The organism is Verrucosispora sp. WMMD573 (assembly GCF_027497175.1).
Taxonomy (GTDB): Bacteria; Actinomycetota; Actinomycetes; order Mycobacteriales; family Micromonosporaceae; genus Micromonospora.
The window spans coordinates 2929023-3851768 of sequence record NZ_CP114901.1 but is presented as its reverse complement, the minus strand read 5'-3'; the positions used below and the strand labels follow the sequence as shown (position 1 = coordinate 3851768).

Below are 922746 nucleotides of genomic sequence, written 5' to 3'. Positions count from 1 at the left end.
CAACCTCTGGCCAGCCCGCCTGATCGGTGGGCCGGCTTCATGTGGGCCCGGGGCGGGCCCTGCCTTCGCCGAGCCGGTCCGCCCCGGTGCTCCTCAGCCATAAGGAGCCCTTGAATGCTGCCTCCTCAGCGACCAGACCGCCAACCCCGCCTGACCAGGGCGGGCACACTCATCGTCATCTCCAGCATCATCACCGCCGGGCCGGCCGGCGCGTTCGCCGCCACCGGCCGGTTCACCGCCGCGGCGGTAGCCGCCGTCATCACCGGGGTGGTGGCGCTGCCGGGCGCCGTGGCGCTGGTCCGGCTTGCCCGCCACCACCAGCACAGGTGGGGCAGCGAGTACGAGCGGTTGTGGGCCAGTCTCGCTGCGGCCGCCGACCGGGAGAACAGTCTGCGGCGGGAACTCGCCGCGGCGTTGACCGATCCGCTCACCGGCCTGCCCACCCGGGCGGTCGTCGAGAGGGCCCTCGCTACCGCCGCCGAACACCGCGCCCCTGTGGCGGTCGCGGTGGCCGACGCCGACGGTTTGCACCAGGTCAACGACGGCGGTGGGCATGCGGCGGGTGACCGGTACCTCACCGCGATCGCGGATCGGCTCACCACCGCGGCCACCGCTGTGCGGGCCGACGCCGTCGTGGCTCGTGCCGGCGGCGACGAGTTCGTGGTCGTGGCCCCGCACACCGACCCGGCCGTGCTGGCTGACGCGATCCGTGCCGCCTTCACTGCACCGGACGCTGACGAGCCGGCGCCGCGGGCCAGTGTCGGCGTGGCCGCAAGCGACGGCGGCAGTCCCCGCTACGCCCTCGCCCAGGCCGACGCTGCCATGTACACCGCGAAGCGGGCCGGCAACCAGTCCCTGGTGTACGAGCCGGACCGCGACGGGATACCGCGGGCCGACGGCACCCGGGCGCACGTCCGTCGCCGTGACCTCAAGCCCCGCCGCGACATCGTTGTCACCGACAGGCCGGTTCCGCCGGTCCGAATCTTGTGCTCGGGCGCGGACGCGGCAGCGATCGTCAACGCCCTTCGAACCGCCTACGAGAGGTGGGCAGCCATCGCCGGACCTACACCGACGGGCAGCGGTGCGGCAGACGCAGCGGACCAGACGATCGATGTCGCGCCCACGGCGGAGGAGGTCGATCGGATCCGGGTGGTGGGGCAGTCGGAGATGGCCAGGTACGCGACACTCGCCGACGCGATCGCCGCAGCCCTCGACATGCCGGGAGGCGAGTCGTGACCCGGCTACGACCGCTACCGCCTGCCCTGGTGGTCGTCGGACTGCGCGGGGCGGTCGACCTGCGGCAGGACGACGTCGTCCGACTGCCTGGTGAGGTCGGCGTCGTCCTCGCAGCGTCCGGACGGGACGACCGGTGACCGGCCGCTCGCAGCGGCTGAGCGCGTTGGCCGCTGCCAGCAGCAGGATGTGCACCTACACCGCCTACGGCTGGTGGCTGCTGGCCGGCGGTCGGGCCGGCCGTGGCCTGCACCCGGATGACCTGACGCCGGTCCAGCGGCTGGTGTGCGTGGCCGTGCACCATCACGCGGACTGCGTGACCGCGACGGGCGGCACCTACTCGGGCTGCGAGCCGGACGACCTGGTCGGCGTGAACAGCATGTCGGCCGGGTCGGTGAAGTCGGCCCTGCACCGGTTGGTCCGGCTGCGCTGGTTGGACCGCGACACCAGCAGCGGGACGTTCCAGGTCAGCACCGCGGCGCATGCGTTCACGCGCAGCGGCTGGCTTGATGATCCCGCCCTGGCCGGCGAACCCCTGATCGACGTCCTCGCTGACCCACCTGACTGACCCGGGCCGACAGCCGCTGGCGAGGCACCTGAGATTTGGCCGACGACGACCACACCAGCACGGGCGAATGCGGCGACGCCGCTGACCGCCCCGGTACCTGTGGCCGGCGTCACCGGCAGTGCCCGAGCCCCCGGGCCGAACGTCGCCGCAGTCCACACGCCGCGCCGGGCGTGATCGCCTGGTCGGTTCACGACTCCCCTCTGCGCGCCGTTGGGCGCGAACCCCATTCCACGTCCCGGTGCCCGCCGGGCTTATCAGAAAAGGAATCGTCATGACCGACGCCCTGACCTCCGAACGCCCCGATTCCCCGACCGTCGTCGCCACGCAGCCGTCGCCGCGTCCGCTGGCCGCCTTCGCCGGCTCTCCCGGTCAGGCGGTCACCATCCTGGACGCCGGCGCCAGCTACGACGCCGTGGTGCTGTCCCCGGCCCCGGGGACGAGCATGGTCCGTGTCCTGGTCGACGGGCAGGTCCGTAGCCTGCGCGCGGACATCTCCGCGGTACCGGTCACGGAGCCGGCCACCGCGTTGGCGTTGACCCGGCAGGCCGTGGCGTGGGCGGTGGCGGAACAGGACAGTGCCGTCGAACGCGCCCGCAGCCTGGTCGAGCAACGCGACGAGGATCGGCGACGCGAGGCGAGCCAGCTTGCCGAGATCCGGTCTTACGCCATCGACCAGTACCGCGAGGCGGACATCACCCGCGACGGCCTCGACAGCCTCCTGTCCCGGTTCGACTTGAGTCCCTACCAGCCGCGCCACCGGGTCCGGTTCACCATCAGCGGCAGCTTCGACGTGATTCCCGAGGTGGACCGCGACACCGAGGACACGGAGTCCGACGTCCGCAGCTACCTGCGGATCGACACCGATCGGGTCGACAACGTCGAGGACGACACTGTGACGATCGACGTCACGGCCGACGTGGAGGATATCGGCGACTGAGGCCCGCATCGCGGCGGCCCCCTACGCGCAGTGACCACCCCGGACAACCTCCTGGTTCCAACGTCCGCGCGCACGGGCCCGCGCCGCCAGCGGCGGCCGTATCTGCACACGACTTGTCCTGGCCGATGCCCGGCCACCCCTTTGCGCGCCGGGCATGGCCAGACGGCCATGCCCGGCGACTGCCCTGACAGGAGTCTCCATGGCTTGCGAAATCTTCCGATACATCGTGGTCGCCGAGGACGGCACGAGCCACGAACACCACACCCGACTGCGCCACAGCAACGTCGCATCGCTGCTGCGCCGCACGGTCGGCGGGTGGCTGACGCCGATCCCGATCGGTGTCCCGGACCTCTACGCGTGGGGCGACGAGGACGGCTACCCGAAAGCCCTGCGCCCGAACCCTGTCGCCCGCCTGCTCGTGGCGCGCCTGGGCGGTGGTGACCTGCCGCTGGTCGGACCTGTCGTCGTCACCGGTCGCCGAGGCGCCACGGCCGTCAGTCTCACCACCACCCAGACCGACGCGGTGCTCACCGCGCTCACCTGCTGTCGCTGACCTGCCCGTCGGCGGCACACCGTCGACGGCCTCGGGAAGGAGAACCCACCGTGGTCACACCTGACAAGCTGACTCTCACCACCCGCGACGATCGTGTCGCCGCAGTGCCCTACCTCGTCGGTTTCACCCCGACCGACAGCCTGGTCGTGGTGGTCCTGGACGGCAGGCAGGTCCGCTTCGCCGCCCGCCTCGACCTCCCTCGCCTGTCCGACCTTGCGGGCCTGGCGGTGCCGGCGGCGCAGAACGCCGCGATGATCGCCCGGCACGGGTCGGCGGCGTTCCTCGTCGGCTACGGACCGGCCGCCCGGGTCGCACCCGCCGCCACGCTGCTCACCACCGCGCTGACCACCGCCGGCGTCGACGTCCTCGAAGCCTTGCGGGTCGGCGACGGCCGTTACTGGTGCCTGTGCGGTGACAGCGGCTGCGCCGACGGTGTGGCCTACGACCCGGCCGCGAGCAGGATTGCGGCGGAAGCGGTCTACCGCGGTCTCGCGCCCCTGCCCGACCGGGGCGCGCTGGAACGCCTCATCACGCCGGTATCGGGGCCGGAGCGCGTCCGGATGCGCACTGCGACATACACCGCGCTGTCTCGGATGGCCGTCATGTTGGCCGAGGGCGCCGTCTCGACCGCCAGCGGCGGGCAGCCGGTGGCACCGGAGCATGTGGTGCGCGCCGGGATCGCGGCGGTGCAGCGGGCGTACGAGTCCGTTGCCCGCGGCGAGACCCTGTCCGACGACGAGGTGGGGTGGCTGACCGCCGTCCTCATGGTCCCCGAGGTCCGCGATCACGCGTGGGTCAGCTGCGACGGCAGCGACGTGCAGCGGCGGCTGTGGATCGATGTGACCCGACGGGCGATGCCCGCTACCAGCGCCGCACCGGCCTGCCTGCTCGCCATCACGGCCTACCTGGCCGGTGACGGCGCCATGGCGAACATCGCCGTGCACTGTGCCCTGTACGCCGACCCGGACTACCACCTGGCGCACCTGCTCGGCCACGCGCTGCAGGCCGGTGTGTCGCCGCAGCAGTGGCGGGCCGCCACCACCGGCACCGCCGAGTAGTTCGTCGCTGCGGTGCCCGACCTGGGCGCCGCCGGCATCCCTGCGAGCAGGCGCTCGCACACCGTTCGAGGTGAGGGCAGCCGGTGGCAACCGCCGGCTGCCCTCGATACCTCCCCAACCCTGGGGATTGGAGGTGTGGGCACCGTGTCCACCCTGGCGCAGATCACCGTCCTTTTGGCGGCGATCGTGATCACCGCATCGATCACCTACCACCTGACCCGGCTGCGCGCCGCGGCCCGTTACCGGGCGGCCGTCGCCGCTGCCCTGCACACCGCTCACCACGACGACCTGACCGGCCTCGCCAACCGGGCGGGTTTGCACGCCGCTCTGGCCGTCGCCGGACGACCCGTCGCGGTGATCCTGGTCAACCTGGACGGCACCCGGACGTTCGTGGCCCGCTTCGGCGACCGCGCGTTCGACCAGCTGCTCGTCCTGACCGCCGGTCGCCTCCGCCACGCCGCGCAGGCCGCCGGCGGACAGGTGTTCCGTCTGCGCCGCGACGAGTTCGTGGCAGTCATCGACGATCGCGCCGACGCCGCTGGTCTTGCCGCGCGGCTGGTCGCTGCCGTCGCCGAACCGACCGGCATCCATCTCACCGGGCCGCCCGTCGCGGTCACCGTCACCGCCTGCGCCGGCGTCGCGTCCGTCACGCCGCACCAGGAGGTCGCGCGGCGGCTGGCGCTCGTGCACGTCGACCGCGCCCTGCGCGCGGCTAAACAGACCGGTCGCGGGCACACGACGGTGTTCCACCCCGCCACCATGCCCGGTGCCATCGACGGCGGGCCGGTCCGGTGAGGACCCGCCGGCCGGTCGGCTGTCGCCGTCGGGCGCCTGGCGCTGCGGTTGTCGGCGGGGACGTGTACGGGCTGATCGACTGGGACGACGCGCCGATCCTGATCGTCGGCAGCAGCGTTGAGGCGGTGAAGCGGGAAGCGATCCGGCTCTTCATCCGCACCCTCGCCGACACGGGCAGCCTCGTCGAGGACGCCCCGGACTTCACCGACCGGTATCCGCTGCCCGATCCCGACGGCCCGATCGAGGCCATCGACGACTGGCTGACCCAGCTGCGCCGGGCAACGGCCATCCCCTGGTTCGCCGTCCTCGACGACGAGGTCGTCATCGCTCAATAACCGCCCACCACGGCAGCCTCACCGCTGCCACCGGCAGGTGCCCGGCCACCGCCACCACCCGCGGGCATCCGCCCCGTGCTGCGGCGCCGGCAGCCTGACGGTCCACGCCGACCACGTGGCGACCCACCAGGGGCTGGTCACCGCCAGCCCAGGAACCCATCCCGCTTTGACCCCTTCCGGGGATCGTGCCGGCCGTGTGCCGCAAACCCCGGGGGCCACCCGGGGTGGGCGCGCGGCCCGGCGCGATGCCTGGACTCCGCACGAAAGGACACGGAGCCCCATGATCGAGCCATCCACGCAGATCCAGGCCCTGCTCGCCGCCGTCTCTCTACGGCCGGCCGCCGGCGAGGGAATGCGGGCGATAATGCAACGCCAGTCCGAGTTCCCCAGCCAGACGCAGGCGCAGCTCACCGGGATCGCCCTGGACCCCTACGGCCGCGAGTTCGCCGACCAGTTCCTGGACACCTACTGGTCCGACGACCAGCGCCACCACGACATCGTCAGCGCCGGCAGCACCGACCGTGAGGTCATCATCGGCAGCGGATTCCACGCCGCCACCTACGCCGCGGTCCGCGTCCTCGCCGGCTATCCGAGGCCGCTGGTGCTGGAACGCCACCAGCGCGTCGGTGGCACGTTCGCGCTGACCGCACGGCCGACGTTCTGGCTCAACTCCCGCAACCGCGCCGGAGGCGCGGGACCCGCCGGCGACCAGGGGGCGAGCCTGAACTACCTGCCGGGCGCACCGATCCAGGCAGCAGACCTGTCCATGATCGAGTATCAGCCGAACACGGACATGGCGTTCGTGATCCGCCTGGCGCTGGCCCAGTTCGCCGACGTGGTGACCAACGCCACCGTCTCGTCCGTCAGCGCCGCCGGCACCGCAGCCAGCATCGAGATCGACGGCAAGGGCCCGATTCTGGCGGGCCGGGTCATCGACGCCCGCGGCGTGGGCGACCCGATCCCCGACGGCGCCAACGGCACCACCGTGCTCACCTTCCGGCAGTTCATGCAGCGGATGGCCGGCATGTGGCCGCTGCGTGGACTGCGGCGCGTCGCGGTCGTCGGCGGCGGTGACTCCGCCAAGTGCGCCGTCGAGTCGTGCCTGGGCCTCGCCCCGCAACCGTTCATGGCCGCCGCCGCCCTCGACCAGGTCGACCGCATCGACTGGTACGCCGAGGACCTGCCGACGACCTGCGAGCAGTGGCAGACCGACATCCGCGGCCGCTATCAGGCCACCGGCCGCTACCTACGGGCGGACCGCCGCGGCGTCCAACGACTCACCGTGATCAAACGCCGGGTGCGTCCCATCGCGCTACCCGACGCCGCACTGATCGGCGGGCGCACCTACGACCTCGTCATCGTCTGCACCGGCAACCGCGAGACACCCATCGACGGACTCGACCTCGCCTCCTTCGACCAGTACACGGCCGCCGACGGCACCGTCGTTGCCCGGACCCACTACACGCTGCCCGCGTTCCGGGTCGGCCCACACGCCAAGCTTCCCTTCACCGCCACCGAACGCGCCGACGGCGTCGCGGACATCACCCCCAACGCGGTCTCGATGTTCCGCACCGCACCCAAGACCGCCGCGCTGGCCGCGACTCTTCCCGCACCGACCCGGAGCTGACGCGCACCTCCGTCCGCGCTCCCGTAACACCCGGGGCCGCAGTCCCACCTCGTGCCTACGGGCCGGCTGGGGCTGCGGCCCCAGCCTGTCCGCCGCCACGTGGCGGAGACAGGAGGGCCACCATGGCCATGACAGCCGAGCAACGCGACGCGTTCCTCGAACGGACCCAAGCCGAGTTCGACGCCCGGCTGGCGCGCCTCGCCGCCGACCCCACCGAGTGGGTCACCTTCATCGAGGAAGCGGCCGTCTTCGGCGCCCGCTACAGCCTGCACAACCAGTTCCTGCTCTCGCTCCAGGCCGCGGAACGGAATGTCGAGCCCCGCTACTTCCTGCCCTACGGCAACAGGAAAGGCACCTCAGGCTGGCAGGCCCTCAACCGGCACGTCCGCGCAGGCGAGACCGGGTTCCTCATCTGGGCGCCGGTCACCCGCCGCCCCACCGAGGAGCAGGCCCGCGAGTGGGAGGCCGCCGGCCGCACAGTCCGTCGCGACCCGGACGGGCGCCCCGCGATCCAGGTCGTCGGATTCCGTCCCACCAGCACCTTCGACATCAGCCAGACCGACGGTGAACCCTTTGAGGTGCCCACCGTGCGGCGCCGCCGCCAGGTGAAGGCCGCCGGCGGGACGACCGCGCAGCTGCTCACCGGCGATGACCCCACCGGCGCCTACGACGACGTCGTCGGACTGATCAGACAGGCCGGCTACGACTTCGCCCTCGTGCCTGCGGGCAGCGCCCACCTGGGCCGCGCGAACGGCGTCACCGTCAAGGGGACCGGTGTGCAGGTGGTGCGGGTGCGCGCCGACGTCAGCGGCGCGCAGCGCATCAAAACCAGCCTGCACGAGTTGGCCCACATCCGGTGCGGGCACCTCGACGACCTCGACCGGCAGGAACTGCTGCACCGCGGCCGACGCGAAACCGAAGCCGAGAGCGTCGCCCACCTGGTGTGCCGGGCGCTCGGCCTCGACACCCAGGCCTACTCCGACGCCTATGTGCTCGGCTGGGCCGACGGCGACCTCGCCCTGATCCGTGACTGCGCACAGACCGTGCTGCGGGTGGCCAAGACGATCCTGCGCGACCTCACCCCCGACGACGCTGACCTCACCGAGGCCGCCCAACCCGGGCTCGCAGTCGAGGCGCAGCCCGTCTGACCGGCCACCGCCGACGGCTTCCTCATCCACCCCGTCGACATCCCATCCCGCGCCGGCCCGGCCGGCAACCGGCACACGGTTCGCATGCCGGCAGATCGTGCACACACCCCACACTCGTTAGGAGCAAAGACATGCTGTCCCCGCAGATCACCCTCGCACTGCCCCAAGTCATCACCGGGATCGAGGAAAAAGCCGAGCATCTCGGCTGGGACGCCCCACCGGTCCTTCTCGCCCTGTTCCACCGCCACCTGGTCACGGGCTCCCCACTGCACCTGATCGAGGTGGAGCCCTCACCGTTCGCCCTCGACCTGCAGCCCGGCTCGAACTCCGGCCTCACCGGCGTGTTGAACCTGCTCGCCGGCTTCATCTGCATCCCCGAGAACGCACCCGAGCTGAACGACTGGCTCGACGCCACGCACCGCACGTTCGTCGGATACGCGCTGGTGTTCGAAGGCTTCCAATACACGCCGTACGCCGACTACACCTACGGCGACATCAACACCGTGCCGGCGATGGCCGACGCCGAGGTACGCCTCGTCGTCGCCATCGACACCAACGGCCGCCGCTACGAGACCAGACGCATCCGGGGCGAAGGCCCCCAGCCGATCACGGTCCACGACGCGCTCACGCCGAACCGCCTGGCCGGCGCCATCCCCGACGTGCTGAGCCGGCTCGTCACCGCAACCCACCACCTGTGACTGGCAGCACCCGTCGAGGGCCGATCGCCGATTTTCATCTGGCGCCCCCCGCCTCGGGTGGCGTGTCGCATGTCCGCCAGGAACTGCTCATGTCTGAGACCGCCGACCTGCGCGGCGGCCGGCAGCACGGCCTTCAACGAGCTGGTGCTCTGGGACGTGGACCATCTCGACGGACGGGTCCCGATCCGGAATCGGCTTCCCGCCCTGCGCGGCGCAGTCGCGGTACCGCTGATCGCCCTGGAGCAGCCGTCCCCAGCTGACCGACCCGGCCCCGCCAGAGTGCCCTGCCGGCTGCCACACCCTCCCGCGAGATCACCCGGCACCGCCCACCCGGCTGCTGCCGGCCGACGGCGGCGGCAGGCGTCCGCCATGCCGATCCGCGCCCTCTGTCACCTGCCCTCGGCAGACACACCAAGTCCGGAAAGGACTATTCATGACTTACCGCTTTTCATTCTCGAGCACGCCGTTGAGGGTCAGGCCGACGCGTCCGCTTTGAGGTCGAGGCGTTGCAGGCCAGATCGACCGCTGGATTCGTACCGCCGGACAGGCGGGGCGGGTCCGCTGAACGGCTACGATCGCGTCCGGGCAGCGGAGACGGTGATGTGTGCCATATTCTGAGTTCTCCCTCGTCCCCCCGGGAGGATCCGCGGTGGATCAAACTCTCATCTTCATCGCCGTGATCACGGCCGCCGCCACCGCGCTGGTCGCGGTAGTCGCCGTGATCACGCTGCGTCGGCGCCTCACCTCCTTCAAGAGCGGAAAGCTCCAGGTCGGAGCCCAGCCGCGGGAAATGGAGGCGAACACGGTCAAGGTGACCGACGGTTCGCAGATCGACCTGCTCAAGGGCACCTCGACCAGCGCGAAGACGGTCACCGTAGACGGTCAAAGCGTCTACCGCACCCGGGACGCAAACGAGCAGCCCTTACTGCGGCCGGCACCGAAGGGGGACGGCTCGGTCGGCGCATGATCGGGAGGATGGGGTTTCGCGTCCACGTCGACCGCGAGAAGGAGCTCGCGCACGTCAACGAGCAGGTCAGCGCGCCTACCCTGGCCAGCCGGGTCAGCCTGGTCTGCGGCGAGAAGCAGATCGGCAAGTCGGAGCTACTCCTCGAGGCGTTCCTTCGTCATCAGGACGGGCACCCGGTGGCTCTGCTGGATCTTGCGCGGGCCAACGAGGCGTATAACGTGCTCGACCGCCTGTCGACGCAGCTAAGCCCGTGGGTGGAGTTCCGCCGGTACAACAAGGCGCGTGACGCGTTCTCCACCGCCGGCCCCTCGTTCACGGCGGGTGACATTGAAGTGCGCGAACACAGCGAGCTGACCCTCGTGGTCGACGGCACCGCTGACCGACAGCGCGGAGTCGGCAAGCTGACCAGGGCATTCACGGACGACCTGCGGAAGTCGGGACGGCTGCGACCGCTGATGCTCTTCGACCACCACGACCGGGCGGTGCCGGGCGTCCTGAATTGGTTCGATGAGGACTTCCTCGACCCGCTGATCACGGTTGCGGACGTGGCCACGTTCGTGGCGGCCGAGCAGCCTCCGTGGGTGGACCAGGTCCGGCATTCCTGGATGCTTCGTCGGCCGGCCGTGCTCGAACTCGGCCGCTTCACCGCTGGTGACGTCGCCTCCTGGGCGGCGGAGCTTGGCATCATGATCAGTGACGAAACAGCCGGGTACGCCGCAGTGACCGCCGACGGCATGCCTGGCCGGATCGGCACCAACCTCGCCATCTACCTCGCGAGCCGCCAGGGGCGGCCGTGACAGCGCCGGACGAGCGACTGGCCGCGCTGATCGAGGCGATGGCGCCACGCGAGCGGCTGGCCTGGGGCCGGATCGCGGCGGTCGACTGGTTCGACCTCTCGCTGCTTCACGAGATCCTAGACGAGGAGGAAGTACCCGCGCTGCCATCCCCGCTGCTGGAGCGCCTGTACGACAACGGCGACAGTGCGGATCCGGCCGCGAACGCCGTGGGCGGTACGGCCCACCGTTTCCGGTTACGCGCCGGGCTGCGCGCGCCGATCCTCGCGGCGCAGGAAATCGACGTCGCCTGGCTTGTCGCACACACGGCCGACCTGGCGGCGAGCTTCTTCGCCGGGCGAGGCCGCGAGCGCCGTGGCGGCGAGACCCTTGTCGAGGAGATCGGCTACCTCGCGCTCGCCACGCCGGACGAGGCACGAGAGCGGCTTGCCGAGGTGACGTTCGCCGGGCTCCGGTCGGGCCAGCTCGGCGACGCGTCGGCCGCCGCCGCCGTGGTGGCCCGTCGGCTGGGTGCCGGGCTGCCGTTCGAGGCCCGCTGGGGCCGGGCGCGCGAGTCGCTGGCAGCGATCGCAGACGTCGTCGTGCTCACCGCCCACCTTCACGCCGCCCGAACGGGAGGTCAGGCGGCACTGGGTTTCGCCCGGCTGCTAACGGTGGCGCTCGCCCGGTGCGGGCCGGCCGCGACGGCCGCCGAAGCCCGGTTTCTGCGGGCCGCGCGGGCCATGTCGGACACGCAACTGGCCACCGTGGAGGCACCGGGGGCGGTCGATGGGATTGACGACTGGCGGCTGGCGCTCGCGCTGGTTGGAAGTCGGCGGGCCGTCGCCAAGCAGTCCCACGAGATCACCTTCGTGTCGGACACACTGGTCCGCTACCGACAAACCAGCACCGTGCACACCGGCGGGGAGCGCGAGCAGCACGCGGTGCTGCCGGTGCCGATCGGTGTCGTGCCCCGGCCGCTGGAGGCGCTGATCGACGGCGTCGCGCCGCGCGATCGGGCGGGCCGGATGCTGGCCACGCTCACCGCTGCGCGCTCGCATCGGCTGCTCGCGGCATCGGCGGTCATCACCAGCGCGTTCCCGCCGCCGGGGAGTTTCGCACGGGGGTCCGGCGGGGTCGCAGCGGCGTACGGCCGGTTGATCCGCCTGGAGGGCGAGGTGCTGCACTGGCTCGATGACCGCGACGCGCCCGCAGACCCGGCGTCGATGGGAGCCCTGCCGCCGGAACACCGGGAGGCGCTCGCTGCGGTCCTGACCGGCCTGCGCGCTGCGCGGCCGGTGATCGCCCTGCTCGAACCGCGGGACCCGGCCACCCAGGTCGTCCACTACGAGATCGACATGCCGTCGGCCCCGCCGCAGACGTCGCGCCTCTCCGGGCGGGTGATCACGCAGGCGCTGGTGTCCGGCTTCGCCCAGGCCGACCAGTACGTCACGGTGACCGTCCCGAAGGGCCTGATCCCGCTCGGCGCCGGCCCGGACGTGATGGAGCCGCAGACGGTCTCGCCGGGAAGGGGCACGGTTGTGCAGCACTTTCGCCTGGGTCCGCGACCGCACGGCACCGTACTGACAGGTCTGCACTTCAGCTACGGGATCGGGCCGGTGGAGCGGCTCAAGACGGTGACCGCCGGTGGGCTTGCGCTGCTCGCCGCGCTGCTGCTGCTCTTCCTGACTCCGTTCGCGGCCGAGGAGATGAGCTACTCGCTGCTGTCGTTCAGCCTGGCGGCGGCCGGTCTCGGCGGGCTCGTGGACGCGGCGCTGCGGCTGCGCTGGCGGGGGCCGGAGCCGCAGACGGGTCAACAGGTGTTGCGCCGGCCGTGGCGGGGGACGGTGATCGGCGTGCTCGTGGCCGGGACCTTCACCGTGGCCGGGCTGGTGCTCACCGCCTTCACCGGGGAGTCTGGGATCGCGACCGTCGATCTGTTCCGGGTCGCCGTCGGCATGGCCGGCTTCGCGGTAGCGGTGGAGTTCCTCCAACTGCTCCGCGACGCGTTAGCGAGCAGATCGTGGGTCACGGTGGGCCGTTTGGGCCAGAACGTATCCGCCGGTGGTCCCAGCCGGGCTGTGGCGGCAGCCGCGCCGTTACTCGAGCGGCTCGCCCCGCGGCGCAACCAACCGGAACCGCTGGCGGCGCTAGCCGCACAGATGCGTGATCACTGGTACCGGCGGGCCGCCGAGGTGCTGCTGCCGGTCCCGGTGCCGCTCACGATGAGCGTGAGGAGAGCGGGCGACATCGCGGTGGACGCCTTCGCCGACGCCTTCCTCGCCGGCGGCCGGCCGCGATGGGTGGTCATCGGCCCGCCGGGCAGCGGCAAGACCGGCGCGGTCATCCGCGTGGCAAGCGCACTGCTTTCCGACAGGTCCGACAAGAGCGAGCGCCGGACCGTGCCGGTGGAGATCGAAGCCGCCGGCTGGCGGCCGGGCCGCCGCCCGTTCGAGGAGTGGGCGGCAGCCCAGCTCAGGCGCCCGGACCTGCTGCCGCTGATCAGGGACGGACGGATCACCCTGGTCCTGGACGGCCTCGACGAGCTGCCGTCCGCCGCCCGGTCGGCCGTTCTGCGGGCTGTCGACACCATCGGACCGGACGCCAGGGTGATCATGACGTGTCGGTCGGCCGAGTTCCGCGGGGACACGTCGCCGGCCGCGCTGATTCATTCGTCGGCCACGGTCGCCGAGCTCACCCCGCTTCCCCCGGCCGACTCGGCGGCAGTGCTCGCCGCCGTCGCGCCCGCCGAGCACGACGCGATCGCCGCCCTGGTCCGCAATGATGAGCAGCGTGTACGGCCGCTGTTCGGCTCCCCGGAGATGCTGCGGCTGGCCGGTGTGGCGCTGGCCCACCCCGGTACGCCGATCGGCCCGGGAAACGTCGAGGAGGCGCTCACCCGGGCCGCACTCCGCAGCGCCTACGAGCAAGTCGATCGGCCACTGCGCTGGCTGTCCTTCCTAGGCGCGCTGGCCGGCGCCACCCACAGCGCGCAGATCGAATGGTTCCACCTCTTCCACGCGCTAGGCCGGCCGGTCCGACGACTGATTGCGGCGCTGGTCGCCGCGCTCGTCGTCGCCGGTGCGACCGCCGCCGGAGCCGCCCTGCTCGGTGCTGTACCGGCCCGCTCCCGCCTCCTGCCGGTCGCAGCGCTGTTGCTCATCCTGGCCGGTGTGCTCGCGTTGCTGCGCGCGACGCCTCCGTCTGCTCCCGGCCGCCGCTTTGTGCGGCTCGCCGCTCGCGACTTCAACGCCTACCGGATGATCACCACAGCCGGCGTCGCGCTGCTCTGCGTCGGAAGCGCGACAAGCCTGGCAGGCCTCCCCGGCGACGCGATCGCTAAGGCGATCATGGCCGTGACGATCGGCTACAGCGTGTGTGTTCCGCTCGTCGCCGTGTTCCTCCGCCTCGAGTTCAACGGGCGGCCGCCGGTCTCCGGCCGCCGGGCGCTCCTCCGCCTGCAAGGCGAATCTCTGCTGGCGATCGGCCTGCCCGTCCTCCTGTCGGCGACTCTGACACTCCTATTCGTGGACGAGTGGGAGATCGCGACTGCGACGGTCGCGGTGGTCACCATCGTGGGCGTCGCACTGCCGGGCCTCCTCGGCGTCGTCGGCTGGTACCGCCTGAGCGGGTTTGCGGTGGCCGCCCGCGGCCTGCTCCCCTGGCGGATGATGGCCTTCCTGGAGGGCGCCGCCGACCGGGGCGTGCTGCGGCGATCCGGAGCCGCCTACGGTTTCCGCCAGCAGGTCTTCGAGGAAGCGCTCATCCCCAACACCGGTCCCGCTCGGGACCGCGTCCGGATGACCCTGGCGGCGTCCATCGTCGGCAAGTTCTTCAAAGCCAATGAGGGTACGGATTTCGACGACTACGCGGTGTGCCGGCAGACCGGCCTGCTGCCCAGCAAGACCTTCCCGGCGCTCGAGGATTTCGTCGCTGCGGGCTGGCTGGAGACCAGGTGGAAGCCGGCAGAGCGTCGCGGTGATCCGCCCGTGCTGCTTTATCGATACTCGGACAGCCGCAACAACGGTCTGCCCGGTGCCCTGGCTGAGTTCTCACTGCTGCACCCGGAAGCGACGGCGACCGCGACCCGGAGGCTCGTTCTGAGGGTCAGCCGATGACCGACGCCGCCGCCGGCACGATCCTAGGGATCGTCAACGTTGTCATCTTCGTCATCGGCGCCACCGCCGTGATCATGATCATCATTGGTGGCGTCCGGTACGTCGTCTCAGGCGGCGATTCAGGAGCGATCAGCAGTGCCAAGAACACGATCCTGTATGCGGTAGTGGGCATCGTGGTAGCGATCATGGCGTACGCCCTGATCAACTTTGTCCTGGCCTCGTTCACCGCCGACGAGACTCAACCGCAGGAGAAGAGTGACACCACGGCCTTCTGGTCGGGTCTCGGCATCAGCGTCGCGCTTTCCCTCAGCCTCGCCGCCTTGCGCCGCACGTCCCGCGTCTATCGCGGCATCGTCTACGGCACGGTCTGGCTCGCGGCCCGCTTTCACCCGGCCGGAAACCGAAGGGAGTTCCAGGACCGGATCCGCGGCACGATCCTCCAGGCCGGCCCGTGGGAACGCTGGATCTACCTCCAGGACATCATCCTGCACGGCCCCGCCCTCGGCCTGCGCAGGCGGGCCACCACCATCCCGCCAAAGATGGACTACCGCCCATGAGCTGGTGGCTACTATCCGCCGTTCTGCTGACCGCGCCGTTCGCCCTAGCGGCCCTAACCGGCGCTCCCTACCTGCCCACTCTAGCTAGCCACCACCGTCCAGTGCTGGCCTTGGCCGCCCTGGAGCCCGGCCAGACCCTTGTAGACCTTGGCTCCGGCGACGGCCGCCTGCTACGCGCCGCCGCCGCACGAGGCGTGCGCTGTATCGGCTACGAGATCAATCCGCTGCTGTGGCTGGTCTCTCGACTGGTCACATGGCGCCACCGCCACCTGGTCACCGTGCATCTTGGCAGCTACTGGAGCGCCCGCCTTCCACCAGCCGATGTCATCTACATCTTCCCAATCGCCCGCATGATGTCACGCTTGGACGCCAAGCTACGTGCCGAGACGACAACCCCGACCACGGTCGTCTCACTAGCCTTCGAGCTGCCCCGGACCCCTATCGCCCGTGTCGGCCCAGTCACGTCCTACAGTTACTAGTGAGCCTTTTCCCAAACCTAATCTTGCAGCTCAGCCCGGGTCGCCAGGGGTCGGTAATCGATGAGGCAAGGCTACAGGTAGGACAGCAGATCGACCAGAATGCGATGCCCCGACCGGGGACCTTGCCATGCTGTCCTACCCGGCCACGATCCCGTTGTTCAGCCGAACTCTGAACCACCTCGCCGACTGCATCCGCAGCCACCGCCGGCAGAGCAACATCCGATGAAGACGGCTAAACCCGGGCCGCCAGGCACTGCTCGCCCTGGCCCACCTGCGTAACGGCGACACCTACACCCGACTGGCCGCCGGCCTCCAGGTTGGAATCGCCACCGCCTGGCACTACGTCCAGGAAACAATCGCCCTGCTCAGCACCGCCACCACCGCCACCGGCGCACACATGATCCGTATCCACGCCACGACGACCACCGACGCACCCGCCGGTCACCCTGACCGGACTGGTCGGTGACAGCGCTACCCGCGACCGGATCCGGACGGCCGTGGCCAACGCCGGATCCCGGTCGCCGACCCAGCCGGTCACGCTCACCGTGTTCCCACCCCACTGCCGGCACCCATCACTGGTGTCGACGCGGCGCTCGCGGTCGCGCTGCTGGTCGTCGCCGGGCAGGCACCCGCGTCCGTGCCCACCGACAGGGTGTTCGTGGGTGAGCTGGGCCTGGACGGCAGACTCCGCACACCGCGGTCCCTCGCCGACCGGCTGACCGTCGCCAGCGGGGCGGGGTTCGCTCGGGCGCTGGTACCCGCGGACGGCCGCCAGCTGGCCGCGTCGGTGCCGGACGTCACCGTCTGGGGGTGCGCACCACCTGCGCGAACTGGTCGACGTGCTGCGCGTCGCCGCCGACGACGCCGCGGTGTGGCCGACGCCCGGGGTGCCGGTCGGGGACCTGGCGGACCTGCCGGCCGCGTATCCGGACGGGGTGGCGGCTGTTGGAGGTCGCTGCCGCCGGGGGCACCGGCTGGCGCTGGTCGGCCCGGCCACGACCACGCTGCTCGCGCAGCGGCTGCCCGGTGCGCGCCGACCGCCCCCTGCCGACCTGGTGCGCCGTGCGGTCGCCGTCGTTGGCTGCCGCGGCGCCACCGCCTATGGCCAGCACGTCGCGGTAGTACTCGGCCACGGGCTCGCCGAGCAGGGCTGGACCGTTCTCAACGCCGGCGTCTACGGCATCGACGCCGCCGCGCTGCGCGGCGCCTCACGAGCCGACCCCACGCCGCCGTCGCGATGCCCGCCTGCGGGCTCGACCGGCTGCACCCCACCGGCAACCGGCCGCTGTTCGACCGGCTCGACCTGATCAGCGTCTGGCCGCCGAGCAGCGACCCCAGCCGCACCCGAACCCTGCTCAACCAGACCTGGCTGGCCGCCCTCACCTGCGGCGCGGTCCTCGTCGAAGCGGCCCCCGGTAGGGGCCACGGCATCCTCGCGCGGGCGCTGGCCCTGGGCCGACCGGCCATGGCCGTGCCGGGTCCGGTCACCTCCGGGCTGTCCGCCGGCTGCCACCAGGCGCTGCGCGAGGAGCCCCGCATCCGCCTGGTGTGCGACGCCGCTGATGTCGTCGCGCACCTCACCCCACCCACCGGCCACCTCGGACGGGGCCGGGATCTTGCCACGACGTGGAAGCCGGGGTGGGTGGTGCTGCCTGGGGTCGGTGGCCCGTACCCGGCGCTCGTGGCCGACCTGCTTAGCCCGCAGGGCTGGCCGATCGCCCGGTTCACCGCCGACACGGTCGCCCGGATCGCGGCCGACTGCGACGCGCTCGCGGCGTGGGTCGGCGAGGCTGCCGGCACCACCCGCATCCGCCTGGTCGACGGCACCGTCCGCCAGACCGAGCGGGCCGGCACGCCGGCGGAGTCGACCAGCACCATCACGGCCGACGCCGATGGCTACTACCTCCTCGACGGCTGGAGCTGGCAGGTCACCGACCCGCCGCCGGCGTGAGCAGTCGACCTGAGCCGCGATCTGCCTGATGTGCCCGGGAGCGGCTGCGCCACATCCCCGGGCACCCCGTCAGGTGCGCGCCGGAATCAATACCTCACGCCCACGCCACACCCCCGACGTCAACCTGAAAGGAGCACGGTGGACCAGCCATCTCAGGACTGGCAGGCACTCCTCGACCTCACCACGGCGTGGGGCGAGGCCAGCCGCCGCAATGACACGTCTTTACCCAGCGACGACGACCTGTGGGCGTACGCCCGCCGCCACCGCCTCGGGCTGCCCGCGCCCGTCGATGACCTGCTCGTCGACGACCTGCGGGACGCCTTCAACGCCGGCCGGCTGCCCCACCTGATCGACCTGGACGCCCTCGTCGCCCACCTGGCCGAGCAGGGCCGTCCGGCTCTGGTCGCGCACAGCGGCGGCAACACCGCCACCCTCTACACCGGCAGCCGCTACACCGACCGTCTCGGCGACACCCGCTGGTCAGTGACCGCCGGGCCGGGCTGGTTCGACGCACCCGGTCGCCGCCGGCCCGTCGCGGACACCAGCGAGTTCACCATCGGTCCCGACGACCAGGACAGGTGGTGGTGCGTCCGGGTACCCGAACACACCACCACCGCGGAAATCTCCGCGCTGGTCATCGCCACCATCGACGAGGTCGAGGCGCGGCGTGCCCGGCTGTCCGCCGCCGCGTCGGCCGCCGCCGGCGCCATGGTCAGGGCAGTCGCCGCACGATATCCGGAACTCGGCACCGCCATGCCGGACCCCGGTCGCGACCTCGTCCGCGACGTCGGCGACCTCATCGCGGACTGGCTGCACGCCCGGCTGCCCACCCTGAGGGCCGCCCCGCCCACCATCACCGACCGGCCGCGCGGTCAGGAAGGGATGAGATCGTGACGCGGCCCGTTTGTGGCACCTGCGCCACACCCGGCGGTGTGCGGGACGGTCGGCCGTGGTGCGACACCTGCCGCATCTGGCTTGTCCTGCACGAGCCGACCTGCCAGTGGGTCAGCTACGCCGACCATGCGTCACGGGACCGTGCCACCGAGACGGCACGGCGCGTCGCCGCGTCCGCCCGGCAGGTCACCGACAACCTGCCCCGGGTCCACCGGATGCTGCCCGAGGGCTGGACGGCCAGACCTCACCAGGCATTTGACGGCGTTCCGTGCGCGATCGCTATCGACGCGCCCGGCGGAGTCATCGACGCGACAACCTACCTGCACCCACCCATCGACACCTGCGGCTGGCACGTGAGCGTGCACAACCGGGTCACCGGGGTCGGCTTTCCCTCCTACACCGACGGTGGTGCCCGCGCGGCATCGTTCGACACCGTCGAGGCCGCCGCCACCGCCGGGATCAGGCTACTTCGCGGCGAGATCCACGATCTGGCCTCACGCCGGCCCCGCTGACCGGCAAACCTGCACACAGTCCAGACAGAGGTACCGGCGTACCACGGTGTCCGTGACCACAAACCCCCGTCGGCCCGATGCCTCCTCGATGACGCATCGCTGAATGTCGTCACTGCGGTCGGGTCACCACGCCGGGCCGGACGGCGGATTCCTCCACGCCAGGCCCGCCACATGAAGCCCCCGGGCCTCCCGGTGACGCGGCCACCGCTGCGCCTGCTCGACCACGCAGTCGACTACGCGGAAGACGGCAGTTCCCGTGGAGCCGACCGTTACGACCCGTCTGACTGCACCGGCCGACGGACGAATCCCGGCGGTTCACTCACCGGCACCCGCCTCGTCCGTCTGCGCTGCGCGAGGACCTACGGGGCTTACCCCCGGATCTTGGACACGGGGTTATGCGGCGGGGGCCAGCATAGCGGGCGTCGTTCGGATGCGGTTCTCGTAGGTGATCGGGGATTGTTGTCCGAGCCCCGAGTGGCGGCGGACGGTGTTGTAGCGGTGCAGCCATCGGAACGAGGCCAGGCGTGCTTCGCGTTCGTCGGTGAACGCTCGGCGGCCTTGCAGGGTCTCGCGTTTGAAGGTCGCGTTGAAGGCTTCGGCGAGGGCGTTGTCGGCGGAGCTGCCGATCTTGCTCATCGACTGCCGAACGCCGGCGGTGGTGCAGGCGGCAGCGAAGGCATTGGACGTGTATTGAGCTCCGTGGTCGGTGTGCATGATCGCCCCGTGGAGGCTGCCGCGGGTCCGTTGCGTGGCGTGCAGGGCGTCGATGACCAGATCAGTGCGCATGTGATCGGCGATCGCCCAGCCCGCCAAGCGTCGTGAGTGCAGGTCGATAACCGTTGCCAGATAAAGGAATCCGCGTTCACCGACCGGTAGGTAGGTGATGTCGCCGACGTAGCGCTGGTTCACCGCCTCGGCGGTGAAGTCCCGGCCGATCAGGTCCGGTGCCTTCTGCGCGGCGGGGTCGGCGATGGTGGTCTGCACCCGCCGGCGCAGCCGCAGGCCCTGGATCCGGTAGCGGCGCATCACCCGGGCCACTTTCTTGTGGTTGACCCGCTCGCCCCGGTCGTGGAGCTCGGCGGTGACCCGTGGCGCGCCGTAGGTGCCGTCATGACGGGCGTGCACAAGGCGGATCCGGGCGGCCAGAGCCGCGTCCGCAGCGTCACGAGCAGTTCGCGACCCGGCGGTGGCCTTCCAGTAGTAGAAGCTGGACCGGGCGATGTTCAGGATCTGACACAACCGCTTCACGCCGTAGCGTGCCTGGTGGTCGGCGACGAACTGGAAGCGGTTCACCAGCGCGTCTCCCCGGCGAAATACCGGGCCGCCTTCCGCAGAATGTCCCGCTCCTCCTCCAACTCGCGGACCCGGCGCCGCAACTCGGCGTTCTCTTGCTCGACCGAGGCGGCCTCGCCGCCGGCCACGGCCGGCCGTGGCGTACGCGCACCGCCGCCACGACGCTCGTCGTCGAGCCGCACCCAGCTGCGCAGGGTCTCCCGGTTCACACCCAGGTCATCAGCGATCGAGGCGATAGTCGCGCCCGGCCTGGACCGATACAACGCGACCGCCTCGGCCTTGAACTCGGGCGGATAGTGCTTATTCACCATGATCTTTCAGGACTCCTGACTCCCAGGACCATCACGATCCCAGGTTCAAGTGTCCAAGATCAGGGGGCAAGGCCCGCCGCGGGTCCGTTGCGTGGCGTGCAGGGCGTCGATGACCAGATCAGTGCGCATGTGATCGGCGATCGCCCAGCCCGCCAAGCGTCGTGAGTGCAGGTCGATAACCGTTGCCAGATAAAGGAATCCGCGTTCACCGACCGGTAGGTAGGTGATGTCGCCGACGTAGCGCTGGTTCACCGCCTCGGCGGTGAAGTCCCGGCCGATCAGGTCCGGTGCCTTCTGCGCGGCGGGGTCGGCGATGGTGGTCTGCACCCGCCGGCGCAGCCGCAGGCCCTGGATCCGGTAGCGGCGCATCACCCGGGCCACTTTCTTGTGGTTGACCCGCTCGCCCCGGTCGTGGAGCTCGGCGGTGACCCGTGGCGCGCCGTAGGTGCCGTCATGACGGGCGTGCACAAGGCGGATCCGGGCGGCCAGAGCCGCGTCCGCAGCGTCACGAGCAGTTCGCGACCCGGCGGTGGCCTTCCAGTAGTAGAAGCTGGACCGGGCGATGTTCAGGATCTGACACAACCGCTTCACGCCGTAGCGTGCCTGGTGGTCGGCGACGAACTGGAAGCGGTTCACCAGCGCGTCTCCCCGGCGAAATACCGGGCCGCCTTCCGCAGAATGTCCCGCTCCTCCTCCAACTCGCGGACCCGGCGCCGCAACTCGGCGTTCTCTTGCTCGACCGAGGCGGCCTCGCCGCCGGCCACGGCCGGCCGTGGCGTACGCGCACCGCCGCCACGACGCTCGTCGTCGAGCCGCACCCAGCTGCGCAGGGTCTCCCGGTTCACACCCAGGTCATCAGCGATCGAGGCGATAGTCGCGCCCGGCCTGGACCGATACAACGCGACCGCCTCGGCCTTGAACTCGGGCGGATAGTGCTTATTCACCATGATCTTTCAGGACTCCTGACTCCCAGGACCATCACGATCCCAGGTTCAAGTGTCCAAGATCAGGGGGCAAGGCCCATAGTGCCGACTCGGCCAGCGCACGCTGTCGCCCAGCAGCCCCGCATAGCTGCCCGCGAGGTTGGGTTTCCCTTCCGCCGCGCAAAGGGCAGCTCAGCCGTGCGAACCATGTCAGGCAGGGATATGTCGTTAAGGTACGGAACGAGTGTCGGGAACATCCCGACGCCGAGCTCCTGCTCGATGGTACGGAATTCGATACGTTCCACGAGCCCAAGGCTAGAATCCTGCGCCCTGACGTGGTCGGGTGCCCCCGTGTCATTGCTGCCCCGGGTCGTCGCTAGCACGGCGGGCAGGGCACGGTTCCGCAGCGGATCGCACGCACATGCCGCGGACATTGCGCTACATCGAGCGTGGGACGTGAGGCCGCGGCCGGAGGCTTGGGTAGGCGGTGCATCATCGTTACCGCACGAAGGTGAAGATCCGGCCGCTCGCAGGTGGGCTCTCGGGTTGCCCGTGGAACAGGTGCACGCCGACCGAGAACAGCGCGTCCGGTGGCGCGTCGAAGGCCCGCTCGGTGAAGCCCACCTCGGCGAACCAGCGCCGGACTGCCGGGGTCAGGTCGGGATCCCGACGTGTCCGGGTCCAGACCACAGTGGCTCCCGGCGCGCACAGCCTCGGCAGCAAGGCGATCGTTGCTCGGACGTCCTGGTCGCTGATGTTGCCCAGTACACCGACGAGAAGAACCAGGTCGGCCGGGACAGCGGTGCGATACGCGGCGAAGTCACCGGCATCGGCACACATGACGGTGATTCCGTCGAGGCCGGCTGTGGCGGTGCGCTCCCGTGCGGCTGCGACGTTGCGCGGATCCTTCTCGATCAACGTCGCATGCACCCGGTAGGCATCCAGACGCCGGGCCACGACACCGACAAGGTCATCGCCCTGGCCCGCGCAAACGCTGACGACCCGCAACCAGGACTCCGGCCGTTCGTCCAGCCAGTCTCCGATGTGGCGCTGCACGAGCCGCAGTCTCCGTGACAACGCTGAGGTGTCGTCGGCGTACGACGTATGCCACTCGTGCCAGTCCGTCATCTCGGCCACCCGCCGATGCTGCCATGCCGGATCAGAACCAGGCCGCTCCCGTCCGCTGCACCGCACAGAGGCACGCCACAAGAAGCACTATCCTCGGCGATGACCTCCTGAACGCATCGGTACACGGACGTAGCCGATGAGAGCGCACTCGATCTTTCGTCTCTTCGCGGCATCGTGACCCTGGAACGTTGCGCGCTGCCGGGGCCAGGAGCGGCGCGGGTGGCACGGCAAGCGACCATGAGAGGGTGACCGACGCCGCATCGCCTACTGTGATCGACCTCATCGATGGTTACATGCATCGAGTGCTGAAGGGCAGAGAAGACCCCGTGGGGGTCGTCGAGGAGCTGAAGGCTGCGCTGGTCGAGCTGCTCCCCAGGGACGACGTGGGGAATGCCAGCGGATTGTACAGCATCTACGCGGACTTGTCGGACATCGTCGACGGCTACCCGTTCGACTACGCCGATGGCACCGAGATGATCGCCCAACGGGAGATTCGCGACGCTGCCTGGGACTGGTTGAGCATTCCGCGCAATGCCGACGGGATGAAGAACTACGTCGACCGCTGGGCTGCGAGAGTCGCAGCCTTACCGACGACCGACGGAGGACGACGATTCCGCGGCACCTCTGGTCGGCTGGAAGGCGAATAGCACCTGGCAACTGCGACCCCGGTCCGGTCTCGCCGCGCGGCCGGAATCGCATCCGCTTATGCCGCGATCCGGACTGTCTTGCCCCGCTTAGCCGGGGCCTTCATACGTCGGATCTGCCGCGAGGCGCTCACCATCGGAGGTGGCGTAGGCAACGTGGAGCGTGCCCCTGGTGTGGTGCCAGGTGCAGTGGTGAATCGGATTGCTTCGGTGTCGTCGTGCCTGCCAGGATGCCCGCCATGTCGATCGCCGAGACCTCTGCTGAGGATGCCCTGGTCGCGTTGCACACGTCGTTGGATGAGCGGCGTCGGCCGGAGGAGGTCGCGCATCTGGTGTTGCGGGTGGTGGGCGGCCAGTTGGGGCTTCGGGACCGGATGGCGTTGGGGCGGGCGGCTCGTGCGGCGTCGCGGTGGAACGGGTGGAGTTCGATGTCGGCGGACTTCGCGCGGCCGGTGGGAGGTGCCCGTCAGATCGACGCCGCGGCGCGGCTGTTCGAGCTGCCGCGAGACGGCATCGACCCGGACGATCCCGTTTCGCTGCTGGATTTCTCGGTCCGCTTGAGCGAATCGTTGGGTGCCGTCGATCCGGCTCGGCTGGATTTTCTGCGTGATCGGTTGAACCGGGAGGGCCGGGCCGCGGCCGGGATCGAGTTGTCGAAGCGGCAGTACAACCGGCGGTTCCGGGTGACGCAGCGGCTGTCGGCGAAGGCCGACAGGTTGGCGGTCGAGCAGACCAAGCGGCATTTGACGATGGTCGCGCGGGCGGGGTTCGCGGGGAGCATCGAGCGGGATGCGTTTCTGGCTGACCGGTGGGCGGGGTGCTTCGTGGCGTATCTGACCGCCAAGCGTAAGTTGCGGCGGGAGTTCACGCTGTCAGGGCGGGACAACCCGTACGACGGCATTGCCGACCTGCTGTTCAAGCACTGCGCCGCCAACCCGGCGACGGACTGGTGGATGATCGCCCAGGCCCATCCGACGCCGGCGGTGCTCGCCCGGCTGACCGACGCGCAGCGTGGTGAGCTGCTGGGCCGGTGGTGGGCGACGATGTGCCAGGTCGCGTCTTTGCTCAAGCGGGTGTGGGTGGCCAGCGAGTTCGATCGGGCCACCATGATCGTGAGGCGGGGTAACGACTCGTCGACGTGGAACCTGTTGTGCGGCGCGTACAACGCCGCGCGGGCGGCGTGGATCGCGACGCTGGACGCCTCCGGCAGCCTTGGGCTGCTGGAGGCCTCCTGCCCAGGCAAGGCGATGATGCTGATCGCGGCGGACCTGGCGGCGTGGCACCGGTCGACCGGCGGCGGCCTGCACCCCGACGTGGGCGTGTGGGCTCGGCTGCCGCTGCCGTGGGACGTACTCGACGGCACCACCGCCTGCACCCGTACGGATGTGGAGACGGCATGCGCCGATGGTGGCGTCGACCCGGTCACGTCGGGTTGGGCAGGGCCCAAGCCACTGTCAGCCGTCGGGGTGTTCCGGCCTACGCCCGAGTTGGTGCATGGGGTGTCGATCGTCGACCCGCTGTGGGCGTCGATGCTGCGTGCCGGCGGGGCGTTCTCCGGCAAGACGATCAAGGGTGGCTTGGAGCAGTCGCTGATCCCGGGTGACGTCGTGGTCAGCGAGCTGCCGGAACGGGCTGGACACGTCGAGCCGTGATCGGGCAGCATGATCGCGCCCGTCGTAGCTCAGTGGAAGAGCGCCCGGCTCTGGCCCGGGTGGACGCTGGTTCGAGCCCAGTCGGCGAGGCCTGTGGAGATCCGTTGTAGCTCAGAGGTAGAGCACCCGGCTAGGGACCGGGAGGACGCCGGTTCGAGCCCGGTCAACGGATCTCCCTGCCTTACCATCTCAGGCGCTGGAGAGAAGCGTGGAAAATGCACGTCAACGGCGAGCCGAGGCGGCGGGCCCCTCGGCGAGCAACCGGTGGAGCTCCACCTGAGCGCACTACGCCTCTTCCTGACCGACGACCTGGACCTGTGTCGATGCATACTGCCAGGCCTCATCCTGGACACAGACGTACCCCAGCCAGATGCGGGACCACGTTGCTCAGGCCGGGCAGACCGCTCGCACCTCAAACGACGACTACCTCCGGCATCGACTGGAGATCCAGGTCGTGCCCGAGCCATGACCTGGACCGGAGGACGAGACGATGACGGTTGACTGGAGCCGGCTCGGGCACGCATACGGCCGGGCGACCGACACCCCGGGGCACCTGGTCGCGCTGGAGTTCGGTGATGCCGAGGCCCGGGAGGCCGCGCTGGATCACCTTGACATGGCGGTGCTGCATCAGGGTTTCCCGGAGACCGCGACCGCGCCGGCAGTTCGGGCCGTGACCGCGCTGCTCGCCGAGAAGCGAGCCCACCCGGACACCGTCGAATCGCTTCTAGAGTTCCTCGGCGACGCGGCTATGAGCGTGACCCACCTCGCCGACGATCGCTACTTCGCCAAGATACTGCCGGACCTCGCCGATGCCGTGGCGCAGGCGTACCCGGTAGTGCTTCCGCTGCTCGCGGCGTCCCCGCCAGATCGGGCGCTGTTCCGCGCGGAGAATCTCGTGGCGATCGCGCGGTTGCAGTCCCTGGCGGACCGGCAGGAGGAACTGGCGGCGCTCGTTCTCGAGTGGTCGGAACGCGGCGCCGGGCCGCAGGCAGAGTGGATGCACTGCCTCGGCCAACTCGGCGTTGACCTCCGCGACCGGCTCTCCGACCCGAACCCAGCGGTCCGGCTCCGGGCCGCGCTGGCTCACGAGGACGACTTACACGCCCGTGAGCTGATCCTGGCCGCGCTGGCTGAGCCACCACCTGCGGGGGTTCACCAGTTCGCTCTCGTCGGCGCGGCGATCCGCGTGGCCGCTGACTTCGACGAGATCGCCACGGCTGCCTGCCAGGCGGCCAGTCGGGACAGTTGGGCCGGCTTCGACGACAGCTGGGGCGCGTTGGTGCGGTTCGCGTTCCCCAAGCCGTACGCGACGCACCGGCCCCTTACTGAACCGCAACGCGCGCTGGTTCGGGCGCTGGTAACAAACGATCAGCTCTGGGACCCGACGAACGGGAGCTGCCAGCTCGTCTTCAAGCAGGCCGGATTACCGCCCAGCCGGAGTGCGGGCCGCCGGCTCACTGAATGAGCGCATTTCAAGATCAGACGTCCGCTGCTGACGCGAATCGCTCGCCACGTAGCGTCTCGTTCAGCTCGGAGGGCGACCGGACGCGCGGTCGTAGCCAGTGAGCGCGGGTGCCGCCACGAGTGCTCGTACTTGTGCCGGGCGATGGGGTTGGTGGCTGCTAGCGTTCGGCGCCATGTGGACCGAGGAGATGGTGGCGGGGCGGCCGGCTTGGCGGCACGTCGCGTCCGGCGTGGTGTTTCGAAAGGTGCCGGGTGGGACCTTCCGGATGGGTCTGTCCGAGGCGGAGCTGGCGGCGGTACGCGTCATCGAGCGCGGTGGCGGAGTCGAGGACACTGTTGAGCCGTTCTTCGCCGGCGCCGGTGACGCCCAGCCGGTGCGTGAGGTGCGGGTCGAGTCGTTCCTGATCGCTCGGCATCCGTTGACGGTCGCGCAGGTTCGGCACTGGTTGCCGGAGTACGAGGTCGACTACGCCGACGTGGAGTCCGGCACGGCCCGGCTTGAGGATGACCTGGATGACCTGCTCGATGCGCTGCCGTTCCGCCTGCCCAGCGAGGCGGAGTGGGAGTACGCAGCCCGCGCCGGCACCACCACCCTGACCTTCCGCGGCGACGGGAAACCCGGCGAGGACCAGCTGCTCGACGACTTCGGTGATGAGCAGCGGACAGCCGCCACCGAGAACGCGTTCGGGCTGGCCGCGATGGGCTCGGCGAACGAGATCTGCGCCGACGTGTGGATTCCCGGGTTCGCGGGCGCCCCGGCGGATGCCCGCCCACGCACCGGTGACGGTCCCAGAGCGGTACGCGGCGGTGCCGCCGACGTCTACCCGTGGCAGGGCTGCGACGAATGGCTGCTGCTGCTCGCCGCCACCCGGTACGAGCACACCCAATTCACCGCGGTCCGCCCGGTCGCACCACTGCCACCCGGCCGTTAGCCCCAGCCGCCGGACAGGACAGATGCGCCACGACGCGCGCGGATCAGCGCTCGCTACGAACGTCGTGCGTGCTGGGTCCTCCGGCTCACGGCTCTGCCGATGAGAGTCCGCAAGGGACCGAGGGTCTGCGAGCCGGATTGTCAGTTCAAGACGTGTCGGAGACTGACGGTGGTAGTCCGTAGATGCCACCTTCAGTCACGGTGGCGTCGTCGATTGCGCTCGGGTCGGTGCTCCAGCGACCGGCCATCGCCATCACATCGGACTCGGACGGCGTCGTTTCGTACCAGGCAGTCCACTCATCGTCCGACCAGCGTTCCCACCCGGGCTCCATACCGCGCAGGCCGACGCCCAATTCAATCTCGTCGGCGGTCGGAGTACCGACGAACAGCGGCACCTCGCCGCGCTCGCCATTGAAGCAGTAGCCGCGCAACAGTTCACCATGCCGAGCCCGGGCCCAGGCGTGATAGTCCGGGACCCGTTCGTTGGCGAAGAACTGGACCTCGCCCAGATGTCGGCTTAGCTGCCGGAGCCAGCCGGGAAAGGGCGGCTCAGTTGCGTCGAACCCTGTCGGCAAGTGCAGTCGGCCGTGGGCGAGGGTCCCGCCTGGCACCGGCGTGGCCACGTACACGCCACGCTGGTAGGCCCGGTCGGTGCCGGTGGCCCAGTCGAGGATTTGCCGGTCTTGGAGCTCAAGCGCGTCGGCGACTTCTGAAGGGGTGAGCCACCCCCGCTTTCATGGAGCTTCTTGATCATGGTCTGATGGCCGTGGGGAGGAAGTCGTCGTGGCAGCACCGAAGAAGTACCCCGATGAGCTACGTCAGCGCGCTGTGCGCTTGTACCGCGAGTCGGACCCGAAGCCGGTGATCCGGCGCCTGGCCGAGCAACTGGGCGTGCATCACGAGGCGTTGCGAAACTGGATCCGCCAAGCCGAGGCTGACACGGGTGAGCGTCACGACCGGCCCACCAGCGAGATGGCCGAGGAGAATCGCCGGCTGCGCAAGGAAGTCGCTGAGTTGCGGCGGGCGAACGAGATCCTGAAGGCCGCGAGCGCGTATTTCGCGGCGGAGCTCGACCCGACCCGGCGACGGTCATGAGGTTCATCGGTGAACACCGTGACCAGTTCGCGGTCGCGCTCCTGCTACGGGTCCTGGGCATCGGCGCCTCGACCTACTACGCGTGGGTCAAGCAGGTCGAGCAGCCCTGCGACCGGGACGTGGTCGACCTGGGGCTGATCTCCAACATCCACGAGATCTGGGAGACCTCCGGGCGCACCTACGGCGCGGACCGAGTCCACCGGCAGCTACGCCGCGACGGCATCCGCGTCGGCCGTAAGCGGGTCGAGCGGTTGATGGCCGAGCAGGGATGGCAGGGTGCGTTCCTGCGCCGGGGCTGGCGCGGCGGCTCCACGAAGCAGGACCCACGGCACACGCCGGCGCCGGATCTGGTCGGGCGGCAGTTCACTGCCGACGGGCCGAACCGGCTATGGGTCGCCGACGCCACCCGCGTCCCCTGCGGTGAGGGCGTGTTCTGGCTCGCCGCGGTCCGGGACGCGTTCTCCCGCCGGATCGTGGGGTGGAAGACCTCCGACCGCTGCGACACCGACCTGATCCTCGCCGCCCTCGAATACGGCATCTGGTCGCGCGACGTCCGTGACGGCCAACTGATCCACCACTCGGACAGGGGATCGAACTACACGTCGTTCCGCTTCGCGGAACGCTTGCAGGACAACGGGATCCTGCCCTCGATGGGCTCCGTCGGCGACTCGTACGACAACGCGCTGATGGAGAACTTCTGGTCGACGCTGAAGATCGAACTCGTCTACCGCACGAGCTGGCGGACCCGCGACGAGGCCGAGAACGCGATCTTCGCCTACATCGACGGCTGGTACAACACCCGCCGCATCCAACGCGAGCTGGGCTACCTCAGCCCGAACGAGTACGAGACCGCCTGGCACAGCCGCCAGACGCCACCAGCCGAGCCAACTATCGCCACCCCTGCGCCAGCCGGCAGCAGGTAACCACCGCTCCATCAAAGCGGGGGAAACTCAGGGTCCGGTTCCGGACAGCCAGCCACGACGTCTTGTAACTGAATCCGGCCACGCTGCCCATGATTGCAGGAGCCTGTTTGGCAGCAACCCAGAGGCATCCGGATCTGCTGCCGTCGGGCGTTCAGTGGGGAAACGCGCGGGGGACGCGGGCGCTGAGAAGTTCGTCGCGGAACGTTTGGATGCGCGTGATGACCTGTCGCCTGCCGACGGTGTTCTCGATGCGGTCAAGGTACAGGCATCGGGCGGCGAGTTTGTCGAGGCTGACGGTAAAGTAGATCGCCATCAGCGGGTTGACGAACAGGTCGCCGCCGTCGGTGCGCCGGGTGAAGCGGACATCGCCGAACGCGCCGCTGGTGGCGGCGGCGATCTGCCCTTGGACGATGCTGGGCCGGTCAGGCGTGGCGGCCTGGGCGTCGGCGACAGCATCGCGGTACAGCGTCGCCTCCCGGCTCGATCCGGGGATGGACAGGGCACCGAGGTAGCCGCCGTCACGGTCGAGTGCGGCGAGGTTCTCCAGCACCTGAACGTGGTTGACGCCGTCGTAGGCGTCGATACCGAAGCCGAGACTGGTCACCAGCTTGACCGGCACGTCCAGCGCGGCCACCGCGGCCAGACTGGTGATGTCCTCCACCGGGGTGCCGAGATCGCCCTCGTCGCCGCGCAGCAGGACATCGGTGCCGCCGTCGACCAGCACCACCGCATCGATGTTGAGGTGTTCGACCAGGTGCCGGTACGCCGCCCGCAACGGCTGGACACCGAGCGGCGCAAAGGCGTACACGGTCGACGGCAGTTCCTGAGCCGCCAGCCACCGGGCGAGCGTCCGTTCGGGGAAGTACCAGTCCGGGCTGGTGGTGTCCGGCTGCACTGCCGCGACGTGCTCCGCTATCCACGCGTCACGGTCGATCAACTCGAGCTGGGAGAACGACAGGTTGGCCAGGTGCACCTGCGCGCCGCGGTGCCACAGGGCAAACGCCAAGGGCAGGCCGGCGTACACGTCGAACCCACCGCCCGCTCCGGCGATGAGGATGCTCCGCGCCGGAGCCAGGGCGGCAAACAGCGGCGGAACGTCCAGCGAGAACGCACTCGGGTCGGCCGGCAGCACGGCAGGGTTCGTCACCGCTCAATGATCAGCCACGCCCGTACTGTGCAAGCCACGTGGCCCACCGACGGGCAACAGCGACCGGGTGCATGCACATGCCGCCATCCGCGTTCGGCGATCAGGGTGGTCGCTGCGGGCAGCTGGGTCGGGCGGAGCGGGCTCCCCGAGCGGTCCCCTTTGGATCTTATGGTGGTTGGTCATCTTCGTTTGCCGTGGACGGTTGTCGGCGCTTGGGTCAGCAGCCGGGGGTCATCGTGTTTGGGATGATCTCGGCATGTCGCAGAGGTGGTCGACGCTTCGGGAGATCGAGGAAGCGCTGGTGCGATGTGAGCAGGGTCTGGGTTGGGAGAGGCCGGTGCTGCATGGCGTCGGCTTCATTCCTCGCGTCATCGAGCACGGCCTGGACGCGACGATCGCCTCCGTCGCCATGGAGCGGGAGATCGGGTTCGTGCGGGTCAACGCGCGTGAGGACGTGCTAGCGGCTGCAGTGCTGGCCACGGTCACGGGGTGGCGTGGTGGCAGCGGCTCGGTGCGGCTGGGGCAGGCGCAGCTTGCGGAGGCGATCGGGATGTTGGCGCCGGCCGAGGCCTGCCGGGAGGTCGAGCATCCGAACCTGCGGATCTGGCGTGAGATCCAGGGCTGGGAGTGGGACGACGATCCGCTGATCGTGGTCTTCGACGCCGACCCGGATGCACCGAGCGACGATCCCTATGTGATCGCCTTGCGGGAGGTGGTCCTGTCGGGCCGGCAGTCGGTGCCCTCCGGCGAGGTCCGAGTGTGGCCCCCACCAGGCGCTGACGGGCATCGTCTGCAGAAGGTCTGGGAGACCCGTTGGCCGCGGGTCGCACCCATCAGCCATCACCTCAAGCGGCTGGATGACCACTGGGTGCGATTCCATAGCCTGCCTGATTCAAAGCGCTACGCCGACAGCGAGTCCGAATACGGCACCATCCTGCGCCGGCACAACACCGTTCTCGATGAACTTCGCGGCGACACCACCGGCCTGCTCGTGATCACGCTGGAAGTAGCGTTCACGCCAGTCCCCCGACGTCGAACGCCGATCCTGCACGATCTGCTACCGGACGGTGAATGCTGGTCGGTGCTGTCCTGGCCAGACCTCGATCCCGAACTTGCCTTCGCCCACACCTACGTCAACCGCGTCGCCTGGAAGCCTGGTCGCCTCGATCGACTGCTTCGTGAAGTCGCTGACGACCGGATCGCTGATGTGATCATCGCGCCGCCTGATCTGGCCTGGCTCTACGCGCCCTACGACGGTGGCGCGGACGTACTGCTGGCGAACACCGCGCAACGCGACGTCCTACGTGACCGTCATCGCCAATGGCTGTCAAGCCACCCCGCCGGACTCTGACCCCCACCAGCCGCTCGGCCACCCATCGGACGTACTGTCATGTCGCGGAAGCGCTCGTCGCTGGAGGCGACGGTGTACGTCGGCCGCTGGTAACCAGCGTCCATGACCACGTGGTTGATCAGCCCATCCAGCAAGAGCCAGTCGATCAGGTGTCCCGTGACGCCTCAGACGAGCCGGGCCGGGGTACCAGGACGACCACCGCGGTTTCGGATGATCGCCGCGCAGCGTAGCCATCGAGGTTCTTGTCGATCTCACGCCAGCGGGCCCACAGCCGCGACCGTTCGTCGCCGGTCGCCGCATGTCCACGTACCGGCCGCGGCCCGTCGACCAGGTCAACGGTCGAGTCCGGGTGCGCCTGCAGATTGAGCCACCAGGCCGGCTCGGGCTCCCCCCACCCGTTCATGGCCAGCGAGACCAGATTCCCGTCGTCCTCGAAGTACCCGAGGATCACACTGCGCTGCTGGCCGGTGCGACGCCCGACGGTGGTCAGGCGCAGCATCCCGTACCGGTTGCCGCGCGGACGCGACAATCCGACCCGGCCGCCGAAACGCCGGAACACACCCCGATGAGCCGACCAGAACAGCCGAATGAACCAACGGGGCGGCAACCACGGCTTCTTCGCAGGGCCCAGCTCCGACTCGGTCACTCGCCCATCGTATTGGCCGCTGTCACGCACGAACGGCAGCCAGCGGCAGGCCGGTAGCGCCGAACCGTCTGCCGAAGGCCGGTCTGCCCGCCCGATGAAGTCAATCGTCCCGCTCAAGTAGCCGCGATCCGAGCCCATCGACTCAAGCCGATTCGATAGCCGACCAGCGTGAGCTGCGGAGGGATGCCGCTGCGTCCGCAGTCGCCGACGGAGCCGAAGTGGCGGACATCCCGGCCCGTTACGTGTGGCGTCCCTGGCTCTGCACTGAAACGCGTACACCGACACCATCTGTGGGTGCTGCGCAACGTGCCGGAGGCCGGCGAGCTACGTCGAACGTTTGTCCGTTCGTGGTGATGTGGGGTGCAGCAGGCGGCGGGCCAGTCGGTGGGTTTCGTCGGATGGTTCTTCGTCGATTGTCTGGAGCGCCTGGGTGAGGGCGGTGAGTCGGTTTCGCACGGCTGCGGTGTTGCCGGTCTGGCTGTGGGCGGTCATCGCGAGGCGGGAGATCTCCTCGTTGATGGGGTCGATGGTGCATGCCGTGTCGAGGAGGTCGCGGGCGCGGTCGGGATCTGTGTCGGCGACCAGGACGGCGAGGCGGGCGTGGATGTTGACGCCGACTTGTCGGCAGGTGTGTTGCGGGCCGTCGGACCATTCGAAGTCGTGGTGGAGCAGGCCGCCCCAGTTGCTGACGGCTTCTTCGAGCGCTTCCCGCTGGGCTTGTCGGTCGGTGGTGCGTGCGGCGCGGCTGGTGGCGTCGAGGACTCGCCACCAGTCGATGTCGAGGAGGTTGGGGTCGAGGTAGTAGCGGCCGCCGGGGTTGACCACCGGTTTGAAGGCGCGGGTGTTGTCGCCTGGGTTGAGTCCGGCGGCGGTGGTGAGCCGGTTGCGAAGGTTGGCGACGTTGGTGGAGAGGCGGTCGCGGGCGCGGCGGGGTGTGGCGTCGGGGGTCATGGCGACTTCGATGTCGGCGATGTCGGCGCCGTCGCGGTGGACCGCGAGGTAGGTGAGCAGTTCGTAGCTGGCCCGTCGGACGCCCGTTACCGGGGTTCCGTCGGCGCCGATGATCGCGGGGCTGCCGAGGATCCGGACGCGGACCTTCGGCTGGGTACGGTCCACCGCGGGTGTTGGCGGCTCCGGGCTGGCGGTTGGCGGCTGGGGGGGCAACGTCCGCCTGGCTGGTGTCGGTGTCAGCGGTGACGGGCGCTGCGAGGTCGGTGGCGGCTCCGGGTTCCGTCGCAGGGGCGGTCTGCTCGTGTTGCGGATTCGACGAAGGTGGTGGGTTGGCGGGGTCGCCGGTGTGTGCCTCTTCAAGGACGGTGAGCAGTTGCAGGGTGGTGTCGCTGTCCAGGACGGCCAGTTTGGGTCCGGGTCGGGTGTCCTCGTGTGTGGTGGTGCCGTCCGGGGCGACGGTGAGGGTGGTGCCGCCGGGCCAGTCGCCGGCGATGAGGGCAGTGATGCCGAGAGGGTGGCCGAGGTGCAGGGCGGTGGAGAGCCGGGCTCGGATCGCGGTGTCCGGCACATCGGTGATCAGGATGATCGGCGGGAGCGGTTCGTGGTGCGGGTCGGCTTTGTGGAGGTCGTCGAGGTTGGTGACGTCGGCGTCGGTGACGGCGCGGGTGCGGTGGATGATCTGGGCTTCGATGTGGGCGAGAGCGTGGTCCAGGCCGGCGGCGACGTGGAGTCGGGGGATGACGCCGACGAGGTTGGTGATGACGTTGCCGCCGAGCAGGTCGGCCAGCACGGTGGCGGGGATGACGATGTGGCCGCGGGCGTCGGGGTCGTCGGGGCCGCCGGAGGACAGCGTGGCGACGAGCATCGCGCGGATCGCGTCGGGTCCGCCTGGTCCGGTGAGCCCGAGCCCGCCGGCGGGATGCTCTGGCAGGCCGGCGAGTTGCGGGCCGGACGGGCCGGACGGGGTTGGTGTCGGTGGTGTGCCTTCGGCGATGTCGCGGACGGTGGGCTGCGGTGCGGGTGGGGTGAACAGGTCGGGTGCCTGCTCGCGGGCCACTCGGCGCAGCCGGCTGATGACGGCGGGCAGCGGTTGCAGGGTCGGATCGTTGGCCGGGTCGAGATGGGTGATGGGGTTGTAGCGGCTGCGGCGTCGCAGCCAGACCACGGATGCTGCGGCGGCCAGCGCCGCTGCCAGTCCGATGGGTGCCCAACCTCCGGGAACGCTGACCCCGGGGCTGTCGTCGCTCGGCCGGTCCTCGGACGTTGGGGATGCGGCCGGTGTGGTGCTTCTCGGGGCAAGTGTGGTCGTCGGGGAGGTCGCAGCGGCAGACGGCGTGGTGGCCGGGGGATGTTCGACCACGGAGTCGGGGTCGGGGGTGGCCGGCGTCGATGGCGCTGCCGTGGACTGCGGGGCGGGTAGCGCCGTGTCTGGTGCGGCGGTGGAGGCGGGTGGTGGGGTCGCTGACGGTGTCTGGTTCGGCGTGCGTGGCTGGGTGGGCGCTGGCGGGGTTCGCGGTTGCGCGGTGGCCGGTGGTGTGGCGTCGTCGGGTAGGTGCAGCGTCCAGCCGGGGTAGATGAGGTTGGGGTTGGTGAGCGTGCCACCGACATCGCGGAAGTGGGTGCCTCGGTTGAGGGCGAAGATTTCGGGCCACCTGTTGGGGTCGCCGAGCCACTCTTTGGCGATCTTTGAGAGGCTGTCTCCGCGCTCCACCACGCAGGTGTAGGTCTGCCCGGACGCTGCTCTGTCCCGGCGGCTGTCCGTCAGCCGCGTCGCCGCCGGTGCTCCGCTCGCCGCGCGGACAGCGCTGGCGGAGATGGATGTGCCGCGTCGAGCGGTGATCTCCTGACCACCAGTGTTGTCACCGGCGCCGTGGCCGGTGTTCGCTGGTGATGTCCCGCCCGCGCTGAGGCGGTCCGAGGCGGACAGGTCAGCGTCGGACCGCAGGGCGAGGGAGTCCTCACCTGGCGGGCTGTCGGGCGACGTGTCGGTCGTGGCGGTGGTGTGCGCGGCGGCGGGTAGCGCGGTGGAGGTGACGGCGGTGGCGCCGAGTAGCGCGGCCGCGAGGCCCTGCATCGGTCCCGGCATGCGCAGCGCGATCCGCCATCGCAGCCGAGCCGCGACGGCCGTGTGTACGCGGCGGGCGATGGCGGTGGCGAGCATGGCCCAGAGCAGCCAGGCGCTGGTCTGCAGCAGTGTGGTGAGGAACCCGGTGGTCAGGGGCTGGTGCAGCCACGCCCGCAGCTGGCGGTCAGATGGCATCGTGGGCGTCGGCCAGCCTGCCAGATACAGCAGCACGAGTGGCGCCGCCGCGAGCACGACCGCGGCGACCCCCGCTGTCGAGACCGGTGGTTTCACTCTTCCCTCCTCCCCTGCGTCGTTCATCCGTGGCGACCGATGCGGTCGTGACACCGAACGTAGGAGAAAGGCGGGCGGTTGAGGCCGGGTGCGGGTCTAACAGCACCTAACACCGTCTAACACAACCTTACAGTGCGCCGCGAGGCGCTGTTGTTCGAGTGGAGGTGAAACACCACCACCGTCTATCTGTCGCAGCAGGTGGGCGTAGCTGAGGGCAGCCTGATCCGGGTGGTGCCGGGGAGGGTGGAAGCGGCCCTGACAAAGCCGGGATGCGTCAGTACTGCCAGATGGCGTGGGTCCGGCAAGCGAGACGGAGAGGAGTACGCGAGGAACCGGCGTTAATAAGCCCCTCAATGTGTAACCGGCTCGAACCTGGTGGATATGGGCCGGGTGCGGTGCTTTCCCGATGTGTTGTGAGGCAGCGGGGATCTCCCGAGCGGTGTGATGGTTCGCGAGGCCACGGGGAAGGTCTGCGGCGTACCTGTGGCGATGCCGCAGGGGCATAGTCGGGCTCCTACTTCGACGAACGAACAGCAGTGAACGCGGGAACCACCTGGTCACGGTTCCCGGGTCGGCCGGCGGCCAGCCGGTCGGGTCGGGATAGGCGCACCGACCGCTGAACGGGCCGGGTGGGGCGGAGCCGTCGTAGTACTCCGGGCCGGAGAGAGTCCGGCACATGGGGAAGGACGGCAGCGGATTCGAGAAGGGATGGATGCTGTAATGCCGGAAGACGCGACGCCGAACGGCGACGCTCCGTCGGTGCGGCCGTTGGGTCCGCATGGGCGGGTATCGGAGATGCAGGCCAAGCTTCATCGTTGGGCGGCGGCCGAGCCTGGCCGCCGGTTTGATGACCTGTTCAACCTCGTGCACCACCCGGCGACGCTGTTGTTGGCGTTTGATCGGGTGGCGGGCAATCTGGGAGCGCGTACCGCTGGCGTGGACGGCCTGACGGTCGCCGACGTGGAGCAGTACATCGGCGTCCCCGGGTTTCTGGACGACCTACGTGCCCAGGTGAAGGCGGGCACGTTCCGGCCGCTGCCGGTGCGGGAGCGAAGGATCCCGAAGCCGGGCGGGTCGGGTAAGGTCCGCAAGCTCGGTATTCCGACTGTCGCGGACCGGGTCGTTCAGGCGGCGTTGAAGCTGGTGCTGGAACCGATATTCGAGGCCGACTTCGCGCCGGTCTCGTACGGGTTCCGGCCCAAGCGGCGGGCCCAGGACGCGATCGCTGAGATCCACCAGTACGGGAGCAAAGGCTACCGGTGGGTGCTGGACGCGGACATCGAAGCGTGTTTCGACTCGATCGACCACGTGGTGCTGATGGACCGCATCCGGCACAGGATCAAGGACAAGCGGGTTCTGGCGCTGGTGAAGGCGTTCCTGAAGGCCGGAGTTCTGACCGAACTCGGCGAGCGGGAAGCCACGCACTCCGGCACGCCGCAGGGTGGCATCCTGTCCCCGCTGTTGGCCAACATCGCGCTGTCGGCGCTCGATGAGCACCTGATGGCACCGTGGAAGCCAGGCGGGCCGATGTCCACCGGCACACGCCGGCACTACCGGCGCGGCAAGGGGTTGCCGACGTGGCGGCTGGTCCGCTACGCCGACGACTTCGTGGTCCTCGTGCACGGCACCGAGGACCACGTCCACGCGCTGCGCGAGGACGTCGCGACCATGCTGGCACCACTCGGACTGCGGCTGTCCGCAGCCAAAACCCAGGTGGTGCACATGAGCGACGGGTTCGACTTCCTGGGGTTCCACAGCCAGTGGCGCCGCAAGCGAGGCACGAACAAGTGGTACGTGTACACCTTCATCGCCAAACGACCGATCCGGTCGCTGAAGACGAAGATCCGTGCACTGACCCGCAGGACATCACAGCAGGACCTCGGATACGTGCTGACCAGGATCAACCAGGTCATGCACGGCTGGGCCAACTATTTCCGCCATGCCGTGGCGAAGCACACCTTCAACATGCTGGACACGTTCACGTTCTGGCGCGTGGTCAGCATGATAACCACACGGCGCAGGTGGAGGTGGAAGGAATTCCGCCGCCGCCACATCACCCCAGAGGGGCACTGGCAGCAGCCGACCGCCAGCGGGATCGAACTCCAGCGGATAGCCGCGATCCACGTGACGCGCTACCGCTACCGAGGAACCAAGATCCCTAACCCGTGGACCGCAACCATCAACACCTAACGACAGAACCCGTGGAGAGCCCGTTGCGTGGAGACACGCACGGCGGGTTCGGCGAGCGGCCTGGAGAAACGGGCCAGCGGCAACGCTGGAACCGCGCTCCAGGCCGACTCAACACCGCAGGTCAGACCCGGTGCTGCCCATATGGGCCTCGCCGCTGAGGGGCGGTCGCGGTTGCTGACAACGGGCCCGATCACCGTGATGCGGCGACCACGCCGGCAGCCGCCCCACCTGCTTTCACCGCGCCCGGTCGGTCGGATGAGGCCCGGCCAGGTGCCATTCGGGACGGTATTGCGGTGCGGGACCGAGCTGGCGGTCAGGTGCCGCCGCGTATGAGCGTGCCGTCGGCAGTGAGACCGGCGGTGGCGAGTCGCCGCGTGTACCGGTCGGTCAGCTCGGCGGCGGCAGCGTGCTCGCCCAGGTCGGTGAGGATGCGCGCGGCCTGCTGGTGGAGGTCGGCGTTGTACGGGTCGACGCGGATGCCGTCCTGTAGGTAGGCCAGTGCCTGGCGGGGGTGGGATGCGGCGGCGGCGAGGGCGGCGTAGGCGTCGAGGACGTGGCGGCGGGTGGATTCGCGGTGCGGGTCGAGCCATGCCCAGGTGTGTCCGGCGGCGAGGTCGCCGGTGTAGGCGTCGACGACGGCCTGCCAGGCGGTGGAGGGGTCGGTGAGGGTGGCGGCGGCGCGGTCGACCGCACGGTGGAAGTGCCACAGGTCGACGTCGACGTGGTCGGGGTGCAGGCGGTAGCGGTCGCCCGTGCGGTCGATGATGGGCAGGCCGGTGGTGCGCGCGGCGGTGCGGAGTTCGCTGAGGGTGGTGTAGAGGCGTCCGGTGAGCCGCTGGCCGGGTAGTCCGGGCCAGAGGGCTTCGGCCATGAGATGGCTGTCGACCCCGTCGGGGTGCACGGCGAGGAAGACCAGGGCCTGCCGGGCGGCGGTGCGCCGCACCGTCAGGGCCGTGCCGTCAACGAGCAGTGCCGGTTCACCCAGGACTCGCACCAGCATCCGCTTGTCGGGGTGGATGGTGTCGTGGTGTGGGGCTGCGGGGCGCGGCACCCGCACCCGTACCTGCGGCTGGGATTGTGTGGGCGTGTCGGGTGTCGGTGGGTGCAGGTGGCCGGTGACGGTGAGCAGGTCCGTGGTGGCGACGGCGTCGAGCACACATACCCGCGGGCCGGCGGTTGTCGTGTCGGAGGCGTGGGTGTGGCCGCCTGCCTCGACGTGCCACGTCGTCACGTGCGGCCATGCCGCCAGCACGACCGCCGTCGCGCCGCTGGTGGTGAGGCTGCTCGGGGGCGGTTCGTCGAGGATCAGCACCCGCCGGCCACCTTCGGCGCCGTCTGGAAGGGCTGGCGTGACGTCGGCCGGCAGGGTCGTGGCGTGTGCGGCGGTGTCCACGATCCGCAGCCCTGCCGCGGGCCGCAGGTGTGGGGCGGCTGGTCCGAGCAGCATGTCCACGGCGCGGCGGGTGATCACCAGCTCCACCGTGTTCTGCCGCATGGCGGCGAGGAGTGCGGTGATCAGCAGTCCGCGGGCGGCGTCGAGCGCTCCGGGGCCGGTCAGCCCGACTTCGGTGGGAAAGAATCCGATCGGTGGTAGCCCTGCGGCCGGGGCGGGCGCCGGTGATGAGGGTCGGCTGCCGGTGGCGGCCTGGATGACGGCGACGGTCGCCGGGAGCGTCGCCAGGTCCTCCGCGTCCTCGGTGTGGCGGTGTGGTCGGGTGGGGCGGTAGGCGCGGCGGCGGCGCAGCCACACCAGCCCGGCCGCGGCGCTCACCTGCTCGGCGACGTCGCGGGGCAGCCACCCGCCGCGCACGGCGACCCCGTCGGCGGTGTCGCCCTGTTCGACGGTGTCGTGGCCGGTGCCAGTGGTGGTGGTTGTCCCCTGGTGGCTGGCCTCGGGGGTGGGGGTGGTCGGGTTGGCGATGGTCAGGGCGGCGGCGCCGGCCATGCCGGTGGCGGTGGCCTGCCACGGGGTGGGCAGCGGGAGGCGGCGTAGCCACCGCACGCCGGCCCACACACGGGTCGCGGTCGCGGCGGTCACGAGGTAGGCGACGAAGGCCCACAGCAGCCAGGCCAGCACCACCAGCAGCAGAATCAGGTTCTGTTCGGTGAGCGGGTCGCGGACCCACTGCCACAGCGCCACCCGCGGCGTGTCGACCGACGGCCAACCCACCATCCGGACCAGCAGGATCGGCGGACCCACCAGCAGGACGGCGGTCAGCAGCAGCGACGCGACGTGCCTCGGCCACCGCATCTCTCCTCACCCCCTACCGGCGTGCGCGTCACGAACGTGGTGTGCCAGGTGGGACAAGGTTGCGGCGGGGCTGGGTGGGTGCTGTGTAGAGGATGCGGGTCCACAGGCGAGCCAGCCACCACACGGTGACCGCGACGACATAAAGGCCGGCCACCGTTCCGGTGTTGTACCTGCCGACCAGGGTGGCGGTGAGGATCGCGAACGGGACACCCATCACCAGCCGCAACCACCACCCGGACACCAACGCGGTGATCACCCCGACACCGATCAGCAGCCCACCGAGACGACTCCCGAGCCCCAGCCACACCTCCATGCCGGGTGCATAGGTCGCGGGCAGCGACCACTGAACCAGCATCATCCCCACCGTGGCCGTCAACGTCGACGAGACGGGAAACGCGAGGAACTCCGACCAGCCGCCGCGCGGGGTACGCCACTGGCGGAACGCGATCAGCGCCAGCACCATCGCGACCAGCAGGATCGGCGCGACCGGGACCAAAGTCCAGCGCAGGAACGCCCCCAGTTCGGTGCCGATGTACTGGGACCCCACCACCGCGTACATGCCGACGACGGCCACACCGAGCCACGCCGAGGTGAGGATGCCGGTGGCGACCTGCGCGGCCGGGGACAGCGGCACCCCACTGTCGGTACGCGTCGCCAGCGTCGAACCGAGGACGGTGCCGGCGGCCAGGCAGGCGATCACGGCGAACACCGACGCCATCGCCACCTCACCCCAGTTCAGGAACGCCCACGGCCTCACCAGCCCCGAGTGCCATTCCGCGGTGAGCAGCGCGTGAGACACCAGCGCCAGCGACGCGAACCCGGGCACCGCGATCGCGACCGCCCGCCACAACGTCGGCAGCGGCTCTCCCACCACCGGCGTGCTCTGGTCGGTGGCCAGGCCGCCGGCGTCGGCCGCGCCACGGGCCGCCGCGAGCAGCGGATCCGGCACCAACATCGGCCGCAGCCCGGTCTCGGCCGCCATGACATCGGCCACCAGCGGCATCTGCGCCGTACCGCCCACACACCACAGCCCGGCGACAGTGGCCGGGTCCACCTCAGCGGCGTCGACCGCCTCCCGCACCAGCCCCGCCGCCCGCATCAGTGCCGGACGGGCGGCCTGCTCCACCACCAGATGATTCAGCACCACCGCCGATCCCGACGGCACGGGCACCGTCACCGCCGGATGCCCCGCCAGGGCGTGCTTCGCGCTGCGGAGGCTCGCCGTCAGCGCCCACCCGTCCCCCGCCGGCATCCCGCCGGGAGCCACCGCGGCCGTCAACGCCGCGTCGATGGCATCACCACCGGCGTCGCTGTCGGCGAGGGTGGACAGGACCTCGAAACCCACCGGGCTACGCCGCAGCACACTCACCTCAGCGCCGCCGCCCAGGTCACACACCACCACCACCGACCCCACCGGCAGCTGCACACCCCCGGCGAGCACGTGCGAGGCGACCGCCACCGGCGCCTCCACCAACCGCGGCTGCGGCAGACCCGCACGGTGAGCGGCGTGGCGTAGCCACGTGCGTCGCCGCGGGCCCCAGCCCGCCGGCACTACCAGCCGCACGTCCTCCACCGGCCCGTCGGCTACCGCCCGGACCTCATCCATGACCCGCCGCAGGGTTGCCGCCACCAGGTCCGAGGGTGCGACCTGTACGTCGGCCACGCTTACCTGCTCGTCGGCGGGGCGTCGGGGATGGGGAATAAAGCGCTGCGGATCGGCGGCGGCTGCCTGCCAGGCCCGTTGTCCCGTCACCACCGACCCATCGCGAGCGACGAGCACGGCGCTGGGTAACGCCGGCTCGCCGTCGAACAGCAGCGGTGACCAGGATCCGTCCGGCCAGGCTAGGACCGCGGTCGTCGTGGCGCTTCCACAATCGATCGCCAGCCGCGCCTGCCCCGCTCGCATACCCGACAGTCAAGCATGAGGATCACATTCACGTCATGCCTCAACTACAGCGAGCAGCTAAGCGGGAAGCCGGATCCGAGTGACCGCGGAGTGGTGAGGCACCGTACCGACCCACGCCTCCTGGTATGGCGAAAGCCGAGCTGGGCGTAGCAACCGACCGGTGTTGGAACTTGGCGTGCAGGTCCACGCGTAGTGAGGGTTGTGCGCCGCCGCTACCAAGATCGGCATATTAGGCGGTGCCTGCAGGTAGCTGGGTCTGCTCTTAACGCCGTTCATCCGCGAACTGTCCTGACTCCGATGGATGAGCCGGGACGCAAGGGCGATCGCGTGACAGTAGTGAGGGCGATGGACCAGGGTCGCGGGTAAGTCCCTGCGTATGCAGGCGGCAGGGCCTCTGCCTCCGGCTGCCGTCATTCGGGCCAGAGGTGCACCCGGAACCGCTCAATCCCGTCCAGCCGTCGCCATGCGGCGTGTGTCGTTGCGGCGTCGGCGTACAGGGTGCGGGTCTCCACCTCGCGCGCCGCCGCCTGGACCTCCTCCCGACCCTGATGCTCCACCATCACCCGGTACGTCCCTGGCGTCACCGATATCTCGCACACGATTTCCTCGTTGGCGTCGACACCGATGCGGCCGCTGACCACCGTGAGCCGCAACGGCCCCTCGTTGGGGTGCAGCGCCAACCGCACCCACGGACGGGTGAGCTGATGCCCACACCGGATGTGTAACACGGTCCCGGCGGTGGCGACCTTCTTTCCGCCCCGGCTGCCCGGGATCCGTGCCGCCTGGAACGCCGCGCGTTCGTCGGCGCGGGTGTCCACGCCGACGTCCCGTATCACGACCAAGCCGTTGCCCGTCGCCACTATGGCCTCTGCCGCCGTGCTCATCGTCGAGCCTTTCTCCTGAGCAGCGGTGGTGCCCCCGTGGGGGCACCACCGCGGCTGTTCACCTGCTGATTGCGACGAAGAACGCGTCTCCGTCGATAATGCGCTGCGGCTGGTAGAAGCCGATGTTCAGGTAACGCTGTCCGGACTCCTGATTGTCTATCTCGCTGATCAGGCGGGCTGAGCCGTGCCAGGTCTTCCAACCGTCCGGATTGCCGTCCGCTCCGCCGCTGCCGGTGTATGCGCCCTCCCGGGTCGAGGCCATCGGGTACTCGTCGCAATTGAGGTTCGGGGTGGCCGAACCCTCACCCCAGACATCTCTGCAGACCCTGCCGGCCCACTCGCGGTTGGTTGCCTGCAGTTGGCTGTCGACCAGGCGGTGTAGCGGCCGTTGATTGGCGCCGGCCTCCGGACGGTACTCACCAGGTGGGCTTTTGCCGAGGAAGGAGGGCCAGGTTCGCACCGGGTGGTGCAGTGCGTCGTCGATGTGCTGGATCGACTCCTCCACCCTGGACTCTCCGTTGTCGGCTCGCGCGATTGCCGCCAGGTCGTAGGTGGGAATGACGTCGGAGAAGACCGCTCCATGGTGTCTGCCGACGACGGCGCCAGCGGAGTCGAATCGGATGTCGGCCGTGGTCATGCCGTTCTCGATCCACGGATCGATCTGCGGGTTGACGGGCGTGATCGCCATGTTGAGCCGGACCAGCGCCTGCGCCCGGTAGTCGTTACCGATCCCGGTGTTGTTCGGCGAGGTCATGGTTACCCACATGTTGGGTATCGCCGCCCACTGACCGAGCGGCTGGCTGACCTCGGCGCCGGACGGGTTGCAGGTAATCAAGCTTCCGCAGCCGGTGAGGCTGACCCGCATCGGAGTGGTTTCCCGTTCGGCGCCCCCGAGCGCCTTCCAGTCGTCGAAGCTGAGGTAGAAATCGACCTGGCGGGTGCCGTTCTGTGCGATGCCGACCAGCGTGTAGTCGAATTCGACGCTGGCGATCGACGTGCTGCAGCCCCTACAGCGCAGCTCGACCTTGCGATGGCCGATGTGGCACCGATTGAAGCGGTCCATCATCCAGCCCTGCTGGGTCGATGCCTGTGCGGCGTGCTGGCTGCGGCAGATCCGCTTCACATCGTCCTGCGGCAGGGCGGCGGGCAGAGCGGTACTGGTCTGCGGCGGCGTGTTGTCCGGCGTGGGTGTGCTGCCGGAGGATTCCGTCACCAGCCAGCCAGTCGGTTCGGGCCGCGGGACGGCCGCTGTGGCGGGGGTGGCCGTGGCGAATACGCCGACCGCGGCGACCACCAGAGAGGCGAGTCTCCTCACGAAAGCTCCTTTCGGGGGCAGGGGCTGCCGAGACATGCGTAGAGCAGGCGTCCGTCCGCGGTGTCATAGACCATCGTGTAGCCCTGGTAGGTGAGGTCCGACCGCTTGCCCAAGCCGTTGACGGTGGCATCACCGGTGACAACGTGAACGTTCGTCCCGACCGGGGCGCCGTCGAGCGCGATGCCGCTTCGGCCGATCTCGTCGCTGGTTAGGGTCGCGACGCGGCTGCCGAGGGATTCCGTCCGCAGATCGCGTCCGGCCAACTTCTGGGCCTCGGCCGGCGTGACTGGCTTACGACGCTCGCTGGAGGTGGCGGCGCGGCCGGGTAACGCATTGCACTGCTTGCGGGCGGCGACGCACGCGGCCAAGCCGGGGACGGTCTCCAGGCAGCGGGCGGGGTCGTCGCCCAGACAATCGGCAAGCGCTCTCTGGTCGACACCGTTGTGCACGCCCGTGCTGGCCGTGTCCGGCGTTGGTGCCACAGCCGCCAGAGTGCCGGCCGCAGGCTTGCCGAGCGTCACACGGTCGACTTCGCCGGTACTACGCGCTGTTGTCGAGGAGGTGAAGCAGTAGGGGGGCGTGTTCGCCTCGCCCATCTCAAGCGAGAACGGGTCTGGTAGACCGCAGATGTTGCTTGAGAAGCCGGAAACCTGCCCCAGCGTCGGCCGGTGCCACACGTCGTTACCGTCCAGCAGTTGCAGCCGGTTTTCGAACGGAGTGGCCAGCGAGGCATATTCGGCATGGCGGGTGAGCAGGCCGTACTCGAGGTCACGGGTCCGGTTACCGGACGCGAACCGCGTCGTTCCAACATGGTTGAAGTCGTAGAACAGGTCCCACTCGCCCGCGTCGTTGCCGAGGCTCATCCAGGTGTGCATCGAACCATCGGCCAAGGTGGAGTCCGGTCTCTGGATGGCGTGGAACTCCTCTACCACGTACTCGTCTTCGATCCCCACCTCGAGCCAGTAGGCGGTGTGCGTGCTGGTGTCCGTCTCTGAGGAGTAGCTTCCGCGCCAGCCCATCTCGGCGTAGTCGTACCCAGGATTACCGTTACTGTTGTCCAACGGATCCCAGTTGACCTGGTTGGACATCTCGTTGTATCCGGGGCCCGACTCCGGATCGAACGGTGGTCCATCGAACGAGATCGGCTGCTGACGGAAGTTCAGCATGACACCACGCACCGGTTGCTCATCGTGGACGCAGAGCCCGATAAGAGGCCGGGAGTTGCAGTCGAACCCGCCGGTGCGGATTCTCCAGAATTGAGTGGTGAAGTACGAAGAGCAGGCCCACATGGTGGCCGGCTGCCCGTCCGCGCTGGTGAACAGGTCGAGGCAGCGACCGTCGGCCTTGTTGCGCAGGTCGAATCCGGCCGGCGACCAGGTTTGGGCGCTTCCGTTCGTCCATCGTTGGTTGTTGCCGTTGCCGCATGCGGCGAGTATCACGTCTGCCCCGTCTTGGGCCGCTGCTGGCTGCAGGCAGAGCCCGGAGGAGAGGTGTTTGATCCGGTAGGTCGGCGGATTGCCCGCTGCGACGAGCTCGAACGTCCACCGTTGGGACTTCACCGCCGCCGGCAGCCCGCTCCTGAACGTGCGGACCTTGACCTGGGTGCCGGCGGTGTCCGCATCGGTGGCCAGTACCTGCAGGTCGCCGTCTTCGGCTTGTCCGATAGCGACCGGGTCCGGCGCCGGCGCCGCCGCAGGTGCCGGCGCGCCCAACGCCAGAACCACGCCACTGCCGGCGACGACCGCGGCAAGGACGGCCGCGCATCGGGATCGAATTCTCTTCACCCATGCTCCTCTCGTGCGGACGAGGGCATGGCGAAGCGAGCAGCTCAAGGCGTCGCCGTCGAACGCTGCCCCCGTAGCCGCGTCGACGATGTGCACGATCAGGCTACGAAACGGATTAGTTGATTTCTATGGTTGACTTTCAGCGCGAACCTGGATATTTCACAGGTATGGATCTGATGCGGCGCGGCTGGCCGATCATCGTCACGGCGATGCTCGTGTTCGGTGCGAGCCTGCTGCCGTGGTTCCGCACCAGATGGGCGGACGGCGACGGCTGGGCCACCAACTCGGCGACCGCATGGGCGTCGTCCACCTGGTGGGCCGTTGCGGTGACCGCCTGCCTGCTCGCCGCCGCAGCCGGGCTGCTCGGCCTCCACCTGGCATCGGGGGCCATGCTGCGCTGGGGTGCCGCGGGCCTCGCCACGACCGCCGTCGCGGTCACCGCCGTGACATGGCTGCGCATTCCTCCGCTGACCGAGGGCACCGGCATGGCCTGGTCCGCCGCCGGCGCCGAGTCCCCCGGCGTCGGCGACATTGTCCGCGACGGCCTGGTGCTGGTCCGGATCGACGGGCTCACCCATGAGGTCGGCTGGGGCGTTCACGCCGGACTCGCAGCCATGGTGATGCTCACCGCCGTGCTAATCATCAAGGCCGTGCGACCCGGACGCCCCCGGTCCGACGCGAGACGCCTGGAAGTGATGCACCGCTCGCCCTGAAACGCGCCGCGCAAACCGTGCCCGCTGTAGCGAGCGCGTCAGCCGGAAAATCGGCGCCGACCGGCGCGCGGCGATCGACATCGGCAGCAGCTACAACGGCGGAAAGGCCGATGTGAGCATAGGGCCTGCGGGGTCGGAGGAACTGCGGCCATGTCTGCTGCAGGAGCTGGTCCTGTGCGACGCCGAGATGCACCACCGGTGGGCGGGCCTCATCGCCGTGGCGTCGCAACTCACCCGGCTGGCTTCCGTCGTCGACTCCGATTGATGATGCCGGCAAGGCCGGGCCGTGAGCAGTCCCCGGAGGCATCTATGCCCTCCTGTGGAACCGCCAGCAAACCGAGTGCGCGGGCCATTGGGCGGCGGCGCATCGGAGTCACCTTGCTCCTCGATTACGCAGCTGTCGCCCGGTGGTGCAGGTCGGTTGGTCGCCGCTTCCCCCGATCGGCGGCCAACCGACCTCCGGCATGTGCTGACCGGGGACGAGGTTCGGCCTGACGTGACGGCCCCACCCCGATGATCCAGGCGAATTACCGGCCGGCGCGCTCACTGCCACGAACGCTGGGCTACGTGCGGCTCGTACGAATCTGTACCTCCCAAGCCGTTCTGTAAGCCGCGGCAGGGAGAGGAAGAGCAGGTCGTTCGATGTGACGACCCCTCGCGGATAGGAAGAGTGACAGCACATGGATGTCGGCACGGTGAGCAGCGAAGGCCTCCGGAACACGATGGTCGACCACCTGGTCGCTGATCATGAGGCGAAAGGGCTGGTGATGCGGCCCGAGGTGGAGGCGGCGCTGCGGACGGTGCCTCGCGAGTTGTTCACGCCGGGCGTGGCGGTCGAGGAGGCGTACCGCGGCGACAGCGCGGTGGTCACGAAGCGGCGCGGTGAGGAGACGGTCAGTTCGGTGTCGGCGCCGTGGTTGATCGCGGAGATGCTGGGTCAGGCGGTCGATGCTCTCGATGGTCAGCGCGTCCAGCCGGTCGATTACCGCAACCTCGGTGCCGAGGAACTCGGCAGCGTCTACGAATCCCTGCTCGAACTCGACCCACGCGTCAACCTCGACGACCGGGCATTTCACCTGCTCAACGTCAAGGGCAACGACCGCAAAACCACGGGCTCCTACTACACACCCCCGAGTCTGGTATCGGCACTACTCGACACCACGCTCGACCCTCTGCTCCAAGAGACCGTCGCCGATGCGACTAGTCCGACGGACGCCGAGACACGCCTGCTCGCCCTGACCGTCTGCGACCCCGCCTGTGGATCCGGCCACTTCTTAGTCGCAGCAGCACGGCGGATTGCCCGCCGCCTCGCCCAGGTACGGTCCGGCGACGACGAACCCACGCCGGCGCAGATCCAGCACGCCCTCCGCGACGTCATCGGTCACTGTATCTATGGCGTCGATCTCAACGACCTAGCCGCTGAGCTGGCGAAGGTGTCGCTGTGGATGGAGGCGCTGGAGCCGGGCAAGCCTCTCGGCTTCCTCGACGCCCGCATCCGCGTCGGCAACTCCCTCCTCGGTGCCACCCCGGCGCTGCTTCGCGGGCCGCTGCCCGACGAAGCGTTCAAAGAGCTGACAGGCGACGACAAAAAGACGGCCGCCGCAGTCCGCAAGCGCAACAAAGCTCAGGTTATCCGCCACGACGGATACGCCCAGGACCTGCTGTTCATCGGGGGTCCGGACCCGTCCAATGCCGAACTGGCTGCGCAGCGCGCCGCGCTGCTCGAACTCCCCGACGACGTGAACCTGGTCCGCGACCAGGCAAGCCGCTGGCAGAGCCACGAGCAGTCAGCGAAGTACCGGGCACGCCGGGTACACGCCGACACCTGGTGTGCCGCATTCGTGTGGCCTATGCCGCCCACCGGGACCAACACGACACCCGAACCGCCCACTAATGCAATCATGCGAGCCATCGCCGGCGACCCGCTCAGCCCCACATACGCCCGCTTCACCGACTACGCAGAGCAAGTAGCTGCTCAGTATCGCTTCTTCCACTGGCATGTCGAGTTCCCTGAGGTCTTTCACGTCGACCAAGACACCGTAGAAGGCACCCCTCAGGGTTGGAGCGGTGGCTTCTCCTGTGTGCTCGGCAACCCGCCCTGGGAACGGGTCAAACTCCAGGAGAAGGAGTTCTTTGCCGCCCGGCACCCCGAGATCGCGACAGCCGCCAACGCGGCTACTCGCAAGCGGATGATCGCTGCATTGGACGATTCAGCAAGCGCCGCCGACCGAGCCCTCCACCGGGAATGGATGGACGCGCTCCGGGTGTCCGACGGCATCAGCGCATTAATTCGCGAGTCTGGGCGGTACCCGTTAACCGCCACCGGCGACATCAACACCTACGCCATCTTCGCCGAGGCAGCCCGCTCGATCATGGGAACAGTCGGGCGGCTTGGAATTGTCGTCCCAACTGGCATTGCCACCGACTCGACCACCCAGCGGTTCTTCAGAGACCTCGTCGAACGCCAGAACCTCGTGGCACTGCACGACTTCGAGAATGAAGACAAGGTCTTCCCGAACGTTCACAACCAGTACCGGTTTGCCCTCCTCGCCCTGTCGGGACGACGGTCACCCCGAGCTTCCATGGCGTTTCGGGTGCGCCAAGCGGCTCAGATTCTGGACCGTGCCTACTCGATCACGCCCGAGGAAATCCTGCTCCTCAACCCGAACACTGGCACTTGCCCTGTCTTCGTCTCCCGGCGCGATGCAGAGATAACTATCGGAATTTACCACCGCATGCCGGTTCTCTGGCGCAGCGGTGACATCGACGACAATCCGTGGGGCCTGTCGTTCATGGCCATGCTGCACATGGCCAACGACTCGGGACACTTCATTATCGGGGAGAAGGCCGATGCGGACGGCTGGTCGCGTCGGGGGAACTTCTACCGCCGCGGCGGCGAGCGGCTACTGCCGCTGTACGAAGCAAAGATGGCGCACCACTTCGACCACCGCTTCTCAACATACGAGGGCGCGACCCAGGAACAACTCAACAAGGGAACGCTGCCGCGGCTCGATGACCGCGCCCACGCTGACCCGACGCACGGGCCGCTTCCAAGATACTGGGTGCCCGAAGGTCTCGTTGAGGACAAGCTCGCCGGAGATGAGGACCGAGGCAAGGCGGATTGGCCGAATGACTGGCTCCTCGGCTGGCGTGACATTGCCCGGGGAGTGGATGAGAGGACGTTGATTACCACAGCGATACCGCGGGTTGGCGTAGGTGATAAGTACCTGCTCGCCCTTCCGCAGCAGCAGCCTGCAGCAGCGCTGCAAGCAAACCTCAGCGCCTTCGTCCTCGACTACACGGCCAGGCAGAAAGCATCCGGGGCGTCGTTCAAGTACTTCCTTATGAAGCAGCTCCCGGTGTTACCGCCCGGGACGTACGCAACCGAAGCGCCTTGGCAGGCGGGTACCGATCTGGGGTCGTGGGTCACCGCGCGTGTCCTGGAGCTGAGCTACACGACGTACGATCTCGGAGGCTTCGCCCGCGACCACGGCGACGACGGGCCGCCGTTCGTCTGGGATCGACCCCGTCGCGCGCTGCTCCGCGCCGAGTTGGATGCCGCCTACTTCCACCTCTACGGCGTGTGCCGGGAGGATGTCGACTACATCATGGACACCTTTAAGGTTGTCCGAGAACGCGACGAAAAGGCACACGGCGAGTACCGCACCAAGGGGCTGATCCTAGACACGTATGACGCCATGCAGCACGCGATCGACAGCGGCAAGCCGTATGAGACGGTCTTGAATCCACCGCCTGGTCAAGGCCTGCGGCATCCGGCACGAGAAGAGGCGAGCGCATGAGCGACGACGTCATCATCCCGTCACGTCACGATGAGCTGGTCCGCCAGGTAGGCCGGGACCTCATTGATCAGGGTCTGCGTCAGGGACGGTCGCTGTTCACGCCCGACCGGTCGGTGTGGAATCTGGATGTCGCCCAGGACCTGCACCGCTGGTACAACGAGCAGCCTGATCTGGGCAAAGACCCGTTCATGGTGAAGCTCCAGCGTCAGCTCGCCTCGGCGTCGGATGAGGCAATCCAGTTGGCGGCAGAGCTGCTGACGCTGCAGGGACTACCGCTGCTGAACCTGACGCCAGAGAAGCTGCGCGAGCGGGTGCTGACGGTGCTGAGCTGGATGCGGCAGCCCGTCGCGGTGCCCGAGCGTGTGTTGGCGGCTTTTACGCAGGGCACATGGAACGGCGGAACCGGCGCCCACACCATGCTGTGGAAATGGCTGGTGGACGCCGTCGAGTTGGTGTGCAACTGGTGGGTGCTGCCGGCGGAGCAGCGAGAGCAGGCGTTCACCGGCCCTTGGGCCTGGCAGGCTGCTATCTACCAGCACAAGATCATGCCGTCGCTACGGGAGGAGTTGCTGTACCTCGCCTACCCAACGCACTTCCTGCCGATCCTGAACATGGCGCACAAGAAGGCGATCCGGGCCGCGTTTGCTGAGCCGGACACGGCGCTCACCGGCGACCTCAACCGCGACCTATTCGAGATCACCGTCCATCTCCAGCGCGAGGCAGGGCAGGCGGTGGACTATTACCAGCCGCCGTTCATCGCACAGTGGCGCAAGCAGGCCGACCGGCCGCCTGGTGAGCGCCGCGCCTGGCTCGTACGACCCCGCCAAGGCGGGCACGAACTTGCCACCCGCTGGACGGGCGAGTCGTTCGTCTCTTTGGCAGCGTCCCACTTCGGCGACGTGCCGCCCGGGGCCTCAAAGTCCGAGGTTCGGGCCACAGTCGATTCCGGCTACCAGCACCTCGACTATGCCCAGCGGGTGGCGCTGGCCAACGAGTACCACGCGTTCCTGTCCCAGATGGATAGCGACGACATCGTGGTGACGCTTGTCGATGACCACCTGTACCTGGGCGTCATCGACGGGGACCCGGAGTACCACGCGGCCGACAGCGGTGCGCGACTGCGTCGTCCAGCCGGCTGGCTGGCGACTCCCCCACTGCCGGTCGAGACGCTGCCGGCACCGATACCGGCCGAACTGGATCAGCAAGGCACGGTCGTCGACCTGACCGGCGCGCTGGAGGTGCTGTCAGCACTTGTGGACGCCAGCGCGGAGTCGTCCGATACGGTTGAGCCGTCCGAGCGGATCCCACCGCCTGCACGCGTCGTTCCGAAGCTGCCGAACGCGACCGAGGATCTTGCGACCAGGCTGTACATCGCCCGGCCGTGGCTACAAGACCTCATCGAGCTGTGGCAGGACCGTTCGCAGATCATCTTGTACGGACCGCCGGGAACAGGAAAGACGTACCTCGCCCGAGCGCTCGCCGCGCATGTCGCCGAGCGAGATGCCGTACGGTTGGTGCAATTCCATCCGTCGTACGCCTACGAGGACTTCTTCGAGGGCTTCCGGCCCGTCGAAGGGGCCGATGGCGGGTCGGTCGCCTTCGCCAAGACGCCTGGGCCGCTGCGTGAGATCGCGGTTGAGGCACGCGACAATCCCGAGCGGCCGTACGTACTGATCGTGGATGAGATCAACCGGGCCAACCTAGCCAAGGTGTTCGGTGAGCTTTACTTCCTGCTGGAGTACCGCGACGCCACCATTCGGTTGCAGTACTCACCATCCGAGGCGTTCAACCTGCGGGGCTTACCCCCGGATCTTGGACACGGGGTTATGCGGCGGGGGCCAGCATAGCGGGCGTCGTTCGGATGCGGTTCTCGTAGGTGATCGGGGATTGTTGTCCGAGCCCCGAGTGGCGGCGGACGGTGTTGTAGCGGTGCAGCCATCGGAACGAGGCCAGGCGTGCTTCGCGTTCGTCGGTGAACGCTCGGCGGCCTTGCAGGGTCTCGCGTTTGAAGGTCGCGTTGAAGGCTTCGGCGAGGGCGTTGTCGGCGGAGCTGCCGATCTTGCTCATCGACTGCCGAACGCCGGCGGTGGTGCAGGCGGCAGCGAAGGCATTGGACGTGTATTGAGCTCCGTGGTCGGTGTGCATGATCGCCCCGTGGAGGCTGCCGCGGGTCCGTTGCGTGGCGTGCAGGGCGTCGATGACCAGATCAGTGCGCATGTGATCGGCGATCGCCCAGCCCGCCAAGCGTCGTGAGTGCAGGTCGATAACCGTTGCCAGATAAAGGAATCCGCGTTCACCGACCGGTAGGTAGGTGATGTCGCCGACGTAGCGCTGGTTCACCGCCTCGGCGGTGAAGTCCCGGCCGATCAGGTCCGGTGCCTTCTGCGCGGCGGGGTCGGCGATGGTGGTCTGCACCCGCCGGCGCAGCCGCAGGCCCTGGATCCGGTAGCGGCGCATCACCCGGGCCACTTTCTTGTGGTTGACCCGCTCGCCCCGGTCGTGGAGCTCGGCGGTGACCCGTGGCGCGCCGTAGGTGCCGTCATGACGGGCGTGCACAAGGCGGATCCGGGCGGCCAGAGCCGCGTCCGCAGCGTCACGAGCAGTTCGCGACCCGGCGGTGGCCTTCCAGTAGTAGAAGCTGGACCGGGCGATGTTCAGGATCTGACACAACCGCTTCACGCCGTAGCGTGCCTGGTGGTCGGCGACGAACTGGAAGCGGTTCACCAGCGCGTCTCCCCGGCGAAATACCGGGCCGCCTTCCGCAGAATGTCCCGCTCCTCCTCCAACTCGCGGACCCGGCGCCGCAACTCGGCGTTCTCTTGCTCGACCGAGGCGGCCTCGCCGCCGGCCACGGCCGGCCGTGGCGTACGCGCACCGCCGCCACGACGCTCGTCGTCGAGCCGCACCCAGCTGCGCAGGGTCTCCCGGTTCACACCCAGGTCATCAGCGATCGAGGCGATAGTCGCGCCCGGCCTGGACCGATACAACGCGACCGCCTCGGCCTTGAACTCGGGCGGATAGTGCTTATTCACCATGATCTTTCAGGACTCCTGACTCCCAGGACCATCACGATCCCAGGTTCAAGTGTCCAAGATCAGGGGGCAAGGCCCTGCCCCCGAACGTCTTCATCATCGGCACGATGAACACCGCCGACAGGTCGATCGCTTTGGTCGACGCGGCCATCCGACGCAGGTTTGCATTCGTCGAGCTACATCCCAACGACCCGCCGGTGCGCGACGTGCTCAGCAAGTGGCTCAAGGCCAACAACAAACCCGGCGATGAACGCGCATCGCTGCTTGCCGCCTTGAACGAGTCGATCGGGGAGGAGGACCATGACTTCAAGATTGGCCCGTCCTACCTGATGAAGCCAAACCTCGACACGGAGGCAGGGCTTGAGCGGGTGTGGCGCTATGACCTACTGCCGCTGCTGCAAGAGCATTACTATGGCCGGCTTACCAGGACACAGATCCGCAACCGCTTCGGACTCGCCGCCGTCCGGTCCCGGATCGGCCCCTGGCCACCCGACGTCCCAGCAGCCGAGCCACCGACTCTGTCGCAGCCGTGACCGTGTCCGCGTCGATCAGCCTCGCCGAACTAGACCGCGTCGGTGTCCGGCACCAAATGGACGACCATCAGGCGACCGCACTGAGCGCGACGGGCCTCGTCAGCCTTCGGCCCGAAAGCGACGGATGGTGGCACGTCCTGCCCTCCGGCAAGGTCGGCGCGGTGCGGACAGCCGGACTCGACGTCCAGGTCCGGCCCAAGGTTGGCATCGCCAGGCTGCTCTTCTTCCTCGGCTACGCGCTGGACCCAGGGTTCCGGCCAGAAGACGTCACCGCGAAGCCGGAGCCCGACCTGTGGGCCGCCCTGGCGGAGTCACTGATCCGGCAGGTCGAACGTGCACTCGCGCCGGGAATCCTGCAAGGCTATGTCGTGACCGATGAGGCACTGCCGCTGGTCCGGGGCCGGATCAGGTTCGCAGACCAACTCTCCCGTCGCCCCGCTATGCCACTGCCGATCGAGGTCCGCTTCGACGAGTATGCCGCGGACATTGCTGAAAATCGGATTCTGCGCACTGCACTTCGACGCATGCTCGCGGTGCCGCGGCTGCCCGCCGAAGCACGGTCGCGACTGACTCATCTGGACGGCCGCCTCGACGGGGTTCGGGTACTGCCACACGGCGCCCCGCAGCCGACCTACAGACCCAGCCGTCTCAACGCCCGGTACCTCCCGGCGCTCAGGCTCGCCGAACTGGTCCTCCGCAATCAGTCCGCCGAACCGGGACCCGGCGACGTCACGATGGCCGCGTTCGTCGTCAACATGGCAAAGGTCTTCGAGGACTTCGTCACCACGGCGCTGCGCGAATCCCTAGTGGAATATCCGGGCCACACCGACAGTCAGTATGGCGCGCACCTCGATACCGAGCTCACCATTCCCATCCGACCCGACATCGTTCACATCGCCGGTGACCGGCCCGTCGCAGTCTTCGATGCCAAGTACAAGCTGGAAGGAATTGCCTCTGGCTATCCGAACGCCGACGCCTACCAAATGCTCGCCTACTGCACGGCACTGCGCCTGCGCACCGGCTGGCTGGTGTACGCCCAAGGGGCGTCGCCGCCCGGCCCTCGGCGCGTCCGCAACACCGAGATCGACATCGTGCACTATCCCCTCGACTTGTCCGCGCCGCCACGCGATCTCCTCATCGAGATCAACCTTTTGGCTCAGCAGGCCATGCATGTGGCCAACTAATGAAGGCTCCCGGCGAGCGAGCAGCCCGGGCTGAGACCTGCATCTCGGCTGGCGTAGCTGCACCTGGCCGGCGGCACAGTTAGCGCAGGTTGTATCTGCCGCGGACGCGGGGTACCACGTGCTAACGGTGGCGACGCATGTGGCCCCAAGGTCGTCTGTGAAGAGCGCTCGCAGCCCGTGGGCCAGCTTGCACAAGCAATGGCCATATCTCGCTCCCGGCAGGACGGGGCAGCCGGGTTCCCCAGGCTCCGCAATCGTGCCCGATCGGTGACGTACCAGCCGCCATAATCCGGCGTGTGACGATCGCCGACGCCCGCCTGCTCGGGCTGATCCCCACGTACCCCACCTCCGACGTGTGCTGCCTGGAGGCACCGAAGAAGGCGCTGCTACGGCACAGCATTACTGCGGCCCGGCACCGGGAGTTACTGCGGGCGCAGGGCGGCGGGTGCGGAATCTGCGGCGGCCCGGCATGGCGCTACCCGGTCGGACTGGTGCCCCTGCCGGTCGACCATGACCACTTGTGCTGCCCGGGACGAGATTCGTGCGGTCGGTGCGTACGGGGACTCCTGTGCGCCGGCTGTAACGGAAACCTCGGTTTGGTCGAGCTGCATGGCAATGCGATGCTCTCGCCGAGACGGTGGATCGAAGCTGCCCGCACCTACCTGACACAGGCCGGAATCGATCCCTGGGAGGCGAACAGGTTCGCCGCCGGTGGGCGCATCCATCGCGATCGGCGGATCAGGGATGAGGTGGACTGCCGCTGCTACCACTGCACCGGCGACCCTCAGGGCGCGGGCGGATGGATCGCAGCGGCGATCGCCGTCGGTGAGCCCGTGTGGGACGAGATCATTCGACGGACCGCGCAGCAGCGGACAAAGGCCAACGAGCTCGCGTTGAACGTTACCGACAACGAGCTGTGAGCCACGGATCGGCCCCGAAGCCAGCATCGCCCCGACCCGGAGCTAAGGGTCGGAACGATGCGGTCCCCGGGGCATCTCAATCCGTCTGGTGCCGGCGCCACAACGGCGTAAGCATTGTGAGCCCTCTCCCGGGTGGGGAAAGGGCTCACGATCGCGGGTCGCGTCAGACCCGCTGGGTGATCGTCGTCCCCGGGTGCCGGGCCGCAGCGGCTGCCGTCACGAATCGGCCGGTGCTGGCGCTGCGGTTGACGATGCGGGTGTTGCTTGTCCCGCGTCCGACGCGTTCGGTTGTGGTGGTCCGCGGCGACCGCACCGCCGTGCTGCTGCGGACGAACCGACCTGTCCTGGCGCTGCGGGCCACGGTGCGGGAGCCGCCTCGAGCCATGATGATCATCTCCTCTGGTAGTGCAGTCTCGGTTGGACCGCTCCTGCCAGAGGCATATGTGCTGGTCGGCCGGTTACCCGCCACTCTTTCGGCCGGTTTTCCGGCCGCGATTGCTGTGGGGGGGTACGCGAGGCCGCTCCAGCCGCCCGGGCGACGATGGCGCGGGCGGTCGCGGTGGAAGTGCGGGCGCGCATGGCACGGGCGTCGGCGGTGCCGAGCGAGGAGCGCTCGATCTTGGCGTGGATCGTGGACTCTGACGACTTCCCGGTCGCCGCGGAGGGTCGCGGGCCGTGGTCCGGGGTGGGCTGCGGCATGGGCGTTCATGCCCCCCTTCGGGTATGGGCGGGTTGTGGGGCGGTCAGGCGGGTGCGGTAGTAGGACAAGGCTTTCTGTACGGCATTCTCGGTGAGGCCGAGCAGGCTGGCGACGTCCGCCTGGGTGTAGCGGCAAGGATGAGCGTCAGCATGGTGCGGGTGCGGGGCGGGGCGCCGGTCAGCAGGACGTCCACCTCCTGGCGGAGCACGGCGAGTTGGGCCGGGTCGACGGGCGGGCCGCCGCTGGCGGGGTGGTCAAAGAGGGTGAGCTCGTCGACGAGCAGATCGTGATGGACCTCGTTGTTCAGCCAGGCGCGGTAGATGTTCGGGAAGCGGATCAGGCACTGGCCGATGAAGAACGTCTTGAGCGAGGCGCCGCGGGCCGGGTTCCACCGGCCGGGGATCAGCACGGTGTCGCGAAAGGATCGCAGCGCCTTGGCAACGGTCTCGTTGGCGAGTTCCTCGGCGACGTCAGGGCGGCTGAGTGCCCCGAGCGGCGGCTCGGGCAGGCCGGTTCCGCGCTCGCGGCACTTGCCGAAGATGGTGCCTTGACGGATCCAAGCGACCATGACGGCGTACCCGTATCGGGCCAGCTCGGTGGCGAACAGGTCGTAGTCCCGGCCGGTGAAGTTGTACCGACGCAGCCAGGCGACCAATTCGGCGTCCTCGGCCAGACGCTCACGTCGGCGAAGAGCGCGGGCGGTTTCGTCGAGGTCATGGTCCTCGCGGGTACCAGCGAAGTCGGCAAGCCAGGAAGCGGGGACAGCGATGTTGCGCCGGGTCGGTTCCCGTTGTAGTCCCGATCCCGCCACATCGTCCGTCGGCTCGTCGGCTTCCGGGTGCATGGCGCCTTTCTCGGTGCGGTGCGTCCGCTCAAGGACTCACCGGACGTCCTCCCCTTTGTGCGGCCGCTCCGATTACCCGCCACTCTTTCTCCAAGATTTTTTCAAGGGGGTAACCGCAGGTCATGGGCGAGTCATTATCGGCGTGACCTTGTCGATCAGGCCGGCGATGACCAGCTGGGCGCGCGGCGAGACGTCGTAGGCGCTCAGCGCGCTGAGCACGACGTCCCGCTCGAGCAGCCCGGCAGCGGCCATGTCGGCCAGCACCCGCTGGGCTCCGTCGCGGCCGTACCCGCGGGCATAACCGTTGTTGCCGTAGCGCACCAGCTCGTCCAGGTACTCGCGCACCCGCAGGTCCAGCAGGGTGGTCTCGCCGGTGTCAAGGTCGAGCGCGCCGATGGCACCGGCCCAGCCGGCCAATCGCCATGGACTCGGATGCTCTACCACCACCAGGGCGTTGCCGTGCGCCAGCCGCGTCGCCACCGCCAGCGCCTCCGGCGTGGGCACGTGCGCGATCACCGCCCCGGGGCACACGTCGACGCGCGGAGATCGCGGCGAGGCGTGCCGGCCCTTCAGGTACGGCTCGAATAGCACTTCGCCGTGGTACTCGCCCTTGCGGTCTGTGACCAGGACGGCGGACAGCCGGCGCTGCGCAGCCTGGCCCTCCGCCCAGCGCATCGCCACGGCAGCAGCGGTGACGAACTCCCGGACCGGCTGAAACGGCACCCACGCGGCGGTGAAGTCAGAGATCACAGCCGCCACGGTAGGCCCACCGTATGACACTTTCTCGGATCGAGCGCCCCCCTTGCTGATCGATGCATGGTGAGGTGGGTTGCGGTGTCAACGGCCGGGTGCCGCCTCGGTCGCATCGCCACTGAAACACCCATCCAGGCTGGCGTCGCGATTGGCGCGAAGCCGATTAGGCGGGGTGGGTCTGGACGTAGCAACCAGCCCCACCCCGCGGTCGGTTCGAGCTCAGGCCAGTAGAGCCGCAGCGACCTCCTGCAGACTCGCCCGGACATACGTAGTGGTGGTGCCAGCGTCACTGCCGCTGTCGGAGTGCCCGGCGTAGGCGCGCGCCACGGCATAGCCGAAGTTCCGCTCGACCCACGTCAGTGTCGTGTGCCGCAGCCAGTGGGTGCTGATCTGCTGCACGTAGACCCAGGGCAGATGCTCACCGATGCGCACCCACAGATGGTCGTAGCGCCGGTAGGTGATCGGCTGCCCGTTGCGGTAACGCAGCAGCTGGTCAGTTTCCGTCGCCTGGCGTTCCTCGGCATGCTGCTGCAGATGCCTCATCAGCGTCGGTGGGACCGGTTGCCACCGCACCGTGTCACCCTTCTCCCGCAGCAGGATGAGGCACTGGTCCGGGTCCAGGTCAACCGGCCGCAGGGCCAGCGCGCCGCCCCGGCGGCACGCCGTCTCGGTGTGCAGCCGCAGCAGCAGGCTGTCCAGCGCCGGGTCGTCGCCCGTGCTGGCAGCGACGGCGTTGATCTCCGCCAACCTGCTGTCGGCCACCGCTCGTCTGGTGCTGGGTAGCCGCCGCGGCTTGGCCACCTTGAGGGCGGGGTTGTCCGCCGCAGCGATGTACCCGTCGGCCACGGCCCGCTTGTACAGGCACCGCAGCGCAGCGATCAGATGCTCCGCCGCACTTCGCCCACCCCGGGCGTTGCGCCGGGCCACCACGTGCGTCTTGACGTACTCCGCCAACCGTTCGATCTCCGACGGCGTCGGCTCGTCAATGCGCCGCGCGCCCCACTGCTCGACCACGCGCTTCCAGTACGAGCCGTACGCCCGTCGCGTGCCCGTGGTGACGGCAGCCGCCACGACCGGCACGTACTCGGCGAACGTCGGTGCCGGCGGACGGTCCGACGACGCTGCTACCAGGTCCGCCGGGGAGATGCCCATCCGCGACAGCAGCAGCCGGGCGGCCTCCAGTTCGGCTTTGCTCGCCGTGGCCGCGCTCATGCCGGATCACCACCCAGCACCGCGCGCTCGGCCTGGGCGACCATCTCGTCCAAGGCGATCGGCGGGTACACCACGAGCAGGTTCGCGGCGCGGTCCGCGGTCAGTAGGACGTGCTGGCCGGCTGCGAGGCCGCACCAGTGCCGTACCGCGGCCGGCAGCAACAGGTGCCCTTGGCCGGTGACAGTGAAGGCTCCCTGCCGATCTCGGCGCACGACGATGACGTTTCCACCTTGACGGATGTCCAGGCGGACACCGGGTTCCCAGCCCATTGCTCCGATGATCGACCGATCACGGATCCGGCCACTGCTGTCCACCGAAGCCAGGCGATACATCCTCGCCTCGGTGCGCTGCCGCGGGAGCGCAGGCATCGGTAACGGTGCCCGACGCAGCGGGCCACCAGAGCTGGTCCGAGCAGAGCGCCCCTCGTCTGAAAGCAGGACCGGAGGGACGACGGAAGTCACCAAAGGCTCAGCCACATCGACCACCACCGTCGGCCGGCGCGAGGCCGGCGGAGGTGATCGGGAAGATCAGATTCGCGTGGTCAATGAGGCTTGACCACCAGTACGTCAGGTACGGCACAGGTGCCGCAACTTTGTGTCCGAGGGGGGCCTTGAACACCGGCTGGCCGGGCGATCGCGCCGATCATTGTCGGTGGCCACCTTCCAGCACTCGGACATGTCCGTCTGACGCACGCCGGCATGGCGCTATCGGTCGCGGTCTTCCAGGTTGAGGCGGTGCCGGTCAGCGAATGCGCGGGCGCGTACCTCGTTGTTGAACGCGGTGTCGATCTCGTCGTCCCGTTCGTCGTCGGTCACGTCGTCCTGCGGGTCGGCGGGCTGCTCGGCGTATTCGTGGTAGACGAGCCAGCAGCCGCGTATTCCGTCGAGAAGGTCTTCGAGCATGTCGCGGGCGGGACGACGTGGGTCCAGAGTGGTCAACCGGATCGTGGTGAACTCGGCGTGCGCCTCGGGGTCGTCCGCCGCGTACCGTTCCACGTTCTCGTCCGCTTCCTCGATTTTGTCCCGTAGGTCATCGATGTCAGGTGCTTTGCCCTCGGCCACCGCCATGGCGCCTCGGATCATGCTGGTCACCACATGCGTGGGCGACAGACCGATCTCCATCAGTTCCAGCACCGCGGTCGGCGTCGCGTGCGGTAGTGCCTCGATGTCGTCGGCTTCCATCACGATTTCGGTTACCGGGGCGCCGGACAGCTCCGAGGTCACCTCGGCGGCGGCCTGCAGCCAGTGCGCGGCCGCCACGCACGCCGAAGTCGGATCGAGGTGGAGAAACAGTTCGCCGGCGCCGAGCGGGTTGTCGGTCAGGATCTGGTTGGCGGCGGCGACCTGGACCGGCGAGGCGTCCTGCCGGGTGAGTTGCACGGCCTGGATCGAACGTCCCGACAGATCACCGAGTTCGGCGCCTTCCACCGCGGCGATCTCGGCCTGCACGTCGGTGATGACGGCTGCGGTGAGGTCGGTGTCCGCGGCGGCGTGCAGGCAACGGCCCACCCGGTGGGCGTACTCCTCGACCGGGTCGTACGCGACGGCCAGCATGCCATCGTCGTCAGGCAGGTTCGGCGTGCTGATGTACGCCGTCACCGACGCGAACTGGTTGCGGGTCCGCTCTCGTCGCCACCCCTCACTGTTGAGCTCCAGGCTGTCCGCGGCGCTCGCCGGATGCGTGTAGCAGCGCCACAGCGCTTCGGACAGCCGTGACAACTCGGCTGCCAGGGCCATCCGCTGCCTCGACGTCGCGCTCGCCGGCAGCGTCGCGACCGGAGTCGCGACAGCCCCGTAGCCGGTTTCCCAGGTCGCCATCAACTCGCTCCGGCTCTCGTCGACCGCGTACCGCGTCATCGCCGCCCCCTCGTCGAAAGCTCGCCGCAGCCTACCGGTGACGGCGCGGTCATCCACGGCCTCGCGTGGGGGACCGCGCCTGCCGGCCCCGCCTATACGCGCTCGCCGATACCCAGTCGCGCCTGTGTCTCCTGTGCCCGTTCGGCTGCGGCGCTGGCGCCGTAGTGGCGGGGCATGTCCTCTGAGGTCCATCCGAGCAGGAGCATCAGGTCGCCGGTGTCGCCGCCGGCGCGTTTCCACTCGTGGGCGAAGCTGTGCCGCCACCGGTGGGCGTGCACGTCCGCCACGCCGGCGGCGGTGCCCAACCGTTTGAGCAGGATCTTGATGCCGTTCGGAGTCAACGCTGCGGTGCCTCGTTCGGCCAGCCACAGGTTCGGCAGGGCAGCGCCCTTGTGCTTGTCCCGGGCCCGCAGATACCGCGACAGCGCCCGGGCCGTCTTCGGCCCGAACCGCACCCGCCGATCCTTCGCGCCCTTGCCGTGGAAACGCACCGACTCCGTAGTCAGGTCCACGTCAGCGACCAGAAGATTGCCGACCTCCGACAGACGTGCGCCAGTGTTGCAGTACACCCGGATCAACGCCTCGTCACGCAGGTTCGCGAAACCCTTGCCCTTGCAGGCGTCGAGAAGCTTGCTGGTGTCCTCGTCCCGCATGACCGGGATCAGCTTGCGGGGTGTCTTCGGCTGCCGCACCCGCTGCATCGGCGACCGGTCGATAGCCTCCTCGTCGAGGAGCAGCCACTTGAAAAACTGCTGCAGTCCCTTGTGCTTGTTTACCGCCGTCGACGCGGACCTGGTCTCGATCATCCAACCCTGGAACGCCTCCACATGCGCCCGCGTCACCGCACACGGATCCTCGGCCGCATCGGCGGCGTCCGGATCCGGCGACTGCTCTGTCAGGTAGCGGCCAAGCTGCGCGGCGGCGAGGAGGTAGTTGTAGCGGGTGGTCTCCGGATAGTTCCCGGCCCGCAGCGACCGGTCCCAGTCGCGGAGGAACCCGGCCCAGGTCCGGGAGAGCCCGACGGTGAGTTTCTGAAGATCCAGTAGTGGCATGACAACCTGCCCGAGTCAAGGAGTCCAACAGCGGCGTGCTAGACCAGGCATCCATGCCGAGCAATGAAAAGAGGGCTCCCGCAAGTCTCTGACCTGCGGAAACCCTCTCGCTGTCGGGACGGCCGGATTCGAACCGACGACCCCTTGACCCCCAGTCAAGTGCGCTACCAAGCTGCGCCACGTCCCGATTGCCACCGCCGGGATCTCCCCGCGACAGCCGGTACAGCTTAGCGCAGGCTCCGCTTCGCTCGCACCGACCCCTCCTGGCACCCCGGTACCGCTGGATCCGCATCAGAGCTGGCTGTCGTGGTGCGATGACGCACCAAACCACCGCCAGGGCGTCCTAGGAAACTGGTCAACTTGGGCAGGTGGCCCGCGGCGGCGAGCTGAGGGTCAGCCGTGGGCCTTGCCGCGACCGCCGGGGCCGAGCTTCTTGCGGGGGCGTACCGAAATCTCGATCGGGCTGCCCTCGAAGCCGAACTCCTCGCGCAGCTTGCGCTCGACGAAGCGCTGGTAGCCTGCGTCCAGCGGACCGGTGGTGAAGAGCACGAAGCGCGGCGGGGCCACCCCCGCCTGGGTGGCGAACAGGATCCGTGGTGCCCGACCGCCCCGCACCGGGTGCGGGGTGGCCTGGACCAGGGCGGTCAGCCACGCGTTGAGCTGCGCGGTGGGGATCCGGGTCTCCCAGCTGTCCAGCGCCCGGTGCAGAGCCGCGGCGAGCTTGTCGACCGCCCGGCCGGTCTTCGCCGACAGGTTCAGCCGAATCGCCCACGGGATGCGGCGCAGCTCCCGCTCGATTTCCTTGTCCAGGTAGTACCGGCGGTCGGCATCGACCAGGTCCCACTTGTTGAAGGCGATCACCAGCGCCCGGCCGGACTCGGTGACCATGGACAGGATCCGCTGGTCCTGCTCGCTGATCGGCTCGCTGGAGTCGAGCAGCACCACCGCCACCTCGGCCGCCTCGATGGCGGAGGCGGTGCGCAGGCTGGCGTAGTACTCGGTGCCGCTGGCCCGGCCGACCCGCTTGCGCAGCCCGGCCGTGTCCACCAGGTGCCAGGTGTCGCCGCCGATGGTGACCAGGCTGTCCACCGGGTCGACGGTGGTGCCGGCGACCGCGTCGACCACCGCCCGTTCCTCGCCGGAGAAGCGGTTCAGCAGGCTGGACTTGCCGACGTTCGGCCGTCCCACCAGCGCCACCCGACGCGGGCCACGGGGGCGGTACTCGGCCACCTTCGGCGCCTCCGGCATCGCCGCCAGGATGGCGTCGAGCAGGTCACCGGAACCCCGTCCGTGCAGTGCCGACACCGGGTGCGGTTCACCGAGGCCGAGTGACCACAACGAGGTGGCCTCCAGCTCGATGCTGGCGTTGTCGGCCTTGTTGGCCACCAGAATCACCGGCTTGGCGCTGCGACGCAGCATCTTCACCGCCGCCTCGTCGACGTCGGTGGAGCCCACCGTCGCGTCGACCACGAAGACCACCACGTCGGCGGTCAGCACGGCGGTCTCGGCCTGCGCGGCGATCGCCGCGGCGCGATCCTTCGCGTCCGGTTCCCAACCGCCGGTGTCCACCACGGTGAACGCCCGCCCGGACCACTGCGCGTCGTAGGGGACCCGGTCGCGGGTGACTCCCGGCACGTCCTCGACGACCGCCTGGCGGCGGCCGATGATGCGGTTCACCAGCGTGGACTTGCCCACGTTGGGGCGGCCGACCACGGCCACCACCGGCTGCGGACCGGTCTGCTCCTCGGTGTCCAGGTCCGGCTCGCGCAGCTCGATCCAACCGTCGTCGCTCACGCCACTGACCGATCGGTAAGTAGTGCCCGCAGCCGCGCCACGACCTCGTCGATGCCCAGCTCGGTGGTGTCCAGGACCACCGCGTCCGGCGCCTGGGCCAGCGGATCGGCCTTGCGGGTCGAGTCCAGCTGGTCGCGTCGGGCCAGGTCGGCGGCGGTGGCCGCGACGTCGGAGGCGTTCTCGGCGCTGCGCCGCGCGGCACGCGCCGCCGCCGACGCGGTCAGGTACACCTTCAGGTCGGCGTCGGGGGCCACCACGGAACCGATGTCCCGACCCTCGACCACGATCCGGCCCGCCTTGGTGATCATGTCGCGTTGACGGGCCACCAGCAGCGCCCGGACCGCCGGCACGGCAGCCACCGCTGAGACGGCGGCGGTCACCTCGGGGCCCCGGATGTCGGTCTCGACGTTCACCCCGTCGACCGTCACGCCGTACCCCGCGGGGTCGGTGCCGATGCGCAGATCGGCCTCGCCGGCGACCTTCGCCACCGCCTGCGCGTCGGTCAGGTCGACACCGGAGCGCAGCACCGCCCAGGTGATCGCCCGGTACATCGCACCCGTGTCGAGGTAACGCCCGTCGAGGCTCGTGGCAAGCCGTCGGGAGACGGTGGACTTACCCGAACCGGACGGCCCGTCCACAGCGACCACGCAGCGCCCGGCCGGCACGTTTTCCTCCACCGTCGTCCTCCTCAGCCCGTACCTCACGATCCGTCGGCGACGACCGCGAGCGGTTGACCACACAAGTCCAATAATGCCCGGCGTCGTGCAGCGCCACCGGCCGGGCCGTCAGGCAGCCTACCCGCAGCCGTACCCGCGGCCGCCGCCTCAGTCACCCACGGCCTTGAACAGGGCGGCGACCTCCGCGTTGGTCAGCCTCCGGGTCCGCCCGGCACGCAGGTCGCCGAGCCGGATCGGCCCGATGGAGGTACGCACCAGCCGGCTCACCGGGTGGCCGACCTCCGCGAGCAGGCGGCGTACGATGTGTTTGCGGCCTTCGTGCAAGGTCAGCTCGACCTGGGCGGTACGTCCCAGACTGTCGACCACCCGGAAGGCGTCGACCGTCACCGGGCCGTCCTCCAACTCGATCCCGGCCGCCAACCGCTTGCCGAGGTTGCGAGGGATCGGGCCGGAGACCTCGCACAGGTAGGTCTTCGGCACCCCGTAGGAGGGGTGCATGAGCCGGTGCGCCAAGTTGCCGTCGTTGGTGAGCAGCAGCAGGCCCTCGCTGTCCGCGTCGAGCCGCCCGACATGGTAGACGCGCTGCTCGACCCGGTTGCCGAGAAAGTCGGCGAGCGCGGTACGTCCCTTTTCGTCCGCCATGGTGGAAACCACTCCGCGCGGCTTGTTCATCGCCAGATACACCAGCCGGGTGTCGGCCGCCAGCCGCTCGCCGTCGACGTGGATGACAGCTGTGGTCGGGTCGACCTTGTCGCCGAGCTGCGCCACCCGCCCGTCGACGGTCACCCGCCGCCGGAAGATCAGATCCTCGCAGGCCCGCCGGGAGCCGACACCGGCGGCGGCGAGCACCTTCTGGAGGCGTTCCGGGCCGGTGTAGACGGGGGCGTCGGGGCGGGGGGTGCGGTCATCGCGCGGCATCGGCAAGCTCTTCTACGTCGTCGGGGAGGAAGGGGGCCAGGGGCGGCAGGTCGTCGAGGCTGTTCAGGCCGAGCTTCTCCAGGAACAGGGTGCTCGTCCGGTACAGGTAGGCCCCGCTGTCGGACTCGGTGCCGCACTCCTCGACCAGGCCGCGAGAGACCAGGGTACGGATCACCCCGTCGCAGTTGACACCGCGGATGGCCGAGATGCGCGACCGGGTCACCGGCTGCTTGTACGCCACCACGGCCAGGGTCTCCAGCGCGGCCTGGGTCAGCCGGACCGACTGCCCGTCGAGGATGAACCGCTCGACGTAGGTGGCATATTCCGGTCGGGTGTACAGCCGCCACCCGCCCGCTGCCCGGCGCAGCTCGAATCCGTGGCCGGCGGCGGTGAAGCTGGCGGCGATCTCGTCCAGCATCGGGCCGATCCGCTCGGCGGGCTGCTCCAGCACCTGGGCGAGGACCAGTTCGCTCACCGGTTCGTCGACCACCAGCAGGATCGCCTCCAGGGCGCCGCGCAACTCCGCGTCGTCGAGTTCCGCGGCCGGTTCCAGCACCGGCCGGACCCGCGTCACAGACCGCTTCCGCCCCAGTTCCGGAACCCCCTCCCCCGTCCTCCCATCACCCCCGCCCCCTCCCCCAGCGCGCCCTTCGACCAATTCGATCTTGGACGGGAGCGGCCCCTGGAGGGGCACCTGCGCACCAAGATCCGCGGCCTCCCCCACCGCAACCGAGGCGGCGGTGGTGGGGGCAGCGGCGGGATCGGCGGGCGAGGCCGGAGGAGTGGACGGGGCGGGATCAGTGGGCGAGGCCGGAGGAGTGGACGGGGCGGGATCAGTGGACGGGGCGGAGTCCTCTGGTGGGGCGGGAGCCGGGCGCTGCCACGGTGGAATCCAGGCGGCGGCCTGTTCGGCCAGGGAGTCCGGCCGCTCTTCGTTGCTCATCCAGCACGCTCCTCGGTCGTTTCCATCGCCTCAGCCTCGTCGGCACCAACACCAGCACCAGCTTCGCCGAACCCAGCACCGGCAGCGCCGACACCAGGACCGCGAGTATCGGCGTCACCGGTGCTCGCAGCGCCACCAGCACCGTCCGCCGCCGGCCCGCCATCCGGCGGCGGCCCAGAAGGCGACTCCGGCCCGGACGGCAGCTCCATGGACGGCCCGGACGGCAGCTCCGTGGACGGCCCGGACGGCAGCTCCGTGGACGGCCCGGACGGCAGCTCCGTGGACGGCCCGGACGGCAGCTCCGTGGACGGCCCGGACGGCAGCTCCGTGGACGGCCCGGACGGCGGCTCGGTGGACGTCTCGGGTGGTGTGCCGGCGTACTCGTCGATAGCCAGTGCCGGGCCACCGTCGGCGGGACCCGTCCAGCGCACGGTCAACTCCTCCAGCGCCTGCTCCTGGACGAAGGCCACCACCCCCTGCCGGTACAACTCCAGCAGGGCGAGGAACCGGGCGACCACCTCCAGGGTGGCCTCGCAGTCGGCGCAGAGCAGCGAGAAGCTGGCGGTGCCGGCCCGCCGTAGCCGTTCGGCGATGATGCCAGCGTGTTCCCGGACGCTGACCCGGACCATGTGCACGTGGGCGACGGACACCTCGGGCACCGGCTTCGGGGTCATCGCCCGCACCGCCAGCTTGAGCAGTCGTGGCGGACCGATCCCCAGCACCAGGTCGGGCAGCGCGTCGGCGTAGCGGGCTTCGAGGGTGACGGCCCGTGGGTAGCGCCGGCCGCCGACCTCCTCCAGTGCGGCGATGTGCGCCGCCGCCTCCTTGTACGCCTTGTACTGCAACAGCCGGGCGAAGAGCAGGTCCCGCGCCTCCAGCAGGGCCAGATCCTCCGGGTCCTCGACCTCGGCGGCGGGCAGCAACCGAGCGGCCTTCAGGTCGAGCAGGGTCGCGGCGACCAGGAGGAACTCGCTCGCCTCGTCCAGGTCCCAGTCGTCGCCCATGGCCCGGATGTAGGCGATGAACTCGTCGGTCACCTGGTGCAGTGCGACCTCGGTGACGTCGAGTTTGTGCTTGCCGATGAGTTGCAGCAGCAGGTCGAACGGGCCGGTGAAGTTGGCCAGCCGTACGGTGAACCCGGCACCCTCCGCCGGCTCAGTTGGCGCCGCAGCCTCCGTCGGCGCCGCTGGGTCGGCAACGACCGTCGGCTCCCCGTCGCTGTTCGAGACGGTTGGGTCAGCCACCACCGGCGGCGGGTCAGCCGCAGCGGTGGGGTCGAGGGGCGGGGCGCTCACGCCGACGACGGTAGTCCACGGTCGGGACACCTCGGTTCAGCGCCTCCTACCGCTCGGCCTGCGCGGCGATCACCTCGCGGGCCAGCTGACGGTAGTTGCGGGCCCCCGAGGAGGCCGGGTCGAGCGTGGTGATGGGTGAGCCGGCGACGGTGGACTCGGGGAACTTCACGGTCTTGGTGATCACCGTTTGGTAGACCTTGTCGCCGAACGCCTCGACCACCCGTTGCAGCACCTGCCGACAGTGCGTGGTGCGGCTGTCGTACATGGTGGCGAGGATGCCCTCGAGTTCCAGGTCGAAGTTGAGCCGCTCACGTACCTTGTCGATGGTGTCCAGCAGCAGCGCCACGCCACGCAGGCTGAAGAACTCGCACTCCAGCGGGATCAGCACGCCGTGCGAGACGGTCAACGCGTTGATCGCCAGCAGACCGAGTGACGGCTGGCAGTCGATCAGGATGTAGTCGTACTCCTTGCGGATGCTCTTGAGCACCCGGGCCAGAGCCATCTCGCGGGCGACCTCGTTGACCAGCTGGATCTCGGCGGCGGAGAGATCGATGTTGGCCGGCAGCAGGTGCAGCCCGGCCACGTCGGTCTTGATGAGCACGTCGTCGGCGGTGACGTCGTCCTGCATGAGCAGGTTGTAGACCGACAGGTCCAGGTTGTGCGGGTTGACGCCCAGCCCGACGGAGAGGGCGCCCTGCGGGTCGAAGTCGACAAGCAGCACCTTGCGGCCGTACTCGGCCAGCGCGGCGCCGAGGTTGATGGTGGTGGTGGTCTTGCCGACCCCGCCCTTCTGGTTGGCCATCGCGATGATGCGGGCCGGCCCGTGCCGATCGGTGGGCATGGGCTCCGGGATCGGCTTGCGCATGGTGTAGGCGGCCGGGTCCGCCGGGCCCAGATCCGAGCCGAGGGCGTTCTGCTGCTCGCGGAGCTCCGACGTCCAGGTCTCGGCACGGTCACCGTTGCCAGCCATGTCCTCGTTGCCCCCTCCCGACGACCGTGCGGCGTCGGAGCCGCCCGACGTCCTTCGCGGTGCCGCTGCGCACCCCGGTCCACTCGCCGCGAGGGCCGCGCCATGCCGACTGTACGCCACCGGCGAGCAGGGCGTTCGGCACCCGCTCGGCGTGTCGGCCGGCGGCACCGGCCGCCGGCAGGTCAGGCCGTCAGCACGCGACCGGCGCCGACGGGATCGGGTCGGCGACCGCACCATCGATCACCGGTCGCGCAGGTACGCAGAGCAGCGCCGACGGTCAGTTCAGCGCTCGGGGATGTGCGGTGGCGTAGACCTCGCGCAACCTGTCGACGGTGACAAGTGTGTAGACCTGGGTGGTGGTGACCGAGGCGTGGCCGAGCAGTTCCTGCACCACCCGCACGTCGGCCCCGCCGTCGAGCAGGTGGGTGGCGTACGAGTGGCGCAACGTGTGCGGCGACACGGCCCCGGGGCCCTCGACGCTGAGCCCGGCCCGCTGCGCGGCGCGGCGCAGGATGGTCCAGGCGCCCTGCCGGGTCAGCGGGCCACCCCGGGCGTTGAGGAAGATGGCCGGGGTACCCCGGCCGGCGGCGGCCAGCCCTGGCCGAGCGCGCACCAGGTAGGCGCCGAGCGCCCGCAGCGCGTACCCGCCGATCGGCACCAGTCGGGTCCGCCCGCCCTTGCCCCGCAGCACCGTCACCCCGTCGTCGAGATCCACGTCGTCCACGGCGACGCCGACGGCCTCGGAGATCCGCGCTCCGGTGCCGTACAGGAACTCCAGCAGCGCCCGGTCGCGCAGCGCCAACGGCGCGGCGTCCCCCGCCGCGTCGACCGGGCCGGCAGTCTCCAGCAGGGCGACCACGTCGTCGACCGGCAGTGCCCGGGGCAGCCGTCGGGGGGCGGCCGGGGGGCGCACGTCGCGACTCGGGTCGGCGCCGGCCAGGCCCTCGCGTAACGCGAACCGGTGCAGTCCGCGTACCGCGCTGGCGGCGCGGGCCGCCGAGGAGACCGCGAGCGGCGGGTGCCCGTCGGCGCCGGAGCGCAGCCGGGCCAGGTGGCGTTCGATCTCCCCGGTGGAGACGACCGACAGGTCGGTCACCCCGGCGGTGGTCAGCGACCCGAGGTAACGGTCCAGGTCGCGACGGTACGAAGCGAGCGTGTTCGCGGCCAGTCCACGTTCGACGGTGAGGTGGTCCAGGTAGCCGCGGACGGCACGGCGCAGGGCCGGCGCGGGCTGCTCGTCCCCGCCGGCCTCGCCGTCGGTCAGCCGGTCGGTCAGGCCAGCACCCCGGTCAGCGGCAGGGTGGGCAGGCCGTGCGCCTCGGCGACGGGACCGTAGACGACCTGCCCGTCGTGGGTGTTCAGGCCCAGCGCCAGCGCCGGGTCGTGGCGTGCGGCCTCCCGCCAGCCGTGGTTGGCCAGTTCGAGGGCGTACGGGAGGGTGACGTTGGTCAGCGCGTAGGTGCTGGTGTTCGGCACCGCGCCGGGCATGTTCGCCACGCAGTAGAAGATCGAGTCGTGTACCCGGTAGACCGGGTCCGCGTGGGTGGTCGGCCGGGAGTCCTCGAAGCAGCCGCCCTGGTCGATGGCGATGTCGACGAGCACGCTGCCCGGCTTCATCCGGGAGACCAACTCGTTGGAGATCAGTTTCGGCGCCTTCGCGCCGGGCACCAGCACCGCGCCGATGACCAGGTCCGCGTCCAGCACCGCCCGCTCGATCTCGTACGCGTTGGAGGCGACGGTCTGCAGGTGGCCCCGGTAGATGGCGTCGGCCTGGCGCAACCGGCCGACGTTCTTGTCCAGCAGCAGCACCTCCGACTGCAGGCCCAGGGCGATCGCGGCCGCGTTCATGCCGGAGACACCGGCGCCGATGACCACGGTCTTGGCCGCGTACACACCGGAGACGCCGCCGGGCAGCACCCCCCGGCCACCACCGGTACGCATCAGGTAGAAGGCGCCGACCTGTGGGGCGAGCCGTCCGGCCACCTCGGACATCGGGGCGAGCAGCGGCAGCGACCGGTCCGGCAGTTCGACGGTCTCGTAGGCGATGCCGGTCACCTTCCGGTCGAGCAGTGCCTGGGTGCAGTCCCGGGAGGCGGCCAGGTGCAGGTAGGTGAAGAGCACCTGCCCCTCGCGCATCCGGTGGTACTCCTCGGCGACCGGTTCCTTGACCTTCAGCACCAGGTCGGCGGCGCCCCAGACCTCGTCGGCGCTGTCCAGGATCTTGGCGCCGGCGGCGGCGAACTCCTCGTCGGTGATGCTCGACCCGAGCCCGGCGCCCGCCTCGACGAAGACCTGGTGACCACCGCGGGTGAACTCGTTGACGCCCGCGGGCGTGATCGCCACCCGGTACTCGTGGTTCTTGACCTCGCGTGGGATGCCGACCTTCACGATGCTGACACCTCTCTTCGGGGCACGTTCACCCCGACTGCGCGGCGCCGCGGCGGCCCCATTGCCGCCCCGGTCAACCGGTCCCGCCGGCGGCAGTCTAGGCGTGACCGCGCGTCAGCGGAGCCCGCACTGTGACACCTGCTGGCCGTGGCCGTTGACGATGTGTCAGGTGTGAATACCCAGGCCGGCGGTGGACGTCACATCAGCCGTCAGGACAGTCTTCGGCACCATCGTCCCACCTGGTGCACACCGGTGCGGACAGCGCGTTAGTGGATCACTATTGTGTCGCCCCATGACCACTCCTCCAATGCAGCCCGGGTACCCCCAGGGCGTTTCTGACAAGAGCAAGGTCGTCGCGGGCGTCCTGCAGATCGTGCTGGGCGGCTTCGGCGTCGGCCGGTTCTACATGGGCGACACCAAGACGGGCGTCATTCAGCTGATCGTCACCCTCGTGACCTGCGGCATCGGCAGCATCTGGGGCCTCGTCGACGGCATCCTGATCCTGGTGAACGGCGGTGTCGACGCCCAGGGCCGGCCGCTGCGCGACTGACCCACGAGACCACGCGGGGGGTCGGGCGGTGCACACCGCCCGACCCCCCGCGTCGTGTGCCACGAAGTCCGCGCCGGGAGCGGACCCGCGCGGCGCGGGCTGCGTCGCGTACCCGGTCAGCTCGGAAGCGGGGCATCCGCCCGGCGCAACCCCGACCAGCCGGCGTCGCGGGCCCGGGCGGCGGCGAGCAGCCCGGCCACGCACGGGCCGTTGCTGATCTCCCCCGCCAGCACCATGCCGACCGCCTCGTCCAGGTCGATCCGGACGATCTGCAGGTCGGCCTCCTCGTCGTGGCGGTCGTGTCGCTGCTCCACGGGCACCTCGCCGAGATCCCGGGCCAGGAAGACCCGGACCAACTCGTCGGTGAACCCGGGCGAGCTGTGCACGTCGACCAGCACGTCGAGCCGGCCGGCGGTGAGATCGACCTCCTCGGCCAGCTCCCGCGTCGCCGTCACGGCCGGGTCCTCACCGGAGACGTCGGTCAACCCGGCCGGCAACTCCCACAACCGCCGGCCCACCGGCTGACGGTACTGCCGGATCAACACCACCTGACCCGCGTCGTCAAGCGCCACCACCGCCACCGCGCCGACGTGTCGGACGAGGTCACGCGCCGCCGTGCCACCGCCGGGCATGGTGACCTCCTCGGTGACCACCTCGAAGATCCGGCCGCGGTAGCGCAGCTCCCGCGAGCGCACCTCGTAGCGGTGCTCGACGGCGCTCATCGGCCCACCACCGGGTCACCCGCGCCGGCCTCGGCCCTCATCGCCCCTTCGATTCCCGCGGACATTCCGCTCACGAGGCCGAGGTCGCCTTCGTGGCGGCGCCGTTGCGGGTGGCCCGCCCGGCGGTGGCCCCGTCCAGATCGACCGGGAGCTGGTCGGCGTGCGAGTACGTCACCGCGGCGTGGACGAAGGCGGCGAACAGCGGGTGTGGCCGGGTGGGGCGGCTCTTGAGTTCCGGATGCGCCTGGGTGGCCACGAAGAACGGGTGCAGATCGCGGTCCAGCTCGACGAACTCGACCAGCCGACCGTCCGGCGAGGTACCCGAGATGCGCAGTCCGGCCTTGGCGAGCTGGTCGCGGTAGGCGTTGTTCACCTCGTACCGGTGCCGATGCCGCTCGCTGACCTGGGTGCTGCCGTACGCCTCGGCGACGATCGACCCCTCGGTGAGCGTCGCCGGGTACGCGCCCAGCCGCATGGTGCCGCCCAGGTCGCCCTTGCCGGCGACGATGTCCTGCTGATCGGCCATGGTGGCGATGACCGGGTGCACCGCCTCGGCGTCGAACTCCAGCGAGTTGGCACCGTCCAGGCCGGCCAGGTGCCGGGCCACCTCGATGGTCATGCACTGCAGGCCCAGGCAGAGGCCGAGCAGCGGAATGCCGTTCTCCCGGGCGTACCGGGCGGTGCCGATCTTGCCCTCGATGCCCCGGACGCCGAACCCGCCGGGGATGACGATGCCGTCGACCCCGGCCAGGGCCGCCGCCGCACCGGTCGGAGTGACGCAGTCGTCGCTGGGCACCCACCGCAGCTGCACCCGGGCCCGGTGGCCGAAGCCGGCCGCCCGGATCGCCTCGCTGACCGACAGGTACGCGTCGGGCAGGTCGACGTACTTGCCGACCAACGCGACGGTGATGGTGTGCCGGGGCTGGTGCACCCGCTCCAGCAGGTCGTCCCAGCCCTCCCAGTCCACGTCCCGGAAGGAGAGGTTGAGCCGGCGCACCACGTACGCGTCGAGCCCTTCCCGGTGCAGCACCTTCGGGATGTCGTAGATGCTGGGCGCGTCCGGCGCGGCGATCACCGCCTCGGCGTCGACGTCGCAGTAGAGGGAGAGTTTGTGCTGGAGCTTCTCCGGGATGTCCCGGTCGGAACGGCACACGATGGCGTCGGGCTGGATACCGATGCTGCGTAGCTGGGCCACCGAGTGCTGGGTGGGCTTCGTCTTCAGCTCCCCGGAGGGGGCGAGGTAGGGCACCAGCGAGACGTGCAGATAGAAGCAGTTGTCGCGGCCGAGGTCGTGGCGTACCTGTCGGATCGCCTCCAGGAACGGCAGCGACTCGATGTCACCGACCGTGCCGCCGACCTCGGTGATCACCACGTCCGGGGTACGGCCGTCGTCGTCCGGGTCGGCCATGGCCAGAATCCGGGACTTGATCTCGTTGGTGATGTGCGGGATCACCTGGACCGTGTCGCCCAGGTACTCACCACGCCGCTCCTTGGCGATCACCTCGGAGTAGATCTGGCCGGTGGTGACGTTGGCCTTGCCGGACAGCGACCGGTCCAGGAAACGCTCGTAGTGGCCGACGTCGAGGTCCGTCTCGGCGCCGTCCTCGGTCACGAAGACCTCACCGTGCTGGAACGGGTTCATCGTGCCCGGGTCGACGTTGAGGTACGGGTCGAGCTTCTGCATCACCACGCGAAGCCCCCGCGCGGTCAGCAGGTTGCCGAGACTGGAGGCGGTGAGCCCCTTACCCAGCGAGGAGGCGACGCCTCCGGTGACGAATATGTGCCTGGTCGTCCGTGCTGAAGGGGCCAAGGCCTGCTCCCGTGTCGTCCGTCGCGGTCGTGCAGACCGCCGAGCCGATCAGCGAAGTGATCACGCGATCCACGGGATTCCACGGTAACACCTCCCCAACGGCCGGCCGGTGCCGCACCCGGTACGGCCACCGGGTCACCCGGTCGCGACCTCGGCCGACGAGAGTGCACCCGGCCCACCGCCGGCCGGGCGGTCCACCCACGGCCGGGTCCGGTCCGCCGAGTGGTCGAGCACCCGCAGCGCCGACAACGCCGCCAACGGCACCACCACGGCTGCCGCGGCCCCGGCCACGTCCAACGCCGCAGCGCTCAGCAGCCCGCCGATCACCGCCGCCACCGCGGTGCCCGCCATCGCCGCCCGGATCGCCGGGTAGATGCCGAACAGCCGCATGAGCCCACCCCAGGGTTGCAGCAGCGCGAACCAGACCAGCAACGCGCCGGCCAGCGCCAACACCGTCAGCGGACTGTTGACAAGCGTGTCGAAGCTGGCGGCACTGGACCGCTGCACGGTCAGCCCGCCGGTACCGTCGCCGAGCGCGGCCAGGAACCGGCCGAGACTGCCCCGCTCGGCCGGGGCCCGACCCAGATCCACCACCGCGAACCCGACCGTCACGGCCAACCCGGCCATCGCCGCCCAGGCGAGCCGGGTCAGCGTCAGCCAGCCACCCGCGCTGATCGCCGCCGCCACGCTCACTCCCGCGGTCAGGGCGATCGCGCCGATCGAGTCGGCACCCAGGTACGCGCTGCCGACAATCACCACGGCGGCCCCGCCCACGATCACCATGACGGTCGGGCGCCAGCCACGGCGTACCCGCTGGGCGAGCCAGCCGGCGCTGAGCAGGGCGGCGGCAGCGAAGACGCCGAGGCCGACGGTGCCGAGGCCGGCATAGCGGCCACCCTCCAGCGCGGAGTAACCCACCACGCCGTTGAGCTGCAACCGGGCACCGGTGACGACGTCCAGGCCGACGGCCAACATGGTCAGCCCGGCCACCGCGCCGAGCGGTCCCAGGGTGGTGCGGTAGCCGGGTGCCAGCCGAACCAGCAGCGTCGCGGCAGCCAGCAACACGGCGGTCAGCCCGGCGAACGAGGCCGCCGGATGCGCGAAACGCCACCACGGCGCGGCCTCGGCGACCAGCGCCGCCGGTATCGCGAGCGCGGCGGCGACCAGCAGCACCTCCACCGTCGCCACCACCGGACGCGGCACCGGTTTCGGTCCGTACGGCCCGGCGTGTCGGCGGGCCCGGCGCAGCAGCGGCAGCACCGCCACCGCGAGCGCCACCTGGACGACGGCCAGCAGGGTGAAGAATCCGCCGGCCACCTTCCGCTGCGCGGCGGCCTCCCGGTCCGCGTCCGCCGGCTCGGCGATCGCGGCGGACAGGTCGGCCGGCCGGCCGTCGACCGACTCGGCCGGCCGACCGAGGAACGGCCGATCCGGCATCGGGCGTCCCAGGGCGGCCAGCGCGGTCGGGGCCAGGTCGATCAGCTGCAGATAGCCGCGGCGATCCGTGCTGGGCGAGGTCAGCCAGCCCTCCTCCCAGCCGGGCCCGTGGGCGACGGCAACGTGCAGCCGGGACGGCAACTGAGTGTCGGAGACCCCGGCGACGATCACCAGCGATCGCGGCGGCCGGCCGTCGAGCACCCGGGCCAGTTGTGCGTCAGCGGCCCGAGCCGCCGCCGCCCGCACCGCCGGGTCGTCGCCCTCCACCGTGCCGAGATCGACGATGCTGAGCACGCATGAGCCGAGCAGCCCGGCGGGATCCGCCGGCAGCGTCGGCGCGTACCGGTCCACCCGGCCGAACGGTCGGGCGGCGGCCACCGCCGCGCCCGGTCCGACCGCCACCGAACAGCGCACCGACTCCGACAGCGCACCGGGTACCGTGCCCCACGGCAGCCGCTCCTGGTTGTGCAGGGCGACGCTCTCCTGATCCGGCAGGTTCGCGCCGATGCCGTCCGGCTGCTCCACCGTCACCTCGACGGGCGAACACTGCCCGTCCCCGCCGCGGCTGCCGGGCCAGGCGGCGAAGCTGCCCGCGCCGAGAGTCAACCAGCCGTCCACGGGGCAGGTGGGCCGGTGTGCGGAACGCACCGACAGCGACCCGATCGAGCCTTCGCGGGCCAGCCGCCACAGCGTCGGCGTACGCTCCGCGTCCACGTCGTCCCAGCGCAGACCGGCCACACCGACGAGGACCACGTAGTCGGCGCTCTGCCGGGCCGGCGGACTCTGCGGGCGGGCGGCCAACGCGGTGACCCCGAGCGCCACCACCACCAGGGTGAGCAGGATCGGAGCGATACGACGCAGCATCACCGGCGTCCCGTCGACGGTGCGTCGGCGTCCGGCGTTGCCGGCCCGGCCCGCCCGGGTGCCAACTCGGCGTAGAGCGCGAGCAGTTGGGTGCGGGTCTGTGCCTCCGTCGGCCAGGTCAGCGCCCGCGCCGCGCCGCGCCCGGCCAGCTCGGCGCGGCCGGCCTCGTCGTCGAGCAGACCACGCACCGCCGCGTCGACCGCGTCCACGTCACCCGGCGACACCAGCACCGCCGCGTCACCGACCAGCTCCGGCAGCCCACCCACCGCGGTCGCCACCAGCGGCACGCCGGCGCGCAGCGCCTCCTGCGCGAACAGCTGACGGGCCTCCCAGTCGCTGGTGACCACCGCCAGGTCGGCGCCGGTGAGCAGGTCGGCCACATCGGTGCGGTGCCCCAGCAGGGTGACCGGTGCGCGGGCGGCGCTGATCCGGGCGGCCAGCGGCAGGTAGGCCGGTCCGCTGCCGGCGATCACGACAACCGGCGGCGGGGTCCGCTCCCGCCATCGGGCGGCGGCGTCCACCAGCACGTCGTACCGCTTCTGCGGATGCAACCGGCCCACCGACAGGATCAACGGCTGGTCGGCCGCGACCGCGAACTCGGCCCGCACCGCGGCCCGGCGACGACGCGGCGCGGGCAGCTCAGGAGCGGCGACCGGGGCTAGCCGGGCATCCCCCGCACCCAACGCGACGGCCCGCGCCACCAGGTCGCCCGAGGCCCCGAGAGTCACCCGGGCACCGCGCGCCACGATCCGCTCCACCAGCCGGGACAGGGCACCGCGTATCCCGCCGGCCAGCACGGCGTTGTGCCAGGTGACCACGAGCGGGGCCGCCGGCCGGGCCAGCACCGCCACCAGCCCGGCGCGCAGCCCGTGCGCGTGCACCACGCTCACCTGCTCGGCGGCGAGCAGTCGGCGCAGCACCCCGACCGCGCGGGCGTCGGCCGGCGTGGGGCTCGCCGGGATCTCCACCGGCCGGAACCGGGCGCCGGCGGCCACGAAGTCGAACTGGTCCTGGGTCGCCGCCGGCCCGCAGACCAACACAGGCTGCCCGGCCGCAGCCAGCCCCCGCGCCACCGACCGGACATGCTGACCCACCCCGCCGGTGCTGGAAGCCAACAGCAACACCACCGTGCCCGGCTGGCCCGCCACAGCCGCCGACCCATTCGTCGCACTCACCGGACTAACTCTCCGTCCGCGACTGCGGGGCTCGCAAGCTCACTCCTCGCGCTCACCGGACCGACTCCGTTCGCGACTGCGGGGCTCACAAGCTCACTCCTCGCGCTCACCGGGACGCCTCCTCCTTCCGGTCACCTGGCCGGGTCCGGCGCAGGCGTCGACCCAGGCCGGTCAGCAGTGGCCGCAGGTCCTGCCGGTCGACCAGCCACACCACGGCGAGGAACACGACAGCGACCAGGACTCCGGACAGCATGCCCTGCATCAGCGCCGTCCACCGCGCCGGGGGGTCGTCCCCCGCGCCCAGCAGCCGCAGCATCGCCACCGCCGCGACGGCGGCCGTACCACCGGCCAGCAGACCGGAAGCGCCGGCCCGCCCGGCGCCGGCCAACGCCTCCCGCCCGGCCGACCGGGCGACGGCGACCAGCAGCAGCGCGCCGAGCAGCAGCATTCCCGCCGAGTTGGCCAACGCCACCGCCAGCACCCGGTCGGCCACCGGGAGCAACGCCGACAGCGGAAGCAACACCAGCGGCACCGCCAGCCAACCGGCGGTGATGGTGGCGGTTGCCGCCCGCGTCGCGCCCCGGGCGTACAACGCGCGGGACAGCACCGCGAACAGCCCGTACCCGAGCAGCCCGGGCGCGTAACCGGCGATCGCGGCGGCGGTCGCGTCGCTGTCGAGCGGGAAGAACCTGCCGATCGGGCCGGCCGCGCCGACCAGGACCGCGGCGCCGAGGAAGCTGCACAGCAGCACCCCGCGCAGGGTCGCCGACAGCACCTTCCGGTAGGTGTGCTCATCCGTGCCGGCCGCCGTGGCCAGAGTCGGGTACGCGGCGGTGGCCAGCGGCACCGCCAGCACCGCCCAGGGCAGCAGGTAGAACGTCTGTGCCAGGTTGAACACCTGGAACGCCTCGGTCCGGCCGCTGGAGAGGCGATAGAGGATCACCGCCAGCGCGATCTGTTGAGCGGTGACGGTCACCACGCCAGCCACCGCCAGCCCGCGTACCCGGGCCCGGGCATCGGCCGGGAAGGCGTACCCGGGGCGCAGCGTCAGCCGCAGCCGACGCAGCGGGATCAGCAGTGACAGCGACAGCACCACCACACCGAGGGTGGTGCCGACCGACAGGATCAACTCACCGCCGCGGCCGGCCTGCGCCACGCTGGCTCCCGTACCAGCCGCCCCGGCGAAGACCAGGTAGACGACGACCACCGTGAGGCTGGACAGCAGCGGGGCGATCACCGGCCAGGCGAACCGCCGGTGCGCCTGGAGCACGCCGGTGAGCACGATGCCGATGCCGTACAGCGGCAGCTGTGGCGCGAAAACCCGCAGCATCCGGGCGCCGGCCGCCAGTTCCTCAGGTGATCGACCGTCGCCGAGGGTGGTGATGATCGGCCCAGCGCCCAGAGCCACCAGCACCGCCAGCGGCACGAGCAGCGTCACGGTCCAGGTCAGCAGGGCGCCGGTGGTGGCCGCGACCGCCCGCCGGTCACCCGCCGCGACCGCTCCGGCGAGCAGCGGTACGACCAGGCTGGCCAACGCCCCACCCGCGACGATCTCGAAGATGATGTTCGGAATGGTGTTGGCCAGGACGTACATCGCGCCCAGGTCGCTGTCCTGCACCACCCAGGTGAACACGGCGGTACGCCCGAACCCGGCCAGCCTGCTGACCACGGTGAGTACGGCGATGAGGGCCGCCGCTCCGGCCACCCGGCCGGCGCCGGCGAGGGGGGCCGGTCTGGTCACGTCAGTCGGCGCGTCGGCCCAGCGCATCGAGTTCACGCAGCCCCGGCGTGCTCGCGATGACCTTCGTGAAGCTCACCTTCTCGCTGGCGGCGGTGAGCCCGGCGAGGACGGCGAGCAGTCCGGCCCGGCCGACCGGGCCGGTACGGGCGGCCAGCGCCACCCCGAGCACCGCGCCGAGGGCGTTCGCGCCGCTGTCACCGAGCATCACGTCCTCGGCCAGGTCGGCGGGGAGCAGCCCGGCGGCGGCGCCGGCCGCGCCTGCGGCGATCCCACCGTGCCGGCCGCCGCTCAACGGCGCCCCGAGCAGCAGGCCCGACTTCAGTGCCCGTCCGGGACGCAGGTCGAGCAGGTTGACCAGGTTCGCCGTGCCGGCCACCACGCCCGCCCCGAGCAGCACGTCGACGCCCCGTCCCCAGCTGCCCTGCCGGTGCCGCCGACGATGCCCGGCCACGCCCGGGTCGGCGGCGAGCAGGACGGCCGCGCCCAGACCGGCCGTACCCACCCCAACGATCTTGACAAGGCCGGCGGTGACGCGGCCCTGTCGCAACGCGGCCAGATGCCCGGCGAAACCCTTTGCCGCCTTCTGCTCCGGTCGGGCACCGACAACGTCGTCGTAGAGGCCCACGGCACCGGCGCCGAGCCCGGCCACCAGGGTCGCCGCGCCGGCCGGCACGCTCGCCGCCCCGCAGGCCGCGGCGCTTGAGGCCCCCAACGCGAGGGCGGGGCCGGCGGCCAGGGTCACGGTGCGTCCCCGGAAGTTGGTCCGTTCCAGGGCCGGCGCGGGCGGTGCGGTACGGATCTCGCGCAGCGCGTACCGGGCGGCGACCGCGCCGATCCCAGCCACCAGGAGTCGACCGAAGACCGTCACGTTGCCGTCCCGCTCACTCACGCCATCCCCTCCCGCCGGCTGGCGGAGATCGTCGGAACCGGGTGGATGCCCCCGTCAGGCCACTGGACCCTTGTCAACCCGCGCCGCTCGGCACTCAGGCGCCTCCGCCGACCCTGCGACGGGTCGGATCGTGCGGCGAGGGTGCGCAGGGTTCACTGGGGCAGTTTAGGCACCAGCGATGCGGCGCTGTCACCGACGCCGAAGTGACCGGCCTTACGCTCGGCGAGCTGCTGCACCAGCGCCAGGGTGGTGACCAGTTGCCCCTGGACCGTGTTGGCGTTGTCGATGGTCGAGATGGTCTGGGCGAGCACCGCGTCGCCCCGGACGAAGGCCACCAGGTTGCCGCCGGCCGATCCGTTACCGGCCACCACGATGCCCCCGGTCCGGTCGAACTGCTCGGCGATCTTGACGACGGACTCGTCCTTCTTGGCGGAGTCCTTGTCCACGTACGGCTGCCCGCTGACCACCACGACCGCCTCGGCCGGCGCGGTGATCCGGTCCGAGGTGGTCAGGTAGTTAGCGTTGCCGTACGCGGCCAGCACCGCCCGCCGGTCGGCCTCGGTGACCGGCTCGGAACCGGCGGGCTGGTCCAGCAGTACGGTCGCCAGCAGGGCGCTGGAGGTCTCGACGCCGTGGCCGTTGCCGGGCAGCCCGGCGGTCGGCGCGTTGGTGGGTCGAGCCGCGGTGACCGCCAGTTCGAGCAGGTCGTTGTTGTTCTCCGGGTTGATGAACTTGTCCTGCACGTCGACCCGCCCGGTGACGTCGGCACCGGCCAGCTGAAGCATGTTGAGCACACCCTCGGTGTGATCACGGCCGGTGGGCAGGCTGAGCACCAGCACCCGCTTGCCGCTGAGCGTGCCCGGTAGCCACGCCTGCGCCATCTCGGCGGCGAAGTCCTCCTCCAGCTCCAGTTCCCGCTGCATGTTCTGGACCGCCTGGCGCATCTGCTGGTTGTCCTTGCGCAACTCGTTGACGGTCTCCCGGAGCGAGTCCGCCACCGGACCGTTGAGCGCGGCGGTACCGACCACCAGGCCGATCGCCAGGGCGAGGAAGACCGCGGTCAGGGACACCACGTGGTACCGGAAGTTGATCACGCTTGCAGCCTCTTGGTCGGTGGGGAGCTAGAAGAGCTGGCCGAGTTGGAACACGAAATTGTCCCACCACTCGGAGACCACGCCCAGGTACGCCTTACCGACGGTGGAGACGGCCACCGCCGAGGCCATGGCGGCGAGTGCCGAGAGGACCAGCAGCAACAGGGAGGACCCGGAGATGCTCTGCCGGTACAGCCGGCTGACGCCCTTGGCGTCGACCAGCTTGCCACCGACCTTGAGCCGGGTGAGGAACGTCGACGCCATGCCGCCGCGCCCCTTGTCGAGGAACTCGACGAGCGTGGCGTGGGTGCCCACCGCGACGATCAGCGAGGCGCCCTTCTCGTCGGCCAGCAGCATGGCGAGATCCTCGCTGGTGGCGGCGGCGGGGAAGGTCACCGCCGGTACCCCCAGGCCGTTGACGCGCGGCAGCCCCGGCGCCCGCCCGTCCGGGTAGGCGTGCACGATCACCTCGGCGCCGCAGCGCAGCACGTCGTCGGTGACCGAATCCATGTCGCCGATGATCATATCTGGCGTGTAGCCCGCCTCGACCAGGGCGTCGGCACCCCCGTCGACACCGATCAGCACCGGCTTGAACTCCCGGATGTACGGGCGCAGCACGTCCAGGTCGGCCTTGTAGTCGTAGCCCCGGACCACGATCAGACAGTGCCGGCCCTGCACCTCGGTGGCGATCTCGGGCACGCCGACGCCGTCGAGCAGGAGGTCCCGTTCCTGCTTGAGGTAGTCCATGGTGTTGGCGGCGAACGCCTCCAACTGCACCGACAGGCCCTCCCGGGCGTCGGTCATCGCCTTGGCCACACTCTCGGCGTCCTGGAGACTGCCGTGCGCCACCGGATCGTCGTTCAGGTAGACGGTGTTGCCCTCGATGCGCACCGTGTCGCCCTCACGGATCCGCTCGAAGATGCCCTCGCCGAGGTCGTCGAGCAGCGGAATACCCGCCGAGATCAGCACCTCCGGCCCGAGGTTGGGGTAGCGGCCGGAGACCGACGGCTTGGCGTTGAGCACCGCGCCGACACCGACCGCGACAAGCGAGTCGGCGGCGACCCGGTCCAGGTCGACATGGTCGATGACCGCGATGTCGCCGGGGCGGAGCCGGCCGACCAGCCGCTTCGTGCGGCGGTCGAGGCGCGCGGTGCCGAGGATCTGTCCCGGTTCCGCGTTCCGGGCCCGGCGCAACGTGGGTAGACGCATCGTGACCATCCTGGCATGTGAGGCAGGCGAATCTGTCGCGACATGCCTGAGCAGGGCCGCCTACCCAGGGAAGCACACATGGGCGAAGGCCGGTGTGCCTCCGCTCACAATCGCGGTCTCAGGACCGCCGTTCCCTGGCCGCTACGGCCAGGAGTTCCTCGGCGTGAGCGATACCCAGATCCGAATCCGGCAAACCCGCAAGCATCCGGGCGAGTTCCCGGGCCCGCTCGGTGTCCTCCACCACCCGCACCCCGCTGGTGGTGACCGCTCCCCCGGTGTCCTTGGCCACCACCAGGTGCCGGTCGGCGAAGGCGGCGACCTGGGGCAGGTGGGTCACCACCAGGACCTGGTGACTGCGGGCCAGCCGGGCCAGCCGCCGGCCGATCTCCACCGCCGCCTGACCGCCCACCCCCGCGTCGACCTCGTCGAAGACCAGCGTCGGCGGGCCGCCGGAGCCGGCGAAGACCACCTCGATGGCGAGCATCACCCGGGACAGCTCACCGCCGGAGGCACCCCGTTGCAGCGGCAGCGACGGTGCGCCGGGGTGCGCCAACAGCCGCAACTCGACCTCGTCGCCGCCGTCCGGGCCGACCCCGACGTCGACCCCGTTGACCGGCAAGGTCGGCTCGGCCCGCCCGGCGGCCCGGGGCAGCACCGCCACCTCGATCCGGGCGTGTGGCATCGCCAGCCCGGCCAGCTCCACGGTGACCTGCTCGGCGAAGCGTGCCGCCGCTTCCTGCCGGGACGCCGACAGCCGGCCGGCCAGCTCGGCCACCTCGCCGGCCAGCCGGGACGCCTCCCGATCCAGCTCGTCGAGCAGTTCGTCGGAGTTGTCCAGCTCGGACAGTCTGGTCCGGGCCCGCTCCGCCCAGGCGATCACACCGTCGACGTCGTCGGCGTACTTGCGGGTCAACGCGCGCAACGCGGCCCGCCGCTCGTAGAGCGCCTGCAACCGAGCCGGGTCGGCGTCCAGGCCGGCGAGGTATGTGGACAGTTCCACCGAGACGTCGGCGACCAGCGTGGCCGCCTCCTCCAGGCGGCCGGCCAGCTCACCGAGCGCCGGGTCGGTGCCGGCCTGCGTCTCCAGCGTGCGCCGGGCGGTGCCCAGCAGCGTCGAGGCATCAGGGGTGTCGTCGGTGGCCTCCAAGCCGCCGGCCACGCACTGATGGGCCAGCTGGGCTGCGGTACGCAGACCCTCCGCGTGCTCCAGTCGTTGCGCCTCCGCCTTCAGCTCGTCGTCCTCGCCCGGCTGCGGATCGACCCGGGTGATCTCGTCGAGGCCCAGCCGCAGCAGGTCTGTCTCCTGGTGTCGTTCCCGCGCGTTGCGTCGCCGGTCGGCCAGGTCGTCGACCACCCGACGCCACCGGGTGAACGCGTCCCGCGTCGCGTCCAGCAGCTTCTCGTGCTCGGGGCCGGCGAACCGGTCCAACGCGGCCCGCTGCTCCGCCGGGCGCAGCAACCGCAGCTGGTCGGACTGGCCGTGCACGGCGACCACCTGCTCGCCGACCTCGCCGAGCATCGACACCGGCATGCCGCGGCCACCCAGATGGGCCCGGGACCGCCCCTCCACCGTGACCGTACGGCTCAGCAGCACGCCGCCGTCCTCGTCGGGCTCACCTCCGGCGTCGGTGATCCGGGCGTGCACCGTCTCCGCCACCCGACCACCGAGCCGCAGCCGGCCCTCGACCACGGCGCGGCCGGGTTCGGCGCGCACCCGGCCGGCGTCGGCCCGGCCACCGAAGAGCAGGCCGAGCCCCGTCACCACCATCGTCTTACCGGCACCGGTCTCGCCGGTGATGACGTTCATGCCGCCGGTCAGCGGCAGCGTCGTGTCCTCGATGACGCCCAGTCCGGTGATGCGTAGCTCCTCCAGCACAGCAACCGACAGTAGACGCGTGGCCCGACACTTGACCAGCCGGCGCGGGCCCCGACGCGCCCCGTCCGGCGTCGTCGTACAGTTCAGCCTCATGTTGGAGGTGATCGGCCTGACCTCGGCGGAAGAGGAGCTCTACCGCTGTCTGGTGCAGCTCACCCGGGCGCGGGTCGAGCAGTTGGCCGAGCGGCTGCACCGCCCCCGGACGGACGTCCTCGCCCACCTCGACGCCCTGCGCGCCAAGGGTCTGGTACAGCCGGTCGGCCCGGAACCGGACGCCCCGCTGCGCCCGCTCGCGCCGGATGTCCCGCTCGGCGGGGTGCTGCTGCGCCAGCAGGAGGCGCTCGAGACGGCCCGCGCCTCGGTCACCCAACTCGCCGAGGAGTACCGGACCGCGATGCGGCGGCACGACGCCGAACACCTGGTGGAGGTGATCACCGGAGCGCGGGTGCTCCGCGAGCGCCTGCGCGACCTGCAGAACGCCGCCCGGGTCGAGGTGCTCTGGTTCTGCCGGGCCAACCCGCTGGCAATGCCCGGCCAGGACAACGTCGAGGAGTTCCACGCACTTGCCCGGGGGGTGCGCTACCGGGCCATCTACGAACGCGAGATGCTCCTCGAACCAGGCGCGTTGCAGGACGTCGAGCAGGGCGTACGCGCCGGTGAGCAGGCCCGGGTCCTGGACCGGCTGCCGGTGCGCCTAGCCATCGTGGACGCCCGGACGGCGGTCTGTCCGCTGGTGCCGGACCGCAGCAGCGGCGAGCCGAGCGCCGCGGTGATCGGCCGCAGTCAGCTGCTCGACGCGCTGTTGTCCCTCTTCGAGAGCCACTGGCGGAACGCCACGCCGCTGCGCTCCACCGTGCCACCGGCCGCGACCGCCGAGCCGGACGCCGAGACCTACCGGCCGGACGCCGACGAGGCGCGACTGCTGTCGCTGTTCGTGGCCGGCGTACCGGACAAGTCCATCGCCTCGCAGCTCGGCGTCAGCCGGCGGACCGTGCAGCGCCGGCTTGCCGACCTGATGGCCGTTGCCGGCGTGGACACCCGACCGGGACTGGCCTTCCAGGTCGCCCGCCGAGGCTGGATCTGAACCGGACGGCCGAGGCGGGCGGCCCGCAGGCGGCCCGCCTCGGCCACGTCAGCGCAGCCCGTACGCGTCGATCACGGTCTGGTCGACGGTGTTTCCCGCCCGGTCGTTGGCATGCACCCGCAGCGACACGGTGCCCCGGCCGGCTGGCACCAAGGCGGTGTAGCGGGTGCCGTGCGCCCGCACCGTCGCCTCGCGCCAGTTCCGCCCGCCGTCGAACGACACCTCGACCCGCAGGTTGGTGCCGGTCGGCGCGGCTACCCCGGCCGGCTGGCGCAGACTCAGCCCGAGCTTGTGCGCCCGCTTGCCGGGCACCACACCGTGCAGGTCGGCGGGAACCTGGTAGTCGACCTGGAGCAGGGGCAACGGGGTAGCCTTGCCGCCGATCGGACGGGCCGAGGTGAACTGCCAGGCTGTCTCGGTGCGGGTGGCGTAGCGCCACGTGGCGGAGGCACGTCGGGTGGACACGTCCAGCCGGTAGCGGGCCGAACCGGCGGTGGTGGGCACCGGCGCCCAGCCCGCGGAGAGGTCCGCGATCTGCCGCCCGTCCCTGCTGAGGCGGGCCTCGACGGTCACCGGTTCCTCGCCGGAGCCGGCCCCGCCGACGTGACCGTCGGCATCGACGAACTCGGCCACCCGCAGGTCCAGGGTGTCGCCGGTCCGTCGGGGCGCCGGGCCGGCGGTGCCGGCCGGTACGGCTGGGCGGACCACCGGGGCGTGCCAGCTCTCGGTCACCCGGTCGTTGGCGGCGTACCGCCGGGGCTCCTGGGTCAGGCCCTCCTCCAGCGGCCCCCAGCCGAACATCATCTTGTGCAGCACCCGCTGCTGCCACCAGTTGTCCCCGGCGCTGACGAACTCCTTGCGGGTGGTGCCGTTGCGGACCATGCGCTGGTCGTCGTTCCAGGAGTACTCCTGCCACGGACGCCAGCCGAACCGCTGCTCGGTGGCCCAGTCCGCGCCGGTGCCGTGGTAGCTCGCGGTCACCTCGGCGGTGTTCTTCGCCGTCACGGTGTGCACGACCCGCGCCGGCACCCGCCCCTTCGACACCTGCCACACGTCGTAGAGGTACGGGCTGACCACGGTCAACGTGAGGTCAAGCCTCGCCCGGCCCGTGCGGGCCGCCGCGATCAGCCGCTGCCCGTCGTCCCAGGCCACGACCAGCGACGGAATCGGCAGCCGGTCTCCATCCGGGCGCCACACCGTCCAGGCGCTGAAGTCCGCCGGACGGACGATCAGCACCGCGGCGGCGCCGGCGGCAGCGGCAGCGGCGACCTGTTCCTCCTCCGAGCGGTCCGGATCGGCGTCGAGCAGCACGGCAGCATTCCGCGCCCCGGTCAACTCACCGGGCGCGCCGGTGCCGGCCCAGACCAGCGGCAGCTTCCGCCGGCCGCTCGGGGCCGGCGACGTACCCAGCAGGTTGATGTCCACCGGACCGGAGACACCGCTGATCTTCGCGTCCACCATCGGCGCGACGAGCTGCCAGCGGGAGGCGAACTCGAACTGTCCGGTCCGCACCGGCCGGGTCGGCGTGACGTTCACCTGCTGCACGGTGCTGAACGCCATCACGCCGTGCGCGATCTGCCGGCCGTTGCCCAGCACCCGGTGTACGTAGTAGCTGAGCACCGCCCGCTGTTCGGCCGGTTTCGGCGTCTCGATCCGCACCGGGGTGCCCTCGCGCGCGTCCAGTACCACGGTCAGGTCCCGGTCGACCTTGAGTTCCGGCTCGATGAGAGAGGTCAGTTGCTCGTCCAGGGGCGCGCCGTGCTCGACCAGCGCGGTCAGCAGGTAGGTGCCCTCCTCGACCTGGAGGGTGCCCTCGCCCGGCCAGAAACCCCAGAAGTCCGACTCGGGTTGTTCGCCGAAGAGCGTCAGTCCCGGTGCGACGGTCGGCTCACCCTCCCTGTCCAGCACCTTGATCGTGACGTTGCGGATCGGGCGGGTGAGGGTGAAGGCGACCGGCGTACGCACGGTGACGCCGTCCGCGCCGGTCGCCACCAGCCAGCCACCGTGCGGCCCCGGGGCCAGCTTCGTCGGGTCGGCCCGCAACGACACCGGCACGCTGCCGCCCGCCGGCACGGTGACCTGACCGGCCGCGACCACGACACCGTCGGTCTCCGGCACGCCGGTGTCCGTGTTGCGCAGGTCCAGGGTGAGTCGCAGGGTCTGCGAGGTCGTCGTGCCGTTGGTGTACGTCACGTGCCGCTCGACCGTGCCACCACCGTCGGCCACCCGGCCGAAGTCGGCGGTGGCCGAGCCGTACACCCGCTGGCTGAGTGCCCGGGACACGTCGACCCGGCCACCGCCCTGTTCGAAAACGGTCAACTGGGGATTCGCCTTCGTGGTGCTGACCAGTGCGTCCTTGAGCCTCTCGGCGGTCCAGTCGGGGTGCTCCTGAGCGAGGATCGCCGCCGCGCCCGCCACGTGCGGAGTGGCCATCGAGGTGCCGGAGGCGGTCGTGTATGCCTCGCCCACCGGCGTACCCATGCTGGAGCCGGTCGACCGGGCCGCGACGATACCGACGCCCGGCGCGGTGATCTCCGGCTTCAGGCCGTTGTCGCCGAGGCGGGGCCCGCGGCTGGAGAACGCCGCCAGATTGTCCTCGCGGTCCACCGCCCCGACGGTGAGCGCCGAGGTGGCCGCGCCCGGCGAGCCGACGGTACGCGCTGCGCCGGAGTTGCCGGCGGCGACCACGAAGAGCGCTCCGGTCTGCGCGGTCAGATCGTTGAGCGCCTGACTCGTCGGATCGGTGCCGTCGGTCGGACCGCCGCCGAGGCTCATGTTGACCACTTTCGCGCCGGCATGGGCGGCCCACTCCATCGCCGCGATGATGTCCGACTCGTAGCCGGCGCCGTTGTCGTCGAGGACCTTGCCGACCAGTAGCCGCGCGCCGGGGGCGACGCCCTTACGCAGACCACCCGACGCGGCTCCGCTGCCAGCGACGGTCGCGGCGACATGCGTGCCGTGGCCGTGGCCGTCGCGTGCGCTGCCGCTGCCGGAGAAGTCCCGCGCCTCGGCGATCCGACCGACCAGGTCCGGGTGAGTCGCATCGACGCCGGTGTCGAGCACGGCCACGGTGACACCGCTGCCGTCGCGGCCGGCCGCCCAGGCGGCGGGTGCGCCGATCTGCGGCACGCTGTGCTCCAGCGCTGGACGGACCCGTCCGTCCAGCCAGATGCTGGCAATGCCGGCACCCAGTCGTGGGGCGGTGACGACGGTGGACCGACGGAGAGTCGACGTGCCGGCCAGCTGCGTCCACAGGCCACCGACATCACTCTTGCCGACCCGGATGGCGGCGCCGTTGATGCTTGCCAACGGACGGGCCTCGGTGGCGGCGGCGAGCGGGCGGACGCGGCCAGCCGCCGGCTCCTGGTAACGCACGATCAGCGGCAGGACGCCCTGGGCTGCGTCGCCGTAGCCGTCCTCGGCCAGTTCCTGCACGTCGAACAGGTCGGCATCGAGCACGCCACTGGCGACGTACGGCAGGACGTCGCTGGGTAGCACCCGCAGCCCGCCGTCGACCTTCAAGGTCTGGAAGGTGACCTGTTCCCGGCCGGGGGCGGGGCGGACGGTGGCGGCGACCCGGCCGGGCGCCGCCGGGGCGAGGTCGACCTGGTCACCGGTGATCAGGGTGATGCGGGCGGGTCCGGTACCGGGGGCTGTCGGCCCCGGTGCCGGACCGCTGGGTGGTGCGGGCGGGTCGGCGGACACGGGGGTGGCGAGTCCGATGGCCAACGCGCCGGCCGCGCCGGCGATCAGCCAGCGTGAGGGCCTGTGCATGCGATGCGCTCCTCTGCTCCGGGGGCCGATCCATCGAAGATCGACCGCTCGGAGTCTGCGACGCGAGCCACCGCACGGTCACTACTCTGGGTCCGCCGCACCGGCGACATGTCGCCAGGTGGACACCGGACGGACAGCCGACCGGCGGGTAGGTGTCCGGCCGGTTACCGCCGACGCATCAGGAGGCAGGTTGGTCAGCGGCGGTTGCCTCGCCAGCCATGCACCGGGAGGTCGAACTTGGCCACCAGGCGCGCGGTGAACGATCGGTCGCGCAGCCGTACGATCCGCACCGGCAGGGTGCCCCGCCGCACGGTGACCCGGGCGCCCGGCGGCAGGTCGTAGACCCGCCGCCCGTCGCAGCAGAGCACGGCCAGGGTGGTGAACGGGTCGACGGTGATCGTCATGGTGGAGGTGGGGGCCGTCACCAGCGGTCGGCTGAACAACGCGTGCGCGCTGATCGGCACCAGCAGCAACGCCTCCACCTCGGGCCAGACCACCGGTCCGCCACCGGAGAAGGCGTACGCCGTGGAACCGGTGGGCGTGGCACAGACCACGCCGTCGCAGCCGTACCGGGACAGCGGCCGCCCGTCGACGTCGACGAGAAGTTCCAGCATCTGGGCCCGCTCGCCCTTCTCGACGCTTATCTCGTTGAGTGCCCACGACTCGATGGTCGGCCCACCGTCGAACTCCGCCATCACATCGAGGGTGAGCCGCTCGTCGACGCTGTAGTTGCGGCTGACCACGTCACGGACCGCCACGTCCAGATCGTCGATCTCCGCCTCGGCGAGAAAGCCGACCTTGCCGAGGTTGATGCCGAGCAGCGGCACCTTCGCCGGCCGGGCCAGCTCCGCGGCGCGCAGGAACGTGCCATCCCCACCGAGCGCGAAAACGATCTCTGCGCCCTCGGCCGCCTCCGGCCCGGTCACCGGCACCACGCCCGGCAGGTCGAGATCCTCGGCCTCCTCGGCCACCACCCGCACCTCGAACCCGGCGGCAATCAGGTCCGCGGCCACCGTACGGGCATGCTCGGTGCTGCGTCGGCGGCCGGTGTGCGTCACCAACAGGGCCGTGCGGGTCACCGCGACGACCCCCCGGAAACACCGCGCTGATGGTTCGCTCGCCGAGACCGGCTCACGCCCCGGTACCTGACGGTTCGCTCGCTCACGCCGCCGCCCCGCTCCGCTCACCGGCGGCCTGAGCCGCCACGCTGCTGTGCCAGACGGTTCGCTCGCTCCGCTCGCTCACGTGGCCACCTCCTCCGTCACCTCGTCCGGTCCGTCGCCGGACTTCACCCGGCCGCCTGGCCCGGCCGCCACCACGGCCCGCACCCGCTCCGGGTCGGCCGGCGGCGCGTCCCGGCGTAACCATACGAAGAACTCGACGTTGCCGCTCGGCCCCGGCAACGGGCTGGCCGCGATATCCGCCAGCCCCAACCGCAGCGTCGCGGCTGCCGTGGCGACGTCCAGCACCGCCTGTGCCCGAAGTTCCGGATCGCGCACCACCCCACCGGCACCGACCCGCTCCCGACCCACCTCGAACTGCGGTTTCACCATCAGCGCCAGGTCACCGTCGGCCCGGGTGCAGGCTGCCAGGGCGGGCAGCACCAACCGCAGCGAGATGAACGACAGGTCGGCGACGGTCAGGTCAACCGGGCCGCCGATCGTCTCCGGGACCAGCGTCCTGACATTCGTGCGTTCGAAGACCCGTACCCGCGGATCGTTGCGCAGCGGCCAGGCCAGTTGGCCGTAGCCGACGTCCACCGCGACCACCTCGGCGGCGTCGGCGCGCAGCAGCACGTCGGTGAAGCCGCCGGTGGACGCGCCGGCGTCCAGACAGCGTCGACCATGCACCACCAGCCCGGCAGGGGCGAACGCGGCGAGCGCGCCGGCCAGCTTGTGCCCGCCCCGGGAAACGTACTCGGAGGTCGGGTCGGCGCCGCTGACCAGCAACGGATCGGCGGGGTCGACCATCGCGGCGGCCTTGCGGGCCGGCACCCCACGCAGCTGCACGCGGCCAGCCTCCACCAACGCGACCGCCTGCTCGCGGGAGCGGGCCAGGCCGCGACGGACGAGTTCGGCGTCCAACCGGTTACGCCGTGCCATGGATGGACGCGCCTCCTCAGGCCTGGTCGATGGTGGCCAGCGTCTCCCGCAGCGTCTGGTACGCGGCCTCGTACTGGGCGATCTGGTCGGCGGGTCCGAGCGTGGCGGCGTTCGCGATCGCCTGCATCGCGGCCTCCACCGCCGGATGACCGTCGTCCTGCCCGTCCTCACCGGTCCAGCGCTGCGGCGGCGGACCCGGGCGTGGACCCGGCGGCGGACCGGGCCGCGGCGCGGTCACTCGGCACCGTCCGGACGCGGCGGTGCGGCCTTGGCCGGTCGCGACACCGGTTCACCATCGGCGGTACGCACCACCGTTCCGGATGCCTTCTTGGCCACGGTCTTCTTCGCGACCGCCTTCTTGGCCACCGCTTTCTTAGCGACGGCTTTCCTAGCGACCGCCTTCTTCGCGACCGCCTTCGTCGGTGGGGCCGCGGCGGCGGTCGACGGCGTGCCGACGGAGGGGGTCTCGACGGACTCGGGGGCCACCACCGGGCCCGGCGCGGCACCGCTGGTGGGCGTAGCGGAAGCGGCTCGGAGCTGGCGTTCCAACTCACGCACCCGGCGGTCCAGTTCGGCGACCTCCTCGGCGGTGGCCAGGCCAACCGCGCCGAGCGCCCGCTCGACCTCGAACCGCACCAGCTTGGTCAGGGCCTCACGGTTGGCCGCGCCGGTCGACCGTAGCTCCTCGGCGAGGGTCTGTAGCTGGGCGGCCGTCGCGCCGGTCGATCCCATCGCCCGGCGCACCGCGTCCTGTGCTTTCTTCCGGGGCGCCTCCGTCAGGCCCATGGCCAGTTCGAGGTAGGCGCGCCACGCGTCCTGCATGCCTGAGTCCTTTCGCCCGGCGGCTGTGCAGGTGTCACGCTACCGGGCCGTTGGAACTGTCCCGTGCGGTACGGTGCCGGGAGACGACGTGGTGTGCGAGGAGGCGATTGGTGGCCACGGTGGACGAGTGTCGGCAGGCGTTGCAGGATCTGGCCGCCCGGCTTGAGCGCAACGCGGAGACCGTTCGCGATCGCGTGGACCTGGATCGCACCCTGGCCTGCCGGATCACTGATCTGGAGACCGCCTTTCACGGTCGGCTCACCGGCGGCAGGCTGGTGGAGCTCGCCGACGGTGACGATCCGAAGGCGAAGATCGCGATGAGCACCACAAGTGACGACCTGCTGGCCCTGGTACGCGGCGATCTCGACGTCACTCGCGCGGTCGCCAACCGCCGCGTGTCAATCAAGGCGAACCCGTTTGACCTGATGAAGCTGCGCAAGCTGCTCTGACCGGGTCAGGACGCCAAACGGAGCTGCTCCAGCGCCTGCACCGCCTGCGGGGACGCCGGCCGGACCGGGCCGGACGGATGACTGTGCCAGGCCGCCGCGCACAGCGCCGCGAGGGCGTCCAGCGCACGCCCCGACCCGGACAGCTGCCAGTCGCCGGCACCGGTGGTCACCTGCCAGCCGCCCTGGTCGGTGTCTGACGCCGGCACCCGCACCACGCCGTCGGGGTCGAAGAGGCCGGTCAGATCCCAGGAGACGTACGTCGGCCGGCGCGCTGCGGGCGCGGCGAGCAGCTCGGCGGCGTCGCTGACACCGGTGAGGACCAGCAGGCTGTCCAGACCGGCCCGGTTGGCCCCCTCGATGTCGGTGTCCAGCCGGTCACCGACGACCACCGTACGACCGTTGTCCGCCCGCCGGGCGGCGGTGGCGAACAGCTCCGGTGCCGGCTTACCGACAATCTCGTCCGGGTCCCGGCCGAGCGCGGTGGCCAACGCGGCCACCAGTGCGCCGTTGCCCGGCAACGGCCCGCGCCCGCTGGGCAGCGTACGGTCGGTGTTCGTGGCCACCCAGGTCGCGCCGGCCCGTACCGCCACCGCCGCCTCGGCCAGATCTGCCCAGCCCACCTGCGGGCCGTACCCCTGGATGACCGCGATCGGGCCTTCGTCGGCCGTGGAAACCGGTTTGAGGCCGGCCTCGCTGATCTCGGCCCGGAGCGCCTCGGCACCCACCACGAGCACCGGCGCGCCGGCCGGCAGCCGCTCGCCCAGCAGCTGGGCGGCGGCGGCGGCGCTGGTGAGCACCTCCTCCGGTCGCGCCGGCACACCCATCCCGGTGAGCAGGTCGGCCACGTCGGCGGCGCGGCGCGAGGCGTTGTTCGTCGCGTACGCGACGGCTCGGCCCTCACCGTGCAGTCGGGCGACCGTCTCGACCGCGCCGGGGATCGGCTGGTCGATCAGGTAGACCACCCCGTCCAGGTCGAAGACGACCAGGGCGTAACCGTCCACCAGCCGGCCCGCGCTCATCGCTGCCGTGCCTCCGGTTCCTCGATCCCGTCCGACTCGCGACGGTCAGCAGAAGGTTCAGCGGCCTCCGCGGTGGTCTCGGGGACGGCCGCGCCCGCTACCCCGTCGCCATCCGCGTTCCGCTCGTCGTCAGCGTGCGGCGGGTCGGCCACCAGGTCCTGGGCGGCCGTGGAGTCCGCGACGACCGCCGCCTCGGCCTCCGGCTCGTCGGACGCCAGGTCGTCCGCGGCCGGGTCATGCTGGTCGCTGTCCACGGTGCTGGCCGACGAGCCGGCGTCCGGCTGGGCCGGCACCGCGCCAGGGGCACCCGGACCAGCGGCCAGTTCCTCGGCCACCTCGTCCTCGTCGTCACCCTCGATGACCACGCCGTCGAGTTCGAGCAGCCGCTCAGCCGCGTCGGTCTCGGCCTCGGTGTCCACCTCCGCCGCGCGGGAGAACCACTCCCGCGCCTCGGCCCGCCGCCCCACGGCCAGCAGCGCGTCGGCGTACGCGTAGCGCAGTCGGGCCGTCCACGGCTGGACGGCGTCGGTGGTCAGCTCGGGTACCTGGAGCATCGCCACGGCCGCGTCCCGCTGCCCGAGGTCGCCCCGCGCACCGGCGGCCACGATCAGCAGTTCGATCGCCACGGCCGGGTCCAGCTTCTCCTGGTCGGCCCCCCGGAACAGGTCGATGGCCCGTTCGGGGCGGCCCAGTGCCCGCTCGCTGTCCGCGATCACCGCCAGGTGGCTCTGCGCGCCACTCATCCGGTGGTACGTCCGCAGCTCGGCGATAGCCGACTGCCACTCCCCTGCGTGGTACGCGGCCAGGCCGACAGCCTCTCGGACCGCGGAGATCCGCGATGCGAGCCGGCGGGCGGCCAATGCGTGCGCAAGCGCCTCGGCCGGATCCTCGTCGATCAGCTGCCCGGTCGCTACGAGATGCCGGGCAACGGTCTCCGCGACCGGCTTCGCCAGCGACAGCAGTTCGGCGCGCACGTCCTTGTCCAGGTCGGTCGCGACGATCTCGTCAGGAAGCGCCGGCGCCTGCGTGCGCCCGTCCTCTGTCGAGCCGGGCCCGGCGCGGTCCTCACCCCGCCCGAAGCGACGATCACCATCCCGGTCGTCCCGGAATCCGCCGCCACGGCGCTCGCCGCCACGCTCATCCGCTCCACGACGGAACCCGCTCTCCCGGCGCTCACCGAAGCCGCCCGCTCCGCGCGCGCTGTCCCGATCTCGGAACCCGCCCTCACGGCGGTCACCACCTCGGAACCCGCCCTCACGGCGATCGCCGCCACGGAAGCCGCCCTCACGGCGGTCACCGCCACGGAAGCCGCCCTCACGGCGGTCACCGCCACGGAACCCGCCCTCACGGCGATCGCCGCCGGAGCTGTCGCGGTCGCGGCGGTCGCGGAACCCGCCGTCCCGACGCTCGCCACCACGGAAGCCGCCGTCCCGACGCTCACCGCCACGGAACCCGCCCTCACGGCGATCACCGTCCCGGAAGCCGTCGCCACGTTCATCGTTGCGGCGCTCACCTCGGTAGCCGCTGTCCCGCCGTGCCTCGTCGCGGTGACCGCCCCGCTCGCCCTCGTGCCTACGGAAGCCACCCTCACGACGGTCACCGCCGGAGCCGTCGCGGTCGCGGCGGTCGCGGAACCCGCCGTCCCGACGCTCGCCGGCCCGGAACCCGCCCTCACGACGCTCGCCACCACGGAAGCCGCCGCCACGATGCTCTCCGTCGCGGAAGCCCCCCTCGCGGCGATCACCGCCACGGAAGCCACTGTCCCGACGCTCACCGCCACGGAACCCGCCCTCGCGGCGATCACCGTCCCGGAAGCCGCCGCCACGTTCATCGTTGCGGCGCTCACCTCGGTAGCCGCTGTCCCGCCGTGCCTCGTCGCGGTGACCGCCCCGCTCGCCCTCGTGCCTACGGAAGCCACCCTCACGACGGTCACCGCCGGAGGAACCCCCATTGCGAAAGCCGCCCTCGCGGCGGCCACCGCTTTGGAAGCCGCCCTCACGACGGTCGCCGCTCCGGAACCCGCTCTCCCGACGGTCACCACCGCGGAAACCACCGCCGCGACCGTCGTCGCTCCGGAAGCCGCCCTCACGACGGTCAGCGCCACCGTCGCGGCGGTCGTTGCCGCGGAAGCCGCCATCCCGGCGCTCAGCGTCGCGGAACCCGCCCTCACGGCGGTCCCCACGGAAGCCGCCAGACGCCCTGTCGCCGCCCCGGAAGCCAGCCGAGCGCTCGCCACCGTCGCGGCGGAAGCCGCCCTCGCGGCGGTCCCCACGGAAGCCGCCAGCGTCACGGTCCCGGTCGCCGGAGCCGTCGCGACCGCCGAAACCACGGTCGCTGCGCTCGCCCCGGAATCCACCGCCCGAGCGGCCGCCGTCGCGGAAGCCGCCCTCGCGGCGGTCACCGTCCCGTCGGAAGCCGCCGGACCTGGGTCGATCGCCGCCGTACCCGCCGCCCTCGCGAGAGCCGCGCTCCTCCCCCCGATCCTGGCGCGACGGACGGTCGCTGCGGCGGGATCCGCCGTCGCGATCCGTCGGCCGACCCTCGTAACCCCGGGGGCGGTCCCCGCCCTGAGGTGCTGAACTCACAGGTACATCCTTCCTGAGTACGCCGTATCAACGACGCAACGCAGTCGAGGGCCGACCCGATTCCGGGCGGCCCTCGACTGTGACGTGTGTCCGGCGGTGTCCTACTCTCCCACACCCTCCCGGGTGCAGTACCATCGGCGCTGGAGGGCTTAGCTTCCGGGTTCGGAATGAGACCGGGCGTTTCCCCTCCGCCATGACCGCCGTAACCTTATCAACATGTCAAACAACACCAACACCAACAGTGTTTTCCTTGTTGGGGTGTTGTTTGTTTGTTGTGAGTTACACAGTGGACGCGTAGCAACTTTGATAGTCAAGTCCTCGGCCTATTAGTACCGGTCAACTGAACCCGTTACCGGGCTTACATTTCCGGCCTATCAACCCAGTCGTCTAGCTGGGGGCCTTACCCCACCAAAGGTGGATGGGATACCTCATCTTGAAGCAGGCTTCCCGCTTAGATGCTTTCAGCGGTTATCCCTTCCGAACGTAGCTAACCAGCCGTGCCCCTGGCGGGACAACTGGCACACCAGAGGTTCGTCCGTCCCGGTCCTCTCGTACTAGGGACAGCCCTTCTCAAGTATCCTACGCGCACGGCGGATAGGGACCGAACTGTCTCACGACGTTCTAAACCCAGCTCGCGTACCGCTTTAATGGGCGAACAGCCCAACCCTTGGGACCTGCTACAGCCCCAGGATGCGACGAGCCGACATCGAGGTGCCAAACCATCCCGTCGATATGGACTCTTGGGGAAGATCAGCCTGTTATCCCCGGGGTACCTTTTATCCGTTGAGCGACACCGCTTCCACACGCAAGTGCCGGATCACTAGTCCCGACTTTCGTCCCTGCTCGACCCGTCAGTCTCACAGTCAAGCTCCCTTGTGCACTTGCACTCAACACCTGATTGCCAACCAGGCTGAGGGAACCTTTGGGCGCCTCCGTTACCCTTTAGGAGGCAACCGCCCCAGTTAAACTACCCACCAGACACTGTCCCTGAACCGGATAACGGTCCGAAGTTAGATACCCGAATCAACCAGAGTGGTATTTCAAGATTGCCTCCACCCATACTGGCGTATGAGCTTCACCGGCTCCCACCTATCCTACACAAGCCGACTCAAATACCAATGTCAAGCTATAGTAAAGGTCCCGGGGTCTTTCCGTCCTGCCGCGCGTAACGAGCATCTTTACTCGTACTGCAATTTCGCCGGGCCTGTGGTTGAGACAGTGGGGAAGTCGTTACGCCATTCGTGCAGGTCGGAACTTACCCGACAAGGAATTTCGCTACCTTAGGATGGTTATAGTTACCACCGCCGTTTACTGGCGCTTAAGTTCTCCGCTTCGCCCCAAAAGAGCTAACAGGTCCCCTTAACGTTCCAGCACCGGGCAGGCGTCAGTCCATATACATCGAATTACTTCTTCGCATGGACCTGTGTTTTTAGTAAACAGTCGCTTCCCCCTGCTCTCTGCGGCCATACAACGCTCCACCCGCGCGGGGCTTCACGTCTCCGGCCCCCCTTCTCCCTAAGTTACGGGGGCAATTTGCCGAGTTCCTTAACCACAGTTCGCCCGATCGCCTCGGTATTCTCTACCTGACCACCTGTGTCGGTTTGGGGTACGGGCCGCTCGAAACTCGCTAGAGGCTTTTCTCGGCAGCATAGGATCACTGACTTCACCTGAATCGGCTCGGCATCACGTCTCAGCCCTGTGCGCCACGGATTTGCCTATGGCACGGCCTACACGCTTACCCCGGCACAACCACCGGCCGGGCTCAGCTACCTTCCTGCGTCACCCCATCGCTTGACTACTACCCGCCAGGTTCCCACGCTCACCAACCTCGACCCGAAGGTCTCGGCTAGCTCGGATGGTTAGCACAACGAGGTTCATCAGGGACGCTCCTTCGCGGGTACGGGAATATCAACCCGTTGTCCATCGACTACGCCTCTCGGCCTCGCCTTAGGTCCCGACTCACCCAGGGCGGATTAACCTGGCCCTGGAACCCTTGGTCATCCGGCGGAAGGGTTTCTCACCCTTCTTTCGCTACTCATGCCTGCATTCTCACTCGTGCCGCGTCCACAACTAGGTCACCCCGCTGCTTCACCCCCGGCACGACGCTCCCCTACCCACCCACACACCTGCACGAAACCCCAAAGGACCTCGCGAAGTCATTGTGTGAATGCCACAGCTTCGGCGGTGTGCTTGAGCCCCGCTACATTGTCGGCGCGGAACCACTTGACCAGTGAGCTATTACGCACTCTTTAAAGGGTGGCTGCTTCTAAGCCAACCTCCTGGTTGTCTATGCGACCCCACATCCTTTTCCACTTAGCACACGCTTAGGGGCCTTAGCTGGTGATCTGGGCTGTTTCCCTCTCGACTACGAAGCTTATCCCCCGCAGTCTCACTGCCGCGCTCTCACTTACCGGCATTCGGAGTTTGGCTGATTTCGGTAAGCTTGTAGGCCCCCTAGACCATCCAGTGCTCTACCTCCGGCAAGAAACACACGACGCTGCACCTAAATGCATTTCGGGGAGAACCAGCTATCACGGAGTTTGATTGGCCTTTCACCCCTAACCACAGGTCATCCCCCAACTTTTCAACGTTGGTGGGTTCGGCCCTCCACACGGTCTTACCCGCGCTTCAGCCTGCCCATGGCTAGATCACTCCGCTTCGGGTCTAGAACATGCGACTCAAACGCCCTCTTCAGACTCGCTTTCGCTACGGCTCCCCCACACGGGTTAACCTCGCCACATGCCACTAACTCGCAGGCTCATTCTTCAAAAGGCACGCCGTCACCCCGCAAGGCTCCGACGGATTGTAGGCGAACGGTTTCAGGTACTATTTCACTCCCCTCCCGGGGTACTTTTCACCATTCCCTCACGGTACTCGTCCGCTATCGGTCACCAGGAAGTATTTAGGCTTACCAGGTGGTCCTGGCAGATTCACGGCAGATTTCAGGAGTCCGCCGCTACTCGGGAACACCCACAGAAGACCAGCTGCTTTCACCTACCGGACTATCACCGTCTACGGTCAGCCTTTCCAGACCATTCAGCTAACAACTGGCTTTATCACTCCTCACACGAGTGTCAGCTCGTGTAGCAGGGTCCCACAACCCCGACCACGCAACCCCTGACAGGTATCACACGCAACCGGTTTAGCCTCAATCCGCTTTCGCTCGCCACTACTCACGGAATCACTATTGTTTTCTCTTCCTACGGGTACTGAGATGTTTCACTTCCCCGCGTTCCCTCCACACACCCTATGAGTTCAGGTGCAGGTGACACCACATGACTGATGCCGGGTTACCCCATTCGGACACCCTGGGATCACAGCTCGGTTGACAGCTCCCCCAGGCCTATCGCGGCCTCCCACGTCCTTCATCGGCTCCTGGTGCCAAGGCATCCACCGTTCGCCCTTGACAACTTGACCACAAAGATGCTCGCGTCCACTGTGCAATTCTCAACAAACAACCAACCCACAACCCACCGTCTCCCACCAGCCCGGCAACCACCGGCGGTATGAGAAACCAAGCCATGCCTGGCGCCTCGACAAGCTCCCGCTCGCCTCAAGGCTCTGAAACAACAACCACACAGGTTGTTCCTTCAGGACCCAACAGGGTGCTTTACATCCCTCCCCAGCCGCACCACAGCAACCGTTCCCACCAACCCGAAAGCCGGCTGTACTAAGCGCCCTGACCGTTGCCGAGGAAAAACTCACCAGTGTCTCCGCCAATCGAGCACCCCGACCCGACATCCGCAGGCCGCGGGCTCCATACCACCTTTCGGTGGATGGTGCTCCTTAGAAAGGAGGTGATCCAGCCGCACCTTCCGGTACGGCTACCTTGTTACGACTTCGTCCCAATCGCCAGCCCCACCTTCGACGGCTCCCTCCACAAGGGTTGGGCCACCGGCTTCGGGTGTTGCCGACTTTCGTGACGTGACGGGCGGTGTGTACAAGGCCCGGGAACGTATTCACCGCAGCGTTGCTGATCTGCGATTACTAGCGACTCCGACTTCACGGGGTCGAGTTGCAGACCCCGATCCGAACTGAGACCGGCTTTTTGGGATTCGCTCCACCTCACGGTATCGCAGCCCATTGTACCGGCCATTGTAGCATGCGTGAAGCCCTGGACATAAGGGGCATGATGACTTGACGTCATCCCCACCTTCCTCCGAGTTGACCCCGGCAGTCTCCCATGAGTCCCCAACCGAATTGCTGGCAACATGGGACGAGGGTTGCGCTCGTTGCGGGACTTAACCCAACATCTCACGACACGAGCTGACGACAGCCATGCACCACCTGTCACCGGCCCCGAAGGACCCCACATCTCTGCGAGATTTCCGGCGATGTCAAACCCAGGTAAGGTTCTTCGCGTTGCATCGAATTAATCCGCATGCTCCGCCGCTTGTGCGGGCCCCCGTCAATTCCTTTGAGTTTTAGCCTTGCGGCCGTACTCCCCAGGCGGGGCGCTTAATGCGTTAGCTGCGGCACAGAGAACCGGAGAGGCCCCCCACACCTAGCGCCCAACGTTTACAGCGTGGACTACCAGGGTATCTAATCCTGTTCGCTCCCCACGCTTTCGCTCCTCAGCGTCAGTATCGGCCCAGAGACCCGCCTTCGCCACCGGTGTTCCTCCTGATATCTGCGCATTTCACCGCTACACCAGGAATTCCAGTCTCCCCTACCGAACTCTAGCCTGCCCGTATCGACTGCAGGCCCGCAGTTGAGCCACGGGTTTTCACAGTCGACGCGACAAGCCGCCTACGAGCTCTTTACGCCCAATAAATCCGGACAACGCTCGCGCCCTACGTCTTACCGCGGCTGCTGGCACGTAGTTGGCCGGCGCTTCTTCTGCAGGTACCGTCACTCACGCTTCGTCCCTGCTGAAAGAGGTTTACAACCCGAAGGCCGTCATCCCTCACGCGGCGTCGCTGCATCAGGCTTCCGCCCATTGTGCAATATTCCCCACTGCTGCCTCCCGTAGGAGTCTGGGCCGTGTCTCAGTCCCAGTGTGGCCGGTCGCCCTCTCAGGCCGGCTACCCGTCGTCGCCTTGGTAGGCCATCACCCCACCAACAAGCTGATAGGCCGCGAGCCCATCCCAAGCCGAAAAACTTTCCACCCACAAACATGCGCCCGCAAGTGAATATCCGGTATTAGCCCCGGTTTCCCGGGGTTATCCCAAAGCCTAGGGCAGGTTGCTCACGTGTTACTCACCCGTTCGCCGCTCGAGTACCCCGAAGGGCCTTTCCGCTCGACTTGCATGTGTTAAGCACGCCGCCAGCGTTCGTCCTGAGCCAGGATCAAACTCTCCAACAAAAACCTGTCGAAAAATCCATCCCAGCAACAAAAAATGTTGCCAAAGGAATCCAAACCAACCAGAAAAACCTGGCCAGCCCGGGAAAAAAACAAACTTGGCACTGGCTTATCAAGCACCCTGTTGAGTTCTCAAAGAACAACCACACACCATCAAACAACCCCACAAAAGGGGCCACCATCCGGGGCACCACACCCGCCACAACCGCGCCGGGCACTTTTACTACGTTACCCGGCGGTTTCTGCCGTGTCAAACCGGCTTGCGCCGCTCTGTCACGCTTCTACCCATTCTCCGGGCACCACGATCGCACCGGCCTGCGCCGGTCCTGTCGTGGTTGTGGCAGGCCAGCCGCTGCGGTGTACCGCGAGCGCGCCTGGAGCCCTACCGGTCGTCAACCATACCCGGTCGGTTTCGCCCCGCCAAATCCGCCTCCCGACGAATCTGGGGCACCGCCCGGTTCGGCGACAGGTGACCGTTCACCACCCGCACCGAAGGTCTGCCTACGCTCCGGCCTGGGGCTTTCGCCCTGTTACGTCCGTTCCGCGTTGGCAGAGAGAAAGTTACGCGCCCGGCGGATTGATCGTCAAATCCGCCGGGCGCGTCCCGCGTCACACCTGTCCGCCGGCGATCAGGCGCCGACCTCCACCCCGGCGAAGGAACGCTTTCCCCGGCGCAGCACCAGATATCTGCCGTGCAGCAGATCGGCCGGCGAGACCACGGCGTCCGCCGCGACGACACGGACATTGTTGACGTAGGCGCCGCCCTCCGCGATCACCCGTCGGGCCTCCTTCATGCTCGGCACCAGGCCGGCCGCCTTCAACAGGGCGGCCACCTCCGGGAGTTCGTCGAGGCGTACCAGCCCGGCCTCGGTGAGCGCGGCGCGCAGCGTCACCGCGGACAGGTCGTCCAACGATCCCCGGCCGAACAGGGCCTGACTGGCGGCAACCACCTGGGCCATCTCCCGCTCGCCGTGCACCAGGGTGGTCAGCTCCTCGGCGAGAGCGCGCTGAGCGGCCCGCCCCGCCGGCCGCTCCGCCGTCTCCTTCTCCAACTCCTCCAGTTCCTCCCGGCTGCGGAAGCTGAAGTAGCGCAGGTAACGGCCCACGTCCCGGTCATCGACGTTGATCCAGAACTGGTAGAAGGCGTACGGGCTGGTCATCTCGGCATCGAGCCAGATCGCGCCGCCCTCGGTCTTGCCGAACTTCGAGCCGTCCGACTTGGTCACCAGCGGGGTGGTGAACGCCTGGACCGGCCCGAGCCCGCGCCGCCGCACGTAGTCGACTCCGGCGGTGATGTTGCCCCACTGGTCCGAGCCACCGAACTGGAGCTGGCAGCCGTGCCGCCGGTGCAGCTCGAAGAAGTCGTTGGCCTGTAGCAACTGGTAGCTGAACTCGGTGAAGCTGATCCCGCTCTCCAGCCGGGCGCGGACCACCTCACGGGCCAGCATCCGGTTGACCGGGAAGTGCTTGCCCACGTCGCGCAGGAACTCCACCACCGACATCTCGCCGGTCCAGTCCAGGTTGTTGACCAGGCGGGCGGCATGGTCTCCGGTGTACGACACGAAGGGCGCGAGCTGGTCACGGATCCGCTGCACCCAGGTCGCCACGACCTCCGGCGGGTTGAGAGTCCGTTCCGCGCTCTCCTTCGGATCACCGATCTGGCCGGTGGCGCCCCCGACCAGCAGCAGTGGCCGGTGCCCGGCGAGCTGGAGGCGACGGGCGGTGGTGACCTGCATCAGGTGGCCGACGTGCAGGCTTGGCGCGGTCGGGTCGAAACCCACGTAGAAGGCGGATCCCGGGCCGTCGAGCAGCGCGCGCAGCTCGTCCGGGTCGGTGGAGTCCTGGAGCAGACCCCGCCAGCGCAGGTCATCGGTCAGGGAGTCCCGCCGGGGCGGCGGGAGGGTGCTGTCGGTCACGGTCACCGATTGTCCCCCATCAGCCCGGTCCGGCCCTACCGGGTTCCGGCGACAGGCACCGGCACTAGGCTGGCGATTCCAAGATCGTGGAGGTGACCGTGGACGTGTCGACGATGTCGGGTGGTTTCTTCGCCCTGCTCGGGCTGGAGTTGGACGAGATCAGCGGGGACCGGGTCACGATCCGCTGGCGGGTCCGCCCCGAGCTGCACCAGCCGTACGGCATCCTGCACGGCGGCGTCCACTGCTCGGTGGTGGAGACGGCGGCGAGCCTGGGTGCCGGTGTCTGGCTGGGTGAGCGCGGGCGGGTGGTCGGGGTGTCCAACCAGACCGACTTCCTGCGGGCCGTGGCCGAGGGCGAGTTGGTCGCGGTCGGCACCCCGGTGCACCGGGGACGGAGCCAGCAACTGTGGCAGGTGGAGATCACGGACGCGGACGGGCGGCTGGTCGCCCGTGGTCAGGTCCGCCTCCAGAACCTCTACCCGGCCGAGAACTGACAGGAGCCGCGACTGACCAGGGTGGTCGGCTCAGAGCGCTCGCCGAGCGGGTAGCACGCCCTCGACAGGAAACCGCGCGCAGCCCCGGCCGCCGCTCATCGTCGCCGCGATGCCTGAGCAGCACTGAAGGCGGTTTCGGGTAGATGGCGGCTTTGGTGGCGTTATCGTCGCGTCGATGACCGAGCCCGCATCGCCGACGTGAGGAAGCTCCTCGCCGCCACGCTCGGCATCCTGTCCGCGGTCGGCGGCTTCGTCGACATCGGCGACCTGGTCGCCGCCGGCCAGGCCGGGGCCCGCTTCGGCATGGCGCACACCTGGGTGCTGCTGCTCGGGGTCGTCGCCATCTGCGCGTACGCGGAAATGGCCGGACGGATCGCGGCGGTGACCGGCCGGGCCGTGTTCGACCTGGTCCGGGAGCGGCTCGGCGCACGGATGGCACTGCTCAACCTGGTGGCGTCGTACCTGGTCACGGTGATCACCCTGGCTGCCGAACTGGGCGGGGTGGCGCTGGCGTTGCGGCTGGCCACCGGCGTGCCGTACCTGCTCTGGGTGCCCGTCGCCGGGATCGCGGTCTGGCTGGTGCTGTGGCGGATGCGGTTCCCGGTGATGGAACGGGTCTTCGGGCTGGCCGGGCTCGCGTTGGTGGTGTTCGCCGTCGCCCTGTTCTGGCTGCCGACCGACTGGGCGGCGCTCGGTCGCAGCGCCGTGGCACCCGACGACTCCGGTCAGGGGTGGGGGGCGTACTGGTTCGTCGCGGTGGCGCTGTTCGCCTCGACGGTCAGCCCGTACGAGGTCTTCTTCTTCTCCTCCGGCGGGGTCGAGGAACGGTGGAGCGCGGACGACCTGGCCGATGCCCGCTTCAGCGTGTTGGTCGGCTTTCCGGTCGGCGGCTTCCTCGCCCTGTCGCTGATCGCGACGGCGGCGGTGGTGCTACGCCCCGCCGGCCTGTCGGTGGACAGCCTCGACCAGGTCGCGCACCCGGTGGTGCTGGCCTTCGGCGCGGCCGGCCTGGCGGTGGCGGCACTGGCGTTCTTCGCGGTCACCTTCGGCGCCGCGTTGGAGACCGGCCTGTCCGCCGCGTACGCCGCCGCCCAGTATTTCGGCTGGCAGTGGGGCAAGCGGGTGAGCCCGCGCGAGGCGGCTCGCTTCCACACGGTGTTGCTGGTCAGCGTGCTGCTCGGGGTGCTCCTGCTGCTCACCACGGTCGACCCGGTGTCGCTCACCGAGTACATGCTGATCATCAGCGCGGTGGCGTTGCCGCTGATCTACCTGCCGATCCTGGTGGTCGCCAACGACCACACCTACCTGGGTGGCCGGGTCAACGGCCGGGCACTCAACCTGCTGGGCGCGGTGCTGCTGCTGGTCATCCTCGCCGCCTCGATCGTCGCCGTACCACTGGCGATCGGTACGAGGATGGGCCAGTGAGGATCCAGATCAGCCAGGAACTGCTCGACCGGCAACTGGTCGATCGCGACGGGAGGCTCATCGGCAAGGTCGACGACGTGGAGTTCGCGCTGGACGGGGACGGGGTGCCGTACCTACGGTCGCTGCTCAGTGGGCCGGGCGCGCTCGGGCAGCGGGTCGGCGGCCGGCTGGGCCGGATGCTGGTGCTGACCGCCGAGCGGTTCGTCACGGACCGGCCGATGGCGCCACTGCGCATCCCGTACGCGCTTGTCGAACGGGTGGACAGTGCGGTGTGGCTGCGGGTACGGGCCGACGAGCTGCCCACCTCGCCGGTGGAGGAGTGGTTGCGCCGGCACGTGATCGATCGGATACCCGGGGCGCACCGTGCGAGCGGGTGAGCTGTTGGGTCGGACCGCGTACGACCTTCAGGGCCGCCGGCTGGGTCGGGTGGTGGATCTCGTGCTGCGCGGCCCCGCGGACGGCCCGCTGCGGTTGACCGACCTGGTCGTCACCCGACACTGGTACGGCCGGCTGAGTGGGCGGCTGATCGGTCCGCAGCGGCACCCGTCGGGCCCCTGGGCGATTCGGGCGCTGGCCCGGCTGCTCGGTCGAAGCACCCGGCAGGTGCCGATGGATCGGGTGCGGTTGGATCCGCCACTGCCCGGCCCGCGCGGCCCAGGCCGGGCAGCCGGCAGCTGACTCGCAGCGCGAACGACGACCGTCGCGGGCGGGCCGGCGCACCCGCGCTCTCAGCGCCGGGTGCCGTCCAGAACCGAAGAGCCGTCGGTCGGCGTGCCCGACGGCTCGTCCGGCTGCGCCTCGGGCACGTCGGGGACGGCAGGTGCGGCCGCCTCGGCCGCGCCGGAAGCCTCGGACACCGCTGTCCCGAGGGCTTCCGGGTCCCCGGGTGCCGCTGTCACCCGGCGCAGCCGGACACCGGAGACCGCCCGGTCGTCGGCGAGCGTCACCTCCAGCCGCCAGGCATCGACGGTGAGATGCTCCCCGGCGCGGGGGATCCGGCCGAGACCGGCCAGAAGCAGCCCGGCCACGGTGGTGTAGGCACCGTCCGGACGCCCGGGCAGCTCCACACCGATGTCGGGCAGATCGTGCACGGGAAACGTGCCCGGCAGCAGCAGTGCCCCGTCGTCGTCGGTGCGTACCGCACCGACGTCCCGGTCGGTCTCGTCGTAGATCTCCCCGACGATCTCCTCGAGGATGTCCTCCAGGGTGACGATGCCCTCGACGGCACCGCGTTCGTCGACGACCAGGGCCATGTGCTGGCGTTCGGCCTTGAACCGGCGCAGCGCGTCGACCACCAGCACCGAGTCCGGCAGCAGCAGCGGCGGGCGAGTGTACTCGTCGACCGGCTGGTCGTCAGCGACGCCGACCAGGTCCCGCAGGTGGATGACGCCCACCGAATCGTCCAGGCCGCCGTGGCGGACCACCGGCGCGCGGGAGTGCCCGGAGGCGGCCAGCACCAGCCGGGCGGCCTCCGCCGTGGTGCCGCTGTCCAGGCAGAACACCTGCAACCTCGGCACCAGCACCGCCCGCAGCCGCCGCTCGGCGATCTCCACGGCACCGGCGATGATGGTCTGCTGCTCCTTGGTGAAGCCGTGGTGACCGGCCACGATGTCCCGCAGCTCGTCCGGGCTGATCTCGTCCCGCTCGGGCTTCGGATCCAGCCCGAACAGCCGTACCACCAGGTCGCTCGTGGCACCGAGCACCCAGACGACCGGCCGGGTGAGACCGGCGAGCAGATCCAGCGGGCGGGCGACGAGCAGCGCCCACCGCTCCGGGACCTGCATGGCGATCCGTTTCGGGGCCAGCTCACCGAAGACCAGGGTGACGAAGGTCAGCACCAACGTGACCAGCACCACGGACAACGGGCCGGCGGCCCGGCCGAAGACACCCTCCAGCAGCGGAACCAGCGGCTGGGCCAGCGACACCGCGGCGGCGGCCGAGGCGAGGAACCCGGCCAGCGTGATGCCGATCTGGATGGTGGCCAGGAATCGGTTGGGGTCGCGGGCCAGCCGGGCCAGTACCCGGCCCGTGCGCCCGGTGCGTTCCAGCCGTTGGAGCTGGCTGTCCCGCAGCGACACCAGCGCCAGCTCGCTGCCGGCGAAGATCGCGTTCACCACGATCAGGACTGCGACCAGGGCCAGCTGGCTCCAGTAGCTCTGCACGCCCGGTTCTCCCTCGCTGGACCGCGCCGGGTGGCGCCGCCGGTGGCGGCCCCGCCGGCGTAGCGGAGCCTATGCCCACTCACTCCGGCGGTGAATCATCACCAGGTGGAGCCGGGGCGCGCTCAGCCCTGCGGCAGCGCCGGTGCCGGCAGATCCAGCACGTACGACTCCCCCGCGCGGCGGAACCCGAGACGGTGGTAGTACGGGGCGACCATGCCCGGTGGGCTCAGCACCTGGCGGAACCCGCGGTCGGTGAACAGGCTGCTGCGCCGGTAGACGAACTCGCCGGGGGTGAAGTCACGAAACGGCGGGGTGACGTAGTCCAGGTCGACCTGGGCCACCCCGTCGCCGACGTCGCGCACCAGCACCACCCCGACGACCTCGTCGGCGCGTACGACGAGGAAGGCCGAGCGGCCGGCCAGCCGGTCCGGGTGGAAGCCCGGGTTGAACCGGGCGATGTCGGCGGCGTGCACCCGCAGCGTGTGGGCCAGGAACGCGTCGTCGGCCCCCACCTCGACGACCTGGTAGGTCTGCTCGTCGTGTCGGGTGCTGAGCAGTCGCCGCAGGTACCAGATGTTGATGACGGCCAACACCACGTTCAGCCCGACCATGGGCCAGACCCGGATCGTGGCGTTGTAGCCGATCAGGACAACACAGCCGACCAGGTTGAGGGCGCGCAGCCGCAGGATGCGCGTCTGTAGCAGCGACCAGACCAGCAGCGCGGAGCCGGCCCAGCCGACCAGTTCCAGCCAGTTCACCCCGCGAGGGTAGTCGCCGCCCTGGTCAGCCCCGGTGCCCGGGGGCGGATCACGCCGGATCGGCACCCGGTCACGCGGGCAGTTCCAGCACGTGCTCGTCGATCTCGTGGCCGCGGCCCGGGGCGTACGCCCGGTCGGTGCCGCGCACCACGAACCCGCAGCGACGCAGCACCGTCAGCGACGCGACGTTGTCGGTGGCCGTCCGCGCGAACAGCGGCCGGCGGGTGACCTCCCGCAGCAGCGCGGCCAGGGCGCGGGTGGCGTACCCGCGGCCCCAGTGCGCCCGGTCGATCCAGTAGCTGACCTCGAACGCGTCGTCGACCGGGAAGGCCAGCACGTGACCGACCACCGTGTCGTCGACGGTCACCGTGCGGGCCAGGTTCTCCGGACCGGTGAGAATGCGGACCCAGTGCGCGGCGAACGCCCGCCGGTCCGTCGGATCCTCGGCGCCGAAGGCGGCCATCCGGCTGGCCTCCGGGTCGAGCTGGTGGACGAAGAACTCCACCAGGTCGTCCTCGCGTACCGGGCGCAGCCGCAGGTCGTCGGTCACCGGCCGACCATACGCGGCCCGGTTGAGGACCAGCGACCTGTTCGGATCGGCTTTCGGCCCTGCCCCCACCAGCGGCGGCGTTGCTACCAACGAGGCAGAGGCATCGACGGCGGAGTGGAGGCCGGGTCATGACCAGGTACGTGTACGACGTCATCAAGGGCGGCTTGACCATGAATCCGGTCGGCTGGGTCAGCTTCCTCGCCGTACGCACTCCGCACCCCCGGGCGGTACGCCACGTCGAGCACTTTCGGTGATGTTGCCGCCTTCGGACGGCCGGAGGCAGCAACATCACGGATGTTGCCCGGATCAGGAGCGACGTCGGCCGGGACGTGGGTGCCCGGCCCGAGGGGCGAGCAGCGTGCCGGCGTCGCCGCGTGGGATGGGCCGGCAGGGCCGTTGGTCCCGGGGAGCGCGGGCGGATCGCCCCTGCCGGGCGGTGCCGGCCTCGGCGAGGCTGACGTCTGAAGGGCGTGCCGTCGGGGTACGTCCGGCGCAGAGGGCGGAGCGGGCGGTGGCCGGACAGGTCCAGGTCGCGGCCGGGGACGTACGCAGGCAGAGCATCGTCGCGGCGGCACCCGACATCCGCCGGTTCCTGCGCTACGCCCTCTCCGGCGGGGTGGCCGAGATTACGGTGATGCTGCTCGGGCCGCTGTTCGGCCTGCCCGTGCCGCTGCTGCCGGCCCAGATCCTCTGGATCAACCTGCTCACCCACGGGGTGCCCGGGGTGGCCCTGGGCGCCGAACCGGCCGAACCCGGCACCCTGCGCCGGGTGCCACGCTCACCGCAGGAGTCGGTGCTCGGCGCGGGCCTGGGTAGGCAGATCCTGGTCGGCGGGGCGCTGATCGCGGCGGTGACCCTGGGCGCGGGTGTGCTCGCCGCCCACTGGAACCGGCCGTGGCAGTCGGTGATCTTCGTCGTGCTCGGCCTGGCCCAGCTCGGCGTGGCCCTGGCGGTCCGTGCGCCACGACCGGCCGGACAACGGCGGGGCAACCTGGCGTTGCCGCTCGCGGTCGCCGCCTCCGCGCTGCTCCAGGTGGCCGGAGTGCTGCTGCCGCCGCTGCGGGAGCTGCTCGGCACCGAGGTGCTCGGCGTCACCGACCTGCTGGCCTGTGGCGCGGTGAGCGTCCTACCCGCCCTGGTGCTGCGGCTGACCCGACGCCGCCCCGGTGCCGCGGCCGACCCGGAGTACGTCGGGAGTCGATCTGCCCACCCTGACGCCGTCAGGTGAGCGAGGCTGACAGCGGAGTCGAGGAGGAGATGTGATGGCCAGCAACACCGGCGCCCCCGTCGTGGTGGGTGTGGACGGTTCCGAGATCGGCCTGCACGCGGTGCGCGCCGCCGCGCGGGAGGCGGCGTACCGGCACCGCCCGCTGCGGATCGTGCACGCGTTCATCTGGCCGCTGATGGGAGTGCCGTTGGGTCCCGCGCCGAGCGGGCCGGCCGACGGCGGCCTGCGCAACCAGGCCGACAGGTATCTTGCCGACGCCGTCGCCGAGGCCGGCAAGGCGGCCCCGGAGGTGGCGGTGACCGGCGAGGTGGTCGACGGAGCGGCGAGCACCGTCCTGCTCGCCGAGGCCCGGGACGCGGCGTTGGTAGTCCTCGGCAACCGGGGGCTGGGCGGCTTCGCCGGGCTGCTGCTCGGCTCGGTGGCCGTGCAGGTCAGCGCCCACGCGGACGGCCCGGTGCTGGTGGTTCGCGGCGAATCGCGGGCGGACGGGCCGGTGGTGGTCGGCGTCGACGGTTCGGAGTTGTCCCGGGAGGCCGTCCGGTTCGCCTTCGAGGAGGCGGCGTGGCGCGGCAGCGAACTGGTCGCGGTGCACGCCTGGCTCTATCCGACCCCGGCCGGCCCCGGTGACATCCTGCCGCTGGTCTACGACCTGGACGCCTTCCGGGACGAGGAGGAGCGCGTCCTCGCCGAGGCGGTGGCCGGCTGGTCCGAGCGCTATCCGGAGGTGCCGGTGCGGCGACGGCTGGTGCGCGGTTCCCCGGGTCGGGCGCTGGTGGAGGAGTCCCGCACCGCCCAGCTGGTGGTGGTGGGCGCGCGGGGGCGCGGGGCGCTGGGCGGGCTGCTGCTCGGCTCGGTCAGCCACGCCGTGCTGCACCACGCCCACTCCCCGCTGGCGGTCGTCCGGAAGCTGCGTACGGTCGAGGGGACCTGACCGGTGGTGTGTCGACGCGTCCCGGCGGCGGGACGCGTCGACAATGAACCCTGACCGACCTGTGGAGTGACGATGAACCGACCTGTCGTGGTGGGGGTGGACGGATCGCCGCCGAGCCTGGTGGCCGCGGAGCACGCGGCGGAGGCGGCGGTGTGGCGGTCCCGCCCGTTGCACCTGGTGCACGGCTACCTGCACCCGCTCGGCTACGGCGTGCCGATCAACCCGTACGAGGTGGGCGTGCCGGCAGCGTCGGAGGACGGCCGCAAGATGCTCGAACAGACCGCCGCTGAACTGGTCGACCGGTGGCCGGGGCTGACGGTCGACGTGCGTCAGGTGGCCGGCGGGCCGGGTGCGACGCTGGTCGAGGAGTCCCGGCGGGCGGAGTTGGTGGTGGTGGGCAGCCGGGGCCTGGGCGGCTTCGCCGGGCTGCTGCTCGGCTCGGTCGGCACCCAGGTCGCGGCGCACGGGCACTGCCCGGTGCTGGTGATCCGTCCGCCCGACCGTCCGATCCCCACCGAGGGCCCGGTGCTGGTCGGTGTGGACGGTTCGGAGTCGGCCGAGCTCGCCGTCGGTTACGGCGCCGAGGAGGCCGGCCGGCGCGGCGGGACGCTGGTGCTGATGCACGTCGCCGACGAAGGCGACGACGAGGGGAAGGCGGCGGACCTGCTCGCCACCGCCGGTGCGGCGGCGCGCGGCAGTCACCCGGGGCTGACCGTGCAGGAACGGGTGCTCGTCGCGCCCAAGCCCGACCAGGCGCTGATCGAGGCGACCGGTGACGCGGCGCTCGTGGTGGCCGGTTCGCGCGGTCGGGGCGGCTTCGCCGGGCTGCTGCTCGGCTCGGTAAGCCAGACGCTTGTGCACCACGCCCGCTGCCCGGTGCTCATCGCCCACCCGCACGAGCCGGAGCAGTGACCATCCGTCGGCCGGGCCGCCAACGAATGGCGGCCCGGCCGGCGGAGATCAGCTGTCGCGGCCGTGAAGCAGCTCGTCGAAGCTGGTGGTCAGGGCGAACGGGTCGGCAGGGCCGCTGGACGGCGCGCTGCGCCGTACCAGCTCGGCCAGTTCCCGACCCGCGCGCTCGATCCGGGCGCGCAACGCGCCGTCGACGGTGCCGCCGGACCAGTCCTCCGGTGCGGCGAAGACCGCGGTCGGCGCCACCACCGCCCGCAGGTAGGTGAACATCGGACGGAGCGCGTGCTCCAGCGCCAGGGAGTGCCGTGCGGTGCCGCCGGTTGCGCCGATCAGCACCGCACGGCCGCCGAGCGCGTCGGCGTCCACCAGGTCGAAGAAGGCCTTGAACAGCCCGTTGTACGAGGCGTTGAAGATCGGGCTGACGGCGATCAGCCCGTCGGCGCCGGTGACCTCGTCCATCACCTGCCGCAGCTGCTCCGACGGAAAGCCGGTGAGCAGGTGGTTGACGATGTCGTGGGCGTGTTCGCGCAGCTCGACCGGGCGCAGCTGGACCTGCTCCCCGTGCCGGACCAACTCGTCGCGGGTCGCCGCGGCGAGTTGGTCGGCGAGCAGCCGGGTCGACGAGGGCTGGCTGAGACCGGCCGAGACCACGGCGAGGGTACGCACGGTCATCGGGCGGCCTCCGGCGCCCGGCCGGTGACGTCGTCGACGGCGTGGACGGTGCTGTCGCTGCCTCCTCCGGCGGCGGCCAGCAGCGAGGCGTGGGTCGGTGCCAGCGGCACGTGCGCCGGCCGCAGCGACTCGAACTCCTTGCGCAGCACCGGCACGACCTCCTCGCCGAGCAGATCGAGCTGCTCCAGGACCGTCTTCAACGGCAGCCCGGCGTGGTCGACGAGGAACAACTGCCGCTGGTAGTCACCCACGTAGTCGCGGAAGCTGAGCGTACGGTCGATGACCTGCTGCGGGCTGCCCACGGTCAGCGGGGTCTGCGCGGTGAACTCCTCCAGCGAGGGGCCGTGGCCGTAGACCGGGGCGTTGTCGAAGTAGGGGCGGAACTCACGCACCGCGTCCTGGGAGTTGCGCCGCATGAACACCTGGCCACCGAGACCCACGATCGCCTGGTCGGCGGAGCCGTGACCGTAGTGCTCGAAGCGCTGCCGGTACAGGCCGACCATCCGCCGGGTGTGCTCGGCGGGCCAGAAGATGTGGTTGGCGAAGAACCCGTCGCCGTAGTAGGCGGCCTGCTCGGCGATCTCCGGGCTGCGGATGGAGCCGTGCCACACGAACGGGGGCACGCCGTCGAGCGGGCGCGGCGTCGAGGTGAACGACTGCAACGGGGTGCGGAACCTGCCCTTCCAGTCGACCACGTCCTCGCGCCACAACCGGCGCAGCAGGTCGTAGTTCTCGATGGCGAGCGGGATGCCGTTGCGGATGTCCTGCCCGAACCAGGGGTAGACCGGCCCGGTGTTGCCCCGCCCCATCATCAGGTCGACCCGGCCGTCGGCGAGGTGTTGCAGCATCGCGTAGTCCTCGGCGATCTTCACCGGGTCGTTGGTGGTGATCAACGTGGTCGCGGTGGACAGCAGCAGCCGCTCGGTGCGGGCGGCGATCCAACCCAGCATGGTGGTGGGCGACGAGGGCACGAACGGCGGGTTGTGGTGCTCGCCGGTGGCGAAGACGTCGAGGCCGACCTCCTCGGCCTTCAGCGCGATGGTGGTCATCGCCTTGATCCGTTCGGCTTCGGTGGGCTCCCGGCCGTTGGTCGGGTCGACCGTGACGTCGCCGACGGTGAAGACTCCGAACTGCATGACCGCTCCCTCGTGTCGTCCGACCGGGCGGTGATGCCCGATGCCCCCGACAACATATTTGACGAGTCAACTATTCCGCGAGTCCGTCTCGCGCCAGTGTTCCCCCGTCACGCCCCCTCATCCCCGGTCCGCACCGGCCGGTCGGTCGGCTGGTCGGACGTGCGGCTGATCGGGCGGGCGGCTGATCGGGCGCTGCTGGACCGGCGCACGTCGCGAACCAGGTCAGGCACGGCGTCGTGGCACGTGCCGGCGGTACGGACTGATGGTCGGATCGCCGGTGATCCAGAAGCGCCAGGGCCTGTCGTGCGCGGCGGCCACGCCGACCCGCGGGCCCGCGGAGACAGCCGACGGCGCGACCGGGCGGGTCGGCGGCGTCAGCAGCAGCGGCCCGGTCCCGTCGAGCAGGCAGGTGCCGTTCGCCGCCGCGTCGACGCCAAGCGCGACCACCAGCCGGGCCGGCCCCCGCGCGAGATCCCGGTCGGCCACCTCGCCGCGCCGCTTGCGGGCCAGGTCCACGCCGTCGACCACCTCGCCGGCACGCAGCAGCACCGCCGCCGCCTCCCCCTCGGCGCCGCAGACGATGTTGAGGCACCAGTGCATCCCGAAGACGAAGTACGTGTAGGCGTGCCCCGCAGCGCCGAACATGACCTGCGTCCGTGGGGTCGGACCACGATGGGCGTGCGAGGCGGGATCCGCGCCGGTGCCGGCGTACGCCTCGACCTCGGTGAGCCGGACCCGGACCCCGTTGGCCGACACCTCCCAGCCCAGCAGGTTCCGCGCCGTCTGGGCGACGTCGGCGGCCGGGGCACTGAGCCAGGAATGTTCCACGCCCCCAGGTAACCCGGCCCGGGTCCGGCCGGCAACCAGACACCCCTCTTTTGCCCGCACAGCGGCCACCCGTTAGGCGATGGCTATACGCAGAGTCACCTAGTGGGGTCGTCAGGGTTGCCGAGGCACGCCTTCGAACCCCCTTAGCCCAGCGTGCCAGCTTCGTGACTTTTCGCTGTTCAAGCAGGTGAAAGTCGTGATCATTGATCTCTGGGAACTTTGTGGACGCTGTGCCATAAACATCAGGGCCATCACCACGGATAGTGATTGACGGGACTGTTGAACAAGGAGAGAGATGATCGAGACACTGTCGGGGCCGCTCTCCGATCTTGGAGCGACGGCTCTGGTGCTGAGCATCGCCGCCACGGCCGCCGGACTGGTACGCGCCTACGTGGCACACCGTACCCGGCTGCACCAGGAACGCGAGACATCGACACGCACCGCAGCCCGGCTGGCCGGGCTGGTCGAGCTGGCGGCCGAACGCGAGGTGGTCCGAATCGTGGAGCGTGATCGCGACGGGCATCGCGAGGTGGAACTGGGCGGCCGCGTGATGCCGGGTGCCGACGCCAGGGAAGCCGCGTGACCGGGGTCGAGGGCACCGCCGCCCTGACCCCGGAGCCGGCGGACCGGGAGGCCATGCGCAAGGCGGAGGCCGCGCGCCGTAAGGCCGAGGATGATCAGCAGTTCGCCGCCTTCTATGAGGCTTCGTACCACCAGGCAGAGCGCGCCCTCAGCGCGAGGTGTCGCGACCGCGGACTGGTCGAGGACGCGCTCAACGAGGCCTACCATGTCGGTCGGATCAAGTGGTCCATGCTCCGTGAGCACGTCAAACCGGCCGCCTGGGTGATCAAGACCGCCCGGTTCAAAATCATGAAGGCGGAGCAGCGCCAGCGGCGGGAGAACGCGGTCGCGCCGGAGGAGTTACCACCGTCGGCGCCGCACCCGGACGTCGCCGACGTGTGGGAGGCGCAGGAGACACTGCGTACCTGGTTGCGTCAGCTGCCACCTCGACACGCCGAGGTGTTCCAGATGGACCACGACGGTTTCTCCATCCAGGATATCGCCCGCATCCTCGGGCTGACCGAGAGCAGCGTCCGTTGCTACAAGGCCGCCGCGAAGAAGCGGCTGCGTGAACTGGCCGAGGAGGCTGGCTACACGGACTCGGAAGGTCCCCGGCGCAAGGGAGACAGCCGTGGATCTCGATGACATCCTGGCGCTGGCCCGAACCCGCCGGACCAGTCCGCTGGAACTCGCCCGCGCCCGCCGCTTCGCGCGGGCCGTCCAGAGCCAGTACGACCAATCATGCGCCGAGGGGCACGACATCTTCGTCGACACCGATCTCGTCGACCCACTGGCCACGGGGGTCGACGAGGCGACCCGGGTCGCCCGCGCCGCCCAGTTGGCCAAGCTGGGCACCATCATCTGGACGGCCGGCGACAAAGCCGACGGCCTCGGGCGTCTCACCTGGTCCGATGAGATGGCGATGATCTTTGGACATGCGCCGGGCACGCTGCGCCTCACTCCCGAAACGCTCGGCGAACTCGTGCATCCCGACGACCTACGTAGGGTGCGCCGAGTGGTCCGGACGGTATGGCGGCAGAAGCGTCCCGACGAGGTCACCTTCCGGGTGACGCAGCCGGGCGGCAGCGTCCGCCACGTGCACTGCCACGTCGAGATAGTCGAAACCGCAGGCCAGCCTTCGGGCATGATCGCCACCGGCGAGGACGTCACCGCCCTCGAAGTCGCCCGGCAGGAGCGACAAAGGCGGACCATCCGCAGTCAGATGCTCTCGGCCGACCTCTCCGCACAGGACATCCTGACCGGACTGCCGACCCGCGGCTACCTGACCGACGAGGTGGATCGCGCCCGTCGCACCACCGCTGGCGCGCTCATCATCGTGGCGACCGAACCCGCCACGCGTATTCCTGATGCACTCAGCGACGAGGACCGCGACGAGTTGACCGCATCCGTCGCTCAGTTGCTGCGCGCGATTGTCGGCGACCAGGTCACCTGCGGGGTGGTAGGTCCGGGCCGGTGGGGCGTCCTGCTGAGCCCGGTCGACGAGCACTCCGCCGCCGCCGAAGCATTGGCCACCCGGATCGTCGAGGAGTTCCGACGCCATCTGTTCGGCATCCGGCAGCGCACGTCGCGGCTCAACACCTGGGCGGGCGTGGTGCACTTCCACGGCGGCGTCCAGGCCAGTGGATCAGAGTTACTCATCGACGGCGAGCACGCGGCCCATGACGCGCGTGCCCAGGGCGCCCCGGTCACCGTGCTCGACCAGCCCGTGCCGGACCGGGATCGTAGCGAACGATGCCGTGCCCGGGTACGCCGCGCGGTCTCCGCCAACCGGTTCGCTCTCTTCGCTCAGCCCATCGTCGACCTCCGCCTCAACCAGGTCACCCGACATGAGATTCTGCTGCGGGTGCCCAGCGAGACCGGCGAACTCGTCGCTCCATGGCCCTTCCTCGACATGGCCGAGCGGGTCGGCGAGATCCTCGCGGTTGACAAGTGGGTCATCGACCACGCCTTGGAACTGATCGGTCGGGGCAGCCAGACCTCCCATTACCAGGTCAACATCTCTGGCAAGTCGCTGGCCGACCCCGGCCTGCTCAGCTACGTGACCGAGGCGATCCACCGGCACAGGGTCAGGCCGGAGTGCCTGACCTTCGAGATCACCGAAACCGCACTCATCGAGAACCGCAACGAAGCCCTGGACTTCGCCTGCGGAATCAGGGAGATCGGCTGTGGCCTGGCCCTCGACGACTTCGGCACGGGGTACGCCACCCTCTCCCATCTGAAGTACCTCCCGGTCGATCTCGTCAAGATCGACGGGATGTTCGTGGCCGACCTCCGTCGGTCACCGGCGAACCAGGCCATCGTCTCGGGCATGGTCAACCTGGGGCACGCCTTGGGGATTCAGGTTGCCGCCGAACATGTGCAGGACGACGAGACCATCGAGCTGCTCAGGAACTGCGGTGTCGACTTCGCGCAGGGCTACCAGACCGGCAGACCTGAACCGATAGCCGTCTGTCCGGAGGAGCAGGTACGAAGTATCGAATTCGTGTTTCGAGTCCCATCGCAGTACACCGCGCTCGGTTAGGAGGTCGGCCAGCAGCACCCAGTGGTCCGCAGCGAGCCCCACGTGGGACGCACCGAGGAGCAGTGCTTCAACATTTCGTTGACAACGTTTCGTTGAAGTGCTGCGATAGGGTATGCCCACCGAGAGCCGTACCGGCACCGAGACCAGCCACCGCGCCTACGCCGCTCTGCACCGGTTGACCGAGCGTCATGCCGCCACCGAGAGGCAGCGGCGACGGCACGCCAACCCGTACGCCGCCGACCCGTACGAGGCGATCGCCGTACTTCTGGCGCTGGCCGCCGGGGCAGCCGAGCCGGTGCCCGGCGAGGAGCCGGTCGATCAGGAGGATCTGCTCGCCGCACTCGCCCTCTTCCCGCACCTGCGGGCGGAGATCGACACCATGGAGTCAGGACTGTTCAACCTGGCCCGCAGCCGTGGCCTCACCTGGCAGGCGATCGGCCACGGCCTCGGCCTCGGCAGCGCCCAGGCCGCCCGCCAACGCCACGACCGCCTCTCCACCCGCACCTCCCCCGCTACCTGACCGCCCATCCGAGCAGCAGTTTCGGGGAAACCTGTCGCCTCAGCGAGACTGAAGGCGACAGTTTCCCCGAAACTGCACGAGAAATCGCGAAGGGGTGCGGGTCAGCGCGGTACTACCGATTCGGCGGACCAATCGCGCCAGGTGGTGAGCTGGTCGGCGGCGGTGGCTAGTTGGTCGGCTACCGGGCCCGGGCCGGTGGAGCCGGGGGTGATCCGGGCGGCGAGGGCGGAACGGACCGAGAGCACGTCACGCACGCTCGGGTCGAGGTGCTCGCTGACGGTGGCCAGGTCGGCGTCCGAAACCTCGTCGAGGGCGCAGTCCCGGGCCGCGCAGAGCGCCACCAGCTTGCCGGTGATCTCGTGCGCGTCGCGGAACGGCACGCCCCTGCGGACCAGCCAGTCAGCCACCTCGGTGGCCAGGGAGAAGCCCACCGGCGCGGCGGCGACCAGGCGGTCGACGCGTACCGTCATCGTGGAGATCATCCCGGCGAGCGCCGGCAGCAGCAGTTCCAGGGTGTCGACCGCGTCGAAGGCCGGCTCCTTGTCCTCCTGCATGTCCCGGTCGTACGTCATCGGCAGGCCCTTGAGCATGGTCAGCACCGCGACGAGCCCGCCGACCAGCCGGCCGGACTTGCCCCGGGCCAGCTCGGCGATGTCCGCGTTCTTCTTCTGCGGCATGATCGACGAGCCGGTGGCGAAGGCGTCGTCCAACTCGACCCAGCCGAACTCCTGCGACGTCCAGAGCACCACCTCCTCACCGAGCCGGGACAGGTGCACGCCGATCATCGCGGTGACGAAGAGGAACTCGGCGACGAAATCCCGGTCGGCGACCGCGTCCATCGAGTTGGCGAAGGACGTCCGGAACCCCAGCTCCTTCGAGACCGCCACCGGGTCCAGCGGCAGCCCGGAACCGGCCAGCGCCCCCGCGCCGAGCGGGCTGACCGCGGCCCGGTGGTCCCAGTCGCGCAACCGCTCCAGATCCCGCAGCAGCGGCTGCACGTGAGCGAGCAGCCAGTGGCCGAAGGTGACCGGCTGGGCGTGTTGCAGGTGCGTCATGCCGGGTGCGGCGGTGTCCACGTGCCGCCCGGCCTGCTCGACCAGCGCCTCGGCCAGCTCCACCAGCCGCCCGGCCACGCCCCGGGCGTGGTCGCGCAGGTAGAGCCGCAGGTCGGTGGCGACCTGGTCGTTACGGGACCGGCCGGCGCGCAGCTTGCCGCCGAGACTGCCGAGCCGTTCCAGCAGCCCACGCTCCAGGGCGGTGTGCACGTCCTCGTCGTCGACGGTGGGGCGGAACGCGCCCGACGCGCAGGCGGCCTCCAGGTCATCGAGGGCGGCCAGGATGCGGCCCAGCTCCTCCGGGTCGAGCAGGCCGGCGCCGGCCAGCACCCGGGCGTGCGCCCGGGAACCGGCGATGTCGTACGGGGCCAGCCGCCAGTCGAACTGCACGCTCACCGACAGGCGGGCCAGGGCCTCCGACGGGCCGCCGGCGAAGCGCCCTCCCCACAGGCTCGTCCGGTTGGCCGCTGCGCTGTTCTCGGTCAGGCTCTTGTCATCCACCCGGTCAATTGTGGTCCCCACGATCAGCAGCCTCCCCACCGGGCACCCACGTCCGACGCAACCTCACTCATGGCGTACCGCTTTCTTCGGCGCTGTCGTCCCGGCGGGCCCAGCCGGCGAGCCGTTCACCGAGCGCCGCGCCACCATCGGCGGCACGTGCCACGACGAAGATGGTGTCGTCGCCGGCGATGGTGCCGACGACCTCCGACAGGCCCGCCCGATCCAACGCGCTGGCCAGGTAGTGGGCGGCCCCCGGCGGAGTACGCAGGACCGCGATGTTGCCGCTGGAGTCGACCTCGTTGAGCAGCTCACGCAGCAGCCGCACCAGACGGGCCGGTGCCGCCTCGGCGTCGCGTAGCGGACGATGGCCGTCCTCGGGGATGACGTAGACGGCTCGGCCGTCACCGCCCCGGGCGGTGACCGCGCCGAGTTCCTTCAGGTCCCGCGAGAGGGTGGCCTGCGTGACCTGCACGCCCTCGTCGCCGAGCAGCTCGGCCAGCTCGGTCTGCGACCGGATCGGCTTGTCGCGGATCAGCTCGACGATCCGGGCGTGCCGAGCGCCTCGGGTCAGTGGTGCGGTCATGTCGGCTCCCCTTGGAGAAGGAAGGTCAGCAGCGCCTTCTGGGCGTGCAGCCGATTCTCCGCCTGGTCGAATACCGCGCTGCGGGGGCCGTCGAGCACCTCGTCGGTGATTTCCTCGCCGCGATGCGCCGGCAGGCAGTGCAGCACGACGGCCTCCGGCGCGGCGTGCCCGAGCAACGCCTTGTTGACCTGGTACGGCAGGAACGGGGTGTTGCGGTCCAACCCGTCACCCTCCTGCCCCATCGACGTCCAGGTGTCGGTGGCCACCACGTCGGCGTCGCGCACGGCGGCGACCGGGTCGGTGATCACCCGGACCGAACCGCCGGTGCCGGCGGCGATCGCCTCGGCACGGGCCACCACGTCCGCGTCCGGATGGAAGCCGGCCGGGCCGGCGACCCGCACGTGCATCCCGGCGGTCGCGCCGGCCAGCAGGTACGAGTGGGACATGTTGTTGGCCGCGTCCCCGACGTAGGTCAGCGTCCGCCCCTGGGTGCCGCCACACCACTCACGGATGGTGAGCAGGTCCGCGAGCAACTGGCACGGGTGGAAGCCGTCGGTCAGCGCGTTGACCACCGGCACGGTGGCGCCGGCGGCCACCTCCGCGATCCGCTCGTCGCCGTAGGTGCGCAACACGATCGCGGCCACGTAGCGGGACAGCACCCGGCCGGCGTCGGCGAGCGACTCACCCCGGCCGAAATGGGTGACCTGGGTGTCCACCACCAGGGGGTGACCACCGAGTTCGGCGATGCCGACGTCGAAGGAGATCCGGGTACGCAGGCTCTGCTTGTCGAAGAGCACCGCCACCGAGCGGGGCCCGGCCAACGGCGCGAACGCGAAGCGGTCGGCCTTCATCCGGCCGGCCAGGTCGAGCACTGCGGACTGCTCGGCCGGAGACAGGTCGTCGTCGCGCAGGAAGTGCCGGATCATGCGGAAGCCTCCGTCGGCATCACCGGGTCGGTCGGGATCTCGGTGCGAGAGCGTCCCGCCGCGGACGTTTCCGGAACAGGATCCGCAGCGGTCGGGATCGTGCGGCGGGACGGCGCCTCCGGAGCAACACGATCCGGGGCGTTCGTGGCCGCGTTCAGGGCGGCCGGCAACGCCGCCAGGAAGGCGTCGGCCTGGGCGGCGGTGAGGATCAACGGCGGGGCCAGGCGGATCACGCCCGGCTGGATCGGGTTGACCAGGAAGCCAGCCTCGCGCAGCGCCCCGGCGAGGGCGGCGGACACCGGGGCGGTGAGGGTGAGGCCGAGCAGCAGCCCCGCACCGCGTACCCCGTCCACCAGCGGATGGCCGAGTGCCTCGATCCCCCGACGCAACCGCTCACCGACCCGCTTCACGTGGTCGAGCAGCCCTTCGCTGGCGATGGTGGAGACCACCGCCAGGGCGGCGGCACAACTGACCGGGTTGCCGCCGAAGGTGCTGCCGTGCGAACCAGGGCCGAGCAGGTCGGCCGCCGGGCCGAAGGCCAGGGTCGCGCCGATGGGCAGCCCGCCACCGAGCCCCTTGGCCAGGGTCACCACGTCCGGTTCGACGCCGTCGGCCTGGTGGGCGAACCAGTGCCCGGTCCGGCCGATGCCCGTCTGCACCTCGTCGAGCACCAGCAGGGCACCGTGCCGGGCGGTGATCCGCCGGGCCTCGGCAAGATAACCGGCGGGCGGGACCACCACTCCGTTCTCGCCCTGGATCGGTTCCAGGATCACCATGGCCGTGGCGTCGGTCACCGCCGCGGCCAGGGCGGCGGCATCACCGTACGGCACGTGGGTGACCTCGCCCGGCAGCGGACGGAACGGGTCGGCCTTGGCCGGTTGACCGGTCAACGCGAGGGCGCCCATGGTGCGGCCGTGGAAGCCGCCGACGGTGGCCACCACGTGAGAACGGCCCGTGCAGCGGGACAGCTTGAACGCCGCCTCGTTGGCCTCGGCTCCGGAATTGGCGAAGAACACCCGCCCCGGCCGGCCGGCCAGCGCCAGCAGCAACTCGGCCAGGGCCACCGGCGGCTCGGAAACGTACAGATTGGAGACGTGGCCGAGCGTCGCCACCTGCTTCGACACGGCCGCCACCACCGCCGGGTGGGCGTGGCCGAGAACATTTACCGCGATGCCGCCGAGCAGGTCGACGTACTCTCGTCCGGCCTCGTCGACCACGACGGCGCCGGAGCCCGCCACCAGCGCCATCGGCGGCGTGCCGTAGTTGTCCATCATCGTCTGCCGCCAGCGGCTGACCAGAGCACTCATGAGGGAATCACCATCGTTCCGAACCCTTCCGAGGTGAACACTTCCAGCAGGGTGGAATGGGCGACCCGACCGTCCACGACGTGGGCGGCGGGCACTCCCCCGTTGACGGCCCGCAGGCACGCCTCCATCTTCGGCACCATGCCCGACTCCAGCGACGGCAGCAGCTTCGCCAACTCGTCGGTGCTGATCTCGCTGACCAGGCTGGACTTGTCGGGCCAGTCGGCGTACAGGCCGGGCACGTCGGTGAGCACCACCAGCTTGCGCGCCCGCAGGGCGACCGCGAGCGCGGCGGCGGCGGTGTCCGCGTTCAGGTTGTGCAACACCCCGTCCGCGTCCGGCGCCACCGTGGAGATCACCGGAATCCGGCCGGCGGCGATCAGGTCGTCCACCGCCGAGACATCCACCGACTCGACGTCACCGACCTGGCCGACGTCGACCGGCTGCCCGTCGACGTACGCGGGCCGCCGCACCGCCGTGAACAGTCCGGCGTCCTCGCCGGAGAGACCCACCGCGAACGGCCCGTACGCGTTGATCAACCCGACCAGTTCCCGGCCCACCTGGCCGACCAGCACCATCCGGACCACGTCCATCGCCTCCGGGGTGGTCACCCGCAGGCCACCCCGGAACTCGCTGTCGATGCCCAACCGACCGAGCATGGCCGAGATCTGCGGTCCGCCGCCGTGCACCACCACCGGCTTGAGCCCGACATACCGCAGGAACACCATGTCGGCGGCGAAGGCCCGCTGCAACTCCGGGTCGACCATGGCGTTGCCGCCGTACTTGATCACGACCGTGGCACCGGAGAAGCGGGCCAGCCACGGCAGCGCCTCGATCAGCGTGGCGGCCTTCGCCTGGGCACGGGTCAGGTCAGAACTCAGCGTCACCGGGACACCTTCCGTTCGCGACTGCGGGACTCCGCTGCGCTGCATTCCTCGCGCTCACGTTGAGTAGGCCGAGTTCTCGTGCACGTAGGCGTGCGACAGATCGTTGGTCCACACCGTCGCCTCGGCCGTACCGGCGTGCAGGTCGATCCGGATGGTTACGTCCCGGCCGGAGAGGTCGACCTTCGAGCGGTCCTCGGCCGCCGCGCCACCCCGGCAGATCCAGATACCGTTGATCGCCACGTCCAGGGCGTCCGGGTCGAACGCGGCGGTGGTGGTACCGACGGCGGCGAGGATCCGACCCCAGTTCGGGTCGTTGCCGAACAGCGCGGTCTTCACCAGGTTGTTGCGGGCCACCGCCCGGCCCACCTCCACCGCGTCGTCCTCGTCCGCAGCGCCGACGACCTCGATGGCGACCTGCTTGGTGGCACCCTCCGCGTCGGCGAGCAGCTGCTGGGCCAGATCGTGACAGGCTGCGGTGACCGCCGAGGCCAACTCCGTCTCGCTCGGCGCTACACCCGAGGCACCGCTGGCCAGCAGCAGCACCGTGTCGTTTGTGGACATGCAGCCATCGGAGTCGACCCGGTCGAAGGTGACCCGGGTGGCCGCCCGCAGCGCGGCGTCGAGCGCCTGCGACCCGGCCACCGCGTCGGTGGTGAGGACGCAGAGCATGGTGGCCATCGCCGGGGCCAGCATGCCAGCCCCCTTGGCCATGCCACCGACGGTCCAGCCGGCACCGGAGACGACTGTGGTCTTGGGTCGGGTGTCCGTCGTCATGATCGCTTCAGCGGCGGTGCCGCCGTTGTCACCCAGGCTCCCGACCGCGGCGGCGACCCCGGGCAGGAGCCGGTCCATGGGCAGCCGCTCGCCGATCAGGCCGGTGGAGCAGACCGCCACCTCGCCCGCGCCGATCTGATGCCCGGCGGCCTCGGCCAACGCGGCAGCGGTGTGCTCGGCGGTGGCGTGGGTGTCCTGGAAGCCGGCCGGGCCGGTGCAGGCGTTCGCGCCACCGGAGTTGAGCACCACCGCCCGCACCATGCCACCCCGGACGACCTGCTGGGTCCAGAGCACCGGCGCGGCCTTGACCCGGTTGGTGGTGAAGACACCGGCGGCACCGGCGTCGGGGCCGTCGTTCACCACCAGCGCCACATCCGGCTCGCCGCTGGTCTTCAGGCCGGCGGGCACCCCGGCCGCCCGGAAACCCTGGGGTGTGGTCACGGTCATGGTGCGGTCCCCCAGACGGACAGGCCCGTGGTTTCGGGCAGATCGAACATCAGATTGGCGTTCTGCACCGCCTGACCGGCGGCACCCTTGCCGAGGTTGTCCAGCGCGGCGACCACGATAAGCCGACCGGAGTCGGCATCGACGGTGGCCTGCAGATGACAGGAGTTGCCGCCGAGCGTGGCGGCGGTGTGCGGCCACCGCCCCTCGGGCAGCAGATGCACGAACGGCTCGTCCGCGTACGCCTGTGCCAGCACCGCGCGCGGCTCGGCCTCGCCGGTCGGCAACGCGGTGACCGTGGCCAGGATGCCGCGCGGCATCGGTGCCAGCACCGGCGTGAACGACAGCCCGGTCGCCCCGGTGGCCTGCTTGATCTCGGGTACGTGCTGGTGCGCGCCCACCTTGTAGGGCGACAGGTCGCCCATCACCTCACTGGCCAGCAGGTGCGCCTTGGCGGCCCGGCCCGCGCCCGAGGTGCCCGACGCGGCGACGACCACCACGTCGTCGGGCCGGGCCGCGCCGGCGGTGATCAGCGGAGCCAGCGCCAGGGTGATCGTCGCCGCGTAGCAGCCGGTGCTGGCCACCCGTTCCGCGGCGGCGATCCGCTCGCGCTGGCCGGGCAGCTCGGGCAGGCCGTAGGTCCACGCACCCGCGTGCGGGCCGCCGTAGTAACGGGCCCAGGCGTCGGCGTCCACCAGCCGGTGGTCGGCGCCGAGATCGACGATCCGGACTCCGGCGGGCAGTTGCGCCGCGAGGGCGGCGGACTCACCGTGCGGCAGGGCGAGGAAGACGAGGTCTGCCTCGGCCAGCACCTCCGGCGCGGTCGCACCGAGGATCACGTCCAGCCCGGTCAGCTGCGGATGGACGGCGTCGAGCCGTTGCCCGGCCTGACTGTGTGCGGTCGCCGCGACCAGGTCGAACTCGGGGTGTCCGGCGACCAGGCGGAGCAGCTCGCCACCGGCGTACCCACTTGCTCCGGCGACCACAGCCCGAATCCCCATACCTACCTCCGCATGACTATGCAGTGAGAATAGCCCCGAAGGGAAGTTACTGCAAGGTCATACAGCTGTGCGCATGGTGATGTAATGCAGGGTGCGGTGGCCCTCCGGTGCCGAAGAGGGCCACCGCACGATCAGTTGGCCCGCCCCGACAGCCCGTGCTGACGTTCGTACGTCCGCACCGCGGCGTCCCACGCCTGCGTGTACTCGGACGGCCCGAGACCAAGATCACCATGGCCCTTCACCGCCTCCCGCAGCAGACTCACCAAATCCGGGACGGTGTCACGGCGCTCCACCACGTACCGCTGGAAGACCTCGGCGAACTGCTCTCCGGCCAGCCGCGCCGCATGCCCGGTCACCGGGTCGTCCTCCAGGCTCTGCAACACCGCAGCCCACCGGCGGGTCAAATCGTCGGCCTGCCAGGCGCGGATCTTCTGTAGTTCGTGGTGGCACTCGAGCTCGATCCGCTCCTCCCAGTACGGGCGCAGCCGCTCCCGGACCCGCTCGTCGGGGCTGACCCGCAGATGAACGCCGAACTGCGGCAGGTTCGCGTCCTGCGGCCAACGTTGGTGCATCAGGAGGTTGTTCAGCGCCCGCTCCAGGTCGTGCGCGCGGTGTGGCTCGTGCTCGCGGGCGAGGTCGACCGCCCGCTCCCGAACGATCCCACCCGCCCACGGCAGCAATCGTTCGGCGCGCAGGCGCAGCTCCTCGAATCCCATGTTCGACGCGGTCCAGAGGTAGACGGCGTGCAGGCGGAAGTCGAAAGCGTCGCCCTTGGCCGGCACCAGGAGGGCCTGCGGTACGTCCTGCCGAAAGCTCACCCGAACGGGTACAAGCGGCAGCGGAGCCGGGGACGGCGGAAAGATGGAGTGCCACCATCGGCGATCAGTCTGCCTCGGCACCGAGTGGCGGACGTGCGGGTTTCCGGCGGGTTGAGTGCTCATCGGCTGTCCTCATCGATAAGTTGTCCGACATCGGCAAGCAGGGCGTTCCGGGGCATCACCGGACGCCACACATGCCGTAGCTGGTGGTGGAGTCGCCTACGCAACGGAATCCGTTCCGCCACCACGAGTCGCAGCAGCGCCAGGACGTGTCCAGCGACCTCCGGATGGCCGTCCGCCCGGTTGAGCCAGAAGCCGAGGGTCCGCCAGGACCGGTACGCCGTTTCCGGCAGGCTCAGCGCGGTCGCCCACAGCGTCGCCAGGTCATCGTCGGTGACAACTCCCGTACGGGCGAGGTCCAGCAGTTCCGGCCAGTGTTCCCGCGGCGGTCGCGCCCACCGTTCGGCCAGCACCCGCAGCGTGCGGGCTGCGTGCAGCGGTACCTCACGGTCGGGCGACCGGGTCCACTCGACCAGATCGGGCACCAGGGCGGCCGCGTGGCCGCTCTGGTACACCTCGACCAGGCCCCGGACCACCGAATTGTTCCAGCGCTGCATGCGCGCCGACGCGACCTGCCGTAGCTGCACCAGCGCCGCGTCCGGCCAGAGACGAGCCAGCCCGAGTTCGTGGGCTCGCGCCACGGTGTCCCGCAGATGGCTGGCCGACCCGGCTGCCCAGCGATCCAGCTCGGCCCTGACCCGCTGTCTCAGATGCGGTTGCATGGCCATCGCCACCAGCACGATCGCGGCCGCCTGGCGAACTCCGGCCCGCCGCTCCCGGGCCAGATCCCGTACCGTGTCCAGGGCCGCCTGCACGTCCCTGCTCGCCGTCCAACCGACCGCCCCGGCGGCTGCCTGCCGTACGGCCGGCTGTTCGGCCCGGACCAGATCCGCGAGCCAGTCGAGTAACACCCGAGGTGGGTACCAGTCCGTCCAGGCCACGTCGAGCACGGCGGAGCGCAGTTGTTCGCTGCCCACAGCAAACTGGAGAAGGGGAGCACCCACGGCCCACCCGTCGGCCGGTGCCATCACCGCCGCCCGCAGCGTCGGACCGAGCAGTTGGTCCAGGGTCGTTCCGCGCAGGCGCAGCGGAACCGTCGTCGGTGGCATCGGCGCGTCGGCCGACACCAGCCGATCGGCGTACCCGAGCCCGTCAGCAGACACGAGCCGGTCGGCGGCGAGTCGGATCTCCGAGGCGGACAGGCCGACCAGGACCGAACAGGAGAGCCGAAACGCCCGTACCTGTTCCCGGGACCAACCTACCGAGGCACCGGCACCGTCCTCCGCGTCCAGAATGCGCCCGGCACGCTCGCGCAGCTGCCAGGGCAGCAACTCCGCCAGACGATCGGTCAGCGCTGCGGCGCGTGGCGCTGACCGGGCGATCGCCCGCACCACCGCGACGACCTCGCGCGGCCGAGGTTCCCCACCCAGGTAAGTCGCCAATAAGGGATGCCGGACGCACTCCTCGTCGACGTACCGATCGACGCACCCGCCGTCACAGCCGTCCGCACAGAAGCCAACGCAGGGCACGGCCAACTCACGTCGCAGCCGAGTGCGAAACACCTCCTCCGCGGGCGGCGGTCGATGCTCAACGACATGACCGCTGAGATCTTGGATCCGTCGCGAGAAGTCGCCGACCAGAAGGAGGGTCACCCCGTGAGCCTCGGCGCGCGCCGACAGGGCGACGAGGGTGTACCCGTCCACCGAGCACACCGTCTCGTCGTTGAGCCGCAGCAGATAACCGCATCCGCTGCGGGGACCGGAGTTCGTGCCGAGCAGGTCGGCGAGTTGCTCGACGCCGAGCACACCTACCCGGCCGAAGCCGTGCCGACGGGCCGAGGCGACCAGCGCGGAGGTGAAGCGGCCGCTGCCGAGCGGACCGGACAGGCACACCAGGTGGCGCTGCTTCAACTGCCGGTCCAGTTGCTGATCGCTCGCGGTGGGCGCATACCCGATGACGACCTCCCGTACGGTCGACTCGCTCAGCGTCTCCGCCCAGACGCGACCGCCCGCGACGGCTGCGGCGGCGGTCACGTTGACCATGCCGATGGCGAGCGCGCCGTGACCCGTCGCGTTCTGACCCTGCACCTGCATGTCGCCAACATCGATGCGCCCGCTGCCGCCGAACAGGCCGGCGAGACGCCGCAGCACGTCGGCGGAGTCCAGCGGCTCCTCAGCCCCGTCGGTGTCCTCGACGTCCTCCGGCTCTCGCTCCGCGGATGGCGGGTCCGCAGCGGTCGAGCCGCTGTCCGGCCCGGGTCCGGGATGGCTCTCCGCCGGCAGGTCACCAGGTGGCTCCGGCCCGGCAACGGCCGGCACGGCTTCGGAAGCGGACCACGCCGAGTCCGGACGACGGTCGCTCACCGGTCCGTACCTCCACCGAGAATCGCATCTCGGCCGATCGAGCCGATCGCCGTGGCACCCGGGCCGACGGCGTTCTGCCCCTCGACGGTGATGTCGCCGGTTCGGATCCCGCCCGGAGCGGAGATGACGTCATCCCGGTCCGCGCGCGCACGGCGAGCAGAGACATTCGACGGCTTCTCGACCAGTGGGGTTGACTCCGGTGATCCGTCCGTCCAGGACGTCAGATCCTCGTCGACGACGCAGAACCACGCCGGTTCCTGAAATCCCTTGCTCGCGTGAACCACGTCGATCCGGCGGAACCGTTCCGGGCGGAGTTCCTCGGGATACTCGGTGACAACGTCACGGTAGATGTCTGCGGACACCACCAGCGCGATACCGGCCTCGGGGAAGGCGGCCAGCGCCTGGCGGACGGGCTCGGCATCGCACAACCTGCTGACCAGCACGACCGCTTGCCCGGGAAATCCGTTGGCACCGTCGACGTGCACCATGCCTTGGTGCACGGCGACCCGCAACCGAATGCGAGCCGCCGGCACCCGGCTGGCGTTGTACCGCCGCAGCAGCCGATTCAACTCCGGCACGAACCGGCCGATCACCCTCGCCTCGGGTATGTCGTGCGGCAGGATCGCCAGTTCACCGTCACCGGACTGCTGTGTCGTCCAGCCCACCCGGTCCATGCCCACATCGCCGGCTGCCTCCCGGAGCAGGCGGTGAAAGTCGTGCTGAGCCTCGTACTGCTGAAGATTGGTACGCCGGCTGTAGCGCTCCATGTCCACGCAGACCAGCAGGCGCCGCTCTGGATGTCGCATGTGGTCGGTCCTCCTCATCGTGGCCCGTCAGAGCCGGGCACCAGGTGACATCCAAGACGCGACGAAGCTCGGAGATCCCGTAGAAAGACGGCATCGCGGCGTTTGTCGACCACCCGTCATCCCCTCCTGTACGGGTGTCTCCCCGGGTGTATACGGATGGAGTTGATCCATGTGGATCCTGCCGATCGACCTGATCCTGGAGTCGGGGCTACCGGGATGGCCGGCGCTCGGGCTGCTGGTCGCCTACCTGCTCGCGGTGGCGCTGTTCCGCCGGGCATCGCGCACCGCGAGAGACCGGTTACGCTTCGACCGCTGTCGTTGGTGGAGAAAAGTGGGAGCGTTGATGCGGCGAGAACCGCCTCAGACCACACAGTGGCCCTACGGAACATTCCTGCAACGGCTCGGTCCCACAGTCCGCACGGCGTTGTTGGAACTCGGCGTCCGCCGTCAGGTGCCGGCCGGTCAGATCCTGATTCACGAGGGACGTCAGGAGTCACACCTGGTTCTGATCGAGCAGGGGCTGACCAAAGTCACCGCCGCGCTGCCCGACGGCCGAACCGCGCTGCTGTCGCTGCGGGTGGGGGGTGACCTCGTCGGCGAGATGTCCGCGCTGAACGAACAGCCCCGGTCGGCGACGGTCACCGCCTGCGGACCCGCCCGCTACAGCGTGATCCCGTGCGACCGCTTCCGGGCCTTCCTACGCGGGAACCCCGACGCGGCGCTCGAACTCGCGGCCATGGTCTCGGACCGGCTGCGCTGGTCGAACCGGCGACGGATCGACTTCACCTCGTACCCGGTCAAGATCAGGGTGGCCCGTGTCGTGGCGGAGCTGTCCCGCACCCACGGTCAGCGGGCCCCCGACGGCGTCGTCATCAATGTCCGCCTCACCCAACCGGAGCTCGCCACGATCTGCGGCGCCTCCGAGACCTCGATCCAGAAGAGCCTGCGTGATCTGCGGACCGAGGGCCTCATCGACACCGACTACCGCCGGATCACCGTCCTCGACCTGCCGCGGCTGCGGGCTCTGGGGCAGCTCGACGCCGACGAGGGGTAGCCGGCTGTCGTTCCGTCCGCCACCTGACGACAAGGACAGGTCCGACAGCTGCCCGGGTCAGAGGCGGCCCTCGGCGACCGCATGGGTCACCCAGGGGATGACCTCGTCGAGCATCTCGTCCAGAGAAGTGGTGGCCGTGAAACCGAGCACCTCGCGTGCTTTCGTGGTGTCCGGTACGCGCTTTTGTACGTCGTACTGGAAGGGCTCGTCGCTGACGTATCGGAACGGCACCTCAGGTCCCTTGATCTTGCGCCAGATCAGCTCGGCCAGCTCCCGGACCGTGGTCGACTCCGCGGTGGAGAGATTGAAGTCCTCGTTGCGCGCCGCCGGCTGCTCGATGGCCAGCGCGATCCCCCGGGCCAGGTCACCGCCGTAGGTGTAGTGCCGCACCTGGTCACCCTCGCCGAGGATGTGCAGCGGATCCTGCCCCTTGACGATCTTCTGCACCAGATCGGGCACCACGTGCGACATGGCCAGCTTCACGTTGCCGGAGAGCACCTCGGCCTGGCCCAGCGCCCGCCCCTCCCCCACGCCGACGCAGTTGAACGGCCGCACGATCGTGTAGGGCAACTGGTACTGGTCCCAGGCCGCCCGGGCGTAGTACTCCACGGCCAGCTTCTGGAAACCGTACGAGGACAGCGGCGGCGGGATCCGCCGCTCGTCGCCCTCACGGCTGGGCCAGTGGCCGGTCGACTCGAACACCATCGAGGAAGAGAGGTAGGTGACCTTCGACAGGCGACCGGCGCGGTGTGCGTTGAGCGCCGCGTCGCAGGTCGCTGCCATGATCCGCTCGTTGGTGGCGAGCAGGTCGTAGGCGTACGCGTGGAAGTAGGAGATGCCACCGATCATGGCGGCGCCGGCGACCAGGTGGTCGCAGCCGTCGAGCAGCCCGGTCAGCAGGTCGGTGTCGCGGGCGTCTCCCTCGACGAACCGGAACTTGGGATGCCCCTCGTGGCTCTGGGCGACCGGGCCGTACTTCGAGAAGTTGTCGACGCCCACCACCTCGTGCCCACGGTCGAGCAGTTCCGCGACGAGATAGCCACCGATGAAGCCGGCCGAACCAGTTACCAGGACCTTCGCCACGTACGCTCCTATGCCGTCTTCTCGTACTCGGTGCCCCGCCGGGTCGGCACGGCCGCCGTCCGCACCCGGGCGGTCAACTTCTCCCGGCTCAACCGTCGACCGTAGGCGAACAGGTACCAGCGCAGGTAGCCGGGGAGGAAGCGGCCAAGGTCGAAGTGGGACTCGCCGAGCGGACGGTCCAGCCAGATGGTCGGTATCTCGGCGACCGGCAGGCGCAGCCGGGTGGCCTTCGCGGTCAGTTCCAGCCCGATCTCGAAGCCGGTCCGCGACTCGATGCCGACCTCGCGGACGAACGCCGTGTCGTACGCCTTGAAGCTGTTGGTGGCGTCCCGGGTGCCCGCCCGCGCGAGGGTGTAGAGGCTGCGGCCGGCCCAGCGGGACATCATCCGCTTCAGCCTCGGCCCGCCGACCTGCTGGCCACCCGGCATGTACCGGGAGGCCGCCGCGACCACCACACCCCGGTCCACCAATCGGGCCAGTTCGTCGATCTGGCGGGGATCGTCGCACCCGTCGGCCATCGTCACCACCGCGACCGGCGCGAGGGCCGCGTCGATGCCGAACCGGATCGCGTTCGCCGGGCCGCGACCGTAGGTGTTGAGCACCGCCCGGACCCTCGGGTCGGTACGCGCGATCCGCTCGACGTAGGGCACCGTGGTGTCCTCGGGCATGTCGTGCACGATCAGCACCTCGGCGGGCAGCATCAACTCGCGCAGCATCCGCTCCAGGCAGCGGATGATCGCGTCGCCCTCGTTGTAGACCGGCACGATCACGGACACCCGGGGGTTCATCACACCCGCACCCCCTGCCCGGTCAGACCCCACATGTCGATCACCGGTTTGTCGGTGTCCAGGCGGGCGTACTGCTCATGCGGCGCGGCGATGACCAGCAGGTCGGCCCGGCGCAACACCTCGTCGAGGTCGACGAAACGCTCGTCGGCCACGTACGGGTCGGTGCACAACGTTTCCCGCGTCTTCAACGCCAGGATCTTGCGTAGCTTGTACGCCAGGCTCTCTCGGGGGTCGTCGCTGCCGCCCTTGAAGGCCATGCCGAGGATGCCCACCGTCGAGCCGGCCAGGTCGAACCGGTCCTCCAGGCGGGACACCAGGTACAGCGGCAGCCCTTCGTTGATCAGCATCGCGGAGTGGCCGAGGACGAAGTTGTTCCGGTTGAACGCGGCCAGTTGCATGGTGTCCTTGAACAGGCACGGCCCGGCGGCGAAACCGGGCATCGGCAGATCGGCGGCGCGCGGGTAGTCGTACGCCACCGCATGCCGGATCCGGGCGAAGTCCAGCCCGAAGTCGTTGGCCATCATCCAGAACTGGTTCGCGGTGGCGAACTTGATGTACCGCCAGGTGTTGGTGAACAGCTTCGCCAGCTCGGCCTCCTCGGGTTCGAGCGGGACGATCTGGTCGGTCAGGTGCCGGAACAGCTTCTCCGCCCGGGCCAGCGCCTCCGGCGTCCGCGCGGCGACAATCTGCGGCAGCGCGAACAACTCGGTCATCGCCCGGCCCTCGGCGATCCGCTCCGGGCAGAAGGCGACGTCCGCGCGCAGGCCCTTGCCGGCCAGCAGCTTCTCGGTCAGCGCGGTGACCCCGGGGTAGACGGTGCTGCGCAGCACGATCAGCTGACCGTCGCGCAGGTGCTCGGCGCAGCGTTCCAGCGCGCGGGGCACGGCACCGAGATCCGGGTTGAGGTGCTCGTCGACAGGCGTGCCGACCACGACGACCAGATGCTCCGAGGTCCCGACGGCGGCGGGATCGGTGGTGGCGCGCAGCCGCCCGGCGGCCACCGCCTCGGCCAGCGGAGCTGCCGCGCCGGGCTCGGCGAAGGGCAGGGTGGCGGCGTTGACGCCCGCGACGGCCTCGGCGTTGATGTCGTACAGCACGACGGACAGCCCACGGGCGGCGAAGGCGATGCCCAGTGGCAGGCCCACCCGGCCACAACCACCGACGATGCAGACGTCGACCGAGGCGGGCGGATCATCGGACATGAGGGGGCTCCCGTGGGGGTGGCGGGGTGATGCGGGTGATGGCACTGGGAATCCAAGCAGGCTAACCGCTCAGAGGTGACTCGCGGGTAACCAAACAGCCATCGGTGTTGACCTTTCGGTCGATCCCACACCGATCGCCTCGCCGCCGTCACCGATCGCACACCGCCCCCACTCCGGGAGTCAGCAAGGGCCCCTTCTCCGCACGAGACGTGGAGAAGGGGCCCCTCTGTCTACCTGTCAGGCACCGCGGAGGGTGGCGCCGAAGCGTTCGGCGGCGCGGGCGACGGCGGCGTCGCGGGCGACCACCGCCTCCTCGACGGTCAGGGTGCGGTCCGGCGCCCGGAAGGTGAGCTTGTAGGCCAGCGACTTGCGGCCGGCGCCGAGCTGCTCCGAGGCGTACACGTCGAACAGGCTCACCGACTCCAGCAGCTCGCCGGCACCCTCGACGAGCGCCTGGCGCACCTGCGCCGCCGGCACCGACTCGGACACCACCAGCGCCACGTCGATCAGGGCCGGCGGGAACGTCGACACCGTCGGCGCGCCGATCGGCGGGGCCGACGGCAGGGCGTCCAGGTCCAGTTCCATGGCGCAGGTCCGCCTCGGCAACTCCAGCGTCGCCACGACCTGCGGGTGCAGCTCACCGGCGTGACCGACCACCGTCCCGTCGACCAGCAGCGCCGCGCAGCGGCCCGGGTGCCAGGGGGCGTACTCGGCGGACCGCACCTCGACCTGCCCCTCGGGTACCCCGGCGGCGGCCAGCACCGCGCGACCCGCCTCGACGGCGTCCGCCCAGCCTGCCGCCCGCCCGCCGCCCCACCAGCCGGCCGGCTCGATGTCGCCGGTCAGCACGACGGCGGCGTGCCGGGGCTGACGCGGCACCACCGCGTCGGCGGCGGCGAACTCCGCGTCGGTCGGACGCCGGTCGACGCCCATCGCCGGCGGGCTGCCGGCGTCCGGCCGAGGGTGGAAGACCGTGCCGATCTCGTAGAGGGACAGGTCCCGCAGGCCCCGGCCGAGGTTGCGCCGGACGATACCGAGCAGCGGGCCGAGCAGCGTGGTGCGCAGCAGCGGCTCCTCCTCCGACAGCGGGTTGGCCAGCCGCACCGCGCGACGGCGCGGGTCGTCGGTGGGCAGGCCGAGCTGGTCGGCCAGCTCGGTGGCGACGAACGGGTGCGCCAGGACCTCGACGTAGCCACGCTCGGCCAGGGAGCGGGACACCGCGCGGTGGCGCCGCTGCTGCCGGGTCAGACCCCGGCCCGGCGGCGCGGTCGGCAACACCGACGGCACCTTGTCGTACCCGTCGAGGCGGACCACCTCCTCGACCAGGTCCGCCGGGTCGGTCAGGTCGGGTCGCCAGGTGGGCGGGGTGACGCTGAGCATCTCGCCGCCACCGGCGGCCACCGCCACCTCGCCCGGGTCCTCGGCCAGCCGGTCGGTGCCGCGCGACACGGTGCAGCCGACCTGCTCCAGCAGGGCGACCACCCGGGCCGGCGGGTAGTCCACACCGACCCGTCGGGTGGGCAGGTCGGCCGGCAGGGTGACCGGGGTACGCGGCCGGACGTGGTTGATGTCCAGCACCTCCTCGCTGGCGGTGCCGCCCGCGTACGAGGTGAGCAGCCCGACCGCCCGGTCCAGGGCGACCAGCGGCAGCGCCGGATCCACCCCCCGCTCCCAGCGCTTCGCCGCCTCGCTGAACAGGTTGTGCCGGCGGGCTGTGCGGCCGACCATCGCCGGGTCCCAGTGCGCGGCCTCGAAGAGCACGTTGACGGTGCCCGGCAGCACCTCGCTGGTCTCGCCGCCCATCACGGCGGCGAGCGAGATCGGCATGCCGTCGCCCTCGGCGGCGAGCGGGTTCGGCAAGCCGGCGTCACAGATGACCATGTCCTCGGGGGCGAGCGCGCGGGTCACCCCGTCGAGCGTGGTCAGTTTCTCCCCCGGTACCGCCCGACGCACCACCAGCGGGCCGGCGATCCGGTCGGCGTCGAAGGCGTGCATCGGCTGGCCGAGTTCGAGCATCACGTAGTTGGTGATGTCGACCGGCAACGAGATGCTGCGGATGCCGGCGATGGTCAGCCGCTGCCGCATCCAGTCCGGGGTCTGCGCCGCCGGGTCGACGCCGCGCACCATCCGGGCCGCGAACCGGTCGCAGCCGACCGGGTCGCGCACCTCGACCGGGTACGCCGGCTCGGCCGTGCCGGGGGTCGCGGGCATCCGGCCCCGGTCGGAGTAGTCGAGGCCGAGAGCGTGCGCCAGTTCGCGGGCGAGCCCGCGCAGTGACATCTGGTAGCCCCGGTCCGGGGTGATCTCCACCTCGACGATGATGTCGTTGAGACCGATCACCGGCCGGGCGTCGTCGCCGGGTTCGGCAACGACGTGTTCGGGCAGCACCACAATGCCGTCGTGGTCGTCACCCAGGCCCAGTTCCCGGGCCGAGCAGATCATGCCGTTGGAGTTGCGCCCGTACGTCCGGCGGGCGCCGACGGCGAAGTCACCCGGCAGGACTCCGCCGGGCAGGATGACCACGACCCGGTCGCCCGGGGCGAAGTTGCGGGCACCGCAGACGATCTCCTGCGGCTCGCCGGTGCCGTTGGCGTTGCCCACGTTCACCAGGCAGAACCGGATCGGCTTCTTGAAGCCGGTCAGCTCCTCGATCTCCAGGACCTCACCGACCACCAGTGGCCCGGTGACCGTGCCGGCCAGGTCCACGATGGACTCGACCTCGATGCCGAGGTCCACCAGGGCCCGCTCCAGCTCGTCAACAGGCAGGTCGGGAACGTCGACGTACTCCCGCAGCCAACTGAGAGAAACTCGCATGATGTGTAACCACCGTCTCCGTAACTCGCGCCCGCACTAAGCCCCGTGGCCGAACGCCCGGGTGAACCGGACGTCGCCCTCGACCAGGTCCCGCATGTCGCCCACCCCGTGCCGGAACATCACGGTCCGGTCGATGCCCATGCCGAAGGCGAAGCCGGAGTAGACCTCCGGGTCGATGCCGCAGGCCCGCAGCACCCGCGGGTTGACCATGCCGCAGCCACCCCATTCGACCCACTGTGGGCCCTTGCGGTGTTCCGGGAACCACACGTCGAACTCGGCCGACGGCTCCGTGAACGGGAAGTAGTGCGGCCGGAACCGGGTCTTCGCACCCGCGCCGAACATCGCCCGGGCGAAGTGGTCGAGCGTGCCGCGCAGGTGCGCCATCGTGATGCCCTTGTCCACCACCAGGCCCTCGACCTGGTAGAAGACCGGGGAATGGGTGGCGTCCAGCTCGTCGGTGCGGTAGACCCGGCCGGGGACGACCACGTAGATCGGCGGATTGTGGGTCAGCATGGTGCGCGCCTGCACCGGCGAGGTGTGGGTACGCAGCACCAGACCGGAACCCTCAGGTGCGATGTGGAAGGTGTCCATCAGCCCACGCGCGGGGTGGTCGGCGGGGATGTTCAACGCGTCGAAGTTGGTCCACTCCAGCTCGACCTCGGGGCCCTCGGCCACCTCGTAACCCATCCCGATGAACAGGTCGCTGATCTGCTCCATCAGCAGGGTGATCGGGTGCCGTGAGCCACGCGGGTGCCGGTCGTACGGCAGCGTCACGTCGACTCGTTCGGCGACCAGGACCCGCTCGGCCTGCTCGCGCTCCAGCACCTCGGCCCGGGCGGCATACGCCTGCTCGATGGTGCGGCGGGCCTCGTTCACCCGTTTGCCGGCGTCGGCCTTGGCGGCCGGCGGCAGCGCGCCGATCTCGCGGCGGGCCAGCGAGACCGGGGACCGGTCGCCCAGGTGCGCCGGGCGCACCGCGGCCAGCGCGTCGGGATCACCGGCGGCGGCGAACGCCTTCTCGGCCTCGGTGACGGCCTCGGCCAGTGCGGCCGGATCGAGCAGGGCGACCTGCTTCGGGTCGTACGGATCGTTGCGGTAGGTCATGGCGTACGGGCACTCCCTCACGACGGCGCCGGCCCTCGCGGGCGGCGGCTAGGCGAGTCTACGGACGCGCGGCTGTGCCGCAGCCCGCCGGTGGGAGTCGCGTGGAGAGCAGGTCAGGCCCGCCGCCCGCCGACACCGGCGGGCTGGCTAAACGAACGCCGTGGTGCGTTCACCATCGGGGCCGCATCTCCTCCGTCGTGTGCGCGTGACCTCGGTCAGCGCTGTGCTCTGGCTGAAGCGTACAGGCAGACGGCCGCCGCCGCAGCCAGGTTGAGGCTCTCGGCCCGCCCGTGCAGTGGCACCCGGACCCGCGCGTCGGCGGCCTCGGCCAGTTCGACCGGCAGGCCGTGCGCCTCGGAGCCGAACAGCCAGGCGGTCGGTACGCCCAGCCGGCCGGCATCGACCAACTCGTCCAGGTCGTCTTCGCCGTGGCCGGTGGCCGCGAGCACGGTGAGCCCGGCGGCCCGGGCGGCGGTGAGCGTCGCGACCGGGTCGCGTTCCCGGACCACGTCGACGTGGAACAGGCTGCCCGCGGACGACCTGACGCACTTGCCGTTGTACGGGTCGACGGCGTCACCCGCGAAGATCACTACGGTGGCGCCGGCCGCGTCGGCGGTACGCAGCACCGTGCCGGCGTTGCCCGGGTCACGGATGCCGGCGAGCACGGCCACCAGTCGGGGGCTGCGGGACAGCGCGACGGCCAGGGACATGTCGAGGTGCCGGCAGACGGCGACCAGCCCCTGCGGGGCGACGGTCTCGGCGAGTGCGGCCAGCGCCTCGTCGGTCACCTCGGAGACGGGTACGTCGTCGCTGGCGGCGCTCGCCGCGAGGTCGGCGTACCGGTCGAGGGCGGCCGGGGTGCCGAACAGCTCCAGCACGGTGCGGGGTCGGCTCAGCGCCTCCCGGACCGCCTGCGGTCCCTCGGCGAGGAACCGGCCAGCGGCGTCGCGGTCACGGCGACGCTGAAGCCGGCGCGCGGCCACCACCCGGGGCGTACGCGGTGTGAAGGGCATGGTCTGGACCACACGCGCGAGGCGTCCCCCGTTGCCGAGGGACGCCTCGCTGCGCTGGGTGGGACTCAGGCGGCCTGGGCGGGCGCGCCGCCGGTGCCCTCGGCCTGCACGGCGGCCCGGGCCAGCTCGACGATCGCCGCGAACGCGGCGGCGTCGTTGACCGCCAGGTCGGCCAGGATCTTGCGGTCGACCTCGATGCCGGCCAGGCGCAGGCCCTGAATCAGCCGGTTGTAGGTCATCCCGTTGGCGCGGGCACCCGCGTTGATCCGCTGGATCCACAGCTGCCGGAAGTCGCCCTTGCGGTCGCGACGGTCCCGGTAGGCGTACTGCATCGAGTGCAGCACCTGCTCCTTGGCCTTGCGGTACAGCCGGGAGCGCTGACCGCGGTATCCGCTCGCGGTCTCCAGCAGGGTACGGCGCTTCTTCTGGGCGTTAACAGCCCGCTTGACGCGTGCCATCTCAACTCCTTCTTGGATTCAGGTGGCGCGCGTCAGCGGCCGAGCAGCTTCTTGATGCGCTTGACGTCAGCCTTGGCCACCTCGACCACGCCCGTCAGTCGGCGGGTGCGGGTGGAGGGCTTCTTCTCCAGGTTGTGGCGCAGACCGGCCTGCTGCTTCGTGATCTTGCCTTTGCCGGTCACGCGGACCCGCTTGCCCATCCCCGTGTGGCTCTTCATCTTCGGCATGTGGAACGTCTTCTCCCCTGTTACTGACCGCTGGTGTCAGCGGTCGTGCCGGTCTCACCGGCTGCTGCGCTCTCACTGGTCACCGCAGATTCGGCGGCCGCGGCGGGCTCCTCCGCGGTCCGCTCCCGAGGCCCACCGCGGGACGCCGTGGCGGCGACCGCGCTGGCCTTCACGGCCCGGTGCGGAGCGAGAACCATGATCATGTTTCGGCCGTCCTGCTTCGGAGCGGACTCCACGTATCCCAGTTCCGTGATCTCGGACTCAAGCCGACGCAGGAGCCGGTAGCCCAGCTCCGGGCGGCTCTGCTCGCGACCGCGGAACATGATCGTCACCTTGACCTTGTCGCCGGCCTTGAGGAACCGCACCACGTGACCCTTCTTGGTCTCGTAGTCGTGCGGATCGATCTTCGGCCGGAGCTTCATCTCCTTGATGACGGTCTGCTGCTGGTTACGCCGCGCTTCGCGCGCCTTCAGTGCGCTCTCGTACTTGAACTTGCCGAAGTCCATGAGCTTGCACACCGGCGGGCGCGCCATCGGCGCAACCTCGACCAGGTCCAGATCGACGTCCGCGGCCAGCTGAAGGGCGCGCTCCAGCGGGACGATGCCCACCTGCTCACCCTCGGGGCCGACCAGTCGGACCTCACGTGCCCGGATCTGCTCGTTCACGCGTGGTTCGACGCTGATGGGGCCTCCTCGAGTCGGATCTTCATGCGTGGCCGACCCGGCGGCTCCCGGTGGGAGCCGGCCCGGAAAGTAGAAGGCCCCGGCGTATGCCAGGGCCTGCTCGACCGGTCGGCACGATCACAGGATCGCGCATCCGGTGCCGGGACGGGCCCGGAACCGGTGACCGGACCCGGACGCCAGAGACGGCGACTCGGGTGGGAGCAGGCGCTCCGCTTTCATGGCCGCCCGCCGGAGCGGACAGCCTGGTCGACTCGACAACACTACACCCTCGGTAACGGCGACCTCAAACCGGGCGCTGGCCCGCCGCCCGCGCGGCGAGCGCAACCAGATGCGCCTTGTGCAGCCGGCGCAGCGCGCGCACCCCGTCGACGGCGAGCTGCTTGTCGGCGGCCTGGAGGGCGACCACCGGCAGCAGGTCGTCGTCGTACAGCTCCAGGGCCGCCCACGGGGCGCCCCGGTCGAACCGGATCCCCCGGACGACCTCCCACGGCAGCTCGTAGGAGCCGATGATGTTGCGGACCCGCACCCCCCGCACGTCCGCCTCGACCCGAGGTCGGGTGAACAGCAGGGTGCCCAGGGCGAACAGGATCCCGAGCCCGATCATGGCGAACTGGTCACCGCGCTGGAAGGTGCCGTACCCGTTACCGGTGGGCCCGGTCAGCGTGGTGGCGACCAGCGCGAAGACCACGACCAGCAGGACGGCCGACACCCCACAGACCAGTCGGATCCGTCGCGGCCGCAGCCGGATCAGCTCGACGCCGGCCGCCTGCTCACGCTCGCCCGTGCCGGCGCTGGGCTGCGTCGCGTCCCGCCGCTCACTCATGGCCCAAGTCTGCCATCCGGTTCCGGCCGGCCGTCCGCCGCCACACTGACGTGGACCTCACGGGCCATCGGGGCAGCGGCTCACAACCGGCAGGCGTGGATGTTGGTGACCAGGATCGCGCGGGCGCCCAGTTCGTAGAGCTCGTCCATGATCCGGTGCACGTCGTCGCGGAGCACCATGGCCTGCACCGCCACCCAGCCCTCCCGGTGCAACGGTGAGACCGTCGGCGACTCGATGCCCGGGGTGAGCGAGCTGGCCCGATCCAGCAGCCCGGCCGGCACGTCGTAGGCGAGCATCACGTAGCGGCGGGCCACCAGCACCCCGTGCAGCCGGCGCAGCATCTGCTCGGCCTGCGGGTGCGAGGCCGCGCCGGTGCGGCGTACCAGCACCGCCGAGGATTGCAGCAGCGGCTCACCGAAGACCACCAGACCGGCCTGGCGCAGCGTGGCCCCGGTCTCGACCACGTCGGCGACCACGTCGGCGACGCCCAGCCGGATAGCGTTCTCCACAGCGCCGTCGAGGCGGATCACGTCCGCCTTGACGCCCAGCTCGGCGAGGTGCCGCTCGACCAGCCCCGGGTACGCGGTGGCGATCCGGTGCCCACCCAGCTCCCGTACGTCGTCGACGTCGTCCGGTCGGGCGGCGAACCGGAAGGTGGCCCGGCCGAAGTTCAGGTCGACGACCTCCTCGGCCGGCGCGCCGGAGTCGATCAGCAGGTCCCGGCCGGTGATGCCGACGTCCAGGTCACCGGAGCCGACGTAGGTGGCGATGTCCTTCGGCCGCAGGTAGAAGAACTCGATGTCGTTGGCCTGGTCGCGGCAGACCAGGTCCTTGGTGTCGGTGCGCTGGCGGTAGCCCGCCTCACGCAGCATCTGGGCGGCGGAATCGGCCAGGGCGCCCTTGTTGGGTACGGCGACACGCAGCATGACGGAGTGCTCCTTCGATCGGTTTCGGTTCGACGGTGGGGGCACTCACAGATGTCGGTAGACGTCCTTCAGGTCCAGACCGCTGGCGAGCATCAGCACCTGGACCTGGTAGAGCAGCTGGGAGATCTCCTCGGCGGTGCGCTCGGGCCCCTCGTGCTCGGCGGCCATCCACGACTCGGCCGCCTCCTCGACGACCTTCTTGCCGATGAAGTGCACGCCCTTCTCCAGTGCGGCGACCGTGCCCGAGCCGGGGGTGCCGGCCGCGGCCTTGGCCTGCAACTCCGCGAACAACTCCTCGAACGTCTTCACGGAGACGGATTCTCGCAGTCGCCGAGGGTCGACCCGAGCACCGGGTCGGTGATGACCGGTGGACGGGACCGGCACACCGACCGGGGCGGTGGGACAACCCTTCGATCCCCGCCTATGTTGGTCGTACGCTGTCCGCCATGGTCACCACCCCGCGTACCCTCGCCTTCGCCTCCGCGGCGGCCGTCCTGCTCGCGGCCAGCGCCTGCACCCCGCAGGCCCAGCCCGCGCCCATGCCGACCGTGTCGATGGCGTGCGCCAAGGAAACCCTGCCCACCCAGACGCCGGGCGCGCTCACCATCGCCACCGGTGAGCCGGCCGACGAGCCGTGGTTCGTCGACGACCAGCCGGCGAACGGCAAGGGTTTCGAGTCCGCCGTCGGCTACGCGGTGGCGGAGCAGCTCGGCTACGCCCGCGACGACGTCACCTGGACCCGGGTCGCGTCCGACGCCGCTGTCGCCCCCGGGCCGAAGACCTTCGACTTCGGCATCGACAGGTACTCGATGACCGAGGAGCACCGGCAGGCGGTCGACTTCTCCGCGCCGTACTACCTGGTCCGGCAGGCGGTCGTCACGCTGAAATCCTCCAAGATCGTCGACCGGAGGGCGCTGGCCGAGCTGCGGGACGCCCGGCTCGGCGCCCGGACCGACACGGCCAGCTACCAGGCCATCACCGATCTGGTGCGGCCGACGTCCGAGCCGAGGGCCTACAAGTCAGACGACGAGGCCACGGAGGCGTTGCGCGGCGGGCGGATAGACGGTCTGGTGGTGGATCTGCCCACCGCGTTCGACCTCGCCGGTGGGAAGATCGACGACGCGGTGATCGTCGGGCAGCTTCCCCAGGTGGGCAGCCCGGAGGCGTTCGGACTGCTGCTGGCGAAGGACTCGCCGCTGGCCGGCTGCGTCAGTGCGGCGGTCGGGCAGCTCGCCTCCGAGGGCGTCCTCAAGCAGTTGGAGGAGCGGTGGCTCACCCAGGACGCGGAAGCACCCGAACTCACCTGAGCACCGGCCCGCGCCGACCCAGCGGGCGTGCGACAGGAAGCCGGTTTTCCGACTGTTCGGAAGAGGACTGGTCGGTGCTGGTCGCCGACGGGTGGCCCCATCCTGAGGCGACACCCCTCGTCGCCCGGGAGCGCCCCCATGATCTGGATCATCGAGAGCAAGAGCAAGCTCAGCCGCGAGTTCGCGGCCGACGTCGAGCGCCTCCGGGCGAACAAGGCGGTGACACAGCACGTCGCCCGGGCCGTGCTCAACAGCACGATCGCCGAGATGCAGACCCCGCTGAAGCCGCCGCTCGATCCCGGCGAGCCGGTCCTGGTCCTCGCCCACTCCGGCTACGACATGGATCCCCGGTCCGGCCAGGAGGCACCGTGGATCGGCGGGCGGTGGCTGGACCAGTTCGCCCAGGACCTGGCCGCCAAGTTCACCCCCGCCGGGATCAGCGGCCACAGCCTGTGGTTCCTCGTCTGCCACACCGGACACGACGTCATTGCGCTGGGCCACCACCTGGTCGCCGCCGGGGTGGACAACGTGACGATCTACCTGCCGAAGGACTTCATGTACGTCAGCAAGGCCGGCATCCCGCACGTGCTGCTCAGCGAGGCCGACCTGGACGACGTGAACCGGGACGTCGCCCGATGCGACAGCGACTACTGGAGCATCCAGGGTTCGCAGGGCACCGGCAGCTACTGGGCCGGCTGCACGATCAGCGGCCAGACCGTCACCCCGCTGTCCGCGGCGGCGGTCGAACAGGCCGTCCAGGCACAGTTCGACCCGGACGAGGAGGAGAGCTGAGGCGCCACAACCGTCAGGTGCCGAAGCCGACGGGGTAGTTGCCGGCAGCGGTGCTGTGGCGGATGGCGAGGGCGGCGTCGAGGGCGGCCACCGTCGACGACCAGCCCTTGTCCTCAGCGGAGTCGGGCAGGCCGGCGCGGTCGCGGGCCTGCTCGATGGTGTCCACGGTGAGCACGCCGTGGGCAACCGGCTTACCCTCGTCAAGGGCGACCCGGGTCAGGCCGTCGGTGACCGAACGGCAGACGTAGTCGAAGTGGGCGGTGGCACCGCGTACCACCACGCCGAGGGCGACCACCACGTCACAGCGCCGCGCCAGCGCCTGCGCCACCACCGGTAGTTCCACCGAGCCGGCCACCCGGGCCACCACCGCCCGGGCACCGCACGCCTGCGCGGCGGCCACCGCCCGGTCGAGCATGTGGTCGGTCAGGTCACCGTGCCAGCGCGCGGCGACCACACCGACGGTCATTCCGGCCGCGTCCACCGGAGCCGAACCCGGCTCCCCGAAACCCGCCATCTCTCCTAAGCTCCGATCTCTGTGCCCGGCACCGTACGCCCCATCGGCGCCTCGGCCACCTCGTCAAGCTGGTCAATCAGGTGACCCATCCGGTCCCGCTTGGTCCGCAGGTAACGTACGTTCTCCGGGTGCGGACGCACCGGCAGCCCCTCACGGCCGGTGATGGTCAGGCCGTAGCCCTCCAGCCCCGCCCGCTTGGCCGGGTTGTTGGTCAACAGCCGCATCGAGCGGACCCCGAGGTCGTAGAGGATCTGCGCGCCGGTGCCGTAGTCCCGCGCGTCGGCCGGCAGGCCGAGGTCGAGGTTGGCGTCCACCGTGTCGCGGCCCTGGTCCTGCAACTGGTACGCCTGAAGCTTGTGCAGCAGCCCGATGCCGCGTCCCTCGTGACCGCGTACGTAGAGGACCACGCCCCGCCCCTCGCGGGCCACCCGGTCCAGGGCGGCGTTGAGCTGCGGCCCGCAGTCGCAGCGCACCGACGAGAAGACGTCGCCGGTCAGGCACTCCGAGTGGACCCGGACCAGCACGTCACGGCCGTCGCCGATCTCGCCCATCACCAACGCCACGTGCTCGGCCGAGTCGTACTCGCTGCGGTAGCCCAGCGCCCGGAACACCCCGTGCTCGGTGGGCATCCGCGCGTCCGCGACCAACTCGACCTGCTTCTCGGTACGCCGTCGGTACGCGATCAGATCCGCGATGGTGACCAGGGTCAGCGAGTGCTCGGCGCAGAACTTCTCCAGGTCCGGCAGCCGCATCATGGTGCCGTCGTCGTTGACCAGCTCGCAGAGCACCCCGGCCGGACGCAGCCCGGCCAGCCGGGTCAGGTCCACGGCCGCCTCGGTGTGCCCGGGACGTCGCAGCACGCCACCCTTGCGGGCCCGCAGCGGCACCACGTGCCCCGGACGGGCCAGGTCCGTCGATCCGGTGGCCGGGTCGGCGAGCAGCCGGATGGTGTGCGCCCGGTCGGCCGCCGAGATGCCGGTGGTGATCCCTTCCCGGGCGTCGACGGTCACCGTGTACGCGGTCTGCCGCCGGTCCTGGTTGGTGTGGTGCATGGGCGGCAGGTCGAGCCGATCGCACTCGCTCTCGGTGAGCGGCACGCAGATGAAGCCCGAGGTGTGCCGCACCGTGAAGGCCAGCAGTTCCGGGGTGGCCAGCTCGGCCGCGAAGATCAGGTCGCCCTCGTTCTCCCGGTCGGCGTCGTCGACCACCACGACCGGACGGCCGGCGGCGATCTCGACCAGGGCCTGCTCGATGTCGGCGAAGGTCATGCCGACACCTCCGCCCCGTCGGCCACGCGGCCGGCCAGCAGCCGCTCGACGTACTTGGCCAGCACATCCATCTCCAGGTTCACCGGGTCGCCCACGGACCGGGTGCCGAGCGTGGTCGCCGACAGGGTGGTGGGGATCAGGCCAACGGCGAACCAGTCGTCGCCCACCTCGGCGACGGTCAGCGAAACCCCGTCGACGGTGACCGAGCCCTTCTCCACCACGTACCGGGACAGCGCGGCGGGCAACCGGAACCGGACCGTCTCCCAGCGCGCCGCCGGCTCGCGGGAGAGCACCTCGCCCACGCCGTCGACGTGCCCCTGCACCAGGTGACCGCCGAGGCGGCTGCCCAGCGCGGCGGCCCGTTCCAGGTTGACCCGGTCGCCGGCACGCAGCCCGCCCAGCGCCGAACGACGCAGCGTCTCGCCCATCACGTCGGCGGTGAACACCCCGCCGTCGACGTCGACGACGGTCAGGCAGACCCCGTTTACCGCGATCGAGTCGCCGTGCCGTGCGTCGGAGGTGACCAGTGGGCCACGAACCGCTACCAGGGACGAGTCCTCCGCCGTCGGGGTAACCCCGACGACCTCGCCCAGTTCCTCGACGATGCCGGTGAACATGCCTAGCCCTCCCTCTTCCGGGGCAGCGCGGTGATCCGCAGGTCGGGACCGACCTGCGTAACGTCGGTGAGTTCCAGGTCGATGGCCTCGGCGATGGTGGTCACACCCGCGTCGACAAGCGCGGCCGGTCCGGCCCCGAGCAGCCGGGGCGCGAGGTAGCCGACCACCCGGTCGACCAGGCCGGCGGCGAGGAACGCCCCGGCGAGCCGGGGCCCGCCCTCCAGCAGCACGGCCCGTATCCCACGGGTGTGCAGGGCGGCGAGCAGCGCCGGCAGGTCGACGCCGCCGTCCGGGCCGGCGCCCACCTCCTGCGCGGTGGCCACCCAGGTCCGGGCGGCGCCGTCGCGGACCCGGGCGTCATCCGGGGTACGCCCGGCGGAGTCGACCACCACGCGCAGCGGCTGCCGGATGGCCAGGCTGCCGTCGCGCAGGTTGCGCACGGTGAGGCGGGGATCGTCGGCGAGGACCGTGCCGACGCCGACGAGCACCGCGTCGACGGTGGCGCGCAGCGCGTGCACGTCCATCCGGGCGGCCTCGGAGGTGATCCACATGCTGGTGCCGTCGGCCGCCGCGGAGCGGCCGTCCAGCGTCGCCGCGTACTTCCAGATCACGTACGGCCAGCCCCGACGCATTGCCGTCAACCAGGCCACGTTGCCGCTTTCCGCCTCGGCCTCGCGTACTCCCAGGTCGACGCGGACCCCGGCGGCCCGCAAGGTGGCGGCGCCGCCGGTGGCGACCGGGTTGGGGTCCGGCACGGCGATGACGACCCGGGCCACCCCCGCCTGGACCAGCGCGGTGCTACAGGGGCTGGTGCGGCCGACGTGGTCGCAGGGTTCAAGGGTGACCACCGCCGTGCCACCCTTGGCCCGCTTGCCGGCCTGGGCCAGCGCGACGATCTCGGCGTGCGGTCCCCCGGCGTAGGCGTGGAAGCCCTCGCCGACCACCTCGCCGTCGGCGTCGAGCAACACGCAGCCGACGACCGGATTGGGACTGGTGGTGCCGAGCCCGCGCGCCGCGAGTTCGATCGCGCGACGCATCGCCTCGTCCACGGAGACGCTTGCCATCGCCTGCCGTTGCCCTCTCGCTCGTACGCGCGGGCAGGGAGTTCGGCCAGGTGGCCACGGGCAGGCGGAGTCCGGGTACGGCACAGCCGCCCCGGCCGGGACGCGCGCACGCCGGAGCCCGGCGAGCCACACGGCCCTTCCGTCCCGCGCGCTGTCTCCCATCCGGACTGTCTGGGCGCGGACGAACCGCCCCCAACCGTCGGCCCCGGATTCTCACCAGGTCCACCGGGCGGATGAACCGCTCCCGGGTCGCGGGCTTACCACGGTCGGACCGTGGATCACCGCCGGTTCGGAATTACACCGAGTCCCGCCAGCGCGTGGTGGGTACTGAGCAAAGTCTTACACGTCCGGCGGGGCGCCGGGCCACCCGGGCGAGCTACTTCACATGACGGTGACCGGGGTCGGCGACGCCGCGACGGCGATCCACCGCCACGTACGAGCCGGGTTGGCTCTTGGCCACGGTCTTCATCTCGGAGGCGACGGTCATCGCCGCCAGCGGGTTGGTGATCCGCTTTTCGGCGTCGGAGATGGCGACGCCGATGGAGAGGGTGACCAGCGCCGCCCGGCGGATGTTGCCCCGTCGGTCCTTCAACTCCACGTAGCCGCGTTCCCGGTCGGTGGGATCGTAGAGGGCGTCCGCGGCCTTCTCGAAGTCCGACGACACCCGCAGGGTGAGTGGCCGTACCTGCTCGGGCGTGCACACGAAGACGAAGTCGTCGCCGCCGACATGGCCGAGGAAGGCCGGCGGCAGGGCCACCGCGACGACCGCCCGGTGCAGGCTGCGGGCGAGCGCGGAGATGAAGCCGTCGCCCCGGACGAACCCGTACCGGTCGTTGACACTCTTGAATCGGTCGATGTCGATGTAGCCGACAGCATAGTCCGCGCCCCCGCGGACGCGGTCGGCGATCTCCCGGCGGATCCGGTTGTTGCCCGGCAGGCCGGTCAGCGGGGACACCTCCCGGAACTCCTTGTTGCGCCGCAGCGTCGAGCTGACCCGGGCGACCAGCTCGGCATTGTCGAAGGGCTTGACCAGATAGTCGTCCGCGCCCGCGTTGAGCCCGTGGACCTTGTCCTGGGTCATCCCCTTGGCGGTCAGCATGATCACCGGCAGGGCGGCGGTCATCGGGTCGGCGCGCAGCCGCCGGGTCAGTTCCAGCCCGTCCACCCGCGGCATCATCAGGTCGACCACGGCCAGGTCGGGCCGCTGGCGCTCGATCAGCTCCAACGCCTCCTGGCCGTCGGCGGCGAGGATCACGTCGAAGCCCTGGATGCGCAGGTTGAACTCGACGAAGCGGGCGATGTCCTCGTCGTCGTCGACGACGAGGATCACGTCCCTGCGATCGTCGTCGGGGGCGTCCACGTCAGGCCCCGGCCGCCGCGCCCTCGGCCAGCGCGCGCAGCCGGCGTACCGCCTCGGCCGGGTCGTCGGCGCCGTAGACGGCGGTGCCGGCCACGAAGGCGTCGGCGCCCGCCGCGGCCGCCTGCTCGATGGTGTCGGCGGCGATGCCGCCGTCGACCTCGATGCGCAGCTCCAGGTGGCCGGCGTCGACGTGGCGACGCGCGGTGCGCACCTTGTCCAACAGCTGCGGGAGGAAGCGCTGCCCGCCGAACCCGGCCTTGATGGTCATGACCAGCAGCGTGTCGAAGCTGGGCAGCAGGTCGAGGTACGGCTCGATCGGGGTGTCCCGGTCGATCGCCAGCCCCGCTTTGGCGCCGGCCGCCCGCAGGTCCCGGGCCAACGCCACCGGGTCGTCGCAGGCCTCGGCGTGGAAGGTGACGTTGTACGCCCCCGCGTCGGCGTAGCCGGGCGCCCAACGCCGCGGGTCGGTGATCATCAGGTGTACGTCGAAGGGCAGCTTGGTGGCGGCCCGCAGGCTCTGCACCACGGGCAGCCCGATTGTCAGGTTCGGTACGAAGTGGTTGTCCATCACGTCGACGTGCAACCAGTCCGCGGCGTCCTCAACGGCACGGACCTCCTCGGCGAGACGGGAGAAATCGGCGGCGAGGATGCTGGGCGCGACGATCGGCGGCGGTACGGTCACAGGGCCAGTGTACGAACGCGGCCAGCGGCGACGGCAGCGTGCCATCAACCGGGACACCCCGTGACCCGGAGGTGACCAATGGTGCAGAATGACCCCCTTCGAACCGATGAAACGGAATGAAGCTCAGCTTCCACTGGCCAGACGACCGATTCGCGGCAACACTCCATCGGGGACGGTGACGTATCGTGCAGGCCGGTGGGCGCGGGAACCGGCAGCCGGGCGGCAGTTCCCGGAAAGGGCGGACGATGCGACGGTGGCTCGCGGCACTGGCGCTGGCCAGTGTGGCTGCGATGGTGCTCAGCGGCTGCGTGCGGCCGGGCGGTACCGACGGCGATCTCACCGACGACTGGCAGACACTGCGGGCACCGACCATGTTCGTGCCGGCCACCGACGCCTGCCTGCCCCGGGTCAACCCGGTGGTCCAGGCGAGCACGTACGAGACCGTGGACTGCGCTCGCAACCACCTCGCCGAGACGGTCCACGTGGGCACCTTCACCGACGCCGCCGCTGAGGGCGAACGCCCGGAACCGGGGTCGGCGGCGCTGCGCACCGCCCGCGCGGAGTGCGACCAGCGGGCTCGCCTGGTGCTCGGTGGTGACTGGCACACCGCCCGGTTGACACTCAACATCTCGCTGCCGTCTGCGCCGGCCTGGCGCGGCGGCGCCCGCTGGTACCGCTGCGATTTGAGCGAGACCGACAGCATCGACAACACCCGGCCGGTCAACCGCACCGGCAGCCTGCGCGGCGCGCTGATCGGCGACTCACCGCTGGTGCACCGTTGCTTCGACCCGAAGCTCATCGGCGACAGCCTCAACTACATGGCCCCGGTGCTGTGCACCGAGCCGCACGGCGCCGAGTTCGTCGGCGTCTACGTCGAGCAGGACATGAGCTGGGAGCAGTTCGTCGGCGCGGCCGGCCAGGCCCACAAACGGTGCATGGAGCTGATCGCCGCCTTCGCGGACGTGCCCAACAACGCCGACCTGCCCTACCGCGCCGGTTCCATCTTCTACCCGCCCTCGCAGCGGGAGTGGGAGGAGGGCGACCGGGGGGTGCGGTGCATCCTGTGGAGCGACGACCGCAAGCTCACCGGCTCGATGCGCGGCGTCGGCCCACAGGGACTGCCTGTCACCTGAGCACGGTGCGCAAACGACTTGCCCGGTCGCTGAGCCCGGTGCCGTATGCTGCCGCTTCGACAGCGGGGACCGGGAGGACGACAGGGATGCGACGATGGCTGACCGGAGTCGCCCTGGCGACCGTGGTGGCGCTGGCGGCGACCGGCTGCACCAGGCCGGCCGGCACCGATGGTGATCTGGTCGACGACTGGGTGTCGATGGCCGCGCCGGCGGTCTTCACGCCCGGCTCCGGCACCTGCCACGGTCAACCGCAGGAGGTCGGCTACCTCAGCGCGTACGCACCGGTGGACTGCGCGCAGCCGCACCGGGCCGAGACCCTGCACGTCGGGGCACTCACCGAGGCGACCGGGGCTCGTCCACCGGCGGTCGGCAGCAAGGGGATGCGCACCGCATTCGGCGAGTGCGACCGCGAGGCCCGCGAGACGTTGGGCGGCGACTGGCGCGGCGCCCGGATCGGGCTCACCGTCGTCCTACCCTCGCCGCAGGCGTGGACCGGCGGCGCCCGGTGGTTCCGCTGCGACGTCCACGAGCTGCGCGGGCTCGACACCCCGATACCCGTGCGCCGCACGGCCAGCCTGGCCGGTGCGCTGGACGGATCGTCCCCGCTGCGGCACGGCTGCTTCAACGCCCGCACCGAGGGCGACGAGGTGACCGAGATGGTCGCCGTCGAGTGCACCGCGAAGCACCGGGCGGAGTTCGTGGGTCTGTGGCAGGCGCCGGAGATCAGTTGGTCGGAGTTCCTGGAGAACCCGACGCAGAGCCACCGTGGTTGCCGCAGCGCCATCGCCCGCTACGCGAAGGTGCCGGACGACGGCAACCTCCAGTACCGGGTCGGCACCATCTTCTACCACCCGTCGGAAGGCGAGTGGCGCAGCGGCAACCGGTCGGTGCAGTGCTTCCTCTGGATCAGCGACCGCACCCTCACCCGCTCGATGAAGGGCGCCGGCACCCGGGCCCTGCCGATCACCTGAGCCCCCGGCGACAGCCCTTCGCCCCCGGCGAAACCCCCGGCCCTGGCGACAGCCCCCATCCCTGGCGACAGCCCCTCGGCCCTGGCGACAGCCCCCGGCCCTGGCGACAGAGCTTGACCCTGGCACAGCCTCAGCCCCTCGGCGTCAGCGACAGCCCACCCCCGGCGCATCACCCCACCCCGCACGCCGGCCCACCCCGCGCATCACCCCACCCCGCACACCGGTAGCTGGAAACGTCACCGCGGCGGGTGCCGCGCGCAATCTTGGACATTTTCCGTTAGGCGCTAACGGAAAATGTCCAAGATCTCGGCGGAGAGTTGAGATTTCGGGGTGTGGGAGGCGGTCGATCGGCGGTGGTGGGTCTTGCGGCTCGCGTCGGTCACGGCGGAGCGCCCGCTCCTGGGTGGGAACGGGCGCTTGTGGACAGGTCGGGTCAGGAACCCGTGACGAACCGGGCGACGAACGCCTGCCAGGCCGCCGGAGCGAAGACCAACGCCGGACCGGTCCGGTCCTTCGAGTCGCGGACACCGACGACGCCGGGAAGATTGTCGGCGACCTCGACACAGTCGCCGCCATTCGAGCTGCTGCGGGTGCTGGTGCGCCACACGGCGCCGGTCAGGTCAGCCATGATCGTGCCTCAAGAAAGTCGATGGTCTGGCGGCGCGGCAGCGCCACCGAGCGCAGCGTATCCCAAGTGGACCAGAGCGCGGCGGTGTCGTTGGTCAGCCGGCCGGCGGCCTGGTCGTCCAGATATGCGACGTCGCCGTCCTCCGTCGTGGCGATGACGAACGGCCCCGCCTGCCCGGGGTACAGGCCGGCGTCGAGCGGCAGCACGTGCAGCAGGATGTTGGGCCGCTGCGCCAGCCGCACCAGGTGATCCAGCTGCGGGTGCATGATGTCCGCTGCGCCGCGACGAAGAGCGAACTCGTCGATGACCGCGACGAAGAGCGGCGGTTTGCGCCGTTCCAGGACCGACGACTGCCGGCGCATCCGGGTCTCGACGTAGCCGGCCACCTCGTCCGGGGCGAGAAGGCCGCTGCTGAGCACCGCTGTGGCGTACTCGGGGGTCTGCAACAGGCCCGGGATGACCGCGACTTGAAAGGACCGCAGCGCGGTGGCCTGGAGTTCCGTCTCCACCCACGGCCGGAGCCAGGACGGCTCGCGCCGCTTCAAAACATCCGGCCAGATGTCCTCGATGTCCCGCCCGAGTGCCGCAGCCGCCACCGCACGATGCCGGGGATGCGGCACCCGCCCCGGGGCAACCCACCGCGCGACCGTCTTGGGATCCACGCCGACCTGTTCGGCGAGACTCTCGGCGGTCTCCCCCGCGTCCACCATGGCTGCTCGCAACGCCTGATTCATGCCGCCTCCCGCATGACGTCCTTGACGTCTGTAGAACCTATGCCTACGCCCTGTAGTCGTCCACATTCACCACGCGATGGTTTCCGGGGCGGCGCGTGCGGGCCTTGGGACGGCGATCCCGCTCGCCGGGTCGCCGGGGGTCGCCCCTGGGCGAGCAAACCGGGGCGACCCCCTCCAACCACGACGGAGGAGGCACAGCCATGAGTGAACGAATCGGCGGGCGCGGAACCCATGTCCGCGCAGAAGCCGGCGCGTGACCGGTGACCGCGCGGGAGGGCGGCACACCCCGGGTCCGCCCCGGCGTGTATCTGCTGACCCGGGAGGCATCCCCGCAGTTCCACACGCCGATCCTGGTCCGGGTGATCCGGCACCTGAAGCGCACGACGTACGACGGGTGGGCCTGGGTCGACGTCTACCAGCTCGATCGGCACGGGGACGCGACGCAGCGGCGGGCGCTGTTCCTGCGACCTGCGGCGATGCGGCCGGTGAACGTCCCGCCCGTCCCGTACGCCGAGCGTCGCTCCCGGCCCCGCTCCGGCGTCGCGAGCGTGACCGGATGAACGGCCGGATCGAGGCACACATCCCGTCCCGCCCGACGTGGCGGTGCGGGCCTGCGGGATCGCCTGGCCCTGTTCTCCGGCGAAGCTGAATCTGCTCGCCACGTACCGGGAGGACAAGCCGGCGCTCATGGTGCACCTGGTGGAGTTGCGCGAAGAGGCCGCCGAGCAGTTCGCCGGGCTAGCGCCCGGTGAACAGCTCCCGGATCTGCACCGGCGGTTCACGGACTGGGTGCCCGTCCGGTCCGCCGAATAGCCACCCGCTCCGCCGAATGATCAACCGCCCCGGTCGCTGCGGCTCTTCCCCCGACCGCCGCGCCCGGCGAGTCCGGGCGGCCGGTCCGCAGCACGCCACAAGCGGACCCTGGCTGCGGGCGGTCCGCAGCACGCCACGCGCGGATCCCGACGGCGGGCGGTCCGCAGCACGCCACGCGCGGATCCCGACGGCGGGCGGTCCGCAGACCGGGCACGCCACGCCGGATCCCCGGCGCTACCCGGTCCGGATCAGGTGCGGCGGAGCAGGGCGAGGAACATGGCGTCGGTGCCGTGCCGGTGCGGCCACAACTGCACCGTCGGTCCGTCGCCCAGCCCCGGCATGCCGGCCGGCAGCACCGTACGGGCATCCACGAAGTCGACCGGCACCCCGCTGCGGCGGGCCGCCTCGGTCACCGTCACGTGCGTCTCCACGGTGTGCGGCGAACAGGTCACGTAGGCCACCACCCCGCCCGGGCGGACCGCCCGCAACCCGGCGGCGAGCAACTCGCGCTGCAACCGGGTCAGGGCGGACAGGTCGGACGGCTGACGCCGCCAGCGCGACTCGGGGCGGCGGCGCAACGAGCCGAGCCCGGTGCACGGTGCGTCGACGAGCACCCGGTCGAAGTGTTCCTCCGGCAGTTTCGGCTCGGTGCCCACCAGCCGACCGTCGGTGTTCAGCACGGTGACCGGCAGCCCTCGGGTGGCACCGGCGACCAGCCGGGCGCGATGCTCGGCCACCTCCACGGCGGTCAGCCGCGCGTCCCGCTGTGCGGCGAGGGCCCCGAGCAGGCCCGACTTGCCGCCCGGCCCGGCGCACAGGTCGAGCCACCGGCCGTCCGGCCCGTCCACCGGCGCCAGCGCCAGCGCGTCCGCCACCAGTTGGGAACCTTCGTCCTGGACGTGCGCCCGGCCGTCGGCCACCGCCGCCAGCTCCCCCGGCGCGCCACCGGCGAGGTAGACCGCGTACGGCGAAAAGGCGCCGGGCGCGCCGCCCACCTCGTCGGCGAGGTCGACCGGGTCGACCAGGCCGGGCCGGGCGCACAGGTGCACCGGCGGTCGCTCGTTGTCCTCGATCAGCAAACGGGTCGTCTCGCCGAGGTCGCCACCGAGCGCCTCGCTGAACGCCCGCACGATCCACTGTGGATGGCTGTAGGCCAGCGCGAGGTGTCCGATCGGGTCACTCTCGGCCGGGGGTGCCAGGCGGGTCACCCACTCGTCGGCGTCGCGGGTGGCGACCTCGCGCAGCACGGCGTTGGCGAAGCCGGTGGCGCCCTGGCCGACCGCCCGGACCAGGTCGACGGTGGAGGAGACCGCCGCGTGCGCCGGCACCCGGGTGTGCAGCAGTTGGTATGTGCCGATACGCAGCGCGTCGCGGACCGGCGGATCGATCCGCTGCACGTCCCGCCCGGCCGCGTCGGTCAGGATCGCGTCGAGGGTGCCCAGATGGCGCAGGGTGCCGTAGGTCAGCTCGGTGGTGAAGGCGGCGTCCCGGCCGACCAGGCCCGCGTCGGTCAGGATCGCCGGCAGCACCAGATTGGCGTACGCGTCGTCGCGGTGCACCGCCGCGACCGCCTCGTACGCCGCATAGCGCGCCCGGTCGACGACTGGCCGGCTGGGACGGAATCCACGTCGCTCCGCGCCGCCACGAGCGGCGGTCTCCCTCACGCGAACTCCTCCCCGGCGACGACCCGGGCACCGCGCGCCCAGTCGGTCGCCGGCATGGCCCGCTTGCCGGCCGCGCGTACCTCGCCGAGACGGACCGGGACGGTGGCGGTGCCGGCCAGCACCCGCGCCTTCTCCACGAACAGCTCACCGGGTTTGAGGTCGGGCGCATCCGGTGCCGGGGTGACCGGGCCGAGCTTCACCCGCTCGTCCCGGAAGGTCGTCCACGGGCCGGGGGCCGGGGTGCAGGCGCGGATGCGCCGGTCCACCGCGAAGGCCGGGTCGCCCCAGCGCACCCGGGCGTCCTCGACGGTCAGCTTCGGGGCCAGCGATACGCCGTCGGCAGGCTGCGGCTCGGCCCTGGCGGTGCCGTCCTCCAGCGCGTCCAGCACCGCCACCAGCAGCCCGGCGCCGCTGTGCGCCAAGCGTTCCAGCAGGTCACCGGAGGTGTCCCCGGGTCGGATCTCGTCGGTGAGCGTGCCGTAGACCGGACCGGTGTCGAGCCCCTGCTCCAGTTGGAAGACGCTGGCCCCGGTCAGCTCGTCGCCGTGCAGGACGGCGTGCTGCACGGGTGCGGCACCCCGCCACGCGGGCAGCAGCGAGAAGTGCAGGTTCACCCAGCCGTGCCGGGGTATCTCCAGCGCGACCGGCGGCACCAGCGCGCCGTAGGCGACCACCGGCGCGCAGTCCGGCGCCAACTCGCGCAGCCGGTCCAGGAACTCCGGCTCCCGGGGACGCGCCGGGGTCAGCACCTCGACACCGTGCTCGTCGGCCCAGGCGCCGACCGGGGAACGGACCAGCCCTCGGCCGCGCCCGGCGGGCGCGTCCGGGCGGGTCACCACGGCGATCAGCTCGTGCCGGGACTCGGCCACAGCGGCCAGGGCCGGCACAGCGACGGCCGGCGTACCGGCGAAAATCACCCGCACCCGGTCACCGCCCCAGACCGAAGGGGCTGCCGGCGGCGTGCGGACTCAGCTTGACGGTGGGCGGGGCGGCGACGTCGTACCAGTCGGCCTGGCGGATCGCCTTCATCGCCTCCTTGCGGCCGGCCGGGTCCAGCCGGTCGAGGAAGAGCACCCCGTCGAGGTGGTCGGTCTCGTGCTGCACGCAGCGGGCCATCAGCCCGGTGCCGACGATCTGCATCGGGTCGCCGTAACCGTTGAAGCCCTTGGCGATCACGTTCTGCCGGCGCTTGGTGTCGAAGTAGAGTCCGGGGATGGACAGGCACCCCTCCGGGCCGTCCTGCTCTTCCTCGTCGGGAAACTCCAGGACCGGGTTCACCAGATGGCCGAGCACGTCGTCGACGTCGAAGGTGAACACCCGCAGGCCCACACCAAGTTGCGGCGCGGCGAGACCGGCGCCGCCCTGCTCACGCATGGTGTCGGTCAGGTCCTCGACGAGCTTGCGCAACTCGACGTCGAAGTCGACCACCGGATCGGCCGGCGTGCGCAGCACCGGATCCCCGAACAGACGGATGGGCTGGACGGTCACGCGGGTTGGCTCCTTCACGGCGGGACGGTAGTGCCGTACCAGTCTACGGACTGCCGATGGCCGTGCCGGCCGGCGCACCACCAACCGTCGCCGGCAGCGGTTCACCCACGGTGACCGGCAGGTGATCGTACCCGCGCAGGGTCAGCCGGATCCGACGTCGGGGCTGGCCGGCCGGTGTCAGCCCGGGCAGCCGGCGCAGCAGCGTCGGGAAGGCGACCTGGGCCTCCAGGCGAGCCAGCCCCGCGCCCAGGCAGTAGTGCGGCCCGGCGCCGAAGGAGAGCGGGTTCGGCTGCGCGCGCCATGGGTCGAACCGCTCCGGCTGCGGGTACCGCCGGGGGTCGCGGTTGGCCGCGCCGAGCAGCAGCAGGAGCCAGCCGCCGGCGGGCACCTCGACGCCGTCGAGGCGGACGGATTCGCCGCTGGTGCGGGTGGTCAGCTGCACCGGTGAGTCGAAGCGGAGCAGCTCGTCGACGTACGCCGGGGCATGCTGCGGGTGTTGACGCAGCACGTCGGCGGCCCGGGGGTGGGCCAGCAGCACGGCCAGCCCGTTGCCGAGCAGGTTGGTGGTGGTCTCGAAGCCCGCGACGAGCAGGATCACCAGGTTCGCCAGCAGTTCCTCGCCGGTGAGCCGCTCACCGGCGTCGTGGGCCTGCACCAGGGCGGTGGTCAGGTCGTCGGCGGGGTGCCGGCGGCGGTCGGCCACCAGGTCGGTGAAGTAGTCCCGCAGTTCGGTGGCGCCGGCGTCGGCCACGGCCAACTCCGCCGGGGTGATCTCGGGCTCCAGGACCCCGGTCAGGTCGGCCGTCCAGCGCCGGAACAGCGGGCGGTCGGCGGCGGGCACACCGAGCAGTTCGCAGATCACCCCGACCGGAAGCGGGTAGGCGAAATCGGTCATGAAGTCCACCGGGCTGCCGCCCTGCCCGGCTGAAGCCATCGCGTCGATCAGCTCGTCGGCCTGCGCCGCGACCACCTCACGCATGGCGGCGATCCGCCGCGGGGTGAAGGCTCCGGCGGCGAGCCGGCGCATCCGGCTGTGGTCAGGCGGGTTGGTCCGCAGCATCGACCGGGCGATCGAGGACACGGCCGGGCTGTCCCGCCAGTTCGGCAGGAGGCCGTCCCGCAGATGCTCGTCGAGCACCCGGACCCGGGCATCGCGCAGGAGTTCGTCGGCCTCGGCGTAGCCGGTGACCACGAACACGCCCGGTTCGGCCTGCACGATCGGCCCATGGGCGCGGAGCCGCTCGTACGCCGGGTACGGGTCGACCCGCCCCTCGGGCGACATCAGCCATGCGAGCGCCTCGGCGGGTTCCATCCGGCCTCCTCGGTGTGTCCCGGAGGCTCCATCATGCCGGGCCGATGCCATCGCGGCCGGCACCCGACACGGCTCAGCCGGCGGTAGGCGGCGGTCCGACGGGTTCAGCCCGGCGGTGAGGGGCTCAGCCGGCGGGGCTCTCGCCGGCCAGCACCGCGTCGCCGGCGAGCAGGGCGTGCTCGGGCAGCGGCAGGTGGATCTCGTGGGCGGCCTCCCAGTCGTGGATCAGGCTGGGGCGGACCTGCGCGGCGAAGTAGTCCATCGCGCTCACCCCGCCGACCACCGGCTCCTCGACCTCGGCGACCAGCCGGCCCGGCACCAGCCGGAATCCGTTGCGTAGTGCGGCGCTGAGTCGGCGGTGCCCGTTGACCACGAAGAAGTACTCGCCGGTGTACCCGATCTCCAGTGGCTCCAGGCCGGCCTCACCGGCTGCGGCGATCTCGCCGGTGAAGGTCGAGTCCCACGTGCCGCGCAATCCGGTGACGTCCTCGGTCGGGTAGACCCGGCCGGGGTCGAGCAGCAGCAGCGGCGGGGCACCGCGCAGCACCTCCGGCGCGAGTCGTCCCTCGTACGCGTCCACGATGCGCTCGATCACCTCGCCGGCGGGTGCCCGGGTGGTGTCGCAGATCAGGTCGTAGTTGCGCAGCCGGGCCTTGTCCACCCCGTACCTGACCAGGAACCGGCCACGCTCGCTCTCGCTGCGTTCCCGGAGCTTGGCCTTCGCCTCGTCCAGCGAGGTGTAGCTCTCGGCCGGCCCGGAGGGGCGCAGCAGGACGCGGCGGGCGGCCTCCCCCGGCTCGGTGATCATGTGCACCTTGAGTGCGTCGGTGAAGAAGTGCCAGGCCAGCCGGGAGTCCATGACCAGACTCTCACCGGAGGCGGCGATGTCGCGCTGGAGCTGGTCGACATAGCCGTCGACGGCCTGGTCCAGCTCGGCGTGCAGGTTCAGCTGGAGCGCGGTCATCTGCCGCTCCTGCGCCATCTGCCGGTAGAGGTCACCGACGCTGACCCGGCGCAGGCCCAGCCGCTTGGCGATCTCGACCGAGACCGTGCTCTTGCCGCTGCCCAGGTCACCGTTGAAGACGATCGACTGACGAACGGTCACGACTTGTCCACCCCTGATCACCGGCCGGTTGAGATCATCGATTTCCCGCGCCGGGCGGACGCGGTTCCGCCGTCGTCGCGCTGCCCTCGGACACCTCCAGCTCGACCTGGAGTCGCCGTACGCACCGGCATGACGGGCGATGCTACCACCTCGCGCGGGTCCGACTTCGGGACGCGACCGTGAGCGGGCGAGTCAATACTCACAGCGATGATCAGGTAACATATCGCATCGATTGGGACACCGGTCGGTACGCACCGTCACCGCCTCCGGTCAGAACAGCGCGAGCGGGTCGACCTGCACGCGTACCGGCTCGGTCGCCTTGCGGGCGCTGCGCACCCCGGCCGCCTCATGCAGCGCGCCGGCCATGTCGCCGGCCCGGCCCCTGGGCACCCGCACCAGCATCCGCTCCCGCTCGCCGTCGGCCGGGACCGGGCCGAGCACCTCGGCTCCCTCAGGCAGCCGTGCCTGCGCCAACAGGTCGGCGACCGCGACCGGCAGGCCCGTCACGCTGGCCATCCGCATCGCCGGCGGAAAGCCCAGCTCCCGCCGCTCGGCCAGCTCCCGGGCCGCGAACCAGCCGGCGTCCCAGCGCAGCAGCGCCTGCACCGGCGCGAGTGCGCCGTCGGCGACCACCACCACCCGACCCCCGTGGGCGGCCGGCCGGGCCAGCGCCGCGGCACCTGTCCAGCGGCGCAACGCCTCCTCCCCGGCCCGCAGGTCGGCGCGGGTGAGCAACGCCCAGGTGTCCAGCAGCAGCACCGCGCCGTAGCCGCCGGTCGCCACCGGCTCGGCCCCCGGGGTCGCGATCACCAGGCCAGCGCCGCCGGGGACGTCGGCCAGTACCTCCTCCCGGCCCGAGGTGCGCACCGGCACCCCCGGGAAGGCCCGACCCAGTTCCTCGGCTGTCCGCCGGGCACCGGTCACCGAGGCCCGCAGTCGCCGCCCGCCGCACTGCGGACAGGCGTACGCGGCGGCGATCCGGGCGCACCAGCGGCAGGCCGGCGACCCCCCGGCCGACGGCAACGCGAGCGGGCCGGCGCAGTGCGGGCAGCGGGCCGGGGTACGGCAGTCGGCGCAGGCAACCGAGGGCAGGTAGCCGCGTCGGGGCACCTGGACCAGGACCGGAGCGTCCGCGCGGAGTGCCTCCCGGGCGGCGGTCCAGGCCAGGCTGGGCAGCCGGGCGGTCGCCGCGCCGGGATCGCGGGCCAGCTGCGGGTCGTCGCCGGTCGGCACGATCGCGGGGGTACGTGCCCGCAGCACCGCCCGGTCGGCGACCACCTCGCGGGCCCAGCCGGTCTCCACCAGCAACTGCCCCTCGGCGGTCCGGGCGTAGCCGCCGACCAGCGCGCCTGCCTCCGCCAACTGGGCCCGGGTCAGCAGCACCTCCCGGGCGTGCGGGTAGGGGGCGCGCGGCTCGGCGTGCAGATCGTCGCCGTCGTCCCAGATGGCCACCAGCCCCAGCCGGTCCACCGGAGCGAACATGGCCGCTCGGGTGCCGATCACCACCGGGACGTGGCCACGGCGGGCGGTCAGGAACGCGCGGTAGCGCCGCGCCGGACCGAGTGCGGCCGACAGGCAGACGTGCCGGCCCGCGCCGAGCCGCGCGGTCAGCGCGGCATCGAGCCGATCCAGGTCCCGCCCGTCGGCCACCACCACCAGCGCGCCCCGGCCGGCAGCCACCGTGGCGGCGACGGCGGTGGCATAGCGGCCCGCCCAGTCCTCCCCCGGCAGCGCCGACCACACGGCCCGGGGCGAGCGCCCGTCGGCCAGTGCCCGCAGCAGCGCCGGTCCGGCCGGGTAGTCGCGCCAATCCTCCGGCTCCGGCGGAGCAGCCGGGTCGGTCTCCGCCGGGTCGGTCGGATCGGCGGGCGTGGCCTGGGTGAGCGCCTCCTTCTCCACCCGGGCGTGCCGCGGTGGCACCGCCAGCCGCAGCACGTCGGCCAGGCTGCCGGCGTACCGGTCGGCGACGACCCGGGCCAGTCGGGCCACCTCCGGGGCGAGCACCGGCACCGGGGAGACGACCTTGTCGAGGTACGCGAGCCGGGGGTGCTCGGATCGTTCGGTCCGCTCCAGCAGCCAGCCGTCGACCAGTTGGCCGGCGAAGCGCACCTTCACCCGCACACCCGGCACGGCGTCGGCGGAGAGGGCCTGCGGAACCAGGTAGTCGAAGGGCCGGTCCAGGTGGGCCAGGGGCACATCGACGCAGACACGGGCGACCGGCGACCCGTCAGCGGGCCGCCGGTCGTCACGCCGGGTGGTTGTCAGGCTCCCGCGGCCGACTTGAGGTCGGCGGCGCGGTCGGTGGACTCCCAGGTCAGGTCGGGCAGCTCGCGGCCGAAGTGGCCGTAGGCGGCGGTCTGGGCGTAGATCGGCCGCAACAGGTGCAGATCTCGGATGATGGCGGCGGGACGCAGGTCGAAGATCTCGGAGACCGCCTTCTCGATCGAGGCCACCGGCACCGTCTCGGTGCCGAACGTCTCGATGAACAGACTCACCGGATGCGCCTTGCCGATCGCGTACGCCACCTGCGCCTCGCACCGCTCCGCGAGGCCGGCGGCCACCACGTTCTTGGCCACCCAGCGCATCGCGTACGCGGCCGAACGGTCGACCTTCGACGGGTCCTTGCCGGAGAAGGCCCCACCACCGTGGCGGGCGTAGCCGCCGTAGGTGTCCACGATGATCTTTCGCCCGGTCAGGCCCGCGTCGCCCATCGGGCCACCGATCTCGAACCGGCCGGTCGGGTTGACCAGCAGCCGGTAGCCCTCGGTGTCAAGCTCCAGACTCTCCAGTTCCGGAGCGATCACGTGGTCACGCACGTCCGGGGTGAGCAGCGACTCCAGGGAGATGTCCGCGGCGTGCTGGCTGGACACCACCACCGTGTTCAGGCGTACCGGACGCAGACCGTCGTACTCGATGGTGACCTGGGTCTTGCCGTCCGGGCGCAGGTAGGGCACCGTGCCGTCCTTGCGTACCGCGGCGAGCCGGCGGGCCAGTCGGTGCGCGAGCGCGATCGGCAGCGGCATCAGCTCGGGCGTCTCCGAGCAGGCGAAGCCGAACATCATGCCCTGGTCGCCGGCACCCTGCGCGTCCAACGCGCTCTCCGACGTCCCGGTACGCAACTCGAACGCGTTGTCCACGCCCTGCGCGATGTCCGGCGACTGGGCGCCGATCGAGACACTGACCCCACATGACGCCCCGTCGAACCCCTTCTTCGACGAGTCGTAACCGATGCCCAGGATCGTCTCGCGCACGATCGTCGGGATGTCGGCGTACGCCTTGGTCGTCACCTCACCGGCGACGTGCACCTGCCCGGTGGTGATCAGCGTCTCCACGGCCACGCGGCTGTGCGGATCCTGCGTCAACAGGGCATCGAGGATGCCGTCACTGATCTGGTCGGCGATCTTGTCCGGGTGGCCTTCCGTGACCGATTCGGACGTGAAGAGGCGGCGTGTCACGGTACTCCTCAGTTCTTGGACGTCGTTCCGCGGCAGTGTAGTCACCAACCGTCGACGGCATCGTCCACGGTCGTCTTGCGTCCAGCCGTCAGGAGAAGTCACCCGGCCAGCCGGGCGACCACCAGGTCCCACACCCCGTCGGCGAGATCCTCCTTGGACCGCTCGGGTATCCGGGTGACCGAGCCGTCCACGCTGATGACCGTGGCCGCGTTGGTCTCGGCGCCGAAGACCTTGTCCGGCCCGACCTCGTTGATGACGATGAGGTCGGCCCGCTTACGGGCCAGCTTGGCCCGTCCGTTGGCCTCGGCGTCGCCGGTCTCGGCGGCGAACACCACCAGCACCTGCTCCGGCCGACGACGTTGACCCAGCTCGGCGGCGATGTCCGGGTTGGTCACGAGTTCGATGATGGGCGCGGTGCCGTCGTCCGACTTCTTGATTTTGCCAGGCGCGTACGTCGCGGGTCGGAAATCGGCCGGAGCCGCCGCCATCACCACCACGTCGGCGTCCACCGCCGCCTTCAGCGTGGCCTCCCGCAGCTCCCCGGTGGTGCCCACCCGGATCAGGTCCGCACCGGCCGGGTCGGACAGTGTGACGTTGGCCGCGATCAGTGTGACCCGGGCGCCACGGGCGAGGGCGGCCCGGGCGAACGCGTAGCCCTGCTTGCCGGAGGACCGGTTACCCAGGAAGCGCACCGGGTCGAGCGGTTCCCGGGTGCCGCCGGCGGTGACCACCACCCGGCGGCCGGCCAGGTCGGCCGGCGCGTCGGCGCCGCGGGTCAGGATGCGGCGGGCCACCGCGAAGATCTCCGTCGGCTCCGGCAACCGGCCCCTGCCGGTGTCGACACCGGTCAGTCGTCCCACCGCCGGCTCCACGACCCGGACGCCCCGGGCCCGCAGCGTAGCGACGTTGGCGACGGTGGCCGGGTGCTCCCACATCTCGGTGTGCATGGCCGGCGCCAGCAGCACCGGGCAACGAGCGGTCAGCAGGGTGTTGCTGAGTAGATCGTCGGCGAGGCCGTGGGCGGCGCGGGCCAGCAGGTCGGCGGTGGCGGGAGCGACCACCACCAGATCGGCCTGCTGGCCGAGGCGCACGTGCGGCACCTCGTGCACGTCGGACCAGACGTCCTCGGCGACCGGCTGCCCGGAGAGCGCCGCCCAGGTCGGTGCGCCGACGAAACGCAACGCGGCTGCCGTCGGCACCACCCGCACCTGGTGGCCCGACTCGGTGAACAGGCGCAGCAACTCACACGCCTTGTAGGCGGCGATCCCGCCGCCGACGCCGAGGATGATCCGGGCGCTCATCGACGCGCGGGGGATTACGGCTGGTCGGTCGGCTCAGCGGTGAGCAGGCCGGCGTTGATCTCGCGCATCGCGATGGAGAGCGGCTTCTCCTGAGGAGTGGTCTCGACCAGCGGGCCGACGTACTCCAGCAGGCCCTCACCGAGCTGGCTGTAGTAGGCGTTGACCTGTCGGGCGCGCTTGGCCGCGAAGATGACCAGCGCGTACTTCGACGTCGTCTTCTCCAGGAGCTCGTCGATCGGCGGGTTGGTGATGCCTTCGGGGTTGGCGATGGATCCCACGGATAAACCTCTGCGTCTTTCGCACGGACCGCGCGTGAGCGCGGCGCCGGCGCTCAACCGCGCGGACGCGGCCGGGCCGGAGCCAGGAATGAAGAACCGATGAATCCTACCAGTTCGTCCACGACCCGCTCGATGCGGTCGTGCGACACGCTGAGGTCGAAGGCCGTCACCACCGGCGGTCCCGGCAGCCGACCGGGCGGATGGAGCAGGACGAGTCGTGCCCCCGGCCAGCCCGCCCGGACCAGCAGCGCCCCGTCGAGGTCCAGCGCGAGCAGCACCGGCTGGCCGGCGGCGAGCCGACGGCGCAGCGGGGCGGCCTCCGTGCCGCGCCGGTGAGCGCCGAACCGGCTCCACTCCAGCAGTTCGCCGGCGGCGAGCCGGCGGTCGAACTCCTCCGAGCTGACGAAGTGTCGGTGGACGCCGTCCAGTTCGTTGCCCCGGCGAGGCCGGGTGGTGACCGCGACCGGCGTCCACACTGACGGAGAACGCGCCCGGATCAGCTCGACGACACTCTCCCTGCCGGCACCGGATGGGCCAGCCAGGACAGTGAGCCGAGCCGCCGGGCGCGCCTCGTCATCCAAGCTCACTGCTTGTTTCTACCCGCAGTCGTGCTCAGTTGGCGGCGAACTCCCCAAGCAGGGCCTTGCGCTGCTGCTCGCCGAGGCCACGCAGGCGGCGGCTGTCGGCGATCTTCAGCTTCTCCATGATTTGAGTAGCCCGGATCTTGCCGATGCCCGGCATCGCCTGCAGCACGGCCGACACCTTGAGCTTGCCGACGACATCGTCGGACTCGGCCCGCTCAAGAACGGCTCCGAGGGTGGTCTTGCCCTGCTTGAGCTGCTCCTTCAGCTCGGCACGGGCTTTGCGGATCTCCGCAGCCTTCTCCAGCGCGGCTGCGCGCTGCTCGGGGGTCAGTGACGGGAGCGGCACCAGTTCTCCTCAGGTCCCTATCGCGACGGGCGGGACGCACCGCCGCATCTGTGAAACGTGGTGTCGCTGTGAACCAAGGGGTTCCCAGCGCGGGGAAAACTAGCGGTCAACGGAGCTTTCGGCAACGTGGGCGCGCAATGATCACCACAAAGTGACCGAGCAGTCAGTCAGTCAGGACATCGCCAGGACCGCCCGGCACTCGGCCACGGCGCGGTCCGCGGCGGCCCGCAGCGCCTCCGGATCGGGCCCGGCGCTCAGCACCTCACGGGAGTACGCGGGCAGCACGGCGGGCAGCGCGGAGCCGAAGACGATCCGCAGATCCGCAGCCGTGGCACCCTGCGCCCCAAGCCCGGGGGCGAGCAGCGGGCCGTTCACCGCCGACAGGTCGCAGCCCGTCTCCCCGACCGTCGCGCCGATCACGGCACCGATGCTTCCGATCGGCTGCATACCGACGTTGAGCTGGGAAATCTCGTCGAGAACCGTTTGCGCGACGCTGCGCCCGTCGGCGTTGCTGGCACGCTGCACCGAGGCGCCCTCGGGGTTCGAGGTGAGCGCCAGGACGAACACGCCACCGCCGTGCTCGGCGGCCAGCTCGAACATCGGGGCCAGCGAGCCGACCCCCAGGAAGGGGCTCGCGGTCACCGCATCGACATACATGGGGCTGGATGGATCAAGGTATGCCGACGCGTACGCGCGGACCGTCGAGCCGATGTCGCCGCGCTTGGCGTCGAGGAGAACGAGCGAGCCGAGATTTCGTAACTGTCGGATAGTTGACTCAAGGACCGCCACCCCTTGAGACCCGAATCGCTCGAAGAACGCTGACTGGGGCTTGACCACCGCAACTCGGTCACCGAGCGCGTCCACGACGGTCCGGGCGAAGCGATCGAGGCCGGCCACATCGTCGTCAAGGCCCCACCGGGCCAACAACGCCGGGTGCGGGTCGATCCCTACGCAGAGCGGTCCGCGCTTGTCCATGGCCCGGTGCAACCGGACGCCGAAACTCTCCATGTCGCCAGTGCCTTCCTCTCGTCCTGGCCGGGTTTTACCCGGCCGCGCCTACTCAGCAGGCCCGGACCGGGGTACCGCCGGGCTACTCCACTTCGCGCCGCCTGCCGGATCCGCCTACTCAAATCCAGCCGAGCATCGAGACTCGCCTACTCAGCCCGCCGCGACGGCTGCCGAGATACCCGTCACCACCACCGCCAGGTCGGCGTCCGTGGTGACGTACGGCGGCATCGTGTAGACCAGATCCCGGAACGGTCGCAGCCACACCCCCTGGGCCACGGCGGCGGCCGTGGCCGCGCCGAGATCCACCTCGTGGTCCAGCTGGACCACGCCGATTGCGCCGAGCACCCGCACGTCCGCCACACCCGGCGCGTCGCGCAGCGGCGCCAGCCCCGACCGCAGCCCCCGTTCCAGCCGCGCCACCTGCCCGGCCCAGTCACCGGCCCGCAGCAGGCCCAGCGACGCGCTGGCGACCGCGCAGGCGAGCGGATTGCCCATGAAGGTCGGGCCGTGCGCGAGCACACCACCGGCCCGGATGCCCCGCGCGACCTCCGCCGTGCACAGCGCCGCGGCCAGGGTGAGGTAGCCGCCGGTGAGCGCCTTGCCGACGCAGAGCACATCCGGGGTGACCCCGGCGTGCTCGGCGGCGAACATCGTCCCGGTACGGCCGAAACCGGTGGCGATCTCGTCGAAGATCAGCAGCACCCCGTGCGCCCGGGTCACCTCGCGCAGCACCCGCAGATAGTGCGGGTGGTGGAAACGCATCCCGCCGGCACCCTGCACCACCGGCTCCACGATCACCGCGGCCAGTTCGTGGGCGTGCCGCTCCACCGCGTCGACAAGCGCCGCCTCGTACGCCGGATCAGGCGGGCTGTCGAAGCCGCCGGGCGGTACCGGCGCGAAGACCTGCCGCGGCAGCACGTCCCCCCAGAGGTGGTGCATGCCGCCCTCCGGGTCGCAGACGCTCATCGGATGGAACGTGTCGCCGTGGTATCCGCCCCGCCAGGTGCCCAGCCGGTGCCGCTGGGGCCGGCCGGTGGCCCGCTGGTACTGCAGACACATCTTCACCGCGACCTCGACACTCACCGAACCGGAGTCGGCCAGGAACACGTGCTCCAGCCCGTCGGGCGTCACCTCGACCAGGGTGCGGGCCAGCTCCACGGCGGGCGCGTGGGTCAGTCCGCCGAACATGACGTGACTCATCCGGCCCACCTGGTCGACCACTGCCGCGTCCAGCACCGGATGCCGGTAGCCATGGATCGCCGCCCACCAGGAGGACATCCCGTCCACCAGCTCACGGCCGTCGGCCAGCCGCAGCCGCACCCCGTCGGCGCTTTCCACCAGGTACGGCGCCACCGCCGGCGGCAGTGCGGCGTACGGATGCCACACGTGCGCCGCGTCGGCGGCGAGAACCTCCTCCGGGGTCATCGGTCCTCCTTGCGCCCCCTTTGCTCTGCTTCACCGGACGCACAGCTTCCGCGCCGAACCTTATGCGTGGGGTGAAGCAGAGCAAAGGAAGGTGGTGAGCGGGTGATTCTTCGTCAGACTCCGGTCGTGGTCGGGCGCGCGGCGCCGGCAGCCGCGCGGGCGACGGCCCGGGGCAGCGCCGGGCCACGGTAGATGAACCCGGTGTAGAGCTGCACCAGGCTGGCGCCGACGTCGAACATCCGGGCCGCGTCGTCGGGATCCACGATGCCGCCCACCCCGATGACCGGCAGTCGCCCGCCCGTCTCGGCGTGCACGAAGGCGACCACCTGCCGCGCCCGGTCGGCCAGCGGACGGCCGGACAGCCCACCGGCCTCGCCGGAGCGTCCCCGGTCGGCCGGGGCCAACCCGTCGCGTCCGAGGGTCGTGTTCGTCGCGATCACTCCGGCGGCGCCATGGGCCAGGCACACCTCCAGCAACTCGGCGATGGCCGGCTCGCTGAGGTCGGGGGCGATCTTCACCAGCACCGGCTTCTCCCCCACCAGTGCCGCCAACAGCGCGTCCAGGTGCTCCCGGTCCTGCAAGGCGCGCAGCCCGGGGGTGTTCGGTGACGAGACATTGACCGCGAAGTAGTCGCCGTGCTCGCGCAACGCGCGGTACGACTCGCGGTAGTCCGCCACCGCGTCCTCCAGCGCCGTCACCTTCGACTTGCCCAACGAGATGCCCAGCGGCACGTCGAGCGGTCGCGGCTGCGCCGCCAGCCGGTCCGCCAGCGCCTGCGCCCCGGCGTTGTTGAAGCCCATCCGGTTGATCACAGCCTCGCTGTCGACCAGCCGGAACAGCCGGGGCCGGGGATTGCCCGGCTGGGGGCGCGCCGTCACCGTGCCGACCTCGACGAAGCCGAAGCCCAGTGCCGGCCACGCCGGCAGCGCCACCCCGTCCTTGTCCATCCCGGCGGCCAGGCCAACCGGGTTGGGAAATCGCACCCCGAACACCGTGCGCGGCGCGGACACGGCGTACCGGGCCCGCAACGCCGCCAGCGCCACAGGTGTCCGGGACAACTCGGCCAACCGCCGCAGGGTGAACTCGTGCGCCGCCTCCGCGTCCCCGCCCCCGACCCGGAACAACCCCCGCCGAACCGTCCGCTCGAAGATCACGCCACCCCTCCCCCACCACACGGCACGGCCCCGAAGCCCCGCACCACCTTGTTGATCATGAGGTTGGCGGCGATGTCGATCTTTTGTACTGCCGCCAACCTCATGATCGACGCGAGCCTGGCGGGTGGGGTGGGGTGGATGGGGGTCACTGGGCGGACCGGAGGGTGGCGTGGAGGGCCTGGAGGGGGCGTACCTGCATGTCGCCCCGGATCCTCGCCTCGATGCCCATGACGGCGGCGGCGGCGCCGGGGACGGTGGTGACGCAGGGGATGTCGGCGGTGACCGCGGCGCTGCGGATCTCGTAACCGTCCGAGCGGGCGCTGGCACCGGAACCCTGCGGCGTGTTGATCACGAGTGCGACGTGGCCACCGAGGATCAGCGCCACCGCGTCGTCCTCGGAACCGGCCTCGTAGTGCTTCGGCACCTGCTCGCAGGCGATGCCGTGCCGGCGCAACACCTCGGCGGTACCGCTGGTCGCCACGATGTCGAAGCCGAGATCGGCCAGCCGCTTGATCGGGAAGATCATGCCGCGCTTGTCCCGGTTGGCCACCGAGACGAAGATCCTGCCCTCGGTCGGCAGCGACCCGTACGCCGCCGACTGCGACTTGGCGAAGGCGTGCCCGAAGGCGGTGTCGATCCCCATCACCTCGCCTGTCGACTTCATCTCCGGGCCGAGCAGCGAGTCCACCCCCTTGCCGGCCGGGGTACGGAACCGCTTGAACGGCAGCACCGCCTCCTTCACCGCGATCGGGGCGTCCGGCGGCAGCGAACCACCATCCCCGGTCGTCGGCAACATGCCCTCGGCGCGCAGCTCGGCCAGGGTCGCGCCGAGCGCGATCCGGGCCGCCGCCTTCGCCAGCGGCACCGCCGTGGCCTTCGAGACGAACGGCACGGTACGCGAGGCGCGCGGGTTGGCCTCCAGCACGTACAGCGCGTCGTCCTTCAGCGCGTACTGCACGTTGAGCAGTCCGCGTACGCCGATGCCCCGGGCGATCGCCTCGGTGTACCGGCGAACCTGGGCCAGGTGCGAACTGGCCAGGGTGATCGGCGGCAGGGCGCAGGAGGAGTCGCCGGAGTGGATGCCCGCCTCCTCGATGTGCTCCATGATCCCGCCGAGGTAGACCTCCCCCTCGGCGTCGCAGAGCGCGTCCACGTCGATCTCGATGGCGTCGTCGAGGAACCGGTCGACAAGCACCGGGTGGTCCGGCGAGATGTCGGTGGCCCGGCCGATGTAGTCGCGCAGCGTGGCGTCGTCGTAGACGATCTCCATGCCCCGCCCGCCGAGCACGTACGACGGCCGGACCAGCACCGGGTAGCCGATCTCGTCGGCGATCTCCTTCGCCTCCTCGTACGAGGTGGCGGTGCCGTGGTCCGGCGCGCGCAGGCCGGCCCGGGCCAGCAGCGACCCGAAGGCGCCCCGCTCCTCCGCCAGGTGGATCGACTCCGGGGAGGTACCCACCACCGGCACCCCGGCGTCCTTGAGCCGCTGGGCCAGCCCGAGCGGGGTCTGTCCACCCAACTGCACGATCACGCCGACCACGCCCGGCCCGCCGACCGCCCGGCCGGAGGAGTCCTCCGCGTGCCAGACCTCCAGCACGTCCTCGAAGGTCAGCGGCTCGAAGTACAGCCGGTCGGCGGTGTCGTAGTCGGTGGAGACCGTCTCCGGGTTGCAATTGACCATGACCGTCTCGTAGCCGGTGCCGTCGGAGCCGGTCGCAGCGGCCGGGCCGGACGACGCGCTGCGCAGCGCCTGCACCGCGTGCACGCACGAGTAGTCGAACTCGATGCCCTGCCCGATCCGGTTCGGTCCGGAGCCCAGGATCAGCACCTTCGGCCGCGCCGATCCGGCCACCTCCGTCTCCTCGTCGTAGGAGGAGTAGTGGTACGGAGTCGTGGCCTCGAACTCGGCGGCGCAGGTGTCCACCGTCTTGTAGACCGGCCGGATGCCGAGGCGGTGCCGCAGCGTCCGGATGCCGTCCTCGGCGGCCAGTTCGGGACGCAGCGCGGCCAGTTGCCGGTCGGACAGCCCGGCCCGCTTCGCCCGCCGCAGCAGTACCGCGTCCAGCACCGGCGCCGCCATGATCTCCGCACGCAACTCGACAAGGGCCGCGATCTGGTCCAGGAACCATGGGTCGATGCCACCGGAAGCCGCGCTGACCTCGGCGATCGAGGCACCGAGCCGCAACGCCCGTTCCACCGTGTAGAGCCGCCCGTCGTGCGGCATGCCCAGCGCGGCGAGGGTGTTCTCCTTCGTCGCACCCTGCGGATCCGGCACGCTCCAGAAGCCGGCGGCCTTGGTTTCCATCGAGCGCATCGCCTTGTTCAGCGCCTCGGTGAAGTTGCGCCCGAGGCTCATCGCCTCGCCGACCGACTTCATCGTGGTGGTCAGCTCCGGGTCCGCGCCGGGGAACTTCTCGAACGCGAACCGGGGGATCTTCACCACCACGTAGTCCAGCGTCGGCTCGAACGCGGCCGGCGTCTTGCGGGTGATGTCGTTCGGGATCTCGTCAAGGGTGTAGCCGATGGCCAGCTTCGCGGCGATCTTCGCGATCGGGAAGCCGGTCGCCTTCGACGCCAGCGCCGACGAGCGGGACACCCGGGGGTTCATCTCGATGACGACGATGCGACCGTCGGCCGGGTTCACCGCGAACTGGATGTTGCAGCCCCCGGTGTCCACGCCGACCTCACGCAGCACCGCGATGCCCAGGTCCCGCAGGTGCTGGTACTCCCGGTCGGTGAGCGTCATGGCCGGCGCCACGGTGACGCTGTCGCCGGTGTGCACGCCCATCGGGTCGAGGTTCTCGATCGAGCAGACCACCACCACGTTGTCGTGACGGTCCCGCATCAGTTCGAGTTCGTACTCCTTCCAGCCGAGCACGCTCTCCTCGATGAGCACCTCGTGCACCGGGCTGGCGGCCAGCCCGGCACCCGCGATGCGTTCCAGGTCGGCGTCGGTGTGCGCCATGCCCGAACCGAGACCGCCCATGGTGAACGACGGCCGAATCACCACCGGTAGGCCCAGCTCGGCCACCGTCTCGCGGACCTCGTCCATCGAGTGGCAGACCCGCGAACGCGGCACCAGCGCCGACGGGTCGGCCACGCCGAGGCGTACGCCGGCCTTCGCCACGATTTCCTTGAACAGCTGCCGGTCCTCGCCGCGCCGGATCGCGTCGATGTTCGCGCCGATCAGCTCGACGCCGTACTTCTCCAGCACCCCGGCCTCGTGCAACGCCACGGCGGTGTTCAGCGCGGTCTGCCCGCCCAGCGTGGGCAGCACCGCGTCCGGACGCTCCTTGGCGATGACCAGCTCGACGAACTCCGGGGTGATCGGCTCGACGTAGGTGGCGTCGGCGAACTCCGGGTCGGTCATGATGGTGGCCGGGTTGGAGTTGACCAGGCTGACCCGGATCCCCTCGGCGCGCAGCACCCGGCACGCCTGAGTCCCCGAGTAGTCGAACTCGCAGGCCTGGCCGATGACGATCGGTCCCGACCCGATCACCAGGATGTGCTTGAGATCGGTCCGCTTAGGCATTGGTACGCCCCCCACTGAGAGCCCGGCCGTCGATCAGCTCGGCGAAGCGGTCGAAGAGATAATCCGCGTCGTGCGGGCCGGCCGCCGCCTCCGGGTGGTACTGAACGGTGAAGGCGGGCACGTCGCGCGCCCGCAGCCCCTCGACCACGTTGTCGTTGAGACAGAGGTGCGACACCTGGACGCCGCCGAACTCGGTCTCGATCACCTGGTCCGGCACCACCGCGCCCGGCCGTGCCCCGGGCACCTCCACCGCGAAGCCGTGGTTGTGACTGGTCACCTCGACCTTGCCGGTCACCCGGTCGAGCACCGGCTGGTTGATCCCCCGGTGACCGTAGCCGAGCTTGTAGGTGCCGAAGCCGAGCGCCCGGCCGAGGATCTGGCTGCCGAAGCAGATGCCGAACAGCGGCACCTCGCGGCGCATCACCTCGCGGGCCAGCGCGACCGGTGCGTCGGCGGTCGCCGGGTCACCGGGGCCCGGTGAGAAGAAGACCGCGTCGGCGCCGGTGGCCAGCAGGTCCTCGATTGTCGAGTGGGCCGGCAGCACGTGGGTGGTCACGCCCCGCGCGGCGAGCCGGCGCGGCACGTTGCGCTTGATGCCCAGGTCCAGCGCGGCCACCGTGAACCGGTGCTCGCCCTCGGCGTCGATCACGTACGGCGTCGCGGTGGTCACCTCGGCGGAGAGATCCGCGCCGAGCATCTGCGGCGACTGGCGAACCCGTTCGAGCAGCGCCCGGGGGTCGTCCTCGACACTGGAGACGCCCACCCGCATCGCGCCACGTTCGCGCAGGTGGCGGGTCAGTGCCCGGGTGTCCACGCCGCTGATGCCGACCACGCCCTCGGTGGCCAGCCGGTCCTCCAGCCCGCCGGTGGCCCGCCAGTTGGAGCTGACCCGGGCCGGGTCACGCACCACGTAACCGGCCACCCAGATCCGGCGTGACTCGTCGTCGAGGGTGTTGACGCCGGTGTTGCCGATGTGTGGAGCGGTCTGCACCACCACCTGGCGGTGGTACGACGGGTCGGTGAGCGTCTCCTGGTAACCGGTCATCCCGGTGTTGAAGACCGCCTCGCCGAAGGTCTCGCCGACGCTGCCGTACGCCTCGCCGTGGAACGTGCGCCCGTCCTCCAGGACCAGGATCGCCGATCTGCGCTTCACCGGGCCTGCCTTTCGTTCGCGACTGCGGGACTCCGCTCCGCTGCATTCCTCGCACTCACCGAAGAGCCTTTCCGTCCAGGACCGTCGCCTCGCCACGCAGGAAGGTCGCCACGATGCGACCCGGCAGCGTCATCCGGGCGTACGGGGTGTTGCGGCTACGGCTGGCCTGCTCCGCCGGCTCGATTACCCGACGGGCCGCCGGGTCGACAAGGGTGAGGGTGGCCGGCGCGCCGGGAGCCGGATCATGACCGTGTTCGGTGAGCCCGGCGATCCGGGCCGGCGTACGGGACATCCGCTCGGCGATCAGGTCCCACTGCGGACCCAGCACGTCGAGCGCGATGGACAGCGCCGTCTCCAGCCCGAGCATGCCCGGCCGGGCGTACGCCCACTCGCACTCCTTGTCCTCCACGGCGTGCGGGGCGTGGTCGGTGGCGATGATGTCGATCACTCCGTCGACCAGCGCGGCCCGCAGCGCGGCGATGTCGGTGGCGGTACGCAGCGGCGGGTTGACCTTGAACACGGGGTCGTAGGTCTCGGCACGTGTGTCGGTGAGCAGCAGGTGGTGCGGGGTCACCTCGGCGGTGACGCGTACTCCCCGGGCCTTGGCGTGGCGCAGCACCTCGACGCTGCCGGCGGTGGAGACGTGGCAGATGTGCAGCCGGCTGCCGACGTGCTCCGCGAGCAGCACGTCCCGGGCGATGATCGCCTCCTCGGCGACCGCCGGCCACCCGGTCAGGCCCAACCGGGTGGAGACCTCACCCTCGTGCATCTGCGCGCCCTCGGTGAGCCGGGGCTCCTCGGCGTGCTGGGCGATGATGCCGTCGAACGCCTTCACGTACTCCAGCGCACGGCGCATCAGCCGGGGATCGGCGACGCAGTGCCCGTCGTCGGAGAAGATCCGCACCCGGGCCGCCGACTCGGCCATCGCGCCGAGTTCGGCCAACCGCTCGCCGGCCAGGCCGACGGTGACCGCGCCGATCGGCTGCACGTCGACCAGCCCGGCCTCGCGGCCGAGCCGCCACACCTGTTCCACCACTCCCGCGGTGTCGGCCACCGGCGAGGTGTTCGCCATCGCGCAGACCGCGGTGTAGCCGCCGAGCGCCGCCGCCCGGGAACCGGTCTCGACCGTCTCGGCGTCCTCCCGGCCGGGCTCGCGCAGGTGGGTGTGCAGGTCGACCAGGCCGGGCAGGGCGACCAGCCCGTCGGCGTCGAGCACCGTGGCCTCCGGCGCGGAGAGCCCCGCGCCGGTCTCGGCGACGACGCCGTCGCGGATCAGCAGGTCGGTCGGTGCGCCGCCGAGGACGCTGACATTCCTGATCAGGTACGAGTTCACCGGTTGTTCCCCCCGAGCAGCAGGTAGAGGACGGCCATCCGGACGGAGACACCGTTGGCGACCTGTTCGACGATGGTGGAGCGGGGCGAGTCCGCGACCTCCGGCGTGATCTCCATGCCCCGGTTCATCGGGCCGGGATGCATGACGATGGCGTGCTCCGGCAGCCGACTCATCCGCGGACCGTCCAGGCCGTAGCGGCGGGCGTACTCGCGGGCGGACGGGAAGTAGGAGTCGTTCATCCGCTCCCGCTGCACCCGCAGCATCATCACCACGTCCGACGACGGCAGCACCGCGTCGAGGTCGTAGCAGACGTCGGTGCCCGGGGCGAGAGCGGCGGCGATGTCGACCGGGATGAGCGTGGGTGGCCCGACCAGGGTCACCTTGGCGCCGAGGGTGGACAGCAGCAGCACGTTCGAGCGGGCCACCCGGGAGTGCAGCACGTCACCGACCACGGCCACCGACAGACCGGCCAGGCGACCCAGGCGGGACCGCATCGTGTACGCGTCGAGCAGCGCCTGGGTGGGATGCTCGTGGGTGCCGTCGCCGGCGTTGACCACCGAACCGTCGACCCAGTCGGCGAGGCGGTGCGGGGCACCCGAGGCGGGGTGCCGAACCACCACCGCGTCGGCCCCCATCGCCTGCAGGGTCAGCGCGGTGTCCTTCAGGCTCTCGCCCTTGGTGACGCTGGAGCCCTTCGCCGAAAAGTTGATCACGTCGGCGCTGAGCCGCTTCGCCGCCGCCTCGAACGAGATCCGGGTGCGGGTCGAATCCTCGTAGAAGAGGTTCACCACGGTCCGGCCCCGCAGGGCGGGCAGCTTCTTGACCTCACGACCGGCTACCGCGGCCATCTCGGCGGCAGTGTCCAGGATTTGGGTGGCGGTGTCGGAGTCAAGGTCGGCACCGGAGAGTAGGTGCCTGATCATCGGGCCTCCTCGCCGTAGAGCCGGACCTCGTCCGTGCCGTCGGTCTCGACCAGCGTCACCTTGACACTCTCGGCCAGGGCGGTCGGGATGTTCTTGCCGACGTAGTCGGCGCGGATCGGTAGCTGCCGGTGCCCCCGGTCGACCAGCACGGCAAGTTGCACCGAGGCGGGCCGCCCGAGGTCACCGAGCGCGTCGAGGGCCGCTCGGACCGTCCGCCCGGAGAAAAGGACGTCGTCGACGAGGACCACCCGCTTGCCGTCGATGCCACCGGCCGGCAGCTGGGTGGGCCCGACTGCCCGGGTGGCGTTCCGGCGCAGGTCGTCGCGGTAGAGAGTGATGTCGAGCACGCCGACCGGCACGGAAATTCCCTCGAAGGCGCTGATCCGGGCGGCGAGGCGGCTGGCGAGGGGGGCACCCCGGGTGGGAATGCCGAGCAGCACGGTGTCGGCCGCGCCCTGGGTCTTCTCGAGGATCTGGTGAGCGATGCGGTCGACCACGCGTTGCAGGTCGGCGCTGGTCAAAATCACCTTCACCGAGGGTTGTCGCGGCGGCGACGACGGGGCAGCCGATGGGTAGGCCACGGCGGACCTCCTTCCCCGCCTCACGGGACGGGTCGTTAAAGGACGTCGGATCCTCCCGGCCGGCCGGGAGCGGCCGGCGCAGGGGCTTCGGCAACGTTACCAGTGGTCGTCGCCGCCTCGACGCGCGGGCACCAGCTACGACGGCGTCACCCGTCGCCGTTGGCTGACTGGCCAGTCAGCCAGGCGAAACGGGACAACTCACCCGGGGTACACAACGGGAAGATCGCGACCACTTGACCAGGTGTACGAATCCCCGTACCGTCACGCTCCGTAGCGAATCGCTGGGAGAACCCGAGCAGCACTGGGAGTGTCCGAATGCCCTCTGAATACGCCAAGTCTCTGGGCGCCCGCCTGCGCTCCATCCGCCAGCAGCAGGGGCTGTCCCTGCAGGGGGTGGAGGAGAAGTCGAACGGGCGATGGAAGGCGGTTGTGGTCGGCTCGTACGAGCGCGGCGACCGGGCCGTCACGGTGTCCCGTCTGGCCGAGCTGGCTGAGTTCTACCGCGTGCCGGTCTCGGAGTTGCTGCCCGACGGCAGTGGGGTACGACACGAACCCACCAGCAAGATCGTCCTGGACCTGGAGCGCCTCTACGACGAGGCCAGTGAGGATCTCGCCTACGTGGCCCGGTACGCGCGTGCCATCCAGCAGCAGCGCGGCGACTACAACGGCCGGGTGCTGTCGATCCGCGCCGACGACCTGCGCGCCCTCGCGATCGTCTACGACGCCTCGCCGTCCGGCCTGATCGAGCGGCTGACCGAGCACGGCGTACTGGTCGCCGACCCCCGGGCATTCTTCGCCTCCTGAGATTCGACCACGCGAAAGGGCCCGTGCCGGACGGCACGGGCCCTTTCGTCGTTTCCGTCGCTGGTGCGCGACGCCCAACGGCGGCGTCCGCCCACCTCAGCGGGTGGCGTACTCGGCGATCCGGCCGAGCAGACCGTTGAGGAAGCGGGGCGAGTCGTCGGTCGACATCTGCCGGGCCAGCTCCACCGCCTCGCTGATCGCCACCGCGTCGTCGATCTCGTCGAGATACAACAGCTCGTAGACCGCGATCCGGGCCAGGTTGCGGTCGACCACGGGCATCCGGTCCAATGTCCAGCCCTCGGCGTAGCTGGAGATCAGCTCGTCGATCCGGTCCAGGTGCCCGGCCACCCCCTCGACCAGGCCGACCGCGTACCCCAGGTGCTCGGGGCGCGGCTTCTCGATCCGCTCGACATAGCCGGCCAGCACCTCGACCGGCGGACGATCACGCAGGTCGGCCTCGAAGAGCACGTCCAACGCCCGCTTGCGCGCCTTACGACGCGCCGGCATCTGCTGCTTCGGACCCTCGGACATCAGGCGCGGCCGAGGTAACGGCCGTCGCGGGTGTCGACCTTGATCTTCTCGCCGGTGGTGACGAAGAGCGGCACCTGGACGGTCGCACCCGTCTCCACCGTCGCCGGCTTGTTGCCACCGGTGGACCGGTCGCCCTGCAGGCCCGGCTCCGTGTAGGTGACCTCCAGCACGACCGAGGTCGGCAGCTCGATGTAGAGCGGCACGCCCTCGTGGGTCGCCACGATCGCCTCGGCCTCGGGGAGCAGGTAGTTGGCTGCCTCGCCGACCGTCCCACCCATCACCGTGATCTGGTCGAACGTCTCCATGTCCATGAAGACGTAGTCCTCGCCGTCGGCGTAGAGATACTGCATAGTGCGCTTGTCGACGGTCGCGGTCTCCACCTTGGTGCCCGCGTTGAAGGTCTTGTCGACCACCTTGCCGGAGAGCACGTTCTTCAGCGTGGTACGCACAAACGCACCACCCTTACCGGGCTTGACGTGCTGGAACTCGACGACGGCCCAGAGCTCTCCGTCGAGGTTGAGTACCAGGCCGTTCTTCAGGTCGTTGGTGGTGGCCATTTCCTGCCTTGATCATCATTTGGCGGACAGACCTGGCAAGTCTACTAGCCGCCTCGCGACCCGCCGACCGCCGTCGGCCGCCCGCCAAGTCCGCCGCCGGTCGACAGGTCCAGCCCGGCTCAGCGCGACGCGACTCAGCGCGATCCAACGCGACTCAGCAAGACACCGTGCGCCCCCGACTCCGCCCATCCGACACTGCCAGTAACACTCCAGCCCCGCCCCCACCTACCAACTCACTCCCTTTGCTCTGCTTCAACCCACGCATCAGTCACGATCTGTTGCGAAAACGCCGTGCATCGTCATCCAACCTCGTCGCAAAGGTGCTGGTGAGCCGCTAGTGCGTGGGTTGAAGCAGAGCAAAGGATGGGGAGGGAGGTTGGGCGGGGGCGGCGGCTGCTCACTGAGGGTAAACGGCACCGAACGTAGTCGCGGCGGTGAATGAAGGTGCGGCTGACCGTCAACCGACGGTGACCGGAGAACTGAGGCCGAGCGGTCTGGGCGTCAGGCGGCTCGGGGGTCAGGCGGTCTGGTCGCGGCGGTTGGCCAGGTGGTGCAGGGCGAGGCGGTAGCCGTCGACGCCGAGCCCGCAGATCACGCCGGTCGCCACCGCCGAGACCACCGAGTGGTGCCGGAACTCCTCCCGCGCGTGGATGTTGGAGATGTGCACCTCCACCAGCGGCCCACGCAGCATCGCGCAGGCGTCCCGCACCGCGATCGAGTAGTGCGACCAGGCCGCCGGGTTGAGCACCACGGCGGCGCCCTCGTCGGCGGCAGTGTGCAGCCAGCCGAGCAACTCGTGCTCGGCGTCGGTCTGCCGCACGACGACGTCCAGGCCCAGGTCCCGCCCGCTGGTCTCGCAGAGTTTCACCAGGTCGGCGTAGCTGGTCACCCCGTAGACGTCGACCTGGCGGGCGCCCAGCCGGCCAAGGTTCGGCCCGTTGAACACGTACACCCGCCTGGTCATCGGGCCGTCGTCCGCTCGCGACTGCGGGGCTCGCAAACCCGGCTCACTCCTCGCACTCACCGGGACACCGCGGCGAAGGCGGTGCGCAGCAGGTCGTCGTCCGGGCCGTCGAGGATCGCCGGGCGGGCCAACCCGTCGAGCACCACGAAGCGCAGCCGGCTGCCCCGGGCCTTCTTGTCGACCCGCATGGTGGCCAGCAGGCGAGGCCACGCGTCGGCGTGGTAACCGGTCGGCAGGTCGAGCGCCGTCAGCACCGCACGGTGCCGCGACGCGGTGGGCGCGTCCAACCGGCCGGCGAGGCGGGCCAGTTCGGCGGCGTACACGAGGCCGACCGACACCGCGTGACCGTGCCGCCAGCGGTAACTCTCGACCTTCTCGATCGCGTGGGCCAGCGTGTGCCCATAGTTGAGCACCTCTCGTACGCCCGACTCGCGTAGGTCTCCCGCGACCACGTCGGCCTTGACCCGGATGGCCCTTTCGATCAACTCCCGGGTGACCGGCCCGGCGGGATCGGTCGCGGCGGCCGGGTCGTCCTCGATCAGGTCGAGGATGACCGGATCGGCGATGAACCCGCACTTGACCACCTCGGCCAGGCCGGCGGCCAGGTCCGCTGGCGGAAGGCTGTCCAGCGTGGCCAGGTCGGCCAGCACGCCGACAGGGGGGTGGAAGGCACCCACGAGATTCTTGCCGGCGACGGTGTTGATCCCGGTCTTGCCACCGACCGCGGCATCGACCATGCCGAGCAACGAGGTGGCCACCGGCACCCACCGCACTCCGCGCAGCCAACACGCCGCCACGAACCCGGCCAGGTCGGTGACCGCGCCGCCACCGATGCCGACCACCGCGTCGGTACGGGTGAAGCCCGCCTGACCGAGCCGATCCCAGCACTGCGCCGCCACATCGACGTGCTTGCTGGCCTCGGCGTCGGGCACCTCGATCGGCAGGGGCGTCACACCGGCCGCCGCCAGGCCGACAGCGACCGCGTCGGCCAACTCCTTCAGGGGCGGCGCATACAGCACCGCCGCCCGAGCAGCATCGGGCAGCAGGCCAGGCAGCGCGTCGAGCAGGTCGCGGCCGACCAGCACGTCGTACGGCCGTTCGCCACCGACCGGGATCCGGGTCACCTCGTCCATCGCCGGGAGCCTAGCCCACCCATCCCCGTCGCGACCCGCGCCGCCACCGGGGTGCCCGAGGGGTGGAACAACGTTTAGCGCGCCGGGTAACGGGCACGGGCAGCCGGGGGTCACGGGCGAGAGGGAGTCGACATGGACGGGCGGACGATCGACGGTGCGGACATCCGGCTGCCCGCCACCATCCTCGGCTTCGGCCTCGGCGGCTTCGTCGACGGCATCCTGCTGCACCAGGTCTTCCAGTGGCACCACATGCTCAGCAGCACCGGCAGCGACAACATCGGGGTACGCGAGTACCCGGTGGACACCGTCGCGGGGCTGGAGATGAACACCGTCTGGGACGGCCTGTTCCACGTGGTGGCCTGGGTGTCCGTCCTCACCGGGCTCGCGATGCTGTACTCGCGGGTGACCCGCTCCCGGGGCCGGCTGTGGCGCTCGCCCATGCTGTGGGGCTGGGCGTTGATCGGATGGGGCCTGTTCAACCTGATCGAAGGCGTCATCGACCACCACATCCTCGGCATCCACCACGTCCGCGCCGGTGAGCACCAGCTCTGGTGGGATCTCGGCTTCCTCGCGTTGGGCGTGGTGCTGATCGTTGTCGGCTGGCTCGTACAACGCCGCGCCACCATCGCGGACGCCGGTGCCGGCGAGCGGCGGACGCCGGCCCCGGGCCGACAAGGGTGAGTCCCCCGCTGGTGGTCAGTCCGGTCCTGATCTCGACGCACGGGGCCGAGCACGCCACCACCGTCGGTCCGGCACTTCTCGTACCGCTGCTGGCCGGCTGGCTCTACCTGGCCGCCGCACTGCGGCAACGGGCCCGGGACCGGGCCGGCTGGAGCCACTGGCGTACGGCCGCCTTCGCCATCGGGTGCGCCCTGCTCGCCATCGCCCTGTTGTTGCCGGCGGACGACTTCGCCGGGCACATGTGGCAGCACCTCCTGCTCGGCATGCTGGCGCCGCTGGGGCTGGTGCTCGGCGCACCCGGCATCCTGGCCCTGCGCTGCCTCGACCGGCGAGCCGGCCGGACGGCACTGCGGGTGCTGGGCCGGCCGTTGCTGCAACCGCTGACCCACCCGGTCACCGGGCTGCTGCTCACCGCCGGCGGGCTGTGGTTGCTCTACCTCACCCCGCTGTACCGGGCCACCCTCGACAGCGCGGCCCTGCACCACCTGGTCAACCTGCACTTCCTGCTCAGCGGGCTGCTGTTCACCTGGTCCATCGCCGGCCCGGAACCCTATCCGCACCGGGCCCCCGTACCGGTCCGGCTGGTGGTGCTCGGCGCGGCCGTGGTCGCCCACGCCAGCCTCGCCCAACTGATGTACGCGGGCCTGCTTGTCGACGTGCCAGCAACGCCCGAGCAGCTACGCGCCGGCGCGACGGTGATGTACTACGGCGGCGACCTCGCCGAGATCCTGCTCGCCCTTGGCCTGCTGACCACCTGGCGTCCGCAGCCGCAGCCACGCCGCGTGCCCTTCCTTAAACGCCGGCCAGGGAAGACTTCCCTCTCCGGCGGTGACCGGACGCCCTACCGCACCGCCTGAGCAGGGTGACGAATTGCCTGCCCCGACCCGTTTGCGGCCGCAGTGGTGCTGCGGAGCGACAGGCAACCCTGGTCTGCGTGAGGCTCGACTACTGTAACGGTTGAAGCAGCGCGGAAACCTCGACCCGCACGATGACCAATATCAGCTCTTCCTCGGCCGGCAACGCCACCCCGACCCATTTGGTTACAGCGTGTCTAGACAAGCATCATGGAGCCGTGTGTAGCAATCTCACTTAGGAAGGAGCTTGTCAATGAGTTCTCAACAGCCGGCCGGTCTTCCGCAGCACATCGGTCTGTCAATCGAGCTGGTTGAAGGATCGCGGACGGAGCTCGTACTCAAAGTCGGCACCAGCCGTCTTCAGTGCGTCCTAGTGCCGGACGACCCGGAGTTCTTTACCGGCAGCCGGTACCATGGGCCCGCCCACACCCTCGACCGTTGGATCTGTGAACTCGAAAGGCTGCCGGCCGAGGATCGCGTCATGCTCCCATTCAACTTCTCCGATCAGTGCACCGGCTGGCTGCGAGTCACGGCTATAGGTGAGGGCCTTGTAGAAGTGCAGGCAGGATGGAGCAATCTCGGCGAGTACGAATTTGATCCCAAGGAATTTCCTCTCGTGGCGCGCGACCTACCCGATTTCGCGCCCGTGCGGAATGCGCTTGTGAAACGGCCGCTAGCCGACATAGTAGCGGCAGTAACGGCATCCCGCGATAATTTTATCAATTAACATAATCCGAGCAACCTCCTGCATTAACGGCGACACGCCTCATGTATGCGGGACATGAAGCCCGAAAATCGCCACGCCGCAGCCGACTTCGAAGGCACTTGTGGATGGGTTGCAGCCCGGTCGATTTTACGGCCACTTACGAGGGAAAGCTGTGATCACCTCGTTTCCGTGCTCGACAACAATTTGGATGAAATCTTCTTCCGGGTTGTACCCGACGCGGCGCCCCATCGGGATAACGTACGTGGTTCGAGCGCCCTGTTCGAGCACAGAGACAGCCAGCCCTTTCCGCTGCCATGCCTCATCTACTGTCTCAAGCAGCCCTTTACTCCCCGTGTCGAAAACACCATGGTTCGGCTTCAATCGATCTTCATAAGCGTGGGCCAGGACGTGCAGAATGCGGTGACCAAACTTGTCATCGTTTGGACCGTAGTCGAGCCCAGCAGGTGAGCGGAACCAACCCCCGCCGAGGTCGGTCAGGCCGAAGCAGTCAGCGTTGTGCGCTAGGGCTGTTCCCCTGGCAGTAAGGACATTCCAAACCGGGTTTCCCGCTTTTGGGCCGGTCTCGGGAAGGACGACGGACACCGACTGGCCGAGACGAAGCTGACCGATCAGCGTGTCGCTGGCGTCAGTCCGTAAAGCCGCGCCTCCGGCAACCAAACTGTGCCTACGGACGCAGGAGTTGAAGACCAACTGCACCCGAGCGAAGTCGGCTACGGCTAGTTGATGCCTGGCCGCATTCGCCGCGCGGCTGATGTTGTGGAGCTGCTTGGCGGTCTGGAAGCCGGCGTGGACGATCTTCGCCAGCCCGGCGAAGATCAATGTTTCCAAGGCCACCTGGCCGAGCTTCAGCAGCGCGTCGGCCAGGGACTGGTCACCGTTGATGAGCTTGTAGACGTTGAGGCCGGCCTCGCCGATGGTCAGCAGGCTGCCGGCCACCACACCGCACACGATCGTCGCAATGCACCCGATTGCGACGGCTGCCGCGACCGGGATCAGGATGGCTGTGACACCTTTGAGGATCTCGGTGAGCATGATCAGCGTCTGGTTGCCGAGGAAGTCAGGAGCCAGAACCGTGGCGATGCAGTTCTTGTAATGCTGGCTGCCGTCGGGGTAGACGCTGCAGTATGCGGCGTTGGTGTAGGCCCGCTTGGCCAACTCGGCGGGGTCGGCTATGACGTTGGCGACGCAGTTGCGGGCGAAGTCACCCTCGGTGCCGCCCACCAGCCGTTCAAGGTCCGCCGTCGCTGACTTTGCGTACTCGGTCTGGCACTTGGCCACTTCCAGACCGACGGCCAACTCGTACTCGTGGTAGGCCTGGTTGGCGGCGGCGACCGCCTCCTCCGCACTCTCGCCGGCCGCGACAGCCGAGTCGTAGGCGCGTTTGGCCGACGCCTGTGCCTCCTTGGCGGAGTGCAAGGCGCGTTCGTGGGATAGGACAGCCCAGGATGCAGACCGGATCGCGCTGCGCGCCGAGACGGATGCGCGGGTGGCTGCTTCCTTGGCTGTTTTGACCGAAGCGGCGGCCCTCTCCGCCGACGCGTTGGCCTGGTTGGCGTACTGTGCGGCCTTCGCCGCGAAATTGGCCGCGTCCTGTGCCGCCTTGGCCGCCTGGCTGGCATAGTTAGCCGCCGCCGCCGCGTCGTTGCGGGCCTGAGCCGCTACCTTCTGCGCCTCCATCGCGTTCTGCACTGCGGTCTGGGCGGTTCCGTTGATCCGCTCCACCAGGCTCGCCACGACCGCCAGATGTGCGGCGGCGTCCTGGTCCCGCTCGGCTGCGGCGTGCCGGCCCTCCTCAAGGAACTGGACGATTCCCGGCGGAGGTCCGTCCAACGCGATCTGCGCAGCGGCCTTGACCTCCGGACCGCTGTCCGCGCTGGCCATGATTGCGTTGACCCGCACTCGCTGCCCGATCACCGCGGCGGTGTACTGCCCGACGGCGAGGAACTCCCGCAGCTTCTGCCCGTCCCCCGAGTCCAGCGCCTCCTGCGCCTTCTGAGCCAGATGACTGTCCCCGGAGGTCTTCGCTCCGGCCAGGATCTGGTTGACCCTGACACGATCCTGTATGTAGCGGCCGGGGTAGTTCTGTGTCCGCAGAAATTCCGAAACCGCGGCGTCAGTGCTGTTCAGCGCCGCCAGCGCGGCGTCGCGCAGCGCGATGTTGTCGGTGACCGCCAAGTTTCCGACCGCGACCCGGTCATCCTGGCCAGCAGCTTCGGCGATTCCCGAGCGTACGAACTCCAAGACCTGTACATCGCTGCCGCCCAGCGCAGCCATCGCCGCCTGCCGGGTCCACACCCCAGACGCGAGTGAGAGGTTCAACGCGACCTTGCGGGCCTTGCCCAACGCAGCCACAGGGTCAGTCGCCGGGTTCAGCACCTCGGCGATGAGCTGATTGGTCTCCGCATCGCGCTGCTCGGTCTGCAGCGCGTCCCACCTGGCCGCCAGCTGCGCCTGCTCGTACTGTGCGTTGGCCTGCCGAGCCGCCTCGACACCCTGGTCCTTTACCACTGCGAGACGCTCCGCGTCCGCCGCCCGGGCCGCGTCGTACACCTCGATCGCCTGACCGGCCGTCTCCACGGCCGCCTGCGCCGCGACGGTCGCCGCGTTGGCGGCCTCACTCGACCGCCTCGCCGCCTGCGCCGCGTCACCGGCGTGGTTCGCCGCATCGATCGCGGCGGCCGCTGCCTGCTCAGCCCGCTCGGCCGCCCGATTGGCCGCATCTCGTGCGGCGAACGCGGCCTTGGCCGCCGCCTGAAGGTAGGTCTGCGCGGCGTTCGCCGCGCGGAGCGCCCGATCCGCGTCCGCCCGCGCCTGCCTGGCCGCTGCCACCGCCGCCGAGGCGTTAGCGCCCGCCTCGTTGGCGTACCGGGTCGCATCATCGTTTGCGTCCGCGGCAAGTTTTGCCTGGTTCGCTGCCGATACGGCCGCGTCGATGGCTTCCAGGCCGGCCTGGATCGCCTGCCCGGCCAGATGAGCGGTGGTGGCGAAGTCACGCGACAGCTTCGCGTTGTCCCGAGCCTCCTGAGCGGTCACCCGCGCCGCGTCCGCCTTGGACGCGTCTGTTGCCGCCTGCGCCGCCGCGTTGTATGCCTTGGCCGCAGCCCGCTCCGCCTGCGACGCTGCCGACGCCGCACGCTGGGCCGCCGCGGCGGCCGCCCGCGCCGCCCGGTTTGCCGACGCTGCCGCCTGTACTGCCACCTTCGCGGCGGCCGCCGCCTTCTGCGCCGCGACGGCGGCGCGCTTCGCCTGCGCCGCCGCCTCTGCCGTGTCGTGCCGCGCCGCTGCCGTCGCAGCAGCGGCCTTGTCCGCCGCCACCCGAGCCGCCGCAGCGGCCTCCTTCGCCCGGGCCGCCTCGTTCTTGGCCCGCTGGGTTTCCTGCTCCGCCAGTTCCCCCTGCGCCTGCGCCTGCGCGTACAGCGCGGTCAGGGTCTCGGCCTCCTGATCCCGGGCGGCCGCGACGGCCCACCCATGGTCCAGGAACGACTCGAGTGCCTCAGGCGTCCCCGCGTCGAGGGCCCGCTGTCCAGCCGCCTTCACCTGCGGTCCACCGGTGGCCATCGCCTGGTTGACCCGCACCCGCTGATCGATCAGCCATCGTGACTGCCATCCCGCGTCGAGGAATTCACGCCACACCGCTGGATCCGACGAATCCAACGCCTGCTGCGCAGCCGCCTTGACCTGATCCCCACCAGCCGCCATCAACTGGTTGACCTGCACCCGGGTATCGGTGCTCGCCGCCTGCTGCCACCCGGCGTTCAAGAAGGCCGACAGGGCGTTTACGTCTCCGGCGTCGAACGCGTCCAGCGCCTGCTGAGCCGCCGCCCTCACGGCAGGTCCGGCCTCGGCAATCACCGCTACGACCGCGTCGCGCTCGTCCAGTCGCTGCGCCTGCGCCCAGCCCTCGTTCAGGAACGCCCGGACCTGATCATCCGGACCGAGCAGGGCTGATTCGGCCGCAGCCCGCACCTTCACACCGCCATTGAGCCAGGCCTGCACCACCGGTGCCCGATCGGCTGGCAGGGGCGGGGGATCGTCCGCCCGCGCCGGTTTGCCCGGCAGCAGACCAACCAACAGGGCCAACACCATCAGCCCGGTCATCGGGCCCCGCCATAAGAGGTCCCGTTGCCGACGGATTCCAGGCACGCGCGAGTAGACACCGGACTGCACGATCACTCCTTAGCCCCGTATGAGAGGTGTTCCGGCAGGAGCACAATGCCCCGCAAAAGCCCTAGGGTTTAATGGTCAATTGGAGGAGGGTGGTGGGCTCTCTGTCTTCACCCTCACCGATGCCGAACTGGATGCTGCCGGACGGGTCGAGATCCTTGGTGGTCACAACGCCGTCATCGGTGGTCACCGTCGCGGTGCCGTTGTGCCCAGCTCCCTGTCGCCGCCCGTCGCCGCGGACCTCATAGACCGCTGGCACGCGGAGATCCAGGCGCCCGACCGGTCCTAGCACATCGAAACAGATCCGACCGATGCCACCCTGGCCGATCTCGTCCGTCGTCCAGACTTCGAGCAGCCCGATGTCACCGGTCGGCGGCATGGCGCAGTTGGCAAGCACGATGTGCCCATCACCGGAAATCAGTTCGATGTTCTGCTCAGCGAGGATGGTCCCCGCTCCAGGGTAGGAAAAGTCTTCCACGATCGAGCCGCCATTGTTCTCGGTCGGGACGTCCGTACCGGCTGCCACCGCAATTCCGACGAGCGCTGCTGCCACACCGAAGCTAACTGCGCCGACCCGTGGCCCAAACCTGATGGGGACGGCCCAGTCGTGGCCGCCGTAGTAGCGGGTGGGGTGCAACAGCAGCGCTCCCGTCGGGTCCTTACTCAGAAGGCTGTGCCTAATGTCGCCGGCGGGCCGGATCGCGGTCAGTTCGATGTGGTTCGCCCAGTTCGTGCCGGCACCGGTGTCGACGCCGGCGTCGAACGTGGTGCCAGCGGCGTTACCGGCATAGATCAACAACCTGCCCGTGGCGGTCTGCACGGTCAACAGATCGTCGTACTCGTCACCGTTGAACCGCCCCAACGTCACCTGCTGACAACAACCCCAACCAGAACCGATCTGCACCGACGCATTGAACTGACCACCAGCGGACCGACCCGACCACATCAACAACCGCTGAGTCGAACTCTCCACCGCGATCAGATCGTCGTACCCGTCCCGATTGACCCGACCGATCGCCAGATCACGCATACCGGTCCACCCAGAACCAATCTGCACCCGCGCACCGAACCCACCACCGGCCGCAGCACCCGGAAACAGCCACAACCTCCCGGTAGCCGACTCCACAACCGCCACGTCGTCATAGCCATCCCGGTCAATCCGACCCACCACCAGATCCCGATAGCCACCCCACCCCGAGGCAACCTGGATCCGGGCGCCCCAGCCGTGTCCGGTAGTTCCGGGATACAGCCAGGCGATGCCGTTGGCGTCGACCCCGAGGATGTCGGTGTGAGCGTCGCGGGTGAACTCGCCCGTCACCAGGTTGCTGAGTTCGTACGGCCTGGGTGACCAGACCCTGCCGTCCGGCATCACCCGAGGCGCCCATCCGCCGTTGTCGAGCCGAGTGTGCAACCACGTCTGACCGGTTGGCGCATCGACCGCAATCAGGCTGTCCCGCCCGCTGATCGGGTCGCGCCCAGCGGCCAAGTAGGAGTAGCTGTTCCACGTCGCGCCAGTGCCGGTGTCGACGCCGGCGTCGAACGTGGTGCCAGCGGCGTTACCGGCATAGATCAACAACCTGCCCGTGGCGGTCTGCACGGTCAACAGATCGTCGTACTCGTCACCGTTGAACCGCCCCAACGTCACCTGCTGACAACAACCCCAACCAGAACCGATCTGCACCGACGCATTGAACTGACCACCAGCGGACCGACCCGACCACATCAACAACCGCTGAGTCGAACTTTCCACCGCGATCAGATCGTCGTACCCGTCCCGATTGACCCGACCGATCGCCAGATCACGCATATCGGTCCACCCAGAACCAATCTGCACCCGCGCACCGAACCCACCACCGGCCGCAGCACCCGGAAACAGCCACAACCTCCCGGTAGCCGACTCCACAACCGCCACGTCGTCATAGCCATCCCGGTCAATCCGACCCACCACCAGATCCCGATAGCCACCCCACCCCGAGGCAACCTGGATCCGCGCACCCCACACTCGGGGGATCCCCGTCCCCGGGTAGAGCCAGAGTTGACCGGCGCTGTCCGCGGCGAGCAGATCCGGGACACCGTCGCGATTGAACTCGCCCACCACCGGTTCCCGCAGGTCGTGTGGTTGAAGGGTGACGTTGCCGCGGATCCACTCGCCGAGGTCGTCGGCTCGTGTTTCGATCGCGCCGTCCCGGGTTTCGGTCTCGCCGAGACATCCCTTCTGCCACGACACGTCGTTGATCCCCACCAACTCAAACCGCCCCTGCACCTCCCGGAAGGCCGGGCCACCGGCGTCTCCCTTGCACAGGGAGACACCCGGCGAGGTCCCGGTGACCGTGAACGATGTGCCGCTCACGGCACCCACCGCAACGGTGTCCGTGTGCATTCGATCCGGAACCCACTCGGTAGCGGTCCGACCGAAACCCGCCACCCGCAGCACCTCGCCCGCCACCGGCGCTGCGCCGACCGCGATCGGCGTGATGTCCTTGACCGGCCCGGACAGTTCCCCCAACGCGAGGTTTCGGTCCGGGTGCGGCACCACCGATACGACGGCCAGTCGGTGCCCCGTGACCCGCGTGAGGTCCACCCGTCCGAACACCACTGTCGCCGGCTCCGCCGAAACGCCCGCTACGACGCCTGCTCCCCCGTCGCTGAAGCACGCCTTCCCCGTGGCAATCCACCTAGCATCGACCAACACCGCTGTACAACTGCGCGTCTCGCCGAAGTAGACCTTCCCGACGAACGGGTACCGGGAATCCGTCACCGCCTCTGCTCCCGCGATCGCGAAAGCAGGCCCACCGGCCGACAGTCCCACCGCAACCACAGCCATCACCACAGCACCGGTCCAAGCACCCACACGTCTGCGCACGAACATCCCCCGTAACTCAGGCGAGTCGCTTCGCGACCCACCGCGATCATGCAGAGCACGCAAGATATCGATACGAGGAAGGATTTCGATAGACGTCAAGTGGACAGCAGGTGTCCTGCCACCGGCCAGGAGGGGTTTTCGGCGGGCATCCGCGCGCACCACCCGCGGCTGCGGCACGACCTGGGGCCGCACCTCCGACACCCAGAAGCATCCTGATGTTCACCGACGGTGGGGCGTGACGCTTCCTCCGCGCCATTCGACCGCAGTCTCCTGGGACGGTTTGGACGGAATCCATAAGGGAGTGTGCCATCACTACCAATTGGATGGTGCCGGGCACCATCGAAACCGATGGCCCATCAGGGCAGGGCGACAATCCGAGACCAGCGAGGTCACCGGCTCCGCATTCGACAGCTGGCGGGAAGGGTCGGTTACGACTCCTTGCAGTGACGTTCCCCGCCCTGGTGGTGGCGGCGCTGGGGCTGTGGCGGCTGACCCGTCCGGCGCTGTGGGCGGACGAGTTGGCCACCTGGGGTGCGGTGCGGCTGTCCTGGTCCCAACTGTGGCAGCTCTCAGGTTCGGTGGACGCCGTTCTCACGCCGTACTACGTCCTGATGAAGGTCTACACCGACGTGGTTGGCACCTCCACCGTCGCATTGCGTCTGCCATCGGTCGTGGCGATCACGGTCGCGACCCTGGTGGTCACCGCGTTGGGCCATCGGCTCGGTGGTGCCCGGCTCGGCCTGGTCGCCGGGTTGGTCTTCGCAGTACTCCCGGTCACCTCCCGGTACGCTCAGGAGGCCCGCGGATACTCGTTCGTGATCCTCGGGGCCGCCGTCGCGCTGCTGTATCTGACCCGTCTTGTCGACCGGCCGGGCCGTGGCGATCTCGTCGGCTACGCCACCGCCGTCGGAATCACCGGACTGATCCACCCCCTCAACGGTCTGCTCATGCTCGCCGGGCACGCCGCAGCGATCGCCTGGTGGCAGCTGCGGTACGGCGGTTCCTCCTGGCGGGTCACCCGACGGTGGGCGGTGGCGGCCGCAGTAGGTGTCCTGCCCGCAGCGACCCTGTCGGTGTGGGGCTCGGGGCAGACCGCCCAGGTGTCCTGGATCGGCCTCATCACCCTGCGCTCCCTGCCGATCATCCCCGAACGGATCTTCCTCTCCGCCGCCATCGGCGGACTCGTCCTGACCCTCGCCGTCCTCGGCGTCCGCCGCACCCCGCAACGGGTGGTCGTCGCTGCTGCGGCCTTCGTACCGATGGGCGTCCTCTTCGTCGCCGGCACTCAGTTGCCTGTCTGGGCCGCCCGCTACGTCCTCGTCGTCCTGCCGGCGATGGCGGTGCTCGCCGCGGCCGCTCTCATTCGGTTCGGACGCGCCCACGCCGCCGCAGCCATCGGCCTGGCCGCCATCCTCGCCTACCCCGGCCACGTCACCGTACGCGGCGAGGCTGGGCACAGTCAGGCTTCCCTACGCATCGCGCCGATCATCAGTCCGCGCTACCAGTCCGGCGACGTCGCTGTCTTTCCTGACACCCACTACAGCATTCCGTGGTCGCCACGAGACATCTACGAGCGATACCTGCCGGAGCCCCGTCCGCACGATGTACTGCGGACCGCCCCGCAACGCAGCAACGGCCGGTTCCTCGCCGCCGAGTGTCCCGACGCCACCTGCCTCGGCGTTCCGCCTCGGATCTGGGTCATCCGCGCCGACAACTCTCTCGACCCGCTCAAGGACATGGCCGCCGGCAAACGCGAAAAGATCGAGGCTGATTACCGCGTCGTGCAGCGATGGCAGCATCCGCTGCTCGGAATCACGCTGATGACCAGGAAGGAGAGCTGACTCTGGCGGGGAAAGGTCAGCGCCCGGGAGTCGTGCGCCGCGGCCTAGCCGGGCTTGCCCAGCAGGGCGACGATCTCGGCGACGATCTCCTCGGGGGTGCGGCCGTCGGTGACCACCGTGTCGGTGGCGACCTCGGCGTACAGCGGTCGGCGCTGGTCCATCAGGTGTTTGAGGGTGGCCCGGGGGTTGATCGACAGCAGCGGCCGCCCGACGCCGAGACCCACCCGCTTCACCGCGTCCGGCAGCTCGACGGAGAGGTGCACCACTCGGTGACCGACCAGGGCGGCCCGGTTCTCCTCGGCAAGCACCGCGCCGCCGCCGAGGGCGAGCACGCCGGTGCAGGAGGCCAGCGCCGCGGCCAGGGCCGCCCGTTCGAGGGTACGGAAGTGCGCCTCCCCCTCGTCGAGGAAGATCTCCGGGATCGGCTTGCCCGCCAGGCGCTCGATGTCGGCGTCGGTGTCGCGGAACTCGACGCCGAGTGCTTCCGCCAGGCCCTGCCCGACGGTGGTCTTGCCCGAGCCGGGCGCCCCGACCAGCACACAGACCGGCCGGACCAGACCGGTCACCGGATCACCAGCGCGTCGAGGTAGGCGGACAGGTTGCGGCGCATCTCGGCGACCGAGTCACCGCCGAACTTCTCCACCACCGCCTCCGCCAGCACCAGCGCCACCATCGCCTCGGCGACCACGGCGGCGGCCGGCACCGCGCAGACGTCGGAACGCTGGTTGATGGCGGTGGCCGGCTCCCCGGTGGTGACGTCCACCGTGGCCAGGGCCCGGTTCAGCGAGGAGATCGGCTTCATCGCCGCCTTCACCCGCAGCGGCTCACCTGTGGTGATGCCGCCCTCCAGGCCGCCGGCCCGGTCGGTGACCCGGCGTACGCCGGTGGCGGTGGGCATGATCTCGTCGTGCGCCTCGGAGCCCCGGGACCGGGCCTGCTGCCAGCCGTCGCCGATCTCCACACCCTTGATCGCCTGGATCGACATCAACGCGGTGGCCAGCCGGGCGTCGAGCTTGCGGTCCCACTGCACATGGCTGCCCAGACCGGGCGGTACTCCGTACGCCAGCACCTCGACCACGCCACCGAGGGTGTCGGCGGCCTTCTTCGCGGCGTCGACCTCGGCGACCATCCGGGCGCTGGCCTCCGGGTCGAGGCAGCGCAGCGGGTCGGCGTCGATGCGCTCGGCGTCCTCCGGCCGTGGCCGCAGCCCCGGTTTGACGGCGACCGGGCCGAGCTCGACCACGTGCGAGACGATCTCGATGCCCACGGCCTGCTTGACCAGCGCCTTGGCCACCGTGCCGACGGCGACCCGGGCAGCGGTCTCCCGCGCGCTGGCCCGCTCCAGGATCGGCCGGGCGTCGGTGTGGCCGTACTTCTGCATGCCGGCCAGGTCGGCGTGGCCGGGCCGGGGACGGGTCAGCGGCGCGTTGCGGGCCTGCCGGGCCAACTCGTCGGGGTCGACCGGGTCGGCGGCCATCACGGTGCGCCACTTGGGCCACTCGGAGTTGCCGACCCGGACGGCGACCGGGCTGCCCAGGGTCACGCCGTGCCGCAGGCCACCGATGATCTCGATCTCGTCCTGCTCGAACGCCATCCGGGCACCCCGGCCGTAGCCGAGCCGGCGGCGGGCCAGCTCGCCGGCGATCTCGGTGGTGGTCACCTCGACACCGGCCGGCACCCCCTCCAGCAACGCGACGAGAGCGGGTCCATGCGATTCCCCTGCGGTCAACCAGCGCAACACAGCCATGAGTCTGTCACGCCCGGTGTCCGCCGCCCCGCGCCGCCCGCCGCGTCCCGCCCTGCGGACGCGCCGCCCGCGCCCCGGCGCGAGCCAGCGCGACCCGGCGTGGGCGGCGGAGGCACGGTGGGCGGTCAGATGCCCCGACCGCGTCGGTGCAGGGTGCGCAGCACCGTGTCGGCGCGGACCACCCGCCCGGCGACGGCCAGCGCCAGGTAGGCCCGGGGTTCGCGCGGGTTGCGCCGGATCGTCCGCCGGGCCCAGCGCACCGCGCCCCGGGAGTCTCCCGACGCGGCGCGGGCGAAGGCGATCTGCCCGGTGACCCGGGCCTGCCCGGCCGGTTGGCTGGCGAACTCGGGATAGCGGTCCAGCAGCCACTGCAACGCCTCGGAGATGGTGTCCCATCGCTGGGCGAAGTACGACCGCTTGTGCCAGCGCACCACCACGTACGGGGTGCGCAGGTTGACAAGTGGTGCGCTGCGGGCGGCCCGGAGCAGGAACTCGTAGTCCTCGGCGTAGCTGCCCGGGATCTCCTCGTCGACCAGCCCGAAGCCGTCCCGTAACGCCGCCGCCCGGATGACGAAGGTCGACGGGTGCAGCTCGGTCATCCGGTCCCGCAGCAACTCGGCCAGGCTGATCGAGTCCCGGTCCAGCACCCGCTCGACGGTGTGCCCGTCGTAGCTGACCCGGATGCCGCAGCTGACGAACTCGGCGCCGGGCACCGCGTTCAGGGCGTCGACCTGGGCGCGCAGCTTGCCGGGCAGCCACTCGTCGTCGTCGTCGCAGAAGGCGACCAGCTCACCGGTGGCGGCCACGGTGCCGGTGTTACGGGCGCCGGCCAGGCCCGGCGTGCGCGCGTTGGTGATCACCCGCACCGGCCGGTCCGGTGCGGACAGGTCCGCCAGGGTCGGGTCCGGTTCGGACTGGTCGTAGACGACGACCACCTCGACCGGCCCCGGGTAGTCCTGGGCGACGATGGCGCGTACCGCGGCCCGCAGCAGCTCCGGCCGGTCGCGGGTGGGCACCACGGCGCTCACGCTCGGGTACGGGGTCACGGCTTCCGCCTTCCGTTCGGGCCGGGTCCACCCCACGGCCGCCACCAGGGTCGGTGGTGCCGCTGCGCGGCGGCGGCCACCAGGTCCTCGACGATCACTCCCACCCGCCGCACCGCGGCCCGCCGCCCGTCGGCGGCACCGGCGTCCACGGCGACGGTGAACCGGTCCCGGTCGGCGAGACCGGTGGCCAGCGTGTCCAGCAGCTCCTGCCGGGACTCGCAGAGCGCCACCAGGCCGGCCGCGCCGAGCCGGCGGGCGAACAACAGCTGGTGGTCGTCGACGTGCTCGCCACGGGTCGGGTCGCGGGGCACCACGATCGGCAGGTGTCCGTGCCGGCGGGCCTCCAGGATGGTGGCCGGCCCACCGTGGCAGACGACCAGGTCGACCTGGGCCATCGCCGCCTGCAACTCGGCGTGGCCGAGGAACGGCACCGCGTCGCGCAGGTCATCCGCCCGGGTGTGGCCGTGCTGCACGGTCAACCGAACCTCACCGGCAACCTCGTCGTGCCATTCGCGCAGCCAGTCGACCAGCCGGTCGAACGGATGTTTGTCGGTGCCGACGGCCACCAGCACCTGCGGCCGGCCGTCGGTGCGCGGCTCGCGCGGCTCCGGCACGCGTACCGTCGGTTCCTCGGGGACCGGGCGGGGCCGTACCGGCGTGGCCCGGTGCCCGTCGCCGGGCGCGTCGCCGCTCACAGCAGCGTTCCCACGACGGTGGCCTCCGGGTACTGGCGGCGCTGCTCCTCCCACTGCACGAGCATCGCCGACAGGAACGGGCGGCACAGCCGGGCGGTAAGCGTCGGTGTGTCGATCCGGTCGTAGACCTCGATGTAGACGGTCGGGATGCGGCGCAGCCGGGCGAACACGACGAACGGCACCGCCACACCCGCGCCGGTGGTGACCACCGCGGCGACCCGCCGCCGACGCAGCACCTGGCCGGCCAGCCACGCGTTGCGCAGCAGGTTGCCCAGGTGGCGGGTGGTGGGATGGTACGCCGGAACGACGTCCTCCCCGGCCAGCAGCGACAGCGCCTCCGGCGTGTCGAAGGTGACCCAGCACCGTCGCCAGGTTTCGTACCAGGGCCGCAGGGCGAGCAACTGCGCCAGGTGCCCTCCGCTCGACCCGACCAGCAGCAGCACCGGCTGCTGGTCGGCTCCATTGTTGGTGTTGTCCACGTGACTCCCCACAAGTCCGCTTGACGTGTCGGTCAGCTGTGTCGGTCCTGAATGGTGTCCAGCAGGGCGGGATGCAGCGCCGGGTTCCAGCCGGCGCCGGCGTCGGCCAGCCGCCAGGTGCGCAGCCACATCTCCACCAGGTAGGCATCGGCAACCAGCCGCTGCCGGGCCCGGTCCAACCCCAGCGCGTCGCCGTGCCGGTTGAGCCAGGTGTCGACCTGCCGGGCCGCCTCGGCGGCCGGTTCGCCGCGCGCCACGAGCGCGCGTTGGAACGCGTCGTGGGCCAGGTCGAAGCCGACGGGTACCTCCGGTCCGCTGTGCTCCCAGTCCCAGGCGATGAGTTTCCCCTCGTGCCGGCCGAGGTTCCACGGCACCCAGTCGCCGTGCCAGTGGCCGAACTCGACGGCGACGTCACCGTGCCGGCGGGCCAGGTCGGCGACGGCGGCCGGCGCACGGTCGCCGACGGTTTCGGCGGCGCGCCGCGCCTGCGCGGTCAGCCGGGCCAGGAACGGTGAGCCGGCCAGGGGCCGGGCCGCCGCCGGTGGGCCACCCCGCCGGGCCACCGCGAGCAGCGCCGCCAGGTCGGGCGGCGTGTCGACCGGCACCCCACGGATACGCGCCGGCAGCGGCTCGACCACCGCCACCGTCTGCCCGGCCCAGGCGAACTCGGTGAGCAGGCGGGTGGTGCCGGGGTGTCCGGCCGTCCCGGCCAGCCCGGCGACCTCCCGTAGCGCTGCGGCCTCGGCGGTGACCAGCGCCCGCGTCGCGTCGTTCCAGCCGATCTTCGCGTACCCGCGCGGCTCGCCCCGGCCGTCGAACAGTTGCAGCGTCGGCTTGTGGTTCGGATCCGGTGGACGCACCCCGCAGGCCGCGTGTACCGGCGCGCCGAGTTCGGCACCGACCCGCGCGGCGAGCAGCACCTCCGCCGGGTCGAGGCCGACCGGCAGCGCCACGGTCAGCGTCGGAAAGGGAGCCCGGTCCACCGCGCCGGCCCGCGCCGCCACGCCGAGCACCGCCCGCGCCGCCCGCAGCTTCGCCGGGCGCAGGGCGTTGTACGACAGCAGCGCCGCCGCCGCGACCCGGGGTGAGCCCATCGGCAGCAGGAAGCGGGCCCGCGCCACCGAGGGCACCACCGCGTACCGGGCCACGACGGTGTGCCCGGCCGGCGGCTCGGCGTCCACGGTCACCGCGACCCGGGCGTCGGAGAAGACCGCCCGGGTGACCCAGCCCAGCCCGTCGTCCCGGCTGCGGGGATCGCCCGTGATGGTGGCCGAGGCGGTCACGCGACCCGGTCCGGCCAGTCGAGCCGCAACCCCAGCCGCTGCCGCAACGCCTCGTTGTGCGGGCGGTAGTACGCGGTCAGCTCGGCGCGCAGCGCCGGCTCCAGGGGCGCGGACCGCCGGTCGTTGTAGACCTTGAAGTTGGGCAGGTCGAACGGCGGGAGGCCGAGGAAGTCCAGGGTGCGCTGGTAGGTCGCCCGGGCGTCGGCGTACAGCTCCTCGCTGGGCAGGAAGAGGATCTGGCTGCGGTCGAAGCGCTCCAGCCACGGTTGCAGGTGCTCCAGGTACCGGCCCCGTGCCCGGTAGGTGTACCAGTCGTAGGGCTCGCTGAAGTGGTTGGGTTCGGCGATCAGCCGTTCCCGCTCCCCTGCCGTGCGCTGCGCCTCGGCGGCCAGTGCGGCGGCGAAGTCGAGCGGCTCCACGCCGTTGGTCCGCCGCTCCTTCCAGTGCGAGTAGGCCCGTTCCACCGGGTCGCGGAGCAGCACGATCAGCCGCACCGAGGGCATCAGCGCGGACACCCGCTCGGCGGCCAGCGGGTGGAACATGTACAGCGGGGCGGCCTCACCGACGCGGACCGGGCCGCCGTGGCGGTGCTCCAGTGTCTCCCGCTGCCGCAACGTCGGGAAATGCGAGCGGTACCACGCCTCGCCGCGGTTCCAGTGCTCCTCGAAGTAGTGCGCGGACTTCGTGTTCCAGGCGGGAAAGAGCCGGGGCACCAGCGGATGCTGGATCAGGTAGTTCCACAGCGAGGTGGTGCCGCCGCGCTTGGTGCCGATGATGAGGAAGTCCGGCAACGGCCGGCGGTCGCTGGTGCGTACCCCGTAGTCGACGAGGCTTTCCCGTACCCGGTTCGTCACCTGGGTCGGCACCAACTGCTTCACCCGGTCGCGAATGGACGACACGACGAACTCACCTGCCCTTCGATGTCCGTGGCGGGTCGCCGGCCGGCGACCCGCCACGGATCTGCACCATGGTCACCCGGATGCCGCGTCGCACCCGGGGCAACGTCAACAAGCCGACGCAGACGGTGGCGAGTGTGACCACCGCGAGCACCAGTCCGGCGATGCCCCTGCCGGCCACCGCCAGCCCGGCCACCGCCGCCAGCCCGACCCCGGCCACGGTGACCGCCGCCGCGGCCAGCATCCGGGCGTCCACCAGAGGTTGGCGCACCACCAGCCGGGCGAAGGTGGCCGCGCAGAGGTTCTCGGTCACGATGCCGGCGGCCCAGGCGATCGCCGCGCCGGTCGCCCCGTGGGCGGGGATCAGCGCCAGCCCGCCGCCGACGGTGACCAGCAGCCCGGCCAGCGCCGCGGCCAGGTGCAGGCCGCTGCGCCCGCCCATCAGCAGCAGGCTCTGCACGTTGCCGACCCCGGTGTTGACGAGCATCGCCACGGCGAGCACCGTCATCGCGGCGGCGCCGGCGGTGAACTCGGGGCCGAACAGCGCCAGGAACGCCGGCGCGAAGGCGGCGAGCAGCAGGTACACCGGCCAGGAGAGCACCAGCCCCCAGCCGGTCAACTGCCGGTGCACGGCAGCGGCGGCGGCCCGCTCCCCCCGGCCCAGCAGCCGGGACAGTTGCGGGGCGACGGCCACCCGCAGCCCCTGCATCGCAAGTTGGCCGGCGAGGACGTAGCGGCCGACGGCACCGAAGACACCGGCGTCGGCCGGGCCGGCCAGGGCCGAGGTGAGCAGCACGCCGATCCACATGCTGCCCGCGTCGATCGCCGCCGAGGCGGCGCGGGGCAGCGCGAACCGCCAGAACGTGGACCAGTCACCGGGTTGCGGACGCAGCCGGGCGCCCGCGCCGATCCCGAGCGGCCCGGCCACCAGGATCAGGCACACCAGCAGCGCCACGGCGGCCGGCACCAGCCACCCGCTCATCCCCGCCAGCAGCCCGCCACCGGCGAGCACTGCCGCGCCGACCAGCAGCGGACGGGCGATCGGCAGCAGCAGGAACTGCACCGAGACGTAGGACCGCATCGGGCGTACGCAGCGCACGACGGCCAGCAGCAGGTTCATCGCGACCACCACGGGTACCGCCGCGAAGGTCACCACCAGCAACGGCCCGCCCGCCGGGCCCAGCAGCCGGCCGGCGAGCGGCCCGGCGACAACCGCACCACCCGCCGCGACCAGCACGGCGAACAGCAACGGTGGGGTCAGGGCGACCGGCAGCACCCGGGCGCCGTCGCCGGCCCGCCGCCGGGGCAGCGCCCAGATCAGACCGGTCTCCGCGCCGAGGGTGCAGATCGCGGCGGCGACGGTCACCACGCCGATCGCGGCGAAGAACGCGCCCGCTCCGGTGGTGCCGTAGCCACGGGTGATGACGACCGCGAGCAGGAAGCCGAACAGCCCGCTGGTCGCCGCGCCGAGCAGCCCGGCCACGCCGCTGCGGGTGCTGCGCCGGGTCTCGGCCGCGCCGTCCACCGGCGCCGCGAGGGTGCTCGGCGTACCCCCGGGGCCGTCTCCCGTCGGTGGGCTGGTGGTCGCCGTCATGCCCGCACCACCGCCGTCCGCCGCGGCATCCCGCCCGGCGGGATGCGGCGTTCGCGTTCGCAGAGCGCGAGCGCGAAGGCCACCGCGAAGAAGGCCACCGCGAGGTTCTGGTTGGCCATCCCGTAGAAGGGGACCTGCACCAGGCAGATCACCGGGACGACGGAGAGCCACTGACCAGCCGCCGAGGTGGCCCGGGCGCAGATCAGCGCGGCGACGACGAACCAGGCCAGGAAGCACAGCAGGGCCGGTACGCCGTGGCTGAACAACACCATCCACAGCTGCCCCTGGGTGCCGATCGGCGCGTCGGCGGTCACGGTGTCCACCTCCATCGGCGCTCCGTAGCCCAGCCAGGGCGAGTCACCCACCCGGCGCAGCACCTCGCTGTAGAGCGACAGCCGGTCGGTGTTGGTGTCACTGGACTCGACCCGATTACCGATCAGCTCGGCCACCGGGATGAACAGGCTGGCGATGCCACCGAGCACCACCATGCCGCCGATGGAGGCGGCCACCCGGGTGTTGCCGCGCAGCGCCGCTCGCACCCCGAGCACGGCCAGGCCCACACCGAGGCTGAGGAACATCGCCCGGTTGAGCGTGAGGAACGCCGGGACCAGCGACACCGGCAGCGACGCCAGCAACGCCCAGCGCAGCAGGCCGCGCCGACGCAGCATGGTGTACGCGACCACGCACGGCAACGTCATCGCGTACGCGCTGCCGTAGTTGTTGGTGTACGCGTACGGGGCCGCCGGCCGGTAGATCGGGTTGAGTGACCTGGCGCTGTATTCCGCGGTGGTCAGGTGGACCATGTCGCTGATGAACGGCACCCCGGACACACCCGACGGCAGCAGCGTCTCGACCGGGGTGGTCAGTTCCAGCCGTGGCACCAGCACGCCGAGCCAGCCCAGCGCGACCAGCCCGAACCAGAACGCGCACAGCGGCACCAGCACGGCGGCCTGGTCGGGGCGCTCCCGGACGACGGTGTAGACGTAGACCGCGACGACCAGCGCGGTGAGGTAGAACGCCAGGCGCAGCACGAAGGTCGGCAGCGAAGTTGGGGACGCCAGCCGGGTCGCGCTGACCATCACGAGGGCCAGGAACAGCAGCCAGATCCCCGCGCCGGGCGGCAGCGGCACCCGGCCCCGGGTGGCCAGCAGGGTGAACAGCAGGGCACCCAGCACCGGCCAGCCGAGGTAGAAGGCGCCTACCACCCACCAGAGCGGGACCAGCCCGAACATCACCGCCAACGGCCACAGCGGCAGGCGGGGCGGCACAACCGGCGGAGGTCGGGTGGCGGCGCCGGCCGGTAGGGGCGGCTCGGTGGTCGCCGGGGCGTGGGTGACCGGCACGCCTCAGCTCCGCCCGCTGCGACACAGCACGAACCCGAGCGGGTTGACCCCGGCCGCCCGCAGCCGCTCGGCGAGCCGCCGCAGGTCGGCCTGGCGGGTGCGGTCCCGTTCGACGACGACCACGGCAGTGCCCTGCCGGGCCACCGCAACGCCCCGCTCGTCGGCCTCGGCGGGCGGGGCGTTGTAGAGCACGAGACGCTTGTCGGCGCCCTGCCGCCAGGTGCCGAACCGCACGCTGCCGGCACCCACCGCCACCTGCTCGTCGCCGCTCGCCCGTCCGTTGTCGGTACGGCTGGTGGTCTTGGCGACCCGGGGCAGGGTGAGGGTGGCCTCCGGGTCGGTCGAGGGACGGGCGCCGATCGGATGTGGGGAGGGACGCCGGGCGATGACCTCGGTGGGACCGTCATCGGTGTCCGTGGGGGCGGTGCGGGGCTTGGGCACGGCGGGCCGGGCCGGGTCGATGGCCGCCGGCAACCGGCCCCGGTCGGTGAGCACCGTGGCCCGCAGCCGGTCGATCCGGCCGCTGTCGTCGGCCACGAACACCTCCCGCCCGGCCACGGCGAGGGCGACCGCGAGCCCGGCGGTGATCGCGGTGGCGTCCTCCCGGGCGGTCACCACGGCGACCCGGGCGGGCTCGCGTACCCGTTCGGCGACGGCCATCGCCACGTAGCGGATGTCGGCGTCGACGGCCCGGCCGCGTAGCCGGGCGCGGCGGACGGTGCCCAGCAGCGGCAGGCCGGTGCTGTCCCGCGCATCGGCCACGCTGCGGATACGCCGGTCGGCCGACTCCCACAGGAAGGCGAGTACCAGACCGATCACGGCCCCACCGAGCAGCCCACCGGCGAGCAGCATCGACGAGCTGCCGGCGGTGGTGGCCAACGCCTGCTCGGCGCTGCGGGTGACCCAGCCCGGATTCACGTCGACCGCGGCGATCTCCGTACGGGCGGAGCTGAGCTGGGTGAGCTGGTTGTTGATGCCGCCGAGTTCGGCCACGGCGGCTTCGGCGGCGGCGGTGTCCCGGGCGTTGTTGATCCGGCGCTGCACGGCGTTGCGCTGGGCGACGATCTTCTCGATGCTCTCGTCGTACGAGCGCAACATCTCCTCGCGCTGCGTCTCGTACATTCCGCGCCGGATGTCCAGGTAGCTCTGCGCGGCCAGGTTGGCACCCGCCACCGCTCGTTCGGCGTCGCCGGCCTGGTAGATGAAGCGCAGGATCTGGCCACCGGCCGGCACCTCGACCTCAAGAGCGTCGCGTACCGTGCGCTGGTCGGAGTCGAAGGTCGCGGCCAGCTTGCCGACGACCTCGGTGCCGGTGGCGATCCCGCTCTCCACGTTCATGTTCACCGCCCGGTCGGCGGCGGCGCCGCTGGGCGTGAAGGCGTCGGTGACCACCGGCCGGACCGCCACCACCGCGCTCGCCGTCACCGAGGCCGGCGCCACCAGCACGTAGCCGACCGCGGCGAGCAGTCCACAGAGGGCCACCGCCGCTACCAACCGGATCCGGTGCAGCGGCACCCGCACCACGTCTGTGATGGTGACGCTGCGGGACGTCGAGGCGGTGGCTGGGCCGTCTCCGGTCCAGGCGCTGGGCGCGGCATCAGTCATTGAACTTCTTCGCTATCTGTTGTGGATTGCCGATCACCACGACCCCGGGCGGGACGTCGGCGCGGACCACCGTCGCGGCGCCCACGACGCTGTCCCGGCCGATCCGCACCCCCTTCATCACCAGCGCGTGCGCGCCGATCCAGACGTTGTCCTCGACGGTGATCGGCGCCCGGGTGGCCGCCGTGGGCGGGTCGTGACGGCGATCGGGGGCCAGGTTGTGGAAGTCGTTGTCGAGCAGTTCGCAGTCCGACAGCAGGCACCGGTCGCCGATGGTCACCGACGTCCAGGTGCCGATCCAGGTCGCGTTGAGCAGACAGTCGGCACCGACGCGTACCTCACCGGGGCCGGCGAAGCGGACCAGCTTGTTCACGCGGGTGTGCGCACCGATGCTGACCCGTACGCCGCGACGCAGCCGGATCCGGCCACGGATCTCCACCCCCGCGCCCAGTCGCAGGCGCGGGTAGCGCAGCCGGTACCAGCCACGCTTGACCGCGAAGACGGTACGCACGACGAGTCCACGACGGATGCCGGACAACGAGCCTCCCCACCTTTCTCGGGTCGGCGGCGGGTTTCCCCGCGCCGACCCGAGGTGAACAAACTACCGAGGATTCGTTACGAACGGTGAACGCTAGGGCACCGAAAAGAACATCGACGCGGTTGACCAGGTCAGCTCCGGCGTCGCCGCCGCGATGAGCGTCGACGCGGTGCCGTCGACCGCGGCGGTGGGCGCCAGGGTCGGGTCGAACGGCACGCTGCGCAGTGACCCGTTGGTCGACCCGTGGACGATCTTTCCGTCCACCCAGGCCATGCCGCGCACCCCGGACCAGGTCACGCCCGTGGTGGGCAGGACGAACTCGGTGGCGCCCAGGTAGTTGCCGTCGATCTCGAAGTAGCGGTAGTAGAGGTTGTTGGCACCGCTGCGGGTGTAGTACAGCCGACCGTCGAGGTAGAACGCACCCGTCAGCAGGGCCGGGTTGTACCAGTCGTTGTAGCCGGACGCCTCCCACGACCCACCGATCGTGTTGCCATTGAACAGCGACACGTCGATCCGGCTGCCGGTCGGTGTCCCTGCGACCACGTGGGACCAGTAGATCCGGTCGTCGACCAGCCAGGTCGCGCCCGCGTCGGTGTAGTTCGGCTGGCTGACCGGGGTGGCGTTGGCGGCGTCGAGGGTGGTGCCGTCGAACGGCACCTTCGCCACCTCACCGGGACCGACGTTCAGGTGCAGGTGGCCACTGCTGCCCGTGGGCGGGTTCTTCGGGATGATCGTGCGCCCACCGCTGATCGGGAACACGCCGAGCCGGCCGTGGTACTCGTTGCCCATGCCGTCCGAGTTGTGTCCGAAGTAGAGCCCGGCGGCGCCCCGCCACAGCACCGGCACCGACGACCCCCACGAGCTGGCGCCGGAGGGCAGGTCGGAGCCACCGCTGCGGCGCGGGTTCCAGTTCACCGGCATGCCGGTGGCCGGGGTGACCGCGGCGATGCCCAGCCGGTCGATGGCGCCGTTGCCGGCCCGGTCGCTGGCGTTCGGGTTGTTCAGCCACCGGAAGTGCCCGCCGAGGTAGATGATGTTGTCGGCCACCTCGACCGAGGTGATGGTGTCGTTACCGGTGAAGTTCACCCAGGTGGCGACCTGGCTGGGCCCCCGGTGGGCGGTCTCGAATCGGACCAGGGCGTCGCAGTAGGCGCTCGGCCAGCCCGACCCGCCGTTGGTGCCGACGACGAACCAGGTGCCGTCGCCGCCGAAGCGAACGTCCTGCACGTAGTGCACGAACGTCGTCGGGTTGGCGCACGGCGCGACGAACCGCTCCGAGCTCCAGTCGATGACGCTCGGCGTGCCCGTCAGGTCGACCAGCGCGATCTGATTACGCGGCAGGTCGTTGACGTAGAGGAAGTTGCCGCCGACGACGAGCGTGCCGCCGTCCGGGGATACGTCGATGGTCCAGGCGTACATGCTGGTGCCGTGCCGGCCGACGCTGGTGTTGATGTCGAAGGTCGGATCGATCTCTCCAGTCGTCGCGTCCAGCCGGCCGAGCCCGGAGTGCGCGGTGCCGTTGAGCCAGTTGAAGGCCCCGGCCACGTAGAGCCAGTTGCCGTGCAGCACCAGGTCACGCACGGTGCCGCCGTCGGATCGCCCGGCCCAGCTATCGATGATCATCCCGGTCGACGGTTCGAGCGCCACCAGGTTCTTGCGGGACACGCCGTTGACGTTCTTGAAGGCCCCACCGACGATCAGCGTGCCGCCCGGGCCGGCGATGAGCGAGTTGACCGCGCCGTCGAGCACCGGCAGGAAGGCCGTCGAGATCGTCCCGGTGGTGCGGTCGTACGCGAAGAGATAGCTGCGGGCGATCCAGGCCGAAGTTGCCGTCTGGCGGATCTGCGTGAAACTGCCGCCCACGTAGACCGTGTTGCCGATCTCGGCGAAGGCGCGAGCCTCACCGTTGCGGGCGTGCGGGGTCTGGTCGGCCGGATCGGTCGAGACCAGGGTGGCCGGCTCGGGTACCGGCACCACGGCCGCGGCCGCCACGGCGGGCACGGTCAGTACGGCGGCGACGGCCACCAGAGCGACGGCCGCAGCCCGGAATCGAAGCCGACGGGGGAAACGCCACGACAAGGAGTATCTGGGCACGCTACGCCTCCAGAGTGGACGAGAATGCACGTAGCGTGCCCGCTCCACGCTGGAGGGCGGCATCCGCCGATTGGGCGGACGGTGGATCAGGAAACGGACAACCTCGGCGACGGTCGGATTTCCGACAATCGCTGCGGCGGCCCGCTTCCGCGGCTCAACTCACCTCGACTCAGCGGCTCCCTCCCGTCGGCTGCCGCAGGTAGCTGTCCCGCCCGGCGGTGGTGAACCCGGCCACCGCCGCCGCGTTCTGATTCATCATCATGTTGCAGGTGCTGGTGGTCTTCGTCATGCCCGCCGAGTTGAAGTAGACCGCCGCCTTGATCTTCGGATGGGCCTTCAGTGCCGCCGGGAACTCCTCGAACCAGCGCCGCTTGGCGTTCGGATCGGCGGCGTTCATGTTGGTGCCGAACTCGGCAAGCATCCGGGGCTTGCCCGCGCCGATGCCGTTCTGGTCGAGCCACCGGTAGAAGGAGCCGATGGTGGTGCTGGGGCTCTTCCAGACCGTGCTGCCGTTGCAGACATGGAAGTTGTACGGGTCCCAGGCCACCCAGTCGACGTAGCGGTCACCGGGATAGAGCCCGGCGTACCGGTCGTAGTGACCGGACCAGCCCATCATCGTCCACACCCAGACGGCGTTGTCGGCCTTGGCGTCGGCGAACCGGTCGTGCACGTACCGCCAGGCCCGGACGAAGTCCGCGTCGCTACCCTTGGCCGGCTCGTCCTCCGGCTCGTGGTCGAACCCGATGAAGACCGGCTGGCCGATGGCCCGGATCCGCCCGGCGACCGCGTCGATCGTCGCGTCGTACCGTCCGCTGTAGACGTCCTTCCAGGTCAGCACCGTACCCGAGGAGAAGACCCGGCTCTCCCAGGCGAAGAACATGAGCCGGCCTTCGCGCATCTGCTGCTGCTGGAACTCGTCGGGGAAGGCGCCGTTGCTACCGGTGTTCGAGAAGTCGTGGTAGCGGTGGACGATGTCGAACTTCCGCCCGACCTGCTTCTCCACGTCGCTGACGGCCTTGCCGTGATCCCATCCGGCGGCGGCGTTCGTCGGCGAGTACATCCCCCACCAGGCACCGCAGCCGGGCACCAGCTTCGCCGAGACCGTTCCGCACTTGCCCGGCTCGGATGGCGGGGGCGTGGTGGTGGGGCTGGGTCGGGCGGGCGACGGGCCCACGCTGGGTGAGGCGGTCGGTGAGGCCGGGGGACGGCTGGCGGTGGCCGACGGCGTCGGCACGACGCTGGGTGAGGCCGATGGCGGCCGGATACCCACCCCGTCATAGCTGATCGCCAGGCGCGGGCGCAGATCCGGGTTGCTGTTCTCGCCCGAGGCCCAGTAGATGCGGGTGTCCAACCCGGTCTGCGCCAGCGACAGGGTCCAGATGCCGTTACCGTTGACCAGGCCCGAGACGTCCCACTCGTTGAAACCCTTGGCGACGCCGGCGACCGTGTCCAGCGCCGCGCCCAGCGGCGTCGGCATCGGACGCGCCGCCCGGGCGTCGAGTCGGGACTCGTGCGCGGTCACCGTCGCCTGGAGCTTCTGCCAGGCGTGTACCCGCAGCGTGGCCCGTACGTTGACCGCGTTCGCCGGCAGCTTCGCGACCAGGAAGGTGAGCACCGCCTCACGGGAGCCACGAGGGTTGCCGTCGCAGGGCGCGGGGCACGTCGCGAGCGTCGTCTTGACGCTGTTGTCACCGTCCTGCGGCACCGCCGTGGCAGTGGTGTCGGCCACCACCGCGATCGACAGGCCGTCATCGGCGAGCAGCGGCACCATGGTCGCGCCGATCCCCACCACCACAGTGGTGCCGATGACGCCGAGCATCACGGCCTTACGCCGGCCGCCACGGCGCGGGATCATGCGGTGCAGTCCGCGACTGGTCACGGATACTCCTCGTGTCTTCGACGATAACGCTGAGCAGCGTATCCGCGTACACAACGGAGCGTGCGAATGACGGCAGGACCTAAGCGCGTCTTAAAACTCGCCTAAGACACCCCTACGCCTCCCCACGCCTCCCCACCCCGCCCTCACCCCCACCCCGCCCCCGCCACCCTCTTCACCCGCTTCATAGCCTGGCCCCGCCGCCAACCCCCTAGCCACCCCGACCACCACGATTAAGCAGCGCAGAACATGAGATCTTGGACATCTTCCGTTCCTCGTTAACGGAAAATGTCCAAGATCTCGGCGGATCGCCCCGCCCAGAGCGGCGAGTGGGCGAGAACGAGGGGCAGACGGTGCCAGCGGGCGGACCGCGGGGACGGCGGGGCAGGCGGACCGCGGGGCGGTGCCGGCGGGCGAGCGGCGACCGGTGGCCGGCGAGCGGGCGGCGGCTCGCGGGCGGCGGCTCGCGGGCGGCGGCTCGCGGGCGGCGAGGGTCTCGGCCCGCCTCGCCGCGTTGGGTACCGTCACCTTGAGCGAGGCCGGAATGGAGCCGCCGGGCGGCGGGAGATCAGGTACCCGACCGGGCGGCGGGAGATCAGGTACCCGACCGGGCGGCGGGAGATCAGGTACCCGACCGGGCGGCGGGAGATCAGGTACCGGACCGGGCGGCGGTGAGGGCGGCGGCCATTGCCGGGCGGGGGGCGGGTGTGTTGGTGAACTGCTCGAACTGGCCGATCGCCTGGGCAAGCAGCAGGTCGAGGCCGGAGACGATCCGGCAGCCGGCAGCTTCGGCGGCGGCGGCCAGCGGGGTCGGCCACGGGTCGTAGATTGCATCGAAGACGACCGTGCCGGCTCGCCAGGGCACCCGGCCGGCCAGCTCGTCGGCGGCCCCCTGCGGCACGGTAGAGATCAGCACATCGACTTCGGCCAGCCCCGACGCCTCGGACCACGCCCCGACCGGCCATGGTGCGCCGATCATCGTCACGCCGAGCGCCGCCGCGACCGGTTCCAGTTCGGCAACCGCCGCCGGACGGCGGGCGATCACGGTGACTGCTGCCGCGTGCAGCCGGGCCGCCGCCGCGAGGGCCGCCCGGGCGGTGCCGCCCGCGCCGAGCACGGTGACGGTGGCACCCGGGCGTACGCCCGCCTCGGTCAGCACCTCGACCATGCCGCTGACGTCGGTGTTGTCGGCGTACCAGGAGCCGTCGGTTCGGCGTACCAACGTGTTGGCCGCACCCACGGCGGCGGCGACCGGCGACACCTCGGCGGCCACCGCGAGCGCCGCCTCCTTGCCCGGCATGGTCACCGACAACCCGGCCCACTCCGGGCCCAGGCCGGCGACCAGGGCCGGCAGCTCGGCCGCCGCACACTCGATCCGGGTGTACGACCACCCGGTCAACCCGGCGGCGGCGTACCCGGCATTGTGGATCACCGGGGAGAGCGAATGAGCGATCGGCTTGCCCAGCACCGCCGCCCGGTGCGCCGCTGTCCCGTGCACCGACTCCTCGATCGCCGCCGCACGTCCTGACGCCGCACGCTCCAACGCCGCCGGCTCTGACGCCGCACGCCCCGACGCCGCACGCCCTGACGCCGCGTTCCCTGGCTCAGCCACCATCGCTCCTCAGCAGCACGCGCACCTGTCGCCTAACATCCAACAATGTCTGACAGCAGTCTGCGGCACCGCAAGGGCGAGATCACCCTCACCGTCCGAGGCGTCGACCGGCAGCCGCTCGCCGACCGGGCGGTGACTGTCGCGCAGGACCGACACTCCTTCGCCTTCGGGAACATCGGTTTCGACTTCGTCAAACTGGTGGGCGGCCCCGGCCCGACGGAGACCACAGACGTCGAGAGCTTCGGCGGGACCGATCACCTGGATCTGGGCCGGCTGGGTGAGCTGTGGCTGACCCTGTTCAACACCGCAACCCTGCCGTTCTACTGGGGTCGCTACGAGCCACGGCGCGGCGCGCCCGACACCGAACGTCTCACCGCCACGGCACGGTGGCTGGCCGAACGGGGCGTCACCGTCAAGGGTCATCCGCTGGTCTGGCACACCGTGCAGCCGTCGTGGCTGCTCGATCTGGACCTCGATGAGGTGGAAGGGCTGCTGCGGGCCCGCGTCCGTGACCTGGCCGGTGGATTCGCCGGCCTGATCGACACCTGGGACGCGATAAACGAGGCGGTGATCATGCCCGTCTTCGACAACGGCGACAACGCGATCACCCCGCTGGCCCGGGCACGCGGACGCATTCACCTGGTGCGGTTGGCGTTCGAGGAGGCCCGGGCGGTCAACCCGGCGGCCACCCTGGTGCTCAACGACTTCGACCTCAGCTCGGCGTACGAATGCCTCATCGAGGGAGTCCTCGAAGCCGGCGTCCGCATCGACGCGATCGGCTTGCAGACCCACATGCACCAGGGCTACCGGGGCGAGGAGTACATGCAACAGATGCTCGACCGGTTCGCCCGGTACGGGCTGCCGCTGCACCTGACCGAGACCACCCTGGTCTCCGGGCACCTGATGCCGCCCGAGATCGAGGACCTGAACGACTACCAGATCCCGCACTGGCCCAGCACGCCCGACGGCGAGGCGCGGCAGGCCGAGGAGATCGTCCGGCACTACCGTTCGCTGCTCGCCCACCCGGCGGTCCAGTCGATCAACTACTGGGGGCTCACCGACCGGGGTGCCTGGCTCGGCGCGCCCGCCGGACTGGTCCGCGCCGACGGCAGCCCGAAGCCGGCGTACGACGCCCTGGCAGCGCTCATCAAGGGCGAGTGGTGGCTGTCACCGACGGACCTGCGCACCGGAGCGGACGGCACCGTCACCGTTGAGGGCTTCCTCGGCGACTACACCGTCTCCGTCGGCGACCGCACGGCGCGCTTCACCATCGACGCCATCGAGTCCACGACCACCCTCGACCTGGCCTGAACCGCCGGATCCCGGATGATGACCGGGTCTCTAGCCCGTCACGGGGTCGCGGCAGCGATCAGATGATGCCGGCCTCCCGCGCCTTGGCCTCGTTCTTCAGGTGATCCTCGTAGGTCTCCGCGAAGGCGGAGTTGCCCTCCTTGTCGACGGCCACGAAGAACAGCCAGTCGCCGACCGGCGGATCCATCGCCCCCTCCAGGGCTTCCTTGCCGGGATTGTTGATCGGCGTGGGGATCATGCCCCGCAGCTTGCGGTTGTACGGATTATCCGGGTTGTCCAGGTCGCTCTGGGTCATCTGGCCGGACGTCTTCGTCTTCTGCCCGGTCAACTCCAGGTAGTAGTTGACGGTGACGTCCATCTCCAGGCAGCCACAGTCGAAGTTGCCCCGGTACACCCGGTTGTAGGCGACCCGGGCGACCTTGCCGAGGTCCTTCTTGGTGCCCGCCTCGGCCTGGGCCAGCGACGCCACGATCAGCGCCTCGTACGGGCTGATCCCGCCGCGCTCCTCCTGCACCCGGTCGGCGAACTCCATCTCACCGGTGACGGTGAGGAAGTGGTCGACCATCTGGCCGAGGATGGCCTCGGCGGTGGCGTCCGGCGGGATCTCGTAGGTGTCCGGAAAGAGGAAGCCCTCGATCGACTTCTTCGGCTTCTTGCCGTCCTCCCGCTTGAACCACCAGTCCGGCACGCCGAGCTTCTCCGGGTCCTTCGCGGCGGTCTCGAACTCCTTCACCGGAATTTCGGTGTGGTCGCTGAGCAGCTTGAAGATGCTCTTCGCGGTCCGCCCCTCGGGGATGGTGAGCCCGTTGACCACCCGGTTCTTCGGGTCGAGCATCGCGGCCAGGGCCAGCTCACCGCTCATCTGCTTGCGCAGCGTGTACGTCCCCGGTTGGACGTTGCGGCTGCGGGAGTTCTCGTCGGCCGCCTCGATGAACGCCTCGGTGCTCTTGATCACACCGGCGTCGTACAGCGCCACGGCCATGTCGGCGAGGAACGCGCCCTGCGGGATCTGGACGGTCACCTCCTCGGTGCCGCCTCCGTCGTAGTCAGGAGTGACGAAGTAGCTCTGGACCCGATCGAAGCCGTAGAAGGCGCCTCCGCCGATGCCACCGAGCAGCAGCACGGCCAGCAGCAGGGCCAGGACGGTCTTGCCCCGCCCGCCACCGGATCGGCCGCCCTTACGGCGGCCCCGGCGGTGCTTGCCCTTCTCCCCCCGCTCCTGCTCGTCGAACCCGAGGTCCAGCTCGTCCATCATTGCGTCCGCCTCCGCTGCGCATCCAGCCAGCTCTGCAGAATTTCCACCGCGGCGGCCTGGTCGACCACCGCCCGTTGTCTCTTCCCCCGGACACCGCGCTCGGCAAGCCTACGGCTCGCCAGGACCGTGGACATCCTCTCGTCGGTGAGCGTCACCGGGACAGGATTTATCACATCGGCCAGTTGTCGAGCGTACGCCTTCACGTGTTCCGCTGCCGGGCCATGTTTGCCGGCCAGATTGACCGGAAGGCCCACCACCACCTCGACGGCCTGGTGCTCGGCGACCAGCGCGGCGAGTTCGGCGACGTCCGACGGCACCGCATCTGACCTGGGGTTCTGCTCCCGCGCGAGGGTGACCAGCGGGGTGGCCAGAACGCCGTGTGGATCGGACCGGGAGACCCCGATCCGGACCTGCCCGACGTCCACTCCGAGCCGTACCCCACGGGGTGAGTCGCTCACGCCGCGTCACCTGCCCCGACAGAGGCGTCAGGGCGGGCCGAGCCGACCCACCCTGACGCGCTGCGCTGACGACTCACGCGTCGGCGAGCGCCCGCTCGACCGTGAGCAGCAGTCGGGGCACCTCCGACTCGGGCAGCCCGCCGCCCTGGGCCAGCTCGGGGCTACCGCCGCCACGACCCGAGAACGCCGCCTTGACCAGCTCGTTCGCGGCGATGCCCCGGCTGCGGGCGGCCGGGTTCACCGCCACCACCAGCGACGCCTTGCCGTTGGCTCGGGCGGCCACCGCGACCACCCCGGGCCGGGACGCGTCGATCCGGCCCCGGATCTCCTGGGCGAGGGTGCGCACGTCGTTGCCGGCCGCCCCCTCGGGCGCCTCGGTGCCCACGTAGGCGACCCCGGACACATCCTTGGCCTGGGCGGCGAGCGCCGCCGCGCCGCCGAGCACCAGCTGCGCGCGCAGCTTCTCCAACTCCTTCTCCGCGTCGCGCAGCTGGGTGACCGTCTGCTCGACCCGGTCGGCGACCTGCTCGGAGGGGACGCGGTACAGCTCGGCGAGGCGGGACACCAGCAGGTGTTCGCGGGCCAGGAAGTTGAACGCGTCCATCCCGACCAGCGCCTCGACCCGACGTACGCCGGAACCGATCGACGACTCGGAAAGAATCTTGACCAGACCGAGCTGACCGGAGCGGGCCACGTGGGTGCCGCCGCAGAGTTCGCGGGCGTAGTCACCGACCTCGACCACCCGGACGTGCTCGCCGTACTTCTCGCCGAAGAGCGCCATGGCACCGATGCGCCGCGCCTCCTCCAGCGAGGTGACGAACGCGTGCACCTCCAGGTCGGCCAGTAGCACCTCGTTGACCTGCTGCTCCACGTCACGCAGCACGCTGGGTGCCACGCCGGTGGCGGTGTTGAAGTCGAAGCGCAGCCGACCGGGGGCGTTCAGCGAGCCGGCCTGGGTGGCGGACTCGCCGAGGAAGTTACGCATCGTCTGGTGCACCAGGTGGGTGGCGGTGTGCGACCGGGAGATCGCCCGCCGCCGACTGGTGTCGATCTCGGCGTAGCCGGTCTCCCCCGCGCGCACCTCGCCCCGCAGCACCCGGGCCCGGTGCACGATCAGCCCCGGCACCGGCTGCTGCACGTCGAGGACCTCGACTTGGCCGCCGCCCACCGTGATCATGCCGAGGTCGGGCTGCTGACCACCGCCCTCGGCGTAGAACGGGGTGGTGTCGAGCACCAGCTCGATGGTGTCGCCCTCGACGGCCGCCGCGCGCGGACCCTCGGTGCCGAGCACCGCGCGGACCGTCGACTCGCGGGACACCTCGGTGTAACCGGTGAAGGTCACCGGGCCGCCCGCGTCGAGCACCGAGCGGTACGCCGACAGGTCGGTGTGCCCGGTCTTGCGCGCCTGCGCGTCGGCCTTGGCGCGGGCCCGCTGGTCGGCCATGAGCCGACGGAAGCCCTCCTGGTCGACGGTGAGCCCCTGCTCGGCGGCGATCTCCAGGGTCAGGTCGATCGGGAAGCCGTAGGTGTCGTGCAGCTGGAACGCCTTGTCTCCGGAGAGCGCCGGCCGCCCCGCCGACCTCGTCTCGGTGATCGCGGTGTCGAGGATCGTCGTGCCGGCCCGCAACGTGGCCAGGAACGCATCCTCCTCGGCGTACGCGTATGCCGAGATCCGGTCGAAGTCCGCCGCCAGCTCCGGGTACGACGGGGCCATGCAGTCCCGGGCCACCGGCAGCAGCTCCGGCAGCGCCCGCTCCTGCCAGCCGAGCAGCCGCACCGACCGGATCGCCCGCCGCATGATCCGCCGCAGCACGTACCCACGCCCCTCGTTGGACGGGGTCACCCCGTCACCGATGAGCATCAGCGCGGTACGCACGTGGTCGGCGATCACCCGCAGCCGCACGTCGTCCGGGTGTGACTGGTTGGCGGCGTGGCCCGAGTGCGCGCCGTACCGCTTGCCGGTCAGCTCGGCCGCGCGGTCCAGGATCGGGCGGACCTCGTCGATCTCGTAGAGGTTGTCGACGCCCTGCAGGATCGACGCCATCCGCTCCAGGCCCATGCCGGTGTCGATGTTCTTCGCCGGCAGCTCACCCAGGATCGGGAAGTTCTCCTTGTCGGTGCCCGGACCCCGCTCGAACTGCATGAACACGAGGTTCCAGAACTCCAGGTACCGGTCCTCGTCGACCTCCGGGCCGCCCTCGGCGCCGTAGGCCGGCCCCCGGTCGTAGTACAGCTCGGAGCACGGGCCGCACGGCCCGGGGATGCCCATTGACCAGAAGTTGTCCTTCTTACCCCGGCGCACGATGCGCTCGTCGGGCACCCCGGTACGACGCCAGATGTCGTACGCCTCGTCGTCGTCGAGGTAGACCGTCGCCCAGATCCGCTCCGGATCCAGCCCGAACCCACCGGCCTCGACCGACTTCGTGGCCAGCTCCCAGGCGAGCGGGATCGCCCCTTCCTTGAAGTAGTCGCCGAAGGAGAAGTTCCCGTTCATCTGGAAGAACGTCCCGTGCCGGCTGGTCTTGCCGACCTCGTCGATGTCCGGCGTACGGATGCACTTCTGGACACTTACCGCGCGCCGGTACGGCGGCGTCTGCTGGCCCAGGAAGTAGGGGACGAACTGCACCATGCCGGCGTTGACGAACAGCAGGTTCGGGTCGCTGATGGCGGGCAGCGGAGCGGACGGCACCACGGTGTGACCGTTCGCCTCGAAGTGGGCGAGATACCGCCGCTTGATCTCCGCCGTCTTCATCGCTGGTGTTCCTCCGGAAAGATCTCTCGGTCGCCGACCCGCGGGTCCTCCCGCAGCTCGGCGAACTGGTCGTCGAACGCCTCGCCCTGGGCGAACGCCTCGTGGATCTCGTGCTCCCGCTCGGCCATCCCGGCGCGTACGTCCGCCACGAAGCTACGCAGTTCCTCGACCAGTCCGCCAGCGGATTGCGACAGGTTGTCGGCGATGCCGGCCGGGGTGTACGCGTGCGCGGCGCGGGTCGCCTTGCGCACCACCACGACACCGACGGCCAGGCCGATACCCAGCCAGAACAGGCGCCTCATGCTCGTACCTCCGGGTGCCCTCGGGGTCAGCGGTTCCCGCGCCGGGCGGCGCGCCGCTGAGCCTTGATGGTGTCCCGCACCTCGCGCTCGGTCTCGGCGTGCCGGCGCGCGGCGGCGGCCTTGCGTACGCCGTACCCGAACGCGGCGACCTTGACCAGCGGGTTGGCCGCGGCGGCGGAGACCACGGTGACCAGGTTGGCGACGTTGGCGCTGATGTTCTGCGCGTGACCGGTCATGGTGTCGACCTTGGCCAACTGGAGGTTGACCCCGTCGAGCGAGGTCTGCACCTGCTCCAACGTCACGTTGACGTTGCGTACCGTGGTGTTGACGTCACCGAGCAGGGGACCCGTCCGGTCGTTGAGGTCGTTGATCATGCGGGTGGTGGCGTCCACGGTGTGCCGCAACCGCAGGATGGGCAGCGTCAGGATCAGCACCAGCATCGCGAACGCGATCGCCGCGATCAGCGCCGCGACCTCCAAAAAGCCCACGCCAGTCCTCCTCAAACTGTGCCGTCGGGGCGCAGCGCCCCGACCCGCACGACCGTCTCGCCCACGTCAACGTCGAGTGCCCGGCCGACGGCCGGTCACCACCAGCACCTGACCCTACCGTCCGTGATGACGATCGGCTCAGGACGGTGGTGACGGCGTCAGGTCGCTCAACGGGTCGTCGGTAAGTGTCGGGAAGGGATCCTCACCGGTCAGCGAGGGATCGGTGCTCGGCTGTGGCCGCGTCCGCTCGTCGTCGATCGCGTTGCGCACCTTCACCGACACCAACGATCCGGGGCACTCCTGCGCCGCGGTGGACGGGTCGGGAACCGGCACCACCGCGGGCTCGCCGTCCACCGGTGGCGGCACGCAGGTCCGTTCCCGTACCCATAGGTCGAGGGTGAGCTCGTCCCGCCGCCAGCAGGTGTAGCTGCCCTTCTCCTCCTGCTCCGGGCAGTAGTTGGGCGTCCACCGCTGCCAGCCGTCGCGAGTCAGCGCGGCCTCGTACGCCTGGGCCGTCTCGTCCGGCGACCGGTCGGAGGTGGCGGTGCGTTCCCGCAACCGACAGTCGAGCAGGCACCACTGGCTGCCGCTGACGTCGTCGACCGGTTCGACCGAGGCCCAGGACGGCACCTCCAGTTCGTCCAGCGAGGCGAAGACCGGATCCCGGTTCATCGTCTGCACCCCGAAGAACGCGGGGAGCACACCGAGCAGCAGGACGCTGGCCAGCACCAGCACGGCGGCGCGCAGCCGCGGGGAACCTGGCGCCTGGCGGCGCGACTCACCACCCTCGCCGGTCTGGTCGCCCTCGGGCCGGTCGACGTCGGCGGCCGGCGGCACCTCGGCACGTCGGGCCATCGGCTTCCCGGGATGCCCGGTCGGATCGGCCGGCGCCACGGCAGCCGCGGCGCGGGCCACCGCCGGAGCCGCACCGCCGCGCCCGGGGGGCACCGGCGGCACCCCGGAGGGTTCGGGACGCGCTGGATGGCGGTGCGGTGGCGTGGCCCGGCCAGCCAGCCGGTCGTCCGGTCGCGCCGACGCGCCGGCGCGAGCCGCGACCGGCGAACCGATCGGACCGGCGCCGACACCCCGGACAGGGTCAGCGCCGGCGGAGCCGGCATCGGGCCGGACCGCGCCACGGGCGGGGCCTGACGGCGGGTCGCCCGGGCGACCGGCCGGGCCGTCAGGCCGGGCCGCGCCACGCGCCGGGCCCGCGGGCGGACCCTCGGGGCGGGCCGCACCACGCGGCGGAACCCCAGGCGCACCACCGGGCCGCCCCACACCAGGCGGCGGACCCACGGGCGGACCATCCGGACGGGCCGCACCACGCGGCGGAACCCCAGGCGCACCACCGGGCCGCCCCACACCAGGCGGCGGACCCACGGGCGGACCCTCGGGGCGGGCCGCACCACGTGGCGGAGCCCCAGGCGGGCCCTCAGGACGCCCCGCACCGCGGGGCGGGCCGTCGGGCCGGGCTGCCGGGCCGTTGGCACCGATCCGGGGCAGGGTGCCGGCCCGACCGGTTGACCCAGGTCCATCCGGGGCAGGACCGGCCGGCGGAGTGGGGCGGCCCGGTCCAGCCGGTGGCCCGTCGTGGCGGCGGGCGGGCCCGGCACCCGGGCGTTCCGGTCCCGGCTCGACGCCGCGTCCATCGGCCGGTGCGGCACCCGCGTTCGGCCGACCGGGCGGGCCGACATCTGTGCCACGCCGGTCGCCGACCATCGGCGTACCGCCGGAGGGCGTACCGATCACGCGGCCGGACGGTGCGCCGGCTCGCTTGCTGATCGTGGGCAACGCCGGGTCGGTGTGGTGCGGTCGTCCGGCCTGCCGGAGCCAGTCAGACGGCCGCTCCGGTCGGCCGGCTCGGCCCTCGACCGGCCGCACACCGCCGGCGGGAGTTTCGGTAGCGGCGCCCGCCACCGCGTGCCGTCCGGACGGCTCCTCGGCCGCCGCGCGCCGGCCCCGGGTCGGTGTGTCCTCCGCGTCGGCCGCGCGGCGGGTGCGCTGTGGCTCGGCCGGCCCATCGGCAGGGCGGCGGCCGAACGGCGGCTGCGATTCGGGTGCCGTCCGGCGCCCCGACGCCACGTCGCCGGTTCCCTCGGGGCCGACCGCGCCGGGTGCGGTCCGGCGGTCCCGGTCGGTGCCGGTCGGTGCGCCCGACTCCCCGCCACGGACGGGTGTGGGCTGGGCAAGCCCAGCGGCCGGATGGCCGGACGGAGCACCGGGGACCGGTGGCGCATTGCCCGACAGCGGCACCACCGGCCGTTCCTCTTCCGGCTCGGCGGCCCGCCGACGGCCGGCTCGCCGACCGCCGGCCGGTGCACCACCCGGCCGGCCGGCGGCGGGTGCCATGCCGGGTGCAGCCGAGCCGGGGGTGGTGTCCGGCGATGCCGGGACGGGTTCGGCCGAGGGCAGGCGGCGCGGACCGGCGGGCGCGGCGTTCGGCCGGCCGCCGGGCACGGGCCGCTGTCCGGGCGGACCCGACACGGGGCCTGCGGACGGACCCGGCACTGAGCCGGTGGGCGCACCCGACACCGGTCCGGACGGCCAGCCCGGGACGGTCGGTGCGCCGGAGACCGGGCCTGCCTCCGGAACCGGCCTGGGACCGTCACCCGGAACCGGCTCACCAGGATGTGGCCGCCGGGTGGGCGGGCCGGCGGCTGCGGGCTGCTGCGGCCAACCGGCCGGCGGGGTGTTCGGTGCGTTGGGCTCGTGACGGGCGGCGAACGGCGGGGGACCCGGCAGCCGCCCGCCGGGCGGGCGGGCCGGCGGACGGGCAGCCGGATTACCCGGCCAGGGGCCGTCGACGGGACGCGCTCGCGGGGGTTCGGCCGGGCCTCGGCCAGGTGGCGGCGCTGCCGGACCGTCCGGTCCCGGGTGGTTGACCGGCGCGGGACCGGGCCGCACGGGTGGCTGCTGACCGGGTCGCTCCGGACCGCTGCGTCCCGCGGCGGGAGGCTCGACGGCGACACCATCGGGGCCCAGCTCGGCACGCTGCTGCTTGGCCGAACGCAGGTCGTCGATCCAGCCGAAATCCTCGCCGCCGCCCGACTCCTCCGGTGCGGCGGCCTCGGATCTACCCCGACCCCAGCGACGATTCTTGCCGCGCCGCGCGTCCGGGCTGTCGTCCGGTCGGTCCGACGATTTCACTGTTGACCCCTCCCGTCGGCGCTCGCGCCGACCTCTTCGGCCACCTGGGCTGTCGTGGCCGTACGACCGTCGTCATCGTCCCCCCCGGACGACGTCGGCCGGGCCGGCCGACCGCCCCTTGCCGGCTCGTCCGTGCGGGCAGGGGTGGACAGCCCGCGGACGATCCGGCGCAGCAACGGCAGCCGGCCGGCCACCGATCGCTCCGCGCCGTGCTGACTCGGCCGGTAGTAGTCGGTGCCGACCAGGTCGTCGGGCGCGTACTGCTGGGTGACCACGCCCCGCTGGTCGTCGTGTGGGTAGCGGTAGCCGATGCCGTGCCCGAGGCCCCGGGCACCGGAGTAGTGGGCGTCGCGCAGCCCTCGGGGCACCGGACCGCCCCGGCCGGAGCGCACGTCGGCCATCGCCGCCCCGATGGCGGTGGTCGCCGAGTTCGACTTGGGTGCGGTGGCCAGGTGGATGACGGCCTGGGCGAGATTGAGCTGCGCCTCGGGCAGGCCGACGTACTCCACGGCGTGGGCCGCGGCGGTCGCCACACCGAGTGCCGCCGGGTCGGCCATGCCGACGTCCTCGCTGGCGAAGATGACCAGCCGCCGCGCGATGAATCTGGCGTCCTCCCCGGCGACCAGCATCCGGGCCAGCCAGTGCAGTGCCGCATCCACGTCAGAACCGCGCATGCTCTTGATGAAAGCGCTGGTCACGTCGTAGTGGGCGTCCCCCGCCCGGTCGTAGCGGACGGCCGCGGTGTCCACCGCGCGTTCGGCGGTGGCCAGGTCGATCTGGTCGTTGCCCAGCGCGGTCGTCGAGGCGGCCGCCGCCTCAAGTGCCGTGAGCGCCTTACGGACGTCCCCACCGGCCAACCGGACCAGGTGTTCCTCCGCCTCGGCTGCGAGGGTGAGCGCGCCGCCCAGCCCGCGCCCGTCGACGAGCGCACGGTGCAACAGCCCGCGTACCGCGTCGTCGTCGAGGGGTCGGAGGGTGAGCAGCACGCACCGCGAGAGCAACGGGGAGATGACCGAGAAGTACGGGTTTTCGGTGGTGGCCGCCAGCAGCGTGACCGTCCGGTCCTCCACCGCGGCGAGCAGCGAGTCCTGCTGGGTCTTGCTGAACCGGTGCACCTCGTCGATGAAGAGCACCGTCGGCGGGCCGCCCGAGCGCCGCTGTCGCCGAGCCGTGTCGATCACGGCACGCACGTCCTTGACCCCGGCGGTCAGCGCGGACATGGCGACGAACCGCCGGTCCGTGGCGGCGGCGACCAGGTGGGCGATCGTGGTCTTGCCGCTGCCCGGCGGCCCCCAGAGGATCACCGACATCGGCGCGTTGCCGGCGACCAGCTGCCGCAGCGGCGCACCGGGGGCGAGCAGGTGTTCCTGGCCGACCAGCTCGTCCAGACTGGCCGGGCGCATCCGGACCGGCAGCGGCGCGTCCGGCCCGGCCGGGTTGAAGCCGCCGACGCCACCGGAACCCGCCTGCGTACCGGGTGCGGCGGCGGGTTCACCGAGGGTGAAGAGGGCGTCGGACTCCATCACGAGAACAGTACCGGGCTCGGCCGACAACGCCGGAATCGCGCCGCCGGCCGAGCCCGGGGTGGTCGTTTCCGGTCAGCCGCGCCCCGGACGGCGACCGCGGTACCAGCGACCACCGCCGCCACCCGGGCCCCGGCCGACGCCGGCCAGGTATAGCGAGAGCAGCAGCAGACCGATCAGCACCAGGGTGTTCCAGTTGAACAGGTCCGGCGCGCCGAGTTTGGTGTCCAGCAGGTCAAGCAACAGGGCGAAGCCGAAGACGACGGCCGCGGCGATGGCGAGCATGACGTTCCTCCGGTGGGGGGGTTCCAGTAGGTCGGCGCGGGATGTACCCGATCGGTCGGCTCGCCAATCTCCACGGTGGATCACGCGGCGCCTACCCACCCGCCGCTTACGCTGACGAGATGATCAACGCCGACGAGGCCCTTGATGGGCGGGACGCCATCCTGGCCGCGACGGGCCACCATCCCTTCGTGCGGCACTCGCTGCCGATCCACGAACCGGCGCAGGGCTGGCGACGCGCCGGGACCGTGTGCTGGCTGCTCACCGTCGAGCAGGGGCCGGTCGGTGGTGTGATCGGCGCGTCAGACACGGCGATCGACCTGGTCAGCACGCTGGCCAGGGAAGGCAGGCTAGGTGCCGGACGGTGGCTGCACCTGCCCCGTACGGATCCGGTGCCGCTCGGCCCGGCCGTGGCCGGGTACGAGGACTGGAATTTTCTCTGGACGACAGATACGCCGCCGGCCCAGCCCGGCGAGGAGCGGATGGAACGACTGACCGAGGCGGACCACCCAACCCTGACGGCGCTGATCGACGAGGCGTTCCCGACCAGCACCGCCCGCCCCGGCAGTCCACAGGTGCGCGACTGGTACGGCATCCGCGACGGTGACCGGCTGGTCGCCTGCGGCGCCGACCGGACCCGGGGCGAGGTCGGTTTCCTCGCCGGACTGGCGGTGGCGCCGTGGCACCGGGGGCGCGGTCTCGGTGCGGCGATCACCGCCGGGATGACCCGGGTCCTGCTGGACCGGTACGGCATGGTGGCGCTGGGCGTCTACCCGAGCAACGTGACGGCGATCCGGCTCTACCGGCGACTCGGCTACGCCGACACGTTGCCGCTCACCTCGGTCCGCTTCGTCTGATCGTCGGTGGGACCGCCGACGATCCTGCCGGCTGGGCCGGCGGCCGGGTCGGCGGCCGGGTCGGCGGCCGGGTCGGCGGCCGGGTCGGCGGCCGGGTCGGCGGCCCGCCTCGGCTGGCCGGTACCCCGGCCCGCCCGCCAGGCGGGCAGGTAGAGCGGTGCGGCGACCGCCAGAGCGACCGCACCGACGAGCATCGCGGTGCTCACCCCGGCCCGGTCACCGATGAAGCCGAGCAGCACTGCGCCGACGGCGGCAGCCGGCATGGCCATCATGGAGTTCACCGAGATCACGCTGGTCCGGTACGGGCCGTCGACCTGCCGATGCAGGAGTCCCATGTGCAGCGGGTTCGACGCGCCGTGCACGGCATAGCAAGCGACGAAGGCGACCAGCACCCCGACCGGGCCGGCGAGCAGCCCCATGCCGACGACCGTGATCCCCTGCACGACCCGTAGCAGGGCGGCACCGGGCGCGGCACCGAGCCAGCGGAGGAGCAGTGGGGTGGCAGCGGCACCGCCGGCCGAGGCGAGCCACGCCGCCGTACTGGCCGGGCCGAGCAGCGCGGCAGCCCGGTCGGTGTCTCCCACCACCTCGGCCAGGCGGACCGGCAACAGGTTCTCGAAAGTGACCATGCCGAAGCCCCAGAACAGCTCGACCGTCACCAACGCGAGCAGCACCCGGGAGCGACGCAGCAGACCGAACGCCTCACCGACCATGCGCGGCGCCTCGCGTAGCGACGATCGTAAGGCATCCGTGCCGACTGCCGGGCGCTGCTCCACCAGCAGTGCCAGCAGACCCGTCAGGGCGATCGCCTGCAACAGGAGCGCCACCACGACCGGCGTGGTGAGGGCGCTGACCGGCCCCACCGGGCCGAGAGCCACCAGGCCGCCGCTGAGCAGCGCGCCAGCGGCCATGCACAGGCCGAGGACCATGCCGGCCTGGCCCAGACCCTTCTCGTACGCGGCTTCGGGGTCGACGGCGAGGGTGGAGTCGACGTACCAGGATTCGAGGGGGCCGCTGTCCAGGGCGCGGAACACGCCCTGCATCGCCCAGACGGTGGCCAGCAGGGCCAACGAGTCGGCGACCACCAGGAGGGCCAGCGAGGCTAGTCCGACCACGTTCGCCACCACCAGCACCGGCTTGCGGCCCAGCGCGTCGGCAAAGCCACCGGTCGGCAGCTCCAGGGCGAGGACCACCACCCCCTGCGCGGCGGCGGCCAGACCGATCTGGGTCAGGCTCAGGCCGCGCTCCTGCATCAGCAGGATCACCACCGGGATGAGCAGGCCGGTCGGTAGCCAACGCAGGCCGTGCAGAACCAGGAAACGGCGGCGGATCTGGGTGACGGTGAGGGTGCTCCTCATCGGGCGTCCCGCACCAGGGGAAAGCCGGCGACGAAGAGGATGACCTGCGCTGCGTCGGGCCCGGCCGGTGCGTCACGGTACCGCTTGATCACCGCCGACAACTCGTCGTTGAGGGCGCGCAGCTGGGCGGGCGAGAGGGTGAGCAGTGCGTCGCTGAAGTCGACGGCCTGACGCCACTCGCGCGGCCGGTCGTGCTGCACACCCACCCAGCGCTGGGCGAACTCGGCCACGAACTGAAAATGCCTGCGCTGCACCCAGTCCGCCGCGTCCCGGGCCTGCGGGTCGTCCTCGAAGTCGGTGGGCTGCCACGAGCTGATGTCGTGGGCGGCGCGCCAGTAACGCCGCCGCCCGACGCCCTCGGCCGGCTCCTCGACGACCAACCCGACCTCGGCCAGGTGACGCAGGTGGTAGCTGGTCGCGCCGGTGTTGGTGTCGAGTTCGGCGGCCAGGTCGGTCGCGGTCGCCGGTCCACCGATACGCAGGGCGCCGAGCAGCTGGACGCGCAGCGGGTGGGCGAGTGCCCGGATCTGCCGTGCGTCGACGTGCACGACGCTCGGTTCGATGTTTGTGGACGCATCCTCCATGAATGCACACTAGCTGTGCACACTTGCTATGCACAAGTGTTGTGCATAGCAAGTGTGCAGTAGCCGCACCGGCCGTGCGCGACTCTTCAGCAGGTGAGCAACTCCGAGACGCCGCGCAGCCGGGTGCGGAGCAGGCCGGCGGCGCGGGAGGAGTCGAGGCGTACCTCGGTGGGGCGCACCACGCCGGCGGCGGCGCCGGTGGTGGTCTTCAGGCCGGCCGGGTCGATGCCCTCCCGGCGGGCCACCAGCAGGCCCAGCTCCGCCCGGCTGACCGCGTCCGGGCCCGCCACGTTCAACGGTCCGGCGACATCGGAGTCCACCAGTTCGAGCGCGGCGGCGGCGAGGTCGCCGACATCGATCGGGCAGCGCAGCTCGTCGGTGAACAGGGTCGCCCGACCGGCCAGCGCATCCCGGCAGAGCTGGAGCTGCTTGCTGCCCTCGCCGAGGATCAGCGAGGTACGCACCAGCACGGCACCCGGGTCGATCGCACGCACCGCCGTCTCCGCAGCCGCCTTCGCCGCACCGTACGGAAAGATCGGCGTGGGCGGATCGTCGTCGGCGTACGCCTCGGGTCGCCCGGCGTGCAGAGCGTCGCTGGAGATGTGCACCAACCGGGCGCCCACCCGCGCGGCGGCATCCGCCACGTGCGCCGCCCCGTCGGCGGTGACCGCCCAGTCGCCGTACCGGTAGGGGGTGGCGACCACGGCGTCCGGGCGTACCGCCGCGAGCAGGTCGACCACCGCGGCCCGGTCGGTCACGTCCAGCCGACGCACCTCGACCCCTGGCACCCCGACCACACCGGAGTGGCACGTCCCCACCACCACCCACCCGGTCCGCACCGCGAGCCGACAAACCTCCCGCCCCAGAAACCCACTCCCACCCACCACCAGCACCCGCACCGTCGCCTCCCTCACCCGCCACCCACACCGTTGATCATGAACTTGTTGTCACGCCACGCCGGTCCACGGGACAACAACTTCATGATCGACGAGGAGGCGGGCTGGCCGCGCAGGGGCCGGGAGGGTGAGGCGGGGTGGGTCAGGTGGGGTCGGCTACGGGGGCGGCGGGGCCGGCGGTGCCGGCGTGGGAGGGCGGCTGCTGGGGCTTGGGCTTGGCGTCGATGCCGGCCTCGGTGCGCTGCTGGGCGGTGATCGGGGTGGGTGCGCCGGTGAGGGGGTCGAAGCCGCCCCGGGTCTTCGGGAAGGCGATCACCTCGCGGATCGAGTCGGCCCCGGCGAGCAGCATGCAGACCCGGTCCCAGCCGAACGCGATGCCGCCGTGCGGGGGCGGGCCGTAGCTGAACGCCTCCAGCAGGAAGCCGAACTTGTCCTGGGCCTCCTCGGGGCTGATGCCGAGCAGGTCGAACACCCGCTGCTGCACGTCACGGCGGTGGATACGGATCGAACCGCCGCCGATCTCGTTGCCGTTGCAGACAATGTCGTACGCGTACGCCAAGGCCCGGTCCGGCGCCTCCTCGAACCGGTCCATCCACTCCGCGTTGGGCGAGGTGAACGGGTGGTGCACCGCCGTCCAGCCTCCCGCCGCGCCGTTCTCGTCCGACGTCCGTTCGAACATCGGCGCGTCGACCACCCAGCAGAACGCCCAGGCGCTCTCGTCGACCAGGCCGGCCCGCCGCGCGATCTCGATCCGGGCCGCGCCGAGCAGCTCCTGCGCCTCGCGGGTCTCCCCGCTGGCGGCGAAGAAGATCGCGTCGCCCGGCTTGGCGCCGACCGCGTCGGCCAGCCCGTTCAGGTGCTCGGCCGACAGGTTCTTCGCCACCGGGCCGCGTGCCTCGCCGGTCTCGGCGTCGAGCACCACGTACGCCAGGCCCTTGGCACCGCGCGCCTTGGCCCAGTCCTGCCAGCCGTCCAGCTCCTTGCGGGTCTGGGCCGCGCCGCCGGGCATGACCACCGCGCCCACGTAGCCGCCCGCGTCGATCGCGCCGGCGAACACCCGGAAGGTGGTGCCGCGCAGGTAGTCGGTCAGCTCGGTCAGCTCGACGCCGTAGCGCAGGTCCGGCTTGTCCGAGCCGTACCGGGCCATCGCGTCGTGCCAGGTGATCCGTGGGATCGGCCGGGGGATCTCGTGGTCGGCCAGCTCCGCCCAGAGCGCGGCGACGATCGCCTCACCCAGGTCGATCACGTCGTCCTCGGTGACGAAGGACATCTCGATGTCCAACTGGGTGAACTCCGGCTGCCGGTCGGCCCGGAAGTCCTCGTCGCGGTAGCAGCGGGCGATCTGGTAGTAACGCTCCATCCCGCCGACCATCAGCAACTGCTTGAACAGCTGCGGCGACTGCGGCAGCGCGTACCAGCTGCCCGGCTGCAGACGCACCGGCACCAGGAAGTCGCGGGCGCCCTCCGGCGTGGACCGGGTCAGCGTCGGCGTCTCGATCTCCAGGAAGTCCCGCTCGTGCAGCACCGTACGGGCCAGCTGGTTGGCGCGGGACCGCAGCCGCATGGCGCGCGCCGGGACGCCGCGACGCAGGTCGAGGTAGCGATACTTGAGCCGGACGTCGTCCCCGGCCACCACCTGGTCGTCCACCGGCAGCGGCAGCGGCGCGGCCTCGGAGAGCACCTCCAGCTCGGCCGCCGTCACCTCGATCTCGCCGGTGGGCAACTCCGGGTTCTCGTTACCCTCGGGCCGCCGGGTGACCTCGCCGACTACCTTGACGCAGTACTCGTTGCGCAGCGCGTGCGCGTCCTCCTCCCGGAGGACCACCTGCACCACGCCCGAGCCGTCGCGCAGGTCGACGAAGATGACACCGCCGTGGTCTCGCCGGCGGGCCACCCACCCGGCGAGCGTCACCGTGGTGCCGGCGTCCGTCGCGCGCAGGCTGCCGGCGTCATGGGTACGGATCACGACGTGCGTCTCCCTCGTCTTGCCCTACGTCTACTCCCCGGCATTCTGTCAGCACCCGCCCGTCGGCGTTCCCCGGGTGCGCGGACCAGGGCGCTGTCGACACCTGCGGTGACGGCCGCACACTCCGTCAGCGCGTCCGGCGCACCGACACGACCCTCGGGTCCACGGAGTAGTGGCGTGCCACGTCGTCGGCGTCGCCCGCGGTGGCACCGGGATCGAACAGCACCTCCAGGCACGAGCTGTGCGGCCCGTCGAACCCGAAGCCGGCGATGACGTGATCGGGGTCGAGGCGGCGGCTGTCGCGCGTCAACTGGTCGACGGATGCTTCCGGCCGCACGCACACCATCACCTCGTGCTTCCCCCCACTCCAGGCCAGGGCGGGAGCCGATGCGCCGATGGTGAGCAGGAGCGCCGCCCCCACGCCGATCACGGTGCCCCGACCGAGCGCCGACCGGCTCGCCGGCCGGGCCCCGAGGGCCGACCGGCTCGACGGCAGGGCCACCGCGGCGATAGCGGCCAGGACGTACGCCCACAGCGCCCGCTTGTCCGCCGTGTCGTACAGGGCCAGCGCGACGACGCCGGCGCCGATGGTCTGGGTGACCAGGGCAACCATCCGGAATTCCGGCAGATCGACAACCGCCGCGGGTATCGCGGCGAGCACACCGAGCACCAGTAGGAGCCCGACGAACCAGGAGGCGCTCCACTCACGACGCGCGTCCACGGCGAGCAGCACCCAGGCCAGCACCTGCCCGCCCAGGAAGATCGGCGCGCGCAACTGCGCCAGGAGTCGTACGACCATTGGTCGACCGTAGTTGAAGGAGCGTGATCCGGGACAGCGGTGCGGGCCGCCGGAGGAGGAATCCGGCGGCCCGCTGGCGGAGGAAATTCTCCAGGTGGGCAGGTCAGAAGACGCTGACGCCGTAGCGGCTCAGCGCCTCGGTGACCGGCTGGAAGTAGGTGGTGCCGCCGGTGGAGCAGTTGCCGCTGCCGCCGGAGGTCAGGCCGAGCGCCGTGCTGCCGCTGAACAGCGAGCCGCCGCTGTCACCGGGCTGAGCGCAGATGTTGGTGCGGATCAGGCCGGAGACCGAGCCCTCGGCGTAGTTGACCGTGGCGTTGAGCGCGGTCACCGAGCCGCTGCGCAGGCCGGTGGTGCTGCCGGAGCGCTGCGCCGACTGACCGACGTACGCGTTACCGGCACCGGTGATGTCCCGGTAGCTGCCGTTGTAGAGGTAGACGTTGCCGGCCGCGTTGCCCGAGTTGTTGTGCCGGACGATGCCGTAGTCGTTGCCCGGGAAGCTGGTGCCCGCGCGGGTGCCCAGCAGCGAGGTCTGACCCGAGTTGCTGTACCAGCTCGACGAGATGTTGGTGCAGTGCCCGGCGGTCAGGAAGTAGTACGTGCTGCCGCTGCGCACGTTGAAGCCGAGCGAGCAACGCCCGCCCCCGCCGGCGTAGATCGCCTGACCGCCGGAGATGAGGGTGCTCAGCGGAGCGGCCTCGGCCTCGATACGCACCACACCGTTGGTGCGCGCGGCGGCGGCCTTCACCTGCTCCAGCTTGGCCCCGGTGACGGTGGGGTCGACGGAGATGACGACCTGGTTGGTGACCGGGTCGGTCCACCAGGCGGTGCCGGGAACCTTGGCGAAGCGCTCCAGCACGGCGGTGGCGCGGTTCAGCTCCGCGGCGCCGCGCTTGACGACCTTGGGGGTGCCGCCGGCGGCGGCCACCTGGCGGGCGGCGACGACGTCGGTGACGGCGACGACCATCTTGCCGCTGGCGTCGGCGTAGGTGCCGGCGGCGCGGTCACCGAGTCGGTCGGCGAGCGCGGTCGCGGCGTCGGGCGAGACGCTCCCGGGTGCCGCCTGGGCGGGGGTGCCGGCCAACACACCGGCGACCAGAGTTCCGGCCGCGGCGATGGTGACGACACGGCGGAGCATTGACCTCGTGGGTCGCATGTAACAGCCTCCCGATATGGGGGATGAGGCCCTGTCACGTCGACAGGGACGGGGGCAGCTCGACCACCTGGGGAAATGGCCAAGCGAGGGAAAGTATTCACATATTTAAGATCGTAAGCAAGACCCCGCCATGCCCGAATTCACCCACCGGCAATCCGTAACAGGGAGGACACATACGAACACCGGGGTGTCACACGGCCAGTACGGCCTCTGTGTGACACCCCGGACCGGGAAAGCGATCTCAGCGGTTACGGCAGCACCGGACTCAGCTCACCAGCGGCTTGAGATCCTCGCGAGGCGGCGTCCACTCCCCCGGCGCGGCGGTCACCTGCGTGCCGGAGCGGATGTCCTTGACCTCGTCGGGGTTGCCGGCCGTACCCGGGAACCAGACGTACGGGATGCCACGCCGCTCGGCGTACCGGATCTGCTTGCCGAACTTCGCCGCGCTCGGCGACACCTCGGCCGGGATTCCCCGGGACCGCAGCGCCCCGGCGACGGAGTCGCTGGTCGCCCGCAGTTCCTCGTTGGTCACCGCGACCAGCACGCAGGTGGGCACCGCCCGCGACACGGACAGTGCGCCCGCGCCGAAGAGCAGCCCGAGCAGGCGGGTCACGCCGATCGAGATGCCCACCCCGGGGAAGCGGGCGTTGCCCGCGCTGGCCAGGTTGTCGTACCGACCGCCGGAGCAGATCGAGCCGAACCGCTCGTACCCGATCAGCTGCGTCTCGTAGACGGTGCCGGTGTAGTAGTCCAGACCCCGGGCGATGCGCAGGTCCGCCACGCAGAGACCCGGCGCGTGCGCGGCGGCGGTCTCCACCACCCGGACCAGCTCCTCGACCCCCTCGTCGAGCAGCGGGTGGCTCACCCCGAGCGCGCGCACCGCATCGGCGAACGAGGCGTCCGGCGCGTTGATCTCGGCCAGCGCGAGGCATGCCTTGGCCTGCGCCTCGCTCGCCCCCGCCGTGTCGGCCAACAGCTGCGCCACTCCGGCCGACCCGATCTTGTCGAGCTTGTCGACGGCGCGCAGCGCCGCCTCCGGGTCGGTCAGGCCGATGCCCCGGTAGAAGCCCTCACAGATCTTGCGGTTGTTGACCTGGATGCGGATCGGCGGGATCGGCAACGACCGCAGCGCGTCGCCGACGACCAGCGGCATCTCCGCCTCGTGGTGCACCGCGAGGGTGTCCCGGTCGACGATGTCGATGTCGGCCTGGAGGAACTCCCGGTAACGCCCCTCCTGCGGACGCTCACCGCGCCACACCTTCTGGATCTGGTAGCGGCGGAACGGGAAGTTCAGCTTGCCGGCGTTCTCCAGCACGTACCTGGCGAACGGCACGGTCAGGTCGAAGTGCAGGCCGAGGCTGTCGTCACCGGTCGGGCCCTCCGGGTCGCCGTGCAGCCGCCGGATCACGTAGACCTCCTTTCCGGTATCCCCCTTGCGCAGCAGCTGGTCCAGCGGCTCGACGGCGCGGGTCTCCAGCGGAGCGAAACCGTACAGCTCGAAGGTCGACCGGATCCGGTCCAGGACGAATTGCTCGATCATTCGCTGTGGCGGCGTCCACTCCGGGAACCCGGAGATGGGCGTGGGCTTGCTCATGACGTACTCCCTCGGCAGCCGCGCGCTGCGCGGCAGAGTCTGCTGGCGATCCCGCGCGATCCGCGCGGTGAGGTCTCGACGCGACCGTTACAGGCCGCGGGTGGGTGCCGCCGGTCGCGCGCCGCCCAGCTCCGCCACCTCGGCGAGGTACGGATTGGTGGCGCGTTCGCGGCCGATGGTGGTCGCGGGGCCGTGGCCGGGCAGGACGACTGTGTCGTCGGCCAACGGGAGGATCTTGTCCCGCAGGCTGGTGATCATCGTCGGCATGCTGCCGCCCGGCAGGTCGGTGCGGCCGATCGAGCCGGCGAAGAGCACGTCACCGGAGAGGCAGAGCTGCTCCGCCTCCCAGGGCGAGCCGGCGCCGGGCAGCCGGAAGAGCACCGACCCGCCGGTATGGCCGGGCGCATGGTCGACGGTGATCTCCAGCCCGGCGAGGGCGAGCGTCGTGCCGTCGGCCAACTCGGCCACGTCCTCGGGCTCGGCGTACGGCAGGCGCCCACCGAAGAGCTGCGTCAGATCCATCGACAGCGCCTTCGTCGGATCCGCCAGCAGCTCCCGGTCGTCCGGATGCACGTACGCGGTGATACCGCGCGCCCCGCAGACCGGCGCCACGGAGAAGGTGTGGTCGAGGTGGCCGTGGGTGAGCAGCACCGCGGCCGGGTGCAGACGATGCTCGGCGAGCAGCGCGTCGAGCCGGTCGATCACCCCGATGCCGGGGTCGACCACCACGCACTGTTCCCCCGGCGCGGTGGCGACCACGTAGCAGTTGGTGCCGAAGGCGTCCGCGGGAAAGCCGGCCACGAGCACGTCCGCTCCCCTTTCCGTCGAGTCGTCTCCTCCGGCAGCCTACCGGCGTCGCCGGCCGCGCGGCCCCACCCGCCGGCCCCCGGGGTGCGGCACTGACGGATCCCGATGTAGAAGGGCACCGACCTCGTACACCACTTTCCCAGCCGGTACCCGTACACTCTGGCGGGCGTGTGGCGTGGCACACCTGCCGCCCGACAGGTACACGACCACCGGGTGACGACCAGGGTAGAGGAAAGGGGAGCACGGGTGGCTTCCAGCAGGGACCGGCAGCGCAAACTGGCGCGGGCCAAGCTCGACCGGCAACTGGCCCGCCGGGCCGCCGCCGCCAGGCGTCGCCGACGCATCCAGGCCGGTGTCGGCACCGCCCTGATCCTCGTGCTGGTCGTCGCCGGCTCGGCGTGGGCCCTCGGCGCGTTCGACAGTGAGCCGACCGAGGACACCGCGACCGACGAGGTCTGCCTCTGGACCCCGCAGAACACCGACGGCAACGCCAATCTCAAGGATGTCGGCGAGCCCCCGACCACCGGGCTGCCGGTCACCGGCACCCGGCCGATGACGATCACCACCAACCAGGGTGCGCCGATCTCCGTCGAGCTGGACCTCGCCAGCGCCCCGTGCGCCGCCGCCAGCATCGCCCATCTGGCCAGCCAGTCGTTCTACGACAACACCAAGTGCCACGAGATCACCACCGACGGCGCGGTGCGCTGCGGCGATCCCAGCGGCACTGGTCTGGGCGGCCCGGCGTACTCGTTCTACGACGAGAACGTGCCGACCGCCCCGGAGGCGTCGCCGGAGCCGAGCCCGTCCCCGGACGAACCACCGACGTACCCCAAGGGCACGGTCGCGCTGATCTCGAACCCGCCCGGGGCCAACGGCAGCCAGTTCCTGATCTTCTTCGAGGATTTCACCACCGCCGAGCCGAAGTTCCCGATCATCGGCCGGGTCACCGGGGGCCTCGACGTAGTCGAGAAGATCGGTGCCCTGCCGACGGTGGACAATGGGGCCGGGGAGAAGGTCAAGCCGGAGAATGACGACGTGGTCATCCAGAGTCTGACCGTCGGTGAACCCGTGCTGGACCCGGCGTCATCCGCCGACCCGGCGCCCTCGGGCACGCCGGGTCCCGAGTCCTCCGGCACACCGAGTCCGGCGGCACCTGAGGCCAGCGCCAGCGCCGGCTGACCACGGCAACCGGGCCCCACCCCACCGCAGCGGCATCCACATACAGTCCAGGAGGATCGAGGCGTGACGTCCACCAGAGAGCGGCAGCGCGCGGCGGCCCGCGCCCGGCTCGAGAAGGAGATGGCCGAGCGGGCCGCTCGGGCCCGTAAGCGCCGCCAGACGCAGGCGGTCGTCGGGGCCGGCGTGGTCCTGCTGCTGGTGGTCGCCGGCACGGCCTGGCTCGCCAGCAACGTGCTCGGCGACGACAGCGGCACCGACAACGCGGCCCAGGACGCGAACACGGTGCAGTGTGACTGGGTCGAGCTGCCCGACGGCGAGCGCACCCCGCAGGTCAAGGACGTCGGGCTGCCGGACACCCAGCAGAGCAAGGCTGGTGTCCAGACCATGACGATCACCACGAACCTCGGCCCGATCACCGCCCGGGTCGACAGGTCCGCGGTGCCGTGCACGGCGGGCAGCTTCACCCACCTGGCCGAGCAGAACTTCTTCGACAACACCAAGTGCCACCGGCTGGTGACCGAGGGCATCAAGGTGCTCCAGTGCGGCGACCCGAGCGCCACCGGCGAGGGCTGGCGGGAGACCGACGGCACCGGCGGCCCGAGCTACCGCATGGCGGAGGAGAACCTGCCGGCCGACAAGCGACCGCCGTACCCGGAGGGCGTCATCGCGATGGCCAACTCGGGCCAGCCGTCCAGCAGCGGCAGCCAGTTCTTCATCGTGTACGGCGACTCGCCGCTGGACCCGAACTACACAGTTCTCGGCACCATCACCGGCGGGATGGACATCGTCAAGGACGTCGCGGCGGCCGGTGACGACGGTGCGTTCGCCCAGCAGGCCGGCGGCGGCCACCCCAAGAAGGAGGTCATCATCACCGACCTCACCATGACCGACGCCTGACCCGAACCACCCGTCACCCCCAACGGGCGCTCCCCCGTCCCCACCCCCACCCCCCCACTCGGTTGATCATGAAGTTGTTGCCCGTGACACGCCGGGGAGGTGACAACAACTTCATGATCAACGCGAGGGTGCGGAAGGGGCCGGGGGTGTTGGAGCCGGGTGGGGGTGGGGTGGGTTAGGCGCCGGAGGTTACGCGGTAGGCGTCGAAGACGCCGTCGACCTTGCGTACGGCGGCGAGGAGGTGGCCGAGGTGTTTGGGGTCGGCCATCTCGAAGCTGAACCGGCTCACCGCCACCCGGTCGCGGGTGGTGGTGACGGTGGCGGAGAGGATGTTGACCCGCTCCTCGGAGAGCACCCGGGTGACGTCCGCCAGCAGCTTGTGCCGGTCGAGCGCCTCCACCTGGATCGCCACCAGGAACGTCGAGGCGGAGGTGAGTTTCCAGTTCACCTCGACCACCCGCTCGCCCTGGGCGCGTAGGTCCTCCGCGTTGGCGCAGTCGTCGCGGTGCACGCTCACCCCGCCGGAACGGGTCACGAAGCCGAAGACCGAGTCCGGCGGGACCGGGGTGCAGCAGCGGGCCAGCTTGATCCACACGTCGCTGACCCCGCGTACGACCACACCCGGGTCGTGGCTGGAGGCGCGGCTGCGCGGCGGGCGGGTGGCCACGGCGGTCTCGGCGATGTCCTCCGCCGCGCCCTCCTCGCCGCCGTAGGAGGCCATCAGCTTCTGCACCACCGACTGGGCGGAGACCTGGCTGTCGCCGACCGCGGCGTACAGCGACGCCACGTCGGCCAGGTGCAGGTCCCGGGCGATGGCCATCAGGTTGTCGGAGGTGAGCATCCGCTGCAACGGCATGCCCTGCTTGCGCATCGCCTTGACGATCGCGTCCTTGCCCTCCTCGATTGCCTCCTCGCGGCGCTCCTTGTTGAAGTACTGCCGGATCTTCGTCCGCGCCCGGGGGCTCTTCACGAAACCGAGCCAGTCCTGCGTGGGACCGGCCGTGTCGGACTTCGACGTGAAGATCTCGATCACGTCGCCGTTGGACAGCGTCGACTCCAGCGGCACCAGCTTGCCGTTGACCCGCGCCCCGATGCACTTGTGCCCCACCTCGGTGTGCACCGCGTACGCGAAGTCCACAGGCGTCGACCCCGTCGGCAACGGGATCACGTCACCCTTCGGGGTGAAGACGTACACCTCCTGGCTGGACAGGTCGAACCGCAACGCGTCCAGGAACTCGCTCGGGTCCGCGGCCTCCCGCTGCCAGTCCAGCAGCTGCCGCAGCCAGGTCATCTCGTCGATGTGCGCCGGCGGGCCGACGATCTGGGTGCCCTTGTGCTCCTTGTACTTCCAGTGGGCCGCGATGCCGAACTCCGCCGTACGGTGCATCGCGTACGTGCGGATCTGCATCTCCACCGGCTTACCGGTCGGCCCGATCACCGTGGTGTGCAGCGACTGGTACATGTTGAACTTCGGCATGGCGATGTAGTCCTTGAACCGGCCCGGCACCGGCTGCCAGTTCGCGTGGATCACCCCCAGCGCCGCGTAGCAGTCCCGCACCGTGTCGACCAGGATCCGCACACCCACCAGATCGTAGATGTCGTTGAAGTCGCGCCCCCGCACGATCATCTTCTGGTAGATCGAGTAGAGGTGCTTCGGCCGGCCGGTGGTCTCCGCCTTGATCTTGGCGGCCTTCAGGTCGGTCTGCACCTTCTGCGTCACCTGCCGCAGCAACGCCTCCCGCTGCGGCTGGTGCTCCCCGATCAGCCGGTTGATCTCCTCGAACCGCTTCGGGAACAACGTCCCGAACGCCAGATCCTCCAGCTCCCACTTGATCGTGTTCATACCGAGCCGGTGGGCCAGCGGGGCGAGGATCTCCAGCGTCTCCTTCGCCTTCTGCTCCTGCTTCGGGCGCGGCAGGAAGGTGAGCGTCCGCATGTTGTGCAGCCGGTCGGCCAGCTTGATCACCAGTACCCGCGGGTCCTTGGCCATGGCGACGACCATCTTGCGGATCGTCTCGGCCTTCGCCGCGTCACCGAGCTTGACCTTGTCGAGCTTGGTGACCCCGTCGACCAGCAGGGCGACCTCACCACCGAAGTCGGACCGCATCTGGTCGAGGGTGTACTCGGTGTCCTCGATGGTGTCGTGCAGCAGCGCCGCGACCAGGGTGGTGGTGTCCATGCCCAGGTTCGCCAGGATGGTCGCGACCGCGAGCGGGTGGGTGATGTAGGGGTCGCCGGACTTGCGGTACTGCCCGGAGTGCCAACGCGCCGCCGTGTCGAAGGCCCGCTGCAACAGCCGCGCGTCGGCCTTGGGGTGATTCTCCCGATGCGACGCGATAAGCGGCTCCAGCACCTCGCTGACCTGCGAGGACTGCCATGGGGCGTTGAACCGGGCGAGCCGTGCCCGGACCCGCCGCCCGGTGGGCGCATGGGACAGGGCGAAACCACCGGCCGCCGAGGATTCGCCGGCACCGTCCCCGGCGCCGACGGACGGACCGCCGGCGGCCGGACGAGCCGGGCCACCGGTCTGCTGTGCCGCGGACCCGCCACCCGGCGGCGGTGCGGCGCCGTTGCGGTCGGTCAGCGTGCCCTCCGCGTCACCTGTCGGGTGCACCGTGCCCTCCACCGGAGGAACGACCTCGTGGGACACCGGCCTCCTCACCGCTCGCCGGGACGACACCGACCGTGCGCCGGCCGGTCTGGTCTAGCGCCGCACAGGCGGGTAACCGCCCAGTCAGCAATGGGCAATGCTACCCCCACCCGGGGTGCCGTGCCGCTCCGCCGGACGGACCTTGCCGGGTCCGCCGACGTCTCAAACGGTCAACAGGGCATGCACGGGACGCGGGGCCAGTCGGTCGCGCCCACCGAGGAACGACAACTCCAGCAGCACGGTGAAACCCGCCACCGTGCCACCCGCCCGCTCGACCAGGTCGAGCGTGGCCGCCGCCGTGCCGCCGGTGGCGAGCACGTCGTCGACCACCAGCACGCGGTGTCCGGCGGTGAAGGCGTCCTGGTGTACCTCGAGGGTGGCCTCGCCGTACTCCAGTTCGTAGGAGGCGGCGTACGCCGGCCGGGGCAACTTGCCGGCCTTACGCACCGGCACCACCCCGACTCCGGTGGCGTACGCGATCGCGGCGGCGACCACGAACCCCCGCGCCTCGATGCCGACCACGGCGTCGAAGGACTCCCGCCCGTGGTAGGTGACGATCCCGTCGATCACGTCCCGGAAGGCGTCACCGTCGGCGAACAACGGCATCAGGTCCTTGAACATGACGCCGGGCTTGGGGAAGTCGGGCACGTCGAGCACCCGGCTGGCCACCAGCCGGGCTATCTCCGGCCCGCTGTCCCCGCGTACCCCGGTGCTGTGGGTCTCCGTCACGGCAGTTCCAGTTCCCTTCCACACGACGGCGGCGTCCCGCACGCTGCTCGCACAGCATGCAGGACGCCGCCGGTACCTGTTTCTACCGGGTCGTCCCGGGCGTCCTCAGCGCCGCTTTCCGCCGCCCGGACGGTTGCCGCCACCGGGACGCCCGCCCCGGGCACCGCCGGATCGCTTGCCCGTCGGCCGGGCGCCAACCTTCGGCGCGGCGGCACCGGCGAGCGCGCCGGCCTCCGCGGTGACCGGCTCCTCGTCCCGCTCGACCGGGCGGGGCGTGCCACCCGTCTTGGCGGGGGTCTCGCCCCGGCTGACCGTGGACCGCCGGGCGAGCACCCGCTTGTTGTGCGCCTGGATCCGTGGGTCGCGGTTCTTCAGCACCACCAGCAGCGGGGTGGCCAGCGTGATCGAGGTGAGGAAGGCCATCGCCATACCGACGAAGAGCACCAGGCCGAGGTCCTTCAGGGTGCCCGCGCCGAGCAGGCCGGCACCGATGAACAGGATGCCGCCGACCGGGAGCAGGGCGACCACCGAGGTGTTGATCGACCGCATCAGGCTCTGGTTGACGGCCAGGTTGGCCGCCTCGCCGTACGTCTGGTTGTTGTTCGCGGTGATGCCTCTGGTGTTCTCCTGCACCTTGTCGAAGACCACCACCACGTCGTACAGGGCGAAGCCCAGAATGGTGAGGAATCCGATGATCGTCGACGGGGTGACCTCGAACCCGACGATCGAGTAGAGCCCGGCGGTGAGGACCAGGTTCATCACCAGGGCGAAGATCGCCCCGACGGCCATCTGCCACTCGAACCGCAGGACCAGGTAGACCGTCACCAGGGCCAGGAAGATAACCAGACCGAGCAGGGCCCGGTTGGTCACCTGGCTGCCCCACGCCTCGCTGACCCGGTTGCTGGCGATCTCCGCCGGGTCGATGTTGAACACCTGACCCAACTCGACCCGGACCGCCTCGGCCTGCTCGGCGTCGAGCTCGGTGGTACGCAGCTCGTAGAACTCGCCGCCGCCCCCGCCGACCTCCTGGGTGGTGACCACCCGGCCACCCTCGCCGGCGGTGGTCAGCACCTCACCCGCCCGGTCCTCCACCTGCTCCAGGGTGCCGACGCTGGTCGGCACCTGGAACGAGTTGCCGCCGGCGAACTCGATGCCCAGGCTGAAGCCCCGGAAGATGACGCTGCCGAGCGCGATCACCACCAGCACGGCGGCGACGGTGAACCACATCTTGCGCCGGCCGACGATATTGAGGCCGGCCTCACCTCGGTAGAGGCGGGCTGCCAGACCAGTCTCAGCCATCTCAGGCCTCCTTGACACGCTGGTTGCGGGACGACGGGGCCGGCTCCGACCGGGCCGGCAGTGCCCTGCCCAGGCCGCTGACCCGTGGGGACAGGAACGCCTTGGTACGGGCGAACATCGTCATGATCGGATGCCGGAAGAGGAAGACCACCAGCAGGTCCAGCACCGTGGCCAGGCCCAGGGCGAAGGCGAAGCCCTTCACCGTGCCGACCGAGACGATGTAGAGCACCAGCGCCGACATGATCGTGATCGCGTTGGCGGAGATGATCGTCCGGCGGGCCCGGACCCACGCCCGGGGTACCGCGCTGCGCGGGCTGCGCCCCTCCCGGATCTCGTCCTTGAGGCGTTCGAAGTAGATGACGAACGAGTCCGCCGCCACACCTAGCGAGACGATGATGCCGGCGATGCCGGCGAGGGTGAGCGTGAAGCCGATCTGCCGACCGAGCACCACCAGCGCGCCGAAGAGCAGCAGCGCCGACAGGATCAGGCTCAGGAAGATCACCGAGCCGAGCAGGCGGTAGTAGAAGAACGAGTAGATGATGACCAGCAGCATGCCGATGCCGGCCGCGAGCAGACCGGCCCGCAGGTGGCTGGCGCCCAGGGTGGCGGTGACGTTCTGCTGCTCCTGCGCCTCGAAGGTGACCGGCAGGGCGCCGTAGCTGAGGTAGCCGGCCAGCTCGCTGGCCTCGGCGTTGCTGAAGTTGCCGGTGATCTGCGAGTTGCCGGTCAGCACGCCCTGGATCTGCGGTGAAGAGATGATCTTGTTGTCCAGCACCACGGCGACCCGGCACTTGCCCTCGTCACCGAGCGCGGACGCGTCACATGCCTGGCCCTCGTTGTTGAACGCCTCGCGGGTCAGCGCGGTCCACTTGTCCTGGCCCGAGCCGGTGAAGTTCAGGCTGACCACCCACTGGCTGGTCTGGTCGCGCACCGCGTTGGCGTCGGAGACGTCGGTGCCGAGCACCTTCGCCACGTCGAGCAGGTTCTTGGCGTACCCGCCCTCGCAGGCGACGACCTGCTGCTCCGGGTCGGAGATGGACGCCGGGGGCCGGTCGTCGAGCTGGGCGCAGCCGATCGTCGGCACGTTGAACTGCATCTGCGCCGGCAGCACCGCGACCTCACGGCCACTCAGCTCGCCGAAGGGCTTGAGCTTGTCGGCCAGCGACGGATCGGCGCTCAGGTCGGCCGGCGCCTGCAACCCGCTCGCGGCGGCCCACGCCTCAGCGCCGACCTTCTGCTCGACGGCCTGGCGCTGCTCCTCGATGCTCTGCGGCACCTCTTCGTCCGCCGTCGGCGACGGGGTGGGCGTCGGGGTCGCCGACGGGGTCGGGGTCGGAGCGCCACCCCCCTGACCGCCAGCGTCGGGCGAGGAGGAGGCTTCGGCGTCCGGGGTGGGGCTCGCGGTGCCCGACGGGGTGGCCTCGGGGCTCGCGGACCCGGACGGGGTCGCCGAAGGACTCTCGCTCGGTGCCGGCGACGGGATCGAGCCGCTGCCGTCGGCGATCTTCAGCACCTTCCGGAACCGCAGCTCGGCGGCGCTACCGACCTCGTTGAGCTCGCGGTTCTCGCCGGGCAGGGAGACGACGATGTTGCGGTCGCCCTCGGTGACCACCTCGGCCTCGGCCACGCCGTACGCGTTGACCCGACTCTCGATGATCTGGCGGGCCCGCTCCAGGTTCTCCGCCGTCGGGGCTCGGCCGTCGAGGGTGTTGGTGGCTTCCAGCGTGAGCCGCGTGCCGCCGACCAGGTCAAGACCGAGGCGGGGTTCGAGCCGGTCCTTCCAGCCACCGCTGGCACCGCCCGAGAAGAACACCAAAAGATAGAGGACGACGAAGATGGCCCCGAGCACGGCCAACTGCCGTCCCGGGCGCATCTGTCCCTGAGGTGGTGCCACGGCTGTCCTGTCTCCCTGTGGTCACGCCGCCGCGGGCGCGGCGGCGGGTCGGCCGGTCCCTCGGCCGACGGTCTGCCTTCCGACGGCGCTCAGGCGGGCACCGCCGCCTCCGGGGGTCGACGCGGACGCGTGGACCGGGTACGAGTCGGCGCGCCGGCGCCCGGCGTCGGCCTTCTATCCAATTGTCTCAATGCGCAATTCGAGGATGGCACCCACCCGGGGACGCGCGTGGGCACCTCCCGCCCGATCCGCCGGGAGACCGGCGACCCGGATGGGATTCGGCGTCAGTCCTTGACGGAGTCGGACTCCTCGACGGGCGACTCGACCGGGCGCTCCGCCGGGGTGACCACCCGGGCGATCGCCGGCCGGGCGTAGCGGGTCTGCACTCCGGGAGCGACCTCCAGCAGGACGCTGTCGTCCTCGACACCGGTGACCGTGCCGTAGAGCCCGCCGATGGTGACCACCTCGTCGCCCACGGAGAGGTTGGACTGCATCGATTCGGCCTCGCGGCGGCGCTTCTGCTGCGGACGGATCATCATGAAGTACATGACGCCGAAGAGCAGAGCGATCATGAGGATCGGCGTGAAGCCTCCCGCTCCGCCGCCATCTGCTGCGTAGTGCACGGTTGTCGACCTTCCGATTGGCCGCCGGACCGGCGCGTCGGCGCCGCAACGGAGGCGGATTTTCACGTCCTGTACAGACCGCGGCGAGTCTAGTCGCTCTGTCTGGGAACGCCGAATGCGGCAGAGATCACGAACAGATCACGGCTCGCCGACGTCCAGCGAGAACAGATCGGGCGCGGGAGGAGCTTCTGCGGCAAATGTACCATTCGGCGGCGTACGGCCCAGATGGTGCCAGGCGGCCTCGGTGGCCACCCGGCCCCGGGGCGTACGCGCCAGCAGGCCGGCCCGCACCAGGAACGGCTCGCAGACCTCCTCGACGGTGTCCGGCTGCTCCCCCACCGCCACGGCCAGGGTAGACAGGCCGACCGGGCCACCCCGGAACGAGTCCACCAGCGCGGTCAGCACCGCCCGGTCGAGCCGGTCCAGCCCGAGGGCGTCCACGTCGTACACGGTCAGGGCCGCCCGGGCGGTCGCGACGGTGACCACACCGTCGGCGCGGACCTCGGCGAAGTCCCGCACCCGGCGCAGCAGCCGGTTGGCGATCCGGGGCGTACCCCGGGACCGGCCGGCGATCTCCGCCGCCCCGTCCTCGGTGATCGGCACCCCGAGGATGCGCGCCGAGCGGTGCAGCAGCGTCTCCAGGTCGGCCGGCGAGTAGAAGTCCAGGTGCGCCACGAAGCCGAACCGGTCCCGCATCGGGCCGGTGAGCAGACCGGACCGGGTGGTCGCGCCGACAAGCGTGAACGGCTCCACGTCGAGCGGGATGGCGGTGGCCCCCGGCCCCTTGCCCACCACCACGTCGACCCGGAAGTCCTCCATCGCGCTGTAGAGCAGCTCCTCCGCCGGCCGGGCGATCCGGTGGATCTCGTCGATGAAGAGCACGTCCCCCTCGGCCAGACTGGTCAGGATCGCCGCCAGGTCACCGGAGCGTTCGATCGCCGGCCCGCTGGTCACCCGGATGCCGGTGCCCAGCTCGGCGGCCACGATGTTGGCGAGGCTGGTCTTGCCCAGGCCCGGCGGGCCCGAGAGCAGGATGTGGTCGGGCGGCGAGCCGCGCCGCATGGCGCCCTGAAGCAGCAGGTCGAGCTGGTCGCGAACCCGGTCCTGGGCGATGAACTCGGCGAGGCGCTTCGGTCGGACGCTGACCTCCGCGTCCAGCTCCGCATCGTTGACGTACGCCGAGACCAGGTTCTCGCTGCTCATCGGGTCCGACCCAGCAGCCGGATGGCCTGCTTCAACAGCACCGGCACCGGCGGGGTGGGACCGTCGACGCTCTCGGCGACGGCGGCGACCGCCTGGTCGGCCTGGCCGGCCGTCCAACCGAGCCCGATCAGCGCCTGGCGGACCTGATCCGGCCAGCTGCCGCCGGTCACCCCGGCCGCGCCGTCGGCACCCACCGGCACCGGGCCGATCCGGTCACGCAGCTCCAGCACCAGTCGTTCGGCGCCCTTCTTGCCGATGCCCGGCACCCGGGTCAGCGCCGCCGTGTCGGCGTTGGCGATGGCCTTGCGTACCGCGTCGGGGGTGTGCACCGCGAGCACTGCCTGGGCCAGCCGCGGGCCGACCCCGCTGGCGGTCTGCAACAGCTCGAACAGCGCCTTGGCGTCGTCGTCGGCGAAGCCGTAGAGGGTGAGCGAGTCCTCCCGGACGACCAGGCTGGTGGCCAGCCGGGCCGGCTGGCCGACCCGCAGGTCGGCGAGCGTGCCGGGAGCGCACTGCACGGCCAGTCCGACCCCGCCGACCTCGATCACCGCCTGGTCCGGGGCGACGGCGGTCACCACGCCGCGCAAACTGGCGATCATCTCGCTCCTCCTCGTCTGACCCGGTCCGCCGCGGCGGCCAGTTTCGAGCGGGTGCCGCCGCGCCACACGTGGCAGATGGCCAGCGCGAGGGCGTCCGCGGCATCCGCCGGCCGGGGTGGCTCGGGCAGCCGCAGCAGCCGGGTGACCATCGCGGTCATCTGGGCCTTGTCCGCCTGGCCGGAACCGGTCACCGCCGCCTTCACCTCGCTCGGGGTGTACGTCTGCACCGGCAGCCCGGCGCGCGCCCCGGCCAGCACCGCGATCCCGCTGGCCTGGGCGGTGCCCATCACCGTACGCACGTTGTGCTGGCTGAACACCCGCTCGACGGCCACGCTGTCCGGTCGGTGCTCGGCGACCAACTCGGTAAGCGAACGGTCCAGGTGCAGCAGGCGGGTGGACAGCTCGTCGGCCGGGTCGGTGTAGACGACGTAGTAGGCGATGAGCGTGCAGGGTCGTCCGGGCACCCCCTCGACCACGCCGACGCCGCACCGGGTCAGCCCCGGATCGACGCCGAGCACCCGCACGCCGTCTCCCTCCCACCGTCAGCCCAGTACGTGTGTTCGACACCCTACCGATGCGGCCGACCCGGCGCGCCGCCGGACACGCCCGCCACCGCGTGCCGCCGGACACGCCGTCGCGGCGGGGCGGTCACGACGTGCCGCGCGGGAACGCGCTTGCCGTGGCGGGTCCGACCGGGATGTAGCGGACGACCACACAGTGCGGCGGGAGTATGTGCCGCCATCCCATGTGCGCCCGACCACACAGCTCGTAACTTCATGCGCCATGACGGCAGAACCCGTGGCGGTCCCCCACGTCGTGAACGTCGACCTGGCCGGTCGTACCGCCCTCGTGACGGGCGGGGGCGGCGGCATCGGCCGGGCCTGCGCCCTGCGGCTGGCCGCGGCCGGCGCCACGGTCGTGGTGGTGGACCGCAACGTCGAGGCGGCCAAGCAGGTGGCCGCCGAGGCCGGCGGCCGGGCCGAGGGGGTGGACCTCGCCGATCCGGCGGCGGTGGACGCGCTGGACGCCGACGTCGACATCGTGGTCAACAACGCCGGGCTGCAGCACGTCGCGCCGCTCCAGGACTTTCCCGTCGAGCGGTTCGAGTACATCCAGCGGGTGATGGTGGAGGCGCCGTTCCTGCTGATCCGGCGGGCGCTGCCGCACATGTACGCCCGGGGTTGGGGTCGGATCGTGAACATCTCCTCGGTGCACGGGCTGCGCGCCTCGCCGTACAAGGCGGCCTACGTCTCCGCCAAACACGCCCTGGAAGGGCTGTCGAAGGTGGTGGCGCTGGAGGGCGCGGCGCACGGGGTGACCGCCAACTGCATCAACCCGGCGTACGTACGGACCGCGCTGGTGGAGAGCCAGATCGCCGACCAGTCGACCGCCCACGGCATCCCCGAGTCCGAGGTCATCGAGAAGATCATGTTGGCCCGGGCGGCGGTCAAGCGGCTGATCGAGCCGGAGGAGGTGGCGGAACTGCTGGCGTACCTCTGCTCGCCGCCGGCGGGCTTCCTCACCGGCGCCTCGATCGCGCTCGACGGGGGTTGGACGGCGAACTGACGCCGGCCACCCGCAGAATGTCCGTCATGTCGTCGCCGGTGGAGTTCCTGGAACTGCTCGCCCGGGAGGCGGCCGCGGTCGAGTTCGAGGGACCGCTGGTCGCCGCCCGCTCGGCCGGACTGCCCGCCGAGCGCCTCGCCGAGTTGGAACAGGCCAAGACGGTGGCGCTGCGCGTGCGGGCGCTGCTGGAGCGCCGCCGCCGCCGGGAGAGCGAGCTGTCCGGCCTGTACGACACGGTGAGCGACCTGGCGGGGCTACGCGACCTGGACGAGGTGCTGCGGGCGATCGTGCACCGGGCCCGGCACCTGCTCGGCGCGGACGTCGCCTACATGACGCTCGACGACGCCGAGCGCGGCGACACCTACATGCGGGTGACCGACGGCTCGGTCTCCGCCCGGTTCCAGCGGCTGCGACTGCCCATGGGCGCCGGGCTCGGCGGCCTGGTGGCCCAGTCCGGCGCCCCGTACGTGACCGCGAACTACCCGGAGGACGAGCGGTTCCACCACACCCGCGAGATCGACGCCGGGGTGGGTGAGGAAGGGCTGGTGGCCATCCTCGGGGTGCCGCTGCGACTCGGCTCGACAAGCATCGGCGTGCTCTACGCGGCCAACCGCTCGGCCCGGCCGTTCGCCCGCGAGGAGGTGGCGCTGCTGCTCTCCCTGGCGGCCCACGCCGCGGTGGCGATCGACACCGCGCGGCTGTTGGCCGAGACCCGTTCGGCGTTGGAGGAACTGTCCTCGGCGAACACCACCATCCGGGCGCACAGCAGCTCCGTGGAGCGGGCCGCGGCGGCGCACGACCGGATGACCGCGCTGGTGTTGCGCGGCGGCGGGGTGGAGGACGTGGCCGCAGCGGTCACCGACGTGCTCGGCGGCGCGCTGCTGGCGCTGGACGCCGAGGGGCGGCGGCTGGCCCAGGTCGGTGAGATCGACGAGCCGGACCGCGCGGAGATCGTGGAGGCGGTCGCGGCGTCGCGGACCGAGGGACGCAGCGTACGCCGCGGCACGCTGTGGTACGCCGCCGTGGTGGCCGGCGCGGAGAACCTGGGCGTGCTGGTGCTACGTCCCGAGGGTGAACCGGCCGACGCCGACCAGCGGATCCTGGAGCGGGCGGCGCTGGTGACCGCCCTGCTGCTGCTGTTCCGGCGGACCGTCGCCGAGGCGGAGGGACGGGTCCGGGGCGAGTTGCTCGACGACCTGATCGCCCGGCCGCTGCGCGACACCGACGCGCTGCGCAGCCGGGCGCGTCGGCTGGGCGTGGATCTCGACGCGCCGCACGTGCTGGTGGCCGTCGGCGACGACGCCATCGCGGCGACCGGCTCCGCCCGGCAGCGGGTGCTCTCCTGGGCCACCACGTACGCCTCGACCCGGGGCGGGCTGGCCGCGGCGCGCGACGGCCGGGTGGCGCTGATGCTGCCCGGTCAGGACGCCGGGAGCAGCGCCCGGGCGGTGGCCCGGGACCTGTCCCGGATCACCGGTCGACCGGTGACCGCGGGCGCGAGCGGCCCGTCGACCGGCCCGGCGTCGCTGGCCGCCGCGTTCCGGGAGGCGGACCGCTGCCTGACCGCGCTGGGCGCGCTGGGCCGGGCCGGGCAGGGGGCGAGCAGCGCCGAGCTGGGTTTCGTCGGGTTGCTGCTGGGTGCCGTCGACGACAGCGGCGAGGCCGACGTGAGCCGGTTCCTCACCGCGACCATCGGGCCGGTGATCGAGTACGACGCCCGACGCGGCACCGCGTTGGTGCGGACCCTGGAGGCGTACTTCGGGGTGGGCGGCAGCCTGGCCCGGGCCGCCGAGCAGCTGCACGTGCACGTCAACACGGTGACCCAGCGCCTGGAGCGGGTCGGGCAGCTGCTCGGCGCCGACTGGCAACGGCCGGATCGGGCCCTGGAGGTGCAGTTGGCCCTGCGCCTGCACCGGTTGCGTACGCCGGCCGGCTGAGTTGCCGTCGGACACCGTGCGCCGTGCGATGTGTCGGCAGCGCGGGTCAGCGAGTGCGGATACCGGCCAGGACGGCGTCCACGACCCGCTCCGGCAGGTTCGCCTCGTCGAGGTCCGGATTCCAGTTCAGCACCCGCTGGATGAGCATCGGCCCGGTGAGCATCGCCATCGTCACCTCGATGTCGATGTCTGCGCGCAGCTTCCCCTCGCGGACGCCGCGGCGCAACACCTCCCGCATCGCCGCCCGGCGGGGCTCCACGATGCTCTGGTAGAACGCGTACCGCTCGGGACTGCGTTTCATCTCCGGCACCAGACAGGGCATGATCTGCGCCGCGCGCGGATCGACGTTGTGGCCGATCGCGGTCACCAGCGTGATCAGGTCTTCGCGGACGGACCCCCCGGACGGCTGCGGCGGATCGCCCTTGAGCCGACGCAGGGCGTCGCGCAGCAGCGCGTCCTTGCCCGGCCAGCGGCGGTAGATGGTGGCCTTGCCCACCCCGGCCCGCGCGGCGATCGCCTCGACCGAGATCGTCTCGATGGTGCTGCCCTCGGCGAGCAGATCCAGGGTGGCCTCGATGATCGCCTCGTCCGCGCGGACGCTGCGTGGCCGCCCGGGTGGTCGTGCGGCGTCCGCCGTGCTGGTCATCCCCTCATTGTCCCTGCCCGGATGCGGCGGCGGCCAACCCGGGTTCGCCGATCGTCGCCGGCCCGCCGGTGGTGGCCCGGCCGGACATGAAGCGCAGGGCCACCAGGATGCCGGCCGCGGCGACCAGCGCGGCCAGCGCGGCCGAGAGATGCATGGCCGAGACGAAGGAGTCGTTGGCCGCCGCGATCAGTTGCGGGCCCGCCGGACCGAGCTGCCCGGCTGCCGCGTACGCGCCGGCGAGGGACTCACTGGCCGCTTCGTCGGCTGCCGGTGGCAGATCCACCAGGGCCGGTTCGATCCCGTTGCGGTAGCCGGCGGCCAGCACCGAGCCGATCACCGCGACGCCGAGCGCGGCGGCCACCTGCCGGATGGTGTTGCTGATCGCGGAGCCCACGCCGGCCTTCTCCCGGGGTAGCGCCGACATGATCGACTCGGTCGCCGGCGGCATGATGTTGGCCATCCCGACGCCCTGTAGGAAGAAGGCGACAAGCACCAGCCAGATGGGCGTGGCGGCGTCGACGAAGGCGAACGCGCCCAACGCCACCGAGGTCAACACCAGCCCCACCACCGACACCGCCCGGCTGCCGTACCGGCGGACCATGGTGGCGCTGCGCGGGGCGAAGACGAGTTGGGCAACCGCGAAGGGCAGGAAGAGCAGGCCGGTCTCGAGCGGGCTGTAGCCGCGCACCAGTTGCAGGTAGAACGAGCTGAAGAACATCACACCCATCGCGGCGAAGAAGACCAGCCCGATCATCGCCACCGGGGCGGCGAACCGGGGCACCCGGAACAGTCGGACGTCCAGCGCCGGGTGGCTGCTGCGTCGCTCGTGCCGGACGAACCAGGCCAGCACCGCGACGCCGCCGAGGATCGAGGCCCAGACCACGGGTCGACCGAAGCCGTGCTCGCCGCCGTCGATGATGCCGTAGGTGAGGGCGACCAGACCGATCACGGAGAGCAGCACACCGACCGCGTCGACGCGGCCCGGTTCGGGGTCGCGCGACTCGGGCACCAGCAACGCGACCAGGGCGACGCCGAGCGCCACCACCGGCACGTTGATCAGGAAGACCGAACCCCACCAGTAGTGCTCCAGCAACAACCCGCCGAGGACCGGCCCGATGGCCACCGCCAGACCTACCGCGCCGGCCCAGATGCCGATGGCGCGTCCTCGTTCCCGGGGGTCGAAGACATTGGAGATGATCGACAACGTCGCCGGCATGATCGCTGCGCCGCCGAGCCCCATCAGTGCCCGGGCCGCGATCAACTGACCGGGAGTCTGCGCGTACGCCGACAGCAGCGACGCCAGCCCGAAGAGCACGAGCCCGATCAGCAGCATCCTGCGGCGGCCGGCCCGGTCCCCCAATACGCCGAAGGTGAACAGCAACCCGGCGAAGACCAGGGTGTAGGAGTTGATCGACCACTCCAGCTCGCCCTGGCTCGCCCCGAGCCCGTGCACCGGGTCGGCGAGGGTGCGTAGCGCGACGTTGAGGATGGTGTTGTCGAGGACGACCACGAGCAGGCTGATCACCAGCACCCCGAGGATCGCCCACCTCCTCGGATGTCCGGTGTTCTCGTTCGGCTGCATCTCCGCCCCCGGTTTCGCTTCGGTCCGTCCGCGTCGACTCCTGAGCGTAGGGCATTTACGATACGGCACGGGTCCGTATCGGTATGACCCGCGTCACCATCGCGACGGACGACGGAACGCGTGCCGGCCCCGCCGCCAGCACCATGCCGGCCCCTCCGGGAGCACCGTGCCGGCTGCTGCCTAGAGCACCCGGAGGGCGGCAGGGAGAGAGTCGATACGCGTCGCGGGTGGGGTGAGCGGCTCGATCCAGCCTGGCCCGGCCCCGTACACCCGGACGGCCGGGAAATCCCGGGCGAAGCGGCCGATGCGGTACGACCGGCCGGTCACCGGCGACTGCGCCCAGACCGCGACGCTGTGCGGCCGGGCCCGGTGGACGGCGCTGGCCAACGCCGTCCAGGGCAGCGCCGGCCCGACCAGCAGGCAGCCCCGGCCGCGTTCCCGCAACGCGGCGGCCAGCGCGTGCAGTCCGAGACTGTGTTCCTCCTGTTCCGCCCCGGCCAGCAACACGCCGTCGGTGGGCGGGCCGACGCACGGGTCGCGGCGGAACACGTCCAGACCGACCCGGACGCCTTCGGACAGGGCGTGCCCGACGGCGATCCCGGCGGCGGTCCGCCCGCTCAGCGCGGCGAGCACCGGCACGCAGACGTCGTCCCACAGCCGCACCACTCCCCACTCCTCGGCCATCTCGACGACAAGCGCGGCGACCCGGTTGCCGTCGAGTTCCTCGGCGGCGGCCGTCAGGCGCTTGCGCGCGATCTGCACAACCTCGGCCGGAATCGGTATCTCAGACACCAGACTTCCTCCCAGTGGACAGGTCTCCACCGGGGATTCGTCGGGACGCCCCGCCACGGATGCGCCCGCGACGGCCCGGAGCCGACAGCTACGAGAGCTTCGGAAACAGCGCCGCCCGCCCTCACCGGTCAGGTGATGAGGGCGGGCGGCGAGCGCCGGCCGCACACCGGCGAGCCATCCGGTGCGGCGTTGGACGGCGCGGTCAGGAGGTGAGCGCGTCGAGGGCCAGATCGACGTCCTCGGTGGTGGAGTAGAGGTGGAACGAGGCCCGTACCCGACCGGCCCGAACCGCCGCGCGTATCCCGGCGCGCGCCAACCTCTCCTGCGCGCCGGGCACCTCGACGGTGACGATCGCGCTGTGCCCGGTTGGCTGCCCCAGACCGGTGAGGAACCGGTTGGCCAGCGCCACGTCGTACGCCCGCACCTGCTCGACGCCGATCTCCAGCAGCAGCTCCAGTGCCGGGGCGGCACCCACCCAGCTGAACCAGGCCGGCGAGAGGTCGAACCGGCGGGCGTCGTCGGCCAACCGCAGCGGCGGCCCGTAGTAGGAGGCGTGCGGATCGCGACCCGCGTACCAACCGGCGGCGTCGGGTCGCAGCCGGTCCCGCAGCTCGGGCGCCAGGTAGGCGAACGCGGTGCCCCGGGGCGCCATCAGCCACTTGTATCCGCCGGTCACCACGACGTCCGCGCGGGCCGCGTCGAACGGCAGCCACCCGCACGCCTGGGTGGCGTCCACCGCGACGAGCGCGCCGTGGGCCCGGGCCGCGGCGACGATCTCGTCGTACGCGGCGATCGTGCCGTCGGCGGACTGCACCAGGCTGAACGCCACCAGGTCGGTGTCGGCGTCGATGGAGGCGGCCAGCTCGTCCAGCGGGACGGTGCGCACCTCGACGCCCCGCTCGGCCTGGACGAGCCAGGGAAACAGGTTGGAGGTGAACTCGACCTCGGGCGCCAGCACCCGGGCACCGGCGGGTAGCGCGGCGGCGACCGGCGCCAGCAGCTGGGAGACGGTGGCACCGACCGCCACGTCGACCACCGGTACCGCGACCAGCTGAGCGAACGCCGCCCGGGACCGGTCGGTCGCCGCGCCCCAGTCCTCCCACGCGCCCGACCCCACCCGCCAGGCGGCCAGCGCGTCCTGCAACGCGTCCCAGGCCGGGTCGGGCGGCAACCCGTAGCTGGCGGTGTTCAGCCAACCCGGCTGCGGTTGCCACAGCTTCTGCGCCTGCTCCAGATCCACACCCCGACGCTAGTGGCCCGGTCGGCCACCCCTAAGCGCCAATCCCACCCCCGTGGCCCCCACCCGGAGGTCAGGTGACGTTGGCGGGGCCTAGGACGCTTTTGAGGTCGGCCATCAGGGCGGTGGTGGCGGCCACCCGGACCGGGCTCAGGCGCAGGGTGGTGGTGCGGGTGCCGTTGAGGAGTTTGACGTGCACCTCGGCGTCACCGGGGTGCAGCACCAGGGTCTCCTTGAGGCGTTCCACCAGCGGCGGGGTGCAGCGGGTCACCGGGATGGTGAGGGTGACCGGCTTGTTCGCCGTACTGGTGCTGATGTCCGGCAGGGACATGTCCATCGCCATGATGCGCGGGGTGTCGTCGCGCCGGTCGACCCGCCCCTTGACCACCACGATCGCGTCCTCGGCGATGTACTGCCCGATCACCTCATAGGTGTTCGGGAAGAAGAGCGTCTCCACGCCACCGGCCAGGTCCTCCAGGGTGGCCGAGGCCCACGCCCGCCCCTGCTTGGTGACCCGCCGCTGCACGCCGGAGAGGATGCCGGCGAGGGTGACCACCGCGCCGTCGGGCACGGTGCCCTCCTCCGACAGTGCCGCGATGGTGGTGTCGGCCGCCGCGCCGAGGATGTGTTCCAACCCGAACAGGGGATGGTCGGAGACGTACAGGCCGAGCATCTCGCGCTCGAAGGCGAGCTTGTCGCGCTTGTCCCACTCCCCCTCGGCGATGACCGGCATGACCGTGGTGTTCGTCGCCACCTCGGCGTCGCCGAAGCCCGCGCCGAACAGGTCGTACTGCCCGACGGCCTCCTTGCGCTTGACGTCGGCGTACGCGTCGATGGCGTCGGCGTGCACGGCGAGCAGGCCCTTGCGGGGGTGCTTCAGCGAGTCGAACGCCCCCGCCTTGATCAGGGATTCGATCGTCTTCTTGTTGCAGACCACCGCGTCCACCTTGGACAGGAAGTCGTAGAAGTCGGCATACTCGCCCTTCTCCTCGCGGCAGCGCATGATCGCGGCGACCACGTTCGCGCCGACGTTGCGGATCGCGCCGAGGCCGAAGCGGATCTCCCGGCCGACCGGGGTGAACGGGCCCGCCGAGGTGTTCACGTCCGGCGGCAGCACCTGGATGCCCATCCGCCGGCACTCCGACAGGTACATGGCCATTTTGTCCTTGTCGTCACCGACGGAGGTCAGCAGCGCCGCCATGTACTCGGCCGGGTAGTTGGCCTTCAGGTAGCCGGTCCAGTACGACACCAGCCCGTAGCCGGCGGTGTGCGCCTTGTTGAAGGCGTAGTCGGCGAACGGGACGAGGATGTCCCACAGGGTCTTGATGGCCTCGTCGGAGTAGCCGTTGCTCTTCATCCCGTCCCGGAACGGGATGAACTCCTTGTCGAGGACCTCCTTCTTCTTCTTGCCCATCGCCCGGCGCAGCAGGTCGGCCTTGCCGAGGCTGTACCCGGCGAGCACCTGGGCGGCCCGCTGCACCTGCTCCTGGTAGACGATCAGACCGTAGGTCGGGCCGAGGATCTCCTCCAGCGGCTCGGCCAGCTCCGGATGGATCGGGGTGATCTCCTGGAGACCGTTCTTGCGCAACGCGTAGTTCGTGTGCGAGTTGGCGCCCATCGGGCCGGGCCGATACAGCGCCAGGACGGCGGAGATGTCCTCGAAGTTGTCCGGCTTCATCAGCCGCAGCAGCGACCGCATCGGCCCGCCGTCGAGCTGGAACACCCCGAGGGTGTCGCCCCGGGCCAGCAGCTCGTACGTCGGTTTGTCGTCCAGCGGCAGCTTGAGCAGGTCGACGTTGCGTCCGTGGTTGAGCTCGATGTTCTTCAGCGCGTCGTCGATGATGGTGAGGTTGCGCAGGCCGAGGAAGTCCATCTTCAACAACCCGAGCGACTCGCACGTCGGGTAGTCGAACTGGGTGATGATCGCCCCGTCGGCGTCGCGGCGCATCAGCGGGATGTGCTCGATGATCGGCTCGGCGGACATGATCACACCGGCCGCGTGCACCCCGGTCTGCCGGATCAGCCCCTCGATGCCCTTGGCGGTGTCGATCACCTTGCGGACGTCGGGGTCGGACTCGTACAGGCCACGGATCTCGCCGGCCTCGGCGTACCTCGGGTGCTTCGGGTCGAAGATGCCGGTCAGCGGGATGTCCTTGCCCATCACCGCCGGTGGCATCGCCTTGGTGATCCGGTCGCCGACCGCGTACGGGTAGCCGAGCACCCGGGCCGAGTCCTTGATCGCGGCCTTCGCCTTGATGGTGCCGAAGGTGGCGATCTGCGCGACCTTGTCCTCACCCCACTTGTCGGTGACGTACTTGATCACCTCACCGCGCCGACGCTCGTCGAAGTCGATGTCGACATCCGGCATCGAGACCCGCTCGGGGTTGAGGAACCGCTCGAAGATCAGCCCGTGCGGGATCGGGTCCAGGTCGGTGATGCCCAGGGCGTACGCGACCAGGGAACCGGCGGCGGAGCCACGCCCCGGACCGACGGCGATGCCCTGCGCCTTGGCCCACTGGATGAAGTCGGCCACCACGAGGAAGTACGACGGGAAGCCCATCTGGATGATGACGCCCAACTCGTACTCGGCCTGCACGACGTGCCCCTGCGGGATGCCCTCCGGGTACCGGCGGGCCAGGCCGGCGAAGGTCTCCTTGCGGAACCAGGACTCCTCGGTCTCTCCCTCGGGCACCGGGAAGCGCGGCATCAGGTTGTGGAACTCGAACATCCCGGTCGGGTCGACCCGCTCCGCCACCAGCAGCGTGTTGCGGCAACCCTCCAACCAGGGGTCGGAGTGGTCCACCCCGCGCATCTCGTCGGCCGACTTGATGTAGTAGCCGCTGCCGCCGAACTTGAACCGGTTCGGGTCGGCCACGTTGCTGCCGGTCTGTACGCAGAGCAGCACGTCGTGCGCCTCGGACTGCGCCTCGTGGGTGTAGTGCGAGTCGTTGGTGACCACCGGCGGAATGTTCAGCTTGCGGCCGATCTCCAACAGCCCGTCGCGGACCCGCTTCTCGATGTCCAGACCGTGGTCCATCAGTTCCAGGAAGTAGTTCTCCCTGCCGAAGATCTCCTGGTACTTCGCGGCGGCTTCGAGGGCCTGCGCGTCGTGGCCGAGCCGCAGCCGGGTCTGCACCTCGCCGGACGGGCAGCCGGTGGTGGCCATCAGTCCGTCGGCGTACTCGGCCAGCAGTTCGGCGTCCATCCGGGGCCACTTCACGAAATAGCCCTCGGTGTAGGAGCGCGAGGTCAGCGCGAACAGGTTGTGCAGGCCGGTCTTGTTCCGCGCCCAGATCGTCTTGTGGGTGTAGCCACCGCTACCGGAGACGTCGTCGCTCTTCTGCTCCGGCCGGCCCCACCGCACCCGAGACTTGTGGAACCGTGACTCCGGCGCCACGTATGCCTCGATGCCCAGAATCGGGGTCACCCCGGCGGCCATCGCCTGCTTGTAGAAGTCGTTCGCGCCGTGCATGTTGCCGTGGTCGGTCATCGCCACCGCCGGCATCCCCTGCCGCTTGACCTCGGCGAACAGGTCCTTGAGCCGGGCCGCCCCGTCGAGCATCGAGTACTCCGTGTGCACGTGCAGATGCGCGAACGAATCGCCCATGCGGAGGCCCCCCGGGTCAGCTGATCGAGTCGGTCGGCGCTAACCCTAACCCCGCCGTCGCCGGCCGCTCCAGCGCGCCGCGCGCGGCACTCGGCGACCCGTGCAAGCGACGCGAAGCGCTGCAGGCGACACGATATCGTTACGCCAGCCATCGTTGTGCAATGGACAATAGTGTGTGCCACACAGTATGGTGTGACGCATGGTCAGCGACGACGTGCTACGGACCCACCTACAGGAGCTACGTCGAGGCACCGTGGTGGTGGCCAGTCTGGTCGCGCTGCGCCGACCCGACTACGGCTACGCGCTGCTGCAACGACTCACCGGGCACGGCTTCCCGGTCGACGCGAACACCCTCTATCCCCTGCTGCGGCGGCTGGAGGAGCAGGGGCTCCTGAGCAGCGAGTGGAACACCGAGGAGAGCCGACCCCGCAAGTTCTACCGCACCAGCGACTCCGGCGAGCAGGTGCTGCAACGCCTGCTCGCCGACCTCGCCGCCGTACAGACCTCCCTCACCAGCCTGATCGAAGGAGCCCCCCGATGACCTCCCTGACCGACCGCTACCTGGCCGCCACCCTGCGCTCGGTGCCGACCGGGCGGCGCGAGGAGATCGCCACCGAACTGCGCGCCTCCATCGACGACATGATCGACGGCCGGACCGCCGACGGGGTCGACGCCGCCACCGCGGAACGCGCCGTCCTCACCGAGCTGGGCAACCCCGCGCAACTGGCCGCCCGATACACCGACCGGCGACTTCAACTCATCGGCCCCGAGTACTACCTGGCCTGGCAACGGCTGCTGATCGTGCTGCTCAGCACCATTCCCGCCATCGTCGGGGTGCTGATCGGCGTGCTCCAGGCCACCGTCGCCGACAATCCGGCCGGTGCGATCGGCGAGGGCGTCGTCGGGGCGTTCAACGTCGCCGTGCAGATCGCCTTCTGGGTCACCCTGGTCTTCGCGGTGCTGGAACGCCTCGGCACCCCGCTGAACCTGCCCGAGTGGAGCGTCGACCAGCTGCCCGAGCACCCCACCGAACGGGACGTCACGCTCACCGACGTGTGCGCCTCGATCGTCTTCCTGGGCCTGTTCATCGCCTTCCTGCCGTGGCAGCACTTCCAGTCCGTGGTGGGGCCCGACGGCGAGCGCCTGCCGATCCTCGATCCGGCGCTGTGGACGTTCTGGCTGCCGCTGCTGATGGTCGTTCTGCTCGCCAGCATCGCGCTGGAGATCGCCAAGTACCGCGCCCGCCGGTGGACCTGGCCGCTGGTCGTCGGCAACGCCGTGCTGGGCCTGGCGTTCGCGGTGCCGGCGATCTGGCTGCTGCTCGAAGACCGGCTGCTCAACCCGGAGTTCGTCGACCGCTTCGCCTGGCTCCGCGACGGCGGCCTCGACACGGTCGCCCGGATCAGCGTCGTGGTGATCGTCGCGATCACTCTGTGGGACATTGCCGACAGTGCGGTCAAGGCACGTCGATCCGCACGCTGAGCAGGAGCGGGCCTGGACCGGCGAACGTACGATGATCAGTGGAAGTACCGACTAACACCGAGGGAGCGGCCGTGGAACTGATCATCGGACTGGTGTGCCTGGTGTTGATCGTCGTGGCGGTGCTCGGCTTCGGTGTGTCGATCTACAACGGGCTGGTCCGGGCCCGCAACGCGTACCGCAACGCCTTCGCCCAGATCGACGTGCAACTCGTCCGGCGACACGACCTGATCCCCAACCTGGTCGAGACCGCGAAGGGCTACCTCAAGCACGAACGGGAAACCCTCGAAGCGGTGATCAACGCTCGCAACGCCGCCGTCAACGCGCAGGCCACCGCCGCCGCGGCCCCCGGCGACCCGGCCGCGATGCAGCAGCTCAGCGGCGCGGAGAATGCCCTCACCGCCACCCTGGGGCGGCTGTTCGCGCTCTCCGAGGCGTACCCGGACCTCAAGGCCAACCAGAACATGATGCAACTGTCGGAGGAGCTGACCTCGACGGAGAACCGGGTCGCCTTCGCCCGACAGGCGTACAACGACGCGGTGATGGCCTACAACAACAAGCGCGAGGTGTTCCCCTCCAGCATGGTGGCGGGGATGTTCTCGTTCGGACCGGCGGAGCTGTTCCAGCCGGACGACCCGCAGCAGCGCCAGGCGCCGCAGGTCTCGTTCTGATCGGGCCCCGATGAACTTCTTCGAGCGACAGCGCCAGGTGCGTCGGCTGTCGACCCGGCTGGTGCTGCTGTTCGTGCTGGCCGTGGTCGGGATCGTGGTGGTGGTGAACATCGCGGCGTTGCTCGCCTTCAACGCCACCGCCGCCGATCCCGCCCAGCTCGCCGGGTTCATCGCCATGGTCTCCGTCGCCACCCTCGCCGCGATCGGGCTGGCCGCCCTGGTCCGTACGCTCGCGCTGCGCGGCGGCGGCGGGAAGGTGGCCCGCGAGCTGGGTGGGGTGCCGGTGCCGGCGAACACCACCGATCCGGAGCTGCGTCGGCTGCGCAACGTCGTGGAGGAGATGGCGCTGGCCTCCGGCGTACCCGTCCCCGAGGTCTATGTGTTGCCGGAGGAGACGGCGATCAACGCCTTCGCCGCCGGATGGACCCCGTCCGACGCGGCCGTCGCCGTCACCCGGGGCGCGTTGCAGCGACTGAACCGCGACGAACTCCAGGGGGTGATCGCCCACGAGTTCAGTCACGTCGTCAACGGCGACATGCGGCTCAACATCCGGCTGATGGGTCTGCTGTTCGGCATCCTCTTCCTGACCGTGATCGGCCGCGGGCTGGCCCGCGCCGGGGTCATCGGCGGCGGCCGGTCCCGCAGCAACAACGGCGGCGGCAGCGCCGCCCCGCTGGCGCTGGTGGGCCTGGCCCTGCTGGTGGCCGGCTACGTCGGCGTGCTCGCCGGGCGGCTCATCCAGGCGTCGGTCTCTCGACAGCGGGAGTACCTGGCCGACGCCTCGGCCGTGCAGTACACCCGCCAGACCCAGGGCATCGCCGGAGCGCTGAAGAAGATCGGGGGGCTGAGCGACGGATCCGAACTGAAGTCGCCGAAGCGCGACGAGGTGGGGCACATGCTCTTCGGCGAGGCCGCCCGGACGTCCTGGTTCGCCACCCATCCCCCGCTGGTCGACCGGATCAAGGCCCTGGAGCCGTCGTTCGACCCGGGCGAACTGCGACAGTTGTCGCGGCAGTGGGCGGCGGCACCGCCCTCGGGCCGCCAGGAGGACGTCGCCATGGGTCTGGCGCCGGGGCAGACGCCACCGGCTCAGCCCGAGCCACCAGTACGCGGCGAGCGGGTACGCGTCGCACCGGACGAGGTGCTGGCCCGGGTCGCCACCCCTACCGCGACCGCCTACGCCCACGCTGCGGCGATCCTCGATCGGATCCCGGATCCGTTGCTCGACCGGGCCCGCGATCGGCAGGCGGCCGTACCGCTGCTGCTCGGCCTGCTGCTCAGCGCCGAGCCGGCGGCCCGGCAGCACCAGTACGCCGCAGTGGCCCAGCGGCACGGCCAGGAACTGGCCGACGACGCCCTGCGCGCGGCGGACGACCTGGTCGAGCTCCCCGCCGAGCTGCGACTGCCGCTGGCCGAACTGGCCTTCCCGGCGCTACGCGATCGGCCCGGCCCCGAGGTGGAGTCGCTGCTGGCGGCCGTGTTCACGTTGATCCAGGCCGACGGCGCGATAAACGTGACCGAGTACTGCCTGTCCCGGCTGCTGCTCGCCGAGTTGGCGGAGTCGCTGCGGCCGGACTCCCGGTGGCGTACCGACCGGCGCAAACTCACCGACGCGCGGTCTGCCGCAGCCACCCTGCTGGCCATCCTCGCGCAGGTCGGACACCCGGACCGACCCGAAGCGGAACGGGCCTTCCAGGCCGGCGTCGCCGCGCTGCTGCCCGGCGCCGCCCTGCCATACGCGCCGCCGGAGAACGGCGTGCTCGCCCTGGAGACCGCCTGGCCGGTGCTCGACGCGTTACGCCCGGCCGACAAGGAACGGCTGGTGGCAGCCACCGTCGCGGTGATCAGCCACGACGGGATGATGACCGTACCCGAGATCGAGTTGCTGCGGACGATCTGCGGTCTGCTGCACTGTCCGCTGCCACCCATGGCCGGCCACGTCACCGGCTGACCGCCCGGCTTCCCGCCGCCCGGCGTCCCTGGCCCGGCGCGACCCGGCCCGGCGCGACCCGGCCCGGCGCGACCCGACGGTGCTCCGCCCACATATGGGCCCACAGCGAGTCCAGAGACAGAGAGTCACTATTACCGTGCGTCACAACACCGGGTCATACCTGCACTCCACTACGCACGCTTTGCTCTGCTTCAACCCACGCACTGGCCCTTGAGCTGGCATGCCGTGTCAGCCCTGGGCCGCAAAGGCCACCTACGCTGATACTTTCCGTGAGCATTGCGTCGGTTGAAGCAGAGCAAAGGGAGTGCAGGTGTATTGGTGAGGGGAGGCCGGGCGACACTCTGCGTGAGGATCGGTGAGCGGATGGGCAGTCTGTCCCAGTCGACGGGGCGGCGGGCGGCGCGGGGGTGGCATGCTGCCGAGGGTGAGCACCGAGACCGCCGACCGGTGGCGGCAGCCTGCCGAGACCAGCGACGAGTGGCGACGGGTGGAGACCACCGACGAGTGGCGACGGGCGGGGCCGACGCCGGAGCAACGACGGCTGGACCTGTACGCCGGTCTGGCCGCGACGGCCCTCGCCCTGCTCAGCCTGACGTTGGCCCGCAGCACCGGGGCATTCCTGCTGGGGCCACCGCCGTCCGGTGTCGAACAGCTCTTCTGGACCGTCGCGGTGCCGCTGCCGTTGATCTGGCGACGTCGCTTCCCCGCCGCCGCCACGCTGGCCGTGTCGGCCGCGTTCATCGGTTCGCAGGTGCGGGCCGTCCCCGAGTGGCAGCTCTCCTCCTGGGCGCTGTTCATCGCCATCTACACGCTGGGCGCTTGGGGCCGGAACCGTCGATTGTCCCGCCGACTACGGATCGGCGTGATCATCGCGATGTTCACCTGGATGGGGATCGCCTTGTCGATCAACTATCGGACGCTGACCGCAGAGTCCTTCGCCGATGCGGTCGGCCCGGTGCCGCCGGTGCTCGCCGCGATCGTCACCGGCATCCTGGTCAACGCGCTGTACTTCGGGTTCGCGTACTTCTTCGGCGAGACCGCCTGGGTGGCCGCTCGTCGCGAGCACCAGGTGGCCGAGCAGGCGGAACGGCTGCGCCGGTCACAGGCCGAGGTACGCGAGCACGCGGTGGTCGGCGAGCGGGTACGCATCGCCCGTGAGCTGCACGACGTGGTCGCCCACCACGTGTCGGTCATGGGGGTGCAGGCGGCGGCCTGCCGCCGGGTCTTCGACAAGGATCCGCCGAAGGCCCGTGCCGCTCTCGCCGCCATCGAGGAGACCGCCCGTCGAGCGGTCGACGAGTTGCGCCGGATGCTCGGCGTGCTGCGGGCCCGCGACGGTGACGCGGAAGACGCCCGGCAGCCGGCTGGAATCGACCGGATTGCCACGCTGGTGGACCGGGCCGGCGAGGCCGGGCTGCGCGCCACCCTGGGGGTGTACGGCGATCCGCAGCCATTGCCGGAATCGGTCTCCCAGGCCGCGTTCCGGGTGGTGCAGGAAGCGGTGACGAACGTGTTGAAGCACGCCACCGGGGCGAGTCTGCTCGATGTCCGGATCCGCTATCTGTCGCAGGAGATGGAGGTCGAGGTCAGCGACGACGGCCGGGCCAGCCACTCGATGAACGCCGACGGGCTGGGACTGATCGGGATGCGGGAACGGGTCGCGACCCACGGCGGAGAGTTGGAGGTGGGTCCGCGAACCGGAGGTGGTTGGCGGGTGCGGGTCCGCTTCCCGCTGCCGACAGGGAGTTCGACATGAAACCCATCCGGGTACTCCTCGCCGACGACCACCACCTGGTGCGTACGGGCTTCCGGGTGATCCTGGAGATCGAGGACGACATCGAGGTGGTTGGCGAGGCCGCAGACGGGGAGCGGGCCGTCGGTATGACCCGGGCGCTGCGTCCGGACGTGGTGTTGATGGACGTGGAGATGCCCGGGGTGGACGGGTTGGAGGCCACCCGGCGGATCAGCGCCGACGACGAGCCGGGCGGGCCGGCCGTGCTGATGCTGACCACGTTCGACCGCGACGACTATCTCTTCGCCGCGCTGCGCGCCGGGGCCAGCGGCTTCCTGCTCAAGAACGGCACACCGGAGGCCCTGGTCGACGCCATCCGGGTGGTGGCCCGCGGCGACGGCCTGCTCGCGCCGGAACTGACCCGGCGGGTGATCGCCACCTTCGCCCGCCCGGGCAGCCAACCCGGTGATGAGGTGGCATCGGCGGCGGCGTTGGACAGCCTGACACCCCGGGAACGGGAGGTCCTGGTGCTCCTCGCCGGAGGTGCCAGCAACGCCGAGATCGCCGCCGGCCTGCACCTGGGCGAGGCGACGGTGAAGTCTCACGTCAGCCGGGTGTTGGCCAAGCTGGGTCTGCGCGACCGGGTGCAGGCGGTGGTCTTCGCCTACGAACACGGGGTGGTCCGGCCCGGCGGGTGAGCGACCTCCGCCGTGAGACGGAGTCGTGATCTCCGACGACGGGCGGACGGCAGCCGGCCACCGACCACCTACCGTTACGCCATGACCAGCGTGCTCCGTCTCGACGGCGTCGACCGCAGCTTCGGCGACCGTCAGGTACTCAAGGACGTCTCATTCGACGTTGTCGCCGGCCGGATGACCGGTTTCGTCGGCGGCAACGGCGCCGGCAAGACCACCACCATGCGGATCATCCTCGGGGTGCTCGCGGCCGACGCCGGCCAGGTGACATGGCGGGGCGAACCGCTGAGCCGGGACGCGCGGCGACGCTTCGGGTACATGCCGGAGGAACGCGGCCTGTACCCGAAGATGAGCGTCCGGGAGCAGGTCACCTACCTGGGGCAGCTGCACGGGCTGACCGCCGAGGCCGCCCGCCGGGCCACCGACAGGCTGTTGGAGCGGGTGGGGCTCGCCGAACGGGGCGACGACCTGCTGGAGACGCTGTCCCTGGGCAACCAGCAGCGGGCGCAGATCGCCGCCGCGCTGGTACACGATCCCGAGGTGCTGGTGCTCGACGAACCCTTCTCCGGCCTCGACCCGCTGGCCGTGGACACGGTCGTCGGCGTCCTGCGGGAGCGGGCCGCCGCCGGTGCCCCGGTGCTCTTCTCCAGCCACCAACTGGACGTGGTCGAACGACTCTGCGACGACCTGGTGATCATCGCGGACGGCTCGATCCGCGCCGCCGGCAGCCGAGAGCAGCTGCGCTCGGCGTACACCACGCCCCGGTTCGAGCTGGTGGTGGAGACCGACGCCGGCTGGTTGCGCGACCACCCTGGGGTGAGCCTGGTGGACCTCGACGGTGCGCGCGCCGTGTTCGACCTGGCCGCCGGCGCCGACGAACAGCCGGTGCTGCGCGCCGCACTGGAGCGCGGCCCGGTCCGCGCGTTCCGCCCGGTCACCCCCTCCCTCGCCGAGATCTTCCGAGAGGTCGCCAAGTGAACGTCATGCAGGCCACCCGCCTCGTCGCCGCCCGGGAGATCCGGGTCAAGCTACGCGACCGTACCTTCCTGATCAGCACCGCCGTCTTCCTGCTGATCGCGGCGGCGGCGACGATCCTGCCACCGCTGCTGTCCGGCGGGCCGTCCACCGTGGCGGTGACCGAGGCGGCGGCCGGCCCGTTGCGGGAGGCGGGGCTGGAGGTGCTCGCCGTACCCGACGACGCCGCCGCCGAGCAGGCGGTCCGCGACGGCGACGCGGACGCCGCGGTGGTCGCCGGCCCGGCCGTGCTCGCCATGGACGACGCCCCCAGCGACGTGGTCTCCGCGCTGAGCACCGAACCTCCGGTCCGCCTGCTGAACCCGGACGCGGTGGACCCGGTGGTGGCCTTCCTGGTGCCGTTCGCCTTCGCCTTCATCTTCTTCATCACCTCGCAGACCTTCGGGGTGCAGATCGCGCAGAGCATCATCGAGGAGAAGCAGACCCGGATCGTGGAAATCCTCGTCGCCGCGGTGCCGGTCCGCGCCCTGCTGGCCGGAAAGATGCTCGCCGGTACGATCCTGGCGCTCGGACAGATCGCCCTGGTGGCCGTGGTCGCGGTGGCCGGCATGGCGTTCGGCGACAACGGTGGGCTGCTGTCGCTGCTCGGGCCGGCGATCGGCTGGTTCGTGCCGTTCTTCCTGCTCGGCTTCGTGCTGATCGCGTCGATGTGGGCGGCGGCCGGCGCGCTGGTCAACCGGCTGGAGGACATCGGTGGTGTGTCGATGCCGGTACAGCTCGCGGTGATGCTGCCGTTCTTCGCGGTGATCTTCCTCAACGACAACGTCACCGCCATGCGGGTGCTGTCCTACCTGCCGTTCTCCGCGCCGACGGCAATGCCGGTGCGGTTGTTCACCGGCGACGCCGCCGGGTGGGAACTGGTCGTCTCGCTGGTCCTGCTCCTGGTCGCGGCGGCCGGGTTCCTGCTCGCCGGAGCCCGCGTCTACGAGGGCTCGCTGCTTCGCACCAACGGCCGCACCTCGATCCGCACCGCCTGGCGCGAACGCGAAACCCTGGGCTGAGCGCCGCTGCCCCCGCGCGGCGCTCAGACAGCAGTTTCCCCGAACTTGCCGCCTCAGCGCCGCGCGATGCAGCAGTTTCCCCGAACTTGCTGCCTGAGCGGCGCGCGAATGCCGCAGTTTCCCTGCAGGTGTTTGGCGGAGCGCCCCTCCACCGGCCGCTGGGCGAACATCTCCACATCCGTGACGACATCCGGCCGGCGTCCGCCGCCCACCAGAGGTCCAACTCGTGGTCGACGTGCGACATGGCCCTGCTGCCGGCCGGCAGGGAGAACAACAGGTTCGGCAGCAGCGAGGCGGCGGTCAGGTAGCCCATCTCGGCGGGTCCGGCGCCGAAAGCGAGCACCGCCAGCAGCGGCACGGCGAGCATGGTGATCTGGTCGCCGAAGAGCGACACGGTCTGCGCGGACCAGTAACGTCGGAAGGCTGCCTGCCGCAGCAGCCGTGGGACGCGCGGCCGGCGCGGCGGCGCCGAGTCGGCCAGGGCGAGAGATTCGGTCACGATTCGTCCCCGCTCGCCGTCTCCTGCGGAGGTACGGCGCCGCGTGGTAGCGCCATCTGGACGAACGTCACCGGGCGGGCGCCGGGCGGGCGCTTCGCCGGGTCGGCGATCCGTTCGTCGTACCCGGCCAGCAGCGCGTCGATCTGTTCCGTGACCTCGCGCAGCTCAGCGGCGGTGACGTGCAGCAACGCGTCGCCGAAGCCGGCGGCGGCCCGCCACTCGGCGGGCTCGTCGGCGCGGATGGCGAGGTAGTCCTGCGCCCGTTGCAGGTAGATGCCGACCATCACGCTGTTGATCTGGTCCGTGGCCTCCCGCATGGCCGGATCGTCGGAGTCGTCGTCCCAGGAGGTGTACTGCGTGGTGGCCCGCCAGGGCCGTTCCCGGGCGTCCGCCCCGGGGACCCGCTCGGCGAACCCATACTTGGCGAGTTGCCGCAGGTGGAATGAGCAGTTCGGCACGTTGTCGTCGAGCCGAGCCGCCGCTTGGGTCGCGGTCATCGGCCCTTCGCCACGCAGCAGCCCGATCAGACGCATCCGCAGCGGGTGGGCGTACGCCCGCAGGGCACGCGGGTCTCTAGCAACTGCATGGCGGTCCGACCGTCAGTTCCAAGGACGAAGAAGGCACCGACCGACGGCCGGCGCCTTCTTCGTCAACTATGGTTCAGCCGACGGCGGCCATGATCTCGTCGCTGACATCGAAGTTGGCGTAGACGTTCTGCACGTCGTCGCAGTCCTCCAGGACGTCGATCAGCTTGAAGACCTTGCGCGCGCCCTCCTCGTCCAGCGGCACGTTGACGCTGGGGATCAGGGAGGACTCGGCCGACTCGTACTCGATGCCGGCGTCCTGCAACGCGGTTCGCACGGCGAGCAGGTCACCCGGCTCGGAGATCACCTCGAACGCCTCGTCGAGGTCGTTGACCTCCTCGGCGCCCGCGTCGAGGACGGCCAGCATCACGTCGTCCTCGCTGGTGCCGGCCTTGGGCACGATCACCACGCCCTTGCGGGAGAACATGTACGACACCGACCCGGCGTCGGCGAACGAGCCGCCGTTGCGGGTCAGCGCGGTGCGTACCTCGGTGGCGGCGCGGTTGCGGTTGTCGGTCAGGCACTCGATCAGCAGCGCGACACCGTTCGGGCCGTACCCCTCGTACATGATCGTCTGGTAGTCGGCGCCGCCGGCCTCCAGGCCGGAGCCGCGCTTGACGGCCCGGTCGATGTTGTCGTTGGGGACCGAGTTCTTCTTGGCCTTCTGGATCGCGTCGTAGAGCGTCGGGTTGCCGGCCGGATCTCCGCCACCGGTACGCGCCGCGACCTCCACGTTCTTGATCAGCTTGGCGAACATCTTGCCGCGCTTGGCGTCGATGACCGCCTTCTTGTGCTTGGTCGTCGCCCACTTTGAGTGGCCGGACATCTGTTACCTCCGTTGCTACCCGCCGTCTGCATCGACCGCACCGAGCGCCCCGCTCCGCACCGGCGCACACGGTGGTGCCGGTCAGCTCTGGTGGAAGCAGTGGCGGCCAGATGGCCCTGCCGAATCTCGACAATCCTACCGACGTGCGGCGGGTGGTCGTCACCCGCCGCACGTCAGCCGTCGGTCCGCTCTCCCCCGGGCGGCACAAAGCGGACGAAGTCACTCCCCCATGCCGTACGACCCCAGCACGGTGAACTCGGTCGTGCTGCGCTGCTCGCAGCGTTCCTCAAGCCGCGCCCGGAAGCGGCCGAACGACTCCAGCGACGGCAGTGGTCCGGGCAGGTCCGGGCCCATGACGACGTCGACGAAACTGAGCCCGTCTTCGAGCCGCAGAGTCAGATAGCGGAACCCGGGCGCATGCAGCCGGGCCAGGTCCCGGTGCACCACGTCGAGCAGGGCCAGATGCTCGTCGAGACAGTCCGGGCGGACCCGATACGTGATCAGAAGCGTTTCCATGGTCAGCTCACCGGCCGACAGCCGGGACCACGTCCCGACCGGCAGTCCGGACCGCAGCGAGGAGTTCGGTGAACATGGCCGTGATCATCGCCGCCCTGTCTTCGCCGGGCGCGATCCGACCTTCGGCGGTCGGATCGGACCGATCCTGACCGGACCAGTCGAAGTCCGTGAACAATCCCAGCTCGACATGGCTCGGTAGGACGGCCATGCCCACCTCGGCGAGAATCGGCCGCAGGTGCTCGGCCGCCCGCCCGCCACCGCGTGCGCCGTAGGTCAGCACACCGGCCGGCTTGCCGCGCCACTCGGCGTTCAGAAAGTCGATGGCGTTCTTGAGCACTGCCGGGACCGAGCTGTTGTACTCCGGGGTGACGAAGACGAACGCGTCGTAGGCCGCCACCACCGTCGACCAGCGGCGAGTGTGCTCGTGACGGTAGTCGCCGAACCTCGCCGGGACCGGTTCGTCGAGTATCGGCAGTCGCTGCTCGGCGAGATCCACCAGTTCGACGGTCACCTCACCTGCTCGCGCCGCCGGATGCTCGGCCGTCCTCTCGGCCACCCATCCCGCCACCGCCGGGCCACGTCGCTGCGGGCGACTGCTGCCGACGATCAGGCCCACCTTGATCAGTCCGGGCTGTCCTGTTCTGTTCATGAGCCGATCCCACCGCCGTCAGGAGCAGGCGGGGAGACCGGCGGAAGGGTAGCCCTGGCGGGGACATGCTCCCGGGCCACGGGCGCGGCAGACTGGACGCGTGATGGACGGCGAGTTGGGCGCGTTCCTCCGCAGCCGCCGCGAGGCCCTGCGGCCCGAGCAGGTGGGGCTGCCCACCAACGGCAGACGACGTACGCCGGGCCTGCGGCGTGCGGAGTTGGCCACGTTGGCCCAGGTAAGCGTGGAGTACCTGACCCGGCTCGAACAGGGTCGGGACACCCGCCCGTCGCCGGGCATCCTCGCCGCGCTGGCCGAGGCGCTGCGCCTCGACGACGCCGACCGGCGGCACCTTCAGCAACTCGCGTCGGTCGACCACCGTCGGCAACTGTGCGCGGGTGGGCGGCCGACCGTGTCGCGTACCGTCCGCCCACAGGTCCGGACGCTGCTGGACGCGCTGAGGGACCGGCCGGCGTACCTCATCAACCGGATCGGCGACGTGCTGGCCTGGAACGAGCCGTTCGACCGGTTGGCCCGGCCGCTGGGGCTGCTCGATGACGAGCGCCCCAACCTCGTATGGTTCGTTTTCGCCGACGAACGCGCCCCGGAGCATTTCCCCGACTGGGCCGATCTCGCCGACCAGCAGGTCGCCGACCTGCACCGCTTGCGTGGGGGCGACCCCGCCGCCGACGCCTTCGCCGAACGGCTCGACCGGACGGTCGGGGAGCCGTTCCGGTCCCGGTGGCAGCGCCGGCCGGTCGCCGTGCAGCCGAGCGGGGTGCGCTGGCTGCGGCATCCGGAGGTGGGGCCGCTGCGGCTGTCGTACGAGACGCTGGACCTCGCCGACGACCAGCAGCGGCTGGTGGTGCAGCAGCCCACCGACGCGGCCAGCGCCGCCGCGCTGGACCGCCTCCTGGGCCGCCGCCCCGGTGGCCTCCGCTCGGTAGCCGGCTGACGCCCAGTCCTGTCGGCGACGCGGCCGCCCCACCGACAGGGCAAGATCCGCGCAGTTTCGGGGATGTTGCTGCCTCCAAGGGCTTGGAGGCAGCAACATCCCCGAAACTGCTGGCGCACGCCACGCGGGCGGCGCGGGCACGGCGCGGCGCAGGCACGGCGCGGCGCGGGCACGGCGCGGCACGGGCACAGCGCGGCACGGGCACAGCGCGGCACGGGCGCGGCGCGAGACGGCGCGGGGGGCGGAGCAGGATCAGCGGGCGGCGTGGACCAGGTCGACGAAGTAGGCGTGCAGGCGGGGATCGCCGGTGAGTTCCGGGTGGAACGAGGTGGCCAGCAGGTTGTGCTGGCGTACGGCGACGATCCGGCCGGCGGCCGGTCCGTCGGACACCGTGCCGAGCACCTCCACGCCATCGCCGACCCGCTCGACCCAGGGCGCGCGGATGAAGACCGCGTGCAACGGCCCGCCCGGGACTCCGGTGATCTCCACCGGCGCTTCGAAGGAGTCGACCTGCCGGCCGAAGGCGTTGCGGCGGACGGTCATCGCGATGCCGTCGAAGCCGCGCTGGTCCGGCCGGCCGTCGAGAACCTCGCTGGCCAACATGATCATCCCGGCGCAGGAGCCGTAGACCGGCATGCCGGCGGCGATCCGCTTGTCGATCGGGTCGCGCAGCTCGAAGATGTCGACCAGCTTGCTGATCGTGGTGGACTCCCCGCCCGGGATGACCAGTCCGTCGACCGCGTCCAGTTCCGCCGCTCGGCGTACCGGACGGGCCTGCGCGCCCGCCGCGGTCAGCGCCGTGACGTGCTCGCGGACGTCGCCCTGAAGGGCGAGCACACCGATCACGGGTGCCGTCACGTCACCAGCCGCGTTCGGCGAGGCGGTGCGGCTGCGGGATGTCGTCGACGTTGATGCCGACCATCGCCTCGCCGAGGCCCCGGGAAACCTTGGCCAGCACGTCCGGGTCGTCGTGGAAGGTGGTCGCCTTCACGATGGCGGCGGCCCGCTGGGCCGGGTTGCCGGACTTGAAGATGCCGGAGCCGACGAAGACCCCCTCGGCGCCGAGCTGCATCATCATCGCCGCGTCGGCCGGGGTGGCGATACCACCGGCGGTGAAGAGCACCACCGGCAGCTTGCCGGTCTCGGCGATCTCCTTGACCAGCTCGTACGGTGCCTGCAACTCCTTCGCCGCGACGAACAGCTCGTCGGCCGGCAGGGACGTCAGGCGGCGGATCTCCTGGCGGATCTTCCGCATGTGGGTGGTGGCGTTGGAGACGTCACCGGTGCCGGCCTCGCCCTTGGAGCGGATCATGGCGGCGCCCTCGGTGATCCGACGCAGCGCCTCGCCCAGGTTCGTCGCGCCGCAGACGAACGGCACGGTGAACGCCCACTTGTCGATGTGGTTGGCGTAGTCGGCCGGGGTGAGCACCTCGGACTCGTCGACGTAGTCGACCCCGAGGGACTGGAGGATCTGCGCCTCGACGAAGTGGCCGATGCGGGCCTTGGCCATCACCGGGATGGAGACCGCGTTGATGATGCCGTCGATCATGTCGGGGTCGCTCATCCGGGACACCCCGCCCTGGGCGCGGATGTCCGCGGGTACCCGTTCGAGGGCCATCACCGCGACCGCGCCGGCGTCCTCGGCGATCTTGGCCTGCTCGGGGGTGACCACATCCATGATCACACCACCCTTGAGCATCTCGGCCATGCCGCGCTTCACACGGGCGGTGCCGACGACCGGGGTGGCGGTGTTCGGGGAAGTCGTCTCGGACACGTCGTCGCTCCTCAGGCGCCTCGGGAGGTGGCAGCGCAGATGCTACGCCCGGGCCAACGCCACTCCGACAGCCAATCAGCCCCGTGGTGGCCTGCTCTGTGTCCGCCGTCACCCCGGAGCAACCGGCGGCTCGGCCGAGCGGTTCAGCGGCTGGGCACGTCGGCGGCGGGCAGGGTGAGGGTCGGGTCGTCGATGTCGAAGTAGCGCGGCCAGGTGTGCCGGCGTCCCATCCGCAACAGCCGCACCAGCGGCCGGCTGCGCGCCGCACGGGCGTCCCGGACCAGGTCGGTGTGCACCTGGCGGGCCAGGGCGAGCCGTCGGCTGGCGGCGATGACCGCCTCACAGTCGGCGTCGGTGGGATCGAGCTGCACCGACCGCAGCTGCCGGGTCAGGTCGTTCTCGGCCGCCTCCCGCTCCTCCGGCTGGGCGTCGAGGGCGATGCGCGCCGCCGCGTACAACTCGACGCCGTAGCGGCGCTCGGCCAGCACCGCCGCGGCGGCGGCCCGGCGCAGCAGGTGGGCGTCGAGGGCGCGGGCGGCGAGCTGGGCGCGGTCCTGGAGCCGCTCGACCCGGCCGGCGGTCCAGATCAGGTATACCGCGACCAGGGCGACGACCACCGTCGCGCCCACCACCCACCACATGCCCGGCATCGTAGTGCTGCTCCCGTTCCTCCCGATCAGGTCAACCCCACCCACTCCTGGTCGATCACCCGCCCGTCGGTGGCCTCGATCGCCGCTGCGTATACCTCCAGAACCCGGCGGGCAACCACGGGCCAGTCGAAATTCGCCACCACCTGATCACCGCAGGCGGTCAACTCGGCCCGCTGAGCCGGGTCGTCAAGCAACTGCGAAAGCGTCGCACGCAGGGTCGCCGCGTCGCCGGTCGGGAACAGCCGGCCGGCCCGGCCGCCGTCGAGCACCCGGCGGAAGGCGTCCAGGTCGCTGGCGACGACGGTGGTGCCGGCCGCGAGCGCCTCGGTGAGGATCATGCCGAACGACTCGCCGCCGGTGTTCGGCGCGACGTAGAGGTGCACGCTGCGCAGCATCCGCGCCTTCTCCTCCTCGGAGACCAGGCCGAGGAAGGTGACCCGGTCCCGCAGGTCCGACGGAAAGCGGGCGAACAGGTCGTCCGGGTCACCGGGGCCGGCGACCAGCAGGCGCAGGCCGGGACGCTGCCGGGCCAGCTCGACGAAGGCGTCGCGCAGGATCGGGAACCCCTTGCGGGACTCGGTGAAGCGGCCGAGGAAGCCGAGCGTGCCGCCGGTGCCCGGCGCGCACTCACCCGGCCAGCCGGGCAGCGGCTCGACCCCGGCGAACTTGACCACCGCCACCCCGTTGGGAATCTCCACCGCCCCGCCGTCCAGGTGCTCGACCTGCACCTTGCGGGCCAGGGCGCTGACCGCGATCCGCGCGGTGATCCGCTCCAGGACGATCTGGAGCACGCCCTGGGCGGCGGCGAGCATCCGGGAGCGGGTCATCGCGGTGTGGAAGGTGGCCACCACCGGCCCCCGGGCGGAGAGCACGGCGAGCATGGACAGGCTCAGCGCGAGCGGCTCGTGCACGTGCAGCACGTCGAAGTCGCCCCGGGTGATCCAGCGGCGTACCCGGGCGGTGGAGACCGGACCGAACGCGATCCGGGCCACCGAGCCGTTGTACGGCAGCGGCACCGACCTGCCGGCCGACACCACGTACGGCGGCAGCGCCGAATCCTCGTCCGCCGGGGCGAGGACGCTCACCTCGTGCCCGAGCCCGATCAGCGCCTCCGCCAGGTCCATGACATGGTTCTGCACCCCGCCGGGTACGTCGAAGGAGTACGGGCAGACGATGCCGATCCGCATTGCGCCCGTCCCCTCAGTCCAGCCACATCCGTTGCAGCATGTGCCAGTCTTCCGGATGCCGGGCGATGCCCGCCGCGAGACCGTCGGCGATCAGCTGGGTCAGCGACCGGACCCGCACGTCGAGGGTGCCCGCCTCGGGCCCCGGCACCGCCAGCGGGCCCACCAGCGAGGCGCACGCCGCATCCGGTTCGTACCACATCGAGGCCACGTACAGCGGCGCGCCGGTGCGCAGCGCGAGCAGCGCCGGGCCGGCCGGCATCCGGGTCCGGCCGCCAAAGAAGTTGACCTCCACGCCACGGGTGGAGAGGTCGCGGTCGGCCAGCAGGGGTACCACCGCCCCGGCGGCCAGCCGGTCGGTGAGCACGTCGATCGCCGGCCGGGCGCCGCCGTTGGTGGGCAGGATCTCCATGCCCAGGCCCTGCCGGAAGGCGACGAAGCGCTCGAAGACACCCTCCGGCTTCAGCCGCTCGGCGACGGTGGACAGCGGCCAGCCGTTGGCGGCCACCCAGGCGCCGGCCGTGTCCCAGTTCCCGGCGTGTGGCAGCGCCACCACCGCGCCGCGCCCGGCGGCCACGTCCGCGGCGAGCACGTCGGCGCGGTCCAGTCGGAACCCGGCGAGGAGCTGCTCGCGGCTCAGCGCGGGCAGCCGGAACGCCTCCATCCAGTAGCGGGCGTACGAGCGCAGGCCCCGGCGGGCCAGGTCGTCGAGCTCGGCCTCGGGCAGTTCCGGACCGACCACACGGCGGAGGTTGGCGCGTAGCCGGGTGGCGCCCGGCCCACGGCGGCGGTGGGCGCTGTCGGCCACGGCGTCGAATGCGGCGGCGGCGACCGGCCGGGGCAGCACGCGGACCAGCCGCCAGGCGGCGGCGAATCCCAACTCGGTGAGGTTCACCGGATGCTCCGCCCGGCTGTGCCGCTCACCCGTGGCCGCCCGGCACGTCGACCTGCTGGGCCTGCCGGTACACGTGTCGCATCCGCTGACCGACGGTGAACAGGGACACCGCCGCGAGCAGCCAGAGCGCGATCGGCAGCGCCACCGTCAGGCCGAACCCGGCGAGCAGGCCGCCGACACCGACGATCAGCAGTCGCTCCGTACGCTCGGCGATGCCCACGTTGCAGGTCATCCCGAGCCCTTCGGCGCGGGCCTTGACGTACGACACGAGGCCGCCCGCGGCCAGGCAGATCAACGCGGCGGCCACGCCCGCCTGGTTGCCCTCGGTGGCCAGGTAGAAGGCGACCGCGCCGAACACCGCGCTGTCGGCCACCCGGTCCATGCTGGAGTCGAGGAACGCGCCGAACCGGGTCGACCCGCCGCTCATCCGGGCCATCGTCCCGTCGAGCAGGTCGGTGAGCGCGAAGACCGTCACGATCAGCGCACCGGCGACCAGATGGCCGCGGGCACCGAAGCCGAGCGCGCCGACGAGCACGCCCAGGGTGCCCGCGACGGTGACCGCGTTGGGAGTTACGCCCGCGCGCAGCAGGCTACGGGCGATCGGCTCGACGACGCGGGTCATCCCCGCGCGGGCCGACACTTGGAAGATCTTCGCCATGGCGGTCCCACGATAACGGTCGGCGTTCGACCGGCGACACCGCCCGTCTGACCAGCCACGCTCAGCTGGCGCGGCGGCCCGGTCGGAGAGGGTTGTGTCGGGTCGTCATCGGGTGTGAGATCGAGCCAGAAGGGTGACCCAGCTCACCCCGCCGCCTGTTGACTGCCCGGTTCCCAGCGAATCACCGGAGGATATCGCCGCAGCACCCCGCCCGGGCCGCATCCCCGTCGCGTGCGGCGGTCGCCACCCACCACCACCGGCTGAGGGAGGTGCGCCCGATGGCGCAGAGGAGTCAGGACAAGGGGGCCGCCGGCGTACCGGCGGTGACCGATCCCGCCAGGATCCGCAACGTGGTGCTCGTCGGGCACTCCGGGGCGGGCAAGACGACGCTCGTCGAAGCGCTGCTCGCGGCTACCGGAACGATCGCCCGGGCCGGCTCGGTCACCGACGGCACCACCGTCTGCGATCACGATCCGGCCGCCGTACGCCAGCAGCGTTCGGTCGCGCTGGCCTGCGCGCCGCTGGAACACGACGGGATCAAGGTCAACCTGCTGGACACGCCGGGCTATGCCGACTTCGTCGGTGAGCTGCGCGCCGGGCTGCGGGCCGCCGACGCCGCGCTGTTCGTGGTCTCCGCCGTCGACGGGATGGACGCGGCCACCGCGGCGCTGTGGGAGGAGTGCGCGGCGGTGGACATGCCCCGGGCGGTCGCGGTGGCCCGGCTGGACCATCCCCGCGCCGACTTCGACGAGGCGGTGGCGTTGTGCCAGCGGGTCTTCGGCGACAACGTGCTCCCGCTCTACCTGCCGATGCTCGGTGACGACGGCGAATCCACGGTCGGCCTGCTGGGGTTGATCACGCGGCGGGTCTTCGACTACACGGGCGGGCTGCCGGCGCAGGTGCGCGAGCCCGACCCGGAGCACCTGCCGGCCATCGTCGAGTCCCGCAACGAGCTGATCGAGGGGATCATCGCGGAGAGCGAGGACGAGACCCTGATGGACCGGTACCTCGAAGGTGAGGAGATCGACGCCGGCATCCTGGTGGAGGACTTGGAGAAGGCCGTCGCGCGGGGCCACTTCTATCCGGTGGTACCGGTCTGCGCGGCGACCGGGGTCGGCCTGGACGCGTTGCTGGAGGTGCTCACCGCCGGTTTTCCCGCCCCGCCGGAGCACGCACTGCCCGCGGTCACCGGGGTGGACGGCTCCCCACGGCCGCCGCTGGCCTGCGACCCGGACGGCCCGCTGGTGGCCGAGGTGGTGCGGACCACCATCGACCGGCATGTCGGGCGGGTCTGCGTGGTCCGGGTCTTCTCCGGCACGCTGCGCCCCGAGCAGACCGTGCACGTGTCCGGGCACGGTCTGGCCGAGCGCGGGCACCCCGACCACGATGCCGACGAACGGATCGCCCATCTCTACAGCCCGCTCGGCGCCGCCCTGCGGGAGGTCGGCGTGGCGGTGGCCGGTGACATCTGCGCGATCACCAAGTCCGGCAGCGCGGAGACCGGCGACACCATCTCCGCCAAGGAGAGCCCGCTGCTGATCGCGCCGTGGGAGATGCCGGAGCCGTTGCTGCCGGTGGCGATCGTGGCGAAGTCCCGGTCCGACGAGGACGCCCTGGCCCGTAACCTCGGCCGGCTGGTGGCCGGCGACCCGACGATGCGGCTGGAGCGCAACCCGGAGACCCACCAACTGGTGCTGTGGTGCATGGGCGAGGCGCATGCCGACGTGGTCCTCGACCGGCTGCGCGCGGGCGGGGTGGAGCTGGACACCGAGCCGGTGCGGGTGGCGCTGCGGGAGACGCTGACCGTGCCGGCCCGGGGGCACGGCCGGCACGTCAAGCAGTCCGGCGGCCATGGTCAGTACGCCGTCTGCGACATCGAGGTGGAGCCGCTGCCGCGCGGTGGCGGCTTCGAGTTCGTCGACCGGGTGGTCGGCGGCGCGGTGCCGCACAACTACATCCCCTCGGTGGAGAAGGGGGTACGCGCCCAGCTGGAACGCGGCCTGGTCGCCGGCCACCCGGTGATGGATCTGCGGGTCACCCTGGTCGACGGCAAGGCGCACAGCGTGGACTCCTCCGACGCGGCGTTCCAGACCGCCGGGGCGCTGGCCCTGCGCGACGCCGCCGACCGGGGGCAGCCGGCGCTGCTGGAGCCGGTCGACGAGGTGACGGTACGGGTGCCCGACGTCAACGTGGGCGCGGTGATGGGCGACCTGTCCGGGCGGCGCGGCCGGGTGCTCGGCACCGAACCGGACCCGGCGTCGGAGGGCCGCACCCTGGTACGCGCCGAGGTGCCCGCCACGGAACTACTGCGTTACGCCGTGGAGCTGCGGGCGATGACCTCGGGCGCCGGCACCTTCCGACGTCACTTCGTCCGCTACGACGCGATGCCCGCCCACCTGGCCGACCAGCTGCGCAAGGAGCACGGCTGACCCGGACGGTGTCCGGTCGAGCCCGAGGCGGCCCCTGGTCAGGGGCGGGCGGTGGGCAGCATAGGGCTGGGCCAGTAGGGGCGATCCGCCTCCCGTAGCGCGGCGGACCGCACGGCGGCGAGTCGCCGTTCCACCTCGGCGAAGTGGTCGGGGGCGAGCGGGCCGAGAGCGAGCGCGGCGGCGTTCTCCTCGACCTGGGCGACGGTGCGGCAGCCGGGAATCGGGACGGCCCGATCGCTGCGCGCCCAGATCCAGCCCAGTGCCCCCTGGGCCAGGGTGCGTCCGTCGGCGGTCAACGCCGCCCGGACCGAGTGCACCCGGCGCAGCCACTCCGGCGCCGGCCGCCCGCCCCGGAACCACTCCAGCCAACCCGAGGTCATCCCCCGCACGTCGTCGCGGGGCAGCACCGACTCGGGGCGGTACTTGCCGGTGAGCAGGCCCATGCCGAGCGGACCACGGTTGACGCTGGCCAGGTCGTACTTCTCGCAGACGGCGAGCAGGTCGGGTGCGTCACGCAACACCGACAGGCTGTGCTGCACGGCGGCGGCGTGCGGGGCATCGTGCCCGAAGGCCGCCGCCCGGTCGGCCCGGTCGGTGCTCCAGCCGTACGCGCGGACCAGGCCATCGGCCACCAGCTCCTCCAACGCGCCGATCAGCTCGTGCGCCTGGGGCACCGGCAGGTCGGCCAGGTGCAGCTGGTAGAGGTCGATCCGGTCGGTCCCGAGGCGCCGCAGCGACTCCCGCACCGCCCGCCGCAGGTGTGCCGGTGAGGCGTCGGGACCGATGGCCTGCCGGGTCCGCTCGTCGAACGTGTATCCCCACTTGGTGGCGATAACCGCCGTGTCACGGCGTCCGGCCAGGGCCCGCCCGAGGACCCGTTCGCCGTGTCCCGCGCCGTAGCTGTCGGCGGTGTCGAAGAGGGTCACCCCGAGGTCGAGGGCGCGGCGGACCGCCCGCACGGACTCCTCGTCGTCGACGGCGCCCCAGCCCAGCGGCATACGCCCCTCGGCCCACGGGCCGGCGATCGCCCAGCAGCCCATACCCAGGGCGCTGACCTCGATGCCGCTGCGGCCCAGCGTCCGCGTCGACTCCACCACCGGCGCATCGTGCCATTTTCCGGACAGACGTTGACGAAGTTCCAGCACGATCATCCGTACGGGTCCCGGTGTGCGCGCGGATCACCCGACTGGCGGCGAATCCGCGGTGATCCCGTCCGCGCCGCGACGCGGGACTGCGGGAGCGACGTCAGGGCGGGGTGGGTGCCTGGGGTCAGGAGGGCCAGGCGCGGGCGAGCAGGTCGCGGGTGTCGCCCAGCAGCTGCGGCAGGACCTTGGTACGCCCGATCACCGGCATGAAGTTGGCGTCACCACCCCACCGCGGTACCACGTGCTGGTGCAGGTGGGCGGCGATGCCGGCGCCGGCCACCCCACCCTGGTTCATGCCCAGGTTGAAACCGTGGGCACTGCTCACCTTGCGGATCACCCGCATCGCGGTCTGGGTGTACGAGGCCAACTCGGCGGTCTCCGGCCCGTCCAGGTCGGTGTAGTCGGCCACGTGCCGGTACGGGCAGACCAGCAGGTGCCCCGGGTTGTACGGGTACAGGTTGAGCACCACGAATACGTGGCCCCCGCGCGCCACGACCAGGCTCTCCTCCGGCGGCCGGGCCGGAGCCAGGCAGAACGGGCACCCGGAGGGTCGCTCGTAGCCACCCTCGGGTCGGTCCTCGCCGGAGATGTACGTCATCCGGTGGGGCGTCCAGAGCCGGTCCAGCCCGTCGGCCATGTCCCTGTCGGTGTGCTCCTCCGCCCCAGTCACACCGGCGATCCTACGGCCCTGCCCGACCGTCACATCTCGGCGGAGGGGCCGGTGTTGGTCCGGGAGGTGACCACGTCGAGGACGTGGGTGACCGCCTCGGCCAGCGGAACCCCGTTGCGCTGGGACCCGTCCCGGTAGCGGAACGAGACGGTGCCGGCGGCCACGTCGTCGTCGCCGGCGATCACCATGAAGGGGATCTTCTGCTGCTGCGCGGTGCGGATCTTCTTCTGCATCCGCTCGTCACCGGCGTCGACCTGGGCGCGGATGCCCTCGGCACGCAACGCGGCGACGAAGCCGTGCAGGTGGTCGGCGTGGTCGGCGCGGATCGGGATACCGACCACCTGCACCGGGGCCAGCCAGGCCGGGAACGCCCCCGCGTAGTGCTCGGTGAGCACGCCGAAGAACCGTTCGATCGAACCGAAGAGCGCTCGGTGGATCATGACGGGCCGCTGCCGGGTGCCGTCGGCGGCCTGGTACTCCAGGCCGAACCGCTCCGGCTGGTTGAAGTCGACCTGGATGGTGGACATCTGCCAGGTCCGGCCGATGGCGTCCTTGGCCTGCACGGAGATCTTGGGGCCGTAGAAGGCGGCGCCGCCCGGATCCGGCACCAGGTCCAGGCCGGAGGTCTCGGCGGCGGTGCGCAGTGCCTCGGTGGCCTCGGCCCAGTCGTGGTCCGAGCCGATGAACTTCGGCGAGTCGTCGCGGGTGGACAGCTCCAGGTAGAAGTCGTCCAGGCCGTAGTCGCGCAGCAGGTCCAGCACGAACGACAGCAGGGTGGTCAGCTCGCCGGGCATCTGCTCCCGGGTGCAGTAGATGTGCGAGTCGTCCTGGGTCAGGCCCCGCACCCGGGTCAGGCCGTGCACCACACCCGACTTCTCGTACCGGTAGACGGTGCCGAACTCGAACAGCCGCAGCGGCAGTTCGCGGTAGGACCGTCCGCGCGAACGGAAGATCAGGTTGTGCATCGGGCAGTTCATCGCCTTGAGGTAGTACTCCGCTCCCTCCAACTGCATGGGCGGGAACATCGTGTCGGCGTAGTACGGCAGGTGGCCCGAGGTCTCGAAGAGCTGCGCCTTGGTGATGTGCGGACTGTTGACGAACTCGTACCCGGCCTCCTCGTGCCGCCGACGCGAGTAGTCCTCCAGTTCCCGGCGGATGATGCCGCCCTTGGGGTGGAAGACCGCGAGGCCCGAACCGATCTCGTCGGGGAAGCTGAACAGGTCCAGGTCCGCGCCGAGCTTGCGGTGGTCGCGCCGGGCGGCCTCCTCCAGCAGCTTCAGGTACGCCTTCAGCCCGTCGCGGGTCGGCCAGGCGGTGCCGTACACCCGCTGCAACTGCGGGTTCTTCTCCGACCCACGCCAGTACGCGGCGGCCGAACGCATCAGCTTGAACGCCCCGATCAGCCGGGTGTTGGGCAGGTGCGGCCCCCGGCACAGGTCCGACCAGCAGACCTTGTCCTCGTCGGCGGCGAGGTTGTCGTAGATGGTCAGCTCGCCCCCACCGACCTCCATCACCTCGGAGGAGTCCAGCCCTTCGCCCTTGACGTCGATCAGCTCCAGCTTGAAGGGCTCGGCCGCCAGCTCGGTCTTCGCCTCGTCCAGGCTGTCGAAGCGGCGACGTCGGAACCGCTGCCCCGACTTGATGATCTCCTGCATCCGCTTTTCGAGCTTGGCCAGGTCATCGGGCTGGAACGGCTTGTCCACCGCGAAGTCGTAGTAGAAGCCGTTGTCGATCGGCGGGCCGATGCCGAGCTTCGCCTGGGGGTAGATGTCCTGCACGGCCTGGGCCAGCACATGGGCCGTGGAGTGGCGCAGCACGTTCAGCCCGTCCGGGGAGTCGAGCGCGACCGGCTCGACGGCCGTCTCCTCGGCCGGTCGCCAGTCCAGGTCGCGCAGCACGCCGTGCGGGTCGCGGACCACCACGATCGCCCGGGGGCCGTTGGTGGGCAGCCCGGCCGCGGCCACCGCGTCGGCCGCCGTGGTCCCGGCGGCGACGACGACGGGGTCGGCCACGGCGGGGGTACGGGGTGCGGACACGGATGACTCCTCGCAGCAGACGTGACGGATGGTGCCGATGCCGGCGCACTGATGCTATCGGGCGCCCCGGGCGTCGCCGTCGTCGACACCGACAGCACACGATTGCCGCGACCGTTGAACCTTTCCGGCCCGGGATCCGAACTACCAGGTGTGGCCGGAGCCGGTTCCGGCCACGTGGACACGGATGGGAACCCAGATGGCGATGACGCACGGCGGCAGCCGTCGACGCCGGGGCGTGCTGGTGGCCGCCCTGGCCACGGCCGTGGTGCTGCTCTGGCCCGCCACGGCGTGGGCCGACGGGGTGACGTTCACCCCGGCCGAGGCTCAGCAGGGCAACGCGGTGAAGCTCGAATTCGTGGTGCCCGACGAACGGCCCGGCGTCCGGACCGAACGGGTCGAGATCAAGATCCCTGAGAATCCGCCGATCGCCGAGGTGTACCCGCTGTCGGTCGAGGGCTGGGCTCCGACGATCACCACCCGGAAGCTGGACCGGCCGGTGTCCGGCCTGCACGGCCCGGCCACCGACGTGGTGACCGCCTCGCTGATCTGGTCGCGGGCGAAGGGCCAGGCGGGCGAGGGTCCGGCTCGGCTGGTGTTCTCGATGGCCCCGCTGCCGCAGACCGAACGGCTGGCCTTCGAGCTGGTGCAGACGTACGCCGACGGCCTCCAGGTGCACTGGGGCAGCGGCCCCGGCCAACGGCCGTTGGCGGCGCTGACGTTGCTGCCGGGTGACCCGGCCTACCCGGGCGCCCACGCTGGGCACGGTGCGGCCCCCGGCGGCGCGGCGCCTGCCGAGGCTCCGCCGGCCACCGCCGGTTCCGACGGTGGCCCGAACGCCAACAGCCTGCTCGCCGCCGGGCTGGTCGCCGGCCTCGGCGGCGGCGCGGTGGTGGGTTGGCTGATCAGCCGCCGACGTCGCGCGACGACCGAGGAGATCGACCGCTCGGTGCTCGACGAGGAGCGGCCCGGCGAGCAGCCGGCAGCCAGCGCCGAGGCGGACGACTCCGGTGCGGCCGGGACACCCACGGGTGCCGGTGCCGAGGTGGTCGAGGCGGGCGCCCGGCGGTGAGCGACGGGCACGGCGGGGCGGGTGAACGTCATGGTCGCACCAGCTTGGCGGGTACCCGGGTGGGCCGCAATGACGCGGCGCTTGCCGCTCCGAGTACCGTGCTTGGGTGGCCACCGTCCTCCTGGTCGAAGACGATCATGTCGTACGCGGCGCGATGCTCCGTTCCCTCACCGACCGGGGCCACGCCGTACACGCGGTGGGCACCGCCCTGGACGCGCTGCGTCGGGTCGCCGCCGAGACACCGGACCTGGTGGTGCTCGACCTCGGCCTGCCGGATCTGGACGGCTCGGACGCGTTGCGGATGCTCCGGGGGATCACCGACGTGCCGATCATCATCGCCACCGCCCGCGACGACGAGCAGTCCGTGGTCAAGCTGCTTCGGGCCGGCGCGGACGACTACATGATCAAACCGTTCACCGGCGCCCACCTGGACGCCCGGATCACCACCGTGTTGCGCCGCGCGGGCCGGGCCAGCCGCTCCGCCCAGCCGGCGGTGCACAGCGTCGGTGGGCTGAAGGTGGACGTCGGTGAGCGCAGCGCTCACCTCGACGGTGCGGCGCTGGCGCTGACCCGCAAGGAATTCGACCTGTTGGCGTATCTCGCCGCCCGCCCTGGCCGGGTAGTGTCCCGGCGGGAGCTCTTGGAGGAGGTATGGCGGCAGCCATCGGTCGGCGAGGATCAGACCATCGACGTTCACCTGTACTGGCTACGGCGCAAAATGGGCGAGTCCGCGGCGAAGCCGCGCTACCTGCGCACCGTGCGGGGGGTGGGCTTCCGGCTGGTGGCGCCGGACTGAGAAGGGCGCTGGCCCTGTTGACGGCCGGTGTGGGCACGTTGCTGGCGCTGGCCTTCCTGGTACCGCTCGGGCTGACCCTGGGTGGGCAGGCGCGCGAGGAAGCGATCGCCGACGCGGCCCGGCGCAGCGCGCTGGTGACCGGGGCCCTGGCGATCAGCACCGATACGCAGGTCGTCTCGCGGGCGATCGAGGCCAGCGGCGGCGACCCGGCCACCCGCCCGGTCGTCCACGGGCTGGACGTGGACTCCTCCACCGGACGGGCCGACGCGGCGCACCTGGCGCAGGCCCGGGAGCAGGGCCGTTCGCTGGTCGTCGACGTCGACGGCGGAGTGCTGCGGCTGGATCCGGTGGTGCTGGGTGAGCGGACCGCCGTGGTGGAGGTCTTCGTCCCGGACGCCGCGCTCGACGCCGGTGGCGGCCGGTGGTTGCTGCTGGCCGGGGTGGCCGTCGCGCTGGTGGGTGCCGCGATGCTGGTGGTGGACCGGCTCGCCGCCCGGGCGGCCGACGCGAGCCGGGCCCTGGTCAAGGCGGCGCTCGCCATCGGCGACGGCGACCTGGGGGTACGCGTCGAGCCGCACGGCCCCCGCGAGCTGGTCCAGGCCGGCCACGCGTTCAACCGGATGGCCGAACGGTTGGTGGCGGCGCGCACCGAGGAGCGGGAACTGGTGGCGGACCTGTCCCACCGGCTGCGCACCCCGCTGACCGTGCTGCGGCTGGACGCCGAGGCGCTGGAGTCCGACGACACGAGTGTCGGCTCGTTCAGTCAGGCCGAGCTGGACTACCGCCGCGGCATCCGACGGATCCGGCAGGCGATCGTCACCCTGGAGGGTGAGATCGACGTACTGATCAAGACCACCCGTAAGGCCGTGGCGACCGAAGCCGCGCCCCCGGCGATGTGCGACGTGAGCGAGGTGGTCCGGGACCGGATGGTGTTCTGGGCCGCCCTCGCCGGTGACCAGAATCGTCCGCACCGGGTCTCCGGCGCCCAGTTGCGGATTCCCGCGCCGGTGCCCCGGGCCGAGCTGGCCGCCGCCCTGGACGCCGTGATCGGCAACGTGTTCCGCTACACCCCGCAGGGCACCGCGTTCGAGGTGGCGGTGTCGCGCCGCGACGGGTACGTGGCCATCCGGATCGACGACGCCGGCCCCGGTATCGCCAACCCGGACCGGGCCCTGCGACGCGGCGCCAGCGACCAGGGCTCCACCGGGTTGGGGCTGGACATCGCCAAGCGGGTGGCCTTGCAGGCCAACGGCTCGGTCAGCATCGACCGGGCCCACCTGGGCGGGGCGAGCGTGGTGATGCTGCTGTCCGACCCGGAGGCGGCGCCGCGCCAGGTCAGCCGGTTCGGCCTGGTGGGCCGGATGGCTCGGGAGGGCCGGGAACAGAACGCCCGTGGCCGCCGCTGGCCCCGGCAGCGCCCGACGGACGGCTGAGGCCGGGCGGTCCGGAACGCGGCCGGTCGCTTCGGGTTGTGCGACGGCACAAGTCTTTCTTAGATCCGAATTAACCCCGTTCCGGCCCGACCGGTCCGGCTGACAGGATCGCTGCGAACCCAGCAGTTCCATCGGCCTATCGCTCCCAGCGCATTCGGCCGGTGGAGCCGTGCGCGCGGCGGGAGAAACGGTCCCCCCACACCTCCTCCCGCCGCGCGCCACCTGGCCGGGTGACCCGAGGGCGACGGCGTCAGCCGCGCCGGTCGGCGAGGTAGGTGTCGATCTCCGCGAGGATCCGCTGCTTGCCGGTCTCGTCGAGGAACGACGCGGTCACCGCGCCACGGGCCAGTGCGGCCACCCCGTCCGGGCCTATGTCGAGCAGCCGGGCCGCGACCGCGTACTCGTCGTCGAGGGTGGTGCCGAACATCGGTGGGTCGTCGGAGTTGATGGTCACCAGCACTCCCGCGTCGACCAGCCGACGCAGCGGGTGCTCGTCGATGTCGGCCACGGCCCGGGTACGCACGTTCGACGTCGGGCAGACCTCCAGCGCGATCTGCCGCTCGGCCAGGTACGCGAGCAGTCCCGGATCCTGCGCGGCGGAGATGCCGTGGCCGATCCGTTCGGCGCCCAGCTCGTGCAGCGCGTCCCAGATCGTCTGCGGGCCGGTGGTCTCCCCGGCGTGCGGCACCGACCGCAGCCCGGCCGCGCGGGCCCGGTCGAAGTAGGGTTTGAACTGTGGCCTCGGCACGCCGATCTCCGGGCCGCCGAGGCCGAAGCTGATCAGCCCGTCGGGGCGCTCGTCGAGCGCGATCCGCAGGGTCTCCTCGGCGGCCGGCAGGCCCGCCTCACCGGGAATGTCGAAGCACCACCGCAGCTCGATGCCGAAGTCGGCGGCGGCCCGCTTGCGGGCGTCCTCGATCGCCTCGCAAAAGGCCGGCGCCGCGATGCCGCGCCGCACGTGGGAGTAGGGCGTCACGGTCAGCTCCGCGTAGCGGACCTGCTGGCGGGCCAGCTCCCGGGCCACCTCGTGGGTGAGGATCCAGACGTCGTCCGGGTCCCGGATCAGGTCCACCACGCTGAGGTACAACTCGACGAAGTGGGCGAAGTCGCGGAAGACGAAGTAGTCGGCCAGCAGCTGCGGGTCCGCCGGGACGGGGCTGCGTCCCTCGTGCCGGGCGGCCAACTCGGCCACGATGCGGGGCGAGGCGGAGCCGACGTGGTGCACGTGCAGCTCCACCTTGGGCAGTCCGGCGATGAAGGTACGCAGATCGGTCACGAGTTCTCCTGGGCGGTACCGGTACGGGCGACGAGGAAGATCCGTCGGAACGGGAAGTACACCTGGCCGTGCCGCACCGGGTACGCCTCGGCGAGGCGTACCGCCAGCGCGGCCCGGAAGGCGGACCAGCCGGCGACGTCCAGCGCCGCCCGGACCGGGCGCAGGGCGGTGCCCTCCAGCCAGGTCAGCACGGGGTGGTCCAGGTCGGGACCGGCCGCCAGCAGGTGCACGTAGGTAGTCTCCCAGGCGTCGACGGTGCAGCCGGCGGCGACCAGCGCCCCGGCGTAGTCGACCGGGTCGGCGACCGGCGTCTCCCGCAGCAGCGGGGTCAACGCCGCCCGCCACGGTGGGCGATTGGCGACCTCGCGCAGCGCCCGGTGCGAGGGCGCGTCGAAGTTTCCCGGCACCTGCGCCGCCAGCCAGGCGCCGGCCGGCAGCTCGTTGGCCCACCGGACGAGCAGGTTCCGGTGGCCGGGGACCCACTGGAGCACCGCGTTGCTGACCACCACGTCGGTGTCCGGTCCGGGGCGCCAGTCGCGGACGTCAGCCACCTGGAAGCCGACCGGGACGTCGAGCGCGGTGGCCCGCGCGATCATCTCCGGCGAGGAGTCCAGGCCGACGACCCGGCTGCCCGGCCAGCGGGCGGTGAGCACCGCGGTGAGGTGGCCGGGGCCGCAGCCGAGGTCGACCACCTGCCGGGGGCGGTCGGCGCCCACCCGGGCCAACAGGTCGTGGAAGGGTCGGGCTCGTTCGTCGCCGTAGCGCAGGTACGCCGTCGGATCCCACATGGCCGCCCCACCTCACAAACCGTACGTCCGTCTTTTTTACCGTACGGCCCGCTCCCCGCGGGGGCAAGCCGGGTCACTAGGCTCACCGTATGGAGCAACGCACGTTCCCCCGAATGGATCGCCAGGTCGGCGTGGTCGGGCTCGGCGCCTGGCAGCTCGGCGCCGACTGGGGCACGGTGACCGAGGACGACGCCATGGCGGTGCTGACCGCCGCGGTCGACGCCGGGGTCACCTTCCTGGACACCGCCGACGTCTACGGCGACGGGCGCAGTGAACAGCTGATCGGACGCTTCCTGGCGGCACGGTCCGACGCCGGGCTGACCGTGGCGACCAAGATGGGCCGGCGGGTGGCGCAGACACCCGAGGCGTACACCCTGGACAACTTCCGCCGGTGGACCGACCGGTCCCGGACCAACCTCGGCGTGGACACGTTGGACCTGGTGCAGCTGCACTGCCCACCGACGGCCGTCTTCGCCGCCGACGAGGTCTTCGACGCGCTCGACACCCTGGTGGCCGAGAAGCGGATCGCCGCGTACGGCGTCAGCGTGGAGACCTGCGACGAGGCGCTCACCGCGATCGCCCGGCCCGGGGTGGCCAGCGTGCAGATCATCCTCAACGCGCTGCGCCACAAGCCGCTCGAACGCGTGCTGCCGGCCGCCTCGGCCGCCGGGGTCGGCATCATCGCCCGTGTCCCGCTGGCCAGTGGCCTGCTCTCCGGCCGGTACGACGAGCACACCACCTTCGCCGCCGACGACCACCGCAACTACAACCGGCACGGCGAGGCGTTCGATGTCGGCGAGACGTTCTCCGGGGTGGACTTCACCACCGGCCTGGCCGCCGTGCGACGGATCGCGCCGCTGGTGGGCGAGGCGCGCACGATGGCCCAGTTCGCGCTGCGCTGGGTGCTCGACCAGCCGGGTGTCACCGTGGTCATCCCCGGCGCCCGCGACGCCACGCAGGCCCGCGGCAACGCCGCCGTGGCCGGCCAGCCGGCACTGTCCACCGAGGAACTGGCCGAGGTGGCGGCGGTCTACGACGACCTGATCCGCCCCGAGGTGCACCACAGATGGTGAGCGGCGCGCCCGGCGGCGGCCCGTCCGGTTTGCCCGGCGGCGGACAGTCAGGGGGCGGGCCACAGCGGAGGGAGAGCACGATGAACGGCTGGCTCCGACTCACGCTCGGCCTGCTGGCCGTGGTCGTCGGTGCGGTGTGGACGGTGCAGGGCCTCGGTTACGTCGAGGGCAGCGTGATGACCGGTCAGCGGATCTGGGCGGTACTCGGTCCGTTGCTGATCCTGGTCGGGTTGGCCCTGCTCTGGCTGGGCGTACGCGTCCGCAACCGTCGCTGAGACCAGCGCACCAATGAGATGCGGAAAGCCCCGCGTCCGGTCGGGACGCGGGGCTTCGCACTGATTCGGGGACTGCCTCGCCACTGGCCGGCGGTCGCCGACCGGTGCCTCAGAGGGGGCGGACCTGCTCGGCCTGCGGACCCTTCTGGCCCTGGGCGATTTCGAACTCCACCCGCTGGTTCTCCTCCAGCGTGCGGTAGCCGCTGGTCTGGATGGCCGAGAAGTGGACGAACACGTCAGCCCCCCCGCCGTCGACGGTGATGAAGCCGAAGCCCTTGTCAGCGTTGAACCACTTCACGGTTCCCTGCGCCATGTGTATCTCCTTCTAAAACTGGCGGCCGAGCACACCGTGCGGCCGGTTGGCCGTTTTCGAGCAGCGGTGTCTGAGGCGGCCCCCAATGAAGGAGACTTCTCTCAACCCACGCCATCTCTCAACAGCGTGGAACAGCTTAACCACGTACGCAAAAACTTCGCACAGCCGAACCGACGAAATTCTCCGACATGTGACCTGACGGATGCGTGAGATCCGTCGGGTGGAGGCGATGGGATAAGGCGAAAGGCCCCCTCACCGGCAACTGGTGAGAGGGCCTTGACACGTGGACCTTCAGTCCGGCCAGCTACCGGTGATCCGGCGGACGCCGACCGCACCGCCCCGGTCGACGGCGGCCCGGACGACCGAGAAAATGGCTCCCTGCAAGGCAGCCGCCGCGAGGATCTCCCCCCAGCGGCGGTCCTCGTCGGTCGGGTTGGGCGCCTCACCGTCACCCGCGGTCATCTTCCACACCTGGCGGAAGACCGCGCCCGCGATCGCACCGGCGGCGAAGCCCATCAGCACGCCGACCGGCTTGTAGGCGGCCTTGCCGATTCCCTTGCTCACGCACGCCTCCCTCTAATGATCATCAACACCACGGCGGCGGCGACCGCACCGGCCGCGAGCGCGATGAACGGAGCGGGCCCCTGCCGACCCGGTCCCTGCTGATGGTGGAGACCGGCCTGGGCACGCACCCGGGCCACGGTCACCGCAGCCTGCTCGCGCACCCGCTCACGTGCCTGGTCCGCCGAGGACTTCAGCCGCTTCTTCACGTCGGCCTTGGCGGCCAGCGCCTCCATCGTCTCGCCCAACTCGACGCGGGTGCGCCGGATCTCCTCCCGCAGAGCCTCCGTGTCACCCGTACCGTTGCCTGTCATGCCCGTCCCCTGTCCTTCACCGCAGCGCTGACCACGTCGACGTCGGCCCGCAGGCTGCGCACGGCCGCCTCGGGCACCGGCGGGACCGCGCGACTGACGCGGCGCTTGCCGATCAGCGCGAGCACTCCGGCGACCAGGAACAGGGCCACGGCCACGATCAGGGCGGCCGCCCACGCCGGCAGCACCAGAGCCAGCAGGAGGATCGCGGCGGTCACCAGCGCCCCCAGACCGAAGAAGGCGAGGGCGCCGCCACCGGCGAACAGGCCGGCGCCGATGCCCGCCTGTTTGCCCTTCTCGGTCAGCTCGGCACGGGCCAGCGCGAGTTCGTCCCGGACCAGGCGCGAGACCTGCTCGGTCGCCCGCTGAACCAGTTCGGCGGTGGACGGCTCCGTCCCGTTGTGGGACATACGCCCGTTGTGGGACGTACGGGCGTTCGCCACGTCAGCCATGCTGTCCCCCTCTCGTCATCACCGCGCTGTATGCCCGGAGTCGCCGCTCGTCAATCCTGTTCCCGAAAAAGGGGGCAGAAGCGTCGGGCAGCACGTCCCCGCCGGACGCCGCGCCAAACCTCCACATCCGAGTGGATAACGAGGTGGTCAGCGGCGAGGTTCGGCGGTCTCCCGAGGTTCGGCGGTCTCGTCCGGGCCGACGAAGGCCTCGTTGCGGGCGTGGCCGTCGTCGCTGCCACCGAAGAGCCGGGCGTCGTCGGGCATCTCGGCCTCGGACCGACGCCGCGTCGAATGGCGCGGCTGGATCCACTGCCACGCCAGGTCGCTGCCGCCGTCGCCGACCTCGGTACGTAGGCGGGGCATCGCGGTGGGACGGTGATCGCGCACCCACGCCACCAGATTTTCCCGCACGAGACAGCGCAGGTCCCACAGCGCGCCCGCGTTGGCGGCACTCACCAGCGCGCGAACCTTGATCATCCCGCCGGTCGCGTCGGTGACCTGGAGGACACACACCCGGCCGTCCCACAGCTCGGTGCTCTCGACCAGCCGGCGTAGCTCCTCCCGCATGGCCTGCACCGGGATCGACCAGTCGACCTCGAACTCGGCGGTGCCCAGCACCTTCGCCTCGGTACGGGTCCAGTTCTGGAACGGCTTGCTGGTGAAGTAGGAGGTGGGCAGGATCAGCCGCCGGTCGTCCCAGATCTGCACCACCACGTAGCTGAGGGTCAACTCCTCGATCCGACCCCACTCCCCCTCGATCACCACCACGTCGTCGAGGCGTACCGCGTCGCTGAAGGCGAGTTGCAGGCCGGCGAAAACGTTGCCCAGCAGGCTCTGCGCGGCCAGGGCGGCGACGACACCGACCACACCGGCGCTGGTCAGTACGCCGGCACCGATCCCCCGCACGGAGGGGAAGGTCATCAGCATCACGCCGAGGGTGATGACGACGATCACCACGATGGTCACCCGACGCAGCATCACCACCTGGGTGCGTACCCGCCGGGCGTGCCGGTTGTCCGGCACGTCCACCCGGAACCGGGCGAGCGCGGTGTCCTCCACCACCACCAGCAGCGAGGCGACCAGCCAGGCCGCGGTGGCGATGACGGCGAGCACCAGCGAGTGCAGCAGTGCCTGACGCCAGCCGGTGCCGATCGCGTATCCGGTGCTGAACCGGACGGCGAACTGCACGGCGAGCACGGTGGCGGCGACCTGGAACGAGCGGTGCGCGTGCTGGGTCAACTCGGTCAGCAGCAGCGATTTGCGGCCCCAGCGACGGGTGAGGCGGTGCACCACCTCAACCACGGCAAGAGCGATCGCCGCCGCGGCGAGCGCGGCGACGACGGTCACGAGGTAGCTGTGCACGTGTTGCTTCTCCTTCCGGCCCGACGGCGATCCCCGGTGGTGGTGTCCGGTGTGCGGGCAATCAAGATCCGGCAAAGGGGCAATGGTGCCCTGGATCGCCGGCCCCGGCCACCGCGGGGGTGGCCGGGGAGGAGAAGGTCATACCTTGCGGTAGCGGGACTGGAGGAAGCAGTAGACGCCGAAGGCGGCGATGCCCAGCGCGATGAGGGTCAGCAGAATAGTGCCGAACGCCTGGTCACGCAGGGTCCGCAGCGCGGCGTCCAGACCACGGGCCTTCTCCGGGTCGTAGTTCACCGCGGCCAGTATGACCAGCAGGCCGGTGACGGCGAAGGCGACACCCCGGGAGGCGTAGCCGGCCATGCCGAGCCGACGGGCGAGCTGCCGGGTCTTGGCACTCATCTCGCCGGTCTTCAGCCGCTTCATGAACTTCTTCTTGAGGCCGTAGATCGTCATGCCGACACCGATGCCCGCGAGCACCAGACCGGCGAGACCGACCAGCCAGCGACCCCCGGTGGACTCCATCAGCCGGGCCGACAGGTCCTGCTGCTGGGAGGCGCTGTCGGAGTTGGCGTCGGAGACGACCTTCCAGGCGGTCCAGGCCAGCCAGAGGTAGATCAGGGTGCGGGCGGCGGAGATGATCCGTTCCTTGAGCCGGTCGTTGCCCCGCTCGGTGCGGTGCCCGACGGCCGCCTCCAGCGCCTGCCAGATCGCCATCGCGAGCATGCCCACGGCGATGGCGATGACCAGGAACTGACCCATGGGTTGCGCGGCGAGGGTACGCAGCGCGCCGGACTGGTCGCCGTCGTCGGACGAGTTGCCGAACGCGATCTGCAGCGCCAGCCAGCCGAACAGCAGGTGCACGATCCCGTAGCCGATGAAACCGGCCCGGGCGAGGAGTTCCAGCCACCGGCTGTCGGCCGTACGGGCGGCGGTGGCTTCGGCGTTCCGGGTAAGAGGCATGGCGCCTCAATCTCCGAACGCGAAGATTTCCAAACGTGCTGGCCGCCGCCCGGATGCCCGTCAGCCGCCGTTACGCGCGATGCGGACCTTCACCTCGCTGTCGGTGACGCTGTCCAAGGTCACCGCGAGGCCACCGACGTCGGCCGCCTGCTGGCCGACCGTGAGGGAGAGTTGCTCGCCGCCCACCTCGATGGTGACCACGTCGTCCTGCGCCTCGACCAGACGGGCCTCGACGCCGAGGATGTTGGCCTGGGCGTCCACGCCCCGGTCGAAGGTCACCGTGCAGGCGTCCAGACCGCAGTCGGTGCTGGCCCCCTCGGAGCTGCAACCGGCCAGCAGGGCCGCGCCGAGCGCGAGACCGGCCAGCAGGCCGGCGAGTCGGGTGGGGGTGCCACGGCGAGAGGTGAGCGGGGGCTTGCCGGCGGGGGATCGGTTCGTCACGCCGTCAAGCGTACGAGACACCGGCGAACCGACCGGCCGGGCCGACCGGCGGTGGACAATGCAGGAGTGAGCATGCTGGTCGAGGACAATCCCGCCAAACACCGCTACGAGATCCTGGTCGACGACGCGTTGGCCGGGTTCACCGCATACCTGCCCCGTGACCAGGTGTTGATCTTCACGCACACCGAGGTGGACTCGGCCTTCCAGAACATGGGCGTCGGTTCGGCGCTGATGCGTGGCACCCTCGATCAGGTCCGCGCGCAGGGGCAGCGGGTGGTGCCCCGTTGCCCGTTCATGGCCGCCTTCATCGAACGCCACCGGGAGTACGCCGACCTGGTCACCAGCCCGGAGTGACCACGCCCCCGGCGAGCAACTCGGCCGCGGCCCGACCGGCGGCCCGGGTGGCGCCGTGGGTGGCGACGTGCACCGCGCCGGTGACCAGCGCGGGCACCCCGAGTTCGACGACCACCGCGTCGGGGCGGACGGCCAGCGCCCGGTCGACCGCGTCCCGCATCCAGGCGTGCCGGTGCAGGTCGCGGACCACCAGCACGAGCGGCCGGCCGGTGGCCTCGGCGGCCAGGTCGGCCGGCACCGAGTTCTCGACGTACCGGACGCTGGTGGTGCCCGACACGAGAGCGGCCAGCGGCGCGGCCACCCCCCAGGGGGTCTCCGACCCGATCGCGATGTTGTGCGGCGGCTGGAACTCGACCACGTGCGGCGGGGCGGTCAGCGGCAACGAGGTGGCCGCGGCCTTGCCCGTGGTGATCCGGACCGCCAGCCGGGCCGCCGCCAGCCCGACCGTCGAGCCGGCCGGCGCGGCTGGCGTCGCGGAACGGGCGGCACGCGCCGCCACCGTCCAGGCGGCGAGTTGGCCGACCCGCTTGGCCGCCTCGGCCAGCCGCTCCTCGGGCAGCTCACCGGCGACCACCGCGCCGACGATGGCGTCGCGCAGGTGCCGGGCCGCCGCCTCGTCGGCGTGCTCGCCGCCCACGCAGATCGCGTCCGCTCCGGCGGCCAGGGCACGCACCGCGGCACCGGCGAAACCGTAGCGGTCGGCCACCGCGCCCATCTCCACCGCGTCGGTCACCACCACCCCGTCGAAACCCATCTCCTCGCGCAGCAGGCCACCCAGGATGCGGCTACTCAGGGTGGCCGGCAGGTCGGGATCCAGGGTGGGCACCAGCAGGTGCCCGGTCATCACCGCCTGGACGCCCGCCGCCACGGCGGCCCGGAACGGGGCCAGTTCGACGGCGTGCAGCCGGGCCCGGTCGGCGTCGATGCGGGGCAGGTCGTGGTGGGAGTCCACCCGGGTGTCACCGTGACCGGGAAAATGCTTCGCGCAGGCGGCGACGCCACCGGCCTGCAGGCCGCGTACCCAGGCGGTGGTGTGCCGGGCGACCAGCGACGGCTCCGCGCCGAACGAGCGGACACCGATCACCGGGTTGTCCGGGTTGGAATTGACGTCGACGTCCGGCGCGTAGTTGAGGGTGATCCCGGCGGCGGCGAGTTCCACGCCGAGGTCGCGGGCCACCTGCTCGGTCAACGCCGGATCGTCCACCGCGCCGAGCGCCAGGTTGCCCGGGCGGGAGCTGCCCCGGCCGGACTCGATGCGGGTGACGTCACCCGCCTCCTCGTCGATGGCGACGATCACGTCCGGCCGCTCCGCGCGCAGCGCCGCGGTCAGCTCGGCGACCTGCGCGGGATCCACGACGTTACGGCTGAACAGCACCACCGAGCCGAGCCCCTCGCCGAGCCAGCGGCAGATCCAGGCGGGTGGGACGGTGCCGACGAAACCGGGTTGCAGGACCGCAGCCGCCAGGGCCGCCAGGTTTGCGTTGCGCTCGACCCGCTCGCTCATGCCGGCACTCCGCTTCGCTGCGTGCCGCCATGAGGCACCGCCGCCCCGAGTTGATGATTCGCTCGCTGCCGCTCGCTCATTCGGCGCTGTACCCCCGCGTGTTCCGCCGTGGACTCCCGCCGGCCGGCGGTGCAGACATGGTCACACCGCGCCACTCAATAGTCAATAAACCTTACAGTTGCCTTGGGAGCGCTGCCCCGCAACAGTGCGGGTATGGACCCCGTGCTACTGGCCGACGCGACAAGCCCGGCCGACGTCCCCGGCGTACGCCTGCTCGGTCTGGTGGTCGGCGGTCTGCTGCTGCTCCTCGCCATCCGGGCGATGTTCCGCCGCTGACGCCCGCCGCCCCACGCTTATCGACTCGGGTTTCGGCGCGGATGCGCCCGGGTACCTGCGGCCTTCGATGAAGCTGACCACGCACTCGATGTCGTTGCGCCGCGCCGCGCGCAGCCTGTTCGGTTGGACCGCCCTGCGTCCCAACCAGTTGGCCGCGATGCGGGCCGTGATGCGCCGCCGCGACGCCCTGGTGGTGTTGCCCACCGGCGCCGGCAAGTCGGCGATCTACCAGATCCCGGCCAGCCTGATCCCCGGTCCGACCGTGGTGATCTCACCGCTGCTGGCGCTCCAGCAGGACCAGATCGCCGCGCTCAACGAACGCCAGCGCGCGGAACTGCGGGCGGTGCGGATCAGCTCGGACGAGACCGCCGCCCAGCAGGCCGAGGCGATCGCCGAGATCCGCGACGGGCGGGCCGAGTTCCTCTTCATCACCCCGGAGCAGTTGGCCAACCCCGACCGGCTGGCCGAGGTCCGGGACCTCAAGCCGGCGCTGGTGGCGATCGACGAGGCGCACTGCATCTCGGCCTGGGGCCACGACTTCCGCCCGGACTACCTGGCCCTCGGGCAGCTCATCGAGGGCATCGGCCGGCCACCGGTTGTCGCGCTGACCGCCACCGCCTCCCCGCCGGTACGCGACGACATCGTCAGCCGGCTGCGGCTGCGCAAGCCCGAGATCGTGGTGTCCGGGCTGGACCGGCCCAACCTCTTCTTCGAGGTGGCGCACTGCCCCACCGAGGACTACCGGTGGCGGCGACTGATCGCCCTGCTGCGCGACGACAAGCGACCCGGCATCATCTACGTGCCCACCCGCCGGGCCGCCGAGGAACTTGCCGACCGACTGACCGGCGCGGGCTTTCCGGCGCAGTACTACCACGGCGGGATGCCGGCCAGCGCCCGCGCCCGACTGCACGAGGCGTTCCTCGCCGATCAGGTGCCGATCATGGTGGCGACCTCGGCGTTCGGCATGGGCATCGACAAGCCCAACATCGCCTGGGTGGTGCACATGGCGCTGCCCGACTCGCCGGACAGCTACTTCCAGGAGATCGGCCGGGCCGGTCGCGACGGCCAGCCGGCCCGGGTGCTGCTGCTCTGGCAGGCCGAGGACGTCGGGCTGCAACGCTACTTCAGCGGTGGGCTGCCCGACGCCACCGAGCTGCGCGATCTGGCCGCGTTGCTGCGCCGCGAACCGACGACCCGCAAGGAGCTGCGCGAGGTGACCGGGCTCGGCCCGCGCAAGCTCGGGCAGTACCTCGCCCTGTTGGAACAGGTCGGCGCCGCCCAGCAGGTCACGGGACAACGCGTCGGCGCACCCCGTTACGCTCCCACTCCGGTCGACGCGGCGGCGGCTGCGGTGGCCGAGGCGGAACGGCAGCAGAGCCTGACCCGGTCGCGTACCGACATGATGCGCGCCTTCGCCGAGACCAGCGCCTGCCGGGGTCAGACGTTGCTGGCCTACTTCGGCGAGCAGATGAGCGAGATCTGCGGGCACTGCGACAACTGCCACGCCGGCACCAGCGTGCCCGACGACGGTTCGGTGGGACCGTTCCCGGTACACAGCCAGGTGCGGCACGCCGAGTGGGGTTCCGGCCTGGTGCTCAGCTACGAGGAGGATCGGATGACGGTCCTGTTCGACGAGGTCGGGTACAAGACGTTGTCGGTCAGCGTGGTGTCCGAACAGGGTCTGCTGACCCTGGACTAACCTGAGCCGGCCACTGCCGGTGGCCCGGTCTGCCGGGCCCGGGCGGGTCGGGCGGGTCGGGCGAAGGACCAGACCGACCGCCACTGGCGGTGCGGCTGACGAGAACGTGAACGACGAGCGGGAGGGGCGGGTCGTGATCGAAGAACCGGCGTACACCGGGTTCGGTTTCTCCGACGAGGAGTGGGGGCTGCTGGTCGGCCTGCCACAGTCGGTGCTCACCGCGGCGAGCGCCGCCGAGTCCGACGGCACCAAGGCGACGATGGCCGAGGGGGCCGCCGGCCTGGACACCATCTCCGGCGGGCGGGAGTCGGCCAGTCCGCTGGTGGCCGCCGTGGCGGGCGAGATCGTCAGCCGGGTCGGCGACCCGGAGGCCGGCGAGGAGCTGCCGGTCATCGAGCCCGCGGACCCGCGCGGCTACGCCGAGGACGTACTGGGCCGGGCCAAGGAGGCGTCGGCGCTGCTGGCGGCCAAGGTGGACGAGGGCGAGGCGGGCGCGTACCGGCACTGGCTGGTGGAGATCGCCGAGCAGGTCGTCGGCGCGGCCAGCACCGGCGGCGTACTCGGCCTGGGCGGCACCGAGGTCAGCCCGTCCGAGCGCCGCTTCCGCGACCGCCTGGCCCAGGTCCTCAACGACTGATACCCCACCCCCACCCACCCTCACCCCCGTTGATCATGAGGTTAGCGGCAGTTTTTGAGATCAACACTGCCGCTAACCTCATGATCGACTAACTAAAGGTGGGTGGGTGGGTGGGTGGAGTTAGGCGATTCGGCGGGGGAAGAGTAGGGCGGAGAGGAGCATGGCGAGGGCTAGCAGGCCGAGGCACCAGGCGGCGGCCCGGGTCGGTGCGGTGCCGACCGGGGTGTCCAGCAGGAGGCCGCGCAGCGACTCGATGACCGGGGTGACCGGTTGGTGCTCGGCGAAGCCACGTAGCCAGCTCGGCATGGTCTCGACCGGTACGAAGGCACTGCTCGGGTACGGCAGGAACATCACCAGGAAGGTGTAGCCGTTGGCCGCCTCCGGGGTCCGGGCCAGCAGGCCGAACGCCGCCGAGAGCCAGGAGACCGCCAGCAGGAACAGCAGCAGCACCCCGGCGGCGGCCAACCAGCGCAGCGGCGCGACGGCCGGCCGGAACCCGATTGCCACGGCCACCCCCAGCACCAGCACCGTGGAGACCGCGTTGCGGGCCACGCTCGCCACCACGTGCCCGGCGAGGATCGAGGTGGCGCCCACGTCCATCGTGCGGAGCCGTTCGATCATGCCGTTGGTCAGGTCGGTGGTGACGCTGACCGCCGTGCCGGCCGCCCCGAAGCCGGCACAGAGCAGCAGCACCCCGGGCACCACGTAGGTCACGTACGCCGAACCGGTCTCGATCGCCCCGCCGAAGAGGTAGACGAAGAGCAGCATCAGGATCACCGGCAGCAGTAGCGAGGTGAGCAGCGCGTCGATGTTGCGCCGGGACAGCCGGACGCAGCGGCCGATCATCACGGCGGCGTGCGTCGGCCGGACGGTCAACTCAGACACCGGCCACCTCCCGCTCGGTGCCGGCCGGACGGCCGGTGAGGGTGAAGAAGACGTCATCGAGGGTCGCCTCCCGGACGGTGAACCGGACCACCCCGTGCCGGTCCGGATCGACCTCGTCGAGCAGGCCACGTACCTGCGGTGCGGTGCCGTCGGTGGCCACGGACAACGCCAGCCGGGCCGACTCACGATGGGTGACCCGGTCACCCAACCGCCGTGCCGCCTCGGCGAGACCGGCGGCGTCGCGCCAGGTCAGCTCCAACCGCTGGGCACCGAACCGGCGTTTGAGGTCGATCGCCGTACCCTCGGCGGCGAGCCTGCCGTCGTGCAGCACCATGATCCGGTCAGCGAGCCGGTCGGCCTCCTCCAGGTACTGCGTGGTGAGCAGCACCGTCACCCCGGCGCCGGCCAACTCGCCGATCACCTCCCACAGCCCTTGCCGGCTGCGCGGGTCGAGGCCGGTGGTGGGCTCGTCCAGGAAGATCACCGAGGGGGCACCGACCAGGCTGGCCGCCAGATCGAGGCGGCGCCGCATCCCGCCGGAGTAGGTCACCACCCGTCGCCCGGCGGCGTCGGCCAGGTCGAAGCGATCCAGCAGCGCCGCGGCGCGGGCGCGGGCCGCCGGTGCCCGCATCCCGGCGAGGCGGGCCAGCATGGTCAGGTTCTCCACGCCGGTCTGCCCGTCGTCGAGCGCCGCGTGCTGGCCGGCGAGGCTGATCGCCCGGCGTACCCGCCGCCGCCTACGCACCACGTCGTGGCCGACCACCCGGGCGGTACCCGAATCCGGCCGGGTCAGCGTCGCCAGGATCCGCACCGTGGTGGTCTTGCCGGCCCCGTTCTGACCCAGCAGGGCGTGCACTCCACCCGTGGGCACCCGCAGGGTCAGCCCGTCGAGCACCACGTGCTTTCCGAAGGACTTGCGCAGCTCGACCAGCTCGACCGCTGGCGGTCCATGCACCATGACCATCCTCCCTAATCTGCGTACGTCATACGCTCTTATGCGTAGACCATACGCAGAAGATATGCTGGCGGTCAACGCCGGCCTGGGAGGTGGAGTGGGCGAAGACGTCGAGCTGCCCGAGAACGTCGCGCTCGCCTGGGGGCTGCGCGACCGCCCGAGCCGTGGCCCGAAGCGCAGCCTCAGCCTGGAGCAGGTGGTCGCCGCCGGCATCCAGATCGCCCAGGCCGAAGGGCTGGCGGCGGTGTCGATGAGCCGGGTGGCCAACGAACTCGGCGTGGCGACGATGTCGCTGTACCGGTACGTGCCGACCAAGCACGACCTGCTCGACCTCATGGTGGACACCGCGTACGGCCCGCCGCCACGTGCGCGCGGGGTCGACGAGGGCTGGCGACCGGCACTGTCCCGATGGGGTGAGGGGAACGTCGCCGCGTTGCGCCGACAGCCCTGGATTCGGCACGTGCCGATCAGCGGCCCGCCGATCAACCCGAACCAGGTGCGCTGGCTGGAGTACGGGCTAGCCGCGCTACGCGGCACCGGGCTGCGCGCCTCCGAGCGGATCTCCACGATCATGCTGGTCGGTGGGTACGCCCGCAGCTGGGCCACGCTCACCGCCGACATCGCCGAGGCCGCCGCCCGGACCGGTCGGACACCGGAAGAGGTGGGCCTGCGTTACTGGCAGCACCTCGCCGTGCTCACCGCGCCCGGCCCCTACCCGGCAATCCACGAGCTGTTGACCGAGGGCGATGCATACGACGACGACGTCGACCTCGAATGGCGGTTCGGGCTGGGCCGGATCCTCGACGGCGTGGCGGCCATGATCGAAAGCCGGTCCGCCGGCCCGTCCCACGATGCTGATCCGGCGCACGCTGCTGATCCGGCCCGCACTGCCGGCCCGTCGGATGGCGGCGGTCCACCCCACGCTGGCTGAGGCCCTCGGTCAGGCCCGCGCCAGCAGGGTCAGCACCGCCCGTTCGGCCTGCTCGGCAGAGACAGCCTCGGTCACCGGAACCACCACACCGTCGTGAAAAAGATCCACCACCCTCGGATCCACGTACGAGGCGCGCGCCACCGTCGGTGTGTTGCCGAGCAGCTCCGCCACCTGTCGCATCACCGCTGCCACCGCCCGGCGGCGAGCGGTGACCGACCGGGCGGAGGTCACCGCGGCCAGTTCCGTCGCCGCCCGTACCGTCGCGTGCCAGGTGCGGAAATCCTTCGCGGTCATCTCGCCGCCGCTGGCCTCGCGGAGGTAGTCGTTGACCTCGTCGGCCCGTACGTCCCGCCACTGCCGGCCGTCCCAGTAACCGAACAACCGGTCGGCCGTCCGCCGCCGTCGGCGCAGGTCGGTCAGTACCCGGCACAACTGGGGGTCGGAGATCAGCCGGGCCTGCTCGATGCCGCCCTTGGCCGGGAACTCGAACAGCACACAACCCCGGCGGAGCCGGGCGTGCTCGGGGCGCAGGGTCGCCACCCCGAACGTCGGGTCGTCGCCCGCCGCGTACTGGTCGCTGCCGACCCGGAAGGTGCCCATGTCGAGCAGCCGGGTCACCGTCGCCAGCACCCGCTCGCGGCGCAGCCCCCGTACCGCCAGGTCGTGACCGACCCGCTCGCGCAGCAGCGGCAGCCGGCCGGCGACCTCCAACACGTGGTCGAACTTCGCCTCGTCCTGCCGCTGTCGCCACAGCGGGTGGTAGAGGTACTGCTTGCGGCCGGCCGCGTCGACGCCGATGGCCTGGATGTGCCCGTTCGGATACGGCGAGATCCACACGTCCCGCCAGGCCGGCGGGATGACCAGAGCACGCAACCTGGTCAACTCGTCGGGGTCGCGTACCGGCTCGCCGCGCGGGTCCAGGAACGACCAGCCGCTGCCCCGCCGGCGTCGCCGGTACCCTGGCCGGCCCGGATCGCTACGCCGCAACCGCACGGTCCACCCGCACCGTCCACTCCACCTCGTCGACGGCGGCCAGCACCTCGTCCACAGCGAGGGCGACCATCGTGGGATGGTCACCTACCCCGTCCCACGCCGGCCATGCCCGTGCGCCGGCCCAGAGCGCCCGGTGCCGTCGGCGCTCGGGCGGCGGACCCCAACGAGCCGGCGAAACCGGGCCGAACAGCACCACCGACGGGGTGCGGTAGCCGGTGGCCAGATGCGCCACCCCGGTGTCCCCGCTGACCACCAGGCGCGCCCCGGCGATCAGGGCGGCGAGTTGGGCCAGGTCCGTCCGGCCGGCCAGCACCGCAGCGGCCGGCAGCCCGGCCTGGTGGGCGATGCGCGTGACACCGGCCCGCTCCGAGGCGCTGCCGGTCAACACCACCCGGTGCCCCCGTCCGGCCAGCTCCCGGGCCAGGGTCGCGTACCGGTCGGCCGGCCAGCGCTTGGCCGGCTCCTTCGAGCCGGGATGCAGCACGGTGACACCGCCGGCAGCCCGGTTCGGCTCCGGCCGGCGCAGGTCCAGGTCGGCCGGGTCGGCCGGAACCCCGTACCCCCGCAGCAGCCGGCACCAGCGCCGCACCTCGTGCTCGTCGTCGTCCCACTCCGGCCCGTCGGCGTGCGACGCCTCGGCGTTGGCGAAGGCTAGCAGCCGGCCAGGGCGGACGGCGGCCAACAGCCGGTGCGACAATGGGCCCCGGCCGTGCAGGTTGACCGCCACCTCCACCCGCGCGGCGGGCCGGTCCAGCCGGTTCAGGCCGTCGGTGGGCAGCAGCCGGTCCACCCCGCCGACCAGCTCGACCAGCGGCCCCAGCCAGGCCGGCGCGGCGAGCACCAGTTGCTGGTCCGGGTATGCCGCCCGCAACGCCCGCAACGCCGGGACCGCCGTGGCGAGGTCACCGACGCCGAGGGCCCGCAGCGCCAGGATCACGGGTACGACGCCTCCTGATCGGCGCAGACCACCATCTCGCGGATCGCGCAGCCGGCCGGCTGGGACAGGGCGAACATGATCGCGGCGGCGGTGTCGGCCGGGTCGTTGAGGATGGCGTCCGCGCCCGGGCGGTACTGCGGGTCGCGTTCGTCGAAGAAGGCCGTCCGCATCCCGCCCGGGATGAGCAGCGTGACACCGACCGTGCCGGCCAGTTCGGCGGCGAGCGCCCGGGTGAAGCCGACCACCCCGAACTTCGCCGCGCAGTACGCCGTCGCGTCGCTGACCGCCTTGATGCCGAGGGTGGAGGCCACCGTCACGACGGTGCCCCGCGACGCCGTCAGGAACGGCAGCGCGGCCCGGATCACCGCAGCCGTCGCCAGCAGGTCGACGGCGACGATCCGGTCCCAGGTCTCGCCGGGCACGTCGGCGAGCCGACCGGGTACGTCGATGCCGGCGGCGGTGACCACGGCGTCCAGGCCGCCCACGCGTTGGGCCAACTCGCGGGTGGCCGCCTCGGCACTGCGGGTGTCGGCCAGGTCGCACTCCACCCAGGGCACCCCGTTCACCGGTGCCTGCCGGTCCAGCACCAGCGGCCGACCACCGGCGGCGGCCACCGCCGCCACCACGGCCGCGCCCAGTCCGCTGGCGCCGCCGGTGACCAGCACCGTGCGCCCGGTGGCCGGCGCGCTCACCGGACAACCTCCGCCCGGGTGGCTGTCGCGGCGATGATCTCGGTGGTGGAGCGCCCGTCCAGGTAGGGCACCACCACCGTGTTACCGCCCCACCGACGCAGGATCTCCGCCTCCGGCAGGCCGTCGCCGTCACCGCCACCGCCGTAGTCCCCGCCCTTGACCCAGACATCTGGGCGTAGCCAGGACAGCGCCGCCTCCGGAGTCGGCTCGTCGAAGATCATTACCGCGTCGACACAACTCAGGGCGGCCAACAGGCGACTTCGGTCGTCCTGGCGCATCACCGGCCGGTCCGGCCCCTTGAGGCCGGTGACGCTGGCGTCGGAGTTGAGGCACACGATCAGGCAGTCGCCGAGCTGCCGGGCGGCCTGCAACGTCGCCACGTGGCCGGCGTGCAGCAGGTCGAAGCAGCCCCCGGTGGCGACGACCGTGCCGCCGGCGGCGCGGACCCGGGCGACCACGGCGGCGGACGCGGCCACCCCGACCCGGTCACCGGCGACTGCGGCGTGCACCGCCTGCGGGGCACGCCGCACCGGCGTCGGCAACGCCGTCGCCACCCCACCGTCCGCCACGTACGCCGAGGCCTCCGCCACCGCCTCCTGCACCGCCTCCGAGACCAGCGCGCCACGAGCCAGGGCGAGGCTGGCGGCCACGGCGAACCGATCGCCCGCGCCGCAGGTGTCCCCCTCGGCGGCCACCGGAGCCGGCACCATCAGCGGGGTCGACCCGGTGTGGCTGACCAACGCGCCGTCGGCGCCGAGGGTCACCGCGACCGCCCCGGCGCGCCACCGCTGCCGCAGCCGCTGCGCCCCCTCGGCGGCGGTGGCCAGCCGGGTGCCGCCGACCGGCGCCTCCGTCAGCTCCCGCACCTCCGCCTCGTTCGGGGTGACCAGGTTCGCCCCGGGTACCGCGGCGGGCCCACGCGGGTGCGGATCCCACACCAGCGGGGCACGGATCGAGGCCAGGGCCTCCCGTAGCGCCGGCTGCCGCGCCACCGCGCGGCCGTAGTCGCTGACCAGCACCACCGAAGCCCGGTCCAGGAGACGCAGCACCGCCTCGCCCGGCTCACCCAGCTCCCCCACCCCACCGCCCCGGTCATGACGCAGCAACACCCGCCCGCCGGACCGCAACCGGATCTTCTCCGGGGTCGCGCCGGCCAGCCGCAGCGGATACACCTGCACCCCGGCGGCGGCGAGCAGCACGCTCAGCCGGGCCCCACCGGCATCGTCGGCGAGCGCGGTCACCAGCACCACCTCGGCACCCTGCGCGGCGGCGAAGACGGCGGAGAGCCCGGCACCGCCGGGCCGGTCCACGTGCGCGATCTCGTCGAGCACGGGCACCGGCGAGTCCGGACAGAGCCGGTTGACCACACCCTCGACGTCCCGGTCGAGCAGGGTGTCGCCGACCACCACCACGGGTCCCGTCACGCTTGCCTCCTCACGCCTGCACCGGCCGGACGGCACCGCCGTCCAGCACCACCTCGACACCCGCCCGCACCGGACCGGCCGCTGGCGCCGCCGGTGTCAGCTGACCCGCCATCGCCTGCTCGACGTACTCACAGAGCAGGTGGCTGGAGACCAGGTGCAGCTCCTGGACCACCTGGCTGTCCGGCGAGTCCACAGCGAGCACCTCGTGACACGCCTCGGCGAGCGGGTTCGGCGCCGGCCCGGTGAACGCCCAGCAGCGCAGGCCCGCCTCCCGACCGGCCCGGGCGGCGGTGAGCAGGTTGCCGCTGCCGCCGCTGGTGGACAGCAACAGCAGCACGTCGTCGGGTCGGCCGTGGGCGCGGACCTGCCGGGCGAACACCTCCTCGTAGCCGTAGTCGTTGCCGATCGCGGTCAGCGCCGACGTCTCGGCGTGCAGCGCGATGGCGGACAGCGGCTGACGGTCGTCACGGAGCTTGCCGACCAGTTCGGCGGTCAGGTGTTGTGCCTCGGCGGCGCTGCCACCGTTGCCGGCGACGAGCAGCCGGCCGCCGTCGGTAAGCCGCCGGGCGAGCACCGCGCCCCACCGGGCGAGCAGCGGCTCGCAGCGCCGGAACGGCGGCAGGGCCGCGGTCAGGTGCGCCAGGTGCGCGTCGAGCAGACTCATCAGGCCACCACCCGGGTCGGTCGGTGCACCGCGGCCACCTCGTCGTAGACCTCGGCGAGGCGCTGCGCGGTGACCGCCCACGAGTAGTGCCGGCGGGCCCGGGCCCGCGCCGCGCCCGCATAGGCGAACCGGCGGATCCGGTCGTCGAGCAGCGCCCGCAGCGCCTCCCCGAGCGCGCGCGGGTCGCGCGCCGGCACCAGGTCCCCGGTGACGCCGTCGACCACCGTGTCTCGCAGGCCACCGACGGAGGTGGCCACCACCGGCACCCCGCACGCCATCGCCTCCAGCGGGGTCAGCCCGAACGGCTCGTACCAGGGCGCGGCGACCAGGATGTCCGCCGAGCGGTACCAGCGGCCCATCTCCTCCCGGGGCACCGCACCGACCAGGCGGACCCGGTCGGCGACGCCACAACTGCCGGCGAGGGCCCGCAACCGCCGGGCGTACGGGTCAGTTTCCAGCAGGCCGGCCGGTGGACCGCCGACCACCACGCACTCGGCCTCGGGCACGTGCGCCATCGCCCGTACCACCGTCTGGAAGCCCTTGCGCTCCACCAACCGACCCACGGTGAGGATCCGGGCCCGCCCGGGCTCCCGCTCGGTGGCCGGCCCCAGCGGGGCGAAGGTGGCGAGGTTGACACCGGACGGGATCACCGTCATCGCCGTGCGTGGCACCCCCATCCGGACCAGCTCACCGACCTCGTCGCGGCACTGGGCGATCACCCGGTCGACCGAACAGCCCAGCTGGCGTTCGTAGCCGATCCGCCGGGCCGGGCTGGTGTCCTGCACACCCTGGTAGCGACGCTTCACCGTGCCGAGCGCGTGGTACGTCTGCACCACCGGCACCCCGGTCTGCCGGCCGGCCTCCAGCGCGGCCAGCCCACTCATCCAGAAGTGTGCATGGATCACCTCGGGGGTCCAGTCCCCGCCCCGCCAGCGGTCGATCAGCCACGCGCCGAACGGGCGCATGTGCGGCAGCAGGGCGTCCTTCGCCACCGGCTCGGCCGGCCCGGCCGGCACGTGCACCACGTCGTAGCCGTCCGGGCTGCGTACGGTCACCGGTAGGTCGACCGCGTCGCGGCGGGTGTAGACCCGCACGTCGTGCCCGGCGGCGGCGAGCGCGGCGGAGAGTTCCGCGACGTGCGTGTTCTGGCCACCGGCATCCTCGCCGCCCAGGATGGCGAGCGGGCTGGCGTGCTCCGAGATCATCGCTATCCGCATACTTCCTCCTCCAGCAGCCGGTCCCAGTCGGTGAGGAAACGGTCGAGCCCGTAACGTTCACGAGCGGCGGCGCGGGCCTCGGCGCCGGCCTCGCGCGCCCGCTGCGGTTCGGCGACGAAGCGGGCGGCGGCCGTCAGCAGGGCCTCGACCCGGGTGGAGAGGGCGTTGCCGCCCGGTGGCACCGCCATCACCGCCTCGGTGGTGGCCAGCGCCACCACCGGCATGCCCATCGTCATCGCCTCGATCAGGCTCAGCCCCAGCGACGTCCACCGGCACAGGTGCAGGTACGCCCGGCGGCGCGCCAACTCGGCGTGCATCCGGTGCTGCGGCACGTCGTCGTGGCTGGTCAACCGGTCGGCCGGCAGACCGAGGTGCTCGGCCAGCCCGGCGACCTTCATGCCGAAGACGTCCAGCGGGGCGATCTCGGCGAACCGGGGCAGCAGGTCGGTGCCGGTGACCCGCCACCGGCGCACCGGTTCGTTGATCACGACGGCCAGCCGGTCGAGTTCGCCGGTCCAGGCCGTCGTGGGCGCCACGATGCCGTGGTCGACGACAGTGGTGCGGGTGGTGCCGGTGTCCCAGAACAGCTCGTTGAAGGCGGTCACGTGGGCGACGAGCAGGTCGTCCCGGTCGGCCATCGGGTGACGGCTGTTGGGGACCTGGCCGTCCTTCGGCGTGTTGTGCTCCACGTAGACGGCCGGCAGGTCCCGGCCGGGCCGGCGGCCGAGCCACTGCTCGGCCAGCTCGATCTCCTCCGGACGTTGCAGGATCACCAGGTCGACGTCCGCGGTGCGCAGTTGCTCCGGGCTCACCTCCGCGGCGCTCTCCGGCCAGGTGTACGTCCGGGCGCGGCCCAGCCCGTACGGTCCCCGGTCCGGGGTGGCCGGGATCAGGTAGCGGTGCTTGCCGTGCACGAACGAGGTGGTCCAGGAACCGTGCACGTGCCAGAGCAGGATGTTCATCGGCCGCCCCCACCGCCGACGGTGGCCACCTCGGGTGCCGCCCGGGGTCCGGCCGGACCGGTGGCCACCCGGTCCGGCGTTACGCCGAGCAGCCGCAGCGCGTCGAGCACGGCGTCCGGCTCTATGTCGCTGAGGCAGGGATGTCCGGGTACCGGACACCGGGCGGCCCGGGTGTCGCGACAGGCGGCGGTGGCGTCGCCGAGGCGTACCGTCGGCACCCGCCACGGCCCCCACTGTCCGAAGGGGACTGTTGGGGCGAAGAGGCTGACCACCGGCACGCCGTACGCGGCGGCCAGGTGCGCCGGCCCGGTGTTGCCGACCACCACCGCGCCGGCCCCGGCCACGATCCCGGCCAGCTCGGCCAACCCGGTGCGGCCACCGAGGTCCCGGCCGTGCCGGCCGGCGACCCGCGCGGTCAGCTCCCGCTCTGCTGGACCGCCGGTCACCACCACCCGGTACCCGGCGGCGCTCAGTTCGTCGGCGATCCGTTCGGCCAGCTCGGGCGGGCAGCCCCGGGCCGGCGCCGCCGAGCCGGGATGCAGCACCACGTAACCCGGGTCGCCGGCCTCGGGTCGCGGCGGAACCGGCCGCAGCCGCAGGCGCGGTTCGTCGTCCTCACCGAGCGGGTAACCGGCGGCGGCGGCCAGGGAGAGGGCCCGCTCCGCCTCCGGCACGCCGACCGGCACCCGGTGCCGCACGTCCAGCAGGCTGCCCGGGTAGTCGTCGCTGATCGCCGCGATCCGGGTCACCCCTGCCATCCGCAGCAGCAGCGCCAAGGGCAACGGCGACTGGTGAAACGAGGTGAAGATGACCGCCTCGTCGGCGGCCACCGCCGCCAGCCGGCCGACCAGAGTGGCCATCTCCTGCGGGTCCACCGGCGCGGGGGCCGGGTCGATCCAGGGCAACCGGTGCTCGATCACCTCGTCGACGCCGGGCAGCAGGTCGGCGGCGGCCCGCCCACGGGGCCCGCAGAGCAGCACCACCCGCTCGGCTCCGGTGGCGACCGCCCGGATGCCCGGTCCGGTCACCAGCACGTCCCCCGCCGAGTCCGACCGCACCACCAGCACCGTGCGACCGCCACCTCGGCGTCCCACGCCGGCTCGCCGGACGCCCGTGGCGCCGGACCGGTGCTCCGTACCCGACATCGGCTCCACCGGGTTCAGTGCCGCCTGGCGTCGAAGGATCTCCGTGACGGCCGTGGCCAGGTCCGCGGCCACCCACGGGGCCGCCGCCACCTCCTCGGCGCGGGTCACCGGCGTCGGAACCAGCACGCCGGCCGCACCGGCGGCCAGGGCCGCCGTGACGTCGCGGCCGATGTCACCGATCAGGGCGCAGCGGGCAGGTACGGTGCCGAGCGCCCGGGCTGCCGCGTGCACCAGGCCCGGCCTCGGCTTGCGACACGCGCAGCCGTCCCCGTCGTCATGGGGACACACCTGCCAGGAGTCGAACGGGCCGAGCAGCGCCTCGATCCGGCGGTGCACGAGGTGCAACTGCCGTTCGGTGAACAGCCCCCGGGCCAGCCCGGACTGGTTGGTCACCACCGCGAGCTTCAGTCCGGCCGCCCGCAGCCGGTCCAAGGCCGCGCGGGCACCCGGCATCGGGCGCACCTTGTCCGGATCCGAGTTGTACGGCACGTCCTCGACCAGGGTGCCGTCGCGGTCGAGCAGGACCGCGTCGAACAGGGCCGGGCGGGACATGGTCCGGCCGGCTCCGGCCAGCAACCCTGCTGACCTGCGGTGATCCGGCTCCCCATGGTCCTGTCGCACGGGCGGCGGGTTCCCGCCGCCCCGATGAGTAAACGTCACCCGCGACGCGGCCGAGGACACCGCGCGCCGACGGCACCCGCACGGCCGCCCGCGGTTGGCCTTACCCGCGGTCACCGAGAAGCTAACCCGGCCACCTCGTCAGCCGAGGCCACGCGTCGGGTACCGAGGGCGGTCGCGTCGTCCCGCCGGGCTGAAGGAACCGGACTGATCGCGGGGCACGGCGTCGGGGAGCCATTTCACCCCGGAAGGGACAAGTGGCTACGCTCACGGGTGACCCTGTCCGCAGACCGAGGATGTCCCCCATGATCGAACCCGTCCAGTTGCCCTCGCCGTGGCGGGACGTGCGCCTGACCGTCGTGGTCCCGACCTACAACGAGGCCGGCAACCTGCCGGTGCTGGTCGAGCGTCTCCTCGCGCTGCCACTGCCCGGCCTGAAGGTGCTGGTCGCCGACGACAACTCCCCCGACGGCACGGGCGAGGTCGCGGACAAGCTCGCCATAGAGCATCCGGAACGCGTGCAGGTCGTGCACCGGCCGGGCAAGGAGGGTCTGGGCCGGGCGTACGTGGACGGGATCAGCCGGGCCCTCGACGGCGGCGCCGAGTACGTGGCCCAGATGGACGCCGACCTGTCTCACCCGCCGGAGGCGCTGCCGGGCATGCTCGGCGCGCTGCTGTCCACTCAGGCCGGCGTGGTCATCGGGTCACGCTACGTGCCCGGCGGAGAGCTGGACGAGAACTGGCCGCTGTACCGGCGGGCGCTCAGTGGCTGGGCGAACCTGTACGTGCACACGCTGCTGCGGGTACGGATCCGCGACCTCACCGCCGGTTTCAAGATCTGGCGGGCCGACGCGCTGCGCGACATCGGGCTGGAGCGGGTGCAGTCCAACGGCTACAGCTTCCAGGTGGAGATGCACTACCTGGCCACCAAGCTGGGGCACACCATCCTGGAGGTGCCGATCCGGTTCGAGGAGCGGCGTGACGGCGCCTCGAAGATGACCACCGCCACCAAGATCGAAAGCGCTCTGATGCCGTTCAAGCTCCGTACCCGGCACCGCAACATCGAGCCCTGACCGCTCGGCGCGGCGCTCAGGCGTAGACGGCCCGGTGCGCGGTGGCGATCGCCCGTTGATACACCCCACCGGTGAGCGCCCGGTCGCGAGCCAGGGCGGCTCGGGCTGCGTTCGCGCCGGGTGCGCCGTGCACCCCGCCGCCCGGGTGTGCCGACGCGCTGGCCAGGAAGAGCCGGTCCACCGGAGTGTCGGCGCGACCGAGCCCGGGCACCGGCCGCAGGAACAGCTGCTGGTAAGGGGCGGCGGTGCCGCCGCCCAGCGCGCCGCCGACCAGACTGGGGTTGGCCTCCTCCAGCTCGGCCGGGCCGGCCACGTGCCGGCCCACCACCAGGCTGCGGAACCCGGGGGCGGCGGCCTCCAGCACCGTCTCCATCCGCTCGACGTGCGCGATGACGTCGTCGGCCCGCCAGTGCCGACGAAACGGCAGGTGCGTGTACGACCAGAGCGACTCGGTGCCCGTCGGCGAGTGACTCGGGTCCGCCACCGACATCTGCCCCACCAGCAGGAACGGATCCGGTGGCAGCTCGCCCAGGGCCAGCCGGGCGGCGTAGCCGGTCAGCCCGTTGAGATCCGCGCCCAGGTGCACCGTGCCGACGGTGGACAGGCGACGGTTCGTCCAGGGCATCGGGGCGGACAGCGCCCAGTCCACCTTCAGCGTGGACCCGTCCCAACGGAAGTGTTCCAGGTCGGCCACCAGGCGCGGGGGCAGCACGGTGGGGCCGACCAGATCCAGGTACAGCGCGGGCGCGGGCACGTCGGCGAGCACCGCCCGACGGGCCCGCCAGTTGGTGCCGCCGACGGTGCGGACGCCCACCGCCCGACCTCGGGCGACCAGGACCCGGTCCACCCGGGCACCGTAGGCAATCCGGCCGCCCCGCTCGGTCAACCGGGCCACCAACGCGTCGGTGATCTTCTGCGCGCCGCCGGCCGGGACCGGCCAGCCGACCTGCTGGCCGAGCATGACGAGCAGCCAGCCGTAGACACCGGAGCCGGCCTCCTCGGTGGACAGGTCGGTGTGCAGGGCGCAACCCGCCAGCAACGCCGGCCCGCCGGCACCGGCGAACAGTTCCGCACCGAGCCGGCTCGCCGGCAACACCAGCCGCCGGGCCAGCCGCAGCGCACCGCCGACCCGCAGCCGGCGTAGCAGGCCGACGCCGCCGCGTACCGGCGGAAACGGAGTGGTGATCAGCTCCAGCATCGGCTCGGCGACCTGCTGCCACTGCTCGTACGCGGTCAACCAGCGCGCACCGTCGCCGGGAGCGAAGGTCTCCAGCGATGCCGCCGTGACGGCCGGATCCCGGTTGAGCACGGCAGCCCGGTCATCGGGAAACAGGTGGGCCAGCACGTCAGGGGCGTGCCGCCAGGCGAGCCCGTACCGGGTCAGGTCGAGCCCGCGCAGCACCGGCGAGGCGTAACCGATCGGGTAGAACGAGCTGAAGAGGTCGCTGAGGTAGCCGGGCGCGGTCACCTCGGCCGAGCGCACCGCCCCGCCGGGTGCCCCGGTGGCTTCCAGCACCAACACGTCCCAACCCGCGTCGGCCAGCAGGTTGGCGGCGACCAGGCCATTGTGTCCGGCACCGACGACGACTGCGTCGGCCCGCTCGGCACCGAGAGAGCCTGGCGACATCATCCGTGGACGCTACCCCGGGTCGTTGCGGCGAAACGTTTGCCACGTCCGACCCCGGGCATGCAGCGCGCCATGTACACGGTCACGCAGCTCATCGGTGGGGTCTGGGGTGCCGGCGGGGAGGCCGGCGAGTTGACGGTGCACGATCCGGCTGACGGCGGCCCGGTGACCAGCGCCCCGATCGCCACGACCGACGAGGTCGACAAGGCGGTGGCGGCGGCGCGCGGAGTGGCGTCCGAGTGGGCGGCGACGGCCCCGGCGGAGCGGGCCGCGGCACTGCACCGGATCGCCGACGCGGTCGCCGAGGCCGCCGACGACCTGGCGCAGGCGACCACTGCGGAAATGGGCAAGCCGCTCGCCGACGCCCGGGGCGGCGTCGAGGCGGGCATCGCCACCCTGCGGCAGTACGCCGAACTCGCGCCGGCCCGGGGCGGCCGTACCCTGCACGGCGACCCCGCCGCGCTCGACTTCATGACGCCGCAGCCGCGTGGTGTGGTGGCGGTCATCACGCCGTGGAACGACCCGGTCGCCGTGTCGTGCGGGTTGCTCGGCGCGGCCCTGGTCACCGGCAACGTGGTGCTGCACAAACCCAGCGAGCGCACTCCCGCGACCGGGTGGTTGCTGGCCCGCGCCTTCGACGCCGCCCTGCCGGCCGGGGTGCTGTCGCTGCTCAGCGGCGGTCCGACGACCGGCGCGGCGTTGGCCGCCGCCGAGGTGGACATGGTGGCCCAGGTCGGGTCCAGCGCCACCGGCCGGGCGGTTGCCGAGGCCGCGGCCGGCACCGGCGCCAAGGTGCTGTTGGAGAACGGTGGCAGCGACCCGCTGATCGTCGACGCCGATGTCGACCCGAGCTGGGCCGCCGGCGAGGCCGCCCTGGGCGCCTTCGCCAACGCGGGGCAGATCTGCGTCGCGGTGGAGCGGATCTACGCCCACCGCGACATCGCCGAGGATTTCGTGGCCGCGCTGGTAGAGCGGGCCGCCGCGCTGCGCGCCGGACCGGGACGGGACCCGGACACCCAGCTCGGCCCACTTGTCGACCGGCGCCATCGCGATCAGGTCCACGGGCAGGTGATCGCGGCGGTGGCCGACGGCGCGCGGCTGCGCATCGGCGGCACCCTGCCGGAGGGGCCGGGCGCCTTCTACCCGGCCACGGTGGTCGACCGCTGCCGGCACGACATGGCGTTGATCCGGGAGGAGACGTTCGGCCCGGTCGCCGCCGTGGTGGTGGTCGACTCGTACTCCGAGGCGCTGCGGTGCGCGGCCGACTCGCCGTACGGGCTGGCGGCGACCGTGCTGACCGGGTCGATGAGCCACGCCCAGCGGGCCTGGCGGGAGCTGCCGGTGGGGACCGTGAAGGTCAACGCGGTCTTCGGCGGCGCGCCGGCCGGTGCCGCGCACCCGCGCCGGGGCAGTGGCCAGGGCTTCGGCTACGGCCCGGAGCTGCTCGACGAGTTCACCGCCACCAAGGCGGTACACATCCAGGCGCCCGGCGGCGGCCACTGGTGATCCGGCGCGCCGGACCGGACGTGCCGCCGGGCCCGGTCCGACGCGTACGCCGGCCGGGCCGCCGACCAACGAGGGGCTCGACCCCTCGCGCACCTGGCGGGTCGAGCAACGTCGGCTCAGCCGCCGCGGGCCTTGCGGGTCTGGCGGTCGTTGGCCTTCTGAATGGCCTTGACCAGTTCCGGCTTGGTCATGCTCGACCGTCCCGACACGTCCAGTTCGCGGGCCACCCGCAGGAGATGTTCCTTGGCGGCGTTCGCGTCCACTCCACCGGCGGTCGGTGCCCGCCGCGCCGGCCCACCGCCGGCGGCCTGCTGGTCGCTGGGCCCCTTGCGGCCCTTCGGTTCCCAGTGGTCGCCGACCTTCTCGAACTCGTGTTTCACCGCGGCGAACGCGGTGCGGTGCGCCCGTTCGCCCTCGCCGTAGGTCTCGACCGCAGAGTCGTGTGTCTTCTCCCAGGTGCGCTGGGCCTTCTCCGGGGAGCGCCGCAGCGTGCTGGGCAGTACTTCGCGCCCGGGCATCTCGATCCTCCTCCGTGTGCGAGCTATTCGGATTGGCGTACCCGGGCGACGTCCCGGCAAACGCCGGCGGCGTTTGTGGCGAGAGCGGGTCGGGTACCGGCGGAACCAGCTATGGTGCCCACAGTGCCCAGGGAGCGGTCATGACGACGACGAACCCCGACGCCCCGTCGACCGATCCGCCGGTGCCACGCCTACCGGGGATCCGCCAGCTGCGCTGGCAGACCTGGCGTGGCGTGCTGGTCCGGGCCGGGCGCAACTACCTGCGGGACAACTGCACGGACTGGGCCGCCGCGCTCACCTACTACGGGGTGCTGGCGCTGTTCCCCTCGACTGTCGTGGTGGTGGCCCTGGTCGGGCTGGTGTCCGACGGTGAACGCACCGTCGACACGGTGCTCGATCTGGCCCGCGACGTGGGCGCCGGCTCGGTGGTGGCGAACGAGAGCTTCGTCGGCGTGGTCCGCGAGGTGTTGGACCAGAACAGCTCCGCCGGGGTGTTGCTCAGCTTCGGTCTGCTCGGTGCGCTCTGGTCGGCCTCGAACTTCATCGCCTCGTTCACCCGGGCCTCGAACGCGATCTACGGCGTCGTCGAGGGACGGCCGGTGTGGAAGTTGCGCCCGTTGCAGATCGGACTGGCCGCCCTTTCGCTGGTGTTGCTCGCCACCGTGGCCGCCGGTCTGATCGTCAGCGGCCCGGTCGCCGACGCGATCGGTGACCTGGTGGGGGCGGGCGGCGCGGCCCGCACCGCGTGGGCGGTGGCCAAGTGGCCGGCGCTGGCGCTGATCGCGATGCTGTTGATGTCCCTGCTGTTCTGGGTCGCGCCGAACGTGCGTCAGCCGCGTTTCCGCTGGCTCACCCTGGGCGGGGCGGTGGCGCTGACCACCTGGGCGCTCGGCTCCTTCGGCTTCGGGTTGTACGTGGCGAACTTCGACTCGTACGACACGACGTACGGCAGCCTCGGGGCGGTGATCGCGTTCCTGGTCTGGCTCTACCTGTCCAACTCCGCGCTGATGCTCGGCGTCCAGATCAACGCCGAGCTCCAGCGGGGGCGGCGGCTGCAGTCCGGCCGGGAGGACGCCGAGGAGCCGATCCTGCCACCACGGTCGCCGGCCGGTGGTGACCGCTGAGCGGTTTACCACCCGTGCCGTCGGGTAGCGCAGAAGACATGGATCGCGGCAGCAGCAAGCACTCACCGAGGGTCGACGAGCAGATGAGCCAGGAGGTCAGCGGCCTCGTGCAGGGGCCGGGGACCGGCGGATCGCGGGTCGACGAGTTCCGCGTCCCGGAGCCCGCGGGAGAGGACCAGCCGGAGCCGACCACGGCGCCGGCCGGCGACCTGCGCAGCGGCGCTCCCCAGGGCATGACCTCCGAGGACGTCGAGGCCCGCAGCCGGTTGGGGCGGTTCATCACGATGAACGCCCTGCCCGGTGACCGGGCCGCACTGCTCGCCAACGCCCGTGCAAACGAGGCCCCCGACGACGTACTGGCCGCGCTGGAGCGGCTGCCCGAGGACACCCGGTACCAGACGGTGTCCGAGGTGTGGGCGGCGCTCGGCCACACCAACGAGACGACGCGCTGGTAGGTGGACCGACCGGTCCGCAAGCCTCACCAAGTGCAGGGAAGGATGCTGATGAGCGGCGTAACGGAGCATGTCGACGTGGCCGTCCCGGTGCGGACGGCGTACGACCAGTGGACCCAGTTCGAGGAGTTTCCACAGTTCATGGAGGGCGTGCAGGAGATTCGCCAGGTCTCGGACACGATGACCCACTGGACCGTGGAGATCGCCGGGGTGAAGCGGGAGTTCGACGCCGAGATCACCGAGCAGTTGCCCGACGAGCGGGTGGCGTGGCGCTCGACCGGCGGCACCCAGCACTCCGGGGTGGTCACCTTCCACCGGCTGGACGAGAACAGCAGCCGGGTCACCCTCCAGTTGGAGTTCGACCCGCACGGCGTCATCGAACAAGCCGGCGACAAGCTCGGCGTGGTCGACCGCCGGGCCAAGGGTGACCTGCAGCGGTTCAAGACGTTCATCGAGCGGCGTGGCCAGGAGACCGGCGCGTGGCGCGGTCAGGTCGACCGTCCGCAGCCGTGATTCCGCGCTGAAACCGTCGACGGCCGCCGGGTACTTCCGGCGGCCGTCGACGCATGCACCGGATGCCTCCCGCCTGCCTAACGATCACGCCGGACCGGACGCGCCGTTTGCGACGACCGGGCGGGGGTACCGCGATGGCATGACCGACGACAGGGCGTGGCGCAATGAGGAACGACTTCCGCTGGAGGAACTGGACCGGGCCGTCGCCCGGTCCACGCTCGACGGGCAGGCCGACGACGTGACCGGTAACGACGCCGGGGAGGAAGCCGCCTTCGGGCACGGCCCCGAGGCGGCCGACCGGGGCGGCGAGGTGCCCGGCACGGGACGCGAGCCCACCGACCCGGACCGCGCCTACCGCCCCTCCACCACCGGGCGCACCGGCCCGGACACTCTCTGACGCCGTCGCCGGATCTCGCACCGCGACCCGGGAGGCACCCGGATCGCTACATTCACGACCGGACGCGAGCGTGGGCAGCGGAAACACCTCAGCCGAACGGGCGGTGAATTCGGACAGCTCAGCCAGAATCGGCCGTTCGGCTGACGGCAACGGCCGCGTCGCGCGCAAGACTTTCGGAATGCATCAGGGCTCCGGCTTCCTCTCCACGCGTCAGCGCCGCCTGGCATGGCTCGGTTTTCTCCTCGCCGCAGTGCAGGCACCCGTCTCCGCCAGGCTGGTCGACGACAGCTCGTGGCTGTTCAGCCTCTGTGTCGCGCTGATGGTGGCGACCGTGATCATCGCCGACGACGCCGCGCGGCGCCGTCCGGCGGACGCGTCCTCCGCCGAGTAGGGGTCACCCGAGGTCACCCGCCGGGTGGGACAGCCCGCGTCGGCCGGGCCGAGGTTCATGGTCCACCGGCCGGGCGCGCCTCGTGGCCCGGACGCCCGGGTGTCCGGCGGCGCTCCTTCATCTCCGCCTCGTAGAGGTGCCGTCGGCCGCCGACCAGCTGGTCGCGGGCCGACCGGTCCAGGTCGCGGAACACCGCGTGGTAGCCGTCGTCGAAGTCCTCGACGATCTGGAACGTCCACCTACCGGCGATGACGTTGCGGCCCACCAGTTCGTCGGCGATCCGGTCGGCGATGCCCGGGTGCCCGGCGTCGCGGAACATCCGCACCGCCTCGTCGAGCATCAGATCGGCGTGCCCGATGAGCTGGTGCAGCGAGTAGAGATGGCCACGGGCGCGTTCCACGCACTCCAGCGCCTCGCTGAGCTTGCCGAGGGCGGCCACCGTGTCATCGCTCACTCCGGCCGGACGCCGGTGCTGCTCGTCGGGTCCGTCGGTGGTGTCCATCCGTGCCTCCTGGTGCCGGTCGTGCCGTGGCGTCCGCTTCCCCGCCGTCCGCCGCGCCCGACTCGATCCCCCCGGACACCTGCCGGACACCGCCGTGGGCACCCGGACCGTCCGAGCGGCCGAGGTCGCGGCGTCGCGGGTTGGCTACATTCGTTCCCCATGCGCGTGCCGTCGAACCGGGTCGTCTCCCCCACCGCCGTCGACTGGGCCCGGTCCAGTCTGGTCACGCTCGCCAACGCTGTGGGGCTGGACGGGCTCGCCGCCGCCTCCACCTTGCCGGGGCTGCTCGCCGCCGTCGACCAGCACGCCGCCTCGGTGCGTGACAGCCTGCGTGGGGACCGACGGCCGTTGACCGCGGCGGCCCTCGCCGGCTACGCCGACGGCGTACGGGTCGCCGCCGAGGAGTACGGCTGGCAACCGGCCGATGCCCCGATCGACTGGGCGGAGGCGGACTGGGTGACGCTGCGCCTGCTCGCGGTCTGCGCGCTGACGGCCGCGTTGGACACGCCGGCCCCGCAGCCGCCACCGCTGTGAGACGGGACGGGTGCCCACCTTGCGGCGGACACCCGTCCCAGCGCGACCGGTAACGCGACCGAATTACCGTCACGGACGGAACTGCTGGGTCTCGTCGCCGGCGTTGCCGGACTGGTAGGTGCCCCGTCCCCCAGCCATCGAGGACTCCGAACCCCGGGCGGCCGGCTGGGCGGCACCGGGCCGGTCGGCCATCTGCCGCTGCATGTCACTGCGACCGGCCTCGGCACCCTGCCGCTGATCCCGGATCGCCCGCGACTCCTCGGCCGCTCGGGTGAGCCAGCCTTCCCAGCGGTTCTGCATCGGTCGCACCAAACCGCCACCGACGCCGACGATCAGGATGCCGGCCACCGTGGCGAGCACCGCGATCAGCACGGGCTGGGTGACGGTGGTGGCGATACCCACCTGGTTGAGCGCCGCGATGACACCCAGGGCGAGGATGAAGATCGCCGTCACGTCGGCCAGGAAGCGGCCGTACGACAGCCCGCCGAGCGCCCCGGTGACGAGATCCCGCACCGCGTTGGCGATCGCGGCGGCCACCACCACGATGACGATCGCGACGAACGCCCGGGGCAGCCACGCCACCACGCCCGCGATCAGATCGCTGATCGCGTTCGGCCCCCAGACGCCGAAGGCGAACTGAAGGGTGAACAGCAGCACCGCGTAGTACGCGAGCCTCGCCAGGATGTCACTGGCGTCGTACCGCGTCCGCTCCAACGCACGCTTGATACCGCCCCGTTCGACCCACCGGTCGAACCCCACCCGTTCCAGGACCGTATCCACGATCTTGAGCACGGCTCTGGCGATGAGCCATCCGACCACGAGAATCGCGATGAACGCGATGGCCCGGGGCACGAACAGCAGCACCGACCTCCACATGTCGGCCGCGGCGTCACCGATGTCAACCTGCCTGGCCGCGAGGGTTTCCGGCATGACGTCCCTCCTGTCGCATGGATTGCCCCGCGCGCTTACCCCATCCCCCGGCCAGCACGCCGCTCCGATCACCCCCTTTTTCTGGACACACCCCACCGGAGTGGCTCTGACCTGCTCTGATGTCCTGGTCCGGCGCGCCCGGCCGATGATCGGGAACGCGGTTCGAGCGGGCGGACTAGGCTGCGTTCATGCCAGGAACGGTCGGGCGAGTACCCACGCCATCAGGCCCGCTGCCGGGCACGCCGGCGCCGGGCGCCACGACCGTCGCCGGCCACCCCCGCTGGGGTGCCACGGCGCTCGGCCCGTACGAGTCGTGGGATCCCGCCGTCCGGGCGACCGTCGAGGTGGTGCTCGCCTCTCCGGCCCCGATGGCCCTGCACCTCGGCGCGGAGTTGCTGCTGCTGTACAACGACGCGTACGCCGGCCTGATCGGCGACCGGCACCCGGACGCCATCGGCCGTCCTCCCGCCGAGGTCTTCGCCGAGGTCTGGCACCGCCCCGGCGTCGGTGACATCGTCGAGCAGACCTATCGCACCGGTGTGCCCGTCCTGGACCGGGAGATTCCGCTCCCGCTGCATGCCGCCGTCACCCTCGACCAACCCGTCTACACCCGCGCCTGCTCGCCGGTGCGGGACAGCCACGGCCACGTCGTCGGCGTGCTGTCCGTGGTGGCCGAGACCAGTCCGGCCACCCGCCAGTTGCAGGGCCTCAGCGAATTCGCCGCGACGCTCGCCGGCACGCTCACCCTGGACGACGTGGCCCGGGTCGCGTTGCGCTACGCGATCACCTCGTTCGACGCCGACCGGGTCTCCTTCGCGGTGGACGACGGGGGCGGCGGCACCGGGTGGCGAATGGTGCGGCGGGTCCGGGGCGAGTTGGTGGACGAGGCGGACGAACGCCTCCCTCCGCTGTGGCGGCGCGGCCCGGCCGGCTGGTCGGCGCCGGCGGTGGTGAGTGCCCGCACCGGCCAGGCCAGCTTCATCGACGACGGCCAGCCCCTGCACGAGATCGCGGCGGACCGGCACGACCAGAAGATCCGAGCCCTGGCCGCAGTACCGCTGCGGGCGTCCGTGGTGCGGGGAGCGCTGACCGTCGGTTACCGCTCGGCGCATCCGTGGTCGGCGGCGGAGCGGGCACTGCTGGCGGCCACGGCCGAGCTGGTCGGGCAGGCCACCGAGCGGGCACGCCGCTTCGAGACCCAGCACGGCACCGCCCAACTGCTGCAACGCAGCATGCTGCCGGAGAATCTGCCGGTCCTGCCCCGCCTGCGGATCGCCGCGCGGTACGACCCGGGGGTCGACGGCAACGCCGCGGGCGGGGACTTCTACGACGCGTTCGTGCTGCCCACCGGCGACCTGGGGGTGGTCCTCGGCGACGTCGCGGGCCACGACGTGCAGGCCGCCGCTCGGATGGGCCAGGTACGCGCCGCGCTACGTGCGCTGGCGCTCAACGACCCCCGCCCGGATCAGGTGCTCGCCGGGCTCGATCGGCTGGTGGGCAGCCTCGGTGCCGAGGCCGGCACGTACGAGTTGTTCGTCACCGTGGCGTTCGGCGTCATCGACATTGGCCGGGAGGAACTGACCCTGGCCAGCGCCGGCCATCCGGCACCGCTGGTGCGTCGCTGTGGGCCGGCGGGTGAGCCGAGGGCCGAGTACGTCGATGTGCCCTCCGGTGCCCCGTTGGGGATCGGCTACCGGGCGGCGACGCGTACCATCGCGTTCTCGCCCGGCGACACGCTGCTGCTGTTCAGCGACGGTGTGGTGGAACGACGCCGGCACGGGTTGTCGGAGGGCCTGGAACGCCTGGCGGAGTCGGTGGCCGGAGCGCCCAGCGGCGACCCGAGGTCGTTGTGCGCGGTGGCCTCCGCCGCCGTGCCGGGCGCGACCGAGGACGACGTGGCGGTGCTCGCCGTCGAGTACGCGGTGCGGCCGAGCCGGTCGGCCCGGATGGAGGTGCCCGCCGAGCCGACCGCGCCGAGCCGGGTACGGCACTGGATGACCGCCCAGCTCAGCGAGTGGGAGGTCGCGGAGTCGGTGATCGGTGCGGCGGTGCTGTGCGCCAGCGAGCTGACCACCAACGCGTTGCTGCACGCCGGCACGGCGGCCCGGGTGGAGGTCGATCTCAGCCCGGAGCGCCTGCTCGTGTCGGTGGCCGACTCAGGTTCCCGGGGCACGGTGACCCGGGCGCGCACGGAGACGCTGAGCAGCCGGGGACGCGGGTTGGGTCTGATCGAGGAGCTGAGCGACGCCTGGGGGACCGACCCCACCGTCCGCGGCTCGACTGTCTGGTTCGAGATCCTGCTCCCACCCGCCTGAGCACCCGGCCGACGATCCAGGCCACTCGGGGTACGGCTGGCACCGGCGCCGCAAATCTTCCCGGATTACCGCGACCTCGGCCGGGGCACGTTGTGCGCCATCTGTCCGCGTGCTGCGGACGTGGCGAGAGGCGGTCCGGTGGAGACGGTAGACGTTGCGTTCGCGGTGCTCGGTGTGGCGGCCCTGCTCGCCGGCATCCTGCCTCGGCTGTTGGAGCGGCGACCGCTGTCCATGCCGCTGGCCTTCCTCGGCCTCGGGATGCTGGTCTACACGCTGCCCACCGACCTGCCCGTGCCCGATCCCCTGACGCATCGGGACATCGCCACCCATCTCACCGAGATCTGCGTGATCGTCGCGTTGATGGGTGCCGGCCTGAAGATCGATCGCCCGTTGAGTTGGGCGCGATGGTCGTCGACGTGGCGGCTGCTCGCCGTGGCCATGCCGCTGTGCATCGCCGCCGTCGCCCTGCTCGGGTGGTGGTGGGCGGGCCTGGTGCCGGCCAGCGCGCTGCTGCTCGCCGCGTCGCTCGCGCCGACCGACCCGGTCCTCGCCAGTGACGTCCAGGTCGGCGAGCCCAACGCTGATGAGGATGCCGAGGACGAGGTTCGTTTCGCGCTCACCTCGGAAGCGGGGCTGAACGACGGTCTGGCGTTCCCGTTCGTGTACGCGGCGGTCGCGATCGCGGGCACCGGCCTCGCGCCGGGTGACTGGCTGGCCCGCTGGATCACCGTCGACCTGCTCTACAAGATCGGCGCCGGGCTGGTCGGTGGACTCCTGATCGGTTGGCTGCTCGGCAAGCTCTTCTTCCGGGCGCCCAGCGAGCTACGGCTGGCCCGGCACGCGGAGGGATTCCTGGCACTGGCCGCCACCTTCCTGGCGTACGGCCTGGTCGAGGTGGCCGGCGGGTACGGCTTCCTGGCGGTCTTCGTGGCTGCCCGCGCGATCCGGGCGGCGGAGCGCAACCACAAGTACCACGCGGTGCTGCACGACTTCGCCGAGCAGGTGGAACGGCTGCTCACGGTGCTGATGCTGCTGCTGCTGGGCGGCGCGGTGATCAGCGGGCTGCTGGCCGCGTTGACCTGGCCCGCCGCACTTGTCGGTCTGGCCCTGGTGTTCGTGGTCCGACCGCTTGCCGGTTGGCTGGCGCTGCGCGGCGCTCCCGGAAGACCCGCGGAACACCTGGTGATCGCGGCCTTCGGCATTCGCGGCATCGGCTCGTTCTACTACCTGGCATACGCCACCACGAAGGCGGACTTCCCGCAGGCGGAACTCGTCTGGGCCACCGTCGCCCTGGTGGTGATCGTCTCCGTGGTGGTACACGGCGTCGCGGCGACCCCGGTCATGCGGTTGCTGGACGCGTCCGGCAATCGCACCAGGACGAAGACCTCAGCGGCGCCCTCGGAACCCGTCGCCGCCTGAGCCACCCACCGGCGGCGGGCGGCCGCCGGTGGGGTCAGGCCAGCCGGCGGGCCAGGGCCCGACCGAGGTCTCGGCCGGAGCGCCAGGCGGTCTGCACCCGGGGTGCCCCGAACACGTCTCCGGCCAGCCCGATGCCGTCGTCGTCGAGGTGGAAGCCGGTGTCCGGGTCACCACCTTCGGCCGGCCTGGCGTACGTCCAACGGTGGACGTGCACATGATCTGCCCGGTCCGGCAGGGCGAGCAGGTCCCGTACGGCCGCCTCGATCTCCGGCGCGGCTGCGGTGGGTTGGGCCAGGTGCCCGGCCGCGAACCCTTCGGTGGTGTGTGCGACCAGAACCGCCGCACCGTCGCCGCGCCGGTCGCCGTCGTCGCAGACCAGCCCGAGCAGTGGATGGTCGTTGACGAACGCGCCCCGGAAGTCGGTCCACCGTCGGGTCGGAAACCGCAGCATCGCCGCCAGGGCCGGCGACCAACGCTGCCGTGCCACGGCCTCGGTGGCCGCGGCGAGTCCCGGGTCCAGCAGCCATGCGGCCTGCGGACCGGGCATCGCCAGCACCACCGCCGCGCACTCCTCGCCGTCCACCGTCGGTCCCGGCCCGACACCGAGCACCAGCCGGTCGACCACCACGGGCAGGTCCCGGGCGAGATGTTCCACAAGCGAGCGCAGCCCTCGCGGCGCCGCCCACCGCATCGGCCCGCGGACCTCGCGGCGGCCCCCACCGTCGTACGCGACGAAGGTGTCGGTCCACTCGCGGGCCAGGCCGGCCATCTGCCAGCTCTGCACCACCTCGGCGAACTCGGGATCACTCACGGTGAAGTAGGCCGCACCGAGGTCGGCGGGCCGGCCGTCAAAGCGCCGGCTGGCCATCCGACCGCCAGCCACCCGACCCCGTTCCCGGATTTGGACCGGCACGCCGGCCTCGCGTAGTTCCCGAGCGCAGGCCACGCCAGCGATCCCGGCACCGATCACCATCACGCCCGACCGTTCACCATGCACCCCATGATCGTAGGGCCGGCCTGGGCGACGACCCGGCGTCGCCCGAGCGGCAGCCCATCGGAATTGTTCCGGAAACTCTTCACAAGCCGGCAATCGGCCCGTACTTTGTCGGACATGTGGGAGCGCTTCCACGCACTTTCTTCGATGGGTACGAGGAGCAGACCATGAGAACCCGAAGCACATTCGCTCTGGTCGGCGTCGTGGCCACGGCACTGACCGTGGCCGGCAGCGTCGGCGTGGGCGCGCTGCGCCCCGCGCCCGCCGCGGCCGCCGACTCCGCCTTCTACGTCGACCCGCAGACCAGCGCCGCGCGCTGGGTGGCGGCCAACCCGAACGACTCGAAGGCCGCCGTGATCCGGGACCGGATCGCGAGCGTCCCCCAGCCCCGCTGGTACACCACCACCAACACCTCGACCGTCCGCGCCGAGGTGGACTCCTTCGTCGGCGCGGCAGCCGCCGCCGGCAAGATCCCGATCCTGGTGGTCTACAACATCCCCAACCGTGACTGCAGCAACCACAGCGCGGGCGGCGCCCCGAACCACTCGGCCTACCGACAGTGGGTGGACCAGGTCGCCGCAGGTCTCGGTGGGCGTCCGGCCAGCATCATCCTGGAGCCCGACGTGCTCCCCATCATGACCAGCTGCATGAACGAGAGCCAGCAGGCCGAGGTGCGGGCCTCGATGGCGTACGCCGGCAAGGCGCTCAAGCGGGGTTCGTCGGCGGCGAAGGTCTACTACGACATCGGCCACGGTGGCTGGCTCTCCGCCGGAGAGGCGGCCGCCCGGCTGAACGCCGCGGACATCGCCAACAGCGCCGACGGCATCTCGGTGAACGTGTCGAACTACCGCCGCACCGCCGACGAGGTCTCGTACGCCAAGCAGATCATCGCGGCCACCGGCAACTCCCGGCTGAAGGCGGTCATCGACACCAGCCGCAACGGCAACGGCCCCGCCGGCTCCGAGTGGTGTGACCCGCCGGGACGGGCGATCGGCACCCCGAGCACCACCGCCACGGGTGACTCGGCCATCGACGCCTTCCTCTGGGTGAAGCTGCCGGGCGAGGCGGACGGCTGCATCGCGGCGGCGGGGCAGTTCGTGCCGCAGCGGGCGTACGACCTGGCCATCGCGGCCGGTCCGGCGCCCACCACCGCCCCGCCGACCACCACCCCGCCCACCACGACCCCGCCCACCACGACTCCGCCGACCACCACCCCGCCGACGACCACCCCGCCCACCACCACCCCGCCCACCACCAACCCACCCGGCGGTGGCTGCTCGGTGACGTTCACCCCGAACACGTGGACCGGTGGCTTCACCGCCGAGATCCGGGTGACCAACCGCGGCGCGGCACTGAACGGCTGGAACCTCACCTTCAACGTCGCCTCCGGGGTACGGCTGAGCAACGGCTGGAACGGTGAATGGAGCCAGTCCGGCAACCAGATCACGGTCCGCAACGCCCCCTGGAACGGCAGCCTGCCCAGCGGCGGCACGCTCAGCGTCGGCCTCCAGGGCACCTACACCGGCAGCAGCCTGGCCGCGCCAAGCGGCTACGCGCTGAACGGCACCGCCTGCGCCTGATCGCCCGTCCCGTGGGCCCTCGGCCAACCGCCCCCGTACCGGGCGGTGCCGGGGGCCCACCCCTGTCTCCCCGCGACGCTTGCGCGGGTCGTGCCGCTGCGTCCGGGCAGGTGTCCCAGGGCTCGACCGCGGACTTCGACACAGGGTCCATCCGGCGGCCACCGGGGTGTTACCGCTGCGCCGACGCGGGAAGGCGACAGGTGACGAAGGAGGAGACCCATGACCACACAGTCGAACCCCTCGGCCTGGCAGCCGGGTGTGACCGGCGGCGGCACCCTCCCGTCGGGCCCGGGCGGCCGCCCCGCCGCTCCAAGTGGCGACGGCCACGGACCACCGACCGGGCCACCGACCGTGACGATCGGCGCGTTTCCGGACTATCCAGCCGCTCAGCGGGTGGTCGACCACCTCGCCGACAATCGGTTCCCGGTGGAACGAACCGCCATCGTCGGCACCGACCTGGCCCTGGTGGAGACCGTGCTGGGCCGGATAACCACCGCCCGCGCGGCGCTTGTCGGTGCCGGCACGGGGGCGTGGTTCGGTCTGTTCATCGGCCTGCTGTTCGGCATCTTCACCGTCGGGAACTGGGTGGCGGTGATCCTCGCCGGCCTGGTCATCGGCGCGATCTGGGGTGCCGTCTTCGGCGCCGTGGCACATGCGATGACGGGCGGGCAGCGTGACTTCACCTCCGCCAGTTCCCTACGGGCCAGCCAGTACGCGGTCACCGTGGAGGCCGACGTGGCCGACCAGGCCCGGCAACTGCTCGGCCGGCTGAACCTGGGTGGACGCGCGCCGCAGACGGCGGGCTGACGCCGCCCGTACCCACCGACCGGGCGTCCCGCCGTGGGTGGGCCGCCCGGTCAGTCGGTGGCGAGGCGGGCGTGCAGGTGCTCGTCGTAGCGGCGACCGTCGCCGTAGCGGTGCGACTGCCGCAGCGTGCCCTCGGCCACAAAACCGGCCCGCTCGGCGACTCGGCAGGACGCGGGATTGGCCACCGCGTGACACAACTCGATCCGCTCCAGCCCGAGGTCGGCGAAAGCCCAGCCGGTGAGCCGCACGACCGCCGCCGTGGCGACCCCGCGACCACGGGCGGCGGCGACGGTCCAGTAACCGATCGAGGCGTCGCCGCCGTGGATGCGGTGCAGCGACACCGAACCGAGCAGAATCTCCGGGTCGACCGGGTCGGCCGCCGCCAACGACACGTGGCCACCGCCGGACCAGTCGGCCCGCCACCGTAACCAGCGCAGCGCGGCGTCCAGGTCGAGCGGGTCGCCCTGCGGGTTCCACTGCGCGATCGCCGGATCACGCCAGGCGTCCAGAACGGCGGGTGCGTCCGCATCCCGCCAGGGACGCAGCAGCAGGCCGGGAGCGGTCAGTTCCACGGCGGCAGAGTCTCACACCAGCCGCGGCGAACGCGCACCGGATATCCGTCGAGGGCCCGGCCAGCACACTCCTTCAAAGCTTTACTATCCTCTCCGATCTCTCCCGCCCGTCCCTATTCACGATCACAGCGACCTGTTGTTCAAATTTTGAATAAGTGCTACCTTGGCGGCGTGACCGAGAGCCTGGACCGCGATCGCCTGGCAGCCTGGCGGACCTACATCGAGGCCAGCCAGCGGTTGTTCACCCGGCTGGAGGACGATCTGCGCACCGCCAGCGACCTCAGCTTCGCCGACTACCACGTGTTGGTGCTGCTCTCCGAGGTGCCCGGGCAACGACTGCGGATGGGTGAGCTGGCCGACCGCCTGGTCTTCTCACCCAGCCGGCTGACCTACCAGGTCTCCTCCATGCAACGGCGGGGCCTGGTCGCCCGACAACCCTGCCCGCAGGACGGGCGGGGCAGCGAGGCGGTGCTGACCGCTGCCGGGCTGCTGGCGCTGCGGGAGGCCGCCCCGCACCACCTGCACTCCGTGCGTACCCAACTGATGGACGACCTCGACGACGCCGAGGTCGCCTTCCTGACCAGGATTTTCGGCCGGCTCGGCCGACGGCTGCGAGGGGCCGCCGGCGACGCCACCCTCGTCACCGCCCCCGGCGACAACTGAAGGAGCCCCGATGCCCGCCATCACCGTCGACAACGTCCTCGTCCTGCCCCGGCTGCCCCGGCTCGACGAGTCCACCGCGTTCCGGCCGGTCCGCCGGCTCACCACCGCACCCAGCGGTTTCGAGGGTGAGGGTTTCCCGGTGCGCAAGGCCTTCGCCGGGGTGCCGATGAGCGAGCTGGATCCGTTCATCATGCTCGACCAGATGGGCGAGGTGGACTACGCGCCCGGCGAGCCGAAGGGCACCTCCTGGCACCCGCACCGGGGCTTCGAGACCGTCACCTACATCATCGACGGCATCTTCGACCACCAGGACAGCCACGGCGGCGGCGGCACGATCACCAACGGCGACACCCAATGGATGACCGCCGGCAGTGGCCTGCTGCACATCGAGGCCCCACCGGAGCACCTGGTGGTCAGCGGTGGGCTGTTCCACGGCACCCAGCTGTGGGTCAACCTGCCGAGCGCGGCCAAGATGAACCCACCGAAGTACCAGGACATCCGGGGCAATCAGGCCGCGCTGCTCAGCACCCCCGACGGCGGGGCGCTGATCCGGGTGATCGCCGGAGAGATCGCCGGCCACCGGGGGCCCGGCTCCACGTACACCCCGATCACCGTCACCCACGTGACGATCGAGCCGGGGGCGCAGGTGGACCTGCCCTGGCGGCCGGACTTCAACGCGCTCGTGTACGTGCTCGGCGGGCGCGGCACGGTGGGCGCCAACGGCCGCGGCGTACGCACCGGGCAGTTGGCCGTGCACGGGCCGGGCGACGCGTTGCGGTTCAAGGCGAACGCGCGCCAGGACAGCCGCAACCAGACCCTGGACCTCTACATCATGGGCGGCCAGCCCATCCGGGAACCGGTGGCGCACTACGGGCCGTTCGTGATGAACACCCGCGACGAGCTGATCCAGGCGTTCGAGGACTTCCAGGCCGGGCGGCTCGGAGTGGTGCCGGCGGAACGGCTGCCGCACACCGAGGGTCAGGGCGAGCGGCCCTGATCGACCACTGGACGCAGGGCGGCTCCGGTGACCGGGGCCGCCCACCCGGCTCAGGAGACGGCGAAGATGCCGGCCAGACCGAGCAGGACCATCACCAGTACGGTCAACAGCGCCCCCCGCTCACCCTCCACCGCCTGCTCGCGGTGCTCGGTCGCGGAGTTCGTCGGCTCGCCGGACATACTTCGGCTCCTCGCTGCTCGGGGTGCGGGTCGGTCGCCAACAGCCAGCAGCCCACCAGCGTGCGAGCCCGACCACGGGTTCGTATGGTGAGGACGTGAACGACCTCTCTGAGGGCGGGAGCGTGCCGCTACAGGACTGGTTCCTCACCGCACCGGAACGCGCCAACCCGGTCTCTGAGTTACCCGTCTGGACCAGTGGAAACCTCGCCGAGCCGCTGATTCACGGTGCCGCGTACTTCGACCGGCTGGTCACCGAGGTCGAAGGGCTGGGCGCCGGTGACCACCTCTTCTTCGCCGACTGGCGGGGCGACCCGGACGAGCGCCTCCGTCCGGACGGGCCGACCATCTCCCAGCTGTTCGCCCGCGCCGCCCAGCGCGGTGTGGTGGTCAAGGGGCTGATCTGGCGTTCGCATCTCGACGTGCTCTCCTACAGCCACCAGGAGAACCGCAACCTCAGCGAGGCGATCTCGGCCGCTGGCGGCGAGGTGCTACTCGACCAGCGGGTCCGGCGAGGTGGATCACACCATCAGAAGCTGGTGGTGCTGCGCCGGCCGGCCGCCCCCGATCAGGACATCGCCTTCGTCGGCGGCATCGACCTGTGCCACAGCCGTCGCGACGACGACGCGCACCACGGTGACCCGCAGCCGGTACGGATGGCCGCCGCGTACGGTGACCATCCGCCATGGCACGACGTGCAGCTCGCGCTGCGCGGCCCGGTGGTGGGCGCGCTGGACACCACGTTCCGCGAGCGGTGGACCGACCCGATGCCGCTGGATTCGGAGAATCCCCTGGCCTACCTGCGCGACCGGCTCCGCGGCGCGGATCTCACCGCCGGGCCGCTGCCGGAGCAGCCACCCGACCCGCCGATCTGCGGGCCACATCACGTCCAGGTGTTACGCACCTACCCGGCGGTCCGTCCTCGGTACGCGTTCGCCCCGGACGGCGAACGCACGGTGGCCCGGGGCTACACCAAGGCCGTACGCCGCGCCCGTCGGCTGATCTACCTGGAGGACCAGTACCTGTGGTCCGCCGAGGTCGCCGAACTTTTCGCCGGAGCGCTGCGCGACAATCCGGAACTGCATCTGGTCGCCGTGGTGCCCCGCCACCCCGACGTGGACGGGCGGCTGGCCCTACCGCCGAACACGGTCGGTCGGGAGCAGGCCCTGGCCCTGTGCGAGCAGGCCGCGGCGGGACGGGTGCACGTCTTCGACGTGGAGAACCACGCCGGCACCCCGGTCTACGTGCATGCCAAGGTCTGCGTGGTCGACGACGTGTGGGCCTGCGTCGGCAGCGACAACTTCAACCGGCGGTCCTGGACCCACGACAGCGAACTGTCCTGCGCGGTGCTGGACGACACTGCGGACGAGCGCCACCCGCACGATCCGGCCGGCCAGGGTGACGGGGCCCGGCGCTTCGCCCGGGACCTTCGGTTACGCCTGCTCCGCGAGCATCTGGACCGCGATCCGGCCGGCGACGACGACGCGGACCTGATCGACCCGGACGACGCGGTCGCCGCGATCACCGCCGCCGCCGAGGCGTTGCAACGCTGGTACGACGGCGGTCAGGTGGGCCCGCGCCCACCCGGCCGGCTACGACCGCACCGGGCCAAACGCCTGCCCTGGTGGACCCGGGCCTGGGCGCTGCCCGCGTACCGCCTGGTCTACGACCCCGACGGCAGACCGCTGCGGGCCCGCCGGTCCGGCACCTGGTAGCTCGGCTCCAACTCGCCGAGCACCGTTAGCCCACCGGGGTAGGCGAACGAGGAGCGCGGTGAGTAGTAGCCCCAGGCGATGGTGAGCGGGTTTTCCGGGCGCAACGCGTACACCGGGTGGTCCGGATCGAGGAACTCGACCGATTCGATCTCGAACGAGGTGGACGGTTCGGCGATCACCGGGTAGATGCTGCTGATCAGTTGACCGTGCAACTCGGTCAGGTAGCGGTGGTGGCCGTTGTGCATGGCGTGCCCGGTGTCGCCGACGCGCACCTGGGCCCGGATCACCGGCACGCCCTCGATGTCCGTCCCGGTGACGATCGTGCCGCCCTGCTCGGTGATGCTGGTGCGGCCGGGCACGGCCGGGGCGCCCCGGGCCAGGGCGTAGCCGCGTACCCGCTCGCTGGAGGTGACGTAGTGGGTCCACCAGCCACCCGGGGTCACCCCGTCCGGGGCGTCGACACCGACCAGCGTGACGCCGAGGTAGGTCAGGGAGTAGGCGCCGAAGCCGGAGGTCTGGCTCTCGTCGTCCACCACGTACTGGTTCATGAAGACCTCGCGGTCCGGGTGGGGCCGCAACCCCGGAGGGAGCAGCGCCGCCACCGCGTCCGGGTCCGCCGGCAGCCAGCTGAAGTACAGCGTCCGGCTGTTCACGACGAGGTGGGGAACGGCAGGATCGAGCACGGCACCTCCGGATCAGGGATGTACCCCGCGACGCTAAGCCCGGTCCCGTTCACGGGACAACGACGGATTGGTGACACTCCGCTTGCCACCTGCGGCGGTCATCGTCCGTTCGGCGCCCAGACCACCCCATCCGGATCGGTGTCGGTGGACGTAAAGGCTTTCGCTACTGGTCCGATCGGACGTCGACACGACGCACCCGCGAGCGATCTGACGGCTGGCGGCGACCCGACCTGCACCTTTTGCGGCCTTCATGCCCAGAAATAACCTAAGTACATCGTCCTTTCGGCTAGATTTCCAGGAGACGATCGGGCTAAGGTGACTCCCGAACGTACTAACAGAACCAACCAAAGCGTCACGTCTATATCCGCGGACGAGGTGCAGGGAGGACCACCATGACCGCGTCAACGATCACCGAGTCGGCGACCACTCCGGCAGCCCCGGCCCCCAAGCTCGACCCGCGGGCGCTCACCGACAGCGCCGCCGAGCTGCTGAACGCCATGGCGGCGCTGCCGGCCGGGCATCCCTCCCGGGCCGCGCTGCGCGACCGGGCGATCGAGGCCTGGCTGCCGCTCGCCAACCACCTCGCCCACCGCTACAGCGGTCGCGGCGAGCCCACCGACGATCTGGCGCAGACCGCCGCCGTCGGCCTCATCAAGGCCATCGACAAGTTCGACCCGTCCCGCGGGGTCGACTTCGCCGGGTACGCGATCCCCACCATCATCGGCGAGCTGAAGCGGCACTTCCGCGACCGGACGTGGGACATCCGGGTTCCTCGCCGGCTGCAGGAGCTGCGGCTGGCCATCTCCGACGCCAACAGCTCCCTGCTGCAGTCCCTGGGCCGCTCCCCGACCGTGGCCGACATCGCCGCTCACCTCAAGCTCACCGAGGAAGAGGTGCTGGAGGGCCTGGAGGGCGCCCGCGCGTACAACGCCGTGTCGCTGTCCACCCCGACCGGTGACGGCGACCGCGCGACCGAACTGGGCGACATGCTCGGCGGTGAGGACAGCGAGTTCGAGCTGGCGGAGCTGCGGGTGGCACTGGGCCCGGCGCTGGCCACGCTGGACGAGCGCGAGCAGAAGATCCTGACGCTGCGGTTCTACGGCAACCTGACGCAGTCGCAGATCGCCGAGCAGATCGGCGTGTCGCAGATGCACGTGTCGCGGCTGCTGGCCCGGGCCCTGACGAAGCTGCGGGGTCAGCTCGACGGCACGTACTAGCAGGGGGTGACGATGGTGGCCGGGTCCGTCGGACCCGGCCACCATCGTCTTCGTGCCTCAGCCGGCAACCGGCTCCCGCCACATCGGCCAGAACGGCGTGCCGTCGGGCAGCCGGAACGGCTCGGCGACCCGGTAGCCGTGCCGCGCGTACAGGTCGCGGCTGGTCTCGCTGCTCGCCTCCAGGTAGCCCGGCATCTTGTTGGCGTCCAGCCAGGCGTGATGGTGGCGCAGCAGCGCGCTGCCGACGCCCTGGCCCTGGCGGTCCGGACGCACGGCCAGCAGCGCCAGGTGGTGATGATCGTCGTGCGGATGGTTGGCCGCGAACAGCTCGTCCAGATGCACGAAGTTCGGCGTCCACTCCCCGCACGCCGCGGCCAGTCGGGCGTCGTAGTCCTCCGGCGGCGGCAGCGCTTCACCGACCGACGGCAGCCAGACCGCGACCCCGGCCCGGTCCTCGGTGCCGAACACCAGGCCGTGCCGCAGTGCGTGGCTGACAATGATCTCGAAGTTCCCGGCCAGCACCGACTCCCGCTTGGCCTCGTCCGGCACCAGCCAGCGAGGCTGGTCCAGCACCATGAATGCCTCGGCGATCCGCGCGGCGACCCACCGGGCGTCGTCCTCGCCGAGCCGGCCGATCTGCGGCGCGATCACCGCCGCGCCTCCGCCGTGGGCGTCGGTTCGGCCACCGGCGCGGAGGTCACCACGGCCGCCGCGCTCTCCGCGCCCAGGCCGATCCGGGCGTACGTGTCGGGACGTCGCCGCCGCAGCGACAGGCCCCACAATCCGCCCAGCAGCGCCGCCACCGGATAGGCCAGCGGGATCGCCCAGCGCAGCGGCGAGTCCGGCTCGACCCCGAGCAGGTTGGCGAAGTTCTGCACCGCCAGCACGATGATCGCGATCAGCGCGAGCACGGCGATGCCCGGCGCGACCAACCGCCGCCAGAGCGTCTCCTGCACCTCGCTGCGGGCGAAGTAGGCGATGATCGCGACCGCGGTGGTGGCGATCAGCAGCAGCACGCCGAAGCCACCGCTGGTGCCCAGCCAGAAGAACAGTTGCAGAACCGGGTCCCAGCCGTTGGCCGCGTACAGGATGATCACCAGCAGGCCGAGCGCGCTCTGCGCGAGCGAGGCGGCCCGGGGAGCGCCGGTGATCGGTGAGGTACGGCCGAACATCGCGGGCAGCACCCGCTCCCGGCCCAGCGCGAAGGTGTAGCGCGCGGTGGTGTTGTGGAACGAGATCATGGCCGCCAGCACCGAGGTCAGGAAGAGCGCCTGCCCGATGGTCAGGACCGTGTCACCCAGGTGCGCACCGGCCAGGTTGAAGATCAGCTCGACGCTCTGGGTACCCGCTTCCTCGACGATCCGGTCCGGCCCGACCGCCACCGTCATGCTCCACGAGGAGAGCGCGTAGACCACCGCGATAATCGCCACGGACAGGTAGGTGGCCATCGGCACCGTACGCTTCGGGTCCTTGCTCTCCTCGCTGAAGACCACCGCCGCCTCGAAGCCGACGAATCCGAGGATCGCCAGCACCAGCACCGCGCCGAGCCCCGGCACGAAGAAGTTCTCCGGCGAGAACGCGGCGAAGCTCACGTCGCCGCCGGCCGGGTTGCCCAACTGGCCGAGGTCGAACACCACGATGATGGCGATCTCGGCGCAGAGCAGCGCCGCCAGCACCATGCCGTTGATGTCCACCCGGAGAAGGCCGAGCATCGCCACCAGCGCCCACGCCACCAACGCCACGATCCACCACTGCGGGGTGATCCCGAACAGCCGGTCCAGCACCGGTGCCGCCGCCGCGCCGATGGTTCCGTAGAGCCCGACCTGGAGAGCGTTGTAGGCGATGAGCGCCACCCAGGCCGTACCCACCCCGGCCGGGCGTCCCAGCCCACGCGCCACGTACGCGTAGAAGGCCCCGGCGTTGGCCATCCGACGGGCCATCGCCACGTAGCCGACGGAGAACACGGCGAGCACCACGGCCACCGCCAGGAAGGCCAGCGGAATGCCGAGCACGCCGATGACGCCGTAGCCGGTGGTGACCACGCCGGCGACCACGGTCAGCGGTGCCGCCGCGGAGAGGACGAAGAAGATGACTGAGGGGACGCCGAGCCGGCCACGGGCCAGCGCCTCGGAGACGTTGCTCGGTCGTTCGGTTGTCGCTGTCGAGGACATGAACTGCTCCGGTCTGGGGAAGGGGTGTACCGGGTCAGGGAGCGCCGCGCAGCACCGCAGCACCGACGGCGGCTTCGGTGTGCGCCACGAGTTCCTTCAGCGGGTCCGGCAGGGCTGGGATGATCAGGTTGAGTCGGTGGTGTGCGCGCGGACCGGCGCTCCACAGCACCTCCCGGGTCAGTCCCGCGGCGGCGACCAACCCGAGCAGCGTCGCGTCGGGCACGCTCGGCGGCTCGGCGCGTTCCAGCAGCGCACGCAGCCTGGTTGCCGGCCAGGCCACCACGTTGAGGTCGATCGGCTGATAGGTGACGGTGGTCCGCAACAGTCGCCGGCTCTCCTGCCGGCGTAGTACGCCGGCCCGGGACAGTCGCTCGCCCACCGAGGTCACCGAGGTCTGCGCGAGAAAGCTGAGCCAGGTACGCACCGACTGGTGCTGGGCCTCACCGATCAACTGATCCAGCACGGTGTGCGCCAACGCGTCGGCCGGTGGCCGACGGTCGATCACGCCGACCTGGCCGGCGACGACCGTGATGTGTCCATAGAGGATCAGCTCGCCGAGAAGCCCCCCGGCCAGCCCGAGGCCGGTGGCCGCCGGGTGCAGCTTCGCCTTGCCGCGGGTGTCGTTGTGCGCGATCAGAAAGAACTCGTCGGCGGTGAGCACACGTCCTCCCGAGCCGGCCGTCCACAGTGATCGCTAACCGGGAAAGGATGCACCGAGCGCAACTGCAACGCAACTCCCGTTTTGGCCAGTTGCACTCCGTGGTGAAACGACCTGCGCCTTTTCCCGTGACAGACTCGGAGGGTGACCGCGAGCCCCACTGTTCGACGCCGCCGTATCGCCCGGGAACTACGCCAGTTGCGGGAACGCGCCGGAATGACCTTGGATGTCGCCGCCCGACAGTTGGACATGTCCAAGAGCAACCTGTCCCGCATCGAGAACGCGCAGATCGGCATCAAGCCGCGCGATGTCCGGGCCGCGCTCGCGCTGTACCAGGTCACCGGCAACGATGCCGAGGCGCTCATCGAGATCGCTCGGGGCGCACAGCAACGCGGCTGGTGGCAGCACTACAGCGACGTACTCCCGGAATGGTTCGAGTTCTACGTGGGACTGGAGGCCGAGGCCGCCACCCTGCGCACGTACGAGGCCGAAGCGGTGCCCGGCCTGTTGCAGACCGAGGCGTACGCCCGCGAGGTGTACCGGTTGACCGCCGGCGAGGACGATCTGGACCGCAAGGTGGCCGCCCGGCTACGCCGGCAGGACGTGCTGCGCGGCGACGAACCGGTGGAGCTGTCGGTGGTGCTGAACGAGGCGGCACTGCTACGCCCTGTCAGCGATCGCACCGTCATGGCGGGCCAGACGAGCCACCTGGAAACCCTGGCCCAATTACCTAACGTAACTATCCAGGTACTTCCATTCGACGCCGGGGGACATCCGGCCATGAACTCGCCGTACGTGATCCTCACGTTCGCCGACGCGGCCGACGCGGCCGTTGTCTACCTGGAGAATCTCTCCATGGGCCTGGCACTGGAGGAGGCCGCGCAGGTGCGCTCGTATAGCCTTGTGCACGAGAGGCTGTGCAGTCTGGCACTCGATCCAGCGGCGTCCCTGATCCGCCTGAAGGAAGCTTCTCGTTACTTTACGTGACCGCTGCATCGCGGTCACTCTCGGTATCGACGAAGGGATCGCGATGACCGCGCTCGACCTATCCCGGGCGGAGTGGCGCACCAGTACGCGCAGTGTGGGCAACGGCAACTGCGTCGAGGTGGCCACCATCGACGGTGGGGTCGCGGTTCGGGACAGTAAGGACCGCCACGGCTCCGTGCTGACCTTCTCGCCATCGGCGTGGAACGCCTTCGTCATCAGCGTCCACACCCGCTGACCCACCAACGCCCCGGGTCGGGTCGCGGCCAGAACAGCCCAGCCATCACCATCTGTAACCTATACACGATGCATGGCAGCTAACTCTCCGCAATCGGGCCGCTCCCCCACCCACATCCCTCCCTCCGCCCTTTGCTCTGCTTCAACCCACGCAACCCCCCACCGGCCTGCCACATTGTCCGGGCCTGGCGGACCGCCGGACGGCGATGACCGTTGCGGAAAGTAACCGTTGCGTGGGTTGAAGCAGAGCAAAGGGGCAGAGGACCCTATGCGGGCCCGGAGAAGCGGCTACGAGATGTGACGGGCATGCCCAGGTCGACGGGACCCCGCCGCCCAGCGACGCAACCAACGCGGGACGGGACGACGTGGGGCCCGAGTCGGGCAGGGGCGGAGGTACGGCGAGGGCAGGGGCCCAGGCGGTGCGAGACTGGGCCGTGCTCTCCGACGTGCCTATCGACCTGCCGGTGCGGGCGGTGCTGCCGGCGCTGGTGGCGGCGCTGGGCTCGGCGGGCAGCGCGATCCTGGTCGCCCCGCCGGGCACCGGTAAGACCAGCCTCGCCCCGCTCGCCGTGGCCGACGCGGTGGACGGGCGGGTGATCGTCGCTCAGCCTCGCCGGGTGGCCGCCCGGGCTGCGGCGCGCCGGATGGCGGCGCTGCTCGGGGAACCGGTCGGCGGTCGGGTCGGCTACGCGGTTCGGGGTGAACGGCGGGCCGGACCGCGTACCCGGATCGAGGTGGTCACGACCGGGCTGCTGGTACGCCGGATGCATCACGACCCCGAGTTGGCCGGCGTCGATGCGGTGCTGCTCGACGAGATTCACGAACGTCAACTCGACGCGGATCTGGCGCTCGCCTTCAGCGTCGAGTCCCGGGCGACCCTGCGGCCAGAGCTGTGGCTGTTGGCCATGTCGGCGACTCCGGAGGCGGACCGCTTCGCCGCCCTGCTCGGCGGCACCGTGCCGGCGCAGGTGGTTCGGGCCTCGTCGGCGCTGCATCCGGTGACCCGCGTCTGGGCGCCACCACCCCGGCCCGTGGTGCCACCCGGTGCGGGCCCGGTGGACCGGGCACTGCTCGATCACGTCGCGGCCACCGTCCGACGGGCTCTCGTCGAACAGGACGGCGACCTGCTGGTCTTCCTGCCCGGCGTGGGCGAGATCGCCGCCGTCGCCGGCCGTCTTGTCGAAGTGCAGGACAGCGTCGACGTGCTACGCCTGCACGGCCGTCAGAGCGGCGCCGAGCAGGACGCGGCACTGCGGCCGGGAAGCCGGCGGCGGGTGGTGCTGGCCACGGCGGTGGCCGAGAGCAGTTTGACCGTGCCAGGCGTACGGACGGTGGTGGACGCGGGCCTGTCCCGGGTGTCGCGGCTGGACCTGAACCGCGGGTTGGGTGCCCTGGTCACCGTGCCGGTGTCCCGCGCGGCGGCGACCCAACGGGCTGGCCGGGCCGGTCGGGAGGCACCCGGCCAGGTCTACCGGTGCTGGTCGTTCGGGGCGCACGAGCGGTTGCCTGCGCAACCGGAACCGGAGATCGCCACCGCCGACCTGACCGGGTTCGCCCTCGAACTCGCCGCCTGGGGCGCCCCGGGTGGGACCGGGCTCGCGCTACCCGATGCGCCGCCGGCTGCGGCCATGACGGTGGCGGGCGAGACCCTGACCGCCCTCGGTGCGATCGACGCGAACGGGCGGATCACCGAGCGGGGCCGGGCCGTGGTCGCCGTCGGAGCACATCCGCGACTGGCCCGGGCGCTGCTCGACGGGGCCGACCGGGTCGGTGCCGAGCGTGCCGCACAGGTGGTGGCGCTGCTCGCCGAGTCGACCGTGGCGGGTTCCGGCGACGATCTCGGTGCCGCCTGGCGCCGGTTGCGCGCCGGCACCGACCCGGCCGCCACCGCCCGCTGGCGCTCGGAGGTTCGCCGGCTGCGCACCGCCCTGCTGTCCGCCGAGGCAGCCCAGGCGGGCGACGGCCAGACCGGCGACGGCCAGTCGAGCGGTGGGACGCACGACGGCCGAGCCGGCGATGGCGAGGCCCGCGACAGCCGAGCGGGCGAGCGGACGGCGTGGTTGCCCGACGAGCTTGCCGCCGGGTTGCTGGTCGGATTGGCGTACCCGGAACGGTTGGCCCGGGTGCGGCGGCCGGGGGGTTCGGCGTACCTGATGAGTGGCGGGACCGCGGCGGAGCTCGCGCCCGGGTCGGGGCTGGCGGGCGTCGACTGGTTGGCCGTCGCGGTGGCCGACCGCGCCCCCGGGGCACCGGCCGCCCGGATCCGGCTCGCCGCCGTCCTCGACGAGGCGACCGCCCGCGAGGCAGCCGGTTCGCTGCTGCGCGCAACGCGGGAGATCGGCTGGTCGGGTGGGGACGTGGTGGCCAGGGAGGTGCTCCGGCTGGGTGCCATCGAGCTGGTCGACCGTCCGCTGGCTCGCCCCGACCGGCAGGCGGTGGCCGACGCGCTGCTGACCGGACTGCGCGAGACCGGGCTCGACGTGCTGACCTGGACGCCGGCGGCCAGGGCGCTGCGCGAGCGGCTGGCGTTCTGCCGGTACGCGCTCGGCGACGACTGGCCCGATGTCTCCGACGAGGCGTTGCTTGCCGGCGCGCCGCACTGGCTCGGGCCGGAGCTGGCCGGCGCCCGACGCCGGGCCGACCTGACCCGCATCGACGTGACCGGTGCGCTACGCCGGCTGCTGCCCTGGCCGCTGGCCGGGCGGCTGGACGAGCTGGCACCGGAGCGGATCGCGGTGCCCAGCGGTTCCCGGATCCGGGTCGACTACGCCGACCCGGCCGCGCCAGTGCTCGCGGTCCGGCTCCAGGAGACCTTCGGCTGGCCCGAGGCGCCCCGAGTCGGTGGCGGTCGGGTGCCGGTGCTGCTGCACCTGCTCTCCCCCGCGGGCCGACCGGTGGCGGTCACCGCCGACCTTGCCTCGTTCTGGCGTTCCGGCTACCGCCAGGTCCGTGCCGAGCTGCGCGGACGCTATCCGCGCCACCCCTGGCCGGAGGATCCGACCACCGCCACGCCGACCCGACGGGCCGGGCGGCGTTCCTGAGGGCTCACGGCTCGTCGACCACGTCGGCGATGACGACGGTGATGTTGTCCGGGCCACCGGCCTGCAACGCCAGGTCGATGAGTTGGCGCGCGCAGGCGTCCCGCTCCGGCTGGCCGACCAGCACCTCGGCCAGAGTCTCGGTGCGTACGACGTTGGACAGTCCGTCGCTGCACAGCAGCCAGCGGTCACCGGCGCGGGGCACCATCGTCGCGTACGTCGGGGATACCTCGTCGCCCTGCAACGCCTGGGTCACCACGGCCCGGCGGGGATGGCTGCCGGCCTGGTCCGGCGTGATCAGCCCCTGGTCGACGAGCATCTGCACGAAGGTGTCGTCCCGGGTGATCTGCTTCAGTACACCGTCGCGGAACAGGTAGGCCCGGGAGTCACCCACGTGGGCCAGCGCCAGGCAGCTGCCGGTACGCGCGAACAGCAGCGCGGTAAGCGTGGTGCCCATGCCCTGCCGCTGGGGATCCTCGGCGACCGCCTGACGGATCCGTTCGGTGGCCAGCTGGATGCCGTTCTGCAACGCGGCGACCAGCACGTCCTCCGGCGTCTCCAGATCGAGCGGTGCGACGGCTCCGATGGCGATGGCGCTGGCCAGGTCACCGGCGGCCATGCCGCCCATGCCGTCGGCGACGGCGACCAGCCAGGTGCCGGAGTGCAACGCGTCCTGGTTTCCGCTGCGGATCAGCCCACGGTCGCTCGTCCCGGCGGAACGCAGCTTCAGGGTCATGGCACGCAGCCTGCCAGGAGTAGGGCTCGGTTGTCTCTAGGAGATCAGGACCGCTCGGCGTGGCGCGGCAAATCTCACTCAGGGTGAACATGAATTCTCATCGGATGCGATCGATTGACATGTCCTGCGCGTCCTGGAAACATGCCCGATACCTGGGAGCGCTCCCAGCCTAAACCACTCACCACGCCCATTCCGTCCCGCTCGTCGGAAGGACTCCCCCGTGACGCCATCCCGACGTCGTCGTCTCGCGGTGCTCGCCGCGGCGACCGCCGTGGCGCTGGTCGGCGTTAGCGCCGGCACCGCGTTCGCAGATCCACCCGCCGACGCACCCGAGCAGATCCGCAACGGTGACTTCAGCGAGGGCTCGTCACCCTGGTTCTCGTACGGCACCAACACGCTCGGCGTCGTCGATGGCGAGCTCTGCGCCACCGTGGCCGGCGGCCTGGCCAACCCCTGGGACGCCGGCATCGGTCACGACGCGCTCCCGTTGATCGCCGGCGCCGAGTACACCCTCGGCTTCGACGTCACCTCCACCCCCGGTGGCCCGGTGGCCGCGGTGCTGCAACTCGGCAGCGAGCCCTACACCGGCTACTACTCGGTCACCGCCGCCGCGACCCCGACCCAGCAGCGGGTCGAGCGCACCTTCGTCGCCCCGAACGACGACAGCCGCGCCCAGCTGATCTTCCAGATCGGCGGCAGTGCCGAGCCGCGGACCGTCTGCCTGGACAACGTCTCGCTGCGCGGCGGCAACCCGCCCGAGCCGTACGTGCCGGACACCGGCCCCCGGGTCCGGGTCAACCAGGTCGGTTACCTGCCCGGCGGGCCGAAGAACGCCACAGTGGTCACCGAGGCCACCGAGGCGCTGCCCTGGGAGCTGCACTCCGCCTCCGGAGCCGTGCTGGCCAGCGGCACCACCACCCCCCGCGGGGTCGACGAGGCGTCGGCACAGAACGTGCACTCGCTGGACTTCTCGTCGTACCGCACCCCGGGACAGGGGCTGACGCTGGCCGTGGACGGCGAGGTCAGCCACCCGTTCGACATCTCCGGCACGCTCTACGACCAGTTGCGGTCGGACGCCCTGCAGTTCTTCTACATCCAGCGCAGCGGCATCGCCATCGACGGTGACCTGGTCGGCGAGGAGTACGCCCGCCCCGCCGGTCACCTCGACGTCGCGCCGAACCAGGGCGACACCAACGTGCCCTGTGTCGCCAACTCCTGCGACTACCGACTCGACGTACGCGGCGGCTGGTACGACGCGGGCGACCACGGCAAGTACGTGGTCAACGGCGGTATCGCCACCTACCAGTTGCTGAGTGCCTTCGAGCGGACCAAGAACGCCGCCACGGCCGGTTTCGGCGCCGACCTCGGCGACGGGACGCTGCGGCTGCCTGAGCGGGACAACGGGGTGCCGGACATCCTCGACGAGGCCCGCTGGGAGCTGGAGTTCCTGATGCGGATGCAGGTGCCGGCCGGCAAGCCGCTGGCCGGGATGGCCCACCACAAGATCCACGACCGGAACTGGACCGGCCTGCCGATGCAGCCCGAGGACGACCCGGAGCCGCGTGAGCTGCACCCGCCGTCCACCGCCGCCACCCTGAACCTGGCCGCCACGGCCGCCCAGTGCGCCCGGCTGTTCGCCCCGTACGACAAGGCGTTCGCGCAGCGCTGCGGCAGCGCGGCGAAGACCGCCTACGCGGCGGCCAAGGCCAACCCGGCCCGGTACGCCCCGTCCACCGGCAACGGTGGTGGCCCGTACGACGACACCAACGTCACCGACGAGTTCTACTGGGCCGCCGCCGAGCTGTACCTGACCACCGGCGAGACCACCTACCTGACCGATCTGACCGCCTCGCCGCACCACACCGGCGACGTCTTCGACGCCCGGGGCTTCGGCTGGCAGAGCGTGGCGGCGCTGGGCCGCCTCGACCTGGCCACCGTGCCGAACGGCCTGCCGGCCGCCGAGCGGACCCGGATCCGCGAGTCGGTCGTCGCCGCCGCCGACAGCTACCTCGCCGAGATCCGCCGACAGGCGTACGGGCTGCCCATGCCCGGCGACCCGAACAGCTACTTCTGGGGCGGCAACGGCGCCATCATCAACAACGCGGTCGTGCTGGCCACCGCGTTCGACCTGACCGGGGCGGCGAAGTACCGCGACGGCGCGGTGCAGACGATGGACTACATCCTCGGCCGCAACGCGCTGAACATCTCGTACGTGACCGGGTGGGGCGAGCACGCGGCGGAGAACCAGCACAGCCGGATCTTCGGCTTCCAGCTCGACCCGAGCATGCCGAAGCCGCCGGCCGGTTCGATCGCCGGTGGTCCGAACGCCGCGCTCCAGGACCCGTTCGTGGAGCAGCTGCTCGAAGGCTGCGCACCGATGTTCTGCTACGTCGACGACATCGCCTCGTACTCCACAAACGAGGTGGCGATCAACTGGAACTCGGCGCTGGCCTGGATCTCCTCGTTCCTGGCCGACCAGGGCGATTCCGCTGCGGTGCCGGCGCCCACCTGCACGGTGTCGTACACCAACTACGGCTCGTGGCAGGGCGGCACCGGCTTCACCGCCCAGGTGAACATCCGCAACACCGGTACCGCCGCGGTGAACGGCTGGACCGCCCGGTTCGCCTTCACCGGCGACGCCAAGGTGCGCGATGCGTGGATGGCCAAGGTGACGCAGTCCGGGGCAACGGTGACCGCGAAGAGCGAGTCGTACAACTCGCGGATCAACCCGGGCGCCTCGGTGATGTTCGGTTTCAACGCCACCACCGGCGGCGGCGCGAACCCCTCGCCCAACCTGGTCACGGTCAACGGCGCGCCCTGCACCGTGTCCTGATCCCCGGGTGGGGTGCCGTCGGCGACCGGCACCCCACCCGGCCCCCGTCCCGCAGAGGTGATCAAAAAGTTCTGGTCCGGATCCGTCAGGGATCCGGACCAGAACTTCTTGGTCGTCGGGGCTAAACGGTGCGGTCGGGGCCGTGCGGCAGGATTGGACGCGTGGCTGACGGGGTGGTGCTGCGCAGGGGTGGTCCGGCGGACGCGGGGGCGGTGCTGCGGCTGCTCGACGACGCGACCGCCTGGCTGGTGGCGCGGGGCCGGAGCGGGCAGTGGGGCACCGGGCCCGCCTCGACGGATCCCCGTCGCATCGCCCAGGCCGACGCGTGGGCCACCGGCGGCGGACTGTGGCTGGCCCAGGCGCAGGATCGCCCGGTCGGCGCGCTGGTGGTGGGTGCGGCCACCGAATACGTGCCGGCGGCGACCGAGCCGGAGCTGTACGTCAACCTGCTGGTCACCGACCGGGCGTACGCCGGGCGGGGCATCGGTGCGCTGCTGCTGGCGCACGCCGCCGACCTGGCCCGGGAACGCGGGGTCGGGCTACTGCGGGTGGACTGCTACGCGGGCGACGACGGCGCGTTGGTGCGCTGGTACGAACGCCAGGGCTTCACCCCCACCGACCCCTTCACCGTGCCCCGCCCCAACCATCCCCCCTGGCCCGGCCAGGTCCTCACCCGTCCCCTCCACCCCACCCGCCCCCACCCTCACCCACCCCTGCGTTGATCATGAGGTTAGCGGCGCTTTGAAGATCGACAAGTGCCGCTAACCTCATGATCAACCCGAGGTGGGTGGGGGGTGGGTGGGTTGGGGGGTCAGGGGCGGAGTTTGGGGAGGATCTGGTCGCCGAAGGTGTCCAGGAAGGGGCGTTGGTCCTGGCCGACGTGGTGCAGGGCGATCTGGTCGAAGCCGAGGTCGACGTACTCCTCCAGCCAGGCTACGTGCCGGCCCAGGTCGGCGGAGATGTTGACCACCTCGGCGAGCCGGGCCATCGGCACATCGGCGGAGACCACGTCGAAGTGTTCCGGGGTGGTCAGGTCCCAGCAGACCGGCGGCGCGAACACGTTGCTGCGCCACTGGTCGTAGGCGATCGCCTCCGCTTCGGCCTGGGCGGGTGCCCAGCTCAGGTGCACCTGGAGGTGCACCGGTCCACGACCGCCGGCCTCCCGGTAGGCGTCGATCATGCGGCGCAGGTGGTCGGTCGGCGCGTTGACCGTGATCAGGCCGTCCGCCCACTCGGCGCACCAGCGGGCGGTGGCGACGCTGACGGCGGCGCCGACCAGCGCCGGTGGTTGCTCCGGGCGGCTCCACAGCTTCGCCCGGTCGATCCGGACCAGGCCGTCGTGGCTGACCTCCTCGCCGGCCAGCAGGGCGCGGATGACGTCCACGCACTCGCGCAGCCGTGCGTTACGGACGTCCTTGCGCGGCCACGCGTCGCCGGTGATGTGCTCGTTGGCGGCCTCCCCGGAGCCCAGGGCCGCCCAGAACCGGCCCGGGTACATGGCCGCGAGCGTGCCGATCGCCTGCGCGATGATCGCCGGGTGGTAACGCTGCCCGGGCGCGTTGACCACCCCGAACGACAGACCGGTGGCCTGCAACGCCGACCCGAGCCAGGACCAGGCAAATCCGGAGTGGCCCTGCCGCTCGCTCCAGGGCGCGAAGTGGTCCGAGCACATGGCGGCGTCGAAACCGACCTGCTCGGCGTGGACCACCGCCGCCAGCAGCTCGCGCGGGTGGATCTGCTCGTGGGAAGCGTGAAACGCGATCGCCGTCATGCCGCGCTTCACTACCCACCCGAAGGCAGGAGTAAGCAGCGGCTACTCGGCGTGGGCACCGGCGCCGGCGGTGGCGGCGCCCTCCCCCATCCAGACCGTCTTGACGTTGCAGAACTCGTGCATGCCCTGGGCGGAGAGTTCCCGGCCGTAGCCGGAGTTCTTCACCCCGCCGAAGGGCAGCTCGGGGTAGGACGTCGTCATCCCGTTGATGAAGACGGCCCCGGCCTCCAGGTCGGTGGCGAACCGCTGTTGCTCCTGCGGGTCGCGGGTCCAGGCGTTCGAGCCGAGCCCGAAGCTGGTGCCGTTGGCCAGCTCGATCGCCTCGTCGTACGACGCGGCCCGGTACAACCCGGCGACCGGCCCGAACACCTCCTCCGCCCACATCCGCATGCCCGGGTTCAGATCCGTCACCACCGTCGGCGGGTAGAACCAGCCCTCCCCGCTCGGCTTCTCCCCGCCGCAGAGCACCGTGGCTCCCTTGTCGACCGCGTCCCGTACCTGCGCGTCGATCTCGTCGCGCCCCCGCTCGGAGGCCAGCGGGCCGACGTCGGTGTCGCCGTCCATCGGATCACCCACCCGCAGCGCCGACATGCGATGGGCGAACGCCTCGGCGAAGGCGTCGTAGACGTCGGTGTGCACGATGAAGCGCTTGGCCGCGATGCAGGACTGACCGTTGTTCTGGCAGCGGGCGGTGGTGGCGACCTGCGCGGCCAGGTCCACGTCGGCGGAGGGCATCACCACGAAGGGGTCGCTGCCACCCAGCTCCAGCACCGTCTTCTTCAGTTCCCGACCGGCGATCTGCGCGATCGACCGGCCGGCCACCTCACTGCCGGTCAGCGTGGCGGCGCGTACCCGGGGGTCGCTCAGGATCCGGTCCACCGCCTCGGAGCCGACCAGCAGCGTGGTGAACGCGCCCTCCGGGAAGCCGGCCCGCCGGAACAGGTCCTCCAGCAGCAACGCGGTCTGCGGCACGTTGGAGGCGTGCTTGAGCAGGCCGGTGTTGCCGGCCATCAGGGCCGGCGCGGCGAAACGCATCACCTGCCAAAGGGGAAAATTCCACGGCATAACGGCCAGCACCGGGCCGATGGGCTGGTAGCGGATGAAGGCCCGGGTCGCCGAGACCGCTTCGGCGTCGACGGGCTCGTCGGCGAGGAACTCGGCCGCCCGGGTGGCGTAGAAGCGGCAGGCGGTGGCGCACTTGATGACCTCGGCCTTGGCGGCGGCGAGCGTCTTGCCCATCTCGGTGGTCATCAGCCGGGCGATCTCGTCCCGCTCCGCCTCCAGCAGGTCGGCCGCCGCGGTCAGCCACCGCCCGCGCTGCTCGATCGTGGTGCCGCGCAACTGCCGGTACGCCAGGTCGGTCCGCTCGATCGCGCCGTCGATCTGTTCGTCGGACATCGCCTCGTACGTCTTGAGCACCTGGCCGTTTACCGGATTGGTGGTGGCGATGGTCATCAGTGCTTCTCCCGTCACTCGAACAGCGAGTGCCGCGCGCCGGGCTCCTCCCGGCGGCGGGCGGCGCGACGACGTTGAATGATGATCAGGTCGACCACGGCAACCACCGCGAAGACGGCGCAGACGACACCCAACCAGACCACGTCGGCACGGAACGCCAACACCGCGAAAACGGTCAAGGTGACGAGCCCGAAGCTGGCCAGCGCCAGCCGCAGGTTCAGTGCGCTGTACGCGTGACCGACCGTGCCACGGGCTCGCCGGGGCTGTGATCTCGTCATCACCTCCACCTACCCCGCCCCGCCAGAGCTAACCGTCGTTCGGGACGGCCCGTGCCGGCCGATCAGGAACCCCAGGCGCCACGGGCCGCCGCATCGGCGGCGTATGCGGCGAAGCTCGTCGGATCGTGGCCGGTCACCTCCCGGACCGTCCCGGTCGGCTGGCCGTCGCCCAGGGCGCGCAGGGCCCCGAAGGCGGCGATCTCGCCCGCCACCTGCTCGGCCGGCACACCGAGCGCGAGCATCATCGCCCGATAGTCGTCGGCCGTACCGAGATGACGTACCGGGCGGCCGACCTTCTCGGTGAGGATCTCCGCGGCCTCGCCGAAGGAGAGCGCGTCCGGGCCGGTGATCTCGTACGTCCGGCCGGCGTGCCCGGCACCGGTGAGGGCGGCGACCGCGACGCCCCCGATGTCGTCGGCGTCGACGAAGCACTGACGGGCGTCGCCAACCGGCATGGCGATCTCTCCGGCGAGCACGGACTCCCGGAAGAAGCCCTCGTCGAAATTCTGGTCGAACCAGTCGGGGCGAAGGATCGTCCACTGCGCCCCGCAGGCACGCACCGTCTCCTCCGCGGCCATCAGTCGCTCGTCACCCATCGCCTCGATCGCCCGGCTGGAGAGCAGCACCACGCGGCTCACCCCGTGCTCCACCGCCAGCCGGACGAAGTCGGATTCGACCGGCCGGTCGTGCGGAGCCATCAGATACATCGCGCTGACCCCGGCAAGGACTGGCCGCCAGGAATTCCGATCGGCCCAGTCGAAGCGCGCCTCTCCCGAGCGGGACGCGGATCGGAACGGGTGCCCGGCGTCCCGCAACCGGCGGACCACCCGCCGACCGGTCGTGCCGGTGCCGCCGAGCACGAGAATCATGTCCTGGTTCGTCATGCGCCCAGTCGAGCAGCCGCGTGTGACAAGGTCGGCCGGCCAGCAAGGTCATCGGGCGCCACGGAGCCGGGCGCCACGGACTTGCCGTGCGTTGCGTTACACCGGCCCCGCGTGACCCGGCCGATCGGGACATCGGCGGGGAACATGGACCCATGACCGTGAGCCATGCCGAGCCGGTGACCGTCGCCGTCGCCCGACACGCCGACCCCGCCCGTACCGACGAGATGGTGGCGTGGATGCGGGCCGGCACGGCGCTGGCCGAGGCGTTCCCGGGTTTTCTGGGTGCGGGCTGGGTACGCCGCGCCCCCGGATCGGGCGACTGGCACATGCTGTACCGGTTCGCCGACCCGGACACCCTGCGCCGTTGGGAGGAATCGCCGCAGCGACACTGGTGGCTGACGTCGGCGCAGGGCATCGTCGAGCACACCCACGTCGAGCGGCGGACCGGCATCGAGGGCTGGTTCGACCCCCCGCGCGCGGCGGCCGTCGAGCCGCTCGACGCGGAACCGACGGTGCCGCCGTCGCCTCCGCGCTGGAAGCAGGCGGTGACCATCTGGCTGGCGTTCTTCCCGCTCAGCCTGACCGCCACCCTGCTGACCGGCCAGTTGCTGCCCGGGCTGCCGACCGCGGCGCGGGTACTGGTCATGACGCTCACCCTGACCCCGCTGATGACCTACCTGGTGCTGCCCCGGATCACCAGGGCGCTGCACTGGTGGCTGCACGGTCAGCGGGCGCCCTGGCGTGGCGACCGACGGGCACTCCGGCACCGGTAGCGGCTGGCCGTCATAGCACGCCGGCCCGGGGTACGACAGGGCACTGCCGCATCCCCGACAGCAACGCGCGCCCCACCCGGCCCGTACGCGTAGAGTCACCGTGCTGTCGCGCTGTGCTGTGAGGCTGGGGAAGTCATGCCTGGACGCTGGACCACCGCCGCCGTCTGCCTGCTCGCGCTCGTCGCGTTGGCCTGCGAGGCGGGCGGGGACGCGGCGCCGCGACCGTCGGGTGGCACGGCCCAGCCCGGCTCCCCCCGGGTCGTCGCCGCCCTCGGTGACTCGATCACCACGGGCTTCGGCTCCTGTCTGGTCCTCACCTCGTGCCAGCGCAACTCCTGGTCGACCGGGGACGGACTGCGGGTCGACAGCCACTACCGTCGACTGCTCGACCGTAACCGGGGCCTGCGCGGCAAGGCGCACAACCACGCCCGGGCGGGAGCCCGTGCCGCGGCGTTGGCCGGCCAGGCGGAGGCGGCGGTACGCGACCGCGCCGACTACGTCACGGTGCTGGTCGGCGCCAACGACGCCTGCCGGGCCACGATCGACGCGATGACCCCGGTGGCCGACTTCCGAACCGAGATCGACCGAGGGCTGCGGGTGCTACGCGAGGGGCGACCGAAGGCCCGCGTCCTGGTCGTCAGCATCCCGAACCTGTACCGGCTCTGGGAGGTTGGCCACGACGAACCCCGGGCGGCACGCGCCTGGCGGCGGGGCGTATGCCCGGCACTGTTGGCCGAGGCGACGTCGACCGCACCGGCGGATCGCAGCCGCCGCGCGGCGTTCCGGGAACGGATCAGCGCGTACAACGGTCAACTGAGGGCGGCCTGCCGGGCCTACGGCTCGCGATGCCGCTATGACGGCGGGGCCGCGCACCGGGTCCGCTTCGACCTGGACCTGGTCAACCCGCTGGACTACTTCCACCCCAATACCGCCGGCCAGTCCCGCCTCGCCGAGGTGACCTGGCGCTCCTCCGGCTACGCCGACTGACCGTCGGTCTCCTCGGAACGACGTGGCAACGGGATCCGCGACTCGCCGTGCTGACGGTAGAGCGCGCGGGAACGCTCGGCCAGCTTCTTGGTGGCCGACGAGTTCGCCCAGGTGCCGAGGATGATCGCCGCTCCGGGGACCACCTTGGCGAAGAGCCGCTTCGCCGCGCGCACCCCGGCCATCTGGGCGAGCCGGACGCCGAGGTGCAGCACCACCCGGCCGAGCGGCGCCTGCCCGCCACCGCCGAAGAGCGCACCCGCCCGTTCCCGCCCGGCCGCCACTCCCAGCGCCACCCGGGCGCTCGCGGCAACCTTGTGCACCTTCTGCAGGACCAGCAGGTCGGTGGCGCGGTCCGGATGCGTCGGGTCAACGCCGTACGCGGCGGCGACGTGCAGGACCATGCGGGACTGGGTCCAGGCCAGCACGCCGACGTCGACCACCGCACCGGGCAGTCCGGCCGCGCCGGAGACGGCCCCGGATAGCCGGGCCTGGTTGACGAACCGACGTACCGCCTGCTCCGCCAGGGCCTCGGCGCCGATGCCGGGCTGCGCGGCCCGGATCCGCTGCACCCACTGTGCGGCCTCCGGACCGAGCCGGCGCACCGCCTCCAGCGCGAGGTGCTCCGGAGCGTACTGCGGATCCTGGCGCATCCGGTCCCACAGGGTGGCCGGCGGCGCCTCGACGACCCGGCTGCCCGGGGTCGGCGGAACCGGGGTGACGGGTTGGCCCTCGGCGGGCACGGGATCGCTCATCACCTCTCCTTTCGGTGGCGACCATCCATGTGTACCCCGCCGGGGCAACGGCGTACCGTCGGCCGATCGCACGGCGAGGCCGGGCCGGCCGGACCGGCACGGCAGGAATGCACGAGGATGGCAGGTACGTTCTGGCGATCGGGGCACCGTGAATCCGGTGGCCCCGTTACGCACATGCAGGGAGGCCGCACCGGTGCTCGACCCACACGAGCTCTACGAACTCAACGACGATCTGCCCGACCTCGGTCAACCGGTCCTGATCCAGGCGCTCACCGGTTTCGTCGACGCCGGTAACGCGAGCCGGCTCGCCCGCGAACAGCTGCTCACATCACTGGAGTCCCGCCCGATCGCCCGGTTCGACCTGGATCAGCTCTTCGACTACCGCTCCCGCCGACCGGTGATGACCTTCGTCGAGGATCACTGGGAGAGCTACGACGACCCGGAGCTGGAGCTGCACCTGCTCCACGACGACGACGAGACCCCCTTCCTGCTGCTCACCGGCCCGGAGCCCGACCTTCAGTGGGAACGGTTCACCGCCGCCGTCGCCGGGCTCGCCGCCCGACTGGACGTCCGGCTCACCGTCGGGCTCAACGCGATCCCGATGGCGGTGCCGCACACCCGACCGACCGGCGTGACCGCGCACGCCACCCGGCGCGACCTGATCTCCGGCTACGAACCGTGGCTGCAACGGGTGCAGGTCCCCGGCAGCGTCGGCCACCTGCTGGAGTTCCGCCTCGGTGAGGCGGGCCGCGACGCGCTGGGCTTCGCCGCGCACGTGCCGCACTACGTGGCGCAGGCCGAGTATCCGGCCGCCGCCGAGGTGCTGCTGGCGTCGGTGTCCCGCAGCACCGGGCTGCTGCTGCCCCGGGACGGGCTGCGCTCGGCCGCCGAGGTGGTGCGGGTGGAGATCGACCGGCAGGTCGCGCAGAGCGACGAGGCCACCAGCCTGGTCCAGGCGCTTGAGGAGCAGTACGACGCGTACGCCCGGGGCCGGGGTGAGAAGAACCTGCTCGCCACGGAGAACGGTCCGCTGCCCACGGCCGAGGAACTCGGCGCCGAGTTGGAGCGTTTCCTCGCCGAGCAGACCCGCCCGAACAACGACAGCCCGGGAAGCTGAGCGGGGGCCTTCGGGCTGACCAGGGCGGCGCCGACGACCTCGGCGCGTGTCGGCCGGCGGTGGCCGAGCGGGCCCAGCGGGAATGGGGCAGGCTGGCATCATGCGCCTGGCGACGTGGAACGTGAACTCGGTGAAGGCCCGGCTGCCCCGGCTGCTCGACTGGTTGGCGGGCACCCGCCCGGACGTGGTCTGCCTTCAGGAGACCAAGTGCCCGGACGGCGCCTTCCCGGCGACCGAGGTGGGTGAGCTGGGGTACACGGTGGCCAGTCACAGCGACGGCCGGTGGAACGGGGTCGCCGTCCTGTCCCGGGTCGGTCTGGCCGATGTCACCGTCGGGTTCGCCGGCGAGCCCGGCTTCCCCGACCCGGAGGCCCGCGCGATCTCGGCCACCTGCGGCGGGCTGCGGGTCTGGTCGGTGTACGTGCCGAACGGCCGCACGCCCGACGACCCGCACTACGCGTACAAGTTGGCCTGGTTGGCGGCGCTGCGGGACGCGTTGGACACCGAGCTGACCAGCCCCGCGCCGCTGGCCGTGTGCGGCGACTTCAACGTGGCTCCCACCGACGACGACGTGTGGGATGCGGCGCTGTTCGTCAACTCCACCCACGTCACGCCGCCCGAGCGGGCCGCTCTGGCGGCGCTGCGCGATCTCGGCCTCACCGACGTGGTGCCCACCCCGATGAAGGGACCGCACCCGTTCACCTACTGGGACTACCGGGCGGGCATGTTCCACCAGAACAAAGGCATGCGCATCGACCTGGTGTACGCCTCGGCCCCGCTGGCCCGCGCGGTCCGGTCGGCGTACGTGGACCGGGAGGCCCGCAAGGGCAAGGGTCCTTCAGACCACGCCCCCATAGTCGTCGACGCCGACCTGACCCCCACCGTCGAGCCCCTCTGAGCACCGCGCCGCGCCTGACCACGCCTCACCCCGCCCTCAAGATCCGTGCAACTTCAGCGATGTTGCGGCCTCAATGCCTCGCGAGGCAGCACTATCAGGGAAGTTGTAGGGATCATGAACACCTACCGGGGCAGTGTTGGTTCGTCTGGGCCCGGTTAGGGTGGGGGTATGGCAGTTGTGAAGATCAACGCGATCGACGTTCCGCCCGGTGGCGGCGAGGAGTTGGAAAAGCGGTTCGCCGCCCGGGCCCGCGCGGTGGAGAACTCCCCCGGTTTCCTCGGCTTCGAACTGCTGCGTCCGGTGGCCGGCGACAACCGCTACTTCGTCTACACCCGTTGGGAGACCGAGCAGGCGTACCAGGACTGGGCCGCCGGCCCCGCCCGAGCCGCCCACGCCACCCCGCCCGGAGCCGAGCGGCGGCCACCCGTCGCCTCCGGTGCCACCCTCCTGGAGTTCGAGGTCGTCCAGCAGGTCCCCTGACCGACGGCCCTTCGTAGTCGCCGGACCTCAGCGGTAGCGGCGGGTACGTCAGGATGGGCGGGTGGTGGTGAGGGTGGCGAAGGCTATGACGTTGTCGGCATAGCCGGTGCCACCGCCGAGCCACTCGCCGCCGCAGGTGATGAGCCGCAGGCCGGGCGGGCCGTCGTGGCCGTAGACCCGGTCGGCCGGCAATTGTTCCTTCGGGAAGTGCTCCACCGAGTTCACCGTGAACACGGCCACCGAGTCGTCCTCCCGGGCCACCTCGACGGTGTCACCCACCTTCAGCTTGCCCAGGTGGTAGAAGACCGACGGGCCGCTCTTGGTGTCAACGTGCCCGACGATGACCGCCGGCCCCGGGTCTCCGGGCACCGGCCCACGGTCGTACCACCCGGTTTCCTCGTGCCGGCTGAGTGGCGGCACGGCTATCGAGCCGTCCGGTGCGTCGCCGACCGGCTTCACCGGCGCCGAGACGTCGATCGACGGAATGGACAGGCTCACCGGCCGCGCGGCGGTACGCCCAGCGGACACCGTCGATGCTCCGCCGGAGCCTCCCTCTCCCCCGGTGGCCGTCCAGTCGAGCGGTCCCCCGACGGTGTGCCCGAGCCCGGCGCCGGTGGCGAACACGCCGGCCAGCACGAGCACCACCGCCAGCGGCAGCGACCACGGGCTGCGCCCAGAGCGCGTCGTGCGGGCGGATCCGCCGGCGCTGCGGGGTGCCCGACGCCGATCGGTGAACGGTGCTGCGGCGCGAGCCCGCCGAGAGCCGAGGTCCGCAGCCCGGTCACCGTGAGACGGTGGCGGGCCGGCCGCGGGTACGAACAGGTCGGGGCGGTGGGTGGGGCGGGGCGAACTACCGGCGGGGCGGGGTGTGCGGGCGGCGGTCACTACGGGCTCACCGTCGACTGCCGCGACGGCGGGTCGCGGTGACCCAGAGGACCATCCCGGTGACGGTCAGCGCCAGACCGCCGGGGAGCAGCAGACTGGCGGTGATATTGCCGGCACCACCGCCGAAGCCGGTCGCCGGCCCTCGGCTGGGCTTCATCTGGCGTACGACCTGGATCATGGTGGAGGCGGTCTCGCCGCCCCGGCACTCCAGCTTGACCCGGTAGTTGCCGGGGAGGACCCGCTCCTTGACCATCGCGGTCCCGGTCAGCAGCCCGCGCTGCGGCTGCACGGCGACCCGGCCGAACGCGTCCGAGACGACGATGGCCCCCACCGAGTTGTCGTGGCAGCTGGCCCGGAGCCCGACCAGATGGCCCGGTTCCACCATGCTCGGCGAAACCTCCACGAACACGGTCGGGCCAGGCTGCGGCGCGCCCTCAGGCGGACCAGGCTGCCCACCGCCGGGTTGCCCGACGACGACCGGCACGACGGCGGCCCGAGCGGGTGACGCCGTCAGCAGCGGGGTGACCAGGACGATCGCGAGCAGCGCAGCGACGGCCACGAGGGCACGCAGCGGAGCGGCGGACAGCGCCCGACGAGTGCGTCTCGCTGCTGACACGATGCCCCCTCCCGGTGCGCCGGAGCGGTCGCCGGGCACTGCCGGACACCCGGTCCTGCCTTTCACCGATGATGGTCTCACCACCGGGCGTACATCACATCCGGTCCTGCGCGGTGCTCGCGTAGGCTCGGTTGGTGGTGACCTCCACCGACCCGACTCCCGCCGTCGCCGCGCCGCACCTGGCGCGGGCGATCCGTACCTACCACCCGCGTCGCGGCCGGATGAGCGGCCGGCAGGTGACGGCGTTGGAGCAACTCTGGCCGCGGTACGGGCTGCGCGTCGCCGACGCCGACCCGTTCGACCCCGTCGGCCTGTTCGGCCGTCGGGCTCCACTGGTGGTCGAGATCGGTTCCGGCATGGGCGACGCGACCGCCGAGATGGCCGCCGCCGACCCGGATCGAGATTATCTGGCGGTCGAGGTGCACACCCCGGGAATCGCCAACCTGCTGGACCTGATCCACCTTCGTGACCTGGGCAATGTCCGGATCGTCGACGGCGACGCGATGGAGTTGCTCGATCTGCTGCCGCCCGCCTCGCTGGACGCGGTGCACGTCTTCTTTCCGGACCCGTGGCCGAAGTCCCGCCACCACAAACGGCGGCTGATCCAGCCGACGCACGTGGCGCGGTTGCGTTCCCGGCTGGCGGTAGGCGGCACGCTGCACTGCGCCACCGACTGGGCGGAGTACGCCGAGGCGATGCGGGCGACGCTGGACGCCGACCCGGGCCTGGTCAACGCCTACGACGGGTACGCTCCCCGGCCCGCGTACCGGCCGGTGACCCGGTTCGAGCGGCGGGCGCTGCGCGCCGGCCGCCCGGTCGCCGACCTGATCTACCGCCGCCGCTGAGCCGACCCACCGTCCCGGGCTGGACCACCCGCCGGAGCCCGGTTGGCGTCACGGCGCGTGATCCAGGCACCATGGACCGGCCATGACACTCACCGCCGCGCTGCCGAAGACCGCCGACCCCGACACCCTCTACGACGCGTTCGCCAGTTGGGCGTCCGAGCGCGGCCTGGACCTCTACCCCCACCAGGAGGAGGCGGTCATCGAGATCGTCTCCGGGGCCAACGTGATCATGAATACGCCGACCGGCTCGGGCAAGAGCCTGGTCGCCATCGCCGCGCACTTCGCCGCCCTGGCCGACGACCGGACGACCTTCTACACCGCGCCGATCAAGGCGCTGGTGTCGGAGAAGTTCTTCGCGCTGTGTGAGGTCTTCGGTGCCGAGAACGTCGGCATGCTCACCGGCGACGCCAGCGTCAACGCCGACGCCCCGATCATCTGCTGCACCGCGGAGATCCTGGCCAACCTGGCGCTGCGCGAGGGCAGCCGGGCCGACGTCGGTCAGGTGGTCATGGACGAGTTCCACTTCTACGCCGAGCCGGACCGGGGCTGGGCCTGGCAGGTGCCGCTGATCGAGCTGCCGCAGGCCCAGTTCGTGCTGATGTCGGCCACGCTTGGCGACACCACCCGGTTCGTCGACGACCTGACCCGGCGTACCGGCCGGGCGACCGCCGTCGTCCGCTCGGCCCAGCGGCCGGTCCCGCTGCTCTTCTCGTACGCGATGACGCCGCTGCACGAGACCCTGGAAGAGCTGCTGGAGACGAAGCAGGCCCCGGTGTACGTGGTGCACTTCACCCAGGCCGCCGCCCTGGAACGCGCCCAGGCGCTGATGAGCGTCAACGTCTGCACCCGGGCCGAGAAGGACATGATCGCGGCGGCGATCGGCGGGTTCCGGTTCACCTCCGGCTTCGGCAAGACCTTGTCCCGGCTGGTCCGGCACGGCATCGGCGTACACCACGCGGGCATGCTGCCCAAGTACCGCCGGCTGGTGGAGACCCTCGCCCAGGCCGGGCTACTCAAGGTCATCTGTGGTACGGACACCCTCGGCGTCGGGATCAACGTGCCGATCCGCACGGTGCTGTTCACCGGCCTTTCCAAGTACGACGGGGTGCGCACCCGGCTGCTCAAGGCCCGCGAGTTCCACCAGATCGCCGGCCGGGCCGGCCGGGCCGGCTTCGACACCATCGGCCGGGTCGTGGTGCAGGCGCCCGAACACGTCATCGAGAACGAGAAGGCCCTCGCCAAGGCCGGCGACGACCCGAAGAAGCGACGCAAGGTGGTACGCAAGAAGCCCCCGGAGGGCTCCATCGGCTGGGGAAAGCCCACCTTCGACCGTCTGGTGGAGGCCGAACCGGAACCGCTCACCTCCAGCTTCCAGGTCAGCCACTCGATGCTGCTCAACGTCATCGGCCGCCCCGGCGACGCGTTCGTGGCCATGCGGCACCTGCTCACCGACAACCACGAGGACGCCGCAGCCCAGCGCCGGCACATCCGCCGAGCCATCGCCATCTACCGCGCGCTGCGGGCCGGCGGCGTGGTCGAGGAACTGCCCGAGCCGGACGAGACCGGGCGGCGGGTCCGGCTCACCGTCGACCTGCAACTCGACTTCGCGCTCAACCAGCCGTTGTCCCCGCTCGCGCTGGCCACCATCGAGCTGCTCGACAGCGAGTCGCCGTCGTACGCCCTGGACGTGTTGTCGGTGATCGAGTCGATCCTCGACGACCCGCGTCAGGTGCTCTCCGCGCAGCAGTTCAAGGCCCGCGGCGAGGCGGTCGCCGCGATGAAGGCCGACGGCATCGAGTACGAGGCCCGGCTCGAACTGCTCGACGAGGTGACCTGGCCCAAGCCCCTCGCGGAGCTGCTGGAGAACGCCTACGAGATGTACCGGCGGGGCCACCCCTGGGTGGCCGACCACCAGCTCTCCCCCAAGTCCGTGGTGCGGGACATGTACGAGCGGGCGATGACCTTCACCGAGTACGTGCAGTTCTACGGCCTGTCCCGCTCGGAGGGGCTGGTGCTGCGCTACCTCGCCGACGCGTACAAGACGCTGCGGCAGACGGTGCCCGAGGAGGCCAAGACCGAGGAACTGGTCGACCTGATCGAGTGGCTGGGTGAGCTGGTCCGCCAGGTCGACTCCAGCCTCATCGACGAGTGGGAGCGGCTGCGCAACCCGACCGACCTGCCCGAGGTCGCCGCCGCCCTGGACGACCGGCCGGCGCCGGTCACCCGCAACCCGCGGGCGTTCCGGGTGCTGGTGCGCAACGCCCTGTTCCGGCGGGTCGAGCTGGCCGCGCTGCGGCAGTGGGACGCGCTGGGCGAGCTGGACGCCGACTCCGGTTGGCCCGCCGACGCCTGGGCCGACGCGTTGGAGCCCTACTTCGAGTCGTACGACGGGATCGGGACCGGTCCGGACGCCCGCGGCCCGGCGCTGCTGATGATCGAACAGGGTCGGGAGCGCTGGACCGTACGGCAGATACTGGACGACCCGGAGGGCGACCACGACTGGGGCATCAGCGCCGAGATCGACCTCGCCGCCTCCGACGAGGCAGGCGCCGCCGTCGTCCGGATCACCGACGTCGGCCAGCTCTGAAATTTCCTACGAGGGGCCGTCCGGGATGCCCGGGCGGCCCCTTTCGTGCCCTGGGCGATGTCAGGGTCGTCGATTAGAATGTATGTACTAATCGAGTTCCTGACCTGGGAGGATGCTCGTGACCGCGCCCATCTCCGCCCCCCTCACGCCGTACGCCACCCTCCTCGGTTTCACCCGGTACGTCGACCGCACCGGCCCGACCAAGGCCAGCTTCGTCGGTGGCCTGCGCCGACAGCGGGCGAGCCGCTCCGGGTTCAACCCGCACGGCCAGTTCGTCAAGGCCCTCAAGGCCGACATCGCCTTCCACACCGGCGGCACCCACCTGGCGCAGGTGGTCGACGTGGTCAAGCCCCGGTGGCGTCCGCTCTACCAGTCGCTCGTGCCCGGCGCGACGGCGTGGCTGCACTCGCTCGGCGAGCCCGCCGGGGTCGACCTGGCCCAGACCCGCGACGCCCTGGCCATGCTCGGCGACCTCCCCATCAAGATCAACCCCCATTTCGGCATCCGGTACGCCGACGGCCGTGCCGAGGCGGTGCGCCTGCACTTCGACGAGGCCCCGCCCAGCGAGGAGGCGACGCTGGCGGCACTGCACCTGACCGCCCGTCACATGGACGCCGTGCTCCCGCACGCCGAGCCGGTCCTGGTCGACGTACGCCGGGGCAGCACCCTCCGGATGCCCGACAACGCCAGGCCCGACGAGATCGAACGCTGGCTGGCCGGCGAGGCAGCGGCCTTCCGCGCCATCTGGTCCGCCGCCGCCTGACCCCGCCCCCGCCCCCGCCCCGCCACGTCCCGCACACCACGTCGCGTCACGTCGCGTCGCGTCGCGTCGCGTCGCGTCGCGTCGCGTCGCGTCGCGTCAAGATCCGAGCAACTTCGGGGAAGGTGTCGCCTCCAGACTCGCTGAGGCGACACCTTCCCCGAAGTTGCTCAACCAGTGCCTCGTGTGGCGGCGCGGCGGGTTATCCACAGGGGTGTCGGGGCGGGCTCACACTCGTCCATCGTGGACGACATGCCAACTTCCGCTCGGCGTCCACCGCAACTGCGTGGGCGCGTCTTCCGTGGTTCCCGTGTTGTGGCCCGTGGGCTGTTGACTCGGGGCGAGCTGCGCAGCAGCGCATGGCGCCCGGTCTTCCGGGACGTGTACGCCGACGTACAACTCACCCTCTCGCACCGCACCCGTTGCCTAGCTGCGGCGCGCTGGGTTCTACCACCCGGCGCGGTGATCGCCGGTCGGAGCGCCGCTGCACTGTTCAATGCCGGGTTCATCGGGGATGCCGAACCGCTCGACATCCTCGTGCCGACCGGGCTCCGGTTTGGGCCGGTCGCCGGTCTCGCTGTGCACACCGGCGAGGTCACCGAGATCGACGTGCTGGCGCACGCTGGTATGCCGGTCACCACGCCGCTGCGTACCTGCTGGGATCTGGCTCAATGGCTGAGCGTCGAGGAGGCCGTGGTCGTGGTGGACCGGCTACTCGGCCAGCGACTCGTACGCGTTGATCAGCTGCGGGAAGTGGTGGACCGTCGTCGCGGTACCCGAGGCTGGAGACGCATGCTTCGGGTGGCGCAGCTGGCCGACCCGGGCGCGGAGTCGGCCCAGGAATCGCGGCTGCGGGTGCGGATCGTGCTGGCCGGTCTTCCCCGGCCCGTCACCCAGTTCGTGGTGGAGCGCGACGGCAGGTTCGTCGCCCGGGTCGACCTCGCCTGGCCGGAACTCAAGATCGCGGTCGAGTACGACGGACTCTGGCACGACGACCCGCAGCAACTTCATCGCGACCGGCGACGCCTCAACCGCCTGCTCGGCGAGGACTGGATCGTCCTGCACGTGACCGCCCAACGGCTCCGCGAGGACTTCGACGGCTTCCTCGCCGAACTCCGCCAAGCCCTCCGTACCCGCACGCGCTAACCCCGCCCACAGACACCCCCGCCGCAAGGCCACCACCCACAAGTCGCCGCGCACAGAGTCGCCGCGCAGTCGCCGCCAGAGTCGCCGTGCAGTTTCGGGGAAGATGCTGCCTCCGCCCGCGGCGAGGCAACATCTTCCCCGAAACTGCACGGCTCGTGAATCACGGCTGGGAGCGGGGCGGGCTAATGGGGGGTGGTGGGGGTCAGGTTGGTGACGGGCACGACCTTCGGGTCGTCAGGGTTGCCGACGATGACGCGTAAGGCGGGATAGCGGTCGGCCAGGACCTGGCGGCAGGCGTCGCAGGGGGTGACCAGGGCTCGGCCCCGGTCACCGACGGTGACGATGGTGTCCAGCTCTGCCACGCCCTGCGTGGCGGCGGTGCCGAGCGCTACCGTCTCGGGGCAGGCCCCTCCCGTCGCGTGCACCACGTTAACTGCGGAAATCACCCGACCATCGGCGGTACGGGCCGCCGTAGCGAGGGTGTGGGTGGCACTGCGGCAACGCAGCTTCGCGACCGCACTGGCGGCCTGCACCAGCGCCCGATCGGTGTCACGCATCATCATCGACGTCCCCGTGTCCCGCTCCCAGCCCGGCGCCCAACGATAGACCTCCCCGTCGGCGGTGGCACCACGCCACCGCCCCACCCTGGTACGCCCTGTGCGACATGTCGGGAAGGTCTACGTCGTCGGTGAGGTGTACGTCCCCCTGCCGCTCTGCTTCAACCCACGCATCAGTTACCCGCCGCACCCGTTGCGCCGGGTGAAGCAGAGCAAGGCCGGGCAGAGCAAGGCCGGGCAGAGCAAGGCCGGGTGACGAAGAGCAAGGCCGGGTGGAGCAAGGCCGGGTGACGAAGAGCAAGGGCAGGAAGAGCACGGCCGGCAAGAGCACCTCAGAGCAAGGGAGGTGCCAAGGCCAGCCGACCCGAGCACGGGCGGGTAACCGGCACGCCCGGCACCAGCGGGTAACCGCCACGCCCGGCACCACCGGGTAACCGCCACGCCGGGCACCAGCGGGTAACCGGCGCACCGAGCACCAGTGGGTAACCGGCGCACCGAGCACCAGTGGGTAACCGGGAGGCGGACCGGCGGTCGGCTGCCTATTCTTGGCCACGACATGCAGAATCCAGCCTCACCCGCCGCGACCGAATCCGTCCGCGAGTTGCAGCGTCGCCTCTCTCCGCTGATGTTCCGCGACCAGCGTCACCTGCGCCGTCGGCTCGACGGGCTGCGGAAGCTACGCGACCCGCAGCGACGCGAGTCGGTGCTGGCGGAGATCGTCGCGGAGACGGCTGCGGCGGAGGAGCGGCTGGAGCGGCGGAAAGCGGCGGTCCCGAAGATCGTCTACCCGGCCAGTCTGCCGGTGAGCGAGCGTAAGGACGACATCGCCGCGGCGATCCGCGATCACCAGGTGGTGATCGTGGCGGGCGAGACCGGCTCGGGCAAGACCACTCAGCTGCCGAAGATCTGCCTGGAGCTGGGGCGCGGCATCGGCGGCCTGATCGGGCACACGCAGCCCCGGCGGCTGGCCGCGCGTACGGTGGCCGACCGGATCGCCGAGGAGTTGGGGACCGAACTCGGTGACGTGGTCGGCTACAAGGTGCGCTTCACCGATCAGGTGGGCGAGAACAGCCTGGTCAAGTTGATGACCGACGGCATCCTGCTGGCCGAGTTACAGACCGACCGAACGCTGCGCCAGTACGACACGTTGATCATCGACGAGGCGCACGAGCGCAGCCTCAACATCGACTTCATTCTCGGGTACCTCCGGCAGCTCCTGCCCCGCCGTCCCGACCTCAAGGTGATCATCACCTCGGCGACCATCGAGACCGACCGCTTCGCCCGGCACTTCGCCGGACCACCGACCGCCGAGCATCCCGACGGCGAGCCGGCGCCGGTGGTGGAGGTCTCCGGGCGAACCTATCCGGTCGAGGTGCGCTACCGGCCGCTTGTCGAGGTCGCCGAAGGCGACGAGGAGGAAGCCGACGAGGAGAACGTCCGGGACCAGATCCAGGCGATCGGTGACGCGGTAGAGGAGCTGGCTGCCGAGGGGCCGGGCGACATCCTGGTCTTCCTCAGCGGTGAGCGGGAGATCCGGGACACCGCCGAGGCGCTGGGCAAGCTGGTGCAGAACAAGCGGTCGCTGCTCGGCACCGAGATCCTGCCGCTGTACGCCCGACTCAGCGTCGCCGAGCAGCACCGGGTCTTCGCCCCGCACGGCGGGCGGCGGGTGGTACTGGCCACGAACGTCGCGGAGACCTCGTTGACGGTGCCCGGCATCAAGTACGTGGTGGATCCCGGCACCGCCCGGATCTCCCGCTACTCGCAGCGGCTGAAGGTGCAGCGGCTGCCGATCGAGCCGATCTCGCAGGCCAGCGCCAACCAGCGCAAGGGCCGCTGCGGGCGTACCTCGGACGGCATCTGCGTCCGGCTCTACGACGAGCAGGACTTCGACTCCCGTCCCGAGTTCACCGACCCGGAGATCCTGCGGACCAACCTGGCCTCGGTCATCCTCCAGATGACCGCCATCGGTCTGGGCGACATCGCCGCGTTCCCGTTCATCGACCCCCCGGACCGGCGCAACATCACCGACGGCGTGAACCTGCTGCACGAACTTGGCGCGCTCGATCCGGCCGAGGCAGAGCCGACGAAGCGGCTCACCACCCTCGGCCGACGGTTGGCCCAGTTGCCGGTCGACCCCCGGCTGGCCCGGATGGTCCTGGAGGGCGAACGCAACGGTTGCGCCACCGAGGTGATGGTGATCGCCGCGGCGCTGTCGATCCAGGATCCGCGCGAGCGGCCGGCGGACAAGCAGGCGCAGGCCGACCAGGCACACGCCCGGTTCGCCGACGCCGAATCCGACTTCGTCGCGTACCTCAACCTCTGGCGGTACCTGCGGGAGCAGCAGCGGGCGCTCTCCTCAAGCGCGTTCCGCCGGATGTGCCGGGCCGAGTACCTCAACTACCTGCGGGTCCGGGAGTGGCAGGACATCGTCAGCCAGTTGCGGCAGGTGCTGCGTACCCCTGAGGACAGGAGCCGGGGGCGGGGCCGGCGGGGCGGCGCGGACGCCGCGCCCGACGGCGGCGGGCGGCGGCAGGTCGGCGCGGATCTGCCGGAGGAGATCGACACACCGAAGGTGCACCAGTCGCTGTTGCCGGGCCTGCTGTCGCACATCGGCCTCAAGGACGCGCAGAAGCACGAGTACCTGGGCGCGCGCGGGGCGAAGTTCGCCCTGTTCCCGGGCTCGGCACTGTTCCGCAAGCCGCCCCGCTGGGTGATGGCCGCCGAGTTGGTGGAGACCTCCCGGCTGTGGGGGCGGGTGAACGGGCGGATCGAGCCGGAGTGGGTCGAGCCGCTCGCCCAGCACCTGGTCAGGCGCAGCTACAGCGAGCCGCACTGGGAGAAGAAGCAGGCGGCGGTGATGGCGTACGAGAAGGTCACTCTTTTCGGCGTCCCGCTGGTCACCTCCCGCAAGGTGAATTTCGGTCGGATCGACCCGACGCTGAGCCGGGAACTGTTCATCCGGCACGCGCTGGTCGAGGGCGACTGGTCCACCCACCACCAGTTCTGGCGGGACAACCAGCGGCTGCTGACCGAGATCGAGGAGTTGGAGAACCGGGCTCGGCGGCGCGACATCCTGGTCGACGATGAGACGATCTTCCAGTTCTACGACGAGCGGATCCCGGCCGAGGTGGTCTCCGGGCGGCACTTCGACAGCTGGTGGAAGAAGACCCGCCGGGAGCGGCCCGAACTGCTCACCTTCACCCGGGAGCTGCTGGTCAACGCGGGCCGGGGCGGGCTGGACGAGGCCGACTACCCCGACGAGTGGCGGGCCGACGGGGTGGCGCTGCCGCTGACCTACACGTTCGACCCGGGTACGGCGGCCGACGGCGTGACGGTGGACATCCCGCTTCCGTTGCTCAACCAGGTGCCCGCCGAGAGCTTCGACTGGCAGGTGCCGGGGCTGCGTGAGGAGTTGGTCGTCGCGCTGATCCGGTCGCTGCCGAAGCCGGTACGACGAAACTTCGTGCCGGTCCCCGACTACGCCCGCGCCGCGCTCGCCGCGATCACCCCCGGCGAGGAGCCGCTGCTGGACGCGTTGACCCGGCAGTTGCGGCGAATGACCGGGGTCACCGTGCCCCGGGACGCCTGGGATCTGAGCAAGCTGCCGCCGCACCTGCGGGTCACCTTCCGGGTGCTCGGTGACGACGACAAACCGGTCGCCGAGGGCAAGGACCTGCCGGCCCTGCAACGTCAGCTCAAGGCGGAGGTACGGCAGGTGGTGGCCGCCGCCGCGCCGGAGGTGGCCCGCACGGGGCTGACCGGCTGGGAGATCGGCACGCTGCCACGCACCATCGAGCAGGTACGGGCCGGGTACGCGGTGACCGCCTACCCGGCGCTGGTGGACGAGGGCGCCACGGTCGGGGTGAAGGTGTTCGACTCACCCGGCGAGCAGGAGGCCGCGCACTGGGCCGGCACCCGTCGGCTGCTGCGGCTGACCGTGCCGTCGCCGGCGAAGTTCCTCCAGGGGCGGCTGAGCAACGAGGCGAAGCTGGCGTTGTCCCGCAACCCGCACGGCGGGGTGCAGGCGTTGATCGAGGACGCGGCCGGCGCGGCGATCGACAAGCTGATCGCCGACGCGGGCGGGCCGGTCTGGGACGAGGCGGGTTTCGCCGCGCTGCGCGAGAAGGTCCGGGCTGAGCTGGTCGACACGGTGGTGGCGGTGATGGACCGGGTCCGGGCGGTGCTCGCCACCGCGTACGCGGTGCAGCAGCGCCTCGGCGCGACGAGGAACCTGGCCGTGGTGGCCGCCCTGGCCGACGTCCGCAACCAGCTCACCGGTCTCGTGCACGCCGGCTTCATCACCGAGGCCGGCTACGCCCGGCTGCCCGACCTGCTGCGCTACCTGACCGCGATCGAGCGTCGGCTGGACCGGCTGCCGGGCAACCCGGCGCGGGACAAACAGCAGCAGGACCGCGTCGCGGTGGTGCAGCGCGAGTACGACGAGTTCCTGGCCGCCCTGCCCCCGGCCCGACGCTCCTCGGAGCAGGTACGCCAGATCCGCTGGATGATCGAAGAATTGCGGGTCAGCATCTTCGCCCAGGCCCTAGGCACCCCCCACCCCGTCTCCGAACAACGCATCTACCGCGCCATGGACGACGCCGAAACCCCCCAGCCTCGTTGATCATGAGGTTAGCGGCACTTTTGAGATCAAAAACTGCCGCCAACCTCATGATCGACAAGAGCTAGGGCAGGGGTTCGACGCCGGGGGGGAGTTGGGCGGTGGCGGTGGCGGTGTGGATGTAGTCGAGGAGGATGCGGCGTAGTTCGCGGCCGGCGTGGGTGGGCACCGCGTCGCGGCGGCGGGCCACGGCGATGGTGCGGCGTACGCCCGGAGGAGCGAGCCGGGTGACGCGGACGCCGGTCCGGCGGGCCACCACCATGCCGGGGACCACGGCGATACCCAGCCCGGCCTCGACGAAGCTGAGCACCGCGTCCATCTCCCCGCCGTCCACCGACAGGGTCGGTTCGAAGCCGGCGTCCCGGCACGCCTGGAGGGTGGCGTCGCGCAGGTCGTACCCTTCGCGGAACATCACCATCGGCTGGTCGCGCAGGTCGGTGATGCGCAGGTCGGCACCGGGTGTGGCGGTGGGCACCGGGTCGACCGAGGCGACCACCAGGCTCTCGGTGAGGATCGGGTCGGCCCGCAGGCCGGGATCGGTGCCCTGGGCGGGCATGATGATCAGCGCGAGGTCGAGATCACCCCGGAGCAGGTCACGGACGAGATCCTGCGAGCCGCCCTCCTCCATCCGCAGGTCGACGGTCGGGTGGGCGTCACGGAACCGGCGGAGCACCGGCGGGGCGAGGGAGGTGGCGAGGCTGGGGGTGGCGCCGAGGCGTACCCGACCACGCCGCAGGCCGGCCAGCTCCTGCACCTCCCGGGTGGCGGTCTCGACGTCGGCCAGGATCCGCTTGGCCAACGGCAGCAGCACCTCCCCCGCCGCGGTCAGGGTTATGTTGCCCCTTACCCGCTCAAACAGGGGTGCGCCGAGGGTGTCCTCCAACGCGTGAATTTGCTTACTCAATGAGGGCTGGGTGATGCCGACGATGTCGGCCGCCTGGGTGAAATGTCGTACTTCAGCCACCGCGACGAAGTACTTCAGCTGATGGAGCTGCATCTACATAGCTTATGGCTATCAAGACTGCGGTGTCGATGCATTGGACGACTGATCGAAGTCCTCCTAGCGTCGGTCGAGTGGTAGTCACGACGAGAACCCGGTCGCCCATCCGCTCCAATGTCGGCCTCAAGGCCGTCATGGCGGTGACGGGCATCCTGCTGGTGCTGTTCCTCATCGCCCACATGCTGGGCAACCTGAAGATCTTCTCGGGCGCGTCCTCGTTCGACCACTACGCGCACTGGTTGCGCGAGATCGGCGTCCCGCTGCTGCCCAGCGCCGGGTTCCTGTGGATCCAACGGGTCGGCCTGCTGGCGGCGGTGCTGCTGCACATCTGGGCCGCCACGGTGCTGGCGTTGCGCGCCCGCGCCGCCCGCCCGGTGCGCTACGCCCACCGCAAGAAGGTCCGGGGCAGCTACGCCGCCCGGACCATGCGCTGGGGCGGCGTGATCATCCTGCTCTTCGTGATCTACCACATCCTCGACCTGACCACCGGCACGCTGAACCCGGTCGGCGACCCGTCCCGGCCGTACGCGAACGTGGTCGCCGACTTCGCCCCGGAGCGCTGGTACGTCACCGCCTTCTACACGCTGGCGATCGTCGCGCTCGGTTTCCACCTGCGGCACGGCGTGTTCAGCGCGCTGCGCAGCCTGGGCCAGCAGACCCCGCGCGGCGAACAGCGGGCCCGGGCGGTGGCGCTGGTCTTCGCCGTCGCGCTCTGCGCCGGCTACCTCGTGGTCCCGTTCGCCGTACTCACCGGATTGGTGTCCTGACCATGGATCTGTTCACCGAGGGCGACCCGATCGCCGACACCAGGGCTCCCGATGGGCCGATCGAGACCCGCTGGGAACGTCGCCGCTTCGAGGCGAAGCTGGTAAACCCGGCCAACCGCCGCAAGATGACCGTGATCGTGGTCGGCACCGGCCTGGCCGGTGGCTCCGCCGCAGCCACGCTGGCCGAGCAGGGCTACCGGGTCAAGTCCTACTGCTACCAGGACAGTCCCCGCCGGGCGCACTCGATCGCCGCGCAGGGCGGCATCAACGCCGCCAAGAACTACCGCAACGACGGCGACTCGGTGCACCGGCTCTTCTACGACACCGTCAAGGGCGGTGACTTCCGCTCCCGGGAGTCGAACGTGCACCGGCTGGCCGAGGTCTCGGTCAACATCATCGACCAGTGCGTCGCCCAGGGGGTGCCGTTCGCCCGCGAGTACGGCGGCCTGCTCGACACCCGGTCGTTCGGTGGCGCGCAGGTGCAGCGCACCTTCTACGCCCGGGGTCAGACGGGCCAGCAGTTGCTGCTCGGCGCGTACCAGGCGTTGGAGCGGCAGATCGGCCTGGGCAACGTGGAGATGAACGCCCGGCACGAGATGCTGGAGCTGATCGTCGTCGAGGGCAAGGCCCGGGGCATCGTGGTCCGGGACATGGTGACCGGCGAGATCACCACGGAGTTCGCCGACGCCGTGGTGCTCGCCTCCGGCGGCTACGGCAACGTCTTCTACCTCTCCACAAACGCCAAGGGCTGCAACGTCACCGCCACCTGGCGGGCGCACCGCAAGGGCGCGTACTTCGCCAACCCCTGCTACACCCAGATCCACCCGACCTGTATCCCGGTCTCCGGCGACCACCAGTCGAAGCTGACCCTGATGAGCGAGTCGCTGCGCAACGACGGCCGGGTGTGGGTGCCGAAGGCCAAGGGCGACGACCGCGACCCCCGCGACATCGGAGAGGACGAGCGGGACTACTACCTGGAACGCATCTACCCGTCGTTCGGCAACCTGGTGCCCCGGGACATTGCCTCCCGGGCCGCGAAGAACGTCTGCGACGAGGGCCGGGGTGTCGGCCCGACGAAGCTCGGGGTCTACCTCGACTTCGCCGACGCCATCGACCGGCTGGGTCGCAAGGCCATCGAGGCCAAGTACGGCAACCTCTTCGAGATGTACGAGCGGATCACCGGCGAGGACCCGTACGCGGTTCCGATGCGGATCTACCCCGCCGTGCACTACACGATGGGTGGCCTCTGGGTCGACTACGACCTCCAGTCGACCATCCCGGGCCTGTTCGTCATCGGTGAGGCGAACTTCTCCGACCACGGCGCGAACCGGCTCGGCGCATCGGCGCTGATGCAGGGCCTGGCCGACGGATACTTCGTGCTGCCCAACACGATCGCCAACTACCTCGCCGCCGGCTCGTTCGACAAGGTCGACGCGACCCACCCGGCGGCCGTCGAGGCCCGTCGCGACGTCGAGGACCGCATCCAGCGACTGCTCGCGATAGACGGTGACCGGACGGTGGACTCGTTCCACCGCGAGCTGGGCCAGATCATGTGGGAGCACTGCGGCATGGAGCGCTCCGAGGCCGGGCTACGCAAGGCGATCGACGAGATCCGCGCCCTGCGGGACCAGTTCTGGCAGCGGGTCCGGGTGCCGGGCAACGGTGAGGGCTTGAACCAGTCGCTGGAGAAGGCCGGCCGGGTCGCCGACTTCTTCGAGCTGGCCGAGCTGATGTGCATCGACGCCCTGCACCGGGAGGAGTCCTGCGGCGGCCACTTCCGCGCCGAGCACCAGACCCCCGAGGGCGAGGCCCAGCGCGACGACGAGCGGTTCGCGTACGTCGCGGCCTGGGAGTTCACCGCCACGGGTGAGCCCTCGGTGCTGCACAAGGAAAACCTGAACTTCGAATACGTCCACCCCACGCAGCGGAGCTACAAGTGAACCTGACCCTGCGCATCTGGCGTCAGTCCGGCCCCCAGGACAAGGGTCGGATGGTGAAGTACCAGGTCGACGACGTCTCCCCGGACATGTCGTTCCTGGAGATGCTCGACGTACTCAACGAGCGGCTCATCCTCGCCGGTGAGGAGCCGGTCGCCTTCGACCACGACTGCCGTGAGGGCATCTGCGGCATGTGCGGTCTCATGATCAATGGGGACGCGCACGGCCCGCAGCGCGGCACCACCGCCTGCCAGCTGCACATGCGGCAGTTCTCCGACGGCGACACCATCGACATCGAGCCGTGGCGGGCGCGGGCCTTCCCGGTCATCAAGGACCTGGTGGTGAACCGGAACGCCTTCGACACGATCATCGCCGCCGGCGGGTACGTCACCGCGCCCACCGGCAGCGCACCGGAGGCGCACTCCGTACCGGTGGCCAAGGCCGACGCCGACGCCGCCTTCGAGTCGGCCGCCTGCATCGGCTGCGGCGCCTGCGTGGCGGCCTGCCCCAACGGCTCCGGCATGCTCTTCACGGCCGCCAAGGTCACCCAGCTCTCGCTACTTCCCCAGGGCCAGCCGGAGCGGTACACCCGGGTGATCGGCATGGTCGACGCGCACGACGAGGCCGGCTTCGGCGGCTGCACCAACGCCGGCGAATGCACAGTGGTCTGCCCCAAGGGCATCCCACTCACCACCATCGGCCGCCTCAACCGCGACTACCTGGCCGCCACCACCCGCCACGCCGACACCCCCGGCACCTGACCACCCCGACCAGATCTCCTCCGTTGATCATGAGGTTGGCGGCAGGTTGAAGATCAACGACTGCCGCCAACCTCATGATCAACCTTGCGGGAGGTGGGGGTAGGTCCGGTTGAAGGGCGTTGTTGCGGGTAGCAGGTCAGCTACGGGACGGCGGCGACGTAGGGGGCGACATGCGGGCACTGACCTGGCACGGCAAGCGGGACGTACGGGTCGAGGAGACGCCCGACCCGAGGATCGAGGATCCGACCGACGCCATCGTGCGGATCACCTCGACCGCCATCTGCGGCTCGGACCTGCACCTCTACGAAGTCCTGGGGCCGTACCTCAAGCCGGGTGACATCCTCGGTCACGAGCCGATGGGCATCGTCGAGGAGGTCGGACCCGGGGTGACCCGGCTCAAGCCCGGCGACCGGGTGGTGGTGCCGTTCAACATCTCCTGCGGATCCTGCTGGATGTGCCAGCGGCAGCTCTACGCCCAGTGCGAGACCACCCAGGTCACCGCCGAGGGCAAGGGCGCGGCGCTGTTCGGCTACACCTCCCTCTACGGTGCGGTGCCCGGCGGGCAGGCCCAGTTTCTCCGCGTCCCGTTCGCCGAGTTCGGCCCGATCAAGGTGCCGGACGAGGGTCCGGACGAGCGTTGGCTCTACCTCTCCGACATCCTGCCGACCGCCTGGCAGGCGGTGAAGTACGCCGACACTCCACCCGGCGGCACCCTGGCGGTCTTCGGCCTGGGCCCGGTGGGCCAGTTCTGCGCCCGGATCGGCCGTCACCTCGGCGCGGACCGGGTGATCGGCCTCGACGTGGTGCCGGAGCGGCTGGAGATGGCCCGTCGGCACGGTGTGGAGGTGCTGGACATCTCCCAACTCGACGACGTGCCCGGCACATTGATCGACCTGGTGGACGGACGTGGGCCGGACGCCGTGATCGACGCGGTCGGGATGGAGTCACACGGCGCGCCGCTGGGCAAGCTCGGCCAGGCCGCCGCCGGGCTGCTGCCGGACAAGCTCGCCCAGCCGATGATCGACAAGATCGGGATCGACCGGCTGGTCGCGCTCAAGGCCGCGCTCAAGGCCGTCCGACGCGGCGGCACCGTCTCCATCTCCGGGGTGTACGGCGGCGAGGTCGACCCGTTGCCGCTGATGGAGATGTTCGACCGGGGCATCCAGGTGCGGATGGGTCAGTGCCACGTGCGGCGCTGGACTGACGAGATCATCCCGCTGCTCACCGACGACGACCCGCTCGGTGTGACCGACCTGCGTACCCACCGGCTGCCGTTGGAGCAGGCGCCGCAGGCGTACGAGATGTTCCAGAAGAAGCAGGACGGCTGCGTGAAGGTCGTCCTCGCCCCGTGAGCCCATCGATGGGATCACCTACGTCGATCCTTCGGCCTAGGGTGTGTGGCGGACACACCAGGGGACCGATGGGAGAGACGAGTGACCATCCGGATGGACCGCAGGACCGCGCTCGGCCTGGGCACCGTGGCGACGGCCGGCACCCTGTTCGGCACCGCGGTGCCTGCCGCCGCTGACCCCGCCGGGGAGGCGACCACGGAAGTCAGGCCGCGCGACCTGGAACGGCTCGCCGCCCGGATCGGCACCGTCTTCCAACGGGAGAGCACCCGGGCCGGCGGCAACTGGCAGGCGTACGTCAGTCTGGCCGGCCCGGACGGGCCGTTGGTCGCGGTGAACGAGTCCGCGGACCTGCGGATCGAGGCGTACAGCGTCAACAAGATCGCCGTGGCGGTCGCGGTGCTGGACAAGGTCGACCGGGGCCTGCTCACCCTCGACCACCAGGTCGAGGTGACCGAGGCGATCGTGGTGACCGGCGGGGACGGCATCTTCAGCCTGGACGGCGCCTACCCCAGCCTGGTCACCGTCGGCCACGTCCTGGCGAACCTGCTGACCGTCTCCGACGACACCGCGGTACGGCTCTGCGGGCTGGTCTGCCCGGCCGCCGAGGTCAACCAGATCCTGGTCGCCAAGGGCTTCCCGAACACCCAGGTGCAGCCGGTCGCCAACCCGAACCGCTTCTTCCTGGGCACCAGCACCCCACGGGAGACCCACGACCTGCTGCGGGCGCTGGTCGCCGGCACCCTGCTCTCCCCCGCCTCGACCGACCGAGTGCTGCGCCTGCTGCGCTCGCCGGTGGCCTTCACCGACGGGGTACGCCGGGAGATGTCCTCCGCCGAACGGGCCCGCGTCGCCACCAAGGCCGGCTGGTTCGTCGACGCCCGACACGAAGCGGGAGTGATCTTCGACACTGCCGGTGCGCCACTTGTGACCTACGCCCTCTTCGCCGACGGGCAGACCGGCGCGGACGACTTCGGCGCCACCCACCCCGCCGTGCAGGCACGGGCCCGGTGGGGTCGACGGGTCATGGACCTCACCGCCGGTTTCGGCGGCGCCGGCACCACCCACCGCAGGCACCCGTACCGCCCCAGCAACGGCGGCTGAACCCGGCCGGTGACGGCTACCGTGGACCTCGGGATCAACCGAGGGGGAACCATGCGGGCGCCGAACAAGCCGAGCGGACGGACGACCGGTCGGCGGATCACCGGGTCGGTGGCGGGCCTGGCCGCGTTGGCCGGGCTCGCCGGAGCGGCCTGGGCCGCGCGGAACGTGCCGGCCGCGATCGGCGGCCGGCTGGCCGGCGCTCGCGCCGAACGGGCGGCCCGGTCGCCGCAGTTCCGCGACGGCACCTTCCACAACCGGACGGACACCCGCACCATGGTGCCCGTCAACGACCGCAACCTGTTCCGGGAACTGCTCTTCGGCAAGCAGAAGCGTCGGCCCGGCGCACCCGTACCGCTGCTGCGGCCGGCCACCGAGACCGGCATCGACCCGGCGCGCGAGCTGAACATCGTCTGGTACGGCCACGCCTCCGCCCTGATCGAGATCGAGGGTCGACGGGTGCTGCTGGACCCGGTGTGGAGCGACAGGTGCTCCCCCTCCACCGCGGTCGGCCCACGCCGGCTGCACAAACCCCCGGTACGCCTCGACGAACTGCCCCGGATCGACGCGATCCTGATCTCGCACGACCACTACGACCACCTCGACATGGGCACGGTGCGGGAACTGACCGCCCGGCAGTCTGCGCCGTTCCTGGTGCCGCTCGGCGTCGGCGCCCACCTCGACCGGTGGGGCGTACCGGCGGAGCGGATCATCGAGCTGGACTGGTCGCAGACCCGCCGGGTGGCCGGGCTGGAGATCACCTGCACCGCCGCCCAGCACTTCTCCGGCCGGGGCCTACGCCGCAACGGCACGCTGTGGAGCTCCTGGGTGGTGGCCGGCCAGCAGCGCCGCGTCTACTACACCGGCGACTCCGGCTACTTCGGCGGGTACGCCGAGATCGGTGCCGCGTACGGGCCGTTCGACGTGACGCTGATGCAGATCGGCGCGTACGACCGGGCCTGGCCCGGCATCCACATGTTCCCGGAGGAGGCGGTCGCCGCCCACCTGGACCTGCGCGGTGGGCTGTTCCTGCCGGTGCACTGGGCCACGTTCAACCTCGCCCTGCACGACTGGTCCGAGCCGGTGGACCGGCTCTGGGCCGAGGCGAAGGCCCGCGACGTGCGGCTGGCCGTGCCGCGCCCCGGCGAGCGGGTGGTGGTCGACGACCCGCCGCCGGTCGACGGCTGGTGGCAGGCCATCGCCTGACCCGCCGCTGCCCCGGCGGACCCGAGCCGGTCGCCTCAGAGGACGAAGGCGTCGGTCCAGAGGGCACCGGAACGGCCGGAGAGCGCGTCCAGCATCGCCACCGCCTGACCGTCGGTGAGCTGGGCGACGAAGTCCACGATGGCCCGCCCGCGCGCCTTTCCGAGCCGGTCCGGCGTACGCGGATGCAATTCCGCCTCGGCCAGCTCCACCAGGTCGTGCAGCCGTCGGGGCAGCCGGGACTCCTCCTCCGGATCCAGCAGCCACTCCCGCAACGCCTCGACCAGGGTGTCGAGCAGCCGGGCCTGACCGCGCTGGTGCAGCGCCAGGTCGGGACGGGCCAGCACGAACCGGTGGTGGACGAACTTGAGCACCTGCACCTCGTGCCACTGGGCCGGGGCCAGCAGCACGTGCCCGGAGCGGACGGCGGGCTGCTCGCCCACGGTGATCGCGTCCACGAGACGGGTGGTCCACCGGGCGGAGAAACGGGCCACGTACTGTTCCGCCTCGATCGAGCCGTCGAACGGCAACGCGAGCAGCCCCTCGACCAACTCCTCCCGGACGTGTTCGACGGCGGCGGCGAACGCCTCGTCGTCGGCGATCCAGGCGTCCTTGTGGTGCAGCTGGCGACGCAGCCGCTCGATCGACGAGCCGGGCCGGCGGGCCGAGGTGGCCAGCGCCGAATCGGTGATCGCCCGCAGCTGGCCGACCTCGCGCTGCCAGGCCATCAGCTCGGCGGCCACCGCGCCCTGCTGGAGCACGCCGACCCGGTAGAAGTCCTCCACGTCGTGGATGGCGTACGCGATGTCGTCGGCGGTGTCCATCACCGACGCCTCGACGGTCTGCTGCCAGTCGGCGATCCGGCCGGCGAACGGTGCCCGGGCCTGCCGCAGGTCGTCCAGCTCCGTGCGGTACGCCCCGAACTTCAGCGAGCCGCTGTCCGGGTCGTCCGGCGGCGGCGTCGCGCCGCGCGGCGGCGGATCCATCGTCCGGGGGTGCGGGTCGGGATGGTCCAGCCGGGTCCACGGGTACTTCAGCATCGCCGCACGCACCGCGGCGGTCAGGTCCAGGCCGGTGGTCGCCGCGCCCCGGATCTCGGTCGAGGTGACGATCCGGTACGACTGGGCGTTGCCCTCGAACCCGTCGGTCAGGCCCAACCGGTGCCGGGCCAGCCGGTCCAGCACCCGCTCCCCCAGGTGCCCGAAGGGCGGGTGCCCGAGATCGTGGGCGAGCGCGGCGGCCTCCACCACGTCCGGATCGCAGCCGCCCAGCTTCTCCACCAGGTCACGTTGGTGGCCCTCGGCGGTGAGCCGCTCGGCGATCGCCCGGGCCACCTGGGCGACCTTCAGGCTGTGGGTGAGCCGGTTGTGCACCAGCAGCCCGGACCCGCCCGGGCTGACCACCTGGGTGACGCCGCCGAGCCGGGTGAAGAACGGCGAGCCGACGATGCGGTCCCGGTCGGCCCGGAACGGGCTGGTCGCGAGGTCGCCGAGGGCCCGCGCGCTGCCGCCGAAGAGTCGGCGCGCCCGGGGGTCCACAGGTGGTTCCATGATCGCCACGGTAGCCCGGCAGAATGCACCACGGAACCCACACCCGAAGGCGGAGCGACATCGTGACCCTCTCTGTTCATCAGCGGATCGCCGAGGAACTCGGCGTCGCCGAGCGCCAGGTACGCGCGGCCGTGGAGCTGCTCGACGGTGGTGCCACCGTGCCGTTCATCGCGCGGTACCGGAAGGAGGCCACCGGCCTGCTCGACGACACCCAGCTGCGCACCCTGGAGGAGCGCCTGCGGTATCTGCGCGAGTTGGACGAGCGGCGTGCGGCGGTGCTGGAGTCCATCCGCGCCCAGGGCAAGCTCGACGAGGCCCTGGAAGCGCAGATCATGGCGGCCGACTCGAAGTCCCGCCTGGAGGACATCTACCTGCCGTACAAGCCGAAGCGGCGGACCCGGGCACAGATCGCCCGCGAGGCCGGGCTGGAGCCCCTCGCCGACACACTGCTCGGCGACCCGAGGCAGGATCCGCGCGCGACCGCCGCGACCTTCGTCGACGCCGACAAGGGCGTGGCCGACGCCGCCGCCGCGCTGGACGGGGCGCGGGCCATCCTGATCGAGCGGTTCGCCGAGGACGCCGACCTGATCGGCACGCTGCGCGAGCAGATGTGGTCGCGGGGCCGGCTGGTGTCCCGGGTACGCGAGGGACAGGAGAGCGCCGGAGCCAAGTTCGCCGACTACTTCGACTTCGCCGAGCCGTACCCGAAGCTGCCCTCGCACCGCATCCTGGCCATGTTCCGGGGCGAGAAGGAGGGCGTGCTCGACCTGACCATGGACCCGGAGGCCGAAGGCGACGTCGACGCGGTGGTGACCGGGCCGACCCGGTACGAGGCCGCCATCGCCGGCCGGTTCGGGGTGAGCGACCAGGGGCGGCCCGCCGACCGCTGGCTCATCGACACGGTCCGCTGGGCCTGGCGTACCCGGATCCTCATCCACCTCGGCGCGGACCTGCGGATGCGACTCTGGCAGGCGGCCGAGGAGGAGGCCGTCCGGGTCTTCGCCACCAACCTGCGGGACCTGCTGCTGGCCGCGCCGGCCGGCGCCCGGCCCACGATGGGGCTGGACCCGGGCCTGCGTACCGGAGTGAAGGTGGCAGTGGTGGACGCCACCGGCAAGGTGGTCGCCACCGACACGATCTACCCGCACGAGCCGCGCCGGCAATGGGACGCCTCGCTGCACACGCTGGCCACGCTGGCCGCCGCACACGGGGTCGAGCTGATCGCCATCGGCAACGGCACCGCCAGCCGGGAGACCGACAAGCTGGCCGGTGACCTGATCAAGCGGCACCCGGAGCTGAAGCTGACCAAGGTGGTGGTCTCCGAGGCCGGCGCGTCGGTCTACTCGGCGTCCGCGTACGCCGCGCAGGAGCTGCCCGGGCTGGACGTGTCGCTGCGCGGCGCGGTCTCCATCGCCCGCCGCCTCCAGGACCCGCTCGCCGAGCTGGTGAAGATCGACCCGCGCTCCATCGGCGTCGGGCAGTACCAGCACGACCTGTCCGAGGTGAAGCTCTCCCGGTCGCTGGACGCCGTGGTGGAGGACTGCGTCAACGGCGTCGGCGTGGACGTCAACACCGCCTCCGCGCCGCTGCTGACCCGGGTCTCCGGCATCGGTGCCGGGCTGGCCGAGAACATCGTGCTGCACCGCGACGCCAACGGCCCGTTCCGCACCCGCACCGAACTGAAGAAGGTGGCCCGGCTCGGCCCGAAGGCGTTCGAGCAGTGCGCCGGCTTCCTGCGCATCCCCGGCGGCGACGACCCGCTGGACTCCTCAAGCGTGCACCCCGAGGCGTACCCGGTGGTACGCCGGATCCTGGCTTCGACCGGCCAGGATCTGCGCTCGGTCATCGGCAAGTCGTCGATCCTGCGGGGGCTGCGCGCGACCGACTTCGTCGACGACACGTTCGGCCTGCCCACCGTCACCGACATCCTCGCCGAGCTGGAGAAGCCGGGCCGCGACCCCCGACCCGAGTTCAAGACGGCGACCTTCGTCGAGGGTGTCGAGAAGATCAGTGACCTGACGCCGGGGATGGTGCTTGAGGGCGTGGTCACCAACGTGGCGGCGTTCGGCGCGTTCGTGGACGTCGGGGTGCACCAGGACGGACTGGTGCACGTCTCGGCGATGTCCCGCACCTTCGTCAAGGACCCGCGCGACGTGGTCAAGTCCGGCGACGTGGTGAAGGTCAAGGTGCTGGACGTCGACGTGCCGCGCAAGCGGATCTCCCTCACCCTGCGCCTGGAGGACGAAGCGGAGCCCGGCGCCGGACGTGGTGGCGGCCGGAACGGCGCAGCCGGGCCGGACCGCGGTGGGCAAGGCGCTCGGGGTGGTCAGGGCCCCGGTAGGCCGGCCGGCCAGAGCCGCAACGGCCAAGGCAGGCAGGGCGGGCAGGGCCGCGACGGCCAGGGCGGTCAGCGTGACGGGCAGGGTGTTCAGCGTGGCCAGCGCCGTGACGGGCAGGGCGGTCAGCGTGGCCAGGCCCGCGAGGGGCAGGGCCGAGGCGGGCAGAGTGGCCAAGGGCGCGGCGGACAGGTACGCCAGGGTCAGGGCGGTGCCTCCGCGCCAGCCGACGGCGCGATGGCCGACGCGCTACGCCGCGCCGGCCTGCTCTGACACCCAGCTCAAGACCCAAACAATCTCAGGGACGTCGCTGTCTCGGCGCGGATTGAGACAGCAAAATCCCCGAAACTGCTGCCTCTGCGCGGATTGAGACAGCAACATCCCCGGAACTGCTGCCTCTGCGCGGAACGCGGATTGAGACAGCAACATCGCCGAAGTTGCTGGCCATGCCGGGGGTGGCGGGGGGGGGAGCAGGTCAGCGGGGTGAGGGTTGGGGCGGGGCGGGGGTGGGCGTACCGTCGGGTCGTGGGGAGCGACGGCGGCGCGGAGTGGCGGGAGACGCGGCAGCAGGCGGTGCTGGCGCACGCGGCGGCCGCGCAGCGACGCCGTGAGGCCGAGCAGGCGGAGGCGGCGGCGCTGGTCAGCGCGTTCGTCGCCGAGGCGCGGCGGCGCGACCTGGCCACCACCCGACTTGTCGCCCGGTCGCATGATGGCCGGGCCCGCTACCGGACCGGCCTGCACGGCTGGTACATCGACCGGGCGCGCAGCCGGGCGGTCGATGTGGAGGGTCGTTTTCACCTGCTGACCGTGCCGCGCTCGCTGCGGGCCAGGCTTCTCGGTGCCGATCCGCAGCCCGACCCGGCCCCGCTGATCGTCGGTGAGGGTGCCCGGGACGGCGAGTCGCTACCGCTGCGGATCATGTTGCAGCGGCGGCTCGACGCGGGCAACACAGACCTCTGACCAGGGGCTACGCGACACACCCGGGGTGACGCGGCACGCCGGGACGCGTGTCCTTTGCGTGTCCTCGCGGGTTGACGTGTCGGAATCCGTGTCGACTGTCGCCATTTTCCGATGTCGGGAGCGATCAGTCTGATACAACCCGTTTATCCGCTTTAGCCCGGTTGATGTACGGAGGTCAGAACGGTGTCCGTATCCTCGGTGACCGCGCCGCCGCGCCCGCCCCGGCCAGCGCGGCCGGACGACCCGGTCAAGCGGCTGTTCGACGTGGTCGTCGCGACCGTGCTACTGCTACTCACCGCGCCAATGATGGCCGTGGTCGCGGTGGCGGTCGCCGTGCGGCTGGGCCGACCGGTGCTGTTCCGGCAGTGCCGCATCGGCCGGGACGACCGACCGTTCGAGTTGATCAAATTCCGCACCATGCGGGCACCGGACTCGGCCCGGGGGCTACTGACCGACGCCGACCGGCTCACCCCGCTCGGGCGCTGGCTGCGGGCCACCAGTCTGGACGAACTGCCGACACTCTGGTGCGTGCTGAAGGGTGACATGAGCATCGTCGGTCCCCGACCGCTGCTGCCGGAGTACCTGAGCAGGTACTCGCCCACCCAGGCGCGACGGCACGAGGTACGCCCGGGCATCACCGGGCTGGCCCAGGTACGGGGGCGCAACAGCCTCGACTGGGACGCCAAGTTCTCGCTCGACGTGGAGTACGTGACCAGCCGCAGTCTCCGCCTCGACCTGTCGATCCTGGCCGCCACCGTCGGCACAGTGCTGCGTCAGGACGGCATCTCGGCCGAGGGCAACGCCACCATGCCCGAGTTCCTCGGGAGCCGACGATGACCGACACCATTCACCTGTCCTCGCCGGACATCGGCCCGCTGGAGGAGTCGTACCTGATCGCGGCGCTACGCTCCGGCTGGGTGGCGCCGGCCGGTCCGGATCTCGACGCCTTCGAGCGAGAGGTCGCCGCCCGGGTGGGCACCCGGGGCGCGGTGGCGGTGAGTTCGGGCACCGCCGCACTGCACCTGGCGCTGTTGGGGCTGGGCGTCGGCCCGGGGGATGTGGTGCTGGTACCGACGCTGACGTTCGTCGCCACCGCCAACGCGGTCCGCTACACCGGGGCCCGACCGGTCTTCGTCGACTGCGATCCACGCACCGGCAACATCGATGTCGCCCTCGTCGCTGAACTGCTACAGGACCTGCGCAGGCGTGGGGAGCGAATCGGTGCGGTGGTCCCGGTCGACCTGTTCGGCAGTTGCGCCGACTACACCGCGCTGCTGCCGATCTGCGCCGCCGCCGACGTCGCGGTGATCGAGGACGCCGCGGAGGCGCTCGGTGCCACGCATCTCGGCCGGCCGGCCGGTTCCTTCGGCCGAGTCGGGGCCCTCTCCTTCAACGGGAACAAGATCATGACCACCTCGGGTGGTGGCATGCTCGTCGGTGACGACCTGGCACTGCTCGACCGGGCGCGGTACCTGTCCACTCAGGCACGCGAGCCCGTCCCGCATTACGAGCACCGGGAGACCGGTTACAACTACCGGCTGAGCAACCTGCTCGCGGCGTTGGGCCGGGCACAGCTGATTCGGCTGGACGGGATGATCGATCGGCGACGGCGGCTGCGCGATCGATACGCCAAACTCTTCGCCCCGGTAGCGGGGGTAGACCTGGTCGGTGCCGAGGATGTCGGCTCGAACTGCTGGCTCACCAGCATCCGGGTCGACCCGCACCGCTCCGGCTGGGCCGCGGCGGACCTGGCCGCCCACCTGTCCACCCGGAACATCGAGACCCGCCCGGTGTGGAAGCCGATGCACCTACAACCGGCGTACGCCGATGCGGAGAAACGGCTCACCGGTGCCGCCGAGCGCCTCTACGCCGAGGGTCTGACCCTGCCCAGTGGGAGCGTCCTCACCGAAGCGCAGATCACCGCCGCCCTCTCGGCGATCGACGAATTCCTGGCCGTGCGAACGGGGGTCCCGGCGACGTGACTCTCCCCCTGGTCATCGTCGGCTGCGGAGGACACGGTCGGGATGTCCTGAGCATCGTCCGCGCCGTGAACGCCGCCGCCCTGCTGCCTCGCTGGCAGGTGCTGGGCTTCGTCGACGACCGCCCGAGCGAGGTGAACCTCAAGCGGGTGCAGCGACTCGACGTGCCGTACCTCGGCGGTCTGTCCTGGTTCGCCGAGGCACCCGTCGACACCCATCACGTCATCGGCATCGGTGACCCCCAGGTCCGCCGGGCGGTCGCCGAACGGGTCGATCGGTACGGGACGCCGGCGGCCAGTCTCGTACACCCCGACGCCACGCTCGGCCCGGACCTGCGGCACGGACCCGGGCTGGTCGCCTTTGCCGGGGTACGGATCACCACGAACGTCACCCTCGGGCGGCACGTGCTCCTCAATCAGAACTGCGTCGTCGGGCACGACTGCGAGCTGGCCGATCACGTCTCGGTGAACCCGCTGGCCGTGATAGGCGGCGAGAGCCAGCTGGCGGAGGGCGTCCTCGTCGGGACCACCGCCGCCATCCTGCAGGGGTTGCGGGTGGGACGGGACAGCACTGTCGGCGCGGGCGCCTGCGTGGTGCGTGATGTGCCGGCCGGTGTCGTGGTCAAGGGCGTACCGGCCCGCTGAGCCGCCGGTTCGCCAGATCCGACGGTCCGGCCGGTCAAGATTAATCATCAATGACTCAAAAGCCCACGAAACGCCCATCTGGCATGTAACAAGGACAAGAGCGCATTGCTCCTTCCCGCTCGCCCCGGGCGGAAGTGGTCGACAGCACAGGAGCCGCAGATGCGGGACACACAGACCAGCCGGCACCCTGGCCCGACGGCACGCCGGAGCAGGATCCGGTGGCGCACCCTGGCGTTCCTCGCCACCGACGCCACGGCCTGGGTGGGCGGGTTCGTCGCCGCCGCCTGGACCCGTTACGAGTTCGCCCTCACCACCACCCAGCTGACCCGCGCCGCCGGCTGTGGACTGATCGCCGCCGGGCTGCACGTGGCGGTGGCCGGGGCGCGCCGGGTGCGCTCGGGACGCCACCCGCTCGGCAGCCTCCAGGAGGTTCGCGGGCTGGCCGGAACCGCACTCACCACCGTCGCGATCGTCCTGCTCGGCTTACTGCCGGCGCCGGAACGGCCGGTGCCGGGGAGCACTCCGCTGGTCGGCGGCGCGCTCGCCCTGCTGTTCATGCTCGCCGTCCGGTTCGTCTACCGCCACCGACGTGACCTGGCCCTGCGTCCGGACGTCCGATCGTCGGCCCCGGTGCTGCTGTTCGGGATGGGCGATGCCGGCCAGGGACTGCTCCACGCGCTGCTCACCGACCCACGTGGCCGCTACCGGCCCGTCGGGGCTCTCGACGACGACCCGGACAAGCGCAACCTCTGCGTCGACGGCATCCGGGTGCTCGGTGGTCGCGGTGACGTCGCCGAGGCGGTACGCCGCACCGGTGCGACCACCGTGATCTTCTCGGTCGCCAACGCCGATGCCGCCCTCATCCGGCAGATCCGGGAGGCCACCCTGAACACCGGCGCGGCGTTCAAGGTGATCCCGCCGGTACGCGATCTGGTCGATCACCGGATCACCGTGACCGACGTACGCGACGTACGGATCAGCGACCTGCTCGGCCGCCGGCAGATGGTCGCCGAGATGGCGGTCCGGACCAACGGCCTCACCGGCCGACGGATCCTGGTCACCGGCGCCGGCGGCTCTATCGGCTCGGAACTGTGTCGACAGGTGATGAAGGCCGACCCGGGCGAGCTGATGATGCTCGACCGCGACGAGTCGGCGCTGCACGCCCTCCAGATGTCGCTCAACGGTCGAGCGATGCTGGACGGACCCGAGCTGATCCTGGCCGACCTGCGCGACGACGAGGCGATCCGGCGGATCATCCGCGACCGCCGTCCGGAGATCATTTTCCACGCCGCCGCGCTCAAGCATCTCACCCTGCTCGAACGACACCCGGGCGAGGCGGTGAAGACCAACGTGTGGGGCACCCTGTCGGTGCTCGACGCCTGCCAGGACGTGGCGAAGTTCGTGAACATCTCCACCGACAAGGCCGCCGACCCGATCAGCGTTCTCGGCTACTCCAAGCGGATCACCGAGCGGCTCACCGCGCACGCCGCCTCCCGCTTCCCCGGCACCTTCCTCAGCGTCCGCTTCGGCAACGTGCTGAGCAGCCGCGGGTCCGTGGTCACCGCCTTCCAGCGGCAGATCGAGGCGGGTAACCCGCTCACTGTCACCCACCCCGAGGTGACGCGGTACCTGATGACCATGCAGGAGGCGGTGCACCTGCTGCTTCAGGCCGCCGAGATCGGCCGCGACGGTGAGGCACTGGTCCTCGACATGGGCGAGCCGGTCCGGATCGCCGACCTGGCCCGGCAGATGGCCGAGCAGGCCGGCAGCGACGTGCCGATCGTCTACACCGGCCTGCGTCCGGGCGAGAAGCTGCACGAGGACCTGCTCGGCATCGGTGAGACCGATGCCCGACCGTTGCACACGCTTGTGTCACACGTCGCGGTTCCTCCACTCGATCCGCTGGAGGTGAGCGGCCTCGACCCGTTCGACGAGCCGGAGAAGGTCATCGCCGAACTAGCCCGCCTCTGTGCCCAACCTGCCGGTCGCGTCAACGACACGGTCCTGGGCGGCCTGCCGCTGCCCCGGTAGTACTCGCGTACCGACCAGGGGCTGGTGACCGGATCGGTCACCAGCCCCTGGTGGCATCGCTCAGCGGCGGATGCCCGCCCAGTCGTGGTGCCGCCGCACGGTGGACAGGATGAAGTTCACCACGGCGCGGGACGTCCCGGTGACCTGGTAGTCGGCCGGACAGGGGACGCCAGCCACCGCCACCTGCTCGACCGCGACCCGGACAGCCTCGACGATTCCGTCACGGTCGAGACCCGTCATGATGATGCCCCCGGCGTCGAGCGCCTCCGGCCGCTCCATGGCGTCGCGCAGGGTCACCGCGGGGAAGCCGAGGATCGCGGCCTCCTCGCTGATCGTGCCGCTGTCGGACAGGACGCACCGGGCCTGGGTCTGCAGGCGTACGTAGTCGAAGAAGCCAAACGGCTCGTGGAAGGCGATGCCGTCAAGGTCCGTCCCGTCGTCGGTCAGTGACTCCAGCCGTTTGCGGGTACGTGGATGGGTGGAGACCAACACGGGCAGGCCCCACTCGGCGCGGACGGCCCGCAGGCAGTCGAGCAGCCGCCGCAGTCGGGCGGGATCGTCCACGTTCTCCTCCCGGTGGGCACTCACCACGAAGTAGCCCCCGGGTTGCAGCTCCAACTGGTGCAGAACTGGCGACGCCTCGATCTCGGTCCGGTAGTGATCGAGCACCTCCCGCATCGGCGATCCGGTGTGCAGGATCCGTCGGGGGTGGAGTCCTTCGGCGAGCAGGTTGCGGCGAGCGTGCTCGCTGTAGACCAGATTGAAGTCGGCGACGTGATCGACCAGACGACGGTTGGTCTCCTCCGGCACGTTGAGGTCGAAGCATCGGTTGCCCGCCTCCATGTGGTAGACCGGCACCCGCATCCGCCGCGCCATCACCGAGGCGATGGCGCTGTTGGTGTCGCCGAGCACCAGCAGCGCGTCCGGTCGTAGCTCACGGATCGTCTCCTCGACGCCGACGAGGACGCCGCCGAGCACCCGCCCGAGCGAGGACGTGTCCACCCGGAGGAAGCGGTCGGGCTCCCGAATCTTCATCTCGGCGAAGAAGACGTCGGACAACGAATGGTCCCAATTTTGTCCGGTGTGGATGAGTACATGGTCGACCGTACGATCCAATCGCTCGATGATCCGGGACAACCGGATGATCTCTGGTCGCGTTCCCACCACGGTCATGACCCGTGTCATCGCCTCACCCTTCGCTGAGCCGACCCCTCGAACGGACCGGCAACGGACCCAATTTCAACGAGCCACAGAAAGACAGGTGATGCACCAAAAAGCGCGAACGACTGTCACATAAGCACATTGCCCAACCGCCCTTTCGAATTACCACCCTCACACAACCGATGAGTTGTATTGTCTGATTCGACGCGAATCTTCAGCTCCCCCGGGGGCCACAAACGACGGAGGAAGCGTGAACTCCTCACTTTCGGGCCGCCATTTCCTCATCACCGGCGGCACCGGCTCCTTCGGGCAGACGATGGTCTCCCGGCTGCTCGACGCCGGCGCGGCCGGCGTGCGCGTACTCAGCCGCGACGAGTCCAAGCAGGACGTCATGCGGCACCGGCTGCGCGACGACCGGGTGCGCTACATCGTGGGGGACGTTCGGGATCTCGACAGCGTCCACAAAGCGGCGCGGGGAGTGGACTTCGTCTTCCACGCCGCGGCTCTCAAGCAGGTGCCGTCCTGCGAGTTCTTCCCGCTGGAGGCGGTCCGGACCAACGTGCTCGGCAGCGCCAACGTCGTCGACGCATGCGAGCGCAACGGCGTCGAGACACTTGTGCTGCTCAGTACCGACAAGGCCGTCTACCCGGTGAACGCCATGGGCATGACCAAGGCGCTGATGGAGAAGGTCGCCCAGGCACACGCGCGGATCAACCCGTTGGCAGAAACCCGGGTCTGCTGCGTCCGCTACGGCAACGTGATGTATTCGCGAGGCTCGGTCATCCCGCTGTTCATCGAGCAGATTCGCAACGGTGTGGCGCCGACGGTGACCGAACCGAGCATGACCCGGTTCCTCATGTCGCTGGGCCAGTCCGTCGAGCTGGTCGAGCATGCGTTTCGGCAGGGACAGCCCGGCGACATATTCATCCGCAAGGCCGGTGCCTGCACCATCGCCGATCTCGCCATCGCGCTGTGCAATCTGTTCGGTGTGCCGGCAAAGTTCGAAGTACTCGGCATCCGGCACGGCGAGAAGCTGTACGAAACCCTGGCCAGCCGCGAGGACCTGGCCCGAGCGCAGGACCTCGGCGACTTCCTGCGGGTGCCGATCGACAGCCGAGACCTGAACTACGCCCTGTACTTCGACGAAGGCGACACCCGCCAGGAGCACATCGCGGACTACCACTCGCACAACGCTCGGCGACTGGACGTCCCCGAGATCATGTCACTGCTGCTGACCCTGCCGGAGATCCGAGCGCAGTTGGACGCGGTCGGCCAACCGACCGAGATGCACAGCAGGTGACCAGGTCCGACGCTGTCGACCCGGTCTCCACACGGGTCGCGCTGGTCAGCCAGTTCTTCCCACCGGAGCCGGTGCACCTTCCGCTGGGTCTCACTCGCTGCCTACAGCGGCAGGGCTTTGAGGTCGACGTGCTGACGGGGGTGCCCAACTATCCGACCGGCATCGTTCATCCGGGCTACTCACACCGTCGACCGGTCGTCGATGAGGTAGCCGGTCTCCGGGTGCTGCGGACCCCGTTGCATCCGAGCCACGACCGGTCCGCCGCCGGTCGCGCCCTCAACTACCTGACCTGGGCGACGTCATCGACGCTGCTTGGCTCCTCGCTGCTGCGTACTGCGGATGTGGCGCTCGTCTACTCGTCACCGGCCACGGCGGCTGCCGCGGCCCTGGCAGCCCGGCTTCGGTGGGGACTGCCGTACGTGCTGATGGTGATGGACCTCTGGCCCGACTCGGTCTTCGCCACTGGTTTCCTCACCCGCGGCCTGGCTCGCCGGGCCGCCGAGACGGCGTTGAGCCGATTCACCGATCTCACCTATCGCTGGGCCGAGCACGTCACGGTCCCCTGCCCCGGGCTGCGGGACACCCTCGTCGCGCGGGGTGTGCCCACGGAAAAGGTGTCCGTCGTCTACAACTGGACCGACGAAAAGCTCATGCAGCCGACCGAGCCCGACCCGCACCTGCGCACCAGTCTGGGCCTGTCACCCGACGACTTCGTGGTGCTGTACGGCGGGAACCACGGCCCGGCGCAGGATCTCGGTGTCGCGATCACGGCCATGGCCCGACTCCGGGACCTCACCGACGTACACCTGGTGCTGGTCGGGGACGGGGTCAGCAAGCCGGCCCTGCGTACGACGGCTGCGGAACTCGGCCTCCGCACGGTCCACTTCGTCGACCCGGTCGCGACAGAGCGCATGGCCGCCGTCATGGCCGCCGCCGACATCCAGCTCGTCTGCCTCGCCGACGAGCCGCTGTTCCAGATCACCATGCCGAGCAAGGTGCAGACCATCCTCGCCTGCGGCCAGCCGGTTCTGTCCTGCGCGCCCGGTGAGGTAGCCCGAGCGACACACGAGGCCGGCGCCGGATTCACCACTGCCCCGGGCGATCCGGAAGGGTTGGCCCAGACCATCCGGCTGGCCCACGCCACCCCCCGCGCTCAGCTACGGGCGATGGGGCGAGCCGGTCTCGACCATTACCGACTTCTCATGAGCGAGGCGGCCAACGCCCAGGTCCTCGCCGAACTGCTGGCTGCCGCGGCTGCGAAGGGCGGCCGCAGGCCCAACCGCCGAAGGGTACCCGCGTGAACGACACTCATCGTCGCCACCTTCCCGATATCGCGGCGCAAGACAGGCTGGCGCCGCAGAACGAACCGGAGATTTCCAGGTCATCAAGCTCGACGCTGCCCTTCCGGGTGCTTCTTGTCTGCGAGTACTTCGAACCAGGATTCCGGGCCGGTGGGCCGATACGGTCGATCGCGAACATGATCGACTCCTCCTCCGACGCCGTCGACGTACTCGTGGTGACCCGTGACCGCGACCTCGGCTCGGCCGAACCGTATCCGGGACTTTCGGGTCGCATCGTCCGCCGTCGCAACGCTCAGGTCTGCTACGTCGACTCGCGTCGTCTCCGGCACTGGTGGTTGCTTGTCAAGACACTGACCCGCCGCAGGTTCGACCTCCTTTACGTGAACAGTTTCTGGGCGCCCTCGTCGCTTCTCTCGGTCCTTGGCGTACGTACGGGGTTGATCCGGGCTCGAAGAATCCTCGTCGCACCGCGCGGCGAACTGGCCGCGAGCGCGCTGGACTGCAAGTCGACCAAGAAGAGCCTCTTTCTGCCGTTGTGGCGTCCCTTCCTTCGCCGACGTGACGTGCTGTGGCACGCGACGTGCGAGGCCGAGGCCGAAGCCGTCCGACGGATTTTTAGGGAGGCGCACGTCCACGTCAGCCGAACCAAGGTCGCCCTGCCCCCGGAGCCGCTGCCGCCGACGCTGAATGATGGCCCGCTGAGGCTGGTCTTCATCAGCCGAATCCACCCGATCAAGGGTCTCGACATCGCGCTGGCCGCTCTGGAGCAGGTGACGGGCCGAATCGTCCTCGACATCTACGGGCCGATTGAGGACCGCGCCTACTGGGCGGTCTGTCAGGACCTGATCCGGCGGCTGCCGCGCTCAGTCACCGTCAGCTACCGGGGGGTGCTTGCCCCTGACCAGGTCCGCACCGCTCTCGCCGGCTACGACGCATTCGTCTTCCCCACCAAGGGCGAAAACTTCGGCCACATCATCGCGGAAAGCCTCTCGGCTTCCTGCCCAGTCATCTGTGCGGATCGGACACCGTGGACCCCGGTGATTCAGGCCGGCGGCGGCGAACTCCTGAACGATCTCGATGTACAAACTCTCGCCCGTCACCTTGACGTGCTCGCCACCGCCACTCCTGAGCAGTGGCTGCACAAACGTCGGGCCGCCGGAGATGCCTACCGCGGCTGGCGGGCGGGAGACACCGGAGCGAACCTGCTGGACCAGATCAGGCTGGCCGGCGGCGGCTGATCGGTCGGAGTGCGACGGGCGCAGGGCTGCCTGCGGAATCAACGCTCTGCGCTCACCTGGCGCTCAGCGAGCGACCAAGCTTGCGGTAGACGTTCACGACGGTGCGCGAGGTCTGGAGTCGCAGCTTGTCTCCGTCAGTCAGTACCGCCCGGGTCACCGGTACCTGTCCGGAGAGGGCCCGCCGCAGCCACCCGGACACCACCTCGGCTGCCCGAGGAACCCAATCCTCGTCGACCGCCGGCTCAAGGATCTGGTCGTAGATTTTCAGCCCGTCGAATGGCTGCCCGAAGAAGGACGCAGTCTTCGGCGCATAGGAGATTGGATAGATCGGCACGTCCATGGCCGCCCAGAGGGCGCTCGAATGCAGCTTCATCGAGATCGCAACGGAGCACTCAGCCATCGCGTCCGCGAAATCGAGTAGATCCACACCGACGTACGGCAGCACCGTGGCGTCCCTGGGCCCGAGCTGGCGGCACACCTCTTCGGTGAAGGTGACGTCAGGTCCGCCGGCACCGGCTTCCAGCACGAAGAGGCACACGGTGTCGACACCGTGGGCCTCCGCAACCCGGCCGATGTGGCGAGCGGTATCGGTAACCCCGAGTCCGGGCCAGCGGCGCAACGCCACGCCCAGCGACCTCGGCCGGCCCGGTCGCCCCGATCTGGCGCGTACGCCGAGATGAGCCAGGAAGGCTGGATCGACAAAATCGCGACACCGCTTGACGCGCCAACCCAGTTGCTGTTCGGCAAACGCCACCGAGTCGGCGTCCCGCAGATAGCACTCGTCGAACGGGAGGCCGCGTTCGCGTAGGCGGCGTCGCCAGTCCGCACTCAACGGTCCCAGCCCCAGTCCGGCAGCAAGCACCGGTGCGGCTGGCAGATGTCGTGGCAGGAAGCTCAACCACTGGTACGGGGTGTGTGGATGGTGACTGGTCTGCAACAAGCCGCCACCGCCGAAGAGAACGGCTCCACAACCCTGGAAGCTCATCTCGTTTCGGCGCGACCCCGGCAGGTCGCGTCCCGGCCGGATTGGGGTGGGATCCAGCGGGATCCGCAGACGAGTCGAGATCGTGGACCAGTCGACGGGCTTGCCGAAGCTCAAATACCGAACCTTCACGTCATCCTGGGCGGACGCTATCGCGCTCACCCCAGCGATGAGGATCAGGTCGTCTCCGAAATTGCCTGCCTCACCTAGACAGACCAGTCCGACGGTCGAGCGCAACTCGGGTTCCTCCTCTGTCGAGCGACAAATAGCTGAGCCACCAGGAACCGGCGCTCAGGACGGCGAGCACGGCCAGCGCCCCAGCGGCTCCGCTGGCCCCGAACAGGACGCCACCCACGACGATCACCGCGATTCGGACCGGTCCGAGGACCCCACCGATCAGAAGTGCCCTCGTGCTGGCAGCCTGCACGCGGTGCCCCGCGAACGCGACAAGTGCCACCGGCGCCAGCAATGCCTCCACGGCCAGTAGCGGCAGCAGCGGCCGAGCCGCGCTCCAGTTCTCACCGAGCACGGCCCGGCCGAGCCCGTCCGGCAGCAGACACACCGCGAGCACCAGCGGCAGGGCGAGTCCAAAGATCAATACGGCCACGGGACCGGCGGTACGGATCCGGGCTCGCGTCGTGGTCGGCCGTCTTCTTGCCAGATACGGGACGATCAGTGAGGAAAGCGTGGTGACCAGGAGCGCTACCGGTCCGAAGACCGTCCGGGCCGCACCGACGGCACCGACGACGGCCATGCCGGCCGCCGACGCGAGCCCGGTGAGAGCGAGTTGGGCGGCACCGTTGGTAACCAGGAACTGCGCTCCGAAGGTGGCTGCGACGTGAGTCTGGTGACGGTCGAGTCCCCACCCGGGCAGGACGTCGTACCGCTGCCGCAGAGCAGCCGCCAAGCCGATGCTCGCCCCGGCCCCCGCCCAGCTGGCGAACACCAGGACGGGCGCGACCGGTGCCCACAGGGCGGTGACCACGGCCGCCGCGACGCAACCGGTCCAGAGGGCCTCCTGCGCCAAGGCAACCTTGGTCACGCCGACACCGAGGCTGATCGCCTTGACGTAGTCGTAGATCACCAGGCCAGGTAGGGCCAGGCCGATGATCGCGAGGTAGGGGGATCCGAGCAGCATGCCGACCACTGCCGCCAGCGCACCGATCCCGACCGCTACGACGCACGCCCGGCGTGCGCCGTCGACAGCCGTCCGTGCTGCCGATTCCACCCGCCCGGCAAGGACCGTCTCCGTGATCGCCGTACGTACCAGACCGACGGCCAGCACATAGATCGAGAAAGCCAGGGCGAACTGGCCCAGCCTCGCCAGGGACTCGCCGCGGGCGATGGTGACCGAGACCATCAGGTTGCCCATGCTGGACAGCCCGTTCACCGACAGGGCCACTACCGCCCGCCGGCCGAAGCCGCCGCGGCGCCCCAGGCTGGGCAACACGCTGCGCAAGGGCGTCCGCCTTACCAGCGCCGTCACGTCCTGGGCCGAGGAGCAGGGCGCTCTGCCCGCGGCCCTCCCCGCTGCCGGGTGAGGTGCAGAAGCAGCAGAACCGGCAGCGCGGCCACAGAGAACTGGATGAACCCGATGAGGCTCTCCGGATACACCTTCAACCACATCAGCGGACTAGCCGTGGCGAAGCAGAAGAGGGCGAGCCGCACCGGGCCGGGTGCACCACCAGCCCGGAGCAGGAGGACACCGATGAGCGCCCACGCGGCGTAGAACAGGACGATTCCCCAAGGCCCCTCCAGGAAGTACATCGTGCCGAGGCCGAGAAAGGTGTAGGCCGACGTGGAACTGCCGCCGAGGTACTCATTGATCCGCACGCCGGTCGACAGGGTTGGCCGGCCCGGGTCAAGGATCCTGGGCACGACGCCGTACCGGACGATCTGCGACAGGTCTGGCTTGTCGATGTCGGCCGGCACGTCGTACCCGCTCGCGCGAGTCACCTGCAGGTCGAAGCGGAGGCGGTCGGCGGAACTCACCGCCTCATTGACCGCCACGCCACCCTCGACTCTGACCTCGTTGCGCAGTGCGAAGATCGTGGGCCAGGCGAGGAACAGGGCCAGGATGAGGACGACCACGAAACGGGTTCGGAGTACGCCGCAGATAGCCGCCACCGCGACGACAAAGGACAGGTAGCCAATCATCGGTGCGGTCCGTGCGGTCATGATGACCAGCACCGTCTGAGTGCCGACGAGGCCGCCCGTCCAGCCCAGACAGGCAACCCGGCTGGCCCGACCGCCGAGCAGGCTGGACAGCAGCAGGGCGAACGCGAGGTAGCGCCAGCCCGAGAAGAGAGCGCTCACGGTCGCCGCAGGAGACGCGGCGATCTCGCCCGAGACCTGCGTGAAGATTGTTCCATGGCCGAACGAGGCGCCGACAAGGTCCGCGACGATGCTGACCATCGCGACCAGGCGGGCGACCCTGAAGAGTTGCGGATAGCCGGCGTTGGAGCGGGCCATGCCGCGCTGCCACTCACCGCGCCGGCCGGCTCCCCCGAGCGACGCCAACTCCACCGCCACCGTGCCGGCCAGCGCCAGTGCCAGCAGCGTGGCGATGAAGCCGATCTGCGGATTGTCGTGCACCACAGCCATCGGGATGACCAGTACGGCGTACGGGGCCAGCACCACCATGCTCACCGGAAAGAGCTGCAGAATCCAGGTCAGTCGGGGAATCTGTCGTCGTCTTCCCCGCCGGGGGCCGACGACTGAATGAGCGGGTGTGGTGCTGCGGCGGTCGAGGTCGCTGACCGCGGTCACCGACGTCACCGATCACCCGCCCGGGACATCAGCCGGTCGTATGTGTCGGTGAAGCGCCGCAGCGCCACCTGCCGCGAGAAGAGTTGCTCACAACGAATCCTGGCCGCCACCGCCATGCTCTCACCGCAGCCGTCGAGGACGTCGAGGAGACGCGCCGCGACCGACCGGCCGACCTCGCCCGCCGGTTCCAACGGGACCAGCCAGCCGGTTCGCCCGTCGGCCACGCACTCCCGCGCGCCGTGGGTGGCGGTGAGCACGACCGGAAGTCCGCATGCCATCGCCTCCACGGCGGAAAGGCCCAGCCCTTCCTCGTACGAGGTCTGTAGAAAGACGGAGGCGCCTTGATACAGCTCCACCAGTTGCTCGGCCGGCACGTCGGGACGTATCACCACCCGCCCGTCAAGCCCGAGTCGCCCGATCAGAGCAGTCACGGACGGCTCCGGCCGGCCCTTGCCGGCCATGATGAGCTGCGGCAGGCCCGGGCGAGTCCGCAGGGCCTCGGCGTAGGCGTGGACCATCCGGTCCAGCCCCTTCCGGGGGTCTCCCAGGCGGCAGACCGAAAGCAGGTAGCCATCGGCACGCCAGCCGCCGGACGGCGGGGTGAAGCGGTAGGTGTCGATGCCGGGCGGCGCGAGTACGACGTGCGACTGGTCGTGCGTCTTGAGCCAGTCGAAGATGGCCTGGTTCTCCACCAGGATCGCGTCCGCCGAGCGCAGCACGGATCGCTCGATCCGCGAGGTGAGCCGCGTCATCCCGGCCCGCCAGGCAGCAGACCCCCACCCCTGCGCGCGTGGATGGGATCCCCGTTCCCATCGAGCGAGCGTCGCCATCTGCACCACCACAGGTGGGCCGGCACCGAGCACCGGCGCCGCCCAGGCGGGCGTTCCGCAGACGACCTGGATGCAGTCGTATTCCGACAGGGCTGCGGCCAACTCGCTCCGCGGCCGGTAACGCATGAACTCCAGCTCGACGGCGTTCGCGCCCCAGTACCGTTCGTGAGGGGTGGCACCGGAGCGGGTGAGCAGGCTCGCGCGCGACCACGACCTCGGAGCGAGGATCCGTCGGCTCGACGTGTCGCGTGCGGACGTCGCCAGGTCGTGGACGTCCACCGTGTAGCGTCCGGTCGCGGTGAGCCCTTCGTACAGCCAGTTGACCACCGTTCCCACTCCACCGTTGCGGTGGAGACCGTGCGTCACCAGGGCGATCCGCCTCGTCCCTGCCGCCCGCCGCCCCGCGGGTGCTGGATCAGACGTCTCTCGGACGAGAGCCTGGCCGGGCTCATTCCCCATCGGAACCCTCCCCTGGACCGAATCAGCGTCGGAAACGACAAATCAAGCTAACACCGCACATCATCACTAGCGGCCAATTCACCCATAGCGAAACGTCTTCATGGATTCCCACTCCAGCACATTTCGTTTCCATGGGTATCCGAGGCCGATGCACGGATTGACATGGATCACGGGCAACGACAAGGCTCACCTGAGGCTCTGACGAAGGGGGCAGGATGAGGCGCACACGGCTGGCGATCGCCGGCGTGTTCACTCTGGTCGGTGCGCTGGTGCTGACCGCACCGGCGAGCGCACGGCCACCGTCCGATCCGGGCGGCCGCGACGGCCGAGACGGCATGGAGGTGTATGTCGGCACGGTCGATCCCGCGCAGCTGCACCAGTTGCGGGAGGCAGGTGTCGACGTCGGGCACGGCTCGACGCCCGATCGGTCCGGCAAGACGGAGATCGAGACGGTACTCAGCCGGGGCCAGGCCGATCGGCTGGCCCGCAAGGGCGTCGATCTCGAGGTCAAGAAGGTACGCGGCAAGGACGCCTCGCAGGTGCTGCGGGAGCAGACCGTGGCGGGTTGGCGGGCCTTCCGGTCGTACAGCGAGCCCGGCGGTATCCGTGACGAGATCACCGCGACTGCGGCCCGTTACCCGACGCTGACGAAGGTGCAGAGCATCGGCCGTTCGGCCCAGGGTAAACCGATCCTCGCGATCAAGGTGACCAGGAACGCGAAGAAGATCAAGGACGGCAAGCGGCCGGCGGTGCTCTACGGCGGCGCCCAGCACGCCCGGGAGTGGATCACGCCGGAGATGACCCGCCGGTTGATGCACCACGTGCTGACCAGCTACGGCTCCGATCGAGAGATCACCCGGCTGGTGGACACCACCGAGCTGTGGTTCATCCCGGTGCTCAACCCGGACGGCTACGACCACACCTTCACGCCCGGTAACCGGCTGTGGCGCAAGAACCTGCGTGACAACAACGGTGACGGCCAGATCACCGGGGCCGACGGCGTCGACCTGAACCGTAACTTCAGCTACAAGTGGGGCTACGACAACGAGGGGTCCTCGCCGGATCCGGCCAGCGACACCTACCGGGGCCCGAGCCCCAACTCGGAGCCGGAGACGAAGGCGCTGGACGCGTTGTTCAAGCGGCTCAAGTTCGAGTTCTTCGTCAACTACCACTCCGCCGCGCAGTTGCTGCTCTACGGCGTCGGCTGGCAGGTGGCCACACCAACCCCGGACGACGTGATCTACGAGGCGATGGCCGGGGACGACGCCCACCCCGCGGTGCCCGGCTACGACCCGGACATCTCCGCCGAGCTGTACACCACAAACGGCGACACGGACAGCCACGCCACGGTGCGCTACGGCACGCTGGGCTTCACCCCGGAGATGTCCACCTGCCAGGCGGCAGCCGAGTCGGATCCGGACGACCAGTGGCTGCCGGAGGATTGCGTAAGTGTCTTCACCTTCCCGGACGACGAGGAGCTGATCGCCGCCGAGGTGGCCAAGAACCTTCCGTTCGCGCTGTCGGTGGCGAAGTCGGCGCACCATCCGGACGATCCGGTCTCGGTGGTCGGCCGCAGCACCCCGGACTTCGTGGTGGACGCCTTCGACGTGTCGTACGGCCGGACCCAGCAGGTCGCCGCGATCACCCGGCGGTCGCTGAAGAACGTCAAGCTGAACTGGTCGATCAACGGGGGCCGGGCGAAGTCCACCCGGGTCCGCGAGTGGCGGGGCGGTGAACGCTACGGCGACACCCACAACGACTACTACGCCGAACTGCGCGGCAAGGTCACCGGGGCCCGACCCGGCGACCACGTGCGGGTCTGGTTCACCGCGACCAGACCGGGTCGGGGCAAGATCAGCAGCGAACGCTTCACCTACCGGGTGCACGACGACATCGGTGGGGACGTGCTGGTGCTGGCCGTGGAGGACGTCACCGGCGTGAGCCCTGCCCAGGACACCACCACCGCGAAGTACGCCGACGAGATCGCCGCCTCGCTGAAGGCGGCCGGGCGCAGCAGCGACGTGTACGACTTCGACGCGATGGGGCGTGCCGCTCCGCACCATCTGGGGGTGCTGTCGCACTACGACGCGGTGGTCTGGGAAACCGGCGACGACATCATCCTGCGGGAGCCGGGTCAGGTGCCGGGCACGGTGGCGAAGGCGGCGGTGGACATCGAGCTGTCCGTCCGGGACTACCTCAACGAGGGCGGCAAGCTGCTGGTCAGTGGCAAGTACGCGCTGTACGCCCAGGCGGCCAACGGTTCGTACGGCTACCTGCCGGACGCCCCGCCGGAGTGCACGAACGCGAACGATCCGAACTGCCTGCCGCTGCTTAACGACTTCCAGCAGTACTGGCTGGGGGCCTACAACTACGTCAGCGACGGCGGCACCTCGCCCGACGGGCAGCCGTACCCGGTCCGGGGCGACGATGGAGCGTTCGCCGGATTCGCCGGGGCGCTCAACGCCGACGGCTCGGCGGGCAACCAGGACCACACCGCGTCGTTCCTGACCACGTCGAGCTTCCTGCCGCCGGCCCAGTTCCCGCAGTTCACCAGCTCCGCACCGGTGGGTTGGGGGCGTCCGGGCGGGGCGCCGTTCGACCCGCGTACGGGTGAGTGGTACCTGTTCAGCGGGCAGTCCGACGAGTCGTACAAGCGGCTCACCCGGACGGTGGACCTGACCGGGGCGAGCAGCGCCGAACTGAGCTTCCATACCTCGTTCGACATCGAGACCAACTGGGACTTCATGTTCGTCGAGGCGCGTGCGGTCGGCACCGACAACTGGACCACCCTGCCGGACGCCGGTGGCCTGACCACCCAGGAGACCGGGGACAGCTGCGCCTCCGGCTGGGTGGCTCAACTGCACCCGTTCCTCGCCCATTACCAGGCCGCGGACTGTTCGCCGACCGGCAGCACCGGCCAGTGGCACGCAGCGACCGGCACCTCCAACGGCTGGAAGGAGTTCGTGGCCGACCTGTCCGGGTACGCGGGCGGGCAGGTGGAGGTCTCCATCAGCTACGCCAGCGACTGGGCCACCCAGGGTCTCGGCCTGTTCGTCGACGACACCCGGGTCGTGGTGGATGGGGCCACCGTCGCCGAGACGTCGTTCGAGACGGACCTCGGTGGCTGGACGGTGGCCGGTCCGCCGGAGGGGTCCGCCCCGGCGGCTGCCAACGACTGGTCGCGCAGCCAGCAGGCGTTCGAGGAGGGCGCGGCGGTGGTCACCAAGGACACCGTCTACCTGGGCTTCGGGCTGGAGGGATTGGCACCGGCGGCCCGTGACGAGTTGGTCGCCCGCTCGCTGACCCAGCTGACGGGCCGACCGCGCCGGTAGCGGCGGTCCAGGGCGCGCCGGCGGTCGGGACACCGCCGGCGCGCCTTGCCGCGTACCGGCATGTGGGGCGTCCGGACTGTGATGAGCTGTCGGTATGGACCGCATCCGGCTCGGGCTGGTACTGCACCCCACCCGGGACGTGTCCCCGGTGGTGGACACCATCGCCGCCTGGGCCGCGCGGCACGAGGTGGCCCTGACGGTACGCGAGCAGGACCGGCAGCGGGTGCCCGAGTCCGTCCGCCCGGTACCGGAGGACCAGCTCGCGGCCGGGGCGGACATGCTGGTCAGCATCGGCGGGGACGGCACCATGCTCGGTGCGCTGCGGGCGGCCGTGCCGGATCCGAAGCCGGTGCTCGGCGTACACCTGGGCAAGCTGGGGTTTCTGGTGGAGGTGGAGCCGCCGGAGCTGCCGGCGGCGCTGGATCGGCTGCTGGCCGGCGAGTACACCGTCGAGTCGCACAGCTGTCTGGCCTGCGACGTGTGCGGCGACGACGTGGTGGCGTTCAACGACATCGCGCTGATCCGCCGACCCGGGCAGGGTTTCGTCAGCGCGACCCTGGCGGTGAACGGGCAGCAGTACGGCTACTACCGCTGTGACGCGTTGGTGGTGAGCACCCCCAGTGGGTCGACCGCCTACAGTTACGCCGCCGGCGGGCCGCTGATCTCCCCCGCGACGCGCGCCGTGGTGATCACCCCCAGCGCGCCGATGTCCGGCATCTCGCGATCGGTGGTGCTCTCCTCCGACGAACGGGTCCGGCTGGAACTGCGTCCCGGGTCAGCGCCGGTCGCGATCGAGGTGGACGGGCAGGTCATCCGGGACGGGTCGACCTCCGGCGCGGTGGACATCGGCTACCGCACCGACGCGGGCCTGGTGGTCCGCCTCGACCCGCGCCGCTACCAGGAACGCAGCCAGCTCAAGCTGAGCCTGCTCGACCTGCCGCTGCTGCCGGAGCAGCTCCGCGAACTGCTCCCCGAGAACCTGCGCCGTCAGCTCGGCCGCCGCGAGATGCCCCCTCCGCGCTGATCCGGCGTCACGGCGGCTGACTTTCCCCGCATAAATCGATAGCCTTAACTACGTCCGCAACCGGTGTCGGTGGCCGTCCCGATCGGGCCCCTTGTCGCGACCCTCCCCCGCCCGACCCCACCACCGCGCCGGATCAGTCTGGAAGGAGGCACATGACCCGCGCACTCCTGCGGGCGGCGACCGTCCTCGCCGCCGCGCTTCTCGCCACCACCGTCATGGCCGGCAGCGCAGCCGCCAGCCCGATCTCCCAGCGCTTCTCCGTCCCCTCCGGAGACAACTGCACCTACGGCTACACCGAAGGCGTCCTGGAGTGGCGTTCCACCGCGCCCACCAAGGCCGTGCGGCTGACCGGCGTCGTCGTGGACCGGCCCAGCGCCAACGAGCCGATCGCCTGCCGCGACGACCGTCGATACACAATCGCCAGCTACGTCGCGTACGCGGGCGAACGTCCGATCGACCGGGCAGCGCAGCGGGTGGACAACGGAGCTCTGCGGTTCGACTTCGTTCTCGGCTCCGACGTCTCGGCGGTGGGCATCGAACGCGTGGTGATCCAGGTCTGCCGGACATCGCTCGACAGGCCCAGCACCGTGCCGGACTACTGCGGTCGGGAGCACACCTTCCGCCCCACGTCGATCGGCCCCAACAGCCTGTGACAGGGCTAGCCGGGTGTGGTCACCCACGGTCACCACACCCGGCACCGCGGCTTGGACGCCGCCCCGACCCGGCGGAGTGGTAGCCGACCGGGCGGCGAGGGCCGGTCGCTGGCCCGCGCTTCCACGACGACCTCAGGCGCTGCCGAGCACGTCGGTGACCAGGGCCTGAGCTTCCTGCTGCACCCGGGTCAGGTGGTCGGGGCCCTGGAAGGACTCGGCGTAGATCTTGTAGACGTCCTCGGTGCCGGACGGGCGGGCGGCGAACCAGCCCGACTCGGTGGTCACCTTGAGGCCGCCGATCGGAGCACCGTTGCCGGGGGCCGTGGTCAGCGTCGCGGTGATCGGTTCGCCGGCCAGCTCGGTCGCCTTGACCTGCTCCGGAGAGAGCTTGCCGAGCACGGCCTTCTGCTCCCGGGTGGCGGGTGCATCGATGCGGGCGTACGCGGGAGCGCCGAACCGGTCGGCCAGCTCGGCCCAGTGCTCGCTGGGCGTGCGCCCGGTCGCCCCGATGATCTCGGCGGCGAGCAGGCAGAGCAGGATGCCGTCCTTGTCGGTGGTCCAGGTGCCGCCGTCCCGGCGCAGGAAGGACGCGCCGGCACTCTCCTCGCCGCCGAAGCCGACCGCGCCGTCGAGCAGGCCGGGCACGAACCACTTGAAGCCGACCGGCACCTCCAGCAGCGGGCGGCCGAGGTCGGCGGCGACCCGGTCGATCATGGACGAGGAGACCAGGGTCTTGCCGACCGCCGCGTCGGGCCCCCACTGGTCCCGGGTGCGGAACAGGTGGGCGATGGCGACGGCGAGGTAGTGGTTGGGGTTCATCAGCCCGGCGTCGGGGGTGACGACGCCGTGCCGGTCGGCGTCGGCGTCGTTTCCGGTGGCCACCTGGTAGTCGGTACGCCTGGCGATCAGCGAGGCCATCGCGTTCGGCGACGAGCAGTCCATCCGGATCTTGCCGTCGCCGTCGAGGGTCATGAACCGCCAGGTCGGGTCGACGGTCGGGTTGACCACGCTCAGGTCGAGCCGGTGCCGGTCGGCGATCTCGCCCCAGTAGTCGACGCTGGCACCGCCGAGCGGGTCGGCGCCGATGCGGACCCCGGCGGCGCGGATCGCGTCGAGGTCGAGCACCGCCGGCAGGTCGTCGACGTACGCGCCCAGGAAGTCGTACGTGTCGGTGGTGTCGGCGGCGCGGGCCCGCGCGTACGGGATGCGGCGCACCTCCTTGAGCCCGGCGGCGAGGATGGCGTTCGCGCGGTCCTGGATCCATTTCGTGACGTCGGAGTCGGCGGGGCCGCCATGGGTCGGGTTGTACTTGAATCCGCCGTCGTCGGGTGGATTGTGCGACGGGGTGATCACGATGCCGTCGGCGAGGCCGGCGGTGCGTCCCCGGTTGTGGGTGAGGATGGCGTGCGACACCGCCGGGGTGGGAGTGAAGCCGTCCCGGCTGTCCAGCAGCACGGTGACCTCGTTGGCGGCGAGCACCTCCAGGGCGTCGACGGTGGCCGGCGTGGACAGCGCGTGGGTGTCCCGACCGAGGAAGAGTGGGCCGTCGACGCCCTGCTCCCGTCGGTAGTCGCAGAGCGCCTGGGTGACGGCGAGGATGTGGTCGGAGTTGAAGGCGTTACGCAGGCTCGACCCGCGGTGCCCGGAGGTGCCGAAGGAGACCTGCTGCGCCGGGTCGGTTGGATCGGGATGCTCGGCGTAGTAGGCGGTCACCAGCCGTGGTACGTCGACCAGGTCGGCGGGCTCGGCGGGCTGGCCGGCACGGGGATGACTACTCACGGTTCTACCTTCTGTCCTTTGCCGATGACCACGATGCCGTTGTCGGAGACCGTGTAGCGCTGCCGGTCCCGTTCCAGGTCCACGCCGATCTCGGCACCCTCGGGAACGTAGACGTTCTTGTCGAGGATGGCCCGGCGGACCACCGCGTGCCGGCCGATCTCGACACCTTCCATGAGTACGCAGCCGTCCACGTGGGCCCACGAGTGCACCTTGACCTTGGGCGAGACGATCGAGTTCTCCACCAGGGAACCGGAGATCACCGCCCCGGGCGAGACCATCGAGGCGACCGCCCGACCGACCCGCTCACCCCACTGGTGCACGAACTTGGCCGGCGGGAACGGCGGCTGCTCGGTGTAGATCGGCCAGTCGAAGTTGTAGAGGTTGAACACCGGGTGGACGTTGATCAGGTCCATGTGGGCGTCGTAGAACGAGTCGAGCGTCCCGACGTCGCGCCAGTAGCCGCGGTCCCGGTCGGTGCTGCCGGGCACCTCGTTGTCGCGGAAGTCGTAGACGTTTGCCTCGCCGCGCTCGACAAGCATCGGGATGATGCTGCCGCCCATGTCGTGCTTGCTGGTCTTGTCGTCGGCGTCGCGTTCGACCGCGTCGATGAGCGCCCGGGTGGTGAAAACGTAGTTGCCCATCGAGGCGTAGATCTCGTCGGGCGAGTCGGGCAGGCCGACGGCGTCGGTGGGCTTCTCCCGGAAGGCCCGGATCCGTCGGCCGTCCTCGCCGACCTCGATGACACCGAACTGGTCGGCCGTCGACAGCGGCTGCCGGATGCCGGCGACGGTCACCCCGGCGCCGGAGGCGATGTGGTCCTCCACCATCTGCCGGGGGTCCATCCGGTAGATGTGGTCGGCGCCGAAGACGATCACGTAGTCGGGCTGCTCGTCGTAGATCAGGTTGAAGCTCTGGTAGATCGCGTCGGCCGAGCCGGCGAACCACCAGGGGCCACGACGCTGCTGCGCGGGCACCGGCGTGACGTAGTTGCCGAGCAGCGTCGACATCCGCCAGGTCTTGGTGATGTGTCGGTCGAGGGAGTGGGACTTGTACTGGGTCAACACGACGATCTTCAGATAGCCGGCGTTGGCCAGGTTGGAGAGGACGAAGTCGACCATGCGGTACATCCCGCCGAACGGGACGGCCGGCTTGGCCCGGTCCGTGGTCAGCGGCATCAGGCGCTTGCCCTCTCCGCCGGCCAGGACGATCGCGAGCACCTTGGCAGCCATGAACAGACGCTATCCATACCGCTGCCGGTTCACCACTCGTACGGGACAGTTCCGCGGCCGGGTGCGGCACCGCATTCTGCACTAGGGTGCCGGGCATGACCGACTCCGCACGGCTGCGCGTGGACCTGCTGACCCGGGAGTACCCGCCGGAGGTGTACGGCGGCGCCGGGGTGCACGTCGAGTACCTGGCCCGGGAGCTGCGCCGGATCACCGACGTGCGGGTGCACTGCTTCGGCGCGTCGCGTACCGAGCCGGGGGTTCGGGCGTACGCCGAACCGGCGGCCCTGACCGGCGCGAACGCCGCGCTGCGGACCATGGGAGTGGACCTGGAGATGGCCGCCGGGTGTGCCGGCGCCGACGTGGTGCACAGCCACACCTGGTACGCGAACCTGGCCGGGCACACCGCGAAGCTGCTCTACGGGGTCCCGCACGTGGCGACCGCGCACAGCCTGGAGCCGCTGCGGCCGTGGAAGGCCGAGCAGCTCGGCGGCGGCTACGCGCTCTCCTCGTGGTGCGAGCGCACGGCGTACGAGTCGGCCGACGCGATCGTGGCGGTCAGCGCGGGGATGCGTCGGGACGTGTTGGCCGCGTACCCGTCGGTGGATCCGGACCGGGTGCACGTGATCTACAACGGCATCGACACCGCGCAGTACGCCCCGGATCCGGGCACGGATGTGCTGGCGCGACTCGGCATCGACCCGGCCCTGCCCAGCGTGGTCTACGTCGGGCGGATCACCCGGCAGAAGGGCCTGCCGCACCTGCTGCGGGCCGCCCACGAGCTGCCGGCGGACACCCAGCTGGTGCTGCTGGCCGGCGCGCCGGACACCCCGGAGATCGCCGCCGAGGTGGCGGGCCTGGTCGCCGAGCTGCGGGCGAGCCGGACGGGGGTGATCTGGGTGGCGGAGATGCTGCCCAAGTCCGAGGTGATCCAGGTGCTCACCCACGCAACCATCTTCGTCTGCCCGTCGGTGTACGAGCCGATGGGCATCGTCAACCTGGAGGCGATGGCCTGCGAGACGGCGGTGGTGGCCACCGCCACCGGCGGCATCCCCGAGGTGGTCGCCGACGGCGAGACCGGCCTACTGGTCCCGCTCGACCAGGCCGGCCTCGACGGCACGCCCGTCGACCCGGCGCGCTTCGAGGCCGACCTGGCGGCCCGCCTCAACGAGCTGCTGGCCGCACCCGAACGCGCCGCCGCGCTCGGCCGGGCCGGCCGGCACCGCGCTGTCGAACACTTCTCCTGGGACGCCGTAGCCGCCCGCACCCTAGACCTCTACCGCTCCCTGCTGAAGTAGCGCGATCAACCGGCCGGGCTGATCAACTTTAGCTTCGGGAAGTACGTCCGGTACCGGGCCCCGTCGCGGGTGAGCAGACGGTATCCGCACACGGCCGCGTGGGCCCCGATGTAGAAGTCGGCTATCGGCGACCTCTTGGTGCCGCCCTGCGCGCGGTAACTCGCGTACGCCTTACCCGCGAGGAAACCGGCCGCATACGGGAGTTCCTCCCGAAGGAAGTCACCGGCCGGCAGCGCCTCGTCGAGGTCCTCGATGCGCTCGAAACGGACCGACACCTCGGCGTACACAATGGGGTTGATCACCAGGGCCCCGTTATCCCGTGCCTCGGCCAGTGACTCGCTGGACCAGTTCGACCACCGGGCGTCGTCGGTGAGGATGTCGAGCAGCACGTTCGTGTCGACAAGGGTCGTGGCCGAGTCAACGGGCCGGTGGGCGACGGCGCGGAGTCGATCAGTCCCCACGCAGCAACTCCATGAGGTCGTCGGTGGACATGCCGGCGGTCTGCTTCGTGCCACCGCGCCCGCGCATGTGTCGCACCAGGCGCTGCCCTCGACTCTCCGCGCCGCTCACCCGGACGATCCGGAGCGCACCGCCGTCCTCGATCACGTCGACCTCGTCGCCCTCGTGCAGGCCGTACCGGGCGCGCAGCGCAGCCGGGATGGTGACCTGCCCCTTGCTGTTGAGCCTCATGGCGCCTCCGCGTATCACGTAATACGAACGATACGTGTCAGCAGCCGGATACGCCCTCAGAACTTCGGACGCAAGACGACCGACCCAGGGTGCCGTGGCGACGAGCAACTACGGGGATGGTGCTGCGTCGATCGGCGCGGAGGCAGCACCATCCCCGAAAGTGCGGGGATCAGTGGATCAACGACGGAGCAACTGCGGTCAGCCGAGCGCGAGAGGATCTCGGGCAGTAGGTTGGGGCGGTGAGCGGACGGTTCCCGATCGAAGACGTCTCCCCCGTCGTCTCCTGCGGTCGCTACCTGGCCCGTGCGGTGGTCGGCGAGGTGGTGCCGGTGTCGGCGCGCGCCTACCGCGAGGGGCACGACGCGCTCGGCTGCAACGTGGTGTGGCTCGGCCCGGACGGGGTGGCCCGCCCGTTCACCCGGATGCGTCCGGGTGAGCCCGGCCAGGACAGGTGGCACGCCAGCATCGTGCCGGACGCGGTGGGCGAGTGGATGTTCACCGTGGAGGCGTTCAGTGACCCCTACCTGACCTGGCACAACGCGGTCACCAAGAAGGTCGCCGCCGGCCAGGGGCCGGCCGAGCTGGCCAACGACCTGGCCGAGGGCGTACGCGTGCTGAGCGCCGCCACCAAACTGGTGCCGAAGCCCGATCGGCCCCGCCTCAAGACGGCCGCGAAGGCCCTGGCCGATGTCGCCCGGCCGCTGCCGCAGCGGGTGAGTCCGGCGTTGGAGCTGGCCGACCTGCTCTGGGCGCACCCGGTCCGGGAGCTGGTCACCACCGGCGAGGAGTACCGCCTGTGGGTGGACCGCGAGCGGGCCCTCTTCTCCGCCTGGTACGAGTTCTTCCCCCGGTCCGAGGGAGCGGTCCCGGCGACCGTCGACGCGCCGGCCCGCTCCGGCACCTTCGTCACCGCCACCGAGCGGCTGCCGGGTGTCGCGGCGATGGGCTTCGACGTGCTGTACCTGCCGCCGATCCACCCGATCGGCCGGGTCAACCGCAAGGGCCCGAACAACAGTTTGCTCGCCGGCCCGGACGACCCGGGTTCGCCGTGGGCGATCGGCGCGGCCGAGGGCGGGCACGACGCCATCCACCCCGATCTGGGTACGCCGGAGGACTTCCGGGACTTCGTTGCCGCCGCCGCCGAACACGGCCTGGAGGTGGCGATGGACCTGGCGTTGCAGTGCGCCCCGGATCACCCGTGGGTGACCGAGCACCCGGAGTGGTTCACCACCCGGGCCGACGGCAGCATCGCGTACGCGGAGAACCCGCCGAAGAAGTACCAGGACATCTACCCGCTGAACTTCGACAACGACCCGGACGGCATCCGCGCCGAGGTGCTGCGGGTGGTACGGCACTGGGTCGGCGAGGGCGTGAAGATCTTCCGGGTGGACAACCCGCACACCAAGCCTGTCGACTTCTGGCACTGGCTGATCTGGGAGGTCAAGCGGGTCGACCCGGACGTGCTCTTCCTCGCCGAGGCGTTCACCCGGCCGGCGATGATGCACGGACTGGCCAAGGTCGGCTTCACCCAGTCGTACACGTACTTCACCTGGCGGACCTCGGCCGCCGAGATGCGCGAGTACTGCACGGAGTTGGTCGCGGCGGCCGACTACATGCGACCGAACTTCTGGCCCAATACGCCGGACATCCTGCACGCCTCGTTGCAGCACGGCGGGCCGCCGATGTTCAAGATCCGGGCGGTGCTGGCCGCGCTGCTCTCCCCCTCCTGGGGCATGTACGCCGGCTACGAACTGTTCGAGCACGTGGCGCGCCCCGGCGCGGAGGAGTACCTCGACAACGAGAAGTACGAGCTACGACCCCGGGACTGGGCCGGCGCCGAGGCGCGGGGCCGCTCGCTGGCGCCGTTCATCGCCACCCTCAACCGGGTACGCCGGGAGAATCCGGCCCTGCGCCGGCTGCGCAACCTGGTCTTCCACGACATCGACAACCCGGCCCTGCTGTGCTGGTCCAAGCACGATCCGGAGACCGGCAACACGGTGCTGGTGATCTGCTCGTTCGACTCGCACACAGTGCAGTGGGGCAACACCACCCTGGACATGCCGGCGCTGGGCCTGGACTGGCATGACCGGTTCACCGTGCATGACGAGCTGACCGGCGCCCGCTACGACTGGGGGCAGCGCAACGCGGTCCGGCTCGACCCGTACCTGCAACCCGCGCACGTGCTCACCCTGCGGCCGGTCGCTGCGGCGTCGCCGTCGACCGGCCCGGCCGCGGGCGGGCCGACAGAAGCCGGGACGCCGGGTCAGGGCGGCACCGAGCCGGTCACCCTCACCGTCCAGGACGTGCCCACCGACCTGTCGGGCGGCACCGCACCCACCGCTCCCGCTCAGAAGGACGACGCCCGATGGACCAGCTGATTTCCGGGGAGATCCATGACCCGCACGCCGTGCTCGGCGCGCACCCGGCCGGCGGACGTACGGTGATCCGCACCCTGCGCCGGAACGCGGGCGACGTGAGTGTGCTGGTCGGCGAGGAGCGGCACCCGATGAAGCGGGTGCACGACGTCGGTCTGTTCGAGGCCACCGTCCCCGGCGAGGTGCTCGACTACCGGCTCGACGTCGACGGGGCGCGCCACGACGACCCGTACCGTTTCCCGCCCACCCTCGGCGAGCTGGACCTGCACCTGATCGCTGAGGGCCGACACGAACGGCTGTGGGAGGCGCTTGGCGCCCGGGTCCTCGACGGCGGGGTGGCGTTCGCGGTGTGGGCACCCAACGCCCGGGGCGTGCGGCTGGTCGGCGACCTCACCGGCTGGGCACCCGACGACGGCTGGCCGATGCGCTCGCTCGGCTCGACCGGCGTGTGGGAGATCTTCGTGCCCGGCGCCACCGCCGGCAGCCGGTACAAGTACCGCGTGCTGGGCGCGGACGGGTACTGGCGGGACAAGGCCGATCCCCTCGCGGCGTACGCGGAGGTGCCGCCGGCCACCGCTTCGGTGGTGCACCGGTCGACGTTCGAGTGGTCCGACGCCCAGTGGCTGGGCCGACGGTCGCGGCGACAGCCGCACCAGGAGCCGATGAGCGTGTACGAGGTGCACCTGGGCTCATGGCGGCCCGGCCTGGGCTACCGGGAGTTGGCCGAGCAGTTGACCGCGTACGTGGTGGAGCTGGGCTTCACCCACGTGGAGTTCCTGCCGGTGATGGAGCACCCGTTCGGCGGCTCGTGGGGCTACCAGGTGACCGGCTACTTCGCCCCGACGGCCCGGTTCGGCGACCCCGACGACTTCCGGTACCTGGTGGACCGGCTGCACGCCGCCGGGATCGGGGTGATCCTGGACTGGGTGCCGGCGCACTTCCCGAAGGACGAGTGGGCCCTCGCGCGGTTCGACGGCACCCCGCTCTACGAGCATCCCGACCCGCGCCGGGGTGAGCACCCCGACTGGGGCACCTACGTCTTCGACTTCGGCCGCCGGGAGGTGCGCAACTTCCTGGTCGCCAACGCGCTGTACTGGCTGGAGGAGTTCCACGTCGACGGGCTGCGGGTGGACGCGGTCGCCTCGATGCTCTACCTGGACTACTCCCGCCAGGACGGGCAGTGGGCGCCGAACGTGCACGGCGGCCGGGAGAACCTGGAAGCCATCGCGTTCATGCAGGAGGTCAACGCGACGGTCTACAAGCATCACTCCGGGGTGATGATGATCGCCGAGGAGTCCACCGCCTGGCCGGGGGTGACCCGGGCGACAAGCGACGGCGGGCTCGGCTTCGGGTTCAAGTGGAACATGGGCTGGATGCACGACACCCTGCTCTACACCTCGAAGGACCCGATCTACCGGCAGCACCACCACCATCAGCTCACCTTCTCCCTGGCGTACGCCTGGAGCGAGAACTACACGCTGCCGATCAGCCACGACGAGGTGGTGCACGGCAAGGGCTCGCTGGTGAGCAAGATGCCCGGCGACACCTGGCAGCGGCTGGCGAACGTCCGCGTGCTGCTGGCGTACATGTGGGCGCATCCGGGCAAGCAGTTGTTGTTCATGGGTTGCGAGCTGGCCGACGACCGGGAGTGGAGCGAGGAACGCGGCCTCGACTGGTACCTGCTGCACGATCCGGCGCGGGCCGGTGTGCAACACCTGGTGGGCGACCTGAACCGGGTCTACCGGGACACCCCGGCGCTGTGGGCGCAGGACACCTCCCCCGCCGGTTTCCGCTGGCTCGCCGGAGACGACGTCGCCAACAACACCATCTCGTTCGTCCGGATCGCACCCGACGGGGCGACAGTGGTCTGCGTGGCGAACTTCTCCGCGCTGCCGCTGGAGGACTACCGGATCGGGTTGCCGGCGGCCGGCGCCTGGGCGGAGGTGCTGAACACCGACGCCCACCACTACGGCGGCTCCGGTGTCGGCAACCTGGGCACGGTGCACGCCGAGGATGTCCCCTGGCACGGCCAACCCGCCTCGGTGGCGCTCCGCGTGCCGCCCCTGGGCGCCCTCTGGCTCCGCGCGGCCTGACCGGCGGCCCGCGATGACCAGTCGGACGACCGGCGTGGTCGGGGACGGCCCAGACTAGTGCGCCGCTGCGACGGGCGGGATCAGTGGGTCGAGCCTGCCCGGCCATCGAATCCGTATCGACACATCCCTTGTGCGACCAATAGTACGCTTTATCCAATATGGGGGTTATCGGGGTAACGCGGGGAGCGCCACGTCTCAAAGGCGTGGAACGGCGCCCTGCCCTGCGCCTTTCCCCACTACCGGGTGACCGCCTTGTCTAGGCCCGACCTCGCGCCCGGCGGGCCGCCGGGCATTCCAGCCGCCGGTGCGGTCGGCGTGTCCCCTGCCCCGAACACGTCAGGGCACGCGAAGACCCCCGGACGTTCGACCGGCCGGCCACCGGCTCCGGCGGTCGCTTCCTGGATAGCCACCGCCGTGATCGGACGCGTGGTCAGCGCCATCGTCCCGCTGGCGTTGATCCCGGTGACGCTGTCGTATCTCGGCCCTGATCTGTACGGGCTGTGGATGGCAGTGATCGCGCTTACCGGCATGGCTGCCTTCGCCGACCTGGGGCTCGGTAACGGCCTGCTCACCCGGCTGGCGCCATGTTGCGCCAGTGGTGACAGTCGGCTGGCCCGCCGCTACATCACCAGCGCGTACGCGATGGTGACTGGCATCGCCCTGAGCGGCTGCGCCGTGCTGTGGCTCACCTCGGGGCTGGTTCCCTGGCGAACCGTCTTCAACGCGCCGACCTCGATCGCAGCCGCCGATGCGCGGGCGTTGACCCTGACCTGCCTGACCGCCTTCCTGCTGAACATGCCCCTGGCACTTGTCAACCGGATCCAGTTCGCCTACCGGCTGGGAGCGACAAGCAACCTCTGGCAGGCTGCCGGAGCGGCATCGTCGCTGCCGCTGGCCCTCGGAGCGGTGCACATCGACAGCCCCGCTGTCGTGGTCGTCGCCGCCGCCGTCACCGGCCCGGTGCTGGTCAACATCGTGAACACCGGCTGGACCTTCGGCCGCAAGCTGCCCCAGCTCGCCCCGACATGGCAGGCCCTGGACCCGACCATCGGCCGACAACTGCTGAAGATCAGCGGTTTGTTCGGCGTCGTCACGATCCTGATGACCATCGCGGACAACGCGGACAGCCTGATCATCGCGCACGCACAGGGCCTCGCCGAGGTCACCGCGTACGCGGTTCCGGCCCGGCTGTTCATCCAACTCGGCGTGATCGTGATGCTGGTGAATCAGCCGTTCTGGCCGGCACACGGCGAAGCGCTCGCCGCCGGGCGGGTGAGCTGGGTCCGCCGGACTTCGCGGCGGATGACACTGGTGTCCACGGTCATCGTGCTGCTGCCCGCCGCCGCTCTGGTCCTGTGGGGTGAGTGGCTGTTCGCCACGTGGTTGTCGGTGCCGCTGGTGGGCGACCGGTGGCTGTTGCCGGGCCTGGCCCTGTGGTGGCTGATCGTGGCAGCCACCTCGCCGATGTTCATGGTGCAGAACGCCGCCGGAGTCGTCCGCCCGCAACTGATCGGCTACGCCGCCTACCTCGGCCTGTCGCTCGTCGGCAAATGGTACGGCGCGCAGTGGTTTGGGATTTCCGCCGTGCCGTACGTCGGCGCGGCCTGCTACCTGCTGACGGTCGTCCCGGCGGCGGTACACGGCTATCGCCGCGCACTGGCGTCCCGGGCACTACCCGAACATTCGAAAGGTGATCTGTGTTGATACAGCATCGTGACGACTCGTCACACGTAGACAGGTTTCCCAAGGTACTGGTCGTCGGGCACATGCCGTTCGACCGCTCCACCGGCACGACGATCACCTTGTCCAACCTGTTCCACGGGTGGCCGAAGGACCGGCTGGCGCAGATATACACCTCCGGCACCGAGCCGTCGACGGAGGTATGCGAAGACTTCCTGCATTTTCCGCCCCGCGAGCACTACCCGCGTCCGCAGTATCTCGCGCTACGGATGCTTGGCTGGAACGGCACCGGCCCGGTGCAGAGCATGCCGGCACTCACCGCGGTCCGCGATGTCGCCGACCGCCGGACCACTGTCGCGAACTGGTACTCGCATCTCGTTGCGCTTGGCGACCTCAGCCCGCTGAACCTTCCGCCGCGGGTCGAACGCTGGGTGCGGCAGTACCGGCCCGACGTGGTCTACTCGATGCTCGGCAGTGTCCGATTGACCCGGTTGGCCGCCCGCGCCGCCCGGCTCTGCGGGGTGCCGATGGTTCCGCACTTCACCGACGACTGGCCGGCGACCCTGTACGGCCGCCGCGAGTTGGGGGGCGTCGCGGCGTCACGGCTGCACGCCGCGGTCCGTGACCTCGTCGGGCTCGCCCCCTGCGGCATGGCGATCAGCGAGCCGATGGCCGAGGAGTACCAGCGCCGGTACGGCATCCCGTTCGACATCTTCACGAACTCGGTGGACGCGGAGTTCTTCTCCGCCCCGCAGCCGCCGGTGGCACCGGAGCCGGACCGACCGACGAACCTCGTCTATGTCGGAGCGCTGCATCTGGGTCGCTGGCGGTCGCTGCTCAACATCGCGGCAAGTGCGGCATCGATCAGCACCGCGGCCACCCCGGTCCGGCTCACCGTGCACTGTCCGGCCGAGGACGCCGAGCGCTACGGTCGCGAGTTCGCCGGGTATCCCGGCGTGCACTTCGGGCGGTCGCTGGCCAGTCACGAGGTGCCCGCCGTGCTCGCGGCAGCGGACATTCTGGTGCACGTCGAGAGCTTCGCCGAGGACACCCGACGCTACACCCGCTATTCGGTGTCCACCAAGATCCCGCAGTACCTCGCCGCCGGCCGGCCCATCTTCGGGCACGGACCGCACGAACTCGCCTCGATGGCGTACATCCAGACGGCCGGCGCCGGAATCGTGGTCGGCACACCTGAGCCGGAGATGGTGACCGAGCAGCTGTGGAAGCTGTGTCTCGACTCGTCCTCCTGGCACGAGTACGGACGCAACGGTCGGGCGCACGCCGAGCGCCATCACCGCCGGGAGCGGGTGGCGAGGCGGTTCGCCGAGGTACTCCGACGGGCCGCGCGATCGAGCCGCACACCGAGCGGGACGAGGGAAGAAGCGTGAAGCGCTCAGGAGAGTGGATCGCCTGCGTCGGCCCGTTCCTGTTTCCCTGGGGCGACGCGAGTTCCCGCCGGGTCTTCGGCCTAGTCGGCTCGTTGGCGGCCGCCGGTCAGCAGGTGGTGGTGGCCAGTGGCGACGCGCAGCCGCGCGTACCGACGCCGGTGCCCGGCTTCGACGGGCCGGGCACCGTGTCCCACGTGGGCCTCGGTGAGGCACCAGCGGCCGGTGCGGGCCTGCTCCGCGTCTCGGTGCGGGCCTTCGTCACGTGGGGCCGACGCACGGTGCGTTGGCTGGAGGAGCAGCCGACGAAACCGTCGCACGTGCTTCTGCACGGCGGGCAGGCGCAGTACGCCCACCAGCTCATCCGCTGGTGCACCCGGCACCGGGTGCCGCTGGTGGCCGACGTGGTGGACTGGTACAACGGACGCTACGTCAGGGGTGGCAGGTTCGGGCCGTTGAACGCGAGCATGAAGCTGGCGCTGCGGCATCACTACCCGCGCTGCGACGGCATCATCGCCATCAGCGCCCTGCTCACCGAGTACTACGAGGCGCGCGTCCGGGCGGTGGTGCGGGTACCGTCGACGGTGGACGTCGCGAATCTCCCTCTCCTTGCCCCGAAGCGTCGACGTGGAGCCGCACTCGTCATCGCCTACGCGGGAAATCCCGGCCGGAACAACAAGGACCTGCTCTCCCACGTGGTGCTCGCCGCGCAGCGAGCACACTGCGCGCAGGCACCGGTCGAGCTGCGCATCCTCGGCCCGTCTCCCGACGAGGTACGTGCGCTGATCGGTGGGGCGCTGCCCGCCAACGTACGCGCACTGGGACGGCTGGCACAGCACGAGGTTCCGTTCGCGGTGCAGCAGGCCGACTTCACCGTGCTGCTACGCCGGCCGGAGCGGGCCTCCAACGCGGGCTTCTCCACGAAGTTCTGCGAGAGTCTCGCCAACGGGGTTCCGGTGATCGCGAATCTCACCGGCGACATGGCCGAGTATCTCCACCACGGGGTGGAGGGGCTGGTCTGTCCCGACTACTCCGTGGAGAGCGTGACGCAGACGCTCCGCGCTGCGGCGCGGCTCAGTGATGGGGACCGGGCGCAGCTTCGGGTGGCGGCGCGGGAGCGGGCGCTGAAGTCCCTCGACTACCGCGTCCACGCCGTCGCCCTCGGCGAGTTCTTCGATCGCCTACGCGCCTGACCTTCCGCGCACGCAGCGGCCGGGCCACGAACCCAGCAGTGGCTGGTGCGATGACTACTGCGGATTCTCCATCAACCAGTGATCCAACTCGTCGTTCTTGACCGCCTGGTACAGCTCGGCGGCGGCGGGTCGGTTCGGTAGGACGACGCTCTCGTCACCGATCATGCCCACTCCGGCGGTGGGACTGGTCAGCGTCGCCACCCGGTCGGCCCTGATCTTGCGCAGACGCCAGGCGGTGTCCCCGACGGCCAGATTCGCGTCGAGTTGCACGGCACCCGCGAGTCCTCGCAGGAAGGTGTTGAGGCGAGCCGGTTCGACCAGGATGCCCGCGCGGGTCACCTCCTGTAGCACGGCGGTAAAGATCGCCTGTTGGTGACGGATCCGGCTGAAGTCGCCATCGGCGAACTGGTAGCGCTCACGGGCGTACTCCAGGGCGACCGCGCCGTTCATCCGGTGCGTACCCGGAGGAAGGACGGCACCGCCCGCGGCAATGGACCTGAACGGCGCGTCGACGACGACGTCGATCCCGCCGAGCCCGTCGATGATCTGAGCGAACCCGGCGAAGTCCACGACTGCGACGTGGTCGACCCGGACACCTGTGAATTTCTCGACGGCTCGTACGAGCAGCGGTGCGCCACCCCAGGCGTAGGCAGCATTGATCTTGGCGTTCCTGGGTTGGTCCCCCGGGCTGGCCGTGGGGACGTTGACCCAGGTGTCACGGGGGATGGAGATGACGTACGCCCGGTCCTGGCTCGGCGGGACGTGCACCAGAAGAATGCTGTCGCTACGTTGCGCCGCCCCGGGCTGTTCAGCCTGGTCCGTACCGATCACGAGGAAGTTGAGAGCCTCATCCGGCGCCGGTCGCTGCTCGGCGGGGATGCGCTCGAAGGCGTCGACGCGCCGGATGTCGGAATCGAACGAACGAAGGTAGAGCCAACCGCCGACGCCGGCGCCGGCGATCACCAGCAGGGCCAGTATGGCAACCAGTGCCACCGCTCGGGTCCAGCGGTTGCGTAATGAACTGGGCATCCGCAGTTCCATCGTCGTCACCTCACTTTCGACGCCGGATGCCCGCCCAGTCGTGGTGCCGCCGGACCGTGGACAGGATGAAATCGACCACCCGGCGTGAGGTGTCTGGAATCCGGTAGTCGGCCGGGCAGGGCACCCCATCGGCGGAGACCTGGTCGAGCGTCGCCCCGATCGCCTCGATCACACCCCACGGCTCCAGGCCGGTCATGATTATCCCGCCGGCATCCAGCGCCTCCGGGCGCTCGATCGACTCGCGCAGGGTGACGGCCGCGAAGCCGAGGATGGCGCTCTCTTCGCTGATCGTGCCGCTGTCCGACAGGGTGCAGCGGGCGTTCCGTTGCAACTGCACGTAGTCGAGGAGACCGAAGGGTTCGTGAAACTCGATTCCGTCCAGGCCAGTCGGGTCAGCCGCGAGCGCCTCCAGCCGCTTGCGGGTCCGCGGATGGGTGGAGACCAGCACTGGTAGTCGCCACTCGTCTCGGACCGCACGCAGGCAGTCGAGCAACCTGGTCAGTCGCGCCGGATGGTCGACGTTCTCCTCCCGATGCGCGCTGACCACGAAGTACCCGTCCGGTGCCAGGTCGAGCTGGTCCAGGATGCGCGAACCCTGGATGTCCCCGGCATAGTGATCGAGCACCTCACGCATGGGCGAGCCCGTGAGCAGGATGCGGCGCGGATGCAGTCCTTCGGCAAGGAGGTTACGCCGGGCGTGTTCGGTGTAGACCAGGTTGAAGTCGGCAACGTGATCGACCAGGCGGCGGTTGGTCTCCTCGGGAACGTTCAGATCGAAGCAGCGGTTACCGGCCTCCATGTGGTAGACGGGCACCTGCATCCGCCGTGCCATCAGCGCGGCGATGCAACTGTTGGTGTCGCCGAGCACGAGCAACGCGTCCGGCCGCACCTCATCGATCGCCTGCTCGACGCCCGTGAGCACCCCGGCGAAGACCCTGGCCAGGGAGGAGGTGTCGACCCGCAGGAACCGGTCGGGTTGGCGCAGCCGCAACTCGGCGAAGAATACCTCGGACAGCGCCCGGTCCCAGTTCTGCCCGGTGTGGACAAGAACGTGATCGACCGTGCGGTCGAGCCGGTCGATCACGCGGGAAAGACGGATGATCTCGGGGCGGGTGCCCACCACGGTCATGACCCGCGTCATTTCGGCGCCCCCGTCGTCTGTGCCGCCGGAATGCACACCAACTCCGGGTAGGTGTCCGGACGGGCCGGGTCGAACAGCTCGTTGGTCCAGAACAACGTGAGCAGATCATTGTCACCGGTGTTGACGATCTCGTGGACCCACATGGTCGGCATGTCGACCACCACCGGGGAATCTCCGCTGACCGGGAAGCTGACCACATCTCGGCACCCGACCCGGCGCAGCCGGATCTCGGCGGTGCCGCGAACAACCGCGAAGCGTTCGACCTTCGCCAGGTGGAAGTGATTCCCGCGACTGACTCCGGGCCGGGTCGTCGACACGAAGGTCTGCCCACCGCCACCTCGTGCCCTGACGACCTCCGTCAGGCTCCCCCGGTTGTCGCTGCGGTCGGTCAGCGGCAGCGGCATGTCAGCTGGGAAGCAGTGCGATCGGTAGGTGTTGAACATCCGCACGGCGTGCCGGTCGGACAGCGCCGGGAACTCCCCGGACCGGTAGATGGTCGCCAGATCGGTCAGCCATTCCGCGAGGCGTGGCACGTCGATCCGTAGTGCCGGCATGGTCGAGTCCCAGGTGTGCCCGGGCGGTAGACCGATGAGCCGGGCCGCGGCATCCTGCACGTGCACCAGTGCCAGTTCGTGGTCGCCGCTCACCTCCGGCCGGCCGCCGTCGGCGAGGATCCGGCAGAAGGTCGCCACCACCGAGTTGTAGAAGGGCCGACCGTGTTCGCCGTAGAGGTTCGGCAACGGGACGTCGTCGAAGTCGTAGCCGAGGCCCGAGGCAGCGGCAAGTGTCGTGGCCGCCGCCGCCTTGCTCTCGCCGTACGGTGTCGCGTTGCCGGCTTGCACCGAATTGGCGAACACCACTCGTTTCGGCGGGGCGGGACACCGCCGGAGAGCATCGGCCAGGGACCGCGCCGAATTCACGTTCCCGGCAACCACGTCGGCCGGGCTACCCCGATTGACACCCGCGAGATGCAGGAGCAGATCCGCGCCGGCGATACGGTTGGCAACGACCGCCGGATCAGCCAACTCCGCTTGCGTCAGCACCGTCGGTGCGGGCCAGCCCACCGCCCGGAGCAGTACCCGGACATGCCAGCCGAGAAATCCGCCGGCACCGGTCAGCGCGACCTTCATGACACCAGCACCGGCTCGCGCAGGGCCAGTTCTGCTCGAATCTGCGGAAGGTTGAGCAGCACCTCCCTGACTCCCGACACGTCCAGGCGCGGTGCGTTCGCCGAGTTGAGTTCCGGAACCACGGCCGCTCCCGCGAGGGCGAGACTGTGCGGCAAGGAGTGCAGGCCACGGCCCTCCATCGGCACCCGCAGGAAGTCACCGAAGTCGTCCGCCCGCGCCACCTCTTCCGCGCTGGCCAGGCACTCGTGCAGCTTCTCGCCGAGACGGATGCCGACCACGTCGAGCTTCTCCGGGACGTCGAAGAGCTGGCACATGGCCGTGGCCAAGTCCCCCACCCGGCAGGCGCTGGCCTTGTGGATGAAGACGTCGCCGGGGTGGGCGTGCGTGAACGCGTGTTCGACCAGTCGCACCGAGTCCGCCAACGACATGAGAAAGCGTGTCATGTTGGGATCGGTGACGGTTGGCGCCCGTCCGGCCCGGATCTGCTCCACGAACAGTGGAATGACCGAGCCACGTGAGTACATGACGTTGCCGTAGCGGACACACGAGACGATCGTGTCGCTGGCGGGATGATTGCGGGCGTGCGCCTGGGCCAACTTCTCCATGATGGCCTTGGTCATCCCCATGGTGTTGACCGGCTGGACCGCCTTGTCGGTGCTCAGCAGTACGACGGAGCGCACCCCGTTACGCTCGGCCGCCTCCACCACGTTGGCGCTGCCGCACACGTTGGTCCGCACCGCCTCGATAGGGAAGAACTCGCAGGCGGGAACCTGCTTGAGAGCGGCGGCGTGGAAGATGTGGTCGACGTCGCGGGTGGCACGTAGGACAGTCTCGAAATCCCGGACGTCACCGAGGTGGTAGCGCACGCGATCATCGGTGAGCGCGTGGCGCATCGCGTCCTGCTTGGCCTCGTCCCGGCTGAGAACCCGCACCTCGGCAACGTCCCTGTCGAGCAGTCGACGGACCATCGTCTGGCCGAACGAACCGGTGCCACCGGTGACGAGAACCGTCGCGTCGGGCTCAAATGGTGTCATCAAGATCCCCTTACAGCTGTCACTACTGCCAGAGCGGAGGGCGCTCCCCCTGAAGGAGATTTACCGGATGTAGCGGCACTAAAGGAACAATCAGCCAAAAAAGGCACTTTAAGGTGGATTACGCTCTGGCTTGGTGGCGCCGCACCGCAGCAGAGGTCCTGAACCGGTCCCGCGCGGCGGCGGCCTGCCGCGACCGACCGTGCACGATCCGTGTAGCGGGGCGAGGCCGACCGGAAGGCGCTGTAGGTGGCATCTGTAGCTGCGGAACGCGACGGGGTCCGACGACCATACCGTGACGGAAGGATCGAACCGGCCCGGCACACCGATCCATCGGAGTCCGACCCCCGGGAGCAACCCGATCAACTGCGGATCTGGCTTCCCCTGCTCCTGGCCCTGTGCTGGATGCTCGGCACCTTCGCGTTCTTCTGGCTCAGCGACCTTGACCAACAGGTGCAGAACAAGACTCAGCTGTGCGTCTTCGTGTTCAGCGCCACGGCCCTGTTCGCTCTCGGATACGCCCTCCAGGTCTGGCGCTGCCCGCCAGACAGACTCCGCTGCCTCACGCCGACCGAGTTCACCAGGGCCCGGAAACTACTGGTCGTCGGAGCCAGCTACTACATCGTCGTGAGCATCGTCGCCATGGCCACGCTGGGGGCGACGGGTTCGACAAGCGTCTGGTCCAATGTGCGCGATCCGGCCACTGCCTACCTCCACAAACTGGACGCATACGAGCAGGGCATCGGCCAGAGCAGCGGGATCCTGACACTGTCTGTGCTCCTGGGCGTCTGTGGCACCATGCTGGCACCGCTTCTGGTGGTGTACTGGCAACGCCTGTCTTGGCCGCTACGGGCGGTCGGCCTGCTGGGCCTCGCCTTCCACGCGACGTACTACCTCTTCATCGGCACGCTCAAGGGCCTCGGCGACGTCGCGGTCATGCTAGGGGCGGGGCTACTCGTCGTCGCGGCAACAGCCCGCCGCCGCCGTACGCGTACCCGACGAGGAAAAGTGCTCACGGTCGCCGCGATGATCGCCATCACCTTCACGGGCTACATGGTCTTCAGTCAGGCGGCACGGAGTACCGCCTTCGGCACCAGTGACCTGGTCAAGGCGAACCCGGCCGTGGTGAACGTGGCCGGTCCCCACGTGGCCAACGGCATCGCCGCGATGCTGGTCTACCCGACCCACGGCTACCTCGGGCTAGCGCACAACCTACAGGTGCCGTTCACCTGGTCACACGGCCTGGGCAGCGCACCAGCCGCAGCCGTCCTCGCCGAGCAGCAGTTCGGCGTGGACCCATCCGCCCATCCCAACTACCCGCAACGCACGCAGGACGAGACCGCCTGGCCCGCAGATTTGTACTGGGCGACGATCTACCCCTGGCTCGCCTCTGATCTCACCTTTCCTGGGGCGGCCCTGTTCATGGGCCTGATCGGCTGGTTCTTCGCACGGGTGTGGCTGGAGGCCGCCCTCGCCCGGCGCGTGCTGCCACTACTGATCTTCGCTCAGCTCGCCATTCTCATCGCCTATCTGCCGGCCAACAACCAACTCGGCATGTCCCCGGAGTCCGTCATCGGAATGATCACCCTGTTGGCGCTCTACCTGTGCCGACCTCGACGACGGCCACCGGTCCAACCGGTTCGTCCCGCCCCCGGTCGCGCGTTGTCCGCGGCACGTTCCCAGCTGTAGGTCCCCGGCGGGCTCAGACCAGGCCGGCGCCGTGCAGCAGGGTCCACAGGCCGGCGCCGTCGGGCGCGGAGAGCCACTTCTGCCCGACCGGCCCCTCGGTGGGGCTGTCCTGCGGGACGGGCAGGCTACCGGCGAGCACCGCCTGGGTGGGTGACAGCCGGCGGATCGCCACCCCGGCGACGCTGTCCGGGTGGGCGGCGACGAACTCGCGGTAGATCTCCTGGTCGTGTTGGCCGTCGTCGCCGACGAGCAGCCAGCGGACGTCGGGGAACTCCTTGGCCAGGCGGGCCAGCGTCGCCCGCTTGTGTTCCCGGCCGCTGCGGAACCAGCGGTCCTGGGTCGGCCCCCAGTCGGTCAGCAGCAGCGGCCCGGCCGGGTAGAGGTGCCGGGACAGGAACCGGGTCAACGTGGGAGCGACGTTCCACGCACCGGTCGACAGGTAGAACACGGGCGCACCGGGGTGGGCGGTGACCAGTCGCTCGTAGAGCACCGCCATGCCGGGCACCGCCGCGCGGGCGTGCTCGTCCAGCACGAACGTGTTCCACGCGGCGAGCAGCGGCCGGGGCAGCGCGGTCACCATGACCGTGTCGTCGATGTCGGAGATGATGCCGAACCGCACCTCCGGGTCGAGGATGCGCACCGGTGCCTCGACCGGCTCGGCGTCGGGCATGCTCAGCCGCACCGAGCCCCAGCCGGGTGGCAGGGTCGCGTCGAGCACCGTGTCGATGAAGCCACTGCGGTCGGCGCGCGCCTCGTGCACCACCCCGCCGGTCTCGATGGTCACGGTGACGTGCTTGGCCGGCAGGGTGGTGAAGCTGCGCCAGCCCCGGACCTTCTCCAACCTGCCACGCTGGCGGGTGTCCGGCCGCCCCAGCAACACCCGGCACATCACCCGTACCCAACCGGGCCCGCCGTAGCCGGTGTAGGCGATGATGTTGGTCCGCCAGCCGGTACGCCGCAGCCGGCGTTCCACCAGGGCGTGCACGGCGTCCTCGATCCGCGCGGCCCGGTGCAGGTTCGGTATGGCCAGCTGGCCTGCGGGAGTCGGTGGCACGGAAGCAACCCTGCCACAGACCAGCCACCTCGGCCACGCGAGCTGAGCCGATCCGCCACGCCCGACGTCGCCGCCGTGACACACTCCGGTCGGGACGGCGACGGGGGCGAGGTCGTGCCACAAGCAGGGGCGGACCCAGTGCGACAGCGCGGGCGTTGGCGGCCACGGCTGGACCGACCGGCGCTGGTCGCGCTGCTGTTCGGGATGCTCGGCGTCGGGTACCGACTGGTCCTGGTGCTGACCACCGTGCCCGTCTCCAACAGCGACGAGGCGACCTTTGGGCTGGCCGCGCTGCACATCGCGCAGGGCCGCGAGCAGCCGATCTTCCTGTACGGCCAGCGGTACATGGGCACCCTGGAGTCGTACCTGGCCGCACCGCTGCTCGCGGTGACCGGGCCGAGCTGGCCGGCGCTGCGGTTGCCGGTGCTCGCGCTCTACGCGCTGTTCCTCTGGCTGATCCACCGGCTGACCCGGCGGATCGGCTCGCCGTGGTTCGCCGCCGTGGTCGTCGGGTTGCTCGCGCTGGGCTCCGAGCGGGTCGTCCGCGACCAGGTGACCGCGGTCGGCGGGCGGCCGGAGGTCAAGGTGGCGGTGCTGGCGATGCTGCTGGTCGTGGTGGCGCTGGCCCGAGGCACGGTACGGCGCCGGGCGCTGGCCGTGGGCGGCTTCGGGCTGCTCGCCGGGGTGGCGATCTGGTCGGACTGGCTGATCGTGCCGTACCTGGCGGTGGCCGCGCTGGCGTTGGCGTGGACCCTGCGCCGGGAGCTGTTCGGCTGGGCGGGGCTGCTGCTGGTCGCCGGCTTCGTCGTCGGGCTCGCCCCGATGATCCGGGACAACCTGGTGGCCCCACCCGGGCAGGACTCCCTGTCGGTGCTGCGTGGCATCAGCGGCGAGGACGGGCCGGCGCCGCCGTGGCCGCAGCGGCTCGGCGGTGGGCTGTTGGAGGGCGTGCCGCTGGCCGCCGGGCTCTGCCCGGTCGACGGTTGCGCCCGGTGGCAGGCGTGGTTCGGCCTGCTCTACCCGCTGCTGCTGGTGGCGGCGGCGACGCTCGCCGGGCTCGCGTACCGGCGAGGGGTCGGGCGCAGTCAGCGGGCCGGCCCGGTCGTACACCTCGCGCTGCTCGCGGGCGCGGCGCTGACCCTGCTGGCGTACGTGCGCAGCCCGCTGGCGGCCACGGATCCGCTGGGCAACGCCCGCTACCTGTCGGTGCTGCAACTGTCGCTGCCGGCGGTGCTCTGGCCGCTGTGGGTCGCGGCGGTCGCCGCCCGACGGGGCACCGCCGGCATGGCGGGCCGGGCGGCGGGTGCGGCGGCCACCGCCGTGCTGACTGCTCTCGCCGCCGGCTCGCTGGTGGTGACCGTGCTGTTCGCCTCCACCGGCGCGGCTCCGGGGCGCACCGAGGAACGCCAGGCCCGAAAGCTGGCCGACACGGTCCACGCGGCCGGCCTGCGTGAGGTGTACGGCGAGTACTGGACCTGCAACCGGCTGATCTTCAACACCGACGAGGAGGTGGTCTGCGCAGTGGTCGACGGCAGTCTGCACCCCGGGCAGAACCGCTATCCCGCGTACTGGTGGCGGCTGGCGCGGGCGCAGCGGCCCGGGTACGTGCTGGCCGCCGACGCCCCGGCGGACCGGCGGCTGCGGGAACTGCTCGGCGACCGGGCCGGCGCGGCGCTGCTCGCCGAGGTCGGTGGTTTCCGGGTGTACCACCCGCCGGAGCCGCTGCGACCGTGGCGTTAGAGTCACCCATGCTCATCCTGCTGCCGCCCTCGGAGGGCAAGGCCGAGGCCGGCTCGGGCCGCCGGCTGGACCTGGACCGCCTCTCCCTGCCGGAGCTGAACCCACGGCGGGAGGAGGTGCTGTCCGCTCTGATCGCCCTCAGCGCCGGGCCGCCGGAGGCGGCGCTGACCGCGCTCGGCCTCGGCGCCGGGCAGCACGGCGAGTTGCGGCGCAACGCCCGGCTGCGGCAGGCCGCCACCGCACCTGCCAGCCGGATCTACACCGGCGTGCTCTACGAGGCCCTCGGCCTGGCCGGCCTGCCGGCGACGGCGCAGCGGGCCGCCGGACGGCACGTACTGATCGCTTCCGGTCTGTGGGGCGCGGTACGGCTGACCGACCGGATCCCGCCGTACCGCTGCCCGATCGGTGCCCGGCTGCCCGGCATCGGTGCGCTGCCGGCGCTGTGGCGGCAGGACCTGGGTGCCGCGCTGACCACGGCCGCCGGTCGTGGCCCGGTGCTGGACCTGCGTTCCGGAGCGTACGCGGCGGCCTGGACACCGCGCGGCGAGCTGGCCGAGCGCACCGTCACCGTGCGGGTGCTGCATGAACGGGAGGTCGACGGGGTGCCGGTGCGCTCGGTGGTCAGCCACTTCAACAAGGCCACCAAGGGGCGGCTGGTCCGGGACCTGCTGCTCGCCGGTGCCCGGCCGCGTTCCGTGGCCGCGCTGGTGACGACGCTGCGGGACCTGAAGTATCAGGTGTGCGCGCAGGCCACCGCGCCCGGCCGGCCGCGTCAGGTCGACGTGATCGTTTCGGAGCTGTAACCAGGCGCAAGATTTCCTCAAAGCTGGACCGGATCGGTACCACCGGTCGGTGTCCCGGGTCACCGTAAGAGGACCCGACGCGACGAGGAGGCCCTCCGGTGGTTGCCGAACCGATCCTGCTCGACCGGTCCCGTCCGTCATCGGCCCTGCCGGGGTCCACCACGCCGCCGTCGTCTCGGCCCCCGTCGGCGCCGCTGGACTGGACGACGTTGGCCGACGCCTTCGAGACGGCCTGCCTGCTGCGCTGCATGCCGCCACCGGCCACCCCCGGGCACCGGCACCCCGGACAACAGCCCGTCCGACCGACCACGATCGAGTTCAACCGGGAGGAGGCGGCGCGGCGCACCCGGCAGTTGCTGCACCGCCTCGACATCCCGGTCCGGCACGAGGTGGCGGTCGGCGGGCTGCGCCGGCGGTACGAGCTGCACCGGCTGCACGTGGGGCGGGAGCACCGGCCGACGTACGCGGCGATCGTCGAGAACGGCTGGCGGCGGGGCCGGCGGGAACTGCTGGGTGGCCCGGTGCCGGGTGCCTCGACGGCGCGGCGGTTGTGGCGCACCCGGTTGGCCGCCGCCGCCTGGCGGGCCGCGCTGCTGGCCGGCGGCCGGCATGTCCGGCGGCACATCCTCGGGGTGCGGATCACCGACCGGGAACTCGGCGCGGTGCTGGTACGCGGTGCCGCCCTGCTGGACGTGCCGGCGCTGCTGCGTCCGAGCACCGGCTGCTTCCTGGTCAGTGTGGCCCACGGTCGGGATCGGGACCGGATCCTGCGGTACGCGGCGGAGGAGGCGGTGCAGCGGCCGGTGGCCTGACCTGCGGCCGAATCGCGGCCGCACCGCTCCGCCGTCCCCGGGGTTGCGTCATCGGGGTCCGGCGGCGCACAGTGCTGCCCGTGACCCGTACCCGGTATCCCGCCCGAGCCTGGTGGCGTGGCGCCCGCGTGGTGGTGGCGCTGACCGTGCTGTTGGCCCTGCCCGGCCTCGGCGGCTGCCGCGACGACCTGGCTGAGCCGGTGGTCATCCGGATCGCCACGGGCAGCCCCACCGCCGTCTACCACGCCTTCGGCTCGTCGCTGGCGGCCATCCTCAACCGGGAACTGCCCCAGGTCCGGGCGGAGGTGCTGGTCACCGCGGCCTCCGCGGAGAACGTGCAACTACTCAACGCCGGTGCGGCCGAACTCGGCTTCACCCAGGCCGACGTGTTGCAGGCAGACCCGGGTCCGGATCCGCCCGTGGTGGCGGTCGCCCGGGTCTACGACGACCTGCTGCACCTGGTCACCACCGCCGACAGCCCGGTGCGGACCCTGACCGATCTGCGCGGCCGGCGGGTATCGGTGGGCGCGGCCGGCTCGGGGACCAAGATCACGGTGGACCGGCTGCTCACCGCCGCCGGCCTCGACGGCACCCAGGTGCGGCAGGAACAGCTCGGGCTGGACGATTCGGTGGCCGCGCTGCGCGCCGGCCGGATCGACGCCTTCTTCTTCTCCGGCGGGCTGCCCGTACGCGCGGTCGCCCAGTTCGCCCAGGACACCCCCACCCGCATCGTCGACCTCGGCGAGTGGACCGCACGGCTACGCCGGGGCAACCCCGAGGTGTACGTGCCACGGGACATCCCCCGCTCGGTGTACGGCGTGGACCCGGTGACCACGGTGGCCAACCCGAACTACCTGGTGGTGCGGGCCAACCTGCCGGAGGCGCTGGTGCGCGAGGTGACCCGGCTGCTGATGGAACGCCGCTCCGAGCTGGCCGAGGCGCACCCGGCAGCCGGCCGGATGAGCCCCCGCTCGGCCATCGCCACCTCACCGCTGCCCCTGCACCCGGGCGCCGTCGACTACTACCGGGCCAGCAAACCCTGACCCGGGCCGATCAGCCGGCCCGCGCGGCCGGCGGCCTGGGATCGCCCAGGCGTGGGAACGGGTCGGTGGAGAAGACCACCTCCACCGGCACCTCGAAGTGCCGGGCGATACGCAGCGCCAGGTGCAGGCTCGGGCTGAACTCGCCGCGCTCCAGGTAGCCGATGGTCTGGTAGTGGACGCCCAACGCCTCGGCCAGCTGACGGCGGGAGATCCCCCGCTCGGCCCGGAGCATCGCGATGCGGTTGTGGACGTGCTCACTCATCTCGACGGCCCATCCTCAGGTCACCCGCTGCATGGCCTTCTCGCGGCGGGCCGCCACGCTCGACCCGGACTCCCGGCGGGCCATCCGGCGCAGCACCACCGGCGCCAGCACCAGCCCGGCAAGCGCCCAGCCGCCGAGCACCAGCAACGTCTCCAGGTGCCGCCACGACTCGCCGAGCTCGACGGCGGCCATGGCCTCGGGCAGCAACGCCGACCGCATGCCGAGGCCGAGCCAGTAGATGGGGAAGACCTGCGCGACCGCCTGCAACCAGCCGGGCAGGGCGGTGATCGGGTAGAAGATGCCCGACGTCGCGATGAGTCCCATCATCGGTAGCATGATCAGCCCCATGTTGCGGGGGTTGGACAGCAGCGAGCCGAAGACCGCACCGACCGGCATGGTCGCCACCATGCCGACCAGCATCACCCAGGCCAGGGTCAGCCAGGCCGCCACGCTGTCGAGCGCCAGGGCGTCAAAGAGGAGAAGACCCGGTACGAGCAGGAGGGCGACGCTGACCAGCGTCATCCCCGCAACCAGGGTGATCTTGCTGATGAGGTAGCCGAACATGCCGTTCGGGGTGGCCTTGGCCCGCAGCAGGGTGCCGTCCTCGCGTTCCACGGTGAGGATCGACGCCACGGTGACCAGCCCGCCGAACGCCACGGTCATGCCGAGGGTGCTGGGCAGCGTCTGCGCGCCGAGCGAGAACTCGGTGCCCGGCACCTTGGCGCCCCGCATGAAGAACATCACCACCAGCAGGATGACCGTCGGGAAGAGGTATCCCCAGAGGGTCTCCGCGTTGGTGAAGCTCTGCCGCAGCTCGATCCGGCCCCGGGACAGACCGGCCCGGGCGGCCACGACCAGTGGGCTCATCGAGCCACCTCCTCGAACGCGCGGTTCGCGCCGTCGGCGCGGCCGGACTCGTGATCGCGTACCAGTGTCATGTAGGTGTCCTCCAGGCTGGCCCGGCGCACCTCAAGGTCGGCGATGTCCTCGCCGTGCTGGGCGAACAACTCCCGCACGAAGCCGGTCGCGTCGGCGGTGGAGTGCACGAATCGTGCCCCGCCCTGGCTCCAGCGCACCTCGGCGTCGGCGGAGATGCGGCGGGACAGTTCATCAGCGGACCCGCTGGCGATGATGCGACCACCGGCCAGGATGAGAATCCGGTCGGCCAGTTTCTCCGCCTCGTCCAGGTCGTGGGTGGTGAGCAGGATGGTCGTGTCGTCGATGTCGGTGAGCCGGTGCACCAGATCGTGGAACTCGCGGCGGGCGGCCGGGTCGAACCCGGCGGTCGGCTCGTCGAGGAAGAGCACCTCCGGCCGGCCGACGATGCCGATCGCCACGTCCACCCGGCGACGTTGGCCACCGGAGAGTTGACCGACCTTCTTGTGCGCGTGCTCGGTCAGCCCGACCACCTGGATCAGCTCGTCGATGTCCCACGGCCGGCTGGTCCGCTCGGTCGAGTAGGGCGCGTAGTAGGAGCCGAGGTGCGCCAGCAGCTCCCGCACCCGCCACCGGCTGTGGTCGCGCCAGGACTGGAGCACCACGCCGAGTCGGGACCGCCACCGCTCGTCGCCGCGCGCCGGGTCGGTCCCCAGGACGACGACCCGGCCGCCGGACCGCATCCGGAAGCCTTCCAGGATCTCGATGGTGGTCGTCTTACCGGCGCCGTTCGGGCCCAGCAGGGCCAGCACCTCGCCGCGTCGCGCGCTGAACGACACCCCGGTGAGCACGTCGGTCGAGCCGTACCGCATGCGCAGGTCGTGCACGTCCAGGGTGAGGCCCCGGTCGGTCGGCGACGCGGTACTGGTCGGGGTCTCCGCCCCGGCGCTGACCACCATGGACCACCACCTCCGTATGATCTATGCATTGGAAGATAGCACTCATACTACGGATCGGAGCAAACCTCGGCTGCCCTGTCGTACCGCCCTGCTCAGGCCACTGCGGAGGCGGACGACGCCGCATCGGTGGGTGCCGGTGGATCGGCCTCGGGATCCGGGCCGGTGGGTTCGGCCGGCTCCGCCGGCTGTGGGAACCACAACGCGGCGACCAGGCCGCGCGGTGAGTTCGGGTGCATGGTGAGCCGGCCGTCGGAGGCGTCGACCAGCACGGCGGCGATGGTCAGGCCGAGCCCGGCACCGTCGACGTTCTGCACCTCCGGGGCCCGCCAGAACCGTTCGGTGGCCCGGCCGAGCTGGCTGCGGGTCATCCCCGGGCCGGTGTCGCGTACCTCGAGGGTCGTCCCGCCGTCGCGGGCCGCGACGGTCACCGTCACCTCGCCGCCCGCACCGCTGAACTTCACCGCGTTGTCGATCAGTGCATCGAGGGCCTGGTCGATGGCGGTCGGCACGGTACTGGCGTACACCGGGCCGGGGTCGGCCGCCAGCCGCAGGGTGACCGACCGGTGGCGGGCCAACGGCTCCCAGGCCGCGACCCGTGACCCGGCCGCGGCGGTCGCGTCGACGGTGACCCGCTGGTTCTCCCGGCGTTCCGCGCGGGCGAGGGTGAGCAACGCGTCCAGGAGCAGAGCGAGCCGGTCGGTCTCCTCCAAGGCCAGCCGGTGCTCGGCGCGGCCCTGCTCGTCGGTGACGCTCGGCCCCAGTTCCTCCACCCGCAGCCGCAGCGCGGTCAACGGATTACGGAGCTGGTGGCTGGCGTGCGCGACGAACGCACGCTGCCGGTCCATCACGTCGGAGACGACGTCCGCCATGTGGTTGAAGCTCCTCGCCAACCGGCGCAGTTCCGGTGGCCCCAACCGGTGCTGCACGCGGGCGCCGCGATCACCCTCGGCGATCTCGTGGGTGACCGCGTCCAGTTCGGTGACCGGACGCAGCACCCAGCCGGCCAGCCCGAACGCGGTGAGCACGCAGGCCAGCACGGCGAGCAGACCCAGCGCGGCGACAAGCGTCCACCAGGTGGCGACGGTACGCCGGACCCCGTCGGCCGGGGTGGCGGTGACCACGGCGCCGAGAACCTCGCCGCCGTCGTTGATCGGCACCGCGACCACGATCGGCCCGTCGACCCACGGCCACACCGAGTCGGGTCCGCTCGCCTGCTGCCCGGAGAGCGCGACGTCCAACGCCTCCCGGGTGCCCGGGGCCGGTCGCCAGCTCGTCGAGGCCACCACCTCCCGCCGGTCCCGGTCCACCACCGCCGCGCCGATGCCGTACAGCTCGTCGTAGCTGCCCAGCTCGTGATCGAGTGGACCGGGCGTGCCGTCGCGTAACGCCGGCCCGGCCAGCGACGCGAAGCGGGTGGCGTCGGCGAGCCGGTCGGCCCGTACCCGGTCGGTCTCCCGGGTGGTCAGCGTCACCGCCAGCGGCGTACCCAACGCCACCACCACCAGCACCATCAGCAGCAAATAGCTGATCACCAGCCGCCGTCGCACCCGGGCTCCTCACTCGCCCCGGAGCCGGTAACCGACGCCGCGCACGGTCTCCACCAGACGCGGGTCACCGAGCTTGCCGCGCAACGAACCGACGTGGACCTCGACGGTGTGTCGATCGGTGAAGGTGGTGCCCCAGGCGTCCAGCAGGATCCGGTCGCGGGGCACCGCGACGCCGGGTTGCCGGGCCAGGGAGAGCAGGACGTCGAACTCCTTGCGGGTCAGCGACACCGGCCGCCCGGCCACCGCGACGGTACGGGCCGCCACGTCGATGTAGACCGGCCCGACCTCGATCAGGTTGCGCTCCGGGGCCGCGTGCGAGGCCCGCCGCAGCACCGCCTCGATGCGGGCCTGGAGTTCCACCATCGAGAACGGCTTGACCACGTAGTCGTCCGCGCCGAGTCGCAGGCCGAGCACCCGGTCGCGCTCCTCGCCGCGCGCGGTCACCGCGATGATGCCGAGCTGGTTGCTGCGCCGCCGCAACTGCCGGCACAGGTCGGTGCCGTCGCCGTCGGGCAGGGTGAGATCGAGTAGCACCAGGTCACAGGGGGCGGCGGAGAGCGCGGCGGCAACCGTGGCGGCATGCTCCACCTCGTACCCACGTCGGGTCAGCGCCGACGACAGTGCGGCGGCCACCCGTCGGTCGTCCTCGACCAGCAGGATGCGCACCCGGCCTCCCCGTTCGGTCTGCTAACCCTGATGGTCGCAGACGCGCGGCCGGGTGCACAGGCCCGGGGGGCACTGTCAGAGGCCGAAGGTCTCGTCGGAGGTGCCGTCGCGCACCCCGTCCACGAAGCCCTTGAATCCGGGGTCCTCGTGACTGGCCGGCACGGTGGCGACGACCTCGCCGGTGGCCTCGGTGACCGCGTCGATCAGGGGCGCGAAGTCGATCTCAGCGTCGGCGAGGGTGTCGTCGTCGGCCTCCGCCAGATTGATCACGTGCTGCACGTCCTCCGAGGGCGTGTCGGGGTCCTCGGCCCAGTCGGCACCGGCGCGGTAGCACTCGTCGTAGAGCGCGCGCTGGCTGTCGGTCCAGTCCTCGTGGTAGCTCTCCATGCCCATCCCCCTCGCCGGCGGCCTGCCCTTCGAGCATGCCCGCCGGGGCGGCGGACCGGGCCGGTACCGGACAAAACCGGGCTCAACGGCGCGGGGCAAGAGCCTCCGCCCGGGCACCTCGCGGCGTCAGCGGCAGAGCCGATCGACCTCCTCAGCGAACCGGTCCATCGGGTTGGCGTCGCTCGGGCCCAGCAGGTAGGTCCTCAGCTCCCGGCGGGCCTCGGTCATCGGGTCGTCGCCCGCCCGGGCGACCGCCACGATCTTGCCGAGTTCCCCACAGTCGGCGGCCAGCAGGTACGCCGCCCTGGCGGTCGGGAAGGTGCGGCGGAACTCGTCCTCGGGCAGCCCGGCGGGGTTGGTCACCGCGTACGGCCGTCGGGTCTGCACGAAATCGGACACCACGCTGGACACATCGCTGATCAGCAGATCGGTCTGGTCGAAACAGTCGAAGAGCGCGGGCACCCGCCCACTGACGACCCGGTGGGCCGGTCCGTCCAGGTTGCTCGCGTCGACCTCGCCACCGGCCGCCCGGATGCGCTGCACGATCCGCTCGTGCGCTGCCCGGACCCGCCCCGACCGGCTTCCGGTCAGCGGGTGCGGCTTGTAGATCACTCGGACCTCCGGCCGGAATGCCAGCAGCCCGCCGACGATCCGCTCCCCCATCAGCAGCACCGAGGTGTGGAAGGGGTCGTCGGCGAGCCAACCCTCCCAGGTGGGCGCGTAGAGCACGGTGAAGGGGCGTTCGGCCGACCCTCCACCGGCGGTGGGCAGCCCGGCCAGTTGCGGCCGACCGATCTCCGCCACGTTCACGTCGCGTACGCCGGTCCCGGCGCGCGCGAGGCGTTCCCGGCCGGCCGGGCCGGCGACCCAGACCTCGTCGTAGACCTTGCAGAACGGGTTGACGCTGGCGGCCTTGTCGCTGTCGCCGTGCCCGACGAAGACGTGCTTCGTCCCGGGCTCCCGCAGCATGTGGATGTTCTCCCCGGCGTTGGCGGGATACAGCGCCACCCGGACGCTGGTCTTGCCGAGATTCATGAAATCCGCACCGGGCGGGACGCAGACCACCGGCAGCCGGGTGTCGGCCAGCTCCGCCAGAGCCTCCCGGTTACGCAGGAAGACCACCGTCGGCCGGTCCAGCGCCTCGACCGGGGCGAGCCACATGTTCGCCTGGTAGATGTCCTTACCCGGGCCGGCGAAGTAGAGCGCGACCTCCGGGCGGTGACTGTCGAGCCACCGCTGCACCGCCGAGAGCCGGGCGCCGTGCCCGGTGCCCCGGCCCCGCAGCCAGATCGACGCGACAGTTGCGCCGACCACCGCGGCCAGCCCGACGGCGATCACGCCGGCCAGGTGGACGGGTATCACCGTGTCAGCCAGCGCCGCGGCCACCGCCGCCGGCACGAGCAACACGTTCACCCAGGGCAGCCGGTCCCCGCTGAGGGCGACGGCCCACCGGGGCAGCGGCGCCCCGCCGAGCCGACCCAGATCGATGTTGCGCACCATCGAACCACCGGGACTGCGCCGGTCGATGATGCGCTCGAACGCTCCAGCGAACACGGCGATCACCCACACCAGGGCGGGCAGCAGGAGCAGCAGGGTCAGTGCGCCGCCGGCCGGTGCCACCTGGGCGACGACCAGCAGCACGACCGACACGTCACGGGCCAGCTGCCGGTAGCCCAGGCCGAGGCCGGCCTTCTCCATCAGGGTCGCGGTGGCCGGTGACCACCGCTGCACGGCGACCTCGCCGAGCACCGCCGCCAGGGCGGCGACCACGAAGCCGGCGACCTGACCGAACGCGCCAACGACGAGCAGGAGCAGGTACGCCCCCACCAGCAGGGCCCCGCGCGCCGCCACACCGACCCGCACAGTCAACTTGCTCAACAAGGGATGGCTCTCCCTACCGCGATCGACGGCCGGCCAGCAGCCCGGCGGCACCGAACGCCACGGCCCGGCGTCAGCGCAGCTGCGACCTTAACGCGAGACATCGACGCGGTGACGCCCGGGTGGCTACCCGCGACGCAGGCAGGTGACGGCGTTCGGGTGCACCGGCGGATCGGCCTTCCGCCTGGCGAACGTGGCGTAGCCGAACCGTTCACCGGTCTGCCGGGCGTAACGGTTCTGGCTGTAGACGCAGATCGTGCCCACGTCCAGCCGCTCCAGCGCGGCGCCCACCTCCTCGGCGGCGGGCCGTTGGGCGGCCGGGCCGCCGTTGGCGAACCGGGTCAGCAACAACCGGTCCTGGGAGAACTGCGAGTTGATGTCGTACTCGATCAGGAAGAAGTCACGGGGCAGGACCACCCGCGCCTCGGTGGTGAGCAGCGGAATGGTCCGCATGATGCTCTCCGGGGCCAGCACCAGACCGTCCGGTCGGTCGAGGCCCACGACGAACCTCCCGATGGCCAGCTGTTTCGGGCGGATCTTCCACGTCGGCTCGCCGTGCACCAGCACCCCGCTGCGCTCGTCCCACATCGGCACCGCGTAGCCGGCGAACGAGCCCACCATCGCGCCGGCCAGCACCACACCGGCCAGCGCCCGCACGGCCGGCAGCCGGGTCGGCAACCAGACGGTGCACAGCAGACCGATCAGCGCCGGCAGGGCCAGCAGCCACGACACCCGCCACAGCACCACGGAGATGCCGGTGAGCGCGCTGAGCCACTCCAGCACCCCGGGCACCAGTAGCACGCTCAGGGTGACCGTGCCGCCGGCCGCCAGCAGCGCCGGGCTGCGGCGGCGGGCCAGCAGCGGGCCGCACCACAGCGCGAGTCCGCCGATCACGCCGACGATGCCGACCTCGAACGTCCGGCGGTAGGTGTGGGCGGCTTCGTAGAAGTTGACGTCGGCGGCGGCCTCGTTGGCCGAACCGAGGATCAGCTGGCTGATCACCACCGCCCCGATCGGATAGGTCAGCGCGGCCGCACCGACGGCGAGGGCCGACCTCCACCGGCCCACCAGCAGCATCATCAGCGCCGCCCCGCCGACCAGCAGCGGCAGGACGATCGCCGCCGAGGTGGTGAGTCCGGTCGCGGTGATCGACAGCGCGGCGATCAGCAGCAACCCCCGCCGGGACCGGTCGTCGAACCAGCGGGTGAGATAGAGCCACATCAGCGGCACCACCGCGGAGACGAACATGCCCTTGCCCTGGTAGAGCCGGGGCAGGTGGAAGTTGCCCAGGGCGGCGTCCGGGCCGCAGACCAGCGCGAGGAAGGCGATGGCGACGGTGAAGGCGAGCACCGGACGCCGGGGCGCCCAACGCTGCACCAGCCGCCAGAGCGCCAGCACGGCGAGCACCGCCATGATCGGCAGCAGCAGGTACCAGGTCGCCGACGCGGCGGAGATGCCGAGGAACCGGGCGAGCGCGCCGGCCAGCACCTCGATGCTGGCGATCGGGGGTTGGGACGCCATCGCCGGCAGGACGTTCTCGCTGAACAGGAAGTCGTTGAGCGGGACGTTGTCGCGTTCCGCGACCCACACCGACCGACCGACGTAATAGATGTCGTCCGGGGTGTTGCGGGCCAGGAACAGCGAGGCGGCGGCGGCACCACCGGCGATCAGCAACGCGTACGCCGACTGCCAGCCGGTCGGTGCCGGCGGCCGGGTCGCCGGGGCGTCCTGCCAGGTCCGCCAGGTTCGCCGGGTCAGCAGCACCAGCCCCGTGGCCGCCACGATCCCGGCCGAGGCGGGCACCCACCAGGACAGGTCTGCGCCGACCGGCGTACCGGCCAGCCCGGCGGTGATCGCCGCGATGGTGCCGAAGACCAGGACCAGTGCCGTCAAGCCACGTCGGACGACCGCCGCCCGGCCGGTGCGTCCCGCCGCCGGGTCGGCGTCGGACGCCGGGCCGGCGCCCGACGCATCCGGCGCACCGCCCGCAGTGTCCGGCGCACCGGTGTCGGGCACACCGCCCGCGGTGTCCGGCACGCCGACGTGCCGGTGACGCCAGCGGGTCAACGCGATGAGCAGGAGCAGCGCCAGGCTGGCCACCAACCAGACCCGGAACGTCCACGACGGGGCGAGGCCGAGCGGGAGCGCGGCGTGGTACAGCAGCGTCCAGAGCGCGAACACCAGGACGGCGCCGTCGGTAAGCGCCGCGGGCAGCCAGGCGACGACCGTCCCGACCCGGCCCACGGCGAGCCGCCCCCGGCCCGGAGCGGCAACGGGAGCGGTCGGTTCGTCGCGCGCCGCCGAGGGTGCGGCAGCCTGGTCGGTCATCGACACGGGGCGTCCTTGTCGTCGTACGGGCGGGTCCGGCTCGGCACGTTCGCGGCGTGTGCTCGGCCGATGCTGCTGGCGGATCGGCAAGCAGCGTAAACGGAGTCGGGCGCGGAACCGGTCATCGCACGGCCCGGTATGCTGCGCCGAGTTCCGCCAGACCGTGCACACCCGATGGGATCTGAAGGTTGACTGACAACAGCGCCCCCTCCGTCTTCGTCCATCCCACCGCCGACGTCGAGCAGGGGGCCACGGTCGGCGACGGGACCAAGGTGTGGCATCTGGCCCACATCCGATCGTCGGCCCGGGTGGGTGCCGGCTGCGTCATCGGTCGTAACGTCTACGTCGACGCGGGCGTGACGATCGGCGATCTGGTGAAGATCCAGAACAATGTCTCCGTCTACCAGGGAGTGCTCCTGGAGGACGAGGTGTTCGTCGGCCCGTGCGCGGTCTTCACAAACGATTTCCGTCCCCGCGCCCAGAACCCGGACTGGAAGATCACTCCCACGGTGGTGCGCCGTGGCGCGTCGATCGGCGCGAACGCCACGCTGGTCTGCGGCATCGAGGTCGGCGAGTACGCGATGATCGCCGCCGGTTCGGTGGTCACCAAGGACGTGGCGCCCTACCAGCTGGTCGCCGGCAACCCGGCCCGGCCGAAGGGTTGGGTCGACGAGCGGGGCGAGGTCGTCTCGCGGGACCTGGACAACCCACCCCGACGGGATCACTGACCCGGTGAGGCGAGCGGGGACCGACCGGTAGCCGCCGGCCCCCGGGTACGGCTCGGTCAGCCCCCGATGACCACCCGACGGACGCCGGTCCACCGGGCTGGTTCGGTGGCCCGTCGCCCGTCGACCAGCACCGTCACACCGGGCAGGTCGGCGGAGCCGAGGGTCCGGTACTCGGCGTGGTCGGCCTGGATGACGGCGGCGCTGACCGGCTCCCCGTCGTAGGCCGGCAGGCCGAGCGCCACCAGTTCCTCGTTCGTGTACATCGGGTCGGTGACGTACGGCCTCGCGCCGCGCCGACGCAGCGCCGCCACCGTCGGGAAGACACCGGAGAAGGCCGTCTCCTTGACGCCGCCCCGGTAGGCGGCGCCGAGCACCAGCACACCGACGCCGGTCAGGTCGCCGTACGCGGCGGCCAGCAGGTCGACGGCGTACTCCGGCATGGCGACGTTGGCCTCCCGGGCCGAACGCACCACGGTGGCAGCCGGGTCGTTCCACAGGTACATCCGGGGATAGACCGGGATGCAGTGCCCGCCGACCGCGATGCCCGGGGAGTGGATGTGACTGTACGGCTGGGTGTTGCACGCCTCGATCACCTTGATGACGTCGACGCCCACCGTGTCGGCGAACCGGGCGAACTGGTTCGCCAGGCCGATGTTGACGTCCCGGTACGTCGTCTCGGCCAGCTTGGCCAGCTCGGACGCCTCGGCCGAGCCCAGGTCCCAGACGCCGTTCGGGCGGTTGAGGTCGGGCCGCTCGTCGAAGTCCAGCACCGCTTCGTAGAACCGCACCCCGTGCTCGCCGGACGCCTCGTCGACGCCGCCGACCAGCTTCGGGTAGCGGCGCAGGTCGGCGAAGACCCGACCGGTGAGCACCCGCTCCGGGCTGAAGACCAGGTGGAAGTCCGCGCCGGCGGTGAGCCCGGAACCCGCCTCCAGCATGGGCGCCCACCGGTCTCGGGTGGTGCCGACCGGCAGCGTGGTCTCGTAGCTGACCAGGGTGCCCGGCTTCAGGCCGGCGGCGATCGCCCGGGTGGCGTCGTCCATCCAGCCGAAGTCCGGTACGCCGTCGGCGTCGACGAAGAGCGGCACGACCACCACCACCGCCTCGGACGCGGCCACCGCGGCGGTGGTGTCGGTGGTCGCCGACAACAGGCCGGCGGCCACCACCTCCTTCAGCTTGACGTCCAGGTCCGTCTCGCCCGGAAACGGTACGGCCCCGTCGTTGACCAGCCCGACGACCCGCTCGGAGACGTCGGCGCCGACCACCCGGTGTCCCTTCGAGGCGAACTGCACGGCCAGCGGCAGGCCGATCTTCCCGAGGGCGACGACGCAGATGTTCATGGGGCTACTTTCCTTTCGAGGGCCGCAGACGGGCCAGACGGGTGGCGGCGACCTGGCGGTACCGGACGCGCTTGATCGTCAGGATCACCTGGTGCTTGCGGTCCGTGTCGGCGGTGACGCGGTGCAACCGGAGCCCGCGCCACATCGCCTGGCGCGCTGCGGTGAGCTGGTGCTTGGACCGCAGCGGCACCATGCTGAGCCCGCCGAAGACGCTGAGCTTGGCGCCGACCTTCCACCGTTGGGCGCCCGCCGCGAGCAGCTGCTTCACCGGGAATTCCGCACGTAGCAGCGTACCGGCCTGGTCCGGGCGCAGCGAGACGGCGGCGGGCTGCTCACCGATGGTGACCCGCACCGCGTCGCCGCTGAGGTCGACCAGGCGTGCCCAGGGGTTGCGCGCCGTGATCACGAGGGTCAACCCGCCTGCGGCGTCGCGGCCCCAGGCGAGGTCGGTCACGGTGGTCTTGGCCGCCAGCTTGGCGGCCCGGTCGGTGATGTCGTACCACTCGTCCGGGAAGCCCAGTTCCGGGTCGCGGAAGCCGACGTAGCCGGCGAAACAGCGGTCGCCGTCGACAGTCAACGCGGGCAGCAGCTTCTCGCTCTGCTGACGGATCAACCCGCGTAGCTGCTCCAGGCTTCCGTGCCGGGCGACCACCAGGCGCAGGCGTACGTCGGGAGCGAGTTGGTCCCGGATGGCATCGGTCAGGAAGCTCTCGGTCAGCGAGCGGATCCGCTGGTGGCTACGCTCCTGCGCCGATGGGTCGAGATCGAGGAAGTCGGCCCGCAGCAGCTTGGCCACCTCCCAGCTGAAGTGCCGCACCAGGACGGCGTCGCGCCGGGAACCGGGCTCGATCAGCCCGGCCACGAAATTGATCAGCTCCTCGGCGCAGCGCAGCCGCTCCTCGAACCGACTCGCGTAGGTGATGTTCTGCGCGTTGTCCCGTTTGACCGCGTAGTAGTAGACGTAGTCGGCGAGCACCGAGATGCGTGCGGCGCGTACGCAGGCCTCCAGGGTGAAGGGCTGGTCGCTGCCCATCCGCAGGTCCTCGCGGAACCGCAGCCCGTGCCGCTCGATCAGCTCCCGCCGGAACAGCTTGGTGTTCGACATCGACCAGGGCAGCGCGCTGTCGAACAGGTCGACCTGCTCCTCCGTGCTGGCGTAGATGGCCTGATGCACGTAGCGGTTGTTGGTGCCGACCATCCGGCCGAGCACCACGTCCGAACCCCACCGGTCGGCGGCGTCCACCAGCCGTTCCAGCGCCTCCGGGCCGAGATAGTCGTCCGAGCCGATGAAGAAGACGTACCGCCCCTGCGCCACGTCCAGGGCCCGGTTGCTCGGCCCCGCCGGGCCACCCGAGTTGGGCTGGTGCAGCACGGTGACGGTGCCGGGGTAGCGCTTGGCGAAGCGGTCCAGTTCCTCGCCGCTGCCGTCGGTCGAACCGTCGTCCACCGCGACCACCTCAAGCCGCTCCAGACCGATGCTCTGCCCGACAAGCGATTCCAGGCAGGTGGTCACGTACGGCATGGTGTTGTAGACGGCGACAACGACCGTCACGTCCGGCGTACTCATCTGCCCACCGCCGAGGTCAGCCGAGGCTGCGCCGGGCGCAACCGGGAGTAAATTGTGTCGTCGAGCACCTGCTTCTGCGCCTCCCAGGTCCAGCCGGCCCGCGAACCAGACCGGTAGTACGCGGCGCGGTAGCGCGCCCGATCGGCGAGTACATGGTGCTCGCCCCAGCGAATCCGCCATGTGTGGTCCGCAACACCGTGTTCTTCCCGCCATCGGACGGTCGCCGCGCCCGCGAACCCGAGCGAGTTTACGACACGGTTTCCGGCGAGAAAGTTTTGCGCCACCAGTCCGCCACCTGCCACGCCGGTTGCTACCCTCCATCGGTTCCAACGGGCTCGATGGCCCAGCCCCGGCCGGTACCGAGACCCATCCGATCAAACAACCGCATCCGGACGAGGACGGCACGATGCACGTCGCGACTACCGAAGAGCCGAACCCGTCGGCGTCGGCCGGGTTGCCGGCGAGCCCCCGGCCAGCCCGGCCCGATCGGCTCCAGCGCCTGCGTGTCGCGGCCCGCCAGGCCCTGCCAGCCCTGGCCGCTTACGCGGCGATCCGCCTGGTCGGCGTGCTGACCGTCTACGTCTGGGCCCGTAGAACCGGGCGCGCCCCCGGTGAGCACCTGGCGAGTTCGGACGGGATCCGCTATCTCAAGATCGCCCAGCACGGGTACGACGGGTTCGCGGAAGTACAGAGCGACATGGCGTTCTTCCCGCTCTACCCCGGGCTACTCGCCGCACTGGACCGGATCCTGCCGCTGAGTGCCCGGGACACCGGGCTGATCGTGGCCTGGCTGGCCGGGCTGGCCGCCGCCTGGGGCCTGTTCGCGATCGGCGCGCACCTGCACAACCGGCGTACCGGCGTGCTGCTCGCCGCGCTCTGGGCCGCCCTGCCGCACGCCGTCGTACAATCCATGACGTACAGCGAGACCCTGTTCACCGCCCTCGCAGCCTGGACGCTCTACGCTCTGCTGCGCGGCCACTGGGTCACCGCCGGTGTGGTCTGCCTCTTCGCCGGCCTTACCCGGCCGACCGCCTCCTCGTTGATCCCGGTGGTGGGGGTGGCCGCACTGGTGGCGATCGTCCGGCGCCGGGACGGCTGGCGTCCCTGGGTCGGCGCCCTGCTCGCTCCCGCCGGCTGGCTCGGGTACCTGGCCTGGGTGGGCAGCGAGGTCGGTCGCCCGGACGGCTGGTTCCACATCCAGTCCGCCGGCTGGGGTAGCACCTTCGATTTCGGCGTCGACACCGTCCGCCGCGGCCGGGACGTGCTGGCGGACCCGACCGCGGCGCAGCTGTTCGTGGTGAGCGTGGTGGTCCTGCTGGCGCTGATGTTCTTCGTACTGAGCCTGCTCGACCGGCAGCCGTGGCAGCTGCTGCTCTACAGCGGCCTCCTGCTGGTCACCACGCTGGGCGCGGCTGGCTACTACCACGCCAAGGCCCGGTTCCTGCTGCCGGCCTTCCCGCTGCTGCTGCCAGCCGCCGTGGCGTTGGCTCGGGCCGGCCGGGCGCACGCCGTCACCGTGCTGGTGGCGATGACCGCGTTCGCCACCTACTTCGGTGGGTACCTCCTGCTGATCTGGCCATGGTCGCCCTAAACCGGTGGCCGGGGCGCAGCGCTCATCGGGTGAACGGCCGCACGTCCCACAACCAGACGTCATCCACGCGCTGTCCCGGGCCGTACAGGACGTCGAGTACGGTCTTGAGCGCGTCGTGCCGTCGGGCTCCCCGGTCGGGCAGCACCACGGCGTCGGCCTGCCAGTAGCGGACGTCAGCTCGGGCCTGGGCGATCTCGGCGGTATCGACCGTAGTGTCCCGCTCGCCCTTGGAGACCGCGGTGAGCAACGCTGCCGTGGGCTGCGGATCGACTCCCCAACGGCCGGTGGCGTCGGTCGCGGAGACCGGCCCGAGAAAGTAGCCCTCGGGCACTGCGAAGCCGGCCAGCGCGGCGGAGCCCCAGTAGACCGAGGTCATCTGGGTGACCGGCACCGGCACCAGGGTGCGGCCGGGTGCCACGTGCTCGCGCCAGGCGCCACTGGCGACGAAGTCCGGCACCGGAGCCCGCCCGGTTGCCGGTAGCGGCATCGGCAGAATCGGCAGGAGTGCGGTGGCGACGGCCACCACACCCGCCCCGAGGGCGAGCCGGCCGTGTGGTCGAGTCCGGACGGCGACGAGCCGGTCCGCGGCCACCGCCAGCAGCACGCCGACCGCCACGGTGGTGATCAGGGCGAACCTGGCCACCACCACGGCGTCGAGTACCGGAAGGTGCTGCACGAGCGCGAACGGCGCGGGAATATCGGTACGGCGGGTGCCGACAGTCCAGGTGGTACCGATCGACAGCAGCGCCGTTGTCAGCCCGACGATGCCCAACACCCATGCGACGGCCTCGCGGCGCAGCCAGCAGAACGCACCGACGGCGAGCACCAGCACGGGCCAGCCGTAGAAACTCGCCTGCTCAGTCGTGTTCGGCGCCCAGCCCAGCGCGCTGGTCGGACCGCCCGCGATCGATTGAGTGGCGAACCGCACATACGAGCCGAGTGTCAGGGCGTACATGTCCGGGGTACCCGGGTGACCGACCCGATGCTGCGGACCGGCGAAGTGCATCCAGAGCGGGTACGCAGCCACGACCGCCACCAGCAGGGTGGCTATCACCAGGCCCGGCAGCAGAGCGCGCCAGCGTCGCAGCGCGTCCCGGGGACGGACGACGAGGTACGCCAGGACCAGCAGCAGGCAGCCGAGCGCGGTGAGGAAGAGGATCTCCAGGCCGATGAAGAACTGCACGGCCACCAGCGCGCCCAGCACCAGACCGTGGCGCACCGCCTGCCCGCCTCGGCAGAGCGCGATCACCCGCCAGACGATGAACGGCACCAGCCACTGGGCCGTGATGTGCGGATGGCCGTTGCTGTGTGAGACCAGCGCCGGGGCGAACGCGCAGAACAGCCCTCCGAGGAAGGCCGCCGCCCGGGAGTCGACCAGGTGCCGGGAGAGCACGTGGTACCAGGCGTACCCGGTGCCGGCCAGGTTCAGGGTGATGAGCAGCAGGTAGGCGACCGGCGCGCCGAACAGCAGGGTGACCGGGCTGAGCAACAGCCCGGGGAGTTGCATCCCGACGTTGGCCATCAGGTTGACCCCGTTCGGGGCGTTCTGGAGCGTCGTGAAGAAGGGGTTCTCCAGATTGCTGACCGCGTGCGCCGCGTACGCCAGCATCCACTCGTTGAAACCTTGATCGTTGGGGCGGCTGCCGAGCAACCGACCGGTTGGGTCCAGCCAACCGCGGCCGGTGACCCAGCCGGCGCCGACGAGGAAGACCACGGCCACCAGCGCGTCGACCAACCACCGCCGGCTGTCACCGCGGCCGGCGCCGGCCGCCGCCTCGGTGCCCTTTGCCGGGGCGGGTGGGTCGTTCTCCGCCGCCCCGGTGGGCACGATGGGGACCGGCTCGCGGTCGCGGGTGTCGGGCATGGTCATGGTGCAGGAGCTTACGAGACGGATGCGCCGACGGGGATTCAGCTCTTGAGGAACGGGGCGAGTTGGCGGGCCGTCCAGGTGCCGTCGTGGTACGTCCGGGCGTACTCGGCGGACGCCAAAGCGATCTTGACGGTAGCCTCCCGGTCGTCGAGCAGCGACTCCAGAACCTCGCCCAGGTTGCTCGGGTCGGCGTTGACGATCGGCAGGTCACCACCGACGGTCTTGATGACCTGGTCGCTCAGGTACGCCACCACCGGCTTGCCGGCGGACATCGCCTCCACGGCGAAGGTGCCGAAGCTGCCGCTGGTGAACTGGTCCAGCACGATGTCGCTGCTCTGGACGAGGCTACGCATCTCGGACCAGGTGACGCCCTCGGCGAGGCGCAACTCGATGAGGCCCTTGTCGTGCATCGCCTGCACGATCGGCAAAATCCGGTCGGTGCCCTTGGTCCACCGCTTGGACGGCGCGTGCAGCACCAGCGGGCGGCTCCGTTCCATCACCGGCCGGTCACACGCCCAGGCTTCGACATCCACCACGAGCGGTGCCCAGGTGGCTGCGGGCAGGTCCACCAGCAGGTCCGGAGTGGTCACGAAGGTCGGTAGACCGGCCTCCTCGGCCACCCGCCGGTTGCGTACCGCCTTCTCCCGCAGCTTATCCACGAAGCCCTCCGGCGCGTCCGCGAAGAGGGAGAACCGGTGCCGCTCCCGGTGCCGGTCAGGGTGGCGGATCTCGCTGCCGTGCGCCAGCAGCGCCACCTTGATGCCGGCCTGGAGCAGTGCCGGCAGGTCGCCTTCGATGTTGTCGCCGTTCAGGTGCCCGAACAGCGGCAGGAAGGCATCGGCCAGCACGTGCGTGTACGAGCTGAGCACCCGCTTGAGTTGCTCAACCTGGTAGTCCAGTTCTTTCTTGCGCGCCGGGTCGAGATAGATGTCCGCCGGGTAGTCGAAGGAGGCGGGAGGCTTGTTCATCATCACCTCGATCGACACCTCCGGGTTGTCGCGGCTGATCGCCTTGGCGAACCCCGCGGCCTGTCCGGCGTAGTTCGCCGGACCGATACCGAGCCGGACAGTGGTGTCAGACAGAGGTCTCCAGGCCGGCAGCTCGCGCCGCGAGGATGCCGGGCCGGTCAGCACGCCGACCGGACGCTCCTGCACGGACCACGGGACGGCCACGCGGGGGGCGGTGGGCGCGAGACCGGAGATGTCCCGGTAGAGCCGAAGCAGCTTGCTGCTCTGCCGCTCCCAGGACAGGTCCTCCAGGATGGACTCGGTGATGTTCGCGCCCATTTCCTGCCGGCGGGCGGTGGCCCGGGTGACCGCAGCCACGAAGCTGGCCACATCACCCGAGGTGAACACCTCGCCGATGTCGTGCTGCCGGACGTACGCGCTGACCACCTGGACGTCGCTGGTGACCAGGGGAAGCCCCGCGTGAAGATACTCGGAGATCTTGGTCGGCAGGGACAGCTCGCAGTTTGGCGTCCGCCGGAACGGGGTGAGTCCCAGGTCGGCCGAGCTGAGGTAGTCGGCCACCTCGTACGGTGCCACATAGGGCAGCAGGTGCACCCGGTCGCGTACGCCGAGCCTTTCAGCCTCGGCCAACAGCTCCTGTAGCAGCGCGGTCATCCGCCCGGTGACCAGGGCCAGGTGGTGCTCCGGCAGCTTCGGCAGGCCGGCGACAACGGTGTCCAGGCCCCGCTCCGGGCCGATCCAGCCGGCGTACACCAGCAGCGGCGTGTCCTCAGCGAGGCCGGCACGGGCCCGAACCGAGGCCTCGACCTTACCGCTGCGGATGCCCTCCCGGACCGGCGAGTTACCCACCACGAGCGGAGTCTGCGGCAGCTTGTAGCTGCTGCGGAGCAGCTCGGCGATCTGGTCGGAAACGGTGACCACCGCGTCCGCGCGACCGATGAACTCCCGTTCGGCGGCCTTGACTCCGCTGGCCTGCTGCGGCTTGGGCCACTCGATGCCCTGGACGTACTCGTGGGCGTCGTAGAGCCAAACACACTTCTTGCCGCGAGCGATCAGCCGCGCCGCGCTCATCGCCGCAGTGGGAATGGTGTTGATGTCGTTGGCGTGGATGACGTCCGGCTCCAACTCTTCGATCACCGGCCCGAAGGCCAGGTCGATGTCGAGCAGGATCGGCCAGTCGGAACGCCAGTCGCCGCTCGGCGGCGCCGGCTTACTGCCGTGGAACTGTTCCCAGCCCCAAGCCTTGACCCGCAACTCATGCACCGCCTCGTGGGCCTTGATCCAGGCTTTCGGCGGAGGGTTGTCCTTGCCGGTCTGCATGCGCAGCCACGCCTGGTGCCGGGCCCGGTAGCGGTTCAGCGCCGACTTGTCGGGGATCCGGAACTGGGTCAGGGCCCGGCGCATCCGATGCCGGTCGGCCTGCGAACGAGACAACACCGTCGCGACGGGTACCCGGATCACCTCGACCGGCCCCATCGTCGACCGCTCGATCTCCTTGCCCTTCTTGGTCGAGCTGCGACCCATCAGGATGACGTCCCAGCCGTCGCGGGCGGCGGCGATGGCGGTCTTCTGGACCCGGGAGTCTCCAGTGATGCCGTTCGTTACCAGGACTACCAGTCTCGGCGGGCGGGAGTGCGATGGCATTCGCGGTCCTTTGTAAATGGGAGTGCGGGTCGGGAAGGTGAACGGCCGTCGCTCACCTGAGCGGGCCGCGGTCGCCGGTTCAGCGGGCGGGGACGTCCTTGGCTGGAGCGTCCTGCGGCGCCTCGAACGTGACCGTGCTGCCGTCGGAGGCCGAGCGGAGCACCATCCCGGCCACTTCGACAGTACGCAGGCCCTGTCGCAGAGTGACGATATCGCTTTCCTTGCCCTCCACGGCGTCCCGGAAACGCTCGTGTTCGACAAGCAGCGGTTCGCGCTTGGGAATTGCATAGCGGATCATGTCGCCCTCGGCGACGCCGCGGAAGGCCCGCAACGCCTCCCACTCGGTGTCGATCGCGCCGTTGGCGTAGAAGGTCAGGTCGGCGGTGAGCGTGTCGGCGACGAAGCATCCCTTGTCACCGGTGATCACAGTGGACCGCTCCTTGAGCGGGCTGAGCCAGTTGACCAGGTGGTTGACCATCGTGCCGCCGGAGAGCTGGCCGACGACCGCGACCATGTCCTCGTGCAGTCGGCCGCTACGGGAGACCGTCCGGGCCGACACCGAGACGTACTCCTGGCCGGTCACCCAGCTGGTCAGGTCGATGTCGTGGGTGGCCAGGTCCATCACCACGCCGACGTCGGCGATCCGGTGCGGGAACGGTCCCTGCCGTCGGGTCACCACCTGGTAGACCTCACCCAACTCGCCGGCCTCCAGGCGGGTCCGCAGGTTTTGCAGAGCCGGGTTGTACCGCTCGATGTGACCGACCCCGGCCACCAGGCCACGGCTTTCGAACGCCTCGACCAAGCGGGTCGCTGCCTCGACGGACTGCGCGAGCGGCTTCTCGATCAGCGCGGGCACCCCGTGGGCGGCGAGTTCCAGCCCGACCTGCTCGTGCAGCGCGGTCGGGCAGGCGATCACCGCGTAGTCGATGCCCAGCGCCAGCAGCTCGCTGAGGTCGGGCAGCACCGGTGCCCGGAGCAGGCCGCTCTGGTCACCGATCGGATCGTGGATCCCGACCAGCTCGACCCCGTCCAGACCGGACAGTACGCGGGCGTGGTTGCGCCCCATCGCGCCGAGGCCGATCAGGCCGGCGCGCAGCTTGCCGCCCTGCCGTGCGCTCACCGGGCACCCCCGGCGAGGTTGGCGGCCTCGACGATCCGCTCAAGGTCGTCGGGGTTCAGCGAGGGGTGCACCGGCAGCGAGATCACCTCGGCGGCGGCCCGCTCGGTTTCCGGCAGCTCCCAGGGGCCGGGCTCGCCGTCCTTGTCCAGGTACGGCTTGAGCCGGTGGATCGGGGTCGGGTAGTAGACGGCGTTGCCGATGCCCAACTCGTGCAGGCGCGCCTGGGCGGCGTCCCGGTCGCCCCGGACCCGGACGGTGTACTGGTGGTACACGTGCCGGGCGGCGTCCGCCACCGGCGGGGTGACCATGCCGGTGATGTTCGAGTCGAGGTACTTGGCGTTGGCCCGGCGCTGCTCGGTCCACTCACCGAGCTGGGTCAACTGCACCCGGCCGATGGCCGCGGCCACGTCGGTCATCCGCATGTTGGCCCCGACGATCTCGTTCGCGTACCGCTGCTCCATGCCCTGGTTGCGCAGCAGCCGCAGGGTACGGGCGAGCCCGGCGTCCGCAGTGCTGATCATGCCTCCCTCCAGGGAGTGCATGTTCTTGGTGGGGTAGAAGCTGAAGCAACCGGCGGTGCCGAACGCGCCGACCGGGGTGCCGTGCAGGCTGGCGCCGTGGGCCTGGGCGGCGTCCTCGACGACGGCCAGGCTGTGCCGCTGCGCGACCGCCATGATCCGGTCCATCGCGGCGGGGTGGCCGTACAGGTGGACCGGCATGACGGCGACGGTCCGCGTGGTGACCGCGGCGGCGACCGCCTCCGGGTCGAGACAGAAGCTACCCGGCTCGATGTCCACGAAGATCGGCTCGGCGCCGACCAGCCGCACCGCGTTGGCGCTGGCCGCGAAGGAGAACGACGGCACGATGACCTCGTCGCCCGGGCCGACGCCGAGCGCCAGCAGGGTCAGCTGGAGGGCGGAGGTGCCGGAGTTGACGGCGACGCAGTGTCGGCCGGCGACGAGTTCGCCGAACTCCTGCTCGAACGCGGCCACCTCGGGTCCCTGTACCACCTTGCCGCTGCGCAACACCCTGACAGCCGCCTCGATCTCGGCTTCGCCGATGATCGGGCGGGCTGGCGGTATGAAGGCCGGGTGCTGCCCCGTCATGTAGGTCCTCCCGTTGCAAGACTGTTTCGCGAGTTCGGGAAGCGATACTAGCCCGCCGTTAACGGGCGACGAGAAGAGCGTTCACGGGGCGTCCAGCCGGCGTTCACGATTCGGTGGGCGAACGCCGCGCAGCTCAGGCCAGATCGTCCTGCGGCACGGCGCAGGCCACCCGCAGGGCAGCCACGGCGGCCCGCGCCATCCGGTCCAGTTCGGCTGGGTCCAGCGGCGACCGGGCGATGGCCATCCGCCAGTAGATCGGCCCGACGATCAGGTCGGCCGCGATCCGCGGGTCGGCTCCGCCGGGCAACTCACCACGCTCCACCGCCCGCCCGATGACGATCTTGCCGATCCGGTCCTGGTAGTCCTTCAACGCGCCCTGCAGGGTCCCGGCGATCTGCGGATTGCGCGCCGCCTCGGCGAGCAGGTCGGGGATGATCTGCGACGCCACCGGGTGGCCCAGCGCCCCGCTCACGACCAGCAGCAGCAGCCGGACGTCACCGTCGAGGGTGCCGGTGTCCAGCATCGGCAGCTTCCGGCTCGCGGCGGCCGAGACCACGTCCAGCACCAGGTCGAGCTTCGAGTTCCAGCGGCGGTAGATCGCGGTCTTGCTGACCCCGGCCCGGCGGGCCACCGCCTCGATGGAGAGTCGGCCGTAGCCGACCGCGGCGAGTTCCTGCATGAGGGCCCGACGGATGGCCGAGGTGATCTCACCCCGGAGCACCGCCGCACCGGCCGGAGCGCGCCTCTTTTCGGCCGTCACCTGGGACTCTTCTCGACTGTCACCGGGCCAGCGTAGCGCAACGACGCTACGGTTGCGTCCCGACGTATTTCGGACTACTGTCCAGCCAGCGACCGGGGGCGGCGCTCCCGCACTGACCCACGCTAGATTCACTCACCGCGAGACATAACGCCGGCCCGACAGATCGGAGCGCCCATCCCCATGGCCAACCTGCTGGCCGACCCCGACTCCGGCCTCACCCCAGCCCAACTGGCCGCCCGACACGGGCTACGGGTGGCCGGCGAGCGGCCCTCGTTCGGTCGTTACAGCGTCGAACTGTGGCGCTACCGGCACTTCATCTCCGCGTACTCCCACGCCAAGCTGACCGCCTCGTTCAGCAACGCCCGCCTCGGGCAGCTGTGGCAGGTGCTCACTCCGCTGACCAACGCGGCGGTCTACTTTCTGATCTTCGGTCTGGTGCTCGAACAGACCCGGGGCATGGACAACTTCATCGCCTACCTGACCACCGGGCTGTTCATCTTCAACTTCACCCAAACCAGCCTGATGCACGGCACCCAGGCGATCAGCGGCAACCTCGGCCTGATCCGCGCCCTGCACTTCCCCCGGGCGTCCCTGCCGCTGGCCATCACCGCCACCCAGCTCCAGCAGATGCTCGGCTCGATGGTGGTGCTGATCGGCATCGTGGTCGCCACCGGTGAGCCGATCACCCTGAGTTGGCTGATGCTGGTGCCGGCGTTGCTGGTCCAGACGGTCTTCACCGCCGGGCTCACCATGGTGATGGCCCGGCTGGGCGCGAAGGCAACGGACCTGAAACAGGTCATGCCCTTCGTCCTACGGGCCTGGATGTACGGCTCCGGCGTGCTCTACAGCGTCACCCTGTTCGCCGAGAACCTGCCGGGCTGGGCCACCACCGTCGTGCAGTTCAATCCCATGCTGGTCTACATCGAGCTGGCCCGGATCTCCCTGCTGGAGAACACCCACCTGCTCACCGACTCACTGCTCCTGACCTGGCTGATCGCGCTCGGCTGGGCGCTCGTCGCAGGCGTCGGCGGATACCTCTACTTCTGGCGTGGCGAACAGGAGTACGGCCGTGGTTAACCTTGAAATGTCCAATGATGTGACGGTGACCCTCCCCCGGATCCAGGAACGGATCCCGACCGTGGTGGTGGACGACGCGCACGTCGTCTACCGGGTGCACGGAGGCGGCACCAACAACCTCAGCGCGGTCGCCGCCCTCAAGCGGATGGTCACCCGCAGATCCGCGCCCAACGTCCGGGAGGTGCACGCGGTCCGCGGGGTCTCGTTCACCGCGTACCGGGGCGAGGCCATCGGGCTGATCGGCACCAACGGCTCCGGCAAGTCGACCCTGCTGCGGGCCATCGCCGGACTGCTGCCGGTGGAGCGGGGGGCCGTATACACCCAGGGGCAGCCCTCGCTGCTGGGCGTGAACGCCGCCCTGCTCAACGACCTGCCGGGCGAACGCAACGTCACGCTCGGCTGCCTGGCCATGGGCATGGCACCGGCCGAGGTGCGACGCAAGCTTCCGGAGATCATCGAGTTCTCCGGGATCAACCAGCGCGGTGACTTCGCCTCGCTGCCGATGCGCACCTACTCCTCCGGCATGTCGGCCCGGCTGCGCTTCTCCATCGCCGCCGCGAAGCAGCACGACGTGCTGCTGATCGACGAGGCCCTCGCCACCGGGGACAAGGCGTTCCGCAAGCGCAGCGAGCAGCGGGTACGGGAGCTGCGGGAGAGCGCCGGCACGGTGTTCCTGGTCAGCCACCAGCTCTCCTCCGTACGGGACACCTGCGAACGGACCATCTGGCTGGAATCCGGCGAGATCCGGATGGACGGCCCGACTCGCGAGGTGCTGGCGGCTTACGAGGCATTTACGAACGGCAAGTAGAGTCTGGGTGAACGAGCGGCGACGTCGCCGAGCGTGCCCAGGATCTTGGGCCGCGTTGTCCCGTTGGGACGACGCGGCCCGCGCGTTATGGTTCACTCCGTCGCCGCGTCGGCGGAACCTTCCGTTCACCTGCCCACCACAGTCATGCACCCCCGAGAGCGAGGACCGGCAATGACGCAGGACCAGACCACCGATCCGGGTACCACGTCGGAGGACCGGACGCCGTGGCGACCCTCACGGACGGTGGCGGTGGTGCTGGCCGGCGGCACCGGCACCCGGCTGGGTCTGGGCATTCCCAAGCAGCTGCTCAAGATCGCCGGTAAGCCGATCATCGAGCACACGCTGGCCGTCTTCGAGGCCGCGCCCGAGATCGACGAGATCATCGTGCTGATGGCCACCGGGCACGTCGCCGAGGCGCAGAAGATCGTCGACAAGGCGGGCTTCCGCAAGGTCACCAAGGTCATCAAGGGTGGCGACACCCGTAACGCCACCACCCGCGTCGCGCTGGACGCGGTCGGTGAGGGCGACTGCAACATCCTCTTCCACGACGCGGTGCGCCCGCTGCTCAGCGGCCGGATCGTCCGGGAGTGCGTGAACGCGCTGTGGACCTACTCGGCCGTGGACGTGGCGATCCCGTCGGCCGACACGATCATCCAGGTCGACGAGAACGAGTGCATCACCGACATCCCCGTGCGCGCCACGCTGCGCCGGGGTCAGACCCCGCAGGCGTTCCGCTCCGGCACCATCCGGGAGGCGTACCGCCGGGCCGAGGGCGACCCCAACTTCGCCGCCACCGACGACTGCGGAGTGGTGCTGCGTTACCTACCGGAGACCCCGATCAAGGTGATCGACGGCTCCGACGAGAACATCAAGGTCACCCACCCGGTCGACGTGCACCTGGCCGACAAGCTGTTCCAGCTGGCCGCCGCCAAGGTGCCGCGGCTGACCGACCACCGCGCGTACAGCGAGGAGGTCTCCGGCCGCACGATCGTCGTCTTCGGCGGCAGCTACGGCATCGGCCACGACCTGACGGAGCTGGCCCGTCGCTACGGCGCCCAGGTGTTCCCGTTCAGCCGTTCCAGCACCGGCACCCACGTGGAGCGCCCCGAGGACGTCGAGGCCGCGTTGCGGACCGCCTTCGAGGCCACCGGGCGGATCGACCACGTCGTGGTCACCGCCGGGATCCTGGAGAAGGGCGCGCTGGCCGAGATGGACCAGGAGACCATCGACCGGGTGCTCCAGGTCAACTTCGTCGGCCCGGTCACCGTCGCCCGGCAGGCCCTGCCCTACCTCCAGCAGACCAAGGGCCAGCTGTTGCTCTACACCTCCAGCTCGTACACCCGTGGGCGGGCCGACTACGCGCTCTACTCGGCCACCAAGGCCGCGCTGGTCAACCTGACCCAGGCGCTCGCGGACGAGTGGGCGGAGTTCGGCGTACGGGTCAACGTCATCAACCCGGAGCGGACCGCCACCCCGATGCGGACGAAGGCGTTCGGCGCGGAACCGGAGCACACGCTGCTCGCCGCCGAGACCGTCGCCCAGTCGTCGCTGGACGTGCTGATCTCGGATCTCACCGGCCAGGTGATCGACGTCCGCCGGCCGCCGGGTGAGGCGCCGGTCGCCGTCGCCGTGCCCGCCCAGACCGACCGGGCGGCCAGCGCCGCTGCCGTCGGCTGACCTGTCCGACCACGACCGCGAAAGCGACACCGAGATGCGTGGTGAGCTGGTCCGGAAGTTGACCGCACGGGGCCTGGCCACCGGTGGGGCGGTCCTGGTGTTCCTGGTGGTCGCCCTCACCGGAGCGACCGCCTGGGGGCTCTGCCTGGCCGTGGTGGCGCTCGCCGCCACGGTCTGGGAGCGCCGGGTGCGACCCGGTGCCGACAACGTCGCGGAGACCGCGCTGATCGCGGCCGGGGTGCTGGTCGGCTACGCTCGTCAACTCGACGCCGGTTTCGACCCGGCCCTGGCCGCGACCGCCCTGGTCCTGCTGGGCCTGGTGCTGCTCACCGGTCCGCTGCGCCAGGCTGGGAACCTGGAGATCCGCGCCGCCAACCTTCCGGTACGCGCCTGGGTGCCGCAGGTCGCGGCGGTGCTCGGCGACGCGGTGGCCGTACTGCTCGGTCTGCTGGCCCTGGCCGCGCTGACCGGGCTGCCCGCGGGCGTGGCCCTGGCGGCGACGCTGCTGGTGGGCGGCGCCGCCGCGGCCGTCGCCCTCGACCTGGCCCGGCGTCGGTTCCGGCCGTCCCCGACCGGGTCGGCGGTGGCCCGGGCGCTGCGCCGGCACCAGCCCGAGTTCGTCCTGCACTTCTCCGCCCCGCCCGGCTCCGAGTACCAGGTCACCATGTGGCTGCCGTACCTGGAACGGATCGGCCGACCCTTCGTGGTGATGGTGCGCGAGCCGGAGTTCCTGGTCACCATCGCGGCGGCCACCACCGCCCCGGTGGTCTACTGCCCCACCACCCGGAGCATGGACGAGGTGCTGGTGCCGAGCCTGCGGGTGGCGTTCTACGTCAACCACGGCGCGAAGAACAGTCACTGCATCAGGTTCACCCAACTCACCCACGTGCAGTTGCATCACGGTGACAGCGACAAGGCCCCCAGCGCCAACCCGGTCTCGGCCATCTTCGACCGGATCTTCGTCGCCGGTGAGGCGGCCATCGATCGGTACGCCCGGGCTGGGATCGACATTCCCGCCGAGAAGTTCGTGGTGGTCGGCCGTCCCCAGGTCGAGGCGATCGAGGTGCGTTCGCGGCCGACGCCGGGCCTGACGAACCCGACGGTGCTCTACACCCCCACCTGGACCGGGCACAACGCCGACGCCGACTACTGCTCGCTGCCGGTGGCGGAGCCCCTGCTCCGACGCCTGCTGGACCGGGGGGCCACGGTCATCCTGCGGGCCCACCCCTACACCGCGCAGAACCCGGCCTCGTCCCGCCAACTGGCGCGGCTGCACGACCTGCTCGCCGCCGACCGGGCCCGCACCGGCCGGACGCACCTCTACGGTGCCGCCGCGAGCAAGCTCACCCTGACCGACTGCGTCAACCGCGCGGACGCGCTGGTCTCCGACGTCTCCGGGGTGCTCTCCGACTGGCTCTACTCGGGCAAGCCGTACGCGGTGACCGACATGGGCACCGACGGCGACCGGTTCGTCGAACGCTTCCCGCTGGCCGCCGCCGGCTACGTGCTGAGCCGGGACATGGCCGACCTGGACGACGTGCTGACCCGGCTGCTCGACACCGATCCGCTCGCCGAGGCCCGCTGGGCCACCCGCAGCCGCTACCTGGGCGACTTCCCCGCCGACTCGTACGCCGAGGTCTTCCTGGCCGCCGCCCGACGCGAACTGGACCCGGCCTGGACCGCACCGGCGCAACGCACCGCGGTCGCCGCGCCCGTCTCTCCCACCACTTGAGGTCACCGGCCCTCGGCGGAAACCTCCTCGTCCACCCGGGCCGCACCCGCGACCTCGTGGACCTCGCGAACCGCGGCCATCGGCAGCGCCGCGTAGACGTGCGGAAACGGTCCAGCGTTAGGGGCGTCCTCCCACCGCAGCGCGGCACCGAGCAGGGAGACGTCGAGCGCGACGATGACAAGCTGCGGCTGGTCGCCGAAGACCCGCGCCGCCGTGGCAGGCAGTTGGGATCGCGACGAGCAGTGGATGAAGCCACTGTCCCGGTCGAACGGTGAGCCGTCGAACCGGCCCGCAGCCTGGAACTCGGCCCATTCGCCCGGCAGCAGGATCTTGTAGATCAGCACGTCGCCATGCTGCCAGAGCGGCACGCAGCGGGTGCGCCGTCAGTCGAGGCGTACGGCGATCTGGAGGGTGTTCAGGTAGTGCTTGCGTACCGTCCCGGCCGGGCGCGCGGCGATCATCTCCCGGATCCCGTCGAAGAGGGTCCGCCGCTGCCAGGGCGCGGCGGCAATATGACCGGAGTACGTGGAGAGCAGGGTCAGGTACTCCTCGGCGGTGTAGTCGCGACTCCAGACGTAGCGGTGCACGGTCGGACGGGCGAAGAAGTCGCTGCCCGCCATCGCCGCCGCATCGGGGGCCGCGATCGCCTCCGGTGGTTTCGGCCCGCCCTGCCCGTCACCCATGCCGACCTCGTCGTAGATCCGCTCGACCTGCCGGAAGAAGTCGTCGCCGCCGGGTGGTGACACGTGCTCGGTGGCCACGATGGCCAGGTGACCGCCGGGGCGCAGCAGTTCGGCGGCGCGGCGGTAGGCGACCTCCGGAACCAGCCAGTGCCACGACGTGGCAGCGAAGACGAGGTCGAACGGCGCGAGGTCGCCGGCTTCCCACCGCTCGAAGGGCGACACCACGACGCGTACGTCTCCGCGACCGGCGAGCACGCGGCGCGCCACCGCGGCCAGTTCCCGTCCCGGTTCCAGGGTGACCACCTGCCAGCCGCGCGCCAGCAGACCACGGGTGGCCTGGCCGGTGCCCGTGCCGATCTCCAGCACCCTGGCCGGCCCGGTCACCAGGCCCGTCGTCGCGGCCAGGTCGACGAACAACGGCTCCGGATAACCCGGCCGGGCCTGCTCGTACAGCTCGGCGGCCGTGTCGAACGTCGTGGCCAGCCCCGCGTACGGCTCCTGCTCCCCCATAACTCCCCCGCACATGTGTAAACGTCGAGGCCGATGTCACCCTGATCGTCACATCACCCCCACCCGCCGTTCCCACCCTCACCGCACCCACCGCCGCGCCGCCCTCACCGCACCCACCACCGCGCCGCCCTCACCGCACCCACCACCGCGCCGCCCTCACCGCACCCACCACCGCGCCGCCCCCGCGCCCCCGCCCCCCCGCGCCCCCCGCGCCAAGATCCGGGCAACTTCCCTGTTGCTGCTGCCTCAGCCGGGCCCGAAGCAGCAGCAACAGGGAAGTTGCCCGGATCTTGGCGCGACAGGCCCTGCCGGAACGGCGCACTTGCTCTGCTTCACCTGGCGCACAGGATCCGCGACGATCCGCCGAGATCTTGGACATTTTCCGTTAACGAGGAACTGTGCTGTCCCGAGACATGTGTCAAGGGGGAGTCCCGATAGATGTGTCATGAGTTGTTGATCATGCTGCTCGGGTGAGGCTGATGTAGTTCCGGTCGGGGGTGAGGTGGAAGTGGCCGAGGGGTTGGCCGTCGTGGTGGTAGACGGTGATCCGGTTTTGGTCGCGGATGGCGGTGACGGTGGTGCCGGCGTGGGTGGTGCCGACGCTGGTGCGGTGCCCGGCGACGCGGATGGCGCCGGTGCTGTCCACGAGGCAGCGGTGCAGGGTGGCGTCGGTCTGCAGGGGCAGGCTGGCGGGCCCGCCGAGGCTGGGCGCGTCTGTCCATGCCTGGGCGGGGGTGGCGCGTCGTGGTAGGGCGCTGTGGCGTCGTTCGGTGTTGTAGTAGCGGCGGTAGACGTCCAGATGGGTTTGCAGCTCGGCGCGGGTGCCGGGGGTGGGTTGGGTGCTCAGCCATTTCTTGAGGGTTTGGTGGTGGCGTTCGACCTTGCCGCAGGTCTGTGGATGGTAGGGGCTGGAGTTGATCGGCCGGACATTGTGGTCCAGGAGGCACTGGACGAACGTGGAGATCGATCCGGGCCGGGTGAGTCGGCTGGTGAACGCGGTGCCGTTGTCGGACAACACGATCGCGGGGACGCCGTACTCGCCGAAGGCCTGCCTGACCGCGGTGACCGCACCTTCGGCGGTCTCCGCGATCGTCGCGTGACAGCCGACGAGGGTTCGGGTGCAGTCGTCCAGGACGTCGAAGACCGCGGCGAGGCTGCCGTCGGCGAGCCGAACGTTCGTGGCGTCGATCTGGTAGCAGTCCCTGGGCCGGGCGTAGACGAACCGCCGGAACGAGCTGCGCGGCCGTTTCGCCGGGTTCCGTTCGAGCAGGTCATGTCGGGCCAGGACCCGGTTGATCGTCGACCTTGCAGGCACCCGCCATGCCGGACCGGTAGCGGCGTGCACCTCGATCAGGGCGTCACGGATGAAATCGGCCCCATTGTCCAGACCGAGTTCGGCGCGCAGCTTGCAGATCCAGGCATCCAGATCCGGCGGCGTCACCCGCGGACTGCTGTGCGGCCGCCGGGAACGCGCATGCCACTCACCCTCGTCCCGGATCCGCGCCTGATGCCGATACACCGTACGGACGGACACACCATGCTCGCGCGCGAACTCGGCCACATTGATCCGCACCCCCGCAGCCAACTGAGCATCGAGCAGGTTCAAGACATGCCGCCGAGAAGCCATGCCAGGCACCATGTACCAGCCCGCCCAAGATCCCTACCAACTGACACATGTATCGGGACTTCATCACTGACAGATGTCATGGGACTGAATAGTTAACGAGGAACGGAAGATGTCCAAGATCTCGAGTTCTGCGCTGCTTAGTCGTGGTGGTCGGGGTGGCTAGGGGGTTGGCGGCGGGTCCAGGCTATGAAGCGGGTGAAGAGGGTGGTGGGGGTGGGGGCGTTGTGGGGGTTGAGGTGGTAGAGGTCGCGCATGGCGTCGTACATCAGGCCGGCGAGGTAGATGGACAGGCCGGGCAGGTTGGCGTCGTACTCGACGCGCAGCAGCAGCCGGGCCTGCCCGCAGGGCCAGGGTTGCCCGTCGGCGCGGCAGCACCATATCGGCCGTAACGGGGTGTGCGGCACCTCGCCGTCAAAGGGGTAAGGACGTTGGGGACGTGGACCCCGCTCGGGTGGGAACAGTCGGCTGGTGATGGCGCCCGAGCCGCCGGCGGTCACCACCGGCCCCCGTTGGCGCGCCACTGCTGCCCCGGGGTGAGCCAGCCGGGACGCCCCGGACGCGGCATCGGCAACGGCCGGGTCGGCTCCCGCATCCAATCCGGCAGGTGCGTACCCCGCCGACGCTGCGGCAGGCACGTGCCGTGCTGATCCTCCGGCACCCCCGTGTCCCCCTGCCAGCCGAGCGACACCTGCCCACCCCGCGACACCTGCCCACCCCGCGACACCTGCCCACCCCGCGACACCTGCCCACCCCGCGACACCTGTCGGCCCCGCGACGCCTGTCGGCCCTGCGACGGCGTTGGGTCATGCTGAAATGGGCAGCGGCCAATGCGTGGTTGAGGCGGTGGCAGCCGGGAGCCGCGCTGCTCCTGCCGCTTCGGCGAGGACTCCGGCAGTAACGGCTGCCCCGGCGAGAACACCGGCAGCAGCGTCGTCGGGCACAGGTGCCAGGCAACCCGGGTACGCACATCAACCTCCCAGTCGGCGATCGGAGGGGCCGCCCGGACGCGGGGGAAGGCGCACGGGCGACCCCGGGACAGAACCGCCCCGTCCCCTGTGGATGGGAGCGGCCCCGTTGCGTGACAGTCTGGTGAGGACGGCACTACGGTCGGAAGGCATCGACGCTGGCCACGGTGGGGTCCGGGTGCCCCGATCCGGCGCTGGGCGGCCTCTTGGCGATCTTGACAGACCCGGTGGAGGGGACATGGAACGCGAGCAGCCTTCCGACCTGCATGAGTTGATCCGTACGCAGCTTCGCCGGCTGCGTACTGCCGCCGGCATGAACCAGGAGGAGTTCGGTCGGCGGACGAACTATTCGGCGTCCCTGGTGTCCGCTGTGGAGGTGGGCACCCGCCCGCTCGATCGGCCGTACGCGAAGCGGGCGGACGAGGTCCTGGAGACCGGGGGCATGTTCGAGGAGTTGCTGCGGACCGCCGAGGTGCTGCGCCAGCCGGCGTGGTTTCTGCCCTACCTGGAGGCCGAACGCAACGCCCGGCAGCTCCGCTGTTACCAGCCGACGCTGGTGCCGGGCCTGCTCCAGACCGAGCGCTACGCCCGTGCGGTGATCCGGACCGACGCCGCGTTGACCGAGGCGGGGGTGGAGCGTCGGCTGGCCAACCGGATGGCCCGGCAGACGGTGCTGGAGCAGGACGACCCGCCCCAGCTCGTCGCGGTGATCGACGAGGTGGTGCTGCGGCGGGTCGACGAGGAGCTGAAGGACGTGCTGGTCGAGCAGGTGCACCATCTGATGGAGCTGGCCACCCGGCCCAACATCAGCGTGCACCTGGTGCCCACCGGCGTCGCCATGCACGATGGACTGACCGGCCCCTTCATACTGGCGAGGAGCGCGGACGGCGGCTGGGTGGGTAATCTGGACACTCAACTCGGCGGCGTCCTGGTCGACAAGGACGACGACCTGAGTGTCCTGCTGTCGAAGTGGGAGACGGTGCGCAACGAGGCACTGTCCGGCCGCCAGTCGATCGAGCGCATGAAGGATGTTGTGAAGCCATGGATCTGAACGGCGCGACCTGGCGCAAGTCCACCCGCAGCGGCTCCAGCGGCAACGACTGCGTGGAGGTCGCCGACAACCTGCCCGGCATCGTGCTGGTCCGCGACACCAAGAACCGCGACGCCGCCACGCTGGCCTTCACCCCGGCGGCCTGGGCGAGCTTCGTCGGCCTGGCGAAGCAGCACCGCGCGCACGCCTGACGAACCCCGAGCTACGTCGACCCGGCAACCAGCATGACCCGCCGCTTGACGTACCCGAAACGGAAGCCCTCTGCCAGCGGGCCGAGGGCTTCCGGGTGCAGCGGGACGATGCGATCAGGCCGAGTAGCCGCGGGTGGCGGCCCAGTTGGCGAGGTCGATGGTGCTGATCCAGTACGACGGGTACGAGGCGTCGGCCGAGTCGGCGATCTTCACCAGGCGGCCGGAGTCCTCATAGCCGACCACGGCGATGTAGTGGCCTCCCGGGAAGGAGTGCCAGCGGCCTGCGTTGTCGGTGACGGAACCGGCGACGTTCACCACGACGCCCCGCCCGTCGGTGATGGCGGCGACGACGTCCGCCTGGAGCTGGTCCATCTGGGCCGGGCTGGCCGCACCGCCACGGATCATCGTGGTCTCGTACGGGTCGCCCTTGACGACGGCGTTGAGGACGCGGGTGGTGTCCTCGGCCGAGTTGGTGCCGGCGAACGTGGTGCCGAGCTGGCTGGCCAGGGCGTCCTGACTACGCGCGACACCGGCGGCGCTGAGCGCGTTACGCACGGCGGCGGGACCGCAGTAGTAGCCGTTGGTCTGGGCCTGGTGGTCGTACTTCAGAACCTTCGAGGCCGGCGGCTTCGGTGCCGCCTTCTTGCTTACCAGGTCCGGGTCCGAGGTGGCCTTCGGCGACGGCGAGGCGGCTGCGCTGGCCGGCGCGGCACTGCTGGATGCCGCGCTGCTGGGTGCGGCGGTCGTCGGCGCGACCTCCGCCTGACTCGTCGCGGCCACCGTGTCGCTGCGCAGTTCGGCGGCGGTCGTGGCCTGCGTGGGTGCCGGGGTGTTTCCGGTGCCGGCGAGAGCCGCTCCGGTGCCGGTGGCCAGGACGAGGGCCACGGCAGCGCCGGCAACGAGCTGATAGGGGCGTTCGGTGACCAGCCGGCGGAGCCGGCGGGAGAGGGTGTGCTTCACGGTTCCTCCACGGGCTGAGGGGAGAACGGCACACCGGCTCCGGCGGTCGGGTCGGCAGCAGGGCGCCGACGACCGCCCGGGTGAGCGGGACAGGCCGTTCAAGGGGTACGCCCGGAAAGGCCGGGCGGTGGCGATGACCGGGGGTCAGCTCGCGGCGATCGGGCCGGCGAGCACGGGCACCGCAGTGCCGTGGAGGCGGGGGAACGGGGGGATCACATCGGACTGCACGAGGGTTGGTACTCCTTCCGTCACCGCCGACCGGGTTAGCTGACGGATTCGGGCGGGAAGACGCCCTACCGCGAGTCGAGGCTCGCGGATTCACCCCAGTGGTGCAGTGGGTCCCCGGTTCGTGAGATCACGATTGAGCGGGTCGGTACGGCGTCGCTTCCTGCGATCGATTACCGCACCGGACGCGCTGACACTACTGGCCGGTCACCTCGAAGCCAACCCACCCTGACCTGCTTAAACATCATCTGGGGCGGCGATTTTCGGGTACCGGGGAACTGCCGTCGCCCAATGGGACCGATGGCATTTCGGGCACCTTCGGGTAACAACCGGACGGCCGGTGGAAATCTCAGTGGAGATTACTGCGGTAATCGCCTTACCTACGATCAGTGACCGAATTTCCGGCTAATGTGACTCAGCTCACGGAATTTCAGCCGAAGCGAGCCGGACGCCAGCGCGGGAGCAGGCCGGGTCGCCCGACGGTGGCCCGACCGGAGACGGGCAGCCGGTTCGGTCGGAGCCGCTCGGCGGCCGCGTACGCCTCGGCGGAGAGGGCGCGAGCCGCCTCGGCGGCCAGTTCCGCCGCCCGCCACAGTTCCCGCTCCCGCTCGGCGGCCGACCGATAGGCCGCCAGGCGGTTGTCACGCACCACCCGGGCGAGGACCACCTCCTGCTCCGCCGGGTGACGCCGGGGGTCCCAGCCCGACCGGCGTGCCAGCACGTCGCTGAGCTGGCGGGCGGTCAGGTCACCACGCCAGTGGGCGGCCATCGCAGCCCGGCGCAGCCAGCGTTCGCGGGACGCGTACTCGGCCGGGGTTCGGGGGGTGCGTGGGGTCGGCAGTCCGGCGACGTCGGCCAGCCGCCGGGCGGCGGCCTCCGCCTGGTCGTACGCGGCCCAGGCGCGGTCCAGCTCCGTCTGGGCTACCCGCCACGCCGTACGCCGTCGCTCGGCGTTCTGCCCGGCGCCGGCTGCCGCGACCGCCACCTCGTCCGCGTATCGGCGCAGGTCGGCCTCCTCGGTCGCGGCGCGGAGCGCGTCCTCGTCGGCGGGTCTTTCCACCGGCTCGGCCGGCTCCGGACGGGCGACCAGCACGGTGAGTACGCCCAGCGCGAGCACGAGCAGGCCCGACCAGATGGCGGCGGCGCGTGGCACCTCGATCAGGAACTGGTAGAGAACGGTCTTCTCCATGTCGGCACCTCGGGGAAATCGGTACGGCGCCGGTGGCCGTACCGGCAGCGGATCGCGAATGGCGTTGCGGCGCGATTGCGGGTTCGCGCGGCGGTGTCGCTCGTTCTGGCAGCTGCCGACGGCGCGGCTGACGCAACGGGCTGGCAGGTGCTCGGCGCGGGTGCGGCACCGAGCGGTGCGGACGCGACGGAAGGTCGCCGGAGATCAGGCGTGCGGTGGGGCGCGGGCGGCCTGGACGCCCCCGACCGGGGCCGCCGGCACCCGCGTGACGCGCGCAGCGACGCTGCCGAGCGCCGTCAGCCCGGACCGACCACAGGCCGTCGGCTGTGTCGCGGACACCCCGGCCGGGTCGGTGGGATCGTCGGCGCCCCGCGCGGTCGACGAGGCGCAACCTCCGGCCGGGTCCGCTGAGTGACCGGCACACCGCGAAGTAGACGTCGCCAGGCCAACCAGGTCGAGGCAGGCGGCCAGATCGAACGGCACGGCCAGATGGAGAGCGGTGGCCGGGTCGAGGGGTGCGGCTTGGCCGCGAGCGGCGGCCAGATCGAGCAGTGCGGGCAAATCGAGCAGTGCGGGCAGATCGAGGGGTGCGGCCAGATCGAGCAGTGCGGCTTGGCCGCGAGTGTCAGCCAGGTCGAGGGGGGCGGCCTGGTGCCAGTCGGCGGACGTCGGTGGTACGAAGGTCTCGATCGGTGTTGCCGTGGCCGTGAACCGGTCGGCGGCGGCCGGGTGCCCCGGCAGTGCCCAGGGGCCGAGGGTGAAGGCGGCGGCGACCGCGAGCCCGGTCAACAGCCGCGCGGCCCAGCGCGCCAACCACCACAGAGGACGGGCGGGCGCGGCGGGAAGCACGTCGTCACGCTACCGCCACGACCGGCCGGGACGCACCAGCCACGGGCGTGTCGAAATCGCCCGGCGCGTCGCCGGGTACGTCGATACGGGCAGGTCAGGCTACTCCAAACCTACCGTCCGTGATGGACGGTCGCCGCTATGATCAACGCCGCCGGCAGGGTCCGCACCGTCCCGGGATGCCCGCTGTCGGGGCAGTCCGACCACCGACGGTCCGGGCGACGTCTCGGAACCCGCCGCGCCCGGCGACCCGGAGCGCGCCGCGCCGCCCGGCGGCTCGGAGCGCGCCGCGCCGCCCGGCGACTCGGAGCGCACCGCGCCGCCCGGCGACACAGGTCGCGCCGCAGCGCCCGATGATCTGGTACGCGCCGCGTCCGGCGGGCCGGGTTGCGGCGGTCGGGATGGGGCCAGGCGACGCATCATCGGCTGTTCCACGTACCTGTGCAACAGAGCGGCCAGTCCCAGGGTGAGCAGCAGGAACCCGACCACCGCGAGCGGACCCCACCAGCCGGGCAGGCCGGTACCCCAGTCGCCGGTCAACCGCAGGATCGTCATGATCACGAAAACGTGCACCAGGTAGAACGCGAACGAGACCTCGCCGAGCCAGACCATCGTCCGGGAGCGCAACGGCGAGCGCCGCCCGTGCACGTCCGCGTCGGCCGCAGCGGCGATCACCAGGACGTACGCCGCCGACAGCAGCGCCGCCCAGAACTCGGCCCGGATCCACTGGGAGGCCGCCACCCAGGTCAGGACGAAGATCAGACTGGCCACCGGGAGCCGGGGCCCCCGCCAGCGGCCCCGCAGCATGAGTTCGGCCGCGGCCACGCCCATCCAGAACTCCAGCGAACGAACCAGCGGGAAGACCTGGGTGAACCACCACCGATCCGGCTCCGGAACCAGAGCCTGCCCGGGCCAGAGCGCCAGGATGAGCAGCGGCACCGCGATCACGACAGCCCACAGCAGCCACGGTCGGGCCCGTCGCACCGCCGGCAGCACCAGCGGTAGGCACAGGTAGAAGAACAGCTCGCAGGAGAGCGACCAGCTGACGTTGTTGATGCTGTAGAAGTGGCCCGGCCGCGGATCCCAGGCCTGCACCAGCAGGAGATTCTCCAGCGCCGCCACCGGGTTGATCGGATCGGCGAACCAGAGCATCGCCAGCATGGCCAGCGCCCACAGCACCAGATGATTGGGATAGATCTTGGCGAACCGACGCCGCCAGAACCGGCGCCGGGAGGCACCAGGCCGCGCGGACCAGACCAGCACGAAGCCGCTGAGGATGAAGAAGAACTGCACCCCGGACAGGCCCAGGGTGAAGATCTCGCCCACCACCGCCTGCGGACCGGGATCGGCGATGATGCGCATGGTGCCGGCGTGGAAACCGAAGACCAGCAGCGCGGCGATCCACCGCAGCCCGGTCAGCGACGGCAGACGGTCCGCGTCCGTACGCTCGCGTGGGGTGGTCGCCGACGGCGCGAGGGACGTGCTCGTCATGCCCACCTCCCGGTTGTCGACCCCGTCACTCGTACGCCAATCTCCTCGTGGCCGCCGGAATGACGGCAGGAGCCGTTCTCCCGTGGAGGCAACCGGTCGGCGCGGCCCGCCGGGCACCCTACCTCGGGTAGCTGGCAGGCAACTGCCTGGCTCGGCCGCCCCGCCGCACTCCGGAGCAACGCCTGCTGCGACATTTGTCCAGATCGATCACCGGCAGCCCTCCAGTCGGACAGGTGCCCCCTCGTTAACCTGGCACTCATCGGCTGTTCAAAAACTCCACCGTGCGCGGCCACGTCAGGTTCCAGGTTCGTCAACCCGGATGGCCGAAGGTTTCCGGGTGGTCACACCGCCGACGCCAACGCCGCTGCTGAGCATCGTCGTGCCGGTTTACGGCGTCGAGGCGTACCTGCGCCAGTGCCTGGACTCCATCCACGGCGACATCCCGCCTGCCGAGGCGGCTCAGGTCGAGGTGATCGCCGTCGACGACGCCTCGCCGGACCGGTGCGGCGACCTGCTGCGCGGGTACGCCGCCGAGCATCCCGGGCTGCGCGTCCTGCACCTGGACCGCAATGTCGGCCTCGGACCGGCCCGCAACGCGGGCCTGGACGTGGCCACCGGCCGGTACGTCTGGTTCGTCGACAGCGACGACTGGCTGCCGGCCGGCACGATCCCGGCCGTGCTGGACCGGCTACGAGCGGACCGCCCCGACGTGATGATGGTCGACCACCTGCGGGTGCACGAGTGCGGGCGCGAGGAGGTGGACGCCAGCAGCCGGCTGCTGCGCGCGATCCCCGGCGTGGTCCGGCTGGCCGACCGGCCGCACCTGCTACGCGTGCAGCACACCGCCTGGAACAAGGTGGTACGCCGGGAGTTCATGGCCGAGTTGGGGCTGCGCTTCCACCCCGGCTGGTACGAGGACATCCCGTTCAGCCACCCGCTGCTGATCGGCGCGGAGCGCATCAGCGTGCTGGACCGGGTCTGCTATCTGTACCGTCAGGGCCGCCAGGGAGCGATCACCTCCACGCGTAGCGGTCGGCACTTCGACGCCTTCGAGCAGTACGACCGCCTTTTCGCCTGGCTGCGGCACCGGCATCCGGACGGACGCTGGCACGCCGAGCTGTTCGACCTGATGGTGAACCACTTCCTGGTGGTGGTCGGCAACGACGACCGGTTGCATCCGCACCTGCGCCGGGACTTCTTCCGTCGGGTCGCCGCGCACTACCGCACGTACCTGCCCCGCGGCGGCTACCCCCGACCAGGCGGAGTGTCGGGGCTCAAGCACCGGCTGGTCGGCCGCGACAGCTACCTGGCGTACGCGGCGCTGCGGCGGGCCCATCGGCTCGCCGGCCGGCTCCGCGGCAGCACCGGCGGGGATCCCGCGACAGGCGGGTCGGCCCCGGCACCGGGCAGCCCGGCCCAGGACCGCACCTTGGTAAGCACGCACGGAAACGGATCGGAATGACGTTCAAGATCGGGTCGCATCTGGTCGGCGCCGGAGAGCGCCCCTTCGTGGTGGCCGAGATGTCCGGCAACCACAACGGAGACCTGGACCGCGCCCTGTCCATCGTGGATGCCGTGGCGGCCAGTGGCGCGCACGCGCTGAAGCTTCAGACGTACCGGCCGGACACCATCACCATCGACGTGGACACGCCGGAGTTCCGCATCTCCGGCGGGCACGAGCTGTGGGGCGGGCAGAACCTCTACCGGCTCTACGAGAAGGCGCACACCCCGTACGAGTGGCACCGGCCGATCTTCGAGCGGGCCCGCGCCCTCGGGCTGACCGTCTTCTCCTCCCCGTTCGACTCCACCGCCGTGGAGCTGCTGGAGGAACTGGACGCTCCGGCGTACAAGATCGCTTCGTCGGAACTGGTCGATCTGCCGTTGATCCGGCTGGTCGCGGCCACCGGCAAGCCAATGGTCATCTCGACCGGGATGGCCACCCTGGCCGAGATCGACGCCGCCGTGCGGACCGCCCGCGACGGCGGTGCGGGCGGGATCATCCTGCTGGCCTGCACCGCCTCCTATCCGGCACCGCCGGCAGACAGCAACCTGCGCCGGATCCCGGTGCTGGCCGACGCGTTCGGCGTGCCGGTGGGTCTTTCCGACCACACCCCGGGCATCGGGGTGCCGGTGGCCTCGGTGGCGCTCGGCGCCTGCTTCATCGAGAAGCACGTCACGCTGGACCGCGCCGACGGCGGGGTGGACTCCGACTTCTCGCTCAACCCCAGCGAGTTGGCCGCCCTGGTGGTCGAGTCGGAGCGGGCGTACGCGGCACTGGGCGGCACGGCGGTCGGGCCGACGCCGGCCGAGCAGGAGGGCCTGCGCTTCCGGCGCTCGCTGTACGTGGTGGCGGACGTACGCGCCGGCGACGAGGTGACCGTGCAGAACGTCCGCTCGATCCGACCGGCCGGTGGACTCCCCCCGGTGGAGATCGACCGGGTGCTGGGCCGCCGCTTCACCGCCGACGTGGCGCGTGGCACCGCGCTGAGCTGGGATCTGATCTGACGGTGCCGGGGTGCGTCGTGGCGGTTCCCGGCCGGCGGGTATACCTCTGGGTATGACCCTGGTGGCGGTGACGGCGGGCCTGACATTGATCGCCGTGGTGGTGTTCGACGTCTGGCTCACCGTGCTGCATCCGGACGCGGAGGGACCGGTCGCCCGTACCGTCCGGCGGCTGGTCTGGCGAGCCTCGTCGCTGGCCGCCGGCCGACGTCGTACGCCTCGCCGCACGCCGCTGGTCTGGGCGGGACCCATCCTGGTCACCGCCACGTTTCTCGCCTGGCTCGCGCCGCTGGCGCTCGGGGTCGCGCTCGTCGTCTGGCCGAACCTGGACGGCTACCACCGGGTCGCCGGCTACGGGCCGGCCGGGTTCGTCGACGCCCTCTACTACGCCACCGGGCTGCTTACCGTACTCGGCTTCGGTGACATCACCCCGGACACCGGTGCGCAGAAGCTGTTCGCCGTGACGGCCGGTGCCCTCGGCTTCGGCTTCTTCGCCGCGCTGGCCACCTATCTCATCGAGCTGATCACCGGGCTGACGGTCCGCAACCGGTTCGCGCTGACCATCCACGACCAGGTGCGCGGCACCGACGGGGTGGGCCTACTCGCCCGAAGCCTGACCGACGAGGGGGTCGACGTGGCCCGGGAGCGGTGTACGGCCTGGGCGGCGAGCCTGCGGGAGGTCGACGACACCGTTCGTCGGTATCCACTGGTCGCCCTGACCTACCGGCCCCGACGCCGTGACTACGACATCGAGCCCGCCCTGGAACAGATGGCCGCCGTCACCGTCGCGGCGCTGCTGGCCGCCAGGTGCGAACCGTGGCGCGGCCTGCGACCCCGGGCGGAGGAACTGGCGTACGCCCTGCTTCGACTCCAGGACACCATCACCAGTCGTTACCTGGGCCGTCACCTGCTCCCGGCGAGCAGCGAGCCGGCAGCGGACGACGCGGATCCCGACGAGGTTCTACGGCGGCTGCACGCCCGGCTGGTCGCCGAGTTGGGGCCCCGATTCGATCAACTGCCGGGCGGCGACGAATTGGTCCGCGAGTTGCTCTCCCAGTCGCTGCCGTTTTTCGCGGCGCTGCGCGGCTGGTCGGTGCTCGGGGTCGCCGGGGACGGCCCGCCGATCGGCTTGACCCGTCCGGACGAACAGACGCGACCTTGACACACGAAGCTTGCTTCGTGAATACTGGTACGCAGTTCGAGGGGGAGTACCCGACGTTCCGCGCGTCGCCGTCAGTACGGGTCCGGCCATCCGGACCCCGGTGACGCGGCCACCGCATCGGTGGCCGGGAAGACCTTCGTCCGGCAACGCCGGGTTCGGCGACGGATCCGGCCGGACGAGAGGTATTCCCGTTGTCTGTCTCCTGGTGGGTCTGGGCCCTGCTGATGCTGGCGATCGCCGCGATGCTGGCCGTCGACCTGTTCCTGCACCGCGACAACCATGTCATCGGCTTCCGCGAGGCCGCGATCTGGTCCGGTATCTGGATCGCCGCCGGCCTGCTGTTCGGGGTGACCCTGTGGGCGTGGCAGGGCGGCGACGTGGCCGGCACGTACTTCGCCGGCTATCTCATCGAGAAGGCGTTGTCCATCGACAACGTGTTCGTCTTCGCGATGATCTTCGCCTACTTCGGGGTTCCGGCCGCGTACCAGCACAAGGTCCTGTTCTGGGGGGTCATCGGTGCGCTGGTGTTCCGCCTCGCATTCATCTTCGTCGGCGCGGAGTTGCTGGAGACGTTCTTCTGGACCGCGTACCTGTTCGGCGCGTTCCTCATCGTGACCGCCTACAAGATGGCGTTCCGGCACGACGAGCAGACTCCGCCGGACCGTAACCCGGTGGTACGCCTGGTCCGCCGCCTCGTGCCGACCGAGCCGGTTTACCACGGCGACAGGTTCCTCACCCAGGTCGACGGCAGGCGGGTCGCCACCCTGCTGTTCGTGGTCCTGATCGCGGTCGAGACCACCGATCTGATCTTCGCGATCGACTCGGTCGCGGCGATCCTCGCCATCACCACCAGCACGTTCATCGTGTGGACAGCTAACGCGTTCGCGATCCTCGGGCTGCGTAGCCTGTACTTCTGTCTCGCTGGGCTGCTACGCCGCTTCGTGCACCTGCACTACGGCCTGGCGGTGCTGCTGGCCTTCGCCGGGATCAAGCTCATCCTGTCCGAGACTCCGGTCGGCAAGCTTCCCATCCCGGTCACCCTTGGCGTCATCGTCGCGACGATCGCCGTGTCCATCGCCTGGAGTCTGCGCAGCACCAGCGCCCGAGCGGAGACGCGGCAGCCCTCGCAACTTCCCTGAAGGTGCGGCCTCAACCGGAACCGGACACCGCAGTATCAGGGAAAGTGCGCGACCCCCGGCGCGGTCCCCGGTCGGCGCGGTCGGCGCGGTCGGCCGGGTTGGTGGGGGTGAAGGCGACGGTGACGACCAGGTCGGTCAGCGGCAGGGTGCGCCACAGCCACGCGGTGCCGGACGGCACCTCCAGGCCGTGCCGATGCCACCAGGTGGCCACCGGTACGTCGGCGAGTTTGGCCAGACACTCCACCCGGGTCCACCGGCCCCAGAAGTCGGTGGCCCCGAACCGGCGGGCCAGCGCGGCGGGTAGCGCGGCGGCGGCGTGCTCGGCGTCGATCGCGACCCGCCAGCCGGGCACCGGCGGGGCGTACCAGCCGACACAGCGTCCGTCGCCGAGGTGGCTGCGGGTGACGGCGGCACCCGAGTCGGCCGCCGATGCCACCCGCAGGTGCTGTGGTGCGGCGGCGAGCAGGGCGCCGACCCGTTGTCCCGCACCGTCGTGGGTGCGGGACAACGGGTGCGGCGGATCAGATCGAGGCGGCACCGTCGACCACGATGACCTGGCCGTTGATGTTCGTCTGGTCGCGCAGCAGCAGCCGCACCACCGGCACCACCTCCTCCGGCTCGGTCAGCTGACCGGTCGGCGTACGGCGCACGATCTGGTCGAGCTGGGTCTGGCCAAGCACCGCCGACATCTCCGAGGCGAAGAAGCCCGGAGCGACCGCGTTGACCAGCACCCGCCCGCCGAGTTCCCGGGCCAGCGACCGGGTCGCCGCGTCCATCCCGCCCTTGGTGGCGGAGTACGCCACCAGGCCGGGAAAGCCGCGCTGCGCGCAGATCGAGGTGATGTTGACGATCCGCCCGCGTCGCCCCTGGGCCAGCATCCGCCGCACGGCCAGCCGGGTGAGCTGCAACGGCGCGGTCAGGTTGGTCTCGATGATCCGGGCGATGTCGGCATTGGCGGTGTGCACGTGCAGCGAGTCCTGCCCGACGGCCGCGTTGTTCACCACGCCGTCGATCGGGCCGAGTCGCTCCTCGGCCGCCCGCACGAATGTCTGCGCGGCGGCGAGGTCGGTCACGTCGACCGAGCCGACGTGCGTCCGCTCCGGATGGGTGTCGGCGAGCTTGGCCAGCTCGGGCGTGACGGTACGGGCGAAGGCAGCCACCTTCAGGCCCGATTCGAGCAGGTCGGTGACGATGGCGAGGCCGAGACCGCGGGAACCGCCGGAGACGAGCACCACGGTGCTGGGCGGTACGGGTCGGGCGGGGGTGGTGGGGTCAGACATCGCTCTTCAGGGTCTCCTTGACGGGAATCTCGGTCAGCACGCGGATCCGACGCGGCACCGCGTACTCGGGCAGTTGGTCGGCACACCAGCGCACCAGCGTCGCCTCGTCCAGCCCGGCCTCGGCCGGCGCGGTGGCGCTGCCGACCGGCACCACCTCGGCGACGACCATGTGACCGAGCAGCGGGGCGCGTCGACCGGCGACCCGGGCCCAGGCCACCTGGGGATGCGCGGTCAGCACGTCGCGGACCACACCGGCGGAGACCTTGCTGCCACCGACGTTGATCTCGTCCGCGTCGAGCCGGCCGGTGATCAGCACTCGGTCACCGCTCACCTGCGCCCGGTCGCCGGTGCGGACCGGACCGTCCAGCCCGACACCGTGGTACGGCGAGGTGATCACCAGCTCTCCGTCGCGCACCCCGAGGGTGGGACGGCCCGGAGCTGCCCGGTCCAGCCACTCCACCGGGAACCCGGCCCGCCCGTCGTGCACCACGATGGCCGCGCCCACCTCCGAGGAGGCGTAAATCCAGGAGATCCGGGCCGCCGGGAACAGCTCCCGCAGCCGGTCCAGGATGGTCTGGTCGACCGGTTCCCCGCCGAGGGTCAGCTGACGCAGCGGCACCCGGGCCAGCCCGGCCGGATCACGGTGCAGGGCCCGTCGCCAGAAGGTGGGGGTGCCGGAGGCGGCGTCCACACCGTGCTCGGCCGCCAGCGCCGGCCAGTCGTCGAGCTGATCGGGTTCCACCACCACCAGATGCTGACCCGGCTGGGTCAGCGACAGCGTGACCACCTGCCACCAGGCGTACGTGCCGGGGGCGTACGGGCAGAGCCAGGTCCGCGCGGGCTGCTGTCCCCGGACGGTGGTGAGCGATTCGAGGGTGTGCCCCACCCGCTTGGGACGACCGGTGGAGCCGGAGGTCAGCAGCCACAACCGGCCGGGCTCGGCGGCCCGTGGGGCGGGCGCGGTCGCGTCCCCGTCCGCGCGGTCGTCACCCAGTTCCGTCACCGCGAACCCGGCGTCGCGAAGTTCCGCGCGCATCGCCGCGTCGACCCGGCTGGCCGTGCTGAGCAGCAGCTCAGTGCCGTGCACGGCGTGGTGCCGGGCGGCGGCGAGCGCGTGCCGGGCCGAGTGGGCCAGCGCGGCAGCGGGCCCGGGAAGGGTCAGCTCCGGCAGGTCACGCCAGGTGAGCGTGGCACCGTCGACGACGATCCGATTGTCCACTCCGGCCGGCTGGACGGGGGCCTGCGGGGCGGTCTCGACGCTCACTGCCGCTGCAACTCGACGAGGAAGTCCAGCACGTCGCCGACGGTGGCGATCCGGCGCAGCCCGGGCGCGTCGAAGTTCAGCTCCTCCCCCGTGGCGTCCTCGACGCGCAGCGCCAACTCGGAGAAGTCCAGCGACCGGAAGCCAACCTCGCGCAGATCGGCGGCGTCGTCGGCGGGCAACGCTTTGCCCTGGTTCTTGAGCACCTCGCCCATGAGGTCGCGAATCTGCGCCCGACTCAATTCCTTCATGCGGCGGAGTGTACAGCCAGGTGAATCGTGATTAGGGTGCCCGGTGACCAGGTAAACGGGACGGAAAGCGAGCGGTACGTGTTGCGTGACGCCACCGAGGATGACGTTAACCTGATGTTGTCCTGGCGTAATCAGGAGGTCAACCGACAGGTCAGCAAGACCAGTCACGTCATCACCGCCGAGGAGCACCGCCGGTGGTGGTCGGCGGTGCGTCAGGACCCCTCCCGTCGGGTGCTGACCTACCTGCGCGACGGCGTGCCCAGTGGCGCGGTCACCTACTTCGACCTGCGGCTGTCCGGCCCGCGTACCGGCGGGTGGGGTTTCTACCTGGACGCCGAGGGGCTGGCCGAGCGGGGCGAGACGCTGCCTGCCTGGCTGGAGGTGATGCGGGAGGCGGTGGACCACGCCTTCGACGTGCTGGCGCTGGACCGGCTCGACGGCGAGGTGCTCGCCCACAACACGGTGGTACGGCAGATGAACCGGCGGCTCCGTTTTGTCGAGGGGCCCAGCCGCCAGGAGATCCACGACGGCCGGGAAATCACCGTGATACCCATTTTCCTGGAGCGCGCCAACCGCCGCGTTCGCTGATTTTTTGTTTCCCGTCCACGCATTGTTCACGTGGCCGACGAGTTACGTTGGCCACCACTGCGGAATCACCCGCGCCGCCACCCGGCCCATTTACGCTGCGGGTCGCCGCCCAGCCGGACAAAGCCGTGCCGGGTGCCGTCCCAGTCGTCGGGTTCGCCGGGCGCCCAACGGGCGAAAACCACCTCCGCGTCGGCCGGCGGCCGGTCGCGGAACCACGGCACCTCGGTCCAGGTCACCTGGTGGCTGAGGTTGTACCGGAGCTGGTAGGGCACGCCGGTGGAGGCGGCGACCCGCTCCGGCGCCCGGACCCCCAGTTGGGTCACGCTGGGCACGGGCGTGTCGGCCGTCGCCAGTGGGCGGATCAGCCGCTGCGTGATCACCTGCATGGTCGCCACGTTGACCACGATCAGCGCGGTGAGCACGACCGCCAGCACGCGGGTACGCGCGACCCGGTGGCGGGTCGCGAGCACGAGCACGAGCAGCAGGCAACCGGCGACCCCGATCGCGGAGCCGACCAGCGGGCGCATCTGTCGCCACCCGCCGGTCAGGGCCATCAGGTCCGGCGCGCTGAACCCGCCCCAGCGCAGCGGCGCACCATCGGCGGCGGCCTGCGACAGACGAAGGTGGATCAGCACACCGCCCGCCGCCAGCAGCAGCACGGTGGCGCCGGCCCGGCGCAGCAGCGGACGGTACGCGGTACCGAACAGCAGCCCGATGCCGACCAGCAGCCAGAACGGGGCGAACATCTGCACGTAGCGGGCGTAGATGGCGTCCGGCACCCGGTCGGGTACCCCGGCCAGGACGACCTCCGCGCCGACGGCGACGCCCACAGTGGTCAGCAGAGCCACCCCGAACGTCCACCTGGCGGCGGCACCGCCCCGGCGGCACAGCCGGGTGACCGCCTCGGCACCGGCCAGCCCGGCCAGCCCGAAGGTGACCACCGTCAGGTACCACACCTGCGTTCCGACGGACGCCAGCACCTGCGACAGCCCTCGGACCGAGGTGACCGCCCGCACCACGTTGCCACCGGCCGGGCTGCCGAGCAGGTGCACCGTATCGCCGAGCAGCCGTACGCCCGCCTCGTTGCCGAGCACCCCGGCCACCACCGGCAGCACCGCCGCCAGCAGCGCGGCCGGGGCCAGCCGACGGCGGACGACCAGCGCCAGAGCCAGCAGCGCGAGCCCGACGACAATCACCACCCCGCGCGAGTGCACCAGATACGCCGCCCCGGCCAGGGCACCGCACATCGCCGCGGCGACCGCCCCGGGCCGCTCGACCAGCCGGTGCACGGCGAGCAGCCAGGCCAGCAGCAGCGGCCCGAGCACCGCGTCGGTCATCGCCATCGTGGCGTGGAAGGCCACCGCCGGCAGTGTCGCCGCGCCGGCCGCCGCCGCCAGGGCCGGACCGGGCCGCAGTCCCAACAGCCGGCGACCGAGCAGGTACGCCAGCGGCAGGACCGTCGCGTTCAGCGCCGCGTTGATCACCCGCACCAGCAGGTAGGTGTCGGGGAACTCCCGGTCGAGGAGGAAGGCCGGCGCGATGAGCAGCGGGTACCCGATCCGGCGCAGGGTCTCGTTCTCGCTGCTGAATCCGCCGGGACCGCCGGCCAGGGCGCGGGCGGTGGTGAGGTAACTGTCCTCGTCGGTGTGCGCGAACGGCATGCTGGCGTGGCGGGCCACCCAGATCCGCCAGGCGGTGCCGAGCAGCCAGCCGCCGACCAGCAGCAGCGGGACCAACCAGCGTCGGCGGCCGGGGCGCGCCGGCTCACGCCGGTCCACCGACCCGCCCGTCTCCCCGGCCCGGGTCGTCTCGGCCTCGACGGTCATCTTTTCCTCCCAGGGGCGGTCCCGGGCAGGCAGCCGCCGTCTGGACGCGCCACGGTTCCCGGTCGGGGCGAGACGCTAACGGTCCGGTCGACGCGGGTCGGCGGGCACGCCGTGACGACGGCAGGTGTTCGCCAACCGGGTGCCCGCCATTCACCGCCGCACGGCACGTGGTTAACCGCGGGGCATGGGCCCGTTAACCCGCCGCGTCTAGCGTTCGCACCCGGCCGGCCGAGGCCGACCGCGAATCCGACACACACGGGAGCACCAGTTGAGCGAGCTGAACGGATCGTCCATCCTCGTCACCGGGGGAACGGGTTCCTTCGGCAGGACCTTCCTGCGGCACCTACTCGCCGAGACCGATCCGGCCCGGGTGGTGGTCTTCTCCCGCGACGAACTCAAGCAGTACGAGCTGCGCCAGCAGCTCGGCGACGACCCCCGGCTGCGCTGGTTCATCGGCGACATCCGGGACCGGCACCGGCTGACCCGGGCCATGCACGGCGTGGACCACGTCGTACACGCCGCCGCCCTCAAGCAGGTCGACACCGCGGAGTACAACCCGTCGGAGTTCATCGCCACCAACATCACCGGTTCGCAGCATGTCGTCGACGCGGCGATCGAGGCCGGCGTGCAGAAGGTGGTCGCCCTCTCCACCGACAAGGCGTCCAGCCCGATCAACCTGTACGGCGCGACCAAGCTGGTCGGCGACAAGCTGTTCATCTCCGCCAACCACTACGCGGCGCAGCACCCGACCCGTTTCGCGGTGGTGCGTTACGGCAACGTGGTCGGCAGCCGGGGCTCGGTGGTTCCGCTGTTCCGCCGGCTCGCCGCCGAAGGCAAGAGTCTGCCGATCACGGACAAGCGGATGACCCGCTTCTGGATCACCCTGGACCAGGCCGTGCAGTTCGTCATCGACTCCTTCGACCAGATGCAGGGCGGCGAACTGTTCGTGCCCCGCATCCCCAGCATGCGCATCCTCGACCTGGTCGAGGCGGTCGCCCCGGACGCCACCACCCATGAGATCGGCATCCGGCCCGGCGAGAAGCTGCACGAGGAGATGATCGCCCCGGACGACAGTCGGCGGACGCTTATCGCCAAGGACCGGTTCATCGTGCAGCCGACCATCGCCACCTGGGGTTACCAGCCGCCCGTCGGCTGCGAGCCGGTCGCGGACGGGTTCGCGTACCAGTCGGACACCAACGACCAGTGGCTCACCGTGCCCCAGCTGCGTGAGATGCTCGGCATCGCGGCATGACCTTCTCCTTCCTGCCGTACGGACGCCAGTCGGTGACCGACGACGACGTGGCCGCCGTGGTCGCCGCCCTGCGCAGCGACTGGCTCACCACCGGCCCGGAGGTGGCCGCCTTCGAAGCGGACATCTCCGCGTGGGCCGGTGGCGCCGGGGTGGCGACGGTCTCCAACGGCACCGCCGCGCTGCACGTGGCGTACGCGGCGGCCGGTGTCGGCCCCGGCGACGAGGTGATCGTGCCGCCGATGACGTTCGTGGCCACCGCCAGCAGCGCGGTCGCCCTCGGCGCGCGGGTCGTCTTCGCCGACGTGGAGGAGGAGACGTTCACCCTGGACCCGGCTGCGGTGGCCGCGGCGACCACCGGGCGGACGAAGGTCGTCGCCGCGGTGGACTACGCGGGCCACCCGGCCGACTACGACGCGCTGCGCACCGCGCTGGACGGCAGCGACGCGCTGCTGCTCGCCGACGCGGCCCACTCGATCGGCGCCACCTACCGGGGCCGGCCGGTGGGGTCGCTGGCCGACCTGACCACGTTCTCGTTCTTCCCCACCAAGAACCTGACCACCGCCGAGGGAGGCGCGGTCGCCACCACCGATCCGCAGCTGCTGAAGCGGGCCCGGCGGTTCCGCAACATCGGGCTGGTCCGGGAAGCCGACGAGCTACGGTGGCCGGACGAGGGCGGCTGGCACCAGGAGGTGCACGAGTTCGGCCTCAACTACCGGCTGCCGGACGTGTTGTGCGCGCTGGGTCGCAGCCAGCTGCGCCGGCTCGACGCCTTCCTCGCCCGCCGCGCCGAACTGGTGGCCCGCTACGACGCGGCCCTGGCCGACCTGCCCGGCGTGCTCGTGCCCGGCCGGCGGGAGTGGGCGGCACCGGCCTGGCATCTGTACCCGATCCGGGTGCTCGACGGGCGCCGCCGCGAGATCTACGAAGGGATGCGCGCGGCCGGCATCGGCGTTCAGGTCAACTACATCCCCGCGCACTGGCACCCGGCCTTCGCCGATCTCGGCTACCGGCGCGGCAGTTGCCCCGTGTCGGAGGCCTTCTACGCCCAGCAGTTGTCGCTGCCGCTCTACCCTGGACTGCGCGACGCCGACCAGGACCGCGTCATCGACGCGTTGGCCGCGGCCCTGCGCGGCGTCTCGCTCCGGCCCGCCGCCTGAGGGATCCCCGATGCACCACGCCAACCACTTCTACGGTCACGCCCACGTGCTGGCCCGCTACGCGGGTCTGGGTGACGGCCACCCACCCCGGATCAACGGGTACCTCCAGCACGGCTGGAACATCGGCGACGGCCTGGCCTCCGGCCACCCGTACGCCGAGCGCACGCCGAGTCTGCTCTGGTCCGAGCAGACCCGGCGGCGGGCCTGGTCGGTCGGGCGGCGCAACGTCACGGTGATCGGGGCACCGTTCGTCTACCTGCTGGCCATGCGGCCGGAGGAGGAGCCCCGGCCGCCCCGGGAGGGCACCATCTGGTACCCGTTCCACGGCTGGGAGGGCCAGCACGTCAAGGGTGACCACAAGGAGCTGGTCGCCCGCATCCGGGACACCGAACCCGGCCCGGTCACGGTCTGCCTGTACTGGCACGAACACCGGATGCGGCGGGTGCGGCGGCTCTACGAGAACGCCGGCTTCCGGGTCATCTGCCACGGCTACCGCGGGCACTGGTGGAAAGACACCGACCCGCAGTTCCTGGACCGTCAGCTCGCCGAGCTGCGCCGGCACCGCCGGGTCGCGTCCAACCGGCTGACCAGCGCCATCTTCTACGGCATCGCGGCCGGCTGTGAGCCGGCGGTGTACGGCGATCCGATGGTGCTGGCCGACGAGGACCCCACCTTCGGCGGCACCGCCCGAATCCGCCGGCAGTGGCCGCAGTTGCACGGCGAACAGGTGCACCTGCCGACCGCCGTCGCGATCGCCCACGCCGAGCTGGGCACCGACCACCGCCACCCGCCCGCCGCGCTGCGGGAACTGCTGGGGTGGGCGTACCCGCAGGAGGAGACGACGTGACAACCGAGACGGCGTCGGCGGTGACGCTGCCCGGCGGTGAGATGCTCGCCTGGTCCGACCGGACGGACCCAGCCGGTGACGGTCCGCTCGCCGCATTGGCCGCTCGCCTGGTGCCGGCCGGCGCCCGGGTGCTGCTGGCCGGGCCACACGGTCCGGCGCTGCTCGACGCGCTCGCCCATGCCCGGATCACCTGCCTGCTGCGCGGCTACCCGGACGCGGCGGTGCTCGCCGACCGGGTGGACCGGGTGCTGGTGAGCGGCCCACACGGCCTGCCTGCCGGCGAGGAGTACGACGTGGTGATCGCCGGTGCCGGGCTGGACGCGGTCGAGTCGGTCGAGGGTGAGCGGCTCGGCTGGGACGGTCTGCTGGCCCGCCTGGTGGCGGCCGTCCGCCCCGGCGGTGAACTGCTGCTGCGGCTGGACAACCCGCTCGGCGTGCACCGGCTGGTCGCCGCCGAGAGCTGGTACGCCGGCCGGGCCGATGCCGACTGGACCGTCGGTGGGGTGCTGGACGTCGCCCGTCCGGCGAGCCTGGGGCAGGCCCGCGAGCGGCTGGCCGCCGCCGGGATGCGCCCCGGCACCTGCTACGCCGGGTACCCGCGTCCCGACCTGACCACCGCGTTGCTGGCCGTCGACGAGCTGGCTCGGCACACCGGCAGCGGGTTGTTCGACGCGGTGCTGCACGCCGCCTGCACCGACGGGTACACCGGCCGGTTCGTCCTCGCCGATCCGGCCCGGCTGGCCGTGGACGCCCTGCACGCCGGTCGCGCCGCCGACCTGGCCCCGTCCTGGCTGGTGCTGGCCCGCCGGCCTCACGTCGAGCGGACCGACGGCGAGCCCGACGACAGCGGCGGCACGGCGCACCCGCTGCCGCGCGTCGCCCCGTCGGCACACCCGGGACCCGGCGTGCCCGCCCCGCTGCCGGTGGCGTTGGTCGCCGACGCGGCGGCGGGCGGCACGGTCGTCGAGGTACGGGACGGGCCACAGGGCTGGCACTGGCACCGTACCGACGTCGCCGTGCCCGACGCCTCGTACGCCGGGCGGGAGCTGACCGACCGCGAGCCGGCCGCCCCTGACGGCCCGGTGCCCGACGGGCGTCTGCTGCGCAGCCTGCTGCTCGACGGGTGCCTGCGCCGCGACACGGCGCTGCTGCGCCGGCTGCTGCGCGGCTATGCCGACTGGCTCGACAGCCAGGCCGAGCAGGGACGGCTGACCGGGGCGGTCGCCCTGGCCGGGGCGGACAACCTGGTCGTCGACGGTGACCGCTGGGCGGTGCTCGACCCGAGCCATCCGGCCGAGGCACCGTTACCGGTCGAGGTGGTGCTGGCCCGGACGCTGTGGCGATTCGCCAGCGACCTGCTCACCGGCGGTTACGCCCACCCGTGGACCTCCACGCTGGACGTGGCGGGGCTGACCGTCGTGCTCGGCGGGGTCGCCGGACGCGATTTCGACCGGGCCGTCGTCGAGGCCGCGAAGGAGACGGCCGCGAAGGACACGGCGGCGGCGGTGGAGGTGGAGTCGGCGCTCAGTCCGACCGACCCGCCTCCTGGCCCCCGCAGCTATCAGCAGCTGCGCGAGGCGTGGCTACGTCAGCAGGATGAGAACACCCGGCTGACGGCGCTGCTCAGGTGGACGGAGAACCTGCTCACCTCGCGGGAGCGGGCGCTGCGTCGGGCCGAGGCGAAGATCAATCTGTTGAGCGGTTCGCTGAGCTACAAGGTCGGGCGGCTGGCCATCACCCCGGCCCGGATGGCCCGGCGCGGCGCCCGCGCCGCCAAACGCCGGGCCCGCGCCGCCATCGCCGCGAAGCAGGGAGGACAGAAGTGACGGACCGAATCGTCGGCATCGTGCAGGCGCGGATGGGCTCGTCCCGGCTGCCCGGCAAGGTGCTCCGCCCGCTCGCCGGGCGCAGCGTGCTCGGCCGGGTGGTCCGGGCCGCCCAGGACAGCGGCGTGCTGGCCGACCTGGTGGTGGCGACCAGCAGCGACAGCAGTGACGACGCGGTCGTCGCCGAGTGTGACCGGCTCGGCATCGCCTGGCACCGTGGCCCCGTCGAGGACGTGCTGACCCGCTTCGTCGGCGCCCTGGACGCCCATCCCGCCGACGCGGTGATGCGGTTCACCGCCGACTGTCCGCTGCTGGACCCGGAGATCGTCAGCCTGGTCGCCTCGGTGTACCGCGCCGTGCCGGGGCTGGACTACGCCAGCACGTCGATCGCCCGCACCCTCCCCCGGGGTCTGGATGTCGAGATCATCCGGGCGGACGCGCTGCGTACCGTCGACCGGCTCGCCACCGACCATCACCGGGTGCACGTGACCTCGTACGCGTACGCGCATCCGGAGGTGTTCCGGGTGCTCGGCGTGACCCTCACCCCGGACCGTTCGCAGCTGCGCCTCACCCTCGACACCGCCCGCGACTGGGATCTGGTCCGCGCGGTGGCCGACCACTTCGGTGATGTCAGCGTGCCGCTGGCCAAGCTCGCCGACTGGCTCGACGGGCAACCGGCGCTGCGCGCGATCAACGCCGACGTCCGGCAGAAGCGGTTGGAGGAGCGCTGAGCACGTTACGAGTCGGACTGCGCTGTGACGCCGGGCCACTGCGCGGTGTCGGGCACCTGGTCCGTTGTCTCGCCCTCGGTGAGGAGTTCCAGGCCCGGGGCGCGATCGTCGAGGTCTTCGGCACCGTCGACGGCGTCGGTTGGGCGGCCGACCAGCTCACCGCCCGGGGTATCCCGTTGCACCCCGGCCCGGACCGCCCGGACGACCTGGTCGCCACGGCCCGACGACACGACCTGGACGTGCTGGTCCTCGACTCGTACGAGCTGGATCCCGCAGGTGCGGGAGCGCTACGGGCCGCCGGGGTGCTGACCCTGGCCATCGTGGACGGGGACACCCGGGGCCAGGACGCCGACCTCTATCTGGACCAGAACTTCGCCACCGACCTGGCGGTGCCGGCGGGCAGGCTGCTCGCCGGTAGCGGGTACGCCCTGCTGCGTGAGGGTGTCCTGGCCGCCCGGCCGGCGGCCCCACGGCCGGCGGTGACGGTGCAGCCTGCCTCGGTGCTGGCCTTCTTCGGCGGCACCGACGCGGCCGGCGCGGCACCGGTGCTGACCGAGGTGCTGCTGTCGACCGGCCGGCCGATGGAACTCACAGTCGTCGTCGGCCGGCCCGAACTGGCGGCGCGGATGGCCCGACTGACGCCGGGGGCCGGGCAGTCGCTGCTGCCGGTGCCACCCACCGGTACGCTGCCCACCCTGATCGCCGCGGCGGACCTGGTGGTCAGCGCCGCCGGCACCTCCACCTGGGAACTGTGCTGCCTCGGGGCGCCGTCGGCGCTGGTCTGCGTGGTGGACAACCAGCGCGAGTCGTACCACCGGGTGGTGGCGGCGGGCCTGGCCGCCGGGCTCGGTGAGCTGCCCGCGTTGGCCGGCGACGCTGCGGCGACCCGGGCCGCCGCGCATACCCTGGCGGGGCTGCTCGACGACGGGGCACGCCGGGCCGAGCTGTCCGCCCGCGCCTGGACCGCCGTGGACGGACGCGGCCGGTCTCGGGTGGTGGACGCGGTGTTGGAGGCGTTACGGCACGTCGCGGCTGGCGCCCCAGTGCAGTGACAGGCCCCGCGCGGCGCGATCGGTGTTGATCTCCATCAGGCTGCCGAGGATCGTCGCCCGGTCGGCGAGGATGGCGGTGCCGTCCAGTGTGTAGGTGGTCCGGTCGCTGATCAGCACGGCTGCACCGGGTGCGTCGTCGAGGTGCGCCGCCAGCGCCACGTCGAGGATGCCGGGCCGGATCGTCTCGGTGGCCCGGGCAACCGAGACACCCCGGCTAGCGAGCGCCTCGTACAGGGAGGTCGCGGTGAAGTCCACCTCACGCAGGCCGGCGGCGTGCGAAGCGCGTACCCACGAGACCTGGTGCACCGCACGGCGGCCGGCGAACGCGCGGACCCGTTCCAGCCGCAACCCGGATTCGCTGGCGCCGGCCCGCAGCGTACCGGCGACTCGCGCGGGCAGGCGACGCACCGCGCAGCCGACCACGGTGGTACGCACCTCGTGGCCCTGATCCCGCAGGTCGTCGGCGAAGCTGCGCAGCGAGCCGAGCCGGTACGCCAGGTGTGGCGGGGTGACGAAGGTACCCCGACCGGGCTGCTGCTCGATCAGCCCTTCGTCGCTGAGCTGCCGCAACGCCTGCCGCAGCGTCATCAACGTGACGCCGTAGGCGGCGCTGAGGTCACGCTGGGAGGGCAGCGCCGCGCCGGGCGGATAATCCCCGGATCGGATCTTGGCAGCGAGGTCCGCGGCGATGGTGCGGTAGCGCGCCGTAGGCACGTCAGGCCCGGTAGCCATGCCGCCGCCCCGCCTCCTATCCTCCGGCGTCCGCCGTCGTCCGTGCCGGCACGCCGTCCAGCGCCGCGCGCAGGGACCTGACGAATCCGGCGGTCGACGCCGGGTCCGCGCCGTCGAGCAGGCGTCGCATCAGCGCCGCGCCGACGATCACGCCGTCGGCGTCCCGTGCCGCGGCAGCCGCCTGCGCCGGTGTCGAGATGCCGAATCCCAAGAATACGGGCCGGTCCGTGACGCCCCGCAGGCGCCGCGCCAGTCCGGCGGCCGAGGCGGCGAGTTGCTCCCGTTCGCCGGTGATTCCCATCAGGGAGACGGCGTAGACGAAGCCGCGGCTGCGCTCGGCGATGTCCCGCAGCCGTCGTGGTGGGGTGGCGGGCGAGGCCAGCAACGCCAGGTCGACGTTCGCGGCCCGCGCGGCCGCGCCTGTCGGGCCGGCCTCCTCCAGCGGCAGGTCGGGCACGATCAGGCCCTGCACGCCCGCCTCGGCGAGGGCCCGGCAGAACCGGTCCGCGCCGCGACGCAACGCGAGATTGGCGTACGTGCTGACGACGACCGGCACCTCGATCCGGTTCCTCGACAGGTCGGCGAGGATGCCGGCCGTGGTGGCACCCCGGCAGAGCGCGACGTCGGACGCCTCCTGGATGGTGACGCCGTCGAGGGTGGGGTCGGAGAAGGGGATGCCGACCTCGATCGCGTCCGCCCCGGCGTCGGCCAGGGCGCGCAGGTGGTCGGTCCAGTCCGGGGTGATGCCCCCGGTGAGATAGGGCATGAGCAGCTTGCGCCCGCGGTCCCGGCGCAGCCGCAGCCGGGTCTCCAGAGCTGTCATTCCGCCTCCCCGTCACCCAGGTACGTCATCAGCATCGGTATGTCCTTGTCGCCGCGTCCGGAGAGCGTGACGAGCACGCTGCTGCCGGTGGGTAGCTCGGTGGTGCCGGCGGCCCGGATGACCCAGGCGAGCGCGTGCGCCGACTCGATCGCCGGGACGATGCCCTCGGCGCGGGCCAGCCGGACCGCCGCCGCCAGCGCCTCCTCGTCGGTGGCGGTGACGTATTCGGCCCGACCGAGATCGCGCAGGTGGGCGTGCTCCGGCCCGACCCCGGGATAGTCCAGGCCCGCCGCCACGGACCGCGCCTCGCGGATCTGACCCTGCTCGTCCTGGAGGAACAGCGACTGGAATCCGTGCAGCACGCCGACCTCACCCCGCGCCGCGCCGGCACCGCCGGCCGCCTCGACCCCCACCAGGCGGGCCGAGGTGTCCGCGAACCCGGCGAAGGTGCCGGCGGCGTTGGATCCGCCACCGACGCAGGCGACGACGTGCTGCGGTGTGCCGGCGGGCAACTGCTCGGCGCACTGCTGTCGGGCCTCCTGCCCGATCACCGCCTGTAGCTCGCGAACCATCCACGGGTACGGGTGCGGTCCGATGACCGAGCCCACGCAGTAGTAGGCGTCCTCGGTGACGCTCACCCAGTGACGCATCGCCTCGCTGGTGGCGTCCTTGAGGGTCCGGCTGCCCGACCGCACCGGCACGACCTGCGCGCCGAGCAGCCGCATCCGGAACACGTTGTGCGCCTGCCGCTCGATGTCGCGCTCGCCCATGAACACCGTCACCGGCAGGCCCAGCAGGGCACCGGCGGTAGCGGTGGCGACGCCGTGCATTCCCGCGCCGGTCTCGGCGAGCAGTCGCCGCTTGCCCATCCGGCGCGCCAGCAGCGCCTGCCCCAGCACGTTATTGATCTTGTGGGAGCCGGTGTGTGCCAGGTCCTCGCGCTTGAGCAGCACCGTCACGCCGAGTTCGACCGACAGCCGCAGGGCCGGGGTGAGCGGCGTCGGTCGGCCCGCATACCTCGACTGCAGCCACGCCAGGTCGGCCCGGAAGCCCGGATCCGCCCACGCCTCGGCGAAGGCCGCCTCGACCTCCTCGCACGCGGGTATCAACGGCTCGGGTACGAACCGGCCACCGTGACGCCCGAACCGGCCGGCCACGGGCGCGGCGGTCCGGCCGCGCGGTGCCAGAGCCTCCATGACAACTCCCAACTGTTCTATAACTCCTTCCAAAGTTATAGAACAGTTGGCGGCCACTTGCAACTCCCCCGGCCGCCGATCCCGTAGCACTGGTGTTCTAACTACCTGCTAGGCTGCGGGCATGTCGCAGACCGCGTACCAGCCGTCGATGCTGGAGGTCACCGACGCGGCCCCCATCCTCGGCCCGCTGGCCGGGCAGCCGCGCCGGCACCCGCTGAGCCGGGGCGCCTGGGTCGACCACCTACCCGGCTGGGTGCACGGCTCCGACCAGGTCCTCGACGTGCTGCTGCGCGAGGTGCCGTGGCGGGCCGAACGACGCACCATGTACGACGCCGAGGTCGACGTGCCCCGGCTGCTCAGCTGGTACGGCGCCGGCCGGCCGCTACCGCACCCGGTGCTGACCGCCGCCCGCGCGGCGCTGACCCGCCACTACGCCGACGAGCTGGGCGAGCCCTTCGTCACCGCCGGGATGTGTCTCTACCGCGACGGCCGGGACAGCGTCGCCTGGCACGGCGACACCCAGGGCCGCTCCGCCCACATCGACACCATGGTCGCCATCGTCTCCTTCGGCTCGCCGCGTCAGCTGCTGCTGCGCCCGCGTGGCGGCGGGAGCAGCCTGCGTTTTCCGCTCGGCCACGGCGACCTGGTGGTGATGGGCGGCTCCTGCCAGCGCACCTGGGAGCACGCGATCCCCAAGACCGCCCGCCCGGTCGGCCCCCGGGTCAGCGTCCAGTTCCGCCCGGCCGGCGTCGCCTGATCCACCGGCTGGGAAGCGCAAGTAGACGGTGGCGATGTGCGTCCGGTTGCCCGCCGCCGGCTCCGGCACGCCGCAGTCGAGCAGCAGGCGGCTACTCGCGGTCGATCTGGTGGCCCACCACGGCTGGGCCGAGCATGACGGCGAAGCCGGAGCCGTCGCGGCGCGGGTCGGCCGCCGGCAGCTCCACCGCCTCACCGTTGGCCGTCGAGCCCACCGGCCGGGGACCGACCCAACCGACCACCACATCGGTCTCGCCCTTGAGGAACCGATGAGCACGCACCCCGCCGGTCGCCCGTCCCTTCGCCGGGTACGCCGACAGCGGCGTCACCTTGACCGTCGCACCGGTCGAGGTGACCACCATCGGCTCACCGTGCTCAGGATCGTCGGTGCGGACCGCGCCGAAGAACACCACCCGCGCCCCGGACGACAGGGCGATCCCGGCCATCCCGCCGCCCTTGAGCCCCTGCGGGCGGATCGTCCCGGCGGGGAACCGCAGCAGCGCGGCCGCACTGGTCAGGAAGGCGAGCGTCTCGGCGCCGTCGGCCAGCCAGGTCGCCCCGATCACCTCGTCGCCGTCCCGCAGCCCGATCACCTCGAACTCGTCGGATCGCACCGGCCAGTCCGGGGCACAGATCTTCACCACGCCCTGCCGGGTACCGAGAGCCAGCCCCGGAGAGCCCGCCGCGGAAGCGCCGAGCGGCGCCAGGCCGACCACGGTCTCCCCCGGCTCCAGCGGCACCAACTCTGCGGCCGACATCCCGCCCCGCAACGACACCGTGCCGGCCTGCTCCGGCAACACCGGCAGCGGCAGCACATCCACCTTGAACGCCCGACCGGCACTGGTCACCAGCAACACCCGCCCCCGGGCGGTGGAGTGCACCACGGCGCGTACCGCGTCGTGCTTCACCCGGCCGTGCCGGCGACGCCCCTCGGCGGACTCCTCCGACTCGGCCGCGGTGCGGGCCACCAACCCGGTCGCCGACAGGATCACCTGGCACGGGTCGTCGGCCACCTCCAACGGACCGGCCGGCACGGACGCGGCCAGCACCTCCTTGAGGTCACCGTCGACAAGCGTCGTCCGCCGGGGCGCGGCGAACTGCTTGACCACCGCGGCCAACTCGTCGGAGACGACCTTCTTCAGCACGTTCTCGTCGTCGAGGATGGTGGACAGCTCGGCGATCTCGGCCCGCAGCTTCTGCTGCTCGGCCTCCAGCTCCAGCCGGTCGTACTTCGTCAACCGGCGCAGCGGGGTGTCCAGGATGTAGTTGGCCTGGATCTCGGAGAGCTTGAACTGGCGCATCAGGCCACTCCGGGCCGCCTGGGCGTCCTCGCTGCCCCGGATCAGCTTCACCACCTTGTCGATGTCGAGCAGCGCGATCAGCAGCCCGTCGACCAGGTGCAGCCGCTCCTCCCGCCGGCGCTTGCGGTACGCGCTGCGCCGGGTCACCACCTCGTAGCGGTGGGCCAGGAACACCTCAAGCAGCTCCTTGAGCCCCAGGGTGCGCGGCTGCCCGTCGACAAGCACCAGGTTGTTCACGCCGAAGGACTGCTCCAGCGGGGTCAACCGGTAGAGGTCGGCGAGCAGCGCCTGCGGGTTGACCCCGACCTTGCACTCGATGACCACCCGGGTGCCGCTCTCGCGGTCGGTGAGGTCCTTGACGTCGGCGATCCCGGTCAGCCGCTTGGTCTTGGTCACCTCGTTGGTGATGGCGGCGATGACCTTCTCCGCACCGACGCCGTACGGCAACTCGACCACCGTGATGGCCTGCCGGCCCCGGCTGCCCTCCAGTGGCCCGATCTCCACCTTGCCGCGCATCCGCACCACGCCCCGGCCGGTCTCGTACGCCCGGCGGACCTCGTCCAGACCGAGCAGCATGCCGCCGGTGGGCAGGTCGGGGCCGGGCACGAACTCCATCAGCTTGTCGAGGGTGGCGTTCGGGTGCCGGATCAGCCAGCGGGCCGCCGCGACGACCTCGCCCAGATTGTGCGGGATCATGTTCGTCGCCATCCCGACCGCGATTCCGGCGGCACCGTTGACCAGCAGATTCGGGAAGGCGGCCGGCAGCACGGTGGGCTGGGTCAGTGAGCCGTCGTAGTTAGGCTCGACGTCGACGGTGTCCTCGCCCAGCTCACCGACGAGCAGCATCGCCTCCCGCGACATCCGGGCCTCGGTGTTGTGGTTGACGAAACCACCTGCGAGGAAGGAGTGGTCCTCGGTGTCGACCTTGATCGAATAGACCTCGGCAGGCTCGCATGTCGTCACTTCTGCGATCCGCTCGAAGCGGTATCCCGAGTCCATCACCGGCAGAATCGTCGCGAGGATCTCGGGATCCTTGATCCGGTCGATGATGCGTAGCCGCTCCGTCTCCCACCGCTCCACGCGGTCAAAGTTGTGCTGAGTCAGCCACTTTCGGCCCGAACCACGCTTGTCGAAGGCGAGCGCGCCGCGGACATACTCGGCCACGAACGGAACGTGGTCTTGACTGAGTCGATGGGGTCGCAGCGGAGAGCGCCTCAGCACCCTGTGCAGTACCGCCTGTTTCGTGCGGAGAAAGCCGACCCGGTTCGCGAACGCGGTGATGTTGCGCATCCCCGAGATGACCAGCCGATGCTCCACCGAGCCGCTGGGGCGCGTGTACTGCCGCCAGCAGGCGATGACGCCGAACTCCGCCAACAACTCCTGAACGTCCCGAGTAAGGCGTTCGCTGTAGCTCGTGTACTGGATGGTGAAGCTGTCGTTTGCCACCCGGACGCCGCCGTCGCCCTCGAACAGTGCCATCAGGAAAGCACGCTTCACACCCCATCCGCCAGCCCAGACGAACTGTGGGACGGACTTGTCACGGGCCTGGTGACCGATGAGTTCGGCCAGCGGGCTGGCACGGAAAGCGGTCATCCCTCCGGCGTACTCCTGGACATCCAACTCTTGAATGCGTTTGCGATCACGGCGGGTCTGCCGCTCACTGACGTAACGCCGCCCGCCCACGACCTCGTCATAGGCATGCAGAACCTCGCCGAAGAAGTGTTCGTCCGTGTTGTTGAAACCCGCTCGCGATTCACTTGCGAACCCCTCGGAGACCCAGGCACCTCCGAGAACTCCCAGCATGTACTCCCTGGCAGTGGGGGTGGTCTGATACCACGCATTGCGCGCGATGCAGACCACCGTGCCGGGTACGACCTCGTCGAGCCGTCGCCATTGGAAAACTGGAACGCCCAGCGGCATCTCCAGACACAACACCAGGTGGTTCTCACTACCTCGGAGTGAAAATCCAGCTTCTGTCCGGATCTGCATGGTGGGATGGATGCCCGAGTTGAAAACCTTACTCGCCCGAACAGCCTTGCCATCCTTGTCGAGCACATCGAAATCGACATCGGCTTCGCTGTCGGGGGCGAGATCCACCAACTCGCCGATTCGAGGACTCGAACCATCCGCGAGGCGAATGCGGGTATCGCCCGTCACGCAGTATCTCGCCGCCGCCGGTCCATCGTCTGGGCTGCCAAAATTTCCATGCCCGTCGATAAGTGGCGCGTTGAGTGAGAAGTCCTGCGCCAGCCGGACCATCGCGTCGTAGATCGCGGTGTCGCCGTGCGGATGGTACTTACCCATTGCGTCGCCGACGATCCGGGCGGACTTGACGTGCGCCCGGTCCGGGCGGTGACCCTGCTCGTACATCGACCAGAGGATGCGCCGGTGCACCGGCTTGAGGCCGTCCCGCGCGTCGGGCAGGGCCCGGGAGTGGATGACCGAGAAGGCGTACTCCAGGTAGGAGTCGGACACCTCGGTGGTCAGCGGGTTGTCGATGATCCGCGCGCCGGCCCGGTCGAACGCGGAGTGGTCGACCTTCGTCTCCTTGCGGCGTGCCATGGCTCAGCTTTCCTTCCGAGAGACGCGATGGTCAGGCGTCGATGGCGTCACGGTCGACCCGGTCGGCGGAGTCGATCAGCCAGTTGCGGCGCGGCTCGACCTTCTCCCCCATCAGCAGTTCGAGGATCCGCTCGGCGGCCTCGACGTCGTCCAGGGTGATCCGGCGTACCGCGCGGGTGGCCGGGTTCATGGTCGTCTCCCACAACTCGTCGGCGTCCATCTCGCCGAGACCCTTGAACCGGGGCACCGGGGTGACGATCTGCTTGCCGGCCTTCTCGAACCGGCGCACCGTCGACTCCATCTCCGCCTGGGTGTAGGTGTAGACGGTCTCCGGGTTGCGCCCCTTGGTCGTGATCTTGTGTAGGGGCGGCATGGCGGCGTAGAGCCGGCCCGCCTCGATCAACGGTCGCATGTACCGGGCGAAGAGGGTGATGAGCAGTGTCCGGATGTGTGCGCCGTCGACATCGGCGTCGGCCATGATCAGCACCCGCCCGTAGCGCAGCGTCGACAGGTCGAAGGTGCGTCCGGAGCCGGCGCCGAGCACCTGCACGATCGCCGCGCACTCGGCGTTGTCGAGCACCTGCTGAAGGCTGGCCTTCTGCACGTTCAGGATCTTGCCCCGAATCGGCAGCAGCGCCTGGAATTCCGCAGAACGGGCAAGTCGCCCGGTGCCCAGGGCGCTGTCCCCTTCCACGATGAACAATTCACTTCTGTCGATGCCTGTGGCGCGGCAGTCGACGAGTTTGGCGGGCATGGCCGCGCCTTCGAGGGCGGTCTTGCGGCGGGCCGCGTCCTTCTGCTGCTTCTGGGTGAGGCGCACCCGGGACGCGTCGACGATCTTCTGGAGGACGGTACGCGCTTCGGTGCGCGTCTTGCGATCGTCCAGCCAGGACTTGACGTGCTGCTCCACCAGGCCCTGCACGACCTTGGTGATGCCGGCGGTGGAGAGCTCGTCCTTGGTCTGCGAGGTGAACTGCGGCTCGGGCACCCGGACGTGCACCACCGCCGTCATGCCCTCCAGGACGTCGTCCAGCGTGGGCGCGTCCTCCTTGGCCTTGAGCAGGCCCCGGGTGTTGCGTACGGCGTCGGCGAGCGTACGCGCCAAGGCCCGCTCGAAGCCCTTGCGGTGCGTGCCGCCGTGGGCGTTGCGGATCGTGTTGGTGAAGCACTCGACCGTGCGGTCGTAGCCGGTGCCCCAGCGGAAGGCGATCTCGACCTCCGCCCGGCGCTGCACGTTCGACTGCATCACGCCGTTGGCGTCGGCGGCGTTCTCCCGGTATGTCCCCTCGCCGGTGACCAGCAGGGTGCCGGAGACCGGCCGGTCGCCGGCCGGTGCCAGGAACTCCACCATGTCGAGCAGGCCGTTGGGGTAGTGGAAGCGCTCCTCGGTGGGCTCCTCCGTGGTGCGGTCGCGCAGCGTGTAACCGACGCCGGGGACCAGGAAGGCGGTGTGGCGCAGCTTGGCCCGCACGGCGTCGTGGTCGAGCGTGGCGCCGGTCTCGAAGTAGCGGGGGTCGTGCCAGTAGCGGATCGAGGTGCCGGTGCGGTGGCCGCGCTTCATCGCGCCGACGACCTGGAGCCCGGGACCGGGGGTGAAGGGGGCGTCGGGGCCGTCGCCGTCGAAGATGCCGGGCACGCCGTGCCGGAACGACATGGCGTGCACCTTGCCGCCCCGGCGCACGGTGACGTCGAAGCGGCGGGACAGGGCGTTGACCGCCGAGGCGCCCACGCCGTGCAGGCCGCCGGAGGTCTTGTAGCCGGAGCCACCGAACTTGCCACCGGCGTGCAGGCGGGTGAGCACCAACTCGACGCCGGAGATGCCGGAGCGGGCGTGCACGTCGGTGGGGATGCCCCGGCCGTCGTCGTCGACCTGGACCGAGCCGTCGGCGTGCAGGACGACCTCGACGGCGGCGGCGTGGCCGGCGACGCCCTCGTCGGTCGAGTTGTCGAGAATCTCGTTGACGAGGTGACCCACGCCACGGCTGTCGGTGGAGCCGATGTACATGCCGGGCCGCTTGCGTACGGCGTCCAGCCCCTCAAGGTGTGTGAGGTCGTCGGCCCCATACAGGTTGTCAGGCTCTGCGGTCAACTGGTCGTACTCCCCGGTCTCGGCGATGTGCTCCCCCGCGCCGTCGGCGGTCGGCCCGGCGCGGGCACGCCGCAGCGAGCGTAGCCGCACGCCCCGACAACCTGTGCGGACACCCGCCCGGCACGCCGAGGGCCGCTGCTGGCGGACCTGTTGCCGTCAACGTCCCGGCTGCCGGCCTTATGCCCGGCGGCGGTGCGCGACGCCGGCCACGGGAGCGCCGCGACCCCGCTGGACCCGTACGTCACAGATGTTTCCCACTGTTGACGTTCGTCACACCCGCGTGATCTCATCACCGCACCAGAGGATCTTTCACATTTCTATGAACGGATGGGGATGCCGATGTCCGCGTTGCGTCGTACCGCCGCCGCGATGGCCCTGGCCGTCACCGCGGCGACCCTCTCCACCGCCGTCGCGGCCCCCGCCGCCTCGGCCGCACCACCCACCGCGGCGGTGGCCCTCGGTGACAGCTTCATCAGCGGCGAGGGTGCCGGCTCCTATCAGCCGGTGGTCGACGCGACCGGCGTGGCGCGGAGTTTCCCGGGGTGGACAGCGCCCAACAGCGACGCCTTCTTCTGTCACCGTTCGGCCAACGCCTCGCTGCACCGGGCGACGCTGCCCGGCATCCAGAACCGGTTCAATCTGGCCTGCTCCGGCGGCCAGCCACACGACATCGCCGCCGCCTCGTCGGCCCGGACGAACGGTCGGCAGGTCGCCGCCCAACTCGACCAGCTCCGCGCGGTCGCCCAGACCCACGACATCGACCTGGTGCTGATCGGGCTCGGCTCGAACAACAGCTCGTTCACCTTCGGCGGCGTCGCCGAGAAGTGTGCCAACCGGTTCATCGCCGACGCCTGGACCGGCTGGTGGGAGTTCTGGGCGTACCTGAACGGGCCGGTGGAGCAGAAGCCGTGCACCGACGCCGACCTGGCCACCGCCGCTCAGATCACCGCTGCGACGGCGGAGACCACCGCAGCCGTACGCCAGATCCTGACCACCCTGCGCGAGGTGGACGCCGACGGTCAGCACCGGGTGGTGTTGCAGGACTACACCAACCCGCTGCCGCTGGACCTGGCCCCCACCTACCACTCCGAGGACAACCGGGACGACACCCGGGACAAGTTCCGCGCGCTGGGCGCCGAGCGGTACGCGGCCGGCTGCCCGATCCACCAGGCCAGCCTCGCTCCCGGTCACCGGTTCTCGCAGGGGCTCGGCACCATCGTGCGCTCCGCCCGGGACACCCTGGCCACCGAGTTCACCGGTGCCGACCTGGTCTACCTCAACGTGCAGCGGGCCTTCGACGGCGCCCGGCTCTGCGAGAACACGAACAGCCCGACCGGCACCCTGGCCACCCCGATCCGGCTGATGGACAACCCGCCGAACGGAACCTTCGTGACCAGCCTCTCCGGCAAGGACAAGATCGCCATCCAGCGGATCGCCAACACCTGTGTGAGCTACTTCCAGACCTGCCAGGAGTCGTGGCACCCGAACGCCGCCGGGCACGAGGTACTGGGCCAGTGCCTCTCCGGCGCGGCCACCACCGCCGCCCGCTCGGTCGCCTGCGTACGCGGCTCCAACGGCGCGATAAGCGTTTCCTGACCGCACCAGACGGGTCACGGTGTGCCCCGGAACCCCGGCCGGGTTCCGGGGCACCCATCGCTGCGATGCGGTGCCGGCGGGGGTGGCCCCCAGCCGCACCTACCCGCCGGTAACCTGTTGCTGTGAACGCGGTGGAGTACCAGCAGGAGTTCGTCCAGGTCGACGGTGCCCGGCTGGGCATCCAGGTCTACCCGGAGCCCGTCGCAGTGGCCGACGCCCCGGTGGTGCTGATCGCGCCGGCGATGGGGGTCCGCGCCCGTTACTACCGACCGTTCGCCGCCGCGCTGCGCGCCGCCGGGCTCGCCGTGGTCGTGGCGGACCTGCGCGGCACCGGCGAGAGCACACCCCGGTCGAGTCGTAGCTGCCGGTACGGCTACGCGGAACTGGCCGCCGACATCGGGGCGGTACGGGCGGCGCTCAAACCCCGACTGGACGGCCGGCGGACCCTGCTGCTGGGGCACTCCCTCGGCGGTCAGGCCGCTGTGCTGCACCTGGCCCTGCACGGCGAGGACGAGGTTGACGGGCTGGCCCTGATCGCGGTCGGCATCCCCTACTGGCGCGACTTCACCGGCACCCGGCGGTACGGGGTACTGCCGTACACGCAGGGCATCGCTGCCACCGCTCGGTTGCTCGGGGTCTGGCCGGGGTGGGGCTTCGGTGGCCGACAGGCACGCGGGGTGATCCGCGACTGGGCGCACACCGCCCGCACCGGGCGCTTCCCCGAACTGGACGGGGTGGACACCGAGGCGGCGGTACGCCGGATCCACACCCCGGTGCTGGCGATCAGCGTCGACGGCGACCAGTACACCCCGCATCCCACCCTGGACCGGCTCTGCGCCAAGCTGACCGCAGCTCCCGTCGAACGTGAGCGCTACGGCGCGCCGGGCACCGACCTGGACCACTTCACCTGGGTACGCGCCGGCGGGCCGCTGGCCGCGCGGGTGGCCGCCTTCACGGCCAGCCTGCCGGCCCGCTGACGGGGCACCGCCGGGCAGCCGAGAAGATCCACTCTGGGATTGACATTAATAGGACCGTCAGGGATATTCCTAGCGGTTTGTTGGCGGCCCAGCCCGGAGGTTTCCGGCCGACACACGACCCAGGCGAGCAGACACCGGATCAACCTCGTCTCGCAGGCACACGGATAAGGTTCGGACGATGATCAATCGAACGCTCGATTTCGCCAAGCAGCACGCACCCAATTCGGTACGTGTCGTCATTCGACGCGCACAACTGGAAGCCCACAACACCCGGATGCGGCTGACAGTTCCGGTGGTCGCGCACTGCGAATACGACAACATCTATCACTGCACTGTGCACAAAACGGGCAGTCAGTGGGTGAAGGCGCTGTTCAGCGACCCCGTCGTCTACCGCCACTCCGGCCTGCTGCCGTACGATCCACGCTTCTACAAGGGCCGTCTCCACAACCTCCCGCCGGGCCGTGCGGCATTGGCCGTCTTCCGCTCCTACAAGCGCTTTCAGGCCATTTCGAAATCCGACAACCATCGCGCTTTCTTCGTCATCCGGGATCCCCGTGACATCGTCGTCTCGAGTTACTTCTCGCTACGTAACTCGCATGCCCCGATGGGCGACATTCCGCAGGCTCGGAAAATCTTGCAGGACAAGTCAATGAAGGAGGGGATGCTGTACGCCATCAACCGCCTCTCCGAACGGAACCTGTTCAAGAGTCTCCGGTCGTGGGCGATCGCGAAGCCGTCGGACAAGTTCCGCCTGTTCCGGTACGAAGCCCTGACCGGCGAGCGGCAGCTCGACGAGGTGGATCAGCTCATGCGGCACTGCGGGATTGTCCTGCCGCCGTCCGAGCTGGCGGACCTCCTCGACCGTTACAGCTTCTCGCGGATGCGGAAGGAACAAGAGAACTCCGGTCGGATCTCCCACTACCGGAAGGGTAAGGCCGGCGATTGGCGCAATCACTTCGATGACGAGATCTACGAGGCTTTCACCGCCGCCACCGGCAACCTGGTCGAAATCCTCGGTTACCCAGCGCGTGACGGAGCTACCGGCACCTGAGGCGGGGAAGTGTCCCACCCCGACTCGCTCACCCCGCCCCAACCGGGCGATTAGCGGTCCCGAACCTGGGTAAGCCGCTGCGCCCGACACGGTGGAAGGGGACCAGATGTCTGACAGCCACACCGCACTGCGTTCGATGCACGACCTGGGCCTGGCGGCCTGGTTCGGCGGCTCCCTGATGGGTGCCTTCGGCGTCAACGGTGCCGCGGCCCGGATGGGCGACTCGACCCAACGACTCTCGGTTGCGTCGACCGGTTGGAGCCGGTGGACGCCGGTCAACGCGGCGGCCATCGGCGCCCACCTCGCCGGGGCGGTCGGCGAGCTGGTGACCGAGAGCCCACGCATGGCCGCCCAGGCCGGGGTCGGCCGGGCCAGCACCGTGAAGACCGCGCTGACCGTCAGCGCTCTGGCGGTCACCGGGTACAGCCGACTGCTCGGCATGCGGCTGGCCAAGGCCGGACAGCCGTCGGTCGAAGGGGTCACCGAGCCGAACCAGCAGACCCCGGCGAACGTGGCGTCGTGCCAGCGCCAGTTGAAGATGCTGCAATGGGCGATCCCGGCCCTGACCGGCGCCCTGATCGTGGTCACCGCCTACATGGGTGAACAGCAGAAGCCAGGGCAGGTCCTGCGCGGCATGCTCGGCCGCGTGGGCGGCATGGGCCACGCGTCGAAGGCGATGGGCAAGGGCGCCGGCGGAATGGCGGCGGCCAAGGCGATCCGACAGATGACGATGTCCGGCCGCTGACGGCTGAACCACACGAACGCCAGCGCACCACAGGTGCCCGGCGCCGGTGTCGCCCAGAGCGGCCACCGGACACCGATCAGCGAGGTGGCCATGACGGACAGGGACAGGCAGGACCGGGCACCCGAGGGTGTCGCACCCTGGGGGACCACCGACGGCTTCGACGCGGATCCGCCGTGGGGTGCCGACGAGGACTCCCCGATGGACGAGGGCAGCGAGGAGACCGCGGTGCCCGAGGGACGACGCGGTGAACGACGCGCGGACGCCCCCCTCGCCGACGGCACGACGGACCGGCCCGCCGGGCGGCACGGGTTCGGCTCGGTGGAGCCGACCCGTACGCCGGTGGCCGGGCCCGGGGCGCCGCCGGACCCGGCGCCGTCGCGGCGCAGCTTCCCCGACGACGTCGCCGATGGGGACCTGCCGGACAACGCGCTGGAGGAGGCGACCGGGATGCACCCGGAGGGGACCTGGCACGGGTGAGCGCCACCGCGTCGTCCGGTCAGGACGGTACGGCCCGCCGGGTGGCCCCGTCGAGCAGGCCGGCGAGCCGTTCCGCGTCGCGTTGGGCCTGACCGGCGCAGCAGTTGTTGAACAGCACGTGCAGCTCGTCGGCCTGGCCGGCGAGGTCGAGCAGCAGCTCGGACCAGCGGCGCAGTTCCTCGTCGCCGTAGGCGTACCGGAACCGGTCCTCCTTGTCGCCGCTGGTCCAGGCGCTGCTGTGGCCATGGAACCGGATCATCGCCAGGTCTGCGGTGGCGACCGGAATCGGCGGCACCGAGTCCTGATGCCCCTGCGGCATGTCCACGCAGCAGAAGGTCAGCTCCTGGTCACGGAGGAAGGCCAGCGTCTCCAGCGCCGCCGTCCCGTCGAACCATGAGGCGTGCCGCAACTCCACGGCCACCCGCCACGGCCGGCAGCGCGACGCCAGCTCGATGATCCGTCGCCGGGCCGCCTCGCCACGGGCCAGCCACGGCGGAAACTGCAACAGCACCGCACCGAGCCGGCCGGCCGCCGCGATCGGCGTCAGCGCCGCCCGGAACCGGCTCCACAGCTCGTCGTACGCGGCCGTCGGCAGGTCGCGCCGGCGGATCCGGGTCGGTCCGCCGGTCGGGCGCAGGTCGGCGGGCAGGGTGGCGACCGGCGTCGGGTGGCCGGTGAAGAGGCTGAACGCCTTGACGTTGAAGGTGAACCCGTCGGGCGTGGCGTCGACCCAGCCCTGCGCGGTCTCCGGTGCGGGCACCGCGTAGTACGACGTGTCCACCTCGACCAGCCCGAACCGGTCGGCGTAGTGGCCCAGGCGACCGGCCGGGGTGTTGACCTGGCGCGGATACCAGCCGGAACGCACAAGCGTCCGGTCCGCCCACGAGGACGTGCCAACCTTGATGACACCCATGTAATTCAGTGGACCGCCGAACGGACAGATCGGCAACCGCTGGGACGGTCGGCGTCGCCGCGGCCCGGGCCGTGAGGTGACCTACCTCGGACGCCGCCCTAGAGTGATCATGTGGTCGCCGCGTTGGAGCTGTACCTGGACACCGTCGCCACCCGGCGGATCCGGGTGCTGTGGGACGCGCTGGAGGGCGAGGGGGTGCAGAGCATGCGCTCCCTGCTGGAGCAGCGGCACCGCCCCCACGTCTCGCTCGCGGTCGCGCCCCGTTTCGACCCGGAGCAGGTCACCGCGGCGCTGGCCGGCACCACGGTGGCGGCACCGCTGCGGCTGTCGTTCCAGCACGCCGGTCAGTTCGTCGGCCGGGTGCTGTGGTTGGGTCCGGTACCCACCCCGGAACTGCTGGCGCACCACCGGCGGGTGCACGACCTGCTCGTCGCGGGCGGGGTGACGCTGGTGGAGCACTACCGGCCGGGCCGGTGGGTGCCGCACTGCACGCTGTCCATGCGGGTGCCGAACGCGTTGATGGCTGCCGCCGTACGCCGCTGCCTCGAAGTGCTCCCGGTGGAGGCGACGGTCGTCGCCGCCGCCCTCACCGACCACGCCCGCAACATCTCCCACCCCCTCCCCTGACACCCCCACCCCACCCCCGCATTGTTGATCATGAGGTTGGCGGCAGTTTCGGAGATCAACACTGCCGCCAACCTCATGATCAACAGGGGAGGTGGGGGTGGGGGGTCAGGAGGGGTCGGGGCGGCCTTCGCGCCAGTAGCCCATGAAGGCCACGGCGCGGCGGTCCAGGCCGCGCTCGGCGACCAGGTGCCGGCGGAGGGTACGGATCACGCCGGCCTCGCCGGCCAGCCAGGCGTAGAGCGGTGCTGCCGGGGGTACGTCGGGCACCTCCCAGAGGATCTCGTGGTCCACGTCCACCTCGTCGACCAACTGCGGCCGGCTGCCGTCGAGCGGGGCGCTGGCGAGCAGGTCGTCGGCGGCTGCGGCCACGGCGGCGACAAGCCGACTGCCGTACCCACCGGAACCCCGGGGCAGCCAGGTCACCTCGACGCCGGGCGGCGTGATCAGCGACTGCGCGTCACCGGCCTCCGGGACCTCCAGCAGCACCCGGCCGCGCGCGTCCAGCGGCAACCGTTCGCAGATGCCGCTGATCGCCGGCACCGCCGTCTCGTCCCCGGCCAGCAACAGGCACCCGGTCGACGGGGGCCGGAACTCGATCCCGCCGTGGTCGCCGCCGTACGCCGAGTCAGGGCCCACGATGGCGATCTCGTCGCCGGGGCTGACCCGGCGGGCCCACCGGGTCGCCGGTCCGCCGTCGCCGTGCAGCACCAGGTCGACGTCGACCTCGCTCAGGTACGGCCGGACCGCGCGAACCGTGTAGGTCCGGATCGGGTTGCGCTCGTGATCCGGCAGGGCCCGCCACTGCGCGTACCAGTCCGGCCCCTGCGGAAGGTGGACGCCGGTCTGGCCGGGCAGCGGCAACGCCAGTTTGATCCGCTGGTCGTACCCGTTGTCGGCGAAGCGGTCCAGGTCGGGGCCGGTGAAGGTGACCCGGACGAAGGACGGGCTGAGCCGGCGTACCGCGCGAACCTCGACGGCGAACAGCCGCCAGGGTGCGACGGGCAGGGTGTGGGTCATGGTGCCTCTCCGGGTCGGGTCGGTGCGCTTACCGGGGTGGGGCGGCGGCGCGGGAACGCCACAGCAGCCAGACGAAGTAGGGGGTGCCGATCATGGCGGTGACCAGCCCGGCGGGGATCTGGGCCGGAGCGATCACGGTGCGGCCGAGGGTGTCGGCGAGACTGACCAGGGCCGCGCCGAGCAGGGCGGCGACCGGGAGCACCCGGGTGTGCCGGCCGCCGACGAGGGCCCGGGCCGCGTGCGGTGCGACCAGGCCGACGAAGCCGATCACGCCGACGGCGGAGACTGCCGTCGAGGTGAGCAGGGCTGCCGCGCCGAGCGCGACCAGTCGGGTGCGTTCCAGCCGCACGCCGAGCACCCGTGGGGTGTCGTCGTCGAGCGTCATCAGGTCCAGCTCGCGCCGGGCGGCGACCACGGCGGGGGTGAGCACCAGCAGGGCTATCGCCACCGGCAGCACCTGCGTCGCGGTGCGGCCGTAGGTGGAGCCGGAGAGCCAGGTGAGGGCCTTGCCGGTGTTCCAGGGATCGAAGGCCACGATCATGAAAGTGATCATCGCCATCCCGCCCTGCCAGGCCCCGAAGCCGATCAGGACCAGCCGGTCGGAGCTGAGTCCGCCCCGCCAGGCCGCGCCGTAGACCAGGGCGAAGGCCAGCATGGCGCCGAGCCCGGCGACCCCGGAGACGGCCCAGACGCCAGCGAGCGGCACGAAGGTGAGCAGCGAGACCGCGCCCAGTCCGGCACCAGCGGTGATGCCGAGAATGCCGGGCTCGGCCAGCGGATTGCGGCAGACCGCCTGCACCGTGGTGCCGGCGACCGCCAGGGCCGCGCCGGCCAGCATCGCGGCGGCGACGCGCGGCCACCGCTGGTCCAGCACGAAGGTGTACGCCGGCCCGGTGCTGCCGTTGACCCAGTTGACGATGTCGCCGAGCAACAGCCAGGTGTCCCCGGCGAGCATGCCGAGCAGCACCGCCCCGGCGACGACCGTGGCGGCGACCGCCAGCACGGTGCGGTGGAAGGCCGCGGAGCGTACGGCGGCGTGACCGCCGGCTGGGCGGCGGGTGGGTCCGGCGTCGCGGTGCCGGCGGGCCAACCAGATCAGGATTCCCGCGCCGAACAAGGTGGTCACCACGCCGGTGGGAATGTCGACGCCGGCCTGGCCACCCATCAGGGCCCGCAGCAGCACGTCGGAGCCGAGGACGATGATGATGCCGGCCATGCCGGACAGCGGCAGCAGGATCCGGTGCCGGTGAACTCCGGGCACCAGCGGACCGAGCAGCCGGACGATCACCGGCGCGCAGAGGCCGACGAAGCCGACCGGTCCGGTGAGGGTGACCGCCGCGGCGGACAGCAGCACGGCCAGCACGGTGACGATCAGCCGGGTCCGGCGTACGTCGATGCCGAGCACGGTGGCGGTGTCGTCGCCGAGGGCGAGGATGTCGAGACGGTGGCCGAACAGCATCAGCGCCGCGACGGCGGCCACGATCACGGGGGCGAGTTGAGTGAGCGTGTCGAGGTCGCTCTGCACCAGGGAGCCGTTGCCCCAGGCGAACAGGCCGATGGTGGCCTGCTCGAACAGCAGGAGCAGCAGCATGGTCACCGAGCTGAGCGCCAGCGCGGTGGCCGAGCCGGCGAGGATCAGCCGGGTGGTGCCGGCCTGACCGCCCGACGACATCGCCATCACCAGGCCGGCGGCGGCGAGGCCACCGCAGAAGGCCAGGCCACCGGCGGGCAACGCGGGCAGTGCGATGCCGAACGCCGCGACCGAGACGATGGCCAGGTGCGCACCGGCGTTGACGGCGAGGGTGTCCGGGGACGCGAGCGGGTTACGGGCGATCGACTGAAGTGCCGCACCGGCGAAGCCGAGGGCGACGCCGATGGTCAGCCCGGCGAGCAGCCGGGGCACCCGGGACGCGACGAGCACCCGGGCGGTCTCGTCGTCCCCGCCGGTCAGCAGGCGGAGCAGGTCGAGCGCACCCACGGCGGAGGTGCCCTGGGTCAGGTGCACCGCCACGACCACCAACGCCAGCGCGGTGGCGGCGACGAAGATCCCGACGACGCGGGGAGTGGAGGGGCGCTCGGCCGGAGCCGGCTGGACAGCCGGCTCCGGACGCGGGGGCGCGGACAGCGTGGTCACACCGCGTAGGTGCTGACGAGCTGGTCGATGTACTGCTTGCCGGAGAGCGGCCCACCGAAGGTCCAGATGCCGTCGGGCATCCGGTGCAGGTTGCCCTGCTTGACGAAGGGCAGCGACTTCCAGATGGCGTTGCTGTTCAGCCCGTCGGCGAAGACGTCGACGCCGTCCGAGGCGTTGTAGAAGAAGTGCAGGTCCGGGCTCTTGAGCGCGGTCAGGCCCTCGACGTCGGTCTGGCCCAGGCCCCACGCCGGGTCGGTCTCGCCGGTCCAGGCGTTGGTGAGGCCGAGCTGGATGCCGATCTGGGAGACCAGAGCGCCCTCGCCGAACATCCGGATGCTGACCGTGCTGCCTTCCTTCCAGCCGTCGGCGATGGCGAACGGCTTGCCGGCGGCACCGGCGTCGGCGATCTTCTTCTTGCCGTCGGCGATGGCGGCGTCGAAGTCGGCGAGCAGCTTCTCCGCCTCGACGGTCTTGCCGACCGCGGTGGCGATCATGTTCAGGTCGGTCCGCATCCGGCCGAGGTTGTCCGAGGCGTCGCTGCCCTTGGTCACGATGACCGGGACGTACTTCTCCAACTGCGTGATCACGTTGGCGCCGCGGTCGTCCTCCATGACCACGAGGTCGGGTTGCAGCGCCACGATGGAGTCGATGCTCGGCTCACCGCGCGTGCCGACATCCTTGACGCCCGCGTCGAGCTTGGCGGCGCTGACCCAGGTCGCGTACCCCTTGGGGTCGGCGACCCCGACCGGCATGACGCCGAGGCTGACCAGCATCTCGACCTCGCCCCATTCGAGACCGACCACCTTGGTCGCGGGGGCGTCGAGCTTGACCTCCTTGCCGCGGCTGTCGGTGACGGTGACCGGGCCGCTGGCGGCGGGACTGGTGGCGGCGGGCTCGGTGGTGTTCTCGGTGGTGCCGCAGGCGGCCAGCAGCACTGCGGTGGCGGCGGCCACCAGGGCGGTTACACGGGTACGGGACATGATGTTCTTTCTCGGGTGGGTGTCGTGATCGGTAGGTGCTCAGACCGGGATTCGGGCCAGGTGTCGGCCCACGGGGCGGGTCGTCACCAGCCCGCTGAGCGGGTCGGTGCTGACCTCGATCCGGATGCCGTAGGTCTCGGTCAGGTCGTGTTCGGTGAACACCTCGGCCGGGGTGCCGGTGGCGCGTACCCGGCCACCGTGCAGCAGGACGACCTCGTCGGCCACGGCGGCGGCCTGGTTGAGGTCGTGCAGCACGACGCCGACCGCGACACCGTGATCGTCGGCGAGGTCACGCATCAGGTCGAGAATCCCGACCTGGTAGCGCAGGTCGAGGAAGGTGGTGGGCTCGTCGAGCAGCAGCACCGGGGTGTCCTGGGCCAGGCAGGTGGCCAGCCAGACCCGCTGGAGTTCGCCGCCGCTGAGTTCGTCCACCGGCCGTCCGGCCATGGCGTTGACGCCGGTGACCTCCATCGCGCGGGCGACGGCGGCCGGGCCGTCCGGGTCGTCCGCGCGCCACCGGCCCCGGTAGGGGTGACGGCCGTAGCCGACGACGTCGCGGACGGTGACGCCGTTGGGCACCGGCCGGCTCTGGGCGAGCAGGGTGACCCGGCGGGCGTACTCCTTGGCGGGTAGACCCGCGGCGGCGATGCCGTCGGCGAAGAGCACGCTGCCGCTGTCGAGCGGATGCAGCCGGGCCAGCGCCCGCAGCAGGGTGGACTTGCCGCTGCCGTTGGGCCCGACGAGTGCGGTCACCCTGCCGGGACGCAGGGTGATCGCAGCGCCGTGCACCACCGTGGTGCCGTGGTAGCCCAGGCGCAGGTCGACGCCGCGTAGGCTCTGCTCGGCGTCGTTCGCCATCAGTCCGCTCGACATGCGGTTAGGTTAACCTAACCTAAGTACCTGTCAAGACGCGGGCATGGTTCACTTTCCTCGCGCTCACCCGCCCCCTCTCCACGCCGGCGACCAGGGTCGATACGTCAAACCGCGTCACCCGGCCAGGCCCCTGGCGCGATCCCGGGATGAGCAGCCAAGTGCGGTCGGGCGGGACGCCGGTGCCGGGCCACACCCGTCAGGTGCCTCGAAATCCGTACCGGGGTGGGAGGACAGAGCAGTCGGAGCAGCGGTAACGTTGCGCGTCATCCGTCGCCGGCCCGCCGGCGTGGCGCTCTTCGATCCTACGGAGGATGGGGCATGTCCATCGGCGAGGAGCCGTTCGCAGTCCGCGACGACCTGGCCTCGCGGCCAAATTTCGAGGTCGCCCTGCGGGGGTTCGACAAACGGCAGGTCGAGCGCTATGTCGAGCAGATGGACGGCCGGCTCGCCGCCATTTCTGCGGAACGGGACCGGGCCACCGCACACGTACGGGAGTTGAGCGGAAAGCTCCAGGCGGTCCAGAGCGAGATGGTCGAGCTGCGGCAACGACCGGCGCAAGTGGACAAGGCCACCTTCCAGGACGTGGGCCCGATGGTCGGCCAGATCCTGGACCTGGCCGAGAAGCAGGCCGCGGCGATCATCGACACGCACACCCAGCGGGCCACCAAACTCCAGGCGGAGGCGGAGAAGACGCTCGCCAGCGCGCGGGAACGCACCGTCAAGGCGCTGGCCGACCTTGAGGAGGAACTGGCCGCCCGGCGGGCCGAGCACGAGAAGAAGTACGACGAGCTGCGGGCGGCGGCCGACGCGGAGCTGGCCGAGACCCGCGAGCGAGCCGACAGGTTGCGCGCCGACGGAGAGGCCGCGCACGAGCGTGCGCAACAGGAGGCGCAGCGGATCGGCGAGCAGTGCCGACAGCAGGTCGAGCAGGCCCGTTCGGCGGCGGAGGCGTTGACCACCTCGGCGCGTACCCAGATCCACCAGGAGATCCAGGCGGCCCGGTCGAAGAGTCAGCAGGAGCTGGCGCAGTGGCGGGCCTCGGTCGAGGAGGAACTGGCCGAACGGCGGGCCACGGCCGAGGAGGACCTGACCGAGCAGCGGGCTGCCGTCGAGCGTGAGCTGGCCGCGCAACGGACCGCCGCCGAGCAGCGGGTCAGCTCGATGATCGCCGACGCCCAGCAGTACTCGGCGGAGATCCGCAAGCGCGCCGACGAGCAGGCGACCGAGGTACGCAAGCTCAGCGACGAGCAGGCCGCGGCAGCCGAGGAACAGTTGCACGCCGTCCAGCTTGAGGTCGGGGAACAGCGTCAGGCACTGGCCCAGTTGCACGAGCAGTTGGACGACGCCGAGCAGCAGCTCGACGAGGCGCGCCGCGCCAAGGACACCACCGAGGCCGAGCTGACCCGGCTGCGGCAGCTGCTGGAGGAGACCAGCCACGAGCTTGTGGCGGAGCGTCAGCGGCTGGACGAGGTCCGTCGGGCAGCCGAGGCCGCCGAGCGGCACGCCAAGGAGACCCGGGCCCGGGTGCAGCGGGAGGCCAAGCGGGTCGCCGATCTGGCGGCTGCAGCGGTGATGGCAGCCGCGGCCGGCGGCGGCGAGACCGCCGAGTATCCCATGGTGGCCGCCCGACTCGGGGTTACCCGGACCGGTGCCGACGCGGCCACTGCGGGCGGCGGCGAGGTGACCTCGGCGGCCGGTGGTCAGGCCGAGGGGGCGGCCCCCGCTGCCGAGGTGGACGCCGAGCCGGCCGGGTCGGACCCGGAGCGGACGGTCACCGACCCCGCCGACCCGGCAGGCCAGGACCGCAACGGAGCCGCGCCCGGCAGGCCGGGCAACCCACAGCCGGGCGCGGGCAAAGTCGGTGCCGGGCCGGAGCACGGTGCCCGCCCGTCGGTGGATCCGGTGGCTCGCGCGGCGGCGGCGGTGGCGGCCGGCGGGCCGGGCGGCATCGACTGGTTCGCCGGCCAGCCGGCGAACCAGCAGTCCGACCAGGACGAGCCGGCGGCACCAGCCGCAAACGACACCGACCGGGCGCCCGAGCCCGCAGCGAACTGATCGGGCCACCCGAGCGGAGCGGGGTGCCGATCGATCTGTCCGGGCACGCCTGCCGGACGGCAACCTGAGCCCGTCCGCCGGTCGACCACCGGCGGACGGTTCCTCAGCACGGCCGGCGGGGCAGCCAGCCGAGAAAGCGGTTACGCGCCCGGGCCAGCGGCAGCCCGGGTAGGTCCCGGGCGGCGGCGAGCAGACAGGAGCCCAGGTAGACCGCGAGCGCGGCGCGGGCCCCGCCGAACTCCGCGAGCAGTTGGCTCTGCTTGACCGCGCACGGCCACTCCTGTCCGCAACCGGTGCAGGTCCAGCTCGGCGGCGAGGGCAGGTGCTCCGGCGGCTTGGCCGAGCGGTAGCGGACAGCGGCGCTGTTGCCTCGGCCGACCCGGCTGACCGGCCGGGGTGGATCACCAGGCGCGGAAGGTTGGCAGTTGAACAGTTCCCGTCGCGCAAGGCCGAGCGCCCCGCCCACCCGGACCAGCGCGTCCGGCCCCGGGCGGTAGCCGACCAGGGCACCCAGCAGGTGGTGACCCAGCAGGTCGAAGGCGTCCGGCCCGAGGGCGAGGTCGCGACAGAGCGCGATCAGTCGCGTCGGTGCCGACACCCGCTGCGCCACCAGGGCACCGCGCAGCACGTCCCGCAGGGCGCCACCCAGGTCGGACGTACGAGATCCCACGATGCCGGTCAGGTCTGTCTCACCGGCGATCCGCCGGCGCGCCTCAGCCGTCGCCAGTCGGACGATGTCAGTCGGATCCTTGGTCTCCAACACCCCACCCCTTCACCCGTTGGTCGATCAGCTACCCCTCGTTCGACACCCTTCGCATGATCATGGCCACGGAGGGTCGTCGGCTAGCCCGGTGCGCGCACGCCGGACCGTACCGATTAGCCCGAAAACGAAAACTCCCCTGACATCGACAACGAGCGAGATCCACCGGCGCGACGGATGCGCCGCGAAAACTTCATGGGACTTCCTCCTTTGTGGATACCATCGATGGGAATCCTGGCTCTGCATGTCCTATCGCTCTCCGGATCCACCACGTCTCGCCGGGCGTCGTCCCGGCGTGCCGAAGCGCCCTCCGTCCAGGTCGATGGAGACGTATTGAAGACGAAGGTTCCGACTGCCCACCGGTTCGACAGCCGCGACCCGGAGACGATCCACGACTTCCTGGCGTACGCCTACCACGCCAAGGTCGCCTTCCGCGCCGCCCCCGGCGTCCACTACCGGCTCCGCCACCAACGGGTCGACGCGGGCCCGTTCTGGTTGGAGTCGGTGGACCAGTCCACACAGCTCGATCTCGATGTCGAACCGCCCGGCGCGCTGGTGATCTGCGAGATCCTCAACGGACGCGTCGACCGCTCAGGCGCCGGTGCCTACGGCCGGTACAACCCGGGCGACGTCTTCCTGGCCACCCTCCCCGACCTTTCCTGCTCGCTGCGCTGGCTGCCGGGCAGGGTCAGCGTCTGCCTGCTCGACCTCTCCGTGCTGGACCGGGTGACCGGCACCGCGTCCGCCGGGCGGGTGAGGGCGGTCCAGTTCTGCGGTCTGTCCCCCGCCTCCCCGGCGCTGGCCGGACTGTGGCGGCACACCACCAGCTACCTCAACCACGTCGTACTGGGCAACCCGTACGCGTACCGCGAGCCCCTGATCATCGCCAACGCGGCCCGGATGCTGGCCGCCTCGGCCCTGGCGGTCTTCCCCAACTCCACTGCCGGCTGGCCACACGCCACCGACCGGCGGGCCGCGACCACCGCCACGCTCCGCCGTGCCACGGCCTTCATCGAGGAGTACGCCGACCGCGACATCGGTGCGGCCGACATCGCCGCCGCGGCCCAGGTCTCGCTGCGGACCCTGCAACTGGCGTTCCGTCGACACCTCGACACCACCCCGATGGCGCACCTGCGCCGGGTCCGGCTCGACCGCGCCCACCGCGACCTGATGCAGGCCGACCCCCGCCAGGAGACCGTCTCCGCGATCGCCTCCCGGTGGGGGTTCCTCAGCCACAGCCGGTTCACCGCGCGTTACCACGCCACCTACGGATTTCCGCCCAGCCGCACCCTGCACGCCTGACGCCCACCCTGACCGACCACCCGCGGCGGGCCACCGTCCGCACGATGGCCGCCCCGCCTCATAAGTGCCAGAATCGCACCATGCGGGGTACGCTCGTCGGCCGCGACGGGGTGTTCGACCAGGCCTGGCGCGCACTGCGCGAGCCGGGGTCGGTGCTGTTGGAGGGGCCGGCCGGCATCGGCAAGACGACGTTGCTCCGGGAACTGGTCACCGAGGCGACGCGGGCCGGCTGGTCGGTGCTGACCTGCGCGCCGACCGAGTGCGAGGCCGAGCTGCCCTTCGCCGCCCTCGCCGACCTGCTCCGGCCGCTGGCGGACCTGGTGGTGGAGTTGCCGCGCCCGCAGCGTGTCGCGGCCGAGATGGTGCTGCTCACTCGGGACAGCGACGAGACCGTCGACGAGCGGGTGGTCGGCGCCGCCACCCGATCACTGCTGGAGGCGGCGCTCGCCGCCGGCCGGCCGGTGCTGGTCGCCGTGGACGACTCGCCGTGGCTGGACCGCCCGAGCGAACGAGCGCTACGGTTCGCTCTGCGCCGGGTCGCGCCCGGGCTGTCCGCCCTGGTCAGTTGCCGCACCGACAACACGTCGGCGCTGCGGATCGCGCCACTCGGGCTCGACTCCGGTCCCGGCCGACTGACCCGGCTGCCACTGGCCCCGCTGGGAGTGGGTGCCCTGCACCACGTCCTGCGCGAGCGGGTCGGCGCCACCCTGAGTCGTTCCCTGCTCGCCCGGATCGCCCGGGAGGCTGCCGGCAATCCACTGGTCGCCATCGAGGTCACCCGCGCGGTGCAGCGCCTGCCGCAGCCACCGGAGCCGGCGCAGGATCTGCCGGTGGCCTCGTCCATGCACCAACTCCTCGGTGAGGTGCTCGCCCGGCTGCCGGCCCGCTGCCGGGACGCCGTACGGCTGGCCGCCCTGCTCGGCGTGCCCCTGCTTCGGGACCTGGCCGCGGCGGGGATCTCCCCCGCCGCGTTCGATGCCGCCGAGGAGGCCGGCCTGCTGGTGGTCGGGGCGGCGCGGGTGGAGTTCACCCATCCGGTCTACGCGGGCGCGGTCCGCGCCGGCATCCCGCCCGGCGTCCGGCGCGGCCTGCACCGCCGGCTCGCCGAGGTGGTGACCGATCCGGACGAACGGGTCCGGCACCTGGCCCTGTGCACGACCACGCCGGACCCGGTGGTCGCCGACGCCCTCGCCGCGGCTGCCGCCCGGCAACACGCGCGGGGCGCGCCGGAGGCCGCCGCGAACCTGTACGAGTCGGCCGCACGGCTCACACCGGCGGACGATGAGGCCGGCCGGGGCCAGCGGCTGCTGGCGTCGGCCCGCTGCCGCTTCGGGTGCGGCGACCACCCGGGCGCGCGCGTCGCCGCCGAGGCGGTGGCCGCCGAGTTCGGCGGCGACGTCCGCGCGGAGGCGCTGCTGTTGCGCGCGGTGGTCGCCTGGAGCGCCGACGAGTCCGGCGGCACGGCGGTCGAGGCCGCCGGGCGGGCACTGGCGGCAACCCGCCCGGATTCACCGCTGGCCGGCCGGATCCACGCCCACCTGGCGCTCTTCGTCGACCTGCCGGATCCGGCGCGGGCCCATGCCGAGGCAGCCATCGCCCTGCTCACCGGCCCCGGGGGAGACCGCGCACTGCTCGCCGCGGCGCTGCTGCACCTGTTCTTCAACGAGGTACGCGCCGGCGAACCACCTCGCGTCGGACTGCTCGACCGGGCGCTGGAGATGGAGGGACCGGAGCCGTCATGGCTCGCCGGCACGATCCCGGCGATCTGGTGGAAGTCGATCGACGATCCGGCTCAGGCCCGCCGACGGCTGGGCAGACTGCTGGACCTGGCAGCGGCGCGAGGAGATGAACCCTCGCAGTACGACCTGCTCAAACACCTCGGCGAGACCGAGCTGCTCGCGGGACGGTGGTCGACTGCCGAACGGCACATCGCGGCCGCCCGCGAGCTCGGTGAGCTGCTGGGCACCGAGGCGACCGCGGAAATCTGGCTGGCCGGGCTGCTCGACGCGCTCCGCGGCCGACTCGACGTGGCGCAGCGGGTGGCCGAGGCGGGGCTCCGACTGGCCGAGCAGCTCGACGACGACTGGTGCCGGCGGATCCACCTGCAACTGGCGGCGTTCGTCGCGCTCTGCGCCGGCCGGATGGCCGACGCCGCAGCCGGGTACGGCCGGCTCGCCGCGACGGTCGACCGGATGGGGCTGGCCGAGCCGCTTGCCCAGCGCTTCGAGACCGACTGGATCGAGGCCTGTGTGGGCGCCGGCGACCTGGTCACGGCAAGCGACGCCCTGACCCGGCTGGCGGAACGTCACCGGCGGTTGCCCCGCCCGTGGACGCTGCTGGGGCTGGCGCGCAGCCGCGCCCTGCTGGACAGCGCCAGTGGTGTCGATCCCTCGGCCGCCCTGGACGACCTCGCCGCCGCGCGGGCCGCCGTGCCGCCGGAGGTCCTGCCGCTGGACCGGGCCAGGTGTCTGCTGGTCGAGGGCATGGTGCACCGCCGGTCCCGCCGCAAGCGGCCGGCCCGGGAGGCGCTGGCCGCCGCGGCGGCCGAGTTCGACGCCCTGGGCGCGGCGGTGTTCGCCGGGCGAGCCCGCGCCGAGGCCGCCCGACTCGGGGGGCGCCCGCCCGCGCCGTCGGACCTCACCGCCACCGAGGAGCGGGTTGCCCGGCTCGCCGCGCAGGGACGGACCAGCCGGGCTATCGCCGACGAGCTGTTCGTCAGCCCGAAGACAGTCGAGACCAACCTGTCCCGGGTCTACCGCAAGTTGGGCATCTCCCGCCGGGCGGAACTGGGTGCCGCGCTGGCGCGGGTAGGTGGACCCGACGAACGGTCACGCCGACCGGCGGCCACGGCCGGTGCGCCGACCGGCACGGCCAAAGGCTAGGGAAACGCCGGATTCCTCGACGGCCGTCTGGTCGTAGCGTCGAGACGTCACTACCGGCGGACCGGCTTCCGGACGGGCCGCTGCCGGCCCTGGTCGATCCGTGCCGCGAGCAGCGCGGCGATCGTCCGTGCCGGGTGCTCGAACAGCCCGGCCGGTAGCGGCCTGGTGTCAGAAGGGAACCGAACCTGTGCGTCGACTGATCCTGCCCGCAGTGCTCGCGGCCGCGCTCGCGCTGACCGGCTGCGACAGCGCCGAACCTGCGCCGCCGACGGCCGGCCCCGGCGCGGACGTGGAGACCGAGTCGGACGTGCCCGCCGACGGTGCCGGCACCGAAGCCCCGCCCTGCCCGTTCACTGCGGCCCAGATCTCCGAGTTGATCGGCGAGTCCATGGTCGACGACGGCAACTGCAGCTTCGGCGACGGCAAGGGGGTGGCGGCGCTGTCCGTGACGACCGCATCCCAGTTGGCCGGCGAGACGACCTACGACTTTCAGCGCCAACAGGCCGAGCAGACCTACCGGACGGTGACGGACCTCGACGGCGACGGCAAGGGCTATCTGGCGGTCAAGGACATCGGCGCCGAGGCGGTGCTCGTCGGCGGCGCTGGCAGTTTCACCGTGACGTTGAGCAGCTTCGAGCGCCTCGGCGCCCAGCCCGACGGCTACGAGCAGGCTGTACGCCGGCTGCTCGACGCCCTCCCCCGGTGACACCAGGCCCCGAGGAGACGACCGTGAGGTACCGCAAGCTCGTCGCGACGGCCGTCGCCGTCGCCGCTCTCACCGCCTGCGGCGGCAACGCCGAACCCGCCGCCGCGCCCCCGCCACCGACCGAGGCAGCGCAGCCGGCGCCGCCCGTCGAGGCGACCGAGGCAGCGGAGCCGTCGACCGAGGCGCCGCCTGTCGACGCCTGCGCCCTGGTCCCCAAGGAGGACGCCGAGAAGCTGGCGGGCACCCCCCTGGAGGATCCGGTGCCGGTCCGCGAGACCTGCACGTACAGCGGGCCGGTCTCGGGCCCGTTGGCGCAGGTGGAGGTCTACGTGGGCGACGGGGCCAAGAAGATCCTCGACGTCGACCGCGATCTCGACCACGAGTTCGAGACGCTGTCCGGGATCGGGGACGAGGCGTACCTGGAGGACGGCGCGGTCTTCGTACACGCCGCCGGGGTATGGGTGGCCATCCGACTGGTCCGGCTGGACGACCCGGCCAAGTACGACAAGCCGCTGACCGAGCTGGCCCGGACGGTCGCCGGGCGGCTCTGAGCCCGGCCGGGGCCGCTCACGCCGCCTTCCGCTCGGCTGGCGATCCTTCTCCCTCGTGACGCCGCAGCTCGTGACGCTCTGCCTCGAAGCGTCGCCGGATCACGGCGACGGCCTCCTCGTCGTGGCAGCCGAGGCTGCGTAGCAGGTCGGTGGCGACGGTACGGATCTGGGCCACCACCACGCTGCCGGAGAAGCCCACCCCCTCGTCGTACGCCTCGGCTGCCCGGTCGACCGCCTTGAGGACCAACTGCTCGGACCGGTTCGTGTGCTGCCCGCTCTCCGCCTCGACCTGGAGCAACGCCAGGGCGTCGCCGAAGTAGTGCACCGCGGCCGACAGCCCGGCCGGATTCGGTTCCTCGTCGCGCACCGCGGTGGCCGCCCGGCGCAGCATCTCCTGGCCGCCCCCGACGGCCAGGTCGAGGTAGCGGGTACCTCGTTGGTAGTGCTCGAACTCAGCTCGTCGGTGCCAGCGGGCCGGCGACACCGCCACCGCCTCCCGTGCACCGGAGACCGCGTCGTTGAGCAGGGCCAGTTGCGGGCTCAGGCCGTACAACCCGTCCCGGGCCGCGGCCACTGCCGCGGCGTCGCCCCGGGACATCCCATCCGCGGCGTTGTGCAGGTGTTCGATCAGGGCGGCGAAGAGGGGGCGGGCGGCCCGCTGGATGATCCGCACCGGATTGACCGGCAGCACGGCCACCACCACCACGGCGGAGATCGCGCCGATGACCGCGTCGATGACCCGGGGCACCTCAAGCCCCCGCTGGATCGGCGAGAGGGTGGCGATCAGCACCGCCGTGCCGCCGGCCTGGGTGACGACCGCGCCACCCCGGCTCATGCTCAGCGCGAGCAGGATGGCCAGGGCGACCACGGTGCCGATCTGCCAGGGTCCGGTGCCGATCACCATGATCAGGGCGTCACCCACCAGTAGACCGGCCAGCACGCCGACCAGCAGTTCGAGGGTGCGGCGGGTCCGCCGGCCGATCGCGGCGGCGATGGTGCCGACGGCGGCGCTGGGGGCGAACACCGGCGACGGGTGGTTCAGCAGCTCGTGCGCCAGCGTCCAGGCGAGCGCGGCGGCCGCGCCCGCCTGAACGGCGAGGATCGCGTACAACTCCAGGCTCCGGCGTCGCTCCCGCCAGCCGATGCGTCGACTGAGGCCGCCGACGGTCTCGGCGACCCCGGCCTCGATCCGGCCGCCGGCACGACGCGCCCAGCCCCTGTCGTCGTCCTCCGCCGCCACGCCGCCGACTACCCCGCCAGGCCACGCTCATTCGCTGCCCGCCGTACCGGCCGCCGGGACCGGGCCAGCGTGCCGTCGCCGATCCGCCGGACGCCCAGGTCCCAACCGTTCCGGTGCGCCTCGCCGGTGCGCTTTCCCGCCGAACCACCGCCCTCACCTGCACAGAAAGCAGATAAATCGTGGTACGTCGATTGACAAAGTTCATGATCCCAACTTATGGTGCGAGCCGGCCGGGTGTTTCCGGTGGCCCGGCGACGCCCGGCCAGCCACCCCGTTGACACCATCACCACGCGAGGAGCGTCATGGCTGGGCTGAAGGGCACACTACGCAGGACACGTTGGCGATTCGGCCTGGTCGTCAGCGGCGTCGCCGCACTACTGGCCGGAGCCGGCCTGATCACCGCCGGCACCGCGCACGCGGCGGCCGGATGCCGGGTGGCGTACTCCGCCCCCAGCCAGTGGCCGGGCGGATTCACCGCCAACGTCGCCGTGACCAACCTCGGCGACCCGCTCAACGGCTGGCGGCTGACCTGGACGTTCCCCTCGGGGCAGCGGGTCACGCAGGCGTGGAACGCCACGGTCACCTCCTCCGGCAACGACGTCACCGCCAGCAACGTCAGCTACAACGCCGCGCTGGGCACCAACCAGACCGTCTCGTTCGGCTTCAACGGTTCGTGGTCCGGCAGCAACACCGCACCGACCACCTTCGCCCTCAACGGCGTCACCTGCACCGGCAGCGTCGGCACCACCCCGCCGCCGACCACCACCCCGCCGCCGAGCACGCCACCGCCGAGCACCCCGCCACCGACCAGCCCGCCGCCGGCCGGCGACCCGATGGCCTACGTGGCCGCGATGCAGCCCGGCTGGAACCTCGGCAACACCTTCGACGCGGTCGGCGCCGACGAGACCGCGTGGGGCAACCCACGCGTCACCCAGGCGCAGCTCGACGCCATCCGGGCGCAGGGCTTCAACAGCATCCGGATCCCGGTGACCTGGAGCAACCACCACGGGCCCGCGCCGTCGTACACCATCGACGCGGCCTGGCTCAACCGCATCAAGGAGGTCGTCGGCTGGGCCCTGGACGACGGCTTCTACGTGATGATCAACCTGCACCACGACTCGTGGCAGTGGATCCACGAGATGCCGACGAACCGGACCACGGTGCTCAACCGCTACAACGCGCTGTGGACCCAGATCGCCGCCGCGTTCCGGGACCACTCGCCGAGGCTGCACTTCGAGAGCGTCAACGAGCCGCAGTTCGCCAACAGCTCCGGCGACGCCCAGAACGCGGAGCTGCTGCACGAGCTGAACGTCAACTTCCACCGGATCGTACGCGCCTCCGGCGGCACCAACGCCACCCGGATGCTGGTCCTGCCGACCCTGCACACCTCATCCGAGCAGGCCCGGATCAACGAGCTGACCACGACGATCAATCAGCTCAACGACCGCAACCTGATCGCCACCGTGCACTTCTACGGGTACTGGCCGTTCAGCGTCAACGTCGCCGGTGGCACCCGCTTCGACGCCACCACCCAGCAGGATCTGACCGACTCGTTCGACCGGGTGCACAATGCCTTCGTGACCCGCAACATCCCGGTCGTCATCGGCGAGTACGGGCTGCTCGGCTTCGACCGGCACACCGGCACCATCCAGCAGGGCGAGAAGCTCAAGTTCTTCGAGTTCCTCGGGCACTACGCGCGATCCAAGCGGATCACCACCCAGCTCTGGGACAACGGCCAGCACTTCGACCGGGTCGCCTTCCAGTGGAAGGACCCGGAGCTGTGGGCACAGATCAAGTCGAGCTGGACGACCCGCTCCGGCACCGCGTCGTCCGACCAGGTGTACGTGCCGCGTACCGGCTCGATCACCGCGAAGTCGCTGACCCTGAACCTGAACGGCACCACCTTCCAGGGTTTGCGCCAGGGCAGCACCAACCTGGTGCAGGGCACCGACTACACGGTGTCCGGCAACCAGCTCACCATCACCGCGAGCGCGCTCACCCGGCTGGTCGGCAACCGGGCGTACGGGGTCAACGCCAGCCTCCAGGCCCGCTTCTCGGCCGGTGTGCCCTGGCGGATCGACGTGATCAGCTACGACACGCCGGTGCTCTCCAACGCCACCGGCACGACCGCTGCCTTCGCCATCCCGACCCAGTTCCGCGGTGACCAGCTCGCCACCATGGAGGCGAGGTACGCCGACGGCAGCAACGCCGGCCCGCACGACTGGACGTCGTTCAAGGAGTTCGACGTGGCCTTCAGCCCCGACTACCCGGGTAACCGGATCACGTTGACCGACACCTTCTTCGGCGAGGTCCGCGACGGGGCAGCGGTCACCCTCACCTTCCACTTCTGGAGCGGTGCCCAGGTCACCTACCGCGTCACCCGGTCCGGCGGCAACGTCACCGGGGTCACCGGCTGACCCGCCACGCGCCACCGGCCGCCCACCGGGTGGCCGGTGGCGCGCGGCGGTCATCATGGGCTCATGATCCGATTCCTGCTGAACGTGCTCTGGCTCATCTTCGGTGGCGGCCTGGTGCTGGCGGTCGGCTACGGCATCGCCGCCCTGATCTGCTTCGTACTCGTCGTCACCATCCCGTTCGGCGTGGCGTCGCTGCGGCTGGCGTCATACTCGCTGTGGCCCTTCGGCCGGACCCTGGCACCCAAGCCCGGCGTCGGGGTGGCCTCGGGTCTGGCCAACATCATCTGGGTGCTGCTGGCCGGCTGGTGGCTGGCGCTCTCGCACATCGTCGCCGGCGTCGGCCTCTGCCTGACCATCATCGGCATCCCGTTCGGCGTGGCCAACTTCAAGCTCGTCCCGGCGGCCATCTGGCCGCTGGGTCAGGAGGTCGTACCCGCGCCCTGATAGTCGACACATCGCCGAGCACGAGCTGGGCACGGTCGACATCCTGGTGAACGATGCCCAGCTGCGCTGACGATTCACCAGTGGGCGCCGCCGCAGATGCCTTCGGCATCGCGTGGCTCGACCTGCAACGTGGCGTGCTCGATGCGAAAGCGGTCGTGCAGCAGCTGCCGGGCGGCGGCCAGCACCGGGGCCAGGTCCGCACCGGTGTCCAGGGTGAGGTGCGCCGAGGCCACCTCCATGCCCGAGGTCAGGGTCCACAGGTGCAGATCGTGCACGTCGGCGACGCCGTCGAGCCCACGCAGGCCGTCGCGTACCTCGGCGACGTCCACGTGCGGCGGCGCTGCCTGCACCAGCACCCGCAGCGCGGCGCGGGCGAGGCGGTAGGTGCGGGGCAGGATGAACAGGCCCACCCCGACGGCGACGATCGGGTCCGCGTACCACCAGCCGGTCAGCGCGATCACCCCGGCCGCGACCAGCACGCCCACCGAGGCGAGCAGGTCACCGAGGACCTCCAGGTAGGCGCCGCGCACGTTGAGGCTCTCCGTCGACCCGGCGCGCAGCAGCAGGAAGGCGACCACGTTGGCGACCAGCCCGCCGGCGGCCACCGCCAGCATCGGGCCGACCAGCACCTCCGGTGGCTCGTCGAACCGCCGCAGCGCCTCCACCAGCACGTAGAGGGCCACCCCGGAGAGCAGCACCGCGTTGGCCAGCGCCGCCAGGACCTCCATCCGGTACAGGCCGAAGGTTCGCTGGCCGTCCCGGGAGGCCCGGCTCGCGGCGGTGATCGCGGCGAGCGCCATGCCGATGCCCAGCACGTCGGTGAACATGTGCCCGGCGTCCGACAACAGGGCCAGGGAACCGGTCACCCAGGCTCCGACCGCCTCCACCAGCATGAAGATCGCCAGCAGGGCGAAGGCCGCCCACAGGCGCCCGCGGTGCTTCTCCCCCGCCCGGGCAACCTGCTGCCCGTGATCGTGCCCGGCACCCACCCGTGCCCCCTCTCGCCGCCCCCAAAATATGCGTACATTGCTATGAGCGCAAGCATTGGGCCGGACCCCGACGGCCCGGCGAGGAGCCTCAGCGGCTCGGCGAGCCGTCACCATCGGCGGTCACCTGGCGGCGGACCGTCTCGGGCAGGTCGACTCCGGCGACGCGGAGCCAGGTCCCCCGGAGAGCCGCGAGCCCCAACCGGTCGACCAGGCGACGCAGGTGGCCCGGGGCCGGGCCGGTGGCCGGGTTCGGAAAGTCGTCGAACTGGGTCACGCAGCGCACCACATGTTCCAGGGCCGCCGCCAGATCGCCCCGCCGCTCCGCGAGCAGCCCCAGCGAGCCGTGGCAGGAGGCGACGCCGATCCGGTTACCGGCCCGGGTGAAATCGGCGAGCGCCCGGCGGTACCACTCCTCCGCCGTCACGTCCCGTCCCCGAGCCTCGGCCAGGGTGCCCAGCGCGTGATGGGTCAGGCCGAGCTGGCTGCTGTCCGCCGCGATGGTGGCCGCCGGAATCGACCGCCGATACCACTGCTCGGCGATGTCCCACCGCTGCCGCCGTTGCTCAAGCGCACCAAGTTCGTAGCAGACGAACGCCGCACCCAGCAGATCGCCCGCCTGCTCCCGGGCCACCAACGCCTGGCTGTACCAACGCTCGGCGGCGTCGAAGTCGCCTCGGTAGTGGGCGACCTCGCCGAGAGCGACAAGCACCGTGGCCGTCCCGCGCTGGTCGTACATTTCTTCCCGCACCGCCAGCGCCTCGCGGTACCACCGCTCCGCCGCGTCGAAGTCCTGCCGCATCCACGCCACCTTGCCCAGCGACTGGCACGAGGTGGCGACACCGGGCTGGTCGCCGGCCTCCCGGCTACCGGACATCGACTTCTCGTACCACTGCTCCGCCTCGTCCCACCTCCCCTTGGCCACGGCGATGTCGCCGTACCACTGGTGGACGCTCGCCACGCCGTGCGGATACCCGAGTTCCTGCGCGATGCCCAGCACCCGCTCGAACCAGCGCAGCGCCTCGTCGTGCCGACCCGCCCGCATGCACAACTGGCCCAACTGGCCGGCCACGACCGCCAGCTGCCGTTGGCGCTGGCTGCTCTCCGGCTGATCGAGCAGCACATCGTGGACCTTGTGGTACATGGCCTCCGATGCCACCGGGTCGGCCTGCGGGGACCGGTTCAGCTGGGCGCTGACGAAGAACAGCCACAGGGAGCTGCCCTGCGCCGGGGTCCTCGGCGGCTCACCGTCGGCATCCTCCACCGCGAGGCGTACCCGGTCGGTCCAGCCGTCGGCCTCGTCGGTGCGCCCACTCCATCCCCACTCCTCGTTCATCAGCAGGCCGAGATGCAGTGCCTGCGCCCACATCCCGGCGTCGAGCGCCCCACGCAGCGCCTGGCTGAGATTGGACCGGTGCAGGTGGGCGATGGCGTGTCCCCACAGCGGCTCGCCGCGCAGCAGCTGTTCGTAACCCCAGTTGGCCAGGACCGCCATCGCGTCGACAAGCGCGCGGCGCGCGGCGGCGAACTCGACCGCGAAGCTGTCGGCGGCTGCGGCACGCCACTCGCCCAGGAAGTACGCCGGCAGCGCCGGGTGCAAGCGGTAGGTGCCCGAGCCGCTGTCGACGAGCAGTCCGACGTGGGTCGCCTCGTTGAGCACCGCCACCCACTCGTCGGCGGTGACGTGGCGGAAACGCTCGGGAGCGTCGGGGTTTGCCGACAGCAGCACCAGCACGTCGGCGTCGGTGATTCCCTGGAACAGCGCGGTCACGGTCAGCAGGCGACGACTGTGGGACGGCAGCCGGGAGCTTGAGTAGGACAGGCTGGCCGCCAGCGAGCCCGTACGCCCGGTCCCGTACCCCTGGGGCAGCTCCGCCATGCCGCGCAGGCCGGCGAGCAGTACGTCAGGGTCGGTGGTCTCCAGATGCGGCAGCACCAGCCGCATCGTCAACGGGTGCCCGTCGAGCCAGTCGAGCAGTTGCTGGAACGCCGGCTGACTGCGTCTGCGTACCGCGTCGGGATAGGGCGCCAGCAGTCGGTCGGTATACTCCGCACTCTCCTCCGGCCCGAGACCACCCAGCTCGATCCGCCGCACCTCGCCGAGCCGAGCCTCGTCGGTCCGGCTGGTCACCAGCACCACACTGCGACCGAGGCCGGCCAGGAAGTCCTGGAGTTCACGCCTGTCGCGTTCGCCGTCACGGGCGTCGTCGGCGCCGACCGCCTCGAAGTTGTCCAGGATGATCAGGAGGCGTTCGCGGCGTAGAAGTTGGTCGACCATGGCCCGTCGCCGCCCGTCCTCGGCGGACGCGAAGGCGGGGCCGAAGACCTGTAGGCCGATCTCCGTGACGAGGCCCACCACTCCGAAGGTGGGCCCGCCGGGTTCGAAGGAATACCAGACCACGTGCTCGGGCGACCGGACACCAGAGGTGTCGCGCCACCACCGCCCGAACGCCTTGGCCAGCTCCGACTTGCCCACCCCGGCCGGTCCGTGCAGCAGGATCACCGGACAGGTGACGGCGGACGCCTCCAGCCGGTGGAACTCGTGGTCGCGCCCGACGAAGGCGCCGACGGCGGTGAGCGCGCGGTGCTCCGCCACGGACGCCGGCGGACCCGGCCGGTCCGGGAACCGCACCTCCGCGCGGGCGTAGTGGACCGGGATCACCCAGTCCTCCAGCGGTCGCCGACCGGCCGGGCTCGGTCGCTCGGGGTGACGCGCCATCCGGGCCCGGCCGGACAACACCGCCTCGGCCACCGTGGCGCCCGAGAACAGCCGCTGGTAGAACGCGGTCATGAACTCGGCGGCGGCGACCGCGTACACCGTGTAGGCCATCGCCACGACTGCGGTCGCACCACCGGCGACCAGCCGGGTGGCGACGGCCGCCTCCACGGTGGACCCCATGGCCCCGGACTGACAGGCGTTGAGCACGACGACCGGCACCCGGGCGTCGGCGAGTACCCGGGCCAGCTGTGCGGCCCGTACCCGCTCTGCCCCGACCCCTGGCTGCTCCAGCAGCAGCACCGCCTCCTCGGCCAACTCGCCATGGCAGTCCAGATGCACGATGTGGAAAGGTCTGCCCGCCACCCGTGCCCCGATCAGCGTCTCCGCGAGACGTTCCAGCGTCGGTGGTCGCAGCACGACCACCTCTGCCCGGTGGTCGACGGCGGCGAGCATCGGCCGGGCGATGCTGCGGAACGCCACGTCCCGCTCGCCGTCGGGGCGGGCGATGACCATGAGGACCCGCGGTTGCTCGTCGGCGACCGCGATGCCCGCGGCCCGCTCATCGGACGCCAACATCCGGGTGATGCGTACGCCGTCCAGGGCCAGCGGTGTCGGCCGGGTCGGGTCGGCGAGAAGCTCCCACGGCAACCCCAGCCAGTCGGGGCGGTCCGACCGGAAGACGACCTCCGGTGCCGACGAGGCGCGCAGCAGTTCGTACTCCTCGGGTGCGGTGCCGAAGACCACCGCGAACATGGCCCGGCCCCACTCGATCAGCCGGGTGGCGACCCCTTCTCCGCGCTCGGCGTACGCCCCGAACGGGGCCCGTAGGAAATCCTCCAGGTACCACCGCAGGTCGGCGAGAGCATCCTCGTCGAGGAGAGTGAGATCCTCGACTTCAGGTGACACGACGGCCCGGCGTGGCTCGGGAAAACTGACTCGCACCGGCGCGTCACCGATTCTCACCCTCGGTGATGATCTTATCGACCACCACCTCGATGACCAGATCCCGTTGCTGTGTCGGCACCCCGCCCGTCTCCGACAGCGCGACCCGGATCTGTCGTGCGACGACCTCCCGGTTGGCGCTGCTCCGGTTGTCGCGCCGGTTCTGGTAGATGGTCCAAGCGAGCGTCGCCGCCGCGACGATCAACGACGCCACGGCCACCACGTCCACGTACCGGTCTGCGTTGCGGTCCGGGGCGTGCAGCTCGGCGAGCACGTCGGCACGGAGTCGCTCGTCACCACCGATCCGGTCGACGGCGGCCAGCGCGGCTCGCTCCACAGCGACGGGTACCTCGGCCATGTCGGGTGCTCCTCTGCTCTGGTCCACGGCCTCAAGTGTCGTCGATGGTGGCACCCCACGGCGGTGTCGCTACCGGTCGGTCCGGCACCATCGCGCACGAGCGGCAGGCACGGCGCGGAGGTCGTCAGCGGGCGCGCCGGTTGGCGCGCAGGGCGCCGAGGATCACCTTCGGTGCGGCCAGCGAACTCGGGTGCTTGCGCATCGAGACGACGTCGTTGAACCGGCGGGCTGTGGTCACGTCGGTGACGGTCGCCGCGACGATCTGCCGGCTCACCCAGCTGGAGAACCGGTAGCCGCGTGGGTAGGGACCCTCGACGTGCGGCAACGCCAGGTCGGCCGAGGTCGAGATCGACCAGGCGGCATCGACCACGATCTTCTGAAGGGCGAAGAAGTGGCGGGCCGGCAGCGCGAGGTCCGGACCGGGCCGCAGGTAGTGCGCCAGGCAGGCCGCGTGCAGCGCGGCGGCGGTGATGCCCTGCCCGTACACCGGGTTGAACGAGGCGACCGCGTCACCGACGCTGACCAGCCCGCCCGGCAGCCGGGTCACCGCGTGGAAGTCCCGACGCCGGCTGTCGGCGTGCCGGTAGGTCTGCACGTCGCCGAGGATCTCGCTGTCGGCGACCGTCGCGAACTCCGGCGGGAACTGCTCCCGCAGCCGGCGGACGAAATCCTCGGCGGTACGGCCGGGACGGTGCTCCCCGTAACCGGCCATCATCGCCATCCATCGACCGTCCTCGATCGCGAAGAACGCGGCACCGGCGACGTCCACGGACCTCGTCGGGCTGTGCAGCGCCAGCACCACGGTGTGCTCGGGCTCCGCCTCGTCGCGTCGGAACAGGGCGGTCGCGTAGTTGAGGTGCACCGTCATCCGCCGCAGCGCCGGCCGCTCCCACCCGGCCTCCGCCAGCCACTCGGAGAGCCGGCTGGACCGCCCCATGGCGTCCACCACCAGGTCGGCGTGCTCGACACCGGGCGAACCGCCGACCTCGCACCGGACCCCGCTGGTCACCGCACCGTCGAACACCAGCCCGGTGGCCCGCGCGGTGACGGTCTTGACATTGGGTAGCCGCAACACCTGCTGTCGGATCAACGACTCCAGCAGCGGCCGGCTGCCGGCCAGGCTGTCGGCGTCGTCCGGTACGACGACCTTCAGCCGGCCGTCCAGGTAGTTGCGCCGGGCCGCGGGCGGTGCCTCGATCGCCCCCTGCGCCAGCGCCTGGTCCCGGAAGCCGGGGAACAGCTGCTCCAACTGGAGGAAGCCGCCGGGCAGCAGGGCGTGCAGTTGTGTCCCCTGTGGCACGCCCGGTCGTCCAGCGGTCGCCTGCAGGTCGTCGCGGTCGATGACCACCACGCTCTCGGCGTGATCGGAAAGCACCCGGGCGGCCAGCATGCCGGCGATGCTGCCGCCGATCACCACCGCCTTGCCCATGACGGGGGACGCCTGGTCGGGCGGTCGCACCGCGTTCAGCGCGGCGAGGACCCGAGCCGGAGAGAGGGACATCGTGCTCTCCAAAGGGGTGCGAGGTATGGCGCCTTCCCGCCTGCCTGCCAGCGACCGATGCTCGGGGCAGACCGACGGGGCCGGGCGGTAGGCATGACGCCCAACGATCGTTGCACAGCGAGGGAACGCCAACGGTGATCCATGCCACGCCCGCTCACCCCTGTCTCCGGCCGGCTCAGCTGCGGACGGCATCTCCCCGCGCCGGTTCCCGGCCGGCACCCACCCGGTTGACCAGGTAACCGAAGGCGGCGGCCGTGAAGAACATGACGATGCCGTAGACGGCGCCGGGAATCGCCATCTGGGTGCTGTTGAGCAGCGCCGGGCTGAGCGCGACGGTGATGGCCAGCGTGCTGTTGTGGATGCCGATCTCGAACCCGGCCGCCTTGGCGGCGCTGGGCTCGACCCCGGCCAGCCTCGGCACGCCGTACCCGATGCCGAGGCTGAGCAGGTTGAACGCCAGCACGGCCAGCCCGACGGAGACGAAGTAGTCGGCGAGATTCTCCCGCTCACCGAGCACCGCACCGGCGATCACCGCGACCAGAACCACCACGGACAGCACCCGGACCGGGCGATCCAACCGCTGCGCGACCCGGGCCGACCGTGCCCGGATCAGCATTCCGAGGGCGACCGGGACCAGCACGATCGCGAACACCTGGAGCACCTTGTCGAACTGCAGTCCGATGCTGCGCGCGTCGCCGAGGAAGTACGCCGCCGACAGGTTGACCACGATCGGGAGGGTGAACACCGCCAGCACCGAGTTGATCGCGGTCAGGGTGATGTTCAGGGCCACGTGACCGCCGAAGAGGTGGCTGTACAGGTTGGCCGTGGTGCCGCCCGGCGACGCGGCCAACAGCATCATCCCGACGCCCAGCTCGGGCGGCAGGTCGAAGGCGAGCACCAGGCCGAAGCAGAGCGCCGGCAGCAGCAGCACCTGGCAGACCAGGGCGATGACGGCGGCCTTCGGGTGTCGGGCCACTCGGCGGAAATCGCTTGTGGTCAGGCCGAGACCCAGACCGAGCATGATGATGCCGAGGGCGACGGGTAGTCCGATAAGGGTCAGGGCGGAGTCCATGACACGACATCGTTACTACCTGGTAACGCACTCGCAATCCTCCATGTGGCTGGGCTGTCGTCAGAGCTGGACGACCTGCCCCACCCGGGGCGGGGTACGGCCCGCGAGCACGTCGAGCCAGGCCCGCTCCAGGGCGGCCGGGCCGGTGCCGAGCTGGACGTCGAGCCATCCGCCGGCCAACTCGGCGAAGCGTCGCCAGGCGGCGGCGAAGCGTCGGTCGAGCCCGTCGCGACCCCAGTCCAGTCGGCGTTTGCGCATCTGCACCGGAGCGAAGAAGACCTCCCCTGCCGCATCGGCGTTCGGGATCTGGTTGGTCAGACCGACCGCGATGTCGCGGACCAGCCGGTCGCCGAGGCGACGCCGCAGGGCGACCCGGGTCGCGGGCGCACCGGACAGGTCGAGGTAGGCGGTCGGCACCGGATCGAGGGCGGCGATCCGGTCGTACGACAGCACCTCGTCGTAGCAGCCGAGCGAGCGGGTGAACGCGAGGTTGCCGGGCGAGGTGAGCCCGACCAGGCGCGGGCCACGTCCGCGCAGTTCGACGGCGGCGGCGTACGCGGTCTTGCTGGATGCCGAGGAGAACACCAGCGACGTCGCGCCGTAGCAATCGTTGTCGACGATCTGGTCGGCCAGCATGAAGGAGGTGAAGAAGAGCGGCCGGAACAGGGTCAGCAGGTCCTCCTGGTCGGCGCGGTACGCCGGGTCGCCGACGGTCGAGCGGTATCCGTTGTACGGCGAGGGCAGCTCGGCCCGGTGCGCACTGGCGTCCCGGAACCCGGTCGCGTCCACCCTCGCCGGCCGCACCACCAGGTGCCCGGCCGGCGGAAGATAGCCGTACACCCGCTGCCCCACCTCGACCTCGCTGACGGTCGAGGCGACCACTTCGGCGAAGCCCCACAGCGGCGGCAGGCCCCACTGCCCGTCCAGCCCGTGCCGGTCGGGCGGGAAGAACTCCCAGTAACGCATCGACTCGCCGAGCACCGCATAGGTGACGTTGTTGGCGGTCAGTCCGACGCGGTCCACGCGCAACAGCGCCTCGCCGTCGGACAGCTCCGGCACGGCACGCTCCACCAGGGTGGTGCGGCTCAGCTCGGCACGGTCCACGGCGAACGTCCAGGAGGCAGCCATGCTGAGACGCTAGGCAGTCAACGCCACCGAAACAAGATGCACTGCTAGTGCAAAATCCCACTCCGCGTGACTACCCGGCCGCCATGCGGCGGGTCAGTTCGGCCGCCCGGTACGCCGCGACCTGCCGGGCCTGGCCGGCCACGAACCGCCGCAGCGGTGCCGGTGCGTGCGCGGTGATCCATTCGTCGACCCGGGTGCCCTCCGGTACCGGGGTCAGCTCCACCACCGCGCGCAGGGACACCCAACCCGGGCTGCGCACCTCGCTGACCAGCGGGCCGTGTGGTGGCGTCGAGACCATGCGTACCCGGATGCGGTTGTCCCACCGCAACGGCCCGACCAGCCGGAACCGCTCGACGGCGAGGTAGTCGGCGGTCGCGCGGCCCTCGGCGTCGTGACCGTGCCACACGTCGTCGACCGCCACGATCAGCGGCGACAGTCCGATATAGCTGCGCGGATCGGCCAGGTGCGCGCACACCACGTCGGGCCGGGCCGCGACGGTGTAGGTGGTCTCGAACGCGATCGACGGCTTCCGGTCCTCGGGCACGCCCCATCGTGGCACGCCAGCGACACGACCGTGTCCCGCCGCCGGCGTGCCCGACAGGTCAGGACGGCCGGGCCGCCTTCGCCAGGCCGCGTTCGACGGCCGCGATGAGCTGCGGGCGCAGTTCCTCGGGTCGGACGATGGCGTCCACCGAGCCGACCTCGACCGCACGTTGGATGCTGTGCACGCCGTCGAACTCGGCGGCCACCTCGGCCAGCTTCTCCGCCCGCACCGAGGCACGCACGTCCATCAACTGCGTCACCAGCGCCGCCCGCTGCCCGCCGCTCGCCGCCGCCACGCGCGCCTCCAGGTCGGCCACCCGCGGATCCTTCGCGGTACGGGCGTTGACATCACCGGCGAACACCACGGCCGCGGCCGGCGCGCCGCCGATGACGGAGGCGAACGAACCCTCCACGGCGAGGACCGTCATGTTCGGGTTGAGCGCCTTGGAGAAGACCACGAACGCGCCACCGTGGTACCGCGAGATCACGCAGAAGACGATCGGCCCATCGAAGTTGACGATCGCCCGGCCGATCTCCGCGCCGTACTCCAGCTGCAACTGTCGCATCGACTCCGGCGAGCCGTCGAAGCCGGAGAGGTTGGCCAGCACCACAAGCGGCCGGTTTCCGCTGGCCGCGTTGATCGCTCGAGCGGCCTTCTTCGACGAGCGTGGGAAGAGCGTGCCGGCGGTGTAGGTGTCCGGACCGTCGGTGGGCGGGAACCCGCGCCGGGGCACCGAGCGGGATTCGATGCCGAGCAGGCACACCGGGATGCCGCCGAGGTGCACGTCCTGCACGACCGCCGTCTCGGCGTCGGCCATGCCGGCCCAGCGTTCCAGGACCGCGTGGTCCTGGTCGGCCAGGGCCCGCATCAGCGTACGGATGTCGAACGCCTTCTTGCGGTCGGGGTTGCGCTCCCGGGAGAAGATCTCGCCGACGGTGGTGAAGTCGCTGTCCGGTACCGCGTGCGGGTAGTCGGAGATGTCGCGGTCGACCGGGTCGGCGGTGACCGCCCGACGGGGCCGGCGCTCGCCAGGTGCCACGTAGGCGTGATCGTGGTACGCCATCAGGACCTGGTGGGCACCGCGCAGGTTCGGCGCCCAGTACTGGGCCTGCCCGTTGGGGCCCATCACCCGGTCGTAGCCGCCGATGCCGAAGTTGTCCTCGGCGGACACCCCACCGGAGAAGTCCAGCGACTGCTTGCCGGTCAGCACCATCGCCGAATCCGGCGTCATCACCAGGATGCCCCGGGTGTGCATGAGCATCGTCGCCTCGGCGTTCCAGTACGGCTGGGCGCCCACGGTGATTCCCGCGACCACGATGTTGATCTCACCACCGCCCTGGGTGAACTCGACGATCCGCTTGAGCGCGGCGGCCACCCAGTCCATGTTCTCGGTGCCCGAACTCATCGAGATCCGCGCGCCGGCCGACAGCGCGAACCAGTCGACCGGTACGCGCAGCCGCTCGGCCAGGTCGAGCGCGGCGATCACCCGGGCACACTCCGGCTCGGCCAGTGCGCCCAGCGCCCTGGTCGGGTCGCCGAGCAGCACCACCCGGGTGACACCTTCGGGATAGCGCTCGGTGGGCGTGCTCGCCACACCAACCACGATGCCCGCCCGGTTGTGCCCCTTGGGCCGCTGTACCGGGACGAGTTCGCCGGAGTCGGTCAGGTCGTACTCGACGAAACTGCCGTTGCGGCCGGCCAGCATCTCGGTCAGCTCGTACGGGTAGGTCGTGCCGCGCCGCCGAGCCGACAGCACCTTCTGCCGGTAGTCGTCGAGCGGCTGGATCAGCTCCGCCGTCGGCTCGGTGACGGAGATCCGCATGCCCTCGTCGTAGGAGATCTCCACCGCGATGTCGGTCAGCTCACCGGTGTCCTCGTCCCGCTGGCGGCCGAGGAACAGCACCTCCTCCAGCCCGGCGTCCGCCGTGATCGGCAGCACCCGCTGGGCGACGGTGTTCAGCTCCTCGATGCTCAATTCGTTGGGCGGCCAGACGAAGAGGGTGATCCGGTTGGTGTCGAATCGCTTCTTCGCCGGGCGCTGCGCCTGTACCTTGCGGATCGCGTCGAGGCAGGCGTCGAGCGCGCCCTCGACGGCGGGCAGCGCCAGAATCCGGCCGTCGGTGTCGCGCAGCGGGGTGAGGTCGCGTACCTGAGCCATCGCGGCCAGCCGCTCGTCGGCCGGATTGTCCGGCGCGACGCAGTGGAAGAGGTACACCTCCTCGTCGGCCGACGGCAGCCGGGTCAGGTCGAAGTTGCGTAGCCGGGGCAGTTGCAGACGCTGGGCGATCAGCGGGTGCAGGCCCCGGATCACCCGGTCCTCACCGAGCTCCGGCCGGAAGGTGAAGTGGTGGTGCATCTCGGCGCCGTTGCGCCCGGCGACCGAGATCGTCACCCGCTGGAGCAGGTCCAGCAGCCCGGCCTGGTCGAGCACCTCCCGCAGGGTCGCGGCCATCGCCTCCACGTCGGGTTGCTCGGCCCAGGTCAGGTACACGTCGGCGACCGACGGCGCGGCATTCCGGCCCGGCACCGGCGACGCCGAGCCGGCACCGTCGCCACCCGCGCCGACCAGCGCGGCGACCTTCGTCAAGGTCGCCGGCAGGCCGGCGAAATCCGTGGCCGCGGCGACCAGGCGGAAGCGTTCGCCGTCCCGGTCGTACCCGGCGGTGAAGAACGACTGCCCGGCCACCTCGACGGCTCGGGCGCTGTCCGCGCCACGGCTGCCGTAGTAGCGGCGGCTGAGCACCTCGAGCATCGGGCCGTGGTCGACTCCCGGCCGGCCGATGCGCTGGGCGAGCAGCCGGACCAGGGGCTCGGGTGAGGCGACCATAGTCGCGATCCGCTCGGCCCGGTCCGCCGCGTCGGGGTTGTGGTCGAGATAACGCAGGTTGCCCCGGACGTCGGCGTACACCTCGGCCCGCTTGCGGCGCAGCATCGGCTGTGCCGCCCAACGGAACACCACGCTGCGGGCGAGGTCGCCGACCACCGGGAAGCGGCGCTGGGTGGCGAAGATCAGATGTTCCAACGCCTGACCGACCAGCTCGCGCAGGCTCTCGGCCGGCGGCGGCTCGGTCAGCCACCGTTGCAGGAAGGTGACGATCACCTTCACGTCGGCCGCCGCCCGCTGCTGGGCCAGGAAGATCCGGAAGACGGCGTCCTCCAGCTCCGGCGTCCGTTCGAAGTCCTCGACACCGTAGTGGGCGAGCACCCGGGCGAGGCGCTGGCGGAACGTCTCCGGCAGGGCCGCCCGCTCGACGTCGAGGAACTGGAGGTAGCTGTGGAAGTACTCACGCGGGCTGTGCACCCGGGTGTCGGCCTTGGTCTCCTCGCCGGCCGGACGATTGCGGCTGAGCTCGGACAGGTCGGCGAAGACCTGGAGCAGCTCGACCTCCTCCTCCAGCGGACGGTGCGGCAGTTCGGCGCGGGCGGCCAGGTACCCGGCGAGGGTTCGGCGTTCGTCACGCGGATCCAGGTCGTAGCCGAGCAGCAGGCTGCGCAGCTCGGCGATGCCACGTGCCACGCGGTCCCCGGCGGACAGCTCGGTCGGCTCGGGTGGCAGCTCCAGGTCGACGGCCGTGGACTCGGCGGCCTCGCTCGCGGCCCCGTCACCGAGCGGTTCCAGACGCAGCAGTGGTGCGGCGGTCTCCACCTGGCTGCCGACGGAGACCAGGCACTCGCGCACCTTCGCCGCGAACGGGGCACGCAGCACGGTCTCCATCTTCATGCTCTCCAGGACCAGCACCGGCGCGCCGGCCTCGACCTCGTCGCCCACCGCGAGCGGGGTCGCGACGACCAGCGCGGGTGACAGGGAGCGCAGGACGCCGCCCTCGTCCCGGCTGACCCGGTGCGTGACGCCGTCCACCTCGACCAGGTGGATGGGTCCGTGGGTGTCGCAGACCAGCCGGTACCGCCGGCCGTTGACCAGGATCCGGCCACTGTGCTCGTCGAAGCGCTCCAGCTCGACGTCCACCGTCGACGTGTCGGCGACGCCGACCCGGAACCGGTGCGGGCCGGTCTGCGCGACGGAGACCCGGTAGGTCGCGCCGCGCAGCTTGAGGTCGATCGGCCGGCCGCTGGCGTGCTGGACCTGGGGACGGCCACCGTGCGCGGTGGAGAGCAACCGCTGCCGCTCGACGTGCGCCTCGTCCTCGTACGCCTCGATGGCGGCGGCGGCCAGCGCTACGCCGGAGTGTCGGGTGGAGACCAGGCGGCCCTGAGCGCGGACCCGGTCGATCCAGCCGGTGTCGGCGCTGGCGTCGATCACCTCGGGCTGATCCAGCAGGTCCAGCAGGAAACTCTTGTTGCTCGCGCCGCCCTCGATGATCACCGTGGTCTCGGCGACCGCGCGACGCAGCCGGCTCAACGCCTCGTCGCGGCTACGACCGTACGCGATGATCTTAGCGATCATGGAGTCGAAGTCGGCGGGGATCACGTCACCCTCGCTGACCCCGGTGTCCACCCGCACGCCGGGCCCACTGGGCAGCACCAGTCGCACGATCCGGCCGGGCGACGGCGCGAAGTCCCGGTCGGGGTCCTCGGCGTTGAGTCGGGCTTCGACGGCGTGCCCCGCCTCGGCCGGGATCCGGTCGCCGAGCCGGCCACCGGCGGCCACCTGGATCTGCGCCTTGACCAGGTCGAAGTCGGTGGTGGCCTCGGTGATCGGGTGCTCCACCTGCAACCGGGTGTTGACCTCCAGGAAGGCGAACATCCGGTCACCCGGGTGGTAGAGGAACTCCACGGTGCCCGCACCGCGGTAGTCCACGGCCAGCGCGAGCCGCTCGGCCGCCTCCTTCAACTCGCGAGTCTGCTCGCCGGAGAGCACCGGCGAGGCGGACTCCTCGATCACCTTCTGGTTGCGCCGCTGCACCGAGCAGTCCCGTACGCCCAGCGCCCACGCGGTGCCCTGGCCGTCGGCGATCACCTGCACCTCGACGTGCCGCGCACCGGTGACCAGCCGTTCCAGGAAGACCACACCGCTGCCGAAGGCGCGTTGGGCCTCCAGGCTCGTGCGCTCGTACGCCTCGGCAAGTTCGGTGTCGCTGCGCACCACCCGGATGCCCCGGCCGCCCCCGCCCGCGGTGGCCTTCAGCATCAGCGGGTAGCCGATCTCGGCCGCGGCACGCTGGGCCGCCTCAAGGCTCTCCACCGCGCCACGACTCCACGGCGCCACCGGGACGCCGACCTCCTCGGCGATCAGCTTCGCGCCGATCTTGTCGCCGAGCTTGCGCATCGCCTCCGGGCTCGGGCCGATGAAGGTGACGCCGTTCTTCTCGCACAGTTCGGCGAAGGCCGGATCCTCGGCCACGAAGCCCCAGCCCACCCAGGCCGCGTCGGCGCCGGTGTCGTGCAGCGCCCGTTCGAGGACCCGATGGTCCAGGTAGGGTCGCGCCGACGCGGGTCCGAGACAGTAACTGTGGTCGGCCTCGCGCACGAAGGTGGCCGAGCGCTCCGCCTCGGTGTAGAGCGCGACGGTCTCGATCGGCGGAGCGTCGGTCTCGGCGTTGAGCTCGCGAACAGCGTGGATCAGCCGCATGGCGGCCTCTCCCCGGTTGACGATGGCGATGCGGCTGAACACCGAGCAGGCCTCCGGAAGATCGTCCCTGACAGGAGGGACTCTCCCGCAGAGGGGGTCCCGTTGAACCAACCTTCGTGGCTACCGGCGAGTAAGGAAGACGTGGGAACTGCCACCTCCGGACAACGGATTTTGTGGAAACCCGCCAACCCCAGCGCTCGACGCCCACTGCGGGTCGCTCGGGTCACCCCTGCCGAGTCACGGACGAACACGTCGAGTCGAGGCGACAAACACCCTGCGTGGCGGTGACATCTCCCAAGATCATCAACGTTTCCCTCGCGGACCTGGTGCTATACGGTCAGCGGGTGAGAGTTGAGCGTCACTGGTGGAACGGCGACCACACCCCGCGCGGACGTCGCGACGTCTACATCCGCACCGACGGCGAGTCGTGGGAGGTCGAGGCCCGGGCCGGCGGCGGCACCGGGCGCTCGAAGATCTACCCCTGCCCCGGTCGTAAGTCGGCGGAGATCCTGGCCGGGGCGTGGATGGGCGGTCAGAGTCGATGGCGGGTCGTGGCACCCTCCTGACCGCACCGGCAGCCTGCCCACCGCCGGTCGGGTAGGCTCACCCTCGGACCCGCCTGACCGCGGGTCCGATTCGATGTCCCGGGCCCCACGCCTTCGACGCGCCAGGCCACGGCCGGCACCGCAGCGCCGGGTGGGACATCCCCTTCTACGTTCGGAGCCTTCATGGCGGCACGCCGCCCGCAGCAACAGACCACCCCGCCCGCCGTTTCGACCTTCGCCGAGCTGGGCGTGCCCGCCGCACTGACCCGCGTGCTGGCCGCGACCGGAGTGGACCGACCGTTCCCGATCCAGGCCGCAACCCTGCCCGACGCCCTGGCCGGTCGCGACGTGCTCGGTCGGGGCCGCACTGGTTCGGGCAAGACCTACGCCTTCGTCCTGGCCGTGCTCACCCGGCTCGCCGCCACCGCCGCGCCGCGCCGACCCGGACGTCCCCGGGCGCTCATCCTCGCGCCCACCCGGGAGCTGGCCACTCAGATCGACAGCGTGATGGCGCCGCTGGCCGAGGCACTGTCGCTGCGCACCATGACCGTCTTCGGCGGCGTCGCCGCTCGGCCGCAGATCACCGGATTGCGCGCCGGGGTCGACGTCCTGGTGGCCTGCCCGGGCCGGCTCGCCGACCACGTGCAGGCCGGTCACGCCCACCTGGACGCCGTAGAGATCAGCGTGCTCGACGAGGCCGACCACATGGCTGACCTGGGCTTCCTGCCGACGGTACGCCGGCTGCTGGAGCTGACCCCGCGCAACGGGCAACGGCTGCTCTTCTCCGCCACCCTGGACTCCGGGGTCGATGTGCTCGTCCGGCGTTTCCTCACCGATCCGGTGGTGCACAGCGTCGACTCGACCAAGTCGCCGGTCGCCGCGATGACGCACCACGTGCTGCACGTGCACGCCGAGGACCGGTTCGCCGTGCTTGTCGACCTGACCGCCGCGCCCGGACGGACGGTGGTGTTCACCCGCACCAAGCGAGGTGCCAAGACCCTCACCCGCCGGCTGGTCGCGGCCGGGGTGGCCGCGGTGGAGTTGCACGGCAATCTGGCCCAGGGCGCCCGCACCAGGAACCTCAAGGCGTTCTCCGACGGCACGGTGCGGACGCTGGTGGCCACCGACATCGCGGCGCGGGGCATCCACGTCGACGACGTGGCCCTCGTTGTGCACGCCGATCCACCCGTGGAGCACAAGGCGTACCTGCACCGCTCGGGGCGTACCGCCCGGGCCGGCGCGGCCGGGACGGTCGTGACCCTGATGACCGACACCCAGGCCCCCGAGGTACGCGAACTGACCCGCAAGGCGGGCATCGCGGCGACCACCACTCGACTGCGCCCGGGGGACGCGCTGCTGCGTGAACTCGCGCCCGGGGAACGGACGCTGGCGGTCGCGCCGGCCGCCCGACCAACTACCGCCCGACGCGAGACGTCACCCGCCCCCGCGGGCCGCAACCGGCGCAGCGGCAAGCCCGCCCAGGCCGGCTCAGGGCGGTCCGTTGCGGCCAGTTCGGGGCGGTCCGCTGCAACCGGCTCAGGGCGGTCCGCCTCGGCGCGCTCCGGTGCTGCCCGTTCGGGTGCGGCGGCCTTCTCCGCCCGGGCCCGGCCCGGTGGGCGTGGCGGCGGTCGCTGAGCGACACAGCCGCCCGGGGACACCCCGGCCAACTCTGAACAGCGCTTACGAGAAGCCCGCCGGTGATGCCGGCGGGCTTCTCTTGCGCCCACCAATACCTAGAACTACTATGCCTAATAGTTCTAGGTATTGGTGGTGGGAGAATCTCATGAAGATCACCAAGGATCTCGTCGCCGCCTCGGCGACGCCGATGGTGCTCGGCATCCTGGCCGACGGGGAGAGCTACGGGTACGCGATCCTCAGACGCATCAACGAGCTGTCCGACGGCGAGTTGGACTGGACCGAAGGGTTGCTCTATCCCCTGCTGCACCGGCTCGAACGGCTCGGTCACGTGGAGTCGAGCTGGCAATCGGTCCCCGGGGAGCGACGACGCAAGTACTACCGCATCACCGACAGCGGCCTCGCCGAGCTCGCCGAGCAACGTCGCCAGTGGGACACCGTGGTGAGCGCACTCAAAGCGATCTGGGTCGGCCCCGGCGACGTGCGCCGCTCGACCACGATTCCCCTCGGAGGTCTGGCATGACCACGCCCGGCAGCCCGGCGTCCCCCGGCCCGGACGGCACGACCGCGCCACGCGATCCGGAGGGCGCGACGACCGCGCCGGGCCAGGAAGCGTTGGAGGCCCAGTTCGCCCAGTGGCGTCGCTACGTGCGCCACCGCCCGGAACTGCAACGCTCCGACGCCGAGGAGTTGGAGGACCACCTTCGCGGCTCGGTCGACGAGCTCATCGCCACCGGCCTGCGCCCCGACGAGGCATTCCTGGTCGCGGTGAAGAGGCTGGGTGGCCTGGACGAGTTGTCCCGCGAGTTCGCCCGGGAACACTCCGAGCGACTGTGGAAGCAATTGGTGCTGACCGGCGGCACCGACGACCCGGAGACGGACAACCAGTCCCGGCGCGACCTGATCGCGATGATCGTGTGCGCGGTCGGCGCGGCCGTGTCGATCAAACTACCGGCGTTGTTCGGTCTGGGTTTCGAACAGGACGGCACCTTCTACGCGCCCAACTTCGCGCTGTTCACGCTGCCCTGGCTGGCCGCGTACCTGGCCTGGCGCCGCCGGGCCGGCACGGCGGTGATCGGGGTGATGGTCGCTCTGTTCGCGCTCGGCGCGGTGGCCGCCAACATCTACCCCCTCGCGGAGGACTCCCAGTCGCTGGTCCTGACCACCATCCACCTGCCGATAGCCCTGTGGCTCGTGGTCGGCCTGGCCTACGTCTCCGACGAACTACGCTCGTCGCGACGGCGGATGGACTTCATCAGATTCACCGGCGAGTGCTTCGTCTACTTCGTCCTCATCGCTCTCGGTGGCGGCGTGTTGACCGCCTTCACGGTCGGCACCTTCCAGGCCATCGGCATCGACCCGGAGGGCTTCGTCTCGCAGTGGTTGCTGCCGTGCGGCGCGGTGGCCGCGGTGGTCGTGGCAGGCTGGCTCGTCGAGGCCAAACAGAGCGTCGTCGAGAACATCGCCCCGGTACTCACCCGCCTGTTCACGCCGCTGTTCACCGCCGCGTTGCTGGCCTTCCTGGTGGCCATCGTCTGGACCACCGCCGGCATCAACGTCGAGCGCGAGGCGCTGATCCTGTTCGACCTGCTGCTGGTCGTGGTGCTGGGGTTGCTGCTCTACTCGATCTCGGCCCGCGACCCGCTGGCCCCGCCCGGCCTGTTCGACAGGTTGCAGCTCGCCCTCGTGGTCAGCGCGCTCATCATCGACGTGCTGGTGCTGTGGGCGATCACCGAGCGGATCACCGAGTACGGCACCACCCCGAACAAGGCCGCGGCCCTCGGTGAGAACGTCATCCTGCTGGCCAACCTCGCCTGGTCGGCGTGGTTGATGCTGAGCTTCCTCCGTCGGCGCACCCCGTTCGCGGCCCTGGAACGCTGGCAGACCCGCTACCTACCGGTGTACGCCGGTTGGGCCTGGATCGTGGTGCTGCTCTTCCCCCCGCTGTTCAGCTACCTCTGATCCGCCGCGCAACCCGAGCGTCCACCGCGTGCGGACGAGCGCCATCGCGACCCGTCCACCCTCTTCGGCGACGATGCTTGGCTCATATAGCATCGATGCTATGGCTTGGGGTGCCATTGAGTCAGAGCCGGAAGTCGAAAAGTGGTTGGAGGGCCTGCCGGTTGCACTGTTTGCTCGTGCGGCATTCTACGTCGACCCACTGGCCGAACAAGGGCCACTGCTGGGCGAGCCGTACACGAAACAGCTGGATGGGAAGCTACGCGAGTTGCGGTCCTACCTGGGGCGGCAAGCAGTCAGGATCACCTACTGGATCGCGTCGGACAAGCGGATCACCTTGCTGACCGTCTTTCACAAGACGCGTATGCGCGACGAGCGAGAGGTCGACCGAGCACGCCGGGTCTGGCCAGATGCATTGATGGGGCGCACCGCATCGTGGAGAAGGAGAGCTAGATCATGGGCGAGCGTGGTGATTGGGCCTCGCTGCGGGAGCGGCGGATGGCCGAGCCGGGGGCGGCGGAGGCGTACGACGCGACGCAGTTGGCGTTCGAACTCGGTCGTGCGATTCGGGAGCTTCGTGAGCGCCGAGGTTGGAGTCAGGCACAGCTTGCCAAGGAATCGGGGATGACGCAGTCGGCGGTCGCACGGTTCGAGGCCGGCGGCACCGTCCCGACCCTGCCCGTGTTGGAGCGGTTGGCGGCGGCCTTGGACGTGAGCCTCAGCGTCAGTTTCAAGCCACGCGACGCGGCGGCCTGAGTCGCCGGCGATCGCCTGCTGATCAGGCTCTGGGCTGATGCACGCTGGTCGGCGGGCCGAAGGCGACCGGCACCCCCGGTGAGTAGAGCACGCTTGTCGGTGGCCCCTGCGATGCCGGCAGCCCGGCGGCGGTCAGCCCGTCGAGCGTGTCGGGGCGGGTACCGGCCGGCAGCAACGGCGCGATCCGCGGTCAGGTGCCGGGGTGGCGGCTGCTCATCCGGTTTCCGCCCGCCCGCTTCGCCGCGTACATCGCGCCGTCCGCGTGGGCCAGGGTCTCTCCGAGGGTGTACGCGGAACCGCCGGCCACCCCGACGCTTACCGTCACCCGCCACGCCGCCATCCCGGCCACGGCGTCGACGGCCCGCTGGGCGACCTGCTCAGCGGCGCCGAGATCCGCCCCCGGCAGGATCGCGACGAACTCGTCACCGCCCAGCCGGGCGACGAAGTCGTCCCGGCGGACACTCGTCGCGACCAGCTGCGCCACCGCTCGCAGCACGTCGTCGCCGATGGCGTGCCCCAACGAGTCGTTGATGTCCTTGAACCGGTCCACGTCCACGATCAGCACCGCCACCGGATCGGTCCCGGCCGCCGTGGGGGTGGCCAGGCGCTCCAGGAAGCTGTCCAGACCCCGCCGGTTGGCCACCCCGGTGAGCGGGTCGATCCGCGCGGCCCGTTCGGCCCGCTCGTGCTGCCACCGCAGCACGTCGTAGGACTGCATGGTCACCGCCGCGTGCAGCCAGCGGTGTCGCTGACGCCACAGCAGTTCCGCGAGCGCGTCTCCGTAGGTGAGGCCCGGCAGCGCGTCGCGTGCCCCGGTCTTCGCCAGCAGCACCGCGTGCGTACGGTGCAGCGCCGCCGTGATCAACCAGTCGTTGTCGGGCGACAGGCCGGTCACCGCCTCCTGGATGACGCGCAACGCCTCACCCGGCCGCCCGGACCGGCTGAGCGCGACGGCGTGGAACGACCGGCACAGCAGTTGCTCCTGGTGTCGCTGCTCGACGCCGTGCTCCTGTAGCGACGCCAGGACCCGGGGGATGTCCTCCGCCGCACCGGCCGGGTCCTGGCGGTCGGCGCGGGCGCACGCCGCGAACAGCGACGCCGCGAGCCGCCACACCTCGGCCTTGGGGCCGGAGGCTTCCGTCATCGCCCGCACCGCGTGCTCCTCGGCCACCGTGGTGTGCTTCTCCGCCTCGGCGACCCGACCCACCTGGTACAACTCCAGGGCCCACATGAGGTTGAGTTCCGCGAGGTTGCACAGCCACATCGCCCGGTTGCCATTGTCCGGGTACCCGGGTCGGCAGGTCGTCTCGTATGCCGCCTGGAACTGTGGCGCCGCCAGCTCGTAGAGGCGCAGCTTCGCGTATCCGATCGCCAGCCCGGTGCGGGCGTTGCCCTCGATCACCGGATCCGGTTCGCCGGCCAACAAGGCCGTCTCCGCGCGGACGAGGTCCCGCAGGACGGCCTCAATGTCGTACTCGGCGATGTCCTGGTCGCCGAGGCGAAGCCGCCGGTCGGCGCGAAGTGACAGTGCGCAGGAGCGCCACCCGGCGCTGTTCTCCCGCTCGGCGGCGACAAGCATCAGATCGGCGGCGGCGATCGCGGCCCGCAGGTCACCGAGCCGGGTCAGCGCCACGACACGGGCGAAATGCATCGCCGCCGGGCCGTCGCGCAGTTCGCCGGTCGGTGCCTCCAGCGCCGCGACCGCCTCCGCCAGCACCTGGGACGCGCCACCGGCCTGCGCCTCCTCCAGCAGCCGCAGGGCTCGGAGGTTCACATCGTCCATGCGGTCTCCTCCGCACCCGCCCAGGGAAGAACAGCCCGATGGTACGGTAATCAGCTCTCTTCGATAGTCTCCGACCGGTTTGGACTCTGGGTCAGCGGCCGCCAGGCGGCGAGAACGACGACCGCCATCGTCACCCCGGCGATCCAGAACGGGGTCGTGACGCCCCACACGGCGGCGATCAGGCCACCCAGGAGGGAGCCGACCGCCGCCCCGCCAAGATCGAGCACCGCGTACGCGCTGCCGACCCGGCCGAGCAACCGGGACGGCACCAGCCGTTGCCGCAGCGACGCGACGGTGACTCCCCAGACCATGCCGTGCGCGCTGAACACGACCAGGACGACCACCACGACCCATACCGCGGTCGTGGTCGCCAGGATCAGGTGCGTGACCATCTCGATGACCAGCCCGCCCCGCAGCACCGCGGTTCGTCCGACCCTCCGGACGAGTCGGGTCGCCGCCGCCGTGCCGGCCAGCCCACCGACCGCGAACGCGGTGAGCAGGAAGCCGTAACCGACGTCGGAGACGCCCAGACGCTGCCGGCAGTAGAGCACGAACACCGCGAAGGCGACGCAGAAGGCGACGTTAGCCACGCCCATGCTCAGGGCCAGAGTCCGCAGCAACCGGTGCCGCCACAGCCAGCGCACCCCCTCGCCGATCGAGCGGACCACCGCCGCGTGCGTCGTGGCCGCCGGTGCCGGGGCCGGTCGCATCCTCGTCAGCAGCAACGCGGCGACGGCGAACGTGAGTGCGTTGAGGCCGAACGGCGCCGCCGCGGCGATGACGAACAGCCCGGCACCCAACGGCTTGGCCAGGAACTGGTTGCCGATGGTGAAGGTGGCGTAGAGCCGCGCGTTCGCGCTCGGCAGCCGGTCCGGGGCGACCACCGACGGCAACAGCGCACCCATGGCGGTGTCGGCCAGCGTCTCCCCCGTACCGAGCAGGAACAGCACCGCGTAGCAGACGACCACCGTGACGGTCTCGGTGGCGACGGTGACGGTAAGCGTGGCGAGCGCGACGGCCCGTGCCAGGTTCACCGTCACCACCAGGCGACGCCGGTCGAGCCGGTCCACGTAGGCACCACTGAGCAGGGCGAACAACAACCAGGGCAGCTGTTGCACGAAGACGGCACCGGCGATCAGCGCCGGGCTGTCGGTGATGGAGGCGACCAGCAGCGGGCCGGCCGCCATGGTGATGCCGTCGCCGACGTTGGACACCGCCGAGGCGGTCCAGAGTTTGGCGAAGTCCGCGCCGAGACGCGCGGATATCAGGGCACGCAAGATTGCTCCTCGATCGGGAAGGGAAACGGCCGTCAGGGGACCGCTCCGCAGCGAGGAGCACCGCCGCCGCCGGTGGACCGACGGCGATCCGCAAAGGTCAGCGCACGGTGGACTCTCGCGCCGGAGCGGGGGCCGTGACCAGGTCGAGGCGCATCTCAACTCCTGTCCTTCGACGGATGTCGACGCGACGATAGTCACCCGAGTCCGTTTGCCGACACCGGTTTTCGCCCGGGTCGCGACGCGTCCATGGACACGACGTCGGTCGATACAGTGACCCGGTGGAGCAGATCAGCCGGCGGCGGTTCCTCGACGAGATCGTGGCCGTCACCCAGGAACGGCAGGCCACCACTCACCTCTACCTGATGCTGCGTGAGGGCGGTGCCATCGGCGTGCAGTGGGAGCAGCCCGGTCTCGACCAGCTGCGGGAGTTCCGCGTGATCGACCCGGACGGGCCCGTCTGCCCGCACTGCCTGATCATCGAGGCGGTCCTGAAACTGGCCCCGGTCCTGCCGCTCGACATGTTGCGGACGGCCCGGGCCCGGGTGCAGTACGAGCGGGTCCTGCGCGCCGGCATGTTGCCGGCGCCGGCGTTCGCCCGGCAGTCGGTGAGTCGTGAGGCCACCTGGCTGGGAGACTGTCACGGCGCGACCGGCGATCCGCACACCGATGCGGACTGCGCCGAACACGCGGCGATCGGTCCGTCCGTGGTCACCGATCCGCTCGACGTGGATCCCGTGGCGGCGCTGCCTCGGGGGTTGCTGGAGGTGACCGACGCCGCCGACGTCCGGGAGCGGCTGCGGCTCGCCCGCGACTGGCGGGACACCGCCGCCGAGGTGGCCCGGCGCAGCCGATGGGCCGCAACGACGTGGGGCTTCCTGCGGAGTTCAGCGGTCCTGGGTGTCCCTACGGCCGGCCTGCCCGGCATGGTCTACGCCCTCGACCCGGGCGCACCGGCCGACGACCGTCCCTTCGACGAGGTTGCCGCGACGGCGATGCGGTCGCTCTCCGGTCGGCATGACCTGGTCTACGCGGATCGGGTGTGCCTGGTACCCGATCCGGTGCCCGGCGGCGAGCGGATGCCCAACTTCGCCGGTGCGGTGGACGTGGCCGCCGGACGACCGGTACGCACGTTGCGGCTGCCGTCGAGCCGCCGGCCGCTGAGTCGGCTCGGCCGTGGAATCCTGCTGTTGTTCGAGGCGCGGCACGTGATGCTGATCCGTCACGTCCAGCGTGATCCGGACTGGGAGTCGGAGGCGGCGCTGCACCTCTTCGAGTTCGGCATGTTGGAGGAGCTCGGCGGTCCCGCGTACACCTCGGCCGTGGCCGCCTACCTCAACGCGCTGCGCCGCGAGGGCGAACTGCTCGCCCGACCGCAGAAGGTCCTCGACCGCCGCGCGCGCAGGGCCCTCGCCGGCATCTTCGGCGGCCTCGACGACGAGGAACTGCACCTGTGGGCGTCGGTCGCCTACCGCAACGCGATCATGGTCATGCTGGGCAGTCAGTCCGCCTTCGCCGAACACCTCCGACGTCAGGCGTCCTGATCCGGCGGCGTACCGCCTGCACCGCTGACCCGAGCGCGGCGCGACCGACGGGCCCGCCCCCCTGGCTCACGCTGGTGTGCACGCCAGCGCCAGGAGGCCGGGGGTCGTCGCTGTCGGCCCGGTCAGGCGAGGAAGTGGTACAGGGCGGCGGTCAGGTCCTCGGGGTTCTCCTCGGCGACGTGATGCCCGGACTCGATCGGATGGCCGCGCAGATCGTCGGCCCAGGGACGCCAGACGGCGAGCGGGTCGCCGTAGAGATCCTCCAGGTCGTCCCGAGTCGACCAGAGCAGCAGGGTGGGGCACCGGACCGTACGCCCGGCCCGCCGGTCGGCCTCCTCGTGCATCCGGTCGACCCCGAGGCCGGCGCGGTAGTCCTCCAGCATCGCCCGTACCGTCGCCGGGTCGTGGATGGCCTGCCGGAACTCCCGGTGGTTGTCAGTTCCCATTCGATCCGGTCGCGCCTTGTCGCCGTACCAGGCGTCGGGATCGGCGCCGATGGCCCGTTCCGGCTTGTCCGGCTGGGCGAAGAAGAACCAGTGGTACCAGTTCCGGGCGAACGTCGCGTCGCACCTGGCGAGAGCCTCGCTGATGGGTACGCCGTCGATGACCACCAGCCGGCTGACGGTGTCGGGATGGTCGAGCGCCAGGCGCAGCGCCACGTAGCAACCGCGATCGTGCCCGACGGCGGCGAACGTCGGGTGGCCGAGTTTGTGCATGAGTCGGACCATGTCCGCCGCCACCACGCGCTTGGACTGCTGGGAGTGATCCGGCAGGATCCGCGCCTTGCCGGACCGGCCGTAGCCCCGCATGTCGGGGCAGACCACGGCGAACCCGCGATCCACCAGCCTCGGGGCGACGCGGTGCCAGGTCGATCCGGTACGCGGATGTCCGTGCACGAGCAGGACGGCGGGACCACGCCCGGCGTGCCGGACGCGCAGCTCCACCTCGCCCACGTCGACCCGCTCGTCAGTGAAGCCCTCGAACATGTGCCTCCAGTACCCAGATCGGCTCTACGTCAACAGACGGGCCGAGAGGCGGTATTACTCATCGATTATCTTGCATACATCGATCAGCTTCGGTATGAAGGCTTAGGAATCGTTCAGGTTCCGCTTCCTGGGAGGAGCGACGATGAAACCTGCCCTGCGCCGCCTACGCACCGCGACCGTCACACTCGCCGCCTGCACACTCGGCCTGTCCCTGCTGTCGGCCCCGGCCGCGGCACAACCGGTGCGGCCGATCACGCCACTGTCCGACCGGGCGCCCGAGTCCGACCAGTTCTCGGCCGAGGGCGTGACGACCGTAGGCGAGCTGCGCACCGTCGACAGTTCCCTGTCGTACGCCCGCGCCAGCCGGACCCAGGTCATTCAGCACCCGGGCGCCACGTACATCAAGGTGCACTTCAGCTCGCTGCGGCTGGCTCCCGGGGAGTACGTCACCGTGTCGAGCCCGGATGGTCGGGAGAGCTACCGGTACGACCGCCACCTGAACCGGGCGACCGGCGCGGACTACACCACGGACGGGCGGCCGGGTTTCTGGGCGATGTCGGTGGAGGGCGACACGGCGGTGGTGACGCTGCACAGCAACCGTTCCTCCCGGGGCAGCGCCGCGACCATCGACCGGTTCTGGCGCGGCTACGACCGCACGGAGATCGGTCAGCACAACTTCTCCACCCAGTCGGTCTGCAGCACCGACGCCCGCCGCGACGTGGTCTGCTACCAGAGCAGCCACCCCACCGAGTACGCCCGGGGCAACGCGGTGGCCCGGCTGCTGATCAGTGGCGGCGGCATGTGCACCACCTGGCGGGTCGGCAACACCAACCGCATGCTGACCAACAAACACTGCTTCTCGACCCAGTCCGCGGTCAGCGGCAGCGAGATGCAGTTCAACTACCAGTGCGCCACCTGCGGCGGCGCGAACCCCGGGCCCGGCACCAAGGTGAGTGGTGCGACGCTCTACCGGGTGAGCAGCGGTGGCTCCAGCCAGCTCGACTACGCCCTGTTCTCGGTGAACAACTTCGCCGCCATCCAGGGCTTCGGCACGCTCTACCTGGCGACGTCCGCCACCACCACCGGGACGCAGATGTACATCCCGGGGCACGGTGACGGCAGCCCGAAGCGTCTGTCCATCTTCGAGGACACCCAGAACGGCGCGCGCTGCACCGTCCGGAACGCCAACTACAACACCTGGAACATCAGCTACAGCTGCGACACCTCCGGCGGCAACTCGGGCTCACCGGTGCTGAACAGCAGCCATCGGGTGATCGCCCTGCACCATCTCGGTGGCTGTCCGTCCAACCAGGGGGCCAAGGCGCACCTGATCTACAACGAGATCGCGAGTCTGATCGACAACGGCTGACACCGCCGTGGCGGCCCGGTGGCGGACCACGCGACCCCGGGCCGCCACCGGTCGCACCGGCCCTCGTGGGGCCGCCCACCCGAGGCCGCCGTACCATCCGGTACGACGGCCTTCGCCAGGCTCGCCACGGGCACGGGGGGTGCATGATGAATTCGGTCGAGCGCGTACCAACCCGCTGGGACGTCCTGGACGAGCGGTTCCAGGCGGTCAGCGGGGACCACGCGATGCAACGACTGTTCGACGGCGGGCGTTGGCTGGAGGGGCCGGCGTACTCCCCCGCGTGGCGCTGCCTGCTGTTCAGTGACATCCCGAATGACCGGGTGCTGCGTTGGGACGAGCTGACCGGGCGCTGCGACGTCTTCCAGACGCCCGCCGGCTACCCCAACGGCCGTACGATCGACCGCCTCGGCCGCGTCGTGACGTGCGAGCATGGCCACCGCCGGGTCACCCGTACCGAGCCCGACGGGTCGCTGACCGTGGTGGCGGACCGTTGGCAGGGCAAGCGGTTCAACAGCCCGAACGACGTCGTGGAGACCAGCGACGGCTCGTTGTGGTTCACCGACCCGAGCTACGGCATCGACAGCGACTACGAGGGGCACCGGGCGGATTCGGAGCTGGACGGCTGCCACGTCTACCGCTGCCGGCCCGACGGTCGGGTGGAACGGGTCGCCGACGACTTCCTGCGCCCCAACGGTCTGGCGTTCTCGGCCGACGAGCGTCGGCTGTTCATCGCCGACACCCGACGCCGGCACCTCCGGCACTTCGACGTGGACTCCGACGGGACACTGCGGGACCGTGGCGTGCTCGCCGACTGTGACGCCGGGTCGTTCGACGGGATTCGACTCGACCGGGAGGGGCGGCTGTGGGTCGCCGCCCACGACGGGCTGCACTGCTTCGACCAGGAGGGCACCCTGCTCGGCAAGCTCCGGCTACCGGAGATCTGCTCGAACCTCGCCTTCGGTGGCCGTAAGCGCAACCTGCTGTTCGTGACGGCCACGACCTCGGTCTACTCACTCGCCCTCAACGTCACCGGCGCAGGCCCGACGACCGGCCTGGCCACCGGGTAGACACATCGAGGTGCGCTGGTCGGAGCACCCGGACACCAGCGATCGGTCCGGTGCGGCGGACCGGGGAGCCCTGGAGCGTTGGATGACCCCAGGTCATCGCCGACTTCGCCGCCCGCGCGCAAGCCACTGCCGGAGGCGCTCAGATCGTGAGTGCCCGAGCGGCGCCGGTCACCCGTCGTCGGACGCCGACGGTGATCGCTGGGCCGCCTCGGCGACGACCCGCCAGACCTGCGCGGCGAGCCAGTCGTTGAGCTGCTCCGGCCCGACCTCGTCCCGGTGATCGAACCACCAGATGATGCCGGCGTCGACCATGCCGACGACGCTGGCCACCACGTACGCGGGCAGGTGTGCCGAGTACCCGGCGGCACGCAGGTTGGCAACGGCGGCCTCGGTGATCTCGGGAACGGCGTACGCGGTGCCGAGGCGGGCCCGGAACCGGTAGAGGTTGGGGTGGGCCACCGCCCAGCTCAACACCCGGCCGACGATGCCGTGCACCACCTCCGGCGGGGTGCCCGGGGCCGACAGCGACGGACGGATCCAGGCGCTCACCAGGCGGGCGGCGTGCCGGGCGACGGACTGGTCGAGGTCGCCTTTGCTGGCGAAATGGCGGTAGACGTGCGGTCTGGGCAGCCCGGCTCGGTCGGCCACCGTGCCCAGCCCGGTGTCGGTGCCGTGTTCCTCGATGACGCGGACCGCGGCCTCGACGATCGCCTGCCGCCGCCGGGCCCGCTCCTGCGGGATGCCGCCGGCACGGCGGGCGGCGATGGTGTCCCGTTTCACCGCCGCATTGCTCACCTGATCACTGTAGCGGCTCGGTACCCTGGATTGGGTACGAGCTGTACCCAACCAGCATCCTGCGAGGTAGCCATGCCCAGTCAAGCACCCGGCCCCGTCGACCTCGCCCGCCTTCAGCAGGTGCTCGACGGACCGTGGGCCGAGGTCCGCAACGCGCACCGCAAGCACCTCGACGAGCGTTTCCTCCCGGTGTACGGCGAAACCGGCGATCAGGCGCGTGAGCGGATCACCCGACTGCTCGGCGAACTGCCCGTCAAGTTGGGTATCGCGTCGGCCTTTCCCACCCAGTACGGCGGCGGATCCGACGTCGGCGGCTCGATCATCGCCACCGAGATGCTGGCGCAGGTCGACCTCTCGCTGATGGTCAAGGCCGGCGTGCAGTGGGGTCTGTTCGGCGGCGCGGTGGCGGCCCTGGGCACCAGACGTCACCACGACGCCTACCTTCGGGACATCATCTCCGGCCGGATCCTGGGCTGCTTCGCAATGACCGAGACCGGGCACGGCTCCGACGTCCAGCAGCTGCGCACCACCTGCACCTACGATCCCCGGACGCAGACCTTCGACCTGCACACCCCGCACGAGGCGGCCCGCAAGGACTACATCGGCAACGCGGCCCGGGACGGGCGGATGGCGGTGGTCTTCGCGCAGCTGGTCACCGAAGGGCGGCGGCACGGCGTACACGCGTGGCTGGTGCCGATCCGCGACGAGCGGGGCAACCCGCTGCCCGGCGTGACCATCGGTGACGCCGGGCCCAAGGCCGGCCTGCTCGGGGTGGACAACGGGCGACTCAGCTTCGACCACGTGACGGTTCCCCGGGACATGTTGCTGGACCGGTACGGCCAGGTCGCCGAGGACGGCACCTACTCCAGCCCGATCGAGAACGACTCCCGACGCTTCTTCACCATGCTCGGCACCCTGGTCCGGGGCCGGGTCAGCGTGGGTGGCGCCGCGTCGTCGGCCACCAAGTCGGCGTTGACCATCGCGGTCCGCTACGGCGACATCCGCCGCCAGTTCAGCACCAGCGACGCGGAGCGGGAGGTGCTGCTCAACGACTACCTGGCCCACCAGCGCAAGCTGCTGCCCGCCCTGGCCACCACGTACGCGCTGCACTTCGCCCAGGCCGAACTGGTCGCCGCGGTGCACGAGGTGCAGGGCGGCGACGGCCCGCTCGACGAGCGCCGGCAGCGGGAGCTGGAATCCCGCGCCGCCGGGCTCAAGGCCGCACAGACCTGGCACGCGGCCCGCACCATCCAGCTGTGTCGCGAGGCGTGCGGCGGCGCCGGTTACCTGGCCGAGAACCGGTTGCCGGGCCTGCGGGCCGACACCGACGTGTTCACCACCTTCGAGGGCGACAACACGGTCCTGCTGCAACTGGTCGCCAAGGGGCTGCTCACCGGCTACCGGGACGAGTTCGGCTCACTGGACGGCTGGGGTCGCGCCTCCTTCGTCGCCGAGCAGGTCCGGGAGATGGTGCTCGAACGCACCGCCGCACGGTCGCTGATCCAACAACTCATCAGCGCCGTGCCCGGCCGCGACGAGGAGGTCGCCGTGACCGACCGGGGCTGGCAGCTCAAGATCTTCGACGACCGTGAGAAGCACCTGCTCGAAGGGGCCATCCGCCGCCTGCGCAACGGCGCGAGCAGCAAGCAGGACCGCCCCTTCGACATCTTCAATGACGTCCAGGACCACGTCCTCACCGCCGCCGCCGCGCACATCGACCGGATCACTTTGGAGGCGTTCGTCGCCGGTATCGAGGACACCGCGGACCCGGCGGTCCGGGCGCTGCTCTCCCGCGTCTGCGACCTGTACGCCCTCAGCGTCATCGAATCCCACAAGGGGTGGCTGCTGGAGCACGGCCGACTCACACCGGCCCGCTCGAAGGCGATCACCGCCGTGGTGAACAGCCTGCTCAAGGAGCTGCGCCCGCAGATGCGGACACTGGTGGACGGGTTCGCGATCCCGGACATCTGGCTGCACGCCGCCATCCTGCGCGAGGAACCCGGCCGTCAGGACACCATGACCGCTCACGACACCACCATCGCGTAGGTCGCGACCGCCACCGCACGGCGCGCAAACGTCGCAAGCGCACCCGGGCGCACCTCGCCATCAGGGTGAGGCATCTCGCATTCGGTTCAAGCTTGAACCCTTGCCGGCTATCGTCGGGTTCAAGCTTGAACCTAACACGTATGGGAGTTGTCGTGACCCTGTTCCGGCTGGATGCCAGCATCCGCACCCACGGCTCGGCGAGCCGCGAGATCGCGGACATCGTGGAGGCGGAGTGGCTCGCCGCGCGCCCCGGTGACACGATCGAACGTCGCCACATCGGCGTCGATCCCCTGCCCGCGACCGTCTGGGCCGCGGCGGTCACCGCCGGGATGACCGCGCCGGAGGAGCACACCAGCGAGCAGCGCGAGGCCGTCGACCTCGCCGCGACACTTGTGGACGAGCTGCTCGCCGCGGACGCCATCCTGTTCGCCGTGCCGCTCTACAACTACGGCGTCTCACAGCACTTCAAGGCGTACGTCGACCTGGTCAGCACCGACCAGCGAGCGTTCGCCCAGCCGTTCCTGGCGGGCAAGCGGGTCGTGCTCGCGACGGTGCGTGGCGGGGCGTACGGCGGTGGCACGCCCCGGGAGGGTTGGGACCACGCGACGCCGTACCTGCGCCGCATCATCGCCGACTGCTGGGGCGCCGAGCTCACTGTGATCGAGCGCGAGTTCACCCTCGTCGGCGTCAACCCGGCGCTCGACTCATTCACCGAGCAGGCCGCGCAGATGCACGCCGAGGCCCTGGAGGCCGCTCGGGAGGCCGGGCGCGCCCTCGGCGACCTGCCGGTCTCGGTCTGAGCTGGTCCGCCGAGAACCGACCGGGACGCCCGGTGCCGCACCCCCTGGTGCGACACCGGGCGTCCGGCCGTCGGGGTCTTGCCCGACATCGCCCCTCAGCCGTCCCGGTCGGCGGCTGCCGCCGGTCTGGCACTTGCCTCGACTCGGGGGTCGATCGGCGGACACGCCGGCCGACAGTTTCGCCGGGTTCGCCGGTGGGCAGGAGAGCCGCAATCCGACAAGGGGGGCGACGCGATGGGCCTGAACGTGAAGCAGCGGGCCGGACGGACACGCCGGGTCGCGGCGCTGGTGCTGCCGTTGGTCGGTGCCCTCGCGGTCACCGCCGGATGCGGAGGCACCGACGCGACCGACGGGCCGACGACCCCCACCCCGCCACCTTCGACGTCGAGCGCCGCGACGGAGCCGGCCGCAGCCTCCCCCACGGCCGATGTGACCGTGGTCATCCCCAAGTCGGCCTTCCTCGAACTGCCGGCGGAGCTGCGGAAGCTTCCCCCACGCACGATGCCCGTCGCCGACGCCCTACCCGAATTGTGCGAGGACGGGTTCGGCACCGGCGGCCGGTCGGTCACCGCAAGCGCCGCGATGATGACCGGTTACCGGCAGCCCGACGACCCGCCCTCCAACGTGCCGTACGGCACGATCGCACAGACGATCTTCACGTTCTCGGACGACGGCGCGGCGGACTACCTTCGGCGGCTCCGCGCGACGCTCGCCGACTGCGCGTCCTTCACCATCGGCAACGGGGACACCGTGAAGGTCCGCAGCGAGGGGTTGCCCGACGCCGGTGACGGGGGACTGCTCGTCGTCCAGGTGCGGCCGGCGCGGAACCTGCCGGGCGACCTCGTCGAGGGCGAGACGACGACCACGCAGATCGCCGTGGTGCGGGTGGCCGACGCGGTGACCCTGCTGCACGACGAGGGTTGGGAGGGCACCAGCGGCGACCCCGCGCTGGTGGACGACTTCGTGCGGGCGGCGGTCGACGCCCTCGACACGTGGCAGCGCTAGTGCCGCTACCGGTCAGGTCAGGGCGGCACGCCGCTCCATTCATCACTCGGTAGGCCGAACGAGGTACGCGCGCCACCCCGGCGACCATCAACTGGCCGAGGACCTTCTCCAGAGCGCACTCGCGCGGACGAACCGGCACTGGCGGCGGATCCGCGACGGTGACCCCGAGGCGTACGTGGGCACGACGCGCTGGTCCGGCTTCGCGCGGTGGCCCCGGACCTGGTCGACCTGGTGCCGGAGAGGAGCGCGCGATGACCACGCGGCTGCGGGAAGTGCTGCGCGTCACGGCGGCGCAGGTTCCCGCGTACCAGGTGGAGCAGCGGGCGTTGGCGACGGCCGCGCGGCGTGGGCGGCCGGTTCTGGATCTGGACCGCCCTGATCGTCTGTGCGGTGGGCGGGATCGCCGCATACCGGAGCCGGAGCAACTCGCCCTCTGGTGGGAGAACCGCCAGCTGCGGCGGTGACGGAGGTGGTCGGCTCGCCTCGGCGAACCGACCGCCTCCGTCCCGATCGGTCAGAACAGCCAGGTCGGCAACGCCGGTTCACTGCGCAGTGGCACCGGCGGCTGCGCGACGGGGCCGGAATCCTGGCTCGACGCCCGGCCACGGGCCGACGTCGTGCCCGGCGGCGGGGCTGCCGCGCAACGGGTGCCTTCCGCCGGCACCACCTGGTCGATCAGATACGCCTCGATGGCCTCGTCCGCGCAGCTGACGCGGCCGTACACGATGTGCCCCCAACCCTCGTAGGTCAGCAGTTCGGCATGGTCGGCGAACTGGTCGGCGGCACCGAGTGCCCAGTTGTAACCGGTCGCCGGATCGTGCAACGAGTTGACGAGCAGCAACTGCGACTCGTTTGTCGGGTTGATCCGCCGCTGCGGGTTGTCCGCCGGGGTCGGCCAGCCCAGGCAGATCGCGCCGACCGACGCTCGGGGCGGGTCCGGTAGATCCGGCGCGACGCGCTGTGCGTCGGCGAGGATCGACCGCCACTGGGTGACGTTGGCTGCCTTCAGGTTCCAGTCCTGACAGAGCACCGCCTGGTACGCGAAGGGCACCACGGTCGGCGGTTCCTCGGCCGCCGCCCGCGCCGCCGACGACATCCCCGACGGCCGTCCCGCGTCGACCCGCTCCAGCTCGGCCGCGATCTCCAGCCAGTACGGCTGATAGTTGAGGTTACCCAACACGAAGTTGACCAGATCCCGCTGGGTGATCTTGTAAGTGTGATCATCCGGGTCCGGCAGCTCACCTCGGGCGGCGCGGTCGAGCAGCCGCTGCCAGAACTGGCGGATGTTCCGGCCGTACAGGGCGCACTGCGGCAACCGGGCGCAGCCCGCCACGAACTCGTCGAACGAATCCTGCCCGGTGGCCGCCTGGGTGACGGCGAAACCGCGCGCGTCCTGGCTGTGATCCATCACGCTGTCGGCCACGACGGCGCGTACTCGGGTCGGATACATTTCCGCGTACTGCTGGGCCATCAGCGTGCCGTACGACATTCCGAGAAAATTCAGCTGGGTGTCGCCGACCGCGGCGCGTATCGCGTCGATGTCCTGGATCACCTGGAGCGTGTCCACGTGGTCGAATACCGGCCCACTGTTGGCGCGACAGTCATCCGCCAAAGCGCGAGTCGCGGACACCATCCGGGCAAATGCGCTGGAGGTTTTGAGCGGCTCGACCGGCAATTCGTTGATCTTCTCCAGCGTACACATGACCGGTGAGCTGCGGGCCACCCCGCGCGGGTCGAATCCGACGATGTCGAAATGGCGGCGCAGTGCGTCGCCGTAGGTGGCCCTCAGCGCCGAGTCGACGCCGGAGCCGCCGGGGCCGCCCGGATTCACGATCAGCGACCCACGGCGCACCGTCGGGTCCGTCGCCGGCCGCTTGGCCAGCGCCAACTCGATGGTCGGCCCGTCCGGATCGGCCCAGTCGACAGGTACCTCCAGGGTGCCGCACAGGGCGCTGGCGTCCTGCTCACACGGCGTCCACTGCACGTCCCCGGCCGGGGCCGCGGACGCGGACGACGTGGCGAGCGGTGCCAGCACCACCCCCACAGTGACCCCGGCGAGCAATCGCCGGATCAGTTTTCTGCGCATGCTCCCTCTCCCAGATCGTTTTCCGGCTTCCCGCCGGCCGGTGCTGAACGTAGCGACCACGCCACGGCCCGGGGTTACCAGGAAATGTCGTCGGCAATACCATTCGGGACGCGGACGAATTGACCGGGACGACAGGCTTCTGCGCCGTTCCGCGCGGCGCGCGTGAATGGCGAGGTCACCGGGAAGGCAGCGGTTGCCGCAGGACGCGGATCGACATCCAGTTGACGAATGTCAACATGACAGAGGTCACAAGCGGCCTCCGCGTTTGCACTAACCCAAGAGGCATCCAATCGCAACGTGCGGTCAAATTGCGTGATGAATAGGAAACCCCGGATTCATGTGTCCAACCGCCCGGCGGTCGCACGACTCCGAACGGCCCGGCGTACGGTCGACCTGGACGGCAGAGCTGGCACCGGGGCCCGCTGGCCGATCGGTTCGGGAGGGCGAGATCCTCAGCCGGCATGCGGCCGGCGCGTCGGCAACCGAGATCGCCGCCGACCTGCACCTGTCCCGCGGGACGGTGCGCAACTACCTGGCCTCGGCCGTCACCCTGGAGTACCCACGCTCGGATCTCCAGTTGTCCGGACCGGGGTGGCCATGGTTGTTGACCCTGCGCCCGGTGCTCCTCGGCCTGAGCGTCAACTGCCTGTTGTGGTCGCGCCTCGGCAGGAACGGATAAACTACGCCCATTAGGTTTTTGTCTACAGGCTGTAGGGTGTGGGTATGGCACGAGCGAACCTCACTCCGGCGGTCGTCATCGCCGCAGCGGCGGAGCTGGCAGACCGGGAAGGGTTCGACGCCATCACCCTGTCGGCGCTGGCCCGTCACTTCGGCGTTCAGACCGCGAGCCTCTACTCGCATGTCCGTGACCGGTCTGCGCTGCTCGACAGCGTCCAGGAACTCGCCCTCGGCGAGCTGGCCGATCGGATCGCGATCGCCATCGGCGGCCGCGCGCAGCGAGACGCGCTCACCGCTCTCGCCGACGCGCACCGCGACTACGCCCGCCGGTCTCCCGGCCGTTGGGCCGCCCTGCAACGTCCGGCGGCGGCGGCGACCGTGCGGTCGGACGCCGCCGGCCGGCTGGTCGCGCTCACGCTGGCGATGCTCCGTGGTTACCAGCTGCCGGAGACCGAGCTCGTGCATGCCACCCGGCTGCTCGGCGCGACCATCAACGGCTTCCTGGCCCTTGAGGTGGCCGGCAGCTTCGGGCACCGCGAGCCCCCCGCCGACACCTCCTGGCAACGAGCGCTGAGCGCGCTCGACACCGCCTTTCGCTCCTGGCCCACCGAAGGGAACCACTGATGTCCGTCCCGTCCGACCTTCTCCGTGGCATCGCCGAGACCGAGCTGACGCCGCGCGGCATCCGGCCGCACCGGCTGCCGACCTGGGTACGGGAGCAGTTCCCGGACGGCCAGCTGCTCGCGATGGAGAGCCAGCCGTCCGGCGTACGCATCGTCTTCCAGACTGCGGCGAGCACGCTGGAGCTGGTGACCCACCCGACCCGGGTCGCCTACCTGGGCGCCGACCGGCCGCGTGGCCGCATCGACGTGTACGTCGACGGCGTGCTCGCCGCCCGCGACACGCTGGGCGGTGGCGACCGGATCGCGGTCGATCTCGCCAGCGGCCAGAGCGCCTTTCATCCCGGGCAGGCACACACGACCACCGTTTCCGGGCTGCCCGCCGGCCGGCACCGGATCGAGATCTGGCTGCCGCACAACGAGAGCACGGAACTGGTCGACCTGCGGGCCGATGCCCCGATCGAGCCGGACGACGCCGCGTCGCCGCTGTGGGTACATCACGGCAGCTCCATCAGCCACGGCTCGAACGCCCTCGCGCCCAGCGAGATCTGGCCGGCCGTCGCCGCCCGCCGGGCCGGTGTCCAGCTGCGCAACCTCGGCCTGGGCGGCAGCGCCTTCGTCGACCAGTTCCTGGCCCGCGTGATCCGCGATGCCCCGGCCGACTACATCAGCGTCAAGCTCGGCATCAACGTGGTGAACCTCGACGGGATGCGGCTACGCACCTTCGTCCCCGCCGTCCACGGCTTCCTCGACACGATCCGCGACGGCCACCCGGAGGCCCCGCTGCTGCTGATCTCACCGCTGTTCTGCGGGATCCACGAGGACACCCCCGGCCCGGGGGCGATCGACCCCGAGTCGATCGGCACCGACCAGGTACGCTTCGTCGCGACCGGCACACCCGGGGACGTCACGCTGGGACGGCTGACGCTCCAGGTCATCCGGCGCGAGTTGCGCTCGTTGGCGGACCGCCGCGCCGCCGACAAGAACCTGCACTACCTCGACGGCACCGCGTTGTACGGCCCAGCCGACGCCACCGAACTTCCGCTACCGGACGGCCTGCACCCGAGCGCCGAGGCCCATCAGCGGATCGGCACGCGGTTCGCGGAACACGTCTTCACCGCTCCCGGCCCGTTCGCCCGAACGGCTAACCCGCCAGCCGCCAGCTAGTGTGGTGTCCACGATCGTTCACCGGGCCGCGCCGGGTCCGGCCGGCGACACCGCCAACGTTCCTGGACACCGCACTACTAGCTGCTACCGGTCGAGGGAGTGGCGCCAAGCGGCGGGCGGCCGGTGTTCTTTCTCGGCGGCCTGACTGCGGGCGGCAACCTCGCCGGTGCCCGCCACCTGGCCAAGCATCAGCCCGAACTCCACCGCAGGTTCGGTGCCGACCGGCCGTTCGCGCTGGTGCTACGGATCGTTGAACCGGCCGCGTACGGCACCGACCTCACCGAGCTGGTCGCCGACGTGACAGACGTCGCGTTCCAACCGGAGGTCCCGACAACCGCCACCGCAGGGGCCGAACCACCCGACCGCCGCGGGTCACCGCCAACCGGGTATGTCATGGAGACATGATTATGTCTTACTGACATACGCTTTCGTCGAATAGCGACTCTCGCCCAGAGGGCCGCCTCACCCGCCGGCGACTCCTGCGGCTCGCCCACTCACTGCTGCTGAAGTACCCGGGGTTCGCTCAGAAGCCCGGCGACGCCGCGGATGTGGTAGGTGCTCATGAAGTCGTAGACGTCCAGCGCCGTGCCGAACTCGTCCTCGATCTTCGCAAGGACCTCGACCGCCACAATCGAGTCGCCGCCGAGGTCCAGAAAGTCGTCGTGCACGCCGATCCACTTGAGGTTCATGGTGCTGGTCCAGATCGACAGGAGCCGCTCTTCGACGCCGTCGGCCGGACCTTCGAACAGGGTGCACGTGCCCGCGATGACGGCGGACCGGACGTATTCGGTGTCGAGCGTGTTGCCGGCGAGCGGCATGGCGTCGACGAGTAGCACACCGTCCAATCCACAGCCCGCACCGAGCCGGTCCCACACGTGGCCACGAAGCTCCGGCCCGCTCACGTACTGGGAAAACTCGACCACGCCGATCGTGACGTCCCGATCGTCGTGGCGGATCGTCGTCGCCCGGGCATCACGCACGGCCGGATGCCCCAGCAGGGTGGATGCGAGCTCTGCCAAGCCAACCATCAACCGCTCCTTCAATAACGGCGGCAATCCGAGCCGGCGGCGCGGATTGACAACAGTCGCCAATGTGCCATGGAAGCCTCGGTGGTCGCAGAGAAGAATCGGCAGAAGTTCCGGAAGTGGTTGACTGCCGTTGCTTCTTGCCGCCCACTCTTGTCCGCACCGGCCGATCGAACCACAATTCTCCCGAGAGTGGCGAGCCTGCGACTGTTCGCTATTCGACGCCACGATGTCGCCGCCAGGGGGTAATGGACGATGAACGAGATCAGCTATGCACAGTCGTCGCTCGTCGAGGAGGACAGGCCAGTCACTACTACCGAGCGGGTCGTCGCCGAGGTATGGGCCGAGGTACTGAATCTCGACGAGGTCGGGCGACACGACAACTTCTTCGACCTCGGCGGCCATTCGGTGCTCGCGACGCAGGCCGTAGCCAGGTTGTGCGTCGCCCTGGATCGGCAGCTGCCCGAGCGGGCATTGTTCGACTGGCCGACCGTCACGACTCTGGCCGCGGCCGTGCCCGGTTACCCCGCCGCCGAACAGGTTGCGCCCATCCGACGCCGATGAGCGACGGGTCCGGTGGGTTCCGGAGCCGAGGCAAGGCTGCCCCCATCCCGCGGGTCGGACAAACCGATCAAGCCGGAACCACACGACATGCCGGATCCGCACGACATTGAGCAACCAAACTATCGTTCAGAATTTTCCGGGGTTTCGCCCGTCACAGGTCAGCAGTAAGACGATCTGTAACCCGCCGAACCGTCTGCCGACGAATTGAGGTTACTCGCGGTATCCCTGCTCCGCGGCCCGCTCCAGTGCGTCCGGTTGCCGCCCGAACGGCTTCCGGAACAAACGTGATTGATGATCGTCGTTCCGTGGTACCGTATGCTGGCTGACATGGTGCGAGTCGAGTTCCGGGTTCTCGGAACATTGGAAGCCGTGGTCGATGGTTCCCCCGTGCCGATAACCTCCCCGCGGCAACGTATAGTGCTGGCCAATTTGCTGATGGCCGCCAACCATGTCGTGACCGTGGAAAAGCTGATCGGCGCAGTTTGGGACGATTCTCCGCCGCCCAGCGCGCGTGGCCAGATCCAGATCTGCATCTCCGCGTTACGCCGGGTTCTCGGCAGTCCGGAGATCATCGACACCAGCCCTCTCGGGTACTCCATCCGGGTGTCCCGTCAGCAGCTCGACTACCTGATGTTCGACGACGCTCTCGCCCGGGGCCGGGCCGCCGCGGCCAAAGGTCGGCTGGACGAGGCGCTGACGCACCTGGACCGTGCCATCGACATCTGGTCCGGACCGGCGCTGGGCGGAGTGCCCGGCCGGGCCGCCGAAGTCGTCTCCCACCGTCTGGAGGAGCGGCGGATCATGGCGCTGGAGGATCGCGCCGAGATCCGTCTGGGCCTGGGTGGTCATCGGGAGTTGGTCGAGGAACTGGTCGCACTGACCACGGAGTACCCCCTGCGGGAACGCCTGTGGGGGTTCCGCATGCTCGCGCTGTATCGGTCAGGACGACAGGCGGAGGCGCTGGCAACGTACCGTACCGCCCGCACCAACCTGGTGGGCGAGCTCGGCATCGAACCAAGCCAGTACCTGCGCAAGCTGGAACGCGCGATCCTCAGCCAGGACAGCAGCATCAGCGGTGAGGTGGACGACGGGCGAACCGAGACCGCCACGAACGTGCACCGTCCGCAGGAGTTGCCCGCAGATCTGCCGGACTTCGTCGGCCATGCCGCGCTGATCGAAACCCTGACCGCCAACTTGACCAGCGAGGACACCAAACAGGTGCCGATCGCGGTCATCACCGGCGCGCCGGGCTGCGGGAAGACCTCGCTGGCCCTGCGCGTCGCCCATCTCTTACGCGCCAAGTTCGTCAACGGCAGCCTCTATGCCTGCCTCTACGGCAGCACCACCCAGCCACGCTCGACCGAGGCCGTACTCAGCGATCTGCTGCACGGACTCGGCGTCGCTCCGGCGGCGATCCCGGTCGCACCCGGTCAGCGGATCAACCTGCTGCGGAGCCAGCTCGCATCGCGGCGGCTGTTGATCGTGCTGGACGATGTGGGCAACGAGGACCAGATCGCCGACCTGCTCCCCGGCGTGCCAGGCCCAGCGGTGCTGATCACCAGCCGCCGTCGGCTGGCCGGTATCCCAGGCGCTCGGGCCGTCGATGTCGACATGATGTCGGCCGACGAGAGCCTCACCCTGCTCGGCCAGATCTGCGGGGAGCAGCGGGTCGCCGCGGCGCCGGAGGCCGCAGCGGAGCTGACCGAGATGTGCGGCGGCCTGCCCCTGGCCGTGCGGATCGCCGGGGTCCGACTGGCTGCGCATCCGCACTGGGCCGTCGGCACCCTGCTGGACCGACTGCGCGACGAGCGGTCTCGGCTGGACGAACTGTCCCACGGTGACGTCGCGGTCCGCTCGCTGCTCGCTGACGTGCACGAGTCCCTCACCGCGCCGACGCAGACCCTGTTCTGGCTGCTCAGTGCGATGGAGCTGCACGAATTCAGCGCCTGGACCGCGGCGGCCCTGCTGGACTGCGACTCCATGCAGGCCACGGCGCTCCTCGACGAACTCGTGGACGTCCGGTTGCTGGAGGCCCACCTGTCCGCGCTCACCAAGCAACCCCGCTACCGATTCCACGAGCTGGTGCGGGTGTTCGCCAGTGAGCACCGGTTGACGCAGGACGACCGGGAGACGTGCACAGCGGCGGTCACCCGGTCGCTCGGCGCCCTACTCGCCTTCGCCGAGGAGGCTCATCATCGCATCTACGGGGGGCGGTTCGCGGTTCTGCACGGCACGGCACCCCGATGGGCCGGCGCACGTGCCGAGTTCGACCGCTTCCTCGGCGATCCCACGGCCTGGTTCGACGAGGAGCGCATCACGCTGGAGGTGGCGATCCGCCAGGCGGCGGAGCTGGGGCTGGACGAGCTGTGCTGGGAGTTGGCCACCATATCGGTCGCCATGTATGAGCGACGCGGCCTGTTCGCCGAATGGCGTACGACTCACAACATCGCGCTGGAGGCCACCAGCAGGGCCGGCAATCGCCGGGGTGAGGCCGCCGTGTTGGCGTCGCTCGGCTCGCTGGGCCTGGCCCAACACGCCGAGGACGATGGCGAGAACCTGCTGCACGCGATGAGCCTGTTCGATGCGGTCGGCGATCAGGCCGGGTCGGCGTTGACCCTCCGCAACCTTGCCCACCTGGACCGGATCCAGGGACGCCCCGACATGGCGGTGCTCCGTTACGAGCAGGCGCTGGAGAAGTTCCGGGCAGTGGGCGACCTGGGCGCGCAGGCTCATGTACTGAGTGGACTCGCACGTAGCCACCTGGATCTTGGAGCCCCCGAGCGGGCCGAGATCCTGGCCAAGGAATCGCTCGCACTGGGCGAGCAGCTGGGTAACCGCCGCCTTCAGGCGCAGGCGTTGTACCGGCTCGGTGAGGTGTTCGCCGACTCACGGCAGTCACTGGCCGCGAAGGCCGTCTTCCAGTCGGCACTGGATCTGGCGAGGGCGCAGGACGACCGCATCGGCCAGTCCTATGCCCTGATCGGCCTCGGCGGGGCCATGTTGGAGCAGAACGAGTTCACCGCGGCCGAGATCCACTTCAGCGAGGCGGTGGAGATCTGCCGGCTGACGCAGGAGCGGAATGTCCATGCACACGCCCTGTTCGGCCTCGGCCGGGTGTACCTGGGTCGGGGTGAGTTCGATACCGCGGAACACTTCTTCGTGCAGGCCGCGAACGCATTCGCGATGCAGGAGAACAACCCGTGGCACTCACGCTCCATCGACGAGCTGGGTGCGCTGCGCCGGGCCGCCGGCCGGCTGACGGCGCAGAGCAACAGGGACGAGCCGACCGGCGAGGTGAGGACCTGACCCTGATCAGCCCCGCTGGCCGGCCAGCCGCCAGCGTTCGAGCTTCCCGGCGGCCGAGCGCGGCACCTGATCGACGAACGTCACTCGCGTCGGCACCTTGTAGTTGACCAGACCGGACCGGCAGTGCGCCATCAGCTCACCGGTACTGACCGAGGCTCCCGGCCTGCAGACGACGTAGGCGCCGACCGTGGAGCCGAGCACCTGGTCCTCGGCCGCCGCCACCACGGCGTCCAGCACCGCGGGGTGTTCCAGCAACTGCGCCTCGACCTCGTTGGGGTAGACCTTCTCGCCGCCAACGTTGATCACGTCGTGCCGGCGGGGCGCGAGGAACAGATAGCCGTCCTCGTCGAGCCAGCCGAAGTCGCCGACGCTTGCGAAACCGTCGGCCGTCGTTTCCAGCACCTGGCTGCCCAGATAGGCGTCTCCTCTGGAGACCCGACCGGCGCGCATGAACACCTTGCCGGTCTGCCCCGGGCCCAGCCGGTTCCCGGCGTCGTCCCTGATGCTGATCTTGGTGAAGAATCCCCGACCGACCGTCCCGGGCCGCTGTTGCCATTCGTCCCCACGCACCAGGGTGCCGCCGATGTTCTCGGTCGAGCTGTACACCTCGTACAGGTGCTGCGGCCCGACCAGCTCGATCCACCGCTTCTTGGTGAACGAGTCGCATGACGCTGCCGTGTGCATCACCGTACGCACGCTGGCGAAGGAGGCCGGGTCGGGCTGGAGAAGCAGCAGGATCGTGCGCATGTGCGCCGGGGTGAGCTGAATCCATTCCACCGCGTAGCGCTCGACCAGCTCCACCGTCCAGGCCGGCAGGAAGTACGGCGGCAGAATTGTGGTGTTGCCGTCGAGGAGCCCGTCCAGCAGCGTGGTGAACGGGGCCGCGTGGTGCAGCGGACCGAGGATCAGTTGGCGCTGGCCGGCTCGCCAGCCGGCGCGACGGCGCAGCGGCAACGGCACCTGGTGCGGATCGTAGCCGAGTGGTCCGGGCCGAATTGCGATCTTCGGCCGGCCGGAGCTACCGCCGGTGGGCAGCAGGTAGGCGATCCGGCTGGCCGCCGGCGACCGCGCCGGTCGGACGTCGGCGTCGGCCTCGGCCTCGGCCTCGGCGTCGATGAGCTGCGCCCGTCCGTACGTCTGGCCGATGAAGTTGAGGAGCTTCTCCCGCTCGGGTCCGGGCGAGGCCGGGTTCAGCGGCAGCAGTGGCAGTTGCGCGGAGAGGACGGCCACGATGTCGACCACCGACTGGATCGTGTTGTTCGCCTCGATCGCGACCACGCCCGGGCCGGTCCCCCGGACGGCGGCATCCACCAGCGCGTCCGCCCGCCGACCGCTCCGCTCGGCCAGCTCCCGCCACGTCAGTACCTGCTCGACGGAGTTCTCGTCGAAGCCGACGACCGCGGGCCGATCGGCTGACATCTCCGCGATATCAATGATCCGCTGACGGATCGATACGCTCATTCGGGCCTCCCACAATCGAGTGCGTCGTCATCCACCCGGCGGTCGGGGACCTGCCGGACGGCCGGCCGAGTGGACGAGACGCAGATCCACCCGGCAGACCTGCCGGCGCACACCTGATGGACGCAGGTCGATGATGGCCCCGCCAGGGCCGGCGTACGCAGAGAACAACCGGCAGAACAACGCACACGACCCGCCCCCGAGTCGCTGCCGGTCCTTCTCTACTGCGCGGCGCGGACCGCTCAATAGCCTGTCGCACATGGTCTCACCAGGGCACCTCGACAGTGCCGCGCCGAGCACCCGGACGACGCGGACCCACCAGGCAACCGGCACCCGCGCGCCCCGGCGTCGGGTGCGATCGGTGAGTCTGGTCCCGTGGCCATCGGTGACCGTGCGGTTCAGCGGGACGCGATCGGCCGAAGGACCCCTCAACATCGGCCAGTACAACATCCTGCAGTGGCTGCGTCGCGAGTCGGAGCAGTTCTTCGCGGCCGTCGCGGGGGAACTCGACGTCCCGGCCGCGACCGTGGTCGACGACGTCGCCCGGGCACTCGCGGTCCTGATCGAACGGCACGAGGGACTACGTACGACCTACCTCGACGGCGTCGAGCCGCAGCAGTTCGTGCACGCCACCGGCGAGCTTGTCGTGGAGGTTTACGCGATCGAGGCCGCCGACCCACAACTCGTCGACCGGGCCAGCCTGGCCAGGGACCTCACCCGGCGGTTGCGCGGCGCGGGCGCGTACCGCATCGGCGAACTGCCGGTCCGGGTCGCCCTCGCGGTGTCACCCGGAGCGGCGTCCACCAGCTCCGCCGGGGTGGTGCAGGCCGCGGTGATCGGCTGCTCGCATCTCGCGGTCGACTACCAGGCCATGGAGATCATCAAGCGGGAGTTCGCGGACCTGATCCGTGACCGCGACGCGCGGCCGGCCGGCGGACCACCGATCCAGCCGTTGGACCTGGTCGCCCTGGAACGCACGCCCAAGGCCCTGCGGCACGAGGAATCGGTGCTGGGCTACTGGGAAGACCGCTTCTCCCGCATGCCGCAGTGCCTGTACCCGGTCCCACGGGTCGCCGCGGGCACCGGGTCGGTCGCCGTCGAAATGACCTCCACCGCAGCCGGGATGGCATTGCGAGCGGTGACGGCGCGCACCAGGACGAGCCGCGCCAGCGTCGTGCTGGCGGCGATCGGCGCGGTGCTCTCGCACCGGACCGGCGTCCGGGACCTCGTGCTCCCCACGCTGTCCGCCAATCGTTTCGAGCCGCACCTTCGGCAGCACGTCGGCAGCCTCGCGCAGCTCGCGTCGATCACGCTCACGATCAATGACACCACCTTCGACCGGCTGGTCCGGCAGGCGTGGGCCGCAGTGGTCGACGCGAGCCGGCACGGCCGTTACGACGTGGACCGGCAGAGTGCCATCGCACGCCGGATCGAGCACGAGCGTGGCGTCGTGTTCGACTGCGAGCCGCTGTTCAACAACCTGGTCATCGAGTCCGGTCGGGCGGCCGGTCGGGCCACGGCACCGGTGCCCACGCCGGCTGAGCTGGTTGCCGCGCGACGCACCACGCAGCTGCGACGGCAGCCGATGCCCGCCGGGACCACGCTGATCCGCTTCGACCTCTACGGGACCGACGGACAGTTGCGTCTCGGCTGTTGGAGCAGCGACACCGGCCGCATCCCCGACGACGAGGTCGAGTCGCTGCTCCTGGCGGTCGAGAACCTGTTGATCGCGGCCGGGTCCGCTGACCTCGGCGCCCGCGGGATCCGCGACTCGATCCCGCTCAGCCCGGTGCGGCGGGGCCCCGACTGGCGGCTCGTCGACGGCTGCTGGATCGAGGTGGCCGAGGTGCAACGGTTGCTCGACGACAACCTGCCGTCGACAGGTGCCAGGATCTTCGCGGAGGCGGACGGACAGCCGTTGGTCGCTCATCTGGCGCGGACCGAGGCCATCCGCACCCCCGAACAGGCCCACGCCGCTTGCCTGGCAGCGGTGAAGGCGTATCCGACGGCGATGGCACCACGGCGCTACGTCATCTGCGAACGCGTCCCGGACAACCCCGACGACCCGGCCGCCTGGGTCGACGTGTGCTGCCGGGGATCCGGCCGGAACGTCGCAGCCGCCGCCCCGGAGCCCTGCTGATACCCCCGACCACCAGATGCAACGAAGGGAGCCGACGGTGACCACGAGCAACATCACGCCCGCGCGCCTCATGCCCACGGTGTCAACCGACGAGTCGGCACTGCCCGCTGTGCTGACCCCGACCGGCAGTGGCGGACCGGCCGAGAGTCAGATCGCCGCGATCCGGGACTCGGTCCGTCGACAGCTGCGCACCCACGGCGCGGTCCTGCTGCGCGGCTTCGACATCGGCGGTGTCAGCGGATTCGAACGGGTCGTCCGGGCGGTGTCCGGCGCGCCGCTGTCCTATGCCGAGCGGTCGTCACCGCGTAGCACCATCGAGGGTCAGGTCTACACCTCGACGGACTACCCACCGACCGAGGAGATCTTCCTGCACAACGAGAACTCGTATCAGGCGACCTGGCCGCTGACGCTGTTCTTCTACTGCATCACCCCACCCGACACGCAGGGTGCGACGCCGCTGGCCGACACCCGCCGGATCCTACGGTCGATCGATCCGGACGTGCTCGAGGAGTTCACCCGGCGCGGCTGGACGGTGGTCCGCAACTTCACCGAGGGCTTCGGGGTGCCGTGGCAGCAGGCGTTCAACACCACCGACCGGGCCGAGGTCGAGCGCTACTGCGCGCGCAGCGGCGTGGAGGTCCAGTGGGTCGGGCGCAACGGTCTGCGGACGACGGCCCGCCGCCGGGCGGTGCATCAGCACCCGGTGACCGGCGAGACCGTCTGGTTCAACCACCTGACGTTCTTCCACGTGACCACGCTGCCCGAGGAGGACTGCGAGGGACTGCGGGAGATGTTCGACGAGGCGGACCTGCCCACCAACACGTACTACGGCGACGGCGGGCGAATCCCCGACGAGGTCGTGGCGCACCTGCGCGACTGTTACCGAGCCGCCCAGCGCCGCTTCGACTGGGAGCGCGACGACGTACTGGTCGTCGACAACATGCTTGCGGCTCACGCCCGTGAGCCGTTCACCGGGCCACGCAAGATAGCCGTGGCGATGGCCGAACCTTCTCCGGCTGCGTGAGGAAGGTGGCACCTGACCGACGGAGGGACACCGCTGCGGCGGCCCTCCGTCGGCCGGCCCGGGAGAGACTGATCAGCCCCACGGCGTGTCGCCGGCAACAGCGACCACCGAGGTGGTCGACGACGAGACGATCAGGCGCGGACCGGAAACCATGGAAACTAGCAACTCACTACCCCTTGTCTGCTTCGGCTCTTGTGCCGGCTGGCGCCGACAGGAACGAAGCTATGGCCGGCCGTTTTCGGCTCCCCATCACGACGCTTTCCTCGCCGGCCGCTGCCTACCCGATCGGCGATAGCGGTGTGGAGGTGCCCGGGACGACGGTTGAGCAAGAATTGCCTACTCTCCGTCAACGAAGGCGACCCTCCTCATGGCCTCATGGTTGAACCAGCGGACCGCTCCGCATGTCGGCACCGCGACGCTGATCTGTATACCCAGTGCCGGTAACGGTGATTTCCAGTTCGATCGGTGGCCCGACACCGTCGGCCCGTGGTGCGTTGTCCGCCCGCCGGCGGTGGCCGACCTGGGCGGCGACGCACCGGCAACGCACTCTGCGGCCCCGGCCTCTTCAGGGCTGCCGGAGCGGGCCGCGGAACTCGTGGCGGACCTCAAGCGCCGAGGAGTCGAGAAGTTCGCGTTGTTCGGCCACGAGGGTGCCGCGCTGCTCGGCTATCAGGTCGCGGTCGAGCTGGCCCGGCGGGGCGCGCCGGCACCGCTGCGCCTGTTCGTCTCGGGCTGTCCCGCACCCCAGCACCTCACCGGCGAGGCACACGCCGAACCGACCGACGACGAGCTGGCCGAACGGGTGCTGGCGGGCGCGGTGGCCATGGGCACCATCCCGCTGCCGTCGATCCTCGCGGCCGGTGTCCGGGCGCTCCGGGCCGAACTGACCGCGTTGCGGGCCTATCAGGTGCCCCACCCGGTGCCGCTGCGCTGTCCGCTGACCGCGATCCGATGGCTGGACCAGGGCATCGAGGCGGAGGCGGTGGCCGGCTGGTCGGCGTACGGGGACACCGACGTGGTGCAGCTGCCCGGATCCGGGTTGAGCTATGCGACCGAACCGGCCGATCTGTTGCGGGTCATCGGTGACCGGATGCCGGCCGGTGGCATCCGTCGGCCAGCGGGGTGGTGACGAGGGCACGGATCGCCTCGCCCGGGCGTCCTCCGCTGACCCGCAGCCGGCCAGGGGAACGACCAACCGCACCCGAGTGACACGTCCGTCCGCGGCTGCACGCCGATGGGCACCCGCGGACGACGCACTCAGATCAACCCGGCCGCCACCCCGCAGGCCACGGCGTGGGCGCGGTTGCGAACCTGCAACCGCGCCATCATGTCGTAGATGACGTTCTTCACGGTGTGGTTGGAGCACAGCAAAGACCGGGCGATCATCGCGTTGTCCTGGCCCTCGGCCATCAACGCGAGCACCCTCGTCTGGCGTGGCGTCAGCGGTGACCGGCCGGCCGCGCGGGACGTCTCGACCTGCTCCGGCGCACCGGTGCCACCGAGCACCCCGACCAGCACCTCGTGCGGCAACCGGACCTCCCCGTCCCGGGCGGCCCGCACCGCGGCGGCCAGTCGGCTCGGAGTGACGTCGGCGAACCGGAGCATCACCAGAGTCCCCGACCGCAGTACGCGTACCACGTCCGTCGGTGAGAAGCGGTCCGCGACCAGCAGCGTCCGCTGCGCCGTGGACCGCGGTCGCGGCGGGCACGCCGTGAGGGCCTCATGCACCGTGTCGACCGCCGTGACGATGACGGCGTCCGGTGATTCGTACGGGTCGGGCACGGCGGTGACGCCGGCCCGCCGCAGCGCGGTCAGCACCTCGGCCCGGACGGTCGCGCTCGGGGCCACCACGTGTGCGGTCAATGCGTTCATGGTCTCCTCCTGTTCGCCGTTCACAACATGCCGGCCCGCAGGGCGAAGGCCACCGCGTGGGCCCGGTTGCGCAGCCGGAATCGTCGCGTGATGTCGTGTACGACGCTGGTCACCGTGCGTGTCGAGTAGCACAGCTCCTTGGCGATCTCACCGGTCTCCCGGCCCTCGGCGATCAGCCGCAGCACCGCTCGCTCGCGGTCGCTGATGTTCGATGCCAGGGCGCCGGCCGGAACCGCCGGCGCGGCGAGCAACCGGTCGAGCATGTCCGGTGAGACCGTGCAGTCCCCCTCACCGGCGGCCAGCACGGTGCGGGTGAGCCGCTCCGCGGTCGCCTCCCGGCGCCGAAGCAGGCCGCGCGCACCCGCCGCGATGGCCCGCAGCGCGTCAGCCGGCTCCACCTCGGGCACGACGAGCACCACCTCGGGCCGGTCCGCCCCGGTGCGGATGGCCCGCACCGAATCCAGCGCGTCCTGTCCCAGCTGGTCGACCACCAGGACGGTGACCGCCGCCTTCTCCCGCGTCGTCACCACAGCGATGTCCGGGCTGCCGAGCATCGCGCTCGTCACGCCCGCCTCCAGCACGGGGTCGGTCGCCATGACGTTGACCCACATCGGTTCGCCCATCACGCCTCCTTCTTCGTCACGCCGGGGCGGGGCGTGGCGTCGGAATGTCCTGGGCGGATGGTTCCGCGACGAACTAACTGGTCGCTGTCGACCCGCTGTCGGCTCGCTGTCGGCCTCCGGCGCGGTTCGATAGCGGAGCACCGACTCGCCATCGTCGCGCAGCGTCGGTCGTGCTGGCCGGTACGGCGACGACCGGCTGCGCCGACAGCCGACCCGGTGGCGGCAGCCTTCCCGAATGTCTGCCGATTCTTCTCTGCAGGTGGTCCGTCTTTCCGTGACACATTGACAACCGTTGTGGAGCCGTGTCGAGAACGTCGATTACCGCCGTTACGGAGGGAGCGGTTAGTGGAGGCCCACCAACTCGTCGCCAGCCTCCCCACCTGTACGGACACGAACCGAAAAAGCAAGGGTTGATACCGAGAAATCGCCGAATCGGCAGGACGTGGGTGAACAAGTGATTAGTTCTGACGTCAGTGGCATCGCTGCGGACCTCGCGGCGAACGCCACTCTTCTGGAGATCGCCGAGAATCTGGGACTTTCGCCGCTACTCGATCGCGGTACGCCGATCACGCTGGCCGAGGCGACGACCGCGACCGGCGTTCCAGCAGCTCGCGCTCTGCTCCTTCTACGCGCCATGTCCGCCGCCGGCCTGCTGGAGCGCGACGCGGAGACCGGGCCGTTCACGCCCTGCGCGGATCTGGCGGACCGGCGGTACGAGGCGGGCTACCTCTCCTGGTCGCTCAGCGCGAACCGGCCGTACATCGATCACGCGGAGCGGTTTCTGCGGGAGCCGGACGCGGCCGGCCGCGAGCACCAGCGCGACGGCCGACGGGTGGCGGTCTCGTCGCGCTGGATCGGCTCGCGCGGCTTCTATCCCGGGGTGCTGTCCGAGATCATCAGCCGCAAGCCCGGACGCATCGTCGATCTCGGCTCCGGCGCGGGCGCGCTGCTGATCCGGCTGCTGACGGAGCTGCCCACCAGCACCGGAGTGGCGCTGGACCTCAGCCCGGGGGCGTGCGAGGAGGCCGAACGCGCCGGTCGCCGCGCCCAGGTCGACGACCGCCTCACGGTGGTCAACCGGTCCGTCGAGACGCTCGTCGACGATCCCGCTCCCCTCGACGGCGCGGACGTCATTCATGCCGGCTTCGTCATGCACGACGTCGCCCAGCATCCCGAGGTCTTCGCGGGTGTCCTGCGGGCCTGCCGCGAGCACCTCGCCGACGGCGGTCGCCTGGTGGTCACCGACGCGGTGCCGTACGTGGACACGCCGGGCGAGCGGGCTTTCAGCGCCCTGTTCAGTTACCTGCACGAGAGCTCGATGGGCGTACGGCTGCCGACCGAGGACCGCTGGTGCGAACTCTTCCGGCAGGCCGGTTTCTCCGCGGTGACCAGCACCGCCCTGGGGATGCCCGGCAGTCGCCTCTTCGTGGCCACGCGATGAGCCGGAGCGGCGCAGCAGCGACCCTGGCGGAGCACGACGCCGAACGCATGGCCGCGGCCCTGTACGAGGCGCGGCGGAACCGCGTGCCGATCGCCCCGTTCACCGACGCCTGTCCCACTCTCGACGCGGCCGGCGGATACGCCGTCCAGCGCCGGCTGACCGAACTGCTGATCGCCGACGGCGATCGGGTGATCGGCTACAAGGCCGGGCTCACCTCCGCCTCGATGCAGGAGATGTTCGGGGTACACGCCCCGGACTACGGCCCGGTGTTCGCCTCGACCGTCCGCGCGGACGGCGCGTGCTTCGCCCGCGGGGAGTTCATCTCACCGAAGGTGGAAGCCGAGATCGTCTTTCGGCTGGCGAGGCCGTTGACCGGCCCTGGCATCACCGTGGAGCAGGCCCACGCGGCAATCGGAGAGGTATTCGCCGGTCTGGAGATCGTCGATTCCCGGATCACGGACTGGCGCATCCGGCTGGGCGACACGATCGCCGACCTCGCCTCGAACGGCGCGGCCGTACTGGGACGCTCGATCCCGGCCAGCGCGGAGCTGGACTACCGGCTCGTGCGGATGGCCTTCCGCCGCAACGGGGAGTTGGTCGCGTCCGGTCAGGGCGCCGACGCCCTGGGCGACCCGGTGGCGGTGGTGGCGCTGCTGGCGAACCTGCTGGGCGACAGTGGCGTCACGCTGGAGTCCGGTCAGCTGATCATGACCGGCGCCCTGCACGCCGCGGTTCCGTTGAGCCCCGGTGACACCTACACCGCCGAATTCGATCATCTGGGCTCGGTCACTCTGCACGTCCCGAACACGTAGCCCCGACGCGGGTAGGAAGGCGATCCCCCCGATGAAATCAGAACGACGGCTGTCAGTTGGGGTGCTCGGTGCCGGTCTCATCGGCGTCGACCTGGCGGTGAAAGTCGAGCGGTCCGCTGCACTGGACCTCCGCCTCGTCGCGGGCCGGACGGCCGACAGCCCGGGCCTCAAGCGGGCCGCTCGGCTGGGGCTGCCGGTCGCCAGCCGGGGCCTGTCGTCCGTGGCCGACCTCGACGAACCGCTCGACGTGGTCTTCGACGCCACCAACGCCGGCTCGCACGCCGAGCACGCCGAGGCGCTGACACCGCTCGGCACGCTGCTGATCGACCTCACGCCCAGCCGGATCGGCCGCATGGTCGTCCCCACCGTCAACGGCGCGGAGGCCGCCGCACACCGCGACCTGAACATGGTGAGCTGCGGTGGGCAGGCATCGGTGCCGATCGTACGAGCGATCACCCGAGCCCACCGCATCGACTACGTGGAGGTGGTCGCGACCGCCGCGACGCTGAGCGTCGGCCGCGGGACCAGGCTCAACCTCGACGAGTACGTGGAGACCACTCAGGACTCGCTCCGCGAGTTCACCGGCGTCGGGGACGTGAAGGCCATCCTCAACGTCAGCCCGGCTCGTCCTCCGGCGACCTTCAGGGTGGCCATGTCGCTGGTCGGCGAGGGGCTGACCCGCGAGTCGGTGCATCCGCTCGTCGCGTCCGCCGCCGCCGACGTCCGTGCCTTCGCCACCGGCTACACCGTGACGAGCTGCATCGTGAACGACACCAGGGCGTTCATCGCCGTGGAGGTGACCTCCGCAGGCGACCAGATACCCGCCTACGCGGGCAATCTCGACATCATCAACTCGGCTGCGATCCGGGTCGCCGAGCGCTGTGCGGTGGAACGCCGACCGATCGAGGCCATGGAGGTCGCGTCATGAGCCAGCAAGTTGCGGAAAGTTCGCCGAGACAACCGATCCTGATCCACGACCCGACGCTGCGCGACGGGCACCACGCCGTCCGCCACCAGCTCGGGCGGGAGCAACTCCGGGCGTACGCCGCCGCCGCCGACGCCGCCCGGGTACCCGTCGTCGAGGTGGGGCACGGCAACGGCCTGGGGGCCTCGTCCCTGCAGGCCGGCCGAGCCCTGCTCAGCGACGAGGCGATGCTGTCGGTGGTCCGGGACGCGTTGACCACCACCAAGCTCGGCGTCTTCATGCTGCCGGGCTGGGGCACGACCGAGAGTATCCGGCTGGCCGTCTCGTACGACGTCGACATCGTCCGGATCGGTACCCACTGCACCGAGAGCGACCTGGCCGAGCGGCACCTCGGGCTGCTGCGCGACGCGGGTGTCGAGGCGCACGGTGTACTGCTGATGAGCCACATGGCCGGTCCCGAGCGCCTCGCCGAGGAATGTGCGCGGCTCGTCGGGTTCGGTGCGACCGGCGTCGGCATCCTCGATTCCTCCGGCCACTACCTGCCGCCGGACGTGAGCACGCGGATCGCGGCCATCCGGTCCGCCGTCAGCGTGCCGGTGATGTTCCACGGGCACAACAACCTGGGTATGGCGGTGGCGAATTCCATCGCCGCCGCCGAGGCCGGCGCCACCATCCTGGATGCCTGCGCCCGGGGGTTCGGCGCGGGCGCCGGCAACACGCAGCTGGAAGTTCTCGTTCCCGTGCTCGAACGGCTGGGCTACGACACCGGCATCGATCTCTACCGACTGCTGGACGCGGCGGACATCGCTGAGCGGGAGCTGATGCCCGCGCCGCCCACCATCGACTCGATCGGCGTGGTGAGTGGTCTCGCCGGAGTGTTCTCCGGGTTCAAGAACCGGGTGCTGGACGTCGCCGCCCGCGAGGGCGTCGATCCACGTGACGTCTTCTTCGAACTGGGCCGCCTACAGGCGGTGGCCGGGCAGGAGGACCTCATCGAGGACGTGGCGCTCGCGTTGCGTGCCGGGTCCACGGGTCAGCTCGAACGGACGGCAAGCCATGTTTGACCAACTCAAGACCATCCTGGTCGAGGATCTGCAGATGCGGACCGAGGACATCGTGGCCACGGCCGATCGGGCCGAGGTGGGCCTCGACTCCCTCGCCGTGGTCGAGCTGTCGGACCTGCTCAGCAAGCGGCTGGACATCCACGTCTCCGACTACGAGCTGCTGGAACTCGCGACGGTCGGTGACATCGCCGAGCTGGTCGCGGAGCGTTGTCGTGCGTGAGGCCGCGAGGCCGATCGCCGGAGCGTCCCATGCCGCCACCCGGCCCCTGTCGCGCAACGAGTCACCGTACGGACCGTTACCGGACATCGTCGCCACGGTCGCGGCGAGCAGCCGGGACGTCAACCGCTATCCCGACCCGGCGTGCACCGACCTGACCCTGGCGCTCGCCCGGCGGCACGGTGTCGAACCGGATCGGGTGGCGGTCGGCGCCGGATCCTGTGCGTTGCTCCAGGCGGTGTTCCAGCTCGCCGGGCCGGGCGCGACGGCCGTCTACGCCTGGCGTTCCTTCGAGTACTACCCGATCCTCGCCGGCCATCTGGGGATCCACTCGGAGCGGGTGCCACTCGCCGACGACGGGCACGACCTCGCCGCCATGGCCGATCGCATCACCGCCACCACCCGGCTGGTCGTCATCTGCAACCCCAACAACCCGACCGGAACGCTGCTCGACCTGGACCGGCTGCGCGGGTTCCTCGATCGTGTCCCGCCGACCTGCCTGGTCGCCCTCGACGAGGCCTACTTCGAGTACGTCGACGAGCCGGTGGGAACCGGCGGCCTCGCGTTGTGCGACAGGTATCCCAACCTGGTGGTCCTGCGCACGTTCTCGAAGGCGTACGGCCTGGCGGGGCTCCGGGTCGGCTATCTCATCGGCGCGGCGCGCATCGTGGCGTCGCTGCGCGAGATGACGCTGCCCTATGCGGTGAGTGGGCCGGCCCAGCACGCGGCGGTCGCCGCCCTCGCCCTTGAGGACGTGCTCCTGGCGCGGGTTCGGCAGACGATCGCCGAGCGGAACCGGGTGCGGGCGGCCCTGCTGGCCGACGGCTTCGCGGTCCCGGCCAGCCAGGCCAACTTCCTGTGGCTGCGGCTCGGCGAGAACACGGGCCCGTTCGGCGGTTGGTGTGCCCGGGCCGGAGTCGAGCTGCGGGTTTTCGACGGGGAGGGCGTCCGGATGTCGCTCGGCTCCCCCTCGGACAACGACGCGTTCCTCGCGGCGGCACACCGGTGGCGCGTCCGCAACGCACCGGAACTACTCACGACTGGAGCGCTGAGATGATGCCCGAGAACACAGCCCTTCACCGGAAGGTGGTCGTCGCGCCGGGAATGTGCAGCGGCGGCTCTCTGATCTTCGGGCGGATCGGCGACTGGACGTGGGAGTCGGTGGCCGAGACCTGCCGCACCAACGTGCACGCCGCCCGCACCGCCGAGGGTCAACCGACCTACCTCTCGTTCTACTACTACCGGGTGCGGGGCGGGAAGGTCGTTCATCCGCACGGCCTGGCCTTCGGTGACGAGCTTGAGGTGACGTCGAGGGTCTTCCAGTTCGGCGGCGGCTCGGTGCTGACGTTGCACCGGCTCGCGCCCGCCGGATCCGGCCTCGGCAGCGCGTTCCTCGATCCGGCGGAGGTCTACGAGACGCCGGACCCGGAGTGCATGTACGCGGAGACGCTCAACCGGTGGATCGCGCGCGGCAATCCGGACAGCAACCGTGGCCTGTCCGAGACCGTCCCCCACGACTTCGACAACGCCGGCCTGCCGCGACTTCCCAACCAGTTCTCACCGCGTACGCTCGTCGGTCGCGCCCGCGGCGCGGGCAGCTTCCTCACCCCGGCGCCGCCGGGATTCGCGGTCGCCGGGGGCGAGCTGTCCTTCGAGTACGCACTGGACGCCGTACGCGACATCAACGGCGCCGGGCTGGTCTACTTCGCCTCGTACTTCTCGATCTTCGACACGGCGCTGTTGCGACTGTGGCGTGGGCTCGGCCGCACCGAGCGGCAGTTCCTCCAGCGGCGGGTGATCGATCAGAGGGTCGGCTTCTTCGGCAACGCCGACCTGGGTTCGCTGTTCACCGTCACCGCCCGGAGATGGCAGAACGTCGCCGACCCGCTCTCCGAGATCGCCGACCTGGAGCTGCGCGACTCCGCCAGCGGTCGGCTGCTGGCCGTCGCGGCGATCGAGACGGAAACGCCGTCGACGCTGACCTGAGGACGACGACCCGACAGGTCGCGGGCCCCGGGCCCGCACCCCACCGGCCACCTGATGGGCGCGGTTGCGAACCGGCAACCGCGCCCATCATCGCGTAGCTGACGTTCGTCACCGAACTCCAACGGCCCAGGCAGCCGGCCTCCGGGACCGTGACCGCGGCGATCCCGCAACACGGTAATGTCCGGGCCGACGTCGGCCCGGACATCACACTCTCGGCGCATATCGGGTGGACTGCCCCACGCGGCTCTGCTGCCCGCTCCGGCCCGCCGCTGGCAGCGCGCCGGAGCGGGCTACCGAGCAGCTGCCGCCGCCGGCTCGGGCTCGGGCTGCGGGCTGGTCGGCGCCGCCGGCTCGAAGTGCCGCAGCGCCACCACCAGGTTGACCGCCGCCAGGGTGGACAGGGCCGCGAGGACGAGCAGGGTCGTCGTCACACCGAAGCGGCCGATCGCCATCCCGCCAGCCAGGAAGCCCAACGGGCCGGCGATGTTGCTGATGGTCATGACCGCCTGGATCACCTTCGCTCGGATGTCGACCGCGAACCGGGTGGCCAGGATGCTGAAGAACGGGGCGTTGGACAACGGAAGCGCCGCACCGGACACCGCGAGCGCGGCGACCAGGACCGGAACCGGCACCTCGAACAGCAGCACCCACCAGGGCAGGACGAGCTGGAAGGCAGCCAGCCCGAAGACCATCGTCGGGGACAACCGGCTGCCGATCAGATAGCTGACGGCCGCCCCGGCGATCGCGCCGGCACCGAAGCCGGAGAGCAGCAGTCCACCGACCCTGGCGTCGCCGGCGAAGCGGGCGAACGCCAGCAGCGGCAGCGCGAGCATCAGCACCCGCATGAGGAAGCCGAAGCTGACTGTCGTGACCATCACTCGTCGTAGGAAGTCGTCCCGCAACAATGCGCGTACCCCGGCCAGGATTCCGGCGTGGTCGGGGGCCTGCCGCTCCTGGGGTGCCGGCGTCGCCGGCGCCGTCCGCCGCATCCGCGGGACGAACCACCACAGCAGCAGGCCGGACACCCCCGAGGTCACGGCGTCGAACAGCAGCACCTGCTCCGCGCCGAGCGTCGCGATCAGCACGCCCGCTATTGCCGGGCCGGCCAACGCGGCGATGTTGAAGCACCCCTCCAGCACGCTGTTCGCCCGCATCAGCGCCTTCGGGTCCGGACCGACGAGCTCGGTGGCCAGGTCGCGTTGCGCGGCAAAATAGGGCACCCCGAGCACGCCGATGACCGCGACGATCGTCAGGAGCAGGGGGAAGCTGAGCAGCCCCATCGCAGCCAGCGCGGGTATCGACGCGATGGCCACGAACTGCGCGAAGTCGATGGCCACCATGGTTCGGCGTGCGCCGTACCGTTGGATGACCTCGCCGCCCGCGAATCCGAGCAGCGCCATGGGCAGCACCGACACGGCGAAGACCAGGCCCGCCCGCGGTGCCGAGCCGGTGCTCTCCAGCACCAGCCACGGCAGCGCGAGCGTCGTCATCTGGGTCCCGACGGCGGAGCCGGCACCGGCGGCATAGACCGCCCCCAGTGCCCGCCTGGTGGTGCCCGGTGCGAAAGATGGCGCGGTCGACATACCGTTCACCGTCGCCCGGCCGGCTTGTCGATCAGCCCCGTCAGGATGCCGGCGAGGTCCGCCACGTACTCCTTCATGACCGAGAAGTGCTCACCCTTAGCCCGGTGCACCCCCAGCCCGGCGGTTCGTTCGCGCCACCGTTGGAGGTAGTCGCTGAAGCTCTGGCCGGAGCTGACGACCTCGTGCTCACCCTGCGCCAACTCGTCGCTGACGATCAGGTCCAGGTGACCGGCGTACGGGCGGTCCCGGTAGGACAGCACCATCTCCATCACCTCCTCCCACATCCGCGCGGCGGGCAGCCACATCGTTCCCGCGCCGCGCTCGGGCAGCGTGATGCCGTCGTTGCCGACGATGTCGTCGACGATGTGTTCGAGCAGGGCCAGCGTCTCCTGCCGGAGCACCGAGGTGTCCTCGTCCGGCGGCGCCGCGTCGAGCCGCTCCAGGTTCGTCACACACTGCTTGATCAGCGCGTACTCCGACCAGAGGTGCTCCTTCTGCCAGGCGTCCTGGCCCGGATCGAGCAGGATGAAGGTGACCTCCTCACCTTCGGCCATCAGCCGGCTGGCCATCTCGCTGCTCACTCCGCTGCCGCCACACCAGCTGAAGATCCGGTACGGCCCCTGCGGGACCGCCTCCCGCAATTCCGCGAGGTAGCGGACCGCCATCTCCTCCGTGGACGGCACCGAGCCGGTCGAGGGGTCGGGACCCGGCCATTCGAAGGCGACCACCGGCAGATTCGGATCGAGGTGTTCGGCCAGTCGCCGGTACCAGTGCGCGCTGCCGCCGCCGGGGTGCACGCACACCAGTGGGGGCTGGTCGCCGGTCCGGCGCAGCCAGAGCAGCGCCGTCGTGGGCTGCCGCTCGCCGTCGATCGACGCGGCCAGCGCCGCGAGCGTGCGGTGCTCGACGAAGGTTCGAACGGTCGTGGAGATGCCGTGCCGGTCCCGCAGCATCGCGATCGCCCGCAGGGTCAGCAGCGAGTGCCCGCCGAGGTCGAAGAAGTCGTCGTCGCGGCCGACCCGGGGCAGGTGGAAGACCTCGGTCCAGACCTCGGCGACCGCCAGCTCGGTGGGGGTACGCGGCGCGCTGTATTCCCGTACCGACGTTCCCACCGCCGGCCGGGGCAGCGCGGCCCGGTCGAGCTTGCCGTTGTTGTTGAGCGGGAGCCGGTCCAGGCGTACCCAGGCCGTCGGGACCAGGAAGCCGGGCACTCTGCTGCGCATCACGTCACCGAGCCGGGCGGGGTCGGCCGCGCCGTCCTCGTCGAGCACGACGTACCCGACGAGCTGCTTGATGCCGTCCACGCCCTGGTACGCCGCCGCCGCGGCGGCCCGCACCGTCGGCAGCTCGGCGATCGCGGCCTCCACCTCGCCCAACTCGACGCGGTGCCCACGGATCTTCACCTGGTGGTCGCGCCGCCCGATGAAGTGGATGGTGCCGTCCGGGTCCTGGCGGACCATGTCACCGGTGCGGTAGAGCCGGTTCCCCGGCGCGTGCCCGGACGGGTCCGGTACGAAGCGTTCGGCGGTCAGGTCCGGACGGCTCTGGTATCCGCGCGCGACGCCCGGACCACCCAGCAGCAGCTCGCCCGGCACGCCGAACGGGACCGGGTCGAGGTTCTCGTCGACGACGTGCACGTAAGTGTGGTTGATCGGCTTACCGATCGGAATGACATCGGTGATCGCCGGCAGCGGGATCCGCGGGTGGACGGTGGCGAAGGTGGTGCTTTCGGTCGGGCCGTACCCGTTGCTGACCAGCACGCCGTGCTCCATCGCCTTGCGCACCTGCAGCGGCGGCAGCACCTCACCACCGACCACCACTTCCCGCACCCCGGCCAGTGCCTGCGGCCGGACGTCCATCATGGTGTTGAACAGACCGGTGGGCAGGCACAGCACTGTCACCCCGTGCCGGCGCAGGATCTCGTCGAGCTCGTCCGCGGTCGGTGTCTCCGGGGAGACGACCAGCCGCGCCCCGTTGCACAGCGCGCCCCAGACCTCGAACGTCGACGCGTCGAAGGCGAGCGTGCCGGCCTGGAGCATGACCTGGTCGGCGTCCAGTTGCGCGTACTCCTGGCCGTGCACCAGCCGTACGACGCCGCGGTGCGGGACCAGCACGCCCTTCGGACGTCCGGTGGACCCCGACGTGTACGTGAGGTAGGCGAGGTTCTCCGGTGACAGCGTCACCTGTGGCGCGGTGGTCGGCCGGCTGCCGTCCGACCACCAGTCGGAGCCCAGGTTCAGCGTGGTCAGTCCGGCACGGGCCGCGAAACGGTGGGCGTGGTTCGGCCCGCTCACCAGGATCCGGGCGCCGGAGTCGTCGAGGAGGTACTCGATGCGGCCGTCCGGATACTTGGGGTCGAGCGGCAGGTAGCAGCCGCCGGCCTTGAGAATGCCGAGCAGCGCGACCACCGTGTCCGTGCCACGGTCCATGCAGACCGCGACCGGCGATTCCAGGCCGACACCGTGCTCCCGAAGCGCCCACGCCAGCTGGTTGGCCCGCACGTCGAGCTCTCCGTAGGTCAGGCGCGAATCGCCGCACTCAAGTGCGACGGCGTCCGGCCGAGCCTGCGCCTGGGCCCTGAACAGGTCGGTGACGCACGCCTCGGGCAGGGCGGGCCAGTCCTGCTGCGGCTCGGTGAACCGGTGTGCCGGGGTCGAGCTGAGGTCCACCGGGCTCGCGCCGTCGTCGGCGATCATCGCGGTGAGCAGTTCGAGGTAGGTCTCGCCCAGGGCGGTCAGCCGCTCCTGGGTCGCCCAGCCGGCCCGGCACTCCAGTCGCAGCTCACCCGGGAAGGTCAACGTGACCAGGGTGAACTCGTTGGGGCTGTCGTCGACGACCGTGCCGAACACGTCCTGCTGCGCGTCGAGCACGTGGAAGTCGAGGTAGGAGAAAATGCTGCTGATCAGCGGCGTACCGGCGCCCCAGGCGCGCTGCATCGCGGGGATCGGGTAGCGCCGGTGCGGCCAGACGGCGAGTTCCTCGGCGAACACGGCGCGCACGAGGTCGCGCCAACGGGGCGTACGCAGGTCCACCGCGAACGGCACGGTGTTGAGGTACATGCCCATCACCTCGTCGCCGCGCAGCAGTTCGGGCCGGCCGTTGACGACCAGACCGCTGAAGAACCGCCGCTGGCCGGTGATGACACCGATCATTGCGAGGTGCGCGGTGTGCAGCACGGCCTTGAGCGAGGTCTGCGTGCGCGCGGCCAGCTCACGCAGCCCCGGTTCGAGATGCCGCCAGGACATCCGCAGCTCCGGCACCGCGCCGTGGCCGGCCGGGGCGGTGTCCGCCGGCAACGCGATCCGGTCGTACTCGCCGACCCGGCTGCGCCAGAACTGTTCGTCCGGCCCGGCCGACAGCGATCGTCGTTCCAACCTGACGAAGTCGGCGTACCGCCCCGGGGGCGGGGGCTTGAGCGCATCGGGGTCCGCGTCCCGGATTGCCCGGTAGGTGTCCCGCAGCTCGGCGATGAGGGAGTGGTGGCTCCAGCCGTCCAGGATGGCGTGGCACTCGGTGTGGGTGAGCACCCACGTCTGCTCTCCGATGCGGTGCACGTGCCAACGCAGTTGCGGGGCGTGATCGATGGGCAGCGCCGACAGCTTCATCGTCTCCCGGTACCGCTCCAGGATGTCCTGCTGGTCGGTCTCCGGCAGCCCACGCAGATCGTCGAAGCCGACCTCGACCCGCGCCTCGGCGTGGACGAGCTGCATCGGCTCGGTGTAGCCGGACGGGTGGAACGTGGTGCGCAGGATCTCGTGCCGGTCGACCAGCCATTGCGCGGCCTGCCGCAACGCGGCCAGCGAGAACGGGCCGTCGTCGGCGATGTCGAAGCTGGTGACGTTCTGGTAGGCCGGGTGCGAGCCGTTGACCAGCATCTCGTACACCATGCCGGCCTGCACCTGACCCATCGGGTAGGCGTCCACCAGGCCGTCGGGAAGTCGGTCACGGTCGGTCGGGTCGAGTTGCTCGAACGGGCCGACCGGCGGCTCGTCCGCACCGGTCGTCGGGCGGTCGGCGAGGGTCGCCAGCTGCGCCGGGGTCTGGTGCGTGAAGATGTCCTGCACCGACAGGTTCAGCCCGCCCCGGCGCAGGGTTCCGATCGCCCGGATGGCCCGGATCGAGTCACCCCCGACGTCGAAGAACCGGTCGTGCACACCGATCCGTTCGATGCCCAGCGCCGCCGCGAGCGCCTCGGCGACGACGCCTTCGGCCTCGGTGCGGGGGGCGACGTACGCTCCGGCCGCCCAGCCGCGGCCAGGCGTCGGCGCCGGCAGCGCGCGCCTGTCGGTCTTGCCGCTGGTGGTCAGGGGCAGCGCGGGCAGCAGCTGCCAGTGGCTCGGAACCATCGCCTCGGGCAGTCGACCGCGCAGGAACGACGCCACGTCGCTCACCTCGACGCCGGCTTCCGGGTCCCGGGCGACGAGGTAGCCGACGAGCTGACCGTCGTGCACCGCGACGGCGACCGCCGACACGCCCGGGTGCTCCGCCGCCACCGCCTCGATCTCGCCGAGTTCAACCCGGTGCCCACGGATCTTCACCTGGTCGTCGAGCCGGCCGAGGTAGTCGATCCGGCCGTCCGGCAGGTACCGCGCGAGGTCACCGGTGCGGTACAGCCGCCCTCCCCCGCCGGACTCTCCGAACGGGTCGGGAACGAACCGCTGCGCCGTGAGCCCCGGCCGGCTGAGGTAGCCGCGGGCCAGCTGCACGCCGCCCAGCAGCAACTCACCCGGCACGCCGATGGGAACCGGTCGCAGGTTCTCGTCGACGATGTAGGTGCGCGTGTTGGCGATCGGCCGTCCGATGGTGACCGGCGTCCCGGTGGTGCACCGCACCGCCGTGACGTCGACGGCCGCCTCGGTCGGTCCGTACAGGTTGTGCAGCTCGCAGCCGATCCGCTCGTGGACGGCGGCGACCAGGTCGGCGGGGAGCGCCTCGCCGCTACAGATCATCCGGCGCACCGACGGCAGCGGCCCGAACGACTCGGCCAGGAAGACCCGCAGCATCGACGGTACGAAATGCAGGGTGGTGACCTGTTCGGTGGTGATCAGCTCGGCCAGGTAGTGCGGGTCGCGGTGGCCGTCGGGTCGGGCGATCACCAGCGTGGCCCCGGTGATCAGCGGCCAGAAGAACTCCCACACCGAGACGTCGAAGCTGTACGGGGTCTTCTGGAGCACCCGGTCGGAGTCGTCCAGCCGGTACGCGTCCTGCATCCAGCGCAGCCGGTTGACGATCGCACGGTGGGTGACCACCACGCCCTTGGGCCGGCCGGTCGAGCCCGACGTGTAGATCACGTACGCCGGATGGTCCGGCCCCGCCGGGGTCGTGCTCGCCGGTGCCGACCCGCCGTCGGTGCTGGCCGGTTCGGTGTCGGTGAGCACGATGGTGACGCCGGCGTCGGCGCACATGTAGTCCCGGCGCTCGGCCGGGTGGTCCGGGTCCAGCGGCAGGTAGGCGCCGCCGGCCTTCTGGATCGCCAGCAGGGCGACCACCAGCCCGACGCCGCGTCGGCGACACACCCCGACGATCGACTCCGGCCCGACGCCCGCGTCGACCAGGTGCCGCGCCAGCCGGTCGGCCCGCCGGTCCAGCTCGGCGTAGGAGACATCCTCGCCTGCGAAGCGGAGGGCGACGGCGTCCGGGGTCCGGGCCACCTGCCGCGCGAACAGCTCCGGCAGGGTGCCGGCCGGGTACGCCACCTCGGTCTCGTTCCACGTCCGCACCACCAGCTCCCGCTCCGCCGGTGGAGACTCGACCAGCCGGCTGATCGGTGCGTCCGGCGTGGCCGCGATGCTGCCGATGAGAGTGGTGAAGTGGCTCGCGAACCGCTCGACGGTGTCCCGGTCGAACAGCGCGGTGGCGTAGTTCAGAAAGCCGCTGAGGGTGTCGTCGGGCTGGTCGACGACCACCAGGGTCAGGTCGAACTTGGCGTCGCTCTCGCCGACCGGCAGCTCCTCGGCGCGCAGTTCGCCGACCCGGCGAGCCGTGGCGTCTCCGCCGGCCCACAGGAACATGGTCGAGAACAGTGGGGTCCGGGACGCGTCGCGCACCGGGGCCAGCTCGTCGACCAACCGCTCGAACGGGAGTTCCTGGTGGGCGTACGCGCCGAGCGCCATCTCCTTCACCCGCCGGAGCACCTCCCGGAAGGAAGGGTCGCCGGACAGGTCGGTGCGCAGCACCAGCGTGTTGAGGAACAGCCCGATCAGGTCCTGCACCTCGGCCCGATCACGACAGGCCACCGGGGTGCCGATCGTGATGTCGTTGCTCCGACCGAACCGGCCCAGCGTGATCGCGTACACGGCCATCAGCACCATGAACGGCGTCGCGCCGGACTGACGGGCGAGTTCGTGCAGGGCTCGGGCGTCCGGCGCGGACACCGTGAACGGCACCAGGTCGCAGGCGCTGTCCCGGACCTGCGGGCGGGGCCGGTCGAGCGGAAGTTCCACCGCGCTCGCGCCGGCCAACGCCTGCCGCCAGTAGTCGAGCTGACGATCCAGCTTGGCACCGGACATCGCATCGCGCTGCCACGCGGCGAAGTCCGCGTACTGCACCGGTAGTGGCGCCAGCGGGGACGGCCCGCCGGTCAGCGCGGCTGAGTACAACCGGTCGAGCTCACGCCACAGCACCTGCTCGGACCAACCGTCGAAGGCGATGTGGTGCAGGGTCAGCACCAGCGCGTGCTCCTCGTCGGCCAGCCGCGCCAGGGTCGCGGTCAGCACCGGGCCGGCCGCCAGGTCGACGGGTGCCCGGTCGTGGGTCATCCAGCCGGCGATCCGCTCGTCCCGCGCGGCGGGGTCGAGGCCCCGCAGGTCCACCTCGTGCAGGTTGGCCGGCTGCGGAGGGTCGATCACCTGACCCGGTTCACCGTCGACCACCACATAGCGGGTGCGCAGCACCTCGTGCCTGGCCACGATCGCGTCCAGCGCCGCCCGCAGGGCGCCGGGCTCCAGCGGCCCGAACAGACGCAGGCCGGCGCTGGCCAGATACTCCGTGCCGCCCGGCCGGACCTGGTCGAGAATCCACAGCCGGCGCTGCGCGAACGACAACGCGGGCGGCGTCTCCCGCGAGACCCGGATGATCCCCTCGTCCGGCGCGGCGGTCCCGGCACCTACGAGCCTGCGCCGGAGCAGTTCCGCGCGCAGACCGGCTCGATCGATTGTCTCAGTCACAGGGCACCATCCTGGGAAAGCAGTTCACTCATCTGGGCGTCGGTCAACTCGTCGAGTTCCGCCGTGATCAGGTCGCTCACCACCACCGCCAGCTCGGCCACGGTGGTCGCCTCGAACAGGCAGCGCAGCGGGACCTCCACGGCGAAGGCCGCCCGCAGCCGGGCCAGGACTCTGGTGGCCAGCAACGAGTGCCCACCGAGTCCGAAGAAGTCGTCATCGACGCCGACCCGCTCGACGCCGAGAATGTCCGACCAGATCCCGGCGATGGTCTCCTCCGCCGGATCCCGCGGCGCCACGTAGCCGCGGGCGCCATCGATCTCGGACGGTTTCGGATCCGGCAGCGCCGCCCGGTCGACCTTCTTGCTCGGTGTCAGTGGCAGGGCCGCGACGGTGACCCAGGCCGACGGGATCATGTACGAGGGCAGTGACTCCCGTAGGTACGCCCGCAGCTCGTCGAGGTCGGGGCCGGTGTCGTGGGACCACTCCAGGTAGGCGACGAGCCGCTTGTCGCCGGGCCCGACGTCCCTCGCGACGACGGCGGCCGCGGGCACCGCGGGATGCCTGGCCAACACGGCTTCGATCTCGGCGAGTTCGATCCGGAAACCGCGGATCTTCACCTGGGTGTCGAGGCGGCCGAGGAAGTCGACGTTGCCGTCCGGCCGGAGCCGGACCAGGTCCCCGGTGCGGTAGAGGCGCGCTCCCGGTTCGGTGGCGAACGGGTCGGGCACGAACCGCTCCGCGGTCAGCTCGGGCCGGTCGTGATACCCGCGGGCCAGGCGCACGCCGCCGAGGTACAGCTCGCCGGGTACCCCGACCGGGAGCGGACGCTGCTCCGCGTCGAGCACGTACACCTGCGTGCCGGCGGCAGCGCGGCCGATGTGCAGGGTTGCCGTGCTGCGCTCGTCGGCGAGGTCACCGGAGACCGGGTTGAGCATGCAGGTGACGGTCGCCTCGGTCGGCCCGTACGTGCACAGGAATCGGCCGGGCAGGCCGCCCGCCGCCCAGCGTTGGGCGTCGGCCACGGTCACCACGTCCGAGCTGATGTTGATCAGCTTCAGCCCGGCGAGCTGGTCCACGCCGGACTCCATCATCTCCCGGTAGTACGCCGGGGTGATCTCCATGATCGTCACGCCGTACTGCGCGAGCTTGGCCGGCAACTCGTTCGGCGTCCAGAAGACCGGGTCGCTCACCACGATCGTGGCCCCGGTGGCCAGGGTGGCGCCGATCTGGTCCATGGCGACGTCGAAGGTGAGCGCCGACAGCTGCACGACCCGCTCGCCGGAGCGGATGCCGTAGTAGTCGGCAATCACCCGGCAGTGGTGCGCGTACGCCCGGTGCGAGATCATCACGCCCTTGGGACGGCCGGTCGACCCGGACGTGTAGATGATGTACGCGAGGTTGTCCGGAACCGTCACCGGTGCCGGATCGGTCACCGGCCGGCCGCTCGCCCGATCCCCGTCTTCGACGATCAGCACCGGGCGGTCGTGCCCGGCGAACCGGTCGGCGAACTTGCCGCTGGTCACCACCAGCTGCGCCCCGGCGTCGGCGAGCATGTAGCGCAGCCGCTCCGGCGGATGTTCCGGGTCGAACGGCACGTACACCCCGCCGGCCTTGAGCACGGCCAGCAGCACCACGACCGGTGCGATCCCGCGCTGAAGGCAGGAGCCGACGACGACCTCCGGGCCGACACCCATCGCACGAAGCCGGTGCGCCAGCTCGTTGGCCCGGGCGTTCAGCTCGGCGTAGCCGAGCCGGTCGGCGCCGAACACCACGGCGGTCGCGTCCGGGGTCCGGGCCACCCACTGTTCGAACAGCTCCGGCACCGACAGGTGCCGTTCGCCGGGCGGGTCGAGCAGGTCCAGTTTGTCCGCGTCGGGGTCCGCCCATCGGCGCACGATCGTGTGGCGTTCGTCGACCGACAGCAGTTCCAGCTCGCTGATCCGGGCCTGCGGGTCGGCGGTGACGCCGCCCAGCAGACGTAGGTACTGGCCGGCGAGGCGTTCGATCGTCGCGCGGTCGAACAGCGCCGTGGCGTACTCGAACCAGCACTCCAGCCGGCCGTCCGGCTGCTCCATGACGGACAGGGTGAGGTCGAACTTGGCCACCGAGAGGCCGCTGTCCAGGCCGGTCGCGGTGCACCCGGCGAGGGTGGACGCCGCGTTGCCGGCACCGGTGTGCTGAACCTCGAACATGATCTGGAACAGCGGGTTGCGGGACAGGTCGCGGTCCGGTTGCAGGGCGTCGACGAGGTGCTCGAACGGCACCTCCTGGTTGGCGAACGCCTCCAGGGCGGTCCGGCGGACCCGGTCGACCAGGTCGAGGAAGGTCGGGTTCCCGCTCAGGTCGGACCGGACCACGAGGTTGTTGACGAAGAAGCCGATCAGGTCCTCGGTCTCCGGCCGCGTCCGACCGGCGACCGGGGTGCCGATCGCGATGTCGGTGCGGCCGGTGTGGCGGCTCAGCAGCACGTCGAACGCGGCCAGCAGCACCATGAACAAGGTTGCGCCGGTCTGGTTGCCCAGTTCGCGTACTGCTGCTCCGGTGGCCTGTGGAATATCGACGATCAGCAGCTCGCCGCGCAGGTCACGCCCGGGCTGGCGGGGCCGGTCGGGGGCCAGCTCGACCGGCACGAGTCCGGTGAGCCGGCTTCGCCAATGCTCGATCTGGTTGCCGATGGTGCCGTCGGCCTGCCGGTCGCGTTGCCAGGCGGCGAAGTCGGCGTACTGCACCGGGAGTGGCTGCGTCGACCAGGGGGCACCGGCGAGTTCCGCCGCGTACGCCTCGTTCAGCTCACGCAGGAAGATGCCCAGCGACCAGTTGTCGAAAGCGATGTGGTGCAGGGTCAGCGCGACCAGGTGTTCGTCGACCGCCGTGTGCACCACCGTGACCCGCAGCGGACGCTCGTGGGTGAGATCGAACGGACGGGCGCTCGCCGCTTCGATGATCGTCCTGGCGCGCTGCGCGGCATCCGCGGTGCCGGTCAGATCCACCACGTCGAAGGGCACCGGGCCGGGTGGATCCACGAGTTGCCGCGGGACACCGCTGTCCCCGACGTACCGGGTGCGCAGCACCTCGTGCCGGGCGCTGACCTGCTCCACCGCGCGGCGCAGCGTCGCGGTGTCGAGCTTTCCGGTGAGGTGGTACACCATCGGGATCAGGTATTCCGCGCTGCCCGGTTCGAGCTGGTCCAGGAACCACAGTCGTTGCTGGCCGAAGGAGGTCGGCAGGGCGCTATCACGGGGTACGGGCACGATCTGCGGCTCGCTGTCGGGTGTCGTGTCCGCGTCGATCGCCGCGGCGACCCGCTCCACGGTCCGTCCTTCGAACAGGGTGGCCACCGTCAGCTCCAGCCCGAACCTGCGGCGCAACCGGTGCGCGAGCCGGATCGCCAGCAGCGAGTGCCCGCCCAGCGTGAAGAAGTCGTCGGACACGCCGATCCGCTCGACCCCGGTCAGCTCACTCATGAGCGTGGCGACGGCCCGCTCGGTCTCCGTCCGGGGGGCGACGTGGTCGGGTGCCACGTCGTCGGGCGCGACGTGATCCGGGTCGTCGCCGGGTGGGCGGGTGCCGGGGGCCGGCAGCGCCGAACGGTCGACCTTTCCGTTGGGCAGCGACGGGAGCGCGGCCAGCGGGACGATGCTGGCGGGGACCATCGCGGCGGGAAGCCGGGCGCCGAGGAATCCGGACAGCTCGTCGGTTTCCACAGTCGCCCCGGCGGCCGGCACCACGTAGCCCGCGAGCTCCAGGTCACCGCTGACGGACCGGTAGGAGGTGACCACGACCGCCGCGACCGACGGGTGCGACCGGAGCGCGGCCTCCACCTCGCCCGGTTCGACGCGCACCCCCCGCACCTTGACCTGCGCGTCGAGGCGGCCGAGGAACTCCAGGACCCCGTCGTCACGCCATCTGGCCAGGTCTCCGGTGTGGTACCACCGCTGGCCGGGCCGGGTGGCGAAGGGGTTCGGGGTGAACCGTTCGGCGGTGAGGTCGCCGCGCCCGGCGTAACCACGGGCGAGGCCGACACCGCCGATACGCAACTCGCCGGGTACGCCGATGGGCGCGAGCCGGCCGGCGCAGTCCACCACGTACAGGTCGACGCCGGGCAGCGCGGCACCGATCGGAACCGTACCGTCGGTGCCGCCCCGCCGGTAGCGCCACGCGGTCACGTCGATCGAGGATTCGGTCGGGCCGTAGGTGTTGTACAGCTCCACCTCCCGCACGCCGAGCAGGCGCTCGCACAGTTCGGTCGGCAGCGGCTCGCCGGCCGAGCACACCAGCCGCAGCGCGTCGCAGGCGGCCAGCTCCGGCTCCTCGACCACGGTGCGCAACACGGACGGGACGAGTTGCACCACCGTGATCCGGTACGCGGCGAGCGCACCGACCATCACGGCGGTGTCGCGGTGCGCGGCCGGCGGCGCCATCACCACACAACCGCCGGACACCAGCGGTGCCAGGAACTCCCACATCGACGCGTCGAACCCGATGGTCGTCTTCTGCAGGACCCGGTCGGCACTGGTGAGCCGGAACTCGTCCACCGCCCACAGCACCCGGTTCCGGATCCCGTCGTGGCTGATCACGACGCCCTTGGGGCGACCGGTGGACCCGGACGTGTACATGACGTAGGCGGCGTTCGCGGCGTCGAGCGCCACCGGTGACGGTAGTGGTGTGGCGCGAGCGATGTCGTCCCACTGCTCGTCGAGCACCACCACCGGGGACTGCTGAGGAATCCGCTGCCGCAGGGCCGTGTCGGTGAGCACCAGTTCGACACCCGCGTTGTCGATCATGAATTCGAGCCGCTCGTCAGGCAGGTCGGGTGCGAGCGGGACGTAGACCGCGCCGGCGGTGAGCGTACCGAGCAGCGCCACCACGAGATCGGTACCGCGGTGCAGGGCGACACCGACGGCGGTTTCCGCGCCGACTCCCCGGGTGTGCAGGAAGCCGGCCAGGCCGTCCGCCCGGGACCTCAGCTGGGCATAGGTCAGCTCGACGTCCCCACAGACCACGGCCACCGCGTCCGGCGTGGCGTCGGCCTGCGCCCGGAACAGCTCCGGCAACAGCGCGTCGGTCGCGCCGCGCCGTGCGGGGCACCAGCCGAGCAGTTGCCGCTGTTCCACGGCCGTCACCGTCGGCACCTCGCGCAGCGGTGTGTCCGGGGCCGCCGCCAGCTTCTCCAGGAGCGCCAGGTAGTTGTCGGCGATCCGCTCGATCCGGGTCCGGTCGAACAGCGCGGTCGGATAGGTGATCCGGCCGACCCAGGAACCGTCCGGCTCCTCGGTCATCTGCATCGACATGTCGAAGGTGGCACTGCGTACCGGGGTCGGCACCCAGTCGACCTCGATGCCGGGCAGACTCAGCGGCTCGCCCTGGCCGTTGAGGACCGCGAACCCGACCTGGAAGAGCGGGTTGCGGGACAGGCCGCGGTCCGGGGACAGTTCGGCGGCCAGGCGTTGCAGGGGTACGTCCTTGTGCTCGAAGGCGTCCAGGGCCGTCTCGCGGACCCGGCCGAGCAGCTCGACGAAGGTGGGGTCGCCGGACAGATCGGTCCGCAGCACCACCGTCTGCGCGAGGGAGCCGATCACCGGCTCCAGCTCGACCCGGTTCCGCCCGCTTGTCGACACCCCGACACCGAAGTCGAGCTGGTCCGCGTAACGGCTGATCAGGAGCTGGTAGGCGGCCAGAAACACCATGAACGGGGTCGCCCGGGCGGTGCGTCCCAGGGAACTGAGCCGGGCCGCCAACGGGGCCGGCACGGCGAACGCCACCACGTCGCCGGCCGGCTCCCAGGTGGCGGGGCGCTGCCGGTCCGTGGGCAGTTCCAGTGACGGCAGCCCGGCCAGTCGTTCACGCCAGTAGTTCAGGTGCCGGACGAACGCCGCGTCGTTCGCGTCCCACCGGCTCCGCTGCCAGTCGGCGAAATCGGCGTACTGAAGGTCAAGCGGCTCCAGCGGCGACTGCTCGCTGGCGGCGTGGGCCGCGTAGAGCACGCCCAGTTCGCGGGCGAGGATGCCCAGCGACGGGCCGTCGAAGGCGATGTGATGCACCACGATCACCAAGATCGCGTCAGTGGGGGACAGCTGCACGAGGGTGAGCCGCCAGGGGGCCGATTCGCGCAGGTCGATCGGCGTGGTGACCGCCGCCTCGCCGATCTCCCGTACCCGTCGGTCCTGTTCGGCGGCGGAGTACCCGGTGAGGTCGACCACCGTGAGGTCGGCCGCCGCCGGCTCGTCGATGATCTGCACCGGTTGCCCGTCGACCGTGGCGTAGCGGGTACGCAGAATCTCGTGCCGGCCGGCGATGTCAGTGCAGGCGGCGGTCAGCGCCCCCCGGTTCAGCGGCCCGCGCAGTCGGAATCCCCAGTGCAACAGGTACTCCTGGGTGCCGGACCGCACCTGGTCGAGGAACCACAGCTGCTCCTGTTCGAACGACAGTCGAAGCTGATTGTCGGTTTCGAGGATGTCAGTCATGCGCACACCTGCTGCTTCGTCGGTAGGAAGTCGTCCAATGTGGTGCCCAGGCTGCGGGCCGACGCCGAACGTCGGACCAGGTCGGCCACCGCCAGATCCAGGCAGCCGAGTCCGAACGGGGAGAACACCGTCACGGCGTCGTCGCTTCTGACGTACCGCTCGCCGGCCACCAGGACCTCGCCGAGCGAGGCGGCGATGAAGTCGCGGTGGCCAGCTTCCTGTTGGGCCAGGTCCAGCGAGGTCGCGGCCCGGCACACGTGGTCCGCGTCATCGACGATGTTGACGCTGGCGCGGATCGATTCGGTGGTGAGGTCACGCAGGGACAGGTGCAGCACCAGCGTCCCCGGGCGGCAGTGTTCGGTACCCAGGTGCGGGGCGCTCGCCGTCGTCGCCAGGCAGACCAGTTTGTGGCGGGCCATGGCGTCGGCCGGGTGCTCGGCCACGTCGATCTTCAACGTCGGCCAGGCGGACCGGGCCTCGGCGGCGAAGGAGTGCGCCCGTTCGGCGCTGAGGTCGTACAGGGTCACCGTGTCCAGCGTCGGCAGCACGGTGAGCAGATACCTCAGCACCTCGAAGTTGATCGGGCCGCAGCCGACGAGCGTCACCGCGGATTCCGGGCTGGACGAGGAGAGCGTGGACGCGGCCAGGGCGGCGCTCGCGGCCGTCCGCCCGGCCGAGATCGCCGACGCTTCGAGGATCGCCTCCGGTACGCCGGTGTGCACCGAGTTCAGGATCATCACGGCCGACGCCCGGTGCATCCCCCGGTCGAGGTTGCCGGGGAAGGAGGACACCCACTTCACCCCGCAGGTCGGCGTCGCACCGCCCAGATAGGCCGGTAGCGCGATGATCCGCTCGCGCTCTCCGTCGGGGAAGCGGAGAAAGACCGACTGCGGTACCCGCGTACGGCCCGTCGCGTGCGACCGGTACGCCGCCTCCACCGCGGACACCACGTCGTGCTCGCCCCCGTCGAGGACGGCACGGACCTCGCCTGCTCCCAGAATCAACATGGCGCCGCCTCCAGGTCGGGCTTGGTCCACAGGTGCGACACGTCGCCGAAGTACCGCATGACCCAGTCGTCGTCGTAAATGGTGTCGAGGTACCGCTCACCGCGGTCGGGAAAGACCATCGCGCAGGTGGCCCCGGGTCGGATCTGATCGCGCATCTGATCCAGGCCCGCCACGACCGCACCCGACGAGCCACCGACGAGAATCGCCTCACGGGCGGCCAATCGGCGGCACGCCACAATCGCGTCGAGATCGTCGACCCGGACCACGACGTCAGCCAGGTCGTTGCGGTACAGCTTCGGACGCACCGATGCGCCGTGGCCGGGAATCATCCGCCACCCGACCGCTGGGCCGAATATCGCGCTGCCCAGGGCGTCCACCGCCACGATGGTCACCGGCAGTTGGTGCGTCCGGATGTATTCGGCGCACCCCCGCAGGGTGCCGCAGGAACTCGTGGCGCAGAACAGGTAGTCGACTTCCGGCAGGGCCCGCACGATCTCTCGTACGGTCGTACGGTGCGCCTGCGGGTTGAGCGGGTTCGAATACTGGTCCGGGCAGTAGGCGTGATCGATCGTCGCGACGAGTTCACGCACCCGACGGATGCGAACGGGCAGGTACTCTCCGGTGGCCGGGTCAACATCGGTGACCACCTCGACCTGCGCGCCGAGCGCCCGCATGATGGCGATGTTGTCCTTGTTGGTGCGCGGGTCGACCACACAGATGAAGCGAATTCCGTAGTACCCGCAGACCTGCGCGAGCCCGATTCCTAGATTTCCGGAACTGGACTCGATCACCACCGATCGTCCGGGTACGAGCCGCCCGTCGCGTATGCGTTCTCGCAGCATCTCCAGCGCCGAGCGGTCCTTGATACTGCCGCCTGGATTGTGCGACTCCAACTTAGCGAACGTCCTGAACGGACTCTCGGGGTCGAGCTTCACCAGCTCGACGATCGGTGTCGCTCCGATGGTCGCCAGCACTCCTGACCCGGTGGGGGTTTGTTCGGTCATAGAGCCGCTCCTCGAATTGCATCCGCCGCGATGCGCCTACTACGAGATTCCTCCGCACCAGCGGGACAGCGCAGGGAAGAACATGCAGACTCACCGGTTGACGCCGGCAGCAGTTCTGCCGGGGGTTCTTTTGTTTGCCTCGTACCGCTGCTGCCGGTCGCGCCATTTCCACCCGAGACGATCACCACCGCACGGTCGGCAGATTCGCGCCGTAGCGCGCCGGCCAGCGCTACCGCACCGCTTGGTTCCGCGCTGACCCCGGCACGGCGAAGGACACCCAGCGCGTGGGTGATCGCCTCGTCGGTCACGCCGATCAGATCGTCGACCCGGTGCCGAATGATCGGCCAGGGAACCACACCCGGTCGTTGCCCGCGCAGGCCGTCGGCGATCGTCATAGACGGTGGCAGTTCGGTAGGCGCACCCTCAGCGACGGAAACGGCGTAGCGGCGTGCGGACATCGGCTCCACCCCGACCACCCGCACCCGCCGGGACAGCGCCGACGCGGCCAGGCAGACGCCGGCCAGCAGGCCACCACCGCCGGTCGGCACGAAGATCGTGCTGACGCTCGGCACCTGTTCGAGCACCTCAAGCCCGACGGTGCCGGCCCCGGCCACCACCAACTCGTCGTCGGAGGAGGGCACGAAAACCGCCCCGGTCGCCGCGGCGATGTCCGCGGCCCGGCGGTCCCGTTCGACCACGCCGCCGGTCACCTGGACCACGCTCGCGCCGAGCGCCCGGATCGTCCGGGCCTTGCCGTCGCTGGCCCCGGCGGCCATCACGATCGTCACCCTGATGCCCAACGCGGCACCGAGCATGGCGACCGCAATGCCGTGGTTACCGGAGGAACCCGCCACCACCTCGTCCGCGTACCGGGCCAGCATCGCGTTCGCCGCGCCCCTGATCTTGAACGAGCCGCCGCGCTGGCGATGCTCGGCCTTGACCAGCACCCGCGAATCCAGCGCCAGCACCGGGGTGCGATCCACCAGGCCGCTGATCCGGCCGGCGGCCAGGCGCACGTCCGCGAGGGTGGGCCCGACGCCTGTCGTCCTCATGGCCCGTCCACGGTGACCGCCCTGCGGTCGGTCTTGCCGCTGACCGTCGTCGGCAGGCGGTCGATCCGGGCGAACCGTCGGGGGATCATGTAAAGGGGCAACGTCATCGCCAGGTGGGCACGCAGCGCCGCGTCCGTCACCTGCGCCGGCCCGGCGGCGACGTGCGCGATGAGGAAGACCCGACCACCGGCATCGGTACCCGCGGTGACCACCGCGCCGGTGACGGCGGGATGGGCCAGCAACGCGCCCTCGATCTCGGCCGGGTCGATCCGGTAACCACGGACCTTGATCTGCCGGTCGACGCGACCGAGGTACACCAGGCCACCGTCGGGCAGCCGACGCGCCAGGTCCCCGGTGCGGTACATGCGCGCGCCGGGCGCGCCGTGCGGATCCGGCAGAAACCGGTCCGCGGTGAGCGCCGGCCGGCCGCTGTACCCTCGCGCGACACCACATCCACCGATCCACACCTCACCGACAGCGCCGTCGGGCACGGCGTGCAGCTCGTCGTCGAGCAGGTGCACGCTGACACCGTCGATAGGTGTCCCGATCAGGTCGACAGTCGTGTCCGCGACCGGCGGCACGTCGAAGCGGGTCGAGGTCATCGTGGTCTCGGTCGGGCCGTACTGGTTGATCATTCGTCCGCGCACGAAGTCCCGGCCGCCGGCGACGAGGAACGGTCGCAGCGACTCACCGCTGGACACGGTCAACCGCAGGTCTGGCAGATCGCTGCGCCGCAGCGACGTCAGGAAGGTCGGGGTGGCCGACAGAATCGTGTTCACCCCCCACCTGCGGAGGGCCGCCACGAACTCACCGGCGCGCAACAGGGTGGAGCGCGGCACCAGGATCACCTGCCCGCCGGCGACGAGCGGGGCGAACGTGTCGCGGATCGAGGCGTCGTACCCGAACGGCGCGAGTTGCAGCACCACGGTGTCCGGCCCGAGTCGGTAGTCGTCGACGATGAACCGTAGGTAGTTGGTGACGCCGCGGTGTTCCAGCAGTACCGCGTTCGGCGGCCCGGACGAACCGGAGGTGTGACTGACGTAGGCCAGCGATCGGGGCGACACCGGTCGCAGAGGCGCCGGCACGTCAGGCGCGTCGACGAACACGGTGGGGCCGTCGATGGCGAGGTCGTGCTGCCCGGCCCGGGACGGCGTGGTGACCAGGAACCGGGCCCCGGCGGTACGGACCATCGCCGCCAGCCGCTGATCGGGCAGCTCGGTGTTGAGGGTGAGGAAGGCGCCGCCGGCCCGAAGCACCGCCGCCATCGCGATGACGGCCTCCGGACCTCGGTCGACCATGACCGCGCAGACCTGCTCCGGGCCGACGCCCCGGGCGACCAGCGCCCGGGCCAGCCGGTCGGTCCGGGCGGCGAAGTCCTCGTAGCACAGCGCGGTGTCCGGGGTGACGATCGCCGGCGCGTCGGGCCGGGTCGTGGCGTGGGTCAGGATGTCGTCGAGAAAGCTGGTCACAGCCCCGCTCCGCCGCTCGGCCGGTCGGCGGCGCACCACTCCAGGACCGCCCGGGCGCTGTGGTACTTGTTCTCGGCCTGGGCGAAGGCGATGCTGTCGGGTCCGTCGAGCACCCCGGCGGTCACCTCCTCGCCCCGGTGCGCCGGCAGGTCGTGCATGAAGATCGCGTCCGGGCAGGCGGCCATGAGCGCCTCGTTGACCTGGAACGGGGCGAACTCGGTACGCCAGTCGGGCGTCGGCTTCGTCGAACCTGTGGTCTGCCAACGAGTGGTGTAGACGACATCTACCGGCGGCAGGTCCGACACGTCGTGCCGTTGCTCGACGCGCGCGCCGCTGCGCCGGGCGGACACCGCCGCCTGGTCGAGGTAGCGCTGTTCCACGCCGTACCCGGCCGGGGTACGCAGGTGCAGCTCGGCACCGGGGTACCGGGACAGCGCGAGGGTCAGCGCCGAGGCCGTGTTGTTCCCCTCCCCCACATACAGCACCCGCACGCCCTCGACCCGGCCGAAGTGCCGGAGGATCGTGGTGAGGTCGGCAAGGGCCTGCGTCGGATGTTCGACCGCGCTCATCGCGTTGATCACCGACATGCGCTTCTGCGCGGCGTACGCGCGCAGCTCGGACTCCGGCCCGACGGTGCGGGCGACCAGGACGTCGAGCATGCCGGACAGCACCGCGCCGGTGTCCTCCACCGACTCGCCGGTGGCCAGTTGCAGGTCGTTCGGGCCGTACGAGATCAGGCTGGCGCCGAGACGCAGCGCACCGGCGGAGAACGCGGTCCGGGTACGGGTGGACGTCTTGCGGGACAGCACGCCGACGACCGCCCCGCTCAGGGGCTGGTCGGCTCCCGCGGTACCGCGCGAGTACTCGGCGCCGCGCTGGACGATCCAGCGCAGTTGGTCGTCGGGAAGGTCGTCGATGGAGATCAGGTGGCGTCGCTCGGTCATGCCGAGCCCCCTTCCAGGTGGCGATCGGCCGTGACCCCAGAGCCTGCGCGAGGTGCGGACCGTGGAACAGGGACGGAGCCGCACGACGCGTCTGCGTGTTCGTCTCTACGGACGGTGTGGGCGTGCCCGGCAATATCGGGCTCAGCTATTCGGATCACCCGACCATGCCGGAGGGGCCATGACTGACGACGGTGTCTACCGCGTCGTGCGCAACGACGAGGAGCAGTACTCGATCTGGTGGGCCGACCGGGAACTGCCGCTCGGCTGGACCGCCGAAGGGACGTCCGGGTCGAAGCAGGAGTGCCTGGATCACATCGGGAAGGTGTGGTCGGACATGCGACCGCGCAGCCTGCGGGAGCAGATGGCTGCGGCCTGACGGCCGGTGTTCGCACCGCACCGCACTGCCCGCCGCCCCGCCGCCCCGCCGCCGCGCCGAACACGGTGCGCGGCGGGGCGGCGGACGACGTCCCGCCGCCGCGGCCCGGCGGCTCAGCGCCGTGGAGGCAGACACCTACATCGACGCGATTCCGAGACCGTGGTGGACGGGCAGCTCCAACTTCGAGGAGAAATCATGATCGCCCCGACAATCGAGTCCGAGGTACGTAGTTACTGCCGGAGCTGGCCGGTCGTGTTCGACCACGGGCGTGGCAGCCGACTGTTCACCGACGACGGCCGCGCGTACCTTGACTTCTTCGCCGGCGCCGGCGCCCTCAACTACGGCCACAACCATCCGATCCTCAAGCGAGCCCTGCTGGACTACCTGGAGCGGGACGGAGTCACCCACAGTCTCGACATGCTGACCGCCGCCAAGCAGGACTTCCTCACCGAATTCGCCTCGCAGGTACTCGTCCCCCGTGGCCTGGACTACCGCGTGCAGTTCACCGGGCCCACCGGAACGAACAGCGTCGAGGCCGCTCTCAAACTCGCCCGCAAAGTGACCGGGCGCCACACCGTCGTCGCCTTCACCGGCGCCTTCCACGGCATGTCACTCGGCTCCCTGGCCGTCACCGGAAACGCCACCCTGCGCGCCGGCGCCGGCGTCCCACTCGGCAACACCTGGCGCATCCCGTACGACGGTTTCGCCGGTGGTCAGATATCCGGGCTCACCCTGCTCGACACCATGCTCGCCGACAACAGCAGCGGCATGGACCTACCGGCCGCCGTCATCGTGGAGACCGTGCAGGGCGAAGGCGGCATCAACCCGGCCCACACCAACTGGCTCGCCGACCTCGCCGAGCTGTGCGCCCGCCGCAACGTGCTGCTGATCGTCGACGACATCCAGATGGGCTGTGGCCGCACCGGCCCGTTCTTCAGCTTCGAGCACGCCGGCATCACCCCTGACATCGTCTGCCTCTCCAAATCGATAAGCGGATACGGCCTGCCGATGTCCCTCACTCTCTTCCGCCCCGAACTCGACGTGTGGCGACCCGGTGAGCACAACGGAACCTTCCGCGGCAACAACCTCGCCTTCGTCACCGCAGCCACCGCTCTCAAGGAATTCTGGGTCGACAGCAAACTGGAGAAGCAGACAGCGGAACGGGACATCCTGCTCGACGCGAGGTTGGCGGAACTCGCCGGTCGACACCAGGCACACATCGCCACCTCACGTGGTCGGGGCCTGGTGTGGGGTCTGGTCTTCCGGGAACCGCAGCTGGCCCGACGGGCCGCCCAGGCGGCGTTCGCCCGTGGACTGCTGGTGGAAATGTCCGGCTCCACGGACGAAGTGCTGAAGCTGATGCCGCCCCTGACCCTGACGGACGGCGAACTGGCCGAGGGCCTCGACATCCTGGAGCAGGCCGTGGCGACAGCCGTCGCCAACTGAGTCGCCCTCGACGGGACCCACCACCGCACCAGTTCACCCGACCCCGACGACGCTCCCCTACCGAAACCAAGATCCGGGCAACTTCCCTGATACTGCTGCCTCAACCGGGCCGGATACAGCAGGAGCAGGGAAGTTGCCCGGATCATGAACTCTCGGCGGGGTCGACAACTGGCGGGGTGTAGGCAGGCGGGATGACGGGTACCTCGCGCCGTACCCCTACCCCCGCCCAGGAGGACCCATGACCGTCGTACTCGCCGTTGTCTGCAGCGACGGGGTGGTGATCGGCGCGGACTCCCAGATCACCGACAGCGACCGCGGTCTGAGCTTTCCCGCGCAGAAGCTACACCCGCTGGGCTCCTGCGCCGCCTGGGGCGGCAGCGGCGCGCGGGGAGTACTCAACGACCTGCGCCCCCTCCTTCAGGACTCCGCCACCGCCATCCTCGAAGCACCCGACATCGGCGACGAGTTGCAGGAGCGCGTCCTGCCCATCTTCAGGAAGCACTACGAGAACTACATCCCGGACGTGCCCGGCGAGGACGACGGCGGCGGAGTGTCGGCGTACCTGCTCGCGGCCGGCTACAGCCAGGGCGCGCCGTGGATCGTGGAGATCAACCCCAACGGGCTCATCGGCCGTTACGAGGACGTCGGCTTCCACGCCATCGGCTCCGGCGCGCCCATGGCCCAGCAGGCCGGCGCGCTGCTGTCCCACTTCCGGATGACCACCCGTACGGTCGAGTACGGCGTGGTGGGCGTCATACGGGTGCTGGAGGCGCTGGACCTGACCTCGCCGTCGGTCGGCCGGCCCTTCAACGTCGCGTGCATCCGCGAGGAGGGCGCCCACCACCTCGACGAGAAGGAGATCGCCAAGGCGCTGAAGGACGTCCAGCGCTGGCGCGACCTCGAACAGAAAGCGCTCGACCGGCTGTTCAACTGACGGCGGCGGGTGACGACGACCCGCCCCACGTCACATCGCCGCGCCGTGTCCGAGGCCGGTGACCGTACTCCCGCTCGGTCACGGCGGGCGGTCTCCGGCGCGGAGGTGTGGACCGCGGAACGATACGGTGGGGCCCATACAATCGCGGCACAACTGACGTATGGACCACCAACTCGCCCCCGTCATCGGGGTACGGTGCACCCGGTGACAGCGCCCACGTTTGAGGTGCTTGTGCGTTTCGACCTCCTCGGCCCGATCCGCGTCTACCGCGATGGCCAGCCGGTTCCGCTGGGCTCGGTGAAACAACGCCTCCTCCTGGCCACTCTGCTGCTGCGTCCGAACGAGATCGTCAGCACCAACGAGTTGACGTCGATGCTGTGGGGCGACGATCAGCCGGCATCGGCCGCGGCGAACCTGCGCACCTACGTACGCGGCGTGCGGCAGTCGCTGGGCGGCGGGACGTCCTGGGAGGGGGTGACCGCTGCGGCCGGCGGCTACCTGCTGCGGGTGGGGCCAGGCGAACGGGATCTCGACCTGTTCGACGCCGCGGTGGCGCGGGGCCGCGACGCCCTCGCCGCCTCGGATGCGCACCGGGCCGAGGCCGAACTCGCCGCGGCGCTGGGACTGTGGCGTGGGGACGCGCTGTCCGACCTGCCGCTGCGTCCGGCGCTGTCCCGGCGGGTGGCGCAGTTGGAGGAGCGCCGGCTGCTCGCCGAGGAGGACTACGCCGGGGCGCTGTTGGCGCTCGGTGCGCCGGCCGAGGTGGTACGCCGGCTGCGTGCCCTGCTCGACCGACACCCGCTGCGGCAGCGGGCGTGGGGGCAGCTGATGGTGGGCCTCTACCGCATCGGAGACGTGGCCGGCGCACTGGATACCTTCCGGCAGGCTCGGCAGGTGCTGGCGGAGGAGACCGGCCTCGATCCCGTGCCGGAGCTCACCAAGTTGTACGACGACATCCTGCATCACCGCCCGGGACTGGCAGCGCACCCGCCACCGGAGCCGAACGGGCCGGCATCGGTCACGACACCACGGCCTTTCATCCAACGCCCCGAACAGTTGCCGCGTGCGGTGCCGGAGTTCGTCGGCCGCGGCGTCGAACTGGCCAGGCTCGACGCTCTCCTGGACAGCGGGGCACCGGCGCCTACGACAGTGGTCATCGCCGTGGTGTCCGGCATGGCCGGAGTCGGCAAGACCGCCCTGGCGCTGCACTGGGCGCACCGGGTGGCCGACCGCTTCCCCGACGGCCAGCTCTACGTGAACCTTCGCGGGTACGACGAAGCCGGGGTGGTGTCGCCGCCCGACGCCCTGTCCGGCTTCCTCGAGGCGCTCGGCGTACCCCACGCCCGGATACCCTCCGACCTGGAGGCCCGGACGGGTCTCTACCGGAGCCTGCTGGCCTCCCGCCGGATGCTCGTGGTGCTCGACAACGCTCGCGACTCCGCCCAGGTTCGCGCCCTGCTGCCCGGTGCCGGCGGCTGCATGGTCGTGGTCACCAGCCGCGACCGGCTCGGCGGCCTGATCGCCACCGAGAGCGCGGCGCCGTTGACCCTGAGCGTGCTCACCGCCGATGAGTCGACGAGCCTGCTCGCCAGCCGGCTCGGCGCCAGCCGGCTCGCCTCCGAGCCGGCCGCGGTGGCCGACATCGTCGAGGCCACCGGCCGACTCCCGCTGGCACTGTCGATAGTGGCGGCCCGCGTCGCCACCCATCCCACATTTCCGCTCGACGCCATCGCCGCCGAACTGCACTCGGCCGAGGCGAGGCTCGACGCGTTGGCCGACGGCGACGTACGGCGCGTCTTCTCCTGGTCGTACCTGGCCCTGGGGCAGGACGCCGCCCGGCTGTTCGCCCTGCTGGGGCTCCATCCGGGCCCCGACCTGACCCCCGCCGCAGCCGCGGCGCTCGCCCGCGTGTCGACCGCGGCCGTCACGCCGCGACTGCGGGAGCTGACCCGGCTCCATCTGCTGGCTGAGCACACGCCCGGCCGCTACGCCTTCCATGATCTTCTGCGGGTCTACGCGGCCGAGCTCGCGGAGTCCCCGGAGCGCGCCGACGAACACGAGGCGGCCCGAGCGCGCCTGTACGACCACTATCTGCACGACGCCTATCCGGCCGCCCTGCTGCTCCAACCGCAGTGGCCCCCGATCGAGCCGGTGCCACCGCTGCCCGTACCGGCCAGACGGCCGGTGACCGATCACGACGGCGCGCTCGTCTGGTTCACCGCGGAGCACCGGGTGCTGATGCGGGTGGTCCAGCAGGCCGCCGAGAACGGCTTCGAGGCGTACGCCTGGCAGATCGCCTGGGCGTTGAACACCTTCCTGGCGCCGCGTGGCCTGTGGCAGGACCAGCTCGCCACCCAACTGGTCGCGCTGGCCGCGGCAGAAAAGATAGACGACCTCGCCGGGCAGGCCGCAGCCAACCGGCTGCTCTCCCGGGCATTGACCCGACTCGGCGACCACGACACCGCCGAGCACCGGCTGAAGCGCGCACTTGAGCTGCACGAGCGCCTCGGCGATCCCACCGGTCAGGCCCAGACGCTGCACAACTACTGCGAACTCTGCTACCTGGACGGCCGGATCGACGAGGCGCTCACCCACGGTCGCGAGGCGCTGCGGCTGTACCGGCTGGTCGGCAACCGGTCGGGGGAAGCCCGGACGCTCAACGCGATCGGTTGGCTGCTGGCCGCCAACGGCGACTATGTCCAGGCCATCGAGAGCTGCACGGAGGCACTCGCTCAGCAACGACGGAGCGATGACCGCAACGGCCAGGCCGCCACGTTGGACAGCCTCGGCTTCGCCTACGACCGCCTCGGTGATCGCGACCGCGCGGCCGACTGCTACGAGCAGGCGATCCAACTCTTCCGCGACTCCGTCGACCGGTATCACGAGGCGGAAACTCTCATCCGGCTCGGAGACACCCGGGATGGGATGGGCGACCGGGCCGCCGCCTCCGCCGCCTGGCGTCAGGCCGTGCGGATCTACGAGGACGTGGGTGACCCCGCCGCCGAGGAGACACGTCGCCGCCTCGAACGCTACGAATCAGAAGGTTAGGGTTCCGCCGAGCTTGTACGCCGCTTGTACCCGGGATGTACGTCAATCGCCATACCCTTCTGCCGCACGGACACCCGAAAAGCGCAGTGGCATCCGTGTCGTGTCCGATCCACCGGCCTTCGCTGGCACTCCATCGGAGGGCGCGGGGCCATCGGCCTCGACCGGGCGTTGCGCGACGGATTAAGCGACGCCGCCCAACCGATCCAGGAGCCCCGGTGCACACGGTCCCGTCCTCAGCAATCGTCACCCAACCAGAATCGGTTCGCGGTCTTCGACGGAGCACCCGGGCAGCACGATGACGCTGCGCTTCACGGTGCTTGGTCCGGTCGGCGCAGCTGTGGATAGTGAGCCGGTCGACGTGGCGCGGCCCCGCCGCCGTGCGGTGCTCGCTTACCTCCTCCTGAACGCCAACCGCGTGGTGTCGGTCGACCAGCTGACCACGGCGATCTGGGAAAGCACGCCGCCAGCCACGGCACGGGCGCAGATTCAGTCCGAGATCTCGGCGCTGCGCTGGACGTTGCGGCGTACCGACGGCGCACCGGCGCCGCTGCTCACCAGGCCCGGCGGCTATCTGCTGGACCTCGCCTCGCACGAACTCGACCTGACGGCCTACAGCAGGCTCACCGAGTTGGCGCGGGCGCAGCGCAACCACGGTCGGCTGCCCAACGCCCGTACCCTCATGCGCGACGCGCTGGCACTCTGGACCGGCCCGGCGCTGACCGGTGCCCTCGCCTCGTTCGTCGACCCGACCCGTGCGGGTCTGGAGGAGACCCGGCTGGCCGACCTGGAATGGCTGCTCGATATCGAGCTCGAGCTCGGTTGCCACCGCGACCTGATCCCGGAGTTGACCCAGTATGTCGCCGAGCATCCGTTGCGCGAGCTGCTGCGCGCCCAACTGGTGGTGGCGCTCTACCGAAGCGACCGGCAGCCGGAGGCGCTCAGCGTAGCTCGACACGGTCGCCAGCTGCTGCGGGACGAGCATGGCCTCGACCCTGGCCCACTCCTGCGCGATCTGGAACACGCTGTTCTCCGGCAGGATCCGAGCCTCGACGTCACGGTCGGTTCGGTGCCGACCCTGCGCTTCGCCGACCGGCCCCGGCCAGCCCAACTGCCGCCCGCGTCGTCGCTCTTCGTAGCCCGCCAGGACGACCTGACGGACCTGGTCAGGCGCTTGGGCGGCACCCCGGACCGGCCGGCCAACGTCGGCCCTCAGGTCGTTCTGCTGCACGGCATGCCCGGGGTCGGCAAGTCTGCCCTGGCCCTCCAGGTCGCCCACACCGTCGCCGCCGCCTACCCCGATGGCCAGCTGTACGTCGACCTCGCTGGCAGCGGGCAGCCGCAGCACCCGGACCAAATGCTCGACGAACTGCTACGTGTGCTCGGCGTCCCCGATCTGGCAATTCCAACCGAGCGGACGGCCCGGGTGGCGCTGCTGCGTAGCCTCTTCGCGGAGCGGCGCTGCCTGCTGCTGCTCGACGACGCCCGCGCGGTCGACCAGGTGCTGCCGCTGCTGCCGGCGGGGGCTGGCTGCGCGGTGCTGGTCACCGCCCGCTGGCAGCTCGACCTTCCCGGGGCGCACCGGCATGCGGTGGCGCCGCTGTCGCAGGCGCAAGGGCTGGAGGTCCTCGCCGCTCATCTCGGCCCCGATCGTCTGTTGGCGGAGCCGGCCGCGCTCCGCGCGCTGTCCGTGCTCTGCGACGGCCTGCCGTTGGCCCTGTGGTTCGCTTCCTGCCGGATGTACCGGGGCCGGTGGGCCGCCGACCTGGTGGCCCTGTTGCGGGACCCGCAGCACCGGCTCGACGCGCTGAGTACCGAGGACGGGTCGATGCGCGACAACCTGGCGCCGTCATTCCGGGCGCTGACCGCGGCGGCAAGCCTGGCGCTGCGTCGGCTCGCCGTACTTCCGACAGCCACCGTCCCGGACTGGGCGCCCACGATCTGTGCGGGGCTGGCACCCCGCGAGGCGATGCAGGCGCTGGACGAGCTGGTCGGCAGCCACCTGCTGACGCCGGTGCCGCGGCAGACCGTCGGCCCGCACCGCTACCTGCTGCCCAACCTGGTCCGGACCTACGCGCTCACCACAGCGGCGGACGGATCGCCCCACGCGGACGTGCCCGTCACCCAGGTGCTGGCCCGTGCGGCCGACGGTTGGAGTGTGCTGGCCCAGGAGGCCGTGCGTCGGCTGGCGCCGTGCCCCGGACGGCCGGCGCCCGATTGGCCCCCGCCGCCGGGCACGGCCTCTCGGCTCCTTTTCTCACCGGCCGAGTTGGACCGGCTGCTTGTCAGGCCGCAGGACTGGCTACGCGACGAGTCGGAGAACCTGGCCACGATGGGGGCGGTGGCTGGCGAGCGACGCTGGAGCAGGCCGGCAGCGGCGATCGCCGACGCCGTGAGCCGTGCCACCGGACGCGTTCACCCCGGCGACGAACCGAGCACCGCCCGGTACGCCCGGACGCTGTCCGACGTGGCGCGGGACAGCAGCGCCGGTTGACGGCGGTGAGCGCCGCGCAGCCCGGTGACCACGGCCGCCAGCCAGGCCCTGACCTCGGCCGTGGTCATCCGGACCTGGTAGTCGTCCTCCCACGCCGGCGGTGGCAGGCACTGTCCCCCGGCACCGACCGCCTGTGGCAGACCGCCGACCCGGGTTGCCACCACCGGCACGCCGTGGATCACGGCTTCGCGGGCGACCATCCCGAAGCTCTCCTGCCACAGGCTCGGTGCGAGCAACAGGTCGGTCTCGGCGTAGAGCGCACAGGTGTCGTCGCGGTATTCGACGATCTCCACCCCGGGCAGGTCGGTGGGGCCGATGCCGAGCCGGGCGAGATGCTCCCTGGTCCACCGCCCCTCGACGAACCGGAACCGGAACGGCAGCCCCGCCCCGCTGGCGGCCATCACGAGGTGCATCACGATCCCGAGCCCCTTGGCCGGCTCCGGGTTGATGAAGGTCAGCTGGTACGGCCCCTTGGACACCGGTACGCGGGACGTCGCCGGCGGGCAGGCACAGCCACGCAGGCACGGTTCGATCGCGCGGGCCTGACGGCCGGTCTGCGACTGGAACAGCCGCCGGGCGAACTCGGACGGCACCACCACCTCGTCAACCAGCCGGAGTGTCTCCGGCACCGGCTCAAGGTCAGCGGCCGGATGTTCCAGCACGGTCGGTATGTCCGCCGCTGCCAGCCGCCGCGCCAGCTCGGTCTCCTCACCGAGGTGCCCCCAGAGCAGGGCGGCATCGGGCCGATCCCGCGTCAACAGGGTGACCAGCTGCTCGGCGATCGACCGCAGTCCGGCCCCGTGATCGGCCCCGGCCGTCCCCGGGTCCATCGGACCGTCGAGGACTGTCACGCGTTCGCCGGCGGCGCGCAGCGCCTCAATGAGCTGGCGCAGGTGGACCGCCTCGCCGGACCGGCCGGTGTGGATCCGGTGGACGCTGACGATGAGAACGTGACTCATCGGTGGCTCCGTACCGCGCCGGACCGGTAGGCCGGAACGGCGAACTCATCGCGGAGCCGGGCAACGGCGGCCACCCGACGCCGCAGTAGTGCGACGCTGTCCGAGTCCTGCTTGCGGTACACGAGCGGCGCCAACCAGACCAACGCCCGGGAATCGAGCGGACGCAGCGTCCACGGGATGTCCGCCAGCACCGGGTCCGCCCGTACCGCCCGCGCGAAGGCTGCCACCACCGATGGGGCGAACGGTAACGCCGCGGTGTGCCATTCCAGCCCTTTCGGGAGTTTGCCCACCAGCTCCGGTTGGCTCTGGTCGCCGCCGAGGATGCTCAGGTCGTCGTGGCCGCCGACGACTCGTACGGCCAGCCGCTGCCCGTGCTGACGGGCCAACCGCTGCACGTCGACGACCTTGGCCCGCAGCATCACGGACGAGCGGGCGCCGACGCACAGTTCAAGGACGAGCCCGTCGTGGCTGACCCTGATGCCCTGAGCCCGGCGGCGGGCCGGCGAGAGAAGGATGCTGGAGGTCACCAGCTCCTCCATGAGCACGTCCCGCCAGCACCGCACCAGTTCCTCGGTCAGCTCGGCACCGGCCAGCAACACCGGCGTGGCCGTCAGGTCGGTTGCCAGCGGCAGCACGTGCGTCAGCTCCACCACCACCGGGCCGTACCCGGAGGTTTGGAACAGCGACCCTTGCCGGTGCGGACCGGGTGGATACGGCAGCGCCCGCCGGACCCGGTCGTCGGTGGCATCCGGCCAGCCCAGGCGATCGAGTTCGCCGTCGCGGCGCAGGACGAGAAAGTCCCTACAGTGGCGTTCGCGCTCGCCGAGACCGGCGAGCAGGCCACGTTCCAGCGCGTTACCGAGCACCGAGGTGTGCGGGCCGGAGCCCGGCGCAGGCAGCTGGAAGCGGGCGTCGGCCCGCCGCAACGCCTCGTTCAGCTGCGCGAAGGTCACCCCGGGCTGCACCGTGGCGAGGCCGAGGTCGACATCGAGATCCAACCGATCCAGCCGGGCCATCCGGACGATCAGCCCCGGCTCGCGTACCCGGGCATCGTCGTATCCCCAGTTGCGACCGTGGGCGTCCACCCGCCAGTCCGCGCCGGCTGCGTGCAGTACCCGGACCAGGGTGGTCAGCTGAGCCAACGACTCCGGCTCCACCACCCAGTCCGGAGAATGCCCACCCGATACGGTCGATCCGGCTGGCTGGGTCAGCCCGGCGCCGGTGTTCGCCAGCCGGTCGAGCAGGTCGGTCGAGATCATGTCCGCTCCAAGACTGCGCGTACCCGGTCCGGGTCGACGCCGTACTCGTTCCACAGCTTTCGGGTGACCGCCACGTACGCGGCCAGCAGTTGCTCGGCGGTCCCCCCGCGTTTGAGGTTCCACAGGTGGCCGAAGCGGGGTGGCTCGGTCAGCCAGCGCAGCGTCCGTGGGCACCACAACGCATTGAAGAGATTGACCACCTGCTGCCCGGCGACGGTGGTCAGGTGGGTGGCGAGCACCTGCTCGGCGACGGTCATGTGCAGGTGGACGTCGCGGCCGGGTGTGCTCGGGTTTCCGGCCAGGAAGCTGAGGCCGGCGTGGCTGATCCGGCGGGCCAGGCCCGCATCGGCCGCCCGGAACAACGACGTGTTGCCGACCGTCGGCAGCGAGTCGGGCAGCTCCACCTGTGCGGGGTTGCGCAGTTCGCGCAGCCGGGAGTAGAAGTCGGCGGCGCCGTGCTCCAGGTGTGCGAAGACCGAGCCGGTGGCCGGCAGCCGCAGCCGGTGGTACAGGTAGGCGTCGGTGTCCACCAGCACCGCGTCGGGATACCGCTCCAGGGCGAGCAGCTTCGGCAGCGCGAAACAGGCCACCCGGTCGTAGTGCTTGTCGAGATCCCGGTCGTCGATCGTCTCGGTCTGGTCGTAGCAGTTGAGCCAGCCGAGTTGGTCGAGCCACTCCATGGTCGGCGGGTCGGCGTAGAGCGTGATCGGCCCGGCGTGCCGTTGCCACGAGCGGATGCTCAGCAGCCAGGTCGCCCGGGACAGCTGCTGGTAGGCCCGGGGTAGCCGGCTGGGCAGCTGCCAGTAGGCGTGGACGCCGCTTACTCCCTCAGCCACCGACGACCGCCGCGACCGCCGCCGATTCGAGCCGGGACACGCCGCTGTCGTCGCGCACGATCCGCACGTGACGGCTGCCCAGGTGGTCACCGATCGGGCGATGACTGATCACGACAAGCGTCTCGACCCGGCGCTGCATCTCCGAGAGCAGCCGCAGCTCAAGATCCCGATCCAGGGAGTTGGTGGCCTCGTCGAGGATCAGCAGCGACGGCCGGCGCAGCAGCGCCCGGGCCAATGCGAACCGCTGCACCTCTCCCGCGCTGAAGGTCGAACCGTTGATGCGCAGGCGGGTACGCAACCCCAGCCGCAGGGGCCGCATCACCTCGGTCAGCTCCATCGCGGCGAGCACGTCGTTGATCTCCTGGTCGGTGACGTCGGTGGAGCCGCTGGACAGGCTCTCCCGGATCGTCGTGTGCAGGAAGTCGGACCGGGGCGGTACGTAACACACCAGCGGCCGAAGGCAATCCGGGTCCCAGTCGCCGATCGGTACGCCGTAGACGGTCACCTGGCCGGTCGGTACCGGGTCCAGGCCGCTGATGATCTGGGCCATGGTCGACTTGCCGACCCCACTCGTACCGCTGACGGTAACCGTTTCACCCCGCTCCACCCGCAGGTCCAACCGAAGGTCGAAGTGCTCCCTCGGGCGGTGCACCCGAACCCCGTCCAGCACCACTGCCGACGCGGCCGGCACCGGCTCGGTGCGGGTTCCCCGTTCCATCACGGGCAACGTGAACACACTCGTCACGTAGCGGAGTTGCCGTTCCAGCGTGGCGGCGTTGGTGAGGCTCTGCGCGATGGCGGTGACCGAGAACAGCACCGTACCGCCGAGGGTGAGGAACCCGAACAGCTCTCCGGTGCTGACCAGACCTGCGGACAGCAGCACCGAACCCACCACGAGAATCACGTACAGCCCGGCGAACCGCAGGGCGTTGCTCGGCCCGTACACCCAGGCCAAGCGGTACTCCAGCCCGCGGATCGACTGCTGCAACCGGTCCAGCCGCTGGGCGTGCTCGGCCTCCAGGTGCCGGACCGCTCCCAGCCCCCGGTAGGTGGTCAGACCGCGAGAGACGCTGATCAGCAGATCCTGGAGTTCACCGTCGAGTTGCAGCTGCTCCTCGAAACGCCTGTTGATCGGGATCCGGCCGAGGACCGTCAGGACGATGTGTAGCGCGGCCACGCCGGCCACCACGCCGGTCAGCGGCAGCGACATCGTCGCCATGAACGCCAGCAGGATCACCACGGCGACCGCGTCGGTGAACAGCGACAGCGCCAGGCCGGTGCCGGCCTCCCGGACGGCGCGGGCGCTCTGCACCCGATGCAGCACGTCGCCCGAGGTCAGCTCGGTGCGCGCCGACGTACGGGTCAGGCGGTCGATCAGTTCACGCAGCATCGCCCGGTCGAACGACAGCCCCAGCGAGGTGAGTTGCCGATGCCGGAGCCAGAACAGCGCGCTGGCTGCGACGCTGAACGCCACCAACACGGTGACCAGGGTGCCGGCGGCGACCGTACCCGCGACGGTGACCTCGTTCAGGTAGGGCAACAGGACCATGTTGAGCAGGGTCAGGCCGGTGTAGAGCAGCAGGCTCATCGCGAGGACCGGCACCACCTGCCGGAACTTGATCTGCCCGGACCGCAGCATCGGCCACAGCCAGTCGGCCCGGGTGGCCGCGCGTGGACGTCGGGTTGCGTTCGCCGCCGGTGCCGGAGTGGCCGGTGCCAGCACCCAGCCGCTGGCCTGCTCCTGGTAGGCGGCCTCGGTCAGCCATCCGTACCCGACCGATGGGTCGAAGATCCGTACCCGCCGCCCGCGCCATCGCTCCACCGTCACAAAGTGATCCATACGCAGGTGGACGATGGTGCCCGGAGTCAGTTCGGCGAACGGAAAGTCCCGCCGGCCGCGGTAGCGCACGCCCACCACTGCCGCGCAGGTGTCCCGCAGGTCCTGAAGCGACAGGGCGCCCCGGGTGGCCAACGCATCCCGCAGCAGCGGCTCGGAAAACTGGTGTCCCTGTAGGCGCAGGCTGGCGACGAGTGCCGACACGCCGCAGTCGTTGTCCTCGGTCTGAAGGTTGGCTGTCATCGACTGCTCCCTACTGCTTGGCTGCCGGCCACCGCGGCCGACCCGTCACCGAGACTCACGCAGACGCCCCACCAGGGCCGTGACGTCGTCTCGCACTCCGCCAGCGCCAGCGCCGCCCCGAGCGTCCCTTCGATCACCGACAGCAGGAAAGGCGTGTCGAAGATGGCGGCCACCGCCTGGTCGTCGGCCTGGTCCAGGTGGTGCGCGAGTCGGGCCGCCAGCCGGGCCCGGCGGTCCGGACCGACCAGTTCCCGCCACCCGGGGGCGAACCTGGTGACCAGGCTCAGCCCGGCCAGGCCGTGGCAGACCGAGATGTCGGCCCCGGCGTCGGCCAGCAGCCCGTCCAGACGGGCGAGGGCCGGGCCGGTGATCGCCGCGTCGACGAACCGCGCCAGCACCAGCGGGTCGACCTCCGGCCCCAGCGCGGTAAGCATTCCCGGCTGGCCGTAACACATGGTGACACCGCCGACACCCAACCAGCCGCGGTCGAGGCTGGCAGGGCTCAGCTGTTCCAGATGCCGTAGCAACGCGTCGACCGCCGCGGTTACCAACCGGTCCTCGCCGTAGCGGCGACCCAGCATCCGCAACAGCAGGATGCCACCGCTGCGACCGTGGTATAGACCGGGCGAATCCTGCTCCATGATGGACAGCGCGATCCCGGTGATGGGTTGGGCCAGCCTGGCGCGAGTCGGTTCGTCGGCGAGGTCCCACAGGCTCATCACGACCCCGCCGGCGCCGTTGACCAGATCTGCGTCGGCGGCCTCGACATGGTGCCGATAGAAGGCATCGAGCATCTCCACCGCCTGCGCCCTGGTCCGGGCCAGGGTCTCGGCGTGGCCGGGGCCAACCGGGAGGCACTCACCCACCAGCCGGTGGCGCAGCCAGCTGATCCGGAAGTCGGGCACCTGCCCGCCCCGCACGGCCAGCTCGGTCAGGGACGCCGCCAGACCCCGCTGACCCAGCCGGGACGCGAGCAGGGCGAGGGCTGTCGCCGCTTCCGAGCTCACGTGCCCCCGCCGCCGTAGCTCGACGACGAGTCGACGCAGCAGTCGCCGCGCGGCGTCGGCCTCAGCCATCGGCCGCTCTGCCTCGGGTGGCCCGCGCCTGCCGACCCTTCAACAACCGTGCCGCCGCCAGCACGAGCTCTGGTTCGCGGTTCACCGCCTGCCCCATCGGCAACCCACGATTGACGCTCATGTGGATGAGGCTGCTCAGCGCCGTGGCATAGGCGTCGCTGTCCAGACCGGTCAGATAGTCCAGGGCCGGCTCCGGCTCGGTCAGCGCGGCGTCCAGGGCCTGTTCCAGGTCCAGTCGAGCGGCCCGGAAGGTCGCCATCCACTCCCGCTGGCCCCGCGAGCTGGGCAGCCGGGGGTCCAGCCCGCGTAGCTCGCAGAGCAGCGCCAACGCCTGCTCCTCGCCGGCCAGCTGCCGGCACCAGGCGGCGATCCGGGCAACCGCCAACGTGTACCGGCCAGCCCGGTCCGGGCCAGCGGCGAGCCGCTGCGTCCACCAGGCCGAGTCGGCGCAGAACAGCCGTACGGCGTCGGCCCGGCTCGCCACACCGCCGTACCGGTAGTCCTCAGGTGTCCAGGTCCGGAGTTCGACCTCGCAGGGCTGCTGCGGCACCATCGCGGCCAGGTGGGCGCGCAGGCCGGCCAGCAACGACTCGGCCTCGACGCCGTGCTGCACCCGTATCCGCAGATGCGGCCGATCGTCGTGATAGCGGATGTAGAACAGCTGCGCCTGGCGCATCAACGTCATTCTCTCGGCGCCCGCCAGCCAGAGCTCCACCACCCGCTCCGGGGCGTAGACGAACCAGCTGGTCCACTCCGGGTCCTCGGTCGGCTGCCGGTCCACCAGCCGGGTGCGCGACATCGGCCTGACTGCATGCGGATCAGGACGCAGCCACGGCACCCAGACGTCATGGATGTGCCCGCCCAGCTCCGACTCGACGAGCGGCGCCACCGGCAGGGCCTCATGCAGCATCAGCCGGCCCTCGCGGCGCAGCCGCCGAGTGAACCACCACCGCTGGGTGGGGTCGGTGAGGTCCAACCGCATGGTCGTGTCCGGCCCCTCGCTCACCTCCACCTGCGGCCCGAGCCCCACCTCGGTGAGTACGTCGCACAACTGCGCCGGACTCTCCGCCAGGTTCAGAAGATCGGCGCGGTGCTGTGCGTCCAGGACGACGCTGCGCCGCGCCACCAGACAACGGCCGGCGGTGATGCGGGGGACCATCTCGCCCGGCGGCGCCCACAGGCTGGGGTCGGCGGCGAGCGCCGGACCGTGCGCCTCATCCAGCAGCAACCCCAGCAGCTGCACCGACCAGGGGTTGAAGCTGTTACTGAGCGTCAATGGGCTGTCCCACCGCAGCTGCACGTAGCGCCCGTCGGATCGGCGAACCAACTGGAGCCGCCCCGCCATCATGGTCACGGCCAGGTCCGCCAGTTGCACGTCGTCGGCACGGTGCGGCAGGTTGAGGTTGAGCCGGGGCAATCCGCTCTCCGGCCGGCGGACCAACGGTGCCCGCCGATCCGGCGGCGCCCACCCGATCTCCACCGGGAGCCAGCCGGGGACCGCCGTACCCAGGTCGGGCGTGCTGATCCCCAGCTGCTCACTGAGCCGGGCGCCGGGGCCGCCCCAGAAGCCTGGCAGGACCATCTTGAGCCAGGCGTCCGCGCCGGCCACCGGCTCGGCCAGCAGCGCGCCGTTGGCCATCCCGAACTGTGGCTGGGTCACCACGGCGCTGTCGGGGGTGGGCAGCGAGCGGCGGGACCGCCACTGGTCCAGCGTGAGGGCTTCCGCCCACCATCGCACCGCGCCGTTGTCGCGACGGGCCTGTGGCACGAACAGGCGTCGCGCCGGTACCCGGGTCTCGGCGCCCTCGACCTCGGTCTCCGGCCGCCGCCAGCTGCCCAGCGGATGGTCCACCGGGGCGGTCAGCAGCCACGCCAGCGGGATCGCTCCGCCGCTGTAGCTGCCGGCGACGTGGTCCCGCACCCGGTCGAGCCGCCCGGGCCGCCAGTGGCCCCGCAGAAGCTGGGCGGCCCCGTCGAGCAGCGTCGCGGTGCGCCCGCCGGACAGCCGGGCCCGGACCTCGCTGAAGGCGTCCACGAACTGGTCGTCCCGGAACGGCCGCTCGACAGCCAGCGCCGCCTTGACCGGCTCAGTGGGCACAGCCGGTGCGGCCGGGCCGACGATCATCTCTGGCTCATGCTCCGGCAGCAGCAGCCGGTGCCGTACGCCCAGGTCGAACTGGGTCTCGCCATCGAGCACGACGGCCCATGCCGCCGCCGATCGGGGTACGGCGGCGAGCTGCGCGGCGAGACGCTCCGCGAGCTGGCGCACGCCCGGATTGTCCGACATCGACGTGACGCCACCCTTGTCCGGGTGCAGGTACGACCACCGGCCGTGCTCGACGGCGAGGGACGGATTGACGAACCACCGACCGGTCTGCTGCGGCAGATCGAGGCGGCGCAACCGGACATCGGTCACCAGATCGAGCCGGGTGGCCGACGCCACGTTCCGTTCCTCGACTTCGGCGAGCAGGCTGAGGCTGAACATGCCGAACGGGGTCGGGCGGTACCGGGCCCGACTGCCGTAGACGGCCAACCGGGTCGCCGGGTCCTGCCAGTCCCGGTCCTCCTCCCCGGCCCGCTGGAACACGGTCGCGTAGTCGACGGCCAGGTCCAGCAGTTGCCGCGCCAAGCCTTCTGGGGCAGCGGCGTCGGGCACCGCCGGCAGCAGCGGAATCCGCAGCAGGCACCAGCCCGGTGTCGACAGCATTGGGGCAGCGTTCATCGGAGCCTCCCCACCGGGATGGCCGACACCTGGCCGACCAGCCGGGACGATCGCATCGCGGCGTGCGGTCGCATGGTCGCGATGTCGACCCGCGCCTGGTCGAGCTGTTGCCGGATCTCCGCGTCCGTCGTGTCGCAGCTTTCGGCCAACGCGAGGGCGGCATCCAGGCCGAGGTGGTACGCAGCGCTCAACATCAGCAGGAACTCCTGCCGCAACGCCGGTGAGAACGGCGTCAGCTGCCCTGCCCGGGCCAGCGCGTCGAAGCTGTGCAGCATCCCGACCAGGCCGCGTCGGGCGAGCGTGTTACGGGCGACGGCGTCGGCGTAGGTGGCCCGCCAGGAACCGGGCACCGAACCCGGTTCGAGCAGCGCCAGTAGCCGTTCGGCGAGCCCGAGCGCCACCCCGGGCATGTTGGCCAGGAACAGATCCGGATCGGCGTAGATGCCGACCGGTCGACCGGCCGGCACGTCGGTCATGTCGACCACATCTGCGGGTGAGACGCGAACACCGCTGGCCCGCAGGGTGTGGCTGGCGGTCGCGAGTAACCCCGGCCCCTCCCACGGGTGCGTCACGTCGAGCCGCGCACGGTCGACGAGGACGGTGACACGACGGCCCGCCATCGGCTCGCACCCCATCGCCATGACGGCGGCCCGATCAGACCCGGAGCCGAACCGCCAGCACCCGTCGACCACCAGCTCGCCATCGGCACCGGTGCGCAGCCGGCCGACCGGGGCGACCACGCCGTACAGTTCGTTTCCGCCGGTGTAGAGCCTCGACAGCAGCTCCGTCGGCGCGTAGGTGGACAGGTAGTGTGCGGTGCCATTGGCAATCATGCAGAGCCACGCGTGGCTGGCGTCCTCGTGGGCGGTGGTCCGAACGAGGTCCAGGCCCGCAACTAGGCTCTGGACCTCCTCCGGACCGTCCCGCAGCCACAGCAGTGGAGAGCTGAGCTGTTTCACCGGTCGTTAACCAACCTCAGGAACTCAGTAGCTGCCACCGGGCGGGGGCGGGCCACAGTCGGCGGAACCGCAGGCAGCCCGGGTGACCACCGTGATGGTGCGTACGACGCAGGGCCAGCTGGTGCCGCCCGCGGTCTTGTCCCAGGTATCGATGTCGACCCCGGCGAGGTCGAGGTCGTCCAGGTCGAGGAAGTGCTCGGCCTGTCCGCCCGCGGTGTGATCCGCAATCTTGTTGTCGGCCATACCAGTCCTTTCTGGTCAGGGCGATCCGTCACGCAGGGTTTCCGCGCCACGCCCTGTCGACGGCCAGTGTCATCGAGTCGCTTATGCGTCGGCTACGCGTTCTCTATCGGCTCGGCCGCCTCGTCCCGACGCCATCCCGGGCGCGCTGCTCCGAGCCCGCATCTGCCGGTCGGCTGGCGCTCACCGTGGGTCGTGCGTGTCGTCGGGAGGTGCGGCAGCCTGGTGCGCCGCGAGTTGCTCGCAGGTCCCGACGGATGTGCGCCGTGACCGTACGAATTCGTCAAGTCCGTCCAGACGGCGCTGGTCCCGGTGCGCTACCGGATCAGGCAGAACGGGTGGCCGGCCGGGTCCGTGAAGACTCTGAAGCGCTCACTGCCGGCGCTGAGCCGGCGGGCGCCCAGTTCCAGTGCCCGGGTCTCGCCTGCGTCCAGATCGTCGACGAGAAGGTCGAGATGGGCCTGCTGCGGGTACGCCGGATCCGGCCAGCGGGGCGCGTTGTAGGCGCTGATCTGCTGGAACATCAGGCTCCTACCGCCACCAGCGACGAGCGCACCCTCGGGGCCGTCGTAGGTGACCTCCATACCGGTGAGGCTTGCGTAGAAGCGGGCCAGCGCTGACGCGTCAGGGGCGTCGATCGTCACCGCGAACAGCCTCATCACCGGCCCGACGCCGTCTGCCTGGCAGAGATCGAAGGGATGACCGGCCGGGTCGGCCAGGGTGATCCAGGTAGGGCCGTCGGCCAGCCGGACCGCACCGAGGGCGACGGCCCGCTCGGCCTGCGACTGGGGATCGTCGGTCTGCAGGTCCAGGTGGAACTGCTGCGGGTGCTCCTGCCCGGGCCACCGCGGCCCGACATGGTCAGGAGCGCGCTGAAATTCGACCTCCTGACCGTCCGGAGTCCGAACGCCGAACCGGTCAGGACCCTGACGGACGATGTCCCAGCCGGCCAACTCGGCGTAGAACGAGCCGACCCTGTCGATGTCCGCGGCGTCGAAGATGGCCAGGTCCAGGCGGGCTGTCACGGTCATGGCCACATCCTGCCCCAACCCACCGACACGAACTCGCCAGCAGCGAGAACGCCACCGCGGTGCTCGACGCAAGCGCTTCATCGATTAGTCGCCGAGTTGCTCGTTCATCGCAGCGAGAGGAATCCACCGCACGGGAGTTCGCCTGAGAACGCGTCCTCGCGCGGACGGCAGCGAGATCGAAGCCGACCGAGTAGTAGCAGACGGTCGATGCGCCGGCTTTGAACGCGCGACCAATCCCCGGACCTGCACCTCGGGAATGTCGCATCGGTTCGCGTCCCGAACTGCGATGAGCGCACGTCGTACGGTCGGTAGTAGCGTTCGGACTATGCGTCACGCTCCCGGTAGCGTCAGCGTTGTTGTGGCCGTACAGGCTTGGTCAATGATCGGACCAGGCGCTCGCCGTCGGGCCACCCACCGAACCCAGTCTTCGAGTCCAGGTGCCCGACCACGCCCGCGTCGAAAAGCTCCGAGCCCCAATCCCGCGCGTACGCCTCGAACTGCTCGAACGTGGCATGTGGGTCGTTGCGACTGGCAACCAAGATCGAACGAAAGGGCAGTGGCTCGCGTGGCACATGATCGATGAAGACATCGGCGATCTCGTCAGGACCAGGAGTCCAGTCCGGATCCAGATACGGTGGAGTAACCAGCAGGGCGGCATCGACGGGACCGGTGTGTTGGCTGGCCCAGACAGCGACGGTCAGGCATCCGGCGCTGTGCGCCACGAGGATCACCGGCTCGCCATCGGCGCTTACGGCAGCGTGCAGCGCGGCGACCCGTTCGGCAGCCACGTACGGCGGCCCTGGCGGTTCAGGCGCCCATTGAAACTCCGGGATCTCCCTGACCCAAGTGCGCGACCAGTGGCCAGGGAGTGGAATTCCTCGACCGGGCACGACAAGGTAACGCGTCATGCTCAGTAGGTTAGGCCGCGGCCCCGGGACTCGTGCAGGACCAAAGTCGTGGCTGAGGCAACGACCGCAGCGCCCAGACGAACTGACAGCCCAGGATCTCGTTGGTTGCCGTGTCAGGCGGCGATCATGAGCCGTCGGGGCCGGTGGACAACCACCCGACCGACCACCCTCCGGGGCGCCGGCTGTTCCTCTCGCGGCACACCGTCGAACTGGAGCTGGATCCGCTCTTCCAACAGGTCAGCCGCCTTGCGCTAATGCATGCCAGTCTATAGATGCCGGCGAGTCACCATCAGCTTGGGAATCAGCTTGATCTACCCCCAGGGTCACTTCCTAAGCGACCAGTGACTACGCCCTGTCGCATGGGACCGAGCGGTACGTCGAGGCGGACCCTGTTGACCCCTTCGTAGGGGCCGTGGGAATGCTTGCGGTGTGGTGGCGAGAGAAGTGGTAGCGCGAGCCCATCCCCCGAGGAAGCCGACCTCTTCGGTGTGAACTCACGGCAGGCCGGTCGGATCGGGCTCGATGCGAGGTCATCCGGCCTGGTGACGCCCGTTCCGGTCGGGTCCGGTCGGCACGGTTGCTGTACTCCGCTGCTGTACTTCCGCCGGCTGCCGCGTCCAGCCGACGAAGCGGCGGTGCAGCGCGCCGGCGGGTGCCCAGGGCAGGTCCTCGGCGGCCTGGACGAGATAGGCACCGAGGTAGAGAGCCAGCGACACCGGCGCGTCCACGTACTCCGCGCGCAGCTCCCGCCGCCGCGTCGGACACGGCCACGGCAGGTCACAGCCGCCGCAGCTCCAGATCGGCATGACCGGGCCGTGGGTGGTCATCGCGCACCGCCACGAAGTCGGACGACGCTCGCGTGAGCTACCCGGCAACCGACACACAAGCCGGTGAGCCCTTGAACATGCGCCGCGAGGATTACCCACTCCGATCCGCCGCTCATTGCTCACCCGCCTGCGGCCAGTGCCCACGATTGATCGGTATTCGGTGCCGGGCACGGCACGGCAGGTCGGCTCCGCACTGGCAGATGCGCCGCCAGTGCTGCCAGGACCACACTGGCCGATGTCGGCGGGCGAGGGTCAGCGCAACGGCTAGGACGTACTCGTCGTAGGAGACCCGATTGACCGGCTCGTTGCGTACCCGGCCCATGAGCGTTCCTCTCGGCCCTGTCGAAGGGAGCACTGCCACCTCCTTGTGCCGCAGCTACTTGAAGACGTGGATGCCCGAGCGCGGGGGAATGCGCCGGACATCCACGTCGGCGAGGACGGTCCAACAGCGCCAACCGAGGGAATCGACCTCCCCGCCAACCACCCATGGGTAGCGTTGGGTAGTCAAGGGCTGACGTAGGTGGTCTACTCGTGTTGCCAACCGAGGAGAACCACGTGCCACCGCGTTACCGCTACGAGCAGATCGCCGACGACCTCGCTGAACGCATCGCATCCGGCGAGTTCCCACCGGGCTCCAAGCTGCCCAGCCGACGAGAGCTGATCGAGCACTACGAGGTCACCGAGCCGGTGATCGACCGCGCCATGCAGGTACTACGGATCAAGGGAATGACCGAGACGCTGCCAGGGGTCGGTGTCTTCGTCGCCGAGTGACGCTCCTACACCCAACCTGTTCGGAATGGATCCCTCGCTTGTAAGTTCTGGGCGCTCCGTCCGGCAGGGTCTGTCCATGTCTGCCACCTCGGAGGGTCTGTCCGCGCTTGGCTGCCCGAGGCCGCCCCCGTCTCGGCCGGTTGCTGTCAGCGCTGCTGTCGACAGTATCGACGCCGGAGGGCACCATCAGCAGTTCCCGGCTACAAGTAGGCGACGCTCCAGCCGCACCCTGGAAAAACTCTCCCTCGAAGAGGGAAGGAAGGTCTGCGCCGCCTTGGCAAAGACGCAGGGCGGCGCATACCCTCACTACTACCCTTACCTGGTCAGCAGGTGAAAGCAGGTCCAGCAAGCGGCTGCAACCGCAAGCAGGACACTCAGTCGAGCGATCCGGGCCCAGTCACCCGAGGCTTCCCGGATTGTCTCGCCGAGCTGCCGGAACAGTTCGTCCACCAGTCACCCCCTCTCCGCATCCGGCTATCCGGATGGGGGGGGGTTGGCTGTGCGGCAAGATCGCGAAAGCTGGCCCACCATCTCGGAGCCACTCGACGAGCGGCGGGACCAGCGTAGGAAAGAGTCTACTCCTCGCGATCGCGTGCACGCACGCGCGTAGTCAACCATACACAGCCTTCCTGATCATGCGTAGACCAGCCCGAACGATGAGATTTCATCGTCGCAAGTCAATCTGTTCCGTATCACTGAGGTGTGATGATTTGCTACCCTGCCGAGGTGCCTCAGCGTCCTGATCAACTTTGCGCAAATGGCTTCTGCTACAAGCTGATACCGAGCGACGCGCGCCCGAATGCTCAGTACTGTTCCCCTAAGTGCCGGGTTGCGTCGTGGCGACGGTCACAGCATCGCGTGCGGATCTCCGATCGCAACCGCGAGCGATGCGACTACTGCGGCGGTTGGATGCGCCCGCTGTCGCCGAAGCTTCGGTTGCGCCGACGGGATGCGCTCTACTGCTCGGATGGATGCCGTCAAGCACATCATCGTCGCTGGAAAGCTGGCGAGGCGCTCCGGAAGCACCATGGGTTGTAGCGCGTTGGCGGCTCGACGAGCCAGCACCCACAGTTGCAATCATGACGCACTAGGTGACATCGCCTAGCATCGTTGTATGACCCACCCCAACGGATACGTGATCGCCGAACGACTGGCAGTCGCGTCCTACGCTGAGGCTCCAACGATTGCCGGGCATGGTTCCCGAGAGAACTTGCTCCTTCGCATGTACCACGCGCTGGAGGCGTCCGGGTTGGTCGACGATGGCGTCACAAGTGACCGTGACGAGCACGGTCGATGCCGCTACTGCTCTCACGGACGCGGGGAGCCACACGGTGAGCGGTGCGCGATCCCGCGTTGCGTCGTCACCGGCCATCAGCGGCTCGTGTGCGACCAGAGGCACAAAGAGGATCACGACTGTGGCGTCTCGCTCTGGGCTGGCGGAGACGACTGATGACACCAGGGACGCGGCATGATGTTGCCCCTGCTCAGGAAGTTCCTCCGGACCGAACTGAGACCGTCCGTGACATATGGATTAACGGCTGTCGCTGCACCCTGCAAGTCACCGCAGCAGGTGAGACGGTGCACGTGCGCTTTGATGCCATTGACGACCAGGGGCAGACTGTCGGCCTGATGACTGGCACTCTGCGGCGAGCCGATCTCCTCACGGTGACGAAGGCGATCACGACCACGGTCGGCGGTGTTGCGGTGACGCTCGGACTGGCTACACCGCACGCCAGCCTTGACCTCGACGAGATCCGGAAGGACTACCCCAACGCCTTTGAGCCGTGGACTGCCGACGACGACCGTCGCCTGATCCGCCGTTTCCATGAGGGTGCCTCTATGGCTGAACTCTGTTCCGAGTTCGGCAGGAACGTTGGCGGGATCTCGTCCCGACTGAAGCTGCACAAGCTCACCGCGCCGAAACCGCCTCAGCCGGCGTCCCGCAATGAGGATTACGCCGAGCCACCGAACGAGCCGAACGGTGAGGAGTGGGCGTAGCCGACCCTGCTTCCGCAGTCTGACCCGGTGACTGTCGGTGGCGTCAAGGCCACCTTGACGGATGCTCTGGGGCGCGCACCGGACAATGGCGGTGCCGCGACGAGGCCGTGGTGGGGATGCGGCGCGAGCATCACGGGCAGGCCCCCGCCTGCCGGCAACGCCGGCCCGAGGGGTCGCAGAGGCTCCGGGGTCAAGGGCGGCCCGCAGGGCCGTCGCGCAGCGATGCGAAGCACCCTTGAGGCTGGAGGGGCGGCCCCGCATCCTCCGCGCCGCATCCCCACCACGGCCGGCGGTGACTCGACCTACGGCGCGGCGGTGCGACGGCCGCCGCGTCCCGGCCGGCTGCCGGCCCACGGACCTCGACCACCCTTTTGCCGCTACCGTCTGCGGCGGTCCGGGGTTCCCGCTCTCCGCGCCAGCCGATGGGCACTGGGCGTGCTGCGCAGCTTTGGGCTTGCCCGCTGCGCAGCGCGACGCCCAATCGGCGGCGCGTGCGGCCCGTCAAGGGCCGCCTTGATAGACGTACAGAAAGTCCTCCCACACCACCCGGCAGCCGGTCCGGACCAGCTCGGCACCGAGGTTCACGACGGGTTGACGCGTCGGTACCCGGTGCTACTCTGGCGGTCGTCGAGCACGCCAGTGCGGCCTTCCTGCCGGATCGCTGGGCTCGACCACGGAGTTGCTGAGCGGCCGTCCTGCCGCTGATGCGGGCCAGATCCCGCCGGTTCTCGATCACCTCTGGCCGCGATGTCGGCCCGGAATCCGCTGAGTGGCCCAGCACGGCCTTCCCGCCGTCACGATGGCCCGGATTCGCATTCCCTCGACGGGTGGGGCTCGCCTGCGGCAACCCGCCGGATGCCGACCTCCAGGCACCCCGCCCGTCCCGGCCTCACCCAGCACGGCAACCGGAAGGACCACACCCCAACGGCGGTCAGCCACACCCGCCCTCCGGCGTCAGCCGCCCTCCACGGCGGTGCCAGGAGACACCACGAACACCACCTACGGACAGCGATCCGGCCACCGGTGGCGTTTCGTCGCCCGTCCCTGCCACCCGCCCTGAGGAGAGATCGTGTCCACCCTGCACCGTCCCGGCGTCGCCGCCGGACGTGACGCCCAGGCCCTGCACCGGGCCGCCATCCCTGACTACTTCGGCTGGTTGGAGCACACCCGGACCGCCGGGGGTTGTGCCCGTCCGATCCGGCTGACCGGCACCATGACCGCCGTCGACCGGGACACCGGGCGGGTCCTGGGCGAGCAGCACACCGACGAGTTGCCCGATCGGGTGCTCTACAAGGCGTGCGGCAACCGGCGTGCCGCCCAGTGCGCGGACTGCTCCTGGGTCTACGCCGGTGATGCCTTCCAGGTCGTCCGTTGTGGCTTGACCGGCGGCAAGACCGTCCCCGCCTCGGTGTCCCGGCACCCGGTCGTCTTCGCCACCTTCACCGCGCCGTCGTTCGGCCCGGTCCACCACCGGAACGTACCCCTCCACACCTGTGCCGACCGGCGGCACTGCGACTGCCGACCGGCCCCCTGCCACGCCCGCCGTGACGCTGTCACCTGCCCGCACGGGCGGCCCGGGGCCTGCTTCGTCCGTCACGACGGTGCCGATCCGCAGCTCGGTCGGCCGCTCTGCCTGGACTGCTACGACCACGATCACCAGGTCATCTGGAACGTCTTCGCCGGTGAGCTGTGGCGACGCACCAAGCAGGCTGTCGAACGCCAGCTCGCCGCCCTCTGCCGCCGACGCGGCATCCCGAGGGTCGAGGTCGTCACCGACTCGGGCCGGGTTCGGCGGGTGCCGCCAGTGCGGGTGTCGCACGGGAAGGTCGCCGAGATGCAGCGCCGGGGCGCGGTGCACTTCCATGTCCTGCTGCGTCTCGACGGGGTCGACCCCGGTGACCGGCACGCCCTGGTCCCGCCACCGGCCGGGATCACCGTGGACGACCTCGACGCCGCCGTGCACGCCGCCGCCCGGCAGATCACCTTCGCCACCCCGCCGCATCCCGACCGGCCACAGGGTTGGGCGATCGCCTGGGGCGAGCAGGTCGACGTGCGCCGCATCGGCACCGGCGACGGGGACGTGACCGACGCCAGGGTGGCCGCCTACCTGGCCAAGTACGCCACCAAGGCCACCGAGGTCACCGGCCACTGCTCCACCCGACTCACCCCGGGCACCGTCGACTCCTACGCCGATCCGGAGGGCGACCACCTGGCCCGGCTCATCGACGCCTGCTGGCGACTCGGCCGCCCCACCCGGCACCGCACCAGCGACACCGCTTCCCAGGCCGAGGACCGTCAAGGCGACCTTGACACCACACTCCATCCCTACGGCGGGCTGCGACGGTGGGCGCACATGCTCGGCTACGGCGGGCACTTCCTCACTAAGGCCCGCCGCTACTCGGTCACCTTCGGGCTGCTCCGCGACACCCGCGCCACCTACCGCCGCGCCGATGACGGCTCCGTCACCGTCGGCACCCTGGCCTTCGTCGGCTCCGGATGGCTGACCGACGGGGACGCACTGCTCGCCAACACCGCCGCCGCCCAGCACCGGGAACGCCGCCGCGTCGGCCGGGAGGAACTCGCCCACGAGCTGTGGTCGGGGGTGGCGGCATGACCCGACCCCTCACCCCACGCTGGTACTCCCCCGCCGAGGTCGCCGTCCTACTCGGCTTCGGCATCTCCAAGGTCAAGATGAAGATCGCCACCGGTGAACTGCGTTCCATCAAGGACGGCAAGTACCGCCGCATCCTCCCCGAATGGGTCGACGACTACATCCGCGAGCAGATCGACCGGCAGGAGGCCGCCTGATGCCCGCCCGCGCCCGCGCCAACGGCGAAGGCTCGATCTTCCCCTACCGCAACGGCTTCGCCGCGTACGTCTGGGTCACCAAGCCCGACGGCAAGCGCACCCGCAAGTACGTCTACGGCAAGACCCGCGACGCCGTCCACGACAAGTGGATCAAACTGCACCAACAGGCCAAGGCCGGACCCGTGGCGACCAGCGTGCCGACCGTCGGCAGCTTCCTCGCCTACTGGCTGACCGAGATCATCGAGCCGAACCGGGCGCCGCTGACCTTCGCCACCTACGAGACGTTCGTCCGTCGCTACCTCTCCCCCGGCCTCGGCACCAAGCGACTCGACCGGCTCCAGGCACGCGACGTGCAGACCTGGCTCAACCAGGTGGCTCGCACCTGCCAGTGCTGCGCCCAGGGCAAGGACGCCGCCCGCCGCAAGGAGAAGCGGCGCTGCTGCGCGGTCGGCCGGTGCTGTCAGGCGGTCCCGTCGACGCGCACGGTCAGCGACATCCGGGCCGCGCTGCGGGCCGCCCTCACCCACGCCCAGGCCGAAGACCTCATCACCCGCAACCCGGCCGTCCCGGTCACCCTCGCCACCGTCCGCCGGCGGCGGGGCAAGTCCTGGTCCAGCGACGAGGCCCGTAGGTTCCTCGAATCCGCCCGCGCCGACGCCGATCCGCTCTACGCCGCGTACGCCCTGGTCCTCGTCACCGGCCTACGTAAAGGCGAAGCCCTCGGCCTCACCTGGGCCGACGTCGACCTCGACGCCGGAGAGCTGACCATCGGCCGGCAACTGCAACGCGTACGCGGGCAACTCCTTCACCGCGACACCAAGACCCAGGCGTCCGACGCCACCCTGCCCCTGCCCGACATCTGCCTGACCGCTCTCAAGCTCAGACAGCAACAACGCGACGAGGCACGAGCAGCCGCCGGCAAGGCGTGGCACGACAACGACCTGGTGTTCACCACCCGCTACGGCACACCCATCGAGCCGCGCAACTTTCAGCGTTCCTGGCAGACCCGCTGCGACAAGGCCGCAACGAAGCCGATCACTGTGCACGACGCGCGGCGGACCTGCGCCACCCTCCTGGCCGACCTCGACGTCCACCCGCGAGTCGCCATGCAGATCCTCCGGCACGCCCGCTTCTCCGTAACGATGGAGATCTACACCCAGGTCTCATCCAAGGCGACCCGGGACGCCCTCAAGCGCCTCGGCGATTCACTCGCGCAATAGCCGTGCTGCTGTACTTCGCTGCTGTACGGGCAGCAGAAAGGCCACCTCCCGAAGCTGGGAAGTGGCCTGAGCTGCGTGGGCGATACTGGGATCGAACCAGTGACCTCTTCGGTGTGAACGAAGCGCTCTCCCGCTGAGCTAATCGCCCTCAGCGCGGATGACTCTACCCGATCCGGCGCGCGGACCGCGAACCCGGGGTCAGTGGGTCGCGAGGTAGTGCAGCACCTGGGCGATCACGTCGATGCCGAGGCTGTACTTGATCGACAGCAGGGCGACGGCGCCGACGAAGACGAGGCCGACCGAGCCGATCACCAGGCGTACGGGCAGTGACTGCTTCTTCACCCAGGCTGTCCAGCCGTGGACGTGGCGGCGGGTGAAGGCGAGCAGGCGCTTGGCCCAGTGGAATTCCACGGCCCAGATGCCGAGGCCGGCGATCACCAGCAGCCAGCCGGGGCCGGGCAGCGGGATGAGGGCGATGCCGATGGTGACCACGAGGGCGCCGAGCACCCCGAAGATGATCTTCAGTGCGATTCGGCCGGTGGGGTTGGCTCGGATCAGGGCGAGGGTGGTGGTTATCCGCTGCCGCCACGCTGGCGGGTCGCGCCGCTCGGACACGGCGACACCACCCCCCTTGCGCTGCGCACCACCGGTCATCTCCCCACGATGCCCCGTCCCGGTCGATCTATCCCGACTTCCCCCCGGGTAGCCCCGTCCGTTGCGCACCCGGACGGCTGCCGCGCCGCGTTCACCTACCCGACCGCGGTCGATCACTGACCGACCGTGCCGGCTTCTCCGCTTCTTCGGCACCCCGTACCCCCGCTGTTCGGCTGTGCGGACCGCGACGTTCGACGGGTCTCGCCGGGTCAGCGCATCCACTGAGGATGGCGTCCGCGACCATTTCACGCCCCAGTGTGGCGCGGGCCCGTCACTGCAACCGCCGACTGGACGTTACCGGAGTAAGTCGACGACTCAACAAACCCGATGCCGGGCAGGATGAACCCACTGGGCAGAATCGGAAATCCTACATGAACGTTCACGTTCGCGAGGCCCTTCCGACCCCCTTCCCACCACTGGGTGAAGTCAGCGCATGGCGGAGCGTAGCCAGGAGTAGCGGCTGAGTATGGGAAAAGCGGGACACGCGCGTTCCGCAGCGGTGCCGGGGGGAGAACGTTCATGAGTGTCATCCGACCGACGACCGTAGAGGTCGAGACGTCGCTAAGGCTCGTCGCACCTGACGCCACCGCCTTGCCGGTGCGCGCCAGTCTGCGCTACGACCCTGCGGACCCGTATGCGGTCCATGTCCTGTTTCATGCCGAATCGGCTGGCGGCGAGGCGGTGAGCTGGTCCTTCGCCCGCGAACTGCTGGTCACCGGGCTGGACGAGCCGGCCGGCATCGGGGACGTACGGGTCTGGCCCTGGGCCACCCCGCGCGGCGACTTCGTCGCGCTGGCGCTGTCGTCGCCGGACGGCAACGCCCTGTTCGAGGTACCCCGCAGCGTGCTGGTGCGCTTCCTGCGGCGGACCTACGTCGTCGTTCCGCGCGGCCGGGAGGCCGAGCACCTGGACGTCGACACCGCGGTGAACCGGCTGCTCGCCGGTCGCTGACAGATCGACAACCGGGGCCGCGCGAATCTGCCGAGTTCGCGCGGCCCCCGCCTATCCTCCGTCTCGCTACCACCCACCGCCTCGTCGATCATGCAGTTGTGGCACGTGGTATCCGCATCTTTGCCCGTTATGGCAAGTACCTCAACTGCATGATCGACGAGACACCCGGGAAGACGAGCCGCGAGACAAAGCGGGGAGGCGAGGGCGGGAGCGGTCAGCCGTGGGTGGTCAGGCCGCCGTCTACCGGGATCACCGCGCCGGTGAGGTAGGCGCCGGCTCGGGAGGCGAGGTAGATCGCGGTGCCGGCCATGTCCTCGGGGCGGCCGATGCGGCCGAGCGGGACCTGGGCCTCGATGGCGGACCGGGAGCCGGGGTCGTCGAGCGCGAACGCCATCATCTTGCTCTCGAACGGTCCGGGGGCGATCGCGTTCACGGTGATCTGTTCGCCGGCCAGCTGGTGAGCCAGGCTGCGGGTCAGCATGTGCACCGCCGCCTTGGTGGCCGAGTAGGCGTACACCTCCATGAGCGGCACCCGGATGCCGTCGATGGAGCCGATGTTGATCACCCGCGCCGGGTCGTCGGGACCCGCTGCGGCGCGCAGGGCCGGCAGCAGGGCGGTGGTCAGCCGGAAGACGGACTTGACGTTCACCGCCCACAACTTGTCGAACGCGCTCTCCGGGTAGCTCTCCAGCGGCGCGCCCCAGGTGGCGCCGGCGTTGTTGACAAGTACGTCCAGCTTGTCGGCCCGATCCTGAACGCTGGCGGCCAGCTGCTGCACGCCCTCGTCGCGGCCCAGGTCGGCGGGGATCGCCTCGCAGCTGCCGTGCGCGGACAACTCCTTGGCCACCGCCTCGCAGACATCGGCCTTGCGGGAGGAGATGATGACGTGCGCACCGGCGGTGACGAAGCCCCGGGCGATCATCAGGCCGATGCCCCGGGAGCCGCCGGTGACCAGGACGGTCTTGCCCTCGACGGAGAACAGATCCTTCATGCCATCCCCTTGCGTCCCCGGCCTGGGACAGCCGGTGTCGGGGCCGCCGTCACGGACCGCACGGGCGCCACGACGACCAGGTCACTACCGATCAGTAACCTAACCGTCCTGCCGCATCGGGGACAACCCTGTGCGCCCAGCGGCACCGCGACCTCGCGATACCCGGGTGGCGAGGGATGCGTACGAGCCAACCTCGGGCTAACGTCGCAGGTGATGGTCCCTTCCGGTCACCTAGCCACGGCGCTGTCCGATGCTGCCGCCAGCCCGGCCGAGATCGACACGATCACCCTCGGCGATCTCGCACCCGATTCCGGGTGGCGACGACCGGTGCTGCTGGACAGCGAGCTGATCGTGCTGACCACGAGTGGTCACGGGATCGCCGAGGTGGATTTTCGTGCCCTGCCGTGCCGGCCCGGCACGCTGCTGCGGATCCGGCCCGGCCAGGTGCTGCGCTGCGCCGTGCCCCAGCTGGACGCCACGGTGGTCCGCTGGCATCCGGAGGCGCTGCACGGGCTCGACGTCGACGCCGAGGAGGTGCCGATCTGGTTCCAGCTCGCCGGTGAGGACGAGGACGCGATCATCAACGAGGTCAGCCAGCTGACCGTGGACGCCGGCCGGCACCGGGACACCCGGATCGCCCGCAGCCTGTTGCGTCATCAACTGAGCGTGCTGCTGCTGCGGTTGAGCATGCTGCCCTCCGGTGCGAGGCGGACGTCGCGCCCGGAGGAGGAGACCTTCCGGCGGCTGTGCCGCGAGGTGGAGCGGAGTTACCAGGCCAGCCGCCGGGTCGAGGACTACGCCGACCGGCTGGGCTGCTCGGTGCGTACCCTCACCCGGGCCTGCCTGGCGATCACCGGGCGCAGCGCGAAACAGGTGGTGGACGAGCGGGTCGCGCTCCAGGCCAGCCGGATGCTGGCGGCCACCGACGAGCCGATCGCCCGGATCGGCCGACAGCTCGGCTTCACCGAACCGACGAACTTCGGCCGGTTCTTCACCCGCGAGGTCGGTATGAGCCCGGGTGCGTTCCGGGCCGCCCGCGAGCGGCCCGCGCCGACACCTGTGGTGCGCCCCCGCCCACCCGTGGACGGCCGAATCGACGTTCACCGGGCCTGACAGCGCACGTGACGCGCCATTGGGCGATCCGGCCGGCTCGACGCGACACCGGCCGCCGCCCATTGGGCATGATGGCGGAGTGCAGATCTCGGCGCGTGGCGACTACGCGGTACGGGCGACACTGAGCCTCGCCGCCACGTACCCGGCGTTACTGTCCACCCAGGTCATCGCCGCGGAGCAGGACATGCCCCGCAAGTTCCTGGAGGCGGTCCTGGCCGACCTGCGCCGGGCCGGCATCGTCCGGGCCCAGCGCGGTGCGGAAGGCGGCTACACCCTGGCCCGACCGCCCGGCGAGGTCACCGTCGGCGCGGTGTTGCGCGCGGCGGAGGGCCCATTGGCCGGCGTACGCGGCCGGCGTCCAGAGGAGACACGGTACGAAGGGGTGGCAGCGCACCTGCCCGAGTTCTGGGTGGCGGTCCGCGCGGCACTGCGCCGGGTCGTCGACGAGGTGAGCCTGGCCGACCTGATCGACGGTCGACTGCCGCCCCACATCCGCAACCTGACCACGCAGCCGGACGCCTGGGAACCCCGCTGATGCCCACCCCCACCCTGCGGACCGAGCGACTGCTGCTGGAGCCGTACCGGCGGACAGACCGGGACGACTTCGTCGCGCTGTTCACCGACGTCGAGGTCGGACGGTTCATGGGTGACGGACCACTCGCCCCGGCTGCGGCCGAGGCGCTGTTCGAGCGGGTGTTCAGCAAGGTCTACGCCAATGACCTGTTCGACGTGTGGGCGGTCCGCAGCGCCTGCCGGTTCGTCGGGCACGCCGAGATCAAACCCACCGACGAGGTGTCCGGCCACGAGATCGTGTACGCCCTGGCGAAGCCGGCGTGGGGCGGCGGTCTGGGCACGGAGTTGGTCCGAGAGCTGCTCCGGTACGGGTTCGACTGCCTCGGACTGTCCCGGATCCATGCCACCGTGGACGAGCAGAACAGCGCGTCACTGGCCCTGCTGGCGCGGCTCGGTTTCGGCCACGAACGCGATGTCGCCGAGTCCAACGGCAGCATCACCCGGGTGTTGTTGGTCGATCAGTCGAGCGACTGAACTCCACTGCGGATTCGGCCTGGTTTGGCGAATCGACGCAACGGGCATCTTCGAGCCCGTACGGGAAGTCTCGAAGGGAGCCCCACAATGGGTGTGATGTTGCGTAAGCGCAAGAAGTTCGGGCCGCTCATCCTGCACTTCACGCAGAACGGCTTCTCGTCCTGGAGCATCAAGCTCGGTCGGTGGTCCTGGAACTCGCGGGCCAAGGCACACCGCGTCGACCTGCCGGGGCCGCTGCACTGGAAGCAGGACAAGTCCTGAAGCGCCGACGTTCAGCGGGGCGCCGGCATTCCCGGCGCCCCGGCACTGTCTCCGGCTGCTCGTTGGCGGTCAGGTGTTTGACGGCACGGGCGTGACGAGCACGTCGCCGCCGAGCCGGCCGTCCGGCGGGAACCGGGTCGCTTGGCCGCTGTCGAGCAGGTCGGACAGCGCCCGGACCGCGTCCACCGCCCGGTAGGCGGTCTCCGTCACCGCGTGCCGGCGCAGCTCGGTGACCGTGCGCGGGCCGTGCCGGGTCAGCTCGGCCAGCAGGGCGCGGCCCAGTGGCGCCGGGTCCGCCGGGAGTGCCGGCGACAGCGGCTCGCCGTCCGGGTCGCGGAACCGCAACCCGCCCGCCCACAGGGTTTCCTTCAGCTCCTCCAGGCTGCGGTCCGAGCCGGTGCCGAAGCCGAGCCGCCGGTCGGCGTCGACCAGCTCGACCTCGGTGGCCAGCGCGAATCCGGCGTCGATCAGCCCCGGTCGCAGGGCGGTCGCCGCCGCGGCGACCACGAACGCCTCGGTGCCCCGCCCGGTCGCGGCGGCGGTGAGCGCCACCGGATCATCCGCCTCCAGGTAGGACAGCACCGGCGCGCCCGCCGCGCCGGCCGCCCGCAGCGCCACCGGCAGCCGGGTCGCCGGGCCGGGCATCAGGTGTACGGCGACCTCGGCCGGCAGTCCGGCCTCGGCGGCACCGAGTCGGGCCGGTAGTTCCTCGGTGCCCTGGGCGAGCACGAGCACGGTCAGCCGGCAGCCGCGCGGCCGCGCGGCGTGCTCGCCGGCCAGGCGTACGGTCTGCTCGGCCAGGTCCGGGACGCTGCCGTCGTACCCGAGGGCGATGGTGGCTCGCCGGGCGCGGCGCAGTGCGGCCGGCAGCCACCTGTCCAGGTGTCGGAGGAACGGCGCGTGCCCTACGGCGTCGGTCGGCATCCTGCCGTTCTACCGCAACCCGTCACGCCGGCCGGCACTGGCGGCGTGTCACGCGGGGACCGAGATGCCGACGCCACCCCGGGTGTCGCCGCCGTAACGCTGGATCTCGGCGGTCAGGTCGAGGCGACCGATCCTGGTCCGGGCGGCGAGGGCGGCGTCGTCGAGCCGGTCGGCGGGCACCAGCCAGACCACCTCGAACTCCAGCCCGTCCGGGTCCTGACCGTAGAGGCTCTTGGTGGTGCCGTGGTCGGAGGTGCCGACCAACGCGCCCACCTCGGTCAGCCGCCGGGCGGTGGCGGCCAACTCGTCGAGAGTGTCCACCTCCCAGGCCAGGTGGTAAAGGCCGACGGTGGCGCGGCCTGCGGTCGACCGACCGGCACCCGCACCGATCTCGAACAGGCCGAGGTCGTGGTCGTTGGTGGAGCCCGGCGCCTGGAGGAAGGCCGCGCCCCGGAAACCCTCGGGGGTCATCGGCACCCGGCGGAAGCCCAGCACGTCGCGGTAGAAGGCGACGCTGCGGTCGAGGTCGCTGACGTAGAGGACGGCGTGGTTGAGGCGATGGATTCCCATGCGCCAAGGCTAGCCCGCTTTAGTTGAGTGTTCAACTATCAGGCTATGATGCTGGTCATGACCCGCTGGCTGGACCCGGACGAACAGCGCACCTGGCGGGCGTTCCTGACCGCCTCCCGGGCGCTGATGGACACGCTCGACCGCGAGTTGCAACGCGACGCCGGGATGCCGCACGCCTACTACGAGATCCTGGTACGACTCTCCGAGGCCCCCGAACGTCGGCTGCGGATGAGCGAGTTGGCCGAGTCCAGCGGCTCCTCGCGCAGTCGGCTGTCGCATGCGGTGGCTCGCCTGGAGGCGGCCGGCTGGGTGCGTCGCGAGGAGTGCCCCACCGACCGGCGCGGCCAGATCGCCCACCTCACCGACGAGGGTTTCGCGAAGCTGGCCGCCGCCGCGCCCGGCCACGTCGAGGGGGTACGCCGGCACCTGTTCGACCCCCTCAGCCCGGCGCAGGTGGAGCAGTTGCGCCGGATCAGCGAGGTGCTGGCCGAACGTCTGAGGTCAGCGTGACCGGATCCTGACCGAACCACTCCGGCGCGGGTCTTGTACTAAACGTCGCTGAATGAGCACGATGGGGCGTGCCTTCCGGCTTCGGTGAACTGACTGATCAGGCGCACGACCTGGTCTCCGCCGGCGATCTCGCCGGTGCCCAACGGCTGCTCGCCGACGCGCTGACCGGCGCGGACCCGCGCCCGGCCAACGCCACGTCCGAGTTGGCCGAGGCGGCCAGCCTGCACGCGCGGGTGCTGGTCGCGCTCGGTGAGCCGCACTCGGCACGGGGCTGGGCCGCCTACGCGTACGCCGCCAGCGGCCGGCTCTACGGCCGCTCCGATCCGCGTACGGTGGCCGCCGCAGCCACCCTCGCGGCGGTGCTGCACCGGGTGGGCAGCTGGTCGCGGGCGGCGCGGCTGTACCAGGAAGTGATCATCGAGCTGACCGCGTCGGACGGACCGGAGTCGCTGCGGGTGCTCGCCGCGCACGCCGATCTGGCCACCGTGGAGTATGCCCGGGGTCAGTGCCAGGTCGCCCGTGACCGGCTCCAGGACGCGTGGGAGCTGCACCGGGAGGTCTACGGCGACGGGCACCCGAGCGGCATCAAGATGCTCGCCCGGCTCGGTTCGATGCAGCGCGACTGTGGCCAGTTCGCCGAGGCGCAGGACAATCTGGCCCTGGCCCGGGAACTGGCCCGCCAGCACCTTCCCGCCGACGACCCGCTGGCCGCCCAGGTGGCCACGCTCGCCCGGGCGGCGGCCAACCCGGACCACGTCTGCGCCGAGACTCCACCGGTCAGCGTGGAGGAACCGGTGGTACCGTCCGCCCGTACCCCGCCGGCCGACGACATCCCAGCCGCGCCGACCTGGCCGCACCCGCGCCTGCCCGACGACGACACCGCCTCGGCGTCGTCGCCGCCGACCGGGGCCGAGTCGCCCGGTTCACCGACCGCCTGGCCAGACGACCCCGAGCCGCCGACCGACACCTGGCCCCCGACCTGGGCGGCGACATCGGAGGAACCACCGCCGGAGCAGCCCTCCGGGGCCGCTGCCGCGCCGTCCTGGGCCACGGACGAGGACGACCAGCCGTGGCGGGCGGCTCACCACGCCGCCCGGGAGGAGCACCCGGCGGAGGGCTACCACCCGAGCCACGGGTACCCGTCGGCTGATCCCTCGGCCACCGGTACCGCCTCAGCGGTCCCCACGCCCCGGCAGCCTGTCGACGGTCCGGCCGGGCCGCCCGAGGACTGGTGGGTCGGGCCGACGACCGACCAACCCGGTCCGAACCCGTATCCCGAGCCGCCGCCACCGGCGGGCGGTGCGGTACCGCCGAACGTGGTCGGGCTGACCGGCACGCCGCAGGCGCCCGGGGTCTACCGGCTGCGCCGGGTCGAGCCGGAACGCCCGGGGCCGCCGTCGCGCCTGCTGCCGGTGCCGGTACGCCGCACCGCCGCACCGGCGTCGGAGGCTCGGCCGAACCGACTGGTGCTGATCGTCGCGGCCGGAGTCGTCGTGGTGCTGCTCGGTGCCGCGGCGGTCATCGCCGGGGTGTCCCGGGTCGGCGGCGGCGATCCGGCGCCACCGGTGGCCAGCGGCGATCCGAGCGGCGCGGCACCCCCGGCGGCCACCGCCACGGCCGGCGAGCCTTCCCCCGCCTCCCCCGGCGCACCGCCGACCGGGCTGTCGCTGCGTGACAACCGGGACAGTGTGACGTTGCGGTGGACCTACCCGGCCGGAGCGGAGGGGCCGGTGATCGTCTCGGGTGGCCGGAACGGCCAGCCGCAGAGCCCGTTCGCGGATCTGCCCGCCGGCAGCGACAGCTTCGTTGTCTACGGACTCAACCGCAGTCTCGACTACTGCTTCACGGTCGCGGTCGCGTGGTCCACCGAGACCGTGGCCCGCTCAGACGAGGTCTGCACCGAGCGCCGCTGACCGTCGGAGCGCGCTATCTTTGGCAGTTCAGGCATAAAAAAGAACGGCTCAACAAAGCCGTTCTGAATGCGAATTCTAGCTAATCGGGAGACGGATTGTCAAGGCACTCCGGCGGTTCGCCGTCCGACGACGAGATCGGCCGCGAGCAGGAGTACGTCTCGATGCTCTACCAGCGCCTCGACGACCTACGTGACCAGGCGGCGACGCGGTTGACCGAGCAACTGAGGTCCGGCGGTGGCACGTTGCAGGCCCGCTCACAACGCGACAGCTCGGTACGCATGTACGCCGACCAGGTCGAGCAGTTCTCGGCGGTGGAGAACGGTCTTTGTTTCGGCCGGCTGGACACCGACAGCGACCAGCGCCACTACATCGGCCGGATCGGCATCTTCGACACCGAAGGTGACTACGAGCCGCTGCTGATGGACTGGCGTGCCCCGGCCGCCCGCGCCTTCTACCTCGCCACCGCCGCCAACCCGCAGGGCATCCGGCGGCGTCGGCACCTGCGTACCCGGCAGCGGAAGGTGGTCGGCCTCAACGACGAGGTGCTCGACCTGGCCACCGCCTCCCCCACCGCCCACGAGGAGCTGACCGGTGAGGCGTCGCTGCTGGCCGCGCTGAACGCCGGGCGCACCGGCCGGATGCGGGACATCGTCGAGACCATCCAGGCCGAGCAGGACCGAATCATCCGGGCCGACCTGCCGGGCGTGCTGGTGGTACAGGGCGGCCCCGGCACCGGCAAGACCGCCGTCGCGCTGCACCGGGCCGCGTACCTGCTCTACACCCACCGGCGGGAACTGTCGACCCGGGGTGTGCTGCTGGTCGGCCCGAACGTGACGTTCCTGCGGTACATCTCGCAGGTGCTGCCCGCGCTGGCCGAGACGGGCGTGCTGCTGCGTACCCAGGGCGATCTTTTCCCGGGCGTCAGCGCCCACCGGGCCGAGCCGGCCACCACCGCCGCCCTGAAGGGCCGCCTGACGATGGTCGAGGTGCTGGCCGCCGCCGTACGCGATCGGCAACGGGTGCCCGACGAGCCGGTGGAGATCGAGCTGCCGCAACGGGAGGTCCTCGTCCTCGACCCGGCCACCGTGCGGGCGGCGCGGGACCGGGCTCGGCGAAGCGGCCGGCCGCACAACCTGGCCCGCGCGGTCTTCGACATCGAGGTCATCCACGCGCTCGCCGACCAGGTGGCCGAACGCATCGGTGCCGACCCGCTGGGCGGGGAGAACCTGCTCGAAGAGGCCGACCGCGCCGAGATCCGCCGGGAACTGCGCGAGGAGCCGGAGGTACGGGCGGCCCTGGACGAGCTGTGGCCGGTGCTCACGCCGCAGCGCCTGCTCGCCGACCTGTACGCGGCGCCCGAGCGCATCGACACCGCCGCGCCCATGCTCACCGACGCGGAGCGGGCCGCGTTGCACCGCGAGCCGGGCGGCTGGACACCGGCGGACGTGCCCCTGCTCGACGAGGCGGCGGAGCTGCTCGGCGAGGACGACCGGGCCGCCGCCGCCCGCCGGGACCGGATCCGGGCCCTGCAACGCGAGTACGCCGAGGGTGTGCTGGAGATCGCCCGCGGTTCCCGCTCGATCGACGTGGAGGACGAGGCCGAGGGCGGCGAGATCCTCGGGGTGACCGACCTGCTCGACGCCGACCGGCTGCTGGAGCGGCAGGAGGAGGCGGACCGGCTCACCACCGCCCAGCGCGCGGCGGCCGACCGAGGGTGGGCGTTCGGCCACGTCATCGTCGACGAGGCGCAGGAGTTGTCGCCGATGGCGTGGCGGCTGCTGATGCGCCGCTGCCCGAGCCGTTCGATGACCATAGTGGGTGACGTGGCGCAGACCGGTGCGCTGGCCGGCACACCGTCGTGGGCGGAGGCGCTGGCGCCGTACGTGGCGGACCGGTGGCGGCTGACCGAGCTGACCGTCAGCTACCGCACCCCAGCCGAGATCATGGAGGTGGCCGCGGAGGTGCTGGCCGAGATCGATCCGGCACTACGTCCGCCCCGCGCCGTACGCTCCAGCGGCTTCCCGCCACAGCAGCGGGCGGTGCCGGCGGAGTCGCTCGGCGCGGAGCTGGTGGCGCTCGCCACCGCCGAGGCGGCCGGGCTGACCGACGGGCGGCTCGGGGTGATCGTCCCGGCCGGCCGGCTCGACGACCTCGGTCCCGCGCTGACGACGGCACTGCCCGAGGCGGCCGTCGGTGAGCAACCGGAGCTGGAGAGCCGGGTGGTGGTGCTGACCGTCGCCGAGGCCAAGGGCCTGGAATTCGACTCGGTCGTCGTGGTCGACCCCGACCGCATCATCGCCGAGTCCCCCCGAGGCCCCAGCGACCTCTACGTAGCCCTCACCCGCGCCACCCAACGCCTAACCACCCTCACCCCCACCCGCCCGACCGCTTGACGGCGTTGATCATGAGGTTAGCGGCACGCACAGAGATCAAACTCACCGCTAACCTCATGATCAACAAGGTGGGACGGGGTGAGGCCCGGGGTGGGCGGGTGGTTATTCGAAGTTGCCTTGGTGGGTGGTGGGGGTGGAGTTGTCGCTTGTGGGGCCGGCGGGTGGGGTGGTCAGGCCGCCGGTGGTGGCGTCGCCGGTGGTCGTCGGGGCGACCTTGCCGCGATGGCGGGCCACCCGACGGGCGCTGGCCGGGCCGGCGGTGCCACCGGTCGTGGTGATCGCGCCCTGGCCGCCCGTCGGCCCGCCGTCGCGCAGCACATTCGGGTCGATCGGCACGTCCGCCGGGTCGTCCGGGTCGTCGCGCTGCAACTGGCTCTCCACGTCGGTCGGCGGCACGGTCACCTCGTCCAGGGCACCTTCGCCGTACACGCCGCCGGCGATCCGCTCCTCGGCCCGGCGGGCGGCGTCCTGTCGCATCTCGTCCTCACGCACGATTCATCACCTCGCTGAAGGGTCGGTCTCGGTGCGTGCCCGGTGACCGGCACGGCAAACCCGCACCACCGGTTCACCGGGCCGTCGCACTGCGCTTGCCTGCCCGCCGCGCCGGCTGCCGATGCTGTGCAGCGGATTCGGCGGGAGATCCCCGCAGGAGGGAGAGGACAGCGTGCGCACCGTACGCCGTACCGCCGTCGCGGCCCTGGCCGCGACGATCGTGACGACCATGCTGGCGGCACCCGCCGCGGCACATCCGCGACCAGACCGGGACTTCGACCTACAGGCCCACCGCGGCGGACTCGGGTTGCGGGTGGAGAGCAGCCTGGCGTCGTTCGGCAACGCCCTCCAGCTCGGGGTGAGCACCCTCGAACTGGACGTTCAGATCACCGAGGACCGACGGGCCGTGGTCACCCACGACCGGCGGGTCAGCGCCGCGAAGTGCACCGACACCGCCCCGGTCGTACCCGGTGACCCCGAGTTCCCGTACGTCGGCAAGTACGTCAACACGTTGACCCTGGCGCAGGTGCGCACCCTCGACTGCGGCTCGCGTACGCTGCCGGACCGGCCCGGCCAACTCGCCGTGCCGGGTGCCCGGATGCCGCTGCTGAGTGAGGTCTTCGCCCTGGTCAAGCGGTACCGGGCCAACGACGTGACGCTCAACATCGAGACCAAGGTGGAGGCGGGAGCGCCGAGCGAGACCGCGCCACGGGAGCAGTTCGTCCAGGTCACCGCGAAGGAGATCCGGGCCGCCGGGCTGCTGCGGCAGGTGACCATCCAGAGCTTCGACTGGGGCGCGCTCAAGCGGATGCGTCAGGTCGAGCCGCGGCTGCCGCTGGTGGCGCTCACCAACTACGACTTCCTCCAGGTCGGACAGCCGGGTGCCTCCCCGTGGCTGGGTGGGCTGGACATCGACGACTTCGGCGGCGACCCGATCCGGGCGATCCGCAGCCTGGGCGTCACCGCCTTCTCACCGGTGCACGGCTTCCCGCAGAACGGCACCGTCACCGACCCCGGCTACCGGCCGTACGTGACGCGGGAGGTGGTGACCCACGCGCACCGCAACGGCATCCGGGTGATCCCGTGGACGGTGAACGACGTGCCGACCATGGCCAAGCTGATCGACGACGGGGTGGACGGCATCATCACCGACTACCCGGACCGGCTGCGTACGCTGCTCGCGCAGCGCGGCTACCGGCTCCCACGGGCGTACGCCTCGCCGTTCGACATTCAGGCGCACCGCGGCGGCCGGGCGACTCGACCTGAGAACACCCTGCCCGCCTTCGCCAACGCCCTGGCCAACCCGGCGATCTCCACCCTGGAACTGGACACCGGCGTGACCTCCGACGGCCGGCTGGTCGTGCTGCACGACCGTACCGTCAACGGTTCGCACTGTCTCGACACCGCACCGGTACGGCCGCGCGACCCGCAGTTCCCGTACGTGGGCAAGCTGGTGCACTCGCTCAGTCTCGCGCAGCTCAAGACCCTCGACTGTGGCACGAAGACCGCCGCCGACATGCCCGACCAGGTGCCCGCCCCGGGCGCCCGGATCCCCACCCTGGAGGAGGTCTTCGCGCTGGTGAAGGCCAGCGGCCGGACGGACATCCGGTTCAACATCGAGACGAAGATCAGCCCGTTGGTGGACGACACCGAGCCGTACCGCAGCTTCACCCGTAAGCTGGTCACCGCCGTGCAGCGCGCCGGCCTCACCAGCCGGGTCACCGTCCAGTCGTTCGACTGGCGCACCATCACCTACGCCCGGCACCTGGACCGGCGGATCGAGACGGTCGCCCTGGTCTGGCAGTACGGGCCGGCGGAGTGTGCCGGCCTGGCCGACGAGTGCTCGCTGCGGGCGGCGTACGGCGACCCGTCGGTCAAGAGCCCGTGGACCGCCGGACTGGACTGGTGGAAGTACCGGAACCTGGGCAAGCTCACCCGGGCGGCCGGCGCTGCCACGGTCTCGGCGAACTGGCAGGTGCACGACCCGGCGCAGGGTTCCGTCACCCACCCGGACTGGTACCTGCGGCAGGACCCGACGTACTTCCACGGGCCGGACGTACGCACCCTCCAGGCCCGGTACGGCCTGAAGGTGATCCCCTACACCGTCAACGACGCCGCGGTGATGCAACGGGTGATCGACCTCGGAGTCGACGGCATCATCACCGACGACCCGGATCTGCTGGTCGGCGTGGCCATCCGCAACGGTCTGCGGTGAGTCTCCGCGCGGGCGGCGTACGTTGTGCGCCGCGCGCGCAGGCGGAGCGCCGAGCGGGCGACCTGGGCGGGAATCGCGGACTGGACGGCGTTACTGTCCCCGCCGGCAGGGGTAGACGCGGGGTGTCCCCGCCAAGTGTGCGAACCGCGCCGTGGCCGACACGCGGTAGCGGGGCGAGGGTCGCAGGTTACGACTCATCAATCCTGAGGAGGACAGATGAGCACGCAGGCTGCATCTACCAGGCCGATGAACCGCCCGGCGCAGGACGTACAGAACCGTGCGGCCATGCAGGAGGCACCGACCCGTCAGATGCCGATGATGCAGGACGGGCACCGGGAGCCGATGCCGGCACCGGGTACGGAGACGAAGCAGGCGTTCCTGACCACCGAGTTCTGGATCTACGCCGCTGCCGTCACCACCGTGGTCATCGCCGCCTTCTGGCGTGGCACCAGCTCGTACGGCCTGAACCTGAACAACCCCGGCCAGGCGTGGTTCTTCATCACCCTGCTGACCCTCGGTTACCTGGGCAGCCGTGGTCTGGCCAAGGCCGGCAGCGCCAAGCGTTCCGGTGAGGAGCGCAAGCGGGGGCGGTGACCTCCGCACCGGCGGGGCCGCTACCGGCCCGCGTACGCACGGTGGCCCTTCGGGATCTCTCCCGAAGGGCCACCGTCAGGTCGTGCCTAGAACTCCTCGAAGCCGCCGAAGTCACCGCCACCGAAGTCGCCACCGAAGTCACCGGCGGCCTCGGTCACGTCGTCCTCGGCTCCCTCGAACGCGTTACCGATCATGTGGCCGGCGAGCATGCCACCGGCGGCACCCAGCGCGGCGCCGGCCACCACCCCACCCATGCCGGAGCCCCGGCGCTGATGCGGGTGGCCGAACTTCTGCGCGCCGCCGTAGCCCTGCGGGCCGAACGCCTGGGCGCGCATGGCACCGAAGCGGCCGATCGTCTCCTGCAACCAGCCGTCGACCACCTGCACCCAGTCGGAGCGCTCCGCGTCGGTGTGCGCCACCTGGTAGCGGCCGAAGACATCGTGGCCGGGCGCCAGGAAGCCGCCGCGCTTGTCGCATTCCAGCACCACGTCGACGCCGTGCGGGTTGGTGACGAAGGTCAGTTCGAGTTCGTTGATGGTCTGCGCGTACTGCGGCCCGGCGAAGAACTCGATCTCCTGGTAGAACGGCAGGGTCTGCTGCACCCCGTGGATCACACCCCGCTCCAGGTCGGCCTTCTTGAACTGGAAGCCGAGCTGGAGGAACGCCTCCAGGATGCGCTCCTGCACCGGCAGCGGGTGCACGTTGATCTCGTCCAGGTCGCCCTTGTCGACCGCGCGGGCGATCGCCAGCTCGGTGCGCAGCCCCAGCGACATGCCGGGCAGCCGCTGGCCGTACACGGCGGTGATTGGGGTCTCCCAGGGCAGCGGAAGCTGGAACGGGATGGACAGCGCCTGCTTCGGCGCGAGTTGCAGCGGCCCGCTGACCACCTGGCGGTGGAACTCCATCACACCGGCCTGCTCACCGATCTCCACCCGGGTGACCAGACCGATGGCGATGTGCTCGATGTCCGCCGCGGCGTCCCCACCGAGCAGGTTGACCTGACCGTCGAGGGCCAGGCCAGGCCGGGTGTTCGGGTTGGCCAGGACGGTGTCCACACTGGGACCGCCCACGCCCAACGCGCTCAGCATCTTCTTGAAGACCATCGGTACTCCTGCGGGGTCTGGTGCCCGAACTCCCATGCGGGACCGGACGCGGACCAGCGCACCTTATCGAATGGGCCTGTGAGGTCGCTGAAAACCGGCGATCCCGGTGCCTCCTGGTGCGCCGGACGCCGACTGGCCGGGCGGCCCGAACCCGGGCCGCCCGGCTGCACGCGCTACCGTCAGGGACGCCGAATGCTCTTGGTGTTCGGCGAGGAGTACGGACACTGGCTGGAGTATCCGGTACCGACCACGACGTAGCCCGACGGAACGGGCGAGACCCCGCAGACGACGGTGGTGCCGCTGGCGGACGGGATACGGATGGTCCAGGTGTTCGGCCACGCGTACGGACACTGGGTGGAGTTGCCCTGGGCCAGAATCACGTAGCCGTCCGGCAGCGGCCCGGCCTTGCATACCACGGTGGTGGTGGTCGTGGACGGAATCCGAATGGTCATCGTGTTCGGCCACGCGTACGGGCACTGCGTGGAATTGCCCTCGCTGAGCATGACGTAGCCGGCCGGAATGGTCGACACCTTGCAGACCGTGGTGGTGCCGGTGGTGGACGGAGTGGTGATGGTCCAGGTGTTCGGGTATGCGTACGGGCAGGAGCTCGACGACCCCTCGGCGATGATCACGTAGCCGGCCGGTACCGGGGAACTCTTGCAGATGGTCGTGGTCGCCGCGCTGGCCGGCGACGACGCCGCCAGGTTGACCCCGATTGCCGCGGCGAGTACGACCAGCATGGTCAGTACCGCCCGCAACCTCGCATGACCCGATTGACGCAACAACTGCACTGACGCCTCCACTTGTCAAGGCTTCCATCGCTTTTCCGGGAATCGGCCGCCGCGGCTTGACGCCAATGACAATGATGCAAGTTAATGCTGACATGAAGTCAAGATCTGGTGGGCGATCGATGACTATCGGCGAGTTGGCCGCCCGGTTCGGCCTGGCTACACACGTACTGCGGCACTGGGAGGCGATGGGTCTGCTCGCTCCCGAGCGGCAACCCAACGGGCGACGCCGCTACCAGCGAGAACACGCTGGCCAGGTCGGCCTGATCCTCCTTGGCAAGGATGCCGGGTTCAGCCTCAGCCAGTTGCGGGCACTGCTGACCAATCAGGACGACCCGACGGTATGGCGGCAGCTGCTGACGGAACAGCAGAAACTGCTGCGCCAACGAATAAGCGACTCGCAAGCCTCGCTGGCAATTATTTCTCAGGCTCTGGACTGCGATCATCCGGACCTCACCGAATGTACCGAACTGGTGAATTCGGTGAACAACACTGCCGGCGAGCCGGCCCACTCCCCCACTTTTCGCGGATCCGACGGGTCCAACTGAGCCCATTTCGCCGGGTCGTACGACGCCGGAACCCTGCTGCCCCTGGCACCGGCGCACCGTCGACGGGACGGCCCGACAAGCAGAGATGGCCGGGCCCGCACGGGCCCGGCCATCGACGGTGCGATGTCAGCTTGCGGTGCAGGCCACCGCAGGGGCCGAGTTGGTGCCGTTCCAGCTGCCGAGGAAGCCGAAGGTAGTGCTGGCCCCGGCGCCGAGACGGCCGTTGTAGGAGACGTTGCGGGCGGTCACGGTGGAACCGCTGCTGGACACCGTCGCGTTCCAGGACTGGGTGACCGTCTGGCCGTTGGCGTACGTCCAGCGCACCGTCCAGCCGTTGATGGCGCTGGCGCCCGCGGTCACCCGCACCTCACCCTGGAAGCCGCCCTGCCACTGCCCGGTGATCGAGTAGGTCGCCGTGCAACCGGCGCTCGGCGGCGGGGTCGACGGGGGCGGCGTAGAGGGCGGCGGCGTCGACGGGGGCGGGGTGGACGGTGGCGGGGTCGACGGCGGCGGCGTGGTCGGCGGGGTCGAGTCGTAGACGCTGGCCTGTCGCGCGGTCTGCCGGATGCCGTTGGTGCCGTTGAACAACCGCTCGCCCCAGCTGGTCAGCTGGTTCGGGTTGAAGTTGGTGGCCATGTCGAGGTACTCCACGCCACCGCTGTTGCCGCTCCACGACCAGCCCAACCAACCGATGCCGTTGGCCTGGGTGTAGGAGAGGATGGCGTCCTCGTCGGGGTTGCCGTCGGAGTGGTTGTGCCCGAACTCGCCGACCACGATGGGCAGGCCACGACTGCGGAATCGACCCAGGTAGTCGCTGATCTCCGCGGCGGTGTCGAAGACGCCGTACATGTGGACCGAGAAGACCGTGTTGCCGGCCGGGTCGGCGGCGAACACCGTGGGGGCGCTGTCGCGCATGGTGAACGACCAGTCCTGACCCCAGTTCGGGGCGTCCACCATGATGGTGTGCGTGAGGCCGCCGGTGCGCAGCCGACGGATCGCGTTGGCCGTGTCGGTGGCGTACGACGAGTAGTTCTGGTTGCCGTACGGCTCGTTGCCGATGTTGACGATCACGTACGCTTCCTGGCCGTTCAGCGCGCTGGCGATACTGAGCCAGTAGTCGACCGCGCGGTCCAGGGTGATCGCGCCGCTCTGCTCCCCGTACCCGGTGGTGTCGTGCACCTCCAGCACGCAGATCAGCCGGTTGGCCTTGCAGAGCTGGATCACATTGGACACATCGCTGGCGCTGTTCCGGGTCCACCGGTCGCCGCTGGAGAGCACGACGCGTACCGAGTTGGCGCCAAGTGCTTTGATGTTGGCAAAGGAACTGGTCTGGCTCGTGTACCAGGTGTGCGCGTGGTTGACCCCGCGCATGATGAACTCGTTGCCGTTGGCGTCGTAGAGCCGCCCGTTGCTGACCGTGAAGCCGGCGGCGGCGTGTGCCGAAGGTCCGAAGGCGAAGACTGCGGCGACGGTCGCCAGCAGAACGGCGCCGACGGCCGCGAACAGTTTTCTCATGCGTTCCTCGCAGGAGGTGTCTCCCCCGTGCCCAGGGGGTGCGGTGAGTGACAGGTGAGCGGCTGCAGCCCGACAGCCGCGTTCAGACCCGGCGAGGCATCAGCGTATGCCGATGGGATGGCGAAAGCAACCGGTTCAGTACGCCGGCTACCCGTGACGACCCAGGAGACACCGAGTCGTCACGGGCGCGGACATCCCCACCACAGGATGCACACCACGCCGGCATCTGAACCGGTTCAGACAACGGTAGGCACGGGTCAGGTACACCGTCAAGCATCGGGCAGGGTTGACCGATCCCGGCCGGGGTATCCGGAATGACCCGCACCGGCCCGAAGGAGACGTCAATGGTCAGCATCGGCTACACCCTGATGTGCGAGCAGGCAGGTCCGAAGGAACTCGTCGACCACGCCGTGCGGGCCGAGGCGGCCGGCTTCGACCACCTCGTCATGTCCGACCACTACTACCCCTGGCTGGAGTCGCAGGGGCACTCGCCGTACGCCTGGTCGGTGCTGGGCGCGGTCGCACACGCCACCTCCCGCGCGGCGCTCATGTCGTTCGTCACCTGTCCGATCCGCCGCTACCACCCGGCGATGGTGGCGCAGAAGGCGTCGACGCTGGGGGTGCTCTCCGACGGTCGGTTCACCCTCGGCCTCGGTGCCGGGGAGAACCTCAACGAGCACGTGGTGGGCGGCTGGCCGCACGTGCAGCAGCGGCACGAGATGTTCGAGGAGGCGTTGCAGATCATCCGTCCGCTGCTGAACGGTGAGACGCTCACCTTCTCCGGCAACCACTTCGACGTGCCGGACGCCTACCTCTGGGACCGCCCGGACACGCCGGTGCCGATGGCGGTGGCCGCCTCCGGCCGGCAGTCGGCGACCCTGGCCGCCGAGTACGCCGACGGCATGATCGCCACCGATCCGGAGCCGCACCTGGTCGAGATGTACGAGCAGGCCGGCGGGGCGGGACGCCCGCGCTACGGGCAGGTGGCCGTCTGCTACGGACCGGACGAGGCCGAGTGCCGCAAGATCGCCCACGACCAGTTCCGCTGGTTCGGACTGGGCTGGAAGGTCAACTCCGACCTGCCCGACACCGACTCCTTCGCGGCGGCCACCCGCAGCGTCCGCGAGGAGGACGTGGCGGCCGAGCTCTCCTGCGGCCCGGACGTGGACAAGCACGTGGCGGCGTTCAAGAAGTTCGTCGACGCCGGCTTCACCCACGTGGCACTGGTCCAGGTCGGCGGCGACACCCAACCGATGTTCCTCGACTGGGCGCAGGACGAACTGCTCCCCCGCCTACGCGACCTGTGAACGACGAGGAGTGATCGATGCGCATCGGCAACACGGAGATCCGCCCCGCCGGCGGCGGCATCGGCTGCCTCCTGATGATTCTCTTTTCCCTCATCGCCTCGATCGTCCTGACCGTGCTGCTCAATCTGCTCCTGTGACGGGTGGGGTGAGGGCGAACTCGGCGAGCAGAGGGTAGTGGTCGGAGGCGTGCTCGGTGTCGGGGTCGCGGACGACTCCCACGTGTGCGCAGCGGGTGGCCAGGGTGGGGGTGGCGAGCTGGTAGTCCAGGCGCACGTCGGGGAACTCGGCACCACCGTGGGCGGTGGGCACCGTCGGGCCGGCGTCCGCGCCGAGATCCACCAGCCCGGTGGCGAGCAGCCGGGCCACCGCGCGGGTCTCCACCGTCCGACCGTCCCGACGCAGATGCCGACGCCGGTACGCGGGCGGTAGCCGACCCACCCGGTCGGCGTGCTCGGCGTACGGGTCGAGGGTGTTCAGGTCACCGGCGAGCAGCGCCAGGCCGTCGTGGCTGGGGCGCAGCGCGGCGACCGCCCACCCCGCCTCGACCAGCCGTCGGGTGCCCGAGTACGGGTCGAGGTGGGTGCCGAGCACCGTCAGCGGACCGGCGTCGGTGCCCACCACCACGCGTTGGGCCGCGTGGTGGAACGGCCGACGTACCGGTGCGGCGGCCAGCACCGGCCACCGCGGGGCCACCAGCAGCGCGACCGGTTGCCCCAACCAGGAACGGGCCAGGAACGGGCGGAGCCCGACGCCGCTGGCGAAGCCCGCGATGTCGAAACCACCAAGCTCCTGCAACGCGAGCACGTCCGGCCGCTGCTGGGCGATCACCCGGGCCACCAGCTCGCGCCGGTCCGGACCGCCACGGTCCCGGCCACCGGTGCGGATGTTCCAGGTCATCACCCTCAGCACGGCCGGCTCAGCCTGGCTGGCCGGCCCGAGCCAGCTCGTCGTCGAGCGTGTCCACGTCCTCCGACTCGATGGCCGGTTGGTTGCCCTGCCGGACGTCCTCGTTGGGGCGCAGCACCCAGTACAACAGCCCGATCCAGAGCGAGGTGAGCAGGATCGCGCCCATGAAGTCCGTCGGGTGGTGCATGCCCCGGTACATCCGGGAGATCGCCACCCCGACCGGCATCACCACGGCGAGCACCACGAAGACCCACCGCCACCATCGATCGGTCCGCGGGAAGACGATGACGGCGATCGCCACCCAGATGCAGAGGCTGGCCGCGATGTGCCCGGACGGGAACGACGAGGTCGGCATCGGGCCGTCCAGGTTCTCCACCGGCGGGCGCGGCCGGTCCACCGCCGCCGCGCTGGCCAGGAAGAGGGTCAGCTCGCCGAACATGGTCAACGCCACGAACAGCACCGGCCGCCAACGCCGCCAGATCGCCAGCAACAGCGGGCAGAAGACCAGCGAGATCGCCATGATGGCGTGGGTGTCGCCGACCTTGCTCCACCACCAGCTGAGATCGTCGAGCGAGGCGGTACGCCGCTCGGCGAACCAGTTGGGCACCGTCTCGTCGAGGCTGGCCAGGAAGGTGTTGTCGGCGTGATAGCTGACGAACATGCCGAACCCGTACAGGGCGCCGAACACCAGCACCCAGCCGACGATGATCTCGGCGACGCCGGCCCGGGCGTGCGGCAGCAGCTTCTCCTCGTCCGGCGCGGGCGCGACCTCGTGCCCGGCCTCCGGCTCCAACCCCTCGGTCAGCGGCACCGCGGGCCGGCCCCGCTCCAACCGCCACAACCGGAAGGCGTACGCGGTGACGCCCAGCCAGGCCGCGCCGAGCAGCCAGGCACCGATCACATCGGAGAGGAAGTGCACGCCGAGCGCGACCCGGGTGAACCCGATCAGGAACACGACGGTGGCGACCAGGGCCATCGCCGGCCGACGCCAGCGGGGTGCCATCGCCGGCAGGAACACCAGCAGCAGCGCGCCGTAGGCCACCATCGACCCGAGCGCGTGGCCGCTGGGGAAGCTCTGCCCCGCGTACGCGCCGATCGGCACCTCCACCTCGGGACGCAACCGGTCGACGAGCGTCTTGAGCGACGGGTCGAGGACCAGCGCGCCCACGCCCGTGACGATCAGGAACACCGCGAGTCGACCCTGCCGGCGGATCAGCAGCCCGACCACGGCCACGGTCACCAACCAGATGATCACCGTGCGCCCACCGAGGCCGGTGATGGCGTTGAGTACCGTAACCAGCGGCCCGATCGGCGCGATCTGGTCGTTGAGCCACTCGGCGACACCGTGGTCCACGTCGTACAACGGTGACCACCGCACCCGGACCAGCACCAGCAGCAACCCGAATCCGACCCCGGCACCGAGCACGAGCGCCAGGCCGGCGAGCGTACGTTCGGTGAAGTGTCCGAGGGGTCGTCGCAGTACGTCCCTGACCGCGCCCACGGCAGCCTCCTTCGCTTCTGGCGTGCCGCAGTACCCGGTCCGCCGCCGCGGTACACCCGGCGACACCGTGGGTCAGAGCGCCGTCATCTCACCGGTGTCGTGCACGGGGATCCGCTGCGCGTTCGGTTCCCACAGGTCCGGCTGCGCCGGCTCCTGCACGCCGATGCGTACCGCCTCGAGCTGCGCCGCGAACGAGAGCCCCCCGAACAGCGCTATGCCGGTGAGGTTCGCCCAGAGCAGCAACGCCATGATGCCGGCCAGCGCGCCGTAGGTCTGTCCGAAGTCCTCGCTGAACCGCACGTAGCCGGCCAGCCCCAGGCTGGCCAGCCACCACAGCGCGGTGGCGATGCCGGCGCCGAACAACAACCACGACAGGCCGGGCTGGTGGCGTCGGGGCGCGTGGCGAAACAGCACCGCGACGGCTAGCACCGTCAGGCCGAGGCTGAGCGGCCAACGCACCAGATCCCACACCATGCTGGCGAGATCACCCCAGGCGTAGTGGCGTTCCACCGAGTCGCCCATCGGGCCCCCGCCGACCAGGATGAGGAACCCGGCGAGGGCCGGCAGGCCGGCGCTCACGGCTAGCACGGCCGCCCGCAGGTACTTCCACAGCGCCGGCCGGTCCCGTTCGACGCCGTAGATGCGGTTGGCGCCCCGCTCGATCTGGGCCATGGTGCTGGTCAGCGCGACCAGACCGGTGATCAGACCGAGGACGAGCGCCACCTCGCCGGTCTCCTCGACCTGCTCGGCGCCCGCGTCGTCGCCCCCGCCGAGCAGCTCGGCGACCATCTCGTCACTGGTGCCGGGCGTCAACGCCAGCACCGTGTCGGCGACCACCTCACCCCCCTCGGCCACGCCCAGCTCGGAGATCAGTCCGGTGAGGGCGATCAGGAACGGCACCACCGCGAGACAGAGCTGGAACGCGAAGGCTCGGGAGTGACTGAACCCGTCGCCGTAGCGGAACCGGGTGAAGGCGTCACGCAACAGGTGCCAGCCGCCCTCCCGGCGCAGGGTCTGCCAGGCATGGTCGGCGCAGAGCTGCTCGTCGGACATCAGCCGGGTCTCCGGCACGATCTTGGTGCTGCTCACCGTGCGGCCCCTTCGTTCGCGACTGCGGGGCTCGCAAGCTCACTCCTCGCGCTCACCGAGCCACCCTCCGTTCGCGACTGCGGGGCTCGCAAGCTCACTCCTCGCGCTCACCGAGCCACCCTTCGATCGCGACTGCGGGGCTCGCAAGCTCACTCCTCGCGCTCACCTCGGCCCTCCTCGACGAGGCGTTCGCCCCGCTCGGCGGCGGCCGACGCGTCCTCGGCCAGGTCGGGAGCCTGCTCCGGTCGCGGTACGCACAGCCACAACGCCCGCCGCCGAATCTGCACCCGCAGCTCGCGGCCTGGTTCGATCAGGTCGCCGTCCAGCTCCCGGGGCTGACTCCGGTTGCTGGTTATCTCCACTCGACGGGCGCGGTACACCTCCATCCGAGGCACCCGGTCACGGCGGCGCAGCACCGCCCAGCCGAGGGAGAACCAGTGCCGTAGCGTGCGCGGAGTCAGCACGGCGACATCAAGGTACCCGTCGTCGGGCTCCGCCTCGGTGAGCAAAGTAACCCCGCCCTGGAGCCGGCCGACGTTGGCGACCAGCACCGAACGGGCGCGACGGCGCAGCGGTGCCTGGTCGTCCAACCGGATCCGCACCCGCATCGGCCGGTCCCGCAGATGTCGTGCGGCTCCCACCACGTACGCGGGCCAGCCGATCCGGCGCTTGGTCGTCTCGCTGGTGGCATCGAGCATCTGGGCGTCGAAGCCCATGCCGGCCATCACCGCGAAGTGGTGCCCGTCCACCTCACCGACGTCGAGCAGGCGCCGACCACGCTCGATCGCCACCGCCAGCCCGGCGGGCAGCTCGTCGGAGAGTCCCAGGTTGGCCGCGAGCAGGTTGCCGGTGCCCTGGGGCAGCACGGCGAGCGCCACCTCGCTGCCCACCAGGGCGTCGACGCAGGCCATCACCGTACCGTCGCCGCCGCAGGCGAAGACCACGTCGACCCCGGCGGCGAGGGCCTTCTCGGTCTGGCCTCGACCGGGATCGTCGGGGGTGGTCTCGAACCACAGCGGTTCCGGCCAGCCGGCCGCGTCGAGCGTGTCGCCGACGGTACGGCGTAACGCGTCGAGGTCGGTCACCTTCACCGGATTGACCACCACCGCGCTGCGCAGCGGCCCTTCGTCCCGTCCAGCTTTCACCGCGTCAGTGTGCAGCACCGTGCCGCGTTCAGCGACCCGACACCGTCGCGCCTCGCCCCACCCGCCCCCCACCACCACCTCCCCCGGCGGTCTTGTACTTTCCGTCGGCGCAATAGCCGCGAGAAGGGGCATCTCGGCGACCGAAACTGCAAGATCTGTGACGAGGGGGTTCGGGAGGAGGGGTGGGGTTATGCGCTGGCGCGTAGGGCGAGTTCGACGCGGTGGCGTACGTCGGCCAGGTCGACCCCGGCCTCGGTGAGCGCCAACGCGGCGAGTCCGTTGCCCTCCCGCAGCAGGCCGAGCAGGATGTGTTCGGTACCGATGTGGTGGTGACGCAACCGAATCGCCTCACGTAGCGACAGCTCCAGTGCCTTCTTCGCGCGGTCGGAGAAGGGGCCACCGGCCCGCCGCCGTCGGCCCCATCGGCGGCGCGGTGCCGGCACCGCCTCGCGCAGGGCGTCCGGGCCGAACGACTCCTCGATCCGGGCGACGATGGCCGACAGGTCGATGCCGATCTCGCGCAGCGCCGCCGCGTCGGCCTCGCCCAGGCCGCTGCCACCGGTCTCGGTGTGGCGGCGGATCCGCTCGCGTAGGTCGTCGTCGGTGACCCCCGCGTCGCGGAGCACCCGCACGGCCAGGCCGTCACCGTCGGCGAGGATGGCGAGCAGGAGATGCTCGGTGCCGACGGGCCGCCGCCCCTCGGCGTGGGCCTCCTCGCGTGCCCGCCGCACGACGGTGCGGGAACGGTCGGTGAATCGTTCGAACATCACGCCTCCCAGGAGGATTCGACCGCCGGTCGCCCGGCATGTTTCTTGTGCACCGCCTGCCGGCTGACCTCGAGCGCGTCGGCGATCTCCTGCCATGACCAGCCCTGTCGTCGGGCGTTGTCGACCTGGACCACCTCAAGCCGTTCGAGCAGCCGGCGCAGGGCGCGGACGGCACGCAGACCGACCCGGGGGTCGGTGCTGCCGGCCGCCGCCGCGAGTTCCGTCGCCTGACTCATCGTGTCAACCTACATTGACACCACGAGTGCGTCAACCCCAGTTGACACCCACCGGGCCGGCTACCCGTACGGCGATCACGCCCCGGGACGGCACCGGCGCGACTAGCCTCAGACGCAGGCCGGGTGCCACAGCTGCGGGGGTGATGCGGATGGCCGCCGCCAGCGATGCGCCGGTGCTCGTCGGCGTCGGCCCGGAGGACGCCCTGCCGGTGGCCCGCCTCGCCGCCCGGGTCGCCGCCGCCCACGGACGCGGGCTGCACCTGCTGCACGCCTTCAACTGGGCTGCCTTCGACGCGCCAGCGGTCTCCAGCTCCCGGGCGACCGCAGAGCAGTTGATCGCCGAGGCGACCGCGACGGCCAACGAGAACGAGCCGGGCGTAGCGGTCACCGCCGAGATCGCCGAGGGCTCGGCGGTGGCGAACCTCGTCCGCAGGTCGGAGTCCGCCTTCCTGGTGGTGGTCGGCGACGGCGGCATGGCCCACTGCGACCGTTGCATCCCGGCGGACAGTCCCGCCGTGCAGGTGGCCGCCCGCGCTGAATGCCCGGTGCTGGTCGCCCGGCGGGAACCCCCACCCGCCGGCCCGGTCCTGGTCGGGGTCGACGGTTCGGCCTCCGGCGAGATGGCGCTGGACTGGGCGCTCACCTGCGCCACCCAGCACCAGGCACGCTTGCTGGCGATCTGGGTGGTCGACTCCGACGGCATCGTCGAGGATGCCACCGAACGGCTCAGCGAGATGGTGTCCCGCCACCGGGCCGGCCATCCCGACGCCGCCGTCGAGTGTCACGTCATCCGGGGCGAGCCCAACGACGTGCTGGTCGACCAGTCCCGCTCGGCGCAACTCGTGGTGGTCGCCGCCCGCGGTGAGGAACCGTCGCGCGGGATGCTCGGCGCGGTCAGCCAGTCGCTGCTCTACCACGCCCCGTCCCCGGTGCTCGTGATCCGGGGCGTGACCGACACACCCGACTTCCACGGGTCGTGACACCCGGGCCGGCGGGACCAACGGCCCTGATCCAGGGTCGCCGACTCCGCCAAGCTGACAGAGGAAACCGCGCGTTGCGGATGCAGGATTCACCGACCCGCGAGAGGCTCGAGCAGTATGGACACCGCCGTAGACCTGCGAAGCCCCCTGACCGATGACGAGCTGCGCCGGCTGGACGCCTACTGGCGAGCGGCGAACTACCTCACCGTCGGGCAGATCTACCTGCTGGACAATCCCCTGTTGCGTGAACCGCTGGCCCCCGAGCACGTCAAGCCCCGCCTGCTCGGGCACTGGGGCACCTCCCCCGGGCTGAATCTGATCTACGCGCACCTGAACCGGGCCATCGTGGCGCGGGACCTCAGCGCCATCTACATCACCGGGCCCGGTCACGGCGGACCGGCACTGGTGGCGAACACCTGGCTCGAAGGCACCTACAGCGAGCTGTATCACGACATCGGCCGCGACGAGGCCGGCATGGCCCGGCTGTTCCGCCAGTTCTCCTTCCCCGGCGGCATTCCGAGCCACGTCGCGGCGGAGGTGCCGGGCTCGATCCACGAGGGCGGTGAGCTGGGGTACGCGCTCAGTCACGCCTACGGCGCCGCCTTCGACAACCCCGACCTGCTGGTCGCCTGCGTGGTCGGCGACGGCGAGGCGGAGACCGGTCCGCTCGCCGGCAGCTGGCTGTCCAACGTGTTCCTCAACCCCGCCCGCGACGGTGCGGTGCTGCCCATCCTGCACCTCAACGGATACAAGATCGCCAACCCGACGGTGCTGGACCGCATCCCCGAGTCCGACCTGCTCGACCTGATGCGCGGCCAGGGTTACCAGCCGTACGTGGTGGCCGGCGACGATCCGGCCGAGGTGCATCAGAGCCTGGCCGCCACCCTGGACCGGGCGCTGGACGAGATCGCGCAGATCCAGCGCCGAGCCCGCTCCGGGTCGACCGTCGAACGCCCGCGCTGGCCGATGATCGTCCTGCGTACCCCGAAGGGCTGGACCGGGCCCCGCGACGTCGACGGCAAGCAGGTGGAGGGCACCTACCGCGCACACCAGGTGCCGCTCTCCGCAGTCCGCACCAACCCGGAGCACCTGGCCGAGCTGGAGCGGTGGCTGTGCAGCTACCGACCGCAGGAGCTGTTCGACGCCACCGGCGCGCCGGTGGCCGAGGTGGCCGAACTGCCGCCCCGGGGGCCACGGCGGATGAGCGCGAACCCGGTCGCCAACGGCGGCTCCCTGCTGCGCGATCTGGTCCTGCCCGACTTCCGCGACTACGCCGTCGAGGTACCCCGTGCCGGTGCCACGATCACCAGCGCCACCGGTGAACTCGGCAAGTGGATCCGCGACGTGATCACCGCCAACCCGCAGACGTTCCGGCTGTTCGGCCCGGACGAGGTCGCCTCCAACCGGCTCCAGGCGGCCTTCGAGGTCACCGGCCGGGCCTGGATGGCCGGCACGGTCGACGGCGACGACCACCTCTCCCCCGACGGGCGGGTGATGGAGGTCCTCTCCGAGCACCTGTGCCAGGGCTGGTTGGAGGGCTACCTGCTCACCGGCCGGCACGGCATCTTCACCAGCTACGAGGCGTTCATCCACATCGTCGACTCGATGGTCAACCAGCACGCCAAGTGGCTGAAGGTCACCCGTGGCATCCCTTGGCGACAGCCGGTCGCCTCGCTGAACTACCTGCTCTCCAGCCATGTCTGGCGGCAGGACCACAACGGTTTCTCCCACCAGGACCCGGGCTTCATCGATCACGTGATGAACAAGAAGGCCGAGGTGGTACGGGTCTACCTGCCGCCGGACGCCAACACATTGCTCTCCACCATGGATCACTGCCTGCGCAGCCGTCACTACATCAACGTGGTGGTGGCCGGCAAGCAGCCCGCGCCCAGCTGGCTCACCATGGACGAGGCCATCGCGCACTGCCGGCGCGGCGTGGGTATCTGGGACTGGGCCAGCACCGACGACGGCAGCGAGCCGGACGTCGTGCTCGCCTGCGCCGGTGACGTGCCGACGCTGGAGACCCTGGCCGCGGCGGACCTGCTGCGCCAGCACCTGCCCGAGCTCAAGGTCCGGGTGATCAACGTCGTCGACCTGATGCGGCTCCAGCCGGCCGCCGAGCACCCGCACGGCCTGCCGGAATCCGAGTTCGACACGCTGTTCACCCGCGACAAGCCGATCATCTTCGCGTACCACGGCTACCCGTGGCTGATCCACCGGCTCACCTACCGCCGGACCAACCACGACAACCTCCATGTACGCGGGTACAAGGAGGAGGGCACCACCACCACGCCCTTCGACATGGTGATGCTCAACGACCTGGACCGATTTCACCTCGTCATCGACGTGATCGACCGGGTGCCGGGGCTGGCGGCCCGCGCCGCGCACCTGCGGCAGGAGATGACCGACGCCCGCGAGTCCGCCCGCGACTACACCCGCCGGTTCGGCGAGGACGACCCGAAGGTGGCCGAGTGGCGCTGGGTCCGCGAGACCGACCCCACCAACCCGTGAGGAGATGCCCTTCATGAGCGAGCACGGCGCAGACACGGAGATTCTGGTGGGCTACGACGGCTCGCCGGACGCCGCGGCGGCCCTGGAGTGGGCGCTGGACCAGGCCCGCCACGACGGCCGTCCGGTCCGGTTGGCGTACGTCTTCGAGTGGCTGACCGTGGCCGGCTGGGTCGGTCCGGGCGTGACGCCGGGGATGTGGCCCGACGAGCAGGCCCGTCGGCAGGTCGAGGAGCTGGTCGGCAAGGCCGCAGCGGACGCCGCCGCCACCCACCCGGGTCTCAACGTACGCGGCGAGGTGCTGGACGGCCCGCCCGCGCTGATCCTGGAGGAGGCGTCGACGCAGGCCGGCCTGCTGGTGTTGGGCAGCCGCGGGCACGGCGGATTCGCCGGACTGCTCGCCGGCTCGACCGCGGTCAACGTCACCGCGCACGCGCACTGCCCGGTGGTGGTGGTCCGTCGCCGTCCCGCCGAGAGTGACCGGGCCGGGCACGTCGCGGTCGGCGTGGACGGCTCGGAGCATTCGCTGCTGGCCCTCGGCTTCGGCTTCGAACAGGCGGCCCTGCGTCGGGTGCCGCTGCACGTGGTGCGGGCCTGGCAGCCACGACGTGAACAGTGGAGTCTGCGCGGCGAGCAGGCCCGCGACGCGGCGCTGGCCGACCAGCGCGCCGAGGTGGACGAAACGCTGCGTCGCGGGCAGGACAGCTTCCCCGACGTCGAGGTGACCGTCGAGACGGCCGCCGCCGCGCCGGCCGGTCTGCTCATCGACGCCAGCCGCAACGCGCAACTGGTCGTCGTCGGCAGCCGGGGACGCGGTGGGCTGCGGGGCATGCTGCTCGGCTCGGTCAGCCAGCAGCTCCTCCAACACGCCCACTGTCCGGTCGCGGTGGTCCGCGAACGCTGAGGCACGCCGTGGGCCGGCCGCTGTCAGGCCGGCCCACGGCGCCCGCCCCGGAGCGCGCGCAGCGCGTTGAGGATCACCAGCACGTCGATGCCCTCCTGAAGGAACGCGCCCGCCACCGGGGGCAGCCGACCGGCCGCCGCGAATCCCATCGCCAGTAGCGCCAACCCCATCCCCACCGTGGCGCTCTGCACCGCGATCCGGCGGGCGTACCTGGCCACCTCGACGGCGTCGGCCAGCGGATCGATGCGGTCGAGGCTCAGCACGGCGTCGGCGACATCGGCCGAGGCGGTCGCCCCGGTGGCCCCCATCGCCACGCCGACATGCGCCTCCGCCAGCGCCGGAGCGTCGTTCACCCCGTCACCCACCATCACGGTCACCGCCCGGCCGGCCTCGGCTCGAACCCGGCTCACCTTCTCCTGCGGGGTGCACCGGGCCAGCACGTCGTCGACACCCACCACGTTGGCGACCCGGCGGGCCTCCTCCGGCCGGTCCCCGGTGACCATCACGATCCGGGTGAGCCCGGCGGCACGCAGCCGAGCCACGGTCCGGTGGGCGTCGGGGCGTACCGGATCCTCCAGCAGGACCACGCCGAGCGGCCCGCCCTCGTCGGCCACCCAGACCAGCGAGTGTCCCGCCGGGCCGGCCCGGTGGCCGGCCTGCTCGGCCCACTCCGGCAACGTCCCGGAGAACTGGCCGACCCGGATCCGCCGCCCGTCGATCCGCCCGCTCACCCCCCGGCCCGGCTCCTCGGTCACCTCAGCCGGGGTGACCAGTCGCAGGCCGCGCTCACCGGCGGCGCGCACCAGTGCCGCCCCCAGCACATGCGACGACAGCTGCTCCACCGATGCGGCCACCCGCAGCACCTCGTCGGGATCACCGCCGGGAGCCACGATGGTGTCGGCGACCCGGGGACGGCCGGCGGTGAGCGTGCCGGTCTTGTCGACCAGCAGGGTGCTCGCCCGACCGAGGAGCTCCAGCGAGCCGCCGTCGCGAACCAGCACCCCGCGCCGGGCCACCCGGGACAGCCCGGAGACGATGGCGATCGGAGTGGCCAGCAGCAACGGACACGGTGTCGCCACCACCAGCACCGCCACCGCGCGGAGGAACTCGCCGGAGAGCGCCCAGCCCAGCCCGGCAATCACCAGCGTGAACGGCACGAAAGCGGCAGCGTACCGGTCGGCCAGCCGCACTGTCGGCGCCTTGCGGGCGGTCGCCTCCTCGGCCAGCCGGACGATTCCGGCGTACGTGCTGCGCTCGGCGCTCTCCGTGGCCCGCAGGCCGAACGCGGCCCCGGCGTTGACCACACCGCTGGACACCCGGGCCCCGGCCGCCCGCTCGACGAGCCGGGACTCCCCGGTCACCACCGACTCGTCCAACGTCGCGGCGGCCTCGGTGACGCCGTCGACGGCGACCACGTCACCCGGGCCGACCAACAACCGGTCACCGACCGCCACCCGGGCCACCGGCACCACCTCGACGCCACCTTCGGCGGTACGCCGCCGCGCGGTACGCGGTGCCCGCTCCAGCAGCGCCCGCAGGTCCCGGGTCGCCCGGCGCTGCGCGTACGCCTCCAGGGTCCGCCCGGTGGCCAGCATCAGCGCGACCACCGCACCGGCCAGGTACTCGCCGACGACAAGTGCGCCGCCCAGCGCAAGCACGGCGATCACGTCCACACCGAACCGCCGTCGCAGCAGCTCCCGCAGCACCGACGCGGCAGCCGGCAGCAAGGCGACCAGCGTGGCAGCCGCCCAGAGCGCGTCGGCGGCGCCCGGCTGCCCGGCCAGTCGCGCCGCCGCACCGGCCAGCACCAGCAGCGTGAGTCCGGCCAGTGGGGTCCACAGCCACCAGGTCCGGCGCTGCGCACCCGACCCCTCCGGTTCGGGTCGCGCCGGCTGGTCCGGCAGGCACTCACCCGCGCCCGGGTCACCTGCCGACCGCCGCTGCCCCACTTGCGGATCGTCTCAACCCGGTCGGGCGGGCGGAGCGGAACGCGGGTCACAGGTCCCGCCCGGTCGGGACGTGCGGATCCTGCGTGCCGCCGACCGATGTCGCACGATGAACCGGACCGCGCCCGCAGCCGTACCGGGGTGCGGCACGATGGGCAGAGACGGAAAGGTCGTGAGGATGAGCCACCAGACGCCGGCTACCCACCGCCCGCTGACCACCGCCCTCGCGGAGGCCGCCGCGATGGCCGGTCACGCGCCGTCGGTGCACAACAGCCAGCCGTGGCGCTGGCGGGTGCTACCCGACGCGTTGGAACTGCGGATGGTGCGTGACAGCAGGTTGGCCGCCACCGATCCGCAGGGCGAGCTGGTCACCCTGAGCTGCGGTGCGGCGCTGCACCACGCGCGGCTGGCGTTGGCCGCCGAGGGGTGGGCGACAAGCGTGCAGCGGGTGCCCGACCCGCACGATCCCGACCTGCTCGCCCGGCTCACCGAGCCGCGAGCCACCGGCGCCGACCCGGACGCGATGCGGTCGGTGCAGTGCATGCAGGTACGGCACACCGACCGGCGTCCGGTCAGCGACGAGTCGGTCTCCGATGACTCGTTGAACGCCATCGTGTCGGCTGCCGGCCGGGAGGGTGCCCGGTTGGAGATCCTCGACCGCGACCAGGTGCTGCAACTGGCCGCGTCCGCCTCGCACGCCGCCACCGTCGAGGCGGAGGACTCCCGGCTGCGGGAGGAACTGGAGTACTGGACCAGCCGCGCGGGCGGCGCCGGGCTCCCTCCGGAGGTGCTGCCGGAGCAGCCCTCGCAGACCACCGTGCCGGGCCGGGACTTCGGTCGCCCGGGCACCCTGCCGGTCGGGCCGGGGCACGACCAGGCGGCGTCCTACGCGGTGCTCTACGGCGACCAGGACGAGCCGGCCGACTGGTTGCGTGCCGGCGAGGCGCTGTCGGCCGCCTGGCTGGCCGCCACCCGACTGGGTGTCTCGATGGTGCCGCTCAGCGGCGTGGTCGAGGTGCCGGCGACCCGGCAGACCCTGCGCCAGCTGCTCTCCGGTCTCGGTCACCCGTACCTCGGCCTGCGCCTGGGGGTCGCCGACCCGGCCCACGCCGGTCCGCCGCACACCCCGCGACTGCCCCGCGAGCAGGTGGTGGACACCTCGGCGGTGTCCGGCGACGCCGCCTAGCGCGGCGTCCGGGCCGCTGTCTAGCGCGGCGTCCGGGCCGCCGCGTCCGCCAGCCTCGGGGCGTTCCGCGCCGCCGGTCGCCGGATAGCATCGCCGGGTGACCGTCGGTGCACCCAATCCCCGGCACGAGCCGCCGTCGCTCGGCCTGAGCCCGCTGTCCCGCGTCCGCCTGGACGAACTGCTCCAGGAGATGCTGGATCGCGTCGGCGAGGTGGTGACCAGCCGGGAACGCCTGCGGGCGCTGCTCGACGCGGTCGTCGGCATCGGCACCGATCTGGATCTGCGCAGCACTCTGCGGCGCATCGTGCAGGCGGCCTGCGACCTGGCCGGGGCCCGCTACGGCGCGCTCGGGGTGATCGGCCCCGACCGGATGCTGCACGACTTCATCACTTACGGCATCTCCCCCGAGCTGCACGCGAAGATCGGCGACCTGCCGCACGGCCGAGGGGTGCTCGGCCTGCTCATCGACGAACCGAAGCCGGTACGGATGCCCGACATCACCCAGCATCCCAACTCGTACGGCTTCCCGCCGCACCATCCACCGATGCACACCTTCCTCGGCGTGCCGGTCCGCATCCGCGACCAGGTCTTCGGCAACCTCTACCTCGCCGAGAAGCAGGGCGGCGCCGAGTTCACCGAGGACGACGAGGAGATCGTCGTCGCGCTCGCCGGAGCGGCCGGCGTGGCGATCGAGAACGCCCGGCTGTACGCGCTGGCCCACCGGCGGGAACGCTGGCTCGCCGCCACCGCAGAGATCACCTCGCTGCTGCTCGGCGAGGTGCGCCGTACCGACGCGCTGACCCTGGTGGCGCGGCGCGCCCGCGAGGTCGCCGAGGCCGAACTGGCCCTGGTGCTGCTCTACGACGAGGAGGCGGAGCACTTCACCGTCGAGGTCGTCGACGGTGTCAGCGCCCAGGCCCGCGCGCTGGTCGGCACGGTGCTGCCGGCCGCCGACACCAGCTTCGCCGGTCCGGTCGCCCAGGGGCGGCACGACTCGGTGGAGGATCTGGCCTACGCCGCGCCCTGGCCGGCGGTGCTGCACACCGGGCCGGCGGTGATCTCTCCGCTGGCCACCGCCGACACCCTGCACGGTGTGCTGGTGATCGCGCACAGCCCCGACCACGGCGGCGCCACCGACGACGACGTGGCCCTGCTGGGCAGCTTCGCCGGTCAGGCGGCACTGGCCATGGAACGCGCCCGTGGCCAGGAGGAACGCGAGCAGCTGGTGGTCCTGGAGGACCGCGAGCGGATCGCCCGGGACCTGCACGACGTGGTGATCCAGCGGCTGTTCGCCACCGGCCTGCAACTACAGAGCGCGGTGCCGCTGACCGCGCGGCCGGAGGTCGCCAGGCGGATCAACGCCGCGGTCGACGACCTGGACACCACCATCAAGGACATCCGCCGCACCATCTTCGAGCTGCGCACCCCGATGAGCGCGGCGCTGCGCACCGAGATCCGCGAGGCGGTGGAGGCCGCCGCCGAGTCGTTGGGGTTCCGGCCGAGGCTGGAGCTGACCGGGCCGATCGACAGCGCGGTGCCGGACGAGGTCCGCCCCGAACTCGCCGCCGTGCTCCGCGAGGCGCTGTCCAACGCGGTACGCCACGCCGGGGCCACGGCGTTGTCGGTGGCGGTACGCGTCAACGCCGCCCAGGTCGCCGTCACCGTCACCGACAACGGGGTAGGTTGCGACCCGGCCGCCGCCCGGGGCGGGCTGGTGAACCTGCGCGAACGCGCCGAACGGCACGGCGGCACCTTCGAGGTACGCGGCGCCGAGCCGCGCGGCACCGAGCTGCACTGGTCGGTCCCGCTGGTGGCCTGAGCCGCTGCGGCTCGCCCCTGCCCCTGACCGCGCCGCGCCGCGCCGGGCCGCGCCGCGCCGCGCCGGGCCGGGCCGGGCCCCTCGGGTCGGGTCAGTGGGTCTTGCCGAGCAGGCGGGTGGCCAGCACCGCGGCCTGGGTACGGCGTTCCAGGCCGAGCTTGGCCAGCACGCTGGAGACGTAGTTCTTCACCGTCTTCTCGGCCAGGAACATCTTGCTGGCGATCTCCCGGTTGGTCAGCCCCTCGGCGACGTACTCCAGGATGCGCCGCTCCTGCTCGGTGAGGGACTGCAACTCACGGGGCTGCTCCACGCCGCTGCGGATGCGATCCAACACCCGGGTGGTGATCGCCGGGTCGAGCAGCGACTGGCCGGCCGCCACCCGGCGTACCGCGTCGACGAGGTCGGTGCCCCGAATCTGCTTGAGCACGTACCCGGAGGCACCCGCCATGATCGCCGCGAACAGCGCCTCGTCGTCCTCGTACGAGGTGAGGATCAGGCCCTTGATCGAGGAGTCCACGGCCCGGATGTCCCGGCACACGTCGATGCCGTTGCCGTCGGGCAGCCGGGCGTCGAGGATCGCCACGTCGGGTCGCAGCGCCGGAATCCGACGGGCCGCCTCCGGTGCGGAGCCGGACTCACCGACCACCTCGATGTCCCCACTGGCATGCAGCAGGTCGGCCAGACCACGACGGACCACCTCGTGGTCGTCAAGCAGAAACACCCGGATCATTCCCCCTTTCTACCCTCTCCCCCCAACCCCCACCCGGGCCAAAAGTCCCAACCTCCCCACCCACCTCGACCCCGTTGATCATGAAGTTGTTACCACTCGCGGCGGCCTGGCGCGACAACAACTTCATGATCGACCCTTCGGTGGGTGGGCAGGGGAGGGCGGGGGGTCCTGGGAGGTCGGGACGTGTGGCCCTGCTGGGTGGGGGTGCGCGGGGCGCACCGTGGGGAGGTACCAGGCGAATGCGAGGGGGCCCGACCATGGAGACCGGCTACACCGTCGAACAGCTGCGGGCTGCCGTGACCGACGCGGTCCGGGCACCGTCCCTGCACAACGTCCAGCCGTGGCGGTTCCGGCTGCGCGACGGCGGGATCGAGGTGCTCCTCGACCCGACCCGACGCCTGCCCGCCACCGACCCGAGCGGCTGGGGTGCCCGCGTCGCGGGCGGTGCGGCGCTGTTCAACCTGCGCCTCGCCCTGGCCGTGGCCGGCGCCCCGGCTACGCTACGACTGCGTCCGTACCCGTCGGAACCGGACGTGCTGGCCCGGCTGGTGCCGGACCTGCCGCGCCGACCCAGCCCCGCCGAGCAGAGCCTCTACGCGGCCGTTCCACGCCGGTTCAGCAACCGTGCCCCGTTCTGGCCCGACCCGGTCCCGGCCGACTCCCGCTGGCGGCTGGGTGAGGCGGCTCGGGCCGAGCACTGCTGGCTGGAGTTGCTCATCGGGGTGAGCGCCGTCAACGCCTTCGCCGAGATCGCTCGTGGCGCACACCGGGTGCTCGAACGCGACCCCGCCTACCGGGCGGAGCGTGAGGCGTGGGTACGCGCCGGGGACGAACCGGACGGCGTCCCGGTCACCGCCAGCGGTCCCCTGGCCGAGCCGCAGGACCTGCTTCCGTCGCGTGGCTTCGGCGGCACCCAGCGGGCACCGGGACGCGACTTCGAGCCGGAGCCGCTCGTCGCGGTGCTCGGCTCCGCCGGCAACACCGCAGTCGACCAGGTGGTCGCGGGCCAGGCGTTGCAGCGGGTGCTGCTGACCGCCACCGACGCCGGGCTGTCCGTATCGATGCTGTCCCAACCGATCGAGGTGCCGTCGGCCCGGGAGCAGCTCCGGCTGTCACTGGGACGGTTCGGCACCCCGCAGATGGTGATGCGGATCGGGTACGGCCAGCCGGGCTGGCCCACCCCGCGCCGCCTGGTGGACGAGGTGCTGGATCTGCCGGTGCACCTCGCCTAGCGCGGGCGTCCAGAAGCGTTCCACGGTTTCACGCCAGATCCCACTCCCACTCGGCCAACGCGGCCAACCTGCCGACGGCGGTGCGGTCACCCACCAGGTGCCATACGCCATCCGGGGGCGCCCCGTGCCGCCCCCGGTTGAACGCCGTCACCGCCCAGCCCGGTGGATCGCCTCGGCTACCACCGCCCCGCCCACGAATCCCGACCCGCCCCAGCATGAGGAGTTGCATGTGAGCCACCCTGCCCCGTGTCGACGGTGTCGGGGTGGCTCGTTCACCGTCAGCGGATCTGCCAACGGCAGAAGCCGACGACGACCTGTGCAGGGCCGGGTGGAAGGTGGGTGCCGTGTCCGGCGGGCGGCGTGGGCGTCCGCCGGACACGGCCGGGCGGTGCCGCGGGCACGGCGGGCACCACCAGCCAGTTCCTTGGTGAAAGGACGGCGAGTCCCATCGTCGGTCCCCTCCGGATGCGGCGTCAACAACTTCCGGAAAAATATCGGTAGCTCATTGGGTCGGGGCCGCGCTGTCGCGGATGACGAGTTCGGTGGCGAGTTCCACCCGAGGGCTCTCCACCTTCTCCCCGCGGGCCAGCCGTAGCACCGTCCGCGCCGCCAACATGCCCATCTCGGCCAGCGGCTGACGCACCGTGGTCAACGGCGGCGAGCACCAGCGGACCTCCGGCAGGTCGTCGAAACCGACCACGCTGATGTCGTCCGGTACGCGCAGACCGCGCTGCCGGACCGCCTCGTACACGCCCAGCGCCATCTGGTCGCTCGACGCGAAGATCGCCGTCGGCGGCTCGCTGAGTCCCAGCAACCGCACCCCGCCGTTGAAACCGGCCTCGTGGTAGAAGTCGCCCGGGCAGATCAGATCCTCGTCGAAGGAGATCCCGGCGGCTTCCAGGGCCGCCCGGTAGCCGTCCATCCGAGCCCGGCTGCACATCAACTGCGGCGGACCGGCGATGAACCCGATCCGCCGATGCCCAAGCCCGATCAGATACTCGGTCGCCCGCAGGCCACCTGCCCAGTTGGTGGCACCGATAGTCGTCGCCTCCCGGGCCGGCAGGCCGTCCGCGTCGACGATCACCACCGGGATGCTCAGCCGGCGTAGTTCGGCCTGCAAGGGTGGCTCGACCATCGAGGTCACGAAGATCACGCCCTCGGTGCCCCGGCGACGCATCCCATCGAGCCACTGCTCCGCGGAGGAGGTCTGCCGGTGGATGGCCGACACGACGGTGCCCACCCCCGCAGCGTGCGCCACATCCTCCACACCCCGGATGATCTCCACCGCCCACGGACTGTCCAGGTCGTTGAAGACCAGATCCACCAACCCCGAACTCGCCCGCATACTCGGCGGCCGACGCCGGTAACCATGCCGAGTCAGCAACTCCTCCACCCGCTCACGGGTCTGCGGAGCCACATCCGAACGACCATTGATCACCCGGGACACCGTCGGCACCGACACCCCCGCCAGGTCCGCTATCGCGGAAATAGTGATCTTCCGGGTGTCTCTGGCAACCACGGCACTCCCCAACCAACCGGTACGGCGACAGCCCGCACCATGCTGCGGGCGGCCAGGGCGGGCAACCAGCCGCCCGCCCACACCCTAGTGCCGGAAATTTCACTCGCCTATCGGTAGTTGGCGCAGTTCACTCCGACGACCCGCGATCGACCCGCGGCGCGGCCGCGCTGTCGCGGATGACGAGTTCGGTGGCGAGTTCCACCCGGGGGCTCTCCACCTTCTCCCCGCGGGCCAGCCGTAGCACCGTCCGCGCCGCCAACATGCCCATCTCGGCCAGCGGCTGACGCACCGTGGTCAACGGCGGCGAGCACCAGCGGACCTCCGGCAGGTCGTCGAAACCGACCACGCTGATGTCGTCCGGCATCCGCAGACCGCGCTGCCGGACCGCCTCGTACACGCCCAGCGCCATCTGGTCGCTCGACGCGAAAATCGCCGTCGGCGGCTCGGTCAGCCCCAGCAACCGCACCCCGCCGGAGAAACCGGCCTCGTGGTAGAAGTTGCCCGCCTGAATCAACCGGTCGTCGATGGGGATCCCGGCGGCTTCCAGGGCCGCCCGGTAGCCGTCCATCCGAGCCCGGCTGCACATCAACTGCGGCGGACCGGCGATGAACCCGATCCGCCGATGCCCAAGCCCGATCAGATACTCCGTCGCCCGCAGGCTTCCCGCCCAGTTGGTGGCACCGATGGTCGGCGCGTCCTGGGCGGGGACACCCGCCGGGTCGACGATCACGGCCGGGATGTTGAGCCGGCGCAACTCCGCCTGCTGCGGCGGTTCGAGGGTGGAGGTCACGAAGATGACCCCCTCGGTGGACCGGGTCCGGATGTTGTCCAGCCACTGCTTCGCCGAGGACGAGCGTCGGTGGATGGCCGACACGACGGTGCCCACCCCCGCAGCGTGCGCCACATCCTCCACACCCCGGATGATCTCCACCGCCCACGGACTGTCCAGGTCGTTGAAGACCAGATCCACCAACCCCGAACTCGCCCGCATACTCGGCGGCCGACGCCGGTAACCATGCCGAGTCAGCAACTCCTCCACCCGCTCACGGGTCTGCGGAGCCACATCCGAACGACCATTGATCACCCGGGACACCGTCGGCACCGACACCCCCGCCAGGCGGGCGATGGCCGCGATGGTCACTGTCCGGTTGTCGTTGGCAGCCATGCGCCCTCCCTACTTCGCTCATCCTCCGACACCGCCGGCGGGAGCGCCGACGGGCTGACGTACGGCGACGGCGCGGTGCCCGAGCGCCGACGACGCCCGTTACTGCTTCTTCGCCACCCTGGTGATGTCCTTGACGATCTGGTCCGGGCGCTTGGTGCCCGCGATCAGCTGCGCCACGCTCTCGTTGACCTGCGCGCCCACCGCCGGCGGGTACGCCTGGTCGAGGTAGAGCTGGAAGCCGGTCGCGATGCCCAGGTTCGCCGCCACAACCTGATTGTTCAGGTCCTTGATCCCGCCGACTGCGGCCTGGTTGGTGGGCAGCACCGCGCCGGTCTGCGCGGCCCGGCGCTGGTTCCTCGCCTGCAGCAGCGTCCGCAGGAATTCCACGGTTGCGGGCGGCGCGTCGCGGCCGACCACGAAGCCGTTGCCGCCACCGAACGCGTCGGTGGCCGAGCCCTTGCCGTCCTCGACGGCCGGGAAGGGGAAGAAGGCGAGCCGGTCACCGAGGCCCCGCTGGCTGGTCGAGGAGGACGCCTGCACCGATGGCGCCCACTGGCCCATCAGCTCCATGGCGGCCTCCTCGTTGCCCATCGTCGCGGCCTGCCCGGTCTCGGACCCGTACTCCGCGCGCAGGTAGCCCTTCTGGAACGGCTCCATGTCAACCAGTTCCCGGAGGCGTTCACCGGCGGCGATGAAGGCCGGCGTGTCGAAGTTGCGGTCCTCGGCCGCGCGCTGCAACGCCTCGAGACCGCCGATCCGCATCGCCAGGTACGCCCAGTAGTAGTGCCCGGGCCACTTGTCCTTGCCGGCGAGCGCGATCGGGGCGATGTTGACGGCCTTGAGCTTGTTGACCACTTCCAGCAGCTCGCCCCAGGTCTTCGGCGGCGTCTCGATGTTGGCCTTGGCGAAGTGGTCCCGGTTGTACCAGAAGCCGACCATGCCGATGTCGAACGGGATTCCGTAGATCTTGTCGTTCACCGTGTACGGCTGCAACGAGGCGGGCAGCAGCTGACCGATCCAACCCTGGACCTCGCTGGTGATGTCCTTGACGAGGCCGGCCTCGACCTGCTGTTGCAGTGCGCCGCCGCCCCACGACTGGAACAGGTCCGGTGGCATCGACGCCTCGACCGCCCCGTTGAGCTTGGTCTTGAACGCCTCGACCTCCAACGGCTGCACCTCGACGGTGACGTGGGTGTGCTCGTTCTCGTACTGTCGAGCCAGATCAGCCCAGACGCTGAGCATCGGCTCGGCGTCCTGGACGTGCCACCATCTGATCTTCTGCGGGCTCGCGGAGGCGCCGCTGTCCCCATCCCCGCAGGCGCCGAGCAGGAGTGCGCCGGCGCCCGCGCCGGCCAACCCCAGCAGCGACCGGCGGGAGAGGTGCGATGTCATGGTTCATCCCTTCGGGAAGGCGTAGTTGCGCGGAGGGAACACCACCGCACGCGGCGGCGGCCATGAAAACGGGATCGCAAGTTTCGCTTCGATACCGGTATTTTCGACGTGATGGCCGGCACGTTACGACGGGCTTGCGTCGCCGGTCAAGGGGGTGTCGCGAGGGGACACCAGCCGATACCGTGAGCGCAATCTTGGCACTTCCGGAGTATTTCCGGGAATATACCGGGATCGTGACCTGAAGGAGTGGAACATGTCGACCGAGATCGCAGACGTGGCTATCGCCCGGTCGATCCGCAACCCCGTCCTTACCGGCTTCCATCCGGACCCGTCCATCCTGCGGGTCGATGACGACTACTATCTGGCGACCTCGACGTTCGAGTGGTACCCCGGCGTACGGGTGCACCACTCCAAGGATCTCGTCCACTGGCGGGAGCTCGGCGGGATCATCACCGAACGACGCCTGCTCGACCTGCGCGGGTGCGGCGACTCCAACGGGATCTGGGCGCCTGACCTCACGTACCACGACGGACTGTTCTACCTGGTCTACAGCGATGTCGCCAGCTTCGCCAGCGGCTACTGGGACGCACAGAACTTCCTCACCACCGCGCCGACCATCACGGGACCGTGGTCGGACCCGGTACGGCTGCACTCGCACGGCTTCGACGCCGCGCTGTTCCACGACGACGACGGCACCTCCTGGCTGCTGGCGATGAGTGCTGACTGGCGGCCGGGGCGCGACCGCTTCGGTGGCATCGAGATTCAGCAGTATGACCCGGCCCGGCGGCAACTGGTCGGCCGACCCCGGATCATCTTCACCGGCACCGAGGTAGGGCTGACCGAGGGTCCACACATCTACCGGCACGACGACTGGTACTGGCTGGTGACCGCCGAGGGCGGCACCAGCTGGGAACACCAGGTCACCGTGGCCCGGTCGCGAGACCTGTTCGGGCCGTACGAAGTGGACCCGGCCGGGCCCCTGCTCACCTCGGTCGGCCGCCCCGAACTGACGCTACAGAAGGCCGGCCACGGCAGTCTGGTCCGCACCCAGCGTGGTGAGTGGTATCTGGCCCACCTGGCGGCTCGCCCCTACACGCCGCTCGGCAACTGTGTCCTCGGGCGAGAGACCGCGATACAGAAGGTCGACTGGTCACCGGGAGGCTGGCCGTGCGTGTCCGGCCGGGTTCCGGCCGACGAGATCCCCGCCCCGGACCTGCCGGCCCATCCATGGCCCGACGAGCCGACCACCGACCACTTCGACGCTCCGCAGCTGGGCGCCGGCTGGTCGACCCTGCGGCGGCCGGCGACCGACGACTGGATCGACCTGCGCGCCCGTCCGTCGCACCTGCGGGTGCACGGTGGTCAGTCTCCCGTCGGTAAGCAGACGCCGAGCCTGGTGGCGCGGCCGGTGGGTGCGGTCCGTTGCTCTCTGGAGACCGTCGTCGAGTTCGACCCGGGCGACCACCGGCACCTGGCGGGCATCACCGGCTACTACAACACCGAGAACTGGCACCACCTCTACCTGACCCGGGCCGACGACGGACGGTCGGTGCTGGAGCTGCTCAGCTGCGACGGTGGCCACCGCACCGCGTACCCGAACCTGACCGTCGACACCGGCGGCCGGCTGCGGGTCGGCCTGCGGGTCACCTTCGACGGTCCGGTGCTGAGCTTCGCGTACGACCTCGGCGACGGTTGGCGGCGGCTGCCGGTGGAACTGGACGCCACCATCCTGTCGGACGAACACGCGGCCCGGATCGTCGACGGCGAACCGGCGGCGTGGGGTTTCACCGGCGCCCTGCTCGGCCTCTGGGTGCAGGACATCGGCGGCGACGGGCGCTACGCCGACTTCGACCACGCCACCTATCTCGAACACTGATCCCGCATCGGTCGACGGCGCGCATCGTCCGACCGACCCGCCGCGGCGGGCCCTGGACCCGGGCCGGCTCGAACCCGTCCACGGAACCCGCGGGAGCGAGTCGGCCCGGCCACTTCGTACCGGGGTGGGGTGCCGATCAGCGGCCCCGAAGCCGGAGTGGATCCGGAAGTTCCCGGTTGTAAACCGGACGTTCCAGCAGTGCACAAAGGCCGCTTCCGGAAGTCTTCGTGGTTGACTGCGGGCATCGATAGCCCTAATGTTTCGACCAAGTTACCGATCGACATCCGGAAAGATATCGGCGCCCTCCGCGACCACGTGACACGTCCGACCATGGCGCCGCGTACCGCTGCCAACCTGCTCAGCACCGGCCCGAACCGGCGCTTCATGATCGACGTATGTCGATTGAAGATCGAGAGGAATGCAGATGAAGTTGAGACGGTGGATGGCCGTCGGTGCGGTCGCCGTCGCGACCGCTGCGACGTTGAACATGGTGCCGGCCACGGCCGGCCGGCCGTACGACCCGACCGCGAAGACCCTGGGCGCCCTCGGCCTGCGCCACGGTCTACAGATCGGTACCGCGGTAAGCGCGGACGCCCTCAACGACGCCGCCGACCCGGAATACCGCAAGATCGCCGGATCCGAGTTCGTCTCGGTCACCGCTGAGAACGCCATGAAGTGGGAAAGCCTCGAACCCACCCGCGGCACCTACAACTGGGAGCCGGCCGACCAGCTCATCAACTTCGCCAAGCGCAACCGCCAGAGCGTACGGGGCCACGTGCTCGTCTGGCACAACCAGCTGCCGCAGTGGCTGACCGAGGGGGTCGCCGACGGCTCCATCAGCAAGCAGGAGCTGCGCGAGCTGCTGCGCAAGCACATCACCACGGTGGTCAAGCGCTACAAGGGCAAGATCTGGCAGTGGGACGTCGTGAACGAGGCGGTCAGCGACCCCTGGGACACTCCGCCCACCCTGCGCTACAAGGGTTTCTGGGCCGAGAACCTCGGGCCCGGCTACATCGCTGACGCGTTCCGGTGGGCCCGCGCCGCCGACCCCAGGGCGCTGCTGTTCTACAACGACTACAACATCGAGGCGTTCGGCTCCGGGAACCCGGCCGACGACAAGACCCAGTTCGTGTACGACATGGTCAAGCGGCTGCGCGCCCAGGGCGTACCGATCGACGGTGTCGGCGCGCAGGGCCACCTCGGCACCCAGTACGGCAACTTCAACACCTTCCAGGTGACCGAGGCGCTGAAGAAGTTCACCTCGCTCGGGGTGGCGACCGCGTTCACCGAGGTGGACGTCCGCAGCCAGATGACCGAGGCGGTCCAGGCCGGCAACTCCGAGGAGATCAACCCCAGGTTGCAGGCGTCGGCCGCCAACCACAGCGTGCTGATGAAGGCCTGCCTGGCCGTGCGCAGCTGCCTCTCGTACACCGTCTGGGGCTTCAGCGACAAGCACTCCTGGGTGCCGGGCTGGTTCGACGACCCGCCCGAGGGCCTGGCCACCATCATGGACGAGAACTACCAGCCCAAGCTGGCCTACCACGAGATCAAGTCCGACCTGATCCTCGCCGGCCCGCCGTACGTCCTGCCCCGCATCGCACCCAAGCCTCGCCGCTGACCCTCGTCACGGCGGCGGACCAGCCATCCACCACCAGCGGGCCGTGTGGGGCGCTCGGCGCCCCACACGGCCCACCAGCGGAAGGTCCGATCGATGTCGTCCACCACGCAGCCCCTGCGTCCCCCGCGTGCCGCGTCCAGGCTGGGCGTCGGACCGCCACCGGTACGGCCCACCGAGGTGATCGGCACCGAGCGGGTCGTGTGCCTCACCTTCGACGACGGACCACACCCGGAGCACACCCCGCACCTACTCGACATCTTGGCCGCCCACGCCATCCGGGCGGTCTTCTTCCTTCAGGGCGATCGGGTCATCGAGCACCCCGAGCTGGTACGCCGGATCGTCGCGGCCGGACACGCGCTGGGCAACCACAGCATGCACCACGACGACATGGGCGCCTGGGCCGCCGGGCGGATCGCCTCGGACCTGCTGGAGACCAACGCCGTCATCCGGCACGCCGTCCCGCACGTCCGGGTCCCCTACTTCCGGGCACCGTACGGCGCCTGGGGCCAGACGCCCAGCGTGGCCACGGCGCTCGGGATGCGGCCGATGGGCTGGCGGCTCGCCGTGACCGACTGGGAACCGCCCGGCACCGACGAGCTGCTGCGGCGTCTCATCGAGGGCGTCGCCCCGGGCGCGGTGGTGCTGCTGCACGACGGCGGTGGCGACCGCAGCCAGACCGTGGAAGCCGTCGACCGGGCCATCCCCACCCTGCACGCGGACGGTTGGCGCTTCGCGCTACCGGCCAGCGCGGACGGCCGCTGACCGCGCCGTCACCGAGGTACCCCCAGTCACTGCCTATTGGCGCGCCGCACGCCTAACGACTTCCTCGCTGGTCAGCGGACTGCGGGGGTGATGGCTCAGACACATCGGGGCCTGCATCTTGACGAATCGGCTGCCCTCTACCGCGGCGTAGAACTGCCCGGTCCGCATCTTGCCGACGTCGGGCACGTCGGCGCCCTTGGCCCGGGCGACGTCCCGGGCCGCCTCGATCTGCACCGGCGCGGTCAACAGGCCGAAGAGTTGGGTGGCCGCGTTCCCGGGGATCTGATTGTGCAGTGCCTTCGGTGACTGGGTGGCGAAGACCAGACCCAGCCCGTACTTGCGCGCCTGCGAGGTCAAGGCCAGGGTGCTCTGCGTGCACGCGGTGACGGTCCCGGAGGGAGCCAGGGTCTGCGCCTCGTCCATCACGAAGAGCCCACCCAGCGGCCGGTCACCTGCCGGATGACGCTTTATCCAGGTGAACAGGGCGAGCTGCAACTGGTTCACGAAGCTCTGCCGCTGGTGGTCGTCGGGTAGACCCACGAAGCTGATCACCGATATCCGGGCCCGCCGGCCCGGCGGCGGGGTGAGCAGTTCACCAGGGTCGACCGGCGTGCCGGCACCACCGAACAGCGGATCGTTGATCAATGCCGCCTTGAGCAACTGCGCCATGCTCGCTGCCAGCTTCGGCGCGCCATCGAGCTGACTCATCCCGTCGGGCAACTCGTTGAGCAACTCGGTGAACTCGGGCAGGTCGTTGCCGCCGGTGTGGGCGTAGCCGATCAACGCCTCGCGCAACACCGCCCGGCCGAGCCGGGCCTTGTCCGTCCCGCCGTCTACCCGGGCGTGCGGCGCGAGGGTGGCGACGGCGGCGTTCACCGCGGCGGTGAATCCGTCCGGATCGTCGAGTACGTCGGCGAACCGGGGCAACGGCTGGAAGCTCAACGGCCGGCCCGCCTGTCGACCCGGCGTCCAGATCACCACGTCGGTGCCGGACAGGTAGGCGTCAGCCAGGTCCGCGTCATCCGACCCCCACCCGTCCGGGGTTGCCGGCCACGCTTCGCCGAGCCTGGCCAGGTCGTTGTTCGGGTCGAGAACGATGGCAGAGACACCGCGCAGGGCACACTCCTCGACCAGCCGGCGGATCAGGACGGTCTTGCCGGAGCCGGAACCGGCGAAGATGACCGTGTGCCGACGCAGCGATTCGAGACCGACCCGTACCGGATCCGGTCGCCCGGTGACGGTGCCGAGCACCAGGTGCTGCGGATCCACACCTGCGGCGGGCGGTCCGGCGGCGGACCCGATCACCGGCACGTCGTCGGGCCGCGGCAGGTCGGTCACCGGCCGCACGGCAGGCGGCGGATGCACAGCAGGCGGTGTCGAGACCGATGCCCGGCCGACCACTCGGTGTGCTGCCCCCTCGGAGGCCTGGTGACGGCTGCCCAGCGCGTCGCGCAGGCAGCCGATGTCCGCCGCCGGTCGCCGTTCGGCGAACCACGGCCGCAGCGTCTCCAGCCCGTACGTCTGGATGAGCTGCTCCAGGGCGGCCAGCCGGCTGATGTCCGCGGCCGGGAAGCCGAGCGTCCGGCCTCCGGCCCGCTCGAAAGCGTCCAGCACCTCCCGGGTACGCGCACCAGCCGACCAGTCGTCGCTGCGGAGCAGGAAGAGCCGCCGCTTTGCGACACCCTCGGTGAGTCCGGCGGTGGTGATGGCGTTGCGGATCCGATTGAGCGCGGCGATGTGGTGCGGCGCGCAGATCGCCCGGAACGACCAGTGCTCCTCGTCCTCGCTCTCGTCGTCGAGGCTGTGCCGCAGCCGTGCGTGCAGTGCCGGCTTTCCGCCCGCCGGTATCGGGTCGAGGCTGAACGCCTCGACTGCGCTGCCCTGCTCGGCGATCCAGGCGGTCAGCCCAGCCTTGAGCAACTCCGGCACCCGGGCGTCCTCGGACTGCTGGTGTACCGCGGGCTCAGGGTCCGCTGCGGCAATCAGCTCCGCGTACCGGGCGTCGATCTTCCCGTACTCGTCGGCCAGGCTCGCCGCCGTTGCCGGCCGGACCGGCGTCGCCTCTACCGCCGGGGCCCGCTGACCGACGGCGGAGAGCAGCAGGTGCCGGAGTTCGCGTACCTCACCGGCCGCCAGGCAGGCCCGGACGTGCGTGTCGATGCGGCGCAGCAACTCGCGCGGGGTGAAGCCGACGACCTCGTCGAATGCGGACGGATGGATGGGCCAGGTCGGGTACGGCGGTGAGAACCCGAGCCCGTCGAAGAGCACGGCGAACCGCTTCTCAACCAGTTCGCGTCCGACCTCGACGGAGGGGATCTCCTTGAGGAAGGCTGCCTCCCGGAACCGGTCCTGCACCGTGTCGGTGGCCTGCTCCTTGACGTCCTGCCAGGTCTGCGGGAGGCAGGAGACCACGGAAAGCGACCTGCGGGTGGTTTCGCGCAGCGCCATCAGGCCGCTGGCGACCTGCTCCAACAGCAACGACGTCTGCCAGTCGACCTCGCCGCGGACGTCCTTGTGAGTGGTCTTGACCGACTGGGCGACCATCAGGTCGATCTGGTCGACCGCGATCACCGTCGGGCCGACCATGGCGAGCAGTCTGGAGGTGTCCTTGACCACCTCCTGTGGGGCCCGCCGGCTGCGCCGCAGACCCCACCCGGCCCGCAGCCCCGGCTCCTCCTCGTCGTTGGAGCAGAGGAAGTAGTAGCCGATGTCCTGCAGCGCCGGCTGCTCGGCGGCGTAGAGGACCAGCGCCCTGGCGGTGTCCTGGCACTCGGTGCCGATCTGCCGATTCGTCTTGCGGATCAGGTCGACGAAGGCGTCGAGCGCGGGTCGGCTGAGCTCGGTCTCCCCGGTCACCGCCCGCCGTACCGTCCGCGGAGCATCCATCTGATCGGCCAGCCGGCGCAGGAACGTACGCAGCTGTGTCGCGCCGTCGGGCATCGGCCTGGCAAAACCCGCGAGCATCGACATCGCGGTGCTGTGCCAGAACGCGCGGGCCTCCAGCAGCTCGACCAGGAAGAAGAACCCGTTGCGCTGCTGCACCTGCTGACGCACCGTGCCGAGCAGGTGGGTCTTGCCGGTGCCCCGCTGGCCGAGGACTGCGACGCCGACAGGACTGGAGTCGGCGCTGTGGTCCGCCTCCGCGAAGCTGTCCAGCACCGTGGCGACGACGTCATGGTGCAGTCCGTCGACATGGAACGGCGTCGGCTTCCACACATCGTCCGGGGTCGGGGCCCAGTTGAACCTCAGCGCGGCCAGGGCCCGCCGTTCCTCCTCGGTCATCATGACGAGATGGCGATGAGGTGCTTGTCCTGGTTGCCGATGTTCACCGCAGCGGCCCGCTCCTCCGGTCGGAGCACCTTCTGGTTGGACTCCGGCACCAGGTGCACGTTGCGGTCCCGGTTGAGTTTGACCAGAGCGGCGTCCACCTCCGCACGCCCCAGGCTGTCCAGCGCGGCACGCAGATCGGACAGCATTACGTAGGCCCCCGGTCGACCGGCCAGGCCGTGGTACGCCTGCCGAACCAGCGCGACGGCGTCGACTGTCGGGGCCGTGACCGGCGACGGCACGGTGAGCGCGGAGACGACGGCTTCTCCCTTGATCTGGAGTCGAAACAGGTCGTCGACGGCACTGCCGGAGTGGTCGATCAGGCGGCGCAGGAAATCCAATGCGACGTAGAGCACCCCGCCGGCCGTACCCGCGCCCTTCGGCGGCTCCGAACCCAACTCCTCGGCGGCCCGACGCCACCCCTTATCGGTGAGTTCCAATGTGATCCTCGGCTTCTCGACGACGTCGATAAGGTCGAGGGACCGTAGGCGGCGACGGTGATCGGGTTTCAGCGAGATCTTGGCGACGTTGGTGAAGTACGTCTGCGGCAACGGGGTCGCCTTGATCATTAATGTGATCAGAATGCACCGTTCAACGAGGGTCAGTTCTCTTTCCGACATGCGGATGCTCCTCTGTGGCACGAGCTCTCACCACGTCGACGGTGATGATCGAAGACTCGGAGGGGTGGCCGTGATCCTGGCGCGGCAACGGGAATGGCCCCACGCCCGGGCCGATTCTGCCGACGGTCACCGGCAAGCGCAAGGTCGTCATTCGAGCTGACGAAAACCGACAGCACGGCTGAGCGGATCTTCAGTGGCGCAGCCTGGGCCGGGTGGCTGAAACACCTGTTCGGAGCGTTGTCGGGTAATCAGGTAATCGGCCGTTGCCAAATATCCACGACAACAGGCAGCATGGCTGATCGGCGAGAGGCCAGCCGCGAGTGCACGAAACCGCGGCCTCTCCTGCCGTATCGGAGAAGCGCCACGGAGAGGTGACCGGTGCAGTCTGAGATGGTCCGCTACCAGGTCGACGACAAGACGGTCGCGCTGATCGAAGTCGAGCCGCCTCCGGGCTTTCAGCCTGCGGGCACCGGCGATGTCGCCGGATGGGTGCGGGAGTCCGCGGCGCCGGCTGTCGCTGCCGCGCGGGAGTTACTCGAGCAGGTGAAGGCCGCGGCACCGGACGTGGTCGAGGTGCGATTCGGGATCAAGGCGACCGGGACGGCGAACTGGGTTATAGCCAAGGCGACCGGTGAGGCGAACTTCGAGGTCACCCTGACCTGGCACGGAGGCGGCTCACCGGCTCACGGCACCGTGTCGCGGCTTTGACGGATGGGGTGATCCGTGACAGCAGCCCCTGACGGAAGCCCGTGGTCGGTAGCCCTACATCGCGGACCCGATCAGCACATCCCGGTCGGCGCCGGAATCGTCATCGACACGAATCTCGTCCTCACCTGCCATCACGTCGCCTTCGGCGCGGACGGAAACTTCCACGACGATCTGTGGGTCGCCTTTCCGCTCGCATCGAAGGTCAGCTACTTCGATCGACGTAAGGTCCGGCAGTGTCTGCACGACGGCAAGCAAGCCGCACACGTCGATCTGGTCGTGCTCGAACTCGTCGAGCCGGTGCCGGCCACGGTCTCGGCAGCCCGGCTACGCTGCCTGGAACCCCGGCCACTGGTCGATCGCCCCTTCTGGGCGTACGGCTTTCCTACCGCGATCCCCGGTGGCACCTCGGCCACTGGCACCTTCACCAAGATCGGCGGTTACGGGCACGTCATGATCGACAGTGGCGCGAGCGGCGGACTGAGCAGAGGCTTCAGCGGCGGTGCCGTCTGGTCGCCGGAATACCAGGCGGTGATCGGCGTCGTGGTCTCTGCCGACAGCCAGGGCAAGGGCCAGGCCGTGACCCTCCACCACGCGGACGAACAGCTACCCGAGATGAAGCTGGGCAGCCTGTCCGCCTGGCGGGTCGAGGACGCCGACGACAGCGCCCTGTCCGCCTGGGGATGGGCGCTGAGCAGCGACGGCGAGGCCGGTCGGCACTGGCTTCCCCGGGCCCGGGGTGTGGGAGTGGACACCGAAGGCGGCGCCTGGTTCCGTGGCCGGACCGCAGCCCTGCGCAGCATCGTGAGCTGGCTTGACGATTCGGGGCCTGTCGAACGACCACTGATCGTCACAGGCTCACCCGGCGTGGGTAAGTCCGCTGCCCTCGGCCGGGTCGTCACCACCGCCGACCGGCAGATCCGGGCGACGCTGCCGCGCGACGACGTAGCCGTCCGGGCCAAGGTCGGCTCGGTGTCGTGTGCCGTGCATGCCAAGGGCAAGACCGCCATCGAGGTTGCCACCGAGATCGCGCAGGCAGTCGCCGTCGACCTGCCCGGTGCTCCCGCCGACCTGATGCCGGCGGTACGCGACCGGCTGGAGCGCCGGCCCAACCGATTCGCGCTGATCATCGACGCGCTCGACGAGGCCGTCGACCCCGGCCACGCCCGGCAGATCATCGACGACATCCTGCTGCCGCTGGCCCGCGACTGCGGCCGGTACGGGGTCCGGGTGGTGGTCGGCACCCGACGCTCCGACGACCAGGGCAATCTGGTCACCTGTTTCGGCGACGACGCGGAGCTGATCGACCTGGACGCACCGGAGTACTTCGCCGAAGCCGATCTCGTCAACTATGCCCAGGCGACCCTGCAACTGCTCGGTGTCGAGCGGCCCGCCAACCCGTACGCCGATCCGGGGACCGCCGCCCCACTCGCCCGCCGCATCGCCGCCCTGGCCAAGGGCAACTTTCTCGTCGCCGGCCTGGTCGCCCGGACACACGCGTTGCGCGACACCGAACCCGTCGACCCGGCAACGGTGTCGTTCACCGCCACCGTGGCGCACGCGCTGGACGCCTACCTCGCCGGGCTGCCTGCGGCGGGCTCGACACCCGCCCGACTGGCCCTGACCGTGCTCGCATACGCCGAGACACCGGGACTGCCGCTGCCACTGTGGCAGGCGGCGGTGACAGCATTGGGCGGGACCGTCACCGAGTCGGAACTGCTCGGGTTCGCCCGTACCGCCGCTGCGAACTTCCTGGTCGAGAGCGGCGGAGGCGCGCAGCCCGCGTACCGGCTGTTCCACCAGGCCCTCAACGACGCGTTGCTGGCCGACCGCGACGTGCGGGCCTTGCGCCGCGACGACCAGCGCCGACTGGTGTCCGCCTGGGTCGACCTGGCCGGCGTCACCGGATGGGCGGCCTGTCCGGATTACCTGCTGCGCTCGCTACCGCAGCACGCCGCCCGGGCCGGTCTGGTGGAACGGCTGCTCACCGACGAGGGTTACCTGCTGCACGCGCACCTCGACCGGTTGCTCACCGTGGTCGACGCAGAACACACGCCTACCGCACCGCTCGCGCAGGCCCGAGCAAGGCTGCTGCAACGCACCCCGCTGGCGGTGGCGGCGGAACCGGCCGAGCGCGCCGCGCTCCTCTCGGTCGTCGACCGCCTCGATGGCCTGAACAGCGGAATCGTGGCGGACGAGGCACCGTACCGGGCGCGGTGGGCGCACACACCGCCGCGACAGGAACGCAGCGTGCTGGACGGGCACTCACAGGCGGTCTACGACGTCGCGGCCATCGAGATCGACAACCGCCGGCTCCTCGCCTCGGCCGGTGACGACGGCACCGTCCGGCTCTGGGATCCGCTGACCAACCAGGTCGAGTCGGTCTTCACCTGCCACGCTGACACGATCCGTGGCGTGTGCGCGGTCCGGACCGGTGCCGGCGAGGTGCTGATCGCCACCGCCAGCCACGACGGCACGGTGGGGTTGTGGGAACCACGGACCGGCCGCCGCCGGCATGAGTTGCGTGGGCACCACGACTGGGTACGCAACATCTGCGTCATTCCGCTGCCCGCCGGTGATCTGCTCGTCTCGGCCGGCGACGACCGTACGGTACGCGTCTGGGATCCGGATACGGGCGATCAGCGGTACGTGTTGACCGGACACGTCGGCTGGGTGACGGCGGTGACGTATGTTCCCGCCGGCGGCCGGCACCTGTTGGCTTCCACCGGCTTCGACAGTGTGATCCGGATCTGGGAACCGAGCGCCGGTGGCCGACCAATGCTGACCCTCGTCGGCCATGCTGGCTGGGTCACGACCCTCTACCCCGTCCGCTCGCCCGAGGGCACGTTGCTCGCTTCGGCGGGCTACGACGGCACCGTCCGCCTGTGGAATCCCCTGACCGGCCGGCTGGTACAGACCCTCGACACCGGCGGACCGATCACCGACCTGTGCACTGTCGACGTCGACGGCGGATGCCTGCTGGTGTCGACAGGCGAGGACGGTTTCATCCGGCTGTGGGAGGTACAGACCTGGGTCAGCCGTCCCAGCCTGCAGGGGCATGCGAACTGGGTCCGTGCGGTCTGCGAGCTGCGTACCGCGAAGGAACGGATGCTCGCCACCGCCGGCGACGACGGCACGGTGCGGCTGTGGGATCCGGCCGGCGGTCAGCCGGACACGGTCACCGACCCGGACCGGTACGGTCCGGTGAGCGCGCTCTGCCCCGTGCCCAGTGGGCAGCCAGCACTGGTAGCCGCAGGCGGGGTCGACGGCCAGGTGCGCTGTTGGGATGTCAGCACCGGCGAGCGGGTCCTGGAGTTCAAGACGGAGGGCAGCGCGGTCAACGCGATGTGTGCGGTCGCCGACGACGAGGAGCCGCTGATCTTCACCGCGCAGGAGGACAACACCGTCGGCGCGTGGAACGCCCGGGACGGCACGTTGGGTTGGGAGATGACCGAACACCACGCCCCGGTGGCCGCGGTCTGCCCGATCGTCGTCAAGGGTGAAACCCTGATCGCCTCGGCCGGCGACGACCAGGCAATCCGGTTGTGGAACCCGCACACCGGCACCGTACGCGCGGTGCTCCTCGGCCACGTCACCCGCGCCTGGGTGACCGCCTTGGCCACGGTCAGGTGGCCGGGTTTCGAGGCGCTCGCCTCGGCGGACAAGAGCGGCACCGTGATGCTGTGGGCCGGTGGAGATACCCCGCTCTGGTTACAGCAGGGACATCAGGATGCGGTCAACGCGCTGTGCGGAGTGGTGGTGGCCGGTCGCCCGATGCTGGTATCGGCCAGCGCGGACCACACGATCCGGATGTGGGACGCGGAGTGGGGCCAGCCGGTTCGATGGTTCACCGGGCACCGCGGCCCGGTCACCGGGCTGAGCCTGGTGCGGATCGGCGGTCGCAACTTGATCGCATCGACCAGCCGGGACCGCACGGTCCGAGTCTGGGATCCGACGACCGGCCGGGCGGTGCACACCATCCCCGTCTACCATCCGGCGCTGACCTGCTGCGCCATTGGCGACACCCTGGTGGTGGGCCTGGACCAGGGTCTGCTCGCGCTCGCGATCGCCCAATGACGCAGGGCCGTGCCCGAAACGCGATCTCGGGCATCCGCCATAGCGGATGCTCTTCGGCTACAGGTGTCCGGTGTCGTTGAAGCTGACCAAGGTTGGCGGTCGATCGGAATCCCACTGCACGATGGTGATAGCGCAGTTGGCTTGATTGAGGCCTATCCACCGCCACACCGGGGCGTCAAGCACGTGGCGGACGAACCAGCCGATCACTAAGTTGTGCGTGATCAGCAGTTCATGCCGGTCCTCCTCGCCGGTGACCCCGAAGTGCTCAACGGCGGCCCGTAGGGCCACGGCGTCTTCGTCGCGCTCGTCGTCGAGCACACCGTCAAGCCATGCATGCCACCGTCCCGGGTATCGGCCACGTTCGGCGGCAGAAGGCACCGGCGTACGGTCTGCGACGAAGTCGCAGTCGTGTCGTGGTACCTGTGGGAGGTAGCGGGCGACGATGTCGGCGGTTTGGGCCGCCCGGGCCAGTGAGCTGTGGTGGACGGCCGAGAAAGGCACGGTGCGGAGCCGTCTGCCCAGCCGGTCGGCCTGGTCGCGGCCGAGCTGCGACAGACCTTCGTCCGGGGCGTGGTCGGAGACCGAACCCTGTTCGCCGTGGCGGACGAGGTACAGCTGTGTACGAGCCATCGTGCGCCGCCCTCCGGGTCCTTGTGTGACGAGGAGCACCATAGATCACGGAGGCACGGACGACCCGGCCCAGAACACCGCCCGGTGTACTCGTTCGGCCGCCGACCGCACGTCAGAGAACGTGACCATGGACGGCAGCATCCAGCGCGATCGCGCCGAGTTCAGTGCGTTGCCTGATGCTCAGATTGCGGCACCGGGGGTTGCGCGTCCTGAAAAGACAAGAAGGTGGTGGCGGCTGTGCACGATCGCCGGTGCGGCTGTGGGCACCCTGGCCGGGCACCGAGTGACGGGCGCCCGGCCAGAGGCATCTGCTACAGGTACGGGCGGGTGATCAGTTCGATCGCGTGGCCTGCGGGGTCTTTGAAGTAGACTCCCCGGCCACCGTGCTCGTTGTTGATCTCGCCAGGGCGACGCATCTGCGGATCGGCCCAGTGCTCTATGCCGTGCTCGCGCAGTCGCGCGTATGCCCGATCGAACAGGTTGTCGTCGATCAGGAACGCGTAGTGCTGCATCTGAATCTCCACCGGCGGTTCGGCGAACTGGAGTAGCACACCGTCGCTGAGCTGGATGTTGGTGAACACACCCCAGGGCGGCGCCTCCGGAACTTCAAGCAACTCACGGTAGAACCGGGCTGACTCGTTGCGATCCTTGGCGGCGATGATGGTGTGGTTGAACCTGACTGCCATTCGGCTGACCTCGCTGTTGTTCGACACGGCTATGACGGGACCTGGTGAGCGTTGATTGCTTGGAGGCCCGCGTGCCGAATCAGCGGGGTGCCCACCAGGCACCCGCCGGTCGGTCAGCTGTCCACCGGGTCGCCGATCCGTGTGTGGCGTTGCGCCGGTCCGGTGTTCACGACAGGCGACAGTACCTGGCGTGGTCGACTACGACAACGGAAGCGGATCGGCCGGCCGGGCCACTCCCGCCCGCAGCAGATGGATGATCTCCACGCACAGATCGTCCGATATTCGGCACGTTGTCGGGCAACCTGTCGGAGCACGCTCCCACCGAGGGGACTGCGCCAGCCTCCACCCCTGCCGCACCGACACCTGGGCTGCTGTACTGCCGGGAAGGTCAGCGGTTGGGCTATCGTGCCTGGCGTTTCGGGGCACGGATGGCGGCCTCCAACCGCAGGCCGGTACCGACGAGTACGAGCAGCCAGGCCAGCGTAAATGGACGGTCGGTGGTTGTGCCGAGAGTCAACAGGGCGATGAGCAGACCGACGACGATTGCGGCGGTACCGACGTTCCCGAGGGTGATGGTGGTCAACACGCGGCTGAGTTTGCCAGGGCACGTGGCCGTGCAGTCATCCGGACGCACTGATCTGCCGCAGATCGGGTGCGAGATCGGCGCAAGCTTGCTGGGAACAGGGGCGGCGCTCGGTCAGGTGCCGGGATTAAGAGGGTGTTTGAGAAGTTCTCGTGATGGGTGGCGTGTCGCGCCGTCGGTTAGCGGCCGTTGGTCCATAGTGGCTCGATGTCGCGTCAGCGTCGCTACCCCTCGGACCTGACCGACGCCCAATGGGCGCTGGTCGAGCCGCTGCTGCCACCACCGAGAACCGGTGGCCGGCCGGAGAAACATCCACGCCGCGACGTGGTGAACGCGATCCTGTACGTGGTGCGGACCGGCTGCTCGTGGCGGCAACTGCCGGTCGACTTCCCGCCGTGGCAGACGGTGTACTGGTACTTCACCCGCTGGGAGGAAGACGATGTCACCGAGCGGATCCTCGTCGCGCTGCGCCGAAGGGTCCGCGCCGCCCAAGGCCGCGCCGCCGAACCCACGGCAGGCATCATCGACTCCCAGAGCGTCAAAGGCGCCGACACCGTCGGCCGGGACACCCGTGGCTACGACGCGGGCAAGAAGGTCAACGGCCGCAAACGGTTCATCGTCACCGACACCCTGGGTCTGCTCCTAGTCGTGTGCGTGATGGCCGCGAGCGTGCAGGACCGCGACGGAGCGAAGACGACTCTGCTGTCGGCGTACCTGTTCACCCCGGTCCGGTTCGTCTACGCCGACGCCGGCTTCGCCGGAACCCTGGTCGACTGGTGCCAACGCATCCTGCGCACCACCCTGGAAATCGTACGCAAGGCCCCAGGCCAGAAAGGATTCGCCGTAATCGCCCGCCGATGGGTCGTCGAGCGCAGCCTTGCCTGGCTGACCGGCCACCGCAGACTGGCCCGCGACTACGAACGCCACCCCGCCACCTCCGAAGCCATGATCCGCTGGGCCGCCATCAACGGCATGCTCCGCCGCCTCACCCGCGGCCGACCCGCACGCCGTCAACGAGCCTGGACCCTCGACAACCTCAAAGCCTGACCCTTCTCAAACACGCTCTAAGCTCGCCCTGTTTTTCCTCGCCGGTGTCGAAAAACCTCGTCAGGTAGGCCGGTGGATCCAGTTCGCTTGCCCGCACCAGCGAGAAGACCTCCGCCCCATGCCCGGGATCATCAAACAGGCGATACGCCTGGGAAAGCCCTACAAAGTCCATGTCGGGCTGCTCCGCCGCATAGCCGAGGGCCTCGTCCTCGGCTAACACGATCGCCTCATCGAAACCTGCGGCGCGCCACAACGTCAGCCGTTCTTCATACAACTGGCTCGACGAGTCGCCGCCCACGCGGAAGACGCAGCGAACGCAGAACCAGCCGACCTCGTCCTGCTTCTCTTCGTTCGGTCTGGCCATCGACACATCGTCTCGCTTCGGCTCGCCGGAAGCGAGCCTACCGAGGCGACGGCCTTCCGCAGAGCGCCCGCTGCGGAGACGACGTTGGTGCCCGACCGCTGTGGCGTAAGGACGCGGTCATGGCCGGGCGGCCTGGGGTATCGCCCAAGGCTAGGCTCGCCATGTGCCGGCGCTCATCGAGGTCGTGTCCGTCATCAACGCCGCCCCGAGTGTGGTATTCGACCTGACCCTCGACGTGGACGTCCACACCGCGTCCCTGCCCGCCAGCCGCGGGACAGCCACGACCAGCACCGGACGACGCCAACTCGCCCTCGGCGACGAGGTCGCCTTCCGCGCCCGTCATTTCGGACTGCCCTGGCGCATGACCAGCCGAATCACCGCCTACGAACGGCCGTACCACTTTGTTGACGAGCAGACGCGAGGCCCCTTCCGCGCTCTGCGCCACGAGCACCACTTCCAGGACATCGACGACCTACGCACACAGATGACCGACCGCATGACCATCAGCGCGCCCCTGGGGCCGCTGGGCGCAGTAGTGACCTGGGCGCTCATCGCGCCGTACCTACGCCGACTGTTGATACAACGGGCAGCCCGCATCACGCATCTGGCACAAGCCCACGAGCCGTAACTCGCCGAAGCCGGGACATGCAATCACCTTCGAGTCGGGGGACGATCTGGTGGTGGACGAAGCCGGCATCCAGACCGCGTTCGACGAGGTGTTCGACCAAGCCATCGTGTTTCACGGCTTCGCCGACCACCTGCGCGACTATGACATCTTCATCTACGCCACCGCCGACCCGCGTACCGGAATCGCCTCACAGCACCTGCGGTACCGGTTCACGTACTGCGTTCGTGCCACGGCGGTATCCGCCGTCCCTGCACAGGTGTGGCGCGAGTCGCTCGACGACCGGCTCATCGACCACGACCAGGGCCGCGACCTCGACGGATACGTATGGGGCGTGAGATGGCAGAACCTGTACCCGGGAATGAGGCTTGTGACGGAGTCGCCTGACGCCGACCGCTGGTCTCGCTCCATCGGGATCCCGTTCCACGAAGTGGCCATCGAGACAAACGGACACAAACTCTCACTCGTCTTCGCCGACCTCGTCGTTGACATCATCGGCGAAGGACATTCACCGTTCGTCGTGCCGGGCACTGGGCCGGACTTCAAATTCCCTCCGTCCTGAGTGCCTCAGCGAACTGTGACGACGAAGTGCACGGATCTGCCGCCAACCGTGCGTCACAGAACGTGACCAAGGGCGGCGGCATCCAACATGCGGTCGTGCCGATGAGCGAGCGAGCCCGACGCTGCGAGCAATCCTATTGCGCGCCTCAGGAGCCTCAGCAACGCTCGACCCATGGAATTCTTCTGCTACCACCGCGATCGCCCCGGTTCGACGCCGCTGCGGAGCCAGATGGTGGAGCAGCATTGGTCGTACATGGATCAGTTCGCCGCGACGATGATCGCCCGCGGCCCTACCTTCACCAGCGACGGAACTCTGACCGGCAGCGTGCACATCCTCGATCTGCCAGATCCCACCGCTGCCCGCACCTTTGCCTTCGAGGAGCCCGGTTACCAGGCTGGTGCCTACCGCGACGTGCTGCTGCGACGGTGGCACAACTCCCTGGGTCGCACGATGTGGGATTTCAGTGGCGGCTGGCCTGACGACAACCGCTACCTCGTCCTCGGGTTCACCTTGGAACCAGCAGCGGACGCCACCGAACTACCGCTCCGCGACGAGCTGATTGCCAGTGGGCCGCTCTTGTCCGACGACGGTTCCCTGGTGCTCGGGGCGGCAGTTCTGCTGGAAGCGCCCGACGGAGACGGCGCGCGGGAAGTCCTCTCCGCTGATCGATACGCCGGAATCGAGGTGCATCAGTGGCGGTTCGGTGGGCGACCGAACTGAGACGGGCGACCGAGATGGGCGCCCGATCATGCCGCTGTCCGCTCACAAAGGGCCTGGGGAGGCCTCGGCTGAACCCTTCTCAGGCATATCCTTCGCCGCAAGCAGCAGACGCCGGACACCGGGTACGGTTCGGACTTCAGTGCCCACCGGACAATGCCTGCGCGATGTCCTGCCGTAGCTGCACCGCCTCGTCGTCGCCGTCGGACAGCAGCAACACCATGAACGGGGTCACCTGCCCTTGCGGTCGGCCGAGCGGGCTCGCCCAGTGGCGAACTGCCCGGGCGAGGACACGGAAGAGCGTGTGCCGGTCCTGGATGCTGTCCGACAACAACTGGGTTGCGTTGTCGACGATCACCAGGTAGCCGTCCGCCGGCAGCCAGCGCAGATCTCGGAGGCAGTCGGACAGGGCGTTCCAGTTCCAGCCGAAGTAGCTGGGGAAGAACAACGCGTCCGAGAAGTCGTAGAAGACATGGCCGGCATCCGCCATCCTCATACCGTCAAGGCGGGCGACGACGAACCTGCCGGACGTCGGTAACACCGCCGCCAACTCCACCACGAAGCCGCGTGAGCAGACCAGGAGCGGATCACTCAAACCGTGCCACGCGTCGTCCGTCATCCTGTCCACCTCGATCGACGTCCTCCCCAGCTATCGCGGCCCATGGTGTCACCTGCGTCCGGATCTGCCGCGGATCGAGCGCGGCCACCCTTGCTGCTCCTTCGTGCCGTGGTCCGAGGTGAACCTCCGCAACCTGAAGATCGGCATAGGATCTCTGCGTGTTGGGAGTGCACTTCGCGATCGCGCCGGAGCAGGAGCGGTCGCTGCTCGCGGCCGGCGACAGCGACGCGGTTGACGAACTTATCGAGAAGATCGAGGAGTCGTGGGCCGAGGACGGCCTGAAGGTCGATACCGACAAGGCATGGGACGGCATCCACCGGTGCCTGACCGACGGCGCCCTCAAACCTGACGGTGGTGAGTATCCGTTGAGCCATGCGGTGCTCGGCGGGCGCCGGCTGCACGACGAGTACGTCGTGGTCTACCTCACGGTGGACAAGGCCCGGGACGTGGCCGCCGCTCTGCAGTCCGTCGACCGATGCCAGCTGCGCCAGCGGTTCGACGCAATCGACGACCCCGACTATCGCGGTGCCCTCGACGACGCCGACTTCGACTACACCTGGGACAACTTCGTCGAGGTTCGGGCGCTCTACAAGCGGGCCGCGGCCGCTGGGCGTGCCGTGGTCTTCACAGCCACCTGAACTGGGCACTGATCTGCCGCCAAGGCGGGCACTGAGGAAACCGCGCCCTTGAGGCAGCCTTCCGTAGCTGGTCGACGGGAGAGCCGACTGTCAACGACCGGTCGCGACGATGGTGGTCAGCACCAGCAGGACGCCGATCGTAATCTGTGCGCACAAGGCACCGAAGAAGAGCTTCGGGTGGTTGACGGACAGGCGAAGCACTCGGGAAGGTCCCGGCAGCGTTCTGCCTGCTCGTAGCCGGCGCTTGGCCCACAGCCACAGGATGACGTTTCCGAGGGTGAACGTCAGGAACAGAACCCCGAGGACCCCGAGCGGAGCCTGCGGTGATGCGTCTGCGCAGTTGCTCAGGCCAATGGGGAGCACAGACCGACGCTCGCACGACTTTCGATCCCTGTAAAGATCATCAGGGCGTCACCATCGCTTATCGACCGGACGGCGGCGTCCGTCCTGACGATCGACGCGGGCTGGCTGATTGCTGTTGTGCGTTACCGCTTCTGTGCTCGGTACTTCCGGAGCAGCGCCGTGATCTTGGCGTAGTCACGGGCACCGTTCAGCTCATTGAGCAACTCGTCTGGGCAGAGCTCATAAAGGTCGCCCCACCACCGGCGAGCCCGGTTGTCCCAGATCCGGTAGCCGCCATCAACGCCCCTCGCCACGTACCTCCGCCTCGCCACCGGTGGCAAGGTAGCAATGTCGTTACCCGACCGCATGCGGTTTGCGGCCACCCAGCTCGGCACGCTGATCTGCCGCAGACCGAGTGTCGTTACGAGCGGACGAGGTCGTAGGCCCGGGCCAGGTCGTCACCCCAGGACATAGCGTGGTCATGCTCGAACGCCCGATACAGCCGGTCGCGGACCGTCTCGCGGCGCAGCCAGGCGGCCAGAGTGGCCGGCCTCCGGTCCGCGAAGTTTAGTCCGTTCACCGTGTCGGCCAGGTGGCGATCTGCCGCCGGGCTGAGCGTGACGTCCCAGACGTCGAGGAATCGTGTGACGCTTTCACCGCCGGCGACGACCGCGTCGAGGAAGGTGGTCGGGTCGAGGAACGACCCGACCTGCGACGGGTACGCCGCCAGCAAGGACCGCCACACGGCATCCATGTAGCCGTCAATGGCGTCCTGCTCGGCTTCGGGCCAGGTGCGCCACTGCTCGCGAGGCAGCTTGCCCAACACGATTGCTGGGTCGAGTTCCGTGGAGGTGACCGTGCGCTCCAGCAGCAGGGGCAGCAGACTCTTCAGGTCGTTGCGGCTTCCGACCGTGTTGCCGAGGCTGATGGTCAAAGAGAACAAGTCATGATCGTCGAGGGCCACCTGCCCCCGGCAATGCGGGCAGCCATCGAGCACCGCCCTGCCCGGGCACCGGACGAACGCCTCCTGGAGTTGTGCTATCGCCGCAATCAGATCGCCGTCCACCGGCCGATCCTTACAGCACGCACTAGCTCAACATCGGCGACCCCGGCGAGGAACACGGCCTCCGTGTCTTGCGCGTGCGCGGCAAGGGAGGCAAAGTACTCCCTCCTCCTCGTCCCGCTGTCGCCAGCGATGGCCGGGGCTCTCGACTGGGCGTGGACGACCACGACGGTGGTACTGACCGGCGCCAACCTTGCGGCAGTGCGTCAATGGCTCAGACAGCGCCACGAAGCCGGTTGGTCAGCTGAGCACATCTGCCGCCGATAGTGCGTGGCCTGCACGTAAGTCTTCGTCACCAGGTTTCATCAACCTCAGTACCTCCGTCGGCGTGCGATCGGTTTCCGCAGCCAAGGCAGTGATCGCCGTTGCGGCGAGAGCGATGAGGTGTAACGCGTAGGCGAGCCCGTCGTCGCGCACCGCAGCGTCAGCAATGTTGTGGACGTCGGCGTCCTCGTCCGCGAGGTACGCAGCGACACCGCTGACAGCAGCCTGGTACGCATCGTCGCTGGCCCGTCGCCGATCCCGCCTCACGGCCCAAGTATCCCCACCGGCTCAAGTACTGCCTGCGGACGCCCGTATCTGCCGCAACCGGCGCGCCGATCTTGCTGCTCCGTCGTGCCGTGGTCCGGGCAATTGGAAGGCGGTAGTGATCTTCGCTGGGCATACTGGTGCCCATGAAGCTCGCTGAGGCTCTTGCGCTGCGCGCGGATGCGGCGCGTCGCGCCGAACAACTCCGTGCCCGCATCGTCGCCAGTGCTCGATACCAGGAGGGTGAGACGCCTGCCGAAGACGCCGCGGCACTTCTGGTGGAGGCGGGCGAGGTGCTTGGGGAACTGGAGTCGCTGATTCGGCGGATCAACCGCACGAACGCCGCTACGCATGTTGAGGGTGGCACACTCACCGACGCGCTCGCCCGCCGCGACGTGCTGCGCTTGCGGCACAGCGTGGTCACCTCTGCCGCCGACGCCGCAGCTGGGGAGGGCCAGCGCGGGTTTCGGCAGTTGCGGTCGGAGCTGAAGATGATCCCGGCGCTGCCCGTGGCGCAGCTGCGGAGCCAGGCCGACGACCTCGCCCGACAACTTCGCGAGGTCGACACCGTGATCCAGCGGACGAACTGGGAGGTCGACCTGCTGGACTGAGAGGTTGCGGAGCAGGTAGCCGACGTGGAGGCGTGCACGAACCCGAGAGCCGGCGGGTAATCCGGTTCACTCCTGGCGCGCCGAGGGCAGGCGCAGGGGTTCGACTCCCCAGCACACAACGCAGGCCCAGCACAGCACACAGGTGACGGCGCACAGGGCACGGCACACTACCGAGTGCAGATCCACGACGGTGAGGGTGGGGCAGGGGCATTCCGCAACCCATACAGATGCAGCTCGTTCCTTACAATGTTCGATGCCCGCACTGATCTGCCGCGACGCGTGCGGCAGGAACCAGGGTGACGTCTACGGCCGAATCGGCGATGGTGATGCGGTGGGGATCGCGGACGACATGAACGACAACGAGAACTGGACGGGTGGCTTCTACGAACTCTGCCTGGTTCTCGGCGCAGCTGACGATGACAACGTCGACCGGGCCCTACGGTCCCTGTGGCGCGCTGCCGGCGTTCAGGGTTGCCATGTGCGTCGGGCCGACGGGTCCGGGTTCGCGGTGGTCGAGCTTGGCGTGGCCGCCCTCCATGCGCATGGTCACTTGCGCGGCGCGCTGACGCTGCCCTCGGGCGCCCGCGTCGTCTGCGGTGGTTCCTGTCCCGGTACGAAGGCCTGGACACCTTGGAGCTGTACCTACCGCTGGGCGCGTTGGCCCGAGTCGACCGCCGCATCGGCGGCTACCCCTCGACGAATCCAGCGGCGTGGAATCGTTGACGTGGCGTAGCACGCTCGACCGGTGGCTGGCCGACGTCGCGATTGCCGTATACGACGCGGTGCCGTTCCACCGCGCGCTCATCGGCTTCGAGGTCGATGAGGACTGCGGCATCAGCGGCGACGAGCGGTATGCCGCGGTCCTGATGCCCCGCGCCGACGGCTTGGAGTACCACCCCGCCAACGCCTGAGCCGCGTCGAGTCATTCGACTCGACGTCGAGGACGCCTCGCCCAGTCGATCACCGCAACAACGCACGGATTTGCCGCGGATCGAGCGCGGCGGTGGCGACAGCGGATGTCCGGGCTCGGGGTTCGAGGCTGCTGCTCCTGATTCTCAGTGTTAACGAGTCCGCCACGGTAAGTAGGCGGCAGTCGTCCCCGCGAGGCTGCCGACGGACAGGGCGAAGGCCAGCGGGAAGAACAAGTCCCACGGCGCCCGCAGTCCGCCTCCGGCAACGATGCCAACTACCAGGCAGGCTGCCGTCGTGACCAGAAAAAGGAGCGCCACTCGTAGCCGGTATCCCCGGCGGACTTGAGGTATCCCAGTAGCGGCCAGGGCGGCTACGCCCGCATGCTCTGCCCACCCGAAGCCGACAGCCGTCAGGCAGATCACCAGGCCGACGGTGGTGCCCACCAGTGAGTTGCACACGGTGCCACGCAGCGCTCCGGGAAGCGGCGGATCAGGGATACCTGACTCTCCAGTGAAGATGAGGCGCCCACCTCGGCCATATGTCCAGCCCGGCACTGCCGAACCCGCAGGTTGCGACTCACGGTGCTTGGCGGCATCTGCTTCCATCCGCACAGTGTCAGTCGACGATCAGCGTGGTGTCGACCATGCCGACGAAATGTGGGGTTGACCCGGTTTGACGGACAGGGTCGATAAGTGGATCTCACGCTACCTTGCGGGTTGGCCTGCGGAAATAGGCGGTCTCCTCGTACTCGGCGGGACTCATGTAGTCCAGGGTGGAGTGGCGGCGGCGGGTGTTGTACCACCCCTCGATCCAGTCGAAGATCGCCGCGCGGGCGGCAGCACGGGTTGGCCACGCCCTCCGGTCCAACAGTTCGGTCTTGATCGTGGCGAAGAACGACTCCGCGACGGCGTTGTCCCAGCACTGTCCCCGGGAACCGACCGACAGCAGCACCTTGTGCTGTCGGGCGAGGCGGGCGTACTGCGTCGAGGTGTACTGGCAGCCTCGGTCGCTGTGGAAGATCACCTGACCGGTCGGGCGGCGGGTGGCGATGGCGTTGGACAGGGCTTGGGCCGGCAGGTCGGTGCGGAGATGGTCGGCGGTGGCCCAGCCGACGACCCGACGTGAGGCGATGTCGATCACGGTCGCGAGGTACAACCAGCCCTCCCACGTAGGATGTAGGTGATGTCACCGCACCAGCGGGTGTCGACCTCAGTCGCGGAGGTGGTGAAGTTCCGGCGGATCCGGTCGGCGGCCAGGGCCGCTGTCGGATCGGGCACGGTCGTGGTTCGCCACCGCTTCGGCATCCGTCCGCACAACCCGGCGCCCCGCATCAGTCGGGCGACCCGTTTACGGGAGTGCCGCCGGCCCTGCGCGGCGAGTTCGGCGTGCACCCGAGGCGCGCCGTAGGTGCCGGCCGAGACGGCGTGAATGTCGGAGATCCGGTCGATCAGCTCGGCATCGTCACGCTCCCGCCGCGACGGGCCGGCGCGGTGCTGGTAGTAGGCGGACCGGGAGACCTCCAACAGCTCACAGGAACGCTTCACATTCCCGTCGGGCCGTGCCTTCTCCGCCTCGATGAACGGATACACGTTCACCGGGTCTCCTTCGCGAAGAAAGCCGTGGCCCGCTTCAGGATGTCGACGTCCTCCCGCAGCCGACGGTTCTCCCGCCGCAGCCGCGCCAACTCATCCCGCTCGTCGCTGGTCAACCCATCCGACCGGGTGCCGGCGTCGAGATCGGCCTGCCTGACCCACTCCCGCACCGCGGTCTCGGTCAGATCGAAGTCCCTCGCGACCTGCGCCACCGTCCGGTCACCCCGCCGACACACCTCAACGATCTCCGCCTTGAACTCCGGCGTGAACGCCCGACGCGGCCGGCGTGGTTTCTTACCCATGCCTTCCATGATGAACATCCTCCCGAGGAGCACACAGCCCCTCTGAGCTGGGATGTCCGTCAAACCGGGTCAGGCCCAATGGGCCTCCCTCGTAGTCGACGAGTCGTCCGCACATGCCGCAAGCCGCGCGGGGTCTGGTCGGGGCGGTCGAGATCTGCCCGGCGAGGGACGAGCGTGCTGTCGCAGTGGGCCCAGGTGTGGGTCTGACGTCACGCTGCTGCGATCGGATATCCAATGGTGGCGATGTCCTCGTGCAGTCCGGCAACTGTTACTTCCGGGTTCAATGCCTGCACATCGGCGTCAGTGAGCGGGCGGGTGCGCGACGACGTGCTCGACCACCGTCCGGTCCACCTCGATCTCGTAGTATTCCTCGGCGAACGTGACGTACTGGTCGGCGATGTCGTCGAGCAGGATCTCGAGTAGGCCAGAGCCGTCCAAGGCGTTGTCGTCGTACGGCCTGTGGAGCGCGGGGAAGGTGATGTCTTCGCCTGCGTACCAGCGGTCGTCACCGCAGAGCCGCCACAATACGGCGGTGGCAAGGAACTGTCCCTCCTCGTCGCCGAACGCTGGTTCCTCGATCTGCGGACGGAACGCCGACGGAATGCCGTCGAGCAGTCCGGGCCACAACTCGTGGTCCGGATCGCGGTAGGGCGTCATCGCCGACTCGTGGGCGAACACCCGGATGAACGCGCCGTCGGCGGTGAACACGACCGCCCACTCGTCGCCGCTGCCGTTGTTCATCAGTGCCGCCTCGTCGTCACCCCAGGCGCGGGTGTAGGCGTAGTAGGGCTCGCCACCGTTGACGATGCATTCCAGCACGGCAAGCGCCTTGCAGCGGTCTCGCAGTACGTCGATGGAGGGCAGCATGGCGGCGATGTCGTACACGGTCACCCGGAGAACCTACGCCGAAACAGCACGACAACAACATCACGCACCTTCAGGGCGTCTCCGAGACCTCGGTGACAATGCACGCTCACGCTTGGCGCGCTGCGCCAAGGACGGGTCGCTGACGCCGATGAGCGGTACGGTTCGGCGGTGTCTGCCTGGGATGGTCGAGCGTTGATTTTTATCGACGTCGACGGTGTGCTCATTCCGCTGCGGGCCCGGCCAGCCGGAGCCTCTGACCGCCATAGGGGCAGCGCGGGTGATGGTCCCGACTGCGCCGGCAATCCTCTGCTGGATCGTCTCCAGCCCGACGACGGTCGCGGGCTGCTCGCCTTGCCGGGTGAACTGGTCTGGGCGAGTACGTGGATGACTGAGGCGAACGAGGTGGTGGCCCCTCGGCTCGGCCTACCCGTCCTGCCCGTGGTCGACTGGATCGACGATGACCGACAACCACCAAGCGGGGCGCACTGGAAGACCGCGTCGTTGGTGCGGTGGGCGGCAGGGCGTCCGTTCGTCTGGCTCGACGACGAGATCACCGACGGCGACCGGCGATGGGTCGCCGCACACTATCCACACCCGGCGCTGCTGCACCGCGTCGACCCGCACCTGGGACTGACCGACACCGACCTCACGGCAGTGCGGCAGTGGCTCGACCACCGAGGCGGGGCGGCTTGATCCGTTGCGCCGTCCATCGCGGGTTCGGCTCGTCCGCTCTTCGCCGCAGGTCGCTCGACACACCGTCACGGCATCTGAGTGGCTGCGTGGCCGGCGACGGTTCTGGCCGGTACCGCAGGTGCTTGGAAATCGGGGCATGCTGCGGGGTTGAGCCGACGCGTGGCTGCGTCGCCCTTTGCTGATGCGTCACATCGGCTGGCTTAGCCCGCCGATGTGGCCGACTTGCGGCGGGCCAGCGCCGTTGCGGCGAGGAAGGCGGCGAGGACGATCGCGGCTTCGGTTCCGATCGCCAGTGGGGTGAGCGGGAAGTCGAGCGCCCAGCCGAATGCGGCTGCGGCAGCGGTCGCGGCGGCGATCGTGGGTGGCAGTAGCAGTGTCATTCGTGTAGCGGTGTGTCGGATGCGGGGTACGTCGCGCAGGGTGATGCGCACGGCGAGGGCGGCGCCGGTGACGACGACCGCTGCGACGCCGGCGTAGAAGACACCAGCGGCGAGCCACACCGGTACGCGTACGTCGCGCGGCAGGTCGAATGCCGCCACGAATGCCTGGTGCAGGCCGATGACCAGGACGTATCCCACGATGAGGGAGAGCACAGCGCCCGCGCTCGCCACGCCAAGCACCTGGCCGTACCGCGGTGGGATCCGCTGCACGCCGGCTTCTTCGGCGATCCTCAGGGCGAACTCGGTGGGGTCAGTGCTGAGAAGCTGCGCAGGATCGATCCCGTCGGCAGTTGCGGCGTCGAGTTCGCTTCGCAGGTCGGCAGCCAGAGTGGCCCGGTCGCGGCGGTGTATGCCGAGAGCGCGCCATTCTCGGTCTGCGGCGGCGAGGAGGTTGTCAACGGCCGGCGTCGACGTGCTCATGGTCATCTCCTGGATTCAGTGGACGGACGGTGAGGGTTTCGTTCACGACGCTGGCGAACTGGGTCCACTGCTCGCGCCAGACGTTCAGTCGGTCATGGCCGGTGTCGGTGAGCCGGTAGACCTTGCGGGGTGGGCCGGTGGGGCTGGGCTGCATCGCGTTGGCCACGAGTCCCAAGCGGTGCAGTCGGGTGATCAACGGGTAGACGGTGCCGTAGCTCACCGTTCCGAATCCAGCGGTGTCGAGTCGGCGGACGAGTTGGTAGCCGTGCGCAGGCTCGGCGGCAAGCAGCGCAAGCAGGCACATGTCCAAGCAGCCGCGCAGGAGCTGAGCCTGCCGCTCGGCCGACTCGCCCGACTCGCCCGACTCGCCTTTCACTACCATGTGCCACATAGTACGGCCGGTACTATGCGTCGTCTAATAGGTGTCCCAGAAGAAGTCGTCCAGGCCGACCTCGCGACCGTCTCTCACCGCCGTTGAACAGCAAGAACCCCGACCCCAAGATGCGACTTGCGACCGAGGTCAGCGCCGAGACGGCCAGCCTCGGCTGCGCCTGCGATATGCCCGCTGAAGATCTGGACCCCACTGGCTGCCGGGCTCCCAGCGGCCTGTCATCGCCGCCTGGACAGGCATCCGGGTCTACCGCCCGTCCGAGTGTGGCGGCCGTCGGACGGGCGTTCGACCCGGTCAGCTCACGCAAGGCCGTCGAGATAGCCGACGTCGGTAGACCCCGACGCGACGCGGACGCGATACCCCCAGTGCCGCAAGACCTGGACGATCTTCGCGGCACCGGCCGGGTTGGCCGAGTGGACGTTGATGACGCCGACGTCAAAGGGACGCTTGTCGAAGGCGGACCGCTCCAAAACCTCCACGACCGGCCAGATCGTGTCATCCCCACCGAGATCGTGGTCCAACCACAGCTCGTCCAAGCGCCGGTCCCGGTACCGACCGAGAAGTTCAACCCCGGCGACGCTGGTACGGGCCACCTGGGCATTACGGCCATCCACGAACGAACGAAGATCATCGACCAGCACGATCGTTCGGCGGGCATCCACGCAATGATAATGACTGACAGCACCGCGATGCGACATCCGGATTTGCCGCCGACCGGGCGTCAGGGGGGTGCGGCGGGTGTCTACCGGTGGCGACGCGCGGACGTGCCGAGTTGAGTGCGTTCGCCAGAGCTCACGTAATCTCGTCGCTGCTCGAGCCGTGGGAGGTCTCCGCGCTGGGCATCGTCCGGACCATCGTGGGTGGAGGCGAGCTGAACATGGGCACTGATATCGCTGGTGGAGTAGAAATCCGCCCGCACGGTCGTGGCTCGCCGTGGCTACTGGCCGATGTCAATCCGGACGCCCTACCTCGCCACTATGATGCCTTCGGGCTGCTGTTCGGCGTACGAAACTTCGCCGGGTTCGAGCCCGTTGCGCCCGGCCGCGGTCTACCGGAAGACGCCAGCCCGGAGCTGCTTGGCCTCCGGTTCGGGGACAGCGAACACGGTCACACGTGGGTGTCATGGACGGAACTGGACCACATTGACTGGAGCGCACAAGCTCCCCGCGTGGACGACCGGATTCACGAGTACAGGCTGACAAGCGAGGGGCCGCGCCTCGTTGGCAAGGCCAGCGGTCATGAGCATCACTGGCGCGCGGTGGCCGGCGAGCATGCCGATTTCAAGGGCAGCGCCTACCCGGAGGGAACCGAATGGCGTGCCGGCGATCGGCTATGGCGGGTGGAGCGCCTCTCCCACAGTGACGTTCTACGCGCCGACCCTCAGTTGCGGGCACTGCTGGACACCATGCGTGATCTCGCCGAGCGGTACGGCGGCGACAACGTACGGCTGATTGTGTGGTTCGACAGTTAGCAACTGGCGGCCTGTACCTCTACCTCGGGCATCCGCCCTTGCCGCCGTCCGAGCGCTTAGGGTCGGCCACCTCGGACGTGGGTGGCCGATCCGCCGCCGTCGTGCCGTCCCCAGCGCCTGGCCGGCGGAACCTCTGCACATCTGGCGTATCTGCCTCGGCATGAAGTTGGCTCCGGCAAGATTTTCGTAGCCGGAGCTCGCCATGGCGTCCTGACCCGGTGACGGGCTCAGACTTCCTTATTGTCGACCCAGCGACAAAACGGGTCTGTCGTGTCGTCGTCGCCCATCTCGGCGGGCTCCGCCACGATCTCCAGCCCGGTCGCCGGGGCGGTGGCACCGAAGGTGCGGTGCAGCCAGTCCCGGTAGGGCGCGTTGACGATCTCGTGGTCGGCGTCCCACGGCTCGGGCGGCGCGCTGAACTCCTCGTTCCAGCAGATCTCCCGGTAACCGATCGCCAACAGCCGCAGAAAGTCGACCGCATCGTCGGCGAGCACACACGTCATCATGGAACCGCTGCCCGAACCGAGATGAACGGTCCTCACCTGTCCCTGACCGTCGCGCCACAGCGCGGCCATCGAGCCCTCGCCACCGGTCTGCGCGAACGGCCACAACCGTGCAGCCGCATCCGGGACCGACTCGTCGAACCAGGACCGTACGTACGACAGGGTTTGCTCGGCGGTGTAGCCACGCAACTCGATCGAGGTGCCCACCCAGCCGTTGTCGCTCAACGAGCCGTACAGGTCCCCGTCGTGCCCTTTCACCACGAAACCCTGCTCGTCAACCCAGGCGAAGAGCAGGCGCAGCGGCTCCGGCAGGTCGAATCCGTCCGGCACCCGGGCCAGCGTCGTCTTGAGGAAGTCACCCACGCCCGGCAACGTACGAGATCACCTCGCCCTCCCACATTCCCAACCGCACTGCACGGTCGCCGACGTGCATGGTGCCGCCGACCAGTTGGCCGACCTCGTCGTGCTCCGGGTTCCAACCGCTCAGCACTCCCGCGATCACCGAGGCGAAGGGCTCCTCGCCGGAGGCGTCCCGCCCGACCCAGCGGCCACCGTCGTAGTCGTAGTCGTAGGCCGACCGCCAGCCCTCGTCACCCGGAGCCGTCGGCACGATCGCCAGGGACCAGTCACTGCGCCCGTCGAACAGCAGGCCACGGCCGTCGTCCACGACGAGGTGGACCGGCCCGGTGGTGAGATCGACCGGGTCACCGGGCCAATGCCAGGCCAGCCGCGTGACCGCGGCCAGGCGGCAACCGATCAGCATGTCCATCAGAACTCGTCCAGAAACCCGTCCCGCCACCGACCGAGAAGCTCGACTCCGGCAGCACTCGTCCGAGCCACCTCGACGTCGCGACCGTCCACGATCGAACGCAGGTCATCGACCAAAACGACCATTCGGCTGGCACCCACACGAGAATCATGCCCCCCGCACCCCATGACCCGCCATCCGGATCTGCCGCCGGCCGTGCGCGCCGGCCGACGGGGAGACGCTCGCGCTCCCTGACCGGTGCAAGACCGTCCCGAACTGCCGATGAGCGGACCGCCCGGTCGGACTCACTCTTTGATCCCCGACCAACACCCTTGGCATCGAAATTCATCGAGGCTTGGCTCGTCCGTAACGCCGCAGGCGCCCATACCCGGGGGGTGCCCGGCCGTAGCCGGCACGCGGCGATCGCTGATTGGCGATGATGGAGCCATGCCACTCCTCGTCGACCCTGCCCTGCCCGCCGGGTCCCTCCGGACCACCGGCCAGCCCTGTCTTGGCATCGATGAGCACCTGCTCCTACGGCCGTGGTGCACCGCCGACGCCGCGACGGTGCGGGCCGCGTTCGCATGCCCCGACATACAACGGTGGCATGTACGCCGAATGGACAGCGACGACGAAGCGCACGGCTGGATCGCGCACTGGGCCGGACGGTGGGCGAACGAATCAGACGCCAGTTGGGCCATCGTCCGCAGCACCGATGATCAAGTCGTCGGTCAGGTCGGTCTTCGGACGATCATGTTGTCGGAAGCGTCAGCGCAACTTTCGTACTGGGTCCTGCCCGCTGCTCGCGGGAGAGGTGTCGCCGTACGCGCCGTCCACACGCTGACATCATGGGCGTTCGGCACGCTGCGGATGAACCGGCTCTTCCTGGTCCATTCGACCGCCAACTCGGCGTCATGCCGGGTCGCGCACAAAGCCGCGTTCGGCATCGAGGGCACCCTACGCGGTTACCTACGACACGCCGACGGGTGGCACGACGTCCACATACACGCGCGGCTGCGAACCGACGCCGGCACCCCTCCAGATCCTGGCTGGGGCGCATAGCCGATCGGCGACAGAAGCGGGTTCTGCACGGCGGAGAGAACCTCAGCGTGGCGCTCATCTGCCGCCGTCCGCTCGTGGCCGTGGCGGTGACGGCCATGCGGGGCTTCGGAGTGAGTGTCGTTCGCCAACGCTACGCGCTTGCGGTGAGCGCCCATCGTCGCCGTCCTCAGCGCGGTGTCAAGATTTCGGCGATCGAAGCAGTTCCTCGTATGGACAGACCTTCGTACATGGTGATCGCCTGACCAGAGCCGGACGCTACGCACCGTCCCGCCGAGCCAGCCCGAGTTCCGTACGGACGTGCCGAGTAGTGGGCGTCCGGCCGGGCATCGGGTGGCATTTCGGCGACTGAACAGTCGTCGGATGGACGAAAATAGGGCCTCCGATCGTCGTCGGACCTTGCCATCGATCGGCGCGACCGCGACTCGCCAGCAACACGTTGGCAGTGTGTCGCACACCCTGCCGAAAGCGTCACGCAACCTGCCCCGGCAGAGTTGACGTCGGCTGAACGCGACCTACGGCACCATCAGGTAATGCCGGTACCGCTCGGTACCCTCGGTGATGGAGATTGCGGACACCCCGCGTCCGACCGTGCCGAGTTGAGCGCGTCCCCAGTTCAGTTCATCGCTCAGGTCTCTTGGTTAGTTGCTGAAGGTCTGCACCAGACGGCGGCACCGCTCGGGATCCTCGGTGAGACCTGCGCGCAGGCCCCAGAGCCAATAGTCGACTGCCCGGAAGACCACCCAATCTCGCCCGTGGTCAACGCCGAACCCGGCCGCCTCCACCACGTCCTCGAAGTGACTCACGATGCTCCTCCGACCGGGCATCTCGTCGATGCGGGTCCAGAGCACTCGGGCGAGGTCGAAAGCGATGTCGCCGCGCATCAGCACAGGGTCTACCGTCGACCAGGGTCCCCTGACCCCTCGGAGAACCTGCGCTGAGTGCAAGTCAGCGTTAACCGCAAGCGCCGACTCGGACCGCCGCAAGGTTGATCCCGCGACCACGGCCTGACGGAGGAAGGACTCGTCGAACGGCCTGCCTAACTCCAGCCACTCCTGTCGTAGGGCCGCAGCTCGCCTATTCGCGACATCCGCGGTGCTGACCACGTCGATGGGGGCCGGCACCGCCAGGCGTCGCATCATCGCGCCAAGGACCACCATCGCCTCGCGGGCAGGTACATGCAGCAGCGATCGGGTGGAGTCCAGCTGCTCAAGCAGCATGGCCCCGGTACCCACGTCGGCGTCAACGAGTTCGACGGTGCCCCGACCGTCCCAGAAACGCAATGCCCTCACCTGCTCGGCGACTTCGTCTCCAGGCGGTGTCAAGCGTAGAACGAACATGGAGTCACCCTGCCGGACGGGGAAAACGAGAGCGTTCGACCCGTGAACAGGCTCACCAGCAATCTGAAGCCTCCACCTGCGACACATCACCGACGCGATACCCGGGATGCTGTCTAGCCACGATGGGTCGGTCCACCATCGAGGCACCCGTCTAAAAGAGTCGGGAACCTGGATGCTTCTCGATAGCTCCCTGGCCTCTTCCATCAAGCGTCCCCTCGTACACTGCCGGTCGAGCTCAACGCTGCCGTCAAGCGGCTCAGCCGGGGCAGCGGTGTCTACGCCTGGTGGGCTGCCCCGTCGGTCCTGCCCGATCTCCCCGGGCTGCCGAATGAGAACGTCCCGTCGTTACGGCTGCTGTACCTCGGACGGGCGACCAGCCTACGAGGACGGATCCTGCGCAACCATCTGAGGCGTTCGGGCAGCTCGACGCTGCGCCGTACCCTGGCCGGGCTTCTGGTGTCCGAGAGCTACCGGACGACCTGGACCGACCGGGTCGTCCTGGTCCCCGAGGACGAGGCGCGGCTGACCACGTGGATGCACACACACCTGCGCTTGACATGGGCGGAGGACCCGGAGCCGGGGACCATCGAGACCGAACTTGTCCGGCGGCTGCACCCGCCGCTGAACGTCCACGGCGTCGACCCCGAACACATCCAGCCGGCCGTAGTCGCCGCAAAAAACTCATACAACGCCAGCAGCCGCCCGGCCGATCCTCCGCAAACGCCGTAACTGGCTAGCGACGGGCACGGCTTTCGCGCTCATGCCGCCGACCGAGCGTGACTGAACGTGATGTTCTGGCGGTCGTGGCCGTGGAAGGCATCAGCCCCCGCATGCTCACCCGGACGTTACGCACACTGGAAAGCGACGGCCTGGTCGAACGGGAAGTCTTTCCGACGTTGCCGCCGAGCGTCGAGTACCGGGTGACACCACTCGGTGTCAGCCTTCTAGAACCACTCTCCGCACTGGCCGGCTGGGCGGTCGACCACCATGCCGAGATCGCTGCCGCACGTCAGGGACCCACCTAAGACATCACGCGACGCACTCTTCTGGCCGCGTTGAGGGCTCGCAGGTACGGCGAATCTCGTCGTCTTCGATGAAGGTGGGCATTAGCCTGCTGACCGCCGCGTCACGGGTAGCGGCTCTCGACGGCGTGCCGACCGGCGCGTTCGCCGTAGTCAAGGATGACAGGGATCCGGGCGGAACCGGACGACGGATCGACCTTCCGGTCGTCTGAACTGCTGGCTACACCCACCCGCACCAGGCTCTCTCTCCGACACCCGCTGTAGTCACCCTTGGGGACGTAGCGGTCTTGGCCGCAGCGACACCGGATCTCTCGGGAGGTGCTCGGCAAGCTCAGAGTTCGATCATCAACCCGGTGAAGACCCCTGGTGTGACAGCTTGTCCAGGTCACGCTCGCAGAACCGGTGGTGTTCCCATTCCTCGTTGAGCACAGTGCCGAGGCATTGCCGCACTGTCCGCCCCTTGGCGTACGGGGGCCACCTGTCGTCGTCCGGGACCGGCGCGGTCTTCGCGAGCTGATCAGGCGTGACCTCGGCCAGCCATGTCTCGATCGCTGAAGCCTGCCGGACTCGTACGGCGAGCACCTCGTCGAGGCTCGGTTGGGCGGACGGGTCGAGCCCGTCCTCCTGGGCCGAGACCAACGGTGGACCCAGTCCCATGGCCGTGAACGGCTCGGTGAGCCCGAGCATGCAGCGTCGGAACCAAGAGTCGTGCACGAAGACAAGGTGGCGCAGGGTCTCGACCATGGACCACTCGCCGTCGACGCCGCGGTGTTCGCTGTCCTCGGGCATGGACCGAACCCGCTCGGTAGTCCTCGCCCAATTGTCGCCCAGTTGCTGCCAGGCATCTCGCAGGTCGGCCGGCTGATCGGAGCGGATCAGCAGCCGCACCGGGTGACGACGGTCGAGTTCCGCCTCGACGTACGACATCACTTCGACCCCGTTGACCACAAGATTGGTGACCAGGCCGTCGATCTCGGCGTTCTGCATGACCACGCCGACTATCCGCGCTCTACTCAGGTCGCACTCGCGGAACTCAGCGTCGGTGAGGTCCTCATCGTGGAAGCGTCGCATACGAACAGGCTAGGTCGCACCGCACACGCTAGGCCCGGACCCAAACTGTATTGGTGGGCGATACTGGGTTTGAACCAGTGACCTCTTCCGTGTCAAGGAAGCGCGCTCCCACTGCGCCAATCGCCCGTGGTGCACCGGCGACACCAGCAGGTGCGCCGGACCGCGAGCGGACGACGGGATTCGAACCCGCGACCCTCACCTTGGCAAGGTGATGCGCTACCAGCTGCGCTACGTCCGCCTGCTCCCGTCAAGCGCCGGGAACGGGGCCAACTGTACCCGATGGCAAGATCGCCGGGGGCGCCACCCCCGGGTCCACCGTGATTGCGCCGCTAATCCCCCGGGTACAGAACTTCCCCGACAGCACACCGCACCCCCCGGACAAAGGAGGCTGTCATGGGTATCGGCACCAGCATCTTTCTGTTGGCGCTCGGCGCCATCCTCACCTTCGCGGTCAACGCCAGCATCGGCGGGCTCGATATTGACGTGGTCGGCTGGATCCTGATGGCCGCCGGCGTGCTCGGCCTGATCCTGACGACGCTCGTCTGGGGCCGCCGTCGCCAGACGGTCGCCACCACCACGGAGGAGCCGGTGGAGTACCGCCGGGTCGAGGAGCGGCGGGACGTCGCACCGCCGATGTGACCGACTGCGGGTGGTGGCGGCCACCCTCCGGAGGGTGGCCGCCACCGCCACGCGTCGGCGTCCCGGCGCGGCACGCACAGCTCGTCGACTCAGGAACGGCCGGCGGCCAGTTCCGTGGTGACCGGCGCGTCCCAGTCGATCCGGTAGCGCTGCTCCGGGCCGAGCGTTCGCTCCGGGTCGAGGAAGGTACGCAACGCCAACGGCATCATGAGCCGCATCATTCGCTTCGCGATCGGGCCGACCGTCTTGGTGGAGGTGGTCTGCCGTCCGCGCCGGAGCACCTTCTCGACCCGCCCACGGCGCAGCCGCTCGTACGCGTCGAACGCGGCCGGCACGTCGGAGTGGTCCCGCAGACAGCGGGCCAACTGCACGGCGCTCTCCACGGCCAGCGACGCGCCCTGGCCGGAACTCGGTGACGGCGCGTGCACCGCGTCACCCACCAGCACCATCCGACCGCCGTACCAACGCGGCACCGACGGCATGCTCTCGATCGATCCGATGGCCACCAGGTCGTCCGGCTCGGTGTGGGCGAGCACCTGCCGGGCCGGCACGTCGTCGGCGAACACCTCGCGGAGCCGGTGCAACCACTGCGACCGTGGGATCTGGCTCGCCTCCGCGTAGCTGGTCGGCCGGGGCTCCGGCACGTTGGCAAACCAGGCGGTGCGACCATCGGGCTGCACCCAGTAGCCGAAGAAGGCACGGGAACCGAAGACGAAGTACATCGCCTCCGGATCGGCGTCGGGCACCGCGTACCGGGCCGCGCCACCGAGGTTCAGCAGTGGCAGCACCTGCGGCCCGGGCGCCTGCGGGTCGATAAGGGTACGCACCCGGGAGCGGATGCCGTCCGCGCCGATCAGCACATCGGCGCTGGACGTGGAGCCGTCGGCGAACCGGGCAAGGACGCGGTCGCCGCGCTGCTCGGCGTCGACCAGGCGCTTGTCGTACACGATTCGCACGCCCTGCGCCTCGGCCCGTTCGCGCAGCACCCGGGCCAGGTCGTCGCGCCACAGCCCGAGCGTGACCGGTTCCACCGCCACGTGCGGAAAGGCACCGATGCGTCCCCCGCGACCGTCGGTCACCACGGTCCGTCGCATGGGCAGCCCCACGCCCTCGACGGACCGCGCGGCCTCGACCCAGCGCAACGCGGCAAGCCCGTTGGGCGCCATGGTCAGGGTGACTCCGCTCCCCTCGGCCGCCGACGGGTACGCCTCGTGGACGGTGGCCTCGATCCCGGCGCGGGCCAGCGCCATCGCGGTCACCGGCCCGGCTATCCCGCCGCCGATCACCAGCGCGGTTCGGACGGCTGTCATGCGCGACCCCCCATGGTCTCCTGCCAGGACTTCGCATAGTCCGGCTGCTTGAGTGACTCGATCAGCTCGGTGACGAACCGGCGCTCGGCCTCCAGCAGCGCGAGCGCGTACTGCTCCTCGACCAGGAAGATCCAGGCGACGCCGTCGGCGCGGGCCTCGTCCATGGTCGTGCGGGTCTCCTCGATCCGGCCGGCCAGCGCCGCCGACCGGCGACGCAACACCTCGACCGCCTCGTCGGGCGGGAGCAGGCTGAGCAGCGACAGCGCGACGGCGAAGTGCGGATATTCGTCGCGGGGCTGGGCGAGCAGGGAGCGCAGCCAGTCGTGCACCTCGTGCCGGCCCTCTTCGGTGATCGCGTACACCGTGCGCTCGGGCCGGGCGCTGTCCCGGACGGTCTCCTGCGCGGCGACGAATCCGGCCCGGGCGAGCTGCTCGACGACCATGTAGAGCGAGCTGCGGGTGTAGCGGATGTGCCGGTCCTTGCCGGTCTGCTTGAGCCGCCGGCCCAACTCGTAGGGGTGCATCGGCTCCCACAGCAACCAGGCCAGCACGGCCAGGGCCAGCGGGTTGGGCACTCTCCGACGTCGCTCCACCACAACTCCTTAGTCAGTGCTGACTATGCAGGACTGACCAATAGAGCGTCAACCCGCTCCCGGGGTGTGACGTGGACATGCGAAAGGCCCGCTACCGGATCTCCGGTAACGGGCCCTCATCTGCTGGTGGGCGATACTGGGTTTGAACCAGTGACCTCTTCCGTGTCAAGGAAGCGCGCTCCCACTGCGCCAATCGCCCTTGCCTGTTCTTACCGAGGTGGGGACGGGATTTGAACCCGCGTACACGGCTTTGCAGGCCGTTGCCTCGCCTCTCGGCCACCCCACCGAGGTTGCCCCCGTCACGCGTGGCGGCAGCTCCGAGCGGACGACGGGACTCGAACCCGCGACCCTCACCTTGGCAAGGTGATGCGCTACCAACTGCGCTACGTCCGCACGCCCCGGGCATTCCCGGTGACGGATGAGAACTCTAGCCGAGCGGTGGAACGGATGCCAAATCGGGCTCCCGTCCCGGCGAGTCCGGAACTGTCCGGCTTCCGACTGTCGCAAGCCGGATCAGCAGGGGTTTGGTGACCGGCCGTATCCGCCTCGATCGGATACGGTGACGGGCGTGACGAGACGTGCGGCCGAGATCCGCCTGGATGCCCTGCTGCGCACCGCATGTGACGTGATCGGGCAGCGCGGGTTGGCGAACACCCGCACTGCTGACGTCGCGCAGGCCGCCGGGGTGAGCCAGGCACTTGTCTTCTATCACTTTGCCACGAAGGAACGACTACTCGCCCAGGCCTTCGCGTACGCCGTCGAGCAGGATCTGGCCCGACTCGACGCGGTCACCCGCTCCAGCGCCCCGCCGCTGAGCAAGCTCCGCCGCATCCTGCGCCTCTACACCCCGGCCGGGCGTGCCACCTCCTGGTCCATGTGGATCGACGGTTGGGCGGAGTCCCTGCGTACCCCCGAGTTGGAGAAGGTCTCCCGCAAGCTGGACCTACGGTGGCGGCAGGACCTCGCCACGGTGATCGCCGACGGGGTCCGGGAGGGCAGCTTCGTCTGCACCGACCCGGCCGGCGCGGCCTGGCGGATCAGCGCCGTGATGGACGGCCTGGCGGTGCAGCTCGCGGTGCACGACCGGGTGATTTCCCGCCGGCAGTTCGCCGAGTGGGTGCGCCTGGTGACCGCCCGCGAGTTGGGGCTGGACCCCGAGCAGCTGGACTAGCCGCGACCGACGCCACCGAATCCGGCGGGTTACCCGAGCCACCGGCGGGAACAAAGGCGGCATGGAGCTGCTGAAGACGTACCGGCGCAGCCTGGCCGAGTTCACCGACCGGGTGGAACAGGTGCACCCCGGACAATGGTCGGCCGCCACCCCCTGCCCCGGCTGGGACGTCCGCACACTTGTCAATCACGTGGTCAACGAGGAGCGCTGGAGCGTGCCGCTGCTGGCCGGACGCACCATCGACGAGGTCGGCGACCGCTACGACGGCGACCAGCTGGGTGCCGACCCGATCCAGACCGCCCGTGAGGCCGCGGCGCAGGCCGAGGTCGCCGCGACCAGCCCGGGGACCCTGGACCGGACGGTGCACCTGTCGGCCGGCGCCACCTCCGCCGAGGAGTACCTGCACCAACTGCTGGCCGAACACCTCGTACACGGCTGGGACCTGGCGGTGGCGATCGGCGCGGACCCGACGATGGACGCCGACGCGGTCGCCGAGGCGGCCCGCTGGTACTCCCGCCACGTCGAGGACTACCGGAGCAACGGGCTCGTCCAGCCCGAGGTCGAACTGCCCGCCGGGGCCGGTGAACAGGACCGCCTCCTGGCTGCCTTCGGCCGCGACCCCGACTGGGCCCCGTGACGTGACCGGACGCCACGGTGGGGACGGACGGCAGCCGCCCGCCCTGCTGTGGCCCAGGTCAACTCAGGTAACCGCCGTCGCGGGGAACCGTCCGCCACCGGCTGCGCGGGTCCGACCGCCGTTCCCAACGGCCGGGCGTCGGACCGCCGGCGTCGACCGCGGCCTCGGGCTCCCGAGTCAGCTGCCGCAGCCGCAGCAGCAGGCCCACCCCGAGGAAGAGCAGCAGACCGCCGAGGAGGAAGGCCACCTCGGTCAGACCCAGCCCGCTGCCGGTCTGGCTACCGGCCGCATCGGCGTCCGGCGGGTCGGCCGCCCCACCCGCGTACCCCGCGTCGTCGGCGGGGTCGCTCTCCTCCTCGGTCGGATCCACCGTCGGCACCTCGACCGGCTCCTCCGTCGGGTCCACCGTCGGCACCTGGGACGGGGTGGGTGACGCGGTCGTGGGGCGGGCTTCCGCCCCCCGACCCACCACCTCGCGGGTCGCCGTCTGACGGGACAACAACCGCAGGTTCCGGTCGTACGCCTCAGCGGCAAGGCTCACCCGCCCCCGGTCGACGTCCCGGTCGAACGCGATCCGGTACTTCGCGGTGACCGTACGCCCCGGGCAGAGCGTGCCCGGGTCGAGCTGACGGTCGGTCAACCGTGCCGCGTCACCCTCGGCGCGCACCTCCACCGGGAACGATCCGGTCTCCTCGATCCGATCCACCCGGACCTGGTCCAGTCGCAGCCCCTGCACACCCAGCACCAGGGACCAGCGCACCTTGATGCAGTCGCCCTGGTCGTCGCGGGACACCACGGCGGAGACCGTCGCCACCCGCCCACCGGCGGTGAACTGGTCCGGCAGGCCGCCGAGTTCGGTGGCGAACGCCGCGTGCGCCGGCGCGGCCATGGCGAAGTCCACCCCGGTGAGACATGCCAGCGCCACCCCGATCCGTAGCGTGTAACGCCACAGCCTCTTCACGATCCGTCCTCCCGTTGGTCGCCTCCATTGGCAACGCTAGGAGCGCGGGAGGCCACCCGGTAGACGGGCGTGTTCGCACGTACCGTGAAGCGAGATGCCCGATTTCACGTACGGTAGTGAACCGTTCACGGCGCACCCGCGACACGCCGAGCCCGGTCCCGGTGGACAATCACCGGATGTCCGCCCTCTCCACCGCCTTCGTCCGGCTGCATGCCCGACTCACCCCCGTCGCGTTCGTACCCGAGGTGCGGCTGCACCAGGCGGACGAGCCGATCGGGTTGTGGGAGCTGACCGAGGGCGAGTTCCGTAGCGACCGACCGCCACCGTTCTGGGCCTTCGCCTGGGCCGGCGGCCAGGGCCTGGCGCGCTACGTCACCGATCACCCGCAGACCGTCGCCGGCCGCCGGGTGCTCGACCTGGCCTCCGGTTCCGGTCTGGTGGCCATCGCCGCCGCCCGGGCCGGCGCGACCGCCGTCCGCGCCGTGGAGGTAGACGAACTTGCCGTCGCGGCCGTCGCGCTGAACGCCGAGGCGAACGGGGTACGCGTCGACGCCGAACTCGGCGACATTCTCGACGGCGACGCGGGCGACGCCGAGGTGATCCTGGCCGGCGACGTCTTCTACAGCGGGGCGATGGCCAGCCGGGTGCTGCGGTTCCTGCTGCGCGCCACCCGGGCCGGGGCGTCGGTGCTGGTCGGCGACCCGGGACGGGCCTTCCTTCCCCGGGGACGCTTCGACGAACTCGCCGCCTACGACGTGCCGGTCAGCGAGGCGCTGGAGAGCGTACGGGTGAAGCGCACCACGGTGTGGCGGTTGCGCGCCGGGCGGCCGGAGGCGGCCGACTAGCGTGACGCCGTGCTGTTCCGCAGCTGGGAGCAGGTCCCGGCAGAATCCGGGGCCGGCGTCGGCCACTGGCCCGAAGTGGCCCGGGTCGCCGACCACGTGGGCGTCGAGCACCTGCTGGTGACCCGACACGCCCTGGTCCGGCAGGTGCTCACCGACCCCACGACGTTCCGACCCGACAACGCACTGGACGCGGTCACGCCGATGCCGGTGACCGCGCTGCGGGTGCTCGCCACCCACCGGTTCCGGCTACCACCGACGCTGGCCAACAACGCCGGCGTCAGCCACCCGGAGATCCGTGCCCTGGTCACCGAGGCCCTGCACCCGACCCGGGTGGCCGCCCAACGCGACTGGCTGGCCACGCTGGTCCGGCAGCGGGTCGCCGAGCTGACCACCGCCCTGGACACCGGCGCACCTGTCGACCTGCATGCGGGCCTCGCCGCCGACCTGCCGCTGCTGGTCCTGGCCCGGCTGGTCGACCTGCCCGACGCGCCCGTCGCGGCGGTGAAGGAGTTCGCCCGCGCGGCCCTGGAACTCTTCTGGGCGCCGCTGGACGTCGACCGGCAGCACCGGCTCGCCGTCGAGGTGAGTCGCTTCCACCGGCTGCTGCGGGAGTTCGCGGCCAGCGGCGACGGCCTGGCCGCGGCCCTGCGCGCCGCCGGGCACCCGCCCGACGTGGTCGTCGGCGCACTGTTCTTCCTGCTGGTCGCCGGCCAGGAGACCACCTCGCAGTTCCTCACCCTGCTGTTGCACCGGCTCACCGGTGAGCCGACGGTGCTCGCCGGGCTGCGCGACGGCTCGGTCGACGTCGCCGACGTGGTGGAGGAGGGGCTGCGGCTGGAACCGCCGATCGTCACCTGGCGGCGGGTCGCCGCCGTGGATACCACGCTGGGCGGGACGGGAGTGCCGGCGGGCACCAGTGTGGTGTTGTGGCTGGCCCGAGCCGGACGGGACCCGGCGATCGTCGAATCACCTGACGAGTTCCGCCCGGGGCAGCGCGGGTCGCGCCGGCACCTGGCCTTCGGGGCGGGCGCGCACCGCTGCGTCGGCGACCAACTCGCCCGGATGGAAGCCGCCACGCTGGTGCGCGAGGCCGCGCCGCTGCTGACCGGGGTACGCGTGGTGCGCCCACCCCACTACCCCGACAATCTCACCTTTCGGATGCCCGACGCCTTCGTCGTTCGTCGTCCGCCGCTGACCGGCGCCGCGGCTCAGGTGGTTTCGTCGGCCCAGGCGCGCCAGTCGTCGAGCACGCCGTAGAGCGCCGGGGTGAGCCAGCCCGGCGCGGAACGCCGGAAGACTCCCGGGTCCATCGATCCGGCGCCGGCCGGCAGCGCGCCGAGCAGGTTCGGCAGCAGGTCGCTGAGGTTCGCCCAGTGCACCAGTTCCGGCTCGGCCGGCCAGGCGCCGATGACCACGCCCGCCGGCACGGCCCGCCGGTCGAGGGCCTCCAGGGTGAGCGCGGTGTGGTTGAGGGTGCCCAGGCCGGCCCGGGCCACCACCACCGCCGGAGCGCCCAGTGACACGGCCAGGTCGGCGATCGTCCACGGCTCTCCCGACGGCCGCAGCCCCATCGGTACGAGCAGTCCACCGGCACCCTCGACCAGCACCAGATCGTGTTTGTCTGCCTCTTCCCGCACCGCGTCGACCGCGTTGTACAGCTCCAGCGGCGGCAGCTCGGCCACCCGGGCGGCGGCCAGCGGCGCGAGTGGGTCCGGGAAGCTGGCCAGCGTACGGCCGGTCATCGGGGCGGCCAGCCGGGTGACCGTCTCGACGTCGGCGGGGTCGCCGGTGGCCGTACCGGTCTGGCCCGGTTTGACCACCGCCACCCGCAGCCCGGCCGCCTGCGCCGCGGCCGCGATCGCCGCGGTCACCACCGTCTTGCCGACCTCGGTGTCGGTGCCGGTGACCAGCACCGGTCCGCGCCACTGATCCGTCATGGCGCACATTCCACGATGACCTCCAGGGCGTGTTCGAATTCCGCCCGCGGCACCCCGGCGCTGATCGTCAGGCGCAGCCTCGGCCGGCTGTCGGGGGTGGAGGGCGGGCGGAAACAGCCGACCGCCACTCCCCGGTCCCGGCAGGCGGTGGCCCACGCCGTCGCTGCCTCCGGGCCGGGTGCGGTGACCGAGACGACGGCGGCGTCGGCAGCGGAGACGTCCAGGCCGGCGGCGCGCAGCCGGCCGACCGCGAGGGCGGCCCGCTCGGCCAGGTCGGCGCGCAGGCCGACGCCGGAGCGGGCCAGCCCGACGGCGGCCTGCACCCCGGCCGCCACCACGGGCGGCAGGGCGGTGTCGTAGATGAAGGTCCGCGCGGTCTCCACCAGGTGCCGGACGAACTCGGCCGGGCCGGCCACCACGCCACCGGCCCCACCGAGCGCCTTGGACAGGGTCGCGGTGACCACCACGTCGGGTTCTCCGGTCAGCCCGGCCTCGGCCACCGCGCCGGCGCCGTCCGGGCCGACCACGCCCAGCGCGTGCGCGTCGTCGACAAGCAGCAACGCGCCGTGTGCGCGGGCGGTGGCGTGCAGCTGCGCCAGCGGGGCGAGATCACCGTCGACGGAGAAGACCGACTCGGTGACCACCACGGCCGGTCGACCCGGAGCGGCGGCGAGGGCGGCGGCGACCGCCGCCACGTCGGCGTGCGGGGTGACGACCGTCTCCGCACCGGAGATCCGGCAGCCGTCGATAAGTGAGGCGTGGTTGTGCGCGTCCGAGATCAGCAGCGTACGGGGACGCACCAGCGCGCGGACCGCACCCAGGTTGGCCAGGTACCCGGAGGAGAAGACCAGCGACCCGTCGGTGCCGAGCCAGTCGGCGAGCGTCTCCTCAAGCTTGTGGTGGGCGTCGGTGGAGCCGCGGACCAACCGGGAACCCGTCGCACCCAGCCCGTACGCGGAAAGCGCCTGTGCGGCGGCGGCAATCACCTCGGGGTGCGCGGCCAGGCCCAGGTAGTCGTTGCCGGCCAGGTCGACCACGCCGTCGGCGGCGGCGCGGGGATGCAGCCGGCGGGTCAGTCCCGCCTTCGCCCGCAGCTCGGCACGGCGGTCCAGCGCCGCCAGCCAGTCCGCCACCGCCACGTCCTTCCCGCCGGTTTCCGCCCGTCAGGCGCTTCCGCCGGGCGAAGTTACCACCCGGCATGCCCACACCGGCGTGGCGGCGTACGGCTCGCCGCGCTGTGCCACCGAGCGGCCGGGTCGGACCGGGCCGCGCGGCGGCCTTGTAGGGTACGTGCCATGCCAGAGATCCTCGACCAGGCCCGGGACCAGGTGCTGCACAACGGCGTCGGTCTCGACGAGGCCGGTGTCCTCGCCGTGCTGAACCTGCCCGACGAGCACCTCTCCGCCACCCTCCAGCTCGCCCACGACGTGCGGATGCGCTGGTGCGGCCCGGAGGTCGAGGTCGAGGGCATCGTGTCGCTGAAAACCGGCGGCTGCCCGGAGGACTGCCACTTCTGTTCCCAGTCCGGCCTGTTCACCTCGCCGGTGCGGTCGGTGTGGCTGGACATTCCTTCGCTGGTGCAGGCGGCGAAGCAGACCGCCGCGACCGGGGCTACCGAGTTCTGCATCGTGGCCGCCGTCCGGGGTCCGGATGCCCGACTGATGAAGCAGATGCGGGAGGGCGTCGCCGCGATCAAGGCCGAGGTCGACATCCAGGTCGCCGCCTCGCTCGGCATGCTCACTCAGGAGCAGGTCGACGAGCTGGTCGACATGGGGGTACACCGCTACAACCACAACCTGGAGACCTGCCGGTCGTACTTTCCGAACGTGGTCACCACGCACTCGTGGGAGGAGCGCTGGGAGACCCTGCGGATGGTTCGCGAATCCGGGATGGAGGTCTGCTGCGGCGGCATCCTCGGCCTCGGTGAGACCGTCGAGCAGCGGGCCGAGTTCGCCGCGCAGCTCGCCGAGCTGGATCCGCACGAGGTGCCGCTGAACTTCCTCAACCCTCGGCCCGGCACGCCGCTGGGTGACCGCCCGGTGGTGGAGGGCAGGGACGCGCTGCGGGCCATCGCCGCGTTCCGGCTGGCCATGCCGCGCACAATCCTGCGGTACGCGGGCGGCCGGGAGATCACCCTGGGTGATCTCGGTACCCGCGACGGGCTGCTCGGCGGCATCAACGCCGTGATCGTCGGCAACTACCTGACCACCCTCGGTCGGCCGGCCACCGACGACCTCACGCTGCTCGACGAGCTGAAGATGCCGGTCAAGGCGCTGTCGGCGACCCTGTGATGTCGGCCGTGGCAGGTCAGACCTGGTGCGACAGGTGCGGGGAGGTGGCGGCGTCCGGCGCGCACGAGCAGTGTGCGGCGGCCCGCGCCCTGGAGCCGCCCCGGTACTGCGCCCGGTGCCGACGCCGGATGAAGGTGCAGGTGCTGCCGGTCGGCTGGTCGGCGCTCTGCGTGGAACACGGCGAGATTCGGAGCTGAGCGGGTGCTGCGCGGCAAGGCGGTGACGCTACGACCGGCGACGGCCGCCGACGTGCCCGCATTGGCGAGGATCCGCGCCGAGCCTGAGGTACGCCGTTGGTGGCGCGGCGGCGACGACCTGGTCGCCGCCGTCGAGGCGGACCTCGCCGAGGAGGGCGTCTCGGTGTACGCCATCGAGCACGGCGAGCGGGTGGTCGGCGCGATCCAGTGGCACGCCGAGGACGACCCGGATTACCGGCACGCCGGACTGGACATCTTCCTCGACCCCTCGGTGCGCGGCGCCGGGCTCGCCGGGGACGCCATCCGCGTCATGATCCGTCACCTGATCGACGTGCACGGCCACCACCGCTTCACCATCGACCCGGCGGCGGCGAACACCGCCGCCATCCGCGCGTACGCCAAGGTGGGTTTCCGGACGGTCGGGGTGCTGCGCCGCTACGAGCGTGGCGAGGACGGCCGCTGGCACGACGGCCTGCTGATGGACCTGCTCGCCGACGACCTGCGCTGACGTCACGCCCGGCCGGACTCGTCCGGGCGGAGCCTGCTCTCCTTACCCGACGCGCTGCTCCTGACAGACGGTGACATTCCACCCCCTCCCGTCACCCACACTCGCACGCTTTGCTCTGCTTCAATCGACGCAACGCTCACCGAAGGTGACGGCAACCGTCGCCTGCCTGCTCTTCAGTCGATATGGAGCCCCTGCTCAGGCGCTGTTGCGTGGGTTGAAGCAGAGCAAAGCGTGCGAGTGTGGCAAAGGTCCGACGCCGCCCGTGCCACACAGAGTGAGCATCGCTCGCTGTGTCCGACCTGCCGGAGGCGTCCTCAGCCACAGGTCGGCCTGCACACCGCACTGCCAGCCACAGATCGGCCGCCGCGCAGCGGGTCCGGACGCAGCAGCGCTCCCGAGCGGACGCCTCTGCGCTGGCATGTCACACAGGAACGATCGCCCTGTGTGACATGCCAGCGTGGAGAGCTGTACAACGGCTAGGCTCCGACCGGGTGATCCAGTCGTCGCGTCAGCCGATGGTGCAGGTGGCGCCGTTGAGCGTGAACGTGGTGGGCTTCGGGTTGCTGCCGGTGTGCGTGCCGTTGAAGCCGATGCCGACCGACGCGCCCGGCGCCAGGTTGCCGTTGTACGACATGTTGGTGGCGGTCACCGCCGCGCCTGCCTGTGCGTAGGTGGCCGACCAGCCCTGGCCGACCCGCTGCCCGGCGTTCGGGAAGCTGAACCCCAGCGTCCAGCCGTTGATCGCGGTCGTGCCGGTGTTGGTGATGGTGATGTTCGCGGTGAAACCGGTGCTCCAGTCGTTGGTGCCATAGGTGACCCGGCAGGGCGACGTGGGCAGCGGCGCCGAGGTGGTCACCGTCACCCGCGCCGAGGGCGACGAGGCGTTTCCGGCCGCGTCTATCGCGACCACGTAGAAGGAGTACGTGGTCTCCGGTTGCAGGCCCGTCGCCGCGTACGTGGTTCCGGTGACGGTGGCGACAAGCACGTCGCCCAGGGCCGGCCCCCGGTAGATCCGGTACCCGGTCACCCCCACGTTGTCGGTCGACGGGGCCCAACTCAGCGTCGCACCGGTCGTGGTGATCGACGATGCCGTCAGCGAAGCCGGCGCGCTGGGCGGCACGGTGTCACCGTCGTCGACCGCCGGGACAGTCACCGTCAGCATCGGCGACGCGGTCGAGGTGTTGCCGGCCTTGTCCCGGGCCTGCACGGTGATCTCGTAGGTACGCGCCGGGGACACGTCGAGCACCAGCGAGTTCGTGGTGGAGGGGTACCAGCTGTAGGTGTCGCTGCCGACCACGTGGGTGTTGACGATGTAGACGTCGATCCCGCTGCCCGCGTCGGTGGACGCGGCCCAGTTCAGATTCACCGAACGGGAGGTGACCGAGGTCGCCACCGGCGTGCCGGGGGTGGTCGGCGGCGTGGTGTCCGCGCTGGTGGCCGGCTCCTGCCCCCACACCCGCTGACCGGCGACGTAGAGCGGCACGTTGCGGTTCGGTCCGGTGGTGGTCTGGAACGACGGATCGTCGCTCGGATCCCAGGGGACGCCCTCGGGCACACCGATCTTGAACTGCACCTCCATCCGGTGCTGTGACTGGCCGGCCGGAGCGATGGTGTGCCCGGTGCAGTCCACCTCCACGTACCAGAGGTCACCCTGGACGTTGCGGGCGGTGCTGGGCGCCGGGCAGCCCTGGGTGTAGCCGGGGGTCACGACCAACGGTGAGAGGCCGAGCCCGGGCACCCGGACGTAGTAGCGAAACTTCGCGTCGGTCAGCGCCCGGGCCGGGAAGGCCGACTTGTTGTAGATGATCGCCTTGATGCCGGTGGACCGGGCCTCGTTCTGCATCACCGTGGTCTCCACGGTCAGCTCGTCGATGTCGGGCTGCTCCGGGACCGGGAAGTTGGCCAGCGGGGTGCCGCCGTACTCCTGGGACAGCCGGGCCAACGCGGAGGTGAAGCCGGCGTTGTAGTCGGTGGCGACCTCGTTCATCACGTAGTCCGACCGGTCGTCGGTGTACGCGTCGTTCGGCGAGGACGGCCCGCCCACCAGCGCGCCGTAGAGGGTGTGCCGGGTCTCGGCGGGTACGGTCATGCTGTCCCACCAGGAGCCGTGCGCGGTGCGGTGGTGCGGGTTCTTCGGTGGGTTGGTGCCGAAGCCGATCACGTAGCTGGAGTTGCGTGGGTTGTCGCCGAGCGCGTAGTTGATCTGCCGGACGGCGAAGTCGTGGTAACGCGCCTTGCGGGTCGCGTCGGTGGTCTTGTCGCTGTAGACAAGCGCGGCGAAAGCGGTGTTGGCGGCGTACCGCAGGGCACCCCACGAGTCGAGTACCGCCATCCCGCCCGGCGAGTACCGGACCCGCTCGCCGTTGACGCCGACGGTCCAGAAGTCCAGCCACCGGTTGGCGTCGTCGACGTACTTCTGCTTGCCGGTCAGGTTGGCCAGCAGCACGTACGCCCCGAACTGCTTGTTGTCCCAGGCGACGGTCCACTTGTACGAGCGGGTGGTGGTCTGCGGCTCGGTGCCGAGCTTGTCGTACTCGCTCTCCGCCTTGGCCAGGTACGCGGCGTCACCGGTGGCCCGGTACAACCAGATCGCACCCCAGCACAACTCGTCCTGGTAGCCGCTCCACGAGCGGTAGAAGCTGGTCGCGTCGGTGATGCACTCGTGGTAGTTCTTCCGCACCGTGTCGGCGAAGGTGTAGAGCTGCTTCGCGTGGGTCAACAGCTTTTCGGCGTACGCGGCGTCGGTGGGCCGGAACACCATGGACGAGGCGGCCATCGCGGCGGCGGTCTCCCCCGCCAGGTCCGCGCCGCCACAACTCGCGTCGATCTTGTACGCGGGCCGCGCCATCGGCATCACCTCGGCCGGCCCCCACCACTTGTGGTCGGCGTCGCCGTTGCCCACCTGGCCGTAGAGGACGTTCGGCGACGGGTGTGCCTTGATGAAGTAGTCGTTGACGTAACGCAGGTTGTTCAACAGGTGGGTGAGCTGGCCGGAGGCCGCGTACCCGGCCCGGTACTCGACCGCACCCCAGGCCAGCATCGTGGCGCTGAACGCCATCGGGAAGCCGAACTTCACGTGGTCACCGGCGTCGTACCAGCCGCCGGTGAGGTCGAGTCCGACGTCCGAGCCATCGCGGAGCGCCGAGTCCCCGCGCCACGAGACGCGGTTCCAGTCCGGCAGTTCGCCGGACTGCTGCGCCTCGTAGAACAGCAGGGACTTCTGTAGCGCCTCGGCATAGTTGAAGGCCGGCGCTGCGGCGGCCACGGCACCGTCGGTCGGTGCGGCGGCGGCACCGGTCGCGGGTACACCGAGCGCAAGCGCGAGGCCGGCGGCGAGCGCGGTGACGGCGGCCAGCATCCGGCGGGGCCAGGGCTGGTCGAGACGGTGGCGCGGCAAGGGCCGCTCCGGCCGAGGTCGGTTGCCGAGGACGCGGCCCGACCGTGGGGGTAGATGCATGCGACTGCTCCTGTCGATGCGTGCCCGACGGCATCGACCGACGCGTGCCCGCGTCGGAGTGGACGGCTGCCGGCGGTGGTGGTGGCGAGGTGGCTCCATCAGGACCGGGAGCGCTCCCATGGATGATTGACAATGTAATCCCGGGCACCGTCGGTTGGGAAGCCCGCCCGGCGAAGCCGTCGGGCGTTGCCACCGCCGAGGAGCCGCGACCATACTCACCAGTAACAAAGGGGGAATGTTCACACCATCGATGTGCAGCGATATCCGGATAGGAGATCAGCTGGTGAGGGCGTTGATCGCGGAACAACGCGAAACGTCCATTGAGGTGTGAGCAACCCGGGTGTCCTGTGATGCGGACGGTACTGTTGCCGTCGCACTGGGCGGCACGCGACAGTACGCGGCACCTGGCGGCGCCCCTCGGTGGCCGCTCCCCCGCCCACCTGAGGAGATCGCGATGGCTCTTCGACTCGCCGACGGAACCTCCTGGCCAGACACCCTCACCCGGGCGGTGGCCGCCACCGGTGAGGCGTTCGACCACGAGGCCGGTGGCACCACCACATTGCGAAACCTGGTCGGCGGCGAATGGCGCACCGGCGGCACGCCCACGCCGACGCGTACGCCGGTCGACAACAGTGTGTTGCTCGACCTACCGCGGCTGGACGCAGCGACCGCCCGCGAGGCGGTCGCCCACGCCGCCGCGGCCCACGCCGCCTGGGCCGACACCCCGCTGGACGAACGCAGGTCACGGGTCACCGACGCCCTGGACGCCCTCACCGACCACCGCGACCTGTTGGCCCTGCTGCTGGTCTGGGAGATCGGCAAGCCGTGGCGACTGGCCTGCGCCGACGTGGATCGGGCCCTCGACGGGGTGCGCTGGTACGTCGACGAGATCGACCGGATGCTCGCCGACGGCCGTGCCCCGCTGCCCGGCCCGGTCAGCAACATCGCCTCGTGGAACTACCCGATGAGCGTGCTGGTGCATGCCGAAATGGTGCAGTTGCTCGCCGGCAACGCGGTCATCGCCAAGACGCCCTCGCAGGGCGGTGCGGTCTGTCTCACCGTCGCACACGCGCTGCTGCACCGCGCCGGACTGCCCGCCACCCTGCTCTCCGGCAGTGGCGAGGCACTGTCCGAGGTGCTGGTACGGGCACCGGAGATCGGCGCGGTCGCGTTCGTCGGTGGCCGGTCCAACGGGGGCAAGGTGGCCGCCGCGCTGCTCGACTCGAACAAGCGCCACTTCATCGAGCAGGAGGGCCTCAACGCCTGGGGCGTCTGGAACTTCTCCCAGTGGGACCTGCTCGCGGCCCATCTCAAGAAGGGCTTCGAGTACGGCAAGCAGCGCTGCACCGCGTACCCCCGGTTCGTGGTCCAGCGGGACCTGGTCGACGAGTTCCTCGACATGTACCTGCCGGTGGTCCGCTCGATCCGCTTCGGGCACCCGCTCGCGGTCGACGAGACCTGGCAGGCCGGAGAACCGTTGCCGGAGCTGGACTTCGGCCCGCTGATCAGCTCCGCCAAGGCCGACGAGCTGCACCGCAAGGTCGACGAGGCGGTACGGGGCGGCGCCGTCCCGTTGTACCGGGGCAAACTCGACGGCGCGCCGTTCCTGCCCGGGCAGGACACCTCGGCGTACGTCGCGCCGTCGGTGCTGCTCGCCCCGCCCGGCCGGTCCCGGCTGATGCACGCCGAGCCGTTCGGCCCGGTCGACACCATCGTCGTGGTGGACACCACCGACGAGTTGCTGGCCCAGATGAACGCCTCCAACGGCGCGCTGGTGGCCTCCCTCGCCTGCGACGACACCGACGAGGCGGCGAAGCTGGCGGTCGACCTGCAAGCCTTCAAGGTGGGCATCAACCGGCCGCGCTCCCGGGGTGACCGGCAGGAGCCCTTCGGCGGCCGGGGCGCCTCCTGGAAGGGCGCCTTCGTCGGTGGAGACCTGCTGGTCCAGGCCGTCACGGTCGGCGCGGACGACCACCTCTACGGCAACTTCCAGGACCGCACCGCCCTGCCCCCGAACATCTGACCGCAGGTGACCGACAAGCACGCGGTGGGCAGGACCCCCGCACCGGGAATCCTGCCCACCTCACCGGCCTCCGCACCGGAGGTCGGTCGTCTGAGCCGTCAGCCGGCGCTCTTCGCCGCCGCCGTTTCCTCGGCGACCAACGGCACGGTCATGGTCAGCAGGGCACCGTCCCGCTGGACGGTGGTCGGTCGGGACAACCGGCGCAGCGTACGCAGCATCGGTGCGTTGTCCGCCTGGACGTGCAGCACCATCGCGGCGTAGCCGGCCGACTCGGCCTGCCGGGTCAACCGACGCAGCAACGTCGAGCCCAGCCCACGGCGCTGCCAGTCGTCGCGCACCAGCAAGGCCAACTCGGCCTCGTCGCCCTCGGCGAGCAGGTTCGCCATCGCGACGACCGACTCCGCCGCCCCGCCGGAGCCGGTCGTCGCGGCGACCAGGGTCAGCCCACGGGCCGGCTCCAGGAGCCGGCGCAGTCGGGCTGGGGAGGGCAGGCCCGCACCCCCGAGGTAACGGCGCTGCCGGCTGCGCACCGAGCAGCCCTGGTGCAACTCGACGACCGCCGTCAGGTCGTCCGCGACGGCGGGGCGTACGGTCAGCTCGGCACCGTCGGGCAGGACCACGGTGACCTGTTCGGTGCTGCGGCGGGCGGCGGTGGCCCCCAGTTCGAGCAGCGCCTGGGCCCGGGCGTACTCGGCCGGGGTGAAGCTCGGCGCGACCCGGCGCAGGGTGTACGACCCGCCGTTCGGGTCGGCCAGCATCATCGTCATGCCGTCGATTCCGGGCCGGGCCAGCGCCGGCGCGGGTCGCCAGGTCACCTCGTCGGCGCCGAGCAGGGCCCGCAGCACCTCACCTGTCGCGTCCGGGTCGTGCACCAGCCGAGTCGCCAGCCCGAGCACCCGGGTCGGCTGATCGGCCAGACCGCGCGCCTCGCTGCGCGCCACCCAGCAGTCCCGCCCCCGGCCACGCTCGACCGCGGCGAGCAGTCCCGCCTCGTCGAGAGTGTCCGGCGCGTCGACGAGGAAATCGTCGACGGCACCGTGCTCGGTGGTGTGCACCTGCACGGAGAGGATGTTGACCCCACGCAACGCGAGGCTCGCCGTGAGCACCGACAGGTAACCCGGTCGGTCGTCCACGGTGGCTCGGATCCGCCACAGCGTCATCGTTGCCTCCCTTCGCGTGCCACCCTCGTCCGCGGCTGTTGCCGGTCGGTTGCCTCACCATGTCCAGCCGCGATCGGCCCTGCGGTCTGCGTCACACCCGCTCAGGGCTTGGCGCTGACCGGCGGAGCGCCCACCAGGTCGAGCCGATCGCCGAGAATCACGGCGCAGGCGCGGACCAGTTGGGCGAGCCGGTCCACCTCGGTGGAGTGGAAGGCGGCCGGCGTGAGGGTTTCGCTGTACTCGCGGGACACCACCAGCACCAGCCCGGCCCGCCCGAACGGTGCGACCGCGAAATGACCACCGTCGGGCGCCGTCATCGACCGGGCGCGCAGCGGGGTCACTTCCGGCAGCTTTGGCGGCACCGGGGTACGCCAACTGGCGTGCCCGACCGTCGCACCGCCACCCCCGGTACGCGATGCCCAGTCCACCGGCACCATCGCGGCGACGGACCAGTCGGCGGCGAGCAGCCCGGGCACCGCGTCGACCAGGGTCGCCAGCCCGTCGGCCGGGTTGGCCGCGACCTGGGCCAGCAGCTCGGCGTCCTGGCCGGTGGTGGTGGGCGCGCCGATCGCCCGCCAGACCCCGTCCACCCGCACGCCGGGGATCGCCGCGAGGCCGGCCAGCAGCCGCTCCAGCCGCGCGGCACCCGGCCACACCACCGTGAAGTCGTCGACCGCCCGCCCGCCGAGGCGTTCCAGCACGACCACCTGGACGATGTCCGCCCCGGACACGCCGAGGGTGCGCGCCACCTGACCGAGGGTGCCTGGACGGTCCGGCAGGGTGACCCGAACGCGCAGCAACATCTCAAACCCCTCCGCTCGGCGGGCCGGCACACTGGCCGGCAGGCTGGTGTCAGCCTGGCAGTTGACCATTTCGTCCCTGTTGCGGCGGCATGTCCCGAGGGTCAAACCTGACCTTGACAACCCGCCGGAGCTGCCATGAACTGTCCGGATGACCGAACCGACCGCCGGCTCGCCCGCCGGTCTGGATCTGGACCGGCTCCGCGGCCACCTGGCGGCGCACCGCCCCGATCTGGCCGCCGGCCCGTTACGGGCCGAGCTGATCGCCGGCGGCCGGTCGAACCTGACCTACCTGGTGCACGCCGGCGGTCGGGAGATGGTGCTGCGCCGCCCCCCGCTCGGGCACGTGCTGGCCACCGCGCACGACATGACCCGGGAGTTCCGAGTCATCTCGGCGCTCGCCTCGACCGATGTCCCGGTGCCCGGCGCCCTGCTGCTCTGCCCCGAACCGGAGGTGCTGGGGGCGCCGTTCTACCTGATGGAGCGGGTGCCGGGCGAGGTGTTCCGCAGCCGCTCCCGCACTGACCGGCTCACCGACGAGCAGCGACGCGGGCTGGCCATGACGATGATGGACACCCTGGCGGCGCTGCACACGGTCGAGCCGGCGGCGGTCGGTCTGGCCGATTTCGGCCGCCCGGAAGGGTTCCTGGCCCGGCAGGTCCGCCGCTGGTCGGGGCAGCTCGACCGGTCCCGCAGCCGACCGCTGCCCGGCATCGACGAGCTGCGCGACCGGCTCGCCGCCACCGCGCCGGAGGGGGCCAACGCCGGTCGGATCGTGCACGGGGACTTCCGGCTGGACAACCTGCTCGCCACCGTCGACCCGGTCACGGTGACGGCGGTGCTGGACTGGGAGATGGCCACCCTCGGCGACCCGCTGGCGGACCTGGGACTGCTGCTGACCTACTGGGACGTGCTCGGCGGCAGCGCGGCCTCCGACGGTAACCCGGTCGCCGACGGCCTCGGCCCGCGCGCCGGCTTCCCCGACGGCGACGAGCTGATCGCCCGGTACGCCGGCCGCAGCGACGTCGACGTCGGTCCACTGCACTGGCACATCGCGCTGGGCTGCTTCAAACTAGCCGTCATCTGCGAGGGCATCCACTACCGGCACACCCTCGGCCAGACGCTCGGCGAAGGCTTCGACACCATCGGCGGCCTCGTTGCCCCGCTGGTCGCACACGGACTGACCGCGGTGAGGGAGACCTGATGGACTTCGCGTACGACGCCCGGACCGAGCAGCTGCGCACGGAGCTGGCCGAGTTCCTGGAGCAGCACGTGTACCCGGCCGAGCCGGTGCACGCCGCCCAGGTGGCCGCCGCCGGTGACCCGTGGGCCCGCCCGCCGGTGCTGGCGGAACTGAAGGCCGAGGCGCGTCGGCGCGGACTGTGGAACCTCTTCCTGCCCGATCCGCGCCACGGCGCCGGGCTGACCAACCTCCAGTACGCTCCGCTGGCCGAGCTGACCGGCCGCAGCCCACACCTCGCCGCGGAGGCGCTCAACTGCGCCGCACCGGACACCGGCAACATGGAGCTGCTCGCCGAATTCGGCTCCCCCGCCCAGCAGGAACGCTGGCTCGCCCCGCTGCTGGCCGGTGAGATCCGCTCCGCCTTCTGCATGACCGAACCCGACGTGGCCTCTTCCGACGCCACGAACATCGCCACCTCGATCCGGCGCGACGGTGACCACTACGTCATCGACGGCCGCAAGTGGTGGTCCTCCGGCGCGATGGACCCGGCCTGCGAGATCTTCATCGTGATGGGCAAGACCGACCCGGACGCCGACCGGCACCGCCAGCAGAGCATGATCCTGGTTCCCCGCGACACCCCCGGGGTCACCGTACGCCGGGGCATGCGCGTCTTCGGCTACAGCGACGCCTCGCACGGCGGGCACGCCGAGATCGACTTCGACGGCGTCCGGGTGCCAGCGGAAAATCTGGTGGGTGCCGAGGGCACCGGCTTCGCCATCGCCCAGGCCCGGCTCGGCCCCGGCCGGATCCACCACTGCATGCGCCTGATCGGGATGGCCGAGCGGGCGCTGGAACTGCTCTGCCGCCGAGCCGTCGAGCGGGTCGCCTTCGGCCGCCCGCTCGCCGAGCAGGGCGTGCTACGCGAGTGGATCGCCGAGGCCCGGGTCCGCATCGAACAGGCCCGGCTGCTCGTCCTCAAGACGGCCTGGCTGATGGACACCGTCGGCAACAAGGGCGCCCACACCGAGATCCAGGCCATCAAGATCGCCACGCCGGCGATGGCCGAGTGGGTCATCGACAAGGCCATCCAGGCGTACGGCGCGGCCGGGGTCAGCCAGGACACTCCCCTCGCGGCGCTCTGGGCCCAGGCCCGCACGCTGCGTCTCGCTGACGGCCCCGACGAGGTGCACCGCAACAGCCTCGCCAAGCGCGAGCTACGCCGCTGGACCGCCCCCGCCTGAGCCCCGCCACCGCCCCACCTAGGCCCCGCCGCACCGCCTCACCTGAGCCCGCTGGGTCGCCCCGGCGGGTGCGGCCAGGCACCGCACGTGCGGACGCACCGCCGCCCGCCCGGCTGATCAGACCCGCGTCCGGCGAGCCCTCCGACGTGACTTTCCGTGTCCTTCACCGCTACCCCAGTTCCGATGTGGGGTGATAGTAGGGGCTGCCGGCGAGCGGTCACGCAGCGTCAGATGTACGGAGAGTTTTCGCTAGCGGGCGCGCGCCGGGTCCTCGTACGACGCGGAGTACCGCGGAGCACCAGAACCAGTCGGTGTCCGATGTCAGGCCGTACCGCAGCGAACCCGGTCACCTCGCCGACGACCGCCGCCAACACCAGCCCGCGCAAAGCGGTCCGCCGCTGCAAGGCCCGGGTGGCGCCGTGGCTCAGGCGGAGGCGCGCTCGACGAACTGGGTGTCCAGGACGACGTGTGGAGTGGCGAGCTCGTCGCCGCGGATCCGGTCGACCAGCAGCCGCGCCATCTGCCGGCCCATCTCCTCCACCGGCTGGAACACCGACGTCAGTGGCGGGTTGGCCTGCCGGGCGATCGGCTCGTCGCCGAAGCCGACCACGGCCACGTCCTGCGGCACCCGGCGGCCGGCCTCCCGCAGCGTACGCATGGCACCGAAGGCCATCAGGTCGGCGGCCACGAACACGGCGTCCAGGTCGGGGCAGCGCTCCAGCAGCCCCCGCATGGCTGCCGCCCCGCTCTCCTCGCTGAAGTCGCCGTACGCGATCAGGTCGGGGTTGACGCCGAACCCGGCGGTGCGGACCGCGTCCCGATAGCCGGACAACCGGGCCAGGCCGGCGCCCATGTCCTGCGGGCCGGCGATGGTGGCGATGCGCCGCCGTCCCCGGCCGGCGAGGTACTCGACGGCCTGGCGTGCCCCGCCGGCGTTGTTGACGTCGACGAACGAGGCCGGCTGCGCCTCGGGGTGCAGCATCCGCGCGGGCCGCCCGCCGAGCACGGTGGGCAGGCCCCGCTCCTCAAGCAGCGTGGGCAGCGGATCGTCGTCGTGCAGCGACAGCAGCAGTACGCCGTCGATGTGCTGGTTGGTCAGGTGGTGCTCGACCCGCTCCCGCTCCAGCGGCGATTGGGCCATGGCCAGCCAGAGCTGCAACGGCGTCTCCAGCAGGGCCGAGCTGATCCCCCGGACGATGCCGGCGAAGAACGGCTCGGCGAAGATCCGCTCGCCGGACTCGCTGACCACCAGGGCCACCGAGTCGGTTCGCTGCGTGACCAGCGCCCGAGCCGCGCGGTTGGGTACGTACCCCAGTTCGGCAATGGCCTGTTGCACGGCGGCCCGGGCCTCCGGACTCACCTGCGGGGAGCCGTTGACCACGCGGGAGACCGTGCCGCGGCCCACTCCGGCGCGGGCGGCAACCGCGTCGAGCGTCGGCCGCCCGAGCGACCGGGTGCGCTGCGTTGTCATCGTCTGCTCCTCCGACGTCAGGCGGCTCCGGCACCTTCACCAGCGCTGGTGCCGGGCCGCCCGTTACTGGCTGGCCATCGCCCTATTGTGCGGCCAGACCGTTGCGTCGGATCACCTCCGCGTACCACCTGGCACTGGACTTGGGGATGCGGGTCTGCTTGTCGTAGTCGACGTAGATCATGCCGAACCGCTTCGTGTAGCCCCAGGCCCACTCGAAATTATCCATCAGCGACCAGGCGAAGTATCCCCGCAGGGGGACGCCCGCGCTGATCGCCTCGTGCGAGGCGCGCAGGTGGGCGTCGAAATAGGCCAACCGATCGACGTCGTCGACCTGCCCGTCGACGACCTCGTCGACGAAGGCCGAGCCGTTCTCGGTCACGTAGAGCGGAAGTTCCGTGTACTCTTCGTGCACCCGGCGCAGCGTCTCCACCAGACCGGGGGCGTCGATCTCCCAGTTCATGTCGGTCACCGGGACTCCCCGGGTGACGAACCGGACGTCCTCGCTGCCCGGCCAGCAGGCCTGGTCCCGCCAGTAGACCTCCGGCTGCTCGCCGGGGATCGGCGCGGCCACCACGTGCCGGCTGTAGTAGTTGACGCCCACCACATCCAGCGGGGTGGAGATGGTGGCCAGGTCGCCGTCGTGAACGTGGTTGAAGTCCGTCACCTTCGCCAGGTCGGCCACCAGGTCGTTTGGGTACGCGCCGCGTAGCATCGGGTCGAGGAAGAACCGGTTGGCCAGCGCGTCGATCCGCCGGGCCGCGTCGACATCGCCCGGCGCGTCGCTGGCCGGGGTGACCGGGTACAGGTTGACGGTCACCCCGAGCTGCGCCTGCGGCACTGCCGTACGCAGCGCCTGCACGGCGAGCCCGTGCCCGAGCATCAGGTGGTGTCCGGCCCGGACCGCATCGGCCCCGTTGGTGCGGCCCGGGGCGTGAACCCCGGAGCCGTACCCGAGGAAGGCCGAGCACCAGGGCTCGTTGAGGGTCGTCCAGTACTTCACCCGGTCGCCCAGCGCGTCGGCCACCAACAGGGAGTAGTCGGCGAACCGGGCGGCGGTGTCCCGGGACGGCCAGCCACCGGCGTCCTCCAACTCCTGCGGCAGATCCCAGTGGTAGAGGGTTAGCCAGGGCTCGATTCCGTTGGCCAGCAGCTCGTCGATCAGCCGCTGGTAGAAGTCGAGCCCTTCGGCGTTCGCCGGACCCGACCCGCCCGGCTGCACCCGGGGCCAGGACACCGAGAACCGGTACGACTTCAGCCCCAGTTCGGCCATCAGCCGGACGTCGTCGCTGAGCCGGTGGTAGTGGTCGCAGGCGACGTCGCCGGTGTGCCCGGCGACCGTCCGACCCTCGGTGCGGCTGAAGGTGTCCCAGATCGACGCGGTCCGGCCGCCCTCGTTCGCCGCGCCCTCGATCTGGTACGCGGCGGTCGCCGCGCCCCAGAGGAAGCCGGGCGGGAAGGTAAGCGGCGGCCGCTCGTCGAGGACGCCGACGGCGGGCGGGGTGGCGGGGTTGCTCACGACTTGACTGCACCTTCCATGATCCCGCCGATGATCTGGCGGCCGAAGAGAAGAAAGACGAGCACCAGCGGGATGGTGCCGACCGCCGTGGCGGCGAAGACCTGGGAATAGTCCGTGTAGTAGGCGTACGAGAGGAAGGAGAGCGAGACCTGCAGGGTCGGGTTCTCCGGGCTGAGGATCGCGTACGGCCAGAGGAAGGAGTTCCAGGTCTCCATGAAGGTGAGCAGACCGAGCACGCCGGCCGCTGGGCGCAACGCGGGCAGCACGATGTTCCAGTAGATCCGGAAGGTGCTGGCGCCGTCCACACGGCCGGCCTCGATCAGCTCGTCGGAGATCGCCTGGCTGGCGTACTGCCGCATCATGAACACGCCGAAGGCGCTGACCAGGAACGGCACGGTCACCGCGTACAGGGTGTCGTACCACCCCAGCGACTGCATCATGCTCCAGAGCGGGATGAGACCCATCTGGGTCGGGATCATCATGGTGACGATGATCGCCAGCAGCAACACGTTGCGTCCGCGGAAGCGCAGCTTCGCGAAGGCGAAGCCGGCCAGGGAGCCGGTGAGCACCACCGACACGGTGACCACCGAGGAGACGATGATCGAGTTCATCAGGCCCTTGAGGAAGTTGGCCGCGTCGTTGTCGAGCACCCGCCCGAAGTTGTCACCGAACGCGCCGGCCGGAGTCATCGGCGGTGGCACGTCGTTGATGGACTCGAGGCTGCGGGTGCCGATCACGATCATGTAGTAGAACGGGTAGATCGACATCAGCGCCGCCAGGACGAGCGCCATGTAGGTAAGCGGACTGGTGCGCCACAGGCGCTTTGAAGCCGAGGTCATCGATCTCTCCTCACTTGGCCGCGCGGCGGACGAGTACGAAGTTGATCAGCGACACCAGGACGATGATCATGAAGATCGCCCAGGCGACCGCGGCTCCATAACCTGCGGTGCTCAGGTTGTAGATGCCCTTCTCGTACATGTACATCGCCAGCGTCTGGAACTCCCGCTGGTCGCCGCCGATGATGCTGCCGTTGCCGAAGAGCAGCGGCTCGGTGAACAGCTGCATGCCGCCGATCGTGGAGAGGATGACCACGAAGATGAAGGTGGGCTTGAGCATCGGCAGGGTGATCTGCCAGAACTGCCGCCACGGGCTGGCCCCGTCGATCGCGGCAGCCTCGTACAGGTCCTTCGGGATGGCCTGCATTCCGGCGAGCAGGATCAGGGTGTTGTAGCCGGTCCACCGCCAGTTGACCATCGTGGCGATCGCGGTCCAGGAACTCCACTCCTGCGTACGCCAGTCGATCTGGTCCACCCCGACGAGGCCGAGCAGCCAGTTGAACAGGCCGAAGTCGCGCTGGAACAGCATGCCGAAGACGATCGCGACGGCGGCCACCGACACCACGTTCGGCACGAAGATGGCCATCCGGAAGAAGGTCTTGGCACGCAGCAGGGTCTGGTTGAGCAGGTTCGCCAGGAACAGCGCCATCAGCAGCTGTGGGATGGTCGACAGGGCGAAGATGCCGAACGTGTTGACCAGCGCGTTCCAGAAGTACTCGTCGGAGATCAGCTCGGTGTAGTTGTCGAACCCGATGAACGTGTGCTCGCCGATCATGTCCCAGTCGTGCAGGGACATCCAGGCGGTACGCAGCATCGGGTACAGCCCGAAGGCTCCGAAGATCAGGAAGAACGGCGCGATGTAGAGGTACGGGGAGTACTTGAGATCCAGGCGGTTGAGGAGATATCCCCGACGACGCCGGGAGGGGGCGTCGGGAGGTGGTGCTGCTGGCGACGGCGGCGCCGTCGTGGCCGACAGGCTCATTCGAGTTTCCTTTTCCAGCGAGGCCCGGGGGCCCTCGCGCAGGATGCTGCGCGGTGGGGACCGACCGGTGGCGTTCGGGTAGTCCCGAACGCCACCGGAAGGGAATCACTCAGAAGACGCCCTGGGTCTGCGCGTCCTTAGTGAACTGCTCCCAGGCCGCATCCTTGCTGGCCTGCCCGTTCTCGAATGCCCGCATCGCCGGCTCGAACGCGTTCTCCTTCACCGCCTGGTGCTTCGGGCCCAGGTGGATCGGCTGGATCTGGGCGACGCTCTCGCCGAAGATCTTGCCGGTCGGCGCGTTGCTGAAGTACTCGTTGGTGTAGCTGAGGAATGCCTCGTTCTTCAACGCCTCCAGGTTGGTGGGCAGCGGACCCTTGGCCTTGAAGGCCTCCACCTGGCTGGTGGCGTTGGTCAGGAACTCGGCGAGCTTCGCCGCCTCCTCCGGGTACTTGCTCTGCTCCGGCACGGCCAGCCACGAGCCGCCCCAGTTACCGCCGCCGCCCGGCACGGCCGCCACGTCCCACTTGCCCTTGTTCTCCTCGCCGGAGTTGTCCGCGACGATGCCGAGCATCCAGGACGGGCAGAAGGTGGCCGCGAACGTGCCCTGCTTGAAGCCGCCGGACCACTCCGGCGACCAGGTGGACGCCTTGGCGGAGATGTCCACCATCGAGGTGGCGGTGTCCCAAGCGGCCTTCACCGCGGGGCTGGAGTCCGCGATGATGTTGTTCTCCTTGTCGTAGAACAGGTCGCTGCCCTGCTGGAACAGCACACCGTTCGAGACCGCGGTGATCGAGTCGATGAACCCCTTGCCGGTGGCCTGCTTGTACTTCTGGCCAGCCTGGTGGAAGCCGTTCCAGTCCGGCCAGAGCGCCGAGACCGCGTCGCGCTCGGTGGGCAGACCGGCCGCCTCGAACAGATCCTTGCGGTAGCAGACCGCGAGGCTGCCGACGTCGGTCGGCAGGCCGATCAGCCGACCGTCCGGCGCCTTACCCAGCTCCCACTTCCAGGGCAGGTAGTCGTCGGCGATCTCGGACGGCACCAGCGGAGTCAGGTCGGCCCAGTTACGCGGGTTGGCCTTGAACTCGTTGAGGATGCCCTCTTCCAGGGCGGTCACGTCAGCCGCGCCCTTGCCGGTCGCGAGGTAACGGACCAGCTTCGGCCGGTACTCGCCGAGCTGTGCCGTCTTACGCAGCTCGATCTTGATACCGGTCTGCTGCTCGTACTGCTTGACGAGTTCGTCGTAGCCGAACTCGCCGAACGTGTCGACGACCAGCTTCGCGGGCTTCTCGCCCTCGGCCGGCTCGTCGTCATTGCCGCAGGCCGCGAGACCGCCGACAGCGGTGATCGCGGCCAGGGTGGCTGCCGCCATGCGGGAACGCCGCGTGGTGAGGCTCATCCTGACCCCTCTTTCGATGGTGAGGCTGCATTTGTCTGTGGTGGGGGGTGCCGCAGCGTCTGCCGGCACCGGCTGGGTCAGCCGGTGTCGGCGCCCAAGCGCACGCCATGTGATCCACGCCTCTTGGGAACGCTCCCATGAGATTGCCGGCAGGTGTCGGGAGTGTCAATAGTCCAGTGGGAGCGATCCCAGATCGTTACCACGCAGCTCGTTTGCCCCGGCAAACAATCGGGAAAGGCGGTTGGGTTGCGGGCCCGGAAGCGGCGGTCAGCAGAGACGACGAAGCAGGGTGTCGACCCGGCCGGCGTCGAAGGCCGCCGGGTCGAAGCCGGCGTCCACCCAGTCCCGCATCGTCCGATGCTCCGGATGGCCCGGCTCGGCCAACGCGGCGAGCAGCACCAGGTAGCCCTGCGGTCCGCCGACATCCTCCGGTGGGCAGGCCCGCTCCCCGTCGAGGCAGCGCGGGTAGCGCTCGTCCGCCTCGGCGGTCAAGGCGTCCTCGACCAGCAGGTCGTGCTCCCACCAGTCGCCGAAGTCGTACGTGTAGTGGAACCGGCTGCCCTTGCCGAGCACCGCGTCCAACCGGACGTCCAGCTCGTCGTGCAGGGCCAACTCGCCGTCCGGGTCGGGTTCGCCGTACTGCACGCCGTCGATCTCGAACGAGTGCAGGTGGCAGTCGCGCCAGCCCATCGCGTGCTGCACCACCCGGTGCAGCCGGTCCAGGGTGTAGCCGCCGGGCACCAGCACCCGGCGCCAGATCGCCGGACGAACCCCGGCCAGGGACATCCTCAGCTGGAAGATCTGACGCGGCATGGGTGTCCCATCCTTCCACGGCATAGGCTGCGAGAATGATCTGCCGAGCGTGCCGGGCGCGACGGCACGACGACTGCCCGGGCCGGAACTGGTGCGACTGTCAGCACCGTACCCCCCGACCGACCCCTCCCGTCACCGGTCCGGCCGGCGAATGAGCGACAGAGCACCGATTTCCGTCCTCTGGCCGGACCCGTCACCGGAGCCGGTGGACGACGACGTGCTCATCGCCCGGTACGGCCGCGTCGAGCAGCCGCACCTGCGGATGAACTTCGTGACCAGCGTCGACGGCGCGGTCAGCCTCGACGGCTACTCGGCCGGGCTGTCCGGCCCCCCCGACAAGCGGGTCTTCGGACTGCTGCGGATGCTCTGCGACGCGTTGCTGGTGGCCGCCGGCACGCTGCGCCACGAGGACTACCGGGCGATCCGGCTGGACGAGCGACGCCGGGCCTGGCGACGCGCGCACGGGCTGACCGAGTACCCGACCCTGGTAGTGGTCTCCGGCACCCTGGACCTCGACCCGACCCAGGCCGCCTTCGCCGACGCACCCGTGCGCCCCGTGGTGCTGACCCGCCGGGACGCGCCCGCGCCGCCCGGCCTTACCGCCGTGGCCGACCTGGTACGCCATGGTGAGGATCGGGTCGACCTGGTCGCCGGGCTGGCCGACCTGCGTCGTCGCGGGCTCGGTCAACTGCTCTGCGAGGGCGGTCCACACCTGTTCGGCGCCCTCACCGCCGCCGACCTGGTCGACGAGGTGTGCCTCTCGATCGCGCCCATGCTCGCCGGGGCCGGGCCGGGCCGGATCACCGCCGGTGCCCCGAGCCCCGCCCGGAGCCTGCCGCTGCGGCACGTCCTTCGCGCCGACGACGGCACCCTGCTGCTCCGCCACGCCCGGCGCTGACCGGCCACCGCAGCGGTACCCGAGAAGGCCACGGAAGCGCACGTCAGCTCACTAGCGTCAACCGGTGCCGGCGGCCTGACGCTCGACGTGCCGCCTTCCACAGCCCGGACACCCGCCGTCAGCACCCCATCGCCGTGCGCGATCGGCGCGATGTCGTTACGTGGCCTGCGCCGCGTCGCGTGGCGACCTGTCGTACTCCTCCGGCAGGATGCAGGGCGTGTGTGCCGACCGCGACGATCAACCGAGCGGAGTTGCCCGATGACCGACCAGGGGTTCGACGGCCCGGGCGAGGGGGTGGGCCGGGTGCTGGGCACCGCCGACGCCACTCCCCTGCAGTTCTGGACGGCGGTCTCCCCGGGCAGCTATCTCCAGCTCGATGATGTGGTGGTCACCCGACGGGAGTTGCCCGACCGGGAGCCGGTGACCATCGCCGGGGTGGTCACCCAGGTCCGGGCGCGGCACGAGGGCGCGCAGTTCGACTCCGACGTCTTCGCCATCGCCGACGGCACGCTGCCGGCGCAGGTGCAGGAGGCCGCCGAGATCACCACCACCCGCGTCGACCCCGAGTTCTACGTGCCGCCGCAGCCGGGCGCCGTGGTACACCGGGCCGAGGGCGACGCCCGCGCCCGGGCACTGCACTTCGACCGGATGGAACGACGGATCCCGATGGGCACCGGCCGGGACGGCGTCCCGGTCTACCTGAACGCCGACTTCCTCGACGGCAGCCGGGGCGCGCACGTGTCGATCTCCGGCATCTCCGGCGTGGCCACCAAGACCAGCTTCGCCACCTTTCTTCTCTACTCGGTGTTCCGCTCCGGGCAGCTCGGCGGAGACGCGGTCAACGCCAAGGCGCTGATCTTCAACGTGAAGGGCGAGGACCTGCTCTTCCTCGACCATCCGAACGCCCGGCTCGACGATCCGACCCGGGCCGCGTACGCCCGGCTCGGTCTGGCCGCGGACGCCTTTCCCGACGTACGGGTCTACGCGCCGCCCCGGGTGGGCGACTCGTCCGGCACGCCGGACGTGAGCAGTCGGCTCACCGGCGTGGACAGCTTCTACTGGACGCTCACCGAATTCTGCGCCGACCGCCTGCTGCCGTACGTCTTCGCCGACGCCGACGACGAACGGCAGCAGTACACGATGGTGGTCCACTCCGTGGCCGCCCACCTGGCCCGCTACGCCCAGCCCGCCGACGGTGGCGTCAGCATCGACGGCGTCCGGCTGGGCAGCTACGGCGATCTGGTCGACCACGTCGTCGAGCAGCTCAGCGACGACGAGACCCGCGGCGACTGGGCGGGCAGCGCGGTGGGCCTGGGCACGGTGAACGCGTTCGCCCGCCGGCTGATCGGCAGCAAGAAGGACCTGTCCCGGTTGATCCGTGGTGACCTGGCCACCCGCCGACCGCACTCGATCAACACCTCGGAGTCCGCCCAGGTCACCGTCGTCGACCTGCACAACCTTCCGGACCGGGCGCAACGTTTCGTGGTCGGTGTGACGCTCAAGAGCGAGTTCGAGCGCAAGGAGAAGGCCGGCACCGCCAAGCCGCTGCTGTTCGTGGTGCTCGACGAGCTGAACAAGTACGCCCCCCGGGAGGGCTCGTCCCCGATCAAGGAGGTGCTGCTCGACATCGCCGAGCGCGGCCGCTCGCTCGGGGTGATCCTGATCGGCGCGCAGCAGACCGCCAGTGAGGTGGAGCGGCGTATCGTCACCAACTCGGCCATCCGGGTGGTGGGCCGGCTGGATCCGGCCGAGGCATCCCGCCCGGAGTACGGTTTCCTCCCACCCGCCCAGCGGCAACGCGCGTTGCTGGCCAAGCCGGGCACGATGTTCGTCAACCAGCCGGACATCCCGGTGCCGCTCTGTCTGGAGTTCCCGTTCCCCGCCTGGGCGACGCGGGTGTCCGAGGCCGGGGCCGCGCCGTCACAGACCCTGCGGTCGATCACCCAGTCCGCCGACCCGTTCGCGGTCGTCGGGTCCGGCGGCGGCACCGACGACGACATCCCCTTCTAGCGGAGGCTGATCCAATGAAGATCCTGCACACCTCCGACTGGCACGTGGGCAAGGTCCTCAAGGGGCAGTCGCGGGCCGAGGAGCACAAGCAGGTGCTGGCCGGGGTCATCGAGATCGCCCGGCGGGAACGGCCCGACCTGGTCGTCATCGCCGGCGACCTCTACGACACGGCGGCACCGACCCCGGAGGCGACCCGCCTGGTCACCCGGGCATTGACCGCGCTGCGCCGCACCGGCGCGGACGTGGTGGCGATCGGCGGCAACCACGACAACGGTCCGGCGCTGGACGCGCTGCGCCCGTGGGCCGAGGCCGCCGGCATCACCCTGCGCGGCGGCGTACGCGAGGATCCGGCCGAACACGTCATCGACGGCACCACCGCCGACGGGGAACGCTGGCGGCTGGCCGCGTTGCCGTTCCTGTCCCAGCGGTACGCGGTCCGCGCGGTGGAGATGTACGAGCTGACCGCCGCCGAGACCACCCAGACGTACGCCGACCATCTGGGCCGCATCCTGGCCCGGCTGACCGAGGGTTTCGACGAGCCGGACCGGGTGCATCTGGTCACCGCCCACCTCACGGTGGTCGGCGCGGCCACCGGCGGCGGGGAACGTGACGCGCACACCATCATGGGTTACGCGGTGCCCGCCTCGGTCTTTCCCGGTACCGCGCACTACGTGGCGCTCGGGCACCTGCATCGCGCCCAGCGGGTGCAGGGGCCGTGCCCGATCCGCTACAGCGGTGCCCCGCTCGCCGTCGACTTCGGAGAGCAGGAGAACGTCCCGGCAGTGACCCTGGTCGAGGTCACCGCGACCACGGCGGCGCGGATTCGCGAGGAGCCGGTGACCGCGGCGACCGCGCTGCGCACCGTACGCGGCACCCTCGCCCAGCTCGCCGAGATCACTGCGCCGGAGGGTTGGCTGCGGGTGTACGTGCGCGAGCAGCCCCGCGCCGGCCTGCGGGAGGAGGTGCAGCAACTGCTTCCCCGGGCCCTGGAGATCCGGATCGACCCGGAGCTGGTGCCGGCACCCGGCACCGGCACCCGGGTCGCCCAACGGTCCGGCCGTTCGCCCCGGCAGTTGTTCGCCGACTACCTGGACAGCCGGGGGCATGCCGACGAGGGCGTCCGGGAACTCTTCGACGAACTGCTCGAGGAGGTCGATCACTGATGCGGCCGATGCGGCTGGACCTGGCCGGTTTCACCGTCTTCCGCGACGACACCACAATCGACTTCACCGACGCGGACTTCTTCGCCCTGGTCGGGCCGACCGGTTCGGGCAAGTCGACGGTGCTCGACGCGATCTGCTTCGCGCTGTACGGCACGGTGCCCCGTTGGGGCGGCACGCGCGGGCTGGGCAACGCGCTCGCTCCGTCGGCCACCGAGGCGCGGGTCCGACTGGTCTTCGAGTCCGGCGGCGCCCGCTACGTCGCCACCCGGGTGGTGCGTCGGGACAGCCGGGGCAACGTCAAGACCGCCGGTGCCGGGTTGCAGCTGATGCCGGACGGGTTCGACGTCACCAAGCTGGACACCGGGCTCAGTCCGGAGGATCTCGGTGAGGTGGTCGCCGGCACCCCGGCGGAGATGGACGCGGCCGTGCTGGCGGCGGTCGGGCTGCCGTACGAGCAGTTCACCAGCTGCGTGGTGCTGCCGCAGGGCCAGTTCGCCGACTTCCTGCACGCCCGCCCGGCCACCCGGCAGCAGATCCTGGTCAACCTGCTCGGTCTCGGCGTGTACGAGCAGGTGCAGCAGCGGGCCACGACCCGGGCCGGGCAGGCGGAGGCGAAGCTGGAGGCGGTGGATCAGCTGCTCGCCGGGCTGGCCGACGTCGACGACGACACGCTGGCACGGGCCACCGGTCAGGTCGAGCGGATGCGGGAGCTGGCCGGGTCGGTGACCGCGGCCGTACCGGAACTGGAAGCGGCGCGTGCGACGGTGCGGGAGGCCACCGCGGCCCTGACCACGCTCGACGCCGAGCTGGCCGCGTTGGACGAGCTCCGGGCGCCGGACGGGGTGGCCGAGGTGGCTCGGGCGGTGACCGCGACGCGGGCCGAGTCCGACGCGGCGGCGGCTGCGGTGTCGCTGGCCGAGGAGCGCGAGGAGAAGCTGCGCGGCGAGTTGACCGCCGCGGGCGACGAGAGTGCCCTGCGGATGCTGCTGCGGGCGCACGCCGACCGGGAGCAGTTGTCCGCTCAGGCGGCGCGGGTCCGGGCCGCAGCGGAGGCGGCCGGCGTCGAACACGACGCGGCGGTGCAGGCACTGACCGGGGCGCAGGCGGCGGCCGAGCGGGCCGAGGCGGAGCTGGCGGCGGCATTCCAGGCGCACGAGGAGGCGAAGACCGCCGATCAGGCGACGGCGTTGCGGGCCCACCTGACCGACGGCGGAGCCTGCCCGGTCTGCGAGCAGCCGGTGGCCCGGGTGCCGGCGATTCCGGCGGGCTCGGCCGTGGCGAGGGCGGTGGCGGCCGGCAAGGCGGCCCGGGCGGCGAGCGAGGCGGCCAGGAAGGTCGTCGCCGAGCGCGACGCTGCCGCACGGGACCTGGAGCGGGTGCTGCTGCGCGCCCGTACCGAACATGACGGGCTGCGGGCTCGACTTGCCGAGTTGGACGAACGGCTGGTCGGCGCGGCCACCGCCGAGGCGCTGCGGACACGGCTGGCAGAGCTGGCCCGGCTACGGCAGGGGCTGGATGAGGCGACCACGGCGGTCCGTGCCGGCCGGGACGCCGCCCGGCAGGCCCGGGCGGCGGCGGAGGCAGCGCAGGATCGGCTGCGGACCGCGTGGCGCCGCTTCGACGACGTCCGCGACGCGGTGGCCCGATTCGGGCCGCCGGCCACCGACCGCGACGACGTCGCCACCGCCTGGACCACACTGGCCGGGTGGGCGCGGGACCAGGCGCAGCACCGCCGGTCGGAGCGGGCTGGGCTGGCCACGGCCGTGGCCGAGGCCGAGGCGGCGGCCGGCGCGGCGGTGGGCCGCATCGCCGGCATCTTCGCCGACGCCGGGCTGCCCGCCCCGGACGATCCGGTCCGCGCCGCCACCGTCGCGGTGGAGCGGGCCGAGGCCGAGCTGCGCCGGCTGACCGAGCGGCGTGAGCAGGCCGGGGCGTTGCGCGAGCAGCGGGCCGGGCACGAACGCGAGGCGCAGGTGGCTCGGGCGTTGGCGGGGCACCTGCGGGCCAACAACTTCGAGCGGTGGTTGCTGGCCGAGGCGCTGGACCTGCTTGTCGACGGCGCGTCGGGGATCCTGCGGGAACTCTCCGGCGGCCAGTACGACCTGGTCCACGACAAGGGCGAGTTCTTCGTGGTCGACCACCACGACGCCGGGCTGCGTCGCGGGGTGCGGACACTCTCCGGCGGTGAGACGTTCCAGGCGTCGTTGGCGCTGGCGCTGGCGTTGTCCGAGCAGTTGGCCGGGATGTCCACCACCGCCGCCAGCCTGGAATCGATCGTGTTGGACGAGGGTTTCGGCACCCTCGACGCGGCCACCCTGGACACGGTCGCCGCCACGTTGGAAAACCTCGCCGCCCGGGGTGACCGGATGGTCGGCGTGGTCACCCACGTGCCGGCGCTGGCCGAGCGCATCCCGGTCCGCTTCGAGGTGCACAAGGACGCCCGCTCGGCCCGGGTGGAACGGACCGGCCGGTGATGCGGACGTGAACCGCTTCTTCGTCGATGCCTGGGATCCGGGCTACGGGGCGTCGTTCGAGGCCGCGCCGGCCGGTCCGGCCGCGCCGAGCAGCGCGCAGGTCGAGGCGGAACACGAGCTGCCGGCGGTGGACTGGCGGGCGATCGGCCCCCGTCCGGGCGTCCAGGCACCCGACGTGGTGCTGCTTGTCGACGGGGTACGCCGGATCGATGCCAGCATCTGGACGGCCGAGGAGGACGGCGGCTCGTTTCCCGGTCTGGCCGCCTCGTACGCGGCCGGGGTGGTGCGGTGCGACCTGGATCGCGGTGCCGCGCAGCTGGCCGGTGCCACGGTGGAGCGCGGCCTGTTCACCGCCAGCCCGTCGGCGACCGACGTGGTGGCCGGCAACGTCCGCTACCCGGTGCACCGGGTCAGCGGCAGCGGTGAGCTGGCCAAGTTGCCGGCGGCGGTGCAGGGGCCGTTGACCGCCCTGGAGGTGCAGGTCTCGGCCGCCGCGCGGACCGACGACGACCTGCTGGTGGTGGACGGGCCGTTGCGCAACCGGCGGCAGCTGCCCCGCACGCTCGGCTACATCAAGACCCAGCACAGCCAGTACCTCGACGCCCGACTCACCGCCGTGGTCACCGGTCTCCCACCCGGCCACCGCTCGCCGGTGTTCCGGCTCGGCACCGCCTGGGGCGGCTGGTCGTGGTACCTGCGGCTGCCGGTGGCGGCGGGAGCGCCCTGGGCGGGAATCGTCCGGCTGGAGTGCTCCGCCGACCTGGAGATCACCGAGGCGGTGCGGTTGGCCGACCTGTCGTTGGTCACGCTGCCCCGGTTCGCGTCCAGCCCATACAAGGATCCCCGAGCCCCGCAGAATCTCGTGCCGATCGCCGGGCTGGAGCGGCTGCTGCGCTCCCGGCTGGGCGACGCACGGCTGCTGCACCGCGCGCTGACCGTGGCCGCCCGCACCACCGCCGCCCGGACCGGCCGCTGATGGGTCGGCGGCGCGACGCCGACCGGATCACCGAGCCTGTCGACACGGGGCTCGCCGAGTTGGTGCCGGATCGGGACCGGCCCGGCTCGTGGACGCTGCTGCTGGACGGCGCACCGCAGTCGCATGTGGACCTGACCGATCCGACGCACCTGGAGTTCGAGTACGTCCGTCGACTGGCCGCCGCGATCGACCTGGTGGCGCCGACGGGCGCTCCGCTGCGGGTACTGCATCTGGGCGGCGGTGCGCTGACCCTGCCGAGGTACGTCGCCGCCACCCGTCCCGGCGCTACCCAGCGGGTGGTCGAGGTGGACGGGGCGCTTGTCGATCTGGTGCGGCGGGTGTTGCCGTGGCGGGCCGATCCGCGCCTGAAGGTACGGGTGGGTGACGCGCGGACGGTGCTCGCCTCGTGCCGGGAGGCCAGTTACGACGTGGTGGTCGCCGACGTCTTCGCGGGTGCCCGGACACCAGCCCGACTGACCTCGGTGGAGTACGCGGCCGAGGCGGCCCGGGCGCTGCACCCGGCGGGCTGGTATCTGGCCAACATCGCCGACGGGCCGCCGCTGCGCCACGCCCGGGGACAGGTCGCCACCGTGCGGACGGTGCTGCCCCGGGCCTGTCTGGTCGCCGACGCCGCTGTGCTGCGTGGCCGGCGCTACGGCAATCTGGTGCTCCTCGCCGGCCGCCAGGACCCACCGGTGGCCGCGCTGACCCGCCGGGCCGCCGGTGACTGGTTTCCCGGCCGGGTGCTGGTCGAGGCGGAACTCGATCGCTTCACCGGAGGCGCCACGGTGGTGCACGACGCCGATGCGGTCGACTCGACGCCACCTCCGCCGGGGATTTTTTCCGTCGAACGTTGATCCGTTCGGTACTGCCTTCCGTACCAGTCAGCAGCCATGCCCGTGGGGGGACGGCTTTCTGTCCAGGGACGTCGGAGGTCTGCATGCACGCACTGGCGGTCGGTTGGCAGGGCGACCGGGTGCGGGTGGACTGGATGTCCGCCCGGTCCCAGTCGCGGCCCGCCACGTCCACCCGTGGGGTCGACTCTCGTGCGGCGGCTCGCCAGAATAGCCCGGTGACGCCGCGACCCACCCCTGGCCGCCACCAGGCTTCCACCACCGAAGCCGCCCATTCCGACCAGTTGGTCCGCACGCTCTACGCGGAACACGCCGGACCGCTGCTGATGTTCGTGATGCGGTTGACCGGCGGTGACCGGCAACGGGCCGAGGACATCGTCCAGGAGACGCTGCTGCGGGCCTGGCGCAACGCGCATCGGCTGGGCGCACAGGGACAGGGGTCGCTACGGCCGTGGCTGGTGACGGTGGCGCGACGGATCGCCATCGACGAGCACCGCAGCGAGCAGGCCCGCCCGGCCGAGACGTACGACCGGGATCTGACCGCGTTCGCCGAGGCCGACAGCACCGATCGGGTGCTTCGGTCGATGACGGTGGCGGACGCGCTGCGAACGTTGAGTCAGTCGCACCGGGAGATCCTGGTGGCGACGTACTTCCGGGGCCGGACGGTGCCGGAGGCGGCCGAGGAGCTCGGTCTGCCACTGGGCACCGCGAAGTCGCGGGTCTACTACGCGCTGCGCGCGCTGCGCACAGCTCTGCAGGAGAGGGGGGTGACGGAATGAGCCGGGTTGACCACATGGACGTCGCCGCGTACGCGCTCGGCGTGCTTGACGAACAGGACATGGAGCGGTTCGAGGAACACCTCGCGACCTGCTGGGCCTGTGCCGCCGAGTTGGAGACGATGGTGCCGGTGGTCGGGCTGCTCTCCGACATCGACGAGGAGTCGATCACGGCGCTGGAGCAGACCCACTCGGATCCGGTCCTGTTGGACCGGACGCTTGTGGCGCTGCGTACGCATCGTCGGCGGGCCCGGTTCCGGCAGGTCCTGGCGACCGCCGCGGCCGTGGTGGTCTTCGGTGGGCTGACCGGTGTCGTGTTCAGCAATCTCACCGACAGCAGCACGCCACCGCCGATCGCCGGGCCGACCACGGGTCCGGTGGATCCACCGAGCGACCGCCCCGGCAACCCCAGTGGTCCGAGCGTGGGTGGCAACGAGCAGGAGGGTGCGCAGGTCGACGTCACCGACCCGACCACCGGCGTGAAGGCGACGTTCTTCCTGATCGCGAAAGACTTCGGCACCAGGATGGACTTCAGCCTGAGCAAGCTGCCGGGGCCACGCACCTGCCGCCTGGTGGTGGTACGCGAGGACGGCTCCACCGAGGTCGTCTCCACCTGGTCCGTGCCGGACGGCGGGTACGGCACGAACGCCAACCCGCAGTTGCTCGCCCTGTCGGCGGCCACGTCGACGAAGCTGGACGACATCAAGCAGTTCGAGGTGCAGGAGATCGACTCGCGGGGCGCCACGGACACCCTGGTGACCGTCCCGACGGCCTGATCCACGTACCCGGAAGGCCCGCCTCGACCCGAGGCGGGCCTTTGTCATGACGCAGGCGTACCCGGGCGAGGGCGCACCGGACCTGCGGATACGGACTCACACGGACAGAGAACCCAGACGGTTCAATGGATTCTTGTGAGCTTGCCCACCCTTTTGGATTCAACCTTGACAGCGCTCGTCCCGTATCTCCCGGTGAACTTGCCAAGTATGAGGAGGGCACGTGGCACAGATGAAGCGGACCGTCATCGCCGTGGGCGCCATGTTCGCACTTACGGCCTGCGCACCCGCAGGCTACAACGGGGCGGACGCGGGCGCGGCCGAGCCGGTCGCCGTCGCCGCGGCCGAGCCCAGCGTGACCGCCGACCCCGAGGCCAGCGCGGAGCCGGGCGCCTCGGCGTCACCGGGCGCGGAGGAAGAGACCGACGCGCCCCTGCCCGACGGTGTCGAACTGACCGACAGCCTGACCGGCAAGAAGTTCCCCCGGATGGGCAGCGCCGTGGTCAACCAGGACGGATACATCCTGTACCGCTTTGACCGCGACACCAACGACCCGCCGTCGTCCAACTGCGACGGCCAGTGCGCCGAGGTGTGGCCGCCGGCGCTTACCGACGGCGCTCCGGAGCTGAAGGGCGTCTCCGACGACGCCGTCGGCACCATCACCCGCGAGGACGGCACCCGCCAGATCACCCTCGACGGATGGCCGCTCTACACCTACATCGGTGACAAGAAGCCGGGCGCCTGGAAGGGCCAGGGCGTCGGCGGCACCTGGTTCGTGGTCAACCCGGACGGCAGCAAGAACCTTGAGTGCCTGCCCAAGGGCACCCCGAAGGCGGTCGCCCCGCCGTCGAAGACCGAGTCGAACGAGTCGGACTCCGACTACGACTACTGATCCAGCAGCACTCCGGGTGGCCGGCCGCAGCCAGCGATGGCGCGGCCGGCCACCGACGTCTCTCGGACGCGTTCCCAGGGGCTGGTCCTGGTGGGGCCATGACGACCCGGCCGCACGGGGTGGCACAGTGACCAGGTGACCGGGAACGAACCGAAAGCGCGGCGGGTGCTGCGAACACCAGCCGGCTACCGCTTCGCCGCTTCGGTGCGCCCGCTCACCTTCAGCCCGTACGACCCGTGTGCGCGGATGATCGCGGGCGTCTTCTGGTGGGCGGCGCGCACACCCGACGGGCCGGGCACCCTGGCCCTGCGGCCCGAGGGCGGCGAGCTGGTCGCCGAGGGTCACGGCCCGGGCGCCGGCTGGATGGTCGAGCACGCCGACGCGGTCGCCGGGCTCCGCGACGACCTGACCGGTTTCAGGGAACTCGCCGCGGCCCACCCGGTGGTGGCCCGGCTCGCCGCACAGCAGGCCGGGCTACGGATGCCGACCACCGGGCTGATCTTTCCCCGGGTGCTGCGGGCCGTGCTGGAGCAGAAGGTCACCGGCAAGGAGGCCTACCGGGGGTACGCGGCGACCGTGCGCCACTTCGCCGAGCCGGCCCCGGGCCCGGTGCGGCTGCTGCTGCCGCCCGACCCGGCGGTGATCGCCGCCGCCCCGTACTGGGTCTTCCACCCGTTCGGCGTGGAACAGCGCCGCGCCGAGACGCTGATCCGGGCCGCGCGAGTAACCGACCGCCTGCAAAAGTGCGCCGACTCGACCGGGGCCACCCGGCTGTTGCGGTCGATCCCGGGCGTCGGGCCGTGGACCGCCGCCGAGGTGGTCCGGGTCGCGTACGGCGACGCGGACGCGGTGAGCGTCGGCGACTATCACGTACCCAACACGGTCGCCTGGGCCCTGGCCGGTGAGCCGCGCGGCGACGACGCCCGGATGCTGGAGCTGCTGGAGCCGTTCCGGGGCCACCGGGGCCGGGTCTGTTGGCTGCTGGAGGCCGCCGCCGTGCAGGCCCCGAAGTTCGGTCCGCGCGCCCCGATCCGCTCCTTCGCCCACTTCTGAGTGCGGGATCAGGCGGCCTCGCGCAGGTCGGCCAGGTTGACCGGGGTACGCCGACGCAGCAGCTCGGCCAGTTCGTCCACCGAACCGACCTCGCCGAGCACGTTCTTGCCGCCGCCGAAGTGTCGCGGATAGGTGTGCACCAACCGGTACACGTACCGGCCGTGGATCAACTCGACGCTGACCCGCCACCGCCCGCAACACCCGCACACCCACTCCGCCACCTCGCGAAAGTAGCTCTGACCTGCGGTTTTGCGATTCGCCCGGGTGGGACGTGGCAGGTCAGAGACGGACACGCCGCCCATCGGGCGGGACGTGATCCGGCTCACCACTGTCGGTGCCGTCTGGTTGACTGATGGCCGTGGACCTGCCGATCAACTCGCCGGTGGAGCCGATGCTCGCCCGCAGTGTCAATTCGATCCCCACCGCCCCGGGGATGACCTACGAACCCAAGTGGGACGGCTTCCGCTGCATCATCCTCCGCGATGGTGACGAGGTGGAGCTGGCCAGCCGGGGCGGCAAGATGATGACCCGCTACTTCCCCGAGGTGGTCGAGCAGGCCCGCCGGCAACTACCGCCGCGCTGCGCGGTCGACGGCGAGCTGATCGTGATCCGCCGCGACGGCCCGGACGGGCAGCCCCGGCTCGACTTCGAGTTGCTGGCCCAGCGCATCCACCCGGCGGCCTCCCGGGTGAAGCTGCTCGCCGAGACGACCCCCGCCGACTTCGTCGCCTTCGACCTGCTCGCGCTCGACGACGAGAGCCTGCTCGACGTCCCCTACCCGACCCGCCGGGCCCGGCTGGAGCAGGCGCTGGCCGGGGTGCGACCCCCGGTGCACGTCACCCAGATCACCACCGACGCCGAGGTCGCGCGCCGCTGGTTCGACGTGTTCGAGGGCGCCGGCCTGGACGGGCTGATCGCCAAGCCCGCCGACCTGCCGTACGAGCCGGGCAAGCGACTCATGTCCAAGGTCAAGCACGCCCGTACCGCCGACGCGGTGGTGGCCGGGTTCCGCTGGCACAAGTCCGGTCCGGTGGTCGGGTCGCTGCTGCTCGGCCTCTACGACGACGCCGGGGTGCTGCACCACGTCGGGGTGAGCGCCTCGTTCACCATGGCCCGCCGCGCCGAGTTGCTGGAGGAGCTGGCCCCCTACCGCGACGCCGGGCCCGAGCACCCGTGGGTGCACGGCGACCACGAACGCGGGCAGCGCATCCCCGGCGGCGTCAGCCGCTGGACCGGCACCAAGAACCTGGAGTGGGAGCCGCTGCGCCCGCAACTGGTGGTCGAGGTGGCGTACGACGCGATGGAGGGTGACCGGTTCCGGCACACCGCGCGCTTCGTTCGCTGGCGTCCCGACCGTGACCCGCTCTCCTGCCGATACGATCAACTCGACCGGCCGGTCCGGTTCGACGTGGACCAGGTGCTGCGCGGTGACCCGGCGGTCCCGGCCGAGTCCGCATAGCTTGGCCGTCGATCTGATCACGGAGGCTCGTTCGTGACCCGTACGCCCGATCGGACCCGCCGTTTCCGGCTCACCGTGGCCGGCCTGACCGCCGCCGTCGTGGTCACCGCCGGCTGCACGCTGCCGGCGTTCGCGCCGCGCACCGACGCCGACGGCGAGGCCGCCGCACCGGGAGCCGCGCCGACCTGGCGGTCCTGCCCGGAGGTGGCCGACGAGGTGGTCGGACGGCGCGCTCCGGATATCAGGTACGAGTGCACCCGCATCCAGGTGCCGCGCGACTGGGCGGGCGGCAACGCGGCCACGACCGGTCCCGGTGCCGGCGAGACCTTCGAGATCGCGCTGCTGCGCGTCCGCTCCACCAACCAGCGCGACCGGATCGGCTCCCTGCTGGTCAACCCGGGCGGTCCCGGCGGCTCGGGCGTCGACACCGCCGTCTACCTCACCTTCGGCGAACAGTACGGCGGCCTGCCCGACGCCATCCTCGAACGCTTCGACATCGTCGGCTTCGACCCGCGCGGGGTGGCCCGGTCCAGCCCCGTCGAGTGCATCCCCGACGCCGACCTCGACGCCGTCTTCGGCTACAGCCCCGATCCGGAGAGCCAGCCGTCATTCGACGACTTCGTCGCGCTCAACCAGCAGATTGGCCAGGGCTGCGGCGCCAAGTACGGCGACCAGTTACCGCTGTACGGCACCGAGCAGGCGGCCCGCGACATCGACGCGATCCGGGCCGCCGTCGGCGACGAGAAGCTGACCTACCTCGGCTACTCCTACGGCACCCTGCTGGGGGCCACGTACGCCCAGTTGTTCCCACAGCGGGTGCGGGCGCTGGTGCTCGACGGCGCGGTCGACCCCCGGCAAGACCTGATCGAGGGTTCGGAGAGCCAGGCGAGAGGCTTCGAGCGCGCCTTCGACAACTTCACCCGCTGGTGTGCGGCGAACGCGGCCCGCTGCCCCATCGCCCCCGACGCCCGGGCGGCGGTCACCTCGGCGATCGACAAGGCCGAGGTCTCCCCCGTCCGCTCCGCCGAAGGGCGGGAGGCCACCGCCGGCTGGATCTTCTACGCGATCGTCTCGTCGCTGTACTCCGAGCCCGGCTGGGAGCAGCTCGCCCAGGCCATCGACCGGCTGAACGAGGGCAACCCGACGGAGGTGTTCCGGCTCGCCGACAACTACACCGACCGAGACGAGGACGGCAACTACAGCAACCTCTTCGACGCCAACCTGGCCATCAACTGCGCCGACGAGGAGCAACGCCCCGACCTGGAGCGGATCCGCCAGCTCCAGTCCCAGTGGCGCACCCGGTATCCGCTCTTCGGCGCACCACTTGCCGCCGGCCTGGTCTCCTGCACCGAGTGGCCGGGCGGCAGCGACCCCTACCCCACCGGCCGCGCCGAGGGCGCCCCGCCGATCCTGGTCGTCGGCACCACCGGCGACCCCGCCACCCCTTACGAGCAGACCCCGGCGTTGGCCGAGATGCTGGGTGTCGGCCGGGTGCTCACCTGGGAGGGCGAGGGGCACACCGCCTACCCGCAGACGGCCTGCATCACCCAGGCGGTCAACGCGTACCTGATCGACCTGACCGTCCCACCCGAGGGCAAGCGCTGCCCAGCGCGCTAGCCGAGGAGGCGAGGCGGCCCTGAGGGCGGGCCGGGGCAGTGCCTCTCACGAGGGGGCTACGGCCGTGAGGTAGAGGCGCACGACGCCGAGGACGGTGTCGCGGTCGCCGTCGACGCGTACGGTGCCGGTGCGTTCGGCGTCGGTGAGCGGCAGGCCGCCGAAGAGCACCTCGCTCCAGGCCGTCGAGTCGGCGGTAACGGTCGCCGCCGGGTCGACTGCGGCACCGGGCCGGGCGTCCAGCAGCCCATCGATCGCGGCCAGCCGGTACTCGCGGACCGGTGGGTCGGGCTGGCGGGTGTCGTAGAGGCGCAGGGCGGTCGGCGGCAGACCCTGGGGAACCGGGGGCGCCATGGTGCGCATGGCGAGGATCATGGCGTCGGGTGTCATGCCTCCGCTGGTGCGGGGGTCCGGCCCGGAGGAGTACCACCGGCCCAGCGACGCCAGGACCGACTCCAGGCCACGACCCCACTCGGTGACGGCGTACGCGCGGGTGCGGGCCAGGTCGGGCAGGGTCACCTGGTCGACGATGCCGGCCTGCCGCAGGGATCTGAGCCGGTCACTGAGGACAGCCGGCGTGATGCCAAGAACGGCCCCTTGAAGGTCGGCGAAGCGTTTGGGGCCGAGGAGCAGCTCGCGGACGACGATGAGCGTCCACCTGTCACCCACCAGGTCGAGGGCGTTGGCGGCTCGGCAGGCGTCGCCGTGGTGCGCGTAGGTCAACTTGGCAGGCAATCCCAATCAACTTCTTTCACACGAGTAGGCGCTATGTTTATAGTAGCGGAATGCCGAGTATGGACACCCAACCAGCACCTCCGGTGGTCGACCGCGACACCTGGCTCCGGGAACGAAGCGCGCTACTGGTCCGGGAGAAGGAGCACACCCGAGCCGGTGATGCCATCGCCGCCGCCCGCCGCCGCTTGCCGATGACCGAGGTCAACCCGGTCAAACTGGTCGGCGAGCAGGGCCCCGTCCCGTTGCTCGACATCTTCGACGGGCGAGACCAACTCGTGGTCTACAAGCACATGTGGCACCTCGGCAAGCCGTTCGAGCAACAGTGTGAAGGCTGCACCCTCAGCATCTGGAACTTCCACGAGGCCAGCTACCTGGCGGCACGGGGCATCAGGTTCGCGGTCTTCGCCGAGGGACCGTATGAGGAGATTGCGCCGTTCCGCGAGTTCATGGGCTACCTCCACCCCTGGTACTCGACGTACGGCATCGACGAGCCCGCTGTCGCCGGCGGCGGCAACATCGCCTGCTACCTGCGCCAGGGCGACCGGATGTTCCTCACCTACGAGACGACCGGACGTGGCGTTGAGGCGATCATGGGCTCGCTCCAGCTGCTCGACATGACCGCATACGGACGGCAGGAAGCCTGGGAGGACTCCCCCGACGGCTGGCCGCAGGCCGACCCGGCGTACAGCTGGTGGCGCAGGGACGGCCGCCCGGTGGCCCAGTGGTCCCGCCCCGGCGCCACGCCCGTCCAATCGGACCAGCACGACTGCCACTGAAGCCTGAGCCGAATGGTTGCCACCTACCCGGGGCCATCGGCGGCAGAGACCACGCCACACCGACCGGCATGTCGCTAAGGGGTGGCCGTGGACATTACGGTTCTGATGGGTCGGGGTCGCACCGTTGTGGGACGCTCGCGGGATGAGTGAGGTGATCTTCCGTGAGGCGGTCCGGGCCGATCTGCCGGCCATCCTCGACCTGCTCGCCGACGACGTGCTCGGACGCACCCGTGACGTCGGGGAGGTCGACGCCACGTACGAGAAGGCGTTCGCGGACATCACCGCCGACCCGCGCAACCAGCTCATGGTCGGTGAGGCCGACGGCGAGGTGGTGGGGTGCATGCAACTCACCTACATCCCCGGGCTCGGCCGGCACGGCGCCGAGCGGCTGCTTGTCGAGGCGGTCCGGGTCCGCTCGGATCAGCGCGGACGGGGCCTGGGCCGGCAGATGATGACGTGGGCGATCGACCAGGCGCGGCAGCACGGCTGCGGCCTGGTGCAGCTCACCACCGACAAGAGCCGCCACGACGCGCACCGCTTCTATATCGGGCTCGGCTTCGTCGCCAGCCACGAGGGTATGAAGCTCAGTCTCTGACGCCGGCGGACGGAGGCCCTGCCAGCCTGGGTCGCCCCACGCCGCAACCGAGGATTGTGGCCCAGAAGGTCGTCTGCGTCGCCAGACTCGACCCCGTGGGTCAAGGACCGGGTGGACTGCCGGATCAACCAGAAGTCCCCCTCGGGCAGGACGATCGCCCAGCCGATCGGGACGTCGTTATCCGCCACGAGCACCAGCGGTTCCGGCTTGCTGTCGACCGCGATCTCGGGCAGGTCCTCTGCCCCAACGGACCCGATGCCCTGCTTCGCGCTCAGCGGGGGCGGTCGCGGTCCTTGGAGGGTTGGACCCGCTTCGGTTCGCCCGGCATCTTCGGGTGGTCGGGTGGGTAGGGCAGGTCACCCTCTCCGGCGGCGGCGTCCCGCTCGGCCCACTCCAGCAGCGGGGTGATGTCCCACCCGGCGTCGTCGATGCCGGCGTGCGGGTCGCCGCGCTGGGCCAACCGCTCCGGCACGGTACGCAGGTCGAAGTCGTCTGGCTCGACGTCGGGCAGCTCGTCCCAGGTGACGGGGGTGGAGACCGTCGCCCGGGCGTTGGCGCGCAGCGAGTACGCGCAGGCGATGGTGCGGTCCCGCGCCATCTGGTTGTAGTCCACGAAGACCCGCTCGCCGCGTTCCTCCTTCCACCAGGCGGTGGTGACCAGGTCGGGTCGGCGGCGGGCCAGTTCCCGGGCCAGCGCGATGGTGGCCCGGCGCACCTCGACGAACGTCCAGCGCGGCTGGATGCGCAGGTAGACGTGCACGCCTCGACCGCCGGAGGTCTTCGGCCAACCCGGCACGCCCAGCTCGTCGAGGATCGCCCGCAGCTCGGCGGCGGCCGTCGCCGCGTGGGCGAAGTCGGTGCCGGGCTGCGGATCCAGGTCGACCCGCAACTCGTCCGGCTGGTCGACGTCGGCGGCGCGCACCGGCCACGGGTGGAACACCACAGTGCCCATCTGCGCCGCCCAGGCCACATGGGCCAGGTCCGCCGGGCACAGCTCCGCGGCCTTGCGCCCGCTGGGAAAGCTGATCTCGGCGGTACGCACCCAGGGCGGCACGCCCCGGGCCGGCACCCGCTTCTGGAAGAACATCTCCCCCTCGATGCCGTCGGGAAAGCGCTGCAACGTGGTGGGCCGGTCGCCCAGCGCGCGCATGATGCCGTCGCCGACGCTGACGTAGTAATGGAAGACGTCGGCCTTTGTGAAGCCCCGCTCCGGGAAGATCACCCGATCGGGACTCGACAGCCGTACGCTGTGCCCGGCCACCTCGATCTGCTCGGCCGCAGCCTTCGTGCCACCCATTGCGCGACCATATGCGATGGGTCCGACCTTCGGCGTACCGTTGACCTGTGACTCTTCCCGACAGCGAACTGCCCCGCACCGAGGACGAGTGGCGGGTCCGGCTCAGCCCCGCCGAGTTCCGGGTGTTGCGCGAGCATGGCACCGAACCGGCGTGGACCGGCGAGTACGTCGACACCAAGACTCCCGGCATGTACCGGTGCCGGGCCTGCGGTGTCGAGCTGTACCCGAGCGACACAAAGTTCGACTCGCACTGCGGCTGGCCGAGCTTCGACGACGCGATCCCCGGCGCGATCAAGGAGATCGAGGACAACTCCCTCGGCATGAGTCGCACCGAGATCCGCTGCGCCCGCTGCGACAGTCACCTCGGTCACGTCTTCCGGGGCGAGGGCTTCACCCCGAAGGACACCCGGCACTGCGTGAACTCGCTCTCCATCCGCCTGGACCCGGCCGACGTCTGACCAGGACACCCCGCCCGCGGCCACTCCGGCCCGCGCCGCGCCGGCACCGCCCGGTTCGGCACCGCCCGGTTCGGCAGTGGGGCCGGCCCGACTGCTGATGCCGCGCCGGCCTGGCCCACGCACGCCAGGTCGGCCCGCGTCGACCCGCGCCCGCGCCGGCAGGAGTCCGCGCGGCCGGGCGGTCAGCTGGCTGCGGGCCGGCCGGCCATCAGCGCGACCTGAGCGGTACGCGACTGCTCGACGCGCCGGGCCAGGTCGAGCACCCGCGCGTCGGTGCCCGCCGCCTGATGTGCCCGGGCCAGGTCGGCTGCGGCCTGCTGGTGCGCGCTGAGCACCTCGATCAGCACCTTGTCGACCTCAGCGTCCGGGGCGTCGCGCAGCCGCGCCAGCTGCGCGGGTCCGGTGCCGTGCCCAGCGTGGTCGTCGGCGCGGGCGCTGCGCCCAACCTGCGCCAACCAGCTGCGTGCGGTGGCCAGTTCGTCGGTCTCGGTCGCCTCGACGGCGGCGACCAGGGTGCGCAGCTCGCTGTCGGCCAGCCGGTCCCGCGTAAGCCGGACGATCTGGAGGGTCTGCTCGGTGTGCCCGGTCATCATCGACAGAAACAGCAGGTCGATACCGGTCATCTCACTGGTGCCACCAGGCGTCGCGGCGGGGGTCGCGGCCACCGATGGCGTGGCCTCAGCAGGCGCGGGTTGCGCCGACGGCGCGGGGGAACCGCCACAGCCGGCGGCCAGCAGCACCGCGAGCAGGTGCAGCGGCAGCCCGCGCAGCGGGGCACGCCCCCCCACCCCCGACACGGCGACTCGTGCTCCCAGCACGCCGGCTCCGGCCCGCGACACGGCGGCTCCGGCCGAGAGCACACCAGCTTCCGCCCACAGCACGGCGGGCGGGAGCGACGGTACGGCGGGCGGGAGCGACGGTACGGCGGGCGGGAGGTGCGGCCAGCTCCGGCCGCACCTCCCGCCGGTCAGATCTGGCTCCACAGCGCCGGTACGTTCGGCGGCTCCCAGCCGGCGATGGCGGTGTGCGCCTGCCGGCAGCGGTAGCTACGGCCACCGTAGGTGACCTGGTCCCCGACCGCGTACGCGCGACCGGCCGCCCAGGTGCCGCCGGTCGGCGGGTTGGTGGTCGGTGCAACCGTCGGGGTGGGCGACGGAGCCGGCGGGTTGGTGGTGGGGCTGGGGCTGGGCGTGGGGTTGCCGCCGCCACCGCCGATCTGCAGGTCGACGCAGGAGTAGAAGGCGTTTGCGGTGTCGGAGATGTTCCACACCGCCAGCAGCTTCTGCCGGCCCGAGTAACCGGAAAGGTTGACGGTGTGCGAGACGGTCGCGCCGGGCTGGCGTCCGCCGCCGGAGAAGACCGCAACCCGGGTGCTGCCGATGAAGTACTCCCAGTCGCGGGTGGCGTGCATGGCCGTGTTGACCCAGGTGAACGTCACGGTGGTGCCGACCGAGGTGGCCGGCCAGCCACGGTTGTCGTCGTTCAGGACGGCGAAGTGCGAGATGTTGGCGTGGCAGTTGCGCAGCCCCTTCGGGCCTTCGACGCTCTGCGGCTCCCACCTGATCTGCCCACAGTCGGGCACCCGGTTCTGCGCGCAGAGGGCCTGGCGGCTCGGTGGTGACGAGACGTAGCCGTGGGCCTGGGCGGGGGTGGCGACGGCCAGGGTGGAGACCATGGCGCCCGTCGCGACGAGCGGAAGGGTGATTCTTCGGCGCATGGCGGCAGCTCCTTATCGGCGTGATGCCTGGTGAGGTGCCACCAACATAATTTAAACCTTGTTAACAGTAAAGACCACTGTCAATAAAACAAGAGCCGCTGAGCGTTGTGTCGCAAGATTGGACAAAAGGTCTACTTATGGAGGTACGGGGCGTGGCTACCTGCGAGGTCTGCGGCAACGACTACTGGCTGGCGTTCGAGGTGCGTACGGTCAGCGGCGACGTGCACACCTTCGACAGCTTCGAGTGCGCGATCCACCGACTGGCGCCGATCTGCGAGCACTGCGGCATCAAGATCTCCGGCCACGGGGTCGAGGTCTCCGGCCGGTTCTTCTGCTGCGGTCACTGCGCTCGGGCGGTGGAGACGGAGCAGGGGGCCGAGATCCGCGACGCGGTCGGTGCCCGCCCAGCCTGACGTCGTCCACCGATCATCCACAGCGGAACGAAGAGGCATTGTCGATCTTGGACAGTTCCCGTTCGCGAAGAACTATTCAGTCCCATGACATCTGTCAGTGATGAAGTCCCGATACATGTGTCAGTTGGTAGGGATCTTGGGCGGGCTGGTACATGGTGCCTGGCATGGCTTCTCGGCGGCATGTCTTGAACCTGCTCGATGCTCAGTTGGCTGCGGGGGTGCGGATCAATGTGGCCGAGTTCGCGCGCGAGCATGGTGTGTCCGTCCGTACGGTGTATCGGCATCAGGCGCGGATCCGGGACGAGGGTGAGTGGCATGCGCGTTCCCGGCGGCCGCACAGCAGTCCGCGGGTGACGCCGCCGGATCTGGATGCCTGGATCTGCAAGCTGCGCGCCGAACTCGGTCTGGACAATGGGGCCGATTTCATCCGTGACGCCCTGATCGAGGTGCACGCCGCTACCGGTCCGGCATGGCGGGTGCCTGCAAGGTCGACGATCAACCGGGTCCTGGCCCGACATGACCTGCTCGAACGGAACCCGGCGAAACGGCCGCGCAGCTCGTTCCGGCGGTTCGTCTACGCCCGGCCCAGGGACTGCTACCAGATCGACGCCACGAACGTTCGGCTCGCCGACGGCAGCCTCGCCGCGGTCTTCGACGTCCTGGACGACTGCACCCGAACCCTCGTCGGCTGTCACGCGACGATCGCGGAGACCGCCGAAGGTGCGGTCACCGCGGTCAGGCAGGCCTTCGGCGAGTACGGCGTCCCCGCGATCGTGTTGTCCGACAACGGCACCGCGTTCACCAGCCGACTCACCCGGCCCGGATCGATCTCCACGTTCGTCCAGTGCCTCCTGGACCACAATGTCCGGCCGATCAACTCCAGCCCCTACCATCCACAGACCTGCGGCAAGGTCGAACGCCACCACCAAACCCTCAAGAAATGGCTGAGCACCCAACCCACCCCCGGCACCCGCGCCGAGCTGCAAACCCATCTGGACGTCTACCGCCGCTACTACAACACCGAACGACGCCACAGCGCCCTACCACGACGCGCCACCCCCGCCCAGGCATGGACAGACGCGCCCAGCCTCGGCGGGCCCGCCAGCCTGCCCCTGCAGACCGACGCCACCCTGCACCGCTGCCTCGTGGACAGCACCGGCGCCATCCGCGTCGCCGGGCACCGCACCAGCGTCGGCACCACCCACGCCGGCACCACCGTCACCGCCATCCGCGACCAAAACCGGATCACCGTCTACCACCACGACGGCCAACCCCTCGGCCACTTCCACCTCACCCCCGACCGGAACTACATCAGCCTCACCCGAGCAGCATGATCAACAACTCATGACACATCTATCGGGACTCCCCCTTGACACATGTCTCGGGACAGCACAGTTCGCGAAGAACGAAAACTGTCCAAGATTCGTAATCAGATGCCCGCGACCACGCCGCAAAGCGCGCGCGAAGCGAGGCGGCGCCACCCTGTCTGTCAAGCTATGCCGGGCCGAGCCATGCCGAGCCAGGCCGAGCCGGGCCGAGCCGGGCCGAGCCGGGCCGAGCCGAGCCAGGCCGAGCCAGGCCACGCCGGGGCAGGTCGAGCCGGGGCAGGGCGCACCTCCGCGCCGGCGCCCGGCGGCGACAGCACTAGCCTGGCGGGATGTCTGACACGCAGCTGCACAGCGCCGGTTTCGCCGAGTTGGATACCCGCACCTTCCACGACCTGGCCCGGCTCCGGGTCGACGTCTTCGTGGTCGAGCAGGAGTGCGCGTACCCGGAGCTCGACGGACGCGACGTCGAGCCCGGCACCCGGCACCTGTGGCTGGCACACGACGGCGCTCCGGTGGCGTACCTGCGAATCCTGGCCGACCCCGGCGGGGTGGCCAGGATCGGACGGGTGGTGGTGGCCCCGGAGGCCCGGGGTGCCGGGCACTCGGGCCGGCTGATGACCGCGGCCCTCGCGGAGATCGGTGGCCGGCCGTGCGTGCTTGACGCACAGTCACATCTTGTCGACTTCTACACCCGCCACGGCTTCACGGTCAGCGGGCCGGAGTACGTCGAGGACGGCATCCCCCACACCCCGATGCGCCGGAAGTGGTGACCGACCGCGAAACCAGTGCTGGAAGCGCTTCGACGGGCCCGTGCACCCAGTGCTGGAAATCGCTTTCCTCATTGACTAATGCCGATTGAACGTGCCATCCTTCCGGGCGAGTCAGCACACGAGGGCCACGCTTACAGCGCGGGAGAGGGCAACTCCCGAGCGTCCGGGCGATGTCGAGATCCGACGACTCCCCCTGGGGGCTCCATGTCCAATTCGCTAAGATCATCGCGGGCACTCTGGCTGCTGGCCGTTGCGGCCATCGCCACATTGCTGCTCAGCACGGCATTCGTACGATCCGCCTCCGCGCACGGCTCGGTGGCCAGTCCCATCTCCCGCAACTACGGCTGCTGGCAGCGCTGGGGCGGCGACTTCCAGAACCCACGGATGGCCACCGAGGACCCGATGTGCTGGCAGGCGTGGCAGACCGACACCAACGCCATGTGGAACTGGAACGGCCTCTACCGCGAGGGCGTCGCCGGTAACCACCAGGCCGCCATCCCGAACGGCCAGCTCTGCTCGGGTGGGCGCACCGAGAACGGCCGCTACCGGGCGATGGACGTGCCGGGCGCCTGGCGGACCACCTCGGTCGGCAACAACTTCCGGCTGAAGTTCTACGACCAGGCCAGCCACGGCGCCGACTACATCCGGGTGTACGCCACCCGGCAGGGCTACGACGCGCTGACCACGCCACTGGCCTGGTCGCACCTGGAACTGGTCGGCCAGATCGGCAACACGCCTGCCTCGCAGTGGCAGCAGGAGCCCGGCGGGGTCTCCATCGAGATCCCGGTGAACGCCCCGGGCCGCACCGGCCGGCACGTCATCTACACGATCTGGCAGGCCAGTCACTCCGACCAGTCGTACTACATCTGCAGTGACGTGCAGTTCGGTGGCGGCACCACCCCGCCGACCACGCCGCCGCCGACCACCACCCCGCCCACCACTGCCCCGCCGACGACGCCGCCGCCGAGCACCACCCCGCCCACCACCAACCCGCCGGCGACGGGTGCCTGCTCGGCGACGTACCGGGTCACCTCGACCTGGTCCGGCGGATTCCAGGGCGAGGTGCAGGTGACCGCCGGCAACGCGGCCATCCGCGGCTGGCGAGTGAGCTGGACCAACGGCAGCGGCCAACAGGTCAACCAGGCCTGGAACGCCACAGTCAGCTCCAACGGATCCACCGTCACCGCCACCAACGTCAGCTACAACGGCAACCTCGGCGCCGGCGCCAGCACCACCTTCGGCTTCCTCGCCTCCGGCAACAGCACAAGCACACCGACGGTGACCTGCACGGCCACCACCTGATCCCAGGCGGGGCCGCGCCACACTCCCTCGGGCGCGGCCCCGCCCGGCTCAGTCGGGCAGACCCGCACGCCAGGCGTCGGCACCCGGCAGCCGGCAGCGCCGGCTGGCGGCGGTTCCGGAGCCCCGCTCCGGAGAGCGCCTGCCACGTTGACGTACGCCGATACTTCGTGGCACGCTTCCTGCGGAGCCAACACCACAGGGGCAACGCAGATCGGCCACGGGAGAGGCAACTCCCGAGCGTCCGGGCGCAGTCGCGAACTGACAATTCCCTTGGGGAGCTCCATGTCGAACGTACTCAGAACACCACGCGCCGCCTGGCTGCTTGCCATCGCGGCCGTCGCCTTGTTGCTGCTCAGCACCGCGCTGACCAACCCCGCCTCCGCACACGGTGCCACGGTCAACCCCGGCTCCCGCGCCTACGGCTGCTGGGAGCGCTGGGGCGGTGACCACATGAACCCGCGGATGGCCACCGAGGACCCGATGTGTTGGCAGGCATGGCAGGCCAACCCGAACGCCATGTGGAACTGGAACGGCCAACTCCGTGAGGGTGTGGGCGGCAACCACCAGGCGGCCGTACCGAACGGCCAGCTCTGCTCCGGCGGGCGTGCCGAAGGCGGTCGCTACAACGCCCTCGACACGCTCGGCGCCTGGCGGACCACCCCGGTCCCCAACAGCTTCCAGTTGAAGTTCTTCGACCAGGCCAGCCACGGTGCCGACTACCTCCGGGTGTATGCCACCCGGCAGGGTGTTGACACGCTCACCAAGCCGCTGGCCTGGTCCGACCTGGAACTGGTCGGCCAAATCGGCAACACGCCTGCGTCGCAGTGGCAACGGGAGGTCGACGGGGTGTCGATCCAGATTCCGGTGAACGCGCCCGGCCGCACCGGCCAACACATCATCTTCACCGTCTGGCAGGCCAGCCACTTCGACCAGTCGTACTACCACTGCAGCGACGTCCAGTTCGGTGGCGGCACCACCCCGCCGACCACCACCCCGCCGACCACGACGCCGCCCACCACCACCCCGCCCACCACGACGCCGCCCACCACCACCCCGCCCACCACCACCCCGCCGGCGACGGGTGCCTGCTCGGCGACGTACCGGGTCACCTCGACCTGGTCCGGCGGATTCCAGGGCGAGGTGCAGGTGACCGCCGGCAACGCGGCCATCCGCGGCTGGCGAGTGAGCTGGACCAACGGCAGCGGCCAACAGGTCAACCAGGCCTGGAACGCCACAGTCAGCTCCAACGGATCCACCGTCACCGCCACCAACGTCAGCTACAACGGCAACCTCGGCGCCGGCGCCAGCACCACCTTCGGCTTCCTCGCCTCCGGCAACAGCACAAGCACACCGACGGTGACCTGCACGGCCACCACCTGATCCCAGGCGGGGCCGCGCCACACTCCCTCGGGCGCGGCCCCGCCCGGCTCAGTCGGGCAGACCCGCACGCCAGCACCAGCCGGCTGGCCGGCGCCTCAGGCCAGGGCGGAGACGATGTCGGCGATCGAGCGGCGGCGACCGGTGTAGAACGGCACCTCCTCGCGTACGTGCAGCCGGGCGCGAGAGGCACGCAGGTCACGCATCAGGTCGACGATCCGGTGCAGCTCGTCGGCCTCGAAGGCGAGCATCCACTCGTAGTCGCCGAGCGCGAAGGAGGCGACCGTGTTGGCCCGTACGTCCGGGTAGCCACGGGCCATCTTGCCGTGCTCGGCCAGCAGTTCCCGCCGCTCGGCGTCGGGCAGCAGGTACCAGTCGTACGAGCGCACGAACGGGTAGACGCAGAGGTAGGCGCGGGCCTCCTCGCCGGCCAGGAACGCCGGGATGTGGCTCTTGTTGAACTCGGCGGGCCGGTGCAGCGCCATCTGCGACCAGACCGGAGTCATCGCCCGGCCCAGGGCGGTCCGCCGCAACCGCAGGTACGCGTCCTGGAGCGCGTCGCTGGACGCGGAGTGCCACCAGATCATCAGGTCGGCGTCGGCGCGCAACCCGGACACGTCGTAGGTGCCCCGCACCACCACGTCCTTGCCGGCCAGCTCCTCGATCAGCGACTCGACCTCGCCGGTGACGTTGTCGCGCAGCGACGGCAGCGGGGCGCTGGCCCGGAACACCGACCACATGGTGTAGCGAATGGTGGAGTTGAGTTCCTTCAGTCGGGCCGCGTTGCTCTGCTCGGTCATCTCCCCGATCCTTCCAGTGCCGTGATGATCTCCTCGGCCGCCGTCTCACCGGAGCGGACGCAGACCGGGATGCCGACCCCGTCGTAGCCGGCGCCGGCCAGCCGCAGCGTCGGATGTGTCGCCCGCAGCGCCGACCGGGCTGCGACCACCCGGTCGAGATGACCTGGGGTGTACTGCGGCAGCCCGCCGCCCCAGCGCTGCACGTGCCCGGCGACCGGGGCGGGCAGCGGCGCACCCAGCACCGCCGACAGTTCCCGGTGCACGGTGGCGGCAAGGTCCTCGTCGGTGCGCTGGAGCTGCACCTCGTCGCCGTACCGGCCGACCGAGGCACGCACCAGGGCCAGCCGGTCCGGCCGGCGCAGGTGCCCCCACTTGGTGGTGAAGAAGGTGGCCGCCTTGACCAGCAGCCCTTCGGTGGCGGGGACCAGGAAGCCGGAGAGGTCCGGCAGCACCGGTTCGGGCAGCGCGAGGGTGACCAGCGCGACGCTGGCGTAGTCCAGCCCGCCGACCTCCTTCGCCGCTTCCGGGGCGACCTCGGCGAGCAGGCGCGCCGCCGGCCGGGCCGGCACCGCCAGCACCACCGCGTCAACCTCGACGTGCTCGGGGTCGCGGGTCGGACCGACGGTCAGCCGCCAGCCGACGCCGGTCGGGACGAGCTCACGCACCGCCGCGTCGCGCCGGACCGTCGCCCCGCTGGCCGTCACCGCCGCGTCGACCAGGGTGCTCAGCCCGCCGTCGAGGGTGCCGAAGACCGGCTCGCCGGGGGCGCGGGGCGCGGCTGCCTGCGCGGCGCGTACCGCGGCGAGCAGCGTGTGTTCCACCCGGGCGGCCCGGGCCAGCGCCGGCATGGTGGTGACCAGGGACAGGTCGTCGGCGCGGCCCGCGTACACGCCGCCGAGCATCGGGTCGACCAGCCGGTCGACCACCTCGTCACCGAACCTCGACCGGACCAGCGCGCCCACGGAGACGTCGTCTCCGGGGCGGAGCAGCGGCCCACCGCCGTCGCGGTCGGCCTCAGCAGTGGGCCGGGCCACCGCCGAAACCTTCTCCAGATCACCGGGTACGCCGACAAGCGTGCCGCCGGGGATCGGGCGCAGTCCGCCGTCGACGGCCAGCGCCGCCTGCCCGACGGTGGGGTGGACGATCCGTCCCGCCAGGCCGAGCCGGCGAACCAGGGCCACGGCGGCGGATTCCCCGCCGGCCGGGTCACGCATCAGGAACGACTCGGCCCCGAACTCGACCGGCCCGCCGGCCAGCTCGCCGGTGCGCAGCTTGCCACCGAGCGCGCCGGACTGCTCGTACACGGTGATGTCGAGGCCGGCGGGGGCACGGTCGCGCAACCGGACCGCGGCGGCCAGGCCGGCGATGCCGCCACCGACCACCGCCACCCGCCGCCGCGTCGCCACGACGGTCAGCCCTGGTCGGCCGGTCGAGCGGACAGCTGGTGCACCAGCGCGACCACCCGGGTCAGCACCTCCGGGTCGGTCTCCGGCAGCACCCCGTGGCCGAGGTTGAACACGTGCCCCGGCGCGGCCCGGCCCTGCTCCAGGATCCGGCGTACCTCCGCCTCCACCACCGGCCACGGCGCCAGCAGCAGGGTCGGATCGAGGTTGCCCTGCACCGCCCGTTCCGGCCCGATCCGGCGGGTCGCGACGTCCAGCGGGGTACGCCAGTCGACGCCGACCACGTCGGCGCCGGCCTCGCCCATCGCGCCGAGCAGCTCGGCGGTGCCCACCCCGAAGTGGATGCGGGGGACACCGGTGTCGGCGAGACCGGTCAGCACCTTCGTCGAATGCGGCAGCACGAAGCGGCGGTAGTCGGCCTCGGAGAGCGCGCCGGCCCAGGAGTCGAAGAGCTGCACCGCCGACACGCCGGCCTCGATCTGCACCCGCAGGAACGCCAGGGTCACCTCGGCCAGCCGGCCGGCGAGGGCGTGCCACAGCTCGGGGTCGCCGTACATCAACGCCTTGGTCTTGGCGTGGGTACGCGACGGCCCACCCTCCACCAGATAACTGGCCAGCGTGAACGGGGCACCGGCGAAGCCGATCAGCGGGGTGTCGCCCAACTCCTTGACCAGCAGCCGGACCGCCTCGTCGACGTAGTCGACGTCATCGCGGCCGATCGGCCGGATCCGTTCGACGTCGGCGGCGGTACGCACCGGTTCGGCCACCACCGGGCCGGTGCCGGGCACGATGTCCAGGTCGACCCCGGCGGCGGCCACCGGCACCACGATGTCGCTGAACAGGATCGCCGCGTCCACCCCGTGCCGGCGTACCGGCTGAAGGGTGATCTCGGTGACCAGGTCGGGGCGGCGGCACGACTCCAGCATCCCCACGGTGGCCCGGATCTCGCGGTACTCCGGCAGCGACCGGCCCGCCTGGCGCATGAACCAGACCGGGGTGTGCGGGACCGGCCGGCGGCGGCACGCCCGCACGAAGGGCGAATCTGCGGGTCCGCCGGGGCGGGGTTCGTCGTCTCGGGCGGCGGTGCCCGTGGTGTCGGTGGTCATCGCGGCAATCGTGCCACGCGGCCGATCGCCGTCCCGCGCCCACCGCCACCTTTGTGACGCGAAACGAACGGCTGCCCGCAATCACCTCGGTACCACCCGCACCGCCCGCTTTCCAGCGGGCGGCCGGTGATCGTCGGCGCGCCTCGTGGGCCGGAACCGGACGGCGGAATAGGCTGCGGGCATGGCCCCCCCGATCGCGCTTCCCGACACGTTCGCCCGCGCGGTCGCGGGTCTCCGGTCGGCGACGCCCCGGCCGGAGATCCTGCTGGAGGAGGTGGGTGCCCCGCAACGGCTGGCCCCCTACTCGTTCGCGCTCTCGGCGTCGGTGCTGCGCGACGGTGACGAGGTGGCCAGCGGACGGCTGATCCTGCTGCACGATCCGGCCGGGCACGAGGCGTGGCAGGGCACGCTGCGGCTGGTCACCTACGTGACCGCCGAGTTGGAGGTCGACCTGGCCGCCGACCCGCTGTTGCCCGGGGTGGGGTGGACCTGGCTCACCGACGCCCTCGACGCCCAGGACGCGGAGTACCGGGCCATCGGCGGCACCATCACGCAGACCATGTCGACCCGCTTCGGCGAGCTGGCCGGCCCGCCCGCAGCCGGCGACGTGGAGATCCGCGCCTCCTGGACGCCGACCGGGGTCGACCTCGCCGCGCACCTGGACGCCTGGTGCACCCTGCTCGCCTCCACCGCCGGCCTGCCGCCGCCCGGCGTCACCGCCCTGCCCGAACGCCGCCCCGCCGCCACCGGCTGAGCCGCAGCGGCATCACCGCCCTGCGGCCGACACGCGGCGGGGCGGGTGGCGGCACTCGATCCACTCGCGCACTAGGGTTGTCAGGTGACCGACGAACCACCCCTGCGCCGTCGGGCCGCCGCAAGCCGTACGGGAAACGACACGCAGCACCCGCCATCGGCGCGGTCGGAGCCCTCGGACGCGGGGTCCGAGCCCACCGCCAGCCAGTCCGTGCCGCTGACCGCTCCCCGCGAGGGCACCCCCGAGCCCGTCGCCGCCCCGGAGCAGCTCGCCGAGGTCGTGGCGCGGTTCGCCAGCGGTGCCGGGCCGGTGGCCCTGGACGCCGAACGGGCCTCCGGCTACCGGTACAGCCAACGCGCCTACCTCGTGCAGCTACGTCGCGCCGGTGCCGGCACCGTACTGATCGACCCCCTGCCGCTGCCCGACCTCAGCGCCCTGGACGCCGTCATCGCCGAGACGGAGTGGGTGCTGCACGCGGCGAACCAGGATCTACCCTGCCTCGCGGAGCTGGGGCTGCGTCCCCGCCGGTTGTTCGACACCGAGTTGGCGGCCCGGCTGGCCGGCTTCGAGCGGGTGGGGCTCGCGGCGCTCACCGAGCAGTTGCTCGGGTTCAGCCTGGAGAAGCACCACTCCGCGGCGGACTGGTCGAGCCGGCCGCTGCCCGAATCCTGGCTGACCTACGCCGCCCTGGACGTCGAGCTGCTGACCGACCTGCGCGACGCACTCGACGCGGAGCTGACCCGGCAGGGCAAATCCGAGTGGGCTGCGGAGGAGTTCGCCGCGCTCGTGCTGAACGGCGCCCGACCGCCCCGGGTACGCGCCGAACCGTGGCGGCGCACGTCCGGAATTCACCGCGTCCGAGGCGCGCGGGCACAGGCCCGGGTCCGGTCCCTGTGGTATGCCCGGGACCAGATCGCCGCCCGGCGTGACACGGCGCCGGGCCGGGTGCTACCCGACTCGGCCATCGTCGCGGCGGCGGAGCTGGACCCGAGGGACGAGAAGACGCTGCTCACGCTGCCCGGCTTCGGTGGTCGCTCGGTGCGGCGGTTGGCGCGTACCTGGCTGGCGGCGCTCGACGACGCCCGGCAGTTGCCGGACGACGCGCTGCCGGTGGCGCCGACGGTGGAGGGGCCGCCCCCGCCACACCGCTGGGCGGAGCGGGACCCGGCCGCCGCCGCCCGGCTGACCCGCTGCCGGGAGGTGGTGCTGCGGGTGGCCGGCGAGCACAACCTGCCCCCGGAGAACCTGATCTCGCCCGACACCATTCGCCGGGTCGCCTGGCAGCCCCCCGAGGAGATCACCGAAGCCACCGTCGCCGAGGCCCTGCGCGCCCACCACGCCCGCGACTGGCAGATCACTCTCCTCCTCCCCCACCTCCCCACCGCCCTAACCCCCACCCCCACCCCCTAACCCCCACCCGGCGGTTGATCATGAAGTTGTTGTCGCCTGGACCGACGAACAGCGACAATAACTTCATGATCGACTAGGGTGCCCTGGGTGGTGTGGGGTGGGTTACAGGGGGAGGTGGTGTGGGGGTTATTACTGGCGAGTAGCATCGGGGAAACGCCAGTGCTGGCGACCTTGTCCGGTCCGTCGTGTGTATGCGACGCGACGAGCCGGATCGTGGTCGAATAGGAGGCTCATCGTGCCCCGTGAAGTCCGGGATGTCGTCTTCGTCGACGGCGTCCGCACCCCCTTCGGCAAGGCGGGTGGCATGTACGCCAACACCCGCGCCGACGACCTGGTGATCCGCTGCATCCGCGAACTGCTGCGCCGTAACCCCCAACTCCCGCCGGAGCGGGTGGAGGAGGTCGCGATCGCGGCCACCACCCAGATCGGCGACCAGGGCCTGACCATCGGCCGCACCGCCGCGCTGCTGGCGGGCCTGCCCAAGACCGTTCCGGGCTTCGCCATCGACCGGATGTGCGCCGGGGCGATGACCGCCGTGACGACCGTCGCGGGCGGCATCGCCATGGGCGCCTACGACATCGCGATCGCCGGTGGCGTCGAGCACATGGGCCGCCACCCGATGGGTGAGGGCGTCGACCCGAACCCGCGCATCATCGCCGAGAAGCTGGTCGACCCGTCCGCGCTGGTGATGGGCTCCACCGCGGAGAACCTGCACGACCGGGTCCCGCACATCACCAAGCAGCGCACCGACGCGTTCGCCCTCGCCTCCCAGCAGAAAACCGCGAAGGCGTACGCCAATGGCAAGCTCCAGGACGACCTGGTGCCGGTGGCGATCCGCGATGAGGAGAACGGCTGGGGCCTGGCCACGGTGGACGAGGCCCCCCGGGACACCTCGATGGAGAAGCTCGCCACGCTCAAGACCCCGTTCCGCCCGCACGGCAAGGTCACCGCGGGCAACGCGGCCGGTCTCAACGACGGCGCCACCGCCAGCCTGCTCGCCGACGAGGCCACCGCCCGCGAGCTGGGCCTGCCGGTGGCGATGCGGCTGGTGTCGTACGGCTTCGTCGGCGTCGAGCCGGAGGTGATGGGGGTCGGCCCGATCCCGTCGACGGAGAAGGCGCTGCGGATCGCCGGCCTGACCATCGACGACATCGGCCTGTTCGAGCTGAACGAGGCGTTCGCCGTGCAGGTGCTGGCCTTCCTCGACCACTTCGGCATCGCCGACGACGACCCGCGGGTCAACCCGTGGGGCGGCGCGATCGCCATCGGTCACCCGCTCGCCTCCTCCGGCGTACGGCTGATGACCCAGCTCGCCCGGCAGTTCGCCGAGCACCCGGAGGTCCGCTACGGCCTCACCGCGATGTGTATCGGCATCGGCATGGGCGGCACGGTCATCTGGGAGAACCCGCACTGGACCGGGTCCGCGCAGACGGAGGGTGGAGACAAGTGAGCGCGAGGAGTGAGCTTGCGAGCCCCGCAGTCGGGAACGAAGGAAATTCAGTGAGCGCGCTCGCCGCACCGAACGAGGTCGTCACCAAGGCTCTGCTGCGGCAGGTGAACGTGCCGGGGCTGGACCGGCCGGCCGCGTTGATCACCCTCGACAACGGATTCGACCACACCAAGCCGAACACCTTCGGCCCCGGCGGCCTGACCAGCCTCGACGAGGCGATCAGCGCCGCGCTGGCGGCCGACCCGGCGTTCATCGCGGTCACCGGCAAGCCGTACATCTTCTGCGTCGGCGCGGACATCACCGGCCTGCCGCAGCTCGCGGACCGCGCGCAGGCGCTGGAGATTGGCCGGCTGGGTCACCGGGTCTTCGCCCGGCTCAAGGACAGCTCGGTCCCGACCTTCGCCTTCGTCAATGGCGCGGCGATGGGCGGCGGCCTGGAGCTGGCCCTGCACTGCCACTACCGGACCCTGTCGGCCGGCGCGACGGCGCTGGCGCTGCCGGAGGTCTCGCTCGGCCTGATCCCGGGCTGGGGCGGCACCCAACTGCTGCCGAACCTGATCGGCATCCCCGCCGCCACCCAGGTGATCATTCAGAACCCGCTGATGCAGAACAAGATGCTCAAGCCGAAGCAGGCTGCCGAGCTGGGCATCGCGGACGTGCTGCTGGAACCGGCCGACTTCCTGGAGCGGTCCCTGGAGTGGGCCGCCGGTGTCGTCCGGGGGCAGGTCGAGGTGACCCGGCCCGAGGTCGACAAGGACATGTGGGCCGGGGTGCTCTACTTCGCCCGGCAGACGTTGGACCAGCGGTTGCACGGCGCGGTTCCGGCCGCGTACCAGGCGCTCGACCTGCTGGAGACGGCGAAGGACGCCGACTTCGCCACCGGCACCGCCGCAGAGGACGAGGCCCTCGCCGACCTGGTCTTCTCCGAGGAGTTGCGCAGCGGGCTGTACGCCTTCGACCTGGTGCAGCGACGGGCCAAGCGGCCGGCCGGCGCGCCGGACAAGGGCTTGGCCCGCCCGGTGACGAAGGTCGGCATCGTCGGCGCCGGTCTGATGGCCAGCCAGCTGGCGCTGCTGTTCGCCCGCCGCCTTCAGGTGCCGGTCGTGCTGACCGACCTGGACCAGGCCCGGGTCGACAAGGGCGTGGCCTACGTGCACACCCAGATCGAGAAGGCGGTCAGCAAGGGCCGGATGGACAAGGGCACGGCCGCGAAGCTGTACGGCCTGGTGTCCGGCTCGGTCGACAAGTCCGTCTTCACCGATGCTGACTTCGTCATCGAGGCGGTCTTCGAGGACCTGAACGTCAAGAAGCAGGTCTGGGCCGAGTTGGAGAAGGTCGTCAAGCCGGAGGCGGTGCTCGCCACCAACACCTCGTCGTTGTCGATCATTGAGATGGCGGCGGAGCTGGAGCACCCGGAGCGGGTCGTCGGCTTCCACTTCTTCAACCCGGTCGCGGTGCTGCCGCTGCTGGAGATCGTCCGGGGCGAGCGGACCGACGATGCCACCCTGGCCACCGCGTTCGCGGTCGGCAAGCAGCTGAAGAAGTCGAGTGTGCTGGTGAAGGACGCCCCGGCGTTCGTGGTGAACCGGCTGCTCACCCGCTTCCTGGGCACCGTGTTCGCTGCCGTCGACGCCGGCACTCCGCTGGAGGTGGCGAACCGGGCGCTGGACCCGCTGGGTCTGCCGATGCGCCCGCTGGCCCTGCTCCAGCTGGTCGGGCCGGCCGTCGCGTACCACGTGGGCGGCACCCTGCACGCTGCCTTCCCGGACCGGTTCGGGGTCAGCGAGAACCTCAAGCGGATCGCCGACTCCGGCCAGCCGATCGTCGTGGACGACGAGATCAACGCCGAGGTCGCAAAGCTGCTGGTGGTCGGCGACCAGCCGCTCACCGAGGAGCAGGTACGTCAGAACGCGCTGGACGCGCTGGCGCAGGAGATCCGGCTGATGCTCGACGAGGGCGTCGTCGCCGAGGCGCAGGACATCGACCTGTGCATGATCCTCGGTGCCGGTTGGCCGTTCCACCTGGGCGGCGTCACGCCCTACCTGGACCGGACCGGCACCAGCGAGCGGGTCACCGGCAGGCGGTTCCTGCCGCGCGGGGCGGCCAGCCTGTCCGGCTGAGCGGCGAGGAGACGACACCGATCGCGGTGGTCGCCCGACGAGGGCGGCCACCGCGAATCGCGTTCTCGTGGTGCTGCTGGTACGGATGCGACACCTGGCTACGATGACCGATCCACCCGAACCCAGGAGCTGACCGCATGTCCCACCCCTCGGACGAGCACCAGAACCCGCCGGCCGCCGGTCCGTATCCGCCCCCGGGCGGGTACCCGCCCCCGGGTGCGTACCCACAGCCGGGTGCCGTCCCGTACCCACCGGCCGGCGCCCAGCCGATGCCGCCGCAGCAACCCGGCCAGCCGGCACCCGGCGCCTACCCGCCGCCCGGCGCCTACCCACCACCGGGTCAGCCGTACCCCGTCGGTCAGGGGTTTCCCGGTCCTGCGCTTGCCGGCCCGGGACAGGCCGGTCAGGGGTTTCCCGGTCCTGAGTTCCCCGGTCCCGGGCCGGCCGGTACGCCGAGGAAGAAGTTCCGGGTCTGGCTGATCGTGCTGATCGTTCTCGCGGTCCTGCTGGTGCTCTGCGCCGGCGGCGGCACCGCCATCTGGTTCGCGGTCAAGGACGACGTCAGCGAGGCCGTGGACGCTTCCCGGACCCGGATGGTCGCCCCGGCCACCCTGGCCGGCCGCCCCAAGCTCACCGAGCCGGAGTTGCAGCAGGCGGCCGACGAGATGCTCAGCGAGATCCGCTCCACGGTGAGCAACGAGACAAGTGCGGTCGCCGCGTTCTACGGCAGCCCGACCGGCGAGAACCTCGTCATGATCGCGGGTGCGTCCGGCCTGATGTCCGACCCGAAGCAGGAACTCGACGCGGCGGTCCAGAGCCTCACCACCGGCATTGCGCTCCGCAACATGACCTCGGTGGACGCGGGACCGCTCGGCGGCGAGGCCCGTTGCGGCGACGGCCAGACGGACGGCGTGCCGCTCGGTGTCTGCACCTGGGCCGACCGGGGCAGCGTCGGGCTGATCGTGCTGTTCTTCTCGTCCCGCGCCGACGCCCAGGCCGAGTTCGTGACCATCCGCGGTCAGATCCAGCAGCGCGAGTGACCACGGCCGGCAGCAGGGCGGCGGACACGAGCGCGTCAGGAGGCAGCCGAGTCGTAATCGTCGCGGTTGGTGAGGACCTCGCTCATGTGTGCCTGAGCCCAGTACCTGATCTCGCGTGTCATCCGGTGGAGTGAGAGGCCGAGGTCGGTCAGCTCGTAGGAGACGGTGACCGGGACAGTGGGCGTCACGGTACGGGTGAGCAGGCCGTCACGCTCCAGCGAACGCAGGGTCTGGGTCAACATCTTCTGACTGACCCCGGCCAGCAGGCGGGCAAGCTCGGAGTAGCGCATCGCTCTCGGCGCGTCCGACCCGTCGGGTTGCGGGGAAGAGTCACCGCCCAACGCGCACAGGATCAGCACGACCCACTTGTCCGAGATCCGGTCGAGCAGCTGGCGGCTTGGGCAGGCTGCGAGGAACGTGTTGTAGTCCGCTTTGGCCTGCGCCTGCCGCTGGGCTGCCCTCATCGTGGTCATTGCTGCCCTCTCACTGTTGGGACGTTACGCACTTTGAAGTGCCTACTTCCCGATGGGAAGTGGCTCCAAGAATGATGCAGGCAAGCAAGACATGCCACCGTCTCTCCAGCGAGGAAGCGACACGATGAGCATCCGCACTACTTCCCTTCCCGGCGGCACCTGGAAGCTCGGCGATCGGGCGGTCACCCGTTTCGGGTACGGTGCCATGCAACTCGCCGGCCCCTGGGTGATGGGGCCACCCGCCGACCGCGACGGCGCGCTGGCCGTGCTGCGCGAAGCCGTCGACCTGGGAATCAGCCACATCGACACGAGCGACGCCTACGGGCCGCACGTCACCAACGAGCTGATCCGCGAAGCACTGCACCCCTATCCCGAGTCGCTGCTCATCGCCACCAAGGTGGGGGCGAATCGCGACGCACGGGGCGGCTGGCCGACGGCCCGCCGACCCGAGGATCTGCACAGGCAGGTCCACGAGAATCTGCGCTCCCTCGGGGTCGACACCCTCGATCTGGTCAACATGCGGATGGGTGACGCCGAAGGCCCCCAGCCCGGCTCGATCATCGAGGCGTTCGAGACCCTCGCCGCGCTTCAGCAGGAGGGCCTGATCCGTCACCTCGGCGTCAGCAACGTCACCGCCGAGCAGGTCGCCGAGGCGCGGGCGGTCGCCCCGGTGGTGTGCGTGCAGAATTTGTACAACCTCGCCCACCGCCACGACGACGACCTCGTCGAACAGCTCGCCGCCGACGGTATCGCCTACGTGCCGTTCTTTCCGCTCGGCGGTTTCTCACCGGTGCAGTCCGAGGCACTCTCGGCCGTCGCCGCCCGGTTGGGCTCGACACCGATGTCCGTCGCCCTCGCCTGGCTGTTGCAGCGCTCACCGAACATCCTGCTGATTCCCGGCACCTCAAAGGTGGCGCACCTGCGCGAGAACGTCGTCGGGGCGGGGCTGTCGCTGTCCGCCGAGGACATCGCCGCGTTGGACGGCATCGGCCGCTGATCGGTAGGCAAGACCGACATCGGAGCGGCGGCACCCCGCCGCTCCGATGTCACGGCCTCGCTCCCCTCAGGCGTCCGTCACAGTCTCCTCCGCCGCCTGTCGGGCCGCCGCCTTCTCGGCGGCGCTGCGCAGTACGCAGAACTCGTTGCCCTCCGGATCGGCGAGCACCACCCAACCGGCGCCGGTCGGCCCGATGTGGTCGGCGACGTGCCGGGCTCCGATGCCGAGCAGCCGCTCGACCTCCTCGTCCCGGGTCCGGTCGGTGGGTTCCAGATCGAGGTGCAGCCGGTTCTTCACCGTCTTGCCCTCCGGTACCGCCAGGAAGAGCACCTCCGGACCGCCCGGCGGCAGCAGCATGGCCTCCGGGTCACCCGGGAAGTCGTCCGGCTGGCGGGGGCACTCGAAGACCTGGGCCCAGAAACCGGCCAGGGCATACGTGTCGTGACAGTCGATTCCGATGTTGTGGATCCGTGTGCTCATGTGTCGTCCCTCGTGGTGTTCGCCGACGACGCCGCGGCCCTGTCGGCTTCCGGCCTTCGAATCGCCGAGCTTGCGCGAGGCGCTACCCGGCGTGGCGGATCGGAGGCGGACGTACGGGCGCGGACGTCGCCGCAGTCAGAACTGGCGTGTCTGGTCCGCTGAGTTGCGGGAAAGCGATCCCGCTACAGGTGCCCCGCGAGGATGAGCGATCAGCCGGCAGAGCGGGGCGCGGACAGCATCATCGTGAACATCGACGCACCCCCCTCCTTGGTCGGGCTGACCCGGCGATCTTCGCACCGCCACACCTGCCGCGCAACCCCGTGCCCCACTCACCGTCGAAGCTCGGCTACCACGCCCAGCCGTTCGAGCTTGTGCGGGTTGCGGACCGCATAGATCCGGGTGATCCGGCCGTCCTCGATGACGAACGACACGGCCGTGTCGTTCTCGCCGCCGGGGTCGATGCGGGCCGCGACGCCGCCGTTGAGGTCGACGACGAAAGCTCTGGCGTCGTGCGCGAGCTCGGCGAAGCGGGCCATCACCGGGGCGACCTTCGCGGCCCCGCGGACCGGCTTCGGAATCGCCGGAGCCAGACCGCCCCCGTCGCCCACCACGAGCACGTCGGGAGCCAGCACCTTGAGCAGTCCGGGCACGTCGCCGGTGGTCAGGGCGGCGAGGAACCGCTCGACCACCTGCTCCTGCTCGGTGCGGCTCACCGACATCCGGGGCCGGCGTGCCGCCACGTGCTTGCGAGCCCGCGTCGCGATCTGCCGCACCGCCGCCGGCGACTTGTCCAGCGCCGCAGCGATCTCGTCGTACGGCACGTCGAAGACCTCGCGGAGCACGAAGACCGCCCGCTCCGTCGGTAGCAGCGTCTCCAGTACCGCAAGCATGGCGATCGAGACGCTCTCCGCAAGCTCGATGTCCTCGGCGACGTCCGGGCTGGTCAACACCGGCTCGGGCAGCCACTCGCCCACGTAATCCTCGCGCTGGCGCGCGAGCGTGCGCATCCGGTTGAGGCAGAGCCGGGTCACGATCCGAACGAGGTACGCCCGAGGCTCCCGCACCTGGCCGCGCCCGGCGTCGGCCAGGGCCGCCCACCGCAGCCAGGTCTCCTGCACCACGTCCTCGGCGTCGGAGACCGAGCCGAGCATCTCGTAGGCGACAGTGAACAGCAGGCTGCGGTGGGCGACGAAGGGGTCTTCGCTCATGACGCGGACGCTACTCCCGGTCGCTCGGCCAGCGGCTTCAAGCCGCACGTGGCGGCGAAGCCGTCGGACTCGATGCCGAGCGCCACGTTGCCCCGCGTGGTCATGTTCGCGAACGCGATCACCGAGGTGAGCTCCACCATCGCGGCAGCTCCCAGCTCAGCGTGCAGCCGGCGCACCAGCTCGTCGGTCACTGTCGGTGGCGTCTGGCTCATCGCCTCGGCGTACTCCAGGACGTCCCGCTCCAGCGCAGTGAAGACGTCCACCTCGCGCCACCGCGGGATCTCGCGTGCCTTCTCCACGTCGAGTCCCCTGTTGCGGGCCTCGAAGTAGTTGAAGTCCAGGCACCACGTGCAGCCCACGAGCGACGCGACCGCCATGTGGGCGAACGACTTCAAGCCCTCGTCGCAGGCGTTCCACTTCTGCAGCTTGCCGCCGAGGCCGAAGCTGGCGAACAGCACCTTGGGGTTGTGCCAGTAGACGCCCACCGCCGTCGGCACCCTGCCCAGCTTCTTCTCGATCATCCGCTTGATCAACGCTCCCTTGACGCCGGTGATCTCGGCCGGGGGAATGCGGGTCGAGGGCTCCATGTCTCCTCCTGCGTCGGTGGCCGGTCCGACGGGTTGGTGGACCGCCATGCCATGAAGACACCAGCCGGGCCTCGGCTGTGACATCGCTGAGTCGCGTCACCGTCGCCGGCCTCGGAGCGGTCTGGGCGTTGCCGCCTGATCGTCGCCACGCACCCCATGCACCGTACCTCCGCGATGGGCTGCGCACGGCGCACCCAGCCGACGATCCGCGGCTGACGGGCGACGGGTCAGCGGGCGGCTTGCGCAGCCGGCAGGCTGACGGTCACCTCCAGGCCGCCACCGGGCTGCGCGACGGCGGTCACCGTGCCGCAGTGGGCGTCGCAGACCGCCCGCACGATGGACAAGCCCAGGCCCGAGCCGCGCGCCCCGGTACGCTCCCGGCCGCCCCGCCGGAAGGGCTCGAACAGCCCCGGCACGTCGGCCGGGTCCACCTCGAAGCCGGTGTTGCCCACCACCAGCCAGGATCGCTGCCCGTCCGAGCCGGTGCGCACCCAGAGCCGGCCGTGCAGGTGGTTGTAGCGGACCGCGTTCTCGATCAGGTTGCCGGCCAGCCGGTCCAGCAGCCCGGGGTCGCCCACCACCGGCGCCGGCTCCAGCGACGTCTGGACCGCCAGCTTGATCCGCTCCACCTCGCGGCGTACGGCGGAGAGCGCGTTGACGGTGCCGGCGGCCAGGTCGCACTCGCTGCGCCGGCCGAGCCGCTGACCGGTCTGCGCCTCGCTGCGCGCCAGCACCAGCAGTGCGTCCACCAGCCCGTTGGCGCGTTCGGAGGCGTCGCGTACCACTGTCGCCATCCGGCGGTACTCGCCGGTGTCCGCCTCGTCGTCGCTGAGTGTCACGTCGATCTCGGTACGCATCACCGCCAGCGGCGTCCGCAGTTCGTGCGAGGCGTTGGCCACGAACCGCCTCTGCGCCTCGAACGCGGCGGCGATCCGGTCCAGCATGGCGTCGAAGGTGTCGGCCAGCTCGGCCACCTCGTCGTTCGCCCCGGAGTAGCCGATCCGCTGGTCCAGCGTGGTCTCGCCGAGCCGGCGGGCGGTCGCGGTGACCTGGTGCAGCGGGCGCAGCGCCCGCCCGGCGACCGCGTACGCCCCGACCACGCCGACCACGCCGATCGCCAGCAGCGCGGCCAGCCCTTTGGCCAGCAGTTCCCCGGAGGCCGCGTCGACGAGCCGCTGTTGCCATGCGGCGGCCTCCAACGTGCTCCCGTCCGCGAGCACCACTGTGGTGCCGGGCAACAGCTCGTCGGTGGGGCGCAACGCGTCCCGCACCAGCAGCCAGGCCAGCAGTATCAGGATCGCACCGGCACCGACCAGCAACACGCCGTTGAGCAGGGTCAGTCGCAGCCGCAGCGTGGGACGTAGCCGCAGGGAGGGCCGCCGCAACGCGGGCAGCCAGCGACGCGCGACGCCCGTCACTGCACCACCTCGGCCGTCCGGTAGCCGGCACCGACCACGGTCTCGATCAGCGGTGGGTCGCCGAGCTTGCGGCGCAGCGTCATCACGGTGACCCGGACGATTGTGGTGAAGGGGTCGGTGTTGGCGTCCCAGACACGTTCCAGCAGTTCCTCACTGGACACCACGGCTCCCCGGGCCTTGAGCAGTTCGCAGAGCACACCGAACTCCTTGTTGGTCAGCTCCACCGGCACTCCGCCCCGGGTGGTGGTACGGCGGGCCGGGTCGACCACCAGGTCGGCGATTTCCAACACCGGCGGGGCCGCCGGAGTTGCCCGTCGGCCCAGTGCCTGCACCCGGGCGACCAGTTCGTCGAAGGCGAACGGCTTGGGCAGGTAGTCGTCGGCACCGAGTTGCAGGCCCTCGACCCGGTCGGCGACCGTGCCGCTGGCGGTCAACATCAGCACCCGGGTCAATTCGCCGGACGCGGCCAACTCCGCGCAGATCTGGTCGCCGTGCCGGCCGGGCAGGTCACGGTCGAGCACCACCACGTCGTACCGGGTCACGAACGCCATCTCGTGGCCGCTGTCGCCGTCGTACGCGACGTCCACCGCCATGCCCCGTTTGCGCAGCCCTCGCGCGATCGCGTCGGCGAGGTTGCGTTCGTCCTCGACCACCAGTACCCGCATGCCCGCCCCTTTGTCCGCCCACCGACCATCGACAACGTAACGCCGCCGACCAAGCCACCCGTGACGGGTCCGGCCTGACCGGCCCGGAGAAAGCCGAGCCAGCCGCCGTGACGGGCCTGTCAGTCGGGCAGTTGCCAGATGCCGTAGCCACCGTTGGACAGACGGCAGCCGACGAGGTCGTACCGGGTCTGGCAGTCACCGCCGGCGCCCGGCAGCACATCGAGCCGGCGGGCCGGTGCCCCCGTGGGGCCGAGCCGGGCCAGCACCAGCCCCTCCTCGGCCACCGCACGCACCATGAGCACCTGCGGCGCGTACTCGTAGCGGGCAACCATGTTCCACGACCCGTGCTCGGTCACCGTCGCACCGGTGCTCAGGGCGAGCGTGACGATTTCGTTGGTGTTCCGGGCCACCGCGAGGGCGTTGCCGTCACCCACCAGCACGATGTCGAGAATCTCCTCGCTGCTCCAGCGCACCTCCCCGGTGGCCGGGTCGAGGACCTGCAACCCACCGCCGGCCAGCCCGGCGCAGAGCAGTGGCCCGCAGCCGGTGACGTAGGTCGCCGTCGGCACGGTCACCTGCCAGCGCTCGGCCAGATCATCGACGGTGAGCGCGGCAATGGTACGGGAATTGCGCACCACCGTCACGAGATCGCCGGCCACGTACGCCTGCTGGTAGCTGCTCGAATGGTCGGCGGGCGGGGGAAGGCGGTGCCGCACCGTCCCGGTCATCGGGTCGATCAGCTGGACCTCGCCGTCGACCGTCGCCAGCACGATGCTGTCGAGCGTTCCGTCTTCCCGCTGCCAGTGGTCGACACTGGCCGCCGACAAGGTGATGGACCACAGTTCGTCGGCGGTCGCTAGATCGATCATCCGTAGTACGTTCGGCTCGCTGTCGCTGAACGTGCGCAACAGCGCCCGGTCGGGCATCTCCAGGATGGCGATACCGGGCACCCGCCAACGCTCCGCGCCGGTGTACGTGTCCAACCGTACGGTCTGGCTGGTGCCGGTGTCCTGGCGACCCATGGCGACCAGCAGCCCGGCGTCGGCGACCGGCTGCACCCGGTAGACCCGGTTGCCCAGCGGCACGGGTACCCGCCACAACGGCGTCAGCCGCTGCGGCGCGACGGTGGGACGGTCGGGCCGTGGATAGGCGAGCAGCTCCTGGCTACCGTCGGTGACGCCGGGCATCGGGGAAACCGTGAAGATCTGGTCGGCGGCGATGAACAGGTCGCTGCCCAGGGCAGCGGGCACGACCGCGTGGATCCGCCGGGCCGGCGGTGCGCCGCCGGCCAAGGTCAGCAGCGCGACGAGTGCCACCAACACGACCGCCACCCGGCGGCCACCCGGCCCGGAGCGGCGGCGCTGTGCCGGCGGCGGATCGGTCGGCTCGGTCAGCTCACCGAGGTCGATCAACGTCACGCCTGTCCTCCCCTGACACACACCAGACGCGCGGCGGGCGGGCGGGGTTCCGCCTGTACGATGGCCCGTCGTGGCTGTGCCGGTGGTGAATCCCTCGCTGAACCCCGTCTCCGAGACCGTCGAGACGCGATCAACGACAACCCGTGCCCGGCGACGGCCGACACGCGCCGACGCGCTGGCCATCGGAGCCTACGTGCTACTCGGCGTCATCGTCTGCCTCAACTACTGGGCCGACGTGAACAACCGGGTCTCGTCGCACCTGCCCACCGACCACAGCTGGTTCGAGTGGCTTTTCGCGCACGGCGCGTACTCGGTGCAGCACCTGGAGAATCCGCTCTTCACCGCCCGGCAGAACGCCCCGGACGGGGTGAACATGATGGCCAACACCTCGCTGCTCGGGGTGACCCTGCCGCTGGCCCCACTGACCATGCTGCTCGGCCCCCAGGTGGTGTACGCGCTCTACCTGGGCGGGGCGTTGGCCGCGACAGCGGGCACCTCGTACTGGATGCTGTCGCGGCACCTGGTGCGCTCCCGGGCGGCGGCCTTCGTCGGCGGCGCGTTCCTCGGTTTCGCCCCGGGCATCGTGCACCACGCCAACGGTCAGCCCAACTTCGTCTCCAACTTCCTGCTGCCGCTGATCGTGGTGCGGGTGTTCCGGCTGGTCGAGCCGGGCCGCTGGCGGCGCAACGGGCTGGTGCTGGGGCTGCTGGTGGCGTACCAGATCTTCATCAACGAGGAGATGCTGCTGCTCACCGCGATGGCCTGCCTGGTCGTCGTGATCGCGTACGCGGCGATGCGTCCCCGCGTGGCGTGGGCGCGGGCCGGCACGTTCGCGGCCGGGCTGGGCCTCGGTGGAGCGGTGGCGCTGCTGCTGACCGCGTACCCGATCTGGTTCCAGTTCAACGGGCCGCAGTCCTACCGGGGACTCCAGGGCGGGGTGTTCCACAGCTGGGGCGAGGACATCGTCGCCTTCGTCACCTTCCCCCGCGACACCATCGCCGGTGACGAGGCGGTGGAGGCGACCATCGGTATGACCGAACAGAACACCTGGTTCGGCTGGCCGCTGGTGCTGCTGTCGGTGGTGGCCCTGGCCCTGCTGGTCCGCCGCTCGCTGCTGGCCCGGATCCTGGCCGTGCTGGTGGTGGTCTTCTCGGTCGCCGCGCTCGGACCGGAGATCCGGTTCAACGGGGAGCTGACCGGTATCGCCGGCCCGTGGTCGTACATTCCGGAGGATCTGCCGCTGGTCGAGATGATGATGCCGACCCGGCTGACCCTGGTGACCACCGCCGCGCTCGGCGTACTGCTGGCACTTGCCTGGGACGCGGTGGCCGGCCGCCACCGACCGCCGGTGCCGGCTCCGCGCGCACCGGAGGGGGTGGCTCCCACCCGGCGGCGTCCCCGCTGGCAGCACCTCGTCGGGTACGCCGCCATCACTCTCGCCCTCCTGCCGCTGCTGCCCCGTCCACTGCCGGCCGAGCCGGTCGACCCGCCGCCGACCTTCATCACCTCGGGCGCCTGGCGGCCGTACGTGCCGAAGGGCCGCACGCTGGTGCCGGTGCCCATCCCGAGCAACGTGCACGGCCTGTCCACGCTGCGGTGGAGCGCGCTCACCGGGCACGAGTTCGCGATTCCGGCCGGCTACTTCATCGGCCCGAACGAGGACGGCGAAGGTGTCTTCGGCGCACCGAACCGGCCCACCAGCACCCTGATCTACCAGACCATGGACGCCGGTGAGCTGCCCGAGATCAGCGACGAGAATCGCCGGCAGGCGGTGGAGGACCTGCGCTTCTGGCGGGCGTCGGTGGTGGTGCTGGGCGCGCATCCCCGCGAGCCGGTGCTGCGGGAACTGCTGACCGCGCTGCTCGGTGGCCCGCAACGCGTCGACGACGTCTGGCTCTGGGACGTACGCGACCAGGTGTGACGGGCTGTCATTCGACGTCAGGAGGCAGCGGCTCGGAGACGTGGGCGGTGACGATGCGCCAGCCCTCCGGTAGGCGTACCCAGGTCTGGGTCTGCCGGCCGGTCGTGGCGGCGTCGGCGTACCCGAATCGGGTCGTGACGACCGCGAGGTCCGGGCCGAAGGCGGTGACCACCGTGTCGACCAGCCGGCGGCCCGGCGGCAGCGGTGGTTGCGCGGCCCGCCACTTGCGCTGTTCGTCGAGCCCGTACTGGTGGTCGGCGAGGCCGAAGCGCACGGTGGCCTCGGCGTCCCAGAAGTATCCACAGATCCGGTCGACGTCGCCGGCCACCAGCGCCTGCTCGTAGCCGGCGAAGGCGGCAGTCACCTCGGCGACCACGTCCGTCCGGTCGATCTCCATCCGGCGGTTCCTTCCTGGCTGGCGGGACGTCGTCGTGTGGGCGGGGGCATCCGGCCGGGCGGCGGCGGGCTGGTGCGGGCGCACCGCCGCCCGGCCGAACGGCATCGGCTCAGCCGTTCACCGCCGGCTCGCGCTTGTCACCGCCGGCCGACTCGTTGACCGGCTCACCTGTCGCCGCCGGCGCAGTGGCGTCCGGGGCCGTGACGGTGGTGGCCGGAGCCGTGGGAGGCGTCGAGGCGTTGCCGCCGTGCAGGCGGTCCAGTTCGGCCTCCTCCGGGTCGGGCACCCGGGGTGGGTACTTGCCGAGCGCGAAGATCGCGCAGATCACCGCCACGAAGAGGTAGCCCAGCGCCACCTGTCCGTTGGCGTTCCACCGCACCTCCTCGCCGTGGATCAGACCGATGAAGGCGAGCACCGCGCCCGAGGCGGCGAAGATCGCCGCCTGGACGAAGCGTTTGTCGATGATGAAGGCGACGATCGCGCCGAGCACCAGACCAGCGAGGATGGCGCCCTCGCCGAGGATCCGCAGGCCGTCGTAGACCACCCCGGCGCCGGCCAACGCCTCGTCGCCGACCTCGGCGGCGGTGGTGCCGGCCGCTGCCAGGGCGTTGTTCATCTGCCCGGTCGCCCACGCGGCGATGTTGGGTATCAGGGCCGCCACCACCGCCGCAGCATGTGCCCGGGGCGTCGCCTGGAACGCCTGGGCACCGATCAGCAACCCGATGTAGAGCAGGATCGGCACGATCGCCGCAGTCGGGAAGATCGCCCCGAGCAGGGAGAACATGCCCAGGAAGCAGAGCAGCGCGATGACGATCCCGGTCGCCATCGAGTAGCCGGTACGCCCACCGGCGGCCTTCCAACCCGGATGGCCGACGTAGACCGCCGGCGGGAACGGCGAGCCGAGGGCGGAGCCGATGACCGCGCCGGCCCCGTCGGCGAGTAGCACACTGCGCAGGTTGTAGTTGTCCCCGGCGGTGGCCGCGCTCTCCACGTTGGTCATCGCCTCGGTGAAGTTGTAGACCCCCAGCGGGATCGCGGTCGCCAGCAGCGGTGCCATGTCGGAGAGCCCGCGCAGCAGCAGATCGAGCTGGAAGGTGGGGAAGGCGAAGGCGATGTCCCGGGCCGCCGAGGTGACGTCCGGCACCGACATCGCCCCGCCGATCCAGCCGATCGCCGTGCCGAGCAGCAGCGCGGCCAGCCCGATCGGGAAATTGAACGGCAGTTTCACGTCGGTCAGCAGACCGATCAGCAGCAGCGCGAGGACCGGCAGGGCGATCCAGGCCAGCCGCCACATCTGGCCCGCCGGATTCATCGAGATGAAGGTGATGGAGATGCCGGCGAGCGTGCCGAGCAGCGCCGCACGCGGCGTGTAGCGGCGGATGTACGGGCCGACGAACGCGCCGATCAGCACGATCACGCCGATGATGAAGGCCCAGGCCAGCCCCGCCTCCCAGGCACGAACCGGGTCACCGGTGCTGAGGTAGATGGGCAGCATGATGACGAAGATGACGATGAACATGTGCGGCACGCTCGGCCCGTACGGCAGGGCGGTCACGTCGGAGCGGCCCTCCCTACGGGCCAGCCGACGGGCCAGGTGGGTGTAGTAGATGTTGCCCGCGACCAGGGCAATACCGAGGGCCGGCAGGATCGTGCCGAACACCTCCCGCTCGGGCAGGTTCACCACGAAGAGGCAGAGCCCGGTCAGGGTGAGCACGTTGACCAGGACGTTGACGCCGAAGCCGAAGAACGCGTTGGTGTCGCCGCGCACCCAGTACGGCAGTGGCACGACGGAGGGGCGGGTGGGGACCATGGCTGCTCCCGGTCAGGAGGAGGATTGCAACACGGGGGTGGTGGGCAGCAGGGCGAGCACGTCCGTCGAGTCGGCCACCCACCCGAAGATGCCGCCCTGGGCGGCGATCATGTCGAGCCCCACCCGGTGGAACTCGGGGAAGTAGGACCCGACGCAGTCGGCGAGCACGAGGCACTCGTACCCGCGGTCGTTGGCCTCCCTGACCGTGGTGTGCACGCACACCTCGGTGGTGACCCCGGTGACCAGCAGACTCCGGATGTGCCGCCCGGCGAGCAGGGCGTCCAGGCCGGTGGCGTGGAAGGCGCCCTTGCCCGGCTTGTCGACGACCGGCTCGTCGGGTAACGGCGCCAACTCGTCGACGATGTCGTGGCCGTACTCTCCCCGGATGAGAATCCGCCCCTTGGGCCCCGGGTCGCCGATGCGTTTGCTCGGCAGGCCCCGGTTGAGCTTGGCCGGTGGGCAGTCGGAGAGGTCGGGCAGGTGCCCCTCCCGGGTGTGCACGACCGTCAGCCCGGCGGCGCGGGCACCGGCCAGCAGCGCCGTCAGGGGTGCGATGGTCCGCCGCAGCTGGCCGACGTCGTTGCCCAGGCTCTCACCGAAGCCGCCGGGCTCCAGGAAGTCGCGCTGCATGTCGATGACGAGCAGCGCGGTGGTCGCAGGGTCGAAGGTGTACGGGAAGGGCCGCGCTGCGGCAACTGTCAACATGGCTCACCTCACCTGGTCGTGGCGGCGATGACGGCGTCGGAGGTGGCGACGCAGCCGAAGACGCCGCCCTGCATGGTCACCATGTGCAGCGCGGCGTCGTGGTTGTCCTTGTCGGTCGCCCCGGTGCAGTCGGCGAGGATCAGGCACTCGTAGCCCCGGTCGTTCGCCTCACGCATCGTGGTGTGTACGCAGACGTCGGTGGTGATGCCGGTGAGGATCAGGTGGGTGATGCCCCGGGTACGCAGCACCAGGTCGAGATTGGTGGCGTAGAAGGCACCCTTGCCGGGTTTGTCGACGATCACCTCGCCGGGCACCGGGGCGACCTCGGGCACGATCTCCCAGCCGGGCTCGCCCTTCACCAGGATCCGGCCGCACGGGCCGGCCGCGCCGATCTCGGCACCGATCTGCGCGGACCGCCAGCGCTTGTTCGCCGGCAGGTCGGACAGGTCGGGGTCGTGGCCCTCCCGGGTGTGCACGACAAGCATGCCGAGCGACCGGGCATGCTCCAGCAGCCGGGCGGTGGCCGGCAGACCGGCCCGGGTGAGGCCGAGGTCGTAGCCCATCGCGTCGACGTAGCCGCCCGGGCCGCAGAAGTCGGTCTGCCAGTCGATGCAGAGCAGTGCGGTACGCGCGGTGTCGGCCGAGCCGTCGTACGGCCACGGGTAGGGGTTCGCCGTTACCGGCCCGATCCTGCCCATCCTCTCCTCCTCCGTTGGTCAACTCCGGTGTGCGGTGGCCCGGCGGTAGGCCCGCCACCCGCCGGCAGCGCTGATGTCCTCGGCTCCCGAGTCGACGGCGTACGCCTCGCAGAGGAAGCCGAGCACGTCCCGCCCGTCGTGCAGCCGGACCCAGCCCAGCGAGAGCGGCACCGGCACCCCGGACAGCAGCTCGCCGACGGCGGCCACCGGCAGTCGCCACAGCTCGACCTCGATCGGATGTCCGTCCGGGTCGGTGTCGGCGACCCGGACCAGGCCGGGCAGCCCTTCGCCGTCGGCCGTCTCCAGGCGGTAGAGCCGGTAGCGCGGCGCGGTACGCGCGGCACCGGCGAGGGTTGCTCCCCGCTCGGTCAACTCCCGGTTGCGGGACTCGCCGGCCAGGTGCCGTCCGACGACGGCGATCAGCACCTGCGCCGGCCCGGTCGCCGAGGCGGTGCCCGCGGCCGGCGAGCGGACCCCGACCGTGACAGGCGTCGACACCGCCTCGGGCGCGGGCTGATCCGGGACGGTGCCGGCGGCGACCCCGGTGGCGGCTCGCCCGGCGGCGGCCTCGGGGGTGGCTCGGGTCGCGGCGGCGTCGGGGGTCGCCTGCGTCGCAGCGGTGAGGGCGGCGGCGAGGTGGGCCAGGGTGGTGTCGCTGAACGCGGGGCCGAGCAGGGTCAGGCTCGCCGGCCGGCCCGCCGCGGTGAACCCGTTGGGCACGGTCACCGCCGCCAGGTCGAGCAGGTTGGCGAACTGGGTGTAGCGGCCGAGCGTCATGTTGCGGCCGATCGGGTCCTCGGCGATCTCGTCGAGGGTGAAGGTCGTACCGACGGTGGGCACCACCAGCACGTCGACCTCGTGCCACAGCTGGTCGACCCGGGCCCGCAACTCGCGCAACCGGTGTTGGCCACGGAAGACGTCGATCGCGTCGTAGCGCCGGCCGGTCTCCAGCACGCTGCGGGTGACCGCCAGGACAGCTTCGGGATGTTCCCGCAGGAAGCCGTCCAGCCCGGCGAGTCGCTCGGCCACCCACGGCCCCTGGTAGAGCAGCTCTCCCGCCTCGAAGAAGCTCTGCAACGGTACCGAGCCGACCTGGCTGACCAGACCCCGCAGCGCCTGCACGCCCACGGCGAATCGGACCGCCTGTCCCGCGTCGCCGAAGAACTCCAGGTCTTCTGCGCGGGGTACGCCGAGGCGTAGCGTGCCCGGCATGCGGGCCACCACCCGCTCCGCCGGCAGCGGACGCCCCCAGGGGTCGGCCGCCGAGACCCCGCGCGCGGTGTGCAGCACGTCCACCGCGTCCGCGACGTTGGTGGTGAAGACCGAGACGCAGTCGAGCGAACGACAGGCCGGCACCACGCCGGCGGTGCTGAGCAGGCCCCGGGTGGGCTTGAGGCCGACGATCCCGTTCAGCGCCGCCGGCACCCGGCCGGAGCCGGCGGTGTCCGTACCCAGCGCGAAGCTGACCTGGCCGACGGCGACCGCGAGGGCCGAGCCGGAGCTGGAGCCGCCGGAGATCAGCCCACCACCGAAGACGCTCTCGCAGCTGCCGTACGGGGACCGTGCCCCGGTCAGGCCGGTGGCGAACTGGTCGAGGTTGGTCTTCCCGACGAGCAGGGCACCGGCGTCGAGCAGCCGGCGCACCACTGGCGCGTCCTCGGCGGCTGAGTACCCGAAGTCGGGGCAGCCGGCCGTGGTGATCATGCCGGCGACGTCGATGTTGTCCTTGACCGCGAACGGAATCCCGTACAGCGGCAGGGTCGCGGGATCGGTGGTGGCGGTCAGCCGCTCGGCGCGGGCGAGGAGCTGGCCGGCCGACACGGTGCTGATCCAGACCGGCCCACCGTCCGCTCCGGACAGCCCGGCCAGGACCAGTTCCGCCAGGTCGGTCGGGGTCAGGTCGCCGCGGCGGTACGCCGACCGCAACTCCGAGATCGATCCGATCCGCTCTGGCATACAGTCGATTGTCGACAGTTGTGTTTCGGCGAGCCGCGCGGTACGTAACGACGCCGTGACGGCCAGCCGGTGCAGCTACCCGAGGTACGACCGTGCCCCGTGCTCGGACAGCACGGCGAGCACCAGCTCCGGGTCACCGGCCGCGACCGCCTCGCAGAGTCGCTCGTGCCGGTGGACGCCGTCGTGCGGCTGCGCCACCTCTGCCTCGCGACGCAGGTTGATCGCCATGTAGAGCTGCAATTTCACCAGGATCGAGTCGTACACCGCGGAGAGTTGTCGATTGCCGGCCAGCGCCACCAGCGCGACGTGGAACGCCCGATGCGACTCGGCGACCGCCAGTCGGTCACCGGTCCTGGTGGCCTCCCGCATCTGGTCCAACGCCGCCCGCAGCCCGGCCAGATCGCTCTCCCGCTGCACCGGGATCGCCGACCGGACCGCGAATCGTTCCAGCACGTCGCGCAGCTCGTACAGCTCTCGCACGTCGCGGTCCGACAGGGTGGCGACCCGGACGCCCCGGCGCGGCACGTGCTCGACCAGCCCCCGCTGCGCCAGCAGCCGCAGCGCCTCGCGCAGCGGTGCCCGGCTGATGCCGAGCCGCCGGGTCAGTTGCTCCTCCACCAGCCGTTCACCGGGATCACTGCGACCGCTGAGAATCTCTTGGGTCAACCGGGAGACGGCGAGCTCCACCAGACTGACACTCTCCAGCTCGCCCTCCGCCGGCGATGCGGCCACGTCACTCACCCCGACGAGTGTGCCACCTGCCGCCGGAGCCCCCGCCGGACGCGTCAACCCACGAGGGGCCGGACGTCCCAGACGAGCGCGCCGCCGATCTCCCGGGCGGGCCCGAGCAGGGCCTCGACCGTCCGGCGCACCGGGTCACCGTGGTGCAGTCCACCCTGCACCACCACGGCCGCCCGCCAGTGCCGCAGGTCGGCCACCGCCTGCCGGCGGTCGGTCTCGCTGATCGGCGGCATCTCGCCGGTGTCGGCCACCCGGCGCAACAGCAATGAGGTGGGCCGGTCCGGCGCGCCCCAGCGGGCCGTCGGATCGTCCGGGGAACGAGGGCCGATGAAGAATCCACCCGGAGCGGTGAAGGCCAGCCCGGTCCGGGCGGACCAGAGCATCGCCGGGCTCTGACCCGCGTTGGTCACCGGCGGCACCGGCACCACCGTCCGCCCCGCCGGCACGTACGCCCGCCAGGTCCCCTCCGCCACGAACGCCGGGACCTGCCAATTCGGCACGGTGCGGATCGGGGTCGGTGCCAACGGCAGCAGCGCGGCGGCCACCGCACCGGCCCAGAGCAGTCGCACCGGCACCGCGTCCGGTTGCGCGCCGGCGGGGGTCGACTGCCGCTGTACCCGGTCCACCGAGAGGGCGAGCAGGATGCCCAGCACGGGCACGCAGACCAGCGCGAACCGGGCCGGCACCACATGGTCGAGCAGCGGCAGCTCGGCGATCAGCCGGTACGGACCGGGCAGCTCCGTCAACGATCCGTCGAGGCGTACCCGGGGGCCGAGGGAGAGCAGGGCGAACACCAGCCCGCAGGCGGCGAGGGCCCGGACCAGCGGTCGACGCCACAGCCACACCGTCACGACCACGGCCAACACCAGCAGACCCGGCCCGAAGAAGGAGTTCTCCTCGGTCGCGTTGGGGGCCAACAGGGCGGGCAGGCGATGGTCGCCGAAGACGGTCTGCCGGGCCGTGGCGGTGAACGAGGCGGCGTCCAACTGGAAGCCGTACGCGTGGAACGGCATCCCCCGGTAGTGGCCGGGGCCGAAGAACTGGAACCACAGCGGGTAGGCCAGCAGGGCCGTCGCGACCACCGCACCGACCGCGATCCGGCCGGCCGTGACCGGGGCGAGCCGGCGTGCGGCGGCCCGGTCGGCCAGCGCGTACCCGAGAACGAGGACACCGGCGGCGAGCGCCACCAGAAGCAGCACCTCCTCGCCGAGGAACGCCTGGTACGTCACGACCAGACCGAGCAGCGCACCGGGCCGCCACACCCGTGCCCAGGCGCCCATCGGTGCCGCTGTCGGATCTGCCGGGACGGGCGCGAACACCAGTGCCAGGATCACCGGCACCAGGAACTGGGCGGCCATGTGCAGGTGCGATCCGGCCTGCGCGACCATGCCCGGGGCGAAGCCGCAGACCAGCCCGCCGAGCGCGGCGGCCAGCCGGGACTCGACCAGGCGGCGGCGCAGCAGCACGTACCAGGCGGTGGCCGTGCCGGCCAGGCAGCCGACCACCGCCACCGCGAACGCCACCTGCGAGCCGAACAGCAGCGTGACCGGGGCCAACGGGACGCCCAGGCCGAGCACCGAGGTGTTGGCCATCAAGTTCAACCCCCCGGGCGCGTTCAGCGCGTCGCTCCACAGCGGATTGTCCAGGCCGGCCACCGCACGGGCGGCGTGGGCCAGCATCCACTCGAAGAGGATCTGGTCGCCGGCCTGGTGGAAGAGCCGGTCCGGCCGGCCCCACTGCCGGCTGGTCAGCCAGCCGGCCAGCGCCAGATAGCCGGCCACCACCACCAGGTCGGGCGTACGCGGGCGGAGCCGCCAACGGCGACCGGTGGTGCGGGCCGGCACGTCCCGCTCGACGGTACCGAGCGACATCAGACCCGGGGGTCGGTGAGTGACCGTACGTCCCACACCCAGACGTCCAGTTCGAGCCGGGCCGGTCCGACCAGTTGCTCGACGGTCTGCCGCAGCGGCTCCGAGTGCGGCTGCCGGACCGGCAGCACGAGGATCGCCGCCCGCCAGTGCCGCAACTCGTCCAGGGACCGACGCCGCTGCCGGTCGTCCAGTTGCGGCGTCCGGCCGGTGGTGGCGACCTCTTCCAGTAGCTTCCCGATGCCGCTGGGCCGGCCACCGAAGCGACCCGGGTCGCCGGTGTTGCCGTTACGTGGGGCGAGGAAGTAGCCACCGGGGATCTTGAAGTCGAGGTTGGTGGCGGCGGCCCAGCGCATGCCGTGGGTGTTGCCCATGCTCGGCACCGGGATCGGCACCAGGGTCTGGTCAGGCCCGACGTAGGCGCGCCACCGGTCGGAGGTGATGAAGTCCGGCACCGGCGGGCGGGAGGTCATCGGCAGCGGCATCGGGGTGATCGGCAGCAACGCGAGCACCAGACCGGCGGCGGTGAGCGTACGCACGGTCCGCCGGTCCATGGACAGGGTGCTGGTCCGCTCGATGGCCAGAGCCAGCAGGATCGCCACCACCACGCCGGTGATCATGCCGAACCGGGTCGGCACCACCGCGTCGAGCAGCGGCAGCCGGACCAGCCACTCCCACGGCCCGACGACCAGTTCCCGGTCCCACCAGCTGATCCGCTCACCGAGGGACAGAATCGTGTAGAAGGCGGCGGTCGCGGCGAGCGCCCGGATCAGCACCTCCCGTCGGAGCCAGAGCACGATGCCGACCGCGATCAACGCCAGGCTCCACCCGAAGAAGGCGTTCTCCTCGGAGTAGTTCGGCGCGAGATTGACGTTCGCCCGCTGGTTGCCGCCGATTGTGGGCGAACCGGGGGCGAAGTACGCGGCGATGTCGTTGCCGTAGTCACGGACGGCGTCGCTGAGCCCGTGGTACGCCATCGGGCCGGCGAACTGGATGTACAGCGGGTACGCCAACAGCGCGCCGGCGATCACCGTGCAGGTGACCAGCGACTTGACCAACGGCCGCCAGGCCGCCGACCAGAGCCCGGGCCGCTGGACGACCACCGCGATCAGGAAGATCCCGCAGCCCATCGCGGTGAAGAGCAGGATCTCCTCGTTGATGAACGCCTGGGCGGTGACCAGCAGGGCCAGCAGCGCGCCGTCCCGGTACGGCCGGGTCGATCGGGTGATCACCATGACCCGCCACACGATGAACGGCAGCAGGAACTGGCTGATGATGTTCGGGTGCCAGCTGGCGTGCGACAACATCGCCGGTGAGAAGCCGCAGAACCAGCCACCCACCACCGCGGCGAGCGGGTTGCGCACCACGTGCCGGGACAGCACGAAATACCAGGCCGAGGCGGTCCCGGCGAGACCGAGCGTCACCAGCAGTACGAACGTCACGGCCGGCCCGAACAGCAGGGTCACCGGCACCATCGGGATACCCAGGGCGAGGATGGCCGTGTTGGCCATCAGGTTGACCCCGTCGGGATAGTTGAACTGCTCGGTGAAGAAGGGAAACTCCCCGTGCAGCACCACCCGCACCGAGTGGGCGAGAAAGAACTGCACCTGCGCCGGGTCACTGCTGTAGAGCGAGGCCACCCGACCGGCCGGGTCCATCCAGATCTGGCTGGTCACCCAGAGCGCGGTCAGCAGGAACCCGCCGAAGACCGCGAGGTCCCGTCGCCGGGGCGTCCACCGGCGTCGGCGCTCCGGAGCGGCATCGGCGGCATCGGCGCCCCGCGTACCGTCGGCCGGTGCGGTCTCCGTCAACTGCCGGTCCGTCCCACCCCCGGTCGCGGGTGCCTCGGTGATCGGCGCCTCCGTGACCGGCGCCTCGGTCGCGGGTGCCGGGGCCTCGGTCGCGGGTGCCGGGGCCTCGGTCGCGGGTGCCGGGGCCTCGGTCGCGGGTGCCGGGGCCTCGGTCGCGGGTGCCGCCCCGTCGATCGCTGCGGCCTCCGCCACGGCCGGCTCGGCGGCGGACGTGGTGGCCCCCGGCGCGGACCGCACGCGGTCGTGCGGCTGATCACCGACGGTGACGACTTCGGAGGGAGAGTCGGCGACGTCGGCGGATCTCGGCAGCGCGGCGGCGCGGGTCTCGGCAGGCGTCACAGTCGGCGGAGTCTACCCGAGTGGGGAAAATGCCCCAAGTCAACGCGGTGTCCCCTGTGGTCGGTGTGGTGGCCACGCGACGCAGCGTATGGCGACCCGAAGCGGCGACGGAACGTCTCGTACTATTGCCCTCCGACACGACGACGCGATCCGATCGGGGGCGTGACAGGTGGCTCCAGCCCGTTGGCGCGGCTTGACCGCCACCGGCCTGTCCACCCTGCTGATCGCCGCCACCGCCTGCGGGCCGGTCGTCGAGCGTCAGGCACGGGACCTGCGGGTCGGCTATGACAGCATGGACGGTTCCCTGACGGTGTGGCCGCCCCGCGGCTCACTCGCCGAGGACACCGCGGCGACCGCCGCCGTCACCGAGGCGGTACGCGACTGGCGCTCGCCCGTGGACGACCGGGTGCACGTACCCTCGTCCGGGATCCTCTTCTCCGGTGCGGTCGACGGCAGGCCGTTGGCCCTGGTCGCCGCGTCGGTGCCCGGTGAGGCCGCGTCCTGGCTGCTTCAACTCACCGGCGACGGCGACCGGTACACGGTCAGTCACGCCACCGAGTACACCGATCCCGGCTACCTGGTCTATTCCGACGTGTTGCCGGTCCAAGCCGCCGACGGCCGACGCTATCTGACCTCCGAGCGGGTTCGGCGACTGGTCGGGCCGAGCGGCCGCATCCTGTCCGACCGCGACGGCCTGACCGACCCGGTCGAGGTGCCCCGGTGCCGAGCGGTGACCGTCACCGCCACCCTGCGCTCCACCGAGTCGCTGCCCCGGGGCCGGGCCACCGATCGGCTACTCGACCTCGGCACCGGCATCACCGCCCCCCGCTACCCGCTGGTACGCGACGAGAGCGGCTCCGGCCGGCGCGCCCTGACCGGCCTCGACACCTGCCTGCTGGCCGGCGAGGACGGCCCGTTCGGCAGCATCCTCCGGCGTGCCGGTGACCGGGACGTGCCGCAGTCGGTGCCGGCGTCCTGGCCGATGGCTAAACTCGCCGTGCGTACGCTCGGCGAGCTGTCGCTCGACGGTGGCGAGCCGGCCGAGTTGGAGCAGCTCACCTGGGAGAGCGCCGAGGGCACGATGAGCGCGGTGGTGTACCGACCCGCCGACGACGGCCCGGTGGTGCTCTCCCCCGCCGACCGGACGAACCCGTTGCAGGTCTACGAGCTGCCGGTTCCGGACCAGCCGCTGGTCGTGCTGAGCTGGCGTGCCACCAAGGACACCACGCTGTCGGTGCCGCCGGACACGACCCGCCTGGTCGACCGCCCCGGACTGGTGGTGGCCCCACTGCCCGAGCGCCGCGAAACCTTCAGCCTCGCCGCCGACGAAAAGACCCACTACCGCTCCACCGGCTCCCCCCACCGCTAACCCCTCCCCCACCCCACCCCACCCCCCTCCCCCACCTCCCCCACCCCCCCTCCGTCCGCACGCGTTGATCATGAAGTTGTTGTCGCGCCACGCCGGACGCAGTGACAACAACTTCATGATCAACGCCGCGCGGCACCCGCGCGGGGCAGGGAGGCGGGGGCGGGTGGGTCAGTTGGGGGTGGGGTTGGTGGCGAGGTGGGGTGGGTCGACCGGCTCGGTGTCGAGGCGGGAGATCCAGCCGGTGACGTCGCGGGCCACGTCCTGGGCGGTCAGGCCGAGGTCGGTCAGGAGCTGGTTGCGGGAACCGTGCGGATACCACCCGGGCGGCACGCCCAGGTCCCGCAGCGGCACCCGGACGTCGGCGTCCCGCATGGCCTGGGCAAGCGCGTCGCCCACCCCGCCGGACCGTACGCCGTCCTCGATCGTGACCACCAGCCGGTGCTCGGTGGCCAGCTCGACCAGCTCCGCCGGGATCGGACGCACCCAGCGCGGGTCGACCACGGTGACCCCGTAACCCTGCTCGGCGACCCGGGCAGCGACCTCCATGCCGAGCTGACCGAAGGCACCCACCGCGACCAGCAGCACGTCGGTACGCGCCGACTCCGCCAGCACGTCGACCGGCCCGACCCGCCGCACGGCGGGCAGATCGGCGGCGACCGCACCGGTCGGGAAGCGGACGATGGTGGGGCCGTCGTCCACGGCGACCGCCTCGCGCAGCTCCTCGCGGAGCGTGGCGGCGTCCCGGGGCGCCGCGATCCGCAGGCCCGGTACCACCCCGAAGACCGACATGTCCCAGATGCCGTAGTGGCTCGGCCCGTCGGGGCCGGTGATCCCGGCCCGGTCCAGGACGAAGGTCACCGGCAGCCTGTGCATCGCCACGTCCAGCACGACCTGGTCGAACGCCCGGTTGAGGAAGGTCGCGTAGACCGCCACCACCGGGTGCAGCCCGCCGAGTGCCAGGCCGGCCGCCGAGGTGGCGGCGTGCTGCTCGGCGATGCCCACGTCGTAGGTGCGCTCCGGGTACTTGCGGGCCAGCTTCGCGATGCCGGTCGGCTCGGCCATCGCCGCGGTGATGCCCACCACGTCGGGCCGCTGGTCCGCGATCGCGACCAGCTCGTCGGCGAAGACGTGGGTCCACTTCACCGATGGTGCGGCCGTGGCCTTGCCGTCGGCGATGTCGAAGGCGCCCGGGCTGTGGAAGCAGTCCGCCTCGTCCTCCTCGGCGGGGCGGTAGCCGTAGCCCTTGCGGGTCACCGCGTGCACGATCACCGGGCCGCCGAAGTTCTTCGCCGCCCGCAGGGCCGTCTCGACGGCAGCCAGGTCGTGCCCGTCGACCGGGCCGACGTACTTGATGCCGAGGTCCTCGAACATCGCCTGCGGGGCGACCGCGTCCTTGATGCCCTTCTTGACCGCGTGCAGCACCTCGTACATCGGCTTGCCGACCAGCGGGGTCGACCCGAGGGCGTCCTTGACGGCGTCCAGGACCTTCTCGTAGCCGGGGTTGAGCCGCAGCGTCGAGAGGTGGTGGGCCAGACCGCCGATCGTCGGGGCGTACGAGCGGCCGTTGTCGTTGACCACGATGACCAGCGGGTTGTCGGTGGCGGCGATGTTGTTCAGCGCCTCCCAGCACATGCCGCCGGTCAGTGCCCCGTCACCCACCACGGCGACGACGCTGCGCGACTCGCCGCGCAGCGCGTACGCCTTGGCCAGCCCGTCGGCGTACGACAGGGCGGTGGAGGCGTGCGAGTTCTCGATGAGGTCGTGCTCGCTCTCGGCCTGGCTGGGGTAACCGGAGAGCCCGCCCCGCTGGCGCAGCTGGTCGAACCCGCCCTGCCGGCCGGTAACGATCTTGTGGACGTACGCCTGGTGGCCGGTGTCGAACAGCAGCCGGTCCCGGGGAGAGTCGAAGACCCGGTGCAGGGCCAGGGTGAGTTCCACCACGCCCAGGTTGGGCCCGATGTGCCCACCGGTACGCGACACCTTGGCGATCAGGAAGTCGCGGATCTCGGCGGCGAGGATGTCCAGTTCGGTGGCGGACATCCGCTTGACGTCCTGGGGACCGTGCACCGTGGCCAGCAGCCGGCCGTGGTTGGCCGTGTCCTCTTCAACACTCATGACCGCAGAGTCTATCGGCACTCGCGCACCTCGCAGCCCGGGCGCGGCGACCATCGGGACTGAGCGCCTGGTCAGTCCCGCACCAGCAGCCCGACCAGCTCCACGTGCCGGGTCATCGGAAACAGGTCGTACCCGCGCAACGCCGCCAGTCGCCACCCCAACTCGGCGAAGACCCGTACGTCCCGGGCGAACGCGGCGGGATCACAGGCGACGTACGTCACCGCGCGCGGCCCGGCGGCCACCACGTCGCGTACCACCCGCGCGCCGGCCCCCGTCCGGGGCGGATCGAGCACCACCACGTCGACCGGGCCGGTGATGCGGCGACGGGCCAGAGCGGTCTCCACCCGGGCCGCCACCACCTCGACGGTGGGCAGGTCGCGCAGGTTCTCCCGGGCCGCCGCGACGCCGTCACCGGCCGCCTCGACCAGGGTGACCCGCCCGGTTTCGCCCACCCGACCGGCAAGCGCGGCAGCGAACAGGCCGGCGCCACCGTAGAGATCCCAGGCCCGCTCCCCCGGCCGGGGGGCTGCCAGCTCCAGCACCGCGTCGACCAGGGCGTCCGCGGCGGCGGGGTGCACCTGCCAGAACGACGGGGCGGGCAGCACCCACTCGCGGCCGGCGGCCCGCTCCCGGATCCGTTCCGGGCCGCTGACCCGGCGACCGACCCCGGCCGCCACGGCGGTCACGGCCACGTCCCCGCCGGTGCTGGCGACGGTCTCCACCGCCTCGGCGTCCGGCCAGCTCACCCCGGCGGCGGTGAGCACCGGCAGCTCCTGGATCGCCGGATGGGCGATCAGACAGCGGTCGACCGGCACCACCTCGTGGGAGCGGTGCTTGAGCAGCCCGGCACGACCCGCCGCGTCGACCGCGTAGCGGACCCGGGACCGCCAGCCGAGCGGACCGCCCGGCAACGCCGTCACCCGCAGGTCCAGCTCGTCACACCGGGCCTCGTCCAGCCCGCCGAGGCGGACGAGCTGCTCGCGGACCACCGCCTCCTTCCAGCGCAGCTGGGCGTCGGGGGCGACGTGTTGCAGGTCGCATCCGCCGCAGCGCCCCGGTCGCGCGTACGGGCAGGGCGGGTCGACCCGCTCCGGTGCCGCCTCCAGCACGGTGACCGCGTCGGCCCGGACGAAACCGCGGTGCACCTCGGTCACCTCTGCCAACACCCGCTCGCCCGGCAGGGCGTGCCGGACGAAGACCACCTGGCCGTCCACCCGGGCCACGCAGTGTCCACCGGGGGCGACCGCCGCCACGGTCAGTTCGACCCGCTCGGCCTCCTCCAACCCGCTCGTCACGCCGAGCCCGACGACCCGCTCGCTCACCGGGGTTCCCCGTCCGACGGTTCGCGTTCCGGGCCCGGCGGCGGAGCAGACGGGGGCAGGGTGGCACCGCGCGCCGCCCGGGGACCACGGACCGGCCCACGGCCGAGCGTGGCGTCCATCCGGTCCAGGTCCTTGCCGGCCGTCGAGGCGAGCTGCCACGGCACGCTGGTCACCATCACCCCGGGCTCGAACAGCAGCCGGCCCTTGAGCCGCAGCGCGCTCTGGTTGTGCAACAGGTTCTCCCACCAGCGACCCACGACGTACTCGGGGATGAAGACGGTGACCACGTCGCGCGGCGACTCCCGGCGTACCCCGGCCACGTAGTTCAGGATCGGGCGGGTGATCTCCCGATACGGCGAGTCGATCACGGTCAGTGGGATCGGCACCTCCCGCCGGTCCCAGTCGGCCTGCAACTGGCGGGTGTCGTGGTCGTCTACGTTGACGGTCACCGCGGTGAGGGTGTCCGGCCGGGTGGCCTGCGCGTACGCCACCGCCCGCAGGGTGGGCTGGTGCAACTTGCTGACCAGCACGATCGCGTGGTTGCGGGCCGGCAGTACCGGCCGTCCGTCGTCCGGGGCCAGTTCGACCGCCACCCGGTTGTAGTGCCGGCGGATGGCCAGCATCAGTACGTAGATCAGGCCCATCGCGACGATGGCGATCCAGGCGCCGAGCAGGAACTTGGTGATCAACACGATCACCAGCACCGCGCCGGTCATCGCCATGCCGAAGGTGTTGATCGCCCGGGACCGGAGCATTCGGCTGCGCACCTGCGGGTCGCGCTCGTTGCGCAGCAGCCGGTTCCAGTGCCGGATCATCCCGGCCTGGGAGAGGGTGAACGAGACGAAGACGCCCACGATGTAGAGCTGGATGAGCTTGGTCACCTCGGCCTGGAAGCCGATGATCAACAGGATCGCGAAACCGGCCAGGAAGAGGATCCCGTTGGAGAAGGCGAGCCGGTCGCCCCGGGTGTGCAGTTGCCGGGGCAGGTAGCGGTCCTGGGCGAGGATCGAGCCGAGCACCGGGAAGCCGGTGAAGGCCGTGTTGGCGGCGACGAACAGGATCGTGGCGGTCACCCCGACGACCAGGAACAGCAGCACCGAGCCCGGCCCGAAGATCGTCTCACCGAGTTGCGCGGTGACCGTTTTCTGCACGTACCCCTCGGGTCCGGAAACGACCTGCAGGGCCGGGTTCTCGACGAACTGCAGCCCGGTGAGCCGGGCCAGCCAGACGATGCCGACCAGCATGGTCACCGCGACCAGGCCCAGCATCAGCAGCGTGGTGGCGGCGTTGCGGCTCTTCGGCGCCTTGAACGCCGGCACGCCGTTGGAGATCGCTTCCACGCCGGTCAGCGCGGCGCAGCCGGAGGAGAAGCTGCGCAGCAGCAGGAACGCCATCGCCCAGCCGGTGGTGTCGTGCCACTCTGCGGCGATGACCAGGTCGGCGCTGGGGGCGCGCAGGTCCTCGCCGAGTACGACGATCCGGACCAACCCGGTAAGGATCATGCCGACAATAACGATCATGAAACCGTACGTGGGGATGGCGAACGCGCTGCCCGCCTCCCTGATCCCGCGCAGGTTGACCGCGGTCAACAGCACCACGGCGGTGACCGCGATGAGCACCTTGTGGGTCGCCACGAAGGGGATCACCGAGCCGAGGTTGGCCACCCCGGAGGAGACCGACACCGCGACGGTCAGCACGTAGTCGACAAGCAGCGCGCTGGCCACCCCCACCCCGGCACGCGGGCCGAGGTTCACGGTGGCCACCTCGTAGTCGCCGCCGCCCGACGGGTAGGCGTGCACGTTCTGCCGGTAGCTGGCCACCACGGTCAGCATGACCACGACCACGCCGAGGGCGACCCACGGCGAGAACACGAACGCCGAGGCACCCGCGATGGAGAGCATCAGCAGGATCTCGTCCGGCGCGTACGCCACGCTCGACAGCGCGTCCGAGGCGAAGACGGGCAGGGCGATGCGCTTCGGCAGGAGGGTGTGCTTGAGCCGGTCGGACCGGAACGGCCGGCCGACGAGCAGCCGCTTCAGCAGGGAGGTGGATCGGGCCACAACGGCCAAGCGTACGACCACCGACAACGGGCACGTGGGGTGGCCGGGTACGGGCGGATCTGGAGCGGGAGTACCGTCGGTCCCCGTCCGCGGTCCCGACGTGGCAGGCTCGCAGGCGACGAGGCGCAGCGGTACGCACCGTGGGAGGCAGCGTGCATGTCGTGATCATGGGTTGTGGCCGGGTCGGGTCGACCCTGGCTCACAACCTGGAGGCCCGGGGGCACTCGGTCGCGGTCATCGACCAGGACGCCGACGCCTTCCGCCGGCTGCGGCCCGACTTCGCCGGTGTCACGGTCACCGGTGCCGGCTTCGACGGCGACGTGCTGCGCCAGGCCGGCATCGAACGGGCCGACGCCTTCGCCGCCGTCTCCAGCGGCGACAACTCCAACATCATCTCGGCCCGGTTGGCCCGCGAGACCTTCGGCGTGGTGCGGGTTGCGGCCCGCATCTACGACCAGCGCCGCGCGCAGGTCTACGAACGGCTGGGCATCCCCACCGTGGCCACCGTCCGGTGGACGGCCGACCGGATGCTGCGGCACCTGCTGCCCGAAGGCAACGTGGAGATCTTCCGTGATCCCACCAGCACCGTCTCGATCGTCGAGGTGCCGGTGCACAAGGACTGGATCGGCCGCCCGGTGCGGGCCCTGGAGCAGGCGACCGGCGCCCGCGTGGCGTACCTGATCCGCTTCGGCATCGGCACGCTGCCCACCGCGTCCAGCGTCGTGCAGGAGGGTGACCAGATTTTCATGCTGGTCACCGACGACCTGGTGGCGACGGTCACATCGGCGGCGGCGACGCCGGAAGGGGGTCAGTGATCATGCGGGTCGCCATCGCCGGTGCCGGCAACGTGGGCCGCTCCATCGCCCAGGAGCTGATCGAGAACGGCCACCAGGTGATGCTCATCGAGCGGCAGCCCCGGATGCTGCGGCCGGCCCGGGTGCCGGATGCGGAGTGGGTGCTGGCCGACGCCTGCGAGCTGGCCAGCCTGGAGGAGGCGGAGCTGGCCGGCTGCGACGTGGTGGTCGCGGCCACCGGCGACGACAAGGTCAACCTCGTGGTCTCGCTGCTGGCCAAGACCGAGTTCGCGGTGCCCCGGGTGGTCGCCCGGGTCAACCGGGCCGAGAACGAGTGGCTGTTCACCGAGCAGTGGGGCGTGGACGTGGCGGTCAGCAAGCCACGGGTGATGGCCGCGCTGGTCGAGGAGGCGGTGACCGTCGGCGACCTGGTCCGCCTGATGACGTTTCGGCAGGGCGAGGCCAACCTGGTCGAGATCACCTTGCCGCCGACCGCGCCCTACGTGGGGCACCCGCTGCGTGAGGTGCCACTGCCCCGGGACTCCGCGCTGGTGGCGATCCTGCGCGGCAAGCGCGTCCTGGTGCCCAGCCCGGACGACCCACTGGAGGCCGGCGACGAGTTGGTCTTCGTCTGTACCGCCGAGGTGGAAGACGCCGTACGGGCGGTGGTGCTCGGCCCGGACAGCGTCGAGCGCACCCGGGAATCACGCTGATGCCCAAGCTGTGAGCGCAGGGTCCGCCGCGCCGCCAACCCGTTGCGGTACTGCTGCCTGGCGGGCATTCAGCTCGGCAGCGGCTCCGTCCGGTGCTCGCGGGTCACCCGCCGCACCGTCCAGACCGTGATCAGCAACAGCAGCACATAGGGCGGGTAGCCCAGCGCGAGCCGTGCCACCCCGAGGGCGGTCTCCATGTCGGCGGCGGCGGCCTCGTCGCCGAGCTGGTCGAACCGGCGGGCCGCCAGGTAGATGCCGGCCTGCACGCCGACCTTGGCCAGCCAGACCACTCCCCACAGCACGGTCAGCCGGGTGAAGGTGCGGACCAGCAGGGGATCGTCACGCCACTGCGAGCTGCCCTTGGCCACCAGCACCGACCAGATCCAGCCGACCAGCGGTTGGCGGATCACTGCCGACAACAGCAGAGCCAGGCCGTAGCCGATGCCGTAGAGGATCCCCGGCAGGTAGAAGTCGCGCGCATCGCCGGTACGCCAGGCGATGGCGGCACCGATCCCGATGCCGAACAGTCCGTTGACCGCGTGCCGCACCGGCCGGCGCTGAGCCAGCCGCAGCCCGCCGATCAGCACCGCCACCGCCACCGAGGCGATCACGGCCGGCCGCAGGTCGGTGACGATGTTGGCGATCACGAAGACCACCACCGGAATGCTGGACTCGGCCAGCCCTCGCCAGCCGCCGAGCTGGTCGGCCATCTGCTCGGCGACGGTGGGCAGCCGCTCCTCGTCCGCCGGCCCGGTCTCCGGCTGGGTCGCCGGGTGTTGTCCGGTCGTCATCGCCCGCTGTCCATCCGCAACGCCCGCAGGTTCACTTTGACGGCTCCAGCTCGTAGTACGGGTTGTAGATCACCTTGCGGTCGTCGCGCACCGCGACCCGCCCGCGGGCCGTCAGGTGCCGCCCCGGCTCGATGCCGACGATGTGCCGCCGCCCGAGCCAGACCAGGGTCACGACGTCACTGCCGTCGTAGAGATCCGCCTCCAGCGCCGGCAGGTTGGTGCGCGGGGTGTAGACGACGGTACGCAGTCGGCCGCTTACCGAGACCACCTGCCCCCGCCCGCACTGCAACACCGGCACCGCGCCACAGCGGGCGCTCTCCCGCTGCAACTGCTGCGCCTCGATCTCGGCCTCGCTCGCGGTCAGCCGTCGCAACATCCGCCGCAGCGAACCCCGACCCTCGTCGGTGGTCATCAGCTCCGCGTCATCCTCTCCACGCCGGCCGGCTGGCGCCGGAAGCCACCGCCGCCGGGCGACCGCCGGCACGGCACCCGTCAGCGTACGCCGGAACGGCCCCTCCCGGCGCGACGGAAGCGCTCGTTCGGCCGCGCCGGCACCCGCGCCGGTGCCAGGCCGCCGTTGGCCGGTCAGCGGCTTCCGGACGCCGACGCGGCGTCAGCCTGTCCGGTGGCCGAATCGCCCGCCGCGGCCTGCTCGCCCGCCTCGCGTGGCAACCGCAGCGGCAGCGGCTCACGTACCGGCTTGGCCTCCACCCCTCGGTCGACGACCAACCCGTCCAAGCAGGTGGCCAGCGGGCCGGCGGCGGTCGGGTCGGTGGCCGCCGCGCCCTGGTAGACCGCACGGACCATCCAGCGCGGGCCGTCGACGCCGACGAACCGCAGATCGGTCAGCCCGTCCTCGGTGCGTACCCGGGCGTGCAACTCCGTGCCGTACTCACCGGTGACCTCCTGAGCGGCGGCACCGTCGGCGAACAGCGACTGGCGGATCTCCTCGCGCACCTCGTCCCAGATCCCCTCGGACCGCGGGGCGGCGAAGACACCGAGTTGCAGGGCGCTCTGGCCGTGCACCAGCACGATCTGCTGGACCACCCCCTGCTGGTCGGCCTGCACCCGTACCTCGACCTCGGGCACCGCCGGGATCTGCAGGCTGCCCAGGTCGAGCCGCTGCACCCCGGCCGGAGCCTCGGTGACGTCGTACGGCCCGCGCGCCGGCTCGGCCGGGGTCGAGGGGACGTCCTCGACGGTCTCGGGCATGTTGGTGGCCCGCTCGTCAAGGGCGTGCCGTCCCGCGGCCCGCTTTCGGGAGAAGATCACTGCGTCCAACCTCCGCTGTTCGCACTCACGGTGCCATCGTTTCCGTTCGCGCCGTCCATGGCCGGCGGCGGTACCAGCCCGGCGTGCCCGCCGGTGGAGCCGTGCCCACCGGTCCCGCGTCCGGACGCGGGCAGCTCGGCCACCGGCTGGAAGACCGCCCGTTCCACCCGCTGCACAACCAGCTGCGCGATCCGGTCGCCCCGGGAGATCTTCACCGACGCGACCCGATCATGGTTGATCAGGTTGACCAGGATCTCGCCCCGGTAGCCGGCGTCGACCGTACCGGGCGCGTTGAGCACCGTCACGCCGAGTCTGGCGGCGAGCCCCGATCGTGGATGGACCAGGCCCACGTATCCCTCGGGGAGGGCGATCGCCACGCCGGTCGGCACCAACGCCCGACCGCCGGGAGGCAGCTCCACGTCGGCAGCCGCCACCAGGTCGGCCCCGGCGTCACCGGGATGGGCGTACGTCGGCATCGGCAGCTCGGGATCGAGCCGCCGGACCGGCACGGGCACCACGTCGGTCACGATGTCCCTCTTTCGTCCGTTCCGCTGGGGTGACCCTGTCATCCTGCCCGGTACCCGGGGGCCGCCGCGCCGTACCCTGGCACGAGTGAGCCAGTCACCGTCACCCTCGTCAGTCTCGGCGCCCCCGGCGTACGCCGAGCGTCTGCGGTTGCCCTGGTGGTTGTGGTTCGCCGGGCTCGCGGCCGCCGGCCTGCTCGCGGTGGAGGTGTGGATGGGCGCGGCCGGTGTGCGCGCCTGGCTGCCCTTCGCGCTGCTGCTGCCGGCCGCCGTCGCCGGGCTGGCCTGGTTGGGCCGGATCCGGGTCGCGGTGGCCGACGGGGAGCTGCGGGTCGACGACGCCCGGCTGCCCGTCCGGTTCGTCGCCGACGCCGTCGCGCTGGATGCCGAGGGTCGCCGTGAGGTGCTCGGTGTCGGCGCCGATCCGCTGGCGTTCGTCGTCCAGCGCCCGTGGGTGCCCGGTGCCGTCCAGGTGGTCCTGAACGATCCGGACGACCCTACGCCGTTCTGGGTGATCAGTTCGCGACACCCGGTGGAACTGGCCGAAGCCCTGCTGGCCGCGCGGGACGCGGCACGCTGATCCGACCAGGTCTGACCGACGGCGCTTCCGCCGACAGCGCCCGGTCGACGATCAGGACGAGCCGGGCAGGGCCGGCGGCGCGGGCGGCGTGCCGGGCAGGACACGCCGTTGCCGGCGCAGGTCGCCGCGGAGCTGTTCGGCCAACGTCCGGGTGGCTCGCCGGTTCAGGTAGCTCGCCACCGCGGCTCCGGTCAGGAAGGGGCCCAGCGTGGTGAGGTTGCGGCCGAACCGCTTGAGCAGGGTGTCCCGCAGCTCGTTCCGGGCGGCCGTGCCCAGCACGGCGCCCACGCCGACGCCCGGCACCATCGGGTTGACGCCACGCTGGCTGGCCCAGGCCTGCACCAACGCGATCGTCCGTTCGGTGCCGCCGGCCGGCAGCGGTACGCCGTAGACCTCGTGCAACTCGCCGGTCAACTTCAGCTCCACCGCCACCACCGCGACCGTCTCGGCGGCGAGCAGTACCGGGGCGGACAGCAGGGTCGGGGTCACCGTCCACTGCACCGCCGAGGCTCCGCCGCCGGCAGCACCGACCCCCGCGGTGGCCCGCGACGCGTTGCGGACCAGCCGGTCGGCCAGTTCCTCGTCGGTCAGCCCGGGGAAATGCCGACGGAGGGTGGCCAGGTCCCGGACAGGCACGTGCGGGGCGATCTCCGCCACCGTGTCCACCATCCAGCGCAGCGCGGCCCTCGGCTTGAACAGGTCGCCGACCCCACGGGCCCGAGCCTGCCCGACCAGGCGGGTGAGCAGTTGACGCCGCTTCGCCGGCTCGATCTCGTCGGCGGTAAGTGCCGCCACGGTCTTCCCCAGCTCGTCCGGATCCTCGGCACGCTCGGAGTGCTCGCTCATGACCGCACCACGGCACCGAGCCGGCCGATTCGCTCGCTCATGGCTACCGAGTCAACCAGGTTGTGCGGCGTGGCGCTCGCCGAGCCGGGCGGCGGCGACTCCACTCGGGAGTCGCCGCCCTGGTCGTGGTCGTCGCCCTGCGATCAGACGCACTCACGGCAGATCAGCTCGCCGTTGCGTTCCACCGCCAGTTGGCTGCGGTGGTGCACCAGGAAGCAGCGGGCGCAGCGGAACTCGTCCTGCTGCATCGGTAGCACCTTGACCGTCAGTTCCTCGTCGGCAAGGTCGGCGCCGGGCAACTCGAAGCTCTCAGCCACTTCGGCCTCGTCGACGTCCACGGCGCCCGACTGCGAGTCGACGCGCCGGGCCTTGAGCTCTTCCAGGCTGTCCTCGCCGAGATCGACCTCGTCGCGGCGCGGGGCGTCGTAGTCGGTGGCCATCGGTTTCACTCTCCCATTTCGATGTTGTCGCTTCCGGTTGTAACGCCGGACGACGCTGTTTCGGTTCCGCTGGCCGGCCACCGCTTGTGTCGGCCACCTGACCCGACGACCGCTCGGACCAGACCGCCAGAGGATCTCCCCGGCGAGCGCGGAACCCTACCCCCCCTTTGGGCGAGGCATGTATACCGCCCTCGTGGCTGAGATGTACGCCCCTGCACGGGAAGTTGTTCCCAATGTGACTCAGGCGACACGAAGATAGGGGTAGTACTACCCCGTTCTCCGGTGGCGCGCCGGCATGTCGGACTGTTTCCACGCGACGGTCGGACACCCGTTAACCTCAGCGGCGTACCCGACGGCCGACGAACGGCCCGATCGCCGGCCGCTGCCACCCACCGATGCCCGGGAGTTCCCTGATGAGCTTTGCGCGAGTGCGAGCACTCGTTGTCGTCGGCCTGCTGGCGGTGATCGCCCTGGTCTTCGTGGTCATGGCCCTGGTCAGGGACACCCAGAGTAACGCCGGCGCCGGCGAGGGCTGCCCGGACGACTGGCCGCGCGCCGACGTCACCCTCCGCGACCGCATGAACGTCAAGATCAACGTGCTCAACGGTACGGACCGACCCGGCCTGGCCGCCGACGTCGGGGGCGACTTCCGCAACCGCGACTTCCAGGTGCAGAAGGAAGCCACCCAGAAGAAGAAGATCGACGACGTGGCGGTGCTGCGTTACGGCCCGAAGGGGGTCGGCTCGGCGCACCTGCTGCGGGCGTACTTCCTCGGCGACGCCGAGCTGGAGTACAACCCCAAGCGCGAGGACGACATCGTCGACGTGGTGCTGGGCGGCAACTTCCAGCAGCTGGCCACCACGACCGAGGTCAACCAGTCGTTGGGCGACCTCGGCGCCCCGGTGGCACCGCCCGGCTCCTGCCCGGTAGTGGTCGACAACTGACCGTCGGCCCGCTGTCGGCCGACGGCGGGCCACCAGTGCGGCCCCGGACCGACTGCTGACGGGCCGCGGACGGCGTCCCGCCTCGCGGGTCCCGCCTCGGCCGCCGAGCGGGTACCAGGCCGCCTCAGGGGCCGCCGGAGGCGTCCAACGCGGCCAGGTGGTCGTGCAACGCGTCAAACAGGGTCGGCGGCGCGGCGAGGACCATCTCCGGCCCGGGAGCCAGCCCCTTGAGCCCGCCAACCCGCAGGCCGGCCTCGGTTGCCACCAGCGCGCCGGCGGCTTGGTCCCAGGCCGCCAGGCCCTTCTCGTAGAAGGCGTCAGCCCGCCCCTCGGCGACCAGGCAGAGATCGACGGCAGCGGCGCCGAGGCGGCGGATGTCGCGTACGTGCGGGATCAGTTCGGCCAGCACCCGGGCCTGGTGCACCCGACGCGCGGCGTCATAGCCGAAGCCGGTGATCACCAGCGCCTGACCGAGCTCGGTCTCGGTGGAGCACTGCAACCGCCGGCCCTCGCGCCAGGCGCCCCCGCCGACTGTCGCAGTCCACTCCTCGCCGGTGTGGACGTTGCGCACCACACCCGCCACCACCTCGCCGTCCACCTCGGCGGCGATCGACACGCCGCAGTGCGTCAGGCCGTACAGGTAGTTGACCGTGCCGTCGATCGGGTCGACGATCCACCGCACCCGGGGGCGGGGGCCGTCGCCATTCGCCGCGGCGCCGTACTCCTCGCCCAGCACGGCGTCGTCCGGCCTCAGCCGGCGCAGCTCGGCGGTGATCTGGCGCTCCACGGCCCGGTCGGCTGCGGTCACCACGTCGGTGACGGTGCTCTTGGTCGCCGCCACCGAGACGCCCTCGGTGCGCATCCGGTACGCGGTGGCCGCAGCGCCCCGGGCCACCTCGATCGCGATCTCCAGCAGCTGCGGTGGCGGTGGCGCCGAGCGCTCCATGTCCGTCCCCTTCCCGCACGGCCAGGTATCCGGCGTCCGCGCAGGTATCATCCTTACAAAGTCCAAAAGCGCACCGAATCGGCGGTCCCGGCCGCCGATCAGCCGTGCGGCGCAGGATGATCGCCGCAGACGGCGTTACAATTCACCCCTGCCCACGCGCCACGGGCCGCCCGACAACCGGCCGGCACGGGACACGGGGGTTCCTCAACCACATCGCCCGGCGCGGTGCCCCACGCTGCGTCGGACGAACCCGGCCGTGCTCGCTCTTCGCCTCCGGAAGGTCATTCGTGACAGAACCCCGCCAGACCGGCGCCGACGTTCGCTCGCTCACCGACACCCTGATCGCCCACGCGCAGAGCGCTGGCGGCCAGCTCACGTCGGCCCAGCTCGCGCGCACCGTCGAGTCCGCCGAGGTGACTCCGGCCCAGGCCAAGAAGATCCTGCGGGCGCTCTCCGAGGCCGGGGTGACCGTCGTGGTCGACGGCTCGGCCAGCACCCGCCGACGGGTCGCCGCCGCCCGGTCCGCCACCCCCGCCTCCCGGGCCACCACCGCCAAGACCACCAAGAAGGCGGCGGCGCCCGCCCCGAAGCAGGCGCCTGCGGCCGAGGAGGCACCGGCGCCGGCGCCGCGGAAGGCGACCTCGCGCAAGGCCCCCGGCACCACTGCGGGAGTGGCCGCCAAGGCCGCCGCCCCGGCCAAGAAGTCCACCCGGGCCACCAAGGCCACCGTGGCGGCTGCGGCGGGTGCGGCGAAACCAGCCAAGGGTGCCGAGGGCGAGGCCGCCGAGGGCGAGGTCAATCCCGAGGAACTCGCCGCCGAGATCGAGGACGTCGTGGTCGAGGAGCCGGCGGAGCTGGCCCAGGCCGCCGCGACCGACGCGGCGAACTCCGCCACCGACAACGACTTCGAGTGGGACGACGAGGAGTCCGAGGCGCTCAAGCAGGCGCGTCGGGACGCCGAGCTGACCGCCTCGGCGGACTCGGTCCGGGCGTACCTCAAACAGATCGGCAAGGTTCCGCTGCTCAACGCCGAGCAGGAGGTGGAGCTGGCCAAACGGATCGAGGCCGGGCTCTACGCCGCGGAGCGTCTGCGGGCCGCCGACGAGGGCGAGGAGAAGCTCGCCCGGGACATGCAGCGCGACCTGCTGTGGATCTCCCGGGACGGCGAGCGGGCCAAGAACCACCTCCTGGAGGCGAACCTCCGCCTGGTCGTTTCGCTGGCCAAGCGGTACACGGGCCGGGGCATGGCCTTCCTCGACCTCATCCAGGAAGGCAACCTCGGCCTCATCCGCGCCGTCGAGAAGTTCGACTACACCAAGGGCTACAAGTTCTCCACCTACGCCACCTGGTGGATCCGACAGGCCATCACCCGCGCCATGGCCGACCAGGCCCGCACCATCCGCATCCCGGTCCACATGGTCGAGGTGATCAACAAGCTGGGTCGGATCCAGCGCGAGCTGCTCCAGGATCTGGGCCGCGAGCCCACTCCGGAGGAGTTGGCCAAGGAGATGGATATCACACCGGAGAAGGTGCTGGAGATCCAGCAATACGCCCGGGAGCCCATCTCGCTCGACCAGACCATCGGCGACGAGGGCGACAGCCAGCTCGGTGACTTCATCGAGGACTCGGAGGCGGTGGTCGCCGTCGACGCGGTCTCGTTCTCCCTGCTTCAGGACCAGCTCCAGCAGGTGCTGCAGACGTTGTCCGAGCGTGAGGCGGGTGTGGTACGCCTGCGGTTCGGGCTCACCGACGGCCAGCCGCGTACTCTGGACGAGATCGGCCAGGTCTACGGAGTGACTCGCGAGCGGATCCGGCAGATCGAGTCCAAGACGATGTCCAAGCTACGGCACCCCTCCCGTTCCCAGGTGCTCCGCGACTACCTCGACTGATCAGCATCCGTCAACTGATCGTGCCGTTTTGACCACCTGGCGTACAACGTCGGATGGTGATCAGGTGGTTGCACGAATGTGATCGTTGACGTGGCACCCTGGGTGCACGGCACACTATCCGTGCCAGGTGTGACCTCGGTCCCCCGCGGGCACACAGGGAAGGCGAGGCCCGACAAGGGTGTTGCACGATAGGTGACCAAGACCGAAGAGAGTGTTCATCGGTGACGACCAGAGGAGGAAGGCGATGACCCCGACCCTCACGCCGCCGCCCGAGACGGTGAGCCCCCCGGCCGCCGATGAACGGTGCGACCGCTGCAATGCCGCCGGCAAGCTCCGGATCACCCTGGCGGGTGGCAGTGAACTGGTGTTCTGTGGGCACCACGCCAACAAGTACGCCGAGGATCTCGTCAAGATCACCGTACGGTATGCGACGGACCCGGAGTTCACCTGGCGCGGCGCTGACCTGATGGCCAACTGAGGGCCCAGCAACCCGACAAAGCCGGCCGGAGACATCTTGAGGATGTCTCCGGCCGGCTTTTCGCACACCCGAACCAACCCCCCACCCCACCCCCACCCCCACCCGGCCCAACCCCCCACCTTCAGGCCGATCATGAAGTTATTGCCCCGGCAAGCGCTTACCCACCGCAACAACTTCATGATCAACCCGACGGGGACGGTGGGAGGCAGGGATCGGTCAGAGGGTTTGCACGGTGGCTATGCGTTCTTCCAGTTGCTCGATGGTGGCCTGGGCGCTGGGAGGGCCGCCGCAGATCCGGCGCAGCTCGGCGTGGATCTTTCCGTGGGGCTGGCCGGTGCGGTGGTGCTGGGCGGCGACCAGGGCGTTGAGCTGGCGACGCAGGGCCACCCGGCGCTGTGCGGCGCTCATCGGTGCCGGCGGAGCGGACGCGGGCGCTGCGGATTGCGTCGTCCGCTCGGTCGCCCGGCGTCGCTGGGCGGCGAGCTGATCGGCCTGCCGCTTGGCGAGCAACGACGCCACCTGTTCCGAGGTGAGCAGCCCGGGCAGGCCCAGATACTCCTCCTCCTCGGGGGTGCCGGCCTGAGCCGCCGTACCGAACGAGGCACCGTCGAAGATCACCTGATCAAGCTCGGCGGTGGCGGACAACGCGGCGAAACGCTTCTCCAGTTCACCACTGGCCTGCTCATCACGCTGGGCCCGGTCCAGCAACTCGTCGTCGAAGCCCTCGCGGTCCTTGGGCTTGCCGAGCACGTGGTCCCGCTCGGCCTCCATCTCGCTGGCCAGCCCGAGCAGGTGCGGCACGCTGGGCAGGAAGACCGACGCGGTCTCCCCGGGGCGTCGGGCCCGGACGAACCGCCCGATCGCCTGCGCGAAGTACAGCGGGGTGCTGGCACTTGTCGCGTACACCCCGACGGCCAGCCGGGGGATGTCGACGCCTTCGGACACCATCCGCACCGCGACCAGCCACCGTTGCTCGGACGCCGCGAACGTCGCGATCCGGGCCGAAGCACCCACATCGTCGGAGAGTACGACGGCCGCCCGCTCCCCCGTGACCTGCTCGATGAGCTTGGCGTACGAGCGGGCCGCCTGTTGGTCACTGGCGATGACGAGGCCGCCCGCGTCGGGCATGCCCGCCTCCCGCAGCACGGTCAGCCGGGCATCGGCCGCCCGCAGCACCTGAGGCATCCAGTCGCCGGCCGGATCCAGGGCGGTGCGCCACGCCTGCGCGATGAGATCCTGCGTCATCGGCTCGCCCAGCCGGGCCGCCAGTTCCTCCCCGGCGTTGGTCCGCCACCGGGTCTCCCCCGAGTACGCCAGGAACAGCACCGGCCGCACCACGCCGTCGCGCAGCGCATCGCTGTAGCCGTAGACCGAGTCGGCCCGGGAACGCAGCAGGCCGTCGCCACCCCGTTCGTAGCTGACGAACGGGATCGGGTTGTCGTCGGACCGGAAGGGCGTACCGGTCAGCATCAGCCGGCGCACTGCGGGCTCGAAAGCCGCCTTCACCCCGTCACCCCAGGTACGCGAGTCACCGGCGTGGTGGATCTCGTCGAGAATGACCAGGGTCCGGCGGGTCATGGTGCGCCGTCGGTGCACCTGGGGTGCCATCCCGACCTGCGCGTAGGTCACCACAGCGCCGTGAAAGTCCGCCGCGGAGTGCAGGTCGGCGTTGCGGAACGCGGCATCCAGTTGGATGCCCACCCGGGCCGCCGCCTCCGCCCACTGCGTCTTCAGGTGCTCGGTCGGCGCGACCACGGTGACCGCCTCCACGCTGCCGTCGGCGAGCAGTTCGGCGGCGATCCGCAGGGCGAAGGTGGTCTTTCCGGCCCCCGGGGTGGCGACCGCGGTGAAGTCGTCGGCCCGGCGGCGCAGGTACTCCACCAGAGCCTTGCGCTGCCAGGAGCGCAGGGGCGGGAACGTCTCGAGCGGCGGCGTCCGGACTGCCACGCGTTCGCTCCTCTCCGGCCACGGGATGTCCCGGCCGCAGGCCGGCGGACCCGGGCCGAGGGGCACGGCGGTCGCCCCACGAAAATGCCTCCGCGCAGCCGAGCCGCGAAGGCCGACTCAGCATAACCAGCAGCCGCCGGGCTGCCCACGCGACGCCACTCCCGTCACCGGGGTGCCGTTCGCCACTGCCTGCTCACTGCGGCGGTGGCCCCGGCAGACCGGTTCGCGGTGGTCGGACCGTCGCCACCGGCGCCGACCAGCGGCGACGCAGGGCCACCAGGCGTACGCCGAAGACCAGCACGACGGCGGCGGTGAGCGGGATCGGCCCGGTGTGGCCGAGGCCGTGAAGGAGCACCACCACGATCGAACCGACGAGCGACGCGACGGCGTAGATCTCCCGCCGCAGTACCACCGGTATCTCGCCGGTGAGCAGGTCGCGGACGAGACCGCCACCGATCGCGGTGATCATGCCGATCAGGCAGGCGCCGACCGCCGGGACCTGGGCGTCGAGGGCCTTGAGGGTGCCGGCGACGGTGAACAGGCCGAGCCCGGCAGCGTCCAGCACCAGGACGGTGGTGCGCAGCCGGGCGAACTGTGGATGCAGCCAGAAGATCGCCGCGGCGGTCACGGCGGCGGTGCCCGCGTAGCGCCAGTCGGCGAAGGCCAGCGGCGGTACCTCGTCGATGACCAGGTCTCGGACTATCCCGCCGCCGAGGGCGGCGACGAAGCCGACGAAGACCACTCCGAAGAGGTCGAGCCGCTTGGCCACCGCCGCAGAGGCCCCTGAGGCGGCGAAGACCGCGACCCCGGCCAGGTCAGCCAGGAGAAGGGCGGTGGAGGTGGTCACCGCCGCAGGTTACGCGGGCCGCCGCGCGGGCCGCGGGTGTCACTCGCGGTACGAGTCGTAGATCTCCTTGCACTTCGGGCAGACCGGCGAACCCGGTTTCGGCGTCTTCGTCACCGGGAAGGTCTCCCCGCACAGCGCCACGACGAAGGTGCCCATGACGGCACTTTCGGCGATCTTTTCCTTCCGGACGTAGTGGAACATCTCCGGACCGGTGTCGGCGTCCTTCAGCTCGGGACGCTCAAGAATCTGTGTACTCACGTCTGCACCTCCAACCGACAAGTCTGGCAGGTCACCCTCACCCGGTCCACCTGAGGTGACCCGGGTGGCGGGCGTACGGTGAGCGATTGTGACCGACTTTCACCTTCGCTACGGCACCGAAGTGGCCCGGGCCCTGCGCGAGCAGGGGCCCGTGGTCGCTCTGGAGAGCACCATCGTCTCGCACGGCCTACCCCGGCCGGACAATCTTCGGGTGGCCCGGGAGATCGAACAGGCCGTCCGGGACGCCGGCGCGGTGCCGGCCACGATCGGCATGGTCGCCGGCGAACTCGTGGTCGGGCTCGACGACGCCGAGCTGACCCGGCTGGCCACCGCCGACGGGGTGACCAAGCTCTCCGTACGCGATCTCGCGGTGGCCGCTGCCACCGGCGCGGACGGTGCGACCACCGTGGCCGCGACCAGTGCCGTAGCGGCCGCGGCGGGCATCGGCGTGTTCGCCACCGGCGGGTTGGGCGGGGTGCACCGCGAGGCGGCGCAGACCTTCGACGAGTCCGCCGACCTGGTCACCCTGGCGCGTACGCCGATCGCGGTGGTCTGTGCCGGCGTGAAGTCGATCCTCGACGTCGGCGCGACCCTGGAACGGCTGGAGACCCTGGGGGTGGCCGTGGTCGGTTACCGGACCCGCCGGTTTCCGGGCTTCTTCATCACCGACGGCGGTTTCGACCTGGACTGGTCGGTCGACTCCCCGGAACTGGTCGCCGACGTGCTGGCCGCCCGCGAGCAGCACCGCGCACACCACGGTGGGCTGATCGTCGCCAACCCGCTGCCCACCGACGAGCAACTCGACCCGGACCTGCACGACCGTACGCTCGCCGAGGGTCTGGCCCGGCTGGAGCGCGACGGGGTGACCGGCAAGGCCGTCACGCCGTACCTGCTGGCCCATTTCCACGCCGCGACGCAGGGTGCCAGCCTGGCGGTCAACGTCCGGATCATCCTGCGCAACGCCGACCTGGCCGCCCGGATCGCAGTCGCGGCTGCCCAGCGCCGGGCCGACGCATCGGCGTGACCGGGAACAGCAGCGGGGCGGGCCGAGCCGGGACCGGCCGCGTCCTGGTCGTCGGTGACGTGGTCACGGACGTGGTGGCGGTGCTCGCCGGCCCGTTGGCGCCCGGATCAGACACCCCGGCGGCGATCAGGTCCACCGGAGGTGGGCAGGCGGCCAACACCGCGTCCTGGCTGGCCGCCGAGGGAGCAGCGGTGACCCTGGTGGGCGCGGTCGGCGACGATGGCCCCGGCCGTGACCGGGTGACGGAGTTGATCAGCGCCGGGGTCGACTGCGCGGTGCAGCGGATCGTCGGGGTCGCCACCGGCACGGTGATCGTGCTGACGGCCGGTGGCGAGCGCACGATGGTCACCGAGCGCGGGGCGAACGTAAGGCTGCGTCCCGACCACGTGGATGCGGCCTTGGACGCTGCGCCGGACGCGACGCACCTGCACCTGTCCGGGTACACCCTGCTGGACGCGGACTCCCGACCGGCCGGCCTGCGGGCGCTGGCCGGCGCTCGCCGGCGCGGCCTCACCACAAGTGTCGACGCGGCCTCCGCGGCACCGCTGCGGGCGGTCGGGCCGGCGGCCTTTCTGGGCTGGGTACGCGAGGTCGACCTGCTGCTGGTGAACGTCGACGAGGCCACTGTGCTGGCCGGAGGGCTGGAACCGGCGGCGCAGGGAAGGGCCCTTGTCGCCGTGGCCCGCCGGGTGGTGGTCAAGCTCGGGGCTGCCGGCGCGGTCTGGGTCGACCGGGACGACACGGTCGTCACCTCGTCGGCGCATCGGGTGGCGGTGCGGGATGTGACCGGGGCGGGTGACGCCTTCGCGGCGGGCCTGCTGGGCGCCTGGCTGGCCGGGGCGGCTCCCGACGCCGCCCTGGCCCGGGCCGCCGATCTCGGTGCGGCGGCGGTCGCGCAGGTAGGTGCCCGGCCGTCCGGTTGAGCCGCGCCGGGCGGGTCAGGGCTCGGCGTCGATGATCTTGTGTGGCCGCTCCTCGGCGGCGAGGCTCATCGGGGGCGGTGCCGCCTCGGTGGCCGGGCGGGCCGAGTAGCGGCTGGCGAGGCGGTGGCGCTCCTTGGGCGGCCGATCGTTGGCCAGCAGCACCGCGAGCCACGGGATGAGCACCATGCCCAGCGCGACCAGGGGCAGCCAGAGCCAGAGCAGTGGTGCCCCCACGCCGACCAGGATCGCGCCGACGATCACGCAGGCGACGCGGACGCCCATCATCACGACGTAACGCCGCTGCCGGCTGGTCAGTTGATCATCCTGGCTGCGGGAGGCGTCGGTGATGAGGATCGGCTGGTAAGCCTGACGCTTCACCCGTGGTACCTCCTCCGGAGGGGTCGCACTCCATCCTGTCACTCTGACCGGGCGAGCGACGAGCTTCGTCGCCAGCGAATTTCGTGTTACGCCCGTGGTACGCTCGGCCGCGTGGGCAGCAGGTTCAGCTTCACCGACGAGGCGCTGGCCAATCTGCGGGTCTACGACGTCACGCCGGGGGAAGTCTGGGAGGCGCTGCACAGCGGGCGGCGGGTGATCCGCCACCTCGGCGACGACGTGATGGTGGTCTACGCTCCCACCGCCCGCGGACGCCGGGTGGCTGTGCTGCTGGCCGAGACCGACGGCGCCGACAACGACTGGGATGTCCTCTCCGCCCGCGAGTTGAGCGACGTCGAGGCGAAACGCTACGACGAGGCCGTGCGGAATTCTCCGGAGACGAGGAGGCGGTGACGATGGACCGTCACGACGCGATCAAGCAGTTCCACGGCGGCGGCGACCGGATCGCCGATCTGATCGACGAGAGCCAGGCGGTGGGGCTGCCCGCCCCCGACACCGAGACCCCGATGGTCAGCCGGTCGGTCCGGCTGCCACTGGAGACGTACGAACGGGTCCGGGCCGCCGCCGACGCCCGGGGCATCGGCGTGACGACGCTGATGCGGCAGTGGATCGAGGCGGGCCTGGCCGACCTGGATGACTCGGCGACCGTCTCGCTGGCCGACGTCCGGCGGGCAATCGCCTCCCTCGCTCATCCGAGCGCTGCCTGACGGGATCGTCTACCACCCTCGGTGGCCACCCGGCGGTCCATGGCTCGCGGGTCAGGCCGGGAAGTCGGCGTCACCCGGATCCGGGCGGTCCAGCGGGGAGGCCGACGGCTCCATCGGCTGGTCACGAGCGCGCAACCCGTCCAAGACGGCCACCACGGCCAGCCCACCGGCGACCACGGACAGCGCCAGCATCGGCGTTCCGAGCGGGAGCAGCGGGGCAGACCCGACCAGCACGAGCATCATCAACACCCGTCGGCGGGAGACCCGGGCGAAGATCTCGTACTCGAAACGGGTCCGCCCCAGCAGGAACAGGGCGGGCCCTCCGACGATGAAGATCAGCCACGCCGGCTCGACCCGGTCGAACGGCTTCACGATGACCAACTCGTAACCCACTCCGGTGAGCAGCACGCCGAGCACCATGACCAGGTGCGTGGTGGAGGCGGAGGCGCCGAGCAGACCGGGCGACCGGGCGATCCGCAGCGCCTCGACGAGCAGGTGACCGGCCCGGTGGAAGTAGATCCGCCAAAGCAGCGCGGTGGTGAGAAAGGCGACCGTGAAGGCCGCCGCCGCCAACCAGCCGAACCCCTCACCGCTGTAGGTGATCCCGATGACCAGGATCGTCTCGCCCAGCGCGATGAGAAAGATCTGCTGATAGCGCTCCGCAATGTGCTCGCCGGCGATCCGCCAGGCCGAGACCGGCGCCCGTCCCAGCCCGGGCACCGGCCAACCCAACAGGTATCCGGCCATGTCGATGGTGATGCCCAGCGCCCACAGCCCGAACCGCAGGTCGGCCGGCCCGAGCGCACCGGCCAGCCAGAACACCCCCGAACCCGCCGCCCACGCGGCCAGCCGCCACGGCACGGTACGACGCGGATGCCGGCCGAGCACGGCGGCGATGACCAGCGGACGGCCGATCACCGTCACCAGGTAGGCCACCACGAACGCCAGCGCCCGCTCCTCGAACCCGCGGGGCACGGTGACGGCCATCACCAGGCTGCCGAACATCGTCCCGACCACGACGAGCTGGATCGTCAGGGCGTCCGGCTCGTACCGGCTGGTGACCCAATTGATCAATGTCCAGACGTGCCACAACGCGAGGAAGAGGATCAAGGTCTCCAGGAAGCTCAGCACGGTCAGCCCGTGCTCGACCTCGTCGATGAAACGGACCGAGACCCGGGTCAGCGCGAAGACGAAGGCCAGGTCGAGAAAGAGTTCCAGGAAGGTGGCCCGCGATGTTCCGTTCCCACCACGCAGCAGCGCGCCGCCCCGCTGCGCCATCGACCGCCCCCTGCCATCGTCGCAGGCAGCCCGGTCAGTCCGCCCGCGCGCCCGCCTTCGCCGCCGCCTTCATCTGCTGTTTGTACTCCCGAACGAGACGCAGTGACTCGACATCGGTCACATCGGCGACGGAACGGTGGGCCTCCGGATCGCCATAGTGGCCGGCCGCCTCCCGCCAACCCGGCGGCTGCACCTCGAACCGCTTACCGAGCAGCGCGAGGAAGATCTGGGCCTTCTGCCGGCCGAATCCGGGCAGGGCGGTGAGCCGCCCGAGCAGTTCGCGGCCGTCGGCCGGGTCAGCCCAGAGCCGGGCGGCATCACCGTCGTAGCGCTCGACCAGCACCCGGCACACCTCCTGCACGCGGGCCGCCATCGCCTTGGGAAAGCGGTGCAGCGCCGGTGGCTGGGCGAAGATGGCCACCAGGGCCTCGGTATCGAAGTCGGCCAGCTCCCGGGCGTCCAGGTCGTGGCCGAGCCGCTGGGCCAGCACGTACGGCGAGGAGAATGCCTTCTCCATCGAGACCTGTTGATCGAGCACCATGCCGACGAGCAGGGCCAGCGGGTCGCGGGCCAGCAGCTGGTTCGCCTCCGGGTCGATGGGCAGTACGAGCGTCATGCCCTCATCCTGCCCGTACCCGGGGTCGGGACGTGCGCTGACACCCACCTCGACCCGAACCGGTCCGGGCGGGCCGAAGACGTGACTCGGCCCGGCGGGTCGGTTCGCACCGTCCGCCGGGCCGGTCGATCATTTGAGGATCAGTTCACCACGAACAGCAGGCGGTTCGGAGAACCGCTGCCCGGGCTGGACACCACGCCGGTGGTGGCGTTGTTGACGAGGTAGCTCTTGACCTGGGCCGGCGAGTAGGACGGGTTGGCGCCGAGCACGAGCGCGGCTGCGCCGGCCACGTGCGGCGAGGCCATCGACGTACCGCTGATGGTGTTGGTCGCGGTGTTGCTGGTGTGCCAGGCCGACGGGATGCTCGACCCCGGCGCGAAGATGTGCACGCACGAGCCGTAGTTGGAGAAGGAGGACCGGGCGTCGCTGCTGGTGGTCGAGCCGACGGTGATCGCCGTCGAGGTCCGGGCCGGCGAGTAGTTGCAGGCGTTGGCGCTGGAGTTGCCCGCCGCGACGGCGTAGCTGACGCCGGAGGCGATCGAGTTGCGCACGGCGTTGTCGATGGACGTGCTGGCGCCGCCGCCGAGGCTCATGTTCGCCACGGCCGGCTTCACCGCGTTGGCGGTCACCCAGTTCACCCCGTTGACCACGCTGGTGGTGGTGCCGCCGCCGGAGCAGTTGAGCACCTTCACCGCGATCAGGCGTACGCCCTTGGCCACGCCGTACGTCGACCCGCCGACGGTGCCGGCCACGTGGGTGCCGTGGCCGTTGCAGTCGGTGTTGTTGCTGTCCACGGTGTTGGTGCCCCAGGTGGCCCGGCCGCCGAACTGGCTGTGGGTGGTCCGGATGCCGGTGTCGATGATGTACGCCCGCACGTTCGATGCGGTGTTCGGGTAGGTGAAGGTGCCGCTCAGCGGACGGTTCCGCTGGTCGATCCGGTCCAGGCCCCAGGTCGGGTTGGTCTGGGTCGCCTGGATGGTCACCACCTGGTCCTGCTCCACGTAGGCCACCGCCGGGTTGGCGGCGAGGCGGGCCGCCTGGGCGGCGGTCATCTTGGCCGCGAAGCCGGTGAGCGCGGCGCTGTAGGTGTCGGAGACGCTGCCTCCGTACCGCTTGACCAGGGCGCTGGCCCGGTCCGGAACGGCGGACCGAGCCGTCGACGAACCGGCGGCGCCGACGGCGTCGGTGCGCAGGACGACCAGGTAGCTGCCGCTGACCGCGTTCGACGCGCCGGCGCCACGGATCTCGCCGGTGGGTGCGGCGACCGCCGCGGTGGTGCCGGCCGCCGAGACGGCCGCCGCGGTGGCGACGACGGCGAGCGCCCGGATGAGCTGCCGTCGCGCGGTGGACCCTGAGGACATCGTGCCTCCCTTACCTGGGCGGCCGACCGGGCTTCTGGCCGGGCGGTCCGCACCCTCCAACTGAGTTGGAGGAATGCTAGCGCTAGATCGACGGATATAACAGCAACGTTTGTCGATTGATTGGCAGTGTCACGGGCGGTAGTCTCCGGACCGACGTCACCAGGCAGGATGACGGTGTGGACGGACACGACATGCTGCTCTCCCCCGCCGGCGTCGAAGCGCTGCGGACCGCGTTGACCGAGGCCGCCTTCACCACCAACGGCATCGCCACCCGGCTCGGCCCGCAGGCGACCGGCGGTGTCGCCCGCAACGACTTCCGAGCCGCGCTGCGCGCCACCGAGGACCGGGATCCCCTCGCCACCCTGATCCGGGTGTTCATCTGCGAGCAGACCGAGCCGGAGAGCGCGGTCGCCGCCGCGCTGGCGCCACTGCCGCTCACCGAGGCGCTCGACGCGGGACTTGTCGAACGGGACGGCGACGGACTACGGATGGGCATGGACCTGGAGCCGTACGGCGACGACTGGTGGGTCCTCGCGGACGTCCCGGCCAGCGCCCGTCCCGGCCGCCCGCTGCACGCCGAACACGTGCTCGGCATCGGCGGGGCCACGCAGACGATGATCGGCGCGGCCGTCCGGCGACCGGTGGACAGCGCGCTGGATCTGGGTACCGGCTCGGGCGTGCAGGCGTTGCACCTGGGCACCCACGCCCGGCGGGTCACCGCCACCGACGTGTCCCGGCGGGCGCTGCGCTTCGCCGCCACCACCGCCGCCCTCAACGGCCAGGACTGGGAGTTGCTGCACGGCGATCTGGTGGCTCCGGTCGCCGGCCGGCGGTTCGACCTCGTGGTGAGCAACCCGCCCTTCGTGGTCGGGCCGGGCACCACCACCCATGTCTACCGCGACTCCGGTCGGGTCGGCGACGCGATCGGCGCCGAGCTGGCCGCCGCCGCCCCGGGCCTGCTCACCGAGGGCGGCACCATGCAGTACCTCGCCAACTGGGTGCACGTGGCCGGCGAGGACTGGGGCGACCGGGTCGCCGGCTGGTTCACCGGCACCGGCCTGGACGCCTGGGTCGTCCAGCGCGAGGTCGCCGACCCGATGGCGTACGTCAATCTTTGGCTGACCGATGTGGGGGAGGCCACCGACCCGCAACGGATGGCGGACTGGCTCGACTGGTTCGACGCGCACAAGGTGGAAGCGATCGGCTTCGGCATCGTCTCGCTGCGCCGCGGCGACCGTGCCGACCCGGTGCTGCGGGTGGAGGATCTGCGCCAGCGGGTGCAACCCCCGATGGGTGACCGGATCGCCGAATGGTTCGACCGGCAGGACTGGCTGCGCGGCCGTGACACCGACGGTCTGCTGGCCGCGCGCTACCGCGCCGCCGACGGACTCCAGCTGCGCCAGGAGGCGACGATGGGCTCCGAGGGCTGGGGGGTGGACCGACAGGTCCTCGCCCTGCCGGACGGGCTGCGTTGGACCGAGGAGATCGACCCATTGGTGCTGGCTCTGGCGGGCGGGGCCGACGGGCGGTTGCCGCTGCGGGACCAGCTGGCACTGCTCGCCGTGGCTCACGACGTCGCTGCCGAGGAGCTGGCCGAGGCCGCCGGACCGATCGTGGCGCACCTGGTGGAGCGGGGCTTCATCGCGCCGGTGCAGCCGTGAGGCGGCCGGTGCCGGCACGCTCGGCAAGCGCTCCCGCGCGGGTGGTCGCCTGATGCGGGCGGTGGTGCAGACGGTCGGCCAGGCCAGCGTGACCGTCGACGGCGAGGTGGTCGGCGCGATCGGCGACGGGCTGCTGGTGCTGCTCGGGGTGACCCACACCGACACCCCGGAGACCGCCCGGACGATGGCTCGCAAGGTGCACGAGCTGCGCATCCTGGACGACGAGCGGTCGGCGGCGGAGATGGCCGCGCCGATTCTCGTGGTCAGCCAGTTCACCCTCTACGGCGACGCCCGCAAGGGCCGCCGGCCGAGCTGGACCGCAGCCGCTCCGGCCGAGGTGGCGGAACCGCTCGTCGAGGAGACGGTCCGCACGCTGCGCCAGCGCGGCGCGACGGTCGAGACCGGCCGCTTCCGCGCGCACATGCTGGTGGAGAGCGTCAACGTCGGTCCACGCACCATCCTCCTGGACCTATAGAGCAACCGATGGTTGCACATCTCGGTCACGAGCCCTAGAGTCAGACGCAACCACAGGTTGCATGTCTGGAGGAACACGTGGAGTACGGCAGCATCGAACGGGAGATCCGGATCGACGCCACACCCGAGGTGGTCTACGAGGTCGTCACGGCACCCGAACATCTCCGGCAGTGGTGGCCGGACGACGCCGATCTCGATCCGGTCCCCGGCGCCACCGGCACCATCTCGTTCGGCGAGACACCCAACGCCGAGGTTCTGCCGCTGACCGTGGTGGCGGCCGACCCGCCCCGGCGCTTCTCGTTCCGCTGGGTGTACGACGAACTCGCCGTCGCGGCGCCGACCAACTCGCTCCTGGTGACCTTCGAACTGGTTCCGTCGGGCACGGGCACGCTGTTGCGCCTCACCGAGACCGGGTTCCGGGAACGGGGCTGGGAGGCCGCCGTGCTCGAAGAGCACTACCGTGACCATGCCACCGGCTGGGATCACTTCCTGCCCCGCCTCGTCGACTACGTGGCCCGGCTGGTGTCGGCTCGATGAGTGTCGGCGTCGACGACGACCTCTGGTCCGCCGTCGGGGACCCGACCCGCCGGCGGATGCTCGACCTGCTACTGGCCGACGGCGGCGGTACGGCGACCACGCTTAGCGATCAACTGCCGGTCACCCGCCAGGCGGTCGCCAAACACCTCGGCGTACTCGGCCGGGTCGGACTCGTGCACGGCACGCCGGCCGGGCGGGAACGCCGCTACGAGGTCGACGAGGCACAACTCGCCCGCGCGGTCGCACAGCTGTCAGCGGTCGGCGCGACCTGGGACGCACGGTTGCGCCGGATCAAGCGGATCGCCGAGGCGATCCAGCGCGGCCAGCAGAGCTGAACCACAGCGTACGAATCGCCGCCATGTCCGCGCGGCGCGACTCACCCTGCCCATATTCGGGCCGCTCACCAAGAAGAGAGGTATCAAGATGCTGGAAATCCTGCACCGGGTCGGCGTCACGTCGGATCCCGAGGACGTGTACGCGGCCCTGACCACCGTCGAGGAGCTCGCGAACTGGTGGACGAAGGACACGGACGGCGACGGGGATGTCGGCGGAGTGCTCCGATTCCGGTTCGTCCCGGGCGGCTTCGACATGAAGGTCCTGGAGAGCCGCCCGGCCGAGTTGGTGCTCTGGGAGGTCGTCGACGGCCCCGAGGAGTGGATCGGCACCAGGGTCCGCTTCGAGCTGAAGCGGGAGGACGACTTCACGATCGTGCTGTTCCGCCACGAGGGTTGGCGGGAGCCGGTGGAGTTCATGTACCACTGCAGCACCAAGTGGGCGATCTACCTGATGAGTCTCAAGCGGCTGGTCGAGACCGGTGAGGGCGAGCCCGCGCCGAACGACGTACAGATCAGCAACTGGCACTGAGGTACGGCGCGGGATCGCGGAGTTCAGCCGAAGAGGCCGCGGCGTTGCAGCGACTGACGCAACCAGCCGTCGAGCTGGGCGACAAGGTCGGTGTTGGCCGCCGAGGCGTGCTCGACGGCGAAGCGACCGAAGACGTCGCGGCCCTCGGTGAACAGCCCACCCCGCTTGTCCAACTCCAACACCACCTGCACCTGCCGGGGGTCGGTGACGAAGGTGACCTCCAGCTGCTTCATCGCGCCCGCGTACTGCGGGGGCGGGAAGAATTCGATCTCCTGGTAGAACGGCAACGTCTGGTGGACGCCGTAGATGTGCCCGCGCTCCACGTCGGCTCGCGCGAACCGGAACCCGAGCCGCAGCAGCGCCTCCAGCAGGCGCTCCTGGGCCGGCAGCGGGTGCACCGCCACCGTGTCCAGGTCACCCTTGTCGACGGCGCGGGCCACCTCCAGTTCGGTACGCAGACCCATGGTCATCCCGTGCAGGTGCTGCCCGTACAGCTCGGTGAGCGGGGTCTCCCACGGCACCTCGAACCGGAACGGGACGTCGTAGCGCTGCCCCGCTTCCAGCCGGAACGGGCCGGTGACCTGCTGCCGCTGGAACTCCTGGTTGGTGGCGTACTCGTTGTCGCCGCTCTCCACCTCCACCCGGGTGAGCAGCCCCAGGGCCACGTAGGACACGTCGACGCCGTGGTCACCGCCGGTGACCGCGATGCTGCCCTCCAGGTGGCCGCCCGGCCGGCAGTTCGGATTCGACAGCACCGTCTCCACCGACGGACCACCGACTCCCATCGCCTGCATGAGCCGTTTGAACACCACGATTGCCTCCGTCGCTCGATCGCCCGGCACCCGGGCGGGTACGCCGGCCCGACGGCCGACCGCTGGCACGGTAACCGGCGCCGACAAGCCGAGCCGGCCGAACCGCCGGGCCACCGCGTCGCCGAGTGCCGACTCAGCGGTCGTCGGGCAGCCCGGGCGAATTGTCCTGACAGTCGCGCACCGACTGTCGGTTCCCCGATCGCCTCACTCCCGTTTTACGCCCCGACGGCCAAGCTGTTTGTCACCGGCGCAACTGGCCGGCGGACACGGCACGGACGTGGACACGGGGAGAGACTGAGATGGCCCAGCAGATGACGGAGCACCCCACGCACGCCGGCACCGATGCGGAGCACGGCGTGGACACCCTGACCGACCTGGACGCCACCGACGAGCGCGGCGTCTCCACCGACCTGGTCCGGGCATACCTCAACGGAATCGGTCGGACGAAGCTACTCACCGCCGTGCAGGAGGTGGACCTGGCGAAGCGGATCGAGGCCGGCCTGTTCGCCGAGGAGAAGCTCAGCACCTGCGTACCGGTCTCCGAGGAACTGCGCGCCGATCTGGAACTTGTCGCGCGGCAGGGCCGGGCCGCCAAGAACCACCTGCTGGAGGCGAACCTGCGGCTGGTGGTGAGCATCGCCAAGCGGTACACCGGGCGGGGCATGGCCTTCCTCGACCTCATCCAGGAAGGCAACCTCGGCCTCATCCGCGCCGTCGAGAAGTTCGACTACACCAAGGGCTACAAGTTCTCCACCTACGCCACCTGGTGGATCCGACAGGCCATCACCCGCGCCATGGCCGACCAGGCCCGCACCATCCGCATCCCGGTCCACATGGTCGAGCAGGTGAACCGGATGGTCCGTGCCCGGCGTGAGCTGGCGGTGTCGCTGGGGCGGGAGCCCACGGTCGCCGAGGTGGCCCGCGCGCTCGACGTGCCGGAGTTCCAGGTGATCGAACTGATCTCGTACGACCGGGAGCCGGTGAGTTTGGACCAGGCTGTCGGCGAGGACGGTGAGAGCGCCCTCGGTGACTTCGTCGCCGCGGTTGATCCGGCCGCCGGACCCGGCGACGCCGCCACCCAGGGCGAACTGCGCAGCGAGGTGAGCGTCGTGCTGGCCACGCTCTCGCAGCGCGAGCAGGCCGTGATCCGGTTGCGGTTCGGCCTCGACGACGGTCGGCAACGCACCCTGGACGAGGTGGGCCGGGAATTCGGCCTGTCCCGGGAGCGGATCCGGCAGATCGAGAAGGTGACCCTGCTGAAGCTGCGCGCCCCGGAGCGGGCGCAGCGGTTGGAGGCGTACGCCTGCTGAGCTGAGCGTCCCGGCCATCGGCCCCGGCGGTTCGCCGGGGCCGATGCGTGCGTGCCGCTTGACGCGCGGCCACCAAGCAGGTACAAACCGGACGATCACGATGGCGCACCGACTCGTCTGCACCGAACGCTTCAACGACCAGTCGTACCCGGGCGACACCCTGGTCAGCCACACGTCCACCGAGCTGGCCGGGCGGACCACCGTCACCACCACCCTGCGCTACGCCACCCCCGAGGGACGCGACATCGCCCTGCGGTACCCGATGGTCCGTGGGGTCACCGAAAGCTTCACCCGACTCGCCGAACTGTTGGCGACGAGAACAGGAGGACAGCAGTGAACTGGACGCTGGAAGTGGTGGTCGTACCGGTCTCCGACGTGGACCGGGCCAAGGCTTTCTACGAGGACCAGCTCGGTTTCGCCGTCGACCACGACACCGTGATCGGCGACGACGTACGCATCGTGCAGTTGACCCCACCCGGGTCGGGCTGCTCGATCGTCATCGGCAAGGGCGCCGTGCCGCAGATGCCGCCGGGGTCGCTGAAGGGCCTGCAACTCGTCGTGCCGGACCTCGGCAAGGCCCGCGCCGAGTTGCTCGAACGCGGCGTCGAGGTGAGCGAGATCCAGGTGCTCGGCGAGAATCCGCGTCCGGTGCCGGAGCCGCTGGACAATGTCGGCTTCATCTACTTCGCCGACCCCGACGGCAACGCCTGGGCGGTGCAGCAGATCTCCAGCCGAGCCTGACCGGCCCCCACTCACAATCGACGGGGACCGGTGTCGGGGCGCGGCACAGCGGCGGAGCCGATCCGGACGTTCGCGTGCAGCACCGACAGGCCATCGGGTCGGGCCAGCACCGGGTTCAACGTCAGCGCCCGGACCCGGGGCTGGTCGTCGGCGAGGCGACCGACCCGCAACAGCAGGTCGGCCAGGGCGGCGCGATCGACCGGCGCGGCCCCCCGATGGCCACGAAGCAAGGGTGCCGCCCGGGGTGCGTCGACCAACTCGGCCGCGTCCCGGTCGGTCAGCGGCACCGCCCGCCACGCCCGATCGCCGAGCAGCTCGGTGGCGACCCCACCCAGCCCGAATCCGACCACCGGCCCGAACGCCGGATCCTCGACCAACTCCACGACACAGGCCACGCCGGGCGGCACCATCGGCTGCACCAGGACGTCCGGGCCGAAGGCCGCCACCAGTTCCGCACCGGCGCGGCGCACGGCGGCGGCGTCCGGCAGGTCGAGCCGGACCGCACCGAGGTCGAGGCGGTGCCGCAACCCCGGGGCCGCGGCCTTGAGCGCCACCGGAAACCCGAGCCGGGTGGCCACCTCGACGGCCTTGTCGACCGACGAGACCGGCACCGACTCGACCACGTCGATGCCGTACGCGGCCAGCAGCGCCTCCGCATCGGTGTCGTCCGCCCGCAGCGCCGCCTGCGCCGCCGCCGGATCGACGCCGGACAGCTCCGGCAGGGTCCCGGTCGGCCGACGCAGCCATTGCGCGTACGCGGTGACCCGGGCCAGCGCCCGGACCGCCTCCTCCACGCTCGGGTAGGAGGGCATCCCGGCCGGGGCACGGCCGACCAGGAAGGTGGCCACCACCGGCTTGCCACCGGAGAGAGCGGCAGGCACCGCGGCGGTGAAATCGGCCTCGGTGCCGGTGAACTGGCCGGGCAGCGGCGGGGCGAAGAACGCCACCAGCGCGTCGACCGCATCGTCGGTGGCCGCTGCGGCCAGCGCCTCGGCGAACTCGGCCGCGCTGGCCCTCGGACCGACGTCCCGCGGGTAGCCGTCGGCGACGGTGAGCCCCTGGGCTGCGCAGGCGGTGGCCGCGAGCCCGGTCAGCGCCGAGGAGTTGCCGACCACGCCGACCCGGTCACCGGCCGGCAGCGGCTGGTTGGCCAGTAGCACCCCGACGTCGAGCAGCTCACCGACGGTGTCCACCCGGATCACCCCGGACTGGGCGAACAGCGCACTGACCGCCGTGGCGTCCGGGCCGGCGACGTCACCGACACCCGACGGGCGGGCCGGTGAGGCCAACGCCACCACCGGTTTGTCCCGGCCGATCCGCCGGGCCAGCCGGGCGAACTTGCGCGGGTTACCGAAGGTCTCCAGGTACAGCATGATCACGTCGGTGCCGGGGTCGTCCTGCCAGTACTGCAAGAGGTCGTTGCCGGAGACATCGGCCCGGTTGCCGGCCGAGACGAAGCTGGACAGGCCGAGCCCCCGCCGGTCCGCCTCGGCCAGCAGCGCCACGCCGAACGCACCGGACTGGCTGAAGATGCCGACCCGGCCCGGCACCGGCAGGCGCGGGGCGAGGGTGGCGTTGAGGCGTACGCCCGGGTCGGTGTTGGCCACCCCCAGGCAGTTCGGGCCGATCACCCGCATGCCGGCGGCGTGGGCCGCGCGGACCAGCGCACGCTGCGCGGCGGCGCCCTCGACACCGGCCTCGGCGAAGCCGGCGGAGATCACGACCAGTCCGTGCGCCCCGGCCGCCGCGGCGTCGGTGACCACCGACGCGGCGGCCTCCGGGGGCACCGCCACCACCGCCAGGTCGACCGGCAGTCCGGCCTCGGCAGCCGACGGGTACGCGGGCAGCCCGGCCACCCGCGCGGCGCTCGGGTGCACCGGCACCACCGACCCGGTGAACCCGCCGTCGCGCAGGTGCCCGAGCACCGCCGCACCGACCCCCTGGCCGGTGGCGCTGGCGCCGTAGACGGCGACGCCACGCGGGGCGAGCAGCCGGGCGATGGACCGCGCCTCGGTACGGTGCTCCCGTCCGCGCTGCACCTCCAGGGTCGTCTCGGTGGGCGCGATCGGAAAACTCAGGTGCACCACACCGTCGGCGAACTGGCGCTGGATCTGGTACCCGAAGTCGGCGAAGACCCGCAGCATCTGCCCGTTGGCCGGGAGCACCTCGGCCACGAAGTTGACGATCCCGGCCCGGCGGGCGGCGTCGGCGAGATGCTCCATCAGCACCGATCCGATGCCCCGCCCCTGGTAGGCGTCCTCGACCACGAAGGCCACCTCGGCGTCGGGCGAGGCCGGGCCGAGCCGTTCGTAGCGGCCCACAGCGACGATCCGGTCGCCGGCCAGGACCACGAACGCCTCCCGGTCACGGTGGTCGACGTTGACGAAGCGGCGCAGGTCCCGCTCCGGGATCCGTGGGTACGGCGAGAAGTAGCGCAGGTAGCGGGTGCGTTCGGAGAACCGCGAGTGCATCGCCACGATCTCGGGCGCGTCGGACGGCTGGATCGGTCGCAACTGGACCGTGCTGCCGTCGCTGAGCAGCACGTCCACGGCGTGTTCGGCTGTGGTCACCTCGGACGGCCCTCCCGGCCGGCTCAGTCAGTCACGCGGATCGTGCGGGTCGAGGCCGAGCAGCGGGAAGACCGCTTTCCGGGTTGCCGCGATCGCCCGGTCCACCGGGCTCGGCTCCCCGGTCGGCTGCCACGGCTCGTAGCCCGGGTCGACGTCGTCGGTCATCCGCAGCGGTACGTCGAAGCCGGGCCGACGGGCCATGGCCAGTGACCGCCAGGCCGGCGGGGTCAGCGTCGCCGGATCCAACGGCACGCCGGTGGCCACCGCCAGCAGGTGCGTCCAGGCCCGGGGCACCACCTCGACCAGGGCGTACCCGCCACCGCCGGTGGCCACCCAGCGCCCGTCGCACAACTCGTCGGCGAGCGCCCGCAACGCCAGGTAGGTGGCGCGCTGCCCGTCGACGGACAGGTGCAGGTCGGCCAGGGGGTCGACGCGGTGGGCGTCCGCCCCGCACTGGGTGAACAGAAGTTGTGGACGGAACGCCCGCAGCACCGACGGCACGACCGCGTGGAAGGCGCGCTGCCAACCGGCGTCCTCGACCCCGGGCGGCAACGGGATGTTGACCGCGGTGCCGGCGGCGTTCGGGCCGCCTGTCTCGTCCGGGAAGCCGGTGCCGGGGAACAGGGCGAGCGGTGTCTCGTGCAGGCTTACCGTCAGCACCCGTGGGTCGTCCCAGAAGATCTGCTGCACCCCGTCGCCGTGGTGCACGTCGACGTCGACGTACGCGATGCGCTCAGCGCCCAGGTCGAGCAGCCGGGCGATGGCCACCGCCGGGTCGTTGTAGACACAGAAGCCGGCGGCGCGGGCCGGCATCGCGTGGTGCAGACCGCCGGCGACGTTTACCGCCCGACGGGCCGTGCCCCGCCACACCGCCTCGGCTGCGATCACGCTCGCTCCGGCGACCAGCGCGCTGGACTCGTGCATCCCGTCGAAGACGGGATTGTCCGAAGTGCCCAGACCGAACCCGGCGAAGAGCGGGTCGCGTGGCGCGATCCGCACCGCGTCGAGGTAGCGCGGGTCGTGCACCCGGGTGAGCAGGTGGTCGTCGGCGGGCGACGGCGGCACCAGCCGCACCCCGGCCCGCTCCAGGATGCCCAGCTCCCGAGCGAGGGCGATGGTCAACTCCACCCGCACCGGATCGAGCGGGTGGTCACCGAGGTCGTAGGCGAGCAGCGACTCGTCCCACACCACCAGCGTGTCGTCGGACATCTGCCCATGGTCGCACGGGGGCGGGTCGGCGGCTCGGCCGCCGGGCCGCGCGCTGGTCAGCCGTCACACCGGTCAGTCCCCGCACCGGGTCGGCGCCGGCCATACCGCCGATGCCTCCGGTCAGGCGGTGGGCCGTTCCGGCTGGGGGTCGGTGGCCACCGGTCGGGCCGGGTCGACCACCCAGTCGCTCCACGAGCCGACGTAGAGCGCGGCGTCCGTGCGGCCGGCCAGATGCAGCGCGAGCACGGCCTGCGCAGCGGTCACCCCGGATCCGCAGTACGCCCCGACCGGTGCCTCGGCGGCCACACCGGCAGTGGCGAAACGGTCCCGCAGCGCCTCCGCAGCCGGGAAGCGTCCCTCGGCGACGTACTCGGACGCGGGCAGATTCACCGCGCCGGGGATGTGGCCGGCGACCGGATCGACGGGCTCGTGCTCGCCCCGGTAGCGGGGCGCGGCCCGCACGTCGATCAGGACACCGTCGCCGGCCGCCAGACGGGCGGCAGCCGCCGCGTCCAGCACCGGCAGGGCTCCCGGGCGGACGGTCACGTCGCCCGACCTCGGAGCGGGTTGCTCGGTGCTGACCGGCAGGCCGGCCGCCGTCCAGGCCGGGTAGCCGCCGGGCAGCAGCCGGACCGACCGATGCCCCGCCCAGCGCAGCGTCCACCAGGCCCGAGCCGCCGACATGCCGTCGCCGCCGTCGTACACCACCACGGGATGACCGGCCCGCACGCCGGCCGCCCGCAACGCCGCCTCCAGCGCCGCCGGTTCGGGCAGCGGGTGCCGTCCGGCCGGGCCGGGAGCGCCGCACAGCGCGGTGTCCAGGTCGACGAAGACGGCACCCGGCAGGTGTCCCGCCAGGTAGTCGTCCCGTCCGGGTGCCCCGACCAGGCGCCAGCGGACATCGAGCAGGGTGGGTGGGTCGGTTCCTTCGAGTTCGGCGGCGAGCCGCTCGGCCTCGACCAGAAGATCCTCAGTAGCGGACATGGCCCACAGTCAACACCATGAGTGACATTCCCTACGGTTCGGCGACAGACGTCCGGGGCGGGGGAGGGTACCATCAAGGCTGGAGGGCCGCTGAAACCATGAAGTCTCACGACCTGGTCGATACGACCGAAATGTACTTGCGTACGATCCTCGAGCTCGAGGAGGAGGGCGTGCCTCCGTTGCGCGCCCGGATCGCCGAACGCCTGCGCCAGAGCGGCCCCACGGTCAGTCAGACCGTCGCCCGGATGGAACGCGACGGCCTGCTCACCGTCGAAGGTGACCGGCACCTCAGCCTCACCGAGCAGGGGCGCAGCGCCGCCGTCTCGGTGATGCGCAAGCACCGGCTCGCCGAGCTGCTGCTGGTTAACGTGATCGGGATGCCCTACGAGGAGGCCCACGAAGAGGCCTGCCGCTGGGAGCACGTGATGAGCGACGCGGTCGAGAAGCGGGTCTACGACCTGCTCAACCGGCCGACCCGGTCGCCGTACGGCAACCCGATCCCGGGGCTGGACGAGTTGGGCTCGCCCGGCCAGGCCGAGCCCGAGCCGATCGACGGCGAGCGCAACCTGGCCTTCCCCGGCCTGACCGGCACCGTCGTCGTACGTCGGATCTGCGAGAGCGTACAGACCGACGCCGAGGTGCTCCGTCAACTGCACGCGGCCGGGGTCGACCCGGGTGCCACGGTGACGGTGGCGCAGGAGCGCGATTCCGTGTCGATCGACCGCTCCGGCGAGAGCGTCCGGTTGCCCCGGGAGATCGCCTCTCGGGTCTTCGTCGCCGCCGCCTGACCCGAAGCGATCTCAGCTCTCGTACGGGCAGTGTCGACAGCCCCGGCCGCAGCAGGTGCCGCGGCGGGCCAGGAATCCGGCCGTGAGGACGAACAGGCCGGTGTCCGGGTCAAGGTAGCCGGCGTCACCGGCGGCCAGGGCGGCGGCGTGCGCTGCGAGGATGTGCTGTCGGCCGGGATGATCGGGCGGCAGCCGCGACGGGTGCGGCTCGGTCAGGGGCCGTGCCGCCAGGGGCCGTCGCTCTCCGCTCATCCCGAGCAGTCTAGGTTTTCCCGGGCGGCGTCAATCCGCACTGGCCCCGTCCATCGATGGGACAGAGGATGAAGTCGATCAAGGAGACACCATGGCTCAGTACGCAGTCCTGATCTACTCGCCGGCACCGGCCGACCCGATGGACCTCACCCCCGACTACATCGCCCTGCTGGACCGGTACCCCGCGCAGGTGGCGGAACTCGGCGGGCAGATCGTGACGGGCTTCGCCCTGCAACCGAGCACCACCGCCACCGCGGTACGCGATGACCTCGTCACCGACGGCCCGTTCATCGAGGCCAAGGAGGTCGTCGCCGGGTTCTTCGTGCTGGAGGCGCCCGACCTGGACACCGCTGTGCGGATCGCCAAGCTGAACCCGGCCACCATCGACGGCGGGGTGGAGGTCCGGCCGCTGTTCGAGCCGCCCGCCGAGTGAGCGGCGGCGAGCGCACCGTCGTGCCGGCCACGACCGCCGAGGTCGAACGGGCCGTCGCGGACGCGCACCGCCGCGAGTGGACGTTCGTGCTCGCCGCCACGGCTCGCGTCGCCGGTGACTTCGACCTCGCCGAGGAGAGCGTCCAGGAGGCGTACCTGGCCGCGCTCGGCGCCTGGGCCCGCGACGGCGTACCGGAGCGGCCCGGCGCCTGGCTCACCGCCACGGCCCGGCGCAAGGCCCTCGACGTGCTGCGCCGCCGGCAGGTGCTGCGCACCAAACTGCCCCTGCTGGTGGAACCGGACCAGGCGGAGCCGGACGTCCCGGACGAGGTGGCCGTGCCGGACGACCGGCTGCGTCTGGTCTTCACCTGCTGCCACCCGACGCTCGCCCAGGAAGCGCAGGTCGCGCTCACCCTGCGCCTGGTCTGCGGCGTGAGCACCGCCGACATCGCCAACGCCTTCCTGGTCCCCGAGCCGACCATGGCGGCACGCATCACCCGCGCCAAGAAGAAGATCGCCGCCGCCCGGATCCCCTACCGGGTCCCCGAAGCCGCCGAACTGCCCGAACGGCTCGACGCGGTGCTCACCGTCGTACACCTGCTCTACACCACCGGACACACGGCGCCGAGCGGCGGCGACCTGGTCCGTGTCGACCTGGTCGACCGCGCGCTGCACCTGGCCCGGATGCTGGCGGCCCTGCTGCCCGACGAGCCGGAGGTACCCGGTCTGCTCGCACTGCTGCTGCTCACCGACGCCCGCCGGGCCACCCGTATCGACGCCGAGGGCCGGCTGCTGCGGCTGGAGGACCAGGACCGTTCCGCCTGGGACCGGGACGCCATCGCCGAGGGACAACGCCTGGTGCTCGACGCGTTCCGCACCGGACGCGCCGGTCGGTACGCGCTGCAAGCCGCCATCGCCTCGCTGCACGCCCTCGCGCCCAGCTACCAGGCGACCGACTGGCCGCAGATCATCCGGCTCTACGACGCCCTGCTGGACCGCTGGCCCTCCCCGGTGGTCAAACTCAACCGGGCGGTGGCGGTGTCGATGGTGGACGGACCGGCCACGGCGCTCGCCGAGGTCGACACCCTCGCCCAGGACCACCGGCTGGCCGGCTACCACTACCTGCCGGCGATCCGGGCCGATCTGCTGCGCCGGCTCGGCCGCGACGCCGAGGCGGCGGGAGCCTACCGGGATGCCCTGGAGCTGGTGGACAACGACGCCGAACGCGACTTCCTCACCACCCGTCTCGGCGAGGTGCTCCCCGCTGACGATGCCCGGGTCAGACCACCGCGGGCGGGAAGGCCGCCCGGTAGTCGCGTGGGCTGACGCCGACAAGCTGCCGGAAGCACGCCCGGAAGGCCGTCGGCGACGTGAAGCCGACCAGCTCGCCGATCCGCTCGACCGGCTGGTCGCTGCGCTCCAGCAGATGCTGGGCCCGTCGGACCCGGTGCCGGCTGAGCCACCGCATCGGCGTGGTGCCCGTCTGATCTCGGAAGTGCCGGCTCAACGACCTCGGGCTCATCGTCGCGTATGCGGCCATCTCGGCCAGGGTGAGCGGGCGGTGCAGGTTGTCGGTCAGCCACTCCAGCAGCGAAGACAGGCTGTGCCCGGCCGGCGCGGGTGGCTCGTACGCGATGAACTGTGCCTGCCCACCGGCCCGTTCCAACGGCATCACGCAGCCACGGGCGGTTTCGGCTGCGACGGCGGCACCATGGTCGCGGCGTACCACGTGCAGGCAGAGATCGAGCCCGGCGGCGGCACCGGCCGAGGTCAACACCGGCGCATCCTCGACGAACAGCACGTCCGGGTCGACGATGACGCTCGGATACCGGCGAGCCAGCTCGGCTGCGGCAGCCCAGTGGGTGGTGACCCGCCGCCCGTCGAGCCGACCTGCGGCGGCCAGCACGAAGGCACCCGTACAGATCGAGAGCAGCCGGGCCGGGCTGGCGGCCAGTGCCGCGCGGACCGCCTCCGGCAACGGTGTGTCCAGTTCGGCCATCCCCGGTACGACCACCGTGTCCGCCTCGTCCAGCAGAGACAGGTCGTACGGCACCCGCAGCCCGAGCGCACCGGCCCGGACCTCGTCGGTCGCCCCGCACACCCGGACCTGGTACGCGGCACCACCGCCGGCCAGCCGGACCCGGCCGAACACCTCGACCGGCACGGACAGGTCGAACGGAACCACCCCGTCGTACGCGACGACCACCACTCGGTGCATCCGCCCATTCTGGCGAGAACCCGTCGGTCGATGGCTCGCCGGCCCCTGCTCGACGCCGCCGCCGGTACCTAGATTGACCGCTCATGAACATCGTCGTGCCGCTGCTCATCGGCGTCCTCTACGTCTGCCTCAACTCGTTGATCCGGGAACCGCACCGCCGCCGCTTCAACGCCATCATGATCGCGGGAGCGGGCGCGGCCTACCTCAGCGGCGGTGGGCTCGGGGCGTGGGAGTTCCCGTTCGTGGCCGTGCTGGTCTACGTGGCCTTCCGGGGGCTGGATTCGTGGCGGTGGATCGGCGTCGGCTGGCTGCTGCACACCGGCTGGGACGTCGTACACCACCTCAAGGGCAACCCGATCATCCCCTTCGCCCACGACTCGTCGTTCGGCTGCGCGATCTGCGACCCGGTCATCGCGCTCTGGTGCCTGACCGGTGGCTGGTCACTGCGGGACCTGCTCCACCTCCGCTCGGCCGAGCCCGTGGCAAGCTAGCCGAACCAGGTGATCTCCTGACCGTGCCCGCGGGTCCAGGCAAGCGGCTGCCCGTCGAGCGCGAGCACGTTGAGGTGCGCGTCGCTCGGCGGCTGCGGCAGTGCGGCGTACCGCAGCACGCTCGGCCCCTCGTTGGCGATCCAGTGGCCGGGCAGCCGGCGTACCTCCTCGGCGAAGGCCGACCGGCGCGGCGTCGGCACCATATAGAGCACGCTCGTGTGGAAGACCACCAGGGTGGCGTCGGCCGGTGCCTGCGCGGCCAGCGCCGGCAGGTCGTCGACCAGGTCGCCGCGGACCAGCAGCGGCGGATCGGCTGCGGCGATGGCCGCCGCCGACCGCAGCCGGGCCCGGCGATGCTCGTGCTCCGGCCAAATCAGGGCGTCGAGCCAGGTCAGGTCGGCCGGATCGGTCAAGTCGAGCGGATTCAGGTCCAGGCCGGCTCGCCACACCACCTCCGGCCGATGGTCCGGCGGCGTCAGGTTGGTGGCCACGCAGTCGAGCACCGGCTCCCCCGTGCCGATCAGGTGGCCACCGGGCGAGCTGCCGGCGTAGCGGTACGCGTACCGGTCGGGGTAGAGGCAGAGACCGGCGGAGGCACCGACCTCAAGCAAGGCAAGCGGCTGCGGGAGCGCCGCGAGCAACGGCAGCAGTACGGCGCAGCGACCGGCTTCGTTGGTTTGCGTGACCCGGGTACGGACCTCCGCCTCCACCGTCGACCAGTTGGCCACCAGGTAGTCATGAAACGCGTCCGGTGCGTCGACCGGCCCGCCGAGCAGGCGTACCACGCTGAACAACAGGTTCGGCTGCTGCTTGGCCTCCGGCAGGGTGCCCAGCAGGCCGAGCAGTTCCTGGTCTCGGGAGACCGAGCGGGCCAGTCGCTCGTACGAGGGAGAGACCCCGCGAGCCTCGCGCTCGGCGAACCAGACGTAGCGCTCCGCGATCGTCATAACCCGATCATCCCAACAACACGGTCACTGTGAACGGTGACCTCCATCGCCGCCGCTCGCCACGAAATCTTGGTGCGAAACCGCCCTCGGAGGGGCGGTTTCGCACCAAGATCCCATGGTTGTCGCTCGGTACGGTGCGGGGATGTACGCCGAACAGACTGGCTTCGCGCACGTCCACTTCCACGTGGTGCCCCGCCCGGCGGACATCCCGCTCGACCACCGTGGCCCGCGTGCCTCCGCCTACCTGAAGGCGCCACCCGACGAACGTGTCCCCGAGGCCACCATGGACTCCCTCGCCATCGAGCTGCGCGGCCACCTCGCCACCGAACCCACGCCATGAAGCGTCGGTGCAGCCAATCTTGGTACGGAAGTGCCCCTGGAACGGCGGTTTCGGTCCAAGATCGCAAGAGACGAACGAGCCCCGGGCGGTGTGATCCGGCCGGGGCTCGTCGCTTACTTGGGTCAGCTACAGCCGCTGGTGGAGCCGCAGCCCTCGCAGACGTAGCAGCTACCGGCCGGGCGCATCTTCGTACCGCAGGTGAAGCAGAGCGGTGCATCGGCGGCCTTGCCGATCACGGCCTCCAGCAGCTCGGTGCTGGAACCGACAGGCGGTGCCGGCTTGACCGCGGCGACGTCGGCGAGTTCCTGGGCCGGCTGGGCTACCGGACCGGCCTTCGGCTCCTCCGGCTTGGCCTCCACCGGGGCGGAGGCGGCCATCGCGGTCAGGTCCGTGCCGTTCGCCTCGGCCTCGGCCTCGGCGACGAGCTGGGCGGCCCGCTCCTTGGCGGTGAAGATGCCCAGCTCGGCACGGCGCTCGTAGGGCAGGAAGTCCAACGCCAGGCGACGGAAGATGTAGTCCATCACCGAGGCGGCCATCCGCACGTCCGGGTCGTCGGTCATGCCGGCCGGCTCGAAGCGCATGTTCGTGAACTTGCTGACGTACGTCTCCAGCGGCACGCCGTACTGCAAGCCGATGGAGATGGCCACCGAGAAGGCGTCCATCACCCCGGCCAGCGTGGAGCCCTGCTTCGACATCTTGAGGAAGACCTCGCCGAGACCGTCGTCCGGGTACGACGAGGCGGTGAGGTAGCCCTCGGCCCCGCCCACGGAGAAGGAGATGGTCTCCGACGGACGCTTCTTCGGCAGCCGCTTGCGCACCGGGCGGTACTCGACGACCTTCTCCACCACCGGCTCGACCGCGGTGGTGGTCGCCTCCGGCTCGGCGGCCTTCTTCTTCGCCGCCGACAGCGGCTGGCCGACCTTGCAGTTGTCCCGGTAGATGGCCAGCGCCTTGAGGCCGAGCTTCCAGCCCTCAAAGTAGATCTTCTCGACGTCCTCGACGGTGGCCTGCTCCGGCATGTTCACCGTCTTGGAGATGGCACCGGAGATGAACGGCTGGACCGCCGCCATCATCCGCACGTGCCCCATCGGCGCGATGGACCGCTCGCCCATGGCACAGTCGAAGACCGGGTAGTGCTCCGGCTTGAGGCCGGGGGCGTCCACCACGTGACCCTGGTCGGCGATGTGCTCGACGATCGCCTCGACCTGCTCCTCCGGGTAGCCGAGGGAGCGCAGGGCGCGCGGCACGGTCTGGTTGACGATCTGCATCGAGCCGCCGCCGACCAGCTTCTTGAACTTGACAAGCGCCAGGTCCGGCTCCACGCCCGTGGTGTCGCAGTCCATCATGAGGCCGATGGTGTTGTGGCTGACGAAGCCCGAGGCGACGTAGGTGACGTTCTCCGGCACCGACAGGTCGTAGGTCGGCTGGATGCCGCCGTCCTCGTTGGCCGCGACCGTCTCGAACAGGTAGCCGAGGGCATGCCCGAGCCGGTCGTCGCCGGTCTCGGCGAAGATACGCATCGCCACTGCCCGCGGCACTCCCCCAGTCCGGCGCAGCGACTGACCGACGGTGTCGCGCAACTCGTGCCCGGCCGGCACGAGCAGCTCCCACAGCGCCTCGGGCAGGTGAATCCGGTCCCGGTTCCCAGTCTGCGTCGGCTCGGTGACCAGCAGCCGAGCCTTGCGCTCGCCGATGAAGCCGACGACCTCCTCGAACGCCAGAGCGTGTTCCATGTTGCGCAGCCGAACCTGCCACATGTCCGAGCCCAGCCCGCTGGTCGTGCGGCGGGTCGTGGTGGCCATGCCGAGCGCGAGCAGCAGCGTACGCAGCTCGGCGGCGAACGATTCCGTCGACGTCGAGACCGACGGCACTCCGGCGGCAACTGACCCGTCCGCCTCAAACAGACCGCGCAGGAAGGCTCCGTAGACGGCGGGGTCGTTGGTCTCCAGGATCGCCGACGGCACCCGGGGCGACCAGCCCTTGCCAGTGTGGTCGACCTGCGGCAGGGTCTTGGCGAACCCGGCCGCCTGCCACCAGCGGGCCAGCCGCACCGACTGAAGGGTCACCTCCTGATAACCGGCCTGCGCCGTGACGACCGGCTCCAGTCCGAAGAGGCCCTTGCTCAGTACCCGGAGACGCTCGATCACATCGAGGTCGGTGTCGGCGACGCTGAACCGGACGCCCTTGGCGTGCAGGCTGCCGTCGCCCATGAAGTAGCCGACCAGCTCTGCGAGATCCCCGTCGACGTGCTCGGGGACGTACAGCCGACGGTCATCGGCGTAGTAGGCCTGGTCGAGCACCGGCAGCGGCACCTGTCGCGGTTCGCCGACCAAAGTGCCGAGCTGCATCGGTACGAGATCGCCCGGGGCGACCTCCGCCATCCGCTTCCACACCCACGCACCGCTCTGCGGTTCAACGACCTTGATCCGGTGGGCGAGGGTGCCCTGGATCGCGTAGCCGCCGTCGGTGACCACGCGCCGGGTCGGCTCCTCACCGTTTATGAAGAACTTGGTCGCCCGGCGAGCGCCCTCGTCGGTGGAGACCTGCATGTCGAGGTCCTGCCAGCGGTCGCCGTACATGTCGCCGATCTCGCCCAGCCGCATCAGGCCACGGTCGGTGGTGACAAGCGTGTCCGGGGTCAGACAGCCGGTCGGGGCGAGCACGCTGGCCTGCGAGTTGCGCCAGCCGTTCTTGTCGCCGATCTTGTTGCCCTGGGTCCACTGCTTGGTGGCCTCGCGGACCAGCGCGATGGCCACCGTGCCGGAGGGCTTGATCTCGTCGTTGGCCGCGGCGTGCTTGCGCATCACCCGCTTGTGCGGCTCCGCGTTGCGGGCGTAGCCGTCGTACGCGCCGACGATGCCGGCCAGTTCGGCCGAGCGGCGGTACGCCGTGCCGGTCATCAGCGAGGTGATCGCGGCCGAGAGCGAACGGCCCTGGTCCGAGTCGTACGGCAGGCCGGAGGCCATCAGCAGGGCGCCCAGGTTGGCGTAGCCGATGCCGAGCTGCCGGTACGCCCGGGTGGTCTCGCCGATCTTCTCGGTCGGGAAGTCGGCGAAGCAGATCGAGATGTCCATCGCGGTGATGACCAGCTCGACGCTCTTGACGAACTTCTCCACCTCGAAGCCGCCGTCGGCGCGGAGGAACTTCATCAGGTTCAGCGAGGCCAGGTTGCACGAGGAGTTGTCCAGGTGCAGGTACTCCGAGCACGGGTTCGACGCGGTGATCCGGCCGGTCTCCGGGCAGGTGTGCCAGTCGTTGATGGTGTCGTCGTACTGGAGGCCCGGGTCGGCGCACTCCCAGGCGGCCTGGGAGATGGTGCGGAACAGGTTCTTGGCGTCGATGGTGTCGATCACCGCACCGTCGAGCCGGCCGCGCAGGTCGAAGCTGCCGCCGTTCTCCACCGCCGACATGAACTCGTCGGAGACCCGGACCGAGTTGTTGGCGTTCTGGTACTGCACGCTGACGATGTCGGAACCGCCCAGGTCCATGTCGAACCCGGCGTCACGCAGCGCGCGGATCTTGTCTTCCTCGCGCGCCTTGGTGACCACGAACTCCTCGATGTCGGGGTGGTCGACGTCGAGGATGACCATCTTGGCCGCGCGCCGGGTGGCGCCGCCGGACTTGATGGTGCCGGCGCTGGCGTCGGCGCCGCGCATGAAGCTGACCGGGCCGGAGGCGGTACCGCCGGAGGAGAGCAGCTCCCGGGACGACCGGATGCGGGACAGGTTGACCCCGGAACCGGAACCACCCTTGAAGATCAGCCCCTCCTCCTTGTACCAGTCGAGGATCGAATCCATCGAGTCGTCGACAGCGAGGATGAAGCAGTTGTGCACCCGGAGGTTGCCGGCCAGGAACTCGCCGCTCTCGGTCTGGATGTCGTAGACCTCCATCGACCCGATCGGCTCGATACGGTCGATCTCCAGCCGCTTGACATCCGCGGCGGGCCGGCCCGGCTTGGCGAAGCCCGCTTCGAGCTTGGCCATCTTCTCCGCGCCGACGAACCCGATGTGGGTGGCGAAGAGGTCCCGGTCACCGTCGTTCTGGATGCGGACCGTCCACGCGCCCTTGCGATCCGGACGCGGATCAGCCTTGAACGACACCCGGGAGAAGATCCCGAAGCGCAGCAGCAGGCTCTGCACACCCCGGATCAGTTCTTCGGAGATCATGTCCGCCGCGACGAGCGTGGACCGCTCACGCGCCGAGACGTAGCCCTCGGCCTGGAAGATGCTGCGCAGGTACGCGGCGACCACCGGCAGCGGCGCGGTGAACAACCGCTGCGGCACCCGCATGTCGGTACCCCGGGTCAGCAGGTCCCACCTCTCCACGAACGGGCGAAGGTGCTCGCCGTAGAGGCGGGTACGCCGGCAGTCGAGGTTCTGGTCCTGGGTTGTCACCGAGCGCTCCTTGCGGTGCGCGCCAGGGAACACCTCGTCGAGGATGGTGGTGACCCACTCCAACTCGTCGTCGTTGACGGTCATCGCCTCGATCGTCAGCGACCGGTTGGTGCCCTCGGCGTACTGGCCGACGAACCCGTCCGACTGCAACCAGCCGGCCAACGCCGCCTCGCGGATATCCCGCAGGTCCAGTTCACTTTCGCCGTAGGCGTAGGTGCGGTGCCATTCGAGCTTGTCGCCCGGGTTGAGGCTGCCGGCCTCGACCCATTCACCGGTGCCGCTGCCCGTGCTCTTCCACACCACGTGGTCCGGCGTGACATCGAGCGTGTAGCCCGCCTTGGTGTGCAGTCGGAGGACGTCGCGCACCCCGTTCGCCTTGACGGCCACGATGCTGGTGAGACCGGTGCCGTCGTAGACCTTGGCGCCGACGGCGCCCTCTTCGACAAGCTTGCCGATCGGCACCAGCCCGCCGGGGGTGCTGACCAGCGAGTCGTACGGCAGGCAGGCTGATACCTGCTGGGGCGAGGGGGTGCCGACGTTGAACCAGACCGGGGAGTTGAAGCTGAACACCTGGTGCAGCAGCATCCAGGTCAGCTCGTGCGCGAAGACCTCGGCGTCGGCCGGGGAGGCGAAGTAGCCGTACTCCTCACCGGCGGTGCGGTAGGTGGTGACCACCCGGTCGATCAACTGCTTGAGCGACCACTCGCGTTCCGGGGTCCCCACCGCGCCCCGGAAGTACTTGGTGGTCACGATGTTGGCCGCGTTGACGCTCCAACTCTGCGGGTACTCCACGCCCCGCTGCTCGAAGTTGATCGAGCCGTCCCGCCAGTTCGTCATCACGACGTCGCGGCGTTCCCAGGTGACCTCGTCGTACGGGTGCACTCCCGGGGTCGTCCAGACCCGCTCGACCTTGAGCCCCGCGCCCGCCTTGCTTCGTGACCTGCTTGTTGTCACACCGTCCCCCGGCATCTCATCCGCCCCCTCGTCCACGCGGGCTCGCCGCGCGATCCGACTGTCACTGGTACTGCTGGAAAATCACTGCGCGCTGGCCGGCTCGGCACCGGCAGCCTCGCGGGCACGCGCGGCGGCCCGTAGCGTCTCGATCTCCCGTTCAAAATCGGCGAGCGAGTCGAACGACCGGTAGACGCTGGCGAACCGCAGATAGGCGACCTCGTCCAGGTCCCGCAGCGGGCCCAGGATGGCCAGTCCCACCTCGTGGCTGGGAATCTCGGCTGCTCCCTTGGCCCGGACGGTCTCCTCGACCCGCTGCGCCAGCAGCGCGATCGAATCCTCGTCGACCGGCCGGCCCTGGCACGCCTTGCGCACCCCACCGATGATCTTCGTCCGGCTGAACGGCTCGGTCACGCCGCTGCGCTTGACCACGGCCAGCACCGCCTCCTCGACGGTGGTGAACCGTTTGCCGCACTCGGGGCAGGATCGCCGCCGCCGGATCAGCTGGCCGTCGTCAGCCTCGCGCGAGTCGACCACCCGGGAGTCGGCGTGCCGGCAGTACGGACACCGCATCGCCCGACCTCCTCGATCGACCACAGGGCCGCCCACCCGCCCTCCGGGCACGCCTCGGTAGCCGGAGCCCATCCCCGCAGGATGGTCGCCGGCTCGGCGGTACGGGAGTGCGGTCGGTAGTCGAACCCAACCTGTAGGCAACTTACGCCCATGTGACTACTACATCTAGGGGTCGACCGTATGTCGCCGACGATCCCGGGTCAAGTTGGCCGGCGTGTCCGGCGCGTCACCCGAGCCCCTCCCGCACCACCCGTTCTCCGACAACCGGAGAGCCCAACGCGAACTGGGCCACGCCGGTTACCGCCCGCCCGGGTGAGCATCGACAATTCACACCCACTCGAACACCCGTACTATTTACCAGTACGGGCCGGCAACCGTGCTGATTTTCCGCATCGACACGCGGCAGAAGGTCGTACAGATGTTTGAAAAAGTCCGATCTCACCTATACGGTCATGAACAACCGGGGGTGACCATGGTCGACCCACCGGTCAGCAGATCACCGTGCGCACCACGAGCCGCCGAGGCACTCAGCGCCGACCAGGGAGGACGGACGTGACCGAGGACCGGGCCAACCGGCCACAGAGCCCGCAGCAGAGCATCGAGGCGGGTCCCCCGGCCGCCCGACGCCGGAGTGTCACCCGTGCCCGCTCCGGCCAGCCGGCCGTGCGCCCGGTGACCCCGGTGGTCAGCAGCTTCCCCGACCCGGCGACGGTCGACCTCACCGCCCGGCAGCGACGCATCCTGGACTTCATCCGCACCTGGGTCGAGCGCCACGGCTACCCGCCGAGCGTGCGCGAGATCGGTGAGGCGGTCGGGCTGGTTTCCCCGTCCAGCGTCGCCTACCAGCTCAAGGAGCTGGAGAAGAAGGGCTTCCTCCGACGCGACCCGAACCGCCCTCGGGCGGTCGACGTCCGCTCCCCGAACGACGTCGACGACGAGCTGACCCGCTCCCAGCGGCCCACCCCGGCCTACGTCCCGATGCTCGGCCGCATCGCCGCCGGCGGGCCCATCCTCGCCGAGCAGTCGATGGAGGACGTCTTCCCGCTGCCGCGTGAGCTGGTCGGCGAGGGTGAGGTCTTCATGCTCCAGGTCAAGGGTGACTCGATGCTCGACGCGGCGATCTGCGACGGTGACTGGGTGGTCGTCCGCCAGCAGCCGACCGCGGACTCGGGCGAGATCGTCGCCGCCATGCTGGACGGCGAGGCGACAGTGAAGACCTACCGCCGACGTGACGGCCATGTCTGGCTGATGCCGCAGAATCCGGCCTTCGACCCGATCCCCGGTGACGACGCCACCATCATGGGCCGGGTGGTCGCGGTGCTACGCCGCATCTGACTCGGCGGTCGACGGCGACCGGTACCGGCCGACGGTCAGTACCGGTCGCCCCGGTAGCCGTAGTTGCCGCCGCGCACCTGACCGTACGGCCCGTTGTCGTCCTCTCGGTAGCGCCCGGAGCGTCGTCCCCGATAGTCCGGTTCGGCCGGGCCACCACGCCGGGGTGGCTCCGCACGCCCTCCCCCGCCGGGCTGTCCGCCGCCGCGCGCTCCGCCGCCGCCGTAGACACCGCCGCCAGGGCGCCCGCCGCCACCGGACGCTCGGCCACCTCCCGGCCTCCCGCCGTAGACCGGAGCGCCCTCACCACCGGGCCGCCCACCGCCTCCGCCTCCGCCGTAGACGCCACCGCCGCCCTGCCCCGGGCGAGCACCGTTGCCGGTGGCCGGTCGGCCTCCGCCGCCGCCGTAGACGCCGCCCGGGCGTGTGCCACCGCCGGGCCGCTCCCCGGCCGGCGAGCCCCCGTAGACGCCACCGGCCGCCGCCCCGCCGTACACCCCGCCACGGCCCCGGTCCTGGCTGGAGCCGAAACCGTCTCCCTTGCGCTTCGCGGTGTCGTCGTCGCCGTCGGTGTTCCTGCCCGCCGGTGCCGGGCGCTTCCGGGCGCGCAGGATTCCGAAGATGCCCGCGCCGACCAGCAGGGCTCCGAGCACGCCGACCGCCGCGATCAGGTACATGATGTCGGTCGGGGTCAGCCCGTCGAGGAACGACTGCCCGGACTTCTGCTCCGCGTCGGGATCCTGCGCCAAGTCCTTCGGCCCCTCTTTGGAAGGGGTGTAGCTGAGGATGTTTACCGGGTCGTCGTCCTCCAGGTGGCCGGCGTCGGAGACGGTCAGGAAGATCTCACCGTCGGTCGAGTAGGCGATCGCCTCGCCGAACGGGTCGGCGAGGGCGGTGACCCGGGGGGTGGCCGTGGTGAGGGCGGCGACGATGTCGCCGTTTGAGACGTCGTACTCGAAGGCGTCGGCGTAGGTGCGCAGGACCACCCGTGACCCGTCCAGGGAGCGGGCCGCACCGGTGATCGCGACTCGGCCGAAGGTGCTCAGTGGGTTTTCGGTGTCCGTCTTCGGCAGTTCGATGTCGCCGAGCTTCTTCATCGGTACGGGCTCGGTGTTGCCGGTCTTGAGCGGCGCGTCCGGGGTGAAGATCTCGGCCTTGCCAGCGGTGACCTTGGTGATGATCAGCGGTAGCTTGTCGTCGCCGATCAGCAGCGCCTCGGCATCGCGCGGCTTGCCGTCCGGGTACGACAGCCGGTGCAGCTTCGGTTGGCTGCCACCGCCGATCGGCATGCTCCAGACCGCCACCCGCTCACGGCGCTCACGGCTTGTCACGTTGTCACCGGTGTCGGCGATCCACAGCGTCTTGCCGTCCGGTGAGACGGCGAGATCCTCGGTGTCGAACGGCCCCGCGCCGGAGTAGGGGACCTCGCGAACGACCTGGCAGTCCTTGTTGAGGTAGAAGACCCGCTTGCGGTCGTTCTGCTCGGTGCTGTCGTTGATGACGACGTAGCCGTTCTTCGTCGCCACCAGGCCGGACAGCTCACGCAGCCGCGAGTCGGTGACCGAGCACTGCTTCTTGCCCGCCGCCGTGACCGGCGGCCCCACGACGGCGGCCGGAGGGGCCACCGCCAGCGGAGGGGCTGCCTTGGCGGGTGTCGAGCCCGGCGCGGCGAGCGCGGCACCGGTGACCGTCACGGTGGCCCCGACCAGGCCGAGGGCAACCGTGACGGAGGAAACAGTGCGGAGCATGAAAGAAGTGTCGCATGCCGCAGGTTTCCGTCGGGTGACGCGGCAGTGCGGCCACCACCGGCGATTACCGCGTGATACCGGCCGCCTGCGCCGTGTCGGCGTACGGCACCAATTCGGCCGCGAGCGCCTCGTTGACCCGTACGTGCAGCATCGTCCCTTCCGGCAGGTGAGCGGTGCTGAGCACCTCGCCCTGCCGGTGCAGCCGGGCCACCAGGTCGCCCCGGTCGTACGGCAGCACCACGCGCAGCTCGACCGCCGGTCGGGGCAGCCGCCGCTCGATCGCCTCGCGCACGTCGCCGACGCCGCGGCCGCTGTGTGCGGAGACGAAGACCGCCTCGGGCCAGAGCCGCTTGAGTCGGAGCAGGGTCTCCTCGTCGGCCGCGTCGGTCTTGTTGACCACCAGTAGCTCGGGCAGCCGATCGGCGCCGACCTCGCCGAGCACCTCACGGACGGCTCGGACCTGCTCCTCCGGGTCGGGGTGGGCGCCGTCGACCACGTGCACGACGAGATCCGCCTCGGCGACCTCCTCAAGCGTCGACCGAAACGCCTCGACGATCTGGTGCGGCAGGTGTCGGACGAAGCCCACCGTGTCGCTGAGGGTGTAGACCCGCCCGTCGGAGGTGGTGGACCGGCGGGTGGTCGGATCGAGGGTGGCGAACAGCGCGTCCTCCACCAGCACGCCCGCCCCGGTCAGGCGATTCAGCAGGCTGGACTTTCCGGCGTTGGTGTAGCCGGCGATCGCCACCGCGGGCACCGCGTTGCGGGTGCGACGGGCGCGCTTGGTTTCGCGTACCGTCCGCATGGCCTTGATTTCCCGGCGGAGCCGGGCGATGCGGTGGCGGATGCGCCGCCGGTCGGTCTCCAGCTTGGTCTCACCGGGCCCACGGACGCCGACGCCGCCGCCCGCACCGCCGCCCCGGCCGGACCCACCGGTCTGCCGGGACAACGTCTCGCCCCAGCCGCGCAGCCGGGGCAGGAGGTACTCCAGCTGGGCCAGCTCGACCTGTGCCCGGCCCTCCTTGCTCTTGGCGTGCTGGGCGAAGATGTCGAGGATCAGCGCGGTGCGGTCGACGACCTTGACCTTGGTGCGCTGCTCCAGGTTGCGCAGTTGGGACGGGGACAGCTCACCGTCGCAGATCACCGTGTCGGCGCCGGCGGAGAGCACCACCGAGCCAAGGTCGTCGACCTTGCCGCGACCGATGTAGGTCGCCGGGTCGGGGCGGTTGCGTCGCTGGATGAGCCCTTCGAGCACCTGCGAGCCGGCGGTCTCGGCCAGCGCGGCCAGCTCGGTGAGGGAGTTCTCCGCGTCGAGGAGGGTGCCCTCGGTCCAGACGCCGACCAGAACCACCCGCTCCAGCCGGAGCTGCCGGTATTCGACCTCGGTGACGTCGGTCAGCTCGGTGGAGAGACCGGGGACCCGTCGTAGCGCCTGCCGTTCGGAGAGCTCGTACTCGCCGGTCGTGGCGTCGAGCTCGTCGTCGGGGATGGAAACGTAGGTCTCCTGGTCTCGCAAGCGATCTCTCCTGTCCGTTCTGTGCACGTACCGAGTAATCCTGACATGTGTCAACGCCCGCTGCACCTGGTATATGCCCGCCCGCAGACCGGTGAGAGCGGGGGCGGGTGCCGGCTGCCCGGGGCGGGCGAGTAGAAATGCGGACGAGCCGTTCAGCGCCGACGGAGGGACCTGCGTGGCCACGACCCGACTGCCCAGTGCCGGATTCTCGATCACGATCCGGATCGCCGTGCCCGCCGATGCCTCCTCGATCGGCCGGCTCACCACGTCGGTGGGTGAGGCCGGGGCGATCGTCACCGCGCTGGACGTGGTCGACTCCGACCCGACGAACGTGATCGTCGACCTGACCTGCGACACCGCCGACGCCGGTCACGCCGACCAGGTGGTCGACGCGCTCAGCGCGCTCGACGGTGTGGACGTGCGCAAGGTTTCCGACCGCACCTTCCTGCTGCACCTCGGCGGCAAGATCGAGGTGAGTCCGAAGGTCGCGCTGCGCAACCGGGACGAGCTGTCACGCGCGTACACCCCCGGGGTGGCCCGGGTCTGCCAGGCGATCGCCGACAATCCCGCCGACGCCCGGCGGCTGACCATCAAGCGCAACACGGTGGCGGTGGTCAGCGACGGCTCGGCCGTGCTGGGGCTGGGCAACCTCGGTCCCGCCGCGTCGCTGCCGGTGATGGAGGGCAAGGCGGCGCTGTTCAAGCGCTTCGGCGGGGTGGACGCCTGGCCGGTGGTGCTCGACACGCAGGACACCGACGAGATCGTCGCCATCGTCAAGGCGATCGCGCCCGCGTACGGCGGGATCAACCTGGAGGACATCGCCGCGCCGCGTTGCTTCGAGATCGAGGCCCGGTTGCGTGAGGCGCTGGACATCCCGGTCTTCCATGACGACCAGCACGGCACCGCCATCTGCGTGCTGGCCGCGCTGACCAACGCGTTGCGTGTGGTGGGCAAGCAGCTCGCGGACGTGCGGGTGGTGGTATCCGGCGCGGGTGCCGCCGGCACCGCGATCATGAAGCTGCTGCTGCGCCAGGGGGTCGGCGACATCATCGCGTACGACCGGCAGGGCGCCCTGCACCGTGGGCAGACCGATCTCAACCCGGCCTGGCGGTGGCTGGCCGACAACACCAACCGGGACGGTTACTCCGGTGACCTGCCCGGTGCGCTGGCCGGCGCCGACGTCTTCATCGGGGTGAGCGCCCCGAACCTGCTCACCGGCGACGACATCGCCACCATGGCGAAGGACGCCATCGTGTTCGCGCTGGCGAACCCGGACCCGGAGGTCGACCCCCGGGAGGCGCGCAAGCACGCCGCGGTTGTCGCCACCGGCCGCTCCGACCAGCCGAACCAGATCAACAACGTGCTCGCCTTCCCCGGCGTCTTCCGCGGCATGCTCGACGCGCACGCCGAGGAGTTCACCGAGGAGATGGCGATCGCCGCCGCCCGGGCCATCGCGGACGTGGTGGGCGAGGACAAGATCAACCCGACGGTCATCGTGCCCAGCGTCTTCGACTCCCGAGTCGCTCCGGCGGTCGCCGCCGCCGTCCGCGCCGCCGCCCAGAACCCGACCACCACCCCACCCCCCGCCGCCGACCCCGGCCCGGCCGACCTCCCCGAGATCGCCGCCACCGCCTCCGCCACCCCCTGACGCGAGGAACCCCCTCCCACCCCCCACCCCACCCCCACCCACGCCACCTGCGTTGATCATGAGGTTAGCGGCAGATTGAAGATCGATAACTGCCGCTAACCTCATGATCAACGCAGGTCGGGGCGGGGAGGAGGGGTGGGGGGTGGGGTTTGGAGGGTCAGGTTGGGAGGGTGAGGGTGCCGGTGGCGATGAGGAGGGCGGGGCCGGAGAGCCAGCTGGAGTCCGAGGTCACGGTCACGGTTAGGCGGCCGCCGGGGACGTCTACGGCGACCGTCCCGGTCTCCTGGTCTGCGTCGCGTAGGGCCACCGCGGCGACGGCGCAGGCGCCGGTGCCGCAGGACAGGGTCTCGGCGGAGCCACGCTCGTAGACACGCATCAGGGCGTGCGCGTCGACGCCGGGCACCGGTCCACCGGTGGTGGTGAATTCGACGTTCACCCCGGCGGGGAAGACCGCCGGGTCGACGTCGGGGGCGCGGGTCAGGTCCAGTCCGGCCAGGTCCAGCCCGGCCGGCACCGGGCAGACCAGGTGCGGATTGCCGACGTCCACCGCCGTGCCGGGCAGGGTCAGTCCGCCGAGGGCGGCGGCGGAGGCGCCGTACAGCCGGGGTCGTTGCATCTCGACGGCGATGGCGTCGCCCTCGACCCGCGCCCGCACCACGCCGGCTCGGGTGGCCACCGGCAACGCGTCACCGGACGGTACGGCCAGCCCGTTCGCCAGCAGGTAGCGGACGAAGACCCGGGCGCCGTTGCCGCACATCTCGGCGAAGGAGCCGTCGGAGTTCCAGTAGTCCATGAACCATTCGGCCTCGCCGGCCAGAGCGGCGCCGTCGGTGTGCTTCGCGGCGCGGATCACCCGCAGCACGCCGTCGCCGCCGAGGCCGCGCCGCCGGTCGCAGATCGCCGCCACCAGCTCGGGCGTCAGGTCGAGCGCGCCGTCCGGGTCGGGCAGGATCACGAAGTCGTTGCCGGTGCCGTGCCCCTTGGTGAACTCCACGCCTCCATCATCGCGCAGTCTCGCCGAGGATCCGCATCGCGGCCCCGACCAGCCCCGGGTCGGCCGAGTCGAGCCAGTGCACCCGAGGATCACGACGGAACCAGGAGCGCTGGCGGCGGACGAAGCGGCGGGTGGCCCGGACCGTCTCGTCGTGCGCCTCGGTCTCGGTCAGCTCGCCGCCGAGGAAACGCAGCACCTGCTGGTAGCCGAGCGCCCGGCTCGCGGTACGCCCCTGCGGCAGGCCGCGCTCGACCAGCCTGCGGGTCTCCGGGACCAGCCCGTCGGCCCACATCCGGTCCACCCGGACCGCGATCCGCTCGTCGAGCAGGGCGGTGTCCAGGTCCACGCCGATCTGCACCGCCGGGTAGTGGGGCGTCGGCTCGGGCAGCGCCGCGGTGAACGGCTTACCGGTCAGCTCGATCACCTCCAGTGCGCGCACGATGCGTCGGCCGTTGCCGGGCAGGATGCCGGCCGCCGCGCCCGGGTCGGCCTCGCGCAGCCGCGCGTACAGCGGTGCCGGCCCGAGCGCGGCGAGCTCGCCTTCCAGGCGTTGTCGCAGTGCCGGATCGGTGCCGGGAAACTCGAACTGTTCGAGCACCGCCCGCACGTAGAGCCCGGACCCACCGACCAGCAGCGGCACCCGGCCCCGGGCGAGGACGTCGTCGACCGCCGCCCGGGCCAGCCGCTGGTACTCCGCCACGCTGGCCGGCTCGGTCACCTCCCAGATGTCGAGCAGGTGGTGTGGCACACCGTCGCGTTCGGCGACGGTGAGCTTGGCGGTACCGATGTCCATGCCCCGGTACAGCTGCATCGAGTCGGCGTTGACCACCTCGCCGTCGAGCGCGTGCGCCAGCGCGATGCTCAGCGCCGACTTGCCGGCCGCTGTCGGCCCGACGACCGCGACCACGGTGCCCGGGGCGGTCACGACCGCTCCCAGTTCGCCACGAGGTAGCCCACCCCGTAGGGCGCGGCGTGATAGCCCAGTTCGCCGCGCCAGGGGCCGCCCGCCGCCCGCGCGGCACCGGCGAGCACCTGCCAGGGGGCCCGTCCCGCGACCTTGAGCTGCGTCGACAGGCCGGCGTCCAGGCCGAGCAGGGCGTCGCGGTCCGCGTCGGCCAGGGCCCGCGCGACAGTCCCGTCGTACGCCTCGGCGCGCGGATCGGCGTGGCCGGGCGCCTTCTCCCCCCGGCAGGCCGAGCCGTCGCCCATCACCAGCAGCGCCCACGGCTGGGCCGGGCCGAGCCGGGCACCGAGATCGGCGCAGGTCTCGACCGGTTCGTCGGCCCGGACCGTCGTCATCCGCCAGTCCGTGCCACGGGTCCTGGCCGCCGGTTGCCGGTCGAGCAGCCAGGCGCCGACCAGCAGGCCGAGTGGGAGGTGGTCGGTGCCCGCCAGCCCGTCGGGGTGGTCGCCGAGGCGCACCTCCAGCGGCACACCCCATGGCGCGAAACTGCCCCGGAACGGGAAGTCGAGGTCGGCGCTGCAATCGCCGGCTCCGATCACCAGGACGGTCCGCGCTGCCGAGTCGAGCAGCCGGGAGACGGCGGCGTCGCAGGCGGTACGCAGGTCGTCCAGCTCGGACGCGGCGGCGCCGGCGATCTCGGGGACGAGCAGTGGCGGGTGGGGGCAGACGGCGGCGGCGACCAGTGGCACCAGGCAACCGTAGCGGCCCGGTTCGGCCAGGTGGCCGCGTGCCGCCGGCAAGGACGACCGCGCCGCACGTACACCGTACGGTCGGAAGCGGCACGCCGGTCGGATGGCCCAGACAGCCCCTAGGACACCGTATGGTCACGGTCGGCGATAGGCGCTCGACGCGGACCGGGGCGCACCTGTGACAATGCCCGGAGAAAGTTGGCTGCGCCGTGGCGGCGCCCGGGAGGCTGCTCCCTGGTGCCGGGAGAACGAGGATGGGCACATGAGCGACTGGACTGCCTTCGGACGGGTGGACGCGGACGGCACCGTTTACGTCAAGACCGCCGAGGGCGAGCGGGTGGTCGGATCCTGGCAGGCGGGAGCACCTGAGGAGGGGCTGGCACACTTCGCACGCCGCTTCGCCGACCTGGTGACCGAGGTGGACCTGACCGAGGCCCGGCTGAACTCCGGTGCGGCGGACGCCAACCACTCGCTCGCCACCATCCGACGGATCCGTGCCTCCCTCGCCGAGGCTCACGTCGTTGGAGACATCGACGCCCTGGCGACCCGGCTCGACAAGCTCGCCACCGTGGCCGAGGAGAAGGCCGGTGAGGCCCGGGCGGCGAAGGAGGCCGCCCGCGTCGAGGCCCTCGCCCGCAAGACCGCCCTGGTGGAGGAGGCGGAGAAGCTTGCCGCCGAGTCGACCGGCTGGAAGACCGCCGGGGACCGACTCAAGGAGATCCTCGACGAGTGGAAGGCCATCCGGGGAGTCGACAAGAAAACCGACGGCGAGCTGTGGAAGCGGTTCGCCGCCGCGCGGGACGGCTTCACCCGCCGCCGGGGCGCCCACTTCGCCTCCCTGGACGCCCAGCGCAAGCAGGCCCAGACGGTCAAGGAGGAGCTGGTCGCCGAGGCCGAGAAGGTCGCCGAGTCGACCGACTGGGCGGCGACGGCCAACCATCTCAAGAACCTGATGACGCAGTGGAAGGCCGCGCCGCGCGCGTCGAAGGAGGCCGAGCAGAAGCTCTGGGAGCGGTTCCGGGCCGCCCAGGACGCCTTCTTCAGCCGGCGCAGTGAGGTCTTCTCCGCCCGGGACAACGAGCAGCGTGCCAACCTGGAGCGCAAGCAGGCGCTGCTGGCCGAGGCCGAGGCGCTCGACGTGGACGGCGACCCGAAGGGCGCCCAGGCGAAGCTGCGGGAGATCCAGGCGCAGTGGCACGAGGCCGGGCGGGTGCCGCGGGAGGCGGCCGCCGGGCTGGAGCGCCGGCTGCGCGCGGTCGACGAGAAGGTCCGCGAGGTGATGGACTCTGCCTGGCGGCGCACCAGCCGGGAGGACAATCCGCTGCTCGCCCAGATGCGCGCGCAGGTCGCGGAGGCGGAGGAGCGGCTGGCCCGGGCGCAGGCCGCGGGCGACACCCGGCGGATCAAGGAGGCCGAGCAGGCGCTGGAGTCCAAACGCCAGTTCCTCAAGCTGGCTGAACAGTCGAGCTGAGCCGCGTCAACGACGGAGCCCCCGCCTCGTGAGGCGGGGGCTCCGTCGTGTCCGTCGCACCGGTATCTGACGACCAGACGGAGCGCGTTCGGGCGGCACACCCTTTACATCGACAATCGTCTGTGGTTCGCTGAGGAAAGCGCTTACCTATGGGAACGGCACGGGAGCCATCCGTACAGCGCAGCCAGCAAGTCCATTGGCAGGGACGGCCTGACCGGCACGCCCGTCTGGGCACCGGGCGAACGCGGGTCGAGTCGACCATCTCTGCGCACCCTCTCCGAGAGGACGCAACCATGCGCACCGCACGGCGTCGTACGACGCTGCTCGCCACCACCGCCTCGGCTACCGCCGCACTGCTCGCCGCCGGGGTACTCACCGCCGTCACCGCCCACGCCGCGGCCGGCTGCCAGGTTAACTACTCGGTCGCCGGCGAGTGGCCGGGCGGCTTCACCGGCAACGTCGTCGTCACCAATCTCGGCGACCCCATCTCCGGCTGGACCCTGCGCTGGTCGTACAGCGCCGGGCAGCAGGTCGTCAGCCCCTGGAACGCGACGATCTCGCAAAGCGGGAGCCAGGTGACCGCCACCAATGTCGCCTACAACGGCGACATCCCCACCAACGGGAACGTCTCGTTCGGGTTCAACGGCTCCTGGAACAACTCCAGCAACCCGGCCCCGACGAGCTTCACCCTCAACGGTGTGACCTGCACCGGCGGCGTCACGCCGACCACCCCCGGCGGAACCACGCCGCCACCCACCACCGCGCCACCGACTACCCCGCCACCCGGCCCGGTACCGACGGGTCTGGTCGGCTGGGCCACCCAGAACGGTGGCACCACCGGCGGAGGTAACGCCTCCTCCACCACGGTCACCAGCGAGTCGGCGCTCCGTTCCGCAGTCAGTTCGTCAAGCGCTGCGGTTATCCGGGTCTCCGGCACGATCAGCTGCTCCGGCATGCTGAGCGTGGGCAGCAACAAGAGCATCCTCGGCGTCGGTTCGTCGGCCACGATCTCCGGCTGCGGCTTCAACATTAACGGCAGCCGTAACGTGATCATCCGCAATATCAACTTCCGCAACTGGAACGACGACGCCATCAACGTGCAGGAGTCGGCCACCAACGTCTGGGTGGACCACAACTCGTTCACCAACGGCTACGACGGCGCGGTGGACATCAAGCGCGGCTCCGACTACATCACGGTGTCTTGGAACCGGATCTTCAACCACGACAAGTCCATGCTGCTCGGTCACTCCGACAACAACAGCAGCCAGGACCGCGGCCACCTGCGGGTGACCTACCACCACAACTGGTTCGACGGTTCCGGTAGCCGGCACCCGCGGGTGCGCTTCGGTAACCCGGTCCACGTGTTCAACAACTACTACTACAACAACGACTACGGCGTCGCCTCAACCATGGGCGCCGGCGTGCTCGTCGAGGGCAACTACTTCGAGTCCGTCGACGACCCGACCCTGGTCGGGTACGCCTCGTCGGGCCCGGGGACGTTGGTCCAGCGCAACAACCACTTCGTCAACTCCGGCAGCCCGCAGTCGTCGGGCAGCGTGGCGAGCATCCCGTACTCGTACTCGCTGACCAGCGCCAGCCAGGTCAAGTCGGTCGTGACCAACGGCGCAGGCACCGGCAAGATCGGCCTGTAACCGTCGGCTTCACAGTGTTCCCCGACCACCCCGGTGGTCGGGGAACATGCCTGTCTCACGCCGGTAGACACCTGCCGAACTCGACCCGGCGCGCGGTCAGCGTACGCAGGCCGACTCGGCCGGCGGCGCGGCCGGCGGCACGCCCACCGTGGGCAGCCCCAGCGGCACCCCGCCGGTACGCGGCACCCGTCCGGCCTCGACCGCGTCACCGGCCCTGGTCCGCCGGTGCGACAGGGGTTGACCGTCGGCGTTCAGATGGTGCGGAGCAGCGTAGGTGACCGTGGTCCCAACGAGGTCACCCGGGCGGATCGCACCCGCCAGTGACCCCACGTCGAAATGCACCAGGCGGCCGTCGCGGGCCCGACCGGACATCCGGCCGGTGCGCTCGTCCTTGCGGCCCTCACCGACGGCGACAAGCACCTCCACCGTCTCGCCGACGAGCTTCTTGTTCTCCGCCCAGGTGATCTCTTCCACGCAGGCGATCAGCCGCTCGTACCGCTCCTGCACGACCTGCTTGGGCAACTGACCGTCCATCGTCGCGGCCGGCGTGCCGGGCCGCTTGGAGTACTGGAAGGTGAAGGCTGAGGAGAAGCGCGCCTCGCGGACCACGTCCAGGGTGCGCTCGAAGTCCGCCTCGGTCTCGCCGGGGAAGCCGACGATGATGTCGGTGGTGATCGCCGCGTCGGGCATCGCCGCGCGGACCTTGGAGATGATCCCCAGGTATTTCTCCGACCGGTACGACCGGCGCATCGCGCGCAGCACGTCGTCCGAGCCGGACTGCAACGGCATGTGCAGCGAGGGGCAGACGTTGGGCGTCTCGGCCATCGCCGCGATCACGTCGTCGGTGAAGTCCTTCGGGTGCGGGCTGGTGAACCGGACCCGCTCCAGCCCGTCGATCTCGCCGCAGGCGCGCAGCAGCTTCCCGAACGCGTACCGGTCGCCGAACTCGACGCCGTAGGAGTTGACGTTCTGCCCGAGCAGGGTCACCTCCAGCACGCCCTCGTCGACGAGTGCGCGTACCTCGCTGAGGATGTCGCCGGGGCGGCGGTCCTTCTCCTTGCCGCGCAGCGACGGCACGATGCAGAAGGTGCAGGTATTGTTGCAGCCCACCGAGATCGACACCCAGCCGGCGTACGTCGACTCGCGGCGGGTCGGCAGCGTCGACGGGAACACGTCGAGGGCTTCGAGGATCTCCACCTCGGCGGCGGCGTTGTGCCGGGCCCGCTCCAGCAGCACCGGCAGCGAACCGATGTTGTGGGTACCGAAGACCACGTCCACCCAGGGTGCCCGGCGGACGATGTCGCCCCGGTCCTTCTGGGCCAGGCAGCCACCGACGGCGATCTGCATCCCCGGGTGCCGGTTCTTGACCGGACGCAGGTGACCGAGGTTGCCGTAGAGGCGGTTGTCCGCGTTCTCGCGGACCGCGCAGGTGTTGAACACCACCACGTCGGGGGTGTCCTCGGCCTCGCCCGCACGGACGTACCCCGCCTGCTCAAGCAGACCGGAGATGCGCTCGGAGTCGTGCACGTTCATCTGGCAGCCGTAGGTGCGCACCTGGTAGGTGCGCGGGCCGCCCGCCGCTGCGGTAGTCATGACGTGCACAGCGTAGCCGGGCCCGAGGAGTCGGACGCAAACGAGCAGAGCCGGGGGCCGCGGCGTCGTGAGACGTCAGGCGGCGGCCAGGGCGGGGTTGACCGAGTCGGGCGCCCAGCGGGAGCGGTGGCAGCGCGACCAGCCCCGGCAGCGCGGGTCGGCCTCGGTGCACAGTCGGCGGTCGCTGAGCACCTCGCCGTCGTCGGTCTCCCGTACGTCGAAGTGCACCGGGCGGATGCTGCCGTCGGGAGCGACAAGCAGGTGCCGGGTGTCGTCGAGCGTGTCGTCCCGCAGCAGGCAGTTGCGGCCGAGCAGCCGGGCCAGCGCCGCGATGCTGGGCAGCTCGGGCAGCTCGTCCGGTACGCCGTAGCAGTCCACGATCGTGGCGAACTCCCCCGGTGCCTGCCAGACGTCGCAGACCACCGCGTACGTCGGCAGCCGCAGCGGATCCGCCACCGCCAGTGGCATCACCACCCGACCGAGCGCGTCGGCCAGCGCCGGGTAGACCTCCACCGGTCGTACCTGGTCGATTCTCCAGTTCCACAGCTCGGTCATGCCGTCTCCTCGCTGTGCTCGTCCCCACCGGCCTCCGGATCGGGCCTTACCGACGATGGTGGGGGGCATTTGCCCCCAGCCGGGGGCAAGTTACCGGTCTGTGACCATTCTGGCCCAAATTTCCCGGAGCATCGTCGCTCCAGGTAGCGGGAAGATGACAGTTTATCGGGTATGGTGCGCGTTCCCACGCAGCGGCACGCGTACCGAAACCTGCGTTCAGCGCAGGATGACCCGGTGTTCGCCGGAGGGCAGCAGTTCACCGATCACCGGGGCGCCTGATATCTCTCCGGCGATCAGCAGCCCGCCCGAGGTCTGCGCGTCGGCCAGCAACAGCGCGTCCTGCTCAGCCGCCGCGCCGAAGTCCGTCCACGGGGTCACCCACTCCAGGTTGCGGCGGGAACCACCGCTGACGTACCCGTCCCGGACCGCCTCGCGGGCACCGGCCAGGTACGGCACCCGGGCGGTGTCGATCGCCACCGTCAGCCGGCTCGCCCGGGCCAGCTTCGAGGCGTGCCCGAGCAGTCCGAATCCGGTCACGTCGGTGCCGCAGCGCACGCCGGCCGCCACGGCCGCCCGCGCGGCGTCCCGGTTCAGGGTGGTCATCGCCGCCACCGCCGCCGGGAAGCTTTCGCCGGTGTTCTTGTGGCGGGTGTTGAGCACGCCGACGCCGAGCGGCTTGGTGAGCGACAGCGGCAGGCCGGCCCGCCCGGCGTCCAGGGTGATCAACTCTTCGGGCCGGACCAGCCCGGTGACGGCCAGACCGTACTTCGGGCCGTCGTCGTCGACGCTGTGCCCGCCGGCCAGATGACAGCCTGCCGCGCGGGCCACGTCCAGGCCGCCACGCAGCACCTCGCGGGCCAGTTCCAGCGGCAGCACCTCGCGAGGCCAGCAGAGCAGGTTGAGCGCGACCAGCGGGCTGCCGCCCATGGCGTACACGTCGGACAGGGCGTTGGTCGCGGCGATCCGACCCCAGTCGTACGCGTCGTCGACGACCGGGGTGAAGAAGTCCGCAGTGGTCACCAGGCCGGTGCGCTCGTCCAGCCGGACCACCGCGGCGTCGTCGCCATGGTCGAGCCCGACCAGCAGGTCGGCGGTGCCGGCCGGCGGGCCGAGGCCGGCGACCATCGCTTCCAGCTCACCGGGCGGGATCTTGCAGGCGCACCCGCCGCCACGGGCGTACCGGGTCAGCCGCACGGGCTCGGTCATGTCCACATGATCTCCGTCACCGGGACGGGACGCCAGCCGGGCGGGTCAAATTCGGACGCCGGAGTCGGATCATCCAGGGTGTTACCGCTCCGTGACCATCTGAGTTGTGTTCCGCCACTTCACCCCGCCTACAGTGGCCGCTACCGGGGGTCGACCGACTTCCCGACAGCGACGAGGAGGACAGACGACGTGGCGACGGGCGAACCGCTCATCGTGCTGGACTCGGTCAACAAATGGTTCGGGCCGTTGCACGTACTCGACGACGTCTCGCTGTCGGTGGGCCGGGGTGAGGTGGTCGTGGTGATCGGCCCGTCCGGCTCCGGCAAGTCGACCCTGTGCCGCACCATCAACCGGCTTGAGCCGATCAACTCCGGCACCATCACCTTCGACGGGCAGGCGCTGCCGGCCGAGGGCAGGGCCCTGGCCAGGCTGCGCAGCGAGGTCGGCATGGTGTTCCAGTCGTTCAACCTCTTCGCGCACAAGACGATCCTGGAAAACGTCACCCTCGGCCCGATCAAGGTCCGCAAGGAGAAGCCGGCGGCGGCCCGCGAGCGGGGTCTCGCCCTGCTCGACCGGGTCGGCATCGCCAACCAGGCCGACAAGTACCCGGCCCAGCTCTCCGGCGGCCAGCAGCAGCGCGCCGCGATCGCCCGCGCGCTGGCCATGCAGCCCAAGGCGATGCTCTTCGACGAGCCCACAAGCGCGCTGGACCCGGAGATGGTCGGCGAGGTGCTGGACGTGATGACCTCGCTGGCCCGCGACGGCATGACCATGGTCGTGGTCACCCACGAGATGGGCTTCGCCCGGCACGCGGCCAACCGGGTCATCTTCATGGCCGACGGCAAGCTCGTCGAGGATGCCGCTCCCACGGAGTTCTTCGCGAACCCGCGCAGCGAGCGCGCCAAGGACTTCCTCTCCAAGATCCTCACCCACTAGGCGTCCGGTAGTGGGGCGGGCCGTGACCCGGCCGGCTCCAGTCGAAGAAGGAGAACAGGTATGCGAATGAAGCGGATGGCGGCGGTCGCCGCCGTTGCCGGCCTCGCGGTCGCGATGACCGCCTGCGGCGGGGACAGCGACGAGGGCGGCTCCGGCACGGGCGCCGGTGGCATCGTCGGCAAGGCCGAGAGCCAGAACAAGCTGGTCATCGGCGTCAAGGCCGACCAGCCCGGCCTCGGTCTGCAGACCGGCAGCCAGTACGAGGGCTTCGACGTGGAGATCGCGAAGATCATCGCGAAGGGCCTCGGCGTCGAGGAGAGCGGCATCGAGTGGAAGACCACCGTGTCGGCCAACCGGGAGCCCTTCATCGAGCAGGGCACCGTCGACCTGGTGGTCGCCACCTACACCATCAACGACGAGCGCAAGCAGAAGGTCAACTTCGCCGGTCCGTACTACGTCGCCGGCCAGGACCTGCTGGTCAAGACGGACTCCACGCTCACCGGCCCGGACCAGCTGGCCGGTAAGACGGTCTGCTCGGTCACCGGCTCCACCCCGGCCAAGCGGATCACCGAGAACTACCCCGACGCTCGGCTCGAGCAGTTCGACGCGTACTCCAAGTGCCTGCCGCTGCTGGAGAACGGTCAGGTCGACGCGGTGACCACCGACGACATCATCCTCGCCGGCTACGCCGCGCAGGACCAGTACGCCGGCAAGTTCAAGGTGGTCGGCCAGACCTTCTCCGACGAGCCCTACGGCATCGGCCTGAAGAAGGACGACACCGACGGCTGCGAGAAGGTCAACGAGATCCTCAAGGCCGCCGCCGAGGACGGCAGCTACAAGGCTGCCTGGGACGCCACCCTGGGCAAGAGCGGCACCCCCGCGCCCGAGCTGGACACCACCAAGATGACCCACTGCGGCGCAGTCTGACCGGTACCGGAGCCGGCACCCCGTGCGGGTGCCGGCTCCGGCCTGTCACCGGCCGCCGCCACGTGCCCCGGGAGCCGACGCATGCACGTATTCACTGATCCGGAGAACTTCGACGCGTACCTGTCGGGTTTCCTCTGGATCCTCAAGCTGACCGGCGCGTCCGCGGTCTGCGCGCTGGTCATCGGCGTGCTGCTGGCCGCGATGCGGGTCTCCCCCGTTCCCGTGCTGCGCGGCTTCGGCGCGGCCTGGGTCAACATTTTCCGCAACACCCCGCTGACGCTCGTCATCTTCTTCTGCTACTTCGGCCTGTACTCGACCCTCGGGCTGAGCCTGGCGCAGGACCTCGACCTGAACCGCTACTGGCTCGGGGTGATCGGCCTGTCGACCTACACCGCCGCCTTCGTCTGCGAGGCGGTGCGCTCGGGCATCAACACCGTGCCCACCGGCCAGGCCGAGGCCGCCCGCGCGATCGGGCTCTCCTTCGCCCAGACCCTGCGGATCGTGGTGCTGCCGCAGGCGGCACGGTCGGTGATCGCGCCCTTCGGCAGCATCCTGATCGCGCTCTGCAAGAACGCCACGATCGTCGGCACCATCGGGCTGCTGGAGTCCTCGAACGTGATGAAGGACCTGATCAACTTCAACGGTGACGCCGTCATCGTGATCTTCCTGGTCTTCGCCGGCACGTTCGCCGCACTGCTCATCCCCACCGGCTACTTCTTCGGCTGGCTGGCCAACCGTCTGGCGGTGAAGCGCTGATGAGCACCAGCAACGTCCTCTACGACCACCCGGGCCCCCGGGCCAAGGTACGCAACGCGGTGCTCAGCGTCGTCTTCGGCGTCGGGCTGCTCGCCCTGCTCTACTGGATCTACACCCGGTTCGACCAGGCAAACCAGTGGGAGCCCCGGCTGTGGGAGCCGTTCACCCAGTCGACCACCTGGACCCAGTTCATCCTGCCGGGCCTGTGGGCGACCCTGAAGGCGGCCGGCGTCGGCATGGCGCTGTCGCTCGCCTTCGGCGTCGTCTTCGCCTTCGGCCGGCTCTCCGACCACCTGTGGATCAGCGTGCCGACCGGCATGGTGGTGGAGTTCTTCCGCGCCGTACCGCTGCTGTTGATGATCTTCTTCATCTTCTACGGCGTGCCGTTCCTCATCCAGGGACCGGTGACCGCCTTCTGGGCCGTGGTCATCGGGCTGACCCTCTACAACGGGTCGGTGCTGGCCGAGGCGTTCCGGGCCGGCATCCGGGCGGTGCCCGGCGGGCAGTCCGAGGCGGCGTACGCGATCGGCATGCGCAAGAGCCAGGTGATGCGGATGATCCTGCTGCCGCAGGCGGCCCGCGCGATGCTGCCGATCATCGTCAGCCAACTCGTGGTGCTGCTCAAGGACACCGCGCTCGGCTACATCGTGGCCTACCCGGAGCTGCTCCAGCGCGGTGTCAACGACCTCGCCGCCAACTACGGCAACATCATCGCCTGCGCGATCGTCGCCGCCGTCATCTACATCGTGATCAACTCACTGCTCACCTGGTTCGCCGGCTGGCTGGACCGGCGCACCGGCGCCCGGGCCTTCCGGCTACCGAGGCAGACCGCGCCGGCCGGAGCTGCCGACTCCACCCCCGAGGGCGGCGCCACCGTCTCCGAGCCGCAGGGCTGAGCGGCCACCGCTCCGGTGCGGCGCGGGCGAGTCTCGCCCGCGCCGCGCCACTGCCGGCGGCCCGTCGGTAGTGGCGGCCGTCGACGCACCGCTGCAAGCACGCTCTGAACGGTGTCAAGAATGGGCCCCCGCTCGCCACGAGACGTCGAGCAGGGGCCCTCCCTTGACACCTAACGGGCGATCTCGGTCACCCGGGACTCGCGGACCACCGTCACCCGGATCTGACCCGGATAGGTCAACTCCTCCTCGACCTGCTTGGCCACGTCCCGGGCCAGCACCGCCGCACCGATGTCGTCGACGTCGTCGGGCTTGACCATCACCCGGATCTCGCGGCCCGCCTGCATCGCGAAGACCTTCTCCACCCCGACCTTGCCGGCGGCGATCTCCTCGATCCGTTCCAGCCGCTTGACGTACGCCTCCAGGCTCTCCCGCCGCGCTCCCGGCCGCCCGCCCGAGCAGGCGTCCGAAGCCTGGGTCAGCACCGCCTCCACGGTCTGCGGCGGCACCTCGTTGTGGTGCGCCTCGATGGCGTGCACCACGTCCTCGCTCTCCCCGTACTTGCGGGCCACGTCCGCGCCGATGAGGGCGTGGCTGCCCTCCACCTCGTGGGTGAGCGCCTTGCCGATGTCGTGCAGGAACGCCGACCGCTTGATCAACGGCACGTCCAGCCGCAGCTCGGCCGCCATGATCCCCGCGATGTGCGCGGTCTCCACCAGATGCTTGAGCACGTTCTGCCCGTACGACGTGCGGTAGCGCAACCGGCCCAGCAGGGTGACCAGCTCCGGGTGGATCTCGGTGATGCCGACCTCCACCAGGGCGTCCTCGGCGGCCCGGTGGCAGAGCTGGTCGACCTCCTGGCGGGCCAGCTCGTGCACCTCCTCGATGCGGTGCGGATGAATCCGGCCGTCCAGCACCAGCTTCTCCAGCGTCAACCGGCCCACCTCCCGGCGGACCGGATCGAAGCAGGACAGCAGCACCGCCTCGGGAGTGTCGTCGATGATCAGGTTCACCCCGGTGACCGACTCGAAGGCCCGGATGTTACGGCCCTCCCGGCCGATGATCCGACCCTTCATCTCGTCGCCCGGCAGGTGCAACACGCTGACCACGCTCTCGGCGGTCTGCTCGCTGGCCACCCGCTGGATGGCGTCGACCACGATGTGCCGGGCCCGCTGCTCGGCGGTCGACCTCGCGTCGGACTCGATGTCCCGGACCAGCAGCGCGGCCTCCCGCTTCGCCTGACCCTCGATCGCCTCGACCAACTCGGCCCGGGCGGCGTCGGCGGTCAACCCGGCGACCCGCTCCAACTCACGTCGTCGCTGGTTCTCCACCTCGGCGAGATCGGCCTCCCGCTCGACCAACGCCGCCTCACGGGCCGCCAGCGCCGCGTTGGCCGCGGTGAGCTGGCGTTCCCGCTCCGCGAGCCGCTCCACCTCCTCGGTGTGCAGCCGCTCCCGCTCGTCCATCCGGGTCGCCCGCCGCTCCACCTCGGCGGCCTGCTCCCGAGTGGTCGCGGCCAGCACCGCCACCTCCCGCTCACCACTACGCCGGGCCGCCGTGCGCAACTGCTCGGCGTCCGCCTCGGCCTGCTTGTGCGCCCGTTCCAGCACCGTGTCCGCCTCGGCACGGGCGTCGTCGAGCACCCGACGCGCCTCCGCCCGGGCGGCCTTCGCCTCGGCCCTGGCCGCCGCCGCCTCGGCGCGGGCCGCCGCCGCCGCGGACTTCGCCACGTCGATGGTGCTGTTCGCCTCGTCGGCGGCCGTACGCAGCGCGGCCAGCGACTGTTCCTGTCGATCCTTCTCCGCGACGTACGCCGGATCCTCCGCCGCCGGACGCGACATGAAGCCCCGCATCAGCCGTACCCCGAACAGAACCGCACCGAGGACCACGAGGGTCAACACCAGCACGGCGACGAGGATCACGACGTCGAAGGCGCTCATCGAACGGCTCCGTCCGGCCGGTCGCCGACCCCGAGGGCGACGGCAGGTGGGCCGGAACTCTGCTCACCGTCGTCGCTGGCCCCGGACTCCGCCGCGCCGGGCGTGCCCGCCCCCGCGCTCATGCCGGCACTCCGTTCCGAGACGTGCCCCTGGCGGGCAACGCCGAACGAAGCCTCAAGATCGGCCCGCTCCGCTCGCTCATGCCGGGACTCCGGTGAACCTGTGCCGCCTCGCCATGGCGCGCCTCCCCTGAACCGTCGCGCCGCAACAGCCTGCCGGGTGGGCACGCTCCTGCGACTCTGGACGCCCGACCGGAGCGCATGGCCGTGGGTTGGCTTCCTCCGCCGACGTCCCTGACGGCCGTCGGCGGGCCGGGTGCACTGTCGCGTGAGCCCGGACCGGCCTGTCCGGAGCTGACGTATGCGGCCGAAGGTGCCGGCCAAAGTGATGCTGTTCTGTTACGGGATCTATGTTGTGCGCTTAGCCTGCGCTTGGTCGGGCAATGTGAGCCTTATGGCGAGGCTAGGTCTCAACCGGCCTCCGGTCAAGGACAGATGATCAAACCACCCGGACGGAGAGAAGTTAACTCGTCACCCTCCGCCAATGAACACTCGGACGCCAGCGGGCAAAAAAGACGAACAACCATGCCGAGTTGACTCATCGGAGCTGGTCACGTTGCGGAGGTGATCGTCGCACCCCGCCCGCAGCTTCCGGTAGGGACCCGGGCCGGGATCACGGTTGGTGGACGAACGACAGCGCGAACGCGCGGTCAGCGGTCGCGCGGTCAGCGGTCGATTTCGCCCTCGGCGTCGGCGAGAGCGTCGGCGTCGATCTGCTCGGCGAACTCGGCCGCCTCGGCGCTCTGCGCGGCGATCGCGTCCTTCACCGCCCGGATCGCGACACCGGCCGGGTAGCCCTTGCGGGCCAGCATGCCGACCAGCCGCCGGAACACCGCGTCCGGCTCGCCCCGGGCGGTACGCAGCTTCCGCTCCACCAGGGCGCGGGCGGTCTCCGCCTCGGTGGTCTCGTCCAGCTCGTCCAACGCCTCACTGGCCGTGTCGCCGTCCACGCCGCGCTGACGCAGCTCGTTGGCGAGTGCCCGGCGGGCCAACCCCCGGCCGGCATGCCGGCTGCTCACCCAGGCCCGGGCGAACGCCGCGTCGTCGATGATGCCGACCTCGTCGTACCGGTCGAGGACCTGGTCGGCGGTCTCCTCCGAGATGCCCCGCCGCGCCAGCGCGGTGGCCAGCTCGGCACGGGTACGCGGACGCACCGCGAGCTGTCGCAGGCAGATCTCCCGGGCCACCTCGGCCTCGTCACGCGGCGCGGATGCCGCGTCACCGCGCGCCCAACCGCCGGCCCGTCGAGCGGAACCAGCCCTGCCCGAGGCCGGGGAACCTGGAGCCGACACGTCCGGGGCCGACGGGTCACCCGCGTCGGAGGTGTTGCCGGCGGCGCGGCGGCCTCGGCGGGGTCGTGGTGTGGCGTCACCCGCGCGGGGCGGGCTGGCATCCCAGCCCCGCCCCGTGCGGGCACGTCGTCCTGCCACGGATCGTCGATCAGAAGTCGACCGGCGGCAGCTCCGGGCCACCGGCGGCGTCGCCCGCGCCGACCCCGACGCCGAGCTTCTCCAGGATCTTCTTCTCGATCTCGGCGGCCACGTCCGGGTTCTCCCGGAGGAACTCGCGGGCCTTCTCCTTGCCCTGGCCCAGCTGGTCGCCCTCGTAGGTGTACCAGGCACCGGACTTGCGAATGATCGACTGCTCGACGCCGACGTCGATCAGCGAACCCTCACGGGAGATGCCCTTGCCGTACATGATGTCGAACTCGGCCTGCTTGAACGGGGCAGCGCAGTTGTGTACGACGATGTCGTCAGCGACCAGCGTGTGCAGCTCATCGACCTCGACATCAAAGGTCCTCGTACGCCGCGCGGGCAGGATCTCCTTGACGGTCGAATAGCGCACCTGCTCGGCGAGCAGTTCGCGCAAAAAAGCGTCGTCAAGCGCGTCCGCCAGCAGTTGCAACCGATCCCGCCGGATCTGGTGCAGCCCTAGAACCTGCTTCATGCCACCACGCGAATTGCCGGCCGTCGCGCCGATCAGTTGAGCAGCGAGCACAGCCGTGACGCCCTTACCCGCCAGGTGTGCCAGCACCGACTCGGTGACCGCAGGCGACAGGTAGCCGGCCTGCGAGCCCCGCCGACGCCCTTCCTGGCTGTTGAGCGCCTCGCGAAGGATGATCCCGCGCGGTCCCCACAGCGGAACCGCTTCGGCGAACGCCTCCACGTTGTCGCTGCCGGCCACCCGGACCTCGTAGCACAACCGCTTTGCCTGGATGCGACGCCCCTTGATAAGGCTGGGGCGCTGACCCGTCGGGTCGTAGCGACGAACCGAACTCGTGATGCCGTATCGCAGCAACAACCAGTGGAGTTGGTGGGCCAACTGCTCCGAGGTAGTCGTGTAGCCGACCCGAATGGCACCGGTCTGCTCGATGCTCACCCAGCCGTCGCTTTCGAGTAGACCGAAAAGCAGGTTGCCTGCCACCTCGCGGGAAAGACCCGGATCGAAAAACTCGGCGGGGATGGTCTTCTCCCAGGCCAGCTTGCCGTAGATCCCCGCTTGTCGGCACAACGCCAGCAACTCGTTGCGCTCACCCTGACGGTGGGAGAACGAGATGGCCAACTTGCCGTCATGCTCGTGTGTGTCGCAGCCGAGCCCTGCGGCGATGCGCGCCGCGTCGGCCTTCAGCGACTCCTGGATGTTGATGAACTGCAGCGGGGTCTTCCCACCGACATATCCGTCACCAATCAGGTAGCCGAGCATTCGTGCCTGCTCGGGCGAGTAGGGCTCATGCTCGCCGAAACCCAGGAACTGTCGAGGCTGCGCAACCCGGTCTCCGGCACCCAACTCGCCGGCCACCTTCCAGCCCCGATCGGTCAAGACCTTGTGATCGGGGGTGGCCCAGACCGTGGCACCGCCACGCAGACGTACCCCGATGACATCCTGTTCTCCCTGGTCGAACCAGGAGACGACAGGGCGGGCGTGCAGCATGCCGTCCTTCGCCGCTGCCACCACGGAGACAGGCATCCGCCCGTCGACGATGTCCTCGATCCGGTTGGCGCGGCCGGTGACCGGGTCGAACACCATGGTGCCCTCGGCGAGGCACTTGTTCTTCACGACCTTGACCCGGGTGCGGTTACCGACCACGTCGGTGCCGTCCTTCAGGCTCTCGATGCGCCGCACGTCGAGCCGGACCGAGGCGTAGAACTTCAGCGCCCGACCACCCGTCGTCGTCTCGGGTGATCCAAACATGACGCCGATCTTCTCGCGGAGTTGGTTGATGAAGATCGCGGTGGTGCCGGTGTTGTTGAGCACGCCGGTGATCTTCCGCAGCGCCTGGCTCATCAGCCGGGCCTGGAGACCGACGTGGCTGTCGCCCATCTCGCCCTCGATCTCGGCGCGCGGCACCAGCGCGGCCACCGAGTCGATCACGATGATGTCGATCGCGCCGGAGCGGACCAGCATGTCCGCGATCTCCAGCGCCTGCTCGCCGGTGTCCGGCTGGGAGACCAGCAGGGCGTCGGTGTCGACACCGAGGGCCCTGGCGTACTCCGGGTCGAGCGCGTGCTCGGCGTCGATGAAGGCGGCGATGCCGCCGGCCCGCTGGGCGTTGGCCACCGCGTGCAGGGCGACCGTGGTCTTACCGCTGCTCTCCGGGCCGTACACCTCGACGACCCGGCCACGGGGCAGACCGCCCACGCCGAGCGCCACGTCGAGCGCGATGGAGCCGGTCGGGATGACCGAGGTCTGGATGACCGGTCGCTCCCCCAGCCGCATCACCGAGCCCTTGCCGAACTGCTTGTCGATCTGAGCGAGAGCAAGGTCGAGCGCCTTCTCCCGGTCAGGTCCTGCCGCCATCGTTGCCACCCCTGCCTTCGCCGGCGTCTTTCCTGAGCTTCGCGTCACGCGGGACACGCTAGGCGCTGGGTCCGACAGAAAACCAGCCGACTGGCCGTGGCCTGTGGACGAGCACCCCGCTGTGGACAATAGCCGAACAGGTGTACGACTGGGCAAGAGACACGCGGAAGTAACGAATCGGCTGCTCAGCGTAGCCGGGCGGGGACCCGGTCCGGATAGGCCGCGACCACGGCACGCCACACCACGTGGGTCTCCACGCCGGCCTTGAGCGCCTGCTCGATGGTCCGCCCGCCGAGTTCCGACAACACCTGGTCGCTGGCGATGCTGGCCGCGTACGCCGGACCGAACGCCTCGGCCAGGCGCGCCCAGAAGTCGGTCAGCCGCACGTGATCAGCCCTTCCTGTCCGGTGCGCTCATCGGCACCGCACGCAACGCTAGCGCCAGCAGGGGTGCCACCGCGACCGCGGCGAGCAGGGTCAGCACCGGATAGCCCGCGAGTTGCATGACAAACCCGCTGAGTGCTCCGGCCAGCGCGCCGGCCAGCCCCATGAGCAGGTCGGACAGGCCCTGGGCGCTGGGGCGCACCGCGTCCGGCACCGACTCAGACAGCAGGGTGGAGCCGGCCACCATGGTCGCCGACCAGCCGAGCCCGAGCAGGATGAGCCCGACGGTGAGCCGGGGCGTGTGGTGCCCGGCGGTGCCGGCGACCGCGCAGGCGGCCAGCAGCGTGCCGACCCCACCGAGGATGACCGGGCGCCGGCCGACCCGGTCGGCGAGCCAGCCGACCACCGGCGCGAGCGCGTACATGCCGGCGATGTGCAGGCTCAGCACCAGCCCGACCACCGGCAGCACCTCGTCGACGGCGTAGTAGTCCCGCAGGTGCACCGGGGTCATCGCCATCACCGCCACCATCACCAGGTGGCCCACGGCCACGGCGGACACGCCGAGCCGGGCGGCCGGTCGGGCGCGTACCACCGACCAGGCGGCGCGCATGCCCACGCCGCGCCGGGCCGGCGGCGCCGGTGCCGGGACCGGGCCGGCCGGGGCGAGCGCGGACGCCGCCTGGGCCGGCTCGGCCGGTGCCGGTGGCGGACCGGGCGGGGTCGGCTCGGACGCGCCGGCCCGGGCCGCCGCGAGCCGGCGCGCGGTGAGCAGCGGGTCGGGCCGCAACCACAGCAGCAGTACGCCGGCGGCGAGCACGAACGCGACGGCGCTGAACGCGAACGGGCCGGACAGCGCCGGCAGCCCCCAGCCGCTGGTGGTGCGGTCGGCGAGGGCGGCGAAGTTCGGGGCGGCCACCGCGCCGATGGTGGTGGCCCAGACGATAAGTGACAGTTGCCGGGCGCGACGGTCCGGTTCGGCGAGGTCGACCGCGGCGTAGCGGGCCTGGAGGTTGGCGGCGGCACCGCCGCCGAACAGGAGCATGCCGAGGAAGAGCAGCGGAACCGACCGGGTCGCCGCGGCGAGCACGACGAGCACCCCGCCCAGCGCCCCGACCAGGTACGCGACGGCCAGGCCGGGGCGGCGGCCGTACCCGGTGATGATCCGGGTGACCGGCACGGCGAGCAGGGCCGCGCCGACCACGGCGGCGCTCTGTGCCAGGCCGGCCACGGCGGTGCCGGCGATCTCGGCGGCGAGCAGGGCGCCGACGGAGATGCCGATGGTCACCCCGATGCCGCCGACGATCTGGGTGGTGAAGAGCAGCCGCAGGGTACGCCGCTGGATCGGCGCGACGTCCGGGTGCGCCGTCGGCGTGGTGGTCAGGTCAGTGGCCAACGGGAGGCTCCTTGGCAAGGGGTGACCATCCTTTCGCACCCGACCGACAGTCGGCAGCCCGGTTTCGTCACAACCCCAGGCCGCGACCGATGATCTCCTTCATGATCTCCGTGGTGCCGCCGTAGATGGTCTGCACCCGGCTGTCCAGCCAGGCCCGCGCGACCGGGTACTCCGCCATGAAGCCGTAGCCGCCGTGCAACTGCACGCATCGGTCGGCGACCCGGTTCTGCAGCTCCGTGGTCCACCACTTGGCCTTGGCCGCGTCGGTCACCGAGAGCCGGCCGGCGTTGAACTCGGCCACGCAGTGGTTGACGAAGGTCCGCGCGATGGTGACCTCGGTGTCCAGTTCGGCGAGGAGGAACCGGTTGTGCTGGAACCTCCCGATCGGTCGGCCGAACGCCTCCCGGGTTCGCGCGTGGTCGAGGGTGAGGGCGAGCAGTCGTTCCGCGGCGGCGACCGCGGCGACGGCGATGCTGAGCCGTTCCCGGGGCAGGTTGGCCATCAGGTGGTAGAAGCCGTGGTTCTCGGTGCCGATGAGGTTGGCGGCCGGCACCCGACAGTCGTCGAAGAAGAGTTCGGCGGTGTCGTTGGCCTTCAACCCGACCTTGGCCAGCCGGCTACCCCGGGTGAAGCCGGCCGTTCCGGTCTCCACCGCGATCAGGCTCACGCCGTGGGCGCCCTCGTCGGCGGTACGGGCCACCACGATCACCAGGTCGGCCAGCTCACCGTTGGTGATGAACGTCTTCTGCCCGTTGAGCAGGTAGCTCTCCCCGTCGCGGACGGCGGTGGTGCGTACGCCGGCCAGGTCGGAGCCGGCACCGGGCTCGCTCATCGCGATGGCGGTGACAAGGTCGCCGGAGCAGAATCGGGGCAGCCAGCGCTGGCGCTGCTCCTCGGCGGTCAGCTCGGTGAGGTACGGCGCGACCACGTCGTTGTGCAGGCCGAAGCCGAGCCCCGAGCAGCCCGAGTTGACGATCTCCTCGACCAGGACCGCGTTGTACCGGAAGTCCCGCTGCCCGCCGCCGCCGTACTCGGGGTTGACGTCCATCCCGAGCAGCCCGGTGGCACCGGCCTTCCGCCACACCTCGCGGTCGACGATGCCGTCGGCCTCCCAGCGGTCGTGGTGCGGCACGGCCTCGCGGTCCAGGAACCGCCGACACAGGTCACGGAACTCGTCGTGGTCGGACTCGTAGAGGTGCTGCTGCATGGCGGCAAGTGTGGCACCACTCACCTGGGCAGCCCAGCGGCCTCCTCCGGTCGCTGCGGGCCTGCCGGGGTCGGGCGGGTGGTGATCGCCGTTCAACCGTCGGCCGAGGCGGCCCGCCCCGACCAGAACCCAGCCGGCCCAGCCGCCGTACGAACAGGGCCCACATCACCGGCCAGGACAGCTCCACACCACCGTGCCAGCTGAGCAGGATCAGCCCCGCGAGCAGCGGCAGGCCCGCGACGAGCGCGAGCACCGCGCCCCGGACGCGCCAGCGGAGGTACGCCGGCAGTTCGACGCAGAGGCTCCTTCTCGGGTGGTTCACCGGCCCGTAGGGCGCGGGCCAGGGCCCGCTCGTCCGCGCGACGCCGGGCACGCTCGTGCTGACGTCGGATCACGTCCGGCACCGGTCCGGCACCGGACCACGTCGGCTGCCTCGCGCGCGACTGTGGCTGGACCGACAACCAGAGCCAGACGGGCAACTGGAACAGGACGAACATGGCACCGCCTCGGTCCAGGAGTCGTCAAATGCGGAACAGCAGCCGGAACCCGACGGCGAGCGGAGTCAGGGCTGCCCACAGCACCACCGGCCGCAGAATCGGCGGGACGCGACGGAACGCCACTGGTCCGGTCCGATCACCTGCCATTTGCTGGTTCTACCCCGCCGGCAGCGAGCCAGGCGACCTGGGCCGGGTCCAGCGACGGGCCGCGGACCCGACGGCGGCGGCCGACGACCAGCCCGGTCCGTCGCGGCCAATCTCCACTGGGGACGGTCAGCAGCCGGGGCGGCCGGTCAGCGCGCGGGAGACGACGGTGAGGTCGGCGACCAGTCCGTCGTACGCCACGTCCTGGTTGTCGGCCCGGAGCACGGCGGACGGGTGGATGGTGGCCAGCAGTTGGGCCGGTGGTGCGTCGGCGGTGTGGCCGGTGTTGTCGACCGGTACCTGGTGGAAGTCCTGCGGGTGTTGGGCGGCGGCCGGCCAGGGCAGCAGTTCGCCGCGCTGACGGGTGACCCGGAACGTCGGGCCGAGCAGCGCTTTCGCGGCGGTCGCTCCGAGTACCACGATCACCTCGGGGGTCAGCTGGGCGAACTCGGCGACCAACCAGGGCCGGCAGGCGGTGATGTGCACCCGGTCGGGGGTCTGGTGGATCCGGCGTTTTCCGCGTAGCTCGAAGCGGAAGTGCTTGACGGCGTTGGTGAGGTAGATGTGGGCCGGGTCCAGCTTGGCGTCGTCGACCGCCTTGCGTAGCAGCCGGCCGGCGGGGCCCACAAAGGGCAGCCCCTTCTGATCCTCCATGTCGCCGGGCTGCTCGCCGACGAAGACCACCCTGGCGCTGGCGTCGCCCCGACCGAAGACGGTCTGCGACGCGTCCCGGTACAGCTCGCAGCCTCGGCAGCCGGTGGCGGCCGCCCGCAGGTCGTCGAGGGTGTCGGCCTGTGGCGGAATGAACCGCTGTGCGCCGGGCGCGGTGTCGGTGTCGGCCATGGCGACTGTTCTACCCGCTGTGGCGCGGCCCACGCGAGCAGAAGAGCGGGTTGGTATCAACTTCCGCCTCCCGCGTCCGGGATCGAGCACCCCCGGGGCCGCAGCCCAGGTCCACCCGCCCCACCCAGCCCAAGACGCCAACCCACGTCCGCCAGCCCAGGCCAGCCGGGACGCCGACCCACGTCGGCCAACCCAGCACGCCAACCCATGTCCGCCAACCCAGGCCAACCCAGCACGCCAACCCATGTCCGCCAACCCAGGCCAACCCAGCACGCCGACCCGTGTCCGCCAACCCAGGCCAACCCAGCACGCCGACCCGTGTCCGCCAGCCCAGGCCAGCCCAGGCCGCCAGCCCAGGCCGCCAGCCCAGGCCGCCAGCCCAGGCCGCCGGCCCCGGCTAGCCCAGCACGCCAACCCCCGTCCGCCGGCCCAGGATGCCGGCCGTGCCGGCCCGACATACCGCACCTTGGGGTATCCGCTGGACGGGAGAGCCCGAGATGCCGCAAGCTGTGCCGCCACAACTGCTGAGGCCCACCTCCTACCGCAGACCCACGCCGCATCAACAACATCGGCGACGTCGCCGGCCCCGGGCCCCGCCTCAGGCTGCAACATCAGGGATGTTGCTGCTTCGAACCCGCCTCAGGCTGCAAAAACAGGGATGTTGCAGCGTCGGCGGCGGTGTTGGGTTGCAGCGGCGTCGGCGTTGCAGCGGCGCTGGCCTGGCAGCGGCGCTGGCCTGGCAGCGGCGCCGGCGTTGGGTGGCACCGTCGGCCTGGCAGCGGCGCCGGCCTTGCGGCGGCGTGGGGTGCACCGTCGGCGGCGTCGCGGCGTTGGCGGCGGCCGTGTGCGGGGGCCGAGGGTGGTGTGGGGGTACGGGGGTGGGTCAGGCGGTGAAGCCCGGTGACGGGGTGGGGCGGACGGCACGGGCGACCGCGTCGGCGAACGCGGGGATCTCCTCCTCGTTCAGGTCGCTGACGGTGATGCGCAGCCCCGGCGGGCCGGCGATCCGGTAGAGCGCGCCCGGTGCGACCGCCCAGCCGTGGTCGCGCAGGGCGGTCAATGCGCTGGTCTCGTCGTCCACCGGCACCCAGACGTTGATGCCGGTGCGGCCGTGGGCGGGCAGGTCACGGTCGGCGAGGGCGGCGATCAGGGCGTGGCGTCGTCGTTCGTAGCTCCCGGCGGCCCGGTCGACCAGGGCGGTCACCTCCGGATCCTCCCAGAGTGAGAGCACCAGCCGTTGCAGCACGGTGGAGACCCAACCGGTGCCGACCCGGGTCCGGCCGGCCACCCGCGCCACCGTGGTCTCGTCGCCGGCCAGCACCGCCAGGCGCAGGTCGGGGCCGAAGGGTTTGCTGACCGAGCGGAGGAAGGCCCAGTGGGTGGTCGCCCCGGCCAGCGGGTGCAGCGGTACGCGAGCCAACTCGGCGGCGTGGTCGTCCTCGATCAATAGCAGGTCGGCCCGGCCGGCGAGTAGGGCGCGCAGGGCGCCGGCCCGGTCGGCGGAGATCGCCGCGCCGGTGGGGTTCTGGGCCCGGCTGGTGAGGATGAGCGCTCGCGCTCCGGCGGCCAGTGCCGCGGTGACTCCGGCGACGATCGGCCCGTCGTCGTCGATGGGCATGCCGATCGGCCGTAGCCCGAGCGCGGCCAGCAGGTCGAGCAGGCCGGTCCAGCCGGGGTCCTCCACGGCTACCGCGTCGCCGTGCCGCAGGTGTGCGCCGAGCAGGCGTTCGATGCCGTCCAGCGCGCCGCCGGTGAGGGTCAGCCCGGGGGCCGGCACCCCGTCGGCGGCCAGCCGCGTCCCGGCCACCTCGGTCATCTCGGGCAGTACGCCGAGGTCGGGGTAGCCGACCGGGTCGCCGACGGCATCGGCCAGGTCAGCCAGGTGTCGACGCAGCGGCGGCAGCAGCCGTCGGTCGGGTTCGCCTCGGGACAGGTCGCGCAGCCCGGGCGCGGGCGGTGGGCGCAGCGCGGCTCGGCGGGCGGCGACCGGTGGTCGGGGGCGTACCCGGGTGCCATGCCGGCCGGCGGTGACGACGAGCCCGCGACGGCGCAGTTCGGCGTAGGCGCGGGACACGGTGGCCGGGCTGACGGCCAGGTCGGCGGCGAGCGTGCGGACCGGTGGCAGTGGGTCGCCGGGTGCGAGGGCGGCGTCGCGGATGCCGGACTCGATGCTGGCCGAAATGTCGACGGCCGTCACACCGGTCACCTGATAGCGTGCTGACACAAACACAGTATTGTACTAGAACAAAGGTGGAAGCATGTACCCGCAGACCACCCGCACCACCGCCAGCCGCTCCCGGGACCGGATGAGTTACGACCGCACCGCCACCCACGCCGTGCTCGACGAGGCGTACCACTGCGTGCTCGGGTTCACCGCGGACGGTGAGCCCCGCGTGCTGCCCACGCTGCACGTACGCATCGGCGACACGCTCTACCTGCACGGCTCCACCGGCAGCCGGCCACTGCTCGCCGCCCGCGCCGGCCTGCCGGTCTGCGTCGCGGTCACCCTCCTCGACGGACTGGTCTACGGCCGCTCCCAGTTCCACCACAGCGCCAACTACCGGTCGGTCGTCGCGCACGGCACCGCTCACCTGGTCACCGACCCGGGCGAGCGGGCCGACGTACTGACCGCCCTGGTGGAGAAGGTCGGCACCGGCCGCGCGGCGGACAGTCGCCCGCCGAACCGACGGGAACTTGCCGAGACCGCAGTGCTGGCGCTGCCGCTGACTGAGGTGTCACTACGCACCCGCACCGGCGGGGTACGCGACGAGCCGTCCGATCTCGACCTGGCGCACTGGGCCGGGGTGGTGCCGCTGCGGCTGATCCCCGGCCTGCCGGAGCCGGCCGCCGGGGTCACCGCACCGTTGCCGGGGTACCTGCGTCCGCACCGCTCGCCCTGGTACGAGCCGGCGACGCTGCGCGGCGCACACGTTCTGCTGGAGCCGCTCGACCTAGCGCACACCGACGAGTTGTACGCCGCCACCGCCGACGCCGAGGTCTGGCAGCACCTCACCCGACCGCTGCCGACCGAGCCGGGACAGCTACGTGAGATGATCATCGAGGCCCTCACCGACAGTCACCGGGTCGCCTGGGTGCAACGCTGCGCGGTCACCGGCGCGGTGGTCGGCACCACCTCCTACTACGAGATCGACCCGGAGCGTCGGTCGGTGGCGATCGGGCACACCATGCTCGGCCGGCCGTGGTGGCGCACCGGAATCAACACCGAGGCGAAACTGCTGCTGCTCACCCGCGCCTTCGACGAGCTGGGTGCGGTGCGGGTGGTCTGGCACACCGACATCCGCAACGAGCGTTCGCAGCGCGGCATCGAGCGGCTCGGGGCGACCCGGGAGGGGGTGCTGCGGATGCACCGGTTGCGGCCCGACGGCTCGTGGCGGGACACCGTGCAGTATTCGATGACCGTCGACGAGTGGCCGAAAGCACAGGTCAGCCTGCGGGAAAGGCTTCGCCCACGACCGGTGTCGGCCCGATGATGTCGGGCGTGCTGGGAATCACCGACCTCTGGACGTACGTGCTGGGCACCGTGGCCATCGTGCTGCTGCCCGGCCCCAACTCGCTGTTCGTCCTCTCCACCGCCGCACGGCGCGGCGTCGGCGTCGGCTATCGGGCGGCGAGCGGCGTCTGGGTCGGTGACGCGATCCTCATGTTCCTCTCCGCCGCCGGAGTGGCCTCGCTGCTCAAGGCGTACCCTCCGGTCTTCCTCGTGATCAAGTACGCGGGCGCCGCGTACCTGGGCTATGTGGGGTTGACCATGCTGCGCGGCGCGTGGCGGCGCTGGCGGGACCGCAACGACCCGGCCACCCCGCGGCTGATCGACGCCGCGGAGCCGGCGGCGACGCGCAGTCCGTTCCGTAAGGCGCTGGTGATCAGCCTGCTCAACCCGAAGGCGATCCTGTTCTTCGTCTCGTTCTTCATCCAGTTCGTCGACCCGACCTATCCCTGGCCGGCGCTGTCGTTCCTGTTGCTCGGGCTGATCGCCCAGGTGACCAGCGCGCTCTACCTGACCGCGCTGATCTTCGCGGGCACGTTCCTGGCTGCCCAGTTCAGCCGGCGCCGCCGGCTGGCGGTCGGCGCGACAAGCGCCGTGGGCGCTCTCTTCCTCGGCTTCGGCCTCAAGCTCGCCCAGGGCTGACAAGACACACGGGAAGCGCTCCCGGCAGCTGTGCCGTTGCGGTGCCGCCGCGAACGGCATCAGGCGGCCGTGCGGACGGCGTCAGATGCCGCCACCACCGCCACCGCCACCGCCCTCGCCGCCACCGACACCGGCGCCTCCCGCGTCGCCACCGGGCCTCGGGCTGGAGGGTGGTGGCCGGACCGGTGGGCGGCTGACGTGGGCCGACTCGGTGATGCTGGCCGACCAGTCGGCATGGGCCGCCGCGGCGGCGTGCCGGTTGATGGTCTCGCGCAGCCAGGCGTCCACGGTGCTCACCCAGTCCCGCTGGTCGGCGTCGGCGTGCCAGATCCGGAACCGGCTGATGCTGGTGTGGGTGATCCCGGCCAACGCCAGCCGCCGGTCACACCAGAGGATCACCTCCAGGCCGGCGGAGTTGGCCACGAAGATCACCTCCAGTTCGGTGATCGGCCCGGCGTACAGCGGACCGACCCAGAAACCCCACCGCTGGTGCAGCGGCAGAGCCTGCTCCACGCCGGGCAACCGGCCGTCGAGCAGGCCGGACTGGCGGACGTTGAAACCAAGCGTGTCCAGGGCGGCCAGGATGTGCTGCTGGGTCGGCAGCGGGTGGACGAAGACCGGCACCATCGCGCCCTGGTCCAGGGTGGTGTCGATCGCCACCTCGGTACGCAGTCCCATCCGCAGGCTGAGCAGCGGCACCCCGCCCAGCGTGGTCACCGGCGTCTCCCACGGGATCGGGAACTCGAAGGGGATCGACCGGGCCCGCCCGGCCCGCAGCACCAGGGCGCCGGCCACCTGGGCGTGGTGGAACTGCACCAGCCGGCGGGGAGCCTCCGGGTCGTCCGGCTCGACCGTGCTGACCAGGCCGAGCCGGACGTGCAGGACCGGTACGTCGACGGAACCGGCGATCAGGTTCACCCGCCCCGGCAGGCGCAGGCCGGGGCGGGTGCTCGGATTGGCCAGCGCGGTCTGCACCGTCAGGCCGGTTCCGCCCGATTCCGGTGACACCCCCGTCAGCCGCACCCGTGGCTCCTATCTCAGCCGGCGTACCGAGCGCGGGATCGGATCGGTCTCGTCGTCGAACTCCCCGATGACCTCCTCCAGCAGGTCCTCCAGAGCGACGAAGCCGACCGGCCGGGTGGGACCACCGCCGTTGCGGACCAGGGCGAGCTGCGACTGGCGGGCCCGCATCACGGCTACCGCCTCGGTAACCGTGGCGTTGTCGGGCAGCGTGATGGCCTCGTTCATCAGGTCGGCCGCGGTGGCGTCGGGTCGGCCGGCGGTGGCCCGCACCGCCTCCCGTACGTGCACCAGACCGCAGACGTCACCGGCGGCGTCCAGCACCGCCAGCCGTGACCGGCCGCTGTCCCGGCTGACCTGCTCGATGTGGCCCGCCGAATCGTCCCGGCGCACGGTCACCATCCGGTCGAACGGCTCCATCACCTGGGCGACCGTCGTGCCCTGCAACTCCAGCATGCTGGTGAGCAGCTCGTGCTGGGCGGCGCCGAGCAGCCCGTGTTCCCGGGACTGTTCCAACAGCATCCGCAGCTCGTCGGGGCCGTGCACCTGGGCCAACTGGTCCTGCGGGTTCACCTTCACCAGCCGCAGCATGGCGTTGGCCACCGCGTTGAGCACCGACAGCACCGGGCGGGCCACCCGGGCGAAGGCCCGGAACGGCAGGGCCAGCAGCAACGCGGAGCGTTCCGGGTGGGTGATCGCCCAGGACTTCGGTGCCATCTCGCCGACCACCAGGTGCAGGAAGGTGACCAGGCTCAGCGCGAAGATCAGCGCGATCACGTGGCTGGCGCCGTAGGGCAGACCGACGGCGTGCAGCAGCGGACTGAGCAACCGCTCGATCGCCGGCTCGGCCAGCGCGCCGAGGCCCAGCGTGCACAGGGTGATGCCGAGCTGCGCACCGGCCAGCATCAGGGACAGCTCGCGTACGCCGTCGAGGGCGGCCCGGGCGGCTCGGGTGCCGCTGGCGGCCGCCTGTTCCAGGCGGTACCGCTTGCTCGCCACCAGGGCGAACTCGGCGGCGACGAAGAAGCCGTTGAGCGCCAGCAGGACCACCGAGATGATCAGCGCGAAACCGGTGCTCATGCCGTCACCTCCGCAGGCCCGTCGCTGACCTGGAGGCGGACCGAGTCGGCCACGTGCCGGTCGACCGCGAGCACCTCGACCAGGGCGCGCGGTGGCACCTGCCCGTTGTCGCCGTCGGCCGGCAGGCTGATCTCCAGTCGGTCACCGACCTCAGGCACCCGGCCCAGCTCCCGCATGACCAACCCGGAGATGGTGTCGTACTCGGGGCCCTCGGGCAGGGCGATGCCGGTGCTGTCGGCGACCTCGTCGATACGCCAGCGGGCGGGTACCACCCAGGAGCCGTCCTCCTGCCGCGCCGGGGCCCGCTCCGGCGGGTCGTCCTCGTCGCGGATCGGGCCGACCAGTTCCTCGGCGATGTCCTCCAGCGTGATGACGCCCGCGAAGCCGCCGTACTCGTCGACCACGCAGGCGAGCTGGCGGTGCCCGGACCGGAGCCGGTCCAGCACGGTGGGCAGCGGCAGCGTCTCGGGCACCAGCAGCGGCGGTACGGCCACCGCGCTGACCGGGGTGGTGGCGCGCTCGGCCGGCGGTACCTGGAGCACATCGGCGATGCCGATCACGCCGACCAGGTCGTCGACCCCTTCCGCGCCGCGCACCGGGAAGCGGGAGCGGCCGGTGTCGAGCAGCTCGACCACCCGGCTGACCGGCTCGTGCGCGCGCACGGTGTGTACGTCGACCCGGGGCACCATCGCCTCACCGGCGGTCAACTGCCGAAAGTCGAGCCCTCGGTCCAGCAGCTCCGACATGTCGGCGTCAAGGTGCCCCTCCAGCCGGGACTCGGCGATGATCTGTTCCAGGTCCTCCGGGGTGGCGCCGCTGGGCAGCTCCTCGATCGGCTCGATGCCGACCCGGCGCAGCAGCCGCACCGCAGACTTGTCGAAGAGCTTGATCAGCGGGCCGGCGATGGCCAGGTAGACCAGGGTTGAGCGGGCCAGCGCCCGGGCGACCGGCTCGGGTCGGGCGATGGCCAGGTTCTTCGGGGCCAGCTCGCCCACGACCATCTGCACCACGGTGGCGATGACCAGGGCCAGCGCGACCGACAACGGCAGGCTGACGCCGGTGGAGACGCCGGCCACGCCGAGCAGCTCGGCCAGGCCGGCACCGAGGTAGGGCTCGGCGACGTAACCGACCAGCAGGGCGGTGACGGTGATGCCGAGCTGCGCGCCGGAGAGCATGAACGACAGCCGCCCGGCGACCTCAAGGGCCCGGGCGGACGCCTGGTCACCCTCGGCGGCGGCTTGCTTCAGCTTGCCGCGGTCGACCGCGACGTAGCCGAACTCCTGCGCGACGAAGTACCCCGTCGCGACGGTCAAGACAACGATCAGAAGAAGTCCGACGAAGATCAACACGGGAGTTTCAGGGCTCCCGGGGTCGTCGGTGCGTGGGGATGCCGGGGCCTACCCGGCTGGCTACTGCTGCCCTCCTGGGCAGAGGAGTCGATCATGCAGCCATTCTACCGGCGTCGCGGCCCGGCCCGGGTGGGTGTGCCCACTGTTTCTGCCGGCCGGGGTGGGCTGGCTCAGCGGTCGGCCAGCTCGTCGGCGTCGAGCAGGTTCCGGTCCACCCGTCCCGCCCGGTACGCGGCCCGACCGATCATCTGCGCGGCAACCGGAGCGGTGGCCAGTTGAAAGATCCCGACGAGAACGATCATGCCCAGATCGGCCGGGCTGCGCAGCCGGAGACCCACCCCCAGCAGCAGGAGCAGCACGCCGAGCACCTGCGGCTTGGTGGCCGCGTGCATACGACTCAGCGTGTCCGGAAAGCGCAGCACCCCGATGGCGGCGGCCAGGCTCAGCAGCGCACCGGCGGTCAGGCTGACGACAGCCAGCCAGTCCGCGACGGCACCGGGTGTCACGGCCGGTCCCGGACGGCGAAACGGACCAGCGACACCGATCCGACGAAGCCGAGCAGGGCGAGCACCACCAGCACCGGCAGGGTGGTGGCGTGCCGGTTGACCGCCGCCTCCGCGCCGACGGCACCGACCATGGTGGCGAGCAGCATGTCGGCGGCGACGACCCGGTCCAGCAGGGTCGGGCCCCGGTAGAGGCGGACGAGGGCCAGCAGGGCGGTCACCGACAGCAGGCTGGTGAGCACGACGGCGAGAAAGACGGTCACGGGAACTCCTTGTCTACGGATCCGGAGCGCAGCCGGCGCAACTCTGCGTTCGAGCCGATCGCCGCGATGATCCGCCGTTCCACGGCCCGGACCTGGTCACGGCTGGCGGCGAGGGCGGCGGGGCCGCGTACGTCGAGCACGTGCACGTAGAGGATTCCGGCGTCCCGGTCCACCTCCACGATCAACGTGCCGGGCACCAGGGAGAGCACCTCGGCGGTGAGGGCCAGGTTGAGATCGCTGGGCAGCCGCAGCCGTGCGCCGATGATGGCGGAACGGGGCGTGTAGCCGGGTTGCACCGCGATCCGGGCGACGTGTGCGCTGGCCCGGACCAACTCGACGACGAACCGGCCGCCGAACACCAGCAGACCCCATGGCCGCAGCCGGCCGTCGAAGGTCACCGGCGGCAGCGGAAAGAACAGCAGCACCACACCGGCGGTCAGCAGCCCGCCCAGCAGGTTGCCCCAGGTGAACTCCCCCCAGAACAGGTTCCAGGCCAGCACCAGCCAGCCGTAGGCCATCAGCTGGTCACGCCACCGGCCCGTCCGGGTCCGCCGGTCCGGCGACGCGGGCGGCTCGGCGCCGGGCGCGGTCATGACGCCCCGCCGGGCAGGACCGCGCGCACGTACGGGGTGCGCTCGATCAGATCCTCCGCCGCCCGCCCGGTGAACTCGAACAAGGGTCCCGCCACGAAGGTGAGCGCCACCCCGAGTGTCACCAGCGCGACCGTGGCGCCGACCATCAGCGCGGGCAGCGGTGCGGTCGGCGCGACCGTCTCGCAGGGTGAGCGCCAGAAGGCGATGTTCCATACCCGGCTGGCCACATAGAGGGTGAGCAGGCTGGTCACGGTGCCCACGGCCACCAGCGTCCAGGGCAGCGGCCCGCCCGCGGCGACACCGGCCTGGAGCAGGCCGAGTTTGCCCAGGAAACCGGAGAACGGTGGGATGCCGGCCAGATTCATCGCGGAGACGAAGAAGAGCACGCCGACCATGGGTGCCAGCCGGGCCAGCCCGCCGAGGCGGCGCAGGTCGGTGCTGCCGGCCCGTTGCTCGACCAGTCCCGAGACCAGGAACAGGGTGGTCTGGATGGTGATGTGGTGGACCACGTAGAAGATGGCACCGACCAGCCCGGCGACCGTGCTCAGCCCCACCCCGAAGATCATGTAGCCGATGTGGCTGACCAGCGTGAACGACAGCAGCCGCTTGATGTCCGACTGGGCCACCGCGCCGAGGATGCCGACCAGCATGGTCAGCCCGGCCGCCACCATCAGCAGCTCCCCGGCCTGCTGCCCCGGGAAGAGCAGGGTCTGGGTACGGATGATCGCGTAGACGCCGACCTTGGTGAGCAGCCCGGCGAAGACCGCAGTGACCGGGGCCGGTGCCGTCGGGTAGCTGTCCGGCAGCCAGGCCGACAGCGGGAAGACCGCCGCCTTGATGCCGAAGGCCACCAGGAGCATCAGTTGCAGGCTCAGGCGTACGCCGTCCGGTAGCGCGTCCAGCCGCGCGGCGAGCTGAGCCAGGTTGAGGGTGCCGGTGGCCGCGTAGACCAGGCCCACCGAGATCAGGAAGATCATCGACGCCAGGATGTTGACGACGACGTAGGTGGAGCCGGTGCGGATGCGCAGCGCCGTGCCGTTGAGGGTGATCAGGACGAAGCTGGCGGCGAGCAGCATCTCGAAGCCGACGAAGAGGTTGAACAGGTCACCGGCGAGGAACGCGTTGCACACCCCGGCGGTCAGCACCAGATAGGTGGGGTGGAAGATCGCCACCGGGGCACTCTCCGCCGTCTCCGCCTGGCCCTGCCCGATCGAGTACAGCAGCACGCAGAGGGTCACCGCCGAGGAGACCACAAGCATCAGCGCCGCCAGTTGGTCGGCGACCAGCACGATGCCCACGGGTGCCGGCCAGCCGCCGATCTGCACCACCAGCGGTCCCTGCCGGTACGCCTGCACCAGCAGCACCACCGCCACCGTCAGGCTGATGCTCAGGCACCCCACGCTTACCGTCCGCTGGGTTTGCGGCCGGCCCGCCAGCAGCAGGGTCAGCGCGGCCCCCAGCAGCGGTAGCACCACCGGCAGCGGCACGAGTGTGCTCATCGCCACCACCGGCCCGACCCGGCCGGCGCGTACCGGCTCATCCCGGGCCCTCCTCGCGGGGTGGGGCCGGCGCGTCGACCTGCTGAGGGTCGGCCGTCGGCGGCTCGCCGGCGAGGTCGGCGGCGGACATCTCCCGTTGGGCGGTCCGACGGACGATCTCCCGGTCCTCGACGTCGTCGGGCACCTCGTCGTCGCCGCTGAGGTACCAGCTGCGATAGCTGATCGCCAACAGGAAGGCGGTGAAGCCGAAGGTGATCACGATGGCGGTGAGCACCATGGCCTGGGGCAGGGCGTCGCTCATCGACGCCTCGTCGCTGACCCCGACCACCGGCGCCTCCCCGGATCGGCCGCCGAAGACGATCAACAGGTTCACGCCGTTGCCGATCAGGATGACGCCGAGCAGGACTCGGCTCAGGCTGCGCTCCAGCAGCAGGGTCACGCCGCAGCCGACGAGTATCCCGATCGTGACGAAGGAGACCAGGTTCGCTCCGGCGGCCCTCACCGGGCCTCCCCTCGCCGGCCGGCCAGCCCGCCATCGGCTGCCTCGATGTGCCGGTCCACCTCCGCGCCGAGGCTGCGCATCACGTCCAGCGCCAGACCGATCACCACCAGGTACACACCGACGTCGAAGAAGAGGGAGGTGACCAGGTAGAAGTGGCCGATCAACGGCAGCCAGAGGTCGACGGTGGTGCTCCCCAGCACGGTGCCGCCGACGATCAGGGAGACCACCCCGCTGCCGACCGAGAGCAGCAGGCCGGCACCGAGCACCGTGCCGGCGCCGATCGGCGCCGCCTCGACCAGCTCGTAGCGGCCACCGGCGAGGTACCGCATGGTCAGCGCGAGGCTGGCCACCAGACCTCCGGCGAAGCCGCCACCGGGCGCGTTGTGCCCGGAGAAGAGCAGGTAGAGCGAGAACAGCACGGCGGTGTGCGAGATCAGTCGGGTGACCACCTCCAGCACGATCGAGCGTTGCCGCTCGTGCAGCGTGGCCCCGCCGCGCAGCCAGACCGCCCGACCTGCGGGCGCCTCTTCCTCGGCGACCTCCCGCCGCCGGGGACGCGGCCCGGTGCGCGACTGGTGGAAGATCAGGCTTGCCACGCCGGTAGCCGCGGCCACCAGCACCGCCGCCTCCCCCAGCGTGTCCCAGGCGCGGATGTCCACCAGGGTCACGTTCACCACGTTGCGGCCGTACCCCTCCTCCACCGCCAACTGCGGAAAGTCCTCCGAGATGGAACGTGCCTGCCGGGCCGCCGCGGCTCCGACGGCGAGCGCGGCCACGGTGGTACCGACGATCACCCCGATCGTCCGCCGGATCAGGCGACTGCGCCGCAGCGGCCGCATCGAGAACCGCTCGGGCAGTCGGCGCAGCACCAGCACGAAGATCGCGATGGTCATGGTCTCCACGAGGAACTGGGTCAGCGCCAGGTCGGGCGCGCCGTAGAGCACGAACAGCATGGCCGTGCCGTAACCGGTCATGCCGACCAGCAGCATCGCGGTCAGCCGCCGGGTGGCGCCCACGGCGAGCAGCGCGGCGACGCACACCACCAGCAGCACCACCGGCTGCGCGGGGGTGGCCCACAGGTCCAGGGGCTGCTCCCACGGCCGGATGAGGATCACCGATCCGCCCGGCACCGCGGCCAGGACGATCAGGATCAGACCGAGGTACTGCGGCAGCGACCCCCGCTGGGTGACGCTTGTGACGCCCACCGCGGCCTGGTCGAAGCGGTGGGTGATCAACTCGTACCCCCGTTGGCCGGCGATCGGCCACCGCAGCCGGGCCAGCGCCGGCGCCAGCGGACCGCGCAGCGCGAACAGCGCCGTACCACCCGCCAGGGCCAGCGCGGACAGACCGAGCGCCGGGGTGAACCCGTGCCACAGGGCCAGGTGTTTCCCGACGCTGCCGAAGAGTTCCGGGTACGGGCGGAGCAGGTGATCCAATGCTCCCGCGGCCGGGCCGGCGACAAGTCCGACGACGGCCAGCAGGGCCGGTGGAGCCAGCAACGACGGCTCGATCCGACCCAGGTCGGTGGCGGCGACGCCGGGGCGGTCGGCGAACGCGCCCCAGATGAACCTGATGCTGTACGCGACGGTGAGCACGGTGCCGACCACGAGCACCGCCAGGACCAGCGGCTGCTCGGCGAAGGCGGCGAACACGGCCTCCTTGGCCACGAAGCCGAGCAGCGGTGGCAGTCCGGCCATCGAGGCGGCGGCGAGCACGGCCACCCCGGTCAGTACCGGCGCGGTGTGCCGCAGTCCCGACAACTCGCGGAGGTCCCGAGTTCCGGCACCGTGGTCGATCACGCCGACCACGAGGAACAGCGCCGCCTTGAACAGCGCGTGGGCGAGCAGCATGGCGACTCCGGCGAGCGCGGCGTCCGCGGTGCCCACCCCGACGACCACCGTCAACAACCCGAGCTGGCTCACCGTGCCGTGTGCCAGCAGCAGCTTGAGGTCGGTCTGCCGCAGCGCCGCCCAACCGCCCACCAGCATGGTGGCCAGGCCAGCGAGCAGCACCGCCGGGCGCCACGGGCCGACCACGGCCAGCACCGGGGTGAGCAGGCCGAGCAGGTAGACGCCGGCCTTCACCATCGCCGCCGCGTGCAGGTACGCGCTGACCGGCGTCGGTGCGGCCATCGCCCCGGGCAGCCACGAGGTGAACGGCAGCACCGCCGACTTCGACAGCGCACCGACCAGGATCAGCAGTACCGCGACGACCAGGTACGCCCCGCCGGGCAGCGGCTGCTGGGTCAACTCCGACCAGCGGTAGGTGCCCGCGTGGTGACCGAGCATCAGGAACCCGACAAGCATGGCGAGGCCGCCGAAGGTGGTAACGGTCAGCGCCTGGGCAGCGGCCCAGCGGCTCGACCTCCGCTCCGTGCTGTGGCCGATCAGCAGGTACGAGAAGACGGTGGTGAGCTCCCAGCAGACGTAGAGCAGCAGCAGATCGTCGGCGAGGACCAGCCCGAGCATCGCCCCGGCGAAGGCGACCATCACCCCGGCGAACCGCGAGTTGCCAAGCGCGTCCGGCGGGAGGTAGCAGGCGCAGTAGGCGAGCACCAGCGCGCCTACCCCCCCGACCAGCAGGGTCATCAGCCAGGACAGGGTGGTCATCCGCAGCGCCAGGTCCAACCCCAGTTCCGGAATCCACGGGTACGTCTCGACCACCGCGCGGCCGTGTGCCACGTCGGGCGTGCGTACCAACGCCCAGCCGAAGGCGGCCGCCGGCACCAACGCCAGCAGGTAACAGGCACGCGGACCCCACCGGCGGACCAGCAGCGGCCCCACGACGGCCGCCACGAGGTGCAGGATCAGCAGTACGAGCACGCGCGCTCCCGGTCGAGGTGGCCGAGACGCCCCACGGGGGTTGGGGGTCTAGCAGCGATCAGACGACAGTTCAGCGCGCCTTGGATGCTTTTCCCGAAATAAGCACACTTTCGCCGTCAATGCGACGAACTACCGGGAAGGGCCGAATCAGCTGTGCGTGGCGGCATCCGTCGCGGCGCTTCCGCCGCCGCGTCCAGGGCGGCCCTCGACGACCAGGTCCGGCCGGCCCAGCTGGAACGCGGCCCGGTTGACCAGTCGCTGCGCGGCGGCCAGGGACCGGACGGACAACAACCGGCCACGGCTCTCGCGACGCAGGACGAAATAGTGCACGGCGGCCCGCACCTGGGCACGGTCGGCCGCGCTGGCCTGCGCGGTGGAGACGACCAGCTCGCGCAGGCAACTGGCGAGCTGCTCGGCCAGTTCGAGCTCTGGGCCGTGCAGCCCGGCACGCAGGGCGGTGACATGGCTGTCGACCTTGCGGATCAGGATGTCGGTGCCGGGCCTCGTGCTCCGCTCCTCGACGGCCATCCGACCCCCTCCACCGCCCGCCACACCGCGGGTGAAGTTACTTTATGTTGCCTGGCAAGAGCAAGCAGTTAAGTAAGACTTAACGGATTCTAGGCGCAAGTAACTTTAAGCGCCCTAACAGGGCATACGGCACCGGGTACGCGCCGGACGAATGTCGGTACCCGGGGGCAGGATTGGTTCGTGGCGGATTCCAGCACGGCCTCCGGCGAGCAGGTGCTCTCCCGGTTCGGCCCGGCGACCCGGGAGTGGTTCGGCGCGGCGTTCGCCGCGCCCACGGCGGCGCAGGCTGGCGCCTGGAACGCTGTCGCCGCCGGCCGGCACGCCCTGGTTGTCGCACCCACCGGCTCCGGCAAGACCCTCGCCGCGTTCCTGTGGTCACTCGATCGGCTGTCCCGCGCGACGGCACCGGCGGATCCTCGACAGCGCTGCCGGGTGCTCTACGTCAGTCCACTCAAGGCGCTCGCGGTCGACGTCGAACGCAATCTCCGTGCCCCGCTCACCGGCATCCGGCAGGCCGCCAGCCGGCTCGCCCTACCCCCGCCGGACATCACTGTCGGAATGCGCACCGGTGACACGCCGGCCGACGAGCGGCGGGCCTTCGCCCGTACCCCGCCGGACATCCTGATCACCACGCCGGAGTCGCTGTTCCTGCTGCTCACCTCGGCCGCACGGGACTCGCTGCGTGGTGTGGAGACCGTGATAGTCGACGAGGTGCACGCGGTCGCCGGCACCAAACGCGGTGCTCACCTGGCGCTCTCCCTGGAGCGGCTCGACGAGTTGCTGCCCGCCCCGGCACAGCGCATCGGGCTCTCTGCCACCGTCCGGCCGCTGGACGAGTGCGCCCGCTTCCTCGGCGGCGCCCGCCCGGTCGAGGTGGTGGCCCCGGCGACCGCCAAGACAATCGAGGTCAGTGTCCAGGTGCCGGTGGAGGACATGACCCGCCTCGACGAGCAGCCGACGCCGGAGGACGACCTCGCCGGCCCCCGCACGGCGTCCATCTGGCCAGCCGTCGAGGAACGGGTCTTCGCCCTGATCAGGGCCCACCGATCGACGATCGTCTTCACCAACTCCCGACGCGGTGCCGAACGTCTCTGCGCCCGGCTCAACGAACTGGCCGCCGACGACACGGCCACGGCGACGTCACCCGTCGCCGGCCCGGCCGCCCGGACGCCGGCCGAGATGATGGCCCAGGCCGGCGCGGTTTCCGGTGCCCCGCCGGTGATCGCCCGGGCGCACCACGGCAGCGTCTCCCGGGAGGAACGCCGGCAGATCGAGGAGGCGCTCAAGGCGGGCCGGCTGCCGGCCGTGGTGGCCACCTCCAGCCTCGAACTCGGCATCGACATGGGCGCGGTCGACCTGGTCGTGCAGATCGAGGCGCCGCCGAGCGTGGCCGCCGGCCTGCAACGAGTCGGCCGGGCCGGACACCAGGTCGGCGCGGTGTCGCGGGGGGTGGTCCTGCCCAAGCACCGGGGCGACCTGCTCTCCTGCGCCGTGGTCGCCGAGCGGATGGGCGAGGCCGCCATCGAGGAGTTGCACCATCCCCGCAATCCGCTGGACGTGCTGGCCCAGCAGGTCGTCGCGATGGTGGCACTGGACGAATGGCGGATCGGCGACCTGGCGACCGTCGTCCGTCGGGCCGCGCCCTTCGCCGAGCTGCCCGACTCCGCGCTGCACGCCGTACTGGACATGCTCTCCGGCCGCTACCCGTCGACCGCCTTCGCCGAGCTTCGCCCCCGACTGGTCTGGGATCGCGCCACCGACGTGCTGACCGGCCGTCCCGGCGCTCAACGGCTCGCGGTGACCAGCGGCGGCACCATCCCCGACCGGGGGTTGTTCGGCGTCTTCCTGGCCGGGGCGGAACGGGCCGCCCGGGTCGGCGAGCTGGACGAGGAGATGGTCTACGAGTCCCGCGTCGGTGACGTCTTCCTGCTCGGTTCCTCGTCCTGGCGGATCGAGGAGATCACGCCGGACCGGGTGCTGGTCTCCCCCGCTCCCGGGCAGGCGGCGAAGATGCCTTTCTGGAAGGGCGACCAGCCGGGCCGGCCGGTGGAACTGGGCCGGGCGATAGGTGCCCGGGTGCGGGCCCTGCTTCGGCAGGACACCGAGCAGGCCACGGCCGCACTGCGGGACACCGGGCTGGACGACTGGGCCGCCGGGAACCTGGTCACCTACCTGCACGAGCAGCGGGTGGCGACCCGGGCCCTGCCGGACGACCGGACGATCGTCGTCGAACGCTTCCGCGACGAGCTGGGTGACTGGCGGCTGGCCGTGCACAGCGTCCTGGGCGCCCGGGTCAACGCACCCTGGGCGTTGGCCATCGGCCGCCGGCTCGCCGAGCGCTACGGGGTCGACGCGCAGGTGATGCCCGCCGACGACGGGATCGTGGTCCGGTTGCCGGACACCGCCGACACTCCGCCCGGCGCCGACGTGGTGGCCTTCGATCCGGAGGAGATCGCCCAGCTGGTGGAGGAGTCGGTCGGCACCTCGACACTGTTCGCCGCCCGGTTCCGCGAGTGCGCCGCTAGGTCGCTGCTGCTGCCCCGCCGGGATCCACGCCGCCGCCAGCCGCTCTGGCAGCAACGACAGCGCGCCGCCCAACTGCTCGACGTGGCCCGGGAGTACGCCGACTTCCCGGTCACCCTGGAGGCGGCGCGGGAGTGCCTCCAGGACGTCTTCGATCTGCCCGCCCTGACCGAGGTCATGCGCGACCTGGCCGGCCGCCGGGTACGCCTGGTCGAGGTGGAGAGCGCCCGGCCGTCCCCGTTCGCCCGCTCGCTGCTCTTCGGCTACGTCGGCGCCTTCCTCTACGAGGGCGACGCCCCGCTGGCGGAACGCCGAGCCGCCGCCCTCACGCTGGATTCGGCCCTGCTGGGTGAGCTGCTCGGCCGGGTCGACCTGCGCGAGCTGCTCGATCCGGCGGTGCTCTCCGAAACCGAGCGGCAGTTGCGCTGGCTCACCGCGCAGCGCCGCGCCCGCGACACCGAGGACGTGGTCGAGCTGCTGCGGCAGCTCGGCGACCTGAGCATGGCTGAGCTGGCCGAACGCGGGGTGCCCGAGGCGTGGCTGACCGACCTGGCCGCCGCCCGGCGGGTGCTGCGGGTCCGCATCGCCGGTCAGGAACGCTGGGTCGGCGTCGAGGATGCCGGCCGGCTGCGGGACGCCCTCGGCGTCGCCCTGCCGGTCGGTGTCGCCGAGGCATATCTCGAACCGGTCGCCGACCCGCTCGGCGACCTGGTGGCCCGGTACGCCCGCACCCACACCCCGTTCACCGCCGCCGGCTGCGCGGCCCGGTTCGGGTTGGGGGTCTTCGTGGTCGAGCAGACGCTGCGCCGGCTGGCCGCCACCGGCCGGGTGGTGTCCGGCGAGTTCACTCCGGACACGGCCGGCACCCAGTGGTGCGACGCCGAGGTGCTGCGCCTGCTGCGCCGCCGTTCCCTCGCCGCGCTGCGCCGCGAGATCGAGCCGGTACCACCGCAGGCCCTGGCCACCTTCCTGCCCCGCTGGCAGCAGGTGGGCTCCTCGGCTCGCGGGGTCGAGGCGGTGGCCGCGACGGTCGAGCAGTTGCAGGGTGCCTCGGTGCCCGCGTCGGCGCTGGAACGGCTGGTACTCCCCGCCCGGGTCGCCGACTACTCTCCCGCCCAGCTCGACGAGCTGTGCGCCAGCGGCGAGGTGCTGTGGGCCGGCGCGGGCGCGATCTCCGGTGGGGACGGCTGGGTCAGCCTGGCGTACGCCGACTCGGCTCCGCTGCTGCTTCCGCCGCCGGATGACACGGCCACGCGTACGCCCCTGCACGAGGCGGTGCTGGCCGCCCTCGACGACGGGCAGGCGCTGTTCTTCCGGCCCCTGGCCGACCGGGTCGGTGCCACCGACGATGTCGAGCTGACCGCGGTCATCTGGGACCTGGTCTGGGCCGGTCACCTCACCAACGACACCCTGGCACCGTTGCGGGCGGTCCTGGGCGCGGGTGGCGCGCACCGCGCCCGCCCGACCGCGGCCCGGGGTCGTTACCGCCGCCCGGGACGGGCGGCGCTGCCGAGTCGTGGTGGGCCGCCCACGGTGGCCGGGCGCTGGTCGCGGTTGCCGGCGCGGGACACCGACCCGACCCGCCGCGCCGCCGCCCTCGCCGATGTCCTGCTCGAACGGCACGGTGTGCTGACCCGGGGCGCGGTCGTGGCCGAGCAGGTGGTGGGAGGGTTCGCCGCCGTCTACCCGGTGCTGTCCGCGCTCGAGGAGCGCGGCGCGGCGCGGCGCGGCTACTTCGTCGACGGGCTGGGCGCAGCGCAGTTCGCGGTGCCCGGCGCGGTGGACCGGATCCGCGCCGGCGCCGATCCGCTCGACGGCGGCCGGCGGGGCGGGGCCACCGTGGTGCTGGCGGCCACCGATCCGGCGAACCCGTACGGCGCGGCGCTGCCCTGGCCCGAGCGTGCCGTCGACTCCGGTGACGCGACCTCACCGCCGGCCACCGGGCACCGGGCGGGTCGCAAGGCCGGGGCGCTTGTCGTGCTGGTCGAGGGCGGGTTGGCGCTCTACGTGGAGCGGGGTGGGCGGACGCTGCTCTCCTTCACCGACGACGTCGACGCGCTGGCCGCGGCCGGCAAGGCCCTGGCCGACGCCGTCCACTCCGGCGCGCTGGGCCCGATCTCGGTGGAACGCGCCGACGGCGAGTCCGTACGCTCGTCGCCGCTGCGCGACGCCCTGACCGCCGCCGGCTTCCGCACCACCCCCCGCGGCCTCCGGCTGCGTACGTAGAGCGGCTTCAGCGGAGTTTGTCGAGGACCTTCTCGTAGCGGGGGCGGTCGGCGGGCGGGGTCGGTGCCTCAAGGTAGTTGAGTACCACGGTGCCGTTGCGGTAGGCGGCGCCGCTCCACCGCTCGGCCAGGTCACCGGCGCTGCTCTCGTCCGGGAAGACGTAGACGGCCACGTTGTCGGTCACGACCAGCTCCGAGCAGCCCAACCCCAGCCCGTCCGGCCCACAGTCGACGGAGCGGTCCCGGACGTTGGCCGCCTTGAGCCCGGCCGCCCGGAACGCCGCCACGACCTCCCGGCCGGTCGGCTCGCCGGCCTGCCGCGGCGGTAGCTCGACCGGAGGCGGGCTCGGCGGGCGCCGCTCGGTGGTGCCGTCGGGCTTCGGCCCGGTGGTCGCCGGTGGGGTCGACGGCGGCGGCACGGCACTGCCCGGGGCGGTCGGGCTCGCCGCGCCGGTCGACGGAGTGGCGGCGTCCGGGCCGGCCGGTGGGGTCGGATCCGCCGATGGGTTGCCGACTGTCGGTGCGGCGGCGGGCGGGTCCTGATCGGCCCCGCATCCGGCGAGGGCGATGGTGACCATGAGCAGAACGACGGTTGGCAGCATCCGGTGACTCACCCCCGCAGTCTGTCCAACCAGGATCGCCACCGGCAGTGGCCGGTCGGTCAGCCACGCTGTCGGCAATCCGGCATCAGGAAACGCCGGAGTCACGGCTTCCGCAACGGTGCCATCCGTCGTGTAGCGGCGGACACCGGCGTACGATCCGGTGCCGTGACCAGCAGCGCTGCCCGCAAGTCCCAGCCACCGGCCGAGGCCCTCTCGCTGACCACCGACTACGGCCTCGCCGACGGCTTCGTGGCGGTCTGCCACGGAGTGATCGCCCGCGTCGCGCCAGCGCTGCGGGTCATCGACGTGACCCACCTGGTGCCGCCGGGTGACATCCGGCGGGGCGCGGCGGTGCTGGCCCAGACCGTGCCGCAGCTGCCGCCGGGGGTGCACGTGGCGGTGGTCGACCCCGGTGTCGGTACGAACCGCCGGGGTGTCGCGCTGGGCACACCCGGTGGTCTGCTGGTGGGACCCGACAACGGCCTGCTGCTCGACGCCGCCGAGGCGCTCGGCGGGGTTACCGAGGCGGTGGAGCTGACCAATCCGCGCTGGTTGGCGCCCCGGGTGTCGGCCACCTTCCACGGGCGCGACGTCTTCGCCCCGGTCGCGGCCCACCTGGCTCTCGGCGCCCCGCTGGCCGAGGCCGGCCCGCCGGTCGAGCCGGCGACGCTGGTGCGGCTACCCGAACCGCTGGTCCGCCGACTGCCGGACGGGTTCGTGGCCGAGGTGGTGACGGTGGACCATTTCGGCAACGTCCAGTTGGCCGCCCCGGCCGAGCTGCTGGACCCGCTGCCGGCGCGGGTGCGGGTAGACCCGGCGACCGGCGAGCCGGCGCACGACCCGGCCGCCGAGGACGGCCCGACGGGTGTCGGCAGGTGGGAACGGGACGTGGTGCACGGACGTACGTTCGGCGACGTCCCGGTCGGCGCCCTGGTGGCGCACGCCGACTCCGCCGGCCGGGTTGCACTTTCCGTCAACGGTGGACACGCCGCCGAACTGCTCGCGGTGGTCCCGGGTACGCTGCTGCGGGTCCGGGGTTACGGCGTCGTGGGGGACGCTCCCGGACAACACGGATGAAGCGTCTACTGTGGAAAGCTGTCAAGGTGGATGATCGCTGGGTTCCCGCCGCTTGTCCCTGCTGCGCGTACCGGACCGGCGGCGGCACCTGCCCGGTCTGTTTCTGGACAGATGACGGTCAGGGCGACGCCGACGCGGACGTCGTACGCGGCGGGGCGAACGGGGACCTGAGCCTGTCGCACGCCCGCCTCAACTTCGCCGTCTACGGCGCCTGCCACCCCCGGTACCAGGAGTTGGTGCGCCCTCCGAGACCGGAGGAGTTGCCCTGAGCCGGCCAGCACCGGCAGCCAACAGCACCCGCTGACGCGGCGAGCCGGGCCGGCCTGGGAGGACGCCGACCCGGCTCTGGTGCCGGTCTCAGCAGAGCGGCACCGACCCACCCCAGACCGTCGAGATGTACGCGTGGCTGACGAACTGCCCGCTGGCCAGGCGGTTCCACCGGTTGGTCGTCCGGTACGGACCGGCGATAGTCTGCCCGATCACGTAACACTGGATCGGCACGTTGGCGTACTGGGCGGCCAGGCCCCGGGACTGGTAGCCGGTGCTGGGACCAGACCGCACGGTCAGCGGCCCGTCACCGACCACCCCTCGGGGGCCGGTGCCGGTCCACAGGTACGCCACGTCGACCCAGGCGTTCGTGGACAGTTGCAACCCGTCCCAGAACGTTCCGTCGGCGAGGTCGATGCCGGCCGGGTTGAGCACCACCCGGCCGAACTGGTCCCGCCCGCCGTTGTAGCCGTCCTGGTAGGCGGCCTGCGCCTGCGGTCTACCCTGCGGCAGCGCCTTCCAGTTCTCCCGTACCGAACTGAGGTTCCAGTAGTCGTCCCGGGTGTTCCACGGCCCGACGTCCCAGACCGGGGCGTACTCGCAGCGGCTGCCGGTGGTGGTGCAGACCCGCACGGTGTAGTCGCCGGTGTTGCGCGGAGACAGCCCCCGGCGGGAGGGCAATGCGACGAAATGGTCCCGGGTGCGGACCGTGTGCCCGTTGGCGGTCAACTCGCCGACCAGCCCGATCCGGGTCGCGTACACCCGGTAGGTCAGGCCGGGGGTGGCGGCGGTGACGGCGGCGACGGTGTCGGCGGTGAGCCGGACGGCGCGGACCTCGGTGCTGGCACCGGAAGGGCTGCCGGTCAGCACCACCCGGGCCTGCACCCGACGGACGGGCCGGTCGAAGACGGCCGACGGCGCGGCGTCGCGCCACTCGGTCCAGCCGGCCGTGCGCCAACCGCGGACCTGGACGGTCGCGGTGGCACCGGGCCGGCTGGCGGTGGTGACCTGGGCGCGGATCCGGGTGGCCGGGCGACTGAGGGTACGGGGTGCGGTCACCAGCATGCCTTCGGCGACCGCGCTGCGCCGGGCCGGCACACCCGGGGGCCGGGCGTCGGCCAGTCGCAGGCCAGTTCGGCCATGTCGCACGTTCACGTCGTCGGCGTCGACGACCGACAGGTCAGCGGTCCACCGGTCGGCGCGGCCGGCCGAGGAGGCGGAGTGAGGATGGAGGGTGACGGCGAGGACGGTGGCCAGGACGACGCCCAGGACGGAACTGCGGGGATGATTCATCGGCATTCTCCTCAGAACTCCCCGATAGTGCCTATATCCGTAGATCGAACAGAAGCGCCATACAAATGGCGATACATGTGAATTGCCTTCGGGTGAGGGAGAATGGGGCCGTGCCCGAAGGTGACACCGTCTGGAACACCGCCCGCGTCCTGGAACGCGCCCTGGCCGGGGCCCGGCTGACCGGCAGCGACTTCCGGGTGCCGTCGCTCGCCACCACCGACCTTGCCGGCTGGTCGGTACGCGACAGCGCGAGTCGGGGCAAACACCTGCTGCTCCGGCTGGAAGCCCCCGCCGGCACCGGCGAATCGCGCTGGACGCTGCACTCGCACCTGCGGATGGACGGCACCTGGCGGGCCTACGCCCCCGGGGCGCGGTGGACCGCCCGCCCGGCGCACCTGATCCGGGTGGTGCTCCGCGCCCCGGTCGCGACCGCCGTCGGCTACCACCTGCACGAGGTGGCGCTGGTGCCCACCACCGACGAGGAACGCCTCGTCGGTCACCTGGGCCCCGACCTGCTCGGCTCGGACTGGAACCCGGCCGAGGCCGCCCGTCGGCTCACCGCCCACCCGGACACCCCGGTCGGCATGGCCCTGCTCGACCAACGGATCCTGGCCGGCGTCGGCAACCTCTACAAGTGCGAGGTGCTGTTCCTCCGCGGCGTGCACCCCCGCACCCCCGTGCGGGAGGTGCCCGACCCCCTCGGCCTGGTGACGCTGGCGCAGAAGCTGCTGGCCGCGAACCGGGGTCGCTGGACGCAGAGCACCACCGGCTCGCTCGGGCGCGGCCGGACCAGCTACGTGTACGGGCGACGGGCACAGCCGTGCCGGCGCTGCGGCACCGCCATTCGCAAGGAGGAACTGGGCGACCGGGTCACCTACTGGTGCCCCGTCTGCCAGCCCGGTGACCCGACCTGAGCCGTCACGTGCATCTTCCACGCGACGGTCTGGGCAGGTCGGAGCCGGTGAACGGCCGGCCACACGGCCAACGCCGGAGTGGCGGCGGCGACACGCCGACAGCTCGGCAGATTGGCACGAAAGGGGACTTCCTAACCGGCCACCACACGCCGCATGCTGCGGTTGAGGCTCACGGAGCGTCAGCACGCGCGTCCGCGCCGCCACGTCGGGGTGGTGGCCGCCACGCCCCGATCACCGGGAGAGCCATGGCCGTGTTCCGCAGACTCCGGTCGACCTGGCTGGACCGCGCCGCCCGCAGCGACCAGGCGGGCACACCGAACGCCGTCCCCAGCACCCGAGCCGCCCCGGACACGGAGAACGGCACACCCACCCGTCCCGACCCCGACGCTCCGAGGCGTTCCGACACCGTCGGGACGGCAGGTCCCGACGGCACCGGCCCGGGGGTAGCGAGAGCGCCCGAGCAGCCGCGTCCGGAAACGGCATCGTTCAGGCCACCGGGGCCGCGCCCGGGGCCGGCGAGTCTGGACCCGGCCGCAGCCCCCCGCTGCTTCGGCCCAGTGCCGAACCACGCCTACAGTCCACTGCCCGTGCCCGACGAGGACGGGAAGATTGTGGTTGCCGGCACCGGGTTGCGTAAGTTCGTCGACCCGCTGCCCGGCCTCGGCCCGCTGGGGCGTACTCCGCTCGGCGCGTACCTGCCGGTCGCCGTACCCGACACGATCACCTATCCCGGTTGCGACTACTACGAGATCGGGTTGCAGGAGTACACCCAGCGGCTGCACCGGGACCTGCCGGCGACCCGGCTGCGCGGCTACCGCCAGCTCAACCTGGGCACCAACCCGGACGGTCACAACACGGTCAGCCCGCCCCGACGGCCGTGGCATCTCGGTCCGGTCCTGCTCGCCCGACGTGGCCGGCCGGTACGCATCAAGTTCATCAACCAACTGCCCACCGGCGATCTCTTCCTGCCTGTCGACCCGACGGTGCCCGGTGCCGGCCCCGGGCCCCTCGACGGACCGGCACCCTACCCGCAGAACCGGGCCGTGCTGCATCTCTGCGGCGCGCTCACCGGCTGGATCAGTGCCGGCAACCCAGCACAGTGGATCACTCCGGCGAGTGAGATCACCCCTTATCCCACCGGTGCCGGGCTGGCCCACGTGCCGGACATGGCCCACCCGGGACAGGGCGCCACCACCCTCTACTACCCGAATGACCAGAGCGGGCGTCTGCTCTGGTTCCACGACAACACCATCGGGCTCTCCCGGCTGACCGTCTATTCCGGCCAGCTCGCGCTCTACCTGCTCACCGACGAGGCGCAGGAGCGGTTGATCGCCGACGCGACGCTGCCGGCCGAGCAGTTGCCGCTGGTCTTCGAGGACAAGACTTTCGTGCCGGACGACGCCCAGCTCGCCGAACAGGACCCGACCTGGGACCGCGACCGCTGGGGCACCCGCGGTGCCCTCTGGCACCCGCACATCTACCAGTCCCGCCAGAACCCGTACCGCCGCGACGGAATCAACCCGACCGGTCGGTGGGACTACGGGCCCTGGTCGCGTACCGCCACCGCCGACCCCGACGCGCCCGCCACCGCCGTACCCAACCCGCACCACGATCCGGTCACCGACCCGGACGAGCCCCCGGAGACTCCCGGCGTGCCGCACCCGAGCGCCGTACCCGCAGCGTACGGCGACACGGTCCTGGTCAACGGTGCCGCGTACCCGTACCTGGAGGTGCAGCCCAGGATCCACCGATGGCGCATCCTCAACGCCTGCACCGACCGCTGGCTGAATCTTCAGCTGTACCGGGCCGCCTCCGACGCACCCATGTGGACGGCGGAGGGCACCCTCGCCGACGCCGCCGCCGGCGAGGTGCCGATGGTCGACGCGGTACGCGCCCCGGACCGGCCGGCGGACTGGCCCACCGACGGGCGGCCCGGTGGCGTGCCGGACCCGGCGGCGGCCGGCCCGCAGATGATCCGGATCGGCAACGAGGGCGGGCTGCTGCCGGCACCCGTGGTGGTGCCGAACCGCCCGATCGGATTCCGCTACGACCGACGTGACCCGACAGTGCTCAACGTCGACGGCCACGCGCTGCTGCTCGCCCCCGGCGAGCGGGCCGACGTGCTGGTGGATCTCGCCACCGTCGACCCCGGCACCACTCTGATCCTCTACAACGACTGTCCCGCCCCGCTGCCCTGCTTCGACCCCCGCTATGACCACCACACCGGTGGCCCCGACCGCACGGCCGAGGGCGGCGCACCACCGACACTGCCCGGCTACGGACCGAACACCCGCACCCTGATGCAGCTACGGGTGACTGGCACGCCGGCAGGGCCGTACGACCTGGACCGGCTGCGGGACCTCCTGCCCGCCGCGTACGCGGCCAGCCAACGCCCCCCGGTCGTGCCGCAACCCGCCTACGATCCCTGCTTCGGCACCACCAGCGCTCCCACCCGGATCCCGGTGCGCGCCACCACCGTCGAGTTCACCCCGCCCGGCGGCGCGCCGGTCAGCCTGCCGCTGAACGTCAAGTCCGTCCGACAGGTCTTCGAGCCCGAGTACGGTCGAATCACCGGCCGGCTCGGGGTGGCTCACCCGCACGGCGTCCCCTGCGGCGAGGCCACCCTGCCGCTCGGCCCCACCGATCCGGCGACCGAGGTGGTGCACGCCAGTGACCCGGCCCTGTCGGTCGGCACACCTGGCGACGGCAGCCAACTCTGGCGGGTACGCGGCTCCGGGCGGCAGAGCCATCCGGTGCGGTTCGACGGCCTGGACGTTCAGGTGGTCGGCCGGGTCGGCCGGGACGGCACCATCCGGCCACCGCACCCCGCCGAGCTCGGCTGGAAGCAGGTGGTACGCGTCGATCCCGGTGAGGACGTGCTGCTCGCGTTGCGTCCCGAGGCGCCGGTCCTACCGTTCAAGCTCGGCGACAGCGTACGGCTGCTCGACCCGACCCGGCCGGCCGGTATCCGGCTCGGATCGACCCCGATCAGCCCCGTCGACGGGCGACCCGCCACGGTGGTCAACCAGCTGGTCAACCTGGGCTGGGAGTACCGCTGGGGCAGCGCGGCGGCCGGCCACCGGGACCACGGCATGAGCCGGCCGTTGGTGGTCCGGGTCTCGCCCCGGGCGCCGACCGGGCTGACCGCCGCACCGGCCCCCGGCTCGGCGACCGCGCTGCCGGCGATCACCCTCGCCTGGACCGGCAACGGCAGCCGGCCACCCGCCACCAGTCACCTGCTGCACCGGGCCACCGACGCGACCTTCACGAACGGGTTGACGACCATCACCGTCGCGGCCACCGCGACCCGCTACACCGACGCCACCGTCACCCCCGGCGTCACGTACCACTACCGCATCCGTGCCGAGAACGCGGCCAGTTGCTCCACCTGGTCGAACAGCGTTCCCGCATCGGTGCAGCTCATCGCACCGGCCAAGCTGACCGCCAGCATTCCGCCCGCCGCGCCATTACGGGTGGCGCTGCGCTGGGTCAACCATTCCTTCGCCACCGGCATCGACGTGCAACGCGCCACCAACCCGACCTTCACCAGCGGGCCGGGCACCACCGCGATCAGCGTGGGCGACAACCACCTGGACCCGACGGTCGCTCCCGACACCACCTACTACTACCGGGTACGCACCACCTACCTGGGTGCCGCCTCGCCCTGGTCCACCGTGGCGACGGTGGTCACCCCACCCGCGCCCGGCACACCGACCTCGGTGAGTGTGGCCACCACCGCTCCCGGTCCGGACACCGCGACCGTGGTGCTGGGCTGGTCCGCCAGCACCCCCGCCGGCCAGGGCGCCGGCTTCACCGTGGAGCGGGCGCTGGACCCGGCGTTCACCCGGGAACTGGCCACCTTCACCGTCACCGGCCGCGGCTTCACCAACACCGGCCTGGCCCGGGGCGTCACCTACCACTACCGGGTGCGCTCGTTCAACGTGGTAGGCGCCTCCCCGTACACCGGTCCCGTCCCGGTCACCACACCCTCCTGACCGGCGGGCTCACCCAGCCCAGTCAGGTTGTTGACCAAGAGGGTCTGGTCGCGGTCGTGGCCCGATCCCGACGCAAACTTCTTGATCGACGCGGCGGGGGCGGTGGTCAGGCTGAGGGGGCGGGGCGGGAGACGGCGCGGAGTTCCGACAGGGCGGAGGCGAAGCCGTGGAGGAGGTCGGTGGCCTCGGTCAGGCGGGCGGCGGCGGGGTGTTCGGATTCGGGGCGGTACTCCTCGGCGAGGTAACCGGCGGCGGCGACCACCAGGCGCTCGTACGCCGCCACGCCCGTCTCCAACTGCCCGGTGAGCGCCCGCTGCGCCTCGGCCAGCGGCGGCTTCGCGTCGGCGGGGGCGAGACGGACCGCGCGTTCCACGCTGGCGACCCGGTTGGCCAGCTCGCGCAGCGACTGCTCGGCGGCGGAGGCTTCGGCGACGGCCGGTTCGGCGAGGCCGGTCAGCCGGCCCGCCATGGAGGCCATGGTCGCGGCGGCCCGGTCCAGGCGCTCCCACGGCCCGGCAGCGGTGGTACCGCGCAGCGCGGTGCGGGAGCGGACCCGACGCACCTCGGCCAGCACGCCGGCGCCGGCGGGGAGTCGTTCCACGGCGGCGACCAGGCGGGCCCGGTTGCGGGCGGCCACCTGGGCCGGATCCAACGGCGGCGGAGCGGGCTGGGCCGCGAGGGCGCGTAGGTCCACCCAGCGCCACGCGGCCAGGGCGGTGGCCGCGCCCGCGGCGGCGGCCCAGGCCGCGTCGGCGAGACCGATCCCGGCGTACGGGGTCAGCACCGCCGTCGCGCCGCCGAGCCCACCGGCCAGGACGCTCCACCGGCGGGCGGAGCCGCGCAACCTGCCCAGCCGGCGGAAATACCGGGTGCGCTCGTCCGCTGCCACCGTCGCCTCCTCGATTCTCCGCTCAGCCAGCGGCCGTCGTGTCGCCGGTGCCGCGCTCACGGCTCATGCTGGCGCGGATCTCGTCGAGCCGGGCCACGCCCGGATCGGCCGTGGCCGGCTGGTCGGCGACGGCACCACGGTCAGCGCCCGTGCCGAGCTGCTCGCCGGCCATGCTGGCGCGGATCTGGTCCAGCCGGGCGGAACCGGCCGTGTCCAGCGTCGCCTTCTGGATCTCCAGCATCCGGCCCTCGGTCGAGTTGCCGGCCAGTTCGGCGCGGCCCATGGCGTTGGCGTAGCGGCGTTCGATGCGCTCGCGTACCTCGTCGAGGGTGGGGGTGCTGCCGGGGGCGGTGAGCGCCGACATCGACTCCAGCGAGGCGGCGACGCTCTCCTGCATCTTGGCCTGCTCCAGCTGGCTGAGCAGCTTGGCGCGCTCGGCGAGCTTCTGCTGGAGGATCATGGAGTTGTTCTCCACCGCCCGGCGGGCCTGCCCGGCGGCGGCCAGCGCCTGGTCGTGCAGGGTCTTCAGGTCCTCTGCGGACTGTTCGGCATTGACCAACTGGGTGGCCAGGGTCTGCGCGGACTGCTCGTACCGCCCGGCCTCGGTCTCGTCGCCCTTGGCCCGGGCCTGGTCGGCAAGGACCAGCGCCTGACGGGCGTTGGCCTGCAACCGCTCGACGTCGGACATCTGCCGGGACAGCTTCATCTCCAACTGCCGCTGGTTGCCGATCACGGCGGCGGCCTGCTGAACGAGCGCCTGGTGCTGCCGGTGCGCCTCGTCGATGGCCTGCTGGAGCTGCACCTTCGGGTCGGCGTGCTCGTCGATGCGGGCGCCGAAGAGCGCCATCAGGTACTTCCACCCCTTGACGAACGGGTTCGCCATCTCCGCGGTATCCCCTCAATCACGTCGCTGCGCCTGCCCCACCCCCGGGGAACCGGCTCGGCTACCGGCGATGGTGGCTCCATCGTCCCAGCCGGGCGCCAACACGGCATCCGTACCGGCGAGAGGGGACGTCCGCGATCAACCCTACGCGGCGGGAGCTACCGCGACCATCGGCCGCGAGGCTCAGGCGGCGCAGACCACGTCCCGGTCGCTGCGGTCGGCGGGCCGGACCCGGGCGCTGCGCAGTGTGGCCTTGAGCGGGGAGTCCTGTCGCACGGAGACGGCGACATTGCCGTCCGAGGTGACCTGGCGTACGCCCCGACCGGTGGCCTTGTGCACCGACGCGGCGGCGACCGGCGTCGAATCGGCCGACTCGTCCTGCACCGGCACCAGCACACCCGGCATCTGTTCGGCGAGCGCGACCGTGTCACTGACCTCACGCAGCAACTCGGACAGGCGAGCACCCAATGCGTCGCAGATCGCCGCGAGCAGCTCGCTGGAGGGCTCCTTCTGGCCGCGTTCGATCTCCGACAGGTAGCCCAGGCTGACGTTGGCTGCGGACGAGACCTCACGCAGCGTGCGGTGCTGCCCCTGCCGGCGCGCCCGTAGTGCGTCACCGATCACCCGGCGTAGCAGGACCATTCGCACCTCCCCTGAGGGACACAGTTCGCCCGGCCGACCGGACTCACGGGAGCACCGGCTGTCGGAGCTTTCCCGCAACCGTACCCGCTGTGCGCCGCCACGACATCCCGCCCCGCCCGGTCGTCCCACGGTCGCCGCCCGCAGCGGGGTCAGGTCGGAGCCTGGATATGGTCGGCCAGCAGCCGCAGGGCCTCGGTCACGGCAGCACCGCGCACCTGGTCGCGACCACCGTCGAGGTTCAGTTGCCGCACGTCGGTGCCGTCCGGGCCGGCCACCGCGACGAAGACCAGGCCGACCGGTTTGCCGGCCTGAGGTTCCGGTCCGGCCACACCGGTGGTGGCCAGACTCCAGTCGGCGCCGCAGCGACGCCGTCCACCCTCGGCGAGCGCCTTCGCCACGTCGGCATCGACCGGGCCACGCTCCGCCAGCAGCTGCGCCGGCACATCGGCCAGCCGTTGCTTCAACTCGGTGGCGTAGACCACCAGCCCACCCCGGTAGACGGCGCTCGCCCCGGCGATCTCCACGACCGTGGCGGCCAGCAGGCCCCCGGTCAGCGACTCGACGGTGGCGAATGTCTCCCGCCGATCGGCGAGGCGGTGCACCACGCCCGCCGCCGCGGCGCCCATCGACCCCTCGCCCTCGCGTACACCCATGATCTGCATCCTTCCCGGCGCGGGCGTGGTCTACGCGTCGCAACGCCGGTGGCCGGTCGTCAGCCCTGAGTGCGACGCAACCGGGTGGCCTGGGCGATGTAGTCCAGCCCGGTGACGAGGGTGACCGCGACCGCCGCGCCCATGATCCACGGACCGATCGGGGTCAGGGCGGCCGGCATCGGCCACAGGTACCAGGTGATGGCCAGCACCTGGAGGGCGGTCTTGATCTTTCCGCCCCGGCTCGCGGCGATCACGCCGCGCCGGATCACCCAGAACCTCAGGGCGGTGATCCCCAGCTCCCGGGCCAGGATGACCGTCGTCACCCACCAGGGCAACCGGTCGTACCAGGACAACAGCAGCAGGGCGGCGCCGGTGAGTGCCTTGTCGGCGATCGGGTCGGCAACCTTTCCCACGGCGGTGACCAGCGCGAACCTCCGGGCGATCCACCCGTCTACCAGATCCGTGACCGAGGCCACGGCGAAGATCACACAGGCGATGACCTGCCATCCGGCATGGGTCATCCCCGACATGGCCACCGAGGCGGCGAATACCGGTACGAGCACCAGCCGCAGCGCGGTCAGGGCGTTGGCGGCGTTGACCACGGGTACCCGGGCCACCACCGGCACCGGGGGCGACTCCGTCGCCCCGGTCATCGAATCGCCCCGCTCGGGTGGCGCACCCGACACCGCACCTCGCGCCTCCTCCGCCTCGTCCCAGCCCACCGTCACCGCGCCGCGCCGGGCGCGGCGGAGATCATCTCATCCGGCACGGCGAGTAGGTCGACGCCCTCGGTACCGGTCACCGTGGCGCGGACCAGGTCTCCGGGGCGCAACGCGGTCAGGTCGACGCCGCCGCCGTCGGGGGCGACCAGGGTGGTCGACCCGTCGACCTCCGGCGCCTGGTGCGCGGCCCGTCCCTCGACCACCCCATCGTCGACCGAGTCGACGAGCACCTCCACCGTCGAGCCGAGGCGGTCCTCGGCCCGCTGCGAACACAGCTCGTCGGCGAGCGCGCTGAGCCTGTCGTACCGGCGTTTGATGGTGGCGGTGGAAACCTTGCCCGACAGTCCGGCAGCCTCCGTGCCGTCCTCGTCGCTGTAGTCGAAGACGCCGATCGCGTCGAGCCGGGCCTCGGTGAGGAACCGCACCAGCTCGTCGACGTCGCCCCGGGTCTCGCCGGGGAACCCGACGATGAAGTTGCTGCGCGCCCCGGCCTCCGGTGCCAGTTGCCGGGCGGTGCCGAGCAGTTCCAGGAAACGGTCGGTGGAGCCGAAACGACGCATCCGGCGCAGCACCGGCTCGCTGGAGTGCTGGAACGACAGGTCGAAGTAGGGTGCCACCCCCGGCGTGCCGGCGATCGCCTCGATCAGCCCGGGCCTTGTCTCGGCGGGCTGGAGGTAGCTGGCCCGTACCCGCACGATGCCATCGACGGCGGCGAGCTGGGGCAGCAGCTTCTCCAGCGCGCGCGGGTCGCCCAGGTCCTTGCCGTAGGAGGTCGAGTTCTCGCTGACCAGTACGAGTTCCCGGACGCCGCTCTTGGCCAGCCACTCGGCCTCGGCGAGCAGCTCGTCGGGGGTACGCGAGACGAAGGCACCCCGGAAGGCGGGGATGGCGCAGAACGCACAGCGCCGGTCGCAGCCGCTGGCCAGCTTGAGCGAGGCCACCGGTCCGCTGTCCAACCGGCGACGCAGCACCGTACGCAGGTGGGCCGGGGTGTGCTCGTCGACGTCGGTGCCGCGGCCGTGCCCGGGCAGGGAGACCGCGCTGTCCCGGCGCGCGACGGGGGTCAGGGGCAGCAGTTCACGCCGGTCGCGGGGGGTGTGCGCGGCAACCTCCCGGCCGGCCACCACCGCGTCCAGCCGAGCGGCGATGTCGGGGTAGTCGTCGAAGCTGAGCACCGCCTGCGCCTCGGGGAGGCTGTCGGCCAGTTCCCGGCCGTACCGCTCGGCCATGCAGCCGGCGGCCACCACCTTCGCCCCGGTGTCGGCGGCGGCCAGCAGCGTCTGGATGGAATCCTGCTTGGCCTTCTCCACGAAGCCGCAGGTGTTGACGACCACCACGTCGGCGCCCTCGCCGTCGGTGGTCACCTGCCAGCCGTCGGCGTGCAGGCGGGCGGCCAGTTCCTCCGAGTCGACCTCGTTGCGGGCACAGCCCAGGGTCAGCAGTGCGACCCGGCGACCATCGGGGGAAGGTGAGGAGGTGGCAGACACCATCCGAGGGTACCGGGCGGCGGTGCCCGCACCGGCGACGGCGGTCTGAGCCGGTCGGGTCAGACCGCCGTGGCGAGGATCCGGACCACGCGGTCGAGCAGGAAGACCTCGGTGCCGGCCAGACCGACCGAGCAGAAGACCGAGATCTGGTCCGCACCGGTGCGGCCGGGTGCCATGCCCGCCAGCACCGCGCCCAGGTCGCGCAGCCGGGAGGCGTACGGCGGCAGCGCGGCGAGCATCGGCGGGGCGTACGACCGCGCCTGCGGCACCGAGTCACTGGCCAGCACGGTGGCGGCGTCGAGCAGGTCGGTGCCGAACTCCGCGCGGTCCACCTGTTTGAAGCCGACCGCGTTGACGTGGGTTCCGGGGCTCAGGTCGGCGGCGCTCAGCACCGGTGTCGGGCTGCTGGTGGCCAACACCACCACGTCCCGGTCGCGTACCGCCTCGCGGGCGGTGTCCACCGCGCGGGCCGGGATGCCGAGTTCGGCCCGCACCCGGGCGGCGAACGCCTCCCGACGCGCCGCCGAGCGGCTGTGTACGGTCACCTCCCGCAGGCGTCGCACCGCGGCGGCGGCCCAGACCTGGGTCCACGCCTGACCGCCGGCGCCGATCACGCCGACGGTGACCGCGTCCTCGCGGGCCAGCACGTCCACCGCCACCCCGCCCAGCGCGCCGGTGCGCCGGGAACCCAGTTCCTCCCCCACGGCCACGGCCCGTACCGCCCCGGTCCGCCCGTCGTGCAGCACCACCACCTGCTCGGTCTCCGGGTGCCCGAACGTGTCGTACGCCCGGTATCCGTACCACTGCCCCACCAGGTGGCCGGCGGTGAGCACCATCCGGCCGGCGCCGAGCGACGCGGCGGCCCGGGGCGGGGCGACGAGCCGCCCGTGGTACGCGGCGAGCAGGGCCTGACGCATCGCGTCGACCGAGGTCGCTGCGTCCAGCGCGGCGGCGACCTCCGAATCGGAGATGAGCACGGTCACGCGTCCATGGTGCAGCTTGAAGCGGACTTGAGGTCCATCCGGGGTGATCCGTCTCACCCGGACGACCCGCGCCCGGTGCTACGGTCGGTTTCGGCGGTCCGCGTGGCCGCCCCGGACGAGTCGTGGGCGTACCCGGTCAGGCCAAGACGCCCCGGAAGACCGACCCGACTCGTCCCGGCCCCGGTGGCCGGGCCACCCCTGAAGAGGTGACCCGATGGCCTGGATCGTGCTGGTGCTCTCCGGACTGCTCGAAACGGCCTGGGCGATCGCCCTGGACCGCTCCGCCGGCTTCACCCGACCCGTCCCCTCGGTGGTCTTCGCGGTCACGCTGGTGCTGAGCATGGCCGGCCTGGCGTACGCGCTGCGGGAGATCCCGGTCGGTACCGGCTACGCCGTGTGGGTCGGCATCGGCGCGGTCGGCACCGCCGTCGTCGGCATGGTGGCGCTCGGCGAACCGGCCAACCTGCCCCGCCTGCTCAGCCTGCTGCTGGTGGTGGCCGGAGTGATCGGCCTCAAGCTATTCCACTGACTCGCGGGCGGGTGTGCGTGGCGATCGTCCGTAGTGGGTAGAGATCCGGTCAGCAGACCTGAGACTCGTCCCCTTGGAGGAAGACATGGCCACCGGCACCGTCCGCTCGACCAGCGCCGCCCGCATCTGCACCATCGTGGGTTTCGTGTGCGCGGTACTCGCGCTGCTACTCAACCCGATCCTCTTCGGAGTCATCGGTCTGGTCCTCGGCGTCGTCGGCGCGGTGCTCGGTGACAAGCCGCTCGGCTGGTACGCCGCCGCGGCCAACGTGGTCGCCATGCTGCTGAGCATGCTGATCCTCAGCGCCCTCTGATCCCCGGCTATTTCGATGGCCCGCCGCATTCCCGCGGCGGGCCATCTTCATGACCTCTTCCACCCCTGCGTCGACGTCCCACCCTCGTCCCCGCACGACTGTTCCGCTACCAAGAAGCCCGGCCGAGCACCGCTACGGACAGCAACATCGTCGGCTGAACACGAACCGTAGCGCCAGCGGGGTAGCCGCCCCTTACCCCTTCCACCGCTTTGCTCTGCTTCAACCCACGCAACAGCTTCTGAGCTGGGGCGATAAAAACGCATCCGCCGCCAGCAGACAATCGATCATTACCTTCGGTAACCGTTGCGTATATTGAAGCAGAGCAAAGGGAGCAGAGGGGTAGGTGAGTTCCCGGGCAGGAATTCACCTTGAGTAACGAAGGTTGGTCAGCCGTGGTCGGCGATCAGGACCCGGTCCCCGTCCGGGTCGCGGACGATCGCCATCCGCACACCCAGAGGGTCGCCGGGCCGACGGCCAGCTGGGCAGGGACGTCGGCTCAGCCATCGCCGCCCCGCAGGTCCTCCAGGACCTCTTCCAGCTCGTCCGGCTTGACCAGCACGTCGCGCGCCTTGGAGCCCTCCGACGGGCCGACCACGCCCCGGGTCTCCATCAGGTCCATCAGCCGGCCCGCCTTGGCGAAGCCGACCCGCAGCTTGCGTTGCAGCATCGAGGTCGAGCCGAACTGCGAGGTGACCACGAGTTCGACCGCCTGCACCAGCAGGTCCAGGTCGTCGCCGATGTCCTCGTCGATCTTCTTCTTGCTGTCCTGCGCGGGGGTGAGCACGTCCGGGCGGAACTCCGGCTCACGCTGGTCCTTGCAGAACTTGACCACGTCGTTGATCTCGCGCTCGGTGACCCAGGCGCCCTGGATCCGCACCGGCTTCGAGGCGCCCATCGGCAGGAACAGCCCGTCGCCCCGGCCGAGCAGCTTCTCCGCGCCCGGCTGGTCGAGGATGACCCGAGAGTCGGCCAGGGACGAGGTGGCGAACGCCAGCCGGGACGGCACGTTGGCCTTGATCAGGCCGGTCACCACGTCGACCGAGGGCCGTTGGGTGGCGAGCACCAGGTGAATGCCGGCGGCCCGGGCCAGCTGCGTGATCCGCACGATCGAGTCCTCGACGTCGCGGGGGGCGACCATCATGAGGTCGGCCAACTCGTCCACGATCACCAGCAGGTACGGGTACGGACGCATCTCGCGCTCGCTACCCGGTGGCGCCTTGATCTCGCCGTTGCGCACCTTGCGGTTGAAGTCGTCGATGTGCCGGACCCCGTTCGCGGCGAGGTCGTCGTAGCGCATGTCCATCTCACGGACGACCCACTCCAGCGAGTCGGCCGCCTTCTTGGCGTTCGTCACGATCGGGGTGACCAGGTGCGGGATCCCCTCGTAACCGGTCATCTCGACCCGCTTCGGGTCGATCAGCAGCAGCCGCACCTCGTCCGGCGTGGCGCGGGTCAGAATGGACATGAGCAGGCTGTTCAGGCAGCTCGACTTGCCGGCACCGGTGGCCCCTGCGATCAGGATGTGCGGCATCTTCGCCAGGTTGGCCACCACGTAGCCACCCTCGATGTCCTTGCCGAGGGCGACCACCATCGGATGGTGGTCGCTGGTGGCGGCGCGCGAGCGCAGCACGTCGCCGAGGGCCACGTTCTCCGGGTCGGTGTTCGGGATCTCCACACCCACCGCGCTCTTGCCCGGGATCGGGCTCAGGATGCGTACGTCCGGGGACTTCACCGCGTACGCGATGTTGCGGGAGAGCTGGGTGATCCGCTCGACCTTGACGCCGTGGCCCAGCTCGACCTCGTAGCGGGTCACGGTCGGCCCCCGGGTGAAGCCGGTCACCGCCGCGTCGACGTCGAACTGGTCGAAGACGCCGGTCAGCGCGGCGATCACCTCGTCGTTCGCCTTGCTGCGGGTCTTCGGGGCGGCCCCGCTGCCGAGCATGTTCGACGGGGGCAGCGTGTAGTCGCCGGCCAGGCCGGTCAACGCGAGCTGCTCGGCCCGGGTCGGCGCGGGCGAGTGCTCGGGCGGCTCGGCGGGTTTGCGGCTGGCCGGCACCCGGGACGGCGCGTTGCGCGGCAGGACCATTGTCTCCTGCAGGTCCGCGCCATCCAGGTCGTCGAACTCGTCCGGGTCGACCGGTGGTGCCGCCCGCTTGGTCGGACGCCGACGAGTCGGCGTCGCGGTGGCCTCCGCCGGCTCCGTCTCGTCCTGCCCGACCACCCCGCCGGCCAGCAGGCCGAGCCGCTCGGGGATCTTGTTGATCGGCGTCGCGGTGACCACCAGCAGCCCGAACACCAGCAGCAGGACCAGCAACGGCACCGCCACCCAGGCGGTGACCGCGCGCTCCAGCACGCTGCCCACGCCCGCGCCGATCAGGCCACCGGCGAAGTCCCGCTCGCCCGGGCCGGCCGGCTGCTGACCGATGTGCAGCAGCGCTGCGGTGGAGACCAGCATGGAACCCCAACCGACCAGCCCGCGCCCCCGGTGCTCGGGGTCGCCGGGCTGCCGCATCAGCCGCCAGGCGCCGATGCCCAGCAGCACCGGCACCACGATGGAGATCGCCCCGAGGAAGAGCCGCACCGTGTCGGCCAGTCGGGCACCGACCGGACCGGCCGCCGAGAACCAGATCGCGCCCGCGCCGAGCAGGGCGAGACCGATCAGCAACAGGCCGGCGCCGTCGCGGCGGTGCTCCGGGTCGAGATCGCGGGCCGAGGCGGCCTGCCGACCCGCCGCGCGCACCGCCCAGCCGACCCCGTGGGCCAGCCCCATCCACAGTGCCTGGATCGCCCGACCGACGTACGCGGCAGGGCCCGGCCCCCTCGTCGAGGTGCGGCGCCGCACCGGCGCGCGGGTCTTCTTGGCCGGCTGGCGGGCACGACTGTTCGTGCTGCCACGCGGCGACGCGCCGCGCCGCCGACTCGCCTGAGGGGTACGGCCCGCCATAGCATCACCGTAACGGCGGGCCGGGTGATTGGCCGGTCATCCTGGTCGCTCCGCGTGTCGCAACGCGGTCCCTGCCGCCTGCCGTGATATTCGCCTCGCGAGGGAGTGTCCGATGGGGTCGCCGGAATTCGAGGACCGTGCCGGCCACCCGTTGGCGGGCCATCCGTCGACGCTGCGACCGCTCACCCGGGAGCTCGTCGCCGCCGTGCTGAGCAACCGGGGTCACACCGTGGCCGCCGACGCCGACGGTGCGCTGGTGGGCAGGTGGGCGCAGGGGCACATCTGGTTCCTCCGCGCCGGAGACGCCGGGGAACTGCTCCAGGTGCGTACCGTCGCGGCGCCCGCCTTCGCGGTCGAGGACGTGCCGTGGCTGCACGACTTCTGCAACACCTGGAACCGTGACCGGTTCTGGCCGAAGGCGTTCGTGCACGTCCACGACGCCGGTCAGGCCCGGGTCTGCGGCGAGGTCATCACCGACCTGGAACGGGGCGTCACCCCGCACCAACTGGACCGGCTGCTCGACCGGGGCATCTCGGCCGGTTGTCGGCTGGCCGACGAGGTGGGCCGGCTCGCGGGGACGGGGCGCCCGTGACCGGGCCGGTCCCCGGCGCCCGCCGGAACCGCAGCCGAGCGCGAGGCACCGCCGGGCCGGCCGACGGCGTACGCGCCGATCAGCGGATCGCCGACGCCCTCGCCGACGCGAGGGACATGCCCGACGGCGAGGTGCGCGTCGGCGAGTTGGAACGGGTCGCCGCGCTCGCCGAGGCGGACGGCGACCGGCGTACCGCGCTGCACGCCTGGTCCGAGCTGGTCGAGACGCACCTGCGCGGCGGCGAACGGTGGCGGCTGTTCGAGCCGGTCCGGCGTTGCCTGCGGGCGGCGGAGCCGGACGACGACACGTTGCGCAGCTATCGGCGGTACGCCGTCGAGGCGCTGCTCGGCACTCCCCGCATCAGTCTGGACCAGGCTCGCGGCGTGCTGAACGGACTCAGCGAGGAAGGCGGCGAGGCGAACGCGGCGCTGGTGGCGCAGTTGCGGTGCCGGATCGCCGATCACGTGGGCGACGAACCCGCCGCCCGCCGCTGGCTGGCACGGTGGCCGGCCGGGGCACCCGACCCGGCCGCCGGTTGCGCCGACTGCCTGCCGGTACGACAGGCGGAACTGCTGGCCGGCTGGGGCGACTGGGCGGCGGCGCTCGACGTGCTCGATCCCCTGCTCGACGCGCCGGCCGGCTGCACCGCCCAGCCGGAGGCGGCCCTGACCGCGGCGCTGCTGCCCTGGCTGCGGGCGGGCGACGCACGGCGGGCTGGGCAGGCGCACGTACGGGCGTACCAGCGGCACCGGACGGAACCCGACGGGTTCGGCCATCTCGCCACCCACCTGCGCTTCTGTGCGCTGGGCGGGCACCTCGATCGCGGTGTGGAGATCGTCGTCGAGCAGTTGCCCCGGCTGGACCGACCGCACGATGATCTGTCCGTGCTGGAGTTCACCGCGGCGGGGGCGCTGGTCTGCGCGCTGGCGGGCGAGAGGACCACGGGTCGCGCGGTCCGCCGACCGGCGTACGGTGGACGACCGGCCGCCGAGGTCACGGTAGATCAGCTCGGTGCCGAACTGCTCGCCGTCGCGACCAAGCTGGCCGGTAGCTTCGACGCCCGCAACGGCACCGGCCACCAGTCCGGCCGGATCGCCGCCTGGCTGGCCGAACGTCCACTCGTCCCGCCGGTGCCGCTGCCGGCCGACGAGGAGTTCGAATCGGCCGACGAGTTCGCCACGGACGGCGTTCCCGGTCCCGACGACGTACCGGGGGCGGACAGCGGGACCGCCGAGTTGGCCGTGGACGAGATCGGCGCCCTGACCGTGTCGATGATCACCGATGCGCTGGACCGCCGGGGTGACGACTACACCGTCGACGCCGCCGGCACGGTGCTGGGACGCTGGGGCGACGCGGTGATCCAGTTCCGGCGGGCCGGAGAACGCCACGACATCCTGCACACCCGGGTGGTGGCCGGGCGTCGGCTGGCGGCGACCCGGCGTACGGAGGCATTCGCCTTCTGCAACGCCTGGAATCGGGACCGGCTGCTCCCCAAGGCGTACGCGCACGACCCGGGTGAGGGTGGCCTGGTGCTGGCCGGCGAGGTGACCACCGACCTGGCGTACGGTGTCGCCCCGGACCAGGTCGCGGTGCTGGTCGACGCGGCCGTCCGAACCGGTGTCGCGTACGCGGCGGCGGTCGCCGCCCTGCCCTGACCCGGCCGGGCGCGGAACAGCACCCGGCCGGGTGGGCTGATCAGCGCCGGCCGCTCAGAGCGCGGAAGTTCCGCGTGGTGAGCAGCGTCAGGTTGTTGCGCTGGAGGATCTCGTTTACCGGCTGGTAGAACGTGGTGCCACCGCGCACGCAGTCGCCGGATCCACCGGAGGTCACGCCCTGCGCCTGGTTGCCGGAGATCCATGAGCCACCGGAGTCACCGGGCTCGGCGCAGACGTTGGTCCGCACCAAACCGCTGACCAGCCCTTCGGGGTAGCGGACGGTGGCGTTGCGGGCCTGCACCGTGCCGCAGCTGACTCCGGTGGTGGAACCGGAGCGGCAGATCGACGAACCGACCGGCACCTCCTGCGAACCGGCCACCCGGGCCACCCCGCCCCGGAAGTCGGTCACCTCCGGCAGCACCCTGGTGTTGTTGTTCACCTGCACGAAGGCCCAGTCGTCGCCCGGGAAGGACGAGGCCCGGAAGACGCCCTGCGGCGCCCGGTCGGCACCCGTGGTGCGGGCACCCACCCGCCCGCAGTGGCCTGCCGTGACGAAGCCACCGACCACCGCGAAGCCGACCGAGCAACGGCCGCTGCCGATGAAGTAGGGCTCGCCGCCGCGTACGTCGGCGAAGAGTCGGGGCTGCTCCTCGGTGGCCATCCGCACCGCGGTTCGCGGCACGCCGGCACGGGCCACGAAACGCCACCCGGCCGCTTCCGCACCCGGCTCGGCGAGCACCACCACGTTGTTCGAGGCGACGTCTACGTACCAGCCGGAGACCTGCTCGGCGCGGGCGGCGGTACGGTCCATCCGCGTCTTGAGGGTGTCGAGCTGACGTACCCCACGCTCGACCACCTTCGGAACCGCCCCGGCGGCCCGGACCCGCTGCGCCTGTGCCTCGTCGGCGACCGCCACGTTGAGTTCGCTGCCGTCGGCGCTGAGCCAGCTGCCGCCGTAGGCCGCGCCCAGATCCGCCCGGAGTTGGTTGACCACCCCGGAGGCCCAGCGTTCGGTCTTCAGTCGGGCGGCCACCTGCGACTCGTTCAGCCGCAGGTCCCGGCGCATCGCCTCGACCACGTCCGGGTCGGCGCCCTCGACCGCCCCGCTGGTCGGTGCGCCGACCGGCGCGCCACCGTCACCGGCGAACGACGGCAGGGCGACGGCCGCCGCCGCGCCCACGGCCGCCACCACGACACCGATGGCTGTCAATCGTCTGCGGTCCATCCGCCATGCTCCTCCCGGCTGGCGCGGTCACGCCTGCCGGCTCGGAGTACGGGCAAAACGCGCGATCGGTTGAACTCGCACGCGACCAATCGATCTGCCTACGCCGATGGGCCACCACCCGCCGGGTGTGGTGGCCCACCGAAATCGGTCCGGTACGCCCGGTGTTCAGACCTCGACGACGGTCGGCACGATCATCGGGCGACGACGGTAGGCGTCATTGACCCAGCGGCCCACGGTGCGCCGGACGATCTGCTGAAGCTGGTGCGGGTCGGTGATCCCGTCCGCGGCGGCCCGGTTGAGCGCCTCGGTCACCAGCGGGATCACCGCGTTGAACGCCCCAGGGTCCTCGGAGAAGCCCTTGGCCGAGACGGTCGGGCCGGCGACCACCTTGCCGGTGACCGAATCCACCACGACGGTCGCGGCGATGAAGCCACCGTCGCCGAGGATGCGCCGCTCGGTGAGCAGTGACTCGCTGACGTCGCCGACGGCCAGGCCGTCGACGTAGACGTAGCGGCTCTTCACGTGCCCGACCAGGCTGGCCCGCCCCTCCACCAGGTCGACCACGTCGCCGTCCTCGCAGAGCACCACCCGGTCCGCCGCCACGCCGGACTCGATGCCCAACCGGGCGTGCGCGCGCAGGTGCCGCCATTCTCCGTGCACCGGCATCAGATTGCTGGGCCGGACCACGTTGAGCAGGTAGAGCAGTTCCCCGGCCGGGGCGTGCCCGGAGACGTGCACCTTCGCCACGTCCTTGTGCACGACCACCGCACCGGCCCGAGCCAGCCGGTTGATCACCCGGTAGACGGAGGTCTCGTTGCCCGGCACCAGCGACGAGGCGAGCACCACCGTGTCACCGGGTGCGATGGTGATGTGCCGGTGATCACCGCTGGCCATCCGGCCCAGGGCACTCATCGGCTCGCCCTGCGAACCGGTGGACATCAGCACGATCTGCTCGGGTGGCATCGAGGTCGCCTCGTCGAGACCGACGACCAGACCGGGTGGGATGTTCAACAGGCCCAGATCCCGTGCGATGCCCATGTTGCGGACCATCGACCGGCCGATAAGGGCGACCTTGCGGCCGTGCTCGACGGCCGAGTCGAAGACCTGCTGCACCCGGTGCACGTGCGAGGCGAACGAGGCGACGATGATCCGGCCCCGGGCCTTGGCGAAGATCGCGTCGAGGACCGGACCGATCTCCCGTTCGGGCGTGACGAAGCCCGGGATCTCCGCGTTCGTGGAGTCGGACAGCAGCAGGTCCACGCCCTCGGCACCGAGCCGGGCGAAGCCGGCCAGGTCGGTGATCCGGCCGTCCAGCGGCAACTGGTCCATCTTGAAGTCGCCGGTGTGCAGCACCAGCCCGGCCGGGGTCCGGATGGCCACCGCGAGCGCGTCGGGAATCGAGTGGTTCACGGCGAAGAACTCGCACTCGAACGGGCCGAGCCGCTCCCGGCCCCCCTCCCGCACGGTCAGCGTGTACGGCTGGATGCGCCGCTCGGCCAGCTTCGCCTCCACCAGCGCGAGGGTGAACTGTGAGCCGACCAGCGGGATGTCGGGCTTGTGCGCGAGCAGGTAGGGCACCGCGCCGATGTGGTCCTCGTGGCCATGCGTCAGCACGATCGCCTGGATGTCGTCGAGCCGGTCGAGGATCGGACCGAAGTCCGGCAGGATCAGGTCGACACCGGGCTGTTCCACGTCCGGGAAGAGCACGCCGCAGTCGACGACCAGCAGCTTGCCGTCGTACTCGAAGACGGTCATGTTCCGGCCGATGGCGCCGAGCCCGCCGAGCGGTATGATCCGCAGTCCGCCCTCCGGCAGCGGCGGTGGAAGTTGGGCCTCCTCGTTGTGCGCCTCGGTCACGCGTTCACCTCATTCTGTGACGCCGTCACCCGGCGTCCGTCGTGTCGTTTGATCATTCAGGGAGCGGTAGGCCCGCCGCCGCGCAGTCGGCTCGTAGCTGGGCGATCTCGCCAGCGGTGGCGTCCACCAGCGGTGGACGTACCGGACCGGCCGGCAGGCCCTGCGCTGCCAGGCCAGCCTTGACCAGGATCACACCCTGAGTACGGAAGATCCCCGTGTACAGCGGTAGCAACCGGCGATGCAGCGCCAGTGCGGTGGCCGTGTCCCCCGTGTCGTACGCCTCGATCATCAGCTTGGTCTCGGCGCCGGTGAAGTGCGTGGAGGTGCCCACCACGCCGACGCAGCCGACCGCCAGGGCGGGCAGGGTGAGCGCGTCCTCACCGCTGTAGTACGCCAGCTCGGCCCGGCTGGTCACCCAACTCGTCGCCGTCAGGTCACCCTTGGCGTCCTTGACCGCGACGATGCGGCCGTGCTCGGCGAGCTGGACCAGGGTCTCGGTCTCGATCGCCACACCGGAGCGGTGCGGGATGTCGTAGAGCATCACCGGCAGCCCGGTGGCGTCGGCCACCGCGGTGAAGTGGCGTAGCAGACCGGCCTGCGGCGGCTTGTTGTAGTACGGAGTGACCACCAGCAGCCCGTGCGCACCGGCCTTCTCCGCCGAGGTCGCCAGCTCGATGGTGTGTCGGGTGTCGTTGGTGCCGACCCCCGCCACCACCCGGGCCCGGTCGCCGACCGCCTCCACCACTACCCGGATCAGGCGTTCCTTCTCGGCGTCGGTGGTGGTCGGTGATTCGCCGGTGGTGCCGTTGACCACCAACGCGTCGTTGCCCTGCTCCGCGACCAGATGATCCGCCAGCCGTGCCGCGCCGTCGAGGTCGAGCGCCCCGTCGGCGGTGAACGGGGTCACCATGGCCGTGAGCACCCGGCCGAACGGGCGCGAGGCCGTTCGAACCGGAGCGTCGAGGTGGTCGTGCGTCATGGTGACAACCTATCGGACGGCCGAGGGCCGGCCACCGGGGAAGGGGCTCACCACCCCCGGGCGGGCGGCCTCACGACCCGTTCAGGACACCTGGGCGTACGGGCTCCGCGCCACCTCCGTGCCGTCGGGCAGCGTCGAGATGGTGAAGTCGGCGAAGACGTTCGGCGCCACCCGCTGCAACTGTCGGAGGCATTCCACCGCCAGCTCACGGATCTCCACGTCGGCGTGCTCGGTGGCGCGCATACCGACGAAGTGCCGCCAGGCCCGGTAGTTGCCGGTCACCACGATGCGGGTCTCGGTGGCGTTCGGCAGCACCGCGCGGGCCGCCTGGCGGGCCTGCTTGCGCCGCAGGGTCGGGTTCGTCACGTCGGCGAAGCGCCGCTCCAGCCCCTCCAGCAGGTCATTGTAGGCCCGCACGCTCGCCTCGGCGGCCTCGACGAACCGCTTGTGCAGCTCCGGGTCCTCGGCGATGACGGTCGGCTCCACCATCGCGGCGTCCCGCTCCGGCACGTACCGCTGCGACAGCTGGGAGTACGAGAGGTGCCGGTGCCGGATCAGCTCATGGGTGAACGAGCGGGACACGCCGGTGAAGTAGAAGCTCACCGAGCCGTGCTCCAGCACCGAGAGGTGACCGACCTCCAGGATGTGCGCCAGGTAGCCGGCGTTCGTGGCCGTCGCCGGGTTCGGCTTCTTCCAGCTCTGGTAGCAGGCCCGTCCGGCGAACTCCGCCAGCGCCTGCCCCCCGTCGGCATCGGTCGACCACGGCACGTCCTCCGGCGGGTCGAACTGGGTCCACGCGATCAACCTGACCTGGGGCTGCACCATCTCCGGCATTCCTGGGACTGTAGCCGAGACCGACCGACGACCAGAAAACGCCGGCCCGGGCCGCTACACGTAGAGGGCGGTGAAGGGGACCCAGGGCAGGTTGCGGACCACCGAGAAGGCCAGCCAGGCGGCGAGGAAGCCGCCGATCAGCTTCGGGCCGATGCGTAGCTCGGGCAGCCGCCAACCGAACGCCTGCCGACCGGCCCAGGCGACGAAGAGGTACGCCAGGAAGGGCAGCGCGAAGACGAAGAGGAAATGGTGGCGGGCGGCGGCCGGCAGATCGGCGTGCAGCACGTACCAGAGGGCGCGGGTGCCGCCGCACCCCGGGCAGTCCAGCCCGGTGAGGAACTTCAGGAAACAGGTCGGCAGGGCGTCGGGCGCGGACCGGGTGGGCTCGCTGAGCAGCGTGTACCCGATGCCGGCGGCGACACAGCCGACCGCGGCCAACGGCGCCACCCAGCGTGGCGTGCGAGCGTGCATCCGGGTCACGAACCGGGTGAGCCGGTCGGACTCGACCACCGGATAGCCGGCCGGATATCCCGCCGGCCAGTCACCTTGCTGCGCCGGACCCGCCGGCCCACCGGACGGGTGACCATGTGGCTGATCGCCGTGCAGGTCGGGCTGCGGCTGGGCGCCCGGTCGGTCAACGCTCGTCACGAGCCTCACCGTACACCGGCCACGCCCACCAGCGCGGCGGCCAGCGGCGCCGCGAGGTCACCGGCGACCGGCGACGCGACCGTGTCCAGTCCGAGCCAGCCGGCCAGCCGGTACAGCTCGGCCGCCAGGGCGATCGCCGTCTCCCCCGGGTCGACGCCCGGCTCCACCCAGGCGGCCGGCACCAGCAGCACCCCGGACTTGCGGTCCGCCTTCAGGTCGACCCGGGCGGTGAAGCGCTCGCCCTGGCGGAACGGCAGCACGTAGTAGCCGTACACGCGTTGTGGTGCGGGCACGTAGATCTCGATGCGGTAGCTGAAGCCGAACAGCCGCTCGGTGCGGGCGCGTTCCCAGACGAGCGGGTCGAAGGGGCTCACCAGGCCGTTGCCGCGTACCCAGCGGGGCAGCCGGGCCCCGGCGTGCAACCACGCGGGCTGCCGCCACCCCTGCACCGTGACCGGCCGCAGCTCGCCCGCCTCGACCAACTCGGCGATGGCCTGCCGCGCACCGGCCACCGGCAGCCGGAAGTAGTCGCGCAGCTCCGGCTCCGCGGCCACCCCGAGTGACCGGGCCGCGACGCCCACCAGGGTGCGGTACGCCTGTGCGTCGGTCGGCGTCGGGGCGGCCAGGACCTCCGCCGGCAGCACCCGTTCCGGCAGGTCGTAGCGGCGGGCGAAGGAGCCGGTGCGCTGCGCTGCGCACACCTCGCCGGCCCAGAAGAGATATTCCAGGGCCTGTTTCACCGCCGACCAGTTCCACCCCCAGTTGCCGGTCTGGCGGGGTGCGTCGTGCTCGATCTCGGCGACGGTCAGCGGGCCCCGGGCCGCCACCTCGTCGCGTACCCAGGCGACCAGGGCGGGCTGCTCGGCGGCGATACGGCGCATTCCGCCCCAGGCGTCGGTGTGCGCCCGCGCCATCCGCCAGCGCAGCGCGGGATGCAGGGCAACCGGCACCAACGACGCCTCGTGGCCCCAGTACTCGAACAACTCGCGGGGGCGGCGGTAGGCGGCGGAGTCGAGCAGGTCGGTGGGGTAGCGCCCGAGCCGGCTGTAGAGCGGCAGGTAGTGCGCCCGTTGCAGCACGTTCACCGAATCCATCTGGATCAACCCGACCCGGTCGAGCACCCGACGCAGGTGCCGGCGGGTGGGCGCCCCGGTGGGCGCCGGATCAGCGAAGCCCTGTGCGGCCAACGCGACGCGGCGGGCCTGGGCGAGCGAGAGCGATTCCGGTGCGACCATCGCAGGCAGGCTACGACAGGCGTACGACATCGGTGCGGACACTGGACCTGCCCGCCCCGGCAGCCTAGAACTGGTTGCATGCCCAGCATCCGCCGTGAGCAGCCCGACGACGCCGAGGCGGTGGCCCGGGTGCACGTGCGCGGCTGGCAGGCCGGCTACGCCGGGATCATGCCGGACGAGGTGCTGAACCGGCTCAACCCGGCCGCCTGGGCGCAGCGCCGCCGGGCCCTCGGCACCGCCGACCCGGATCACCCCTTCACCACCCTGCTCGCCGAGGAGCACGGCACGCTCGTCGGGTTCGCCACCTTCGGGCCGTACCGCAACAACCAGGATCGCGGCGACCTCGACCCGGCCTACGGCGAGGTGGTGAGCCTGTACGTCACGCCCGAGAACTGGGGTGACGGCACCGCTCGCGCCCTGCTCGCGGCGGCGCGGGCGGGCCTGCGCGAGTCCGGCTGGACGGAGTACCGGCTCTGGGTGCTGGCGGACAACGACCGGGCCCGTCGGTTCTACGAGCGGGCCGGGTTGTCACCGGACGGTGAGCGGTCGACCTACCCGGTGCCGCTGTCCGGCGGCCGACCGGCGATCGGACTGGTCGAGTTGCGGTACACCGGCCGACTCGACGGCGGCTGAATCCGACGTCGACGCTGAATCCGACGGCGAGCGCGGTGCGACCGCACGCACCGGCAGGAAGGCCAGCAACGCCAGGCTGATCCAGACGTAGGTGTTGCCGAACAGGAAACCGTCGAGCCCGGTGAAGTCCTTCTCCCACGCCCAGACGATCCGGCTGATCAGGAACGCGTACCCGATGGTCGCGCAGGCCAGCAGCACCCGGCGGCGACGACCGCCCGGTGGCGCGGCCATGCCCCGGTCCACCAGCAGCAGCAGGCCCGGCAGCAGCCAGACCAGGTGATGCACCCAGGTGACCGGGCTGACCAGGCACATCACCGTGCCGGTCAGGGCCAGCCCGGTGGCCTCGTCGCCCACGGACGCCGCGACCCGGGACCGCCAGGCCCAGAGCACCAGCGTCGCGGCGACCAGCAGCAGCCAGGCCAGCGTGCTCGGGCTCTGCGGGTCGAGCCGGGCCACCACGCCCCGCAGCGACTGGTTGGAGACGAAGGCCAGCTCACCGACGCGCCCGGTGTTCCACAGCGCGCTGGTCCAGAACTCCCGGGAGGCGTCCGGGAACAGCGCGGCGGCCAGCAGGGTCGCGGCGGTCGCGGCGCCAGAGGCGGTCACCGCCGCGCGCCAGCGCCCGGTCACCAGCAGGTAGACGATGAAGATGCCCGGCGTGAGCTTGATCGCGGTGGCCAGGCCGATGCCGATCCCGGCCCAGCTGCTGCCGCGCGGCAGCAGCCGGAGCAGATCCACCGCCACCAGGAAGAGCAGCAGCGTGTTGACCTGACCGAAGTTGATCGTCTCGCGCATCGGTTCGAAGGCCGCGACCAGGCAGAGCACCACCGCGAAGGCGAACCAGCGGGTCCAGCCGGCCCGCCGGGACACCGGATCCAGCAGCCACCAGATCAGCACCGCGCTGGTCACCACGCCGGCCGCCACGCTCACCACGATCGCCGAATGCCAGGACAGGTACGCCATCGGCAACATCACCAGGGCGGCGAACGGTGGGTACGTGAAGCCGTACTGGGTGCCGGGCTTGAGGTAGTCGTAAATTTCGCCGCCGTCGTGCACCCACCAGACCAGGGCGCCCCGGTAGACCTGAAGGTCGAAGAAGCCGTGCCGGACGGCCGCCACGGACAGGAACCCGGCCACCACGACGGCGAGCACGATCACCGCGGCGACCTGTCCGACCGTCCGCCTGGCACCCTGCGCCACCGTCGCCTCCCTCGCCCTGCGTAGGCTGTCGTGCCATGAGTCTCGGGTACGTCCGCCCGGCGCGTCCGGAGGACGCCGCCGAGATCGCCCGCATCCAGCTCGCCACCTGGCGGGTCGCCTACCGGCGACTGCTGCCCCGGGAGGTGCTGGACGGCCTCGACGAGGCGTCGCTGGCCGAGCGCTGGGATGCCTCGGTGCGCCAGCCGCCCAGCGACACCCACCGGGTGCTGGTCGCCGTCGAACAGGCCGAGCAATCGTATCTGGTGGGCTTCGCCGCCTCCGGCCCGGCCGACGCCGAGGCGCTGGCCCCGAACGAACCGGCCGACGCGCTCGGCGCCGACGTGGTGGCCGTGACCGACCTGCTGGTCGAGCCCCGCTGGGGCCGGCGCGGGCACGGCTCCCGGCTGCTCGCCGCCAGTGTCGACCTGTGGCGGGAGTCCGGCTTCGACCGGGCCGTGGCGTGGGTGTTCGAGGGCGACCAGGCCGCCCGGAAGTTCCTCACCACCGCCGGCTGGGAGCCCGACGGCGCGGGACGCGCGCTGGACGTCGACGACATGCTGGTCCCCCAGCTGCGCCTGCACGTCGCCGTGCCCACCGAACCGCCCCAGGCGGGTTGAGCGCGGGCGGGCGGCCCACCCCGGCCGCGCTCAGTCGAGCAGGGCGTCCAGGCCGAGGGTCAGGCCCGGCCGGTATCGCACCGCGCGTACCGCGAGCAGCACGCCGGGCATGAACGAGACCCGGTCGTACGAGTCGTGCCGGATGGTGAGGGTCTCGCCGGTGGTGCCGAAGAGCACCTCCTGGTGGGCGACAAGTCCGGTGGCGCGTACGGCGTGCACCCGCACCCCGTCGACGTCGGCACCCCGGGCACCGGCGATCTCGTCCTTGGTGGCGTCCGGCACCGGGCCGAGGCCGGACTCGGCCCGGGCCGCCGCGACCAGGCGCGCGGTGTGCATGGCGGTGCCGCTGGGCGCGTCGAGCTTGCGCGGATGGTGCTGCTCGACGATCTCGACCGACTCGAAGTAGCGGGCGGCCCGCGCGGCGAACTGCATCATCAGCACCGCGCCGAGACCGAAGTTGGGGGCGATCACCACACCCACGTCGGGCCGGCCGGCCAGCCAGCCGCGTACCTTCTCGATCCGCTGCTCGGTGAAGCCGCTGGTGCCGACCACCGCGTGGATGCCCTGGTCGATACACCAGTGCAGGTTGTCCATCACGACGTCGGGAGTGGTGAAGTCGACGAGCACCTGCGCCCCCGCCTCGGCGGCGTCCACCAGCCAGTCGTCCTCGTCGACGGTCGCCACCAGTTTCATGTCGCCGGCCGCCTCGACGGCCCGGCACACCTCGGCACCCATCCGGCCACCGGCACCCAGCACGCCAACCTTGATCGACTCGGGGGCGGCCTTCTCCTGCTCGTCAGTCACGCGGCACAACCTATCCCAATCGGGACGCGGACACCCCGAGGGTGGTGCGCAGCCGCTCGGCCGGACGGATCAGGCGCTGAAGTCCCGGCCGGCGAACGGGCCGACGACGGCGAGGGACATCGGCCGGCCCAGCAACTCGGCCGCGAGGGCGTTGACGTCGTCGAGGGTGACCGCGTCGACCCGGTCGAGCAGCTCGTTGACCGGGACCAGGTCCCCGTAGAGCAGTTCGCCCTTGGCCAGCCGGCTCATCCGGGAGCCGGTGTCCTCCAGGCCGAGCACGAACGAGCCCTTGCTCATCCCCTTGCCCCGGGCCAGCTCCGCCTCGGTGATGCCGTGCGCGGCGGTACGCGCCAACTCGGCGCGGGTCAGCTTCAGCACCTCGTCGACCCGGCCCGGGGCGCAGCCGGCGTAGACGCCGAACAGGCCGCTGTCGGCGTACTGGCTGGCATAGGAGTAGACGGAGTAGGCGAGGCCACGGCGCTCCCGGATCTCCTGGAAGAGCCGGCTGGACATGCCACCGCCGAGCACGTTGTTCAGCACGCCGAGGGCGAAGCGCCGCTCGTCGAGCCGGTCGATGCCCGCGCAGCCCAGCATGATGTGCGCCTGCTCGGTCTCCTTCTCCTCCACCACAGTGGCGGCGGTCCGGGTGCGTACGCCCGGAGTGGCCGGCCGCTGCGGCGCGGGCGCCGCCGGATCGGTGTCCAGCGGAGTGCCCCGCAGCGCCTGGCGGACCAGCCGCACCACGGCGGTGTGGTCCAGGTTGCCGGCGGCGGCGATGACGATCTGGGGCGCGACGTAGCGTCGCCGGTAGAAGCTCTGGATCTGCCGGCGGGACATCGGGGTGACCGTCTCCGCGGTGCCGGAGATCAGCCGGCCCAGCGGGTGGTCGCCGTAGACGACCTGGGCGAACAGATCGTGCACCTCGTCGCCGGGTTCGTCGTCGTGCATGGCGATCTCTTCGAGGATCACGCCGCGCTCGGTCTCCACGTCGGCCGGCTCCAGCACCGAGTCGGCGACCAGGTCGCACATGACGTCGATGGCCAGGGGCAGGTCCTCGTCCAGCACCCGGGCGTAGTAGCAGGTGTACTCCTTCGTGGTGAAGGCGTTGGTCTCGCCGCCCACGGCCTCGATCGCCGAGGAGATCTCCATCGCGTTGCGCTTGTGGGTGCCCTTGAACAGCAGGTGTTCGAGGAAGTGGGCGGCACCCGCCTGGGTGCCGGTCTCGTCCCGCGAGCCCACCGCCACCCAGATGCCGAACGAGACGCTGCGCATGGCCGGGATCGCCTCGGTCAGCACGCGCAGCCCGTTCGGCAGCACCGTGCGGCGCACCGTGCCGCCCAGCGGATCGTCGCTCAGGGTCCGGGTCACCGCCCGGGTCGACCCACCGGCGGCCCGCGCGGTCGTGGTGGCCGAACGGCCGGCGCGCGGCGTCGGCCCCGGTCGGGCCCCGAGGAAAGACGAATGCCGGGTCCGGGTCACGGCCACCTGCTTCCAGTACGACGAGGGGTGGATGAGTTGACGAACGAACCGGCCGGGCGACGGTGTCGCCCGGCCGGTCAGCGGTTCACTTGTCAGCTGTGCCGGGTACGGCGTCGGGGACGGTCGCCGCCCTCGCCGCCCTCGCCACGCTCGGGGCCACGACCGCCCCGGTCGCCACCGCGCTCGCGGTCGCCCCGGTCACGCGGACCCCGGTCGCCACCCCGGCCGGCGGGGCGCTCCTCGCCGGCTGCGGCGGCCGGCGCCTCGGCGCCCTCCGGGCGGACCTTGTCCAGGTAGATCTTGCCGCGCTGGTCGATGTCGGCGATCTCGACCTCGACCCGGTCACCGACGTTGAGGAAGTCCTCGACCTTCTCGACCCGCTTGCCGTCGCCCACCTTGGAGATGTGCAGCAGGCCGTCGCGGCCCGGCAGCAGCGAGACGAACGCGCCGAACGGAGCCGTCTTCACCACCGTGCCGAGGAAGCGGTCGCCGACCTTGGGCAGGGTCGGGTTGGCGATCGCGTTGATCCGCTCGACCGCGGCCTGCGCCGACGGACCGTTTGTCGCGCCGACGTAGATGGTGCCGTCGTCCTCGATGGAGATCTCGGCGCCGGTCTCGTCCTGAATGGCGTTGATGGTCTGACCCTTCGGGCCGATCACCATGCCGATCTTGTCGACCGGGATCTTGACCGTGGTCACCCGCGGCGCGTAGTCGGACATCTCGGCCGGTGCCTCGATCGCCCGCTGCATCACGTCGAGGATGGTCTGCCGCGCCTCGTGGGCCTGCTGGAGCGCGGCGGCCAGCACGTCGGACGGGATGCCGTCGAGCTTGGTGTCGAGCTGCAACGCGGTGACGAAGTCCCGGGTGCCGGCGACCTTGAAGTCCATGTCGCCGAAGGCGTCCTCGGCACCGAGGATGTCGGTGAGCGTGACGTACTGGGTCTTGCCGTCGACCTCGTCGGAGATGAGGCCCATCGCGATGCCGGCGACCGGCGCCTTCAGCGGCACACCGGCGCTGAGCAGGCCCAGCGTCGAGGCGCAGACCGAGCCCATCGAGGTGGAGCCGTTGGAGCCGAGCGCCTCGGAGACCTGCCGGATGGCGTACGGGAACTCCTCCCGCGAGGGCAGCACCGGGATCAGCGCCCGCTCCGCGAGGGCACCGTGCCCGATCTCGCGACGCTTCGGCGAGCCGACCCGGCCGGTCTCACCGGTGGAGTACGGCGGGAAGTTGTAGTTGTGCATGTAGCGCTTGGACTTCTCCGGGGAGAGGGTGTCCAGCGCCTGCTCCATGCGCAGCATGTTGAGCGTGGTGACGCCGAGGATCTGGGTCTCGCCGCGCTCGAACAGCGCCGAGCCGTGCACCCGGGGCAGCACGCCCACCTCGGCGCTCAGCGGGCGGATGTCACGCGGACCCCGGCCGTCGATGCGGACCTGCTCGCGCAGTACCCGGCTACGCACCTCGGACTTGGTCAGCGACCGGAACGCGGCGGAGAGTTCCTTCTCCCGGCCCTCGAAACGGGAGCCGAGCTCCTCGTGGACCCGCAGCTTGATCGCGTCCAGGGCCTCCTCGCGGTCCGCCTTGCCGGCGATCTGCAGGGCCTCGGCGACGTCGGCGCGGGTCAGTTCGGCGACCGCGTCGTACGCGTCGTCCTGGTAATCCAGGAAGACCGGGAACTCGGCGACCGGCTTGGCGGCGACCTCGGCCAGCTCGCTCTGCGCCCGGCACAGCTCGCGGATGGCGGGCTTGGCGGCCTCCAGGCCGCTCGCCACGACCTCCTCGGTCGGTGCGGGCGCCCCGCCGGCGACCAGCTTCACGGTGTGCTCGGTGGCCTCCGCCTCGACCATCATGATCGCGACGTCGCCGTCGGGCAGGGACCGGCCGGCCACCACCATGTCGAAGGTGGCCCGGGCCAGCTCCTCGTGGGTCGGGAAGGCGACCCACTGGCCGTCCACGTGGGCCATCCGGGTGGCCCCGATCGGGCCGGAGAACGGCAGGCCGGAGAGCTTGGTCGACATCGACGCGGCGTTGATCGCGACCACGTCGTACGGGTGCTGCGGGTCGAGCGCGAGGATGGTCTCGACGACCTGGACCTCGTTGCGCAGGCCCTTGACGAACGACGGGCGCAGCGGCCGGTCGATCAGGCGGCAGGTGAGGATGGCGTCCTCGCTGGGCCGGCCCTCGCGGCGGAAGAACGAGCCGGGGATCCGGCCCGCGGCGTACATCCGCTCCTCGACGTCGACGGTCAGCGGGAAGAAGTCGAACTGCTCCTTCGGCTGCTTGCCGGCGGTGGTGGCGGAGAGGACGACCGTCTCGCCGAGCTGCGCCGTGACGGACCCGGCGGCCTGTCGGGCCAGCCGGCCGGTGGAGAAGGTGATCTCACGGGTGCCGAACGACCCGTTGTCGATCACGGCGGTGCGGGTTTCGGTGCCGAGTTTGGTCTCGGTCATGCTGTTTCAATGCTCCTTCGCATCGGGGGCCACGACGCGGGAGCTGTACGGACGGCCGGTCTTCGATCGAAGCGCCCGGGACCACCGGCAGGATGCCGGGGCGCCCGGAGGCCACTACCGGAGACCGGTACGCCGACGCTCCCTTGTCTGGGTGGTCGTGGCCCGTTTCTCGGTTGGGACGCCGACGGGGGAGTGACCTGGTGGGCCACTCCCCCGTCACGTCACCGGCGCAGGCCGAGCCGCTCGATGAGCGACCGGTAGCGGTTGATGTCCTTCTTCTGGACGTAGTTGAGCAACCGGCGGCGACGGCCGACCAGTAGCAGCAGCCCACGGCGGCTGTGGTGGTCGTGCTTGTGCACCTTCAGGTGCTCGGTGAGATCGGCGATCCGCTTGGTGAGGACCGCGACCTGCACCTCGGGCGACCCGGTGTCGCCCTCGGCGGTCGCGTACTCCTCGCGGATCTTGGCCTTGGCCTGCTGGTCGAGCGCCATGTTCTCCCTGTTCTGATGGGTTGTCTCGATGCGGTCCGTCGGGCCGGGCTACGGCACCGGTGACGGACGGTCCTCGCACCCGCGGCGTCGAGCAGGCAGGCGAGGCCCCACGTCGGTCAGCCGACGTCTCAGCCAGCCTACCAGCACCCAACCGACCCGGCCGGTCAAGGGCCACGGGCGGGTCGGTGACCGGTCAGCCCAGCACCCGGCGGGTCCGCTCGACGTCCTCGGCGATCTGGGCGATCAGCGGCTCGATCGAATCGAAGCGGGTCTGCCCGCGCAGATGCGCCACGAAGTCCAGCGCCAGCCGCTCGCCGTAGAGGTCGCCGTCGAAATCCAGCGCGTACGCCTCGACCCGGCGCTCCCGGCCGGAGAAGGTCGGGTTCGTGCCGATCGACACGGCGGCGGCCAGCGGCTGCCGCCGCCCCCGACGGATCATCCGGGCGGCGTAGACGCCGTCGGCCGGTACCGCCGCGTACCGGTGACAGAGCAGGTTCGCGGTCGGATAGCCGAGTTCCCGCCCACGCTGGTCACCGCGGACCACCACACCCTCCAACCGGTGCGGGCGGCCCAGCGCGTCGGCGGCGGCGGTCACGTCACCCGCGTCGACGCAGGATCTGATGTACGTCGAGGAGTAGACCGTGCCCGCCGCGGCGACCAGCGGAGCCCCCTCGACGGCGAACCCGAACGTGCGACCGAGCCGCTCCAGCAGCGCCACGTCACCGGCGGCCCGGTGGCCGAACCGGAAGTTCTCCCCCACCACCACGAGCGCGGCGTGCAGGTGCTCGACCAGCACGTCGTGCACGAACGCCTCGGCCGACAACCGGGAAACCTCGGGCGTGAACGGGATCACACAGAGCACGTCCGCGCCGAGGGCCTCGATCAGCTCAGCCTTGCGGGACGGCTCGGTCAGCACCGCCGGATGGGAACCCGGCCGCACGACCTCGGCCGGGTGCGGGTCGAAGGTCACCACCACCGACTGCACGCCGAGTTCCCGGGCACGGGCCACGGCATGGCCGATCGTCGCCTGATGACCCTTGTGCACACCGTCGAAGACGCCGATGGTGACGACCGACCGTCCCCAGCCACCGGGCACCGCGTCGTACCCCCGCCACCGTTGCATGCTGCTCCTCCGCTGTCGTTGGCCCCGACCGTCGGCGGTCGGCTGTCGGGCACCCGGCATCAGGCCGGGGCGAGCACGATCTCCGCGCGGGCCCGGCCGGCCCGCTCGCTGACGATAGCGATCAGCCCGCCGGTCGGATCGAAGACCGCGTACGGCCCGGTGTGGCCGACCGGATCGAGCGGACCGCCGTGGGAAAGCACCTTCGCCTCCTCGGCGGTGGCGTCCCGGCGGGGGAAGAACCGTTCGGCGGCGGTGGCGAGCGGCAGCCCCACCACATCCGGCGCGCGGCTCTCCAGCTCGTCGAGGGTGGCGGCCTCCGCCAGGGTGAACCCACCCACGGCGGTACGCCGCAGCGCGGTCAGGTGGCCACCGACCCCGAGGGCCAGGCCCGCGTCGCGGGCTATCGCCCGGATGTACGTCCCGGTCGAGCAGGCCACCTCCACGTCGACGTCGACCACGTCCGGCCGATCACGTCGGATCGCCAGCACGTCGAGCCGGGAGACGGTGACCCGCCGGGCCGGCAGGTCGACGCTCTCCCCCGCACGGACCCGCTTGTACGCCCGCTGTCCGTTGATTTTGATGGCGCTCACCGCGCTCGGCACCTGGTCGATCTCCCCGGTCATCCCGGCCAGCACGTCCCGGACGGCCTCGTCGGTGACCATCCCGGCGGGCGTGGTGGCGATCACGTCGCCCTCCGCGTCGTCGGTGACGGTGGTCTGGCCCAGCCGGACGGTCGCCGCGTAGCTCTTGTCCGCACCGATCACGTACGTCAGCAGCCGGGTTGCCCGGCCCACCCCGATCACCAGGACCCCGGTTGCCATCGGGTCGAGCGTGCCGCCGTGGCCGACCCGCCGGGTCCGGGCCAGCCGGCGGACCCGGGCGACCACATCGTGCGAGGTCATACCGCCGGACTTGTCCACCACGATCAGGCCGTCTGTGCTCACGGCGTGCAAGCCTGCCAGACCGGCCCGCTGGCCCGAGCACCGGACAGGCCCCCGGAAATCGGATGTTCGGGCTGGGACCCCCCTGACACGATGGACACATCGGCGACGGCGAGTGCCGTGCCGGCAGGCCACGGGGAGAACGACATGAGCACGGACCGCAGTCCCGATCGAACGCGCCGGCCCGACGATGAGGTCCGCCTGCGTACGCCCGAGCAGCCCAGCGCGCTGCCGGACTGGATGCTGAATCCGCCACCGGCGAGGCGCACGTTGGGTGTCCGGCTGGCCGAGGGGCTGGCCGCCCTGCCCGGGGCCGGGGCGGTCCGGCGCCGCTGGTGGGCCTGGCAGCGACGGCAGCCCCTGCGTCAGCGCTACCCCAACACCATGAAGATCATCGCGTTGCTCGTCTCCTTCGTGGCGAGCCTGGCTCTGGTGCTCTTCATCTACGCGCTCTACGGCCAGGTCTTGTCAGGCGGGTAGACGCTCCTCACCGATGACCGCCCAGGCACCGCTACGAAGCCGCAGCAACAGCCCGATCAGGCGGATCACGGTGAACAGCATCAGCCCGGCCCAGATGCCACCGAGACCCAGATCGAGGGCGTACGCCAGCCAGATCGCCGGCAGAAAGCCGCCGAGCGCACCGGCCACGGTGAGGTTGCGCAGATAGCGGATGTCACCCGCGCCGATCAGCACCCCGTCGAGGGCGAACACCACTCCGGCCAGCGGCAGCATCGCGGCGAACCAGGGCCAGGCCACCAGCGCCTGCTCGTGTACCGCCCGATCCGAGCTGAACCAGGCGGGCACCACGCCGGCGCCGGCCGCCGCGAGCACCGCGAACGCCGTACCGCAGATCGCGCCCAGCCGGCCGATCCGGCGGGCCAGCGCCCGGGCCGTCGCGTCGTCACCACCGCCGAGCGCCGCCCCGACCAGCGCCTGCGCGGCGATGGCCAGCGCGTCGAGGACCAGCGCCGCGAAGAACCAGAGTTGTACGGCGATCTGGTGGGCGCCGACCGTCGCGGCACCGAACCGGGCGGCCACGGCCGTGGCGGACAGGAAGCTGGCCTGGAAGGCCACCCCGCGGATCAGCAGGTCCCGGCTGAGCACCAGTTGCTGGCCGATGATCCGGGGACGCGGGCGCAGCGCCACCCGCTCGGCCACCAGGGCGGCGGCGAAGAGCGCGCCGGAGAGGGTCTGCGCGATCACGTTCGCCACCGCTGAGCCGACCAACCCCAGGCCGACCGGGTAGACCAGCACCGGACACAGCACCGCGGAGAGCACATTGGGGCCGACCACGAAGAGCAGCGGGCGGCGAGTGTCCTGCACGCCGCGCAGCCAGCCGTTACCGGCGGCGGCGAGCAGCAGCCCGGGGGCACCGAACGCGGCGACACGCAGCCACTCGGCGGCGGCGACGGCCACCTCACCACCGCCGGCCAGGGCACCCGCCAGGGCACCACCGCCGAACTGCATGCCGACGAGGACCGCCAGCCCCACGCCAAGGGCCGACCAGGAAGCCTGGACCCCCTCGGCCACCGCGGCGGCGCGGTCCCCGGCACCGAACCGGCGGGCCGCGCGACCCGTCGTGCCGTACGCGACAACGGTCCCCAACCAAGCGGTGAGGGTCATCACGGTGCCGCCCACGGCCACCGCCGCCAGCGGCACCCGGCCCAGGTGGCCGACGACCGCGGTGTCGACGAGCACGTAGAGCGGTTCGGCGGCGAGCACCACGAGGGCGGGCAGGGCGAGCGCGGCGATCCGGCGCGGCGACGCGACCCGATCGGTGACAGTGGTCGGCTGGCTCATCGCCGCCGATGGTGACACGCGAGGCGTAAGGGGAGCAATACGGCCCACCACTTACCCCCGGCGATCGTCAAGCGGGGACGGTGCCGGTCCGGCCCAACGACGCAGAAGAACGAACGGACCGGCGGTGACGTCGTACGCGTCGGCGGCGGGACGTCACCGCCGGTCGAACACCGTCACTGACGGGTGTCCATGGAGGTCTGCAGGGCGCGACGGGCCTGCTCACGGGCCTCGTCAGTGGTCTCGGGCTTGGGCTTGGCGGCCATGGTGAAACCCCTTCCAGGGCACGCGTCCACCGAGCGCGGCGGCGCGTCACGGGCGGTGCTACGACTGTCGCCCGAGAGCCGGTACCGGGGTCGCCGGAACGGCGGATGGGCGGCCTGGTGGCCCGGGTCGATGAACCCTGGAATGGAGCGGCACCGGATATGGCTCCGCCCCTGACCTGCGCCGAAAGCGGCGCCAGCCGTTTCCCAAGTTATCGTTCAGGTCCACATGGTGCGCCCTGTTCCCGCAATCTGGACGGGTCGAATTCCGTCAACGAGCCAGGAAGTGCCAGCCGATCCACCACCAGAAGCCGAACAGCCCGATCCGGCCCACCGGCACCGGACCGACCTCGTACCGCATGACGTACGCACAGAGTTCGCCGAGGGTCGGAATCTTCGAGCCCTCCCGCCGGGCCAGCCACTCGACCAGCCCGAACAGTGCCATCCCGAGCAGGAAACCGCCGATCGCCAACGCCCGCATCATCGCCGCACCAGCCCCCAGAACGCCGACAGCCACACCAACCAGGCCGCGGAACGGACCAGACGGTCCTCCAGCAGCGGGTCGGCCAGCAGCGAGAAGGTGGGGAAATCGTCACCGGCCGCCGCGATGAAGGTGGCCCCCTCGAAGATCCCGAAGACCATCACCGGCAGCGCCCACCAGACCGCGCCGGATGGCAACCGCTCGGGCGCCGGACGGGCCTGCACGCGCTTGGTCAGGCCGAGCCAGATCAGCACCCCGCCGGCACCGAACACATAGACGTTCGCCTCGGTAGAGAAGGACGTGAAGCGCCCGCCCACCAGGGAGAGAGCGACAAGCACCGGCACGCAGACGACCGGCCGCTCCCAGGTGCGGGGGGTGTCGACGGTGAGATCGTGGGACTGCTCCATCATCCGATTCTCCCCGCCCTGTCCAGGTGCCGAAGCGTCGACGCCCCGGAGCCGACCCTGAAATCACCCCTGCTGGTCGGTGCCGCTCCTCGGGGCGTACGCCCGCAACTGGCTCCTGATTTGCTCGATGACCTCGTCCACCGTGCCCCGGCCGGTGAAGCCGGCGGCCAGCCGGTGCCCACCGCCGCCCAGCGCAACGGCCACCCGGCTCACGTCCGTCGCGCCCTTACTGCGCAGGGACACCGCCCAGACGGCCGGCGCGGTCTGCTTGACCACGCAACTCACGTCGGCCTCGGCGGTGCAGCGCACCGGATCGATGAGCGCCTCCAGGACGTACGGCCGCTGCTCGTGGCGGGCCAGGTCGTCCAGGGTCGCGTACGTCCAGACCAGGCCGTGCCCGCCGGCCTCGTCGGGCTCCAGCCGGGCTCGCCCGAGCACCTCACCGAAGAGCCGTACCGCGCCGAACGGCCGGCTGTCGAACACCCGCCGCGAGATGTCACCCGGACGGATCCCGGTCGCCAACAGCCGGGCTGCCATCTCGTGCACCGCCGGGGTGGTCGCGTCGAACCGGAACGATCCGGTGTCGGTGCTCAGCGCCACGTACAGACATTCGGCGATGCCGGCGTCCAACGGCACGCCGAGGCGGTCCAATAGCTGTTCGGCGAGCACGGAGGTCGCCGCTGCCGCCGGGTCGACCAGGTTCACATCGCCGAAACCACGGTTCGAGGCGTGATGGTCGAGCACCAGCGCGGTGCCCTTCCCGGTCAACCGGTCGGCCAGCTCACCGAGGCGCGACTCACTCGCCGCGTCGAAGCAGATGACCAGGTCCGGCTCGGGTTCCACCGCGGCCTCGGGCACCAGCAGCTCCAGACCGGGCAGGCCGGACAGCGGCTCGGGCACCTCCGGCGGACCGGGAAAGGTGGCCTGCAATCGGCGTACGCCGAGTCGCCGCAGCCCGAGCGCGAAGCCGAGCATGCTGCCCAGCGCGTCGCCGTCCGGGTTGACGTGGCAGATCAGCAGCACCCGACCGTCGGCGGGCAGCTGGCGGATCGCGGTCACCGCAGCGGTCCAGTCGGCCTCGGTCGGCCCGGCGGACGCCGGCGCGGAGGGATGCGACCCGGCCGGTTCGACCGGGCCGCGCGGACCGGCGGGCGTCACCGGAGCCGGCCGACCGTCGGCGGCCCGGCCGGGGCCGGGCTGCCGCCGCACGGCGGGATCCGGCTCGGTCACGGCACCACCGGAGGGGGCGGTCACCGACGATCCCCGCCCCGGGCATCGTCAACGGTCCCGCCGGGCTCGTCCTCGTCGTCGGCGCCGTCCTCGTCCTCGTCCTCATCGAGGCGGTACGGCTGTGCCTCACCGGCGTACTCGGCCCGCGCCGCCAGGCGCTGCACCTCGGCGTCGGCGTTGCGGGCCGCGGCGAGCAGGTCGTCGATGTGCTTGACCTGATCCTGCACGTCGTCCAGAACGAAGGTCAGCGTCGGCGAGTGGCGCAGCCCGAGCGCCTTGCCGACCGTGCTGCGCAGCATGCCCTTGGCGCTGTCCAGCGCGGCGGCGGTGCCCGCCTGGGCCGCCGCGTCGCCGAGCACGGTGTAGAAGACCGTGGCGTCCCGCAGGTCGGCGGTGATCCGGGCGTCGGTGATGGTGATCATGCCCAGTCGGGGATCCTTGATCTGACTCCGCACCACCGACGCGACCAGTTCGCGTACCCGCTCCGCGTGCCGGCGTACCTTGGCCGCATCCGTCATCTCCGCCACCTCCACGGCGTCCCGCTACCGGCCGGGACCGGCGACGCCGGCGTCACCGGAGCCCGCACCGACCCCAACACTCGAACCCTACCCGCGCCGTCCGCCCCGGCGTGCGGGGCGGCGGCCAACGGCTCAGTCGTCGTCGCCGTGCAACCGGCGGCGCACCGACAGCAGTTCGACCTCCGGACGACTCGCGACCAGCCGCTCGCACGAGTCGAGCACCTCGCGGCCATGTGCCGCCTCGGCGGCCACCACCGCCACGCCGATCTCCGCTCGTCCGTGCAGGTCGAGCGCCCCCACCTCGGCTGCCGACACGTCGAACCGGCGGAGCGCCGCGACGATCGGCCGTACGTACGACCTCTTGGCCTTCAGCGACCGGGAGTCCCCCGGCAGCAGCAGGTCGAATACTGCGGTTGCGGTGTACATCGTCTGGGGACACTACCCGCACCCCACCCCGCATGATCAAGGGGTTTACGCCGGTCGGCGTAAACCCCTTGATCAGTGCGTCACCGCAGGATCAGGCGCGAACCTTCTCCCGCATCTCGAAGGTCTCGATCACGTCGCCGACCTGGACGTTGTTGTAACCACCCAGGGTCAGACCACACTCGAAGCCCTCCCGGACCTCCGTCGCGTCGTCCTTGAACCGCTTGAGCGAGCTGATCGTGAGGTTGTCCGCCACGACCGTGCCGTCGCGCAGCAGGCGCGCCTTCGCGTTCCGTCGGATGACACCCGACCGGACGATGCAACCGGAGATGTTTCCGATCTTGGACGAGCGGAACACGTCGCGGATCTCCGCGGTGCCGAGCTCGACCTCCTCGTACTCCGGCTTGAGCAGGCCCTTGAGCGCCGCCTCGATCTCCTCGATGGCCTGGTAGATGACGGTGTAGTACCGGATCTCCACGCCCTCGCGGTCGGCCATCTCGCGGACCTTGTTGGAGGCCCGCACGTTGAAGCCGATGATCGTGACCGGCTCGGACGAGGCGCTCGCGAGCATGATGTTGCTCTCGGTGATCGAGCCCACGCCCCGGTCGAGGACCTTGAGCTGAACCTCCTCGGGAATGTCGAGGTTGAACAGCGCGTCCTCCAGGGCCTCCACCGAACCGGAGACGTCACCCTTGAGGATGAGGTTGAGCGACGTCTTCTCGCCCTCCTTGAGCTGCTCCATGAGCGTCTCAAGGGTGGCCCGGCCACGGGAGTTGGCGAACGCCGCCGCCCGCCGACGAGCCTGCCGCTGCTCGGCGATCTGCCGCACCGTGCGGTCGTCCGCCGCAGCGAGGAAGGTGTCGCCCGCCCCCGGCACCGCGGTCAGACCGAGGACCATGACCGGACGCGCCGGACCCGCCTCGGTGACCTGGTTGCCGTTCTCGTCGAGCATCGCCCGGACCCGGCCGTGCGCCCCACCGGCGACGATCGAGTCGCCCGCCCGCAGGGTGCCCTTCTGCACCAGCACCGTCGCGACCGCACCACGGCCCTTGTCCAGGTGTGCCTCGATGGCCACACCCTGCGCCGGCCCGTCGGTCGGAGCGGTCAGCTCCAGCGACGCGTCGGCGGTGAGCAGCACCGCTTCGAGCAGTTCCTCGATGCCGATGCCGGGCTTCGCGGCCACGTTCACGAACATGGTCTCGCCGCCGTACTCCTCGGCGACCAGGCCGTACTCGGTCAGCTGCTGGCGGACCTTGTCCGGGTTCGCCTCCGGCTTGTCGACCTTGTTGACCGCGACCACGATCGGCACCTCGGCCGCCTTGGCGTGGTTCAACGCCTCGATGGTCTGCGGCATGACACCGTCGTCGGCCGCGACCACCAGGATCACGATGTCCGTCACCTGGGCGCCACGGGCACGCATGGCGGTGAACGCCTCGTGACCCGGGGTGTCGATGAAGGTCACCGCGCGGTCCTCGCCCTCGTGCGGCACGTGGACCTGGTAGGCACCGATGTGCTGGGTGATGCCTCCGGCCTCACCGGCGACGACGTTCGCCTTACGGATCGCGTCGAGCAGCTTGGTCTTACCGTGGTCGACGTGACCCATGACGGTCACCACCGGCGCCCGGCTGACCAGGCGGTCCTCCGCGACCTCGGCGTCAAGGTCGATGTTGAACTGCGCGAGCAGCTCGCGGTCCTCGTCCTCCGGGCTGACGATCTGCACGTTGAAGCCGAGGTGCTCGCCCAGCAGCAGCAGCGTGTCGTCGGAGCACGACTGGGTCGCCGTGACCATCTCGCCCAGGTTGAACATCTCCTGGACCAGCGAACCCGGGTTGGCGTTGATCTTGTCGGCGAAGTCCGACAGCGAGGCGCCACGGGAGAGCCGTACCGTCTGCCCCTGACCCCGGGGAGCACCCGAGCTCATGGTCGGAGCCGACAGGTTGTCGAACTCCTGTCTGCGCTGCTTCTTGGACTTGCGACCACGGGTCGGCTTGCCACCCGGACGCCCGAAGGCACCCGCGGCGCCGCCGCCACGGCCACGGCCACCGCCACCGGGACGACCGCCGCCACCGGCCGGCGCGCCCGGGCGGAATCCGCCGCCACCGCCGCCGCCGGGACCGCCGCGGTAGCCACCACCACCGCCACCGCCGCCGCCGGGACCGCCACGGTAGCCACCACCACCGCCGCCACCCGGACCGCCACGGTAGCCACCGCCACCGCCGCCACCCGGACGACCGGCGCCGCCACCGGGCCGACCGGCGCCCGGACCACCGGGACGACCCGGACGCTGGCTCGGCATCGAGGCCGGACTGGGCCTTGGCGGCATCGAGGCCGGACTGGGCCGCGGCGGCATCGAGGCCGGACTGGGCCGGGACCCACCGCCACCAGCGGCCGGTGGCCGCTGCTGCTGGCTGCCCTGGATACCGAACGGGTTGTTACCGGCGCCGCGCGCCGGCGGGCGACCCTGCCGGCCGCCCGGGCCCGGGTTGGTTCCACCGGGTCGACCCGCGGCCGGAGAACCCGGGCGGGGCGGCATCGCGCCGGGACCGGGTCGGGGACCCGGACGGGCACCACCGTCGGCCGGGGGCTCCCGGCGGACGTTCTCCCGCTGCTGCTGGCGGGCGGCCTGGGCGGCCTTGACCGCGGCCTCCTGCTCAGCCTTCAATGCGGCGGCACGCGCCTCGGCGGCGGCCACCTCGATGTCGTGAGCACTCGCCGGCTTGGCGACCGGGGCCGCCGCTGGCGGCGGACCGGGCACCGGACCCTTCGGCTTCGGCCCGGGCACCGCCGGACGCCGAGGCGGCGTCGGTTTGGCGGTGACCCGAGGCTCGCCGGGGGTCGGCGACGGGGTCGGTGCTGCCGCCGTCGGAGCCGGTGCGGCCGGCGGCGCAGCCGCCGGTGCACCGGGGCCACCCGAGGCGACGAAGGCGTTGCGCAGCCGTCGGGCGACAGGCGCCTCTACGGTGCTCGACGCGGACTTGACGAACTCGCCCATCTCCTTGAGCTTGGCGAGTACGGTCTTGCTTTCGACCCCGAGCTCTTTTGCAAGCTCGTGTACGCGGGCCTTACCTGCCACTGCACTCCTCACTCCGAGGTCGTGCGGGCAGCACCCGCAGCGACCTCACTCGTGCACTTGAAGCCTGATCATTTCTGGGACTTCATCGTGTGCTCATGTCGGTCGTCCTACCTTGCTAGCGGCCCTCGTCCGGTCGGGTGACCGGACGTGGTGGTTGACGCGTCAGGTACTCCGCGAGGGCCCCGTCATCCGGGGCCCCGGCGATGCGCAGCGCGCGCCCGAAGGCACGACGCCGCACTGCCTGCGCGAAGCAGGCCGGATCCGGGTGCATGTTCGCTCCCCGACCCGGCAGTCTGCGGGCCGGATCGGGTCGGAGGCTGAAACCAGCCTCGTCGCCAATCGCGACGATCCGCAGCAATTCACTGGCCGGTGCGCGCCGTCGACAACCCACACAGGTGCGCTCCGGCAGCGCGCGTCGTGCCACTGGTGGAAGTCTACCCCTAGCTACCCGACACCGCTCCGCCCGGTTCCCGGACGTGATCAGCTTCGGATGGCGCGGCGGGCATGGCCGGTTCGGCGTCGGAGCGGATGTCGATCCGCCAACCGGTCAGTCGGGCAGCAAGTCGGGCATTCTGCCCCTCCCGCCCGATCGCAAGCGACAGCTGGAAATCCGGAACCGTCACCCGCGCCGCCCGGTTTGCCAGGTCGACCACCTCGACGCGCAGCGCCTTGGCCGGGGAAAGCGCGTTACCGACGAAGGTCGCCGGATCGTCCGACCAGTCGATGATGTCGATCTTCTCTCCGTGCAGCTCACTCATCACCGCCCGGACCCGCTGACCCATCGGGCCGATGCAGGCGCCCTTGGCGTTGACCCCGGCCGCGGTGGAGCGCACCGCGATCTTCGTACGATGACCCGCCTCGCGGGCGATCGCGCCGATCTCGACCGTGCCGTCGGCGATCTCCGGCACCTCCAGAGCGAAGAGCTTCTTCACCAGGTTCGGGTGCGTACGGGACAACGTGATCTGCGGACCACGCATTCCCTTGGCCACGTGCACCACCACGCAACGGATCCGCTCGCCGTGGGTGTACCGCTCGCCGGGCACCTGCTCCGACTGCGGCAGCACACCCTCCAGCTTGCCCAGGTCGACGGTGACGATGCCCTTCTCGGCCCGTGCCTCGTGCGCCTGCACCACCCCGGTGACCAGGTCACCGTCGCGGCCGACGTACTCACCGAAGTGCACCTCGTCGGTGGCCTCCCGCAGCCGCTGGAGGATCACCTGCTTGGCGGTCATGGCGGCGATCCGGCCGAAGTCGTGCGGGGTGTCGTCCCACTCCCGCTCCACGGTGCCCTCGGCGCCCAACTCCTGGGCGTAGACGAGTGCCGCGCCGGTCTTCCGGTCGATCTCCACCCGGGCGTGCGGCTGGGCACCCTCGGTGTGCCGGTACGCGGTCAGCAGCGCGGTCTCGATCGCCGCGAGGATCGTGTCGAACGGGATCTCCCGCTCGCGCTCCAGTGCGCGCAGCGCCGCGAGGTCGATGTTCACCTCTCCTCGTCCTCCACATCGTCATCGTCGTCGACGTCTTCTGATTCGGTCAGCTCGTCGAGGCGGGTGAACTCGACCTGCACCCGGCCCGGGCCGAGGTCGGCGTAGACCCACTCCGCACGGTCCGCGTCGGTCTCCAGCACCACCCGCTCGGCGTCGGCGTCGACCACCCGGCCGGTGACCTGCCGGTCACCCCCGGGCTGCCCGGACGACGCGCTACCGCGCACTGTCACCCGGACCAGTCGTCCCACGTTGCGGCGCCAGTGCCGGGGCAGGGTCAGCGGGCGGTCCACGCCCGGCGAACTGACCTCGAGCTGGTACTCGCCCGCGACGATGTCACCGCCGCTCTCCTCGGCCGCGTCCAGGGCGGTGGAAACCGCGCGCGACACGTCGGCCACCGCGTCCAGGTTGATGCCGCCGTCGGCGTCGACGATCACCCGCACGACGTGCCGGCGGCCGGCTCGGGCGACGGTGAGATCCTCCAGGTCGTAGCCGGCGGCCCGCACCACGGGCGCGATCACCGAACGCAGCCGCTCGCGGCGGGCGGCGAGGTCACCACGGGAGGTCTGACCCGGGCGTGCAGCCTGGCCACCGCGGGGTCGCCCCGTCGTCCTGGTGGCACGGCCACGCTGCGTCATCCGTAGAACCCTTCCGCTGCTCGCCGACGCCATGCCGGCACGCCACCGGCGCGGACGCGCCGGTGGCTGCGCAGAGCGTAACGCGCCGCCCGGAGGACGGCCCGGGCGGCGCACCGAGCGCCACCGCCGGACACCCGTCACGGCGATGGTGTTGACTTGTCCGGTGGCGATGGGCAGAACGACTTGGCAGGACGAATCGTCCGCACTTTCCCGACGCGGCCTGCTACGGGCCGGTGCGCTGCTGGCGCTCGGCGGGGCCGCCGCTGGGCTGACCGGTTGCGGCCTGCTCGACCGCGACGAGCCACCGCCGCAGCCCGATCCGCTCGCGCCGCTGCTGGACGAGTCGCTGCGGCTCGCGGCGGGGCTGCGCGCCGCCGCCACCGCCCACCCCGATCTGGCCACCCGGCTGCTCCCCCTTGCCGAGTCGCACGAGGCGCACGCCGCAGAGCTGGCCGAGCTGACCGGTGCGGCAACCGCCTCCGCCACGCCCACGGCCGCCCCGTCGGTCGCGCCGCCGACGGATCGCTCGGCCGCGCTGGCCGAGCTGCGGAAGTCCGAACGCGCCGGCCGGGAGTCGGCGATCGGGGCCTGCGCGGCGGCGCCCGCCGAGCGCGTCGCGCTGCTCGGCTCGATCGCCGCCGCCCGCGCAACCCACCTGGAGGCGCTGCGGTGAGCGAATCCGCCGAGGCGCTCGCCGACGCCCTGACCGCCGAGTACGCCGCCATCTGGGCCTACGGCCCCGTCGGGGTACGACTGACTGGCGCCGAACGCAAGGCGGCGGTGGAGGCGGAAGCCGCCCACCGGGCCCGCCGGGACGCCCTGGTGGTGCAGCTGAGCACCGGCGGCGGCAGTGTCCCGCCGGATCGGGCCGGATACGCGTTGCCCTTCCCGGTGACCGACCGGGCCAGCGCGCTGCGCCTCGCCGTGCAGGTGGAGGAACGTACTGCGGCCTTCTGGCGTGCGGCGCTGCCGGTCAGCTCCGGCGCCGAGCGGGATCGCGCCCTGGCCGCCCTGGTGGAGTACGCGGTACGGGCGACCCGCTGGCGGCGCAGCGCGGGGATCACCCCGGTGACCGTGGCGTTCCCGGGCCGCCCCGGCTGAGCCGGGACCGGCTGACGCACCCGGCGTAGGCGAACTCACGTCCACGCCGGTTGCGGTCCGCATACCAGGTATGCATACTCCGGTCCATGTCCATCCGCCACGGCCTGCTCGCCCTGCTCGAACGCGGGCAGATGTACGGCTATCAGCTCCGGGCCGCCTTCGAGGAGTCGACCGGCGCCACCTGGCCGCTGAACATCGGGCAGGTCTACACCACCCTGTCGCGGTTGGAGCGGGACGGTCTGGTCAGGTCCCTGCCGGAGAGCGAGGCCGGACAACGTCCGTACGAGATCACCGACGCCGGGCGGGCCGACCTGACCCTGTGGTTCGCCACGCCGATCAGCCGCAGCGACCGCCCACGCGACGAGCTGGCGATCAAACTGGCGCTGGCGTTGACCACCCCCGGCGTGGACGTCCGGGCGGTGGTCCAGACGCAACGGACCGCCACCATGCGTACGTTGCAGGAGCTGACCCGGCTGAAGTACTCCAGCGACCGTCCGGAGGATCTGCCCTGGCGGCTGGTGCTGGACGCGATGGTGTTCCAGGCCGAGGCCGAGGTGCGCTGGCTCGACCACTGCGAGAGCAGCCTGGTACGGCACCGCCCCCCGGCCGCCGGCCCAGCGCCCCTCTCCGAGGCGGTGGGCCACAGTGGTGAGGAGGCACGACGGTGACCGCTCCCGGGGGACGCAAGCCAGCCGCCCCCGATCCGCGGGCCGCGTCCGACGCCGCCGCGTCCTCGCCCGGAGCTGGCCCCGAACCAGCCGGCGACACCGTGCTCGACCTGCGTGACGTGCATCGCACCCACGGCAGCGGCCCGGCGGCGGTACACGCCCTGCGCGGGGTGAGCCTGGCCGTCCGCCCCGGCGAACTCGTCGCCGTGATGGGTCCCTCCGGTTCCGGCAAGTCCACCCTGCTCACCCTGGCCGGCGGACTGGACAGCCCGACCGCCGGTGAGGTGCACGTCGAGGGGCAGCCGCTGCACGCCCTGGATCGGCGTGGGCTGGCCAGGCTGCGCCGCCGCCGCATCGGGTACATCTTCCAGAACCTGAACCTCATCGGCAGCCTGACCGCCGTGGAGAACGTCGCTCTCCCCCTCGAACTGGACGGCACCGGGGTACGGGCGGCCCGCCGGCTGGCGCTCGACGCGTTGACCGAGGTGGGTCTGTCGGAGTTGGGTGACCGGTTCCCGGACCAGCTCTCCGGTGGCCAGCAGCAACGCGTCGCCATCGCCCGGGCGTTGGTCGGGCAGCGGCGCCTCGTGCTGGCCGACGAGCCGACCGGCGCGCTGGACTCGCAGACCGGGGAGGCGGTGCTGCGGCTGCTGCGCCGTCGGGTCGACGCGGGGGCCGCCGGGGTGCTGGTGACCCACGAGGCGCGCCATGCGGCCTGGGCCGACCGAGTGGTCTTCCTGCGCGACGGCGTGACTGTCGACTCGACGGCCCCGCTGGCCGGCGTGGAGGCCCTGCTCAGCGGCCGCGGCCGGTGAGCGATCGACCGTCCCGGCCGGCCGGCGGTGCACGGCTGGCCGAGGCGCTCGGATCGTGGCGGGCCGCGCTGCGCATCGCCCGTCGCGAGGCGAAACGGGCCCGCGGGCGTACCGCCCTGGTGCTGGCGATGATCATCCTGCCGGTGCTGGCGTTGAGCTTCGTCGCGGTAAGCGTCGACATGGCCCAGCTGACCCCGAGCGAGGAGTTGGATCGTCGGCTCGGCAGCGCCGACGCGGAACTTCGGGTGGTGGGGCGCGGCCCGGTCGAGCAGAGCTCCGACGGCAGCGGCTGGACCTCCGGAGACCGGGACCAGCCGCTCACCGCCCCGGTCGCCGCGGAGCAGGTCGCCGCGCTGCTGCCCGAGGGCAGCCGGGTGCTGCCGATCCGTCGCTGGGTGCCGTTCAGCGCCTGGCAGGGCGACCGGATCCGCGACGACATCGCCGCCACCGCGATCGACCTGACCGACCCGCTCGGGCGCAGCCTCGCCCGGATCCACCGGGGCCGGGCGCCGGCCGCCGACGACGAGATCGCGGTGAACCTGGCCGCCCGACGCAGCCTCGGTGTCGACCTCGGGGACCGGATCGCCGCCGGGGACGGCAGCCGCACCTGGACGGTCGTCGGCGTGGCCGAACTCCCCGAGCAACTGGCCGCGATGGTGATCCTGCACCCCGCGGGGGCGCCTCCGGAGACCAACCCCGACGAGGTGTTCCTGGCCGATCTGTCCGGCCCGCTCACCGACGACGTCTTCCGGCAGCTCAACCACAACGGCGTCGTGGTCGTCGCCCGGGTACCCGCGCCGCCCGGAAAGCTGTCCCCGTACCTCGACTCGCGAGTCGACGAAATGAACGTGGAGGCGGTCAGCGCCGGCGTCCTCGTCGGCGGACTCGGCCTGCTTGAAGTGGTGCTGCTGGTCGGGCCGGCGTTCGCCGTCGGGGTACGCCGTCGGCGACGGGAACTGGCTCTGGTGGCGGTCGCCGGTGGCGACGCGGTGCAGCTGCGCCGAGTGGTGCTCGCCGACGGCGTGGTGCTGGGTGGGGTCGGTGCCGTGACCGGGATCGTGCTCGGCGTGACCGCCGCCATCGCCGGCCGGCCCCTGGTCGAGGAGTTCGTCTTCTCGCAGCGGTTCGGCGGCTACCGCGTCTGGCCAGCTGCCCTGGTCGTGATCGCGCTGGTCGCGGTGCTGGCCGGAATCCTGGCCGCGCTGGCACCGGCGTGGACGGCCGCCCGGCAGGACGTCGTGGCCGGCCTCGCCGGACGGCGCACCCCGCCCGTGCACCGACGCCGGTGGCTCGCCATCGGCATCGCGCTGGCCGCCGGCGGAACCGTCGTGGCCGCGATCGGCGCGGTCGTCACCTCGCAGCCGGTCATCCTCGGCGGGCTGGTCCTGGGCGAGCTGGGTCTGGTGTTCGCCACCCCGACGCTTGTGGGCCTGCTGGCCCGGCTCGGTCGGTTCCTGCCGCTGGCCCCCCGGATCGCGGTCCGCGACGCCAGCCGCAACCGTGCGTCGGCCGCGCCGGCCATCTCCGCCGTGATGGCCGCGGTCGCCGGCAGCGTCGCCCTCGGCCTCTTCCTGGCCAGCGACAACGCCCGCGCCGACCAGCGGAACCAGCCGCTGCTGCCGGAACGCACAGTGCTGGTCACCACCAACGGCGATCCCGCGTCGGACCGGCCACCCACCCTCCACGAGATCAGCGGCCCGGCGCGGAAGCTGCTCGGAGCCGGCACGATCGCCCCGCTGGTGGCGGCCGGCTGCGCGCCGGACTTCTACGCCTGCACGATCACCGCCACCATGCCTGCCGAGCGGGTCTGCCCCTGGCAGCCGTACCAGCCGCTCACCGCAGCCGACCAGCTGCGGGCCCGCGCCGACCCCCGCTGCCGGCACAGCGACGACGAGCCCCAGGGCCCGTACCTGCGGGTCGCCGTGGACGACGGCGCCACGCTGCCGCTGCTCACCGGGGTCGCACCGGCCGAGGTCGAGGCCGCCACCGCCGCGCTGCGCTCGGGCGGCGCGGTGGTCACCGACGCCCGCTTCCTGCGCGACGACCGCCTGGATCTCCGGGTCGAACACGGCGACGAGAAGCGGCCGGCGGAAACCGCCACCGTACCCGGCTACGCGCTGCACACCGGGCTCGGTGAGCACTGGCTGTTGCTCTCCCCCGCCGCCGCCGACCGACTCGGGCTCGCGACCTGGCAGGTCGGCTGGGCGTTGGACGCCCGGCAGCCACCGGACCAGCAGCGCCAGGACGAACTCGTCGCGGCGCTGCGCCCTCTCAGCTCCACGGGGGTCGGGGTGGAGCGCAACCAGAACCACGACGACACCCGGCCGCTGCTGCTGTTGCTGGCGGCGGTCTCCGCGGTGGTCACCGTCGGCGCCGCTGGCATCGCCACCGGTCTGGCCGGCGCCGAGGGACGGGCCGACCTGTCCACCCTCGCCGCGGTCGGCGCGGGGCCAGCCGTACGCCGGCTGCTGTCACTCTGCCAGGCTGGCCTGATCGCGGTGCTCGGCTCCACGTTGGGCATCGTCGCCGGACTCGCCTCGGCCCTGATCGTGCTGGCCTTCACCAACCGGCGGTACGCCGACAGTTGGCCGATCGAGCCGCCCTACCCGTTGGTGATGCCCTGGCTCACCCTGGGTGTGCTGGTGGCGGTGCCGATGGTGGCGATGTTCGGCGCGGCGCTGTTCACCCGGTCCCGGCTACCGATGGAACGCCGTCTGGACTGACCGGCACCCCACCCTCCAGACTGTGCGGATGTCCGTGCTGGGAAGCCTCACCCGCCGGGTCGGCCGGCACCGCTGGTTCGGCGCCACCATCCGGCTGCTGGTACCCGTCGACCGGGCCGTGGGGCGGCTGACCCGGGGCCGGGTGGTGGCCCTCGGGCTCGTACCGTCGCTGGTGATCACCACGACCGGCCGTAAGTCTGGTCGACCGCGCAGCAACCCGCTGCTCTACGTGCCCGACGGCGACGGTTACGTGGTCGTCGGGTCGAACTGGGGCCAGCCCCACCAGCCGGCGTGGTCGCTGAACCTGCTCGCCGAACCGAGGGCTGAGGTGGACGTCAAGGGTCGCCGCATCCCGGTACGCGCCGAGGTGGCCACCGGCGTCGAACGTGACCGGCTGTGGCGGCTGCTGGTCGACGAGTGGCCGGCCTACGAGACGTACGTGGAGCGGGCTGCCGGCCGGGAGATTCGGATCTTCCGGCTGGTGCCCGACGACGCCCGACACACCTGACCCCCGTCGCGGCTCGACCGGGCGCACCGACACAGGCGTTAGGGTGTGCGTGACCAACAGGTCGCTGTGAGTGGCGCGAACGCGGGGTGGTCGGCGTGGGCGATGTCCAGGAACGCCGGGACGATCCCCGCTGGGACGTGGCCGAGCGGGTCGCCGCCGCCGTCCGGCGGCGGTTCCCGGCCGAGGTGCTCGCGGTCGCGGTCCACGGCCCGTTGGCCCACGGCGACGACGACGGTGGTGGCGACGGTGAGGTCGGGATGCTGGTGGTCACCTACCGGCCCGGCACCGGCCCTCCGGCGGCGACCCGCCGGGTGGACGGCGTACTTGTCGACCTGACCGTGATGGCCGCCGAGGAACGGCTGCGCCAGGCCCGGCAGTTGACCAGCCGGTGGCCGCTTACCGCCGACCGCTACGTGACCACGCGGGCCCTGCACGACCCGACCGGGTGGCTGGCCACCCTGCGCGACGAGCACCTCGGCCGCCTGGCCCGGGCTCGCCCGGCCGAGTTCACCTCGGCCGCCCGCAGGGCGTGGTACCGGGGCAGCGCCGCGCACTCCCGGGCCGCCCGGCTGGCCGAGTGGTACGAGACGGACCAGGCCCTGCTGATGCTCGGCGAGGCCCGGCTCGGCGCGGCCACGGTCAGCGGACTGCTCAGCCGCACCTACTTCCGGGACCCGGGCGACGCGATACGGCGTACCGGGCTGGCCGGGGCGGACATGACCGAGGTGGGTGCCGTGCTGGCCCGCCAGTCCGCGGAGCTCACCGCGCGTGGCCGCCCGGTCGACGGCACCATCGACGATCTGCTGGACGGCTGACTCAGCCGAGGCCGCCCGGTACCCCGATCAGCGCGCCGATCAGGTATGTCGCCACCGCGGCGGCGCCGCCGAGCAGCAGTTGGCGCAGCCCGCCGGACCACCACCGACGGTTTGTGAACCGGGCGACGACCGCACCGGCGACGAAGAGCCCGAGCCCGCCGACGGCCAGGGCAAGAGCCAGGCTGGTCGCCCCGAGCAGGTACGGCAGCAGCGGCACCAGCGCGCCGACGGAGAAGCAGAGGAACGACGAGAACGCCGCCGTCCACGGGTTGGGTTGCTCGTCCGGGTTGACGCCCAACTCCTCCTGCACGTGCATCCGCAGCGCCTGCTCCGGCTGGCGGCGTACCGCCTCGGCGACCTGGACGGCGAGGTCCTCGGGCAGCCCCCGGGCAACCCACATGTCGGCGAGCTCGCGGGCCTCGGCCTCCGGGTGACGCTCCAGCTCCCGGCGTTCCTTGGCCACCTCGGCGGCGATCTGCTCGTTGGCCGACCGCACGCTTGTGTACTCACCGAGCGCCATCGAGATGGCGCCGGCCACCAGGCCGGCGGTGCCGGTGAGCACGATCGTGCGGGGCGAGACGCCACCGCCGCCGACGCCGGCGATCAGGGCGATGTTGGTGACCAGGCCATCCATCGCACCGAACACGGCCGGGCGCAGCCAGCCCCCGGACACGTCGGCGTGATGGTGCTCGCGCAGCGCCGCAGGGGTCTCGGTCACGGCAGCGTCAGGATCTCGTGGCCGTCCTCGGTGACCAGCACGGTGTGCTCGAACTGGGCGGTCCACCTGCGGTCCTTGGTGACCACCGTCCAGCCGTCGTCCCAGAGATCGTACTGGTGGGTGCCGAGCGTGATCATCGGCTCGACGGTGAAGGTCATTCCCGGCTCCATCACGTCGGTGGGGCGCGGGCTGTCGTAGTGCGGCACGTAGAGCCCACTGTGGAAGGACTCGCCGATCCCGTGGCCGGTGAAGTCGCGGACCACGCCGTAGCCGAAACGCTTCGCGTACGACTCGATGACCCGGCCGATCACGTTGATCTGCCGACCCGGGGCGACCGCCCGGATCCCCCGCATCATCGCCTCGTGCGTCCGCTCGACCAGCAGCCGATTCTCCTCGGCGACCTCGCCGACGCAGAACGTCGCATCCGTGTCGCCGTGCACCCCACCGATGTACGCGGTGACGTCGACGTTGATGATGTCGCCGTCGACGAGCGGGGTCGAGTCGGGGATGCCGTGGCAGATCACCTCGTTCAGGCTGGTGCAGCAGGACTTCGGGAAGCCCCGGTAGCCCAGGGTCGACGGGTAGGCGCCGTTGTCCACGAGGAAGTCGTGCACCACCCGGTCGATCTCGTCGGTGGTCACGCCGGGCTTGCAGTGCTCGCCCGCCAGCTGCACCGCCTGGGCGGCGATCCGCCCCGCCAGACGCATCTTCTCGATGGTCTCCGGTGTCTGCACATGCGACCCCTGCCAGGGCCGGGGGGCCTTCTTGCCGACGTACTCCGGGCGGGCGATGTGGGCGGGCACCGGCCGCCACGGGGAGAGCGTGCCGGGGGTCAGCGGCGCACGGACGGTCATGACGCAAGCCTATCGCCGCCCGCACAGTGACCCCCACCACCGGCCGGTCCGGGTGGTTGTTGCCCTACCACAAGCGCTGTGTCAAGGTGTCTGCGTGGATCAAGGGGGCGCACCTCCCATCTTCTCCGCCAACGCGGAGACCGATGGTGATCACCTGAGCGTGGTGGTCACCGGCGAGGTCGACATGGCGACCGCCGACACCATGCTCCAGACCGTGCTAAGCGAGCCGGCCGGCCGGGTGACACTCGACCTGCGGGCGGTCACCTTCTTCGACTCGGCGGCCATCCACGCGGTGGTCCGGCTCGCCGGCCACTACCCGGACGCGTTGACGGTGCTGCCGTCCCGACAGGTCAGTCGGGTGTTGGAGATCGCCGGTCTGGGGACGCAGCCCTGGCTGCACCCGGCCTGAGCCGCTCGACCGTCGCTGGCTACTAGCTCAGCTCCCGACGCAATGTGAGCCGTGTCCCCTGCGGGGTCTGCTCGACCGAAAGATCCCCGAGTGCCCGGATCAGCGACAGCCCGCGACCCCGGAAACCCGATCCGGTCGACTCACGCCACCGCCCGCTGTCCGACACCGTCGCCACCACCGTGCGGTCCTCGACCCGCACCTCGACCTCCACCACCGGCTCCGCCGGGTCGACCGGGTGCTCGATTGCGTTGGCCGCTGCCTCGGAAACCGCCACGGTCAGGTCGAACAGGTCCGTCTCGCCCACCCGGTGCGCGACCAGGAAGTCCTCCAGCCGCTTGCGCAGCACACTCAACCGGGTCGGGTCGGCGGGGAGCCGCAGCGCGAACCGGTTGAGTTCGACCGCCTCCAGGGCCAGGACCGCGACGTCGTCCCGTCGGGGCCGGCCGGCGACCCGCGCCACCACCGCGTCGATCAGGTCGGCCACGTGCTCACCGGAGCGGGCCGCGTCGGCGCGCAGCAGGGCCAGCGATTCGTCGATGCCGACCTGACGGTCCTCGATCAGGCCGTCGGTGTAGAGCAGCAGCCGGTCACCGGCCCGCAGCTCGCCGGCGACGGTCTCGTACTCGGTGCCCGCGATGGCACCGACCGGCGGACCGAGCGCCCGGCCGTGCAGGAACGCCACGTCGTCGCCCTGGATCAGCAGGGGCGACGGGTGCCCGGCGCTGGCGTAACGCAGCCGACCCGTGCGGGGGCTGAACCACAGACAGAAGACCGTCGCGAACGAGCGTGACTCGGTGGACCCCACCAACCGGTTCAGCCGGGTCAACGACTCACCCGGGTCGAAACCCTCCAGCACGTACGCGCGCAGCGCGTTGCGGAGCTGACCCATCGCCGCTGCCGCCGGCACGCCCTTGCCGACCACGTCACCGATGATCAGCACGAGTTCGTCGTCGTCGCGGGCCACCACGTCGTACCAGTCGCCGCCGACCTCGACGTCCGCACTGCCGGGCAGGTAGCGGCTGGCCACCACGGCACCGGGCAACTGGGGCAGGGTGCGGGGCAGGAAGCTGTGCTGAAGAGTGGTGGCGATGCGGTGCTCGGCCTCGTAGAGCTGGGCGTTCTCCATGCGTACCCCGACCAGGCGGGCGAGCTGGGTCAGCGCGGCCTCGTCGGCGTCGGCGCTCTCGGCGGCCGGATGCCACACCCGTAGCTCGCCGAGCGGCTGGTCGGCCACCCCGGTCAACGGCAGGACGAAGGACGGCTCGACGCTGCTGGCCCCACCGGCGTCGGCCTCGTAGCGCGTGCCACCGGCGGAGACCGCCACCCGGACGGCCTCGGCGAGACTCAACGCGTGACGGGCGGCGACCTGAAGCACGTCGGCGGTGGATCGGGCGGTGTTTACCGCGACCGCCGCGTCCGCGAGGGCACGCAGCCGGCGGATGATCTGGTTACGCAGCTGGCCGAGGGCCATGTTGGCCCGGACCCGGGCGATCAGCTCCTGCCCGGAGAAGGGCTTGGTGAGGTAGTCGTCGGCACCCACGGACAACCCGGCCACCTCCTCGGCGGAACCGGCGCGGGCGGAGAGCAGCACGATCGGCACGTACCGGGTACGCGGGTCCGCGCGCAGCGCGGCGACCAGACCGAAGCCGTCCAGGCGCGGCATCATCACGTCGGTCAGCACCAGGTCGAAAGGCCGCTCGGTGGCGAGCCGCAGCGCCTCCACCCCGTCGGCGGCGGTACTCACCTGCCAGATGGGCACGAGCAACCGGGTGACGTGCTCGCGCAGGTCGGGATTGTCGTCGACGACCAGCACCCGGCCGGCGGGCGCGGTGCTGAGCGGCCGGGGTCCCCGCGCCGTCGAGACGTCGGCATCCGGCACGGTCGCGGTGTCGGCCGGCGCCGGGCGGGACGCGGCAGCGACCGGACCGGCGGTCCACTGGACGGTCTCGGCGACGAAGAGCGGGGCCTGCCGCGGCTCGCGCTCGCTGTGATCGACGTCGGCCAACCGGTCGGCCGGCAGATGCCCGGTACCGAACGGGATGGTGACCACGAAGGTGCTGCCGACGTCGATCTGGCTCGTGGCGCTGACCCGTCCGCCGTGCATCTCGACCAGTTCCCGCACCAGGGCCAGGCCGATGCCGGTGCCCTCGTGGCTGCGGGAGCGCACCCCCGGCACCCGGTGGAACCGCTCGAACACGTGGGGCAGCTCCCGCGCGGCGATACCCACCCCGGTGTCGGAGACCTCCAACTGGGCGATGCCGCCGACCGCGCGGACCCGGATGCTGATCTCGCCTTCGAAGGTGAACTTGAGGGCGTTCGAGACCAGATTGAGGACGATCTTCTCCCACATGTCCGGGTCGACGAAGACCGGCTCCGCCAACGGCGGACAGTCCACCACCAGCCGCAGCCCGGCGCGCTCGGTGGCGGAGCGGAACGTGCTGGCCAACCGGGAGGTGTAGTCGGCCAGGTCGGTGGGCTCGTAGTGCGCCACCAGCCGCCCGGACTCCAACCGCGAGAAGTCGAGCACCGTGTTGACCAGCTTCAGCAACCGCAACGCGTTGCGGTGCATGACGGTCAGCCGCTGCGTGTGGTCCTCGCTGAGCGCCGGGTCGGCGAGCAGGTCCTCCAGCGGACCCAGCACCAGGGTCAGCGGGGTACGGAACTCGTGGCTCACGTTGGCGAAGAAGTTGGTCTTGGCCAGGTCCAGGGCGGCCAGCTCGGCGGCCCGGGCCCGCTCCTGCTCGTACGCCCGCTGTTTGCCGACCGCCCGGGAGATCTGGGCGGCGACCAGCTCGCAGAAGGTGCGGTAGTCCTCGGTGAGCGGCAGCCGCCGGGCCACTCCCAGCACCAGCAACCCGGCGGGGTCGTTGGTCGCGCTGATCGGCAGCACCATCGCCTCGTCGGCGGCATCGGGCGGAACCTGGCCGAGCAGATCGGCGACGGCCACCGTCGCCGCGAC

Annotated in this window: 810 protein-coding genes, 8 tRNA genes, 3 rRNA genes, 12 pseudogenes and 2 riboswitches (1 of these 835 cut by a window edge); of the genes and pseudogenes, 351 read left to right on the top strand and 482 right to left on the bottom strand. The window is 71.0% G+C overall.

Annotation, left to right across the window (positions count from 1 at the left end):
• Positions 1-114: 114 nt before the first annotated feature.
• The 21 genes and pseudogenes from O7601_RS17645 (at position 115) to O7601_RS17545 (ending at position 19203) form a co-directional block, all read left to right on the top strand.
• Positions 115-1236 (top strand): GGDEF domain-containing protein, encoded by a 1122-nt coding sequence (locus O7601_RS17645; RefSeq protein ID WP_281562205.1) that lies wholly within the window; start codon positions 115-117, stop codon positions 1234-1236.
• Positions 1233-1373 carry a hypothetical protein gene (locus tag O7601_RS17640; RefSeq protein WP_281562204.1) on the top strand — a complete coding sequence of 47 codons (141 nt, stop codon included), beginning with the start codon at positions 1233-1235 and terminating at the stop codon, positions 1371-1373. The genes O7601_RS17645 and O7601_RS17640 overlap by 4 nt, the downstream gene beginning before the upstream one ends.
• Positions 1370-1801 (top strand): hypothetical protein, encoded by a 432-nt coding sequence (locus tag O7601_RS17635; protein ID WP_281562203.1) that lies wholly within the window; start codon positions 1370-1372, stop codon positions 1799-1801. The genes O7601_RS17640 and O7601_RS17635 overlap by 4 nt, the downstream gene beginning before the upstream one ends.
• 271 nt (positions 1802-2072) lie before the next feature.
• Complete coding sequence (locus O7601_RS17630; RefSeq protein ID WP_281562202.1) at positions 2073-2738, top strand: hypothetical protein; 666 nt, start codon at positions 2073-2075, stop codon at positions 2736-2738.
• 199 nt (positions 2739-2937) lie between these two features.
• Positions 2938-3291, top strand: a complete 354-nt coding sequence (locus tag O7601_RS17625; protein WP_281562201.1) for a hypothetical protein — start codon at positions 2938-2940, stop codon at positions 3289-3291.
• A gap of 50 nt (positions 3292-3341) precedes the next feature.
• On the top strand, positions 3342-4349 hold the full coding sequence (locus O7601_RS17620) for a DUF4192 domain-containing protein (RefSeq protein WP_281562200.1): 1008 nt from the start codon (positions 3342-3344) through the stop codon (positions 4347-4349).
• Positions 4350-4484: 135 nt separating this feature from the next.
• On the top strand, positions 4485-5144 hold the full coding sequence (locus tag O7601_RS17615) for a GGDEF domain-containing protein (RefSeq protein WP_281562199.1): 660 nt from the start codon (positions 4485-4487) through the stop codon (positions 5142-5144).
• 62 nt (positions 5145-5206) lie between these two features.
• Positions 5207-5479: a hypothetical protein gene (locus tag O7601_RS17610; RefSeq protein ID WP_281562198.1), complete on the top strand. Its 273-nt coding sequence runs from the start codon at positions 5207-5209 to the stop codon at positions 5477-5479.
• Between the two features lie 280 nt (positions 5480-5759).
• Entirely contained in the window at positions 5760-7106 is a 1347-nt protein-coding gene (locus tag O7601_RS17605) for a hypothetical protein (RefSeq protein ID WP_281562197.1), read from the top strand.
• 122 nt (positions 7107-7228) lie between these two features.
• Positions 7229-8254: an ArdC family protein gene (locus O7601_RS17600; protein ID WP_281562196.1), complete on the top strand. Its 1026-nt coding sequence runs from the start codon at positions 7229-7231 to the stop codon at positions 8252-8254.
• Positions 8255-8385: 131 nt separating this feature from the next.
• The gene (locus O7601_RS17595; RefSeq protein WP_281562195.1) at positions 8386-8952 is read left to right on the top strand and encodes a hypothetical protein; all 567 of its coding nucleotides are present in this window, start codon (positions 8386-8388) and stop codon (positions 8950-8952) included.
• Between the two features lie 649 nt (positions 8953-9601).
• Positions 9602-9919 carry a hypothetical protein gene (locus O7601_RS17590; RefSeq protein ID WP_281562194.1) on the top strand — a complete coding sequence of 106 codons (318 nt, stop codon included), beginning with the start codon at positions 9602-9604 and terminating at the stop codon, positions 9917-9919.
• Positions 9920-9927: 8 nt separating this feature from the next.
• Positions 9928-10716 carry a hypothetical protein gene (locus tag O7601_RS17585; RefSeq protein ID WP_281562193.1) on the top strand — a complete coding sequence of 263 codons (789 nt, stop codon included), beginning with the start codon at positions 9928-9930 and terminating at the stop codon, positions 10714-10716.
• The gene (locus O7601_RS17580; RefSeq protein WP_281562192.1) at positions 10713-14810 is read left to right on the top strand and encodes a hypothetical protein; all 4098 of its coding nucleotides are present in this window, start codon (positions 10713-10715) and stop codon (positions 14808-14810) included. The genes O7601_RS17585 and O7601_RS17580 overlap by 4 nt, the downstream gene beginning before the upstream one ends.
• Positions 14807-15367, top strand: coding sequence for a pilin (locus O7601_RS17575; RefSeq protein ID WP_281562191.1), 561 nt, complete (start codon positions 14807-14809; stop codon positions 15365-15367). The genes O7601_RS17580 and O7601_RS17575 overlap by 4 nt, the downstream gene beginning before the upstream one ends.
• A gap of 110 nt (positions 15368-15477) precedes the next feature.
• Complete coding sequence (locus tag O7601_RS17570) at positions 15478-15846, top strand: hypothetical protein (RefSeq protein ID WP_281562190.1); 369 nt, start codon at positions 15478-15480, stop codon at positions 15844-15846.
• A gap of 127 nt (positions 15847-15973) precedes the next feature.
• Positions 15974-16222: pseudogene (locus tag O7601_RS17565) on the top strand (transposase family protein); the annotation flags it as partial.
• Between the two features lie 463 nt (positions 16223-16685).
• Positions 16686-17153: a DNA-processing protein DprA gene (locus O7601_RS17560; RefSeq protein WP_281562189.1), complete on the top strand. Its 468-nt coding sequence runs from the start codon at positions 16686-16688 to the stop codon at positions 17151-17153.
• Positions 17084-17797 (top strand): DNA-processing protein DprA, encoded by a 714-nt coding sequence (locus O7601_RS17555; RefSeq protein ID WP_281562188.1) that lies wholly within the window; start codon positions 17084-17086, stop codon positions 17795-17797. The genes O7601_RS17560 and O7601_RS17555 overlap by 70 nt, the downstream gene beginning before the upstream one ends.
• Positions 17798-17935: 138 nt before the next feature.
• The gene (locus tag O7601_RS17550) at positions 17936-18691 is read left to right on the top strand and encodes a hypothetical protein (protein WP_281562187.1); all 756 of its coding nucleotides are present in this window, start codon (positions 17936-17938) and stop codon (positions 18689-18691) included.
• The gene (locus O7601_RS17545) at positions 18688-19203 is read left to right on the top strand and encodes a hypothetical protein (protein WP_281562186.1); all 516 of its coding nucleotides are present in this window, start codon (positions 18688-18690) and stop codon (positions 19201-19203) included. Before O7601_RS17550 ends, O7601_RS17545 begins: the two co-directional genes overlap by 4 nt.
• A gap of 393 nt (positions 19204-19596) precedes the next feature.
• On the opposite strand, the gene O7601_RS17540 is transcribed toward O7601_RS17545, so the two are convergent.
• The 4 genes from O7601_RS17540 to O7601_RS17525 all read right to left on the bottom strand — a co-directional run bounded on the left by O7601_RS17540 (position 19597) and on the right by O7601_RS17525 (position 22858).
• Positions 19597-20807, bottom strand: a protein-coding gene (locus tag O7601_RS17540; RefSeq protein ID WP_281562163.1) for an IS3 family transposase whose coding sequence is annotated in 2 segments (ribosomal slippage) — positions 19597-20507 and positions 20507-20807 — 1212 coding nt in all. Because the reading frame shifts where the segments join, the coding sequence is not laid out codon by codon here.
• 45 nt (positions 20808-20852) lie between these two features.
• Entirely contained in the window at positions 20853-21443 is a 591-nt protein-coding gene (locus O7601_RS17535; protein ID WP_281562185.1) for an IS3 family transposase, read from the bottom strand.
• Positions 21440-21754 (bottom strand): transposase, encoded by a 315-nt coding sequence (locus O7601_RS17530; RefSeq protein ID WP_281562184.1) that lies wholly within the window; start codon positions 21752-21754, stop codon positions 21440-21442. The genes O7601_RS17535 and O7601_RS17530 overlap by 4 nt, the downstream gene beginning before the upstream one ends.
• Positions 21755-22228: 474 nt before the next feature.
• Positions 22229-22858 carry a methyltransferase domain-containing protein gene (locus O7601_RS17525; RefSeq protein WP_281566964.1) on the bottom strand — a complete coding sequence of 210 codons (630 nt, stop codon included), beginning with the start codon at positions 22856-22858 and terminating at the stop codon, positions 22229-22231.
• A gap of 245 nt (positions 22859-23103) precedes the next feature.
• Here O7601_RS17525 and O7601_RS17520 point away from each other — a divergent pair, with 245 nt between their 5' ends.
• From O7601_RS17520 to O7601_RS17500, 5 genes are all read left to right on the top strand, one after another.
• On the top strand, positions 23104-23505 hold the full coding sequence (locus O7601_RS17520) for a hypothetical protein (protein ID WP_281562183.1): 402 nt from the start codon (positions 23104-23106) through the stop codon (positions 23503-23505).
• A gap of 236 nt (positions 23506-23741) precedes the next feature.
• Positions 23742-25154 (top strand): hypothetical protein, encoded by a 1413-nt coding sequence (locus O7601_RS17515; RefSeq protein WP_281562182.1) that lies wholly within the window; start codon positions 23742-23744, stop codon positions 25152-25154.
• A gap of 100 nt (positions 25155-25254) precedes the next feature.
• Positions 25255-25326 (top strand) — tRNA-Pro (locus O7601_RS17510).
• Positions 25327-25644: 318 nt separating this feature from the next.
• Complete coding sequence (locus O7601_RS17505; protein WP_281562181.1) at positions 25645-26619, top strand: hypothetical protein; 975 nt, start codon at positions 25645-25647, stop codon at positions 26617-26619.
• Positions 26620-26791: 172 nt separating this feature from the next.
• Positions 26792-27550 (top strand): SUMF1/EgtB/PvdO family nonheme iron enzyme, encoded by a 759-nt coding sequence (locus O7601_RS17500; RefSeq protein WP_281562180.1) that lies wholly within the window; start codon positions 26792-26794, stop codon positions 27548-27550.
• 145 nt (positions 27551-27695) lie between these two features.
• Here O7601_RS17500 and O7601_RS17495 read toward each other — a convergent pair whose 3' ends face one another.
• Positions 27696-28178, bottom strand: coding sequence for a hypothetical protein (locus tag O7601_RS17495; protein ID WP_281562179.1), 483 nt, complete (start codon positions 28176-28178; stop codon positions 27696-27698).
• 154 nt (positions 28179-28332) lie between these two features.
• On the opposite strand from O7601_RS17495, the gene O7601_RS17490 reads away from it, so the two are divergent.
• Together O7601_RS17490 and O7601_RS17485 are read left to right on the top strand one after the other, a co-directional pair.
• Positions 28333-28644 (top strand): transposase, encoded by a 312-nt coding sequence (locus O7601_RS17490; RefSeq protein WP_281562178.1) that lies wholly within the window; start codon positions 28333-28335, stop codon positions 28642-28644.
• Positions 28641-29567: an IS3 family transposase gene (locus O7601_RS17485; RefSeq protein WP_281562177.1), complete on the top strand. Its 927-nt coding sequence runs from the start codon at positions 28641-28643 to the stop codon at positions 29565-29567. Before O7601_RS17490 ends, O7601_RS17485 begins: the two co-directional genes overlap by 4 nt.
• A gap of 151 nt (positions 29568-29718) precedes the next feature.
• Here O7601_RS17485 and O7601_RS17480 read toward each other — a convergent pair whose 3' ends face one another.
• Entirely contained in the window at positions 29719-30714 is a 996-nt protein-coding gene (locus O7601_RS17480) for a DUF1152 domain-containing protein (protein WP_281562176.1), read from the bottom strand.
• Positions 30715-31051: 337 nt separating this feature from the next.
• On the opposite strand from O7601_RS17480, the gene O7601_RS17475 reads away from it, so the two are divergent.
• A complete protein-coding gene (locus tag O7601_RS17475; protein ID WP_281562175.1) occupies positions 31052-32065 on the top strand; it encodes a hypothetical protein in 1014 nt (337 codons plus the stop codon).
• A gap of 145 nt (positions 32066-32210) precedes the next feature.
• On the opposite strand, the gene O7601_RS17470 is transcribed toward O7601_RS17475, so the two are convergent.
• Both O7601_RS17470 and O7601_RS17465 read right to left on the bottom strand, forming a co-directional pair.
• The gene (locus O7601_RS17470; protein ID WP_281562174.1) at positions 32211-32711 is read right to left on the bottom strand and encodes a nitroreductase/quinone reductase family protein; all 501 of its coding nucleotides are present in this window, start codon (positions 32709-32711) and stop codon (positions 32211-32213) included.
• A gap of 324 nt (positions 32712-33035) precedes the next feature.
• A complete protein-coding gene (locus O7601_RS17465; protein WP_281562173.1) occupies positions 33036-33827 on the bottom strand; it encodes a BTAD domain-containing protein in 792 nt (263 codons plus the stop codon).
• Between the two features lie 2986 nt (positions 33828-36813).
• On the opposite strand from O7601_RS17465, the gene ltrA reads away from it, so the two are divergent.
• Positions 36814-38208 (top strand): group II intron reverse transcriptase/maturase, encoded by a 1395-nt coding sequence (gene ltrA / locus O7601_RS17460; protein WP_281562172.1) that lies wholly within the window; start codon positions 36814-36816, stop codon positions 38206-38208.
• 313 nt (positions 38209-38521) lie between these two features.
• Here ltrA and O7601_RS17455 read toward each other — a convergent pair whose 3' ends face one another.
• The 5 genes from O7601_RS17455 to O7601_RS17435 all read right to left on the bottom strand — a co-directional run bounded on the left by O7601_RS17455 (position 38522) and on the right by O7601_RS17435 (position 46348).
• Positions 38522-40459 (bottom strand): BTAD domain-containing putative transcriptional regulator, encoded by a 1938-nt coding sequence (locus O7601_RS17455; RefSeq protein WP_281562171.1) that lies wholly within the window; start codon positions 40457-40459, stop codon positions 38522-38524.
• Positions 40460-40487: 28 nt separating this feature from the next.
• Positions 40488-42365: an Hsp70 family protein gene (locus tag O7601_RS17450; RefSeq protein WP_281562170.1), complete on the bottom strand. Its 1878-nt coding sequence runs from the start codon at positions 42363-42365 to the stop codon at positions 40488-40490.
• Between the two features lie 410 nt (positions 42366-42775).
• Positions 42776-43249 carry a hypothetical protein gene (locus O7601_RS17445; protein WP_281562169.1) on the bottom strand — a complete coding sequence of 158 codons (474 nt, stop codon included), beginning with the start codon at positions 43247-43249 and terminating at the stop codon, positions 42776-42778.
• A 58-nt stretch (positions 43250-43307) separates the two neighbouring features.
• Positions 43308-44564: a hypothetical protein gene (locus O7601_RS17440; RefSeq protein WP_281562168.1), complete on the bottom strand. Its 1257-nt coding sequence runs from the start codon at positions 44562-44564 to the stop codon at positions 43308-43310.
• The gene (locus O7601_RS17435) at positions 44561-46348 is read right to left on the bottom strand and encodes an RICIN domain-containing protein (RefSeq protein WP_281562167.1); all 1788 of its coding nucleotides are present in this window, start codon (positions 46346-46348) and stop codon (positions 44561-44563) included. Before O7601_RS17435 ends, O7601_RS17440 begins: the two co-directional genes overlap by 4 nt.
• 167 nt (positions 46349-46515) lie before the next feature.
• Here O7601_RS17435 and O7601_RS17430 point away from each other — a divergent pair, with 167 nt between their 5' ends.
• The 3 genes from O7601_RS17430 (at position 46516) to O7601_RS17420 (ending at position 52708) form a co-directional block, all read left to right on the top strand.
• Positions 46516-47061, top strand: a complete 546-nt coding sequence (locus O7601_RS17430) for a hypothetical protein (protein ID WP_281562166.1) — start codon at positions 46516-46518, stop codon at positions 47059-47061.
• A 680-nt stretch (positions 47062-47741) separates the two neighbouring features.
• Entirely contained in the window at positions 47742-50861 is a 3120-nt protein-coding gene (locus O7601_RS17425) for a DNA methyltransferase (protein ID WP_281562165.1), read from the top strand.
• Entirely contained in the window at positions 50858-52708 is a 1851-nt protein-coding gene (locus tag O7601_RS17420; protein WP_281562164.1) for an AAA family ATPase, read from the top strand. Before O7601_RS17425 ends, O7601_RS17420 begins: the two co-directional genes overlap by 4 nt.
• On the opposite strand, the gene O7601_RS17415 is transcribed toward O7601_RS17420, so the two are convergent.
• Positions 52686-53896 (bottom strand): IS3 family transposase gene (locus O7601_RS17415; RefSeq protein ID WP_281562163.1). Its coding sequence is split into 2 segments (ribosomal slippage): positions 52686-53596 and positions 53596-53896, totalling 1212 coding nucleotides; the frame shifts between segments, so codons are not numbered across the junction. The two genes, O7601_RS17420 and O7601_RS17415, sit on opposite strands and share 23 nt — an antisense overlap.
• A 104-nt stretch (positions 53897-54000) precedes the next feature.
• On the opposite strand from O7601_RS17415, the gene O7601_RS17410 reads away from it, so the two are divergent.
• The 3 genes from O7601_RS17410 to O7601_RS29505 all read left to right on the top strand — a co-directional run bounded on the left by O7601_RS17410 (position 54001) and on the right by O7601_RS29505 (position 56530).
• Positions 54001-54426: a hypothetical protein gene (locus O7601_RS17410; RefSeq protein ID WP_281562162.1), complete on the top strand. Its 426-nt coding sequence runs from the start codon at positions 54001-54003 to the stop codon at positions 54424-54426.
• Positions 54423-55610 (top strand): restriction endonuclease, encoded by a 1188-nt coding sequence (locus tag O7601_RS17405; RefSeq protein WP_281562161.1) that lies wholly within the window; start codon positions 54423-54425, stop codon positions 55608-55610. The genes O7601_RS17410 and O7601_RS17405 overlap by 4 nt, the downstream gene beginning before the upstream one ends.
• Before the next feature lie 596 nt (positions 55611-56206).
• Positions 56207-56530 (top strand): hypothetical protein, encoded by a 324-nt coding sequence (locus tag O7601_RS29505; RefSeq protein ID WP_348650203.1) that lies wholly within the window; start codon positions 56207-56209, stop codon positions 56528-56530.
• Between the two features lie 163 nt (positions 56531-56693).
• Here O7601_RS29505 and O7601_RS17395 read toward each other — a convergent pair whose 3' ends face one another.
• From O7601_RS17395 to ald, 16 genes and pseudogenes are all read right to left on the bottom strand, one after another.
• On the bottom strand, positions 56694-56915 hold the full coding sequence (locus tag O7601_RS17395; RefSeq protein WP_281562160.1) for a hypothetical protein: 222 nt from the start codon (positions 56913-56915) through the stop codon (positions 56694-56696).
• A gap of 358 nt (positions 56916-57273) precedes the next feature.
• Complete coding sequence (locus O7601_RS17390) at positions 57274-58074, bottom strand: hypothetical protein (protein WP_281562159.1); 801 nt, start codon at positions 58072-58074, stop codon at positions 57274-57276.
• 120 nt (positions 58075-58194) lie between these two features.
• Positions 58195-58824, bottom strand: a complete 630-nt coding sequence (locus tag O7601_RS17385) for a hypothetical protein (RefSeq protein ID WP_281562158.1) — start codon at positions 58822-58824, stop codon at positions 58195-58197.
• 222 nt (positions 58825-59046) lie between these two features.
• Positions 59047-60039, bottom strand: a complete 993-nt coding sequence (locus tag O7601_RS17380) for a site-specific integrase (protein ID WP_281562157.1) — start codon at positions 60037-60039, stop codon at positions 59047-59049.
• Entirely contained in the window at positions 60036-60308 is a 273-nt protein-coding gene (locus O7601_RS17375; protein WP_281562156.1) for an AbrB/MazE/SpoVT family DNA-binding domain-containing protein, read from the bottom strand. Before O7601_RS17375 ends, O7601_RS17380 begins: the two co-directional genes overlap by 4 nt.
• Before the next feature lie 435 nt (positions 60309-60743).
• Positions 60744-61895: a hypothetical protein gene (locus O7601_RS17370; RefSeq protein WP_281562155.1), complete on the bottom strand. Its 1152-nt coding sequence runs from the start codon at positions 61893-61895 to the stop codon at positions 60744-60746.
• 92 nt (positions 61896-61987) lie between these two features.
• Positions 61988-62947: a tyrosine-type recombinase/integrase gene (locus tag O7601_RS17365; protein ID WP_281562154.1), complete on the bottom strand. Its 960-nt coding sequence runs from the start codon at positions 62945-62947 to the stop codon at positions 61988-61990.
• 113 nt (positions 62948-63060) lie between these two features.
• Positions 63061-63134: transfer RNA gene (locus O7601_RS17360), tRNA-Pro, on the bottom strand.
• Between the two features lie 206 nt (positions 63135-63340).
• On the bottom strand, positions 63341-64741 hold the full coding sequence (gene der / locus O7601_RS17355; RefSeq protein WP_281562153.1) for a ribosome biogenesis GTPase Der: 1401 nt from the start codon (positions 64739-64741) through the stop codon (positions 63341-63343).
• Positions 64738-65418 carry a (d)CMP kinase gene (gene cmk, locus O7601_RS17350; protein ID WP_281562152.1) on the bottom strand — a complete coding sequence of 227 codons (681 nt, stop codon included), beginning with the start codon at positions 65416-65418 and terminating at the stop codon, positions 64738-64740. Before cmk ends, der begins: the two co-directional genes overlap by 4 nt.
• Before the next feature lie 147 nt (positions 65419-65565).
• Positions 65566-66336 (bottom strand): pseudouridine synthase, encoded by a 771-nt coding sequence (locus O7601_RS17345; RefSeq protein WP_281562151.1) that lies wholly within the window; start codon positions 66334-66336, stop codon positions 65566-65568.
• The gene (scpB, locus tag O7601_RS17340) at positions 66323-67279 is read right to left on the bottom strand and encodes an SMC-Scp complex subunit ScpB (RefSeq protein ID WP_281562150.1); all 957 of its coding nucleotides are present in this window, start codon (positions 67277-67279) and stop codon (positions 66323-66325) included. The genes O7601_RS17345 and scpB overlap by 14 nt, the downstream gene beginning before the upstream one ends.
• A 371-nt stretch (positions 67280-67650) precedes the next feature.
• Positions 67651-68604 (bottom strand): annotated as a pseudogene (locus tag O7601_RS17335) (ScpA family protein); the annotation flags it as partial.
• A gap of 16 nt (positions 68605-68620) precedes the next feature.
• On the bottom strand, positions 68621-69544 hold the full coding sequence (locus O7601_RS17330) for a ParA family protein (RefSeq protein ID WP_281562149.1): 924 nt from the start codon (positions 69542-69544) through the stop codon (positions 68621-68623).
• 277 nt (positions 69545-69821) lie between these two features.
• Entirely contained in the window at positions 69822-70808 is a 987-nt protein-coding gene (locus O7601_RS17325) for a site-specific tyrosine recombinase XerD (RefSeq protein WP_281566962.1), read from the bottom strand.
• An 8-nt stretch (positions 70809-70816) separates the two neighbouring features.
• A complete protein-coding gene (ald, locus tag O7601_RS17320; protein ID WP_281562148.1) occupies positions 70817-71932 on the bottom strand; it encodes an alanine dehydrogenase in 1116 nt (371 codons plus the stop codon).
• Between the two features lie 175 nt (positions 71933-72107).
• Between ald and O7601_RS17315 the strand changes: the two genes are divergently transcribed.
• Positions 72108-72482: a TM2 domain-containing protein gene (locus tag O7601_RS17315; RefSeq protein WP_348650264.1), complete on the top strand. Its 375-nt coding sequence runs from the start codon at positions 72108-72110 to the stop codon at positions 72480-72482.
• A gap of 116 nt (positions 72483-72598) precedes the next feature.
• On the opposite strand, the gene O7601_RS17310 is transcribed toward O7601_RS17315, so the two are convergent.
• The 9 genes and pseudogenes from O7601_RS17310 to recN all read right to left on the bottom strand — a co-directional run bounded on the left by O7601_RS17310 (position 72599) and on the right by recN (position 85296).
• Positions 72599-73204 (bottom strand): NUDIX hydrolase, encoded by a 606-nt coding sequence (locus O7601_RS17310; RefSeq protein WP_281562146.1) that lies wholly within the window; start codon positions 73202-73204, stop codon positions 72599-72601.
• Positions 73205-73274: 70 nt separating this feature from the next.
• Positions 73275-75014, bottom strand: a complete 1740-nt coding sequence (locus O7601_RS17305; protein WP_281562145.1) for a CTP synthase — start codon at positions 75012-75014, stop codon at positions 73275-73277.
• Between the two features lie 150 nt (positions 75015-75164).
• Positions 75165-77315 (bottom strand): annotated as a pseudogene (locus O7601_RS17300) (hypothetical protein); the annotation flags it as partial.
• On the bottom strand, positions 77315-78490 hold the full coding sequence (locus O7601_RS17295; RefSeq protein WP_281562144.1) for a glycosyltransferase family 4 protein: 1176 nt from the start codon (positions 78488-78490) through the stop codon (positions 77315-77317). The gene O7601_RS17295 and the pseudogene O7601_RS17300, both read right to left, overlap by 1 nt.
• Positions 78491-78596: 106 nt before the next feature.
• Positions 78597-80231 carry a lipid II flippase MurJ gene (locus tag O7601_RS17290; RefSeq protein WP_281562143.1) on the bottom strand — a complete coding sequence of 545 codons (1635 nt, stop codon included), beginning with the start codon at positions 80229-80231 and terminating at the stop codon, positions 78597-78599.
• 1 nt (position 80232) lies between these two features.
• The gene (locus O7601_RS17285; protein WP_281566961.1) at positions 80233-81099 is read right to left on the bottom strand and encodes a hypothetical protein; all 867 of its coding nucleotides are present in this window, start codon (positions 81097-81099) and stop codon (positions 80233-80235) included.
• A gap of 173 nt (positions 81100-81272) precedes the next feature.
• Positions 81273-82214 (bottom strand): copper transporter, encoded by a 942-nt coding sequence (locus O7601_RS17280; RefSeq protein ID WP_281562142.1) that lies wholly within the window; start codon positions 82212-82214, stop codon positions 81273-81275.
• 27 nt (positions 82215-82241) lie between these two features.
• Complete coding sequence (gene steA, locus O7601_RS17275; RefSeq protein WP_204029224.1) at positions 82242-83420, bottom strand: putative cytokinetic ring protein SteA; 1179 nt, start codon at positions 83418-83420, stop codon at positions 82242-82244.
• Positions 83421-83538: 118 nt separating this feature from the next.
• Entirely contained in the window at positions 83539-85296 is a 1758-nt protein-coding gene (recN, locus tag O7601_RS17270; protein WP_281562141.1) for a DNA repair protein RecN, read from the bottom strand.
• Positions 85297-85387: 91 nt separating this feature from the next.
• Between recN and O7601_RS17265 the strand changes: the two genes are divergently transcribed.
• The gene (locus O7601_RS17265; RefSeq protein WP_281562140.1) at positions 85388-86380 is read left to right on the top strand and encodes a helix-turn-helix domain-containing protein; all 993 of its coding nucleotides are present in this window, start codon (positions 85388-85390) and stop codon (positions 86378-86380) included.
• Between the two features lie 48 nt (positions 86381-86428).
• Here O7601_RS17265 and O7601_RS17260 read toward each other — a convergent pair whose 3' ends face one another.
• From O7601_RS17260 to O7601_RS17240, 5 genes are all read right to left on the bottom strand, one after another.
• On the bottom strand, positions 86429-90154 hold the full coding sequence (locus tag O7601_RS17260; RefSeq protein ID WP_281562139.1) for a S8 family serine peptidase: 3726 nt from the start codon (positions 90152-90154) through the stop codon (positions 86429-86431).
• Between the two features lie 194 nt (positions 90155-90348).
• Positions 90349-91233 (bottom strand): NAD kinase, encoded by an 885-nt coding sequence (locus tag O7601_RS17255; RefSeq protein ID WP_281562138.1) that lies wholly within the window; start codon positions 91231-91233, stop codon positions 90349-90351.
• Between the two features lie 162 nt (positions 91234-91395).
• On the bottom strand, positions 91396-92256 hold the full coding sequence (locus O7601_RS17250; protein ID WP_281562137.1) for a TlyA family RNA methyltransferase: 861 nt from the start codon (positions 92254-92256) through the stop codon (positions 91396-91398).
• A gap of 16 nt (positions 92257-92272) precedes the next feature.
• Complete coding sequence (locus tag O7601_RS17245; RefSeq protein WP_281562136.1) at positions 92273-92494, bottom strand: hypothetical protein; 222 nt, start codon at positions 92492-92494, stop codon at positions 92273-92275.
• Positions 92491-93078: a hypothetical protein gene (locus O7601_RS17240; protein ID WP_281562135.1), complete on the bottom strand. Its 588-nt coding sequence runs from the start codon at positions 93076-93078 to the stop codon at positions 92491-92493. Before O7601_RS17240 ends, O7601_RS17245 begins: the two co-directional genes overlap by 4 nt.
• A 110-nt stretch (positions 93079-93188) precedes the next feature.
• Here O7601_RS17240 and O7601_RS17235 point away from each other — a divergent pair, with 110 nt between their 5' ends.
• A complete protein-coding gene (locus O7601_RS17235; RefSeq protein WP_093409767.1) occupies positions 93189-93527 on the top strand; it encodes an SCP2 sterol-binding domain-containing protein in 339 nt (112 codons plus the stop codon).
• Between the two features lie 5 nt (positions 93528-93532).
• Here O7601_RS17235 and O7601_RS17230 read toward each other — a convergent pair whose 3' ends face one another.
• Together O7601_RS17230 and O7601_RS17225 are read right to left on the bottom strand one after the other, a co-directional pair.
• The gene (locus O7601_RS17230) at positions 93533-94546 is read right to left on the bottom strand and encodes an HAD-IIA family hydrolase (protein WP_281562134.1); all 1014 of its coding nucleotides are present in this window, start codon (positions 94544-94546) and stop codon (positions 93533-93535) included.
• Complete coding sequence (locus O7601_RS17225) at positions 94543-95445, bottom strand: Replicase polyprotein 1ab (protein ID WP_281566960.1); 903 nt, start codon at positions 95443-95445, stop codon at positions 94543-94545. The genes O7601_RS17230 and O7601_RS17225 overlap by 4 nt, the downstream gene beginning before the upstream one ends.
• On the opposite strand from O7601_RS17225, the gene O7601_RS17220 reads away from it, so the two are divergent.
• The gene (locus O7601_RS17220) at positions 95338-97125 is read left to right on the top strand and encodes a hypothetical protein (RefSeq protein ID WP_281567096.1); all 1788 of its coding nucleotides are present in this window, start codon (positions 95338-95340) and stop codon (positions 97123-97125) included. The two genes, O7601_RS17225 and O7601_RS17220, sit on opposite strands and share 108 nt — an antisense overlap.
• 94 nt (positions 97126-97219) lie before the next feature.
• Here O7601_RS17220 and rrf read toward each other — a convergent pair.
• The 4 genes from rrf to tyrS all read right to left on the bottom strand — a co-directional run bounded on the left by rrf (position 97220) and on the right by tyrS (position 104349).
• Positions 97220-97336: ribosomal RNA gene (rrf, locus tag O7601_RS17215) — 5S ribosomal RNA — on the bottom strand.
• 101 nt (positions 97337-97437) lie between these two features.
• A 23S ribosomal RNA gene (locus tag O7601_RS17210) occupies positions 97438-100548 on the bottom strand.
• A 373-nt stretch (positions 100549-100921) separates the two neighbouring features.
• A 16S ribosomal RNA gene (locus tag O7601_RS17205) occupies positions 100922-102436 on the bottom strand.
• The 16S, 23S and 5S rRNA genes sit together here, the layout of an rRNA operon.
• 626 nt (positions 102437-103062) lie before the next feature.
• Positions 103063-104349: a tyrosine--tRNA ligase gene (tyrS, locus tag O7601_RS17200; protein WP_281562133.1), complete on the bottom strand. Its 1287-nt coding sequence runs from the start codon at positions 104347-104349 to the stop codon at positions 103063-103065.
• 113 nt (positions 104350-104462) lie between these two features.
• Between tyrS and O7601_RS17195 the strand changes: the two genes are divergently transcribed.
• The 4 genes from O7601_RS17195 (at position 104463) to O7601_RS17180 (ending at position 106946) form a co-directional block, all read left to right on the top strand.
• Complete coding sequence (locus O7601_RS17195) at positions 104463-104843, top strand: PaaI family thioesterase (RefSeq protein ID WP_281566959.1); 381 nt, start codon at positions 104463-104465, stop codon at positions 104841-104843.
• Positions 104844-105041: 198 nt separating this feature from the next.
• The gene (locus tag O7601_RS17190) at positions 105042-106268 is read left to right on the top strand and encodes a divalent metal cation transporter (protein WP_281562132.1); all 1227 of its coding nucleotides are present in this window, start codon (positions 105042-105044) and stop codon (positions 106266-106268) included.
• Positions 106265-106645 carry a hypothetical protein gene (locus O7601_RS17185; RefSeq protein ID WP_281562131.1) on the top strand — a complete coding sequence of 127 codons (381 nt, stop codon included), beginning with the start codon at positions 106265-106267 and terminating at the stop codon, positions 106643-106645. Before O7601_RS17190 ends, O7601_RS17185 begins: the two co-directional genes overlap by 4 nt.
• Positions 106632-106946: a PRC-barrel domain-containing protein gene (locus O7601_RS17180; protein WP_281562130.1), complete on the top strand. Its 315-nt coding sequence runs from the start codon at positions 106632-106634 to the stop codon at positions 106944-106946. The genes O7601_RS17185 and O7601_RS17180 overlap by 14 nt, the downstream gene beginning before the upstream one ends.
• A 50-nt stretch (positions 106947-106996) precedes the next feature.
• On the opposite strand, the gene O7601_RS17175 is transcribed toward O7601_RS17180, so the two are convergent.
• From O7601_RS17175 to O7601_RS17165, 3 genes are all read right to left on the bottom strand, one after another.
• Entirely contained in the window at positions 106997-108430 is a 1434-nt protein-coding gene (locus O7601_RS17175) for a hemolysin family protein (RefSeq protein WP_281562129.1), read from the bottom strand.
• A gap of 122 nt (positions 108431-108552) precedes the next feature.
• Positions 108553-109188: a hypothetical protein gene (locus O7601_RS17170; protein ID WP_281562128.1), complete on the bottom strand. Its 636-nt coding sequence runs from the start codon at positions 109186-109188 to the stop codon at positions 108553-108555.
• Between the two features lie 70 nt (positions 109189-109258).
• Entirely contained in the window at positions 109259-109738 is a 480-nt protein-coding gene (locus O7601_RS17165; protein ID WP_281562127.1) for a GNAT family N-acetyltransferase, read from the bottom strand.
• 128 nt (positions 109739-109866) lie between these two features.
• On the opposite strand from O7601_RS17165, the gene O7601_RS17160 reads away from it, so the two are divergent.
• The 4 genes from O7601_RS17160 (at position 109867) to O7601_RS17145 (ending at position 112809) form a co-directional block, all read left to right on the top strand.
• Positions 109867-109992 (top strand): hypothetical protein, encoded by a 126-nt coding sequence (locus O7601_RS17160; protein ID WP_281562126.1) that lies wholly within the window; start codon positions 109867-109869, stop codon positions 109990-109992.
• A gap of 257 nt (positions 109993-110249) precedes the next feature.
• Positions 110250-110966 carry a cation-translocating P-type ATPase C-terminal domain-containing protein gene (locus tag O7601_RS17155; RefSeq protein ID WP_281562125.1) on the top strand — a complete coding sequence of 239 codons (717 nt, stop codon included), beginning with the start codon at positions 110250-110252 and terminating at the stop codon, positions 110964-110966.
• 34 nt (positions 110967-111000) lie between these two features.
• Positions 111001-111897, top strand: coding sequence for a universal stress protein (locus tag O7601_RS17150; RefSeq protein WP_281562124.1), 897 nt, complete (start codon positions 111001-111003; stop codon positions 111895-111897).
• 66 nt (positions 111898-111963) lie between these two features.
• On the top strand, positions 111964-112809 hold the full coding sequence (locus O7601_RS17145; RefSeq protein WP_281562123.1) for a universal stress protein: 846 nt from the start codon (positions 111964-111966) through the stop codon (positions 112807-112809).
• A gap of 48 nt (positions 112810-112857) precedes the next feature.
• On the opposite strand, the gene O7601_RS17140 is transcribed toward O7601_RS17145, so the two are convergent.
• The 3 genes from O7601_RS17140 to O7601_RS17130 all read right to left on the bottom strand — a co-directional run bounded on the left by O7601_RS17140 (position 112858) and on the right by O7601_RS17130 (position 115445).
• Positions 112858-113481: an FMN reductase gene (locus tag O7601_RS17140; protein WP_281562122.1), complete on the bottom strand. Its 624-nt coding sequence runs from the start codon at positions 113479-113481 to the stop codon at positions 112858-112860.
• Positions 113478-114617, bottom strand: coding sequence for an LLM class flavin-dependent oxidoreductase (locus O7601_RS17135; protein WP_281562121.1), 1140 nt, complete (start codon positions 114615-114617; stop codon positions 113478-113480). The genes O7601_RS17140 and O7601_RS17135 overlap by 4 nt, the downstream gene beginning before the upstream one ends.
• A 222-nt stretch (positions 114618-114839) precedes the next feature.
• On the bottom strand, positions 114840-115445 hold the full coding sequence (locus tag O7601_RS17130; protein WP_281562120.1) for a DNA-3-methyladenine glycosylase: 606 nt from the start codon (positions 115443-115445) through the stop codon (positions 114840-114842).
• A 295-nt stretch (positions 115446-115740) separates the two neighbouring features.
• Here O7601_RS17130 and O7601_RS17125 point away from each other — a divergent pair, with 295 nt between their 5' ends.
• From O7601_RS17125 to O7601_RS17110, 4 genes are all read left to right on the top strand, one after another.
• Entirely contained in the window at positions 115741-116028 is a 288-nt protein-coding gene (locus O7601_RS17125; RefSeq protein WP_281562119.1) for a hypothetical protein, read from the top strand.
• The gene (locus tag O7601_RS17120) at positions 116025-116651 is read left to right on the top strand and encodes an RNA polymerase sigma factor (RefSeq protein ID WP_281562118.1); all 627 of its coding nucleotides are present in this window, start codon (positions 116025-116027) and stop codon (positions 116649-116651) included. Before O7601_RS17125 ends, O7601_RS17120 begins: the two co-directional genes overlap by 4 nt.
• Positions 116638-118548, top strand: a complete 1911-nt coding sequence (locus tag O7601_RS17115; RefSeq protein WP_281562117.1) for an EAL domain-containing protein — start codon at positions 116638-116640, stop codon at positions 118546-118548. The genes O7601_RS17120 and O7601_RS17115 overlap by 14 nt, the downstream gene beginning before the upstream one ends.
• Before the next feature lie 112 nt (positions 118549-118660).
• Positions 118661-119068: a DNA-binding protein gene (locus O7601_RS17110; RefSeq protein ID WP_281562116.1), complete on the top strand. Its 408-nt coding sequence runs from the start codon at positions 118661-118663 to the stop codon at positions 119066-119068.
• A gap of 101 nt (positions 119069-119169) precedes the next feature.
• On the opposite strand, the gene argH is transcribed toward O7601_RS17110, so the two are convergent.
• The 10 genes from argH to O7601_RS17060 form a co-directional block, all read right to left on the bottom strand.
• Positions 119170-120633, bottom strand: coding sequence for an argininosuccinate lyase (argH, locus tag O7601_RS17105; RefSeq protein ID WP_281566958.1), 1464 nt, complete (start codon positions 120631-120633; stop codon positions 119170-119172).
• Positions 120634-120691: 58 nt separating this feature from the next.
• Positions 120692-121207, bottom strand: coding sequence for an arginine repressor (locus O7601_RS17100; protein WP_281562115.1), 516 nt, complete (start codon positions 121205-121207; stop codon positions 120692-120694).
• The gene (gene argF / locus O7601_RS17095) at positions 121204-122133 is read right to left on the bottom strand and encodes an ornithine carbamoyltransferase (protein WP_281562114.1); all 930 of its coding nucleotides are present in this window, start codon (positions 122131-122133) and stop codon (positions 121204-121206) included. The genes O7601_RS17100 and argF overlap by 4 nt, the downstream gene beginning before the upstream one ends.
• On the bottom strand, positions 122130-123440 hold the full coding sequence (locus tag O7601_RS17090; protein ID WP_281562113.1) for an acetylornithine transaminase: 1311 nt from the start codon (positions 123438-123440) through the stop codon (positions 122130-122132). The genes argF and O7601_RS17090 overlap by 4 nt, the downstream gene beginning before the upstream one ends.
• Positions 123437-124324 carry an acetylglutamate kinase gene (argB, locus tag O7601_RS17085; protein ID WP_281562112.1) on the bottom strand — a complete coding sequence of 296 codons (888 nt, stop codon included), beginning with the start codon at positions 124322-124324 and terminating at the stop codon, positions 123437-123439. The genes O7601_RS17090 and argB overlap by 4 nt, the downstream gene beginning before the upstream one ends.
• Positions 124325-124378: 54 nt before the next feature.
• Positions 124379-125545: a bifunctional glutamate N-acetyltransferase/amino-acid acetyltransferase ArgJ gene (gene argJ, locus O7601_RS17080; protein WP_281562111.1), complete on the bottom strand. Its 1167-nt coding sequence runs from the start codon at positions 125543-125545 to the stop codon at positions 124379-124381.
• A complete protein-coding gene (gene argC / locus O7601_RS17075) occupies positions 125542-126543 on the bottom strand; it encodes an N-acetyl-gamma-glutamyl-phosphate reductase (protein ID WP_281562110.1) in 1002 nt (333 codons plus the stop codon). Before argC ends, argJ begins: the two co-directional genes overlap by 4 nt.
• Positions 126544-126674: 131 nt before the next feature.
• The gene (locus tag O7601_RS17070; protein WP_281562109.1) at positions 126675-127484 is read right to left on the bottom strand and encodes a hypothetical protein; all 810 of its coding nucleotides are present in this window, start codon (positions 127482-127484) and stop codon (positions 126675-126677) included.
• On the bottom strand, positions 127481-129784 hold the full coding sequence (locus O7601_RS17065) for a HEAT repeat domain-containing protein (RefSeq protein ID WP_281562108.1): 2304 nt from the start codon (positions 129782-129784) through the stop codon (positions 127481-127483). The genes O7601_RS17070 and O7601_RS17065 overlap by 4 nt, the downstream gene beginning before the upstream one ends.
• Positions 129781-130590: a hypothetical protein gene (locus O7601_RS17060; RefSeq protein ID WP_281562107.1), complete on the bottom strand. Its 810-nt coding sequence runs from the start codon at positions 130588-130590 to the stop codon at positions 129781-129783. The genes O7601_RS17065 and O7601_RS17060 overlap by 4 nt, the downstream gene beginning before the upstream one ends.
• A gap of 169 nt (positions 130591-130759) precedes the next feature.
• Here O7601_RS17060 and O7601_RS17055 point away from each other — a divergent pair, with 169 nt between their 5' ends.
• Positions 130760-131644: a Crp/Fnr family transcriptional regulator gene (locus tag O7601_RS17055; protein WP_281562106.1), complete on the top strand. Its 885-nt coding sequence runs from the start codon at positions 130760-130762 to the stop codon at positions 131642-131644.
• Between the two features lie 57 nt (positions 131645-131701).
• Here the strand turns inward: O7601_RS17055 and O7601_RS17050 are convergent, their stop codons facing one another.
• The 12 genes from O7601_RS17050 to O7601_RS16995 form a co-directional block, all read right to left on the bottom strand.
• Positions 131702-132727, bottom strand: coding sequence for an NAD-dependent epimerase/dehydratase family protein (locus tag O7601_RS17050; protein ID WP_281562105.1), 1026 nt, complete (start codon positions 132725-132727; stop codon positions 131702-131704).
• Positions 132728-132735: 8 nt separating this feature from the next.
• Positions 132736-133515 carry a glycosyltransferase family 2 protein gene (locus tag O7601_RS17045; RefSeq protein ID WP_281562104.1) on the bottom strand — a complete coding sequence of 260 codons (780 nt, stop codon included), beginning with the start codon at positions 133513-133515 and terminating at the stop codon, positions 132736-132738.
• The gene (locus O7601_RS17040; RefSeq protein WP_281562103.1) at positions 133515-134717 is read right to left on the bottom strand and encodes a nucleotide sugar dehydrogenase; all 1203 of its coding nucleotides are present in this window, start codon (positions 134715-134717) and stop codon (positions 133515-133517) included. The genes O7601_RS17045 and O7601_RS17040 overlap by 1 nt, the downstream gene beginning before the upstream one ends.
• A 237-nt stretch (positions 134718-134954) precedes the next feature.
• Positions 134955-137531, bottom strand: coding sequence for a phenylalanine--tRNA ligase subunit beta (pheT, locus tag O7601_RS17035; protein ID WP_281562102.1), 2577 nt, complete (start codon positions 137529-137531; stop codon positions 134955-134957).
• A 36-nt stretch (positions 137532-137567) separates the two neighbouring features.
• On the bottom strand, positions 137568-138635 hold the full coding sequence (gene pheS, locus O7601_RS17030; RefSeq protein ID WP_281562101.1) for a phenylalanine--tRNA ligase subunit alpha: 1068 nt from the start codon (positions 138633-138635) through the stop codon (positions 137568-137570).
• Positions 138636-138850: 215 nt separating this feature from the next.
• Entirely contained in the window at positions 138851-139648 is a 798-nt protein-coding gene (locus O7601_RS17025) for an RNA methyltransferase (RefSeq protein ID WP_281562100.1), read from the bottom strand.
• A 65-nt stretch (positions 139649-139713) separates the two neighbouring features.
• Positions 139714-140106 carry a 50S ribosomal protein L20 gene (gene rplT, locus O7601_RS17020; RefSeq protein WP_093404272.1) on the bottom strand — a complete coding sequence of 131 codons (393 nt, stop codon included), beginning with the start codon at positions 140104-140106 and terminating at the stop codon, positions 139714-139716.
• Positions 140107-140138: 32 nt separating this feature from the next.
• Positions 140139-140333, bottom strand: coding sequence for a 50S ribosomal protein L35 (gene rpmI / locus O7601_RS17015; protein ID WP_093404274.1), 195 nt, complete (start codon positions 140331-140333; stop codon positions 140139-140141).
• A 20-nt stretch (positions 140334-140353) separates the two neighbouring features.
• Complete coding sequence (gene infC, locus O7601_RS17010) at positions 140354-140998, bottom strand: translation initiation factor IF-3 (RefSeq protein ID WP_281562099.1); 645 nt, start codon at positions 140996-140998, stop codon at positions 140354-140356.
• 301 nt (positions 140999-141299) lie between these two features.
• Positions 141300-141767 carry a PH domain-containing protein gene (locus O7601_RS17005; protein ID WP_281566957.1) on the bottom strand — a complete coding sequence of 156 codons (468 nt, stop codon included), beginning with the start codon at positions 141765-141767 and terminating at the stop codon, positions 141300-141302.
• Between the two features lie 152 nt (positions 141768-141919).
• Complete coding sequence (gene hisG / locus O7601_RS17000) at positions 141920-142765, bottom strand: ATP phosphoribosyltransferase (protein WP_281562098.1); 846 nt, start codon at positions 142763-142765, stop codon at positions 141920-141922.
• A 45-nt stretch (positions 142766-142810) separates the two neighbouring features.
• Positions 142811-143092, bottom strand: a complete 282-nt coding sequence (locus tag O7601_RS16995; RefSeq protein ID WP_166457935.1) for a phosphoribosyl-ATP diphosphatase — start codon at positions 143090-143092, stop codon at positions 142811-142813.
• A gap of 119 nt (positions 143093-143211) precedes the next feature.
• On the opposite strand from O7601_RS16995, the gene O7601_RS16990 reads away from it, so the two are divergent.
• Together O7601_RS16990 and O7601_RS16985 are read left to right on the top strand one after the other, a co-directional pair.
• Positions 143212-144072: an ABC transporter substrate-binding protein gene (locus tag O7601_RS16990; RefSeq protein WP_281562097.1), complete on the top strand. Its 861-nt coding sequence runs from the start codon at positions 143212-143214 to the stop codon at positions 144070-144072.
• Positions 144073-144210: 138 nt separating this feature from the next.
• Positions 144211-144864, top strand: coding sequence for a hypothetical protein (locus O7601_RS16985; RefSeq protein WP_281562096.1), 654 nt, complete (start codon positions 144211-144213; stop codon positions 144862-144864).
• 13 nt (positions 144865-144877) lie between these two features.
• Here the strand turns inward: O7601_RS16985 and ribH are convergent, their stop codons facing one another.
• The 6 genes from ribH to rpe all read right to left on the bottom strand — a co-directional run bounded on the left by ribH (position 144878) and on the right by rpe (position 150369).
• Positions 144878-145378 carry a 6,7-dimethyl-8-ribityllumazine synthase gene (gene ribH, locus O7601_RS16980; protein ID WP_281562095.1) on the bottom strand — a complete coding sequence of 167 codons (501 nt, stop codon included), beginning with the start codon at positions 145376-145378 and terminating at the stop codon, positions 144878-144880.
• A gap of 5 nt (positions 145379-145383) precedes the next feature.
• On the bottom strand, positions 145384-146646 hold the full coding sequence (locus O7601_RS16975; RefSeq protein ID WP_281562094.1) for a bifunctional 3,4-dihydroxy-2-butanone-4-phosphate synthase/GTP cyclohydrolase II: 1263 nt from the start codon (positions 146644-146646) through the stop codon (positions 145384-145386).
• Entirely contained in the window at positions 146643-147263 is a 621-nt protein-coding gene (locus tag O7601_RS16970) for a riboflavin synthase (RefSeq protein ID WP_281562093.1), read from the bottom strand. The genes O7601_RS16975 and O7601_RS16970 overlap by 4 nt, the downstream gene beginning before the upstream one ends.
• Before the next feature lie 2 nt (positions 147264-147265).
• A complete protein-coding gene (ribD, locus tag O7601_RS16965) occupies positions 147266-148327 on the bottom strand; it encodes a bifunctional diaminohydroxyphosphoribosylaminopyrimidine deaminase/5-amino-6-(5-phosphoribosylamino)uracil reductase RibD (RefSeq protein WP_281562092.1) in 1062 nt (353 codons plus the stop codon).
• Between the two features lie 376 nt (positions 148328-148703).
• Positions 148704-149687, bottom strand: coding sequence for a response regulator (locus O7601_RS16960; RefSeq protein ID WP_281562091.1), 984 nt, complete (start codon positions 149685-149687; stop codon positions 148704-148706).
• 1 nt (position 149688) lies between these two features.
• Positions 149689-150369: a ribulose-phosphate 3-epimerase gene (gene rpe / locus O7601_RS16955; RefSeq protein WP_281562090.1), complete on the bottom strand. Its 681-nt coding sequence runs from the start codon at positions 150367-150369 to the stop codon at positions 149689-149691.
• A gap of 245 nt (positions 150370-150614) precedes the next feature.
• On the opposite strand from rpe, the gene O7601_RS16950 reads away from it, so the two are divergent.
• Together O7601_RS16950 and O7601_RS16945 are read left to right on the top strand one after the other, a co-directional pair.
• Positions 150615-151502: a septum formation family protein gene (locus O7601_RS16950; protein ID WP_281562089.1), complete on the top strand. Its 888-nt coding sequence runs from the start codon at positions 150615-150617 to the stop codon at positions 151500-151502.
• Between the two features lie 86 nt (positions 151503-151588).
• Entirely contained in the window at positions 151589-152473 is an 885-nt protein-coding gene (locus tag O7601_RS16945) for a septum formation family protein (protein WP_281562088.1), read from the top strand.
• Positions 152474-152906: 433 nt separating this feature from the next.
• Here O7601_RS16945 and O7601_RS16940 read toward each other — a convergent pair whose 3' ends face one another.
• The gene (locus O7601_RS16940) at positions 152907-153101 is read right to left on the bottom strand and encodes a DUF397 domain-containing protein (protein ID WP_281562087.1); all 195 of its coding nucleotides are present in this window, start codon (positions 153099-153101) and stop codon (positions 152907-152909) included.
• Positions 153089-153835, bottom strand: a complete 747-nt coding sequence (locus tag O7601_RS16935; protein ID WP_281562086.1) for a helix-turn-helix transcriptional regulator — start codon at positions 153833-153835, stop codon at positions 153089-153091. The genes O7601_RS16940 and O7601_RS16935 overlap by 13 nt, the downstream gene beginning before the upstream one ends.
• 260 nt (positions 153836-154095) lie before the next feature.
• Between O7601_RS16935 and O7601_RS16930 the strand changes: the two genes are divergently transcribed.
• Together O7601_RS16930 and O7601_RS16925 are read left to right on the top strand one after the other, a co-directional pair.
• A complete protein-coding gene (locus O7601_RS16930; RefSeq protein WP_281562085.1) occupies positions 154096-154395 on the top strand; it encodes a hypothetical protein in 300 nt (99 codons plus the stop codon).
• 37 nt (positions 154396-154432) lie between these two features.
• Positions 154433-154648, top strand: a complete 216-nt coding sequence (locus tag O7601_RS16925) for a flavin reductase (RefSeq protein WP_281562084.1) — start codon at positions 154433-154435, stop codon at positions 154646-154648.
• A gap of 248 nt (positions 154649-154896) precedes the next feature.
• Here the strand turns inward: O7601_RS16925 and O7601_RS16920 are convergent, their stop codons facing one another.
• The 20 genes from O7601_RS16920 to pyrR all read right to left on the bottom strand — a co-directional run bounded on the left by O7601_RS16920 (position 154897) and on the right by pyrR (position 177290).
• Entirely contained in the window at positions 154897-156312 is a 1416-nt protein-coding gene (locus O7601_RS16920; RefSeq protein ID WP_281562083.1) for a transcription antitermination factor NusB, read from the bottom strand.
• Positions 156309-157235, bottom strand: coding sequence for a methionyl-tRNA formyltransferase (gene fmt / locus O7601_RS16915; RefSeq protein WP_281562082.1), 927 nt, complete (start codon positions 157233-157235; stop codon positions 156309-156311). The genes O7601_RS16920 and fmt overlap by 4 nt, the downstream gene beginning before the upstream one ends.
• Positions 157236-157239: 4 nt before the next feature.
• Complete coding sequence (gene def / locus O7601_RS16910) at positions 157240-157800, bottom strand: peptide deformylase (protein ID WP_281562081.1); 561 nt, start codon at positions 157798-157800, stop codon at positions 157240-157242.
• A 43-nt stretch (positions 157801-157843) separates the two neighbouring features.
• On the bottom strand, positions 157844-159112 hold the full coding sequence (locus O7601_RS16905; RefSeq protein ID WP_281562080.1) for a cytochrome P450: 1269 nt from the start codon (positions 159110-159112) through the stop codon (positions 157844-157846).
• Between the two features lie 124 nt (positions 159113-159236).
• The gene (locus O7601_RS16900; RefSeq protein ID WP_281562079.1) at positions 159237-160217 is read right to left on the bottom strand and encodes an AAA family ATPase; all 981 of its coding nucleotides are present in this window, start codon (positions 160215-160217) and stop codon (positions 159237-159239) included.
• A gap of 270 nt (positions 160218-160487) precedes the next feature.
• Entirely contained in the window at positions 160488-162482 is a 1995-nt protein-coding gene (locus O7601_RS16895) for a primosomal protein N' (protein WP_281566956.1), read from the bottom strand.
• Positions 162479-163672, bottom strand: coding sequence for a methionine adenosyltransferase (gene metK, locus O7601_RS16890; protein WP_281562078.1), 1194 nt, complete (start codon positions 163670-163672; stop codon positions 162479-162481). Before metK ends, O7601_RS16895 begins: the two co-directional genes overlap by 4 nt.
• 98 nt (positions 163673-163770) lie before the next feature.
• Complete coding sequence (gene coaBC, locus O7601_RS16885) at positions 163771-164973, bottom strand: bifunctional phosphopantothenoylcysteine decarboxylase/phosphopantothenate--cysteine ligase CoaBC (RefSeq protein WP_281562077.1); 1203 nt, start codon at positions 164971-164973, stop codon at positions 163771-163773.
• A 14-nt stretch (positions 164974-164987) separates the two neighbouring features.
• Positions 164988-165251, bottom strand: a complete 264-nt coding sequence (gene rpoZ / locus O7601_RS16880; RefSeq protein ID WP_007075826.1) for a DNA-directed RNA polymerase subunit omega — start codon at positions 165249-165251, stop codon at positions 164988-164990.
• A gap of 53 nt (positions 165252-165304) precedes the next feature.
• On the bottom strand, positions 165305-165838 hold the full coding sequence (locus tag O7601_RS16875) for a guanylate kinase (RefSeq protein ID WP_281562076.1): 534 nt from the start codon (positions 165836-165838) through the stop codon (positions 165305-165307).
• Between the two features lie 25 nt (positions 165839-165863).
• Positions 165864-166181, bottom strand: a complete 318-nt coding sequence (gene mihF, locus O7601_RS16870; protein ID WP_007458370.1) for an integration host factor, actinobacterial type — start codon at positions 166179-166181, stop codon at positions 165864-165866.
• 171 nt (positions 166182-166352) lie between these two features.
• The gene (gene pyrF, locus O7601_RS16865; protein WP_281562075.1) at positions 166353-167189 is read right to left on the bottom strand and encodes an orotidine-5'-phosphate decarboxylase; all 837 of its coding nucleotides are present in this window, start codon (positions 167187-167189) and stop codon (positions 166353-166355) included.
• A 150-nt stretch (positions 167190-167339) separates the two neighbouring features.
• Positions 167340-168614, bottom strand: a complete 1275-nt coding sequence (locus tag O7601_RS16860; RefSeq protein WP_281562074.1) for an adenosylmethionine--8-amino-7-oxononanoate transaminase — start codon at positions 168612-168614, stop codon at positions 167340-167342.
• Between the two features lie 113 nt (positions 168615-168727).
• A complete protein-coding gene (locus O7601_RS16855; RefSeq protein WP_281562073.1) occupies positions 168728-169768 on the bottom strand; it encodes a quinone-dependent dihydroorotate dehydrogenase in 1041 nt (346 codons plus the stop codon).
• Positions 169765-169917 carry a hypothetical protein gene (locus tag O7601_RS16850; protein ID WP_281562072.1) on the bottom strand — a complete coding sequence of 51 codons (153 nt, stop codon included), beginning with the start codon at positions 169915-169917 and terminating at the stop codon, positions 169765-169767. The genes O7601_RS16855 and O7601_RS16850 overlap by 4 nt, the downstream gene beginning before the upstream one ends.
• Positions 169914-173300, bottom strand: a complete 3387-nt coding sequence (gene carB / locus O7601_RS16845) for a carbamoyl-phosphate synthase large subunit (RefSeq protein WP_281562071.1) — start codon at positions 173298-173300, stop codon at positions 169914-169916. Before carB ends, O7601_RS16850 begins: the two co-directional genes overlap by 4 nt.
• Entirely contained in the window at positions 173293-174453 is a 1161-nt protein-coding gene (carA, locus tag O7601_RS16840) for a glutamine-hydrolyzing carbamoyl-phosphate synthase small subunit (protein ID WP_281562070.1), read from the bottom strand. Before carA ends, carB begins: the two co-directional genes overlap by 8 nt.
• Positions 174454-174508: 55 nt before the next feature.
• Positions 174509-175786, bottom strand: coding sequence for a dihydroorotase (locus O7601_RS16835; RefSeq protein WP_281562069.1), 1278 nt, complete (start codon positions 175784-175786; stop codon positions 174509-174511).
• Positions 175783-176709, bottom strand: coding sequence for an aspartate carbamoyltransferase catalytic subunit (locus O7601_RS16830; protein WP_281562068.1), 927 nt, complete (start codon positions 176707-176709; stop codon positions 175783-175785). The genes O7601_RS16835 and O7601_RS16830 overlap by 4 nt, the downstream gene beginning before the upstream one ends.
• On the bottom strand, positions 176706-177290 hold the full coding sequence (gene pyrR, locus O7601_RS16825) for a bifunctional pyr operon transcriptional regulator/uracil phosphoribosyltransferase PyrR (protein WP_093404350.1): 585 nt from the start codon (positions 177288-177290) through the stop codon (positions 176706-176708). The genes O7601_RS16830 and pyrR overlap by 4 nt, the downstream gene beginning before the upstream one ends.
• Before the next feature lie 315 nt (positions 177291-177605).
• Between pyrR and O7601_RS16820 the strand changes: the two genes are divergently transcribed.
• Positions 177606-178094, top strand: coding sequence for a transcriptional regulator (locus O7601_RS16820; protein WP_007458348.1), 489 nt, complete (start codon positions 177606-177608; stop codon positions 178092-178094).
• Positions 178095-178190: 96 nt separating this feature from the next.
• Here the strand turns inward: O7601_RS16820 and nusB are convergent, their stop codons facing one another.
• The 4 genes from nusB to aroB form a co-directional block, all read right to left on the bottom strand.
• Complete coding sequence (nusB, locus tag O7601_RS16815) at positions 178191-178601, bottom strand: transcription antitermination factor NusB (RefSeq protein ID WP_196222524.1); 411 nt, start codon at positions 178599-178601, stop codon at positions 178191-178193.
• Between the two features lie 23 nt (positions 178602-178624).
• Positions 178625-179182: an elongation factor P gene (gene efp / locus O7601_RS16810; protein ID WP_164445173.1), complete on the bottom strand. Its 558-nt coding sequence runs from the start codon at positions 179180-179182 to the stop codon at positions 178625-178627.
• A 517-nt stretch (positions 179183-179699) separates the two neighbouring features.
• Positions 179700-180146 (bottom strand): type II 3-dehydroquinate dehydratase, encoded by a 447-nt coding sequence (gene aroQ, locus O7601_RS16805; protein WP_281562067.1) that lies wholly within the window; start codon positions 180144-180146, stop codon positions 179700-179702.
• Positions 180147-180202: 56 nt separating this feature from the next.
• On the bottom strand, positions 180203-181279 hold the full coding sequence (gene aroB, locus O7601_RS16800) for a 3-dehydroquinate synthase (protein WP_281562066.1): 1077 nt from the start codon (positions 181277-181279) through the stop codon (positions 180203-180205).
• A gap of 132 nt (positions 181280-181411) precedes the next feature.
• Between aroB and O7601_RS16795 the strand changes: the two genes are divergently transcribed.
• The 3 genes from O7601_RS16795 (at position 181412) to O7601_RS16785 (ending at position 183541) form a co-directional block, all read left to right on the top strand.
• Positions 181412-181960, top strand: coding sequence for a DUF2243 domain-containing protein (locus tag O7601_RS16795; protein ID WP_281562065.1), 549 nt, complete (start codon positions 181412-181414; stop codon positions 181958-181960).
• Between the two features lie 11 nt (positions 181961-181971).
• Positions 181972-182817 carry a cytochrome c oxidase assembly protein gene (locus O7601_RS16790; protein ID WP_281562064.1) on the top strand — a complete coding sequence of 282 codons (846 nt, stop codon included), beginning with the start codon at positions 181972-181974 and terminating at the stop codon, positions 182815-182817.
• Between the two features lie 250 nt (positions 182818-183067).
• Positions 183068-183541, top strand: a complete 474-nt coding sequence (locus O7601_RS16785; protein WP_281562063.1) for a hypothetical protein — start codon at positions 183068-183070, stop codon at positions 183539-183541.
• 126 nt (positions 183542-183667) lie between these two features.
• On the opposite strand, the gene O7601_RS16780 is transcribed toward O7601_RS16785, so the two are convergent.
• Together O7601_RS16780 and O7601_RS16775 are read right to left on the bottom strand one after the other, a co-directional pair.
• Complete coding sequence (locus tag O7601_RS16780) at positions 183668-187639, bottom strand: ALF repeat-containing protein (protein WP_281562062.1); 3972 nt, start codon at positions 187637-187639, stop codon at positions 183668-183670.
• 130 nt (positions 187640-187769) lie between these two features.
• Positions 187770-190769 carry a trypsin-like serine protease gene (locus O7601_RS16775; RefSeq protein WP_281562061.1) on the bottom strand — a complete coding sequence of 1000 codons (3000 nt, stop codon included), beginning with the start codon at positions 190767-190769 and terminating at the stop codon, positions 187770-187772.
• Between the two features lie 242 nt (positions 190770-191011).
• On the opposite strand from O7601_RS16775, the gene O7601_RS16770 reads away from it, so the two are divergent.
• A complete protein-coding gene (locus tag O7601_RS16770) occupies positions 191012-192409 on the top strand; it encodes a glycosyltransferase family 39 protein (RefSeq protein WP_281562060.1) in 1398 nt (465 codons plus the stop codon).
• 44 nt (positions 192410-192453) lie between these two features.
• Here O7601_RS16770 and O7601_RS16765 read toward each other — a convergent pair whose 3' ends face one another.
• The 14 genes from O7601_RS16765 to O7601_RS16700 form a co-directional block, all read right to left on the bottom strand.
• The gene (locus O7601_RS16765) at positions 192454-192966 is read right to left on the bottom strand and encodes a shikimate kinase (protein WP_281566955.1); all 513 of its coding nucleotides are present in this window, start codon (positions 192964-192966) and stop codon (positions 192454-192456) included.
• Between the two features lie 5 nt (positions 192967-192971).
• Positions 192972-194150 (bottom strand): chorismate synthase, encoded by a 1179-nt coding sequence (gene aroC, locus O7601_RS16760; protein ID WP_281562059.1) that lies wholly within the window; start codon positions 194148-194150, stop codon positions 192972-192974.
• 131 nt (positions 194151-194281) lie between these two features.
• Positions 194282-195202: a glycosyltransferase family 2 protein gene (locus O7601_RS16755; RefSeq protein ID WP_281562058.1), complete on the bottom strand. Its 921-nt coding sequence runs from the start codon at positions 195200-195202 to the stop codon at positions 194282-194284.
• Positions 195199-195816 carry a glycosyltransferase gene (locus O7601_RS16750; protein ID WP_281566954.1) on the bottom strand — a complete coding sequence of 206 codons (618 nt, stop codon included), beginning with the start codon at positions 195814-195816 and terminating at the stop codon, positions 195199-195201. The genes O7601_RS16755 and O7601_RS16750 overlap by 4 nt, the downstream gene beginning before the upstream one ends.
• A 77-nt stretch (positions 195817-195893) precedes the next feature.
• Positions 195894-196376, bottom strand: a complete 483-nt coding sequence (locus O7601_RS16745; RefSeq protein WP_281562057.1) for a UDP-N-acetylglucosamine--LPS N-acetylglucosamine transferase — start codon at positions 196374-196376, stop codon at positions 195894-195896.
• Between the two features lie 32 nt (positions 196377-196408).
• Positions 196409-197659 (bottom strand): hypothetical protein, encoded by a 1251-nt coding sequence (locus O7601_RS16740; RefSeq protein WP_281562056.1) that lies wholly within the window; start codon positions 197657-197659, stop codon positions 196409-196411.
• The gene (locus tag O7601_RS16735; RefSeq protein ID WP_281562055.1) at positions 197656-198558 is read right to left on the bottom strand and encodes a sulfotransferase domain-containing protein; all 903 of its coding nucleotides are present in this window, start codon (positions 198556-198558) and stop codon (positions 197656-197658) included. The genes O7601_RS16740 and O7601_RS16735 overlap by 4 nt, the downstream gene beginning before the upstream one ends.
• Before the next feature lie 7 nt (positions 198559-198565).
• Positions 198566-200149: a lipopolysaccharide biosynthesis protein gene (locus tag O7601_RS16730; RefSeq protein WP_281562054.1), complete on the bottom strand. Its 1584-nt coding sequence runs from the start codon at positions 200147-200149 to the stop codon at positions 198566-198568.
• Positions 200146-201417: an O-antigen ligase family protein gene (locus O7601_RS16725; protein WP_281566953.1), complete on the bottom strand. Its 1272-nt coding sequence runs from the start codon at positions 201415-201417 to the stop codon at positions 200146-200148. The genes O7601_RS16730 and O7601_RS16725 overlap by 4 nt, the downstream gene beginning before the upstream one ends.
• A 78-nt stretch (positions 201418-201495) precedes the next feature.
• The gene (locus O7601_RS16720) at positions 201496-203097 is read right to left on the bottom strand and encodes a lipopolysaccharide biosynthesis protein (protein ID WP_281562053.1); all 1602 of its coding nucleotides are present in this window, start codon (positions 203095-203097) and stop codon (positions 201496-201498) included.
• Entirely contained in the window at positions 203090-203632 is a 543-nt protein-coding gene (locus tag O7601_RS16715) for an acyltransferase (RefSeq protein WP_281562052.1), read from the bottom strand. The genes O7601_RS16720 and O7601_RS16715 overlap by 8 nt, the downstream gene beginning before the upstream one ends.
• Positions 203633-203725: 93 nt before the next feature.
• Positions 203726-205657, bottom strand: a complete 1932-nt coding sequence (locus O7601_RS16710; RefSeq protein ID WP_281566952.1) for a hypothetical protein — start codon at positions 205655-205657, stop codon at positions 203726-203728.
• A gap of 238 nt (positions 205658-205895) precedes the next feature.
• A complete protein-coding gene (locus tag O7601_RS16705) occupies positions 205896-207605 on the bottom strand; it encodes a glycosyl hydrolase (protein ID WP_281562051.1) in 1710 nt (569 codons plus the stop codon).
• A 646-nt stretch (positions 207606-208251) separates the two neighbouring features.
• Positions 208252-209100, bottom strand: a complete 849-nt coding sequence (locus tag O7601_RS16700; protein WP_281562050.1) for a shikimate dehydrogenase — start codon at positions 209098-209100, stop codon at positions 208252-208254.
• A gap of 159 nt (positions 209101-209259) precedes the next feature.
• Between O7601_RS16700 and O7601_RS16695 the strand changes: the two genes are divergently transcribed.
• Positions 209260-210525 (top strand): endo-1,4-beta-xylanase, encoded by a 1266-nt coding sequence (locus tag O7601_RS16695; protein WP_281562049.1) that lies wholly within the window; start codon positions 209260-209262, stop codon positions 210523-210525.
• Positions 210526-210583: 58 nt separating this feature from the next.
• Here O7601_RS16695 and mltG read toward each other — a convergent pair whose 3' ends face one another.
• The 8 genes from mltG to O7601_RS16655 form a co-directional block, all read right to left on the bottom strand.
• Positions 210584-211780, bottom strand: coding sequence for an endolytic transglycosylase MltG (gene mltG / locus O7601_RS16690; RefSeq protein ID WP_281562048.1), 1197 nt, complete (start codon positions 211778-211780; stop codon positions 210584-210586).
• Positions 211777-212238 (bottom strand): Holliday junction resolvase RuvX, encoded by a 462-nt coding sequence (ruvX, locus tag O7601_RS16685; protein WP_281562047.1) that lies wholly within the window; start codon positions 212236-212238, stop codon positions 211777-211779. The genes mltG and ruvX overlap by 4 nt, the downstream gene beginning before the upstream one ends.
• Before the next feature lie 73 nt (positions 212239-212311).
• On the bottom strand, positions 212312-214990 hold the full coding sequence (gene alaS, locus O7601_RS16680) for an alanine--tRNA ligase (protein WP_281562046.1): 2679 nt from the start codon (positions 214988-214990) through the stop codon (positions 212312-212314).
• Positions 214987-215292, bottom strand: coding sequence for a hypothetical protein (locus O7601_RS16675; RefSeq protein WP_093404399.1), 306 nt, complete (start codon positions 215290-215292; stop codon positions 214987-214989). The genes alaS and O7601_RS16675 overlap by 4 nt, the downstream gene beginning before the upstream one ends.
• Positions 215293-215318: 26 nt before the next feature.
• A complete protein-coding gene (locus tag O7601_RS16670) occupies positions 215319-215780 on the bottom strand; it encodes a DUF948 domain-containing protein (RefSeq protein ID WP_164445188.1) in 462 nt (153 codons plus the stop codon).
• A gap of 138 nt (positions 215781-215918) precedes the next feature.
• A complete protein-coding gene (locus O7601_RS16665; protein ID WP_281562045.1) occupies positions 215919-216728 on the bottom strand; it encodes a hypothetical protein in 810 nt (269 codons plus the stop codon).
• Positions 216729-218923: 2195 nt separating this feature from the next.
• Positions 218924-220450 (bottom strand): replication-associated recombination protein A, encoded by a 1527-nt coding sequence (locus O7601_RS16660; protein ID WP_281562044.1) that lies wholly within the window; start codon positions 220448-220450, stop codon positions 218924-218926.
• Positions 220451-220525: 75 nt separating this feature from the next.
• Positions 220526-220735 carry a hypothetical protein gene (locus tag O7601_RS16655; protein WP_093404409.1) on the bottom strand — a complete coding sequence of 70 codons (210 nt, stop codon included), beginning with the start codon at positions 220733-220735 and terminating at the stop codon, positions 220526-220528.
• Between the two features lie 119 nt (positions 220736-220854).
• Here O7601_RS16655 and O7601_RS16650 point away from each other — a divergent pair, with 119 nt between their 5' ends.
• Entirely contained in the window at positions 220855-221589 is a 735-nt protein-coding gene (locus tag O7601_RS16650) for a GNAT family N-acetyltransferase (protein ID WP_281562043.1), read from the top strand.
• Here the strand turns inward: O7601_RS16650 and O7601_RS16645 are convergent.
• From O7601_RS16645 to O7601_RS16610, 8 genes are all read right to left on the bottom strand, one after another.
• Entirely contained in the window at positions 221547-222947 is a 1401-nt protein-coding gene (locus tag O7601_RS16645) for an MFS transporter (RefSeq protein WP_281562042.1), read from the bottom strand. The two genes, O7601_RS16650 and O7601_RS16645, sit on opposite strands and share 43 nt — an antisense overlap.
• Positions 222944-223531 (bottom strand): helix-turn-helix domain-containing protein, encoded by a 588-nt coding sequence (locus O7601_RS16640; RefSeq protein ID WP_281562041.1) that lies wholly within the window; start codon positions 223529-223531, stop codon positions 222944-222946. The genes O7601_RS16645 and O7601_RS16640 overlap by 4 nt, the downstream gene beginning before the upstream one ends.
• 86 nt (positions 223532-223617) lie before the next feature.
• Complete coding sequence (locus O7601_RS16635; protein WP_281566951.1) at positions 223618-224430, bottom strand: sugar nucleotide-binding protein; 813 nt, start codon at positions 224428-224430, stop codon at positions 223618-223620.
• Positions 224431-224569: 139 nt separating this feature from the next.
• Positions 224570-226393, bottom strand: a complete 1824-nt coding sequence (aspS, locus tag O7601_RS16630) for an aspartate--tRNA ligase (RefSeq protein ID WP_281562040.1) — start codon at positions 226391-226393, stop codon at positions 224570-224572.
• Positions 226394-226520: 127 nt separating this feature from the next.
• Positions 226521-227192, bottom strand: a complete 672-nt coding sequence (locus O7601_RS16625) for a hypothetical protein (RefSeq protein WP_281562039.1) — start codon at positions 227190-227192, stop codon at positions 226521-226523.
• Between the two features lie 103 nt (positions 227193-227295).
• A complete protein-coding gene (locus O7601_RS16620) occupies positions 227296-228345 on the bottom strand; it encodes a S1 family peptidase (RefSeq protein WP_281562038.1) in 1050 nt (349 codons plus the stop codon).
• Positions 228346-228610: 265 nt separating this feature from the next.
• Entirely contained in the window at positions 228611-229939 is a 1329-nt protein-coding gene (gene hisS, locus O7601_RS16615; RefSeq protein WP_281562037.1) for a histidine--tRNA ligase, read from the bottom strand.
• 87 nt (positions 229940-230026) lie between these two features.
• Positions 230027-230746, bottom strand: coding sequence for an MBL fold metallo-hydrolase (locus tag O7601_RS16610; RefSeq protein ID WP_281562036.1), 720 nt, complete (start codon positions 230744-230746; stop codon positions 230027-230029).
• Positions 230747-230992: 246 nt separating this feature from the next.
• Between O7601_RS16610 and O7601_RS16605 the strand changes: the two genes are divergently transcribed.
• Both O7601_RS16605 and O7601_RS16600 read left to right on the top strand, forming a co-directional pair.
• Positions 230993-231925, top strand: coding sequence for a peptidylprolyl isomerase (locus tag O7601_RS16605; RefSeq protein WP_281562035.1), 933 nt, complete (start codon positions 230993-230995; stop codon positions 231923-231925).
• 63 nt (positions 231926-231988) lie between these two features.
• Complete coding sequence (locus tag O7601_RS16600) at positions 231989-232822, top strand: peptidylprolyl isomerase (RefSeq protein ID WP_281562034.1); 834 nt, start codon at positions 231989-231991, stop codon at positions 232820-232822.
• Between the two features lie 175 nt (positions 232823-232997).
• Here the strand turns inward: O7601_RS16600 and O7601_RS16595 are convergent, their stop codons facing one another.
• The 8 genes from O7601_RS16595 to ruvC all read right to left on the bottom strand — a co-directional run bounded on the left by O7601_RS16595 (position 232998) and on the right by ruvC (position 242343).
• Complete coding sequence (locus tag O7601_RS16595) at positions 232998-235448, bottom strand: bifunctional (p)ppGpp synthetase/guanosine-3',5'-bis(diphosphate) 3'-pyrophosphohydrolase (protein WP_281566950.1); 2451 nt, start codon at positions 235446-235448, stop codon at positions 232998-233000.
• A 186-nt stretch (positions 235449-235634) separates the two neighbouring features.
• Positions 235635-236201 (bottom strand): adenine phosphoribosyltransferase, encoded by a 567-nt coding sequence (locus O7601_RS16590; protein ID WP_281562033.1) that lies wholly within the window; start codon positions 236199-236201, stop codon positions 235635-235637.
• 105 nt (positions 236202-236306) lie between these two features.
• On the bottom strand, positions 236307-237500 hold the full coding sequence (gene secF, locus O7601_RS16585; RefSeq protein WP_281562032.1) for a protein translocase subunit SecF: 1194 nt from the start codon (positions 237498-237500) through the stop codon (positions 236307-236309).
• 1 nt (position 237501) lies between these two features.
• Positions 237502-239394, bottom strand: coding sequence for a protein translocase subunit SecD (secD, locus tag O7601_RS16580; RefSeq protein ID WP_281562031.1), 1893 nt, complete (start codon positions 239392-239394; stop codon positions 237502-237504).
• 284 nt (positions 239395-239678) lie between these two features.
• Complete coding sequence (gene yajC / locus O7601_RS16575) at positions 239679-240017, bottom strand: preprotein translocase subunit YajC (protein ID WP_281562030.1); 339 nt, start codon at positions 240015-240017, stop codon at positions 239679-239681.
• Positions 240018-240155: 138 nt separating this feature from the next.
• A complete protein-coding gene (gene ruvB / locus O7601_RS16570; protein ID WP_281562029.1) occupies positions 240156-241220 on the bottom strand; it encodes a Holliday junction branch migration DNA helicase RuvB in 1065 nt (354 codons plus the stop codon).
• Positions 241217-241819, bottom strand: a complete 603-nt coding sequence (ruvA, locus tag O7601_RS16565) for a Holliday junction branch migration protein RuvA (protein WP_281562028.1) — start codon at positions 241817-241819, stop codon at positions 241217-241219. Before ruvA ends, ruvB begins: the two co-directional genes overlap by 4 nt.
• Positions 241816-242343: a crossover junction endodeoxyribonuclease RuvC gene (ruvC, locus tag O7601_RS16560; RefSeq protein ID WP_281562027.1), complete on the bottom strand. Its 528-nt coding sequence runs from the start codon at positions 242341-242343 to the stop codon at positions 241816-241818. Before ruvC ends, ruvA begins: the two co-directional genes overlap by 4 nt.
• 259 nt (positions 242344-242602) lie before the next feature.
• Between ruvC and O7601_RS16555 the strand changes: the two genes are divergently transcribed.
• Both O7601_RS16555 and O7601_RS16550 read left to right on the top strand, forming a co-directional pair.
• Positions 242603-243385 carry a 3-hydroxybutyrate dehydrogenase gene (locus tag O7601_RS16555; RefSeq protein WP_093404460.1) on the top strand — a complete coding sequence of 261 codons (783 nt, stop codon included), beginning with the start codon at positions 242603-242605 and terminating at the stop codon, positions 243383-243385.
• 17 nt (positions 243386-243402) lie between these two features.
• A complete protein-coding gene (locus O7601_RS16550) occupies positions 243403-245322 on the top strand; it encodes a helix-turn-helix domain-containing protein (protein ID WP_281562026.1) in 1920 nt (639 codons plus the stop codon).
• A gap of 46 nt (positions 245323-245368) precedes the next feature.
• Here the strand turns inward: O7601_RS16550 and O7601_RS16545 are convergent, their stop codons facing one another.
• From O7601_RS16545 to dnaE, 5 genes are all read right to left on the bottom strand, one after another.
• Positions 245369-245968: a TetR/AcrR family transcriptional regulator gene (locus O7601_RS16545; RefSeq protein ID WP_281562025.1), complete on the bottom strand. Its 600-nt coding sequence runs from the start codon at positions 245966-245968 to the stop codon at positions 245369-245371.
• Between the two features lie 4 nt (positions 245969-245972).
• The gene (locus O7601_RS16540) at positions 245973-247550 is read right to left on the bottom strand and encodes an MFS transporter (protein WP_281562024.1); all 1578 of its coding nucleotides are present in this window, start codon (positions 247548-247550) and stop codon (positions 245973-245975) included.
• A gap of 180 nt (positions 247551-247730) precedes the next feature.
• The gene (locus O7601_RS16535) at positions 247731-248342 is read right to left on the bottom strand and encodes a transcriptional regulator (RefSeq protein WP_281562023.1); all 612 of its coding nucleotides are present in this window, start codon (positions 248340-248342) and stop codon (positions 247731-247733) included.
• Positions 248343-248544: 202 nt separating this feature from the next.
• Complete coding sequence (locus O7601_RS16530; RefSeq protein ID WP_281562022.1) at positions 248545-249582, bottom strand: aminotransferase class V-fold PLP-dependent enzyme; 1038 nt, start codon at positions 249580-249582, stop codon at positions 248545-248547.
• 70 nt (positions 249583-249652) lie between these two features.
• Entirely contained in the window at positions 249653-253186 is a 3534-nt protein-coding gene (dnaE, locus tag O7601_RS16525) for a DNA polymerase III subunit alpha (protein WP_281562021.1), read from the bottom strand.
• Between the two features lie 199 nt (positions 253187-253385).
• Between dnaE and O7601_RS16520 the strand changes: the two genes are divergently transcribed.
• The 8 genes from O7601_RS16520 (at position 253386) to O7601_RS16485 (ending at position 261750) form a co-directional block, all read left to right on the top strand.
• Positions 253386-253727, top strand: coding sequence for a PadR family transcriptional regulator (locus tag O7601_RS16520; RefSeq protein WP_281562020.1), 342 nt, complete (start codon positions 253386-253388; stop codon positions 253725-253727).
• Positions 253724-254668 (top strand): permease prefix domain 1-containing protein, encoded by a 945-nt coding sequence (locus O7601_RS16515; RefSeq protein WP_281562019.1) that lies wholly within the window; start codon positions 253724-253726, stop codon positions 254666-254668. Before O7601_RS16520 ends, O7601_RS16515 begins: the two co-directional genes overlap by 4 nt.
• Positions 254669-254739: 71 nt before the next feature.
• Entirely contained in the window at positions 254740-255336 is a 597-nt protein-coding gene (locus O7601_RS16510) for a LemA family protein (protein ID WP_281562018.1), read from the top strand.
• Positions 255337-255346: 10 nt separating this feature from the next.
• Positions 255347-257287, top strand: coding sequence for a M48 family metallopeptidase (locus tag O7601_RS16505; RefSeq protein ID WP_281562017.1), 1941 nt, complete (start codon positions 255347-255349; stop codon positions 257285-257287).
• A gap of 487 nt (positions 257288-257774) precedes the next feature.
• A complete protein-coding gene (locus tag O7601_RS16500) occupies positions 257775-259043 on the top strand; it encodes a sensor histidine kinase (RefSeq protein WP_281566949.1) in 1269 nt (422 codons plus the stop codon).
• Positions 259040-259717: a response regulator transcription factor gene (locus O7601_RS16495; protein WP_281562016.1), complete on the top strand. Its 678-nt coding sequence runs from the start codon at positions 259040-259042 to the stop codon at positions 259715-259717. Before O7601_RS16500 ends, O7601_RS16495 begins: the two co-directional genes overlap by 4 nt.
• Before the next feature lie 81 nt (positions 259718-259798).
• Complete coding sequence (locus O7601_RS16490; protein WP_281562015.1) at positions 259799-260692, top strand: ATP-binding cassette domain-containing protein; 894 nt, start codon at positions 259799-259801, stop codon at positions 260690-260692.
• Complete coding sequence (locus O7601_RS16485; protein WP_281562014.1) at positions 260689-261750, top strand: ABC transporter permease; 1062 nt, start codon at positions 260689-260691, stop codon at positions 261748-261750. Before O7601_RS16490 ends, O7601_RS16485 begins: the two co-directional genes overlap by 4 nt.
• A 250-nt stretch (positions 261751-262000) precedes the next feature.
• On the opposite strand, the pseudogene O7601_RS16480 reads toward O7601_RS16485, so the two are convergent.
• The 5 genes and pseudogenes from O7601_RS16480 to O7601_RS16460 all read right to left on the bottom strand — a co-directional run.
• A pseudogene (locus O7601_RS16480) lies at positions 262001-262249 on the bottom strand (MFS transporter); the annotation flags it as partial.
• On the bottom strand, positions 262246-262782 hold the full coding sequence (locus O7601_RS16475; RefSeq protein WP_281562013.1) for a helix-turn-helix domain-containing protein: 537 nt from the start codon (positions 262780-262782) through the stop codon (positions 262246-262248). The gene O7601_RS16475 and the pseudogene O7601_RS16480, both read right to left, overlap by 4 nt.
• Positions 262783-262909: 127 nt before the next feature.
• The gene (locus O7601_RS16470) at positions 262910-263659 is read right to left on the bottom strand and encodes a YebC/PmpR family DNA-binding transcriptional regulator (RefSeq protein WP_281562012.1); all 750 of its coding nucleotides are present in this window, start codon (positions 263657-263659) and stop codon (positions 262910-262912) included.
• Between the two features lie 219 nt (positions 263660-263878).
• Complete coding sequence (locus O7601_RS16465) at positions 263879-264175, bottom strand: hypothetical protein (RefSeq protein WP_281562011.1); 297 nt, start codon at positions 264173-264175, stop codon at positions 263879-263881.
• A gap of 7 nt (positions 264176-264182) precedes the next feature.
• Positions 264183-264824, bottom strand: coding sequence for an NAD(P)H-dependent oxidoreductase (locus O7601_RS16460; protein WP_281562010.1), 642 nt, complete (start codon positions 264822-264824; stop codon positions 264183-264185).
• 103 nt (positions 264825-264927) lie between these two features.
• On the opposite strand from O7601_RS16460, the gene O7601_RS16455 reads away from it, so the two are divergent.
• Positions 264928-265776 carry a helix-turn-helix transcriptional regulator gene (locus O7601_RS16455; RefSeq protein WP_281566948.1) on the top strand — a complete coding sequence of 283 codons (849 nt, stop codon included), beginning with the start codon at positions 264928-264930 and terminating at the stop codon, positions 265774-265776.
• Positions 265777-266028: 252 nt separating this feature from the next.
• Here the strand turns inward: O7601_RS16455 and pdxT are convergent, their stop codons facing one another.
• The 6 genes from pdxT to pgsA (O7601_RS16425) form a co-directional block, all read right to left on the bottom strand.
• Positions 266029-266634 (bottom strand): pyridoxal 5'-phosphate synthase glutaminase subunit PdxT, encoded by a 606-nt coding sequence (gene pdxT, locus O7601_RS16450; protein ID WP_281562009.1) that lies wholly within the window; start codon positions 266632-266634, stop codon positions 266029-266031.
• 1 nt (position 266635) lies between these two features.
• Positions 266636-267550, bottom strand: a complete 915-nt coding sequence (gene pdxS, locus O7601_RS16445; RefSeq protein WP_093404522.1) for a pyridoxal 5'-phosphate synthase lyase subunit PdxS — start codon at positions 267548-267550, stop codon at positions 266636-266638.
• Positions 267551-267693: 143 nt separating this feature from the next.
• Positions 267694-268191, bottom strand: coding sequence for a hypothetical protein (locus O7601_RS16440; RefSeq protein ID WP_281562008.1), 498 nt, complete (start codon positions 268189-268191; stop codon positions 267694-267696).
• A 35-nt stretch (positions 268192-268226) separates the two neighbouring features.
• Positions 268227-269387: a glycosyltransferase family 4 protein gene (locus O7601_RS16435; protein WP_281562007.1), complete on the bottom strand. Its 1161-nt coding sequence runs from the start codon at positions 269385-269387 to the stop codon at positions 268227-268229.
• A gap of 13 nt (positions 269388-269400) precedes the next feature.
• Positions 269401-270279: a phosphatidylinositol mannoside acyltransferase gene (locus O7601_RS16430; protein ID WP_281562006.1), complete on the bottom strand. Its 879-nt coding sequence runs from the start codon at positions 270277-270279 to the stop codon at positions 269401-269403.
• A gap of 25 nt (positions 270280-270304) precedes the next feature.
• On the bottom strand, positions 270305-270937 hold the full coding sequence (gene pgsA / locus O7601_RS16425) for a phosphatidylinositol phosphate synthase (protein WP_281562005.1): 633 nt from the start codon (positions 270935-270937) through the stop codon (positions 270305-270307).
• A 278-nt stretch (positions 270938-271215) separates the two neighbouring features.
• Between pgsA (O7601_RS16425) and O7601_RS16420 the strand changes: the two genes are divergently transcribed.
• Entirely contained in the window at positions 271216-273366 is a 2151-nt protein-coding gene (locus tag O7601_RS16420; protein WP_281562004.1) for an elongation factor G-like protein EF-G2, read from the top strand.
• A gap of 38 nt (positions 273367-273404) precedes the next feature.
• Here the strand turns inward: O7601_RS16420 and O7601_RS16415 are convergent, their stop codons facing one another.
• From O7601_RS16415 to thrS, 3 genes are all read right to left on the bottom strand, one after another.
• Positions 273405-274463: an aldo/keto reductase gene (locus O7601_RS16415; RefSeq protein ID WP_281562003.1), complete on the bottom strand. Its 1059-nt coding sequence runs from the start codon at positions 274461-274463 to the stop codon at positions 273405-273407.
• A 172-nt stretch (positions 274464-274635) separates the two neighbouring features.
• Complete coding sequence (locus O7601_RS16410; protein WP_281566947.1) at positions 274636-275148, bottom strand: HIT domain-containing protein; 513 nt, start codon at positions 275146-275148, stop codon at positions 274636-274638.
• A gap of 62 nt (positions 275149-275210) precedes the next feature.
• Positions 275211-277217: a threonine--tRNA ligase gene (thrS, locus tag O7601_RS16405; RefSeq protein WP_281562002.1), complete on the bottom strand. Its 2007-nt coding sequence runs from the start codon at positions 277215-277217 to the stop codon at positions 275211-275213.
• Positions 277218-277413: 196 nt separating this feature from the next.
• On the opposite strand from thrS, the gene O7601_RS16400 reads away from it, so the two are divergent.
• From O7601_RS16400 to O7601_RS16390, 3 genes are all read left to right on the top strand, one after another.
• Positions 277414-278286: a DUF1775 domain-containing protein gene (locus tag O7601_RS16400; protein WP_281562001.1), complete on the top strand. Its 873-nt coding sequence runs from the start codon at positions 277414-277416 to the stop codon at positions 278284-278286.
• A 106-nt stretch (positions 278287-278392) separates the two neighbouring features.
• Positions 278393-279082: a response regulator transcription factor gene (locus tag O7601_RS16395; protein WP_093404550.1), complete on the top strand. Its 690-nt coding sequence runs from the start codon at positions 278393-278395 to the stop codon at positions 279080-279082.
• 17 nt (positions 279083-279099) lie between these two features.
• The gene (locus tag O7601_RS16390) at positions 279100-280515 is read left to right on the top strand and encodes a HAMP domain-containing sensor histidine kinase (protein ID WP_281562000.1); all 1416 of its coding nucleotides are present in this window, start codon (positions 279100-279102) and stop codon (positions 280513-280515) included.
• A gap of 250 nt (positions 280516-280765) precedes the next feature.
• On the opposite strand, the gene O7601_RS16385 is transcribed toward O7601_RS16390, so the two are convergent.
• Both O7601_RS16385 and O7601_RS16380 read right to left on the bottom strand, forming a co-directional pair.
• Positions 280766-281791 carry an adenosine deaminase gene (locus O7601_RS16385; RefSeq protein ID WP_281561999.1) on the bottom strand — a complete coding sequence of 342 codons (1026 nt, stop codon included), beginning with the start codon at positions 281789-281791 and terminating at the stop codon, positions 280766-280768.
• Positions 281788-282579 carry a trans-aconitate 2-methyltransferase gene (locus tag O7601_RS16380; RefSeq protein ID WP_281561998.1) on the bottom strand — a complete coding sequence of 264 codons (792 nt, stop codon included), beginning with the start codon at positions 282577-282579 and terminating at the stop codon, positions 281788-281790. Before O7601_RS16380 ends, O7601_RS16385 begins: the two co-directional genes overlap by 4 nt.
• Positions 282580-282668: 89 nt before the next feature.
• Between O7601_RS16380 and O7601_RS16375 the strand changes: the two genes are divergently transcribed.
• Positions 282669-283652: an aldo/keto reductase gene (locus O7601_RS16375; RefSeq protein ID WP_281561997.1), complete on the top strand. Its 984-nt coding sequence runs from the start codon at positions 282669-282671 to the stop codon at positions 283650-283652.
• 80 nt (positions 283653-283732) lie between these two features.
• The gene (locus O7601_RS16370; protein WP_281561996.1) at positions 283733-283927 is read left to right on the top strand and encodes a hypothetical protein; all 195 of its coding nucleotides are present in this window, start codon (positions 283733-283735) and stop codon (positions 283925-283927) included.
• A 109-nt stretch (positions 283928-284036) separates the two neighbouring features.
• On the opposite strand, the gene O7601_RS16365 is transcribed toward O7601_RS16370, so the two are convergent.
• The 7 genes from O7601_RS16365 to O7601_RS16335 form a co-directional block, all read right to left on the bottom strand.
• Positions 284037-284240, bottom strand: a complete 204-nt coding sequence (locus tag O7601_RS16365) for a cold-shock protein (RefSeq protein ID WP_011905669.1) — start codon at positions 284238-284240, stop codon at positions 284037-284039.
• A gap of 291 nt (positions 284241-284531) precedes the next feature.
• Positions 284532-284804: a DUF4235 domain-containing protein gene (locus O7601_RS16360; RefSeq protein ID WP_281561995.1), complete on the bottom strand. Its 273-nt coding sequence runs from the start codon at positions 284802-284804 to the stop codon at positions 284532-284534.
• Positions 284801-285115, bottom strand: a complete 315-nt coding sequence (locus tag O7601_RS16355; RefSeq protein ID WP_210935191.1) for a DUF3618 domain-containing protein — start codon at positions 285113-285115, stop codon at positions 284801-284803. Before O7601_RS16355 ends, O7601_RS16360 begins: the two co-directional genes overlap by 4 nt.
• On the bottom strand, positions 285112-285564 hold the full coding sequence (locus O7601_RS16350; protein WP_281561994.1) for a phage holin family protein: 453 nt from the start codon (positions 285562-285564) through the stop codon (positions 285112-285114). The genes O7601_RS16355 and O7601_RS16350 overlap by 4 nt, the downstream gene beginning before the upstream one ends.
• A gap of 147 nt (positions 285565-285711) precedes the next feature.
• Positions 285712-286926, bottom strand: a complete 1215-nt coding sequence (locus tag O7601_RS16345) for a mechanosensitive ion channel domain-containing protein (protein WP_281561993.1) — start codon at positions 286924-286926, stop codon at positions 285712-285714.
• 138 nt (positions 286927-287064) lie between these two features.
• Positions 287065-287886 (bottom strand): DUF1206 domain-containing protein, encoded by an 822-nt coding sequence (locus tag O7601_RS16340; protein ID WP_281561992.1) that lies wholly within the window; start codon positions 287884-287886, stop codon positions 287065-287067.
• Between the two features lie 60 nt (positions 287887-287946).
• The gene (locus O7601_RS16335; protein ID WP_281561991.1) at positions 287947-288327 is read right to left on the bottom strand and encodes a hypothetical protein; all 381 of its coding nucleotides are present in this window, start codon (positions 288325-288327) and stop codon (positions 287947-287949) included.
• A gap of 72 nt (positions 288328-288399) precedes the next feature.
• On the opposite strand from O7601_RS16335, the gene O7601_RS16330 reads away from it, so the two are divergent.
• Positions 288400-288681 (top strand): GNAT family N-acetyltransferase, encoded by a 282-nt coding sequence (locus O7601_RS16330; protein ID WP_281566946.1) that lies wholly within the window; start codon positions 288400-288402, stop codon positions 288679-288681.
• On the opposite strand, the gene O7601_RS16325 is transcribed toward O7601_RS16330, so the two are convergent.
• Complete coding sequence (locus tag O7601_RS16325) at positions 288665-290185, bottom strand: glycoside hydrolase family 3 N-terminal domain-containing protein (RefSeq protein ID WP_281561990.1); 1521 nt, start codon at positions 290183-290185, stop codon at positions 288665-288667. The two genes, O7601_RS16330 and O7601_RS16325, sit on opposite strands and share 17 nt — an antisense overlap.
• A gap of 213 nt (positions 290186-290398) precedes the next feature.
• Here O7601_RS16325 and O7601_RS16320 point away from each other — a divergent pair, with 213 nt between their 5' ends.
• The 3 genes from O7601_RS16320 to O7601_RS16310 all read left to right on the top strand — a co-directional run bounded on the left by O7601_RS16320 (position 290399) and on the right by O7601_RS16310 (position 292857).
• Entirely contained in the window at positions 290399-290521 is a 123-nt protein-coding gene (locus O7601_RS16320; RefSeq protein WP_275415498.1) for a hypothetical protein, read from the top strand.
• Between the two features lie 67 nt (positions 290522-290588).
• The gene (locus O7601_RS16315) at positions 290589-292220 is read left to right on the top strand and encodes an ATP-dependent DNA helicase RecQ (RefSeq protein WP_281561989.1); all 1632 of its coding nucleotides are present in this window, start codon (positions 290589-290591) and stop codon (positions 292218-292220) included.
• A gap of 133 nt (positions 292221-292353) precedes the next feature.
• Complete coding sequence (locus O7601_RS16310; protein ID WP_281566945.1) at positions 292354-292857, top strand: hypothetical protein; 504 nt, start codon at positions 292354-292356, stop codon at positions 292855-292857.
• Positions 292858-292977: 120 nt separating this feature from the next.
• On the opposite strand, the gene O7601_RS16305 is transcribed toward O7601_RS16310, so the two are convergent.
• Positions 292978-293742, bottom strand: coding sequence for an ABC transporter permease (locus O7601_RS16305; protein WP_281561988.1), 765 nt, complete (start codon positions 293740-293742; stop codon positions 292978-292980).
• Positions 293735-294700, bottom strand: a complete 966-nt coding sequence (locus tag O7601_RS16300; RefSeq protein ID WP_281561987.1) for an ATP-binding cassette domain-containing protein — start codon at positions 294698-294700, stop codon at positions 293735-293737. Before O7601_RS16300 ends, O7601_RS16305 begins: the two co-directional genes overlap by 8 nt.
• Positions 294701-294794: 94 nt before the next feature.
• On the opposite strand from O7601_RS16300, the gene O7601_RS16295 reads away from it, so the two are divergent.
• Positions 294795-295628 (top strand): TetR/AcrR family transcriptional regulator, encoded by an 834-nt coding sequence (locus tag O7601_RS16295; RefSeq protein ID WP_281561986.1) that lies wholly within the window; start codon positions 294795-294797, stop codon positions 295626-295628.
• 9 nt (positions 295629-295637) lie between these two features.
• Here the strand turns inward: O7601_RS16295 and O7601_RS16290 are convergent, their stop codons facing one another.
• Genes O7601_RS16290 through O7601_RS16255 form a run of 8 tightly spaced genes read right to left on the bottom strand, consistent with a single transcriptional unit; the run spans position 295638 to position 304214 of the window.
• Entirely contained in the window at positions 295638-296621 is a 984-nt protein-coding gene (locus O7601_RS16290) for a DNA topoisomerase IB (RefSeq protein WP_281561985.1), read from the bottom strand.
• Entirely contained in the window at positions 296605-297558 is a 954-nt protein-coding gene (locus O7601_RS16285; protein WP_281561984.1) for a glycosyltransferase family 9 protein, read from the bottom strand. Before O7601_RS16285 ends, O7601_RS16290 begins: the two co-directional genes overlap by 17 nt.
• The gene (locus O7601_RS16280) at positions 297555-298250 is read right to left on the bottom strand and encodes an SDR family oxidoreductase (protein ID WP_281561983.1); all 696 of its coding nucleotides are present in this window, start codon (positions 298248-298250) and stop codon (positions 297555-297557) included. Before O7601_RS16280 ends, O7601_RS16285 begins: the two co-directional genes overlap by 4 nt.
• Positions 298247-299674, bottom strand: a complete 1428-nt coding sequence (locus tag O7601_RS16275) for a PfkB family carbohydrate kinase (protein ID WP_348650202.1) — start codon at positions 299672-299674, stop codon at positions 298247-298249. The genes O7601_RS16280 and O7601_RS16275 overlap by 4 nt, the downstream gene beginning before the upstream one ends.
• Before the next feature lie 10 nt (positions 299675-299684).
• The gene (locus tag O7601_RS16270) at positions 299685-300338 is read right to left on the bottom strand and encodes an SIS domain-containing protein (protein WP_281561982.1); all 654 of its coding nucleotides are present in this window, start codon (positions 300336-300338) and stop codon (positions 299685-299687) included.
• Positions 300338-301555, bottom strand: a complete 1218-nt coding sequence (locus tag O7601_RS16265) for a glycosyltransferase (protein WP_281561981.1) — start codon at positions 301553-301555, stop codon at positions 300338-300340. The genes O7601_RS16270 and O7601_RS16265 overlap by 1 nt, the downstream gene beginning before the upstream one ends.
• Positions 301546-302517, bottom strand: coding sequence for a glycosyltransferase (locus tag O7601_RS16260; protein WP_281561980.1), 972 nt, complete (start codon positions 302515-302517; stop codon positions 301546-301548). The genes O7601_RS16265 and O7601_RS16260 overlap by 10 nt, the downstream gene beginning before the upstream one ends.
• Positions 302514-304214: an HAD-IIIA family hydrolase gene (locus O7601_RS16255; protein WP_281561979.1), complete on the bottom strand. Its 1701-nt coding sequence runs from the start codon at positions 304212-304214 to the stop codon at positions 302514-302516. The genes O7601_RS16260 and O7601_RS16255 overlap by 4 nt, the downstream gene beginning before the upstream one ends.
• Positions 304215-304585: 371 nt before the next feature.
• Here O7601_RS16255 and O7601_RS16250 point away from each other — a divergent pair, with 371 nt between their 5' ends.
• Positions 304586-305353 carry a polyprenol monophosphomannose synthase gene (locus tag O7601_RS16250; protein WP_281561978.1) on the top strand — a complete coding sequence of 256 codons (768 nt, stop codon included), beginning with the start codon at positions 304586-304588 and terminating at the stop codon, positions 305351-305353.
• A 16-nt stretch (positions 305354-305369) separates the two neighbouring features.
• Here the strand turns inward: O7601_RS16250 and O7601_RS16245 are convergent, their stop codons facing one another.
• On the bottom strand, positions 305370-306980 hold the full coding sequence (locus O7601_RS16245) for an NAD(P)/FAD-dependent oxidoreductase (RefSeq protein ID WP_281566944.1): 1611 nt from the start codon (positions 306978-306980) through the stop codon (positions 305370-305372).
• A 72-nt stretch (positions 306981-307052) separates the two neighbouring features.
• Between O7601_RS16245 and O7601_RS16240 the strand changes: the two genes are divergently transcribed.
• A complete protein-coding gene (locus O7601_RS16240; protein ID WP_281561977.1) occupies positions 307053-308486 on the top strand; it encodes an aldehyde dehydrogenase family protein in 1434 nt (477 codons plus the stop codon).
• 116 nt (positions 308487-308602) lie between these two features.
• Here O7601_RS16240 and O7601_RS16235 read toward each other — a convergent pair whose 3' ends face one another.
• Complete coding sequence (locus O7601_RS16235; RefSeq protein ID WP_281561976.1) at positions 308603-309004, bottom strand: ChaB family protein; 402 nt, start codon at positions 309002-309004, stop codon at positions 308603-308605.
• 140 nt (positions 309005-309144) lie between these two features.
• Here O7601_RS16235 and O7601_RS16230 point away from each other — a divergent pair, with 140 nt between their 5' ends.
• The 5 genes from O7601_RS16230 to O7601_RS16210 all read left to right on the top strand — a co-directional run bounded on the left by O7601_RS16230 (position 309145) and on the right by O7601_RS16210 (position 311881).
• A complete protein-coding gene (locus O7601_RS16230; protein ID WP_281561975.1) occupies positions 309145-310128 on the top strand; it encodes a YihY/virulence factor BrkB family protein in 984 nt (327 codons plus the stop codon).
• A gap of 38 nt (positions 310129-310166) precedes the next feature.
• Positions 310167-310583: a DUF2795 domain-containing protein gene (locus tag O7601_RS16225; protein ID WP_281561974.1), complete on the top strand. Its 417-nt coding sequence runs from the start codon at positions 310167-310169 to the stop codon at positions 310581-310583.
• Between the two features lie 48 nt (positions 310584-310631).
• Positions 310632-311093, top strand: coding sequence for an SRPBCC family protein (locus O7601_RS16220; protein ID WP_281561973.1), 462 nt, complete (start codon positions 310632-310634; stop codon positions 311091-311093).
• 139 nt (positions 311094-311232) lie between these two features.
• Positions 311233-311490 carry a hypothetical protein gene (locus tag O7601_RS16215; RefSeq protein WP_099846597.1) on the top strand — a complete coding sequence of 86 codons (258 nt, stop codon included), beginning with the start codon at positions 311233-311235 and terminating at the stop codon, positions 311488-311490.
• A gap of 70 nt (positions 311491-311560) precedes the next feature.
• A complete protein-coding gene (locus tag O7601_RS16210; RefSeq protein ID WP_281561972.1) occupies positions 311561-311881 on the top strand; it encodes a hypothetical protein in 321 nt (106 codons plus the stop codon).
• A 55-nt stretch (positions 311882-311936) separates the two neighbouring features.
• On the opposite strand, the gene O7601_RS16205 is transcribed toward O7601_RS16210, so the two are convergent.
• A complete protein-coding gene (locus tag O7601_RS16205) occupies positions 311937-312383 on the bottom strand; it encodes a hypothetical protein (RefSeq protein WP_281561971.1) in 447 nt (148 codons plus the stop codon).
• A gap of 159 nt (positions 312384-312542) precedes the next feature.
• Between O7601_RS16205 and O7601_RS16200 the strand changes: the two genes are divergently transcribed.
• Positions 312543-312917: a DUF6401 family natural product biosynthesis protein gene (locus tag O7601_RS16200; RefSeq protein WP_281561970.1), complete on the top strand. Its 375-nt coding sequence runs from the start codon at positions 312543-312545 to the stop codon at positions 312915-312917.
• A 69-nt stretch (positions 312918-312986) separates the two neighbouring features.
• On the opposite strand, the gene O7601_RS16195 is transcribed toward O7601_RS16200, so the two are convergent.
• Positions 312987-313847 (bottom strand): hypothetical protein, encoded by an 861-nt coding sequence (locus tag O7601_RS16195; RefSeq protein ID WP_281561969.1) that lies wholly within the window; start codon positions 313845-313847, stop codon positions 312987-312989.
• Positions 313848-314035: 188 nt separating this feature from the next.
• Between O7601_RS16195 and O7601_RS16190 the strand changes: the two genes are divergently transcribed.
• A complete protein-coding gene (locus O7601_RS16190) occupies positions 314036-316162 on the top strand; it encodes a SpoIIE family protein phosphatase (RefSeq protein ID WP_281561968.1) in 2127 nt (708 codons plus the stop codon).
• 138 nt (positions 316163-316300) lie between these two features.
• Positions 316301-317581, top strand: coding sequence for a cation:proton antiporter (locus O7601_RS16185; protein WP_281561967.1), 1281 nt, complete (start codon positions 316301-316303; stop codon positions 317579-317581).
• A gap of 34 nt (positions 317582-317615) precedes the next feature.
• On the opposite strand, the gene O7601_RS16180 is transcribed toward O7601_RS16185, so the two are convergent.
• Complete coding sequence (locus tag O7601_RS16180; RefSeq protein WP_281566943.1) at positions 317616-318557, bottom strand: FAD-dependent oxidoreductase; 942 nt, start codon at positions 318555-318557, stop codon at positions 317616-317618.
• A gap of 185 nt (positions 318558-318742) precedes the next feature.
• Here O7601_RS16180 and O7601_RS16175 point away from each other — a divergent pair, with 185 nt between their 5' ends.
• Both O7601_RS16175 and O7601_RS16170 read left to right on the top strand, forming a co-directional pair.
• A complete protein-coding gene (locus tag O7601_RS16175) occupies positions 318743-320155 on the top strand; it encodes a glycoside hydrolase family 6 protein (protein ID WP_281561966.1) in 1413 nt (470 codons plus the stop codon).
• Between the two features lie 219 nt (positions 320156-320374).
• The gene (locus O7601_RS16170) at positions 320375-320962 is read left to right on the top strand and encodes a general stress protein (RefSeq protein WP_281561965.1); all 588 of its coding nucleotides are present in this window, start codon (positions 320375-320377) and stop codon (positions 320960-320962) included.
• A 50-nt stretch (positions 320963-321012) separates the two neighbouring features.
• On the opposite strand, the gene O7601_RS16165 is transcribed toward O7601_RS16170, so the two are convergent.
• Positions 321013-321534 carry a GNAT family N-acetyltransferase gene (locus O7601_RS16165; RefSeq protein ID WP_281561964.1) on the bottom strand — a complete coding sequence of 174 codons (522 nt, stop codon included), beginning with the start codon at positions 321532-321534 and terminating at the stop codon, positions 321013-321015.
• A gap of 171 nt (positions 321535-321705) precedes the next feature.
• Here O7601_RS16165 and O7601_RS16160 point away from each other — a divergent pair, with 171 nt between their 5' ends.
• Positions 321706-322197 carry a MarR family transcriptional regulator gene (locus O7601_RS16160; protein WP_281561963.1) on the top strand — a complete coding sequence of 164 codons (492 nt, stop codon included), beginning with the start codon at positions 321706-321708 and terminating at the stop codon, positions 322195-322197.
• Between the two features lie 10 nt (positions 322198-322207).
• Positions 322208-323194 carry a pirin family protein gene (locus tag O7601_RS16155; RefSeq protein ID WP_281561962.1) on the top strand — a complete coding sequence of 329 codons (987 nt, stop codon included), beginning with the start codon at positions 322208-322210 and terminating at the stop codon, positions 323192-323194.
• A 50-nt stretch (positions 323195-323244) separates the two neighbouring features.
• Here the strand turns inward: O7601_RS16155 and O7601_RS16150 are convergent, their stop codons facing one another.
• Positions 323245-323373: a hypothetical protein gene (locus tag O7601_RS16150; RefSeq protein ID WP_275409349.1), complete on the bottom strand. Its 129-nt coding sequence runs from the start codon at positions 323371-323373 to the stop codon at positions 323245-323247.
• A gap of 122 nt (positions 323374-323495) precedes the next feature.
• Between O7601_RS16150 and O7601_RS16145 the strand changes: the two genes are divergently transcribed.
• Positions 323496-325085: a phospholipase D-like domain-containing protein gene (locus tag O7601_RS16145; RefSeq protein WP_281566942.1), complete on the top strand. Its 1590-nt coding sequence runs from the start codon at positions 323496-323498 to the stop codon at positions 325083-325085.
• On the opposite strand, the gene O7601_RS16140 is transcribed toward O7601_RS16145, so the two are convergent.
• A complete protein-coding gene (locus O7601_RS16140) occupies positions 325034-325738 on the bottom strand; it encodes an acetoacetate decarboxylase family protein (RefSeq protein WP_281561961.1) in 705 nt (234 codons plus the stop codon). The genes O7601_RS16145 and O7601_RS16140 overlap by 52 nt on opposite strands.
• A gap of 422 nt (positions 325739-326160) precedes the next feature.
• Between O7601_RS16140 and O7601_RS16135 the strand changes: the two genes are divergently transcribed.
• Positions 326161-326985, top strand: coding sequence for a SigB/SigF/SigG family RNA polymerase sigma factor (locus O7601_RS16135; RefSeq protein WP_281561960.1), 825 nt, complete (start codon positions 326161-326163; stop codon positions 326983-326985).
• Between the two features lie 57 nt (positions 326986-327042).
• Here O7601_RS16135 and O7601_RS16130 read toward each other — a convergent pair whose 3' ends face one another.
• Genes O7601_RS16130 through O7601_RS16120 form a run of 3 tightly spaced genes read right to left on the bottom strand, consistent with a single transcriptional unit; the run spans position 327043 to position 329817 of the window.
• Positions 327043-327636 (bottom strand): GNAT family N-acetyltransferase, encoded by a 594-nt coding sequence (locus O7601_RS16130; protein WP_281561959.1) that lies wholly within the window; start codon positions 327634-327636, stop codon positions 327043-327045.
• Positions 327633-329156, bottom strand: a complete 1524-nt coding sequence (locus O7601_RS16125; protein WP_281561958.1) for an APC family permease — start codon at positions 329154-329156, stop codon at positions 327633-327635. The genes O7601_RS16130 and O7601_RS16125 overlap by 4 nt, the downstream gene beginning before the upstream one ends.
• Before the next feature lie 34 nt (positions 329157-329190).
• Entirely contained in the window at positions 329191-329817 is a 627-nt protein-coding gene (locus O7601_RS16120) for a GPP34 family phosphoprotein (protein ID WP_281561957.1), read from the bottom strand.
• Positions 329818-329958: 141 nt separating this feature from the next.
• Here O7601_RS16120 and O7601_RS16115 point away from each other — a divergent pair, with 141 nt between their 5' ends.
• From O7601_RS16115 to O7601_RS16105, 3 genes are all read left to right on the top strand, one after another.
• Positions 329959-330801, top strand: coding sequence for a helix-turn-helix transcriptional regulator (locus O7601_RS16115; protein WP_281561956.1), 843 nt, complete (start codon positions 329959-329961; stop codon positions 330799-330801).
• A 43-nt stretch (positions 330802-330844) separates the two neighbouring features.
• A complete protein-coding gene (locus O7601_RS16110; RefSeq protein WP_281561955.1) occupies positions 330845-331036 on the top strand; it encodes a DUF397 domain-containing protein in 192 nt (63 codons plus the stop codon).
• 433 nt (positions 331037-331469) lie between these two features.
• Positions 331470-334076 carry an ATP-dependent helicase C-terminal domain-containing protein gene (locus O7601_RS16105; RefSeq protein ID WP_281566941.1) on the top strand — a complete coding sequence of 869 codons (2607 nt, stop codon included), beginning with the start codon at positions 331470-331472 and terminating at the stop codon, positions 334074-334076.
• A 4-nt stretch (positions 334077-334080) separates the two neighbouring features.
• Here O7601_RS16105 and O7601_RS16100 read toward each other — a convergent pair whose 3' ends face one another.
• On the bottom strand, positions 334081-334809 hold the full coding sequence (locus O7601_RS16100) for a protein phosphatase 2C domain-containing protein (RefSeq protein ID WP_281561954.1): 729 nt from the start codon (positions 334807-334809) through the stop codon (positions 334081-334083).
• A gap of 220 nt (positions 334810-335029) precedes the next feature.
• Here O7601_RS16100 and O7601_RS16095 point away from each other — a divergent pair, with 220 nt between their 5' ends.
• On the top strand, positions 335030-337642 hold the full coding sequence (locus O7601_RS16095; RefSeq protein ID WP_281561953.1) for a glycoside hydrolase family 9 protein: 2613 nt from the start codon (positions 335030-335032) through the stop codon (positions 337640-337642).
• Positions 337643-337803: 161 nt separating this feature from the next.
• Complete coding sequence (locus O7601_RS16090) at positions 337804-338364, top strand: GNAT family N-acetyltransferase (RefSeq protein WP_281561952.1); 561 nt, start codon at positions 337804-337806, stop codon at positions 338362-338364.
• 89 nt (positions 338365-338453) lie between these two features.
• Here O7601_RS16090 and O7601_RS16085 read toward each other — a convergent pair whose 3' ends face one another.
• From O7601_RS16085 to O7601_RS16070, 4 genes are all read right to left on the bottom strand, one after another.
• Positions 338454-339413 (bottom strand): TIGR03885 family FMN-dependent LLM class oxidoreductase, encoded by a 960-nt coding sequence (locus O7601_RS16085; protein ID WP_281561951.1) that lies wholly within the window; start codon positions 339411-339413, stop codon positions 338454-338456.
• Between the two features lie 42 nt (positions 339414-339455).
• Positions 339456-340868, bottom strand: coding sequence for an NADP-dependent succinic semialdehyde dehydrogenase (locus O7601_RS16080; RefSeq protein WP_281561950.1), 1413 nt, complete (start codon positions 340866-340868; stop codon positions 339456-339458).
• Positions 340869-340882: 14 nt separating this feature from the next.
• Positions 340883-341146: a DUF6343 family protein gene (locus O7601_RS16075; protein WP_281561949.1), complete on the bottom strand. Its 264-nt coding sequence runs from the start codon at positions 341144-341146 to the stop codon at positions 340883-340885.
• 62 nt (positions 341147-341208) lie between these two features.
• The gene (locus O7601_RS16070; RefSeq protein WP_281561948.1) at positions 341209-342030 is read right to left on the bottom strand and encodes an NAD(P)H-binding protein; all 822 of its coding nucleotides are present in this window, start codon (positions 342028-342030) and stop codon (positions 341209-341211) included.
• A gap of 152 nt (positions 342031-342182) precedes the next feature.
• Here O7601_RS16070 and O7601_RS16065 point away from each other — a divergent pair, with 152 nt between their 5' ends.
• Both O7601_RS16065 and O7601_RS16060 read left to right on the top strand, forming a co-directional pair.
• Positions 342183-342803 (top strand): antibiotic biosynthesis monooxygenase, encoded by a 621-nt coding sequence (locus O7601_RS16065; protein WP_281561947.1) that lies wholly within the window; start codon positions 342183-342185, stop codon positions 342801-342803.
• 135 nt (positions 342804-342938) lie between these two features.
• Entirely contained in the window at positions 342939-343790 is an 852-nt protein-coding gene (locus O7601_RS16060) for a GDSL-type esterase/lipase family protein (RefSeq protein WP_281561946.1), read from the top strand.
• Here the strand turns inward: O7601_RS16060 and O7601_RS16055 are convergent.
• Entirely contained in the window at positions 343778-344542 is a 765-nt protein-coding gene (locus tag O7601_RS16055) for an EcsC family protein (protein WP_281561945.1), read from the bottom strand. The genes O7601_RS16060 and O7601_RS16055 overlap by 13 nt on opposite strands.
• 193 nt (positions 344543-344735) lie before the next feature.
• Between O7601_RS16055 and O7601_RS16050 the strand changes: the two genes are divergently transcribed.
• The 3 genes from O7601_RS16050 (at position 344736) to O7601_RS16040 (ending at position 347037) form a co-directional block, all read left to right on the top strand.
• A complete protein-coding gene (locus O7601_RS16050) occupies positions 344736-345659 on the top strand; it encodes a PAC2 family protein (RefSeq protein WP_281561944.1) in 924 nt (307 codons plus the stop codon).
• A 100-nt stretch (positions 345660-345759) separates the two neighbouring features.
• Positions 345760-346557, top strand: coding sequence for an exodeoxyribonuclease III (locus O7601_RS16045; protein WP_281561943.1), 798 nt, complete (start codon positions 345760-345762; stop codon positions 346555-346557).
• A 168-nt stretch (positions 346558-346725) separates the two neighbouring features.
• Positions 346726-347037, top strand: coding sequence for an antibiotic biosynthesis monooxygenase (locus O7601_RS16040; RefSeq protein WP_281561942.1), 312 nt, complete (start codon positions 346726-346728; stop codon positions 347035-347037).
• A gap of 48 nt (positions 347038-347085) precedes the next feature.
• Here O7601_RS16040 and O7601_RS16035 read toward each other — a convergent pair whose 3' ends face one another.
• Both O7601_RS16035 and O7601_RS16030 read right to left on the bottom strand, forming a co-directional pair.
• A complete protein-coding gene (locus O7601_RS16035; protein ID WP_281566940.1) occupies positions 347086-347694 on the bottom strand; it encodes a class F sortase in 609 nt (202 codons plus the stop codon).
• Positions 347695-347929: 235 nt separating this feature from the next.
• Positions 347930-348538, bottom strand: coding sequence for a hypothetical protein (locus O7601_RS16030; RefSeq protein ID WP_281561941.1), 609 nt, complete (start codon positions 348536-348538; stop codon positions 347930-347932).
• A 221-nt stretch (positions 348539-348759) separates the two neighbouring features.
• On the opposite strand from O7601_RS16030, the gene trmB reads away from it, so the two are divergent.
• From trmB to O7601_RS16010, 4 genes are all read left to right on the top strand, one after another.
• Positions 348760-349383, top strand: a complete 624-nt coding sequence (trmB, locus tag O7601_RS16025) for a tRNA (guanosine(46)-N7)-methyltransferase TrmB (protein ID WP_281566939.1) — start codon at positions 348760-348762, stop codon at positions 349381-349383.
• Positions 349384-349465: 82 nt separating this feature from the next.
• Positions 349466-351970, top strand: coding sequence for a DEAD/DEAH box helicase (locus O7601_RS16020; RefSeq protein ID WP_281561940.1), 2505 nt, complete (start codon positions 349466-349468; stop codon positions 351968-351970).
• Between the two features lie 118 nt (positions 351971-352088).
• Positions 352089-352733, top strand: coding sequence for a hypothetical protein (locus O7601_RS16015; RefSeq protein ID WP_281561939.1), 645 nt, complete (start codon positions 352089-352091; stop codon positions 352731-352733).
• Between the two features lie 249 nt (positions 352734-352982).
• On the top strand, positions 352983-353876 hold the full coding sequence (locus tag O7601_RS16010) for a hypothetical protein (RefSeq protein WP_281561938.1): 894 nt from the start codon (positions 352983-352985) through the stop codon (positions 353874-353876).
• Positions 353877-354058: 182 nt separating this feature from the next.
• On the opposite strand, the gene O7601_RS16005 is transcribed toward O7601_RS16010, so the two are convergent.
• Positions 354059-354520, bottom strand: coding sequence for a cytidine deaminase (locus tag O7601_RS16005; RefSeq protein WP_281561937.1), 462 nt, complete (start codon positions 354518-354520; stop codon positions 354059-354061).
• Positions 354521-354533: 13 nt separating this feature from the next.
• On the opposite strand from O7601_RS16005, the gene O7601_RS16000 reads away from it, so the two are divergent.
• Complete coding sequence (locus O7601_RS16000; RefSeq protein ID WP_281561936.1) at positions 354534-354689, top strand: hypothetical protein; 156 nt, start codon at positions 354534-354536, stop codon at positions 354687-354689.
• A gap of 300 nt (positions 354690-354989) precedes the next feature.
• Positions 354990-359057, top strand: a complete 4068-nt coding sequence (gene hrpA / locus O7601_RS15995; RefSeq protein WP_281561935.1) for an ATP-dependent RNA helicase HrpA — start codon at positions 354990-354992, stop codon at positions 359055-359057.
• A 61-nt stretch (positions 359058-359118) separates the two neighbouring features.
• On the opposite strand, the gene O7601_RS15990 is transcribed toward hrpA, so the two are convergent.
• Complete coding sequence (locus tag O7601_RS15990) at positions 359119-360051, bottom strand: LysR family transcriptional regulator (protein WP_281561934.1); 933 nt, start codon at positions 360049-360051, stop codon at positions 359119-359121.
• A 77-nt stretch (positions 360052-360128) separates the two neighbouring features.
• Between O7601_RS15990 and O7601_RS15985 the strand changes: the two genes are divergently transcribed.
• The 6 genes from O7601_RS15985 to O7601_RS15960 all read left to right on the top strand — a co-directional run bounded on the left by O7601_RS15985 (position 360129) and on the right by O7601_RS15960 (position 367175).
• Positions 360129-360821, top strand: coding sequence for a succinate dehydrogenase cytochrome b subunit (locus O7601_RS15985; protein ID WP_281561933.1), 693 nt, complete (start codon positions 360129-360131; stop codon positions 360819-360821).
• Between the two features lie 2 nt (positions 360822-360823).
• The gene (locus O7601_RS15980) at positions 360824-362761 is read left to right on the top strand and encodes a fumarate reductase/succinate dehydrogenase flavoprotein subunit (RefSeq protein WP_281561932.1); all 1938 of its coding nucleotides are present in this window, start codon (positions 360824-360826) and stop codon (positions 362759-362761) included.
• Positions 362758-363519 carry a succinate dehydrogenase/fumarate reductase iron-sulfur subunit gene (locus O7601_RS15975; RefSeq protein ID WP_281561931.1) on the top strand — a complete coding sequence of 254 codons (762 nt, stop codon included), beginning with the start codon at positions 362758-362760 and terminating at the stop codon, positions 363517-363519. The genes O7601_RS15980 and O7601_RS15975 overlap by 4 nt, the downstream gene beginning before the upstream one ends.
• Before the next feature lie 170 nt (positions 363520-363689).
• On the top strand, positions 363690-364871 hold the full coding sequence (locus tag O7601_RS15970; RefSeq protein WP_281561930.1) for a zinc-dependent alcohol dehydrogenase: 1182 nt from the start codon (positions 363690-363692) through the stop codon (positions 364869-364871).
• An 81-nt stretch (positions 364872-364952) separates the two neighbouring features.
• Positions 364953-365972 carry a serine hydrolase gene (locus tag O7601_RS15965; protein ID WP_281561929.1) on the top strand — a complete coding sequence of 340 codons (1020 nt, stop codon included), beginning with the start codon at positions 364953-364955 and terminating at the stop codon, positions 365970-365972.
• 51 nt (positions 365973-366023) lie between these two features.
• A complete protein-coding gene (locus O7601_RS15960) occupies positions 366024-367175 on the top strand; it encodes an MBL fold metallo-hydrolase (protein ID WP_281561928.1) in 1152 nt (383 codons plus the stop codon).
• A 35-nt stretch (positions 367176-367210) separates the two neighbouring features.
• Here O7601_RS15960 and dgt read toward each other — a convergent pair whose 3' ends face one another.
• Complete coding sequence (dgt, locus tag O7601_RS15955) at positions 367211-368722, bottom strand: dGTP triphosphohydrolase (RefSeq protein WP_281561927.1); 1512 nt, start codon at positions 368720-368722, stop codon at positions 367211-367213.
• A gap of 62 nt (positions 368723-368784) precedes the next feature.
• Here dgt and O7601_RS15950 point away from each other — a divergent pair, with 62 nt between their 5' ends.
• From O7601_RS15950 to O7601_RS15925, 6 genes are all read left to right on the top strand, one after another.
• Entirely contained in the window at positions 368785-371331 is a 2547-nt protein-coding gene (locus O7601_RS15950; protein WP_281561926.1) for a Tex family protein, read from the top strand.
• A gap of 252 nt (positions 371332-371583) precedes the next feature.
• Positions 371584-372018 carry a hypothetical protein gene (locus O7601_RS15945; protein WP_281561925.1) on the top strand — a complete coding sequence of 145 codons (435 nt, stop codon included), beginning with the start codon at positions 371584-371586 and terminating at the stop codon, positions 372016-372018.
• Positions 372019-372201: 183 nt separating this feature from the next.
• The gene (locus tag O7601_RS15940; RefSeq protein WP_281561924.1) at positions 372202-372855 is read left to right on the top strand and encodes a sugar transferase; all 654 of its coding nucleotides are present in this window, start codon (positions 372202-372204) and stop codon (positions 372853-372855) included.
• On the top strand, positions 372852-374000 hold the full coding sequence (locus tag O7601_RS15935) for an aminotransferase class I/II-fold pyridoxal phosphate-dependent enzyme (RefSeq protein WP_281561923.1): 1149 nt from the start codon (positions 372852-372854) through the stop codon (positions 373998-374000). The genes O7601_RS15940 and O7601_RS15935 overlap by 4 nt, the downstream gene beginning before the upstream one ends.
• The gene (locus O7601_RS15930) at positions 373997-374641 is read left to right on the top strand and encodes an acetyltransferase (protein ID WP_281561922.1); all 645 of its coding nucleotides are present in this window, start codon (positions 373997-373999) and stop codon (positions 374639-374641) included. The genes O7601_RS15935 and O7601_RS15930 overlap by 4 nt, the downstream gene beginning before the upstream one ends.
• A 159-nt stretch (positions 374642-374800) precedes the next feature.
• Complete coding sequence (locus tag O7601_RS15925; protein ID WP_281561921.1) at positions 374801-376672, top strand: polysaccharide biosynthesis protein; 1872 nt, start codon at positions 374801-374803, stop codon at positions 376670-376672.
• A gap of 60 nt (positions 376673-376732) precedes the next feature.
• On the opposite strand, the gene wecB (O7601_RS15920) is transcribed toward O7601_RS15925, so the two are convergent.
• Positions 376733-377857 (bottom strand): UDP-N-acetylglucosamine 2-epimerase (non-hydrolyzing), encoded by a 1125-nt coding sequence (wecB, locus tag O7601_RS15920; protein ID WP_281561920.1) that lies wholly within the window; start codon positions 377855-377857, stop codon positions 376733-376735.
• 226 nt (positions 377858-378083) lie between these two features.
• Here wecB (O7601_RS15920) and O7601_RS15915 point away from each other — a divergent pair, with 226 nt between their 5' ends.
• Genes O7601_RS15915 through O7601_RS15905 form a run of 3 tightly spaced genes read left to right on the top strand, consistent with a single transcriptional unit; the run spans position 378084 to position 381672 of the window.
• Complete coding sequence (locus tag O7601_RS15915; protein ID WP_281561919.1) at positions 378084-379133, top strand: polysaccharide biosynthesis protein; 1050 nt, start codon at positions 378084-378086, stop codon at positions 379131-379133.
• On the top strand, positions 379130-380434 hold the full coding sequence (locus O7601_RS15910; protein ID WP_281561918.1) for a glycosyltransferase family 4 protein: 1305 nt from the start codon (positions 379130-379132) through the stop codon (positions 380432-380434). Before O7601_RS15915 ends, O7601_RS15910 begins: the two co-directional genes overlap by 4 nt.
• Positions 380431-381672 carry a glycosyltransferase gene (locus O7601_RS15905; protein WP_348650201.1) on the top strand — a complete coding sequence of 414 codons (1242 nt, stop codon included), beginning with the start codon at positions 380431-380433 and terminating at the stop codon, positions 381670-381672. The genes O7601_RS15910 and O7601_RS15905 overlap by 4 nt, the downstream gene beginning before the upstream one ends.
• 52 nt (positions 381673-381724) lie before the next feature.
• Here the strand turns inward: O7601_RS15905 and O7601_RS15900 are convergent, their stop codons facing one another.
• The 4 genes from O7601_RS15900 to O7601_RS15885 are packed head-to-tail and all read right to left on the bottom strand — an operon-like array spanning position 381725 to position 386619.
• Positions 381725-382891: a polysaccharide pyruvyl transferase family protein gene (locus tag O7601_RS15900; protein ID WP_281561916.1), complete on the bottom strand. Its 1167-nt coding sequence runs from the start codon at positions 382889-382891 to the stop codon at positions 381725-381727.
• The gene (locus tag O7601_RS15895; RefSeq protein ID WP_281561915.1) at positions 382857-384113 is read right to left on the bottom strand and encodes a hypothetical protein; all 1257 of its coding nucleotides are present in this window, start codon (positions 384111-384113) and stop codon (positions 382857-382859) included. The genes O7601_RS15900 and O7601_RS15895 overlap by 35 nt, the downstream gene beginning before the upstream one ends.
• 23 nt (positions 384114-384136) lie before the next feature.
• Positions 384137-385432: a hypothetical protein gene (locus tag O7601_RS15890; protein WP_281561914.1), complete on the bottom strand. Its 1296-nt coding sequence runs from the start codon at positions 385430-385432 to the stop codon at positions 384137-384139.
• Positions 385429-386619: a glycosyltransferase gene (locus tag O7601_RS15885; RefSeq protein WP_281561913.1), complete on the bottom strand. Its 1191-nt coding sequence runs from the start codon at positions 386617-386619 to the stop codon at positions 385429-385431. The genes O7601_RS15890 and O7601_RS15885 overlap by 4 nt, the downstream gene beginning before the upstream one ends.
• 308 nt (positions 386620-386927) lie before the next feature.
• Here O7601_RS15885 and O7601_RS15880 point away from each other — a divergent pair, with 308 nt between their 5' ends.
• From O7601_RS15880 to O7601_RS15870, 3 genes are all read left to right on the top strand, one after another.
• Positions 386928-390044, top strand: coding sequence for a M14 family metallopeptidase (locus tag O7601_RS15880; RefSeq protein ID WP_281561912.1), 3117 nt, complete (start codon positions 386928-386930; stop codon positions 390042-390044).
• 94 nt (positions 390045-390138) lie between these two features.
• Positions 390139-391068, top strand: coding sequence for an NAD(+)/NADH kinase (locus tag O7601_RS15875; RefSeq protein WP_281561911.1), 930 nt, complete (start codon positions 390139-390141; stop codon positions 391066-391068).
• A 152-nt stretch (positions 391069-391220) separates the two neighbouring features.
• Positions 391221-391721, top strand: a complete 501-nt coding sequence (locus tag O7601_RS15870; RefSeq protein WP_281561910.1) for a hypothetical protein — start codon at positions 391221-391223, stop codon at positions 391719-391721.
• A gap of 132 nt (positions 391722-391853) precedes the next feature.
• Here O7601_RS15870 and pgm read toward each other — a convergent pair whose 3' ends face one another.
• Together pgm and glgC are read right to left on the bottom strand one after the other, a co-directional pair.
• Positions 391854-393500, bottom strand: a complete 1647-nt coding sequence (pgm, locus tag O7601_RS15865; protein WP_281561909.1) for a phosphoglucomutase (alpha-D-glucose-1,6-bisphosphate-dependent) — start codon at positions 393498-393500, stop codon at positions 391854-391856.
• Positions 393497-394729 carry a glucose-1-phosphate adenylyltransferase gene (gene glgC / locus O7601_RS15860; RefSeq protein ID WP_281561908.1) on the bottom strand — a complete coding sequence of 411 codons (1233 nt, stop codon included), beginning with the start codon at positions 394727-394729 and terminating at the stop codon, positions 393497-393499. Before glgC ends, pgm begins: the two co-directional genes overlap by 4 nt.
• 95 nt (positions 394730-394824) lie before the next feature.
• Here glgC and glgA point away from each other — a divergent pair, with 95 nt between their 5' ends.
• Positions 394825-396024: a glycogen synthase gene (gene glgA, locus O7601_RS15855; RefSeq protein WP_281561907.1), complete on the top strand. Its 1200-nt coding sequence runs from the start codon at positions 394825-394827 to the stop codon at positions 396022-396024.
• A gap of 5 nt (positions 396025-396029) precedes the next feature.
• Here the strand turns inward: glgA and O7601_RS15850 are convergent, their stop codons facing one another.
• Together O7601_RS15850 and O7601_RS15845 are read right to left on the bottom strand one after the other, a co-directional pair.
• Positions 396030-396485 (bottom strand): type II toxin-antitoxin system VapC family toxin, encoded by a 456-nt coding sequence (locus O7601_RS15850; RefSeq protein ID WP_281561906.1) that lies wholly within the window; start codon positions 396483-396485, stop codon positions 396030-396032.
• Entirely contained in the window at positions 396475-396714 is a 240-nt protein-coding gene (locus tag O7601_RS15845) for an AbrB/MazE/SpoVT family DNA-binding domain-containing protein (RefSeq protein ID WP_281561905.1), read from the bottom strand. Before O7601_RS15845 ends, O7601_RS15850 begins: the two co-directional genes overlap by 11 nt.
• Before the next feature lie 239 nt (positions 396715-396953).
• Here O7601_RS15845 and O7601_RS15840 point away from each other — a divergent pair, with 239 nt between their 5' ends.
• The 5 genes from O7601_RS15840 to O7601_RS15820 all read left to right on the top strand — a co-directional run bounded on the left by O7601_RS15840 (position 396954) and on the right by O7601_RS15820 (position 405443).
• Positions 396954-399092, top strand: a complete 2139-nt coding sequence (locus O7601_RS15840) for an alpha-1,4-glucan--maltose-1-phosphate maltosyltransferase (RefSeq protein WP_281561904.1) — start codon at positions 396954-396956, stop codon at positions 399090-399092.
• Positions 399080-401182 carry a 1,4-alpha-glucan branching protein GlgB gene (glgB, locus tag O7601_RS15835; RefSeq protein WP_281561903.1) on the top strand — a complete coding sequence of 701 codons (2103 nt, stop codon included), beginning with the start codon at positions 399080-399082 and terminating at the stop codon, positions 401180-401182. The genes O7601_RS15840 and glgB overlap by 13 nt, the downstream gene beginning before the upstream one ends.
• Positions 401183-401596: 414 nt before the next feature.
• Positions 401597-402886 carry a lipopolysaccharide biosynthesis protein gene (locus tag O7601_RS15830; RefSeq protein ID WP_281561902.1) on the top strand — a complete coding sequence of 430 codons (1290 nt, stop codon included), beginning with the start codon at positions 401597-401599 and terminating at the stop codon, positions 402884-402886.
• Positions 402880-404253, top strand: coding sequence for a glycosyltransferase (locus O7601_RS15825; protein ID WP_281561901.1), 1374 nt, complete (start codon positions 402880-402882; stop codon positions 404251-404253). Before O7601_RS15830 ends, O7601_RS15825 begins: the two co-directional genes overlap by 7 nt.
• Positions 404250-405443, top strand: a complete 1194-nt coding sequence (locus O7601_RS15820) for a glycosyltransferase family 4 protein (protein WP_281561900.1) — start codon at positions 404250-404252, stop codon at positions 405441-405443. The genes O7601_RS15825 and O7601_RS15820 overlap by 4 nt, the downstream gene beginning before the upstream one ends.
• 54 nt (positions 405444-405497) lie before the next feature.
• On the opposite strand, the gene O7601_RS15815 is transcribed toward O7601_RS15820, so the two are convergent.
• Genes O7601_RS15815 through O7601_RS15800 form a run of 4 tightly spaced genes read right to left on the bottom strand, consistent with a single transcriptional unit; the run spans position 405498 to position 409789 of the window.
• Complete coding sequence (locus O7601_RS15815; protein WP_281561899.1) at positions 405498-406484, bottom strand: LCP family protein; 987 nt, start codon at positions 406482-406484, stop codon at positions 405498-405500.
• 10 nt (positions 406485-406494) lie between these two features.
• The gene (gene wecB, locus O7601_RS15810) at positions 406495-407613 is read right to left on the bottom strand and encodes a UDP-N-acetylglucosamine 2-epimerase (non-hydrolyzing) (RefSeq protein ID WP_281561898.1); all 1119 of its coding nucleotides are present in this window, start codon (positions 407611-407613) and stop codon (positions 406495-406497) included.
• An 8-nt stretch (positions 407614-407621) separates the two neighbouring features.
• The gene (locus tag O7601_RS15805) at positions 407622-408755 is read right to left on the bottom strand and encodes an NAD-dependent epimerase/dehydratase family protein (protein ID WP_281561897.1); all 1134 of its coding nucleotides are present in this window, start codon (positions 408753-408755) and stop codon (positions 407622-407624) included.
• Positions 408752-409789 (bottom strand): polysaccharide biosynthesis protein, encoded by a 1038-nt coding sequence (locus tag O7601_RS15800; RefSeq protein WP_281561896.1) that lies wholly within the window; start codon positions 409787-409789, stop codon positions 408752-408754. Before O7601_RS15800 ends, O7601_RS15805 begins: the two co-directional genes overlap by 4 nt.
• Positions 409790-410035: 246 nt before the next feature.
• On the opposite strand from O7601_RS15800, the gene O7601_RS15795 reads away from it, so the two are divergent.
• The gene (locus tag O7601_RS15795) at positions 410036-411475 is read left to right on the top strand and encodes a hypothetical protein (protein ID WP_281561895.1); all 1440 of its coding nucleotides are present in this window, start codon (positions 410036-410038) and stop codon (positions 411473-411475) included.
• 13 nt (positions 411476-411488) lie between these two features.
• Here the strand turns inward: O7601_RS15795 and O7601_RS15790 are convergent, their stop codons facing one another.
• On the bottom strand, positions 411489-412529 hold the full coding sequence (locus tag O7601_RS15790) for a phosphatase domain-containing protein (protein WP_281561894.1): 1041 nt from the start codon (positions 412527-412529) through the stop codon (positions 411489-411491).
• Positions 412530-412604: 75 nt separating this feature from the next.
• On the opposite strand from O7601_RS15790, the gene O7601_RS15785 reads away from it, so the two are divergent.
• The 4 genes from O7601_RS15785 to O7601_RS15770 all read left to right on the top strand — a co-directional run bounded on the left by O7601_RS15785 (position 412605) and on the right by O7601_RS15770 (position 416927).
• Positions 412605-414269, top strand: coding sequence for a hypothetical protein (locus O7601_RS15785; RefSeq protein WP_281561893.1), 1665 nt, complete (start codon positions 412605-412607; stop codon positions 414267-414269).
• Between the two features lie 8 nt (positions 414270-414277).
• Positions 414278-415072: a peroxide stress protein YaaA gene (gene yaaA, locus O7601_RS15780; protein WP_281561892.1), complete on the top strand. Its 795-nt coding sequence runs from the start codon at positions 414278-414280 to the stop codon at positions 415070-415072.
• 146 nt (positions 415073-415218) lie between these two features.
• Positions 415219-415884, top strand: a complete 666-nt coding sequence (locus O7601_RS15775) for a hypothetical protein (protein WP_281566938.1) — start codon at positions 415219-415221, stop codon at positions 415882-415884.
• An 80-nt stretch (positions 415885-415964) separates the two neighbouring features.
• A complete protein-coding gene (locus O7601_RS15770; RefSeq protein WP_281561891.1) occupies positions 415965-416927 on the top strand; it encodes a TAXI family TRAP transporter solute-binding subunit in 963 nt (320 codons plus the stop codon).
• Between the two features lie 10 nt (positions 416928-416937).
• Here O7601_RS15770 and O7601_RS15765 read toward each other — a convergent pair whose 3' ends face one another.
• The 8 genes from O7601_RS15765 to O7601_RS15730 all read right to left on the bottom strand — a co-directional run bounded on the left by O7601_RS15765 (position 416938) and on the right by O7601_RS15730 (position 425830).
• Positions 416938-417189, bottom strand: coding sequence for a helix-turn-helix transcriptional regulator (locus tag O7601_RS15765; RefSeq protein ID WP_281561890.1), 252 nt, complete (start codon positions 417187-417189; stop codon positions 416938-416940).
• Positions 417190-417204: 15 nt separating this feature from the next.
• Entirely contained in the window at positions 417205-418056 is an 852-nt protein-coding gene (locus O7601_RS15760; RefSeq protein ID WP_281561889.1) for an ABC transporter permease, read from the bottom strand.
• A complete protein-coding gene (locus tag O7601_RS15755) occupies positions 418053-418937 on the bottom strand; it encodes an ABC transporter ATP-binding protein (protein WP_281566937.1) in 885 nt (294 codons plus the stop codon). Before O7601_RS15755 ends, O7601_RS15760 begins: the two co-directional genes overlap by 4 nt.
• A gap of 179 nt (positions 418938-419116) precedes the next feature.
• Positions 419117-420571, bottom strand: coding sequence for a HAMP domain-containing sensor histidine kinase (locus tag O7601_RS15750; RefSeq protein WP_281561888.1), 1455 nt, complete (start codon positions 420569-420571; stop codon positions 419117-419119).
• A gap of 9 nt (positions 420572-420580) precedes the next feature.
• Positions 420581-421237, bottom strand: a complete 657-nt coding sequence (locus O7601_RS15745) for a response regulator transcription factor (protein WP_281561887.1) — start codon at positions 421235-421237, stop codon at positions 420581-420583.
• 75 nt (positions 421238-421312) lie between these two features.
• On the bottom strand, positions 421313-421624 hold the full coding sequence (locus O7601_RS15740) for a hypothetical protein (RefSeq protein WP_281561886.1): 312 nt from the start codon (positions 421622-421624) through the stop codon (positions 421313-421315).
• A 126-nt stretch (positions 421625-421750) separates the two neighbouring features.
• Positions 421751-423505: a CDP-glycerol glycerophosphotransferase family protein gene (locus O7601_RS15735; RefSeq protein ID WP_281561885.1), complete on the bottom strand. Its 1755-nt coding sequence runs from the start codon at positions 423503-423505 to the stop codon at positions 421751-421753.
• A 123-nt stretch (positions 423506-423628) separates the two neighbouring features.
• A complete protein-coding gene (locus tag O7601_RS15730; protein ID WP_281561884.1) occupies positions 423629-425830 on the bottom strand; it encodes a DUF6077 domain-containing protein in 2202 nt (733 codons plus the stop codon).
• Between the two features lie 188 nt (positions 425831-426018).
• Between O7601_RS15730 and O7601_RS15725 the strand changes: the two genes are divergently transcribed.
• Positions 426019-426558, top strand: a complete 540-nt coding sequence (locus O7601_RS15725) for an acyltransferase (RefSeq protein ID WP_281561883.1) — start codon at positions 426019-426021, stop codon at positions 426556-426558.
• A 56-nt stretch (positions 426559-426614) separates the two neighbouring features.
• On the opposite strand, the gene O7601_RS15720 is transcribed toward O7601_RS15725, so the two are convergent.
• Together O7601_RS15720 and O7601_RS15715 are read right to left on the bottom strand one after the other, a co-directional pair.
• Entirely contained in the window at positions 426615-427898 is a 1284-nt protein-coding gene (locus O7601_RS15720) for a nucleotide sugar dehydrogenase (protein ID WP_281561882.1), read from the bottom strand.
• A 4-nt stretch (positions 427899-427902) separates the two neighbouring features.
• Positions 427903-429465, bottom strand: coding sequence for a glycosyltransferase (locus tag O7601_RS15715; protein ID WP_281561881.1), 1563 nt, complete (start codon positions 429463-429465; stop codon positions 427903-427905).
• Between the two features lie 406 nt (positions 429466-429871).
• Here O7601_RS15715 and O7601_RS15710 point away from each other — a divergent pair, with 406 nt between their 5' ends.
• Positions 429872-431056: a hypothetical protein gene (locus tag O7601_RS15710; protein ID WP_281561880.1), complete on the top strand. Its 1185-nt coding sequence runs from the start codon at positions 429872-429874 to the stop codon at positions 431054-431056.
• 22 nt (positions 431057-431078) lie between these two features.
• On the opposite strand, the gene O7601_RS15705 is transcribed toward O7601_RS15710, so the two are convergent.
• The 5 genes from O7601_RS15705 to O7601_RS15685 all read right to left on the bottom strand — a co-directional run bounded on the left by O7601_RS15705 (position 431079) and on the right by O7601_RS15685 (position 438524).
• Entirely contained in the window at positions 431079-432926 is a 1848-nt protein-coding gene (locus O7601_RS15705; RefSeq protein ID WP_281561879.1) for a hypothetical protein, read from the bottom strand.
• Positions 432927-432964: 38 nt separating this feature from the next.
• Positions 432965-435538, bottom strand: coding sequence for a glycosyltransferase (locus O7601_RS15700; protein ID WP_281561878.1), 2574 nt, complete (start codon positions 435536-435538; stop codon positions 432965-432967).
• 79 nt (positions 435539-435617) lie between these two features.
• Positions 435618-436658 (bottom strand): Gfo/Idh/MocA family oxidoreductase, encoded by a 1041-nt coding sequence (locus O7601_RS15695; RefSeq protein WP_281561877.1) that lies wholly within the window; start codon positions 436656-436658, stop codon positions 435618-435620.
• Positions 436655-437764 (bottom strand): DegT/DnrJ/EryC1/StrS family aminotransferase, encoded by a 1110-nt coding sequence (locus O7601_RS15690; RefSeq protein ID WP_281561876.1) that lies wholly within the window; start codon positions 437762-437764, stop codon positions 436655-436657. Before O7601_RS15690 ends, O7601_RS15695 begins: the two co-directional genes overlap by 4 nt.
• A 133-nt stretch (positions 437765-437897) precedes the next feature.
• On the bottom strand, positions 437898-438524 hold the full coding sequence (locus O7601_RS15685) for a TetR/AcrR family transcriptional regulator (RefSeq protein ID WP_281561875.1): 627 nt from the start codon (positions 438522-438524) through the stop codon (positions 437898-437900).
• 180 nt (positions 438525-438704) lie between these two features.
• Between O7601_RS15685 and O7601_RS15680 the strand changes: the two genes are divergently transcribed.
• The 4 genes from O7601_RS15680 (at position 438705) to O7601_RS15665 (ending at position 443818) form a co-directional block, all read left to right on the top strand.
• Positions 438705-439601 carry an ABC transporter permease gene (locus O7601_RS15680; protein WP_281561874.1) on the top strand — a complete coding sequence of 299 codons (897 nt, stop codon included), beginning with the start codon at positions 438705-438707 and terminating at the stop codon, positions 439599-439601.
• Positions 439602-439608: 7 nt separating this feature from the next.
• Entirely contained in the window at positions 439609-440409 is an 801-nt protein-coding gene (locus O7601_RS15675) for an ABC transporter ATP-binding protein (RefSeq protein WP_281561873.1), read from the top strand.
• Between the two features lie 171 nt (positions 440410-440580).
• Positions 440581-442086 (top strand): bifunctional cytidylyltransferase/SDR family oxidoreductase, encoded by a 1506-nt coding sequence (locus tag O7601_RS15670; RefSeq protein ID WP_281561872.1) that lies wholly within the window; start codon positions 440581-440583, stop codon positions 442084-442086.
• A 34-nt stretch (positions 442087-442120) separates the two neighbouring features.
• Positions 442121-443818, top strand: a complete 1698-nt coding sequence (locus O7601_RS15665) for a CDP-glycerol glycerophosphotransferase family protein (RefSeq protein WP_281561871.1) — start codon at positions 442121-442123, stop codon at positions 443816-443818.
• A 2-nt stretch (positions 443819-443820) separates the two neighbouring features.
• On the opposite strand, the gene O7601_RS15660 is transcribed toward O7601_RS15665, so the two are convergent.
• The 5 genes from O7601_RS15660 to O7601_RS15640 all read right to left on the bottom strand — a co-directional run bounded on the left by O7601_RS15660 (position 443821) and on the right by O7601_RS15640 (position 447380).
• A complete protein-coding gene (locus O7601_RS15660) occupies positions 443821-444162 on the bottom strand; it encodes a DUF952 domain-containing protein (RefSeq protein ID WP_281561870.1) in 342 nt (113 codons plus the stop codon).
• A gap of 39 nt (positions 444163-444201) precedes the next feature.
• Positions 444202-445011, bottom strand: a complete 810-nt coding sequence (locus tag O7601_RS15655) for a class I SAM-dependent methyltransferase (RefSeq protein WP_281561869.1) — start codon at positions 445009-445011, stop codon at positions 444202-444204.
• A gap of 457 nt (positions 445012-445468) precedes the next feature.
• Complete coding sequence (locus tag O7601_RS15650; protein WP_281561868.1) at positions 445469-446638, bottom strand: DDE-type integrase/transposase/recombinase; 1170 nt, start codon at positions 446636-446638, stop codon at positions 445469-445471.
• Between the two features lie 137 nt (positions 446639-446775).
• Positions 446776-447099, bottom strand: a complete 324-nt coding sequence (locus O7601_RS15645; RefSeq protein WP_281566936.1) for a hypothetical protein — start codon at positions 447097-447099, stop codon at positions 446776-446778.
• Positions 447100-447131: 32 nt separating this feature from the next.
• Positions 447132-447380, bottom strand: a complete 249-nt coding sequence (locus O7601_RS15640) for a hypothetical protein (protein WP_281561867.1) — start codon at positions 447378-447380, stop codon at positions 447132-447134.
• A 461-nt stretch (positions 447381-447841) separates the two neighbouring features.
• On the opposite strand from O7601_RS15640, the gene O7601_RS15635 reads away from it, so the two are divergent.
• Both O7601_RS15635 and O7601_RS15630 read left to right on the top strand, forming a co-directional pair.
• Positions 447842-448654, top strand: a complete 813-nt coding sequence (locus O7601_RS15635; RefSeq protein WP_281561866.1) for a helix-turn-helix transcriptional regulator — start codon at positions 447842-447844, stop codon at positions 448652-448654.
• On the top strand, positions 448645-448845 hold the full coding sequence (locus O7601_RS15630) for a DUF397 domain-containing protein (protein ID WP_281561865.1): 201 nt from the start codon (positions 448645-448647) through the stop codon (positions 448843-448845). Before O7601_RS15635 ends, O7601_RS15630 begins: the two co-directional genes overlap by 10 nt.
• A gap of 114 nt (positions 448846-448959) precedes the next feature.
• Here the strand turns inward: O7601_RS15630 and O7601_RS15625 are convergent, their stop codons facing one another.
• The 4 genes from O7601_RS15625 to O7601_RS15610 all read right to left on the bottom strand — a co-directional run bounded on the left by O7601_RS15625 (position 448960) and on the right by O7601_RS15610 (position 453556).
• Positions 448960-449805 (bottom strand): C39 family peptidase, encoded by an 846-nt coding sequence (locus O7601_RS15625; protein ID WP_281561864.1) that lies wholly within the window; start codon positions 449803-449805, stop codon positions 448960-448962.
• A 237-nt stretch (positions 449806-450042) separates the two neighbouring features.
• Positions 450043-450183: riboswitch (cyclic di-AMP (ydaO/yuaA leader) on the bottom strand.
• Between the two features lie 277 nt (positions 450184-450460).
• Entirely contained in the window at positions 450461-451219 is a 759-nt protein-coding gene (locus tag O7601_RS15620; RefSeq protein WP_281561863.1) for a hypothetical protein, read from the bottom strand.
• A 204-nt stretch (positions 451220-451423) separates the two neighbouring features.
• On the bottom strand, positions 451424-452068 hold the full coding sequence (locus tag O7601_RS15615) for a hypothetical protein (RefSeq protein WP_281561862.1): 645 nt from the start codon (positions 452066-452068) through the stop codon (positions 451424-451426).
• A 99-nt stretch (positions 452069-452167) separates the two neighbouring features.
• Positions 452168-453556 carry an acyltransferase family protein gene (locus tag O7601_RS15610; RefSeq protein WP_281561861.1) on the bottom strand — a complete coding sequence of 463 codons (1389 nt, stop codon included), beginning with the start codon at positions 453554-453556 and terminating at the stop codon, positions 452168-452170.
• Positions 453557-453893: 337 nt separating this feature from the next.
• Between O7601_RS15610 and O7601_RS15605 the strand changes: the two genes are divergently transcribed.
• The 4 genes from O7601_RS15605 to O7601_RS15590 all read left to right on the top strand — a co-directional run bounded on the left by O7601_RS15605 (position 453894) and on the right by O7601_RS15590 (position 458359).
• On the top strand, positions 453894-455018 hold the full coding sequence (locus O7601_RS15605) for a glycosyltransferase (protein ID WP_281561860.1): 1125 nt from the start codon (positions 453894-453896) through the stop codon (positions 455016-455018).
• On the top strand, positions 455009-456061 hold the full coding sequence (pseI, locus tag O7601_RS15600; RefSeq protein WP_281566935.1) for a pseudaminic acid synthase: 1053 nt from the start codon (positions 455009-455011) through the stop codon (positions 456059-456061). Before O7601_RS15605 ends, pseI begins: the two co-directional genes overlap by 10 nt.
• Before the next feature lie 52 nt (positions 456062-456113).
• A complete protein-coding gene (locus O7601_RS15595; protein WP_281561859.1) occupies positions 456114-457220 on the top strand; it encodes a potassium channel family protein in 1107 nt (368 codons plus the stop codon).
• Positions 457221-457411: 191 nt separating this feature from the next.
• Entirely contained in the window at positions 457412-458359 is a 948-nt protein-coding gene (locus tag O7601_RS15590; RefSeq protein ID WP_281561858.1) for a TerC family protein, read from the top strand.
• Positions 458360-458369: 10 nt separating this feature from the next.
• On the opposite strand, the gene O7601_RS15585 is transcribed toward O7601_RS15590, so the two are convergent.
• From O7601_RS15585 to O7601_RS15570, 4 genes are read right to left on the bottom strand one after another with little or no spacing between them, the layout of a single operon-like run.
• Positions 458370-458897 carry a hypothetical protein gene (locus O7601_RS15585; RefSeq protein ID WP_281561857.1) on the bottom strand — a complete coding sequence of 176 codons (528 nt, stop codon included), beginning with the start codon at positions 458895-458897 and terminating at the stop codon, positions 458370-458372.
• Positions 458881-459639: an SDR family NAD(P)-dependent oxidoreductase gene (locus O7601_RS15580; RefSeq protein ID WP_281561856.1), complete on the bottom strand. Its 759-nt coding sequence runs from the start codon at positions 459637-459639 to the stop codon at positions 458881-458883. Before O7601_RS15580 ends, O7601_RS15585 begins: the two co-directional genes overlap by 17 nt.
• Complete coding sequence (locus O7601_RS15575) at positions 459632-460903, bottom strand: AMP-binding protein (protein WP_281561855.1); 1272 nt, start codon at positions 460901-460903, stop codon at positions 459632-459634. The genes O7601_RS15580 and O7601_RS15575 overlap by 8 nt, the downstream gene beginning before the upstream one ends.
• The gene (locus O7601_RS15570; protein WP_093403117.1) at positions 460900-461151 is read right to left on the bottom strand and encodes an acyl carrier protein; all 252 of its coding nucleotides are present in this window, start codon (positions 461149-461151) and stop codon (positions 460900-460902) included. The genes O7601_RS15575 and O7601_RS15570 overlap by 4 nt, the downstream gene beginning before the upstream one ends.
• Positions 461152-461178: 27 nt before the next feature.
• Here O7601_RS15570 and O7601_RS15565 point away from each other — a divergent pair, with 27 nt between their 5' ends.
• Positions 461179-461739, top strand: coding sequence for a GNAT family N-acetyltransferase (locus tag O7601_RS15565; protein WP_281561854.1), 561 nt, complete (start codon positions 461179-461181; stop codon positions 461737-461739).
• Between the two features lie 65 nt (positions 461740-461804).
• Here the strand turns inward: O7601_RS15565 and O7601_RS15560 are convergent, their stop codons facing one another.
• Entirely contained in the window at positions 461805-463565 is a 1761-nt protein-coding gene (locus O7601_RS15560) for a glycosyltransferase family 39 protein (protein ID WP_281561853.1), read from the bottom strand.
• Between the two features lie 268 nt (positions 463566-463833).
• Between O7601_RS15560 and pseB the strand changes: the two genes are divergently transcribed.
• Genes pseB through O7601_RS15535 form a run of 5 tightly spaced genes read left to right on the top strand, consistent with a single transcriptional unit; the run spans position 463834 to position 469378 of the window.
• Positions 463834-464817 carry a UDP-N-acetylglucosamine 4,6-dehydratase (inverting) gene (pseB, locus tag O7601_RS15555; protein WP_281561852.1) on the top strand — a complete coding sequence of 328 codons (984 nt, stop codon included), beginning with the start codon at positions 463834-463836 and terminating at the stop codon, positions 464815-464817.
• Positions 464814-465974, top strand: a complete 1161-nt coding sequence (locus O7601_RS15550; RefSeq protein WP_281561851.1) for a DegT/DnrJ/EryC1/StrS family aminotransferase — start codon at positions 464814-464816, stop codon at positions 465972-465974. The genes pseB and O7601_RS15550 overlap by 4 nt, the downstream gene beginning before the upstream one ends.
• Positions 465975-465984: 10 nt before the next feature.
• Positions 465985-466821 (top strand): hypothetical protein, encoded by an 837-nt coding sequence (locus O7601_RS15545; RefSeq protein WP_281561850.1) that lies wholly within the window; start codon positions 465985-465987, stop codon positions 466819-466821.
• A complete protein-coding gene (locus O7601_RS15540; RefSeq protein WP_281561849.1) occupies positions 466818-468647 on the top strand; it encodes a class I SAM-dependent methyltransferase in 1830 nt (609 codons plus the stop codon). Before O7601_RS15545 ends, O7601_RS15540 begins: the two co-directional genes overlap by 4 nt.
• Positions 468644-469378, top strand: coding sequence for a glycosyltransferase family protein (locus O7601_RS15535; RefSeq protein ID WP_281561848.1), 735 nt, complete (start codon positions 468644-468646; stop codon positions 469376-469378). The genes O7601_RS15540 and O7601_RS15535 overlap by 4 nt, the downstream gene beginning before the upstream one ends.
• A gap of 5 nt (positions 469379-469383) precedes the next feature.
• On the opposite strand, the gene O7601_RS15530 is transcribed toward O7601_RS15535, so the two are convergent.
• Entirely contained in the window at positions 469384-469560 is a 177-nt protein-coding gene (locus tag O7601_RS15530) for a hypothetical protein (protein ID WP_281561847.1), read from the bottom strand.
• Between O7601_RS15530 and O7601_RS15525 the strand changes: the two genes are divergently transcribed.
• Positions 469549-470430: a spore coat protein gene (locus O7601_RS15525; RefSeq protein ID WP_281566934.1), complete on the top strand. Its 882-nt coding sequence runs from the start codon at positions 469549-469551 to the stop codon at positions 470428-470430. The two genes, O7601_RS15530 and O7601_RS15525, sit on opposite strands and share 12 nt — an antisense overlap.
• Here O7601_RS15525 and O7601_RS15520 read toward each other — a convergent pair.
• The 3 genes from O7601_RS15520 to trpB are packed head-to-tail and all read right to left on the bottom strand — an operon-like array spanning position 470395 to position 473181.
• A complete protein-coding gene (locus tag O7601_RS15520) occupies positions 470395-471162 on the bottom strand; it encodes a GntR family transcriptional regulator (protein WP_281561846.1) in 768 nt (255 codons plus the stop codon). The genes O7601_RS15525 and O7601_RS15520 overlap by 36 nt on opposite strands.
• A 16-nt stretch (positions 471163-471178) precedes the next feature.
• The gene (gene trpA / locus O7601_RS15515; RefSeq protein WP_281561845.1) at positions 471179-471985 is read right to left on the bottom strand and encodes a tryptophan synthase subunit alpha; all 807 of its coding nucleotides are present in this window, start codon (positions 471983-471985) and stop codon (positions 471179-471181) included.
• A complete protein-coding gene (gene trpB / locus O7601_RS15510) occupies positions 471982-473181 on the bottom strand; it encodes a tryptophan synthase subunit beta (RefSeq protein ID WP_281561844.1) in 1200 nt (399 codons plus the stop codon). Before trpB ends, trpA begins: the two co-directional genes overlap by 4 nt.
• Before the next feature lie 121 nt (positions 473182-473302).
• Here trpB and O7601_RS15505 point away from each other — a divergent pair, with 121 nt between their 5' ends.
• Positions 473303-473938, top strand: a complete 636-nt coding sequence (locus O7601_RS15505; protein WP_281561843.1) for an alpha-ketoglutarate-dependent dioxygenase AlkB — start codon at positions 473303-473305, stop codon at positions 473936-473938.
• 91 nt (positions 473939-474029) lie between these two features.
• On the opposite strand, the pseudogene O7601_RS29500 reads toward O7601_RS15505, so the two are convergent.
• The 4 genes and pseudogenes from O7601_RS29500 to O7601_RS15495 all read right to left on the bottom strand — a co-directional run.
• Positions 474030-476111 (bottom strand): annotated as a pseudogene (locus tag O7601_RS29500) (DNA gyrase subunit A); the annotation flags it as partial.
• 393 nt (positions 476112-476504) lie between these two features.
• A pseudogene (locus tag O7601_RS29495) lies at positions 476505-477158 on the bottom strand (LAGLIDADG family homing endonuclease); the annotation flags it as partial.
• A 21-nt stretch (positions 477159-477179) separates the two neighbouring features.
• A pseudogene (locus tag O7601_RS29490) lies at positions 477180-477800 on the bottom strand (DNA gyrase subunit A); the annotation flags it as partial.
• A gap of 31 nt (positions 477801-477831) precedes the next feature.
• Positions 477832-479916, bottom strand: coding sequence for a DNA topoisomerase IV subunit B (locus O7601_RS15495; RefSeq protein ID WP_281566933.1), 2085 nt, complete (start codon positions 479914-479916; stop codon positions 477832-477834).
• A 312-nt stretch (positions 479917-480228) separates the two neighbouring features.
• On the opposite strand from O7601_RS15495, the gene O7601_RS15490 reads away from it, so the two are divergent.
• The 5 genes from O7601_RS15490 to O7601_RS15470 all read left to right on the top strand — a co-directional run bounded on the left by O7601_RS15490 (position 480229) and on the right by O7601_RS15470 (position 484735).
• Entirely contained in the window at positions 480229-481485 is a 1257-nt protein-coding gene (locus O7601_RS15490) for a hypothetical protein (protein ID WP_281566932.1), read from the top strand.
• Positions 481486-481607: 122 nt separating this feature from the next.
• The gene (locus O7601_RS15485; RefSeq protein ID WP_281561841.1) at positions 481608-482462 is read left to right on the top strand and encodes an alpha/beta fold hydrolase; all 855 of its coding nucleotides are present in this window, start codon (positions 481608-481610) and stop codon (positions 482460-482462) included.
• Between the two features lie 178 nt (positions 482463-482640).
• Positions 482641-483513 (top strand): sulfotransferase domain-containing protein, encoded by an 873-nt coding sequence (locus O7601_RS15480; protein WP_281561840.1) that lies wholly within the window; start codon positions 482641-482643, stop codon positions 483511-483513.
• A 106-nt stretch (positions 483514-483619) separates the two neighbouring features.
• Complete coding sequence (locus O7601_RS15475; protein WP_281561839.1) at positions 483620-484258, top strand: hypothetical protein; 639 nt, start codon at positions 483620-483622, stop codon at positions 484256-484258.
• A 90-nt stretch (positions 484259-484348) separates the two neighbouring features.
• The gene (locus O7601_RS15470) at positions 484349-484735 is read left to right on the top strand and encodes a hypothetical protein (protein WP_281561838.1); all 387 of its coding nucleotides are present in this window, start codon (positions 484349-484351) and stop codon (positions 484733-484735) included.
• A gap of 19 nt (positions 484736-484754) precedes the next feature.
• Here the strand turns inward: O7601_RS15470 and O7601_RS15465 are convergent, their stop codons facing one another.
• Entirely contained in the window at positions 484755-485648 is an 894-nt protein-coding gene (locus tag O7601_RS15465) for a DUF72 domain-containing protein (protein ID WP_281561837.1), read from the bottom strand.
• Positions 485649-485759: 111 nt separating this feature from the next.
• Here O7601_RS15465 and O7601_RS15460 point away from each other — a divergent pair, with 111 nt between their 5' ends.
• On the top strand, positions 485760-486275 hold the full coding sequence (locus tag O7601_RS15460) for a 2'-5' RNA ligase family protein (protein ID WP_281561836.1): 516 nt from the start codon (positions 485760-485762) through the stop codon (positions 486273-486275).
• Positions 486276-486380: 105 nt separating this feature from the next.
• On the opposite strand, the gene O7601_RS15455 is transcribed toward O7601_RS15460, so the two are convergent.
• The 4 genes from O7601_RS15455 to O7601_RS15440 are packed head-to-tail and all read right to left on the bottom strand — an operon-like array spanning position 486381 to position 491279.
• The gene (locus tag O7601_RS15455) at positions 486381-487292 is read right to left on the bottom strand and encodes a siderophore-interacting protein (RefSeq protein WP_281561835.1); all 912 of its coding nucleotides are present in this window, start codon (positions 487290-487292) and stop codon (positions 486381-486383) included.
• A gap of 28 nt (positions 487293-487320) precedes the next feature.
• Positions 487321-489426, bottom strand: a complete 2106-nt coding sequence (locus tag O7601_RS15450; RefSeq protein ID WP_281561834.1) for an iron ABC transporter permease — start codon at positions 489424-489426, stop codon at positions 487321-487323.
• Positions 489423-490406 (bottom strand): iron-siderophore ABC transporter substrate-binding protein, encoded by a 984-nt coding sequence (locus O7601_RS15445; RefSeq protein ID WP_281561833.1) that lies wholly within the window; start codon positions 490404-490406, stop codon positions 489423-489425. Before O7601_RS15445 ends, O7601_RS15450 begins: the two co-directional genes overlap by 4 nt.
• Positions 490407-490445: 39 nt before the next feature.
• Complete coding sequence (locus tag O7601_RS15440) at positions 490446-491279, bottom strand: ABC transporter ATP-binding protein (RefSeq protein WP_281561832.1); 834 nt, start codon at positions 491277-491279, stop codon at positions 490446-490448.
• A 318-nt stretch (positions 491280-491597) separates the two neighbouring features.
• Between O7601_RS15440 and O7601_RS15435 the strand changes: the two genes are divergently transcribed.
• Positions 491598-493334 carry a hypothetical protein gene (locus O7601_RS15435; RefSeq protein WP_281561831.1) on the top strand — a complete coding sequence of 579 codons (1737 nt, stop codon included), beginning with the start codon at positions 491598-491600 and terminating at the stop codon, positions 493332-493334.
• A gap of 103 nt (positions 493335-493437) precedes the next feature.
• On the opposite strand, the gene O7601_RS15430 is transcribed toward O7601_RS15435, so the two are convergent.
• Complete coding sequence (locus tag O7601_RS15430) at positions 493438-494097, bottom strand: hypothetical protein (protein ID WP_281561830.1); 660 nt, start codon at positions 494095-494097, stop codon at positions 493438-493440.
• Between the two features lie 330 nt (positions 494098-494427).
• On the opposite strand from O7601_RS15430, the gene O7601_RS15425 reads away from it, so the two are divergent.
• From O7601_RS15425 to O7601_RS15410, 4 genes are all read left to right on the top strand, one after another.
• Positions 494428-495396: a helix-turn-helix transcriptional regulator gene (locus tag O7601_RS15425; RefSeq protein WP_281561829.1), complete on the top strand. Its 969-nt coding sequence runs from the start codon at positions 494428-494430 to the stop codon at positions 495394-495396.
• An 80-nt stretch (positions 495397-495476) separates the two neighbouring features.
• Positions 495477-498278, top strand: coding sequence for a LuxR family transcriptional regulator (locus O7601_RS15420; protein WP_281561828.1), 2802 nt, complete (start codon positions 495477-495479; stop codon positions 498276-498278).
• A 187-nt stretch (positions 498279-498465) separates the two neighbouring features.
• Positions 498466-498984, top strand: a complete 519-nt coding sequence (locus O7601_RS15415) for a hypothetical protein (RefSeq protein WP_281561827.1) — start codon at positions 498466-498468, stop codon at positions 498982-498984.
• A gap of 23 nt (positions 498985-499007) precedes the next feature.
• Complete coding sequence (locus O7601_RS15410) at positions 499008-499535, top strand: hypothetical protein (RefSeq protein ID WP_281561826.1); 528 nt, start codon at positions 499008-499010, stop codon at positions 499533-499535.
• Positions 499536-499551: 16 nt separating this feature from the next.
• Here O7601_RS15410 and O7601_RS15405 read toward each other — a convergent pair whose 3' ends face one another.
• Complete coding sequence (locus O7601_RS15405; RefSeq protein ID WP_281561825.1) at positions 499552-500775, bottom strand: FUSC family protein; 1224 nt, start codon at positions 500773-500775, stop codon at positions 499552-499554.
• 302 nt (positions 500776-501077) lie between these two features.
• Between O7601_RS15405 and O7601_RS15400 the strand changes: the two genes are divergently transcribed.
• Together O7601_RS15400 and O7601_RS15395 are read left to right on the top strand one after the other, a co-directional pair.
• Positions 501078-503192, top strand: a complete 2115-nt coding sequence (locus O7601_RS15400) for a cellulase family glycosylhydrolase (RefSeq protein WP_281561824.1) — start codon at positions 501078-501080, stop codon at positions 503190-503192.
• Positions 503193-503255: 63 nt separating this feature from the next.
• On the top strand, positions 503256-503636 hold the full coding sequence (locus O7601_RS15395) for a YccF domain-containing protein (RefSeq protein ID WP_281561823.1): 381 nt from the start codon (positions 503256-503258) through the stop codon (positions 503634-503636).
• A 74-nt stretch (positions 503637-503710) separates the two neighbouring features.
• On the opposite strand, the gene O7601_RS15390 is transcribed toward O7601_RS15395, so the two are convergent.
• The 8 genes from O7601_RS15390 to O7601_RS15355 form a co-directional block, all read right to left on the bottom strand.
• Positions 503711-504625, bottom strand: a complete 915-nt coding sequence (locus O7601_RS15390; protein ID WP_281561822.1) for a cation diffusion facilitator family transporter — start codon at positions 504623-504625, stop codon at positions 503711-503713.
• 88 nt (positions 504626-504713) lie between these two features.
• A complete protein-coding gene (locus tag O7601_RS15385) occupies positions 504714-508247 on the bottom strand; it encodes a tetratricopeptide repeat protein (RefSeq protein ID WP_281561821.1) in 3534 nt (1177 codons plus the stop codon).
• A gap of 43 nt (positions 508248-508290) precedes the next feature.
• On the bottom strand, positions 508291-508641 hold the full coding sequence (locus tag O7601_RS15380; protein WP_281561820.1) for a hypothetical protein: 351 nt from the start codon (positions 508639-508641) through the stop codon (positions 508291-508293).
• Between the two features lie 124 nt (positions 508642-508765).
• Positions 508766-510142, bottom strand: a complete 1377-nt coding sequence (locus tag O7601_RS15375) for an FAD-dependent oxidoreductase (protein ID WP_281561819.1) — start codon at positions 510140-510142, stop codon at positions 508766-508768.
• Positions 510143-510317: 175 nt separating this feature from the next.
• A complete protein-coding gene (locus O7601_RS15370; protein WP_281561818.1) occupies positions 510318-511214 on the bottom strand; it encodes a bile acid:sodium symporter family protein in 897 nt (298 codons plus the stop codon).
• 60 nt (positions 511215-511274) lie between these two features.
• Positions 511275-512342, bottom strand: coding sequence for a DUF2855 family protein (locus tag O7601_RS15365; RefSeq protein ID WP_281561817.1), 1068 nt, complete (start codon positions 512340-512342; stop codon positions 511275-511277).
• Between the two features lie 70 nt (positions 512343-512412).
• Positions 512413-512886 (bottom strand): SRPBCC family protein, encoded by a 474-nt coding sequence (locus O7601_RS15360; protein WP_281561816.1) that lies wholly within the window; start codon positions 512884-512886, stop codon positions 512413-512415.
• A gap of 58 nt (positions 512887-512944) precedes the next feature.
• Positions 512945-518458, bottom strand: coding sequence for a biotin carboxylase N-terminal domain-containing protein (locus O7601_RS15355; RefSeq protein WP_281561815.1), 5514 nt, complete (start codon positions 518456-518458; stop codon positions 512945-512947).
• Positions 518459-518760: 302 nt separating this feature from the next.
• Between O7601_RS15355 and O7601_RS15350 the strand changes: the two genes are divergently transcribed.
• From O7601_RS15350 to O7601_RS15330, 5 genes are all read left to right on the top strand, one after another.
• On the top strand, positions 518761-518982 hold the full coding sequence (locus O7601_RS15350; RefSeq protein WP_099851929.1) for a hypothetical protein: 222 nt from the start codon (positions 518761-518763) through the stop codon (positions 518980-518982).
• 162 nt (positions 518983-519144) lie between these two features.
• The gene (locus O7601_RS15345; RefSeq protein ID WP_281561814.1) at positions 519145-520596 is read left to right on the top strand and encodes a DEAD/DEAH box helicase; all 1452 of its coding nucleotides are present in this window, start codon (positions 519145-519147) and stop codon (positions 520594-520596) included.
• Between the two features lie 148 nt (positions 520597-520744).
• Positions 520745-521119, top strand: coding sequence for a helix-turn-helix transcriptional regulator (locus tag O7601_RS15340; RefSeq protein ID WP_281561813.1), 375 nt, complete (start codon positions 520745-520747; stop codon positions 521117-521119).
• Entirely contained in the window at positions 521116-522558 is a 1443-nt protein-coding gene (locus O7601_RS15335; protein ID WP_281561812.1) for a permease prefix domain 1-containing protein, read from the top strand. Before O7601_RS15340 ends, O7601_RS15335 begins: the two co-directional genes overlap by 4 nt.
• Positions 522559-523011: 453 nt before the next feature.
• Positions 523012-523311 carry a helix-turn-helix transcriptional regulator gene (locus O7601_RS15330; RefSeq protein WP_281561811.1) on the top strand — a complete coding sequence of 100 codons (300 nt, stop codon included), beginning with the start codon at positions 523012-523014 and terminating at the stop codon, positions 523309-523311.
• 22 nt (positions 523312-523333) lie between these two features.
• Here O7601_RS15330 and O7601_RS15325 read toward each other — a convergent pair whose 3' ends face one another.
• Genes O7601_RS15325 through O7601_RS15315 form a run of 3 tightly spaced genes read right to left on the bottom strand, consistent with a single transcriptional unit; the run spans position 523334 to position 526371 of the window.
• Positions 523334-523486, bottom strand: a complete 153-nt coding sequence (locus O7601_RS15325) for a hypothetical protein (RefSeq protein WP_281561810.1) — start codon at positions 523484-523486, stop codon at positions 523334-523336.
• A gap of 15 nt (positions 523487-523501) precedes the next feature.
• Complete coding sequence (locus O7601_RS15320; protein ID WP_281561809.1) at positions 523502-525094, bottom strand: GGDEF domain-containing protein; 1593 nt, start codon at positions 525092-525094, stop codon at positions 523502-523504.
• A 50-nt stretch (positions 525095-525144) separates the two neighbouring features.
• Positions 525145-526371, bottom strand: coding sequence for an MFS transporter (locus O7601_RS15315; RefSeq protein ID WP_281561808.1), 1227 nt, complete (start codon positions 526369-526371; stop codon positions 525145-525147).
• Between the two features lie 278 nt (positions 526372-526649).
• Between O7601_RS15315 and O7601_RS15310 the strand changes: the two genes are divergently transcribed.
• Positions 526650-527912, top strand: coding sequence for a hypothetical protein (locus O7601_RS15310; protein ID WP_281561807.1), 1263 nt, complete (start codon positions 526650-526652; stop codon positions 527910-527912).
• 122 nt (positions 527913-528034) lie between these two features.
• Here O7601_RS15310 and O7601_RS15305 read toward each other — a convergent pair whose 3' ends face one another.
• Positions 528035-528898 carry an alpha/beta hydrolase gene (locus tag O7601_RS15305; RefSeq protein WP_281561806.1) on the bottom strand — a complete coding sequence of 288 codons (864 nt, stop codon included), beginning with the start codon at positions 528896-528898 and terminating at the stop codon, positions 528035-528037.
• A 142-nt stretch (positions 528899-529040) separates the two neighbouring features.
• Between O7601_RS15305 and O7601_RS15300 the strand changes: the two genes are divergently transcribed.
• The gene (locus O7601_RS15300; RefSeq protein ID WP_281561805.1) at positions 529041-530267 is read left to right on the top strand and encodes a serine protease; all 1227 of its coding nucleotides are present in this window, start codon (positions 529041-529043) and stop codon (positions 530265-530267) included.
• A 143-nt stretch (positions 530268-530410) separates the two neighbouring features.
• Entirely contained in the window at positions 530411-531334 is a 924-nt protein-coding gene (locus O7601_RS15295; protein WP_281561804.1) for an SMP-30/gluconolactonase/LRE family protein, read from the top strand.
• 168 nt (positions 531335-531502) lie between these two features.
• Here O7601_RS15295 and O7601_RS15290 read toward each other — a convergent pair whose 3' ends face one another.
• The gene (locus O7601_RS15290; RefSeq protein WP_281561803.1) at positions 531503-532129 is read right to left on the bottom strand and encodes a TetR/AcrR family transcriptional regulator; all 627 of its coding nucleotides are present in this window, start codon (positions 532127-532129) and stop codon (positions 531503-531505) included.
• A 72-nt stretch (positions 532130-532201) separates the two neighbouring features.
• Here O7601_RS15290 and O7601_RS15285 point away from each other — a divergent pair, with 72 nt between their 5' ends.
• The 5 genes and pseudogenes from O7601_RS15285 (at position 532202) to O7601_RS15265 (ending at position 536444) form a co-directional block, all read left to right on the top strand.
• The gene (locus tag O7601_RS15285) at positions 532202-534175 is read left to right on the top strand and encodes an acyl-CoA dehydrogenase (protein ID WP_281561802.1); all 1974 of its coding nucleotides are present in this window, start codon (positions 532202-532204) and stop codon (positions 534173-534175) included.
• A gap of 140 nt (positions 534176-534315) precedes the next feature.
• On the top strand, positions 534316-534975 hold the full coding sequence (locus tag O7601_RS15280) for an NAD(P)H-dependent oxidoreductase (RefSeq protein ID WP_281561801.1): 660 nt from the start codon (positions 534316-534318) through the stop codon (positions 534973-534975).
• A 234-nt stretch (positions 534976-535209) separates the two neighbouring features.
• Complete coding sequence (locus O7601_RS15275) at positions 535210-535980, top strand: hypothetical protein (protein ID WP_281561800.1); 771 nt, start codon at positions 535210-535212, stop codon at positions 535978-535980.
• 79 nt (positions 535981-536059) lie between these two features.
• Positions 536060-536164 (top strand): annotated as a pseudogene (locus O7601_RS15270) (SigE family RNA polymerase sigma factor); the annotation flags it as partial.
• A gap of 67 nt (positions 536165-536231) precedes the next feature.
• Complete coding sequence (locus O7601_RS15265) at positions 536232-536444, top strand: hypothetical protein (protein WP_281561799.1); 213 nt, start codon at positions 536232-536234, stop codon at positions 536442-536444.
• Positions 536445-536494: 50 nt separating this feature from the next.
• On the opposite strand, the gene O7601_RS15260 is transcribed toward O7601_RS15265, so the two are convergent.
• The gene (locus O7601_RS15260) at positions 536495-538066 is read right to left on the bottom strand and encodes an alpha/beta hydrolase (protein ID WP_281561798.1); all 1572 of its coding nucleotides are present in this window, start codon (positions 538064-538066) and stop codon (positions 536495-536497) included.
• 337 nt (positions 538067-538403) lie between these two features.
• Here O7601_RS15260 and O7601_RS15255 point away from each other — a divergent pair, with 337 nt between their 5' ends.
• The 4 genes from O7601_RS15255 (at position 538404) to O7601_RS15240 (ending at position 540936) form a co-directional block, all read left to right on the top strand.
• A complete protein-coding gene (locus tag O7601_RS15255; RefSeq protein WP_281561797.1) occupies positions 538404-538745 on the top strand; it encodes a LuxR C-terminal-related transcriptional regulator in 342 nt (113 codons plus the stop codon).
• 44 nt (positions 538746-538789) lie between these two features.
• Positions 538790-539368, top strand: a complete 579-nt coding sequence (locus O7601_RS15250; RefSeq protein ID WP_281561796.1) for a TetR/AcrR family transcriptional regulator — start codon at positions 538790-538792, stop codon at positions 539366-539368.
• On the top strand, positions 539368-540531 hold the full coding sequence (locus tag O7601_RS15245) for a GDSL-type esterase/lipase family protein (protein WP_281561795.1): 1164 nt from the start codon (positions 539368-539370) through the stop codon (positions 540529-540531). The genes O7601_RS15250 and O7601_RS15245 overlap by 1 nt, the downstream gene beginning before the upstream one ends.
• A gap of 99 nt (positions 540532-540630) precedes the next feature.
• A complete protein-coding gene (locus O7601_RS15240) occupies positions 540631-540936 on the top strand; it encodes a hypothetical protein (RefSeq protein ID WP_281561794.1) in 306 nt (101 codons plus the stop codon).
• Between the two features lie 89 nt (positions 540937-541025).
• On the opposite strand, the gene O7601_RS15235 is transcribed toward O7601_RS15240, so the two are convergent.
• On the bottom strand, positions 541026-541622 hold the full coding sequence (locus O7601_RS15235) for a phosphopantetheine-binding protein (RefSeq protein ID WP_281561793.1): 597 nt from the start codon (positions 541620-541622) through the stop codon (positions 541026-541028).
• Positions 541623-541811: 189 nt separating this feature from the next.
• Between O7601_RS15235 and O7601_RS15230 the strand changes: the two genes are divergently transcribed.
• Positions 541812-542120: a phosphopantetheine-binding protein gene (locus O7601_RS15230; protein WP_281561792.1), complete on the top strand. Its 309-nt coding sequence runs from the start codon at positions 541812-541814 to the stop codon at positions 542118-542120.
• A gap of 291 nt (positions 542121-542411) precedes the next feature.
• Positions 542412-545426 carry a BTAD domain-containing putative transcriptional regulator gene (locus O7601_RS15225; protein ID WP_281561791.1) on the top strand — a complete coding sequence of 1005 codons (3015 nt, stop codon included), beginning with the start codon at positions 542412-542414 and terminating at the stop codon, positions 545424-545426.
• 6 nt (positions 545427-545432) lie between these two features.
• Here O7601_RS15225 and O7601_RS15220 read toward each other — a convergent pair whose 3' ends face one another.
• Complete coding sequence (locus O7601_RS15220) at positions 545433-546887, bottom strand: AMP-binding protein (RefSeq protein ID WP_281561790.1); 1455 nt, start codon at positions 546885-546887, stop codon at positions 545433-545435.
• Positions 546888-547245: 358 nt separating this feature from the next.
• Here O7601_RS15220 and O7601_RS15215 point away from each other — a divergent pair, with 358 nt between their 5' ends.
• From O7601_RS15215 to O7601_RS15205, 3 genes are all read left to right on the top strand, one after another.
• Positions 547246-549024: a condensation domain-containing protein gene (locus O7601_RS15215; protein ID WP_281561789.1), complete on the top strand. Its 1779-nt coding sequence runs from the start codon at positions 547246-547248 to the stop codon at positions 549022-549024.
• A 70-nt stretch (positions 549025-549094) separates the two neighbouring features.
• The gene (locus O7601_RS15210; RefSeq protein ID WP_281566931.1) at positions 549095-550048 is read left to right on the top strand and encodes a TauD/TfdA family dioxygenase; all 954 of its coding nucleotides are present in this window, start codon (positions 549095-549097) and stop codon (positions 550046-550048) included.
• A gap of 367 nt (positions 550049-550415) precedes the next feature.
• Positions 550416-551177, top strand: a complete 762-nt coding sequence (locus tag O7601_RS15205; protein WP_281561788.1) for a thioesterase domain-containing protein — start codon at positions 550416-550418, stop codon at positions 551175-551177.
• Between the two features lie 128 nt (positions 551178-551305).
• On the opposite strand, the gene O7601_RS15200 is transcribed toward O7601_RS15205, so the two are convergent.
• On the bottom strand, positions 551306-551920 hold the full coding sequence (locus tag O7601_RS15200) for a LuxR C-terminal-related transcriptional regulator (protein WP_281561787.1): 615 nt from the start codon (positions 551918-551920) through the stop codon (positions 551306-551308).
• Positions 551921-551940: 20 nt separating this feature from the next.
• Positions 551941-552543 carry a LuxR C-terminal-related transcriptional regulator gene (locus O7601_RS15195; protein WP_281561786.1) on the bottom strand — a complete coding sequence of 201 codons (603 nt, stop codon included), beginning with the start codon at positions 552541-552543 and terminating at the stop codon, positions 551941-551943.
• 454 nt (positions 552544-552997) lie between these two features.
• Between O7601_RS15195 and O7601_RS15190 the strand changes: the two genes are divergently transcribed.
• The 7 genes from O7601_RS15190 to O7601_RS15160 are packed head-to-tail and all read left to right on the top strand — an operon-like array spanning position 552998 to position 558988.
• The gene (locus tag O7601_RS15190; protein WP_281561785.1) at positions 552998-553984 is read left to right on the top strand and encodes a class I SAM-dependent methyltransferase; all 987 of its coding nucleotides are present in this window, start codon (positions 552998-553000) and stop codon (positions 553982-553984) included.
• Positions 553981-554796: a fumarylacetoacetate hydrolase family protein gene (locus O7601_RS15185; protein ID WP_281561784.1), complete on the top strand. Its 816-nt coding sequence runs from the start codon at positions 553981-553983 to the stop codon at positions 554794-554796. Before O7601_RS15190 ends, O7601_RS15185 begins: the two co-directional genes overlap by 4 nt.
• Before the next feature lie 31 nt (positions 554797-554827).
• Entirely contained in the window at positions 554828-555724 is an 897-nt protein-coding gene (locus tag O7601_RS15180) for an acetaldehyde dehydrogenase (acetylating) (RefSeq protein ID WP_281561783.1), read from the top strand.
• Positions 555721-556785, top strand: coding sequence for a 4-hydroxy-2-oxovalerate aldolase (dmpG, locus tag O7601_RS15175; RefSeq protein ID WP_281561782.1), 1065 nt, complete (start codon positions 555721-555723; stop codon positions 556783-556785). Before O7601_RS15180 ends, dmpG begins: the two co-directional genes overlap by 4 nt.
• Positions 556778-557005 (top strand): acyl carrier protein, encoded by a 228-nt coding sequence (locus O7601_RS15170; RefSeq protein ID WP_281561781.1) that lies wholly within the window; start codon positions 556778-556780, stop codon positions 557003-557005. Before dmpG ends, O7601_RS15170 begins: the two co-directional genes overlap by 8 nt.
• Positions 556998-558059 (top strand): histidinol-phosphate transaminase, encoded by a 1062-nt coding sequence (locus O7601_RS15165; RefSeq protein WP_281561780.1) that lies wholly within the window; start codon positions 556998-557000, stop codon positions 558057-558059. Before O7601_RS15170 ends, O7601_RS15165 begins: the two co-directional genes overlap by 8 nt.
• Positions 558056-558988 carry an LnmK family bifunctional acyltransferase/decarboxylase gene (locus O7601_RS15160; protein WP_281561779.1) on the top strand — a complete coding sequence of 311 codons (933 nt, stop codon included), beginning with the start codon at positions 558056-558058 and terminating at the stop codon, positions 558986-558988. The genes O7601_RS15165 and O7601_RS15160 overlap by 4 nt, the downstream gene beginning before the upstream one ends.
• Before the next feature lie 290 nt (positions 558989-559278).
• On the opposite strand, the gene O7601_RS15155 is transcribed toward O7601_RS15160, so the two are convergent.
• From O7601_RS15155 to O7601_RS15120, 8 genes and pseudogenes are all read right to left on the bottom strand, one after another.
• On the bottom strand, positions 559279-560571 hold the full coding sequence (locus O7601_RS15155) for an MFS transporter (RefSeq protein ID WP_281561778.1): 1293 nt from the start codon (positions 560569-560571) through the stop codon (positions 559279-559281).
• A gap of 5 nt (positions 560572-560576) precedes the next feature.
• On the bottom strand, positions 560577-567737 hold the full coding sequence (locus tag O7601_RS15150) for a non-ribosomal peptide synthetase (RefSeq protein WP_281561777.1): 7161 nt from the start codon (positions 567735-567737) through the stop codon (positions 560577-560579).
• A complete protein-coding gene (locus O7601_RS15145; protein WP_281561776.1) occupies positions 567734-574201 on the bottom strand; it encodes a non-ribosomal peptide synthetase in 6468 nt (2155 codons plus the stop codon). Before O7601_RS15145 ends, O7601_RS15150 begins: the two co-directional genes overlap by 4 nt.
• Positions 574198-575208 (bottom strand): 2,3-diaminopropionate biosynthesis protein SbnB, encoded by a 1011-nt coding sequence (gene sbnB, locus O7601_RS15140; protein WP_281561775.1) that lies wholly within the window; start codon positions 575206-575208, stop codon positions 574198-574200. The genes O7601_RS15145 and sbnB overlap by 4 nt, the downstream gene beginning before the upstream one ends.
• Entirely contained in the window at positions 575202-576212 is a 1011-nt protein-coding gene (gene sbnA, locus O7601_RS15135) for a 2,3-diaminopropionate biosynthesis protein SbnA (protein WP_281561774.1), read from the bottom strand. Before sbnA ends, sbnB begins: the two co-directional genes overlap by 7 nt.
• 113 nt (positions 576213-576325) lie before the next feature.
• Positions 576326-577264 (bottom strand): annotated as a pseudogene (locus O7601_RS15130) (pyridoxal-phosphate dependent enzyme); the annotation flags it as partial.
• The gene (locus O7601_RS15125; RefSeq protein WP_281561772.1) at positions 577261-578733 is read right to left on the bottom strand and encodes an amino acid adenylation domain-containing protein; all 1473 of its coding nucleotides are present in this window, start codon (positions 578731-578733) and stop codon (positions 577261-577263) included. The gene O7601_RS15125 and the pseudogene O7601_RS15130, both read right to left, overlap by 4 nt.
• Positions 578730-579677 (bottom strand): ornithine carbamoyltransferase, encoded by a 948-nt coding sequence (locus O7601_RS15120; RefSeq protein ID WP_281561771.1) that lies wholly within the window; start codon positions 579675-579677, stop codon positions 578730-578732. The genes O7601_RS15125 and O7601_RS15120 overlap by 4 nt, the downstream gene beginning before the upstream one ends.
• A 178-nt stretch (positions 579678-579855) precedes the next feature.
• On the opposite strand from O7601_RS15120, the gene O7601_RS15115 reads away from it, so the two are divergent.
• The 5 genes from O7601_RS15115 to O7601_RS15095 all read left to right on the top strand — a co-directional run bounded on the left by O7601_RS15115 (position 579856) and on the right by O7601_RS15095 (position 587972).
• The gene (locus O7601_RS15115) at positions 579856-580053 is read left to right on the top strand and encodes an MbtH family NRPS accessory protein (protein ID WP_281561770.1); all 198 of its coding nucleotides are present in this window, start codon (positions 579856-579858) and stop codon (positions 580051-580053) included.
• Positions 580054-580248: 195 nt separating this feature from the next.
• Positions 580249-581499 (top strand): diaminobutyrate--2-oxoglutarate transaminase, encoded by a 1251-nt coding sequence (gene ectB, locus O7601_RS15110; RefSeq protein WP_281561769.1) that lies wholly within the window; start codon positions 580249-580251, stop codon positions 581497-581499.
• A gap of 238 nt (positions 581500-581737) precedes the next feature.
• Complete coding sequence (locus O7601_RS15105; protein WP_281561768.1) at positions 581738-582433, top strand: proteasome protein; 696 nt, start codon at positions 581738-581740, stop codon at positions 582431-582433.
• Positions 582434-582637: 204 nt separating this feature from the next.
• A complete protein-coding gene (locus O7601_RS15100; RefSeq protein ID WP_281561767.1) occupies positions 582638-585481 on the top strand; it encodes a BTAD domain-containing putative transcriptional regulator in 2844 nt (947 codons plus the stop codon).
• A gap of 295 nt (positions 585482-585776) precedes the next feature.
• Positions 585777-587972 carry an AfsR/SARP family transcriptional regulator gene (locus O7601_RS15095; RefSeq protein WP_281561766.1) on the top strand — a complete coding sequence of 732 codons (2196 nt, stop codon included), beginning with the start codon at positions 585777-585779 and terminating at the stop codon, positions 587970-587972.
• Here O7601_RS15095 and O7601_RS15090 read toward each other — a convergent pair.
• From O7601_RS15090 to O7601_RS15040, 11 genes are all read right to left on the bottom strand, one after another.
• Positions 587894-588931, bottom strand: a complete 1038-nt coding sequence (locus tag O7601_RS15090) for a glycosyltransferase family 4 protein (RefSeq protein WP_281561765.1) — start codon at positions 588929-588931, stop codon at positions 587894-587896. The genes O7601_RS15095 and O7601_RS15090 overlap by 79 nt on opposite strands.
• A complete protein-coding gene (locus O7601_RS15085; RefSeq protein WP_281561764.1) occupies positions 588928-590190 on the bottom strand; it encodes an FAD-binding protein in 1263 nt (420 codons plus the stop codon). The genes O7601_RS15090 and O7601_RS15085 overlap by 4 nt, the downstream gene beginning before the upstream one ends.
• Positions 590187-591026 carry a hypothetical protein gene (locus tag O7601_RS15080; RefSeq protein WP_281561763.1) on the bottom strand — a complete coding sequence of 280 codons (840 nt, stop codon included), beginning with the start codon at positions 591024-591026 and terminating at the stop codon, positions 590187-590189. The genes O7601_RS15085 and O7601_RS15080 overlap by 4 nt, the downstream gene beginning before the upstream one ends.
• Positions 591019-593106, bottom strand: a complete 2088-nt coding sequence (locus tag O7601_RS15075) for an ATP-binding cassette domain-containing protein (protein ID WP_281561762.1) — start codon at positions 593104-593106, stop codon at positions 591019-591021. Before O7601_RS15075 ends, O7601_RS15080 begins: the two co-directional genes overlap by 8 nt.
• Entirely contained in the window at positions 593103-594182 is a 1080-nt protein-coding gene (locus O7601_RS15070; RefSeq protein ID WP_281561761.1) for a hypothetical protein, read from the bottom strand. The genes O7601_RS15075 and O7601_RS15070 overlap by 4 nt, the downstream gene beginning before the upstream one ends.
• Positions 594175-596904 (bottom strand): thiopeptide-type bacteriocin biosynthesis protein, encoded by a 2730-nt coding sequence (locus tag O7601_RS15065; RefSeq protein WP_281561760.1) that lies wholly within the window; start codon positions 596902-596904, stop codon positions 594175-594177. Before O7601_RS15065 ends, O7601_RS15070 begins: the two co-directional genes overlap by 8 nt.
• Entirely contained in the window at positions 596901-597863 is a 963-nt protein-coding gene (locus O7601_RS15060) for a hypothetical protein (RefSeq protein ID WP_281561759.1), read from the bottom strand. The genes O7601_RS15065 and O7601_RS15060 overlap by 4 nt, the downstream gene beginning before the upstream one ends.
• Positions 597864-597887: 24 nt before the next feature.
• Positions 597888-598106, bottom strand: a complete 219-nt coding sequence (locus O7601_RS15055; RefSeq protein ID WP_281561758.1) for a hypothetical protein — start codon at positions 598104-598106, stop codon at positions 597888-597890.
• Positions 598107-598420: 314 nt separating this feature from the next.
• Entirely contained in the window at positions 598421-599134 is a 714-nt protein-coding gene (locus O7601_RS15050) for a VOC family protein (RefSeq protein ID WP_281561757.1), read from the bottom strand.
• A gap of 347 nt (positions 599135-599481) precedes the next feature.
• A complete protein-coding gene (locus O7601_RS15045) occupies positions 599482-600042 on the bottom strand; it encodes an alpha/beta fold hydrolase (protein ID WP_281561756.1) in 561 nt (186 codons plus the stop codon).
• A 530-nt stretch (positions 600043-600572) separates the two neighbouring features.
• Positions 600573-600869 (bottom strand): hypothetical protein, encoded by a 297-nt coding sequence (locus tag O7601_RS15040; protein ID WP_281561755.1) that lies wholly within the window; start codon positions 600867-600869, stop codon positions 600573-600575.
• 531 nt (positions 600870-601400) lie between these two features.
• Between O7601_RS15040 and O7601_RS15035 the strand changes: the two genes are divergently transcribed.
• From O7601_RS15035 to O7601_RS15015, 5 genes are all read left to right on the top strand, one after another.
• Positions 601401-601640: a winged helix-turn-helix domain-containing protein gene (locus O7601_RS15035; protein ID WP_169599138.1), complete on the top strand. Its 240-nt coding sequence runs from the start codon at positions 601401-601403 to the stop codon at positions 601638-601640.
• Positions 601641-603218: 1578 nt separating this feature from the next.
• On the top strand, positions 603219-603638 hold the full coding sequence (locus tag O7601_RS15030) for a hypothetical protein (protein WP_281561754.1): 420 nt from the start codon (positions 603219-603221) through the stop codon (positions 603636-603638).
• 1069 nt (positions 603639-604707) lie between these two features.
• Entirely contained in the window at positions 604708-606252 is a 1545-nt protein-coding gene (locus O7601_RS15025; protein WP_281566736.1) for a replication initiator, read from the top strand.
• Positions 606249-606446 (top strand): excisionase family DNA-binding protein, encoded by a 198-nt coding sequence (locus O7601_RS15020; RefSeq protein ID WP_091286483.1) that lies wholly within the window; start codon positions 606249-606251, stop codon positions 606444-606446. Before O7601_RS15025 ends, O7601_RS15020 begins: the two co-directional genes overlap by 4 nt.
• Positions 606446-607666, top strand: a complete 1221-nt coding sequence (locus tag O7601_RS15015; protein ID WP_281566735.1) for a site-specific integrase — start codon at positions 606446-606448, stop codon at positions 607664-607666. Before O7601_RS15020 ends, O7601_RS15015 begins: the two co-directional genes overlap by 1 nt.
• Positions 607667-607742: 76 nt before the next feature.
• On the opposite strand, the gene O7601_RS15010 is transcribed toward O7601_RS15015, so the two are convergent.
• Together O7601_RS15010 and O7601_RS15005 are read right to left on the bottom strand one after the other, a co-directional pair.
• Positions 607743-607814 (bottom strand) — tRNA-Val (locus O7601_RS15010).
• Between the two features lie 50 nt (positions 607815-607864).
• Complete coding sequence (locus O7601_RS15005) at positions 607865-608542, bottom strand: TIGR02611 family protein (protein ID WP_281566734.1); 678 nt, start codon at positions 608540-608542, stop codon at positions 607865-607867.
• A gap of 297 nt (positions 608543-608839) precedes the next feature.
• Here O7601_RS15005 and O7601_RS15000 point away from each other — a divergent pair, with 297 nt between their 5' ends.
• A complete protein-coding gene (locus tag O7601_RS15000; protein WP_007457244.1) occupies positions 608840-609271 on the top strand; it encodes an SsgA family sporulation/cell division regulator in 432 nt (143 codons plus the stop codon).
• A gap of 214 nt (positions 609272-609485) precedes the next feature.
• On the opposite strand, the gene O7601_RS14995 is transcribed toward O7601_RS15000, so the two are convergent.
• Complete coding sequence (locus O7601_RS14995; RefSeq protein WP_281566733.1) at positions 609486-610262, bottom strand: glucose 1-dehydrogenase; 777 nt, start codon at positions 610260-610262, stop codon at positions 609486-609488.
• 213 nt (positions 610263-610475) lie between these two features.
• Between O7601_RS14995 and O7601_RS14990 the strand changes: the two genes are divergently transcribed.
• The 4 genes from O7601_RS14990 to O7601_RS14975 all read left to right on the top strand — a co-directional run bounded on the left by O7601_RS14990 (position 610476) and on the right by O7601_RS14975 (position 612683).
• On the top strand, positions 610476-611375 hold the full coding sequence (locus O7601_RS14990; RefSeq protein ID WP_281566732.1) for an AraC family transcriptional regulator: 900 nt from the start codon (positions 610476-610478) through the stop codon (positions 611373-611375).
• 79 nt (positions 611376-611454) lie between these two features.
• Positions 611455-611910 (top strand): Rrf2 family transcriptional regulator, encoded by a 456-nt coding sequence (locus O7601_RS14985; protein WP_281566731.1) that lies wholly within the window; start codon positions 611455-611457, stop codon positions 611908-611910.
• Entirely contained in the window at positions 611910-612422 is a 513-nt protein-coding gene (locus O7601_RS14980; protein WP_281566730.1) for a GNAT family N-acetyltransferase, read from the top strand. The genes O7601_RS14985 and O7601_RS14980 overlap by 1 nt, the downstream gene beginning before the upstream one ends.
• An 87-nt stretch (positions 612423-612509) precedes the next feature.
• Entirely contained in the window at positions 612510-612683 is a 174-nt protein-coding gene (locus tag O7601_RS14975) for a DUF4236 domain-containing protein (protein WP_093402924.1), read from the top strand.
• A gap of 69 nt (positions 612684-612752) precedes the next feature.
• Here the strand turns inward: O7601_RS14975 and O7601_RS14970 are convergent, their stop codons facing one another.
• Together O7601_RS14970 and O7601_RS14965 are read right to left on the bottom strand one after the other, a co-directional pair.
• Complete coding sequence (locus tag O7601_RS14970; protein WP_281566729.1) at positions 612753-613607, bottom strand: hypothetical protein; 855 nt, start codon at positions 613605-613607, stop codon at positions 612753-612755.
• A 48-nt stretch (positions 613608-613655) separates the two neighbouring features.
• Positions 613656-614177: a VOC family protein gene (locus O7601_RS14965; protein ID WP_281566728.1), complete on the bottom strand. Its 522-nt coding sequence runs from the start codon at positions 614175-614177 to the stop codon at positions 613656-613658.
• Positions 614178-614225: 48 nt separating this feature from the next.
• Between O7601_RS14965 and O7601_RS14960 the strand changes: the two genes are divergently transcribed.
• From O7601_RS14960 to O7601_RS14950, 3 genes are all read left to right on the top strand, one after another.
• Positions 614226-614687, top strand: coding sequence for a MarR family transcriptional regulator (locus O7601_RS14960; RefSeq protein WP_281566930.1), 462 nt, complete (start codon positions 614226-614228; stop codon positions 614685-614687).
• A 68-nt stretch (positions 614688-614755) separates the two neighbouring features.
• Positions 614756-616600: a tetratricopeptide repeat protein gene (locus O7601_RS14955; protein ID WP_281566727.1), complete on the top strand. Its 1845-nt coding sequence runs from the start codon at positions 614756-614758 to the stop codon at positions 616598-616600.
• Positions 616601-616761: 161 nt separating this feature from the next.
• Entirely contained in the window at positions 616762-618993 is a 2232-nt protein-coding gene (locus tag O7601_RS14950) for an AAA family ATPase (RefSeq protein ID WP_281566929.1), read from the top strand.
• A gap of 102 nt (positions 618994-619095) precedes the next feature.
• Here O7601_RS14950 and O7601_RS14945 read toward each other — a convergent pair whose 3' ends face one another.
• Positions 619096-619485, bottom strand: a complete 390-nt coding sequence (locus O7601_RS14945) for a hypothetical protein (protein ID WP_281566726.1) — start codon at positions 619483-619485, stop codon at positions 619096-619098.
• Between the two features lie 172 nt (positions 619486-619657).
• On the opposite strand from O7601_RS14945, the gene O7601_RS14940 reads away from it, so the two are divergent.
• Both O7601_RS14940 and O7601_RS14935 read left to right on the top strand, forming a co-directional pair.
• The gene (locus O7601_RS14940; protein WP_281566725.1) at positions 619658-621700 is read left to right on the top strand and encodes a glycerophosphodiester phosphodiesterase family protein; all 2043 of its coding nucleotides are present in this window, start codon (positions 619658-619660) and stop codon (positions 621698-621700) included.
• Positions 621701-621916: 216 nt separating this feature from the next.
• Positions 621917-622294 carry a hypothetical protein gene (locus O7601_RS14935; protein ID WP_210829439.1) on the top strand — a complete coding sequence of 126 codons (378 nt, stop codon included), beginning with the start codon at positions 621917-621919 and terminating at the stop codon, positions 622292-622294.
• Between the two features lie 86 nt (positions 622295-622380).
• On the opposite strand, the gene O7601_RS14930 is transcribed toward O7601_RS14935, so the two are convergent.
• Positions 622381-623397: a sporulation protein gene (locus O7601_RS14930; protein ID WP_281566724.1), complete on the bottom strand. Its 1017-nt coding sequence runs from the start codon at positions 623395-623397 to the stop codon at positions 622381-622383.
• A gap of 179 nt (positions 623398-623576) precedes the next feature.
• Positions 623577-624137 (bottom strand): hypothetical protein, encoded by a 561-nt coding sequence (locus O7601_RS14925; protein ID WP_281566723.1) that lies wholly within the window; start codon positions 624135-624137, stop codon positions 623577-623579.
• Between the two features lie 170 nt (positions 624138-624307).
• On the opposite strand from O7601_RS14925, the gene O7601_RS14920 reads away from it, so the two are divergent.
• The gene (locus O7601_RS14920; protein WP_281566722.1) at positions 624308-624733 is read left to right on the top strand and encodes a MerR family transcriptional regulator; all 426 of its coding nucleotides are present in this window, start codon (positions 624308-624310) and stop codon (positions 624731-624733) included.
• Between the two features lie 126 nt (positions 624734-624859).
• On the opposite strand, the gene O7601_RS14915 is transcribed toward O7601_RS14920, so the two are convergent.
• On the bottom strand, positions 624860-626248 hold the full coding sequence (locus O7601_RS14915) for a cellulase family glycosylhydrolase (RefSeq protein ID WP_281566721.1): 1389 nt from the start codon (positions 626246-626248) through the stop codon (positions 624860-624862).
• 344 nt (positions 626249-626592) lie between these two features.
• Here O7601_RS14915 and O7601_RS14910 point away from each other — a divergent pair, with 344 nt between their 5' ends.
• A complete protein-coding gene (locus tag O7601_RS14910; protein ID WP_281566720.1) occupies positions 626593-627555 on the top strand; it encodes a TIGR03557 family F420-dependent LLM class oxidoreductase in 963 nt (320 codons plus the stop codon).
• Positions 627556-627675: 120 nt separating this feature from the next.
• Here the strand turns inward: O7601_RS14910 and O7601_RS14905 are convergent, their stop codons facing one another.
• The 6 genes from O7601_RS14905 to O7601_RS14880 form a co-directional block, all read right to left on the bottom strand.
• Complete coding sequence (locus O7601_RS14905; RefSeq protein ID WP_281566719.1) at positions 627676-628464, bottom strand: endonuclease/exonuclease/phosphatase family protein; 789 nt, start codon at positions 628462-628464, stop codon at positions 627676-627678.
• A gap of 7 nt (positions 628465-628471) precedes the next feature.
• On the bottom strand, positions 628472-629962 hold the full coding sequence (locus O7601_RS14900; protein ID WP_281566718.1) for a phosphatase PAP2 family protein: 1491 nt from the start codon (positions 629960-629962) through the stop codon (positions 628472-628474).
• A gap of 72 nt (positions 629963-630034) precedes the next feature.
• A complete protein-coding gene (locus tag O7601_RS14895) occupies positions 630035-631051 on the bottom strand; it encodes a YihY/virulence factor BrkB family protein (protein ID WP_281566717.1) in 1017 nt (338 codons plus the stop codon).
• A gap of 149 nt (positions 631052-631200) precedes the next feature.
• Entirely contained in the window at positions 631201-632196 is a 996-nt protein-coding gene (locus O7601_RS14890; RefSeq protein ID WP_281566716.1) for a diacylglycerol kinase family protein, read from the bottom strand.
• A gap of 188 nt (positions 632197-632384) precedes the next feature.
• A complete protein-coding gene (locus O7601_RS14885) occupies positions 632385-632963 on the bottom strand; it encodes a Clp protease N-terminal domain-containing protein (RefSeq protein ID WP_281566715.1) in 579 nt (192 codons plus the stop codon).
• Positions 632963-633199, bottom strand: a complete 237-nt coding sequence (locus O7601_RS14880) for an HTH domain-containing protein (RefSeq protein WP_013732409.1) — start codon at positions 633197-633199, stop codon at positions 632963-632965. Before O7601_RS14880 ends, O7601_RS14885 begins: the two co-directional genes overlap by 1 nt.
• Positions 633200-633348: 149 nt before the next feature.
• Between O7601_RS14880 and O7601_RS14875 the strand changes: the two genes are divergently transcribed.
• The 3 genes from O7601_RS14875 to O7601_RS14865 all read left to right on the top strand — a co-directional run bounded on the left by O7601_RS14875 (position 633349) and on the right by O7601_RS14865 (position 637591).
• On the top strand, positions 633349-634179 hold the full coding sequence (locus O7601_RS14875; RefSeq protein ID WP_281566714.1) for a universal stress protein: 831 nt from the start codon (positions 633349-633351) through the stop codon (positions 634177-634179).
• 117 nt (positions 634180-634296) lie between these two features.
• Positions 634297-636690, top strand: coding sequence for a phosphoketolase family protein (locus O7601_RS14870; RefSeq protein WP_281566713.1), 2394 nt, complete (start codon positions 634297-634299; stop codon positions 636688-636690).
• A gap of 13 nt (positions 636691-636703) precedes the next feature.
• On the top strand, positions 636704-637591 hold the full coding sequence (locus tag O7601_RS14865) for a universal stress protein (RefSeq protein WP_281566712.1): 888 nt from the start codon (positions 636704-636706) through the stop codon (positions 637589-637591).
• 23 nt (positions 637592-637614) lie between these two features.
• On the opposite strand, the gene O7601_RS14860 is transcribed toward O7601_RS14865, so the two are convergent.
• On the bottom strand, positions 637615-639540 hold the full coding sequence (locus tag O7601_RS14860) for a heavy metal translocating P-type ATPase (protein ID WP_281566711.1): 1926 nt from the start codon (positions 639538-639540) through the stop codon (positions 637615-637617).
• A gap of 175 nt (positions 639541-639715) precedes the next feature.
• On the opposite strand from O7601_RS14860, the gene O7601_RS14855 reads away from it, so the two are divergent.
• On the top strand, positions 639716-640723 hold the full coding sequence (locus O7601_RS14855; protein ID WP_281566710.1) for a nitroreductase family protein: 1008 nt from the start codon (positions 639716-639718) through the stop codon (positions 640721-640723).
• A 145-nt stretch (positions 640724-640868) separates the two neighbouring features.
• Positions 640869-642542, top strand: coding sequence for a GAF domain-containing sensor histidine kinase (locus tag O7601_RS14850; protein ID WP_281566928.1), 1674 nt, complete (start codon positions 640869-640871; stop codon positions 642540-642542).
• 91 nt (positions 642543-642633) lie between these two features.
• Here O7601_RS14850 and O7601_RS14845 read toward each other — a convergent pair whose 3' ends face one another.
• Complete coding sequence (locus tag O7601_RS14845; RefSeq protein ID WP_281566709.1) at positions 642634-643272, bottom strand: response regulator transcription factor; 639 nt, start codon at positions 643270-643272, stop codon at positions 642634-642636.
• 257 nt (positions 643273-643529) lie between these two features.
• Here O7601_RS14845 and O7601_RS14840 point away from each other — a divergent pair, with 257 nt between their 5' ends.
• Positions 643530-644504, top strand: a complete 975-nt coding sequence (locus tag O7601_RS14840; protein ID WP_281566927.1) for a nitroreductase — start codon at positions 643530-643532, stop codon at positions 644502-644504.
• Positions 644505-644538: 34 nt separating this feature from the next.
• On the opposite strand, the pseudogene O7601_RS14835 reads toward O7601_RS14840, so the two are convergent.
• The 4 genes and pseudogenes from O7601_RS14835 to O7601_RS14820 form a co-directional block, all read right to left on the bottom strand.
• Positions 644539-644733 (bottom strand): annotated as a pseudogene (locus tag O7601_RS14835) (reductase); the annotation flags it as partial.
• Between the two features lie 273 nt (positions 644734-645006).
• A complete protein-coding gene (locus O7601_RS14830; RefSeq protein WP_281566708.1) occupies positions 645007-646023 on the bottom strand; it encodes a LacI family DNA-binding transcriptional regulator in 1017 nt (338 codons plus the stop codon).
• 127 nt (positions 646024-646150) lie between these two features.
• Positions 646151-647188: a LacI family DNA-binding transcriptional regulator gene (locus O7601_RS14825; RefSeq protein WP_281566707.1), complete on the bottom strand. Its 1038-nt coding sequence runs from the start codon at positions 647186-647188 to the stop codon at positions 646151-646153.
• A gap of 99 nt (positions 647189-647287) precedes the next feature.
• A complete protein-coding gene (locus O7601_RS14820) occupies positions 647288-648580 on the bottom strand; it encodes an extracellular solute-binding protein (RefSeq protein ID WP_281566706.1) in 1293 nt (430 codons plus the stop codon).
• 253 nt (positions 648581-648833) lie between these two features.
• On the opposite strand from O7601_RS14820, the gene O7601_RS14815 reads away from it, so the two are divergent.
• The 3 genes from O7601_RS14815 to O7601_RS14805 all read left to right on the top strand — a co-directional run bounded on the left by O7601_RS14815 (position 648834) and on the right by O7601_RS14805 (position 652836).
• Positions 648834-650456: a glycoside hydrolase family 43 protein gene (locus O7601_RS14815; protein ID WP_281566705.1), complete on the top strand. Its 1623-nt coding sequence runs from the start codon at positions 648834-648836 to the stop codon at positions 650454-650456.
• A gap of 424 nt (positions 650457-650880) precedes the next feature.
• Positions 650881-652074: an endo-1,4-beta-xylanase gene (locus O7601_RS14810; protein WP_281566704.1), complete on the top strand. Its 1194-nt coding sequence runs from the start codon at positions 650881-650883 to the stop codon at positions 652072-652074.
• 93 nt (positions 652075-652167) lie between these two features.
• A complete protein-coding gene (locus O7601_RS14805) occupies positions 652168-652836 on the top strand; it encodes a polysaccharide deacetylase family protein (protein WP_281566703.1) in 669 nt (222 codons plus the stop codon).
• A gap of 33 nt (positions 652837-652869) precedes the next feature.
• Here the strand turns inward: O7601_RS14805 and O7601_RS14800 are convergent, their stop codons facing one another.
• Positions 652870-656121, bottom strand: coding sequence for an ATP-binding protein (locus tag O7601_RS14800; RefSeq protein WP_281566702.1), 3252 nt, complete (start codon positions 656119-656121; stop codon positions 652870-652872).
• Positions 656118-656732, bottom strand: coding sequence for a hypothetical protein (locus O7601_RS14795; RefSeq protein ID WP_281566701.1), 615 nt, complete (start codon positions 656730-656732; stop codon positions 656118-656120). The genes O7601_RS14800 and O7601_RS14795 overlap by 4 nt, the downstream gene beginning before the upstream one ends.
• 441 nt (positions 656733-657173) lie before the next feature.
• On the opposite strand from O7601_RS14795, the gene O7601_RS14790 reads away from it, so the two are divergent.
• Positions 657174-657491 (top strand): CU044_2847 family protein, encoded by a 318-nt coding sequence (locus O7601_RS14790; protein WP_281566700.1) that lies wholly within the window; start codon positions 657174-657176, stop codon positions 657489-657491.
• 15 nt (positions 657492-657506) lie between these two features.
• Positions 657507-661565: a trypsin-like peptidase domain-containing protein gene (locus O7601_RS14785; RefSeq protein WP_281566699.1), complete on the top strand. Its 4059-nt coding sequence runs from the start codon at positions 657507-657509 to the stop codon at positions 661563-661565.
• Between the two features lie 57 nt (positions 661566-661622).
• Here O7601_RS14785 and O7601_RS14780 read toward each other — a convergent pair whose 3' ends face one another.
• The 3 genes from O7601_RS14780 to O7601_RS14770 all read right to left on the bottom strand — a co-directional run bounded on the left by O7601_RS14780 (position 661623) and on the right by O7601_RS14770 (position 663467).
• Positions 661623-662237 carry a histidine phosphatase family protein gene (locus tag O7601_RS14780; protein ID WP_281566698.1) on the bottom strand — a complete coding sequence of 205 codons (615 nt, stop codon included), beginning with the start codon at positions 662235-662237 and terminating at the stop codon, positions 661623-661625.
• Between the two features lie 269 nt (positions 662238-662506).
• Positions 662507-662881, bottom strand: a complete 375-nt coding sequence (locus tag O7601_RS14775) for a VOC family protein (RefSeq protein WP_281566697.1) — start codon at positions 662879-662881, stop codon at positions 662507-662509.
• Positions 662882-663281: 400 nt separating this feature from the next.
• Entirely contained in the window at positions 663282-663467 is a 186-nt protein-coding gene (locus tag O7601_RS14770; protein WP_281566696.1) for a hypothetical protein, read from the bottom strand.
• 204 nt (positions 663468-663671) lie between these two features.
• Here O7601_RS14770 and O7601_RS14765 point away from each other — a divergent pair, with 204 nt between their 5' ends.
• Complete coding sequence (locus tag O7601_RS14765; protein WP_281562259.1) at positions 663672-664511, top strand: IS5 family transposase; 840 nt, start codon at positions 663672-663674, stop codon at positions 664509-664511.
• Here O7601_RS14765 and O7601_RS14760 read toward each other — a convergent pair.
• Positions 664501-664875 carry a hypothetical protein gene (locus O7601_RS14760; RefSeq protein WP_281566695.1) on the bottom strand — a complete coding sequence of 125 codons (375 nt, stop codon included), beginning with the start codon at positions 664873-664875 and terminating at the stop codon, positions 664501-664503. The two genes, O7601_RS14765 and O7601_RS14760, sit on opposite strands and share 11 nt — an antisense overlap.
• Before the next feature lie 163 nt (positions 664876-665038).
• On the opposite strand from O7601_RS14760, the gene O7601_RS14755 reads away from it, so the two are divergent.
• The 3 genes from O7601_RS14755 (at position 665039) to O7601_RS14745 (ending at position 666782) form a co-directional block, all read left to right on the top strand.
• The gene (locus tag O7601_RS14755; RefSeq protein ID WP_281566694.1) at positions 665039-665503 is read left to right on the top strand and encodes an SRPBCC family protein; all 465 of its coding nucleotides are present in this window, start codon (positions 665039-665041) and stop codon (positions 665501-665503) included.
• A 49-nt stretch (positions 665504-665552) separates the two neighbouring features.
• A complete protein-coding gene (locus O7601_RS14750) occupies positions 665553-666062 on the top strand; it encodes a hypothetical protein (RefSeq protein ID WP_281566693.1) in 510 nt (169 codons plus the stop codon).
• A gap of 171 nt (positions 666063-666233) precedes the next feature.
• Complete coding sequence (locus tag O7601_RS14745) at positions 666234-666782, top strand: YciI family protein (RefSeq protein ID WP_281566692.1); 549 nt, start codon at positions 666234-666236, stop codon at positions 666780-666782.
• 136 nt (positions 666783-666918) lie between these two features.
• Here the strand turns inward: O7601_RS14745 and O7601_RS14740 are convergent, their stop codons facing one another.
• Complete coding sequence (locus O7601_RS14740) at positions 666919-667398, bottom strand: barstar family protein (protein WP_281566691.1); 480 nt, start codon at positions 667396-667398, stop codon at positions 666919-666921.
• A gap of 158 nt (positions 667399-667556) precedes the next feature.
• On the opposite strand from O7601_RS14740, the gene O7601_RS14735 reads away from it, so the two are divergent.
• Entirely contained in the window at positions 667557-668036 is a 480-nt protein-coding gene (locus tag O7601_RS14735) for a YfbM family protein (RefSeq protein WP_281566690.1), read from the top strand.
• A 90-nt stretch (positions 668037-668126) separates the two neighbouring features.
• Here the strand turns inward: O7601_RS14735 and O7601_RS14730 are convergent, their stop codons facing one another.
• The 4 genes from O7601_RS14730 to O7601_RS14715 all read right to left on the bottom strand — a co-directional run bounded on the left by O7601_RS14730 (position 668127) and on the right by O7601_RS14715 (position 669972).
• The gene (locus tag O7601_RS14730) at positions 668127-668399 is read right to left on the bottom strand and encodes a hypothetical protein (RefSeq protein ID WP_281566689.1); all 273 of its coding nucleotides are present in this window, start codon (positions 668397-668399) and stop codon (positions 668127-668129) included.
• A 122-nt stretch (positions 668400-668521) separates the two neighbouring features.
• Positions 668522-668710, bottom strand: coding sequence for a hypothetical protein (locus O7601_RS14725; protein WP_281566688.1), 189 nt, complete (start codon positions 668708-668710; stop codon positions 668522-668524).
• A gap of 89 nt (positions 668711-668799) precedes the next feature.
• Positions 668800-669444: a hypothetical protein gene (locus O7601_RS14720; protein ID WP_281566687.1), complete on the bottom strand. Its 645-nt coding sequence runs from the start codon at positions 669442-669444 to the stop codon at positions 668800-668802.
• 237 nt (positions 669445-669681) lie between these two features.
• Positions 669682-669972, bottom strand: a complete 291-nt coding sequence (locus O7601_RS14715) for a hypothetical protein (RefSeq protein ID WP_281566686.1) — start codon at positions 669970-669972, stop codon at positions 669682-669684.
• Positions 669973-670115: 143 nt separating this feature from the next.
• Here O7601_RS14715 and O7601_RS14710 point away from each other — a divergent pair, with 143 nt between their 5' ends.
• From O7601_RS14710 to O7601_RS14700, 3 genes are all read left to right on the top strand, one after another.
• Positions 670116-670580, top strand: coding sequence for a DIP1984 family protein (locus O7601_RS14710; protein WP_281566685.1), 465 nt, complete (start codon positions 670116-670118; stop codon positions 670578-670580).
• Between the two features lie 253 nt (positions 670581-670833).
• Entirely contained in the window at positions 670834-671313 is a 480-nt protein-coding gene (locus O7601_RS14705; protein ID WP_281566684.1) for a hypothetical protein, read from the top strand.
• On the top strand, positions 671300-671491 hold the full coding sequence (locus tag O7601_RS14700; RefSeq protein ID WP_281566683.1) for a hypothetical protein: 192 nt from the start codon (positions 671300-671302) through the stop codon (positions 671489-671491). Before O7601_RS14705 ends, O7601_RS14700 begins: the two co-directional genes overlap by 14 nt.
• Positions 671492-672191: 700 nt before the next feature.
• Here the strand turns inward: O7601_RS14700 and O7601_RS14695 are convergent.
• From O7601_RS14695 to O7601_RS14680, 4 genes and pseudogenes are all read right to left on the bottom strand, one after another.
• Positions 672192-672647, bottom strand: coding sequence for an IS3 family transposase (locus O7601_RS14695; protein ID WP_281563572.1), 456 nt, complete (start codon positions 672645-672647; stop codon positions 672192-672194).
• Positions 672629-673087 (bottom strand): IS3 family transposase, encoded by a 459-nt coding sequence (locus tag O7601_RS14690; RefSeq protein ID WP_281563573.1) that lies wholly within the window; start codon positions 673085-673087, stop codon positions 672629-672631. Before O7601_RS14690 ends, O7601_RS14695 begins: the two co-directional genes overlap by 19 nt.
• Positions 673088-673104: 17 nt before the next feature.
• Positions 673105-673386: pseudogene (locus O7601_RS14685) on the bottom strand (transposase); the annotation flags it as partial.
• A gap of 300 nt (positions 673387-673686) precedes the next feature.
• Positions 673687-674277, bottom strand: coding sequence for a hypothetical protein (locus tag O7601_RS14680; RefSeq protein WP_281566682.1), 591 nt, complete (start codon positions 674275-674277; stop codon positions 673687-673689).
• A 168-nt stretch (positions 674278-674445) separates the two neighbouring features.
• Here O7601_RS14680 and O7601_RS14675 point away from each other — a divergent pair, with 168 nt between their 5' ends.
• The gene (locus O7601_RS14675; protein WP_348650263.1) at positions 674446-674946 is read left to right on the top strand and encodes an HAD domain-containing protein; all 501 of its coding nucleotides are present in this window, start codon (positions 674446-674448) and stop codon (positions 674944-674946) included.
• A gap of 200 nt (positions 674947-675146) precedes the next feature.
• Here the strand turns inward: O7601_RS14675 and O7601_RS14670 are convergent, their stop codons facing one another.
• The 3 genes from O7601_RS14670 to O7601_RS14660 all read right to left on the bottom strand — a co-directional run bounded on the left by O7601_RS14670 (position 675147) and on the right by O7601_RS14660 (position 676859).
• Positions 675147-675806, bottom strand: a complete 660-nt coding sequence (locus O7601_RS14670; RefSeq protein WP_281566680.1) for a hypothetical protein — start codon at positions 675804-675806, stop codon at positions 675147-675149.
• Complete coding sequence (locus tag O7601_RS14665; protein ID WP_281566679.1) at positions 675781-676188, bottom strand: PadR family transcriptional regulator; 408 nt, start codon at positions 676186-676188, stop codon at positions 675781-675783. The genes O7601_RS14670 and O7601_RS14665 overlap by 26 nt, the downstream gene beginning before the upstream one ends.
• Before the next feature lie 308 nt (positions 676189-676496).
• Positions 676497-676859, bottom strand: a complete 363-nt coding sequence (locus O7601_RS14660; RefSeq protein ID WP_281566678.1) for a cyclic-phosphate processing receiver domain-containing protein — start codon at positions 676857-676859, stop codon at positions 676497-676499.
• A gap of 110 nt (positions 676860-676969) precedes the next feature.
• Here O7601_RS14660 and O7601_RS14655 point away from each other — a divergent pair, with 110 nt between their 5' ends.
• Entirely contained in the window at positions 676970-677668 is a 699-nt protein-coding gene (locus tag O7601_RS14655) for a hypothetical protein (protein ID WP_281566677.1), read from the top strand.
• 227 nt (positions 677669-677895) lie between these two features.
• Here O7601_RS14655 and O7601_RS14650 read toward each other — a convergent pair whose 3' ends face one another.
• The 3 genes from O7601_RS14650 to O7601_RS14640 are packed head-to-tail and all read right to left on the bottom strand — an operon-like array spanning position 677896 to position 679065.
• Positions 677896-678534: a hypothetical protein gene (locus O7601_RS14650; RefSeq protein WP_281566676.1), complete on the bottom strand. Its 639-nt coding sequence runs from the start codon at positions 678532-678534 to the stop codon at positions 677896-677898.
• Complete coding sequence (locus O7601_RS14645) at positions 678527-678940, bottom strand: hypothetical protein (protein ID WP_281566675.1); 414 nt, start codon at positions 678938-678940, stop codon at positions 678527-678529. Before O7601_RS14645 ends, O7601_RS14650 begins: the two co-directional genes overlap by 8 nt.
• Entirely contained in the window at positions 678940-679065 is a 126-nt protein-coding gene (locus O7601_RS14640) for a hypothetical protein (protein WP_281567107.1), read from the bottom strand. Before O7601_RS14640 ends, O7601_RS14645 begins: the two co-directional genes overlap by 1 nt.
• A gap of 136 nt (positions 679066-679201) precedes the next feature.
• Here O7601_RS14640 and O7601_RS14635 point away from each other — a divergent pair, with 136 nt between their 5' ends.
• A complete protein-coding gene (locus O7601_RS14635; RefSeq protein ID WP_348650253.1) occupies positions 679202-679981 on the top strand; it encodes a GNAT family N-acetyltransferase in 780 nt (259 codons plus the stop codon).
• Between the two features lie 638 nt (positions 679982-680619).
• On the opposite strand, the gene O7601_RS14630 is transcribed toward O7601_RS14635, so the two are convergent.
• Positions 680620-681405, bottom strand: a complete 786-nt coding sequence (locus O7601_RS14630) for an aminoglycoside phosphotransferase family protein (RefSeq protein WP_281566926.1) — start codon at positions 681403-681405, stop codon at positions 680620-680622.
• 135 nt (positions 681406-681540) lie between these two features.
• Between O7601_RS14630 and O7601_RS29485 the strand changes: the two genes are divergently transcribed.
• Entirely contained in the window at positions 681541-682047 is a 507-nt protein-coding gene (locus O7601_RS29485; RefSeq protein WP_348650262.1) for a GIY-YIG nuclease family protein, read from the top strand.
• Positions 682048-682094: 47 nt separating this feature from the next.
• The gene (locus O7601_RS14620; protein WP_281566672.1) at positions 682095-682343 is read left to right on the top strand and encodes a helix-turn-helix domain-containing protein; all 249 of its coding nucleotides are present in this window, start codon (positions 682095-682097) and stop codon (positions 682341-682343) included.
• A gap of 342 nt (positions 682344-682685) precedes the next feature.
• Here O7601_RS14620 and O7601_RS14615 read toward each other — a convergent pair whose 3' ends face one another.
• The 3 genes from O7601_RS14615 to O7601_RS14605 form a co-directional block, all read right to left on the bottom strand.
• The gene (locus O7601_RS14615) at positions 682686-683411 is read right to left on the bottom strand and encodes a DinB family protein (protein WP_281566671.1); all 726 of its coding nucleotides are present in this window, start codon (positions 683409-683411) and stop codon (positions 682686-682688) included.
• 51 nt (positions 683412-683462) lie between these two features.
• A tRNA-Val gene (locus O7601_RS14610) sits at positions 683463-683537 on the bottom strand.
• Positions 683538-683576: 39 nt separating this feature from the next.
• Positions 683577-683649: transfer RNA gene (locus tag O7601_RS14605), tRNA-Gly, on the bottom strand.
• Between the two features lie 155 nt (positions 683650-683804).
• On the opposite strand from O7601_RS14605, the gene O7601_RS14600 reads away from it, so the two are divergent.
• Positions 683805-684050, top strand: coding sequence for a DUF6458 family protein (locus tag O7601_RS14600; protein ID WP_281566670.1), 246 nt, complete (start codon positions 683805-683807; stop codon positions 684048-684050).
• A gap of 89 nt (positions 684051-684139) precedes the next feature.
• On the opposite strand, the gene O7601_RS14595 is transcribed toward O7601_RS14600, so the two are convergent.
• The 5 genes from O7601_RS14595 to O7601_RS14575 all read right to left on the bottom strand — a co-directional run bounded on the left by O7601_RS14595 (position 684140) and on the right by O7601_RS14575 (position 686346).
• Positions 684140-685360: an FAD-dependent monooxygenase gene (locus tag O7601_RS14595; protein WP_281566669.1), complete on the bottom strand. Its 1221-nt coding sequence runs from the start codon at positions 685358-685360 to the stop codon at positions 684140-684142.
• Entirely contained in the window at positions 685357-685953 is a 597-nt protein-coding gene (locus O7601_RS14590; protein WP_281566668.1) for a PadR family transcriptional regulator, read from the bottom strand. Before O7601_RS14590 ends, O7601_RS14595 begins: the two co-directional genes overlap by 4 nt.
• A 124-nt stretch (positions 685954-686077) precedes the next feature.
• A tRNA-Val gene (locus tag O7601_RS14585) sits at positions 686078-686152 on the bottom strand.
• Between the two features lie 16 nt (positions 686153-686168).
• A tRNA-Cys gene (locus tag O7601_RS14580) sits at positions 686169-686239 on the bottom strand.
• 34 nt (positions 686240-686273) lie between these two features.
• A tRNA-Gly gene (locus tag O7601_RS14575) sits at positions 686274-686346 on the bottom strand.
• 175 nt (positions 686347-686521) lie between these two features.
• Here O7601_RS14575 and O7601_RS14570 point away from each other — a divergent pair.
• Positions 686522-687124 carry a TetR/AcrR family transcriptional regulator gene (locus O7601_RS14570; protein ID WP_281566667.1) on the top strand — a complete coding sequence of 201 codons (603 nt, stop codon included), beginning with the start codon at positions 686522-686524 and terminating at the stop codon, positions 687122-687124.
• A gap of 61 nt (positions 687125-687185) precedes the next feature.
• Positions 687186-687761, top strand: coding sequence for a TIGR03086 family metal-binding protein (locus tag O7601_RS14565; RefSeq protein ID WP_210939635.1), 576 nt, complete (start codon positions 687186-687188; stop codon positions 687759-687761).
• A gap of 58 nt (positions 687762-687819) precedes the next feature.
• On the opposite strand, the gene O7601_RS14560 is transcribed toward O7601_RS14565, so the two are convergent.
• Complete coding sequence (locus O7601_RS14560; protein ID WP_281566666.1) at positions 687820-688722, bottom strand: hypothetical protein; 903 nt, start codon at positions 688720-688722, stop codon at positions 687820-687822.
• 176 nt (positions 688723-688898) lie between these two features.
• Here O7601_RS14560 and O7601_RS14555 point away from each other — a divergent pair, with 176 nt between their 5' ends.
• Together O7601_RS14555 and O7601_RS14550 are read left to right on the top strand one after the other, a co-directional pair.
• Positions 688899-689567, top strand: coding sequence for a 50S ribosomal protein L11 methyltransferase (locus O7601_RS14555; protein ID WP_281566665.1), 669 nt, complete (start codon positions 688899-688901; stop codon positions 689565-689567).
• 9 nt (positions 689568-689576) lie between these two features.
• Entirely contained in the window at positions 689577-690824 is a 1248-nt protein-coding gene (locus O7601_RS14550; protein WP_281566664.1) for a cytochrome P450, read from the top strand.
• On the opposite strand, the gene bioD is transcribed toward O7601_RS14550, so the two are convergent.
• Positions 690776-691513 carry a dethiobiotin synthase gene (gene bioD, locus O7601_RS14545; protein WP_281566663.1) on the bottom strand — a complete coding sequence of 246 codons (738 nt, stop codon included), beginning with the start codon at positions 691511-691513 and terminating at the stop codon, positions 690776-690778. The two genes, O7601_RS14550 and bioD, sit on opposite strands and share 49 nt — an antisense overlap.
• The gene (locus tag O7601_RS14540) at positions 691501-692637 is read right to left on the bottom strand and encodes an 8-amino-7-oxononanoate synthase (protein ID WP_281566662.1); all 1137 of its coding nucleotides are present in this window, start codon (positions 692635-692637) and stop codon (positions 691501-691503) included. Before O7601_RS14540 ends, bioD begins: the two co-directional genes overlap by 13 nt.
• A 162-nt stretch (positions 692638-692799) precedes the next feature.
• On the opposite strand from O7601_RS14540, the gene bioB reads away from it, so the two are divergent.
• From bioB to O7601_RS14525, 3 genes are read left to right on the top strand one after another with little or no spacing between them, the layout of a single operon-like run.
• The gene (bioB, locus tag O7601_RS14535) at positions 692800-693795 is read left to right on the top strand and encodes a biotin synthase BioB (protein WP_281566661.1); all 996 of its coding nucleotides are present in this window, start codon (positions 692800-692802) and stop codon (positions 693793-693795) included.
• Positions 693795-693992, top strand: a complete 198-nt coding sequence (locus O7601_RS14530; RefSeq protein ID WP_281566660.1) for a hypothetical protein — start codon at positions 693795-693797, stop codon at positions 693990-693992. Before bioB ends, O7601_RS14530 begins: the two co-directional genes overlap by 1 nt.
• A 4-nt stretch (positions 693993-693996) precedes the next feature.
• Positions 693997-694500, top strand: coding sequence for a GNAT family protein (locus tag O7601_RS14525; protein WP_281566659.1), 504 nt, complete (start codon positions 693997-693999; stop codon positions 694498-694500).
• Between the two features lie 508 nt (positions 694501-695008).
• On the opposite strand, the gene O7601_RS14520 is transcribed toward O7601_RS14525, so the two are convergent.
• A complete protein-coding gene (locus O7601_RS14520) occupies positions 695009-697858 on the bottom strand; it encodes a glycoside hydrolase family 9 protein (protein ID WP_281566925.1) in 2850 nt (949 codons plus the stop codon).
• A gap of 553 nt (positions 697859-698411) precedes the next feature.
• Between O7601_RS14520 and O7601_RS14515 the strand changes: the two genes are divergently transcribed.
• The gene (locus O7601_RS14515; RefSeq protein WP_281566658.1) at positions 698412-699980 is read left to right on the top strand and encodes an aldehyde dehydrogenase family protein; all 1569 of its coding nucleotides are present in this window, start codon (positions 698412-698414) and stop codon (positions 699978-699980) included.
• A 98-nt stretch (positions 699981-700078) separates the two neighbouring features.
• Here the strand turns inward: O7601_RS14515 and O7601_RS14510 are convergent, their stop codons facing one another.
• Both O7601_RS14510 and O7601_RS14505 read right to left on the bottom strand, forming a co-directional pair.
• Positions 700079-701140: a GNAT family N-acetyltransferase gene (locus O7601_RS14510; protein ID WP_281566657.1), complete on the bottom strand. Its 1062-nt coding sequence runs from the start codon at positions 701138-701140 to the stop codon at positions 700079-700081.
• Positions 701141-701241: 101 nt separating this feature from the next.
• The gene (locus O7601_RS14505) at positions 701242-701943 is read right to left on the bottom strand and encodes an amino acid-binding protein (protein WP_281566656.1); all 702 of its coding nucleotides are present in this window, start codon (positions 701941-701943) and stop codon (positions 701242-701244) included.
• Positions 701944-702091: 148 nt separating this feature from the next.
• Here O7601_RS14505 and O7601_RS14500 point away from each other — a divergent pair, with 148 nt between their 5' ends.
• Together O7601_RS14500 and O7601_RS14495 are read left to right on the top strand one after the other, a co-directional pair.
• The gene (locus O7601_RS14500) at positions 702092-703144 is read left to right on the top strand and encodes a phosphotransferase family protein (RefSeq protein WP_281566655.1); all 1053 of its coding nucleotides are present in this window, start codon (positions 702092-702094) and stop codon (positions 703142-703144) included.
• Positions 703144-704364 carry an acyl-CoA dehydrogenase family protein gene (locus O7601_RS14495; RefSeq protein WP_281566654.1) on the top strand — a complete coding sequence of 407 codons (1221 nt, stop codon included), beginning with the start codon at positions 703144-703146 and terminating at the stop codon, positions 704362-704364. The genes O7601_RS14500 and O7601_RS14495 overlap by 1 nt, the downstream gene beginning before the upstream one ends.
• Before the next feature lie 424 nt (positions 704365-704788).
• Here O7601_RS14495 and O7601_RS14490 read toward each other — a convergent pair whose 3' ends face one another.
• The 6 genes from O7601_RS14490 to O7601_RS14465 all read right to left on the bottom strand — a co-directional run bounded on the left by O7601_RS14490 (position 704789) and on the right by O7601_RS14465 (position 711378).
• Complete coding sequence (locus tag O7601_RS14490) at positions 704789-705835, bottom strand: LacI family DNA-binding transcriptional regulator (protein WP_281566653.1); 1047 nt, start codon at positions 705833-705835, stop codon at positions 704789-704791.
• Between the two features lie 82 nt (positions 705836-705917).
• Entirely contained in the window at positions 705918-707351 is a 1434-nt protein-coding gene (locus tag O7601_RS14485; protein WP_281566652.1) for a GH1 family beta-glucosidase, read from the bottom strand.
• Positions 707348-708190 carry a carbohydrate ABC transporter permease gene (locus O7601_RS14480; protein WP_281566651.1) on the bottom strand — a complete coding sequence of 281 codons (843 nt, stop codon included), beginning with the start codon at positions 708188-708190 and terminating at the stop codon, positions 707348-707350. The genes O7601_RS14485 and O7601_RS14480 overlap by 4 nt, the downstream gene beginning before the upstream one ends.
• A 10-nt stretch (positions 708191-708200) precedes the next feature.
• Entirely contained in the window at positions 708201-709169 is a 969-nt protein-coding gene (locus tag O7601_RS14475; RefSeq protein WP_281566650.1) for a sugar ABC transporter permease, read from the bottom strand.
• Positions 709170-709278: 109 nt separating this feature from the next.
• On the bottom strand, positions 709279-710565 hold the full coding sequence (locus O7601_RS14470) for an extracellular solute-binding protein (RefSeq protein ID WP_281566649.1): 1287 nt from the start codon (positions 710563-710565) through the stop codon (positions 709279-709281).
• 267 nt (positions 710566-710832) lie between these two features.
• Complete coding sequence (locus tag O7601_RS14465; protein WP_281566648.1) at positions 710833-711378, bottom strand: plasmid pRiA4b ORF-3 family protein; 546 nt, start codon at positions 711376-711378, stop codon at positions 710833-710835.
• A gap of 151 nt (positions 711379-711529) precedes the next feature.
• On the opposite strand from O7601_RS14465, the gene O7601_RS14460 reads away from it, so the two are divergent.
• From O7601_RS14460 to O7601_RS14415, 10 genes are all read left to right on the top strand, one after another.
• Positions 711530-712276 carry a pyrimidine reductase family protein gene (locus tag O7601_RS14460; RefSeq protein ID WP_281566647.1) on the top strand — a complete coding sequence of 249 codons (747 nt, stop codon included), beginning with the start codon at positions 711530-711532 and terminating at the stop codon, positions 712274-712276.
• 258 nt (positions 712277-712534) lie between these two features.
• Positions 712535-714286: an ATP-binding protein gene (locus O7601_RS14455; RefSeq protein ID WP_281566646.1), complete on the top strand. Its 1752-nt coding sequence runs from the start codon at positions 712535-712537 to the stop codon at positions 714284-714286.
• A 14-nt stretch (positions 714287-714300) separates the two neighbouring features.
• Positions 714301-715449 carry an exonuclease SbcCD subunit D gene (locus O7601_RS14450; protein ID WP_281566645.1) on the top strand — a complete coding sequence of 383 codons (1149 nt, stop codon included), beginning with the start codon at positions 714301-714303 and terminating at the stop codon, positions 715447-715449.
• Positions 715449-717923, top strand: a complete 2475-nt coding sequence (locus O7601_RS14445; RefSeq protein WP_281566644.1) for an SMC family ATPase — start codon at positions 715449-715451, stop codon at positions 717921-717923. The genes O7601_RS14450 and O7601_RS14445 overlap by 1 nt, the downstream gene beginning before the upstream one ends.
• Positions 717924-717930: 7 nt before the next feature.
• Positions 717931-718899, top strand: a complete 969-nt coding sequence (locus O7601_RS14440) for a hypothetical protein (RefSeq protein ID WP_281566643.1) — start codon at positions 717931-717933, stop codon at positions 718897-718899.
• Entirely contained in the window at positions 718899-719756 is an 858-nt protein-coding gene (locus tag O7601_RS14435; RefSeq protein ID WP_281566642.1) for a fused MFS/spermidine synthase, read from the top strand. Before O7601_RS14440 ends, O7601_RS14435 begins: the two co-directional genes overlap by 1 nt.
• Before the next feature lie 83 nt (positions 719757-719839).
• Positions 719840-720532: a sigma-70 family RNA polymerase sigma factor gene (locus tag O7601_RS14430; protein WP_281566641.1), complete on the top strand. Its 693-nt coding sequence runs from the start codon at positions 719840-719842 to the stop codon at positions 720530-720532.
• A complete protein-coding gene (locus O7601_RS14425; RefSeq protein ID WP_281566640.1) occupies positions 720529-721305 on the top strand; it encodes a zf-HC2 domain-containing protein in 777 nt (258 codons plus the stop codon). Before O7601_RS14430 ends, O7601_RS14425 begins: the two co-directional genes overlap by 4 nt.
• A 229-nt stretch (positions 721306-721534) precedes the next feature.
• Positions 721535-722194 carry a hypothetical protein gene (locus tag O7601_RS14420; RefSeq protein WP_269742603.1) on the top strand — a complete coding sequence of 220 codons (660 nt, stop codon included), beginning with the start codon at positions 721535-721537 and terminating at the stop codon, positions 722192-722194.
• A gap of 135 nt (positions 722195-722329) precedes the next feature.
• The gene (locus O7601_RS14415; protein ID WP_281566639.1) at positions 722330-723247 is read left to right on the top strand and encodes a DNA-3-methyladenine glycosylase 2 family protein; all 918 of its coding nucleotides are present in this window, start codon (positions 722330-722332) and stop codon (positions 723245-723247) included.
• A gap of 8 nt (positions 723248-723255) precedes the next feature.
• On the opposite strand, the gene O7601_RS14410 is transcribed toward O7601_RS14415, so the two are convergent.
• Entirely contained in the window at positions 723256-723468 is a 213-nt protein-coding gene (locus tag O7601_RS14410) for a hypothetical protein (RefSeq protein ID WP_281566638.1), read from the bottom strand.
• A 137-nt stretch (positions 723469-723605) separates the two neighbouring features.
• Between O7601_RS14410 and O7601_RS14405 the strand changes: the two genes are divergently transcribed.
• Positions 723606-724706 carry an ATP-dependent DNA ligase gene (locus O7601_RS14405; protein ID WP_281566924.1) on the top strand — a complete coding sequence of 367 codons (1101 nt, stop codon included), beginning with the start codon at positions 723606-723608 and terminating at the stop codon, positions 724704-724706.
• Positions 724707-724781: 75 nt separating this feature from the next.
• Complete coding sequence (locus O7601_RS14400; RefSeq protein WP_281566923.1) at positions 724782-726323, top strand: alpha/beta hydrolase; 1542 nt, start codon at positions 724782-724784, stop codon at positions 726321-726323.
• 45 nt (positions 726324-726368) lie between these two features.
• On the opposite strand, the gene O7601_RS14395 is transcribed toward O7601_RS14400, so the two are convergent.
• Positions 726369-727043: a helix-turn-helix domain-containing protein gene (locus O7601_RS14395; RefSeq protein WP_281566637.1), complete on the bottom strand. Its 675-nt coding sequence runs from the start codon at positions 727041-727043 to the stop codon at positions 726369-726371.
• A 62-nt stretch (positions 727044-727105) separates the two neighbouring features.
• Between O7601_RS14395 and O7601_RS14390 the strand changes: the two genes are divergently transcribed.
• Positions 727106-727831 carry a DUF899 family protein gene (locus tag O7601_RS14390; RefSeq protein WP_281566636.1) on the top strand — a complete coding sequence of 242 codons (726 nt, stop codon included), beginning with the start codon at positions 727106-727108 and terminating at the stop codon, positions 727829-727831.
• Positions 727832-727973: 142 nt separating this feature from the next.
• Positions 727974-728426, top strand: coding sequence for a GNAT family N-acetyltransferase (locus O7601_RS14385; protein WP_281566635.1), 453 nt, complete (start codon positions 727974-727976; stop codon positions 728424-728426).
• A 271-nt stretch (positions 728427-728697) separates the two neighbouring features.
• Here O7601_RS14385 and ligD read toward each other — a convergent pair whose 3' ends face one another.
• On the bottom strand, positions 728698-729723 hold the full coding sequence (gene ligD / locus O7601_RS14380; protein ID WP_281566634.1) for a non-homologous end-joining DNA ligase: 1026 nt from the start codon (positions 729721-729723) through the stop codon (positions 728698-728700).
• Between the two features lie 47 nt (positions 729724-729770).
• On the opposite strand from ligD, the gene msrB reads away from it, so the two are divergent.
• Complete coding sequence (gene msrB, locus O7601_RS14375; RefSeq protein ID WP_281566633.1) at positions 729771-730181, top strand: peptide-methionine (R)-S-oxide reductase MsrB; 411 nt, start codon at positions 729771-729773, stop codon at positions 730179-730181.
• Between the two features lie 182 nt (positions 730182-730363).
• Here msrB and O7601_RS14370 read toward each other — a convergent pair whose 3' ends face one another.
• Positions 730364-730999, bottom strand: coding sequence for a DUF305 domain-containing protein (locus O7601_RS14370; protein ID WP_348650252.1), 636 nt, complete (start codon positions 730997-730999; stop codon positions 730364-730366).
• Positions 731000-731148: 149 nt separating this feature from the next.
• Positions 731149-731898, bottom strand: coding sequence for a lytic polysaccharide monooxygenase (locus O7601_RS14365; protein WP_281566632.1), 750 nt, complete (start codon positions 731896-731898; stop codon positions 731149-731151).
• Positions 731899-732050: 152 nt separating this feature from the next.
• Between O7601_RS14365 and O7601_RS14360 the strand changes: the two genes are divergently transcribed.
• The 5 genes from O7601_RS14360 to O7601_RS14340 all read left to right on the top strand — a co-directional run bounded on the left by O7601_RS14360 (position 732051) and on the right by O7601_RS14340 (position 737091).
• Positions 732051-732311, top strand: coding sequence for a Prokaryotic metallothionein (locus tag O7601_RS14360; RefSeq protein WP_281566631.1), 261 nt, complete (start codon positions 732051-732053; stop codon positions 732309-732311).
• Positions 732312-732475: 164 nt separating this feature from the next.
• Positions 732476-733645, top strand: coding sequence for a DDE-type integrase/transposase/recombinase (locus O7601_RS14355; protein ID WP_281561868.1), 1170 nt, complete (start codon positions 732476-732478; stop codon positions 733643-733645).
• Positions 733646-733968: 323 nt separating this feature from the next.
• The gene (locus tag O7601_RS14350) at positions 733969-734409 is read left to right on the top strand and encodes a GNAT family N-acetyltransferase (protein ID WP_281566630.1); all 441 of its coding nucleotides are present in this window, start codon (positions 733969-733971) and stop codon (positions 734407-734409) included.
• A 204-nt stretch (positions 734410-734613) separates the two neighbouring features.
• The gene (locus O7601_RS14345) at positions 734614-735711 is read left to right on the top strand and encodes a lytic polysaccharide monooxygenase (RefSeq protein WP_281566629.1); all 1098 of its coding nucleotides are present in this window, start codon (positions 734614-734616) and stop codon (positions 735709-735711) included.
• A gap of 282 nt (positions 735712-735993) precedes the next feature.
• Complete coding sequence (locus O7601_RS14340) at positions 735994-737091, top strand: lytic polysaccharide monooxygenase (RefSeq protein WP_281566628.1); 1098 nt, start codon at positions 735994-735996, stop codon at positions 737089-737091.
• Between the two features lie 95 nt (positions 737092-737186).
• Here the strand turns inward: O7601_RS14340 and hemQ are convergent, their stop codons facing one another.
• From hemQ to hemE, 3 genes are read right to left on the bottom strand one after another with little or no spacing between them, the layout of a single operon-like run.
• On the bottom strand, positions 737187-737888 hold the full coding sequence (gene hemQ / locus O7601_RS14335; RefSeq protein ID WP_281566627.1) for a hydrogen peroxide-dependent heme synthase: 702 nt from the start codon (positions 737886-737888) through the stop codon (positions 737187-737189).
• Entirely contained in the window at positions 737885-739294 is a 1410-nt protein-coding gene (gene hemG, locus O7601_RS14330) for a protoporphyrinogen oxidase (RefSeq protein ID WP_281566626.1), read from the bottom strand. The genes hemQ and hemG overlap by 4 nt, the downstream gene beginning before the upstream one ends.
• Positions 739295-739299: 5 nt before the next feature.
• Positions 739300-740397 carry a uroporphyrinogen decarboxylase gene (gene hemE, locus O7601_RS14325; protein ID WP_281566625.1) on the bottom strand — a complete coding sequence of 366 codons (1098 nt, stop codon included), beginning with the start codon at positions 740395-740397 and terminating at the stop codon, positions 739300-739302.
• 181 nt (positions 740398-740578) lie between these two features.
• Here hemE and O7601_RS14320 point away from each other — a divergent pair, with 181 nt between their 5' ends.
• The 5 genes from O7601_RS14320 to O7601_RS14300 all read left to right on the top strand — a co-directional run bounded on the left by O7601_RS14320 (position 740579) and on the right by O7601_RS14300 (position 747171).
• Positions 740579-741151: a DUF3000 domain-containing protein gene (locus O7601_RS14320; protein WP_281566624.1), complete on the top strand. Its 573-nt coding sequence runs from the start codon at positions 740579-740581 to the stop codon at positions 741149-741151.
• A gap of 84 nt (positions 741152-741235) precedes the next feature.
• Positions 741236-742561 (top strand): ribonuclease D, encoded by a 1326-nt coding sequence (locus O7601_RS14315; RefSeq protein ID WP_281566623.1) that lies wholly within the window; start codon positions 741236-741238, stop codon positions 742559-742561.
• 235 nt (positions 742562-742796) lie between these two features.
• Positions 742797-744011: a thiolase family protein gene (locus O7601_RS14310; protein WP_281566622.1), complete on the top strand. Its 1215-nt coding sequence runs from the start codon at positions 742797-742799 to the stop codon at positions 744009-744011.
• A 50-nt stretch (positions 744012-744061) separates the two neighbouring features.
• A complete protein-coding gene (locus O7601_RS14305; RefSeq protein WP_281566621.1) occupies positions 744062-746131 on the top strand; it encodes a 3-hydroxyacyl-CoA dehydrogenase NAD-binding domain-containing protein in 2070 nt (689 codons plus the stop codon).
• Positions 746132-746268: 137 nt separating this feature from the next.
• Positions 746269-747171, top strand: coding sequence for a hypothetical protein (locus O7601_RS14300; protein WP_281566620.1), 903 nt, complete (start codon positions 746269-746271; stop codon positions 747169-747171).
• A 35-nt stretch (positions 747172-747206) separates the two neighbouring features.
• Here the strand turns inward: O7601_RS14300 and O7601_RS14295 are convergent, their stop codons facing one another.
• On the bottom strand, positions 747207-747644 hold the full coding sequence (locus tag O7601_RS14295) for a helix-turn-helix domain-containing protein (protein ID WP_281566619.1): 438 nt from the start codon (positions 747642-747644) through the stop codon (positions 747207-747209).
• 130 nt (positions 747645-747774) lie between these two features.
• On the opposite strand from O7601_RS14295, the gene O7601_RS14290 reads away from it, so the two are divergent.
• On the top strand, positions 747775-748641 hold the full coding sequence (locus O7601_RS14290; RefSeq protein WP_281566921.1) for an aldo/keto reductase family oxidoreductase: 867 nt from the start codon (positions 747775-747777) through the stop codon (positions 748639-748641).
• 66 nt (positions 748642-748707) lie between these two features.
• On the opposite strand, the gene O7601_RS14285 is transcribed toward O7601_RS14290, so the two are convergent.
• The 6 genes from O7601_RS14285 to O7601_RS14260 form a co-directional block, all read right to left on the bottom strand.
• Positions 748708-749121, bottom strand: a complete 414-nt coding sequence (locus tag O7601_RS14285) for a VOC family protein (RefSeq protein ID WP_281566618.1) — start codon at positions 749119-749121, stop codon at positions 748708-748710.
• Positions 749122-749450: 329 nt separating this feature from the next.
• Positions 749451-750329, bottom strand: coding sequence for an RNA polymerase sigma-70 factor (locus O7601_RS14280; RefSeq protein ID WP_281566617.1), 879 nt, complete (start codon positions 750327-750329; stop codon positions 749451-749453).
• Complete coding sequence (locus O7601_RS14275) at positions 750326-750916, bottom strand: carboxymuconolactone decarboxylase family protein (protein ID WP_281566616.1); 591 nt, start codon at positions 750914-750916, stop codon at positions 750326-750328. The genes O7601_RS14280 and O7601_RS14275 overlap by 4 nt, the downstream gene beginning before the upstream one ends.
• A gap of 227 nt (positions 750917-751143) precedes the next feature.
• Positions 751144-752334, bottom strand: a complete 1191-nt coding sequence (locus O7601_RS14270; RefSeq protein WP_281566615.1) for a HAMP domain-containing sensor histidine kinase — start codon at positions 752332-752334, stop codon at positions 751144-751146.
• A complete protein-coding gene (locus tag O7601_RS14265; RefSeq protein WP_281566614.1) occupies positions 752331-752999 on the bottom strand; it encodes a response regulator transcription factor in 669 nt (222 codons plus the stop codon). Before O7601_RS14265 ends, O7601_RS14270 begins: the two co-directional genes overlap by 4 nt.
• Before the next feature lie 119 nt (positions 753000-753118).
• On the bottom strand, positions 753119-754417 hold the full coding sequence (locus O7601_RS14260) for a PQQ-binding-like beta-propeller repeat protein (RefSeq protein ID WP_281566613.1): 1299 nt from the start codon (positions 754415-754417) through the stop codon (positions 753119-753121).
• Positions 754418-754493: 76 nt separating this feature from the next.
• Here O7601_RS14260 and O7601_RS14255 point away from each other — a divergent pair, with 76 nt between their 5' ends.
• Positions 754494-756338, top strand: a complete 1845-nt coding sequence (locus tag O7601_RS14255) for a hypothetical protein (RefSeq protein WP_281566920.1) — start codon at positions 754494-754496, stop codon at positions 756336-756338.
• Positions 756339-756345: 7 nt separating this feature from the next.
• Here the strand turns inward: O7601_RS14255 and hpxZ are convergent, their stop codons facing one another.
• From hpxZ to O7601_RS14215, 8 genes are all read right to left on the bottom strand, one after another.
• Positions 756346-756735, bottom strand: a complete 390-nt coding sequence (gene hpxZ, locus O7601_RS14250; protein WP_281566612.1) for an oxalurate catabolism protein HpxZ — start codon at positions 756733-756735, stop codon at positions 756346-756348.
• Between the two features lie 109 nt (positions 756736-756844).
• Positions 756845-758545 (bottom strand): regulator, encoded by a 1701-nt coding sequence (locus tag O7601_RS14245; RefSeq protein WP_281566611.1) that lies wholly within the window; start codon positions 758543-758545, stop codon positions 756845-756847.
• Between the two features lie 12 nt (positions 758546-758557).
• Positions 758558-759250, bottom strand: coding sequence for a cysteine hydrolase (locus tag O7601_RS14240; RefSeq protein ID WP_281566610.1), 693 nt, complete (start codon positions 759248-759250; stop codon positions 758558-758560).
• A gap of 8 nt (positions 759251-759258) precedes the next feature.
• The gene (locus O7601_RS14235) at positions 759259-759948 is read right to left on the bottom strand and encodes an isochorismatase family cysteine hydrolase (RefSeq protein ID WP_281566609.1); all 690 of its coding nucleotides are present in this window, start codon (positions 759946-759948) and stop codon (positions 759259-759261) included.
• Between the two features lie 18 nt (positions 759949-759966).
• Positions 759967-761904: an allophanate hydrolase gene (gene atzF, locus O7601_RS14230; RefSeq protein ID WP_281566608.1), complete on the bottom strand. Its 1938-nt coding sequence runs from the start codon at positions 761902-761904 to the stop codon at positions 759967-759969.
• A gap of 75 nt (positions 761905-761979) precedes the next feature.
• A complete protein-coding gene (locus O7601_RS14225) occupies positions 761980-762645 on the bottom strand; it encodes a GntR family transcriptional regulator (protein WP_281566607.1) in 666 nt (221 codons plus the stop codon).
• Between the two features lie 44 nt (positions 762646-762689).
• Positions 762690-764516, bottom strand: coding sequence for a hypothetical protein (locus O7601_RS14220; RefSeq protein WP_281566606.1), 1827 nt, complete (start codon positions 764514-764516; stop codon positions 762690-762692).
• Complete coding sequence (locus O7601_RS14215) at positions 764516-766663, bottom strand: hypothetical protein (RefSeq protein ID WP_281566605.1); 2148 nt, start codon at positions 766661-766663, stop codon at positions 764516-764518. The genes O7601_RS14220 and O7601_RS14215 overlap by 1 nt, the downstream gene beginning before the upstream one ends.
• 193 nt (positions 766664-766856) lie before the next feature.
• On the opposite strand from O7601_RS14215, the gene O7601_RS14210 reads away from it, so the two are divergent.
• Positions 766857-768032, top strand: a complete 1176-nt coding sequence (locus tag O7601_RS14210; protein ID WP_281566919.1) for a hypothetical protein — start codon at positions 766857-766859, stop codon at positions 768030-768032.
• 168 nt (positions 768033-768200) lie between these two features.
• Here O7601_RS14210 and dxs read toward each other — a convergent pair whose 3' ends face one another.
• The 3 genes from dxs to O7601_RS14195 form a co-directional block, all read right to left on the bottom strand.
• Positions 768201-770147 carry a 1-deoxy-D-xylulose-5-phosphate synthase gene (gene dxs, locus O7601_RS14205; RefSeq protein ID WP_281566604.1) on the bottom strand — a complete coding sequence of 649 codons (1947 nt, stop codon included), beginning with the start codon at positions 770145-770147 and terminating at the stop codon, positions 768201-768203.
• 71 nt (positions 770148-770218) lie between these two features.
• Positions 770219-771442: a TRAM domain-containing protein gene (locus O7601_RS14200; RefSeq protein ID WP_281566918.1), complete on the bottom strand. Its 1224-nt coding sequence runs from the start codon at positions 771440-771442 to the stop codon at positions 770219-770221.
• Between the two features lie 23 nt (positions 771443-771465).
• The gene (locus tag O7601_RS14195) at positions 771466-773529 is read right to left on the bottom strand and encodes an APC family permease (RefSeq protein WP_281566603.1); all 2064 of its coding nucleotides are present in this window, start codon (positions 773527-773529) and stop codon (positions 771466-771468) included.
• Positions 773530-773681: 152 nt separating this feature from the next.
• On the opposite strand from O7601_RS14195, the gene O7601_RS14190 reads away from it, so the two are divergent.
• Entirely contained in the window at positions 773682-774344 is a 663-nt protein-coding gene (locus O7601_RS14190; RefSeq protein ID WP_281566602.1) for a TrkA family potassium uptake protein, read from the top strand.
• 2 nt (positions 774345-774346) lie between these two features.
• A complete protein-coding gene (locus O7601_RS14185; RefSeq protein WP_269739231.1) occupies positions 774347-775036 on the top strand; it encodes a TrkA family potassium uptake protein in 690 nt (229 codons plus the stop codon).
• Positions 775037-775104: 68 nt separating this feature from the next.
• On the opposite strand, the gene O7601_RS14180 is transcribed toward O7601_RS14185, so the two are convergent.
• The 4 genes from O7601_RS14180 to dut form a co-directional block, all read right to left on the bottom strand.
• Positions 775105-775827 (bottom strand): DUF3159 domain-containing protein, encoded by a 723-nt coding sequence (locus tag O7601_RS14180; protein WP_093410351.1) that lies wholly within the window; start codon positions 775825-775827, stop codon positions 775105-775107.
• Positions 775828-775858: 31 nt separating this feature from the next.
• Positions 775859-776239, bottom strand: a complete 381-nt coding sequence (locus tag O7601_RS14175) for an OB-fold nucleic acid binding domain-containing protein (RefSeq protein WP_093410348.1) — start codon at positions 776237-776239, stop codon at positions 775859-775861.
• 173 nt (positions 776240-776412) lie between these two features.
• Positions 776413-777099 (bottom strand): DUF3710 domain-containing protein, encoded by a 687-nt coding sequence (locus O7601_RS14170; protein WP_281566601.1) that lies wholly within the window; start codon positions 777097-777099, stop codon positions 776413-776415.
• Positions 777096-777626, bottom strand: a complete 531-nt coding sequence (gene dut / locus O7601_RS14165; protein WP_281566600.1) for a dUTP diphosphatase — start codon at positions 777624-777626, stop codon at positions 777096-777098. The genes O7601_RS14170 and dut overlap by 4 nt, the downstream gene beginning before the upstream one ends.
• An 85-nt stretch (positions 777627-777711) precedes the next feature.
• Here dut and O7601_RS14160 point away from each other — a divergent pair, with 85 nt between their 5' ends.
• Entirely contained in the window at positions 777712-778203 is a 492-nt protein-coding gene (locus O7601_RS14160; RefSeq protein ID WP_281566599.1) for a DUF3093 domain-containing protein, read from the top strand.
• A gap of 51 nt (positions 778204-778254) precedes the next feature.
• Here the strand turns inward: O7601_RS14160 and O7601_RS14155 are convergent, their stop codons facing one another.
• Together O7601_RS14155 and O7601_RS14150 are read right to left on the bottom strand one after the other, a co-directional pair.
• Positions 778255-779049 carry a hypothetical protein gene (locus tag O7601_RS14155; protein WP_281566598.1) on the bottom strand — a complete coding sequence of 265 codons (795 nt, stop codon included), beginning with the start codon at positions 779047-779049 and terminating at the stop codon, positions 778255-778257.
• A 143-nt stretch (positions 779050-779192) separates the two neighbouring features.
• Positions 779193-779489: a DUF4193 domain-containing protein gene (locus O7601_RS14150; protein ID WP_007075406.1), complete on the bottom strand. Its 297-nt coding sequence runs from the start codon at positions 779487-779489 to the stop codon at positions 779193-779195.
• A gap of 428 nt (positions 779490-779917) precedes the next feature.
• Here O7601_RS14150 and O7601_RS14145 point away from each other — a divergent pair, with 428 nt between their 5' ends.
• Positions 779918-780433: a LytR C-terminal domain-containing protein gene (locus tag O7601_RS14145; RefSeq protein ID WP_281566597.1), complete on the top strand. Its 516-nt coding sequence runs from the start codon at positions 779918-779920 to the stop codon at positions 780431-780433.
• 124 nt (positions 780434-780557) lie between these two features.
• Here O7601_RS14145 and O7601_RS14140 read toward each other — a convergent pair whose 3' ends face one another.
• Positions 780558-781379 (bottom strand): inositol monophosphatase family protein, encoded by an 822-nt coding sequence (locus O7601_RS14140; RefSeq protein ID WP_281566596.1) that lies wholly within the window; start codon positions 781377-781379, stop codon positions 780558-780560.
• Positions 781380-781666: 287 nt separating this feature from the next.
• On the opposite strand from O7601_RS14140, the gene O7601_RS14135 reads away from it, so the two are divergent.
• Both O7601_RS14135 and O7601_RS14130 read left to right on the top strand, forming a co-directional pair.
• A complete protein-coding gene (locus O7601_RS14135) occupies positions 781667-783268 on the top strand; it encodes an RNA polymerase sigma factor (protein ID WP_281566595.1) in 1602 nt (533 codons plus the stop codon).
• A 244-nt stretch (positions 783269-783512) separates the two neighbouring features.
• Positions 783513-783746: a hypothetical protein gene (locus O7601_RS14130; RefSeq protein ID WP_093410327.1), complete on the top strand. Its 234-nt coding sequence runs from the start codon at positions 783513-783515 to the stop codon at positions 783744-783746.
• A gap of 216 nt (positions 783747-783962) precedes the next feature.
• On the opposite strand, the gene O7601_RS14125 is transcribed toward O7601_RS14130, so the two are convergent.
• The 3 genes from O7601_RS14125 to O7601_RS14115 form a co-directional block, all read right to left on the bottom strand.
• On the bottom strand, positions 783963-785693 hold the full coding sequence (locus O7601_RS14125) for a DEAD/DEAH box helicase (protein ID WP_281566594.1): 1731 nt from the start codon (positions 785691-785693) through the stop codon (positions 783963-783965).
• Positions 785694-785886: 193 nt separating this feature from the next.
• Complete coding sequence (locus O7601_RS14120; protein WP_281566593.1) at positions 785887-786540, bottom strand: trimeric intracellular cation channel family protein; 654 nt, start codon at positions 786538-786540, stop codon at positions 785887-785889.
• Between the two features lie 39 nt (positions 786541-786579).
• Positions 786580-786798 carry a DUF3039 domain-containing protein gene (locus O7601_RS14115; protein ID WP_093410319.1) on the bottom strand — a complete coding sequence of 73 codons (219 nt, stop codon included), beginning with the start codon at positions 786796-786798 and terminating at the stop codon, positions 786580-786582.
• Between the two features lie 88 nt (positions 786799-786886).
• Between O7601_RS14115 and O7601_RS14110 the strand changes: the two genes are divergently transcribed.
• On the top strand, positions 786887-787822 hold the full coding sequence (locus tag O7601_RS14110) for a pseudouridine-5'-phosphate glycosidase (protein ID WP_281566592.1): 936 nt from the start codon (positions 786887-786889) through the stop codon (positions 787820-787822).
• On the top strand, positions 787819-788745 hold the full coding sequence (locus O7601_RS14105; protein WP_281566591.1) for a PfkB family carbohydrate kinase: 927 nt from the start codon (positions 787819-787821) through the stop codon (positions 788743-788745). Before O7601_RS14110 ends, O7601_RS14105 begins: the two co-directional genes overlap by 4 nt.
• A 15-nt stretch (positions 788746-788760) precedes the next feature.
• On the opposite strand, the gene O7601_RS14100 is transcribed toward O7601_RS14105, so the two are convergent.
• Positions 788761-789123 carry a DUF3099 domain-containing protein gene (locus O7601_RS14100; protein WP_281566590.1) on the bottom strand — a complete coding sequence of 121 codons (363 nt, stop codon included), beginning with the start codon at positions 789121-789123 and terminating at the stop codon, positions 788761-788763.
• Between the two features lie 111 nt (positions 789124-789234).
• Between O7601_RS14100 and O7601_RS14095 the strand changes: the two genes are divergently transcribed.
• Together O7601_RS14095 and O7601_RS14090 are read left to right on the top strand one after the other, a co-directional pair.
• Entirely contained in the window at positions 789235-789534 is a 300-nt protein-coding gene (locus tag O7601_RS14095; RefSeq protein WP_232511440.1) for a hypothetical protein, read from the top strand.
• 2 nt (positions 789535-789536) lie between these two features.
• Entirely contained in the window at positions 789537-789848 is a 312-nt protein-coding gene (locus O7601_RS14090) for a hypothetical protein (RefSeq protein ID WP_210937340.1), read from the top strand.
• Positions 789849-789899: 51 nt separating this feature from the next.
• Here the strand turns inward: O7601_RS14090 and O7601_RS14085 are convergent, their stop codons facing one another.
• The 3 genes from O7601_RS14085 to O7601_RS14075 all read right to left on the bottom strand — a co-directional run bounded on the left by O7601_RS14085 (position 789900) and on the right by O7601_RS14075 (position 793103).
• The gene (locus O7601_RS14085; RefSeq protein WP_281566589.1) at positions 789900-791126 is read right to left on the bottom strand and encodes a low temperature requirement protein A; all 1227 of its coding nucleotides are present in this window, start codon (positions 791124-791126) and stop codon (positions 789900-789902) included.
• Positions 791127-791160: 34 nt separating this feature from the next.
• The gene (locus O7601_RS14080) at positions 791161-791742 is read right to left on the bottom strand and encodes an HhH-GPD-type base excision DNA repair protein (protein WP_281566588.1); all 582 of its coding nucleotides are present in this window, start codon (positions 791740-791742) and stop codon (positions 791161-791163) included.
• Between the two features lie 140 nt (positions 791743-791882).
• Positions 791883-793103, bottom strand: a complete 1221-nt coding sequence (locus tag O7601_RS14075; protein WP_281566587.1) for a S8 family peptidase — start codon at positions 793101-793103, stop codon at positions 791883-791885.
• 176 nt (positions 793104-793279) lie between these two features.
• Here O7601_RS14075 and O7601_RS14070 point away from each other — a divergent pair, with 176 nt between their 5' ends.
• The 5 genes from O7601_RS14070 (at position 793280) to O7601_RS14050 (ending at position 796639) form a co-directional block, all read left to right on the top strand.
• A complete protein-coding gene (locus tag O7601_RS14070) occupies positions 793280-794764 on the top strand; it encodes a methyltransferase (protein WP_281566586.1) in 1485 nt (494 codons plus the stop codon).
• Between the two features lie 52 nt (positions 794765-794816).
• A complete protein-coding gene (dtd, locus tag O7601_RS14065) occupies positions 794817-795239 on the top strand; it encodes a D-aminoacyl-tRNA deacylase (RefSeq protein ID WP_281566585.1) in 423 nt (140 codons plus the stop codon).
• Between the two features lie 77 nt (positions 795240-795316).
• The gene (locus O7601_RS14060) at positions 795317-795775 is read left to right on the top strand and encodes an SRPBCC family protein (RefSeq protein WP_281566584.1); all 459 of its coding nucleotides are present in this window, start codon (positions 795317-795319) and stop codon (positions 795773-795775) included.
• Positions 795772-796110 (top strand): metalloregulator ArsR/SmtB family transcription factor, encoded by a 339-nt coding sequence (locus tag O7601_RS14055; RefSeq protein ID WP_281566583.1) that lies wholly within the window; start codon positions 795772-795774, stop codon positions 796108-796110. The genes O7601_RS14060 and O7601_RS14055 overlap by 4 nt, the downstream gene beginning before the upstream one ends.
• 88 nt (positions 796111-796198) lie before the next feature.
• A complete protein-coding gene (locus O7601_RS14050) occupies positions 796199-796639 on the top strand; it encodes an SRPBCC domain-containing protein (protein ID WP_281566582.1) in 441 nt (146 codons plus the stop codon).
• Positions 796640-796662: 23 nt separating this feature from the next.
• Here O7601_RS14050 and O7601_RS14045 read toward each other — a convergent pair whose 3' ends face one another.
• Complete coding sequence (locus O7601_RS14045; protein ID WP_281566581.1) at positions 796663-797451, bottom strand: sporulation protein; 789 nt, start codon at positions 797449-797451, stop codon at positions 796663-796665.
• Positions 797452-797762: 311 nt separating this feature from the next.
• Between O7601_RS14045 and sigB the strand changes: the two genes are divergently transcribed.
• From sigB to O7601_RS14030, 3 genes are read left to right on the top strand one after another with little or no spacing between them, the layout of a single operon-like run.
• The gene (sigB, locus tag O7601_RS14040; RefSeq protein WP_281566917.1) at positions 797763-798761 is read left to right on the top strand and encodes an RNA polymerase sigma factor SigB; all 999 of its coding nucleotides are present in this window, start codon (positions 797763-797765) and stop codon (positions 798759-798761) included.
• A gap of 43 nt (positions 798762-798804) precedes the next feature.
• Positions 798805-799098, top strand: coding sequence for an SRPBCC domain-containing protein (locus O7601_RS14035; RefSeq protein WP_281566580.1), 294 nt, complete (start codon positions 798805-798807; stop codon positions 799096-799098).
• Positions 799095-799502, top strand: a complete 408-nt coding sequence (locus O7601_RS14030) for a VOC family protein (protein ID WP_281566579.1) — start codon at positions 799095-799097, stop codon at positions 799500-799502. Before O7601_RS14035 ends, O7601_RS14030 begins: the two co-directional genes overlap by 4 nt.
• Before the next feature lie 11 nt (positions 799503-799513).
• Here the strand turns inward: O7601_RS14030 and O7601_RS14025 are convergent, their stop codons facing one another.
• The 3 genes from O7601_RS14025 to O7601_RS14015 all read right to left on the bottom strand — a co-directional run bounded on the left by O7601_RS14025 (position 799514) and on the right by O7601_RS14015 (position 804265).
• Positions 799514-802072: a bifunctional GNAT family N-acetyltransferase/acetate--CoA ligase family protein gene (locus tag O7601_RS14025; protein WP_281566578.1), complete on the bottom strand. Its 2559-nt coding sequence runs from the start codon at positions 802070-802072 to the stop codon at positions 799514-799516.
• A 27-nt stretch (positions 802073-802099) separates the two neighbouring features.
• Positions 802100-803281, bottom strand: a complete 1182-nt coding sequence (locus O7601_RS14020) for an acetoin utilization protein AcuC (RefSeq protein WP_281566577.1) — start codon at positions 803279-803281, stop codon at positions 802100-802102.
• 120 nt (positions 803282-803401) lie between these two features.
• Positions 803402-804265 carry a sulfurtransferase gene (locus tag O7601_RS14015; RefSeq protein ID WP_281566576.1) on the bottom strand — a complete coding sequence of 288 codons (864 nt, stop codon included), beginning with the start codon at positions 804263-804265 and terminating at the stop codon, positions 803402-803404.
• Between the two features lie 98 nt (positions 804266-804363).
• On the opposite strand from O7601_RS14015, the gene O7601_RS14010 reads away from it, so the two are divergent.
• Positions 804364-805053: a metal-dependent transcriptional regulator gene (locus O7601_RS14010; RefSeq protein ID WP_093410274.1), complete on the top strand. Its 690-nt coding sequence runs from the start codon at positions 804364-804366 to the stop codon at positions 805051-805053.
• A gap of 12 nt (positions 805054-805065) precedes the next feature.
• Here the strand turns inward: O7601_RS14010 and O7601_RS14005 are convergent, their stop codons facing one another.
• Positions 805066-805305 (bottom strand): DUF5522 domain-containing protein, encoded by a 240-nt coding sequence (locus tag O7601_RS14005; protein WP_281566575.1) that lies wholly within the window; start codon positions 805303-805305, stop codon positions 805066-805068.
• Positions 805306-805396: 91 nt separating this feature from the next.
• On the opposite strand from O7601_RS14005, the gene O7601_RS14000 reads away from it, so the two are divergent.
• Positions 805397-805738, top strand: a complete 342-nt coding sequence (locus O7601_RS14000; RefSeq protein WP_281566574.1) for a YciI family protein — start codon at positions 805397-805399, stop codon at positions 805736-805738.
• Positions 805739-805824: 86 nt separating this feature from the next.
• Positions 805825-807063, top strand: a complete 1239-nt coding sequence (locus O7601_RS13995) for a DUF6596 domain-containing protein (RefSeq protein WP_281566916.1) — start codon at positions 805825-805827, stop codon at positions 807061-807063.
• Here the strand turns inward: O7601_RS13995 and O7601_RS13990 are convergent.
• Positions 807017-807955, bottom strand: a complete 939-nt coding sequence (locus O7601_RS13990; protein ID WP_281566573.1) for a helix-turn-helix domain-containing protein — start codon at positions 807953-807955, stop codon at positions 807017-807019. The genes O7601_RS13995 and O7601_RS13990 overlap by 47 nt on opposite strands.
• An 83-nt stretch (positions 807956-808038) precedes the next feature.
• Here O7601_RS13990 and O7601_RS13985 point away from each other — a divergent pair, with 83 nt between their 5' ends.
• The gene (locus O7601_RS13985) at positions 808039-808446 is read left to right on the top strand and encodes a DUF6010 family protein (RefSeq protein WP_281566572.1); all 408 of its coding nucleotides are present in this window, start codon (positions 808039-808041) and stop codon (positions 808444-808446) included.
• On the opposite strand, the gene O7601_RS13980 is transcribed toward O7601_RS13985, so the two are convergent.
• Positions 808443-809393, bottom strand: coding sequence for a DUF2332 domain-containing protein (locus O7601_RS13980; protein WP_281566571.1), 951 nt, complete (start codon positions 809391-809393; stop codon positions 808443-808445). The genes O7601_RS13985 and O7601_RS13980 overlap by 4 nt on opposite strands.
• Before the next feature lie 142 nt (positions 809394-809535).
• On the opposite strand from O7601_RS13980, the gene O7601_RS13975 reads away from it, so the two are divergent.
• A complete protein-coding gene (locus O7601_RS13975; protein ID WP_281566570.1) occupies positions 809536-809733 on the top strand; it encodes a hypothetical protein in 198 nt (65 codons plus the stop codon).
• A gap of 122 nt (positions 809734-809855) precedes the next feature.
• On the opposite strand, the gene O7601_RS13970 is transcribed toward O7601_RS13975, so the two are convergent.
• Both O7601_RS13970 and nrdR read right to left on the bottom strand, forming a co-directional pair.
• Complete coding sequence (locus O7601_RS13970) at positions 809856-815096, bottom strand: adenosylcobalamin-dependent ribonucleoside-diphosphate reductase (protein WP_281566569.1); 5241 nt, start codon at positions 815094-815096, stop codon at positions 809856-809858.
• A gap of 66 nt (positions 815097-815162) precedes the next feature.
• Positions 815163-815651: a transcriptional regulator NrdR gene (nrdR, locus tag O7601_RS13965; protein ID WP_210937318.1), complete on the bottom strand. Its 489-nt coding sequence runs from the start codon at positions 815649-815651 to the stop codon at positions 815163-815165.
• Positions 815652-816203: 552 nt separating this feature from the next.
• Between nrdR and lexA the strand changes: the two genes are divergently transcribed.
• Positions 816204-816986 carry a transcriptional repressor LexA gene (gene lexA, locus O7601_RS13960; RefSeq protein WP_210937317.1) on the top strand — a complete coding sequence of 261 codons (783 nt, stop codon included), beginning with the start codon at positions 816204-816206 and terminating at the stop codon, positions 816984-816986.
• Positions 816987-817021: 35 nt separating this feature from the next.
• Here the strand turns inward: lexA and O7601_RS13955 are convergent, their stop codons facing one another.
• Positions 817022-818731: a hypothetical protein gene (locus O7601_RS13955; RefSeq protein WP_281566568.1), complete on the bottom strand. Its 1710-nt coding sequence runs from the start codon at positions 818729-818731 to the stop codon at positions 817022-817024.
• 64 nt (positions 818732-818795) lie between these two features.
• Complete coding sequence (gene hflX, locus O7601_RS13950; RefSeq protein ID WP_281566567.1) at positions 818796-820244, bottom strand: GTPase HflX; 1449 nt, start codon at positions 820242-820244, stop codon at positions 818796-818798.
• Between the two features lie 175 nt (positions 820245-820419).
• Here hflX and O7601_RS13945 point away from each other — a divergent pair, with 175 nt between their 5' ends.
• Entirely contained in the window at positions 820420-821892 is a 1473-nt protein-coding gene (locus O7601_RS13945) for an NAD-dependent malic enzyme (RefSeq protein WP_281566566.1), read from the top strand.
• Positions 821893-822049: 157 nt separating this feature from the next.
• On the opposite strand, the gene dapF is transcribed toward O7601_RS13945, so the two are convergent.
• From dapF to O7601_RS13930, 3 genes are read right to left on the bottom strand one after another with little or no spacing between them, the layout of a single operon-like run.
• Positions 822050-822886, bottom strand: a complete 837-nt coding sequence (gene dapF, locus O7601_RS13940; RefSeq protein ID WP_281566565.1) for a diaminopimelate epimerase — start codon at positions 822884-822886, stop codon at positions 822050-822052.
• A gap of 7 nt (positions 822887-822893) precedes the next feature.
• Positions 822894-823811 (bottom strand): tRNA (adenosine(37)-N6)-dimethylallyltransferase MiaA, encoded by a 918-nt coding sequence (gene miaA / locus O7601_RS13935; protein WP_348650251.1) that lies wholly within the window; start codon positions 823809-823811, stop codon positions 822894-822896.
• A complete protein-coding gene (locus O7601_RS13930) occupies positions 823808-824539 on the bottom strand; it encodes a class III extradiol dioxygenase subunit B-like domain-containing protein (protein WP_281566564.1) in 732 nt (243 codons plus the stop codon). The genes miaA and O7601_RS13930 overlap by 4 nt, the downstream gene beginning before the upstream one ends.
• Before the next feature lie 262 nt (positions 824540-824801).
• Here O7601_RS13930 and O7601_RS13925 point away from each other — a divergent pair, with 262 nt between their 5' ends.
• Together O7601_RS13925 and O7601_RS13920 are read left to right on the top strand one after the other, a co-directional pair.
• A complete protein-coding gene (locus O7601_RS13925) occupies positions 824802-826010 on the top strand; it encodes a DUF349 domain-containing protein (protein WP_281566563.1) in 1209 nt (402 codons plus the stop codon).
• Between the two features lie 293 nt (positions 826011-826303).
• Positions 826304-827662: a cellulose binding domain-containing protein gene (locus O7601_RS13920; protein ID WP_281566562.1), complete on the top strand. Its 1359-nt coding sequence runs from the start codon at positions 826304-826306 to the stop codon at positions 827660-827662.
• A gap of 96 nt (positions 827663-827758) precedes the next feature.
• On the opposite strand, the gene miaB is transcribed toward O7601_RS13920, so the two are convergent.
• From miaB to selD, 3 genes are all read right to left on the bottom strand, one after another.
• Positions 827759-829255 carry a tRNA (N6-isopentenyl adenosine(37)-C2)-methylthiotransferase MiaB gene (gene miaB, locus O7601_RS13915; RefSeq protein ID WP_281566561.1) on the bottom strand — a complete coding sequence of 499 codons (1497 nt, stop codon included), beginning with the start codon at positions 829253-829255 and terminating at the stop codon, positions 827759-827761.
• 75 nt (positions 829256-829330) lie between these two features.
• Complete coding sequence (locus O7601_RS13910) at positions 829331-829810, bottom strand: hypothetical protein (protein WP_093410236.1); 480 nt, start codon at positions 829808-829810, stop codon at positions 829331-829333.
• A gap of 216 nt (positions 829811-830026) precedes the next feature.
• Positions 830027-831016: a selenide, water dikinase SelD gene (gene selD, locus O7601_RS13905; protein WP_281566560.1), complete on the bottom strand. Its 990-nt coding sequence runs from the start codon at positions 831014-831016 to the stop codon at positions 830027-830029.
• A 189-nt stretch (positions 831017-831205) separates the two neighbouring features.
• Here selD and O7601_RS13900 point away from each other — a divergent pair, with 189 nt between their 5' ends.
• The 4 genes from O7601_RS13900 (at position 831206) to O7601_RS13885 (ending at position 834531) form a co-directional block, all read left to right on the top strand.
• Positions 831206-831952, top strand: a complete 747-nt coding sequence (locus tag O7601_RS13900) for an amino acid ABC transporter ATP-binding protein (RefSeq protein WP_281566559.1) — start codon at positions 831206-831208, stop codon at positions 831950-831952.
• Positions 831953-832012: 60 nt separating this feature from the next.
• Entirely contained in the window at positions 832013-832879 is an 867-nt protein-coding gene (locus O7601_RS13895; protein ID WP_281566558.1) for a glutamate ABC transporter substrate-binding protein, read from the top strand.
• 81 nt (positions 832880-832960) lie between these two features.
• Positions 832961-833635 carry an amino acid ABC transporter permease gene (locus O7601_RS13890; protein WP_281566557.1) on the top strand — a complete coding sequence of 225 codons (675 nt, stop codon included), beginning with the start codon at positions 832961-832963 and terminating at the stop codon, positions 833633-833635.
• Positions 833635-834531, top strand: a complete 897-nt coding sequence (locus tag O7601_RS13885) for an amino acid ABC transporter permease (protein ID WP_281566556.1) — start codon at positions 833635-833637, stop codon at positions 834529-834531. Before O7601_RS13890 ends, O7601_RS13885 begins: the two co-directional genes overlap by 1 nt.
• Positions 834532-834701: 170 nt before the next feature.
• Here O7601_RS13885 and rny read toward each other — a convergent pair whose 3' ends face one another.
• The 10 genes from rny to O7601_RS13835 all read right to left on the bottom strand — a co-directional run bounded on the left by rny (position 834702) and on the right by O7601_RS13835 (position 847076).
• Entirely contained in the window at positions 834702-836468 is a 1767-nt protein-coding gene (gene rny / locus O7601_RS13880) for a ribonuclease Y (protein WP_281566555.1), read from the bottom strand.
• The gene (locus O7601_RS13875) at positions 836465-836590 is read right to left on the bottom strand and encodes a hypothetical protein (protein WP_281566554.1); all 126 of its coding nucleotides are present in this window, start codon (positions 836588-836590) and stop codon (positions 836465-836467) included. Before O7601_RS13875 ends, rny begins: the two co-directional genes overlap by 4 nt.
• A gap of 662 nt (positions 836591-837252) precedes the next feature.
• The gene (locus tag O7601_RS13870) at positions 837253-838017 is read right to left on the bottom strand and encodes a regulatory protein RecX (protein ID WP_281566553.1); all 765 of its coding nucleotides are present in this window, start codon (positions 838015-838017) and stop codon (positions 837253-837255) included.
• 10 nt (positions 838018-838027) lie between these two features.
• Complete coding sequence (recA, locus tag O7601_RS13865; RefSeq protein ID WP_281566552.1) at positions 838028-840385, bottom strand: intein-containing recombinase RecA; 2358 nt, start codon at positions 840383-840385, stop codon at positions 838028-838030.
• A gap of 185 nt (positions 840386-840570) precedes the next feature.
• Complete coding sequence (locus O7601_RS13860) at positions 840571-840771, bottom strand: DUF3046 domain-containing protein (protein ID WP_093410215.1); 201 nt, start codon at positions 840769-840771, stop codon at positions 840571-840573.
• A gap of 4 nt (positions 840772-840775) precedes the next feature.
• A complete protein-coding gene (locus tag O7601_RS13855; protein ID WP_281566551.1) occupies positions 840776-842161 on the bottom strand; it encodes an MFS transporter in 1386 nt (461 codons plus the stop codon).
• Between the two features lie 67 nt (positions 842162-842228).
• Positions 842229-843368 (bottom strand): acyl-CoA dehydrogenase family protein, encoded by a 1140-nt coding sequence (locus O7601_RS13850; protein ID WP_281566550.1) that lies wholly within the window; start codon positions 843366-843368, stop codon positions 842229-842231.
• Positions 843369-843889: 521 nt separating this feature from the next.
• Positions 843890-844012: a hypothetical protein gene (locus O7601_RS13845; protein ID WP_281566549.1), complete on the bottom strand. Its 123-nt coding sequence runs from the start codon at positions 844010-844012 to the stop codon at positions 843890-843892.
• A gap of 126 nt (positions 844013-844138) precedes the next feature.
• A complete protein-coding gene (locus tag O7601_RS13840) occupies positions 844139-844852 on the bottom strand; it encodes a UdgX family uracil-DNA binding protein (RefSeq protein ID WP_281566548.1) in 714 nt (237 codons plus the stop codon).
• 883 nt (positions 844853-845735) lie between these two features.
• Positions 845736-847076, bottom strand: a complete 1341-nt coding sequence (locus O7601_RS13835) for an aminotransferase class I/II-fold pyridoxal phosphate-dependent enzyme (RefSeq protein ID WP_281566547.1) — start codon at positions 847074-847076, stop codon at positions 845736-845738.
• Positions 847077-847110: 34 nt separating this feature from the next.
• Here O7601_RS13835 and O7601_RS13830 point away from each other — a divergent pair, with 34 nt between their 5' ends.
• Together O7601_RS13830 and leuE are read left to right on the top strand one after the other, a co-directional pair.
• A complete protein-coding gene (locus O7601_RS13830; RefSeq protein ID WP_281566546.1) occupies positions 847111-848343 on the top strand; it encodes a bifunctional pyridoxamine 5'-phosphate oxidase family protein/GNAT family N-acetyltransferase in 1233 nt (410 codons plus the stop codon).
• Positions 848340-849002, top strand: coding sequence for a leucine efflux protein LeuE (leuE, locus tag O7601_RS13825; RefSeq protein ID WP_281566545.1), 663 nt, complete (start codon positions 848340-848342; stop codon positions 849000-849002). Before O7601_RS13830 ends, leuE begins: the two co-directional genes overlap by 4 nt.
• 81 nt (positions 849003-849083) lie before the next feature.
• Here the strand turns inward: leuE and O7601_RS13820 are convergent, their stop codons facing one another.
• The 10 genes from O7601_RS13820 to O7601_RS13775 form a co-directional block, all read right to left on the bottom strand.
• A complete protein-coding gene (locus O7601_RS13820; protein WP_281566544.1) occupies positions 849084-850025 on the bottom strand; it encodes a sporulation protein in 942 nt (313 codons plus the stop codon).
• 9 nt (positions 850026-850034) lie between these two features.
• Positions 850035-851102 carry a hemolysin family protein gene (locus O7601_RS13815; protein WP_281566543.1) on the bottom strand — a complete coding sequence of 356 codons (1068 nt, stop codon included), beginning with the start codon at positions 851100-851102 and terminating at the stop codon, positions 850035-850037.
• Positions 851099-852451, bottom strand: a complete 1353-nt coding sequence (locus O7601_RS13810) for a hemolysin family protein (RefSeq protein WP_281566542.1) — start codon at positions 852449-852451, stop codon at positions 851099-851101. The genes O7601_RS13815 and O7601_RS13810 overlap by 4 nt, the downstream gene beginning before the upstream one ends.
• A 170-nt stretch (positions 852452-852621) precedes the next feature.
• Positions 852622-852957 (bottom strand): monovalent cation/H(+) antiporter subunit G, encoded by a 336-nt coding sequence (gene mnhG, locus O7601_RS13805; protein WP_281566541.1) that lies wholly within the window; start codon positions 852955-852957, stop codon positions 852622-852624.
• The gene (locus O7601_RS13800) at positions 852954-853217 is read right to left on the bottom strand and encodes a monovalent cation/H+ antiporter complex subunit F (RefSeq protein ID WP_281566540.1); all 264 of its coding nucleotides are present in this window, start codon (positions 853215-853217) and stop codon (positions 852954-852956) included. The genes mnhG and O7601_RS13800 overlap by 4 nt, the downstream gene beginning before the upstream one ends.
• The gene (locus O7601_RS13795; RefSeq protein ID WP_281566539.1) at positions 853214-853810 is read right to left on the bottom strand and encodes a Na+/H+ antiporter subunit E; all 597 of its coding nucleotides are present in this window, start codon (positions 853808-853810) and stop codon (positions 853214-853216) included. Before O7601_RS13795 ends, O7601_RS13800 begins: the two co-directional genes overlap by 4 nt.
• Positions 853807-855309 carry a Na+/H+ antiporter subunit D gene (locus tag O7601_RS13790; RefSeq protein ID WP_281566538.1) on the bottom strand — a complete coding sequence of 501 codons (1503 nt, stop codon included), beginning with the start codon at positions 855307-855309 and terminating at the stop codon, positions 853807-853809. The genes O7601_RS13795 and O7601_RS13790 overlap by 4 nt, the downstream gene beginning before the upstream one ends.
• A gap of 37 nt (positions 855310-855346) precedes the next feature.
• Positions 855347-855811 carry a Na(+)/H(+) antiporter subunit C gene (locus O7601_RS13785; protein ID WP_281566537.1) on the bottom strand — a complete coding sequence of 155 codons (465 nt, stop codon included), beginning with the start codon at positions 855809-855811 and terminating at the stop codon, positions 855347-855349.
• Positions 855808-858633: a Na+/H+ antiporter subunit A gene (locus O7601_RS13780; protein WP_281566536.1), complete on the bottom strand. Its 2826-nt coding sequence runs from the start codon at positions 858631-858633 to the stop codon at positions 855808-855810. The genes O7601_RS13785 and O7601_RS13780 overlap by 4 nt, the downstream gene beginning before the upstream one ends.
• 147 nt (positions 858634-858780) lie before the next feature.
• The gene (locus O7601_RS13775; RefSeq protein ID WP_281566535.1) at positions 858781-859161 is read right to left on the bottom strand and encodes a hypothetical protein; all 381 of its coding nucleotides are present in this window, start codon (positions 859159-859161) and stop codon (positions 858781-858783) included.
• Between the two features lie 180 nt (positions 859162-859341).
• Here O7601_RS13775 and O7601_RS13770 point away from each other — a divergent pair, with 180 nt between their 5' ends.
• On the top strand, positions 859342-863910 hold the full coding sequence (locus tag O7601_RS13770; protein WP_281566534.1) for an ATP-dependent helicase: 4569 nt from the start codon (positions 859342-859344) through the stop codon (positions 863908-863910).
• A gap of 7 nt (positions 863911-863917) precedes the next feature.
• Here O7601_RS13770 and O7601_RS13765 read toward each other — a convergent pair whose 3' ends face one another.
• The gene (locus O7601_RS13765) at positions 863918-864523 is read right to left on the bottom strand and encodes a hypothetical protein (protein ID WP_281566533.1); all 606 of its coding nucleotides are present in this window, start codon (positions 864521-864523) and stop codon (positions 863918-863920) included.
• 153 nt (positions 864524-864676) lie between these two features.
• Here O7601_RS13765 and O7601_RS13760 point away from each other — a divergent pair, with 153 nt between their 5' ends.
• Together O7601_RS13760 and O7601_RS13755 are read left to right on the top strand one after the other, a co-directional pair.
• Complete coding sequence (locus tag O7601_RS13760; protein WP_281566532.1) at positions 864677-865588, top strand: SAM-dependent chlorinase/fluorinase; 912 nt, start codon at positions 864677-864679, stop codon at positions 865586-865588.
• 26 nt (positions 865589-865614) lie between these two features.
• Positions 865615-865857, top strand: coding sequence for a CPCC family cysteine-rich protein (locus O7601_RS13755; RefSeq protein ID WP_281566531.1), 243 nt, complete (start codon positions 865615-865617; stop codon positions 865855-865857).
• A gap of 88 nt (positions 865858-865945) precedes the next feature.
• Here O7601_RS13755 and O7601_RS13750 read toward each other — a convergent pair whose 3' ends face one another.
• Positions 865946-867148, bottom strand: coding sequence for a hypothetical protein (locus tag O7601_RS13750; protein WP_281566530.1), 1203 nt, complete (start codon positions 867146-867148; stop codon positions 865946-865948).
• Positions 867149-867258: 110 nt separating this feature from the next.
• On the opposite strand from O7601_RS13750, the gene O7601_RS13745 reads away from it, so the two are divergent.
• Complete coding sequence (locus O7601_RS13745; protein ID WP_281566529.1) at positions 867259-868062, top strand: DNA-formamidopyrimidine glycosylase family protein; 804 nt, start codon at positions 867259-867261, stop codon at positions 868060-868062.
• A gap of 245 nt (positions 868063-868307) precedes the next feature.
• Positions 868308-872057, top strand: a complete 3750-nt coding sequence (locus O7601_RS13740; protein ID WP_281566528.1) for a hypothetical protein — start codon at positions 868308-868310, stop codon at positions 872055-872057.
• Between the two features lie 106 nt (positions 872058-872163).
• Here the strand turns inward: O7601_RS13740 and O7601_RS13735 are convergent, their stop codons facing one another.
• From O7601_RS13735 to O7601_RS13705, 7 genes are all read right to left on the bottom strand, one after another.
• Positions 872164-872946: a hypothetical protein gene (locus O7601_RS13735; protein WP_281566527.1), complete on the bottom strand. Its 783-nt coding sequence runs from the start codon at positions 872944-872946 to the stop codon at positions 872164-872166.
• Between the two features lie 22 nt (positions 872947-872968).
• Positions 872969-873829: a PspA/IM30 family protein gene (locus O7601_RS13730; RefSeq protein ID WP_281566526.1), complete on the bottom strand. Its 861-nt coding sequence runs from the start codon at positions 873827-873829 to the stop codon at positions 872969-872971.
• Between the two features lie 183 nt (positions 873830-874012).
• Positions 874013-874471, bottom strand: coding sequence for a helix-turn-helix transcriptional regulator (locus O7601_RS13725; RefSeq protein ID WP_281566525.1), 459 nt, complete (start codon positions 874469-874471; stop codon positions 874013-874015).
• 149 nt (positions 874472-874620) lie between these two features.
• On the bottom strand, positions 874621-875124 hold the full coding sequence (locus tag O7601_RS13720) for a CinA family protein (RefSeq protein ID WP_281566524.1): 504 nt from the start codon (positions 875122-875124) through the stop codon (positions 874621-874623).
• A 59-nt stretch (positions 875125-875183) separates the two neighbouring features.
• The gene (gene pgsA / locus O7601_RS13715) at positions 875184-875777 is read right to left on the bottom strand and encodes a CDP-diacylglycerol--glycerol-3-phosphate 3-phosphatidyltransferase (protein ID WP_281566523.1); all 594 of its coding nucleotides are present in this window, start codon (positions 875775-875777) and stop codon (positions 875184-875186) included.
• Between the two features lie 71 nt (positions 875778-875848).
• Entirely contained in the window at positions 875849-877336 is a 1488-nt protein-coding gene (rimO, locus tag O7601_RS13710; RefSeq protein WP_281566522.1) for a 30S ribosomal protein S12 methylthiotransferase RimO, read from the bottom strand.
• A 56-nt stretch (positions 877337-877392) separates the two neighbouring features.
• On the bottom strand, positions 877393-878316 hold the full coding sequence (locus tag O7601_RS13705; protein ID WP_281566521.1) for an ornithine cyclodeaminase family protein: 924 nt from the start codon (positions 878314-878316) through the stop codon (positions 877393-877395).
• A gap of 89 nt (positions 878317-878405) precedes the next feature.
• A riboswitch (guanidine-III (ykkC-III) riboswitch) is annotated at positions 878406-878472 on the top strand.
• A gap of 58 nt (positions 878473-878530) precedes the next feature.
• Between O7601_RS13705 and O7601_RS13700 the strand changes: the two genes are divergently transcribed.
• Positions 878531-878845, top strand: a complete 315-nt coding sequence (locus O7601_RS13700) for an SMR family transporter (protein WP_281566520.1) — start codon at positions 878531-878533, stop codon at positions 878843-878845.
• 85 nt (positions 878846-878930) lie between these two features.
• Positions 878931-879158, top strand: coding sequence for a hypothetical protein (locus tag O7601_RS13695; RefSeq protein WP_281566519.1), 228 nt, complete (start codon positions 878931-878933; stop codon positions 879156-879158).
• Between the two features lie 496 nt (positions 879159-879654).
• Here the strand turns inward: O7601_RS13695 and O7601_RS13690 are convergent, their stop codons facing one another.
• Positions 879655-882102 (bottom strand): DNA translocase FtsK, encoded by a 2448-nt coding sequence (locus O7601_RS13690; RefSeq protein WP_281566518.1) that lies wholly within the window; start codon positions 882100-882102, stop codon positions 879655-879657.
• Positions 882103-882214: 112 nt separating this feature from the next.
• Here O7601_RS13690 and O7601_RS13685 point away from each other — a divergent pair, with 112 nt between their 5' ends.
• Positions 882215-882694 carry a YbjN domain-containing protein gene (locus O7601_RS13685; RefSeq protein WP_281566517.1) on the top strand — a complete coding sequence of 160 codons (480 nt, stop codon included), beginning with the start codon at positions 882215-882217 and terminating at the stop codon, positions 882692-882694.
• 116 nt (positions 882695-882810) lie between these two features.
• The gene (locus O7601_RS13680) at positions 882811-884349 is read left to right on the top strand and encodes a YbjN domain-containing protein (protein WP_281566914.1); all 1539 of its coding nucleotides are present in this window, start codon (positions 882811-882813) and stop codon (positions 884347-884349) included.
• A gap of 40 nt (positions 884350-884389) precedes the next feature.
• Here O7601_RS13680 and O7601_RS13675 read toward each other — a convergent pair whose 3' ends face one another.
• From O7601_RS13675 to O7601_RS13650, 6 genes are all read right to left on the bottom strand, one after another.
• Positions 884390-885574, bottom strand: coding sequence for a S1 family peptidase (locus tag O7601_RS13675; RefSeq protein ID WP_281566516.1), 1185 nt, complete (start codon positions 885572-885574; stop codon positions 884390-884392).
• Positions 885575-885739: 165 nt separating this feature from the next.
• A complete protein-coding gene (locus O7601_RS13670; RefSeq protein ID WP_281566515.1) occupies positions 885740-887431 on the bottom strand; it encodes a ribonuclease J in 1692 nt (563 codons plus the stop codon).
• 52 nt (positions 887432-887483) lie between these two features.
• On the bottom strand, positions 887484-888410 hold the full coding sequence (gene dapA, locus O7601_RS13665; protein ID WP_281566514.1) for a 4-hydroxy-tetrahydrodipicolinate synthase: 927 nt from the start codon (positions 888408-888410) through the stop codon (positions 887484-887486).
• Positions 888411-888491: 81 nt separating this feature from the next.
• Entirely contained in the window at positions 888492-889235 is a 744-nt protein-coding gene (thyX, locus tag O7601_RS13660; RefSeq protein WP_281566913.1) for an FAD-dependent thymidylate synthase, read from the bottom strand.
• A gap of 63 nt (positions 889236-889298) precedes the next feature.
• A complete protein-coding gene (locus O7601_RS13655; RefSeq protein ID WP_281566912.1) occupies positions 889299-889850 on the bottom strand; it encodes a DUF2752 domain-containing protein in 552 nt (183 codons plus the stop codon).
• Positions 889851-889897: 47 nt separating this feature from the next.
• Complete coding sequence (locus O7601_RS13650; RefSeq protein WP_281566513.1) at positions 889898-891127, bottom strand: crosslink repair DNA glycosylase YcaQ family protein; 1230 nt, start codon at positions 891125-891127, stop codon at positions 889898-889900.
• Positions 891128-891205: 78 nt separating this feature from the next.
• Between O7601_RS13650 and O7601_RS13645 the strand changes: the two genes are divergently transcribed.
• Positions 891206-891760 carry a GNAT family N-acetyltransferase gene (locus O7601_RS13645; protein WP_281566512.1) on the top strand — a complete coding sequence of 185 codons (555 nt, stop codon included), beginning with the start codon at positions 891206-891208 and terminating at the stop codon, positions 891758-891760.
• On the opposite strand, the gene O7601_RS13640 is transcribed toward O7601_RS13645, so the two are convergent.
• Positions 891656-892960, bottom strand: coding sequence for a glycosyltransferase family 87 protein (locus tag O7601_RS13640; protein WP_281566511.1), 1305 nt, complete (start codon positions 892958-892960; stop codon positions 891656-891658). The genes O7601_RS13645 and O7601_RS13640 overlap by 105 nt on opposite strands.
• Positions 892961-892995: 35 nt before the next feature.
• Between O7601_RS13640 and O7601_RS13635 the strand changes: the two genes are divergently transcribed.
• Complete coding sequence (locus O7601_RS13635) at positions 892996-893577, top strand: GNAT family N-acetyltransferase (RefSeq protein WP_281566510.1); 582 nt, start codon at positions 892996-892998, stop codon at positions 893575-893577.
• Between the two features lie 30 nt (positions 893578-893607).
• Here O7601_RS13635 and dapB read toward each other — a convergent pair whose 3' ends face one another.
• From dapB to truB, 6 genes are all read right to left on the bottom strand, one after another.
• A complete protein-coding gene (gene dapB, locus O7601_RS13630; RefSeq protein WP_281566509.1) occupies positions 893608-894381 on the bottom strand; it encodes a 4-hydroxy-tetrahydrodipicolinate reductase in 774 nt (257 codons plus the stop codon).
• A 69-nt stretch (positions 894382-894450) separates the two neighbouring features.
• On the bottom strand, positions 894451-895749 hold the full coding sequence (locus O7601_RS13625; RefSeq protein WP_281566911.1) for a pitrilysin family protein: 1299 nt from the start codon (positions 895747-895749) through the stop codon (positions 894451-894453).
• Between the two features lie 203 nt (positions 895750-895952).
• Entirely contained in the window at positions 895953-898307 is a 2355-nt protein-coding gene (locus O7601_RS13620; RefSeq protein ID WP_281566508.1) for a polyribonucleotide nucleotidyltransferase, read from the bottom strand.
• Between the two features lie 221 nt (positions 898308-898528).
• Positions 898529-898798: a 30S ribosomal protein S15 gene (gene rpsO / locus O7601_RS13615; RefSeq protein ID WP_013732184.1), complete on the bottom strand. Its 270-nt coding sequence runs from the start codon at positions 898796-898798 to the stop codon at positions 898529-898531.
• A gap of 193 nt (positions 898799-898991) precedes the next feature.
• The gene (locus O7601_RS13610) at positions 898992-899921 is read right to left on the bottom strand and encodes a bifunctional riboflavin kinase/FAD synthetase (protein ID WP_281566507.1); all 930 of its coding nucleotides are present in this window, start codon (positions 899919-899921) and stop codon (positions 898992-898994) included.
• 59 nt (positions 899922-899980) lie between these two features.
• Complete coding sequence (truB, locus tag O7601_RS13605; protein ID WP_281566506.1) at positions 899981-900865, bottom strand: tRNA pseudouridine(55) synthase TruB; 885 nt, start codon at positions 900863-900865, stop codon at positions 899981-899983.
• Positions 900866-901009: 144 nt separating this feature from the next.
• On the opposite strand from truB, the gene O7601_RS13600 reads away from it, so the two are divergent.
• Complete coding sequence (locus O7601_RS13600) at positions 901010-901342, top strand: hypothetical protein (protein WP_281566505.1); 333 nt, start codon at positions 901010-901012, stop codon at positions 901340-901342.
• Here O7601_RS13600 and O7601_RS13595 read toward each other — a convergent pair.
• The 10 genes and pseudogenes from O7601_RS13595 to rimP form a co-directional block, all read right to left on the bottom strand.
• Complete coding sequence (locus tag O7601_RS13595) at positions 901331-902662, bottom strand: MATE family efflux transporter (RefSeq protein WP_281566504.1); 1332 nt, start codon at positions 902660-902662, stop codon at positions 901331-901333. The genes O7601_RS13600 and O7601_RS13595 overlap by 12 nt on opposite strands.
• Before the next feature lie 531 nt (positions 902663-903193).
• Positions 903194-903403 carry a DUF6186 family protein gene (locus O7601_RS13590; RefSeq protein ID WP_281566910.1) on the bottom strand — a complete coding sequence of 70 codons (210 nt, stop codon included), beginning with the start codon at positions 903401-903403 and terminating at the stop codon, positions 903194-903196.
• Entirely contained in the window at positions 903403-903810 is a 408-nt protein-coding gene (locus tag O7601_RS13585; RefSeq protein WP_281566909.1) for a hypothetical protein, read from the bottom strand. Before O7601_RS13585 ends, O7601_RS13590 begins: the two co-directional genes overlap by 1 nt.
• A gap of 63 nt (positions 903811-903873) precedes the next feature.
• Positions 903874-904968 (bottom strand): bifunctional oligoribonuclease/PAP phosphatase NrnA, encoded by a 1095-nt coding sequence (locus O7601_RS13580; protein WP_281566908.1) that lies wholly within the window; start codon positions 904966-904968, stop codon positions 903874-903876.
• Between the two features lie 92 nt (positions 904969-905060).
• On the bottom strand, positions 905061-905558 hold the full coding sequence (gene rbfA, locus O7601_RS13575; protein WP_281566503.1) for a 30S ribosome-binding factor RbfA: 498 nt from the start codon (positions 905556-905558) through the stop codon (positions 905061-905063).
• 132 nt (positions 905559-905690) lie between these two features.
• Entirely contained in the window at positions 905691-905984 is a 294-nt protein-coding gene (locus O7601_RS13570; protein ID WP_281566502.1) for a DUF503 domain-containing protein, read from the bottom strand.
• Positions 905985-906075: 91 nt separating this feature from the next.
• On the bottom strand, positions 906076-909054 hold the full coding sequence (gene infB, locus O7601_RS13565) for a translation initiation factor IF-2 (RefSeq protein WP_281566501.1): 2979 nt from the start codon (positions 909052-909054) through the stop codon (positions 906076-906078).
• Positions 909055-909147: 93 nt separating this feature from the next.
• Positions 909148-909478, bottom strand: a pseudogene (locus tag O7601_RS13560) (YlxR family protein).
• A 16-nt stretch (positions 909479-909494) separates the two neighbouring features.
• On the bottom strand, positions 909495-910538 hold the full coding sequence (gene nusA / locus O7601_RS13555; RefSeq protein WP_281566499.1) for a transcription termination factor NusA: 1044 nt from the start codon (positions 910536-910538) through the stop codon (positions 909495-909497).
• Positions 910535-911176 carry a ribosome maturation factor RimP gene (gene rimP, locus O7601_RS13550; protein WP_281566498.1) on the bottom strand — a complete coding sequence of 214 codons (642 nt, stop codon included), beginning with the start codon at positions 911174-911176 and terminating at the stop codon, positions 910535-910537. The genes nusA and rimP overlap by 4 nt, the downstream gene beginning before the upstream one ends.
• A gap of 220 nt (positions 911177-911396) precedes the next feature.
• Between rimP and O7601_RS13545 the strand changes: the two genes are divergently transcribed.
• The 7 genes from O7601_RS13545 to O7601_RS13515 all read left to right on the top strand — a co-directional run bounded on the left by O7601_RS13545 (position 911397) and on the right by O7601_RS13515 (position 917806).
• Positions 911397-911849, top strand: a complete 453-nt coding sequence (locus O7601_RS13545) for a hypothetical protein (protein ID WP_281566907.1) — start codon at positions 911397-911399, stop codon at positions 911847-911849.
• Positions 911846-912277, top strand: coding sequence for a ferritin-like domain-containing protein (locus O7601_RS13540; protein ID WP_281566497.1), 432 nt, complete (start codon positions 911846-911848; stop codon positions 912275-912277). Before O7601_RS13545 ends, O7601_RS13540 begins: the two co-directional genes overlap by 4 nt.
• A gap of 86 nt (positions 912278-912363) precedes the next feature.
• Entirely contained in the window at positions 912364-912945 is a 582-nt protein-coding gene (locus O7601_RS13535) for a PadR family transcriptional regulator (protein ID WP_281566496.1), read from the top strand.
• A gap of 101 nt (positions 912946-913046) precedes the next feature.
• A complete protein-coding gene (locus O7601_RS13530; protein WP_281566906.1) occupies positions 913047-913760 on the top strand; it encodes an ABC transporter ATP-binding protein in 714 nt (237 codons plus the stop codon).
• A complete protein-coding gene (locus tag O7601_RS13525) occupies positions 913757-916483 on the top strand; it encodes an ABC transporter permease (RefSeq protein WP_281566495.1) in 2727 nt (908 codons plus the stop codon). Before O7601_RS13530 ends, O7601_RS13525 begins: the two co-directional genes overlap by 4 nt.
• A gap of 28 nt (positions 916484-916511) precedes the next feature.
• The gene (locus O7601_RS13520; RefSeq protein WP_281566494.1) at positions 916512-916991 is read left to right on the top strand and encodes a nitroreductase family deazaflavin-dependent oxidoreductase; all 480 of its coding nucleotides are present in this window, start codon (positions 916512-916514) and stop codon (positions 916989-916991) included.
• Between the two features lie 95 nt (positions 916992-917086).
• Positions 917087-917806, top strand: a complete 720-nt coding sequence (locus tag O7601_RS13515; protein ID WP_281566493.1) for a nucleotidyltransferase domain-containing protein — start codon at positions 917087-917089, stop codon at positions 917804-917806.
• Position 917807: 1 nt separating this feature from the next.
• Here the strand turns inward: O7601_RS13515 and O7601_RS13510 are convergent, their stop codons facing one another.
• Together O7601_RS13510 and map are read right to left on the bottom strand one after the other, a co-directional pair.
• Entirely contained in the window at positions 917808-918524 is a 717-nt protein-coding gene (locus O7601_RS13510) for a VIT1/CCC1 transporter family protein (RefSeq protein ID WP_281566492.1), read from the bottom strand.
• Positions 918521-919378: a type I methionyl aminopeptidase gene (map, locus tag O7601_RS13505; protein WP_281566491.1), complete on the bottom strand. Its 858-nt coding sequence runs from the start codon at positions 919376-919378 to the stop codon at positions 918521-918523. Before map ends, O7601_RS13510 begins: the two co-directional genes overlap by 4 nt.
• 94 nt (positions 919379-919472) lie before the next feature.
• Here map and O7601_RS13500 point away from each other — a divergent pair, with 94 nt between their 5' ends.
• On the top strand, positions 919473-919787 hold the full coding sequence (locus O7601_RS13500; protein WP_281566490.1) for an STAS domain-containing protein: 315 nt from the start codon (positions 919473-919475) through the stop codon (positions 919785-919787).
• Between the two features lie 22 nt (positions 919788-919809).
• Here the strand turns inward: O7601_RS13500 and O7601_RS13495 are convergent, their stop codons facing one another.
• Positions 919810-922746, bottom strand: the 3' portion of a protein-coding gene (locus O7601_RS13495; protein WP_281566489.1) for a SpoIIE family protein phosphatase. Its footprint extends 771 nt past the window's final position; only the last 2937 of its 3708 coding nucleotides appear in the window; the start codon falls outside the window, past its right edge; the stop codon is at positions 919810-919812.

Excerpts from the sequence above, each read along its gene's own strand:
- O7601_RS17645 (WP_281562205.1), top strand. The coding sequence starts at position 115 with ATGCTGCCTCCTCAGCGACCAGACCGCCAACCCCGCCTGACCAGGGCG.
- O7601_RS17630 (WP_281562202.1), top strand. The coding sequence starts at position 2,073 with ATGACCGACGCCCTGACCTCCGAACGCCCCGATTCCCCGACCGTCGTC.
- O7601_RS17625 (WP_281562201.1), top strand. The coding sequence starts at position 2,938 with ATGGCTTGCGAAATCTTCCGATACATCGTGGTCGCCGAGGACGGCACG.
- O7601_RS17605 (WP_281562197.1), top strand. The coding sequence starts at position 5,760 with ATGATCGAGCCATCCACGCAGATCCAGGCCCTGCTCGCCGCCGTCTCT.
- O7601_RS17600 (WP_281562196.1), top strand. The coding sequence starts at position 7,229 with ATGGCCATGACAGCCGAGCAACGCGACGCGTTCCTCGAACGGACCCAA.
- O7601_RS17595 (WP_281562195.1), top strand. The coding sequence starts at position 8,386 with ATGCTGTCCCCGCAGATCACCCTCGCACTGCCCCAAGTCATCACCGGG.
- O7601_RS17585 (WP_281562193.1), top strand. The coding sequence starts at position 9,928 with ATGGGGTTTCGCGTCCACGTCGACCGCGAGAAGGAGCTCGCGCACGTC.
- O7601_RS17575 (WP_281562191.1), top strand. The coding sequence starts at position 14,807 with ATGACCGACGCCGCCGCCGGCACGATCCTAGGGATCGTCAACGTTGTC.
- O7601_RS17555 (WP_281562188.1), top strand. The coding sequence starts at position 17,084 with ATGCCCGCCTGCGGGCTCGACCGGCTGCACCCCACCGGCAACCGGCCG.
- O7601_RS17530 (WP_281562184.1), bottom strand. The coding sequence starts at position 21,754 with ATGGTGAATAAGCACTATCCGCCCGAGTTCAAGGCCGAGGCGGTCGCG.
- O7601_RS17525 (WP_281566964.1), bottom strand. The coding sequence starts at position 22,858 with ATGACGGACTGGCACGAGTGGCATACGTCGTACGCCGACGACACCTCA.
- O7601_RS17515 (WP_281562182.1), top strand. The coding sequence starts at position 23,742 with ATGTCGATCGCCGAGACCTCTGCTGAGGATGCCCTGGTCGCGTTGCAC.
- O7601_RS17505 (WP_281562181.1), top strand. The coding sequence starts at position 25,645 with ATGACGGTTGACTGGAGCCGGCTCGGGCACGCATACGGCCGGGCGACC.
- O7601_RS17500 (WP_281562180.1), top strand. The coding sequence starts at position 26,792 with ATGTGGACCGAGGAGATGGTGGCGGGGCGGCCGGCTTGGCGGCACGTC.
- O7601_RS17485 (WP_281562177.1), top strand. The coding sequence starts at position 28,641 with ATGAGGTTCATCGGTGAACACCGTGACCAGTTCGCGGTCGCGCTCCTG.
- ltrA (WP_281562172.1), top strand. The coding sequence starts at position 36,814 with ATGCAGGCCAAGCTTCATCGTTGGGCGGCGGCCGAGCCTGGCCGCCGG.
- O7601_RS17455 (WP_281562171.1), bottom strand. The coding sequence starts at position 40,459 with ATGCGGTGGCCGAGGCACGTCGCGTCGCTGCTGCTGACCGCCGTCCTG.
- O7601_RS17450 (WP_281562170.1), bottom strand. The coding sequence starts at position 42,365 with ATGCGAGCGGGGCAGGCGCGGCTGGCGATCGATTGTGGAAGCGCCACG.
- O7601_RS17445 (WP_281562169.1), bottom strand. The coding sequence starts at position 43,249 with ATGAGCACGGCGGCAGAGGCCATAGTGGCGACGGGCAACGGCTTGGTC.
- O7601_RS17430 (WP_281562166.1), top strand. The coding sequence starts at position 46,516 with ATGGATCTGATGCGGCGCGGCTGGCCGATCATCGTCACGGCGATGCTC.
- O7601_RS17425 (WP_281562165.1), top strand. The coding sequence starts at position 47,742 with ATGGATGTCGGCACGGTGAGCAGCGAAGGCCTCCGGAACACGATGGTC.
- O7601_RS17420 (WP_281562164.1), top strand. The coding sequence starts at position 50,858 with ATGAGCGACGACGTCATCATCCCGTCACGTCACGATGAGCTGGTCCGC.
- O7601_RS17410 (WP_281562162.1), top strand. The coding sequence starts at position 54,001 with ATGAACACCGCCGACAGGTCGATCGCTTTGGTCGACGCGGCCATCCGA.
- O7601_RS17395 (WP_281562160.1), bottom strand. The coding sequence starts at position 56,915 with ATGGCTCGAGGCGGCTCCCGCACCGTGGCCCGCAGCGCCAGGACAGGT.
- O7601_RS17390 (WP_281562159.1), bottom strand. The coding sequence starts at position 58,074 with ATGCACCCGGAAGCCGACGAGCCGACGGACGATGTGGCGGGATCGGGA.
- O7601_RS17380 (WP_281562157.1), bottom strand. The coding sequence starts at position 60,039 with ATGAGCGCGGCCACGGCGAGCAAAGCCGAACTGGAGGCCGCCCGGCTG.
- O7601_RS17375 (WP_281562156.1), bottom strand. The coding sequence starts at position 60,308 with ATGGGCTGGGAACCCGGTGTCCGCCTGGACATCCGTCAAGGTGGAAAC.
- O7601_RS17370 (WP_281562155.1), bottom strand. The coding sequence starts at position 61,895 with ATGACGCGGTACGCGGTCGACGAGAGCCGGAGCGAGTTGATGGCGACC.
- O7601_RS17365 (WP_281562154.1), bottom strand. The coding sequence starts at position 62,947 with ATGCCACTACTGGATCTTCAGAAACTCACCGTCGGGCTCTCCCGGACC.
- O7601_RS17345 (WP_281562151.1), bottom strand. The coding sequence starts at position 66,336 with ATGCCGCGCGATGACCGCACCCCCCGCCCCGACGCCCCCGTCTACACC.
- scpB (WP_281562150.1), bottom strand. The coding sequence starts at position 67,279 with ATGAGCAACGAAGAGCGGCCGGACTCCCTGGCCGAACAGGCCGCCGCC.
- O7601_RS17330 (WP_281562149.1), bottom strand. The coding sequence starts at position 69,544 with ATGGCTGGCAACGGTGACCGTGCCGAGACCTGGACGTCGGAGCTCCGC.
- O7601_RS17310 (WP_281562146.1), bottom strand. The coding sequence starts at position 73,204 with ATGAGCGCCGTCGAGCACCGCTACGAGGTGCGCTCGCGGGAGCTGCGC.
- steA (WP_204029224.1), bottom strand. The coding sequence starts at position 83,420 with ATGCGTCTACCCACGTTGCGCCGGGCCCGGAACGCGGAACCGGGACAG.
- O7601_RS17265 (WP_281562140.1), top strand. The coding sequence starts at position 85,388 with ATGTTGGAGGTGATCGGCCTGACCTCGGCGGAAGAGGAGCTCTACCGC.
- O7601_RS17260 (WP_281562139.1), bottom strand. The coding sequence starts at position 90,154 with ATGCACAGGCCCTCACGCTGGCTGATCGCCGGCGCGGCCGGCGCGTTG.
- O7601_RS17250 (WP_281562137.1), bottom strand. The coding sequence starts at position 92,256 with ATGGCACGGCGTAACCGGTTGGACGCCGAACTCGTCCGTCGCGGCCTG.
- O7601_RS17240 (WP_281562135.1), bottom strand. The coding sequence starts at position 93,078 with ATGCAGGACGCGTGGCGCGCCTACCTCGAACTGGCCATGGGCCTGACG.
- O7601_RS17230 (WP_281562134.1), bottom strand. The coding sequence starts at position 94,546 with ATGAGCGCGGGCCGGCTGGTGGACGGTTACGCCCTGGTCGTCTTCGAC.
- O7601_RS17195 (WP_281566959.1), top strand. The coding sequence starts at position 104,463 with ATGTCGGGTGGTTTCTTCGCCCTGCTCGGGCTGGAGTTGGACGAGATC.
- O7601_RS17160 (WP_281562126.1), top strand. The coding sequence starts at position 109,867 with ATGACCAGGTACGTGTACGACGTCATCAAGGGCGGCTTGACCATGAAT.
- O7601_RS17150 (WP_281562124.1), top strand. The coding sequence starts at position 111,001 with ATGGCCAGCAACACCGGCGCCCCCGTCGTGGTGGGTGTGGACGGTTCC.
- O7601_RS17140 (WP_281562122.1), bottom strand. The coding sequence starts at position 113,481 with ATGACCGTGCGTACCCTCGCCGTGGTCTCGGCCGGTCTCAGCCAGCCC.
- O7601_RS17135 (WP_281562121.1), bottom strand. The coding sequence starts at position 114,617 with ATGCAGTTCGGAGTCTTCACCGTCGGCGACGTCACGGTCGACCCGACC.
- O7601_RS17125 (WP_281562119.1), top strand. The coding sequence starts at position 115,741 with ATGATCGAGACACTGTCGGGGCCGCTCTCCGATCTTGGAGCGACGGCT.
- O7601_RS17110 (WP_281562116.1), top strand. The coding sequence starts at position 118,661 with ATGCCCACCGAGAGCCGTACCGGCACCGAGACCAGCCACCGCGCCTAC.
- O7601_RS17100 (WP_281562115.1), bottom strand. The coding sequence starts at position 121,207 with ATGACCGCACCACTGACCCGAGGCGCTCGGCACGCCCGGATCGTCGAG.
- argF (WP_281562114.1), bottom strand. The coding sequence starts at position 122,133 with ATGATCCGGCACTTCCTGCGCGACGACGACCTGTCTCCGGCCGAGCAG.
- O7601_RS17090 (WP_281562113.1), bottom strand. The coding sequence starts at position 123,440 with ATGAGTGCTCTGGTCAGCCGCTGGCGGCAGACGATGATGGACAACTAC.
- argJ (WP_281562111.1), bottom strand. The coding sequence starts at position 125,545 with ATGACCGTGACCACACCCCAGGGTTTCCGGGCGGCCGGGGTGCCCGCC.
- argC (WP_281562110.1), bottom strand. The coding sequence starts at position 126,543 with ATGGGGATTCGGGCTGTGGTCGCCGGAGCAAGTGGGTACGCCGGTGGC.
- O7601_RS17070 (WP_281562109.1), bottom strand. The coding sequence starts at position 127,484 with ATGAGCACTCAACCCGCCGGAAACCCGCACGTCCGCCACTCGGTGCCG.
- O7601_RS17060 (WP_281562107.1), bottom strand. The coding sequence starts at position 130,590 with ATGCGACATCCAGAGCGGCGCCTGCTGGTCTGCGTGGACATGGAGCGC.
- O7601_RS17055 (WP_281562106.1), top strand. The coding sequence starts at position 130,760 with ATGTGGATCCTGCCGATCGACCTGATCCTGGAGTCGGGGCTACCGGGA.
- O7601_RS17045 (WP_281562104.1), bottom strand. The coding sequence starts at position 133,515 with ATGAACCCCCGGGTGTCCGTGATCGTGCCGGTCTACAACGAGGGCGAC.
- O7601_RS17040 (WP_281562103.1), bottom strand. The coding sequence starts at position 134,717 with ATGTCCGATGATCCGCCCGCCTCGGTCGACGTCTGCATCGTCGGTGGT.
- pheT (WP_281562102.1), bottom strand. The coding sequence starts at position 137,531 with ATGCGAGTTTCTCTCAGTTGGCTGCGGGAGTACGTCGACGTTCCCGAC.
- pheS (WP_281562101.1), bottom strand. The coding sequence starts at position 138,635 with ATGACCTACCGCAACGATCCGTACGACCCGAAGCAGGTCGCCCTGCTC.
- O7601_RS17025 (WP_281562100.1), bottom strand. The coding sequence starts at position 139,648 with ATGCCCTTCACACCGCGTACGCCCCGGGTGGTGGCCGCGCGCCGGCTT.
- rplT (WP_093404272.1), bottom strand. The coding sequence starts at position 140,106 with ATGGCACGCGTCAAGCGGGCTGTTAACGCCCAGAAGAAGCGCCGTACC.
- rpmI (WP_093404274.1), bottom strand. The coding sequence starts at position 140,333 with ATGCCGAAGATGAAGAGCCACACGGGGATGGGCAAGCGGGTCCGCGTG.
- hisG (WP_281562098.1), bottom strand. The coding sequence starts at position 142,765 with ATGCTGCGTGTCGCCGTACCCAACAAGGGCGCCCTGGCCGATTCCGCC.
- O7601_RS16990 (WP_281562097.1), top strand. The coding sequence starts at position 143,212 with ATGGTCACCACCCCGCGTACCCTCGCCTTCGCCTCCGCGGCGGCCGTC.
- O7601_RS16985 (WP_281562096.1), top strand. The coding sequence starts at position 144,211 with ATGATCTGGATCATCGAGAGCAAGAGCAAGCTCAGCCGCGAGTTCGCG.
- ribH (WP_281562095.1), bottom strand. The coding sequence starts at position 145,378 with ATGGCGGGTTTCGGGGAGCCGGGTTCGGCTCCGGTGGACGCGGCCGGA.
- O7601_RS16975 (WP_281562094.1), bottom strand. The coding sequence starts at position 146,646 with ATGACCTTCGCCGACATCGAGCAGGCCCTGGTCGAGATCGCCGCCGGC.
- O7601_RS16970 (WP_281562093.1), bottom strand. The coding sequence starts at position 147,263 with ATGTTCACCGGCATCGTCGAGGAACTGGGCGAGGTCGTCGGGGTTACC.
- ribD (WP_281562092.1), bottom strand. The coding sequence starts at position 148,327 with ATGGCAAGCGTCTCCGTGGACGAGGCGATGCGTCGCGCGATCGAACTC.
- O7601_RS16950 (WP_281562089.1), top strand. The coding sequence starts at position 150,615 with ATGCGACGGTGGCTCGCGGCACTGGCGCTGGCCAGTGTGGCTGCGATG.
- O7601_RS16945 (WP_281562088.1), top strand. The coding sequence starts at position 151,589 with ATGCGACGATGGCTGACCGGAGTCGCCCTGGCGACCGTGGTGGCGCTG.
- O7601_RS16940 (WP_281562087.1), bottom strand. The coding sequence starts at position 153,101 with ATGGCTGACCTGACCGGCGCCGTGTGGCGCACCAGCACCCGCAGCAGC.
- O7601_RS16935 (WP_281562086.1), bottom strand. The coding sequence starts at position 153,835 with ATGAATCAGGCGTTGCGAGCAGCCATGGTGGACGCGGGGGAGACCGCC.
- O7601_RS16905 (WP_281562080.1), bottom strand. The coding sequence starts at position 159,112 with ATGGAACCCGCCGAGGCGCTCGCATGGCTGATGTCGCCCGAGGGGCGG.
- coaBC (WP_281562077.1), bottom strand. The coding sequence starts at position 164,973 with ATGAGCGCCCGGATCATCCTCGGCGTCGGCGGCGGGATCGCCGCCTAC.
- pyrF (WP_281562075.1), bottom strand. The coding sequence starts at position 167,189 with ATGGAGAGTTTCGGCGTCCGGTTGCACCGGGCCATGGACAAGCGCGGA.
- O7601_RS16860 (WP_281562074.1), bottom strand. The coding sequence starts at position 168,614 with ATGACCCCGGAGGAGGTTCTCGCCGCCGACGCGGCGCACGTGTGGCAT.
- carB (WP_281562071.1), bottom strand. The coding sequence starts at position 173,300 with ATGCCTAAGCGGACCGATCTCAAGCACATCCTGGTGATCGGGTCGGGA.
- O7601_RS16830 (WP_281562068.1), bottom strand. The coding sequence starts at position 176,709 with ATGATCAGGCACCTACTCTCCGGTGCCGACCTTGACTCCGACACCGCC.
- O7601_RS16820 (WP_007458348.1), top strand. The coding sequence starts at position 177,606 with ATGCCCTCTGAATACGCCAAGTCTCTGGGCGCCCGCCTGCGCTCCATC.
- nusB (WP_196222524.1), bottom strand. The coding sequence starts at position 178,601 with ATGCCGGCGCGTCGTAAGGCGCGCAAGCGGGCGTTGGACGTGCTCTTC.
- efp (WP_164445173.1), bottom strand. The coding sequence starts at position 179,182 with ATGGCCACCACCAACGACCTGAAGAACGGCCTGGTACTCAACCTCGAC.
- aroQ (WP_281562067.1), bottom strand. The coding sequence starts at position 180,146 with ATGACCAGGCGGGTGTACGTGTTCAACGGGCCGAACCTTGGCCGGCTG.
- aroB (WP_281562066.1), bottom strand. The coding sequence starts at position 181,279 with ATGGACGAGGTGACCCGGATCCCGGTCGGTGGCGAACGGCCGTACGAC.
- O7601_RS16795 (WP_281562065.1), top strand. The coding sequence starts at position 181,412 with ATGGACGGGCGGACGATCGACGGTGCGGACATCCGGCTGCCCGCCACC.
- O7601_RS16785 (WP_281562063.1), top strand. The coding sequence starts at position 183,068 with ATGAGTTCTCAACAGCCGGCCGGTCTTCCGCAGCACATCGGTCTGTCA.
- O7601_RS16780 (WP_281562062.1), bottom strand. The coding sequence starts at position 187,639 with ATGACCGGGCTGATGGTGTTGGCCCTGTTGGTTGGTCTGCTGCCGGGC.
- O7601_RS16730 (WP_281562054.1), bottom strand. The coding sequence starts at position 200,149 with ATGACGGCGACCACCAGCCCACCGACGGGAGACGGCCCCGGGGGTACG.
- O7601_RS16720 (WP_281562053.1), bottom strand. The coding sequence starts at position 203,097 with ATGACTGATGCCGCGCCCAGCGCCTGGACCGGAGACGGCCCAGCCACC.
- O7601_RS16695 (WP_281562049.1), top strand. The coding sequence starts at position 209,260 with ATGTCTGACAGCAGTCTGCGGCACCGCAAGGGCGAGATCACCCTCACC.
- mltG (WP_281562048.1), bottom strand. The coding sequence starts at position 211,780 with ATGATGGACGAGCTGGACCTCGGGTTCGACGAGCAGGAGCGGGGGGAG.
- alaS (WP_281562046.1), bottom strand. The coding sequence starts at position 214,990 with ATGAAGACGGCGGAGATCAAGCGGCGGTATCTCGCCCACTTCGAGGCG.
- O7601_RS16675 (WP_093404399.1), bottom strand. The coding sequence starts at position 215,292 with ATGAGGCGCCTGTTCTGGCTGGGTATCGGCCTGGCCGTCGGTGTCGTG.
- O7601_RS16660 (WP_281562044.1), bottom strand. The coding sequence starts at position 220,450 with ATGGAGTCCGACGCCCTCTTCACCCTCGGTGAACCCGCCGCCGCACCC.
- O7601_RS16655 (WP_093404409.1), bottom strand. The coding sequence starts at position 220,735 with ATGCTCGCCATCGCCGCGGCCGTCGTCTTCGGCTTCGCCCTGTTGCTT.
- O7601_RS16650 (WP_281562043.1), top strand. The coding sequence starts at position 220,855 with ATGATCAACGCCGACGAGGCCCTTGATGGGCGGGACGCCATCCTGGCC.
- O7601_RS16645 (WP_281562042.1), bottom strand. The coding sequence starts at position 222,947 with ATGAGGAGCACCCTCACCGTCACCCAGATCCGCCGCCGTTTCCTGGTT.
- O7601_RS16640 (WP_281562041.1), bottom strand. The coding sequence starts at position 223,531 with ATGGAGGATGCGTCCACAAACATCGAACCGAGCGTCGTGCACGTCGAC.
- O7601_RS16625 (WP_281562039.1), bottom strand. The coding sequence starts at position 227,192 with ATGGTCGTACGACTCCTGGCGCAGTTGCGCGCGCCGATCTTCCTGGGC.
- O7601_RS16620 (WP_281562038.1), bottom strand. The coding sequence starts at position 228,345 with ATGCGACCCACGAGGTCAATGCTCCGCCGTGTCGTCACCATCGCCGCG.
- hisS (WP_281562037.1), bottom strand. The coding sequence starts at position 229,939 with ATGAGCAAGCCCACGCCCATCTCCGGGTTCCCGGAGTGGACGCCGCCA.
- secF (WP_281562032.1), bottom strand. The coding sequence starts at position 237,500 with ATGGCTGAGACTGGTCTGGCAGCCCGCCTCTACCGAGGTGAGGCCGGC.
- ruvB (WP_281562029.1), bottom strand. The coding sequence starts at position 241,220 with ATGAGCAGCGAGAACCTGGTCTCGGCGTACGTCAACGATGCGGAGCTG.
- ruvA (WP_281562028.1), bottom strand. The coding sequence starts at position 241,819 with ATGATCGCCAGTTTGCGCGGCGTGGTGACCGCCGTCGCCCCGGACCAG.
- O7601_RS16555 (WP_093404460.1), top strand. The coding sequence starts at position 242,603 with ATGACGGCAGAACCCGTGGCGGTCCCCCACGTCGTGAACGTCGACCTG.
- O7601_RS16550 (WP_281562026.1), top strand. The coding sequence starts at position 243,403 with ATGTCCGTCATGTCGTCGCCGGTGGAGTTCCTGGAACTGCTCGCCCGG.
- O7601_RS16545 (WP_281562025.1), bottom strand. The coding sequence starts at position 245,968 with ATGACCAGCACGGCGGACGCCGCACGACCACCCGGGCGGCCACGCAGC.
- O7601_RS16540 (WP_281562024.1), bottom strand. The coding sequence starts at position 247,550 with ATGCAGCCGAACGAGAACACCGGACATCCGAGGAGGTGGGCGATCCTC.
- dnaE (WP_281562021.1), bottom strand. The coding sequence starts at position 253,186 with ATGGGCGATTCGTTCGCGCATCTGCACGTGCACACGGAGTACTCGATG.
- O7601_RS16520 (WP_281562020.1), top strand. The coding sequence starts at position 253,386 with ATGGTCAGCGACGACGTGCTACGGACCCACCTACAGGAGCTACGTCGA.
- O7601_RS16515 (WP_281562019.1), top strand. The coding sequence starts at position 253,724 with ATGACCTCCCTGACCGACCGCTACCTGGCCGCCACCCTGCGCTCGGTG.
- O7601_RS16505 (WP_281562017.1), top strand. The coding sequence starts at position 255,347 with ATGAACTTCTTCGAGCGACAGCGCCAGGTGCGTCGGCTGTCGACCCGG.
- O7601_RS16495 (WP_281562016.1), top strand. The coding sequence starts at position 259,040 with ATGAAACCCATCCGGGTACTCCTCGCCGACGACCACCACCTGGTGCGT.
- O7601_RS16490 (WP_281562015.1), top strand. The coding sequence starts at position 259,799 with ATGACCAGCGTGCTCCGTCTCGACGGCGTCGACCGCAGCTTCGGCGAC.
- O7601_RS16475 (WP_281562013.1), bottom strand. The coding sequence starts at position 262,782 with ATGCGTCTGATCGGGCTGCTGCGTGGCGAAGGGCCGATGACCGCGACC.
- O7601_RS16470 (WP_281562012.1), bottom strand. The coding sequence starts at position 263,659 with ATGTCCGGCCACTCAAAGTGGGCGACGACCAAGCACAAGAAGGCGGTC.
- O7601_RS16465 (WP_281562011.1), bottom strand. The coding sequence starts at position 264,175 with ATGGAAACGCTTCTGATCACGTATCGGGTCCGCCCGGACTGTCTCGAC.
- O7601_RS16460 (WP_281562010.1), bottom strand. The coding sequence starts at position 264,824 with ATGAACAGAACAGGACAGCCCGGACTGATCAAGGTGGGCCTGATCGTC.
- O7601_RS16455 (WP_281566948.1), top strand. The coding sequence starts at position 264,928 with ATGGACGGCGAGTTGGGCGCGTTCCTCCGCAGCCGCCGCGAGGCCCTG.
- O7601_RS16440 (WP_281562008.1), bottom strand. The coding sequence starts at position 268,191 with ATGTGGTGGGTGGTGGGCGCGACGGTGGTCGTCGCCCTGGTCGCGGTA.
- O7601_RS16435 (WP_281562007.1), bottom strand. The coding sequence starts at position 269,387 with ATGCGGATCGGCATCGTCTGCCCGTACTCCTTCGACGTACCCGGCGGG.
- pgsA (WP_281562005.1), bottom strand. The coding sequence starts at position 270,937 with ATGGCGAAGATCTTCCAAGTGTCGGCCCGCGCGGGGATGACCCGCGTC.
- O7601_RS16420 (WP_281562004.1), top strand. The coding sequence starts at position 271,216 with ATGGCGCAGAGGAGTCAGGACAAGGGGGCCGCCGGCGTACCGGCGGTG.
- O7601_RS16410 (WP_281566947.1), bottom strand. The coding sequence starts at position 275,148 with ATGGCCGACGGGCTGGACCGGCTCTGGACGCCCCACCGGATGACGTAC.
- O7601_RS16400 (WP_281562001.1), top strand. The coding sequence starts at position 277,414 with ATGGCGATGACGCACGGCGGCAGCCGTCGACGCCGGGGCGTGCTGGTG.
- O7601_RS16380 (WP_281561998.1), bottom strand. The coding sequence starts at position 282,579 with ATGTGGGATCCGACGGCGTACCTGCGCTACGGCGACGAACGAGCCCGA.
- O7601_RS16375 (WP_281561997.1), top strand. The coding sequence starts at position 282,669 with ATGGAGCAACGCACGTTCCCCCGAATGGATCGCCAGGTCGGCGTGGTC.
- O7601_RS16370 (WP_281561996.1), top strand. The coding sequence starts at position 283,733 with ATGAACGGCTGGCTCCGACTCACGCTCGGCCTGCTGGCCGTGGTCGTC.
- O7601_RS16365 (WP_011905669.1), bottom strand. The coding sequence starts at position 284,240 with ATGGCGCAGGGAACCGTGAAGTGGTTCAACGCTGACAAGGGCTTCGGC.
- O7601_RS16355 (WP_210935191.1), bottom strand. The coding sequence starts at position 285,115 with ATGACAGGCAACGGTACGGGTGACACGGAGGCTCTGCGGGAGGAGATC.
- O7601_RS16350 (WP_281561994.1), bottom strand. The coding sequence starts at position 285,564 with ATGGCTGACGTGGCGAACGCCCGTACGTCCCACAACGGGCGTATGTCC.
- O7601_RS16340 (WP_281561992.1), bottom strand. The coding sequence starts at position 287,886 with ATGCCTCTTACCCGGAACGCCGAAGCCACCGCCGCCCGTACGGCCGAC.
- O7601_RS16330 (WP_281566946.1), top strand. The coding sequence starts at position 288,400 with ATGCTGGTCGAGGACAATCCCGCCAAACACCGCTACGAGATCCTGGTC.
- O7601_RS16325 (WP_281561990.1), bottom strand. The coding sequence starts at position 290,185 with ATGAGCGAGCGGGTCGAGCGCAACGCAAACCTGGCGGCCCTGGCGGCT.
- O7601_RS16320 (WP_275415498.1), top strand. The coding sequence starts at position 290,399 with ATGGACCCCGTGCTACTGGCCGACGCGACAAGCCCGGCCGACGTCCCC.
- O7601_RS16315 (WP_281561989.1), top strand. The coding sequence starts at position 290,589 with ATGAAGCTGACCACGCACTCGATGTCGTTGCGCCGCGCCGCGCGCAGC.
- O7601_RS16300 (WP_281561987.1), bottom strand. The coding sequence starts at position 294,700 with ATGGTGCATGGACCGCCAGCGGTCGAGCTGGTCGAGCTGCGCAAGTCC.
- O7601_RS16270 (WP_281561982.1), bottom strand. The coding sequence starts at position 300,338 with ATGAGTCTGCTCGACGCGCACCTGGCGCACCTGACCGCGGCCCTGCCG.
- O7601_RS16265 (WP_281561981.1), bottom strand. The coding sequence starts at position 301,555 with ATGCGGATAGCGATGATCTCGGAGCACGCCAGCCCGCTCGCCATCCTG.
- O7601_RS16260 (WP_281561980.1), bottom strand. The coding sequence starts at position 302,517 with ATGAACATCCTGCTCTGGCACGTGCACGGTTCCTGGACCACCTCGTTC.
- O7601_RS16255 (WP_281561979.1), bottom strand. The coding sequence starts at position 304,214 with ATGTCCCGCCCGGCCCTGTTCGACGCGGTCCTGCTCGACCGCGACGGC.
- O7601_RS16250 (WP_281561978.1), top strand. The coding sequence starts at position 304,586 with ATGATCGAACCCGTCCAGTTGCCCTCGCCGTGGCGGGACGTGCGCCTG.
- O7601_RS16245 (WP_281566944.1), bottom strand. The coding sequence starts at position 306,980 with ATGTCGCCAGGCTCTCTCGGTGCCGAGCGGGCCGACGCAGTCGTCGTC.
- O7601_RS16240 (WP_281561977.1), top strand. The coding sequence starts at position 307,053 with ATGTACACGGTCACGCAGCTCATCGGTGGGGTCTGGGGTGCCGGCGGG.
- O7601_RS16235 (WP_281561976.1), bottom strand. The coding sequence starts at position 309,004 with ATGCCCGGGCGCGAAGTACTGCCCAGCACGCTGCGGCGCTCCCCGGAG.
- O7601_RS16230 (WP_281561975.1), top strand. The coding sequence starts at position 309,145 with ATGACGACGACGAACCCCGACGCCCCGTCGACCGATCCGCCGGTGCCA.
- O7601_RS16225 (WP_281561974.1), top strand. The coding sequence starts at position 310,167 with ATGGATCGCGGCAGCAGCAAGCACTCACCGAGGGTCGACGAGCAGATG.
- O7601_RS16220 (WP_281561973.1), top strand. The coding sequence starts at position 310,632 with ATGAGCGGCGTAACGGAGCATGTCGACGTGGCCGTCCCGGTGCGGACG.
- O7601_RS16215 (WP_099846597.1), top strand. The coding sequence starts at position 311,233 with ATGACCGACGACAGGGCGTGGCGCAATGAGGAACGACTTCCGCTGGAG.
- O7601_RS16205 (WP_281561971.1), bottom strand. The coding sequence starts at position 312,383 with ATGGACACCACCGACGGACCCGACGAGCAGCACCGGCGTCCGGCCGGA.
- O7601_RS16200 (WP_281561970.1), top strand. The coding sequence starts at position 312,543 with ATGCGCGTGCCGTCGAACCGGGTCGTCTCCCCCACCGCCGTCGACTGG.
- O7601_RS16195 (WP_281561969.1), bottom strand. The coding sequence starts at position 313,847 with ATGCCGGAAACCCTCGCGGCCAGGCAGGTTGACATCGGTGACGCCGCG.
- O7601_RS16190 (WP_281561968.1), top strand. The coding sequence starts at position 314,036 with ATGCCAGGAACGGTCGGGCGAGTACCCACGCCATCAGGCCCGCTGCCG.
- O7601_RS16175 (WP_281561966.1), top strand. The coding sequence starts at position 318,743 with ATGAGAACCCGAAGCACATTCGCTCTGGTCGGCGTCGTGGCCACGGCA.
- O7601_RS16170 (WP_281561965.1), top strand. The coding sequence starts at position 320,375 with ATGACCACACAGTCGAACCCCTCGGCCTGGCAGCCGGGTGTGACCGGC.
- O7601_RS16155 (WP_281561962.1), top strand. The coding sequence starts at position 322,208 with ATGCCCGCCATCACCGTCGACAACGTCCTCGTCCTGCCCCGGCTGCCC.
- O7601_RS16150 (WP_275409349.1), bottom strand. The coding sequence starts at position 323,373 with ATGTCCGGCGAGCCGACGAACTCCGCGACCGAGCACCGCGAGCAGGCG.
- O7601_RS16135 (WP_281561960.1), top strand. The coding sequence starts at position 326,161 with ATGACCGCGTCAACGATCACCGAGTCGGCGACCACTCCGGCAGCCCCG.
- O7601_RS16125 (WP_281561958.1), bottom strand. The coding sequence starts at position 329,156 with ATGTCCTCGACAGCGACAACCGAACGACCGAGCAACGTCTCCGAGGCG.
- O7601_RS16110 (WP_281561955.1), top strand. The coding sequence starts at position 330,845 with ATGACCGCGCTCGACCTATCCCGGGCGGAGTGGCGCACCAGTACGCGC.
- O7601_RS16100 (WP_281561954.1), bottom strand. The coding sequence starts at position 334,809 with ATGACCCTGAAGCTGCGTTCCGCCGGGACGAGCGACCGTGGGCTGATC.
- O7601_RS16085 (WP_281561951.1), bottom strand. The coding sequence starts at position 339,413 with ATGACGGCGATCGCGTTTCACGCTTCCCACGAGCAGATCCACCCGCGC.
- O7601_RS16080 (WP_281561950.1), bottom strand. The coding sequence starts at position 340,868 with ATGACCATCGCCACCACCAATCCGGTAAACGGCCAGGTGCTCAAGACG.
- O7601_RS16075 (WP_281561949.1), bottom strand. The coding sequence starts at position 341,146 with ATGACGAGATCACAGCCCCGGCGAGCCCGTGGCACGGTCGGTCACGCG.
- O7601_RS16070 (WP_281561948.1), bottom strand. The coding sequence starts at position 342,030 with ATGACGAACCAGGACATGATTCTCGTGCTCGGCGGCACCGGCACGACC.
- O7601_RS16065 (WP_281561947.1), top strand. The coding sequence starts at position 342,183 with ATGACCGTGAGCCATGCCGAGCCGGTGACCGTCGCCGTCGCCCGACAC.
- O7601_RS16060 (WP_281561946.1), top strand. The coding sequence starts at position 342,939 with ATGCCTGGACGCTGGACCACCGCCGCCGTCTGCCTGCTCGCGCTCGTC.
- O7601_RS16055 (WP_281561945.1), bottom strand. The coding sequence starts at position 344,542 with ATGAGCGATCCCGTGCCCGCCGAGGGCCAACCCGTCACCCCGGTTCCG.
- O7601_RS16045 (WP_281561943.1), top strand. The coding sequence starts at position 345,760 with ATGCGCCTGGCGACGTGGAACGTGAACTCGGTGAAGGCCCGGCTGCCC.
- O7601_RS16040 (WP_281561942.1), top strand. The coding sequence starts at position 346,726 with ATGGCAGTTGTGAAGATCAACGCGATCGACGTTCCGCCCGGTGGCGGC.
- trmB (WP_281566939.1), top strand. The coding sequence starts at position 348,760 with ATGAGCGGCCGGCAGGTGACGGCGTTGGAGCAACTCTGGCCGCGGTAC.
- O7601_RS16020 (WP_281561940.1), top strand. The coding sequence starts at position 349,466 with ATGACACTCACCGCCGCGCTGCCGAAGACCGCCGACCCCGACACCCTC.
- O7601_RS16010 (WP_281561938.1), top strand. The coding sequence starts at position 352,983 with ATGCCAACTTCCGCTCGGCGTCCACCGCAACTGCGTGGGCGCGTCTTC.
- hrpA (WP_281561935.1), top strand. The coding sequence starts at position 354,990 with ATGCAGAATCCAGCCTCACCCGCCGCGACCGAATCCGTCCGCGAGTTG.
- O7601_RS15990 (WP_281561934.1), bottom strand. The coding sequence starts at position 360,051 with ATGCAGCTCCATCAGCTGAAGTACTTCGTCGCGGTGGCTGAAGTACGA.
- O7601_RS15980 (WP_281561932.1), top strand. The coding sequence starts at position 360,824 with ATGGATCTGTTCACCGAGGGCGACCCGATCGCCGACACCAGGGCTCCC.
- O7601_RS15970 (WP_281561930.1), top strand. The coding sequence starts at position 363,690 with ATGCGGGCACTGACCTGGCACGGCAAGCGGGACGTACGGGTCGAGGAG.
- O7601_RS15960 (WP_281561928.1), top strand. The coding sequence starts at position 366,024 with ATGCGGGCGCCGAACAAGCCGAGCGGACGGACGACCGGTCGGCGGATC.
- dgt (WP_281561927.1), bottom strand. The coding sequence starts at position 368,722 with ATGGAACCACCTGTGGACCCCCGGGCGCGCCGACTCTTCGGCGGCAGC.
- O7601_RS15935 (WP_281561923.1), top strand. The coding sequence starts at position 372,852 with ATGACCGACACCATTCACCTGTCCTCGCCGGACATCGGCCCGCTGGAG.
- O7601_RS15925 (WP_281561921.1), top strand. The coding sequence starts at position 374,801 with ATGCGGGACACACAGACCAGCCGGCACCCTGGCCCGACGGCACGCCGG.
- wecB (WP_281561920.1), bottom strand. The coding sequence starts at position 377,857 with ATGACACGGGTCATGACCGTGGTGGGAACGCGACCAGAGATCATCCGG.
- O7601_RS15880 (WP_281561912.1), top strand. The coding sequence starts at position 386,928 with ATGAGGCGCACACGGCTGGCGATCGCCGGCGTGTTCACTCTGGTCGGT.
- O7601_RS15875 (WP_281561911.1), top strand. The coding sequence starts at position 390,139 with ATGGACCGCATCCGGCTCGGGCTGGTACTGCACCCCACCCGGGACGTG.
- O7601_RS15870 (WP_281561910.1), top strand. The coding sequence starts at position 391,221 with ATGACCCGCGCACTCCTGCGGGCGGCGACCGTCCTCGCCGCCGCGCTT.
- glgC (WP_281561908.1), bottom strand. The coding sequence starts at position 394,729 with ATGGCTGCCAAGGTGCTCGCGATCGTCCTGGCCGGCGGAGAGGGCAAG.
- glgA (WP_281561907.1), top strand. The coding sequence starts at position 394,825 with ATGACCGACTCCGCACGGCTGCGCGTGGACCTGCTGACCCGGGAGTAC.
- O7601_RS15845 (WP_281561905.1), bottom strand. The coding sequence starts at position 396,714 with ATGAGGCTCAACAGCAAGGGGCAGGTCACCATCCCGGCTGCGCTGCGC.
- glgB (WP_281561903.1), top strand. The coding sequence starts at position 399,080 with ATGGACCAGCTGATTTCCGGGGAGATCCATGACCCGCACGCCGTGCTC.
- O7601_RS15815 (WP_281561899.1), bottom strand. The coding sequence starts at position 406,484 with ATGGAACTGCGGATGCCCAGTTCATTACGCAACCGCTGGACCCGAGCG.
- wecB (WP_281561898.1), bottom strand. The coding sequence starts at position 407,613 with ATGACCGTGGTGGGCACCCGCCCCGAGATCATCCGTCTTTCCCGCGTG.
- O7601_RS15805 (WP_281561897.1), bottom strand. The coding sequence starts at position 408,755 with ATGAAGGTCGCGCTGACCGGTGCCGGCGGATTTCTCGGCTGGCATGTC.
- O7601_RS15800 (WP_281561896.1), bottom strand. The coding sequence starts at position 409,789 with ATGACACCATTTGAGCCCGACGCGACGGTTCTCGTCACCGGTGGCACC.
- yaaA (WP_281561892.1), top strand. The coding sequence starts at position 414,278 with ATGCTCATCCTGCTGCCGCCCTCGGAGGGCAAGGCCGAGGCCGGCTCG.
- O7601_RS15765 (WP_281561890.1), bottom strand. The coding sequence starts at position 417,189 with ATGAGTGAGCACGTCCACAACCGCATCGCGATGCTCCGGGCCGAGCGG.
- O7601_RS15760 (WP_281561889.1), bottom strand. The coding sequence starts at position 418,056 with ATGAGCCCACTGGTCGTGGCCGCCCGGGCCGGTCTGTCCCGGGGCCGG.
- O7601_RS15755 (WP_281566937.1), bottom strand. The coding sequence starts at position 418,937 with ATGCGGTACGGCTCGACCGACGTGCTCACCGGGGTGTCGTTCAGCGCG.
- O7601_RS15740 (WP_281561886.1), bottom strand. The coding sequence starts at position 421,624 with ATGGAGAGCTACCACGAGGACTGGACCGACAGCCAGCGCGCGCTCTAC.
- O7601_RS15730 (WP_281561884.1), bottom strand. The coding sequence starts at position 425,830 with ATGACCGACCAGGCTGCCGCACCCTCGGCGGCGCGCGACGAACCGACC.
- O7601_RS15720 (WP_281561882.1), bottom strand. The coding sequence starts at position 427,898 with ATGAACATCTGCGTCGTCGCCCTCGGGAAGATCGGCCTGCCGCTGGCC.
- O7601_RS15715 (WP_281561881.1), bottom strand. The coding sequence starts at position 429,465 with ATGAGTACGCCGGACGTGACGGTCGTTGTCGCCGTCTACAACACCATG.
- O7601_RS15710 (WP_281561880.1), top strand. The coding sequence starts at position 429,872 with ATGCACGTCGCGACTACCGAAGAGCCGAACCCGTCGGCGTCGGCCGGG.
- O7601_RS15705 (WP_281561879.1), bottom strand. The coding sequence starts at position 432,926 with ATGACCATGCCCGACACCCGCGACCGCGAGCCGGTCCCCATCGTGCCC.
- O7601_RS15700 (WP_281561878.1), bottom strand. The coding sequence starts at position 435,538 with ATGCCATCGCACTCCCGCCCGCCGAGACTGGTAGTCCTGGTAACGAAC.
- O7601_RS15690 (WP_281561876.1), bottom strand. The coding sequence starts at position 437,764 with ATGACGGGGCAGCACCCGGCCTTCATACCGCCAGCCCGCCCGATCATC.
- O7601_RS15680 (WP_281561874.1), top strand. The coding sequence starts at position 438,705 with ATGGCCAACCTGCTGGCCGACCCCGACTCCGGCCTCACCCCAGCCCAA.
- O7601_RS15675 (WP_281561873.1), top strand. The coding sequence starts at position 439,609 with ATGTCCAATGATGTGACGGTGACCCTCCCCCGGATCCAGGAACGGATC.
- O7601_RS15670 (WP_281561872.1), top strand. The coding sequence starts at position 440,581 with ATGACGCAGGACCAGACCACCGATCCGGGTACCACGTCGGAGGACCGG.
- O7601_RS15665 (WP_281561871.1), top strand. The coding sequence starts at position 442,121 with ATGCGTGGTGAGCTGGTCCGGAAGTTGACCGCACGGGGCCTGGCCACC.
- O7601_RS15655 (WP_281561869.1), bottom strand. The coding sequence starts at position 445,011 with ATGGGGGAGCAGGAGCCGTACGCGGGGCTGGCCACGACGTTCGACACG.
- O7601_RS15650 (WP_281561868.1), bottom strand. The coding sequence starts at position 446,638 with ATGGCTTCTCGGCGGCATGTCTTGAACCTGCTCGATGCTCAGTTGGCT.
- O7601_RS15635 (WP_281561866.1), top strand. The coding sequence starts at position 447,842 with ATGGAACGCGAGCAGCCTTCCGACCTGCATGAGTTGATCCGTACGCAG.
- O7601_RS15630 (WP_281561865.1), top strand. The coding sequence starts at position 448,645 with ATGGATCTGAACGGCGCGACCTGGCGCAAGTCCACCCGCAGCGGCTCC.
- O7601_RS15620 (WP_281561863.1), bottom strand. The coding sequence starts at position 451,219 with ATGGAGAAGACCGTTCTCTACCAGTTCCTGATCGAGGTGCCACGCGCC.
- O7601_RS15610 (WP_281561861.1), bottom strand. The coding sequence starts at position 453,556 with ATGACGAGCACGTCCCTCGCGCCGTCGGCGACCACCCCACGCGAGCGT.
- O7601_RS15595 (WP_281561859.1), top strand. The coding sequence starts at position 456,114 with ATGACCCTGGTGGCGGTGACGGCGGGCCTGACATTGATCGCCGTGGTG.
- O7601_RS15580 (WP_281561856.1), bottom strand. The coding sequence starts at position 459,639 with ATGTCTGACCCCACCACCCCCGCCCGACCCGTACCGCCCAGCACCGTG.
- O7601_RS15570 (WP_093403117.1), bottom strand. The coding sequence starts at position 461,151 with ATGAAGGAATTGAGTCGGGCGCAGATTCGCGACCTCATGGGCGAGGTG.
- O7601_RS15560 (WP_281561853.1), bottom strand. The coding sequence starts at position 463,565 with ATGACCGTCGAGGCCGAGACGACCCGGGCCGGGGAGACGGGCGGGTCG.
- O7601_RS15550 (WP_281561851.1), top strand. The coding sequence starts at position 464,814 with ATGACCTTCTCCTTCCTGCCGTACGGACGCCAGTCGGTGACCGACGAC.
- O7601_RS15545 (WP_281561850.1), top strand. The coding sequence starts at position 465,985 with ATGCACCACGCCAACCACTTCTACGGTCACGCCCACGTGCTGGCCCGC.
- O7601_RS15520 (WP_281561846.1), bottom strand. The coding sequence starts at position 471,162 with ATGGCTACCGGGCCTGACGTGCCTACGGCGCGCTACCGCACCATCGCC.
- trpA (WP_281561845.1), bottom strand. The coding sequence starts at position 471,985 with ATGACAGCTCTGGAGACCCGGCTGCGGCTGCGCCGGGACCGCGGGCGC.
- trpB (WP_281561844.1), bottom strand. The coding sequence starts at position 473,181 with ATGGAGGCTCTGGCACCGCGCGGCCGGACCGCCGCGCCCGTGGCCGGC.
- O7601_RS15505 (WP_281561843.1), top strand. The coding sequence starts at position 473,303 with ATGTCGCAGACCGCGTACCAGCCGTCGATGCTGGAGGTCACCGACGCG.
- O7601_RS15490 (WP_281566932.1), top strand. The coding sequence starts at position 480,229 with ATGTCCGCGTTGCGTCGTACCGCCGCCGCGATGGCCCTGGCCGTCACC.
- O7601_RS15480 (WP_281561840.1), top strand. The coding sequence starts at position 482,641 with ATGATCAATCGAACGCTCGATTTCGCCAAGCAGCACGCACCCAATTCG.
- O7601_RS15475 (WP_281561839.1), top strand. The coding sequence starts at position 483,620 with ATGTCTGACAGCCACACCGCACTGCGTTCGATGCACGACCTGGGCCTG.
- O7601_RS15470 (WP_281561838.1), top strand. The coding sequence starts at position 484,349 with ATGACGGACAGGGACAGGCAGGACCGGGCACCCGAGGGTGTCGCACCC.
- O7601_RS15465 (WP_281561837.1), bottom strand. The coding sequence starts at position 485,648 with ATGGGTGTCATCAAGGTTGGCACGTCCTCGTGGGCGGACCGGACGCTT.
- O7601_RS15455 (WP_281561835.1), bottom strand. The coding sequence starts at position 487,292 with ATGACCCACACCCTGCCCGTCGCACCCTGGCGGCTGTTCGCCGTCGAG.
- O7601_RS15445 (WP_281561833.1), bottom strand. The coding sequence starts at position 490,406 with ATGTCCCGTACCCGTGTAACCGCCCTGGTGGCCGCCGCCACCGCAGTG.
- O7601_RS15440 (WP_281561832.1), bottom strand. The coding sequence starts at position 491,279 with ATGTCGAGCGGACTGATGGCGAACGACGCCGAGCAGAGCCTACGCGGC.
- O7601_RS15435 (WP_281561831.1), top strand. The coding sequence starts at position 491,598 with ATGTCCATCGGCGAGGAGCCGTTCGCAGTCCGCGACGACCTGGCCTCG.
- O7601_RS15420 (WP_281561828.1), top strand. The coding sequence starts at position 495,477 with ATGCGGGGTACGCTCGTCGGCCGCGACGGGGTGTTCGACCAGGCCTGG.
- O7601_RS15400 (WP_281561824.1), top strand. The coding sequence starts at position 501,078 with ATGGCTGGGCTGAAGGGCACACTACGCAGGACACGTTGGCGATTCGGC.
- O7601_RS15395 (WP_281561823.1), top strand. The coding sequence starts at position 503,256 with ATGATCCGATTCCTGCTGAACGTGCTCTGGCTCATCTTCGGTGGCGGC.
- O7601_RS15380 (WP_281561820.1), bottom strand. The coding sequence starts at position 508,641 with ATGGCCGAGGTACCCGTCGCTGTGGAGCGAGCCGCGCTGGCCGCCGTC.
- O7601_RS15375 (WP_281561819.1), bottom strand. The coding sequence starts at position 510,142 with ATGTCCCTCTCTCCGGCTCGGGTCCTCGCCGCGCTGAACGCGGTGCGA.
- O7601_RS15370 (WP_281561818.1), bottom strand. The coding sequence starts at position 511,214 with ATGGACTCCGCCCTGACCCTTATCGGACTACCCGTCGCCCTCGGCATC.
- O7601_RS15365 (WP_281561817.1), bottom strand. The coding sequence starts at position 512,342 with ATGGCTGCCTCCTGGACGTTCGCCGTGGACCGTGCCGAGCTGAGCCGC.
- O7601_RS15345 (WP_281561814.1), top strand. The coding sequence starts at position 519,145 with ATGGCGGCACGCCGCCCGCAGCAACAGACCACCCCGCCCGCCGTTTCG.
- O7601_RS15340 (WP_281561813.1), top strand. The coding sequence starts at position 520,745 with ATGAAGATCACCAAGGATCTCGTCGCCGCCTCGGCGACGCCGATGGTG.
- O7601_RS15335 (WP_281561812.1), top strand. The coding sequence starts at position 521,116 with ATGACCACGCCCGGCAGCCCGGCGTCCCCCGGCCCGGACGGCACGACC.
- O7601_RS15330 (WP_281561811.1), top strand. The coding sequence starts at position 523,012 with ATGGGCGAGCGTGGTGATTGGGCCTCGCTGCGGGAGCGGCGGATGGCC.
- O7601_RS15320 (WP_281561809.1), bottom strand. The coding sequence starts at position 525,094 with ATGGACGATGTGAACCTCCGAGCCCTGCGGCTGCTGGAGGAGGCGCAG.
- O7601_RS15305 (WP_281561806.1), bottom strand. The coding sequence starts at position 528,898 with ATGTTCGAGGGCTTCACTGACGAGCGGGTCGACGTGGGCGAGGTGGAG.
- O7601_RS15300 (WP_281561805.1), top strand. The coding sequence starts at position 529,041 with ATGAAACCTGCCCTGCGCCGCCTACGCACCGCGACCGTCACACTCGCC.
- O7601_RS15295 (WP_281561804.1), top strand. The coding sequence starts at position 530,411 with ATGATGAATTCGGTCGAGCGCGTACCAACCCGCTGGGACGTCCTGGAC.
- O7601_RS15285 (WP_281561802.1), top strand. The coding sequence starts at position 532,202 with ATGCCCAGTCAAGCACCCGGCCCCGTCGACCTCGCCCGCCTTCAGCAG.
- O7601_RS15280 (WP_281561801.1), top strand. The coding sequence starts at position 534,316 with ATGGGAGTTGTCGTGACCCTGTTCCGGCTGGATGCCAGCATCCGCACC.
- O7601_RS15275 (WP_281561800.1), top strand. The coding sequence starts at position 535,210 with ATGGGCCTGAACGTGAAGCAGCGGGCCGGACGGACACGCCGGGTCGCG.
- O7601_RS15265 (WP_281561799.1), top strand. The coding sequence starts at position 536,232 with ATGACCACGCGGCTGCGGGAAGTGCTGCGCGTCACGGCGGCGCAGGTT.
- O7601_RS15260 (WP_281561798.1), bottom strand. The coding sequence starts at position 538,066 with ATGCGCAGAAAACTGATCCGGCGATTGCTCGCCGGGGTCACTGTGGGG.
- O7601_RS15255 (WP_281561797.1), top strand. The coding sequence starts at position 538,404 with ATGTGTCCAACCGCCCGGCGGTCGCACGACTCCGAACGGCCCGGCGTA.
- O7601_RS15250 (WP_281561796.1), top strand. The coding sequence starts at position 538,790 with ATGGCACGAGCGAACCTCACTCCGGCGGTCGTCATCGCCGCAGCGGCG.
- O7601_RS15245 (WP_281561795.1), top strand. The coding sequence starts at position 539,368 with ATGTCCGTCCCGTCCGACCTTCTCCGTGGCATCGCCGAGACCGAGCTG.
- O7601_RS15230 (WP_281561792.1), top strand. The coding sequence starts at position 541,812 with ATGAACGAGATCAGCTATGCACAGTCGTCGCTCGTCGAGGAGGACAGG.
- O7601_RS15225 (WP_281561791.1), top strand. The coding sequence starts at position 542,412 with ATGATCGTCGTTCCGTGGTACCGTATGCTGGCTGACATGGTGCGAGTC.
- O7601_RS15220 (WP_281561790.1), bottom strand. The coding sequence starts at position 546,887 with ATGAGCGTATCGATCCGTCAGCGGATCATTGATATCGCGGAGATGTCA.
- O7601_RS15210 (WP_281566931.1), top strand. The coding sequence starts at position 549,095 with ATGCCCACGGTGTCAACCGACGAGTCGGCACTGCCCGCTGTGCTGACC.
- O7601_RS15205 (WP_281561788.1), top strand. The coding sequence starts at position 550,416 with ATGGCCTCATGGTTGAACCAGCGGACCGCTCCGCATGTCGGCACCGCG.
- O7601_RS15200 (WP_281561787.1), bottom strand. The coding sequence starts at position 551,920 with ATGAACGCATTGACCGCACACGTGGTGGCCCCGAGCGCGACCGTCCGG.
- O7601_RS15195 (WP_281561786.1), bottom strand. The coding sequence starts at position 552,543 with ATGGGCGAACCGATGTGGGTCAACGTCATGGCGACCGACCCCGTGCTG.
- O7601_RS15185 (WP_281561784.1), top strand. The coding sequence starts at position 553,981 with ATGAGCCGGAGCGGCGCAGCAGCGACCCTGGCGGAGCACGACGCCGAA.
- O7601_RS15180 (WP_281561783.1), top strand. The coding sequence starts at position 554,828 with ATGAAATCAGAACGACGGCTGTCAGTTGGGGTGCTCGGTGCCGGTCTC.
- dmpG (WP_281561782.1), top strand. The coding sequence starts at position 555,721 with ATGAGCCAGCAAGTTGCGGAAAGTTCGCCGAGACAACCGATCCTGATC.
- O7601_RS15170 (WP_281561781.1), top strand. The coding sequence starts at position 556,778 with ATGTTTGACCAACTCAAGACCATCCTGGTCGAGGATCTGCAGATGCGG.
- O7601_RS15160 (WP_281561779.1), top strand. The coding sequence starts at position 558,056 with ATGATGCCCGAGAACACAGCCCTTCACCGGAAGGTGGTCGTCGCGCCG.
- O7601_RS15155 (WP_281561778.1), bottom strand. The coding sequence starts at position 560,571 with ATGTCGACCGCGCCATCTTTCGCACCGGGCACCACCAGGCGGGCACTG.
- O7601_RS15145 (WP_281561776.1), bottom strand. The coding sequence starts at position 574,201 with ATGACTGACATCCTCGAAACCGACAATCAGCTTCGACTGTCGTTCGAA.
- sbnB (WP_281561775.1), bottom strand. The coding sequence starts at position 575,208 with ATGTTGATTCTGGGAGCAGGCGAGGTCCGTGCCGTCCTCGACGGGGGC.
- sbnA (WP_281561774.1), bottom strand. The coding sequence starts at position 576,212 with ATGACCGAACAAACCCCCACCGGGTCAGGAGTGCTGGCGACCATCGGA.
- O7601_RS15120 (WP_281561771.1), bottom strand. The coding sequence starts at position 579,677 with ATGACCGAGCGACGCCACCTGATCTCCATCGACGACCTTCCCGACGAC.
- O7601_RS15115 (WP_281561770.1), top strand. The coding sequence starts at position 579,856 with ATGACTGACGACGGTGTCTACCGCGTCGTGCGCAACGACGAGGAGCAG.
- ectB (WP_281561769.1), top strand. The coding sequence starts at position 580,249 with ATGATCGCCCCGACAATCGAGTCCGAGGTACGTAGTTACTGCCGGAGC.
- O7601_RS15105 (WP_281561768.1), top strand. The coding sequence starts at position 581,738 with ATGACCGTCGTACTCGCCGTTGTCTGCAGCGACGGGGTGGTGATCGGC.
- O7601_RS15095 (WP_281561766.1), top strand. The coding sequence starts at position 585,777 with ATGACGCTGCGCTTCACGGTGCTTGGTCCGGTCGGCGCAGCTGTGGAT.
- O7601_RS15090 (WP_281561765.1), bottom strand. The coding sequence starts at position 588,931 with ATGAGTCACGTTCTCATCGTCAGCGTCCACCGGATCCACACCGGCCGG.
- O7601_RS15085 (WP_281561764.1), bottom strand. The coding sequence starts at position 590,190 with ATGATCTCGACCGACCTGCTCGACCGGCTGGCGAACACCGGCGCCGGG.
- O7601_RS15075 (WP_281561762.1), bottom strand. The coding sequence starts at position 593,106 with ATGACAGCCAACCTTCAGACCGAGGACAACGACTGCGGCGTGTCGGCA.
- O7601_RS15070 (WP_281561761.1), bottom strand. The coding sequence starts at position 594,182 with ATGGCTGAGGCCGACGCCGCGCGGCGACTGCTGCGTCGACTCGTCGTC.
- O7601_RS15065 (WP_281561760.1), bottom strand. The coding sequence starts at position 596,904 with ATGAACGCTGCCCCAATGCTGTCGACACCGGGCTGGTGCCTGCTGCGG.
- O7601_RS15055 (WP_281561758.1), bottom strand. The coding sequence starts at position 598,106 with ATGGCCGACAACAAGATTGCGGATCACACCGCGGGCGGACAGGCCGAG.
- O7601_RS15050 (WP_281561757.1), bottom strand. The coding sequence starts at position 599,134 with ATGACCGTGACAGCCCGCCTGGACCTGGCCATCTTCGACGCCGCGGAC.
- O7601_RS15045 (WP_281561756.1), bottom strand. The coding sequence starts at position 600,042 with ATGACGCGTTACCTTGTCGTGCCCGGTCGAGGAATTCCACTCCCTGGC.
- O7601_RS15040 (WP_281561755.1), bottom strand. The coding sequence starts at position 600,869 with ATGACCACCCACGGCCCGGTCATGCCGATCTGGAGCTGCGGCGGCTGT.
- O7601_RS15020 (WP_091286483.1), top strand. The coding sequence starts at position 606,249 with ATGACCCGACCCCTCACCCCACGCTGGTACTCCCCCGCCGAGGTCGCC.
- O7601_RS15015 (WP_281566735.1), top strand. The coding sequence starts at position 606,446 with ATGCCCGCCCGCGCCCGCGCCAACGGCGAAGGCTCGATCTTCCCCTAC.
- O7601_RS15000 (WP_007457244.1), top strand. The coding sequence starts at position 608,840 with ATGAGTGTCATCCGACCGACGACCGTAGAGGTCGAGACGTCGCTAAGG.
- O7601_RS14995 (WP_281566733.1), bottom strand. The coding sequence starts at position 610,262 with ATGAAGGATCTGTTCTCCGTCGAGGGCAAGACCGTCCTGGTCACCGGC.
- O7601_RS14990 (WP_281566732.1), top strand. The coding sequence starts at position 610,476 with ATGGTCCCTTCCGGTCACCTAGCCACGGCGCTGTCCGATGCTGCCGCC.
- O7601_RS14980 (WP_281566730.1), top strand. The coding sequence starts at position 611,910 with ATGCCCACCCCCACCCTGCGGACCGAGCGACTGCTGCTGGAGCCGTAC.
- O7601_RS14975 (WP_093402924.1), top strand. The coding sequence starts at position 612,510 with ATGGGTGTGATGTTGCGTAAGCGCAAGAAGTTCGGGCCGCTCATCCTG.
- O7601_RS14970 (WP_281566729.1), bottom strand. The coding sequence starts at position 613,607 with ATGCCGACCGACGCCGTAGGGCACGCGCCGTTCCTCCGACACCTGGAC.
- O7601_RS14965 (WP_281566728.1), bottom strand. The coding sequence starts at position 614,177 with ATGGGAATCCATCGCCTCAACCACGCCGTCCTCTACGTCAGCGACCTC.
- O7601_RS14960 (WP_281566930.1), top strand. The coding sequence starts at position 614,226 with ATGCTGGTCATGACCCGCTGGCTGGACCCGGACGAACAGCGCACCTGG.
- O7601_RS14950 (WP_281566929.1), top strand. The coding sequence starts at position 616,762 with ATGCTCTACCAGCGCCTCGACGACCTACGTGACCAGGCGGCGACGCGG.
- O7601_RS14935 (WP_210829439.1), top strand. The coding sequence starts at position 621,917 with ATGAGCACGCAGGCTGCATCTACCAGGCCGATGAACCGCCCGGCGCAG.
- O7601_RS14930 (WP_281566724.1), bottom strand. The coding sequence starts at position 623,397 with ATGGTCTTCAAGAAGATGCTGAGCGCGTTGGGCGTGGGCGGTCCCAGT.
- O7601_RS14925 (WP_281566723.1), bottom strand. The coding sequence starts at position 624,137 with ATGCTGGTCGTACTCGCCGCGGCAATCGGGGTCAACCTGGCGGCGTCG.
- O7601_RS14920 (WP_281566722.1), top strand. The coding sequence starts at position 624,308 with ATGACTATCGGCGAGTTGGCCGCCCGGTTCGGCCTGGCTACACACGTA.
- O7601_RS14915 (WP_281566721.1), bottom strand. The coding sequence starts at position 626,248 with ATGAGAAAACTGTTCGCGGCCGTCGGCGCCGTTCTGCTGGCGACCGTC.
- O7601_RS14910 (WP_281566720.1), top strand. The coding sequence starts at position 626,593 with ATGGTCAGCATCGGCTACACCCTGATGTGCGAGCAGGCAGGTCCGAAG.
- O7601_RS14885 (WP_281566715.1), bottom strand. The coding sequence starts at position 632,963 with ATGTTCGAACGATTCACCGACCGTTCCCGCACCGTCGTGCGGCGGGCA.
- O7601_RS14880 (WP_013732409.1), bottom strand. The coding sequence starts at position 633,199 with ATGAGTCAGGCGACGGAACTCGCGGCGGCGGCCGGCAGCACCGACCCC.
- O7601_RS14875 (WP_281566714.1), top strand. The coding sequence starts at position 633,349 with ATGGCCGCCGCCAGCGATGCGCCGGTGCTCGTCGGCGTCGGCCCGGAG.
- O7601_RS14870 (WP_281566713.1), top strand. The coding sequence starts at position 634,297 with ATGGACACCGCCGTAGACCTGCGAAGCCCCCTGACCGATGACGAGCTG.
- O7601_RS14865 (WP_281566712.1), top strand. The coding sequence starts at position 636,704 with ATGAGCGAGCACGGCGCAGACACGGAGATTCTGGTGGGCTACGACGGC.
- O7601_RS14855 (WP_281566710.1), top strand. The coding sequence starts at position 639,716 with ATGAGCCACCAGACGCCGGCTACCCACCGCCCGCTGACCACCGCCCTC.
- O7601_RS14845 (WP_281566709.1), bottom strand. The coding sequence starts at position 643,272 with ATGATCCGGGTGTTTCTGCTTGACGACCACGAGGTGGTCCGTCGTGGT.
- O7601_RS14840 (WP_281566927.1), top strand. The coding sequence starts at position 643,530 with ATGGAGACCGGCTACACCGTCGAACAGCTGCGGGCTGCCGTGACCGAC.
- O7601_RS14825 (WP_281566707.1), bottom strand. The coding sequence starts at position 647,188 with ATGGCTGCCAACGACAACCGGACAGTGACCATCGCGGCCATCGCCCGC.
- O7601_RS14820 (WP_281566706.1), bottom strand. The coding sequence starts at position 648,580 with ATGACATCGCACCTCTCCCGCCGGTCGCTGCTGGGGTTGGCCGGCGCG.
- O7601_RS14815 (WP_281566705.1), top strand. The coding sequence starts at position 648,834 with ATGTCGACCGAGATCGCAGACGTGGCTATCGCCCGGTCGATCCGCAAC.
- O7601_RS14810 (WP_281566704.1), top strand. The coding sequence starts at position 650,881 with ATGAAGTTGAGACGGTGGATGGCCGTCGGTGCGGTCGCCGTCGCGACC.
- O7601_RS14805 (WP_281566703.1), top strand. The coding sequence starts at position 652,168 with ATGTCGTCCACCACGCAGCCCCTGCGTCCCCCGCGTGCCGCGTCCAGG.
- O7601_RS14800 (WP_281566702.1), bottom strand. The coding sequence starts at position 656,121 with ATGATGACCGAGGAGGAACGGCGGGCCCTGGCCGCGCTGAGGTTCAAC.
- O7601_RS14795 (WP_281566701.1), bottom strand. The coding sequence starts at position 656,732 with ATGATCAAGGCGACCCCGTTGCCGCAGACGTACTTCACCAACGTCGCC.
- O7601_RS14790 (WP_281566700.1), top strand. The coding sequence starts at position 657,174 with ATGGTCCGCTACCAGGTCGACGACAAGACGGTCGCGCTGATCGAAGTC.
- O7601_RS14780 (WP_281566698.1), bottom strand. The coding sequence starts at position 662,237 with ATGGTGCTCCTCGTCACACAAGGACCCGGAGGGCGGCGCACGATGGCT.
- O7601_RS14775 (WP_281566697.1), bottom strand. The coding sequence starts at position 662,881 with ATGGCAGTCAGGTTCAACCACACCATCATCGCCGCCAAGGATCGCAAC.
- O7601_RS14765 (WP_281562259.1), top strand. The coding sequence starts at position 663,672 with ATGTCGCGTCAGCGTCGCTACCCCTCGGACCTGACCGACGCCCAATGG.
- O7601_RS14760 (WP_281566695.1), bottom strand. The coding sequence starts at position 664,875 with ATGGCCAGACCGAACGAAGAGAAGCAGGACGAGGTCGGCTGGTTCTGC.
- O7601_RS14745 (WP_281566692.1), top strand. The coding sequence starts at position 666,234 with ATGGAATTCTTCTGCTACCACCGCGATCGCCCCGGTTCGACGCCGCTG.
- O7601_RS14740 (WP_281566691.1), bottom strand. The coding sequence starts at position 667,398 with ATGACGGACGACGCGTGGCACGGTTTGAGTGATCCGCTCCTGGTCTGC.
- O7601_RS14710 (WP_281566685.1), top strand. The coding sequence starts at position 670,116 with ATGAAGCTCGCTGAGGCTCTTGCGCTGCGCGCGGATGCGGCGCGTCGC.
- O7601_RS14705 (WP_281566684.1), top strand. The coding sequence starts at position 670,834 with ATGCCCGCACTGATCTGCCGCGACGCGTGCGGCAGGAACCAGGGTGAC.
- O7601_RS14670 (WP_281566680.1), bottom strand. The coding sequence starts at position 675,806 with ATGAGCACGTCGACGCCGGCCGTTGACAACCTCCTCGCCGCCGCAGAC.
- O7601_RS14665 (WP_281566679.1), bottom strand. The coding sequence starts at position 676,188 with ATGGTAGTGAAAGGCGAGTCGGGCGAGTCGGGCGAGTCGGCCGAGCGG.
- O7601_RS14645 (WP_281566675.1), bottom strand. The coding sequence starts at position 678,940 with ATGGACATGCTGATCGGTTGCCGCCTGGCCGCGGTCACGCGGCTGGCC.
- O7601_RS14640 (WP_281567107.1), bottom strand. The coding sequence starts at position 679,065 with ATGGTCGTTTTGGTCGATGACCTGCGTTCGATCGTGGACGGTCGCGAC.
- O7601_RS14635 (WP_348650253.1), top strand. The coding sequence starts at position 679,202 with ATGAGCGGACCGCCCGGTCGGACTCACTCTTTGATCCCCGACCAACAC.
- O7601_RS14630 (WP_281566926.1), bottom strand. The coding sequence starts at position 681,405 with ATGTGTCGCAGGTGGAGGCTTCAGATTGCTGGTGAGCCTGTTCACGGG.
- O7601_RS14615 (WP_281566671.1), bottom strand. The coding sequence starts at position 683,411 with ATGCGACGCTTCCACGATGAGGACCTCACCGACGCTGAGTTCCGCGAG.
- O7601_RS14600 (WP_281566670.1), top strand. The coding sequence starts at position 683,805 with ATGGGTATCGGCACCAGCATCTTTCTGTTGGCGCTCGGCGCCATCCTC.
- O7601_RS14595 (WP_281566669.1), bottom strand. The coding sequence starts at position 685,360 with ATGACAGCCGTCCGAACCGCGCTGGTGATCGGCGGCGGGATAGCCGGG.
- O7601_RS14565 (WP_210939635.1), top strand. The coding sequence starts at position 687,186 with ATGGAGCTGCTGAAGACGTACCGGCGCAGCCTGGCCGAGTTCACCGAC.
- O7601_RS14555 (WP_281566665.1), top strand. The coding sequence starts at position 688,899 with ATGTCCGCCCTCTCCACCGCCTTCGTCCGGCTGCATGCCCGACTCACC.
- bioD (WP_281566663.1), bottom strand. The coding sequence starts at position 691,513 with ATGTGCGCCATGACGGATCAGTGGCGCGGACCGGTGCTGGTCACCGGC.
- bioB (WP_281566661.1), top strand. The coding sequence starts at position 692,800 with ATGCCAGAGATCCTCGACCAGGCCCGGGACCAGGTGCTGCACAACGGC.
- O7601_RS14530 (WP_281566660.1), top strand. The coding sequence starts at position 693,795 with ATGTCGGCCGTGGCAGGTCAGACCTGGTGCGACAGGTGCGGGGAGGTG.
- O7601_RS14520 (WP_281566925.1), bottom strand. The coding sequence starts at position 697,858 with ATGCTGGCCGCCGTCACCGCGCTCGCCGCCGGCCTCGCGCTTGCGCTC.
- O7601_RS14515 (WP_281566658.1), top strand. The coding sequence starts at position 698,412 with ATGGCTCTTCGACTCGCCGACGGAACCTCCTGGCCAGACACCCTCACC.
- O7601_RS14510 (WP_281566657.1), bottom strand. The coding sequence starts at position 701,140 with ATGACGCTGTGGCGGATCCGAGCCACCGTGGACGACCGACCGGGTTAC.
- O7601_RS14505 (WP_281566656.1), bottom strand. The coding sequence starts at position 701,943 with ATGTTGCTGCGCGTTCGGGTCACCCTGCCGGACCGTCCAGGCACCCTC.
- O7601_RS14500 (WP_281566655.1), top strand. The coding sequence starts at position 702,092 with ATGACCGAACCGACCGCCGGCTCGCCCGCCGGTCTGGATCTGGACCGG.
- O7601_RS14495 (WP_281566654.1), top strand. The coding sequence starts at position 703,144 with ATGGACTTCGCGTACGACGCCCGGACCGAGCAGCTGCGCACGGAGCTG.
- O7601_RS14490 (WP_281566653.1), bottom strand. The coding sequence starts at position 705,835 with ATGACAACGCAGCGCACCCGGTCGCTCGGGCGGCCGACGCTCGACGCG.
- O7601_RS14480 (WP_281566651.1), bottom strand. The coding sequence starts at position 708,190 with ATGACCTCGGCTTCAAAGCGCCTGTGGCGCACCAGTCCGCTTACCTAC.
- O7601_RS14475 (WP_281566650.1), bottom strand. The coding sequence starts at position 709,169 with ATGAGCCTGTCGGCCACGACGGCGCCGCCGTCGCCAGCAGCACCACCT.
- O7601_RS14470 (WP_281566649.1), bottom strand. The coding sequence starts at position 710,565 with ATGAGCCTCACCACGCGGCGTTCCCGCATGGCGGCAGCCACCCTGGCC.
- O7601_RS14465 (WP_281566648.1), bottom strand. The coding sequence starts at position 711,378 with ATGCCGCGTCAGATCTTCCAGCTGAGGATGTCCCTGGCCGGGGTTCGT.
- O7601_RS14460 (WP_281566647.1), top strand. The coding sequence starts at position 711,530 with ATGAGCGACAGAGCACCGATTTCCGTCCTCTGGCCGGACCCGTCACCG.
- O7601_RS14455 (WP_281566646.1), top strand. The coding sequence starts at position 712,535 with ATGACCGACCAGGGGTTCGACGGCCCGGGCGAGGGGGTGGGCCGGGTG.
- O7601_RS14450 (WP_281566645.1), top strand. The coding sequence starts at position 714,301 with ATGAAGATCCTGCACACCTCCGACTGGCACGTGGGCAAGGTCCTCAAG.
- O7601_RS14445 (WP_281566644.1), top strand. The coding sequence starts at position 715,449 with ATGCGGCCGATGCGGCTGGACCTGGCCGGTTTCACCGTCTTCCGCGAC.
- O7601_RS14435 (WP_281566642.1), top strand. The coding sequence starts at position 718,899 with ATGGGTCGGCGGCGCGACGCCGACCGGATCACCGAGCCTGTCGACACG.
- O7601_RS14430 (WP_281566641.1), top strand. The coding sequence starts at position 719,840 with ATGCACGCACTGGCGGTCGGTTGGCAGGGCGACCGGGTGCGGGTGGAC.
- O7601_RS14425 (WP_281566640.1), top strand. The coding sequence starts at position 720,529 with ATGAGCCGGGTTGACCACATGGACGTCGCCGCGTACGCGCTCGGCGTG.
- O7601_RS14420 (WP_269742603.1), top strand. The coding sequence starts at position 721,535 with ATGAAGCGGACCGTCATCGCCGTGGGCGCCATGTTCGCACTTACGGCC.
- O7601_RS14390 (WP_281566636.1), top strand. The coding sequence starts at position 727,106 with ATGCCGAGTATGGACACCCAACCAGCACCTCCGGTGGTCGACCGCGAC.
- O7601_RS14385 (WP_281566635.1), top strand. The coding sequence starts at position 727,974 with ATGAGTGAGGTGATCTTCCGTGAGGCGGTCCGGGCCGATCTGCCGGCC.
- ligD (WP_281566634.1), bottom strand. The coding sequence starts at position 729,723 with ATGGGTGGCACGAAGGCTGCGGCCGAGCAGATCGAGGTGGCCGGGCAC.
- O7601_RS14365 (WP_281566632.1), bottom strand. The coding sequence starts at position 731,898 with ATGCGCCGAAGAATCACCCTTCCGCTCGTCGCGACGGGCGCCATGGTC.
- O7601_RS14355 (WP_281561868.1), top strand. The coding sequence starts at position 732,476 with ATGGCTTCTCGGCGGCATGTCTTGAACCTGCTCGATGCTCAGTTGGCT.
- O7601_RS14350 (WP_281566630.1), top strand. The coding sequence starts at position 733,969 with ATGTCTGACACGCAGCTGCACAGCGCCGGTTTCGCCGAGTTGGATACC.
- O7601_RS14345 (WP_281566629.1), top strand. The coding sequence starts at position 734,614 with ATGTCCAATTCGCTAAGATCATCGCGGGCACTCTGGCTGCTGGCCGTT.
- O7601_RS14340 (WP_281566628.1), top strand. The coding sequence starts at position 735,994 with ATGTCGAACGTACTCAGAACACCACGCGCCGCCTGGCTGCTTGCCATC.
- hemQ (WP_281566627.1), bottom strand. The coding sequence starts at position 737,888 with ATGACCGAGCAGAGCAACGCGGCCCGACTGAAGGAACTCAACTCCACC.
- hemE (WP_281566625.1), bottom strand. The coding sequence starts at position 740,397 with ATGACCACCGACACCACGGGCACCGCCGCCCGAGACGACGAACCCCGC.
- O7601_RS14320 (WP_281566624.1), top strand. The coding sequence starts at position 740,579 with ATGGCCCCCCCGATCGCGCTTCCCGACACGTTCGCCCGCGCGGTCGCG.
- O7601_RS14300 (WP_281566620.1), top strand. The coding sequence starts at position 746,269 with ATGTCCCACCCCTCGGACGAGCACCAGAACCCGCCGGCCGCCGGTCCG.
- O7601_RS14295 (WP_281566619.1), bottom strand. The coding sequence starts at position 747,644 with ATGACCACGATGAGGGCAGCCCAGCGGCAGGCGCAGGCCAAAGCGGAC.
- O7601_RS14285 (WP_281566618.1), bottom strand. The coding sequence starts at position 749,121 with ATGAGCACACGGATCCACAACATCGGAATCGACTGTCACGACACGTAT.
- O7601_RS14280 (WP_281566617.1), bottom strand. The coding sequence starts at position 750,329 with ATGAGCGAAGACCCCTTCGTCGCCCACCGCAGCCTGCTGTTCACTGTC.
- O7601_RS14275 (WP_281566616.1), bottom strand. The coding sequence starts at position 750,916 with ATGGAGCCCTCGACCCGCATTCCCCCGGCCGAGATCACCGGCGTCAAG.
- O7601_RS14265 (WP_281566614.1), bottom strand. The coding sequence starts at position 752,999 with ATGCGGGTACTGGTGGTCGAGGACGAACGCAACCTCGCCGACGCGATC.
- hpxZ (WP_281566612.1), bottom strand. The coding sequence starts at position 756,735 with ATGGAGATCGACCGGACGGACGTGGTCGCCGAGGTGACTGCCGCCTTC.
- O7601_RS14245 (WP_281566611.1), bottom strand. The coding sequence starts at position 758,545 with ATGGTCCCCACCCGCCCCTCCGTCGTGCCACTGCCGTACTGGGTGCGC.
- O7601_RS14240 (WP_281566610.1), bottom strand. The coding sequence starts at position 759,250 with ATGTTGACAGTTGCCGCAGCGCGGCCCTTCCCGTACACCTTCGACCCT.
- O7601_RS14235 (WP_281566609.1), bottom strand. The coding sequence starts at position 759,948 with ATGGGCAGGATCGGGCCGGTAACGGCGAACCCCTACCCGTGGCCGTAC.
- atzF (WP_281566608.1), bottom strand. The coding sequence starts at position 761,904 with ATGCCAGAGCGGATCGGATCGATCTCGGAGTTGCGGTCGGCGTACCGC.
- O7601_RS14220 (WP_281566606.1), bottom strand. The coding sequence starts at position 764,516 with ATGTCGCTCGGTACCGTCGAGCGGGACGTGCCGGCCCGCACCACCGGT.
- dxs (WP_281566604.1), bottom strand. The coding sequence starts at position 770,147 with ATGAGTGTTGAAGAGGACACGGCCAACCACGGCCGGCTGCTGGCCACG.
- O7601_RS14185 (WP_269739231.1), top strand. The coding sequence starts at position 774,347 with ATGCGGGTCGCCATCGCCGGTGCCGGCAACGTGGGCCGCTCCATCGCC.
- O7601_RS14180 (WP_093410351.1), bottom strand. The coding sequence starts at position 775,827 with ATGACGACCGGACAACACCCGGCGACCCAGCCGGAGACCGGGCCGGCG.
- O7601_RS14175 (WP_093410348.1), bottom strand. The coding sequence starts at position 776,239 with ATGACCACCGACGAGGGTCGGGGTTCGCTGCGGCGGATGTTGCGACGG.
- O7601_RS14155 (WP_281566598.1), bottom strand. The coding sequence starts at position 779,049 with ATGAGCGAGCACTCCGAGCGTGCCGAGGATCCGGACGAGCTGGGGAAG.
- O7601_RS14150 (WP_007075406.1), bottom strand. The coding sequence starts at position 779,489 with ATGGCCACCGACTACGACGCCCCGCGCCGCGACGAGGTCGATCTCGGC.
- O7601_RS14140 (WP_281566596.1), bottom strand. The coding sequence starts at position 781,379 with ATGGAGCGCTCGGCGCCACCGCCACCGCAGCTGCTGGAGATCGCGATC.
- O7601_RS14130 (WP_093410327.1), top strand. The coding sequence starts at position 783,513 with ATGACCCCGACCCTCACGCCGCCGCCCGAGACGGTGAGCCCCCCGGCC.
- O7601_RS14090 (WP_210937340.1), top strand. The coding sequence starts at position 789,537 with ATGGACCGTCACGACGCGATCAAGCAGTTCCACGGCGGCGGCGACCGG.
- O7601_RS14085 (WP_281566589.1), bottom strand. The coding sequence starts at position 791,126 with ATGGCGCAGCGGGGCGGCGCGCTGCTGCGTGGTGGGAACGGAACATCG.
- O7601_RS14080 (WP_281566588.1), bottom strand. The coding sequence starts at position 791,742 with ATGACGCTCGTACTGCCCATCGACCCGGAGGCGAACCAGCTGCTGGCC.
- O7601_RS14075 (WP_281566587.1), bottom strand. The coding sequence starts at position 793,103 with ATGTCCTCAGGGTCCACCGCGCGACGGCAGCTCATCCGGGCGCTCGCC.
- dtd (WP_281566585.1), top strand. The coding sequence starts at position 794,817 with ATGCGGGCGGTGGTGCAGACGGTCGGCCAGGCCAGCGTGACCGTCGAC.
- O7601_RS14055 (WP_281566583.1), top strand. The coding sequence starts at position 795,772 with ATGAGTGTCGGCGTCGACGACGACCTCTGGTCCGCCGTCGGGGACCCG.
- O7601_RS14050 (WP_281566582.1), top strand. The coding sequence starts at position 796,199 with ATGCTGGAAATCCTGCACCGGGTCGGCGTCACGTCGGATCCCGAGGAC.
- sigB (WP_281566917.1), top strand. The coding sequence starts at position 797,763 with ATGACGGAGCACCCCACGCACGCCGGCACCGATGCGGAGCACGGCGTG.
- O7601_RS14035 (WP_281566580.1), top strand. The coding sequence starts at position 798,805 with ATGCGTGCGTGCCGCTTGACGCGCGGCCACCAAGCAGGTACAAACCGG.
- O7601_RS14020 (WP_281566577.1), bottom strand. The coding sequence starts at position 803,281 with ATGTCCGACGACACGCTGGTGGTGTGGGACGAGTCGCTGCTCGCCTAC.
- O7601_RS14015 (WP_281566576.1), bottom strand. The coding sequence starts at position 804,265 with ATGTCCGCTACTGAGGATCTTCTGGTCGAGGCCGAGCGGCTCGCCGCC.
- O7601_RS14010 (WP_093410274.1), top strand. The coding sequence starts at position 804,364 with ATGAAGTCTCACGACCTGGTCGATACGACCGAAATGTACTTGCGTACG.
- O7601_RS14005 (WP_281566575.1), bottom strand. The coding sequence starts at position 805,305 with ATGAGCGGAGAGCGACGGCCCCTGGCGGCACGGCCCCTGACCGAGCCG.
- O7601_RS14000 (WP_281566574.1), top strand. The coding sequence starts at position 805,397 with ATGGCTCAGTACGCAGTCCTGATCTACTCGCCGGCACCGGCCGACCCG.
- O7601_RS13990 (WP_281566573.1), bottom strand. The coding sequence starts at position 807,955 with ATGCACCGAGTGGTGGTCGTCGCGTACGACGGGGTGGTTCCGTTCGAC.
- O7601_RS13985 (WP_281566572.1), top strand. The coding sequence starts at position 808,039 with ATGAACATCGTCGTGCCGCTGCTCATCGGCGTCCTCTACGTCTGCCTC.
- O7601_RS13980 (WP_281566571.1), bottom strand. The coding sequence starts at position 809,393 with ATGACGATCGCGGAGCGCTACGTCTGGTTCGCCGAGCGCGAGGCTCGC.
- O7601_RS13975 (WP_281566570.1), top strand. The coding sequence starts at position 809,536 with ATGTACGCCGAACAGACTGGCTTCGCGCACGTCCACTTCCACGTGGTG.
- O7601_RS13970 (WP_281566569.1), bottom strand. The coding sequence starts at position 815,096 with ATGCCGGGGGACGGTGTGACAACAAGCAGGTCACGAAGCAAGGCGGGC.
- nrdR (WP_210937318.1), bottom strand. The coding sequence starts at position 815,651 with ATGCGGTGTCCGTACTGCCGGCACGCCGACTCCCGGGTGGTCGACTCG.
- O7601_RS13955 (WP_281566568.1), bottom strand. The coding sequence starts at position 818,731 with ATGCTCCGCACTGTTTCCTCCGTCACGGTTGCCCTCGGCCTGGTCGGG.
- O7601_RS13925 (WP_281566563.1), top strand. The coding sequence starts at position 824,802 with ATGAGCGACTGGACTGCCTTCGGACGGGTGGACGCGGACGGCACCGTT.
- O7601_RS13920 (WP_281566562.1), top strand. The coding sequence starts at position 826,304 with ATGCGCACCGCACGGCGTCGTACGACGCTGCTCGCCACCACCGCCTCG.
- miaB (WP_281566561.1), bottom strand. The coding sequence starts at position 829,255 with ATGACTACCGCAGCGGCGGGCGGCCCGCGCACCTACCAGGTGCGCACC.
- O7601_RS13910 (WP_093410236.1), bottom strand. The coding sequence starts at position 829,810 with ATGACCGAGCTGTGGAACTGGAGAATCGACCAGGTACGACCGGTGGAG.
- selD (WP_281566560.1), bottom strand. The coding sequence starts at position 831,016 with ATGACCGAGCCCGTGCGGCTGACCCGGTACGCCCGTGGCGGCGGGTGC.
- O7601_RS13895 (WP_281566558.1), top strand. The coding sequence starts at position 832,013 with ATGCGAATGAAGCGGATGGCGGCGGTCGCCGCCGTTGCCGGCCTCGCG.
- O7601_RS13890 (WP_281566557.1), top strand. The coding sequence starts at position 832,961 with ATGCACGTATTCACTGATCCGGAGAACTTCGACGCGTACCTGTCGGGT.
- O7601_RS13885 (WP_281566556.1), top strand. The coding sequence starts at position 833,635 with ATGAGCACCAGCAACGTCCTCTACGACCACCCGGGCCCCCGGGCCAAG.
- rny (WP_281566555.1), bottom strand. The coding sequence starts at position 836,468 with ATGAGCGCCTTCGACGTCGTGATCCTCGTCGCCGTGCTGGTGTTGACC.
- O7601_RS13875 (WP_281566554.1), bottom strand. The coding sequence starts at position 836,590 with ATGAGCGCGGGGGCGGGCACGCCCGGCGCGGCGGAGTCCGGGGCCAGC.
- recA (WP_281566552.1), bottom strand. The coding sequence starts at position 840,385 with ATGGCGGCAGGACCTGACCGGGAGAAGGCGCTCGACCTTGCTCTCGCT.
- O7601_RS13850 (WP_281566550.1), bottom strand. The coding sequence starts at position 843,368 with ATGCAGCAGCACCTCTACGAGTCCGACCACGACGAGTTCCGTGACCTG.
- O7601_RS13845 (WP_281566549.1), bottom strand. The coding sequence starts at position 844,012 with ATGGCAGGTGATCGGACCGGACCAGTGGCGTTCCGTCGCGTCCCGCCG.
- O7601_RS13840 (WP_281566548.1), bottom strand. The coding sequence starts at position 844,852 with ATGGCCGACACCGACACCGCGCCCGGCGCACAGCGGTTCATTCCGCCA.
- O7601_RS13830 (WP_281566546.1), top strand. The coding sequence starts at position 847,111 with ATGTACCCGCAGACCACCCGCACCACCGCCAGCCGCTCCCGGGACCGG.
- leuE (WP_281566545.1), top strand. The coding sequence starts at position 848,340 with ATGATGTCGGGCGTGCTGGGAATCACCGACCTCTGGACGTACGTGCTG.
- O7601_RS13815 (WP_281566543.1), bottom strand. The coding sequence starts at position 851,102 with ATGAGCACCGGTTTCGCGCTGATCATCTCGGTGGTCCTGCTGGCGCTC.
- O7601_RS13795 (WP_281566539.1), bottom strand. The coding sequence starts at position 853,810 with ATGACCGCGCCCGGCGCCGAGCCGCCCGCGTCGCCGGACCGGCGGACC.
- O7601_RS13790 (WP_281566538.1), bottom strand. The coding sequence starts at position 855,309 with ATGAGCACACTCGTGCCGCTGCCGGTGGTGCTACCGCTGCTGGGGGCC.
- O7601_RS13775 (WP_281566535.1), bottom strand. The coding sequence starts at position 859,161 with ATGGCCGTCGAGGAGCGGAGCACGAGGCCCGGCACCGACATCCTGATC.
- O7601_RS13750 (WP_281566530.1), bottom strand. The coding sequence starts at position 867,148 with ATGAATCATCCCCGCAGTTCCGTCCTGGGCGTCGTCCTGGCCACCGTC.
- O7601_RS13740 (WP_281566528.1), top strand. The coding sequence starts at position 868,308 with ATGGCCGTGTTCCGCAGACTCCGGTCGACCTGGCTGGACCGCGCCGCC.
- O7601_RS13730 (WP_281566526.1), bottom strand. The coding sequence starts at position 873,829 with ATGGCGAACCCGTTCGTCAAGGGGTGGAAGTACCTGATGGCGCTCTTC.
- O7601_RS13725 (WP_281566525.1), bottom strand. The coding sequence starts at position 874,471 with ATGGTCCTGCTACGCCGGGTGATCGGTGACGCACTACGGGCGCGCCGG.
- O7601_RS13720 (WP_281566524.1), bottom strand. The coding sequence starts at position 875,124 with ATGGGTGTACGCGAGGGCGAGGGGTCGATGGGCGCCGCGGCGGCGGGC.
- pgsA (WP_281566523.1), bottom strand. The coding sequence starts at position 875,777 with ATGACCGGGGCGACGGAGTCGCCCCCGGTGCCGGTGGTGGCCCGGGTA.
- rimO (WP_281566522.1), bottom strand. The coding sequence starts at position 877,336 with ATGGTGTCTGCCACCTCCTCACCTTCCCCCGATGGTCGCCGGGTCGCA.
- O7601_RS13700 (WP_281566520.1), top strand. The coding sequence starts at position 878,531 with ATGGCCTGGATCGTGCTGGTGCTCTCCGGACTGCTCGAAACGGCCTGG.
- O7601_RS13695 (WP_281566519.1), top strand. The coding sequence starts at position 878,931 with ATGGCCACCGGCACCGTCCGCTCGACCAGCGCCGCCCGCATCTGCACC.
- O7601_RS13690 (WP_281566518.1), bottom strand. The coding sequence starts at position 882,102 with ATGGCGGGCCGTACCCCTCAGGCGAGTCGGCGGCGCGGCGCGTCGCCG.
- O7601_RS13685 (WP_281566517.1), top strand. The coding sequence starts at position 882,215 with ATGGGGTCGCCGGAATTCGAGGACCGTGCCGGCCACCCGTTGGCGGGC.
- O7601_RS13680 (WP_281566914.1), top strand. The coding sequence starts at position 882,811 with ATGCCCGACGGCGAGGTGCGCGTCGGCGAGTTGGAACGGGTCGCCGCG.
- O7601_RS13675 (WP_281566516.1), bottom strand. The coding sequence starts at position 885,574 with ATGGACCGCAGACGATTGACAGCCATCGGTGTCGTGGTGGCGGCCGTG.
- dapA (WP_281566514.1), bottom strand. The coding sequence starts at position 888,410 with ATGACGCACGACCACCTCGACGCTCCGGTTCGAACGGCCTCGCGCCCG.
- thyX (WP_281566913.1), bottom strand. The coding sequence starts at position 889,235 with ATGGTGCAGCCCCAGGTCAGGTTGATCGCGTGGACCCAGTTCGACCCG.
- O7601_RS13650 (WP_281566513.1), bottom strand. The coding sequence starts at position 891,127 with ATGGTCGCACCGGAATCGCTCTCGCTCGCCCAGGCCCGCCGCGTCGCG.
- O7601_RS13645 (WP_281566512.1), top strand. The coding sequence starts at position 891,206 with ATGCCCAGCATCCGCCGTGAGCAGCCCGACGACGCCGAGGCGGTGGCC.
- O7601_RS13635 (WP_281566510.1), top strand. The coding sequence starts at position 892,996 with ATGAGTCTCGGGTACGTCCGCCCGGCGCGTCCGGAGGACGCCGCCGAG.
- O7601_RS13620 (WP_281566508.1), bottom strand. The coding sequence starts at position 898,307 with ATGACCGAGACCAAACTCGGCACCGAAACCCGCACCGCCGTGATCGAC.
- rpsO (WP_013732184.1), bottom strand. The coding sequence starts at position 898,798 with ATGGCGCTCGACCAGCAGGCCAAGGCCAAGATCCGCGAGGAGTACGCG.
- O7601_RS13610 (WP_281566507.1), bottom strand. The coding sequence starts at position 899,921 with ATGCAACGGTGGCGGGGGTACGACGCGGTGCCCGGTGGCTGGGGACGG.
- O7601_RS13600 (WP_281566505.1), top strand. The coding sequence starts at position 901,010 with ATGAGCACGGACCGCAGTCCCGATCGAACGCGCCGGCCCGACGATGAG.
- O7601_RS13595 (WP_281566504.1), bottom strand. The coding sequence starts at position 902,662 with ATGAGCCAGCCGACCACTGTCACCGATCGGGTCGCGTCGCCGCGCCGG.
- O7601_RS13590 (WP_281566910.1), bottom strand. The coding sequence starts at position 903,403 with ATGCGGGCGTTGGCGATCGGCGGTTTCCTGCTCGGGATGGCACTGTTC.
- O7601_RS13585 (WP_281566909.1), bottom strand. The coding sequence starts at position 903,810 with ATGGAGCAGTCCCACGATCTCACCGTCGACACCCCCCGCACCTGGGAG.
- rbfA (WP_281566503.1), bottom strand. The coding sequence starts at position 905,558 with ATGACGGATGCGGCCAAGGTACGCCGGCACGCGGAGCGGGTACGCGAA.
- O7601_RS13570 (WP_281566502.1), bottom strand. The coding sequence starts at position 905,984 with ATGTACACCGCAACCGCAGTATTCGACCTGCTGCTGCCGGGGGACTCC.
- rimP (WP_281566498.1), bottom strand. The coding sequence starts at position 911,176 with ATGACGCAGCGTGGCCGTGCCACCAGGACGACGGGGCGACCCCGCGGT.
- O7601_RS13535 (WP_281566496.1), top strand. The coding sequence starts at position 912,364 with ATGTCCATCCGCCACGGCCTGCTCGCCCTGCTCGAACGCGGGCAGATG.
- O7601_RS13520 (WP_281566494.1), top strand. The coding sequence starts at position 916,512 with ATGTCCGTGCTGGGAAGCCTCACCCGCCGGGTCGGCCGGCACCGCTGG.
- map (WP_281566491.1), bottom strand. The coding sequence starts at position 919,378 with ATGACCGTCCGTGCGCCGCTGACCCCCGGCACGCTCTCCCCGTGGCGG.